Source organism: Sphingobacterium mizutaii (assembly GCF_900187125.1).
GTDB lineage: Bacteria > Bacteroidota > Bacteroidia > Sphingobacteriales > Sphingobacteriaceae > Sphingobacterium > Sphingobacterium mizutaii.
Genome location: NZ_LT906468.1, coordinates 2,883,573 through 3,806,318, shown reverse-complemented (window position 1 = coordinate 3,806,318; position 922,746 = coordinate 2,883,573). Strand labels below are relative to the sequence as shown.

Sequence of the window (922,746 nt, the reverse complement as noted above, 5' to 3'; positions counted from 1 at the left end):
TCTGGAAATTCTTCTTTAGGAAAAAGATCTTATAGCCATCCCCTCCAATTCCTCCTGGTAGAAAGAAATTATAGAGCAGGCCCAATTGATAGAGTCTAAAATTATAGCGTTCGGTCAATTTGAGTCCTATCGCCTTAAAGAATGAGTTTAACCGTGAGGATGCTACTAAAATGGAGCATATATAAGCCAACAAGGCAAAGAATAGATACAGCGGATTACTGTCTTTTAACACCTCAGTAAGGTCCTTGAATGATATTTTTGTGGAAACCCAATACAGCGCAGCAGCGGTAATCAGTACCTTAAGAATATTTTTTGCGATTTCCCAAATCTTTGATTTTTCCATTTAATTTTTGCTGTAAATTATAGCATCGGGTAAATGCGGGAATAGAATAAAATCAGATAAATCAGCAAAAATCCTCCGCATAAGCTGAATAACCAATTCAAATCAATCCGTTTGTATTTTTCCTTTAACATCATGAACATCATAATGATAAAGATGATGAATAAGGAAATGGGGGCAAATATAGCCCATTTGTTTGGGAAATTTAAAGAAATATTATCCAGTATTTTAGCATCTTTGCTAAAAGCGAATACAATTCCTACAATTAAAACAATCATCAACAAACGAAGGATAGCCTTGGCTACGATTTTGCTTATGGTATGATTTTTGGAAGTGTTGTTCATCAATGAAAATTGAGTTTTTTGTTTACTAATATACATTTATTATACTATTTTAAAATTTGTAATATGCATAAACGTATTATTTCGTTTTTATCTTTACTGACAGCTTTGTTGGTTTTAGGTAGTTGTGGAGCACCTAGAAAAGGCGCTACAGGTGGTACTGAATCAGGAACAGTTTCTGCGACAGGTCCATCGGCATCACAATGGCGTTCTGGTGTGAAAGGTACATGGACCTTGAATTCTGTGACCCGTGAAAACATCCCAAGCAGCTATACCGTTAAAAATATGTTTGATGAAGCACCAGTGGATTGTTTCATTGGTTCACAATGGAATCTTCCTGGTGGAAACCAAAGGGGTAGCATCACTTTCAATGCGGAAGGAAATCTATGTGCTAGTGGAACCGTACGTACCATTGTTTGGTCTATCTTCAATCCAGGTAAGACTGGTGGTCAACCTGCATTCCAATTCAAGAAAATCTATGCTGGCGACAAAGCTTCTAACGTAACGAGTGGTTACCGTTTGGATTTGTCCTATGCTGACGAAAATTCGTTGGAAATGCGTTTACCAGTAGCCTTGAATGACGGTAATACTGGAAACTTGGTTCTTAAATTTAGTAGAGCCGGAGAATAATTCCACAAAAAGAATTTTTTGAATGTTAGCCGTAGAGAAATCTACGGCTATTTTTTTGTCAACTCATTTTATCAGGTTTCGGTAAGGTTTTTCTCAATCGTTTGTTTGAAATCTCTATATTTGTCAAGTTATAACAATCAGAATGAGTCAAGAAAGGAATAAAGTTGCTCTCATTACCGGCATTACCGGCCAAGACGGAGCATATTTAGCAGAGTTTTTATTAAAAAAAGGCTATGTCGTGCATGGATTGAAAAGAAGAAGTTCTTTGTTTAATACCGACCGTATCGACCATTTGTACCAAGACCCACACCAATTAGGGCGTAATTTCGTCCTGCATTATGGTGACCTGACGGATTCGACCAACTTGATCCGCATTATCCAAGAAACTAAACCCACCGAAATATATAATCTTGCCGCGCAGTCACATGTCAAGGTAAGTTTTGACACCCCTGAATATACCGCCAATGCTGATGGTCTTGGAACCTTAAGGATCCTAGAGGCTGTCCGCTTACTTGGATTGACCGAGCAAACCCGTATCTATCAAGCCTCGACCTCTGAGCTTTATGGACTTGTCCAAGCGGTTCCTCAAAGTGAAACAACACCATTCTACCCTAGGAGCCCTTATGCCGTGGCTAAACTATATGGTTATTGGATTACAGTGAACTACCGTGAAGCCTATAATATGTATGCTTGTAATGGTATCCTATTTAACCATGAAAGTCCTGTTAGGGGAGAAACTTTTGTGACAAGGAAGATTACCCGTGCCGCTGCGAAAATCGCCTTAGGCCTGCAAGATAAGCTTTACTTAGGCAATCTTTCTGCACAACGTGACTGGGGACATGCTAAGGATTACGTGGAAGCGATGTGGTTGATTCTGCAACAAGATAAAGCCGAAGACTTTGTTATTGCTACTGGAGTTACCACGACGGTTCGTGAATTTGTAAGAATGGCTTTTGCTGAATTGGGCATTGAAATCGAATTCTCTGGTAAAGCTGAAGCTGAGAAAGGTGTAATCATTGATCGTGATAACGATAAATTGAAAGAGTTGGGCCTTGACCCTGAGAAAATTAAGCTTGGTCAAACGATTGTAAAAGTAGACCCTGCATATTACCGACCTACGGAAGTGGATCTGTTGATCGGTGATCCGAGTAAAGCCAACAATAAATTAGGTTGGAAACCCAAATATGACCTTGAAATGTTGGTGAATGAAATGGTCCTCTCTGACCTAAAACTTATGCAAAGAGAGGAATATCTTAAAAAAGGTGGCTTTGATATCCTAAATTATTTTGAATAACAGCAAGTTGGAACAATATTTGCTTCCGAAAGTTAAATAAATATTAAATATTCATTTTGTAATTGTTTAGTGTCTGCCCACTTTACAATTCAATGGAGATAATGGAAAATGAAAACAGACGTAAACAAGATAGATACTAAAGAAGCGCAAGTCGCCCCTGTCGTAAAAAGGGACAATTCTAAGATCTACTTTTTCGTGATTGCAATTGCAGCCCTTTTGGCTACCAATATTTATTTCTATGTAAAATATAAGTCTTCTGGTGAAAAACTATATACAGTGACCCTACAGAAGGAGAATTTACAGATTGAAATTGATCGTATTGAAGCCGAACTTGATAATATCAAATCTGAAGGTATCACCAGCACTGCTGCATTGGTGGCCGCAGAACAGTCCGCAAGGCAGAAGATTGAAGATTTACGAAAAGGACTCGAAAACAATGAAATCACCGGCCCTCAGATTGAGGCTGCCAAAGCTGATGTTTCTTTGTTGAAAGATCAGGTTTCAAAAATGAAGGATGATGTTACGGCATTGAAGATCAAAAATCAATTGCTGGCAGAAACCAATTCAGAACTCAATAAACAGGTCAAAGATTCCGAGCAGAAGACCGCAGCGCTTGTAACGGAGAAGAATGAGCTCACCGACAAGATTGCCAAGGCTTCCTCAATCAAAGTATCCAATGTGCATATCATTGGTATCGAAGAGAAGAGAAACGGTTCTTTGGAAAATGAAAACAAAGCTAAGCGAATCGATAAACTTCAGATAAACTTCACTGTAGCGGACAATCCTTTGGCTGCAATGGGTAAAAAAGAAGTTTATGTGCGGATTATAAATCCTAAAGGTAATCTGATTGCAGATTCTGAAGATTTGTTCTTGGTTCATGGCGAGAAATTGCAATATACCTTCAAAGAAAATATAGAATTCAATAATAACGGTCAAGAGTACCAATTTATGTGGTCCGATCCTAATCACAAATTCCAAAAAGGAGCATACACCGTATTGCTTTATGCGGATGATGCCATTATGGGTCGTTCCTCAGTTGTATTGAAATAAAAAAAGGTTATTATATAAAAACAAGCAAGGAGCTGAATTTTCAGCTCCTTGCTTGTTTTTTGTGGATGAGTGCCAATGGAGCGGCTTGGTGAATCGTAAGGTTTAATGATTGTATTGGTTTCTTTTCCGCTGTCACACTGAGGGTTCCCCGAAGGGGCAATGTCATTAAATTAGGAAAAGAAATTTAGATTCTTCGTTACTTTTGAAGCCCAAAAGTAACCAAACCGACGTAGGAGCTCACGGATACCAAAAACAACTCGAATCCGTAACCCTTCGGCCCATTTAAGGATTGCCGATCTCATTGTTACTTTTGGAGCCCAAAAGTAACCAAAACCGACGAAGGAGCTCACGGATACCAAAAACAACTCGAATCCGTAAACCTTCGGCCCATTTAAGGTGGCTTTTCGCACAATCCAGCGCACGTGGATAGAATGCCTTGTTGTCGGGAATATCTTTCAGAAGATCATCCCTTTTGATGGGATGATCTTTTGAAAGCATTCCAAGGCCAATCCCATCGCACAAGTCGACGGCATTCTATCCATTTTTCCGCCAAGGAAATGAGCCGGTGGCTAAAGTGCTTCCTTCGGAAGGATGTATGTTTGTATAAATTGGGAACCCCTGGAAGGGGTGGAATCTTTGTAGAGATTCTGATCGTTAATCGGATAACCCACAGTGTGGGTGAAATATTTTTTCCATTTTTAATCCCTTTTCGGGGTCATTCTGAGGAACGAAGAATCTCGGGACCATGCAAAATCCATTTGAAAACACATTACATTGGCGCACGGTTCTTCAATCTACAATAATTTACATTGACGAAGAGGTCCTCAATCTTCGATTGAGAATGGACAAGGTCATGAGGTGGAGAATCGTACAGATTCTTCACTATTCGTTCAGAATTGGATATTCCTGAGAGGGATTCAGAGCGCAGTGAAGAATCTATTTTTTTGTTTTTTTAGGGGATGTGGTCATTCCGAAATCGGAAGATGAGGAAACTATTTCTTATTAAATTTTACAGGAATTAACGGTGTTTATTCAGTCTTTGGGCTGATATTATTCATGGAAAATATGTGGCGGGCGTATGCGATACGCCCCTACCAAAATCGTTGCATTTCTCCGTCATTAATTCGTAAGATGAGGAAACCATTTCAAATGGTTGTGGATTATCTGAGACCCTACGGTGCTGCCCTCAGCGTGACACAAAATGTGTAAACTTCTTGGAGCCAATCTCAGAACACACAATACCACCAGTTTAATGAGTTTTAAGCGCTTATTTAGCTTCCTCCGCATACAGCGGCAAGATAATGGTGAAAGTCGTTCCTATGCCCTCAAAAGTAACGAAAGAGATATCCCCATGCATAGACTCTACTGTTTTCTTGACAAAGGCCAATCCAAGACCAGTTCCAGAACTCTTTGTGGTGAAGTTGGGTTGGAAGATCTTTGGTATTACATCAGCCGGTATACCCATACCATTGTCTTTGACGATGATCTTCACTTTTTTATGGTCAAAATGTTCAATCAAAATACTGATCAAATGTTTCTTTCTTCCAATAGAAGCTTCGATGGAGTTTTTGATCAGGTTATTGAATGTCCGCATCAATTGGTCCCTGTCACCCAAAACATATACATTTTCGTCATCGGTATTATTGATGATCTTAATGTAGGTGTTATGATTGTTGTGATAGACGTTGGCTGATTTATTGATCTTTTCGATCAAGTTTATCTTTGCTAGGTTGGTGTCCGGCAATCTGGCAAAGTTTGAAAACTCCGTCGCAATCTTGCTTAGGCTGTTGATCTGTTCAATAAAGGAATTGGAGATCTTAAAGAATCGCTCTTCAAACCTAGGGTCATCCTCGGTATAACTACGGGTCAATTGCTGTATGCCCAATTTCATTGGTGTCAACGGATTTTTGATCTCATGTGCAATCTGTTTAGCCATCTCGCGCCATGCGTATTCCCGTTCGGCATTCATGAGCTGTTTGGCGTTTTCTTCTAATTTGACGATCATGAAATTATATTCCTTGACCAGAGCACCGATTTCATCATCACGCTCCCAATACAAAGGTTCATTCGGTTTATTGCTGAATATCGTCTGCGAAAGTTTTTTCCCGATCAGACTCAAAGGTTTGGTGATGGAGTTGGCAACCATGACCGTTAAGAACCCTAAACCAAGGATAATAATGGTATAGATATTCAATAAGGTATTCAATAATAGGTTTTGGCTCTCATTTTCCTCCTCCACAGAGGTGAAGTATGGAATATTTAAAAATAGGATATTATTGTATTCGTTGTTTTTGATCGTGGCATAACTTGAATTATATTCAAAGGTTACAACGTTTTCCTTGATAAAGGAATCTGTTTTCTTAAGTACGTTCAGGTTGTTGAATGCAATCGGATTGATAAATCTCGAAACCAGCCCCATATCATAGATCTTTGGTTGCGAGGTGAAGATCAGCTTTCCGTTTTTATTGTACAAGTTGATGTCAGTAACCGATGTTTCAGAGAAATTCTTTACAAATTCTTGGATTTCGGACTCTGAAAGGTTATCTGAAGATTGGATCTTGTTTTCGATCTTTTTCACCACATCCATAATGTATCCTAAGCGTTGTTGGACCTTGGATTTTTCCAACTGCCCCGAGATACTGATAAATGAAATAAAACCAGAGATCACAATCGCGAAAATCACGACCCCGATAATCATGGTCTGGATCCGTGTACTATATTGGATTCGGTTTATGAGAATTTTGAAGTGGTATTTGATACTCCTGAAATTGAATGATTTCTGCGTAATGGTACTAAAGAAATATTTGATACCATCGAATATCAAGAAGTAGATATATAGGCACAAGAATAGGAATGAGAATACGGCGACAGACTGCCACAAGCTCAGCTGCGGTGTGCTTACAACGAGGGTAGTGTTTGGATCCGGTTTATAGACCAAATTGAAATAGCCGTTATAATCGTCCCGGGTAATATATTGTTGCACCTTGCCACCAAAAGCATCGTCCTTGTTCGGATAAGTAAACGAGCCATTTTGGGTCACTAAGGAACCATCGCGGTATAGGGCGAAGGAGGTCGCATTACTTTGGTAGTTTCGGATAAATTCAACTTTGCTGTCAGAGAGGATTTCTGGATAAGGCATGCTAGTGCCATAAGCCCGGTTCTTTAGGTTGATGAAAACTTGGACAACGCGATCTTCGGTGGTATCGACCGGAATGTCAAATTGCAAGAAATACTCGTGGGTACCCAAATCACTGCGGACCCGATAGAAATGCTCAGTCTGTTGTACTTTGGTGGATTTGTTGATTACCTTCTCCCTGTATTCATCAATTTTGTTATTCTCGTAGTTGCCAAGAGCAAGGTCGTTGTAGTAATAATAGCCATTGAACTCAAACTTGGAAAGGTATCCACTGAAATAGGTATTCTTGATATAATCATTGATAATATCAATTTGCGTATTCGGAAGGCTGATTGCAAAGGATTGCCTCAAACCCTCATCTGCTGTTATTTTCTTTTCTAGATCAACAAATAGGGCAGTGGCATTGAGGTCATCTTCAGCCTCCAACTGATTTACCGTCACCTTCATCTCCCGTTCTACCTTCGACTCCAAGCTTCTGGTATAGACTGAAGTCGTCATAAATGCCAGGAAAACCAGGGTAAGGATAAAGGTGGACATAGCCAGGTTTACTTTCAATTTACTATAAGCCCTAAGCATGATGATTCCAGCCAAGAAAATATTAAAGAAAGTATTGTCGCCTACCAAAATGGCATTCAGGATAATCGCCGAAACCAAGGCGATCAACTGAATGTTCAAAAAGGATGTTGTATTCGGCAGGATGGACTTGAGGATATTGACAACCGTATCGATGAAATAGAGTAGGATGACCATGTTGATACACATGATCAAGATGTTCAACCAGCTATAGGAGTTAAAGGAAAGTAAGTTGGTCAGATCCAAAGTTACCGCTGTACTGTTTGTGATCAGGGTAGACAAGTGGAAAAACAGCAAATTACTGATAAGGTAGATTGCCAAAATGGAAAGCAAGGTTGCAATCGTTGCGATATTCCCTGTAAGCTTTTTCAATGGAATCCTTAGGTAGGGTTGAATGGCCCTGAAATAGAACACCAGCCATCCGACCAATAAGGTGGTCATAAAGAAACCCCAGAGGTTTGGAAGGAGCGGACTGTAGGCATAATATTTCGGGTCAAAGAGCCCAATACTGGAGGAGGATGCCAACCAGTTTGTATTCAGATCCACATAACGGGTCAGGATCAAGGTGAATGTAAAGAAAGCAAGCGAGAACCAAGGTCGCCCATTCTTCGCAATCATCAAACAGATATTGTTGACCAGGATCAAGAAACAGATCGAAGCGAATACCCAACACATAAATTGGATATCCATAAATATATTGTCATGTTTCCCTTGGTTCAGCTTGACGGAGAATAAGTAAGCTCCGGTCTTGCTATAGATATTTTTAATATTCTCGGTATCCGTATAATCGGCAATGGTCAGGTTGTTGGTCGCAATCAGCTCATTGAAGAAATGGTTGACAAGATATTCATTGTTGATCGAGAAATTGGTCTTTACAGGTATTAAGGCTAGTACGGAGGTATTGGCGGTAAGGGTTTTCCGTTTGAGGATAAAGGATCGGTTGTCCTCCTGTATAAACACCACATCCGATTGAATTCCACCGTCAGTTAGCGGGACATAAATATTATTGCTCCAAAAGATGGGTTTATGATCCTTATAGATATAAAAGAAAATCTTGTATTTGTCGCCATATTTCTTGGTGACATCTAGGACTTGGGTAGGGTAGACCTCAACGTTGACAAAGGCCTTCATGAGGTTAGAATCTGCCCACAATTCGTCTACAATATCCTCGTATTTATGGATGCTATTTGAAAGAGTTCTGGTGTCCAATTCCAACATATCTTCCTTGGTTACCATTTTGTTGATCATGATGGCGGTAGCGAGGAAGGATACAGTCAGGATTAGTAAGAGGATTCTTATTTTGTTACCCATTTATCTATTGTTACAATGGGTAAATATAAATAAAAAACTCCTCGCAAATAATTTTGCGAGGAGTTTTATAGAGAAATTCAACCTTAGTGTTGGTGAACGTCTTCTTGACGGAAGAATTTCGCCGTAAAATATTCACGGTTCATTCTTGCGATGTTTGTTAATTTAATGCCTTTTGGACATTCCGCTTCACAAGCACCTGTATTTGTACAGTTACCGAAGCCTTCAGCATCCATTTGGTCAACCATTGCCTGCGCACGTTCATAACGTTCAGTTTGTCCTTGCGGCAATAATGCGAATTGTGAAATCTTGGCCGATACGAATAGCATAGCGGAAGCATTTTTACATGCTGCAACACAAGCTCCACATCCGATACAAGTTGCCGATTCAAAAGCCTCATCAGCGATACGCTTAGGGATTAAGATATTGTTGGCATCTTGGGGACCACCAGTGTTGATGTTGATATATCCACCTGCTTGTTGGATCCTGTCAAATGATGTTCTATCAACAGCTAAATCTTTCAATACAGGGAATGCAGCTGCTCTCCATGGTTCGATTACGATCGTTTGTCCATCGTGGAAAGAACGCATGTGCAATTGACAAGTCGTAATACCGTATTTTGGTCCATGTGGACGTCCGTTGATAACTAGGGAGCACATTCCACAGATACCTTCACGACAGTCATGGTCGAAATAAATAGGATCTTCTCCTTGACGAGTTAGGTCTTCGTTTACTACATCCAGCATTTCTAGGAAAGACATGTCATCAGCGATGTCTTTGGCTTGGATAGTCACGAATTGTCCTTTGTCATTTGAGTTTTTTTGACGCCAAACTTTTAGCGTTAAATTCATATGTGCACTCATGATAATATTTTTGAGTAGCAAAAGGCTTCACAGGAAGCCCTTTGGCTTATTTATAACTTCTTTGTGTTAACTTAACGTTTTCGAATACCAATTCCTCCTTGTGCAAGATCTCTGGTTGGTTATCACCATTGTATTGCCAAGCTGCAACATATGCGTATTCGTCATCATTACGTTTTGCTTCTCCTTCTTCAGTTTGTGATTCCACTCTAAAGTGACCACCACAAGACTCATTTCTGTTCAAAGCATCGTCAACCATTAATTCTCCTAATTCCAAAAAGTCTGCAACACGACCAGCTTTTTCTAGGGACATGTTCAACTCTTCGTTTTCTCCTAATACCTTAGCATCAGACCAGAATTCTTTACGTAGATCTTGGATCAAGCCTTTTGCTTTTTGCAATCCTTCTGCAGTACGGGCCATTCCACAATATTCCCACATGATGTGGCCTAATTTTTTGTGGATATCATCAACTGTTTTGCTACCCTTAAGGGCTAATAATTTGTTGATTCTTTCTTCAACCTCTTTACGAGTTTGCTCGAATGCTGGATTGTTTTTGTCAACTGGTTTGAAGTTTCCGATTTTCGCTAGGTAATCACCTACAGTGTAAGGGATCACGAAGTAACCATCAGAAAGACCTTGCATCAATGCCGAAGCACCAAGACGGTTAGCACCGTGGTCAGAGAAGTTAGCCTCTCCTAAACAGTATAAACCTGGTACTGTAGTCATCAAGTTGTAGTCAACCCATACACCACCCATGGTATAGTGAACCGCAGGGTAGATACGCATTGGTTGCTCGTATGGATTTTCGTCAGTAATTTGGTAATACATGTCGAATAAGTTACCATACTTAGCTTCTACTACATCTTTTCCTAGACGTTGGATGGCTTCTGCGAAGTCCAAGAATACCGCTACTCCGGTTTTACCAACACCACGTCCTTCGTCAACCATTTCCTTCGCGTTACGTGAAGCCACGTCACGAGGTACCAAGTTACCGAATGAAGGGTATTTTCTTTCCAAGAAGTAATCGCGATCGTCTTCTTTGATATCTTTAGGCTTCAATTCTCCTTTGCGAAGTTTCTCTGCCAATTCAACTGTCTTAGGAACCCATACACGACCATCATTACGCAATGACTCTGACATCAAAGTCAATTTGGATTGGTGGTCACCTGTTACTGGGATACAAGTAGGGTGGATCTGAGTATAACAAGGGTTGGCAAAGAAAGCACCACGTTTGTGCGCTCTCCATGCTGCCGTTACGTTACAGCCCATTGCATTTGTAGAAAGGAAAAACACGTTTCCGTATCCACCAGTACATAATAATACCGCATGACCTTCGTGAGCTTCGATCTCACCTGTAATCAGGTCACGAGTAATGATACCTCTAGCTTCGCCGTCGATTTTCACTAAATCTAGCATCTCATGACGAGTATAGGATTTTACTTTACCAGCTTCGATCTGGCGGTTAAGCGCTGAATAAGCACCTAACAATAATTGTTGTCCAGTTTGGCCACGAGCGTAGAACGTACGTGATACCTGTGCACCACCAAATGAACGGTTGTCTAATAGACCACCATATTCACGTGCGAAAGGAACACCTTGAGCAACACATTGGTCAATGATATTTACCGATACTTCCGCCAAACGGTAAACGTTTGCCTCACGAGCACGGTAGTCACCACCTTTTACTGTATCGTAGAATAGACGGTAAACTGAGTCACCGTCATTTTGATAGTTTTTTGCAGCGTTAATACCACCTTGTGCAGCAATTGAGTGTGCACGTCTAGGTGAATCCTGATAACAGAATGTTTTAACGTTGTAGCCTAACTCTGCTAATGCAGCGGCAGCAGATGCTCCTGCCAAACCTGTACCAACAACGATAATGGTAAACTTACGCTTGTTGGCTGGGTTGACCAGCTTCATCTCAAATTTATGTTTTGACCATTTTTCGGCCAAAGGGCCTGAAGGTACTCTTGAATCTAACATATCCTTTATTTATTTATAAGATCTTGCTATTGCTTAATCTGTAAATAACCTATTTAACAAAATAAAAATACAATGGCATCGACGCGAATAGGATCGGAATGATAATTCCAAATACCCAAATTCCGATGGTTCTGATAATGCCTTTGTAACGTCTGTGGTTGAAACCAATCGTTTGGAATGCAGATTGGAAACCATGGATCAAGTGGAAAGCTAATGCTGCCATTGCGATTACGTACAATCCAACCAATAATGGGTTTTGGAAAGTTACCGCCACTTGTCTGTATAAGTCCTTAGATTTTACTACTTCAAATCCAGCATCCTGATATTGTACATATCCGTTGTAATCTGAAGGAATATCGTCTAGCTGTAAAACCTCTTGGTTGCCCGTGGACAATTCAGTACGGTACTCTACATAAGGCGTAGTGCCAAATTTGTACTGAAACCAGAAGTTTTGCATGTGTGTAACAATGAAAATTAATAAAACAGTACCTAAGATTCCCATGTTACGAGAATTCCAAGCGCTGTTTGCGTTTCCATCATACTGGTTGTAACCAATAGGACGTGCTGCTTTGTTCTTAATAGTTAGGATAAGAGCATAAACCGCGTGAACAATGATAGAAAGATAAAGTAGGTAAGAAACTACTTTAATCGGGGTAAAATGGGTCATGAAATAAGCGTAATTGTTAAACGCATACCCCGCATCATCTTTAAATAGCTGTAAGTTACCAATCAAGTGAACTATCAAGAAAGTACATAAGAACAATCCCGTCAAGCTCATGATTAGTTTCTTCCCTAGTGAAGATGTTAATACTGGCTTTGATTTACTCATTATTACTATGAATTTAATTTAAGTACGCAAATCTATCTATTTGATGACATATAAATGAGATTTATGTATAAAAAAGGCCTAATTTAGAATGGTTCTAATTTTACCAAAAAAATAAGGCCTGATTTTTATCAAATCAGGCCAAAAACTTTTTATCCTTAAGCTCTTACAAGAACGAGTAGCCAACTCCAATTGACCACATGCTGATCTTTTGCTTGTGTGCATTATCCTTACTGATATTACTTAATCCATGCTCATATCTCAAGTCAACCGTGAATTTGCTGATGTCAGCTCCAACACCGCCGATGATGCCGGTAGATGATTTTTTGTATGCATCTGTATTGGCTACCGATTTGATATCTCCATCATGTGCGAATGAAAATACAGGACCTGCTTGGATACGTACGCCAATTGGGCCTAAGCCAATTCTAGTCCCTAAAAGGACTGGTAAATCAACACTCTTAAAGGTTGCTTCACTGTTCGTTCCATCTTCAGTTTCATATCCTGCTTTTTTCTGTGCATAGTACAATTCTGGCTGAACGTGGAAACCCGCAACACCTACACGTCCCCAAATACCTGCTTGGAATCCAGCTTTTGTATCTGAATTCAACCATGAACCATCCGATTTTAAGCTCGAAAAGTTTACTGCGCCCTTAATACCCAACTTTAAGCTCGGTAATAATTGTGCTTGCGTTGCCTGAACGCAAAAGAATAAGGCAGCTAATCCAAGTAAGATTTTTTTCATATCAAAAATTTATATATTTACTAATTCCAAACACTAAATTAGTAGTTTTTATTCAATAAGCGCATATTAATATGTATAATTTCAAGATCAGTGCCGATGAATGGCCTATTTTAAAACTCAAACTGAAAAGAAAATATAACACTCTTTCTGAGGAAGACTTGCAGTTCAGCCCAGGTCAAGAGGAAGAACTTTTGAAACGCCTTGCAAAAAGGTTGAACCGTAACGTGGATTATGTCGTATTTACGCTATCCAAAGAATTAACTGATCTAGAGTCCAACCGATTATAAGGATTTGGCTATGGAAAAGTTGATCAGTTGGGAAGAGTTTGAACAAGTCGACCTGCGGGTAGGGACTATTTTGGAAGTCTCCGATTTCCCTAAGGCGAGAAGACCGGCCTATCAATTACTGGTAGATTTTGGTGAGGAGATCGGTACACGTAAATCCTCGGCCCAGATAACGGCCCATTATTCCAAAGAAGAACTGATTGGGAAGCAGGTGGTGGCAGTGCTGAACTTTCCCAAAAAGCAGATCGCCAATTTTATGTCCGAATGCTTGGTGACAGGTTTCGAGGATGAGAATGGCGATATTATTTTGACCAGCGTGGAACGCAAGGTTCCCAATGGTGCTAAATTGAAGTAATGAAGGTGTATAATTTTGAAGAAAATCCCCAAGCAGGTATTCCCAACCTGGATGAGCAGTATATGCAAGAAGCCTTAAAGCTTGCCAAGAAAGCCTTTGAGGAAGATGAAATACCGATTGGTGCCATCATTGTCTCGAATGGAAAGATCATAGGCAAGGGTTACAACATGACGGAAAGGTTGAATGATGTGACGGCCCACGCCGAAATGCAAGCCTTTACGGCAGCGGCAAATTATCTGGGAGGCAAGTATCTCAAGGATTGCACCTTGTATGTGACGGTGGAGCCCTGCGTGATGTGTGCCGGAGCGAGTTACTGGACCCAGATCAGCAAGATCGTCTATGGGGCCCGAGATGAGAAAAGAGGTTATTCCAGTATCCATGAAAAAATCATCCATCCTAAAACCATCATCCAATCTGGCGTTCTGGAAACTGAATGCGCTGAACTCATGATGTCTTTTTTTCGTAATAAACGTTGAGTTATCCACAAATTAGCGCCTTAATGAAACAAAAACGGGCTTAAATTGTTATATTCGTGTATTGATAATTAATAAATAAAATATAAACATTATGGCATTTGAATTAGAGGCGTTACCTTACCCAGCAGACGCATTAGAACCATCTATCGATAAAGAAACCATGATCATTCACCATGATCGTCACCACCAAGCATATGTAGACAACTTGAATAAAGCTATTGCCGGTACAGATGCAGAGAACCTTTCTTTGGAAGAAATCCTGAAGAACGTGAGCAAGTATCCAGCAGCAGTGAGAAACAATGCAGGCGGTGTATGGAACCATGATCTTTTCTGGAAGGTTTTAGGCCCCAATGCAGGTGGTGAGCCTACAGGAGATTTAGCAAATGATATTAATGCTGCTTTCGGTTCATTCGCAGAATTGAAAAAGAAATTGCAAGAAGCAGGTGCTGGTAGATTTGGTTCAGGATGGTCTTGGTTAATCGTTGGTCAAGACGGTAAACTGGCGGTAACTTCTACCCCTAATCAAGATAACCCATTGATGGATGTAGCTGAAGTAAAAGGTACTCCAATCTTTGGTATCGATGTATGGGAACATGCTTATTACTTAAAATATCAAAATAAACGCCCAGCCTACTTAGAAGAAATCTTCAACGTAGTAAATTGGGATGACGTAGCGAAACGTTACGCTGAAGCTAAAAAAGGTTAATCCATTATAGATTATTCTTAGAAAGCGGATATCTAATAAAGGTATCCGCTTTTTCTTTTATGAGAGTCCGATGAAAGGCCTCGGAAACATCCACTCTATTTTTGAAATAGTTTCCTCATCTTACGAATCAATGACGAGGAAATGTGACGATTTTGGTAGGGGCGTATCGCATACGCCCGCCACATATTCACAAGAAAAATATCTGCCTTCAGACGGAATAAATGCTATTTATTACTTCAAAATTTAATAAAAAATAGTTTCCTCATCTTACGTATCAATGACGAGGAAATGTGACGATTTTGGTAGGGGCGTATCGCATACGCCCGCCACATATTTACAAGAAAAATATCTACCTTCAGGCAGAATAAATGCTATTTATTACTTGAAAATTTAATAAAAAATAGTTTCCTCATCTTACGATTTCGATGACCACATCCCCTAAAAAAAACAAAAAATAGATTCTTTGTTACTTTTGAAGCCCAAAAGTAACCAAAACGCTTCGGCCCATTTAAGGTGGCTCTTCGCACAATCCGACGCACATGGATAGAATGCCTTGTTGTCGGGAATATCTTTCAGAAGAGCATCCCTTTATATGGGATGATCTTCTGAAAGCATTCCAAGGCCAATCCCATCGCACAAGTCGACGGCATTCTATCCATCTCTCCGCCAAGGAAATGAGCCGGGGGCTAAAGTGCTTCCTTCTGAAGGATGGATGTTTGTATAAATTGGGAACCCCTGGAAGGGGTGAAATCTGTGTAGAAAGGTATATCGCTTGACGTATAACCCCTAGCGGGGTGAAATATTTTTCTGAAAATCCCAACTGAATTCATTTCCAATTCTGAACGATTAGTGAAGAATCTGTACGTAAATGTCTACTAGATTTTGTCATCTTAAATCGAAGATTTAGGAACTCTGCGCCAATACAATGCACTGTATTTTTGATATTGTAGTTTTGCACGTTGAGATCCTTCGGATGAAACTCAGTACAAAAAGCCTTAACTTAATGACATTACCCGATGGGGATCTATCTCAAAAAAATATAAAAGCTAATTTTAAACTGCTTCAAAATTTAAACTTTCAGATTACTTCGACCTCATTCGAGATTCATTCCGAAAAATCGCAAAATGTTTAATCCCATGATACTCATCTATTCGAAGCGATCTTAGGCTCTTTCCGAAGGATTCTTGAATATGCCTCGAATAAGTCCCGACTGAACCCAGGTTCAAGACATAAAATGGAAAAGAATTATGAGCCCTATATTTTTACCGATAATAAACATGAATTATCATTGGTATGTTAAATTTTTTAACGCGCTGAACAAAAGAATTAGATAATTGTTAACCGAGCAGCAAAGACCATCAATCCAGTAATGTATGTAAAGGCAGTGGCAATACATGGAAAAATTTGGCTTATGCACATAATATGCTTAAAATGATGCTGTTTACGCATTTTTTAAGCCTATACCGGTTAATTTAGGTAAACATTTATTTTGTATCTTTGATAGGAAATAAATAAAAATGGACAAAATATGTTTATTATCGGTTCAGATATGTTGTTCATTCCGTTAATCATTTCAGTATCTTCGTATGGGTTATTTTGATAAGAATCTTGGAAGGAGAAATAATAGCGTTCTATTGATTTTTATTGGAATACCTGGATGGAACGTCCATCCGTTTTTGAATATTTTTATGAATCAAAAAAATAATTTTTAATTATGTTGAAAGGTTTTTTTACAGTTCCTACGCCAGCAAATGAGCCCGTTTACTCATACGCTCCTGGAACTAAGGAAAGAAGTTTATTAAAAGAAGCTATTGCTGCTGCAAGAGCAACAGAAATAGATATCCCGATGTACATCGGAGGCGAAGAGGTTCGCACGAGTAAGAAAGTTAAAATTACGCCGCCACATGACCATAAACATGTGTTAGGTTATTTCAATCAAGGAACAAAAGAAAATGTTAAAGAAGCAATTGATGCTGCTTTAGCGGCTAAGAACGATTGGGAAAACCTTCCTTGGGAACAGAGAGCTGCGATCTTCTTGAAAGCTGCTGAGTTGATCTCTACCAAATATCGTTATAAATTGAATGCTGCAACCATGCTTGGACAATCTAAGAATCCTTACCAAGCGGAAATTGATTCAGCATGTGAGATTGCAGATTTCTTGCGCTTCAACGTGAAGTACATGAGCGAAATCTACCAACAACAACCTCCGATCAACCCTAAGAATGTATGGAACAGAATTGAGCAACGTCCTCTTGAAGGATTTGTATTCGCATTGACTCCATTCAACTTTACAGCCATTGCAGGGAATTTACCTACAAGTGCTGCCATGATGGGTAATGTTGTCGTATGGAAACCAGCTAATACACAGATCTATTCTGCAAATGTATTGATGGAGATCTTCAGAGAGGCTGGAGTTCCTGCTGGTGTAATCAACTTGGTATATGTATCAGGTCCTGATGCTGGTGATGTAATCTTCAAGCACCCTGATTTTGCTGGTATCCACTTTACTGGATCTACTGGTGTATTCCAAGATATCTGGAAAACTATTGGTGAGAACATCCACCTTTACAAAACATATCCACGCATTGTAGGTGAAACTGGTGGTAAAGACTTTATCTTGGCTCATCCTTCAGCTGACCTAGATGTATTGAATACGGCATTAGTTCGTGGAGCATTTGAGTTCCAAGGACAGAAATGTTCAGCGGCGTCACGTGCTTACGTTCCTAAATCCCTTTGGAAAGAGTTGAAGGAAAAAATGGAACGTGATATCAAATCTTTCAAAATTGGTGGAACGGAAGATTTCAGCAACTTTATCAATGCTGTAATCGATGAGAAAGCTTTTGACAAGATCACTAAATATATCGATAGAGCAAAAGAATCTAAAGATGCTGAGGTAGTGATCGGCGGTGAGTACGATAAATCAAAAGGTTACTTCATTAACCCTACGGTTATTGTTGCTGAGAAAGCAGATTACGAAACCATGTCAGAAGAATTATTCGGTCCAGTATTGACAATTTATGTTTATGATGACAAGAAATGGGCTGAAACATTGAAATTGGTCGATACAACTTCAATTTATGCATTGACAGGTTCTATTATTTCACAAGACCGTTATGCTATTGAAGAAGCTACCCATTACTTGCGTAATGCAGTTGGTAACTTCTATATCAATGATAAATGTACAGGTGCTGTAGTTGGTCAACAGCCGTTTGGCGGTGCTAGAGGTTCAGGTACCAACGATAAAGCCGGATCTATGATCAACTTGTTGCGTTGGGTATCTCCAAGAACAATTAAGGAAACTTTTAACCCTGATGTAGATTACCGTTATCCTTTCTTATCAGAGGAATTATAGAGTATTAATTAAAATAAGTTAGAGGAGCTATCTGTGATGGCTCCTTTTTTTTACTTATTTAACCTTCAGTGAGATGATTTTTTTCTATCAAGCCCTTGTATGGGGTATGGATTAAAAAGTAGTTTTCTCAAACTTACGATGACACCGATCCTTAAAAAAAACAAAAAATAGATTCTTCGTTACTTTTGGAGCGCAAAAGTAACCAAAACGCTTCAGCCCATTTAAGGTGGCTTTTCGCGCGGGCTCCCGCACATGGATAGAATGCTTTGTTGTCGGGAATATCTTTCAGAAGATCACCCCTTTTAATGGGATGAACTTCTGAAAGTATTCCAAGGCCAATCCCATCGCACAGGCATCGGCATTCTTTCCATTTTTCCGCCACTGGAATTGAGCCGGGGGCTAAAGGAGTTCCTGCGGAAGGATTGATGTTCGTAAAATTGGGAACCCTTGAAAGGGGTGAAATATTTTTCTGCAATTCCACTTTAAGAGCGTAAACAATAAAAAATGGTTCTCTCATCTTACGATTCGAGATGACAACGATTCCTTAAAAAAAATAAAAATTAGATTCTTCGCTGCGCTCTGAATCCCTCTCTAAGACATTTCCAATTCTGAACGCTGAGTGAAGAATCTGTACGCAAATGTCCACTACATTTTGTCATCCTAAATCGAATGTTTAGGACCTGTTCGTCAATGCAATCCGCAGTATTTCAATCATTTTTTTGTATAGTTTCAAGATCCTTCCTACATCAGGATGAACGGCATAATTGTGAACGTGGTTCGAGGACCTGTTCGTCAATGCAATCCGCAGTATTTCAATTATTTTTTGTATAGTTTCAAGATCCTTCCTACATCAGGATGAACGGCATAATTGTGAACGTGGTTTGAGTGACCTGTTCGTCAATGAAAACTTATTATATTCAAAATAGGATGCGGGCTTATGGAATAAGCCCCTACGAATTTGGGGTCAAATATAGTCAAGGAAACAAGATTCATATCATAATCTTGGTCCATCCTCTTATCCCATGAATCCTGGTTCATATCATAATCTTCGTCCGTCCTCCCATCCCATCCATCCTGGTTCATGCCCAGATCTTGGTCCGTCCTCCCATCCTCGTTGGGTGAGCGGAGTCGAACCCAATCCTGGTTCATATAATCCCCATCTCCCAAGTCCTACTTCAAATATTTTTCTATCATTCCCTAAATTTTCTTATTTTGATACAGAAAATCACTACAATACTAACGTGGTGTTACCATTATTAAACTGATCATCAATTAGAGCTGCGTATATGTTTAAAAGATTGTTTTTATTGGAATGGAGGTCTTTTTTTAGGTCGGCTGATCTGGGGAAAAGTTTGTCGGTCAGGCTTCTTCTAGCTTTCCTAGGAATTTATTTTCTAGGGTCTGCGGTGACCTTTGGAGTATCGTTACATTTCTTGATCAGTGAATTGTTCCCAAATCAGGTGCCGATCCATTTTGTGGGGAAATTTCTGTTGTATTGGTTCTTTTTGAGCTTCTTGATACGGTTGATGATGCAAAAGCTTCCCATATTGAATGTCAAGCCTTTGTTGGTCTTAAATATACCACGGAGTAACATTGTGAACTATACGCTCTTGAAATCATCTAATTCTTTTTGGAATTGGATGCTGTTGGCCGTTGTTGTGCCCTATTTGATAATTACTGCAAGAGTAACTGATTTCACGAATTTTCAATTATTAGCTTGGTGCATTGCCGTCGTGGGATTTGAATATGTCATTAACTACCTGAATCTTTATGTACAGCAGAATTTCGATAATGGTGTTTTGAAGACCCTTCCAATTCTTGCATTACTTGCAATCATATTTGGCTTGGATTATTTCGAAATATATTCCGTTTCAGGATTATTTGGACAGTATTTCGATCTGGTTTTACAATATTCAGTTTTATGTTTAGCTGCGGTAGTCTTAGCGGTATTGAGTTATTTTCTGCTCTATCATGATGTCAAAAAGAATTTGTTTTTGGATGCTTATCTGCAAAAAGAAAGATCGGTAGTCAAAAATTATGATCTTTCATGGACGAACCGTTTTGGAGAATTGGCTCCCTTTCTTCAGTTGGACATGAAATTGATCTGGAGGTCGAAAAGAGCGAGGACAGTAATTTACTCTTGTTTGATATTTGTCCTCTATGGCCTACTTTTCTATCCACAAAAGGAAGGTAACCCGACTTCTTTAGTTTTTGTTGGGGTTTTTATTACGGGAATATTTGTGATCAATTTTGGTCAATTTGTTCCAGCTTGGGATAGTACCTACTATGCGATGCTCATGACTCAAAATATGCCTATCAAATTATATTTGGAATCCAAAGCGATGCTGATGTATCTCTCAATTGCAATCATGACCGTGTTGAGTACGGGTTATCTTTATTTCGGATGGATAATTGTTTGGGTGAATATTGCTTGTGCGATTTATAATTTAGGAGTCAACGTGCCTGTTATCCTCTATTTCGGATCCATGAATAGGAAGAGGATTGATCTAGATAATGGCAATATCTTTAACTATCAAGGTACGGGTGCAGCTCAATGGTTAGTGGGTATTCCGTTATTGATTGCACCAATTATTATTTGGGCAATTGCCTATTATGCGGGGGGAATCCATGTGGCCAATATTACACTGATTGTCATTGGCTTAATTGGGTTTGCTATGAGGAATGAAATATTAAATAGGATCGCTAAAAAGTATCAAGAGAATAAGTACAAGATATTGATTGGGTTTAAGGAAGTTAATAATTAATTGTAGATATTGAATTGAAAATAAATGATCGAGATAAAAGATATAATAAAAAGCTATAATGGAATTCGGGTACTTAATATCCCGAGTTTACATATTGGCAAAGGCGAGAGTGTAGGGGTAGTTGGAAATAACGGCGCAGGGAAAACAACTATGTTTAGTTTGATTTTGGATCTTATCCAACCGGATTCTGGCGAGATATTATTGAATGGTATTCCAGTTCATGGACAAGACGGATGGAAGAAATTTACCACAGCTTTTATTGATGATAGCTTCCTGATTGGATACCTGACCCCCGAGGAATATTTCTATTTTCTAGGCGAGTTACGAGGGATGAACAAAAGTGATGTAGATGCTCTGTTGGCAGAGCATGCAGAATTTTTTAATGGTGAAGTATTAGATAAGAAAGTCTACGTCCGTGATCTATCCAAAGGAAACCAAAAAAAGGTGGGGATCGTTGGGGCACTCATTGGAAATCCGGATTTGATTATCTTGGATGAGCCTTTTGCAAACCTGGATCCAACCACACAATTTAGGTTGAAAAAACTGATTGCAAAAATAAGGGAAAATAAAGACGTAACGCTGTTGATTTCCAGTCATGATCTTTCCCATACAGTTGAAACTGCAGACCGGATCATTGCCTTGAACATGGGCTTGGTTGTAAAGGATGGTATCAAAACGGAAGAAACATTGGCAGAGTTGAATTCATTCTTTGCTGTTGAATAATAAGCTTAATGGCTAAGCCTATTTTATGGCTTAGCAGAAAATAAATAAGAATCCCAGATTGAAGATGGCCTTAGCTATTCTTTAATCTGGGATTCTTTTATTTAAAAGTTGGCTCTTGAGTTTGCTTAAACATTTTTTGAGAACCTATTGATCGTACTTCCGTCGTCAAGGTTCAAGGATACTTGAAGGGTTTTGCCTTGCGCGGTGATATCTACGTAGGTTCTGTTTCCTGCTTTTGGCCCACCACCAATGATCACATAATAGTTATGGGAATTGTCTGGTGGGTGGAAGCTGTATTTATGGGTGTGTCCAGAAATCACGGCATCCACTTTATTGCTATTCAGTATATCGTGGAAGCACTCATAATTATGTTTTGTACCATGCCAATCATCCGAGTGATGGAATGGAATATGGGTGATGACAAGGGTATGTTTTGCTTCTTTACGTTCTTTTGATTGGAGGACTTTTGACAACCATTCCTTTTGCTCCAATCGGTAGTTGTCATAATCTACTGTCCCTGCATAAACTTCATGGTCATCTGGTTTATCTTCACCGCTGTCTAGGATAATCCAATAGATGGGCCCCATGCGGAAGGCTTGGTAGAATTTGTTTTCTGGATAATCAAAGTATTTTTTATAGTCCCTGGCAAAAGCTCCCCTTGTTTCATGGTTGCCTCGGATCATGAGGAATGGAATAGTGCTGGCAAACTTATTTCCTACAGGCTTCAATAGTTTTTCGGTCAGGTCTGCTTGGTTGGTCACATAGTGGAAAGAATCGCCATTTAAGAATACCAAATCCTTTTTTGCCAATTTGCTCTTATCAAATAGGTAAGTGTAGCTGTCTTTATCTTCATGGATATCGTTCAGGATCAAACAGTGTATGCTATCCTGTTTTGGTTGAGGCAAGGTGATATCGAAAGGCTCCGACTGGATAGTGCCAGCATACTCAATTTTGTAGGGTTCGAATTTGCTGATTTCCTTTGCCACGACCTTATATTTTAACTGTCCGTTTTTATGGTTCACTTGGAATTTGAACAGTTCCGCATTGGCATTTCGCATTCCATCTTCGACCTGATAAACGGATTTCAGGGTATTGTTGTTGGCATCAAGGACTTCAATCCAAGCTAGGCAAGGTTTGTTGAAAATGGCACAGATGGTTACTGTTTCAGCGTTTAGGTTTTGTAGGTAGGGTGGGCAGGCTAATGAAAAGGCTGCATTTTGTTTCGGGACCAGTTTTTCTGCATAAGCGGGGGTGCTAGCTCCTAAACCAATTAAACCAATTCCCTTAAGGAAGTTTCTTCTATTAAAACTCATGCTTGTTTATGGTTAATTTGTGTACTTGTAAATTTATAAAAAACATCTTTGTATTACACAAGTTATTCCTGCTGTAGCAACAGTTTGACAAAAGCGGGTTTGAGCTATAAAAAAAAACAGCACCTCCATTGAGATGCTGTTTCAATATATACTCCTATTAATTTGAAACCTAGAGGAGTTTTGTAAAAAATGATTCTAATTAATCTTCTTCTCTGATAGCAGCTTGATCAAGATCTACACCACTTACTTCAGCTCTGATTTTGTGTTCTAGTTCATCCATTAAATCTGGATTGTCTAAAAGCAAGGTTTTAACGGCATCTCGGCCCTGTCCAAGTTTAGTGTCACCATAGCTGAACCATGAACCCGATTTTTTAACGATTCCGTATTCAACGCCTAAGTCGATGATTTCACCAACTTTAGAGATACCTTCACCAAACATGATGTCAAATTCAGCGATACGGAATGGAGGAGCAACTTTATTTTTAACGATCTTCACTTTTACGCGGTTACCTGATACTTCATCAGAATCTTTGATCTGTGAGGTACGACGGATATCCAAACGTACGGAAGCATAGAATTTCAAGGCATTACCACCAGTGGTTGTTTCAGGGTTACCGAACATAACACCGATTTTCTCACGTAATTGGTTGATGAAGATACAACAACAGTTGGTTTTTGAGATTGTACCGGTCAACTTACGTAAAGCTTGGGACATCAAACGAGCTTGAAGACCCATTTTGGATTCACCCATTTCACCTTCAATCTCACCTTTAGGTACTAAAGCTGCAACCGAGTCAATAACAATAACGTCGATGGCTCCAGAACGGATTAAGTTATCAGCAATTTCTAAAGCTTGCTCACCATTATCTGGTTGGGAAATCAAGAGGTTTTCGATATCTACACCAAGCTTCTGTGCATAATATTTATCAAAAGCGTGCTCCGCATCGATAATCGCTGCGATACCGCCTTTTTTCTGCGCTTCTGCTACAATATGAGTAGCTAAGGTAGTCTTACCAGAAGATTCAGGGCCATAGATTTCGATAATACGTCCTTTTGGAACACCACCAATACCTAAAGCGATATCTAAGCCTAATGAACCTGTAGAGATAGCTTCAATAGGTTCAACAGCTGTATCGCCTAATTTCATGATGGTACCTTTTCCGTAGTTCTTTTCTAATTTATCTAATGTAAGCTGTAAGGCTTTTAATTTGTCTGAGTTGCTCATATTTTTAGTATAACGTTGTCAAAAATAATTTATAATAATGAATTTTACAAATAAAATGCTAAAAAAGTTAGTTATTTTATGTTAATGTTTTCTTGAGGTGCTTTTTTAATTGTTTAAAGCTGGTATTTGGAAGTTTGATTTAATCTTTGTGAACCAATTTTGCCTTTTTATTTCGTTCAAAATATCGACAAAAATAGGAGATTGGGCAAATATCGCATTTTGGCGATCTAGCCAAGCATATATACCGACCATGTAAGATGAGCCAATGGTGAGCCATAGCTATGGTATCTTTGGGTAAATGTTTGACAAGTTGCTTTTCTGCTGCAAGCGGAGTTGTTGCCTTATTGGTCAAACCAATTCTATCGGCGACACGGAACACATGGGTATCTACCGCCATGGCAGGGTTATGGAAAACAACAGAAGAAATTACATTGGCTGTTTTTCTTCCTACTCCAGGAAGTTTGACCAGGTCTTCTACCTTTTCAGGGATTTCTCCATGGAATTCACTCAGGAGCTTTTGCGCCATCCCAACTAAGTGCTTTGCTTTGTTGTTAGGATAACTTACCGACTTAATATAAGTGAATACTTCATCGGAGGAGCTTGCCGCTAGGGATTCAGGGTTAGGATATCGTTCAAATAAAGCAGGAGTGACCTGATTGATGCGTTTGTCCGTGCATTGTGCGGAAAGGATTACTGCAATCAGCAATTCAAAGGGATTGCCATAATTCAGTTCCGTTTGAGCATCGGGATTATGGGTAGAAAAATATTCAACAAAAGCCTTGTAACGTTCTTTTATCAGCATAAACAAAGATAATAATATTTCTAGGGAAGATTTAAGCTTTGTGAAGGGAATAGTGTATAATTGACGAAGCCACTCTTTCTTAGAATGGCTTCGTTATTATAAGTTACGTAAGGTCTTAGAATAATTGAGGATACTTTCTATAGTTCTGTCTTCTGGATCTTTAGACAACTGTTGTATGCAACTTTTGATTTTCTCCTCGAATGATAATTCAAGATTAACGTCTTGAATGATACCTGAAAGTTGACCTTCGTAATTTACTTCTTTTGTTTTAGTAGAGTTTTCGACCATAAGCATCTTGTTTTCTATCTAAACGCAAGATACTTAGCAATATTGTGAAAAATTTAACATTTTTTTACTTTTTTTCTGAAACTAATTTATTAGCCTCTACGATAGCGTTATAGGCATTCACAATACCTCCACTTACACTGATTTCATCCAGATAGACACGTTTCGTGTTACCATCTTTTTTGATTTTTACTTTTTGGTCTACTTTAGTTACGCTCTTCATGATCACATCTTTCACTTGTTCTGCAGTCAATGAAGGGTAATAAGCACGGATCATCGCTGCTAAACCTGCAACAACAGGGGCTGCCATACTTGTACCTTGGTTTTCTTTGTATTTAGATTCAGGGATGGTCGAGTTGATCTTAACACCCGGTGCAAACACATCCACACTACGATAACCATAGTTTGAGAAGCTGGCCAATAGATCAGCATCTTGTTTCAAGCCTGTAGCACCTACCGTGATCCAATTTTTAGCTTCTCCGACAATAGCATCTACACTATCCGTAAAATACTTGGTTGGATAGTTTTTCTCAATATCATTATCTTGGGAATCATTACCAGCGGCATGAACAAGTAAAACATCCTTGGATTCTGCATATTTTATAGCTTCATCCACTGCTTTTTTATTGTAAGCATAACCTTTACCGAAGCTCATGTTTATTACTCTTGCGCCATTGTCCACTGCATAACGGATTCCATTGGCAACATCTTTGTCGCGTTCATCACCATTAGGTACTAGACGAACAGCCATGATCTGAACGTTGTCCGCAACGCCGTTAACTCCTTTGTTGTTGTTGCGCTTGGCCCCGATAATACCGGCAACGTGTGTTCCATGTTCCGCATCTGGACCTTTTACGTCTGGGTTTCCGTAATCCCGTTGAGAGGCATCTTCGTAATTGTCGCCTACAACGTGCCTTGGATCAAACTCCTTGTTCAAATGGTAATCCGCTTGATCTGTAAAGTATGTTACAGCATCATTGATATCGGTGTAGAATTTATCGAATGAACCATTGTCCAGTTCTTTCTTTGCAATTCTTACAGCCATTTTTTGTTGGTCACCTTCCGGTTGGAAAGCGTCTAAATCGGCTTTAGTGATATCTTTTGGTTCTTTGCCAATTTTTTTGATTACTGCATCCACTTCATTTTTAAGTCGACCGTAGTTCAACTTACCGAAAGATGCTTCTTCCATTTTGGAAGTATAATCGGTGATCATTTTTTGGTAGGCTACGAATTCCCTTCTTTCTTTTTCAGAAAGCGGCGTAGTTGGCAATACTGAAATGTATTTAGGTTCGTAAATTCGGATCAAGCGGGTTACCTCTAGGTTGTCTTGATTAACATTCAAACCATCTTTACCTCCAATAAAGTTCCATCCGTGGACATCGTCGATATAGCCGTTGCCATCATCATCTTTGCCATTACCTGGGATTTCCTTTGGATTGGTCCATAATACATCCTTTAAATCTTCATGTTGGATATCCACTCCACCATCAAGAACGGCCACAACTACTGGAGTTGCTTTTTTTCCTTTTAAAAGTTCTTGGGCTTTTTCAGTACTGATCCCCATGACACCGTCTTTTTGAAAATCAAGATTATACCAATTTGCGGGAGGAGTAGCAGTCTTATCTTGGCTAAAACCAAGTGTCGGAAGAATTCCTAAAGCTAAATAGCACAGAAATTTATTTGTTCCTATCATATTTTTATAGATTATAATTCGACAAATTTAATATTTTCAACTAGATGCTTTTGTTAATTAATCTAAAATCACAAAAATTTTATCTTATTTTTAAGCATTCAATAACCATTATTAACTAAATAGTATGAAAGATAAATATGTAATTGGTTTAATATTGTCAATCATGATATCATCCTGTTCATCAGATAACAAAGTACAGAAAGAGCCATTGAACTGGCCCGATTCAAGCGCACCTATTGCCGAAAAGAAAGCCCATGAAAGAATAATCCACGGTGATACCGTCTCTGATCCTTATTATTGGATGATTGATTATTTCAAGAAGGGAGCTGATTCTGCACAGGTAGTAGCCTATCTGGAGGCAGAGAATAAATATACCGAAGCCATGATGAAGGATACTGAATCTTTTCAGGATATCCTATTCAAGGAAATGAAAGGTAGGATCAAGGAAACTGATGAGAGCGTTCCATATTTGAAAAACGGGTATTATTATTATCAAAGGACCGAAGAAGGCAAACAATATTTCAAGCTTTGCCGTAAGAAGGGTAGTTTGGATGCTAAGGAAGAAGTGCTATTGGATGTAGATAAGATGGCGGAAGGATTTGCCTATTATGCCATCGGTGGTGCTACGGTAAGCCCGGATAACAAATTGCTTGCGTTTTCAGTTGATACCGTTTCAAGAAGAGAATATGTTATCCAATTCAAGAACCTGGAAACGGGGGAGCTATTAGCGGATAAAATTGTAAGGACTTCTGGTGGTTCAGTATGGGCATCTGATAATAAAACGATCTTCTATACCTCCAAGAATCCAGTGACCTTATTAAGTGAAAAGATCAAGCGCCATACCTTGGGTACAGATGCTGGATCGGATGCCGTAGTTTATGAAGAAAAGGATAACACCAATTATATAGGTGTAAGTAAATCCAAGAACGATCAATATATCTTTATTTATTCAGGAGGTACGCTAAGTTCGGAGACTAGGTATATAAAGGCAGATGAGCCGAATGCAGAGTTCAAGGTTTTCCAACCTAGAATGAAGGATGTGCTGTATGATGTGACGCCATTGGCAGATAAGTTTTTGATTGTTACTAATGACAATGCCCAGAACTTTAAGGTAATGGAAACGCCATTGGATAAGACTACAAAAGAGAATTGGAAGGAATACATTCCGCATAGACAGGGTGTTTTGGTTCAGGGGATTGATGAGTTTGCTAATTATGTAGCCATTTCGGAAAGGAAAAATGGATTGACACAATTGGCAATCAGAAACCTAAAGGACAACTCGCAGCACTACCTGGATTTCGGTGAAGCGGCATATACGGTCTATCCAAGTACGAATGCAGAATATAATACCGACGTAATAAGGTATGGATATACATCGATGGTTACTCCCTCGTCAACTTTTGACTATAATATGAAAACCAAAGATAAGACCTTGATGAAGCAACAAGAGGTTCTTGGTGGTTATGATATGAAGAATTATGTGACTGAGCGCGTCATGGCGAAGGTAGCAGATGGTACGGAGGTTCCTATTTCTATTGTCTATAAGAAGGGAACCAAAAAGGATGGTACTGCTCCATTGTTATTGTATGCCTACGGTTCTTATGGCAATTCCATGGATCCAAGCTTCAGTTCTTCGAGATTGTCCTTGTTGGATAGAGGGTTTATCTATGCCTTAGCTCATATCCGTGGTGGTGAGGAAATGGGTAGACAGTGGTATGAAGATGGAAAAATGATGAAAAAGAAGAATACTTTCACGGATTTTATAGACTGCGGGAAGTTTTTGATCGATCAGAAGTTTACCGCTAAGGAACATCTCTATGCCCAAGGTGGAAGTGCAGGAGGATTATTGATGGGTGCTGTGATCAATATGTCACCTGAGATCTGGAATGGAGTGATTGCTCAGGTACCATTTGTTGATGTAGTCAATACCATGCTGGATGAAAGCATTCCATTGACGACGAATGAGTATGATGAATGGGGTAATCCAAACAACAAAGAAGCTTATGATTATATGAAATCATATTCTCCGTATGAAAATATTGAGGCTAAAGAATATCCAAACCTATTGGTGACAACAGGGCTTCATGATAGCCAGGTGCAGTATTTTGAGCCAGCAAAATGGGTCGCGAAATTACGTGCAACCAAAAAGGGCAATAATGTAATCCTATTGAAAACGGATATGGATTATGGACATGGTGGAGCTTCTGGAAGGTTTGACTATCTGAAAGATGTTGCATTGAGTTATGCATTCCTATTTAAGTTGGAAGGAATTACCAAATAAAATAGGAATAGAGATATACAAGAAAGGGCAATAGATGATTCTATTGCCCTTTTTTCTATGATTAGAGAATTTCTTATTTGTGATTTAAGCTATCAGCTCTGTTTTCTGCTTCAATTTCGCGGGCATCGATTTGATGCTGTTTGTAGTTTTCCATTGCGATCTTGCTGGCACGTTGGGAAACGACCAAACCAAAAATGGCAACTACCGTTACGACTATTACTCCCCACATATATTTCTTTTTGTCTTGCTTAACCAACCAGTACATAAAAAGGATGTAAGGGATAACGAATAGGGCGTAAAAAAAGATACTTGGACCAACCATGATTTTTTAATTTGATGCAAAATTAAGGATTTATTTATATATCGATGCAAATGCTTCATTTTGAATTGAAATCTTACAAAACAATGAAAGATTTTAAACCTTTCAATAATTGGAAAGTCTGATTGAAAGGTTTTCAATGAATTTAGGGCGAATTTATTTTATAAATAAAAAAACTACTTTCAGATTGCATAAAAGAAAAAAATAATTGTTTACTTTTGCGCTGTCTGATCACTAAGTATATAAGACAAAAATATATGTATTGTAACAAGTTAAATATGAATTCTTTCGCTCAAGCTTGCATCAAGCTTAGTATAAGGGCATATTATGCAATGCGTAGATTTAACTGTCCAGTTCTTCGATTCCGACGACCTATTCTGCCTCGAGCTTGATACCGAGGCAGGCAAACTTCCCATATTGTCATTCGCCCGGCTCGGCGATTGATATTCAAATTAGATTAGTTAGTTCAAATACTTTGGTATTTATTTTTTAGGTCGACATTATTCAATGACAATCTCAGATTTTTTAATTATTCCCGCGACGGCAAACCATGTAAAGTATGCCGACGAAGTCTGTAATGAAATGTTCGAGTCTGCAAAGGCTCGTGGGACAGGTATTGCACGCAGAAAACCAGAATACGTAGCGCGTAAGATGGAGGAAGGTAAGGCAGTTATTGCTTTACATAAGGATGGGACTTGGGCTGGTTTCTGTTATATTGAGACCTGGAGCCATGGTGATTATGTGGCGAATTCAGGCCTTATTGTCAATCCGCAATTCCGTAAGGTAGGTTTGGCAAAAGCCATCAAGAAACGTGTCTTTGACCTGTCCAGAGAGAAGTATCCGAATGCGAAGATTTTCGGATTGACCACAGGATTGGCAGTCATGAAAATCAATTCTGATTTAGGATATGAGCCGGTTACTTATTCTGAGTTGACGCAAGATGAGGAATTCTGGAAAGGATGCCAGTCTTGTGTGAACTTTGACATCTTGGTTTCTAAAGATCGTAAGAACTGTATGTGTACGGCGATGTTATGGGATCCAGTGGAAAAGGAAAAAGAGCTTAAAGAAAAGATCCTTCGTAAAGCAGAAGCTAAAGAGCGTCTGGATCGTATTTCCAAAAAGCAATCGCTATTGAAAAGAATAGAAGCCAAGCTTTGGAGATCGACTAAAAAAATGGTCGCTGCGGTAATTCCCGTAGGGATTAGACCTGTTAAAGGTTTTTAATTTGTTATTTTTGTTATCATCAGCATATTAATCGTTATCAAATGAAAAAAGTAGTTTTAGCATTTAGTGGTGGGTTGGATACTTCCTTCTGTTGTATCTACCTGTCTCGTGACTTAGGATTAGAAGTTCACTCCGTTGTAGTAAATACCGGAGGTTTTTCAGCGGAAGAATTAAAGAATATCGAAAAAAAGGCCTATGACCTAGGTGTAAAGTCGCATACTACTATTGATGAAACTGAAGACTATTACCAAGACACCATCAAGTATTTGATTTTTGGTAATGTTTTGAAAAATGCTACTTATCCGCTTTCAGTATCAGCTGAGCGTGTTTGCCAAGCCACAGCGATAGCAAACTATGCGAAGAAAATTGGAGCAGAATGTGTTGCCCATGGTTCAACAGGTGCAGGTAATGATCAGGTTCGTTTTGATATGATCTTCCAAACCTTGATTCCGGGTGTAGAGATCATCACACCAATCCGTGATCTACAATTGTCTCGTGAGGCAGAAATTGATTATTTGAATTCACATGGTGTTGAATATTCTGCTGAAAAAGCAAAATATTCCATCAATAAAGGATTATGGGGAACTTCAGTAGGAGGGGCAGAGACGCTAACTTCGAATGAATACCTTCCAGAGTCTGCATGGCCAACTCCTGTAACTTCCACAGAACCTCGTAAGATCACTGTTGACTTTGAAAACGGTCAACCAGTTGCTTTAGATGGTGAGAAAATGAATCCAGTGAAGGTTATCCAAGAGCTTCAAGCGATTGCTCAACCTTATGGAATCGGTCGTGATATCCACGTTGGAGATACCATCATCGGTATCAAAGGACGTGTTGGATTTGAGGCTGCTGGGCCAATTATTTTGATCAAAGCACACCATGCTTTGGAAAAACATACCTTGACGAAATGGCAACTTTCTTGGAAAGATCAATTAGCAGGTTTCTATGGTAACTATATGCACGAAGGTCAGATGCATGATCCTGTAATGCGTGATATGGAGGCTTTCCTTCAAAGTTCACAGGATACTGTTTCAGGCCGCGTATTTATCGAACTTCACCCGTACCGATTTGTGATCTTGGGAATTGAGTCTGAGCATGATTTGATGTCCAACAAGTTTGGTTCATACGGTGAAATGAACAAAGGCTACACTGGTGATGATGTGAAAGGTTTCTCGAAAATCTTCGGTAACCAAACCATCATCTGGCACAAAGTAAATAACAAAGGCTAACCGCCTTTCTTCAAATATTGAAAATCTTTTTGCAAACCAAGGTAGCTGTCTAGGCTCCTTGGTTTTTGTTTTATATAGACTGATTATTTATCATAATGGAAAAAATTAAAGTAGGTATTGTAGGGTCGGCAGGCTACACTGGAGGTGAATTGTTTCGGGTGTTGATCTATCACCCGAACGTGGATATAATATTTGCCAATAGTGCTTCAAATGCAGGCAATAAACTTTCGGATGTACATAATGATTTGTTTGGAGATACGGACCTGACCTTCTCCTCTGATTTTCATTCTGACATCGATGTGTTGTTCTTATGTGTTGGACATGGTGATGCACGCAAGTTTTTGGATGCTCATCCCATTGATCCTTCGGTAAAGATCATTGATCTTTCACAAGATTATAGGCTTAAGGCAAACACAGAATACCAAGGAAAGAATTTTATCTACGGCTTGCCTGAATTGAATAAAGCTGATATCGTATCGGCACAGTATATCGCTAATCCTGGTTGCTTTGCTACGAATATACAATTGGCATTATTGCCTCTGGCAAGTAAAGGTTTATTGGGAGACCAGATCCATGTGAATGCGACTACCGGATCTACTGGTGCAGGTCAAAAACCATCTACAACAACGCATTTTTCCTGGAGAAGCCATAACCTATCGGCTTATAAATCTTTTGAGCATCAGCACCTGCAAGAGATCTCGGAATCGTTAAACCAATTGCAAGAGGGATTCCTTCCTGCGGGAGAGGGTTCTTTGCTGGAAAGAGCTGCACAGAAAATTAATTTTATTCCTCAACGTGGCGCATTCCCAAGAGGTATCTTTTCTGCCATCTATGTGGATTCGGAGCTTAGCGAAGCGGAAGCTTATGAGCTGTATGAATCCTATTATGCTGCCCATCCTTTTACGCATGTTTCAAAGGCTAATATCGATATCAAACAAGTTGTTAATACCAACAAGAGCATTATCCATTTGGAAAAACATGGCGATAAGCTATTGATCCTAAATATTACCGATAACCTATTGAAAGGGGCTTCTGGACAGGCTGTACAGAATATGAACCTGATGTTTGGTTTGGATGAAAAAGCAGGGCTGAACTTGAAGTCGGTTGGCTTTTAGGGGAGGGAGATATGAGATATGAGACATGTCCAGCTCTCAATAGTGTAGGCCGTATTTATTCTTATCTCATTTTCATCCAATATAGTAATAGGTGGTTGAGGAGATAGGTTGATATCTCAATACTCAAATCTCAAGACTCACATCTACCACATAAAAAAGGGGATAAAAATTAAATTATCCCCTTTTTTATGTGGTATTTACAACCTATTTCTCTAATAAGTTGATTTTTCTTTCCACTGAAACATTGTCTCCAGTTACTGCATTACCGTCTTTATCAACTAAAGTTAATTTAACAGTAGCTTCTCCTAGAGGCAGGTTAAGGATTTCATAAGGAACCCATTGATCCAAAGTGAACTCTTGACCGTTGATGTTTGCTTTTACTTTGAAGCTATCAGCGCCTAAAGTTGCATTCGATACGAAGAAGTCTAACAATAAAGTTTTGGTTTCTTCGCCTTTGTAATCACCTTTTGGTCTGCTGTAGAATAAAGATGGTTCAGTAGGAGTAGGAAGCTCAGCGATTTTACCATCAGCTTCTACTTTGAACTTCACTAGTTTTGAAGCATCTGCAGTCTTTAAAGATTCGTGGAATGAACGAGACAAGAAAGACATTAAATAGTGCTCAGAATTAACAGGGACTGTAAATGTATGTTCTGGTTTGTACAAAGCTACATACGGTGTGTTATCCAAGATAAAGTGGATATGCTGACCATCATGTGAGTTAGCCATGTGGTGCTCATGTTCAGTTTGTTCAGTTAGTTTAAAGTTCTGAACGTCATATTTAACGGTGATCTTTGCAGAGTCAGTTCCTACTTTTTCAGAAGTTAATGAAGCGATCTTCAAAGTTGCTCCAGGAAAGTCTTTAGCATGTTGAAGAGGATTTACTGCAATTGCGCCAACTGAGTCAGCTAATGCTGTAGAATCTTTAACTTCACCATCTTGATTTTTTGTCGGGGTATTGCAAGAAGCGAGTACCGCTGTTGCAGCTAATACTGCTAATGCTGATTTGAATGTTCTCATCACTTAATTTAAAATTTAGTCGAAATTTGTTATGTTACTAGAACAAATATAACGGTAAATTGTTTATTATTTATTGAAATACAATCTGTAAAGCTTCTTTTATAGCAAGAAGTGTTTTCTTAAGGTCATCTTCTGTATGAGCTGCGGAAATAAATCCTACCTCATAACCCGACGGGCCAAAATAAATCCCTCTGTTCAATAGCTCCCTATGCATGACTTTATATTTTTCCATGGATGCTGGATCGATTTCGTCAGCACGTTGGATTTTTTCCTTATCTGTAAAGGCAAACCAGAAAATTGAACCTATCGTCGTAATAGAAACTTCATATCCGTTTTCTTGAATGAAAGAGCGAAGTTCTGCAACGAATTCTTGCGTTGTTTTTTCTAATTTTTCATAGAATCCTGGTTGAGCCAGGATCTGCAAAGCTGCGATTCCAGCTGCCATGGCAACAGGGTTACCCGATAAGGTTCCAGCTTGGTACACGGAACCATCTGGCGAAATGCAGCCCATTAATTCTTTGGATGCTCCATAAGCGCCAACAGGCATACCACCACCGATAATCTTTCCGTAAGTCAAGATGTCGGGTTGTATGTCATAATATTTAGATGCTCCTTCAAATCCTAAACGGAATCCAGTGATCACTTCGTCCATGATTAATAAGGCGCCATTCTCCTTGGTAATATCTCTAAGGAAATGGATATAGTCTTTATCTTGGATCAATAGACCGTTATTCGCAGGGACTCCTTCGATAATAACCGCTGCAATTTGGTCTTTGAAGTCAGCAAATACCTTTTTAAGGGCTTCTTTATCATTCAATGCAATTACAATAGTTTCATCTGCGAAAGCTTTAGGTACACCCGCTGAAGAGGTTTCACCGAAGGTTACCAGACCAGAACCAGCCTTAACCAATAGAGAGTCAGAATGGCCATGGTAACAGCCTTCGAATTTTACGATTTTGTCTCTTTTGGTATATCCGCGAGCTAGGCGGATAGCAGACATCACGGCTTCAGTACCTGAGCTTACAAAACGGATTTTTTCAATCTTTTTGTTGTTGCTAAGGATCAATTCCGCTAGATCATTTTCAAGAGCTGTGGGAGCTCCAAAACTCAAACCTTTACCTAATTGCTCTTGCACGGCTTCACGGATTTCTGGCGTATTGTGACCAAGGATCAATGGACCCCATGAACAGCAATAGTCAATAAATTCATTGCCATCAGCATCCCAAAGATGAGCTTTGTCCCCACGCTCAATGAACAATGGAGTTCCATATACTGATTTGAATGCACGAACAGGAGAGTTTACACCACCAGGAAAGTATTCCTTGGCTTTTTCAAATAACTTCGCCGACTTTTCGCGAGAAATATCTGAAGTAGATGTTGTCATAGTTTTTTGTTTTATTGTATAGTACAAAAGTAGTATTTAGTAGTTAGTATTTAGTATTTAGATTAGGATAGGGCTCTAAATAGGGGGATTATGACGGAAATGTTATAATAATATTTGTACTAGCAATTAGTATATTGTTATTAGTAGTTTTTCATTATTGTAAATCACATAACCACCAATCTGAAAACAAGCAATAGGTCTAACTACTAAATACTTTATACTAAATACCTCATAAAAAAAGCGGGCTTTCTTGAGAAAAGCCCGCTTTTTTTATGGGAGGAAAATTATTTTCCTTCTTCTAATACTTTAGTTACAAGTTCAGCTGCTTCTTTCAATAGGATTGCTGAGTAAACTTTTAAGCCAGAATTGTCGATCAATTCTTTTGCTTCTTTCGCGTTTGTACCTTGTAGACGAACGATAATTGGAACTGGAATGTTTCCGATTTCGTTATATGCATCGATAACACCTTGAGCAACACGGTCACAACGAACGATACCACCGAAGATATTAATCAAAATAGCTTTTACGTTAGGGTCTTTTAAGATGATGTTGAAACCAGCTTTAACAGTTTCAGCATTAGCAGTACCACCCACATCTAAGAAGTTTGCAGGTTCACCACCGGCAATTTTAATGATGTCCATAGTTGCCATCGCTAAACCAGCACCGTTTACCATACATCCTACGTTTCCATCAAGTTTAACGTAGTTAAGGTTGAATTCTCCAGCTTCAACTTCAGTTGGATCTTCTTCCGTGATGTCACGTAAAGCAGCGATTTCTGGATGACGGTATAATGCGTTTTCATCCAAGTTTACTTTTGCATCAACAGCTAAGATTTTATCATCAGATGTTTTCAAAACAGGGTTGATTTCGAACATAGATGCATCAATTGAATCGTAAGCTTTGTATAATGCAGCAACAAACTTAACCATGTCTTTGTGCGCAGCACCAGTAAGACCTAAGTTGAAAGCGATTTTACGAGCTTGGAAACCTTGAAGACCTACTTTAGGGTCGATCTCTTCTTTGAAAATAAGGTGTGGAGTTTTTTCAGCAACTTCTTCGATGTCCATACCACCTTCTGTAGAGTACATAATGATGTTACGACCTGTAGCACGGTCTAATAATACAGACATGTAGAATTCTTTGGTTTCGCTATCACCAGGGTAGTAAACATCCTGCGCGATTAAAACCTTGTTAACTTTTTTACCTTCTGGACCAGTCTGTGGAGTTACTAGCTGCATGCCAATGATGTCCGTAGAGCGTTGCAATACTTCATCTTGGTTCTTCGCTAATTTCACACCACCACCTTTACCACGGCCACCCGCATGGATCTGTGCTTTTACCACAACCCAATCCGAGTTGAATTCTTCTTTCATTCTCTTAGCAGCTTCAACAGCTTGCTCTGGGGTTTCAGCAACAATACCTTCTTGTACTCTTACTCCGAAACTCTTAAGTATTTCTTTTCCTTGATATTCGTGAATGTTCATTGATAAAAAAATTTGCTGTAAAAATAGCGTATTTATTCGTAAGGGTCAAGTTATTATTACGATTAAATTGTCCTAATGTTACGCCTTGCGATTTAATATATTGTAGGAACGGCAAGTTGTTTTTGATTTTTGTTATTTTCGCAGTATGATCTTAAAGGCAAATAACATTTTTAAGTCTTATGGCGACCTTGAAATTCTCAAGGGTGTCAGTATTTCTGTCCGTAAAGGAGAGATTGTTTCCATCGTCGGTGCATCTGGAGCCGGGAAAAGTACACTGCTTCATATCATCGGAACATTGGATAAGCCCGATCAGGGAACTGTGCTGATCGAAGGGGAAGATGTTTTTGCCTTGAATGAAAAAAAACTGAGTGATTTTAGAAATAAACACATTGGCTTTGTTTTTCAATTTCATCATCTACTTCCTGAGTTCACGGCTCTAGAAAATGTTTCCATTCCTGGATTCATTGCTGGACAGGATAAAAAAGCAGTTGAGAAGCGTGCATTGGAACTCCTCGATATTTTAGGTGTTGCCCATAGAGCCCATCATAAACCTTCGGCAATGTCTGGGGGGGAGCAACAACGTGTTTCGGTTGCTAGGGCACTGATCAACAATCCTACCCTTATCCTTGCCGATGAACCTTCCGGTAACTTGGACTCAGAAAATGCTACGGCACTGCATCAATTATTCTTCGACTTGAGGGATAAGATGCAGCAGACTTTCGTCATTGTAACCCACAACGAAGAATTAGCGAGAATTTCGGATCGCACGATCCATATGAGAGACGGATTAATCTATTAATATGCAAAAGCTCCTAATAACTTTTGGAACAAGACCTTTAGCGCAAAGGCTATCCAAAATGTTGAATCAGCAACTTGAAGTACTATTTGCAACTTCGGAAGAAGTGCCTAGCTTTTTGGAAGCTAATTTCAAGAAAATTCCTACGGCTGCGAATCCAACTTTCGCCCATGAACTCCTGAAGCTTTGCTTAGACAAGGAAGTAAATTATCTTCTTCCTTTAGGTCTTAACGAGATTAATATCTTGGCGGAGTCTAAAGTTCTTTTCGAAGAATATGGCATACAATTGCTGGCTCCTGATAAGGATACTTTAGCAGAGTTGTTTGTTTTGGAAAACCCACCCTCCGCAGTAGAATTAGTGTTAGTCCATGAAGGGAAAAGCCTGAATTCCGACCGTCAGTTGGATATGGACGTTTCAGGTTTGTTTACCATTTCGGATGAAGGTGACGATATTGCGCTTTGTACCATTTAATATGATTGATTTTTCGAATATTCCTTTAGATAAAAAACTATATCTTTTTGAAGTAGATGATGTCCTTTTCCCTAAAAAGGACTATTTGTTGCAGATCTATTATCTTTTTTCACAGTTTGTAGAATTCACTGAGGGGAGGCCGATTTCCGCAGAACTTGTGAATTATATGAAAGATTACTATCTGGAAAAAGGAGAGGATAATCTTTACAATCAAGCGGCCAAGAAATTTAATTTCAGTAATGATTACCAAGAGAATTTTGAACGTCTTATGGTCAATGGACACCTTCCATTGAAACTCTTCTTGTTTAATGAAATCAAGCTATTATTTGCTTCCATCCTAGAAAATGGGGGACAGATAGCAATCTTGACCAAGGGCAACCCGGCATTGCAATTAAATAAGTTGAAACATCTTGATTGGCAGGGCTTTGACCGAAATGTAAAAATTTATTTTATCGACGAGTTAAATTTCAGAAATATTGAACCATTTAACTATATTGCTTCTGAAAATCAAATAACACAGAGTGATTTGATTTTCATTGAAGACAATATAGCTAGGTTATGATGAAAAGATTTGTTCTTCCTTTCTTGCTGATTTCATTGCTTTTTGGAGCTAGCTGCAAGAAAGATCCGGTGCAACCAGCCGATGATGGTCGAGATCCTGACAAAGAAATCCTCTTAAGAGACTCCACTTACTATTACTCCTTAGTGTTTTCCCTCTGGGAAGATCAACTCCCACAGCCCAAAGTTGATTCTAAAGGGCAACCTGACCTTAAAGCCTTTACGAATGCCTATCAGGATGCCGAAGGTGTTCTGGCCGCACTGAGAAGAAATGCACCCGATGATCGCTTTAGCTTTGTTGATCGTGAAGGTACCGTGAGTGAGGAAATTCAGCAAGGTGTGCACAAAGAAACTGGTATAATCCCAATTTTCATTACTGTAAGCAACCAGAACAATGGAGAAGCCAATATGTATGTCAAGTATGTGCAAAAGAATTCTCCCGGAGAGAAGGCTGGATTAAAACGAGGAATGCGCATCGTGAGCATTAATGGAGATGGCAATCTGGACTATAATAAGAGTGAACAAAAGGCTATTGAAAACTACTATAAAGTAGTAGAAGGCAAGGAAGCATTGAATTTGGTGGTTCAAGCTCCTGGTGAAACAACTACAAAAACCGTTACAGTTTCTGGAGGGGCTTATAATATAGACCCAATCTTGGTCAAAAAGATATTCACCATCAATGGTAAGAAAATAGGGTACATCTTCTACACCTCTTTTGTCAATGTATTTGGTAAATCTGGGCCAAATAGCTACCATACAGCTTTAACAAATGCCTTCAAGGAATTTGAAACAGCTAATGTGAATGAGTTGATCGTGGATTTAAGATATAATGGAGGCGGCTCGACTGCAACGGCTGAAATGATGTCAAACCTTTTGGTGCCAACGACTGGTGCTAAAGGTAAAATGTATGATTATAAGATCAATAAGAATCTGAAAGAATGGGGCTGGGCTGATGAAACTGATCCTGAAGCTCCATTCCGCTCTGTTAACTTCAATAAAACCAACGCACTGAACCTACAAAGAGTCTACTTCTTAGGAACTACCGGAACCGCTTCTGCCAGCGAATTAGTGATGAATGTGCTGAAACCTTATATGGATGTGCAGATCATTACCACCAATGGAAAAGGCACTTACGGCAAGCCGGTTGGCTTTTTCGGTTATCCTGTGGTACATGGTTATGCAGATCTTTATATTACATCTTTTCAAATGCTCAATAAAGATGGCTTTGGTGATTATTTCGATGGTTTAAAAGGAAAGATTACGACTGCCAGTGATGGTTTCTTTACAGAACTGGGGGATGAAAGAGAAGCCTTATTATCCACGGCTATCGCGGATATTACAGGAACAGGAGCAGGAGCGAGGGCAGCCAACAGAACAACAAAAACCGGTCTTGAAAGCGCAAGAGAGATGAAAATCCCTGAAATGAAAGATTACCGAAATAATATGTACAAATTTCCGGATGTAAAAATCCCGAGTTTGATGAAGATGGATTAATCTTTTTCCGATAAAGGAAGTCCATTATTGGAATCATCTTTGCATGGTTCGATATTACTTAATGTTATAAATGAAAAACACTATACTAGCTAAGCTACTGGTTGTATTGACCATAGTTTCAATATTCGGTTGTAAAAAGGATCTTAAAGATATATCTCCACCTCCAAGGCCCGGTGGTAGCAGGACCATTGATCAACAGGTATTAGATAGTGTTTATTCCAAATATAAATATCTATCGTATTGGGAGTCCTCCGTTAAGGCAGTTGATCCTATATCCAGTTTGACAGATAAATACACAGATTCTGATGACCTTCTGAGTTATTTGATGGGACAGACCCCTCAAAAGAACAACTATATCTATCACCCCAATTATAATGGCCCCTTAGATCGCTTTTCTTGGCTTGAAGATATCAGCAGTGATTCCAAAGCCTCGTTGAAGGCCGATTTAGCTGATGGCTACGGCTTGTACATGGCCTTTGATGGAGATCGTGGCGATAGTTTATTTGTTTATTTTGTTGAAGGGGGTTCGCCTGGGCAGATCGCTGGAATTAAAAGAGGGGATAAAGTTCTTGAAATGCAAGGGGATAAAAAAATGGTTTATTCCAATAAAGCCAAGGTTGATCAGTACATCGAAGAAAATACTCTCAGCATTAAAACTGAAAATCCACAAAGAGTACAAAAATCATATAATCTAACTTATACCTCTTATGATATCCAGCCTTTCCAATTAGGTAAGGTGTTTGCTGAGAATGGGAAAAAAGCCGGTTATATTGGTTTGTCATCCTTTGAAGAACTGCAATCCGGTGGTTCAGATTCTAAAATGAAAAGAGGAATCGACTCCACTTTCACGGCTTTTGCAAGCCAGAATGTGACCAAGCTAATTGTAGATCTAAGATATAATGGCGGAGGATACGTCAGTTCTTCGATTTATCTATTGAATAAAATCATCAATACGGCAGGTAATAATAAGGTAATGTTCAAATATGACCTGAACAAAAACCTGAAGAAGGAACGTGATCAAGGTAGCCAGGAATTTGTGGATGAAATCTTTAAAAAGGATAATGGAACGCTAGAGATCCAACAAGTTGTATTCTTGGTTAGTGATAATACCGCTTCTGCGAGTGAGATCGTAATCTCAGCTTTGAAACCTTATATGGATGTTAAGCTTGTTGGCTATAATGCCTCAACTTATGGCAAGCCAGTAGGATTTTTTAGAGAGGATATCCTAAACAAAGTAGGACTATGGGCCGCTTCCTTTAAGATCGTTAATGCTGCTAATTATACCGATTACTGGGATGGTATCCCTGCTGATTATCCGAATGTTTTTGATAATTTCTATAAACAGCTTGGCGATCCTAGCGAAGACATGACACGTAAAGCACTCAATATCCTGATTGGACCTGGTTCTAAGGCCAGCAGCAGAACTGCTGTTGTCCGAAGCTCAGTGAACAGAACTACACGTGAATTGAACAAAATACCAGTTCGTAATATGGTAAAGGACTAATTTATCATTATTAAATTATTAACTTTGATGCATGGCAGGAAATAAACCAACCACGATCAAAGAAATCGCAAGGAAACTCAAGATTTCTCCTTCTACAGTGTCTAGGGCATTAAATGATCACCCCAGCATTGGGCTGGTCACGACTATGCGCGTTAAGAAAATGGCTGAAGAAATGGCTTATGAGCCTAATCAAACTGCTATCTTCTTTAAACAACGCAAGACTTTTACGATAGGGGTCATTCTGCCAAAATTATCTGAACCCTTTTTCTCTGAAGCAATCAGCGTGATTGAAAATGTCGCTGAGGACAAGAAATATACCGTACTGCTTGGGCAATCCTTGGATGATGAAAACAGAGAACTGAACATTATCCAGACTTTCAAAAAGCATCGGGTGGATGGGATCTTGATTTCCATGAGTAAAAACACCGGCGATACTGACTTTCTGGAAATCCTTGCCAAAACAGAAATCCCAATCGTATTTTTTGACTGTGTTCCCGACTTAGCAAATGTCCATAAAGTATATAGCGACCTAGCCTCAGGAATGATTGAAGCCATCGAAGCTTTTGTGGACCGTGGACATAGAAAAATTGCCCTGATCAATGGGCCCGAATCTCTATTGGCTTCTAAAGAAAGGGCAGAAGCTTTTCAGAATGCTTTAGAAAAGAATGGAATCGGTGCTGATTCAAGTTATGTAGTCAATACTGATCTTACCGAACAAGGAAATGAAGAAGCAATGGATAAAATCTGCTCCCTGGCAGATCGACCGTCAGCGGTGGTTTCCTTCAATGACTTCGTGACTTTGGATCTTATCCGCTATGCCAAACAAAGAGGGATAGTCCTCAACCAAGATATGTTTTTCATTAGCTATGCAAATTATCCTTTATGGAAATATATGGATAACCCGCCTATGGGAAGTATCGAACAATACCCTGAAAAACAAGCTCAAAAAGCTGCCGAGATATTGTTCGATTGTATAGATAAGAAAGAATATACCACGAATCCACAGGATGTGGTATTCCCTTCTAAACTGGTGCTCAAATAATCAAGATTAGTTGATCTGTATACTGTAGGTGATTTCAATGCCACCATTTACAAGCATATCATGTACTGAACAGTATTTCTTTACGGCTAGTTCAGCTGCCTTTTGGGCTTTTGCCTCATCGATCTCACCCTTCAATTTAAAGGAAATGTGAATCTTGGTGAAGATATTTGGGATTTCATCTCTACGCTCACCTTCCACATCCACTTGGATGTCCTGGATATCTTGACGTTGCTTCTGTAAGATGGTCGTTAAATCAAACGCACTGCACGATCCTAAAGCCATCAATACCAATTCCATCGGTCTTACGCCCTTGCCTTCACCTCCAATTGATTCTGGCCCGTCTACATGAACTGTTACTGGTGAAAGTTCGCTGGATGCTTCGAAGTGTACCGCTTGATTCTGTCTTTTAATATGTACTTTCATGTTTTTTGATTTATAGCTTTAAAGTTAGTTAAAATACAATCAAGACAAAAAAGTAACAGGCAAAGACTACATAGTATAGACATTCGGGAGAATGAATAGCCATAAAAACAAGAAAGCCCCAATCTTTTGGGGCTTTCCTGTTTTAGTTCGGGTATTTTACACCTCGATATAGACTGATATCAACCTTCGGTACTTTTGAATTGTACTTCGCATTGATAGCGTCGATAAATAAGTTTGCTACAATTGCATTCCCCATAGGAGTTAAATGTACCCCATCCAAAGAGAAAGCATTTCCAGTGATAAATGCTGCTGAAATATGAATACCATTGTAGTTGTATCCAGTTTTCACTTTATTTAAGAACGCATGGACATCCGCAACAGCAAGTTGCTTTGAATCAGCGATCGCTTTGATCTTGTCATTGAAAGCTTTTACGCGGCCAGAAACCTCAACCACTTCCGCTTTATCCAATACGTATTGATCTTCAATTGGGTTCAATGGATGCAAACCATAAGGGATCTGTTGCTCATTCCGTGTACCCAATAAAGCAGTAGGGAAAGTCAGGACAAATAGATCGGCATCAGTTGCGATCCGAGGACCAGTTTTAGTGGCAATAAATACATTCTTAGCTTCACCTTTAGACACAGCTTCTACTGCAGCATTCAATCTAGCAGTAGTAACGGTGTTCAAGAAAGGGATTGTTGTAACATCCGGAATGGTAGCTACAACACCTTTAGCATTATTTTGCGTCAATGCAGTCACAAAAGTATTGTATGCTAATTCAAAAGTTGGCAAATCCAATAATTTCTTCGTAGGATCCTCAGTTGCTGCCGCACCATTTGTGGCATAGCCTAACACATCATTATTTCCTAACCAGAATGAGAAGAAAGTATGTTCATGAGAAGCTGCATATTCCACATATTTCAAGGTTTGCGGAGTGCCATCTGGCAATAACCTCTCGAAGTAAGGGTTTCCCATTACGGTACCAATTCCAGGAGCCATCGACATATCCAAACGCATACCCGGTACACCTAAATTCTGAATAGGCTCCGTGTATTTTGTATATAAAGGACCGCCATTAGGGCTTTTACCTCTAATTGCCAAATTAGTTGTTACAGGCTCCATTACAGGATTACCATCAACCAAAGACTTCAATTGAATATAACCTGAACCGTTCGCTTGGTCCTGACTGAAGAAAGGAGAGGTGAATTCACCACCACCAACAGTCTTAAACTGCTCAGCCATCAAATTAGGGAATGCCACTTTCTGACCTTCTAGATAAAGACCATTGTCAGCATATCCTGAAGTCAAGGAATTACCCACTGCGATGAATTTGGAGAAATCAGCTGTTCCTTTGCTGGCTTCCAATTCATCAAGAGAAGGGGCACAAGAACTTGCAAATCCTAAAATTGCAAGTCCGATATAGAGTTTAAAATTCTTTTTCATTGTTTTCATAATTTAAGGCCTACCAGTAATAAGAAACAGAAATACCTGGAGCATGAATATTGGTTTCATACGTTCCTCTCAATTGCGTTTCAGCATTTGTGGTTGTTCTCTTCAAGATTTTTTGGAAAACATAGGCTGCCGACATCTGCCAGTTTGGTGAAAACTTATAGGTTACACCTCCTGCCGCCATCACGCGGTTGTTATCTGGAGTTTCTGGATAAACGTATTTCGCTTGAACCGGAGTATAAACATAACCGGCACCAAGACGAAGGTCTAATTTATCATTCACCTCGTAGTTCAGACCAACTTTTCCGGAAAAGGCATTTTCATAATTCTTCTCCGAACGGGTATCCTGCAATACAGGGGTATTGTTTTCGTAATCAAATACCAATTCTTTGTAAATGTCATAATTGATAATGGACCCATCAATCGCTGCATCCACTTTCTCTGATAATGGGAAAGTAATACCAACATTGAATGAACCTGGTAAAGGTAATTCAGCATCAAATTTTCCATTCGGGAAATTAGCCGCTAAAGAATTTGGCACTTCAAATGTTGCATCTCCACCTTCCAGTTTTGTAACAACTTTTGAACGATAATTTAGTGATAATGCGAAGGTTTCATCAAGTGAATAATGAACCCCAACATTATAACCCATACCTGTTCCGGTACCTTTCAAGGTTGCTTGCCCTGTGCTTCCATCTGGATAGAACACTGGCAATGCTCTTCCTAGATCCACCAAGCCGATGTTGTAAACAAATCCACCACCGATCGAGAACTGATCTGTTAATTTAAAACTAACCGTTGGTTGGATATAGATTGCTCGCATAGAAAGGTGAGTCAATGAGAATTTACCTGGCCAATCGGTGCCCCAATCTACCCCGCCTCCAAAAGGAGTATAGACTCCAATTCCGGCTTTCCACCATGATCCTTTAGGACCAAATGTAGCATAAGCACCAAATGGAGGGGACACTTGGAATTTTGTATGGTGTACATCAGGACTGCCATATTCTTGGAATGCAGATCTGTACATGATGGCGCTACCACCTATTTGTACCCCATTGTTCTCCATTTTCACTAATGCTCCAGGGTTGTATACGATGGATGTTTCATCAATAAAAAGTGCAGATCCAGCACCTGCCATACCCACCGCTTTTTGGCTTTGGGTATTAACTTGGGAACCCTGTGCAAACAACAGCGTAGGGGAAGCTAATAACAAACTGAGTAATAATTGTTTCATAGTAATTATTGATTAGCGTTTTTCAAATTTAATTTGATATGCTAACATAGTAAAATTCTGTTAATAATTATAAATTAATTGATAAATAATTATAAAATAATTGTCAAGATTCGATAAAAGAGTCCCTATCGTTTTTAATCAAAACATAATTAAGGTATATTGGTTTTCAATATAAACAGATAAAAAAATTATTTATGGCTCAAGTAACATTTAAAGGTACTGCAGTGCATACCGGTGGAGACCTACCTAAAGTAGGTGAGGTAGCTCCTGACTTTACACTTACAGCTGGTGATTTGTCACAAAAATCATTGAAAGACTTTGCAGGAAAGAAAGTAATCCTTAATATATTCCCAAGTATTGACACTGGTACCTGTGCCATGTCAGTACGTCAATTCAACGAAAAAGCTTCCGGTCTAGACAACACCGTGGTCCTTTGTATCTCAAAAGATCTTCCTTTCGCCCAGAGTCGTTTCTGTGCAGCTGAAGGCTTAGAAAATGTAGTGACCTTATCCGATTTTAAAGACGATAATTTCAACAACGCATACCACGTGAAATTCACAGATGGACCTCTTCAAGGCCTATTAAGCCGTTCGGTTGTAGTCGTAGACGAAGATGGAAAAGTGAAATACACCGAGCAGGTCGCTGAAACCACCGAAGAACCAAACTACGATGCAGCTTTAGCGGCAGTGTAAGGGGTAATTAAGATGTTAGATATGAGATGTGAGATATGAGATATGTCCATCCCTAATAAGGGTTGACCGTTTTAATAATAATCTCATGGTAATATCCAGATTTAATTTATACGGTTTCTATCTCAATACTCAAATCTCACATCTCAATACTATAAACAAAAAAATGGGCCTCAAAAGCCCATTTTTTTGTTTATTTCGAAGCCTCTAAAGCTGGCAGGATATCATCGATGATGTCTTGTTTGTCTTCGATTCCTATGGAAAGTCTGACAGTTCCTGGTCGGATGCCTAATTTTTCTCTTTCTTCTTCCGATAATTTGGAGTGCGTAGTAGAGGCAGGGTGAGTGGCAATACTTCTTGAATCTCCTAGGTTAGAAGTATAAAGGATCATGTTTAGTGCATCCAAGAATTTAAAGGCTCGCTCTTTTCCACCTTTCACTTCAATAGTCACAATTCCTCCACCTGCTTTCATTTGTTTCTTGGCAAGTTCGTATTGTGGATGGGAAGGTAAGAAAGGGTATTTTACATCCAAGACCTCCTCATTTTTCTCCAATTCTTCTGCTAGAGCCAAAGCGTTAGAACAATGTCTGTCCATGCGCAATCCTAAGGTCTCAATGCTTTTTGAAAGGATCCAGGCATTAAATGCAGACATGGCAGGACCTGTATGGCGGATCAAGAACATCATCTTGTCCATCAGCTCCTGTTTACCCACCACGATTCCACCTAGCACTCTTCCTTGTCCATCCATATACTTGGTAGCAGAATGGATCGAAAGGTCGAAACCATAAGGAAGGGGTTTCTGTAAATATGGAGTCGCAAAACAATTGTCGATAGCAAAGATGATCTGCGGATATTTTTTCTTTAAACCACCTAACCATTCCAGATCCACTAATTCCAGGCCTGGGTTTGAAGGCGATTCCAAAAAGATAAATTTAGTATTGGGTTGAATGGCTTTTTCCCATTCTTCAGGGTTAATGGCATCCACATAGGTCGTCGTGACTCCCCAACGTGGGAACAGCTGGGTAAATAGCTGATGGGTTGAACCAAAGATAGCTCGAGAAGATACGATATGGTCTCCTTGTGCGATGAAAGCTGCAAAGGTTGCAAAGATTGCACCCATTCCAGATGCAAAAGCTAAACCGGCTTCAGCTTCTTCCATTAAACAGACTTTGTTGATAAACTCCGTGGTGTTAGGATTAGCATATCGAGAATAGACCATGGCCTCTTCTTCGTCGGCAAAGACCGCACGGCCTTGCTCAGCACTGTCAAAAATAAAACTTGAGGTTAAGTATAATGGTACCGAATGCTCCCTCAATGAAGAACGTTTGGCTTGCTCGCGGATGATTTTAGATTGTTCGTTATTCATGATTAACAAATTTATTCACTTTTCAATAAAAAGCACTAAGTCAATAAGATAATTTTAAGCTTTATCTGAAAATATTTTTATGCAAACCTTTTCCCAAGCCAGTTTTTGCTCCCAGTCAATTTTATTTTCTACCTCTCAAATCGATTTTGATGATTTATTTATGATAATTAACATATGCTGTTGGTTTATCAACGAAATCGATTGTTTAATAAAAAATCGCTATTGTTTTAAATAAATTACATCAAAAAGCGAATTTTACTGACGATTATAGGCAGTTTTCTGTATCTTGAGGGTTTATTTAAGCGCGTTTTATGAAAAGATCTAACCTTCTTTCTTTGGTATTTTTATGTCCCTTGCTATCCTTTGCACAGACTGAGCCTAAACCCTATGGTGTGCTGCCCAGTGAAAGACAGTTGAAGTGGCATGAAATGGAATTGTATACCCTGATTCACTTTACACCTACCACCTTTCAGAATAAAGAATGGGGATTCGGTGATGCCGACCCTGAAATTTTCAATCCAACTAAGTTCGATGCCAACCAAATTGCCAAAGCAGCGGCAGCAGGTGGCTTCAAAGGACTGATTTCGGTTGCAAAACACCATGATGGTTTTTGTTTATGGCCAACAAAAACTACACAATACAGTGTGGCTAGCTCACCTTGGCGGGATGGAAAAGGCGATATGGTCAAAGAATTCATGCAAGCTTCCCACGATAATGGACTTGAATTCGGGGTCTACCTTTCTGCCTGGGATAGAAATGATACCCGATATGGTACCAAAGCCTATGCAGATGCTTACCGAGAGCAACTTACTGAATTGATGACCAACTACGGTACTTTGTTTACTTCGTGGCATGATGGTGCAAATGGAGGGGATGGCTACTACGGTGGTAAAAATGAAAAAAGAACCATCGATCGTACCACCTATTATGAATGGCACGAAAAGACCTGGCCTATCGTCAGGAAACTGCAGCCTATGGCCATGATTTTTTCCGATGTTGGTCCTGATATGCGATGGGTAGGGAATGAGAAAGGCTTTGCTGCAGAAACCAGTTGGGCTACCTTGACTCCAAAAAGTAAAACTCCAGGTAAACCAGCCGTTCCGGGCGAAGTGGATGATTCCAATTTACCTTCAGGTGACCGCAATGGTGAATTCTGGATCCCAGCAGAATGTGATGTTCCACAGAGACCAGGATGGTTTTACCATGAAGACCAGAACGAGAAGGTAAAAACCCCAAATCAATTGTTTGAAATCTACTTGAAGTCTGTCGGACGTGGCGGAAATATGAACCTTGGACTAGCTCCAATGCCGAATGGACTCCTACATGATAACGATGTGAAATCACTGGCTGCTTTTGGTGAGAAATTGAAAGCCACATTCTCTGATAATCTCGCTGCTGGAGCTACAGCTAAAGCAAGCAATCTAAGGGAAAACAGTGCGAAATTTGCCGAAAAGAATCTATTTGACAACGATAGGTACTCCTATTATGCTTCTGATGACAATGTGCTGAACCCAACGATTGAAATCAACCTGGCACATGATCAAGAGTTTGATCTGATCAGACTGCGTGAAAACATCAAATTAGGACAGCGATTGGATAGCGTTCAGGTTGAGGTATGGTCAGAGGATCAGTGGAAACCCTTAGCTTCGGCCACCAGTATCGGTGCTACGCGATTGATTAAATTGGAGAAGCCTATCCGCGCCAGCAAATTGAAGTTGAAATTATATGCCCCAGTTGCACCAACGTTGAGTGATTTTGCACTTTTCAAGGAGGCAGTATCCGATTTCAAATTTGATCATGCTGACCGTAAAAAAATAGCCAAAGATCAGATCATGATCATTTCAGGGGATAAAAATGTAAAACTTGCTTCAGATAACGATGATAAGACCGTATGGGAAACCATCCTGAGCAATCAAAAATTCGTCGAGATCAGACTACCAAAAACTGAGCAAGTCGTAGGATTGAGCTATATGCCGAGACAGGATCGCAAGATCAATGGTATCCCATCAAAATATGAAGTACAGACCAGTATTGATGGAAAAGAATGGAAGACAGTAGCTATGGGCGAGTTCTCCAATATCAGAGCAAATGCAACAGAGCAGAATATCAATTTTGATACTGCCCATGAAGCACATTATATACGATTTATCCCGAAAGAAATTTTAAGTGAAGGGAAGGAATTTTCAGTAGCCGAATTTGATGTTTATTTAAAATAAGAGATGAAGAAAGTAGTGTTGATGAGTTTGTGCCTATGGACAGGATTTCTAAGTGCGCAGGATTCTAAATTATGGTATAAGGAACCCGCAAAAGTATGGGAGGAAACCTTGCCATTGGGGAATGGTCTGATTGGGATGATGCCAGATGGCAAGGTCAATGATGAGTCCATTGTGTTGAATGAAATCTCGATGTGGTCCGGATCTCCACAGGATGCCAATAATTATCAGGCGATGAATTCTGTAGGTGAGATCCAGAAATTGCTTTTTGAAGGAAAGAATGATTTAGCAGAAGCATTGGTCAACAAGAATTTTGTTTGTGTAGGCGCAGGTTCTGGGCAAGGTAATGGTGCCGAGGCGCCTTATGGTGCTTTCCAGAATTTAGGCTTTATGAATTTTCTGTTCTTCCATCAGGGCGAGACCACAGACTATAAGCGCTGGTTGGATATCGCGGACGCAAAAGCTGTAACCAGTTTTAATACGGATGGAGTCCATTATCAGCGTGAATACTTTACCTCTTTCGACAAGAATGTCGGCGTAGTGCGTTTGTCTGCTGATAAAAAGAAATCCATTGAATTCGCGATGCACTTTTATAGGGATCAAAATATTGAAGACTATAAGATCAATGGCAATGAAATTACCGTAACAGGAAGCCTTCCAGATGGCAAAGGCGGTCGGGGTATACAGTATGCTGCCAAATTTAAAGTTCTATCAAAAGGAGGGACCCTTCAGAACCACGATAACCAGCTTATAGTGAAAGGGGCAGATGAGGCCGTAGTGTTGTTTGCAGCCTCTACCAGCTATTATGGACATGACCCTAAGGACTATGTATCCAAAGAGATCCAGAAGGTAGAAAAGAACAGCTATGCAAAACTTTGGAAGGCACATTCTTCCAAATATAAGCCATTGTTCAACCGGGTAGATTTGCAGATTGCCGATCTTACTTCTAAAGCAGACATCCCAACAAAGGATCGCTTGCAGGCATTTTTTAAAGATCCTAGCCAAGATAATGGATTAGCATCCCTGTACTTTCAATTCGGAAGATACCTGACGATATCAAGCACTTCACCTAGCACGCCCAAGGCATTGCCTCCCAATCTGCAAGGATTATGGGCGCATCAGATCCAGACTCCTTGGAATGGAGATTACCATTTGAACATCAATGCCCAAATGAACCATTGGGGAGTTGAAGTGAGCAACCTTTCGGAATATCATAAGCCTTTTATCGAGATGATCAAAAATCTGGCGAAAGAAGGCACCAAAACAGCCAAAGCTTATTATAATGCACCGGGATGGGTAGTCTACATGATGACCAATCCATGGGGATATACGGCACCGGGAGAACATGCTTCTTGGGGAGCGAGTACCGCTTCAGGATGGTTATGTAATCACCTTTGGGAACACTATCAATTTACAAAAGACGAAGCGTATCTCAAGGAGGTTTATCCAGTCCTTAAGGAAGCTGCGGTTTTCTATAAAGCCACAATGGTCAAAGATCCAAAGACAGGCTGGTTAGTTACCTCTCCTTCGGTTTCTCCTGAAAATGGATTCAAATTGCCAAATGGAAAGCGTGCGGCAGTAGTAATGGGACCTACCATTGATAACCAGATCGTTCGTGAATTATACGAATCTGTTATCAAAAGTAATGAGATCCTAGGCCTGAATGATGATTTCGCCAAACAATTGCAAGGCGATATAAAACAACTACCTCCGGCAGTCGTAGTTAGCAAATCAGGCCGAGTGATGGAATGGTTGGAAGACTACGAAGAAGTAGAGCCTAAGCATCGCCATGTTTCGCATTTATATGGATTATATCCAGCTAATTTTATTTCTCCAGTTAGCAGTCCTGAATGGGCAGAAGCAGCTAAGAAAACCTTGGCAGTCCGTGGAGATGAAGGAACAGGTTGGTCTAGAGCTTGGAAAATCTTGTTCTGGGCAAGGTTGCATGATGGGGATCATTCGCTAGAGATCCTGAGACAGTTGTTGCAGCCTGCCTACGGTAGTGGTACGACCTATCAAGGCGCTGGCGCAGGGACCTATCCTAATCTGTTTTGTGCCCATCCTCCCTTCCAGATTGATGGAAACTTTGGAGGATCGGCTGGTATTGCAGAAATGCTGATCCAAAGCCACGATGGTTACATCCATTTATTGCCAGCTTTGCCAACTGCTTGGAAAGATGGTAAGGTTTCTGGATTAAAAGCAAGAGGAAATTATACGGTTGATTTTGAATGGAAAGACGGAAAAGTTACAAATCTTCAAATTAAAGGCAAAAAAGGTGAACAAGTGCCTGTCATTAAAAATGGAGAAAAAATAAACTATACCGTTTCTTAAAGCATTTAATAAAGTAATTTAAACATAAAGTCTAGATATCATTCTATCTAGCTGAACCCTAAAGAGATAATTAATATTTTGATTATCTCTTTTTTCTTTTACATTAACTTTAGTTAATTAATTTAAGTATATAATATTTTATTTTACTCTAAAATTAATTACTATGAGTTTATTTAGCCGTTCCCCTTATTTACCTTTAACTCTTCTATTTCTACTCCTTCTGAACATTTCTTGTAGGAAAAAAGAGCATGAGACCCTCGAACCAAACCATAACCTTCATCAAGTCTCCTTTAATTTTTCCAATTTCCAGTCAGAAATCCAACCCTTCAATTCCAATCCCTTAACAAAATCAGGCTCAAGTGAAAGCGATGAAAATAATCATCCCGAACGATCGGAACTTCTTGCCTATATCAATTTCAATAATAAGTCTTTTGAACCGAGCTATAATTATTATGGGTTTTTTAAAATAATTCATCTCCTTTCCAATAAAAAAGCCCTCCAATTTGTTCCTAATCCCAATAATACGGCAAATAAAAATAACTATGCCTTCAAAGCGGATAGCTTGATTACTTTATGGTTTGAATTTGATCAAACTAAAATTCACGAAATACACCGGCTTGAATTTGATTTTTTATCGATGGATGAACAGCAGAAAAGTATTTACATGGCATTTTTGGCTGATCGAACCGAGTATAGATCTCTTGATACCCTAATGGATCTCGTGTCAGGCTCAAACCCAATAAGACAACTGAAAACTTATTCAATTAACTTTCCTAAACGATTGAATCAAAACAAAAAGCAAACATCCATTGCCTTGCAAATGAAACATCCAGATACAAAGGACAATTTTGTTAAAAATCTCGAAAAATGGCATCACCTGATAGATAACATTAGGGTCTATGGTAAGCGAAAGAAGCCTTCGAACCCCAATTATAATGATTTGCCCTATTATATTTTCAAAAAGAAAACCGGTGAACTCGTGAAAAAAGGAAGCTTCGACCTCTCAACCGATAACAAAGAATTGCTCATGGAACTTCCCAATGGTAACTATTACAATGTCATTCTATTACATGATTCTCCTAAGAAGTTAATCCTGCCAAGTGATATAAAGAATAAAGATCAATTTTATGTCAGCCAACTGGTTGATGATAAATATGGTCGTTCCTTTGCAGCCTTGGATTCTTTTGAACTAAAAGAAAATGTAGAAAAGAAAGTCACCCTTAAGCGTCTTTACAGTATGGTCACTTTGGATTTTACGGACATGCAGGATTTAGATAATATTAAAAAAGTCAAGGTCAAACCCATTACAGCGGCCTATTTTTGGAAACCATTCAATACAAAGTTAGAAACAATGGTGCCTGACAATAGCCCTAACCAATTGGAATTTGAACAAGATTTTAATGTGAATAAGGAAGTTTCTTTTAATCATTTTATAGGTTTTACGGATGTTAATCTACCTGTTCAATATGAAATTGAAGTTTGGGATAATAAAAAGGTCATTCGAAAACTTAACCTAAAATCACAGATCAAAAACAATGTAAAGTTGATTTTCAAAGGTCCTTTATACCCCACAGGTCTTTCTACTGGCTTTTTCGAAATAATAATCGATGAATCGTGGGGAGATCAAAAAGTAGTGGAATTCAGTTAAAAAAGGGAATCATCGTGCAAATTAAAAAATTAAACTTAACGAGGCCTTTTTAATTTCTTAATAATAGTGTGTTATTATTGTTATATGGCTTATTTGCTAGCGCTAACTATTATTCAGGTACTAATCATTATCCTCTATCTTAAGGTTAAATCTATTAGGGATGAAAGAGGGGAGATTATCCGAATTCTCATGTTCACCTCTCTTGTTGTTCTATTAGTTAAATATCTAGTGTCCATGATCGATCCCCATATTGATCTCCTCTTTACTGCTACGAGCAGTCTCTGTTTAGTATCCCTTTCCTCCTTATACATCCGGAATATTGTCTTGGAAATTAGGACATCAGGGTATCTCGTGCTTTTGGCGTTTTTTCCATTCTTACTTTTTTACGTCTTCTTTTTCCTCTATAATATCTTCTCAGATCAAATAAAAGAAGGAATGATCTATGATTACTTGGATTTCTTCAATCAACGCTCCAGGACGATCCTGTTTGCTGTTACGCTGATCTATGATGTCTATATCCTTTGGCCATTTCGTAAAAACTTGGCCAAGCTGTCCTGTTCCATAGATGGTCAATTGGGCTGTGCGCTCTTCTTTTCCAAACTGTTTGTTCTGGGAATCATCCTTTTCAACGGAATGTTTTTAGAAAATGGTCTGTTCCTGGAATTTCCAGATGGCCTCTATACTTTTTTGGTCTTATTCTCTATCTTTTACTATCGATATTTCAGGACGGTCCAATTGTTTTTTGCTTATCTATTACGATCATACGGTTTGGTTAAAAATACAAGATTGGAAGGTCCATTTCGAAAGGATGTGGATTTGATCTTTTATGTGACCGCCATAGATCAATTGATGGATCAAGAAAGGCTTTTTAAGAATCCAGAACTGAAGCTATCCGACATTGCTAAATTCTTGCCACTGTCTGATCGGGAGTTAAAAGAAATAACCAAGGTTTACCTCAAGGGTAATTTCGACGTCTATCTCAATTCAAAGCGCATTGCTTATTTTATGGATAAACTAGGGCTTGCGGATCATGATTCAGCACTCATTAATAAGTTATTGTTTGAATCCGGATTCAAGAGTGAGTATGACTTTCATCGGGTATTCCAAAAGGTAAATGGATGTTCGGTATGGAAATACCTCGAACAGCGAAATTATGCCATGGAGCAATCCAGTATCTCCTCCACTAGATATCATTGAACTAACCAGCCCTCTATATAAAAAAAACCTGCTTCATGTCCGAAGCAGGTTTAATTGTTTTATGTCTACTGATCCTTAGATCAACTGTTTCAATAGATTGCTCATGCTGACAAGGTTGCCAATGATGTTTTCTAATTCATCAATGTTCACGCGCTCTTGTTGCATACTGTCACGGTGACGGATAGTAACCATATTGTCTTCCAATGTTTGGTGATCTACTGTGATACAGAATGGAGTACCAATAGCATCCTGACGGCGATAGCGCTTACCAATAGAATCTTTCTCGTCATACTGGATGTTATAATCCAATTTCAACTTAGACATGATCTCTCTGGCTTTTTCTGGCAAACCATCTTTTTTGGTCAAAGGAAGGATAGCCGCTTTAACTGGAGCGATTGCTGGGTGGAATTTCAATACCACACGCGAATCTTGTTTGTCTTCCGTAGAAAGGTCTTCTTGTACCAAGCTGTTTGCCAATACGGTCAGGAATAAACGGTCTAAACCGATTGATGTCTCGATTACGAATGGAATATAACTTTGGTTGATCTCAGGGTCGAAGTATTGCATTTTCTTTCCTGAAAATTCTTGGTGTTGTTTTAAATCGAAATCAGATCTGGAGTGGATACCTTCTACCTCTTTAAATCCAAATGGGAATTGGTATTCAATATCGACTGCCGCTTTAGCATAATGTGCCAATTTCACGTGATCATGGTAACGATATTTCGTTTCATCCGCGCCCAATGCCAAATGCCATTTTAAACGGTTCTCTTTCCACTTTGCATACCATTCTGAATCAGTACCCGGACGTACAAAGAATTGCATTTCCATTTGTTCAAATTCACGCATACGCATGATAAATTGACGTGCAATAACCTCATTACGGAATGCTTTACCAATTTGCGCAATACCAAAAGGAATCTTCATCCTTCCTGTTTTTTGAACATTCAGGAAATTTACAAAGATACCTTGTGCCGTTTCAGGACGTAGATATACCTGTTCTGCGCCATCAGCCATAGCTCCCATTTGCGTAGCAAACATCAAGTTGAACTGACGCACATCGGTCCAGTTTTTTGTTCCTGAGATTGGACAAACAATATTATGTTCTTCGATGATGGTTTTCAAACGAACAAGGTCGTCTGCATTCAAAGCATCATCTAAATCTTTCTGAAGTTGGGCAGCTTTTTCATTTTTGCCGTCCTTTTCATAGCGATCGATTTTATCCTCGATCAATTGATCGGCACGGTAACGCTTTTTCGAATCCTTATTGTCAATCATCGGGTCATTAAACCCATCCACGTGGCCAGATGCTTTCCAGGTTGTTGGATGCATGAAAATTGCAGCATCAATGCCCACAATGTTCTCATTCAATTGAACCATGGATTTCCACCAATATGTCTTCAGGTTGTTCTTTAATTCAGAACCCAATTGACCATAATCATATACGGCACTTAAACCGTCATAGATCTCACTCGAAGGAAAAACAAATCCATATTCCTTCGCATGCGAAATGATATTCTTGAAAAAATCGTCTGTTTGCTTGCTCATAAGGGGCAAATATAATGTATTCGTTTGATTTATTGTGCCAATAAATCTCTTATTTGTTGACTTGCATTTTTATTGTCAACTTTTTTGATAATATGCTGAATAATACCTTTCTCGTCAATGATAAAAGTGGTTCTGGCGGTACCCATGTATTTCTTGCCATACATATTCTTCTCCACCCAAACCCCATAATCTTCCACGATTTTTTTGTCTTCATCAGAAACCAGATTAAAGGGAAGTTCGAACTTCGACATGAACTTCTGATGCGATTGCTCGCTATCGATACTGACACCGATAACCTCAAAGCCATCTTTCAATAAGCTCTGGTAGTTATCCCGAAAATTACAGGCTTCCGTGGTACAACCCGGAGTATTATCCTTGGGATAGAAATATAAGATCACCTTTTTCCCTTGGAAATCCGATAGCTTAATTTCCTCACCATTCTGATTCTTTGATGTAAACTGTGGAGCTTTGTCTCCAACTTTCAACTCTGCCATAATTGTCCTTTCTATCTAGTAAATGTAGCTTCGTAAACTTTCTCGTTATCTTTCCAGTCCTTCACTACGAATTTGAATGTATGTTTTCCCTTGCTTAATGAGGGGTCAAATCGATGCCAAACATGCCTGTTCTTTGAATCATATTCCATCAATACCCATTTGCCATCAATATAAGCATTGAATGATTGTATCCCCGAGTAATTATCGGCAATGGTGAAATCAATTTTTGATTGGGCGCTCACGTTCTTTCCATTACTGAAATTTCGAGGGACAATAGTCGGTGCAATGGTGTCAACCGTCACATAAAATGAGCCGAATATCTTGGTGTTCACTGTAACCCAACCGTTCTCAAATTTTCCACCTACCGAACCGCCGTCTACTGAAGCAAGCAATGCTTTGCTTTCCAAATGTTTTGGGAGACTGGTCGGTTTAATGCTCAACTTATAAGTCGAGAATAGGGGAGTCAAGTTGTTCTGCACGTGATGTACTGCTGAATAACTGTTTGGTCTTGGGGCACTGGTTGAATATGTAAAGTCCAGGTCCGTATACAGGGCACCTTTTGGTATATCTAATTTTACTTGGTCCGCCTCAAACTTGTTTTCTTTGTTATAAGCGAACAATTCGCCTTTTACAGGATTTCTCTTGGCTCCATATGTAGGATTGTTCTTGACTTTAAAATCCAACTCGCTGCAGTTGCCATGAACATCTTTGACCACATATTTTACATCGTGCACAGCATCGTCCTTCAATTCAATCGTGCCATCCTTGTCCAGGAACTTAAAGATCTGGATTGGGTTGCCTGGGTCTTTGAAACTCTTTTGAACCTTGGCCTTAGTTCTTTTAAAATGTGGAAAATCCAGGTAGGAGTGTATTGCACTGGAGGTATTGAAGTCAAGTTCCTCAAATAGCACGGTGGAGACCGCCTTACCATCCAGGAACAATTCGATCGAATATACCCCGTTTTGGAAACCTCCGGCGCGATGTCTGTCAATCGTATTGATTCCCAATCCAAATTTGCCGTTAACCGAAATCGGGGCGCCAGAAGCTAAGCTATAGCGTCCTGAACCCAATGCTTTTAATTGCTGATATCGTCTGCCCGTATTTTCATTGAACAAGGGGTCAATCAAATCGTAGACCATAATCCCATTGATAGTTGGAGCAAACTTATCGTTGAAGTGCAGACCAAATAACTGTGGGTTTAATGGATGCTGGGATTTGGTATCCCTGATTTCAAGATGCAGATGCGGTCCTGCTGAACCACCCGTATTCCCTGCATTTCCAATAAATTGACCTTTGCTCAATTTAACCTGGCCAGGTTTTAATTCCATGTCCACATCAAATCGTTGCTGTTTGTATTGTTCAGCTCTGATGATATTGGTCAGGGCATCGTTAAAGCTGTCCATGTGCAAGTAAACCGTGGTATAGCCATTAGGATGGTCAATATAGACCGAGTTTCCGCCACCACCAATCTGTACCCTGACACGTGAAACATATCCTTCGGCTGCGGCATGCAGGGGGAGGCCGATTCGCTGTTGCGTACGGTAATCGTCGCCCGCATGGAAATGGGTGGAACGGAGTTCCCCAAAAGTACCTGAGGCATCCGGCGCAATGTTCAATGGGTTCCGGAAATATCCCTGCGGATAATTCCGGGATTTGATAATATCTTTATTTTGAGCGGAAAGAGATCCCGCTAGGCTAATGGCTACCAATAAGGATAGCGTAATTTTCTTCATCTTATTTTATTTGGCATGTGAACATGCTTTTTCCCTCCAAAAATCCTTCCAATTTATCCCCAATTTGTACCGGCCCGACTCCTGCTGGAGTACCTGTGTAGATCAAATCTCCCTTCCTTAGGGTGATGTATTGGGATACAAACGTGATCAAGCTATCGAAGTCAAATATCATGTCCTTGCTGTTTCCTTCTTGGACCGTTTCTCCATTTTTCTGAAGGGAGAAATCAAGGCTTTGCAGATCAGTGATTTGGTCCTTTGCGATCAGCTCACCAACTACCGCAGAATGATCAAAAGCTTTTGCCAATTCCCAAGGTAATCCTTTGGCCTTCAGTTCAGATTGAACATCCCTTGCCGTAAAGTCGATCCCTAGACCAATGGCATCATAATATTTATGGGCAAATTTTTTGGAAACATGTTTGCCCTCATTGCAGACCCGAATTACCAATTCAACTTCATAATGTACATCCTTGCTGAATTCTGGATAGTAAAAATCCTTATTGTCCTTTAAAACTGCAGTATCTGGTTTCATAAAGATAACTGGCTTTTCCGGAACAGGATTATTTAATTCTTTGGCGTGGTCTATATAGTTTCTGCCTACTGCAATTATTTTCATAAAGTGTCTTGTTTTATGCTTTCCGCTTACCTTTATAGCGGGCTAAGCAAACTTAATAAAAGCCCGTAGCTATCGCAAATCAAACCTTCATTAACAACAATGAAATTACAGAGCTGACCCATGGAATGAATAAAAAGTTAAAGTATGGTTAGGAGCAAGTTTACTGTGCAGATTTAGATCTTATTCGGGGCATATTCGGAACTTTCGCAATATGTCCCGAATATGGGTAAACCAATGTCCGAATGAAATAGGAGAATTAGAGACCAACATGTTGCCAGAAATCCTGTTAAGCTAAGGTAAAGGCTAATGTTAAGGCTTTGTTATTTAACATAGGCTTAATATTAATATGGTTAAATTTGCAACATGAATAATATAAATGCAGTACTTTTCGATCTAGATGGGACATTGATTGATTCTGAATATTTCTATTTCAGCAATTGGGCTCCAATATTGGAAAATGATTATGGTTTGAAGATTGACTTTGATGAGTGGATTTCCAATTTTGCTGGTCATACCTTGAGCCATAATGTCAAGATGTTGAATGAGGAGTATAAGCTGCATGTTGATGAAGAGGATATGTGGTTTGCAACCCGTTCCCGCTATGCGAAGGCCAATATGAAGAACATCCGTTTGATGCCGCATGCCAAAGAGTTATTGGATGCAGTGAAGGATGCCGGAAAGACCATTGGCTTAGTGACTTCCAGTTACCAAACCACGGTGGACACCGTCCTAGGCGAACATAATTTGCTGAAATATTTCGAATTCTTTGTGACAAGGGAACAGGTAGAGAATCCCAAACCCAATCCAGAGCCGTATTTATTGGCAGTCAATAAATTATCAGTGCCAAAGGAGGAGATTGTGGTGGTTGAAGATACCAGTACAGGCTGTACAGCGGCTAAAAACGCCGGTCTTTACTGTATAGCGGTGACCAAACAGGAGGTCGAAAAATCACGTTTGTCACATGCTGACGAATTATTAAACGATTTAGCAGAAGTAAAAAAATCGTTGCTTTCCTTAAATTAAAGAACTAACTATCTGCGAAATTCGTATTTTAGGATTCTAGATTATGAATCTTATGGATAGACGGACCGCATTAAAACAAATGTTTATCGTGGCAGGTGGTATCATGATTGCTACTTCCTGCGACTTTAGTTCTAAAGCTCCAACCATTCAGTTAAACCAAGTGAAGCTCAATCTCGATGATGAGCACTTGTTGGCTGAGTTGGTTGAAGCCATTATTCCCCAAACGGACAGCCCTGGCGCCAAAGAGCTAAACCTACATCTTTTCGTGATGAAGATGCTGGACGATTGCACAAGTCCAGAAGATCAAGATAAATTTATGGAAGGCTTGAAGAAAGCTTCAAAACTCAAAGCTAAGCCTATGGAAGAGCAACAAGCTTATTTCAAGGCGCTGCCTGAAGAAGATGTATTCTTCAAGATCCTAAAAAGAAGGACGATTCAAGGGTATAAGAACTCGGAATACGTGATGAAAAATAAATTAGTTTACGAATTAGTTCCGGGAAGATACAACGGAGCTGCAAAAATGGATGCATAGACAATGGCAAACTTAAATATAGATTCAGAAAAAGATCGTAGTTACGATGCCATCGTCATCGGATCAGGAATTTCTGGCGGATGGTCTGCCAAGGAACTTTGTGAAAAGGGGCTTAAGACCTTGGTCTTGGAACGTGGCCGGGATGTACAGCATGTGAAAGATTATCCTACCACCAACCTATATCCATGGGAATTTGAGCATCGAGGTGAAATGCCTTATGCGGTAAAACAGGAAAACCCGATCGTCAATCGTTGTTATGCTTTCCATGAGGATGCTGCACACTTTTTTGTCAAGGACAAAGAGCATCCTTATGTTCAGGAAAAGCCATTTGATTGGATCCGTGGCTATCAGGTAGGGGGTAAATCCCTATTATGGGCCAGACAGACCCAGCGTTGGTCTGATTTTGATTTTGAAGGTCCGGCAAGGGATGGTTTTGCCGTTGATTGGCCGATCCGATATAAAGATATTAAACCTTGGTATGACCACGTGGAACGTTTTGCAGGCATTGCTGGCGATAAGGACGGTCTACCGGAATTGCCTGATGGTGAATTTCTACCTGGGTACCCCTTGAATGTGGTTGAAAAATATTTCAAGCAACAGGTGGAGAGCAAATACCCGGGAAGAAAAGTGATTTCAGCACGCTGTGCCCATTTATCCAAACCTAATCAGATCCACTTGGATCAAGGAAGGGTTCAATGTCAGAACCGTACCTTGTGTCAACGTGGCTGTCCTTTTGGAGGATACTTCAGTTCGAATGCTTCCACGTTACCTTGGGCAGCGAAGACTGGAAACCTAACCATGAGACCTAACTCGGTGGTGCATTCCATTTTATACGATGAAAGTAAAGGTAAAGCAGTAGGGGTAAAGGTAATCGACAAGGAAACGAAGGAAGAGATAGATTTCTATGCGAAAGTGATCTTTGTGAACGCAGCGGCATTGAATTCCACCTTGATCCTGTTGAATTCTAAATCCAATAGATTTCAAAATGGTCTCGGCAATGATTCAGGTACATTAGGCAAGTATGTGGCTTTCCATAATTACAGTGCCAGGATAGGTGCGGAATACGAAGGGATGTTGGAATTTAAGACCGATGGCAGAAACCCTGCTGGCGGAGGTTATATTCCACGTTTCAGGAATTTACATAAACAAGAAACCGATTTCTTGAGAGGCTATGCGGCAGGCTTTGGAGCTTATCGTTCTTCCTGGTCGGATGAGTCTGGCTTGGGTGCAGACCTGAAAGGTTCTATCTTGACGCCGAAATATGGAAATTGGGGTGTTGGATCGCACATGATGGGTGAAACCATTCCGAAGGAAAGCAATTATGTAGCCTTGGATGATCAACAGAAAGATGAATGGGGAATGCCATTACTCAAGATTTCGGTGGATTATGATGATAATGATGCGAAGATGAAGAAGGATTACCTGGATACCATGGAAGAAATGTTTACTGCCGCTGGTTTCAAAAACATCCAAAGAAATGAAAGTTCGCAAGCTCCGGGGCTGGATATCCATGAAATGGGAGGAGCCCGTATGGGTAAGGACCCTAAAACATCGGTTTTGAACAGTTGGCATCAGGTACATGCCTGTCCAAATGTATATGTAACGGATGGTGCCAGCATGACATCCACCTCTACGCAAAACCCTTCATTGACCTATATGGCCTTTTCTGCACGGGCAGTGGACCATGCCGTCAATGAATTGAAAAAAGGCAATATTTAAGAAAATACTATCATTCGTTGGGGATTCACGCCTGTTGATCCCCAACGAATGTCAATCACGCTGATGCCATCGGGCATCAATCAACCTATGGAAACCAAGTTTTCCAACATAAACTTTAAGAAGAAAAGAAAGCGACCATGAAAAAATCATTCATCCTAACTGTAATTTGTTTATTGAATCTTGTAATGCTGTTTGGACAGTCAAAGTCCACAATGCCGACCTTTGCTGAGCAAGCTGCCATCAGCTTGGACTCTATCTATAAACATTATGGGATTAAGGGGGAATATTTACTGCGCGAAAATTATCCTTATGACGATAGCTACAAGGCGAGTTATTTGGCTGGACCTGATGAGGGTAAAAAAGGGAATGCCTATTCTTACCTTTGGCCTTTTTCGGGTTCACTTTCTGCCCAGGTTGCACGCTATGAGCTAAATAAGGATCCCAAGATCTTAAAGGAGATCAAGACCAAGGTATTACCGGGTCTGGAACAGTATTATGATAAAAGAGAGCCTTATGGCTATGCTTCCTATGTGAAGAATGCTCCATTATCGGATCGGTTCTATGATGATAACGTTTGGTTGGGAATAGACTTTGCCGATCTGTACCTAAATTCTAAGGACAAGAAATTCTTGGATAAATCGGAAGAGATCTGGCGTTTTGTGGAAAGTGGGATGGATGATAAGTTAGGCGGTGGGATCTATTGGTGCGAACAGAAAAAGGAGTCCAAGAATACCTGTTCGAATGCACCTGCGGTGGTCTATCTGTTAAAGTTATATGAAGCCACGAAGAAGAAAGACTATTTAGATAAGGCGGTGAAATTGTACCAATGGACGAAGGAAAATCTGGAGGATACTACGGACCATCTTTATTTTGACAACATTTCCCTGTCGGGTAAAGTAAACAAAACGAAATTCCCATATAATTCCGGGCAAATGTTACAATCGGCAGCCTTAATTTACAAAATTACAAAAGACCAAAAATACCTTCAGGATGCACAGGAAATTGCCGCCTCTGCGCATGAATATTTCTTTCGAGATAAAGAGTTGAATTCTGGCAAAAAAATTAAGGTTTTTAAGAACTCCGATTCTTGGTTTATCGCCGTCATGTTAAGGGGATTTGTCGAGTTATACCATATCGATAAAAATCCGCTGTATATCAACAGTTTCAAGGATAATCTACAATATGCTTGGACGGATTTACGGGAGGGGAATGGCTTGTTCAACAAGGACTGGTCGGGTGAAAAAAAGAGCAGTAAAAAATGGCTTTTGGACCAACTTGCCATGGTGGAAATGTATGCTCGGATTGCCTCCATTTAGGCAATAAAATTTCTGAATTATTTAGCAGAATATAACGCAAGTGTTACCAAACTTTGTGCTGCTATTTTTATGTTTTTAACATAAATTTTCTAATATTCGTGAATATCAATAAAACTTAGGATAATATTTAACTAATTATCTCGTTACTTTTATTGGGTCATTTAGTAGCGTATCTGTGTCCCAATTAAACTAAATCGTTTTAGGATTAAGTATCAGTTTTATAGACCTTTAAAAATTATTTATTCATTAACGTTAATTAACATGCCAAACATTTACAGTTCAAAAATGTATCGGAAAGGCTTTGTCAGAGGGAGCATATTGTGCTTTGCGCTGATGGCTTGCAGTTATGGTTATGCTGCATCGGTACCGTATTCTGAAGCGACAAAAATGGAGAGGGTTGAATTTCAACAGACAGTGACGGGGACGGTGAAGAATGCAAACACAGGGGAAGCACTTTCAGGAGTGACCGTCCGCGTGAAAGGCAAAGAAGCAGCCTCCCAAACCGATGATGCTGGTAATTTTAGCATCGCAGCTGAAAATGGAGATGTTCTCCAGGTAAGTTCCATTGGATTTAAAACCCAAGAATTCCCTGTAACCTCCACAACAGCCAATGTAAACCTTGCACCCGATGAGGAATCACTTGATGAAGTAGTCGTAGTGGGTTACGGTACTCAAAGACGTAAGGAGATTACCTCTGCTGTGGCATCGGTAAAAGAAAAGGATTTTAACCGCGGGGGAATGAGGAACCCGATGGAATTGGTCCAAGGAAAAGTTGCTGGTCTGAACGTGACCAGGACCCAAGGAAGTAATCCGAACTCCGGTACCAATATCCAGTTACGTGGTATGGCGTCCCTAAAAGGATCCAATAGCCCATTGGTAGTTATCGACGGTATTCCAGGAGGTAACCTAGACCTGATCAAACAAGGTGACATCGAGTCCATCGACGTATTGAAAGATGGTTCGGCAGCGGCAATCTACGGTACTCGTGGTAATGGTGGTGTAATCTTGGTGACGACCAAAAAAGGTAAAGCAGGAACTCCACAATTTGAATACCTAACCTACGGACAGACTGAAATCGTAAACCGTAGACCAACCATGTTGGATGCGGCTCAATTCAGGGATAAAGTAGTCAATGGATTGAATAGACCTAATTCTGATTTAGGGGCTACAACCGACCTATATGATGAATTGATCAATAAAGATAACTTTTCGCATTTCCATAACTTCATTGCCAGTGGTGGTGGGGAAAACTCAACTTATCGTGCTTCCTTCAACTATGAGCAAGCAAAAGGGGTGGCTAAGGAAAATGGAAAAGAACAATTTGGTGGACGTATCAATTTCAGCCAAACCGGTTTGAAAGATCGTTTGACTTTGTCTGCTAATATTGCTGCCAACTTTAATAAAGCTAATTTATTGGGTGGACAGACTGGGGATTTTGAACAAGCTATTCAGCGTAACCCGACAGCTCCATTGGTGAAAGCAGACGGAACTTTCTACCAGACCCAAGAATACAATAACTATAACCCAATGAGCCGTTTGGCTTATAGGTTGAATCAGCGTAACCAACAGACCTTCTCGGGTGATGCTCGCTTGAAGTTCAAGATCTTGGACGAATTGAGCGTTTCGGCATTCGGGTCGTATGTGCGCGATAACTGGAATGGACGTGAGTTCCGTTCAAAATTAGATTGGGACCAAAGGGAAGATTCCAACTACCAGGGAATGGGCTATGCGTATAAACGCAATGAACTGAACTGGACTAAGACTTTTGAAAGTACCATAGACTATAACAAGACCTTCAACGAGAAACATACCGTTACAGGATTGTTAGGTTACAGTTACCAATACTCTACTTTGGAGTGGTTTGACATGAGCAATAATGGTTTTACCACGGATGGATTCCTGGATTGGGATTTTAATTCCGGTACAGCCATCACCAATGATAAATTGCCTAGACCAGGATTAAATTCCTTTAAGGAAGATAATACGTTGATTGCCTTCTTTGGTCGTGTAAACTATAATTATGCCGACAAGTACTTCGTTACAGCGATCTTGCGTCGTGAAGGATCTTCAAGATTTGGTGCCAACAACAAATGGGGTAACTTCCCAGCGGTTTCCGCAGGTTGGAATATTTCAAACGAAGACTTCTTTACCAACAAAGAAGTGGTTAATGACTTGAAATTACGTGCTGGTTATGGTGTAACAGGTAACCAGGGTATCCCTAACTACCTTTCGCTAGTAACTTTAGGAACCGGTGGTGTTTATCCGCAGAACGGAATTTATTACCAGACTTACGGTATCTCTACAAACCCAAATCCAGATTTGAAATGGGAGCAAAAAGCAGAGACCAATATCGGGGTTGACTTTGGTATGTTCAATAACCGTTTGACGGGTGCTATCGATGTGTACCACAGAAAGACAACCGATTTATTGTATGAGTACAATGCGCAGTTGCCAGCTTATGTTCAGCCATCGATTTGGTACAACGTAGGGGAGGTGGTAAATAAAGGTATCGAGATCCAATTGACCGGTACACCGATCGCCAACGATAACTTTACATGGCAAGTTGACTTTGCCGGTAACTACCAAAAGAATAAGTTGACCAAACTATCCAGTGATATCTTCAAGAGTAACTGGTTAGAATTCGGAGGACTTCCTTCGCCAGGTAACTTAGGTAACGCGATCCGTTTGGAAGAAGGTGGTGAAGTAGGTTCATTCTACGGAAAGAAATTTGCTGGATTTGACGATGAAGGAAAATGGTTGTTCTACAAAGCTGATGGATCAACAGCACATGCTGGCGAGATCAACAACGATGACCTGTCCTATATCGGAAATGGTATTCCAAAATTCCAGGCTTCCTTAGGTAACCGTTTCAGCTACAAAGGATTTGACTTGACCGTATTCTTAAGAGGTAAATTCAAGTATGATATCTTGAATACAGCCGATATGTATTTTGGAAACCAAAAATGGTTGCCGAACAACGTATTGGAATCTGCATTCGGAAAACATGCTGAATTGAAGGATGACCCACAGTACTCAGACTACTATTTGGAGAACGGTTCATTTGTTAAGATCGACAATATTACCCTTGGATATACTTTCAACCTTAAGAATGACTATTTGAGGAATTTATATGTGTATATGACCGCAAGGAATCTTGCAACCATTACTTCTTATTCTGGTATTGATCCGGAATTGCAAGATACTGGATTTGATGGAGGTATCGATTCTAGAGGATTCTACCCTAGAACACAATCATGGTCATTGGGATTAAATATTGGTTTTTAAAGAAGTAAATTATGAGATTATTAAATAAACGTACGATACGATTTGCAGCGGTTGCGGTAATGGCGACAGCTGGACTTTCCGCTTGTACCAATTTAGATGAGAATCTATATAGCAAATTAGAACAGGAAAGTTTCTATAAAAATAAGTTGGAGGTAGAGCAGGCCGTATTAAGGCCATTCACGCACATGCAGGCATGGTTGGCTCCTACCGGGGGATCTGGATTTTACTACCATTCCGAATTGGCAGCAGATCAAGTGGCTTGGCCGCAAAAAGGTCGCCATGGTTATGATGGGGGAGACCACTTCCGTATGCACTACCATACTTGGACAGTGAATGAGAATAGATTGAAGAACGCTTGGGATTTGATGTGGACCGGTGTTGGTTTTATCAATAATGCCATCGGTGATATTGAGAAACTGGATTTCGCAAGCATCAATATGACCCAAGAAGAGATCAATGTCGCTGTTGCGCAATTGAAGGTATTAAGAGCATATCACTACATGCGTATTGTGGATATGTGGGGTAATGTTCCGATCGCAGTTGAGGTGGCTGATAAGCCATTGAACCCAGAGACCAAGACCAGAAAAGAGGTGTTTGATTTTATCAAGGCCGAATTGGAGGCTGAGGTTCCGAAGTTGCCAGATTTGAATGCAGAATCAGTGGGTAAGGTGAATAGAGCGGCAGGTTATGCCATGCTTTCGGAGCTTTATCTGAATGCACAGAAATGGTCGGGCACCGCTATGTGGGATCAAGCGATTGCTGCATCGGACAAGGTCATTTCAGGTGCTGGTGGTGGAATCGGTGGAACGCCGAAACTTTCTACCGACATCAATGCTGCTTTCAGCAATACCAACTCTGCAAATCCAGAGGCCCTTTTCCAATTCCAGTTCAGCCGTAAAGGTGGATGGGCTTTTGATTGGGGTGGATTCTACTTCGGATATGACTACATGAAAGAAGCTTTGAACGTAGGTTATGGTGGTTGGAATGCATTTGTGGTTATTCCTACTGCGTTTGACGCCTACAACGCCAAAGACTTGAGAAAGAAAGATTGGTTCTTGTTTGGTCCTCAATATAAATACGGCACCAAGACTCCAGTTCAAGGTACAGAAGAGTATTCAGGGCAAGATTTAGTATTTGTTAATTCCATCCGTCGTGAAAGTGAAGGCGATAAAACCTCACAAGGATCGATGGCAGAAGGAGAAGAGAACTCAGGAGCAAGGTTTAACAAGTATAAATCGGGTCGTTTATCGGATGATAACTACCAAGAAAACGATTACTTGATCTATCGTTTGACTGAGGTATACTTTAACAAGGCAGAAGCTATCATGCGCAAGAATGGTGGAACCGCAAACCAAGAAGCTGTAAACTTAATCAATGAGTCTAAGAAACGCTCATTTGCAGCAGCAGATTGGAGTGCTAACCAGTATTCAACTGCGACCTTGACCCTAGATGAACTATTGGCTGAGCGTGGTCGTGAGTTTATCTTCGAAGGAAAACGCAGAACTGACCTTATCCGTTTCGGTAAATACACAACCGGAACATGGTGGGATCACAAAGCAACCAACGATGTCAACAAGGAATTGTTTCCAATTCCTCAACAACATATGGCCATCAACCCTAACCTGAAACAAAATCCGGGTTACTAGGAGAGATATGAGATATGAGATGTGAGATATGAGAGAGTGGAAATCTCAAATCTCATATCTCAATACTCAAATCTATAAAAAACATATACCGTTTGATATCTCAAATCTCATATCTCAATACTCATATCTATAAAAAAAACTCCCCTCAGTTTACCTGAGGGGAGTTTTTTTTATAACAAAGAATATTAAATCTCTACTGTAGCATCTAATAAGAAATCTTCATTTTTTAGGTGGACGATTTCTGTTGCTTTTTCGTAGTTAGTAGATTTTTTAGAGAAGAAATCGTGTTGTGTGGTTTCTGTGTTTAGACCGTTCAATACGATTGGGTTTACTTGCTTTACTTCGAAGATTGGGTCGAAGCCTAAGTTCATTAGGGCTTTGTTTCCGTTGTAGCGTACGTATTCTTTCACCTCAGCGGTTAATCCTACTACGGTATACAATTCTTCTGTGTATTTGATTTCGTTCTCGTACAGCTCGTTTAACAAGTCCAGGAAGCGTTGTTTAACTTCTGCTTTGTTCTGTAGTCTAGCGAACACCTCTTGGCCGATAAGGCCTACGAATACACCGTGGATAGATTCATCAGCGATGATCTTTTTGATGATATCGGCAGAAGCTACCATCTGTCCTTGGCCACATAACCATAAAGGCAAGAAGAAACCGGAGTAGAAAAGGAAAGATTCCAATAAAACCGAAGCTCCTAGAGCCATGAACAATTCTTCGTCAGATACATTTTCCTTATCGATAGCACGGTAGTACTTGTCGATTGTGGATGCTTTGTACTGTAAGAATTTGTTTTGGGAAACCCATCCAAAAACATCATTGATTTCGTTTGTTGTAGAAACCGTTGTAAAGATGGTTGAGTATGATTTGGCGTGGATAGCTTCCATCATACACATATAAGAAAGAACGGCTTTGTTCTGCAATGAGTCAATATGGTCAATGATCTTTGGCATACCGGTGTGGCTTTGCAGGGTATCCAGTAAAGTAAGACCGCCTAATGCTTTCTTATAACATTCTTTCATATCCCAGCTTAGACCTTTCCAGCTGTCAATATCCTTAGAAGGGATGTATTCTGTATCGATCCAGAATTGTCTGATATTCTGCTCCCAGAACATCAAAGCGTAATCGTTGTCTGGTGTATTCCAGTTTACCGCTGTAAATTGTTTACTCATTGCTATTCTTATATCTTTTAGTTGAAGAAGCTGAACTGGATTTTTTGATTTTCCAGTTCAGCTTCTCATTGATTTATGTCTTGGATGCTAAAGAGGTTGTATTATGCTGAACAAGAAATACATTCCTCGATTGTTGATTTACGCGTACGGGTGTAGTACAATGACTTCAGTCCTAGTTTATGTGCGTAAATGTAATATTTCGCTAGATCACGAGTGGAGTCTTTTGAATTGGTGTGAAGGATGGTGGATACCCCTTGGTCAATATGACGTTGGATAACCGAGATCAATTTCAACACTTTCATCTGATCCATATCGTAAGCTGATTTGAAATAGAAGTAATTGTCATTGGTCAAGTAAGGCATAGGGTAATAAGTTGTACTATCACCGTACTCTCTTACTTCGATGATGTCCACGATCGGCATTACAGATGCAGTTGCGTTCATGATGTATGAAGTAGACTGGTTTGGAGCGATCGCTAAGCGGTAAGCATGGTACACACCATGTTCAGCCACTTGAGCTTTAAGGTTCGCCCAATCTTCTAATGTAGGGATGTGGATGCCTTCGAACAATTCTTTAACTTTCTCCGTTTTCGGGGTGTATTCATGCGAAAGGTATTTATCGAAATAAGTACCATCAGCGTAAGCTGATTTTTCGAATCCTACGAAAGTCTGCTGGCGTTCTTTTGCAATCTCCATGGAAGCCTCGATCGAGTAGTAGTTCATCGCCATGAAGAAGATGTTCGCGAAATCCAATGCTTCGGTAGATTCATACATGATAAAGCTTTTCGCTAGGTAACCATGCAAGTTCATTGCTCCCAAACCTACAGAGTGAAGCTCACGGTTTGCTTTGGCAATGGAAGGAACCATTTCGATATTGGTTACATCAGATACCACAGTTAAGGCGCGCATAGCGGTCTTAACGGTTTCCTTGATGCGTTTGTTGTCCATTACCGTTGCAATGTTCAAGGAACCTAGGTTACAAGAAATTCCGTAACGGATGGTATCTTCTTTACCGTAGATGTTGATATCAGATACCTCTGATACTTGCATGATTTCGGTACATAGGTTAGAGAATTTCACTTTACCGATACCATTCAATGCATGTGCACGGTTGGTGTTCTCTTTGAAGAAGATGTATGGGTATCCCGACTCTTTTTGTGTCTGAGCGATTTTCACCAATAGGTGACGGGCATTGATTTTTTTCTTTTTAACGTTTGGATTGGTGATCAACTCATCGTACATCGCATCCATGTCGATTTCGTCAAGGTATTGACCGTACTCTTGCATCACGGTATGCGGGTAGATCAAGTAACAAGGCTCATCTTTCTCGGCTAATTCCATGAATTTATCCGGAACGATAATACCGATAGAAAGGGATTTGATACGAACTTTCTCATCTACGTTGATTTTCTTACAATCCAAGAACTCTTCGATATCTGAGTGGAAGATGTTCAAGTATACAGCACCTGCACCTGGGCGTTGGCCTAGTTGGTTAGCATAGGAGAAAGTATCTTCCATGATTTTCATGATAGGCAATACCCCACCTGCACGACCCTCTACGCCTTTGATGGCTTCGCCACGGGCGCGGATCTTGGAGATGTTGAAAGAAACCCCACCACCGATAGAAGATAGCTTCATGGCTGAATCAACTGCATAACCAATACCATTCAGGTTATCGCCGATTTCGTCCAAGAAACATGACACCAGTTCACCGGAACGTTTTTTACCAGCGTTCAAGAAAGTCGGGGTAGCGGGCTGATATTCTTGATTGATCATGATTTCGGCATACTCGATAGCTTTCTGTACACCTTCTTCTCTAGCCAAGAATAGGGATACAGCAACGACGCGGTCTTCATAGCGTTCCAAGAACTTCTCGCCAGAGTCATCGCGCAAAGCGTAACTTTGGAAGAACTTGAATGCAGCCATAAAGGATTGGAAACGGAATTTTTTGGCGAATACATAGTTGTATACCTCTTCCATTTGCTCGAACGTAAACCATTGGTAGAAATCGATGTAATAATCGTTTTCGATCAAATAGTCGATTTTTTCCTTCAATGTATAGAAGAACACGGTGTTCTTGTTCACATATTCCAGGAAATAGGCGCGCACAGCCTCCTTGTCTTTATGCAAGCTGAACTCGTCATCATGTTTGATCATGATTTCGTTGTTAAGCAATATCCAGTTTTTCGCTACCTCGTTTGCTATCATAGTACTGATTTTTTATGATGTCAATAAATTGATTAATATCTTCCATTGTTCCTGAAAGTTCGAATTTCATCGCTGTAGGGATGTCGAATATTTCAGAGATTTTGTCTGCAGCCACGGCAAAGTTTCTTCCCCAGTTGCGGTTACCACTTGAAGTAACAGAACTGATCAGATGACTTTTTTCTTTCATGAATGCATCGGTTTTATCTGGCACTTTACCAAAATTAGTGGTATAGGTGATCAGATGGCCAGCTTCCTTGACTTCCAAGTCATCTTGGATGCGGATGGCTGTCCAGCCGGTAATCTGAACCACTTTATTGATGAAGCGTTCCACATTACCTGTTCGAGAATCATAGTATAAATAAATCATAATTCCTCCGGTTTATGATTATTACAATGCGATTTGATCTAATTCAGATGGATTGAATCCAATGATTCGGTTTTTGATTTCATCGTTCTCCAGTACGATCACAGTCGGTACGGTACGAACTTTAAACTTAACGGCTAATTCAGGTTCGTCGAAAGGGTTAATGGTTTCGTAGGCAATACCCTTACTGTCTAGGTATGCCGATACTTGTGCGCATGGTGCACAGTCATTTTTTTCGAATTTAATGATTCTTGCCATGATATATTAAGTTTAAAAGAATTTTAGCTGATTAAGCTTTGGTCCTTTGATAAATAAAAAAAACGTTGTGACTTAAGAAGGTCATTTTCTTAAGTAGAACAAATATCTCTTATTTTTCCTCGGGGCGGTAACGATACTTTTCCACATTGATTTCCAAAATCAGGTTAAAACATGCTTGGTAACATTTACTATTTGTTAAAGGCTTGTTTTACAGCTTTATAACTATGTTGATAACTTATAGAAGATAATTTTTGGCCTGAAATCGTTCCTCTTTTTATTGTCAAATTACCTTGGGTTTTTTGGGAATATTAACCAAAATCGTTATATATTTTTAAAAGTAAATAATAAAACAATATATTGTTAGATTTGTGTAAATCTAATGTGCTACTTTATTAACAATTGTTAAGAAGTGAGACCCAAACCAAGGGTAACTATTCAAGAATTTATTAAATGTTTATGAAGCCATAATTATGAAATGTAAATTTTTAGTGCCATTTCTCTTGCTGTTTTCGAGTGTGTCTGCTCAAGAGAATGTAACCTTCCAAAAACCATCCACGGAAATCCTTCAGTTGGCAGATTTCAAGCGCCCGCCATCCATCCAGATGAGCAGCGACAAGAACTGGGTGCTATCCATGTACCGCCCGACTTACAAAACGCTATCCGAACTAGGCGTGGAAGAAACTAAATTGGCAGGTTTGCGAATCAATGCAAAAGCTCATATTTCGAGTACTGAGACTTACTTTGATGCCTTGAGCTTAAGTCCGGCTGGATCGAAGGAAGTAATTGAAATTGCATTGCCAGAGATGGCAAAGGTATCGAATGTGTCCTTTTCACCAGATTCCAAGAAGTTGGCCTTTACCAACACACAGGAAAATGGGGTCGCTCTTTTTGTCTATGACATCGAAAAGAGGGAACTGAAAAAGCTAACCGAGTATAACTTAAATGCCGTAATGCACCAGCCTTATATTTGGTATAAATCCTCAGATCGGTTATTGTTAAGTCTGATCGATGGTTCTGTAAAGGATAAGGTTAGGAATCCAGATGAGTTGCCAACCGGACCGGTGGTGTCGAGTTCTACAGGACAGGTTTCGCAATTGCGTACTTACCAGGATCTGTTGAAAAACCCTCAGGATGAGCAGCAATTTGAGAACTTGGTGAAGTCTAAATTGGTTTGGTTAGGTTTGGACGGCAAGGAAGAGCCTTTTAAAAATGCTGACCTGCACATGGGTTCATCAGTTTCTCCTGATGGACAATATGTATTGGTGACTAGCTTGAAAAAACCTTTCTCCTATGTTGTTTCTTATGGCAGCTTCCCAATGGAAACCAACGTTTATGATCTGAAAGGAAATTTGGTGAAGAAGGTGAATGAGACGCCATTGATGGAAATTATGCCGAAAGGATTCTCTTCTACGCGCCCTGGAAAGCGTTCTTTATCTTGGAGAACGGATAAGCCAGCGACTCTTGCCTTTGTACAGGCATTAGATGGGGGAGATGCCAACAAGGAAGCCGAATTTAGGGATGAACTATTTGTTTGGGATGCGCCATTCAACGCGGAACCAAAATCATTGATCAAGATCAAAGACCGTTATGCTGGTACGATCTGGGGAAATGATGATTATGCCATAGTTTATAGCCAATGGTATGATACCAGAAATGGAAAGACCTATTTACTGAATCCAAGTACTGGAAAAAATCAGGTGATCTATGACCTTAACGTGCAGGATATCTATTCGGATCCAGGAACTCCCTATCGGGATAAGAATGACTATGGTGCCTACAGCATGTATATCAAGAACGGTAAGTCTTATTGGATAGGAGATGGATATACCAAAGAAGGTGAATATCCATTTATCGATGAATATGATTTCAAAACCCAAAAGAAGAAACGTATCTATACGGCCAAAGAGTCGAAGATGCAAGAACGTATCTATTCGGTAATCGATATGGATAAGGGAGAAATCTTGGTTTCTTTACAATCTCCTACAGATTTCCCTAATTACTATTCCAAGAATATCAAATCTGGTAAGGAGAAAGCAGTTACCGAGATTGCTAATCCATTCCAGTCCCTGGCGAATGTGCATAAGGAGGTGTTGAACTACAAGCGTAAGGATGGGGTTGACCTATCAGGTACCTTGTACTTACCAGCGGGTTATGACAAGAAAGAGAAATTGCCTTTGTTGATCTGGGCCTATCCTCGTGAATATAAGGATAAGAGCACTGCAGGGCAGAGCACTAATAATCCTAAGGAATTTACTTTCCCGAGCTATGGCTCCTTTATTTATTGGGTAGCTAAAGGGTATGCAGTATTGGATAATGCAGCTTTCCCGATCGTTGGTGAAGGAACCCAAGAACCTAATGATAATTTTATCGAACAATTGGTTGGCAATGCCGAGGCTGCCATTGACGCCGTAGATAAACTGGGCTATGTGGACAGAAATAAAGTGGCTGTTGGAGGTCACTCTTATGGAGCCTTTATGACTGCACACTTGTTGAGCAATTCTAAGCTGTTTGCAGCAGGTATTGCGCGTTCCGGTGCTTATAACCGTACCTTGACTCCATTTGGTTTCCAGAGCGAGCAAAGGAACCTTTGGGATGATCCAAACCTATATATCACCATGTCGCCTTTCTTTAGCGCAGACAAGATGAAGACGCCGATGTTGTTGGTGCATGGAGCTGCAGATAATAACCCTGGTACATTTACCCTACAAACTGAGCGTTATTTCCAAGCCCTGAAAAACTTGGGCGCCCCAGTTAGAATGGTATTGTTGCCAAGAGAGTCTCATGGCTATGCGGCAAAAGAAAATATCTTCCACTTATTATGGGAGCAAGATCAGTTCTTGGAGAAATATGTGAAGAATAGGAAGTAGACATAAGACATAAGACATGGGTAGGGCTGTTAGCATTTTTTAGCTTTCTTTTTTGTCCACTGTCTTATGTTTAAATAAAATAAAACGGTCCTTTTTACAAAAAAGGACCGTTTTATTTTATTTATCCGCTTTAACCGAAATTGGCAGGCCGTAATCGCCCCATTTCACTTTGATTGTTCCATCTTTGTCAGCGGTGATTTTGAGGCGTTCCAGATTTTCTCCGTTTTCCTCATTGTCGACTTGCACGCGAAGGGCATCGTCCTTCTCGTTGTAATCGGTTCCCCATTGTTTCCATGTTTTATTAAAGATCACGGTTGTTTGGGATTCACCAGGAATGGAATACAAGCTGTATTTTCCAGCAGGAAGTTTTTGGCCGTTTACCAATACGTTTTTGTCGAATTCTACGGTAGTAGCTTCATTGGCTCCAGTTCTCCATACCTCTCCAACTTTTGCAAGGTCTACACCGAGCTTACGCCCTTTTAGAGAAGGGCTGCTGTACTTGATTGAAATTGTTACTCCGTCGTCTGTAGTGACCATAGTGCTGTCTGCAGGACTAGCCTTAGGTTTTTTTTCTTGAGCTTGAGCCAGGGAAAAACCGCATAGCAGGGTCAAGATTAATAAGATTGTTGATGCTCTCATCGTAAGTATGATTTTGGTTAATGACTATATAATAAACTGAAATTAGCGATAATTGTTGTATAATTTCACTGAAAGTCAATCGGTTAATGAAAATTTAAGAGAACATTAGGATTTATTTACACTTCTTAACAGTAAATATCCCTAATATTGATTCATAATCTATCCTAGAATTTAGGTTTGTTAGTTAGATAAAGTTATGATAGGTTAAAATTTTCTAGAACATCTATTTGTATTGGTAATCGGGTAAAATAAAGCTAATGCAGGTAGGTGTTCTTCTTTTGGGATGTTCTTTTGTTGATGGTCAATAAATTAGAGAATCCGCATCCTATCCCACCTAAACTTTTTTAGTTGTTTTGTAACAAAAGAGTCAAAAATTTGATAATATCTGTAAAATAAAAAAGCAACGACCATAAGAAATAATGGCCGTTGCATCTACTTTATTTTGGAGGGTTAGTTGCGTTTTTATACCAGATACTCAAATAATGTCTGGTCTTTGTTTAGTTCGATAAAGTCAAATTTATAAGACTTTAAGCGTTCTATAAATGTAATATAATCATTTGGATCATTTAATTCAATACCAATTAAGGCAGGACCTCTTTCTCGTTCTGTTTTTTTGATGTATTCAAAACGGGTGATATCGTCTTTAGGACCAAGTACTTCGGTAACCAATAATTTCAATGCACCAGGTCTTTGGGGGAAGCGAACGATGAAGTAATGTTTAAATCCTTCATATAATAAAGATAGTTCCTTGATCTCGCTCATTCGATCGATATCGTTGTTTCCTCCAGAAATAATACAGACAACTTTCTTGCCTTTGATTTCATCTTTGTGAAAATCCAATGCAGCAATGGAAAGTGCCCCTGCAGGTTCTACTACAATGGCATCCTTATTATATAATTCAAGGATGGTAGTACAGATCTTGCCCTCAGGAATCGATTTTACGCCGTCCAACAGTTGGGAACTGATATCGAAGGTCAGAGCACCCACTTTCTTAACGGCAGCACCATCAACAAATTTATTGATTTGCTCCAGTTCAATTGGGCTGCCATTCTGGATTGCCGCCTGCATAGATGGAGCCCCTTCTGGTTCAACACCGTAGCATTTTACTCCGGGAGCAAATTTGCTGATATGGTAGCTTACTCCGGATGACAAGCCTCCGCCACCAATTGGGATGAAAATAGCATCTACATCAGGTAGGTCCTCTAGGATTTCAACAGCTACTGTACCTTGCCCTTCAATGACTTTGAGGTCATCAAAAGGAGGGATAAAGGTCATGTTATGTTCCTTTGTGAATTCCAAAGCGGCTTTTTGGCAGTCGTCGAATGTGTCGCCAATCAGTACGATTTCGATATTGCCATTTCCCCACATTTCAGTTTGGGTAATTTTTTGTCTAGGGGTAGGGCCGGGCATAAAGATTACGCCTTTGATATCTAATTTTTTGCAGGATAATGCAACGCCTTGGGCATGGTTTCCTGCGCTGGCACAAACAACTCCTCGCTCTCTTTCTTCTTGGGAAAGACTGCAGATTTTGTTGAAAGCGCCACGTAATTTATAAGATCTTACTACTTGAAGATCCTCCCTTTTAAGATAGACCTCTGCTCCGTATTTTTCAGAAAGATGATGGTTGTACTGCAATGGAGTACGGGTAACCACATCCTTGATCTGTACTTTTGCAGCAACAGAGTCTATGGTCAATGTTGATAGGTCCAAACTCATTCTAATCCGTTCGTTTGTTTAGGTGATTTAAAAGGCTGGTCACCCAGCCTTTGTATTAATTTTCTTTTACCAAGATCAGTAAATCCTCATCGCAGATCTCTTTTTTAGCATCTGCCAAGATCAAGAATCTTTGGTAGCAATCTGCTAATTTATCTTTATCTAGGTTATAACCTAGGCGTTCAAGGTGGTGTTTCAAGGCATGGCGGCCAGAGCGAGCAGTTAAGATAATGTCCGCTTCTTCCAAGCCTACGTCCTCAGGACGGATGATCTCGTAATTCTCGCGGTGTTTTAAGAATCCATCTTGGTGGATTCCGGAACTATGTGCGAAAGCATTACGGCCAACAATAGCTTTGTTAGGTTGAACTGGCATATTCATCATTTCGCTTACTTTTCTAGAAAGATAAGTGAACATTCTGCTATCGATATTGGAAGATAATCCTCCAAAAGCCTGGTTGTGTACTTTCAAGATCATGGCAACTTCTTCAAGAGAAGTGTTTCCTGCACGTTCACCGATTCCGTTGATGGTACATTCCACTTGGCGGGCACCATTTTGGATAGCAGCGATGGAGTTAGCAGTAGCCAATCCTAAGTCGTTGTGGCAATGCGCAGAGATAATAGCCTGATCAATGTTTTTTACATTTTCTTTCAGGTATTTTATTTTGGAGCCATATTGATCTGGTAAGCAATAGCCATTGGTATCGGGGATATTGACTACCGTAGCACCAGCGGCAATAACGGATTCGATCATTTTTGCCAGGAACTCTAAATCGGCACGGCCAGCATCTTCAGCATAGAACTCCACATCTTCTACATAAGATTTGGCATGTTTTACTGCTGCTACAGCACGTTCTAGGATTTCTTCGCGGGTACTATTGAATTTATATTTGATGTGCATGTCTGAAGAGCCGATTCCAGTATGGATACGGGGTCTTTTTGCATATTTCAATGCATCAGCAGCCACATCGATATCGTTCATGTTAGCACGGGTCAGTGCACAGATGATCACATCATTAACAGCCTTAGATAGTTCGACTACCGATTGGAAATCTCCGGGACTTGAAACAGGGAATCCTGCTTCGATAATATCTACCCCTAAGCGTTCCAAATCTTTGGCAATTTCGATTTTTTCAGGAGTTGTCAATTGGCAACCCGGCACTTGCTCACCGTCACGTAATGTCGTATCGAAAATGTATAAGTGATTAGGATCGTGTAACATATTGTCTCAATTTATGTTTATACCTTGATTAATTCTATTTCAAAAACTCTAAAACTTTAGCGCCCATTTCTTGGGTGCCTAAAATCTTGTCAGCTGGAGTATCCGCATTGGCGATGTCTCCTGTTCTCCAACCTGCCTTCAATGTCTCAGCAACTGCATTGGTCACTTCTTTTGCTTCATCTTGTAATCCAAATGCGATGTCCAACATCAATGCCGCCGAAAGGATAGAAGCTAAAGGATTAGCTTTGTTCTGTCCTGCAATGTCATGTGCAGATCCGTGGATAGGCTCAAAGAAACCAGTTCCATCGCCCACAGAAGCAGAAGCCAACATCCCCATTGATCCAGCAATCTGTGATGCTTCATCAGTTAAGATGTCACCAAAAAGGTTTGCCGTCAATACCACATCAAATTTCTTAGGATTCTTAACCAATTGCATCGCGGCATTGTCGATGAACATGTGTTCAGTTTCAACATCTGGGTATTCCTTGGCGATTTCTTGGACAACCTCTCTCCACAATCTTGATGTTTCCAACACATTGGCTTTATCCACTGAACAAAGCTTTTTGCTTCTGGTTCTAGCCGCATCGAATGCCTTGCGAGCAATACGATCAACCTCATAACGGTTGTAGTTCATCAGATCGGAAGCGAAGGTGTTATCCTCATTACGTTTCTTCTCACCGAAGTAAACATCACCAGTCAGTTCACGGAAGAAAAGGATATCAGTTCCACGAAGGACTTCAGGTTTCAAGCTTGAAGCATCCAACAACTCATCAAACAATAGGATAGGGCGTAGGTTGGCATATAAGCCTAATTCCTTACGGATCTTCAATAAGCCTTGCTCAGGACGTACCTTGGCAGAAGGGTCATTGTCATATTTAGCATGGCCGATCGCACCGAAAAGGATAGCGTCTGATGCTTTTGCTTTTTCTAAGGTCTCATCTGGTAATGGATTTCCTGTAGCTTCAATAGCAGTGTGGCCCATGATTGCCTCGTCGAAAATAAATTCGTGATTATATTTTTCGGCAATTTTATTTAGAACTTCTTTTCCCCAGGTAGTAACCTCTTGTCCAATTCCATCTCCGGGAATAATAAGAATGTTTTTCTTCATGTGTTATAAAACGTTTTCAACTTTATTTTCTAAGGCTATGACTTCACCTTTTTCTAATACAATTCTTTTTTCAATACAGCTCGGAAGCTGACTTTCATAATGTCCGACATAGATCAATGTTTTGCCGTGCTGGCAAAGTTCATCCACTACATCATTAAAATATTTTGCTTGCTGCGAATCCAGACCTTGGCAAGGTTCATCCAATACCAATAAGGGTGGGTTTTTGATGATGCTCCTGGCTAACATAGCCATGCGCTGTTTGCCTAACGGAAGGGTATGCAGCAGCTTATCCTTATGCTCGGTTAAATCAAAGAAAGCCATCAGTTCTTCTATCTGCTTCTTTTCTTGGAATTTTACATCAATAAACCAACCAATACTGTCGTAAAATCCTGAAGCCAGCGTATGCCAAACTGTAGCATTCTGATCAAAATACCAATGCATCTCTGGAGATATCATCCCAATCTTCTGTTTGATATCCCAAATACTCTCGCCGGATCCGCGTTTATTCCCGAACAATTCGATCTCCAGTCCATAAGACTGCGGATGATCACCATTGATCAAACTCAATAAAGTGGATTTCCCAGAACCATTCGGTCCCTGCAATAGCCATTTCTCGCCAACATCTACCTTCCAAGACACCTTGTTCAGTACAACCTTCTCACCATATCTGATGATGATATCCTTCAGATCGGCTACAGTATTGTAGTTTGTTTCAGGTATTTTGTGCAAAAAGGAAGGTAATTCCTTTTTAACTCGCTTCTCATCTTGGATGATCTCATCAAATGATTGAACCGTTTCGATCTGACCATCCACTATATGTGCATATCGGTTGATTGAGTTCGGTAACTGTCTATCATTTGAGATGATAACCAACTGAACGCCTTCTGCAACAAGTTCATCTAACCAGCTGTTCAATTCCACTCTGGATTGCTTATCCAAACCGGTATAAGGTTCATCAATGATCAAAAGCTGCGGTTTCAACCAAAGAGATTTGATCAATTGCAATTTCTTGTGCTCACCGCTCGAAAGCTCGATCAATTGAGAATCCATGGTATGTTCAAAACCCATGGCTACAATTTTCTCATGAATATCCTCCAATTGAAGGTTTTCTTTCTTAGCAAAATGAAGCAATTCAGCTTTGACTGTCAGGGTATCATTCCCTTGATGGCGATTGTAGCGTTGTTGGTAATAGAAGTTTCTATCGCCTTCTAAATTGGTGAACTGGTACCAATTGGAAACATAGATCGCCTTCTGAAGGAGTGGACAACTAGAATCAAATTCAACTTTCACCTCGCCAGCTGCAGTTATCAAACCTGCAATAGCTTTAGCCAATGTTGTTTTGCCTGATCCACTCTTTCCGGCCAATACATAGTTTTCATCTGGGGCAATGGTCCAAGACAAATTGTTCAAAACGGTGGTAAGACCGTATGAAACCGATAAATTTGATATTTGGACGAAAGCTGCCATTATCTGTTTTGTTCGAAAGCTTCGATTTCAGCTTTTTGGCTCAGGATATAGTCAATATCATCATAGCCATTGATCAAACATGATTTTTTGTAAGGATTGATTTCAAAAGTGAATTTGTCATCCGTACCAGCTATGCTGATGGTTTGAGCTTCTAGGTCAACTACCAGTTCCGTATCTGGATTTGCAAAAACCTTCTCAAAGATTTTTTCTAAGAAATCCTCAGGGACTGTGATAGGTAATACCCCATTGTTCAAAGCATTTCCTTTGAAGATGTCTGCAAAGAAAGAGCTAACCACAACATCAAAGCCATAATCTTGAATAGCCCAGGCAGCATGCTCACGAGATGAGCCACAGCCAAAGTTCTTACCGGCAACCAAAACTTTGCCTTTATAAGTCGGGTCATTCATAACGAAGTCCGCTTTTGGCTGATCTTCACTATCAAAGCGCCAATCGCGGAATAAGTTATTTCCAAATCCTTCACGTGTCGTCGCCTTCAGGAAACGAGCTGGAATGATCTGGTCTGTATCTATATTTTCTATCGGTAGTGGAACTACACGAGAGGATAATTTTTCAAATTTTTTCATGATTCTAATTCTTTACACTAATTCTCTAACGTCTACAATTTTACCAGTCACTGCTGCAGCTGCTGCGGTAAGTGGACTTACCAGCATAGTGCGCGCATTTGGTCCTTGTCTACCTTCAAAATTTCGGTTAGAAGTAGAAACACAGTATTTACCCGCAGGAATCTTGTCTTCGTTCATCCCTAGACATGCAGAACAGCCAGGTTCACGAAGGATAAAGCCTGCTTCTTCAAATATCTTGTCAATTCCTTCAAGTTTAGCCTGAGCTTCCACTTGTTTTGATCCCGGAACGATCCATACTTCCACATTATCTGCCTTATGCTTGCCTTGAACGAAGGCAGCTACCTGACGCAAATCTTCAATACGAGAGTTGGTACAACTTCCGATAAAAACATAATCAACCGGCTTTCCGATAACCTGTTCACCATCATGGAATCCCATGTAATTTAAAGCCTTTTGGTAAGATGGACGTTCATTCTCTGGTTGAGAAGTCGTTGTAGGAATGTTTTCCGTGATCCCGATTCCCATTCCTGGGTTGGTACCATAAGTAATCATAGGTTGGATATCAGCAGCATCAAAAGTCAATACCTTATCAAACTCTGCATCATCATCGGAATACAAGGTTTTCCAATAAGCCAATGCTTTTTCCCATTCTTCTCCTTTTGGAGCGAATTCGCGACCATTGATATAATCAAAAGTCGTTTGGTCTGGGGCGATCAATCCACCACGAGCACCCATTTCAATACTCATGTTACAGATGGTCATACGGCCTTCCATACTCAATGAGCGAATAGCAGAACCTGCATATTCAACAAAATAACCTGTTCCACCAGCTGCAGAAATCTTGGAAATGATGTATAGGATAATATCTTTAGCACCCACACCTTTTCCTAGTTCACCATTGACCTCGATTTTCATGGTTTTTGGTTTTTGCAGCAATAAACATTGTGTAGCAAATACTTGCTCAACTTGGGAAGTCCCGATTCCAAATGCAATGGTACCAAATGCACCATGTGTAGAAGTGTGGCTATCTCCACATACCATTGTCTTTCCAGGTAAGGTGATGCCTAATTCAGGCCCAATAACATGCACAATTCCTTGGAAAGGGTGACCCAATCCATATAATTCAACACCAAATTCCTTGCAGTTTTTGGTCAGCATGTCTACTTGGTAGCGAGAAAGTTCTTCTTTGATTGGCAAATGCTGGTTTAATGTTGGGACATTATGGTCAGCCGTTGCTACAGTTTGATCCGGACGGAGTACAGGCAGTCCTCTTTTGCGCAAACCATCAAATGCCTGTGGGGAGGTCACTTCATGGATGAGGTGGGTATCGATATATATGATATCAGGAAACCCTTCTTGACGCTTGACGACATGTGCATCCCAAATTTTTTCTACTAATGTTTTTCCCATTTTTCTCTTTATCTCTTGTTGGTTTGAAATTTTAAAAGGGGTAAAATCAAAATATGGTAATTTTACCCCAGTTTTAGCTATCTAATTTACGAAAAATTAAACAGTTTGAATAGCTTTCATAGCAGTCATCGCTTTACGCAACTTTCTACCTACGATTTCTACTTCATGATTTCTTAAAATATCGTTAACCTGTACTAATTTGATGTTGTCAACTGAACCATCTTTTCCTTCATTGAAGTTTTTACCAACCACATCCGTGTCGATTTTCTTCATGAAATCTGCCAATAATGGCTTACAAGCTTGGTCAAATAAATAACAACCATATTCTGCTGTGTCGGAAATAACACGGTTCATCTCGAATAATTTCTTACGAGCAATGGTATTTGCGATCAATGGAGTCTCGTGCAATGATTCGTAGTATGCCGATTCTGGTTTGATACCAGCCTCAACCATCGTTTCGAAAGCCAATTCAACACCAGCTCTCACGAAAGCAACCATCAATAGATAATTGTCAAAGTACTCTTGTTCTGAAATCTTAACATCTCCAGCTGGAGTTTTTTCGAAAGCAGTCTCACCTGTTTCAGCTCTCCATTTCAACAAGTTTGCATCGCCGTTAGCCCAGTCTTCCATCATGGTCTTGCTGAATTCGCCAGACATGATATCATCTTGGTGTTTCTGGAACAATGGACGCATAATGTCCTTCAATTCTTCTGACAATTCAAAAGCCTTGATTTTCGCAGGGTTGCTCAAGCGGTCCATCATACCACTTACACCACCATGCTTTAAAGCTTCTGTAATAACTTCAACACCGTATTGAACAAGCTTTGATGCATAACCAGCGTCGATTCCTTTTTCTACCATTTTATCAAATGAAAGAATAGAACCAGTTTGCAACAAACCACATAGGATAGTTTGCTCACCCATCAAGTCAGATTTTACTTCTGCAACGAAAGATGATTTCAATACCCCAGCGCGGTCACCACCAGTTCCAGCACAGTATGCCTTCGCTTCAGCCCATCCTTTTCCTTGTGGGTCATTTTCTGGGTGAACAGCGATCAAGGTAGGAACACCAAATCCTCTTAAGTATTCAGCGCGAACCTCTGATCCTGGACATTTTGGAGCCACCATGATTACCGTGATATCTGGACGGATCTGCATACCTTCTTCCACGATGTTGAAGCCGTGTGAGTAGGATAGGGTAGCACCTTCTTTCATCAATGGCATTACAGCATTGATTACGGATGTATGTTGTTTATCTGGAGTCAAGTTGATAACAAGGTCAGCCGAAGGAATCAACTCTTCATAGGTTCCAACTTTGAAATTGTTGTCAGTTGCATTTTTCCAAGAATCTCTTTTTTGTTCAATAGCTTCTTTACGCAATGCATAAGATACGTCCAATCCGCTATCTCTCAAGTTTAGACCTTGGTTCAAGCCTTGAGCTCCACAACCTACGATTACGATTTTTTTACCTTTTAAAGCTTCTACTCCTTCATTGAACTCGGATGAATTCATGAATTCTGCAACGCCTAATTGATCTAATTGCTCTCTAAGAGGTAATGTGTTGAAATAATTTGCCATTGTAATACTGAATTAAATATTTTTTTCGATTAAGGTTTCTTATTATTTGTTGTTGATTATTCTTTTTTGTGCGGTTGCATAGCCATAGTGCAAGTTGTCATGACCTACCGAAGTGATCAATACATCCTCTATGCTGTTTAGCGTAGCCCCATAGGTTGCCGTCTCATAAGGAGTGGTAGTCTTGAAAACCCCAGCATTGTAATCAGCTTCGATCTCACGGATCGAGCTCAATGCGATTTCCTTAAGATCATTTACTTCCTCTTGGCTTACGAAGTAGGTAGGTTTAGTGCCCTTTGCATAGGCATCCACATACTTTACCCAGTTAACCCCTTCACGGATTCCAGTGCGGGTATAACTTAATGTTTGTGTGCTCACTACGATATGTCCAAAATTCCAGATGATGTTGTTATTGAATCCTGTTGGAATTTCGTTCAATTGCTCCAAGGACAATTCATCGATCAATCTGATGAATGCCTTGCGGCCATCGATAATGAATTGGAATACTTTTTCCATTTGTTTTATACTTATTTAATCGGTTCGTTGAAAGATATCTTATTGCCAAATGGATCAATGACCTGAACGCAATGGCAGTTATAGAAGGTTCCTCTTAACCGGGTTTGTTGTACTTGTAGTTTTTCTGGATCAATTGCTCATGATACGCCTTTAATCCAGAGCAGTTCACAAAAACCTGTGAACCCGGTGTGGCATCACCATGATGCTCGCTTAGGTGCATCGCCATTCCATCTCTGGAAATCTGCATGTAAATCGGAGAATTGTCGTCAAATCGATGTTCCCAGTCAATATGAAAACCAAGCCAGTCGATGTAAAACTCGACTGCCTTGGAATAATCAAATATTCTGAATATCGGAATGACCTGTTCTACCTGCATGCAAGGTTTTATTACATGGTAAAGACATCATCACGCTGATCCAAATACTCGTTTTCAACGATGTCTGGAGCAGGTTCATTGATCTCAAATTGTTTAAGCTTGGTATGGAAACCAGCACTGTCCTTGATGATCGCGATACGGGCACCGCGCACAAATTCAATTAAGCTGTATTTGCTCAGTTCCTCGGTTAGCCTATCGATCTCCTCACGGTGACCTGCGGTTTCGAATACAATATAGTCATTACGAATCACAACTACATTAGCTCCATACTGACGTAGTAAGCGTTCTACCAATACTTTCTCTGCAATAGCCTCTGCAGGTACTTTATATAAGGCTTGTTCTTGCCAAATCAATTCATCATTAGTATTGAAGTATGCTTTCAATACCTCGACTTGTTTTTCTACCTGACGGCATAATTTGCGAACCACTTCTTCTGATTCTGTAATCAAGATCGTAAAGCGGTGTATCCCTTCCACCTCTGACGGGGAAGTGTTTAAGCTCTCGATATTGATTTTACGTCTTGAAAATATCCCAGATATACGGCCTATCATCCCGATAGAATTTTCTGTATATATGGTTATGGTATATTCTTGTTTTTCCATGATTACTTCAATCTAATTTCTGACACACTTGTTCCTTGTGCTACCATTGGGAATACATTGTTCTCTTTCCCTACCATTACTTCTAATAAGTAAGAGCCATCATGATCCATCATCGTTTGTAGGGCATCTTTCAAATCCTTACGCTCCGAAACTCTATTTCCATCGATATAATATCCTTTAGCAACTGCTACGAAATCAGGGCTTGTGATATTAACGAATGAATACCTCTTGTCGTGGAATAATTGTTGCCATTGGCGAACCATTCCCAAGAACTCATTGTTCAAGATCAAGATCTTCACCTTGGCGCCGAATTGCATAATGGTACCTAATTCCTGGATGGTCATTTGGATACCACCATCGCCGATGATAGCCACCACATCACGATGTGGAGCACCATACCAAGCGCCGATTGCAGCTGGTAGACCAAATCCCATGGTTCCTAAACCTCCAGAAGTAACGCTGGATTTCGAATTGTTGAATTTAGCATAACGGCAGGTTACCATTTGGTGCTGACCCACGTCAGTTACGATGACAGCATCTCCACCGGTGATCTCGTTCAGTACTTTCAGAACCTCACCCATGGTCAAGATGTCAGATGTAGGGTTTAGTTCATTATGGATTACTTCCTTGATTTCTTCTTTTTCCAAATCCCTGAACTGGTTCAGCCAAGCCGAGTGGTCAGCTTTCTCAATCAATTCGGTCAACATCGGAAGGGTTTCCTTACAATCTCCCCAAACAGGATAATGTGCTTTCACATTCTTGTCGATTTCAGCTGGATCAATGTCCAAGTGAACAACCTTCGCTTGCTTTGCGTATTTGTCCAATCGGCCGGTTACACGGTCGTCGAAACGCATACCGATAGCAATCAATACATCACATTCATTGGTCATCACATTGGGAGCATAATTTCCGTGCATCCCCAACATGCCCACGTGCAATGGGTGGTCTGTTTCCAGAGCGCTCAGCCCCATTACTGTTGCAGCAGATGGAATACCGGCTTTTTCGATAAAGGTCTTGAACTCTTGTTCTGCCTTACCCAAGATAATGCCTTGTCCAAACAGAATGAATGGTTTTTTTGCTGCATTGATAGCCTTTGCTGCCTCTTCCACATATTCCTTACGAACGATTGGAGCAGGTCTGTAACTGCGTACATGCTTGCATGACTCGTATCCATGGTAATCAAACAATTGGATCTGAGCATTTTTTGTGATATCAATTAATACTGGACCAGGTCTCCCTGTTCTAGCAATATAGAATGCTTTAGCTAATACACTTGGGATTTCATTTGCATCAGTCACCTGATAGTTCCATTTGGTTACAGGAGTGGTGATGTTGATGACGTCCGTTTCTTGAAATGCATCCGTTCCTAGGAGTGAAGCAAAGACTTGACCTGTAATACAGACGATAGGGTTACTATCGATCATCGCGTCTGCCAAACCAGTGACCAGGTTGGTCGCCCCAGGACCGCTTGTTGCAAAAGCCACACCCACACGTCCTGATGTACGTGCGTATCCTTGTGCAGCATGAATTCCACCTTGTTCGTGACGTACCAAAATATGCTTCAATTGATCAGAGTAATCATACAATGCATCATAGATCGGCATAATAGCACCTCCTGGATACCCGAATACGGTATCCACTTCCTCGTGGATTAAGGCTTCCATCACAGCCTGGGCACCGCTTACCTGCGTTCCAGCTGCCTTTCTAGTGGTCTCCTTTGTTTCCGTTTTTTCAAGTGTACTCATTTTGTAGTAATTAGTATTAAGTATTTAGTAGTTAGACTTATAGTCTAATACTTTTCTTTAATTTTTTCTGGTTATTTATTTGAGAGTATTAAGCGTTTATTTTATTTGAGACGTAATATTTTTTGCAGAATAATAGGTCTAAATACTAAATACTTAATACTTTCTACTCTTTTACAAATCCGTCACACATCCTTGGGATGCGTTCGCTACGCTTTTAGCGTATTTGTAAAGGACTCCTTTGCTTACTTTCAGGGCTGGTTGTTGCCAAGCTGCTCTGCGGGCTGCAATCTCTTCATCCGAGACCTGCAGGTTGATGCTGTTATTGACTGCGTCGATTTCGATGATGTCATCGTCCTGTACCAATCCGATCAATCCGCCTTCATAAGCCTCTGGTGTAATATGGCCCACAACGAAACCATGTGTACCACCCGAGAAACGTCCGTCTGTGATCAATGCCACCGAGCTTCCTAAGCCTGCTCCAATGATCAATGAGGTTGGTTTCAACATCTCAGGCATACCTGGTGCTCCTTTCGGACCTTCATTTTTGATCACCACGACATCACCTTTCTTGATTCTTCCCGTCTCCAGACCTTTCACCAAATCATGCTCGCCATCAAATACGCGCGCAGGACCTGTGAATTTCTCACCTTCTTTTCCTGAAATCTTCGCAACTGAACCTTCTTCAGCTAAGTTTCCGTAAAGAATCTGTAAGTGTCCTGTTGCTTTGATCGGGTCATTTAATTTGTGTATGATCGGTTGATTATATTCGATGATCGATTTTACATTAGCCAAGTTCTCTGCAACAGTTTTACCAGTTACCGTCAAACAGTCGCCATGCAATAATCCTTCATCTAAAAGATATTTCATTACTGCTGGGATACCACCGTATTGGTGTAGATCTTGCATCAAGAATTTTCCTGATGGTTTGAAGTCTGCTAATACAGGAGTTTCATCCGACATGCGTTGGAAATCATCCGGAGTAACATCTACATCCACGGATTTACCCATTGCAATAAAGTGAAGGACTGCATTCGTCGAACCACCTAAGATCACGATGATACGCATGGCATTCTCGAATGCTTTGCGGGTCATGATATCCGAAGGCTTAATGTCGTTCTCCAATAGGATGCGCATGTATTTACCGACCTCTAGACATTCCTGTTGCTTCTCTTTAGAAACTGCAGGATTAGAAGAGGAGTAAGGTAAGCTCATTCCCATAGCCTCAATAGCCGAAGCCATCGTATTTGCTGTATACATTCCACCACAAGCACCAGCACCTGGACAAGTATGACGGATAACCCCATCATAATCCTCATCTGAAATGGTACCTGCGATTTTCTTTCCTAAGGCCTCAAAAGCGGAAACAATATTTAATTCTTCACCTTTATAATGACCAGGAGCGATCGTTCCACCGTATACCATAATAGCAGGACGGTTTAATCTTCCCATCGCCATGATTGCCCCCGGCATGTTTTTATCACAGCCTGGGATAGCCACAACGCCATCATAGTACTGTCCGCCACAGATCGTTTCGATACTGTCTGCAATCACATCGCGTGAAACCAAAGAGTAGCGCATTCCATCCGTTCCATTACTCATTCCATCACTGACCCCAATGGTTCCAAACGTCAAGCCGACCAGATCGCTGTTCCAAATACCCTTTTTGACGACCTGAGCTAGGTCATTAAGGTGCATGTTACAGGTGTTACCGTCGTAGCCCATGCTCGCAATTCCAACTTGCGCCTTCTCCATATCTGCGTCGGTCAGACCGATACCATATAACATGGCTTTCGCAGCTGGTTGAGTTTCATCTTGTGTAAAGATGCGGCTGTACTTGTTGATTCCCTTTTGGTTGTCAGATGATGACTTCATAATTATTCTGCTCTAATACTAAGTTTTTATATTTTCTTTGGATAGATGCGCCGATGCTGTCTTCCCATTCTTCAGGGAATACCACATCGTCTACTTGTTTTATGCCTATTATTCCCGCTGCGGTACCACTTAAAAAGGCACTATCAGCTTCGTATATATCTTTTATCGTAATTCTCTTCTCGATGATATCAAAATTCAAACGCTTACAGATATCGATCACGGTTTCCCTTGTAATGCCGGGGAAGATGTTTCCCAATGGCGGGGTGTAAATCTTGAAGTCTTTTTCAATGAACAGGTTTTCACTCGATGCCTGTGCAACAAAACCATCCTGATCCAACAATAAGGCTTCATCAAATCCCTTTTGGATAGCATCACTGGTCGCTAATATCGAATTGATATATTGACCGGACACCTTGGCGTTGATAGGGAAGGACTTTGGATTCGGGCGTTCAATCCTCGAGATGTTTACCTTTAATAGGTTCTGTCCTAAATAGGGTCCCCATTCCCAAGCGGCAATCATGATATTGGCCGTATCCGATGCGGTCAAGTGCATATTGGATCCCGAATAGATCAAGGGGCGGATATAAGCTGCCCTAAGATTGTTGGCTTCCAATAGTTCATAGGACTTCGCTATCAGCTCTCTGTTGTCCCATTGATAAGGAAGGCCAATAGCCTTACAAGATTGCTGTAATCGGTCGAAATGTTCTTCTGCCTTAAAGATCCTCGTTCCATTATGAGTGCTGTAAGCACGCAGACCTTCGAAGGCTCCATAGCCATAATGTAATGACTGTCCAAACATATCAACTCCAGCATTGCTCGCCTTCACAAACTCCCCATTTAAATAGATCAGTGTATCTTGATTGTAATACTGCATAATAACCTGCCGAATTTGATGTAATACTTGATTGAAAAATTATCGTTTAGGATTCCCTTCGTTCTGTTTTGTTAAGTTAGCTCGAATTAAAATTCTTTACAATAGCCTAGAAATTTTTTTTGATAAAGTTTTTTATTTTGAAAATGTAATATTTTAAAAATTATATTTTACAACTATCCCTTGTTTTGTGTTTTAAATTTTGTTACCTGTAGACTAAAATTAAAATTGGTATATTTTTATTTTTTTCAAATTTTTAGTGAACCGGTCGAAATTCTTCCTAAAACTGCTCTCAGCCCGAAAAAACTTGCAAAAAAATAGCCCTTAGAACTTGAAGTTTTAAGGGCTACTTTATCGTAATATTTTGTTTATCTATTCTTCCGCAATTCCTTCTGCTAAAACGATGATATTGTTGTCCTTTACTTCCACTACACCACCTTTAATAATAATGACTTCTTCATCATTATTCTTTTTAATAATGACTTTACCATCTTCTAGCGTAGACACAATAGCCGCGTGATCCTTCAGAATCTGAAAAGAACCCGCCGATCCCGGAACTGTAACCGCTGTTACATCACCTTCGTAAGCTAATTTGTCTGGAGTTATGATTGTTAATTTCATTCTTTTTTTAAGTATTTAGTAGTTAGTATAGAGTATTTAGAACTTTCTAAGTACTATTTTGCTACTACCTAAATCAGGATTATGAACCTAATACTTTTGTAATTAGTAGTTAGGTCTAAATACTAACTACTAATTACTAAATACTAATATTTTAAACTGCTTCTGCTAATAGTTTTTTACCTTTCTCGATAGCGTCTTCGATTGAACCTACCAAGTTGAAAGATGCTTCTGGGTATTCATCTACTTCACCATCGATGATCATGTTGAATCCTTTGATAGTGTCTTTGATGTCTACTAGACAACCTTTCAAACCTGTAAACTGCTCTGCTACGTGGAATGGTTGTGACAAGAAACGTTGTACACGACGTGCGCGGTGTACTGTTAACTTATCTTCTTCAGATAATTCGTCCATACCTAAGATGGCGATGATATCTTGAAGTTCTTTATAACGTTGAAGAATTTCTTTTACGCGTTGTGCTGTATTGTAGTGCTCATCACCTAAAACTGCTGGAGAAAGGATACGTGAAGTAGAATCCAATGGATCCACCGCTGGGTAAATACCTAACTCAGAAATCTTACGAGATAATACGGTAGTTGCATCTAAGTGGGCAAATGTTGTTGCCGGAGCAGGGTCAGTCAAGTCATCCGCAGGTACGTATACCGCTTGTACAGATGTGATTGATCCGTTCTTAGTTGATGTAATACGCTCTTGCATTAAACCCATCTCTGTTGCTAGGGTAGGTTGGTAACCTACTGCTGATGGCATACGACCTAATAAGGCCGATACCTCAGAACCTGCTTGGGTAAAACGGAAGATGTTATCAATAAAGAATAAGATATCACGACCTTGTCCTTCGCCATCACCATCACGGAAGTATTCCGCAATAGTCAATCCTGATAACGCAACACGAGCACGAGCACCTGGAGGCTCATTCATCTGTCCGAATACGAAAGTACATTTAGACTCTTTCATCAATTCTAAATCCACAGTGTCCAAAGGCCATTGTCCTTTTTCCATTTCTTCCATGAATTTATCACCGTATTTGATAATGCCTGACTCCAACATCTCACGAAGTAAATCGTTTCCTTCACGAGTACGCTCGCCTACACCAGCAAATACCGAAAGACCACCGTGTCCTTTTGCGATATTGTTGATTAATTCCTGAATCAATACTGTTTTACCAACACCAGCACCACCGAACAAACCGATTTTACCACCTTTTGCATAAGGCTCTAATAAATCGATTACTTTAATTCCTGTAAACAATACTTCAGTTTCAGTCGATAGATCTTCAAACTTAGGAGGTACGTTGTGAATAGGACGACCGTTTTCCTTGTTTAATGCTTGAATACCGTCAATTGGATCTCCAACAACGTTGAATACACGACCTTTGATTTCTTCGCCAATCGGCATTTTGATCGGAGCGCCTGTATCAACTACCTTCATGCCACGAATTAAACCTTCGGTAGCATCCATTGCAATCGTACGAACACGTTCCTCACCTAAGTGCTGTTGAACCTCTAATATAATGCGCTGTCCATTGTCTTTCTCAATGTACAATGCATCATAAATCTTAGGAAGATTTTCATTGTCGGCAAAGTTGACGTCAACTACTGGGCCGATAATCTGCGCTATTTTACCAATATTGGGCATATTATAGGGACTAAAATTTATTAATCAATTTAAATACAGATTGTTTGAATGCCTGTATTTTGGAATGCAAAAATAAGTTTTATCTTATTAAAAGCAAAAGGGATATGCATATTTAATTTTTATTTTTTTCAAATCATCCTGCATACCCCTTTTTTGTTATTTATTTCTGCCGTTAATTGTCGGTTTTTACAAAACCTACTATCCGACTATAATCTTGTAAAGGCCAGATACTGAACCACCAGCAGTAACATTGAACAAGGCTTTCGCAGAAGTGCCAGTCAATTCATAATAACCGTTCTGGCTTCCATCCTTGGTATTTACCCTTAATAAAACTTTTCCGTCCAGTTCAATCGCGCCAAAGGCAGCACCTGGATTTGTAACAGCAGGAATTCCAGTGATCTTGGTCCTTTGTTTACTCGCTATATCGATCTGATAAAATTCCCAAACGTTTTCAAAATTGATGTTCCCAGTTGGACCAGCAGTCAATTTCGTATTTGGAATGACAGTAATGATCTTAGCATCTTTCGCAAAAACTGAAACAAACTTGCCTCCTTCTTGGATCTCATCCATATTAAGGCTCCAAGTTTTGTCGATGTCTGTTTCTGTCGACTTGATTCGCACTATTTTGGATTTGCCTCCAACGGCGCTGCGTCCTTGCGTAACGATATAGAGATCTCCATTGCTGTCGAAGTCATACATATTATTATCATTGATGTAGGCAATGGAACCAGTATCCTCAATTTTTATGGTTTTCTCGTACTTTCCCGAAGCTATATCAATGACCGCTATATAGACATCTGGAAAATAATCGTCGAAAAAGCCTTTTTGTGGACCATTAGTTTTGGCATAACTGATATTTGCAAAGAGTTTTCCGCCTTTTGCTGCTAGAAATTTCTGCCCAATGGACCTATAAAGGATTTCAGGAACATTCTGGCCTCTTTCATTGACAACAGTCGCAAAATCCAATTCACCGGTCCTGGTCATATTACTTGGATTAAAGGTCTGAATCTTCAATGGTGATGCGCCATCCCAATAGTACCCCTTATTATCATCCACGATGACAAAGTTTCCTGAACCATTACTATTATTATCAGCGGCAATAAATTTACCAGCACTGATCTTTCCATTAGCATCAACCAATAATTGATCGATTCCAAGTTCATTGGTCTTGCTATTGAACATTTTCAAGAGCTGGTTGCCATGTGGTCTCCATCCTCCAAATCCCAAACCCTGATAACTATTACTTCCATTATTGACAACATTGCCCGAAGGTATAGCATCAAATGCTGTTGCAAAGCCTGGTTTCTGCAAGTTGTTTTCACTCATGGTAATTAATACATATTTATCTTTGCCTTCCGGTTCAACAGGCGTCGGACCAGTTGAGTCTTCGCTGCAACTAGCAAAAATCCCCATGCTGAACATAAATAAAACGGATGCTTTGAATCTATTGATTTTCATAACCTTTAATTTTTGTGTTTTTATATTTGATAACTAAGTTTTAAATGGAAGCTTCGGCCAGGGCGTTGTACCCGGTAATAATCATATATATCCTTGCCGAGTATATTTCTAGCCTCTGCTCCAATAGCAAAATGATTTTTATGGAATTTATAGGTAAAACCTGCATTTAATAGGTGTTGATCGGGGATTATTAAATTGGAACTCAGGTTCGCACTGCCTGATAGGCCCAAAAAGCCTCCGGGTTCAGCTTCCTTTGGGATGGTCTCTAGGTAGAACTCGCGCATAAAATTGTAGTTCAAATAGAGCTGCAGGCTATTCTCTTTTTGAAAGAGATCCTTATAGTTAGCAGTTGCACCAAGGTTAGCAAAGAAATAGGGGGTATTCCTTAATCGTGCATCATTTTTCCATGAATCCTGCGCATTTTTAATTCCGAATAGTCTCAAATCCTGCCAAGTGGCATTTCCCGACAATTGATATTGCTCAGTGACCTGGTATTTAATATCCAGATCTACTCCATATCCACGTACATTCTCTTGATTTTGATATTGGGCATTCGGGGCTTGAATAGGAACCAGTAGAATCAAACCTTTCGTGTTCCTATAGAAACTGTTCAATTCAACTGTCAAGGCTTTCAGGGGCTGAGTGCTCAAGCCTAGGTTAAAATTTAAACTGCGTTCTGGGTCCAATTCGAAATTAGGGACAATGAAGATATTGTTTCCAAACAATTCTTCCCTTTCTGGCAGTCTATAGGTATACTCTGCTGAGGCCCTTAAAAAATTGTTTTCAGAGAACTGATATTTTATGGCTTCGGTAATGCCCCAATAATCAGCAGAAGTGTTCCGTATGTCTTTTTCCGTAATGTCCACGGAGAACCAAGTGTTTTGATATCCTTTTGCTTTGTAGATATAGTATTTCCCCATTAACTGATTGGTCAATTTTTCATTTAGAAGCGATTGCTCATAGGATAGACCAAATACATGTTTCTGATAGGTTGATGCCAAAGTGAGGATATCGATGTTTGAACCTTCCAGCCTCACCCCAAAAGGATCCTCCCCAGATCGGTTTGCCGAACTGAATACATAGTTTAATTCTACCTTGCTTTTTGGGGTTATTAAATAACTCAAGTTGGTTCTATTGACCCATTGCTTCTCGTCGATCTTAGATTGGGAGGGTAGGCGACTTTCTCCAAAATTGGTACCAGGCTTAAAATTCCCGAACCAATCATAAGTGCCTTTTAAAGTGTCGATTCTTTCGGTCTGCAGCACATTATAGGAATTGAATTGGTCGATCCGGAGTTTATTGTCCCAGAAATTTGCCTTATATCGCAGCGATGGGGCCAAGGTTCTTTGCTTGGAATGCAAAGCGCCATACGCGTCGGTCATTAAAGCTGGATGCTGTTGTTCCTTATAGAGATTAAACCCTGTAAGGCTAAACTTAAGTTCATCTGCCCAACTGCGGTTCCGCATACTGGCAAAGACTTCACCCAAATAATGTCGGTAAGCATTATGGAAGAGAGGGAGGCGTTGAGGTTCCTTGTTTTTGGTTTCAGGATTTACGACATCCACCAATGCCTTATAATTATTAGCCGAATAATTATAAAAGAGTTCTCCGCCGTAAGCCCATTTTTCATCCTTTGAAAGGTTAGACCCCATCAAGCCTAATCTATGGGTTTGGAAGGACCCCAGTTCATAATATACCTTGGCATGCTTTCCTTGACCTTTTCTGCTAACTAGGTTGACTGCTCCGCCTAAGGCATCCGAACCAAGGGAAACAGGCAAAACCCCTTTGTAGATTTCTACGTGGTCCAGCATTTCGATTGGTAAGGAAGATAGATTATAACCATCACCTAAATAGTCCAATGGAATCCCATCTTTAAAATACTTGATTGCTTTTCCCTGAAAGCCATTCACAGATAGTTCAGGTCGACTACCTAAGCCTCCATTCTGTCGTACCCTAATTCCTGTGCTTCGGTTCATCAGGTCACTCAAGGAAATGGCTTGACTAGAGACCGCTCTGGTATCTATAAATATGTTGCGGATTGCTGCTTGCTTGATTTTTTTGTTCTCCGAATTTCCTAGGACAGTTACACCTTCAATCCGCGATACCTCCTCTTGTAGAGAAAGGACCAAATGCAAGTCTTCAAAACTGTTTTTTGTGATTGTTCCTTTATAGGGTTTATAGCCGACAGCCTTTACCTCAATTTCGTATTGACCGGCTTTTACTCCCTCTGCATGATAAGATCCATCTTGGTTTGTGCTTCCCGCATGATTAGCAAAATGAAGGCTTGCCCCAGCAATCTTTTCCTTGCTTTGATCAGCGATTACATCGATTTGAATGGTACTTCCTTGTTGTGCAAAACCTAAATTGGAACTGAAAATGCTAATTAATATGAATAGTGTGTTCTTGAAAAAACTCATTCTAACTCCTAAATAACGTTGATTTGCTGGTAAATATAGCTTTATTTATAATTAGTTTAAATAAAATTTGTCATTTATTTAGAATCTATCTAAATTAGCTACGAGTCAAATTGCTATATACAAACATTTATTTATGTCCAAAAAATTCATTGAGATAGCAGTAAACATTTTGAACAATTGTGAACATTACGTAGGTGAGCCTTTGTTCCTTGCTGGTACTTTCAATAATTGGGATCCCCAACATCTGTTGGTCGGAACTATCCCTCCAATTGGGCAATCTGTAAGATGCCTGATTCCCCATGTACAAACCGGAGACCTTGAACTAAAGATTACCCGAGGGAATTGGCTGACGTTAGAGGCTACTCGTGATGGAAAACTAAAATCACCTCAAGTTTTCAAAGTACAACGAGATGCTGAAATCAATTTGGAAATCGATTCTTGGAGAGATCTATTCCCTAGATCCACAGCAAGCAAACAGGTACTTACTTTAGACGATCATTTCTATTTTCCGGAAATGAATGTGTATCGAAAGGTCATGATCTATTTACCCAAGGATTATCAGCAGTCAGGCCAACGATACCCAACCATTTATATGCATGATGGCCAGCATCTTTTCGATGAGGCGCGATCAATTGGAAGGTCGGGGCCTGTAGAATGGATGGTCGATGAATTCCTTGATGGATATGATTCTTCTGCCATAGTGGTCGCTATCGATCATGCAAAGGATTATGAATTAAGACAGCAAGAATACCTGGTGCATCCAGTCCAAGGAACCAAGAATGCCTTGGGTTGGCATTATCTCGAAGATATCGTACAAACTTTAAAACCTTTTGTAGACAGTAACTATAGGACCCTTCCAGGTCCCATGCATACTTCTATGTTAGGTAGTTCTATTGCTGGTTTGCTTACTCTTTATGCTGGACTGAAATACCCAGCGGTCTTTGGCACCGTAGCCATATTTTCTCCATCGATCTGGATGGATGAAGATAATTTATATGCCTATTCGGAAAATATGCTCAGCAAGGGTATAAATAGGGCTGAACAGGAATTCTACTTTTATATGGGAGATCGGGAAAGACGATTTCGATTGATGGATGCCCATAACAATATGAAAATTGACCTCGATCGCTATTTCGAATGGATAAAAAATCATTTTTCAGGCAAATTAACACGCTATGTCAATCCCGAAGGAAAACATGGCGCATATTATTGGCAAAAGGCATTCGAAGATTTCTATCTACACTGGAATTCAAAAATTAACTCTATATATATAAATAAGTAACTATGAACACAATTCATTTCAATCACAAGTGCTCAATCCTTTCAAAAGCTCTATTCCTCAGTACAGGGTTATTCTTTTGCAGTACCTTGGCTTTTGGCCAAAAGGTAGTAAAATCTTCTCCTGCCGGAACTGGTGTTTATGAAGCCGTAATCAATTCAAATGACGGACATATTTATGTGACTTCAGCTGGTTCTCGTACGAAACCAGGTGGTGCCATCTTTAAAATCAATCCAAAGGATTTGGCCATTGTGGATAGCATCAGCTTAAAGGAAAATCCGCCATTCGGTATAGGAATAAACAACAAAACTCAGACTGCCTACACCACGAATACAAGAACAAACTCGGTCAGTGCCGTTGATCTTAAATCCGGAAAGTTATTGGCAACCATTAAAAACGGTGCCGAGGAATCCCATACCCGTGAGGTATTGGTGGATGAAGACAATAACCTGATCTATGTATCCGATGTGGGTGATCCTAGTAATATTTGGGTTATTGATGGGAAAACCAATACCTATTCCCATTCTTTGGATAACCTTGGAAAGACTGCAACTGGCATGACTTTCTTAAAAGGTACAGATAAAATCTATGTGACTGTTATTGGTGAAAATGCCATATATGTCGTTGATGTGAAAAGTAAAAAAGTGGATATGCAGTTTCCATCAGGCGGAGAGTCTCCTGTAAATATTACTTCGGATGGAGAACGCCTGTTCGTGGCCAATCAGAAGTCAGGTACAGTTACTGTATTAGGTCCTGAAGGAAATCTATTAAAGAGTATCCCAACTGGCGATGGGGCCATAGGAATTGCTTATGATAAAGTGAAAAACAGGATTTATTCTGCAAATCGCCAAACAGGAACGACCAGCATTATCGATGCTAAGACGCTAGAAGTGCTAGCTGATCTGCCAACCGGTTCTCATCCTAATCATGTAAAAATAGATCCGAAAACTGGAGAAGCTTTTATCATCAACAAAACTAAAGGAGGTAGACCAGTGGAAGGGCAACCTGTTGTAGTGGACAAAAATGGCGATACCATCACTAAAATCAATTAATAAAATCTTGATGATTGCTATGTCCTAATCCGTATGGAATAGGGCATAGTTTCATTTTATTATCAAATCATCTTAACGGTTTAAAGAGAGCTGTTAAAATGTTTAAGGAATTGGAGAATTTGAGTTTATTGAAGAATAAATACCTGCTATGGATACTTGCCATGGGGGTTATTTTAGTTTTAATCTGGATTTCACTTTTCACTGGAGTCAAGGATATCCATTATTCTGAATTATTTTCAGATAGTGAAAAGATGCTGTTCTTTGTGATTAGCCGAATCCCTAGGACCTTGGCATTGATCTTAGTGGGTGCTGGATTGAGCATATCCGGTTTTATTTTGCAACAATTATCGCAAAACAGGTTTGTTTCACCCACAACCTCAGGATCCTTGGAAGCCGCTAAGATGGGTATATTAACAGCTCTGATCCTTTTCCCACAATCCTCACTTTCGGTCAGGATGATCTTTGCACTGCTTTTCACGTTTTTCACCTCTTTACTGTTCATATTTTTTATTAGCAAGATCAAATTGCGGAGCACTGTTTTTATACCATTGGTGGGTTTGATGTTTGGAAGTATCCTGAGTGCTATTTCAACATTTTTTGCATATGAAAAGGGTATCGTGCAAAGTACGCAGGAATGGTTGCTCGGGGATTTTTCTTCCGTTATGCAAGGGCAGTATGAAGCCATCTATATTATTCTTCCAGCGGTGCTGCTGGTCTATTTATTTGCTGAACGTTTCACGATCGCAGGAATGGGGGAGAGCTTTGCCAAAAACTTAGGTCTTTCCTATAATAGCATTGTCTATATCGGCCTATTTACAGTTTCCATTGTGGTCAGTTCATCGGTACTCACTGTCGGTGCCATACCCTTTCTAGGGCTGATCATCCCCAACTTGGTGAGCATGGTATTCGGTGACAACTTGAGGAAGATCCTGCCAATCATTGCCTACGTAGGTGCAGTTTTCCTGATTATTTGCGACTTGATCAGTAGGCTGATTGTCTTTCCTTATGAAGTACCAATTGGCATGACCGTAGGGATCATCGGCGGAATTGTGTTCCTAATCTTAATCCTTAAAAAGAAATAAGAAATGAAACCAATCCTCAAATTTTCATTATTGCTATGTCTCCTGCTGATTGTGATTGCCTTGTTTCTATTTTATAAGGTTGATCTGTCCAATGACTATGCCATCAGTAAAAGGTCCATTCGACTTTTTAGCATGTTGATAGTGGGATGTTCTGTCGCCTACTCTTCGATTTTATTCCAGACGATTACCAACAATAGGATTTTGACTCCATCTATTATGGGCTATGAAGCCATCTTCATCCTATTCCAGACGGTGATTGTGTTTATCTATGGAGATCGGGCCTTCCAAGTGATCAACCAGCAGGAGAATTTTGTATATGCTGTGGTTTTGATGTTGGGATTCTCCCTATTGATCTACTTTTTGATGTTTGGCAAGGATAAGAAAAGCATGTATTATCTCTTGCTTACAGGAATGGTGTTTGGAACCTTATTTATGACCATGAGCCAATTCCTACATGTCCTGATCGACCCCAATGAATTTTCGATGGTACAGAATTTCATGTTCGTCTCTTTCGCCAAGATGAATACCAAATTGCTCAGCATCGCTGCAATCACCATGTTGGCAGCCATCACTTATATCAGTTTCAATTTACGCTATCTCGATGTGATCGCTTTGGGAAAAGACCACGCCATAAACCTAGGGGTTGATTATAACAAAATGATCAAAAGATTTCTGATCTGCATCACCCTGTTGGTTTCCGTGTCCACTGCTTTGGTAGGGCCCATTACTTTCCTCGGAATCTTGGTCTGTAACCTGACCTATGAGCTTTTCAGGACCAGAAAGCATCAATTTATGCTGCCTATCAGTGCAGTTATAGCTGCGCTCTGCTTAGTGTTAGGGCAATTCCTTGTGGAACAGGTTATCGGATTTACCACAACGGTCAGTATCATTATCAATTTTATCGGCGGAATTTATTTTATGTATTTATTATGGTTGACCAGGAAAAGAATAAGTTAAACTTTGACGCCATTGTAAAGCGTTATGGAAAAAAAGAAGTGTTGAAAAATCTGACAGGTGGTTTTCCACATGCAAAGATCACTTCATTAATCGGACCAAACGGTGCCGGAAAAAGTACTTTATTGGCAATAATTAGCCGATTGATCAAGCAAGATGCCGGTCAGGTGGCTTTCTTCGAAAAGGAATTATCCTCCTATAAAAGTTCTGAATTGGCAAAAAAACTATCCATTCTAAAACAGTCCAATCATCTTGAATTGAAATTGACCGTTAGGGATCTGGTTTCCTTTGGAAGGTTTCCTTATTGCCAGGGTAAGCTGAGCGAATTGGACTGGAAGAAAGTGGATGATGCCATCGCGTTTTCTGACCTCACTGCCTTAAAGGATTCCTATATCGATGAATTAAGTGGGGGACAACGACAAAGGGCATTTATCTCCATGATTATCGCCCAGGACACTGATTTTATTTTACTCGATGAACCTCTGAACAACCTTGATATGAAACATGCCGTCCATGTTATGAAAACCTTGCGACGCCTGGTCGATGAATTGGGTAAAACCGTGATCATGGTCATCCATGAAATCAATTTCGCTGCCCAATATTCCGACCAAATTATCGCCTTGAAGGATGGTGAAATTCTCTATAACGATCAGACCAATAAGGTGATCGATGCAAAGATCCTTCACGAAATATTTGATCTGGAATTCAATATTATCGAGATCAACAATAAAAGAATCTGTAATTATTTCAATCTATAAAATGAATACTATGCTAAGAAATATAATTTGGAAAGCCTTCGCATTTTTGTGTTTGTCTTTTCTATTGCTATCCTGCCAATCCAATTCATCTAAAATTGAAAATACATTGGACAGCGATACGCTACATATTGAGCACAAAATGGGTAAGCTGATCATCCCAAAAAATCCCAAACGCAGCGTGGTACTGGATATCGGTGCATTGGAAACCATGAACGAATTAGGTATTGTGCCTGTAGGTGTACCCAAGAAATTCCTTCCTTCCTACCTGAAATCAATCCAAGATAATCCCGATGTGGCGGATGTAGGATCAGTTATTGAACCCGACTTCGAGGCCATTGCTGCGACAAAACCGGATATTATTTTTATTTCCACCCGATTGGAAAGATTCTATCAAGAAATCAATGAGATCGCCCCAACGGTATTTATCGGAACCGATAATAAAAATTACATCCCATCTTTTGAGAACAATGTCAAACTGATCGGTAGGATTTATAGCCAAGAAGCAAAAGCTAATGAAAAATTTGCCTCCTTGGAAGAGAAAATTGCTGCCGCCCAAAGTAAATACAAGCAAGATCCACATAAAGCTTTGTTCCTGATCTACAACAATGGGAAATTCAGTGCTTTTGGCAAAGGATCAAGATTTGGGTTTATCCATGATGTATTAGGCATTAAGCCTGTTCTGGAACTGAATGATGAATCCGTTCATGGACAAAGGGTTTCCAATGAATTGATCGCCGAGGCCAATCCTGATTACTTGTTTATCGTCGACCGAAATGCTGCTGTTTTAGGTAAGAAATCCAGCAAAGAAGAGGTGGAAAATCAATTGATCAAACAGACCAAGGCCTCTAAGTCCAATAAATTATTCTACCTAGATCCCAATGTTTGGTTTATCTCTGGAGGAGGTATTACATCAGTGAATTTAATGGTAGATGATATTGTTAAACTTATTCAATAATTAAGGATGGAAAAGCCAATCATTTCAAAATATGTTTTCAAAGTAACGGGTAAGCAGAACATTACACCACATTATATCCGGGTTGTCCTCAAGTCGGATCAGGCGATAGATTTTGATAAATGTACCCCTGGTGCAAACAATAAGATCTTTATCCCGCCGCATGGAAAGAAAGATGTTCAATTTGCCAGTTTTGATGCTGAAAAAGGGGAGTGGGTGATGCCCGAGGAGGATGTAAAACCAATCGTGCGTACTTATACCCATCGACAATACAATCCCAAGACCCAAGAAATAACGATTGATTTTGTCAATCATGGTGAGAATGGACCAGCCTCTGCATGGGCCAGAAAAGCTACATTAGGCGATCAATTAGGGGTAGCTATGAAGATTAGGGAAACAGTACATTATCCCAATGTAGATTGGTACCTTTTGGTCGGAGATGCAACAGCTATTCCGGTTATCAGCTGTATTTTGGAGAGCCTGCCTGCTTCTGCTAGGGGCTATTGTTTGATCGAAATTCCTTCTGAACATGATTTCCATCCAGAATTAAAGCATGATGGATTTGAATTTCAGTGGCTCATCAATCCAGAACCCGAAAAAGGAAGTTCACTTCCTCATTTGACTATGGATGTACAACTGCCCACAAATCTATCGAAGTTTGCTTACGTAGCCTGTGAATATAGTTCTGTAAAGGAACTCCGTTCTTATTTTAAGGATAAACTAGGTTGGTCCAATAAAGATTTTTATGCTTTCTCCTATTGGAAAGCAGGTGTCGCTGAAGATAAGTCTGCCCAAGATCGAAGGGAAGAGAAGTCAGAATGATTAAATCACCCCAGCTTATTTAACCTATTTCCTTAGAGAATAATTGCGTCCAATCGCAATTATAACAACATTGTTATCTCTATGTTTTCACTGTAAAACATCGCCTATTTGGGCTATTGTTAGACTTAGTTTTGAAGATAATCCAATTTTTAAATAATAATTATTTAAAAATTGGATTATCTGTTTAATGGCTTTCAATTATTAACCTAATTCAGTAGTTTAGCGACAGACTAAATACCTAAATATATGAAATACTGGATCATTTTGCTGCTCTCCTGCGGCATGCCGTTTTTTGTAAATGCACAATGGAATTATCCCAATTTCGATGCATTGACAAAGCAAATTCAAGATGTATCTTCAAACAAACTCGTGGAAAGAACTTCCATTGGAAAGTCGGTTGGTTCTGAAGACATCCCATTAATTAAAATCCAAAATGGAAAAACTCCAAAACCTACACTATTGATCGTTGCGGGAGTTGATGGAAAACACCCTGCAGGCGTAATCAATTCCTTAAATGTTGCAAAGCAAATATTAGCCCTTCCTACTGATCAACTTAATGAACTATTAGCTAATAAGTCCATTTGGATTATTCCCGTTCTCAATGTTGATGCTTATAAAAGAAATTCCAATTCTGCAGCATGGTCCTCTGGAAATGGCAGGACCATAGACAATGATCGTGACGGCCGTATCGATGAAGATCCGGAGGTTGATCTTAACAAAGATGGATTGATTTCACAAATGCGGATCAAAACTCCAGCGGGGCCATACCGTTCTCATGCTAACAATGCTGATTACCTGGTGTTAGCCGAGCGCAACAAAGGCGAAACCGGCAACTACGAGCTTTATACCGAAGGTCGCGATGCGGACCAAGATGGCGCTATTTCTGAAGATGGTAAGACTGGTGTCAACCTAGATAAGAACTTTACGTTTGACTATCCATTCTTCGAACCTGAAACTGGCGATTATGCAGCTTCAGAACCTGAAACCAGAGCGATCATTGATCTGATCTTCGAAAATCCACAAATTGCTGCGGTGCTACACTTTGGCTTACAGAACAATCTTTCTGTTGCAGAGCAATTTGATCAAAGAAAAGCTTCAGAAAGAATTACTAAATCTTGGACAAACAACGATGCGCAAGTTTCTGCATTTGTGAGCAAGATCTATAATGATGCCGTGAAACCAATGGGTGAAGCGCCAAAAATGCCTGCTGGTAAAGGAAACCTGAGCCCAACGATTTACTACCATGCCGGAAAATTCAGTTTCGTAACGCCTTCATGGTGGATTCCAACCATTTCTGACACAACCAAAAATGCTGCTCCAAAAGTGCCAGCAACCAATAATTCTGACCGTTTCGTAAACTGGGTAAAGAACCAAGGGATTCAAGGTGCTATCCTTCCATGGACCAAGGTAAGCCATCCGGATTTTCCTAACCAAGAGGTGGAAGTCGGTGGGGTAGTGGAACGTTTTGTAAACAACCCTCCCGTAGCATTATTGGAAGCTTCAGCAAAGATGCACAGTAATTTTGTAGTTGAATTGACCCGTTCTCTTGCCAGCCTAGAATTCTCAAGCCCGAAAGTGACCAATCTTGGCGATGATATCTACCGGATCGAAGTGAAAGTCTTCAATACAGGAGCAATGCCTGTGTATCCAGAAATTGCAGATAAGATCAAACATGTTTCCAAAATGAAGTCCATTATGGAATTGCAAAAGGGACAATCTTTCCTTAGTGGCAAACGCCTTCAGCTTTATCCAACCCTACAAGCAGGTGCTTCAAATACCTTCTCTTGGTTGGTCAAAGGAAAAGGGAAAGTTCAAGTGACTGTTGGATGCCCAACTGCTGGAGAGAAAACCCTAGATATTAACCTATAAAATCTGCTAAGAAATGAGACTATCATATAAAATATTATCACTTGCCTTAGCACTGAGTGTTTCGGCAGCATTTGCCCAAAAGAAAAACGACGATGTCAGCAAAGAGATCGCTGGCCTCCGGGCAGTAGGGTCGCCCTCCAATCCTAAAGTTCAGATGAATTGGAGCCGGTACCATGACCTTAAACAAATGGAACAGTTCTACAAGGATCTGCAGAAAGCTTATCCCGACCTTATTAAATATGAATCTATCGGAAAAAGTTATGAAGGCAGAGACATCTTTGTCCTGACCGTAACGGATTTCAAGCAAGGGCAACCCGAAAGGAAGCCTGCAATGTGGATCGATGGTAACATCCATGCCAATGAGTTGCAAGGTTCTGAGATTTCCATGTATACCGCTTGGTACCTATTGGAGAACTATAATACAGTTCCCTTTATCAAGGAATTGTTAAAGGATAAGGTGTTCTATATTGCACCTACGATCAACCCCGATTCTCGCGAATACTTTATTTATCAACCGAACACCATGCACTCTTCGAGGACTGGCCGTCGACCGTTTGATAACGATGGTGACGGACTGGTAGCAGAAGATCTGTATGATGATTTGGATGGCGATGGCGAAATTGTAATGATGCGCCGCAAGTCCAAGACCGGTAGATTCAAAGCAGATCCGGAAAATCCTAACCGCATGCTGATGGTAAAACCAGGTGAGGTGGGTGAATATGAGATGTTGGGATTTGAAGGGATCGACAATGATGGTGATGGTTTGGTCAACGAAGATATCACTGGTACCTATGACCCGAACCGTGACTGGGGATGGAACTGGCAGCCAAATTATGTACAGGGAGGTGCCTTATACTATCCAGGAACTTTGCCTGAAACCCAAGCCGTCAAGAAATTTATCTATTCCCATCCTAATATTGCCGGTGCACAGTCTTACCACAACTTTGGCGGTATGATCCTTCGGGGACCTGGTGCTGCGGATGATGAAAGATTCTATTCTAGGAAAGACGTTCAGGTATATGATGCCTTAGGTCAGACTGGAGAGAAGATGTTGCCGGGCTATGATTATATCGTCATCCATAAAGATCTTTATACCGTGTTTGGTGGCGAGATCGATTTCTTGGCCTTAACACGAGGTATCTTTACCTTCTCCAACGAATTGATGACTACCTATAAGCTATTCAATGAAAAATCAGAAGGTGGGTTAAGGAATAGTGATGAGTATTATGAGTTTGATAAGCTATTGATGTTCGGTGATGCTTATGTGCCATGGAAGGAATTTGACCATCCACAATATGGCAAAATCGAGATTGGTGGAGCCAAGAAAAACTATACCCGTAACCACCCAGGCTTCTTGTTGATGGAAGATGCACACCGAAATGCGGCATTTACCATTTACCATGCCTACCACATGCCTAAATTGGAGGTAATGGAATCCAGTATCAAACCTCTGGGCGGTAACTTATATGAAGTGAATGCGACCATTTGGAATACGAGGATTGTGCCTACACACTCAGACCATGATGTGAGACATAAGATAGAACGCCCTAACCATATCCGATTAGAAGGTGCCCAGGTGGTAACAGGGATGCAGGTGTTGAACGCGGACTTCAATGAAACGCTAGAGCAAAAATATCAGCCACAGCAAATCGAAGTACCTACTATTGATGGTATGAGTTCCGTGAAAGTCAGATGGATCGTAAAAGGGAATCCAAGTTCAGCGAAGCTGATCGTGGACAGCCCTAAAGGTGGATACCTTGAATATAATCTGAAGGACGCAGCGAATAAGTCCTAATCAAAACAGCAACAATTTACAAATCGGTTTATACCTTGAAGCAGCAATCCAATGATTGCTGCTTTTTTTGTGGGAGGATTGGGTCATTGTGAATCGTAAGATGAACAAACCATTTTTAATGATTGTGGATAGTTTCGAGACCCTTCGGTGCCCTACCAATGGACAGGTTTGTTAAATCTGTGTTTCTAGGTGTTTAGACCTATATTTCCTTTCCAGAAGAATATTTTTTCCGCCATTCATCCCCTGCGGGGATGTATTATTTTAGCATGGATGGCAAACAATAAAGGGGTAATGCAAAAACGATGTTCGATTAATCGAACATCGTTTTTGCGCGACTTCCAGGCTAACGTGCCAGATCTGCTAAAATAATGGAACCCCAAATGGGGTTCTATATTTAAAAAACAAAAGAGCTAATAGATTTTCATTGCCAACATGCTGTCATCACCTTCCAATAAATTTAGCCCAAATTTTTACTTCTCAGGGTGACACAAAAAGGGTATAGAAAAATATTCCAGCCCTGCTGGGGGTTGTCCGTTTTACGATTTGATTTTCTATAAAGATTCCACCCCCGCTAGGGGTTTGGATAATTAACAAACAACCATCCTTCCGCAGGAAGTCCTTTAGCCTCCGGCTCATTTCCAGTGGCGGAAAAATGGAAAGAATGCCGATGCCTGTGCGATGGGATTGGCCTTGGAATGCTTTCAATAGATCATCCCTTTTACTGGGATGGTCTATTGAAAGATATTCCCGACAACAAGGCATTCTATCCATGTGCGGGAGGCCGTGCGAAAAGCCACCTTAAATGGGCCGAAGCCTTTTGGTTACTTTTGGGCTTCAAAAGTAACGAAGAATCTATTTTTGTTTTTTTAGGAGGATTGTGTCATTGCGAATCGTAAGATGAGCAAACTATTTCTATTAAATTTTGCAGGAATTAATGGGATTTATTCAGCCTGAAGGCTGACATTCTTTTTGGGAACTATGCGGCGGGCGTATGCGATACGCCCCTACCAAAATCGTCAAATTTCCTCGTCATAGAAATCGTAAGATGAGGAAACCATACAAACCATGTGAATATATTGGCGAACGGTTCCTGCACCTTCGGTGCAGAATGACACGATCAAGGTGGGAGAACCGTACAGATTCTTCACTGATCGTTCAGAATTAGAATTAAACAAATGCAGCCTTATTGATATATTTAGGAATTAAGTTTTTGCTTATTTCATAATATTGCTTTATCGGAACAATTTTACAACTATTCTTAAGGTTGATATCCTGACTATATTCGAGAATCATTCGAGGCATGTTCGGGAAAGCCTTTAATAATATTCTATCCATTTTCGGAATTTTCCGAATATGTCTCGAATGAGGTCAAAAGAAAATGGCGTGTTTTTGTTTTAGCTAGGCTTTCGAAACCTTAGAGAGAAAAATTGTTGAAGTGATTCTGTAGAATTTTATTTTTCATGGCTTCTTCCAAGTCTCCAAAATTGGATGGAGCATAAGGCTCGGAGAACTGCCCATTTTCAATCTGATAAATCACATCACAACTATTTTTGAGAGTTGAAAAAATATGTGAGGATATAAGGATGGTTTTTCCTTTGTCCTTGAGCATCTTGATGATTTCCTCCAGTATGATTGAACTCTCCAGATCGATACCATTAAAAGGTTCATCCAAGATGATGAAATCATTCTGCTGAAAGAGGACTGCCATGATCGCCAATTTCTTTTTCATCCCAGTGGAGTATTGGCTGATATATTCCTTTAAAGGTAGCTTAAAAATATTCTTTTCCTGAAGGTTTTCCAGCTTAATTTTCCGAGCATCTGCCATGAGATAGATATGCTCTTCTCCGGTAATCTTTGGTAAGAAATAAGGTTCAGCCGTTAAAAATCCAAGGTGGTTCTTGATTTCCTTATAGCTTGTCTTGATTTTTCCTTCGTAATCCTCCATTTCCGCCAAGCATCTGAAGAATGTAGTTTTCCCAGAGCCATTTTCTCCGACAAGACCATATACCTTTCCAGGCTCAAAGATTACATTGATAAGCTTGAGTACAGCTTTGGCGCCATAGGATTTTCCTAGGTTTATTACTTCTATCATTGTACAGTTTTTAAGTTTTGGATTGCTTTGAAATAATAGTAAGGGATGATGAACAATACCAATGGATAAAACATCAGGCATAAGCCTAGGATGACACCCTCAGCAACATTGACCTTTCTGGGGAAGACTGCATATTTGAGACTGATCACAAAGGGTATCAAAAATAGGCCTAGTCCCCACACAATAAGTGCTTTGCTGATGTCATGAGGGAAGAGCGCAACAAGTGGAATCAGGATTGGCAATAATAATAGGCTTAATTGAAATATGCCCCGTTTGAATTTGTGATTTAAGAAGGCAACAGGTTTTCGGTTTTGGTTCCAAAGGATAAGGTTTGGTTCAATAACCTGATAATATAAGCTGGTGCAGATGCAAATACAGAACATACAGAAAAGCGCAAGGTTTTGATTGCCATAAGCCAAGCCAATATAGGCTAGTACATAAAGTATCAAAAGGAGAAGCCAGGTCTTGCGGAATCCGATAATAAATTCAAATGGATATTTCTTGAATGGGGTAGGAATGGTTCTAGACCAAAGGCTGTTTGTCGATACGAAGACGAAAAGGATACCGATGGCTAAAAGCAAAAGTGCCAAATCAAATTTAGCATGTAGGATAAACAGGATGACCGTACCCAAGCTGATGATGAGGTTTTCTAGCATCCTAATCAGGTAATAATCTAAGTTATTGAAGGTCAACTTCAGAAAATCATTTCGGTTGTATTCAGCAAGGCTAAATAAGGCCTGAAAGTTCAATAGGAAAATTAAATAGGCGGCCCAGTATGGATATAATTGAAGTAAGTAGAAAAGAGCAGTATAGACCAATAATATTGAAGGGAAAATCAATAGCCAAGGCAGTCCGAAATCTTTCATGGATCTACAGATAATCTTGAACTGCAAATTGAAGTAACTCTTCATGCTCCTTAGGCTTTAGGTTTAACCTGAGTAATTAGTCAGAAATTAGCTTGTTATGTTACAGGATTCTGAATAAAATATGATTTTAAACCAAAAAAGCAGTGTTAACGTCTGTTAACACTGCTTTTTTATTATTTCAAGACCTCAAACAACCAAGAACATCGTCTTAAGTCTGTTGTCTTATGTCTATCGTCTAATTAAGAGTTCCTTTTCAGCTGTTCGTCCAATAATTGACGTTTTAGGAGTTGTTCTCTTTCCATAGATTTTTTTCTAAGAGTTTGAAGTTCTTCCTGAAGTTCATCTACGGTATTTTTACTTTCTTCGGTGTCAACTTTAGCTTTTCTGAATGCCGCTAAAATTCCAAATAAAGCAATCGCTAGCACAATGATGATTACCCATACCATGGTATGGTAAGAGCTCTTGGAGAACTGGATCCCCAAGAAGGAAATGCTATCGGTTTTTTGTTGTTCAGTTTGTAAAGCAGCAGATAGATTCGTTACAGAATCTTGCAGGGTTTGCAGGCTTCCTTCGGTAGAAGATGCGTCGCCTTTCAAACCAGAAATTTGCTTTTTATAAATGCTCAAGGAGTCTTTCACATTTTGACGGATGATGTCAAGATTAGTCTTACGGATAATCTTAAAGTCCTTGTCTTGGTTTCTAGATTGCAAATTCAAATAGACGAATTGGCTGTCTAGAGGAGCCGTTTTCAGTTTTTGTTGTAGGGTCTGTCCAAATAGGGTTGAACTAGATACCCAAAACAGTAAAAAGAGTGATAATAATCGCATAGTATATGGTATATTTCTTGCTTTAAGAGTCAAGTTTAGCAATTTAATTAGAATTACAAAAGAAATTCTAGAAATTGATTCAATAATACACTAATCTATTTATTTGATTAACCTGGGGTTAATAATTATTTATCTTTCCGATTAAATTGGGCGGGGATTTTGTAATCTCTAATCCAATTCCTAAAACTGTTCCATCATTTGTAAAATACCTTCCTGTTTACTGCTAAGTATTGAATAATACCCAATTCTAGTTTATAGAATTGTAAAAGTTCTTAATAATTAGAGGTTTAAGATAATTTCGTTAAATTTATCATGATTATAAACTTCAGGACATAAATAAATTTTATTCCAAAAAATATTTTATCAACTGATTGATTTTTAGATAATTATTTGGTTGTCCTAAGCTCTAAAAGATTTATTTATTCCCGATTGGGGAAATAACGCAATGTACAGATATGATTAATAAGACAGTATCTAATGCGCAGCAAGCTATTGAGGGTATTCAGGATGGCATGACCATCTCCCTAGGTGGTTTTGGGCTGTGTGGGATTCCTGAAAACCTTATTTCGGCTTTGCTGGATAAGAGGGTCACAAACCTCACTTGCATCAGTAACAATGCAGGGGTGGATGATTTCGGTTTGGGCCTGTTGCTGCAGAATAAGCAGATCAAAAAAATGATTGCATCCTATGTAGGTGAGAATGCAGAATTTGAAAGACAGATGTTGAGTGGAGAGTTGGAAGTAGACTTGGTTCCACAAGGAACTTTGGCCACGCGCTTGATGGCTGGTGGATATGGACTACCTGTAATTTTTACGCCAGCCGGAGTAGGGACCGAAGTGGCAGAGGGTAAAGAAGTAAGAAGGTTTACTTTCCATGGGGTAGAGAAAGATTACTTAATGGAATATGCCTTTGAACCGGATTATGCCTTGGTAAAAGCATGGAAAGGCGATACAGCAGGTAACTTGGTTTACCGCGGAACGGCACAGAACTTTAACCATGCTGTCGCTATGTGTGGTAAGATTACCATCGCCGAGGTGGAAGAATTAGTTGAGGTGGGCGAATTGGATCCTAACCATATTCATACTCCAGGAATTTTTGTAAACAAGATTTTCCAAGGAGCGAAGTATGAAAAGAGAATTGAACAAAGAACGGTTAGAAAAAGAGAAGATAATGAGTAAAAAAGTATATATCGTTGCTGCTAAGAGAACAGCAATGGGAAGTTTTGGATCATCCTTGGCTACTGTTTCCTCAACAGAATTGGGAGCTACCGTGATCAAAGCTGTAATGGACGAAATTAAATTGGAGAAGCACCATGTGGACGAAGTCTATATGGGCTCGGTGCTTCAGGCTAATCTGGGGCAAGCGCCTGCTAGACAAGCTTCTAAGTTTGCTGAGCTCCCTGATCATGTACCGGCAACTACCATCAATAAGGTCTGTGCTAGCGGTATGAAAGCCATTTCAATAGGCGTACAACAGATTCTATTGGGAGATGCGCAGGTTGTGATCGCTGGTGGGATGGAGAACATGAGCCAAGTGCCTTTCTATGATACTGCAGCGAGATGGGGTGCCAAATACGGTGACCAGAAGTTAACCGATGGTATCCAAAAAGATGGTTTGACGGATGTGTACTCGGAACAAGCGATGGGAAATTGTGGTGAGCTCTGTGCAGAGAAATACGAGATCAGTAGGGCCGATCAGGATGAATATGCGATTCAATCCTATACCCGCAGTAAGATCGCCTGGGAGACTGGAAAATTCAAGAATGAGGTGGTTCCTGTTGAAGTGAAATCCAGGAAGGGTACCGTGTTGGTGGATGAGGATGAGGAATTCAAGAATATCAATTTTGAAAAGGTGAGCCAATTGAGGGCTTCCTTCAAAACCGATGGAACGATCACTGCTGCCAATGCCTCTACTTTAAGCGATGGTGCGGCGGCGGTTATCCTGATGAGTGAAGAGAAAGTAATGGAACTTGGTATCAAACCTTTAGCTGAGGCCGTTGCCTATGCTGATGCAGAACAATCTCCCGAATGGTTTACCACTACACCTACTGCGGCTACACAAAAAGTGTTGCAGAAGGTGGGACTGACGGTAGACGATATCGATTATTTTGAATTCAATGAGGCCTTTTCGGTAGTTGCCTTGGCAAATGCTAAGCTATTGGACATCTCCGAAGACCAGATGAACGTATATGGTGGTGCGGTTTCCTTGGGGCATCCATTGGGTTGTTCCGGCGCTCGGATCATCGTTACTTTAACTAGTGTATTACATCAGGAGAATGGTCAATTAGGACTTGCTGCCATCTGTAATGGTGGTGGTGGAGCAAGTGCCATGATCCTCAAAAAGATTTAACCTATGTTGGATAAATTTGGAATAGCAAAGCGAATTGCTAAGGAAATAAAAGATGGATATTATGTGAACCTCGGCATTGGGATTCCAACCTTGGTGGCAAATTATATCCCAGACAATATCAATGTGGTTTTGCAAAGTGAAAATGGCTTGTTGGGTATGGGGCCTTTTCCTTTTGAAGGAGAAGAAGATGCTGACTATATCAATGCCGGCAAGCAAACCATTACTACTTTACCAGGATCGGCATTCTTTGATTCAGCAATGAGTTTCGGCATGATCCGTTCCCGTAAGATCGACTTAACCATCCTTGGTGCCATGGAGGTTTCCGAAAATGGCGATATCGCCAACTGGAAGATTCCCGGTAAGATGGTGAAAGGAATGGGTGGTGCCATGGATTTAGTGGCAAGCGCCGAGAATATTATCGTTGCCATGCAACATGTCAATAAAGCTGGAGAATCTAAGTTGTTGCCAAGCTGTACATTGCCCCTGACTGGTGTGAAATGTGTGAAGAAAATAGTAACGGAATTGGGCGTATTTGAGGTTATGCCAACTGGTGGTTTTAAGGTATTGGAACTCCATGATGGAGTATCCCTTGATATGGTAAAACAGAGTACTGCAGGAAAGCTTTTTTATTAGAAGAATGTCATAGACTTTCTTCTAAGACATAAGACAATAGATACAAGACCTTAGACCGTTCAGGGGGCTAAGGTCTTGTGTCTATTTTTTTTTGGATGCTTTAGAAAAAGAGGGGTAAATGTTCAAATGCATGTGCTGGGCGTATGCAATACGCTCGCTGCATATTTTCAAAAAGAATGTCAGCTTTCAGGCTGAATAAATCCCATTAATTCCTGCAAAATTTAATAGAAATAGTTTGCTCATCTTGCGATTCGCAATGATATATTCCGCAAAAAAAAGGAAATAGATTCTTCGCGTTGCTCTGAATCCCTCTCAGGGAATTTCTAATTCTGTGCCGGGTCTCGACTTCGCTCGACCATCGGGACAATGATCTTGGTCCATCTGGTGGGTGAGCGGAGTCGAACCCCGAATCCCTTGAATCCTGGTTCAATTATCTAATGCCTTATGTCTAAATTACCAACAGCATGACAGTGCATAACAGTTGAATGAAAGAATTAAAATATCTTCGAAATAACTTAAAAAACCTAAATCACTTTTTGATCACGTATGAATGCAATTGCAGGAGTAATATTTCATTTTATTGGTGGCTTTGCGTCTGGAAGTTTTTACGTTCCGTTTAAGAAAGTAAAAGGCTGGTCTTGGGAGGCTATGTGGATTTTAGGTGGTTTGTTTTCCTGGATCATTGTTCCGCCGATTGCAGCATGGTTGACCATCCCTAATTTTTGGAATATTATCAACGATACAGGAAGCAGCATTTTGGGATATACATTTCTGTTTGGGATATTGTGGGGAATAGGAGGCTTGACATACGGTTTGGGAGTGAGATATTTAGGGGTTTCCCTGGGGAGTAGTGTGATACTGGGGCTTAGTATGGTTTTTGGATCATTGATGCCTGCGATCTATTATTTTTTCAATAAGACTGATGGGAAACATGGTATTGATTACTTCTTTACGGAGAATGCAGGGATATGTGTGATGGTAGGCTTATTGGTCTGTGTGGTTGGGATTTATTTATGTGGGAAGGCCGGTGTATTGAAGGAGAGGAGTTTGGGTGCCTTGGCATCGGAGGCTAAAGCGGATTATAATTTTGGGCTGGGGATTGTAGTCGCTATAGTATCTGGGGTGTTGAGTGCCTGTTTTAATTTTGGGATAGAATCGGGCAAACCTATGGCAGAGGTCGCCAATAATTTATGGAAGTCTGCCAATCCGGGGCAAGGTGAGTTTTTGTATCAAAACAATGTGACCTATATCGTTATCCTTTGGGGCGGATTTACTACGAATTTTTTATGGTGCCTGTACCTATTGATCAAGAACCATTCGTTTGTAGATTATACGAAAAAGAATGTTCCATTAGGAAAGAACTTTTTGCTCTGCGCCATAGCAGGCACAACATGGTACCTACAGTTCTTTTTCTATGGCATGGGTGAGAGTAGGTTGGGCAATGGGGCGAGTTCCTGGATATTGCACATGGCATTTATTATCTTGATTTCGAATGCCTGGGGAATTGCCTTGAAGGAATGGAAAGGTGTCAGTAAACCAACATATACAGCGATAATCGCTGGAATAGCCACTATCATTTTATCGATATGCATAGTGGGATTTGCGAAAACATTAGAATAATAAACTAAATACATATAACTGTGAGAACATACAAACACGTTAATTATTTATGGGACGATGAGTACGCTCAACAGCTTGCGGGTGATGAGGTAGCTCTGTTATTATACCGTTCTAACATTTTAGGATCGGATTTAAGGATTACCAATTACGGCGGAGGGAATACCTCTTGCAAAGTAATGGACAAGGACCCCTTGACAGGTGAGGAGGTAGAGGTAATGTGGATCAAAGGTTCGGGAGGGGATATAGGGACATTGAAGAAGTCAGGCCTAGCTGCTTTATATGTAGATAGGCTTCGGGATCTTGAAAAAGTTTATCGAGGGATAGAACATGAGGACGAGATGGTTGAACTGTTCAACCACTGTATCTTTGATCTGGCTTCGAAAGCGCCTTCGATCGATACCCCTTTACATGGATTTTTACCATTCAAACATATTGACCACCTTCACCCCGATGCAGCGATTGCTATAGCAGCGGCAAAGGATGGCAAGAAGATTACGCAAGAGCTTTTCAACGGGACCATTGGTTGGGTTGATTGGCAAAAACCAGGCTTCGACCTTGGTCTGCAATTGCGTGAATGTCTTGAGGAAAATCCTGGTATCCGTGGTATCATGTTGGGTTCCCATGGTCTATTTACTTGGGGCGATAATGCCAAGGATTGCTATATCAATTCTTTGGATGTGATTGAGGCATGTGCGAATTACCTTGAAGAAAACTATGGTAAGAACAGGGCGATTTTCGGCGGTCAGAAAGTGGAAAGTCTGGATCCTAAAGGAAGACAAGTACAGGCAGCTAAAATAGCACCTATTTTAAGAGGGTTTTGTTCCAGTGAACGCCACATGATTGGTCATTTTACAGATGACCACCGTGTACTGGAATATATTAACTCCAATGATCTGGAGAAATTGGCGCCATTAGGTACCAGCTGTCCGGATCATTTCTTGAGAACTAAAATACAGCCCTTGATCCTGAACTTGGACAAAGAGGAAGACTTGAGTGATGTAAATGCACTGAAGGAGAAACTTGCGCCTTTGTTTGAGGATTATAGAGCGATGTATACAGAATATTATGAGTCCTGTAAACATCCGAATAGCCCTGCGATCAGGGATAGAAATCCGGTGATCATTATTTATCCTGGAATTGGGATGTTTGCCTTTGCTAAGGACAAACAGACGGCAAGGGTAGCAGCTGAGTTCTATACCAATGCGATCAATGTCATGAAAGGTTCGGAGGCTGTAAGTGAATATACTTCCTTGCCTAGGCAAGAGGCCTTCAATATTGAATACTGGTTGTTGGAAGAAGCGAAATTACAGCGTATGCCAAAACCAAAGGCCTTATCGGGAAGAATTGCCTTGGTAACAGGTAGTGCAGGCGGAATAGGTAAGGCTATCGCCAAGAAATTTGCAGAAGAAGGAGCGGTTATCGTGTTGAATGACCTGAATGCGGAACGATTGGCTGGTGCTAAAAAAGAATTTGAGGCTGCCTTTGGAAATGACAATGTAGTATCTGTACCTTTAGATGTAACCAATGAAGAGCAGATCAAAGTCGCATTTGAAAAAGCATGTTTGAATTATGCGGGTATTGATATCGTGGTAAACAATGCAGGTCTTTCTATTTCAAAAACTATTGAAGATCATACCGAAAAAGATCTTGACCTTTTATACGATGTTTTGGTGAAAGGACAGTTTTATGTCACCCAACAAGCAGTACGCGTTATGAAGTCGCAAGGAGTAGGTGGTGATATTCTCAATATAGTTAGTAAGAATGCATTGGTGAGCGGCCCTAATAATGCCGGATACGGCAGTGCGAAAGCCAGTCAGTTACACCTTAGCCGATTAAATGCTGCGGAGTTAGGTCCGGATAAGATCAGGGTGAACGTGGTTAATCCAGATGCGGTTATTTCAGATAGTAATATCTGGGCTGGAGGATGGGCTGAGGGAAGAGCAAAAGCCTATGGCATCTCTGTGGAAGAATTGCCGGCATTCTATGCCAAACGTACCTTGTTGAATGAGGTTATCCTTCCTGAAGATATTGCCAATGCATGTTTTGCCTTTGTTGGAGGATTGTTGAACAAGTCAACCGGGAATGTATTGAATGTGGATGGTGGCGTTGCGATGGCTTTTGTGAGGTAAGAGCCCTATCCAAAATATAAAGCAGATACGATGAGAATTGCGAAAGAACAGATTGAAATACACAATAAGAGATTGGAAAGTAGGCATCAGCGTGCTTTCCAATTTCTGAAAGAAGATATTCAAGGGATTGAAGCTATTGTATCGAAGTTGGAAAAGTTTCAGATCGCCATACCGAGTTGGGCATTGGGAACGGGGGGTACTCGTTTCGGTCGATTTACAGGTAAGGGTGAGCCTGGAACTTTAGAAGAAAAGATTGAAGATGTAGGTTTATTGCATGCCTTAAACAGGTCGAGTGGTGCCATTTCATTGCATATCCCTTGGGATATCCCTAAAGATTCCCAAAAGATCAAGGATTTGGCGGCTTCTTTTGATTTGAAATTTGATGCGGTAAACTCCAATACTTTTCAGGACCAGAAGGATCAGGAATTAAGCTATAAGCATGGTTCTTTGCATCATGTGGATCCGAAGGTCAGGAGACAGGCGGTGGAGCATAATAAAGAAGTCATCGATCATGGTATAGCCTTGGGATCAAAAGCGTTGACCGTTTGGTTGGCGGATGGTTCTTCCTTTCCAGGTCAATTGAATTTTCGGGAAGCTTTTCAGCATACTTTAGAAAGCCTGAAGGAAATCTATGCCCATCTACCAGAAGATTGGAAGCTATTTGTAGAGTATAAAGCTTTTGAACCCTTCTTTTATTCTATGACCATTGGAGATTGGGGGCAATCCTTGTTATTGGCCAGTAAATTGGGGCCTAAGGCATTTACACTGGTTGATCTGGGACATCATCTCCCTAATGCGAATATAGAGCAGATTGTTTCTTTATTGCTGATGGAAGGAAAGTTAGGTGGTTTCCATTTCAATGACAGTAAATATGCTGACGATGACCTTACGGCCGGAGCAATTAAGCCTTACCAACTGTTTTTGATCTTCAATGAATTGGTGGAGGGAATGGATGCCCGAGGTATGGACCATGCCAGTGATTTGGGTTGGATGATCGATGCTTCGCATAACCTGAAAGATCCATTGGTTGATTTATTGCAATCCGTTGAGGCAATTATGATTGCCTATGCGCAGGCACTATTGGTGGATCGTAAGGCATTGAAAGAAGCTCAACAAAACAATGATATCGTAAAAGCACAGAATATATTGCAAGATGCATTTCGCACGGATGTTCGTCCGATCGTAGCGGAGGCAAGATTAAGGGCTGGAGCAGCTTTGGATCCTTTGCAACTGTTTGATGAATTAAACGTTAGGACGCAATTGGTAAAAGAAAGAGGTGAAAACTCGGTAGCAACTGGATTATAGCATATAGAATGGGACAAAAAGAACGTATACCTGTTGTTGCCATTTTTGATGTTGGCAAAACGAACAAAAAGTTGTTCTTGTTTGATGAACATTATCAGATCGTTTTTGAGAAGTCAGCGCGCTTTTTGGAAACGGTAGATGAGGATGGGGATCCTTGTGAAAATATTGAGAGTTTAAGGTTGTCCGTATTTGACTCCTTGCATGAGATTTTCCGTAAAACGGAATTTGAAGTCAAAGCAATCAATTTTACGGCTTATGGAGCCAGTTTTGTGCTGATCCGAGAGGATGGACAGCCTTTGACTCCTCTGTACAATTACCTGAAGGAATATCCGCAGGAACTGAAAGATGAACTCCATAATCATTATGGAGGATTGGAAAAATTCAGTTTGGATACTGCATCTCCGGATTTAGGAAGCCTGAATTCAGGTCTGCAATTGTTTCGAGTGAAAAAAGAAAGGCCGAAGGTATTCGATGAAATCCATTGTGCGCTTCATCTCCCGCAATACCTTAGTTTTTTGCTGTCTGGAAAGCTTTATTCGGATAAAACCAGCATAGGTTGCCATACAGCATTATGGGACTACAATAAGCAGGATTATCACCAATGGGTGAAAGATAATGGCGTTGATAAAAAGTTGGCGCCGGTTGTGCAAGCGGATGAGGTGTTTTCGGCGAATTTTCCGGGGAGTACCTTCCTGATCGGTTCTGGTCTTCATGATAGTTCATCGGCTTTGATACCGTATTTATTGAATTTCCACGAGCCATTTGTGCTGATTTCTACCGGAACTTGGTGCATCTCGTTGAATCCATTCAACCATAGTCCACTGACTAAATCTGAGCTGGAACAGGACTGTTTGTTTTACCTGTCCTATGCGGGTGATCCTGTCAAAGCTTCGCGTTTATTTGCAGGTCATGAACATGATGTGCAATCGAAGCGGATAGCTGATCATTTCGGTGTAACCACTGCCAAGTTCAGGAATATGGAGATTGATTGGGACTTGATCAAGGCTTTACAAACCGAGGAGCTATCTGATGAGTTGGATGCTTTCTCAAAACTGGATTTAAGCCAGTTTAAGGACTTTAAAGAAGCTTATCACTCCTTTATGTTGCATTTGGTCAAGGCGCAGGTGCGATCGACCAATTTGATCATGAATGAAGGAAAGATCAGTAGGGTGTTTGTGGATGGTGGATTCAGTAAGAATTCGATCTATATGAACCTATTGGCGAAGGAGTATCCGGAGGTGGAGGTTTATGCCGCATCCATGGCACAAGCTACAGCTGTAGGGGCAGCCTTGGCGATACATGAGCATTGGAATTCATTGCCAGTGCCAAACGACCTGATTGAGCTTCGCTTTTTCAGGGCATAGATTAGAATTTTCATTATATTTTTTTAGAATAAGTATAAAAGGGCCTCGACTAAGAGGCTTTTTTATTTAGGGACTTAAAAACCATCGGTATCAAAAAGGCGAGCAACTTTGGGTTGACTCGCCTTTTTATTATATGAAATGTTTGGTTTCTTAACGTAAATCTACCACTTCAAAGCCTGGGTAATTTCCTTTGTTGAATTGGAAAGTTGAGCTAGCAATAGGGCTGTTGACATAAAGTCCATTGATGGTATATGTATATTTTGCACCAGATTTGTCAAAGATGGTTACATCATGGATGTGTTTGTTCTTGTTGATGCGAACCTGGATCTTTGAATAGTTGCTTTTTGCATCTTCAGGAGTCAAGTCGATTGCAGTCAGTTTTCCTGCCGCAGCATCCGACTGATTGGAGGAACTTCCGAATTTATATCCTGATTTGTAGAAGGTGAAAATATTGTTGGGTCCAATGGCTTGTCCTGAGTTATCAGCTTCAGAGACCTGAACTTCTTTATCTTCTTTAAGAACAGACCAAGTGGATTTGCCATCGGATATCAGATCCTGTGCTGCTAATGAAATCTTATACTGATTGGAAGGTTTGTTCAAGAACAGCTTTCCTTTATCGGTATAATTCTCACCATTAGCTTGAGTGGCTTTAAAAGTAAATTCAGACTGGATGGTTTTGTAACCATCGTATTTTTGGGACACTTCATCCAAGATTTTCTTGGCTGAACCATTTTGTCCGAACGCTAATGTTGCACTGAAAAGGGCAACAAATACATACATAAATCTCATCATCATTAATTAATCTTTTCTTAATGTTTCCAAATATTGTTCCAATGAGTATTCATCTGGATAGAGCACCTCGCGTGCTTTACTACCTTCAAAAGGACCTACAATACCTGCAGCTTCCAATTGATCGATGATTCTACCAGCGCGGTTGTAACCTAATTTTAACTTGCGCTGAATCAATGATGTTGAGCCTTGTTGATGCATAACGATCAGCCTTGCAGCTTCTTCAAACAACTGATCTCTGTCGGACAAGTCGAAATCCGATAAACCTGAACCTTCACCATTTTCATCAATGTACTCTGGCAATAGGTGGGCAGATGGATAACCACGTTGGGATCCGATGAAATCAGAAATCTGATCGACCTCAGGGGTATCGACAAAGGCACACTGGATACGGATTAGGTCACTACCTGTTGCAAGCAACATGTCACCACGACCAATCAATTGGTCTGCACCGCCACTATCCAAGATGGTCCTTGAGTCGGTTTTCGAAAGTACCCTAAATGCAAGTCGAGCTGGGAAGTTAGCTTTGATCGTACCTGTAATGATATTCACGGAAGGTCTTTGGGTTGCAATGACCAAGTGGATACCTACGGCACGGGCTAACTGAGCAAGACGAGCGATAGGTGTTTCTACCTCCTTACCGGCTGTCATGATCAAATCGGCAAACTCATCAATTATAAGAACTATAAATGGTAAGAATCGATGACCCTCCTCAGGGTTTAATCGACGATTGATAAATTTTGCATTATATTCCTTCAAATTCCTTACCTGAGCATTTTTTAATAGATCATAACGTTGATCCATCTCAATACAAAGTGAATTTAAGGTGTTGATTACTTTTTTCGTATCGGTAATGATAGGTTCATCCTCATTAGGCAGTTTTGCCAAGAAATGTCTTTCGATTTTCTTGAATAAGGATAACTCTACCTTCTTAGGGTCGACAAGGACAAACTTTAACTCTGCTGGGTGTTTTTTGTAAAGCAGGGAAGTTAAGATGGCGTTGATACCAACCGATTTACCCTGACCTGTAGCACCCGCTACCAATAAGTGTGGCATTTTAGCCAAATCGGCAATATATACCTCATTGGAGATAGTTTTTCCTAAAGCAATAGGTAAGTCCATATCCGACTTCTGGAATTTCTCGGTTGTCAGGATAGAGCGCATTGAAACCATTTCAGGAGTTGAGCTTGGTACCTCGATACCAATGGTTCCTTTACCCGGCATTGGCGCAATGATACGGATACCTAAAGCCGCTAAGCTAAGGGCAATATCATCTTCCAAATTCTTGATCTTAGAAATACGGACCCCTGGTTTCGGGATAATCTCGTACAGAGTCACCGTTGGACCGATGGTAGCCTTGATATGTTCGATTTCAATGCTGTAGTTCCTCAGGGTCTCTACAATTCTATTTTTATTGGCTTCGAGTTCTTGTTGGTTGATGGTGATTTTGCCAGAACCATAATCTTTCAATAGATCTAATCCAGGATATTGATAGCCTGAAAGGTCTAGTTTAGGGTCATATTCTCCAAATTTCTCCACTAAGTCATTGGCAGAGATCGGTTTTTCTTCAATGACTCTTTCCACCGTTAATGCGGGTTCAGCAGCTTCTTCAGTTTTCTTTGCTGGGGCAGGAGGAGGTTCGATACTGAGTTCGATTTCCTTCTGTTGGTTCTCCACGAAGTTAGTGTTTGGCTTGATTGCATTTACGTTCAAAGGAAGCGAAACTGGAGTTTCTTCTTCTTTATTGCTCGTGAATTCTACACTGCCGATTTCATCCTCTTCTTCATCGGGAACAGCATAAGTATCTGTTGCGATATTTTGCTGGGTATTTGTCTTGATCTTGTTGTTGACCGTACTGTAGTTTTGGTCATCCTCTTCAAATTCTTCATCCTCGTCTTCCAATTGTTTTTTAGAAGATTGGAAAGAGAACCTTAAATCGTAATTGTACAACAACACTAATGCGGTCAAGAAAATAAAGACCAGCAATCCACCTGTTCCTACGGTTCCAATTTGGTTTTTCAGGATCTGATTGGTCCAAAAACCGAATTTACCTTCTAGGATATGTGGGGTATTGGATATAAAATCTTGGGCAAAGCCAAGTGTAATCGACAAAAGGATAATGGCAACCAGCGAATAGATCACTGTTTTCCATACTGGAAGGATGGATCTTTTGTACAGGAATTTGTATCCGATAACAAATAAGACCAAAATAAAGAGGAAGGAAGCAACTCCGAACCACTCATACATGAATTGGTTGGCTAGAAGGGCACCGAACTTTCCGAGTTTGTTTTGAACGATCGGTGTTTCTATGGTTTCATCGTGGATTTCGTCTGTTGTTTGCATTAAAGTGCTCCATCCGCCATTGCTTTGGGCGATGTAGCTTTGGTCAGACTGCCAAGTGAACAAATAGGAAACAAAAGCAACAGTGAATAGGCCAGCGAGCAATAGCAGGAATAGGCCTAATATTTTGAGAGCCTTTCTTTGACCTTCAGAAAAGTTGAATTGATCAAAAGACTTGGTTTTTGCTCTTTTTTGATATGAAATAGTAGTGTTCTTCGTCTTCTTAGTCCCAGTGCTACCACTACCGTTTTTAAATGTATTTAATTTAGCCATTAATATGACGTGATTTACGTTAGTACAAACTTAAAAAAAAACTTTTAGGATTCAATTTTGTAGGTCATTAACGAGCTAGGTAGAATGTCCTGTGTAAAACAATTGGAATCGGTCAAGCTATTGCATAAATAGTTCATTGATTTGAATTCATTGAGCTGTAGCAATAAGCTCTCCAAATTCGTTGTATCTTTGAATATAAAGATTTTTGAAGTATGTTTCCAAGAAATAAAAATTTGCTGGCTATTGTCTTGTTGTGTTTTTCAATTTTCATACAGAGTTGTGCAAAGGATGATGGAATAAGTCCTGAAAATTTAGAAGGCCGTGATGGTTTTTCGGGAATTGCAGCCTTCAATGCTATTGGAAAAAACAGTCTTATACTTTTTATAGATGATAAACAAATCAATAAGGAAGGTGACTATTTGAATACAGGGGGATACTTAGGCCACCGTACTATATTTCCAGGGAAAAGGTCCTTAGAACTGAAAACTGAGGGAGGTGAAGTGTTGTATGCTACAGAGAAGGTGTTCCTAAGTCCAAAAATGTATACTTTCTTTTTCTTTGGTGAAAACAAGTACGAATCACTTGTTACAGAGGATGATGTAATCAAGGCTGATCCTGGGAAGATGAAAATAAGGTTGGTAAACCTAGTTTTGGATTCCAAACTGAAGTTAGATTTTAAATACCTGACTTCAACGGTAAGTCATAATCTGGAGGATAGGGTTTTTGGATTAAATGAATATGCTTCGAAGGAAGATTTTAAGTTCAAAATCACTTCAACTGACCAGAAATATGAGGATATTGAAATCCCTTTGGATGGAAAGGATCGCTCGGTAATTTCAGTCGTTTTGTACTCTGACCTTCAGGTGGAAGGAGATAAGAAAGTGATAAAATATAAGATATTGGAACTCTAAGAAGGGATAGAAATAAAAAAAGAAAGCCCGTAATCAGCAGATTACGGGCTTTCTTTTTTTATTCTGATGCTTATGCTACAGTGATTAAGTAGTAGTTCTTTTTACCACGTTGAGCTATAAGGTATTTATCATTGATCAAATTGCTGGTGTTTACAACCAATTCAATGTCGGTCAATTTCTCGCGGTTCAATGAAACGCCTCCACCTTGCAACATTTTTCTGGCCTCACCTTTGGAAGGGAACACTTGTGTCTCAACCAATAGGTCTAAAATATTGATGCCTTCAGCTAATTTTGCTCTATCCAAATTGGATTGAGGAACACCGTCGAACACTTCAAGTACGGCTTCATGATCTAAGTTAGCCAAGAAAGAAAGGTCTCCGTTTCCGAAAAGGAATTCGGAAGTTTTAACCGCTGTTTCGTAGTCTAATTCAGAGTGCGTACGGGTTGTGATGTCCTTAGCCAAAGCTTTTTGAACAATTCTCAAGTGAGGCGCAGCATCATGCTCAGCGATGATGGCATCAATTTCTTCCTTGGTTTTCAAAGTAAAGATCTTGATCCAGTTTTTAGCGTCATCATCTGTTGCATTCAACCAGAATTGATAATATTTATAAGGAGAGGTTTTCTTAGCGTCCAACCATACCGCACCTGATTCGGTCTTGCCGAACTTCTGTCCGTCAGACTTTTTGATCAATTGCGTAGTTAATCCGAAAACAGTCCCTTGTTCTAATCTGCGAACGATTTCACTTCCAGTAACGATGTTACCCCATTGGTCAGAACCACCCATTTGGATTTTACAGTTCTGGTTTTTCCAAAGATAATAGAAGTCATAACCTTGAATTAATTGATAGGAGAACTCAGTGAAGGAAAGGCCGTTTTCGCCTTCCAAACGTTTCTTTACAGAATCTTTGGCCATCATATAATTCACGGTAATCAGCTTACCAACATCGCGGATGAAATCAAGGAAACTGAATTCCTTGAACCAATCGAAGTTGTTCACCATTTTTGCATCGGTATCACCTTCGCCAAATGTTAAGAATTTGGTCAATTGATGTTTCAAGGATGCAACATTGTGAGCTAACGTAGCTTCATCTAGAAGATTACGTTCAGCTGATTTGAATGAAGGGTCTCCGATCATTCCTGTCGCACCACCAACTAAGGCAATAGGCTTGTGGCCAGCATGTTGAAAGTGGATCAGGGTCATGATTTGAGTTAAATGACCAACATGTAGAGAATCGCCTGTCGGGTCGAAGCCGATATATCCCGCTACTTGTTCTTTGTTTAACAATTCTTCTGTTCCTGGCATGATGTCTTGAAGCATGCCTCTCCAGCGTAGTTCTTCTACAAAGTTCATAATATACCCTTAAGATTTTTATTTAAGTTGCAAAGATACGAGATTAAACTGTATCTTTCAGATATTAATTGTTTGATATAGCGGATGAATTTTCTCTCACATTTCTATTTTGAAAGGTTTGCAACTATCCCGGAGCGCGTCCTTGGCTCTTTGTTGCCAGACTTGTTGAAGAATGTAGATAAGTCCTATATCTTTCATCCCCAAAAATTCGAGGAACAACTCTTTGCCCACCCCTTGACCATGGAAATATCAGAAGGCTGGTACCGACATGTGGAGGTGGACAAGATCTTCCATAGTAGTGAATTCTTTTTGAACCATTGTCACCACCTGAGACGTAAGCTCGACCCTGTTTTGGAAGGTACTCCGATTCGTGGCACCTTCATGGCACACATCGCAGTGGAATTGATGTTGGATCATCTGTTGATCAAGCATCAGCTGGTCAATGTTTCGAGATTATATGAACACCTAGAAAATGTTCACCGACCAATTATGAAAAATTATTTGAAAACCATCGGTGTGGAAGATATTGATGGGTTTGTTGCCTTTTATGATAAATTCTTAGCATGGAAGTATATTTTTGATTATAAGGATCTTGATCAGATTTCAAAGCCACTGATCAATATTTCAAAACGTATCTGGACCTTTGAGACCCCAAAGGGAATACATGAAGGATTGACTGCAGTCCTGGTCGATTATTGCAATGAAGATATGAAGGATTTCAAAGATATCTACACATATATTCAGGATAACTTGACGTATTTGTCATAATTTTTTTCACTTTTGTTACTTGTCCAATAAATTAACTTAATATGGCTAATAGACTTTTCCGAAAGAAAAGCGTAGATCAAATTCTTTCAGACGCTGAACATGGTGGTTCTGGATTAGCAAAAATTTTAGGAGTTCGAGATTTAGTTTCCCTTGGTATTGCAGCCATCGTAGGGGCTGGTATTTTCAGTACCATCGGTTTGGCCAGCTACAATGGTGGTCCGGCCGTATCGCTGCTCTTCGTGTTTGTGGCTTTTGCCTGTGTGTTTACTGCTCTTTCCTATGCTCAGTTTGCGAGTACCGTGCCGGTTTCCGGTAGTGCATATACCTATGCTTATGTGGCATTTGGTGAATTGTTTGCATGGATTATAGGCTGGGCCCTGGTGCTCGAATATGCCGTTTCCAATATGGTGGTTGCCATTTCATGGTCGCAATACTTTGTTTCCATGCTGGAAGGCTTCGGTATCCATCTCCCCAAATGGATGACCATGGCGCCGGGTTATGCCCTGGATGCCCATCAGAAATTCCTGGAGGTCGGGATAGAAAACATGGAGAAGATCGATAAGGTTGCCCTGCAAGCTTATGATACGGCTCCAAGGATCTTGGATATTCCGATAATCTTTGATATGCCCGCCGGATTGATCACCTTCTTGGTGACTTGGCTAGTTTATATCGGGATCAAGGAATCCAGAAAAGCTAGTAATATCATGGTGTTGATCAAGATCGGGATTATCCTGGCGGTGATCATTGGTGGTATTTTCTTTGTAAAACCAGAGAACTGGACGCCGTTTGCACCGAATGGTATCGGCGGAGTAATGAGTGGGGTAGCAGCGGTATTCTTTGCTTTTATCGGTTTCGACTCCATTTCAACGACTGCGGAGGAGTGTAAGAATCCTCAAAGGGACCTTCCAAAGGCGATGATCTATTGTTTGTTGATCTGTGCAGTGCTCTATGTGGCGATCACCTTGGTGTTGACAGGGATGGTGAACTATAAAGAATTGAATGTTAAGGATCCTTTGGCTTATGTATTCGAATATGTAGGTTTTGACCACATGGCTGGGATTATATCAGTGACTTCCGTAATTGCGATTACCAGTGCTCTACTGGTGTTTCAGTTGGCTCAACCAAGGATTTGGATGACGATGAGTAGAGATGGATTGTTATGGAAGAAATTTGCAACCATTCACCCGAAGTATAAAACGCCTTCTTTTGCAACGATCGTTACTGGTATTGTGGTGGCCATTCCAGCCTTGTTCTTTAAGATGGATTTCTTTGTTGATTTGACGTCTGTAGGTACATTCTTCGCTTTTATCTTGGTGTGCTGTGGGGTATTGTATATGGATCATTCTGGATTGTCCAAACGTTCTAAGTTCAGAGTGCCTTATGTCAATGGAAAATACATCGTAGGGATTAGCTTGATTGTCGGATTGATCTTGGCGGTTAGGTTCAGTGGAGAGTCAATCTCGGATTGGATGAGCATGGGTTCCTCGGCGATCCTATTGCATAAATCTTTGGTGATCGTGTTTTGGTTGGCTTGGTTGGTGTTAAGCGTATTGAGCTTTAAATATAACTTTTCACTATTGCCGGTGATCGGAATCTTGGTAAACCTGTATTTGATGTCTGAATTAGGGGCGAGCAACTGGATTATCTTTATCCTATGGTTGTTGGGTGGTTTAGCCATATACTTTGGTTATGGCTATAGAAATTCGAAATTGAGAAATATCGATACGAAATAGAAAAAGATAGAAAGAAATAGGAAAGGCTGCCATTTGGCAGCCTTTTTTTATAATCTAGTAAGTTTTACTTCCTCCGTATTAGGGATGGTGAGTGGAACTCGCTCAAGCGTAACAAAGCTGCTGTCGAGACCAAATCCCTTCTCTTCTGAAAGACTGAATTTCTTCAGGATCTTATAGATCTCAAGGATGATTTTCTCATTCCATTTCAGGAAGTGGGTTTTCGAAATCACTTTCTCTAGGACCACGAAGTTGAAATCTCCAGGGATATTGTGTTTCTTCAAAGTCTCGTAATTACTAGTGATATCAATTTCACCTTTTTTTACCATATCTTCAACAACCTTACGGAACAATAAACTGATCTTCTGTTCCTCACGGAAACCTAGGTGGAAGTCAATACGGATAAGCTTTCCGGGGATTAATTGAGTGACTTTATATTCCCTTGTGTGTGGGTTGTCCATTACATCCACGTGAACCAACCAATACACATCTGCACGCTTTGGTTTCTTGTTGATGATGGAATAAGTGATCTTAGCTTCTACTTCAGTCAGGTTATTTGCACTGGTCAAATAAACCAAATGAGAAGAGAACTGAGGAACGGTTTTATCCTCGCTCAGCTCAGATAGAATAGGGTAGTAGTCTTGGATATTGACAAATTTGACAAACCTGTTCTTGATCTTTCTTGCACCAAACCAGCTGTACATCACCACAAACAAGGTCAATGCAAGCAATAAGGTCAACCAACCACCATGAGCAATTTTACTGATATTACCTACCAAGAATGCTAATTCGATGACGGTGTATACAGATGCAAACAGACCAATCAAGATTGGGTTGATCCGTTTTCTGATCATGAAGACCGTCATGAGGATGGTGGTCATGATAAAGGTCAGGTTAATCGCTAGACCATAAGCGGCCTCCATATTACTTGACTCTTTGAAGATCAGGATAATCAACATACAGCCTAGATAAAGGATGAGGTTGACTGAAGGGACATAGATTTGACCTTTGTGGTCACTTGGATAACGAATAGCAACCTTTGGCCATATATTCAATCGTACAGCCTCTGCAATCAAGGTAAATGAACCCGAAATCATAGCCTGGCTGGCAATTACCGCAGCAATAGTCGCGATAGTAACCCCCCAGATAATAAACCAATCTGGCATGATTGCATAGAAAGGATTAACCTCCCCGATTTTAGTTCCAACATGACCTAACAACCAAGCGCCCTGTCCGAAGTAGTTGAAAATCAACATCAATTTTACATAGATCCAGCTGATACGGATATTTGATTTTCCGCAATGGCCCATGTCAGAATAAAGAGCCTCAGCTCCCGTGGTACAAAGGAAGATTGCTCCGATGATGAACCAAGCGTTTGGATAGTTTGCAAGTAATTGGTAAGCGTAGTACGGGTTAATGGCTTTCCAGATCTCAGGATTATGCCCTAAATAAGAAAATCCCAATATCCCTATCGTCGTAAACCAAATGAACATTAAAGGTCCGAATACACGGCCTACGATATTGGTTCCAAAACGTTGGATGATAAAAAGCATGGAAATGATCAGGACAACCACAGGAATGGTCGGGAAACCTGGAGTTTTGATTGCTAAACCTTCAACTGCGGAAGAGATGGTGATCGCTGGCGTGATCATCCCGTCTGCTAAGAGGGTGCTACCCCCGATGATGGCCGGAATAATCAACCATTTTGCTCTTTTTCGAACCAAGGAATAGAGGGATAAAATCCCGCCTTCACCTTTGTTGTCCGCGTTCAGGGTTATGATGACATATTTAACTGTGGTCTGCAACGTAAGCGTCCAGAAAATACAAGAAAGACCACCATAAATCATGATTTCTTGAATTTCACCTTTGTTAAAAATTGCTTTGAAAACGTAGAGGGGAGAAGTACCGATATCACCGAAAATGATACCTAGACTGATTAATAAACCTGTCCAGCTTAGGCGCTGTAGGTTTTGTTTATGATCTCCTGACATATATTTAATTATGTTTGATATCTTATCTGAATTAGAGGCGAAATTACAACTTTTAATGCGACAACGTATTTTCTTGTTAAAAATTGTTAAAGGCCCTAAAAAACTCCTGAAAAAAAGCTAAAATTAATTACTTTTGTATTAGGAATTCTCGAATTATTGTTTACATTTGATTAAACCATAACCTTAATCGAGTATCCATTGAAACATGAAATTAGAATTTAGAAATATATCACACCTTGCTATCTGTTCACTATGCCTATTAATCGGCTTAGGAGGTACAGCACAGGCTTCTAATTCTGAAGTTTCAACCCCACATTATTCCAGCTATTCAACACTTGAAGCTTCTTCATTTGATCTGAACAAGGCGAAAGAAGAAGACAATGACAAGCTTATCAATAATGTTAAAGTCTTCTACAATCCCATCTCAGAACAGATCTCTGTGACTTTCAAGCTCGCAAAGGTAAATAATATTACGATAAAAGTAATGGATGCCCTTGGGAATGAAGTCCTAAGTCTTCACAATGGTAGCTTAGATGCAGGAATGCAGAACTTGAGTTTTGATACCCAACAAAAACTTTCTGAAGGTTTTTACTTCGTGAGAGTGTCTGGAGGCTCAGAAACCATCGTTAAGCGTATTTCAATCAGACAATAATCGTTAGATTTATCATAAAATATTAAAGGCTCCTCATTGGGAGCCTTTTTTGATTGCTGTAGAAAATTATTGACATTCAATATAAAAGCCCAACCACTTTCTCAATGGTTGGGCTTTTAAATATGAATTGATAATTCTTATTTTCTATCTGAGATTTCTACATAAGGACGAAGGTTTTCGCCGATGTAAACTTGTCTTGGACGGCCGATAGGCTCTTTGTTATCACGCATCTCTTTCCATTGCGCAATCCATCCCGGAAGACGACCTAATGCGAACAATACAGTAAACATATCAGAATTGAATCCTAATGCACGGTAGATAATACCTGAATAGAAGTCTACGTTTGGATATAATTTACGATCGATGAAGTATTGGTCATTTAAAGCAGCTTCTTCAAGACGCTTAGCGATATCCAATACTGGATCTTGAACACCTAATTTCTCTAGAACGTCGTCACACGCTTTTTTGATGATCTTAGCACGCGGATCGAAGTTTTTGTAAACACGGTGACCGAATCCCATCAAACGGAAAGGATCGTTTTTGTCTTTTGCTTTCGCAAGGTATTTATCAGCATCACCACCATCTTCTTTGATTGCCTCAAGCATTTCGATTACTGCTTGGTTAGCACCGCCGTGCAATGGACCCCAAAGGGCATTGATACCAGCGGAGATAGAAGCATACATGTTGGCATTGGATGAGCCTACCATTCTTACTGTTGAGGTAGAACAGTTCTGTTCGTGGTCAGCATGTAAGATCAATAATTTATGCATAGCATCAATCACTAATGGATCGAATGTTTTGTCTTGGTTTACTTCACCAAAGATCATATTCAAGAAGTTCTCGATATAACCGAAGTTATTCTTAGGATAAACTACCGGATGACCTAATGATTTCTTTTGGATCCAAGAAACGATCGTAGGCATTTTAGCCAATAAGTTGATGATCGTTTTATTTTCTTCTTCTTCTGTTTGGTTAGGGTTTAGAGACTCTGGATAGAATGATGACAATGCACCTACTAAACAGGATAATTGACCCATTGGATGAGACTTCGATGGAAAACCTGCGAAGAAGTTTTTCATGTCCTCGTGGATCATCATCTGTGCCCTGATATCAGAACGGAATTTCTCTAATACGTCTTTTGTTGGTAGCTCACCGTAAATCAATAAATAAGCTACTTCCAAGAAAGTTGATTTTTCTGCTAAATCTTCAATCGCGTATCCTCTATATCTTAAGATACCTTTTTCTCCATCTAAAAAAGTGATGGCGCTCTTTGTAGAACCTGTGTTTTTGAATCCTGGATCTAAGGTAATGTATCCAGAAGAATCTCTTAATTTTGAAATATCTAGGGCTTTCTCATTTTCAGTTCCTGTGATAACAGGCATTTCATATGTAGACCCATTTAAGTTAATAGATGCAGTTTCAGACATAATCAAATTTCTTGTATTATTTGTGTTTTATACTTTTATCGTATTCTTACAAATGTATAAAATTGATTTCTATTTTCTGATGTATAATACGAATAATTATGACACAAAACAGTCATTTTAAGACAATTTATGTGTATTAATTAGATTACTTGTCCATTCAAGCCAAATCTTTGCTCAGATAGCCCTAATTCTCCTTTTTCAACCAATTACCTGCCTTAATCCGTTCATTCCCAGCTAGCCAAGCTGATAAAATATGTTAAAATATTTTGTAGTCTACGAAAAGTTCGTAATTTAGTGATAAATACGTAGAGCAATGGAAAAACTGACCGCACAAGAAGAAGAAGCAATGTTGTCAATCTGGCAATTAAACGGTGGATTTGTCCGCGAAATATTGGATAATTTGAAAGACAAAGAAATGCCTTATACCACCTTGGCCTCCACCATCCGAAACCTCGAAAAGAAAGGTTTCGTAAAGGCCGTTAAATACGCCAATGCAAAACGCTATGAACCTATATTGAATGCCGAGGAGTACAAGGCCAAATTCATGAATTCCTTTGTAGGCGATTATTTCAAAAACTCCTATAAAGAGATGGTTTCATTCTTCGTAAAAGAAGAGAAGCTGAGCCAAAAAGAATTGGAAGAAATCATGGAAATGATTAAGCATAATAAATCCTAAGCTCATGGAAGCTCTACTGACCTATATCATCCAAGTAAACCTGCTACTGGCGTTAATCTTTCTAGGATATCAGTTCCTTTTGAAGAACCTTACTTTTTACCGCCTGAACAGGATTTATTTCCTCTTTGGCAGCCTCTATGCCTTTGTCTATCCATTCTTGGATATCAAGTCATGGTTTGCCAAGAGCATTACAATCCCGCAAGGGATAATTATGGAATATTTCCCAATACTAGAGGAAAGCAAGGTGGAAGCTTTTTATCTCGGTGATCTGATGGTCTATTTGGTAGCCATCGGAGGATTGGTCCTCCTGACCAAGTTGTTGATACAGCTCGGTAGCTTATTACGTATCCATTGGCATTCAAAGCCATCGCAGTGGCGCGATTTTATTTTCCGGAATGTCCTATTCCCGATTACCCCATTTTCTTTTTTCAACAAGATCTATCTGCACAAAGAACAGCACCAAGATCTGGAGCTATACGATATTTTCAAGCACGAACAGGTACATGTGAGAGGCCATCACAGCATCGATGTTCTGTGGTTTGAAATAGTGTTGTTGTGCTGTTGGTTTAATCCCTTCGTATGGTACATGCGCAAAGCCGTACGTCAAAATCTGGAATTCTTGACTGATCAACAAGTTCTGGATAAGGGTGTGGACCGACAGACCTATCAATACTCCTTGCTGAATGTCACCAAGCAGGGTGCTTCGGTCGGCATCAGCAATCAGTTTAATTTTAAAACCTTAAAAAAGCGCATTATGATGATGAACAAAAAAAGATCATCCAAACTGCAACTTGGAAAATATGTCTTCCTGTTGCCCATCTTGATCATTGCTGGAATCACCTTCACGGTAAACCAAGCTGAAGCTAAAATTGAAAAGGTGGTAGTCAAATTGAATGAAACAGACCTCAATCAACAAATCAAAGAAGTCATTATTCAGCAACCTAAAAAAGATACGACAGACCTTGATTCCATCAGGAACATTGATACCAAGGACTACGCAGACTATGTTCAAGCTGAGTCTGGTTCTAACCAAACTGGTAATCGTATTAAATCGGTCAATATTACCCGTTTGATTCATGCAGATCCGAATAAGCGTCCTTTAGTGATACTTGATGGCGAAAGAATGCCTAAGAACTTCAATATTGCGGTTGTTAATCCTAACTCTATTAAGAGTTTAGATATTCTAAAAGGTGCTGAAGGGAATAGCTATGGAGAGGAAGGAAAGCATGGCGTATTTATTATTGAGACGAAAAAAGATGCTGCTGGGCAAGGAGCATCGAGCTCAAATGAGCTTAGAGGAGAATTTATAGGAATGAGGGCGAATGCAACAATAAGTAAAGACTCCCTGCCAGTAAAAGTCCTTACCAAAGTCGAATTCAAAGAAATCCCAAAAGACACAAAAATTATCATTGATGAAAAAGAGTCCACTATTGAGGAGTATAAAAAATTGTCCCCAAATGAACTGGCGAATATTCACGTGATGAAGGGTTCCAATGGAGAGAAACCAACCATCAAGTTCACAACCTTAGAATTTGCAAGGAAAAATAATATTGGATCTACGTCTGTCCCCGGCAAACCTGCCTCCGAACCTAGAATCACCGTAAAGGGAGAACCAGGTTCAGAGCCTGCAAGAATAACGGTTAAAGGCCGAGCGATTACCGAAGCCGGAAACAATACATTTGAAGCTCAGTCAGACTCTGAGATAACGCATGTTTACATTGGCAAACCCGTTCATGGTCAAAATGGCACACCCGGAGCAGTGAGAGTTAGAGGATCATTATCTAAAGATGCACTAAAAGACAAGCTTATAGTCATCGATGGAAAAATCGCGAATAAGAAAGCTATCGACAAACTGGACTATAACGAAATTGAATACTATAACCAGCTGGATCCAAAAGGAGGCAAAGCCTTATATGGAAAAAAAGGTGAAAAGGGAGTGGTGATCATTGGGACAAAATCCAACAAATCGAAATAAAGATCTTTATTAAATATTTATTATTTACTAAATCAAATCAGGCAAGAAAGGCAACCCTAGGGCTAGTCATGGTCGGAAGAAATTCCGACCATTTTTTATGTTTTAAAAACTTTACCTGGGTCGCCTCCTGCAAATATGATTAGAATAGCAGTTATCATATCCCGGAGCTCCATGGCTATTCGTCTTTTAGCGGTTTTGTAGCCCACATTATTGGCTTTTTTGTAGATCAACAAAAGCATCGCTGCAATCATTGTCATATAGACCATCACTTCAATCCCGTTCTTGTTCATTGAAACCAGGTGACTTAGGTTGAGTTCCTGTTTCAGGAACCTGAAAAACACTTCAATGTCCCACCGCTTTCTGTAATAATCAGAAATTTCCTTGGCAGAGAGTTTAAATTCGTTGGTCAGAAACCAGAATTCTTTGTTCGTTTTTTGGTTCCTGATGACCACCAAACGGAATAAGGTTTCTACTTTCTCTTGCCGGTAATGCAGTTTGCCCCGTTTGTTCTGGACGGGGCTTCCAGTGTAAAGCTTTACCTTGCTGTCTTTCAGCACTTCCCAATCATCCCATTTGGGAGATTCTTTCTCGTCAAGAAATGATTCAATCTCTTCAAATTTTCTGTTATCTTTCGAACGAATGATGAATTTCACAGACCCTTCCTCAAATTCTTTCATTGACCGTGTTGATTGCAGGCCCCTGTCCATGACATAAACATTGCCGTGATGCTCTTCTTTTCTTACTTGTTTTAAAACAGCTTCCGGGAGTGCGGACTCTTCGGAAGAGTATTTCTGGCCTGTAAATACCTCTACTCCCGAAGGTAAGATGCCATCAAATGAAAAACTGAATTTCACTAATTTCTTGCCGCTTTTCTGGTCAATCCCCTCTTTTAACTTAGAGCAGGCATCGGCAACAATAGTGCTGTCAACTCGTATCAGGTTGTACTTGGCTATCTCCGTTTTATTATAAGATTTCGCAAGCCGCAAATACATCTGCTCATAGATTTCTTTGAAATAACTGGGGTCGATCTTGGAAAGTCTCTCGGAGATAGAACTCCTGCGAACTTTTTCTTCTTCCCCCAATCCAAACAGGGCCTTAAAGCCGCTGCTGTTAAAAGTGTCCTCAAGTGTCCTCTGGCTCAATCTATCGTTGTCAAAGACGCAGAATAAAAGCAGATAGAACATTTTCCTCCCATGGAGCACTTTACTATAGTGGTCAACATTGGTGGTCGCTGAAAGATGGCTTAAAAGCGCCTCGGGAATGAAATCCAGAACCTGACTAAGGGAAACTTTGTGGTCATTGAATACTGACATAAATGTTTGATTATCAGTATAAACATACAAAATTTAAACGACAAAAACAAGTTAATTATTTGATTATCAGGTAATTGTAAAATTATTTTTTGCACATATAAAAAACAAAAAAGTCGGAAGAAAATCTTCCGACCATGACTACCCTAGGGCTGCCTTTTTATTATTTCAATTCTTTAAAGATCACAGGGCTATTGCCATAGAGCGGGGTCGAGCCATCCCATTTTTCGATAAACTGCTGTTGTATGATCAATGGAGAAAGGGTTTGCTGTCTCAATTGGTTGGCCTTGGATTCCGCTTCCGCCTGAACAATCATTTTTCTGGCATCCGCTTCCACTACCTTCAGCTCATTTTCAGCTTGCTGAGCCTTCTGAATGGCCGCATTTTTAGCATTAATGGCTTGGGTGATCGATTCGGGATACTGTATTCCAGAAGTCAATTGCTCCAAGATAAAGCCTTCTCCTTGCAAAAACTTAATCATTTTATCTTGTACGCCATTTTCAAATTTCTCACGATTACTGATAATGGAATCCGTAGAATATTTGTTGAATTCAATTCTATATACATCCTTGATGTGGTTTACCAAGGTCATGTTCAATATCTCGTCCACTGGCCTTCTATATTTTGTAAAGATCTTAGGCGAACTACCGGTCAATACCCGCAGGGATAGGGTGGGATCAACGGTAAAGACCGATCCATCCTTGGCATTCACTGTAAAGTTTTGATAATTGACGGTCTGAACATAGGTCGGAAACTCGTAGATGGACTCGGTAATAGGATTATACCAAACCCTTCCGGTTACTAAACTCACGTCCTGAACGCCTTTCTCGGAACCATAGAGTTTAACCTTGATCCCTTCATAACCGGCGTCGATTCTTTCCGTGCAAATGATCCAAACAAGCAAAGCGATAATTAGGGTTGCCCCCACAGCAATAAGATTTCTTTTCATAAATAAAATTGGTTGGTCTATTTTTTCAAGATATACATAATGAACTTATATAGTATGGCAATCAGTAAAAGAGCCAAACAAACGCCCACAAATACATCCCAATCAGATGCCGCACTCAATAAATGAAATGCCTGCGTCGATCCCCAAATAAAGAAAACCAAGATGATCGGAATGGTAATAAATGGTCGTATTCTATCCATATATTATGTCTTGTAAATATGCTAATAATATACGAAAAAAATGCCTAAATCTTTAACCTATTCTGAGGCTTAACAGATTTATTTCGTGTTCAAGTTAGTCATGGTCAGCTCTATTCCGATATTAATGAAGCTGTTCACCATTTTTACGGAATGTTCAATCAGGGCAGGTAATTCTCGTTGTTCTTCATTGTCAAATGGCCCTAAGACATAATCTACCTGTCTTCCTTTGGGGTAATTGTCGCCGATGCCAAATCTTAAACGGGCATAATGTTGTCCGCCCACCGAGCCTTCAATGGATTTCAAACCATTGTGGCCAGCTGCAGATCCCTTAGGTTTGATCCGCAAAGACCCAAATGGAATTGCCAAGTCATCAACGATAACCAAGACATTCTGGATTGGAACTTTCAGTTCTTGCATCCAATAGTTAACGGCTTTGCCGCTTAGGTTCATAAAGGTGGTAGGTTTGATCACAAAAACGTTGTGACCTCTTTGCTTGTATTCGGTGTAATAGGCATGTTTCAGAGTCGACCATGTCGTACCGGCCTGGTTTGCCAGTTCGTCTGCAACCATAAAACCTATATTATGACGGGTATCAGCATACTCCCTTCCAATATTTCCTAATCCAACTATCAGATAATTCATGCCTGCAAAAATAGGATTTAATTATAACAGAATGAAAAAGAATAGTGGCTGGCCTAAAGGGGAGGTGTAGGATTAAAAATTCCTTAATTGAAATATAATATCCCAATATTAATTAATTATCCTAATTATTATATTTGTATATATCTAACTATTATTAACATGAAAAACAGAATACTTTTCTTCATTGTGGTATTCACCATAATGTTGGGCTGCTCTAAAGATGGAGAGCAAGGGCCAAAAGGCGATAAAGGTGATAAAGGAGAACAAGGTGATGTGGGTGTGAAAGGAGCTGATGGAACCAAGGTCCTTAGCGGAACTACAGCACCAGCAGCCAATCTTGGAAATATTGGTGATTATTATATTGACCTAGCACTTACTAATATTTATGGACCAAAAACAGCAAATTCATGGGGCAATCCTACCTCACTAAAAGGAGCGCAAGGGGAGAATGGGGAAAATGGAAAAGACGGATTGAGTTTGTTAAGTGGAAATGTAGCTCCAACCATGGACATTGGTAAAGTTGGGGACCTATATTTTAATTTATCAACCCTAACAATCCACGGACCTAAGAATCTTGATAATTGGGGTACATCATATCCCTTAGCCAGTACTCAAAATTCAGGCGTACATGTCTTCCTAATAAAAAATGTTAAGTTTTCATTACCTGCAAAAGAAGGGGAGGATTATAATCAGACCAAGCCCAATTTCTCTTATGTCAATAATGAAATTAACTTGGGAAATGTCAACATCAATAAAGGAATTAGCTTTATTTATTGGAGATACAATGATCCTATTCTTGACAATGGGGTATTCTACTCAAATTATTTCCGTTATCAATGGAATGACCTCGTAAAAAATGGGGACTATGTAAATTATGGTAGTCCCAGCATTAATTTAAAATACAGAATAGCCCCTTTTAAGGTAGGTTATAATACCGTCACTAAGAACAATTTTTTACAAGTGTTATTGGAAGGAAACGAAATCCTCTCCTCGGGACAACCAAATCCGGTTGAATTCAATGCCTTCCTTGCGAATGCCAATTTTGATATCCTTATCAAATATATTCCTGAGAGCTCTGCGGTTCAAATGCAAGCTTCTGGAAGAAATGTTCAAGAGCTCTTAAGGATAAATTCGAGATAATACTTTGTAGTTCAGTCAATAGAAAATACATCTTATTTAATTTAAACCTTCAGATTAATTCCTGAAGGTTTTTTAATTGTCCAAATCCTATCAAGGGAGGTTTCAAATGGCCTTTAATCCAGCCCCAAATGTTGATTTAAAGTAAAATATTACTAGCATCACTGAAAAATGTGACCGATGGAATTTTTTTCACGGTACAAAAAAGACAATTTTGTCTTAAATACAAAACACATTATATGAAAACTACCTTAAACATTGGGACTCTTGCATTATGCTCATGCTTATTTTTAGCTTCTTGTGGTAATTCAGAACAATCTAAATCCGAATCTACCGATCACAGTTCACATGCTACCGAAGCTCCAGCGACCGAAACTCCAACTCCTACAGCTGAGCCTGAAACCACTGCTGCCGCAACTTCAAATACCATTGTGGTAGAAAGCAACGATCAAATGCAGTTCAATGTAAATGAATTACATGTCAAAGCCGGTGAGCCAATCAGCCTTACATTAAAGCACGTTGGTACAATGAAAAAAGAAGTGATGGGACATAACTTGGTTGTTTTGAAACCAGGTACTGACCTAATCAAATTCGGAGAAGAGGCAATAAAGGCACAAGCTACAGACTATGTTCCTGCATCAACAGAGGTACTAGCCCATACCAAATTAATTGGGGGTGGCGAAGAAACCAAAATCGACTTTACCCTAGAAAGCCCAGGAACCTATGATTTTATCTGTTCATTCCCTGGACACCTTGCGGTAATGAAAGGAAAGATCATAGCCGAATAGTTTGAAACAAATTTTTGGTGGTCCCCTAAATAGGGGCCCATCTTATCATGCTAAAGCCTTTAAAGAATGAAAAGAGAGAAAAAATTATGGTGGGCCTTTATCCTAGTGGTAGTATTGTCATTTTCAGTACTGCTATACTACGGTTATGAGATCTACCAAGTTTCCCCGCCAATTCCAGAAAAAATCGTCGATGAATCTGGAGAACTTATTTTTACCGAACAAGATATTAAAAATGGACAGAATATTTGGCAAAGTATAGGAGGTCAAGAAGTAGGATCTATTTGGGGGCATGGTGCTTATGTCGCTCCAGATTGGACTGCAGATTGGCTGCACCGCGAAGCCTTACATATCCTGGATATCTATTCAAAAAACGAATTTTCTAAACCATATAATGAAATAGGCGAAGATCAACAGGCTATGTTGGCAACCCGCTTGAAATCAAAAATCAGAAAAAACACCTTCGACGCTGCTAGCAATACCATTACCATTGATGCTGATCGGGTTTCAGCTATCAAAGCGCTGTCGGAGTATTACAAGGGCTTATTTACCAATGATCCCAAATTCGACCAATTGAGAAAGGATTATGCTATTCCTGTGAATTCGATTAAAGATGAAGCAAGGATGCATAAGATGAATGCCTTTTTCTTCTGGGCTACCTGGGCTACCGTGACCGAAAGACCCGACTCCAAGGTTTCGTATACCCATAACTGGCCCAATGAGAAATTGGTCGGCAATGAAATGACCATGGACCTACTGGCTTGGTCCGGGGTAAGTATCATCTTATTGATCTTTTGTGTGGGTGCGTTGGTGTTATGGCAGGTTAGGGCAGGTGCTGAAGACGAACTGCTTTATCCTGCTGAAGATCCCTTGTTGAGACAAGGAGTGACCCCATCCATGAAATTAGTAAAGAAATACTTCTGGGTGGTCAGTCTCTTGATGCTGGTGCAGGTCGGCTTAGGAATAGTCACGGCGCACTACGGAGTGGAAGGGGATGGGCTTTATGGAATTCCTATCGATCAATTCCTTCCTTATTCTGTAACCCGTACTTGGCACACCCAATTAGCTATCTTCTGGATCGCTACAGCCTGGTTGGCTACCGGTCTCTATATAGCTCCGGCGGTTTCCGGAAAAGACCCTAAATTCCAGGTCTTTGGAGTGAACTTCCTCTTTATCGCGCTATTGATCATCGTGGTGGGTTCTATGGTGGGCCAATGGTATGGCGTGATGCAAAAACTAGATTTAGTCCAAAACTTCTGGTTTGGCCATCAAGGTTATGAATACGTGGATCTAGGAAGATTCTGGCAGATTTTCCTTTTCATTGGGCTCTTTGTTTGGTTGGCATTAATGGTGAGACCATTGATCCCCATCCTGAAAAACGGAGGCGAAGAAAAGAACCTGATCGTGATGTTCCTTATTTCCTGTTCAGCCATTGCGCTTTTCTATGGTGCAGGATTGATGTGGGGCAGACAGACCAATTTGGCTATCGCGGAATACTGGCGATGGTGGGTAGTGCATTTATGGGTAGAAGGATTCTTCGAAGTATTTGCCACCGTGGTTATGGCCTTCCTGTTCGTGCGATTAGGCTTATTGAAACCAAAGAGTGCAACATCCAGCGTGTTGTTCTCCACCATCATATTCTTGTCGGGCGGTATCCTAGGTACATTCCACCACTTATATTTCTCAGGGACTCCAACTGCAGTTATGGCCTTGGGTGCTACATTCAGTGCCTTGGAAGTTGTTCCATTGACCATTATCGGATTTGAAGCTTATCACAACTATAAGATTTCGAAAGCCACCAAATGGTTAGAGGATTACAAATGGCCGATCTATTTTCTGATTTCCGTAGCATTCTGGAACTTCCTTGGGGCAGGAGTATTTGGGTTTATCATCAATCCTCCAATTGCACTTTATTTTGTGCAAGGCCTGAATACAACACCATTGCATGGTCACACTGCGTTGTTCGGAGTATACGGGATGCTAGGAATCGGATTGATGCTCTTTGTTCTGCGCAGCTTGTACCGCGATGTCAAATGGAACGATAAACTGATCAAGGTCGGTTTCTGGAGCTTAAATATTGGATTGCTCGGAATGGCTATGTTGAGCTTATTACCTGTCGGGATCTGGCAGGCTATCGAAAGCATAGGCCAGGGGATGTGGTATGCCCGTTCTGCCGAATTGATGCAAGAACCAGGAATGGTGTTCCTAAAATGGATGCGTACGCCTGGAGATATTGTATTCGCCATCGGGGTATTTGCATGTGCCTGGTTTGTATTTGATTTAACACTTAAAAATAAAAAACAATAAAATCATGGAAAACTTAATAAATGAAAAAATCGGTAATGTAGTAGCTAAGAATTTCAAGACTGCTGCTGTATTTACCAAATATGGAATGGATTTCTGCTGTGGTGGACAAGTTGCCATTGGAACTGTTGCTGATAAAAAAGGCATCAATAAGGAAAGCCTATTGGATGACCTAAACAATGTATTGAATGAATCTGCAGGCGAGCAAATCGATTTCAATTCATGGCCTTCTGATTTATTGGTGTCCTATATAGTAAAAACCCATCATAGATATGTGCGCGAAAAAACGCCGGTATTAATGGCTTATATCAATAAGGTAGCTCGAGTACATGGCGAAAGACATCCAGAACTTTATGAAATCAATAAATTGTTTGAAGAAAGCGCATTGGATCTTGGTCATCACATGGAAAAAGAAGAAAAGATTTTGTTCCCATACATTGAGAAATTAGAGGAAACCAAATCAAATCCAGCAGCCTATGTTCAACCGGGTTTTGGTTCTGTTCAGAATCCAATCAGTATGATGATCCATGAACATGAAACCGAAGGCGGACGCTTTGCGAAAATTGCCGAATTATCCGACAATTATACCGCACCTGAAGACGCATGCAATACTTACCGCGTGGCATTTGATATGCTTCGCGATTTTGAACAAGATTTGCATAAACATATACACTTAGAAAACAATATCCTATTTCCCAAATCTATCCGATTAGAGGAAAATACGAAATAAGAATTCTCCATAAATTTTGACTCAATTTTTGCGCCAGCAAAAATCCTTAAACACCGTTGAATAAATTTTTTATTGAAAAAAGAGGCTCTCCCAAAGTAGTCATGGTCGGAAGATTTTCTTCCGACTTTTTTGTTTTTTATATGTGCAAAAAATAATTTTACAATTACCTGATAATCAAATAATTAACTTGTTTTTGTCGTTTAAATTTTGTATGTTTATACTGATAATCAAACATTTATGTCAGTATTCAATGACCACAAAGTTTCCCTTAGTCAGGTTCTGGATTTCATTCCCGAGGCGCTTTTAAGCCATCTTTCAGCGACCACCAATGTTGACCACTATAGTAAAGTGCTCCATGGGAGGAAAATGTTCTATCTGCTTTTATTCTGCGTCTTTGACAACGATAGATTGAGCCAGAGGACACTTGAGGACACTTTTAACAGCAGCGGCTTTAAGGCCCTGTTTGGATTGGGGGAAGAAGAAAAAGTTCGCAGGAGTTCTATCTCCGAGAGACTTTCCAAGATCGACCCCAGTTATTTCAAAGAAATCTATGAGCAGATGTATTTGCGGCTTGCGAAATCTTATAATAAAACGGAGATAGCCAAGTACAACCTGATACGAGTTGACAGCACTATTGTTGCCGATGCCTGCTCTAAGTTAAAAGAGGGGATTGACCAGAAAAGCGGCAAGAAATTAGTGAAATTCAGTTTTTCATTTGATGGCATCTTACCTTCGGGAGTAGAGGTATTTACAGGCCAGAAATACTCTTCCGAAGAGTCCGCACTCCCGGAAGCTGTTTTAAAACAAGTAAGAAAAGAAGAGCATCACGGCAATGTTTATGTCATGGACAGGGGCCTGCAATCAACACGGTCAATGAAAGAATTTGAGGAAGGGTCTGTGAAATTCATCATTCGTTCGAAAGATAACAGAAAATTTGAAGAGATTGAATCATTTCTTGACGAGAAAGAATCTCCCAAATGGGATGATTGGGAAGTGCTGAAAGACAGCAAGGTAAAGCTTTACACTGGAAGCCCCGTCCAGAACAAACGGGGCAAACTGCATTACCGGCAAGAGAAAGTAGAAACCTTATTCCGTTTGGTGGTCATCAGGAACCAAAAAAAGAACAAAGAATTCTGGTTTCTGACCAACGAATTTAAACTCTCTGCCAAGGAAATTTCTGATTATTACAGAAAGCGGTGGGACATTGAAGTGTTTTTCAGGTTCCTGAAACAGGAACTCAACCTAAGTCACCTGGTTTCAATGAACAAGAACGGGATTGAAGTGATGGTCTATATGACAATGATTGCAGCGATGCTTTTGTTGATCTACAAAAAAGCCAATAATCTGGGCTACAAAACCGCTAAAAGACGAATAGCCATGGAGCTCCGGGATATGATAACTGCTATTCTAATCATATTTGCAGGAGGCGACCCAGGTAAAGTTTTTAAAACATAAAAAATGGTCGGAATTTCTTCCGACCATGACTACTCCCAAAGCCTCTTTTTTTCATTATTAGCCCACATTTTCCAAGGCATGATAATCATCATCTAGTTTGTCATAAAAATGTAATGAAGGCCACTTTTTTGTATGGTTGGTGTCATTTAAAAACACTCGGATTTCCAGTATTTTTAATTAGTAAGAAAGAGGAGAATTATTAAAAAATAATGCTGAAACATGAAAAACAAAATTACTTTATTTAGTATGCTGTTGGGGGTTGCAGTGGCATTTACCGCTTGCAAGCATTCCGCAGAAAATAAACAGATTGATACGAGCAAGATTCCAGTGAAAGGAGAAATCGTAGCTGAGCTGACTTCACCACCTTTAGTGCCAAAACCTATCGGTAAAAGAGATGCAGCAAAACTAAAAGTTAGCCTAGAAATTTTAGAGTTGGAAGGTGAAATGGTCGATGGTGTTAAATATACCTACTGGACATTTGGAGGTTCTGTCCCTGGCCAATTTATTAGGGCCAGAGTAGGGGATGAAGTTGACTTTTTACTCAAGAACCACCCTGATAATAAATTGCCGCATAATATTGACTTACATGCCGTAACAGGTCCTGGGGGTGGTGCTGAATCATCATTGGTTGCGCCTGGACACGAGGTTTCATTCTCTTTTAAATGTTTGAATCCAGGTCTTTATGTCTATCACTGTGCTACCGCTCCGGTGGGGATGCACATTGCCAATGGGATGTACGGCTTGATCTTGGTAGAACCTGAAGGCGGATTAGCGCCTGTGGATAAGGAATACTATGTGATGCAAGGTGACTTCTATACCGAAGGTTCCTATGGTGAACAAGGCTTACAAGCATTTGATATGAACAAAGCGATCAAAGAAGAAGCAGATTATGTAGTATTCAATGGTAATGTAAATGCATTGGTCAATGATAATGCACTTCAAGCCAAAGTGGGTGAAACTATCCGTCTCTTTGTGGGGAATGGTGGACCGAACTTGGTGTCTTCTTTCCATGTCATCGGCGAGATCTTTGATAAGGTGCATGTAGAAGGCGGTGACCTGATCAACAATAATATACAGACTACCCTTATACCTGCGGGCGGAGCAGCCATCGTAGAGTTTAAAGTAGATGTTCCAGGTACCTTGGTGATGGTGGACCACTCCATTTTCAGAGCCTTTAACAAAGGTGCATTGGGTATGTTGAAAGTGGAAGGGGAAGAAAACCACCAAATCTATTCAGGTAAAATTATGGAAGGGATCTATCTGCCTGAAGGAGGTACCATCCAACACATGCCTAAAATGGCTAAGAAAAAACCTATTATCGCAAAAACGCCAGATCAATCCATCGCTGATGGTAAATCAGTCTTTGCAAGGACCTGTTTGGCTTGTCACCAGAGTGAAGGACAAGGGATTAAAGGGGTATTCCCTCCATTGGCAAAATCTGATTTCTTGAATAACAACAAAGAGAAAGCCATTGATGCAGTCTTGTTTGGCTTGAAAGGCGAGATTACCGTAAATGGGGAAAAATATAACTCAGTGATGCCTGGACAGTCTCTGACTGACCAAGAAGTTGCAGATGTATTGAACTATGTGTATAACAATTGGGGAAATAATAAAACTTTCGTGACTCCTATCAATGTTAGGGATCGTCGCGCAAAATAATACAGCTTGGGGGGTGCATAGCTGTGCTCCCCAAACTTATGGAGATTAGATGATGTGGAAAATATTTAGCTACTTATTGTATTGTTTACTCAGCTGTCAAGCCTTATATGCTCAAGACATGGTCCTGATCAAAAAGGGCAACTATGTCCCCTTATATGGTACGGCGGATAAACGACCGGTTTCAGTGAATTCATTCTATCTGGATGTGTTCCCTGTCACCAATCAAGAATACCTAGAATTTTTAAAGACGAACAAGTCCTATAGCAAATCGCAAATCAAAAAATTGTTTGCCGACAAAAGCTATTTGGCTTATTGGAAGTCTGATCTTGATTATGCTCCGGCCAAGGCTAAAGCCCCAGTGACTAATGTTTCTTGGTATGCCGCTAAAAAATACTGTGAAAGTAAAGGAAAGAGATTGCCGACCATGGATGAATGGGAATATGTAGCGATGTCGGATGCGAAAACAATGGATGCCAGGACCAAGAAATCCTATAATCAATATATCCTAAGTTGGTATGAGACAGCTAAGACTTATAACAATGAAGTTGGGAGTACCTTTAAGAACTATTGGGGGGTATATGATATGCATGGATTGGTCTGGGAATGGACCTCAGATTTTAACAGTATTTTCTTGACTGGCGAATCCAGAAAAGATAAAGGTGAAGATGGAAACCTGTTCTGTGGAGGGGCTTCCGTGAATGCCTCAGACCTGATGAATTATGCTGCTTTCATGCGTTATGCTTTTCGTGGCAGTATGAAAGCTTCTTATAGCAGTAGGAACCTAGGGTTCCGCTGTGCTAGAGATATTAAATAAAGAATGTTATGATGAAGAATTTATTATTGACCTTGTTTGCGTTAGGACTTTTGGCTCAAGCTTGCCAAAATCCTGAAACGAGCACCCAGGTAGAGCTCAAGCAGCCTATCTTGACTGATTCTCTTTCTGATCTCTCGGTTTATAATCTTCCCTCGCATTGGACCAACCAGAATGGGGAAGAAATGGAACTGAAAGATCTAAAAGGCAATGTGGTGGTCGCGGTCATGATCTATACTTCTTGCAAGGCCGCTTGTCCAAGATTGGTCGCCGATATGCGCCATATCGAAAAAACCGTGAAATCCAAAAACAAGGACAAGATCAAATTCTTATTGGTCAGCATTGATCCCAAGGTCGATACCCCTGAAAGGCTGAAGCAATTTGCTATCGAAAATGAAATGGATAGCGAGCAATGGATATTCCTTAGATCGAATGAAGAAGATACTCGAGAGTTTGCTGCGACCTTAGCTGTGAATTATAAGCAGATATCACCGATCGATTTCTCGCATTCCAATATCATCAGCTTATTCAATGCCCAGGGCGAATTGGTTTACCAACAGGAGGGGTTAGGAGTCGATTATGGTCCAACCATTGAAGCCATAGAAAAGGAAGCTTCCCAGATGTAGAAACATTTAACTCTTATATATTTAGTTTGAACAAAGAAGGCATCGAAATTTCGATGCCTTCAATTTTTTTATACTGTGCTAGTAAATTATTTTTTACCACCTTTAGCAGCTTTAGCAGCTTCTTGCTCCGCTTGACGAAGAGCACGTGACATAGTAACGGAAACGATAGTATCGTCAGCGTTGTTTAATACTTTAGCATCAGTTAAAGTTACTTGACCTACGCGGAAAGATTTACCCACTTCAAGACCTTCCATAGGAACCTCGATATCTTGAGGTAAGCTGTTAGGAAGAGCTTTAACGCGAAGTTTACGTAATTTTTGAACTAATTTACCACCCATTTTAACACCTGGAGAAGTACCTACCAATTTGATTGGAATGTTCACAGAAACTTCTTTGTCATCAAATAATTGTAAGAAGTCTACGTGAGTAACTTCGTCAGTTAATGGATGGAATTGAGCTTCTTGAACGATAGCTTTTGATTTTTTGCCACCGATTTCCAATTCTACGAAGATAACTTCTGGAGTGTAAAGAACTGGTTTCAAATCAGCTGCGGATACCGAGAAATGTGTTTGTTCTTTACCACCGTAAAGAACTGCAGGGATTTTTCCCTCGTAACGCAATTCCTTAGCATCTCTTTTCCCTACGTTCTGTCTTGCAGAACCGCTAATAGCAATTGATTTCATGTTTTAATATATTAAAATTTGAGGTGCAAAGATAATCATTAAAATGAATTGCTGAAAGAATTTTTGACCCTATTGCAAAAATAAATTGCTGTTACTCTGCCAACTAAATCCCAATAATGCAGAAAGGATACTCTTTTGAAGTACCCTTTCGCTTGTTTTATTTGAATAATGGTTTATTTTACGTCGAATAAATCCGAAATAGAACCATGTTCATTGACATTCTTAATTGCGTTTGCAAATAGATCTGCAGTAGAAAGAACCTTGATTTTAGTGCATTGAGCAGCTTTCTCTGGGTTCAATTGAATGGTGTCCGTCACAATCATTTCTGATAATACAGAGTTTTCAATGGTTTCATAAGCTTTACCTGATAATACAGCATGTGTACATACCGCACGAACGGATCTTGCACCATTCTCCATAATCAAGGCAGCCGCTTTGGAAAGCGTACCTGCTGTGTCACAGATATCATCGATCAATACCACATCCTGTCCTGTAACATCACCGATAATCGACATCGACTCGATTTCATTTGCACGTTTTCTGCGTTTATCACAGATAACAACCTCAGCATTGAAGAATTTCGCAAATGTACGTGCTCTGTATGAACCACCCATATCTGGAGAAGCGATCATCAAGTTTTCCAATTTCAAGGATTTGATATATGGAACGAAGATAATGGCACCATCCAAGTGATCAACCGGGATGTCAAAGAATCCTTGGATCTGAGCAGCATGCAAATCCATCGTCATGATGCGGTGTGCACCCGCAGCAGTGATTAGGTTAGCGATCATTTTTGCTCCAATTGCAACACGAGGTTTGTCCTTACGATCTTGACGTGCATACCCAAAATAAGGGACAACTACCGTGATGTAATGCGCTGAAGCACGCTTAGCCGCATCGATCATCAACAATAACTCTAATAGATTGTCAGTGGGTTGATTGGTAGATTGAATTAAGAACACATCACTTCCACGAACGGACTCGTTGTAGAAAGGTTGAATTTCGCCGTCAGAAAACTTCGACAAAGTCATGTCTCCTAGGGGTTTTCCGTAAGATTTTGAAATCTTGTCTGCTAGTTCTAAAGTTCCTGATCCAGCAAATAATTTTACGGTGTTAAATTGCAAAGGCATGGTGAAATGATTTATTGGGGTTTTTTATATTGATATTTCGATTTCTGCAGCATTTTAAAGCTTCTTTTGAGCCTGTTAACTTTATGTAGCCGCAAAGTTAGATAAATGTTTCAGATTATAAAATATGAATGCCGATGTGTCCACATTATTGCTGCCAATTAGGCTCTCTTTTTTTATTGATGATGCATTTGTAATCAATAAATTATATCATCTTGTTTTCAATGAGTAACACCAATAGCTCACTGCTGTTTTTGACATTGAATTTCTGGAGGAGATTCTTACGGTAGGTGTCCACCGTAAATTTGCTCAAGGATAGTTCAGTTGCAATTTTACTGGTGGTTTTTCCCTTGGCCAGCAACTGGATCAATTGCTTTTCCCTTTTGGTAAGCGAGGGTAAGCTCTGCGTCTGCTTGGATTGGCTAGCCAAAATGTTTTTGACCTCAGCACTCAAGGCCGTTTCTCCCTTGACGACTTGATCCAAACCCTCCATGATTTCGTGTGAAGGAACCTCTTTGAGTAGAAATCCAGATGCCCCATTTTCAAGCATCATGGAGATCACGTTATATTCCGCTTGATTGCTTAGGCCAACGACCTTGGTCCTCGGGCTTTCTGTCTTTATTTTTTTGCAGACCTCCAGTCCATTGATATCTGGCAATGAGATATCCAACAAGACAATATCTATATGATTATCATGCAAGTAGTTTAAAATAGAAAGGCCATTAGAAAAGCAGATTAAATCATACTGCCCATTCCACTTGGACAAGACAGATTTGAGTCCCTCAATTACGATAGGGTGATCATCGACTAGTGCTAGTGTTTTCCTTCCTTCAGACATTGAGTTCAATATTAACTGTTGTCCCTTCAGAAATCGTGGAATCCATTTCAAAGATTCCCTGCATCAAGTCGATCCTTCGCCTGATATTATTAATTCCCATCCCCATGTTGTTCTTCAATATCTCTTTGTCAAATCCTTTGCCATTATCTTCAAGTACGATAAAAAATTTATTTTCTGCCTGGCTGCACTGAACCAATATCTTACTCGCCTGACCATGCCGGATACTATTGGTCAGCAATTCTTGGATGATCCGATAGATATTGAGCTGTTTGTCTTTGGAGATGCTGGGTTGTATACTAAAGGAATGGTATTCCACTTGCAGATAATCGGTAGCCAAAGATGCACACAGATCTTTTAGTGCTATATCCAGTCCAGACTGGACTAGGGTGCCAGGCATTAGGTTTCTCGAAATTCCTCGGAGATCTGAAATCGAGTTTTCCAATTGCTTATTGATCTCCTTCATCAAATCCGGGCTACTGTTTGCCGAATCCATGGATAGTTTATACTTTATTGCCGAAAGTGTTCCGCCCAACCCATCATGTAATTCCTGGGCAATTCGATGTCTTTCGTTTTCCTCGGCATGCATAACTGCCTGCGCTACCTCAATTTTATTCTGCTGTTCCAGCATATTGAGCTTTATTTTTCCCGTTCGGCGGTTGTTCTGAAATACATAGATCAAGAAAAGAACAAGTAATAAGAGGATAAAGCTGCCTACCGCTATCAAGCTGTGTATTAGCTGTTGGTTTTTGTGGATTAAGCTGATCTGCTCATTATCAGACTTGAGCTGGTTGATCTGCCTTTCTTTCTGGGAAAGTTGCAATCTTTTTTCCATGGCATTGATTTCCCTCCGGGAATCCTCGTTATAGACCGAGTCCCGGATCTGGAAAGCGAGCTGGGCATAGCGATATGCAGAAGGATAATCATGAAGTTTTTCATAGACCTCCGCCAGTTTGGAATATCGTATTACTGTATTAATCGCAGATTTGTAGGGTTCGTATTGCATCCCTTGGTAGAGGGCCTCTTTTGCGAGATTAAATTTATTGCTGCCGAAATAAGCTTTGTACAGTTGGAAGTAAAGAGCATTGATTTTATAGGTATGCGAATCAGCAACATTCTCCCTTTTTGCATCTTCAATTGCAGGTAACAATAATTCCTTTGCCGCTAGAAACTCCTTGGATTCATTGAGTTGATTGGATTTGACGGCAATGAAATCATAGAAAAGACTGTTTTCCCTGATTTCCATGGCGATAGGTTCTGCTCTGTCAATAAACATTTTTGCAGAGTCCAGTTTTTGTAAGAAAAGAAAATTCCGGGCGGTATTCACGAGTATTTCTAAATGGTCTGCCTGATCTACGGGTGGATGCGCCTCCATGGTCTTTAATCCTTTATGGAAATAAAAAGATGCAGTCTGGTAATCCTGGTTATTCATCAGCAGCATCCCGATTTCCCCAAGATAGAGCGCTGTCTGTCCATAATCCTGTGCTTTTCGGGACAACGGTATGCTATGTTCACTCAGGATTTCCATAAACTTCTTTGGTTCCCCCAAAAATTGATATTGAACCCCGATGTTATGCCAAGATTTCGCTTGAAAAGAAAGGCTTTCCCTGCCCTCTACTTTTTCAAAGCACTCAATGGCGTATTGATATTCCCGAATAGCGAGTTCAGAATCTAGGTAGAAATAGATTCCTGCGAAATAATGATGGTATAAACCTTTGAGGAATTTATTGTTTCTTATTAGTTTTCTCCCGGATTCGGATCAGTTTCAAAACCTGTGGACTAAGCAAATAATTTAGTCAATCTAAAGAGAAAAAAGTTGATATCTCCGACACCCCTGAACTGACTTCTGAAAGCTTTTATCTTGGCATTGAACGATTCTGCCGAAGCATTGGTGCTCTTGTTGTCAAAGTAGTTCAATATCTTTTTATAGTGGAGGTTTATGGTTCGAGAAACAGTGTTGAATGACTTGAAGCCAGCCTTTTCTACTTTTTCAGCCCATTTAGCCAACCTGGTAAAGGCATAGACCTTGTCAATGGTCGTATTGAATATCCAGGACAGCTCTTGTGACAACCTGTAAGCCTTTTCAATATCGGGGTACCGGACGAAAAGCAATGCAGCCCTTTCCCTTTGATCTACAGTCCATTTATGCTCACTTTTGTAGAGCAGATAGCGACTCCTGGCCAACATCTGTTTTATGGTGTCCCCATTGGACAATACCTCCGGTAGATAGGATTCTTTAGCTCTCCTGGCAGCATCGATGGCTTGGTTTTCTTCATCTATCGCCTGCCAGCGGTGCTTGATCCTTATTTCTTGAAGCGCCTCGGTGGCCAGTTGCTGGACATGGAAGCGGTCAATTACCTGGACAGCATTGGGAAAACATTTCTTTGCAATTAGCCCCATATTACCCGCCAGGTCAAGAGTTATTTCTTGAACTCTATTGCATAGTCTTTTCGGGATCTTTTGTAGGATGGGAATGATGTTCTCTGATTTTGTGCCGCTCAGTATAGCTACAATGGTCCCTTTTTTGCCACGGGCTCTTTTGTTGGTGACAACGGTATAGAGTTCTCCATGAGAGAGGCAGGTCTCGTCAATAGAAAGATGGCTGCTGACATTCTGTGGGAAGATCAAACCTTCTCTTGCATTCTCTCGATGTTCCCAATCCTGAAAACCACTGAGCTTATTTCTATAATATCTCCTTAGTTTACTGGCCGAAATGCCGTAGAACGAACTGATGGTCTGGATGCTATGAGCCTGGTTGTCCGCTGATACCTTTTAAAAAAGCCGCGAAATCCTGTGTAATACGCGTCCCTTTTGCTACTAATTCCCAATTCCTGTAAACTACTTTATCGGTACCCTGATTGAGCCATCTGCGGCGTTTCACATGTAGGTAAACTTGCTGACCGCGAATAGGAAAATCCTGCAGGGTAATAGGCTCAAAGAAACCTTTGGAGATCAGCTTATTCTTTTGAAACTCTTCAGGAATGACATTCATCTCTTCTAGGAAGATATCCAACCGACTCTCACCTTGGGAATAGTGGGTCATCTCAAAATAATCGGAAACTCCTTCAGGAATGATAAGGGGCATTAGGGCTTTAAATGAATCGTGCATCTATCTATAAGTTCAAAGCACAAATATCTAATTATTTTTTGTCCCCTCCACAACTTTTGTACATGATCCCCGGATTCTAGGTAGGACTTGGAGAGAGTCGTGTCTTGGTAGAAATAATCTGAGAGCAGAAAGCTAGCTCGAGCCTTTATACTATCATTTTTTCCGTTTTTTTGGAGATTGATTAAGCTATCTACAATAGGATTTTGACTCAGCGATTGCTGCCCAAATAAGCCAATGCTGAAATGAAGAAAAAGGAATAGGTAGAAGCTTTTTTTCATGTAAGTAGCAAAAGTCAAATATGCTTATTTAACTTGCATTAAAAAATACCTAATAATAGGAGGGTATAGATCGCTATTGCATTAAAATAACCATTTATTAAGTCTTTGACCTGTCTTCATTTCAATAAATTTTGCAAAATAGCAGGTTTGAATTTAACCATATTCGAGATTCATTCGGAATTTTCGCAATATGTTCAAAAGAATATCCAATTCCTCCTCGAAGCTGTCCTAATTTAACTTCAATAGAAAGCAAGAAAGGGTTAAGGAAATTGTTATATCGATCCAGTAGATTTCTGTTATTGGTTTCGATATCTCTCCTAGCATTTTCTAGGCTTTTCCCGAATATGTCTCGAATGAGACTCGAATGAAAGTAAGTTGATTGTTGCTTCTTTTCGGGATCTGTTCTGAATTTAAATCCAAGGAGTATGAAACGAATGATTTGCTGGAAAAGCCGAAGACCAAAGTTTTTGGAATCGCTGGATTTAGGCAAGTTCCAATATTTTTTGGGCTGACCATTAGTAGGATTCCAATATAACCAAAAAAGGCTCGAAACATTGTTTCAAGCCTTTTTTTGAGTTGCCCAACCTGGATTCGAACCAAGACAAACGGCACCAAAAACCGTCGTACTACCATTATACTATTGGGCAAACTTTTGTGGTTTTGTCATCGGGTTGTTCCCTTTTGACGATGCAAATATACGTCGAGTTTTCTATTCTGCAAATAAAAAAGTGCGTTAATTATTAAATATACTGATTTTCAAGCCGATATTTTTTCACTTTATCTTTCATTAGACCGTCGGTAGCTAAGATTATGGGATTTTGCTACTAGAAAATAGAAACTATTTGTCTAATTATAATTTGTATTCCTTATTTTCGAAGCATAATTTTTAGAAAACCCTTCTATATTTTAGTATGAACTATAAAAAAATCAATAACCTGTTAGGATGGGTAGTGGGTATTATTGCCACACTGACTTACATTTTGACGCTTGAAAAGACAACAAGCTGGTGGGATACAGGTGAATTTATTGCTTCGGCGTACAAGTTGCAAATTGTGCACCAGCCGGGGGCGCCCTTATTTTTAATGATCCAAAACTTGTTCTCCAACCTTGCGATGGGAGATAACTCTCGCATTGCTTATTGGATGAATGTGGGTTCTGCCGTTTGTAGTGGTTTGACCATTACCTTTTTGTTCTGGACCATTACCGCACTTGCAAAGAAAGCTTATGTGAGCCTTTCTTCGAAAGAGGAAATCTCCGAAGGTAATTTGATCAAGATCATGGGGGCAGGGGTTGTCGGTGCATTGGCTTATACCTTTTCGGATACCTTCTGGTTTTCGGCAGTTGAGTCTGAAGTATACGCAATGTCTTCATTATGTACTGCGGTTGTATTTTGGGCCATACTAAAATGGGAAGCAAAGGCTGATGAACCTGGGGCAGACCGTTGGTTAATCTTGATTGCCTATGTGATGGGTTTATCCATTGGCGTCCACTTATTGAACTTATTGGTGATTCCAGCGATTGCCTTGGTAATCTATTTCAGAAGAACATCGAAAGTAACAGGAGGTGGGATAGCAAAAGCTCTGATCATCGGTGTCATCGTATTAGCGGTGGTATTATGGGGTGTTATCCAGTATTTGATCAAATTTGCAGCCTTCTCTGACCTGTTTTTCGTGAACAGTTTAGGTATGGGATTTGGCACAGGTGCCACTTTCTTCTCCCTGTTGGTTGCGGGTCTATTGCTTTTTGGAATCTGGTATTCATGGAAAAACGTGAAGCCAATCTTGAATATATCGCTATTGAGTTTAGCATTCGTGATCTTTGGATATAGTTCATTTACCATGATCTTGGTAAGGGCAAAAGCAAACCCAACCTTGAACAACTCTGATCCTGACAACGTATTTACTTTCTTAAGTTACCTAAACCGTGAGCAATATGGTGATGAGCCTTTATTAAAAGGAAGATACTTTGATGCAAAACCAACTGATGTTTTTGAAACAGGAAACATCTACCGTAAGGATGGTAACAAATATGTCGTAGCTAAGAAAAAATTCGATTATACCTGGAGCCACAGTACGCTGTTTCCACGTATCTATTCCGATAAACACGAGTCCTATTATAGAGAATTCTTGAATTTAGGTCCCGATGAAGTGCCTACCATGGTCGATAACTTGAAGTTCTTCTTCGGTTACCAGATAGGGCAGATGTACAGTCGCTACTTTATGTGGAACTTTGTAGGTCGCCAAAATGACCAACAAGGGCAAGGTTCCTTTACTGAAGGAAACTGGATCTCGGGTATTAAGCCGATCGATAATGTAAGATTGGGAGGTCAATATGCACTTCCAACCTCAGAATTAGAAAATGCAGGTAGAAATACCTATTTCTTCCTTCCATTGATATTAGGGATCTTAGGAGCCATGTGGCAGTTCAAGAAACAGCAACGTGATGCTTCTGTAGTAACTTTATTGTTCTTCTTTACAGGTCTTGCCATTGTGCTGTACCTGAACCAAACCCCATTGCAGCCGCGTGAACGGGATTATGCTTATGCTGGTTCCTTCTACGCATTCTGTATTTGGGTTGGGATGGGTGTAATATGGATTGCAGATTTACTATCGAAGAAAGTCAATGCGAAAAATGCTGCCATCGGAGCAACAGCTGTTTCCTTACTTGCAGGACCAGTTCTTTTGGCAAGCCAAAACTGGGATGACCATGACCGTTCCGAGAAATTCTTGGCTCGTGATATGGCAAAGAATTATTTGGAATCATGTGCGCCAAATGCCATTCTATTCAGTTATGGTGATAACGATACCTATCCTTTATGGTACGTGCAAGAAGTTGAAGGTTTCCGTACCGACGTACGTGTGGTAAACTTAAGTTTACTGAGTGCAGATTGGTACATGAAGCAAATGATGCACAAGGTGAACGATGCTGATGCATTGCCATTGAACATCGATCCAGAGAAAATCAAGGATGGTGTGCGCGATGTGATTTACTTCAGTGACATGAATATCCCTGGATATGTAGATGTAGAAGACCTATTGCAGATCATGCTTTCGGATGATCAGCAATATAAGGTTCAATTGCAAAGCGGAGATTGGGCGAATATCCTTCCAACCAAGAAAATGCAGTTGAAGGTTGATAAACAAGCTGTAATAGCAAACAAAGTGGTTCCTAAAGAGTGGGAAGATGCCATCGTTGATACGATGCAATGGAATTACAGTGGAGGAATTGTAAGTAGAGCGGATCTTTCGATCATGGCGCTATTGGCCAACAACGGTTGGAAACGTCCTATTTATTTTACTTCTACTACTCCAGAAGAGAATATGATTGGTTTAGAGAAGTTCTTGGTTTCAGAAGGATTTGCGATGCGCTTGATGCCTGTGGCATTAGCTGCCGAAGGTGAGGTTACAGGACCGATTACCGATGTGGAAGGAACCTACAATAATATCATCAATAAGTTCACTTGGGGTAATATTGCCAATTCTAATTACTTAGATCCAGATTCTTACCGTTATATCAGTATGTATGCTGGTAATATCTTTGGTGAGACAGCTCAAAACCTATTATCAATGGGCAAGAATACCGAGGCTAAGAAATTGGTTAACAATGCTTACGAAAACTTACCTAAGCGTGCGTACTTGATGTCAGAGGTGTTCTCTTATACAACCTTGATCGATGCCATGTACAAAACTGGAGAGGTGGAAAAAGCGAATGAAATCGTGAAGAGAAACTTGAAATTCCTTCGCGAAAACATGGCTTATTACATGAACATCGCAGAAACTAAGCCTAATCTTGAATTTAGAAATATGCGTTTCGGTTTGGCTGCCATCCAGAATTACCAAAGGGTATTGACGGATGCCAAACAACAAGATCTTTTGAAAGAAGTTAATCAGATCTTTGAAACCTATAGACCATTATACGAAGCAGCAAGTCAATAAGATTTTTTGTTTTGAATTGAAAAAGGGTTGTCAGGAATGGCAACCCTTTTTTTTGTGTGTGGGGGATTGAATTCGGGTTCAAATATAGTTCAGCGGGCGAATTCAATTCGCCCCTACACTGCCTATTACCAATCTAGGGTTTTTATTTATCCCACGATAATAATCTTGGCCCATCCTCTCATCCCATCCATCCTGGTTCAAATTCTCCAGACGAATTCAATATTCTATACAGCAACCTCTTTCCCAAAAACAACCACTTATAACAACGCTTAATTTATTGAATTACGGTAAACCGTAAACTTTCTGTTTTCTGCTTTTCTACATTTGTGCCCAATCAAACTTAATTATTATCCTATGAAATTTTATTTTCCATTTACCAAGTACAGCTTGGTAGTTTTGACATTTGTCATTTTTTTTATTTCCTGTAGCAAAGACAAAGAGGAGGCAATTCCTGAAAAAATAACCAAAATTGAATTTATTGAAAAAGAAATTCAATTGTTTATTGGGAAGTCCGATACTTTGAATGTAGTACACAACCCTCAGAAATTACCTAAACCAAAATACAAATGGTCTAGTTCAAACTCAGAAGTGGTTAGTGTGAATGAACTTGGAGTAATCAAAGCCTTAAAAGAAGGTAAATCAGAAATTACTGCAACGATATCCGGAGAAAATATGAATGCAAGGGTTCTAGTAAATGTTCTTCCGATTATACCAGAGAAATTAAAGTTAGAACTAGTTAATTCTACCCTTTTTGTGGGAGATTCTGTTAACGTTAAATATTCAATAGATCCGCCTAATACAACAAATGCTGGTCAGTATGGCATTGATTGGAGTTCTAGTGATAATTCTGTTTTTACTGTAATGGAAGGGAAGGTTAAAGGATTGAAAGCAGGGAAGGCAAAACTAACTGCTACAATAAAAGGAACTAATGTTTTTTCTGAAATAGAAATTATTGTGAAACCAATATTACCTTCAGCGATTGAATTGAATATTACTTCGGGGCAAGTAGAATTGGGTCAAACCATCAAACTGATAGCCAAAATCAAGCCGGATAATACGACAGATAAGGATTTGGTATGGGAGTCTTCTGATAGCAACATCGCTTCCGTTGTTGACGGAGAAGTAATAGGTAAGAAGGAAGGAGAAGTGGTTATTACCGTTAAAACTAAAGAAGGGTCAATTTCTGGGACAGCCAAAATAAAAGTTTTTACTGTTAAGGCAACGAAGATAACCTTAAATCAGACCCAAGTTGAAATAATGCCTGGTCAATCATTTGTTCTAACAGCTGAAGTTAGTCCGCACAATGCTCATAATAAAGACTTAGTTTGGAGTTCTAGTAATTCATTAATAGCGACGGTTGATCAATATGGAAATGTAATAGGTAAGAAGGAAGGAGAGGTTGTTATTACCGTTAAAACTAAAGAAGGGTCAATTTCTGCCACAGCCAAAATAAAAGTTTTTACTGTTAAGGCAACGAAGATAACCTTAAATGAGACCCACGTTGAATTAATGGCTGGTCAGTCATTTGGTCTAACTGCTGAAGTTAGTCCGCAAAATACTCATAATAAAGGCATAGTTTGGAGTTCAAGTAATTCATCAATAGCGACAGTTGATCAATATGGTAATGTAATAGCAAAAACTGAAGGGACCGTACAGATAACTGCAAAATCTTCAGAAAACCCTAATATTTCCGCTTCATGTTCAATCAAAGTTATTCCTGCTAGGGCTGTTTCAATTAGTCTTAGCGAGCATTTAAGAAGTTTAGATATTGGAGGCACTTTTACAATTTTTGCAACGGTATTTCCAAATAATGTCAAAAATAAAGGGATAATTTGGAGTTCTAGCAATCCGAAAATTGCATCCGTTGATCAAAATGGAGTGGTAAAGGCTATATCTTCGGGTACTGTTGAAATTATCGCTACTTCACAAGATAATCCAAGCGTCATAAATTCTTGTACGGTTATGGTAAAAGAACTTGATTCGGGTGTAAAAGTTGGTAAAACCTCATCTTCTATTACTAATATAAATGGCTATTACACAGCGTCAATTACACACTTTATTGCTAATTACGGCAGTAAGAAAATAACTGTTTTAAAAATGGAAGTCGTAGATGGAGATGGAATAGTTAGATCTGTAAATAATGAACAAATTGAACTTTATTCGAACCAGCAAGTAACCTATACATCTAGATTTAGTAGTATTTATAGACCACAATTTCATTACTATTTTGAAATCGATGGTAAACAGTTTAAACGGGTTTTAACTTTAGACTAAAAGGATGTTCTTGAAGAAAATTGGTGGAAATTCATAATAGATTAGCAACGAGGCAGCTTATTAATAAGCTGCCTTATTTTTTCCAATCCAATATGGCTTAAATTACGATTTTTGGAAAAAATGCCTTAAGTTTGCCTAAATAAATCCATAGATGAAACAATCGATATTATTAGATGGACCGAAGTTTCAGATTACGCTCAAGCGATTGTCTCAACAATTAATTGAAAACCATGGAGATTTCTCCAACGCTGTAATCATTGGAATTCAACCTCGAGGTACCTATTTAGCTGAAAGATTAGTACAGGAAATCAAAGAAATGACAGGTGTTCAAGTGCCATTGGGTATTTTGGATATCACTTTTTATCGTGATGATTTCAGGATGAAAGGTGCCAGCCCATTAGCTGCGAACAGTACGGTCATTGATTTTATTATTGAAGGCAAAAATGTGATCTTGGTTGATGACGTGCTTTGGACTGGAAGGACGATCCGTTCTGCCATGGATGCTATCCAGGCGTTTGGTCGGGCCAACCGAATTGAATTGATGGTCTTAGTAGATCGTCGTTTTTCAAGACAGATTCCTATCCAACCGGACTATATTGGGATCCAAGTCGACTCCATCGATTCGCAAAAAGTAATCGTAAGCTGGAAAGAGGTGGATGATAACGATAGTATTGTGTTGATCACCGAAAAGAAATAGAAAGATTTTATTGTTTAACAAATGTCAACATCTGAACAACTTAGTACCCGCCATTTATTAGGTATCAAGGATTTAAATAGCAACGATATCCAATTGATCTTGGATACGGCAGCAAATTTCAAGGAAGTACTGAATCGTCCGATTAAAAAGGTACCTTCTTTGCGTGATATTACCATTGCCAATGTGTTCTTCGAGAACTCTACCCGTACCCGTCTTTCTTTTGAACTTGCTGAAAAGCGTTTGTCGGCTGATATCGTCAATTTTGCGGCTTCCTCTTCTTCGGTAAGTAAGGGTGAAACCTTGATCGATACGGTGAACAATATCTTGGCGATGAAAGTGGACATGATCGTGATGCGCCACCCTTATGCAGGTGCTGGTGTTTTCTTGAGCAAGCATGTGGATGCCCAGATCGTGAATGCCGGTGACGGAGCCCATGAACATCCTACCCAAGCTTTACTGGATTCCTTTTCTATCCGTGAAAGGTTAGGTGAAGTGGCTGGTAAGAAAGTCGCCATTATTGGCGATATCTTACATTCAAGGGTTGCTTTGTCCAATATTTTATGTTTACAAAAACAAGGAGCGGAGGTTATGGTCTGTGGACCGACGACCTTGATCCCAAAATATATTACCTCATTAGGCGTGAAGGTAGAGCATGATTTGATGAAAGCTTTGAACTGGTGTGATGTAGCGAATATGTTGAGGATCCAACTGGAGCGTCAGGATATCGCCTACTTCCCTTCATTGCGGGAGTATTCCATGCTTTATGGTTTGAACAAACAGATCTTAGACTCCTTAGATAAAGAAATTGTCATTATGCACCCAGGGCCAATCAACCGCGGTGTGGAGATTACCTCGGATGTTGCTGACAGCAACCACTCCATCATCCTGGACCAAGTAGAAAACGGAGTAGCCGTAAGAATGGCAGTTCTGTATCTGTTGGCAGGGAAGAGGGGTTAGGAGATATGAGTACTTAGTTATGAGATATGAGATGTGAGATTTGAGATAGAAATCTAACTAAAAAAGATAAAAAACAGAAAACAAGCCTGAAATCACATGATTTCAGGCTTGTTTTTTTGTAAAAATATTGTTTAAAACTTTATCGGTTTATTATTCGATGTTGGAACAAAATTTGAACCTGAAAGGTCAAGGATCAATATGGAAAATTCGTTTATATTTTACGGAAAAGCTTTAGAAACATATAGCTTAAATAGTAGAATATATACAATAGTTTCAATAAATATTAAGTAATAAAATGTCTCATATCTCACATCTCAAATCTCAGTTCCCAACCTAATGTTAAATAAAGTTAAATAGCTCAGGTTATCCACAGTTGTTAACAACTTTTGAGGAAAACATTGAAGTTATCCATTAATTTCGTAGGTTGAAGGCTTGTACCATTTGATCAAGGTGTTACAGGTCGAATTTCAATAAAAATACTGACGCATTCATTTTAAGGAGTATTCAATCATATGTATAAAAAAATTTACCAGTTAGGTGTGGCGATGAGCTTATTGAGTACACCGGTATTGGCGCAACATTCTGCATGGCAAGAAGTGAATAAAGCCTACAAGGATGGACTGGAGTTGTATGAAAGAGGGAAATTTAGTTCTGCTGCAAAACAATTTGATAAGTTTGAGGAAATCAGGACCAAATCATCACTTCAGTTAGACGAAACAAAGGAATTAAGCTTACTCAAAGAGAATGTTCGATATTATCAAGCTGTTTGTGCTTTAGAGTTAGGGGAGACAGATGCTGAGAGCCGTTTCTTAAAATACATAAAAGATTATCCAGCAAGTGCCAATTCCAAAGCGGCATATTTCCAAATCGGGAAGTCATATTATGCTCAAAAAGACTATCCAAAAGCTATTGAGTGGTTCGAGAAAATTGACAGTAAGAATTTAGCGGGAGCAGAGAACACAGAATATCGTTTCAAATTGGCTTATGCTAAGTTCATGACAGGCGATTATGAGGCTGCTAGACCTGTATTTAATGAACTGAAAGATTTAAGGGGACAATATCAAGAGGCATCGATCTATTACTCGGCTTATTTGAGCTATTTGAACCAAGAATATAAAACAGCTTTGAATGAGTTTGAACGTCTGGAAGGATCTAAAACTTATGAGAACAGTTATCCATATTACATCACGGCCTTATACTTCTTGGATAAGCGTTATGATGATGTATTGAGTTATGGATTGCCTAAGTTGGAGACGACCAAGCAAGAGAGTGAAACGGAAATGTTGCGCATTATTGCAGCGACTTATTTCATCAAAGGGGACCTGGAGAAATCGAAGGAATTTTATGATAGGTTCCAAGCTCAAGACCAAGGCAAAACTCAAAACAACCAAGATAGCTACCAGATCGGTTATATCAACTATAAATTAGGGGAGTACGAGAAAGCGATTTCGGAATTAGAGAAATTGGAAGAACCGGATGCATATTTCCAAAGTGCCATGATCACTTTAGGGGATGCATTCTTGAAAACAGGAAATAAACAAAGTGCAAGAAACGCATTCTTCAGGGCGTCAAAACTAGATTTTGATCCTCAATTGAAAGAAGAAGGTTTGTTCAACTATGCAAAATTGTCTTATGATCTAGAGTTTCACCAAGTTGCATTGGATGCTATCAATGAGTACATGCAGACCTACCCAAGATCAAAACGCCAAGAAGAGGCGAAGACATTATTGGCTGAGGTTTTATTGAGCACCAAAAATTACCGTGCTGCAGTGGATGTTTTGGAAGACCTTCCAAACAGAGGAAAAGACGCAAATGCAGCTTACCAAAAAGTAACTTATTACCGCGGATTAGAATACTATAATGAGCGTGCATTTGAAAATGCTATTTCTATGTTCATGCGTTCAGAGGCTAACCGTTATGATGAGGAAATCTATGCATTGGCAACTTACTGGAAAGCGGAAGCCATGTATGAGGTTCGCAAGTATAAAGAGGCTGTATCGGCTTTCAATAAATTCCTGCAATTGCCTGCGGCTAGAAAAACAGACGTTTATAATTATGCAAATTATGCTTTGGCTTATGCGGCCTTCAGAGCTGATAATTATAGTACAGCAGCCAATTACTTCGAACGTTTCTTAGCGGGTGGAGGAAAAGACGGGATTGACTTAAATACCAGGAACGATGCGATGGCGCGTGCAGCTGACTCGTACTTGGCCATCAAAAACTATAGCAAAGCAGCTAATTACTACGATCGTTTGATCGCTTCAGGAGCGCAGAGCCAAGATTATGCCTTGTTCCAAAAGGGTATCTTACTAGGGCTTCAGGGGGATAATAATGGTAAGATTTCGACCTTGAATTCGGTGATTGCGAAATATCCTAAATCGAACTACGCGGATGACGTGGCGTTTGAAATCCCTTATACTTATTTCTTAATTGGAGATCACGATCGTGCGATCGATGGTTTGCAAAAAATGGTAGAGCAATACCCAAGAAGTTCGTATGTTCCTAGAGCCTTGACAACGATCGGTCTAGTACAATATAACAAAGATGATAATGATGCGGCATTAGCTACTTTCCAACGTGTGGTAAACCAATACCCGACTACGGATGAAGCTAAACAAGCTTTAGCATCTATCGAGAACATCTATCTGGATAGAGGTGATGCTTCTGGATATATCCGTTATGCTACAAGCACCAACATTGGTGATTTAAGTACAGCAGAGCAGGATTCACATACCTTCTCTATCGCGCGTACCTTATTTGATCGTGGCAACTGGCAAGCGGCAGTGGAAGCGGTGAATGCTTACTTCGATAAATTCCCTAAACCGATTCAAGAGAAACATGCTCGTTTTATCCGTGCAGAAAGTAATGCGAATTTAGGTAAGGATACAGAGGCGATGCATGATTTCAACATTATCATGAATGACTGGACCTCAGCCTATACAGAGCGTACCTTGATCTCTGTTTCTAAATTGCACTTGAGGAATAAAGCTTATAACGAAGCGGTTCAGGTGTTGAAGAAATTGGAGTTGACCTCGGAATACAAAGAGAATTACGGATGGGCTGTAAACAACCTATTGGTAAGTTACTTCAACATGGGGGATTATGCTGAGACCTTGACTTATGCGAATATCATCAAGAAGTACGAGAAGTCTTCAGAAGAGGATATTGCTAAGGCGCACCTATATGCAGCAAAAGCATACTTATCAACCTCGAAAGGATCTGAGGGAATGAAAGAATTGAACTTGGCGGCCTTGAAATCAAAAACGGAGACAGGTGCTGAAGCGAGATTCTTGGTTGCGGAACAACAATTGAAAAATAAAAATTACGATGGTGCAATTAAATCTGCACTAGATATATCTGATTCCTTCTCTTCATACGATTATTGGGTAGCGAAAGGATTTATTGTGATGGCTCAGGCATACGAAGGCAAAGGCGATAAATTCCAAGCTAAATCAACATTGGAAAGTGTGATCGACAATTACGAAAACACGGAAGATGGTATTTTGAATGAAGCGAAACAATTATTGGAAAAAATTAAATAAGAATAGGAAAAGATGAAGTTGAATACTGTTTTTAAACAATCTGCTATATTAACCTTAATGTTGGGGATGGGAGTAGGGGCTTATGCTCAAAAAAGAGATACGACCGACCGTCCTGTAACATTGGATTCATTTGATATCGTTCGTGATTATAGACCTATTCTTGCTGATGCAGTAAAAATCCGTCGTAGTCCTGATATGTCAAACAAAAGAGAATATATGCCTAAGTTAAACTATGGCAATGTTCCTGATAAAAAATTGGACATCAATACCGGTCTTAGTGAATTACAGATTATGGAAACTCCGTTTTCTAGAATCATGGACCATAAGAGTAATTATGTGAAATTTGGTGCAGGTAACTTCAATACCATCTTGGGTGAAGCTTACTTTGCGGTGGAAGATTACGAAGACATCCGTTTTGGTGGATTCGCAAAACACTTAAGCCAAAAAGGAAATTTGGAAGACCAGAAATTCTCGAAACAGGAAATAGGGATTTTTGGACGTCGTATATTGCCTATGTTCACCTTGGATGGGCTAATTGGATATAATGGTTATGGAACTCGTTTTTACGGTATCCCTGCGAACCAAGACGGCACCATAATCAATCCAACCCGTGAGGCACAACGATTCAATGATATTTACTTCTCTGGAGAGTTGACCAGCAATTATGATCCTGCAAATGAGGATGCATTAAGCTACTCGGTGAAAGCGGATGCCTATACTTACAATGATAAGTTTGAGGCAGGAGAGAATTCCGTTGCCTTAGCTGGTTACTTGAACAAACGCTACCGTGCATTCAATGCAGGCGCTAATGTGTCATTAGACTATAATGGTGTTAAGGGTGTAAATACATCCACTGGAAAATTGAACAACTCGATTGCATCAATCAATCCTTATATCCGTTTTAAAGGAGATAATTATAACATTACTTTGGGGGCAAATATCGTTTCAGAATTTGGAGACAACTCTAGGTTCAACGTATTCCCTGAAGCAGAGGTTGATTTTGCATTGGCTCCGGAATACTTCTACATCTTTGGAGGAGTAACAGGTAATGTGGAAAAAGGTTCGTTCCGTGATTTCACACGTATCAACCCTTATCTAGGTCCAAATGCCAATATCCAAAATACCGTTGAGCGTATGAACATCTACGGTGGTATCAAGGGTAATGCCGGTGCGACCTTTGGTTATAAAGTAAAGGGTTTCTACAGAAAAGTAGAAAGCATGGCTATGTTCGTGAACAATATGGAAACTCCATTCAACTTTGATCTGGTTTATGATGGCAATGGAGACGATGCGGTTAAGCATGTGGGAATCGAAGGAGAGATCAATGTAAGGTTATCATCATTGGTGAACTTGGGTGGTCGCTTGAACATCGACCAATATACCATGGTTGAGCAAGAAGAAGCTTGGCACATGCCGAAGATGCGTTTAGCAGCAAATGCTAGATTTAATATTTCTGAGAAATTGTTCATTGATGCAGAGGCATTGTTCCATGGGAATGCTTATGCGCAAGAGTTCACTTACTTAAATGGTGTGCCTAATGGCAACCCTTATCAAAAGAAAACCATTCCATCGTTCTTTGATTTGAGCGCTGGAGCAGAATATAAAGCAACGAAATACTTAGGTGTTTTTGTAAAGGCAAATAATATGTTGAATACAGAATACCAACGTTATTTATACTATCCAAAATTAGGATTCAATATTTTAGGTGGTTTAAATTTTTCGTTTTAATCTAACAAACTTTAAATTTGCAGCAGCAAAGAAATAAATGGATTTAGGAAGATACATTCATCAGCTATTAAAGCATAGAAACGAAGTGTATGTGAAGGGTTTGGGAGTTTTCAAACGCATTCACACCCCTTCTGTATATGATGATCGCCGCGGAGTGTATTTGCCTCCAGTGACCTATTTGGAATTTGATGGGAAATCTACTGATGGTGTTGATTTTATAGATTACATCCAACAGTCGAAACAGATTTCTCGACAATCAGCAGAGGCTGAAGTGCATGATGTTGTACTCAATCTGCTGGAAACCATCAAGGAGAACGGATCGGTGACATTGAACCATTTGGGACAATTGATCAAGCACGGATCCTCCTTGGTGTTTAAGGCAGAGGACCTGAGCGGATTTCAGCTGCAACCTATTGAAGGCGCGGCAAGCCCTGTTTCTGAGCCAGAGATTAAACCTGAGCCAGAGATTGAAGTCGAAGAAGAGCAGCCGCAGGCGGAAGAGCCAGAGGAAAGGGTTGAGGAACCTGTAGTAGCGGTAGCTGAACAAGAAATCGTACCGGAAATTTATGAGGAGCCACAAGCTGCGGGTAAATCAAAGTGGTATATCTGGGCTGCGGTCGTTGCAATTGTGGTTATTGCTGGTTTGTTTTATCTGAACCATACGAACAGTTCCCGAAGAGCACAGGAGCGAGCTGACAGCATCTTGAATGCCGGTATCGCAGAACCTGATACAACGGTTGCAAAAGCGGTAGACACAAGCAGCACGGTTACGACTCCAATAGTAGATAGTACAGCAAATACAAATACAGAGACAGGTAAGAAGGTCTATAATCCTTTGATCCCTGCAAATCACACCTATCAGATTGTCATAGGAACGCATGCTACATTGGCTCAGGCGTATGAACAGGCCGAGTCGTTTAACAAAGCGGGAATTGAATCTGTACGCGTAATACCGAGTAACCTGGCACATAACAAGAAGAAGGTCATTTGGGATTCGTATGAAACGAAAGAACAAGCGGATTCTGCATTGAAATATGTTAGGAAGCACTATGTTGCAGATGCTTGGCATCAAAAAATAAACAAGTAAATCAATCAAACAGCACAAAATACGTTAATTAACTATGTCATTAGTACAAAACCCTGCAATCGTTGATACCTTGAATCAAGTTCAACAACAACCGGTAGCTCTAGCTACGACAGACGATCTTAACCTACTTGAACTTCTGATGAAGGGTGGGTGGATTATGATTCCGATCCTTTTATTATTTTTCTTGGGATTGGTCATCTTTTTTGAACGTTACATTACTATTCGCAAAGCCAGTAAATCCGAGAGCGGATTATTAGCCTCTGTGAAAAGCAGTGTATTGTCCGGAAAAATCGATGCTGCTATGGCTGCTTGTCGTTCAAACAATTCGGCATTGTCCAGAATGTTGCAGAAAGGTTTGACCCGTGTAGGTCGTCCGATCAAGGATATTGAAGGCGCGATCGAGAACCAAGGAAAATTGGAAGTTTCCCGTTTGGAGAAGAACATCAATATCTTGGGTATCATTGCCGGTATTGCACCCATGTTAGGTTTCGTAGGAACGATCTTTGGGGTAATCCAGATCTTCCGTGAGGTGGAAATGGCTGGTGGTATCGATATTGGTTCGGTTTCAGGTGGTCTTTATGTAAAGATGATCACTTCAGCTTCAGGTCTTACCATCGGTATCTTGGCCTATATCGGTTACCATATCTTGAACATGATGGTGGAGCGCTTGATTTTGCGCATTGAGACTGATGCAATTGAATTTATCGATTTATTGGATGAGCCTAGCATGTAAGCTGGTGTGACCCCGAATTGAAAGGCTAAAAATGAATTTACGTAATAGAAGAAATAGACCCGCTGCAGAAGTACATACAGCTGCCCTGAATGACATCATGTTCTTCTTGATGTTGTTCTTCCTGTTGGCTTCCGCGGTATCCAATCCACAGGTGGTAAAATTGCTTTTGCCAAAATCCAGTGCTGGAGAACAGTCAGTCGCTAAGAAGACCATGACGATTTCCATCACCAGTGATTTAGTATACCATGTGGACAAACAACCTGTTCCATTGGAGAACCTGGAATCTTATATCCAATCCAATATTGCAACTGGAGAAGAACTGACTGTGATGTTATATGCTGACAGTACAGTGCCTATCCAAAATGTGATTTCGGTAATGGATATTGCCAACAGATTGAAGGTCAAAATGGTATTGGCAACAGAGCCTAAGAAAGACTAATATTTAATATTAAACGTTTTAGGCTTTAGAAGGTCGAATTAGAAGAGATCAAGGAAAATGTACTACAATCAATATCGAGAAGAAAATAATCTTCCAAAGGCTTTAGGTATTTCATCACTGGTAATGGCTGGATTAGCTGTTATTGGTTTCTTTATTGTATTTGGTCAGAATCTTCCAGAATACGGTATGGGTGGTATCATTGTAAACTATGGTACTTCTCCAGAAGGTATGGGTGAGGATTACATGAGCGTGGACGAACCATCGATGGATGAGAATGCCAACAATGTGAAACCAGATAAAATTGATCCAAATTCAACGCCTATTCCTACGCCTTCTCAGCAGATTGCTGATAAAGCGGTAGCAACCCAGGATGTTGAGGAAGCACCTGTTGTTCCTAAAGCGGAGAAGCCAGTGAAAGCGAATGCAGAGCAGGCTACTACCGAGAAAAAGAATGCAACGCCAGCAGTGAATCCTAATGCTCTGTATAAAGGCAAGAAAAATAATGCACAAGGTACAGGTGATGGAACTGGATCTACTCCAGGTAACCAAGGTTCTAAACTTGGGGATCCATTAGCTAGTAACTATGGTGAAGGTGGTTCTGGATTTGGTGATGCGATGTTATCACTGGAGAACAGACGTTTTACGGTGCCACCAAAAATAGAAGACAATGGGCAACAAACCGGTATTGTCAAGATTGAATTTACTGTAGACAAGAGCGGAAATATCGTGCGTGCTAGACAGGCTAAAGGTACGACCATTGCTGACTACAGATTAATTGAAAAGTGTATCCGTGCTGTTGAACAAGCGCGATTGAATGCACTGCCTAATGCGCCTCAGACCCAAACGGGGCTAATTACCTTCAGATTTAGAGTTAGATAATTCAATAATATGAAAACATTTGCAGAGGTAATCGAGTATTTATTTGCTCGATTACCTATGTTTACTCGTGATGGCGCTAGTGCCATCAATCCCGATGTAGACAAAACTCTTTTGCTTTGCCAGGCTCTTGGCAATCCCCATCAAAAGTTTAAATCAATACATATTGCTGGAACCAATGGAAAAGGTTCTTCTTCGCATATGCTTGCCTCAGTCTTGGCAGCATCTAAATTGAAAACCGGACTGTACACCTCACCCCATTTGGTAGATTTTAGGGAAAGGATCAGGATTGATGGGAAGATGATCCCTGAGCAACTGGTTGTTGATTTTGTGAATGATCACCGCGAGTTGATTGAAGACCTGAAGCCTTCTTTCTTTGAAGTGACCGTGGCGATGGCCTTCGATTATTTTGCAAAGGAGAAGGTCGATATAGCCGTGATCGAAGTGGGATTAGGTGGAAGATTGGATAGCACCAACATTATCCTGCCTGAACTTTGCCTGATCACGAATATAGGTATGGATCATATGAATATCCTTGGTGATACCTTGGAGCAGATAGCAGGTGAGAAGGCCGGTATCATTAAGCCACATGTTCCGGTGGTTATTTCGGAGAAGCAAACTGAGATCGAACATGTTTTCATCAATAAGGCAAAAGAAGGGGATAGCCCAATCTTTTTTGCTGAGGACTATTACGAGGTCCACCAGGTAGAAAAGAAGCAGACAGGCTTGGATATCACTGTTGAGAGCAAAACAACAAAGGAATGCCTGACTTGGCAATTGGATCTTTCTGGTTCTTACCAAAAGAAGAATATCCTTGGGGTATTGACAGCTATTGATCAATTGAAGGAGTTAGGGTATGAGTTAGCTGAAGAAGATATCAGGGAAGGTCTTAGCAATGTGCAAGAATCTACAGGCTTGAGGGGAAGATGGCAGACCCTTTCGACTGATCCTTGGATAATCTGTGATACTGGCCACAATGAAGATGGAATAAAGGCGGTGGTTCGAAATCTGAGTACCTTAAACTTCAATAACCTTCACTTTATCATCGGGGCTATGAAGGATAAAGATCTTTCACACATTTTGCCTTTATTACCAAAACAAGCGACTTATTATTTTGCGGCACCTCAGATGCCAAGGGCAATGAAAGCAGCCGACTTGGCTGAGTTAGCACATTCATTCGGCCTGAAAGGCCAAGAATATGCATCCATTGATGAAGCATACGAGGCGACGCTAAAGAATTACCAAGAAGGTGATCTTATATTTATCGGTGGAAGTACTTTTGTTGTTGCAGAAGTATTGACTAATCATTTTTAGTCAATTCACCACGCAGACTCTGCTGTACCCAATGTGCGACATCTTCTTGACTGTCTAATTCACCTTGAAGGTACATAAGCTTGGTTACAGCAGTTTCAAAGGTCATATCATAACCATTGAGAACTCCGATACATTTTAAGCCCTGAGAAGTCTCGTATCGCCCTAATTCTACAGAACCTACCTTACATTGTGAAATATCTAGGATATTCTTTCCAGATTTGATGGCTTCCTGGAGCAGTTCGAGGAACCAGCTATCGGTCATGGTATTTCCGCTACCAAATGTTTCCATCACAATACTTCTGACGTCTGAATTCAAAACAGCCTTGATGGTTTCTGGACTGATCCCCGGGAACAGTTTAAGGACACCTACGCGGTTGTCGATATGGTAATGGCAAATAAAGTCTTGGCCGGCATTATTGGCCAACACCTCATCATTGTATCGGATATGGATTCCAGCTTCGGCTAAAACAGGGAAGTTCGGTGAGCGGAATGCTTCGAATTTATCGGAATTGTACTTAAATGATCGATTCCCTCGGAAAAGTTTGTTGTCAAAAAGGATACAGACTTCTTGGATGATGGATATACCATCTCTTTTTGCTGAAGCAATCTCTAATGCAGTCATTAGATTTTCACGGGCATCGGTACGGATCTCGCCAATTGGCAATTGGGAGCCGGAAAATATGACGGGTTTCTGAAGGCCTTCCAACAAAAAGCTAAGCATGGATGCCGAGTAAGCCATGGTATCGGAGCCATGAAGGATTACAAATCCGTCATAAAGCTCGTAATTGTCTTTGATGATCTTGGCCATCTCTAACCAGATGCTTGGACGCATATTGGATGAGTCGATGATGGGCTCAAAAGAGTGCACAGTCAGTTTATAGTTCAGGCGACTTAAATCAGGCAGGTTCTTTTCAATCAGTTCAAAATCGAAAGGAATAAAAGTTCCGGTTTCTGGATCTTTTACCATACCAATGGTGCCACCGGTATAAATGATAAAAATATTGTACATCAATTAAATCTTAAATACTTGTTTAGAATTGTTGGTCGTTATTTCCGCGATCTTCTCTATTCCCATCTCATGTATGTCCGCAACCTTTTGGGCTACATAAAGCAGATAACTGCTTTCGTTTTCTTTTCCTCTGAATGGTACAGGAGCCAGATATGGTGCATCTGTTTCCAGTACGATATGTTGTAGGTCGATTTCTTTGACAACGGCATCCAAGCCCGCTTTCTTAAAAGTTACCACTCCACCGATGCCTAATTTGAATCCAAGGTCAATCGCTCGGTGAGCCTGTTCAAGGCTGCCGGTAAAGCAATGGAAGATACCGAATAATTTCTCATCGGCCATTTCATCCAGAACATCAAAGACCTCATCAAACGCTTCCCTACAGTGGATAGATATTGGAAGACCAAGTTCTTTGGCCCATTGGATCTGTTTCCTGAAAGCATCCTTCTGGATTTCCAACGTCGATTGGTCCCAATAGAGATCAATCCCTATTTCTCCAATGGCATATATTTTTGATTCTTGGATCTTGGCATAGATCTGATCCAATTGCTGTTGATAGTCGTCTTTTACATCGCATGGATGTAGACCAAGCATAGGGAAACAGTTTTCAGGATAAGCTTCAACGGTTTGGAAAACCTTATCGATCGATTCGACATCTACATTTGGAAGAAACAGCCTACTGATACCATTCTTGAAACATCGCTCAAGCTGTTCTTTCAGTTTAGGAGTTCCAGCTTGATAATAGATATGAGTATGCGTGTCGGTTAAAGTCTGATTTTTCAGATCAATTTGCTCTTCCATGCTGCCAAAGTTAATATATTGTTAGTTAATCTAGTTCTATGGAATAAAAAAACGCAGTTCTCATAATGAAAACTGCGTTTTTTTATAAATTTTGTAAAAGAACTCCTGATTAGTTAATTGGAGTTTCTACTGGAGCTCCTGTTGGAGCAATAACTTGTGGAGTATCTCCTTTCGGACCAGGGATAATATCCAATACTTCTACATCAAATACCAATGGAGCATAAGGAGGGATCAAGTTACTTTGCTGACGCTCGCCATATCCTAATGAAGATGGGATAATCAACGTAGCTTTGCCACCTTTTTTCAATAACTGAAGACCTTCGGTCCATCCTGGGATAACTGGAGTATGACCAACACGTACGCGTAATGGCTCGTATTGTTTCATTGGGTGGAAGATTCCTTTTTCTTTAGCTACTTCTGGGTTGCTGGTATCGAAGATTTTGTCGTTTGTCAAACCACCAGTATAGTTGATCACAACAGTATCACCTACTACAGGGTTTGCACCAGTACCTTCGGTTTTGATTACATATTGAAGACCAGTTGCAGTTTTCTTAGGTTGCAATTTGTTTTTCTCTACGTATTTAGCAATTTTTCCTTCTTCAGATTTTTTTAAACCTTCCATTTCAGCCAAGTAATATTTATTTACTTGTTCGAATAAAGCTGAATCTGTTAAGCTTCCTTTTTTGAAAAGTTTCTTAACCTTGATGGTGAATTGAATGTATTTATCTGCGAAATCAGGTTTTGGTTGACCTGTTTTAGCAGCCATAGTATCTAAGTCCAATTTGAAAGTAGCACTATCACCTTCACCTAACATTTTCAAGATCGTGTTGTTGTCACCAGCGTAACCACCTTGAACCAATGAATCAGGGATTACCGGAGCGATTTGAGGCAATCCTACATCATAAGTGCTTGCCAATAAAGAGTCACGGTCTGTCTTAACAACAATATCCATGGCTAGAACGTCTCCACCTACAGCTTTTTCACCACCTTTGTCTTCGAAGAATTTATATTCTAGACCACCTTCACCTTTTTTGAAACTTTGGCATGATGAAGCTAGAAAAAGACCAGCTAATGCTGTTAATACTAAAATCGATTTTTTCATTTTTTTATTTATAACGCTTATTATATTCTATGTTAAATAACTTTTGTACTCTGGAAGGATAGATTTGAATTTTGCTACCACCTCTTCCAGACTATCTGTTGAATTACCTCCAGAGGCATTCAAATGCCCACCACCATTGAAATATTTCCTGCAGATCTCGTTGCAAGGGATATCGCCAATGGAACGCAAAGATAATTTAATTAATTCAGTTCTATCAATAAATAAACCAGCTAACCTAATCCCTTTTATCGATAACGCATAGTTCACTAAACCTTCCGTATCTCCGGTGCTCACATTGAATTTCAAGAGGTCTTCTTTAGTCAATGAAAATAATGCCGTATGGTATTCCGGAATTACTTCTAAACAGTTCAAAAGACTATAGCCTAAGAACTTTAAACGGTTTTCTGTTGAACTATTGTATATATTCTCATGTATTTCCCAATTCTTTGCTCCTGCATCAATCAGGTTGGCAATGATATGGTGAACTGCTGAAGTTGTTGACCTGAAACGGAATGAACCTGTGTCAGTCATGATACCCGCGTATAAACATGAGGCTATTTCTGCTGTAATGGATTCCTTATCGTGGTAAACATCCGCGATAAAGGTATACACCAACTGTGCTGTAGCCGCTGCGCTAGAGTCCCAGTATTCTACCGTTGCGAAATCTTCGGGATCTAAATGATGGTCAATCATCCATTTTTGCCCTTTGGCCTCACGGATAATTGGCTCCAGAATATTTGTCCTCGAAAGCGCACTATAATCTAAACAGAAGATAATTTCTGCTTCATCAAATAGCTTTTGGGATTCCTCAGGTTGATCAGGATAGTATATTAAGTCTTCAAAACCCGGCATCCAGCTTAAAAAATCTGGAAAATCTGATGATAACACAACATTCACATCATGGCCTTTTCCTTTTAGCCAATGATATAATCCTAATGATGAGCCTAAAGCATCTCCATCGGGTTTATGATGAGTGGTGATTATTATCTTTTTAGGTCTGGAAAGTGCTTCTAAATATTCTTCTCCTTGTAGCATACGTTTTTTGTGAATGCAAACCTACTGAAAAAAAGTTTGCAATTAAAAATTTTTACGGCTTTAAATCTATCTTTATTTAAATTATCACCTATCTAAATCAATTGAAAATTAGTCGGTTAATGTCTGAAGGCGTAGATTTTGTAATCACGCTTGGTCGTCAACAAATAATTGCCTGAATTGTAATTGATCTTGCCATAATAGAACAATGGTAATCCTTCCACTGGAAATCCATCCGCCAAGGAACCATTTTCAGCAAATAGATAGACAAGATTCTCCTGATCGGCAATGCCTAGCTGATACATGCTGCTCGAAACTGGGAAAAAATTAGGCTTCGCATCTATATCTTGGGTGAACGTGTAATCATACAGCTGTCTTGGGCTATCACCCAATTCAAATACTTGTAGGTAGGAGCCATCGATGACAATCAATTCAGGGGCTGTAGTACCATTGATGTTTTCAAAATAAGCATCATAGCCTTTTTTCCATTCTCCATTCAGGACGATCTTGCTCGTTCCATCTGCCTTTATTTGATGAAGATTGCCTTCATTGTCCGTACAATAAAACTCATAGTTGTTTTCCTTGTTTACCACTCCCATAGATCCTACGAACGTAACATCTCCTTCAATATCGATTTCCTTGGTTTTACTGCCACTTTGGTCAAAGAAGTATACTCTTCCAAAACTGCTTGCGAACACCGCTTGTTGATCGATAAAGTAAATAGGACCCAATATTTCTCCTTCTATTCTCGCATTGTCCCAACCGTTAACTGGACCGCCTTCCATATCGTATGCCATAATCCTATCCTTTGCGGGGATCAATATGATCTGCTGCCCACTGAACTCAGCGATAGTTGGACTGCCGGTAGGTTCGGATGAAACACTTGTAGAGAAGCCTTGCAAGGTCTTTCCGCTGGTATCAAAGCGGTATAACCTTCTGCGGTCGGTAACCAATAAAAGGCTACGATCGGCTAATTGTTTTGCCTTGCCAACAATTCTTCCAGAGAATACGGATGACCATAGTTTCTTTCCTGAAGGATGGATGGCATGAACGGTATGGTCCTGTTCTTGGACAAGGATAAATTGGGACGTATCGGAATGTTCGAAAACATAGGGGCCATTGATCAGCCTGCTACCCATATCGTAAGCCCATTCTGGAGTTACACCCAATCGGTTTTTACTTTTATAGATGGCGTAGAACCTGCTGATGAAATTTCCAGCATTACCCGATAACTGTAATGACCAGGAATAAAAGTCCTGATATCCATATTCATCATCGTCCCTGAACTTCCTGCTATATTCAGACCTCAAGGTGTTATTGATGAAATTACCTCCGTTTTTCGTATTGATAAAGAAGGTGACATTGGCTTCATTACCTTGGATCTGTTCGTAATTCTTGAATCCTAAACTGGCAACCAAGAAGTCTTTGTTTTTCCATTTACGCACATATTCCTGTACCGTCGAAAGTTGATTAGCCATCACCAACATATCATTGATACGAACAAAATACGGTCTTGAAAAGGCCTTCAATCCATCACCAAAATAACGATAGGGGATATTCGCAAACCTAAACCTATAGGTGCTATCACTTACATTTTCAGCGATATTGCTGATGATCTCGTTCAGCTTGCTGCTGTCCTGAATGGTAATGAATCCTAAATAATCAGAATTGCTCTGTTCAGCAACCGCAAAATTACCAGCCAAAGTAGATTGGAAGTCTCCCAATAAACCTTCACGGTTGTTATTGATTTCCTTGGCTTGACCTTGTAGCTGTTGGAAGTTGTCTTGTTTGGATTGCCAGAAGGCTAAGTCTTCAAACCATGACTTGGAATCGCTGAAGGAGTACTCCACGTACATCATGGTATTGGAAGGAAAGTAGTTATACAGTCTCTGATTGGTTTTTCTCTGATTTGCAAAAAGCCCAATATACTCGCTATCCTTATCGACCAACTGGCTTTCGCCGGTCAACATCAGGGCATCTTGTTTGAAATTGATATTCCAAACCGTTTCTCCTTTGAGGTTGACAAATTGTCTCAAGAAATCTCCAGGGCGGTTTTCCTTAAATACAGAGATAAAAGAGGCAATATTTTGTTGTGGTACATAAATGGTAAATGGAGCATTCCTGTTATTATGTTCGTTGAAGAAGGTAACTTGATCTTTTTTTAGCTTTTCCACCTTTTTGTCATTGACTTTGACCAAAAGCCCTTTGTTGAAACTGGAGAAAAAGGTGTTTTCCTGATAGGTCACATAAAATACTGAATCCAGCTTTTTATCATCCTTGAAGGTGGTATCTCTTTCGATGTTCTTGAATTCATAAATACGTATTCCAGCGGTATCAGCTGTGCTTACCTTATACTTTTTGCTTAATGTTAGGAATGTTTGGTCTAAGACAGATTGGTCAACTTGGTCCATGCTATGGATGCTGAACAAGGTGCTTATTCCCTTTTTCTCTGGATGGAAGGACATCAAGATTTCCGCTCCACCAACCAAAGGAGACAGTTCTTTGTTACGAAGTAAGTTTTGTTTTAGTTGTTTGAGTTCATGCATGGCATGTTTGCCCAGCATGGCTTCAAAAATCTCAAAATCCTTGAAGATATTGTCTGTTGTAGCATCGTTTAGGAATGATGCAATTAGATAGGTGTCCTCCGGTAAATGCTGTACTGGTCCTACGTATTCTTGTTGTTCCTTGTTTAGATCCCCAAAGTAAAAAACCGACGCAACCACCACCGCAATAAATAGAAGGATCGAAACAATTATTGTATTTCTCATGGACGAATAGTCTTCCTTTTGTTTGTTTTAGTGTTCAATATAGACAAAATTGCAAAAATAGGAGTGCTTTTTAAGAAGTTATTTTATACATTTATAAACGAAAAATCATAAGCGATTATTTTAGCTTTATTTATGAACAAACAAATTATCCTAACTGCTTCTTTTTTCGGTTTGTTAGCTGTAATACTTGGTGCATTCGGTGCACATGGTCTTGAAGGAAAGATTTCTGAGAAACAACTAGAAACATGGGGAACAGCCAACCAGTATCATTTCTATCATACGCTGGCGCTATTGTTCCTTTCCACTTTTTCTAGAGCAAAAAGCCAATCCATTAAAGTTTCTTTCATTATGTTCACGATAGGGATTGTTCTTTTTTCTGGATCTCTATACCTTCTGAGCACCAGGAATCTGCTTGGTATTGAAAACATCTCTGTTATTGGTCCCGTGACTCCATTAGGAGGACTATGTTTTATGGTCGGATGGATTGCATTGTTTATTGCAGCAATGAAAAACAGAGCTTAAAATTGAATTGACGATTCTCAAAATAGAATTAACAAAAAGGCACCGATCGGTGCCTTTTTGTTTGATGGGGAGAAAATGCTGGTGAAAATAAATGTTCAGGCCATGAATACTGAATACTAATAATAAATACTATTATTACCTTTGTTTATGTCTCAACTGGATTTAACGGCTCCTAGCCGTGTCACTTATTTTGTAGAGGTTGTTTTGCCATTGGCGATTGCTAAATCCTATACCTATCGTGTTCCATTTGAATTGAATGATAAGGTAGCTGTAGGTGTTCGGGTGATCGTTCAGTTCGGCAAGAACAAAATTTATTCAGCTGTTGTCAAGAATATCACAACTGATCCCCCTCAACAATATGAAGCCAAATATATCTTAGATGTTGTAGACAATGAGCCCATCGTAAATGATACCCAATTACAGATGTGGGATTGGATCGCAGAATACTACATGTGTTATGTAGGAGATGTGATGCAAGCTGCCTTGCCAGCAGCTCTTAAAATGGCATCAGAAACCAAAATCGTTGCATCGGATGATCCAAACCTGGATCGCTCTTCGCTCTCAGATAAAGGCTATATGATTCTGGAAGCTTTAGATCTTGCAGGCGAGCTGACCGTGAATGATGTCATTAAAATCTTAGGCCAAAAGACTGTTTTCCCCTTATTACGAAGTCTATTTGAACATGGATATATCCTGATTTCAGAAGAAATCAAGCAAAAATATAAGGCAAAAACAAAAGCCTTTCTGAGGTTGGCTTCCGAATTCAATGATCCGGATGGTCGACGTGAGTTATTGGATAGCTTAAATCGAGCTCCAAAGCAACAGGATGCAATCATTGCTTTCCTCCAACTTATCAAAACAAAGAATGATGTCAGCAGGCAGGATATCATGGAAGTATCCGGATCCGGTGCTGGCGCCATTACGGCCTTGATTGACAAAGGTGTCTTTAGGGTTGAAGAAAAGGTAGTCAGTAGGTTTGAAGGCACGGATGTTTTGTTATCTCCAGATTTCAGCTTTAGCCCTGCACAAGAACAGGCATTTGATGAAATCAATAATTCCTTTGCTGAGAAGGAGGTCGCTTTGCTTCATGGGGTCACCGCTTCAGGGAAAACCCAAATTTATATCCGTCTGATTGAAGCCGTTTTGCGCGAAGGCAAATCTGCTTTGTACCTATTGCCAGAGATTGCATTGACAGCACAGATTACGGAACGGTTGAAATTGCACTTTGGTGATCAATTAGGTGTGTACCACTCAAAATTCAATGACAATGAACGCGCAGAGGTTTGGCATAAAGTCAATAAAGGTGAGTTTAAGGTAGTCATTGGAGCTAGATCCTCTGTTTTTCTTCCTTTCCATAAGCTCGGGTTAATTATTGTGGATGAGGAGCATGAAAACTCCTACAAACAATATGATCCTGCACCTCGATACCATGCCCGCGATACCGCCATTTACTTGGCTCATCAGCATCAAGCGAAAGTATTGTTGGGCTCAGCTACCCCATCGGTAGAGAGCTATTATAATGCGAAGGCTGGCAAATACGGTTTGATTGAATTGACCGAAAGGTTTGGAGAGGCTAAATTGCCAACTATCGAAATTGTAGATATCGCCGAAGCAGGCCGAAAGGAAGAGATGTACTCCTACTTTAGTTTGAAGCTCCTAAAGGCAATCGAAGAAACCATTCAGAAAAAAGAGCAGGTCATCCTGTTCCAGAATAGAAGAGGACACACCCCATTTTTACAATGTGGAACCTGTGGATATGTGGCGAAATGTGTGAATTGTGATGTCAGCTTGACCTACCATAAGACTAGTAATCTGATGCATTGCCATTATTGTGGATTCTCAGAAGAACTGGTGCAAACCTGTCCAGCCTGTGGATTGCCTAATATGCAGAGCAAAGGATTCGGAACAGAAAGGGTAGAAGAGGAGTTGGAAATCCAACTTCCTGATCTTCGTATCGGACGCCTTGATCTGGATTCTACGAAAGGAAAATATGGCTTTGATAAAGTGATTTCTGCCTTTGATAACCAAGAGTTCGATGTTTTGATCGGAACGCAGATGATTACGAAAGGGCTAGATTTTGGAAATGTGAGCTTGATTGGAATCATCAATGCCGATGGCATGATCAACTTTCCTGATTTTAGAGCTTATGAACGTGCTTTCTCTTTATTCTCCCAGGTCTCTGGTCGCGCAGGCAGAAGGCAGTCTGAAGGAAGAGTGATTATTCAGACCAATACTCCAAACCATAGGATCCTCGATCAGGTTACCAACCATGATTACATGGCCATGTTTATGGCAGAAATAACTGAGCGAAAGAATTATCAATATCCACCTTTTTACAGACTGATCAAGCTGGATGTCAAACATACTGATCAAGATCTCGTCCATGACGCTGCAAAAAGATTAGCTTCTTTACTTCGACAGCAATTAGCGGAACGTGTCTTAGGTCCTGAACCTCCATTGGTGGCACGTGTAAGAAATAATTTTATTCAAACGATTACCTTAAAGATCGAACGGAAGAATATATCGATTTCCAAAGTAAAAGAACTGATCAAACAGGCCTTATTGCATTTTGAATTGGATAAGAAAAACAAAGGTGTCCGTGTGCAGATCGATGTGGATCCGTATTAATTGGTTTTCAATAAATCACGCTTTTTAATCTGCTTTTCTACTTTCCTTTTTTGTCCTTTTACCTTGTTACGCCAAACTATAAATCCTGTTATTGGCAAACTAGCGCATATAAAAGAAATGATGAAGGCTAGGATTTTCGTGGGTAACCCCGAGACATTGCCGGTATGCAAGTCGTAATTTAATGTTCCTAATCGGTCCCCAACTTTTAAATTATCTGAAGAATTTACCTTTTCAATGCTATTATCTTTTTTGTTAAAGTAATACCATCTAAATTCCCCAGTTCTCATTTCGGTCAACCTGATTTGCACATCAAAAGTTTCATCTTCTGGTTTGCTACTTCTGATGGACATCATTCCTGCGTTGGAATACTTTAGCAATAAGAAGTGAAGGGCATTATCAAGCTGTTCACCACCGGGGTAATAATTGGGGATCTTGAAAGGCTCTCCTTCAAGCTTTTTGATTTCAGATCCATCAAATGAATTGAAAAAGGAAATGTATGCTTTCTTAAAGGAAGGATAAGTAAAAACCAATCCAGTGATAGCTATTACCAATGCGATTAAGAAAGAGTAAAAGCCTAGTACATTATGCAGGTCATAGTTTAACCGTTTCCATTTAGATTTCCAATCTATCCAAAGGCTTTTCCGCAACGTCTTCCTTTTCCATCTTTTTGGCCACCATAACACTATTCCAGACAGTAGGATGATGACAAATACTATTGTTGATATTCCAACGACCCAGGTTCCATATTTTTTACCTAGGAGCAAGTTCATGTGCATCTGCAGGATGATCTGAAAAAATTCGGTTTTAGAATTTTCAACAAATAAGACCTCTCCAGAATAGGGATTCAAAAAGATCCTTTTGTAGGTCTTGAAATAATTCCAATATCCAAAGGCGTCAGGGTCAATTTCCTGTACCCGAAAGATCCAGCTTCTGCTTTTATCAGGATATAAGTCTACCCTTGAGATAGATTCGCCAGCATTTAGTTGCTTAATCGCAATTTCTTTGAGTGAACTTAATGGAAGAGCTTCTTTTGATTCATAATGCTCATTCAAAATATAACGATCAGGATAACAAACTAATTTGAGCTCATCAAAAAATGTATAGACACAACCAGTTAAGCCTAAAATTACCACCACTATTCCTGTGGTAAGGCCTAACCATTTATGCAACCAAAGGATGAAGCTTTTTACCATTTAAAATCTATAATTAATATTTAATGATGCGGTTGTACCGGTTCCTTTGACATATTCGGCATCAACTGCCCTATATTGACTAATCACCGGGTAATAATCCTTGTTCAAGAGATTTTCCACGCCAAGTCCAAGTGCCCATTGTTTGTTGATCCTGTAGCTCGCTGTTAAGTTAAAGAGGTCAATAGCTTTGATTGGCCCCTCACTATTTTTGTAAAGACCTTTTTCATTCTTTTCAAATCGATCCCGTGAACCGGTATGGATATAATGCAACTGTAAGTTCAGAGCGTCGGTAGGGGTATATATGATATAGGCAGTAGCTTTATTTGGGGCAATTCTGGTTCCATTAAGATAATGGGACACCTGTTCAGAATCTTCTGCCTTACCTTCAACATGAGCAAAAGTTCCACCTATTGTCCATTGATTGGAAAGTTCAGCATTTAAGGTAAATTCTAATCCTTGTACTTTTTCAGGTAGTCGCTGTGCCACCAAATATCCTCCTACATCTACCAATTCTACCCCCATCTTTGAAGTGCTGTAATAATAGGAAGCGGAGAAATTGAATATATTGAAGTGACTAGAAAACCCTACTTCGTAGTTATTGGTGATTACTGGGTCAGTTTTGATGCTATCCAGATCATTGTCGGTTGCCCGTCTAACGATTCTTCCCAACTCATTGATGGCAAAGCCTTGGGAAAAACTAATAAAAGGGTTAAATACTTCATATTTATTATAGCGAAGGCCCGCATTGAAGGTAGCTCCTTTGTAAGGGATTTTTCCTCCAGTCACGGCAATACTTCCCTCATTATTTGGTCCTGTCGCGATGGTGTTGAAATCTTTGATTTTAACCGTCGCATTTTCATATCTAACACCCCCTTTTAAAATCAAGTTTTCTAAAACATCAATACGCAATTGAGCATATGGAGCTATGTTCACCATGTTCATGTCCGGGATATAGATTCGACCATCTGTTAGATTCTGGTCGGTTATATCATTCAATAGGTCTAAACCATAAGTGATATCGGAATTAGCATTGAATATTTGAAAGGGAGTATTCAAATTTACCCTTAAGCCCTTTTTCTCTGAATTGATTTGCGTTTGTCCCGGTCCATACCAAGCGGTTCCTTTCTCAATATATCTATTCATCGAACGGAATGTATTGTAATATAAGGAGGCTTGAAGGGAAGTTGATCCGATTAGGTTATTGTTGAAATAACTTAACATGGCATTATGGTTATATGGAGTACCAGTAGGTTTTCCTGGATCTTCACCCTTTACACCAATGGTTGGAGTTTGCCCATATTTGCCCGTTTGGCTGACGTATTTGGCATGTTGTGAACTGTTAAAGAAATTGTACAGAACGGAAAGACCTGAATGTTCATTGATATCATAACCAACTTTCAAAAAGGCATTGTATTGATGGGAATTTGATAGACCATCGACTTGACCAAGGGCGATCCCATCGGCATCCCGTTGAAGTCCATTGTATTCTGCTGTTCCGCTAACTGTGTAACTCCATTTATCTACTTTCCCAAATAAGGTCTGATCAAATCGATAACCTATTGTCTCAGAAGCATGGAGAGGATTAATTATACTCCTTAAATTGCTGCTTCCAGAAATCTCTTTGTTTACATCATGATTGCTTTTAGTAATGTAATTAATGATTCCCCCTGCAGAACCATTTCCATAAATGGATGTTGCCCCTTTTATGACCTCCACCCTTTCAATCACTGATGGATCAATGGACCTGATATCTCTGGCTCCATTCATTAAGGGAGTAGATTGGGGAATACCATCTATCAGTACAAGGACAGACCTTCCTCTCAAAGTTTGTCCGGTATTTGTAGCCTTATTGCTGCTTACCCCCAAGCCCGGTATGCTGTTCCCTAAAATATTGGAGATGTTGGTGTTTATTTGGCTTTGAGCCTCAATCTCCTTGCTTGTTAATATAGAAATAGATGAAGGAACTGTGGATATATGTTCAGGTTTTCGACTCGCAGTAACTACAATTTCATCTAAGTCATTTTTTTCTTGAAGGATAAAGTTCAATGGCTGTTTTAATGTGTCCGGTGAAACGGAGTGGAAAATGGTTAAATATCCTGAATGACTGATCTGTAGGTTAAGAGGCTGTTTGAATTGTTCATAATTGATAACCATCGCGCCATTTTGGTTGGTTTTTCCGATAGTTTTTCCATTTACTTTGATGTTTACATCCGCTTGCCTCCCTGAATTTGGATTATTTACATGTAGGTCTAATTGTTGAGCGGTTAATGAAATTGGAAAAACCAGGAATAGTAAAACCTGAGTTTTTGATAACAATTTGTATAGATAGCGCATCTTATTTTTATTTAGAACAATTTTAAATTGCGCCAAATTTATATAATCCGCCCTTATTTACAAAAGCTAAAATTAAATAATATTAAAATTTTTTGTTATTAAGCTATTCCTGCTATAAACTATACACGAAATCATATTTTGCCCAAATACATACTATCCGTGCAATTATAGCTGCCATCATTAGAAAGGAAGGCGACATACAAATGATAAATAGCCTCCTTATTCTTTTTCCTAAAGAATAATTCTTGTTGCTTGTCCAGCAATAGGTTTCCATTCACCATCCCGTAGATCTTATTTTCCCCATTGCTCTCAGGTTGTAGAAGAATCATAATCCTATAGTTGTCCATGTTGTAGGCATTGAACAAAATCTTATCATAATCCCAATAGATCCGAAAAGAATCAGTTTCATCGCATAATTCGATCTTGATGTCCTGTATTGGGTTTTCAAAACCTTTGCTGATACTGAACTTCTCCCAATTCAGTTCAAACCTAGATTCCCTTTCAATGATGGCATTCTTGAAATTATACGACATGGCAGCATGGTAACTGGTCCATTCCTCATGGTAGTTTTTGAAGCCCAATCGAATATAGGGCAGGATCTCTGCTATGTATTCTTTGAGGTAATTGAATTTAGAATCTGATTTGTTTTGTGGAAAGACTCTGTCCTTAGTCAATCGTAATTGAGATGGATTTGTTGCAACAGGACTTTTCGTACTGCTATAAACAAAAAATCCCACTTTTCCATTTAGTGGGATCTGATTTCCATTTTTTAAAGTTGCCATATCACACCTGTTTGTTTTATACTAAACATACAAAACACGTGGGCGACTAGCAAGAGTATTTGAAATTAAATTTACTTTAAATAAAAGTTATTAACCTACTTTTTCACCTTAGAAACCTTGAATGGTTTTTTCACAGCCTTCTTAGCAGCCTCCTTTACGATCTTTGCCTGCAAATCCGTAACCTTTTCTGGTTTATAATCTGTTTTTGTAGGATCAAGATTGAATAATTTAGCATACCAAGTCAATGCCGCAGCAAATCTTCCATAGTCCAGATTCAAATGATAACCGTCGCGAGTGAAATTATCTCCAATAGAACTTGTTCTCCCATTCTGGATGGTGGTACCATCTGGAACGATAAAAGCATAATCACCCGTTTTATCCAATCTCGAGGTTACACTCATGATGCTATCATACATGTTTTTTTGGCTATTGTCATAGTTCGTGAATCCTTCATGTTTCGAATCTTGTTGATAGGCCCATGTTTGGTGATAAACAAGTTTGGTGTCGGGGTGAACATGTGCAAATACATAAGTCCAAAGATCAGTCAGCGTTTGCATAACGACATTGTATTTTCCAGAAAGGGGAGAGGCTTGTTGCAAACTCACATAATCCCAGTTTTCATCCGCAAGTGCATCTTCTATACTGGTCTGCTCCGTTGTTTTCTTGGATCCATCCAAGCTTATTTTTCGATAGCTGTATGCTTTCAGGTTATTATGAGCATTTTTTAAGTGTAAATCTAAGGGTGCTCCTCCGATATATAAATTGCCGATTACAATCTTTTTGCCTGCAGCAGTTGATAGCTCATGAAGGTAATTCTCTAAAGCATCTTCCGAAAAGCTATTCCCTATGGCAAGGACCTTCATGACATCATCGTCATTGGGTGAAGTCTCTTGGGCAAGCACTACTTGGAACTGCAGTAATATGATAAACAGATAAATAGTCAGTTTTTTCATTTTATCAATTTTTTGGGGTTTAATAGGAATATTGTTTTATTAATTTCCTTCACCTATAAAAGTACAAAAAATATAGCTTAAGGATATTTTCTTTATCATTTTTCAGAACCGTTCTGACCTTGAATGTTTTGCATTTTAACCTTAATAATATGGTAAAATAAGGGTAATTTTGAGACATATGGCTTATAAGTTTATAGACAATTACCGGGAACAGGGCGCAAGGAAGCAGTTGGTGAAGCATCTCGAAAAACGTGGGATAGAGGATAAGAAGGTGTTGCAAGCGATTGCAAAAGTCCCTCGTCATTTCTTTTTTGATGAAACCTTCTGGAACCAAGCTTACCGGGATATTGCATTTCCAATCGGTGATGGCCAGACCATTTCCCAACCTTACACCGTAGCTTATCAAAGCCAATTACTGCACATCAAAAAAGGCGATAAAGTCCTCGAGATCGGTACTGGTTCTGGTTATCAGACCTGCATCCTTATGGAATTGGGGGCTGACGTGTATACTATCGAGCGTCAGGAAAACCTTTACCATCGAACCATTCAAGTATTGCCTTATATGGGCTATAAACCAAACTTCTTCTTAGGCGATGGCTCCAAAGGTATTCCCGAAAAAGCACCATACGACAAAATCATAGTAACTGCCGGAGCTCCGTTCGTGCCTGAAAAAATGCTGAAACAACTTCGTCTAGGTGGTCTTTTAGTTATCCCAGTCGGTGACGAGAAATTCCAGAAAATGGTAACCATTCTCCGTGTCGGTGAAAACGACTTCGAAAGGATCGAACTCGATACTTTTAGGTTTGTCCCATTGGTAGGAGATCAGGCTTGGTAGCTCGGAAGAAATGAGATATGAGATATGAGATAAAAGACGCCGGTAATGGCGTCTTTTTTGTATTGAAAGCTGCTATTTATCTCAATACTCACATCTCAATTCTCATATCTAATACCTACCTTAGCTCCTATGAGTGCAGATTTCTACCAAAGCAATGTCAATAGGACCAAAGAAGAAATAAAATCATTAGAGAAGCAAATCAACAAGAATGCCTTTCTCCGGTTAGGGCTGATGGTTCTTGGAGCTATAGGGATATGGCAATTATTCTCCTTGAACAATATCTTTCTGGTGTTGGGAGCATTTCTTTTGGTGATTTTCCTGTTTGCATTCTTGGTGTACAGGCAGGCAAAGGTAGATAGGCAACTCCAGGAAGCTAAAGTGTTTTTAAGTGTCAATGAAAATGAGCTCCATATTCAAGACCGCAAAAAGAACATGTACGATGATGGTGAAACTTACGAAGATCCAAAACATCCCTATAGTTCAGACCTTGATATTTTCGGACCAAACTCCTTGTTTGAAATGGTTAACCGTTGTGCTACTAAAGATGGGGTAGCGGTTTTGCACTCTTGGATGGATGCCCCGTCCAGCAAAGAGGAGATTTCCGCTAGACAAGAAGCCGTAGAGGAATTAAAAAATGATCCTGAACATCTGCAGGCTTTCCAAACTAAAATGTTGTTCAATCTAGGATCCAAGATCAATTTAAGATCCTATATCTATAGTTACTTCCACGATAAATCCTTCCAATTTGGCAATGCATTCTATAAAATCTATGTCCCTATCGTACCTTGGATCTTTTTGGCGGGAATACTATTCTCCATCTTTGTTCACAATATAGGGGGCTATCTTTTAGGCTTAGGCATTATCCATCTCCTATGGACCATGGCGCAAGCTGGTAAAGTCAGCCATTTCTCCAATAAAATCGATAAGATAGGAGTCTCTTTGATCGGCTTTGCAGATGCCATCAAATTAATGGAAGATAAAAAGTATAGCGCTAGACTTAATCAGGAACTGCAAAAGAAGATTGAAGTCGAATCCCAACAAAAGAAACTATCCAGCATTATCAATGAGCTGGGTAAGTTGATCGATAAACTGGATGTGAGAAACAATATGCTGATTGGTGCTATCTTAAACATGCTTGCCTTATGGGATTTTAAACAAGTAATGGCAATCAGCAAATGGAAAGATCAATACGAAGATTCCATTCTCTCAGGCTTTGATGCGGTAGCAAAATATGAAAGCTTGGTGTCCCTATCCATTCTTGCTTATAATCATGCGGACTGGACCCAACCCAACATCTTGAATGATTTTGAAAAGGATCAACTTATTGCCGAGGATATCAATCATCCATTGATCCCTTCCAATAAGTCGATTGCGAATGATTATCATGCCCAAGACCATAAAATCGCCTTGATTACAGGGTCCAATATGGCAGGTAAGAGTACTTTTCTGAGAACGATAGGGATCAATGCAGTATTGGCTTATACAGGCGCTGTGGTCTGTGCCAAGAACTTTGCACTTCCGATCTATCAGCTAGTAACCTATATGCGAATCAAGGACTCCCTAAACGAAAGTACCTCCACCTTCAAAGCAGAGCTGGACCGCATGAAGTTTATCCTGGAACGCGTGAAAGATATCAAATCCAGCTATTTCTTGATTGATGAAATGCTGAGAGGAACGAACTCTGTCGATAAATATTTGGGATCAAAAGCTATTATCAAGAAATTAATCGAGCTACATGGTCGCGGCATGTTGGCAACCCATGACCTGCAGCTTTCTGAACTGGTAAATGATTATCCGGGTTACCTAAAAAACTATCATTTTGATATCCAAGTGCATGGTTCTGAAATGCTGTTTGACTATAAATTAAAGGATGGTGCATGTACCATTTTTAATGCGTCCATGCTGTTGAAAGGTATCGGAATAGTCGTAGAAAGCGAAAAAGTTGATTAACTTTGCGGCTCAATTTAAAAAATGACTGTTCAAGAACGTATCGATCAAAGCGAAACACGAATTACCATGACTGTGTTTCCTTCCCTTACCAATCATCATGACACCCTATTCGGTGGTAAAGCAATGGCGATCATGGATGAGGTTTCCTTTATGTGTGCTACACGTTTTTGTAGAAAATCCCTAGTAACTGTATCGACCGACAAAATTGACTTCCATAAAGCGATCCCTTCTGCAAGTATTGTTGAAGCGGTAGCTAGAGTAGAGACTGTCGGCAGAACTAGTTTAAAGGTCTATGTAGAGATCTTTAGAGAAAGCATGTACGAGGATGGCCGTGAATTAGCCATCCAAGGCCGGTTCACTTTCGTAGCCTTAGGTGACGACAAAAAACCTATTCCAGTCTTGGAAGGTTTGGATGTAGAATAAAATCCTATTCCATTTTTGCCCTTGCATATTGAGGTGCCCAGTTCAAGTCTACCCCCAATTCTTGGGCCCAACCGTAGACCAGGTGTGGATGTCTCAAAAACTCCCTGCCCAAAAGAATTAGATCTGCCGCACCTCGATCTAGGATATCCTGTGCCTGTTTGGCGCTGGTTATTAGACCAACAGCCCCAGTCGTAATTCCAGTTTCTTGCTTCACTTGATCCGCAAATGGAACCTGATATCCAGGGCCAACCGGAATTTTCTGGAAGGAAACAGCACCACCCGAAGAAATATCAGCAACTTCAACGGCTTTCTCTTTCAAGATGTGGATCAATTGAATGGTCTCCTCAATATCCCAACCGCCCTCAGCCCAATCCGTAGCCGATAACCTCACCCATAGGGAATGTTCAGAGTTCAGAACCGATTGAATGGAGTCTACGATCTCCAACAACAACCTGATCCTATTTTCAAAACTCCCTCCATATTCATCATCCCTTAAATTTACCAATGGCGATAAAAACTGATGGATCAAATAACCATGGGCAGCATGGATTTCGATTATTTGGTAACCAGCCTCCACAGCTCTTGCCGCAGCTGCTTTAAATTGCTGGATGATGTCTTGAATTTCGCTTTTGTTTAATCCAATGGGTGGATGTTCTTTTTCATGGTATGCAATTGGAGAAGGAGCTACAGTTTGCCAACCATGCTCTTCATTTGGGAGAAATTGCTTCCTGCTGATCCAAGGCAGATCGGTGCTCGCCTTTCTTCCAGCATGTGCCAATTGTATACCCACTTGACTTCCCTGTCCTTTAATAAAACTGGTTATCTGTTTGTATTTAGTTATATGCTCATCCTTCCAAATCCCTAGGTCGCCATAAGAAATCCTGCCTTCTGGACTTACAGCGGTAGCCTCTTGGATCACTGCACCCGCTCGACCAATGGCAAATTGACCGAGATGGACCAAATGCCAATCATTGGCAAAGCCATCAACAGCACTGTATTGACACATCGGTGATACAACGACTCTGTTTTTTAATTCTAATTGAGAAAGTTTTAATGGTGAAAATAGGGAAGGACTTGTCATCTGTTTTTCTGGGTTTAATAAATTCGACCTGTCTTTAAATGTACAGATCATTTATCAAAAAAACAGCATAAGAAGGCTTTATTGACTTTCAGAAAGCAATTGAACCTGTAAAAATAAAAATCAGATTATTCGTTCCGAATGACCTCAGGCAATTCCTTCAGTTCTTCTTCTGTAAATAATCGATAATGGATCTTGAAGGTTTTACCCATAGGGGTTTCCAATGAAAATCCTCCTGGTCCAAACCCATCCAGTACATCTAGCGTAAAATGTGAAAACTTCCAGTATTCAAAAAGATCACGGTCCACCCAAAACTCAAAACCCTCGACCAATCCGATCATGGCATCGTTCATCCGAGGGTAAAATCCGCCTTTTTCAAAACATTGAGGTTGGGTTCCTTCACAGCATCCGCCCGCTTGATAAAACATCAACGGTCCGTGTTTCTCAGTCAATTCCTTGATTACTGCTTTCGCATCCTCAGTTACATCTATCCTTGAAATCATATCTTGCTTTTGTTAAGAAAGGGGTTATAGAGCATAACCCCTTTTCACACATTTAACTATTAAACTCTATTAAAAGAATCCAAGCTTTTCTTTGCTGTATGAGATGAGCATGTTTTTAGCTTGACGGTAATAGGCTAACATCATTTTGTGGTTCTCACGTCCAATTCCGGACTGTTTATAACCACCAAATGGAGCTCCCGCAGGATAGCTGTGGTATTGGTTTACCCAAACCCGACCAGCCTGTATAGCTCTAGGAACCATGTACAATTCATGCGCATCTCGTGTCCATACACCCGCTCCTAATCCATATATGGTATCATTCGCAATGGCAATGGCCTCGTCAACATCCTTGAATGTCGTAACGGCCAATACTGGACCGAAGATCTCCTCTTGGAAAATGCGCATCTTATTGTTCCCTTTGAATAGGGTAGGCTTGATGTAATATCCATCATCGATGTCACCGCCTAAATGGTTTTCATCACCTCCGGTTAAAACTTCCGCACCTTCCTCTTTTCCTAATTTGATGTAGGACATGATTTTGTCCTTCTGTATTTTGGAAGCTTGCGCTCCCATCATCACCGTTGGATCCAATGGATTTCCAACTTTGATCTGGTTTACTCTTTCAATGACGCGTTCTATAAATTTATCATAGATGGACTCTTGAATCAATAACCTGGATGGACAAGTACAGATCTCGCCTTGGTTCAACGCAAATAATACTGCACCTTCAATTGCCTTGTCCAAAAAGGAGTCATCTTCATCCATTACTGACTCAAAGAACACGTTCGGAGACTTTCCGCCTAATTCCAATGTCACTGGGATAATGTTTTCTGTGGCATATTGCATCACCATTCTTCCCGTTGCAGTAGAGCCTGTGAAGGCAGCCTTGGCAACTTTCGGATGGGTTACCAGATGACGGCCTAACTCCGATCCGAAACCGTTCACAACGTTGATCACGCCTGGAGGAAGTAAATCTCCAATGATTTCCATCAATACCATAATGGAGGTAGGGGTACTCTCTGCCGGTTTCAAGACTACGGTACATCCTGCAGCCAGTGCCGGTGCCAATTTCCAAACCGCCATCAGGATCGGGAAATTCCAAGGGATGATCTGGGCCACTACACCGATTGGTTCATTTACGATCAAGGAAACCGTAGTGCTGTCCAACTCAGATAATGAACCTTCTTCTGCGCGGATCACACCGCCAAAATAACGGAAATGGTCAATCGCCAATGGAATATCAGCATTCAATGTTTCACGTACCGCCTTACCGTTGTCGATCGTCTCCACGATTGCTACTTGCTCTAAGTGCTGTTCGATACGGTCAGCAATCTTAAATAAGATATTACTGCGTTCGGTCGCTGAAGTCTTGCTCCAAGTCTCAAATGCTTTACTTGCTGCTTCTACAGCTTTATCAATATCCTCCTTGGTCGAATGGGCAACCTGTGTAAAGGGCTTTCCGTCAATGGGTGAGATATTATCAAAATATTTTCCTTGGGTTGGTGGAACGAAGGTTCCATTAATGTAATTATCGTAACGCTCTTTGAACGTAGGTCTTTTTAATTCGCTCATAGTTCTGTCTTTTTAATAGTTTATATTGGACTCTTTCTCAAATTTACCAACAGCTAATTTTTTTGTTTAGCATTATCGTCGCTAATCATAGCACAATATTTTCAAATAGCTTGTTTTTTGATTTTGTTTACTTTTTTTTATTTTTGGTTAACAGCCAGTTATAAAATAGAGTCGTATGGGAAAGAATAATTTAGTCCGAGAGCTTCCTTATTCGTCGGAGAGGGAATTGAACACTTTGGTTGAAAATAGACGTGCGTATACATTGAACAATTTCGAATTGAATGTCTATGAAACCTATCAAGCCAGCCAGTTGGTGCCCCTAAAGTTTAATGATATGGTCATCATCAATATGCTGAAGGGAAAGAAAATCATGCACCTTGAGGATGTGCCTGCATTTGATTATCTCCCTGGTGAGACCTTGGTGCTTCCTGCCCATAGACCCATGAAAATCGATTTCCCGGATGCTAAAATCATGGAGCCTACCCAATGTACTGCTTTATTGATCTCGGCTGATAAAATCGAAGAGACCATCGATTACCTCAATAATGCCTATCCCAAAATAAATAATAGCCTGTCCTGGGACTTCTCTTGGAATAAGTTCCATTTGCTGAATACCGACGAACTCGCAAGCTTGACCAATAAATTGTTCAGCAATATGATCAGTAATGACCCTTTTAAAGATGTCTTGGCTGATCTGCTCTTCAAGGAACTGTTGATCAGGATTATTCAACAGCAACAGTTGGGTGAATTGGTCGAACCCTCAATTTCAGGTAATGATGAAATGTCCAACCTCAAAAAATACATTCGGGAACACCTAACGGAAAGGATTACCATAGAAGATTTGAGCCGAAAGGCTAATATGAGCAAGGCAACGCTCTTTAGGATTTTTAAGGATGAATATGGAATTACCCCGATGGAACTCGTAATTCGGGAACGCTTGAGAAAGGCCAAGGAAATGCTGAGTGCAAATATGTCGATCAAAGAAGTCTGTTACGCTTGTGGCTTTACGGATGTAAATTATTTCAGCCGTTTATTCAAGGCCAGAGAGAATATGACTCCAGGTAATTACCAGCGAAAAATAGACATTAGCGTTTCATAGCTCGGTCCAATTCCCTTTTGCTCTCACGCTCTTTAATGGTTTCTCGCTTATCAAAGTCCTTCTTACCCTGTGCTAGGGCAATCTCTACTTTGGCAAAACCTCTTTCATTGATAAAGATGCGCAACGGAACAATGGTAAAACCCTTTTCCTCACCCTTTTCACGCAATTTCTTCAGCTCTTTTTTGGAAAGAAGCAATTTACGATCTCGTTTGGATTCGTGGTTATAGAATGATCCAAATGAATATTCGGCAATGTGCATGTTACGGATATAGAGCCCATCCTCAAAAAATGCACAGAAACTATCGTTGATATTAGCTTTCCCTTGACGGATGGATTTGATCTCGGTACCCAATAAAGCTAAGCCCGCAACATAGGTGTCAAGTAAGTGATACTCAAAGGATGCGCGTTTGTTTTTAATGTTAACCGTTGATGAAATTGCCATTTTTATTAATTATATTGAAGCACAAATGTAAGAATTTATGAAATTTTGCAAAATTTCGATGTAATATACACTAAACATTCTCTTAATATTAATTTAATTTTATGATATTTATATGTCAAATCAAACATAATTTGAGGTTTAAGTTTTGTATGTTTGCGTCGATTTTTTGTAAAGAAAGGTAATAAAAAGTAATATAAACATGATTTAATTTATGTGAATAGAACTTGTTTTGTACCTTTGTGGGATTTTTGACGATTTTTGTTAAAAGTTCAAAAAGTAAATATTATTGAGAAAATAGATACCTGACGAATGAGCAAGGGAAAATTAAACGAAAGAACTGCGCGGTTTTTAAATGGCGAGTTAGGAGATATCAAGTCAAAAAACTTATATGCTTATTTTAGACCGATCCAATCTAAACAGGATACTGAAGTCAAAATTGACGGACGCAGAGTATTAATGTTTGGTTCGAATTCTTACCTAGGACTGACGACGGATCCTCGAATTATTAAGGCTTCTCAGGATGCTCTTGAAAAATATGGTACTGGATGTGCCGGTTCTCGTTTCTTGAACGGAACTCTTGATATCCACGTGGAATTGGAAGAGAAACTTGCTGATTACGTAGGTAAGGAATCTGCTATCTTATTCAGTACGGGTTTCCAATCCAACCTAGGACCCCTTTCTTGCTTAACAGGACGTCATGACTATATCCTTTTGGATGAACGTGACCACGCTTCAATTATTGATGGTTCTCGCTTGTCATTCTCGAAAGTTATTAAATACGCTCACAACAATATCGAAGACCTAAGAGATAAAATCTCTCGCCTTCCTGAAGAAAGCTTTAAGTTAATTGCTACTGATGGTATCTTCAGTATGGAAGGGGATATCGTAAACCTACCTGACCTTGTTCAAGTAGCTAACGAATTTGACGCTGCTATATTGTGTGATGATGCCCATAGTTTAGGGGTTATCGGCCATAATGGTGCGGGTACTGCTAGCCACTTCGGTCTTACTGATCAGGTAGACTTGATCATGGGTACTTTCAGTAAATCCTTGGCCTCTCTTGGTGGCTTCGTTGCTGCAGATAGAGATACTATCGAGTTTTTGAAACACCGTGCTAGATCTTTGATGTTCAGCGCAAGTATGACACCTGCTTCTGTGGCTTCTACATTGAAAGCATTGGAAATCATCCAAACAGAACCTGAGCATATCGAAAGATTGTGGGCAAACACCAACTACGCTAAAAAATTGTTGTTAGACAACGGGTTTGACTTAGGTGCTACCGAAAGCCCTATCTTACCTGTTTTCGTAAGAAACAACGAAAAAACATATATCGTTACTAAAATGCTTCAGGATGACGGAGTTTTTGTTAATCCTGTTGTTGCGCCTGCAGTTCCTGCCGAAGAATCTTTGATCCGTTTCTCATTAATGGCTACCCATACTTTCGATCAGATCGATGAAGCCGTTGAGAAAATGACCAAAGTTTTCAAAGCACTGGAGGTTGAAAGTTTTATTAGTGAATAAAATCAGATAAAAGTGATTACTATAGTTCCTGTTGAAAGCAAAAAACAAAGAGCAAAATTTATCGATTTTCCTCATGACCTTTATGAAGGAGATCCAAATTATGTTCCAGAGCTTTTTGTTGCACAGGATGATATGTTGAATCCCGCTAAACACCCGTTCTACAAGCATTCATCCGTGCAATTGTTCTTGGCTTACCAAGATGATAAGATTGTCGGGCGTATCGCAGCAATTTACAATACAAACCATAATCAGTTTAACAATGTAAATGAAGGTCAATTCGGTTTCTTTGATTGTGTGAATGATCAGGATGTTGCCGATAAATTGTTCCAAGCTGCTGAAGAGTGGGTAAAAGGTAAAGGGGCAAACAATATAGTTGGACCAATTAACCTGTCTACCAATGACAGCGTGGGTCTTTTGGTTGAAGGTTTCGATAGGCCTCCAATGGCCATGATGCCTTACAACCCGCCTTATTACCAAGATTTGATCCTGAATGCCGGCTTTGGTAAAAAAGTTGACCTAAGGGCTTACTTGGTAAATAAGGAGAACTCCAATAAACGCTCTGTTTTGCTCTTGGATAAATTGGAAACTAGACTGAAACGTTCTGGGATCATTTTGAGAGAAATCAATATGAAAGATTTCGCTAGAGAAGCAGACAAGATTAAAAAAGTCTATAATAAAGCCTGGGACAAAAACCTAGGGTTTGTTCCAATGACAGATGAGGAGTTTATGCATACCGCAAAAGATCTGAAAATGATCGTTGATCCTAAATACTGCATTGTCGCTGAAAAGGGTGACGATATCATTGGATTTGCGCTAGGTATTCCAAATGTCAATGAAATCCAGATCAAGATCAAGCGTGGTAGATTGTTGCCGACCGGTATCTTTAAGCTTTTGTTTGGCTTGAAAAAAGTAAAATCCGTAAGGGTTTTGATGTTGGGTGTATTGGACAATTACCGCAAATTAGGAATTGAAGCTTGCCTTTACGGTCGCATTATCAAAAATGCAATCCCTTCAGGTATCGTTGAAGCTGAATGTTCCTGGATGTTGGATCATAACTACCTCATGAATCACGCTATTGAACAGATCAACGCTGAGTTTTACAAGCGCTATCGCCTCTTCGAAAAAGCGATATGAAAAAAAAGATTTTCATAACTGGTGCGAGTGGTTTTGTAGGCTCTCACCTTGTTGAGGCTGCCCAAAGCTTAGGCCTGGAGGTCCATGCTGCGGTCCGCAAATCCAGTAAGATCCAGGATATCCAGCCTTATGTCGATCAGTTTGTCTATCCGAACCTCGGAAACGAAGACGAGTTAAAAGCACTTTTCGAAAAAGAACAATACAATTATATCATCCATGCCGCTGCAATGACAAAGGCAAAGGATGAAAATATAATGCGGGAGGTCAATGTTGGCTATACAGATGCTATTCTTTCTGCTGCCACGGCTGATATCATGCCTTTGGAAAGAATCAGTTACGTAAGTAGCTTGGCTGCCATAGGTCCTATTCCATACAGCAGTGATGCATTGATTACCGAAAAAACACCATATCGCCCATTGACTGTTTATGGCAGGAGCAAGGAAGCTTCTGAACTGATGATTCAGGAGAAATATGCCGATGCCCCCATTTCCATATTCCGACCAACGGCAGTTTATGGTCCCCGTGAAAAGGATATTTTTATTCTTTTCGATACAATGAACAAGGGATTGGACCCCTATATTGGGAAAAATCCGCAAAAATTGAGTTTTATCTATGTCAAGGACCTAGTCGATGTACTATTGAAAGGTTGCCTGGTAAAACAAGACGGACTCCAAATGTATAATATCAGCGATGGCGAGGTGTATTCCCGTTATGCGATGGCTGAAATTTTCAAGGAAGTCCTGAATAAAAGACTTTTCAGAATGCATGTTCCATTAGGTCTGGTGAAAAGCGTTGCCGAACTCTCACAAAGACTATATCGCAATTCCGCTAAAACTCCCGTCATCTACCCTGAAAGACTAAGAGAGCTAACCGCAGAAAACTGGGGTTGTGATATTACACATGCAGTGCAAAACTTGAACTTTGATCCCCAGTATAAATTGGACGAAGGATTGAAGGCAAGTTTATTATGGTATAAAGAAAATAAGTGGCTCTAAATTTTCAGTTGAAATGAGTGGACAAAAAATTAATAAAAAGCTTTTTCAAGATAGAAAGCGAACTAATATTTTAAGTAATCCGGAACAGAAACTAATTTCCTACCTGGTTCCGAAGATCCCAGAGTGGATCTCCTCTGATGGCCTGACCGCCATCGGCCTCTTCGGATCTTTTATGATCCTAGGGAGTTTCTTGCTTGCAGAATATGTAAACATTTATTTCCTCCTCTTGGGGATCGTCGGCTTCTTCGTGCAATGGTTTGGTGACTCATTGGATGGAAGGATCGCCTTCTATAGAAATAAATCCCGTAAATGGTATGGCTTTGCCCTAGACATCGTGATGGACTGGATTTCCACCGTGATGATCGGTCTAGGCTATGTGCTATATGCTACAGGAGATTTTAAATATCTAGGTTTTACTTTGGTAGCCTTATATGGCTGGGCGATGATCATTTCCCAATTGCGGTATAGGATTACCGATAAGTACACCATTGATGCAGGATTGTTAGGTCCGACCGAAATCCGTGTGATTATCAGTTTAGTTATGGTCTTGGAAGTAATAGTTCCAGGGTCGATTAACTATTCAGTCCTTTTGATCTGTATTATCTTATTCTTCATTAATATCGGTGATACCAAGAAATTACTGGACCTTGGTGACGCAAAGGATCTTGAAGAAAAGGCAAACAAGCTTAAGGAAACAGAAATTAACGAATAAGGCATGTCCGATAAATTAAGGGTATTTCTCAGAGCACAGTTGTCCGCATTTATTGGCGGACTTTCTGATTTTGGGATTTACACCTTTTGCTATACGGTCCTGAATTTTACCGCGCCTTTTTCCAACGTGGTCTCTGGTAGCTTAGGTGCTATCGTTAACTTTACCATCAATCGATATTGGTCTTTCGGCAATACCGAGAAGTCCATTGGCAGCCAACTGTGGAAGTTCATTATCGTTGTTGTCGGTAGCATTACCCTGAAATCCTTGGGTATCCATGTTTTGGTAGACATTTGGCACCTGCACTTCTTGCTATCCAAGCTTATTGTAGAGATTATAGTCTCATTAGGGTTTAATTATACACTCCAAAGGTTTTGGGTATTTAAGCAGTAGCTGCTGAGTATATAAGAATTAAAGGGTCATCTTGATGTTTTTCAAGATGGCCCTTTCTTTTTTGTGGACAAAATGGGAGGAAAGGGTTCTAAAATGGTTTTGTTTAGGGGAATAAAATGAGGTGTTTTTGTATGGGTCTGGTTCGGGACTCATTCGGGGCATGTTCGGGAAAGCTTCGGTGGAGGGAGCTGGAATGCCCGCAGCGTACCCGAGGGTGGGACGTTGATTCTGCGGGAACGGAAGGGGGATGGCTTGGTTTGCGTTGCGAGATTTCCGAATGTGGGTCGAATGAGGTCAGCTGGAAAGGGAGGGGGGATTTTTGGACTAGGGTTCCGATCCACGGTAGGGGCGGATCGAATTCGCCCGCCCCACGCATTTGAACCAGGATGGAGGGGATCCGAGGATGGGCCAAGATCTGGGCAGGGACCAGGATGGGGAGGATAGGAGGATGGGCCAAGACCATGGAAAGGCCCGGGAAGCCTTCCTTTCGCCCCCTTTTGCCCCTTTTTCGCTGTCCCCAGTAAAATTTATCTGGCAATGCTACAGCGAGTTATGCCCCCTGGCGAAAAATACTTTGGCGGTACCCTTGGAAGTGAAGGTATTTTGTCCCTATCTTTGCACCACTCCGCAAGGGAGGGACGGCCGCAGGGCCACTGACATAAGGGATAGGAAAACGGCCAGGGGAAGCGGGAAATCGCGGAACAAACGCCACCGAAAAAAGACCACCAAAAAATATTTGAAAAAAGATTTTGCGGTTTCAGAAAAGGTTCCTACCTTTGCAGTCCCAACCAAGGGAAACAGCGACGGACGCGATGTCCGGAGCGGAAAAAAATGACAGATTGCGACCTTCCTTTACGGAGGGGACACAACATAAAAAAGCCGAAGCGAGATGCCCAGGCGCGATAAGTTCTTTAAATGATCATGTAGCGCAGCGACCCGTACGAGAGTACGGTAGCTGAACAAGATTTACAAAATCAATTCAGGTATCCCGGAGCGGGAGGAAAACATTTTTATAAGACAACGATTCTATTTATTATAAATAGTCTTGGTCTTACACTTCATTTTACAATGGAGAGTTTGATCCTGGCTCAGGATGAACGCTAGCGGCAGGCCTAATACATGCAAGTCGGACGGGATCCATCGGTAGCTTGCTACCGATGGTGAGAGTGGCGCACGGGTGCGTAACGCGTGAGCAACCTGCCCATATCAGGGGGATAGCCCGGAGAAATCCGGATTAACACCGCATGACACTGCTTTCCGGCATCGGGAGGTAGTCAAATATTCATAGGATATGGATGGGCTCGCGTGACATTAGCTAGTTGGTGGGGTAACGGCCCACCAAGGCGACGATGTCTAGGGGCTCTGAGAGGAGAATCCCCCACACTGGTACTGAGACACGGACCAGACTCCTACGGGAGGCAGCAGTAAGGAATATTGGTCAATGGGGGCAACCCTGAACCAGCCATGCCGCGTGCAGGACGACTGCCCTATGGGTTGTAAACTGCTTTTGTTAGGGAATAAACCCCGCTACGTGTAGCGGGCTGAATGTACCTAAAGAATAAGGATCGGCTAACTCCGTGCCAGCAGCCGCGGTAATACGGAGGATCCGAGCGTTATCCGGATTTATTGGGTTTAAAGGGTGCGTAGGCGGCACTTTAAGTCAGGGGTGAAAGACGGCAGCTCAACTGTCGCAGTGCCCTTGATACTGAAGTGCTTGAATGCGGTTGAAGACGGCGGAATGAGACAAGTAGCGGTGAAATGCATAGATATGTCTCAGAACACCGATTGCGAAGGCAGCTGTCTAAGCCGTTATTGACGCTGATGCACGAAAGCGTGGGGATCGAACAGGATTAGATACCCTGGTAGTCCACGCCCTAAACGATGATGACTCGATGTTTGCGATATACCGTAAGCGTCCAAGCGAAAGCGTTAAGTCATCCACCTGGGGAGTACGCCCGCAAGGGTGAAACTCAAAGGAATTGACGGGGGCCCGCACAAGCGGAGGAGCATGTGGTTTAATTCGATGATACGCGAGGAACCTTACCCGGGCTTGAAAGTTACTGAAGGGCGCAGAGACGCGCCCGTCCTTCGGGACAGGAAACTAGGTGCTGCATGGCTGTCGTCAGCTCGTGCCGTGAGGTGTTGGGTTAAGTCCCGCAACGAGCGCAACCCCTATGTTTAGTTGCCAGCACGTCAAGGTGGGGACTCTAAACAGACTGCCTGCGCAAGCAGAGAGGAAGGCGGGGACGACGTCAAGTCATCATGGCCCTTACGTCCGGGGCTACACACGTGCTACAATGGATGGTACAGCGGGCAGCTACACAGCAATGTGGTGCCAATCTCGAAAAGCCATTCACAGTTCGGATCGGGGTCTGCAACTCGACCCCGTGAAGTTGGATTCGCTAGTAATCGCGTATCAGCAATGACGCGGTGAATACGTTCCCGGGCCTTGTACACACCGCCCGTCAAGCCATGAAAGCTGGGGGTACCTAAAGCATGTAACCGCAAGGAGCGTGTTAGGGTAAAACCGGTAATTGGGGCTAAGTCGTAACAAGGTAGCCGTACCGGAAGGTGCGGCTGGAATACCTCCTTTCTAGAGCCCGCTCCGGGGGAGCTGCGCCACATACATGATCTATACAGAAAAAAAGACATTCAGAAGAAAGTGCCCACCCTGTGGGACAGTACCGAGTATCTAGTATTTAGTATCTAGACACCGTACTGCCCGACAACCGGTGACACCGAGAGATGAGAGAGATAAGCTAGTCCCGTAGCTCAGTTGGTTAGAGCACTACACTGATAATGTAGGGGTCAGCAGTTCAAATCTGCTCGGGACTACCACACACGGGGGATTAGCTCAGCTGGCTAGAGCACCTGCCTTGCACGCAGGGGGTCAACGGTTCGAATCCGTTATTCTCCACAGGTTAGATATGAGAAGTGAGATCTGAGATATGGGACGGTGCAATGCCGGTCCATGCCAGGGGGTCACACGGAGCTATGTAGGTTAAGGGATTTTATATCTCATATCCCACATCTCGATACTCACATCTGAACAGAGAGTTCTTTGACATATTGGAAGAAAAGAGATTAACAAGAGAAGACAACAGAGGCTCCATGCAGCAATGCATGGGACCAAAAAGCAACCTACCACTTTGCAAAAGGGGTGGTAGCGTGAAGAAAGTAAACAAGGGCACACGGGGGATGCCTAGGCTCTCAGAGGCGATGAAGGACGTGATAAGCTGCGATAAGCCACGGGGATCGGCAAATGCGACTCGATCCGTGGATTTCCGAATGGGGCAACCCGGCATGTTGAAGACATGCCATCAAATTGAAGCGAACGCGCTGAACTGAAACATCTAAGTAGGCGTAGGAGGAGAAAATAACAATGATTTCCCAAGTAGTGGCGAGCGAACGGGAAAGAGCCCAAACCGTCCATGTCAAGGCATGGGCGGGGTTGTAGGACCACGGCATTGTACTGTGCTATGAACTGGAAGCAGGTGGGAAACTGCGCGATAAGGGTGAGAGCCCCGTACAGGCAAAGAATACAGGCATAGTGGTATCCTGAGTACCGCGGGACCGGAGAAATCCTGTGGGAATCCGCCAGCACCATCTGGCAAGGCTAAATACTCCTGAGAGACCGATAGTGGACCAGTACCGTGAGGGAAAGGTGAAAAGAACCCCGAACAGGGGAGTGAAAAGAACCTGAAACCGTGTGCTTACAAGCGGTCGGAGCGGAGCGATTCCGTGACGGCGTGCCTTTTGCATAATGAGCCTACGAGTTACTCTTGTCCGGCAAGGTTAATGGCTTAAGGCCAGGAGCCGAAGCGAAAGCGAGTCTGAACAGGGCGCACAGTCGGACGAGGTAGACGCGAAACCTTGTGATCTACCCTTGGGCAGGTTGAAGGTGCGGTAACACGTACTGGAGGACCGAACCGATAAACGTTGAAAAGTTTCCGGATGACCTGAGGGTAGGGGTGAAAGGCCAATCAAACTGGGAAATAGCTCGTACTCCCCGAAATGTTTTTAGGAACAGCGTCGGCATGGAGTCTAGCAGAGGTAGAGCTACCGATTGGGTGCGGGGGAGTCAAATCCTACCAAATCCAGACGAACTCCGAATGCTGCTAGATATGGCCGGCAGTGAGGCTTTGGGTGCTAAGGTCCAAGGCCGAGAGGGAAAGAACCCAGACCATCAGCTAAGGTCCCCAAATCCGTTCTAAGTTGAACTAACGAGGTCCGGTTGCCCAGACAGCTAGGATGTTGGCTTGGAAGCAGCCATTCATTTAAAGAGTGCGTAACAGCTCACTAGTCGAGCGGCCGGGCGTGGATAATAAACGGGCATCAAGAACGGTACCGAAGCTATGGATTGCAATTTATTGCACTGGTAGGGGAGCATTCCATCGGGGGCGAATCCGCGGGGCGACCCGTGGTGGACCTGATGGAAAAGCAAATGTAGGCATAAGTAACGATAAGGCGGGTGAGAAACCCGCCCACCGAAAGACCAAGGTTTCCTGATCAACGCTAATCGGATCAGGGTCAGTCGGGACCTAAGGCGCATCCGAAGGGAGGCAGCCGATGGCCAACGGGTTAATATTCCCGTACTGTTGATGGCTGCGATGTGGTGACGGAGTAGTGACACTGCCGCGAACTGACGGAATAGTTCGTTGAAGGGCAAAGGTATTGGACCGGTAGGCAAATCCGCCGGTACAGCCGAAGCCCGATAGTACAGCAAACCCTCGGGGGCGCTGATAGCGCAGGTAAGCAGACTTCCAAGAAAACCCGCTAAGCTCCAGGCCATCAAGACCCGTACCGCAAACCGACACAGGTGGTCGAGGAGAGGATCCTAAGGTGCTCGAGTGAATCATGGCTAAGGAACTCGGCAAAATGGCCCTGTAACTTCGGGAGAAGGGGCGCTTCCTCCAGCGATGGAGAAGCCGCAGTGAAAAGGCCCAGGCGACTGTTTAGCAAAAACATATGGCTTTGCGAAATCGAAAGATGAGGTATAAGGCCTGACACCTGCCCGGTGCTGGAAGGTTAAGAGGGGATGTCATCCGCAAGGAGAAGCATTGAATCGAAGCCCCAGTAAACGGCGGCCGTAACTATAACGGTCCTAAGGTAGCGAAATTCCTTGTCGGGTAAGTTCCGACCTGCACGAATGGTGTAACGATCTGGGCGCTGTCTCAGCCATGAGCTCGGTGAAATTGTGGTATCGGTGAAGACGCCGGTTACCCGCAACGGGACGGAAAGACCCCATGAACCTTCACTATAGCTTAACATTGGAATTGGGTACAGGATGTGTAGGATAGGCGGGAGTAATTGAAGCGGTTTCGCCAGGAATCGCGGATACGACCTTGAAATACCGCCCTTTCTGTATCCGGTTTCTAATCCCGTTATACGGGAGACATTGTTTGGTGGGTAGTTTGACTGGGGTGGTCGCCTCCAAAAAGGTAACGGAGGCTTTCAAAGGTAAGCTCAGTACGCTTGGTAACCGTACGTGGAGTGCAATGGCATAAGCTTGCTTGACTGTGAGACCTACAAGTCGACCAGGGTCGAAAGACGGACATAGTGATCCGGTGGTTCTGTATGGAAGGGCCATCGCTCAAAGGATAAAAGGTACTCTGGGGATAACAGGCTGATCTCCCCCAAGAGCTCATATCGACGGGGAGGTTTGGCACCTCGATGTCGGCTCGTCACATCCTGGGGCTGGAGAAGGTCCCAAGGGTTGGGCTGTTCGCCCATTAAAGTGGCACGCGAGCTGGGTTCAGAACGTCGCGAGACAGTTCGGTCCCTATCTGTTGTGGGCGCTGGAAGTTTGAGTGGATCTGACCTTAGTACGAGAGGACCGGGTTGGACGGACCGCTGGTGAACCTGTTATGCCGCCAGGTGTACGGCAGGGTAGCTACGTCCGGGATAGATAAGCGCTGAAAGCATCTAAGTGCGAAACTAGCCACGAGATGAGACTTCCTCACAAGGGTCGTCGGAGATTACGACGTCGATAGGCCACAGGTGTAAAGGTTGAGAGACCAAAGCCGAGTGGTACTAATAGCCCGAAGCTTTCCAATGCGGATAGACCTGTTGTCCTCTCTCTTTTTCTGATCTTTTCTTCCAATAACATGTCAATGTACGCTGCCCCAAGGGCATGTACAAAAAGGTATTCAGGTGCCTATATCGGCGGTGTCCACCTCTTCCCATTCCGAACAGAGAAGTTAAGCCCGCCAGAGCCGATGGTATTGCCGTAACAGGTGGGAGAGTAGGTCGGTGCCTAATTTTATACGGGAGCCCGCTGTCAACAGACAGCGGGCTTTCTGTTTTTATGGACTTTGGGGAAGCGGTAAGGGAGCGGGCAGGTCAGGTGCACGGCAGCGGGCGGATGCGATCCGCCCCTACGGAATGGGGGACTTTCAGGCGGAAGTATGTTTTCCATGACGGTCTAGGTCCATCCTCCCATCCCATCCATCCTGTTTCAACCAATCCTCCCATCCCTTTCATCAATCCTCCCATCCCTCATCTTAATTACCTCTCCTAAACATCCTTTCCCATTCAGCTCTTTTCCCTCCTTGTTATCAACACTTTTTGATTCTTCTATTAGGAAAATAAATCTTAAAAATCTTTACTATAGTCTTTATGGAAATTTAAAAACCTGAGAGTTAAAATTAGATGTATAATATTAATTTTTAGGTTCTGTCTAACAATTATTATGTTTCAATAAATGTATGGTTTAGGCAGTTTATTTATATGGTTTATACTATTAATCCTAATAAATCTACGTTTTTGATAGATTATAGCAAGTTTGTGACCTAATATAATTTTGGAAATAAACATATATTGTCCATTCGTTTACTTATCTATTCAACTTCTTAAATATCTTATTCTCGGCTATTTTATGGTTTATTTTTTTTTATATCTTGGTTTTTATAATCAGCCGATAAGCCAAAATTTCACTTTGCCGACATAGAATTTTAATTAACCAGATAGGTGTGATGACCTATTATATATTATAAATTTTTTTGAATTAACCTATTTTATGATGTTTATGGAAAATAAATCATTGCACCTTAGTTAGTTTTAGTTGCATAATAATTAAAATAATAATTTATTAATAACAATTTATTTAAAAAACTAAAATTATGAGCTGGAATAAACCTAATGACGTTCCAAACATAAATTACCTAAAGCCTATGAATCTCTTAAAACTTGTCCTTTGTTCAAGTTCTATTTTGTTCATGGCAAATGCTGAGGCCGCGCCTCACTATCTTTGGAAAACAGATAAAATAGAATCGAATCTGGATTATTCTTTTGGTCTCCCTCAACAAACAACTGTAAAAGGTGTTTTAGTGGATGAACAAGGAGCGCCAGTTCCTAACGCTTCTATTTTGGTAAAAGGCACCAATGAAGGATCCAAATCGGATGATCAGGGTAGATTCTCTTTTCAGACGACAAAACCAAAAGGTGTTTTGGTCATCAGCCACATGAGCTATGCGACGACCGAAATGCCAATCAACACCGCTACACAGATGAGAATTGTCTTAAAAGAGAATTCCTCAACAGATATTGAAGAGGTAGTTGTCACTTCATTTGGTATTAAACGTGACCGTAAGACTTTGGGATATGGGGTAGCTGAAGTCAAAGCGGACGAATTATCGAAATCACCAACTCCGGATGTTACCAATGCTTTGGCGGGTAGGTTATCAGGTGTTCAAGTAAGTGGTTCGGGTGGTGGATTTGCGGGGTCAAATATTACCATCAGGGGATTTTCGACGTTCACTGGAAGTAACCAACCCTTATATGTGGTAGATGGTATTCCTTTGGACAATTCAGGTGGGGGTAACTCAGTAAACTCTGGGGTTGTAAATTCAAGCCGTATTTCGGATATCAACCCGCAGGATATTGAATCCATGAGTGTTCTTAAGGGTGCTGCCGCTACTGTACTGTATGGTTCTAGAGCAGCGTCTGGGGTAATCTTGATTACGACGAAGAAAGCAAAAAAAGGGATTAAAAATCAGATATCAGTAGGAACAAATACTGGTGTTGGTATGGTTTCCCGAATGCCAGCTTTCCAAAATGAATATGCGCAAGGTAGTAACGGAAACTATAATAATTCCGTAACAGGATCTTGGGGACCAAAGATAGCTGGACAAGAGGTGACCAACTGGTTTGGCGATAAAGAGAATTTGCAAGCCTATCCAGATAATATCAATGATATCCTTCAAAACTCTGTAAGTTCTGTAAACGATTTAAGTTTTACAGGTTCTGGAGAAAAATATGACTATCGTGTATCTTATGGATATACTGTAGAAACAGGTCTCCTTCCAAGCAATAAGCTTACTAGAAATAATATTTCCGTAAATGCTTCTACTGACCTAACCGATAAATTTAAAGTTGGTACTTCATTTTCTTATGTGAATAACGTTTCAAATCGTACACAAGCTGGTAACCAAGGTGCCAATCCACTTTGGAGGGGTATTTATACACCAAGAAGTTATGATTTGACCAATATGCCATTTAAAGATGCGGAAGGTAACCAATTATGGTTTGCGCCGGAGGATCATCCATACTGGTCGATTGAAAATATTAGAAATAACAATGAGGTTAACCGCTTCTACGGTAACATTAACTTGAAATATGATTTCTTAGATTGGTTAACAGCCGATTTAAAAGTAGGTGCCGATGTTTTCAGTATGGTATCTAAAGGATTTGATAATAAAGGAATCCGCAGTAATGGTAATACAAGTTCAGCTGGAGCAGGTGGGGTACAGGATCGCAATGTTTCAATGAAAAATATCAACTCTTATTTCACAGTGACTGCAAATAAGAAGGTGTTTGAAAATTGGAACTTGATTGCTACAGTAGGTAATGAAATTATTGCAAATAATAGAAATACGCTACAATCTACTGGTTTAGGTATTGTATTGCCAAATTTTGATAACCAAAGTAACTTCTTGACTTTTAATACTTCAGGAAACATCAATCAAAACAGACAAGTTGGGGTATTTGCCGACGTGGTAATGGATTATAAATCTTATTTATCCTTGAACGTAAAGGCTAGGAATGACTTTTCTTCAACATTATCCAAAGGAAATCAATCCATCTTTTATCCGGCAGCAGCTGTGAGTTTAGTGCTGACTGATGCATTTCCAAGTCTAAAATCAAATGTATTGACCATGGCAAAAGTTCGTGCCAATGTGGGTGAAGTAGGTAAAGGAACAGAACCTTATGCTACCAATACCTATTTCGGTAGAGCAAGTGCTTCAGATGGTTTCGTTTCCACTTTGGTAAGTTTTCCATATAATGGACTAGCAGGCTATACCTTGAATAATAGCGCTGGAAATAATGACTTAAGACCAGAGTTTACAAGAGAGTATGAATTGGGATTAGATTTGTCTTTGTACAATGGTAGGATCAGCTTTGAGGGATCGGTGTATGAAAGAGATACCCGTAACTTAATCTTTGCAGTACCTGCACCTTCTTCATCAGGTTTTACTTCAATGGTGACCAACGCGGGTAGTTTATCGACCAAAGGTATCGAGTTGATGTTGAATTTAGTGCCAGTTCAGAAAGAAAACTTCACTTGGAGATCAGGATTTAACTTTACCAAATTCAAATCTATAGTGGAGGAATTGGCACCAGGAGTAAGTAATATCTCCATTGGTGGATTTACCTCTCCGAATATTAGATTGGTGGCAGGACAAGAATATGGACAGATTTGGTCAAATGCGTATCAAAGAGATGATCAAGGCCGAATGATTATTAATGCCAATGGATTACCAAAACCAACAACCAGTGTTCAAAAAGTAGGAAATCCTAACCCTAAATTTAATTTAGGATGGACCAATGACTTTAACTATAAGGACTTTACCTTATCCTTCTTAGTAGATTTCAAATATAAAGGTGATGTGATGTCAAGGACCATTGGGGATTTAAGAATCCAAGGGGTAGCTGAAGAAACAGCGGAATTTGAACGTATTGATGGTTCAGGAAATGTGACTAAGCCATATATTTTCGAAGGTGTATTAGAAAATGGTTCACCAAATACTACCTACGTTTCTGCTCAACAATACTATAGCTTACAAGGTAAATATGTAGCCTGGGAAGGATATGTATTGGATGGAACTTTTGTAAAACTGAGAGAGGCTAACATTTCCTATAAGTTGCCAACAAAATGGTTGGAAGGACAGAATTTTATTAAAGGAGTAAATATTTCGGTATATGGTCGGAACTTGTTGACCTATGCTCCAAACTTCCCACACCTTGATCCAGAACAAAACTTGTTAGGTATCAGTAATGCAAGGGGATTGGAGTTTGGATTCAGTCCAACACCGAGAACCATTGGAGGTAGTGTAAGATTTAGCTTATAAAATTGAAAGAAGATGAAAAAGATATTTAGTTTATTAACAGTCGCTACCTTGTTAGGTGCTGCATCTTGCAGTTCGTTTTTGGATGTAAATGATGATCCAAACAACGTTACTAAGGTTGGTATTAATCAATTACTGCCTGCTGTGACTGTAAATGTGGGATATTTTGGGGCGAGTGATTTATTACGTGTAAGTGGCGCTTTTGTTCAACAATTTAGTGGACAAGGACCTGTTCAAGGACACGTCGCTTTTAAAGAATATGAACGTTACAACGTGAATGATTCTGATATTAATAATCAATGGGTAACCTTGTTTGGTACCGCATTAAGTGATATATCAGTTCTCATTAAACAAGCAACAGAAGAGGGCAGTCCTCATTATGCGGGTGTAGCGAAACTTTTGAAAGCTTATATTTATCAAGTAACAGTGGATGCCTGGGGAGATGTTCCTTATTTTAATGCTTCCATGTTTGGAGAAAATTTAAAGCCAGAGGTTGACGATGATGAATTGATCTATAAAGATTTGATCCGTTTAATCGATGAAGGAATTGCAGATATCAATGCCGGGACATCTGTTCTTTCTCCAAATTCGTTCTCTGCCATTTATGCTTCAAGCAATTGGGCAACATCTAAGGAAAAATGGGAGAAATTTGGAAACACCTTGAAATTGAGAATTTACCTGCATTATTCTGCAAAAGATCCTAACTTCTCCAAAACCAAGATCAATGAGCTGATTAATTCAGGTGCAAAATTCTTTGCTAGCAATGAGGATGGATTCACAATGAACTTCTTAAGTTCTCCCCAACGTCAGAATCCGATTTACAGTATTGAATTGGGCCAATACAGAAATCAATTCTTGCCTAATCGCTATATCGTTGATTTGATGAACAATAATGAAGATCCACGTAGAGAGAGGTATTTTACACCATTCCCATATTTTTCAAATCCAAAAACCTATAAAGGTTCAAGTGTAATGGATGCGAATGTTTCCAGTGAGTATTCCAGATTACATGAATATTTATATGGAAATGTGACTTCCTTCAATCCTAGCATGGTGGATGCTAAAGGAGCATTACAAACTGGGGCTATTTCCTATAGTGGAGAATCACCTGCTCGTTTGTTGACTTTTGCAGAGTACAATTTTATCCGTGCAGAGGCAGCATTGATGAACGGAGCAGCAGCAGAAGCGCAAACCTTCTATGCTGCGGGCATTAAGGCTTCATTTGATGAAAGTAAATTACCTGCAAGCAGCTTAGCCACTTATATGGCAAGTAAGGGTACTTTAGCAGGAACAAACCAGCAAAAATTAGAACAGATTATTACTGAAAAGTACATTGCTAATTTTGGGGTTGTTGCTGAACCATGGACAGATTACAGAAGAACAGGTTATCCTGCATTGACACCTTTGAAAAAACCAATAGCTATTTACGATGAGGTTCCAAGATCATTGTTATATTCTCAATCAGAAGCAAACAATAATCCAAATATCAAACAGAAATCTAGCATGTTGGAAAGAGTATTTTGGGATACCAGACAATAATTAATAAATTTCAATTGTAATCAATTATCAACAATATAAACACAATGAAAAGATACATTTTAATTTTATCAGCACTAATTATGACGATTGCTGTGCAGGCTCAACGAATGCCCTTAGCAGATAGCACAATTGTTACAAAACATAGTGTTACTGCAAATGGTCAGAAATTTGGCTATACAGCAATGACCGGAACACAACCAGTTTGGGATCAAAAAGGCAATGTTTTAGCTACTGTTCATTTCACGTATTATACACGCGATGATATCAGTAATAGAGCAAAAAGACCTCTAGTGATTTCCTTCAATGGTGGCCCAGGTTCAGGTTCAGTTTGGATGCACTTAGCATACACTGGTCCTAGAATTCTAAACATCGATGATGAAGGTTATCCATTACAACCTTATGGTGTAAAGGAAAATCCATATTCTATCTTAGATGTGGCCGATATCGTGTACATTGATCCAATCAATACCGGTTATTCACGCATATTAGACGAAAAAGCTGATCGTTCTCTTTTCTTTGGTACCAATGCCGATATTAAATATTTAGCGGAATGGATCAATACATTTGTAACTAGAAACAATCGCTGGGCATCACCTAAATATTTAATCGGTGAAAGTTATGGTACCACCCGTGTTTCTGGTTTAGCCTTAGAATTGCAAAATGCTCAATGGATGTACTTGAATGGAGTAATCTTAGTATCTCCAACTGATCTTGGTATTAAGAGAGAAGGTGCAGTGGAAAAAGCTAACTTTTGGCCATACTATGCTGCTACAGCATGGTACCATAAGCAGTTAGCTCCAGAATTGCAAAACAGAGATTTAGAAGAATTCCTTCCTGAAGTGGAAAAATTCACTATCGAAGAACTACTTCCAGCTATCGCAAAAGGTTCTAGTATCAGTGCTGCAGAAAAATCAGCAGTGATCAAGAAAATGGCTAGATATTCTGGATTGTCTGAAACTGTAATTGAGCAAAACAATATGGATATTCCAACTGCATTATATTGGAAAGAATTATTGCGTGATCAAGGTAAAACTGTGGGTCGTTTGGATTCAAGATATATCGGTATGGACTTCCGCGATGGTGGTGAACGTCCAGATTATAATTCAGAATTAACTTCTTGGTTGCATTCCTTTACCCCAGCAATTAATTACTATTATACCAATGAGCTGAATTATAAGGCGGATGTGAAATATAATATGTTCGGACCAGTTCATCCTTGGGATAGAAGCAATGACAACACAGGTTATAATTTAAGACAAGCGATGGCAGCTAACCCTTACTTGCATTTAATGGTTCAGTCAGGGTACTACGATGCTGCTTGTGATTATTTCAATGCTAAGTATAATATGTGGCAAATGGATCCTTCTGGTAAATTGAAATCAAGAATGAGTTGGATCGGATACAGAAGTGGTCACATGATGTATTTACGTAAAGAAGACTTAATCAAAGCAAACGAAGATATTCGTCAATTCATTAAAAAATCTTTACCAGCAGCTGATCAACCAGCTAAATACTAGTGTTTTTTTTAATTAAGCCAGTCCTTCCCTTCGGACTGGCTTTTATCTCTTATGTATTATGCGAATAAAACATCTTATTCTTTTCGTCTTTGCTGGATTAGGTACGGTTCAAGCTCAAGACTATATCAATGACACCAAAGCGGTCAAAACTTATCTTGATCAAGAGAAAACCAAATTTATTCAAGATCTTAAGTTGGATTCTAAATCTAAATATGAGACCTTAAATCATCTTATGGATCTGGGTGAATGGAACTTAGTAAACAATGAATTAAACCTAGGAAAGAAACTTAATGCTCAAGAAGCAGCTGTATTAAAATTTAAATACCATTGGCTAAACAATGATTTCAAAGCTGCGGAACAAGATCTATTAAAACTAAGTAAAAAAGATCAAGCTGACCTGAAAGTACAGCGTGCTTTTGCGATTCTAAAAATTGAGGCTTGGGAATTGGAAACAGCCGAGCAAATGAGTAAAGCTCTTTTGCTGAAAAATCCAAATGACATCGAAACAAACCTTGTTTTGGGAAGGGCCTTGATGCTACAGAAAAAGTACCCTGAGGCTTTAGCCTTAGCGAATAGTCTTATTGAGAAAATGCCTAATAATGCTGCTGGGTATTTTTTGAAAGCAGATGTTTTCTTTTGGGACCAAAAACCTAAAGACGCTGAGGAAGTATTGGTCAAAGGATTGAAATTAAATCCTTTGAATGCGGATGCCAGGTTTTATTATGGCTATGCAATCTGGAGAAGGATTGATGCGACTCAATTAGGTGATATGGTTGCCCAATGGGAAATTGCATTGGCGCTAAATCCATTGCATTTTCAATCTCATTGGCATTTAGGAAATGGCCATACCAATTTGACCTACGCCGATTATGTGGATGAAAATGAAAAAACCATCAGACATGAGTTGGAGGAGGCCGATGAATTGTTCACCGGGAACAAAATTGAGGCAGCACTTCAAAAAGTAGATCAAATAGAAAAAGCACATCCAAAATCCGTATTACCTGAAATGCACAAAGCATCCCTGTTGTACGGTGATTTTGATGCCTCCGATCGGAAACAAAGATTGGATAATGCGGAAAAGATTTTCTTAAATATTTTAAATGAAAAGCATCATTATGGGCCTGCCCACAATGGATTGGCAGCAGTTATCAAATCCAAAAGAATTCCTTATCTGAAAACTTATCCTAGTATAAGTGCAGCAATAAAAAATCCTAATATTACCAATATGCATGATTTCTTGGAGGTCTTTCCTGATCTTGCTTATTATCCTGGAAATGTTGCTAAAGGCATGGCTTGGAATCAATTGTATACTGCTACAGTATATTTTCCATTTTTGGTAAAACAACATCGCGTGTTTGTCGTTCCGCCATTGCATATCGATTTGGCTTTAGCCATGAAAGCTCCTTACTTCAGGTTTAACTCTACCTTTGACAATCGTCAATGGATGGATATCCGTGGAGTAGGATCGGGTGCTGCAGCCATCGAATATGTGGAGCGTGGCGCATTTCAAGAAAGAAATGTGATCTTGCACGAATATGTGCATCTGTTCCATGGTCAGGTATTGACAGATAAGCAAAATAGAAAGATCCGTGAGCTATATTATAATGCCATGGAAAATGGACTGACCCTAGACTATTATTCACAGAACAATGAGTCTGAGTATTTAGCGCAGACCTATCCGGCCTATTTTGAAATGGTTAAAGTGCATCCATTGGATTTTAAATCGATGAATACCTTGAACGACCTGAAGACCAAGGATCCTAAGATGTATGCCTTTTTGGATGATATGATCACTAAAGAGAAAGCTTATTTGGCCGGTGATAAACAGGCTATGGCTTCTAATTGGTCTGAGGTATATGTGAATTTAGCTAGAAACTCTGCTAAGAATGACCTTAAAGAGGCGTATTCTTATCTGGATACTGCCCTTCAATATGATCAGCAATATTTGCCAGCTTTCGTTGATTATGCTGAATATTTGTTGTCAGAGGGTAAATATGATGAGGCTTCAAACCGATTGAAATCTGCGAAAGCAATCGATGCTAATTATGCTCCTATTTATTCGGTAGAAGGGAATATCCTTATGGCAACCCAACCTAATAATTTAGCAGCGCAGGCGGCATTGCTCAAAAAAGCTTATGATATTGAGGTCGATTACATGGAAAAAGCTAAGAACTCTGGAATCTTAAGAAATTTCTATTTCCAAAGAGGTATGCTGAAACAAGCCATGGATGTGGCGGATGAATATGTGAAAAATGGATCGGAGATCTCTACCTATCTACGGGATAGAAAAGATGATTCCAAGACTTTCAAGGCATGGCAGAAATCATTGCTAGGTTATGCTGATGAGATTGCTGTTTTATCACATTTAGCTGCTCAGAAACCGCAAAATTATATTATCCGTACGCAACATATTGAAGCTTTGACTGCAAATGGAAAATATGATGAAGCATTGAAAAATCTACAACAGATCTATCGTACTCTGCAAGCTTCTCAAGTGAACCGACCAGAGTTTGAATTGCTATTTGCTGAGGTCTATGCCAAACAAGGAAAAACCAAAGAATTGAATGAGTTCTTGAATAAATTGATGGTAAGAGGTGGTGATCCAATTCGATTGGAACCTTTGTATAACCAAAGATTGGTGAGGCTGTTGGCTGCCAATAACAGATTGGATGATGCAAAGGCATTTCGCCAAAAATTGAAAAGCAATAACAGCCTGTTTTATAGAGCATCGGATTTAGTCAGTCAGGCATTGATCAATTTAAAAGAAAGCAATACGGATAAGGCATTAAGTCTTCTTGACGAAGCATTAGCACTATATCCTTATGAAGTAGATGGGATTAAGTTGTTGAAAGAAATAGGGAAATCTAACAATAAAGCAGATAATATTTTAACTAATCGTTTAAAAGGAGTGGAAATTCCAGCAATTTTATAGCATCTTTACAAATTAAAATTATTACATGAATACATACGAATTAATTTCCATTGGCCTTTATATGCTATTGATGGTTCTGATAGGTTTTTATTCCTGGAAGAAATCAACGAGTAACTCAGAGGAGTTTTTAATTGGAGGGCGTAAAATGGGCGCCGCAGTAACCGCATTGTCCGCCGGCGCTGCTGATATGAGTGGTTGGTTATTGATGGGTTTGCCAGGTGCGATGTACGCCGCAGGATTGTCCAGTTCTTGGATAGCCATAGGCTTGACTATTGGGGCTTTCCTAAATTATGTTTTAGTCGCCCCAAGGTTGCGCGTTTATACTGAGGTTGCCAAGAACTCCATTACATTACCAGTCTTTTTTGAAAACAGGTTCCATGATAAGACCCAATTGTTGAAAATTGCGTCGTCGGTGTTTATCCTGGTTTTCTTTACCTTATATACCTCTGCAGGTATGGTTTCGGGAGGACGTTTGTTTGAATCAGCCTTTAATATAGATTATTACACTGGTTTGTATGTAACGACTTTTGTCGTGGTTCTGTATACTTTTTTAGGTGGTTTCTTGGCGGTAAGTTTAACAGACTTCGTACAAGGTACCATTATGGTAACGGCCCTTGTAATCTTGCCTATTGTGATGGTTACACAGATTGGTGGCTTAGGGGAAACCATTAGCATTATTGACAATAAAAATTCAGATTACCTGGACTTATTTAAAGGAACGACCACCATCTCCATTGTTTCCCTTCTTGCTTGGGGATTAGGATATTTTGGTCAACCCCATATATTGGTTCGTTTCATGGCTATTGATAGTGTTAAAGACATTCCGAAGGCTAGAAATATCGGTATTACCTGGATGATTTTCACAGTAGGTGGTGCCATGTTGGTAGGTCTTTTCGGAATTGCCTATTTAGCTAAATTTGATACGGCTACCATGTCCAAGTTTGATGGATCGAAGGAAATGGCTGAAACCATCTTTATCTACACTTCAAGGGTATTATTCCATCCTTTGATCGGTGGATTCCTATTGTCGGCGATCCTAGCTGCAGTAATGAGTACGATTTCTTCTCAATTATTGGTGACTTCGAGTTCCATGACGGAAGATATCTACCGAACCTTCTTCAACAAGCAAGCTTCAGCAAAGACTATGTTGCAAGTGAGCAGACTTTCCGTTTTGATTGTAGCCGTAATTGCTTTGTTATTATCCCTGAATCCTAAGGATAGTATCTTGAATTTGGTTGGAAATGCTTGGGCTGGATTTGGTGCCGCATTTGGACCAATTGTGTTATTATCCCTTCTGTGGAAAAGAACTACTGCTATGGCCGGTTTGTTAGGAATGTTAGTTGGAGGTGCCGTCGTGTTATTGTGGGTATATGTACCTCATGATCATAAGGACGTTTATGAAATGATTCCGGGCTTTATATTGAGCTTTTTAACCATTGTCATTGTTTCCTTGTTATCAAAACCTGTAAATCAGGAAATTCAGGATGAGTTCGATGAAGTAAAACGCATCGTCAAATCATAGATAAACAACAGATTGATTATTAAGCGCTGGTCGGATTCGATCAGCGCTTTACTTTTTTATAGGGTCAGATTAAAGAACAGGCGTAACTTTATATCCTTTGTCCTTCAATAATTGGATAACACCATTTTTACCTAATAAATGTCCTGCACCAACGGCAAAGAATGTTGGGTTGGCTTTCATCATTTCAGGCATTTTAGTCAACCATTCTTGATTTCTTTTGGTCAACATCATTTCTTCTTTTTCTGGACTAAAGGAAGAGGTCTTAAACAATAACTCTTCAACCTCAGAAACTTTATTGTTAAAATATTTGGATACCAAATCCTTGGTTGTTGCCTTCATTTTATCCAGATCCCTTAGGTAAGTATAAAGGTCTTCAGCCTTGAAGAATTCGTTCATTAAGTTGATCTGGAATTCCGCTGTTTCCAGTTCATCAACTGGTTTGCCAGCAGCTCCTTCTAATTTCAGCAATTCTAATTCCATCGATTTCATGTCCTTAGGATCTTGACATTCAAAAGCCTGCATGGACAAAATAGACAACAGCACTGCTGGACCTACTTGATCTAACATTGCAGGTGATAGGTTCTTGGCAGTCAGGACAGAGTCGATCAATTGTTTCTTTTCAGGTGCTAGACCATCAAAGAAACCCGGAACTGGTCCGATATGGGCCTGTAATGATTTGACAGTTTCTGGATTGCTAGCATTAAGTTCTAGAGCAATACGGTCGGTTGTTTTGACGGCTTCTTTAATTTTATCTTCCATTTTGAAATCAGGACCACATGCCATGTGGATGGTGCCAAGGACATAGGAATCCTTTGTTAATCCGTTTCCTGATACTTTCCATAGGAATGTTTCTTTGTTCTGGGCAAATAAGGCAATGGTCATCATAATTGCCATTGCAGTAAGGATTAGTTTTTTCATATTGTTTTAGTGTAAATTCAAATAGTAAGTATATGATCGTAATCAATCGTTACAATAAATGTGCAAATAATTGGAAATTTAAAAAAACGAAATAAAAAGGGACGAATTTTATTCGTCCCTTTCTGTTATTCTCCAGTTTTCAATTTGAAATCTCCAAGGGTTTCAAATTTGATTTTACTAGGATGGTTTTTATCAAAGTATAACCTATGTGTATTCTTGATGTAATCCTCTGCCTTGGCTTTATAGATATCCATAAATTGATTAGGGTTTCTATCTGCTAATGGGAACCAAGTGTGTTGGATCTGCACCATGATTTTATGTCCTGCTTTGAAAGTATGTGCTACATCTGGCAACACCACACTCACAGGAGTAATTTCATTAGGTTTGAATGCTTCTGGATTACTAAAGCTATTGCGGAATTTACCACGAAGGATTTCTCCTCTAACTAGCATCTGGTAGTTGGGCATCACCACTTTTTCATTAACTGCGGATGTTGCAGAAGAGGTGTCTGGATAAACATCGATGATCTTAACGATAAAGTCAGCATCGGTGCCTGTCATGGAAACATTTAAGTCAGCAACAACAGGGCCTGCCATGGTAATGTCTGAGGTTAATACCCCAGTTTCAAAAACCATGACATCTGGACGATTGGCCACGAAGCGTTGGTCTGCGATCATGTATTCTCTGGTTCTGTTTTCAATCAGACCTTCTTGGAAAGGTACTGGTTTGTTCGGGTCACTCACGTACTCTACGAAGGATTCTGCTTTATCGTCTGCTTGGGTTGTGATCTTGCCATTTCCGTTCAAGAAAAGCTCACTAGTGTACACATCTTTTGGCGGCCATTGGTCAAAATTCTTCCATTCATTGGCGCCAGTGAAAAAGATGTTGGCTTCAGAAGGGTTGAAGGATCCTTCACCTTTTAGGTAGTATTCGAAGAAAGGTGCTTCAAATTTCTTTTGGTAATCCAAGCTTGTTTTTTGTCCAAAGCGGATATCGCCAAAATAATCACCTTCTCCACGAACCCATCCTCCATGGAACCAAGGTCCCATTACCAAGATGGAGTTATTCTTTTTGTTGCGTTTTTCGATTTGTTTGTAGGTTTGGAAAGCACCATACGTATCCTCTGCATCGTAAAGACCGCCAACCACCATTACAGCTGGTTTAACGTCGTTTAGATGATTGGTGATAGTTCTAGCCACCCAGAAGCTGTCTAGGGTGCTGTGCTTCGCCAAATTGTCCCAGAACTTAACGGTATGGCTCAGGTATTCATTTTTTAAGCCTGATAAAGTTGGGTTGTCCAAAAAGAACTTGTAAAGGTCTTTTGATGGCAACTGAAATCCTTTTGGTCCATTTTCATTGGTAATCGGTTTTGGTCTTGGCGCATCGAAGGAATACATGAAACGGAAAGCGTCTGCCAAGAATAAGGCTCCTCCATGGTGAAAATCATCACCAATGAACCAGTCGGTAACTGGCGCTTGCGGAGAAACTGCTTTCAATGCTGGATGGCTACCCACTAGGCTTACAGTAGAATAGAAACCTGGGTAGGAGATACCATACATACCCACTTTGCCATTATTTCCTTTTAGATTCTTTACCAACCAATCGATGGTGTCGTAAGTATCCGTACTTTCATCAATGGTATGCTTGTTTTCTTTGGTTTTGGTTGGGCGAATGTCTTCAAAAGTACCTTCACTCATCCATTTACCACGTACATCTTGGTAAACGAAGATATAACCCTTTTTCATCATCTCTGGGAAATTTCCCAAACTGGCCTTGAATTTCCCTTCGCCATAGGGGGCAACGGTATAAGGAGTTCGGTTCAGCATGATAGGGTATTTCTTCGACTTGTCTTTTGGGGAATAGATTGAGGTGAACAGTCGTGTACCATCTCTCATGGTGATGTACTGTTCGGTTTTGTCATAATGCGTTTTTACATAATCGGCATTGGCATCCTGACCTTTGCTTTGTATACCTAATAGGAGGAAAAGGATACAAAGAGTTAATAATTTCTTCATTTGGATAGGTTTTTTATTTTAGTTTAATAAAGTTAAAGTTATACTTTTTTTGATAACTTAGGTTAACATTAATACATTATTTATATGAGCATTAAAGAAGGATTTTTAGTAGAATTGGAGCGCGAAACCAATAACACAAGAAGGATCTTAGATCGATTGAAAGATGAGGACTTGTCTTTTAAACCTCATGAAAAATCCATGTCATTAGGCAATTTAGCGGGGCATATTGTAGAGCTGCATAATTGGGTTTCAGATGCTTTGACGAAAAACGATTTTAACTTAGCGACAGACTATAAACCATTTCACCCAAACAGTGTGGAGGAACTGAAGAAAGCACTAGATGAAGGGTATAAAAGAAATGAAAAAACTATCGACGAATTTCCAGAAGAGGATTGGTTCAGCAAATGGACAATGAGAGTCGATACCTACGTTGTGGGTGAGATGCCAAAACTTGGAGCACTTCGTTTTGTGATCAATAATCATTTGATTCATCATAGAGGTCAGTTGACTGTTTACCTAAGATTGTTGGATATTCCTGTACCGGGTTTGTATGGACCTTCCGCAGATGAAAAGAAATAGGTAGATTTCAAAAAGATTAAATGCCAGAAGATAATCTTCTGGCATTTTTTTGTTAAATATGGAAGGGATTAATGATATTTTTAATACTGAATATGAGTAGTTTATAAATATTTTTCAGTTTTTTTATTTTTCCATGTAATAGATGGGCAGTGCAATCTGTCTTGTTATTAAATAAGCACTAATAATGATGAACCAAGAGACCTTTAAAAATACGGTATTTGTCCTGAAGGATAAGTTGTACCGGTTTGCAAATAGGTTTCTGGAACATCAGGAAGATGCTTACGATCTGGTACAGGAGGTGATGATGAAACTGTGGGAGCAGAGGGGTCAATTGACACAGTTGAAGAGTGTAGAAGCTTTTGCCATGCAAATGGTCAGAAATATGGCCTACAACAAAATTGATAAACTGGGAAGGCATGCGAAATATCTAAATCAATTGCCCGCAGATATTCAACATGAGAAGTATCCATCGATGACCAAAGAGCTAATCATGAAAATGATCGATGGGTTGCCGGAAAAGCAACGGCTGGTGATGTACCTAAGGGATATTGAAGAATATGAAATTGTAGACATCGCCGAGATGGCAGGGCTGGAAGAGAATGCAGTGAGGGTCAATCTCTCGAGAGCTAGGAACAGCGTAAGAGTAAACTTAACTAAGGTTTTTGAATATGAAAAGAGAAGAATTGGATAAGCTGAAAGCTAAATACTGGGAAGGTAAGACATCCCTGGAAGAGGAGCGTCAGCTGAAAGAACTGGAGAATGAAGAATTCTTTTCCATGCTCAAGCAACCTGAGGAAAAGATGGACTGGGATTTTGAGAGTTTTATGGATGAAGCCGAAGCTGAAATACCGGCTGAAAAGAAAATCATTCCATTGTCTCGAAGAATCATTACACTGACTAGTATTGCGGCCTCTTTGCTTTTGGGATTTTTCCTGATCCGCCAATTCAATGGCAATACAGACATTCAAAATCCTAATAAAGTTGCTGTAGCGAATGAAAGTCCGAAAGCATTGGATGTGGAGCTGCCTAAGGACGAACCTACAGCTGTCGCTGAGGATGATTGGCGCAATGGTCAGCATGAGGAGGAAAGTTCCTTTAAAAGCACGCAATTAGCCTCTACAAGGAAACCTTCAGCACAGGCTCAACAAGCAGTGCAAGCTGAACCTGATCAGAATGAAGAGTTGTTTGTTGAAGTCAATGGCGTCAGGATCTATGATGAAGAGAAAGCTCTTGAGGTTACGGAGACTGCCTTGCATTTTGCTGCTTCTAATTTGAAGAAAGGGATGGAAGGCGTCGAAAACATTAAGTATTTAAAAATTGAAATCTAAAAAAATGAAAACTATGAAAACGTTCATGTTAATAATCAGCCTATTTGTGGCAAGCATGGCACAGGCTCAGATCTCTAAATTGGACCAAATATTTGAGCAATATAAAGAGCAAAAAGGGGTTACTTCGATCAAGATTGGTAAACCAATGTTCAAGATGTTGAACAAGATGAAGATCAATGATGCTGACGTGGAAACCATCAAACCATTATTGAGCAAGATCAATTCCATCAAGATGTTGGTTTTTGAAAATGCAGGTTCCTCCATCCAGAAGGAAGTAAGTTCAGCAATTGGAAACCTTAAATACGAAGAATTGTTGGTGATCAATTCCGATGGTGACAAAATCCGATTCTTAGCTGAAAATGTTGAAGGCGATTTCTTGAATAACCTGTTGCTGAGTATCAACTCCGATGAAGAAACTGTATTCATGATCCTTGATGGAGCCGTGAAATACGACGACATCAATGCCCTAGTAAACAATAACGAAAACTAACCTTAATAAAACTAACATTATGAAACGCTACATTGGAATTATTTGTGCCGCTATTATTTTCTTCAGCATGCAAAGTTGCATGATAAAACGGGGCGCAAACATGGATTTCGCAAAAGGCACTAAACTGTCAGGTGGTGCTGAAATTGTATCTATCAATGTCCCAGGAATCCTGATGAAAACATTTATCCGTGGAAAGATCAGGGAACTGAGAGAAGATGATCCTGCATTAGCCCTGGCCTTGAAGAAGATCAAGAAAATTAAATTGATGGCAGTTTCAGGCGGTGGAAGGGATTCCAACCTATACGACAAATTCAACAGTTATCTGGTGAAGAATGATTTTGAGGAGCTAATGAGTATTTATAGTGATGGCTCAAAGATTTCCATCAACACAAAAACAAAAGGGGATAGGATAAAGAATGTCATGTTGGGTATCACGGATGAGGAGGATCAGGTGTTTGTGGATCTGAAATCGGATATCAATTTAAATGAACTCAATCAACTGATTGAACATTATGAAAGCAGCCAGCAAAATAAAAAGGATAAGAAAATGGAAAATTCAGAAGAATCTTAAGTTTCGTTGTTTAGTTAATAAAAAAGCCTGGCTCATTCGAGTCAGGCTTTCTTTATGATTTTCGCTTAAGGGAATTATTTAGCTAATTCTTCAGCGATTGCTTTTCCAATTTCAGCAGGTGATTCAACAACACGGATACCACATTCTTCCATGATTTTCATCTTAGCAGCAGCAGTATCATCAGCACCACCAACGATTGCACCAGCGTGACCCATACGGCGTCCCGGAGGCGCTGTTTGTCCAGCGATGAAACCAACAACTGGTTTAGTTCCGTTTTCTTTGATCCAACGAGCAGCTTCAGCTTCCATTCCACCACCGATCTCACCAATCATGATGATACCTTTGGTTTCTGGGTCGTTCATCAACAACTCAACAGCTTCTTTCGTTGTAGTTCCAATGATTGGGTCACCACCAATACCGATAGCTGTAGTGATTCCTAATCCTGCTTTCACAGTTTGGTCTACTGCTTCGTAAGTCAAAGTACCTGATTTAGATACCACACCTACAGAACCTTTTTTGAAGATGAAACCTGGCATGATACCAATCTTAGCTTCTTCAGCAGTGATGATACCAGGACAGTTAGGACCGATTAAACGTGAGTTTTTGTCGCTCAAGTAAGATTTTACTTGAATCATGTCTTTTGTTGGAATACCTTCGGTAATACAAACAATTAAAGCAATACCAGCAGCAGCAGCTTCCATGATAGCGTCAGCAGCAAATGCAGGTGGAACAAAAATAATAGAAACATTTGCACCTGTAGCATCAACAGCATCTTGAACAGTGTTGAATACTGGGCGGTCTAAGTGTGTTTGGCCACCTTTACCAGGAGTAACACCACCTACTACGTTTGTACCGTACTCAATCATTTGAGACGCATGATAAGTACCTTCGTTTCCGGTAAAACCTTGAACGATTACTTTGGAATCTTTATTTACTAATACACTCATTTTGTCTTATTTTTTGCAACGCAAATCTACTATTTTGATATGACTTCTAAAAATCAGATAGGTAGGTATTTTGTTATTTTTTAATAAACTTGGTTTTATTGATTAAATCCCACAGTACTATACCTATGGTAACAGAAACATTGAAGGAATGTTTTGTCCCAAATTGTGGGATTTCCAAGGTACCATCCGCGATCGCAATGATATCCTCTTCCACACCATGGACCTCATTGCCAAAAACTACCGCATACTTCTTGTTTGTTACAGGTTCAAAGGTCTCCAAGGAGATGCTGTTATTGGTTTGTTCGATTGCATAGACCTCAAATCCTTCCTCCTTTAATTTTTTGATGGCATCCACGCTGTCTTTCTCGTATTCCCAAGTGACAGATTGGGTAGCTCCTAACGCCGTCTTTTCTATTTCACGATGCGGTGGAGTAGCCGTAATACCACATAAAACGATCTTATCAATGGCAAAAGCATCTGCCGTACGAAAGGCCGAACCTACATTGTGCATGCTCCTCACATTGTCCAATACAATGACTAAGGGAGTTTTCTCTTGAGATTTAAAGGTTTCAACATCAACCCGATTGAGCTGATCCATGGATAATTTTTGCATCTTGCAAAGATAATCATTTCGAAAAATTAAAAATGATTTTGAATATTAGATTTTCTGTGTTATTTTTGCAGTCCGAAATAAAGTATAAAAGATTTAAAATATTATATAGCTAAGAGAAATGGCAAATCATAAATCGTCGATCAAAAGAATTAGAGCTAACGCTGCGAAGCGTTTAAGAAACCGTTACCAAGCGAAAACTACACGTAACGCAATCAAGAAATTACGTAACACTACTTCTGCAGAAGAAGCTAAAGAATTATTGCCACGCGTGGTATCTATGCTTGATCGTCTTGCAAAGAAGAATGTTATCCACAAGAAAAAAGCTTCTAACAACAAGTCTAAGTTGACTAAATTCGTTAATAAATTAGCGTAATCTAAGCTTTTATTATAAAATATTGTAGGGGTGTTTTTACAACATCCCTTTTCTTGTTTGTATTCTTTTCTGATTCCATGCCCAAGGGATAGCAATACTTAGGGTACCATAAAAAAGCGTCGCTGACCATTTGGTCAGCGACGCTTTTTTATGGATGGATTCTTATTTACTCAGGATAGACTTCACTACCTGGTCTAATTTCTGTTTGTCGCCTTTATAGGAGTCTAGGTCATAAAGTTCAACCTTGCGGAAATCAATAGGATGGCTTTCACTTTGCAGATAGATATAGCCTTTATCTAATAATTTTCCGTCTTGTTTCACTTTTGGGTCCACTGGTGATGCACTTCCACCACCGATTTGCGGTTTGTTGTATTCCAATACAACCTGTCCATCTAGTACGTGTTGGATCAATGAATCACCAAGCACTACAAACTCAGCTGTTACCCATTGGTCACCGTGGTAAGTCTTGGATTTCGAACTTAAGCAGTGTGGGGTAAATAATTTGTCGTTGATCACTACGTTGGTTCCGGGAGTACAAAGGTTAGAGGTTGTGCGTTCGTCCTTGCCGTTTCCGCCCAAGAGTTGTCCTTCGATAGAGATCGGGAAATCTTGGTCTTTCAACATGGTTTTAGGGTCTTGGCCGTGTAACATGGCGCCGCTATTGGCCCATGCCCAGCCTTCACCACCTTTGCTCTGCTCGCCTACAAATCTATATTCCAGTCTTAGCACATAATAACCATAAGGTTTGTTGAATGCTAAGTGGCCATATTGTTGGTTAAAATCATCATATCCATCATAACGCACTTTCAAAAGCCCATCTTCAACTCTGAATGTATTAGCATAGTTGTCGCCTACTTCATGCAATCTAATCTTAGGAGTCCAATCTTTGATATCCTTGCCATTAAATAACTGAATAGGTTTAGGGGTTTTTACGGTTGTTTTTTGGTTGACTTGGGAGGTTGCTGAGCAGGAAAACATAGTTCCCAGCAGCAAACCGGCGATAATGGTCTTGAAATTCATTTATTAAGGATTATAAAAGTAAATTACGGTTTTTTACATATTCACTTGGGCGCACGCCAATAACCTTGTTAAAGGTATTGCTAAATGTAGGCAAACTGTTGTATCCTACCCGCAACGCCACTTCATTCACGCTAAGTTTGTCGTCCAAAAGAAGTTTCAATGAGGTCAACATCCTTAAGATCGTGAAGTACTGAATATACGACATTGCCAGTTCTTTTTGAAATAATCTAGCCAATGTCCGCTCAGAAATATCGAAATGCTCGGCTAAACTCTTAAAACTGATGTTCTCGGCAATGTTCTGTTCCAGGTAAGTAATGATCTGTTTGAGTTTGTCATTCTTGGGATAAGGCAAAGCCAATGGAAGCTCCGTTTGGGAAAGCTCGGGAAGGATGAGCTTAAATGCTTTCGCGATAGAATAGCGAGGTTCCTCCTCTGGGAAGATATTGCCATTCCAGCGGTTGGTAAACATGATCAATTCGATCAAAAGATCGTTGACCGGATAGATATTCACCTTATCAAAAAAGTCTGTGTCGGTCTCGTACTTAGGAAAGTACAGGTTTCTCATCACCACCTCGGCGCTACTAGGGTGTATGCTATGCTTTACATGAGGAGGGATCCAGATATAATGTCTGGCAGGAAGAAAATAAGACTTCTCGGCAGTCTTCAAAAAGACAACCCCGCCTTCGGTGTATAGGAACTGACCTTTTTTGTGTGAGTGCTCAGTAACCGAGTCTCCCATTACGGCATGATGACAATAGATACTGTTGTCATAAGTATCTACTTCTGTCATATAATATTTATCAATATATTCCTTTTGCATCCAGATGAGGCGTTAATGTGGGATAAATTTCCTGTTTTTATTTGAGAAAAGCAAAACAAGGGCGTTTTCAGGACCACACGCCACAAGTGTTTGCCTTACATTTTTGAAATATTTTAAAAAAAAGATACCGACATCTTTTGATTATTATCGCTTTTGCTCTAAATTAACAGCATCTAACATCAATCTATGGCTATTTCTTATCAGTTCCTCGAGAATTCTATAGTAATCATGTATGGTAAGTAATCGGTTACTTTATATTTTATCAAAAAAAGTAACTGGCTACAATGGATAATTTATTAAATAAAATATTGACTAATATTGCCTCACTCTTTTAGAGGGAACACAAATGTATTGATATGTTGGACAGAATACGTCTCGAAAGACTCAAAGAAAAAGTTACTACTGCCGAAGAAGCTGTCAAATTAATCGAAGACGGTATGGTTGTAGGCTCCAGTGGATTTACCAAAGCTGGAGATAGTAAGGTCATCTTACCCGCACTAGCTGAACGCGCCAAAAAAGAAAATATTAAGATCACTTTAATGACAGGAGCATCCCTTGGTCATGGTACCGATGGGAAACTTGCCGAGGCTGGTGCCTTGAAAAAGCGGATGCCATTCCAGGTAGACCCTGTCCTGAGGAGTAAGATCAACAATGGAGAGGTCCTTTTCATTGATCAACACTTAAGTGAAAGTGCCGAACTCCTACATAATAAAAACCTTCCAGATGTGGATATCGCTGTCTTGGAGGTTGCCTATATCGACAGAGATGGAAGTGTGGTTCCAACCACTTCTGTAGGAAACTCTGTTACATTTGCGGCCTTGGCAAAAAAGGTAATCCTGGAAATCAATACTTCTGTTCATGAGAATGTGTATGGTATCCACGATATCTACCAAGCCGAAGACTACCCCCACAGAAACGTGATCCCAATTGTCGCTCCATGGAATAAGATCGGAAGAAAAACCATTCCTTTAAATCCAGATAAGGTAGCTGCCATTGTGTTTACCAGTCAACATGATAGTCCTGCCGATATCGCTCCACCTGATGAGAAAACAACTAAGATTGCCGAGCACATCTTGGAGTTTTTTGAAGAAGAGGTAAATCTAGGTCACTTATCGGATCGATTGCTTCCTATCCAGGCTGGAATCGGAAAAGTAGCCAATGCCGTATTGACGGGTTTCTTGCATAGTAATTTCTATGACCTGACCATGTTCTCAGAGGTATTGCAGGATTCAGCATTTGACTTAATGGACGCTGGTAAATTGAGCTTTGCATCGGCATCCTCGGTTACTGTATCCAAAGAATGCTATGACAGGGTTTTTGATAACCTGCAGAAATACCGCGACAAGTTCGTGCTTCGTCCTCAGAATATTTCCAATACCCCAGGTTTGATCCGTCGTTTGGGCATCATCGCCATCAATACCGCTATTGAATTTGATATCTATGGCAATGTGAACTCTACCCATATCGGTGGAACCAAGATCATGAATGGGATTGGGGGCTCAGGAGATTTCGCAAGGAATGCTTATCTGAGCATTTTCGTGACCCAAGCCGCATCTAAGGACAACAAGATTTCGCATATCCTGCCGATGGTGTCCCATACAGACCACACAGAGCACGATGTCGACATCTTGGTAACTGATATCGGTCTGGCGGATTTACGCGGACTGGCGCCACGGGAGAGGGCACAGAAGATCATTGACAACTGTGTGCATCCAGACTATAGAGAAGAATTACAATCTTATTTCGACCGTGCTTGTGAGCGCGGCGGACATACCCCACATTTGTTGGAAGAAGCCTTCAGTTGGCATATTCGTTTCAATGAAACAGGAAGTATGAAAAAATAATAATAGACTATTGTTTTATTTATTGCAAAAAAGCTTAGAGAAATTTCTCTAAGCTTTTTTTTGGAATTTAATTTTTGATTGAAATCTTATCTGGTCAAACCAGAAAAGGTCTTAATTCTACTATCTGTTTCTGCCTGGCAAATAAATCTGGAAACCAACGGACAATCCAAGTCCATTCTGAGTTCCAGAAGCATTAATATTGGCTTTTGAATAATTGTAGCCTGCCATAACTTCCAATGCCACTGTTTGTGTGATGAAATGGGCATAACCTACATTTGCTCCAAGGTTTAACGAGACATCATCACCTGCAGAGCTACCACCGATACCGACATCACCCTGTCCAAAGAAACGACCTGTTGCGCTAGCACCTCCAGGAAAATAATAACGGACAAATGGCGAAATACCATAACCCCAATTATTAGGGTTGTCATCTTTTCCCGAAGTAAAACCCAGATTTGCCTGAGCACCAATTGCAATACCATCTGAAATAAAGTAACCTGCACGTGGATTCAACTGGATATTGAAGGATTCTCCCTCAAAGCTATATCCTAAGCTACCTACAGATCCACCAATCATCCAATTTCCTTGTCTGATCGGAGCCATACCAACATCCGCTGAAGATTGAGGTACGGTTTTTACTTCTACCTGTGCTGTGCTATAGGATAAGCAGCCTACTGATAAGGCTAATGTTAGTAGTAAATTTTTCATAATAATCTTGTTTTCTTTTAACTTATCAACAAGATGCAATTAATAATGTTTTCGTATTGATAAAATTTTATCTTTTGTAGGATATAGGTTACAACATATAAAAAACCTTGTTAATCCATATTAACAAGGCTTAGGCTATATTTTCTCTGAAAATTATATTAATTAATAAAAGGCGATTCTAAGTTTCTTTTTTTGATATAGAAATCCAATGCTTTATAGGCTTCAAATGGTCGGTCAGTCGATAGCACATCCGCACCTCTTACTATAAAATCGGCATATAACTGGTATCCGGCTCTTTCCGCAGAGCGGTCCAAGTTGCCTATGGTTCCCAAGATGGATTTTATCCCATGCTGTCTCAATAAAGTATATAGGGCAGTGTCTGGCTCTCTCGTACCTACAAAAGCAATCAATCGGGTGTCAGGGATGCTCATCTCGCTCAAGCGGTTCAGGTCATCGGTATTCTTGATCGTAGCGGAGATCATAAGGTCTGGAGCCAATCTGTTTACGACCTCGGCTTGATTAGCCGAGTAGGTAATGATGATGCTGTTTGCTTCCGCTTTAGTCTTACGGATCAATTCAATCACTTTTTCATAAGGCACCGATTTCTTGACATCCAAGGTATAGATGACCCTGCCAATACCCCATTGCAGCGCATCTTCAAGGGTCGGGATTCTATAATTGGTTACCACCCCATTGTTATCCTTCAGCTTTAATTCTTTCAGCTCCTCAAAAGTTTTCCTAGAGAGTTTCCCTTTACCGGTTGTGGTACGGTCCAAGGTCTCATCGTGCATCAATACCAAAACAGAATCCTTGGTCATGGCAATATCGCATTCAATGATTGCCGGCATCTTACTCGCCACCTCCGCAAATGTCGGAATGGCATTTTCAGGAAAACCATCACTCGGACCTCCACGATGGGCACTTACCAAAGGGTAGGAGTTCTCATTGTAAGTCAGGAAATGGTACAGGTCATCCACCGTCTTCAGGTTGAATACCTGATCCACCTGTGGCATATTGTTTATGCTGCCAGAGCTGTTGGTCCTAAAACAAGAGGAGGACAGCACTGCGAGCATAAAAGCGATAAAAATAGATGAATAAACTCTATTGCTCATGTAATTCAATGTTTGCTTTTACTAAGGAAACTAACTCTTCCAAAGGGGTATTGATCTGATCGACCAAGATATGGGCACGATCATAGAATGGGTTTCTTTCTTCCAGTTTGCTTTCAATAAAGGCCAAGAGCTCCTCTCCAGTGAATCCTTTCAAGGCTGGTCTCTTGTTTATATCCGATTGGCTTAACCTGTTCCATAATGATTTTGGGCTATGTTTCAGATATAGGACTGTCCCATTTTCCAATAACCAATCCATGTTCTCAAAATAACATGGCGTACCTCCTCCAGTTGATATAATGCCTGATTTATCCTTTTGGGCATGAAGAATCTCTCTTTCAATTTCCCTGAATTTCTCTTCTCCATGCAGTGCAAAATACTCAGAAATACTCATTCCGATATGCTCAACGATTTCATGGTCAAGGTCCACAAAAGGAACCTGTAAGGCATTCGCCAATTTCTTTCCCCAAGTGGTCTTCCCACTTCCCATAAAGCCAATCAAGAAAACTGGTCGCTGAATCATTCTACTTTGTCTAAATATTTAGTTATTAACTCATGTTTGCTAGGAAAATTGTACTGCGACCATTTTTTGACCACGGTACCATTCAGCATCAGCATAACTCCAGGGTTAGCCCTTACCATACTTTTCAAAGGAACGGCATCCACATAGAAAGTTTCTAATACCAGGTCCATTTGATCATTCAGGTAGTTTACCTCATCAGAAGACGAAGCTGTTGCCAAGATTGCCCTGATATTATAATCCTCAGAAAGGTCCCTGATTGTCGAGTTGATACGGTCTAATGCAGCCAGATCAAATGGAGACATTTTCTTCAGGTCAGTGCTGACAATGATAAAGTTATAATAGGGATTTTGAATCACTTCTTCGGTACGGTCAGTTCCATCCATATCCGTGATAATCAAATCCGGAATCTTAACCTCATATCCCTTTTTGATCAATCTCGTCTGTGGATCTCCCACCACTTCCCAATTCTCATCCTCCCAAAGCTTATCGCCCATATACTCCTTGTCCGTCACTTTCTTCGTCTCATTGGTCGTTTTATTCTTCAGTTCATAGATATGTTCGAATACATCCGGTTCAGCACCTTCTGGTGCTTTCATCAATTCTGGAATGTTATTTCCCTCCTTGTATGGAAGAAAATCCTTGAATGGAAGGAAGTAATAGGTGTAGATACCAATTCCAAAAGAGCCCAGGATAATTAAAGCAGCTAGCAGATTCCTGGTAAACAGGCTTCTGATAAATGGCTTGATCTGATCCCTTTTCAAAAAGATGTATACAATTAGCAATAATAAGATCAGGTCCTTAAAGAATGACTGCCAAGGGGTCAATGGGATGGCATCACCAAAACATCCACAAGATTTGACTACTTCAAAAAATGCGGAGTAAAAGGTCAAAAACGTAAAAAATATGATCAGAAGCAATAAGCCCCAAGCCACTTTCTTACCTGCAATCCCCAAAATCAATAGACCACCTAAGATGATCTCAAGCGCACAAAGGAAAATTGCAATCCATGTGGCAAAGTCATTTAGGAACCCTAGATTGAGCACATGGAAATATTCTTGCAGCTTATAGCCAAATCCCATCGGATCATTGGCCTTTATCAGTCCGGAGAAGATAAATAATAATCCAACCAGAATTCTAGCAATCCATAATAAAACATTAGGTTTGGGTTGTTTCGTTTGGGAATAGCTCTGTGTATAAGTCATGTTGTTTGTTATTTTGCCAAGCCTAGTTTGATCAGTGCAAAGACTGCATAGTTCAGCATATCTTGATAGTTCGCTTGTAATCCTTCTGATACCAATGTTTGGCCATTATTGTCCTCAATCTGTTTTACCCGATGCAATTTCATCAAGATCAGATCGGTCATCGATGAAACACGCATATCTCGCCAAGCTTCTCCATAATCATGGTTTTTGGCAAACATCAGGTCCCTAGTTTCATTCACCTTCTCGCTGTATTTTTCTTCCACGATTTTTGGATCTAGGTTTTCGTTCTCCGTATTGCCAAATTCCAATTGAATCAAAGCAATCACACAATAATTGATGATACCAATGAATTCATCGACTACACCTTCGCCAACTTTTGACTCCTTCTTTTCTTCCAATGAACGGATACGGGCAGCCTTGATGTAAATCTGATCAGTCAAAGAACTTAATCGTAAAATTCGCCAAGCTGTACCATAGTCTTTGGTCTTTTTAATAAATAGCTCTTGGCAGATGTTGATAATACGATTGTATTCTGTATTTGTATCCATAAATTGATTTTTCATTATAGTATGAGTCTCACAAATATAGCTAGAATATCCTTAACCTTTAAGTCACTTTGCTGTACAATTTCCTCGAATATCAATATTTATGAGCACTTTCGATTAACTTTGAAGGATGGAATCTGCCAGGTTTAATGATCTTTCTTACCTCGAAAAAGGAACTCCGCTGCAACGGAAATCTTATGCATTGATCCATAATCACCAGATTATGCAAGCTTTGCATGAATTCAATCCCATCCTTATCGGTACCATTCCCATTGATATTGCTGTATGGAATAGCGATTTGGATATTGCCTGTGAGGTGTATGATCTCGATAAATTTGAAAGAAAATGTCATGAAAATTTCGAAAAACACAATGGATACAGCTTTAAAGTAGAAACTGTGCGTGGAATAGAAGTTGGAATTGCTAACTTTAAAATTGATGATATGTTGCTGGAAGTCTATGGAGAGGGGAGACCAGTGCCTGAACAGTATGGATATAGACATCTGCTGATCGAGGCCAGGATTTTAGAAACCTTTGGCAAGGAATTCAAAAAGCAGATCATCAAGTTGAAGGAGCAAGGGATGAAAACAGAACCTGCTTTTGCCAAATTATTGAAGATCAAAGGAGATCCTTATGAGGGTCTCCTAAACTATAACATAGAATAGATGCTGGAAATAAAGAGTCCTGAAATAAGAGAGGTGAATATCATCCGATATATCCAACCTTTTCGCGAAGGTGGGTCACTGCCTGGCTTGGTTGATGCGGATGATGGATTTAGCTATGTGATCAAGTTCCGTGGCGCAGGGCAAGGTAAAAAAGCCTTGGTTGCCGAATTTATCGGTGGCGAACTCGCTAGGTTCTTAGGGCTGCGCGTTCCTGAAATGGTATATGCCAATCTGGATGAAGGATTTGGCAGAACTGAACCGGATGAAGAGATCCAAGACCTGCTCAAGTTTTCTGTAGGAAAGAATCTCGGCGTTAGTTATCTGAATGGGGCGATCACCTTTGATGCCAATGTAGATGAAATTTCTTCTGAAGAAGCCTCCAAGATCGTTTGGTTGGATGCCCTGCTGATGAATGTGGACCGTACAGTGAAAAACACCAATATGCTGATCTGGCATAAAGAATTATGGCTGATTGACCATGGTGCAGCATTGTATTTCCACCATAACTGGGACAATTGGAAAGAAACCGTCGATAAGCCATTTGTACAGATCAAGGACCATGTCCTCTTATCCAAAGCTAAGGATGTAGCCCAGATTGATGCAACCTATAAAGAGCTGTTCAACAAAGAAAATATCAGGAAAATCCTGGATGTAATACCCGATGAATGGTTGATTGATGAGGTTCGCCATCTAAGCGCTGATGAGGTCCGTGAAGTTTATGTGGAGTTTATTTCTAGAAGAGCTAGCCATTCTGAAATTTTTGTAAATCAAATTCAACATGCAGGATAGGACATTATACGAATATGCTGTAGTTAGACTGGTCCCTCGTGTCGAAAGGGAGGAGTTTGTCAATGTTGGAGTGCTCTTGTATTGCAGAAAACAACGCTATGCCAATATCCTATTCCATGTGGATGAAGGCCGCTGCGAATTGTTATGTAAGGATATTGACTTTGATCAGATACGGGCTCATTTGGAATCCATGAAGCAAGTCTGTTTAGGTAGCAAAGCGGGTGGAGCCCTTGCCCAATTGGACCAAACGGAACGTTTTCGTTGGTTAACCGCAAAACGGAGCACCCTGATCCAATGCTCTGCCGTTCATCCAGGCTTATGCTTAGATGCTGAAAAAACACATCAGGAACTATTTGAAAAACTAGTACTTTAAATTTTAAAATAATTCAACCTACCCATGATAATGGAGGATTTTTATCAACATATATACGAGAAACAACAGGCAGTCCAAGATATGCCCAGTAATAAGGCGATTGCCCATTGGGCAATAGAATTGCTGCACCTGTTGTTCCCTGAACGAAATTCAAGAACTTTCAATACGGTTCAGGAAATTGAAGCTGCCTTTAAGCAAGCTGAAGCGGATCTTTATCTTTTGCTCTTCAAAACGAAAGCATGCTCCAGCTGCAATATCAAAAAAGTGTCCGAAAAGTTCTTTGCCAACCTTCCTTCCATCTATCAGCGCATGCTGACCGATGCCGAAGCCATTATGGAAGGCGACCCGGCAGCACAGAGCTTGAATGAGGTAATCCGTACTTATCCCGGCTTTTTGGCGATCAGTATCTACCGATTGGCCAATGAACTATGGATCCAAGGAATCCCATTGATTCCACGGATCTTAACGGAACATGCACATTCCAAAACGGGTATCGATATCCATCCGGGAGCATTTATCGATGAATACCTACATATCGACCATGGTACCGGTATCGTGATTGGTGAAACCTGTAGGATCGGAAAACATGTCAAGTTGTACCAAGGAGTAACTTTAGGTGCCTTGAGTGTGGAAAAGAACATGGCCAATACCCAGCGTCATCCCATTATTGAGGACCATGTCATCATCTACGCCGGAGCGACCATCTTGGGTGGTGAAACCGTTGTAGGCCATCACTCGGTGATAGGGGGGAATGTATGGTTGACTAGTAGCGTTGACCCTTATACCACCGTATATCATCAACCTAATTCTAAATTTATTGATTCTAAACCTTTAGCATAATGGCGAATATTATAGACTTAATTGGAAATACACCGATGGTGGAAATCAAAGGATTTCATGACAACCCAAAGGTGAAAATATATGCAAAATTAGAAGGGAATAATCCCGGCGGCTCGGTAAAAGACCGTGCTGCATTAAATATGATCCGTTCTGCGATGGAACGTGGCGAAATCAATAAAGACAGCAAATTGATTGAAGCGACCAGTGGCAATACAGGTATTGCCTTGGCCATGATCGCCAGTATGTATGGATTAGAGATTGAGCTCGTAATGCCCTCTACTTCGACAAGGGAAAGGACCTTGACCATGGAAGCTTTTGGTGGAAAAGTTACTTTGTTGGACAATATGGAAGTAAGCCGTGATTATGCTGAAGAAAAAGCTGCAACGGGTGAATATTTCATTCTCAATCAATTTTCCAACCCCGACAATTACGAAGCACATGTCAAGACCACCGGGCCTGAGATCTGGCGAGATACCGATGGCAAGATTACACACTTTGTGAGTGCAATGGGAACTACCGGTACCATCATGGGCTGTTCGATCTATTTGAAAGGTCAGAATCCTGAGGTTCAGATCGTCGGCTGTCAACCGACTGAGGAATCATCTATTCCCGGCATCAGAAGATGGCCAGAGGAATATCTTCCCAAGATTTTTGATCCAAGTAGAGTGGATCGTATTATAGACATCGACCAAAAAGATGCAACCCAGAGAGCAAGGGAATTGGCTAGAAAAGAAGGGGTATTTGCAGGTATGAGCTCAGGAGGAGCTTTCCAAGCAGCCTTGACCGTAGCCAATGAAATCGATGAAGGCATTATCGTATTTATCGTGTGTGATAGAGGCGATCGATACCTCAGTTCAGACCTCTTTGGTTAAGAGATATTGATAAAAAAGAATCGGGGCTTTCATTTGAAAGCCCCGATTCTTTTTATGTTAAAGTCTCTATTTATTGTCCCTAGACCAGATCTCAAAGATCGGGTCACCTTTTGAGCTCAAGCCACTGTGGTTCCAAGCGCCATCTTTGATTTCGCCATCAAAGGACAAGGAAGCGCCGACCCGGCTATTGTCTCGGGAGAAGAATAAGATGTTCTCGGTATATTTCTTATCCTTAAAACTATATTTTCCTCCACCGGTACCATAAAATCCCTTTTCCGCAGGATTGATGGCAATCCATTGGAAATAGCCATCTACCAATATTTTGATGGTTTTTCTATCGCCGCGAGGTATGGTTGACATTTTATCTTTTTCTTTCCTGCCGGTTATTCGCCACAAACCATCCAAATCCTGTTTATTGGCGGTTTGTTTTGTGAAGTTCAGGTTCCCCATTTTGATGCCTTTGCCATCCAATTGGGCATTCGTGGCCTTTTCGGTACCGATCTCAGCGGGATTGGCATCATTATATTCCACTTTTACCTGGATTCCATTGTTTGCTGTGCTAAATGGACCTCCCCAGGTGGAAATATACTTATTGTCCTCATATTGGATATAGGAACTATAGCCATCGACAAATAGCCATAGGTGATTGACATTTCCATCTTTTGCGAGGTAAGCTCCATGTAGGGGCTGCTTGGATTGAGCTATGACTGCAAAGCCCATCAGCAGAATGGCCAAACTTAAAAATAATCTTTTCATGTTGTGATTCTGTTGGTTAACCTTTAAATATAATTAAAACCATTTAAAGGGCAAACTGTTTTGAGCTTGACAAAAAGCTTTGTCACGAATGGGTAGGAATCGAAATTTGAGTTTATGGTTTCAGGCTAATACATTAATTTTACGCCAAATTTAACTTCTATTACATTGCAACTAAATCACAGGACACTATTTCTTCTCACGTGGGTCTTAATTTTATCCACTTTAAAATCTTTAGCTCAGGTAGAGACCAAGTCAGTTACTGATACGATCCAATTTAGAAAAGACAGCCTAACTGTCCTTCCCGATGAACCTGCGTTTATCAAGGATACCTTAGAATGGGACCTGAATCCCAAGAGGGAAAAGAAATTCTGGCGAGCAGGAACCCAATGGTTTTTGGCCCAAGCTTTACCGGCTTCCTTCAATCGCTTTATTACGAAAGATCCTTATTCATATATCAGTTTCCAGAACTTTTTGGACCATCAGCGATTCAGTGCCTGGGACTGGGATGATAATCAATTTACCACTAATCAGATTGACCACCCTTTCCATGGACAGATTTATTTCAATGCGTTCCGAAGTAATGGTTACAACTTTTACCAATCCTCACTAGCCACTGTAGCTGGTAGTTATATCTGGGAGACCGCAGGGGAAACCCAGCACCCTTCCATCAATGATTTAGTCAATACGACTTTTGGAGGGATTTTGATGGGCGAAATGATGCATCGGGTATCCCGAAATATCCTAGCAAGAAATCGTACCGACCATAATAGGATCGGAAACGAGATCGTAGCGACATTGGTGAATCCTATCAACGGTTTGAATCGCTTATTGGATGGCAAGTGGGGTAAACCGATCGATGATTATTATGGAGCGGATTCTTCGGTCATCAAAGCGGAACTGGATTTAGGCGTGCGACGTTTCGATGCCAAGGAAGGTGATTTCCTGAATGAAGGAAAGAATGCTTTTTACGGTCGTTTGCGATTTATTTATAGTAATGGTGACCATAACTATAAAAGACCTTTCGATCAGTTCTCTGTAAACCTAGAATTGGGGAATGGAGATAGTTCATTTATCAATGGAGTCCATGTACATGCCTTGCTTTATGGTGCAAAATTCTTCAAGTCTAAAAAAGGGGATCATTATGGTACCTTGAATGCCCATTACGATTTCTATAACAACGATGCCTTCTTTTACGGCGGACAAAGTTTGAACTATAATTGGCTGTCTGAATTCAGATATAAAAAAGGCAATCGCTTGAACCTGTCTGTTGGAGCTGGTGCGGTGATATTGGCGGCAGTTCCTGATCCATATTTGCTGTATGGAGCCAGTAGGAACTACAATTATGGCCCCGGAGCATCATATAGGTTCCGTGGAGATTTGATGCTCTTAGATCGCTTTATTCTAAGTGCCGACTATAACGGTGGGGTGTTTTTCACTATATCGGGTACGGACTCATACTACGTCCTCCATGGACTGAATGTAGAAGCCAGCTTGAGATTATATAAACGTTGGTCCATCAACCTGAGCTCTGGTTATTTCAACCTCCAGGGGCATTTCTATGAACAGCAATATCCAGACTTTAATCGTGAGTATCCTTATGGTAGGTTGTCGGTTGGGTATAATATATTTTTCTAGAAATTAAGTAAGATGAGGTAACCATTTTTTTGTTGTTGAATGATGGAATAGAAGTGACTTAGAAGAGTCTTAATGATCTCCAACATATGTGCCTGCATGTGGCGGGCGTATGCGATAAACCTCAAAATCATTGATTTCCGTGCATTCTGAGGTACGAAGAATCTCGGAATTATCCCAACAATGATGGTATTGGTGTACAGTTCCTTAACCTTCGGTTAAGGATGACAGGATCTAAGGGAGGAGAAACGTACAGATTCTTCACTGATCGTTCAGAATTGGATATTCCAGAGAGGGATTCAGAGTAAAACGAAGAATCTATTTTTTGTTTTTTTTGAAAGATTGGGTCATCCGAAATCGAAAGATGAGGAAACCATTTTTTTGTAGGTTATTGATATATTAGAAACGATTTATTGGAGTCTTATAACCTCCAACATATGTGCCTGCATGTGGCGGGCGAATTCAATTCGCCCCTACCGTATTGGGGATTTTCCAGCGAAATGTTGATCCAAATCATGGTCTATCCTCGAATCTGTTAAATCCTTGTTCTTTCCCTAATCTTGGCCCATCCTCCCATCCCGTATCCTGAGCGGCGTCGAAGGGCATCCTGGTTCAAAATAGTTTACAGTTATTTAACCGAAGGTGCGGGCGTATTGGGGATTTTCCAGCGAAATGTTGATCCAAATCATGGTCTATCCTCGAATCTGTTAAATCCTGGTTCTTTCCCTAATCTTGGCCCATCCTCCCATCCCGTACCCTGAGCGGCGTCGAAGGGCATCCTGGTTCAAAATAGTTTACAGTTATTTAACCGAAGGTGCGGGCGTATTGGGGATTTTCCAGCGAAATGTTGATCCAAATCATGGTCTATCCTCGAATCTGTTAAATCCTGGTTCTTTCCCTAAATCTTGGCCCATCCTCTCATCCCATTAATCCTGGTTCAAATAGCCTACCTTCCCATTCCCTTCGTTTAAAGCCCCCCGAGTCTAAATACTAAATACTTACTACTAAATACTACAAAAAAAGGTTAACGAAATTGCTCCGTTAACCTTTTTTTATTTTATAACTAATTCTTGTAATGCTTATTTGTCAAGCTTTTCGAATTTGTCGAAATCGATCTTTTTAGATTTGATTTTCACTGTATCTTTCAATTGATCGAACACTTTTAAAGCTTTTACTTCTTCGAACAAACGGTTAGCTTGCTCTCTGTCGCCTAATAATTGCATTGCGAATTGTTGCAATTGCTCATCAGTTGGCTCTTCGTTGATGTTGTACATTTTGATTTGCGCGTAGATGCGTTCTTTCGCCAAATCAACAACCTCATCATATTTTACTTCTAAGTTGTTTGCTGTAACGATGCGGTTTTCGATGATCGTCCATTTCAAGTTGTTCAAGAAATCTTCGAAACCTTCTTCGATTTCAGTAGCATCCAAGTTAGGGTTAGTTGCTTTTAACCATTTTTTCAAGAAGTCCTCAGGGAATTTAGCGTCAACTTTATCCATACCGAAAGTATACATATCGTTGCGTAATTTTTGAGCTGAGTTTTGTTTGAATAGGTTTTCAACTTCTTCTTTTACTTTTTCGTTGAATTGCTCTTCTGTGGTTACTTCACCAGCAGGGAACAATTTGTCGAAGAACTCTTGGTTCAAGTCAGACTCTTCTAATCTATTGATGTTTTTAACCGTCAATTCGAATTTAGTAACGTCTAAGTTTTCAGCCTCATCTTCAGTGATACCTAAGATACGAGCAAGATCAGCAACTTTGAATGCTTTCTTCACGTCAACTTTTGCAGTATCATCTTTTTTCAAGCCAACCAATGATTTTTTGATTTTGGCATCTTCAATGATATCCGTACGGATTGAAGTTGTTTTTTCGATACCGTCTTCTTTATCTTGTTTCAAAGTAGCGTAAAGAACGTCACCTTCTTCAGAAACTTCAGGGTTGGTCATTTTACCATAGCTACGACGTAAGTTTTTGATACGCTCAGTAAGCGTCGCTTCATCAGCTTTGATGTCGTATTCAGTGAATTCCGTCTCTGCTGAGAAAGGAATGTCAAACTGAGGAGCTAAACCGATCTCGTAATCGAATTTAAAAGTATCTTTGAAATCCCAGTTGTATTGACCGTCTTTGTCTTCTTCTTTAGGAAGAGGTTGGCCTAATACTTCCAGTTTTTGCTCACCGATGTATTCAGCAATTTTATCATTGATAATTTTATTGATCTCATCAAATAAGATCGCTTTACCGTACATACGTTTGATATGTCCAGTAGGAACCATTCCTGGGCGGAATCCTGGTAATTTAGCTTGTTTTGCTTGGTCTTTAATTGCTTTATCAACCTGTGGATTATAGTCCTCAGGCGCTATTTCCACTTGGATACTAGCGTTGATGTCATCAATGTTCTGGTGTGAAATATTCATACTCTTGTTTTAGCTTTTCGCAATTAATAAAAAAAAGTCCTCCTGATATTTTGTTTTCAGGAGGACATCAAGTGCGGAAGAAGGGACTCGAACCCCCACGCCTCGCGGCGCCAGATCCTAAGTCTGGTGCGGCTACCAATTACGCCACTTCCGCAGTTAGGATTTTATTGAGCCACAAAGATAGAAACCAAACCTATATATGTCAAGCTTTTTCTTCTCTTTTTTCTGTGTTTTTTTGTAACTCTTTGTCTCTTAAAGCCTAATTTTTTAAAAAACATTGAAAATGGACCAGACTAAGCTCAAAATACGGGAAGATCATCCTGCTTTTGCAGTGATCCCGACCGGTAAACCTCCGCTTTTGCTCTTCCTAAATATGGAAAATTAAAAGAATAGCCTCCCAGAAATATGGATAGGGGGAAGGGTATTGCTCCCTTTATATAATAAATCAATAAACCATATTCTATAGTAATAAGGATTCCTTCTAAAATTCTGACTAGGATATTGGAGCTTATTTTGACCTTATTCGAGGCATATTCCGAATTTTCCGAATATGCCTCGAACAAGGGTAAAGCGAGGTCCGAAGGCTTAAGACCAAAAATTGGATAAAAAACAGGCTTTTAAGATCTTGGATTTATTGATGGAATAGGGGAGGCTTTTAAAAAATTTTGAAAAAATATTTGCGCAAGTACTTTTTTCTCCTTTACTTTGAAACACAAAGTACTTTTATGGACCAGAAAGATATCTTAAAAGAAATAGGCCAGATCCGCTCCATGATGGAGAAATCATCGAAATTTATGTCCATCAGTGGACTTTCTGGCGTATTGATCGGTTGTTTAGCTTTATTGGGATCAGCAGCTGCATATTTTGTGGTATATGGAACCAAGAGTTTGTTTGGATACCGTGACTATTATGTGCTCGATGAGCAGGTACTCTGGAAATTGATCATCATCGCCATTTTGGTCTTGTTAATTTCCGTGACGGTAGGGGTGAGCATGGCTAGGGCAAAAGCAAAGAAAGCTGGGCAGAGCATTTGGAACCCGACCAGTAAGACCCTCTTGAAAGCGATGGCGATTCCATTGGTGACAGGTGGTTTGTTTTCCATTATCCTGATCAGTAAAGATGTTTTTGGTTTAGTAGCCTCCACTTTGTTGATTTTTTATGGACTGTCGCTAGCGGCGGCCAGTGTGTTCACTTTTCGAGAAGTTAGGGTACTTGGGATTTTGGAAATTGTATTAGGCTTGTTAGCTTTGGCCTTCCCTGGATATGGCGTCGTATTTTGGGCCTTAGGTTTTGGCGTTCTACATATCGTTTACGGGTTAATTGTCCATAAAAAGTACGAAAGAAAGTGAGCTTGGATTTAACATTATATGACAAGGTTTTTGAAAATAGGGTTAGGCTACAAATCATGAGTATCCTGATGGCCAATGACTCCTATGATTTCAATTCGCTCAAGGAACTGTTGGAGGTGACCGATGGTAACCTCGCTTCAAACCTTAAGAATCTGGAAAAGGAGGGCTATATTTTAGTGACCAAAACCTTCATAGATCGTAAGCCAAATACAAGTTACAGTAAGACGGATAAGGGTGCTAAAGCATTTGAAAATCATATCATTGCTTTAGAGAGTTTAATCAAACAACAATATAAATAGATTTTTTTTTGTTTATCTACTTTGAAACACAAAGTACTTTATAAATGTTAAATATGAGAGGACTAAGATTGAAATTTATGCTATTCCTGTACAATTGGTCATCCAGATTGTATGCAGAGCTGTTTAAAGGATATAAGGCAGCTTGGGGGATCAAGAAAGAAGAGTTTTTGGAATATCAAGAGGGAAGTTTAGGCTATGCCTTAGGAATGTTCTACAAGGAAAAGGGTTTTGATGTCATGCCTAAACTGGAAAACCATGATGTCTTTCACTTGATCACGGAGACTGGTACGGAAATTTCGGATGAAATTGCCATGCAATACCTTTTGTTCGGAAATGGAAAGCTGAGCTTGTACCTGCTGGCGATGATCTTTATCGGAACCTTTGTGTTTCCGGAACATAGCGCACATTATTGGTCATCGTATAGAAAGGGCAAGGCCATGCATAAATTCCATCATATTGAGTTTAAGACATTCCTTAATGAATCACTGAGCACATTACAACTATCACTAGATAAAAAACAACTAAAACTACAAGTAAATCCTATTCAACATGGAAAATAATTCAACTAACGAGGGATTGGAGAACAGTTCTCAAAAATCCCTGATCGAAAAAATCACGTCTTCATTGGTCGTTAAGATCTTCATCATTTTCTTTCTTATGTTAATCCTGCTCATTCCATTGGGCTTGATCGGAGATTTGATTTCAGAACGCAACAATAGAGAAACGAATGTATCTACAGAGATAGCAAGGAAATGGGGGATGGACCAAGTGATCACAAGTCCAATCATAGCTGTTCCTTATGAGGTGGTTAGAGAAAGGATGAAAAGTGATGGAGAAGGTACTGGAACCAGTACGTTGGTCACTACGGTAGTGACCGAATATGCCTTTATGATGGCAGACCAGACACAGATTACAGCTACTGTAGAACCAGAACCCTTAAAACGTGGCATCTATCAAGCCATCGTCTATACCTCGAAGATCAATGTCAAGGGGAATTTCGAATCCTTTGATTTCAGTAAGCTAAAGGTACTGCCAACGGATCTAAAGTGGCAAGATGCAAAATTGGTATTTGGGATCCAGGATGTAAAAGGGCTGTCTGAAAATCCAGCATTTAAATGGGATGGCAAATCTATGGAGATGGGTAAATATGACCTGGACATTGATCTGTTCAAACAGAACTTGACCGTTGACCTTCCGTTAGAAAACAATGAAGCCTTGAACAAGTCTTTCGAGATCACTTTTGACCTGAAAGGTTCCATATCATTGAACTTCCTGCCTTTGGCAAAAAACACGAAGATCAATGTGAATGGTAATTGGGCAAACCCGAGCTTCAATGGTAACTTTTTACCAGATGAGCGTGAAGTTGCGGAAAGCTTTAAAGCCAACTGGACCATTCCAGATTTCAGCAGGAAACAAGCTCAACAATGGACAGGAGAACCTTATAAGATCTATAACTTCCAGAATATCGATCTTTCTGACGAAGATGCACACCCTAATGAATACGCTGCACGTACGTTTCCAGAACCACAGAGCGCTAGCACGGACAATCAGTTGACCGCTAATGATTATGACATGGTTCAAGTTAACTTCTTGCCTCAAGTAGACAATTATCAGAAAGCCACCCGAGTGACCAAATATGGTGCTTTGGTGATCGCCTTGACTTTTGTTTCCTTAGTCTTTATGGAAATCATCAAAAAACAGCGTGTGCATATCATACAGTATGTATTGATCGGTTTTGCCATGGTGCTGTTTTACGCCCTATTACTGGCAATTTCAGAACATATTGGATTTAATTTTGCATATTTAATTGCAGCAATTGCAACAATTATCCTGATTTCTTCGTTTATCAAAGCAATAACCAAGGATATGAAATCGGCCTTGAACTTTGCCGCCATATTAGCGCTATTCTATAGTTTTATCTTTGTACTGCTTCAATTACGCGACTACTCTTTAATCGTTGGAACCATTGGTCTATTCATCATCTTGGCGGTATTAATGCGCATTTCAACAAAAATTAACTGGTATCAATTTGAAAAGCAATGATAAGGTTAAGTAAAACATCCATAAGAATGTACCTCACCAGTATCTGGCTGTTATTTTGGAAAGCCAGCCGTGTAAATTAGGTAAGGATTTCGGTTTGCCTGTCAACTTTAGTAAATTGGCAGGCAAATCGTTTTTTATATGCATAAGATATCATGGATTGGAGCACTCTTATTGATCAATAATATGGTTATTGCACAAGAAGGAAAAGAAGTTCCCCAAAAGGTGGAGCGACCAAAAGTAGAAGATCGTGTCAGACATTCAGGCAAGGTGGAACCCCTGAGTCCCCAAAAACTATGGGAACTGGGTCGGGTATCCGGAGAAGGACTGTCAGCTGATGGTACACAGTTAATTTACGGCGTTTCGAATTATCAATTTGATGAGAATAAATCGGAGAAGAATTTATTCATTATTCCGGTTAAAGGCGGGGTTGCTAAGCAATTTACTTCAGAGGCCGGCGGAGAGTCTGTACTAAAGGTAGAGGGCGAGGATGTCCTTTATATGTTCAAAGGACAGATCTGGAAAAAAAGCCTGAAAGATGGAAATGCTGTTCAAGTGACCAATCATGAAGGAGGCTTGGAAAATGTGAAGATTTCTCCTGATGGGAAGCATATATTGTTCAGTAAACAAGTTCTGTTGAAAGATTACCATAGCACCGATAAATATAAGGACTTGCCAAAATCCAATGTTTATATCTATGATAATCTGGATTACAGACATTGGGATACTTGGAATGATGGTAAATTCAACCATCCATTTATCGCCAGCTATGATAACGGAAAAATTGGGGAGCCTAAGGATATCTTAGGCGATGAGCCTTTCTATTCACCAACCATGCCATTTGGAGGCGCAGAGGATTTTGCATGGACTCCAGATAGTAAATCCGTTCTCTATGTATGTAAGAAGAAATTTGGAACGGAATACGCCCAGAGTACCAATACAGATATCTACAAATATGACCTGGCTTCAGGACAGACCAGTAATCTGACCGAGGGAATGAATGGGTATGACAATACGCCAAACTTCAGCCCTGATGGAAAATTGATGAGCTGGATGAGCATGAAAACCGATGGTTATGAATCGGATAAAAATGATATCTACATTTGCGATGCAGCGACTGGAATCAAATTAAATATGACTGCTCATTGGGATGGGACCATCAATTCCTATACCTGGAGCAAGGACAATAAAAAAATCTATTTCTTGGCACCAACCGAAGGGACTGTTCAGATCTTTGAACTATTGATTCCGGGCAACCTGAAGAATAGGGCATTGCCTATCATCAATAAGATTTCGGATGGAGAATTTGACATCAATGCTATTGTAGGCGAAACCAAGGATGGTCTGGTGGTTACCCTGTCAAAAATGACCCGTGCGAACGAGGTGTTTCATTATTCATTCAAATCCAAAAAATTAAATCCAATAACGACTGTCAATGATCAATTGTACAGTAAGGTGGCGGATACCAAGGTGGAAGCAAGGGTGACTAAGGCATCGGATGGTTTAGACCTATTTTCATGGGTGATCTATCCACCGAACTTTGATCCTAGCAAAAAATACCCAACCCTATTATTCTGTCAAGGAGGTCCACAAGGAGCGGTTACCCAATCGTATTCCTTCCGTTGGAACTTCCAGTTATTGGCCAGTCAGGGATATATTGTCATCGCGCCTAACCGTCGTGGAATGCCAGGATGGGGGGTGAAATGGAATGAGCAGATTTCGAAAGATTGGGGTGGTCAAGCGATAGCAGATTACCTATCTGCAATCGATGACCTGTCCAAGGAATCATACGTAGACAAAGATAGGATTGGAGCAGTAGGTGCTAGTTATGGTGGTTATTCCGTATTTCAATTGGCAGGTGTGCATGAAGGTCGATTCAAATCCTTTATTTCACATTGTGGATTGTTTGATATGAAGTCATGGTATGGTACAACAGAGGAATTGTTTTTTGCAAACTATGAATTAGGTGGACCTTATTGGGAACAAGGGAATGAGAAAACCTATACCGAATTCAACCCAAGCACACTGGTATCGAAATGGAATACGCCGATCTTGATTTTCCAAGGCGGTAAAGATTACAGGGTTCCAATCGGACAAGGTTTGGAAGCTTTCCAAGCAGCTCAACTTAGAGGAGTGAAAAGTAGATTAGTCTATTTGCCAGATGAAAACCACTGGGTGCTTTCAGGTCATAATGCACAAGTATGGCAAAGGGAGTTTTTCGGATGGTTGGATGAAACCTTGAAAAAATAATAAATAAATAAAGAAGCCGATTCAATTTGAATCGGCTTTTTGAATGCACAGAAACAAGAGACAGTATAGGATCTATAACTTGCTTTTTCATTCATTACTTAATAAACAACATTTAAAGAATATTTTCACCTTTCTTCATTAGGTCTAAATTTTCATTCAAATCATAGAGCTGGTTTTCTTCCGCCTTTGTGATTGCCTTTTCCATCAAAGAGATTCCTTTTTCTTTTTCTCCCACTTTATAGCTTAACAAAGCGTAGTTGGAAAGATTTTCGACATCTTCAGACTTTTCAAAGGCATCTCTCGACCAGGTCAACAGTTCTTTGATGAGTTCAGTCTCCTTGGATTTTTTCGCAAAAACACCCACATATTCCATTTTCATTCTATCACTGATGGTCTGGTCATATTTTTGGATATAGGCTTTCAGGGCTGGGACATAATCATGCATCAGAAGGCCATTTTTATAGAAGTTTAATTTTATAAAATCCAGCAGTTCCGTGCTATGATTTGGGTATTTTGCAACTAATGTATCTTGGAAAACAGACCAATCCGGATTGCTGGTCAAGATATAATAGCCCATAGGAGATTTACGGCCGAGCTTGTTGGCGGCATCTTCAAAATTTATTATTCCTCGGTATAGATCCTCGGCCGCTGTTTCTCCTAACAAAGAGTCAATTTTTTTAGCTTGATTCAAAAGTATTGGGAAGCCAATGTCTTGGGAAGAACGGGTTAAATCCATGATGACCTGTGCTTCAGCTTTCGTTTCAATAGCTGGTTTCTGGGAAAGATAAGCCTTGATCAGATCTTGTTTATCCTCAGGCTCAGCTTCCATGGAAGCATTTAAAAGTTTTTTTAATATGGTTTTGTCCTGCTTATTTTCCTCATACTTCTTTCTTAAGGTGTAATATTGGAAATCTGGATTCGGGACCTTTTGCAATAGGTTTAGGAAATTGCTGATCTCTCTCTTGCCATAGGCTTTATGTACTATTTCGCCATTGGGATTAAAGAAGAGATAGCAAGGGTAGCCATCCACCTGATAATTCTTGTCAAATTCCTTGCTTAATTTCATCCATTCTTTTTTGACTTCATTCGCCTCAGGGTCATCATCAAATTGCACTTGGACAGACACATAGTTTTGGTTGCTGAACTCGCCAATTTTACTGTCTGTGAAAACCTGTTGTTCCATGATTTTACATGGTACACACCAGGAGGTGTAGCAATCCATCATGATGTATTTGTTCTCCGCTTTGGCTTTTTCTTTGACCTCTGCCCAATTCAGGTTATTGCTGAATTTTATTCCTTTTTCCTGAGCAAAGAGAACGGTTGGTAGCAAGAATAGTATAAGGATGAATCTTTTCATGATTTATTGGATTAATAGCTTTAGAGCACGTACGGAAATAGCATTTTTCATGACCATCTGTTGTTTGTTGCCTTCAGGCGCAGCTGAAGGAATGGTCTGGGTAGAAGAAACCACTCCAGCCAGATTGCCAGCTTCCGATAGGATAGGAGCACCGCTTGATCCGACCGCATAGTCTGCACTGATGGTCATTCTATATTGTCGGATTCCCGGTGTCCTCGGGTTCAACATCAAACTGTTTTTGTTGACGATGCCTTCCTCAGATAATAATAGATATGGTCTGGATGGGAGATAATATATACGGGTTCGCCGGGTAATAATACTGGACCTAATGAAATAAAAGGTAATTTCTTTCCATTCGTTTTAACCTTGAAAACGGCTAGATCATTGCTGGAAGAAAAGGCCAGTAACTCATCCATCACATATACCTCACCATCTATGCCTTCAATAAAATAAGTGCTGAGGTCTTTGCTTTGTTGCAAAGTATCTGTTGGCTTATCCGTATGGATCAATTCAGCGAGCACATGGTAATTCGTGACGCAGATGCCATCAGAACTGATAGCAAAAGCGGAGGCATATAGATCGGCATAGGGATAATCATTTTTATCTTTTTGGTTCATTCGGCCCATCAAAAAGACAGCTGTTTTTTTTGCCTGAAAAAGGTCCCTAGGCCTCAATGCCTCTGTGGATGGATTACCCACTAATTTCCATGAAAATGATTGTTCATTTTTTAATGCCTTGGCTTCGATTTGAATTTGAGGTACTGTTTTTCCTTGCTGTGATTTAAATGCAGCCTGTACTTTTTCCTCCAAGCCTTTGTGGAATAAGGCATCGTTCATGAAAATGCTGTCTGTTTGGTCCTGTGCTTTGGCCTCCTGCTGTAGACAGGATAAAGCCAGAGCCAAGGTAAATACCCAAAAAGGATGTGTTTGAAACAATTTCATGGTTAAAACAGTTCTTCGAGTTTTTTGATTAATTCTTCACCTCTTAAGTTTTTGGCGATGATCTGTCCATTTGCATCCACTAAGAAGTTGGTTGGAATCTGTACGACATGGTACATTTTGGCTACATCACTATCCACGCCAGTTAGGTCGGAGGTTTGTTTCCAAGTCAGTTTATCGGCAACGATGGCTTGTCGCCACATTTTTTCAGCCTCTTTTTTATCCAAGGAAACGCCTAGGATCTCGAATCCCTTTTTGTTGAACTGATTGTAAGCAGCCACTAAATTTGGGTTCTCAGCACGGCATGGTGCACACCAGCTTGCCCAGAAATCGATCAATACATATTTTCCTCTGTAATCCGATAGGTTGACCGTTTTGCCTTCGGTATCTGGAATGGCAAAATCAGGTGCCGGCATGCCGATATCGACAATAGCCGATTGCATGATCAATGAATTGATCATTTCACCTCCTGGAGATTGCTTTAAATCGTCTGACAGCCCTTGGAAAAGCTCTTTCATTTGGCTGTTTTCTAAACTTCCGACCAGGTTGTATAACTCCGTAATGGATACGGCACTGTTGCCATGGTTCTTAATAAAGGAAACAGCAAATTCATTACGACTGGCATATAATTCATCCATTTGCTTGTCATACTCCTCTTGAGAAATCTTAGGCTGAGGATTATTGTACTGATCATCTAATTTTTTGATCTCTGCTGCCAATTTGGTTTCAAAATCTTTGATCTCTAAGTAATCTGTATAGGTCTTTGAACCTGTAATTTGGACTTCATTTATTTTGTTGAAGTCGCCATTGACCTGAATATTTCCGGGTTCCACGAATAAAAAGAATGCGGTGCTGTTATTACCCGATTTATTGACCAAAAATGAATTGGTAGGACCTGGAATCGTTCCTTTGAATTCAAATTTTCCATCAACCACTTCGGTGGAATCTTGGCCTGGATAGTCACCGCGCTGTTCAAGATGGATATATTTGCTCGGCCAATTCTTGATATCACCTTTAATGCTAAAGGATTCTTGAGCAAAAAGGGCTGAATTGACTGCTGCGGTTAAAAATAAAGCAGTTATCGTCTGGATGTATATTTTCATGATTGTGTTTTTATAATATTTCAGTTGTTATCATTGTCCTTCTATTTCTTCCTCTTGTTTGTCCTTGCCCATCATTGGCAGGCTTTCGGATAACAGTACACCTTCTGGGCTTTCCTTGATGTAAAGACTAAGGGAATTGAACAGGGCAACCAATTCCGCATTAAGGAGGCTATTGGTCAAGGTTTGGATTTCTGATAAGCTAACGATGCTGTTTGGATGTTTTTTAATAAAGTCTTTGGAGTATTCAATATCCAATAGGCTTAGGCTATCTAAGCTTTTATAGTATTGTTTTAATACCGTGCTATCTTCAGTGGTAAATTGTAATTGCACATATTTACTCATTTCCTGATCGTATTTTTCATGACCTTCCCTGAGTTCTATAAAGTCATTGTACGTAGGAGAACCTTTGATTTCTACGTTTTTAAAATCGTCGAAACTACCATTGATACTGATGTTTCCAGGTTCTACGTATAATAATTTTGCGACACCACTTTTTTTCTGGGTGATCAAATATGCTGCGGTGGCTCCAGGGATACTGCCACTGAATTGGAAGCTGCCATCTGTGGTGGCTACTGAGTCAACTCCAGGATAATTACCTTGACGAACCAAATAAACCGTCTCTGTTGGCCATCCTTCAATTTTACCTTTTACAGTAAAATTATCTTGGGAAAAACCGAGTTGGGTGATTATAAATAATTGAATGAATAGCGCAGATAGAATTGTTTGAATTTTCATGTAATTAAGCTTATAGTGAATGGTTATTTAAATATTTCTTTCAGTTTTTCCTGTAATTTTTCTCCCACAAGGTTCTTGGCGATAATCTTTCCGTCTGGGCCAATCAAAAAGTTGGATGGAATAACTTGGACGGCATAGGTTACAGCGGCTTCGTTTTTATTGCCTTGTAGGTCGGAGATCTGAGGCCAGATGACGCCATCGTTTTCAATAGCGCGTTTCCAGCGCCATTCCTCTGCTTTGGAGTCAATGGAAACTCCTAGGATTTCGAACCCTTTATCCTTATAGGATTTATAGGCCGCAAGGAGATTTGGGTTTTCCCTACGACATGGAATGCACCAGCTCGCCCAAAAGTCCACGAGCACATACTTTCCGCGGAAATCTTGGAGTTTGATGGTGTTTCCAGCTGTATCCTTCTGTGCAATATCAGGTGCAATTTTTCCTATTTCAATGTTCGCCAAGTTTTTCATGTAGGCATTGATATCTTCAGCCTGTACACTTGCGATTAATTTAGGGTCTAATACATCATATAGTTTCTTGAGTTCGGTATAGCTCAGGTCTTGGCTTAAGCCAGCAAGTTCATAGACGGTTGCTGGGCTTGATGGATGCTCCTTGATGAAGGTTTTCGAAATCTCAATGTTTTTTTCCGTCAAGCTTTTAATTTCATTGCTAATGCTTTTCGTTTTAGTTTCGTCCTTTTCATTACCTAAGACCTGGTAAAGGCTGTCGATTTGGTCGCCAAGGGTTTTATGGATGTTCTTGATTTCATAATACTCATCAGTGGATTTGGAACCAGTTACTTTGGCTTCTTCCAGATTAGCGTATTGGCCGTGGATCTCGATATTTCCGGGTTCTAAAAAAAGGAATTTATATTTAGGTTCCTCGCCATCTAGGGAAACCAAGAAGGCGTTGGTAGGACCTTCGATCTTGCCACGGAATTCAAAGGAACCGTCCTTGTTTTCTACAGAGTCCTTACCCGGGAAATTACCTTTTCGTTCAAAGCGGATATACTTGGAAGGCCAGCCTTCGATTTTTCCTTTAACCACATACTCACTTTGGCTAAATGCTTCTTGGCTAAACAATGAACCAACTAATAGAAGCAAGGGGGTGATTTTTCTAATATTTAATAAAACTGTCATATACGTAATATTTAATTGATACCTTCTATTTCTGAAATATATGGGAGGCCAAATGAGCTTTCAATAATGTTGAACTTGGAGAATTTTGCTGTTACTGGATTGATGAATTTTAGGTTCTTCCTATCGGGTCTATCCGCTGTACTTCGATTGTCAATATCGCCTGCTATAAAAATTCCTTCTTTTTTCCAGGTCTTGCCATCATTGCTGGAATAGGCTTCTACTTTGGAGAAGTTGTAATAGATATCATAAGAACCTAGGTAAGAAGGGCTGAAGATGAAACCTTTGAGGGTTTCGGTTTTTCCCATATCGATAGTGATATCCTTAGGTGTGCTACCTGCAGCTTTCCAAATCGTAGCTATTTTACCGTCAAAAAGATTGGTGACCGGGAAATCTTTATTGTTGTCATTTACCTCGGCGGTTGCCTTCCATAAACTACGGTCCATTTTATTGCCTTGCAAAGCTGGCAATGGGTAAGCGATATTTTCGGTGTTGTATTCCTGGATATTGATTTCTATCAAGGCATAATTGGCACCCAGTTCTGTCATTGGTTCTACGAAATTATTATTGCTCGTATTTTCCAATTCAATTATGCCGATATAGTTTTTATCGGATTGTTTGAGTTGCTGGTAGTCGATTGAGAAAGCAAAGCTATCTACGGATACCGAATCGCCCTTAGGAAAATTGACTGTTGGTTTTATGATCTTTATTGCGCTTTCCGGGATTCTATTATACGTGTTCTTTTTAATCCCTTCCACCCAAGTTTTTACACTGTCCGTATTGTTTAACCTGATACCGCCTTGAACGGCAATATCCAATGGATGGTTTATCCTGGCGGAGAATTTGAAAACCTTGATTCCATTCTCTTGGTTATTGATCTTGGTTACGGAATGATAGCCATTGATCACATAATAACCTCGGATAAAATTGGTGTTTAAACCGCTTTCAGGTTTATACACATCCATTTGGATCAAGGAAGGAGTGATGGATACCTTCATCTTGACAAACATGTACTTACTCTTCAGCTGTGCTTGTCCAGAAACGACCTTAAGTTTGATAGGGACTAGGTAAATAGTGTTATGCTCTAAGAGACTGGCGTTTTTTAAGTGCAGTTTTAAGGAGTCTGTTGAAGTTGATAATCCAGACTCAATATGAATGACACCTTTATTGCTCAATTCAAAAGCACCTTCTTTAAATACCGGTGATTTGGTATGGTTGAGGCTATCATATACCGCAACTAGAGAAGGATCTATTGTTCCTTGTACCACTACTTCTTGTGTGGCTTCTTTTTGCAATAGCACTGGTAAACCCGGTGCGGAAAGGGTTCTGTTGTTTACGGCAGAATCACCAAGCTTCATGGCTGTCCCCGATCCGATCGTTGTGCTCAGGTAGTTGCTGAATTCATTGGCTACCTCTTGATATAAGTCGAGCTTGTCTTTCTTGCATCCAAGAAAGCTGCTGAATACGATAAGTACGAGCAGAGCTGAGAGGCCATATCGAAAAAGTATATTTATTAATCTATTCATGATATTAATGCGTTGTATTCCTTGACCTGATTCACTCATTATCTAGGATTTGGTTTGATGTCTGGATTGTTGTTGGTAATCAGCGGAGCAATCTCCATCAAATAGCGCGGTGAATTGGGCTTGATAATGGCGACTGTCGTATCTTGATAGTTATAATTGTCATAAAAGCTTCGGACGATGTTTTTACTGAACCTTTCTTCACGGTTCAGTCTTTTTAAGTCGAACAACCTCAAACCACCATGGCAGAAAAGCTCTCTTCTTCTTTCCTCCAAAACCGTTTTTAAGATCTCGTCATCGGCTATTACTAAATCAGTTGAATTTTCAATTCGGTTTTTTCTCAGCAAATTTAGGATGGGTAATGCCTCTTTAGGTTTGCCCGTTCTAGCTAAGCATTCGGCTTTGATAAGCATAACCTCTGGTACAGCAATGCTATAGTTGAAATTGTATTTTCCATCTTGATTGGCAAAAACATCATAGTAGTCGAAGTTGATTCTCCTTCGAAAATCTGAGGACGTTAATAAAGAGTCTAAGCTTTTGCTGATCTGTATCCTAAAAGAGTAAGTCAGGTTTAGATCATGGTCTACACCTGTTTTACCTAATAAAACCTCTGGATTTCGGCTTTGATCCAGCAGGTTTAATGGAGCTGCAGTAAGGGTCTGGTAATTCAATAAAGAAGATTTCAGGGCCAGGCATTCATCAGCGGATTTCAAAGCTTCGGCGTAATTTCCCATCAGTAAATGGGTTCTGCTCAATAGGGCCAAGGCCGATGCTTTGCCCGGATGGATGATCGTATTGCCCATAACAGGGAAGTCAGCGGTAGCGATGGCTTCATTTAACTCTTTAATGATTAAAGTATATACCTCTTGGACTGTTCCTCTTTTAGGTTTAACGCTAGCATCTGGGATCAGTGAAATTGGAATTGCCAATTCTGTTGCGGCTTTACCATTGGTATAGTCTTGGCCATATATATTTGCCAACTGTAAAAAATACCAAGCACGGTTCACCTTTGCTTGTGCGATTGCAATGGCCAGGCCTTTTTGCTCATCTTCATTTTTCGGTTTTACTTCAGCGGCCTTGAGGATCAGGATATTCATTTGCAGGATGCGCTCATAGGCACTTTTGTACATAAAGTCCATCTCACCTGGTCCCCAAATATGTTGGGCATACATATAAGCATTGCCGTAATATTCATTTCGGGCGAGGGCAGGAAAGCTGAGGTCATCGGCCATGAGGTCTGCAAGAATAAAATTGCAACGTGCTATGGAGTCGCTATTCAGCATTTCCTGAAAGTCCTTGAGGGTAGAGGGGTTCACATTTCCGGTGCTTGGCATAATATCCAAGAATTTCTGACAAGAGGATATGGTATATATAATCACAAGACTCAGAACGATAAAATAATGTTTTGTCTTCATGGTTGTACGATTAAAAAATAACGTTTAGTGTAGCCCCATATTGAATAGGAGTAGGTAAACCAAGTCTACCACCTGTATCCACATTATTAGGGTCGTATTTATATCTGTTTTTCGCCCAAACGGCTACATTTTGCATGTGCGCAGAGATGCGAAGGCTTTTTACATATTTTTCATTGAGAAAACTCTTTGGGATTTCCCATCCGACCATCACTTCTTGGAGTCGGATGAAATTGGCTGACATAAAGCTATTGCTGGAGTTCTGAGCCAAGAAACTACGTATGGATAAACCTGTGTCATTGGTGAGCGCAGGAATATCGGTGAAAGCTTCATCACCTGGTTTTTTCCAACGTTGGCTGATCAAATTGGAATTTTCGTATTGAGCCCCCGAATTGGAAGGGATAAAGCGGCGCATAATACCACCGAAGCTTCCCATAAAGGAAACACGAGCGAAGAATTTGCCATAGGTTATATCATGCATGAAACCACCTGTCCATGGTGCTCTAGTGGCACCCATATAGACGATGTCATTCGCCAGCACAGTTGAATCCGGGGTGGCAGTGATGTTGCCTTTCGCATCATAGATCTGGGGTTCACCTTGTGAATTTAAGCCTGCCCAACGGTATCCCCAAACATTGGTCGTGCTATAGCCTTCTCGGAAAGCCGATAGAAATTGTCTGCTGGCAGAATAAGGAGTTTTAGGAATTGATTTAGCCATATTGACATTGTAAGCCCCATTGATGGCGAAACTATAACTGAATTTTGGCTTTCTGACGATGTCAGACTTATAGAAGAATTCGACTCCTTTATTCACAATATTGCTAAAGGTGATCTGATTGTCCAATCCTGTTGAAGGGTCCGTAGGAATAGGGATATTATTGGTGATCCCTTGGTCTGAACGGTTGTAGTACCTTAGGTCAATGCGATGGCGGTCATTGTTCAATCCAAATTGGAGATAGATTTCAATGTTTTTGTTCCTTGGTGGCAAAACGGAAAACGTACTATTGGTAGCCAATCCAAAACCTCCGCCGGCACTGCTGTTTGTTCCCATCATCAGTCCCAAACCTTGGATAGAAGAAAGGTCTTGATAGGTTCCACCAATCATAAATGTACTGATCCCTTCAGAGGTGAAATAGGATTCTTTCTTGATATCATAGGAAATATTACCATTGAATTGTTTTTGGCCTTCTGGGGAACGGTCAAAGGTTCCATTGAACATTAAGGTTCCATCTCTTAAAGTTCCTTCCAAGCCTGCACTAAAATACCTCAGGGTCCTGCGTTGGTTAAAAGATGCTGAATCTGTCAGGCTTCCGCTAGGGGATATGCCATCCAATTTCATGGTGTTATATCGACCATAAACCGATAGATCACCACTAAAAAGGTTCAATCTTAATTCTTCAAAAATATTGAAGGAGGATTGGCCAGCCTGTGGTACGGGAATAAAATTATTGACCCAGATGGCGTAGTTGTTCCATTCTGCCTGTCTGTATCGGTTACTTCCAATCGTAGTAGGCAGGTCAGGCATTTTATTTCCCATCAAACCAGCAGAAACCATAACGCCTGATAGCCAATCGGGAAGGTTTTTATGTTTGAATTGGTAACCCACAATGGAATTAAAGGTCCTCGTTGTAGCAAACTTCTCCTTTCCATAATTAGGACTGAAGGCCTCGCTATAGTTGGCATTGAAATTTATGGTCTTCTCTTTATAATCGTAATTGATTCCTGCATTCCAGTTTAAGTTCCTAAAGATCGAAGTGTCACCTGATGAAGGCGTCAATAAAGCAAATGGATAGATCAATGCTGCAGTACTACTGTATAGTCTTCTGAAGTTTTCAACACCTTGATTTCTATCTCCCGCAGGAAGAAAGATTGCGGAACCTTTTCCTGTATTTTGATTGTATCCATAACGGGTTATATTTCCTGGTCTTTCCCTCGTTTCGTTCGCCCCACCAGCACCAATATTGGCTGTAACGGTATGCTCATCGATCTTTAAGGAATAGCTAAGACCGGAACGGATATTCCATTGTAAATACTTGTCCTGGCTATTGTTTAAGATGTCTCCCGGTGGTACATAAAAGTCTACCGAACCAGCGTTTGGTGACCCATAATTATTAAAGAGTTGTCTTCCTTCACTGCTTTGTCGGTCTGTAATTCGGTCATTGTTGTTGCGTGTCATGCGATAGAATACCGAGTTGTCCCAACGCAAGCCTTTGAATAGATCCCATTTCATTTCCAGACGACTTTGTACCAAGGTGTTTTTGGATAGACTGTTCATCAAGCGGCTGTCTTCCAACATATTGATGCCATGGTTGAAATATCCGTTTTTCATGATAAGGTTATTGTAGACCTCTCCAAGCACCTTTTGGTCATAGATATAGTTTCCTTGTCGATCCAGGAACATCTGATAGGCAGGGGGAAGGTTGTAAATGGATAGTTCATTGGCACCACCTTGCGAATTGGTCCTGTTGGCATTGATCTGCCAGTTTGCTATTAACTTACCTTTTAACAGGTTGAAGTTATTTTTCAAGTCTACACCATAGGTGTTGGAATTATTGTTGAGTCCATGGGATTTGAAATTATTATAGGTCCCAGTCAGGGTAAACATATATTGAGGAGTACCTCCAGAAAAGGACAATAAATGGTTTTGGGACATCACGTTCTGTTGGAGATGAGCCACCTGCGCTTCATTGGAGAGAGCCGAAAGGGAGTCAATCCTACGATTGAATTCTGCTTCGGTAATTTTGTTGCCCCTACGCCAAGCGAAAAGTCTTTCGGCTAAATTTAGGTTTTCAAAATCACCATCTCCAGGGATAAGGTCCAAAGCTGCAGCACTTTTTAGATAGTCTATAATATCTGCTGAGCTAGCTAATCCTAATTTGGCCATGTCGTATTTTGGAGCAGGCTTAAAGTACATATTGGCGTTATATGTAATGTTGACCTGATTCTTTCTTCCGGTCTTGGTCTTGATCAGGATAATACCTGCTGTGGCACGAGGTCCCCATTTGATCAGTTCCTTAGGGTCTTTGATCACTTCAACCGATTCCACATTGGCCATTGGATAGTCCGCTGGGAATTCCTCTACTGGGAATCCATCGATAATAACCATCATCCCTTCGGTATTTCCAAAACTGGCAGAACCTCTGAGTTCTGGAACCAGGGTAACACTGGCTTGATTGGAATACTCGATAAAGAATCGACCTGCATCACCACCTCCAGGAAGGCTAGTTTTATTTTCAATAGCATCGATCATCCTTTGCCCATTTGGGTAGAATTTCTGAAGGAATTGATCCAATGTATAATAGGTTTTTCTAAGTCCGCCGCCTTGACCTGATTGGATAGTTCCAATTTCGGTGATCCCGACAATCTTTCTTTTGTTGGACGGCAGGATCTGTAAGGTCAAGCCCGGAACAGTACCTTGCAGTAATTGCCCAAGGTTCATGTATGACCTGTTGGTCATATCGATCTGGGTATTTAAGTTTAGGTTTTTCTTGACGCGTGCCTCTACAGTTACTTCGTTTACCGCTAGTACTTGGTTGTACAGCGTCACGAGCATATTTCTTTCCCCACGAAATAAAATCGTACTCTCTTTATAACCTTGGCAGGTAAATGTAACCAAGTCACCCCTTGAGGTTTCTATATTAAATCGCCCATTGATGTCGGATATGCTCCTGACGTTTTTGGGGTCCTTGTTATTCACGATCGTTACTCCCCGAATGGGTTTACCGGCTTGGTCTCTGATCTCTCCTTCTACCATTCGAGGTAAATTCGGACGAACGAGTTGATCCATGTTGACCTCAATGACCGTTTCTACGATCCTTGGTCTTTTTGGGACTAGGACAATAGTGTTGTTTGCAATGGAATAAGAGATCGTCTGTTGATGGAATATCTCATCCAATACAGATCTAAGGTCCTTGTCAGTGACTTTTATCCGTACTCTTTTGGATTTCTTGAGTATCTCAGTGGAATAAAAGAGATCATAATTTGTTTGTTCGACAATCTTTTCCAAAACATCCTTTAATCTGCTGTTTTTTTCATTCAGGGTGACCTTTTGAGCAAACAAGGGTAAGGAAAGCATCATCAAACAAGTGACAATAGCTAATTTGATTTTATTCATTTTAAGGTTATGGTAATTAGGGTTATTGGTAATTTTCTTTATATCATGGGAATACGGTGAGTTTGTTGTTTTGGAGCTGGGTTTTGATTCCACTTAATTCTAAAACTTTCAGTACTTCGGAAAGATTTTGGTTCATGCTAGTCCTTCCGGAGAAAGTTTGACTTTGGTTTACACCCGGTTGGAATTCCACTTCAATGTTGTACCAGCGTTCAATCTGTTTCATAATGCCTGCTAGGTCTGAATCTTGAAAGTTGAAATATCCTTTCACCCAACTAATGGATTGTTTGGCATTCACCTCCGATTTGGCATAACGCTCATTGTTGCGGTCATAAGTAATTTGTTGGTTAGGGCTTAAGAAAAGCTCTTCACCTTTGCATGATATTTTGACCTTGCCCTCCAAAAGGGTCGTCTTGCTTGAATTCTCGTTTGTATAACTGTTTACATTGAATTGAGTGCCCAGTACCTGAATGATTTGATCTTCGGTTTGAACGATGAACGGTGCCTCGGGATTTTTTGAAACCTCAAAATAGGCTTCTCCAGTTACATGGACCTTACGTTCGTTTTCTGCAAATTCTATAGGATACTTAATGGTTGATTCTGCATTCAACCAAACATTGGAACCATCCGGAAGTTGGATTTCGAACTTTCTTCCCTTGGGTGTATGTGCTGTGTTGAAAGAGGTTTTTCCGGCTTCACCTTTGTAATAAATGGAGCCGTCTTTTTTATAGATTTCAACACCATCTTGGCTAGCAATTAGACCATCTGCCAATGAGTCGATTTCAACGGTTTCTCCGTTTTCTAAGGAAAGGATTAAGCCCTCGGTTCCGGCTGTTTTATCTTGTACTGCAATTGTTTCTGGGGGATTGGAATCTGAAATGAACCAGTAAGAGGCGATGCCAAGGACCATCAGTATGCTCGCTGCAATACTTATGTAGGTTTTATTTCTATACCATAATGGTTTTGGTTCAAGTTTTTGGACATTCTTGCCTTCTAGCTTCGCTAATAGACCTTCAAGGATTCTGGTTTTATGTTCTTCTTTGCTGCTCGCAATATGCTCAGGGATAATCACAGGGTCATTCTGGGCACTGTTGTACCAAGTAGCATATTCCTTTGCCTCATCGTCAGAAATCGAGCCATTAAGCCATTTCAGCTCCAGTTCGGCCAAGCGATTTTTATCCATCATCGTAATTTAATTATAGGTCTATATAACTATAATCAAAGTCGAGGCCCTTATCCCTATATAGAAAATGAAAAAAATAATATTTTTTTAATGTTGACTTAATAAAATAGGCAGATGATATAATTAAGACCTGATTTTATTTTTTTGAGCGCACGAGTTAAATGGGCTTCTACGGTCTTTTCAGCAATCAACAATCGTTTGGCAATTTCTTTTTGGGATAAGCCTTCTTCACGGCTCAGCTTATAGACTAATTGGCATTTTTCTGGTAGTTGGGTCACCAGTTTTTCCAATTTGGTCTTGAGTTCTTCAAACTGGAGGTAGTTTTCCATAGAATAGAAATTCTGTTCCTCAGCCTTTTTGCTGTAGTCTACGAATTTCTGTGCTACTGCGAGTCTATGTCTATGATTAATGATTTTATACTTTAGGGCAGCGGCAAGATATCTTTCAATTTGATCACTTAGTTTGATGCTCTGCCTACGTTTCCAGATATCCAAGAAGATATCTTGGACGATTTCTTCTGCCACTAGGATATCGGAAAGCTTATTGCTGGCTACAACCAAAAGTTTATCCCAATACCTTTTATAAATTTCTGTAAATGCTTTAGGGTCACTTTCTTTCAATAGGACCAATAACTTTTCATCAGAATATTTTTCAAACTGGGACATTTTAAAGCTTAAATATCAATCATTAGCGTTAAAATTAAGTCAAATCGATAGCTGTAAGTAGTTAATTTTGCTATTGCATCAAGTTGAATTAATTAAACTTTGATAATTTTAAGTATAAAATTATTAAAATAATCTTTTATTGCTTTACTATATTATTGGTTACAATTAGCGATTTATTAGGTAAGTAATTAATTGATAGTTGTTTAAGCAAATTAAGCTGTATAAAATAATGCAATAAAAAAGCTCTAATCAGTTAAAATTAGAGCTCTTTGTAAAAATGATTGTTGAATCTATTTAGTGTCTTTCTTTCCGAAGATAGAAATCTTAAGATATTTGCCTGGGTTCTCTTTAAGGTCTTTCACCAATTGGTCTAGACTCTCAGAAGCATTCGTCAAATTGTTATAAAGCTTTTCATCATGGATTAGCTGACTTAATGAACCTTCTCCTGAATTGATTTTCTTCGTGATTTCCACTACATCTTTCATAGCTTGGTTGGCATTGTCAACAGTTGCTTTGATCTCTGTTTTAGATAGGTCATCAGAAAGATTATCCAAATTCGCAAGGATGGAATTGATCTTTTCGTTGTTGTTTTTGAAGTTCATGGTAATGGACTCCATGTTGGCTAGGATTTTACTCAAGCGATTTTTCTCCGCACCCATTAATCCATCCACATCACCGGTAATCTTTTCAAGGTTCTTCAAGGATACAGAAATACTATGGATGCTGCTCTTGAAATCTCTCTGGAAGTTTTCATCCAATACTGAGTTGACTCCAGAAAGAACGGAATCCAATTTAACCACTAAGTTTTCGATTTTCTTCTGTAGGGGTTCTACCTTTTCCATCAAGTTGGCTTGCACATCCGATAACAAAGGATCACCGTTTCTAGCCATCGTGGTACTGTTTCCTAATTCAAAGACGATCGCTTTACTTCCCAATAAATCTGCGCTTACGATCCTTGCTACGGTATTAGATGGAATATCGTAATCATCATTGATCTTAAATTCAGTCCTGATTTTTCCGTTCGGTTGAAGGGTAAGTTTAGAAACGCGACCTATTTGGAATCCGCTGACCAAAACCGGTTTAGAAACCGCTAGCCCGTCCACGTTGTCATATTCTGTGTAAAAAGTATTTTCGCTGCTAAAAACATTGTTCCCTTTGAGGAAGCTATATCCTATAAATAAGATTGCTATAGCAACACTAGTTAATGCCCCGACTTTAGTTTCGTTAGATATTTTCAAAATTACCCTATTTAAGTATTACCACTCTGTTCTAACCGCCAATTTAAGAAAAAGTTTATTTTTCTATGCTTTTTCTGTAGGTATTTATGGCATTGAACAAATCGGTGACAATTGATTCTTGTCCAGCGGATGACATCATGAAGCGTTCTTCGTCTGGATTGGAAATAAATCCGATTTCGGTCAAGACGGCTGGCATACCAGCGGTTGCCAAAACTGCTAAAGATTGTTCTTTTACACCTCTATCGGTACGGCTAGATCCAGCAAATTGATCTTGCATGTAAGATGCAAGACGGATACTTTGCTCTCTAAACTTTCTTTTCATCAAAGAGAATACGATATAGGTTGAGGGGTCTTTAGGGTCAAAACCACCATAGTTTTCTTTGTAGTTTTCTTCCATTAGGATGGACGCGTTCTCACGGATCGCCACATCTTGGTCACCGGTACGGCTAAAACCTAGCACTAAAGTTTCAGTACCCTTTGCCGAGGTGTTCAGCACACGTTGGGTTACATAACGGCCACGGCTGTTCTTTACCCTGCGGCTACTTGCACCTCCAGAATTACAATGGATAGAAATAAAAAGGTCCGCATGGTGCTTGTTTGCCAATGCCGGACGTTCATATAATTTCGGATAAACATCCGTCGTACGCGTATAGACCACTTTGATCCCTGGGAATTCCTTTTGGATTTTCTTTCCCAATTTAAGAGCTACCTGTAGGGCGATATCTTTTTCTTTAGATTGTCTGCCTACAGCACCCGAATCATGCCCACCATGTCCAGGATCTAATACTATTGTCTTAAGTTTTCTAGGACTTCCACCTTGGTCGTTTTGTAAATCTACTGGTTTAAAACTCGCTAATACAACCACTGATATACAAGTCAGAACCAACCCAATTTTCCGAATCACGTTTTTCTTTTTTGTTGTCAATTTCTCCAATTTCTCCAATTTCTCCTAATCGTTTCTGTTTTCTATCAAATTCTATTCCTAATGCGCTACTGAATTCGATTTATATTGTTTGATGGCATCAACCAGATTACCCACGATTTCATTCTGGCCTGCTTCCGAAACCATGAACTTTTCTTCATCTGGGTTAGAAATAAAGCCGATTTCCGTCAATACCGCTGGCATTGCAGCCGAAGCTAAAACCGCCAAAGATAATTCTTGTACTCCACGGTTTGGACGGCCCTTTTTAACATATTCATTTTGGATATGAGTGGCAAATCTAATGCTCTTATCGCGATATGTTCTCTTCATTAAGGAGAAAATAATATAAGTAGACGGGTCATTCGGGTCAAATCCGCCATAATTTTCTTGATAGTTTTCTTCAAAAAGAATATCGGCATTTTCCCTTACCGCCACTTCCGATTCACCTCTTTGCAACCTGTTGAAACCACATACAAAAGTTTCCGTTCCACTAACACCAGGGTTTCTGATGGTACGGGTCGTGTAGCGACCATTCTTTCCTTTCACGCGACGGTCCGAATCAGCAGAGTTGCAGTGAATGGAGATAAAAAGGTCTGCATGGTTTTTATTAGCCAGGGCTGTTCTTTCGTGAAAAGGGACATCCACATCGGTCTCCCTAGTCAACATCGCCTTCACGCCAGGCATCTCTTTTTCAATCGCTTCTTTCAACCGTTTGCCCACCTGAAGGGTGATATCTTTTTCCACCGATATACGACCTTTAGCACCGGGTAGATTACCACCGTGCCCTGGATCAATAACGACTAATTTGAATGTTTTATTGGATTGAGAAGTTTGAGGAGGATTATTCTCTTGATTTTTCTTTTCAGAAGAACGAACAATACCACTTAATAAAACTAAGGGAAGAAGTACCGCTGCGAACGAAATTGATATTTTTATTGATTTATTGAAATTCATAGTTAACGTTATTATTTTAGTCCTATCAATAACATTGTAAATGTAAACTGTTAAATATGATTAACTTTTGAAAAACCTAATCGTTGTTATTGATTTTTGACTATTTTTGCCAACAAGAGTTTAAAATTAGCACAAAAATAACATTCATATTTCATTTTGAAGGCCTTAAGTTGTTTTTTCCTTTCCATTCTGTTTTTTTTTATTGGGATGTCTGTGCTACAGGCTCAGGTGGAGACCAATTCTCGCACTCAAAATGTTACAATAGACACCCTTCAAAGAGATACAATTCCGACCGATACCAGTAGAAATAACTTTAAAGAAGTAAATGGTCAGGATACCGTCCACATGAAAGATCAAGGTGGTTTGGAGACCGTTGTGACGATTTCTGCCAATGATTCTTCTTGGAACCAGGTCAGTAAAAACGTCCTACACTTATACAAAGGCGCCAAAGTAAAATACCAAGGCTTTGAATTAGCAGCAGATTATATCCGTTTGGATAGAAATACCAACGTCCTGTTTGCATCCGGAGTAATGGACCATAACGGCAAATACGTCGGTCGTCCGGTTGTGATCATGCCTGGTGAATCTCCAATTGCTGTAGACTCCCTTTTATACAATTATAAGACGCAAGTACCCAAAACCTTCGGTGTCATGACCGAAGTAGATGGAGGATATATTCAGGCCAAAGAGGTCAGGAAAAACATCTACGATGAAATGTCCCTCTATAAAGGGCTGTATTCTACCTGTAACTTGCCTTATCCACATACCCACTTTGGTATTCAGATCACCAAAGGGGTCATTACCCAGAAACAGATTATTGCCGGTCCATCTTATTTGGTGGTAGCGAATATTCCCATAAAATTCTTGGCCATCCCTTTTGGTTTTTTTCCTAAGCAGGACAAGAAGAGCTCGGGATTCTTATTTCCGTCCTTTGGGGAAGATGCCGCCAGAGGTTTTGCAATGCGTGACCTAGGTTGGTACCTTACATTCAATGATTACTGGGATTCAGAAATCAGGGGTACCTTGTACTCCAAAGGTACTTGGGAAGCTAATGTGCGGACCCAATACATGGTGAATTACAAATTCAACGGTAACTTCTCCCTGCAATATGGATCCTATGTTCAAGGGGTAGAGGGAACAGATAATTATGGTCGTGATAAAAACTTCCGTTTTACCTGGAACCACTCGCAGCGTCAAGAAGCAAATCCAGGAACATCATTCTCGGCATCGGTAAACTTCGGTTCCCGTAATGCCTACCGTAATGCCGCTACCACAGGAGGATATAATCCGCAACAGGCTATCAACAACAGCATGCGTTCCTCTGTGGCCTACGGAAAAGTATTTGCAGATGGCAAGGTGAATTTCACGGCAAATATGTCCCACGAACAAGACCTTTCGACAGGAGCCTTGACTTTGGATTTACCAACGATCAGTTTAAACGTGGCAACTTTTAACCCATTCGATTCCAAAGATCGTATCGGCGAACAAAAATGGTATCAGCGAATCACTGTAGGTTATAGCCTTCAAGGTCAAAACAGGATCGTAACGACTGACTCCCTATTGTTCAGAAAAGAATCACTGAAAAAATTTACCAATGGTATGCAACATAATATCCCGGTAAGTTTAAGCTTGAATGTGATGAAGTATTTCCAGTTCAATACTTCATTCAACTATACCGAACGTTGGTACCTACAATCTGTAAGGAACAGATTGGTAAACCAGCCGTATGGATTCGAAAGCGTAAAGGATACCCTTCAAGGCTTTAAACGTGCTTACGACTATTCGGTATCTTCAGGCCTATCGACCAAGATCTATGGCCAGATGAACAAGAAGATCGGTAAGATCGAAGCGATGCGCCATACCGTTACTCCGTCAATCAATGTGAACTACCGTCCGGATTTCTCGGATGAGCGTTATAGTTTCTATAGGGACTTTACTGACGAAAATGGGACTTATCGTAGATATTCTATTTTCGAAAATGCTATTTATGGAACCCCATCAGCTGGTAAATCCTTCGGAATCGGCTTCTCCGTGGATAATACCCTCGAGGCCAAGATCCGGAATGATAAAGACACCACGGGAACAGGGGTCAAAAAGGTTCCTATTATCCAAGGTCTGACCTTCAGTGGTAACTACAACGTCGCAGCAGACTCCCTGAAACTATCCCAGATTAGTTTCTCCGGCCGTACCGCTTTATTTGACAAAAAAGTAAATGTCAACTTCAACGGTAATTTCGATCCTTATACTTACGATAAATATACCGGTAACCGTATTGACCGTTTTGCGATCAAAGACGGAACACTAGCGCGATTGACCAACTTTGGTTTGTCCTTTGACTATAGTTTGAACCCAAAAGCAAACCAAAACAGAAGCGATAATATCGACTCCTTGAGAAGTTCAATGCCTAACCTGACTCCTGAACAGGCACAAGCCTTGGCAAGGATCAGTACCGACCCCAATGCATTCGTGGATTTCAATATTCCATGGAACTTGGCCGGGTCATTCAGCATGAACTATGCCCGTGTTTTCAGCCGCGAAAAGCAAAGAATGGAGACCAGACTGACCAGTACGGTAAACGTGCATGGTGATTTTAATGTGACTCCAAAATGGAAAGTCCAATTCAATACCGGCTATGACTTTGTGCAGAAAGAGGCGTCCATGACCCAGATCAGCATCTACAGAGACCTACACTGCTGGGATATGTCGGTCGGATGGGTCCCTTTCGGAACATATAAGAGTTACAATATTACCATACGTGCGAAAGCATCCATATTACAGGATTTAAAATTGACCAAAAGACAGAGTCACTATACATACTAAATAGCTGCTCTGCATAAAACTATATCTATGAAAGCTGAAATTATTACCATTGGTGATGAAATCTTGCTCGGACAGATAGTAGATACCAATTCTGCTTGGATAGCCCAAGAGCTATTCGCCCAGCAAATCCAAATACAACAAATCACGTCCATTACCGATCAGGAAAGCCATATCCTAGAAGCATTGCATGATGCAGCCAGCAGGGCTGATATTATCATCTGTACAGGCGGGTTAGGGCCAACCAAAGATGATGTGACCAAATATACGGCCGCAAAATACTTTAATACCACTTTGGTCCACAATCCCGAGGTGATGGAACATGTCCAACAGATCTTCCATCGATTCGGACGTACCATGCCCGAGATCAATAAGGGGCAGGCAGAGGTCTTGGCCATTGCCGATGTCCTCTTCAATGATTGGGGAACTGCCCCTGGTATGTGGGTAGAAAAGGACGGCAAGGTCTATGTGTTCCTTCCGGGGGTTCCCTTTGAAATGAAGAACCTAATGACCTATCGAGTCCTTCCTAAATTAAGGGATTATAAAACCGAAGAAAAGGTAGTCAATAAATATATCCTGACGGTTGGAGTAGGGGAATCCCATTTAGCCGAACATATTGCAGAAATTGAAGACCAATTTCCGCCTCATATCCATTTGGCATATTTACCCAAGATTGGTCTCGTGCGATTGAGGCTGACTGCAACAGGAACCAATCTCGATAAGCTCGAAGAGGAAGCCGAAGGTTGGAAGGATAAATTAGTCGATCGAATAGGAAATGCAGTGGTGGCTACCGAAGACGTCAGCTTTGAGGAAGTCATTGTCCAGGCATTCGCTGAAAGGGGGAAGACCCTTGCGACTGCGGAAAGCTGTACTGGCGGTAATATCGCCAGGCTGATCACTGAAATACCGGGTTCTAGCAAAATGTTCCAAGGTGCTGTCGTAGCTTATGCCAATGAAGTCAAGATGCATGTGCTAGGGGTACAGGAAGAAACTTTGATAGCACATGGCGCCGTGAGCGAAGAGACCGTTATCCAAATGGCAAAGGGTGTTCAGCAAAAGTTAAATGTAGATTATGCGATTGCAACCAGTGGCATCGCAGGACCCGATGGGGGCAGTGCAGAGAAACCAGTTGGCACGGTTTGGGTAGCTATAGCGGGTCCGAATGAAGTAAAAACCAAGTTGTTTCACTTCCACCATGATCGCTTGATTAACATAGAACGCACTACTGCTCAGGCATTACTGTTGCTATGGAACTTATTTCAACAAGAATCGGAATTTTAACAGAACGATATTTTGTTAAATATATATGATAAAATATTTAATTTTGTTCACTTGTCAAGTAAGTATTAATAATTAACTTAGTAATCTAACAATCCAAATAATAATAGATGGCAATATATAAACTTTTGTTACCTAAGATGGGGGAGAGCGTATCTGAAGCGACTCTGACCAAATGGGTAAAGCAGGTTGGGGAGCATATTGATGAGGATGATGCAGTCGTAGAACTTGCTACCGATAAGGTCGATTCTGAAGTTCCATCGCCAGTATCTGGTATTCTTAAAGAAAGATTGTTCGAAGAAAATCAGGTGGTTCAAGTCGGTGATGTCATTGCATTGATTGAAATTGAAGGACCTGAAATTGAAAACCAAGAGCCACAATCTACCTCCCAAGAAGAGGATCATAAAAGCTCAGATACTCCTATTGATTCTCCAAGCGAATCCGATGTTTACCAAAAGGTAGTCACGAATGTCGAATTACCGCCAATAGAAATCCCAGAAGAGGATATCCCAGGTATTGATCAGGTTCAGGATAAAAATATTCAGATTGAACCTAACCATCAGGAGATCCATTCCGGAATCCGCTTTTATTCCCCATTGGTAAGAAATATAGCCCAACAAGAGGGTATCTCCCAAAAAGAGCTGGACAGTATTCCAGGCACTGGGGGCGAAGGCCGTGTGACCAAACAAGATATCTTGAATTACCTGGAAAAGAACAAAGGTGTTCAAATACCAAAACCTGCTCAACCAGCTTCTGAAGAAAGGCCTCAGCCTAAAGTTGAAGAACCTCAAACTCCAGCCGCTCAAGTAGTGAAAAGCAGTACTGGAGATTCTGAAATCATTGAAATGGATCGCATGCGTAGGCTGATTTCCGATCACATGGTAAACAGTGTCAAGACCTCTCCACATGTTTTCTCGGTTGTTGAGGCTGATGTTACCAATCTGGTGAATTGGAGAAATAAAGTAAAAGGCGCCTATAAGAAAACTGAAGGTGAGAACATCACCTTTACGCCATTGTTCATCGAAGCTATCGCCAAGGCAATCAAAGATTTCCCAATGGTGAATGTTTCTGTAGATGGTTATAATATTATCCGTAAAAAGAACATCAATATCGGAATGGCCACTGCATTGCCTTCTGGAAATCTGATCGTTCCGGTAATCAAGAACGTAGATCAACTGAGCTTAACCGGAATCTCTAGGTCCGTGAATGACTTGGCTAACCGTTCTCGTGCTAATAAGCTTAAACCAGACGATACCCAAGGTGGTACTTTTACCTTCACCAATATCGGTGCATTTGGAAATATCTTCGGCATGCCGATCATCAACCAACCTCAAGCAGCTATCCTAGCCGTAGGGACGATCAAAAAGAAACCTGCAGTTCTGGAGACCGAATTCGGTGATGTCATTGCAGTACGCCATATGATGTACATTTCCATGTCTTATGACCATCGTGTTATTGATGGTGCATTGGGTGGGCAGTTCATCCGACGTGTGGCGGATTATTTAGAAAATTGGGACTCTGAAAGAGTTATCTAATCCATAATAAAACAAAAACGCTCATCATCCGATGAGCGTTTTTGTTTTATCCATTTATCATAGCCTGATGCATCGGCAATTTCATCATCACCATATAGCGGTATCTGAAATATAGTAATATCGAGGAGGTCAATAGGCCCAAGGTTAAACCATACCATATCCCTTTAACTCCAATGTTCAATTCAATTCCTAAGAAATAGGCTGTCGGTAAACCGATCACCCAGTATGCAAAGAAGGTAATGAAAGTAGGGGAATTCACATCGCCCATACCCCGTAATGTTCCAAGACCTACCACTTGGGTACCATCAAATATTTGGAACATACCTGCAATGATCAATAACTGTGAAGCCATAACCACCACTTCATGATCCTTGCTGATAATGTATGGTAGGTACTGATTGAACACAGCAAAAATAATCGCACAGATAACCATGAAAATCAATACCAAATGGTAAGACACGGTTGCGAACTTCTGTAATCGGAAGAAGTTTTTGTTTCCATAGGCATTGCCCACTTTGATGGTAGCCGCAGATGCAATTCCACTTGCCATCATATAGGTCATTGCCGCCAATGTTATCGCCGTCTGGTGAGCTGCCTGCTCTATTGCACCGATTTTACCTGCGATCAGCGCCGCACCTGCAAATGCTCCGATTTCAAATACATATTGCATTGCCACAGGACCACCTATCTTGAAAATCTGTTTTATTCTAATAAAGTCAATAAACTTAACCGAGAAATGGTCAATATAGCGCTTGAAGTTTTTCGATTTCAATACATACCAAGCCATCACGATCATCATCAAGATGCGGTCCACCAAGGTCGCAATACCCACACCACGTACGCCCATCGGTTCGATTCCGAACATCCCTTTCACTAGGATTACAGCAATGATTACGTTCAGCACGTTCCCCCAGATGGTTATGTTCATCGCCTGTTTGGTGAATCCCAAACCTTCAGCAAACTGTTTAAAGGTATTGAAGATCATTAAGGGCATGATAGAAAGACTCAAGATCAACAGATATGGCTTTGCAGTCTCTACCACCTCAGGGTCCTGATCGGCATGCTCCATGGCAAACATAGATCCATAAAAAACAAATAGGAACAGGAGGATGGCTGATACAATGTTCAACCAAAAACTATTGGATAGTAATTTTGCACATTCCTTATAATTCTGCCTGCCGTTTTCTTGGGCAATCAGCGGAGTCAAGCCGTAAGCTATCCCCAATCCAATCACCAGCACTACCATAAATACAGAGTGCACCAAGGAAACCGCTGCTAATGGGATGGTCCCTGCGAAGTGACCTACAATAATGGTATCTGCTGTTTGCACCAAGGTATGACCCAATTGTGATATCACAACCGGACCCGCTAAAGCCATCGTACTTAAGTAATAAATTTTGTTGGATTTGATATTCTGCAGCATATACGAAAAAAGTAAAGAGCACAAAGGTACGAGTTAAAACTTGCTTAGCGAATCATGTTTGGGTTAACTTTTTGTTTCTAAATATTTACATCAAAAAATTGCTGAAAAAAAATAATAGACTTACCTTAGCTTATTAACAATTAATAAAGTAGAGATGAATTTAGCGTTTTTGAACATTGGTACCCAGGAGATGATGCTTATTATTTTAGTTGCATTATTACTTTTTGGTGGCAAGAAATTACCAGAATTGGCTAGAGGACTGGGGCGCGGTATCCGGGAATTTAAAGATGCTTCTGAGGGGATTAAGAGAGAGATTTCAGATCAGATCAATAACTTCGAAAAAGAAATTGACGATATAAAAACAGATATTGATAAAGAGCCTGAAACAAAAAAACCAGCTGCAACACCTATTCAAGACTTTGAACAGGCCAATGCAGCTACAGAAACTGAGGAAGTGCCCGAAGAAGCTGTAGTAGAGAAAAAAGTTCCTCAATTTACAGCTCCTGCAGGAACGTATGAGCATAAGCCATACAGCACGCCAACCCAAGACGATTACTATAGCTACGGTTATAATGACCATTTTGGAAGCAATGACAGCCCAGCTGCTGATGACAACCAAGCAGTAGCGAACTCAACTGAAACTCCTGAACCTGAAGTTGAGCAAAATCCATTAGAAGAGAATAATTCTAAGAAAGCCTAAAACAATTAAGAATTCTATATCGATAAGCTGTTGGAATCCATTCAACAGCTTTGTTTTTTCATTTTAAAATATTTTATGAGTACATCCCACGAGATTATCGTATCGAAAGAATTGTCGATTAGCGAGAAACAAGTGCATACCACCATCAGCCTATTGGATGAAGGTGCAACAGTTCCTTTTATTTCCAGATACCGCAAGGAACTGACCGGAAGCTTGGATGAAGTGCAGATTACCGCCATCCGTGATCGCATGCAGCAATTGAGAGACTTGGACAAACGTAAGGAAGCCGTCCTGAAGTCGATCGCTGAACAAGGTAAACTTACTCCGGAACTTGAAATCCAAGTGAAATCTGCCGAAACCATGGCGGCATTGGAAGATATCTACCTGCCTTACAAACCTAAGCGTAAAACTAGAGCTTCTGCTGCCCGTGAAAAAGGATTGCAGCCTCTTGCCGATCTTTTGCTAAGCCAAGATAAGTTGGATGTGGAGTCTAACGCAGCTTCTTATATTGATGCAGAAAAAGGCGTGGCTTCCATGGAAGAAGCCCTTGCTGGCGCTCGTGATATTATCGCAGAACAAATCGCTGAAGATGCAGAGGTGCGTGCTCATGCCCGTAAGACTTTGCTAAACAAGGGACAGTTCGTCTCTCGTGTTGTTCCGGGCAAAGAAGAAGCAGCATTGAAATATAAAGATTATTTTGAATGGTCGGAATCTTTGAAAGATGCGCCTTCGCACCGGGTATTGGCAATGCGAAGAGGGGAAAAGGAAGAGTTATTGTACTTGGATATCGATGTCGCTGAAACGGATATGGTTCCAGGGATTGAGAAGCTTTATATCAAAGGAAATAATGATGCCAGCAAGCAAGTGTCCTTGGCGCTATCCGATAGCTACAAACGCCTGCTAAAGCCTTCTATGGAAACAGAGATCCGCGTCTTGACCAGACAGAAAGCGGATGAAGAAGCCATTAAGGTTTTTGCCGATAATGTTCGTCAATTACTATTGGCGGCACCGCTTGGGCAAAAGAGATTGTTGGCGATTGACCCCGGCTTTAGAACGGGCTGTAAGACGGTCGTGTTGGATGCACAGGGAAACCTGTTGGAAAATACAGCTATCTTCCCACACAATGGCGCTGGCGGACAGGCTGAAGCTGAGCGTATCATCAAAAGATTGATCTCTTCCCATGATATCGAAGCCATTGCTATTGGGAATGGTACAGCGGGTCGCGAAACGGAAGATTTTATCCGTAAAATGAACATGCCTGGTGCTACTATCGTGATGGTGAATGAAAGTGGAGCATCTATCTATTCTGCTTCAGAAGTGGCAAGGGAGGAATTCCCTGACCATGATGTAACAGTAAGGGGTGCAGTTTCCATTGGTAGGAGATTAATGGACCCATTGGCTGAATTGGTAAAGATCGATCCTAAGTCAATCGGTGTTGGCCAATACCAGCATGATGTAGATCAAAATAAATTGCAGTCAGCACTTGATGATACCGTGATGTCCTGTGTGAACTCGGTAGGTGTGGAGCTGAATACAGCGTCCAAGCAGATCCTTTCCTATATCTCTGGATTAGGTCCTGCACTGGCGCAACAGATTGTCAATTATAGAAAGGAAAATGGACCTTTCAGTTCTCGTAGAGAATTGAAAAAAGTGCCTAGGTTAGGGGATAAGGCTTTCGAGCAGGCGGCTGGATTCTTGCGTATCCGCAATGCTGACCATCCTTTGGATGCTTCGGCTGTTCACCCTGAGCGTTATGCCTTGGTCGAGCAAATGGCGAAAGATATCAATGTATCTATCCAAGACTTGATGAAAGATGATCAGGTAAGAAAGCGTGTCGATCTGAAGAAATATATTTCTGATGAGGTAGGATTGCCTACGCTAAACGATATCATGGCTGAATTAGCTAAACCAGGATTAGACCCACGTGAGAAATTTGAAGCTTTCTCTTTTACCGAAGGTGTCAATAAAGTTTCAGATCTGAAGATCGGTATGAAACTGCCGGGTATCGTAACGAATATCACCAATTTTGGAGCATTCGTCGATATTGGCGTTCACCAAGATGGTTTGGTACATCTGAGCCAATTGGCTAACCACTTTGTTTCCGACCCACATGAGGTCGTAAAAGTTCAACAGCAAGTGACCGTAACGGTGACTGAAGTGGATGAGAAAAGAAACCGAATCAGTCTGACGATGAAAACTGAGGAAAAAACGCCTAGGAAACAGTCGGAAAAACGATTTGATAAAAGATCGGATAAACGTCAGGACCGAGCTCCTGAAACCGACATGGCAGCCAAATTGGCTGCACTGGCAAGCAAGTTTAAATAATAAAAACAAAAGGGCGTTTATCGCCCTTTTGTTTTTATCGACAACATCATCTTCTCGATTTCATATATCTTGAAAAAATGAATATCTTAATTCCATGACTATACAAGAATTTAATTCCACCTTGAAAGACCCGCAACCTAATCCTAACTGGGAGGTACAGATCCAAGCGCTATGGTATGACGCGAAAGGAGATTGGAAAAAAGCCCATGATTTGATCGATCATCTGAATGATAAGGTATCGGCTCATGTGCATGCTTATCTCCACCGCGTGGAGGGTGATCTATGGAATGCAAGGTATTGGTACAACCGTGCAAAGCAACCTGAGTTTACTGGAAGCCTGGAGGAGGAACATAACCAGCTTTTGGAACTTTACCTTGGCTAGTATTATTGCTGCTATCTGAGGAGTTCCTGATGCTGTCCTGCGGAATGTTAGGGATCGATGGGATACTGTCACGCTTTGGCTTCCAGGTCCACATCTTTCTCCAAAACTCGCCAAGGGTATTAAACTCTTGACGGTATACCAATCCAACCGCATTGATGTAGTCATCGGTAGGTGTAAATAGAATATTTCTCGTGTTCAATCGATTATAGGCCCTAAACATCAAACTTCCATCCCTTCTGATCTTATAGGTCAATTCCGCATCGGTTGCCACTTGGTTCGAGAAAAAGGTCAGGTCGGTGGTCTGTATGTTCCTGCGGTCCACGATTCCCCCTGTCAGTACCAATCGGTCATCGAAGAAGCGGAATGAGGCCGAGGCATCGTTTAGCGATCGGATATTGAAATCCAAGAAATTGATCCTTAGGGATTGCGCCAAAATATTGTTCAACTGGTTAAAGGCTATTTCCGTTCCGGCAGATAATAGGGTATTGTTCACCTCTCTACCGATTTCACCGGAGTTTCCAGTTGTAAAACTTCTGCGGATAATCAAACTCAATGCCTGTTGGTTAACGTTATTGGCATCACTGAAGTAAGCCTGAAGCTCATCCTTGACGTATGGTGTTTGTGGGAAGTTCAAGTCAAAAGAAACATCGGGTTGGCTTAAGGTCCCCTTGATGATCATGTCTGCTTGCGCCAATACTCTTTCGTCAGTCCCTGCACGCCCGGCCGCATTGTATAGGTCGCCAATGGAGGTTCGTTGTTGGTAAACTGCCGTAATATTGACGGTTGCTCCAGAAGGAGAACCCGTCCAGCGAATCGTTCCGCCTTGCTTGATGTCGAAATATTTATTGATGAAATCCTGCGCCGTAAAGTGGAATTTCCCTGAATTGATCGCATAATCCCCAAACATCTCAAAGTCACCTAAACTGGAAACCTTCAAACTGATCTCTCCAGTTCCCGTACCTTTCAGCGAGCCAATGTCGGTTTGCAAATTAACCTCTGCGCTTGGCGTCAATTCCAGGTCCATGTTCATCGTCATGCCCTTAAGGAAATATCGGTTTGCGTTTTCCTTGTTTACCGTTGAATCTTTACTCACGAAGTAGATAAAGTCACTTTCTGAAACGGTCATTGCGGTATTGAAAGGGATGCTGATTACCGTATTGTCTTCGGATCTTGCTTTGATATTAATGTCTATCGCTGAGGTATAGCCTTTAAACTGGTATGTTCCTGTAGCGTATGCAGTACCATAATACAAATTATTGTCCTTGTAGGTCGTGTTCAGGATCATGACGTTATTCGTCGCGACATTGACATCGATATAAGGATTGCTCAGTTGAGATAGGTTAACCACACCACCTGCCACTGCCTGATGTCCCTTGGAATCCGTAAAGGTCAAATTATTCATCATGACCGCATTTTTATCAATCATCACGGACTGATTGTTCAGGTTATAGGTGGTTTTAAGATAATTGACCTTAAAGGATGCACTTTCTATTTTTGCTGTACCATTGATCTGCGGATTTTGAAGTGTCCCTGTGATTTGTAGGTCGGCATCCATCTTTCCTTCCAGATCCGAAGCCAATGTGCGGATAAAAGGCTGGAACAAGATCAGTTCCGTTTGGTTCAGGTTTCCTTTTAGATTAATGGCTTGCTCACCCGATACGACCTGATAGGTGCCGTTCAAAGTCAAGCCTCTTTTTCGATCATCTAATAATTGGAAATCCAGATTCGCTACTTTGGATTCCGGATCAAAATCGGCCAAAAGGACCAATTGTCCAATCGGAATTTGATTCCATACCAATGGTGTAGTCGTAACGTTTGCTGAGAGATAGGGTTTTTTGAAAATGGAATGTAATTCAATATTTCCATTCAATTCACCATCCAAATGTACCCCCATTGGCTTGGTAACCGTTTCCAAGGAATGCAGGTTGAACCTTTCGAAGCGGATGTCCAGCTTATCGTCCTCATTGGATAGTATTCCATTGAATTCCACGCGCTGGTTTACTTGGGAAGCAATTAAGTTATTTAAATAGAATTTCCCTTTGGAAACCCGCATTTCAGCGTCTTTGTTGAAAGCCCAAGGTTCATAATTCACCACGATCGTGGACTCCTCAAATCGGATATAAGCGGGTTTATTGTGAGCGAAGTGAATGTTACCATTCAAGCGCATATAATTCTTTTCGGTTTCCTCCGCACCTTTGATGTTGAATAAAAGGCTGTCCTTGGAAAGCACATTGTTGATCTCTACATTATTGACAAAAACAGAGTCTGTCAAAAAGACCTTATCTGCTTTTAGGTTTAAGGAGAAGGCATGCTCATCGGCAATTTCATCAATGCTTAAATTCTGAAGATTAACTCCTTGATATTTTACAAACGGGCTAAAGGCATTGAATTGTGCCGTAAAATCTTCAGAATTAAAATGCGCTTCCAATGTGGCTCCATCTTCAAGGGTTAAGGTTGGATCCAAGAAAGCCGATACTGGTTCAAAAGACTTGATATTGAGTTCCAGATCAAAAATCTGTGGATTGTAGCTTTCGGTTTCCAAGCCAATGGCAGGCGCATATTTCATGGCTAGAGCCTTGAAATAGGGTACAAGGGTGTTCAAATCGATTACGCCTTTCATCTCCCCATCCATCACATTGGATTTTAGGGTCAAGAGCCTGTCTGTTTCATTCCCTTCAGCCGCAAAGAACACATCATCGATGCTGAATTTCCCCTTACTGGTCTGCATGGAGATCTGATTGGCTCTTAGATCACCATTCAAATTGTTCAAGTTATTTCCTGTAAGGTGCGTGCTGATATTGGAATCATAGATAATGATGCTATCCTTATTGACCAAGCCTAATTTTTTCAGGTTGATTTGATCGACCTGGGCGTCTACATTGTAAATATTGAATTCTCCGCTCAGGTTGATCTTTGAATCATAGGCTAAGGCAATATTCGGATCGCTGATATGGCCATTCATCTCAATCTGCTCTTCAAATAGAAAGGCATCAACCGATACACTATCGTATTGGTAGTTGTTGAGCTGGAATCTTCGCAAATCGCCAATGATATTCAATTGAATTTCTTTGAAATCTAGGTTTTGGCCATCAAACTCCAAGTTAAAAGCTGAATTCTTGATGGTATTGCTGTTGATCAGGTTCCCGATCTGAAACTCCTCGGATTTCATGTTCCCAGCATACTGGATATTCTTTTGGATATCAATTTTACTGTTGGTTTCGATCTTTCCTAATTCCGTGTTGAAGGTTCCTTCCACATCAAATAAATTGTATAATCCTTTGAAGGAACCTGCAAAATTGATCAGTCCCAATCGATGGAGTTGCTCAGGCAAAGCGAAGGAACTCTGGTTCGACAGTTCAGGGACCAACTTTTCCACATCCGAAGCACTGGTCCGCAGTTGGTCGGCTTGGAAATCAAAAATGGTCTTATTGATATCGGGGAGACCCTTGATACTGAAATCTCCAACTAACCTCGTTTCTTCACCGGTTTGGATATCGGCATCTTTCACAGACATATTGGCGACCGTACCCTTTACTTCTCCTTGGTTTACCTTGGCCTTGAACTTGACAAATTTCATGTCTGGAGCAAAGTATTCAATATCTTTGGAATCAACGAATACATTGTGCATGCTGGACTCGATCTGGACCTTCTTGACGAAATCGCCAAAGTCCCCAAAATCTTTATAGCTGAATTTTAAGTGTCTTCCCAAAGTGGAATTGTTGGTGATTAGGCGCAACTGCTCAAATTCCATGGATTTATCCCTGACAAAAGCATCTGCACTTAGTTCCCGAACGATAAAACCTGATTTCTCCTGGAAGGTCAACTTCTTGATCTTGGCCTTTATCGAGCTGCTATCCTGTTCTATATTCCTGAAATTACCGGATAGATGGGTCAGTTCTATATCTGAAAAATCTACCCCTCGGCTATGGTGCTTTTGGGTATGGTTAATAATCTTGACATGGTTGTCAACCAGATTCAGGGCATATAATTTCAGCTCCATTTTTTTCTTTGGACCTGTTTTCTTTTTCTTTTTGGGACTGAAATAGTCTATCAGGAATTTGATGTTCGAACTGTCTTTGTAGACCTGGAAATCCACATAAGCACTTTCAATATTCAGTTTTTCAATGACGATCTTATCCTGGAAAAAATCAGTTAGGATAAGATCTGCATTTAATTTTTTTGCAGAAAGAATGGGATTCCCATCTTGGTCCGAAAGGTTGAAATCATATAGATTCAGTTCGGAGAAAGGCTTAAAGTAAATGCTGCCAATTTCTACTTTGGCATTGAGTTCTTTAGAAAGGTATTTAGCCACTTTTTTAGTGACAAATGTTTGAACAGATGAAAATTGTAAAGAGAATAAAATCACCGACAGCAGAGCAAGGATGCTGAGCAGGCTAATAAGCGTTATTTTAAGTATTTTTTTGATACTTTTGTAAATTAAATTTTATACTTCTCTCAAAATGGCCATCATTCTAGGAATAGAATCTTCATGTGATGAAACTTCGGCCTCTATATGTATAGACGGCGAAATTAAGTCAAATATTATTGCAAGTCAAGCAATTCATGCTAAATATGGGGGTGTGGTTCCTGAGTTAGCTTCACGCGCACATCAACAAAACATCATTCCAACAGTAGACCAAGCTATCGCTGCTGCTAAAATACGGAAAAATGACATAGATGCAGTAGCTTTTACGCGAGGGCCTGGACTTTTAGGTGCATTATTGGTTGGAACTTCCTTCGCTAAATCATTTGCCTTGGCAATGGATATCCCTTTGATCGATGTCAATCATATGCAAGCTCATATCTTGGCACATTTTATCGATAATCCGAAGCCCCAATTCCCATTTCTATGTCTTACCGTTTCAGGTGGACATACCCAGATCGTTTTGGTCAAGGATTATTTTGAGATGGAATTGCTAGGTGAAACCTTAGACGATGCTGCCGGAGAGGCCTTTGATAAGACAGCAAAGATTTTGGACTTACCTTATCCAGGTGGTCCTTTGATCGATAAACATGCCCAAAACGGTAATCCCGATGCCTTTAAGTTGCCCGAACCGCAGATCGCTGATCTGAATTTCAGTTTCTCTGGTTTGAAAACCGCAATCTTATATTTGGTGCAGGCTGAAGTAAAACAGAACCCTAATTTCTTGAACGAAAAAATGGATGATCTTTGTGCTTCAGTTCAGAGCCGTATCGTTTCCATCCTATTGAATAAATTAAAGAAAGCAGCCAAACAGACTGGAGTGAAGGATATCGCTATCGCAGGAGGGGTATCTGCGAATTCTGGTTTAAGAAATGGACTGATCGAAATGGGGAAAAAATATAATTGGAATGTATTTATCCCTAAATTCGAGTATTGCACTGACAATGCGGCCATGATTGCCATTGCCGGTTACCAAAAGTTCTTGAAAGAAGATTTTATCGGACAAGAAGTAGGGCCTGTAGCTAGAATGGGAGTGTAAACCAGCTCAATTGGAGCTTCCTCAGGATTCTCCAGGCATGCAATCGCCAGAAAATTTTTAGTATTTATATTTCAGCATACCACTTGACCTTATTCGAGACTTATTCGGAAATCTCGCAATATGTCTCGAATAAGTCTCGGACCATTCCCGAAGGATAATTGCAGCATTGGTAAGGATAAATTTCTCATTTATCCTTTAATGTTTTAATCTGACTAAAAATTAAATCGGATTTATCTTATCTGAAATTGATCTTGACTTCAATCTTTTTGCCATCATTTCCTTTTTTCCAATCAGGTCCATTCTGGATAATCTGAATGGCTTTTTGGCTTAGGTCTGGATTGCTGGATTTCTTGATGCTGATATCGATCGGTCTTCCGAAAGTAGAGATATCGAAGACCAAGGTAACAGAGCCCTTGCCTAAGAGGGTCTGGTAAGAATTATCATTGATGTATTTCTTGTAGGCAACCCAACCCACCAATGGTTCTGATTTTACTTTTTGGGTCTTATTTCCATAACCAACCACCACGACTTCATCTAAATCTCCGAAGCTAGGTTTTAGCTGGACGATTTTATTGTTGCTAGCAGTAATCAATTCCTTTTCATAACCGAGGGAAAGGATTTCCAGCTTTTGGTTATCGGAAGTCAATGGCATGATATATTGTCCGGAAGAATCAGTCATGACCACATCGTTGGTTTTGACATCACGTACCGAAGCACTGACAATCGGTCTTCCCGATTGTTGGTCTAGCACACGGCCGGTGGCTAATTTTTTAACATCTTGAAGCGAGCTGATGCGATCGGCAGCGACGCCGGCAACCTGTCCAGCGAGTTTTGACTTGGCTGGCGCTTTGCCATTCATCACGATTACATTGGATTGGTCAGCCCTTTTGAAGGATCTAGCATCGTTGGATGCTATCATATTGTCGTATTTATCATGGAATGCGCTGGTATCAGCACGAGGTACTTCCCGTAAGAATACATCCTGGTTATCCGCTAGGACCTCTTCCACTGTAGGTCTGCTTACCTTACTGGATTGCTTTCTTTCTTCTGGCTTTGCAGTTTCTGCTTGTGCTGGTTCGGTAGGAGTAGCAAGTGCAATCAGGTTATCCTCATCCGAGATAGCATCTAAACTATCCAGATGGATACTGTTCAAGGTGGTATCAGTAGGAACCTCAACCTTATTGTCCATGGCAACGGTTTCCATCGTCTCAGCAACCTTGTTCTGATCTCTATTTAAATACCAAATGCTGCCAATACCTAATGCCAGTAACACCGAAGCTGCGATGGATAGGTTTCTATAGAAGCTGATTGACCTTACTTTCTCTGGATGCGTTCTTTCGAAAATAGCGGTATGAAGGTCTGCAACCTCTAACGGGCTGTTTAGTTTTTTCTCCTCTTCCAGTCCCATCAATACATCCATTAAAAGTTCATCTTCATGAGATGCCTTTTCAATAGCATACATTTCGGAGTCGCTCAGTTCTCCGTTCACGTATTTACGTAGGTATGCTATGTCAAAGTTCTTATTCATGAGAATTCCTTTCCATACAGTTCTTCAAATTCCTTTTGCCATTTTGGATATAGCTTTTTACATCGTTCATGCTGAAACCGGTTATTTCGACCACTTCTTTGTAGCATTTCTGTTCGATGAAAAAGAGCTGAATACTTTTCTTTTGTTTTTCTATTAAGGTATCCAAGCAGCTTTCCAGTCTCAATAACTGTTCCTCCCTTTCTTGATAGTTTTCCTCCTGATGCAGGTTCATAGAAAATTCCACAAAATTATCTGTAACAATTTCTTGTTTGTTTTTTGCAGAACGCAAGGCCATCAGGCAATGGTTCTTACTGACCACATAGAGCCAGCGTGGGAAGTCTTGGATGTCTTGTTTCTTGACTTTGTCGATAAGTTCTTCAAAGATCTGCATGACGGCATCCTGGCTGCGCTCAGTCTCTTTAAAGTAGCGTAAACACACATAATAGACCATTTCACTATGCTTTTGATAGAGGTCACCCAGATGGTTGAGGTCGCCATCCAGCAGATAGAGTTTTAGCAGATCTTCATCCGATAGATTTTTCTGTTTTGACAAGGTCCTAGTGCTCATTTACTGCTGAAAATTAATTTTTTTTTCTCGTTTATGGAAATTTGATTTTTTCTGCATCCCTTGGCAAAACTTACTAGTCATGAATAAAATATTTGCATTATTAGTCTTTTTGCTTACTCTAGGTAGTAGCGGACTAGCCCAAGAAGGAATCATTAAAGGTATTGTAACTGAGGCGGGAACACAGGCCGCACTTGCTGGTGTGGAGGTTCGTGTGGAAGGAAAGCAGCAATCAACGCTGACCGATCAGCAAGGTGCATTTTCCATAAAAGCTGCTGAAAAAGATATTTTGGTTTTTAAATTTTTAGGGTACGAAACTAAAAAAGTAAAGGTAGGCAAGAAGAAAACCATTAAGGTAATACTGCAAGCCGAAAATACTTTATTAGAAGAGGTTGTTGTCATTGGCCATGGCAATACGGCAAAAAGTAAAATGATAGGAAGTATACAAGGACGTGCATACGGTCTTTATGTTCAACCTAGACCTCAAAATACGGAAACTTACGATCGTTTTGATGAGAATGGTTTTATTTCTCCTACAAAAGAAGCTTTGTCAACTTTTGCAGTGGATGTGGATGCCGCTTCTTATTCTAATGTAAGAAGGATGATCAATGCTGGTCAATTGCCTCCGAAAGATGCAGTAAGGGTTGAAGAGATGATCAATTATTTCCAATATGATTTACAGGGGCCGAACAATGGCGACCCAGTGAAGATCTATACCGAATTGACCACTTCGCCATGGAACAAGGAGCATCAATTGATGCGAATTGCCTTGAAGGCAAAAGATATCCCTAAGGAAAATTTAAAGGCCTCCAATTTTGTGTTCTTGATCGATGTTTCAGGATCCATGATGGGTGATAATAGATTGCCATTGGTGCAGTCTTCCTTGAAAATGTTGGTCGATCAATTGAGACCAGAAGATAAGGTTGCTATTGTGACCTATGCAGGTTCAGCGGGCGTTAAATTAGAAAGCACCCGCGGTGATCAAAAAATGAAAATCAAGACTGCGATCGATGAACTGACCGCTGGTGGATCTACTGCCGGTGGAGAAGGGATCAAGAAAGCCTATCAGATTGCCCGCGCGAATTTTATTAAGGATGGCAATAACAGAATTATCCTGGCATCGGATGGTGATTTCAATGTAGGTGAGTCCAGTGATGAAGCGATGGAGGACCTGATTGCCAAAGAACGTGAAAGTGGAGTGAACCTGACTGTACTTGGATATGGAATGGGCAACCTGAAAGATAGCAAGATGGAGACTTTGGCTGACAAGGGAAGAGGTAACTATGCGTATATAGACAATATTTCAGAAGCGAGAAAGGCGATGGTGACTGAATTTGGAGCGACCTTGTTTACCGTTGCTAAGGATGTGAAGATCCAAGTGGAGTTTAATCCTGCCTATGTACAGGCCTATAGATTGGTGGGCTATGAAAACCGTTTATTGGAAGCAGAAGACTTCAATAATGATGCTAAGATCGGCGGTGATATGGGCGTTGGACATACCGTAACTGCGATTTATGAAATCATTCCAGTAGGAGTAAAGAGTTCGATTATTGGAACGGTGGACCCTTTGAAATACCAGAATAATGATAAACCAAACTTGGGTTCCAAGAACGGAGAGTTGGCGACTGTGAAATTCAGGTACAAAGATCCAAAATCCGACAAGAGTGAATTGCAACAGACTGTCGTGAAAGATGCCCCCAAAGCATTTGATTCCATAAGCGAGGATTTCCGTTTTGCAACCGCAGTTGCTGAATTTGGAATGTTGCTGCGCAATTCAGATTACAAGCAAAATTCAAGCTTTTCAAGCTTGATCGCCCGTGCAAAAGCTGCAAAAGGAAAAGATGATGAAGGCTATCGCGCAGAATTTATTCGTATGGCAGAAAATAGTAAGTCAATTGTCGACACAGAAAAGTAAAAAGGTAGAGATAAATAGTTTTTAAAGGTTATTATTTTTAAAGGTTCGCGAAAGCGAACCTTTTTTCTTTTACGAATAAGCCATAAACCATGATATATAAAAAGGTTGATACCCTATCAGACGTCTTTACCTTGGTCCATCCGATGGGTGAGCCTGTCGAACACCGTATCCTCGGTTGGCGAGCGGCATCTCAGCTTCGCTCGACAACCGTACGATGACAAGTTTGTTAAATCTATGTTTCTAGGTATTTAAACCAATATTTATTTTCTATAAAAATCTCTTTCTTGCGACATACTGCCCTGGAAGGGCAGAATTATTTTAGCAATGGTTTCAAACAATATAGGGTTAATGCAAAAACGAAGTTCGATTAATCGAACTTCGTTTTTGCGCGACTTTCAGGCTAACGTGCCATGTCTGCTAAAATAATGGAACCCCAAAAGGGGTTATAACTCTAAAATTAAAAAAAATATTTTTTGCCATCCACTTTGCTGTCATCACCTTCCGATAAATTTAGTCCAAATTTTTACTTCTCAAGATGACCATCAATAGGAACCTAAAGGATTATCAAGTACGAAGTCGAGTTGACAACAATTTTCTTTGTTGCTTTTTCGCGTTAATTTAAGGCAAAAAGAGTATCGAAACCATACAATCAATAAGTTTATTGGCGTACAGTTCCTGCACCTTTCGGTGCACGATGACAGGACCTGATGGAGGAAAACCGAACAGATTCTTCACTGATCGTTCAGAATTGGAAATGCGCTGGAGAGGGATTCATAGAAAGCTAAAGGAGGAGCATCTCGGCTTCGCTCGATAACCGTGTAGCCAAATCCTGGTTCTTTCCCAGATCTTGGTCTATCCTCTTATCCCGAACATCCTGGTTCAAAAACCCTCTTATCCCGAACATCCATACAGTATGGATAAACTACTTATCCTTCTGCTTTTCTTTCCACTGTTGCGAAAATGATTTATCAGCGATTTTCGGAAGTTCACGTTGGTTGCCCCAAGCTTTTTTGAAGAACTTGCGGATAAAGAAATTTTTGGTCTTTCCACCAAAGAAATCAATGATCTTTCTTTTTTGGATTGCCCAGGTAAACATGCTCCAGCCTTTTTTCTCTACGGATGAAACGAGGTCTTGTTGGACGGCATCCCTTCTATTGACCAAAAGCATCTTTTGGATATCGATGCCTACAGGGCAAACTTCCGTGCACTTTCCGCATAGTGAAGAAGCATAACTTAAGTGCTTAAACTCTTTCATGCCGTTGAGGTGCGGGGAGATCAGGGATCCAATAGGTCCTTGATAGGTGGTTTCATAAGTATGTCCACCAATATTTTGATAGATTGGACAGACATTCAGGCAGGCGCCGCAACGGATGCAATACAATCCTTGGCGTTGTTCCTTCTGTTCAAGGACATTGGTACGGCCATTATCCAATAAGATAACATACATCTCATCGGGACCGTCATATTCTGTGTTTTTACGTGGGCCATTTAGGACCGTATTGTAAACGGTAAGATTTTGACCTGTTCCATGGGTTGCCAATAAAGGCCAGAAAAGATCAAGGTCATTTAAGCTGGGAAGCACCTTTTCGATGCCTACAACTGCAATATGTACCTTAGGGAAAGTGGTGGTCAATCGGGCATTACCTTCATTCTCCGTAATGGCGATCGCACCAGTATCCGCTATCAGGAAGTTTGCACCAGTGATCCCAATATCCGCTTGGGTATATTTCTCTCTCAAGATTTCCCTAGCTTTCATGGTCAGCTCCTCTGCAGTAGCTTCTAATGGAGTCTCGAATTTCTCATGGAAAAGTTTGGCAATTTCTTCCAAACTCAGGTGCATGGCAGGAGTAACGAAATGATAAGGCTTTTGTCCTAAGAGCTGGATGATGAATTCACCGAGGTCACTTTCAATGGTCTCGATGTTTTTCTTTTCCAGGAAATGGTTGAGCTCAATTTCTTCGGTTGCCATGGACTTAGATTTTACCACCGATTTAGCTTGGTGCTGTTCCATGATCTTCCCGATTTCCTCGCGCGCTTCTTCTGCATCATTAGCCCAGATTACCTTGCCGCCACGAGCTGTGAAATTTGACTCAAAATCCAAGAGATAGCGATCGAGGTTTTCAATCACCTTCCATTTGATCAGGTTTGCCTTGATCTTGGAATTCTCCAGGTCAAGGAACTTACTTTTCCCTTTTTCAAAAGCATGTTCATACTTATCAATATTATTATTGATAATCTGCCTATGCTGTAAATCAAAGGATTTTGAAGCACTATCTTTCAGGAATTTCTCAGCTACTGTCTGTGCCATAGGGATGTTCTGTTGCTAATGCAAAAATAAAGGTTGAGCGTGAAAATCAACCAATTTTAAAGATAAAAAAATATCTGCTAATGGCAGTATAATGTTTATAACTAAAGTTCTGTTCAAAATTTGGAAAGAGAACAAAAAAATAGCGGTCAATTTTGGTTGACCGCTATTATTGCTTTTATGTTTTTTATTTTTTCGGTTCGATTAAGCTGATGCTTAGTTCGTCCAATTGTTCTTTGGCAATTTCGGCAGGAGCATCGATCATGACATCGCGTCCGGAGTTGTTTTTCGGGAATGCGATAAAGTCACGGATGGTTTCCTGACCTCCCAAAATAGCAGTCAGACGGTCAAGACCGAAAGCTAAACCACCATGTGGAGGGGCTCCATATTGGAATGCATTCATTAAGAAACCAAACTGAGCTTGTGCCTGTTCAGGAGTAAAGCCTAGGTGCTTGAACATCAGGGCTTGCATGTCCTTATCATGGATACGGATGGAACCACCACCGATTTCATTTCCGTTCAATACCAAGTCATAAGCATTTGCGCGAACCTTTCCTGGATCAGTGTCCAATAAAGGCATATCCTCTAGCTTTGGAGAAGTGAATGGATGGTGCATGGCGTGGAATCTTTCAGTTTCCTCGTCCCATTCCAATAATGGGAAGTCGACAACCCAAAGTGGAGCAAATTCATTTGGCTTACGTAAGCCCATGCGATTGCCTAATTCCATACGCAAGGCGCTTAACTGTGCTCTAGTTTTGTTGGCAGGGCCAGAAAGGATTAGGATCAGGTCGCCAGCTTGTGCGCCAGTTGCCTCCGCCCATTGAGCAAGATCCGCTTGGTCGTAGAATTTATCTACTGATGATTTATAAGTTCCATCAGCTTCACATTTCACATAGACCATTCCGGAAGCTCCTACTTGAGGACGCTTAACCCAGTCAACCAATTCATCGATTTGTTTCCTGGTATAAGAAGCAGCCCCTGGAACGGCGATACCTACTACTAATTCAGCGTTGTTGAAGATAGCGAAGTCCTTATGTTGTGCTACTGCGTTTAGTTCGCCAAACTTCATTCCGAAACGGATATCTGGTTTGTCATTACCATAGGTGCGCATCGCTTCGTCGAAAGTCATTCTAGGGAATTGATCTAATTCAATGCCATGGATAGTCTTTAATAGGTGACGGGTCATGCCTTCGAATACGTTCAAGATATCTTCTTGTTCTACGAAAGACATTTCGCAGTCAATCTGGGTAAACTCAGGTTGTCTATCGGCACGTAAATCCTCATCACGGAAACATTTCACGATTTGGAAATATTTATCCATTCCGCCCACCATTAACAATTGTTTAAAGGTTTGAGGTGATTGAGGAAGTGCGTAAAACTGTCCCGGGTTCATGCGTGATGGCACGATAAAGTCACGAGCACCTTCTGGAGTGGACTTTATTAAATAAGGAGTTTCGATTTCACAGAAATCTAATGCAGACAAGTAGTTTCTGACTTCTTGCGTCACCTTATGGCGGAACAATAAGCTGTTCTTTACTGGATTTCTACGGATATCCAAATAACGGTATTTCATACGGATGTCTTCACCACCGTCTGTTTCATCTTCTATAGTAAAAGGAGGTAATTTGGATTCGTTCAGCACTTGTAGGTTGCTGACTTTGATTTCAATATCTCCAGTAGGGATTTTAGGGTTTTTGCTGGAACGTTCTATTACGGTACCAGTCACCTTGATAACATACTCTCTACCCAATTCGCGGGCTTGGCTACGAAGGGATTCATTGTCTTCGCTATTGAAAGTGAGCTGAGTAATACCATATCTATCACGAACATCAATAAATGTCATTCCACCTAAATCGCGTGATTTTTGGACCCATCCGCTCAGGGTTACGGTTTTTCCTAGGTCTTCAATTCTTAATTCGCCACAAGTATGTGTTCTGTGCATGATTATCTCATTTTTATTGAGCCACAAAATTATTGCATTTATGCGAGAATAAAGAATATTTAAGCAATAAGCAGCAAGAGGGAAGGGCTTGCCTCCATGTTCGATGAATTCCAGGTCAAAAATCCCCTGATTCTACCACTTTCCCCCACTTGACCTATCATTTGTTTTCAGTTGCTCCACTTTCCCCCACTTGACCTATCATTTGTTTTCAGTTGCTCCACTTTGCCCCACTTTTGCTGTTTTTGGGGCTTACAATTCCTTAAAAACAAGAGAATTGAGGCTAAATATTACTGTTATGGCGATGATTTTTACAATTCTTAATTTATTGTGTTTCAATATTATTATGCTTTTAAAGTGCGTTGAAGGGCTTTTTTGTAGTCGATAGGCTATGTGGAAAACTTTTTTGTGGGGCATTGTGGGAGATTGTGGGAGAAAGTGTATACTTTTACATTAAAATTAGAGTAGAAATAGGTCAAATGATTCAATTAATCGGAGAATTCGAATGCAAGCTGGACACCAAAGGAAGAATGGTGATCCCTGCTGCGCTCAAAAGGCAACTGCCTGATGTAGAGCGCGAGGGGCTTGTTATGAATCGCGGTTTCGAGAAGAATTTAGTGATCTATACCAAAGAAGAATGGAGCAAAAAAATGCTTCAACTTTCGAAATTGAACCAGTACAACGAGAAGAACAGGATATTCATCCGTCAGTTTATGCGTGGTGCTACGGAGCTTTCTTTGGATTCTGCGGGTAGGGTGCTTTTGCCAAAATCATTGTTGGAATATGCGCATGTAACAGGCGAAGTTTTCTTGCAATGCCAGTTTGATAAAATTGAGGTTTGGGCGAAAGACGAATACGAAAAAATGATGGACAGTAGTACTGACGAAGATTTTTCTGCATTGGCTGAGGAAGTAATGGGTGGATTTAACTTTGCAGGAGATGGGAATGAATAATGAAATCGGATATCACGTTCCTGTCATGTTGCAGGAATGTATAGACGCACTAGCAATAAAACCAAACGGAATCTATGTGGATGTAACGTTTGGGGGTGGCGGACACTCGAAGGAGATCCTGAAGCATTTGGGGCCTCAAGGCAGATTGATCGCTTTTGATCAAGATCCAGATGCCATCAAAAACACACTTCCTGATGATCGATTTACATTGATTCATCAAAATTTTAAGTTCTTAAAAAATTATTTGCGACTGGAAGGGGTGAAACAAGTGGACGGGATTTTGGCTGACTTGGGGGTTTCATCACATCAATTTGACGCTGCTGATCGTGGTTTTTCCATCCGTTTTGATGCGGACCTGGATATGCGAATGGATCAGGTGGCTGATTTGGACGCCCGTAAAGTGCTGAACACTTATCCTGAAGAAGAATTGCACAGGATCTTTGGGATGTACGGTGAGATTCAGAATGCTAAATCATTGGCCAAAACGATTGTAACCGGCCGATTGAGCAATCCGATACAGACGGTTGCCGAATTGAAGCAGGTCATCCAGAAACTGGTCCCTAAGGGGAAAGAGCATAAGTACCATGCCCAGGTTTTTCAGGCCTTGCGCATTGAGGTAAACAAGGAGCTGGAAGCATTACAGGAGTTCTTGGAGCAGACCTCCTTGGTCTTGAAGCCAGAAGGTCGTTTGGTAGTGATGTCTTACCATTCATTGGAAGACAGGTTGGTGAAGAATTTCATGGCCAAAGGAAAGTTCAAGGGAGAAGTGGAGAAGGATTTCTTTGGGAATGAGATTAAGCCATTTAAAGTGATCAGTAGAAAAGCGATCGTTGCTTCGGAAGATGAAGTAAAACAGAACAACAGAGCACGCAGTGCCAAGTTGAGGATTGCAGAAAAAATATAGTAGAGTAGGTATATGGCAAAGAGAAATACTATAAAGCAAAATGAGCTGAGTGAAGAAGTGCAAGAGGAGATGTCTGATGCACTGGAAGAAAAGGTTGAGGAAACCCAGGACTTCCTGAAAACCTTCTTTTCTCAGAAAAAGCTTTCTACATACCTAGTTGCCAAGAATTTACCTTTCGTGGCATTTCTTGCCTTATTAGGTTTGCTGTATATCTCAAACCGACACTTGGCAGAGAACACGGTAAGAAGGATCGATAAGTTGGGCAGGGAAGTGAAGGAGTTGAGTTGGGACTATAAATCATTGAATGCGGAGTTGATGAAATTGACGACGCAGACTGAGATTGCAAAGCGTGCGGATACCTTGGGATTGAAAGAAAGAACAGAACCGCCAATCAAGTTGGAGATAGTAAGGGAAGTAAAATAAAGATTAAGACCAAAACATGAATATTAGGAAGTCCATATTGATTAGGGTGTACCTGGCGTTTGGCCTGATGGTTTTTGGTGCTTTAATGGTATTTGGGAAGTTGTTGCATTTGCAATATGTGGACGGGGATAAGTGGCGTGAGATTGCAGACAGCTTGACGATCCGCGAACGTGTGATCGAAGCGGCAAGAGGAAATATTTATTCCAATGACGGAAGTTTACTGGCTACTTCTGTTCCGGAATATGAGATACGGTTTGATGCGATGGCCATTCCATCCGAGCACAACCAAGTGTTCAATGCTCGGGTGGATTCTTTGGCCAGTAAGCTAGCGACCTTTTTTAAGGATAAATCGGCCAGACAGTACTTGACTTATTTAAAAGAGGCAAGAGCTAAAAAACAACGTTACGTATTAATCAAGCGTAATGTATCACACCAACAGTTGAAGGTCTTGAAGACCTTTCCTTTGTTGAGAAACTTTAAGGAAGAGAAGGAAAGATTCTCGAGTTCTTTGATAGCAGTTAGAGAAAACAAGCGTATTCTGCCATTTACCAATTTGGCGGCTCGTACTATTGGTTATAAAAACAGTAAGGGCGATACGGTTCGAGTTGGACTGGAAGGTGCTTACGGCGATTATATCGAAGGCAAGAGCGGCGTGCAGTTGATGCAGCGTATAGCAGGTGGGGTTTGGATTCCGGTGAACCGTGAGGTGGAGGTTGCTCCAACGGATGGTTCGGATATCATTGCCACCATAGATGTGAATATGCAAGACATGGCACAACGTGCTTTGGAAAAACAGTTGATCGTAAGTAATGCAGATAATGGTTGCGTGATTTTAATGGAGGTGGCAACCGGAGAGGTGCGTGCGATAGCCAACTTTACCAGAGATGGCGAAGGGGTGTACAGAGAGAAATTCAATTATGCCATTGCGCAAGGTGCTGACCCTGGGTCTACATTCAAGGTTGCGTCGTACTTGGTGGCATTGGATGATAATAAAGTTGATACCAATACAGTGATCGATATCGGTAATGGTACTTGGAAAGTTCCTGGACATACCATTAAGGATTCGCATCCACCGAAGAAATCTAAGGTGACCATTAAGGAGGCTTTTGAAGAGTCTTCAAACGTTGGGGTTGCCAAAACAATCGGTAATGCTTATGGCAAGAACCCAGAGAAATTCACTGGCAAGTTACACGAATGGGGCATGGCTAAGCCTTTGGGCTTGCAGATCCCTGGAGAGGCTAACCCTTGGGTGAAGATGCCGGATAGCAGGTCTTGGAGTAAATTGTCATTGGTGCAGATGGCCTATGGCTATGAGTTGAAATTGACACCATTGCAAACATTGACTTTGTACAATGCAGTTGCTAATGATGGAAAGATGTTAGCTCCTTTATTCGTAAAAGAAATTCAACACCTAGGAACTACCGTTAAGAAGTTTGAAGCCAGGGTGATCAATAAGCAAATTGCTTCAAAAGAAGCGATCGGCAAAATGCAGAAGATGATGGAAGGCGTGATGGTTGAAGGGACTGGTAAGAAGTTGAGAAGCCCACTTTATTCTTCGGCTGGAAAAACGGGCACAGCTCAGATGGCTGATGGGTCAAGGGGATATGGTGCTAGAAGGTATCAATCTTCCTTTGCGGGATACTTCCCGGCTGAGAACCCTAAGTATTCCATGATTGTGGTGATCCGTAATCCTAGAAATGGATACTATGGTGGTTCAGTTGCTGGTCCGGTATTCAGGGAGTTGGCAGATATGGTTTTTGCAAATGATTTGTCATTGCACAAAACATTTAACAATAGAAAAGTGAATGTGGCTGGAAATAAAGTTCCATACACATTGAAAGGTTCTAAAGATGCAACTGCGAAGGTTTATGAGATGTTGGGTGTGCAATCGGTGAACTGGAATTCAATTGTGGCTGCGGATAAAGATTCGGCGAACCATTCGGCAGAAGCCTTTACGGTTGCCGAGTACAAGGAGGGCGTTGTTCCGAATGTGAAGGGGATGGGATTGGTCGATGCGATCTACGCGATGGAGAACGCTGGTTTTAAAACTACAGTAAAAGGTAAGGGAAGAGTAATAAATCAATCATTGGTGGCCGGTCAGAAATTGAAACCTGGCACCCGTGTTCTAATAGAATTGAATTAATATGTTGTTGAAAGAGTTGCTACATGCCATTCCGGTAATCGATTACCGTGGGTCTCTGGACACAGAGGTTAGCGCGCTATGCTTGGATTCAAGGAAAGCGGTTAAGGGCAGTGCGTTTGTGGCAGTTCGTGGGCATCAGACCGATGGACATCTATTCGTTAATAAAGCAATTGAATTAGGTGCTTCCGTGGTGCTGGTAGAAGAATTACCAGAGGAGATCAAAGAAGATGTAGTATATGTGGTAGTCGGCGATTCGGCTTATGCATTAGGTGTAATGGCCTCTACATTTTACGGAAATCCTTCCTCGAAATTGAAATTAGTAGGGGTAACAGGTACCAATGGGAAAACGACCGTGGCGACCTTGCTTTTTAACCTGTTCAGCCGATTAGGGTTTCATGTGGGCTTATTGTCCACGGTGCAGAACCAAATAGGTGAGCGTGTGGTGGAAGCAACCCATACCACTCCTGATCCGATATCATTGAATTCCCTGTTGAAGGAAATGGTGGAAGATGGATGTGACTACTGTTTTATGGAAGTGAGTTCGCATGCGGTTGTTCAGCAACGCATTGCCGGGTTGAAATTTGCGGGTGGCATCTTTACCAATATCACCCATGATCACTTGGACTTCCATGGAACTTTCGCCAACTATATCAAGGCGAAGAAAAAGTTCTTTGATGATTTAGACAGATATGCATTTGCATTGACCAATATCGATGATAAAAATGGTCAGGTGATGCTTCAGAATACATTTGCGCATAAGAAAACCTATGGTTTGCACCAAATGGCAGACTTTAAGGCTAAAATCTTGGAAAGCCATTTTGATGGGATGCTATTGCAGGTTGATGGACAAGAAGTGTGGGTGAAGTTGGTTGGTGATTTCAATGCGTATAACCTATTGGCTGTGTATGGTGCTTCTATTTTATTGGAGCAAGAGACAGTGAAGGTTTTGATGGCATTGAGCGAGATCACTGGAGCAGAAGGACGTTTTGAAACCATGAAATCCTCGACAGGTGTGGTTGCCATTGTGGATTATGCCCATACGCCAGATGCGGTTGAAAATGTATTGGAAACCATTGGCGGATTGAGGAAACCTGGACAGCAGATCTTGACGGTTTTAGGTTGTGGTGGAGATCGTGATAAGACCAAGCGCCCTGAGATGGCGGAAGTGGCATCGAGGTTAAGCGATAAAGTGGTCTTGACTTCTGACAATCCGAGGACGGAAGATCCTGCAACCATCATCAAAGAGATGGAAGTTGGTATTTCCGCGGATAAGCGCAAGAATGTTTTCTCGATTACGGATAGAAGAGAGGCCATCCGTGCTGCTTTCCACCTAGCGCAACCAGGTGATGTAATCTTGGTGGCTGGAAAAGGACATGAGAAATATCAAGATATCAATGGGGTGAAAAATCACTTTGACGATAAAGAAGAATTAATAAAGATTTTTAACGAACATAATTAAACTGCATGCTTTACTATTTATTCACTTGGCTTAACGAGCACGTCCATATTCCTGGTGCTGGATTATTCCAATATATCTCGTTTCGTACAGCCATGGCAGTTATCCTTTCGTTAATCATCACCACGGTATTCGGTAGCCGATTGATTCGCTTACTGCACCAAAAACAAGTTGGAGAGACCATCCGCGATTTAGGATTGGAAGGTGAGAAAAAAAAGCAAGGAACCCCGACCATGGGTGGACTGATCATTATCGCCGGTATCTTGATTCCAACATTGCTCTTTGCAAAACTGGATAATATCTACATCATCCTGATGATCATTACGACGATCTGGATGGGTGCAATCGGATTCTTGGATGACTACATCAAAGTATTCCGTAAGAATAAAGAAGGATTGGCTGGGAAGTTTAAGGTGATTGGTCAGGTAGGATTAGGTGTGCTGATCGCGATTACTATGTATTTCCATCCTGAGATTGTTGCAAGACAACAGGTAGCAAATCCAACTTCTTCAAAACCAGTGGAAGTGATTATCAATCCATCAACTGGCGAGAAGACTTATGCTGAGAATGTGAAGTCTACAAAGACAAACATTCCATTTTACAAAAACAATGAGTTCGATTACGCCAAAGTATTGGACGTATTCGGTGTCAATAGCCCTTTGGCTACGTTCTTTGTTTTCTTGGTCGTTGTCGTGTTTATTATCACGGCGGTCTCCAATGGAGCGAATATTACAGATGGTATAGACGGGCTCGCCACGGGAACCTCCGCTATTATGGGGATTACCTTGGCTATCCTAGCCTATGTGTCGGGTAACATCATTTTTGCGGATTACCTGAACATTATGTTTATCCCGAATTCGGGTGAGCTGGTGATTTTTGCGGGTGCATTTGTTGGAGCCTGTACAGGTTTCCTTTGGTACAATGCCTACCCTGCACAAGTGTTTATGGGTGATACAGGAAGTTTGGCGATCGGTGGTATCATTGCTGCTTTCGCGATCCTGATCCGTAAAGAATTATTGATTCCGGTGTTGTGTGGTATTTTCTTGATTGAGAATCTATCGGTTATCCTTCAGGTTTCTTACTTCAAGTATACCAAGAAGAAATACGGTGAGGGCAGAAGGATCTTCCTGATGTCACCATTGCACCACCATTATCAGAAGAAAGGTTACCATGAGTCCAAGATCGTGACACGATTTGTGATTGTGTCGATCATGCTGGCCATTTTGACCATTGTCACATTAAAAGTAAGATAGTAGAAGATGCCGAACATAGCACATACATATTACCCCCAAACTGGCCGTCTAGTAATTTTAGGTGCAGGTGAGAGTGGAGTTGGTGCAGCAATCCTGGGAAAGGATAAGGGTTTTGATGTGTTTGTGTCAGATATGGGCGCTATAGCTGATACGTATAAAGCCACTTTGGAAAAAGAGGGTATCTCATTTGAAGAGGGACAGCACACAAAGGAATCGGTGATCAATGCCGACCTAGTGGTGAAGAGTCCTGGGATACCAGAGAAGGCTCCATTGATAAAGGAATTAAGAGGATTAGGCCTTCCGATCATTTCGGAAATCGAGTTTGCCGCTCAATATACCGATGCCAAATTATTGTGCATCACCGGGTCAAACGGGAAGACAACTTCCACTTTGTTGACTTACCATATATTGAAGAATGCAGGTTTGAATGTAGGCCTAGCCGGAAATATAGGAAATAGCTTTGCCTTGCAGGTAGCTAGAGAGCAACATGATGCTTACGTTTTGGAGATCTCCAGTTTTATGCTGGATGATATGTACCACTTCCGTGCTGATGTTGCCGTGATCTTGAATATCACACCCGATCATTTAGATCGATATGATTATAAGATGGAGAATTATGTGGCATCGAAGTTCCGCATGGTTCAAAATCAAAGACCGACGGACTACTTTATCTATTGTAAGGATGATCCGGAGACGATGGCAGCCCTGGAGAAACATCCTACAGCAGCAATGCATCTGCCATTTACACAAGAGGGAATAGTGGATACCGGAGCGTATCTGGACGACGAGAAGAATTTGAACATTTTAATACCAAATAGAGAAGCTTTTATCATGAATATCGAAGAATTATCACTGCAAGGCAAGCACAATGTTTACAACAACATGGCTTCAGGACTGGTTGCTAAGGCTCAGGAATTGAGAAACCAAACGATGAAGGAGAGCATGGGTTCTTTTGTAAACGTGGAACACAGATTGGAGCACGTAGCTTGTATCGGTGGGGTTAATTATATCAATGATTCTAAAGCGACCAATGTCAATTCGGTTTGGTATGCCTTGGAAAGTTTCTCTACAGATATCGTGTTGATTATGGGTGGTGTGGATAAAGGAAACGACTACGAGATGTTGAAGGACTTAGTGAAGTCAAAAGTGAAAGCGATCATCTGTATCGGAAAGGATACTGGCCGTATCCATGAAGCTTTTGAAGATGATACAGATGTGATCGTGAATAGTGCATCGATGAGTGATGCCGTTCAGATTGCTTCGCATCTGGCTAAGAAGGGTGATACGGTATTGTTATCGCCAGCATGTGCCAGCTTTGACTGGTTCAAGAACTACGAAGATCGTGGTGACAAATTTAAGGAAGCAGTAATGACTTTATAATTAGGAGGACAATGGAATACATTTTTTCTAAACTAAAAGGCGATAAATGGATCTGGATCATTGTGATCTTGTTGTCCATCTGGTCACTATTGGCTGTTTACAGCTCGGTAGGAACCTTGGCTTACAAGGAAGGAAAGGGTACTGAACTTTATTTATTCAAACACCTTTTCATAGTTGTGGCGGGTTTAGTGATGATGTATCTATCACACAAATTGGATTACCGCTATTATGCTGGGATTTCCAAATTGCTGATGGTAGTCACGATTCCATTGTTGTTATACACCCTAGTATTCGGAAGCAAGGTAAATGATGCCAGTCGTTGGTTGACCATCCCGGTGATCAATCAGACTTTCCAGACTTCGGATTTGGCGAAATTGGCTTTGATTACCTTCTTGGCAAGGATGTTATCCCGTAAGCAAGAGGAGATCAAGGACGTGAAGAAATCCTTTATTCCGATCATGGGAGCGGTTTGTTTTGTGTTCGTTTTAATCGCATGGGCAAACTTATCTACAGCTTTGATGCTGTTTGGTGTTAGTGTTTTGTTGCTGTTGATCGGTCGTATCAGTTTCAAACAGATTGCGGTGGTTTGTATGGGCGGTGGGGTTCTATTGATGCTGGTGATCTTTATGGGACCTAGACGGGCTACTTACCTGAGCCGTATTCAAGGTTTCTTCAATACAGAAGAAGTGCATGAAGGAAAAGGTTCCTTCCAGGATGATAAAAACTACCAGGCTAATAATGCCAAGATAGCGATTGCTACGGGCGAGATGTTTGGTAAAGGTGTTGGTAACAGTGTTCAGCGTAACGTATTACCTCACCCATATTCAGATTTTATTTTTGCCATTATCATTGAAGAGTATGGCACGATTGGAGGGGCGGTATTGCTCTTCCTGTATATCGCATTGATGTATCGATGTATCCGGATTGTCACCTTAAGTCCGCGGGCCTTCGGGGCGTTCCTGGCAGCCGGGTTGGGCTTCAGTCTGACGATTCAGGCTTTGGCAAACATGGCGGTTGCCGTTGGTCTTGGACCAGTGACCGGGGTTCCACTTCCGTTAGTGAGTATGGGGGGAACATCGATCTTATTTACGAGTGTAGCCTTGGGGATTATCCTAAGTGTGAGCCGTAATGTGGAAGAATTGAAAGTTAAAGAAGAAAAAGAAGTTGCAAAGGCTCCTCGCAAAGTGGTGGTTGGAACAATTTAATTGAAATATTGAATGGCGCATCGAGTAATCATAAGTGGTGGTGGAACGGGAGGACATATCTTTCCTGCGATAGCGATAGCCAATGCGTTGAAAAACCTGTCTCCAGATATTGAGATCCTGTTTGTAGGAGCCAATGGTAAGATGGAGATGGAAAGAGTACCGGCAGCGGGATATGAAATAGTAGGGTTGGATATCGTTGGGATCAACCGCCAGTCCTTACTTAAAAATATTAGTCTTCCCTTCAAGATGGTAAAAAGCTTGTGGAAGGCGAGGAAAGTTCTTAAAGATTTTAAAGCGGAAGCAGCAATTGGTGTTGGAGGTTATGCATCGGGTCCATTATTGATGATGGCGAATATGATGGGATTACCTACCGTAATCCAAGAGCAGAATTCTTTTGCCGGGGTTACTAACAAGAAGTTGGGAGCAAAGGCAAAGAAGATCTGTGTAGCCTATGAAGGTATGGAAAGGTTCTTTCCAGCGGACCGCGTCTTGTTGACCGGTAATCCTATCCGTAAATCTTCAGTTGCTATCGAAGGTAAACGAGAGGAAGCAATCCATGCTTTTGGATTGGACCTGGACAAGAAAACTTTGTTGGTCACTGGAGGAAGCTTGGGCGCATTGACCTTGAACGATAGCATCAAAGGAGGGCTGGAGAAGTTGGTAGCGGCAGGGATTCAAGTGATCTGGCAATGTGGTAGCTACTATTACGAGAAATTGAATGCTGAATTAGCAGATCAATTACCAGACTCGATCAAGTTGATGCCATTCTTAGAGCGCATGGATTATGCTTATGCCGCAGCTGATGTCATCGTGGCTAGAGCAGGTGCAGGAACCATATCGGAACTATGTGTGGTAGGAAAGCCAGTGGTATTGGTGCCTTCGCCGAATGTCGCAGATGACCATCAGACAAAGAATGCAAATGCCCTGGTTGAGAAAGATGCCGCATTGATGGTGAAAGATCAAGTAGCGAGGGAAGAGTTGGTGAATACGGTCCTAGGGTTATTCCGAGATGAGGCCAAACAAAGGCAACTAGGTGAACACATCCTGAAATTGGCCTTGGCTGACGCGGATGAGGTTATCGCACAAGAAGTATTGAGTATAATAGAAAAATAGAAAATGAATATCGACAAAATAAAAAGAGTTTATCTCCTGGGTATCGGCGGAATCGGCATGAGCGGATTGGCTCGTTATTTTAGTCGTTTGGGCTGTGAGGTGGCTGGTTATGACCGTACCTCCACAGAGCTTACCAGAACTTTAGAAGCGGAAGGAATGCCAATCAGTTATTCTGATGATGTGGATTCAGTTCCTGCTGCTTTTAAATCGGCAAGCGATGAGACCCTGATTATTTTCACTCCTGCAATTCCGAAGGACCTTAAATTGAAAGCGTTTTTTCTTGATAATGGTCATGAACTGTTCAAACGCTCTCAGGTATTAGGTTTTATCTCGGCGAGCCGATTTACTATCGCCGTTTCAGGTACGCATGGAAAGACAACAACTTCTACCATGGTAGCACATGTTTTGAAACATTCTGGTTTTGATTGCTCGGCATTCTTGGGCGGAATCAGTACAAACTATCAGAACAACGTGCTTTTTGGAGAAAATGATGTAGTGGTGGTGGAAGCCGATGAATATGATCGCTCTTTCTTGACCCTGCATCCTAATATTGCCATCGTGACTTCTGCGGATGCAGATCATTTGGATATCTATGGCGACCCTCAAGAGTTGATTACTTCTTTTGAGATGTTCCTGGATAGAGTCGTAGATGGCGGAAAGAAAATCGTGAAAGTAGGATTGCCATTTACAGGTGATATTAGCTATGCAAGAGAGCAGGTTTGCGATGCCTATGCTGAAAATGTAAGGGTAGAAAATGGTGAGTTCTATTTTGATTACCATTCTGCTGATTTAGTGATCAAGGATATCCATTTGGGGATTCCGGGATTGCATAATGTTGAAAATGCAGTAGCGGCCATTACGGTTGCCCATCTATTGGATATTTCAGCGGATAAAATCGTGGCGGCATTGTCGGATTTCCAAGGTGTGAAAAGACGCTTTGAATATATCGTGAAGTCTGATAAGAATGTGTACATCGATGATTATGCACATCATCCAGAAGAATTGAGGGCATTTTTGACCTCGATGAGAAAGCTATATCCGAATAAGAAATTAACGGTGGTTTTCCAACCGCACTTATTCAGTAGGACTAGGGATTTCGTGGATGGCTTTGCAGAGGTATTAGCATTGGCAGATGAACTTCTTTTGATGGAAATCTATCCTGCTAGAGAATTGCCCATTGAAGGTGTTGATTCAACTTGGTTGTTGAATAAAATCGAATTGGACAACAAACGCTTAGTAAGCCCAGAAGAAGTTCTGGAAATCGTGAGAACAGAAGATCCAGAGTTATTGGTAACTGTTGGAGCTGGAGATATTGATAAACTGGTAAAACCACTTAAAGAAGAATTGAACCATGCTAAATAGAATAAGAAATATACAATGGCGTCAAGTCGGCTATTTTTTCTTAGGATTAGTGGCGATCGTTGGAGTGGGGATGTTGATGAGTTTGGTCAACAAGAAAGACCAGGTGCAGGAATGTATCGCACTGAAAGTGATGGTAGAAGGGAAAGAGACTTTCATTGATCAAAATGATATTTCATCGATGATCAAAGAGAAGTTTGGAGCAGTGGTTGGCAAGCAATTGAACCAATTGCCATTGCAACAGATCGAAACAGAACTAAAGAAATCCCCTTATGTATCCAATGCGGATGTTCATATGGATATGGATGGAACGATGCGAGTTGCAGTTCAACAGCGCGAGGTTGTTGTAAGGATTATCAATCAAGGCGGACAAGAGTTTTATGTAGACTCGAAAGGCAATAAGATCCCGGTGACTTTGAAGTATGTGCCACATGTGATGGTTGCCAATGGAAATATCAAAGAGGGCTACAAAAAATCATTGGAGCCTGTAAACAGCCAATTGGTGAAGGACTTGGTGAAAATCGTTGAAGAGACCAAAACCGATGAGCTTTGGAGCAACCAGATCGTCCAGCTTTATGTCAACGATGAAAAGGATATCGAGATTGTTCCTAGAGTGGGTAGCCAGCAGCTAATCATCGGCAATGCGGACTCTTTAAGTTACAAATTGGACCGATTGAAGAAGTTTTATACACATATCCTTCCGAAGGTGGGATCCGATGCATATAGCAAAGTGAATGTGAAATACAGCGGACAGATTGTCTGCGAACGCAAAGGCGATTGGTTTATCGATAGCCTACAAATGAAAATTAACAAGAAGATTTAAGAAACAAAATTACATACAGCATCAAACACAGCATATGAAACCTAGAATTGTAGAAAATGAAAAAGAAAATCCAATTATCGTTGGATTGGACATCGGTACGACAAAGATCTGCGTCACTGTAGGTCGTCGTAGTGGATCGAACAAGGTTGAGTTATTAGGTGTAGGGAAAGCGGAGTCTGCCGGCGTTAATCGTGGAGTTGTTGCCAACATCCAGAAGACGGTGACCAGTATCCGTGAGGCTGTTGCTGTGGCTGAAGGTCAATCCAACGTTGACATCAAAGTTGTCAATGTAGGTATTGCCGGACAGCACATCAAGAGTATCCAACACCGTGGTATTTTAACAAAGAATGACGATGATGAAATCGGACGCCTAGATATCGAGCGTTTGATCTCGGACATGTACAAATTGGTTCTTCCTCCGGGAGAAGAGATCATCCATGTTTTACCACAAGAATTTACCATTGACAACGAGCCGGGTATCAAAGAACCTATCGGTATGGCAGGTAGAAGAGTGGAAGCAAACTTCCATATCATCTCAGGTCGTGTTACCGATATCAAGAACATCAAGAGATGTGTGGACAACTCTGATCTTGAAGTTTCTGAATTGATCCTTGAACCTCTTGCATCATCCGAGGCTGTGTTGGATGAAGAGGAAAAGACTGCAGGTGTTGTGTTGGTGGATATCGGTGGTGGTACCACAGACGTTGCAATCTTCCATGAAGGTATTATCCGCCATACGGCAGTAATTCCTTTGGGAGGAAATATCGTGACGGAAGATATCCGTCAAGGTTGTGCCGTGTTACGCAATCAAGCAGAGCAATTGAAAGTAAGATACGGATCAGCTTTAGCAGATGAGAACAAAGAAAACGAGGTTATCTGTGTACCTGGTATTAGAGGAAGGGAAGCTAAAGAGATTTCTGTAAAGAACTTAGCATATATCATTCAAGCGAGAATGGAAGAGATCATTGAGCACGTGTTCTATGAAATCAAATCTTCAGGTTATGAAGACAAATTGATTGCCGGGATCGTGATCACTGGAGGTGGTGCGCAATTGAAGCATTTGGTTCAGTTGGTAGAGTATATCACAGGAATCGATTGCCGCATTGGCTACCCGAATGAATACCTTGCAAAAACCGATATGTTGAACAAGCAGGCTTTCGAAGAATTGAAAAGCCCATTGTACGCAACAGGTATCGGATTGTTGATCAAAGGGATTCAGTCGATCGAAGAGGAAGAGAAAAGAAATGAGGAAAAATTCATCAAAAAGACGGCTACTACACACGTAAAAGTGAAAGAAGGCGTTAAAGAAATAGCGGAAGGTCAAAACAAAAAAGAAGGGTGGTTGACTCGTTTTTTAGGCGATTGGATCAAAGATGGAGCGGATATAGACGACGACACTTTCATCGGTAAGAAATAATTATCAACATCAGCTTGTTTTTTCCACATTTTAACAAATGTGGAAAACTCTTGTTAAGAATTTGGTAATATTACATTAGAATTGTTGACTTGCGTTGTGTTAACGTAAAGGCTTGATGAAGAATTAAATAGGATAAAATATATGTCGATACAATTTGAAATGTTAAAGGAGAACTCATCAATTATCAAGGTAATTGGTGTAGGTGGGGGCGGCGGAAACGCAGTCAATCACATGTATAAGCAGGGAATTAGTGGTGTGGATTTCATAGTTTGCAATACGGATGCGCAAGCTTTGGAACTAAGCCCTATTCCAAATAAGGTGCAATTGGGAGCGAGTCTTACAGAAGGTATGGGTGCTGGCGCTGATCCTGATGTTGGTGAAAACTCAGCCATCGAAAGTATTGAGGATATCAAACGTATGTTGGGTACCAATACAAAGATGCTTTTCATTACTGCAGGAATGGGTGGTGGTACTGGTACTGGAGCTAGTCCGGTGCTTGCTAAGGCAGCGAAGGAATTAGGAATCTTGACCGTTGCGATCGTTACAACTCCATTCACATTCGAAGGTAAACGTCGTCGTATGCAAGCAGAAGACGGTTTGGGAGAACTTCGCAAATACGTTGACTCTTATTTAGTTATTTCAAACGACCGTTTGCGCGAAATCTTCGGGAACTTGACGATGACTGCTGCATTTGCTAAGGCAGATGATATCTTGACCACTGCGGCCAAAGGTATAGCAGAAATCATCACCATCCCTGGATATGTAAACGTCGATTTCAAGGACGTTCGTACCGTAATGAACGATTCTGGTGTTGCGATCATGGGTAATGCCGTGGCAACAGGTGAACAACGTGCATTAGATGCTGTAACTGGTGCGTTGGCATCACCATTATTAAAAGACAATGAAATTGAAGGTGCTCGTTACATCTTATTGAACATTACTTCCGGTACTCGTGAGGTAACAATGGATGAGGTTGCGATCATTACGGATTACATCCAAGAAAAAGCTGGTCTTTCGGCTGACTTAATCTGGGGTAACTGTATCGATGCAAACTACGAAGAGGAACTTTCAGTAACTATAATAGCAACTGGTTTTCAAACTTCTGAAGAGCGCGTGAAGGAAAAAGAAATGGAAAAGATTGCCATTCCTTTGACTCCTGAGGTGTCGACTTCAGCTTTCGTAAAACCGGTAACTACCAATCAATTCGTGGATAGAACCAATACTGAAGCCAGTGCTTTCGTAAAGCCTAGTACTCCAGTGGATACCCCTACGAATCAAGCTCCACAGAGCGATTTGTTTTCAAACAAGGCAGCAGTAGCTGCTCAAGCAAATGCCGTGGAGAAAAACGATTCCCAAATCGTTCGCCATACATTGGAATTAGATGATAACTCTGATGTGGAAGAAATTGAAGAAGATGCAAATCCACACGGATTTGAATTGAAAACTTCTCCTTCTTTGTTCGAGTTCAAGTTGCCTACTGTATTTGATACATACAAGCCTGCTGAAGAGAAGGAAGAGCCAACTCCAGAACCGGTGAACGAAGTAGCTCAGCCAAAAGCTGAAATCGAGTTGGAAGAAGCTAAGAAAGAAGAAAGCAATTTCGAAGATCAATTGTTGAAAACCAAGGAACGTATCCTTCGTTTGAAAGAGTTGAGCATGAAATTGAAGTCTTCAAATGGTCTTCAAGAGCTTGAGAATGAGCCTGCTTACAAAAGAAAGCAAAAAACATTAGACGATGTGCCTCATTCATCCGAGTCTCAGGTTTCCCGTTTCACCCTATCTTTTGATGATGGTGAGACTGAAATCAGACCAAACAACTCTTTCCTACACGATAATGTAGATTAATCTTATCCTATTTAATAAATAAAGGGTGGCTTGAAAAGGTCACCTTTTTTGTTTTTTAGATTTTGTTTATAGAAAAAAGATGCTAATTTTAAGTGAGTTACTATAAAAAATTATAAACAAAACTAAAAGTTATGGCAAGTATTGATAAATTCAAAGAGTTGAAGTCTCTAATTGACGGATTAGAACATGACGCAGACAAGTTTTTTGCAAAAGGAAATAGTGCCGCTGGTACACGCGTAAGAAAAGGTCTGCAGGATATTAAGACTTTAGCCCAGGATCTACGCCTAGGAATCCAAGATCTCAAAAACAAAAAATAAAGATCTTTAAACCCTATTAAGAACTAAGCCCATTTTTGGGCTTTTTTTATGTGTATATTCGAATAAACTAGATATAAGATGAAACAGATCCAGAATCCCATTTGGTTGATGAGCTCCGCTTACGATCAATTGGGACAAGCAGAACTTTTAGATACCGCTTCCCGTTTAGGCGCGCAGGGCATTGATCTCTGTGTATTCCGTAAGGATGGCGCACGAGCCGACCATACCGCCACCCATTTAGATTATGATGGCTTTGGACCAGAGGAAGCCAAGAGAACCTTGGAGGCCTTCAATAATAAAGGGCTTAGGCTTTCTTTGGGCGCCTTTGAGAACATGATCGGCGGTGATGAAGGGGAAAGGCTGAAAAACCAAAACCATCTCTTAAAACTGATTAGAATAGCCAATTTGCTTGGTGGTGATGAGAACAATGTAATGGTTGGGACCTTTGTAGGTTATAACCATGAGCTTGGAAATCAGATCGACGGCTTCCAAAAGAACCTGGATGAGTATAAAAGGGTCTTTGAACCCATTATTCGCTATGCAGAAGACTTAGGGGTTACCGTGGTCTATGAGAACTGCCCGATGGAAGGATGGCGATCTTTCCGTTACACTAGCACCTTCAATAATCTCCCTGGGGTTTTGGCTGCGCGCAAGTTGATGTATGCCATGATTCCGAGCAAGGCACATGGCGAGATTTATGACCCTTCCCATGATATCTGGCAAAATACCGACCCGGTTGAAGTCATTGAAGAAATGGATATTGATCGCTTAAAACGTGTGCATGTCAAGACCACGCGGATGTTGAGCAGCAAAGGTAGGATTGAGTGGGGTGGGATGTACCCTATGCAACATGTCAATGCTGATCTGGCTCAATTAGCAGGTGTAAGTGTTCCCCAAAGTGATTGGGACCGCCATCATTATACGGCTATGCTTCCAGGCTTCGGCGGTACGGATGATATGGACTGGAACAGTTTTGTGGAAACCCTTCATGACCGCGGTTTTTCTGGACCTTTTGAAATCGAAAACGAAGCAAAGAATTCCAAGGACACCCATAACCTGGCAGCCATTAACCAAGGCGCCAAAGCCTGTATCAGCTTCCTTTCACCCTTGTTATGGAAGCTAGACTCCCAAGGCTATGAGTTTACTGAACAGAAAGCGCTGAAATTAGTCTCACGAGAAGACATTCCCGTGAAAAGCATGGGTGATTTGACCTAGCTAGATCAAAAACCTAAAAAAGAACCTATAAAAAAATAAGGAATAACCATTTGGTTATTCCTTATCTGCGTTCATTTTGAACAGCGATATCAAATCTGGAATGTTGTGCACACCCAGTTTCTCGAAAATCCTACTTTTATAGGTACTCACGGTGGAAGAACTCAAGTTCAACCTGTTTGAAACCTCAATAATGCCCAATCCTTCGATTAGATGTCTTGCCACGTCCATTTCGCGGTTAGATAGTTTGTACAATGGGTTCAAGCTATCCACCTTGGATTTGCTGGTGGTCAGTTTCTGAACATAAAGGTCCTTAATGGCTTCAGACATATAGCGTCCCCGTTCAAAAATGCTGTTGATGGCATTGGTGAATTCGGTCATGCTCGTAGTTTTGTTGACATATCCCGCAGCACCTGCCTCGATATAGCGAAGAGCATACAGGGTCTCGTCATACGAAGAGAAGACTAAGATTTTTAAGTCAGGTTGCATGTCCAACAACTCTTTGATCACCTTGATGTTATTGCCCCCAGGCATATTGATATCTAGGAGAAGTAAATCAAAATTTGTTGTCTTTAATTGTGCAAATACCTCATCATATGTCTGCGCATGGACAATCTCAACAGTCTTTAAAGTCTCTTTAATGGCAGTTGAAACCCCCAGACGGACAATAATATGGTCGTCGGCTATTAATATTTTTTTCATAAAGTTATTACACAAATTACCCTAGATCCACATGATTTTAATAATTTCCCAACAGTTGGAATAGGGTTGAAAAATTATATTTAGTAGTTAATTTGTTTCCTCAAATATAATAATTTTATATGTATTCGCTCTGTATAAAAATTAAATTAAAGTTTTGCGTACAGTCTCCATGGTAGAAGTACTTAGTGTACATTAAAAATACTCATTTATTTTGAAATTAATTTCAATTTATGATTGTAAACAGCTTTTTTTGTAAGATATTCAATACATTGCACAACTATTTAAGTAAAAACAATTTAAACATATTATATTCACTTTTAGACTATTTAACTTATGGGATTTTTAAAAGAATTTAAAGAATTCGCTATGCGCGGCAGCGTGATTGACCTAGCTGTCGGTGTTGTTATCGGTGGTGCATTTGGAAAGATCGTGACCTCTTTGGTGGACGATATCATTATGCCCCCAATCGGATATCTCACTGGTGGTGTAGATTTCTCTGCCATGAAGTATGTGATCAAAGAAGGAAACGAAGCTGCAGGTGTGGCTGAAGTGGCCGTTACTTACGGTAACTTCATCAACGTGTTGATCCAGTTCCTGATCATCGCTTTCTGTATTTTCTTGGTGATCAAAGGGATCAATTCCTTGAAAAAAGAAGAACCAAAAGAACCAGAAGCAGCTCCAGCACCAACCAAAGAAGAAACTTTGCTTACTGAGATCCGCGATATTTTAAAAAATAAATAAGCATTAAATATATGCTCTAAAGCAAATTATGCAGGTTATTCGCCTAAATAATTTGCTTTTTTTTATTTATTAGATTTAGAGTGTTGCGTATGTGTGAAATAAACTTTATTTTTGCATTCCTCTTTTGAGGGATAATTTGATTAAAAGTATTAAAACAAGCATAAAAGCGTCATGAAGAGAACATTTCAACCTTCGCAAAGAAAAAGAAGAAATAAACACGGATTCAGAGAGCGTATGAGCTCTGCAAATGGTAGAAGAGTACTTGCTGCTCGTAGAGCAAAAGGAAGAAAACGCCTTTCAGTTTCTGACGAAAGCCGTCACAAAGGTTAATCTTGCGCTCGCCGGTGATATAGGGACCGCGCTGTTTTAGCCGGCTTTATGGTCATCGTGATGAAAAAATATACATTTAAAAAAGAAGAACGATTATGTAGCAAAAGGTCTATTGACGATCTTTTCCATAATGGTTCTTCTTTTGTTGTATATCCGTTCCGAGTGGTCTTCCTCAGCAAACCCGCCGATCCCGAACAGAAATTCCCCGCCCAGGTCATTACCTCCGTTCCCAAGAAACGCTTCAAAAGAGCGGTGGACCGGAACCATATCAAAAGACTTACCCGGGAAGGTTACAGACTCGAGAAAGGCAAACTCTATTCCTTTTTACAAGATCATTCCTTAAATTTGTTGTTGGCCATTCAATACGTCAGTAATGAAAAGCTACCTATGGATACGCTTCAGGGCAAGCTTGGTCAATTGATCGGTAAACTAGAACATGAAATATCTAAATCTAATTTGGGAAAAAGGGATTAAGCTGCCTCTAAAGTGGCTTTTTTTACTCATTATCAAGATTTACCAGCTATTTCTGTCCCCACTGTTAGGCGCTAGTTGCCGTTATTCCCCAACCTGTTCCCAATACGGCAAAGAAGCAATTCTTAAGCACGGACCCTTTAAGGGCGGTTGGCTAACTATTAAACGTATTGCCCGTTGCAATCCTTGGGGTGGTCATGGGCATGATCCAGTTCCTTAATTCAATATGTCAAATTCCTACATCCTTTCCATCGAAACTGCTACCAATCTTTGCTCAGTTTCCCTTTCCAATCATGGTCAAAATCTATTCAGTGTGGTCGGCAATGAACCTAATCTTCACGCGACCAAATTGACCGTTTTTATCCAGGAATTAATGGAGAAGGCTGGAATGTCCCTTGATCAGCTGTCCGCAGTAGCGGTTAGTATGGGTCCTGGGTCTTATACCGGATTGCGAATCGGCGTCTCTACTGCCAAAGGACTTTGTTACGCCTTAGATATCCCGCTTATCGCTAATAATACCTTAGAAGCCCTAAAAGATGGCTTTATCGCTAAAAATCCCCAGTCCAAGGATAAAGTCCTGTTGTTGCCCATGATTGATGCAAGGAGGAGAGAGGTGTACACGGCTATTTTCCATGCTGATGGAAGCCTGTATAAGGAAACCGAAGCCTTGATCATCGATGAGCACACTTTTGATGCCTACCTCAATGAGGGTTACCGGTTGATCCTCTTTGGCTCAGGTGCCGATAAATTTATCCCGACTTTTGAGCATAACGATAAGATCCAAGTAGTGGCTCAATTCGATTCCATTGCCAACTACCAAGATGAAGTTTCCTACAAGAAATTTGTGGGGCAAAAATTCGAAGATGTGGCTTATTTCGAGCCATTCTATCTGAAAGATTTTGTGGCTACCACGCCGAAGAAATCCCCTTTGCTATAACCATCTTTTCCGCTTGAACCAGATATAGATCATCAGGGAAACCAATACCACGACGATCCAGACTGCAGGGTAGCCAAATAGCCATTCCAGTTCGGGCATGTATTTAAAGTTCATGCCATATACCCCAACGATAAACGTCAATGGCATAAAGAACACGGAGATAATGGTCAGGATTCGCATAATCTCATTGGTATGGTTGGATTCTATGTTAAAGTAAACGGAAAGCAACTGAGCCGTATTTTCGCCAATATTCCGATAAAGGGTGTTTGTCCTTGAATAGATATCCCTTAAATCCTGCGTATAGATGTTTTGGTATTCCGGCATATGGAAATAGTCCACAATATCCTTGTATAGCGTCAAGATGATCTTGATAAGGTCCACCTGTCTCTTCAGGTAATATAGCTTCATCAAGAAAGGCTTCCGCTTGCGGTGCAAAAACACGATCTCCTCATAATCATCCAGCTTCTCCGCCAGATCATTGATGACCAGGTTCTCAAATGTTTTCAGCGATTGGGAGACCAAGCTATTGACCAAACTCTTGCTGGACTTCAGTTTTTTGTTGGTCTTGTCCAATTCAATCAATTCATTCAGTAGGGGAATTTCATTTCTATGGACCGTAATAATGAAATCCTCATCATAAAAAACCGAAATACGAAGGGTAATATCCGCGAGGGTGTCCGAATTTTCCGGAAAGGCATCCGCAATGGAACGCAGGATCAGGAAATGGTAATTTTCGAATTCCTCAATCTTTGGAAGGTGGCCGATTTCAAGACAGTCTTTGATGGAAGCATCGTTCAGGTTGTACTTTGCCTTGAGTTCGGTAAAGTCCTCTAGCGTAGGGTCAAGGATCTCGTACCAATCGTAACCATTTTCTTCTTTTCGGATTATATGTCGTACCATGTATCGGGTTTAAAGATGAAATTTAGTGAGATTATAGCAAATTACAAATTCGAATTGTAAGGCGTAGCATTCTTCTCCTTGTTTTGCCGCGATTTAGAAAGCATAAAAAAAGCCCCGATCGATCGGGGCTTTTACATGATATCCTTTACTGCTTATTTTTTATCAGCAGCACTTTTGTCTTTGTATTCCTTGTTTAGGGCATCCAAAACTTCGTTGGTGATGTCCATTTTAGGGTCAGCATACAATACCGCAGGGTTGGTTTTTGAGTAGGTCAAAACCAATTTGTATCCTTTACCTTCCGAGTGTTTCTTCAGGTGGTCGGTAATGGTGGTGTATACTTTAGTGAATTCAGTCTGTTCTTCTTGTGCAATGGAAGTAGAAGCATTTTGGTCCATACGGCCCAAGTCATTTTGGTGTCTTACCAAACGTTCTTCCGTAGCTTGACGCTCCGAAGCACTCATGGTAGCTGCCTTTTGTTGGTATTCAGCCAGTTCACGTTGGTAAGCTTGTCCTTTCGCTTGTAGGTCGCTCTGTGCTTTTTTCACTTTAGCTTCCAATTTGGTGCGAACGTCTTTGAAATATTGGTATTTCTCAGATAAAGTATCCGAGTTTACATATGCGATTTTGTCAGTAGGGTCAGGTGTAGTAGCGGTAGTTGTCGCTGCTGAAGGTGATTTTTCAGCTTGGGTACTAGCCTGTTGATTACAAGATACGATTGCTGCAGTGGCAACAAGACCTAAGGTAATTTTTAATAGTTTATTCATTCTGTGTTTTATATTTCGATTTTCTTAATGACAAACCTAATATAAAAAATTCAATTATTCTAAAAACGCTGCTATTTCCTATGGAATTTAAATAGTGAAATTATGTTAATTTTGCTCGTTCACGTTGCCTTTTTTATTTGATTATTAGGGGAAAATTTCGTATTTTTGAAAGTTAATCAACAGTAATTTTAAAGGATTTTCATGAGCGAAGAAATTAAAAATGCATCTACGTATTCAGCGGATAATATCCAGGTATTAGAAGGATTAGAAGCTGTACGTAAGCGCCCTTCCATGTACATCGGTGATACAGGCGTAAAAGGCCTACATCACTTGGTTTATGAAGTAGTCGATAACTCTATCGATGAAGCTGTTGCCGGTTATTGTAACGACATTGTCGTAACCATTCTAAAATCTAACGGTATATCGGTTCGCGATAATGGTCGCGGTATTCCGACAGGAATCAATAAGAAAGAAAAGAAATCTGCTTTAGAGCTTGTAATGACTGTATTGCACGCCGGTGGTAAATTCGACAAAGATACCTACAAGGTGTCCGGAGGTTTGCACGGTGTGGGGGTATCCTGTGTGAATGCCCTTTCCATTCATTTACGCGCTGAAGTACATAGAGAAGGTAAAATCTTTGTCCAAGAATATGTACAAGGAAAGCCTCAGGATGATGTAAAAGAAATCGGTACCAGTGATGTCACCGGAACCATTGTTACATTTATCCCTGATTCGGAAATCTTTACTACTACCACCGTTTATAACTACGATACTTTAGCAAACCGTCTTAGAGAGCTTTCCTTCTTGAACAAAGGCATTAAGTTGACCTTGATCGATGAAAGGGAAATCTTGGATAACGGCGAGTTCAAGAAAAATGTATACTTATCTGAAGGTGGTCTTCAAGAATTCGTGAAATTCTTGGATGGAAACAGAACCGCTTTGATCCCTGAGCCAATCTATGTGGAAGGTATCAAACAAGGGGTTCCTGTTGAGCTTGCACTTCAATACAACGATACTTACTCAGAGAATGTACATTCTTACGTAAATAACATCAATACCATCGAAGGTGGTTCTCACGTTGCTGGTTTCCGTAGAGGATTAACCCGTACCTTGAAGAAATACGCTGACGATTCGGGTCTATTGAAAAACCTAAAAGTCGAGATCACCGGTGATGACTTCCGTGAAGGACTTACTGCGGTAATCTCGGTAAAAGTTGCAGAACCTCAATTCGAGGGACAGACCAAAACCAAATTGGGCAACTCGGAAGTAATGGGTGCCGTAGATGTTGCCGTAGGCGAGATCTTGAGCTCTTATTTGGAAGAGAACCCGAAAGAGGCTAAGCAAATCGTTCAGAAGGTAGTGATAGCTGCCCAAGCTCGTGCTGCTGCGCGTAAGGCAAGAGAATTGGTGCAACGTAAAACCGTAATGGGCGGTTCTGGTCTTCCTGGAAAACTGGCTGACTGTTCGGATAGAGACCCTGAAAGATGTGAGATCTTCTTCGTCGAGGGGGATTCAGCGGGTGGAACAGCTAAACAAGGCCGTGACCGTGCTACGCAGGCCATCATGCCTTTGCGTGGTAAGATCCTGAACGTGGAAAAAGCCATGGAACATAAGATCTACGAAAATGAAGAGATCAAGAATATGTTTACCGCTTTAGGGGTGTCGATCGGTACTGCCGAAGATTCCAAAGCGCTGAACATCGATAAACTTCGTTATCACAAGATCATCATCATGACGGATGCCGACGTCGATGGTTCGCACATTGCAACCTTGTTGTTGACCTTCTATTTCCGTTACATGAAAGAATTGATTGAACGTGGTTATGTCTATATCGCAACGCCACCATTATATTTGGTGAAGAAAGGTAAAGACTTTGAATATGCTTGGACCGAAGATCAACGTTTGGCAGCAATCCAACGTCTGAAAGGTGCAGGAAAAGAAGATAGCGTACATGTTCAACGTTATAAAGGTCTTGGAGAGATGAACGCTGAGCAATTATGGGAAACCACCATGGATCCTGAAAGACGCACGCTTCGCCAAGTAACCATTGAAAACGCTGCAGAATGTGACCGTATCTTCTCTATGTTGATGGGTGATGAAGTTGCTCCTCGTAGAGAGTTTATCGAAGCGAATGCACGTTACGCAAAAATTGATATCTAAGAATAGATCAAAATATAAGTTTCACAGATTAAAGGTGGTCGAGATTATTTTCGACCACCTTTATTTTTTCTTAACATGAAAACTGATGTGATTTATTTCCCGATTATGGTCTTAGTTTTATTCGGGCCATATTCGGAATTTTCGCAATATGTCCCGAGCATGCCTCGAATAAGACTAAGCTAAAACCCTGCATCATTTTTCGAATTTTTGATCTTTCATCCCAACTAATCCCATTGAATTTTCGCAATATGTCCCGAGCATGCCTCGAATAAGACTAAGCTAAAACCCTGCATCATTTTTCGAATTTTTGATCTTTCATCCCAACTAATCCCATTGAATTTATCGCTATAGGCTCGTCCTCCCTTTAAAAATTCTTTACCAAAATTTATTATACAGCATCGTACCCTTAGTCATATTATAAAACTCAAATGATGCCCAGTTAACAATGTGCTCCGATATTTAGCTTGAAAGCCCAAGTATGGATTTTTATTGCTTTTTTGAATGTACAGTGTTTTTCCAAGTTTGTTTTTTCTTTTCGTCCTATGCCTTATTCCTTTATCTGTATACTCCCAAAATGAAACTGAAGCCGAGGAAATAATGGTCAACCATATTCAGGATGAAAGTGAAGTGCCTACAGAATTATCCGATTATGCAGAAACCTTATCCTACTACCTAAAGCGACGCTTAGATTTGAATAGGGCTACCGCAGAAGACCTGCATCAATTATTTTTCCTTACCCCAGTTCAGGTGCAGCAGATCTTAAGGCATCGGGAGAAAGCTGGACCCTTTATCTCCACATTAGAACTTCAGGTTATTCCCAGTATCAATCTGGAAGTACTGGAACAATTGCTTCCATTTGTCAAGGTCAATGAAAATCTACTGGATGGAGAGGGTGATTTAAGGGGATTGGTCAAGAAAGCTAATGGATCTTGGATGATGACCTATAGCCGAGGATTACAGGTGCCTAGGGGTTATGAGATCGCGGATCCCAAAAGGTCAAGGTATTTGGGCACTCCCGATAAGATTATCAACCGTATCCGTTGGAATGCCCGTCAGAAACTCAAGATTAGCCTCAATATGAAAAAGGATGCCGGCGAACCTTTTCTTGTTGACCAAAAAAGGATGGGTTTCGATTATTATTCAGGTTCCGTTCTCATCAATAAGATCGGTCCCTTTGAAAAGCTTATTGTTGGCGACTACCTTTTGCAGTTTGGCCAAGGCCTGTCCTTATGGAATGGAGCAGTGTTGGGCAGATCTGCTTCCGTGGCAAATATCATGAAGCAGGGCTTAGGCATTAGAGCCCATACTGGATTGATGGAAAGTAAATTTATGCGAGGCATAGCCGTACAGGTCAAAAGAAAGGCATTTGAGTTTACGCCATTTTTTTCATTCAATAAACTTTCAGCCAGCCTAAATACTGATGGCTCTTATCCTTTTGTCAGTAGCATCAATTATTCTGGTTTACATCGAACGCCAAGCGAATTGAACAACCGAAAAAGGCTGCATCAAATGGTTTATGGGCTCCAATTAGGTTATATGGATTCCCGCCTAAAAATTGGTGCTAACCTATTGCATACCCAATTTGACTTACCCCTCAAGCTCAATACCCGACCATACAGTCAGCACAGATTTGAAGGTCAATACTTACAGAATGTTTCGGCCTATTATCAATATTACCTGTACAATATCTTGATGTTTGGGGAGTCAGCGCATTCCTTCGGGACGGGTTGGGCGCATAATCATGGATTGATCGCAGCACTTGGGAGGAAGTTCTCCATATCCATTTCTTATAGAAATTATGCAAAGGATTATCATGCCTTTTTTGCCCAGTCTTTTCAGGTACAATCCAATTTAGCAAATGAAGAGGGCCTCAATCTAGGATTTACATTCCACCCAACTCGAAAAATAGAATGGATGAATGGATTGGATTATGTGAATTTTCCGGGGATGAAATACCGCACTAAATTACCCTCATATTCCTTTCTGGGAAGAACCCAATTGAGTTATATCTGGTATAGAAAAGGGCACTTGAGATTACGTTATCAATATAAATTCTATCAGGAAAACTTCAATGCCGATCAGAAAGAATTCAAAGGTATCGCGGATGTGTCTAGGCAACAATTGAGGTTGATTTTCCTCTATAAGCTCAATAATTCCTTGCAGATTGGAAATCAAGTGGAAGTCAAGGAATTCCATAAAACGAATTTTGGTAAGCAGCATGCTATCATGGTTTATCAGGATTTAATCTGGAATCGACCCAAATGGAAAATAGGCGGGAATCTTCGCTTGGCCTATTTTAGTTCGGATTCCTATGATGCCAGATTGTTTGCTTATGAAAGGGATGTATTATATGGTTTTTCCTTTCCATCTTATTTCCGGAAAGGTTTTCGGACTTATTTGAACCAGAAGTTGAGACCTATTAAAGGAATTGATATTTGGCTAAGATATGCCTTGACACATTATTTTGCTGATGACAAGTTAGGCTCTGGACTGGATGAGATTGCAGACAATAATAAATCAGACGTCAAGGTACAGATCCGTTATTCTTGGTAAGCATGGAGTTTCGGGATTTGAAATTAGAGCAGGTTCCATTCTTTCGGGTATTTCTTTTCTTTACCCTTGGCATTTTAGTATCCTTCTTTATTCCTTGGGACTATGCCTATTTCCAAGGTCTGGCCCTATTGATCCTAATCCTTTTCTTTCTTCTGCTCCTTTATGGCTGGATTAAAAAGCCTAAGAAACTCCATTTGCTGATCTATGTCCTGTTGTTTCTGATAGGGATGTTCAGCCTTGCGCTAAAAATGCCCAAAGAAAAAATGGATTTAAGCCATGAGCTAATCTATTCTGGAAAATTACTGGATGAACCCATTAGAAAAGGCCAGGTTTTACGATGTCGGATTGAACTGGAATTCCAACATCAAGCTGCTGGTTCAATTGCGTATAGTACCCGCCTTATGGCAACTATTTGGGATCAAGATTCTATCCTTACTGATTTACACAAAGGGGATATCATTGGGTTTAAAGCCAAGGTCAAGGAGCTGGCCCCTGCCTTTAACCCAGGTCAATTTGATTATTCATCCTATTTGAAAGGAAAAGGGATATTCTATCAGGTATTCATTCCAAGGGAACAAGTATTGCTGCTTAGAAAAGGAAAGCTGAATAGATTTGAAAGCTGGGTTTTGCAATTCCGGGAAAGGCTACAGATTAATTTCAGGAAATTCATAAGGGATCCTTCAGCTTTTCAGATTGCCAGTGCCATCACCTTCGGGTATCGTACAGATATGTCTGATGAATTGTTGGAAGTCTTCTCTAACACCGGAACCATTCATGTGCTGAGTGTATCAGGGATGCATGTGGGCTTGATGTTCTTTCTTTTGAATCTGATCCTAAAACCAATAGATCGATTTCAGCAGGGCAGGAAGGCCAGATATATTTTTACCCTTTGTATGATATGGTTTTATGCTCTTATCTGTGGTTTTGTGCCAGCCGTATTGCGGGCCACCTTTATGTTTAGCTTGTTTTTGATAGGGCATTGGCGCAATCGGGTAATTTTTTCCTTAAATACGGTCTTTTCCTCCGCATTTCTTCTGTTGCTGTTTGACCCTTTTATGCTTTTTGATATAGGTTTTCAGTTATCCTATCTTGCGGTTATTGGCATCCTACTGTTTATTCCTATCCTTCAATATTTGTATTATTCATCCAATAATGGGGTCAATAAGCTTTTGGATCTACTTTACATTTCTATTGCTGCACAATTGACGACTACAGCTTTAGCAATTTTCTATTTCAACCAGTTCCCGACTTTCTTTTTGCTATCCAATTTATTGATTAGCTTGCCTTCCACTATCATCCTATATGCTGGCTTAGGATTAGTCGTATTTCCGATGGATGGAATAGGTGAGTTTTTTGGAGAGCTATTGAATCAATGCATTTTATTTTCCTATCAGATGCTTAAGTATATGGACTCCATTCCGTTTTCTAGCATACATGGAATCATAATAGATGCTTCCATTACCATACTTTCCTACATTAGCCTAATCTTTCTCTTTATAGCTTTTCAGAAGCAGGCAAAAATTTTTATCTATCCGGCTGTATTTTCCTTTATCCTGTTATTTTCCATGGTCCTTAGGACCAGGCTGGAGCATCGATCATTTGAAGGCCTAAAAATATATAATACCCGTAAACAACTGTGTCTTGCCTATATCAGGCAAGGGAATGTGCATTTAATCAGTACCTGTGATTCGCTCCAGCATAAAAGCCTTAAGTTTTCTGTGTTTCCAGATTTAAAGAAATATGTCGATAGCAAAGATGTACAGTTCGATAGATTGCATCCTAAAAATGAAAATCAATTGCTACATATCACTGATGATCTGGATCTATATATTCAGAATTCCAGTGTTCAGGATCATCGCCCTTCTAAAGTTTTACTGCTCAGGAACAATGCTCGGTTACCCAAGGAATTGCAAGCCTCCATAACCATTTTGGATGGGTCCAATTCAGATCAGCATATTGAAAAGTCGGTTGCAGAATTAAAAAGGGTAAACAGGGCTTATTACATATTGAAGGATAATTTTGCGTATGTTTGGGAGAGTAATCACGATGGAAAAAACTAGCTTATCCATATTAAAAGAGTATTGGGGATATGATAAATTTCGCCCTTTGCAGGAAGAAATTATCCATGAGATCCTCTTGGGAAATGACACCTTGGCCTTGATGCCTACCGGTGGGGGGAAATCCATTTGCTTCCAGGTTCCTGCCATGCTCCAAGAAGGGATTTGCATCGTGATCAGTCCATTGATTGCCTTGATGAAAGACCAAGTCGAAAACCTCAGGAAGAGGAGTATTTCGGCAATTGCCATTTATTCAGGCATGTCGCACCGAGAAGTGGACATTGCTTTGGACAATTGTATTTTCGGCAATATCAAATTCCTCTATTTGGCTCCCGAACGGCTATACAATGATATGGTTCAGGAAAGGATCCGCCACATGAAGGTGAATCTTTTTGCCATTGATGAAGCGCATTGTATTTCACAATGGGGCTATGATTTTCGACCTTCCTATTTGGAGCTGATCAAACTACGGGAATTACAGCCCAAAGTTCCAATTCTTGCATTGACTGCTACTGCTACCCCTAAAGTGGTAGAAGATATCCAAGAGAAGTTGGGCTTTGTGAAGCCAAATGTACTATCCAAGAGTTTCCGAAGGGAAAACCTTGGCTATATGGTTTTCAAGGAAGACTATAAGATGGGACGGATGTTGAAGATTATTTCGAAGATCGGAGGAACGGGGATTGTCTATGTAAGAAACCGTCGGGAAACCCAAGAGGTGGCTCGCTATCTGTTGAACCATGGCATACCGGCCGATTTCTATCATGCAGGTTTGGATATGCAAAGCCGTTCCAAAAAACAGGATGCATGGACAAGTAACCAGGTTCGCGTTATTGTGGCCACCAATGCTTTTGGGATGGGAATAGATAAACCTGATGTACGTTTCGTCATTCACTTGGACATTCCTGATTCGCTAGAGGCCTATTATCAAGAAGCTGGAAGGGCAGGTAGAGATGGAAAAAAAGCCTATCCAGTCTTATTGTATCAGCAGGCCGATCGCAATGAACTCTGGGAAAATATAGACCTGAGCTTTCCAGATTTTCAATATATCCAACAGGTCTACCATCATCTCTGTAATTACTTTCAGATCGCTTATGGTGCTGGAAAAGGCTTGACCTATGATTTCGACGTGGTCGATTTTGCCAAGAAATATAAATTGGAGGTGGTCAAGACCCTGAGTTCCCTGAAGTTCTTGGAAAGGGATAAATGGTTGTCATTGAGTGAAGCGGTCTATATTCCGGCAAGGATTAAATTCGAGGTGGATTTTCAGGAACTTTATAAATTCCAGGTACAGAGTGCTGCCTATGACCCATTGATCAAAGCCATTTTGCGGATTTATGGTGGTGTTTTTGACTATTATGTCCCGATCAATGAATTTGAACTTGCCAAGAAACTGAGCAAGCCCTATGAAGAGATAGTGCGGATGATGCGGTACCTGCAACAGCAAGAGCTGATGACCTATGTGGCCAAGACGGATTACCCACAGCTCCAATTTTTGCAACCCCGGGTAGATTATAAGAACCTCTACATCGATACCAAATTTATTGCTGAAAGAAAGCTGATCAAGGAAGATCAGGTAAAGGCTATCTATCATTACTTGGATGCCAAGGATTGCCGTAGTTTGAGTTTGCAGCATTATTTTGGGGAAGAAGCCAAGGAACCTTGTGGGGTATGCGATCTTTGTGTGGTTCGTGAGCATAAATCTGGTTTGGCAGAATCCATTGAAAAGAAGATTCAATTCCTTTTGCTGGCAAAGCCCATGTTGCTACATGATCTGATCGAGGCAATAGAAATAGGCAAAGATGAGGACCGCCTCAAAGTCCTCCGAAAGCTGCTTGATTCTGATGAGGTGAAATTGGAAAACGAGCTGTATAGTTGGAATGCCCTCTGATCCGTCGCCTTAAAAAAAGCCGATCCTAAGTAATTGTTCTTCCAAGGTTTATCGATTGAGTACGAAATCAAACAAGTTTTTGTACGCTTGTATATTGATAAAAAAATGTGTTATCTTTAATACTAACCAAATAAACTTTGTATGGAACAATTTATCATCTATTTACCAGCAGCACTCGCTGTATTGGGTCTGTTATTTATGTTTGTCAAAGCAGGATGGGTTGGTAAGCAAGATGCTGGCGACGGCAAGATGCAAACCATTTCCAAGAGTATCCAAGAGGGGGCGATGGCTTTCCTGAAGGCGGAATACCGAATCCTGTTAATTTTTGTTGTGATCGCATCGATTGCACTTTTCATCGTATCTACTTTGGTAGAGACTTCCCATTGGATTATCGTTGTTGCTTTTATCTGTGGTGCCTTTTTCTCGGCTTTGGCGGGGAACATCGGGATGCGGATAGCGACGCGGGCCAATGTCAGAACAACCCAAGCAGCCAGAACCAGTCTACCACAAGCCCTTAAGGTTTCCTTTTCTGGAGGTACCGTTATGGGATTAGGCGTAGCCGGATTGGCGGTATTGGGATTGAGCATTTTCTTTCTATTGTTCCTTAAGATGTTTTTGACCGAAGGCGGAAATTTCTATATGGAGATGACCGTTGTTTTGGAGGCCCTGGCAGGTTTTTCCTTAGGTGCGGAATCCATTGCCCTATTTGCTAGGGTAGGTGGTGGTATCTATACCAAAGCAGCTGACGTTGGAGCGGATTTAGTAGGTAAGGTAGAAGCTGGGATTCCAGAGGATGATCCTCGTAATCCAGCGACCATTGCCGATAACGTTGGGGATAATGTGGGTGATGTTGCTGGGATGGGGGCCGATCTATTTGGATCTTACGTGGCAACCGTATTGGCTTCGATGGTGCTGGGTAACTATATCATCAAGGACATGTCGGAAGTAAATGGATCACAGTTCACGGATGCTTTTAATGGCATGGGACCGATCTTGCTGCCTATCGTGATTGCTGGTGTTGGTATTTTAGCCTCTATCATCGGTACTTTCTTGGTTAAGGTTTCATCAAATGATGCCCGTGAAAACCAAGTGCAGAAGGCCTTGAATATGGGAAACTGGACATCGATCCTATTGACGGTGGTTGCTTGTTTCTTTTTGATCCAGTATATGTTGCCAGAGGTTATCCAGATGAAGTTTTTTGGTGAAGGCTATCAGGATGTCCCTAGAATGAATATTTTCTATTCAACCATTGTTGGTTTAGCGGTTGGAGGTTTGATTTCATCTTTTACAGAATACTATACCGGTTTGGGTAAGAAACCAGTTTTGAATATTGTACAGAATTCTTCTACCGGTGCGGCGACCAATATTATTGCCGGTTTAGCGACCGGTATGAAATCTACAGCCTCTTCGGTCATCCTATTTGCTTTGGCAATCTGGGGTTCATATGAACTGGCAGGTTTCTATGGAGTGGCGATTGCGGCTTCAGCCATGATGGCGACCACGGCTATGCAATTAGCAATCGATGCCTTTGGGCCAATTGCCGATAATGCGGGCGGTATTGCTGAGATGAGCGAATTGCCAAAAGAGGTGCGCCAGCGTACGGATGTTTTGGATTCGGTAGGTAATACTACAGCTGCGGTAGGAAAGGGTTTTGCCATTGCCTCAGCAGCATTGACCGCACTCGCTTTATTTGCAGCTTATGTGACCTTTACCGGAATTGATGGTATCAATATTTTCAAAGCCGATGTATTGGCAGCCTTGTTTATTGGTGGTATGATCCCAGTTGTATTTTCCGCTTTGGCAATGCAGTCGGTAGGTAAAGCGGCGATGGATATGGTGAACGAAGTAAGAAGACAATTCCGTGAAATTCCAGGCATCTTAGAAGGAACTGGAAAACCTGATTATGGAAGATGTGTGGATATTTCCACCAAAGCCGCATTGCGCGAAATGATGTTGCCGGGTGCCATTACCATTATCACCCCAATCATTGTTGGGTTTGTGATGGGTGCAGAGGCATTAGGAGCGTATATGGCGGGAGTTGCAGTTTCAGGAGTTATGTGGGCGATCTTCCAAAATAATGCCGGTGGAGCTTGGGATAATGCCAAGAAATCCTTTGAAGCTGGTGTTATGATCAATGGTGAGATGACCTTCAAAGGTTCTGATGCGCATAAAGCAGCAGTAACCGGAGATACCGTTGGTGATCCATTCAAAGATACTTCTGGTCCTTCCATGAATATCTTGATTAAATTGACTTGTCTAGTAGGGTTGGTCATTGCTCCAATCTTGGGCGGTCATCACCTCGCAGAAAATGCAAAGAAGGATAAGGTAGAAAATAAAGAAAAAGTGGTTATGGTTGATCATAAACCGATAATCACAAAAAATAAATAAGCATTAAACCTTTCTAAAATAAAAGCCCTCTGTCAAGCAAATTGCGACAGAGGGCTTTCTTTTTTTGAATAACGTGATTCGTTAAGCTGCTAGGAATAATTGGTTTTCTTGCTGTTCATACTATTTTAAAGAAGAAAGTATATCCAATTAATGCCCTCAAGATATTCAACAGGAAATTGATTACTGATCTATGTCTGGTATTATGTAAAAATGTCTCAAAACAAGATTTATTAAAGGACATAATGTCGTCTAAAAATTCTAAAAAAGGAGATCAAGCGATATTAAATGAATCCAGTAGCCTTGTTAACAAGGCTATATCTGACCCGAAAATAAAAGCTATAGCAATTAATTTTAGGAGGTAAGATTTTAGTTCTTACTAGTTTAATCTTCATAATCAATTCAAGACAAACTTCAATCACCTTTCATTCGCATTATTTTTATGGTTTCAGGTAGTAAGGCTTTTGTCCTTGGCGGAAAATTCGATAACAAAATAATTTTCAAAAAAATAATATTGACAAGTGATCGTTAAATTTGGGTTATTCGTTTGTAAATAAAGTAATGAAACATCATTAAATTTATAATCAATAAAACTTGTTTTATCAAAAGTTATTGAATTTTCTTTTTGAATAACATTTCCATTCGATATTATTTGTAAATCTGTTGAATGTACTTTTAGTTTATCAATATTTTTGTATTTGTAGTTTAACTGGGTTCCTGGAAAAACATTTAGCACTTTGTTAAGTCCAGTTAAAGTGCTAGGATTCCCCTTATTGGATTTAATTTCATTAACTTTTAGAGGAAATTTAAAAATTAAATGTTGTTCATTTTTTAAACTATATGTTACAATTTTTTCTGAATTTTTTAATTCTTCAAAATTGAAATCTTCAATTATTCCGGTATCCTTTGGCAACAAATTGTATAAGAGAGTATCATTTTCTAAAGTATTAATATTATTTGTAATGTATTTAGAATAATTTTTAGAATCATTTATTAAAATAAATGAATTTATGACAAAATATAAGCCATAGATAAAAATAATACCTGTAATAATTTTTAAAACAATTGAATATGATTTGTTTCTTTTCTTTTCTTTCACAATTTGATAATTTAATAGTTGTTTTTTAGAAATAATTATCTCAGTTTAACATTTATCACTAGTTTGTTGATGGAAGCTCCTGTTCTTTAGGAGCTTCCAATAGTAATTATATTTTTACTTAACGATCCTGATGACCTTGTTATCTGACCTTGCATTCACGGTCGGGTCGTACATACTTTCGATGCTGGTTATCCCGGAATTGAATTCCCCTAGGTTATTGGCCTTGACCTCGTACTCGAAAGTCCTTTTCCCTTTTTGCAGGGAATTGAAGAAGTAGTTGGTCGATGCATCTTTCAGGGTGAAATAGTAGTTGTTTCTCCAGCTGTAGCCCGAAGGTACGAATACAGGTTCCACGCCTGCAGGTCGGCTGTCCTTCAGGTGTACATATTCCAAGTCCTGGTCGTTGATGACGGTGATGACCACCTTGATCTTTTCGCCCAACTTGGCCTCATTGCTCTCCACCCATTTACCGTTCCGCTCTACCATGTACTGTTTGCTGACCTTGATGTCGTTGGTCGATGCCTTGACTTCGGATACTGGCAGGAAGTACTGATGGAATACCCCACCGAAGACCGTGCGGTCGTTGTGGTTCTCGATCTGTACGGACCTGTTTCGGTCAAGATCCTGCTTATTGAAGGTCTTGGATACCTGTCCCAGGACCACTGAGTCCATCTGTGCCTTCTGACCGTCGACCAGTACGGTTACGGCATTGTCCAGGTTGAAGTCCTTTGGATTGTTGGCCAGCAATAGGCTGTAGATGGCATCCACGGTCATCCAAGTGTTTCGCCAATAGTTGGCTTCCTTGCGGAAGAAGATCCATTGGCTGATCGGATTGAGCTTGCTCGGATCATGGAGCTTGTATGCCTCCAGCATATAACTATGCAGGCTGATGTCGTTGTACTGCTTTCCGTTGCTCTCCCAATACATGCCCCTGTCGGGATCCAGGATGACCTCCTGTTGGATCCTATTGCGGATCTCGTTGGATTCCTTGGAATCACCGAACAATTGGTTGACGATCCATGCCTTGGCTGCATAGCCGGCAGGTCCCTTGGCGGTGATGATTGGTGCCTTGGCGATCTTGGTCCGAAGGACCTTGCTGTTCTTCTCAGGGACCTTGACTTCCGAGTTCCAGAAGTGGCGAGCGTATAGGTAGTCTAGGGCGATATTGGCGGATGCCTTTTCCCTGGTTATGCTGCTGTCCTGGTCCAGATAGGTGGCCAAGCGTCTCATGCTACCGTTCATCTGCGGGTTCACTAGGCTGTGGTCTAGGTAGAATACCTTGCCCACGACCTCCAGTATCCTCATGGAGATATAGGTATCGGACTTTCCGCCTTCGAACCAAGGGAAGGATCCGTTATCAAGCTGTCCGCGGAGCAGCTTCTGCTCAATACCCTTGAGTTCGGATTCGATATTGGAATTGAAGAGTTCCGCCAAAGCCTCCAAGCGCTTGCTGTCATGCTGTATGTCGCGTAGCCAAGGCATTTCCTGCAGCTTCAGCTCGTTGAGCTGAGTATTCTCCTCCAGTCTGCTCTTGGTATCCTTTACCTTGATGGTCCTGAAATAATCGGAAATGGCAGGGTAGTGCTTGCCTATGTATTGAACCATCTTGAGACCGAACCATTTACTGCTGGACTGTTCGGTACATTCGTAAGGGTAGTTCTTGAGGTAGTCGAGGGCAGAGATGATCTCCAGGATCGGGTTGCTCTGTACCTGTACCTTGGCCTGTAGATTGTCCTTGCCGGCAGAAGCGATGCTGAAGTCCTGTTTTTGGCCGGCCTTCAGGGCAATCTTCTCGGTCTGGGAAATCAGCACCTTGTTGGACAGTACCGGCAGCTCCACGATCTCGCCATCGGAATGTTCCCCGCTTGCCGCAACGATCTTGACCTGCACGCTTGGGTATCCTTCAGGTACCTTGAGCTTCCAGGATACCGTTTGGTTGTTGTCCTTTGCTACGCTGAAGTCGGTCGTGATGTCGCCCAACACGAACTGTTCGCTGATATCGGCATTGTCGACCGGATTGATGATCTCGATCTTGGCATTACCCTGCTGTGGCTTGCCGCTGAGGTTCTGTACCTGAGCGATGATCTCGATCTGGTCAGATTCGCGGAAGTACCTAGGCAGGTTAGGACGTACCATCAGCTGCTTCTGGGTCTGGGTATAGAACTGTTCGGAACCCACCTCGAGGTTCTTGCCATGGGCAAAGAGCAAGAGCTTCCACTTGGTAAGGGCCTCGGGACTGTCAAACTCGAAACTGATGTTGCCATCTTTGTCGGTGTACAGGTTCGGGTAGAAGAAGGCCGTTTCCTGAAGGTTCTTGCGTGCTTGGACCTGAGAGAGGTCTACTCCTTGTTTCTTATTCTTTAATTCTTCAACTTGTGCCCTAAGATTAGGGTCTTTTAGTTCATCATATAATTGTACAGTTTCTTCCGTTACTTCATGTACATCGGCTGCTGCTTCAAGATTGACAGCAGATGTTGTGTTTTTAGCCATTCTTTGCATACCTTTCACTTCAACGGCGGAACCAGCTCTATTTAGAAGGGGACCATCATAATAGTTATGCAGGTTATTGACACCGCGATTTAACCAATAATTATCCCAAAGACCATAATTGTTGACTAAAGGTAATTCATTGCCTACTGCATTGATAATTTGTTCATTGAAGCCATAGGGACTTGAGGCTGATGAAGCGTAGAATAAATTGGTAAAATTATATCGCCTGTAATAGGATGGGCTATATCTGTCAAAAAAGGTAGGGAAATAATTAGCTCCAAAAACGTCTAATGACATGTCATACATGGTAGCCAAGACCTCGGAAGGAATGACCTTGTCCTTTTGCAAGATGCTAAAGCTCCATTTCTCTTTTGTTCCTGGCGTAATTTTATCTCTAAAACTGCTGATTTTAATTTTTAAATCTTGATCATCAGTTCGCTTAGGAGCGCTGATGAATTTATTTTCAATCTGGTTGTCTACAATTAATATAGCGTCCAATTGATAACCTCGTGAAAACTTTTCCTTATCAAATTTGAATTCATGGGTTGCTCGACCATTCTTTACAGGAATGGTAAAAGTCTCTTGTTTACCAAAGGAGTTACTTGGGAAAAGAATTATTTCCTTTGCATTAGGGACATCTGTGTAGAAATTTAATTTGACCTGTTCATCCAGACCATAATTTGGTTTATCAAAACTGTAGGTGAGGAAGTCATGATCGCTGCTCTTTTTGGTAACAGGGTCGAAAATGCTCACATCAGCTTGCCTTCTTATGGTATCCTTTCCTTGGATTGAAATGACTTCAACGTAATACTTTCCTTTTGGAAACAAGTTGGAGTCTATTTTCACAAGACTTGTATCCCTTGTGTCAAAGGAATAGGTTTTTACCAATTCTGAAGGTTTCTTGATGATTAAAGACTCATCAAATGAGGTTGGGAATAGTTTTTTGTACTCTGCATTACTGAAAATATGGTAATCCACATTTTTAAATATATTGTCATATTGATCCGGTAAAGCAATATTAGGTTCAGGATACTTGTAGATTTTTATCTTACCGGTCAAGGGCAAGGGCTGGTTGTTTTTATTCACGGTACTAATGAATAATTTATTCCATTTACCAGCTTCTTCTATTCTTGGACCTAGAATATTGATTAACCAAGGCTTGTCCGAATAGGTGTAAAAAACAGATGCTTGCTGCATTTCACCGGTCTGGTTTACGACCTCAGCGGTTACACTGATGTTGAAATCTTCCAATTTATTTAATGCGGTATCTTCTAATGGAATCCTGATGGTAAATTTTCCTTGCTCATCAGCGATAATTGAGCTATCCGCTAAGGTGAAACTAGTATAATTACGACCATAGGAGTTTATTTGTACTTTGTAATTCACTGATGAACCTACTAGGGGCACACCGGAATAGGACTCCACTTTTCCAACAAATTCGGCTATATCTGAGCGTTTATAGGTTTCCTTATTGGTTTCAAATTTAACGCTAAAGGTAGGACGCTTATACTCTTCCACACTTAGGTAGTGATAGCCAATTTGGGTTCCTTTATCCATAATCAGAATATTGAATCCGCCCGCCAAGGTATTGGCAGGGATTTGAAGTTCTCCGTTTACAGAACCAAATGCATTACTGGTCAAAGACAAGGAGTCTACCTTCTGACCGTTGGCATCCTGAAGGATAACATCTAGTTTTTTACCTTCTATTACTTTTCCACTTAATGAGCTGTTGTTATAAACAATTCCTTTGAAGTAAAGCTTTTGACCGGGTCTATAAATCCTTCTATCGGTTAGGATCTTGGTATTGAACCTAACCCTATCCTCTTCTTTCTCGATCTGCGAAAAGCTATAATTTAAAGGAGCAGCCATGTCGATGATCTGCTTTTCCTCGGCAAGGTAAAGCATCGCCCCAGATTGATAGCGATAATATGAATCCTTATTGATATCTACTGAAAACTCTCCATTCTGATTAGTTTTCATTTTATGAACCAGCTTTGGTGCTTTTCCTGAATTTACATCATAGATCTCCAACGATTTATCAGCATAAGGCAAACCCGTCTTTCGATTGATCAGCAAACCTTTGAAAAGATATTCTGTATTCTTCCCTTTCTCCAGTTCTGTGTAGTTAAATAAATCCGAAACAATAAAACTTGATGAGGACACGGTATTGAATAGACCATCAGCCTTGAATTCAGGATTGTTTGAAATAAGGGCTACATAATTGCCAAAAGGAAGAGCATTTATCTTGTAAATGGTTGAATGTCTTTTATAATCATCAAAAGATTTTATTGGGATTTCCTCTGCATACACCTCTTCAGCATTTACCCCTACTTTTTTCGTTATGCTATCTAATTTTACTTCAAATTTCTTATAGTTTGTTGGGGTATTGGTCACATTGAAAACTTTCAAGTAGAGCTTTTCCGCATTTTTAAAGGATAGCCGGACAGGACTGTTGACATTGGAAGGATTTATCTGAGGATTATAAAACTGTATTTCAACACTTTTTAATTGTTGATCCATGAGCTCAACATCATTGATCCAAGGGGATGTTGGGTACTCTTGTTTTGCTTTGGTTAGGAATTCGACTGCCTTTTTTGTTTCATTGTTGCTGTTCAAGGTTTCTGCAATGATGGCATAGATGAATGCGTTATAATCACTCTTGTTTTGGGCAATTACGTTTTTCAAAGCATCAACATAGCCATCTTTTTTTTGATAGCTAGGGGAAATATTGTTCACCAATAAATAGGAGGTCGCATCAGCGTATCCTGCTTTTTTATTGATACTGAGCAAATCTTCTGATATATTTTTGATTTTTGCTGCATTCTTTTCCCTATCCCTTCGCAAAAAAGCGAGGTATGGATTAATATTGAAATGGTATAGCGTAGGACTGAGGCTTAGATTTTTGCTGGTAGCAAAGAGTGATTTCCAGTTTTCAATAGGTTGCTTCAAGAGAAGGTCTTTGTTCTCCAAGGATTTATTGAACAGGGAGTCCAAGATTTTATACTTGGCTTCTTCATCTGCCTCTAAAAATTTATTCTTGCTTTCGCTATAGTAATCGATATTGCTTCCTAAAAACTGGGCATAAAAACTATAGAGTAGACTTCTTTGAACTCCCTCTGTTTGGTTGATGTTGGTTTGGAAGTGTTTGTCAACCTTATCAAAAAAGTCTTCTTGTGTGGTATTGACTTGAAGCAATTGGCTCTCTGCTAAGATAGCTCGAAGCTCCATTGGGCCATTTTTAGATTTTTTGGCGTAAGTTTTTATTTCATTCAGAAATGGGGCAGTCTGTTCATAATTCCCAATGGAAATTAGTCTGTCCACTTCTTTCCATTTTTCTTCTATCATGTTTGTCGTTTTAGATTCTTGACTGAATAGCAGGATGGGTGTAAGTGCGAATAATAGGATGAATAATTGTTTCATATAACATAAACCTTAAAGTTCATAACCTTGTTTTTGCGATGGATGCAGAAAAGGAAGTGATTCCATAAAGCTAAAAAAAAAATAATGGAGAAAAGCTGATATTTTATAATTGAAAGAAATCTCTATTGAGGAATTTATATTTAGAATTATTGCTTTTTTATTAAACCTTCAACGATTTCCAATAGGAAGGGAATGCCAGGGTTTCTGTTCTTTTTACTCCAGATAAGGGAAAGTGTGGTGCGCTGTGGCAGGTGGTTTAATTCTAAGAAATCAACATGGGTATGGTAGCCTTTTTTCAAGGAAGTAGGTACAATGGCCACGCCCAAGCCTTGGCTGACTAGATTAAAAATACTTAATGCATTGACTGTGCGAAGCGCTACGTGCGGATCAAAATCGTGGTCCTCGAAAATACTCATCACCAGTTCATAATAGGAGTTGCTATACTCCTTTGAAAAGAGGATAAAGGATTCTTCTTTAAAATCATGGAGATTTACTTTTCCCTTTGGCCTAGGCATTGAGTTTTTAGGAACCACCAAGGAGAAATGTTCCGTTAAGATGGGAATGGATTTTAAGCCAATCGGCGTGTCCTTGACCCGTACAAATCCGAAATCCAATTCTTGTTTATTGATCATGTCAATCTGAATCTCATTGGCGAGTTCATTGAGCGTGATATCGATCAGTGGTTGCTTCTGTTTCAGCTCCACCAGCAATTGGGGCAACATGGCTTGGACGGCAGAACCGATAAAACCGAGCTTCAATGAGGTAATCTTGCCTTCAGAAATCTTTTGGATATGGTCTTTGACATTATCTAGTTGGTTGAAAATCAAATCCACCTCTTTTTTAAGGTAAATCCCTGTTTCGGTCAATTCCACATTGCGCTTGTCGCGAATAAAGAGCCTTGTGCCATAATACTCCTCCAGTTGCTTGATCTGTCTGGAAAGTCCCGGCTGAGCGATGAAAAGCCTCTCAGCTGCCCTTCTGAAGTGTAATTCCTCGGCTACGACCTTGAAATATAAGAGATGTCTAAGTTCTATTTGATAATTCATGGTTATCAGTTGTTGCTAAAATTGATATTGCCAATTATCAAATATAGCAGGTAAATTTGGGTTACATAGGGAAATATTATGAAAACTTTTAAATACGGAGAAGATTATTTGAATAGTTCAATAGCCATGGCTATTGCGAATTCAGCATGCTCAGGGTTATTGACTGATGAAACCATCAGTAAAATAAACCAAAGTGCCCAGTATGTGCAAGAGATTGTGGATGCTGGTAAGGTGGTGTATGGAATCAATACGGGTTTCGGACCATTGTGTACTACTTTGATCAGTCCTCAGGATACTAAAAAATTACAGGAAAATATACTGAAAAGCCATGCCGTCGGGGTAGGCGAGCATATTGATAAGGAATTGAGCAAGCTCATGCTCATCCTAAAAGTGCATGCCTTATCAAAAGGTTTTTCGGGAGTCCAATTGACTACAGTAGAACGTATTATTTGGCATATTCAGAATGATGTGATTCCAGTTGTTCCCAAGCAAGGTTCTGTGGGTGCATCTGGAGATTTGGCCCCTTTATCACACTTGTTTTTGCCTTTGATTGGTTTAGGGAAAGTTTGGAAAGATGGTAAATCGGTCGATGCAGCATCCGTTCTTCAGGAATTTGGAATGGAACCTATCCAATTGGGCGCCAAAGAAGGTTTGGCCCTGATCAATGGTACGCAATTTATGGCAGCCCATGGCGTAAAAGCAGTGGTGGAAATGAATAGATTGATGAATAATGCCGACCTGATTGCGACCTTAATGATCGAAGGATTGAATGGCTCTATCAAGCCTTTCTTTGCTGAATTGCATCAACTGAGACCTTATAAAGGGAATACTTTTGTCGCCTCTACTATATTCAATTTGTTGAAAGAATCCGAGATTCTGGAATCCCATAAAAATTGTTCCCGTGTTCAGGATCCTTATTCCTTGCGTTGTATCCCACAAGTGCACGGGGCTTCTAGGAATGCTTGGTTGCACTTTAAGGAAATCATTGAGACTGAAATCAATTCGGTAACTGATAACCCAATCATCATCAATAGCGAACTGACCATCAGTGGTGGTTCATTCCATGGTCAGCCGATTGCTTTGCCTTTAGACTATGCTACGCTTGCAGTATCTGAATTGGGAAATATTTCTGACCGTAGGGTTTACTTATCTCTTGAAGGTGAAACTAATGGCGTCCCTAAATTGTTGATGAAGGCAACAGGTTTAAACTCTGGATTTATGATCCTTCAATACAGTACCGCTGCCATCGCCAGTGAAAACAAAGGGCTTTGCTTCCCGGCTAGTGCGGATAGCATCCCAACTTCATTAGGACAGGAAGACCATGTGAGTATGGGTTCTATCTCAGGTAGGAAACTCCTGCAGGTGTTGGATAACGTGGATAAGATATTAAGTATTGAAATGCTGTGTGCTGCTCAAGCGAAGGATTTCCACAATCCGAAACAGTCGACTGCAGTGATCGAGGCTATCCATCAACATATCAGGACTAGGATTCCACATATTGAGGAGGATCAACCTATGCAGGATATCTTGGACAATGCTTTGGCCATCATTAAATCTGGGGAGTTGATCGAGGTAGCAAAAAAGGCTGCCAAGGAAAATAATATCCCATATTTTGGGGATGCTGCTGAATATTTTGAAAACTATTGATCATGAAAGAGAACGGAAAGTTAATAGGATCATTCAAACAAGTGCTGACTATGCAGCATTTGCCGCTGAAGGGTGCTTTAAAAGACGAACAATTGGAAATCATAGAACAAGCAGGTATTTATGTCGTTGATGGTAAAATAAGCATTGTAGGCGATTTTAATGGCCTGAAAGAGGCTTTGCCAAAGGATATTGAAATCGTTGAACTGAAAGGCGATTTTGTTGCTCTTCCTGGATATATAGATTGCCATACCCATATCGCCTTCGGTGGAAACCGAGCTAATGACTTTGCCATGCGTAATGCCGGAAGCTCATACCTAGAAATAGCAGAAGCTGGTGGCGGTATCTGGAGCACCGTAAAACATACTCGTGCTTGTAGCCAAGAAGAATTAAAAGCTTTGACCCTGAAACGTGCTGATGCCCTGTTGAGACAAGGTATAACGACTGTGGAGGTTAAGAGCGGCTATGGTCTTCAAGTGGAAGAGGAATTGAAAACCCTTCGTGCCATCAAAGAGGCAAACCAATCCTCTTATGTAGATCTGGTTTCGACCTGCCTTGCTGCTCACATGCATCCTAAGGATCATGAAGGGAATGCCGAAGATTATCTTTTTGAAATGGGGGAGAAACTCTTCCCTATCCTTAAGTCTGAGAATTTAACCAATCGGATCGATGCCTTTGTTGAGAAGAGTGCCTTCTCGGCGGAACAAATCTTACCATATTACCAGAAAGCCAAAGAAATGGGCTTTGATCTTACGGTCCATGCCGATCAATTCAGCACCTCTGGTTCTAAACTGGCAGTTGAATTAGCAGCAGTTTCTGCCGATCATTTAGAAGCCTCTACTGAAAATGAAATCAGCTTATTGGCAGGTTCAGAAGTGATTCCGGTGGCATTGCCCGCGGCTTCATTAGGTATAGGCTGTGCCTTTACCCCAGCGCGGAAGCTATTGGATGCTGGCGCTAGCTTGGCCATTGCAACGGATTGGAACCCTGGTTCTGCCCCAATGGGTAAATTGATCGAAAGCGCAAGTATCTTGGCAACGATGGAAAAGCTTAGCAATGCTGAGGTATTGGCAGGGATAACCTACAGGGCTGCTAAGGCCTTGAATTTGGACGATAGGGGACGATTGATGGAAGGAAAACTGGCTGATTTCGTTGTATACGATACGGATAATTATCAAAACATCACCTACCTGCAAGGCGGATTACAGCCAAAGGCCGTGTGGAAAAATGGAATCGAAGTATTTGTTAGAAATGATTAATAACATGATAGAAAAAGATTTTAAGGAAGCAATCTTGCAGGGTATTCCTTCAGAATTACCTGCAAAAGCTATTCTAGATAATAAAGTAAGCCATGCCCCAAAACGCAAGGCGATATTAAGTCCGGAAGAAGAAAAGTTAGCCATTCGAAATGCATTGCGCTATTTTCCAAAAGAATGGCATTCTGAACTGGCTTCTGAGTTTTTGGAAGAACTGAGAACTTACGGACGTATCTACATGTATCGGTTTAGACCTCAATACGAAATGTATGCAAGGCCTATTTCCGCATATCCAGCACAGAGCCAGCAAGCTGCAGCTATCATGTTGATGATCCAAAACAATTTGGATCCTGCAGTTGCGCAACATCCGCACGAACTGATCACTTATGGTGGCAATGGCGCTGTTTTCCAAAACTGGGCACAATACCTATTGACCATGAAATACTTGTCGCAGATGACCGAGCAGCAAACCCTGCACATGTATTCTGGGCATCCTATGGGACTTTTCCCATCATCTGAAAATGCACCAAGGGTAGTCGTGACAAATGGAATGATGATCCCGAATTATTCTAAACCTGATGATTGGGAAAAATTCAATGCCTTGGGGGTGACCCAATATGGACAGATGACCGCCGGCTCCTATATGTACATTGGTCCACAGGGAATAGTTCATGGGACCACCATCACTGTGATGAATGCATTCAGAAAACATCTTCCTGAAGGAGAATCAATACAAGGCAAAGTTTTCGTGACATCTGGCTTGGGTGGAATGAGTGGTGCACAACCTAAGGCAGGTAATATTGCTGGTTGTATCACCGTATGTGCGGAAGTTAATCCCGCCGCAGCAAGGAAAAGACATGCGCAAGGTTGGGTAGACCTTTTGCTGGAAGATATGGAAGGTCTAATCTTGGCGGTAAAAGCAGCTATGGCTAAGAAAGAAGTGATTTCAATAGCTTATATCGGTAATATCGTTGATGTTTGGGAACAATTTGATAAACAGAATATACCAATTACAGTGGGTTCCGATCAGACCTCATTACATAATCCTTGGTCTGGAGGATATTATCCTGTGGATCTAAGTTTTGAAGAGTCAAACGACCTCATCGCCAATAATCCAGAGCAATTTAAGAAAGAGGTCCAAAGGACCTTGGTTCGCCATGCAGATGCTATCAATAGACATGTGGCAAAAGGAACCTATTTCTTTGATTATGGGAATGCATTCCTTTTGGAAGCCAGTCGTGCTGGTGCGGATGTAATGGCTAGCAATGGAATCGATTTTAAATATCCTTCCTATGTGCAGGACATCCTTGGGCCTATGTGCTTTGATTATGGATTTGGTCCTTTTCGATGGGTTTGTACATCAGGAAAGGCAGAGGACCTTCGATTGACCGATCAATTGGCCTTGGAAGTGATGAAGGAACTTCAAAAAAATGCCTCCTCCGAGATTGTCCAACAGATGGAAGATAATATCAAATGGATCTCCGAAGCGGAGAACAATAAATTGGTGGTGGGTTCGCAAGCTCGTATCCTCTATGCAGATGCATTGGGTAGGATGCGAATTGCGGAAGCTTTCAATCAAGCAGTCGATGATGGTCGATTATCCGCACCAGTCGTTTTAGGCCGTGACCATCACGATGTGAGTGGTACCGACTCACCTTATCGTGAGACTAGCAATATTTACGATGGCAGTAAATTTACAGCCGATATGGCTATCCATAACGTTATCGGAGATAGCTTCCGTGGTGCTACTTGGGTGTCGATCCACAATGGTGGTGGAGTAGGCTGGGGAGAAGTAATCAATGGTGGTTTCGGAATGGTCTTAGATGGTTCGGAAGCTAGCGATCGTAAATTAAAGCAAATGCTTTTCTTTGATGTCAATAATGGTATTGCCAGAAGAGCATGGGCTAGAAATAAGGAAGCCATCAGCGCCATTGAGACTGAATTGGAAAGGACATCTACGCTTAAAGTTACCAAAGCAGAATTAGTAGATGACCAATTAATAGATAACCTATTTGAATAAACCTGCTATGGAAGCACTAGGTAATGTTTTTTACAAGCCTTCTGAAAAACAGATATGGACTGGCCGAATCGATGGCGAAACTCCTGAATTTCTTCGTTGGCATCAATTGATGACCTGCATTGACTTAGACACTGATCTTCCTTCTCTTGAAAAGCAGATTGTGTTCTTGGGATTCTGTTGTGATGAAGGAGTTAAGCGAAATCAAGGACGAATAGGAGCGAAGGATGCACCGGCGGCTTTACGCAAGGTACTCGCAGGACTCCCAAACCATTTGCAAGCTGAAGTTAAATTAGCCGATGCTGGCGATGTAATCTGCATTGCTGAAGATATGGAAGCTGCACAAAATGAACTCGGCAAAAGAGTAGCCCAGATCCTTGATCATGGCGGTTTCCCCATTGTCTTAGGAGGTGGTCATGAAGTGACATATGGTCATTTTAATGGACTGAAAGCCCATAGTAAATCTAAAAAGCTCGGCGTGATCAATCTGGATGCACACTTTGATATACGGAATTTAGCGAATAATCAAGGGAATTCAGGAACTGGATTCTATCAGATTTTTCAAGATGCTGCAAAAGAAGGCTTCGAACCTAGTTACCTAGCCATAGGTATCCAAGATATCAGCAATACCCAAGCCTTGTTCAACTATGCAAAAGAAAAAGGCGTACAGGTTATCAAACGAGAAGAAATCTTTCCAGGAAATATCGATAAGGTCATTGCACAGATACAATCCTTTGCCGAACAGACGGACGCAATCTACCTTACAGTGGATATGGATGTTTTTGCTGCATCCTATGCGCCTGGAGTGAGTGCGCTAGCGTTCAATGGAATTGTTCCTGACCATGGCTTTCAGCAAATATTCAAAAGCATAATGAATCTCCCAAATCTCAAATGCATAGACTTCGCAGAAATTAATCCCCTTTATGATATTGACAATAGGACGACAAAGTTGGCCGCTGATCTCATTTTTCGCCTAGTGAATAATAAGCGATAATATGTAACTTTAAAGAAACATAAAAACAGGAGACACATGTCAAATATTGATTTCATCAGAGAAGAAACAGCAGCCAACATCGGAAACTTTATGGTAGGCAGGTTATTGCCTTTCCGTCAGAAACGTTCCATTGGCCCTTTTGTGTTTATAGATCATATGGGCCCTGCTTGTTTAGCAGACCATGAGAATTTGGATGTTGGACCCCATCCTCATATAGGTTTGTCTACCTTGACCTATCTGTTTGATGGTTCGATCTTTCATCGTGATAGTCTAGGTACTGCCATGGAAATCAAACCCGGTGCAGTCAACTGGATGACGGCAGGGAAGGGTGTAGTCCATTCCGAAAGAACACCCGAATACCTTCGCCAAAAGGATAAATATCTCCATGGCTTGCAGATCTGGGTAGCACTACCAAAAGACCTAGAGTTTATGGAACCTGAATTCCACCATACTGAAGCCAATGAAATACCCACTTGGAAAGATGGCGATGTTGCCTACAAACTGATCGCTGGTGAAGCCTTCGGTAAGAAATCGCCAGTCCCTGTTTACAGCAAACTTTACATGATTGAAGTTAAAGCCGAGAAAGATGCCTTAATAGATATTAGAGGAGAGTTGTACGGCGAAAGCGGTCTGTATATCCTAGAAGGAGAGGTTGATAGCAATGGCTTTAACTACGGTCCAAAGCAGATCTTGATAACCTTAGACGCACATCTATGTACCTTTGAAATGAAAGCCGGAACAACCGTCTATATATTCGGAGGAGAACCCTTCCCAGAAGAACGTTTTATCTCTTGGAACTTTGTAGCCAGCGATAAAAGTACAATCGATGAAGCCAAAGAAAAATGGATCAACCATGAATTCCCCAAAGTACCAGGCGATGACGGCTATGTGCCGCTTCCAGTAAGATAGTATTAAGTATTTAGTAGTTAGTATTTAGTAGTTAGACAGCGATTGAAAGAATAGCAAAGGCTATATTATCTTTAATAAAAAGGAAGTTGAATATTTAAAATTCCTTATACAGCTTGCAGAAAAGTCTAAATACTAAATACTAGATACTAATATCTAATTATTATTTACTCACTAAAGTATTCTCATCTGCTCCCCATTCACTCCAGGAGCCATCAAAAATAGTTACATAGTCATTTCCAAGTTCATAGGCAGCCAATGCTATGATTGCTGCAGAAACCCCCGAACCGCAGGTAAATATATTTTGCTTTGCGCTATCGATCTTACCCTCAAACAAACGTTCCAGTTCTTCCTTGTCCTGATATTGAATGCCATCCAGTACCTGATCAAAGGGTAGGTTCTTTGATCCTGGGATATGTCCTGATCGCAGACCCGGTCTAGGTTCAGGAGCAGTGCCATGGAACCGTCCAGAAGATCTAGCATCGGTAATGCTGATATCGTCATCACCAAGGCGCTCTACCAGTTCCTCCTTCGTGATAAACCATTCATAATTGGGCTTTGCCTTGAAGTTGCCTAAGCTGGCAGCTTCGGCGAACTGCTTATCGATGGGCAAACCTGCAGCTTTCCAAGCCGGCAGACCACCATTAAGCACATAAACCTTGTCCAATCCCATATACCTGAACATCCACCATGCCCTTGGGCTGGAATAGACACCCCAACGATCATAGATAATCAAGGTAGAATCTTGGTTGATGCCCAATTTTTGTGCTTCCTTGCTGAATTGCTGAGCCGAAAGCATCGTATGCGGATAGGGGCTATGGTGATCCGAAAAAGAACCTTCTATATCCAAAAACAAACTGTTTGGCAACAGTTCCAAATTCGTGTTGTCTATCTTCTGGTTGACCTTATCGATAGTGGCATCCAAAACTAAGGCATGCTCCTCATTGATCAATTTGAGGGCCTCGTCGGTACTGATTAGCGCTGCTGTTCTCATGGGTTTTTTAGATATGAGATTTTAGATATGAGTATTGAGATATTAAACTTCTCAAGTTAAAGATATGCAAAATGTAATAAGACTTTGAACATCTATATCTAATCTTTTACAATCACTCATCTCACTACCTAAATCCCTTATTCTACATTCAAAAAATAATATTCTCACATCTCATATCTCCCATCTCATGTCTAAAAAAAATAAAGCCCCGATTTTGCAATCGGGGCTTCGAAGTATTTAGAGAAATCTAAAATTATTTAGATTTTTTCTCGTTGTCTTCCATTTGCTCTTTCAATTGAGCTAATACGTCAAGATCACCTAGAGTTGATTTCTCAACTGAATCTTTAACTTTTTTCACTGCTGCGTTAGCAGTTTTAGCTTCTTTTTTACGAGCGTTGAACTCTTCGATACGAGCTTCAGCTTTAGCATCTTCCCAAATACGAGAGTGAGAAATCACTAGACGTTTGTTTTCTTTGTTGAATTCGATGATTTTGAACTCAGCAACTTCGTCTACTTTCAATGCTGATCCGTCTTCTTTTACAGAGTGTTTGTTAGGGCAGAATCCTTCAACACCGTATTGTAAAGCAACGATATCACCTTTGTCACCAACTTTGATTACAGTACCTTCGTGAACTGAACCTTCAGTGAAGATTGTTTCGAAAGTATCCCAAGGGTTTTCCTCTAATTGTTTGTGACCTAATGAAAGCTTGCGGTTTTCTTCGTCTAATTCTAATACCACAACGTCTAATCTTTCACCAACTTTAGTGAATTCGTTAGGGTGGTTAACTTTCTTAGACCATGAAAGGTCAGAAATGTGAATTAAACCGTCGATTCCGTCTTCTAACTCAACGAATACACCGAAGTTAGTCATGTTCTTAACAACTGCTGATTGTTTTGAACCAACTGGGTAACGTTCAGTGATGTTTTGCCAAGGATCTGGAGTCAATTGTTTGATACCTAAGCTCATTTTGCGCTCTTCACGGTCTAAAGTCAAGATTTCAGCTTCGATTTCGTCACCTACTTTCAAGAACTCTTGTGGAGAACGTAAGTTTTGAGACCAAGACATTTCAGAAACGTGGATTAATCCTTCTACTCCTGGGATGATTTCTAAGAATGCACCGTAGTCAGCTACAGTAACGATCTTACCTTTAACTTTAGAACCGATTTCTAAGTTCTTGTCTAAAGATTCCCAAGGGTGCTCTGAAAGTTGTTTCAAACCTAATGCGATACGTTTTTTCTCGTCATCAAAGTCAAGAACTACAACGTTGATCGTTTGGTCTAATGCCAATACCTCTTTTGGATGCTCGATACGGCCCCAAGAGATGTCAGTAATGTGAAGTAATCCGTCAACACCACCCAAGTCGATGAACACACCGAAGTCAGTGATATTTTTAACAGTACCTTCCAATACTTGTCCTTTTTCCAATTTCGCAACGATCTCTGATTTTTGGTTTTCCAAATCGTCTTCGATCAATACTTTGTGGGAAACAACAACGTTTTTGAATTCATGGTTGATCTTAACAACTTTGAATTCCATAGTTTTACCTACGTAAACATCATAGTCACGGATAGGTTTGATATCAATTTGAGATCCTGGTAAGAAAGCCTCAACACCTTTGATGTCTACAATTAAACCACCTTTAGTACGTGATTTAACAAAACCATCGATAACTTTGTCGTTCTCCAAAGCCTCGTTGATCTCTTCCCAAGATTTTTGTGTTTTAGCACGTTTGCGTGATAATACTAATTGACCATTTGCATCCTCTTGCGATTCAACAAATACATCAACCGTATCACCGATTTTTAAGTCAGGTAAGTCACGGAACTCAGATAATGCTACTAGACCGTCTGATTTGAAACCGATGTTTAAAACAACATCTTTGTTATTGATCGATACCACGATACCTTCAATAATCTCACCTTGATTGATTTGGTTGAATGTGCCAGCGTACTGCTCTTCTAGTTTAGTACGTTCTGCATCACTGTAGTTACCAAAAGCTTTTTCATCAAGATCCCAGTCGAAGTCTCCTGATGGAGTACTCCAAGTGTTTGATTTAATCTCATCGATTAAATTTGAATCTGCCTCAGACTCAATCTTTTCAGTGTCCTTCACAACTTTTGTGTCAGCACCTTGTAGCTCTGCGTTTTTCGCCGCTAACTCTTTTTCTGCTTCTTGTTTTTTTGCCATTAATTAATAATCTCCTTTTCCCTACAATGTAGGGATTGCAAAGATACGAAAAACTTTTATTTACAAGAGTTTAGATGTAAAAAAGTTTAAAAAGTTTAAAATGTTTAGGATTCTTGACGTAACTCGTCGCTGTCCTCAAAGATAGGATAGATCGTTTTTACGATCACTTCTGTCAGTTTCCGCTCATTAAATGGCTTGATCAAAATCCCGTCAAATAAAACCTGACGCTCTTTTTCCAGCTTCTTAACTTGTTCATTATCAGAAGATGTGGCTATTATTTTAACCGAGTTGTAAGCAGGGTTGTCCCTCACGGTCGCCAATAATTCGTCGCCCGTCATGATCGGCATGTTGATGTCGGTAACAACAACGTCAATCGGAAACCTGCTCAATATCTCCAAAGCCTCTTTTCCGTTCGTCGCTGTCTTGACATGGGTATGTAACGAGAAAAACTGCTTCAAATACAGCAAATTCAGGGCGTTATCATCCACGATCAACCAACTTAAATCCTTTGAAAAATCACTGATCTTCTGGATATTCATCGAGGTCTTCCGACGGAATTTAGGCTTAGGAATTGGGATTTCTACCTTAAAGGTCGTGCCTTGGCCAGCATTGGTTTTAAAGTTGATCTTACCCTTCAAGGTACTGACGATATTCTTGGTTATATATAGACCCAATCCAACACCGCCTTCAACCTTATTCGATTTATTGACCGTATAATATTTCTTGAATATGTTCTTCTTCAATGCATCTGGAATTCCTTGCCCCTGATCCGATACCTTAAAGATAAGGTTGCTTTGATCGTCAACGATGGCACTTGCCACCACCTTTCCGGCATTCGAATATTTGATCGCATTGCTCACTAAGTTGCTCATGATCTGACGCACCTTAAATTCATCTGAGAAAATCACCGTCGGTTGATCCTTGTCAACCTCATAGGCCAATTCTATCCCTTTCATCTCAGCATGGTTGCGGTGCGTTTCCACAACATCAATCAATAGGTCAACAAAGTCAAAGTGGATTGCTTCAATATTGTTCTGTTGATCTATTTTGCTCAAGTTCAGGATATCATTGATGGTTTTTGAAGTCGCTGTAATATTAGTATAAGCTGATTCCAATAGATGGATATCATTGGCTTGGTAAAGGTCCTTGCGGCTCTTCAATAAGTCCACGATCCCAATCAAGGAATTAATTGGCGTTCGGATCTCATGGGTAATCTCTGCTAGGATATCCGTTTTTTGCTCGGCTAATTTCGAAGCATATACACGCTCATCCAATAATTTGCGCTCATAATAGTTCGTAAAGAATTGGTAGTATACCAAGATACAGATCACGATGAAAACAAAGGTCAGGGAAATTATGATCTGCCATTTAAAGGTATCTGTTCTTGCGATCAAGATGCTCAGTTCATGGTCTGTTTTATCTCTTTGGATCTGGATACGCTCTTCATGAATGATGCGGATCAGTTGGTTGGCACTGTGGAGCAGGGTAAAGTTATCTGCCAGTAATGATCTTTCATTTTTACGGATATCGGTCAGGGTCTGCTTCAGTTCTTTTAACCTGTTCTCCGCTTGAGTATTTCCTTGCCTGATGATGTTTTTCAGGTTTGCATTTTGCTCAGTTACTTGTTGGGTATGGGTAGGAACACCGGTTTCAACCGTAATGGTATCATCCCCCTTTTGGAAGATCCGCTTGAGCAAGGATTTCTTCTTGACTACGACCTTCTTTGGTTCATTCGGAACGATGGCTGCGGGTTCCTTTGCTTTCGGAAGCGTGATGTTCGTTTCATTGTTTGCTTGGATGTTAAAGGTCTTCAAGGTTTCAGAGGCCACCAAAATAGAGTCCAATTTAGAATTCAATTGGCTGTATTTAGGCAAGAGGTCCTCCAATTTGCGCCCTTTATAATTCTTGTCGCTGAAGGTTTGGGATTCTGCATTCCGCACTTTGATCAAGGAATCGACCGCTGATTTTAAAGTGATCAGTTTGGAGCGATATGAATTGTAATCTTGGATATTATAGGTAATGGAGAACACCCTAAAATGATCCTCTGCCTCACTGAATATGGTCAATAATTCTGAGAAATTATTCTGGTCACTGTTTACCGAAGTATAAATGTTCTGGATTTTGTTCTGAATACTCTTATACTGGATATAGGAAAAAATAAAAAAAATAACAAAAGTGATGAACAATAAAATTATTGAACTCAACAGGATATTCCTTACGTTCTGGTTCCGCTTGTTCCGCTTTTGTAAATCCTTGTCTTCCATCGGTAAATATCTCGGTATAATTGGTAATTCGCGCTAACAAATTCCACAATACGATTACAATAATAATAAATTTATAATAAATTAAATTTAGTTTGGTTTAAACGAGTTGTACACCCTCGGTTTAACAATTTTAATACTCTGTTTTGAGAGCGCGATGCTCGCATTTAATTCGAAGCCAATTATCAGGATAAGGGCGTTGATGTACATCCAGATCATCACCACGATCAATGTGCCGATGGAACCGTATAATTTGTTATAGGCGCCAAAATTATTGATATAAAAGGTGAAAAATGAAAAGGACAACATGGCCAATAAAGTTGCCAAAGTAGCACCAGGTGTAAATAGCTTCCATTTTTTTGTGGAGCTTGGCCCAAACTTATAGATAAGGCTCACTGTAAAAAAATAGATACCAAACAAAATGATCCATTGGGCTAGCTTGATCGCAAATGCCCAGAACCATTTCAGATCGTAATCAATATGTGTCTTCAAGTAATTTATCAAGTAGTTTGACCCCGCATAAAGTGCGATTCCCACGGCCAATGCCAAAACGATGGCAAGGGAAAGGGCTAGAGCCACCACTCTTCTTTGAAACCAAGTTCTCGACTCTTTGGATAAAGATGCTTTATTGAAGCTCATCATCAAGGTGGTCATACCATTGGTCGCAAAGAATGTACAGAGCACAAAACCGGCCGAAAGCAATCCTCCGTTCTGTCGCTTGATGATATCCTCCAAGGTCGTCTCCAAGATTTCAAAAGCGCTGTTGGGCAGGGCCAACTGGATCAATTCCATCAATTGTTCCTGGAAATTGTCAACAGGTATATAGGGGATCAGCGTAAATAGGAAAATGATTCCAGGAAATACAGCCAACATAAAATTGTAGGCTAGGGAAGAGGCTTTGTTGATAATGGACTCACGGGCGATCTCCTGAAAGAAAAATACCATGACCGTATAGAGTGGTAATTTGCCAAACCCCGGTAAGGTCGCAGATTTGGTCCACTCGATAAATCTGTCATAAGGTTTGACGTACAGAAGATGCTGGTGAATTTTTTTCATTATTCTCCAAAAAATGGAGCCATCTTATCTATGAAAATCTGAGGAGGTTTGCAGGGTCTGTTTCTTTCCATGTCCACAAATACCAGTTGGGTAGAGCCTGTATTCAACAACTCTCCAGATTCATTAAACAGCTCATATTCAAATTTAATCCTTATTCCTGGTTTTTCTCTAATATAAATATTTATGGTTACTAAATCATCATATTTCGCCGCCTTATTAAATTTGCAGCTCAATTCGATCACAGGCAACATCACACCCATTTCCTCTAGTTGCTTATAGGAAATCCCCGTGCTCCTTAACATTTCAGTACGGGCAACTTCGTAATAAGTCGCATAGTTCCCATAATAGACATAACCCATATTGTCTGTCTCCGCGTAACGAACCCTGATCTGATGCTGGTAATGAAACATATTATTTCTTGATATTTCTTGCGTCAAGTGCTTTTTGGAATTTACGCGCATTGATCAAGTGCTCAGCAACCGTTTCTGCATACAAATGGTACCCTGAAAAATCATCTTTAGCACACATATAGATGTATGGATGCTGATCATAATTCAATACCGCATCAATAGAAGCAATGCTTGGCATCATGATCGGTCCCGGAGGCAATCCCTTAAATCGGTAAGTATTATATGGATTGTCAATGGTCAAATGTCTGTTCAGCACCCTACGGATCGTGAAGTCGTTATTGGCAAAGATCACCGTTGGATCTGCTTGCAAAAGCATTCCTTTCTTCAATCTGTTGATATATAGACCGGCAATTTTTGGCATTTCATCCACGTGCAAGGCTTCTCCCTTCACGATGGAGGCCAAGGTGCTCACCTCTTGGATCGTCATTCCTAATGAATCTGCCTTGGCTCTGCGTTCTGCATTCCAAAATTTCTCATATTCCTTTGAAAAACGATCAATGATTTCTTCAGGCTTGGTATTCCAATAGATTTCATACGTATTTGGAACGAACATGCTGAAGAAATTCTCTTTGTTGAAGCCATATTTCTCAGCCAATTTCTCATCATTCAAAAGGTTAATGAAAGTCAGTGAATCTGCTTCAAAGTCTCTGCCCAATAAACCTGCAAAATCCTGTCTCAAGCGTACATTCTGGAACCTGAATTTCACAGCGTCCTGATAACCACCACGTAAGTTCCCGATCAATCGGCGATTGCTCATGTCCTGAGAAAGTTTATAGCGTCCCGCTTTAATGCCGCTGCTCTCCAAATCCATGGCCTTTGCTACATAATTGAAATAGGTTGGGTTTTTGACAATACCTTCCGACTCAATCCTCGAGATAACACTCGCATAGGGCTCATCGGTTTTTACATAGAAGTATTCCTCATCCGTGGCAATACTTGGTGCCATAAAGGCTTGGTATCCTATCCATGCACCTACCAGAACTATCAATAAGATAATGATAAGTACAATCCCTAATCCTTTTCTTTTTTTTCTGTTCTCAGCCATGTTATGGGTTTAGTGGAGTAGTCGTTGTTGGAGCTGGTTCTGCCGGTTTTCCTAAAGTAACATGGATAGCATTACCAATTGAAATAATCTTAGCACTGGTGTCTGGGTTTTGTTTGACTACCACAGAACCTAGGGTATCATTGGAGTTGCCATCGAAGGAAACCGAACCTAAGGTCAATCCTTTTCCAGCCAAAGCAAATTTTGCTTCTGTCAAGTTCAATCCAATCAAAACTGGGATTTCAACCTCATCATCTCCACGGCCATTTCCTAAAATCAAGCTGATTTTAGAACCTTTCGGAACCATACGTCCCGGACGGATCGGTTGACCGGCAAATTTTACGTCCAATACCACATCTCTGGCGATATCATTTCTATAAACGGTATCAGCAATCTTTAAAGAATGGTTCTTCAAAATGGCAGATGCCTCGATAAAAGTCTTATCAATTACTTCTGGGAATGCAATTTCAGGTGCGGATTGGGTAATGATGGTCAAATAAATCGTACGACCACCTTTCACATGGCTCTTAGGGTCAGGATCTTGGTCGATTACCAAGCCTGGTTTTGCATCCATTTGGTAGATCGAATCGATCTCAACCTCTAACCCGGCCTTGTCCAATACGTTCAAAGCTTCACTGATGTTCAAGCCTTTCAATAGAGGAACTTCTTGAGAATCACCGTGCTTAGTGTAGATCTTTAATCCGAAATAAACTAAAATAAAAAGAATGACAATGAAAATGAGCCCTGCAATTAAGTTTTTCCTGAAAGCACTCGTTCTCAAGTATAAAAAGAACTTCGACATCTATTAATGAGTTTTTTTTGATTATCCTATTAACAATATTAATTCCAATTTTACAATTTCACGCAAATACTGCTAATATAAAGGCAAAAATATTCGTTTTTCCTCGTATCTCAAATTATATTTGCTTCTCGATTATTACATATGAAAACTAAAGTAGCATTAATTACGGGTGGTTACACTGGAGAGGCTGAAATTTCTTATAAAAGTTCGGCATTTGTTTACTCCAAAATTGATAAGGAAAAATACGATGTGTATCTAATTGATATTACATTGGAAAGTTGGGCTTATACAGATGAAAACGGCCAAAAACACGAAATTGACCGTCAAGATTTCTCCTTGAACATCAATAATGAAAAGCTGCGTTTTGATGTTGCCTTTATTATTTTACATGGTACGCCAGGTGAAGATGGCAGGTTGCAAGGCTATTTGGATATGATCGGATTGTCTTATACTTCTTGTGGCGCTTTGACGTCATCCTTGACCATGAACAAGGGCTATACCAAGGCTATTATCCAGGACATCCCGGAATTGAACGTCGCAAAATCAGTTCTTTTATTTGATATCGACAGACCCAAAGCATTTGATCTGGTCAAAGAAAAATTAACGCTACCCTTATTTGTAAAACCAAATGCAGGTGGTAGCAGCATCGGTATGAACAAGGTTAATACCTGGGAAGAACTTCCTAAAGCCTTAGATGAAGCTTACGATGCAGAAGGGACCGGTATGCAAGTATTGGTAGAAGAGTTTGTGAAAGGGCGGGAATTCTCCCAAGGGATCTTTAGGGATTCCAAAGGCGAGCTTCAAGTACTTCCTGCAACAGAAGTAATCACAACGAGGGAATTCTTTGACTTTGAAGCAAAATATACACCTGGACTGACTCAGGAGATTACTCCAGCCGACCTGAACCAAGAACAGAAAGACAGGGCGGATGCCATTATCCGTGAGGTTTATGTCCGCTTAAATTGCAAAGGTATGGTCCGTGTGGATTTCTTTATCCAAAATGACACGGATAAATTCTACTTCATTGAGATCAACACCATTCCCGGACAAACGGCTCAAAGTTTTATACCCCAACAGGTCCGTGCAGCTGGCCGTACTGAAACTGCATTCTATACAGAATTGATCGAAGCCGCTAAAAACGACATTTAAAATATTCTTAATAGAAGTACGGCAAAGAGGTAATTTTCTTTGCCGTTCTTTATTGATTCCCCTCCTCAGCTAATTTTTATCCCTGATTTCTTTTCGCTTTTCTTTACGGTTTGCATTTGCAACAATTAGTTTGCTTTTGGTTTCATTCGAGCCATGTTCGAGAATGCTTCGAAGATAGTAGCAGGTTTGAATGGATCATTTTGCGAAAATTCGGAATGTGTCCCGAATCAGGTCTATGGGTTAACAGCATATCTATTTAGGTTCACTCCATGAGGTTTTGTTACAAAGAAAAAGAAAAGGCCATATCCGTAGAGATATGGCCTTAAAATTTATGTTGATTTTAATTACTGCAATTGGTTGAACAATAACTTGAAAGTTCCATGAGTCTGCGCACGGAAATTAATATCATTCCCAAATGATACCAATTTGCCTTTGCCTACTGGCGCTTCAAATGCAATAACACCATCTTTCAAATACTTCTGTCCCCATGACCAACCACTCTTTAACACTTTTTCGGAATCAAACCACATCAATGGTTTGATGTTGTTATTCGTGATTCTGTACAGGTTGTCATTGCTGTAATAAAGATCAATTTGATCATTATATCCCCAAGTACTGGCAATTCCTTTTGCAACTTTTGCGGTCAAAACTGAACCTGGCGTATAGAAGTCTGTTCTCTTCAGGGCTTTGTGTTGGGCGTCTACCAAATGGTTTTCTACCCCTAATTCTAAATGTTCTGCTAAATCAGAGCTGCTTCCTATGGTCACGATTTTACCGCCATTTTCCAAGAATGCTTTCAATACTGGAATGGACTTCTGCTCAGTTAAGCGGCCCCATCTCTCTTTGTAAGGAGAAGGGATGTTTTCTGGGGCTTCTGCAGGCATGCGACCATAATAGGATGATGCATTGGCATTGCTGTTGAACCTTGGAATGGAGTTTCCAGGAAAGATAATGATATCATATTTTGCATTCAGATTACCCTTGTCGATATCTGGTGCATAGATGACATCAAAGTTATAATGGTATTTCTCCATTAAGAACCTTAACCATCCTGATGGCATACTTCCGCCATAGGTATCCCAAAGTGCAATACGCAAAGTTTTGATTTTTTTGCTTTGTTTTGGCAAGCTATTACTAGCTTCTGCAGCAAAGATCAATTTAACATTCGCATTGTTTTCTACATAGATATCGCCATTGGATTCATCACGCCATACATTCTTGCCTTGTTTTAACAAATCATTGCTTACGCGGAATGATTCGTTGATGGTCGCTGGAAGCCTTAAATACTTGCCTTTTGGTTTAGCCACTTCAGCCAACTGGATCACTTTTCCATTCGTCAAGTCTTGGAAAGGACCGTTGAAGTCATCTAAGATACGGTCAAACTTCACGTCCATCAGGTAAGCCAATGTCCATCCGGCAGCATCGTATGGTGGGATAGGAGGGCCTCCTGGGTATTGGAAATCATCTGGGTGATCCTGGGGCTCAAACATGTCCAAGATATGAGGACGGAATGCTTGATCGGTCTTGATGATATAAGAACCCTTAACGTATTTCTTGCCATTTACGGTAAAGTCTGCATTGGCCTGTTGGATGTCGATTCCATTTTGGATCAATGCATTCACGAAATCGGTAGCTTTTACAAAATCAGCTTGGTCGGCAGGGATAATAAATCCCCTTGGGTCACGAAGTGATTTGTTGTCGAAAAGACTGCCCAATAGCTTCCTTTCAGCTTCTCGGTTGTTCTCGATTTTTGGGTCTTTTCTCTTGGCTTGCTGGAAAGCTGTATCAATGACAGCAACCTTGCTTGGAGATAAAGGCCAAAAATCTTTGGATCCACGCTCGATGGAATTCTTGCCCATTCTGAACATGTTGTACAAGACCTCATCCTTATAGCGACTCGCATAGTTCAATACGGCATAGTTCAAGGAAACAGAATAATCAATAGACTGTTGGAAATGCCATACCTGTGGAATCACTGGGTTTTGAGTATCATTGTTTGGGATCAGTCGGTTAGGAACTAGCGGGATTTCAAATGGAGTAGGATTACCGATCATTTCAGTCAATAGGCCCATCATATTGTGGAAATAAGTGGTCGTTCTCAATCCACCGTTATACCAAGTAGAGAATACCGAACCATCCTTAGCCGTATAGCCAGGTTTGCCTTCTGCATTCAACCTTGAAGACATAGCTGCTCCTAAAGCATCGATGCCAGACATCAAGATTGGGTCGAAAACATAGTTGAACGGATCGCGATATGGCGCACCAGCCACTACAGCACCGGCAGGGGCTGTTTGATGGTGGTTGTACATGATCTGTGGAATCCATTCAACAAATAGCTGTCTTGCCATATTTTGGGATTCCTTCAGGTTCAGCATGAAAAAATCGCGGTTGTTATCATGGCCTGCGTATTTCTGATAAAGGACAGGAACATAGTTTCCTGATCTTTTATTTGGCGTTTTTTCACGCATGTACCAATTGGAGATCAACTCTTGCCCGTCAGGGTTGGCATGTACCATTAAGACAATGCTATTTTCCAAGATTTTCTTGGTTTCAAGATCATTGGATGATGCCAATAGATAAGCCGTTTGGATCAATTGGTGCGTTCCGACTACTTCGTTGGAGTGTAGGCCGCCATCAATCCAGACAATGCTCTTACCCTTTTGAGCCAAGTCACGCGCTTCCGCTTCGGATAGGTCAGCATGAGCCAATTTAGTCGAAATGTTCTTGAATTCTTCCAGGTTTTTTAAGTTTTCAGGAGAACTGATGATCAACATACATTGATCTCTACCTTCTTCGGTCTTCCCAATGACGGTATAGAGCAAGCGATCGGATTGCTGGTCTAATTTCTTGAAATACTGTTCAGTTTCGGTGAATGTTGCCAATTGGTAATCATCGCCAATATTGAATCCAAAATGCTCCTTCGGGCTAGTGATTTGTTGGGCAAACACTGTTTGAATAAAAGCAAATGAAAACAACAGTAACCGAATAAGGTTAATTGAGTTCTTCATAATTCTATTAGGTAATAATTTATTGGTTAAAGATAAGAATCGCTTGCAGATTCATAGGAGAAAGATACAGCTAAAGCTGGACCTTCACAAGAATATTACAGACAGGTGCTTCGGCAATAAATGAAGACTAGGAATATGGGAAGGGGGAGGGTTTTGAAACCGAATTTTCGTTTTTGTTTAAATCGACAAAACGATTTTTATTCTCTTGGAATTTGTATATTTGAGATGATGACATTTAGTAGCATATGATTTTAGTTGCAGATAGCGGATCCTCACGATCAGATTGGATGCTTCATCTTCCAGATAGCAAACCATTACGATTCAGTACCAAAGGCTTAAATCCTTTTTTCGTTAGCGAGAAGGAAATTGCAGCCATTTTGACGGAGGTTCCCGAAATTATCCCATATATAAAAGAGGTTCATGAGGTCTATTTTTTCGGAGCGGGATGTTCCACTCCTGACCGCCGTGAATTAGTATCCAATGCCTTGACCCAAATTTTTCCATCTTCCTTTATTTCTGTTGAAAGCGATCTGTTAGGATCTGCTTATGCCACCTTTGGTGCCGGAAAAGGGTTGATCTCCAACTTAGGAACTGGTTCTGATATCAGTTTTTATGATGGTGAAAAATTGTCAGCAAGTCTGCATGGCAATGGCTATGTGCTTGGGGACGAGGGTTCAGGTGCCTGGTTTGGCAAACAATTGATAACTGCCTATCTCTATGAGACCATGCCTAGGGATTTGGCAAGGACCTTCAAGGAGTCACATCCTATTACCAAGGATATCATTATCAAAAACGTCTACCAAAGGGACAGGCCGAATGCCTACCTCGCATCGTTTGCGGAATTTATGGGACAGAACAGACAACATCCCTATATAGATAATCTTTTGAGAAATGGTTTTGACGAGTTTGTTCGGACCAATATCATGACCTATCCGAACTTTTGGGAATATGAATGTCATTTTGTGGGAAGAATAGCCTATTATTTTGATATTCACTTAAGAGAGGTATGTTCTTTGCATGGTGTACGTGTGGGCAAGATATTGAGTAGCCCAATTGAAGAGCTGTTCCATTATGTGGTGGACAGAGAGCTGAATGTTCAACTTTAAAAATATATAGATTATGATAATGGCCATGATAATGTTTTATACCATGCTGTTCCAACAGCCTACCGTATATGACTATTCTTTCACATCCATTGATGGAAAGAAAGTGGATCTAGCTGATTTCAAAGGAAAACAACTTTTGATCGTCAACACAGCGTCCAAATGTGGGTTCACCAAGCAATATAAAGAGCTACAGGAACTACATGAGCAATATGGAGACAAATTGGTAGTGATCGGTTTCCCTTCAGACAATTTTGGAAATCAGGAATACGGAGACAATAAAAAGATCGCTGAGTTCTGTGAAAAGAATTTCGGTGTGAACTTTATCCTTTCGGAAAAGGTAGATGTCAAAGGCGATAAACAAACTGCCCTTTTCAAATACCTAACAGAAACCGATAATCCAGATTTCAAAGGTGATATCAATTGGAACTTCGAGAAATTCCTGATCGATAAAGATGGCAAGTTAGCACATCGATATCGTTCAAAAGTTACACCGCTTGATAAGGTGATAACATCGCAAATCTTATAAAAACAAAAAGACGCCAGAGAGCGTCTTTTTGTTTTTAGTCTAGGAGACCATTTTGTAGGCGTATTGAATACGCCTGCCAGATGCATTTGCAGGATGAGGGTTCGGCTCCGCTCCCCCACCGAGCAATCCCATCGCGCAAGTCAACGGCATTCTTTCCATTTTTCCGCCAAGGAAATGAGCCGGAGGCTAAAGGACTTCCTTCGGAAGAATGGTTGTTTGTATAAATTGGGAACCCCTGGAAGGGGTGAAATCTTTGTAGAAAATCAAATCGCTTGACGGATAACCCACAGCGTGGGTGAAATATTTTTCTGAAAATCCCTTCTTAATTCATTTCCAATTCTGAACGAATAGTGAAGAATCTGTACGATTCTCCTCCTAAAGGCTATGTCATCTTCAATCGAAGATTGAAGAACTGTTCGCCATTTCAATAAAGGGCGTCGTTGAGTTTGAAGGTTCGCACTTCGAGATGCTTCGGATGAACCTCAGCACAAAAAACCTTAACTTAATGACATTGCCCACCGAGGATTGGAGGATGGACCAAGATTACTTGCGGTATTTCATTCAGCTAAATTTATCCAGGATGGTAGGCGTATTGAATACGCTCCTACGGACTATTTACTGTCTATCCAAGCCAAAATAGCAAGCTCTACATCTAGGTTCGTAGCTTTCTTTTTCGCCAAGAAGGACTCGGGATTCATTTTGCTGTAAACGGTAGGAATAGTTGGCTGGAGCACCGCATTTTACACAGACTGCATGGACTTTAGTGACGTCTTCTGCGATGGCCATTAGGCTAGGTATCGGTCCGAAGGGTTTTCCTAAGTAATCCATATCTAGGCCAGCAACGATGACGCGGATGCCGCGATTGGCTAGTTCAACGCAGACATTAGGAAGTTCCTCGTCGAAAAATTGGGCTTCATCAATTCCTACTACTTTGGTGTCAGCACTCAATAGCAATATGGCGGATGAATGTGAAACTGGGGTAGAAGGGATGGAATTACTGTCATGGGAAACAACCTCATTCAGGCCATAGCGCACATCGATTTCAGGTTTGAAAATCTCTACAGGAAGTTTGGCAAATTGTGCCCTTTTCATCCTACGGATCAGTTCTTCGGTTTTTCCAGAAAACATAGACCCGCAGATCACTTCGATACTTCCAATAGGACCTCTTCTGTGGGGGAAATTATGCTCAGAAAACAACATCATTTTGATAAAACTTTATACTAAAAACCTGATTTCAGAAGTTTCATATAATATGAAATTCTTAGCTAATATAGCTTACGAATATCGAAATTTAATCTTATTTTTGGTTTAAGGAGATAGGATAAAAGCGTAAACGAGGTGTCAATCAGTTTGTTTATTTTTTTATTGATCATTTAATATTAGAATTAATTTCAATCTATACACATAAAACATGGCTTATTCAGATCAGGATATTTTAGGGAAAATTGGGGATCTTTTGGTAGAAATCAATGAGCATTATGCAGGACTGGACAAGAACAATCTAGCGAGCAAAAAAGCTGATATTTTATTGTTGGCTGCTCAGGCCAAATATTTGGCTGCACATATCGAAGCTTTAGCATCACTTCAGACTCAACCTACGCATTTATTGACTTCGGCAGCAGCAGTAGCGGTACAAGCTGAAGAGAGTAGCTTTACACCTGCAGTTGAACATGAAGCGCATGAAGCTGATGAGCAACCTGTAGAGGAAGAGATCCAAGAAGTGGAAGCCGTAGAGCCAGTGACCGAAAAGAAACCTTTTGTCGAAGAATACGATGAAGAAGCACCAGAATCGACCAACTATGGCGAGGTTTCCAACGAAGAAAACCAGGCGATAGTGGAAGAGGAGAAAGAGGAATTGGTAGAAGAGCCACAAGAGGAAGAGACTAGGGAAGAGGAGAAGCAGGATGCCGAACCTGTTGAAGAAGTTTCGGATTTCAAAGATTTTAATATCTCATCTAACCCTGTTCATACAGCATCTTCGGGTTATACCTCAGTTGCTTCTGCTGATGAAGCTGAAGAAGACAAGAAGAATGTGGAGCAGAAAACGGAAGTTGAGCCGACGGTGAACGAAGTGGTTATTGAAGAAAAGCAGGTCGAGATTAAAGAGGAAAAACCAGAAGAGGTTGTTTCACTGAACGATCTGGCTAAACAAGCAGAGGTTAAACCTAGTCGACCATTGACCTTGAATGAGTTGATCCAACAGCAAAAAAGAGCAGGTTTGACCAATGCCAACCAATTCAACACTTCACAGGATAGATCTACAGAAAAAATCGGTGACCTGAAAGTTGCGGTTAGCTTAAATGATAAGCTATTGTTCATTAAAGATCTGTTCAATGGATATAGCTTGGCTTATTCGGAAGCTATTGAATTGCTCAATAGATTTGACAATTTCGCGGAAGCGGATGCCTTCTTGCAATCGAACTATTCCTTGAAAAATAATTGGGCGTCGAAACCACAGACCGTAGATAAGCTTTACGCTATCTTAAGAAAGAAATACATTTAATTTCTATACGAATAAAAAAAGGTCGCTTCCGATAAAGAAGCGACCTTTTTTTGGTTCAAGGCGAAGGTTAAAGATCAAATTTGATCCAATGCTTGCCTTCATGTCCATATACAAAATATTTTGATTGGATGATTTCCGCGAATATTTCGGTGTCCAATAAAAAGTCTTCTTTGTGTTTTGCGAATTCAGGTTTTTGAACGATAAAAATATTGTTGTTTTTAACGGCTTTATAGTCGTTGTATTGATCGTTCAGTAAATCTGGGAGTGTTCCTAGGAATGCAGGGTTATCGTTGATAAAGATCAGGATTTCGGTGTTTTCAGGCTCTTTTACCAGAGGGTTGTTCTGCGCTCCGGCAATTTCACTGATTTCTTCGATGTAGGTTGGGTCAGCTGTAGGGTTGGAAAGGTCCACGATTTCAACCATAGGTCGGTTTTCAATATGGATAAATTTTAATTTATGGATAATGATGTTGATTTCTTCCTCCAGTAATTCGAATTTTTCGGGTTCAGACTCTTGTAATTCGTTTGCTATAGCTGTATAGTGTTTTAGTTGAATCATTATGATAGACAATTATCCTACAAAGGTAAACAAGCTGTTCAAAAGACCCAAGCAATTGTCGAGATTCATAAATAATTTGTAATTTGGGGTTTAAAAATTAAGGAGTATTTATGTTTGACAAGTTATTTGAAGCACAGCAGAAAGCACAGGAGATCAAAGCTAGATTGGATCATATTTCGGTATCAGGAGAGGCTGAAGGGGGAAAGGTTCGCGTAATTTCAACGGCGAATAAGGAAATCAAGGAAATTCAAATTGACCCAGATTTCTTTAAGGATGCGGATAAAGAGGAGATAGAAGAGCTATTGGTTGTTGCCTTAAACAAGGCATTGGTTCAGGCTGAAAGTATCAGTCAAACTGAAATGCAAGCAGCTTCCCAGGATCTATTAGGTGGATTGGGAGGATTAGGCAACTTATTTGGTAAATAATAGAAGAAAATGAAAGCAACATATTACGGACAATCATGTGTAGAGTTTGATTTTGATGGGACCAAGGTATTGATGGATCCTTTCATCAGTTATAATCCATTGGCCAAAGATGTCGATATCAGCAAGATCAAGCCTGATTATATTTTTTTAAGCCATGGCCATCAGGATCATGTGGCCGACATGTTCAGTATCCAACAACAGAGTGGTGCCACGGTGGCAACCATTGTGGAAACGGCAGATTGGGTCAGGAAACAAGGAGTACCTGATGATAAGGTCATCGAATTTAACTTGGGTGGAACTTTGGACTTGCCATTTGCTAAGGTAAAGATGGTGTATGCGGCGCACAGCAATAGTACCCCAAACGGTGCTTATGCAGGATTTCCTGTGGGTTATGTGTTCTTTTTGAAAGATAAGACGATATATTTTGCTGGGGATACTGCTTTGACGATGGAAATGAAATTGTTGGAACGTTATAAGATAGATTGGGCATTATTGCCTATCGGAGGTCATTACACAATGGATGTGGATGATGCTGTCATTGCAGCTGAGTTTGTGAATTGCAATAATGTAATCGGAATACATTATGATTCCTTTCCTCCGATCAAGATCAACCATGAAGAAGCAAAGAAGAAGTTCAATGAATCAGAGGTTTACTTGGCATTGCCAAAAATCGGCGATTCGGTAGAGCTGTAAAAGATTGATAAAAAGAAAAGCCCAATTGTTTGATAGCAATTGGGCTTTTTTTATGTTCAGGCTGCTAATGATTAAGCAACGCTTTTTGATCTGTTGATGTGGAATTGTACCAAATCGTCAATAGGGGAACGTAAGATTTTTCCAACTTTCATTCCATATTGAGCAGCTTTATCTTCCAATACGTTTCTGAAGTTGTAACCCACAGAACCGATACAGTTGAAAGTGTAAGATTGGTAGTCAGGGTATTTGCTCACTAGGTTGTTGAAGAAAGCTTCGAAAGCATCATCAACGATTTTGCGAGTATACTCGATGTTTACGTTATTGTCGTAAACAAATTTGCTGAAGCTAGCACAGAAACGGTTTGCTAAAGGTTTAGTGTACACGTTGTCCATGATTTCATCAGGTGTAAGTTTGTAAGTGTTAAAGAACACTTCAGCAACATCTTTAGGCATTAAACCTCTGATAAAATCTACCAAAAGTTTTTTACCGATGAAGCTACCAGATCCTTCATCACCAAGGATGTAAGCAGCAGAATCAATATTATGAGTAATGTCTTTTCCGTCGTATATACAAGTATTGGTACCTGTTCCAAGGATTGCAGCAAAACCAGCCTCCGTACCTAATAATGCACGTGCAGCAGCTAATAGGTCATGTCCAACTTCAACTTTAGAATTTGGGAATACCGCTTGAATAGCATCTTCGACAATTTTTGCCTTCTCCTCGTTGTGTACACCAGCACCATAATAATTTACCTCGCTGATCTTATCAAATGGAATATCTTGAGGTAGTCCTTTTTTAAGGGATGCAATAATGTATTCGCTATCTACAAAATATGGGTTATAACCCTCGGTGTTGAAGTAAATCTTCTTGTTGTTATCATCTAGCAAACACCAGTTTGTTTTTGTAGACCCTCCATCTGCAATTATTATCATTATTTATAAATTTAGTTTTAAAGTAACTTGTTTTTTCGTTTTACAATGGTATTGTTCTAAGTTTAAATCCCAAAATACGGTATTTATTAATAAAAATAAGAATTTTTATTTGATATATTGAAATAATTTAGGAAGGCTAGGGCCTTGATTAAAAATAAAAACCTTATAACTTATTGGTTATAAGGTTTTTATAATTATTTTAGCGTAAAAAATACTTAGTGTATTTTTTACAATTAGTTTCGCTTTAGTGCGCCCCTTCAGCTTCAATTTCGTCAATTGCAATTCCTTGTTTAGACAAGAATTTACGAACTAATACCGCAAAGACGATGATGTAGATAAAGCCAATTGCTGGCACGAGGTAAGAGTTGTGAATACCAATGATATCCGAAAGTTTTCCTTGGATAGGAGGGATAATTCCACCACCAAGAATCATCATTACTAAGAATGCAGAACCTTGTTCGGTATATTTTCCTAATCCCACAATGGAAAGACTAAAGATGGAACCCCACATAATAGAACATGCTAATCCACCCGCTAGGAAGGAATAGATGGCAACGGTTCCTGAAGTCATTAAACCAACGATCATGGCCAACAGACCAAATGTTCCAAAAATGATCAAGGTACGAACAGGTTTTTCTTTACTCAAGAAGAATGCAGCAATTTGTAATGCTACACAGATGATGAAGTAATATAATACCGACATATCAAAACCAGCTAATGAATTCACACCGATAATAATGGTGAAAGCGATAACAGGAACAATGATGGTCAATAATTTTTTCTTAGATTGTGTCAGGTTAAAGGCTGTAATGGCGCCTGCCCATCTACCGATCATCATACCGCCCCAATACATGGAAACGTATGGTGTAATCTGGGAGGATTGAAGGTTGCCGAACTCTTCCAGGGTCAATAATTCTCCTAAATTACTTCCGATGGCTACTTCAATACCTACATAGATAAATAATGCCAACATACCCAAAACCAGTTGAGGGTATTTCATCGCACCCCATCCTTCAGGGTTTTTCTTGGCGCTATTATAAGAGAACAATAATCCGAAAACAATAACGGCTAAAGCTCCAAGTAACCATAGCATACGCTTGATTTCCAAACCATGGGAAAGGTCCTTGATTTGAGCTAATAGTTCTTGATTGTTGTTGTTTGCGGCTTGTTCTTTTAAGTCAAGGATATGAAGAGCCGTATCAGATTTATAACTGGTGAATACAGGAATAAATGCACATAACAACAAGATGGTCATAATGATCAATGTTGTTCTGGCCTTATTTGCGGGCTCCATTTGTTCCAGGTTGAATCCTGGAGGTACTTTTTTAGAGAAATGGAACAAACCAGCTGCTAAAACGAAAAGAAGACCTACACCTATATATAGGTATACGACTTTGTTTAGGGGAAGGTTTGCGATTTCAGCATCGGAAATGGTTTCGAAAGTCCCAAAAAGGGCAAATCCAACGATCAATGGTCCGATGGTCGTCCCGAAGGAGTTGATACCTCCACCAAGGTTCACACGGGAAGCACCTGTTTTAGGGTCACCCAATAGAACGGCGAAGGGGTTAGCTGCGGTTTGTTGTAAGGAGAAACCTAGCGCTACGATAAATAGACCTATTAACATCCCGGTGTACACATTGACTTCTACGGCGACGATCATTGCGGCAGCTCCTAATGCCGAGAATAACAAGCCATAGACAATACTTCTTTTGTAACCCCATTTTCCAACGAGGTCCTTTCCAGAAATGGTTCCGAAAATAAAGAGAAGAAGTGCGCCAATGTAATAGGCCGAGTAGAAAGCAAAATCAATAAGTTGAGATTGAAATTGGTCTAAGTGAAAGTAATTTTTACAGAACGGAATAAATACACTGTTTCCAGCTGCGATAAATCCCCAGAAAAAAAACACCACAATTAAGGTGTAAAGAGCTGGGTAATTGGTGTTTGTTTGTTGGTTATTCATAAAAAAAATGTCTAACTTTATGATTTAATCGTACAAATAAAGAACTTTTTTTTGATTTCTAAAGTTTTTCGACGGCTGCTAAAACATTTTACTGCTACTTAACGTTATATAATAAACTATAAATAAAAAAAAGTGCTGATTTTCTTTTGAAATTACAATAGTTCTTTTTTTCTTTGTGGCGGTTCTTAAATTTATCTTTCGGGACGCTAGTATAAAATCTCTATAAAAGATTTAGTTACCCAATAAGACATATGAATTTTATGTATTAGCTGAAAGATATATTTCAAAAAAAGTAAAAATCCTTAAAAATCATATTTTAATATTAATGGATATTAATGAATTGAATACGAAGCTCGTGTCTGAATTGCGCGAGATTGCGAAAGTTCTAGGCATTGTTGATGCTGAAAAGCTTAGAAAACAAGAGTTGATTGATCGTATTTCTGAAATAGCCAAAGAGTCTCAACAAGAGCAGCCTCTAGAAGTTGCTGATGTTGATTCGGATAAAGCCAATGCAGAGCGAACAAGAAAAAGAGTACGTACAGTAAAAGCTGCAGAACCTGTAGCAGTAGGTAGAAACAGAGTGGCGGCTGATGATGAGCAAACGAAAATGGAATTTGCCAGCAAACCAGCAGCAGATTCCACTCCCGCAGAACCCATCACTACTCCTTCTCCTGAACCTGCACTTAAAGCTTCCACTCCAACAGATTTTGACAACGTAATTATTAACGAAGGTGTATTGGAAATTATGGCCGATGGTTATGGTTTCTTAAGGTCTTCAGACTATAATTATTTGACATCTCCGGATGATATCTATGTTTCTCAATCCCAGATCAAGTTATTTGGTTTGAAAACTGGAGATAATGTTAGAGGTTGCATCCGCCCTCCAAAAGAAGGTGAGAAGTATTTTCCTTTAGTAAGAGTTGAGGCCATCAATGGTCAAGACCCTGCTGAAGTAAGAGACCGTGTTCCTTTTGATTACTTGACACCATTGTTTCCAGATGAGAAATTGAATTTGGATTTAGGTCCTAGCAATTACTCCACCAGGATCATGGACTTGTTCACCCCAATTGGTAAAGGACAACGTGGTTTGATTGTTGCACAACCAAAAACGGGTAAGACCAATTTATTGAAAGAGGTTGCCAATGCAATCGCGAAAAACCACCCTGAGGTTTATTTGATCATTTTATTGATCGATGAACGTCCAGAGGAGGTTACAGATATGGCAAGAAGCGTACGTGCAGAAGTTGTTTCATCTACATTTGATGAGCCTGCGGACCGTCACGTGAAAATTGCCAACATCGTATTGGAAAAAGCAAAACGTATGGTAGAGTGTGGACATGATGTTGTAATCCTATTGGATTCGATTACCAGGTTAGCACGTGCTTATAATACCGTTGCTCCAGCATCAGGAAAAATCCTTTCCGGTGGTGTGGATGCAAATGCTTTGCATAAACCAAAACGTTTCTTTGGTGCTGCCAGAAATATCGAAAACGGTGGTTCATTGACTATCTTAGCTACAGCATTGACAGAAACAGGTTCAAAAATGGATGAAGTTATCTTTGAAGAATTCAAGGGTACCGGTAATATGGAGCTACAATTAGACCGTAAATTGTCTAACAAACGTATCTTCCCTGCGATCGACCTTACAGCGTCAAGCACAAGACGTGATGACCTATTGGTTGACCGTGATGAATTACAACGTCTATGGGTATTGAGAAACCACCTTGCGGACATGAACTCGCAAGAAGCAATGGAATTTTTGTTGACCCAAATGCGTGGAACTAAATCCAACGGAGAATTTTTAATTAGCATGAATGGCTAAAAAGCCATCATAAATTGATATTTTTAAGCCATCTTTGCGAAAAGGTGGCTTTTTTTTATGAAGAAATACATTCCAAATACGATTACTTCCCTAAACCTCTTTTCAGGTTGCATCGGTACTGTCATGGTCTTGAACCAAGAATATATGTTGGCTTTTTATTGTGTGTTGGCATCGGGTATATTTGACTTTTTTGACGGTATGTCGGCTAGGGCATTGCATGTCAAGTCTTTGATCGGGAAGGAATTGGATTCCCTTGCAGATGTGATCAGTTTTGGATTCTTACCGGGAGCAATAATCTTTACCTTGTTAAAAGACACGAGTTCTAGTGCCTATCTTCCCTACCTAGGTTTTATTATTACTGTATTTTCAGCATTGAGATTGGCGAAATTCAACATCGATACCCGACAGAGCACGGATTTCATTGGGGTCAATACACCGATGAATACCTTCTTTATCGTTTCCCTACCTTTTATCTTGGAAGATTATCCGGCCTTAAAGAATACTTGGCTTTTATTGGGCATAGCGATCCTGACCAGTTTGTTATTGGTTTCGGAAATTAAATTGTTTTCGATGAAGCTGAGCAGTTTGAGCTGGGGAGTTAACAAGTACAAATACCTTTTCTTGATCATCAGCGTAATATTATTGGTAATTCTTAAGTTTTTAGCCTTACCAATTGTTTTGCTGTTGTATATTGTATTCTCAAAAATCCACTTTGCTTCGGAGAAAGAAGTTAGCCAAGTTTAGTCTGATAATCTTCAAGTTCAGACATGGCCAATTGGAAGTCATTTCTGATGATTTCAAATAGGTTCAGGATGTCCGCCATCGGTCCCTGTCCGCCAGCCTTGTCCTCCAGGTCCTGGAATTTCATCCTTAAAGCCGTGGCGCCTAGATATTGCATGGTGGGTTTGATGTGATGAGCTTTTGACTTGATATCTGCATGATCTTGAGATTCTATTGCGACTTCTAAAGCCTTAAAATCTTCTACCCCTTGACCAAGATACAAAGGGATCATCTGCTTGATAACCTCCGTGTTGTTCATCATGTTCTCTTGGATGGAGTCCGGATTAATAATTAGGTAAGGATTCATGTTAGATTGTTTTTACTTTCAGTTGATCAGTTGATTCTTCAAGCAATTCCTTATTTGATTTCTTAAAAATAGGGTGTAAATAATCTTCAGCAATTTCTACGAGCGGTATCAGCGTAAAGTTTCTTTCTTGGATATATGGATGCGGAACTTGAAGGTCTTGGGTATGAATAATGTCTTCGTTATAGTAGAGGATATCGATATCGATGATCCTGGATCCCCAGCGTTGGCCACGGATCCTGCCCAAAAGGATTTCAATCTTCAGGATTTCGTTCAAGACCTTATTGGCGGAAAGTTCAGTCTCCAGCAGGATCACCTGGTTCAAAAATACCGGTTGGTTTTCTACGCCCCAAGCTTCGGATTCATAAATTTTTGATTGCAGTGTGATTTCCCCAATTCTGTCTTCAATTTCAACCTTTGCGTCTTCTAGTTGTTTATTAGGATTACCAATATTTGCCCCTAAAAGTAGGTAAACTTTATTCATGAGTTTAATATAGGAATTGTTTTATGATAATCGGAATAATAGCTTAAATTTACGGACACTACTTAAATTAATTATATGAGATCATTTTTTAAATATGTACTTGCGACCATTACAGGAATTATTATCAGTAGTATATTAATGTTTTTTATCCTGATGGGAATCATTGGGATGATGATCAGTTCGGTCGGCAGTAAGACCGAAACTGTAACAGCCAGTAACTCGGTTTTGTTGATCGACCTAGCGCATGCCATCACTGAAAAAACAGAAGCAAATCCATTTGAAGGTTTGGATATCCCGGGTTATGCTGGTTCTAAATCCATTGGCTTGAACGATATCGTTTCCAGGATAAAAGCTGCAAAAACAGACAATAATATAAAAGGTATCTATCTGAATGTATCCAGTGTAGGTACTGGTTTTGCCACAATGAAAGCAATTCGTGAGGCATTATTGGATTTTAAGACTTCGGATAAATTTATTGTAGCATACAGTGATGTAATGAGTCAAAAAGGCTATTACTTGAATTCTGTTGCCAATGAAGTTTACTTACATCCACAAGGTAATTTGGACTTCAGGGGCTTGGCTACTTCAGTAATGTTCTATAAAGAGGCTTTGGATAAGTTGGGGATTGATATGCAGGTCCTTAAAGTGGGAACCTATAAAAGTGCAGTGGAACCCTTTATCCTGAACAGCATGAGTGAGGCCAATAAGGAACAGGTGAATTCGTATTTGAGCAGTATTTATGGTACATTCTTGACTGATATATCGGCTGTAAAGAAGATTTCCACTGATAGCTTAAAGAGTATTGCGAATGGCTATTTGATTCGTGAACCGGAAGATGCGAAGAAATATGGTTTTGTGACTGATTTATTGTACAAGGATCAGGTAATATCAAAGATCAAGGATAAGTTAGGGATTGATGCGAAAAAAGATATTCCTGTTGTTTCCTTATTAGACTATAATAATAAAGCTAGTGCTGGTGAGGCTGGTGGCGATCGAATCGCTGTATTGTATGCCTATGGGGAGATTATTGATGGAGAAGGTATTGAAGGGCAGATTGGTGGCGATAAATTGTCAAGGGAGCTGAGAGAGTTGAGGTTGGATGATAAGGTAAAGGCGATCGTGATGCGCGTGAATTCCCCGGGAGGTTCAGCATTGGCTTCAGAATCTATCTGGAGAGAGGTTGACCTGACCAAGAAAGTAAAACCTGTCGTGGTTTCAATGGGCGATTATGCGGCATCTGGTGGATATTATATTTCAGCTGCAGCGGATTCTATCTTTGCCGATCCGACTACGCTTACGGGTTCCATCGGAGTATTCGGTTTGATCCCGAGTTTCCAGAAATTGTTCAATGAGAAGTTAGGGATCCATTTCGATGCCGTGAAGACTGCTAAGTTTGCAGACATGGACGTAGATATGGATAGGCCTTTGTCTGAAGAGGAAAAAGGGATTATTCAAGGTGGTGTGAACAAGATCTATCAAGTATTCCTGAAGCGTGTGGCTGATGGTAGAAAGATGCAGGTGGCAGATGTGGACAGTATTGGTCAAGGTCGTGTGTGGACTGGTGAGCAAGCCGTTAAATTGAAATTGGTAGACCGTATAGCTACTTTGGACCAAGCTATTGAAGCTGCTGCGAAGAAAGCAAAAATCGAGAATTATAGAATTTCGGAGTACCCAAGAGCGAAAGATCCTTTTGCCTCTTTATGGTCTACTTCGAGAGACAAGATAAAAATGTGGATGTTGGAAGATGAGATGGGGGATTATGTAAAGTATTTGTCGGAGCTGAAGAGGATAAGTCAGCAATCTGGCGTACAAGCTAGGATTCCATATTTGGTAGAAATCTATTAACAAAGAGCGCTGATTGAGAAATCAGCGCTTTTTTTTGTGTCCGAGTTTGTGGGACGATAGGCTCAGCCAGAAGAGGTTCTTACCATATAGAATTAGAATTATGCTAGAGATTTACAGATTGAAAAGAAAAATGAAAGTTTTTTATATCTTTAAACTCTAAAATCAACCGGAAATAAAAATAAAATGAAAACTATCGACGATTTAAATTTCAACGGAAAGAAAGCTTTAATAAGAGTTGATTTCAATGTTCCTTTAGATGAGAACTTCAACATTACTGATGACAACCGTATTCAAGGTGCGCTGCCTACCATTAAAAAGATCTTAAAAGACGGAGGTTCCGTTATCCTAATGTCCCACTTGGGAAGACCAAAGGAAGGACCTACAGATAAATATTCCCTTAAACATATTGTAAAGCATCTATCAGATGTATTAGGTGTGGATGTACAATTTGCTAATGACTGTATTGGTGCTGAAGCTGTTGAAAAAGCAAAAAACCTTCAACCGGGTCAGGTATTGTTGTTAGAGAACTTAAGATTCTACAAAGAAGAAGAAAAAGGAGACCGTGAATTTGCTAAGAAATTGGCTGATTTAGGTGATGTATATGTTAATGATGCGTTCGGTACTGCACATAGGGCCCATGCTTCTACAGCGATTATTGCTGAATTTTTCCCTAACAACAAGTACTTTGGTTACTTGATGGCGAAGGAAATTGAAAACGCCGAAAAAGTATTGAATAAACCTGAGCGTCCATTTACCGCTATTATGGGTGGTGCTAAGGTGTCTGATAAGTTGGAATTGATCGAGGCCTTGTTGGATAAGGTTGATAATTTGATCATTGGCGGGGGTATGGCTTATACCTTTGTAAAAGCGCGTGGTGGTGAAATTGGCCAGTCTTTGGTTGAGCTTGATAAATTGGATTTGGCGAATGAATTAGTGAAAAAAGCGGATGAAAAAGGGGTGAACTTGGTTCTACCTACTGATGCGCAAATTGCTGATCGCTTCGCGAATGATGCTAATGTATATGACGGTCCAAATGATGAAATCCCTGCTGATAAACAAGGTTTAGATATCGGTCCGGATTCTTCAGAGCACTTTAATGATGTTATCATGGCATCCAATACACTTTTATGGAATGGTCCAATGGGTGTATTTGAGATGGATACTTTTGCTAAAGGTACTCGTGCGGTTGCTAATGCCGTAGTTGCAGCAACAGAGCGTGGTGCATTTTCATTGATCGGTGGTGGTGATTCAGCTGCTGCGGTATCTAAATTTGGAATGACTGAGCACGTAAGCTATGTAAGTACCGGTGGTGGTGCTTTGTTGGAATATATGGAAGGAAAAACCCTTCCAGGTGTAAAAGCAATTTTAGACTAATATTATCTATAAAATAAAGAAAGGGGAGCCGTTTGGTTCCCCTTTCTTGTTTTAATAGCTGTAGCTCAAACTGAAGCTTGGAACCAGGCGCTGCTTAGCGCTAGCCTGGTTGATATAGCTGAGTTTGGCGCCCACACCGAAGTCGGGAAGCACATATTTGAACATATTGAAGTCTGCTGAAAGCCCTATTCCAAAAGAGGTAGGTTCGGCCTTGCTGTCCTGGATGTTCTGGTAGTCTGCAAAGAAATAACCATGGAATCGCTTGATATACGCCAATTGTCCAATAGCCCAATCTGGATAGGCAATTGGGAATCTGTAGTTCATCAATAAGGTGTTTTCAACCTTAGGAGAGTCGAAATGAGCATAGCCCGATACCATCGGGATACCATAGGTATCATTGTATCTGCCATCAGTTTTTTGGTAGGAAAGCCTAGCCTGGAAGCCATGGTTTCTAAAGAAGCCCGGGAAATAGAAGTTGGTCCTGATGGCAAATAGTGAACCTTCGAGCGTGTTCTCGAATGGTACATGTCGGTAAAGGACATTGATATTCTGCCCCCATTTAGGGATCAGATCCATCTGGCTTCTTCGGCGGTTTCGGTTGAAATAGACCTGGTAATTGAGTGGAAAAGCAATCTCATCATGAAATCCCCTGAGTGTATTTAAGCTCAAATCATACCTTTTTTGGTAGGATGTACCAAGGTTTAGACCATAACTATAAGTTGTTTTTCCCCTATAGATGCTCATTGGAATCTGCATATCTAGACTATAAACATGTTCCCTGAAGTCGAATTTGGTATACTCATTTTCCGTATTTTGCTTTTTAGCATAGCCGATTTGACCTCTGTTTCTATAGGAAAAGTTGAATTTTGGGTAGTATTTCTGATAAGAAATTTCTGCTGAATAGATACTTTTTTCCATGTCCAGATCATATTCATACCCTAATTTTAGCTGTGAAGTATTGAGCAGATCATTCGCTATCCAGAAGATTCCGGGCCTATAATTATCGAAACTTTCGAAATTATTACTGCTTATGCTCAGGCTATGGAAGTTGAATAGATGGCTTAAACTGTTGTATTTTTCTACCTGATAGGATTGTGATTGATCGGGTGCCGGGTTGCTAAAAAGGCTTGTGATCCTTTGGTCAGTCAGTGCTGAGACCTCAAATTTCGCGGTGATTTCTTGTCCTCTGAGCTGTGTTGAATCGAGGTAAGCGGCCTTATATCCGTTGAATTGGTACTCATTATATAGTAGCGAATGGTCGTTTCCAGGGCTAGGAAGAAAGGCACCAAAGGGAGAATTTGTGATCAAATAGAGCTTATCTTCAGCGCTAGAGTATCTATAAATATTGTCTATTTTTTGAAATTGAGCTTTAAAAACTAAGTCATTTCCTATGAAAATAGGGCGTTGGAATTCTTGGTTTGACCAAGGGAACAGCTCCTTGAACTGCTTGGATTGGAGGTCTATCTCGATGATATTTGTTCCTTTTGGGCTGATCGAAATGGCGGCAATCTTGGTTTCCTCTGCGTTCAAACTAGGCTGTTGGATAAGATATCCTTGCGGAAAATCCATGATTTTTGTGGATTTCTTTGAAACTCGGTCGATATAGAAGAGGCTGGACAGGTTGTTTTGGTCCACTTGGACTGTATATACCTTTTGGGAATTATCGCTCAATATAGGGCTGTAAAAACGGGAATTTTTAGAAATATCCTCAGTTTTACCGGTTTTGAGGTCAAAAATCCGAATAATATTATAGGTCTGTTTGCCAAATCGAGCGTCCTTTCTGAGTTCATCCCAGACCAAATATTGATCGTTTAAATGAAAATATGGCGTGAGTTGGAAGCCGATTTGTGTTAAAGTTTCTTCCTTTTCGTCCTTCCTTTTTCGAATTTCTGGGATGATATCTGCTGCCTGAACCAAGGTGAAAATTGCCTTTGAAGAGTTGGTTTGTGGAAGGAAATAGTGGGTAGGGTAGCGGTTGTTTTCCTCAAAAATCAAGTAGAAATTTTGGTTGACTTTTGAAGATTCCCATTCCTCTTTGAGTTCAGAAATCGTGGCGTCATAGAGTTTTTTACTGTTCAATTTTGTATACTTTTTCAGGGCTAAATTGAAGTTGAATGGTCGCCATAAATTAGCCCTCATGTTATCCAAGATTTCTTCCTTAATGCCATATCCAAAATGGTTGGTCAAGTAGCTGTTCATGGTATAGCCAGTGAGGTAGTAAGTAGGGGTCAGGTCACGGAATGAACCTAAGATATTTTTACTGAAAGAGTAGTCTTTTCCGGATAGCAAATTGGTCCGAAGTGGCATGAACCAAGAGCTACTTCGGCCTCGACCACCGTCTGAAAATTGAGTTTCTATGGAGACGGCATCCCCCTCAAAGTACCAAGCTGGGAGGTGAAGACCATATAAAGCGAAGGCCAATTGTTGGAAAAACGGGCCTTGAATTCTACCTGTCAACTTGTCAAATTGGGCTACATGTCTGAGCTCATGTTGGATCAGATTTGGGAGCCATTGGGTATTGTCACTTGCAGGTCCAGGTGTAGAAAAAGCCTCTACTTTTCGGGGAGCAAGCTGGGCATATCCGTTCTGTTCGATGTGGTTTTCGTGAAGAATTATTGAAATCTTCTTAGGTTCTCTCTTTAAATCTTGACTAGAGAAATTAATCATGCTGTCGATTTGCTGGGAGAGGAGCAGGGCAGATTTCTCAAACTCCATAGGGAATATGAGTTGGAATTTTTTGCTATTTATCTGTCTCCATTTAACCTTAGAAGAGGCTTGTTCGTTGTCGATTATTTGAGAATTTGCATGATGTGTACTTAAACTTACTATGAGTATGGTTAATATACTGATAAATAGCTTTTTATTAACATTAAAATATAGGGAAAATAGCATATGCTAAATATATTAGTAAAGAATTGCTGTTTTAGTTAAACTAATGGTTTTAAATAAAATTGTAAGTAATTGATAAAAAGTATTTAATGTGTTTTTTAATTCTTTCATAATTTACACTATTTTATGTGTATTTGTGTGTGTAAATCACTTGTTTGTGATTAATAATCCAGTTAACTTTTTGCATTGTAAATGTAGGTTAATTTGTTAATAAATTCAAATGTTTGACGTTTACAAAGGAGTTTTGAAAATGTTTAAGGACTTGATCAATGAATGGATTTTTGAACTCGAAAAATTTTGGTAGAATTTGCTACCTAATAAATGGAGGTTTCGACCGGATTTATTTTTAGGAATTTTTGGATTGGTATTTTTCAGGATTTACTAGCGCATAGATTTGAAGGTGTTTTTCTTTCTTTAAATTCATGCTATACGGCTATAATTTAATAGTGACATAATGACATGTTTTTGTTTGGATAATAGGTAAAGATCCTGTTGTATTTGGGGGTCAGATTTATTGATTAAAAATTAATTATATTATTATGCCAAAAAAAACGACTTTTGCACAAACGATTTTTGGACCAATGTAGGATTGTAAAATAAAGGAGGCGTATGGAAGAATTAGCAATGCTTGTAGCACATGTTGAGCAATTGATTGAACGTGGAGATCATACTGAGCTTGCGGATTATTTGAACGAACTAAATATTTCGGATGTTGAAGAATTGATCGATGAACTTCCCGAATACGGTCCCTTATTTTTAGAAACTTTAAGTCTTAAAAGAGCGGTGAATGTATTCCGTATTTTAGACTTCCCCACCCAAGAAAGAATTCTCAAAAAATTACCGGCTTCCAAGATCCGTGAGCTCCTTAACGAGATGCCTCCGGATGACCGTACTTCCTTCTTCTCGGAACTGAAAGGTGATGTCGTAAAAAGGCTCATTATTCTGTTGACACCGGAGGAGCGAAAGGAAGCATTGTCCTTGCTTGGATATCCTGAAGATTCAGTAGGTCGTCTGATGACTCCTGACTATATCACGGTCAAGGAACATTGGACCATGCCACGCGTGTTGGATCACATCCGTCGATACGGTTCAGCTTCTGAAACGATCGATGTCTTGTATGTGATCGACTCTGATGGAAAGTTGATCGATGACGTTCGGATCAAGGACATCCTTGTGGCGGAACCAGATAAGGTGATCGGTGACTTGATCGACAATCGACTGATCTCTTTGCATGCCGATGACCCACAAGAGGAAGCAGTAACCATTTTCCGGATGAACAATCGCGTAGCTCTTCCCGTAGTTGATGAACAGGATATCATGTTGGGTATTGTGACAATCGATGACATCTTATGGGTGGCCAACGAAGAGTACACCGAGGACATGCAACGTATCGGGGGTACCGAGGCTTTGGATGAGCCCTATTTGGATGTTTCGATCTTTCACTTGGTGAAGAAAAGGGCAGGATGGCTTATCGTGTTGTTTTTAGGCCAGCTGTTGACTTTTAATGTGCTTCAGCACTATGAGGCTAAGTTCACCACTGTTCTTGTCTTGTTGATGCCTGTAATCATGTCTAGCGGGGGGAACTCCGGTTCTCAAGCATCCACCCTGATCATTCAGGCGATGGCTATGGGTGAAGTCACCCTTCGGGACTGGTGGATGGTCATGAAGCGCGAGATACTTTCGGGATTGCTCCTAGGGGTTATTTTAGGGGTGTTAGGTTTCTTAAGAATTGGGGTCGAGGAAGTATTCAAGGATACTTATGGTGATGCATGGTACCTGTATGGTGCTGCTATCGGAAGTTCCTTGGTCGGCGTGGTCCTTTGGGGATCTTTGGTGGGAGCGATGTTGCCATTTATCCTGCGTAGGTTTGGAGCGGATCCAGCGAGTTCATCAGCTCCCTTTGTATCGACAATTGTCGATGTGACGGGTTTGGTGATCTACTTTAGCTTCGCGACCTATATCCTGCGAGATGTTCTGTTTAATTAATTCTAATTGGTTTTGAATAACTTGCGATAAATCGCCAAAAAATATTTGCACTTGTCGGAGAAACTTCCGATAATTGCATCACCGAAAACGAAAGGGACGGTTTAAACTCCTGAATAGCTCAGTTGGTTAGAGCATCTGACTGTTAATCAGAGGGTCGCTGGTTCGAGCCCAGCTTCAGGAGCCGGAAACAAAAAAAGATCTGCAAAAATTTTGCAGATCTTTTTTTGTTTAGTATTGAGATGTGAGATATGAGATTTGAGAAATTGGAAAGAATTTCATGTACACGTTTAGTGTTTAAAATATTAAGATGCGAGATTTGAGAGGTATTTCTACTATCTCAATACTCACATCTCAATTCTCAAATCTCCTTAAACCTTGTAATACTCCTCCCATCCTTTTGCTGGTGGTGGTCCGTAAAGCATTTCATTCGCGAAGCGGTCATTAGTGATCTGTTTGGTTTTAGGGTCGAACTCAATTCTGTTATTCATTTTTTGGGTGATGACCCCAAGACAGAATACTTGGCTGAGTGGTCCGGCGATTTCAAAGGATGATCTGGTCTTCTCCGTTCCTTTGCAGGCATTCAGGAAATTTGCAAAATGGTTAGACGGGCTTGATGGAACTTCTGGGAGTTTGGAAGCCATGTCCTTCGCTTTGGTTTCCGGAATGATCGATAAGGTGCTGGCGTGGGAACCTCCTTTGAAAATTAAATCTTTGGAATAGATGATTTTTCCAGGGTTTAGTTTTGCGGGTTCAATTTTTCCAGTGCTTGGCGGTGGGATGTTGGGGTCCAAACCAGAGACGCCATATCCTTCAGGGATCTGTGGGAGGTTCGTAAGTCCATCATACCAGTTGATATCCACAGCAGGCATATTCTTTCTTTTTGGAAAATGGAAGTTCATTGTGGAAGACATCGGGAAGAAATACGAGTTGTGCCCTTCCAAAGATTTTGCCTCGACAACTGTTGGCAAGCCTAGTTCTAGGAATTCATGGGCAGTATCTAGGATATGAGCTCCCCAATCGCCTAAAGCTCCCATTCCAAAGTCAAACCAACAGCGCCATTGTCCATTGACAAAGTCTTTGTTGTAATGATGGCCTAAGGTCTGCATTTGCCAGATTTCCCAATCTAGGGTCTCCGGTATCCTCTCAGGATAGGGAAAGCCTGTAGGGTTGGGATCCCAGCCGTGCCATCTCCTAGGGCTGTTCATGTGCGCATCGATTCGTGTGACATCTTTGATGATGCCAGCATCTTTCCATGCCTTGAACTGGAAGTAATTCGCCTCAGAGTGACCTTGGTTACCCATTTGGGTTGCTAGCTTAGGGTTTTTCTTGGCTTTTTGCATCATGAGCTCTACCTCGTTGAAAGTCCTTGCCATGGGTTTTTCCACATAGACATGCTTTCCTTGGTCGAGTGCTTGCATGGTAATGGCAAAATGGGCAAAGTCAGGCGTACCGATGGCTACAGCATCGAATTGGTTGCCCATCTCATCAAACATTTTCCGGAAATCTTGGTATCGTGGAGCATTGGGGAACATCTTGATGATTTCCTGGGTTTGTTTAGCACCCATGTCCACATCACAAAGCGCGACAATATTGCATTGTCCGGTCTTGTAAAGCTCCTTAATGATCTCGTTGGCTCTATTTCCTATTCCTACGCAGGCCAGATTAACCCTTTCATTGGGACTAGCGAGCTTTACTTTGCCCAGAACGCTGTTGGAAAGCAAGACAGCACCGCCTGCCATAATGGATTTGCTAATAAAGCTCCTGCGTGATAAATAATGGTTCATATTTATTGACAGCTTATGGTTATTTAGTTTTGTTGATTTTAATCGATCGGAATGAAACTTCATCGCCATGGTCCTGAAGAAGGATGTGTCCTTCAGAAGCTTCCCCGAACTTATCCCAGTCCTTGTATTTGCTGATAGCCACCAAATCCTTGAACTCCTTTGATCCCCGTACATAGGATAATACTTTGACCCCGTTTAGGTAGTAGGTGACTTGGTTGTCCTTGTCTACCACTACGCGTCCGCGGTTCCATTCGCCTATAGGTCTTGTGGCACCACGGCCTTTATCGGATGTAATAAGATCATAAAGAGAGGCGATGGTACGATTTCCATCTCTTCCTAATTTTGCATCAGGATGCTTGGCATCATCGAGAATCTGGTATTCCAGTCCGATTGCAGATCCTGAAGTTTTCTCGGCAAGGGTGACAAAGTATTTTACACCGCTATTTGCACCGGGTGTTAGTTTAAATTCAAAAGAAAGGTCAAATACACTGTATTTATCTTTTGTGATGATATCGCCACCATTGGTTGATTCCCCACCATCGGACTTTTGGACTTTTATGATTCCGTCCTTGATGGCCCAACCTTTTTCTGGGAAACTTTCTCCTTTCACACTTCTCCATCCATCGGAGTTCTTGCCGTTGAATAGAAGTGTGGTTCCATTCTTTTGCTCCGTAGGACTTAATGAATTGGGAGTCAGATTCACGATATATTGGCCTTTTGGATAGGGGCTAGGTTTCAGATATTCAGTTTTGATTTTAATGTTTTTAAAATAAACCTTTTTTCCGTCTAATTCAGCAGGGATGCTGTGGACTTGCAAACCAATAAATCCAGAAGCATCAACGGTATCCACAACATAAGCTGCAGGAACCCCATTTACCCAAGAACGTAGTTCATTGCCGATGGCTTCAATCCGGATATGGTTAAATTCATCTTTTTTGTAAGCTGACTTTGAAGGCTCGTTTAAATCTAATGGATAGATCCAGCCCCTTCTGCCTTCATCATAGACGCCGCCTGCCCAAGCACGTGCGGAAGGGTCGATTTCGATCTGACGGCCATATACTCTTCCTTTTCCGTTGTTGGCATTGGGGTCGATATGGCTTCGGGTTTGAATCCCTGAATTGGTCTTGTCACCTTCGAGTTTGATGTCGAGTTCAAGGATAAAGTCGCCAAACTCTTTTTCCGTGATCAGGAAGGAGTTGGGGGTCCCTTTCGTCATTCTTCCGACAATGGCTCCGTCTTCAACGGTATATGGGGCAGCTCCACCTGCGGATTTCCAACCGGCTAGGGTTTTGCCGTCAAACAAAGGTTTGAATCCTTTGCTGTCCGCGGATTGCGCATATCCTTGGGCGGATAATAATAGGGCAAGCCCTAGTGAGGAGATGGATTTGATTATTGTTCTTCTTTTCATTGATTGATTTTTAATGGTATTCAACATATAGATTTTTCTTATTCTGCTTTTGGACCTAATACTGTTCCTTCATCAGGTACGATGAGCGGTTTTTCATTTCTTTCGGCACCCGGATACCCAATGTTTTGGTTGATGATCCCTTTTAAGTTTGTATTGATTGCACTAGCAGGGACTGGCCAAAGGATATGGTGGACTGAAATTTTGTATTCTGCCCATTTATGTTTCACTCCTTTGTTGTAGAAATTGCTTTTTGAAACCACTCGGTCATACCAGAAGTTGACTCCAGTTTGCTTGATATTGGAATTTGTGCCACCAGGGCCACTGATGTTTTCTAAGTTGTAAACTCGCCCTCCAAAAATTTCACAAGGTTTTCTGGTCTTTGCGTAGGTGTATGATATCCTCACCAGTTCAAGATGTCTGTTTTCTTCATAATACAGCTCTCTTGCACGTTCGTCCAAGATTTCACCGATATTCACCTCGCCAGCTTGGAGTGGAGTAGCCCCAGCTCTTGTTCTTACTTCATTCAGTGCAGTTGCAGCCATTCCAGGTTGGTTTTTCCAGTAATATGATTCAGCTAAAAGTAAATAAACTTCTGCAGAGCGATATACATACCATGGGGTTTCACCGCCAGTCCATGTAGAGCTCAATGGATCTGGTACAAAAACCTTGTAATGTGGCCAAGAGAACCAAAGACGAATAGTGTCTTCAGGACTCATGCTAGGACTTTTGACGAAGTTCTTTCCATACCATTGGCTGCCTTTAGCTTTGAGGTCAGGACTGTTGTATTTCAGATCTTCCATACGCTTCCAGCTGTTCATGTTATGGATTCCGCGAAGGTCATTCTTTTCTTTATCCGCCCTCCAAATTGAATTACTGAAATACCAAGTAGGTCTCAACCTGCCAATTCCTCTACCATAAGATTTATTAAGATCCATGGAAGGGTCTGTTTCACCGGGTGCAAGGTTGATATTGGTTCCCGTTTGTCCATCTGGAGTTTTGATGTTCCCGTTGTTCCAAAAAGGTACGGCATTACGCATGGTTTCAATTTTTGCCGATCCTTCAGCTTCTGGATAGGCGACCACATACATTAAACCTTCTGTATTGCTCATGTCTAGTTTTGCTTCTACGCTGTGCAAGTCAAACATCAAATTTGTATTTGGTCGGTTTTGGTTTACTGTAAACCTGTTTCTCATTAAGGGGTGTTTGGCGACTACTTCATTTCCTACCTTGATAGCAAGGTCAAAATCTTCCAAAGCCATGGCTACTTTCATCAAAAGAATACCACAAGCAGCTTTTGAGGTCCTTCCACGGTCAACTATTTCAGGGACCCATTGATATGCGAATTCCAAGTCTTTTTTCAATCTCTTCAAAATACTCCATCTGTCATAAGAGTAGAAATCGTATTTCGGTTCATTGATTTCCCAATCTAGAAAAGGGACATCTCCAAATTGATGGACTAATTTATAATAGCGGTAAGCACGTTGGAAATAGGCAGCTCCGAGGATAGCGTTCTTTTCTGCATCATCCTTGAAAGTTGCATTGTCGATTCTGGAAATTACCGTATTTGCATATTTAATTCCCTTATAGGATTCATACCAATACCAGCCAACACGCGTATTGTTTTCATGGTTGAGCTGTGCATCTGGAAGGAGCGCAATGTCCATGTTCATCTGCGGGCCTGCTTTATCTGTTGTTCCCTCCACAGCAACATCAGATTGGATGATTTCTGTAAGGATTGGGGCACCATCACCGAAGAATTCATGGCGCATATTCCGCTCACAAGCCGTTAATGCAGAGTATAGGCCTTCAGGAGTGGAAAGGGCAACTTCAGGTGCATAGAAGGAAAGCGGTTGAGGTTTTAGCCAATCTTTGCTACAACTTTCCATCAAGGTGATAGAAGCAGTACCGAATAAGCCGATATATAAAAGTTTTTTATAAGTTTTCATGGTCAATAGGTTATAGTGAGAAATTAAGGCTTAGGTTGTAAGTTCTAGGGACAGGGAATCCTTCGGGATCTCCAAATTCCCAATGTGGAGCCCACATGGCTGCATTCCTTACAGAGGCTGAAATCCTTAGGTTACGGATGCTTGCTTTCTCCAAGATGTTGGATGGCACCAAATAAGAAAGGGAAATGTTCTCTAACCTTACAAAGGATTTGTTGATGTAATTTGTTCCGATGTTCTTTGAACCAATTCTCGCATAGTCATCGATCGGGTTTTCTGCTGTCCAACGCGGCATAACATAATCGGTAGTACGGTCAGCGAAGTTGCTGTTATTTGCTGCACGATTAAATCCGTCAGTTTGACCCCAGTTGGAGTAAATGAATACAGATAGGTTGAAGTTTTTATAATTGAAGTCATTCCTCCAAGACCAACGGAAGCGTGGTGTTTTGTATCTTTGGAAGATACGGTCGGCATCAGTCATCACGCCATCTCCATTTTGGTCTAAGTATTTGAAGTCGCCGGGTTGCAATCCGAATTTGTCGGCTTCATCCACTTCATTTTGTTGCCAGACTCCTAGTCTTTCATAATCCCAAATTCTGTCTGGATCTTGGCCAATGAACCATCTGTTTTTAATGTCATCTGCTTCCTTTTGTCCAATAACATTTCCTGCATCGTCCTTAATGTCTACCATATCCCCATATAGGGTTACTATTTTTCTGCGGTTGAGCATGAAAATGAAATTAGAGGACCAGTTGAAGGTTTCTTTTTGAATGATATTTCCAGTTAAGCTAACATCGATACCATGGCTTTTCAGTTCACCTAAATTGGCTGCTACGCTACTGAATCCGATGATTTCAGGTAATTCGCGATCTACTAAAAGATCATGGGTTGTTGCGGTGTATAAGTCAATAGCTCCGGATAAACGGTTTTTGAACATCGCGAAGTCTAAACCTAGGTTATAAGAGGCTTTATTTTCCCATTTTAAGCCAAGGTTAGCCATTCGGTTTACATATAGTTGGGAGCCTAGGTAAATATTTCCTTTTGAATCGATGTAAGGATGTAAGCCTGAGGTCATATCCGAAAGCGCATCATATTGCGGGATATCACGATTACCATTTCTACCCCAGGTTAATCTTAGTTTTCCGTAATCTAACCATGATTTTGTTCCCTCCATGAATTTCTCATTGGTGAAGTTCCATGCAAATGCCAATGCTGGAAAAGTTGCCCTTGGGTTTTGGGATCCAAATGCGGAATAACCATCACGACGTACGGAAGCCGTGAAAAGATAGGTATCCTTGAAAGAGTAGAATAAACGGCCCATGAGAGCATCTCCGGTGCGGTAGGTATCATCACTTTCATTGAGAGGCACTGTTCCTGCTTGGATTCTGTGCCAACCTAAGATATCGCTAGGGACAAAGTTGGATGCTGTAGCTTTAGTTCTCCAGTACTGTCCTTTTTCAGCATTTTGCAATAGAGTAACTTCGAAATTGTGGTCTCCAAATGCTTTTTTCCAACGAAGGACATTATCTATTTGCCAATTATAAGTTCTAAAAAAGGAACGTTCGGCTGTTCCACCCTTGGCTGCCCATTCTGGATTTAAAGAAGAATCATGGTTATAGTATTCTCTCCAGATAAATGATGGAGTGAAGTTGGATTGGATTTCAAATCCATAAGGCAAGGTAATCACGCCATATAAAGTTGCATTTAAGGTGTTGTAGCGATCCACCCGGTCTCTGAACATATTGTCAAAGAATGGATTGACTGGTGTAACATCGCCAGTCGGTAATCTTTGGTAGAGGCTATTAGGATCACCAATATTATCAGAACCATAAGGCGGGATAATTGCTGATTGTCCCCAATCCGCTTGAAGGAAACCTTCGTTTCTAGCGGCGAAATTCGCATTGGTTCCTACTTTCAGGAAATTAGTGATCTTGGACTCGAGGTTAATTCTTGTTCTAAAGTTCTTGAATCTATTTCCTACGATAAACCCTTTTCGATCTACATGGTTTAGGGAGAAATAGTAGTTTAGGTTGTCTGTTTTATTGGAAATACTGGCCGTATAATCTTGTTGGATTCCTTTGTGAAAAACAAGGTCTTGCCAGTTTGTTTCCTTTCCGATCAGATAGTTTTCAATCTCCGGGGATCTCATTTCTAGCCTAGCCAACCAGGAACGGATTAATTGTTCTTCAGTTACGGTCGTTGCAGGATCTTTTTGATCGTAGTTGTACCAAGCCAATTGGTCTACATTCGATAATTTTCGTGGATCTACAAACATCTCAGGGTATTTGTCGTGGTAATCTTGAGCTCTCTTGCCCATTTCGTAGTCATAGCGATAAGCCAGGAATTCCTGTCCGTTCATGACTTTAGGCATATAGGAGTTTTCCACGAAGCCAAAATTGCCATTTAGGGTAATAGTTGGCTTTCCTGAAGCTCCACGTTTTGTTGTGATCAAAACAACCCCATTTGCCGCCCTGGCTCCATAGACAGCAGTAGCGCTGGCATCTTTAAGGATATCAATGGAAGCAATATCATTAGGGTTGATGTCGGCAAAGGTTCCATCAAAGATGACCCCATCCACAACGTTTAATGGGCTGGCACCAGCTTTTAGAGTTCCTCTTCCTCTGACCAAAAGATCAGCATCGCCCTTGGCTGTATTTCCTTGACTGATTACAATACCTGCGGCATTCCCTCTTAAAAGGTCTTGAACCGATCTTGGCGCTTCTTTTTCAAGCTTCTCGGCTTGTACAGAAGCTACAGCCCCTGTTAGGTCTTTTCTTTTTTGAGTGCCATAACCTACCACCACGACTTCATCAAGATCTTCGGCTTTAGGTTGCAGGGTAATTTGAAGGTCTTGGCTGTTGATGTTGACGGTTTGGCTGTTGAAACCTGTGTGGGTAATGGTCAAGGTTCCTCTGTTGCCGTCTGTTAATTCAAGTTCGAATTTTCCGTCTCCATCTGAAAGGGTTCCATTTTTAGTCCCTGACTGCATGATGCTGGCCCCTTCAACAGGCATTCCATCGGTTGATTTTACAGTCCCTCGTATGAGGTTTTGGTTTTGTTGAGAAAAACAGGGAGCTGCCGAGAGCAGAATCATCCCAAAAGAGAATAGGATGAGTAAAACGTACTGTTTTGTCATAATTTAAAGAGTTTAAGGTTTACATTGCATTTTCACCTTCAAAAGCTGTTTAGATAGGCCTTCGAAGCGGTAAATGTTGTTAGATAATGATTGATGTATTCTGGTTTATAACACAATTATAACCAATAAATTACCTGAGATTGCTAAACCGATATATCTTTATTTACGAAAACGTTATAGTTGAAAAGTGCTACTGTTTTGGTGGGTTTGTTGTTGGTTATCAGTGTTTTGACGGGTTGTTTGCCTGCTTTGTTGACCATCTCAAAAAATCAGGGGATTTCAGGAATTCACAATTGGGTGCCTCTCTTATTCTAAAAATAATTATATTGTGGAATCAACTTACCCATTATAAACAATTTATGCTATTACTAGGGATTGACTTAGGGACTTCATTTATTAAAGTTTCTGTGTTGGATGCACAGACTGGGAAACGAATAGTTTCTGCCCAATATCCGGAAACCGAATCTGAAATCATATCACAACAAAAGGGTTGGGCTGAACAAGATCCCGATCTTTGGTGGCAGAATACCAAGAAAGCCATATTGAAAGCCAATGCAAGCGGACAGTATGACCCTAAGGATATTGCTGCAATTGGGATTGCCTATCAGATGCATGGTCTGGTTGTGGTCGATAAGGAACAAAATGTTCTCCGCAATTCCATTATTTGGTGTGATAGTCGGGCAGTGGAAATTGGAAATGAAGCTTTTCAATCGTTAGAACCCCAAGGATTTCTAAAATCTCATCTTAATTCTCCTGGTAATTTTACAGCGTCTAAGCTCTCTTGGGTTAAGAACAATGAACCTGCTCTGTACGAAAAGGTGCATAAGTTCATGCTTCCGGGCGACTTTCTTTGTATGTGCTTGACCAAGCAGATCAATTCTAATCCGAGTTCTATTTCTGAAGGGATATTATGGGATTTTGAAAAAGATGCCTTATCGGATACCTTGTTGGATTATTATGGAATTGACCAAGCTTTAGTTCCTGATGTGCAGCCTATTTTTTCGAATTACGGTTCTATCGATAAAGGGGTTGCCGCAGAATTAGGGCTCTCTGAAAAGGCTATTGTGAGCTATAAAGCGGGCGATCAGCCCAACAATGCACTCTCCTTAGGGGTGATTGATGCAGGCGAAGTAGCAGCTACGGCTGGGACCTCGGGTGTGATCTATGCGGTAGCCGACCATTTGATATTTGATAAACAATCGAGGGTAAATAGCTTTGCCCACGTCAACCATAGTAAAGACCAAAGTAATATTGGCGTTCTGTTGTGCATTAATGGGACCGGAATACAGAATAGCTGGATTAAAAAATTGACTGCCCAAGGTCTAGATTACGATCAGATTAACCAAAAGGCAGCTGATATAGCTATTGGTTCTGAAGGCATCGTTGTTTTACCATTTGGTAATGGCGCTGAGCGGATGCTGAACAATAAAACCGTTAATGGACATATTGAAAACCTTGATTTTGTGAGGCATGATGCGGCGCATATCTGGCGAGCAGTCCAAGAAGGCATTGCCCATTCTTTTCGATATGGACTGGATATCATTAAGGAAAATGAAATCCATCCAACGGTCATCAAAGCCGGTTATGCCAATATGTTCTTGAGTCCCGTGTTTCAGCAGTCCTTTGCAGGAGTGACCAATGTACCTGTCGAGCTGTATGAGAATGATGGAAGTGTGGGAGCGGCTTTGGGAGCAGGGATTGGTGCTCAGGTTTATAAAGATAAAAAAGAGGCATTCTCAGGTTTGAAAAAGATAAAGACCATCGAGCCTCAGGACAAAGAAACCTATAATGAGCTCTATGCGAATTGGAAGGAAAGTTTACTACAGAAATTATAATCAACTATAAATATGAAAGTTTTAATTGGAGAAAAAGAGTATTTTAAGAACATCGGGCAAATCAAATACGAAGGTTTAGATTCCGATAATCCATTGGCATTTCGTTGGTATGACGCAAAAAAGGTCATTGGCGGAAAGACGATGGAAGAGCATTTTAAATTTGCATGTGCCTACTGGCACTCATTCAATGGAAATGGAGCGGATCCTTTTGGTGGGCAGACCCACTTCTTTCCTTGGGATGAGAAATCAAAGGCGCTTGACCGTGCAAAAGATAAGATGGATGCAGCTTTTGAGTTCATGACGAAATTGCAATTGCCGTATTATTGTTTCCATGATGTCGATCTAGTAGATTATGGAAATGACGTCAATGAGAATGACTCGAATCTGGCAGCTATTGCAGAATACGCCAAAGAGAAGCAAAAAGAAAGCGGAATTAAGTTGCTGTGGGGTACTGCTAACCTTTTCAGCCATCATCGTTATATGAATGGTGCTTCAACCAACCCTGATTTCCATGTATTGGCACATGCAGGAGCACAAGTAAAAGCAGCTTTGGATGCTACGATTGCGTTGAAAGGTGAGAACTATGTGTTCTGGGGTGGTAGAGAAGGATATATGTCTTTATTGAATACCAACATGAAACGCGAACAGGAGCATTTGGCAAAATTCTTACACATGTCAAAAGATTACGCGCGCAAGAACGGTTTCACAGGAACATTCTTTATTGAACCAAAACCATGTGAGCCAACAAAGCACCAATATGATTATGACTCGGCAACTGTGATCAGTTTCTTAAGGCAATATGATCTATTGGAAGATTTTAAATTGAATATTGAAGTAAACCATGCCACATTAGCTGGCCATACCTTCCAACATGAACTACAAGTAGCTGCAGATGCAGGTATGTTAGGTTCAATCGATGCTAACCGTGGAGATTATCAAAATGGATGGGATACCGACCAATTCCCAAATGACCTTAATGAATTGACAGAAGCTATGTTGATTATTTTGGAAGCAGGAGGCTTGCAAGGAGGAGGTGTGAACTTTGATGCTAAGATCAGAAGGAATTCAACTGACCCAGAAGATTTGTTCTATGCTCATATCGGCGGTATGGATGCCTTTGCGAGAGCATTGGTTACTGCAGATAACATCCTTCAGAAATCTGATTTCAAGAAAATCCGAAAAGATCGTTATGTAAGTTTTGACAACGGAAAAGGAGCGGAGTACGAGCAAGGGAAACTGACTTTGGAAGATTTGAGAACCTATGCAGTTGAGAACGGAGAACCTGAAATGAGAAGTGGAAAACAGGAATTCTTGGAGAATTTAGTCAATCGTTATATTTAGTCGATCGAATTGATAAGATAATTTTCATTGGATATGAGTGGATTACGTGTTTAAAGGCTTTTTTTGATAAATATTTCAAATTTTTGTTTGTGTATTAATTATTAAAAACCTATTTTTGTACCACTTTGAAGATGAGGGCAACCTTATCAATTCGAATTCCTGAATAGCTCAGTTGGTTAGAGCATCTGACTGTTAATCAGAGGGTCGCTGGTTCGAGCCCAGCTTCAGGAGCAAAAATAAAACAGCCGGCCAATCGCCGGCATTTTTTTTATAACATAATTTATATCCATGAGTTTAGTAATCGTTGGAACAGTTGCTTTCGATGCCATTGAAACCCCATTTGGCAAAACCGATAAAATCGTTGGTGGAGCAGCTACATTTGCTGGATTAGCAGCATCTTATCTATTCCCAGATGTTAAATTAATTTCTGTTATTGGAGAAGACTTTGGAGATGATAACTTAAACATCATCAAATCAAGAGGAATCAATGTGGAAGGCGTGGAAGTGATCCCTGGAGGGAAATCTTTCTTTTGGTCTGGAAAATACCATAATGATATGAACAGCCGCGATACCTTGATCACCGAGTTGAACGTACTGGCAGACTTTGACCCGAAGATCCCTGCATCCTACCAAGATTGTGAGTATTTATTGTTGGGTAACTTGACTCCAGCAGTACAGATGGCTACCTTGAACCGTTTGGAAAATAAACCTAAGCTGGTTGTTTTGGATACCATGAACTTCTGGATGGACGTAGCATTGGATGAATTGAAAGAGGTGTTGAAGAAAGTTGATGTCTTGACGATCAACGATGCTGAAGCAAGACAATTGTCTGGTGAATACTCTTTGGTTAAAGCTGCTGAGAAAATTCTTCAAATGGGACCTCAATACCTCATCATCAAAAAAGGAGAGCACGGAGCATTGTTGTTTGGAGAAGGTCAGGTCTTTTCAGCACCAGCATTGCCATTAGCCGATGTATTTGATCCAACAGGGGCTGGAGATTCATTTGCAGGTGGTTTTATTGGATATTTAGCAAAGCTACAGTCCATTAATTTTGCAAACATGAAGAATGCGATTATTTTCGGATCTGCTTTAGCTTCTTTTTGTGTAGAGAAATTTGGAACGGAAAGATTACAGAATCTAAGCAATGAAGAAATATCGAACCGTATACAAGAGTTTGTGAAACTTTCAAAATTCGAGATAAGCGAATAAGCTTATCTCGAATTTCTTTAAGCTCCCTTTGCGACATTTAAAATTGTACAAAGGGTCTACGGCTTAATTTGAATAAACCTTTAATAATATTTTTTCGGATGTTTTAAAGAGATTAATTCTCTTTGAATTTATATGCAGTAAGTGTCTTTTTCATTGACTTCCTTGCTACATGTATCCTTGTTTTTACTGTTCCTATTGGAATCTGCAGATGGTCAGATATTTCATGGTATTTATAACCTTCAAAATACATGGTGAACGGGATGTAATATTCATCGGATAATTTGGATAGCGCATAGTTGATATCCTCCATGATGAACTTGTTTTCACCATTGTTTTTTGCTGCAGAAACAACAAGGTTAATTTGTGAGATTTCTTCCTCCTTCGTGATAAAGGAATTGGTTTTTACGACGCGACGGTAATTATTGATAAAGGTGTTCTTCATAATGGTATAAAGCCAACCTTTCAAATTGGTTCCATCCCTGAAGTTCTTAAAGTACGTGACTGCCTTGAGTAAGGTGTCTTGTACTAAGTCGTTAGCATCTTCGTGATCACGGGTGAAGTTTCTGGCGTAACTTCGAAGTGATTCTGAATGCTTAACAACTAGTGAGTTAAATTCGATCTTGTTCATACAATTAGCGATTATAGTATAGTTAAATGATGCGATGTTTCCAGGCAAGTGCCTGATTTAAGCTGAACAACCGAAAAAATTATTAAGCCATAATATTTCTACGGTACACTATACAATTCTTGTGCAGTAAATTAATAAAATTGTGGATATCGATATTTTAGCAGAAGGAATTTTCGCGACACGAAAGTGGAATAAAATCGTGTAACTGCTTTTATTGTATTATAATCGATGATTATTGTTTTATAATAAAAAAAATATCGGAGTCAAGAAAATGTGGAAAACTTTTATAGTATGTTGACTTCCCTTTCCAAAACAACAGCAAACTGTGTATTCACATCGTCCACAATAGTAGACGATACTTCAAATATTTCATTACCAGTTGCTTTTCCAATGTTTGTGAGAACCAAAGCTTGATTTTTCCACACAGCCACCTGGCCAACCGTTTTTCCTTTCCATCCACACTGTTCAATCAGCCAGCCAGCCGCCAGCTTTTCATGGTCTTGGTCCATGGTATAATGTACGATTTGGGGAAATTGTTTTTGAAGTTCTAAAAACTGTGATTTTGGGATAATTGGGTTCTTGAAAAAGCTGCCAGCATTGCCAATAGTTGATGGGTCTGGAAGCTTTTCTACGCGTATATAAGATACCACCTCAGCTACATCTTTGATGCTTGGGTTGCTGATGCCTCTCTTTTCCAATTCGCTTTCAATGGCGCCATAACTCGTATTGATCTTGCCAAATAGTTCAAGCTTGTAAGTAACACTGCAGATAATGAATCTGCCTTTATATTCCCTCTTGAAAATACTGTCCCGATATGAGAATTGACAATCTTGGTTGTTGAAAGTGATGAATTCACCAGTTTTGCAATTAAATGCTCGGCAAGAATAAAAGATATGCATCAGTTCCTGACCATAAGCACCTATGTTTTGGATAGGGGATGCACCAACCGTTCCAGGGATCAGGGCCATGTTCTCCAGACCAGGGAAATCATGCTCGATACAATACCATACGAGATCATTCCACACTTCTCCACCGGCTGCAGTGACGAATACATTATTGCCTTCAATAAAGTGCTGTATCCCTTTATTAGCTACATGGACGATCAATCCCGGATAATCTTTGGTGAATAGAACATTACTTCCACCACCTAAGATGAAAAATTCATTTTCGAATGCTCCTGCAGAAAATAAGTCTTTTAAAACCTGCTCATCCTCTACCTGAATATATTGATTTGCTATGGCCTCAATACCGAAAGTATTCAGGTTTTTTAGGGATTTATTCTCTTGAGTAGCGTTTTTCATTTTTTTGACCGAATCCTTTAAAAGTTCGAAAAATTAATCTATCTTAGTTTACAAGGCTGTAAAGATAGGTAAACGGCAAATTATAAACTAATTTTATTGTGTATGGCAAAAAATGCAGATGCGAAAAGGGTGAAGATATTGGAGGCGGCAAAGCGTAGGTTTGCACATTATGGATTAGCCAAAACTACGATGGCGGAGATAGCCCAGGACCTGTCATTTTCTAAAGCATTACTTTACTATTACTTTCCTGATAAAAATAGATTATACGCCGCTGTATTTGAAATGGCTGTGGATGAGATTGTCAATGAAACGACTGAAAAGATCGCGCAATCTAAAAGTGTCAACGAAGCAATGGAAGCATTCTTGTGTACCAGGTTGCGTATTATCAAGGATAATTTCAATCTGTTTGAGTTCAGTTATTCGTTGCGAAATGAAATGCCACCTGATATTGAAGCCATTCTACCATCTTTGTTCGAAAAAGAAATCAAACAAGTTTGCTTAGTTCTGAGAAAAGGAGTGGAGACCAAAGAAATCGATGTAGAAGAAATTGAAATAACAGCTAAAATCCTCTTGATTTCTCTATTGGGAATGCGGATCGGTATCTTACAAGAATTCAAGAATCTTTTCCTGCCACCATCCAAAGAAGAGTTTGATTATATCTTAAATCTCCAGAAAAAGTTGGCGAAGATTTTCATCAACGGTCTAAGAGTTTAGATTCTTTCCCAAAATACTTTTTACGATCAAATGTGCATGGATCCTAGAGTTTTCTATAAACCATAGATGCGTATTCAATCCTCCGCAAACCACGCCCGCCAAATATAAGTTTTCAACGTTGGTTTCCATGGTTTCTGGATTATGTGCAGGGATGCAGGGAGCTATTGAAGGAACTTCAACCCCTATTTTTTCAAGGAATTCAAAGTTAGGGCGATAACCTGTCAAAGCCAAAACAAAATCATTCTCGATATTGATCAATCCTTTTGGAGTAGAAACCTGAACTTCTCTTTCCCCAATGCTGACGATGTTTGACCTGTAATGTACTTTTACTTCGCCATTGGTGATACGGTTCTCGATATCTGGACGAACCCAATATTTCACCCTAGGACTAACTTCCTTGCCTCTTATGATCAAAGTTACATCGGCGCCCTTCCTGTAGGTTTCCAGGGCTGCATCAATTGAGGAATTGCTTGCTCCCACGACAATGACTTTTTGATTCGCATAATAATGTGGGTCATCATAATAGTGACGGACCTTTTCCAAACCTTCTCCAGGGACCCCCAAATACATCGGGATATCATAAAATCCAGTGGCTACTATTACGTTTTTCGCTCTATATATTGATTTATTGGTAGTGACCTGAAAAGTGCCATCAAGTTTATTGATGGTCAATACCTCTTCAAATAGATGGGTTTTTAAATTGAACTTCTTTTCTACCCGACGATAATATTCTAGGGCTTCAGCACGCCTAGGTTTAGGGTTTGTAGTGACAAATGGGGTATCGCCGATTTCCAATCGCTCCGAAGTGGAGAAGAAAGTCATATTGATCGGATAATTGTATAAAGAGTTTGTTAAACAGCCCTTTTCAATGATTACATGGCTTAAGTTGTTTTTCTTTGCTTCAATTCCACAAGCGATCCCAATTGGGCCGCCGCCTACTATCAATACATCAATTAAGTTGTCCATTTGCCATTTCGATTTGTTCAGGATGTATAGAACTTTCCTTTTCCATCACATCCAGGGTAGATTTGTATAAATCTGAGGAAATTTTATTTAAGAATTGCAATTGTTCTGTAATTAATTTGGATTCCTCTGGATCCAATGTTTCAGGAGTGATCTCAGGAAAATCACTTACTGGAATAAATTCATCCGCACCTTTTATAGGAACAGCCTCAATGGACTTGCTGACATTCTGAAGGACCTTTTTCAGAAGGGTCAAGTGTTCCTTGGTGTAGTTAGTTTCCGTGGCTTCCGTCAATTGTGTCAACAAAGTAGCTCCATAAGAGGAAAGGATGTGGTTTAAGATCACCAATCGGTTGACCTCTTTAGTGCTCTTCTGTCTCCATTTCGGTTCCGATAGCATCCTTTGGAAGGTAGAACCCATATTGGCAGAAGCAATGTAGAGTTCCTTTCTGGAAAGCTTATAGCTTGTGACAGTGATTTCTTCACCTGAAAGGATCCGAACCGCTTGAGCGAGGTATTTGTAGTTGGCAATCAGCAATTGCCTGATATTGTTCTTGACCTGGAAACTCTCCCAGTTAGGGAAAATTATATAGCTCGACAAAAAGGCGATCATACCACCTAAAAAGGTGTCGAAAATCCTCTCTTTGGCCACTTCAAAGGTATTGAGACCTGAAAAACTCAACATGATCAAGACATAAGGGGTCATGAACATGACCGCCATAATATAATTTACTCGGAAGAGACTATAGGCAATCAGGAAGAAAAAGATCAAGATGACAAACCGTGCCACCTCTGAATGTACCGTCATCAAGATTATGGCACCTATGATACCACCAATGATCGTCCCAAGGAGACGCTGGAAATTCCTTTCCTTGGTCAATCCGAATCCTGGTTTCAAGATCACCATAATGGTCAGCAATATCCAATAACTGCCCATTGTACCTATGTTGAAAAAGTCAAGGTTGAACACGATATAGGTAATGGCCATCACAATAGCCATCCGTAGTGCATGTCGGAAAATACTTGAGTTGAAGGATAAGTTGTCCTTCAATTTTCTCGGGTCGATATGCTCGGTTTGGATAAACTTCGAAGCCTCTTCAATTTCCTGTTTCTTGATGCTATTCGGTCTTACAACCGCATAATTATAGATGTTATGGATAAAAATGCTGATGTTCCTGACACTGATCAAAATCTTTTTCAGCGGGATGCTATTGATCTTATCTTTCTTTTCAAGCGCTTCAATAGATCGCATGATATTCTCGATGTCTTCCTTGAAATTGTATAATGGCTTGGGAACACGGTTTGCATTCAGTTGATAGGCCAGGTGGTCCAATTCATTCGCTATTTTCAACAATAGATGCTTAAAGTCCTTTAAGATTCCCGTATGTCCATATTCCTTTTGGATCAGTTCATAATCATAATGCGTCGTCATGGACTGCTCGAAGAGGTCTACCACATCGTTAAAAGTCAAAGTCAAGTAACGACCGATCTTGGTGGTATCTTTAATGGATCTCTTGCTTTGGAATAGCAGGTCCCTTACATTTTCTTGATGCTCATGGACCTCAATCTGCTTATCAATGAGCTTGCTGTAGTTCTCGTCGATAGATTTATGGATATCATAGAAATTCGCCCGTAATCTGATGAAATCACCAACGTGCCTGATGGTTTCTGAGAGTTCCTGTTGGGCCAGTCGATAAGGCCTGGCTTGGGTAATCGAGAAACTGATGAGCATATACCAAACTGCTCCAAGGGTGAAATAGAAGAGGAGCATCATTTCCTCTTGAAAGGAATTGATATCATCGACATAGATCAACATGATCAGAATCCCCATTGAACCTACCGTAGCAGCACGGGCATTGAAGACTGCAAACATGGAATAGGTAAAACAAAGAAGACCCAGTACAATGGCCATGACCCAAATATTTCCATTCGCAAGAAAAGTGATGAACTGGGTCAAGATGCAGACGATTAAACAAGCAATCATTCCTGTTCTACGATGCGAAGGAGCACCCGGAGTATCCGATAGCCCTACTAATAATGCACCTAAAGAAATATAAGTTCCCAAAAGGAATTTGCCCAATGATGCACAAATCAAAATAGGAACAATACAACCAATGGTAATGCGTAGACCGTCAGCAAAATACTGACTGTAGAAGAAATTGCTTAATTCTTTGGTTTTTTTCATGTTTTGTTGAAACAAAGATACATAAGCAGTGGTTAAATTATGGAGTAAAATGCATGAAATTCAATAAAATCTTTAATTATCTCAAGGTTTAAACCGCGGATATGCAAAACTCTGATAACCATTCCTTAAATTGAAGGAAATGGGGAATGCTTAAAAAATTATCATTTTAAAAACTTTGCCTGCATTATCAAAATAGCAAATTTTTTGTTTGGTTAGTGTGAATAATACAATTAGTTACCGAAAAAGATATTAAAATGATATATTTGTGTTTGTTCACAAATCAACTATCAAAAATCAAGATACGTTACTTACTATGAGATTAAGCCAAAAGACATTAACTTTTCAGAATGAAGTCCTCACGAGGTTCGATTTATATAAAAGTTTGTTCTTGACTTTACCCTTCCAACGGGTAAAGCACACAGGAACTATTCTGCCATTTTTTACGACCCATTGTGAAAAGGGAGTGGAAGAGCATTTATCACCGGAGGTAATCATTGATAGTTTTTTCGGTCAGTATGAACAGTATGTTCAGGAAGATGACCGTTTGGACTTGTTGTTTCGCATTGTTCAATATATAGAACGTCAAGTTGTATTATTTGATGCGGTTGAAGATTCAGCGTTCAAGGCCGTTGGTAAAAGTGATGAAACCGGCGGATTAGAATCCATTTTTAATCTAGCGCAGACTAATCCACAATTGAAGAAACAGGTCGTTTCCAGGTTGAAGGATATGTCCGTAAGGTTAGTGTTGACTGCTCACCCGACGCAGTTCTATCCAGGACCTGTGTTGTCCATCATCAATGACTTGATTGATGAGCTCAAGAAAAACGATATTCCAACCATACACCTTTTGCTTCAGCAATTAGGAAAGACTCCATTTATTAATAAACAAAGTCCGACCCCGGTGGATGAAGCGATCAGTTTGGCTTGGTTTCTTGAGAATGTATTTTACAGTGTGGCATCAGGCATAGAAGCTAAAATTGAAGATGAACTAGAAATCAACCCTAAGGATGTAAATCATCTGATAGAGCTGGGCTTTTGGCCAGGAGGAGACCGTGACGGTAATCCAAACGTAACTTGGGAAAGCACGAAAAAGGTTGCCAATTTGTTGAGAACCATCCTCTTTAGGTGCTATTATCGTGACTTCAGGATCGTAAAAAGAAGAATTACTTTCAGGGGCGTCGAGCAGTACATGGAAGAGCTTCAAGAGTTGTTCTATGAAAACAGCTTCAACCCTAGTGATACTCCAGTCGATGAAACTGAGCGGATCTTACATAACTTAACAGAGATCATCCGTGTCCTGAAGGAAAACCACGATGGCTTATTCGTAGAGATTGTGGAAGACCTGAGAAGAAAAGTCCAAACTTTCGGCTGCTATTTCACGACACTTGATATTCGTCAGGACAGTAGTGCCTTGCGAAGTACCTTTGATTGGTTAGTTCAAACCTATCCAAAGGAGACAGGAATTAAAATAAAAGAAATTGAAGGCTCTGAAGAAGAGAAAGAAAAACATATCAAATTCACGGAAGCAACTTTAGAGTTGCAAGATGGTATTGACCCTCTTGTTGAAGATACCATCAAGGTTATCCGTCTGATCAAAGAAATTCAATCCACTGGAAGTGAAAGAGCGGTTCAACGCTTTATTATTTCCAACTGCCAGAAAGCTTCTGACATCTTAGGCTTGATGCAGCTATTCTTATGGGAAGGCTGGACCAAGAAAGACCTGACCATGGATTTTGTACCTCTTTTTGAAACCGTAGATGATTTGAAGCATGCTGCGGATGTGATGCGCAGTTTGTATTCAAATCCCGTGTATTCAGCTCACTTAAAGAAAAGAGGAAACAAACAGACCATTATGCTTGGATTCTCCGATAGTACCAAGGATGGTGGTTATCTGATGGCGAACTGGTCTATCTACAAAGCGAAGATTGAGTTGACGGCCATTTCTAGGGAGTATGATGTGGATCTGATCTTCTTTGATGGTCGCGGTGGCCCTCCAGCTCGTGGTGGTGGTAAAACCCAACGTTTCTACGCTTCAATGGGTAAAGAAATCGAAAACAACCATATTCAATTGACTATCCAAGGACAGACTATCAGTAGTCAGTATGGCTCATTGGATTCCGCAAAATACAATATCGAACAATTATTGCATGCTGGTCTGATATCTGACCTGCAACAAAGGGTAGGAGATACCTTGACCGCAAAACAAAAAGATGTGATCGACCGCATGGCGGCAGAGAGCCATCAGAAATTCTTGGAATTAAGGCATCATCCTTTGTTCCTGAAATATCTAGAAACCTTAAGTCCATTGAAATCGCTTTCCAACATGAATATTTCAAGTAGACCAATGAAGAGAAATTCAGGAAGGGAGCTGCGGTTGGAAGACCTCCGTGCCATCAGTTTTGTGACTTCATGGAGTCAGTTGAAACAGAATATCCCCGGATTCTTCGGTGTTGGCTCAGCCTTGCAATGGGCAGAGGACAATAACCTTTGGTCTTATGTGAAGAACCTATATGAAACTTCAGGTATGTTCAATACGGTAATCGACAACTGTATGATGTCTATGACCAAGTCCAATTTTGACATCACATCTTACATGAAAGATGATGCAAGATTTGGAGAATTCTGGACAATGTTGAAAGATGAATTCGATTTGACTAAGAAATATCTGTTGAAACTGACCGGTATGAAAGAATTAATGGAAAATTATCCAGTGGAAAGAGCATCAATTTTAGAAAGAGAAAAAATTATCCTGCCATTGTTGATTATCCAGCATTATGCCATCCGTTTGCTTGAAAAGCAGAAAATGGAGGAATCCAAAGCAGAAACATACCGCAAATTAATTGGCCGAACCATATATGGAGTGGTGAATGCAGGAAGAAATTTAGCTTAGATTGAATTTGAATTAGATAGAAATAGGCATTAATAGGGATATTTTTTTATTTTTGTGTGTTTTTAAAATAATAAAGCGATGAAATTAAATACATTATTAGTTGCAGCAGTTCTTGCAAGTACTTCTTTATCTTCTTGTGTTTTCAAAACGGCTGAAGAAAACCAATTGAAATACACACATACGACATTGGTTGATGGTGATGCGTATGCTTTCTTCAGACAAGTAGGGTCCATCGCACCTTATGAGGTTTCCTACGCAGAACATGTAGCTACTGTGGGTAATGCACAAGCAAAAGATGCTGCCGCTAAAGCTGCTAAGTTTTTCTCAGATATCCTTCCTAAAATGGATTCTTTGGCTACCAAGTACAAAGTTGATTTCCCAATCTTAGGAACAGAGAAATTCACAGGTGAAGGTCAAGAAAATATCGCAGTTGAACCTAATGAAGCTCCAGTGGTTGTTCAAGATTCTACTATTGCAGACTCTGTAGCTCCTTTGGCTTTGCAACATTCAAAAGTTTATTCTGACCAAGAGTACTTAACCCATATCCAACACCAAGTTGCTTTGGTTAAAGAACAATTCAGAAGACTTTCTCGTAATACCAATGAAGACTTGAGAGATTTTGCGCAATCTCAAACAGAAACTGTTGCTCAGTTGTTTACTGCCGTAGGTGGTAAAGCAGATGCCCATGCGCATCACTAAGCAAAGATAAATGACAGAAAACAAAATAGTTACAGGTATATTGTCGTATGGAATGTCCGGAAGGGTATTCCATGCGCCATTTATAGAGGTTAACCCCAACTTCGAATTAAGAGGAATTGTAGAGCGATCCAAGAAATTGGCGCAGGAAAGTTACCCAAACATCATCAGCTATGATTCAGTGGACGACTTGATCAACGATCCTGAGATTGAACTGGTCATCGTCAATACGCCAAATGATACCCATGTTGAATTCGCATTAAGAGCTCTAAAGGCCGGCAAACATGTGCTGATCGAAAAGCCTTTTGCGCCAACAGCTCCCGAAGCCAATGTGCTTTTTAAAGTAGCCGAAGACATGGGAAAACACATCTTACCTTTCCATAACCGCCGTTTTGATGCAGATTTCCTTGCGTTAAAGAAAGTGATAGTAAACAATGAGGTTGGACGTCCAATCGAATTGCATATTCGCTTTGATCGTTTTAAACCCGATTTAGGACCCAAGTTGTTTAAAGAAACTAAAGTGCCCGCTTCAGGGGTTATTTATGACCTTGGATCCCATCTTTTGGACCAAGCCATTTCTTTGTTCGGCAAGCCTAAAGCCATGACCAAGGTCAGGGGCGTGTATAGACCTGGATCGATTGTAGACGATTATGGTTGCATTATCCTAAATTACACTTCTGGATTAAATGTTTATATCACGGCCAGTCTGTTGGTGGCAAACCCACAAGCTAGTTTTGTGCTCCATGGTACCAAAGGTAGTTTTGTCAAGAACAGGACCGATGTACAAGAAGCGCAGTTGATCGATGGCATGTTACCGAATAATCCTGCCTATGGAATCGAACCGGAAGGGATGGAAGGTGTTCTGACGAGTCCTGATGAAGAAGGTAATTTAGTGTCTAAGTTTGTTCCTGCAGAATTAGGCAATTATATGGAATTGTTCAATGAAGTCTACCGTACGATTCGTGAAGATGAGCCTTATTTTGTCAGTAAAGACCAAATCCTTTGGCAGTTGGAGATCTTAGAACCGAATAAATAAAACTTCTATTTAATATAAAGTTTACATTTAGTTAATTTAGGATTTTTAACATTGTTAAACTTTTCAAATCTAATATAACGTGAGATATGCCGCTATTGATATCGGTTCCAATGCAGTCCGTCTGTTGATTGCCGATATTATTGTAAGAGAGAACGAAATCACATTTAACAAAAACACTTTACTTCGAGTTCCACTTCGATTGGGAGACGATGCCTTTATACATCAACATATTTCTGAGGGTAAATTTGAGAGCATGATCAAGACCATGAGTGCTTTCAGGAACCTGATGGATGTCTATAAAGTTTCCGATTATATGGCTTGCGCGACTTCAGCGATGCGCGATGCGGATAATGGAAAGGACGTTGTCAAGGCCTGTAGCGAAGCAGGTGTGGATATTGATATCATAGATGGAGCTATTGAGGCTCAGATCATTTATAATGTACATAGCCATACGAGCATGGATAGAAATAAGGTTTATCTGTATATCGATGTAGGTGGTGGTAGTACTGAGATTTCCTTGTTTGCAAACGGAGAATTAGTGGCTTCTAGATCTTTCAATCTAGGAACGATCCGTATCCTGGATAACCAAGATAACCCGGAGACTTGGGATGATATGAAGCTTTGGGTGAAGAATATTACCAAGGGTTACAAGAATATTTATGGAATCGGTAGTGGTGGCAACATCAACAAGTTGTCTCGATTGGCAAATGAAAAAGCTGATAAGCCCATTTCCTATGCGAAACTGAAAGCTTTATATGTTTACCTGAATTCGTATTCTCTGAAAGATAGGATCAATGTCCTTGAATTAAAACAAGATAGGGCAGACGTAATTATTCCAGCTTCCGAGATCTTCCTGACGATTATGAAAGTCGGTCACCTGAAGAATATCATGGCTCCGCGTATCGGTCTGGCAGATGGAATTATCCAAACGTTAATCAATAAAAATCTTAAGAAGGAAAAGGTCTAAATCCGTTGCAAAAATCAAAATAAAGAGTATTTTTGCGATGTCTAAGCCCAGGTGGCGAAATTGGTAGACGCACCATCTTGAGGGGGTGGCGCCCGATTGGGTGTGGCAGTTCGAATCTGCTCCTGGGCACCCTAAAAAATAATAAAGGAGTTATCTGATTTAGATAGCTCCTTTTTAATTTCCATCAATTAAGTCCAACAAAAATCCCCTTTGTCCTGAAAACAAAGGGGATTTTTTGTGGCTTATTAACAAGCCTGATATCTGCTATAGATTATTGGCCTTAGCTGTAATTTCAGCAATATCCAATACCTTGATTTCCTGTTCTTTTTCTTTCACCTTCACCCCATCGCTCAACATGGTCATACAAAATGGGCAAGCGGAAGCAACGATGTTCGCCTTCGATTCAATGACATCCTCGATGCGTTCCACATTGATGTCCTTATCTCCTTTCTCAGGTTCTTTAAACATCTGGGCGCCACCAGCACCACAACAAAGTCCATTTGACTTACAGCGCTTTAATTCGACCAAGTCTGCATCCAATACTTCCAAAGCTTTACGCGGAGCCTCATATACTCCATTTCCGCGTCCTAAATAACAAGGATCATGGAAGGTTATCTTCTTCCCTTTAAATTCATGTCCATCGGCAGGTCTCAACTTACCCTCATCGATCAAGGATTGGATCAATTGGGAATGGTGGATCACTTCATAATGGCCACCAAGACTTGGATATTCATTCTTGATGGTATTGAAACAGTGCGGACAAGCCGTAACGATTTTCTTGATTTCATAACCATCCAATACCTGGATGTTCATCATCGCCTGCATCTGAAACAAGAATTCATTTCCTGCACGTTTTGCCGGATCACCTGTACAACTTTCTTCTGTACCTAAAATAGCATATTTGATGCCTACATGTTGGAGGATTTTGCAGATGTCCCTAGTGATACGTTGCGCACGTTCATCAAAACTTCCAGCACAGCCCACCCAGAACAAAAGATCTGGACTTTCGCCCTTTGCTACCAATTCTGCAACTGTAGGTATATGTAATTGATTTTCCATGATTTTTAATTTTATTGATTTGCCCAATTCGCACGGTCTGCCTGTGAATATTTCCAAGGCGCACCGTTGTTCTCCAAATTCGAGAACATGTTATTGATGCTGGATGGAGCTTGTGATTCTTCCATCACGGCATACTGCCTTAAGCCTATGATAATTTCCAATGGATTGATGTTGACCGGACATTGCTCCACGCAGGCATTACAGCTTGTACAAGCCCATATTTCCTCTCGGCTGATATAGGTGTCCAATAATGCTTTTCCATCCTCTACAAAGCTTCCATTCTTGTCGATATTCTTTCCAACCTCTGCCACACGGTCCCTGGTGTCCATCATGATCTTTCGAGGGGAGAGTAATTTCCCCGTAATATTGGCTGGACAGGCCGAGGTACAACGACCACATTCGGTACAGGTATAAGCATCCAAAAGATTCTTCCAAGTCAAATCCTGGACATCCTTTACCCCAAATCTACTAGGTTCGCCGGTAGGTGGGGGAAGGCTTGGATCCAACATCACTTTTACCTCCTCTGTTACGGAAGGCATATTGTCAAATTCGCCTTTTGGTTCCAATCTGCTGAAATACGTATTTGGGAATGCCAATAAGATATGTAAATGTTTGGATATCGGTAGATAGTTCAAAAATGCCAAAACCCCAACGATATGGAACCACCAACAGAATCTTTCAATCCCGATCAATACCGAAGGTGAATCTGGAAGGATTCCCAGTAGATAGGAACTGATTGGAAAGGAACCCACTGCATGGTATCCTTCTACCCCTAGGACCTGTAATTTTAGGTCAGCGGCATTCATGGTCAAAAATGCAGCCATCAATAAGATTTCAGCCGTAAGGATCAGGTTCGCATCAGTTTTTGGCCAATTGTTCAGCTCGCTCTGGTTCAAGCGCTTTACCTTCAAAACATTTCTGCGAATCATAAAGACCACACAGCCCATCAGTACCAAGAAGGCCAAGATCTCAAACGAGAAGATCAAGAAATCATAGAGTCCGCCCAAGGCTTCTGAAAATACCCGGTGAGTACCAAACAAACCATCGATCACGATCTCCAACATCTCTATATTGATGATCACGAATCCTACATAAACAAACAAATGGAGCAAAGCTGGAATCGGTCGCTTGAACATCTTCTTCTGTCCAAAGGCTACCAACAACATAATTTTTATCCGTTCTCCGGGTTGATCAAAGCGATCAACGGATTTACCCAGCTTAATATTTCTATAGATTTTACTCGCGTTCCTATAGAATAATACCAAGGCCGCCAGTAAGATAATACCAAAAATCAGTTGACTTATCATAGTTTAATACTTAGGTTAACAAATATAATTAATCAGATTATACTATGCATGCATAATAAATTATTTAGAAAGATTAAAAATAATTGTCAGGATTCAATAACGATTAAGAGCCTGGAAATCAAGTTAAGTATAATAATTGATACAACAAATAGCCCTTAAAATTAAGCCCCATTTTGTATATTGCAAGCTATTATCAACCTTAAAAAACAAGTCTCCTGTGATAAATAATGTGAATTTCTGGTAATTACCGCGATTTCCCACAGAGGCTAAATTTTACAAAAAAGCAAGAGATGGCAAATAGTAACAACAGCTTTGATGTAATCGTCATTGGATCTGGGATCTCCGGGGGATGGGCAGCAAAAGAATTTTGTGAGAAAGGATTCAAGACCTTGGTCTTGGAGCGTGGTTTTGATGTGCAGCATGTTAAAGATTATCCTACCGCCTATATGGATCCTTGGCAATTTGACCATCATCTGCAAGTCCCACTAAAAATCAAACAGGATAATCCAATTGCGGCCCGATGCTATGCTTTCAATGAAGATGCCATGCATTTTTTCACCAAGGACAAGGATCAGGAATACGTACAGGAGAAACCTTTCGATTGGATCCGTGGCTACCATGTAGGGGGCAAATCTTTGTTATGGGCACGGCAGGTGCAACGCTGGAGCGACCATGATTTTACAGGACCAGCCCGGGATGGCTTTGCCGTAGATTGGCCAATTCGATATGCCGATATAGCCCCTTGGTATAGCCATGTAGAAAAGTTCATTGGTGTTTCAGGTAATCGGGATGGTAATGCCGCCATGCCAGATGGTGAATTCCTTCCCGCATTCGAATTAAATGCCGTGGAACAGATGATCCAAAAGAAATTGCCAAGCAAGTACAAGGACCGTCAGGTAATTGCCGGTCGTTGTGCACATATTACAGACCCACAACCTATCCATATTGAACAGGGTAGGACCAAGTGCCAGAACAGGACCATGTGTCAACGGGGATGTCCATTTGGAGGTTATTTCAGTTCCAATGCCTCTACTTTGCCATGGGCAGCCAAAACGGGTAATTTAACTATTAGGCCTAATTCCATCGTGGAATCTATTATCTATAGTGAGGACCAACAAAAAGCCACAGGGGTGAGGATAATTGATGCCGACACCCAGAAGACTTCCGAATATTTCGCGAAGGTGATTTTTGTGAATGCCTCTACCATCGCCAGTAACCAGATTTTATTGAATTCCAAATCCAAGAGTTTTCCAAATGGATTAGGCAATGACTCCGGTCTACTTGGTAAATACATCGCTTTCCATAATTATCTAGGTTCCATTTCAGCAAGCATCGAAGGTTTTGAAGATATGTACTATTACGGTCGTAGACCGACCCAACCCATCATCCCTAATTTTAGAAATGTAAAGAGGCAGGAAATGGATTTCCTTCGCGGTTATGCTTCATTCTTTGGAGCCTATCGAGGAAGGGGAGGAAGCAGTGAAATGCAGGTAGGCGGAGATTTTAAGGATAGCCTATCGGAAGTAGGAGGATGGGGAATCGGCATGATGATGCAAGGGGAAACCATTCCCAAAGAGGAAAACCATGTCCGCCTAAGTCCTGATCTCAAAGATAAATTTGGGATGGCGCAGCTGATCTTCCACGTGGGTTATGACGACAATGACCAAAAAAGCATGCAAGATTTCCTAGATCAAGGGGCAGAGATGTTGGATTATATCGGGGCTAAGAATATCAGTCAGCACAATAGCAAACAAAACCCGGGCTTGGATATCCACGAGATGGGGGGAGCAAGGATGGGGTCCGATCCTAAAACCTCTATTTTAAATAAATGGAATCAGGTACACGAATGCAAGAATGTCTTTGTCACGGATGGAGCAAGCATGACCTCAACAGGAACCCAGAATCCATCATTGACCTTTATGGCATTGACAGCCCGAGCTGCTAATTTTGCCATGGATGAAATGAAAAAGGGAAACCTATAGATTTAAGATATTTAGCACAGGGCTGGAAATAAAAAAAGGATCAACAATGGTTGATCCTTTTTTTTATCCTTTAGCTTTTGGAATTATTTCTTTGGAGCAGCAGCTGGTGCAGCAGTAGCAGAAACACCTAATTTAGTTTTGATGTCTGCAGTCAAATCGTCACCACCTTGGAAGTAAGGAACACTACCAGAAGAGATATCTAAAACATATGCATAGCCTTTTTCTTTAGCTACTGCATTGATAGCAGTCATTACTTTTTGCTCGATTGGAGCGTATAATTCTTGTTGTTTTTGACCAATTTCTTCTTGTGCAGCTTGTTGAACACTTTGGATACGAGTTTCCATTTCACGCATGGTGTTAGCGATAGTTTGAACCTCTGCGTCTACAGTTTCTTTGTTCGCTTCACTACGGTTTCTCAATTTCTCGTTCGCGTTGTTTTGTTGTTTTTGGTATTCACTGATCATACCTTGAATTTCCTTTTGCTTAGTCTCTTGCAAGGTTTTCATTTGACCTTCAGCAGCTTTGAATTCATTGGTAGACTGAACAATTTCTGCTGTGTTGATATGTCCAATTTTTTGTTGTGCATTTACTGCGTTACCCGCCAATAAAATTCCTGTTGCTAATACTACACTTTTCAATAAATTTTTCATGCTTTTTTTGTTAGTCTTATATTTTCGGATATAAGGATATTCTTGTTTTGTTTTATGTTAAATAATAAAATTAGTTCGCAATTATAATAAAAAATATTAATTCGCTAAAGAAGGATTAGGTTTCAACCCTAATTTAGTGATAACATCGTTACTTTTATCCAAATTTGGATTGGCATAAAGGAATGCATTTTCACTTCTTTTATCCATGATGAAATCAAACTGACCAGCAGCGGCTACATCTTGGATAGCCTTAGTGACACGAGCTTGGATAGGCTTCATCAAGTTTTCACGTTGTTTGAAAAGCTCTCCTTCGAAACCAAATTTGCTGCGTTGGAATTCTTTTACAGCCTTTTCCTTGTTCACGATTTCATCCTCACGGCGTCTGCGCATATCAGGATTTAAGTTCGCTTGATCCTTTTGGTACGACTGGTACATGGTTTCAATTTCTGCGTACTGTTTATCAACCTCAGCTTGCCATACTTTAGATTGATCATCTAATTGTTTTTGAGCTGAATTATATTCAGGGATATGCTTCATGACATATTCCGAATCTACATATGCTAATTTCTGGGCAAACGAAACCGAAGCCAACATAGTTAACATCACGATTAATATTCCTATTCTTTTCATCGACATATTATTTTTTAAATTCTATGTTTAAGACAATTTAATTATTAAAAAGTTTAATTAGAATCCACCCATATTTTGGATAATACTGAATGTGAAGTTTTGTTTCCAGCGATCAGTAGTCAATCCAGGGATAGGATCCAGTGCATGACCGTAGTCGATACCCAACATACCAAAGATCGGTAAGAAGATACGTGCACCAACACCCACAGAACGACGAACCTTGAATGGGTTCACTTCATCAAATTTGTTCCAGGTATTACCTGCCTCAGCAAATGCTAAAGCGAATACGGTTGCTTGATCATTCAACATGATCGGGTGACGTAATTCTATTTGGTATTTCGCATAAATTGGACTACCCGATTGGATGGCAATACCTTGTTGGTTACTTCCTGTAGAGGCTGGAATCAATGCACCATTTGCGTAACCACGCATCGCAATGATCTCCGATCCTTGTAAGAAGTCAAAGCCTTGCATACCATCACCACCTAATTTAAAACGCTCAAATGGTGAAATTGGTGCCTGTGAGCTGTAATTTCCTAAGTATCCAAACTGTGCCTGAGCTTTAAATACTAACTTGCCGGCAATCTTAGTATACCATTGTGAGTCAAATTTCCACTTGTGGTATTCTGTGAATTTGTACTTTTCATTATCCGGAGCAGTTTCATAATTCATGTTGTTCCATAATGAATATGGAGGCGTCAATTGAACCGAAAACTTGATGTTTGAACCCGAAGTAGGGTAGATCGGCGCATCGATGGAGTTACGGCTGATTTCTTGGGTAAAGTTGATGTTGTATGCAGTACCATCCGAGAACACGAAGATACCACCATAGTTATCCAAGAAATAACGTTGGTAAGACAATGAACTGTTGATCTGGAAATAGTTATCTGGCCATTGCAGACGTTTACCTAAGGTAGCAGTCACACCGTGCATTTGGATTTTAGGGATACCCTCATAATCCTCATAACGGTTTTCCAAATAGTTATAACGTTGTAATTGTGAATTCGAGATATAAGCACTCAAACCAAAGTAAATAGGCTTCTTACCACCTAACCAAGGCTCCGAGAATGAGAAGCTATACGATTGATAGCGTTTTCCTGAAGTCTGTCCACGGATGCTCAATTTCTGTCCGTCTCCTCGAGGAAGTGGTTTCCAAGATTCTTTCTTGAAGAAATTGCTAGTAGAGAAGTTGTTAAAGGTTAAACCTAAAGTACCGATTACCTGACCAGCACCATAACCTCCTGATAACTCAACCTGATCGGATGGTTTTTCCGCAACGGAAAACTCAATGTCAGTCGTTCCCTCTTCATAGTTCAAGTTCGTAGGCATAGGCTGAACCTTTTGCTCATCAAACATTCCTAATTGGGAGATCTCACGAACACTTCTTACCAATAACTCACGTGAATATTTCTGTCCAGGTTTTGTATAGATGGAACGTAACACTACACGGTCATTGGTTACATCATTACCTTTTAAGATCACATTGTTGATGGTATATTGCTTACCTTCAAACATCTGGATTTCTAAATCAATAGTATCTTGATAGATACGTTTGATCACTGGTTGAACACTGAATGTTAGGTATCCATCGTTTTGGTAGATCGCAGCGATATCATCAGAGTTCCTGGTTGGACCGCTCAATTTAGAGTTCAATTTTTCTTCACTATAGACATCACCATGTTGGATACCCAATAGGATATTTAAGGTAGAGTCTTTGAATTTTGAGTTTCCAGACCATGAGATATTACCTACATAGTACTTAGGACCCTCGTATACATCGATGTCAATGGCAACCTCATTGTTGTCATGACGTCTTACAGTATCTTTTAAGATTTGCGCATCACGGAAACCTTTGTCCTGCATTTTAGCGACCAGGTTTGTTTTTGCTTCTTCATATTTATCTTCCTTGAACTTACCAGGTCCAAATACCCTGAACCATGCTCTAGGGCGTACACCTTTCATAAACTTAGTCAATTGTTTATTACTGAATTCCTCATTTCCAGTAAAATTGATGCTGTTTACTTTTATCTTTTTATTCCTTTCCACATCCACCACTACAATCTCGTTGTTGGCTTGGCCAGAGTCTGGTTTGGTCGTGATCTTGATATCTGGGAAAAGGAAGGATTTTTCTCTTAGGAATTTTTCAATGGTTGCTTTGGTGGTCAACAATAGGTTATCGTTGACAATTTTACCGGCATTGGTGTTCAATCGCTTGCGGACTTCCTCAGTTTGGGACTTGCTCAGTCCATTGATGTCAATCCTTGTCAATCGCGGTCTTTCCACCACCCTGATTTCTAGGAAGATGGTTTCTTCTTGGATTTTGGTAGCATATAATTGAACGTCTTCGAACAGGTTTTGCGCCATCAAATCCTTGATTACATTTGATGTTTGTTCGCTTGGAACCTCGATATATTGCCCAACTGATAATTTGGAAATCGTGATGAGGACATCGGCGTCAAGGTACTGTGCACCAGTAACGGTTACTCCACCGATAACATAGTTCTTAGGGTCCAAATAACTGATGTCGTCTGGATTGTTCAAATTCAAAGGCCTATTTCCTGTTATCTGAGCCTGCGCGAAATTGCAAATTAAGAAGGTGAGTAAAATAGAAAGTTTAATTATACGCTTCATCTACTTTTTATTATGTCTGCTAAAGTACAGCAAAGTCTTGTTAATTTTTGTTAAAAGAAATATTACGAATTTCTGACAGTAAGCCTGTCGAAATTAAAATGTTGCAAAAGTAATGATTTCTTATAATTGTTCACTAGTTTTCCCAAATCTTCTTTCTCTATTTTGATATAAGTAAATACATTCAAATAGAGTTTCCCTAGAAAACTCGGGCCACATGATAGGTAAGAAAAACAGCTCAGAGTACGCAATTTGCCACAACATATAGTTGCTAATGCGCTCTTCACCACTTGTTCTGATCAAAAGGTCGGGGTCAGGGATGCCATGTGTATAAAGATTGTTGCTAAACATTTCTTCATTGATGTCATCGACAGAAATTTCACCTTTTTTAACTTTTTCAGCGATGGATTTTGTCGCATCCAGGATCTCTTGGCGGGATCCATAGCTCAATGCTAGGGTCAATGTGCAACCCGTATTGTTCTTGGTTTGTTCAATGGTAGACTGAAGCGTCACCTGACAATGGGCAGGTAGATCGGACATACGGCCAATACTGTTGACACGGATATTGTTTTCTTGGAAAGTGGGTAGTTCTTGGTTCAATGAGTTTACTAAGAGTTCCATCAATGCATCCACCTCAAATTGCGGTCTGTTCCAATTTTCAGTAGAAAAGGCATATAAGGTCAAATAGTTAAGGCCAATCTCAACAGCGGCCTCCAATGCTTCACGGACTGCAGTCACACCGTTTTTATGGCCAAAGACACGAAGCTCGCCCTTTTCCTTTGCCCAACGGCCATTGCCGTCCATGATGATGGCAATATGCTGAGGTATTCTGTTTTTATCTATCTTATCTTTAAAACTCATTAGATAATTTCATTAATTCTTTGAATAGTTTTGTGTCAACCCTAATCTAGTCCATACTTGATGCCATCCTGAAAAGTCAGCAGGGTTAAATATAGCTTGTAAATTATGAGTTTGTTGATAATGTAGGTTAATTAATCCGCTCTGGAGGCCAAGTTGTTTTTGTCCTAAATTTTTGTTGATAGGAATGATTGCAAATGAATTATCAAATAAAATTGATTCGCTTTTCATCTCGAATGTTGGTCCCAATAGTTTCAGATTTTATCGTAAAGATACAGGTTTTAAGATTATCCCTATATAAATTTTATTGAATTAAGGAGAATAGGGACTATTCTTAGTAATTTCTCACGTCTATTCCCCAAAGCAGTTTTTCGCGCAAGATGCCAAAATATTGATCATTCTGCAAGCGGATCAGGTTAATGCTGAAGGGGGCTTTAGTGATCAATAAGCTGGTTTTTGTACTCAAGGTATGGCTTTTTGAATCACAGCTCAATATATATTTCTCGGTGCGGCTTTCAATCTCCAAACGCAATTGCATGTTCTCGTTCACCACGATAGGACGCACATTTAAGTTATGTGGAGAAATAGGGGTGATCACAAAATTGCCACTGCCAGGCATAATAATAGGTCCGCCGCAGCTTAAGGAATAAGCTGTAGAACCAGTTGGCGTGGCGATGATCAATCCATCTGCCCAATAAGAGTTAAGAAGTTCATTGTCCAATACGGCATGTACGGTGATCATGGCGGAAGAGTCTGACCTAAATACAGTGATATCATTCAAGGCAAAATCCTCGCCCTTAATAAAGGTACCATCCGAACTCTCTACCTGTAATAGAGCACGTTTTTGGATTTGGTAGTTATTAGAAAGGATTTGGTCCAATGCTTCCTCCATGTGATTCTTGGAGATATTGGCCAAAAAGCCCAAACGGCCGAAATTGATCCCTGCTAATGGAATCCCTGAATCTTTGATCAAGGTCGCGGCAGAAAGCATGGTGCCATCACCACCCAAGCTGAGCATAAAGGCAATATCCGAAGGAAGATCTTTATGGGATTTGAATTTCTTAAAGGTAAAGTCTAGCTTGCATAAGCGCTTAAGGAAACTGTGGAAATCCTGATGGATGTATACTTGCACATTCTTTTCACGCAGGTAGGTAAATAATTCAATGACATATCCTATCACGGATTGGTTAAACTCTCGACCGTATACTGCTATGGACAGCTCTTTCATGCTTTTGATAATATTTTGCGCAAAGATGAAAAATTCTAAGAATTAAATATTCAAATAGTTCATTAAAAGATTATATCTTTCTTGAATATCATTTTGATCCGAGCCATCATTGAAGGTAGCTTTTACCACATAATCATGTCTCCATAGGGAAGCCAAGACCGAGGAAATATTGTTTTTATTTACCTTGATGGTCAGTTCAACCTTGCTGGAATTCTCGATAGGCCTGATCCCTGTATTCAATATCTTGGTGTTTTCAGATTCTATGATATGGGCAACATGGGTTAAGCTATTGTCCCTATCTTCCATCTCCAGAACGATGATCGCTCCTTTATCTTGGTTAGAGATGGTTTGATTGACGGATCTTAATAAATCTTTCTGTGTGATGACCCCTACGTATTCTTTTTGTTTGTTGACAATAGGTAACAGGTCAAACTGGTAAGTTTCCAAGTATTGGAGGGCATCATAGATGTGCTGATAGTCGTATAAATAAATAAAAGGAAAGGTAAGTTTCAGTTCTTTGATCAGGGTTTCCTCATCTTGGGCCGATAGCAGATCCTCCTCGGTGATGAGTCCGAGGTATTCTTTGCCCTTTACTACAGGAAGTTGATGGAAATGCAGCTCATTGACTTTATCTAACGAAAAAGCAACCGTATCGTTCGGGTGAACTTCGGTATAGAGCGTTGATATGTTTTCACCGATATACATGAAACCTTTTATTTATTAAACTACAATAAACGCAAAACGTTTAATTTTAGTTTAAAATTGCGATTATCGCTAAGGTAGTGAAAATATTATTTTGATATAAAATAAAAAGATGTTTTAGTCATCTTAAAACTAATTATGTAATTTTACAAAACTTTTATAAAAGAGTATTATAGTATATGAGCTTACAAAAGCAAGAGAAGTTTATTGAAATCAGGGAAGTAATACGAAAGAAAAGTCCAGGTTTAGCCAAATGGATACCCAAGCCATTATTGAGTTACCTCACAAAGACAATCCACGAAGATGAAATAAACTACATCATGACTACCTATCATGATGATATGGGATTAGATTTTGTCGACTCATTATTAAAAGAGCTTAAGGTTAACGTACATTTGGAAGGCGCTGAGCATATTCCTTTAGATGAAAGTGTCATCTTTGCTTCCAATCATCCCTTGGGTGGTTTAGATGGGGTAGCTTTTATGCAAGCCATCGGGAAGTACAGAAAAGATGTGAAATTTTTGGTCAATGACATTTTGATGAATGTCCGCAACCTTGAACCTTTATTCGTTCCTGTAAATAAAGTCGGTAGTCAAAGTAAAACGGCAATAGCTGCAATCGAAAATGCCTATGCCTCGGACCATGCTTTGCTTGTTTTTCCGGCTGGACTTGTTTCTAGGAAGATTAAAGGGGAAATCGTAGACCTTGAATGGAAAAAAAGCTTTATTACGAAAGCCAAAAAATATAAAAAAGACATTGTCCCTGTCTACATCGAAGGACGCAACTCGAATTTCTTTTACAACCTATCGAGAATAAGACACAAAATAGGATTAAAAGCAAATATTGAAATGTTATATTTACCTGATGAGATGTTTTCCCAAAGGGGGAAGGACATTACCATCAGGATTGGGAAGAGAATTCCCTATACCCATTTTGACACCAGTAAAAATGAACGTCAATGGGCAGCTGAAGTAAAAGAAATGGTTTATGCCATGGCTCATGGTAAATAATAATTTATGCAAGAAATAATTCAACCGGTAGATAGAGATCTAATCAAGCAAGAACTTACTAAAGAAGCCTTCGTTCGTTATACCAATAACGGCAGCAATGAGGTCTATTTAGTGAACTATCATACCGCACCTAATATAATGCGCGAGATAGGTAGATTGAGAGAGCTGACCTTTAGGGGAGCTGGTGGCGGAACTGGTCTTCCTCTTGATATAGACGAAAACGATACATCTACACATAATTACGATCAATTGATCGCTTGGAACCCCGAAGATGAAGAAATCATTGCAGGGTACCGTGTTATCAAATGTGACCAAGCAACTGCTGAGGATGGTGAAATCCACCTTTCTACAGCTCATTATTTTGACTTCTCCGATAAATTCAAGAAAGATTTCCTGCCCTATACCATTGAATTGGGACGTTCTTGGGTTCAACCTAAGTATCAACCTGCAATAGACAACAGAAAGGGAATCTTCTCCTTAGACAATCTATGGGACGGTCTTGGGGCATTGGTCCTGATCAATCCGGATGTGAAATACCTATTCGGTAAAGTAACGATGTATCCGCATTACAACCCTGAAGCCAGGGATCTGCTGATCTACTTCATGAACCATTACTTCCCAGATAAAGATAATTTGGTAGAACCTACTAAAGAACTTTATTTAGGATATAAAACCGATATCTCTAAGCATGAAGGCATCTTTGATGGCTTGGAGTATAAAGAAGGTTATAAAGTACTGAATGCAAAGGTCAGGGAACTGGATGAGAATATCCCTCCTTTGATCAATACCTATATGAACCTTTCTCCAACCATGCGTGTTTTCGGTACCGCTAGAAACAATGAATTTGGGGAAGTGGAAGAAACCGGCATCATGATTACCTTGGATGATATCTACCCTGCGAAAAAGGAGAGACACATGTCGACCTTTGAAAGGGACAGGCACTTTGGCCAACGTCCTGTAAAGACTAGATAAACTGTTGGATAAAAAAGTACCTTTTTTTTGGACTTTTTTAGGGACCTTCTTTTAGTTTTATTCGAGCCATATTTTCAAATTTCCGAATATGCCTCGAACAAGGGTAAAACAAAAGCAAGAGAATATAGCTTCAATGATTAGATAAAATTATATCATAAAAATAGAAAGCCCTCGATGTTTTTCATCGAGGGCTTTTTGTGTATGCTGTGCATTTTAATCCTAGGGGTATAAAGCCATCTCTAAATGGGGGATATTATCTTCTAAATAGACATCGCTCTCAATCTGGAATCCAAGTCCGGTATAGAAACGTTTCAGGTATTCCTGAGCGCTGATCCGGATCGGAACCTCTGGATACTCCATTTTTGTTTGCTCAATGGCTTTGTCCATCAGGATCTGACCATATTGATGCTTGCGATAATCCGCATGAACGACCACTCTGCCGATCGAACTGCAATCCGGGTAGGACACATTTGGTGGCAATAATCTTGCATAAGCAATGCAGGTATCTCCATCCATGGCAAAGAGATGTTTCCCTTTGAGGTCCTTATCGTCACATTCTGGATAAAGACAGTCCTGTTCCAACATAAAGACATTGATTCGGAGCTGCAAAATCTTATAGAGTTCCAAGGAACTTAGCTCTGCAAAGGACTTTATTCTCCAATCCATCTTGGGATTAGCTTAATAATGATTTTACGACTTCAGAAATGGTCCTTCCGTCCGCTTGACCTGCAAGTTTTTGGTTTGCTGCACCCATAACCTTACCCATGTCTTTGATCGATGAGGCTCCGGTCTCTGCAATTATGCCTTTCACTACATTTTCGATGGCATCGCGATCCAGTTGTTTAGGAAGGAATTCTTCAATAACCTCCAATTCTTCAATTTCAATGGTATATAGATCCTTACGGTCTTGTTGCTGATAGATTTCAGCCGATTCTTTGCGTTGTTTAGCTAATTTCTGTAAAACCTTGATCTCTGTGTCTTCAGTCAATGCTTCCGTATGGCCTTTTTCGGTATTTGCCAATAAGATTGCCGCTTTGATCGCACGCAATCCACGTAATCTTACATTGTCCTTAGCGATCATTGCCGCTTTGATATCTTGGTTTATTTTTGCTTCTAATGACATATATATATAGTATTTATTTTCTAATAACAAGTGTACCGTTTGCTTGGGCGGTTGGCATTACCAATAGGTCGTTGATATTGACATGCTTTGGTCTGGAAAGGACGAAAGATACGATCTCGGCGATGTCTTGGCCTGATAAGGGTGTCAATCCCTTGTAAACTGTTTTTGCACGATCTTTATCGCCATGGAACCTCACTTCGGAGAATTCGGTCTCTACCATGCCGGGGTCTATACTGGTGACCTTGATGCCTTTGGCCAGCAGGTCAATGCGCATGGCTTTGGTCAATGCATCCACAGCATGTTTGGTAGCGCAGTAGACATTCCCGTTTGGATAGACTTCTTTTCCTGCGATAGATCCCATATTGATGATATGAGCTTGTTCACTACCTTCCATCATGGGGATAACAAATTTGCTGACATACAATAAGCCTTTGACATTGGTGTCGATCATACGGTCCCAGTCGCCAATCTGTCCATCTTGGATGGAGTCTAAACCTTGGCTAAGTCCAGCGTTATTGATTAGGATATCGACCTTTTTCCATTCCTGTGGAAGGTTGGATAAAGTGGTTTCTACCTCTTCCGCATTGCGGACATCCAATTTAAAGCTATGGGTTTCGGTATTAGGGTTGATGGTTTTGATTTTTTGAATCAATTCTTCCAGTTTTTCAACTCTTCTGGCACATAAAAGAAACCTGTATTTATTTTCTTTTGCCAATTCCAGGGCGCAAGCTTCTCCGATTCCAGAGCTAGCTCCCGTGATTAAAACTGTCCTCATTTTATTGAAATTTATTTTACTTGGCTTCATACTTTTTTCCCGAATGGAGATCCGGAATTTCAGTAGATGCTTGATTATGATACATAACAAATATACAACAAAAGACTAAAAATTTCTGTTCCTGCAAATGCTTTCATAAACTTAAAGAGTACCTGAAAGCGCTTAACTCGTTGACTATGAATTGAAGAGGGCAAAAGGCCTGAAAATAACTGTTTGCATGACCCTTTCGGGTAGGTTATTCACATCGGCCAATCTTATCCACATTCGGGTAAAGGCTTGATTTTTAATGCGTATATTTAGTTATTAACAGGTTCTTCACAATTGATGTTGATTATTAGTCCCTGTTTTACAACTGCTATTGCATGATTGTTGGAGCACCTATTTTTTACTGTTCAAAACTTGATAGTAGGGCGACTTTTATTTTTCTTACATTTGTTACCCTATCCTTGAAAACAGGGTGAATCAAGCCGAGAAATATTTTTTAGTATGTCTTTAGAAAACGAATTTAACAACAGTACGTCAGGACAACCTAGTCGTGCAAATTTCAACAAGAAAAGAACGAGCTTAAATAACTTAGTCTCCGGACTAGGCAAGCTCCCTCCGCAAGCATTGGACCTTGAGGAGGCAGTGTTAGGTGCCCTGATGTTGGAGAAAAATGCACTAAGTGAAGTCATTGATATCTTGAAACCAGAGTCGTTTTATAAAGAGTCGCATCAGAAGATATTCCAGGCAATCTATAACCTATTCCAGAAGACTTCCCCAATCGATATTTTGACCGTAGTTGCTGAACTGCGCCAGATGGGAGCCTTGGAAATGGTAGGTGGTGCCTATTATATTACACAGTTGACTGACCGTGTGGTATCGGCTGCCAATATAGAATACCATGCCCGTATTATTTCGCAGAAATATATTCAACGTGAATTGATCAAGGTTTCCACGGAAATCATCAATTCGTCCTATGATGAAACCTCGGATATCTTCGATCTATTGGATCATGCAGAGAAATCCCTTTTTGATATTGCCCAAAACAACTTGAGGAGAGATTCCAGAAAGATGGACGATATCATGCGGGAAGCGATTTCCTCTTTGGAATCCTTGCGTGATAAAACCGATGGATTGACCGGTATACCTTCAGGTCTGACTGCATTGGACAGAATGACCTCAGGTTGGCAACCTTCTGACTTGGTGATTATCGCGGCTCGTCCTGCGATGGGTAAGACGGCATTCGTATTATCCGTGGCGCGTAATGCTGCAGTAGACCATAATAAGGCAGTAGCTGTATTCTCCCTGGAGATGTCATCCGTGCAGTTGGTGAATCGTTTAATCGCTGGTGAAACAGAGATTGAACAAGAGAAACTGAAAAAAGGAAATCTAGCCGACCATGAATGGCAGCAATTGCACTCAAGGATTGGTCGTTTGACTGAGGCGCCATTGATTATTGATGATACGCCGGCACTGAACGTGTTTGAATTCCGTGCTAAGTGTAGACGTCTGAAGGCTCAGTATGATATACAGATGGTAATCGTCGATTACTTGCAGTTAATGCATGGTAAAGCTGATGGTAAAGGTGGTGGTAACCGTGAACAGGAGATCGGTAGTATATCACGTGCCTTAAAATCAGTAGCGAAAGAATTGAACATTCCAGTTTTGGCCTTATCGCAGTTAAGTCGTGCGGTTGAGTCTAGACCAGGAAACAGTAAGCGTCCTATGTTATCCGACTTACGTGAGTCTGGATCTATTGAGCAGGATGCCGATATGGTATTGTTCCTGTACCGTCCAGAGTACTACGGATTGTTAGAAGATGAGGAAGGAAGATCTACCGTAGGGGTGGGAGAGGTTATTATCTCCAAACACCGTAACGGTGAGACCGGTATTGTTCCATTGCGTTTCGTCGGTAAATATGTGAAGTTCGTCGATCTTGAGGATGATTTCTCGGGTATGGGTCCAGATGGCGGAAGTTTCAATGATTTCGGCGGTGGGATGGGAAATGCAATCCAACCATCAGGTAATTTCGGCGACTTCGGCGGAGGGATCACCATGCCGTCAAGGATGAATGATATGCCGGATGATGCACCGTTTTAGAACTGCAAAAACACTGTAGGGGCTTATGGCATAAGCCCGCATCATGTAAACAAAATATAAATGCACCCGAAAGGGTGCATTTTTTTGTGGAAAGTTGAAAAAGATCATATCCCAAGATGGATGTTTATTGATTGTTTGTATAAGGCGGGCGTATGCGATACGCCCCTACAGAATTGTGGCCAAATATAGTCTAGGAGGCCACTTTCATGCCATGATCTTGGTCTATCCTCGCATCCCATTCATCCTGGTTCAAATGTATGCGGCGGGCGTATGCGATACGCCTACGGAATTGGTTTTTTTTTGGATAATGTAAAAACCCACAGCGTGGGTGGAATCTTTATAGAAAATAGATGTACGAAAAAGCCAACCCACAGCGTGGGTGAAATATTTTTCAATAAAACTTTCAGCAGAGAAAAAATAGTTTGCTCATCTTACGATTTCGCGATGACAACGACCCATAAAAAAAACAAAAAATAGATTCTTCGTTTCACTCTAAATCCCTCCTTGGAATATCCAATTCTGAACGATTAGTGAAGAATCTGTACGGTTCTCTATTATTAATGCCTGTCATTCTTTACCGAAGGTTAAGAACCTGTACGCCAATGTAATCTGCAATATATATTCAAATTTATGCGGCGGGCGTATGCGATACGCCCCTACAGAATTGTGGCCAAATATAGTCTAGGAGGCTACTTTCAAACCCAGATCTTGGCCCATCCGGTGGGTGAGCGGAGTCGAACTCCGCATCCCATCCATCCTGGTTCAAACCAATCATCCCCAAATCTACTTCACCTTAAAATCAAAATACTGGTCCTTGAAGGGTTCATTCTTTAGGGTATAATGCCACCATTCTTCTTCGATAGCTTTGAAGCCATGTTTTTCCATGATGTCCTTGAGTAGTTTTCGGTTGGCTTTTTGTTCTGCTGAAAGGTTGTTATAATCGTGGTGTGAGGGTTCGCCGAAATAGTCGAAACCGGTTCCCATGTCCAATTCTTGTTTGTCCTGCAGTTTGATGATGGTGAGGTCGATGGTACTACCGCGGCTATGTCCAGATTTTTCGGCAATATAACCCAGTTTAAACAGGTTTCGTTTATCCACATCAGGATAGAATTCTTTTTTAGCTGCGGTATCGGCAATGTCCAAAGCCCAATCCTTAAAGTAGTTTACAGCCTGCTGCGGTCTGTAGGCATCGAATACCTTGATTCCTAAACCTTGTTGGTTCAGTTCTTTTTGGATTTGGACCAATGCGTTTGCTGCTTCCTTGCTGATAAAGACTTTATTGGCCTCATAGCCTTTGACGCGTCTTCCCAAGAAATTATGGTTTCCATAATATCTCAGATCGATTTCAAGGTTGGGGATCTGATCCTTTAGATTAACGAAGGAATTAGGGATCTCGCGCTGGCTGGCGCAAGAAAATAATAGGCTCAAGGCAAGCAAGTGTATAAGGAATAAATACCGAGTTTTCATGATCTATGGTTTTGATGATTATAGGACAAATGTAAAAAACCTTTGGAAGTTTGAAACCTTCTATGGAGGTTTTGGTTTTTGTTAAGTAAATATCCACAATCGTTTTTCGGAAAAAAGCGGAATGATTAGTTTTGTCGAAATATGAGAAAGAAATTTGATGTAGCAAATTGGGCGAGAAGAGAACATTTCGAGTTCTTTTCCCAATTTCCAGAGCCGTTCCATGGGATTACTGCTGAGTTGGATTTAAGTATTGCTTACCATGAAGCCAAGAAAAGATCGCAATCTTTCTTTATGTACTATCTGTACCGAGCGCTGAAGGCCATGAATGAGGTCGAGAATTTCAGGCTTCGGATCGATAGTGGAGAATTGTACCTGTATGATCAGGTGCATATCTCGACCACGGTGCTGAGAGCAGATAATACATTTGGTTTCTCTTACATCGATTTCCATGAAGATGAATCTTCTTTTTTGGAAGGGGCAAATCTAGCGATTGAAAAAGTGAAGGCCTCTACGGGATTGGATCTAAGTGGTGCGAGGATCAATGAGGTACATTGTTCCGCATTGCCATGGGTGAATTTCACTTCGCTTTCCCATGCCAGGAACTTCAACTATCCGGATTCCTGTCCGAAGATTTCCTTTGCCAAATTAATGGACCGCAATGGAAAAAAGACCATGGCGATTTCGTTACATGCGCACCATGCCTTGGTCGACGGTTACCATGTGGGTCTGTTTATGGAGCGATTTCAGCAATTGCTAGATCAAATCGATTAGGTTTTTGCTATCTTCTTGTGTCTGTGGATAATTTTCTAAAATAGTATGCCTATTTTTATTAAATTTGAGTCCCCATTTTTGAGGCATTACATAAGATAAATTTAGGAGAGTATTTTGGATTTTTTAGCAGGACTGAACCCCTCACAACGAGCCGCAGTTGAACAAACAGAAGGTCCAGTGATGATTGTTGCTGGAGCGGGATCTGGAAAAACGCGTGTAATTACCTATAGAGTAGCCCATTTGATACAAAAAGGAGTTGATCCTTTCAACGTTCTGGTGCTGACCTTTACCAACAAGGCAGCCAAGGAAATGCGTGAACGTATCATGAAGGTGGTAGGCTCTGAAGCCAAGAATATATGGATGGGTACATTCCACTCGGTGTTTGCGCGAATCTTGAGGGTCGAAGCAGAACTTTTGGGATATCCCAAGAACTTTACCATCTATGATACGGATGATACCAAGAGCCTATTGCGGACCATTTTGAAAGAGATGAACCTGGATGACAAGCTCTATAACGTGAATCATGTTTATGGGAGGATTTCATCAGCGAAAAATAATTTAATTTCCCCACAGGAATATAATAAGAACGAAGCGATCCTTGCCGAGGATCAATCAAATGGAAGAGGACAGTTGGGTCAGATCTATATGGCTTATGCACAGCGTTGTTACCGTGCTGGAGCGATGGATTTTGATGATTTGCTGTTCAAGACCAATGTGTTGCTCAATAAATATCCGGAGGTATTGCATAAATATCAGCATCAGTTTAAATACCTGATGGTGGATGAGTACCAGGACACCAACTTTTCGCAGTACTTGATCGTGAAGAGACTGGCCGCGGTGAATGAGAACATTTGTGTGGTAGGTGATGATGCGCAGAGTATCTATGCCTTCCGTGGCGCTAACATCCAGAACATCTTGAATTTCCAAAAGGATTATCCAGATGTGAAGGTGTTCAAATTAGAACAAAACTACCGTTCGACCAAGATGATCGTGAATGCTGCCAACAGCATTATTGCCAACAACAAGAATCAATTGGAAAAGAACGTGTTCTCTGATAATGAGGATGGTGAGAAAATCAAGGTAAGTCGAGCCTTTTCGGACAATGAGGAAGGAAAGATCGTGGCTGAAGCCATCTCGCAGGAAAAATCTCTGAAAGGATTGAGGTATAAGGATTTCGCTATTCTCTATCGTACAAATGCCCAATCCAGGTCATTGGAGGAGGCTTTGCGGAAATTGAATATCCCTTACAAATTGTACGGAGGAACTTCCTTCTATCAACGTAAGGAAATTAAGGATTTAATTGCTTATTTTAGGCTGACATTCAACCCGAACGATGAGGAGGCCCTGAAACGTGTGATCAACTATCCGCGCAGAGGGATCGGTGATACGACTGTTGAAAAGATCATGGTGGCTGCCGATCAACAGCAATTGCGCTTGTGGGATGTGGTAGCTAATTCCCAAATGTTCTTGGATGGAAGGAGTGCGGCATCGGTTTCTAATTTTGGATTGATGATCCAGAGTTTCCAGGCGACCGCAAAAACCAACACGGCATTTGATACGGCCATGCACATTGCACAGCATTCTGGGATCCTGAAGGATCTATATGAAGATAAATCTGTTGAAGGTCTGGCCAGGTATGAGAATATCCAGGAATTATTGAATGGTATCAAGGAGTTTTCGGAAAGGGAAGACCTGGAAGAGAAAGGTCTGGATGTCTTTATGCAGGACATTGCTTTGCTGACTAATGATGACAATGATAAGGATCCGAATGCGGATACGGTTTCATTGATGACCATCCATGCTTCAAAGGGATTGGAGTTTCCAGTAGTCCATATCGTAGGGCTGGAGGAAAACCTTTTCCCATCGCAGCTTTCGTTGAATTCTAGATCGGAACTGGAGGAGGAGCGGAGGTTGTTTTATGTTGCTGTTACACGGGCAGAGAAGAAATTGCATATTTCGTATGCAACATCTCGCTACCGTTGGGGAACCTTGAACAATTGCGAGCCGAGCAGATTTTTGGATGAATTGAATCCAAGCTGTCTGGATCTAGACTTCAAACCTCGTGGAGGGGCGATGATGGATGATGATTTTGGCTCGGAAAGGGTACAATGGCAACGTAAGGAGAACATTACAAGCGGTGATGTATTCTCGAAACCAAAGCCGAAAGTGGTGAAAACGACCTCGATTTTGCCTAAGGCGCACAAGCCGAGTGCGGACTTTGCACCATCGGATACTTCGGGTCTACAGGTTGGTATGGAAGTTGAACATGAACGCTTTGGATTTGGCAAGGTAATTAACCTGGAAGGAAACAAACCGGACGTAAAAGCAACTATTTTCTTCAAAGAGTTGGGACAGAAGCAATTGTTGCTTAAATTTGCCAAGCTTAGAATAGTAAATTAATACCCAAATTAGCATTACATATTTAACACCTATATAGGGTTAAAGCAAAATAAACATATGATTTTTGATTATAACAGCACTAGACCAAAATTGATTTTGGCGGAATATGGCAGAAATGTACAGAATATGGTCGACTATATTTGTACGCTGTCAGATAGGGAAGAAAGAAACCGCTTAGCCCAGGTTGTCATTGATATGATGGGGGTATTGAACCCGCATCTACGTGATGTATCTGATTTCAAGCATAAACTTTGGGATCACCTATATATCATTTCGGACTTCAAGATCGATGTGGATTCTCCATATCCAATTCCTACCAAGGAAAATATCCACCATAAACCTGAGACGCTAAAATACCCGAACCATAATATTAGGTTCAAGCATTATGGACATACGGTGGAGGAGATGATCAATAAAACATTGAACATCAGTAATCCCGAAGCAAGATTGAAAATGACATTGAGCATTGCCAATTTCATGAAGATGGCCTACCTGACCTGGAACAAAGATTCGGTATCGGATGATCAAATCCTTCAGGACCTGAAAACCTTGTCGCGTGGAGAATTGGTTCTTCCGGGAGACACAGTGCTGACCAAGCTTGACTTCAAAACTCCGCCTCCGGGGAATCGTGTTAAATCCTCAAGTAGTGGAAGTGGCCAACAACAACAAAACAAGCCACAAAACAACTATAACAACAAGAGGAGCAACAATAACAACAACAATAACAACAAGAGGCCCTCGAACAATAACAACAACAATAACAGACAGAAAAAAAGCTATAAATAAGACCGGATGAAGAAAGCAATTGAATCGAAACGGACAATTGCTTTTTTCATGTGGGATTAATATGAATTGAACAGACCTTTGGGCTAGTACCATTCCGAAGGTAGGGTTGATATGAAAAAACTATGAATGCATTTGAAATTTACGGTGGCAAACCATTAAAAGGAGAAATCGTTCCGCAAGGGGCAAAAAACGAAGCATTACAAATCATCTCTGCAGTTTTATTGACTGGGGAGAAAATGACCATTAGCAATATTCCGGACATTAAGGACGTCAATAAATTGATCGATCTTTTGGCTGCGATGGGTGTCGAGGTAAATAGAATCAGTGATGATACTTATGAGTTTGAGGCAAAAAACATCAATATAGATTATTTTCAATCGGAAGAATTCAAGAAAAAAGGCGGTAGCTTACGTGGGTCGATCATGATCGTTGGGCCATTGTTGGCTAGATTTGGAAAGGCTGCAATCCCTAAACCGGGGGGTGACAAGATCGGAAGACGCCGTTTGGATACCCACTTTTTAGGTTTTGAAAAGTTAGGGGCAAAATTTGTCTATGATGCGGAGAACCATTTCTTCAATGTAGATGCAACGCAATTGAAGGGAACTTACATCCTTTTGGATGAGGCTTCGGTTACGGGTACGGCAAATATCGTCATGGCAGCAGTCCTTGCAAAGGGAGTGACTACCATCTATAATGCAGCCTGTGAGCCATATCTTCAACAGCTTTGTAAGATGTTGAATAGGATGGGAGCTAAGATCTCTGGAATCGGTTCGAACTTATTGACGATTGAAGGCGTTGAGAAATTGGGTGGAACAAGCCATAAAATGCTTCCAGATATGATCGAGATTGGTTCTTTCATTGGTTTGGCAGCTATGACTGGGTCGGAAATCACGATCAAGGACGTATGTTTCCAAGAATTGGGGATTATACCATCTGTATTTTCTCGATTGGGGATCAAATTTGAATTGAGAGGTGATGATATCTTTATCCCTGCTCAAGAGAATTATGAAATTGATACCTTTATTGATGGGTCTATCTTGACCATTTCTGATGCACCTTGGCCTGGTTTTACGCCGGATCTTTTGAGTATTGTCTTGGTTACGGCCATCCAAGCCAAAGGGAATGTCTTGATCCACCAAAAGATGTTTGAAAGTAGATTGTTCTTCGTCGATAAATTGATCGATATGGGTGCTCAGATTATTCTATGTGATCCACATCGTGCGACAGTAATCGGCTTGAACAAGCAAAATAAACTTCGCGGAATTGAAATGACTTCTCCGGATATCCGCGCTGGGGTATCCTTATTGATTGCGGCATTGTCGGCACAAGGAAAGTCTGTAATCTATAATATCGAACAGATTGAAAGAGGTTATCAGCACATCGAAGAACGCTTGAAAGCATTAGGTGCAGACATCAGAAGGGTTGAGGCTCAGCCAGCTGGCCACTAAACCTGAATTGTCTTACTAATGTTAAAAAAGGATTCAGAGTTGGATAATCTACTAAGTCTATATATTTTTGTGCTCAAATTAATTGTTCAAACAAACAAATGAAAAAAATAACATTATTATCAGCAGTTGCGGCATTAGTATTGGCTTCATGCGCTGGAAACCCAGAAGGTAAAAAAGCTGAAACCAAGGATTCAGTTGCGATCACTCAATCTGAAGTTGTAGGAAATGCTTATACAGTTGATACAACTGCGTCTAAAGTAGTATGGACAGGCACAAAAGTAACCGGTAAACATACTGGTACAGTTGCGATTAAATCGGGAACAGTTAACGTTGATAACGGTAAATTGACTGGTGCAAACGTTGTATTGGATATGACTACTATCGGATCTACTGACTTAGAAGGCGAGTTCAAAGGTAAATTGGACGGACACTTGAAATCAGAAGACTTTTTCGCTGTAGAAAAATTCCCTGAAGCTACTTTCACGGTTACTGAGGTTAAACCTGGTGCGACTGATGCAGATTTGAATATCTCTGGTAACTTGGTTATCAAAGGTGTTAGCAAGAACATTACATTCGAAGCTAAAGTTGTTGAAGCTACTGAAGCTGCAGTTAAAGCTACTGCAAACTTTAACATCACAAGAGCTGATTGGGGTGTAACTTATGAAGGAAAATCTGATGATTTGATCTCTAAAGAAATCAATTTTGACATTACCCTTGTTGCAAATAAATAATTTTATTTAATTCTATAATAAGAGCCTTTGGTCATTGATCAAAGGCTTTTTTTATGCCTCAACCCCTTGGGAACGGACTTATTATCTTATTTTTGTAATTCAATTAAATGCATTGCCAATGAAAATTACGCTGATCTGTATCGGTAAGACAGATGACCAACATATCGTGAAGGGGATTGAGATCTATACCAAGAGGTTGAAGCATTATGTGAATTTCCAGATTGTTGCGATTCCCGATATCAAGAATTCCAAGAACCTGAGCGAGAGTCAGCAGAAAGAAAAAGAGGCGCAGTTACTGCTCAAAAATTGCAGTAACCAGGATTTTATCATCTTGCTGGATGAACGAGGTAAGGAATATAGCTCGATGGAGTTTTCAGCGTTCCTGGAGAAACAGATGATATCCAGTGTGACGCATTTGGTTTTTATGATCGGTGGACCTTATGGCTTTGATGATACGGTCTATCAACGGGCAAATGCGAAGATATCGCTTTCGAGGATGACTTTTTCGCATCAGATGGTCCGCTTGTTTTTTGTGGAGCAGATCTATCGCGCCTATACGATTATGAGGGGTGAGCCTTACCATCACGAATAATTTTATGTAAATTGAATATTTATAGCATCATATATTAAATGTAAAGGATAATCATGGACGATAATAAATTTAAAAGGGATTATAAGTTTAAGAGTCAGGAAGGAGCTCACGGTGGTAATATCAATAAGTGGATCATTATTATCGGTGGGGCAATTGTAATTTTATTGGCTTATCTGTTGAGATAGGGGGGCTTAATGGATTCATTTTGCAAGAATTCGAAGAATTTATTGCGCTAAATAATTTTGAAATATCCTTTAGCTGGAATTTCTATGGAGTTATGGATGGGACCAGTTCATATTCTGATAATCCGATAAACTACAGTTTGGATATTGCCAATCAAAGGAAAACAGAGATTATTGAATGGATAAATAAGCATAAATTAAAACCGGAAGAGGTCTTGATTATTGATGATGTTAAATCCTTGAATGATTTACCATTGAACTTTAAAGAGCGCTTGGTTTTGACTAATCCGTATATAGGATTGAGTAACCAAAATGAATTAAAAAGTGTTCTAAAAAGGAAAGTGAAAAAGACAATGCTGGGTTAAAAAATTTGAAAGTATTTCAAAAGGCTTTATCGTTATAAGGATAAGGTCTTTTTTTTGTTTTTGTAGTCTTGTTTAAGCTGTTGTAACAAGGTTTAAAGGATTGAAAGGAGTAGACATGGCGGTAAGGGGTTCGTTGGGCTTAGCTGGCAAATAAATAAGGCGATACGGGGAGTATCGCCTTAAAATCACACTAACTATTAATAAAACCCTATAGAACTAGGTGTTTTCAAAACATAGATCTTAGACCAGACTACAGTCTATCTCCAAGACCCACTGTAAAAGTAAAAACCTTTTATTATAAAATCAAATAAAAGTTGCAACATTTATATTATAATTGAATTTTATCTATATTTTTTAAGAATTCAACCCATGCAACTTGGTCTGTTTTAAATGTTAGGTCATTTTCTTGCAGTTCTTTTAAAGGAATTAACCTAAAAGCTTGTAGTTTTCCTTCTAGGGATTTTTCAGTAAAGTCGAAAGATTTTGTCCTAATGTTTAATTCTACGTTGTTTTTTTGCTCTACTTGATAATAAATGGAAATAATTTGACTATCATTAAAACTGGATTTTTCAAAGAAGTCGGTGGTGTAAATATGCTTGATGACCTCGACTTCCATTCCAGTTTCTTCCAGATATTCTCTTTTTAATGCATCGATCAATCCTTCTCCATATTCTAAGCCGCCACCAGGAAATTTTGTGAAGGATACATTCTCCGTTCGTTCATCGCTAATCAAAACTTCATTACGATCATTGATCAATATGCCATAAACCCTAACATTAAATAAAAACATAGTTAAAAATATTTGATCCTGCCTTGGAAAGGGCAAAATCCTGATGTAGTAATTTGTAATTTCTGAGTCTGGTGAATGGCCAAGGCAGGAAGACCTACCTTGACCATCAATATTATAAAGGTTGGAAACCTGAATCTACTGATTCGGTCTCTAAGCCAACCAGGGAGTAGTGTTTAGGTAAAAACCAAGAAATGGTATTCATTGCTTGTTTGTACTCTTTTTCGTTCGAAAAGTTTTTTGGAGTAATGTTGAATACTAAATCTTGTGTGACCGTTTCTTCATCGGTGTAATTCCTGGCGATCAACATGACCATCGGATTTTTCACTCCTGAATATTGTAGGAATTCACGGATCTGACGACGCGCATAGTCTGGTAGGATCTCTTGGGATGGTTGCCCAACCAAGATCTCTTCATCGCTTCCGATCACGAAATCTTCATTGTTCAAAGAAAAATGGTGCTCGTCTGTATAGAATTCATTGCGCAATGCATAGTTCAATAGATCTCCATAGCTGAACATCCAGTCCGGATTTTCCTTTCGGGTATTCAATGCGACTCCAAAACCATTCTGCAGTAAGTTTCCTAATTTATTCTTAATGACATAGGCTTGGAAGTTTTCTCCAGGTTCTACGGAACGCAGGTTGAAATAAGGGAACCCCTCCGTACTCATGATGATTTCTGGTTCGGATACCGCTAGGTTTGCCTCAGCAATATTATCGATAAACTCTGCTACCCAATCATTGTTCCTTTTTTCTAAGGGGATTGTTAGCAGGTTGTTAATGACTAGTGTTTTTTCAAGATCTCCTAAATTCCCGGATCCCGCATTAGCATCAAAAAAATGTATGTTACTCATAAGTCCTTTGAAAATACGGCTAAAAGTAAGGATTATTGTCTTAATGTAAAGTGTTTTATTCAAAAATGATGGGATTTAAAGGACAATTAGGGTAAGATAAACTGGTTTATTTTCTTATTTTTGTTAAAAAAGGAACCACTTTAATGTCAGATTTAAATACGACACGATCAGTGCACTATAATACGTCAAAAATAAGCTACGAGGAATTCCGCCAGGTACTCATAGAAGATTATAAACTAGCCACGCAAAGCCGATTTGTCAGTCTATTGGGAAGAAAGGAAGTGCTTACAGGCAAAGCTAAATTTGGAATTTTCGGAGATGGTAAGGAATTGGCTCAGATTGCCCTGTCCAAGGTTTTTAAACCCGGAGATTGGCGATCAGGCTATTATAGGGACCAAACTTTAGCTTTCGCCCTAGGGATCAGCAGTATCTATAATTTCTTTTCGCAATTGTATGCTAATCCTGATATAGAGGCGGAACCTTCTTCTGCTGGAAGACAAATGGTGGCCCATTTTGCTACGCCCTTATTAAACGAGGATGGCGATTGGATCGACCAAACAAAGCAGGTAAACTGTTTTTCAGATATTTCCACCACCGGTGGACAGATGTCAAGGATCCTTGGTTTAGGATTGGCATCGAAACTGTATAAAAATAATCCTAATCTATCCCATAAAGAGAAGTTCAGCAATGATGGTGAAGAGGTGGTTTTCTGTACCATTGGAAATGCCGCGACCTCTGAAGGTGTGTTCTGGGAGACAGTAAATGCTGCCGGTGTGAAGCAATTGCCTGTGGTGATTTCAATCTGGGATGATGGATATGGAATTTCGGTTCCTAATGATATACAAACCACCAAAGGTGATATCTCTTCCTTGTTAAGAGGCTTTCAGGAGGATGAAGCTGGATCAGGTTTTGAAATTTTCCGGGTAAAAGGATGGGATTATGCCGGCCTTTGCGAAGTATATGAGAAAGCTGCTGATTTCGCAAGAAATAACAGTAAACCTTGCCTGGTGCATGTGGTCGAAATGACCCAACCTCAAGGGCACTCTACCTCTGGTTCGCATGAACGCTATAAAACCCATGAGCGATTGGAATGGGAAACCGAATTTGATTGCAATAGGAAGATGCGGGATTGGTTGATTGATTCTGGAATGGCTACCGAGGAGGAATTGGCTGCCATTGACTCGGAAGCAAAGGATTTCGTCAGGAAAGAACAGAAAAGGGCCTGGGCTGACTACAGAAAAACGCTTCAGGTTGATCTGCAGGAAGCGATTGCGAAATTGGAAGGGATCAACCATCATGCTGCTGAAATACCTTTAAAAACCTTGTTGTCAACGACTGAGCCTTCTCTAAAAGAGGTTTATGTAAATGTTAGGCGGGTGATCAGGGAGCTTCGTGGAATTGAGGTTTTAGGGAAGGATGAACTGATTTCTTGGTTCCGTGAGAAACAGAAAGTTAATCATGATCGATTCAACGACAAACTTTTCGTTGATACAAAATATTCTCCATTATTGGTGGAAACTGTTCCTGCTGAATATGATCAGGATTCTCCAATTGTGGATGGTCGCGAAGTACTGAACGCTTGCTTCAAAGCAAACTTTGATAAAGATGCCAGATTATTGGCTTTCGGAGAAGATGTGGGTAAGATCGGAGATGTGAATCAAGGATTCGCTGGCCTGCAAGAAGAGTTTGGTAGCCAAAGGATTTTCGATACTGGTATTCGCGAATCCGCGATTATTGGGAAGGGGATAGGCCTGGCTGTTCGCGGTTTCAGACCGATTGCTGAGATCCAATATTTGGATTATCTGATTTACGCTATGCCAGTCCTGAGTGACGACTTAGCTAGTTTGAGTTATAGAACAAAAGGAAGGCAAAGAGCTCCATTGATCGTAAGGACCAGAGGTCATCGTTTGGAAGGGATTTGGCATTCAGGGTCGCCTATGTCAGTACTTTTGGGAGGTTTGAGAGGAATGCATATCTGTGTGCCAAGAAACATGACCCAAGCCGCTGGAATGTATAATACCCTTTTAAGATCGGATGAACCTGCAGTCGTGGTTGAATGTCTGAATGGCTATCGATTGAAAGAGAAAATGCCACTCAATATCAGTGAATTTACAGTGCCAATTGGTAAAGCAGAAAAGATAAGGGAAGGTTCTGATATCACAGTGGTTTCTTATGGTTCAACGCTTAGAATTGTTCAAGAGGCTGCTCTTGAATTAGATAAATTGGGAGTTTCCATTGAAATTATTGATGCCCAATGTTTACAACCATTCGATAGAGATCAGATTTCTGTTGAATCCTTGAAGAAGACAAATAGATTGTTGGTTGTAGATGAGGATTTCCCAGGAGGGGCTTCTTCTTATATCACACATGAAATATTGGAAAAACAAGGCGGTTATTACCATTTAGATGGTCAGCCAAAAACCTTGACCGCAAAAGCTCATCGTCCGCCTTATGGCTCCGATGGTGACTACTTTACTAAACCGGCTGTTGATGATGTAGTAGAAACGGCTTATCAAATGATGTCTGATAGTAATCCAACAACATTTCCTCCTATCTACTAGGAGGAAATGTTCCTGAATATTAAATGCCGTTTGAGAATAATGATGCCGCTCCAATAATTGCAGCGTGCTCTTGATATTGACCAATCTGTACGTCAAATCCTTCCAGAACTGACTTGTCTGGAAATATTCTGTCCCAAGCTTTGACGATGTTCCCGCCGATTACAAATGATTTACATTCATACTTCTGGCTAAAGAACTCCATAAAGCGTAATAAGTTCTCTTGGTATTCTGATAGGAGCTGAGTTACCTCTTTTGAATCACCATGTTTTTCAAGAATTTCTCTCAATCCGCTTTCCTTAAATCCCGACAGCTCTTCAAATCGTTTAACAAACCATCTGGTCACGAGATATTCTTCAAAGATGGATTCCTTATAGACCGTGTCCCAGAGATCTGCATCAAAAGCTTTCTCTCCTTGACTCCAGACCGCACTTCCTAAACCGGTCCCCAAAGTAATCCCTAATATCCTATCTTTATGGTCTAAACCGCATCCGAACACCTCTCCTTGTAAGAAGGCAGCAGCATCATTGATGTACAGGATTTTGAAATCATCTTTTCCTAGACCTTCTAAGATAGGTTCCGTAACTTTGATGTTGTAAATACTATCGTATTTTGACTGACCTTTCATTAAAGCGACTCCCTTTTCATAATCGAAGGGTCCAGGAGCTGCAATTCCAATGTTAACTACTTTTAAATCAGTCTTTTCTAGGCAAGATTTCATGTTGGAAGTCCAGTCAAGAAAAATCGATTTAGCATTTTCCAAAGAATTTACGTGCGAACGGGTGATGGTTTCGTCAAGAATTCTCCAAGAATCCTTCTCAACGATTGCTGAAGTGATATGTGTCCCGCCAATATCACATGAAAGAATATAATTGCTATTCTGCATTCTTTAAATAGGCCTTATATTTTAATAAATGGTCCGCTATTACGAGGGCAGCCATGGCTTCCACGATAATAACTGCGCGAGGTACCACACAAGGGTCATGGCGTCCCTTTCCTGATATGGTCGTTTCGTTTCCTTCTTCATTTATTGTGTTTTGATCACGCATGATTGTAGCAACAGGTTTAAATGCAGTACGGAAAGTAATGTCCATTCCATTGGAAATGCCTCCTTGGATACCTCCTGAAAAATTGGTAATTGTTTTAACTTGATTATCTTCTTTTACAAAGATGTCGTTGTGTTCTGAACCTAACATTTTCGAACCTTCAAATCCAGAACCATACTCAAAACCATGAACAGCATTGATGCTCATCATTGCCTTGGCTAGGTCTGCATGAAGTTTATCGAAAACAGGCTCTCCGAGTCCAACAGGAACACTTCTGATGACAGTTGAAATAACTCCTCCAACAGTATCTCCGTTTTTACGGACTTGGTTGATGAATTCTTCCATTTCGGAAGCACTTGCAGGATCCGCACATCTTACGATGTTGCTTTCTCTGGTTTCTAATAACCCATTTAGATCATTAAGATCTAAATTAGGTGCTTGGATATTCCCAACGGCTGAGACATGGGCAAATATTTCAATTCCGTATTGTTTCAAGAATAATTTTGCAATTGCTCCTGCTGCCACACGAGCTGCAGTTTCTCTTGCTGAAGACCTACCACCACCACGGTAATCGCGGATGCCATATTTCATTTGATAAGTGAAATCTGCGTGGGAAGGTCTGAATTTATCTTGAATGTGAGAATAGTCCTTTGAGCGTTGGTCTTCATTTGGAATTACGATGGCAATGGGCGTGCCTGTAGATTTTCCTTCAAAAGTACCGGATAGAATTTGTGCAGTATCGCTTTCTTTTCTTTGGGTTGTAATCTTAGATTGGCCAGGGCGGCGTTTGTCCAATTCTGATTGAATGAATTCTTCGTCAATTTCAACCAGCGCTGGGCATCCATCCACTATCACCCCAATTGCCTTTCCATGTGATTCCCCGAAAGTGCTTATCTTAAATAAATCTCCAAAAGTATTTCCTGCCATAATTCGATAATGCCCGTAAATATATAAAAATAGATATGAAAATTGCTTAGCTTATAATAATATTATTTTTCAGCGATTTGGAAGCCATGCTCTTCTAGATGCTGCCAAAACATAGGATATGATTTTTCTACCACATTAGGTTCTTCAATTATAACTTGTTTGAAAACTATCGCCAATGGAGCAAATGCCATAGCCATTCTGTGGTCTTCATAAGTTGCAATCGTTAGATTCCCTGGATCCTGAACTTCAGCTGTCTTCAGGTGATAAGTTTCACCATCAGCGATCAACTTCGCTCCGAACTTGCCAATTTCTGTTTGCAAGGCCAAAATACGGTCCGTTTCCTTGATTTTTAAGGTTTCCAATCCTGTAAATGACACGTCTTTTTTCAAAGCAGAAGCAATAACGACAACAGTTTGTGCTAAATCAGGACATTCTTTAAAGTCGAATAAGGTTTTATCAGACTTGGTATTTACTTTTTTCAGATGCAAACCATCTGCTTTAAAGCTTGATTCCACTCCAAAATGTGTCATGATCTCTACGATTTCAATATCACCTTGAAGGCTATGTTCCTTTAATCCTGGCAATACAATTTCACCGTTTTTGGAAAGCGCGACAATTGAATACCAATACGATGCAGCACTCCAATCGGGTTCAACATAAAGAACAGACTCAGAAAAATCCTGCTTAGCAATTTGGATTTTATTTTCTTCGAAATTATATTCAATTCCACATTCCTTGAGCATTTCCAAGGTCATAGTGACATAAGGACGAGAGGTTAATTCTCCTTTGATATCAATAGTCAATCCTTTCTTTAAAGAAGAAGCAATCAACAATAATGAAGAAATGTACTGACTACTGATGTTCCCTTGAATTGAGATTTGTTCTTTTCCTTGGATCATTCCGCCTTCAATTTTTAAAGGAGGGTAACCAGACTTATTTTCATAATGGATATCAGCACCAAGGTCCTTCAAGGCATCAACCAAAATCCCAATAGGCCTTTGTTGCATACGCTCTGTACCAGTCAGGATAAAGTTTCCTTTGATCAGGTTCAAGTAGGAAGTCAAGAACCTCATTGCTGTACCAGCAGGACCAATGTCGATTGTGTTGATTCCCGGATTAGGATTTGAAGCTTGGTTTAGAGCAGCATTTAAAGTTACGGTATCAGTTGCCTCGGATAGATTTTCAACTCGTACTGCACCTTTGCTCAATGCTCTGATGATAAGAGCACGGTTGCTCTCTGATTTTGAACCAGTAAGTTGAACCGTGCCTTTAATTTCTTGCGAAGGGTGGGTTAAAATTAAGCTTTTCGCCGACATTCTTAAGCCTCCGCAACTGGTTTAGTGTTCATAACCTCGTTTTGCTTACGAATCGATTCGTTATGCAACAACTCTAAATATTTTGAAGTAAACTCTTCGCTTAGGCTAAGTGCCTTTGCCAATTGGATACGTTTCTGAACGATTTCATCCCAACGGTTGATCTGTAGGATCGTTACATTATTATCTCTTTTGAATTCACCGATTTTCTCAGCAATCTTCATACGGTCAGCGATCTGTTTGATGATCTGATCATCCAACTTGTCGATTTGACCACGCAATTCAGCTAATTTATCCTCGAATGCAGGATTGTCAGATTCAGGCTTACGAACAGCTACATTATCCAATAGTTCAGACAGAGCTGCTGGAGTTACTTGTTGTTTGGCATCAGTCCAAGCTACCGAAGGATCGATATGTGACTCGATGATCAAACCTTGCATATCCATGTCCATAGCTTTCTGAGTAACGTAAGGGATTAATTCACGGTTACCACAGATGTGGCTAGGGTCATTGATGATAGGTAATTCAGGCGCAATAGCTTTCAATTGGATAGCAATATCCCACATTGGTTCATTACGGAAAGCAGTTTTCTCGAATGAAGAGAATCCACGGTGGATAGCAGCTAATTTTTTGATCCCAGCTCTATTAACACGTTCCAAAGCACCAATCCATAGAGAAAGGTCAGGATTCACTGGGTTTTTAATCAATACAGGAACATCCACACCTTGCAATGCATCTGCAATTTCTTGAACTGTAAAAGGATTCGCCGTAGAACGAGCACCAATCCACAAAATATCAATTCCAGCGGCCAATGCTTCCTCAACATGTTTTGCAGTAGCAACCTCTGTTGCGGTCAACAAGCCAGTTTCTTCTTTAGCTCTCTTCATCCATTCCAAACCGATGCTGCCAATTCCTTCGAATTCCCCTGGTCTAGTACGTGGTTTCCAGATACCTGCACGTAAAACATTCACTTTTCCAGTGTTGGCTAATAAATGTGCTGTTGATACCACTTGCTCTTCAGTTTCAGCACTACATGGTCCGGCAATGATTAAAGGTTTATCCCCTGTATCCAACCAGGATTTCAAAGGAAGAATGTCTAATGAATGTTTCATTGTATTTTAGTTTGATTATTTACTTGATAAATTATTTTTTGATTTAGATCTTTTCGTTTTTCAGGTATTCACCCATAATGCTGAAGTTTACGGTGTGTTTCAGTACTTTACGGATGGCAGCATCATAGTCTGCTTGTTTTTTCCATTCCACATCAACATAGAAATCATATTCATTTCTTCTGCCAACAACAGGCATGGATTGTATTTTACTCAAATTGACATTTTGCTCAGCAAAACATTGCAATACCATCGCTAAAGCACCGATAGCATGTGAGGTCTGGAAGGACAGAGAAGCCTTATTTGCATTTTTCTGCTCTTGCAATTCATTCGAAAGAATCAGGAAACGGGTAGAATTCTTTTTGTGGGTCTCAATTCTCTTTTCCAAGATTTCCAAACCATACAGTTTCGCTGCGGCCTCACTGGCGATAGCTGCAGTATGGGTCAATTTCTCATCCAAGATCTTCTTTGCACAGGCTGCCGTATCCATACCTTCTTTGATCGTCCATTCTGGATGGTCACTTAAGAACTCGTCACACTGTCTGATAGCGATAGGGTGGGACTCTACAAATTGAATATCCGAAAGCTTAACCCCTGGCAAAGCCAATAGATGTTGTTGAATGTTTAAATGAACCTCACCAATGATATGGAAGCGGTAATCCCTTAAAAGATTGTAATTAGGAAGGATACTTCCTGCAATTGAATTCTCAATCGCCATCACCACATAGTCTGCTTTACCTTGCTTCAGCAGGTCACAAGTTTTCTTGAATGAAGTGCATTCAAGGGTCTCAATGTCCTTGCCGAAATATTTATAGGCAGCTTCCTCATGAAATGAAGCTTTAACTCCTTGGATGGCAATCTTTATTTTCTCACTCATTATCTTTTGTTATGCTTTGCTTTATGTCAAAAAAAAGGTCCCAAACTTTTCAGCTGGGACCCCTTAATATTTTCTCAATACCATATACTAGTCCCAGCTCTTATCTTTAAAATAAAAGAACCAAAAGTTGGTATATGTATATTGTTTGTTCATTTCCCGTTTATTTGTTGTCAAATATAGAAGTTCTTTATTTAAGTGCAAAATATTTTTTAAAAAATATTGTTTTAACGCTTTAAAAATCATTTAAAAACACACAAAAAAAACATAAAATAATCATCAAAAAAACGTGTAAAAAATGATTAAAAATGATAGGTAAAATAAAGTGATAATTTTGTAAATATGCCTTAAGATTTATTTAAGGCTATTATTTCAATTAAATATCAAAAAATTTTATCAAAAAAACAATAAAAAAATAGCTTAAAAAAATTAAAAAATTAGGTGCTTTTTTTATTCAAATTTTTAATAAAAAATATATCATTTATCTCCTGATTTTTAACAATAAGCTGTCGAATTTTCTATTATTTATTGTTGCTTAGTCTTTTTCACGCTCTGTTTGCAATGGAGAAAAGGATATATTTGTACGATTTCGAAGAATAATATCAAATGCATTTTATACTCATTTCAGTTCTCTGTTCTGTAACTGTTGCCATCATTATCAAATTGGCTAGGCAACGTGGAGTGAACTACTTGCAACTTCTGGTCTGGAATTACCCTATTGCACTTTTCCTTACCTACCTAGTCCTGAAACCCCAAATTGTTCCTTGGACTTCCAACCTCCCTTGGAGCATCTATCTCCCATTAGGATTCTTGCTTCCATTTATTTTTATATGTCTTGCACTTTCTATCCGGTATGGAGGAATTGTAAAAACAGAGGTCGCACAGCGCTTATCTCTATTTATTCCCTTGATTGCTGCATACTTTTGGATGAATGAACAATTTGCAGCCAATAAATTTATTGGGATTGCCGTAGGATTGCTTGCTATCGTATTTTCAATCGGATGGAACAAGAATGATCAAGTTCAGGCCAAGCAAATTTGGATCTATCCCTTATTGGTATTCTTCGGAATGGGAATCATCGATATACTTTTCAAACAGATAGCCCTAAATAGCCAGATTACTTACATGTCATCCCTTTGGATCGTATTTACGCTGGCACTTGGTTTTGCCTTGCTTTTCCTATGTTACCTACTGTTGGTCAAAAAACAAAGATTTGACACCAAAGCACTCCTTTACGGAGCTGTTTTAGGCGTTTTCAATTTTGGAAATATTGTTTTTTACATGAAAGCCCATAAAGCATTGCCCGACAGTCCATCCCTCGTTTTTACGGGTATGAATATTGGGGTCATCGCAGTTGGGGCAATGGCAGGAGTACTACTATTTAAGGAGAAACTTAGTGTTTACAATAAAATTGGGCTATTTTTGGCCATTATTTCAGTTTTATTAATTGCATTGCTGTGAGTTTATTTGAAGATACATACCAAACCATCGAACAACCATCCGAGGGAATTTTTAGGGACAAAGGAAGCAAGTTCATTGCTTACGCCTATCCATTCAAAGATGAATCTAAGCTAAAAGATATTATTGCTGAACTGAAATCCATGCATCCTAAAGCAAGGCATCATTGTTACGCTTATAGGCTCAGCCCAGATCGCGCTGTATTCAGGGTAAATGATGACGGCGAGCCTTCAGGAACAGCTGGAAGACCTATATTGAACGTGCTACTTTCTATGGATGTCACCAATGTATTGGTGGTAGTAGTCCGCTATTTTGGCGGAACCCTCTTAGGAGTGCCCGGCTTGATCAATGCCTATAAAACTGCTACCCAAGAAGCCCTCGCTGAGGCTGATATAGTGGAGAAGACCGTAAATGATGTCTATGAATTAAAATTCGATTATTTGCAGATGAATGATGTGATGCGGATAGTGAAGGAAACAGATCTGATCGTGTTGAGTCAAGATTTTGATACGAATTGTAAAATTACCTTCGAAATCCGTAAATTACAGGTAAATGAAGTGATCGGGAGAATGGAGAAGATTGAGGGGGTGGAGATCAATTACTTGCGAACCATATGATTAACGATTCTGAACTAATTATTAATTCCGATGGAAGTATTTACCATTTGAATTTATTGCCATCTGATATTGCTGATACCGTAATTTTCGTCGGAGATCCTGACCGTGTACCTGAGGTGTCCAAATACTTCGATGATATAGAAATTAAAAAAGGAAGACGAGAATTTATTACCCATACTGGTTCTGTTAAAGGGAAAAGAATAACCGTTATTTCTACAGGGATCGGAACGGATAACATTGATATCGTATTGAATGAATTAGATGCCTTGGTGAATGTAGATTTCCAGACCAAAACCCTCAAACCAGAAATCAAATCCCTTGATATTATCCGAATTGGTACCTCTGGGTCCATCCAGGGAAATATCTCCATGGGTACAGTCTTAGCGTCCGAATTTGCTATAGGATTCGATACCCTGATGCAATACTATAGAAAACCTTATACCGAGCCCGAAGTCCAACTTCAGGATGCTGTAGTGAAACATTTCGACAGCCTTACTTTCAAACCCTATGTAGGCAGGGCGTCCCAAAAGTTATTGGATAAGTTTGCATTCGACCTGCCAAAAGGAATTACCATGACCGCTCCAGGATTTTATGGCCCACAAGGAAGGAATGTGAGGTCGAATAATATCTATCCAGACCTCATCAAGAATGCCAATAGCTTTGAAATTTCCGGAAGGAACATAACTAACCTTGAAATGGAAACAGCAGGAATTTATGCCCTCAGTAATATGTTTGGGCACCACGCCATCTCCATTAATGCTATCCTAGCTAGCCGTGTAAGTGAATCCTTTAGTAAAAATCCACAGGAGATCGTTGATAAAGCTATAAGATTGGTGATAGAAAGACTATAATTACCCAGTCCCCTTCCTCGTCGAGTCAAATTTCAATAGGATAAACAACAAAATAGTAAACGACCATAATGAAGAACCCCCATAACTAATAAATGGCAATGGGATACCAATTACCGGAACGATTCCGATGGTCATACCAATGTTGATAAAGAAGTGGAAGAATAGGATAGAAGCTACCCCATATGCATAGATTCTAGCAAATGCCGTCCTTTGTCTTTCGGCAATATTTACCAGCCGCACCAACAGGGCAACATAGATTGAAATTAATATCACTGAACCCACAAACCCCCATTCTTCACCAACCGTACAAAAGATAAAGTCGGTACTTTGTTCTGGAACGAAGTTGTATTTTGTTTGGGTACCTTGCAGGTATCCTTTTCCAAAAAGCTGACCTGAACCGATGGCAATCATTGATTGGTTCAGGTTATAACCCTGACCTTTGGGGTCATCCATTTTGCCTAAGATAATATCGATCCGATTTCTTTGGTGCGGTTGTAGGATTTGCTCGTATGCAAAGTCCACGCAAAGAACATACACGCTGGAGACCACAAACAGGATCGCCATATTGATCAGGTTCTTCCGCTTCTTGCGCATCATAAAGGCAAAGAATCCACAGACCAAGGCCAATATTCCGATCAAGAGCCATTGGTTGACCAATAAAGCCAAGACGAATAAGAATATCGCCAAGCCTCCAATTATCAATAATCCAGTGCTCACGTATCCTTCTCTATAGAAAACAAAAATTAAAGCAAAGAAGGCTAGGGCAGAACCCGTATCAGGTTGCAACATAACCAAAGCGACAGGAAACAGAACAATACAAGCCCCTATGAATAAAGTCTTCATATTGGGGTTTTTATTCGTCTGGTTGCTTAGGTAATAGGCCAACAATAAACAGGTAGCTAGCTTCCCAAACTCCGAAGGCTGTAACCTAAAACTTCCTAGAGGAATCCAGGCTTGGTTACCACCGACATTCCTTCCTACCACCAATACTGCCACCAATAATAGGATGACCACTATATAGATTATGGGAGCGGAGGATATAAAAAACCGGGAATCAATGATCAAGATACAGATACCTATGATGAGTGCAGTAAAGATATAAATGGATTGCTTCCCGTAGTTGGTTGCCAAATTGAACAAACCGGGGTTCTCTGCGTCATACACAGCGGCATGGATATTAAACCAACCAATCAAGCACAGCGCCAACCACAAACCAATGGTCAACCAATCAATTCTACCGAAAAAGCTTTTCTTATGTAGGTTATTCATGGTTTCTCCTCACTTGGCTATGGTGAACTAATATTGCAGACTCCGTTTTTTTCTTCGGATCCACTGCTGCCGTACGTACCGTTTGTGGCTTATTACTGTTCTTTGTACTATCCTTTTTGATGTTTTCCTCTTTCTTCACTTTTGGCTTAGGCAATAGATTTCCATTATAGATCCTGTCCTGAATGTATTTAGGTAAGGAAATCGTGTCTTTCAAATATTTTTCAACCATCATACTTGCAATTGGAGCAGCCCATGTACCACCATAACCTGCATTCTCGACGAATACAGCAATGGCAATTTTAGGATTATCTCTTGGTGCAAAAGCAAAGAAAACGGCGTGGTTCTCTCCGTGCGGATTCTGAACAGTACCTGTTTTTCCACACATCTCGATGCCGGCAATTTTTGAAGCAGCACCTGTACCGCCTTGGTTCACCGCTTGGCTCATCCCTTCGATCACAGGTTCATAATGTCTGGCATCAACACCAGCAAAGATCTTCTCTGTAAACTCTTCTTTAACAATCTGCTTTTCTCCAATCCCTTTGATTAAGTGTGGACGGTAATAAAAGCCTCTATTTGCCACAATGGCCATGATGTTTGCCATCTGCAAAGGAGTGATCCCTAATTCACCTTGACCAATGGAAAGTGATATATTGAAACTTGATCGCCAATTTCCGCTTCCGTACCTTTTGGTATAAAAGTCTGAAGTAGGTACTAAACCCGGTTTCTCACCAGGTAGATCGATGCCTAATTTATGTCCCAGCCCAAATTTCCCCAAAGCCTCTTTCCATAAATCATAGGCTTTAGGTCCACTCATTCCTCTTGAATCGATCATTTTGGCATATACATAACCGTAGTAAGTGTTACAGGACATCTTGATGGACTTTATCAATCCTGTAGCTCCATCCACGTGGGTACAACGCATTATGGCGCGTCCACCACCATAACGATAACCACCTGGGCAATAAAATACGGTCTGATCGTTGATTACTCCAGCTTGCTGAGCCGTTAAAGCAGAAACCACTTTAAAAACGGATCCTGGTGGATATGAAGCTTGGATAGGTCGAATAAACATGGGTTTGGTTTCATCATTCAACAATTTCATGTAATTGTTCCCTAATTCCCGCCCAACCATCATATTTGGGTTATAAGATGGACTACTTACAAAACTCAATATCTCGCCCGTAGAAGGTTCAATCGCTACTACAGAACCTAACTTGTTTTTCATCAGCTTTTCAGCCAATACTTGCAAGTCCTTGTCCAGCGAAGATACCAAGCCATCACCAGTTACAGCAAGAGTGTCATATTTCCCATCCATAAAACTCCCTTGAGGCCGGTTCAAGGCATCAACCATTTGGTTTTCAACCCCGCGTTTACCCCTCAAAAGTTCCTCATAGGCACGTTCAACACCAGATGCACCAATATAGTCCCCAGGCCTATAAAACCCGTTTGATTTTTCGATATCTCTTTCGTTAACCTCCTGGATATAGCCCAAAAACTGGGCAGCGATACTATCGGGATAACTACGGACCGTACGGTTCAAGGGATAGAAGCCCCTGAATTTATATAAATGCTCTTGGAATTTGGCATAAACTGTCGATGATACCTGTTTCATAAATTGCGAGGCACGATATGGCGAATGTGCTTTCGCCTTTCTCATCCGCACATTGAAATCTATCGTATCAATTCCTAATAGGTCACATAACAAGAGGGTGTCAAGGTCTTTGACTTCCCTTGGGGTAACCATAATATCATAAACAGGTTCATTCTGCACCAAGACCTTACCGTTTCTATCCAAAATGACACCGCGGGCTGGATAGATGATCTTTTTCCGCATAACGTTGTTGTTGGCTGATAGAAGGTATTTGTCGTCAATGACTTGTATATAGAAGAGTCTTGCTACAATAACCAGTGCAATAGCAATAAAGATTCCTTGAATAACGAACTTACGGTTGAAATAACTATTGTTCATGAGAATAAGACCGTAATTATTAATTACTTAATAAGCGAGATTTTCTTTTGTAAATAAGTATACTAATCAATATGATTAACAAGATAGTAAAAATACTGCTTAGTAAGATGCTCAGTAGTGTGCTCAAATAGTTTGAGAAACTAAAATATTCTACGTGCAGAAGAACGAAATGGTGGATTAATGTTCCGATTGAAATATAGGAAAGGAACCATTTTGCACCCATGTTACCTAAAGAAGGTGTTTCGAAAGAATCTTGGACATCTACGTCCAAGGTGATTCTATGGAAGAATATCCTGTACCAGGTCAATGCTACACAGGCTGCAGCATGAACACCGATTGAATCATAAAAGGCATCAACGGTCAGTCCAGTTAGGAATGCCAATACATACAGGACAAAGTTTGGTGTACCGATCGGCAATAAAAAGATAATCAAGATATAAGGAAATGGAGTTGCCAAATTATAATATCCAATATTCTTGAATAGTACAACTTGCATTGCAATCAATACAACAAATCGAATAATATTGAAAATTATAACCTTACCCATCATTATCCTCCGTTACTGCTTCCAATTCATTTTTTTCATTCTCCAGCAGGTCCTTCACCACATAGACATGGTTGAGGTTACTGAAATTCGTCCTCAATTTAATCTTGATGTCCAGGAAAGATCCTCCTGAACTTATTCCTGTTTCCTCCACTGAGCCAATTTCAATTCCTTTCGGGAATAATGAAAACCCGGAGGTATATACTTTCTGTCCTTTTTGTACTTTAAGATGGTTTGGAATATCTTTTACGATAGCAAACTGCGGGTCGGTCGTATTCCCCCAGACCAATGAACCAAAAACATTGGTCGTATCCAGGGTCACAGAAACTCGAGTATCCGGATGCAATAATGATTGTATGGTGCTGAAATGAGGGGAGACGTTCAATACAATTCCTACAACCCCGTTGGAGGTGATTACACCTAATCCTTTCTGGATGCCGGCCAATGAACCTTTATTGATGGTAATAAAATTGCTTTTCTGATGAACACTGTTGTTTACGACCTCGGCCATTGTAAACTGATACCTGTTCATATCGATGGAATCATTGATCTGAACAGAGTCCAAGGTATCCGTCAAAAGATAATGTTGAAGTTGTTTCCTAAGCTCCGAGTTTTCCAGTGCCAGGTTTTTGTTGGTTTCTTCCAGAGCCAAATAACTTTTCCAAGAATTCAACTTGTCATAAAACGAGCCCACGACTACGTTGGAAGAATTGATAAAGGCAGAACGTTGATATCTGTTGTTTTGGACAACCAATAGTAGAGAAGCAACAAAAAAGAGAATAAACCAAAAAAAGGCATTATATCTAACCAAGAAAAGCCAAAGGTTCTTCATTATTGTTCTCTTTTAATAGTTACGCGATATAACATTATAGGAACGTTATATCGCGTAATCATAAATTTTTTTAATTATTTGTTATTGCATTAAGAACTTAAAACGTCCGATGTTTTTAAGTGCAATCCCAGTTCCTCTAACTACTGCACGAAGTGGGTCTTCCGCAACGTGAACAGGAAGTTTAGTTTTCGCTTGAATACGTTTGTCCAATCCGCGAAGTAAGGCACCCCCACCTGTCAAATAGATACCAGTTTGATAGATATCAGCAGACAATTCTGGCGGAGTAATCTCCAATGCTTTCAAAATCGCCTCTTCAATTTTGGAAATTGATTTATCTAAACAATGTGCAATCTCTGTATAAGATACAGTGATTTGTTTAGGGATACCAGTCATTAGGTCGCGTCCTTGAACGGCGAAATCCTCTGGTGGATCTGTTAATTCTGGTAATGCAGCGCCAACTTCAATCTTGATTTTTTCCGCGGTACGGTCTCCAATCATGATGTTGTGCTGACGACGAATATATTGAACAATATCTGAATCAAAGTTATCTCCCGCAACACGGATAGATTGGTCACAAACAATTCCTGATAGGGCAATAACCGCAATCTCAGTGGTACCACCACCGATATCAATGATCATGTTTCCTACAGGCTCTTCCACATCGATACCGATACCCACAGCCGCAGCCATAGGTTCATGGATCAAATAAACCTCCTTCGCCCCAGCGATTTCTGCTGAATCGCGAACGGCACGTTTCTCAACCTCAGTTATGCCCGATGGAATACATACAACCATGCGTAAGGACGGGAAAAACCAACTCTTACCTTTGTTAATCAGCTTAACCATACCGCGGATCAAGTGCTCAGCAGCTGTAAAGTCTGCGATCACACCATCTCGCAATGGTCTTACCGTTTTTATGTTGTCGTGAGTTTTACCCTCCATTTGCATTGCCTGACGACCGATTGCGATCACCTTATTTGTTGTGCGGTCAAATGCTACGATTGAGGGTTCATCTACTACTACTTTATCATTGTGAATGATTAGGGTGTTAGCTGTTCCCAAGTCTATTGCAACTTCTTGCGTAAACCAATTAAAAAGCCCCATTTAGATGTGTAAGTATTATTTGTAATTTAATTGCAAACCTAATGAAAAAAAATGGTTTTTTATGAAAGCATTATTTATAAAAAAACATCTTTTGTCGACGAAAATATTCAAATTTTTAAATATGATATTGTGAACGAAAATAGGCTTGTTTTATTGTATTGAAGTCCCAATATAATAATTATAAGTATCCACTTTGAAGTTGTCCTTTGTTAATCCATCCAGCTTCATCACCTTAAATTTGTCTGTAGGGTCTATCCGAAGCCTTTTTCCGTCCTTGTCGAATATATGGACCGGCATTTGAAAGTCTTTAACTTCTGATATCCAGCGAATCATAAACACGCCAGGACTATTCTCGATGACCTCCAAAGTCGGGATACTTTTTGTCTGTACAAACTGTTCAAAGGTCTTGTCGAGCTTAATGCCAGACTCCTTGCTCATATAACTTACGATATCTCCATAATCAACGGTCTGATGGTAAAACTCCTTATTTAATCCGCGTAGGATATTCCGCCACTTATCGTCGTCATCGATCATGGTCCGGATCATGTTATGCAATACGCCGCCCTTGTTGTACATGTCTCCTGAACCTTCTTTATTTACGTTGTATGGTCCTTGGATAGGACTGTCGTGTTGGATGCCGCGACGGTTACCTTTAACATAGGCTTGGCTTGCTTCCTTTCCATAAAAGAAATCGATAAATAAGGCTTCCGAATAATTGGTGAAGCTTTCGTGGATCCACATGTCCGCAAGGTCATTGGAGGTGATGTTGTTGCCAAACCACTCATGCCCTGATTCATGGACCACAATAAAATCCCATTTCAGACCCCAACCTGTTCTCGATCCATCTCTGCCTAAATATCCATTTTGGTATTTATTGCCATAGGCAACTGCACTCTGATGCTCCATTCCTAAATGGGCCGTTTCCACAAGCTTATACCCGTCCTCATAAAATGGGTAAGGTCCAAACCAATGCTCAAATGCCTTTAGAGTCTCATTCGCATTCTTTTTTAGGTGATCGATCTTGCCTGCGTTTTCTTTTAAAACATAGTAATCAACCGATAATGGGCCTTTTTCTCCAGCATAGGTTTCTTTGAAATGCGTGTAATCTCCAATGTTAAGGGCCACATTATAATTGTTGATCGGGTTTTCTACCTTCCAATGATATTTGGTATATCCATTTTTCAGTTTCTCTGTTTTGACCAATCTTCCATTGGAAACATTCATGACCCCATTTGGAACAGCCACCGAAATCAACATACTCTTTACCTCATCCGATTGATGGTCTTTGTTGGGCCACCAAACGCTAGCTCCCAAGCCTTGGCATGCCGTAGCAACCCAAGGTTTTCCATTGCTGTCCTTTTTCCAGTCAAAACCTCCATCCCAAGGTGCCCTGGTTGCCTGGATTGGATTTCCAGAATAATGAACTGTAAAGGAATCAACCTTTCCTTTTTCTATATACTCTGGGAAATCAACAAATACGGCATTGTATTCCCTTGTAAAGGGAAGGCTTTTGCCTTTATATTCTACCTTATCTACCGATAGGTTGTCGAATAGGTCAAACTGTAGTTTATTAAAGCGGTCTACAGCCTCGAACTTAAACAGGTTGCTCCCTGAAATAAACTTGTTGTTTATGTCCACTTTGACATCCAAATGGTAGTATTGGATATCATAACAGGTGCGCAATGCAGTCAATTCTCCACGTAATGAATCTGCTTTGCTATACATTTCCTTGGCCTTCATTAATTGTGCTTCTGCTGAATAGCTAGCAGCACACAATAACATGCCGAGGAAAATTGATTTTGTTCTTATCATAACGGTTTAATAAAGGTTGTTTAAATTTTCTTTCTGTTGTTAAAGTAGGTTTCGATCTTCTGAAGGTCAAATGCATTTAAGCACATCTCTTTGGTCAAACCACCCTTTCGGCCAACATAAACTCCATACTCCATGTCCAAAAAGCCTTCTTTTCTGTGGGCATCTGGATTGATGGATAAAAGTACCCCTTTTTCTAATGCATATTGATGCCATCTCCAGTCAAGGTCTAATCGTAATGGGTTTGCATTTATTTCAATAACGACCTTATTAGCAGCACAGGCATCGATAACCTTTTTGAAATCCAGGGGATAGCCAGCCCTTGATAACAAAAGTCTTCCTGTTGGATGTCCTAAAATTGTAGTATACGGATTTTCAATTGCCTTGATAATACGATCTGTTGCTTTGTCCTGGTCCATTTTCAGATTGCTATGGATTGAAGCCACCACAAAATCAAACTTTGCTAAGATTTCATCAGGATAGTCCAATGATCCATCTGAAAGAATATCTGACTCAATGCCCTTAAAGATTTTAAAAGGGGCCAATTTTTTGTTCAGTTCATCAATTTCTATCCATTGCTGTTCCAGCCTTTCCAGACTCAGTCCATTAGCATAAACTGCTGTTTTGGAGTGGTCGCAAATCCCCAAATATTCCAATCCTAAATCTTCCTTGCAATACAAGGCCATATCTTTCAAAGAATGGACACCATCGCTGTAGGTGGAGTGGTTGTGCAGTGAACCTTTAAGGTCAGCATAAGTGATCAGTTCAGGAAGTTTGTTTTCTTTTGCCAGTTCGATCACATTTCCACTTTCCCTCAATTCAGGTTCGATATAGGCTAAACCTAATGAACGATAAATTTCATTTTCAGAGTCTAGGTTCTGGATTTCGGCGATTTCTTCCAATTGTTTGATATGTTCCTCCGAGCCGGTACTGATCAAAAGGTTCTTGGCGTATTCATCTACTCCGCAGGTCAATACCTCAAATGGAATTCCATTTTGATCCTTGAAGCTGATTCTTTTGTTCTCCTTATTGATGTCAAATTCGTATTCCAGAGTTTTGATAGCTTGATGAACTTGGCTAGGTTCTGCGGCGATAAGAATTTGCACATGCTGCAATACTTCCGATTTCCTACGGTAGTCTCCAGTGAAACTGATTGGAGCCAGGGGTAGAGTTTTCTCCAAGTGCTGAATGACCTCAAGCGCTGATGGCATAACCTTGGCATATAAGAACCATCCTTGGTTTGCGATTGAAAATTCGATCGCTTTTTTAATATCCTCTTGGGTTTTCAGACCGAAACCTTTGGCTTCAATCAATCTATTTTCATTGCAAGCATAGTATAATTCACCGACCGATTCAATTTCTAGGTCATTCCAGATAATCTGTATTTTCTTGGGTCCCAATCCTTTGATTTTAAGCATCTCCAAAATACCCTCTGGAGTTTTAGCAAGGAGTTTTTCCAAGTCCGGAAAAGTTCCCGTAGTAATAACTTGAATGATTTTCTCAGCGGTGCTCTTCCCGATATTAGGTTGTTCACTTAGTGTTTCCAAATCAGATTGGCTCGCAGCAAATGGTAGTTTGTCGATCCGAAAAGATGCTGAGGCCATTGCTTTTGTCCTAAATGGATTCTCGTTGTACAACTCCATCAATTGCGAACACAATTTAAAAACCTTAGCTATCTCTTTATTTGTCATGATTTCCTTCTTTCTTTTATGGGGATATCAAAAATAGGAAATTGAATTGAACATCGGGCCATATTCAAGGGACTTAAAAACCATTTCAATAAAAAATCCTGAGCTGGGGAAGCTCAGGATTTTTACCAAACCAATTATTAACCTAAATTATGAAATTATATACTCTTATTACTCTTTTGCTTTTCTTTAATACTATAACGCCACTGGATTTTATTTCGTACAAAGGGAGGGGATAGTTAACATTTTTTAACGGTAGAGGTGAACCTGTCGAACCCCATCCTGGTTCAAACAATAACTTTCACAAAAAAAGGTTGACTTTTGGTCAACCTCTTCTAAAATATTATAGTTTGTTTTAATGCTGTGTTACTTCTTCCTGAACGGTGGGTTCAGATTGTGGTCGGATATACTTATGGATAATCAGACGGATTCCTGAGTTCTTGGTCAGGAACTTGATTGACCAGTTTACGAATGTGACCAAACGGTTCCTAAATCCAAAGATCGATACCAAGTGGACAAACATCCAGGTCATCCATGCGATAAATCCTTTTAAGTGCAAGCTTCCCATATCCACAACCGCACGATTTCTACCTACGGTAGCCATGGAACCTTTATCAAAGTATTTAAAGTTCTCTGTTTCTTGGTTGTTCAGTTTGTTTAGGATATGCTTTGCGACATATTTCCCTTGCTGCTGAGCCACTGGAGCAACACCCGGTAAACCTCTAGGGTTTTCTTCAGAGATCATTGCAGAAACGTCGCCAATGGCATAAACCACTTCTTCGCCATCCACGATACATTGTTCGTTGGTTTTGATGCGGTTACCACGTTGGATAATTTCGGGATTGATACCTTCCGGCATTTGCCCCATCACACCTGCTCCCCAAATGACCGTTTTGGTAGGGATCTTTTCTCCTGAAGAAAGGGTTACGGTATTTCCATCGTAATCTGTAACGACCGTGTTCAAAATGGTTTTTACACCTAGTTCATGTAGGTATCTTTCGGCATCGCGAGATGATTTTTCAGAAAGTGCTCCCAAGATCTTTCCAGTTCCTTCAACCAAGAAGACTTTCATCTCATAGGTCGATAATTCTGGATAGTCCTTTTTCAACATGTGCTGTTGATATTCTGCAATCGCGCCAGAAAGTTCAACTCCTGTCGGACCACCACCCACAACAACGAAATTTAAATAACGCTCCCTATCAGATGCATTCTTTCTAAGGACCGCTTCCTCAAGGTTTTGAAGGAGATAACTACGGATATTCAATGCCTCAATGATGTTCTTCATCGGCAAAGCATATTTCTCAACCTGTTTGTTTCCAAAGAAGTTGGAAGTCGCCCCAGTTGCTATTACGAGGTAATCATAATCATAATCGGCAACCGATGTATGGACCATTTTATTTTTGCTGTCAATGCTCAATACCTCCGCCAATCTGAAACGAAAGTTCTTTTGGTTCTTGAACATCTTACGCAATGGAAATGAAATAGAATCAGACGCTAAGGTACCGGTCGCTACTTGGTACATCAGGGGTTGAAAGGTGTGGTAGTTGTTACGGTCTATCAACAGAACTTCCACCTCTTTGTTTTTCAGCTGTCGAGCTAATTCCACACCTCCGAATCCAGCTCCAATGATGATAACTCGGGGAAAGTTTCTTTCAGAACGATTTAGTAACATAATACTTCCTTGTTATAAGAATTTTAAAATAAGGCACAAATATCTGACATTTTCCTGCATATTTTATCAATAATTTGCATTTTATTTAGATAAAACATGAAATTGATGTTTAAACTCGTGCTATTCTCTTTGTTTTCAATAAGTTAAATATAGCGAACTAAGTGTAGTAAGTACACTATATTGGGGCTTATTGTAAACTGCCTTTAATTTTTATGGTCAAACCATTATTCATATCGGTCAACCTAAGCTGACAAGCCAACCTGCTATTGTCGTCTGCATCGGGTAAGGTATCCAACATATCTAGCTCTTGATCCTCCGCTTGCGTTAAGTTTTCTGCACCGGATATTACCTCTACATGGCAGGTTGCACAAAGTGCCATACCGCCACAGGTCGCCAATATATCGTATTCCGAAGCTTTCAGGATTTCCATCAAGCTCAAGTTAACATCCGTAGGGACCTGCACTTCCTGCCTAGTCCCATCTCGATCTTCAACATTAATTGTGATGATATTCTCCATAATTAGAACGCATTGATACCGTTTACTGTCGTATATTTAAAACTTAATTTTTGCTCCGGATAAACATACTTAAAGGCACTTTGGACCATTAATGCTGCTTCATGGTAACCACATAAGATCAGTTTTAATTTTCCCGGATAGGTGTTGATATCACCGATGGCATAAATCCGCTCCACATTGGTCGAATAATCAAATGTATCCACCTCAATGGCATTCTTATCAATGTTTAATCCCCAATCTGCAATCGGTCCTAATTTGGGACTCAATCCATAAAGTGGGATGAAATGATCTGTTTGAACAACAATCTCCTCTTTGCTTTTGTTTGTCATAAGTACAGATTCTAAATGGCCATTGCCGTTGAGGCTCTGCAAGTTATGGGAAAGTAATAAATTGATCTTACCACTTTTCGCTAAGTTGAAAACCTTCTCTGCTGAATCAGGAGCACCTCTGAAATTGTCACTTCGATGCACCAATGTCACCTCTTTTGCGACATCGCTCAAAAAGATGGTCCAGTCCAGAGCCGAATCACCACCGCCCGCAATGACGATGCGCTGATCCCGGAATTTTTCCGGATTTCTGACCATGTAATGCACATTTTTGCCCTCAAAATTGCTCAGGTTTTCCATCTCCGGCTTTCTAGGTTCGAAACAGCCTAAGCCACCGGCGACTACCACCACTTGGCAATGGATCTGTGTTCCTTCGGAACCGACAACCACATAGGATCCATCATCCTGTTTTTGTAAACCGTCCACGCGTTCCCCCAAAGTAAAGGTTGGCTTGAAAGGTTCAATCTGTTGCATTTGGTTGTTGATCAGTTCCTGGGCAGTAATATTCGGATAGCCCGGGATGTCATAGATTGGTTTGTGTGGATAGATTTCCGATAGCTGACCACCAACTTGTGGCAATACGTCAATCAAATGACAACGCATTTTTAAAAGACCAGCTTCAAATACAGCGAATAGACCTACTGGTCCTGCTCCAATTATGCAAATATCTGTCGTAATCATACCTTTTTATTTAGTTTCTAGATTATTATAAATTGTGTTTAATATTCTCGTGAAATTTTCGAAATCCTCTTCTGTCAAATTCTCCCATGCCTTCATCCTAAAATCCTTTACGAGGGGAGCTAAACTCTTCGCTTGCTTCTGTCCCGCCTCAGTCAATTGGATATGCAGACTTCTGCGGTCATTAGGATGAACAATCCGTTGTACATAGCCTTTCTTCAATAACAAATCGACGATCCTGGTCATCGTTGGCTGATCTTTCCCGCATTTCTCGGAAAGATCCTTGTGGGTGAGGTCCTGATGCTCATAGAGCGTCTTTATCACCGACCATTGATCTACGGTCAGATCTATTCCATGAACAGAAAAGGAGGCCTGTGCAAACTGTTTTACCCTTCTAGCCGTGCGGTCTAGAATAAAGGAATACTGATTGAATTTTTCTTTTAGCATAACAACTATTAGTACAACAAGTAAATTTACTCAATATTTGACAGATCAAAGAATTTAGGGTTAAATTTTACATGATTATTATGATTGATGAAACTCCAAAATTCGGTTTTGTTTTGGCGGTCCTGATGAAAATGCTTCGGACCTCAGTTTGACCATGTTCGAGACATATTCGGAAAATTCCGAATATGTCTCGAATAAGGTCAAATGTGGAATCGAAAAAAATGAAAATTTTGGTTGAAATCTTTTGAGTCAGAGTTTGTTCAAGATTTTATGGAACTATTTATTTTTTGATTTTTATAAATTCTTTTATGGGTAATATCTATTTAAATAAAGATAATATCGATCAATAATCCTTCCCCAAACATATCTAATTTTATGGAATCAAATCCTAAATCAATGCAAATAATTGTATGTAATAAACCTGGAAAACTGGAGTATAAAGAGGAGGTCAGTAAAAGGGTTCATCCCGGTTTTTCTTTGTTAAAGGTTAAGGCGATAGGGATCTGCGGGACCGACCTTCACGCCTTTGAAGGAACGCAGCCCTATTTTAGCTATCCCAGGGTTTTAGGTCATGAAATTGCTGCTGAAGTCGTAGAGACTAGTAATCCTGAATTCCAAAAGGGTCAGTCGGTTACGGTAATACCTTATTTCAATTGTGGAAAATGCGCTGCATGCCAAATGGGGAAAGAAAATTGTTGCGTTTCCCTGCAAGTTTTTGGGGTCCATATTGATGGTGGGATGAAGAAATTGATCCAAGTCCCTAACAGTTCATTAGTGAGTGGAGAGGGCTTACGAACTGAAGAATTAGCTTTGGTAGAACCATTTTCTATTGCATTGCACGCTGTAAAACGAGCACAATTGGAATCATCGGAAATCACGGTCATAGTAGGAGCGGGACCAATAGGGATTGCAACCGCTATATTTGCAATAGAAAGAGGCGCAAAGGTTTTGTTGCTGGACAATAACGATGATAGACTGAAAGTTGCTGAGGCAATGTTAGAAAACATTGAAACCTATAATGTCAAATCGGGTTCGGTTTTTGAAAAGTTGAAGGACTTCAGTAAAGGGGAGATGGCAAATGTGGTATTCGATGCCAGTGGTAATTTAGAGGCCATAAATTCTAGTTTTCAGTACCTTGCTCATGCCGGGAAGTTTATTTTGATTGGCTTGCAAGGAGGAGATATTCGGTTTAACCATCCCGAGTTTCATAAACGTGAAGCAACACTAATGAGTAGCAGAAACGCAAATCGAAAAGATTTTGAAGAGGTCATATCCTTCTTGAAAGGTAGGAAGGTCAATTTGGAACATTTTATAACCCATAAGATCGCGTTTGAAGATCTAAGGGATAGATTACAAAATCTTTTAGATCCTAAAGAAAGGGTTATCAAAGCTATTGTAGAGTTCTAATCTCAAATTATAAGGATTCCCTTCGACCTGATACTTTCTCTTTATACTGCCTGGGGGTGGTTCCTTTTATGGATTTAAAGATTTTATTGAAGTTGGAAAGGCTGGAAAAACCGCAATCATAAGCTACATTACTGATGAGATTGTCAGTTTTCATGATTTCTTGGCAAGCAATGCTGATTCGGGTTTCGTTCACGAATTGGATAAAGCTTTTTTGGGTTCTTGCCTTGAAAAAGCGGCAAAAGGCTTGTTTGGTCATATTGGCCATCTCCGCTGCCTCATCCAGTTTGATTTCTTTGTTGTAATTCTCGATGACAAAACGGATAATGTGATCCACCTGATTACCTTTGAATTCTTGTGATGAATAGCGATTTCTATAGGAAGAGCTCGAAATATATTGGAAATCTTCGGCCTTGATCAGGCGGTCCAAAAGCTGTAAGAAATAGATCGTCCTTTGCAGGTCTTCGGCCTCATTGATGGCAAAGAGTAATTTGGTCAATTCCTTTTTCGTTTTCCCGAGAAACATGACCCCTCGATCCATTTGGTTGAAGAAATTCCGGATGGAATGGGTTTCTTGCAAAGGCTCCAAAAGGGACAAACACTTGTCAACATCAATGAAAAGGGTAATGGAAATGGCTTTTTTACCCTCCAAATGATTGGCAGGATTGGAATACCATACATGTGGGAGATTAGAGCCCAAAAGCGTTAGTTCATCCTTTTCAAAGTTCGAGATATTGTCTCCGATAACCCGTTGCCCTGAACCTTCTTGGATATAATTGACCTGGATTTCCTTGTGAAAATGGAAGTTTGTGGAAAATAATTGATCGCTAAAGTGTCGAAATTTGTACACTTCATTATCAAGTTGACTTAATATGCGGTCAAATTTGGGCTTCATTTTTTAGTGTTATGTGATTTCAGGTAATGTGCCATGAAATTAAGCAATTGGAAAAGGGAATTCAAATAATCTCTGTAATAAATAAGATAGGGACTGTGTTACTTTTGGAGCCCAAATTAACCAAAAGCTGATGAAGGAGCTCCGGAATAGCAAAAAAAAATCGAGTCCGTAACGCTTCGGCCCATTTAAGGGGTACCTATCTCATTGTTACTTTTGAAGCGCAAAAGTAACCAAACCGACGAAGGAGCTCACGGATACCAAAAACAACTCGAATCCGTAAACCTTCGGCTCATTTAAGGTGGCTTTTCGCACAATCATCCGCACATGGATAGAATGCCTTGTTGTCGGGAATATCTTTCAGAGGATCATCCCTTTTGATGGGATGATCCTCTGAAAGCATTCCAAGGCCAATCCCATCGCACAGGTCGACGGCATTCTATCCATTTTTCCGCCACTGGAAATGAGCCGGAGGCTAAAGGGCTTCCTTCGGAAGGATGGTGTTTGTATGAGCTGGGAACCCCTGGAAGGGGTGGAATCTTTGTAAAAGGGTGATGCGTCAAACGGATAACCCACAACGTGGGTGAAATATTTTTTTTTAACCTTGCGTGTCACCCTGATGGCACCGCCGAAGGGTCTCGGAACTATCCTTTTTTTTAAAATGGTTTCCTCATCTTACGATTTCGGATGTCACAGGGGAAGAACGTTTTTTTGCGTTAAACTGCCCCAGAAGGGCAGAATTATTTTAGCAATCCCATCGCACAGGTCGACGGCATTCTATCCATTTTTCCGCCACTGGAAATGAGCCGGAGGCTAAAGGACTTCCTCCGGAAGGATGGTGTTTGTATGAGCTGGGAACCCACAGCGTGGGTGGGATATTTTTTTTAACCTTGCGTGTCACCCTGATGGCACCGCCGAAGGGTCTCGGAACTATCCTTTCATTTAAATAGTTTCTTCATCTTACGATTTCGGAATTACCCCAACCTCCTAAAAAAACAAAAATAGATTCTTCGCTGCGCTCTGAATCCCTATTTAGCGCATTTTGATTCTGAACGAAGAGTGAAGAATCTGTACGGCAATGTTAAAAAACGTGCTGTCATTCTGCACCGAAGGTGCAGGACCTGTACGCTAATACAATCCTTATTGATTTCAAAATTGGATTTTGGTATAGTTCCGAGATTTTTCCTGTGTCAGAATGAACTGTAAGGGGAAGCGAAGGTGCAGGAAAGTACGCCATTTCAATCGTTGTTTGCATGGTTCCGAGATTTTTCCTTCGTCAGAATGACGCTGTGGGGAAACCGAAGATGCAAGAAAGTACGCCAATGCTAACCTATTAATTATTCAAATATGAAGCGGGCTTATGCAATAAGCCCCTACAGTACTGGGGAATTTCCAGCGTCATATTGCCAAAATGATCTTGGTCCATCCTCTTATCCCTTCCATCCTGGTTCAAATCTCTAAAACCAAAAGAGACCGCAATTTGCAGTCTCTTTTGGTTTTAGATTCAAGGGTTTAATAGATCCACTTGAAATTATATTGTTTTTCTGGGACTTTCATGCGGTCTGCCAGGCGCAATAAGCGATCTGGAAGGCGCATTAGATAGTCGCGAGCTTTTTCACCTTGTTCATTTAATCCGGAAACTTGATCAATTTTCCAATCATTGATCAATTCTTTTAGAATATCAACATAGTCAACTGCTGTATAGACACCTAATCTTTGAGCGGCATCTGAGAAATGGGCGAAAGCTCCACCTTGGGGTTCTCCAGATTCTCTTAAGAAGTGTGCCGGCATCACGATCTTTTTCTTCATCATGTCTTCAAAAGCAATCATTACTTCGCTTGGGTCAACGACCATGGCATGAGAAATAAAGGACATATAGGCTTTGGCATGTCTTGCCTCATCCGAAGCAATTACACCACACATTTTTGCAAGTAATTTATCACCACTTTTTTTAGAAAGGGCAGCTACACGTCTGTGTGAAACATTCGTTGCTAATTCCTGAAAAGAGGTATATATAAAGTTTCTGTATGGATCGGCACCAGTACCGATGTCGAAACCATCCTTGATCAGATATTGAACGGAGATCTCGAATTGTTTCATGTCAATTCTACCAGACAGGTAAAGGTATTTGTTTAGCAGATCACCGTGACGGTTTTCTTCTGCGGTCCATGCGCGAACCCATCTCATCCAGCCACCTTGTTCGTTTTTGTTGACATCTTCTACCATCGTCAACCAAGACTCATAGGTTGGTAATGCTTCTTCGGTAACTGTATCACCAATTAGCACGGCTACTAAGTCGTAAGGTAATTCCTTAGCGCTTTCCTGTAAATCACGGACTTCCTCAAAAAAAGTGTCTCTTGCGGAATCAGGCAGAAAATCTGCTGGTTGCCACATATCTTCAACAGGTTTTAGATACTCGGACATTTCATTGAGCATGAAGGGTTCCAAGTAGGTCATAACCTCTTTTCTTGAGCCTTCTGGTATGTTTAAAGGTAGTTCTTGCATAATTATAACAAAGGTAGTCAATCTGCTCTTAATAATAATTTAATATTTCAATATTTCAAACCTCCAAATGGATTATTACTTATAAATAACTTTATTGATGCCCGATATGTTTTATTATATCTTAACTTTGTGTGTTAATTAAAATTAGTTAGAATTGAATACATTAGACATCAAAGCGATAAGAGAAGATTTCCCGATTTTGAAACGTGAGGTAAACGGGAAGCCTTTGGTCTATTTAGATAATGGTGCAACAACGCAGAAGCCCAAAGCTGTCATTGACGCCATCCTAAACTATTATACCGATATGAACAGCAATGTTCATCGTGGAGTTCACTACCTAAGTCAGATTTCCACGGATGCCTTTGAGGTGACTCGTAGGAAGGTTCAGGAATTCATACATGCTAAGCATGATTATGAAATCATTATTACCAAAGGAACAACAGACAGCATTAACCTAGTGGCAACCTGTTTTGGGCAAGAATTTATTTCTGCTGGGGATGAGGTCATTATTTCGGCTATGGAGCACCATTCTAATATTGTGCCTTGGCAGATGATCTGTGAAGTGAAGGGTGCTTCCTTGAAAGTGATTCCGATGACAGAAGCTGGTGAATTGGATATGGATGCCTATAAATCCTTGTTGGGTCCTAAAACCAAAATCGTTTCTGTGAATTATGTTTCAAATGCATTAGGAACCATTAACCCTGTCAAAGAAATCATCGAATTGGCGCATGCCCAAAATATCCCGGTTTTGATTGATGCGGCACAGGCTGTTCAGCATATTAAAATCGATGTTCAGGAACTGGATGTAGATTTCTTGGTTTTTTCTGGACATAAGATGTACGGCCCAACTGGTGTTGGGGTATTGTACGGGAAGGAAGAATGGTTGAATAAGATGCCTCCATACCAAGGTGGTGGAGATATGATCAAGGATGTGACCTTTGAGAAAACCACTTACAATGAACTTCCATTTAAGTTTGAAGCAGGTACCCCTAACATTGAAGCTGGAATTGCCTTAAATGCAGCGATTGATTATATCAACCATTTGGGATTGGATAATATCAAGAAGTATGAGGATGAATTGTTGGCCTATGCCACGGAAAGGCTTAAAGAAGTGGAGGGCATCAAGTTTATCGGAACAGCAAAAGAGAAATCATCTGTGATTTCCTTTGTTGTAGAAGGTACCCATCCATACGATATCGGTGTGCTATTGGATAAACTAGGCATCGCGGTTCGTACAGGGCATCACTGTGCTCAACCTGTCATGGAGCAGTTCCATATTCCAGGAACAGTAAGGGCAAGTTTAGCGGTTTATAACACGAAAGAAGAAATCGACGCATTGGTAGCAGGAGTGAAGAGAGCTGTTGCCATGTTAGTATAAAAGATTATGACGATTAATGAAATACAGGATGAATTGATTGAGGATTTTTCCTTTTATCAAGATTGGATGGAGAAATATGAGCTCATCATCCAATTAGGGAAAGAACTGCCATTGATTGATGAATCCAACAGACAAGATCAATATATCATCAAAGGATGCCAGTCCAAAGTTTGGTTGGTCCCTGAATTGAAAGATGATGGAAAATTATATTTTACCGCTGATTCTGATGCGGTCATCACTAAAGGTTTGGTAAGTCTCATGGTAAAAGTACTATCAGGGCATAGTCCAAAAGAAATTGCGGATGCTGACCTATATTTTATCGATCAGATTGGATTAAAAGAGCACCTTTCTCCGACTAGGGCAAATGGATTGCTTTCCATGGTTAAACAGATGAAATTATATGGCTTAGCCTTACAGGCCAAAGTATCATAAGAAACAAAAGCTGCCCTTGGGCAGCTTTTTTATTTTTGGGTTATTGATTTATATTCTTCAAATCGGTTTTTGATATAGGCACGGAGTTCGTAATCTGACATTTTAGAAAAATCTTCATAGTTTGGTCTGTAGGTGTTTTGGAAGATTATAGCCTGATCGCCTTTCAGTCCGGTCATTTCTTCGATTAATTCCTTTGTGAATGTCATGTCGATATATTGTATGCTGTACTCATCAGCCTTCAATTGTTCTTCTAAAGGAACTTTTACTTTGCTCTTAAAAAGCATTCTCTTGACCGCTAGCAAATCTATGGTAAACAACCTTGCCGTACTTCCATTTGCCAAGAAACCTCTTGGATTGCCCGACATATCCGCTCTACCTAAGAACACTTGCCGATATTTAGGGGTTTTTGGGATGCCCAGGTCGATTTTGATTTGAGTGGAATCTTTTTGCTTGGTTTTTCCTTCAACCTTTACTTCTTCAATGGCAATATAACTCGGTTTTAAAGAAATTATGGATAAATCTTTTTGCGGCTGGTCCATGTAAAGGTTAATCTTCAATACTTGATAGCCTTGATGATAGAAAAAAAGACTGTCCCGCTGCATAACCCTGATTGAGAATTTTCCTTGCTGATCGGTAAAAGCTTCCGCAATACTGCTTTTTACCTTTGCCCTGACCACGATCCTTCCTGTCTCTGAATCTCTAAGGATACCATTGACGGTTTGGGCTTGGGCAAGTGTTCCCCATAGGACCAGAAGAAAAAGCAGGAGGATTCTCATTTAGGCATAGTTTATACCTAAAAATAAAGAGTAAAAGGTTAGCTTTTAGATTATTAACTTAATTTAACGCAAGATGGGTTTTAAACCTTGATAAACTTGGAGCTGATTTTTTTACCAAAGAAAATTTCTGCCTTCTGGTTGAAATCATCTGGGTCATCTGTAGTAAAGAATTGAAGTGATCTTGATTTTGAGCATTTCTCTTCGACTTCAGGATGTCTCTTTAAGTAATCTACCAAGCTTTCAGCCACCAATTTTCCTTGAGAAATAATATTGATCCCCTTTGGAGTATATTTCTCGATCAATGGTAGTAGCAAAGGATAGTGGGTACATGCTAATAAGATGGTGTCTATTTCCGGTGAATTGGCAATCAATTGTTGAATGTCCTGTTGTACGAAGAAATTTGCACCTTCGCTTTCCAGTTCGTTGTTTTCAACTAAAGGAACCCAGAATGGACAAGCATGTTGGAATACTTCGATCTGTGGATGAAATTTATTGATTTCAAGGACGTAAGAATTGGAGTTTACGGTTCCTTGGGTAGCCAAGATGCCTACTTTATTGCTTTTTGTAAATTCATTAACGACCTCAGAGGTTGGACGGATAACACCAAGTACTTTTTTGCCTTCGGGGAGGTCATGCTGCTGGATGGTTCTTAAGGCTTTGGCGGATGCAGTATTGCAGGCCAGTATTACCAGATTGCAACCCAATTCGAATAATTTGAAAACACATTCTTTAGTATATTCATAAACTGTCTCAAACGATCGTGTACCGTATGGAACCCTTGCATTGTCTCCTAAATAGATGTAATCGTAATCTGGAAGATGCTTATGGATCTCTTTGAAAACTGTGAGACCGCCATAACCAGAATCAAAAATGCCAATAGGACCGGGATTGTTTTGTGCAGACATGAATATTTTGCTTTCCTAAAAATTGATACAAAGGTTGCAGATTATGCTTTCAAATGCAAATGATTGCAGAAATTGTTGCAGATAATTTGTGTTCGCTTCGTTGACATCTTGACGAAAAATACTCTGCAAAGTCTGATTTTTTCCGTTAACACAAATCGCGTTCTGTTGGCAATGTTAACTCAATATTAAATTTACAGATTTATTTAAACCAATCGAAATAAAATTGGTCATTTTGTTAGTGAGATACATTGATATTTAGATCGGTATTTGACTGTAGAAGTAATTATTAACTATTCCATTTATTCGTTATGAGAAAATTCACACTAACCCTTATTGCCCTTGTAGCAATGTTGGCATCATGTTCAAAGAATGAGATTAAACCAGATCCTAAACCTGAACCAGAGCCAGAGCCCAAACCATCTGTAGAATATCCGAAAATTACCATCAATGCAAATAAGTCGAATCTGAGTCTATTCGAAAATGTGGATGCTTTTCTGGGTTTAGAAGGCGAGAAAGCTGATCCTTTTGAAGTTGGAATTTCATATATGGGAATATTTGATTCTGTTCATTGGGAAATTCCAAAGATGTATTTCGAATCCAAAACTAAAGCCTCAGTAACTGTAAAGGTCGGTTTTGCATTTTCCATACCAGGGACCTACACTCTATATTTATCAGCTTTTAAGGATAACGCCGTTGTAAGAAGAGATTCGGTAGAATTTCTTGTTAAAAACTCAAAAGACTTCTTAGGAATAAATTGGAAGGATGGAAAGGATACAGAGTTTTACAGTTCAAATAATACTTTTAGTAAAGAACATTTTAATCTAAAAAGTAATATTACTGGAGAAAAACCATTTGCTAGACTAGAATTTGGTTTGGGCAGAGGTACCTTGGGAGACGAATATTCCGAGTTGTCCTACAATGCATTAACAAAATGCATCAATACAAATTTTGGAGAAAGTCAATTTGATTATACAGGTGATGTTAAAAAATCTAATCTCATTGGAAAATATAAAGAGCTTTTTAAAAATCCCTTGGAGGCTAATTACTATCCAGTGAAGATCTGGCAAACGGCAAAAAATAATATCGTTTTATTGGCTTCGCCAAGTCAGGATCCTAAGATTTCTACTGATATATATCACGTTGTAATAGCAGAGCCAAGAAGTTAGATTACCTGATACTTGAAAATAAAAAAGCCCTCAAAACTTTAATTTTGAGGGCTTTTATCTTGTTATGATTTTAAAAGCTCTGGTTTTTCTTTATAGAGTTTCCACATCAATTCGCCAAATAAAGTATTGGTCCATGCGAACCAGTGACGGGTGAATTTTTTAGGATCATCTTTATGGAAAGATTCATGCATAAAGCCTGTTCCCCCATGCGTTTTCTTTAAAGTTTGCACACACTGACGAATTTCTTCATCATTGTTTGATGTATTTGCGCGCATGATGATGGACATTGGCCAAATCATATCGCGGCCGATATGTGGCCCACCGATTCCTTCAGCAAATTTTCCCTTAAAGAAGAATGGGTTTTTGTCGGATAGGATAAAGTTCCTTGTTCTTTGGTACACTTCATCATTTACATCAACTGCACCTAAATAGGGAAGAGCCAATAAACTTGGTACATTGGCATCATCCATCATCAAGTAACTACCAAATCCATCCACTTCAAATGCATAAACACGGCCATGGGTAGGATGGTCTATAATGCCATATTGCTTGACAGCTGCTTCAACTTCGTTGGCAAGGGCTTCCATTTCCGAAGCTAAGGTAGTATTGTTTTTAACCTTGCGAAGGATTTCGGCAGACTGACGAAGGCTGACAATGGCAAAGAGATTAGAAGGGATCAAGAACCCGAAGATACTACAGTCATCGGAAGGACGGAAGCTGGAAACGATCAAGCCAACTGGGTTTACAGGGTACCCATATCCATCGACCTGTAGGGTATCGGAACCTCTAGATGTGGTTCTTTCAAACTTATAGGGTCCTAATCCGTTTTTACGTTGTTGTTCTTTAAAAGTTCTTAAAGTTGCTTCTTGTGCTTTAACCCAGGTGTCATCAAATGGGGTTTTGTCATTTGTTTCCTTCCAATAGCGATAAGCAAGACGGATAGGGTAGCAAAGTGAGTCGATCTCCCATTTTCGTTCATGCATTCCTGGTTTCATGTCGGTGTGATCAGTAAACCATTCCCCTTTTTTTGTCGGGTCATTATAAAATGCATTGGCATAAGGGTCGATATTGATACATTCGGATTGTTTGTTGATCAAACCCAGGATCATGTTTTTTAGATCTTTGTCCTTATTGACAAACTGAATGTAGGGCCATACCTGTGCACTACTGTCGCGAAGCCACATCGCATCGATGTCGCCCGTGATGACATAAGTCAATTTTCTATCGCCTTTAGATTCATCATATACGGTTGTGTCCAAGGTATTGGGAAGGCAGTTGTTGAACATCCAACCTAATTCCTTATCGGCTACATTTTTCTGGAATTCCTTGATCATGCCTTCCACCAACTTACTGCTGAAATGGCGTTTGTCTACCGGAGTACGGACCACAGGAAAGTCATTGATTCCCTCAGCAAAAGAGAACTTGCTAGCTAGCATTCCTGCGCCCAATAAGGCAGAATTTTGAAGAAAAGTTCTACGCTTCATATTTTTAATAGAATAGTTTTACAATTAATTAGGTAGCAATATACAAATTGTACTTGATTTTACCTTGTCTAGACTAAACGTTTTAGCGTTTAATATGAGCAAAATTAAGTTTAGCTCAATTAATAAAAGTACCTTTGGGAGTTTTTAGGAATAAAATTTGATAGTATAGCCCAAACATCTCGACTAATAATTTATGAAACATACTTTATCATTTGCCATAGCCGGACTGCTCAGCATTAGTGCCATTGGCCAATTGCATGCGCAAGTCAAAAATCAGCCTTACTCTTTTCAGCATTATCAAAAGTACGATGAGGAGTTGTACTCCCCAAATACACGTTATCATACTTCTTCAAAACCCTATTTGTTCAAAGGGCGATTGTTAGAGAAGATGGATTCGATTCAATCATTGAATGCTGTGGATTCTGATAATTGGTTTATGCGCAAGATTTTCAATGAGCATCTTGTGCAAGTTGAAAAAGACGACCATACCTTTTATTTAGATGTTTTACCTGATTTTGTTATCGGTACGGAAATGATTGATCCTGATAAAAGGACCACTTGGTTAAATACACGTGGTGTTCAAGCTGGTGTTACCATCAAAGATAAATTCACTTTCTATGGTAACTTCTTCGAGAACCAAGGTGTTTTCCCGAGACATATCGATGAGTATATCATGCAGTCGAAGGTCGTTCCGGGACAGGCGATGGCAAAGAGACCTTTTAATAGGACAAAAGATTGGATGTATGCAACGGCGAATTTAACCTATGATTTCAGTGATTATCTGCAAGCAACCTTGGCTTATGATAAGAACTTTATCGGTGATGGTTATCGTTCGGTACTATTATCTGATTTTTCAGCAAATATGGCGCATTTGAAACTGACAGGTAAGGTGGGGAATGTACAATATACGTCCATTTGGGCCTATATGACCGATCCGAATAATCCGAGAATTGACTCCCTGAATTCAGGAGATCGTTTTGGAGATGGAATCAAATGGGGAGCATTCCAATATTTGGATTGGAATGTAACTAATCGTTTATCATTAGGATTCTTCCAATCCGTTATTTGGGCAAATCGCAATCAAGCGGGACATAGAGGTTTTGATTTTAACTACATTAACCCTGTATTGTTCCTTAGACCGGTGGAAAACAATAATATTTCATCCCCAGACAAGATGTTCTTGGGTTTGAATGCAAAGTATAAGATCTTGGATAACTTAACCGCCTATGGGCAGTTCCTTTTGGGTGAATTTACTGCGAAAGAATTCTTCTCGAATAATGGGTATAAACACAATAAATGGGGTGTGCAATTAGGTGCAAAAGCATTTAACATCTTCGGTGTAAGGAACTTAAATGTTTTGGGAGAATATAATGCAGTTCGTCCATATACCTATCAGCACTTTGTATCCATTTCAAATTACAGCAATAGAGGAGAACCTTTGGCACATCCTAGAGGTGCAAACTTCAGGGAGTTGATTGGTATTGCCAATTATTCTTGGAATCGTTTTGATTTTTCTCTTCAAGGTATGTACAGTCGTTATGGTACTGATCCAATGGGGCCAATGGGTCAGTTTATCAATTATGGTGGTGATATTTTCCAATCATATAGATCAGCTCCTAATACCTATGGTAACAAAATTGGCCAAGGTGTACAGAACGATCTATACTATGCCGATCTTAAAGCAGCCTATGTATTGAATCCGAAGTATAATTTAAGATTTGAGGTGGGCTATACACAACGCTACAACAAGATTGAAAAAGCTGCAACCCAGAAATCTGGGGTGATTACGGTAGGATTACGTTCAAGTTTCCGTAATCTTTATGGAGATTTTTAGGATTATAGTATCTTTATCGAATAAACGCAAATAATGAAAAAGATATTAATCCTAAACGGGCCAAATTTGAATTTACTAGGTGTTCGAGAGAAAGGAATCTACGGAGATCAATCCTTCGAAACTTATTTTGAACAATTGAAAGATAAATATGCGGTTTTGGACCTGCATTATTTTCAAAGTAATTCAGAAGGGGCAATTATCGACAAACTCCATGAAATTGGCTTTTCATTCGACGGTGTTATATTGAATGCAGGTGCCTATACGCATACTTCAGTAGCTATAGCTGATGCCATTGCGGCCATCAATACGCCAGTTGTGGAGGTCCATATCTCTAATGTCCACCAAAGGGAGGAATTTAGACATCATTCGTATTTGTCAAAAAATTGCAAAGGTGTAATCTTAGGTTTTGGATTGGATAGTTATCGATTAGGATTAGAAAGCTTTTTGAACGGATAAGTTCATTGATCATAAAAACAAAGAGCGGGGAATCAAAAATTCCCCGCTCTTTGTTTTATATTAAGATTCTGCAGTTTGAACCTTATTCTTGACAATGAGATGTAAGATCAGTGATAGAATCCCTCCGGTGCACATAACTACTAGCATAGGCCATGCGGTGCCGTTATGGAAGAAGCTGACCAAGGCGGAAGCAAAGGCACCAATTGCCATTTGAATGCATCCCAAAAGGGCAGACGCACTTCCTGCTAGGCTTTTGAATGGCGTCAATGCAACAGCAGAGGTGTTCGGGAAAATAAAACCATGCCCGAACAGAAAACAAAATATCAGGACCAATAAAACCGGAAAACTGAGGGTATTGCTGACCAATGCTATGATCATCAGGATCCCAATAAATGCCTGCCAGGTATTTGCCATTCGACTAATGTATTCACTGCTATGTTTTTTCAGGAAATAACGGTTCAATTGGGTTGCAATTACCATTGCCGAGGCTATAAATGCAAAGGCGATACCATATTCCGCTTTTGATAATCCGAAGAATTGTTGCATCACAAAGGAGGATCCAGCCAGATAGGCATAAGTTCCTGCCGAGGCAATGGAACCGATTAGGCAATAGGATATAAAGACTTTATTGGAAAGCACTTGCCAGAAGTTCCCTAGGATAGATTTTGGTGCTAAGGATAGACTTCGATTTCCGGCAAAACTCTCAGGTAGCAAGAAGGCTGTAGCAATCAGAATAAATAAGGATAGCAGAGCCAAGAACAAAAAGATATAGTGCCAGTCAAAATGAGCTAGCATAAAAGCTCCGATACTTGGTGCGAGGATAGGAGAGACACCGATAACCAACATCAGTAAACTGAAGACCTTTGCAGCCTCGCGGTTGCTATAATAGTCTGTTACCATAGCTCGAGCCCCAACCATTCCTCCACAGCTTCCTAAGGCCTGTAAAAAGCGAAGGATAATCAGGTGATTGATGTTCTTGGTCAAGATACATAGGAGAGAGGCGATGAAATATATGGCTAAGCCCACTAATAGAGGTTTTTTACGGCCATATTTGTCCAATAATGGCCCATAGATCATCTGACCGAATGCAATACCGATAAAATAACTCGTAAGCGTGAGTTGAACCTTATCAACAGAGGTATTGAAATCTTCAGCTATGACATCAAAAGCAGGTAAATAAAGATCAATGGAGAAAGGGCCGATTGCAGATAATAAACCTAAAATCAGCAGAGTGACTTTTCTGTTGTTTCTTAAAGCAGCTGACATTCAATAAAAATAAAAGCCCCGCTCTAGTGCAGGGCTATATGTTGTTAAGCTTTTTTAGTTTCTTTTGGCTTTCTGACCAGCAGAAAGATTCCTAATAGGATGAATGGAATACTTAGGATTTGGCCCATGTTCAATAACATTCCAGCTTCGAAAGCTACTTGATCAATCTTTACATATTCGATAATAAATCGAGCTCCAAATAGGAGAATCAGGAAAATTCCAAATAGTTTTCCCGGTTTAGGGTCTTTGTTTTTCTGGTACATTGCCCAAAGGATAATGAAGATTATGACGTAAGCAATGGCTTCATACATTTGTGCAGGGTGACGAGGGATTTGATCTTCATGCGTGAAAATCACAGCCCAAGGAAGATTGCTAGGATTTCCTATCATTTCAGAATTGAAGAAATTCCCTAAACGGATAAATGCTCCCGCAATAGGAACGACCAAGATCAATCGATCCGTAATCCACATGAAATTAGTCTTGGTGTTTCTTGAGAACAACCAGAGTGCTATTAATATACCGATTGCACCACCATGGCTAGCCAGTCCGGTAAAACCAGTTAATTCCCAACTTCCATTGATTTTCTGAAAGGGGATGAATATTTCCAGGAAATGTTCTTTGTAATATGCCCAGTCATAGAAGAAACAGTGACCAAGGCGAGCACCTACTAAGGTTCCAATAAAGATATAGATTGTTAATTTGTCTAATAGTTCTTGGGATTTGCCCTCTCTCTTAAAGATTTTGAGCATCAGGAAGTAAGAAACTACAAAAGCCAATAACCAACATAGTGAATACCAGCGTACGCCAAATGATCCGATTTTAAAGATTTCTGGTTCAGGTCCCCAGGTAATAAAACTTAAAATATCTAACATATTGCAATAAAGTGTCCGGTAAAGATAAGCTTTCGGATTTTATTTTTGCGAAAATTAAGGAAATACTTATTTTGCGAGAATTAATACTTCACTATGGCAAAAAAAACAGCAAAAGTAGAAGAAAGAACATCTGTAGTGACCGATGCTTCCTTGTCTTTTTTTGAAAAATATATCAATAATCCTTCACCAACCGGTTTCGAATGGGGAGGTCAGCGTATGTGGTTGGATTATATCAAACCCTATGTCGATGAGACTTATATTGATAATTACGGTACTGCCGTTGGGATCATAAATCCTAAAGCAGAATATAAAGTGGTTATTGAGGCGCATGCGGATGAGATTTCATGGTTTGTGAACTATATCTCCAAAGATGGTTTGATCTATGTGATCCGTAATGGTGGTTCTGACCATCAGATTGCCCCATCTAAACGCGTAAATATCCATACGGATAAGGGAATTGTGAAAGCCGTTTTTGGTTGGCCAGCAATCCATACACGTTCTGGTGAAAAGGAAGAAAGTCCCAATCTCAAGAATATTTTCTTAGACTGTGGATGTACATCCAAAGAGGAGGTTGAAGAACTGGGCATCCATGTTGGATGTGTGATAACCTATGAAGATGAGTTCATGATCTTGAACGATCGCTACTATGTAGGAAGGGCACTGGATAACAGAGCAGGTGGATTTATGATTGCCGAGGTTGCAAGGTTATTGAAGGAAAACAAGAAAAAGCTGCCATTTGGTCTTTATGTGGTGAATTCTGTTCAGGAAGAAATTGGTCTACGAGGGGCCGAAATGATTGCCAATTACATTAAACCTAATGTAGCCATCGTCACTGATGTTACCCATGATACAAATACCCCGATGATCAATAAAATTACCCAAGGTGATCTAGCTTGTGGTAAGGGTCCAGTGGTTTCTTATGCTCCAGCCGTTCAGATTAATTTGAACAGGCAGTTGATCGAGGTGGCTCAGAAAAACAATATTCCAATCCAGAGGCAGGCATCCTCCCGTTTTACGGGCACCGATACCGATGCATTTGCATATTCAAATGGAGGTGTTCCATCTGCGTTGATTTCCTTACCTTTGCGTTATATGCACACTACTGTTGAGATGGTTCACCGAGAAGATGTGGATAATGTAATCCGATTGATTTATGAAATGGTCCTCACCATCCAAAAAGATCAGGATTTCAGAACATTTAGTAAATAAAATAAATTAGAGAAGAGAACAGACATGGAAAACCCTAATCCAAATCCGGAAGGACAAGAATTAAGCATAGAACTAACCGAAGAGATTGCAGAAGGAGTATATTCAAACCTTGCGATTATCACCCACTCTAATACAGAGTTTGTGGTGGATTTTGTTAGGATTATGCCTGGTGTACCCAAGGCTAAAGTTAAGTCTAGGGTTATTTTGACACCTGAACATGCCAAACAATTAATGAAGGCTTTGCAAGAGAACATCAGTCGTTTTGAAGGGCAAAATGGAACTATCCAACCTAAGGATATTCCTTACCCGTTGAACTTCGGTACTCCAAAAGGCGAAGCTTAAATTTATTTCATAAAGCTTTAAAATAGCTGCCAATGGCAGCTATTTTTGTTTGATATCTCCTTGTTGGGAATAAAATCATGAAATGATTCTGTCTTGTTAAAATCAGTTTCTTCAAAATATTGCTGAATGTTCTGTTTTTTAATGTATTTTACTGAAATAAAAACCTGTTTCTTATCCTACACGGTATCACGGAATTGTTGATTTATCTTGATTTGCTAACTCGTTCAGTACGAATGGATAGTGTTGTTTGGTGAAAATTTGGAATGGGTTTTGTTTTATGGATAACTTTGCCGATTCTGGCAATTCAATCATATTAAAATGGATATTAAAGTTAGAAACCTTAGTAAAAAAGATTATAAGGATTTAAAGAATTCTATGGAAGAAGCTTACCATGGTTTGGTAGGTGATCCATGGACCAAAGAGAATATTGTGGACCTTATCGATATTTTTCCTGAAGGACAGATCGCTGTGGAGGTGGATGGAAAAGTTGTTGCATGTGCTTTATCCATTATCCTGAATTCACGTAAGACCAATATTTACGATAAATATTACACCATTATTGATGATGGTAAATTTGATAAGCATGATACAGATGGGGATACCTTATATGGGATCGAAGTGTTTGTGCACCCTGATTTCCGCTCATTAAGATTGGGAAGAAGGCTATATGACCAACGTAAGGAATTATGTGAACAGATGAACCTGCAAAGGATCATTGCCGGTGGGCGTATCCCGAATTACCACAACTATTCGGATAGTATGACCCCAAGGACTTATATCGAGAAAGTGAAAAGGAAAGAAATCTATGATCCAACCTTGACCTTCCAGCTTTCCAATGATTTCCACGTAAAGAAAATCTTGAAAAATTATCTTCCTGAGGATGCTGAATCGATGGAAGTCGCAACTCTTTTGGAGTGGAATAATATTTACTATGAACCAGATGCTCCTTCGAATTCAGCGACAAAGCAAACCATTCGTTTGGGTTTGGTGCAATGGCAGATGCGCCAGTTTAAGGATATTGAAGAATTTTATGATCAGATCGAATTCTTCGTGGATACCGTAAGTGATTATGGTACCGATTTCATTATGTTCCCTGAGTTTTTTAATACGCCATTGATGAGCCCTTATAATGAACTTCCAGAGCGTATGGCAATGGAGAAATTAGCAGAACATACCAAGGACATCGTCGAACGTATCCAACAATTTGCAGTTTCTTATAACGTGAATATTATTTCCGGATCGATGCCAATCATGGAAAGAGGAAAGTTGTATAATATCAGCTACCTATGCCATCGAAACGGTAGTTTGGACCATTATAAGAAAATCCACATTACTCCGAATGAAATGAAGTATTATGGTTTAGTGGGTGGTTCGGAAGTCAAGGTGTTCGATACGGATTGCGGAAAAGTAGGACTGTTGATTTGTTATGATGTGGAGTTCCCGGAACTGAGCAGAATCTTGGCGGATCAAGGCATGCAGATCTTGTTTGTCCCTTTTATGACGGATACCCAGAATGGTTATATCCGTGTCCGTTCTTGTGCGCAAGCTAGGGCAATTGAAAACGAATGTTATGTTGCAATCGCTGGATCGGTAGGTAACTTACCGAGGGTAAACAACATGGATATACAATATTCGCAATCCGCAGTATTCACTCCTTCGGATTTTGCCTTTCCAAATAATGCCATCAAGGCTGAAGCTACTCCTAATACAGAGATGGTATTGATCGCTGACGTTGATCTTTATGCTTTGCGTGATCTACATGAGTATGGAACGGTCAAGATCTTAAAGGATAGAAGAAAAGATCTTTACGAAGTGAAACTTCTGAAGTAAGCAGATAAAAAAAGGGGCAATGATAAATTGCCCCTTTCATTTTTTATTAGTTTATGTCTTATAATTCCCTGATCCAGATATTCCTGAAGGAAACTAAATCACCATGATCTTGTAATGCAATCGGACCGGCACCATGAGCTTGCATTTTAGGTAATCCGATGTATTCGGTGGTTCCTTGGATTTCCGTGTTATTCTGAACTACAACGCCGTTGTGCAAAACCGTAACCATTCCACGTTTGATCAAATGGCCATCTTTGTTGAATTTAGGAGCTGAATAGATGACATCATAAGTATGCCAGCCACTTTCAGGTTTTCTAACTTCAGCAAGCGGCGGACTTTGTTTGTAGATACTTCCAGCTTGCCCATTGGTGTAGGTTTTGTTATTGTCATTATCCAATACCTGCAATTCATATTTTCCTTGCAAGAATATACCTGAGTTTCCACGTCCTTGGCCTTCACCTTTAATGGTTTCAGGGCTTTTCCACTCAATGTGCAATTGAAAATCCTCAAAATTCTTTTTGGTATGGATGCCACCTGTGCCTGGTTTTACCGTTAGCACGCCATCTTTTATCGTCCATTGCGGCGCACTCTCATCCTTGTCACTAACCCATTCTGAAAGGTTTTTGCCATCAAACAGAACGATCGCATCGGAAGGAGCGGCATTAGCTTTTGTATTCACTACTCGAGGAACAGGTTCATAAAATTCGGTGTCTTCGGGTTTAAATTTTGTTTGTGCGCTTGCGTAGGATACTCCGGCAAGCAATGCTATTAATAAAGAATGTTTTAACATCGGTTTAAGTATTTTGTTATGGTTAATATAAGAAAAAACATTATTTTTAATATGCAAAATCAAAAACTTTATTCATAATGGCCCAGATTACTCAAAAAATTGCTCTAGAAGATGTTCGTTTTTATTCGCCGATTGGTTTCTATGAAGAAGAGCAGGTTTTAGGGAATGAGTTCATGGTAAGTGTTTCTGTAAGTTTTCCCTTCAAAAACCCAGACTCTGAAGAAATCGGAAACACGGTGAACTATGAGGAGCTATATGCTATCTTGGTTGAGGTTATGAGTCCTCGAAGGAAATTACTTGAATCCGCTGCGGAAGATATTTTGAATAGGATTGTTGAAGAATATGCCCATATTCAACAAATCGAAGTATCCATTCGTAAGATTAATCCACCCTTCGGAGGGGATGTAGCTAATTCCGTTGTATCGCTTTATTATACAAAGGATTAACTGTATAAAAATCACGTTTCATTTTTCTTAATCAGTCATTTTGACTGTTGTTTTTGCTTGATGCAAGACAAATTGTCTTGTAAATAAGTTTACATGCCCTTGGTACGTTAGTTGATTATAGGATGTTATAAAACAGAAAATAAAAAACTAAAAAATAAGGAGGAATTAAACATGGCATTAATAAAATTACCAGGAAAATCTTACAATACAGATGCAGTGAATCCATTTGTAAACAATGTATTTGACAATTTATTCAATGATTCATTTTTAACGGACCGTTTAGTAACACGTGTACCTGCAGTAAATATCACTGAATCAGCAGAAGCTTTTACTATTGAAGTGGCTGCTCCTGGTTTACAGAAATCAGATTTCAAGATCAATGTTGATAAAAACGTTATCAATATTTCGGTTGAGAAACAAGAAGAAAAAGTTGAAGAGGGTAAAGTTTATAGCAAAAAAGAATTTAGCTACACTTCGTTCTCCAGATCTTTCACACTTCCTGAAGTAGTGGATTATTCCAATATCGATGCTGCCTATGAAAATGGCGTGTTGAATATTAAGATCGGTAAAAAAGAAGAAGCAATTGTAGCAAAGAGACTAATTGAAGTGAAGTAAGTTTAATTGTGGTTAGTTGAATGAGGAGCTGTCAGTTGGGCAGCTCCTTTTTTGTTGTATTGTCATTTAATTGTCTTTTTAGAAAAATAAATAACAACTACTTAACACTGTTAAGTAGTTTTGTTTTTGTAAAGAATACAAAGTGGAAAAGAAAATCAAGCAAAAGGAAGACCTACGGACAGTGATTTTAGAAGCAGCTAAAAAGCTGTTTGTGCAGGAAGGGTATGAGGCAACCTCCATTAGAAAGATTGCAAAGGAAATAGGCTTTAGCCCTACTACAATCTATCTATACTATAAGGATAAAAGCGATATCGTTTATGCTTTACATCAGGTAGGCTTTGGGATGTTGAAAGATCAATTTCTCCCATTGATGGCTGTGGAAGATCCTTTTGAAAGATTGAAAGCTGTAGGTAGGAACTATATTCAATTTGCCTTTATGCATCCTGAATATTATCAAGTTATGTTTATGATGAAGGAGCCTTTGTCCTTCCTGAATTCACAGATAGAAGATAGTTCTTGGGTAGAGGGTGAATTGGTTATCGAGTTGTTAAAGAAAACCATAATCGATTGCCAAGAGGTCGGTTACTTCAAAGGAATGGATCCTGTATTTGTGACCATTCAAGCCTGGAGTTCTGTGCATGGTTTGGTTTCCTTGCATATTACGCAGCATTTAGATTGTTTACATGAGTTGTTTGGTAAAACTGGAAATTTGGAAGAACATGTTTTTTCTTCATTCCAAATCCTTGTTGGATTGATCCAGGCAACCAAATAGTTTTTTTTGAATATATAGTTAACACTGTTAATAATGAGCTTATACAAATCACTAACTAGACTGGTTGCCATTTTCGCTGGAATATGTGGAATCAGTTACGCGCAAGACCATCAATTAGAACAGTATGTACAACAGGGCTTGGATAGCAATCTGGTATTGATCCAAAAAGATCTATCCATGAAAAAGGCGATGAATGGACTGGAGGTAGCTCGAAGCATGTTCCTTCCAAATATCACCTTCGACTTGACCTATTCCCATGCAGAAGGAGGCCGTTCAATCGACCTACCCATTGGAGATATGTTGAACCCGGTCTATACCACCCTGAATCAATTGACCCAAAGCAACAACTTTCCACAGATTGATAACGAACAGATCACCTTCCTTCCAAAGAACTACTACGATGCCAAGGTCCGGACTTCGGTGCCAATCGTCAATACCGATATCAAGCACAATAAGGTTGTTCGTGAAAAAATGGTTGAGCTGAGCAAAACCGAAACAGAAACCTACAAAAGAGAATTAGTAAAGGATATCAAGATTGCCTATTTCAATTATTTGAGTGCGGTACAGGCGAAAGAAATTTATCTCAATGCCTTGAACTTAGCTAAGGAAGGTAGACGTGTAAATCAGAAGCTATTGGAGGCTGGAAAAGGTTTACCGGCTTATGTGATCAGATCAGATGCTGAAATTGCTCAACAGGAATCTAAAATTGCAGAAGCTGAACAACAAATCAAGAATGCTAAATATTACTTCAATTCTCTACTGAATAGAAGTGCAGATGCTGAAATCCATTATGCTCAAGCTATCAATAATGGCAAAGAACTCAAGACTCCTGAACTATCCGTAAACATTGATGGTCGGGAAGAATTAAGGTCTTTAGAAGGGAATATAGCCATTCAGGAATCCTTGGTAGAGATGAGTAAGCAGGCCTTTGTGCCAAAGGTCAGTGCTTTCTTGGATTTAGGTTCCCAAGCAGAAGGTTTGCGGGTCAGCCGTCAATCCCAATATTTCATGGTGGGTGCACAATTGAGCTTCCCTATTTTCCAAGGGAATAGAAACCGTTTAAAGATTCAGGAAAACCAGATAGCTGTGGCTGAGGCGCAGAACAAATTAGATCAAGCCAAACAACAATTGGAACTTTCTGCTGAGGTAGCTAAGAATGAATTGATTGCTATGCAAAAGAACTATGAATCTTCGAAAATCCAAATGGAAGCAGCCTCAACCTACCAACGCCTGATATTACGTGGATTCAATGAAGGTGTAAATACCTATATCGAAACTATTGACGCAAGGTCCCAATACACCAATTCGCAGATGGCCAATAATATTGCAGCCTTCAAATTATTGTCTGCAATCGCAAAATTAGAACGAGAAAACGCATCATACCAACTAAAATAAGAACCATGAAACTAGCATATATAACCATTTTGTTCGCCGGAATAGCAATCTCTATTTCAAGCTGTAAACAAGCAGAGCGTAAAACCGAAATATCGGTTCAAGATACCATTCCTGTTAAATTGATGCCGATCAATGTAGGTTCAGGGGATTCTGGGATCGAAGCAACAGGTGTATTTACAACGGATGATGAAACAGTTTTAAGCTTTAAAAACGGCGGAGTCATTTCTAAGATTACAGTCAAAGAGGGCGATGCGGTTCGCAAAGGGCAACTTTTGGCTTCCGTTCTGAGCTCTGAAGTGGATGCGAAAGCAGGCCAAGCAAAACTTGCCGTAGAAAAGGCAAGACGCGATTTCGAACGGGCCAGTAAACTGTACCGAGATAGCGTAGCGACTCTAGAGCAAATGCAGAATGCAAAAACAGCACTTGATGTTGCTCAGCAAGACCTGAAGTCCGTTAGTTTCAACCAACAATATTCCAATATCTATTCTCCCGTTTCGGGTTATGTGCTTGCAAAAATGGCCAATGAAGGCCAAGTTGTAGGCCCTGGAACCCCCATCCTGCAAGTCAATGGCGCCAGCAATGCCAATTGGAAACTTAAAGTCGGTGTAGGGGATCAGCAATGGACCCAAATCAAGGTCGGTGATCCAGCGAAGATCAGCACCGATGCCATGCCTTCCGACACCTTAGATGCTGTGGTTTCCAAGAAATCAGAAGGCTTAGACCCGCAGACCGGTACCTTCACCATCTTTTTGGAATTAAAGGAAAAACCAAGCTATAAACTGGCTTCAGGGATTTTTGGTAAATCCATCATCATGAGCGCAGGAACGAAAGTAGGGAACCAATGGCGAATCCCATTCTCAGCCCTGTTGGACGGCAATGGGCGTGAAGGCTATGTTTTCATTACGCAAGATGGTAAAACGGCCAAGAAACAAAAGATCAAGGTTGCCAAAATAGAAAATGATGATGTGCTGGTAGAAGCTGGTCTCGAACAAGCGCAATCCATCATTATTTCCGGAAGCCCTTATTTGCTGGATGGATCAGCAATCGTCGTTAAAAAATAACATCAAACACCTGAAATCATGAGCTTAATTAAATATCCAATTAAGAACTACCAATTTACCATGATCATGGTATTGATGATTTTGGTGGTTGCTATTACATCCATGCTGACCATGCCTAGGGCAGAAGACCCTGATATGAAAGGGGTTTCTTTCCCGGTATTGGTTGTACATCCCGGAACCAGTCCCAAGGATATGGAACAATTGGTCGTGAAACCCTTGGAAGCAAGATTTTATGCCCTGGACCATATCAAGACCATCAAAACGACCATCAATAACAGCGTTGCTTTCTTCTTCGTTGAATTTGAATATGGCCAAGATTACGATGATAAATATCAGGAGCTGGTCCGCGAACTGAATGCTGCGAGATCCGAACTTCCCGATAATATTTATAGCATGGAGGTCCTGAAAATCGATCCTACCAACGTAAGTGTTATCCAAGCTGCTTTGATTTCCGAGAATGCCTCAGAGAGCAGCATGAAGAAATATAGCGATAAACTGAAGCAAGAGCTTGAAAAGGTAAAAGCCTTAAAGGCTGTAGAGATCTCTGGCCTTCCTGACCAGCAGGTGCGCATTGACCTGAACCAGGCCAAGCTTGCTGAGTTGAATATCCCAATGAACCGAATCATACAAGCGGTTCAAAGTGAAAATCAAAACATCCCTGCTGGAAGTATCAATGCCGGCAGCCAATCTTTCAGTGTCAAGAGTTCTGGAAATTACCAGAGCATTGCCGATATCCAAAATACCATTATTTCAAGTGCCCAGGGACGCAATATACTATTGAAGGATGTAGCTGATGTCTATCCTGCCTTTGGCGTAAGCAGTCACATGACCCGTCTGAATGGTTATAAATGTATCCTTATCAATGCTGCGCAGAAAGAGGGGATGAATATTTCAGATACCCAAAAGGAATACAAGAAGGTCCTCGAAGAATTTAAAGCGGGACTACCAGACAATATTGACCTTGTGCTCAATTTCGACCAGGCTAATAATGTTAACAAACGTTTAGGTGGTCTGGCGGTTGATTTCGGGATAGCCATATTCTTGGTTCTTTTCACTTTATTGCCATTAGGCACACGAGCATCTCTGGTTGTGATGATTGCAATTCCATTATCCTTAGGGATTGGCCTTATCGCGATGAATTCCTTTGGCTATTCCTTGAACCAATTGAGTATTGTCGGTTTCGTGGTCGCCTTAGGATTGGTGGTGGATGATAGTATAGTTGTCGTGGAGAATATCGAGCGTTGGATGCGTGAGGGATATAGCAAAATTGAAGCTGCGATCAAAGGAACAGAACAGATAGCCTTGGCGGTTTTGGGCTGTACGGTCACTTTGGTGATCGCCTTTATGCCATTGGTGTTTATGCCGGAGATGGCAGGAGAGTTTATCCGGAGTATGCCTATTGCGGTTATTTCTTCGGTGATTGGCTCTATGTTTATTGCCTTATTGGTGGTGCCGTTCCTTTCCAGTAAAATTCTGAAACCTCATGAGGAAGAAGGTGGGAATGCCATCCTTAGAGGCATGCAAAAGGTTATTCATAAATCATATGGTGTGTTCTTGGACAAAGCCTTGAAACATCCCGGACGTACCGCAATCATTGCCTTGGCTATTTTCTTAGGTTCACTGGCTTTGATCCCGATCGTCGGATTCAGTTTATTCCCGGCATCAGAGAAACCGCAATTTATGATCCATGTCAAATCGGCCTTGCAATCCAATATTCAACATACGGATAGCATAACCAGAGCCATAGAAAATGAATTGAAGCAGATCCCGGATGTCAAATACTTTACCTCCAATGTTGGGAAAGGAAACCCAAGGGTTTACTACAATATGCAACAGGCTAGGGAAGACGTCTCTTATGCAGATATCTTCGTGCAATTGCACGATGATGTCAAGTCCAAGGACAAGGTGGCCCTGATCGAAAAACTCAGAGCCAAATGGACCCCATATCTTGGCGCAAAAGTGGAAGTTCGTGATTTTGAACAAGGGGTACCCATCATCTCTCCGGTTGAAGTCCGTGTCTTTGGCGAAAACCTCGATACCCTTCAAGCCCTGTCGTATCAAGTAGAGGAGCTGTTGAAAAAAACAGAAGGCTCTGAATACGTCAATAACCCGATAAAAAACAATAAAACGGATATCAAGGTCAATATCAATAGGGAGAAAGCCATGGCGCTGGGCGTACCGACTTCGTCTATCGATCAGACTATCCGGATTGCCTTATCTGGATATAGCGTAGGTACCTATTCCGATCCCAATTCCGATGATAACGACTATGATATCTTGGTGAGTGTCCCACGAGACGGAGAAGCAACCATAGAGACCCTAGAAGGGATCTTTATTGATAATATGGCCGGTACATCCATTCCATTGACACAATTAGCAACACTGGAATTTGAGGAGTCTCCATCCAATATCTATCACCAGAATAAAATAAGGACCGTTGCAGTCAATTCATTTGTTAAAAAAGGATATGGAAATGATGAAGTTATCAACTCCGTTATCGAGCAGATGGATAAGTTCCCTTTCCCTGCTGGTTACTTCTATGAGATGGGAGGCGAGGTCGAAAGCCGTGAGATGGCCTTCGGCGGTTTCGGAACCATTATCTTGATTACCATTTTTATGTTTATCGCGGTATTGATCTTGGAATTCAAAACCTTCAAGAGCACCTTGATCGTCCTTTCTGTAATTCCATTGGGTGTAGTAGGTGCTGTTTTAGCTTTATTGGCCACGGGAAATACACTGTCCTTTGTGGCAACCATTGGGATTGTTGCCCTTGCAGGAATTGAGGTCAAGAATACCATCCTGTTAGTAGACTTTACCAATCAATTGAGAAGGGAAGGCATGGAGCTCAACGAAGCAATTGAAAAAGCAGGAGAGATCAGATTTTTGCCTATTATCCTGACTACATTGACAGCAATTGGTGGCTTATTGCCTATCGCTTGGTCATCCAATCCTTTGATTTCTCCTTTAGCAACCGTAATGATCGGAGGCTTGATCAGTTCGACCCTGCTTTCAAGAATCGTAACGCCGGTGATCTACAAATTGATTCCACCGAAGATTGAAATAGAAGAAGCAAAAGAACAACATTCATAAAAAACCGAAAGGCTGGCCAATATCTAATACCGACCAGCCTTTACTTTTGCTAATTGTAATTTAGTTATTCGATTTATATCGATGGTATTCTTCTCTCAATTCTTCATATCTTCTTTTCCAATCCTCTGGAGTGCGTTCAGATATATTCTTCAGTTTCTTCAATTGGAAAGCTAGGATACAGGAAGCAAATCCCGCGGAAATAATGGCCATCCCTGTCCAAATCACGATGGTCAAGCCCGCAAATACAGGATTCCATAATAGGATAAAGCTAAATATCATCCCCAATATGGAGAATAATAAGATCCAGCCCCAATTCTTGACTCCATATTGTTTCAGGTCCAGAGCAACCGAAAGGTACTGCACTGATTTAAACATCACGAAGAACCCGATCACAAAGGGTAGGGTGGCTAATGATATGGCAGGATTGCTCAATAATAGCAGACCAAACAAAGTGTTCAAAATTCCACCCGCCAAATACCATCCCCATCCTTCAATTTCATTCTTGTTGTTTAGGGAGAATATAATCTCCATTACACCAGAAAATAAAAAAGAAATGCTGAACACGAATGATAAAGCTAAATAAGAAGTAACAGGGGTAGCAAGCACATAAAAACCTAAAATAACAAGTAAGATCCCTACGATCAATGGGAGATACCATTGTTTTACGGCAGTTCTAATGGTTTTAAAAAAGTTTTCCATGATTTATAAGTTACGTAGCATGATAATCCGGATTTATTAATATATCCTAATACAACTCAAATTTCATTAAGTTTTCTCTATTTATAAACATTTATGACGAGTGTCATTTATTAGCTATCCGCAATCTAAAAAGAGGTTAACGAATTTTCTTTTCAAACAAATAATGGTTGTGGCTGTTTATGTTTAAAAGGAGTAAACATGAAAAAACTATTGATATTAGGTTCGGCCCTGTTAATGTTGGCCTGCAATAATCAGAACAAACAAAATGCAAACAGTGGGGACAGTGCTGTGGCAGATGGTTCCACCCAAGGTCCAATTCCAGCAAATAACCCTGCAGATGTTTTACCTCATGCTGCCAAGCAGTTTATCGAGGATCATTTCCCTAATGCCAGCATTCAGCATGTTGAAAATAAACAAAGTCCAGTAACTGATGGGACCGTTTTTGATGTGGATCTTTCAGATAACACAGAAATTGATTTTGATAAAGACGGGGAATGGAGAGAAATCAGTACTAAAGGGGATGTAGTGGTACCTATGGCGGTATTACCTTCATCTGTACAGGAATATATCAATGCCAATTATGCTGGGCAGACCATTAAATCAATCGATAAGGAAATCGATGTAATGGCAGTAGAGTTGAAAAATGATACCGATTTAGTATTTGATCTCGATGGAAAATTCTTGAGAGTCGATAAATAGAAGTTTTAGTCTAATAATAAAGCCCCCGTACAAATTGTGCGAGGGCTTCTTTATTTTAATATCTGAGGCTCTTAGCCTAAGCTTTTCAAGCTTTCTTCCAATATCTGGATTTTAGCTTCTGCATCTGCCTTTTTGTTTTTCTCGTTCTCCACGATTTCAGGCTTTGCATTCTGCACAAATCGCTCATTCGATAATTTCTTGTCAACGGAAATCAAGAATCCTTTCAAGTATTCGATCTCTTTACTGATCCTTTCTTTTTCTGCATCAACATCGATGTTGTTTTCCAAGGCAACATAACACTCGTCTTTTCCTGCAAGGAAGCTCACCGCTCCACTTACTTTTTCTTTCACAAAACTCAACTCTTCAATGTTCGCTAGTTTCATGATGCTGTCTTGGTATTGACTGTAATCAATATTTGTCGCATTGATCGCTAATGGAAGAGCAATCTTAGGCGATAAACCTTTAGAATTCCTGATATTACGTACCTCAGAGATGATCTGCTGAACGATTGCAAATTCTTTGATGATGTTCTCATCGAATGCCTGAACCTTAGGGAAATCAGCTACGATGATGCAGTCCATATCCGTACGGCTTCCAAAGATCTCGTCATGCCATAACTCTTCTGTGATGAAAGGCATAAATGGATGAGCTAATTTCAGGACCTTTTGGAATAGACCTTTAACAGTTTCGTAAGTTTCTTTTTCAATTGGAGCCTGATAAGCTGGTTTTACCAGTTCAAGGTACCATGAACAGAAATCATCCCAGATCAATTTATAAGTTGCCATCAAGGCATCTGAAAGTCTGTAATTCGCAAAATGTTCCTCTATTTCTACCAATGCTTGGTTAAAGCGAGATTCAAACCATTTCGCAGACATCTTTTGCGATGCTGTTGCTTCCTGATCTACCACTTCCCAACCTTTTACCAATCGGAAGGCATTCCAGATCTTATTAGCAAAATTTCTTCCCTGTTCACAATATGAAACATCAAACATTAGGTCATTTCCAGCAGGAGAGGATAGGAGCATACCTACACGAACCCCATCGGTACCATATTGTTCCATCAATTCTATTGGATCAGGAGAGTTTCCTAATGATTTCGACATCTTGCGCCCCAATTTATCCCTCACGATACCTGTAAGATATACATTACGGAATGGAGGTTTCTGCGTATAATCATGACCCATAATGATCATGCGGGCAACCCAGAAAAACAAGATTTCCGGAGCTGTCACTAGATCATTCGTTGGGTAATAATATTTAAAGTCAGGGTTTTCTGGGTTTCTCACACCATCAAAAACCGACATCGGCCATAGACCGGATGAAAACCAAGTGTCCAATACGTCATCTTCCTGACGGATACCTGCAGTAGATTTACCTGTATTTTCAAATTCAGCGATGGCTTCTGCCTCCGTTTTTGCAATTACCCATTCATTCTTCTCATTGAACCATGCTGGAATGCGCTGCCCCCACCATAATTGACGGGAGATACACCAATCTTTCACATTTTCCATCCAATGCTTGTATGAAGCAAAGAATTTCTCAGGAATTAATTTAATGGTGCCATCCTCAACATATTCCAAGGCTGGTTTAGCAAGTTTGTCCATCTTCAAGAACCATTGCATCGATAGCTTTGGTTCAATGGCTGCATTTGTACGTTCCGAGAAACCTACTTGCGATTTATAATCCTCGATCTTTTCGATCTGGCCTGCTTCTTCTAATAAGGTTGCTACCTTTTTACGGGCGATAAAACGATCCTCACCAACCAAGATTTGAGCTTTCTCATTTAATGTACCGTTATCATTCAAGATATCGATCACCTCCAGATTATGTTTCTGGCCCAATTCATAGTCATTCAAATCATGGGCAGGAGTAACCTTCAAACATCCTGTACCAAATTCCATCTCCACATATTCATCTTGGATGATCGGAATTTCACGGTTGATCAATGGAACCAATACCGTTTTTCCTTGAAGATGTTTATAGCGCTCGTCCAATGGATTGATACAGATTGCTGTATCCGCCATAATGGTCTCCGGACGCGTTGTGGCAATAATCACAGACTCCTCGGAATCCTTGATTTTATAACGAACGTAATACAACTTTTGGTTGACCTCTTTACGGATTACTTCTTCATCAGAAAGGGCTGTTTTTCCTTCTGGATCCCAGTTTACCATACGGATTCCACGGTAGATATAGCCTTCTTTGTAAAATTTGATGAAGGTATCGATCACCGCTTCAGAAAGATCAGGGTCCATTGTGAATTTGGTCCTTTCCCAATCACATGAAGCTCCCAGTTTTTCCAATTGCTTCAAGATGATACCACCGTATTTTTCTTTCCATTCCCAAGCATATTTCAAGAATTCATCACGGCTGATGGATGTTTTCTCAATGCCTTTTTCTTTCAACATAGCAACGACTTTCGCCTCAGTAGCAATGGATGCATGGTCCGTTCCCGGAACCCAACATGCATTTTTGCCTTGCATACGTGCACGACGGATCAACACATCCTGAATGGTGTTGTTCAACATATGGCCCATGTGAAGGACCCCAGTGACGTTTGGAGGGGGCATGACAATGGTGTATGGCTCACGCTCATCTGGTACCGAACGGAAAAATCCATTTGACATCCAGTAGGAATACCACTTCTCTTCAGCTTCTTTTGGATTGTACGTTTTTGCTATGCTCATTATATTCTTAATGTTCTAAAAGGTTACAAAAATACGCATTTAATGCCTTATTTCCCACTTGCTAACCGTAAATAAATACGCTGTGTTTACTAATTGAAAAATTAATGTTAATTAACTGTTACTATCTCTAATTAAATGTAAATTTGGCGATTGAATTTTTTTTATGACATGAAGAATGTTATTAAAGATTTAAGGGGTTTCTTCTTCTATTTTGGCTATTGGCTGTTGATGAGCTTCTTGGATCGCCTTATTTTCCTAGTTTCGTTCAACGATAAAGTCAATTTTTCCAATTTTAAGGATGTATTGAGAATTTTCTACCATGGATTGCCACTTGATTTTTCCGTGGTCTCTTATATCTGTGTCCTTCCTTTTTTAGGGTATCTCGTTTTAAACCACTATTCCAATGAAATCTTAAAGAGAAAACTGCTCAATGCCTATACCTTTGTCGTTTTGATCTTTTATCAGATCATCACCTTTGCCAATGTCAATATCTATAGGGAATGGGGGGATAAGATTTCAAAAAGGGCTATTGATGCCATTGCCGAAGATGCTGCAGGAGCAGCGGCCTCCGCGGAATCAACACCCATCTTAATCCCTGTTTTGGGTATCGTCCTATTGACTGCCGGAGGGTATTGGCTTTACCTCAGGCTATTCAAGTCCGTACATTTTCCCAAGAAATTAGTGTGGTGGAAATTGGGAATCCAGTTTTTCATCGGAGGCCTGTTCCTATTCGGATTTATCCGTGGTGGATTTGGAAGAGCTCCATTGAACCCTAGTAAAGCTTATTTTTCTTCAAACACTTTCTATAACCATGCTGCGGTCAATACACATTACGCCTTATTGCGTGAGTATTTTACGAGGAACCAACGTATGCGTTCGCCTTATAAATATTTCCCAAGCGATGCGGAAGCCAAAGCTCTGATAGCTCCAGCTTTTACTGAAGTGGCAGATTCTAGTTTCAATATCCTGAAAACTAAAAAGCCTAATGTGGTCGTCCTTGTTTTGGAAAGTTTTGTCGCTGATCTGATCCATTCTATGGGTGGTGAAAAAGGTATTACACCCCATTTTGAAGAATTGATTTCCCAAGGTCTATTTTTTGATCAGATCTATTCGGCATCTGATCGATCTGATAAGGGCATCGTGGGTATTTTCAGTGGGTTTCCAGCCCAAGGCCCTGAAAGCATTATTAAATACATCGATAAGCATGAAAATATGCCCGCCATTGGCCAAGAGTTTCATAATGCAGGTTATAAGACGTCTTTTTACCATGGTGGACAGAGTGAGTTCTACAATTTTAAGTCCTATATGTTAGCCCATGGTATTGATAAGGTAGTTGATATCATGAACTTCAACCCTTTATTGCCTAGAACTTCTTGGGGAGTTTATGACCATGTTGTATTTGAAAGAATGATAGAAGATCTGGATGATGTAGATCAGCCTTTCTTTTCCAGTATTTTTACTTTGGTCAATCATGAACCTTTTGAATTATATGATGAATACAAATTCGGGAAGGACAATAATGTAAACAAATTCAAGAGTACCGCATATTATACCGATCAGGCCATCCATGAATTTTTGGAAACGGCCAAAACCAAAGATTGGTACAATAACACCTTGTTTGTCCTGGTTGCCGACCATGGCCACCGATTGCCAACTGAAAAATGGGACATCAATAGGCCCCAACGTTTTCATATCCCGCTCTTGTTTTTCGGTGAACCTATTAAAGCGGAATACCGAGGAAAAAAAATAAACAAGATTGGAAATCAAACCGATCTTGCCAAATCCCTGTTAAATCAATTAAATCTGCCTACTGATCGTTATCGTTGGAGCCGCGATCTATTCAACAGTAGTTTTCCGGAGATTGCATTTTATAATTCAAAAGATGCTTTTGGCGTGATCAACAAAGATGAGGTTATCTCCTACGACCGTGTAGGAAATAGAATAAACTTTAATTCCAACGAACAATATCCGAAGGGAAAAGCTGATAGCCTATTGAATATGGCAAAGGCATACTACCAAGAGGTATATGAAGACTTTATGAAATACTAATATGATCAAGTTAAAAGGATGGTTTGGACCTTATTTGGCATTGGCAATACGGCTTGCTTTGATGCTCTTGCTCTATGGAATCCTTAGGCTCGGGTTCTATGGGTTCAATATGGCCCAATTTCCTCAAGTATCATTTTCTGAATTGATGTATATGATGGCTGGAGGGGTGAAATTTGATATTGTCGCCCTGCTATACATCAATATCCTTTATATACTGTTAGTTTCTTTTCCGGTTCCTTTTAAATACAATCCTCTATTTTCTAAAATTAGCAAATGGGTCTTTGTCGTTTCAAATAGCATTGGAATTGCTCTTAATTTGGTGGATTTCGCCTATTATCCCTTTACCTTAAAACGGACTACAGGTACTGTTTTCGGTCAATTCGCCAATGAGGAAAATCTTGGAAAGTTGTTCTTGGACTTTGGTCTGGAATACTGGTACCTGGTGTTTTTCTTTGTTCTGATTGTTTGGGGACTGATCAAACTTTATGACCTAGTCCAAGTTGAAAAACCCACGGTCTTCAATTGGAAGTTCTATTCGGTACAGCTGCTGCTGCTATTGACGGTAGCCTTCCTGTTTGTAGGTGGTGTCCGTGGTGGCTGGGCACATAGCACTCGACCGATCACTTTGAGCAATGCTGGAGATTATGTGAAGTCTCCTGAGGAAATGAATATTGTGCTCAATACTCCTTTTTCGATTCTTAAGACCTTAAAGGCTGTAAGTCTCAAGGAAGAACATTTCTTTTCTGACCAAGAGCTTAATGCCATGTATCCGGTGGTCCATCAACCAAAGGATTCAGCGCAGTTTAAAAAACTGAACGTAGTGTTGCTGATATTGGAGAGCTTTGGAAAAGAACATATAGGCTTCTTCAATAAAGACCTGGAAAATGGAACTTACAAAGGCTATACGCCTTTCTTAGACTCTTTGATTGAACAATCCTATACTTTTACCAGGTCTTATGCCAACGGTCGTAAATCCATCGATGCGCTGCCTTCTGTGATCACAGGAATTCCTTCTATTGGTGAGCCTTTTGTCCTTTCGATATATTCTGGGAACAAGACTACCAGTTTGGCCAAGCTGCTTTCGGATGAAGGTTATGAAACTTCCTTTTTCCATGGTGCACCGAATGGAAGTATGGGCTTTTCCGCTTATATGCAATTAGCCGGAATCAAGCATTATTATGGTAAAAATGAATACAATAATGATGCAGATTTTGATGGTATTTGGGGTATCTGGGATGAACCCTTTATGCAATATATGGCCAAACAGATGGACCAGATGAAAGAGCCTTTTTTCAGTAGCTTTTTTTCCTTGTCCTCCCACCATCCATTTAAGGTCCCTGAGAAATACGCTGGTAAATTCCCGAAAGGAACCCTGCCATTGCATGAGCCATTGGGCTATGCCGACCATGCCTTAAAGAAATTTTTCCAGACCGCTTCTAAGAGCCCTTGGTACAATAATACGCTGTTCGTGATCTGTGCTGATCATGCCAGTATGAGCCATTTTAAGGAATACAATACCATGCCTAATTCATTTGCCATCCCGATTGTATTCTACTATCCAGGAGGGGAATTAAAAGGGGTTTCTGATAAACTTGTACAACAGATTGATATTATGCCCACCGTGCTAAACTATCTGCAATATGATAAGCCCTATTTCTCTTTTGGATTTGATGCTTTTGCTCCAGATCGGAATAATTTCGTGGTCAGCAATATTGGCAATATCTATAACTTTTTTATGGGTGATTATTTTATGACCTATGGAGATAAGGAAGTGAAATCGGTCTATAATCTTAAAGCCGATAAGTTTTTAGAACATGATCTTAAGGGAAAGGACCTCCAAGTTCAGGACTCCCTGATGAAACATCTCGAATCCTTTATGCAGCAGTATAACAATCGAATGATCCACAATAAATTGGTAGCAGAGAATTAATCCACGATTGTTTTTCCAAACTTATAACGTAGGGTAAAGACTTGCTGATTATCCACTTTTCCGGGGGAAAAATGGAAAGAAGCTGTAAATTTCCCTTCTATTTTGTCTGATTTAAATGGCATCCAGCCTAAATCTAATCGATCATAAGTTTTACGATGGTAAAAGGAATCGCCATTCGGTAAGTTCATGGGTTCCCCAAGATATAAAGTGTTGGCAAGAAAGAATCGCTTATAGCCTACATGGATATTGGAGATAAAGCCATTGGCTTTTTGCATGTCATAGACCGATCTGACACGGTCAAAACCCATTGCTGCGCCAGCATCAATGGTCAAGGAGTCAAAAACGGTCTTGTGGCTCAGGTCTACACCTAACCTAAGCATGATCACCGCATTGTCCTGTATATGTTCCTCAATGCTATCATTGCTCGTGAGGGCATTATGGTACATCATCCCATCATTGCGGATATAGAAGCTTCCGATAGCATATTTACCTGAGATCCCAGCTACAAATTGTTCCCTATTCTGATAACCTTGTTTGCTCATCCAATCAATGAAGACTGATTGCTGGAAATTGCGGTTCTTATAGTTGAAATACATCCCTTCGATATTGGGGCGGTCATACATCAAGGTATCCGCTAAAACCATTCGGGGGATATCTTTCAATCGTTCATGCCTAGGCATAAATCCCAAAGCAAAATCAAATTTTTCCGTCTTATAGTTATAATATGCGATAGGGTTCCATCGACTTTTATTTTCCGAATTGATGCCAAACTCCTGGTTAAAATGGGCACCTCCGTATAACCTATGGTTTTTCTCAATCTCAAAAAAAAGGTTAGGGGAGATAGTCGCCCCAAAAAAGGTTTTTGGGATCGTGTATTGTGCTCCATATTCCCGATTGTCTGCATATCCGAAGAAATCAATACCTAGGCCAATCTTTTGAGCAAATGTGGAGAAGCTAATGAGGAAAAGCAAAGCTGTAAGGAGTAATCTTGACATGGATACGCGGAAATGGTGCATAGAATAATTTGGAGGTCAACTTATAAAGAATCTGTCAAAAATACAAAAGGTCGCTTAATTATTTTAAGCGACCTTTTGAGAATTATCTGTTTTTGGAATTATACTTCCAATAATAATCTAGCTGGATCTTCTAGCAATTGCTTAACGCGTACCAAGAAGCTTACAGATTCACGACCATCAATAATACGGTGGTCATAAGAAAGAGCGATATACATCATCGGACGGATAACCACTTGACCGTTTTCAGCGATTGGTCTTTGGATAATGTTGTGCATGCCTAAGATTGCCGATTGAGGCGCATTGATAATAGGAGTAGACATCATTGAACCAAATACACCACCATTTGTAATGGTAAATGTACCACCAGTCATTTCATCGATTGTCAATTTGTTGTCGCGAGCTTTAGTAGCTAACTCAGCAATTGCTTTCTCGATTTGGTATAGTGCCATAGATTCTGCATTTCTGATCACAGGAACCACTAATCCTTTTGGAGCAGAAACTGCGATTGAAATATCAGCAAAGTCAGAATATACTAATTCGTTTTCTTCGATACGAGCATTTACCGCAGGCCATTCTTTCAATGCAGTGGTCACTGCTTTAGTGAAGAATGACATAAAGCCTAGGCCGATACCATGTTTCTCTTTGAAGGTATCTTTGTATTTAGCACGTAGGTCCATGATAGGTTGCATGTTAACTTCATTGAAAGTAGTTAACATAGCGGTATCATTTTTAACGGCTACCAAACGCTTAGCGATTGTTTTACGCAATGAGCTCATTTTCTCACGACGTTCCACACGGTCGCCAGCACTTACTGGAGCAGTAGCTGTTACTGCAGCAGCAGCTGGTTTAGATTCCGCTTTCGCTGGAGTTGCTTGAGCTTTTTCAGCGTCCTCTTTGGTGATTCTTCCGTCTTTACCTGTTCCTTTGATCGTAGATGGGTCAATTCCTTTTTCTCTTAAGATTTTAGCAGCAGCAGGTGATGCCGTGCCAGCAGCATAAGTTTCAGGACTTTCATCCGCTTCAGCTTGAGCAGGTTTTGATTCCGCTTGTGCAGCTGGAGCTTCCTCTTTTTTCGCTGGAGCATCGCCAGATCCTGCAGGAGCGTCTCCGTCTTCAATAGTACATACTACTGCGCCGATTTCCAGGGTATCACCCTCTTGCGCAATAATACGTAGGATACCCGCTTTTTCTGCCGGTAATTCAAACGTTGCTTTATCAGATTCTAATTCGGCAATGTTCTCGTCCATTTCGACGTAATCACCATCTTGTTTTAGCCATTGGGCCAAGGTTACTTCGGTAATTGATTCACCAACCGAAGGGACTTTGATTTCTAAGCTCATATTTACTTCTTTTAAACCTCCATTAAATATACTATAATATTACAACGGACGGTTAAACATTTTGTTTATTCGAATGATTTATTAATTATTGCTTCTTGTTGTGCCACATGTTTTTTCATGTAACCCGTTGCAGGACTTCCGCTCTCGGTACGTGCAATATAATCCGTGAAATCAAGATCTGTCTTGCGGAAAATACGGCAGTAATAAGGCCATGCACCCATGTTCTCATTTTCTTCCTGAACCCAGATGAATTCCGTCGCTTTTTTGTATTTCGCACGGATCGCCTTGAATTGCTCAGCAGGAGCAGGGTACAATTGCTCAACCCTTACGATTGCTACATCGGTACGTTTGTCTGCTTGTTGTTTCTCCAATAAATCGTAGTAGATCTTTCCTGAACAGAATAATACACGTTTTACTGTTGTTGCTTTTGCGTAGTTGTCATCGATTACCTCTTGGAAGTTCTCTTTGGTAAAGTTATCCAGTTTAGAAACCACTTTTGGATGGCGTAATAAACTTTTTGGAGTAAAGACAACCAATGGTTTACGGAAGTCTCTTACCAATTGACGACGCAATAAGTGGAAATAGTTCGCTGGAGTAGTACAGTTTGCAATGATCAGGTTATCGTTAGCACATAATTCCAAGAAACGCTCGATACGTCCTGAAGAGTGCTCTGGTCCTTGACCTTCCATACCATGAGGTAACATCATGACCAATCCGTTCGATCTTTTCCATTTAGTTTCTGCACTTGACAAATATTGGTCAACGATGATCTGTGCACCATTGTAGAAGTCACCAAACTGTGCTTCCCACACGGTCAGTGCTTGTGGGTTTGCCAACGCATAGCCATATTCAAAACCTAAAACTGCATACTCAGAAAGTAAAGAGTTGTAGATGTTGAAACGCTCGCCACCATTTACATTTGCCAATGGAATGTATTTCTCTTCAGAATCTTCCAAAGTTAGGACCGCATGTCTATGGGAGAATGTACCACGTTGAACATCCTGTCCTGAGATACGAACGCGATTGCCTTCATCCAATAAGGTCGCATAAGCCATCAACTCACCCATTGCCCAATCGTAGTTGTCATTTTTAACCATGGCAGCACGGTCTTCGAACAATTTAGAAATCTTACGGAAGAATTTCTTGTCTTTCGGCAAAGTAGTGATCTCATTGGCTAATTTCAAGAATTCCTTAGCTGGAACTTTGGTGTCAACCTCTTCATAGTTATCTGCTTTTTTAGCAGCATGTAATCCTTTCCACGCTCCACCGAACATTGGAACTTCTTCGTCCAGTTTGTCCGTTTTCTTAGCGATGTCCAATTGCTCTTGAAGGTAATCCTTAAACTCCTTCTCGGTGCTTTTCACATAGCTCTGGTCAATTGATTTCTCATCCACTAATTTATTAGCATATACATCTTTTGGATTAGGGTGTTTTTCAATTGCCTTGTACAGCAATGGTTGGGTAAACTTAGGCTCATCAGCCTCGTTATGTCCGTAACGACGGTAACATAATAGGTCGATGTAAACGTCAGTTTTATATTTTTGACGGTATTCTACCGCTAAATTAATCGCGTATACTACTGCTTCTGCATCATCACCGTTTACATGGAATACAGGTGAAGAAGAGATTTTTGCGACGTCAGTACAGTAAGTTCCTGAACGTGCATCTTTGTAGTTAGTTGTAAAACCAACTTGGTTGTTGATCACGATATGAATGGTACCACCAGTGCGGTATCCTTCAAGTTTTGACATCTGAGTTACCTCGTATACCACACCTTGACCAGCAATAGCAGCATCCCCATGAATCAAGATCGGCGCAATTTTCGAAGAATCGCCATTGTATTTCATGTCGATTTTCGAACGCGTGATACCTTCAACGATTGGGTCAACGGTTTCTAAGTGCGAAGGGTTAGGTGCTAGGGAAAGGTGGATGGATTTGCCATCTTCTGTAGTCACATCGGATGAATAACCCAAGTGATATTTTACGTCACCACCAAATTGCAATTCTGGATCTTCTTCCGCATACATTTTGCCTTCGAATTCCGAGAAAATGGTTTTGTAAGGTTTTCCCATGATGTTTGCCAATACGTTCAAACGACCACGGTGTGCCATACCAATCATAAATTCTTGGATACCTAAACTTGCACCTTTTTCAATGATGGAATCCAATGCAGGGATTAAGCTTTCTGCACCTTCAAGGGAGAAACGTTTTTGTCCCAAGAATTTTGTTCCCAAGAAACTTTCGAAAATAACCGCACGGTTCAATTTTCTGAAAATGCGTTTCTTTTGGTCAACATCGTAATGAGGTTGGTTTCTATCCGCTTCCATATGGTCTTGCAACCATTTGATTTTTTCAGGGTTACGGATATATTTGAATTCAGCACCAATCGAACGACAGTAAGTGTCCTCGATAAGCTGGCGGATATCTCTTAATTTGGCAGGGCCTAAACCAACTTCCACACCAGCATTGAAAACCGTGTCCATATCAGATTCTGATAGGCCAAAGGTCTCTAATTCTTTGCCAGGGTAGTATTTGCGGCGCTCGCGAACAGGGTTGGTTTGGGTAAATAGGTGACCACGGTCTCTATAACCATGGATCATGTTTAATACGTTGATTTCTTTTAATGCGTGATCAGAAACACCTTCAACTGATTCAACCGAACCACCTTCTGATGTTTGACCAAAGTCAAATCCTTCAAAAAACTTTTGCCAACCAAAATCTACTGAATTTGGGTCAGCTTTGTATGCTTGATATAAACCGTCGATGTAACTCGAATCAGCATTACTCAAAAATGTCAATTTGTCCATGTGGATTGGGGTGATAAAATTTTGCCAAATTTATAAATAATAAACATACTTTTCCGCATTTAATCGATATAAAATACAATGTTTTAGCATGTTTTTTCGTGTATTCTGTTTAAGAAATAAATAATAGTCGATTTTTGATAAACTTTGAGTTTATTATTGTTTTTTCCATAATAATTTAACGTTGAGAAAATGATTTTGTTTATTTCGAAACATACAATCTCTTGGCAAGATCTTGCCAGTCAGCACAAGTATTTTCCTTAGGACTGGTCCCTACAGAAGCCATGTGCGACCAGAAACCATAGGTGGTAGCAGGCGCAAAATCTAAAAGGTGTTCTTCAAAGAAGCTAGCACCTGCAAGCCAGTTGGAGTCTAGCTCTTGCGTAAAATATTTTGAAATCAATCTTCGCTCCGCATAAGTGATATTTCCTGTGCTCAATAATGTTTGGATGGTTTCATCGACTGCTTCTTGGCCAGTACTGGCCGTTTTCCAGTTTAATACCAATTCCTCATTGATCTGTTCCGTATTTTTTTCCTCAGCTTCGATGCCGTTGAGCTTAAAAAATACATTGGGATACTTTTTGAGCATAAAGCGAAAATAGTCTCTCCATAAAAGCATGGTCATCAAGCGCTCATATCTTTTTTTATTTTGGCTTAAAGATGAATTTTGCATCTGATGATACACGTAAATAGGGGACAGGGCACCAATAGCAATATAAGGAGAGACCAATGAAAAATTGTTCAGTCCTTCATAATTGGGATCCAATAAATTTTTTAGTTTTTCTATACCTATATCTTCACCTCCTTCAAAGCCTTGATCACCTAGAGATGCTATTTCCTCATCCGAATAGCCCAACTCTTTCAAGCTTGGGATAGCGGTGTTTTCCAAGTGTTGCGGACTTAGGATGTTGCTTGGGGCATCAAGGGGGTTGCGGACTGTACTTTCCCGTTCAATCTTCTTTCTGAAAATATTGAATTTATCAGGGATGTCCTTGATGGGAAAGGGAAGGTCTTCTTTGTGAAAAAGGGTATGGCCGATAAAATGCCGCAGGTTAATTTTGTTTTCCCATAATTCCGCTTCCACGGCCTCCGAGATCTGGGTCTCCCGAGATGCAACTTCCCGATGGTGGAACACTTCTCCAACCTCATATTTTGCACATAGTACAGGAAGAATATCCTCGGGCTTGCCGACAAAAGTCATCAGATCGCTGTCCATTCCTTGAAGTTTCGACTTTAATTGCGCCACAGACTCCAATAGGAATTGTGCCCTTTTGATGCCGGTATTGTTCTGTTGGAATTTGTTTTTGTGGAAATAACGAGGGTCGAAACAGTAAACTGGGATGATTAAGTCTGATTTGTTTATAGCTTCAATTAAAACCTCATTGTCATGCAGTCTTAAATCATTCCTAAACCAAACAAGAACTACTCTTTTACTCATATTATACCCCGAAATGCGTTACTTAACAAATATAGTCTATTATAAGTGACTGGGGGCATCCCTGACCCGAATTTTTACATGTCAAAGACAATGTGATTTATTGTTAAAATTTATTTGATTTGTAAAATTTTTAGAAACTTTAAACTTTCACAGTTCAATTCTGTTAGCATTAAATAAATCTTATACAAATAAGTGGAGGGAAAATGGAAGTGTTATTATCAGGTTTGAATTCTTATTTGGGAAAACGAGCCATGAGTAACCTGAGTAGGGAAGATTATAATGTACATGGGATCGTCAGAGACTTGGATTTGTTCAAATCCAAGGTTTTTGAGACGGTGACGGCAACTCTTGATAAGGTCGATTTACTGCGGAGAGGCAAAGAATTTGAAGCCTACAAAATCGAATCAGGAGTCGGCCTTGCCATATATATTACGCATGTTCCTACCTTGGGTGAACTTGTTAACCTTAATTTAGAACTTATTACATTGAAAAACTTCATTGAACTGACCAAGTTAAATGGAGGGAAACGAATCGTCTATATAGCCAGGCTAATGGACAAACCCTTTATTAGGGATATTGAAGCCCTCTTGAAGGCATCCAATATCGCCTATACCATCGTGCTCAAGAACCTGGCGATAGGAAAGGGCAGTGTTCTGGACAAATACATGCATATCTTGATCAACGGGAAGTATCTTCCTTATGACAATACCTTTGCGCACGTTAAATTCAACCCTATTTCATCTTTGGACCTCTTGCGTTGGGTCTATAATGTGGATTGGGACAAATGTTTCATCAATGAAACCATCGAGATAGGTGGGCCAAGTACCATTACGGTCCAGGAAATCTATCGCTTGTATAAAAAAACCTTGTATCCAAATGCAGAGGTTAAGAGTATTTTAGTGCCTCATTTCATTATGAGTTTGGTCTTTAAAAAAGCCTACCATATCCATAAGGAAGACCTTATCGAATTCAAGCGTTTAATGGAGCGCGAATATCCGATTGACAATACTTCCTGGAAAAACGAAATGCTATTCTCCTTTACCCCCATCGATCAAGTAATTAAGCTCGACCAATAAATTCTTAAACCTTCTTATATTGCCGCTATTAGCTTACATTTGTAGCTAAGCGAGCTATTAAATATGGGATACAAAAGTTTACAAGAATGTGTTGCCGACCTAGAAAACCATGGTCATTTAATCCGTATCAAAGAAGAAGTCGATCCATACCTGGAAATGGCCTCTATCCAGATGCGCGTTTATGATGCCCAAGGTCCGGCCTTATATTTTGAGAATGTCAAAGGATCTAAATTTCCTGCAGTATCAAACCTCTTTGGAACCCTAGAACGATCGCGATTCATGTTCAGGGATACCTTGGACCATGTCAAGAAATTGGTGGACGTTAAGATGAACCCAATGTCGGTTTTGAAGAATCCTTTTTCTTATGCAGGTTCTTCCATGGTCGCCTTGGGTGCATTGCCTTGGAAAAAGAAATCTTCAGCGCCTATTTTATACGGACAGACCAAAATATCCGAACTACCACAGATCGTGAACTGGCCTATGGATGGTGGTCCTTTTGTGACCATGCCCCAGGTTTATACAGAAGATATCAGCAAACCTGGCATCATGAATGCCAACTTAGGGATGTACAGGATACAACTGGGAGGCAACGACTATATTCAAGACCAAGAAATTGGGCTTCATTATCAGTTGCATCGTGGGATTGGAATCCATCAGACCAAAGCTAATGCCTTAGGGAAACCGCTGAAAGTAAGTATTTTCGTTGGGGGTCCGCCCTCACATCCGCTTTCTGCGGTGATGCCTCTTCCAGAAGGCCTTTCTGAAATGATCTTTGCCGGTGCTCTTGGAAACCGTCGCTTCCGCTATTTCTATGATGAGGAAGGATTCTGTATCTCTGCTGATGCAGATTTTGTTATTACAGGTACGGTATATCCAAATGATAATAAACCTGAAGGTCCATTTGGTGATCATATCGGTTATTATTCCTTGCTCCACCCATTCCCATTGATGAAAGTCCATAAAGTGTATCACCGGAAGAATCCTATCTGGTCATTTACCGTGGTGGGAAGGCCTCCGCAAGAGGATACCAGCTTTGGCGCTTTGATCCATGAAATCACAGGCAATGCCATTCCACAACAGATTGGTGGCCTTCATGCAGTGCATGCAGTGGACCCAGCAGGTGTGCACCCGCTGTTGTTCGCTATAGGAAGTGAACGATATACGCCTTATCAAAAAGTGGATCGTCCACAGGAAGTGTTGACCATTGCCAACCAGATTCTAGGAACCAATCAGCTTAGTCTGGCAAAATATCTATTTATATCCGCCTTTGAGGATAACCCTCAGCTGGATATCCATAGCATCAAAGATTTCTTTATGCATATCTTTGAAAGAATTGATCTAAGCAGGGATTTGCACTTTCAGACCAATACAACCATCGATACCCTGGATTATACCGGTGATGGTTTAAATGCAGGATCAAAGGTAACCTTCGCAGCTGTTGGGGAGGTAAAACGAAAGTTGATAACGGAATATCCAAGTGCATTGGAACTGCCAAGACCTTTCAACCAAGGAAAATTAGCTTTGCCGGGGATTCTTGTTGTAGACGGGAAGGCTTTTACCAGCTATGAAGAAGAAGCCAAAGTGCTGGAAGAATGGTGTGCAGCGGCGAAAGATAAAAACTGGGAAGGAATCCAGCTCATTGTCTTGGCAGATGATGCTGCATTTACTGCAGAGAATGAAAATAATTTTGTTTGGGTTACATTCACTAAATCCAATCCTTCCTACGATATTTATGGTATTGATAGTTTTATCAGCCATAAACACTGGGGCTGTCATGGCCCTGTGATCATTGATGCGAGAAGAAAACCTCATCATGCCCCTGATCTGATCAAAGACCCGGCGGTAGAGAAAAGGGTAGACCAACTGGCCGCGAAAGGTGGATCACTGCACGGTATATACTAAAAGAAATTCCAAAAAATACATCAAAGATAAAAAATAGGTGAAACGGTTGTAAATAAAGATTTTACAGCCGTTTTATGATTTTTTGGTATTGAGGTAAATATCAGTAAAAATCGACGTTTAAGTATTATTCTACCTCAAAAAGAATGCAGCAAAGAAAAACGGAAAAGTTACGGTTATGTCCAGGATTACCGTAAAAGGCAAACCGTCAGCATTCAGTACCAAATTGAATATTTCTATATCGAATTGTCGATTTCCATCCTAAGGCACAACCCTGTAGTAATAACTGGTCCTTGATTTCGCTAATGGGTCAGCTAAACGTAAAACCGATGGCAGCCTACCTGGTTACAAAAAACAATGATCATAAATCAAAGTTACTCGACCTTGTTTCATATGGTGCTGGCTGTATGTGATACTTTGATGGAAATTAACAGTGATTATCTGCCATTTTCGAAATAGGAAATTCGGGGATAGGCAACTACCACGGTGAATATGGTTTTCATTGTTTCACCCACCAAAAATCGGTTATTGAAAAGACAACTTGGGGAGAATCTACTTGAAATATCCAACAAAAATATGAAGTGGTTGAAAAGGGTGATTTAACAGAGATTAAGTTACAAATCTCATTAATTCAGATACTCTTCATTTACGTATGTTGCTGAACTTTGTACCACAATTAAAAAACAAAAAGGTATGCAAGTAATATTAGGAGCCAATGGACAAATTGGCGAAGAACTCGCAAGAGAATTGAAAAGAAATTTCACTTCAGATATTAGAATTGTAAGTAAAAATGCCCAAAAGATAAACGATACTGATGAAATTTTTTCGGCTGACCTGACCATAAAGGAAAAAGCTATTGAAGCAGTAAAAGGAGCAGAAATTGCTTACTTCACTTTAGGTTTACCGATTAGTTCAGATTTATGGGAAGATCTTTTCCCGAAAATCCTGCAAAACGTAATCGATGCCTGTAAAATTCACGGTACAAAACTGGTGTTCTTTGACAATACCTATATGTATCCGCAAGACGACAGACCGCATACAGAAAACACAGCTTTTGAACCTTTGGGAAGAAAAGCGCGGGTAAGAAGACAAATGGCGGAAATGGTTTCGAAAGAAATGCAATCCGGTGGGTTGACAGCGGTGATTTGCCGAGCACCCGAATTTTATGGTCCGGGAAAAACGCAAAGCATTACCAATACGCTTATTTTCAATAATATCAAAGATGGAGAAAAATTGAAAGTTCCTATCAGTGCCAACAAAAAACGAAGCCTGATTTGGACACCCGATGCAAGCAGGGCTACCGCTTTGATTGGCAACACTTCGGATACTTATGGACAAACCTGGCATTTGCCTGTGGATAAGAGCCATCCTACCTATAAAGAATTTATTGGTTTAGCCTCTAAAGTATATGGAAGAGATTTAAAATTTTCAGTCGTTCCAAAATTGGTATTCCAAATTGGAGCTTGGTTCAATCCAAAATTAAAAGAGCTTTTAGAATTATTGCCAAGATATGCGTCCGATAATCTGTTTGATGACACAAAATTCAGGAAACGTTTTCCCGATTTTCAGGTAACCAGCTACAAACAGGGGTTTGAACAAATTAAGTATGAGCAGAGTAGTAAAAAAATAAATTAATAACTTAGGAATGTATAAATGTGAAAATCAGCAAATGAAAGCTCCGTCAAAAGTTTCATCTATTAGTGCATTACATCAGTTTCTGGGACTAGGCAAACCGTCCAACCCATTGATTAGTGTATTTAATTTTGATGAAGTGCAACTGGATCCGGAAACCATTTTAAGTACAGTAACTACAGATTTCTATGTGGTTGCCTTAAAGAAAGACTGTGCAGGTGGCAAATGCAAATACGGGCAGCAATATTATGATTTTGACGATGGAATATTGTACTTCATCGCCCCACATCAGGTACTGCAATTTGAAGATGTACTGCTCAATGGCGTAAAAGGGTTTGTTTTGGTAGTTCATCCCGATTTTCTGCAAAGCTATCCATTGGCTGCTGCTATTAAAGATTACGGCTATTTTTCTTATTCTACCGATGAAGCATTATTTCTTTCAGAAAAAGAAGAAAAGTCGGTGATGGACATTATAGAAAATGTATCCCGTGAGATAGATGCCAACATGGATGCATTTACTCAGGATTTACTGGTGTCAAATATTGATTTATTGTTGAAGTATTGCGACCGTTTTTACAATCGCCAGTTTCTGACAAGAAAGAAAGCAAATAACGATTTGCTCGCTAGATTGGAAACACTGCTTGACGAGTATTTTAAAGGTGAGCAATTATTGACAAAGGGCATCCCTACTGTTCAGTATGTTGCTGGAGAATTACATCTAAGCCCCAATTATTTGAGCGATATGCTCCGCATCCAGACAGGGCAGACCACACAACAGCATATACAAAACAGGTTAATAGAAAAAGCCAAAGAACTACTTTCCACAACTAATAAATCGGTTTCTGAAATTGCTTACGAATTAGGTTTTGAACATCCGCAGTCCTTTCACCGCTTATTCAAAAACAGAACTGCTGTGTCACCCTTAGATTTCAGGGCTTCGTTTAATTAATCAGCAAAAATTATACAGATGAATTTAGCAGATACTCTTGGTTTCCGCTGCTCTGTGCGAGTATTTGACCGGGAGAAACCCATCGCTTTAGAGTACCTTTTGAGGAAGTGTATATCAGAAACTAATTCTCATTTCAGAGATAAGGTTACAAACTTTTGTAATTGAGTTACTAGCGTCTTATTTTTAATAAAGAAATTTGTAATTAAAAACATCAAATTCTTGAAATGAAAAAGCTCTTATTAATAGTAACAAATGTTGGTCATTATGCAAGCGGATTAGAAACAGGCTTGTGGTTGAGTGAAGTAACCCACATATACCATACGGCAAAAGAAAAAAACTGGAATGTTACTATTGCAAGTCCAAAAGGCGGAGAAGTTCCCATTGACCCGGAAAGTCTAAAGCCTTTGGTATTGGACAAAGTTTCAAAAGATTATTACGAAAGTCAGGACTTTATGGATGAGCTTAATCACTCCAAAAGCCTTGCTGAAGTACAGAATGAAAGTTTCGATTGTGTGTATTTGGCAGGCGGACATGCAACGATGTATGATTTCCCTGATAATGCCACTTTACAATCCATCGTCAGCCATCAATACGAAAGCGGTAAATTAGTATCAGCAATATGCCACGGAGTGGGTGGATTACTAAATGTGAAATTGTCTGACGGGACTTATTTAATAAACGGAAAAAAGCTAACGGGTTTTGATTGGTTTGAAGAAAGCATTGCCCGCAGAAAAAAAGAAGTCCCTTTTAATTTGGAAGCATCATTAAATGAAAGAGGTGTGATTTATGATAAGGCGTTTATCCCGATGACTTCAAAAGTTGTGGTAGATGGCAATTTAATTACCGGACAAAATCCATTCAGTTCAAAGGAAATGGCAAAGATTTTATCTAAAGAATTACAGAAATAAACTGAGTAACCAGTCCTGAAATAGCGATACAGGTTTTTTATAAAAATTTTAAAATAAATTCCAAAATATACTAAACGAGGTTACCTTTTTTGGCAACCTCGTTTTGCATGCCATGCTAAGTCATTTTCCTGTCCATCCCTAAAAATTTTCAATCTTTTTTATTCCTCCATTTAAACTTGACCTTATTCGAGCCACGTTCCGAATTTTCCGAATATGTCTCGAATATGGTCAAACTGAGTCTCGAAGCCTTTTCAGCTGGACAGCCGAATGAAAATCCAAATTTATTTTAGCCTGTCAACCAGAATTGTTGAAAATATATTTTTGATGTGTTTTTCAATAAATACTCCAATTGAGTATAAATAACTCAACAAAAGTTTAAAATATTTAATAAAAATTCAATAAAAATTAAAAAAGATTATGAAAATTGTTTTTTAATACTTTACTTTGTGTCATTAATTCATAAAAACAATTAAATCATTAACAAAACAACAATCGTATGTGCGGAATTGTCGGAGCATTTGAATTGAAACAACCCCTAGAGTCCTTGAGGCCACAGGTCTTGGAAATGTCGAAAAGAATTCGTCATAGAGGGCCAGATTGGTCGGGGATTTATAGCTCAGCGAAAGCATTGTTAGCTCATGAGCGTTTGGCTATTGTTGACCCTAAATCTGGGAGTCAACCCTTATTCAGTCCGGATGGACAAGTAGTCCTGGCTGTCAATGGTGAGATCTACAATCATAAGGAGTTGCGAAATTCATTGCCAAATTATCAATTCTCGACCCAGTCCGATTCAGAGGTTGTTTTGGCTCTGTATTTGGAAAAAGGACCGGCATTTGTTGAGGAACTCAATGGGATCTTTGGATTTGCCTTGTATGATTCTCGTGATGATTCATTCTTTATTGCTAGGGACCATATGGGGATTATTCCATTGTATTATGGTAAAGATGAGTATGGACAGGTGTTTGTGGCATCGGAATTAAAATCCTTGGAGGGTTTCTGTACGGAGATCGAGCAGTTTCCTCCGGGACATTATCTATATAGCAAAGAAGGATTGGAGCCTAAACGTTGGTATTCCCGCGATTGGGAATCCTATGATACGGTTCAGGACAGTGAAACGGATATTGCCAAATTGAGAAAAGGTTTGGAGGATGCGGTCTACCATCAATTGATGTCGGATGTACCTTATGGAGTTCTTTTATCTGGTGGATTAGACTCTTCTGTGATCGCTGCCATAACCAAAAAGTTTGCTTCCAGAAGGATTGAGAGCAATGATGAGGAAGAGGCTTGGTACCCACAATTGCATTCATTTGCAGTAGGTTTACAAGGCTCTCCGGATCTGATCGCTGCGCAAAAAGCAGCAGACCATATTGGAACCATCCACCATGAGGTCAATTTCACGATACAGGAAGGTTTAGATGCAATCAGGGATGTGATCTATCATTTGGAAACTTATGATGTGACGACCATTCGTGCCTCGACTCCAATGTATCTGTTGGCTAGGGTAATCAAGTCCATGGGGATAAAAATGGTCTTGTCGGGTGAAGGTTCAGATGAATTATTTGGAGGATACCTTTATTTCCATAAAGCGCCTAACGCGAAGGAATTTCATGAGGAAACGGTAAGAAAACTGAAAAAACTTTATTTATATGATTGCTTAAGGGCCAATAAATCATTGGCTGCTTGGGGAGTTGAAGGGCGGGTCCCATTTTTGGACAAGGAGTTTATGGATATCGCCATGAGCATCAACCCAGAGGATAAGATGATCAAGGATGGCAGAATGGAAAAGTGGGTGGTGAGAAAGGCTTTTGAGGATTATTTGCCCGAGTCGATTGCTTGGAGACAAAAGGAACAATTTTCAGATGGCGTAGGCTATTCTTGGATCGATACCTTAAAGGCACAAGCTGAGGAGAAAGTCTCGGATACGGAATTTGAAGCTGCTGCGCAACGTTTCCCGATCAATACTCCAAAAAATAAAGAGGAATATCTGTACAGGAGCATCTTTGAAACACATTTCCCATCGGATGCAGCAGCGAAGACTGTTCCCTCTGTTAAATCGGTCGCTTGTAGCACCCCTGAGGCTTTGGCTTGGGATGCTTCCTTCCAGAACTTAAACGATCCTTCGGGTAGGGCAGTTGCCAATGTCCATCTTGAAAGTTATGGAAAAAAAACACAAGAAGAATTATTGACATAGTTTAAATCATATCATATCAACTTGTATTAATGCCGGGCTGTAATTATTTACGGCCTGGTTTTTTTGTCTAATATGATACCTAGAGTAATAAAATATTGGGCAAGGATATAGCTGGACATGATGTAAAGTCCAGAGTTGGCTAGATAGGCCACAAACTTATTCAAGGCCAATATGGAGTCTGAGAAAATGAATAATAGGGCGCCGATCAAGCAAATGATAAAACTTAGGGTATTGGTTTGGTACCTCCTGGTATAAGCAAAGAAGGCCATAGCGGCGATGACAATGATATATAGGATGACCGGGATCTTTAATGGTCCTAAGCTGGGTTTCAGAATGCTATACAGGTAATAGGAAAAGCTGGCCAGTATACCCGCGATGAGGATATAGCTTTTATGTTTGCTCAAGGCCTTGGCGCTTGTTTGTTTGCTAAAGGCAATGACATAGAGGATATGGCCGATCAAAAAGGATGCTAAACCGGCAACGAACATATTTTCGTTCAGCATCAGGAAAATATCGCCGAGGCAGCCAAAAAATAGGCCTACAGCGACTAATTTTTCAATGTTCTTTTTTAATCCAGTTTCCTTATACAGGATAAAGATAAGCGAGATACAGATCAAAGGTTTGCTAAAGAACCTGAGATTGGGCAAATTGGCGTAAACAGCATATAAATGAAGCAGTGCAAGGAACAAGAATGCGATATGTAATTTGTACTGCTTCATTTTATGGGATCTAATTATCCGTATTTTTTAGTTGTTTTTCTTTGTTCCGTTTCACCAAGATATAACTGATCCAAAGTAGCAGTACCCAGATTGGGATCAATTCCACTGAGATTTTTAGGCCAGTAAACCACATCATCAACAATACGCCTAACAAAAACAAGAGGCTGAAATAATTGCTGATCGGATAGAGAATGGTTGGGAATTTGGTCTTGATTCCTTGTTTATCCTTTTGTTTCCTGAAAAACATGTGCGTCAAAGTAATCATGATCCAATTGATGATCAATGCAGATACTACTAGGGACATCAAGATTCCTAAGGCTTCTTTCGGGATCACTTTATTGATCAAAACTGTTATTGCCACAATCCCTGCAGAAACCAAGATGGCATTGACAGGGGAGTGGTTTGAGTTTAGTTTCTTAAGGAACTTTGGTGCATTCCCTTGTTCAGCCAAACCGTATAGCATTCTTGAATTACTGTACACACAGCTATTGTAAACCGATAGGGCTGCGGTCAGTACGATGACGTTCAAGGCATTGGCGATGATGCTCGTAAAGTAGAAAGTTTTTCCGAATAGCTCAAATTGGAAACCTTTTAGGGTTGCAAATACTTCCACGAATGGACTGGTATCTGCGGTAATGGTTCTCCAAGGCATTAATGAGAAAAGGATAAAAAGCGCTCCTACATAGAACACCAAGATTCTCCATAAAACCTGGTTGGTTGCTTTTGGGATGTTTTTTTCAGGGTTTTCAGCTTCTGCTGCCGTAATACCTACCAGTTCCAAACCTCCAAAGGAGAACATGATTATGACGAGTGCGGCCAGTAATCCTGTATATCCAATATCGCCATTTCCGTTGAGCCAGCCATGGGGGAAGAAACCGCCATCATTATAGAGATTGGCAACGGTTGCTCTCTCACCTCCATTTCCTGAAACCAATAGGTAGACCCCAAAGATGATCATGGCGATAATAGCCACGACCTTGATGATGGAAAACCAGAATTCGGTTTCACCATATACCTTTACCGAAGCAAGATTGATCACATTGATGACGAGGAAGAAGAATAGGGAAGAAGCCCAGAGCGGTATCTCTGGCCACCAGAACTGCACATATTTGCCGATTGCGGTCAATTCGGCCATGCTGACCAAGATATACAGCAACCAATAGTTCCAGCCGGAGGCATAGCCTGCAAATGGTCCCCAATATTTATTGGCGAAGGAGCTGAAGCTACCTGAGATCGGTTCTTCAACAACCATTTCGCCGAGCTGGCGCATGATGAAGAAGGCGACAAGCCCTGCAATGGCATATCCCAATATAACGGACGGACCAGCTAAAATGGCGGCCTGCCCAACCCCTAAAAATAAACCTGTACCAATAGCTCCACCTAAGGCAATTAACTGAATATGTCTGTTACTAAGGCCTCTTTTTAGTTCTTTTTCGTTGTTTTCTTGCACTCTGAAGAAGGTTAAATCCTGATTATGTTCCTAGTTATTATTCTCCATCGGCCTGAGGACCGATAAAAGCCACAAGATAAATTTTTCATTTTAATTTTTGTGCATCAAATAAAATAAAGAGTGTTTTATTAGCGGCATACATGTAAAATAATTTTTTTTATGTTAAGTAGGAAATGGAAAGATGTGTGTTTTTGAGGGTAGGAGGATGATGTTTTTTTTCAAGAAAGGTATTTCGGTTATGATCTTGGTCCATCCTCTCATCCTCGTTGGGTGAGCGGAGTCGAACCCAATCCTGGTTCAAATACACGGGCGAAAGCAACTCTCCCCATCCCCCGGCATACCTATCTCGCCAAAGAAAAAAGGCACCTATCTCAGGTGCCTTTTCATTTTATTTAAGATTTTTTTATTAGCTCTTTGGCTTTACTTCTACCGTACAACAACCTTTGCTACATCCTGAGTTTCCTTTTTTCTTAGAGAAAAAGGGTTTAAAGATCACGTACAAAGCGTAGATGAAAAGGATAAAGATGATGATGTATTGAATAATTAAGCTCATTACTTTAAGATTTGATAAGCAATCAGCGCCGCAACGTAGGCTAAGCCTGTCATGAATAGCGTTTGGATCATGGTCCATTTCCATGAACCGGTTTCTTTACGAACTACACCAATGGTTGCCATACATTGCATTGCAAATGCGTAAAATAATAATAACGAAATTCCTGATGCAAAATTGTATGCAGGTTTTCCAGTGTTGCTATTGACCTCAGCGCGCATTCTGCTCAACAGCGACCCTTTTTGGGCTTCGTCTTCGATGTCAACATCGGGGCCCATGCTGTATACAACTGCCATAGTTCCGACAAAGACTTCACGAGCGGCGAAGGATGAAATCAAACCGATTCCCATTTTCCAGTCATAGCCTAATGGCCTTACTATAGGTTCGATTCCCATTCCGATATAACCTAAGAAAGAGTGTTCCAGTTTATAGGATCCAACTTCTTGTTCCAAATCATCCCCAGTTAGGTTAGGGTTGTTCTGTTGCACGATTTCTTCAGCATTGTAGAATTTTTGGTTCGGCCCGAAATTTCCGAAAACCCATAATACGATGGAGATCATCAAGATGATCTTACCGGCGTCGATCAAGAAACCAGAAGCCTTATCCCAAACATTGGTTATTACATTCTTCCAGTCAGGAAATTTGTAGGTTGGCAATTCAAAGATCAAGAAAGAAGAACGTACGCTCTTGATGACTTTGTTGAGGATCCATGCAGAACCCAAAGCTCCTACTATTCCTAAGATATACATGAAGAATAAGGTGATACCTTGCAGGTTAAAGCCCATATAGGTGGTTTCTGGGATGATCAAACCGATGATTACGATATAGATCGGTAGACGTGCCGAACAGGTCATGAATGGGGTAACCAAGATGGTCAGTAATCTTTCTTTTGGGTTTTCGATATTACGGGCAGACATAACGGCCGGAATAGCACAGGCTGCTCCAGACATCAATGGGATGACCGATTTACCGTTCAATCCGAAAGGTCTTAACCAACGGTCCATAATGAATACCACACGGCTCATATAGCCTGATTCCTCCATTAAGGAAAGAAACAGGAATAGGATAACGATCTGCGGTACGAAAATGACAATACCACCAATACCGGCTACAATCCCTTCAATGAATAAAGAAGAGAGTGGTCCTTCGGGAAGGACGGTAGATAGGTATGCTGTTAAATCGCCGAAGCTACCATCGATCCAATCCATTAATGGACCAGACCAACTGAATATGGCTTGGAAAATCAACAACAATAGTCCGAAAAAGATTATATACCCTAAGACTGGATGCAATAGGATCTTATCGATTTTGGATGTGGTGTCTAGGGTTTGGTTTTTAGATTTGACCAATATTTTGTCAAGCTCCAGACTGATTTGGTCTTGTCTCAAGAGTGATTCAGTCTTTTGCATTTCGTGCGGATCCAATTGGTATTTTGCACGGATGCTAGCTAATTCTTGTTGTTTTTCCAACGGAAGGTAACTTACGTTTTCTTGCGCCAGATACTGCCAAGTCAGGTATTCCGTTTCTAAAGGGAACAGTTTTTTAGCTTCCGATAGGGCTTGAGTGTATTTTTCTGGAATTTGGAAGGTGCCAAGGTAGAAAGATGGTTTTTCATCCAAGGAATTGATCAGTTTCTCCAATCCCTTTCCGGTCCTTGCATTCGTTTGGTAGACTTTGGTCTTCAGATAAGCTTCCAGCTTATGGAAGTCGATCTGTACTCCTTTGCTTTCCACTTCATCGATCATATTGATCACAAAAATGGCGGGTAGTCCCAGTTCACGTGCCTGTTGGTACAGGATGATCCCTCTTTTGAGGGTTGATGGTTCTGCGACCACGACGGTAAGGTCGGGGCTAAGTTTATTTTCTCGCTGGCTTAATATTTTGAAAACAATTTCCTCATCTAAAGAGTTAGGAAATAGGGTATAAGTCCCAGGGAGGTCAATGATATGATAGGTTTTGTTATTTGCTTTTAATTTTCCTTCTCTTTTTTCTACGGTAATTCCAGGGTAGTTACCAACCTTTTGGTTAAGTTTAGTAAGTCTATTGAATAAAGAGGTTTTACCAACATTGGGGTTCCCGAGAAGGACAATATTAGGATCTTTCATTAGATTAATTCTGCAGTGATAAGTTTAGCTTCTGATTTACGGATTGCGATTAAGGCATTGTTTTCAATGACGTTCACACAGATAGGTCCACTTAACGGGGCTTTATGTTTTATTTCAACAACTGAACCTGGGTAAAAGCCTAGTTCATAGAATTTTGCAGGTATTTCTGTGGATTGGATTGCATTAATTTTAGCGAGATCTCCTATTTTCAATTTATCAAGGCTAATATGTTGCGGCATTCGACGACAATTTTTTATGTTTTTTGAATAAAAATCAACAATAGCAAAGATAAATAATTAAAATCTTTTAAATTGCGGATTAAGTCACACTAATGTATTATTAAATATGCCGAAGATCGAAGAATTGGTTAAAGTAAAGCAATTCGCAAGTCCTTGGCATCGCGCAACGATCAATATTATTTACACTAACAACTGGTTGAACGTGATGCTGGAAAAGAGAGCGAATGCCAAACAAATCACCTTGCAACAGTTTAATGTGTTGCGCGTCTTACGCGGTCAGTACCCCAATCCTGTTACCAATAATTTGTTGAAGGAGAGGCTGCTAACCAAAACGCCTGATATCAGTAGGTTAGTTGATCGCATTGTAAGTAAAGGCCTAGTTTCTAGGGAAAAGAACAGCGTAGACAAGCGCGCCGTCGATCTATTGATCACCGACAAAGGCTTGGATCTGCTTGAAGAAATCGAAACGGACATGATGCTGGATGATGTACTTCCAGAAAACATTTCCAGTGACGATTGCTTGAAGCTAAGTGAATTATTAGATAAGTTCAGAGGCCTTAATGGGGTGGAGTACTAACTAATGTTCATGATCAGAATGGTCATGGTCATGATGATCATGGTCGTGGGTTTCTTCAGTTTGATCTGTAGTTCCATGGTTATGATGTGAATGATCATGACCTTCAAATAAGAAGTTGGCCATCGAAACCAAAACGCCTAACAAAACCGCCAGCATTTTTTTCTTGTTGAAGGTATGATGATCTGCCGATCCTGACTCGAAGAGGATCGTAGTCGAGATGTGCAAGAAAATACCAATTACAACCGCCATAATCTTATCGAAATACTGTGAGATGTTACCGATCTCTCCTGCGCTGATCCCTTTGCTGGTCACGAATCCTAGTGGTGTCATGGCTGCGAAAATAGCGATAAACACGATAATGGTAGGTTTCTTCAATCGGGTTCCGATCAATAAGCTTCCCAAAGCAAAAGCAGCAGGGATATGGTGGATGGCAATACCAAAGACCAATTCATTGCGGTGTCCAGAGGCCAATGGGAACCCCTCTAAGAAGGCATGTAAACAAAGACTGATCAGGATAGCGATAGGAAATGCCTGATGACTATGGCCATCGTGGCTGCTGTGTATATGACCGTGTTCTATACCTTGGGAAAAATGTTCCAGCACTAACTGAAATAGGAAACCACCTAAAATATAGAGTCCGATGATTTCTCCTGGGGTTTGGTTACTGTGGTACACTTCTGGAATCAGGTGCAAAACGGTGATGGCAAATAGGTAAGCCCCACTGAAGGAAAGCACCAATTTCAGTAATTGGGTATTATCTCTTTTGACAAAAAATACAGCAATACCACTTAGTAATGCGGAGAAAAATAGGATGGATACGATCAAGAAACTACTCATGCAGCTGTTGTTGTTGGAATGGGTTTGGGTTCAAAAAACTGAGGATAAAACCTTTTGAATAAATAACCAGTCCCTAAACCTATGAGTGTCCCCAAGATGGCCCCACAGAGGATATCCAAGGGGTAGTGAACTCCGACATAGATCTGAGAAAAGGATATGGAAGCCGCCCAAAGGATACACAGCCAAAGGGTGTGTTTCCATTTGCGACGAAATAATACAATCCAGAAGAACGCCATCGCGAAGTGGTTGGTTGCATGGGATGAAGTGAAACTAAATCCAGAACCACAGCGAGCACGTAAATTAACCTGGTTCTTGAAAACTACATCATTACAAGGTCTAACGCGTTTCACCGATTTCTTTATCAAATGGGAGGAAGCCGCATCCGACAGCCCGAAGGTTGCAAAGGTACAGGCAACGATTAAAATGCCGGTCTTTCCGTAGTGCTTGATGAAAAAGATGATCAAAAATAAATAAAGCGGGGACCAAGTGTAAGGATTACGTAAGATAGGTAGTAACCAGTCAAAAACAATATTGCTTAAGCCCTGGTTGATTAATAGAAATAAATCTTGATCGAAATGGATTATTTTCTCTAACATATTTTTGTTGTAGAATGGTCAATTTTCAATAATTAAACCAAATCTAAAAAAATAAGATGTAATACCTTACTTATTATAGTAAACGAAACTAAGTTGCAACAAAGATATACATAAGAAGGAAAAAAAGAATAAAAAACATTAATAATTATTTTATTCCGTTATTTTTACGAGCATTAATAACATGTATACTTATGGCTTTAATTAAATCTATTTCAGGAATTAGGGGAACTATAGGCGGTAGACCTGGTGATAACTTAACACCTGTGGATATTGTGAAATTTACTGCTGCTTATGGAAAAATCATTACAGAAAATGCAGAAAACAAGACTATCGTAGTAGGCCGGGATGCTCGTATCTCTGGCGAGATGGTTTCTAATTTAGTGATCGGGACCTTGCAGAGCATAGGGGTAAATGTAATTGACCTAGGTTTGTCCACTACGCCTACTGTTGAGATTGCAGTACCGAAGTTAAAGGCTGCCGGTGGGATTATCCTGACTGCTTCCCATAATCCAGGACAATGGAATGCACTGAAACTTTTGAACGAAAAGGGCGAATTTATTGATGATGCCAAAGGGAAAGAGGTTTTAGAGCTTGGTGAGAGCTTGAACTTTGATTTTGCAGAGGTCGATCAATTGGGCTCTGTTACAAAAGATGATTCATTTTTACAAAAACATATTGATGATGTATTGGCATTGGAATTCGTGGATGTGGAAGCGATCAAGAAAGCCAATTTTAAAGTTGCTGTTGATGCAGTGAACAGTACTGGGGGTACATTTATCCCTGAGTTGTTGAAAGCTTTAGGTGTGGAGACGGTTTATAAGATCCATTGTGAACCAAATGGGCATTTCCCACATAACCCAGAACCTCTAAAGGAACACTTAACAGATCTTTCCCAAGCAGTGCTTGACAATAAGGCTGATCTAGGTATTGCTGTGGATCCGGATGTTGATCGTTTGGTGTTCATGATGGAAAATGGTGAGCTGTTCGGCGAAGAATATACATTGGTAGCGGTTTCAGATTTTATTTTGGGACAGAAAAAAGGAAATACGGTTTCTAACCTTTCCTCTACGCGTGCTCTAAGAGATGTGACTGAAAAACATGGTGGGCAATATTTTGCTGCTGCGGTAGGTGAGGTGAATGTGGTGACTAAGATGAAAGAGGTGGATGCAGTAATCGGTGGTGAAGGAAATGGTGGAGTGATCTATCCAGCTTCTCACTATGGACGTGACTCCTTGGTTGGGGTTGCTCTGTTCTTGACGCATCTAGCGAAGTTAGGCAAGAAGGTAACAGAATACCGTGCTGAACTTCCGCAATACTTTATGTCCAAAAATAAGATTACACTAACTCCTGAACTGGATATCGATAATCTATTGGCGAAAATGCAAGCGAAATATGCTCATGAGCAACATTCTACCATTGATGGTTTGAAGATTGATTTCCCGAACGAATGGGTGCATCTTCGTAAATCGAATACGGAGCCTATCATCCGTATCTATTCGGAAGGACCTACAGCGGAAGCTGCAGAGGCAATCGCACAAAAAATAATGAATGAAATCCAAGAGATCGTTGGATAAAGATCTTTAGGAACGATATAAAATCCCCCAAAACAGTTATTTATTGTATTGGGGGATTTCTGTTTATTTGCAATATGAAAAACATCAAGCCGATTCTCCTATTCCTATTCATTTTTGGTTTTCTGGGGCTACAGGCGCAGGAGTTTGTCAATATCAAAATCAAGCAGGATTATCAGACTTTGACGGCTAAGGATGGGGTCTTCCATATCCAGAAAAAGCCGTTCAAGTTAGTATTCCATGTGAGGAATATCGATAGCTTTTGTATTGGTTTTACCCAAAATGAAGACATTTATCGTTCTGCGATCGGTGAAGCTGATATGGAAGTGATGTGGTTTGAGAATACTGGAATGGCAGAAGGTCGTTTCAATGAGGATAAAACGACGATGATTTCGGATGAAGCGCCGAGCTATTGGTACTTTACAGCCATTGATGATCACCGCTTTGACAAAAATCCGTATGGGACACAGAAGGAATGGTTAGCGGAACGGACCGTCAATTCTTTTTATCTGACTGAGTTCGGTGAGTCCTTCAAGATGGAAGATATGGTAAGACCAGTGTATGTTGTTGTCTATGAGCCAGTTTATGATGAGGACTACAATTTGATTGAAAAAAAGGTACTTTACCATGCCAAAATCAATATGTAGTATTTATTTTCAGTAATTTTTTTTGTTTTTATAGCTAAATGTCTACAACATATTATACTATTTAATAAATTTGGCGATAGATTAAAAACATTATCGCCAGTGAAGACTCAATATCGTTTGTTAAGTGCAGTATTTTTGTTGTCTGTTTTGTGTCTTTCATCTTGCGAGAAAGCACCAGATTTTCAAAAGCCTCTTATTAAAGAGGAAAAGGCTAATATCCAGGTTAATACCGGATTTGTAGACAAAGAAGTTCCGATGACCTCCGACACCTGGGAGGTTGTTCATGTTAGAAATATTAATCCTACCAAGTATCTCTTGGATTCCCGTTTGCAAATCATGCGATTGGGTGGGGTAGGCCGTGTCGAAAATTCTACAGGAATTATCGCTTTGGAGAAGAAAGGGAATGACCCTAGGAAGTTATTTATTTCCATGACTGAGAACTTCAGCGCAGAACCTAGAAGATTACTGATCGGGATAAAGGATCAAGAGTCTACCAAAGAAATTGAGATTATCCAAGAAAGAGGTGGTAACTATGAGCTGGTGGATAAAATCATCACTGAAAATCCTACTGCTCGTAAAGTGACTGTCCTTAGGCTGAACAGTACTACAGTTGATAATCAGGCAAGCAATGCGATGACCATTAAAACCCCGATTAAGGAATATTACAAGACCGCTAGCTTTGTTTCAGAGTTCAGCGCAAACCTTTTCAGTGTTTTTGATTGGACTCCAGCTCCTGATAGTTTGATCAGCATGATCCCATTAGAGCATGAAGGCGTTAAATATTGGGATGCAAAAGTAAAATATGTAAGAGGAGTCCAATCTTCTCCTTACATGGCTAATGCTACCCAGCCTGTTGATATCATTGTTCCTGCGAATAGCAAGAAAACGGTGTATGCTGAAGTAACGATGGTAAGCCGTGAATGTGAATTTACCTTCAAGATCAAGAATAAAGACACTGGATATTTGAGCACCTTGAAAGGCCGTTGGAAACAACAGGTACCTATCAAAGGTGAAATCAAAGTATTATAACCTACCGATTCCCCTCTTTTTTATTTTTTCTTTAATCTATTACCATAATCTATACTAACTTATAGAATTGCAAAACTATTGGCTTTGAAAATTAATGAAAAGGAATTGTTGGAGACAGCCTTTGTCTTTCTTTTCTTGGAATTCTTTTCCTATCCTAAAATATGATTGCTCTTGTTCGTTAGTGCTACATTCTTTTTCCCTTGGATGATCCAAAGGATGAATGGTCGCTATTTGGATCAAATAAAAAGCAGACCTTGGATTTATTGAAGCAGGAGGAATAGTATGCTTGAGGTAGGTTAACAAAACTGCATTAAAATAGATGAAATAGTTTTGTTGAAATGAAAAATATATTCTATCTTTGCGACTCATTAAATATTAACAATTTTAATAAATAACAATGTACGCAATAGTAAATATAGCAGGACAGCAATTTAAGGTTGCAAAAGACCAGTACCTTTTTGTACACCGTTTACAAGGGGACGAGGGCGCTAGTATTGAATTTGACAATGTATTGTTAGCAGAAGACGGTGGTAAGTTTACTGTAGGTACTCCAAGTATCTCAGGTGCTAAAGTTTCAGCTACTATTTTGTCACATTTGAAAGGTGAAAAAGTTATCGTTTTCAAGAAAAAACGTCGTAAAGGCTACAAAAAGAAAAACGGTCACCGTCAACAATTCACTAAAATCCAGATCACTGGTATCAGTTTATAATCGAATTTTTAATCTGACGCAAGTCATAAATTAGAATAAAGAAATGGCACACAAAAAAGGTGCGGGTAGTTCCAAGAACGGCCGTGAGTCACACAGTAAGAGATTAGGTATCAAAATTTTCGGTGGTCAACAAGCTATCGCTGGTAACATCATCGTACGTCAACGTGGTACTCAGCACAATGCTGATGCTAATGTTGGTATCGGTAAAGATCATACCTTATACGCTCTAATCGACGGTACAGTAGTATTCCGTAAAAAAGCTAACAACAAATCTTACGTTTCAGTTCTTCCAGTAGAAGAAAACAACTAAGGTTAGTTAATAAAACACAAGAAGGTCTGTTTGGTATTCCAAACAGACCTTCTTTGTTTTAGATATGAGATATGAGACTTGAGACCAAGAAAGCTCTATTGTCTATTCCAACGTAATCTATACAAAGGATTGGCTATGCTGGCCGTGTATGGATGAAAGTCACTAACCAGACCTATATAGTCAAGTGATAGATATGTAGCTAATTGATGTGATGTTCTAAGATAGCGAATGGAAAGGTCTAATGTCTTGTGTCTATGGTCTGATGTCTAACGAAAAAGGCAGGATCATCATTGATCCTGCCTTTTTCGTTAAAATGTGGAGAATACCGGATTCGAACCGGTGGCCTCTTGCCTGCCAGGCAAGCGCTCTAGCCAGCTGAGCTAATCCCCCTTAGCGCAGCAAATATACTGGAATTTCCGATATTTCCTATTTCAATGCTAAATTATATTTTGTGCCATCGGTGATGGATACATCCAACATGAACTTGCTGAAATCAGCATAGCTGGATACAGGGTATTCACCTTCACGGAGTTGCAGCTTTCTGTAGCAGATCATCTTTCCGTCCTTGATCTCTACACGGAACTCGTAGGTGCCCATAGGGACCTCTAGCTTCTTGTTAATTGGGATGATATTGTTTGAAAGATTCTCGGGTAATTCGATTTCAGTCTCGTCAATGTCGGTATAACCTCTAGAGATCCGGACAACATTTATTCTGTTTCGGATATCGGGGATTGAAGCGCTTCGGTTCAGGAAATTAGGGAAGACCGTGACATTGTCATTGTTCTTGATTGCGAAGTTCTCGGCTTCGATATTCAGGTCCTCGGTAAGCGAAAGCTTGTCATTGCTGTTAATGGTATACTTGATGTCCTTGAATTGGATACGGTTGATGTCATATAGCCTAGCAAGGGATTTGATCTGCTCATCCTTGATCTTCCTGACATTCGGGAAGTGATTTTCAAACTGGAAGCCTGAAAACTCAGTCGTGATCACTCCGCTGATTTTACCATCGGTATTGAGCTTAAATGAACCCTTTCTATGTTGTATGCTTTGGTCATAGGGATAGCTGACCGTCCTTAAGATCTTACCACCATTTTCAGTCATCGCCAATACCAACCTATCATCAGTAAAGTCACCAAGGTAGCCATAAGGGAAGTCCTGACTTGTGCATTCCAGCCAAGTGGTGTCATTTTGGAATGGTAAGCAAAGAATAACATGGTTGCCATCGATCAAGTTGGCAAATTGAGGCTCAATATTCATCTTACGATTGCCCGCTTCCACGATACAATAGTAGGAGGGGATATTGACCACGTCCAATAGGGATTGCATATAGTTGACCAAAGCTTTACAGTCACCATAACCCAACCGGTCTACATCTGATGCTGGAAAAGGCTCCTGTCCACCGATACCAACCTGTACGGAAATATATCTGGTCTTTTTCTGTAAGTACTCGTAGAGAGCCTTGGCTTTTTCTTGATCGGTTTTCAGGTCCTTGCAGATTTCCTTAACCTTTGCGGCGGTTGCTGCTGGCAAGTCTCTTTTATCCTTCAGCAATGCGCTGTTCATCCAGTCGCCATAGGATTTCCAATCGTTGGCCGTTCCCGCATGTTTGTAATATTCAAAAGATTCAGGGACTACAAAAACGCGCATTCCAGTCTCATGCCTATTCGGGCTATAGGGTTCTGAGCGAACAGCATTGATATTCTCTATATCCCAATAATAGGATTTCTGCTTTCCTTTCATTTCTTCCTTACCCTCTTTTTTGAGGTTCTTTTTCAGGATTCTCAGTTTGTAATTGGGATCAGCCAATATCTCATAGCTGCTCTTTTGCACAGAGATATCCAAAGAGAAGTCAGGTCGCCATGAACTGATGGCCAGTGTTTGGTTATGTCTTACCTCATACTCAGTGACCACTGTATAGGGGAAAGAAGGCAGTGAAGGCGCTAAGTGCTTGAGCCTGGTGTTAGTGAACATGGTTCCCTCATCAGAGGCGCTGTAGTCCTTAAAATCCTTCATGGAATATTTCTTGACAGCCTTTCCATCGGGATCTAAGATTTCCACTTTGATATTCTTGATCTGTTTGGACTTGTCATACGACATCGTGATACTGTTGTATTCCTCACCAGCACTGTTGTGGATGGTAATTACCCGACGGCCAGTTTCGATCATCTCACTTGGGCTTTTGATGTCGTAAGTGGTATGTTCCTCCCGAATTGTTGCCGAAGCCCGACTCAGCAATTCCTTAGGGATATTGGAAACCTCATACTGGGCAAAAGAATCAAGTTGGCCCAATAGGAGGAATGCAAGAATAAAACCTATTTTTCTCATCATATCTTCTTGAATTGAAAGTCAGTCATTTGTTGTTGGATGATCCTGGAGAAGAATTCTTTCAAGTGAAAATATTCCTCAGGAGTGAAAATAGCTTTGTTCAGGAAAGTCGTTTGTTGCAGCATCAAAATGTTGTTATCATATATGGACCTGAAGGTATATTTTGCAGTGCTTTCTGGCAAGGTCATCGCTGAATCCTTTGGTTTGTTTGAAATGGTATAACCTGAAGGAATGCTGATATTGATGTTATAGGTCTCACCCCTTGGGGCACCAAGGTCCACATGATAATTCCTTTCCTCTAGTTTGAATGGATTTTTAGTCGTCCTTTCATAGATAATAGGATTCAGGAGAATACCATCAGGCCTGAAATTTTCTCTCAGTTCCATTTCAAATTCCAATTGCTCCACGAGAGGTTTTTCCATATCGTCAATGTTTTCCACCTTCGAGCTCAATAGCCTCATGGATGTCACGTGTTCCATCTGTTTTTCCTCATACTCTTCGAAGCTATTGAAGCCGTCAATCTCGTTTCTTTTAGAGATCGCATCCAGCCCTGTATATTGCACCCGGATGGTACCTGTGATCTTGCCGGTACTATCCAATTTTCCAAGGATATTATACAATCTTTTGGAGGACACCTCATTCTTTAAAGGCACCCAATCCGATCGGTCTCTAGAAAAGATCACCCTACCGCGATCATTAATCGAGGATATAGAAAGTTCTCCAAAAGGAAGGAATTTCTCTGAGGCATCCAATAGATAGTCTTTTCCATCGATTTTAGCCATGCATATAACCGCATTGAAATCCGTCATCGCTGGAAACAGAAAGTTTGGAATACCATTGTTACGGGTGGAAATGATGACAGGATAAGCCTCAATATCCGCAGCATTCAATCCAGCTACCAAGCCAAGATTAATATCCGCAATGTTTCCTTTTTTGGTTTCCAAGGCTTTCTTTATTCCTATTTCAGCATATTTTCCCAAGACATTATTATGGCTGATGTTTTTCTGGATATAATAGTACATGGCCTTGGCCTTGTCCAATTTACTTTCTTTCCCAGCCAAGATGGTAGGCAGCAAATCCTTGAATGCCCCTTTGTTTTTTACCTGTCCACCAAATTCTTTTGCCGCCATCAGGTCTTGATCAATATCAGACCAGTTTTTCGCGTAATTGGTATGCGGTCCATGTGGGTCAAGATAGGTCCTGAGTTCATAATTGATCGAAGAAATATAATTGATGGGAGCTAGCATGAAATCCTCTACCTTAAATGCCGGAACGTCCTCGATGATATAAGTCATTTTCGAACAGTCCTGTCTATCACCGCCCAAAAGGAAATGTTTGTTTAAAACCGTAGATTTCTGATCCGTTAATCCTAGGTAGCCCTTCAAGTTGGTGTTATAGACAAAAGTAGCTGGAATTACCGCTACATATTCACTGTGCAACTTAGGTAGATCCGATTGGAAGTACCAGGTTCTAAAGTTTCTGACTCCCGGCGATAATAACCTGTAAGAGTATTCGATGATGGAATTGTCTTTAATATTAGGGAGGGTGAATTTTAATTCATGTCTATATTGGGAAGTCTTATCGGTAAAGATCGCTTCTTTTTTCAGGTCATCCGTAACGAGTTTACCATTTTCAAAATTATGCGTCCTGCCTTTTATGTCGCGCACATATTCCATGTCCGAACCATACTTGTAAAGCGGGATGCTGATATTGGCTGAGCTAGCACCGTCTTTGTCCAGGATCTTGATCCGAGCATGTACATTATGAACGACCATTAAGGCGCGGTCACTTTCGCTGAATTCCAGTTCAGTTCTTCCATGTTCAAATAATACAATTGCATGTGCAGAAGTGTCGTTCTGCTTGTGGTCAGTAGAGAATAATGCCAAGTCCAATTTTGGTAAAGGATTGTCTTGCGCATTCCCCAATAGGCATACAAATAGCATGCAGAGGCCTAAAAACATAGATTTCATAATGATTTGGTAATAATTATAGTCAAATGTAAATAATTTACATCTGATTTAATGCTGGGGACGAAGAATTATTTGAAAATATTTTTTAAGGACAATTTTTAAGCCTCCAACAATTGTTTTTCGTAGAGGGAGGCGTATTCTCAGTCCATATTTAGGAGCTCTAAGTGGGTTCCTTCTTCGATGATTTTTCCATCTTCCAGGACAATGATATGGTCAGCATTTTTAATGGTCGAAATACGGTGGGCAATGATGATAGAAGTCCTTCCATCCATGATTTTACCTAGGTTATGCAGGATTTCTTCCTCGGTCTTGGTGTCCACTGCCGAAAGACAATCATCAAACATCAGGATTTTAGGATCCTTTACCAAAGCTCTCGCGATGGAGACCCTTTGCTTTTGACCACCGGACAGGGTAATTCCACGTTCTCCGATATGGGTTTCAAAACCTTCATCAAAACCTATGATATTATCATAAACCACAGCATCCTTCGCGGCTTGCTCCACTTTAGGAGTATCGACTTGGTCCAGACCAAAAGCAATGTTGCGGGCGATGGTATCCGAGAAAAGGAAGACCTGTTGCGGCACAAAACCAATCTGCTCCCGAACTGATTTCAGCTCAAAGTCCTTGATATTGCGGCGGTCATACAGGATTTCACCTTGGTCAGCATCAAACATGCGCATCAGCAGGTTCGCAAGGGTGGATTTACCAGATCCTGTCCGACCTATGATAGCCATGGTTTTCCCTGCAGGGATATGGAAACTGACATTGTCAATCGCTTTGATACCTGTCTCCGGATAGGTGAAGGAAACATTCTTCAATTGGATGTCGCCATTCAATTCCTGGGTCAGTTGACCTCCAACAATTTCAGATTTGGTATCCAAGAATTCATTGATCCGTTTTTGGGATGCCGCTGCTCGTTGGACTAAGGAAGTTACCCAAGCCAATGACATCGCAGGGAAGGTCAATTGGTTGACATAGATAATAAATTCGGCAATATTACCCGCCGTGATATTACCTGCATTCACTTCCAATCCACCGATATAAACCGTAATTATGGTACTGAAACCAATCAAGAAAATAATCAAAGGGAAAAAGATAGCCTGCACCTTTACCAAGTTCAGGTTGATATCCTTATAGCGATCACTTTCCACCTTGAAATTATCCATCTTGTCCTGTTCACGGGTATAGGTCTTGATGACCCGGATACCTGAAAATGTTTCTTGGACAAAAGAAGATAACTGCGACAATTGCCGCTGGATCCGCTCACTGCGTCTATTGATAACCTTGTTTACAAATAAGATAATCACCGAAATAATTGGAATAGGAAGGAGGGAATAGGTAGCCAATGTCGCATTGACATTGTACATGGCATAGATGATCATGATGGACAATACCACGGTATTGATCGCATACATGATGGCTGGACCTAAATAGTTACGCACCTGATTGACATCTTCTGTCGCACGGTTCATCAGGTCACCTGTATTATTCCTGCGGTAGAAGGCGAAATCTAATTGCTGATAATGCTGATAGATTTCATTTTTGATATCATATTCAATATGTCTTGAGGTCAAGATCAAGGTCTGGCGCATCATAAAAAGGAATATCCCGCGCAATAGTGCCAGAACCAATACCACGATACCAAAGAAAAGAAGGGATTTACTGAATACCTCATAAATAATGGATTGCCTATCAAAGCCGTCGTACAATCGGTACAGGTCGATGTTTTCCTTGACCAAGTCAAAGGCTTCACGGATGACCTGTGCAGGCAGAATTCCGAAGTAATTGGATATAATTACGAATATCACACCTGGGATGACGCGCCAACGATATTTATAGAAAAATTTATTGAGGTATGATAGTTCCTTCATTTGAACAAAAATAATGGATAATTTTCAATAAACTATGCAGTAAAGTTGTGATAATGTCAATAGTTTGCCCTAAATCGAATATTTTAAGGCTTTTGGCTAAAGAACTAAATAATTTGCTAATTTTGTACCTGTTAATTTTGTTTGTTTATGCAAAAAGATTCTACCTCGTTATTTGATTTGATGCGTGTTTCAGACCATCAAAATATTTTCATTTGTAATGATAAGGAAGTTGGTTTGAAAGCTATTGTAGCTATCCATGACACCACGCTAGGACCTGCCATCGGTGGGGTCCGTATGTTGCCGTATGCTACAGAAGCCGAAGCTATCGAAGATGCTTTGCGTCTATCGAAAGCCATCACCTATAAAGCTTCCCTTGCTGGTCTTAACCTAGGTGGAGGTAGTGCCATTATCATTGGTAACAACAGAACCGAAAAATCAGAAGTCTTAATGCGTCGTTTTGGACGATTTATCAACGGATTGAATGGAAACTTTATCGCTTCCATCGATGTGGGTACCACCCAAAAAGACTTAGAATACATTCATGCAGAAACTAACTATGTTGCTGGCTTGCCAACTTCATTGAATGGTTCTGGTGATACTACCGTATTTGCTGCCAAAGGCGTTTATTACGGTATCAAAGCGGCTATCAAAGAGCTTTATGGCGATGATAACCTTGCCGGAAGAAAGATCGCTGTACAGGGTGTAGGTAGCGTAGGAGAGCATTTAGTATCTCTTTTACGTGCTGAAAATGCTAGGGTTTATGTTTCTGACATGACTGAAGAGCGTAAGATGAAAATTGCAGCGAAATATAAAGCTGAACCTATTACTTACTCAACTAGCTTTGAATTGGATGCTGATGTTTATGCTCCATGTGCATTAGGCGGTACAGTGAATCCAGATACAGTTCCACGTATGCGTTGCAAGATTATCGCTGGTTCTGCGAACAACCAACTCTTGGAAGAGGAAAAAACCGTTCAATTATTGAAGGATAACAACATCCTTTATACTCCAGATTTCTTAATCAATGCTGGTGCATTGATCAGCTGTTTCTCGGAATTAGAAGGTTATGGTGCTGATCGCACTGATCACTTGATCCGTTACATTTACACCGCAACCAGACACGTAATCCAAAAATCAAAAGAAGAAAATATCTCTACTTATCAGGCCGCTAAAGAATTAGCTGAAAAGCGTATTCAAGACATGAGAAAGTTAAAATAATATAGTATAATATCGTTCTTTATTAAATATTCGTTCTTTCAATAAATTATGCTAAATAGAAGACACCTTAGGGTAAAGGTCATGCAGACATTGTATGCCTACAGCTTGTCGGAAGACAAGAACATCGTCAATTTTGAGAAAAGTCTGCTCAAAAGTGTGGAGGAAGTCGATGAAATGTACATCTGGACACTGAATCTCCTAGATGAAGTGGCTGAGTATGTCCTAGTCGATGTGGAGGGAATCGCCAATAAGTGGATTCCATCAGATAAGGATAAGACCTTTACTTCTACCAAATTAAACAGCAATACCTTCATCGATTCCTTGAGACAAAACAGGGAATACCTAGAGAAGGTAAAGCGCTATAAAGTTGATTGGAATTACGATCCGGAAATTGTTCGTTCTATCTTTTCCCAACTAAAAGATTCAGAAGCCTACCTGGAATACCTAAATCTTGAAGACCGCTCTATTTCAGCCGAAAAAGATATCATTAAGTATATCTTCAAAAAGATCATCTTGAAATCACCAGATATCGAGCAGGCATTAGACGAGCGTTTCATCAATTGGCAAGTGGACAAGGAAGTGCTTCAGGCTATGATTGCCAAGACCTTCAAGAATTTCAGTTCTGAAGTTCCTGCCAAAAACAAATTAGCTGATTTGACTCCGAGCTGGTTAGAGGACAAGGATTTCATTATCGATCTATTGAAGATGACCATCAAATATGCTGATGAGTACCAAGATATGATCGCTGCGAAGACCAAGAACTGGGAATCTGACCGTATCGCTTTGCTAGACAACCTATTGATGCGTATGGCAATCACAGAGTTGATCAATTTCCCAACTATTCCTGTCAAAGTAACCATCAACGAATATATCGAACTATCGAAATCATTCAGTACCTTGAAAAGTAGTACCTTTATCAATGGTATCTTAGATAAAATCCTTGCCGACCTGAATGCGCAAAGACGTATCAAAAAAGAAGGTAGGGGATTGATCGCTTAAATCATATTAACATGAAAAAACTTATTTTATCATTTGTTGCTGCAACAGTTCTGTTTGCTTCTTGTAACCAAGAAGGCAAGAAAACAGATGCTGATGCACAAAATACAACCGAATCAGCAACTACTGAAGGGAACGATGGAATCGGAAAAATGGAATTCGAGGAAACCGTTTATAATTTCGGAAAGATCAAAGAAGGCGAAGTCGTTAAGCATGTTTTCAAGTTTGAGAATACAGGCACTAGCCCTGTAATCCTTTCCCAAGTTTCAGCAAGCTGTGGCTGTACCACGCCAACATTTACCACCACTCCGGTATTACCAGGGAAAGTGGGTGAAATCGCTGTGGAGTTCAACAGCAGTGGCCAAGTCGGACAACAACAAAAAATAATCACCATTGCTTCCAATGCTGAGGCAAACATCAGCACCGTTCAATTGAAAGGTGAAGTAGAGGCAATCTAATAAGTAACTATAAACTATAATATACAAATGATTTCAACAATTTTATTACAAGTAGGAGGAAGTGGCTTTACACAGTTAATTCCTATGGTATTAATCATTGTGGTTTTCTATTTCTTTATGATTAGACCACAAATGAAAAAGCAAAAAGAACACAAAAAATATATCGAAGAAATTGGTGTAAACTCTAGAGTAGTGACTACTGCTGGAATCCACGGCCGTATCGTTGAAGTAAGTGATAAAACTTTCTTAGTAGACGTAGGTAATGGTGTTAAAATCCGCTTTGACAAAACGGCTATCTCTCTAGAAGCTTCTAAAGCTTTGAATACTGAATCTAAATAGTATTTAGTATAAAGTATTTAGTATTTAGACTTTGTGTTGGCGTACAATGGATCCCACTAGGTTCTTTTGAAGACTATATAGGTGTCTAAATACTAAATACTAACTACTAAATACTTCAAAAAAAATCTCGCTGCATTTCAAAAGATGCAGCGAGATTTTTTTTGAAATGCAGCGAGATTTTTTTTGGTTTCATTCGAGGCATATTCGAGACATGTTCGGGAAACCTTCGGAAAAGTGTCGGGAATTCCTTTGGAATTTATTGGGTCATTTTGCGAGTTTTAGCAATGTGTCTCGAATAAGGTCAAACTTAAAATATTACTCTTAAAAGGGAAGGGTAAAAAAAATCCTGATTGCCTTTTCTGTAAACAGAATCAGCAACCAGGATTTTACTAACGTATTAAATTCTTATGTGGAATTTCTATTGAGGGAATTCAAGGATTCGGACTTCCGAAATCTGGAAGTTACTTCCACCATTCAATTCAGTAATGGAGAATTTATAATAGTTATAGGCGGTTTTATTGGTGAAATTAAAGGTTCTAGACTGTCTTCTTTCTGTGAAGTATTCAGGACCTCTTTCATCAACCACTACCCATGTTTTACCATCAATGGAGCCTTCCACTTTCCATCTCCTTGGGTCACGGTCTGGCGCATCATTACCAGAAGTCAAGCTATAGCCATTCACCACTTGTGGCGAGTCAAATAGGAACTGCCAGCTCATATTTGGTCCCACACCACCCACAAATATCTTGGTTGTGATATTACCGTCGATCATCTTCTTGGATCCTTCTCCACCATCTGGACCACCCCCGTTCTCATGGGATACCGAGAACATGTTCTCAAAGGTAGTCACATCTTTGATCAGTCCCAATTCAGATACAAAAAGGTTCATCATCGCTACCGATCCTTTTGCGGTCGTCAGCTTTAACTGGATCTCTTTAAAGGTTCCCGGGTCAAAGGTCAGATCAATGGTTTTGTCGGTACTGAGGATCGCTCCAGAAGTTTTATAGCCATCACGCCATTCTGTTTTGCTCACGGCCATATTGGTTGTGAAAGACAAGTTCAGTTTACCTGCTCCAACGGTTTTGGTATTTACCTTGATCAAGTTGGCTGCAGAGATGCGGATAGTTTCCTCCCGCTGTGCCCAATAGCCTTCTCCATTTAATGCTACCATTTTTACGACATAGGTGCCAGTATTCAAGAAGGTATGGGATGGTCCTGCAATAGACGATGTACTATCATCACCGAAGGACCAGCGCGTTTCCTTGAAATTAGTTCCCTTATTGTCGAATTTATAAGTAAAGGGGTCGTTCGCATTTGCCAATGCATAGGTAAAAGCTGCCGTTGGCTTCGGCTCTTTTTCTATGATTTCAGGAACCCCCTGTTCATCCTTTGTACATGCGCTGCTGATCGAAGCCAAGATCAAGCAGTAAAATGCATATTTCATTATTTTCATCATTCTGATCATTGTAATTGTTAAGGAATTCTAACCATTCTCCATTCCGCCATCTGGAATAAACTACTGCTTCTCGTTCTTTCAATATGTAGCTTGAACTGTTTGTACGCTTTAGGGAATTGAATGTTAAAGCGTTTAGTTTCTGTACGGTTATTGAAAACTTCTGTTCTGCGTGTATCCAAGGCTTCCCAAGTGGTTCCATCATTGGATCCATAAAGCACCCATTCTGCTGGATCTCTTTCTTGGGCATCATTTCCTGAAGTGAAGGTATAAGCACCGATCTTCTGTGGCTCATCATATACCAGTTTCAGCTCTAGGTCTACGAAATCGAACAATAGGAACTTACTGTTGTAGTTGTTGTCAATCAATTTGACAGCATTTTCATTTTGGTTTCCATTATCCCTACTGTAGAAATATTCGCCTTGATTCGTTACATCCACCTCAACCACGTTTTCAGAATCGATCAATATGATGCTATAGTTTTTCTGTGGATTGAGCACATGTAGGGTAGAAGAGCTTAGTTTTACCAATACAGCCAGTTTTTTGTCCAGATTAGCATTGACTACCGACCAAGGAACGTTGATTTCAAGACCTGCTGATTTCGCATTGCTTGGAACCAATACCTTACTAGGAATAGTATATTGCTCCGGTGTTAGCCCGATGGTATTTGCTGGTAGTGTTCCAGCTTTAATCAATTGGGCGATGGTATCCGTCGAAGTAACCACCTCCACCGTGAAAGCAGAACCAGGGAAACTTGCTAAGCTAATGCCCAATGGTATGGTCATCCCAGAGGATGAGCTGACATAATTTACTTGGTTTTTAGCTTCTAAGACCGCACCTGCACCATTGGTTAAGGAAATGAAATGTATGTCTGACTCTGTGATCAGGTCATTAACTTTCAGGATTAGTACCCCCGTAGCATTGTTTTTATCAATGTTGTTTCCTTTTCCAGCATTGGTAATGCTATAGCCAATGACAATGTTCTTTCCGAAATATTTTTCCACCTCGGTACGGGTTATCGTAACATTGAACACTGCTGAATCTGCTCCGAAATTAACCTTGGTACTGTTTGGTAAAAAGATAGATTCTGGCTTGATAGCAATGTAATTACTGCCTAGGTTCTTGTTTTTGATATGGTCCGCTGCAGCTTTCTGATTCACCGCTAGGTTTACATCAAAAGCTTTAGAAGCGGGCGTGCTCAGTTTGATACTTACCGGAACGGTGATCTGTTCATTGGTTTTCGTAATGCCACCAGCGATGTCCCCCGAACCCACCGTCGTAGCAGAGCCCGGTTTGAGGGAGAAATCCTCCAAGGCTGTATCCTTACATCCGAACAAGACGGAAATACAAAGGATCGGCAGGTATATATTTTTGAATAATTTCAATATGGTTTTCATAATCTATAGGTTTATTTATCAATCCAAACACGACCATCAAGACCCCAGCTCAATTGTCTTGGTACTTTCAACCAACTGATAATTTGCGTGGAGATATCGATATTTCTAGGTACCATTGAACTCAATGTTGACGAAGTAGGCGCACAAATGAAATCGTTCAATGTGGTAATCGGATAAGTTCCGTTTGTTTTCAGGTTTGCACCTAATGGACCTTCATCCACGATGGTTGTTGCATCCTTTGAATTCATTGGCCAATAGGCAGCCAAGAAATTAATGTTCGGATGGTTTGATACAATACCTACATCACAACTGTATTGTTTGATGGTTTCTGGAGAAAGAGCCTCTTTCCAGAATTTCACATCGGCTATGTAGGCATCGGAACGCCAGCCTTCACGAGTCTCTAGGAAACCGATGCGGAATTTGGCATCCGATGTAATGGAACCCCAGCCTGTAATATCAGCTTCTTTGGTTTGTTCGCCATTGGTAAACAACCTAACGGTTCTCTTGCCATCTACCATCTGTCCAGTGACAGCGATCGAGTTCCAAGTACCACGGTTCATGTTGCGGCCAGCTTTCACTTCACCGGTACCTTTATCCCCGCGGGCATTGAAAATCCAGGACTCCCCATCTAAGTGGATTACCCAACCGATGCCGCTTGGATCTTCGCCCCAACCGCCTTGCCAATGTTGTCTCTTGCCGATAATGGAAGGATACCAGAAGGCATAGTTATTGTCGCGACCTTTGTTCTTTTTGATTTTCAGTTCGATCGTGAAGTCAGTGTTATCAAGATTGAAAATACTGTTGTCACCAACATCCAATTGAGCATAGTTCTCTGCGTTGAAGCGCATAAAATCACCGATGAACTTATTTCCAATAAATGGCTTACCGATAAATTTGGTCGCATATTTTGGCGAATAAATAATAGTGAAGGTATTCAGTGCCGCATTACTAAAGATGGTATTGTCATTTTGTGCAGGTGGGATTTCATATTCGCCACCTTGACTCGAAGTGATGATCACCATCCAATTTTCCTTAGCGTAATTCGGTCTTGCTTCCAAGGCTTTGATGATCTGACCAACCTGTCCATCAAACTTTTCGATAGCAGCCTTATATGCTGGTTTAGAGACATCGTAGCCTGCGGTTTTTCCGGCAGCATCGATCGCTGTAAAATGACCTGTAATGAAAGAGAGCTTTTCGTCTTTCAAGTCATTGATTACTTTAGTGGTTACATCCTCATCGTTTTGGGCAGCCTGCGCTTTGGTATTGGCACCAAAATATTTAAGGAAGGTAGCATTCGGACTGATAGTGCTCATCTTGATGGAATCACCAGATGATTCTTTGATCCTGGCAGCCAATAGAGGATAAGCATCAAATTTATTGGCCTCTAGGTCATTTTCCCGCACGCCATGTTTGGTATAGTTTACACCGGTGAACAAATTGGCCCAGTTGGAAGAAATACCTGCAGCATTTTCTTCACTTAGTGAAACCCATGAATAGATAGAGTGGGGAAGAAGGGCATTGATCGTCGTCACATTGGAGGTGCGTACGGACTCGCCGCGGGCACCATCGGCTATCAATAACAATACTTTTGGAGTACCGTAGATCACATCTACGGTATCCGTGTCGTTTTCTGGAATAACCTTAGAGAATTCCTCCTGACAGGAAGTGATATTAAGGCCCAGAATTATCAGCATAATGGCTGAAATGGAGTTTAAAATACGTTTCTTCATAATTAGGAGTTTATTCAATGGTTATTCTAGTAATACCTCTAGCATCTATGTTGTCGAATTTGAAGAAATCACCCAACAATAGGATGGCTCTTTTACCATCATCAGACTTGGTTTCATACATTTTCGAAATCAATCCGCCTACTAAACCGGTATTGTTCATGCCTTTCACTAGGTCACCTTTCGCGTCGATGATCATAAAGTTAGTCCTTGCTATTCCATTGTAAGAAAGGAAATAACCAGATACCGCAATGAGACCATCTTCCAACTGTAGTGCATACCTAGTATTGGAACCTTCATTGAATGCTTTAACCTTAAAGGTATTGTCAATAGTTCCGTTGGAATTCAGCATCACCAATTTTGGTGTATTTACGCCGTTAAAGGTTTTGAAATCTCCGGTCAACATATATTTTCCAGTCTTCTCGTTATAAGTCACACTTTCCACTTTATAGCTGGCACCTTTTCCGACGTTGAAGGTCTTGTCTACCGTTCCGTCAGCATTTAGGCGGACGATATATCCATGTGCTTCCGAGTCAAAACTGGTGAAGGAACCATAGATAACGGTTTTACCCTTTAAACTTCCGGTTTTGTGGTAGAAGCCTTTGGTAGGGCCATTAGCACCTGCAAATGCTTTGCCTCCTGAAAAACGGAAAGTCTTGTCTAGGCTACCATCGAGGTTCAATAAGGCTACTGAGCGGATCTCGGTACTGTCTAGGATCACCGAATCTCTGGTCTCTAGGTAGTTTGGTTTACCGTAAGTTCTATGGATATGATATCTAAAATCTCCAACGGCTAATATTTTTCCATTGTGTTCATTGATAGTATGGATCATACTATTGAATCCACCATTGAATTTAGGGTAGTATTTGATGGTATCCGGTAAGTGTGGCGGGCGATATGGTTTTACGGCCATGGTATCGATCTGTCCCACTAAGTTGATACGGGTCAAATTGGAGATATTGTCAGTTCGCTGATCATAACCAGAGAAATTTCCCGCGATGTAGTACGCGTTTTGGATTTGGACAATATTACTCAAGAAACCTTGTACACCATTTCCAGGACGGAAACTAGCATCAAACTGTCCATTTTTAAAGGTCCTGACAATTCTATTGGTCGGTTTGATATTACCTTTATTTTCATAATTGGTAAAAGATCCGATTAGGATGTTTTTCTCCTCTACGGTTTGTAAGATATCATAGATACCACCACCTGAGGCACCATAGGTCGCTTGCCAAGAAGGGTCTATTTTCACCTTTCCTTGAACAAAGAAATTTGGACCGTAAAAAATGATATCATCAATCAGGATACTGGTAATACCGGTACTGGCGAATTCTGGCACTTTAACGGTGATCTCAGAATCGGTAATGGATACTATTTCTGCCTTTTGGCCATTGAAGTTGAAAATGGCTTTGTCTTTATGGGCCGCCAGACCAGACACCTTGAATTTCACTTGGGTACCTGGACCACCTGTTTCAGGTGCGGGTTTTTGCGTACGTTCCAGTACAATGCCCAAAGCTTCTTTACCTTCCTGATAAGGTTCAGCATGGTAATCCATTTCTTTGGAACAAGAGAACAATCCGAAGACCGCAAAAATGAATATATAATATTTAGCTAACTTGTTCATAATTTTATCGTTTACTTTGAGCAACATCTAGGATAAATTCTTCCGAACCTGGGTACAGTCCAAATACACTTTTGGTGTAGTCCAATACATGGATTATACCGTTGTTGGGTTGTATGTCTGACGTACCTATTGGGTAACTGACATACCAATCTGGATTGGAAGCATCAGGGAAAAAGGACAGGTGCAATTGTCTGTAGCCTTTGTATTTCAATCTTGACACTTCTGTTGCACCACTCATCTGAACAATATCATTGAAAACTACACCAATATTGGATACATACCCCGATTGAGAAATGTAGTTTTGTCCTGGATAGGTACCCATCAAAGAGAAGTCGATCTGTGGATAATCTGCCAGTTTATTCTTTCCATTAAACATATAGCGCAACAAGTTTTTTCTCCAGATTGCCGAGTCAATATCACTCAGTTTTTGGATGGTATCCAATCCTCGGTTGTAGAGATAGGTGTTGAGTGAATTGCCAGTCCTAATGGTTCCGATCAATTGCTTGATATCCGGATCCGATGGTGCAAAAAAGGTAAACTCTTTGGTCTTGAATTCATTTTCTAGGCCAGCAAGTTTGATGACTTGGACTAAGGAATCAAATAATACCGGTTTCGATTCCAGGTATTCCAAAATAGTACCGTTAAATTCAGCATTTGCCAATCCACCATCCTCATAATAATCATCTTTATTACAGCTGCTTATAAACAGGATTCCGAAAAGGAAAAGAGCGATGTGCAGGGGTTTAAATATCTTTTTCATCTTATCGTCCAATTGTAGTCCAGTATTCATTTAATTTCATGTGCGGGTTGTTGTTCAAGGCCGACGGGTCGATAGGCCAAGTCCAACCGCCACGGTTGTATTGATCCAGTGTAAGCGGGGACATGGTCCATTCTGAGCTCAGGATCCTACGGGTACGGATCAGGTCAAAATAACGATGGCCTTCACCGATCAATTCCCTTTCTCTTTCTAGGAATATAAAGTTCTTCAAATCAGCACCACCGCCACCGCTATAACGGGAGGCTTGAGCACGATCACGAACCAAGTTCACTGCGGCTGTTGCTTCTGCATCTTTACCTAATTCGGCACAGGCCTCAGCGTAAAGTAGGATAGCATCAGCATAGCGGAAAATACTGAAGGTATTGTCAGGGTTTTTATCTTCGTTTCCAGAAGCATACACGTTGGTACCGAACTTTCTCAACACAAACCGTCCATTGTCTGAAGTAATATCTTCAAACCACATCTCTCTTCTCTTGTCTGCATCACCTTCCGGGAAGATCTGGTTCATGTAGGAAGAGATAAAATAACAGTGGCTCAACTGGTTGTTGAAACGAGGGAATTTATATGGCCAACGCAAGAAGTGATCCCAGAATGGCGCTAAAGCGGCTACATTGTCTCCGTAGTTGATACTCTTGTAGAACTCAAAAAGGGATTCTTCACTTCTACCTTTTGTGACAACTGCCCAGTTTTGGTCAGTGAACGGAGCAACCAGTTTATGTTGCTTGCTGTCGATCAATTGCTTGCCAAGGGCCGCTGCTTCTGTCAAGTACTTTTGTTTGTTGCCCGGATCGAAACTTGAATTCCACATGTTCATGTGCATCAACAAGGCGATAATGGCACCTTTTGCAGGTCTTGCCCCTCTAAGTCCTGGATCATTCAATGACCAAGGCATTAGATCTTTTTGTGGAGTCAGGTCAGCAATACATTTATTCAACACTGAAACCATGTTTTCACGAGGAAGTGGGTCAGTATGGTATGGGTCGGTATAATACGGTACATCACCATATAACCTGACCATCCAGAAGTAGGTAAATGAGCGGATGAATTTTGCTTCGGCTATGTACCTGCTCTGATCAGAACCAGTAACCCCAGGGATACCTTCTTCTAATTTTTCAATTAGAATATTGGCACTTTGGATGACTTGATAGTACTTTTTCCAATCGCTGATCACATATAATCTATACCAGTCGAACTGCGAAGAATACATGGCGACAGGTAATTGGTTTTTGCCTAAGACCTCGATTACCTTTCTTTGGCTGTAGCTATTAGCGCCATCAGAAACAAATATTTCCCCGGATCTAGCTTCTCCAATTGCGCCCATTACCCAGGTTTCATTGATCTTTTCAAAGAACCTAGCGTACATAAAGGCCATATTGGATTCAACATCCTGTTGGGATAGGTAATAGTTATTACCTGTCAATCGGTCAATAGGCTCTACGGTTAGATATTTATTACAGCTGGTTGCACTGAACCCTAAGGCAATCCCAAGTCCAATTACAGCTAATTTATTTTTTATCAAATTTTTCATAGTCATTAGAATGAAAGGTTGAAGCCTAGGGTGTAAGTTCTTGGTACTGGATATCCGTTTGATGCATCACGGCCTAAGCTCGTTACGTTTTCAGGGTTTGGCCCTGAATACGAAGAGAAGGAGTATACATTGTCCATTGAAGCATAGATACGGAAGCGATCTAGTTTAAATCTCCTCAACATATCACGATCGAAAACATAAGCGAAGATGATGTTGTTGATTTTGAAATAACTACCGTTTTCTTCCCATAAGGTCTGATCATAACGGAATGGTTGAACACTGCCATTTCTAGAGAAATCGTATGGATAAGGATACTTGGCAATATCACCGTCCTTCAACCAGATATCTAAGTTTTCAATAGGGACAATGGCAGTGGCTCCATCACTTTTGCCTCCGACTAAACCACCTCCAAAAGGATCTCTATACAGGTTTAGACGTTGTGCTAAGGCATAGTTCAAGATGGTTCTCTTGGCTGTGTAAGAGGCATAGATCGATAACTGGAAGTTTTTGTAGTTCAAAGTGTTTTGAACCCCACCAGTCCATAGTGGTTGCGTATTACCAGCACGTGCATAGTCACGGTTGTCTAAAATATAATCTCCATTTCTATCTACGTAGATTGGGTCCCCAGCTTGGAAGAAAGTTCCATCCGAAGTACGGTAGCGAAGGCCGGTAGCCGGATCCACTGGTACATCGGCATCCGTCGCGTATACTCCGATATTTTCTAACAAGTAATTTGATAAAGCTGAGGTACCTACGCGGTTTACCATGTGCAATCTATCTGCTTGACCATCCCATTTGATGAATTGTCCTCTAAAGTTGTCAGGCAATTGCAATAGGACGTCTTGGTTGTAAGCACCATTGATAGACAGGGTCCAGTTGAATGGACTGTTGACCGAAAGAGGGCGGAAGTTCAACGCAATCTCATGCCCATAGTTTGCTAGTCCAGCATCATTGGAGTGAAGTTTGTCAAATCCGGAAGTATTGTTCAAGAAAGACTCAAACAATAGGTTTTCTACCCTCTTATAATAAGTATCGTAAATGATCTCAATTTTGTTGTTCAGGAAGGTAAGGTCTACCCCTAAGTTATACTGCATGGAGGTAACTGGCAACAAGTTTGGATTTGGAATAAATTCGTAGTTGATACCGATACCATTGATCTGATTGTAAAGACCAGAAATATCATACTTACCATAGATACGTTCCAAGGTACTGGTTGGCATTACGTTTACACCCCATGTAAAGCGTAGGGATGCAAGGTTGATCCAAGGAAGGGTTTTGATCCATTCTTCATGGTGTGCATTCCAACGAAATCCGACAGCTGGATTCTTGGTATAAAGGTTTTTGAAACCATTGGCAGAGGAACCATCCAAACGATAGGATAGATCTAGGATATATTTGCTTTTGTAACTATAGGTAGTCGCAAGGGCAAATGATAGCGCTTTCTCATTTCTGAAGTTGGACAATACACCACCACCTCTAGAGAAATAACCATCGAAACCTAATGGACCTTCGAATTGGTCATTTGGTGTTCTCGCTTGTTTGGTGATGGTATTCTGACGTTGGTTATGTCTTACCTCATTGAACAAGTTGATAAAGATGTTGTGGTCTTCATTGATATCCTTGGTATAGTTCAGGATATTTCTGTTGTATAGGTTTGATTCGCGACCAGCAAATGAATAGACTTCAGAGAACTGACCTGCAGCTGCAGCCGGTGTAAATTTGTCTTCATTGTTTGAAGCAAATTCATAACTCATAGCCGACTGTAATCTCAGACCTGGGATGATCTCAAATTTACCTTCCACATACGGACGGATCAATTTGGAACTGTTATCATTTTTGGTTCTAATGGCAGAGATATAATCGTTGTCTGCCGAGAAGAATCCCGGAGGAGGCAATAGGGTAGAGTTCATACCGCCTGTTGATACCCCAGTTTGAAGGATACCTGTACCATCACCTTTATTCTGTTTACCTAACTGAGCAAATACCTGTCCTGTAAATTCAAAGCGTTTTGTAGGACGGTAATCCATTCTCAAGTTGGCTGAATAACGGTTGAAGCCTGTATTCTTGATTACCCCGGTTTCCCCATAATAACCCAAATTGGATTTATAGGAAAGGATTTCATTACCACCATCCAAACTTAAGTTATGGTTTTGGTTGAATGTGTTTTGGTAATAAAGCGATTGCCAGTTTGTTGAGTTATTGAAGAATGCATTCAAACTATCTGCAAGCATCGGAGTTTGCATGATTCTGTCAATTTCGGCCTGTGTTCTCGCGTTATTGATAATCTGCCAGATTTTGATTTGGCGTTCTAGGTTACCTCCTAAAGTCTCTCTCAATTTTGGTGGAGTCTTCAAGAAGGTACTGTGTGTATAGTTGATTCTAGGCACAGGAGAATTACCACGTTTTGTGGTGATAATGATTACCCCGTAGGCACCTTGAGAACCGTAAAGTGATGTCGCTTGGGCATCTTTCAAGATCTCGATGCTCTGCACATCCTCAGGTGGGATCAAGGAAAGCGGCGAGATACCCGGTCCTTGTTGTTGTAGACCGAATTCTGAAGCTCTATCTGCATCCATCGGAACCCCATCGATTACATATAGGGGAGATGTAGGCATCAAGATGGACTCGCTACCTGAACCTGTGGTGGAAAGGGTAGAAAGACCACGGATTTGAGTTGAGCCCCTAAAACCTGGTGCACCGGTATTTACCTGTACGTTCAATCCCGGTACCTTACCTTGCATCAATTGCTCTAGGTTGGCAGTAGGGACGTCACGGATATCCTTTTCTCCAAGTGTGAAAGAAGAACCTGTGGTATTTTCCTTTTTACGGGCCACATATCCACGGACTACGACCTCTTCTACCTGATCTTGAGTGGAGCTCATTTGAACCGTTAAGGTCGTTTGGTTGGCTCTCACCGTTACTCTTCTTTGATTAAAACCTACAGCTTTAAAAATTAATGCTGTATTTGGGGCTATACTCACGCCAAAGTTACCATTGTCGTCAGTTGCCGTAATAGCCCTATTGGTCGCCGCATTTATCACTGTTACGCCGGCAATACCATTATTAGACTCATCAACCACTCGACCACGCAGGTTTTGGTTCTGAGCATAAGCAAATTGTAGGCTAAAAATGCTTAAGATTAATATGATTAGTTTCTGTAATTTCATAAGGCTAAGGTTTATTCATCCTCGAATTTTGGGTTCTGATTACGGAAATGGAAAACGATTTCCCAATCTCCCTTTTTATAGATCGCGAAGTTCAGTCCAAATTGACCCACTGTACGGTCTCCTCCAAATCCAATCCTGGAATAGGCAAAAGACACACTGGCCGTTCCACCAGAAGAAAAGTCTGTGCGGAATGAGGTTAATGGAATCGGATAGGCCACATCGTATTGTACATATTCTGTAGTCGTCACTTTACTGAATCCATGGACTAGGAAGTCCCATCGGGTTTCATTGAATTTCACGGGATTGATAAACTTACCGTCAGCACCCATGAACTTGAAACGTAAGCTGTTGCCTTTGCCTCCAGAAAATGGTCGGATGTAAACCACGACATCTTTCTGGATGTTATTGTTAACCAAAGGCAATTGCGTCCTTTCGCCAATTACATTGCTTAAGAAACTTGGGATGATATAATCCTGTCTGGTGGTATCCTTAGGACGTTGCGGATCTGGAGCTTTCCCCCCGGTATAAGGGTTGATGTCCGTCGCTGGGTAATAAGGGATCTCACGCCAAGGAATAAATTGGAAGTCCTTGATGATCTGGGTGCCTCCCGAGTTCTGAACCTTCAGGTCAAAGAAACGGATATCTTGCGTTTTCAAGACTGTATCGACAGGTCTTGGTTTGATGACCGCGTTTGTTGCTCCAGCCCATAAGATCAATCGGCCATTGCTATCAACTTCGAATGCTGGTTTTTCCACCAATTTTCTCTTCGCTTCGATCTCTGCCAATGATTTTTCCTTTCCATCGTATTCCTGGATCCATTCATAGGTTTTAACATTGGTAAATAAGTCTGTTACAGGACGACCGTCACCATACCTAGCATTGACAATTTCAAACTTCATCGGTAGGGTAGAGTTATCCTCCGATAGGGAAGTAAAGACATTGGTCCTGCCTAGGGTAGGTTCGATGACCTTGATAATATAATTGATGTTTTCGCTTATAAAATCCCTGTCTTCAGGAAGGTCGTACATTTTTGAACAGGCGGTAAATAATCCATAACTCCCTATAAAGAGACAGAGCAATCGGATACTATTTTTGATTTTCATTTTTCTTCAATTAAGGTTAATAGATTATTTAGTTCCTTTATTTACGCTCCAATCAGCCAATTGGAATAGATCTCCAGAGCGAACACGTTGTACATTTAACCTGTAATACTTGTATGCTTTGGTGTTACTGATCCAGAAGACACGTTGTTGGAACCTAGATGTAAATTCTTCTCCAGATTTAGAATCCAGGGTTACCCAGTTTGATCCATCATCAGATGCCGTCAAGGTCCAGTCAATTGGATCCCTTTCAACCGCGTCGTTCGCTGAGGTTAGGGTATAGGCATTTGCTGCAGTTGGTTCGTTTAGTTCCACTTGCATCCAGTTTCCACCGAAACTACCTAACAGATACTTGGTTTCTGGATTGCCATCAAACACATATTTCGAAGCTTCTACAGCATTGATACCACCATCGTTTTCGCGTGATACCGAGAATTTACCGCCAACAGTTACGAATAAGTTTGGTGGAGGTGGGATGTAGGTCAATCGGGTCACAAAGTCGTTGAAACCGAAAACATGGTTCGGAGAAACAACGTGGATCATCCCATTCTTCGCTTCGATATTGATGGAAGCAGTCGTTGCGGTAATCCAGTTTCTGGTGAATTGGCTGTTTTTGGTGTCCGAGTATTCAATGACCTTAGGACCGCCGCTTTCAAATCCAGATGAGGTCGCTGTCGTTAATTTAGCGTTCATCGTTCTTTTGTACTTGAAGTCGTGCAGCTGGATTCCATCTTTCATCATCATGGAATCACTAGGGTAGAAGCCTTTGATCAGGTATTGCGCCATCATGGTGTCCAATTGCAAGAGGTCCACATTGGCTAGATATTCCAAAGGTTTATCCGATTCTCTGCGGGTATTGTTCAAGTTTTCGATTGCTAATTGAAAGCTCTGATTGGTTGGCGCAAAGAAGGTGTATTTATCGTTTGAAGCGAGAACGGCTTGCATTTTTGTGCGATCCAATACTTTCAGTAGAGAATCAAAAACACCGGGCTTGCTTTGAAGGTACTCCAAAATAGTACCATCATAAGTCACCTTATTTACCGACTCGTTGTAATATCCATTGTCTTTGGTGCATCCGCTAACCAAAATCAAGGAGAGTAAACTATAAAATAGATTGTTGACTTTCATGGTTATACGGTTTATTTCCAATATTCATTTTGGGTTAATAATTTGTTCTGGGTCAAGACTTGAGGCGAGATAGGCCAATAATGTCCTTTGGAACGGATCAGTTTGCTCAGATCTGAATTATCATTCTTGATCTTGTACTGTCTGACCATATCGTACCAACGATGCCCTTCACCCATCAACTCTCGATTTCTCTCTTGGAAGATGGCGTCGATCAATTCACCGTTTTTAGCAGCTGAATAGTTGGTAAGCCCTCTTCTTTCACGAATGGAATTCAATAGGTCGATGGCACCAGCTTGTTCCCCGATAACGGCTAAAGCTTCTGCACGCAATAGATACATATCTTCAAGACGAGTGAATACGGTAGCACTGGAATAGAACCTGAATGTAGGGTCAGTTACTCCACCCATGATACATTTCACTTTGCTGAAGATAGGATACTGTCCATTGAAGTTTTTGAAATATACTTCGGTTACTGGGTTTCCTAAGGTATCGGCAGAGAAACGTTCATCGGTTGATTCATTGAAGATGGAAAGGATCTTGTCTTTGGACATGTACATATCCGGGATGCTTTTGTTTACCACTGGCGATGCCAAGGTCAACTCTTCAATATGCCCTGTAAAGGAACCTTCTACGTGGTTGTAAATATGTCCGAAACCTAATAACTGGTTCGGGTTTTTGTCGTAGAAAAATCCATTGGGATCCGTTAGGTTATTGGTAGGGATTAAACCCAAGCTACCTTTCTGTTGGTTGTCAATGACGAATTTGGCGTAAGCCGCAGCATCAGGATAATTACTTTGCCAAGCTGCAACATGAGCTAAAATAGCATAAGCCGTAGTTTTACGGGCTAATGCGCCATTCCATCTGCTGTTGTATTCGTTATAGTAGTTACCTTGTTGTTGAGGGTCATTGGAACTATAAAGGAATGGAAGGTCATTGGCTGCCTTTTGCAACTCTTGCTCCACAAAGGCCATCACCTTGCTTTGATCTTCACGAGGTTGGTCATCAAAAGTACCTTCCTTAGAAGCCACGATCAATGGAACATCTCCCCAAATGCGTACCATGTAGAAATAGGCAAAGGCACGTAGGAAACGGGCTTGAGCGATATCCACCACCATATTGTTGTTGGTATAGCGTTGGTCATTGTCCTTAACTTCCTGGATACGTTCAAGGAAGATATTGGCAGCATTCACTACTGCATACCAGCGTCTCCAGCTCTTTAGGTCATTCATTACGCCGAAAGAAGCATTGAGGTCGTGTTTGGCGATAGCTTTCAAGTCTTGGCGGATAGGCACGGAGAATTCTCCTGAACGTACATCGCCATAGATCCAATGTGCATTGTTATCATTGAGGGCGGATTTGGTCAATCCGTAAATCCCCATTAGGGCCGCTCTGGAATCCTCCATGCTCAGCCACATATTTTCTTCTGAAACCAATCGAGTGGAATTAATGTCCAGCATTTTCTTGCAGGACACGAAAACTTGGCTCAATACGATTAAAATGATTAATATTCTTTTCATGATCGGTTACAGTTTAAGTTTGAATCCTAAGGCAAATGTTCTTGGAATCGGAAGGGAATAACCTTGGTCGTAACCCATGTAATTCACCAGTTCTGGATCCCTTCCAGAATATTTGCTGACAGTAAATAAGTTGTTGGCAGATAAGTAGACGTAGAAATCTCCTTTTTTACCTAGACGGTCTCCGATGATGTCCTTGAAGTTGTAGCCTAAGGTCACTGTTCTTAGTTTTAAGAAGGAACCATCCTCAAGGAACAAGGATTGATTGGTTTGGAAAGGAGCCACGGAAGACCAAGGGTTGTACAATGGATATTTATCGTAATCTCCTCTTTTCTCCCAAAAAGTAATCTCTTTGATTGAATTTATACTGCTGGCATTCTCGTTTTCAATAAAGTTGAAACGGTTTGACATCTCTTGGTTGACGATCTTTCTTCCCAAGTTGAAGTAGAAGTTCAGGTTCAGATCAAAGTTTTTGTAAGCAACCATATTATTCCATGAGCCGCTAAGCTTAGGGATGATATTGCCTTGAAGGACTTTGTCTTCTTTGGTGATTTGGTTATCGCCATTGGTATCAGACCAGATTGGATCTCCAGCTTTCAAGATGATTCCATTGTAGGTCATGCGTTGACCGCCTGATTGTGGAACCTCTTGGTCAGTTTGGTACATTCCATTGTTTTCATACAACCAGAATGCATCGATTCTTTCACCGACTTTCAATAATCTGTCGTTCACTTCGATTTCATCCAAGTTATTTGGCAAGGCCAATAGCTTGTTGGTATTCACACCTAGGACTAATCCAGTGTTCCAAGTGATCTTGTCATTTTGCACTACATTTCCCGAAGCGGAAAGATCGATACCCATATTGCGTACATCCATTCCGGCTTCATATTGGTAATCATAACCGAAGTCTTTCTTGCCTGGCAACATGATCAACTGATCTTTGCTGTCGCGAATGTAAGCATCAAAGGATACTTGGATGTCGCGGTTCTTGAAGCCTAGATCAAAGCCTAAGTTCAGGTTGTCTGAATAGCTCCAAGGAAGGTCATAACCAACCCATCCTACGTTGTAAGGGCGAACTAATGCCGCAAAACCATTGTATCCCGGAACGATTGCATTACCGGTATAGCCAATTTCTGCTGTATAGCTAGGCCCTTGTCCGTAATTATCGTATAGGTTGTAATGACCGATCCTGCCGACGCTTGCTCTAATATTAAATAGGCTAACCGATTCGTTATCCTTCATGAAATCGTTCTTTGCATTCCATCCTAGGGCTAGGATAGGAGACAAGAACCATCTCGTGGTCGGCTGCGCATTCGATGATGCATCATAACGAAGGGTCAAGGCTGCTGTATAGGCCTCGTTGTAGGTATAGGAAGCTTTACCATAGAAATTGACCATGTTGTGCTTGGTTCTGTCCAAGAACTTATAGACCAATTGTCTAGGGAAGGCAGTAGGATTTAGGTAGTTGCCACTATTTGGATCAGAATCTAAGAGGTTAATCTTGATAAAGTCATTGACACCTTTGTATGCATAAGCGTAGTTGTATTTATAGGTATCCCACATCAAGGTGTTACCAGCTTCGAAATAGAAATAGTTTGCATCGTTTTCTATATCGTAGGAAACTTGGTTATCCACCAATAAGCGTTGGTTGTAACCATAGTAGTTGGAAGCGAAATTGCTTTTCTCCAAGATGGTGCTTGGGTAGAACAGATCGCGGTAACCTTCGTTGTAATCAACGGCAAACTTACTGCGGATCTTTAAGGCTCCAACATTCACTTGTAGACGGAAGAATCCTTCTAGAATATTGCTGAAGTTATTGTCAAAGCTCTTGTCGAATTCCTTCAGGTATAAATCATAGACTTCTTTGTTAGGGGCAAGAGGCGCACCTAAGTCCGGAAGGTATCCCATCATGGCAAATCTGTTGCGCAAGTTTCTGTTGCGGTCTCTGTTCAACCTAGATGCGTTGAAGAGAGTTTCAAAGTTTAGCCATTTGAAAGGTCTCAGGTTCAGGAAGAAACGAGCATTGTATTTGTCGAATTTGGTATCATCGGCTACACCTGTGGTCTTAACATTTCCGAGCGAGAACTGGAAAGTAGCACGAGGCTGTCCACCCGAGATATTGGCATTGATACCATGGTTCAAACCATTGGAATAATAGCTGTCAGACCAGTTTGATGGGCCATAGTAATCATTATTTAAGGAGTCACTTAAATAGATTGGGTAGACATCATCCTGGTTGTATTTACCATTGGTGGTGTATAGATCATAAAACTGCTTTCTAAAAGCATTTTCATAAGCCCCGTTAATGGTGGTCACCGAAGGGCGTTGTGACATTCCAATATAGCTGTTTACTGCTATTCTTTTGTCGCCATCGCCTTCAGGCTTCCTGGATGTGATCTCGATCACTCCATTGGCAGCTAAAGGGCCATAGGTTGCGATTGCGGAGAGGTCTTTTAATACCCTGATGCTTTGGATATTGTCGAAATCAATATTGCCAAGCAGGTTGTTCTCAGTTCCGATACGTTCGATGTCAAAGTTCTGTACATCAAATGCAAAGGGATGTTCACCGATTAAGGGAACACCATCTAGAACGACCAAGGGTTGGGTATTGTAAATATCCCGATTGTTCAGGATTGGTTTACTGATACCGCGCACGAACATCTGGATATTGCTTCCAGGCTCACCGCTTGATTCAGAGACATAGACGCCCGGTAATTCACCTTTGATATACTGCTGCAAACTATTGGCAGTAATCAGGGAATTGGTTTTCATGTTCCGAAGGGTGTTGAACTTAGGTAGGTCTAGTTCATAAAGTGGCTTTAACTCCGCCAAGGTATCGATCGCAGGAATGGAATCCGTTCCGGTGGTGTCCTGCAGGGATAGGTTGGCAAAATCAACGTTATGACTATGCGCATGCCCCACGGACATAGACATAAAAATCAATAACGATTTAAACTTCCATAATACACTCATATTTGTAGTGCTGTTTATAGGTTAGTAAAATAGTAGATACTAGTAGGTTTCGGACAGCAATTCCAGAAGGGAGCCATCCGTTCAATAAAGGGAAATAAAAGACTATGCTCTAAATCCGTTAATTGTTCTTAAAGTTGAAATGCAATTTGTTCTGGTTCATAATTCAAGTTTTTGGGTAATAGGATATCGGTACAACAATGGTCAATTGTGTTTAGTTTGGGTAAAGATTAAATAAGATTTCCTTTAATTAGCCGGAAAATAAATTGCAGATTTTTGTAGGTAAAATTAAGTTCATAAAGTGACTGTTAGTATTAGTTTTGTTAATGGTTAAGACTAATTTATAAATAAAAAACGTTTTAGCAAATTTTTTTTAAAAAAATAGCGAATCCTGTCCAAATCTGCTTTAACGTTAAAGTCGACCTAGAAATTTGTAACAGTTAAAAGAAGTAATACTAAACTTTCCTCTTATTTATTCAACCGCCAAGAAAGAATTCTGTTGATCTTGTTGCCTTGATTCATTTGCGTCATTTTTACATCCTCGGTTTTGTGGTATTCCAAGATTGCTTTTAATGGCTTTAAGTTATCCTTATCGGAAACCAGGACAGAACATAGGCCAATTTGATCTCTTAAGTCAAAGCTTTCGTAGATCATATTGCTGATGAATTTTTTTTCTCCACCTGGGAACCAAAGCTCATTCGAAAGACCCTGAAAGTTGGTTTTCGTGCTTTCTGTTTCCTGATGTAGTTTTTGGTTTTTCTTCAGAACCGTTTGCCTGTAGTCATCACGCGATTTGTAAAATGGGGGATTACAAAGTATGGCGTCGAAATATTCGTTGGGTTGAATGATTCCTTTGAGGATATGGTCACTGTTTTCTTGCTGTCTTATCTTGATTCCTTTTTTTAGATAAGGATTGTCGTTCAGGATCTTGTGAGCATGCTGTATGGAAGGGATATGGGTATCCGATGCCACAAAGTTCCAATGGTATTCTAAGAAGCCGAGAATGGGATAGATTAAACTAGAGCCAGTACCGATATCCAGCACATTGACTTTCTTCGGGTTTTTAGGTTGGATGAGATCAGCTAAATAATGGATATAATTCAATCTTCCCGGAATGGAAGGACAAAGGCTGCCATTCAATAGGTCCCAGTTGTTGACTTTGTATTCTGATTCCAACAATGCTTTGTTTAAAAGGAAAACAGATTCCGGATCTCTGAAGTTTAAAGATTGACGGCCATCAGGAAGAACTACGATATGTTTCTTCAATTGGTGAACATGTTTGATCAGTTTCTTGAAGTCATATTCCTGATTGAACTTATTGCGGGGGTGTAGATTTTTTGAGTTTTTTTCCATTATTTTTACTGTGCACAAAGATATCTATTAATTAAGTAAATATGATCGAATCTAATATATTATTGGTCATGATTCTCTTTTTTTTCATGTCCATGTTATTTGTCGTTTCTCAACGCTTTAAGATTTCTTATCCTATCTTATTGGTAATCGGAGGATTAGCGATTTCCTTGATTCCAGGATTACCTGAGTTCAGTATAAACCCCGATGTGGTGTTTTTGGTTTTTCTGCCACCGTTATTATTTGAAGCAGCTTGGTATACCTCATGGAATAGCTTCTGGAGCAATCGCCGATCTATCCTGACCATGGGATTCGGACTTGTCTTCGTTACATCTATTGCTGTAGCTTATTTATCTGTCAATTTAATTCCAGGATTTACGCTCGCATTAGGATTCCTTTTGGGGGGCATTATATCGCCTCCAGATGCAGTGGCTGCTACTTCGGTCCTAAAAGGAGTAACAATGCCAAAACGAGGGATTACCTTGTTAGAAGGCGAAAGCTTGGTCAATGATGCTGCCTCCCTTACGGTATTCCGGATGGCCTTGGCGGTCATTATGACCGGTGCTTTTACCATGCAGGAAGCGGTCGTTGGATTTTTTTTACTCGCCGTTATGGGCGTATGCGTGGGACTTGTAATAGCAAATATCCTTTTCTATTTCTTGAAATACATTGCCAAAGCATCCAGTATCACCACGCCAATCACTCTGATCGCTCCCTATATCATGTATATCGTTGCAGAGCATTTTGAATGGTCAGGTGTCCTCGCGGTAGTGTCCGGAGGACTGTTCCTATCATATCGCTCCAAGGATTATATGGACTATAATACCCGGATCCAGACGCGTGAAGTTTGGGAAACCGTTGGCTTCCTATTGAATGGATTTGTATTTATCCTGATCGGTTTAGAACTGCCGATTATTATCGACGGAATTGAAAGCGTGTCAACATCCTGGGCGATTGAAATTGCCCTGATCATCACTCTGGTTATCATCGTCATCCGGATTGCGTTTATTTACATTGTGAATTATGTCCCAAGGATCTTTCCGAAAGTCCGTAAAAAGGAAGCTTCACCAGGCTGGAAGATGCCGCTCATCCTTGGATGGGCAGGAATGCGGGGAGTGGTTTCCTTGGCGTCAGCCTTGGCGATTCCTATCTATGTTTCCAGCGGGCAACATTTTCCACATCGTAACCTTATTCTCTTCATCACCTTTGTGGTCATTCTGGTCACCTTGGTCATACAAGGATTGAGTTTGCCTTGGTTGATCAAATTAGTGAACCTAGATGGCAAGTCATCAGAGATTCCAGAAGAAGCGCAGATTGAGGCCATCAGGTACCGGTTGGTGAAGGAAGAAATGGAATTGCTGAAAACCAAATATGCCAAGGAACTTGAAGAGAGCAATACCGTAAAAGCTATTAACCTATCCCTCAAACGTAGTCTGGAATCCACAGCTACGAACTTGAACAGTGAGTCCAAGATCAAGATTGCCAATGAAAGAGGGCTCTATAAGCAGGTGATGCAGGACCTGATCAATGTGAGGAGGGATGTGATCTATACCTTGGTCAGTGAAAAGAATTACGACGATTCCATCTTGAGGTCCTTGGAGCATAACCTGGATTTGGAAGAATCGAGACTGAACAGGAGGTAAAAGAAAGAGGGACTTTCATTCCAACAGGATATTCCAACTTTATCTTTCATCTGCTTTATGCAATCTAGTTTGCTTTTTCATCATATCAGTACAAAAGCTAAGGATTATGAAAAGGCTAGGAATTTACACATTGGTTATCATCATGATGATGGCATGTAGGCAGAAAAAGGAAACCAATTATATCTCAGGAAAAGAATTCTTGGACAGGGTCTTCCCGACTTATTCCCCAATTGGAGCTGAATTCTCCAAGATTGTGGATGCAGTGGTAGAATTTGATACCGCAAGGTATGTTCTTGATAGAGATTTAGACCATAAATTCTATGATCCTAAGTTTGGGAGAGGATACTACAATTCCAGCTTAGACAGCGAATTTGATATGGAGTCTCAGCTATCTGTTCTAGAGTTGGCATCCGAAAAACTGTCCAACGATATAAAAGATTTCAATGCTTATCAAACCCAATTATTGGACACTGAAGATTACCCCAATTATTCCAAACTGTCGAAAATAATGAAACCCGCAAAACTTACTGTCCGTAGAAAATTTGAAGGCCCCATAGAATTCTATTCGTTCGATAAGCCACTGTTCACCGCTGATAAGAAAAAAGCATTGATCAACAGCTATTACTATTGTGGAGTAATGTGTGGGCAGGGTGTTGTTTACTTTCTCGAATTGGTGGATGGAAAATGGAAAGTTATAGGCTATGACTACTCTTATGATACATAAGGGTAGTTATTAGGACTGTTTTGTTGGATTATGGATGTTGAAAAACTCCTTGGTAGCCTTAGCTTTATCCTGATCATAGAAGTATCCTTGGACCTTTGAAACAGCTTGAGCCATTCTGTCAAAGATATCGATCATATTGCCACAGGCCACCCAGTTTTCATCCATATCTGCTCCTGCAAAGGTTGATTCCAATTCCTCCCATTCTGCAGTACTCAAGTATTTCTTGAACAGTCGACCGTACTTATTCGTTGTCACATCCCATTGGTTTCTACTGCCGATATACCATTCGATCATAGGGATAAAATATTCCACCCGAATGATTTTTTCAACCATAAACTTGAGGTAGAACAGATCACCACGGACTAAGCACTTCGGAAGGTAAGTCACATCCCAAAAGAAATCCGCAACGATCTTTTCGAAAACTTCTTCATCAGGTTGTTTAATAATACTGGCCTCATAAGATGCTAAATAAAGATGGATGGTAATCCCTTCCTTATCGATCAAGATTTCATAACCAATATCCCAATCCTCAGGAAGATCATCCGCCAACACCTCAGCTTTAAACTGCTCCAAGCTATAGATCTTGAAATCGACTTTCACGCCATCCCAATATTGCACCATCTTCATGGCATGCTTCCCATCGAATGCCTCAATTCCTTCCTCGTAAATATTCAGGGGGTCTCCAAAAAGATTAATCCAATCCTTAGATTCCAGGTAGGGTGCAGGATCAAGGAAAACAAGCTCGATATCCAAATCAGAGAAATCATCCACAGGAGCCAAAGGGTTGACCAAAGAGCTCGTCAACAATGCTACACGGATGTCATCATTCCTCCTGGTCCATGCCTTGATGGCTGCAAATTTTTCGTCTCTTGCTTTCATAGATAATTCCTCAGATTTTAAGATAACAAAAAAATCCCAATGCTGATTGCATCGGGATTTTTCTTAACTATTACGTTATTCCAACTTATTTGCTTTGGTTGTCAATCCACTTACGGGCATTAACGAAAGCCTCTAACCAAGGAGAAACCTCGTCTTTGCGTCCATCAGGATAGTTTGCCCAGTTCCATTGGAAAACTGAACGCTCGATGTGTGGCATAGTTACCAAGTGGCGACCAGTTTTGTCACTCATCATTGCCGTATTGAAATCCGATCCGTTTGGATTGTGCGGATATTGATCGTAAGCATATTTCGCTACGATATTATATTGATCCTCTTTGTTTGGCAAATTGAATTTTCCTTCACCATGCGAGATCCAAACACCTAATGTAGAACCTGCAAGGGTAGACAACATTACCGAATTGTTTTCTTGGATCTTCACCGATACGAAGTTTGATTCGTGTTTTTGGGAAGTGTTGTGCAACATCTTTCCATGAACCTCATGCTCTGGGTTGATCATTTCCAGCTCCATGAATAACTGACATCCATTACAGATACCTACAGAAAGAGTATCAGGACGAGCAAAGAACTTTTCAAGAGCTGTCTTAGCCTTTTCATTATAAAGGAAAGCACCGGCCCAACCTTTTGCCGAACCCAATACGTCAGAGTTAGAGAAACCACCCACAGCTCCGATGAACTGGATGTCTTCCAATGTTTCGCGACCAGAGATCAAGTCCGTCATGTGCACATCCTTCACGTCAAATCCTGCAAGGTACATGGCATTCGCCATTTCTCTTTCCGAGTTCGAACCTTTTTCCCGGATGATCGCTGCCTTAGGACGAGCCTTGCTTCCGTCAATCACTGGTTTCTTACCATCAAATTGAGCAGGGAAATCAAATCTCAAAGGCTGATTTTTATAGTTTTTGAAACGCTCGTCAGCAGTTCCGTTTTTCGATTGCTTTTGATCTAATAAATACGAAGTCTTGAACCAAGTATCTCTCGTCTCAGCCACATCAAAACTGAATGTATCTGCATTGTTCTTGATGCTTATAGCAGTACCATTGATCGCTTTACCGATTTTGAAAGCTTCCACACCGGCATCAGCTAATGCTTTTTCAAATGCAGCATCTTCTTTAGCCTGAAGTACCAATCCGATATTTTCATTGAACAATGCTTTTACGCTATCTGCTTCATTCAAGCTTGATAGATCGTACTCAGCAGCCAAATCAACATCCGCAAAACATAGTTCCAATAAAGTAGTAACCAAACCTCCAGAACCGATATCATGACCTGCAGCAACCTGACCATTGTTGATCAATTCCTGAACTGTATTAAAAGCTTTCTTGAAGTATTGCGCATCTTGGATGGTCGGTACCTCAGTACCAATTTTGTTCAATACCTGCGCGAAGGTAGAACCACCAAGTTTGAAGCTATCCTGTGAAAGGTTTATATAATAGATAGAACCTGCATTTTTCTTCAAAACCGGCTCCACTACTTTATTGATGTCGGTACAGTTACCACCAGCAGAAATAATTACCGTTCCTGGCGCGATTACATTCTCGCCATTCGGGTATTTCTGTTTCATGGAAAGTGAATCCTTTCCAGTAGGGATATTGATTCCTAATTCGATTGCAAAGTCAGAACATCCTTGTACCGCTTGGTACAATCTTGCGTCTTCACCTTCGTTGTTACAAGCCCACATCCAGTTTGCCGAAAGGGAAACTCCTTTCAAACCATTATAGATAGGCGCGAACACCAAGTTCGAAAGTGCTTCAGCAATTGCATTCCTCGATCCAGCAACTGGATCTACCAATGCTACCAAAGGCGCATGTCCAACGGTCGTTGCGATACCCTCTTTAGATTTATAATCCAAAGCCATCACACCAACGTTGTTCAATGGCAATTGCAAAGGACCAGCACATTGCTGTTTTGCAACACGGCCACCCACACAACGGTCCACTTTATTGGTCAACCAATCCTTGGCAGCTACCGCTTCCAATTGTAGGACTTGGTTCAGGTAATTAGGAACCTCCTGTACATTATATGCTAGCTCAGCATAGTTGCGCTGAACCTTTTTATCGTTCATGATTGTTTTCGGCGAAGAACCAAAGAAATCCTCAAGGGCATAATCCATTGGCTTCTCACCAGATTTCTTCGATTCGAAAGTGAAACGGTGATCAGCAGTCACATCCCCAACGGTATACATTGGCGAGCGCTCGCGATCAGCAACGGTTTTCAATTTCTCGATATCCTCTTCGGCAATCACCAAGCCCATACGTTCTTGGGATTCATTACCGATGATTTCTTTTGCAGAAAGGGTAGGGTCTCCAACTGGCAGTTTATCCAAGTCGATCAAACCACCTGAATTTTCTACCAACTCAGAAAGACAGTTCAAGTGGCCACCAGCACCATGGTCATGGATGGAAACGATAGGGTTTACATCACTTTCCACAAAGGCACGTATAGCATTGGCTGCACGCTTTTGCATTTCAGGGTTAGAACGTTGTATAGCGTTCAATTCGATACCCGAACCGAAAGCACCTGTATCTGCAGATGATACCGCTGCACCACCCATACCGATACGGTAGTTCTCACCACCTAGGATCACGATTTTATCTCCAGCTTGCGGTTCATGTTTCTTGGCCTGATTCAACTTGCCATAACCGATACCACCTGCTTGCATAATTACTTTATCATAACCCAATTTACGGCCATCTTCTTCATGTTCGAAGGTAAGGACAGAACCAGTGATTAATGGCTGGCCGAATTTGTTTCCAAAATCAGAAGCACCGTTTGAGGCCTTGATCAAGATATCCATTGGCGTTTGGTACAACCATTGTCTCTCGTCCATTGCTTTTTCCCAAGGACGGTCATCCAACAAACGTGAATAGGCAGTCATATAGATTGCCGTTCCAGCAAGTGGAAGAGCGCCTTGACCACCAGCTAGACGGTCACGGATCTCGCCTCCCGAACCTGTTGCCGCTCCAGCGAATGGCTCAACCGTGGTTGGGAAGTTATGGGTTTCAGCTTTCAATGAAATAACAGAATCGAATTCCTTCTCTTCATAGAAATCTGGTTTGTCTGCTGTCTTAGGGGCAAACTGCGTTACTTTAGGACCTTTGATAAAGGCCACATTATCTTTATAGGCAGAAACAATCTCGTTCGGATTGGTCGCTGATGTTTTCTTGATTAATTTAAATAGGGAAGTAGGCTGTTCCTCACCATCGATGACGAAAGTACCGTTGAAGATCTTGTGACGGCAGTGCTCAGAGTTCGCTTGCGAGAAAGCAAAAACCTCAGAGTCCGTCAGCTTACGGCCAATCTTTTCAGCTAGCTTGTTTAGATATTCTACCTCCTCAGGGCTCAATGCCAATCCTTCAGACTGGTTGTAGGCCTCGATATCGTCGATATCCAAGATTGGTTCAGGGCTGATGTTGATCGTAAACATGTCCTGGGTCAATGCACTGAACTTTTGGGAGATCATCGGATCGAAATCCTTGAAATCTTCCGTCACCTTTTGAAACTCTTCGATGCGAATAATTCCGCTGATCCCCATGTTTTGGGTAATCTCTACGGCGTTGGTGCTCCATGGCGTAACCATGGCAGCTCGTGGACCTACGTAGTAGTCGTTAAGCGTTTGTTCGTCGAGTTTTTTAGAGTTGCCGAAAAGCCAGTTTAGTTTGGAAATATCTTCAGTAGATAAATCATTTTGGGTTTGAACAGCATAAACTGTGTTCAATGGGTTCACGAAGAAATGAATCATTATTAAAGTGAATTTGAACGTCCTTCAATTATTCTGCAAAGTTACGGATTATTTTAAGAATAAATCGGCTGAAAATGGCATCTTTTTGCTAAAATTCCGCTTTTTGAGCCGGATAGCTCATGCTACTGTCAAAATGTGATTTTTGCTCACAAAATATTACATTTGTAGAATGGCTTTAAGGCGGATTAACAAAGTTCAACGTCGAAAATTATCCATTTTCCTGCGTTGTATCATCATTTCTTTTTTAGCTTGGACCTTGTTTGCAATTTCCAGTGATTATACCTTCACCAAAAAGGCAAGCATGTCCTATGTTAATTTGCCCGAAAACAAGGCTTTCCACCCCCTGCAATCGGATACCGTTTCGGTCAGGATCAGGATGTCCGGCTGGAAGGTTTTCATGGAAAGATTGCACCCCGATACCGCCAAGATCCAGGTAGACCTTTCCGGACTTAAATCCCGAAACTTTATCGTATTTGGAAACCAGATCGGTTTTATCAACAGGCAGTTCCCAACCGACAAACAGGTTATAGCCGTTTCTCCGGACACCCTATACTTCGATTTCTCGAAACAGACCCAACGTAAGGTTCCTGTAAAGGCGGTTGAAAGCCTGACCTTCCAAAGGCAATATGGCGTGATCGGCGAGACCCGTACCAACCCTGAATATGTCACCATTACCGGCCCATTGGAAGATGTGGCCAGTATAGAATACTTGGAGACCGATACCATCAAAGGCAAGGATGTCAATACCGACGTCCGCACCGTCGCCTATTTGAATAAACAGCAACGGACAAACATTACCATTTACCCAACCTTTGCAGAAGTGATCGTTCCGGTAGGGGAGATTACTGAAAAGGTGATCGAATTGCCGATCAAAGTAGAGAACAGTAAAGGCTATACCTCCGTTCGCGTATTGCCGAGTAAGGTTCGTGCAACCATCTTGTTGGCGGTAAAGGACTATAATAAATATACTTCTAGGGATTTTGAAGCCGTGGTGGACTTGGATGCTTGGAAAGACCATAAGGTTTCCAGCCTGCCGGTCATTATTACCAAAATGCCAGACTATGTCAAGGTATTGAGCATAGAACCTCAGAATGTTGATTTTTTTGTAAGGAGATAGTATGAGTTTGAAAATCGGGATTACAGGAGGCATAGGAGTCGGCAAGAGCGTGGTGACCAAAATATTCAAGGTATTAGGTATCCCTACCTATGATGCCGATAAGGAAGCCAAGGATATCATGGTCAAAAACGATGCTGTCCGTCAATCCCTCGTGGATACCTTTGGTCAGGAGGTCTATTTTGAAGATGGTAGCCTTAACCGAGAATGGCTTGGTAAACGGGTGTTTGCCGATGCCGAAGAACTGAAGAAACTGAATGCCATCGTTCATCCTGCAGTGATCAAAGATGGCGAAGATTGGGCAGCCGCCCAAACTTCCATATATAGTGTCAAAGAAGCCGCACTCTTGTTTGAAAGCGGATCCTATAAAGCATTAGATTTCACGATCCTGGTGGTTTCTCCATTGGAGCTCCGGATCGAGCGGGTCATGCAACGCGATAAAGTGGATAGGGAAGAGGTCCTGAGAAGGATAAATAAACAGATGCCTGAAGAGGAAAAGGAAAAGCTAAGCGATTGCATCGTTTACAACGATGACGAGCATAGCCTGATTGAGCAGGTGATGGAACTGCATCAGAAATTTATTCAAGGAAAAACAAGCTAATGCAAATTATTGAAGACTTTCTAGTTAAAAGAGATAAAGGATATTACTGTTCCTATGGGGATTTCTATATAGATCCTCTCTATCCGGTCAAACATGCCGTGGTATCCCATGCCCATGGGGACCATGCTTCTCCTGGTCATAGAAATATCTATTGTACTTCGGGAACAGCAGCCATTATGCAATACCGCTATCCCAAACAGCCCTTGGAATCTTACCACATCAAAGGCTTTTCTGAATTTTTCCAGATCAATGGGGTCGATATCTATCTCTATCCCGCAGGCCATATCTTGGGCAGCGCACAGATCATGATGATCTACAAAGGGGTGAGATATCTTTATACAGGCGACTATAAACTACAGGAGGACCGTACCTGCGAGCCTATACAGATTGTAGAGGCGGAGGTCTTGATTACCGAAACGACTTTTGCCAATCCAGATACCAAACATCCAGATCCTGTTTCCGAAATCATGAAACTGGATGTCAAGAGCAATATCCTCTTGGGATGCTATGCCTTAGGCAAAGCCCAGCGAATTACCGCCATACTCAATGAGCATCTTCCCCATAAAGAGATTCTACTGCATTACCAGATCATGCCCATCCATCGCATCTACGATCAATTTATCGATGTGCCCTTGAAATACGAGCAGTACAACAGGAAGTCGATGAAGGAAGCCGGAGACAATAAGATCTATCTGGTGCCGCCATTGACCTTCAACAGCTACCGTAGGGCAAAGAATGTACTGAAGGCATTTGCCTCAGGATGGGAACGCTTGCAGGCGCAGAACGATATCAGCCTTTTCCTGTCCGACCATGTAGACTGGAATGATATCCTGTACTTTGTAGGCAAGGTAAAACCAAAAGCGATCTGGACCCTGCACGGCGACGGCAGAGCCCTGCATGCGCACTTTTCCAAAGATATTGCAATTCGAGATATACATAGCCAAACATTTATTCCAGATTATTGTTGATAGGATTGGTAAACAATTTAGATCAACTTATGAACAAATTCTTTAGAGCACTAATTGCAGGCTGGGGCGCCAAGAAAATGGGCCTCGGATGTTTTGGAACCATAGTGGTTTTTATCATAATCTATTACTTGCTCGGTTATTTGTAGGAGCGGGATAGAATCTTGAAAATCAATTAAAAAAATATGGCTAGATGCGGAATATCTAGCCATTTTTCTGTTTAACAATAATAGCCAGGACGGCTTATATAAGAAATTGTGTAGGGAACACATGATTTCCACTTTTAAAATAATTCTTGAAATTCTCTGTTTCTCTGCTGCAATTAATAGTTATCGGTCTTAAGGTTTATATTGAAATCCAGATTATCAGAATTCCAATTCTCTGTATTCCGAATATATTGTATAAAACCCAATAAATGAATACCTAATGCTAGGTATTTTACGTAATCGCGTTTTTAAAATGTTAACTTATTGAGTATTAATATTATAAAATTAATAAAAGCTGTTGGGGATTATTGAAATTATGGAAATAAACGTGCTTTGTAACGGGATGTAAGGAGAAATACGGGTAGGGATAGGTTTAAAAATTCCGAGTTTTTGGCTTTTTATGATCTATTGATTTGTGGTAAATTCATGAAAATGAGAAAGTTAAATTCATGGACGCTCGCTGTCAGGGAAGGGACAAATCAAGTCTCTTAGAAATAAAAAAATCCTCAATTTTCATTGAGGATTTTTTCTGTGGTGCCAGCTGGATTCGAACCAGCGACACAAGGATTTTCAGTCCTTTGCTCTACCAACTGAGCTATGGCACCTTCAAGTTTTTGTTTTTACAATCTGTTACTTGCCAGATTTTTGGTGGTGCCAGCTGGATTCGAACCAGCGACACAAGGATTTTCAGTCCTTTGCTCTACCAACTGAGCTATGGCACCTTTTTTTTGACATGTCCGTTACCGAACTTGCGATGCAAATATACCGTCCTTTTTCGAATTCTAAAACTTTTGCCTTAAATATTTTCGTTGAAATATTCAAAGTCTTGATTTTGATTGAGATAAAATTACATGAAATAAACATTGGGAATGGGCAAATAACGGTATCTTTGCACTTCAATAAAATATTATGAGTAAAAAAGGAAGAGTTTTGGTGGCAATGAGCGGTGGGGTGGATAGCTCCGTGGCTGCAGTCATGCTACACGAACAAGGATATGAGGTCATCGGGATCACGATGAAAACATGGGATTATGCTAGTTCCGGCGGCTCTTCAAAGGAAACAGGATGTTGTAGTCTGGACAGTATCAATGACGCAAGGACATTGGCTGTAAACTATGGCTTCCCGCATTACATCCTTGATATTCGTTCAGAATTTGGAGATTATGTGATTGACAATTTTGTTGATGAATATATTGCCGGAAGAACTCCGAATCCATGTGTGCTGTGCAATACCCATATCAAATGGGAGGCCTTGATGAAGCGTGCCGATAAATTGGATTGTGAATTTATTGCAACCGGTCATTATGCGAATATCCGCATGCATGACAATGGAAGATATGTGATCTCCAAGGGTAAGGACGAAAACAAAGACCAGTCTTATGTGCTTTGGGGCGTTTCCCAGGAAAACTTGGCAAGGACTCAATTCCCTTTGGGAAGTTTTACCAAAAAGGAAATCCGCCAGATGGCACTAGATATGGACCAAAAGGAGTTGGCGAATAAATCGGAGAGTTACGAGATCTGTTTTGTTCCTGACAACGATTATCGCTCCTTCCTAAGACATAAACGCCCTACATTGGACCAAGAGATCGGACCGGGTAATTTTATCCTTTCTGACGGTACCGTAGTGGGTCAGCATATTGGTTATCCATATTTCACGATCGGACAGCGTAGAGGCTTGGGAATTGCCCTAGGTAAGCCAATGTTCGTAATCCAGATCTTACCGGAATCCAATTCGGTGGTATTGGGTGAGGAACATGAGCTGGAAAGAAGCCAAGCATTTGTCAAGAACATCAATCTGGTGAAGTATGCATCCCTTGACGAACCGATGGAAGCGATCACCAAGATCCGTTACAAAGATTCAGGTGCTATCTCGACCTTGACCCAACAAGGGGATATCATGAAGGTGGATTTTGTGCATAATGTAAAAGGGATTGCTCCAGGTCAGTCGGCTGTTTTCTATGAAGGCGATGATTTGATCGGTGGTGGTTTCTTGATGAAAGAAGAAAGATAATTCAAGAGCACTTTTGTAAAAAAGTGAATCAATAGAAAAGCTAAAAGGCGATGTGTACAGCACATCGCCTTTTGTTGTTTTAGGAACTATTTTGTGTGGATGAGGTTGTTAGGTTTTTGTGGGAAACGGGATTGGTTTTATTCGAGACATATTCGGAATTTTCGCAATATGTCTCGAATGAGAGTAAAAGGAAAGTGGGAGGATGTGGTTGAAATTTGATCGATGGGTTGGGGGATGTTTTGGAGAAGGAGAGGGGAAGGGATGTGGAAGGGTTTTGTTTTGGTTTTTGGGATGTGGGGAGGAAGAGGAGGGTGGGGATTAGTGAAAATTTGAGGGAAGTTGAACCAGGATTCGTGGGATGGGGGGGTCGGCTCCGCTCACCCACCGGATGGACCAAGAACTATTCCGACGGTCGAGCGGAGTCGAGACCCGGCACAGGATTATTTGCTGATTAAATATTTTGAAAACCCCTAGGGGGCTGACATCTTTGTAGCACCCTGCTGCTGATCAAAGGACAACCCACAGCGTGGGTGAAATCTTTTTCAATCTTTGTTTTATGAATTGCTTAGGAAATTGCGTGTCTTTTTTTCTCACCTGAACTGCCTATTTCAAATTTTCCAATCCAAAAGTAGCCAATTTATCTACGATGGGTAAAGTTTTTAAACCCAATTCGGTTAAACTGTATTCAACTCTCGGGGGAATTTCAGGATATGATTTTTTGGAAACTAATTTGTTTGCAACCAAGGAGTTCAGTTCTTGAATCAGCATTTTTTCACTGATTTTGGGAATGCAGCGTTTGAGTTCACCATAGCGGATTACTCTTTCGTTTATCTGAAATAATATCAGTAATGTCCATTTACCGCCCAATAACCCCAAAGATTTCCGTACAGGACAGTTTTCGTCTGACTGCTTAATTATTTTTTTAGTTTTTTCCATTTGATAATCAGTAATTCTAACAAATAGGTAAGTACTGTACCATTAGGTTAGTACTTGTACAAAGGTAAGTAATGTCTTAATTTTGCACAATAAACAAATAAAATTATTTATTATGACAGCAATAGAAGTAGTAATAGCTTATGGGGAAGCACTTGGCAAAGGCGATATCCCAACTGCATTTTCGTATTTTTCAGATAACGTTAAATGGCATCAGCCAGGCGACAATCAATTTTCGGGTTTGAAAAATGGTGCTAATGAAATCGGCAAAATGATTGCTGGAATGATGGAAGTTTCCAAGGGAACTTTTGCATTAACGCCTAATGGCAATTTAATGGTCAATGGCGAATTGGTTGCTATGCCTTTGCGTTTCAGTGGTACAATAGAAGACCGCAAAATGGATATGAATGGCATTGATTTGTTCAAAGTAGAAAACGGAAAGATTACCGAAGTGTGGTTGTTTTCAGGTGATCAAGAGGCTGAAAATACTTTTTGGGGGAAATAGTGAAATATTATTCAATGGACAAAAATGATAAAGGAGCATTTTAAATAAATGCTCTTTTTTTTGTACCGAGAAAAGCAACACAAAGAACGGTTGAAAAATATTTCACCCACGCTGTGGGTTGACCGCTTGTCGATCTGGTTATTCTATAAAGATTTCACCCCCTCTGGGGGTTTTAAAAAAATATGGGCAATATTTCCGAGACCCTTCGGCTGCGCCGTCAGGGTGACACGAAAGGGTATAGAAAAGATTTCAAGCACGCGGTGGGTTGACCGTTGATCGATTTTCATTTTTTAAAAAGATGTTACCTATGAGGTTTTGGGTTGTGGATTTGTACAGGCGAGATTTTGAAAATCGAGGAATTTCTTTAATCAAAATTGATGTTAATTTAGGTTTGTATAGGGCGGGCGTATGCGATACGCCCCTACAGTATTGGGGACTTTCCAGCGAATAATTAATTAAAATCTTGGCCCATCCTCCCATCCCGTACCCTGAGCGGCGTCGAAGGGCATCCTGGTTCAAACCTAATCTCCTTCGGCGGCGGCCTCAGGGTGGCACAAAAAAGGTGTAGAAAAATATTTCACCCACGCTGAGGGTTTTCCACAAACATCATCCTTCCGAAGGAAGTCCTTTAGCCCCCGGCTCATTTCCAGTGGCGGAAAAATGGATAGAATGCCGATGCCTTGTGCGATGGGATTGGCCTTGGAATGCTTTCATAAGATCATCCCATCAAAAGGGATGATCTTATGAAAGATATTCCCGACAACAAGGCATTCTATCCATGTGCGGAGGATCGTGCGAAAAGCCACCTTAAATGGGCCGAAGCGTTTTGGTTACTTTTGCGCTTCAAAAGTAACAGAGGAAATGGATGATAAATATTTCGCCCACGCTGTGAGGTATCCGTTGACCGTTGATCGATTTTCATTTTTTAAAAAGATGTTACCTATGAGGTTTTGGGTTGTGGATTTGTACAGGCGAGATTTTGAAAATCGAGGAATTTCTTTAATCAAAATTGATGTTAATTTAGGTTTGTATAGGGCGGGCGTATGCGATACGCCCCTACAATATTGGGGACTTTCCAGCGAATAATTAGTTAAAATCTTGGCCCATCCTCCCATCCTCGTTGGGTGAGCCGTACCCTGAGCGGCGTCGAAGGGGAGTCGAACCCAATCCTGGTTCAAACATATGCTCAACGGCGGTTTTGGTTACTTTTCCGTGAAAAGTAACACAAAAAAAACAGTAGCAGCTATTCGCCACTACTGTTTCTATCTTAAAAATTACTCCTGTTTCCAGGAACTAATCCTATTATCCTTATAATTTACCTACTTCTTGAGCTAGGTCGATAATTTTGTTTGAGTAACCCCACTCATTATCGTACCATGAAACCACTTTCACGAAGTTGTCGTTCAAAGAGATACCAGCTTTAGCGTCGAAGATCGAAGTACGAGCATCACCTAAGAAGTCAGTAGAAACTACATCATCTTCAGTGTATCCAAGGATACCTTTCAATTCGCCTTCAGAAGCATCTTTCATTGCTTTTTTGATGTCTTCGTAAGAAGCACCTTTTTCTAGGCGTACTGTTAAGTCAACAACAGAAACGTCAGCAGTAGGAACACGTAAAGACATACCAGTCAATTTACCTTTCAATTCAGGTAATACAAGACCAACTGCTTTAGCAGCACCAGTAGAAGAAGGGATGATGTTTTGGTAAGCACCACGTCCACCTCTCCAGTCTTTTACTGAAGGACCGTCAACTGTTTTTTGAGTAGCAGTCACCGCGTGAACTGTAGTCATCAGACCTTCTACGATACCGAATTTATCGTTCAATACCTTAGCGATAGGTGCTAAACAGTTTGTAGTACAAGAAGCGTTAGAAACGATGTTGTATTCTGGTTTAAGATCTTTATGGTTTACACCCATTACGAAAGTAGGTGTGTCGTCTTTTGCAGGAGCAGACATAATTACTTTCTTAGCACCAGCTTCGATATGTTTTTGAGCTAATTCTTGAGTCAAGAAGAAACCTGTAGATTCGATTACCACTTCAGCACCTACTTCATTCCATTTCAAGTTAGCAGGATCTTTCTCAGCAGTAACGCGGATAGTTTTTCCGTTAACGATTAAGTTTCCGTCTTTTACTTCAACAGTACCGTCAAATTGACCGTGTGTTGAATCGTATTTCAACATGTAAGCTAAGTAATCAGGTTCCACTAAGTCGTTAATACCTACTACTTCGATATCACTGCGTTTTACAGCAGCTCTGAATGCTAAACGGCCAATACGGCCAAATCCGTTAATTCCAATTTTCATTTTTACTAATTTTTATTTATAAAATATTTAACAAGGTTTTGTACAGGTTCTCTAATAATGGTGCCCACGGCCAAATGGTTTTCTTTGGCGATTTCGCGCAACCAATCGGCGTAATTATTAGCAACTGAACCTGTGAAATTCAAGGTTGAATCAGGGTAAGTCTCAGAAAGAGGGATCAAATATGTCTTCACATAGGTTTCAAGACCTTTTTTGATGATTCCTTCCATGTAGGGGTCATCCTTGTTTTCTAGGATGAAATCGGCGAAAGAGGTCAGGAAGATATTTGGGTTCGGGCTGTTATACGTTTTGTCCAGGATTACCTTGCGGTCGATATTGTGTTTGTTCAATAGTTTTTCGCGGAATCCCTGGGGCATGGCTTCGGTCAGGAAATCCTTGAGGATCTGACGGGCCTGCCAGTTTGTAGAAGCTTCATCCGCTAGGATGTAGCCCAGGCCAAAATTGTTCTCTACGACTTTACGTCCGTTATAATAAGCAGCATTTGATCCACTACCGATGATGCCGATGATTCCCTTTTCGTTTCCGAAGGTGGAGATCGCCGAGGCCAACATATCGTGGCTGGCTTTGACTTTGGCATTCTTGAAGAAATTGGAAAATACCTTTTCGATCTTTTCCTGTCTTTCTTTGGAAGATGCACCGGCGCCGAAGAAATAGATCTTGCGGATCCGTTCGGCATTGTTGATCAGTTGGGTGTTTTTATTGAGCAGTTGAAAGATAAATCTTTCGTCTTGGATATACGGGTTGATACCGGTAGTGCGGAATCCATGCAGGATTCTGCCTTTTTCGGCAAGGCGCCAATCGGCATATCTTGATCCACTAAAAACGACTGCAATCATAAGTTTATATGTTCATTACTTCTGCAATAGTGATAAGTTCTTCGTCCAGTTTGAATTCCTTGCCCCGCAAAGCCTCCTCTAGCGTGGTGCTTACCATTTTGCTACCGCGTATTCCTACTGTAGCGCTTCTATTGCCATTTATTAGTTCATTGACGGCGAAGTATCCCATTCGGGTTGCAAGTACTCTGTCGAAACTACTTGGGGATCCTCCACGCTGTAAATGTCCTAATATACTAACTTTTGTGTCATAAAAATCAAATTTTTCTTCCACGCGTTTAGCGACATTATAGGCGCCGCCATTTTTATCACCTTCGGCGATAATAACGATCATGGAGGTTTTATTTCTATCTTTTGCTACTTCCAGCATCTCGATCAGTTCGTCGATGGCGGTATCTTTTTCAGGGAGCATAATGGCTTCAGCGCCACCAGCCACACCGGCATTCAAAGCGATACATCCCGAGTCCCTACCCATTACTTCAACGAAAAACAGACGGTTATGTGATGCGGCAGTGTCCTTAATTTTGTCAATGGCATCAATAACAGTATTGTTTGCGGTGTCAAAGCCCAGGGTATAGTCAGTACCGTACAGATCGTTGTCGATCGTTCCGGGGATACACATCACTGGGATGTCATATTCTTGTGAGAACACTTCGGCACCCGTAAAGGTTCCGTCTCCACCGATTGCCACTAAGGCATCGATGCCCACACGTTTGATATTTTCGTAAGCTTTTTTACGTCCTTCGGGAGTTCTAAATTCAGGGCAGCGAGCAGATTTCAGAACCGTTCCACCTTTTTGAAGGATAGAACTGACCGAGCGACTTACCATTTCGGTGAAATCTCCCTCGATCATACCTTCGTATCCCCTAAATATACCTGTTACTTTGAGGTCGTTGAAAAGTGCTGTTCGAACTACTGCGCGAATGGCTGCATTCATGCCTGGAGCGTCTCCTCCTGATGTATAAACGCCAATCCTTCGTATCTTGTTCATTAGGTCTTTCTTATTTTTTAGAAATACGAATATAATGTGTATTTCTTACACTATTAAATTTTTTTAGTAATTTGTTTGTGTAATTCTTATTATTGTTGAGGTTTTAGGGGAAACAATTGATCAATTAAAATAAATTTAGATTTTGCAAACACATTTTACCATAGATTGTGTCATTCTGACATTTGATGAGGGCCAACTAAAAGTATTGTTAGCGGAAAGAAATGAATATCCTTATAAGGATTGGTGGGCTCTACCGGGCTATTTTGTGAATAAATACGAGGAAATGGCCGATGCGGTGGCTCGTATCCTATTCGAGATGACCGGCTTAAAGGATATTTACATGGATCAATTGGCGGCCTTCGCCGGGGTCAAACGACATCCCGAAGGTCGGATCTTGACGGTCGCTTATATGGCCTTGGTCCAAATGGAAGAGGTCAAGAATAAAATTTCTTCAGGAAGCACTTATATGCGCCAGTTGAAATGGTTTCCTGTAACAGAATTGCCAGACCTGGCCTTTGACCACAAGGATATTATTGAGCTAAGCTTGGACCGACTGAAGAAAACAGTTACTTTTTCTACTACTCCCTATGAATTATTACCAGCCAAATTTACCCTGACCCAATTACAGCAGGTCTATGAGGCACTACTCCATAAACAACTTGATAAAAGAAACTTTAGGAAAAAAATCAATAATCTGGGTTATCTCAAAGAATTGAACGAATTCCAAAAAGGAGTATCCTATCGTGCTGCCAAACTATATTCATTCGATAAAAAGAAATTCCACAAAATCTTTAGCCAGGATTAAAAAACAACTTCCTTAAATTTTTGTCTAAACGTAGTCCTTGTGTTAAAAAAGTGTTAATCGTCACTTTTTTGACAAAGGGATGATATTATTTGCTGTCAATTTTATACTTTTGAACAATTTTTAGAAAAAGTCAAAAATAAAAAAGGTATAAAATGGAGAACCGTAAGGATCAAATCATTGATGCAGCGTTAAAACGCTTCTCTCATTTTGGTTTTCATAAAACCACTATGAATGAAATTGCTGATGATCTGCGAATTACAAAAGCCAATCTTTACTACTATTACCCAGATAAGTCAACTCTTATTTTAGATGTATTGATAAAGATTGGAAATGATGTGTATGCAGGAGAGAAGGAAATTGTAGAATCGTATTCAGGAGATATCATGAAGACGATGATGGATGTGTTGGAATATAGGGCTGCCTACACACGCAAATATTATGTTTTGCATATCTGTGAGAACCTAGACTGGATCAAAGGTCTAGATCTAAATGAAGTGATGCAGGATTTCTACAAACGCGAGGTAGCCTTGATCAAGATGCTATTCCAGCGATCAGTAGATGCGGGTGAATTGATCATGGACGATATCGAAGGATGTGCACAGACTCTGGTCGAAGTACAGAAAGGACTTGGGATCATCCATACCATTTCGGATGTAATCACGGGTATTCCCAATGAGTCGAATGTAGACAAGATCGTCGAGAGTCAAAAAAGAGCGCTAAAATTAATTTTCGAAGCACGAATAGCTAGCAATAAATAGAATGAATAAAACTAAACTCATGGCCCTTATGGTAGCTGGAATGCTATCTGGATCATTGTTACATGCACAAGAGACCTTGACCTTGCAGGAAGCGGTAAAATTTGCATTGGAAAATAAAGCTGAAGCCAAAAAGGCAATGCTCGACCTAGAAAACTCGGAGTACCAAATCGATGAGGTTAGGGCAGGGGCTTTACCACAGATCAACGGCTCGGCAAGTGTAAAATATAATGCGATCATTCCAAGTATGCCATTGGAGGTGGGGGGACAGACCCAATACCTTAAAATGGGTCAGCCCTGGAACTCCACTGCTGGACTTTCGGTGAACCAACAGATCTTCAACCAATCCTTGTTCACTGGTTTGAAAGCAGCAAGAACTACTCGCGAATTTTATACGATCAACAGACAATTGACCGATGAAACTTTGATCGAGAAAGTTGCCAATGCCTATTATGATGTTTTCCAAACGCAATTGCAATTGGAAACCATCGACAATAACTTGGAAAATACAAACAAGACCAAAACGGTTATCGAAGGTTTGGTAACTGCAGGTATTGCTAGACAGATCGATTTAGATCGTATCATCGTAAATATCAACAATTTGGTAGCACAGAGACAGATTGTTGTCAATGCACTGGAGCTGAAGGAGAATGCCTTGAAGTTTGCGATCGGTATGCCAATTGAAACTGATATCGAATTACCAGAGGAAACATTTGATGTGAACCTGGAGCTGGCAACAACAACCATGGATTTAGCGGGAAGAACTGAAATCAAATTGATGGAAAAACAAGCTGAATTACTGGAATTGAATAGAAAGAGCATGAAAGCTGCTTATTATCCATCCCTATCATTTGGTGGTGATATCGGTTACCAAGGTTTTGGTCAAGGGATTCCGGGAAGCAATGACTTCAAATGGTTCCCAACATCAGGACTGGGCTTGAACCTTTCTATTCCAATCTTCAATGGTGGATCTACCAAAGCGAAGATCAATCAAGCGACCATACAGATCAAGCAATTGGAGGTTGATATGGAAGACACCCGATTAGGGCTGAACTTGGCGAATGAAAATGCGAAAGCGCAGATCAAGAACAGTTTGTTGACCGTTGATGCTAACAGAAGAAACGTACAGTTGTCGAAAGAGGTTTTGGAAGACACCCAAAACAACTACCGTAACGGTTTGGCAACCTTGACTGAGCTTTTAGATGCTGAGAATGCATTGGCTACGGCAGAGAACAACTTGAATACCTCTTTATTGAATTATAAGATTGCCGAGGTCCAATTGATCAAAGCAAACGGACAGTTAAAATCATTAGTAAACGAATAATATAACCACATAAATGAAACGTACATTAATTACCCTAATTGTTATCATTGCTGCTGGAGCAGGTATTTACTTTATCCTCCAAAAGAATAAAGCAAAAAATGATGCAGATACAGCTGCAGTAGCTGAGAAGAACGCTGCAGTGGCAGTTCGTATCGATACTGCTGAGAATAGCGATATGAGCTTAGAATACCTAGCGAATGGTACTTTTATGCCAAAACAAGAAGTAACGGTAGCAGCAGAAACTGGTGGTCGTGTGGTTCGTGTTATGGTTGATGAAGGATCAAGAGTTTCAGCAGGCCAGACTTTGGCAATCGTTGAAGGCGATAAGTTGAATGTAAATGTGGCCAACGCACAGGCATCTTATGATAATGCGCTAGCTAACTTACAACGTTATGAAAATGCCCTTACTACAGGTGGTGTAACGCAACAACAGGTAGATCAAATGCGCCTGCAATTTGAAAGTTCAAAAAACAACTTGAAAAGCGCAAAATTGACTGCTGGTGATGTTACGATCAAAACCTCAGTTGCAGGTATCGTGAATTCACGTAAGATTGAGCCCGGAGCTTATGTAAGCCCAGGTACTCCCGCATTTGATATCGTCAATGTGAGCACCTTGAAACTGCGTGTGAATGTGGATGAAAAGAATGTTGCAACCCTTCGTGTTGGACAGGTTGTAAAGGTTAGAGTGAGTGTTTATGCAGATAGGGAATTTACAGGAAAGATTACTTTTATCGCACCTAAATCAGATGGTAGCTTGAACTTCCCTGTAGAGATCGAGATAGCGAACAATCCGAACAATGAATTGCGTGCAGGTATGTACGGTACAGCCGTATTCGGAGCAAGCGGTACATCAAGCGTATTGGTGGTTCCTAGAACAGCATTCGTAGGTAGTATTTCGGATAACAAAGTATTCGTTTTGAAAAACGGAAAAGCAGTAGAATCAGAGGTTGTAGCAGGAAGAAGCTTTGGTGATAATATTGAGGTTCTTAGCGGTTTACAAGCTGGTGACCAAGTTATTGTTTCAGGTCAAATCAACTTGTTTAACAACTCACCTGTTGAAATCATTAAATAATTTGTGCTAAGAACGAAGTCATAAAATGAAGATTACTGAAATATCGATAAAACGTCCGAGTCTGATCATAGTATTATTCATACTATTGACATTAGGCGGGATATTCTCATATACCCAATTGGGTTATGAGTTGATACCCAAGTTTGAGGTAAACGTAATTACCATCCAAACGGTGTATCCAGGTGCTTCACCTTCCGAGGTTGAGAGTACTGTAACCAAGAAAGTCGAGGATGCTGTATCCTCCTTGGAAAATATCAAGAAATTGGAATCAACCTCCTTGGAGAACGTTTCGATTGTTATGATCACCCTGAATGATGGAGCGGATGTCAACTTCCTGCTCACGGATGCCCAGCGGAAGATCAATGCGGTCTTAAATGACCTCCCGGAAGACGTTGAGGCTCCATCCTTGAATAAATTCTCCTTGGATGATATCGCCATCATGAGCTTGGCGGTGACCTCCAACCAATCGGAGAAAGAATTGTACGACCTGTTGGACAACAAGATACAGCCGATCTTTGCGCGTATCTCTGGGGTTGCTAAAGTAGACATGGTCGGTGGTGAGGAACGTGAAATCCAGGTTTCCGTGGATCCACAAAAAGCGGAGGGTTATGGTGTTTCCATTTCCCAAATCCAAAACGTAATTGCTCAGTCCAACTTGGATTTCCCTACGGGTAACGTGAGTACACGTGAGTCGAGAACGACGATCCGTTTGGCAGGTAAGGTGGTGGATGTGGAAGAGTTGAGAAACTTGCCGATTACCACTCCTTCAGGTGTAACGATTTTCTTGAAAGATGTTGCCGATGTTCAGGATGGGATCAAGGAAATCGAGAAAATCGCTCGTTTAGATCGTAAGAACACTATTTTATTGCAGGTGTTCAAACAGTCGGATGCGAATGCGGTAGAGGTTTCCAAATTGGTGAAAGAAACCATTGAAACGGTTCAGGTTGATTACAAAACAGATAATATACAGATCAGGGTTGCGAACGATTCAACGGATTATACCTTGAATGCAGCAGACAACGTAATCCACGATTTAATGATTGCGATTGCCTTGGTAGGTTTTATCATGTTGTTCTTCTTGCACAGTTTGAGAAACGCGGCCATTACGATGATTGCGATTCCATTGTCCTTGATTGCAACCTTTATCGGTTTGTTATTGATGGGCTATACTTTGAACTTGATGTCCTTGTTAGGTCTATCCCTAGTGGTAGGTATCTTGGTCGATGATGCGATCGTTGTAATCGAGAATATCCACCGCCATATGGAGATGGGTAAGAATAAGGTTCGCGCGGCTTATGATGGGGCAAAAGAGATTGGATTTACCGTATCGGCAATTACCTTGGTTATCGTGGTGGTATTCTTACCGATCGCGATGTCAACAGGTTTGGTAGCCAACATTCTTGCACAGTTCTGTGTGACGGTAATTATTTCCACTTTATTATCCCTATTGGTTTCCTTTACGGTGGTGCCTTGGTTGTATTCACGTTTCGGAAAACTAGAGCATATCAATCCTAATTCCTTTATCGGAAAGATTGTACATGGTTTTGAGGCAGGATTGACAGCATTCACGCATTGGATCACAGGTATCCTAGAATGGTGTTTGAAAAACTGGAAGACCAAATTGGCAACTTTGTTTATCGCCTTGGTTCTATTCTTTGGTTCATTCGCATTGGTAGGACTTGGATATATTGGTACCGATTTCTTCCCAGCATCAGATAAAGGCGAATTCATGATCCAGTTGGAATTGGAAAAAGATGCGTCTTTGGAGAAAACCAACTTCCTGACACAAAAAGCGGAGTCTATCATCGAGTCTAAGCCAGAAGTAGAAAGTATCATTACCACGGTAGGTCAATCCTCGGATGGGGTGATGTCAACTGCAGGTTCACGCTATAAGTCGGAGATCCACGTAATCTTAAAAGATACCTATACAGAAAGTTCCAAGGTATATTCAGCTCGATTGAAACGTGAGTTGGAGAATAAATTGATCGGTTCCAAAGTTACAGCCGTAAATATGGGCTTGATGGGAGCGGAGCAAGCGCCTTTGAAATTGACCGTTATGGGTTCAGATTTGGAAGATGCACGTGAGTTTGCGATCAAAGCAGAAGAGATTTTACGTAATATTCCTGGAGCTACAGGGGTGAAATTGACTTCGGAAGATGGTAACCCTGAGATCCGCGTTCAAGTGGACCGTGATAAGATGACTTCACTTGGATTAAATGTGGCAACTGTGGGGATGACCATGCAGACTGCATTCTCAGGTAACACAGACAATAAATTCCGCGCTGGTGATAACGAATATGATATCAATATCCGTTTTGCTGAAAGTGGAAGAGCGAATATCAATGATGTTAGAAACTTGAAGTTTATCAATAACCAAGGAGCTACCATTTCATTGGATCAGTTTGCGACTGTAGGTTACGGTTCAGGACCAACTTTATTGGAACGTCGCGATAAATCACCTGCTGTATCTGTACAAGGTTCGGTAGTTGGTCGCCCAATGGGTACGGTGGCTGCAGAATGGGAAACAGGATTCTCTCAATTAGAGCGTAAGCCAGGTGTAGTATATGTATGGGGAGGTAACATGGAGAGCCAAACTGAAGGTTTCGGTACCTTAGGAGTAGCCTTGGTTGCATCTATCTTATTGGTATACTTAGTAATGGTTGCTCTTTATGACAGTTTCTCTACTCCATTTGTGGTATTGTTCTCGATTCCATTGTCATTTATCGGAGCGTTATTGTTGCTAGCTTTAACGAACCAGACTCTGAATATCTTTACCATCTTAGGTATTATCATGTTGATTGGTTTGGTGGCGAAGAATGCGATCTTATTGGTTGACTTTGCCAACCACCGGAAAGAACATGGTGACAGTACACATGATGCCTTGGTTGCTGCCAACCATGCCCGTCTACGTCCGATCTTGATGACAACTATTGCGATGGTGTTCGGTATGATCCCGATTGCATTGGCGACAGGTGATGGTGCAGATACCAACAGAGGTTTAGCGATTGTAATTATCGGGGGACTTTTATCGTCTCTATTATTAACCTTGGTTGTAGTACCAGTAGTTTACTCAATCTTCGATGGTTTCGGTCGTCGTTGGGGTAAGAAGGAAAAAACAGATTATGCAGAAATGATGGAAGCGGATTATGTTCCTAACGAACATTATGTCGATGAAATGGAAGTTAAGCATAACTAAACTCGAACAATTAATTTTCTAAATACCAAAGGCCTGGAATTCGTTTCAGGCCTTTTTTATGGATAATAGGGAAAAATTAGCCACTGATTTGGCTGTAAATGGCTTAGAAAACGATGGAAATTTATGGAAAAGTCAATGGTTAAACATATAATTTAAATGCTGTAAAATCTATGTTTATTTTATGATTAAGGCTGTTTTGTGTTTTTTTGAGACCATGGAAAGCATTTACTTTTTTTAGAATTATATCCTTCTATCGTGAATTTTACCGTACTTGGTAGCAAGCAAATTCCTCCAACGAATCGTATTAAATTTGAAAGCGGTTTTTGGATCGAGATATTGAAAAATCACACACACTAACTATTATGCTAACGGCCTGAATCCGCAAGGATCTAGGCCGTTTAATTTTTCCATTTTTTTAATCTCCATCGTGGTCATCGACCTTATTCGGGTTAGGAGGTAGGGGATTGGTGTCACCTTCGGGACGTTTCCCAGTATCGGATTGCACCTTTTCATTTTCCTCCCGAGGTTGTTCGGTTTTGTCTTTTTCTAAATCTTCTGGTCTTGTTTCTTTCTGTTTACTCATGATGATCGTTTTTAAAATTTACTATGGATAGAACAAGGCAGGCTAGTTTATGTTCTTACAATTGTTGGTTGCATCAGCAAACATTTTAATTTCATGGCTGTTTGTAACAGGTAGAGAGCAACTATAATTTATGGAAAAACAAAAGAGCAAAGGTTTTTTTAAGGATACTTTTCAAATATTAAAGAATACTGTCATGGGATTTATGAATGAGGACAGTATGAAGTACAGTGCATCACTAGCTTATTATACGATATTTTCCCTTGGTCCCATATTGGTTTTGATGATTTCCCTTGCAGGGATCTTCTATGGAGAGGATGCCATCAAAGGCAAGTTGTTTTCTGAATTGAATGAGCTGGTCGGCTTGACCGCTGCCCGTCAGATCCAAGATGTAATCAAGAACCTGAGCCTTTCCGGTAAATCCAATCTGGCGATGATCGTCAGTATTGTGACCTTGATCATCGGTGCCACGACGGTTTTTGGAGATATGCAAAACTCGATAAACAAGATCTGGCATGTGAAGGCAAAGCCTAAAAAGGGCTGGTTAAAGCTTATTATGGACCGTTTGCTGTCTTCTTCCTTGATCATTGGATTAGGATTCTTATTGGTCGTGACTTTGGTTGTCAATGGTATTATCCTGGCCTTTACGGATAGATTATTGCGGTTTTTCCCCGATATGACCGTCTATGTGATGGACGCGATCAATTTTGCCCTGACCTTCGGGATTACCTTTATTCTCTTTGCTGTGATCTTTAAGGTGTTGCCAGATGTGAACATTGGCTGGCGACCTGTAAAAGCTGGAGCCTTTTTTACGGCTATCCTTTTTGCTATCGGTCGGTTTGGGATCGGTTTTTACTTGCAATCTTCCGATACGGAATCCACTTATGGCACCGCAGCATCCATTGTCCTGATCTTGTTATGGGTGTATTATACAGCTGCCATCCTTTATTTTGGAGCCATATTTACAAGAGAATTTGCCACATTCCATGGCATCAGCATAGAACCTTCGGAGTATGCTGTACATGTTGAACTGAAGGAAATAGAAAGGAATGTCAGTGAAATCCCCCCCGCGCCACTAACTGAGGAGGAAAAGGTTATTGAAAAATAATCAATTTAAGATGCTGTCTATAGGTATCCAAATAAACCTGGGACGGTAGACGGAAGCTTTTTTCCACCAAAGTCGCTCACTGTAGGTATTGACATTATAGCTGATCAGAACCTTGTTATTCTTTCTGATCTGCGGATGGAACATGGCATTGTAGGTAAATAGGCTATCTGTTCTTAATTCGGGTTCATTGATTTGATAGAGCAGTTTCTCCTGGCTGAAAGGTCCATGGAAATCATTAGCTGTGTAGGAATATATCTTTCCGGGTATTTGATACCGATCTTGGTTCACTAAGACGATCTTCCCATTGAGCTCTCGAACACTGAACTGTTCGGATACCATACTCGTTATTCCCTGGATGGCTTGGCTCTGATCAGCATCCTTTACCCATTGGCTTCCATTCCAGTATTCCAATCTTTCCAGTTTATTCCCTTTGATCCTTGCACGCATGACATGCAGTTCGGATTTGAACTTGCTATTGTCTGCTTTTGAGCCGTAGATATAGAGTTCGTTATTTTTCCGGATTATGGCATGTCCGTAATGTATGGGGTTATTGGCATCAATAAATGGAGCACGGTGAAGAATTTGGTAATTTTTGGAGTCTAGGAGTAGAAAGTCACAGCCTTCGTATTGGAAAGCAAAAGGACCTTTTTCATTTGCCTTTTTGCTGTATTTGGCCATGAATACGAGCAGATGCTTCTTATTAAGCAGGGCATCACCAGGCCAATACCAATATTTGCCTCGCTCTTCATCTTTCACATCAATAAAAGAACTGGGCTGCTCAAAATTTCCAGAATATAGACTTTGAATGGAGTCTTTGCTGTATAAAGTTGCTGTATTTCCTAAGATAAACTTAGATGGGGATTGGCGGATATTATCCTTAATGGGACCAAGGAAGGAGTCTCCCCAGAGGAAGAGCGATTTTCCTTGGCCCAGATCAATTGAAATGCTTCCATCTGCTCCTGATATCCCAATTGGGTTTGCAGGCAACAGCAGGTCTGTAAATGCAGAATCTACCGCAATGGTATCTTTTACGTCTACCTGAAAAGCCTCCACTTCGTTAATGGTCGCGAAAATCAGGAGGAAAAGGCTCCATGGAACAAGCTTTCTCATTAATTATTTATTGTAAAAATCCTTTACTTTTTTCTCTAAATCCATGATAATGGCATTTGCAAAGTCTTTGTTCAGAATCTTCGATGCATGGTATAAAGCCCCTGGACTGAATACATTCACCTCCATGATCTTATCGCCTACGATATCCAAGCCTACCAGGTACATGTTGTCATCCTTTAATTGCTGTGATACCTGACCTACTAGGTTTAAGATGTTTTCATCAATGATCGCTTCCTCAGGTTTTGCACCTTGGTGGATATTGCTACGGATTTCATCTTCTTTTTGCACCCTCCTGACGGCGGCATATTTGCCATCGACGATCAAAGGTTCACCATCCATCATAAAGAATCTAATATCGCCTTTTTTTGCTTCAGGTAGATATTCCTGCGCGATGACATAACCATCCCTTGCGATGGCCTCTACAGTTTGTTTGAGATTCTGCCGTTCTTTGTAATCGATCATAAAGACATTCTTACCACCTGAACCTTTCAATGGCTTCAGGATGATCTTATCCTTTTGTTCCTCCAAGAACCGGAGCACATCATCATGGTTTCTGGTGACCAAGGTTTTCGGACGTACCGATTTGGGGAAATTCTCGAGATAGAGTTTGTTGTTGGCTTGGACCAGATAATCTGGGTCATTGATGACATAACGGCCATTCTTTTTGACAATCTGTGCGAATTGTATACCTGCAGCTGCCGCCCAAGGTCTGTTGAGCATATCCAAGGTAGGGTCGAACCTTAACCAAAGGACATCAATCTCGCCAAGGTCTACCAATGTCTTTTCTGCATCTTTCAGGTATTTTACAAAATCTGCTCCATTGGTTAGGCCATGTTCGGGCTTTATGACCCTGCAATGCGCCAAGACGGTCTGTTCGTCCTCATAAACAAAATCGGCCAAGCCAATGTAAAGAACGGAATGTCCTCTTTCAAGGGCTTTGAGGGCCAGCATGGTCGTCGTAAATTTTTCCTCTTCTTTGTGAGACTGGTTGATTAAGATCGCTATTTTCATATATGTTGTTGAAAAAATTACTTATTGGATTAATTTAAAGATGCTTCCTTTCCTTTTGACGTCCTTCCATTGGGGACTGAACTCTGGGAAAAGATAGCGCGGTGTGATGGCAGGAGGGATCAAGATCTCCTTTTGCAGGAGATCCTTGATAATGGGCAGGTAATCCTTGCGGATTTTTCCCATCATCAGCAGATGTACATTATTCCCATCCTTTAGGTAATTCAAAAGTTCCATGATCCCTTTTAGGTAGAGTGCATCCTTGGTCAGGCCGCCACCACGATAAACGCGCATAACGATCTGGAAGGCTGTTTCTGGCTGGAAGCTATATTGCTCGACCAGCATGTTGAAGGTATCGATAAATGAATTTCCCAAAAGCATGTTCTGCACTGCAATTACCCTTGCGGCGATAATGCGGAGACGGTCGTTGTTCAATCCGCCTACGATATATTCTGCGAGTACGGCAAGTCCTTCTTGGAGTTCTTCATATCCAGGTACCCCAAGGCTGAAGATGCTCAAGGGTTGTTGCCGACCATTGAAATAGGTGACCACATGTGTGCCAATCTCATGTTGGATCAAGGCTTCGGCACGCTTGCGGGTCAAGCGGTATTCCTTGCTGATGTTTAGGACGCCACGGTTGACCATCACTCCGGAGATATCTTCCCGAACACGGACAGGACTGTTGAATTCCACGTTCTGCCTCTGAAGGAACTTGATTTCGTCCCTAGCCAGTTTTGCGAACTCATTAGCTGAGATATAATCATCACTTTTTTTGATGGGTTCCTCAGGTTCGGTCACCATCAGAATGGCCATTGCTGATTTGTATAGCTTCTCTGAGACGTTGCCAAAGACCTGAAGACTGCCATGTAGGAAGTCCTCTTTGCCACGGTCGGCAATCATGCTGACCATGGAGTCCAATTCTGTCCGCTTATCCCTAAAGATGTAGGCCATGGTCGGGTCGTAGATATCTTCAATACGTAGATTGTACAGCCTGCGCTTGACCAAATCAGGGTCGATGTGCATAGGTCGGTATAGGAACTTGGGCGTTTTCCAGAACTTATCTTTTTTGAACTGCAGCCAGGCTTCATGGGCATTCAATGGAGTGACCATCAATAGGAAATCGAATTTGGTGCTTTCCTGTGCCAAGGATTTATCGATATCGATCATCAAAGGAGTCAGTTCCTGATGGAAGTTGAGCCTTTGTGCGGTGGCATTTAAATGGGTATAGACGCGCAGGAACTCAAAGAAAAGTCTGGAAAGGGACTTAGCTAAGGTTTCGCGATATAAGCGCATCAGGATAGGTAGGACCTGATCTTCATCCTCGATATAATTCTGCTTAATGGAAAGCCCCATGTAGAGGATCTGTCGGTTCTGCAATTCCTTCTTGCTGAACAGGGCAGGTACATCCAAAGGCTGCGGTATATTGAGGTCCTTTGCCAAGGAGATATTGATTTCGCGGGCTTCCTTTTTGATGTTCTTCTGGAAATATTCCGCTAAGGGCAGCATATCCTTCTGACCAACGTGGACCATGATGTCTTCCTTCTGTCCTGGTTCTGCCGTCCATGCCTCGACCAAAAGACAGGCACCGAACTCTTCTGCAAGACGATGCGAAATAGGCTTTATCCATTCCTCCAGATCAAACTCCTTGGATCGACATACGATGCTGGCATTTTCAGTTTTGGCTAGGTCCACCAACATCTTATCCCTTTTTTCTGCGTTGGGCACTCTATAAATAAAGATATAAGGGACAATTTTATTGAAGATGAACTTGCCTACGTTTGGAATCTGGTAATGGATTGCATTCCGCTTATTTATTGCGTTTAAGATTCTTAATAGGGGTTTGTTCTTATCTGGAGTCATTTTTAAAATACTGATTTAAGACCTGGATTGAGTTCATTAGAAGCTGTTTGCAGGAGACTACCCGAGGAAGGTCTGGAGCACCGGTCCATTCATCCATGAAATCCTTTCGGAACTCGAATGAAACCACACAACCGTATTCTCCAAACTTTTTGTTGATCAGTTGGGATAAGTATCCTCCCTTAAATTTAATGTTTTCTCGAATATCAATAGGTCCCTCATACAGGTTTTCCTTGCTGATGAATGCAGTCAATTGATCGATCAGAGGGCGCCATTTCGGCTCGATATAGGCTGTGCCAAGGTTGATTTGCGGATTGCTTTCGGAGTCGACTTCTTCCTGAGGTCCGTTTCTTTTGGCATTATAGCTATGGATATCATACACTACAAAATAGCCATATTGGTCAATGGTCTCTTGGATCTGTTCCTCGATTTCTTGATAGATATTTTTATGATCTAGGTAGAGTTCTGTAACAATATTTTCAGGTAGACTATCTTTCCAGACCTCTAAGCCCCAAGCTTGATCAGGACGTAGGTATACCGAATCTTCAAGTTTTCGGTTGAGATCAAGTTGGAACCGAGAGGAGCCGACGATAAACTGATTCATCGGTAATTCAGCCATTACAGCAGTAAATGGATCCTCCTCACGCAGTCTTTCGTCCTCCTTGAGATTGATATATGGATCAATAAAAGGATCGATCTGCTGTCCGTCATGAATTGCAAAGGCCCAAAATGGGCTATCTATTCTTTTAATGAAATACTTAGTGAATTTTGCCATAAATATCTTTTCTACCTTAATGAACAACAAACCCATTAATTAGTTTTCTGTGGGACTAGGATAGATTTATTGATTTTAAGGAAGAGGATGGATTGTATTTATTTTACAAAAATTAATAAATCACATAATATCAGGGTCTTAATCTGCGTTTTATTTATATAACCAGTTAAAAAGGAGGTTGTTATGAACCTAATTCAACGCATTGAACATTGGGGAGATGCCCATCATCCGAGATGGATCGATTTTATGAGGATTGTTCTCGGAATTCTGATCTTTGCAAAAGGAATAAGCTTTATTATGGATCGTGATTCAGTTGCTACTTTGATTGAGAAGACACATTTTCAATTGTCCATTTGGAGTGCTGTCCACTATGTTGTGTTTGCCCACCTAGTTGGGGGGATATTCATCGCATTGGGATTGTGTACCCGATTGGCGGTAGCTTTACAGATTCCAATCCTAATAGGGGCGGTATTCTTTGTGAACATTACGAATGGATTCAGCTTTTTGAATTCCGAATTTTGGTTGTCCCTAGTGGTACTTTTACTCCTTATCTATTTCTTGATCGTAGGTTCAGGACCGATGTCGCTGGACAAAGCAATGGATAAGCCAGGTTATAAAAGACAAATTTAATAGGTGGAAAGCACCTATAAAGATTTCTTAGTATTAATTGGAAAGGCCTTGCTCGCAAGGCCTTAATTTTTTGGCTATTACTTCTTACCATAGGTCAACGCTTTCAGATTAAGGAAGGGTTAACTTTGTATTACCAAAAAGGAGAATACCATGAAAGAAAAACAAATTGAAAGGATTATCAAACCTGGAATGCCACATTTTGTAGGGGACGGATTTAGAGTACATAGTTTTATTCCTTCTGCGATTCCAATGCAGAGAATGGATCCCTTTATCGTATTTGATTATAACTCAAAATATAACTTTCCAGCCAGTGAGATTCCGAAAGGGGTGGGAGTTCACCCACACCGCGGATTTGAAACTGTAACCTTAGCCTATAAGGGCCGGGTAGAGCATGCTGACAGCAGTGGCGGTGGTGGAATCATCGGCGAGGGTGATGTGCAGTGGATGACCGCAGCCTCCGGAGTATTGCACAAGGAATTCCATGAATCGGAATGGAGCAAGAATGGTGGCGAATTCCAAATGGTGCAGTTATGGGTAAACCTGCCTGCTGAACACAAGATGTCTGATCCCAAATATCAGGCTTTGGAAAATAATGCGATTCCAAAAGTGGATGTGGACGGTGGATTAGGATATGTTGAAGTGGTAGCAGGAGAATTCAAAGGAACGAAGGGTGCTGCGAGTACATTTACTCCTGTGAATTTGTTCAATGCTAAGTTGAAAGCAACTGCCAAAGTGGAATTTGACATTCCTGCTGACTATAATACAGGCTTGTTGATTCTGGAAGGATCGGTGAAAGTCAATGGACAGGATGTTGCTACGGATCATTTTGTACTGTTTGAAAACAATGGTGAGAAGATAGCTGTGGAAGCAACAGAAGATGCATTGGTACTGGTATTGAGCGGTCTGCCCATCAATGAACCTATTGCAGCTTATGGTCCATTTGTGATGAATACCGAAGATGAAATCAAACAAGCATTCCGTGATTTCCAAACTGGGAAATTCGGTTATTTAGAAGATTAATAATTCCTTCGATAAATTAACAAGGGTAGAACATTTGTTCTACCCTTGTTGCTTTTAATAGTTGACCGACAGTCCGACTCCGAAGCCCATATCCGAATCGTAATGTGTTCGGATTCCGAGATTCTTGGTCAGGATATAACGCAGGTCGCCCATATATTCTAGATCGGAATTGACCATAACTCCGGCTCTTAATCTTTTGGTTACTGGAATGTCTTCACGCATCAATTGCAATCGTACATTTCCATCATGATACACTTCTGCCTGGAATCGCACCAGCATAGGAAGCATATAAGTAAAACCGGCAGATAGTAATGCCCTTTCGTTTTTGCTGTTCCGTTGTCCGAAAATGTTCTTTTCTGGACCATGCTTGTCCATACGCCTATAGCGATAATCAAAACCGATGAACGGCATAAACCATTGCATTTTACCGATATACCGGCCCAAATGGGTCTCGACTTCATAGCCATGCATGTCGGAATAACCCAGTCGCCATTCTGTGGTCAGGCTATACCGGGTGTTATGTAGCATCAATTCCCCATCATTTCCATTGGTCGCAAAATCATTTTGGATCATGAAATGTTTCATATTGCTTTCTTTTTGCAATTCGCGATATGCCCATTCTTTATTGGGGAGATAAGGATTTGGCTGTTGGTCTTCGGTGCTAAACACGCGGTTCATCCCCGCCATCATATGGTAAAGGATATGGCAATGGAAGAACCAATCGCCTTCCACATTGGAAAGGAATTCGATGGTATCGGTTTCCATAGGCATGATATCCAAGACATTCTTTAAAGGAGCGTACTCTCCTTGGCCGTTGATCACCCTAAAGTCATGACCGTGCAGGTGCATGGGGTGCCGCATCATGGAGTTGTTATATAAGATGATTCTCAGGACTTCACCCTCTTTTATCAAGATTTTGTCGCTTTCAGCAAGGACTTTATTGTCCATGCTCCAAACATACCGGTTCATGTTCCCTGTCAACTCAAACTTCATTTCCCTTACTTTGGCGTCTTTCGGGAGTGTGGTCTTGGTAGGAGAGCGCAGCATGCCATAATTTAAAGTCACGATATCGGAACTTGCATGTTGGCTATGGTCCATAGCTTTCATTTCGGAATGATCCTGTTCGGCAGCATGCTCATTTTTGTTTTCCATATCGTGCATAGAATGGTCCTCCTTCATTGCTGAACTATCATGAGCTCCATGGTTTTGATGGTCCTGATGTCCTTTCTGATCTTGGATCTCGGGGTACATAACGGTATTCATGTCCATTTTCTGGAGGCTCATCTTCATACCCATATCATCCAGGTCACCATTCATTTTCATCATATCGTTCATCATCTTCATTCCTTCGAAGTATTTCAACTTCGGTAAAGGACTGACCAATTGCTTGACTCCTGAACCTAAATACATGGAAACATGATTGGTTCTATCCTCTGGAGTCGCCATGAATTCATAGGCGAATCCATCCTCGGGAATCGTCACCACGATATCATAGGTTTCTGATACACCGACGATCAATCGGTCCACCTCCACAGGTTCTACATCATTACCGTCATTGGCCACTACAGTGATCTTTCCGCCTGCATAAGTCAGCCAGAAATAGGAGGAAGCACCAGCATTGATGACCCTCAACCTTACCTTATCCCCAGCTTTGAACTGGGAATAGGTCTGTTCTGAATCACCATTCAAAAGGAATCGATCATAATAAACATCACTGACATCCATGGCAAGCATACGCTTCCATTCATTGGTCAGCTTAGTTTTGAAATGACCTTCCTTGATTGCTTCTGCATAGCTCTGGGTTGCATTTTTCTTGATGGCAAACCAATCATTGGCATTGTGGAGCATCCGATGAACATTGTCTGGGTCCATATTGGTCCATTCACTTAAAACTACCGGGATCTCAGGAAGGTCATCGATTCCTTTCCGGAAATTGGGGTCGTCAGGTCTTTTCTTCAGGATCATCGCCCCGTACATACCGATCTGCTCCTGCATCCCCGAATGGCTGTGATACCAGTGGGTTCCATCTTGGATGATAGGAAAGCGATAGGTAAAGGTGCTATTGGGCTCGATGGGCATCTGCGTTAAGAAGGGAACCCCATCTTCCTTATTCGGTAGATAGACCCCATGCCAATGGAGGGAAGTCCCTTCCTTGAGCTTATTGTGTACATGTATTTCTGCAGTATCACCTTCGGTGAAGGTCAGCGTAGGCATGGGGATCATACCGTTCACTGCCACCGCCCTCCGGTTCTTACCTGCATAGTTTACCATACTGTCTGTAACGTTCAGGTCGTAGCGCACAACTTTTTGGGAAAACCCAACAGTTGAGCATAGCAAAAACGCACAGATTAATAGGTATTTGATTTGTTCTCTCATGATTACCTCTTACGTTTTAAAATAATAGTTCTGCAGCAATGGTTTTAGATTTTTTCTTTTACCTCGCCGCAGCTCATCATTTTTGATCCGTAATAAGGGTTTTTGATGGCCTCTTCCTTGCTTAGCCAATGGGCGCCTTTATTGTTGTTTGCCATTGGGCAATATTGCCAATAAAGACCTTGGCTAGATTTGGATGTCTTTGCCAGTTCGTACATATGGTTGGAAAGGCCCATAAAGGTATTCCTTTGGCCATCCAGTTTGCTGTCCTTTGCAATAGATTCAGAAGCTTTCTCCAAGCTTCCTTTTAGCTTCATCCATTGCGTATGCTCAGCATCTGCAAGGGATTTCATATCCACTTTTTGGATGCTCTGGCCTAATTTCTCGGCTGCAAGGGCTGCTTTTTTCTGGTCGCTACCTACCAAAGCATCTTTTAAGCCAAGATAGGACTGGAATACAGGAGCTAAGCCTTTTGCCTGCTCTGCATCGTCGTGCTGGGCTGCTGCCTTTGGCATGTCATTATGATTCATTTGGGCATGTGGGCCACCTTTGATTTCATGGCTTCTATCATATCTGCAACACTCATGTAGGTTTGCATACACATCATCTGGAGCCCTGAATTGTGCATTGTCATAACCAGCCTGTGCGATCTTCTTCAGAACAGCCTCTTCGCTGGTCTTGGTGGTGTCAAAGGTTATTTCAGCTTGTTTCTGTTTGGAATCCCATGATACTTTCGAGATTTTGCCTTCCGATCCATTGCTCTCAATGGTCTTTTTGCACATTCCGCAGTTACCATTTACGGCTACCGATACTGTTTTTGCATTGTTGATTTGTGCTATACTAGCATTTATACCTAGACCAAGGATTAGGCCTAAGATTAAGGATATCTTTTTCATCTTTAAAAATTTTAATACATATAAATAACCCGGCAAACGGAGGCCTGCCATTACTTTCTAAAACCAAAAAGGTTTTCTATTGATGTATTAAGCTATTTTGGGAGGGATGAAAATTGACGAATATCCAGTGGTTTCTAGGAAAACCAATAAAGTAGATATTTTCTCCTTGTAGGCTGGGGTATGGAAATGAAATTCGAATGCTGGATTGGAATAGAGGCAACAGCTATGGTTTGCCATCATAGGGCAGCAACAATTGCTATCGCCACAGGTACTGTTCTCTTTTTTGTTGTCAGCATGATCAGTAGTTTCCGTATCGCAGCAGTCATGTTCATTTGTCGCATGATGTTGATCAGTATCGCAACTTGTTTCCATAGGTGCCTTTTCCTGATGTTCAGAACAAGCAACAGTATGCTTAGGACTCATCAGGGCAATTAGGGTGAAACAAATTATGTAAACTATCTTCGTCATCATGTGATACTTACAAAGCTATGTAAAATTTTTAGAAAGCAAAAGAATATAAAAGTGAAGGCCCAAGTTGGGAACCTGGGCCTATAATCACTAACTATTATTAATTATACCTTGCTATTTTAATATGAGAATGTTTTATCTTCTTTCTCTCGGTGGCACCTGGCAGGATCCATTTACCGAACAACCTCCAATATTCATTAAAGGTAAAATCGTAAATAATACTCCTAATCCGGCAATTAGCCACATTTCTGCTTTAACCCCTTGGATAATAATGAGGATACCCATTACCAAACGCAACACACGCATCACATTCCATTGGGACAAATAAATTTTTACTTTATCCATTTTTTCTCTCCAATTTTATAAATAATTCCGATCCATTCCTTGGTGCAATGCTATTGTAGCATGGCTCCATTCTATCTAGTCTGAAATAAGGTTCAAATAGTTCTTTATACTCTTCAGCTGAACCACCAAATGGAGGTCCTTGCTTTTCGAATTCGATTCCAAACAATACTCCTGCAATCTGTCCTTTATCCCCTAATAGGGAATGAGCTTTTTTTACATAGTCAGGGCGGAGTTTCGGCTCTAACGCACAGAAAAATGTTTGTTCCAGCATCAGGTCATACCTGCCTTCATGTTCAAAGAAATCACCTACTATGATTTCGATGTTGGGCTCATCCTTAAACCGCTTCCGTACCTGCTCGATTGCCTTTGGAGCAATATCGATCAATGTCAGGTCTGTAAAGCCTTGTTCCAAGAGGTAAGCCGCTTCATAGGCATTGCCACATCCGGGAATCAAAATTCTCGCATCCTTGTTTGGATAACTTTCCATAAAGGTCACAATAGGAGTAGATGCATAGCCAATATCCCAACCAGTCTGTTGGTTTTCCCAACGCTCATTCCAGAAGTTCTGATCTAAAGATGTTTCCATTGAGTGATTTTTTTAAGAACGCTACTCCTTATTTCTTACAAAGAATAGCACAAAAGTGTAGATTAATATTATATTGCTCTGTATCTTTTGTTACATAGCTATTTCGTGTTGGATTGACGAGAATGGATTAAATTTTCTCAAGAAGTATTCAAAGGAATACCGAAGCTAAAAAAATGTCGGTTTTGATCTTAGCTAGGCTTTGAATTCCATCACTACCAGGTCAAAACCCTTAGCCCAATAATCAGGAAGCCTTTCCTTGACTTCAAAGCCCATCTTTTGGTAAAAGCCTTCTGCCATTTGGGAAGTCCTCACGATCAATCTTTGGATATGGGGCAGTTGTTGCACATGTAAGATTCGATGTTGTGTCAATATGGTTCCGGCACCGTTTTGTTGCATATTCCTGTCCAAGAAATCCCAGCTAAGGCGAGCAGTGATTCCATCAGCATCATAGTTGATACCACCGGCACCCACAATTTGGGCATCTTTGATAATGACGAAGTAATCTTCAATCTCTTGTTCCAGATAATGAAAAAGGTCCTGGGTCTCCGAAGGATCAAAGAAATCTGGGACATTGGTATTGAATACTCCAATGACCTCCTGAAAATCAACAGGCTGATAACGACGGATAGAGAATTTGTCCATGGTTCTGCTATTAGGGTAAGTCCATTCTATAACGCTCAAAGGATTGCCAGTATTTGTCCTTAAAGAAATCAAAGGATAGGTTCAGCTGGCTCTGGTATTTCTGCAGCAATCTCTCCATCACTTCCGTAGCCTTTCTGAACTCCCTACAGGCAATAAACGTTTCCCTCAAACCATCCACTGTTTCAGATCCCAAGAAGATATAGCCATCTATACTAGGCAGCTCAGCTTCTAGGTCTTCCTCAAATTTAGAGATGTCCTCATAAGTTTCCGGATTTGGGAAACCAGCCTCCGTTTCTGCATCATAAGCATTCATGATCACCAAGATCCAAGGATGGGAAGCCTTATAGTCCCAATCCAAGACCGAAGTGTTAATAGTCGATAGGATGGGTTTGCCACCTTCGACCGTTCCTTCAAAGCCTGAAAAACGGTCATCGCTGGAATCATGTCTGACATCCTGGTACTTCTCCACAAATTCCTTCTCTCTCCATTTGATGTAATCCACTAATTTGTTCAAAGGGATCAATTCTTCCTGTAGGTTTAGCGGACCGCGGACATCAATCTTATCTATACATTGGATCATGGTTTCCTCACCTAGATAATTGTCCAAAAAGATAAAGATGCCATTAAGGATTTCTTCCCTGGATTCTTCATGATAGGAATCATAAACAAACATCAGGTCTATTTTATCCGGATAATTGTCGTGCAGGATAGGGTAGAACTTAATGTTTTCTTTGTCAAATTGCAGATCGTGCATACGGATGGCAAAGTCTTCATTGTTGGACTCAGGCTTGAGAGCTCTAAATTTCCAGTTGTCTATAGCAGGGGCAGCGGCGACAATCTTTTCTGCCCAAAGCACATTCTTGATGATACCATCAGGGGTAAAGACCAGTTCCGCCTTTTTATCCTTATCCATACCGACCAAGAAAAATACCCTAGGTTCCACACTGTCCAACTCTGGAGCAAAAATGTTGATGAACTTTTCTTCAACATCCTTGCCCGATCTGATGACATCATAGAATTCCTGTGCTCGGGATTCGAACCAATGCCAGAATTCATGATAGCTGTTGATCAAATGGGTAGATGAAGTGGGTTTTTCGCTGCTCATATTTATGGAATTAACTTGAATGTAATCGATAATATCACCAATTCTTAAATATAAGGATATAAAAAAACCTATCCTAAAAAATATCTAGGATAGGTTTTTTTATATGTTGGTCAATTTACGCTAGAGGCTCTGGAGCTTCTTCTTCAAACAAAGGAAGTTCTTTGATGATATTGTACCATGTAATAATCTTTTTGATATCTGAAGAGTAAACTCTTGCTTCATCATGATTAGGAGCTACTTCTCTGAAATACTCACGCAAAGTATTTCCGTCAGCTTTTACATCTGGAGTATTGCCCCCGTTTGTTTTGATGGTTTCAAACACGTCCAATAAACGGATTTCCTCATCCTCACCGTAGATAGTGATATCCTCTAGGGTAGCCATTTTAGTAGTCGATAGGTTCACTACCGATTTAACTTTGCTGGCATCTAGGGATTCAAGAACGAATCCACCTTTGTTTTGACCGATCAATTTAAATAATCCTGGTTTGCCAGTAACTGACACTAATCCTCTTAAATTCATTTTTTTGCTTCTTATATAAGAATTAATCTTCAATAATCTCTACTCCTAAAATACGATCACCTTGACGGATATCATCAACAACATCAACGTTCTCGATTACTTTTCCGAAACAAGTGTGGTTGCGGTCTAGGTGAGCAGTATTGTTACGGCTGTGGCAGATGAAGAATTGTGATCCACCTGTGTTTCTTCCAGCGTGCGCCATGGAAAGGACACCGCGGTCATGGTATTGGTTTTCACCATCCAATTCGCAATCGATCTTGTATCCTGGGCCACCAGTACCTGGCATGCCTGTTGCGCCTTCGCGTGTATTAGGACATCCGCCTTGAATTACGAAATCTGGAATAACTCTATGGAATGATAAACCATCATAATATCCTGATTTAGCTAACTTAATGAAGTTGGCTACTGTATTTGGAGCATCTTCTGTGTAAAACTGCACAGTCATGTCGCCTTTTTCTGTTTTGATAATCGCTTTGCTCATTATTTCTGTCCTTAATGTTGTAATAGCCTACAAAGATAAGGTTTCTGCGTAAATTCTAAAGATTGTACAATAAGATGTTGAATCCCAGTTTTTAAGCTCTCGTTTACAATCACTATATTTACTTTAAAGAAATATTATTGCAATAAAGTATATGCAGAAATTAGTCATTCGGGATTGGGCAGAATCGGATAGACCGCGCGAAAAACTCCTCGAACAAGGCCGAAGGGCCGTAACAGATGCCGAACTCCTGGCCATATTGATCGGATCCGGATCCAGGCATGAAACTGCTGTTGAACTCTGCAAAAGGCTCCTCAGCTCGGTTAGCAACGACCTTTTCCGGCTCAGCAAAATGGATGTCAAGGAGCTTTGTCAATTTAAGGGAATCGGAGAGGCCAAGGCCATCAGCATCATTGCCGCACTGGAACTCGGCCGAAGAAGGCAGGAGTCAGAAATCCAGGAAAAACCCATCCTCAATAGCAGCAAAAAAGCCTATGAATTTTTGAAACATCTTTTAGAAGACCTGAGCCATGAAGAGTTCTGGGTGATTTTCCTCAATACCAGTTGTAAGGTGCTGGACAAGCAATTGATCGGAAGGGGAGGCAATGATTTTACACCTGTTGATGTGCGGATAATCCTCCGCTTTGCCCTGATGAACAAGGCCAATTCCATTATTCTCGCCCATAACCATCCTTCAGGAACCCTCAGGCCTAGCGATGCCGATCGGACCTTGACCAAAAAAATAGCACAGGCCGCCAAGCTGATGGATATCCATGTCCACGATCACCTCATCATTACAGATGAGAGTTATTATAGTTTCCGAGATGAAGGAATTTTGATCACTTGATTTCTTAACCTATGTCAATGCACAATAAAACTTAATGCTTGAACTTTGTGTTAATTATTAAAGGAGGAGAATATTATGGCAAAATTTTTTTATCACCCAGCTGACTCTCGTGGACATGCAGATCATGGATGGTTAAAATCTAATCATACGTTCAGTTTTGCAGGCTACATGAATGCCGAAAGAATGAACTTCGGTGCACTACGTGTTTTAAACGATGATAATGTTGAGGCCGGCATGGGTTTCGGAAGGCATCCACATAGCAATATGGAGATTATCTCCATTCCTTTGGAAGGCGAGTTGGCACATAACGACAGTATGGGGACTGGTTCGGTCATTAAAAAAGGAGATATCCAAGTGATGAGCGCGGGAACAGGAATGGAACATAGCGAATTTAACAACAGCAAAACTGATCCAGTCAAATTCCTCCAAATATGGATTGTTCCAAATAAACAGAACGTTGAACCACGTTACGATCAGCAGAGCATCGATTTCAAAGCAGCCAAGAATAATTTCTTACAGATCCTTTCCCCTGATCCCGATGATGCAGGCGTTTGGATCCACCAAGATGCCTGGTTTCATTTTGCTGATTTTGATGCGGGTTATGCCCGTCAATATATGATGAAAAAACCTGATCAGGGCTTGTATATTTTCGTGCTGAATGGCGAGCTAGATGTGGAAGGTCAAAAATTGCACAGCAGGGATGGCCTAGGAATTGCAGGTGCTCATGATGTTAAGATCAAAGCAGATACCAATGCTGAATTTCTGTTGATGGAAGTTCCGGTATAAATATATTTTTATTAAGTATAAGGCACTTGTATCTAATACAGGTGCTTTTTTATGGATCCAAGACTAAACCAAGGCATTGATCTCGCGTTTCTTTTCCTTGCTCTTGACTATCAGGATATAATCATTCCCTAGATCTAAGTAACCATATTCATAACAGAAGATATATTCTTGCCCCTTTAAAGTGATTATCCGATGGGTATGGTATTTTAGGGAGAACCCTTCTGCCAGGAGCTTACTTTTATTCGTTTTCAGCATTTTCTCTTCTGCAAGCAATGTTCTCAATATCTTCCTGTTTTTTCGAAGCTGATTATTGATCTTCTTGAGCATATCACTATCCTTGCTATTTTCCCTGTTATTGTAAGCGTTTCTGCATCCATCATTGCAAAACCTTTTGTCAGTCCTTCCGCGCAATACCTCTTCACATTCTTTACATGTTCTAATACCCATGGCAATAAATGATTTTAATCGTTTAAAACCGACTACAGTCGTTTTTAACTGTTTGAAATACGAATAAACTAGGCACCCTTCCTCAATTTTGTATCAGTTACTTAGCTAAGATAATTGATTAATAAGAAAATAAATATCAAAAATTGAAATATCCATGAGCACGATAAAAAATTCAGTACAACTATTGGGAAGGTTAGGTCAGGAAGCAGAGATCAAGATCAGCAGCACTGGTATACCATTCTGTTTTATTTCTTTGGTCACTAATGAATACGGGGTCAAGAAGAATGGTGAACAGTATGAGAAAAGTCAATGGCATCGGATAGCGGTATGGGGCAATATGCTGTGCAATCAAATGAAGAAACGCGGTAAAAAAGGTAGTCTTTGGTTGATCCAAGGAACTATTTTCTACAAACAATTCGAAAAGGAAAGCGGCAATACACAACAGTATTGTGAAATCAGGGCAAATAAGTTGATGTTTCTGATGGAAGGGATGGGGCTGAACCAGAAGATGCAACCTGAAATCAGCGCGTAGAAATAGGCCCCCACAGCAATGAAAAGGGAGCTGTATGTACATCAGCTCCCGATAAATAACTTGATTAAGTTCTTTGACTTATTATGGATGTTGCCAACCAGCAACTTTAGAAACCGTTCTAGGAATATCCACATTGTCCATTTTTTGATGGAATTGTTCAGCACCTACTCCAATAGCATAAACTGGGATATAGGCTGCCGAGTGGCTTCCAGAAGCCCAGCTAATCGATGAAGCTTTGTTCAAAGCTTTGATCGCTAAAGAAGCGATTTTATCGTTGGTAGCATATAGGCTTTTGCTAGTTTCATTTTTATGTTCAATAAAGCTTTTTTTATAGGCTTCATGTAGGTCTTCGTTATCATCTTCGCTTACTTTGATTGCTTTCCACAAACCAAGGTGCTGTCCTAAAAACTCTTTCAATTGATCCCATGAAGCATTCTCATTCTTGCTTCTGAATTCATTGATTGCAGCTGAAAGCGCTTCTTGGGAAATCTTCTGGTTTTCTAGGTTTTTCAAACGCAAAGTAGAGCTACCGTTGCCAACGCCGATACCACCCGTTTCGTGATCCGCCGTAACAATGATCAATGTTTCTTCAGGATGTTTTTGATAGAATTCAAACGCTTTTTGAACTGCATTATTGAAATCCCAAACTTCATGTACCGCTGTAGCACCATCATTGGAATGGCATGCCCAGTCGATTTTACCGCCTTCAACCATCAAGAAGAAACCTTTATCGCCTTGGCTTAGGGATTCGATGGCAGCCGAAGTGATTTCAGCAAGGTTCAGGTCTCCAGGTTTTTGATCGATCGCATATTTTAAGGATACATTGTCAGTACCTTTTTTATTCATCAAGATCAATTTATCGGCTTTATTCGCTTTTTTGTAATCATCCAAACCATAAAGCAATTTATAACCTGCTTTTTCCAATTGTGGGAAAATGGATGCTACTTCTTCCTTTTTAGCATTCGTAGTTGGTTTTAGGAAACCTGATCCTGCAAAGAAGTCAAATTTAGATTTGATGATATCCAAACCAATTTCATAATACATATCGCGATCAGGTTGGTTTGCAAAGAAAGATGCCGGAGTAGCATGGTCAATACTTACCGAAGTAGTAATCCCAACTTTCATCCCTTTTTCTTTAGCTAAATAGGCAATGCTTTTATAAGATTTCACGCCAGCACTGTCCATGGCAATTACACCGTTCTTAGTTTTGTAACCTACTGCCAAGGCCGTACCACCAGCACCAGAGTCCGTTACCCCATGGGATAGAGAATGAGATGTTGCAAAGGTCGCATAAGGGAATTGACTGAAAACAGTTGGGTAAACTGAATTTTTGCCTTCTAGGGAGCTTTTGTATACTTCTGCCGCCTGGACTTGGTTCAAACCCATACCATCTCCAATCATAAAGAAAATGTATTTCGGTTGTTTCTGTGCAAAACTGGAGCCTATAAATAAAAATAAGGCGAGGAATAAATTGAAAAATTTAATGTTCATACCAAATGGATTAATTTATACAAAACTAAGGTTCTCATATTAAGATAATGTTAATTGGCAAAAACAGCTTGTTGCAAACAAAATGTTACACGGATTGTTTCTGTAATTGTACTTATAAACTCAGTTATGGAAAACAATTTATTAGAGCTTGCTCATCAATACTTCAATGAGCACACCTATAGTACTCTTGCCTCCGAGGAAAACATTTCCCCAGATCAGGCAAAAAAAGGAATCGAAACTGTAATTCCTTCTTTATTCTTAGGTTTCCAACGTAAAGCCGGCCACGGTCTAGGAAATCTTTTAGAAACATTGAAATCAAATTTTTCTGGATTTAATTTTTCAGATGTATTGAGGTTCAGCCCTCCAGTGCAGGATGTACCTCAAGATGGGGATACCACAAGGACGGTGTTAAGCTCCCTTTTCGGGAATTCATTTGACCAGGTAATACCCAATACGGCAAACTTTTTAGGCCTGAATACGAACTCCTTGATTCGTATGTTCTCTGCAGCAATTCCCGCTGTGGTAGGCGCATTGACCAGCAATGGGCAAAGGTGGGACACCACCTCCATTGAAGCCGATCTTAACAACAACCGTTCTAACTTCCTGAAGGCATTGCCTGCCGGACTTCCCTTGAATATCCTTGGCGAAGAGCCAAAAGGACCAACCATTGTCAAGGAAGAAGTGGTTGAGGTTGATCCCATTGTCGATCCAGCAAGAGACGTTCTTGTCGAAGATCCAATAGTTCCTACCTCCAGGGTTCGACGTGAAGAGCCGCCAGCGGCACTTCCCCCTGCAGATGAAGACCGTAAGAAAGGTGCAGGCCTTTGGTGGATCCTGCTTCCGATTATCCTGCTTCTTTTATGGTTCTTTTTCGGAAAAGGCTGTAATAGAGAAGAAGCACCTGTGTCAGATGCCCATGTGGACTCCTTGATCACTGACTCTGTCGTAAACCAAGATACTACAACCAGCCCAATGGAAGTGGTTAGGGAAAGTATTATGGTAACTCTGCCAAATAATACCGAACTCAACGCCTATAAAGGTGGTATTGAAGATCAATTGGTACAGTTCCTGAATTCTGATTACAAGAGCTTATCAGATGAAGAATTGAAAGACCGCTGGTTTGATTTCGACAATTTAAATTTCGAAACCGGAACAGCTAACATTCTTCCTGAAAGTCAGGTTCAGCTGGACAATTTGGTCGCTATCTTAAATGCTTACCCAGATGCTAAAGTGAAACTTGGTGGCTATACCGATAAAACCGGTGATGAAGCCATCAATAAAAAGCTTTCTAATGATCGGGCAATTGCAGTTAAGAATGCTTTTGATACCAAAGGAGTAGGAGATAGGGTGATGGCAACCGAAGGATATGGTTCCCAATTCGCTAAATATCCCGCTGATGCACCCGAATCTGATCGTGTGAAAGATAGAAGAGTCGCGATAAGCGTAAGAAAATAACTATTGAAAACCAAAGTGAGGCAGTCCAATTTACATTGGACTGCTTTTTTTATTGTCAATCCGATTGTTATTTTTGCTGTATGCTTACAGAGACACAACAAGACATGATCAATGGGGATTTTGAAAAGTTCTTTAAGGATTTGAAATCCAAAGGAAAGACCTTGGATTTCGAACTCTTTGGAGACTATGCCGCATCAATCCTTAACTTCTATGTTGGAAGTTCTTTACTGACCAACCAAGAAAAGGCAGAATCTGCCCTTTTATTGGTGCGTCTTTTTAATGCAGGATTAGGAAATGTTATCAGTGCTGCCGATCAACAAGAAATCGCAACGGTAATTCAACAAGATCCTACCTTGAATTATTCCATCATCCAACCTGTATTTGATCTTTAACCTTCCTGTATGGTCCACTTTAATTTTGATGTGTCGTAACCACAAGCTTCTGCATATTTCAGGTAAGCTGCTTCTCTTTCTGGCCTAATGGTTTTTGTTCTGGAAAGGATCCACATATAATCTAGGTTATCCCCGAAGACCAAGGCATCCTCATAGTTTTCGTCTAATTGTACAATATGGTAACCGGAATAGAAAGGACCGAAAAAAGAAACTTTTAAGGAACCTTCATTGACATCACCTGCATATTTAGCCTTTCCAATACTTGTTTTAGTTTTGCCATTCACAGTGCTTACACCTTCATTTTTCACCCGAACGGATCCATCATCATTCAAACTGTATTCAGCACTCACGTTTTTCAGGTCCTTTTCCCAGAAAAAGTCTAATCGGGCAATCTCATACCATTTTCCAAGATATCTTTGCAGGTCAAAATCTTGAACAGCATCTGCATTTGATTTAATGGGTTTCAAATAGTTGTAGACTACAGAACCGAGGGCTACTGCGGTAAGGGCTATTAGGGTTTTCTTCTTGTCCATCGTAAATATTTTATAGGAAAACAGGTTAAACCTCATAAATGTTTAAAGAGATTCCTAGTTTTGCATAAAATTAAAGAATTGTATTCAAGAGAAGAAGCAAAGAAAATAAAGGAGTCCTTTTGGACCACTTTTGGGCAATACATGGCGCCAATCCCAAGCGAGGATGGTGAAAAGGTAACATGGGTGAATTATAAAACCGGTATTCGCTTCTTGTTCTTTAGAATGGAAGCAACCAATAAGATAGCACAGATTGGGATCGAGATAGCCAATCCTGATGACGGAATCCGTGCCCTGCTCTTTGAACAATTTAAGGAATATGCCAAGGTACTGGAAGCAGAACTTGGGGAGGAATGGATCTGGGACGACTCCTTTTACGATGATTACGGCAAACAAACAGCTCGTATATACACCGAAATTCGAGGATTGAGTGTCTTTAAAAAGGAAGATTGGCCAGAACTCATTTCTTTCTTTAAACCTCGCATCATCGCGCTGGATAGCTTTTGGTCAACAGCACGATATGGATTTGAACTTTTTAAATAATGAGGAATATGAAACTAGTAGGTAGAATTCTAGTATTTTTTATGCTATTAACGCAATCTCATCATGTAATGGCATGGGGGATGACTGGACATCGCGTGATTTCTGAAATCGCAGAACAACATTTGACAAGAAAAGCTAAACGCAACATCGAAAAACTGATTGGCCATCAAAAAATTGCCTATTGGTCCAATTGGGCAGACTTTATCAAGTCTTCACCAGATTCGGTACTCCTGAAAACAGGATCGTGGCATTTCTTAAATACCCCAGGTAACCTGACACATGAGCAGTTTTTGCTGGAACTCCAAAATTCACCTGAACAGAATCTATACAAAGCTTATCAACGAGTGAAAAAAGATGTGGCAAACAAAGACTTGACCATCGAACAAAGAAGACAGGCTTTTTATTTTATGGTCCATTTATTAGGTGATGCCCATCAACCCATGCATGTGAGTAGGGCAGAGGACCTTGGTGGAAATAAAATTGCAGTTACTTTCTTTGGAAGGGGATCTAATATCCACCGTGTTTGGGATAGCGACTTAGTCGATAACGAAAAATGGTCTTATACTGAATACGCACGTGTGCTGGATTTTGAAAAGTCCTTCTATAAGCAATACACAAATTCAACACTAGAGGACTGGTTGTATGAATCACATCAAATGGCAAATATCATTTATGATGATGTAGCTAAGAACAACAAGTTATCCTACGATTATATCTTCAGGTTCAAAGATCCTATGGAAAACGCCCTGTTGAAAGCTGGGTTAAGACTTGCAAAAGAATTGAACGAAGTATTTGGCTAAGAATTCCCTTGTTCAATCGAACAAAAAGAACATTATTACTAAAAAGAATAGGTATCTAATTTCAGATGCCTATTCTTTTTTAATCAATTTACGTTAATTGGGGTATAAACTTTTAATTACTAGGAAATTAAAAGTTGAAATTTGTATATTTGATTCAAAACCAATTATTAACAAAATCTAACCCTTCAAGCGTATGATGGAGATTAACTTCTTTAACTTTTTCTATCTGATAGCTGGAATAAGTGTCCTATTCAAATTGATTTTAATCAGTAGCAATATAGTACAGAAAGACTGGGCTGCATTGAAAGCAAATTTGCTAATCCTTTCGATCATGTTGATCCTGATCGCCATTATCATTTATTATTTCAAAGTCTATAAATTCGCTTAATTGTTCAAGGTCCAATCGAAATAATTACCGCTTGCTACCAAGAAATTATTTTCAATATTGAAGTTGAAATCAAGGTAATCATTGCTGCAGCTACCCATATCGGAACAGCAAAACTTTCGGTCAATGTCAAATTGCATTCGAAAAGTCCCCTTGTTCTTTTCGGCATCATATTTAAAACTTGAAACCTGGATATTCCCAACTTCCGGGCTGCCATCCTTATCCCCTAAGACATCAAAAATAAACCAGCTTAACTTATCCAGTTCTTCTTTTGATATGATGTCCAATAATGCAGAAGGATCGGTTGATATGCTTTCCAGTTGTTGCTGGTTGATTTCAGTTTCAAATCTATATTCTTTCGTTTCCATAGGATAATATTTTTTCAATTTGCCTCGCATCTGGAAAATGTCTTTCCAAAATAGTAGGCTGTAGTTTGTTTTTACCAGCTATCTCTATCAAAGCCTTTGCCAATAAATATTCATTGCACCTCAAGTCCAGATAAATATTGGATTTATTGTAGACTAATGTTTTCCCTGAAAAGACAAAATAACTCTTTGGTATTTTCTTGAATTTGATGTCTTCCAAAAGGTAATCCAAAAGTTCTTCCCATTTGCCAACCAAGCTCATGATAATCTGTTCAAACATATATTGTCCCAACTGTTTTTCCAGCTTTTCCTGACTTTTAGTGGTCAATGTGGATTTGGAGTAGTAGATAATATTATTTTTTAAATAGGGTTTAGATTGTCCAGTGGGCAAAGGCCGCACAGGATATTCTTTGGAAAAAATTTTTAATGAAAAGAATTCCAATTCTTCCGTTGGAATAGCCTTGTTGGCATTTTTCTTGGCAAAACGCTTGACATATGCAGTCAATTCTTGGATAGATAGATCAGCAGGAGCATATATGACAGGTAAATCCTGTCCATTGAAATCAATGCTTATCCCTTTTTTATTGCTGCTGACCAATAAATAATCGATGTTTTCAACCTGAATTATCATTTCGGCCAATTTAGCAAATCCATTGTGTTAATTTAAAATCAATTAAATATATAAAAATAGTTACTTTTTGTTTTTTCCTAGATTCGCTATGTTTGCATAGGAACTATCTCTTAGTTCTTAAACAAAATAGGTTAATTATGAAACAATACGTATTAATGGCAGCATTATTTGCTAGTTCAGCCTGTGTTTTTGGGCAAGAACATCAAGCAATCAATGTTTCCTACATGGACAAATCCGTTCGTCCCCAAGATGATTTCTACAATTATGTCAATGGTAATTGGATGAAAACTGTAGAAATTCCTTCTGATAAGGCTCGTTGGGGTTCTTTTGATCAACTAAGAGAGAACACAGATGAAGCAGCCTTGAAAATCCTTAAAGAATCCTTGAATACCAAATTCGAAAAAGGAACTGATGGTCAAAAGATTGCTGATCTTTATAAATCTTATGTAGATTTTGATACCCGTAACAAGTTGGGAATAGCTCCTATTCAACAACAATTGAAGGATATCGATCAAGTGAAGAACCTGAAAGGTCTTTACGATTACTTCGTGAAATACGGAGCAATCGGTGGCAACCCTTTCTTCGGAGCTTATGTTTATGCCCACATGAAAAACAGTAATATGAATGCTGTTTATTTAGGTGGTGGTGGTCTAGGTCTTGGACGTACTTATTACCAAAAAGAAGATGCCAAAAACACTGAAACCTTGGGTAACTATAACCAATATATCAATGCGTTATATGGAAAGGTTGATCCGAAGACCAGAGATCTAAAAGGGCCTAAAGTAATTGAATTTGAGAAATTGATCGCTTCCAACCTAAAAACAGTAGAGGAGATGCGTGATGCTCAAAAACGTTACAATCCGGTTGCGGTAAAGGATTTGAATAAAATGGTGAAGAATATGGATGTGGCTAAATACATCCAAGCCTTGGGATTCAAAGCGGATACCGTGATCATCGGTGAATTGAAATATTACCAGAATCTAGACAAGATCGTTAATGAGGAGAATTTACCAGTTATCAAGGAATACTTGAAATTCCATGTAATGGATGACGCTACTGGTTATTTGACTGAAGAACTAGATCAATTGTCTTTCGATTTCTACGGAAAGAAATTAAGAGGTCAAAAAGAACAACGTGCGTTGGATAAGAGAGGTTTGGAATTTGTCAATGGCAACGCTGGTGAATTGTTAGGAAAGCTTTATGTGAAAGAAAACTTCCCTGCTGAGGCAAAGGCTGCATGTGAGGAGTTGGTTCAATACTTGATCAAATCTTTCAATGTGCATATCAAGGATTTAGCTTGGATGTCACCAACCACTAAAGAAAAAGCTTTAGAGAAACTTTCTAAATTCACCGTGAAAATCGGATACCCAGACAAATGGAAAGACTATTCTAACTTAGAAGTAGGTACTTCCTTGATCGAAAATGTAAATAACGTGCGTCGTTGGTCATTTGAAGAAAACCTTGCTAAACAAGGCAAACCAGTTGACAAGTCAGAATGGGGCATGACGCCACAGACGGTAAATGCTTACTACAGCCCATTGTTCAACGAGATCGTTTTCCCAGCCGCTATCCTACAACCTCCATTCTATGATTATAAAGCTGATCCAGGAGTGAACTTTGGTGGTATCGGAGCGGTTATCGGTCATGAGTTATCACATGGATTTGATGACTCTGGTTCTCAATACGACGGAAATGGTAACCTGAATAACTGGTGGACTGACGAAGACAGAACTAAATTTGAAGCTGCTGCTGATGCATTAGTTGCGCAATTCGAAGCTTACGAACCTGTACCGGGCGTATTTGTGAACGGTAGATTCACCCTAGGTGAAAACATTGGTGACCTTGGTGGTTCTTCAGTTGCATTCGATGCATTACAGATGTACCTTAAAGACAAAGGAAACCCTGGTTTGATCGATGGATACACCCAAGACCAACGTTTCTTCCTTTCATGGGCAACCATCTGGCGTACCAAAACTACCGATGAGTTTGTGGTAAACCAAGTGAAAACTGACCCACATTCACCGGCTCAATACCGTGCTACAGGACCGATCATCAATTTAGATGCGTTCCACAAAGCATTCGAAACCAAAGAAGGTGATAAATTGTATATCCCTAAAGATAAACGTATCGTAATCTGGTAAGCAGATTTTGATATCAAGAGAAACAGGAGCAACCGGAAGGTTGCTCCTGTTTTTTTTAGGGTGAGGGGGTGTATGGCGAAAAAAAAATGTCCTTTCCAGTGTCATCCTGACGCAGGAAGGATCTCGGAACTATTCACTGCAAATAATTGATTATCAGTCATGATACAACCGTTTTGAACCAGGATGTTAGGGATCGGAGGATGGACCAAGATCGTTGGCGGAATGCCGCTCACATTTATTTATTTTCCATTTCCCGCTGTCATCGTGACGCAGGAAACATCTCGGAACTATTCAATACAAATAATTGATTATCAGTCATGATACTACCGTTTTGAACCAGGATGTTCGGGATTGGAGGATGGACCAAGATCATTGGCGGAATGCCGATCACATATATTTTTTTTCCATTTCCCGCTGTCATCCTGACGCAGGAAGGATCTCGGAACCGTACAAAGCATAAGTGCATTGGCGAACAGGTCCTCCATCTTCGATGGAGAATGACAAAATGGAATGGACATTTACGTACAGATTCTTCACTCATCGTTCAGAATTGGAAGTGTCCCAGAGAGGGATTCAGAGCGCAGCGAAGAATCTATTTTTTATTTTTTTAAGGATCGTTGTCATCCCGAAATCGTAAGATGAGGGAACTATTTTTTATCCCGGTAAAGAGGATTTATGGAAAAATATTTCACCCCTACTAGGGGTTCTCCGTCAAGCGATTCAATTTTCTATAAAGATGTCACCCCCTCTGGGGGTTGCCTACCTAAACAAACAACTATCCTTCCGCAGGAAGTCCTTTAGCCCCCGACTCATTTCCTTGGCGGAAAAATGGAAAGAATGCCGATGCCCTGTGCGATGGGATTGGCCTTGGAATGCTTTCAATAGATCATCCCATCAAAAGGGATGAGCTTTTGAAAGATATTCCCGACAACAAGGCATTCTATCCATGTGTGGATGATTGTGCGAAAAGCCACCTTAAATGGGCCGAAGCGTTACGGATTCGAGTTGTTTTTGGTATCCGTGAGCTCCTTCGTCGGTTTGGTTACTTTTGGGCTCTAAAAGTAACGAACAAGTTTTATAGGGAAATATTCCACTCCGCTGGAGGCTTTCCAAATATGGAGTCTACCTATTTAGCTCCAATACCCTTCTGGAAACCACCACGCTTACCCAAAAAACTCTACGCATTGCACAAAAAAAAGCCACAATCTTTGTGGCTCTCCAAAATAATATTTTCGAATATTAAACTGTTGTATCGTCAATACTTGCGTCAGGAGCGTTTTCTTGAATTGATTTGATGCCATTGCTACGGCCAGCTTCACTTTCGTACATTTCGCTTGTTCCGATGATCTGACCATTACCAGCTTTTAGGTTGAAGTAAAACTTACCGTTCTTGGCTGTTAACTTATCAAATTTTGAACTGTCTTGTGAATTTTTCTTAACGGACTGCACGCCATTTTCACAAGCTGCTTTTGTGGTATAACCTTCACTGCTCAGAATGACCTGTCCATTTGCAGCTTTTAGGTTGAACTGGAACTCCCCATTCTTCCTAGTTGAAATTACAAACTTTCCCATAGTTTAAATATTTAGTTATTTACTAATTTACTAATTTTCAATAAAATCCAAACCCTCCATATTCAGAATATTGCTCAGGCAATTATCTTGCCATCTAAATAATACCAAGTTCCTTGGAGTTTTTGGAACCTGGATTTCTCATGATGGACCTGTTTTTCAGCAAATGGATCTGTGAAAAATGCCTTGAATTCTACGGTGTTTTCGGTGGCTTTTATGATTTCCAAACCTTCCCATTTGTTCTCTTTGCTCCATTGTTCGATCTCGGTTTTTTTCTGGAAGCGCCTGCTGTTGGGATGGAATGATTGGTAAAGGAAATCAACCAAGGATAGACAGAAAGCCGTATATCTTGCACGCATCAGCTGCTCGGCGGATCCAGCAGATTTTAGGTCATGATGTACTTTTTCGCAACAATCTTCGTAATTCTTTCCAGAATCGCAATAACAATTCTTGTTCATAGTCAAGGGATTAAGCATTTCTTGTTTTTTGGGTGCCAATGTTGGTCTAAAACTTGTTTACCGAATATACAGATGTTTCATTTGTCACGGAAATATCTATATAAAGAATGTTACAAACTATAAATGAAGAATCGCCGTTATAATGGCAAACAATAACCCCTAAATGACAACATTGAAGAATGAATTAGTAGGCACATGGCAACTACTATCTTATATAGAAGTACCGATTAAAGGTGCAGATTCAATATTCCCGATGGGCCAATCTCCAAAGGGATTATTAATGTATGGAGCTGATGGATTTATGTCAGTTCAGATTTCAAGTTCAGAACGCAGTCAATATGCATCTGAGGATCGCTATTTGGCAAATGAAAAAGAAATCCAGGAGCAGGTCAAAGGCTTTATAGCTTTTGCTGGTTCCTATAAGATCGACAATAATAATGCAATCGTACAGTATTCCATTACGACCTCATCGTTCCCGAATTGGGAAGGTCAGTATCAGGAGCGCAAGATTGATTTTGAAGGCGATATCTTGTACCTGAAGTCCGTAGAACCGATCCTTTCGGACGGCATCATGGTCAATAGCTATATGACTTGGCAGCGGATAGAAAAAGCAGAGTTTGTTTCTAGACGTGAAAAGTTTATCGAATACACAACAGCAAAAGTCGTTAACCCTTAATGGCAGAGCCACAGTGCTGAAGATCTTGTATGGTTGGGCATATCTAATACTCCCAACCATACAAAATTCTTTTTCCATTAGATTATTGAATAGAAGTACCTCCACTTTATTTTGGCATTGATATCCCATGTTCAGGTCTTGAGTCTTATGTCTATTGTCTTAAGTCTCTTGTCTAATGTGTTTCTTTTAGCTAAATATTTTTTACATTAAGATGTATCTGATATTTTTTCAAAATTCCGTACCTTTGTGCCATCAATTCAAGATATGAGTGACGCTATAAAACACGAGTGCGGTATCGCACTAATCCGACTACTAAAACCCCTATCTTATTATCAAGAAAAATACGGTACGCCCTATTACGGCATCAACAAATTGTACCTGCTTATGGAAAAGCAGCACAATAGAGGCCAAGATGGAGCGGGGATTGCGACGATTAAATTCGATGTCAAGCCTGGTAACCGTTATATCTCCCGATACAGAGCAATGGGGTCTTCGGCAGTTGCCGAAATCTTCGAATACGTTCAGAAGAAGTTCGCTGCGGTTAACAAGGCTTACCCAGAGGAATCCAAGGATACCCAATGGTTGAAAGACAATGTTAGCTTCACGGGCGAAGTGTTATTAGGCCATTTGCGTTACGGCACACATGGTAAAAACAGTATTGAAAGCTGTCATCCATTCCTTAGACAGAACAACTGGATGTCCAGAAACCTCGTAGTAGCAGGGAACTTCAACATGACCAATGTTGATGAGCTTTTGCAACAATTGTACGACCTAGGACAGCACCCTAAGGAACAAGCGGATACGGTTACGGTACTGGAAAAAATCGGTCACTTCCTAGATGAAGAAAACCAAAAACTTTTCGACAAATTCAAACAGGATGGTTATTCCAATATTGAGATCTCTGCGCAGATCGGGAAAAACCTGGATGTTGCCAAAATATTGACCCGCTCCGCGAAGACTTGGGATGGTGGTTATACCATCGCCGGAATTTTTGGTCATGGGGATGCATTCGTAATGCGTGACCCAGCAGGTATCCGTCCGGCATTCTACTACCAAGATGACGAAGTATTGGTGGTAGCATCGGAAAGACCGGTAATCCAAACGGCTTTCAATATCCCATTGACTGCAGTAAAAGAGATCAAACCAGGCCATGCCTTGATCGCTAAGAAGGACGGTACGGTTTCCGAAGAAATGTTCAGACAGCCGGTAGAACAAATGTCCTGTTCTTTCGAAAGAATCTATTTCTCTAGAGGTTCAGACGCAGATATCTACCAAGAACGTAAATCACTAGGTAAATTGTTGATCCCTCAGGTATTGAAGAGCATCGACAACGACATCAAGAATACCGTATTCTCTTTCATCCCGAATACTGCCGAAGTATCTTACTATGGTATGATGGAAGGAATCAACCAGCACGTGAGAAATTGCCAAAAAGAGGCGCTTTTGAACCGTACTGATAAAATCTCTGATGAGGAGTTGAATGAAGTATTGGATCTGAAACCACGTTTCGAGAAATTGAACGTGAAAGATGCTAAGCTTCGTACCTTCATCACCCAAGATGCAGATCGCCAAGATATGGTACAACATGTCTACGATACAACTTACGGTATCGTAAATGACCATGAAGATACCATCGTTGCCATCGATGACTCCATCGTGAGGGGAACGACTTTAAAACAAAGTATCCTGACTATCCTCGATCGTCTACACCCTAAGAAAATCGTAATCGTATCCTCAGCCCCTCAGATCCGTTATCCGGACTGTTATGGTATCGATATGTCTAGGATGTCCGAGTTCGTGGCATTTGAGGCCGCTATCGCTTTATTGCGCAAGAATGGATTGGCCCACATCATCGATGAGGTCTACCAGAAATGTTTGGCTTCCACAACGATGCCGAAGGATCAGGTTGAAAACTACGTAAAAGCAATCTATGAGCCGTTTACCGATGAACAGATCTCCCAAGAGATTTCCAGGATCGTAAAACCTCATAACCTGAACGCGGAGTTGGAAGTTGTATTCCAAACTCTGGATAACTTACATATCGCTTGTCCAAACCACAAAGGCGACTGGTACTTCTCGGGTAACTACCCAACACCTGGAGGTAACAAGGTTGTAAACCGTGCCTTTATGAACTGGATGGAAGGTAAGAATGTTAGAGCATACTTCAGTAGCTAGTCTGGATTATAGAAAAATTAAGATTTAAAGGTCATGATTTTATCATGGCCTTTTTCGTAGATATTAGTCGGGTCTCACTTTGACCATATTCGAGACACATTCGGAAATTTGAAAATGTGTCTGGGATCAATTCCCTATTCAATCCAGTAAATTCCCGAATGATTCTCGAATATGTCTCGAATAAGGTAGGCTTTTTAGCTATAATTCTATCCAGAAAAAATGACCTTCTGATTTCTTTATTTGAATTCAAATAATAATTGAAATTCCTTGTTGCTGGAAGAATTTTTTCTTTGCAAAAAAAGAAGATGTAGTTTCAAGTCGAAGCTAGGAAATTTTCGCTGTACTTCTACAAGACACCATACCTAGGCAAAAAAAGATCATGGATCCCAGTTGCAATAACCAGATCCATGATCTTTATCTTTTATCGGAACCTCCGTCTAAATACTAAATACTTTATACTAAATACTTAGTTCAAAACAGTTTTAGACTTTCCAGTTTCTTCATCATGTTGCGTAGCAATCAATGTAGAAGTTGGTTCCAAAGGATGTTTCTTTACAAATTTAGTAGACGCTAGATAATCTTTGTTTCCAGCGTATATGTACATCAGACTTCCACCTTTGATCGTATTGATGATTGGTTTGGTCAATTCGCGAGGTAGGGCAGGGCAGCCGTAGCTTCTTCCTAATCTTCCTGTTGATTTAATGATATCTGTACTGCAATAATCTGCACCATGAACCACGATGGCTCTAGGTCTTGCTTGATCATTGATTCCTTTTTCAAGTCCGTCCAAGCGTAGGGAGAATCCATTTCCACCGTAATAGGTTTCTTCAGCATAGTAAAACCCTAGTGAACTTTGGAAAGATCCATGTTTGTTAGAAAAAGATGTAGCAAATTTTTCACCGCTGTTTCTGCCATGGGATACGATATTGTGGTATAAAAGCTTTTTGGCTTTCATGTCCAGAACATACATTCTTTTATCGGTTGAAGGCAAGGTGAAATCAATGATGGTCATGATGTTCCTGTTCTTGGGGTTCAATTGCTGGTAGCCTTGCATAGCTTGTTCGAAGGCGTCCCATTTAATGATCCCTTGCAGTTTCATTTCATCATATAATTCTTTAACTGGATCTTTTACTACTTCTACTTTTGTCTGTGTGATTTCTTTAGGAGCATTTACTTGCGGAGTGATGTTTAGGTCTCCTGTTATTGTGGAGGTCGCAATAGCCCATAATGAAATAAGCAATAGTTTATTCATAAGCACATTTTCCTAGTCTCTTTTTACAAAGCTAGGAAAAATATGACAATCAAAGTGTTAAATAAGGTTTTAGTCAATCACAACCACCAGTGATTTAAAGGGTTTTGACGTGTCGTAAACAAACTTAGCATGAGATGACGCATTTCTGACACACATATGTGACCTTGGTGTCGTACCCAATGACCATGAATACTCCACGATCTTACCTTTTGGATTATTCACCGGAACACCGTGAATATAGCCTCCATTGGTGAATCGGGACGCATATGGCGCAAATCCTTCAATGGTCGTCGTTCCATCCCCATAATAGAACATTTTTGGTTTTTGTTCCTGCACCATAAAGATTCCAACCGGTGTTTCCATCTGGTGTGGAGGATTGTGCTGACCCGATGTTGCGGGGTTCATACTGCGGATTTTCCATTCATTTTCACCCGTTCTTTCCACCGTCATAATATTTTGGTTTGTAACATCGACGATGTTGACATGGGTGATTTTTAACGAATCGCCGATAGATTTAACATATCTTTTAGGCACAAACCAGGTTCCTTCGAAGGAGATCCCATTGACTTTGACCATCTTTAGGGTGTCTGGGCTTTCTAAGCTTACCAAAGATCCATCGCGACCATAAATGGACGGCTTTTTACTGTCTTCAGCTTGGTATAACGGAGCAGATTGATATTTTTCAGTACCTAAGGTATCCGATACACGTTTATAGGCATTGCGGACGAAGTTTTCCACCACAGCAGCTTCGCCATTGCGGTTCTTATAGTTTTGAAGGACACCATATTGATGGGGAGCCCTTTGGAAATTTTCGATGAAGGCCAATTTCTCCTTGATCTTTTCGATCTGGAATTGGCGGGTAGTATCCTTGTATGGATAGGTTTCCTCTAAAGAGTGTTTGTCGTATTGTAGATCTTTTTCCAGTTTGATGTCAGCTGCAGTTCGAGGTCTTTCCCTTTCTGCTCTTTCGGCTTCTTCTTGAGCTTTTTTAACTCTTTCTATGGAATCTTGCTTTCTTTTCTCAGCAGCACTAGTGGTTTTTGACGAGTTCTTACAGGATGCGACGATTAATAAAGCAAAAAGTAAGGACCAGAAAAAGTAATTTTTCATTCGCTAGTTTGGTGTTTTTTAGTGGATTGTAATCTAGTTTTGATGCAAAAATAGAATTAACTTCAATATCAACCTATTGAATACTAAAAATCATTCCATTATTTCGGAAATTTGGAAATTAATTCTCAAATTCATCAAATGAAGCCAAATAACTACATCACCATCGCCGTTGGAGTCGTCATTAATAAACAGGACGAGTTATTGACCGTTCAAAAGAATGGCTCCAGCTATTATCAGCTTCCGGGTGGTAAGATTGAAGGAGAAGAGCGACCTGTGGATAGTTTGATCCGAGAACTGAACGAAGAATTGCATATCCTCCTGAAGGAACAGCATTGTAAGCTCCTAGGTGTGCATGAAGCCCAAGCCGTCAATGAAGCGGGAAAAACGGTCCGGGGCTATGTTTTTCAATGTGAATTTGTGGATCAATTTGAACAGATCGAACCACATGCCGAACTGCGGGAAATCCGTTGGGTGAAGAAAACCGAAATTGAAGAAGTAAAATTGGCCAATCTATTGAAACAATTTGCCTTGCCCATCTGGATGGAAAACTAGCACATTTGGAGAAAAGCAGGTAAAAAATAAAGGGATTGCCCATTTAGGCAATCCCTTTATTTATGATAATTATTATCGATTAAAAGTGAAAAGTAACACCAACAGTTGGAGCTAATGAATTTACGTTCAATCCGTAAGAATTAACTGTAGTTTTTGCATCAGTAGCTTCATTAGTAGTAGAACCGTTGTTGTAGAACAAACCTCTTACTTTAAACTCAATACCTAAGTTTGAAGTAGGGAAGTAAGCCACACCTGGAGCTAATTCAACACCGTAGTTTGCTGTTGTAGCAGTTTTATCACCATTTACTTCTTGAGTACCCCATGCCATAGGAACAGTTAACTGACCGAAGAATTTAACAGGACCTTCATTGTTACTGTACATTCTACCGAAAGGAGCAAGAACAAAAGAAGAGTTGGTGTTTTTAGTATTGGCAGCATCTTTGTTTTCAGCCCAAGAGTAACCAATACCAGTACCTACTGCAATATTATCTGCTACAAAGTAACCCACATTAGGGATAATGCTGAACTCATTTGATTTTGCATCTGAATCTTTAATAGATTGACCTTGGTAGCTAACTTGGCCACCTAACATAAATTTACCTTTTTCAGTTTGTGCATTTGCTGCTAATCCTAATACTGCTACAGCAGATAATGTAAGTAATAATTTTTTCATGATTTCAATATTAATTGTTTGACTTTATTGTCATATATGGTCAAATAGTCAATCTCTGTACCAACTTGTTAAATGGCATAGGTGTTTAAGCAACTATTTTTTCCAAGAATCCAATAATGCATTGAAATACAGTGAGTTTAAATTATTACACTCTTTTTTTAATGACAATTAACAAACAATCATCAAAACATAGCTTATTTCTTTAGCTGAAAAAAAGTTAAAATAATAGCCAATTTGTCATGGATTTCGGGAAATCCATGCTGTCAAAATATCATTTTGCTTGTCAGGTAGGAAGGATTAGGTGTAAGCGAAGATCCTTTTATGGATTCTGCTGAGCGCTTGAGGCGTTACAGCAATATAAGAAGATTCACAAATTATAAGTTTTAAATCCAAACCAAGTATAGAATCTTTAGATTTACGATATTAATAAAATCTATGGAAATAAGCGGACATCCCAAGCTTTCAAAATCGATGTTATGGCTCATGACGGTTGTATCAGGGGTAGTGGTGGCGAATAATTATTATAATCAACCCTTATTGGCAGAGATGGCTTCGGAATTTGAAGTTTCTGAATCAGCCATTAGTAAGATTACAGTGCTTACCCAGTTGGGATATGCTTTTGGTTTGTTGATGATCATCCCATTGGGTGATAAACTTTTTAGGAAAAAGCTGATACTGTTTGATTTGATATTGGTGTTCCTCGCATTGCTGTGGATGGCATTATCCAGAGAGTTATGGATGATCTCCATGGCTAGTTTCCTGATCGGATGTACCTCGGTAATTCCACAGCTCTTTGTGCCCATGGTTGCCGATCTATCCGATTCAGAAAATAGGTCCCAGAATATCGGTATGGTCATGTCAGGATTGTTGATGGGGATCTTGTTGTCCCGGTTTATAGGAGGGATAGTCGGAGATATTTGGGGCTGGCGAAGTATTTATTTTGGGGCAGCAAGTCTCATGTTGGTTTCCTGGATATTTATCTATCGCATGTTGCCGGAAATGAAACCTAACTTCAAAGGGAATTACGCTTCCTTAATGAAGTCCGTTTGGGTTCTTGCCAAATCAGAACCCATATTGCAACTGGCCTCCTTCAGGGGTGCAGTAAGTTTTGCTTCTCTATGTGCCGTATTTACAACCTTAGCCTTTCATTTAAACGAGCCCCCATTTGAGGTTGGGCCATCCGTTGCAGGTACCTTTGGTTTGATTGGTGCAGCAGGAGCTTTAGGTGCCGCATTTGTTGGAAAATTAAATAAAGTATGGTCTCGCCATAAAATAATTACCGTTTCATTGGTTATTCTTTTTTTGAGTTGGTTCTTTATCTATTTTATGGGAAATACCTATCTAGGACTGGTAATCGGGATTATCTTGATTGATCTGGGTTTGCAATCCTCCCATATTATGAACCAATCCGATTATTTTGCCATCAAGACGCCTGCTACAAGCAGATTGAATACGGTTTATATGGTGACCTATTTTATTGGAGGGTCTTTTGGTTCCTGGCTGGCAGCCCAGGCATGGGGAATTGCAGGCTGGACAGGGGTATGTGTGGTTGGAGTTAGTTTTGCAATGATGGGATTGGGATCGCACCTGTTGCTGGCGAAGAAAGTGAATGAAATGAGGGGAAGGGATTGAACCAGGATTAATGGGATAGGAGGATGGACCAAGAACTGGTTTTGAACCAGGATTTATGGGATGGGAGGATGGACCAAGATCTTTTACTTCTTGAGCTATTTACAAACCGCCAGATGGGGTGGCATTAAGTTAAGTTTTTTTGTGTCATTCTGACGAAGGAAGAATCTCGGGAAAATGCAAAACTACAAAATCAAAAATACCGGGCATTGTATTGGTTTACAGTTCCTTAACCTTCAGTTAAGGATGACAGTATCTAAGGGAGAAGATCCGTACAGATTCTTCACGAATTGTTCAGAATCAGAAGTGTACAAATAGGTATTCTTGTTCCTTTGTAAAGTTACGCTTTGTTTTTCTCTTAACTTAATGACATTGGCCAGAGGGGGTGGCATATTTTCTGCACCCTTTTTGTGTCACTCTCACGGTTTCCGGAAGGGTCTCGGAACTATACACCCTTCATTTAAAATGGTTCTCTCATCTTACGATTTCGATGACAACGATTCTTAAAAAAAAACAAAAAATAGATTCAGAGCGCAGCGAAGAATCCCTTTCTGGGACATTTCCAACTCTGAACGAATAGTGAAGAATCTGTACGTAAATGCCCCAAAACATGCTTGTCATTATCCATCTAAGATGGATGACCTGTTCGCCAATGCACTTATATTTTGTATGTTTCCTAGATCCTTCCTACGTCTGGATGCCAGCGGAAAATGGAAAATAAATATATGTGATCGGCATTCCGCCAACGATCTTGGTCCATCCTCTAATCCTGAACATCCTGGTTCAAAACGGTTGTATCATGACTGATAATCAATTATTTGTATTGAATAGTTCAGAGATCCTTCCTGCGTCTGGATGAACAGCGGAAAATGGAAAATAAATATATGTGATCGGCATTCCGCCAACGATCTTGGTCCATCCTCCAATCCCGAACATCCTGGTTCAAAACGGTTGTATCATGACTGATAATCAATTATTTTTCTTGTATAGTTTCGAGATCCTTCCTGCGTCAGGATAACAGCGGAAAATGGAAAATAAATATATGATCGGCATTCCGCTAATGATCTTGGTCCATCCTCCAATCCCGAACATCCTGGTTCAAAACGGTTGTATCATGACTGATAATCAATTATTTTTCTTGTATAGTTTCGAGATCCTTCCTGCGTCAGGATGACCCCGAAAAAGAAAGTCATTTTTAACGACATACTGCCCTGTAAGGGCAGAATTATTTTAGCACTGGTATTGAACAAAATAGGGCTAATGCAAAAACGCTGTTCGATTAATCGAACAACGTTTTTGCGCGACTTCCAGGTTAACGTGCCATGTCAGCTAAAATAATGGAACCCCGAAAGGGGTTATTCGGTTTACAATCTGACAAACAAATCCTCGATCTCCTTAATCCAATTTTACTGCATTTAATCGTAATGAATTGACAATTACGGATACTGAACTTAAACTCATGGCTGCCGCGGCGATCATTGGGGACATTAAAATCCCAAAAGATGGATATAAAATACCTGCTGCTATCGGAATGCCGATGACATTGTATAAAAAGGCAAACAATAGGTTTTGCTTGATGTTCCTCAGCATAGATTTACTTAGCTTAAAGGCTTTGTGCACTCCAATAAGGTCACCTTTGATTAAGGTGATCTCTGAACTTTGGATGGCAACATCGGTTCCGGTGCCCATTGCAATACCAACATCGGCTTGTGTTAATGCCGGGGCATCATTGATACCGTCGCCAACCATAATAACTTTTTTGCCTGCCTGTTGTAATTCTTTGATGCCGTTTAATTTGTCCTCTGGTAATAAACTACCTTTGGCATGTTCGATACCTGCTTCCTTAGCAACGATATCGGCTGTGTTCTGGTTGTCACCGGTGAACATATAGACCTCAACACCTTCTTCCTTGAATCTTTTGATTACATCAATACTGCTCTTTTTCAAGGCATCAAATGCGGCAACCAAACCCGCGACTTTTCCGTCAATGGCAAGTACTGAAACAGAATTTCCTTTTTTCTGTAATTCCTCAATCTTTTGGAGTTGGTCTTTGCTGACTTCGATTTTCTGTTCTTCCATTAATCTTGGCGTGCCAAGAAGGGCAGTCATGTGGAAAATATGTCCTTTGACTCCTTTACCGGAGATGTTTTCAAATTGGGCAACATCTAAAAGCTGCAAACCATTTTCTTTGGCTTTATCTGTCATCGCCTGCGCCAAAGGATGGGTGCTGTTTTTGTTGACCGATGCAGCAATCTGCAGTATGTCATTCTCTGAGAACTTATCGTTTTCAGAAGTCACCGCTGAAACGGAAGGTTTTCCTTCTGTAATGGTACCGGTTTTGTCCACGACCAATACATTTGCTTTTTCAAGCTTCTCTAGTGCTTCTGAATTCTTGATTAGGATTCCATTTTTTGCTCCTTTTCCAATACCGACCATAACAGACATGGGCGTTGCAAGACCTAACGCACATGGACAGGCAACGATCAATACTGCCAGCATGTTTGAGAATGCCATGGCAGTACTGTTTGGAACTGCTGAAACATTCCAAAGAATAAAGGTCAGGATCGCGATGGCAATAACAGCTGGTACAAATATCTTAGAAACCTTATCGGTCAGTTTTTGAATAGGTGGTTGGCTACGGCTGGCATTATTCACCAATTGGATGATTTGAGCCAGCAAGGTCTCTGAACCTACCTTCTCAGCTTTGATCAAGATTTCATGGTTTCCGTTTATTGTTCCTCCGATAACCTGATCATCCTTTGATTTTTCAACAGGTATTGGTTCTCCAGTGATCATCGCCTCATCAATGGAGGTATTCCCTTCCGTGACAATACCATCTACCGGCACTTTATCTCCTGCTCTTACTCTTAGGATATTGCCAACTTTAACATCATGGATAGAAATTTTTCTTTCTTTGCCATTTTCAACGAGAATGGCCTCAGCGGGACTAAGTTTGATTAGTTCCTTGATAGCGGTATTCGTTTTAGAATGGGCTTTCGCTTCCATCACCTGTCCTAGAAGAACCAATGTGAGGATAACCACAACAGATTCAAAATAAAGATGAACCTCGCCATGGTGGCCCTTTAATTCTTCTGGGAAGATTTGCGGGAAAAAGAAAGCCAATAAACTAAAAATAAATGCCGCTGCTGCTCCTAAACCAATCAAGCTGAACATATTCAGGTTCCAAGTCTTGAAAGAGGTCCAAGCACGTTGGAAGAACATCCAACAGGTATAGAAAACGACAGGTAATGTCAAGATCAATTGCAGCCAAGCATTGACCTTATAGGGAATAACTTGACTGATGGGTTGTCCGGGTAGCATATCACCCATAGATAGAATAAAAACGGGCAATGTACAAGCTACAGAAATCCAGAATTTCTTCAATAGATCACGATAATGTTGGTCGTCTTCTTCTGTGACCTGATTCGGGACAAGCTCCATTCCACAGATGGGGCAATCGCCAGGATGATCTTGGACGATTTCAGGGTGCATAGGACAAGTATATTCCACTTTCAATGTGGTATCAGGAATTTTTTCCAAGTTCATTCCACAAACTGGACAAGAACCAAACTTATCATAGACTTTGTCTCCTTCGCACATCATAGGGCAATAGTATTTCCCTGCATTACTGGCATTGACCGTGGGTTGCGCCTGATGGTGGTGAGAAGGAGCATTGAAATCGACTTTTTCTATTGGACGAAGGTGCATATTACAAACCGGACATCTTCCTGGTTCATGATAAATCTTGTCCTTTCCTTCGCAGAACATCGGACAGATATATTGGCCGCTTTCTGATAGCTCGGGTTCATGTGCATGATGATGTTTATGCTCATGAGCACCCTTCTCATGGATCTGATAATGTCCGCCTAACTCATCCAATTTATTCTGTAATTCTTCTGTAGGAATAGGGCTGTCTGATAATATCTGTGCTTCGCCTTTTTCTAAATTAACAGAAGCTTTTACAGTAGGTATCTCATTCAGTTTCTTTTCCACATTCGTTCTGCAACCATTACAGGTCATCCCCGTTACGGTAAAAGTTTTATCAGTAGGACCTACATTTTCAGATTCATTATTATGGATCTGGTAATGACCGCCCAATTCATTGAGTTTTTCCTGAAGGTTGGAAATATGGACCGGTTCATCTGTTTGCAAATGAGCCTCTGCTTTTTCCAGACTTACCTGAGCATTGACACCGGGAATCTCATTTAATTTCTTCTCGACATTTGTCCTACATCCATTGCAGGTCATTCCAGTTACTTTATAGGTGTGATTCTTCATAGTGCTATTAACCATTATTATTTAATACAAATTTCCGGAGAATTGGGTTTAGAATTGTTACATAATTTCCATTAATAGTTATAAAATTATGTACAATTTGCAATAAGATCCGTACATTAATAGAAACCTAAAACGAATGAGCATTTCAAGAAGAGATTTTATATATAAGTCAGCTATGTTATTTCCTGCCTTGCACTTAACATCATTGTATGGTAGGACAAATAAACAATCTACCCTACGCGTTGGAGCTATCGGCATCAAGGGGATGGGTTGGTCAGATTTGAGTTCCATCCTCAAAGTTTCCAATGTAAGTTGTACTGCGATATGTGATGTTGATGATGCGGTGATTCAAGAAAGGCAAAAACAGCTGCAAGGCTTGGGTCAAAAACCTAAAGTCTATAAAGACTATAAGGAATTGTTGAAGGATCCTGAAGTGGATGCTGTTATTATCGGCACTCCAGATCATTGGCACTGCCTGATGTTAGTGGATGCTTGTAAAGCTGGTAAGGCAGTCTATGTTGAAAAACCAATTGGAAATTCCATTGTGGAATGTAATGCGATGTTAGCAGCAAAAGATAAGTATAATAGCATCGTTCAAGTGGGCCAATGGCAAAGATCGCAGAAGCATTTTAAAGATGCCATTGACTTTGTGCATTCAGGGAAATTAGGAAAGGTGCGTTTAGTAAAAGCTTGGGCTTATTTGGGTTGGAAAAAACGCGTTCCGGTAGAGCCTGATGGACCGGTACCAGCAGGTGTAGACTATAAAGCTTGGTTGGGTCCAGCGAAAACAAGACCCTTCAACCCCAATCGTTTTCACTATAATTTTAGATGGTATTGGGATTATGCAGGTGGTTTGATGACAGACTGGGGAGTGCATCTATTGGATTATGCTTTATTGGGGATGAAAGTTTCAGATCCGAATTCAATAATGGCTGCCGGCGGGAAGTTTGCATATCCGGATGATGCAGGAGACACCCCCGATACCTTGACTACGGTTTATGAATTTGATGGTTTCAATATACAGTGGGAGCATGCAACCAGTATTTCTGGAGGGCCATACAGCCGTGAACATGGAATTGCCTTTATCGGCAACAATGGTACCCTGGTATTGGATAGAAATGGATGGGAAGTGATTCCTGAGATGGATAGGATGGAGGCTGTGCCTTATCAGAAGAAAGTTGATAATGGACTGGATCTGCATATGCAGAATTTTGTCGAGGCAATTCGGACTAAAAATGGCAATATCCTAAATGCGCCATTGGAGGTGGGTAGCCATATCGCAAAATTCTCCCAAATGGGTAACATTGCTTATAGAACAGGTAAAAAAATCTATTGGGAAAAAGATATACAACGATTTAAAGAAGCAGAAGCTAACAAATTACTGGCAGCAGGCTACCATAATGGCTATAAGTTGCCCCAAGCTTAAATAATGGGGTAAAGGGAAGATTTAGGGCTGATGGCATAATTTTCTTTCATGGTTTTGAAGAAACGTGTATTCATCTGATTGTCTTCCAATATAAAGGGTACAAAAACTTGGTTATTATGAACGCTGAGTTCATAATAACCAAATAATATCTGATTGTTCTTTTGAACAGATTTAACCGCGCGCACTTGTTGTACATCTCGCAACAAGTTAAAAGAAACCTTATTTCCACTCAGCCACTCGATCAAGACATCATTGGTATTTGGATTGAACCAAATGCGCTGATCCTTGGCATATTTCAATTGGTTATTCAAGAGAAATAATTGGCTCATAAGATAAAGACTGATCGGCAGCATGAAGAGGATAATCTTCACCTTCATGGCCAATACGATCGTAATAATGAATAATACGACCCCAATCCCTACACTGAACAAGGTATTCTTGATTGTCCGTTGGATAATGGGAGCTCCACTTTCCACTAGAAAATAACCTTGCTTATTGCTTTTTTGAACTGCAGTAGATTTGCCCTTCATCATCACTCTCCGTGATAAGAAGTAAATCAATATGCCGACAAGGATAACAATAAGTAGGATTTTGTTCATGATTAGTATTGTTCAGATTCGTTAGGGTATGCCGAGGATTTTACGTCAGCAACATATTGCTTAACTGCATTATTGATTTCTTCATTCAAGTTCAAGTATTGTCTCAAGAATTTAGGTTTAAACTCCTGGGTAATACCTAACATATCATTCACGACCAATACCTGACCGTCGCAAAGGTTTCCGGCTCCAATTCCAATGGTCGGGATATCTAACATCTTAGAAACTTCACCTGCTAATGCTGCTGGAATTTTTTCCAAAACTACGGCAAAACATCCTGCTTCTTGAAGTGCTAAGGCATCTTCTTTTAATTTTGCTGCTTCAGCATCTTCTTTTGCACGGACACCAAAATCACCAAACTTATAGATGGATTGCGGGGTCAGGCCTAAGTGTCCACATACTGGGATTCCAGATTGGACAATCTTCTTGATGTTGTCAATGATTTCCGTTCCACCTTCCAATTTGATGGCATGTACTCCAGATTCTTTCATCATCCTCACTGCTGCTTTATAAGCATCCTCGGTAGAACCTTGGTATTCACCAAAAGGAAGATCGGCGATGACCATGGAACGCTTAGCTGCTCGAGCTACAGCGGAGGCATGGTAGATCATATTGTCAAGCGTAATAGGCAAGGTGGTTTCAAAGCCCGCGAAAACATTGGCTGCTGAATCGCCAACCAAAAGGATATCAACACCGGCATCATCTAGGATTCTTGCGGTTGAATAATCATAAGAAGTAAGCATACTGATTTTCTCACCTCTGTTTTTCATATCGCGAATAATAGATGTTGTAATTCGCTTGATAACTTTATTTACTGACATGTTAGATTGCTTTTATTGCAAAAGTAGGCATTTTTGTAGGAGTATCAACCTGAATGTTAACCTATTGCTTAAACTACGCTGAATTATAGAAAATTAGCAATAATTCTTATTTTTGCGGTTATGGCTCAACAAGAGAAAAATCTATTTAAATACCCGAAATTCAACGAACTGATCATACACGAGGATGACAACCTTATTGTTATCAATAAACCGCCCTTTGTTGCATCATTAGATGCTCGTGGTGGGGACGAGGTCAATATCCTTCGCTTAGCGAAAAACTATTTTCCCGATGCACAGGTCTGTCACCGTTTGGATAAAGATACATCCGGCGTTCTTTTGATCGCAAAAAATCCGGAAACCTATAGGCTGATGTCGATAGAATTCGAAAAACGTAGGGTGGATAAAACTTATCATGCCGTGATTGGAGGGACACATGTTTTCGAGAATTTGGTGGTAGACTTACCGATTTTGAACCAAGGCAACAAGAATGTGACCATCGATCGTTATAATGGAAAACCGGCAGAGACTATTTTCAATAGTATCAAGTATTTTAAGCATTATACCTTGGTGGAATGTAAACCTATTACCGGTAGAATGCACCAGATCCGTATCCATCTAGCTACCCAGCATGCTGCCATTGTAGGTGATGCGATGTACCGTGGAAAACCAGTTTTTCTTTCTCAAATCAAGAAAAGAGGATTTACACTTTCTAAGGATCAGGAGGAATTGCCGATCATGAAGCGTTTTGCTCTTCATTCTAAAGCAGTAAAGTTCACATTGGATGGTAAAGAGTATGCTTTTGAGGCAGAATATCCGAAAGATTTCGCTACTTTGGTGAAACAACTTGAAAAATTTGATTCATAATCATGGCCGAAAAGAAAAACAACACAAAAAATATTTTATCCTGGGTTCTTATTATTGTTTTGGCAATTTTGGTATTGACACCAACGACCAGAACAGCCATACAAAGGGGGCTAATGAAAATAGGCCTCTTCAATCCTTCAGTTCCAAAACAAACCGCTGGAGAGCCTTCTGCTACTCCTATGGTGATGACGGAAACAGCTACCCTTTCCGATGAATCTGGAAAGAGGATCCAAACCCATGAATTACAAGGGAAAGTCGTATTTATCAATTTCTGGGCGACTTGGTGTGGTCCATGTCGTGCAGAAATGCCGTCTATTCAAAAATTATATGATAAATATAAGGATAATGATAAGGTGGTATTTATGTTGGTAGAGATTGAGCACAATGCGGAAGGGGCAAAGGCTTTTATGGAAAAGGAAAAGCTCAATATGCCTATTTATTATCCGGAGAGTGAGATTCCAAGTACTTGGTTAAGCGGTTCTATTCCATCTACAGTAGTTTTGAATAAGCAAGGAGCGCTTGCTTTTGACCATAAAGGTATGGCCGACTATTCCACAAAAGAATTTGAGGACTTCATCGTCTCATTAATAAATCAATAATAATGACCAAGCAAGAGCTAATTGATAATATTAAAAGAAAGAAAAGCTTTCTATGTGTTGGATTGGATACGGATATCACAAAAATTCCTGAGCATCTTTTGGATGATGAAGATCCTATTTTTTCCTTCAATAAAGCGATTGTTGAAGCTACTGCAGATCTTTGTGTGGCCTATAAACCGAATATTGCTTTCTATGAGAGTTATGGTGTGAAAGGTTGGGAATCTTTGCGTAAGACTTGTGAAATCCTTCCAAAAGATTGCTTCAGTATTGCCGATGCAAAAAGAGGCGATATTGGTAATACTTCAAAGATGTATGCCCAAGCTTTTTTTAATCCGAAGTCCTCCGGATTGAATTTTGATTCCATTACAATTGCACCATATATGGGGGAAGATTCTGTAACCCCTTTCCTTGATTTCGAGGGTAAATGGGCGATTGTATTGGCTTTGACTTCCAACCAAGGGAGTTTGGACTTTCAGAATTTCCAGAATGCGGAAGGAAAGCAATTATTTGAAGAAGTAATCGATAAGGTAAATACTTGGGGGAGCTCTGAGAATTTGATGTATGTAGTAGGTGCTACCCGAGGTGAAGCTTTCACTAAGATTAGGGAGCATGCGCCAGATCATTTCTTGTTGGTTCCTGGGGTTGGTGCCCAAGGTGGTTCATTGGCGGACGTATGCCAATACGGAATGAACAAAGACTGTGGTCTTTTGGTCAATAGTACCCGTGGGATCATCTATGCTTCAAAGGGAAGGGACTTTGCAGAGAAAGCACGTGAAGAAGCTATTATATTGCAAAAAGAAATGCAAGAGCAGCTTGAAATCCATGGGGTTATCTAAGCTTATCTGAATAATAAAATAATATTTAACAATTTCAGCTTTCCTTGGGAAGGCGATAAAAACTTTCATGTTCGTTGTTATTTCGACGAAAACATGAAAGTTTTTTTAAATTCTGAATCTTTGGCATAATAATTTGTGGAGATGCAGGGATAATGAGTTTTATGAATAAAGTAAAATCATCCCTTTTATTGGGTTTGCTTGCAGGGGTCACCTGTTTGAGCAGTTGTAGTTCAGTTTATTTGCCGAATGTTCCAGCGACACCTATGTTCAACAACAAAGGTGAGGGCTATGTTGCTGCCCATGTAAATGCAAAAGGAAACCTAAGTGGGAACCTTGGTGTTGCATTTACAGATCATCTTGCCGTTATTGGAAATGGTTCCTATATCAATTATCATTCAGACAACAACGATTTCAAGCAATACCTGTATGAAGGAGGCTTGGGCTATTACACCGTGGTTGGAAAAGCTAAGCGCAGTGTATTGGAGTTCTATGGAGGATATGGCGTCGGAGCGACCACCGACATCGATAAAAGAGCCAGCACAACGGGTACCAATCCGGTAGAAACTCGGGACCTGGACTTCAATAAAATCTTTGTTCAGGCGAATTTTTCATCGACAAGAAAAAACAAGATTAATCTTTTTGGTAAGAAGAGGACTCTAAACTATGGAACAGCGATTCGATTGAGCCGAATTAAGATGGATCGATTTGAATTGAATGGCCTTGATACACAGCTGGAAGAGAATGTGTATATAGAACCTGTTTTCTTCACGAGGTTGGAATTGAATAAAGGTTTTCAAATCCAATATACCAATGGTTGGAATATTGGATTGATGGATAATCAGTACCTCAAACCTGGAAATGCTGTTTTCACCTTAGGGTTGATTTATAATTTTGGAAGAAAGTAAAAGAATATGAGAAAATTAATTGGAATAGTATCCGTTTTGGCAATCTTGATGTTGTCGGGTTGTCAAGTGAATAAAAAAGCACAGATCAAGGCTTTGGCAGACTGTGAATATGATGTTGAGTCGGTGGATCAAGTGAAGTTCAATGGTAAAAATTTGGAATCCTTTAAGGGTGCTGATGGAAACTACAATATGTCCTCGATTGCGGGACTTGCAGTTGCATTGTTCAGCAAAGAACTTCCACTAGAAGGAAAAGTGAATTTGAAAGTAACGAATCCGGAAGCGCAGAAAGCTGCCTTTAATTCGTTCAAATATGTTATCGAGATTCAAAATTCGCCTCTATTTGAAGGGACAGTAGATCAGAATGTGAATTTGACCCAAGGCCAGAGCACCATCGTTCCGATGACCTTCAAAGCCAATATCTTTAATAAAGCGAAAGAAAATGGTTTTGAAAAATTCTTCGATGAACTTTTGAACAAGAAATCTGAAGGCTTTATGGTCTTAAAAATCAAACCTTCTATTCGAATCGCAGGACAGAATATTTATTATCCTTCCTATATCACTGTCGATAAGAATTTTGGGAGTAAGATATTTAAGTTGTTTAAGTAAGCAAAGAGGGGCAAATGAAATTTGCCCCTCTTTGCTTACTTGGATATGAGATTTGAGATTTGAGTATTGAGATGTAAAGTTCGCCAGCAGGGATGGGAAATCTTTGTAGAAAGGTCGAAACGTCCAAGGGATAACCCCTGGAGGGGGTGAAATATTTGTAGAAAAATGGATTGTTTAAAGGATAACCCCTAGCGGGGGTGAAATATTTTTCAAAAAATCTTCTTTACCGGTATTAGACAATAAAAAATAGTTTCCTCATCTTACGATAGTGGAATGACCATCTCTAAATAAAAAAATAGATTCTTCGCTTCGCTCTGAATCCCTCTCTGAGACATTTTCAATTCTGAACGATTAGTGAAGAATCTGTACGGTATTCCTCCAAATGTCCTGTCATCCTTGACCGAAGGTCAAGGAACTGTACGCCAATGCATTCCTTTTACTTTATTAAAACATAATGTGTGTAATGTTCCGAGATGTTTCTTGCCTACCAACGACAAGTTTGTTAAATCTGTGTTTCTAGGTACTTAGACCTATATTTCCTTTCTAGAAGAATATTTTTTATCCGCCATACATCCCCAGCGGGGATGAATTATTTTAGCATGGATGGTAAACAATATAGGGCTAATGCAAAAACGATGTTCGATTAATCGAACATCGTTTTTGCGCGACTTCCTGGATAACGTGCCATGTCTGCTAAAATAATGGAACCCCAAATGGGGTTCTATATTTAAAAAATAAAAGAGCTAATAGATTTTCATTGCCAACATGCTGTCATCACCTTCTGGTAAATTTAGCTCTAATTTTTACTTCTCAACATGACAGCAAAACTTAACTTTCAATTGTATGGATAGCTTAACTATGCCAAAGAATTCTTTAAATTCTCTTTGTACATATCGTAGGTGTATACATTGTATGGTAGGAGCTTGTAAGCCAAATATTTAGACACCAAACAACAAACGATCAATGGGATGATTAAGCTGTATCCGTTAGGGACGATGTTGCAAATCAGGAAAATGGATGTAAAGGGTGCATAAATGGCGGCCGATAGGGCTGAGCCGGCACCAATCAATGCGAAATTGATTGGGCTAACTTCCATGTGAAGGAAGGTTTGGCAAAAAATAGCCACTAAAAGACCTAGGAATGCTCCCATGATAATGCTTGGGGCAAAAACACCGCCATCTCCTCCAGCACCTAAGGTAAGGGAGGAAGCTAATGGTTTCAATAATACAAGCAGAAACAGGTAACCCATGGAATTTGTCTCAGCATGAAGGACTTCATTTAAACCATGGTAGCTATCTCCAAATAGGACCGGAAAGAAAAAGATTATCAGTCCGACCGTAATTGCGCCTAAATTAACCCGAATAAAGTTGTTATTGATATTTCCAAAGAAGGTCTTGATCCTGATCATCAATAAGGTGAATCCAACGGCGATCAAGGCTCCAAGAAGGCTTAAGAGTAAAAAGAATGGAGTTGCCTGCCATTTCCATTCCACGATCTGTGTAGGAATGATTCTTTCATTTCCTAAACCATAGATAAATAATGCTGCAACCAGGGTTGAGGCCAGACAGCTGATCAAAATGGTTGGTTTGTATTTTCTGCTGATAGCTTCTATACCAAATAGCAAACCCGCTATGGGGCTAGAAAACAAAATCGCCACACCTGCCGCAGAAGCCGCACAGATGAGTTCTCTTTTATAGAGTTTTGCAGAGAAATTTTTCTTGTATACTTCATTCCCAATGGTAGCTGTGGATACCACGGTTGAAACTTCGATTCCAGTAGAACCACCAAAAATAACCGTCAGGAATCCGTTGATAAAGTGGGAAGGGATTTTGAACAGCGGTAAATGATCTTTCCTAAGGTCTAAAGTTTTATAGATTTCAGTCATTCCTTTATTCTTTCTTCCTTGGAAAACATATTTTCTCAGAAAATAGATAATAGTAATACCAATGGAAGGAAGGATGATAAATAGGTAGGGATTGGTTTCAGAGACAAAATTGAATACATGATGCTCGGTCTTTTCCGTAATGAAGCGCAGTGATATCGCTAGTATCGAACTCAATAAACCAACGATCAAAGAAATGGCAAAGAGCTTGAAATAGTTTTGATGAATGACTTTTTTTCTATTCATTTTAGATAGTGAATTTAAACTTGACTCCGGGAATATGCTATAAAGTACCTAGATCGAGGGGGCAAGTGGAGGAAAGCGACAAATTTAAGTTATTTGAAGAAAAAATGAGTTTATGTAACAAGTATTGTTACAGTAATTAAATTATTTTTCCAGTGTTAAGGCTTTTCCTTTATGGGCAGCGATATGGTCGGTCTTACTGCTCTTGATTTCATATTGCGGATCTTGAGGGCTTGCTCGATGGGTATAGCCTTTATAGTCGAAATCGCTAGTGTGGATTTTGATGATGGTTCCAGAAACCCGACCTGCTTCAGAATTCCAACTGACGAGGTCACCAATTTTGAACTTTGTATCCATGATAACTTGATTTTATTTATTCTGAATAATTTAATTTGCCACCTAAGATTCGGGCAGCGGAGGTATACGGATGTTCTTGGGCTTTTGCAATGGACATAATATGCCACACCTGCCATCCCTGCACCTTGAGGTAATCTGACACTAAGGAGCGATGGCATCTCCACCAAACAGCCTCTGAACACATAAAAACAGTTTTTTGTTCGGTTGCCAAAGCTTCTAATTCATTGATACCCTGTTTAAAGTCCTCCGTTTCCATATAATCGGCATAGCCTCGAAAGGAAAGGTTTCTCCAGGCATTATTATGGCTGTCCTTATGAGCAGGCCTACGACCTGCCAACGAGGTCAGATGGAGATATTTAATTCCATTATTTTCTAGGGATTCTTTTAGAGAATCCTGGTTGAATTGCGGGAAATTCCGAGAACCTGGTAGTCTTCTGATGTCAACCAGGAGTTCAATATCAAAGGAGTTCAGCATATCCAAGAATTCTTGGATGGGATGGGTCGAATGCCCGATGCTGTATATAATCTTAGAACGTTCCATGATTTTGATTGAATGCAACTAAGTATTTATCTATATAGAGTTGTTTTTCTTTGGATTTGTATTGCTGGATAAAGCGAGGGTGTTCGAGGACAGTCAATTTTTTGAATAGATTGGCTTCCTGATTGAGTTTCTGGATGAACTGGGCATTCTTTTTACCTAGGATGAAGACCTCATCTTGGTCAAGGCCTAATTCGATATGGTTTTTTAGGGATTCGATCATGAAATCTTTGACCGCTAGGAAGAGTTTCGGGTCATCATAGTAATTGGCGTTCAGGAATTGACCTGGTTTGACCTCTCTGATGATCGCCAATGGAAAAGGGGAGTTGATATAGAATTCTCTGTAAAACTCGGCTGCTCCGCCAAATTCTTCAATCATATCGTACATAAAGACCGAAGATATTTCATGAGTGCGCGCAGAAGTCATTTTGATCCCACATGCAGATTCTAGCCTTTTGGTGTCGGTAAAAGGAACTCCGGTTACACCAGCACCATGTCTGCTGGGATTGATTCCGATCAGGAATTTTCGAGGATTGTTGTCTGCGTAGTATTGGTTGTAGAATTTCCGCATGACCGCCAGGGTTTCTGGATTGTCCATAAAAGGGTTCATCACAAAAAATCCTTCGGGTAATTTGCCTGTATATTGAAGCCTTTGGTTGAAGTCAATTACTTTGTCTGCAAAATTCATTTGACAAATGGATTTGGTTCCTATTGCTTCAATAAAGGTACGAAAAAGCTAGCTTTAATTTCCTTTATCTCTGTTGAAGGTATAGCCTACGGTCCATTCAATGAAGTCGGCTTTACCCATGTGGGCTTTGATGGAAACACCTGCGTTGATGTTTTTATACACATAATAACGTGCTCCCGCTCTCAAGAATACGCGCCTAATTTCTCCATTGAAGCGTTGGTTATGCAAATAATATCCCACATTGCCATTGAGGACCAACCTCTCGTTGAGGATATGCGCGATATAGAATGATGGGCCACCGGATAATTTAGAGCTTAACTTTCCAGATTTGTCGCCTGCAATTTCAGCATCATTACCTGATGAGGAATAGAATAGGTCAAATCCTCCCCCTAATCTCCATTTATAGGAAACATGCCTACTGGCATAGGCACTCAATGTGGACTTAAAGAAGCGTTCATCCGATTCATCCTTTAATTGTTTAAAACCTACGCCATAATTAATATGGTAAAGGATTTTTTTGGAAAAGGGTTTAAGGACAGAATCCCTATTGATCTTGATATCGGGATTAATCTGGTAGTTCACTGAGACCGTCAAAGGAACCAGGTTCACTCCTTTGTTGGGTAATCGAAGCGCTCCATTGGAGAAATGATGGAATGCCAAACCAACTCCAGCTTTCCAATGCGGGTTGATCCTATATTGGGTTCTGATCCCTAAATCAATAAAGACATTGTTCTTGGAGCCAATGACTAAATTCAATGGATTTTCATTTTCATTATAAGGTTTGAAGTTTCCGGAAAGACCAAGGCCAATGCGGTAATCATAGCTCCATCGGCTATCTTCCTTGGGAGCAATTGGGGTTTGGACAAATCCATAAATAGCGAAAGGGCTACCTAAGATATCAGTGTTAAAGGTGCTGGAATAGAGACCGATACCATATATAGGGTAATTGTAGATTTGATAATATTGATCCTTTTTTGCCCGTTGTTTCCAACCGATCTTAAAGTTTAATCCATTGTAATAAGCGCCTTCATAGGTAGATGATTTCAAGCCTTTTTGGGCTAGGATACCACCGTTTTCGGTTTCAAGTTCAAGGATCAAAGGACTCTTTTTAATTTCCTCTTTGATTTGAGAGATTTGGCTGATCGCCAAAAAGGGTAAAAGCGTAAGTAAGAATAAGGTAGCGGATCTAATCACAGAATAATAATTATGGATTATACATAAGTCGACAAAAATAGTAATAACTTTGTGCCTTAAAACGAGTTCAGTGTCATTTTTGTTTCAAATGATATGCTGAAAAAAATTAGCTAACGTGTCAAACTTTATCCTCATTATTTTTTGCCTAGCCGCTGGGATAATAAGTAGAAGATTTAATTGGGTTGCGAAAGACGGGTATAAAGCCTTGAATGCATGGGTTTTGTATTTTGGTCTCCCTGCCATTTCGTTTAATTATCTTCCAAAGTTGAGCTGGGACAATGATTTGTTGTTCACGATGTTAGGACCGGTCTTGGTTTTAACTGGTTCCTTGATTTTCTTTTATATCTTGGAAAAAGTAACCAATATTTCCAAACGGACTTCCCATACCTTGATGTTAATTGCAGGATTGAGTAACACCTCATTTGTCGGATTTCCTTTGATAACTGCATATTTCGGAACGAAAGCCTTGCCAATTGGGATTGTAAGTGATCAGATGACCTTCTTTCTCTTGTCAACGGTAGGGGTGGTGGTGGCCATGAAAGGGAGTTTAAAGAAGAAAAACAATGTCGATATTAGATTTATCCTAAAGAGGGTATTTACTTTTCCACCGCTAATTGGCGCTTTATTGGCATTGACAGTAGGGAGATTAGTCGATTTAAGCGGCTTGGATGATTTCTTTAAGATCTTGGGTTCAACGGTTTCACCAATTGCTTTATTTTCTATTGGGTTACAGTTGCATTTTGGGATAGTGAAGAGTGAAATTCCAAATATTACTTATGCTTTAGTGTATAAACTAATTTTGGCACCTGCCATTGTCGTTCTTGTCGCCCTGATGATGGGCTTGAAGGGGGAAATTGTACAGGTTTCTATTTTTGAGATGGCAATGCCTAGTTTAGTGGCTACCAGCATAATATTAAGTCAATTTAAACTGAATTCGAAGGTCGGGAATAGTGTGATCGGGATGAGTATTCCCTTAGGTCTTTTGAGCACATATTTGTGGTACCAAGTCCTTATTACATTCCTAATGTAACCTAAATGTTATTGAAATATTTCTAGAATTGCTTATCTTTATTGAAATAAATTCAAAAAAATTCTAATTGATTTTAGGTTTTAACATACAGTAACTATTTATGAAGAGAGTTTTATTCTTTGCTTTATTAGCAGGGATACAAATGTCTAATGCGCAGGAAAAACACGAGCGTTATACACAAAAGATACAAGGGACAAGTTTAGAATTCACAATGGAAGCCATTCCAGGAGGTGAGTTTAACATGGGAAGTGCGAAATCGTCCAATTCGGATGAAAAACCAGTTCATAAAGTTAAATTAGATCCATTTTGGATGGGAACTTATGAAGTTACCTGGAATATTTTCGAACCATTTTTATATAAGGATTACGAGATCACCAAATCTACAGATGGCAAAGTGCCAACTGAAGTTGATGCAGTGACCAGGCCTACGAAGCCGTACTTGGACATGACCTTTGGCTTTGGCAAGGATGGTCAGCCTGCTTTAGCCATGACCCATTACAATGCTATTCAGTTTTGTAAATGGTTGTATGTAAGGACCGGTGTATTTTATAGATTACCAACAGAAGCGGAATGGGAATATGCTGCAAGAGCAGGTTCTGAGACTGAATACTTCTTTGCTGATGATGCAGCACAGATAGCTGAATATGCTGTTTTCAAAGATAACGCAGGCGGTAAAACTGCTAAAGTTGGAACAAAAAAAGCGAACCCTTGGGGTTTATATGATATTTTAGGGAATGTTTCTGAGTGGACTTATGATCAGTATGATGCTGATTTTTATAAGACCTTGGAAGGTAAGGTATCAGAGAATCCAGTTAATGTTCCGACCAAATTATATCCTCATGTAGTTCGAGGCGGTTCATTTGAGAGTGAAGTTGCAGATTTGCGTTCTGCTGCTAGGGGTGCGTCAGACCCGATTTGGAAACAATTAGACCCACAGATTCCAAAATCAAACTGGTGGTTTCCGGAAGCTCCTTTCGTAGGGATGCGTTTAGTACGTCCGGTTAAACAACCTAGTCATGAGGAGATTATGGCGTATTATGATAAAGCGCCGCTTAAGGATTTTTAATTAACTTAAACCGTATAATACTCAATTTAAATCTAATTTCATGGAAAGTTTAAAACGTAGGGATTTTATAAAATCTTCTTCTGCCCTAGTGGGTGCTGCTGCCTTAACTGGTAGTTCAGTAAGCAGCGTATTCGCTGCAGGTTCTGACGTTATAAAAATTGCATTAATTGGATGTGGTGGTCGTGGAACTGGAGCAACCTTTGATGCTTTTGCTTCGGGACAAAATATCAAATTAGTGGCAATGGCCGACGCATTTAAAGATAACCTAGATTCTACTTATGATACCCTTAAGGAGAAATTTGGGGATAAAATAGATGTGCCAGATAGCCGTAAATATGTAGGTTTTGATGCTTACAAAGCTGCAATTAAAGATGCTGATGTGATTTTGTTGACCACTCCTCCGGGATTCAGACCGATTCATTTTGAAGAAGCTGTGAAGCAAGGGAAACACGTTTTCATGGAGAAAGCAGTGGCTGCTGATATTCCAGGAGTGCGTAAGGTCTTGGAAGTGGCAGAAATTGCAAAGCAAAAGAAATTAAACGTTGTGGTAGGTTTGCAAAGACGCTACCAAACTAACTATAGAGAAGCAATCAAGCGTATCCACGATGGTGCTATCGGTGATGTGGTTTCAGGTCAAGTGTATTGGAACAGTGGTGGTGTTTGGGTGAGACCTCGTAAACCAAATCAAACTGAGATGGAATACCAAATGCGTAACTGGTACTATTTTAACTGGTTATGTGGTGACCATATCGTAGAGCAGCACGTGCATAACATTGATATTGCAAACTGGGTAAAGCAAAAATATCCGGTTTCTATCCAAGGTACAGGAAGTAGAGCCCATAGAACTGGAAAGGAATATGGAGAGATCTATGATAACTTCGCCCTTGAGTTGACTTATGATGATGGATCAGTGGTTTATAGCCAGTGCCGTCACTTTGAGGGAATCTCCAATAGGGTAGACGAAACCTTCCAAGCTACTAAAGGTAGAGTTTATTTATCTGCTGGAAACCAAGCAGTTTTATACGGACCTGATGGTAAAGAAATCTATCGTCATGATCCAAAAGGTAATCCAAATCCGTACCAACAAGAGCACAAAGAATTGTTTGAGGCGATTGCCAAAGGAGAATACAAATTCAATGATGCAGAATATGGTGCATACAGTTCATTGACTGGTATTATCGGAAGGATTGCATGTTACACTGGAAAGGTAATCAAGTGGGATGAGGCAATAAAGTCTAACATCAGCTTGATGCCTGATCAATACACTTGGGATGCAAAACCAAAGGTATTGCCTAATGCAGATGGATTCTATCCAGTTGCTGTTCCAGGACACGATGTAGAGAAATACATTTAATAGTGATAAAATTCTGTAATTTTATCATTATGATATTAATTGGTTGCTGTGCTTACGGACAGCAACCAATTTCTGCTTTACAGAAACACGAACTTTTTGGGCGTGCGCAAGGCACCACCTATACCATTAGCTATTACGCTTCTACTGCTTCAATTTCACAGACTTCCATCGACAGTATATTTGCGGTCATCGATCAGTCCATGTCGCTCTATAAAAAGGATTCCCATATTTCAAGATTCAATGAGCCCAAAACGGGCAGGATGAAATTGGATCCCCATATGTTGAAAGTGATGAAGGAATCTTTCAGGGTATATAAAGACTCAAAGGGTTTATTTGATGTCACTGTGATGCCTTTGGTTTCTCTCTGGGGATTTGGACCGCGGGAAGTGGTCAATATTCCAGATTCGGCAACGATCAGGGAAACAATGGAACATGTTGGGATGGATAAGCTCCGTTTATCAGGAAAGACATTGAAAAAGAAGGTGGCTGAAGTTGAGATTGATCTGAACGGTATAGCGCAAGGCTACACTGTCGATGTATTACATGACTTTTTGTTAAAAAAGAAAATAGAAAGTTTTATTGTAGAAGTTGGTGGGGAAATCAGAGCCCATGGCTTAAAGCCAGATCAGAGCAGTTTCAAGGTATTGGTTCAAAGGCCAGAGCAAGCAAGGGGAGGATCTGACCATATTTTAGAAATAAAAGACAAAGCTGTCACCACTTCAGGAAGTTACGAGAAGTTTCGTAAAGTAAAAGATTACAAGTTTTCACATCATATGGACCCAAAAACTGGGTTTCCAATTCAATCACAAATTATATCAGTAACAGTGGTTGCGAATACAGCAATGGAGGCGGATGCCTATGATAATGTGTTCATTGCGATGAAACCAGAGGACGCAATTTCATTTGCGAATTCCAAAAATATAATTGATATTTATTTAATGTATTTGGAGGAAGGGAAAGTGAAAGAGGCCCAATCTGCTGGATTCAAAAAGTATTTGCTAACCGATTAAATACTTAAAATTTAAACTTATACCTAAATGAAACGTTCGGATTTTTTAAAAAACAGTTCCCTTTTGGTTGGAGCTTCATTATTTTCTAATGGACTTTCTGCCAATGATCAATCTCAAAAACCTATGGAATCGAAATCAGCCAATCAACCATTCAAATTAAACTATGGTCCACATCAAGGGATGTTCAGTGCAACAGCAGGAAAGAACTTTCTTGATGAAATTCAGTACATGTATGACTTAGGCTTCAGAGGAATTGAAGACAATGGCATGCCAGGTCGCTCCGTTGATGAACAGAAGAAAATCGGCGATCTGCTGGCAAAACTGGGCATGACGATGGGAGTATTTGTAGTTCCAAAAGGTGGGAATGGTGCTAATTCATTAGCTGCTGGAAAACAGGAGTTTGTGGATGTGTTCTTAAAGGGTTGTAGAGAGTCTGTTGAAATCGCGAAACGTTGTCATGCCAAGCATGTGACTGTTGTTCCTGGGGATTATGTTAGAAATCTTCCTATTGGAGTACAAACAGCCAATGTGGTTGAAGGTCTAAGAAAAGGAGCGGAAATATTCGAACCACATGGTATTACCATGGTATTGGAACCTTTGAGTGATACACCTGATCTATTCTTACGATTCACAGATCAAACTTATGAAATCTGTAAGGCTGTAAATAGCCCGTCTTGTAAGATCCTTTATGATGTATATCACCAGCAAAAAAATGAAGGAAACTTAATTCCAATGATGGATTTATGTTGGAGTGAAATCGGATATATCCAGGTGGGAGACAACCCCGGAAGAAGGGAGCCAACAACTGGAGAAATCAATTATAAGAACCTATTTAAATGGTTGTATGAGAAGGGGTATAAAGGCGTGGTTGGAATGGAGCACGGGATGTCCAAGTCGGGTAAAGAAGGTGAAGAAACCTTGGTTAAAGCCTATAGAGAGGTGGATTCCTTCTAATGCTAAAGGGATTTAGTATTGAAACAAATTCGTGATTAAATTTTGTAATTAGCATATTATCTCTATCTTTAAATTCAAGATTTTAGTAAACCTTTTAGAATGTCTTCATCAATTAAATTTAAACTCTCTTTCATGATGTTCCTCGAATTTTTTATTTGGGGAGCATGGTTCGTTACGCTCGGTACATTTTTAGGAAACAATTTAAAAGCGTCAGGCTTGGAGATCGCAAATGTGTTCTCTACGCAGTCATGGGGAGCTATTATTGCTCCATTTATCATCGGTATGATTGCAGACCGATATTTCAATGCAGAAAGAATCCTTGGTATTCTTCATTTGGTTGGGGCATTCTTGATGTACCAACTTTACCAGAGTGATTCTATTGGGTCTTTCTTTCCTTATGTCCTAGGCTATATGATCCTGTATATGCCAACACTTTCATTAGTGAATTCCGTATCATTTAGACAGATGAAGAATCCTGAAAAGGAATTCTCATTTATTCGTATTTGGGGTACCATTGGATGGATTATCGCTGGATTGTCTATCAGTTACTTGTTTAAATGGGATAGCCCAGAAGGCTTGCAAGAAGGCTTGTTGAAAAACACCTTTATGATGTCAGCAATCGCTTCTTTAGTATTGGGTGTGTTTTCCTTTACCTTACCTAAAACTCCTCCTGTAAAGGCTGGAAACACAGGTGAGAAAGAAAGCATTTCTAAGATCTTAGGATTGGATGCCATTAAGTTATTGAAAGACCGTAACTTCTTGGTTTTCTTTATCTGTTCGATCTTGATCTGTATTCCATTAGCATTTTATTATCAGTATGCCAATCCTTTCTTAACAGAGATTGGATTAGCCAATGCAACTGGTAAAATGACGATAGGACAGATTTCGGAAGCGCTATGTCTGTTGTTATTACCTGTATTCTTTACAAGATTTGGTTTTAAGAACACCATTTTATTAGGGATGTTGGCATGGGTGATCCGTTATGTATTATTTGCTTACGGAAATGCAGGCGAGATGACCTTTATGCTGTTGATCGGTATTGCATTGCACGGTATCTGTTATGACTTTTTCTTTGTTTCAGGACAGATCTATACAGATTCAAAAGCTGGTAAAGACAATAAGAGTGCCGCTCAAGGATTGATTACATTGGCAACCTATGGAGTAGGTCAATTAATCGGATTCTGGGTAGCAGGATATGTGAGTGACATGTATGTTAATATCAAAGCTTCGGATTTAGCTTTGTTCTGGAATAAATTATGGATAGTTCCTGCAGGAATTGCATTTGTAGTAATGATCATTTTCATGCTTTTCTTCAAGAAAGAAACTATTCAAACACAAGTAGAAAACTAATTAAAATTTAAAAGATAATGGTGGAAAATAATGTATATGATGCTATTGTTATCGGATCTGGAATCAGTGGGGGCTGGGCAGCCAAAGAACTTACTGAGAAAGGCCTGAAAACAATCATGCTAGAGCGTGGCCGCAATGTGGAGCACGTGAAAGATTATCATGCCAACAAAGACACATGGGAATACCCTCACCGTGGTGGTAGAACAGTGCAGATGGAGAAGGATTACCCGGTTTTAAAACGTGATTACCCATTGAACGAGAAAAACTTGGATTTCTGGGTTAATGAGAAAGAAAGTCCTTACACGGAAGTAAAACGCTTTGACTGGTTTAGGGGATATCATGTTGGAGGTCGTTCGTTGATGTGGGGCCGTCAAAGTTACCGTTTAGGTGATTTGGACTTTGAAGCAAACTTGAAAGATGGCCATGGAGTAGATTGGCCGATCCGTTATAAAGATATCGCTCCTTGGTATAGCTATGCTGAGAAATGGGCAGGTATTTCCGGTAACCGTGATGGTCTGGATGTACTTCCTGATGGTGATTTCATGCCAGCGATGGATTTTAACATCGTTGAAAAAGATCTTGCTGAGCGATTGAAAAAAGAATATGGTGGAAATCGTCACTTCATTATGGGACGTACTGCCAATATCACTCAACCGCACACTGGCCGTATCAACTGTCAGTACCAAAACCAATGTTGGTTGGGTTGTAACTTTGGAGGTTACTTCAGTACGCAGTCTTCCACATTGCCTCCGGCAATGAAGACGGGTAATTTGACGTTGAGACCATTCTCTATCGTTACGAAGATCATCTATGATAAAGACACTAAAAAAGCAAAAGGTGTTGAAATCGTTGATGCTGAAACAAATAAAACGTACGAATTCTTTGCAAAAGTAATCTTTGTATGTGCTTCTGCATTCAACTCGACTTGGGTCTTGATGAACTCAGCTACTGATGTTTGGGAAGGTGGATTAGGAAGTAGCAGTGGTGAATTAGGTCACAATGCTATGGATCACCATTTCCGTTTAGGTGCTGGTGGTAGAGTAGAAGGTTATGAGGATAAGTACTTCTTCGGAAGACGTCCAACCGGGCTTTATGTTCCTCGATTTGTAAATATTCCTAGTGATACCAAGAAACGTGATTATGTGCGTGGATTTGGTTATCAAGGTTCTGGAAGCCGTGGTCGTTGGTCTGGTGAGATTGCAGAGATGCAGGTAGGAGGTGCATGGAAAGATGCATTATGCGAGCCAGGAAACTGGAGTGTTGGTTTTACAGCCTTCGGTGAGATCCTTCCTTACCACGAAAATAAAATCTCATTGGATAAGAGTGTCAAAGATAAATGGGGCTTACCTGTATTGTCGATGGACATGGAAATCAAAGACAATGAGCAAAAAATGCGTAAAGACATGACCGAAGAGATGAAGGAAATGTTGGAGAAGATCGGAGTTAAAGATGTAAACACTTATGATGGTGGTTATAATTTCGGTATGGGTATCCACGAAATGGGAACAGCTAGAATGGGTAGAGATCCTAAAACTTCGGTATTGAATGGAAACAACCAAGTTTGGGATGCATTGAACGTATTCGTTACTGACGGTGCTGCAATGACTTCTGCTGGTTGTGTGAATCCTTCATTGACGTATATGGCCTTGACTGCAAGAGCTGTAGATTTTGCTGTGAGTGAGCTGAAAAAAGGTAATTTATAACAATCTAAACCCAATAACATGAGTAAGAATAATTCAAGAAGAGATTTTATTAAGAATTCTGCGATAGCAGCAGCTGGTATCAGCATCGTGCCTAGACACGTATTAGGTGGTACTGGATTTACTGCTCCAAGTGATAAGTTGGTGGTTGCGGGTATCGGTGTTGGTGGTAAAGGTGAGAGCGATATCAAATCATTCCATGATTCAGGAAAAGCTGACATTGCTTTCCTTTGTGATGTGGATGAACGCAGAGCTGCTAACTCAAGAAAGCGTTTTCCAAAAGCTAAATATTATAAAGATTATCGTGAGATGTTGGACAAAGAGCACAAGAACATTGATGCTGTTTCTGTTTCAACTCCTGACCATAACCACGCTATCCAAGCATTGGCAGCAATGCAGTTAGGTAAACACGTGTATGTACAGAAACCTTTGGCTCACGATGTTTGGGAAGCTAGGGTGCTGACTGAAGCTGCTAAAAAATATAAAGTCGTAACACAAATGGGTAACCAAGGTGCATCAAATGATGGTCCTAGACAAGCCCGTGAGTGGTATGAAGCAGGTTTGATCGGAAATGTTCATACAGTTTACTGTTGGACTGACCGTCCTGTTTGGCCTCAAGGTATTTCATGGCCAACGCAAAAGGCGAATGTACCTGCAGAATTGAACTGGGATCTTTGGTTAGGAACTGCTCCTCAAAAGGATTTCGTAGATAAATTGGTTCCATTCAACTGGAGAGGTTGGTGGGATTATGGTACTGGTGCACTAGGAGATATGGGATGTCACTTATTAGAAGTTCCATTTAGCGTGCTAGGACTAACTTATGTACAAGATGTTCAAGCATCAGTAGGTTCAGTATATGTTGATGAATTCAAACGTGGATACTTCCCAGAAAGCTGTCCTCCGTCTTCACATGCGACCATGACTTTCCCTAAAGCAGCAAGAACAACTGGACCAGTTACCTTGCACTGGATGGATGGTGGTATTCAACCTGCACGTCCGGAAGAATTAGGACCTAACGAAATCTTTGGTGATGGCGGTAATGGTATCCTATTGATCGGTGACAAAGGAAAAATCCTTGCTGATACCTATGGTGAGAACGCGCGTTTACTTCCTACTTCAAGAAAAGAGAATGTAGCATTGAAATATGAGCGTGTACCGGGTGCTGCTGGTGGTCACTATGCACAATGGGTAGAAGCTTGTATCGCAGGATATGGAAAGAAAGAAGTGAGTGCTCCATTCGAAATCTCAGGACCATTGACAGAAGCATTACTAATGGCTAACTTAGCTATCCGCGGTGCTGATTTACGTGTTGATGGCAGATATCCAGGACGTAGCTTGAAGCTATTATGGGATAACGAAAATATGAAAGTAACTAACTTTGACGTAGTGAACCAGTTTGTAAAACGTAACTATCGCCAAGGTTGGGATGTTAAATACACACTTTAATTAAAGAACAATGAATAGAAGAGAGGCATTAAAAAACGTTGCATTCATCGTTGGGGGTTCTGTAATCGGTGCAAACTTGTTCTTACAAGGTTGTACTAGACCTGCTTCGAAAGAAGTTGCATCCTTATTCGAAGGTGATACACCTGATTTTTTGGGTGAATTAGCCGAAGCTATTCTTCCTAAAACCTCAACTCCTGGCGCTAAAGAAGCTGGTGTTGGTCAGTTTATCCCAGTGATGATCCGTGATTGCTACGAAGAGAAAGACCAAAAAGCCTTTATGGATGGTTTGAACGGTGTAGATGAGCGTGCTCAAAAAGAATTCAAAAAAGGATTCGCAGAGCTGTCAGCTGAAGAGAAACTACAATTTGTAAATAATTACGATAAAGAAGCAAAAGACTATCAAAGCAATAAGAAAGAAGGCGATGCAAATCACTTCTTCACCATGTTGAAACAATTGACTTTGACTGGTTTCTTTACTTCCGAAGTTGGAATGAAGCAAGCATTGCGCTATGTGAAGATTCCTGGAAAATTTGATGGTAATTATCCATACAAAAAAGGAGAAAAAGCATGGGCTATATAGTCTCAGCTTAAGCATAAAAAAATCCCCAGAAGTACATTCTGGGGATTTTTTTATGCTCTATATTTATTTGGTCAATCGCATCAAGAAATGTATCCTGCCATCCTTCTGAATACTGAATACCTTATCCTCATGTTCCTTGATTTCAATGTCATCAGCATAGTTCAATTCTTTCAGGAAATTCATCTCCAAGCGGCTAAAGGAGCCTTTTAAGATGGTCTTTGGATCCATGGCATCAAAGCACCATTCCATGTATTTCACGTTATTGGCGTGGTTAACAATGTCCAAATCCGATAATTTAACCTTATAGTCACTCAATAGTTGGAAGTCCACATTGCCATCAATTTTTTCGACAGCATTTTTTGTAGGGATTTTATCCCTGAAAAACTCCATATGGTCAGTGCTGAGCGCAAAATTATCAGCTCTGCGGGTTCTGATGTTAAAGACTACCCATAAGCTACTGGCACTAATCAATACCTCATCTCCAAGCCATAGTTCAAAATTACGGATAGAACGGCTCCCGGTGAAATCCTGGATCCATGTCCGGATCTTGACTGTCTGTGTGTACTTTGGTAATCTATCTATTTCGATCAGCATCCTACTCAAGACCCATGACTGCCTGACATCGAACATCGCTTTATACCCAAAGCCTAAGTTCTCAGCATGTTCACTCGCCGTAATCTGTAAAATGTTGTTTAATTCACTATATTTCAACTGCCCGTTAGGATAACATTGAGTGAAATTCAATGTCCATTCCTTTTCAAATATGCCCATTTATATGTGTTCTGAAATCTAATGCAAATGTAACTAATTTAATATTCTGCCCTAAAATCTTGCTGAAATATATATTAATTTATAAATTAACGTTAACCTTTTAAACCTCTTAATTAGATTGACGAATGACTGGAACATTAATTGAAAAAGAAGACGTAGATAAATTTAGAATTATCCCCGCCGAAACTGACAAAACAACCCAATTTTCTAACAAACTACAAGGTGCCGTGCGTTTGGGTAATGAATTCAAATCCAAGACTACAATCGTTTTCAATACCGAAGACGGTCCGAAACGCATCGAAACAACCGTGTGGTCCTTAACAGATAGGTATATCCAGATAAAACATGGAATTCTTATTCCATTGAAAGCATTAATAGAAATAGAATATTAGCAAAATAACCCGATTTAGAATCTCGGTTATTTAATTATTTAGAATTGAAACAACAAAAAAGAGCTGTCGATAAGACAGCTCTTTTTGCATTTAGATTGAAAGAGATGCGTTGTTAGGAAAAATCAACGCACTCTGTTCAACTCTTGATGTTACTTAATAAATTATTTTAAATATTTTGATGCTATGGATTGAAAATGAGGATCACAAAGACTGCAAACAAGACCAAATGCATAATTCCTACAATGGGAGCAGTCCTTCTGCCTGAAAAGGAAAGCATGCTCAGGATCAATGTAATCACAAACAGAATCGTTTCTGTCGTAGTCATCCCAAATAAGACTGTTTTGCTTGCGATCAGTCCAATAATCAAGACCGATGGTACTGTAAGGCCTACTGTGGAAACAAATGCTCCATGACATAGATTGATAGCCCTTTGGAATTCATTGTTCATGGCTGCTTTTACAGCCGTCATGGATTCCGGAGTGAAAACTATGATTGCAATCAAGACCCCACCTAACAAAGGAGGCAAGTTCATTTCCTTGATGCCATAATCTACCAAAGTCGCAAGGTTATGGGATAGGAGAACAATCGGAAGGATCATTCCCAACAATATAATTGTGCGTAATAGAACTTCCTTTTTGCTCACTTTTTCCTGTCCATGTTCCTCCGATTGTTGGATTTCGTTCCTTTGTGCAAATAGGATTTCCATCTGACCAGGCTTAGGCTGGATATATAAGTGCCTATATCCTTTCATCTGATAGGCTAGAAAGAACCCATATAATAAAATGATCAATCCAGATATACTGGCTGCCTGTATGCTTGTGAATTCCCCATTCCCTTTCCCTTCAATAAAATTGGGGATCATCATAGAGATACCTCCCAGCATAATGATCATGGATAAATAGGTAATCGTCCCTTGCGCATTATATTCTTGCTCTCCATGTCTCAAGCCTCCCAAAAGGATACATAGCCCTAATACCAAGTTCATGATGATCATCATTACAGAAAAGATTGAGTCCTTTCCGATGGTCGGATTATCTTCAGGACCAAACATCATGGCTACAATCAAAATGACTTCTATGGATACAATGGATAAGGTAAGGATCAAGGTGCCGTAGGGTTCACCTAGTTTATGCGCCAATTCATCAGCTTCTTTTACCACTCCAAAAGCGGCTCCGATAATGGTAGCCAATACCAGCAAGAAAATACCTATTGCCAGTCCGTTATTGCTGTATAGGCCTTCAATACTTTTACCAAAAAACATAAATATGAATACCATTAACCAGATTAAGATCAGTCTGATGATTGTGTTTTTTGTTAAAATATTGTTCATTTTTTCATCTCCTTTTTAGTTCAATAAGATTTGATTTTTTTTACATCTGCAAATCTCTACAATAATAATCCTATTATTTTTTACAAAAGTTAAAAAAATATTAAGTTTCTGTTGACAAACCACTGTCATTGAATGTTATACTTTTGAGGAAATCAATGTTTATATCATGGAAAATTCAAGTATTATTAAAATTCTATTATCCCAATACCGAGCAGCCCTAGGCATGCTACGTGATGTCACGGAAAAGGTGCCAGAGTCGGAATGGGATTCTAAAGAGTATAACAATCCTAATTGGCAATTGATTTATCACACGATATGGAGTGCCAAATTGTACCTTTCTGCGAGTTATGAAACTTTTGAACCATTTGAAGGGGCCATCGAAGGCGCTGAAAGTTTAGGTGGTGATAAGGATTGGGAAAATGCAGAAGTCGAAATAATAGGCCTGAATTCAAAGCAGGAGCTATTGGAATTTATCCAAGAAGTGGAACAGAACTTAGAATCTTCCTTAAAGCAATTGCCATTGGAGGCTGATTCTGGTTTTGAATGGTATCCTTATAGCCGATTAGAACTGCATTTAAATACCATCAGGCATATTCAGCATCATACTGCCCAGGTGATTGAGCGGTTGAAATCGAAGGGAATAAAGGGCTTTCCTTGGTGGATCGATCAGAACAAACCCGGAGAATGGGTCTAATGGACAGATAAAATCTAAAAATATGTTTGCAGTAAAAGTAGAATATGAAGTATTCCCGGATTATGAAGGGGAAAATAAAAACAGGATTCAGGATTTTTTGAAAGCATTTGAGGAATTAGATAAAACTAGGTTCAGATATATTGTATATCAAGATCAAGAAAGCAAAAGATTTATCCATGTTTCCGAATATCAGGATGAGGAGATCCAAAAGGAGTTATTGTCCAATCCGATTTTCTTAAAGTTTCAGGAAGAGCGGGACAAGAATTTGAAGGCTTCTCCTTCAATAACATGGTTAGATTGTTTGCAATAGGAAACCTGGAGTTAGCAAATTCTGGTACATTCTATAACAATCAATTGATTGCTACTATCCGTTGTAAAGAAAAGATAGGTTTTACCACCATCTTTGATTTTATGTTTTTTGCGGATCACCTCGACTTTCTCTGGGAAATTTCTCGTAGCAATATTAGCCTGAAGAAAAGGATTGTTCTTTTTTAGGCTTGAGTAGGGTAGAACCTGTTTTATTTCAAAGACTCTTCCGGGAAATTCAGGCTGAAAAACCTCAGAAGTATATAAATGGGAATGCTGATGGAGTTTTCCAAGACCAAAATACTTCCCTACACTCTTGAAGGCTCCTGCTTTACTGATAGCGACATCGGAATCGTAAAGGAAATGCTGGGGCTCTGTATAGCGATTCATGGTTGCCCGTTCAATATCGTAGGTGAATTCAAAGGTCTGTAGCTGATCGGCAAATAAACGGATGGCTCGAATCTTGGTCTCACCCTCAAAACCTCGCTCTTGAATAAATAACAACTCCTTACAATCATTATCCAAACTGATGACATATACATATTTCACATGCTTCAGGCTTGTCAATGCTGTACTGATATCGAGCAGGGGAGAAAGTTTACTGATGACGTATTTCCCCTTGCTAAAGAAAAGATCCTGGTTAGCGACAATATTCGGTTCACAATCTTCCAACAGGAATACCTTTCCTTGGTTTACTCTTCTAGAAGGGTCTACATAGATATAATCAAAGGAATGGTCTTCACTCTGTCTGAGTAATTCGATCCCATCAGTGGCCTTGCAAATCAAGTTATTGACCCGGAGAACCTTGGCATTATAGGCAACGATCTCAGATAGCTTCTCATTTAGCTCGCAATGAATGACTTCCTCGGCCTCTTGGGCCAAATAACAGCTATCCACAGAGAATCCCCCTGTCAAATCAATGACACGGCTTCCTTTGGCAATCAAAGTTTGCTTGATCAGAGCGGTGTGTTCGGATGAACATTGCTCTAGGTTAATCTTATCAGGATAATAAATGCCTTCGCTGAATGCCCAGGTAGGTAATTTCTTGACACTACGTTGCCAACCATCGATTTGGGAAGCCAATTCTGCTGAGCTCACATAAGGAAAAGGACTTTTCTTCAAGGCTATTTCTGTGGGTGATTTTTCCCTGTTAGCCTTAATGAATTGTTGTACATCCTTCTCTAAAATGTGTTTATTCATCTTTGTTTTTCACAAGCATTTGGCAAGTGTAACTATCCTTAAGTTCGCGAAAAATTTCCTTATTTACCAAAACTCGATCTATTGTTTGTTGATTGTAGTATCTAATTGTGATTAATTCTAAACCAGTTGCCACCGACACCTTATATCTCTTTTTCAACTGCTCCAAAAGATTCAACACATTCTCACCGGTATCATCCACGCTAACCGAGAAACTGATTGCAGAGTTATGCATCATATTGATCTTGATCCTATTCTGATGGAAGGTGTCAAAGATATGGCTCAAGTTATCCTCTACAATAAATGAGAAATCTCGAGGTTGGATGTTGATAAAGACCTGGTTGACCTTAAAGATAAAAGAAGGGACAGGTAGGGTCTGGTTCGTTGTTTTTATCTGAGTACCAGGTTCTTCTGGGTTTACAAAGGAACGTACATTTAAGGTGATCTTTTTATTTTGAAGCGGTTTGATGGTTTTTGGGTGAATAACCGTTGCTCCATAATAAGTTAACTCAATCGCATCAGTATAAGAAAGTTCCGGGATCAATTCTGTTTGGTCGAACCATTTCGGATCAGCATTCAAAACTCCAGGAACATCTTTCCATATCGTTATGTTTTCCGCATTTAAGCTTGCAGCAAAGATGGCTGCTGAATAATCTGAACCCTCGCGACCCAATGTTGTCGTAAAGTTTTCAGAAGTGGATCCAATAAAACCTTGCGTAACAACAATATATTCATCTAATATGCTAGGAAGATCTTTGCGGATCTTTTCTTCCGTCTTTTCCCAATCTACTTTCCCTTCACGGTAAGTATTATCGGTCATGATAAAATCCCTTGCATCCACCCATTGTGTTGCTAGACCTTGATAAGAAGAATAAGCAGCCACTATTTTGGTAGAAAGCAATTCACCTACCGAAACGATCTGGTCATAAAGGTAGTCGTAATCATCCTGCGGATCTTCCTCTAGGATCCACTCAATTTCTACAAATGTATTAGCGATATCATCATAAACCGGATGGTTATGATCAGGAAATAATTCATGCAGGATGTCAAAATGCTCTTTTTTCAAACTTTCAAGGTGTTCAAAACAAGCACCATCACGTTTGATGTAACTCTCCGTAACTTTTACCAATTTGTCTGTCGTTTTACCAATTGCCGAAACTACGATCAACAGAGAAGAATCCCTATAACGTTCAACAATGGAAACAACATTTTTTATATTCTCTGCACTTTTAACGGAGGCTCCGCCAAATTTAAATACCTGCATTTACGCTACTGAATTGAATTGTAATACTCTTTGATGTTTTTTATGTAATTCTTTCCGGTCTGGGTCATACAATCCTGAATTTCTTCATAAGGAATGGTGAGAAAAGTAGTGCCTCCGGAATATGGCTTGATTTCGTAAGAATTATAAAAAAATATTATACCTTCTTTTGAAACACCATAATTTGCAGCTAAGCTAAAAGTGTCATTTTCGAAGAAATAATCCTCTTTATAGCTGCTGGTATCCGATAGCCCTTCCTCTTTTCGAAAGAATCTTTCTGCAATTTTAGTAAATTCTTTCATCTTATTCTCAGAAATAAACGTATTCAGCTTTAATTTTTCTTTCGTCTGCACATCATAAACATTCCATAAGGTATAACTATTCCCATGTGCACCTCCTGAAAATTCATAAGTATTATTGTCCATCATGATCAGGTAAGGGTTATTCATCATCACGCCAATAAAAGTTTCCTTTTGCCATGCTAGTGGATGTCTTACCTCATTCTCCTCAACAAAATTGGCATAGCCTTCCAAGAAATTGTTTACATATTGATCCAATGTTTGTTCCTTGCCCAAAAGGATGTTTTCCTTCACATATCGGTTCATGGTGCTATCCTTAAAGATTGGATAGGTCAAACCAATATAGGTCGTATCTATTTTGTCGCCATCGGCAGCAAAATAAGGACTGATCTCCTTAATGGTCGAATCATGGTACACTAGAGTGTCTTTAGAACCGGTGACTACATGTTTATGTGCTTTTGATCCATCGGCTTTATTGCTCTGGCAAGAACTCGCTGATGCCAATAACATGACAGACGCTAGAATAGGGTATAGGCTTGGTTTAAAAATTGATGTTAACATTGATCCACTCTTCATCGAATTTCGTGTTATACTTTTTATAAAAATCTATTGCTGGGGTATTCCAATCCAATACCTGCCACATCATTCCAGAATATCCCTGTTCTTTGGCATATGCAATGGTATGATCCAAAAGATCCTTACCAAATCCTTTTCCACGCATGCTTTCCGTAATGATGATGTCCTCCAGGTACAATCTTCTGCCTTTCCAGGTCGAATATCTTATATAATATAAGGACATGCCTATGATTTCACCTTCATATTCACCCACAAATGCCCACCAGACCGGATTTTCGCCAAATCCTGAATCTTCAAATTCCTGCATGCTGACAGTCACTTCATCAGGTGCATTTTCAAACAAGGCCAATTCCTTGATCAGTTCCAATAATCGGGGGCAATCTGCTTTTACCGCATTGCGAATGGTTAAACTCATTATTGTGCTTTATAGTGTTTGATAATTCTCTTTCCAAATATGGTACTTCCTAACCTCACCATATTGCTACCTTGCTCGATAGCAACCTTATAGTCAGAACTCATACCCATGGACAAGATATCAAAACTTTCTTCCTTGCGGAAATAAGTGGTCTTGATTCCATCAAAAAGCATTTTAAGCTCATAGAATTCTTCTTTGACGATTTTTTCGTTTTCAGTGTTGCTGGCGATCCCCATCAATCCACGGATACGGATGTTTTTGAAGCCTCCAAATTCCTCAGAACGCAATAATTCAATGGCCTCTGCATGGTCCAAGCCAAACTTGGTGTCCTCATCAGCAATATAGATCTGCAGTAAGCAATCAATGATGCGGTCATTCTTGAGAGCATGTTTATTGATCTCAGCTAAAACCTTCAAAGAATCAACAGAATGGATCAAACTTACAAAAGGAGCAATGTATTTTACTTTATTGGTCTGTAGATGGCCAACCAAGTGCCATTCAATATCCTTAGGCAAACTTTCATACTTGGCAACCAAGTCTTGGACTTGGTTCTCACCAAAAATCCGCTGACCAGCCTCATAGGCCTCCATAATATCTTCATTAGGTTTCGTTTTCGAAATCGCAACTAATGTAACACCGATAGGGGACAATTCTTTTTGTAATTCTGTAATATTCTTTGCTATACTCATGATGAAAAAGGGTTCGCATTGATGAAATTTGGAAAGCTTATTGCAAGCTTTTCCGTATTTTTGTACAAATTTACAAAATGCATCGCTTAATACTGAGTTTACTTCCTTTGTTTTTTATCGTTATTGCCTGCAAAAAGCAGGTTCCTGAAGGTATTTTGCCTCAAGAGGACATGGTTGAGCTCATGACCGAGGTACATATCCTGGACGGATATATTTCAAATATCCCTGTGGATAGTGCCAAAAAGGTCATTGACCCACTTTATGAGCAGCTTTTTGCCAAATTTGGAATAGATTCTACAGCTTTCAACAAGAACGTGAATTATTATTTCGGGAATCCGGCATTAACCATGAAGACCTATGATCAGGTCGTTAAAACCTTGGAGAAAAGAGAACGCAGTTATTACAGCCAAGATTCCCTGAAGAATCTTATTATGCAAGATAGCATGAGCAGAGTGACCCGCATGCAGGTCAAATTACAGACGCTCAATAATATGATCCTCAATGCCAAAGCTGATTCTGCAGAACTTAGTATCGCCGATAGAACCAGAAGGTTTTACGAACCTGTAGGATTGATGCGCTTTTGGGAAAGAAACATTTTTGAAAAGAAAGCTCCTTTGGGGACTGAAGTACCAGATATATCTACATTGCCAGTGCCGGAAAATACAACGCCTGAAACTACACCTGAAGAGCAAAAACCAACGGAATTGAAGCCCCAGGAAAATGTAGATACAATTCCTTTTAGACCTCGAAACGAAAGACTCAAGCCGGTCACTAGGCCGCGAGAAAGACCTATTGTACAATAGAAAATGATATATCCACAGAACGCAGTAGAAAAGTTAGGATTTACGGAAATAAAGGAACTCATTAAGGCAAAATGCCTTAGTGAAGCAGGGAAAGAATTGGTAGATAAGATCCAACCTCAAGTGAAACTGGATTTAATCGATCGTTTCTTGCGACAAGCAAACGAGTTCAAAGAGCTTCTTGTCCATGATGCACCCCTACCTGTAGACCACTTTTACCCGATAAAAGCTATTATAGAAAAAGCAAAAGTAGAAGGCTCTTTCCTATTGGAAGATGAGTTCCACCGTGTGTTGCTTTCTCTCCGGACGGTTTATGCCGTAATACGTTATTTCAATGATCGCGCTCAGCAATACCCAAACCTAGAATTGCTTTTCGAGCATCTCCCGATCGAAAAAAATATCCTTCGTCAGATCGAACAGATCATTGATGATAGGGGAAAAATTAAGGATAATGCCTCCAAATTATTACTGGAAATCACCTCCCAGATCAGCAAAGCTGAACAGGAAGCCAGAAAGCGTCTGGATACGGTCTATAAACAGGCCCAGCAGAATGGTTGGACCGCCGATGGTAATCTGACCATTCGAGATGGTAGACTTTGTATCCCTATACTCGCAGAAAATAAACGAAAACTGAAAGGTCTGATCCATGATGAATCAGCTACTGGACAAACTGCTTACATAGAACCTGAAGAGGTTTTCCACCTCAATAATAAGGTTAGAGATCTTGAATTTGAAAGAAGAAGGGAAATCGTTAGGATCTTGACCAGCTTAACCACTGAACTGAGACCACATGTTCCGCTGTTGTTCGCCTACCATGGCTTGTTGACCAAATTGGATTTTGTAAGGGCAAAAGCTCTGTTTGCATTGGATATTGATGCGCAAATGCCTGAACTATCAAAGGAGGCAGAAGTGTTTTTGGTGAATGCCAAACACCCACTCCTTTATTTGGCATCAAAGCAAGAAGGTCACCATTCTGTTGTGCCCTTGAACCTTAGGATCGATGAAACTGATCGAGTTTTATTGGTCTCAGGACCTAATGCTGGTGGTAAATCAGTCTGTATGAAGACCGTTGGTCTCTTGCAATTGATGTTCCAATCCGGATTACTGATTCCTTGTGACACCAATTCCAAGCTGGGGGTGTTCAAGCAGTTCTTCGCAGATATCGGAGACGATCAATCCATAGACAGTGATTTAAGTACATATTCCGCACATCTTTCAAAGATGAAGCACTTTACCCAATTCTCCAATGCGAGGACAATGGTCCTGATCGATGAATTTGGGACAGGTACAGATCCTCTATTTGGAGGTCCTATCGCAGAAGCCGTTCTGGAAGTGTTGAACAAAAAGCAGATCCGCGGTGTCATCACGACCCACTATTCGAATCTGAAGGTCTTTGCAAGCAATTCTGAAGGTATAGAAAATGCTTCCATGCTTTTTGATAATGAGGCAATGAAACCTCTATATATATTGCAAACTGGTAAGCCAGGGAGTTCTTACGCTTTTGAAATCGCACAGAATATCGGCTTGCCTAAAGAAGTCCTTCATCTAGCTAAACAGAAAATTGGTGTTCAGCAAAAGAAGGTTGATACTCTCTTGGTCGACCTAGAGCGCGAGAAGAAGGAAGTCTATGATACCAAGGTTGCGATCAATCTCCGTGAAAAAGAAATCGTTGGTCAGCAAGCAGAATTGAATGAACTAAAAAGCTATTTGGAGGAAAACAAGCGACAACTGCTTAAAGATGCCAAAGAGGAAGCTAGGCAGATCATCAAGAATGCCAATAAACTGGTTGAAAATACCATTGCAGAGATCAAAACCAAACAAGCTGATAAGGAAGAAACCAAAAAGCTGAGGGCTGGCTTGCAACATGCTTCTGATAACCTGAAAGAAAAACAGGTCAAGGAAAGCAAAAAGCCAGAGCTTGTCAATGAATCTGCGGAAGCGGTTGAAGTAGGGGATTGGGTGAGGATCATTGATACAGGTAATGAGGCGCAAGTGATTGAGATAGCGAAGAATAACCTGATCTTGGCGCTTGGAGATTTGCGCACGGTAGTAAAAAAGAATAAAGTGGAGAGACTGAGAGGCAAGGAAAAAGCTAAAGCCGCCAAGCGGTTTAGATCCGTTGCTTCAGAAAGCGTGGCAGACTTTAGCCCTGAGGTTGATGTCCGTGGAATGCGAACCGAAGATGCTTTAGGCAAGATTGAACAGGTCTTGGACCGCGCAGTCATGATCGGCTATCCTTCCTTGAAGATAGTGCATGGCAAAGGAGATGGTATCTTGCGCAGGTTTATCCGTGATTATCTAAGGAAATACAACCAAGTCAGCCGTTTTGAAGATGAACATGCTGATCGAGGCGGAGATGGAATTACCTACGCCTATTTGGACTAAGAAAATTATAGCATTTGAAAGGGAACTAAGATTTTGGTTCCCTTTTTTTTGTTCCAAAAGATTAACAAAACCTTTTGAAGGTCTATATGAATATCGAATCACAGAAAATTAGACCCTTTATTTTCCTTCTTATCCGCAATGTTAACCTCCTGATTTTTGTCCGTTTATAAAAATAGTTGTTGCTATAACTGCTAAATCATTAGAAATAGGAAAAAACTTTTCAACAATTTCAAGAATGTTAAAATTTGTTAAAATATCAAATTCCAATCGGTTTCATTGCCAAAATTTCAACCAAAATGAACAGTTGTTTAAAAAACTAATTAAGTTTTAAATTTTTGCTTACTCGAATAAGTCAAATAAATGCAAAAACGTGGTTGTGAGTATATTAAGTTTATGTTAATCCAGTCTGAAAATCAATATGTCTTTATACTTTTGCACTACTTATTTTAATAAAATAGAAGTATGAAAAAAATCTCTACTCAATTAGTAACATTATTTTCAATGTTGTTGCTTTGCAACGTCGCTTGGGCACAGACAGTCCTGAGAGGTGTTGTAACTGATGGCACCAATCCGGTTGCGGGGGCATCTGTATTAGTACAGGGCACATCGGCTGGTACATCGACTGATGCAAATGGAGCTTTTACATTAAACTCTCCAAAATCATCAGGTGTTTTAATTTTCCGCGTTCTAGGATTCAACACAAGCGAAATCAATTTCGCAGAAGGACAATCTGACTTAGGAACAATTGTTTTACAAGCTCAAGAAGATGGTGAAGCAATTGGTGAAGTAGTGGTAATTGGTAAAGGTATTATTGATATCGCCGATAGAAAGACTCCTATCGCTGTATCAACTATCTCACCTTTAGAAATTCAAGAGAAAAGTGGTGCTAACGTTGAATTCCCTGAATTAATGAAGAACACACCTTCAATCTACGTTGCTGACCAAGCAAGTGGTTTCGGTGATTCTAAAATGTTCGTTCGTGGTTTCGACCAATCCAACACTGCATTCTTATTAAATGGTCAGCCTATCAATGGTATGGAAGACGGTAACATGTACTGGTCTAACTGGTCAGCAATGTCTGATGTTGCAAACTTAATCCAGATTCAAAGAGGTCTTGGTTCTTCTAAATTGGCTATCTCTTCTGTAGGTGGTACAGTGAACATTGTAACCAAAGCTACTGACATGGTGAGAAGAGGTTCCGTAGGTATGTCAACTGGTAATGATGGATTAGCTAAAGCTATGATTTCTTACAGTACTGGTATGCAAGGAAAATGGGGTGTGTCATTTATGTTGAATGGATGGAGAGCCGATAAAAAATATGCATTAGGAACTGCAGGTGCTGGACAAAACTATTTTGTTTCTGTGGGTTACAAACCAAATGATAACAACACCTTCAACTTTTTGATCTTTGGTGCTCCTCAATGGCACGATCAAAACTTCTCGAAACCTTTAGAAACTAGCTACAGAGAAATAGGTCCTACTGGAAACAAAACTAAAGTTATTGGAACTCCAGGATATGATATTACAGGTGAAAGAGGTAACTCTAACTACGGTTGGTATAATGGTGAAGGTCTTTCTCAAAGAACAAACTTCTACCACAAACCAGTTACCAACTTAAACTGGGACTTGAAAATTGATGATAGATCATCTCTTTCTACCGTTCTTTACGCATCAATGGGTAAAGGTGGTGGTACTGGTATCTTAGGTAATGGTCCAGGTTATACCGTTAATGGTTTTAACTCTAATGGTACTACAAACTGGGATGCTTTAGCTGCTATTAATGCTGCTCAGCCTAACAAAATCTCTAACGGAAACAATGGTTCTGCTTTAAGAGCTTCTGTAAACAACCACTTCTGGTACGGTTTGGTTTCTAACTATAACTTCGAAGCTAACGAAAACTTCTCTTTCAACTTAGGTGCTGATTTACGTTTCTACAAAGGTGATCACTTCCAACAACTGATTAACCTTTTAGGTTCTGAAGGTCGTATCGCAGAAAATAAAACTCGTGAAAAAGGATATGTAGTTTCTGAAACTTTCTCTACTAACCCATGGTCTTCATTATTCAATAGTGCTGATGTAGATCAAAGAGTAGGTTATGACAACTCGGAGAAAATCAATTACCAAGGTGTTTTTGGTCAAGTAGAATATAGTTTAGATGGATTCACTGCTTTCGTTCAGGGTTCCCTTTCTAACCAATCTTACCAAAAAATCGACCGTTGGAACTATGCTGAAGGCGAAAAGAAATCTAAATTCGACAAGAAATTCGGTTACAATATTAAAGGAGGTGCATCATATACTTTCGAAGATGCACACACAATCTTCGCTAATATTGGACAATACTCTCGTCAACCTTTCTTAGATAACGTATTTGTTTCTAATACAGTAAATTTTGTAGATCCTTCAGTGGATAATGAAAAAATCTTCGGTGTTGAAGCTGGATATAAATATTCAAACCCGATCGTTGCTGTTAGCTTCAACGCTTACTACACCAAATGGGATAACAGATTCACTGATTATACAGCTAGAGATTATACAGTAGGTGGAACAACTTACCCTGATGTAACTTATTTGTTCACTGGTGTTGGTCAGCTTCACAAAGGTTTAGAATTAGAATTTGACGTAAACGTTCTTTCTAACCTTAAATTAAGAGGTTACGGATCAATCGGTGACTGGAAATATGATGGTACTTCTCCTTACCGTGTAAGAGATAACAACTCTTTCGATATCGTTTTCGAAGATAAAGAAGGTCAGGATTTAACAGGTGTTAAAGTAGGTAATGCTGCACAAACCACTTTCGGTTTAGGTGTGAAATACTATATCCTTCCTCAATTCTCAATCGATGCTGATTACAACCACTATGCAAGATTGTATGGAAACGTGAATGTAGATGACGTAATCAAATCATCATTGAACAACGAAGTTTACCAACCTGAAGAATTAAAAGCTTACAACGTAGTTGATGCTGGTTTAAGCTATACTTTCAACTTGAAAAACGGTAAGAACGTTAAATTCAGAGGTAATGTGAAAAACCTTTTCAACGAGAACTACTTCTCTAGAAAAGATGCTTTCGGTTATTTCTACGGTTTAGGTACAACTTGGAACACAGGTTTGACTTACAACTTCTAAACAAAATATTAATTCCAATAATAAAAGAAGTCCCTCGGTTATACCGAGGGACTTTCTTTTTGTTATATCTTTTTTAGATGTCGGCTGAGCGGATTTAGATGTCGGCTGAGCGGAGTCGAAGCCACACCCTGGTTCATTTCCTTATCTTGGTCCATCCTCTTATCCCATTCATCCTGGTTCAAATTCAGCGGGCTTATGCAATAAGCCCCTACCGTCGAACATATCATGATTTGATGCCAGCTGAGCGGATTTAGATGTCGGCTAGCGGAGTCGAAGCCACATCCTGGTTCATTCCCCGATCTTGGTCCATCCTCTTATCACATTCATCCTGGTTCAAATTCAGCGGGCTTATGCAATAAGCCCCTACCGTCGAACATATCATGATTTGATGCCGGCTGAGCGGAGTCGAAGCCAAATCCATAGCCACATCCTAATTCAACCCCTAAAAATTCGGTTTCAACAAATACTTATCATAGAACCTAAAGATATGTTCTGTAGCTTCTTCAGCAGTATCCACCATTCTATACAGATTCAGATCCTCCTCACTAATATATTTATTGCCTAGCATGGTATTCTTGATCCAGTCAAACAAACCATTCCAATATTCCGTTCCAACCAGTACGATTGGGAATCTTGCAATCTTACCTGTTTGAATCAATGTAACAGCTTCAAACAATTCATCCATGGTTCCAAATCCTCCAGGCAATACAATATAACCTTGGGAGTATTTCATGAACATGACCTTGCGGACGAAGAAGTAATTAAACTCCAATAATTTATCGCGGTCAATATATTTATTGTGGAATTGCTCATGGGGTAATTCAATGTTCAGTCCCACAGACTTTCCTCCGGCCGTATAGGCACCTTTATTGGCGGCTTCCATGATACCTGGACCGCCACCTGAAATAACACCGTACCCGCGGTCAGCCAACAGCCTCGCGATCTCTACGGTCATTTGATAGTATTTATGCTCATCCGGTGTTCTTGCCGATCCGAAGATCGAAACACATGGTCCAATCTTCGCTAATTTTTCAAACCCATCCACAAACTCCGACATGATCTTAAAGATTTGCCATGAGTCTTTTACTTTTATTTCTTGCCAAGTTTTGTTGGCAAACGAATTCCTGATTTTGTCGTCTTTAACCATTTGGTCTTTTAGTTTTTGTGCACGAAGGGCGTTTTTTTGCCCTTTTCGATGTAATATAAGATTTTATATCATATTTTTCTAAAGCTTGGTAATTGTTATTATTATCATAAAAAATCACAAAAAAATCAATTAAATTTTGAATTAATAAACTGATTTAATACATTTATCAAACGTAAACCTATTCACGACTGAAAAAATCTTAAACCTATAATGAATAGACGGGACTTTATTAGTAAAACTGCTTTGGGCGCAGCTGCATTTACCATATTACCTAGACATGTCTTGGGTGGTAATGGCTTCTTGGCACCTAGCGATCGTCTCAATCTAGGATTTATCGGGGTAGGCAAGCAGATGTACGGTCTTTTGAACCAGTTCATGAAATTGCCGGAAACCATGGTCATCGCCGCTGCTGATGTAGACAGTAGTAAACTCAATAATTTTATTGGTGAAGCGAATAAGTTGAATGCCAGTAAGGCAGCTCATCAGGTACAAGGTTTTGGACAGTACAGAGATTTGCTGGCCATTAAAGATATAGATGCTGTAATTATTGCGTCTCCAGACCATTGGCATGCCATGCATGTGGTAGATGCTGCTAAAGCAGGAAAAGATATCTATTGCGAAAAGCCTTTGGCACTGACCATCGATGAAGGTCGTGCAATGGTGAATGCAGTCAGAAAATATAAGAGAGTATTGCAGACGGGAAGTATGCAGCGTTCGCAATATAATTTTAGACAAGCAGCGGATTTGATCCGCAATGGCTATATCGGAGATATCAAAGAGGTCAATGTATCGGTAGGCGAGCCTGTTAAGGAATGTGATTTACCTTCATTGCCAGCTCCAGCACATCTTGACTGGGACTCTTGGATTGGACCGTCACTTTATCGAGGATTTAATCCAATCTTAAGCCCCGCTCTAGGTGCACCTGAATGGTCGCTTTGGCGTTTATATCATGGATTCGGTGGTGGATATGTGACCGATTGGGGTGCCCATATGTTTGATATTGTGCAGTGGGCTTTAGGAATGGACCATACTGGCCCAGTATCTTTTACGCCTCCAGATATTCCAATGGCTAAGGAAGGACTTTATTTCACCTATAAAAACGGTATTAATGTCCATCATAAATCTTGGGGCAGCTTCAATGCCATTCAATTTTTGGGTACCGAAGGTAAGATTGAGGTCTCCAGGGAATTCCTGAGGTCCGATAAAGCTGACCTCCCAAAATTACAGATCGCTGAAAAAGATCGTAAGGTTTACTATTCTGAGAATCATTATCAGGATTTCGTCGACGCGATCAAAAAGCGTTCAAAACCGATCTGTGATGTAGAAATTGGACATCGAACAGCCACCGTATGTAATGCGGTAAACATTGCTTATCAAATACAAAAACCGATCAAATGGAATCCGAATAAAGAGGTATTCGATAGTCCATTTGCCAACAATCTAAAGGGTAGAGCTTACAGAGGGAAGTGGGATTATTTAGATTTTTAAATTAGAGCACACATAGATTTGTTTCATAAACCGACGCGCCAGATATTCGAAAGAATTCTGGCGTGTTTTTTTGCTCTTTATTTTCGTAATTTTGAAAAATGAACTTTTCGTCAAAACTATTGGAGCAGGCTGTGGAAGAATTTGGAAAACTTCCTGGCGTCGGTAAAAAAACAGCCTTACGATTGGTGTTGCATCTCCTGAAGCAATCGGATGCCGAGGTGAGCCGTTTTACCGAATCCTTGGACCGACTGAAACAAGATATTAAATATTGCCGTACCTGCTTTAACATCTCCGATTCTGAACAATGTGAGATCTGTGCTTCACTAAAACGTGATAAGGGCCTGATCTGTGTTGTTGAAGATACCCGGGATGTGATGGCTATTGAAAACACCAACCAATACAGTGGCGTTTACCATGTACTTGGCGGCTTGATCTCACCCATGGAGGGGATAGGGCCTGCTGACCTGAAGATTGAAGGATTAATTGAGCGTGTACGTTCCGGTCATGTCCAAGAAGTTATCCTTGCTTTGAGTGCAACCATGGAAGGCGACACCACCATATTCTATCTTTACCGTAAGTTAAAGGAATTCAATGTGCAGATCAGTACCATTGCCAGAGGTATTGCCTTTGGTGGTGAACTGGAATATGTGGATGAAATTACTTTAGGAAGGTCCATCGCGACCAGGGTCCCTTATGAACGGAATGTTGGTTAATGTTCGGTTTTCATCTTGCTGATGATCCAATAAAATCCAATCCCACAGAATATCAATATCAATCCTGCCGAAGTCCACAACGTAGAATAGCCAAAATGTTCTGCCGTATAGGTCCCCAAGAAAGGGGAGAAGATATTGGCGGCAGCAAAGGCCAGCGAGTTAAATCCCATATAAGCACCTTGATTGCTCCGACTGGCTCTGTTGATGGCTACGGTTGCCGTAAATGGTAATGTTAACATCTCACCAGTAGACAAGAAAAACATCGCCAGATATAACCAGGAAATCCCGAAATCAGCTGTCAACATCAAATAGGACATCCCAGAAATGGCCGTTCCCCAGAGCATAATTTGCCGGACCGAAAAACGATGTTCGACGATATGTACCAGCACCATCTCAAATAACACGATGACAAATCCACTAAAGCCTAATAATAATCCGATTTCATCGGAATGCAGATTATGAGCTTCTTTATAGAAAAGGGGTAGGGTACTTAATAATTGGAAGAAAGCCATCGAAAACAGACAGCATAGGATATTGAACACAATAAATAAGCTGTCCTTATAAGCGTTCCGAACAGGTTTATCTTCCTCTGTTTCTTTTTGACCAATACTTTGCCCAACCTCAGTCCTTGCCTTTCTGTTCCTGAAGAAATATATAAACACGATGGCAGCACAAGCAGCGGCAATGGCATTTCCATAAAAAATCCAGTTGTAAGAAAACTTAGCTAAGAAACCACCCAATGCAGGGCCAATGGAAAACCCTAGGTTCACCGCCATCCGGTTTAAGGAATAGGCGCGGGTAATGTTTTCGGGTTTAGCATACCTAGCTACCGAAACCGAGTTAGCAGGTCGGAAAATATCAGCAACCAAGGTCAGGATAAAGATCATGATGGCCAGACCTTCAAAGGTTCTGAACATCGGTAACAAAAGGAATAGCGGTATTACGGAGATCAAACTCCAGGTCTGTACCTTAAAGTTCCCGAATTTATCAGTTAGCCATCCTCCTAACCAAGAACCACAGACCGAGCCCAATCCAAAACAACCCAATACCAAACCAATCTGCGTTTTGCTGAATCCCAACTCCGAAGACATATAGATCCCCAAGAATGGAATTACCATGGATCCCGCACGGTTGATTAACATAACCAGAGCCAATAGCCATGCAGCAGGCGATAGGCCTTTATAAGAATTGATATAAAGTCGAATTAATGCTCTCAATATGAATGTTTTCTAAGCAATCCTGCTTGCTAGGTTGTCTAATCTTTTGTCTATGCTATAGGTGGTCGCTATACTTCTTTTAGTTCCCTTCTTTTTGTCCAGGATAAAATCTATCCTTCCTAGGTTAACCCCAGAAAAGCCAGTTTGGTTTACCAAAGTAATTTGATTGTCCAAGTTTTTTACCTCCGTAGGTTTATCCAAGAAGGTATGGGTATGGCCGCCGATAATCAGGTCTATATGCCTTGAATTCTTGGCCAATAATAAATCCGAAACTTTATCCGTATCATAATTGTAGCCAATATGGGATAGACAGATGATCAGATCGCATTTCAGCTCATTCTTTAACTTATGGGTATACTTCGCAGCGACTTCAATAGGGTCAGAAATCTTTACACCGGCATAACTGCGTGGATCAACCATGCCTTTCAGGTCAACACCCACTCCAAAAACACCGATTTTTACAGAGTCTCTTTCAAAAACAAGGTAATCCTTGGTTTTGCCTTCCATAATGGTTCCTGTAAAATCATAATTGGAAGTGACGAAAGGGAAGTTTGCTTTGTCAAAATGCTTAAGTAATCCCGGTAATCCATTGTCAAACTCATGGTTTCCAAAAGTTCCGGCATCATAACCGAGCTTTGACATCAGTTCAAGTTCCACCTTGCCATCAAAAACATTGAAATAGGGTGTGCCTTGGAACATATCCCCAGCATCGAACAAAAGGACGTTCTTTTCTTCAGAACGGATCTTTTGGATCAAGGTGCTTCTACGAGCCACACCACCTAGACCTTGCAGTCTTGAACCATCCATAGGGTAGGGTTCAATTCGGCTATGTACATCGTTGGTATGCAAAAAGGTGATCTTAACTTCTTTGGATTTGCTATATCCTGCAAATGGAATGGAACTCAAGGATGCAGTTGCTCCTAAAGCCATCACGCTTTTAATAAAGCTCCTTCTATTCAGTGATTTTAACTCTTCCATCTAACTTTGCTTCTACTTTTTTACCTTCTTTTGTTAACTCCTGCACAAAGCTGATCAAGCCTTCACGAACTCTTTCGCTTGTGACATTCTTACTGATCGGATTGCTTAGACCTCGGACTAGATCACCACCATTGGCAATAAAGTCATAGGTAACCAACTTATATGTTTTATTCGGGTTGATTTCATCACCTGCGATCTTGAAACTTTGGATTTTCTTATCTTTAATAATCAATTCCACATTCCCTAAAGGCTGTCCGTTAGTTTCTGCAATAAAATCTGCCAAAACCTGCACATCAGTTCCTTTGAGCTCTAAAATGGTAATGTAATTTTCAAATGGCATGACCTCAAAGATAGATCCTACCGTAACATTGCCCTGTTTGATTCCTGAACGGATACCATCTTTGGTGGCCATCGAAAATACCACCTCAGGATCAACTTTCTTGCCGATGGACAATAGCGCATCGGAGAAGAAATTGCTCAATTCTGATTCTGGAAGGTTGCGGTTTTTTATCAGTGCCTTAGGAGCATATCCCAATACCTCGTTCATCTTATCCTCAAGTTGGCTCTTATAGGGTAAAATGTAATTTGTAATCGCTGTATCTTCTGCAATCTGATTGTTGATTGCCAACATTTGTTTGTTTGATACAGCTGCTTGGTAAAATGTGGTCTTACAGGAGCTGAAGACCAGAAGTACAGAAACCCAGAATAGGATGCTGTACTTGGATAGCTGTGTACTCATATTTTGAAATTATACGCAAAGGTATTAAGATTGCCCTGAATCCAAAAGGTTTTGGATATAAAAGAATGGGCAGATGCTAAAGATTAATCTTCAGCTAACTTTTCCTTAATTCTTGTTAATGCGCTCCTCAAAATAGCAATTCACAAAATGTCTCGCCAAGGCATAAGACAGGCCATTGTCGCCCAGGGTTGAAACCTGTAGACTGCATCCTGTTGCAATCTTGCTCATGGAATAGGTTTGTATCTGTTGTTGTATGGGTGTGATCATCAGCATGGAGGTCCTTGCAAAACTGCCAGAAAGCACAATGGTTTCCGGGTTGAATACCTGCATGAACAAGGAGATTGCCCTTCCTAATTTGCTGCCTAATTCCGAGATCAATTGAATGGCATATTGATCGCCATCCATTGCAGCTTGGATGATATGTTCGGGAGTTAAGGGCATGTTCTCGTATTTGGATACGATTAGAGTAGGGATGCCCTCTTCTATATCTCGAGTCGCCTTATTTACCAAGGCGGTTCCAGAGACTAATGTCTCCAAACAGCCTCGTTTGCCACAGTAGCATAGCTCGCCTTCATTAGCAAAGCTGATATGGCCCATCTCGCCTGAAAAACCATCTTTGCCTAAATAGATTTCACCATTGGAGACTATTCCCAATGATATTCCCCAATCCAATCGAATTACCAAGGCGTCTTTTTTTCGCTTCAGCTTGCCATAGAACTTCTCTGCCAGCGTAGCGACTTTCGCGTCATTGATGACCTTTGTCCTTTTATTGAACTCATGTTCCAAATGGTTCTCAAGATTAAAACCAGGTTCATAGAAATAGGTGAAGTTCTCACCAGTATATCGATCAATTAAACCGGGCATGGAGATGGAAATCCCAGATACCTGCTCCATATCTAGTTTCTGGTCCTTTATATATTTTTTAACAATGATCAAAAAGGCAGGGAGTTCCCTGAGGTCCGTTGAGATCTCAAATTGAAATAGCTGCGCTGTATTGAGGATATTGCAGTTGTTGTCTACTAAAGCAATACGAACTGACCTACGGTTGATTTCAATGGTTAATACACGAAACAGGCTATCGCTTAATTGGTATAAATTAGGTTTTCTTCCCCCTAGGGATTCACCACGTTCGTGCTGATTCAGGTATTTTTTCTCCACTAACTCAACCATCAAGGTGTTCAAGGTCGGAAAACTTAAGGTCAAACTCTTCATCAAATCATTTACCGAAGCATTGTCAAGTTCATAAACGGCTTTCAATAACCTAAGTTTTTTCTTTGCAGATTTGGCGGTTTTTTTAGATAAGCCCGAAGGACTCACTAATAGCTTTTCAATAAATTTCATGTTTGTTTGAGTTAATAAAATCTCATCGTTAATTTTTGAGGCTTAAATCAAAGTTCAATCAAAAGAATTAACTCAATTAAATTAAACTAATGAATAAATATTTAAATTTTAATCTAAAATAAATAAAAAAATTAATATTCAAATTAAAAAATGCTTACCAAAGACCTAATATGTTAATTTTATTCATAAGATTTATGTTTTAATGTAAAAATTTACAAAACAATTGTTAATAATTTTAACCTAACATTCGTTTAACTAAAATCAGAAGAAGAGATAAGAAGGCGTATGCTGGAGGAAAAAACGCATGGACATCGTTTTTGCATTAGCCCTATTTTGTTCAAAACCATTTCTAAAATAATATTGCCACTATGGGCAATGTCATTAAGTTAGGGTTTTTAGTGGCACTTTGAGAAGGAAAAATTTGGGCTAAATTTATCGGAAGGTGATGACAGTTGGCAATGAAAATCTATTAGCTCTTTTGTTTTTTAAATATATAATCCCTTTTGGGGTTCCATTATTTTAGCAGACATGGCACGTTAGCCTGGAAGTCGCGCAAAAACGATGTTCGATTAATCGAACATCGTTTTTGCATTACCCCTTTATAGTTTACCATCCATGCTAAAATAATTCATCCCCGCTGGGGATGTATGGCGGATAAAAAATATTCTTCTGGAGAGGAAATATAGGTCCAAATACCTAAAAACACAGAGTTAACAAAAGTTCATTGGTAGGAACGAAGAGTCTCGGAACCATTCAAACCTCCCCCTTATTTAAAAGGATTAATGATTCCATTGGCAAACAGGTCCTACACCGAAGGTGTAGGATGACAAAATGTAGTGGACATTATCGTACAGATTCTTCACGGATCGTTCAGAATTGGAAGTGTACTAAGGAGGGGTTTTTCAGAAAATATTTCACCCACACTGTGGGTTATCCGATTAACGATCCGATTTTCTACAAAGATGTCACCCCCTTTCAGGAGTTCCCAATTTCTACATACATTTATCCTTCCGAAGGAAGCACTTTAGCCTCCGGCTCATTTCCAGTGGCGGAAAAATGGAAAGAATGCCGATGACTTGTGCGATGGGATTGGCCTTGGAATGCTTTCAATGGATCATCCCAACAAAAGGGATGATCCATTGAAAGATATTCCCGACAATAAGGCATTCTTTTCATGTGAGAGGGGCTGTGCGAAAAGTCACCTTAAATGGGCCGAAGCCTTTTGGTTACTTTTGGGCTCCAAAAGTAACGATGAGATCGGTAATCCTTAAATAGGAAGGTTTTACGGATTCGAGTTGTTTTTGGTATCCGTGAGCTCCTTCGTCGGTTTGGTTACTTTTGGGCTCCAAAGGTAACGAAGAATCTATATTTTGCTTTTTTATTAACTAAATTACATTGCCCAGAGAAAGCAGAATATGACATCAACGGGCGAATGCAATTCGCCCCTACGTAGCAAGAAAAATTCTTCGGTTCACCTCCAGATCTTGGTCTATCCGCTCATCCTCGTCGGGTGAGCCGTACCCTGAGCGGAGCCGAAGGGGAGTCGAACCCAATCTTGGTTCAAAAAAATGGGCGCCCTAAAGCGCCCATTTTCATTATCCTTAAAAATACCTTTATCAAGGCATTCTCAAATTATCTTACTTTTTGTCGACCTTATATAATTTACCGCCATCAGTAACACTGTACAATGCTCCATTTTTACCTTGGATAACATCCCTAAAGCGTTCACCTTTATCCGATAATAATCTTTCCTCGCCAACAACTTTGTTGTCTTTGATGACCAAACGTGCGATATGCGTACTACTCAATCCACCTATGAATAGGTTGTTTTGCCACTCTGGTACATTTGTGCCTGTGTAGAAGGTCATACCACTTGGTGACAATACCGGATCCCAATAGTAAACAGGTTGCTCCAGGCCATCTTTTTGTTGGATAGGTGGGTTACCGATTTTATCTCCCTTGTATTCGATACCATAGGTAATTGTAGGCCAACCATAGTTGTTTCCTGCTTTGACTAAGTTGATCTCATCACCACCTCGAGGACCGAATTCAGAGTCCCAAAGATCTCCGGTTACAGGATTGAAAGCCAAACCTTGAACATTTCTATGTCCGTAGCTATAGATCTCTGGTTTAGCATCCCCTTTACCAGCAAATGGATTGCCTGCTGCCGGTTTACCATCGGTCGTGATTCTTAAGATCTTACCTAATGCTGAATTTAACTGCTGTGCTTGCGGACGAGTTTCAAGATCTGAACGCTCTCCAGTAGACACAAATAAGTTACCTTCTTTATCAAATAAGATACGGCCACCATAGTGCAGCTTACCATTATAGGTAGGTAACGCTTGGTAGATTACTTTTGCACCTTCAATGCTTTTTTCGTCCTGTGATAGTTTACCTTTTGCCACTGCTGTATGGTTACCACCAGATACCGGTTCAGCAAATGTCCAATAAACCATTCTATTGTTTGCAAAGTCTGGATCTAGGGTGATGCCCAGTAATCCACCTTGACCTTGTGCATCCACTTTAGGGATACCGGAAATTGCTTCGCCAATGGTTTTTGCATTTGGGTCTACGATACGCATGGTACCTTCTTTTTCGGTGATCAAAAGGCGGCCATCAGGAAGTTCTGCAATTCCCCATGGACTTTTTAATCCCTCAACAACCACTGCAGCTTCAAAAGGTGAAGTGGTTTTTACGCCTGCGATCCGGGTTTGTCCCTCAAATGCCGGCTTGTAATCTGTATTTCCTGGTTTTGTTTCAACAGGTGGGTATTTCGTTGTGTCTTGTACGACTGCGGTTGAATCCTGTGGTTCTGTACCATTTGAATTTGCTCCCGAACAAGCCACGAACGCTGTAGTTGCTGCCAAAAACAATGCGTTTGAGAAGTGTTTCTTCATGTTGGTTGATTTATGTTTATTTGTTGTTTATCAATTGAATTCTGGTCTTTTTGGGAAATTTGCCACATGTGCATATTTCGGACCCATGCTGATCAAAGCTTCTTTCCACAGGTTTTCCCCGTCGGTAATAAAAGCTAAATCAATATTAAATGAATTGTGTACAGCCCAAGAGTTCTGTTTGATCTCTCCATCCAGTTGACCTGGGCTCCATCCTGAGTATCCTAAGAAAATCTTGACTTCTTCACTGCTGATCAAATTTTCGTTGATCAGGTATTTCAAACGGTCAAAATCCCCACCCCAATAGAGATCATCTACGATATGGGTGCCTCCCTCGATTTTCTCATTGGCTTTGTGGACAAAGAAAAGCGCATTTCCTTCCACTGGTCCGCCAAAATATAAAGGGATTTCAGAATTATCAACGTCTTCCAGGACATCCGATAGCATAAGCATGGAGCGATGGTTAAGGATCAATCCGACGGTGCCATCGTTTTCATCATGCTCGCACAACAAGATCACTGAGCGTTCAAAATTCTGATCCAGCATGAAGGGCTCAGATAAAATTAGACTGCCGCGTTTTGGGATATATTCGTTGAACATAACAGAATAGATGTGTTTATACCAAATTTATAGAATATCATTATTAATCCACTGTAAAATAGCAATAATTTTTCATTTCATTTTCTATAAAAAATGGATATTATGTTAAGTTTGTAGGAAATATCCTTTGCCATGTCCATTGAACATAAAGAAATTGCCGCCATTCGGGAAGACTATGTGAAAAGCAGTTTGAGCGAATCGGACGTGCAGAAAAATCCAATCGAACAGTTTCAAAAATGGTTTGATGAAGCCATGTCCTCGCAGGTTACTGAACCTACGGCCATGGTCCTTTCTACCGTTGCTGAAAATGGTTGCCCTTCTTCCAGGGTCGTCCTTTTGAAGGATATTAAAGCCGAAGGACTCAGCTTCTTTACCAATTACAACAGTAGGAAAGGGCAGGAGATCATCCAGAACCCGCGTGTTTCAGCGCTATTTTTCTGGCCTGAACTGCAAAGACAGGTCCGTTTTGAAGCTGAAGTGGAAAAATTACCTAAAGCAGATTCTGACGAGTATTTTTCCATTCGCCCTAGAGGCAGCCAAATCGGCGCCATTGCCTCGCCACAAAGTGCCATTATCCCTGACCGGGAAACCCTAGAAAAAAGGGTGGCTGAAGTGGAAAAGGAAATGGAAAATGTTACTGAAGTCCCAAGACCTGAATTCTGGGGCGGATTCCTTTTAAAGCCTGTTCGTGTTGAGTTTTGGCAGGGTAGAGGCAGCAGGCTCCATGATCGGATTGTTTATATTAAAGATCATGCTGACTGGACCATCAACCGTTTAGCCCCTTAACAATGATTCAAGAAATAAAGAAACATCTAGAAGAATACGTACATATAGATGCGGTTCAGTATCTGCAAGAGCATGGTCTTCAACCCGCTCTATATATTGCTCCAGAACATCTGAAGGCAGTCTGTTTTTTTCTACGTGATAATGAAAACTATTATTTTGACTTCCTGGCCAATATTACAGCAGTAGATTATTTCCCCCAAGAATATTTTGAGATAGTCTATAATCTCACATCCATTCCATTCCAAAAGCAGCTCACCTTGAAGGTAAAACTTAATGCTGTGCGGGATTTGAATGAATTACCTGAAGTTCCCTCTGTTTCTGAGGTATGGAGAACGGCGGATTGGCATGAGCGCGAAGCTTATGACCTGATGGGCATTTTCTTTGCGGACCATCCCGATTTGCGTCGCATCCTGATGCCTGAAGATTGGGTGGGTTATCCGCTTCGAAAAGATTATCAAGATCCTGAAACTTATCATAATATCCCGATCAAATAGTTATGAACGAAAGATACCTACAAGCTAATAAAAACTATCAGGATAAGATTAATACAGTTTCCTCTCAAGAAATGGTTATCAACCTCGGTCCTCAGCATCCATCTACGCATGGTGTTTTGAGATTGGAACTGATCACCGATGGCGAGATCGTCAAGGAAATCATCCCTCACATGGGCTACCTGCACCGTTGCTTTGATAAACATGCAGAGTCCATGAATTACGGAAAGACCATTCCCTTTACGGATCGTTTGGATTACCTCGCTTCAATGAACAATGCCCATGCCTTTGTAATGGGCGTAGAGCGCATGTTAGGTATTCAAGATAAAATCCCAAAACGGATTGAATACATCCGTGTACTAGTGACTGAACTGAACCGTATTGCTTCCCATTTGATTGCCATAGGGACCTATGGTATCGATATTGGGGCATTTACTCCATTTATGTGGTGTTTCCGAGATCGGGAGCATATCATGAATATGTTGGAATGGGCTTCAGGTTCTAGGATGCTCTATAATTATATCTGGGTAGGCGGATTGTTCTATGATATTCCCGTCAACTTTGAAGAACGTTGCCTGGAGTTTATCAATTACTTTAAACCAAAATTGGTTGAATTGGATGATCTGTTGTCCAATAACCAGATTTTTATCAAGCGTACTGCCAATATCGGTGTTTTACCAGCTGATGTAGCTATTAATTATGGCTGTTCTGGCCCTATGTTAAGAGGTTCGGGTATCAAATGGGACCTTAGGCGGGTAGATGGTTACTCGGTTTATCCTGAATTAGATTTTGAGATCCCTGTAGGAAAAGGTGAGATGGGCGCTGTAGGAGACTGTTGGGATCGTTATAAGGTCAGGGTAGATGAGGTCAAAGAATCTGTCAAGATTATTGAACAATGTTTGCCAAGATTGATGAGTGATTTCAAGAGAACACCTGACTTTGACCCTCGAGGAATGGTTCCAAAGAAAGTCAATCTAAAAGCTCAAGAATATTATGTGCGAGCTGAGAATCCAAAAGGAGAATTAGGCTTCTATTTCGTCACTCAGGAAAAAACGGATATCCCGAAGCGAGTGAAAGCGAGAGGGCCAAGTTTCAATAATCTTTCGGTATTGCCCGAACTTGGAAAGGGAGTCCTTATCGCCGATTTGATCGCCATTTTGGGTTCAATCGATATTGTGCTTGGTGAAGTCGACCGTTAAAATAAAACCGCATAAAAACGCAAATTGTATTAGGAATAATCTTTTTAATAACTATATTTGCTATCTCATAATTTAAGTTTATAATTGGTTAATAGTTAGGGGAGCAATTGCCAGATTGCTTCCCTTTCTTTTTGGTCTAACGCTAATTAAACAATGTTCTCTTACTTATTTTTTGATATATAATTTGGAACAAAAAAAGGCCTTGGCAAATTTTGTCCCGGATTGGGGATTCTTTTGGTCTTATTCGAGACATATTCGGGAAGCTTTGCGAGATTTCAAAATATGCCTCGAATGAGGTAGCATTAAAACTGTTAAAAGCTCATGGATCTAGAAAAACGCAAACATGCATAAAATGGAAAAGGGGGAGGTGAAACCCCAGCGGGGGTGAAATGTTTTTCAATACACTTTTTCTGTCATCCAGCAGGGGCACCCGAAGGGTCTCGGAAATATCCACTCTTTAATTAAAATAGTTCCCTCTTCTTACGATTTCGAGATGACCTATTTTCCTAAAAAAACAAAAATAGATTCTTCACTTTGTTCTGAATCCCTCTCAGGAATCTCCAATTCTGAACGAATAGTGAAGAATCTGTACGTAAATGTCCCAGACGTTCCTGTCATCATCCATCGAAGATGGATGACCTGTTCGTTTACTCAAATAATTGGTAGTCAGTCATTTGTTTTGTATTGTTCCGAGATCCTTTCTGCGTCAGGATGACACGTTTGTTAAATCTGTGTTTGTAGGTATTTTGACCTATATTTTCTCTTCAGAAGAATATTTTTTATCCACCATACATCCCCAGCGGGGATGAATTATTTTAGCATGGATGGTAAACAATAAAGGGGTAATGCAAAAACGATGTTCGATTAATCGAACATCGTTTTTGCGCGACTTCCAGGCTAACGTGCCATGTCTGCTAAAATAATGGAACCCCAAATGGGGTTCTATATTAAAAAAAACAAAAGAGCTAATAGATTTTCATTGGCAATATGCTGTCATCACCTTCCGATAAATTTAGCCCAAATTTTTACTTCTCAGAATGACGCTGGAAAATGAAAAATAAATATATGTGATCGGCATTTCGCCAATGATCTTGGTCCATCCTCCAATCCCGAACATCCTGGTTCAAAACGGTTGTATCATGACTGATAATCAGTCATTTGTCTTGTAATTTTCCGAGATCCTTCCTGCGTCAGGATGACGCTGGAAAATGGAAAAACATATGAGATAGGCATTCTGCCAATGATCTTGGTCCATCCTCCAATCCCGAACATCCTGGTTCAAACATTACAAAATAAAAATATTTTACAATTCATTGAATTTTGGGAACCTTGGGGAAACCAATTCCTTCCATTCTGGGTTTTTCTTGATATAGGCGAAAACATAGGGACAATATGGAGATACGGTCTTTCCTGATTCCTTGATGTAGTGTAATGTTTTTTCTACTATGGCAGCTGCGGCACCGCTCCCTGCCAATTCAGAAGGTGCTTCGGTATGGATCAAGGCAACAGTACTGCTTGTTTCTTTGTAGTCAATGAAAGCTATATGGCCATCGACATCTAATTCAAATCTGCTTTTTTCTTCGTTTTTCTTTAGGGGGAGGTTGATAAATTTATCTTTCATACCGAATCAACAAAAATTTAAATGTATAGTTTTTATTCTTTGGCAAAATTAAACCTATACATTTAAATCTTGATTGATATATGTTAAGAAATAGTAATCATTTCATTAATCAGCCAGGTGGTACAGCTCTTCGAATTCTTTTTTGTATTTCTCAAGGATTACCTTTCGCTTCATTTTAAGGGTAGGGGTCAGCTCACCGTTTTCAATCGTGAACTCATCAGAAAGAATGATCGGTTTTTTGATCTGTTCCCAGTTTCCAAAATGTTGGTTTGCCAACTGAACTTCCTTGTTGATTTTGCGTAAGACTTTCGATTCGGTCAGGAACTGGTCCTTTGGCATTCCTTTTAGTTCTGGAGCTTCATTTTTAGACCAATCTTGTAGATGGGCATAGTTCGGGACAATAAAGGCTGAGGCAAACTTCTGCCCATCGCCAATTACCATGGCTTGCTCTATATAATTAGATTCCAATAATTTCTTTTCGATAGGTTGTGGCACTACATACTTACCGCCGGAAATCTTGAACATTTCTTTTTTACGGTCTATGATCTTCAAGAATTCTTCATCCTCCCAAACGCCGATATCGCCAGTATGTAACCAACCATCAATAATGGTTTTGTCAGTCTCTTCCTTGTTCTTGTAATAGCCTTGCATAACATTGGGGCCTTTGACCAAGATCTCGCCATCATCAGCCAATTTAATCTCCACATATTTCACTGCTAATCCCACAGTTCCGATACGGATCCCTTTCAGGTAATGGTTTACCGAAATCAAAGGTGAGGCTTCAGTCATTCCATATCCTTCGTAAAGAGGAATGCCTGCTGCTAGAAATACTCGGGCAAGTTTGGCCTGTAAGGAGGCACTCCCTGAGGCTACAGTTTGAAGATGTCCACCTAAAGCTTGGTACCACTTGTCTAGGACCAGCTTCTTGGCCAATTTCAGCTTGAAGTTATAGCCAAAACTTCTTTTTTCCGGATTAGGATCGAATTGTTCTGCTACTTCAACAGCCCAGTCGAAAATCTTACGTTTCATACCGGTCAATTCCATGCCGGTTTTCATGATTTTCTCGTAGACCTTCTCCAAGATCCTAGGTACGGCCGTCATGATATGAGGTTTTACCTCATTGATATTCTGTCCAATTTTGTCCAAGGATTCTGCGATATGGATGGTAATACCAATGTACATATAGGTATAGATTACCATTCGTTCGTAGGCATGGCAAGGCGGTAAGAATGTCAATGCACGATCGTAGGCTTTACAGGGCGTGATCTCTCGTGCAGCTTCCACATTGGAAATAATATTATGATGGGTCAACATCACACCCTTTGGTTTTCCGGTCGTTCCAGAAGTATAGATGAGGGTGGCTAAATCGGTATGTTGGATATTGGCTCTCAGTTCTTCGATTTTTGAATCTGGAATATGGGCTCCAACGGTTCTCAATTCATCCCAGTTGCGCACATTTTCGTTTTTCTCGATACAGAAAATATACTTCAGAGTATAGATTGAATCATTTAATTGGGTCAATCTATGGTATAAGCTTTTGTTACTAACGATGCAGAGCTTTATTTCGGCATCATTAAAAATAAATTGGTAATCTGTATCACTGATATTAGGATAGATGGCGACCACTACAGCGCCAATCTGCTGTATAGCGAAATCGACGATATGCCATTCAATGCTACTATCTGCAATTAATCCAACTTTGTCGTTTGGTTTAACACCAAGTTCAATCAATCCTTTGGAGATAGCGTTTACTTGTTCCAAGAATTCTACAGAAGTCAAGGTTTTCCATTCCCCTTCTTTTTTATGCGCAAACATATTGAGGTCTGGAAACAGGTTTACTTGCCTCAAGGCAAGATCAAAAAGTCTAAGATTTTCAATCATAACATACAAAAGCCTGTCTTTCAAGTTTATCGACAGGTGGCTTAACCAAGATAACAGTAATCTGGGATAAGAAGTTTTGCAAAAGTATGAAATTGTTGCGTTTAGCCTTAATAAATTTGTTTTTCGGTAGTGACCATGACTTATTTATCCCCCTGCATTGCGAAATAATTTCTAGGAATTATTGTAAATTGCCTATCCAAAGGAACCAATGTAAACAGTAAAATAAACGTCAGATTTGAAGGCTTTTCAAGGAATTGACCTTAAAGTCTTTTGTTTGTATAGTTAAATTTTTTAATTTCGTTTAAACTTAATTATGATGAATAGCTACGATAATCCCGTCTTAGAGCAATTGCCCAAACATCTTCAAAGATACGTCGTCGAGCAAAATTATGAGCGTTATTCTGCCTTAGATCAGGCCATTTGGCGTTATGTGATGCGCCAGAATTATGCTTATCTGAAGGACATTGCCTATTATCCCTATATTCCTGGATTGACCAAGGCCGGACTAACCATTGAGCGGATCCCGAATTTACAATCTATGAACGATAGTCTCAAAAAGATAGGTTGGGGTGCCGTGACAGTGGATGGCTTTATTCCTCCTGCAGCCTTTATGGAATTCCAGGCACATTGTGTGTTGGTAATTGCAGCAGATATTCGACAGATTGAACATATTACCTATACACCGGCTCCGGATATCATCCATGAATCTTCCGGCCATGCACCCATCATTGGGGAACCTGAATACGCCGCCTATTTGCAGCATTTTGGGGAAGTAGGTTCTAAAGCGATGAGTTCAGGTAAGGATTTTGAGTTGTATGAGGCTATTCGGGCTTTATCCATTGTTAAAGAAAGGGAAGATGCCACTGTAGAAGAAATCCAAGCAGCAACAGATCACTTTAATGCTATATCAAGTAATATGGGTGAACCATCAGAAATGGCCTTATTGAGCAGGTTGCATTGGTGGACGGTGGAATATGGATTGATCGGAAGCGTTGAAGACCATAAGATTTATGGTGCGGGATTATTATCATCTATCGGTGAAAGTGCCACTTGTATGCAACCTGAGGTCAAAAAATTACCTTACAATATGGATACTCTTCAGTTTTCATACGATATCACTAAGCCGCAACCGCAATTGTTCGTCACGCCTGATTTTAAACATGCCTACAATGTGTTGGAGGAGTTTTCAAAAACGATGGCTTTTCGGGTTGGGGGTAAGGAAGCGATGGAGAAAGCCATTGATAGCAATAATATTTGTACCGTTGAATTAAGTTCTGGTTTGCAGGTGTCCGGTGTATTTACCTCTATGTTTTTGGGAGAAGATTTAATTGCAATCAAAACTAAAGGTCCTACTGCCTTGGCTTATCAGAATAAGGAATTGAAAGGGCATGATAAACATTATCATAAGGATGGATTTAGCTCTCCAATCGGATTGCTATTGGGTAAGCGATTGCCTTTGGAAGAATGTAAGGAATCTGATCTGGAAGGTTTGGGTTTAATTGTAGGGATGCCAGGTTCACTATATTTCAAATCGGGAATACTTGTTTCAGGTCAGGTAAAGTCCTTTGTTTTCAATGCGGATGGTTTATTGCTGATGGTCAGCTTTGAGGATTGTACTGTTGTGCATGAACCAACAGGTCAAGTGCTGTTCCAACCTGAATGGGGTACCTACGATATGGCGGTTGGGACAGAAATAAAATCCGTCTATGCGGGGGCTGCTGATAAATTTGCCTTTGATCCTGAGATCAATATTTCAGAAATTAAAACGGTTAAACAGCATTGGACTGAAGAGCAAAAAGAGCTTCATGGGATCTATGGTGAAATTAGGATTTTAAGGGAAGGAAATGGAGGCATTCATAAGCTATCTACGTTCATTGATGAATTATTGGAGCAATTTCCCAATGATTGGTTAGCGATTGTGGAACTTTATGAATTAGCTATCCATGAGGGTGAAAACGAATTGGAGGAAAGATTGGAAGTCATATTAAAAGAAAAGGCCAAGAAAAATCCTGACCTTGAAAAATTAATATCAGATGGAATAAGACTTGCACAAACTCAACCAATCAATTTGGAATTAATGTACCAATAAGACTTGCCAAGCTTTTTCTATTTGTTCTTCATCCAATAATTTGGCAGCATAGCGCTGTAGCTCATTATTCAATTGGATTTGATCATTTTCCCACATACTTTTTAAGTTATGGATCTGTTCATCCTCCATTATGCTTTCTTCAAATGTAGGGATGGCTTCAATATTTGCCAAGAGGCCTAATTGGTTTCCAGTCAATATGGATGAATTGCGGATATGTTCAGGTAATTGATCCACTCCAATACCCAGTTTTCGAAGGGGTTTTGGAACTTCAAAAAGATTGTCTTTTGTAACTCGGCAATACCAATCGCCACCCAATCTTGCGACCAGATCAAGGGCTGCTTGATCCATGTTATCATTTTCGTCCAGTAAGTAACTTTTGATATGCATGTTGACCACTTCGGCGATGACCAAATTTCCGGTTCCTCCACCTTCTTGGATCGTGATAATTTCCCTTACCTTACATTCCAACTGAACTGGAGATTCAGCTACCCTAGGGGGGCTGATCAGCTCCGAGGGAATAGGCGTAAATCCGGATTTGTCAAATTCGTTAATCTCCTTCGCATATTCGGTACTGGCTAAGGACTGTTGCTGTACCATATCGTAATTTACAATATTGATGACTACTTCGGGTACTTCACGGATATTATCCAAAGTATGTTTATCCTTTCCATCGCGAACCCGAGTAAGTGGTGAAAAGACACAGATCGGAGGGTTCTGGGACATGAAATTGAAATAGCTGAAAGGGCTAAGATTCACATTTCCTGCTTTATCTATGGTTGAGGCAAAGCAAATCGGCCTTGGAGCCACTGCGTACTTTATTAAAGTGTCGAATACTGAACCGTGTGTCTCTTGGTTGAATGTCTTTGTTTCGTTGAACTGCATATAAATCTTTTTATTGATTGATTATTCAGATAGATCTTCTTGGTAGATGGTGTTTTCAAGTTTCCCAAGAGCCGTTACCTCCATGCTGATCCTATCATTGGGTTGGATCCAGATTTCTTGATAAGCGGGGTCCTTGCGTTTTCCGGTTCCATTAATTTCTAATAGACATCCAGTTCCAACTGTTCCAGAGCCGATAATATCTCCTGGGTAGAGGGTAACGCCATAAGACGCCCTTTCAATAATCTCGGCAAAGGTCCAGTTCATGCTGGCCAGGCTTCCTTCAGAAACCAGATTATCATTGATCCAACATTTCATTTTCAGGTCATAAGCATTTCCGGTATGTCCAGGCAATGGTTCTGTTCTATAATTCTCCAATTCGTCTAGGGTGACTAGAAAGGGTCCAAAGCTGCTTGCGAAATCTTTTCCTTTGGCCGGGCCTAGATTAAGCTTCATTTCTTGCATTTGCAGATTTCTGGCACTTAAATCATTAAGGATCATAAAGCCGGCAATATATTGATCGGCTTCAGCAGCTTTGATATTTCTTCCTTTTTTATGGATGACGATCGCCACTTCCAATTCGAAGTCCATTTTTTCAAAGTGCTTGGGCATGCAATACACTGGCCCGGGACCTTGTATGGCCTGATGGTTGGAGAAGTAGAAAACGGGGAATTGGTCAAATTCAGGAATCATTTCCAATCCGCGATTCAAGCGTGAGGTTTCTACATGTTGTCTAAATGCGTAAGCGTCACGGAATGAAGTAGGATTGGGTACTGGAGCAAGCAGGGTAATTTCAGAAAAGCTATTGCCTTGATTTTGAAAATCTTCGATTTTTTTAAATTCTTGTAGCTCTTTTTTCGCCATATCAAGTCCTTCTTGGCCAAGCTGAAGTAATGCTAAGCTGGAATTGGGGAGCTGATTGGATATTATATGGCTGGGAAAGACCAAGTTATCAATGACAAAACCTAGTTGTTCGTTGCCATTTTCCAAGTATGTTACGATTTTCATAATGAAATTTTGAATTCTCCGCTTATTTAATTGTCAAGGTTATAATTTTTCTATGCCGGGAAATTAAATTTCATAATACCATATTTATTTTCCCAATATTTATGTAAATATAAAATTATAAAGGGTATATTTGAAATAATACATACCATTATGAACATTACCAACATAAAGCCAAAGAACCTTCCAAAAGGTTTAATGCCTTATATCAAGGCATTGATAGCTGATGTTGTTTTCGCTCAATACTAATACCAAAATTAATTCTTTTTCAAAGTGATATCTAGCCATAGGCTATGTAATTCAATCATATTATAATCATTTTTTAAACTTAGTATTATGCCACTTTATCATCAGTTGGGTAAAATTCCCCCAAAAAGACATACAGTTTTCAGAAAGGACAATGGAGAATTGTTTTCTGAGGAATTGGTATCGACCCATGGGTTTTCGAGTGTTTATTCCTTGGTGTATCATTGCTATCCACCAACCATCGTAAAGGAAATCCGAGAACCTTATGATGTGAACCCTAAAATTGCTAGGGAAAAACATTTGAAGCATACCAGTTTACGAGGTTTCCAGGTGAAACCTAAAGCAGATTTTTTAGAGAGTAGGACCCCAGTCTTGGTCAACTCCGATCTACATATATCCTTAGCGGCACCACAAAAATCCATGGACAGCTATTTCTATAAGAATAGCCAAGCGGATGAGGTGATATTTGTCCATGAGGGTTCCGGAACCTTAAGGACAGGCTATGGAGAACTCCCATTTGCTTATGGCGATTATCTGGTGATTCCTAGAGGAGTTATCTATCAGATTGATTTTGACACGGATAAAAACCGATTGTTCATTGTGGAGTCCTTTGAACCGATCCGAACTCCTAAAAGATATAGAAATGAATTCGGGCAATTGATGGAACATTCTCCGTTTTGTGAGCGAGATATCCGTAGGCCTCAGAATTTGAAAACCTTTGATGAAAAAGGAGATTTTGAAATCAAGATCAAGAAACAGGGATTAATTTATCCTTATGTCTATGGAACCCATCCATTTGATTTTGTTGGTTGGGATGGATACCATTACCCTTGGGCATTCTCCATCCATGATTTCATGCCGATAACCGGTAAGTTGCACCAGCCACCTCCAGTACATCAAACCTTTGAAACAAACTCCTTTGTTTTATGCAGTTTCTGTCCTAGGATGTATGATTATCATCCTGATTCCATTCCTGCTCCTTACAACCATAGCAATGTAGACTCCGATGAGGTTCTCTATTATGTGGATGGGGATTTTATGAGCAGAAAGTCTGTGGAAAGAGGACAGATTACCTTACATCCAGGCGGTATTCCACATGGACCACATCCAGGCACCGTGGAGAAAAGCATAGGACAGACCAAAACGGAAGAACTGGCAGTCATGATCGATCCGTTTAGGCCATTGATGCTTACCGAAGAGGCATTGCAGATTGAAGATCAGGACTATTATAAATCATGGTTAAACTAACCTATCAATAAAAATATTATGACACAAACATTCGCAGAGAAGATAGCAAAGGCTCAAGATTTTTTGCCTATCAATGGAACGGATTATATTGAATTTTATGTGGGGAATGCTAAGCAGGCCGCCCATTTCTATAAAACAGCCTTCGGTTTTCAATCGGAAGCTTATGCAGGACCTGAAACCGGAATCAGGGATAGAGCATCTTATGTCCTTAAACAGAACAAAATCCGGATTATTCTGACTACCGCCTTGAAATCGGATAGCCCTATTTCTGAGCATGTCAAGAAACATGGAGATGGTGTTAAGATATTGGCATTATGGGTTGACGATGCTGAAAAATCCCTACAAGAAACGGTAAAACGTGGGGCAAAGGTTTATCAGGAATTGGAGGTAAAGGAAGATGAATTCGGGGAAGTACGCACCGCTGGAATTTATACCTATGGGGAAACCGTGCACATGTTTGTGGAACGTAAGAATTATACCGGACCATTTATGCCTGGTTATGTTAAATGGGAGAGTGACTATAATCCTGAGGAAACCGGATTGTTATATGTAGACCATTGCGTTGGCAATGTGGGTTGGGATCGCATGAACGAAACGGTGGAATGGTACCAAGATGTTATGGGATTTGTCAATATCCTTTCCTTTGATGACAAACAGATCAATACAGAATATTCTGCTTTGATGAGTAAGGTGATGAGCAATGGGAATGGCTACGTGAAATTCCCTATCAATGAACCTGCTGAAGGCAAAAAGAAATCGCAGATCGAAGAATACTTAGAGTTTTATGAGGGTGAGGGAGTTCAACATGCTGCCTTGGCAACCCATGATATCTTAAAGACAGTAAAGGCATTGAAAGAAAGAGGGGTGGAGTTTTTAGGAGCTCCTCCGGAGGCCTATTATGATATGCTTTCCGAAAGGGTTGGCGAAATTGATGAAGAGATCAAGGCCATCCAAGATTTAGGAATCTTGGTAGATCGTGACGAAGAGGGTTATTTATTGCAGATTTTCACCAAGCCAATTGAGGACCGTCCGACTTTATTCTTTGAAATCATCCAGCGTAAAGGTGCTCAAAGCTTCGGAGCTGGAAACTTTAAGGCCTTGTTTGAAGCTATAGAAAGAGAACAAGAGAAAAGAGGGAACCTATAAGATATCATATAAATGAACCTATTGATTATGAAAGAATTATTGCAGGAGTTTGAGCAGAAACAACCGGAGATTGTTTTCGAATGGAAGGATACCGAGACTGAGGCCGAAGGCTGGGTTGTGATCAATTCCTTGCGTGGTGGAGCTGCTGGAGGCGGCACGAGAATGCGTTCGGGATTGGACAGGAATGAAGTCGAATCCTTGGCAAAGACCATGGAAGTGAAGTTTACGGTGTCAGGTCCTGCAATTGGAGGTGCGAAATCAGGGATTAACTTTGATCCAGCTGACCCCAGAAAACACGGCGTATTGGAACGCTGGTTTAAAGTGGTAACTCCTTTATTAAAGAATTATTATGGAACGGGAGGTGATTTGAACGTGGATGAAATCCATGATGTCATTCCATTAACGGAGCAATTTGGCTTGTGGCATCCTCAAGAGGGTGTTTTGAATGGTCATTTTGATATCCGCGAAAATGGGCGTATCCACCAGATTGGACAGTTGAGATATGGTGTTTCCAAAGTTTTGGAAGATTCACATTATAGTCCAGATCTGAAAAGGAAATTCAAGGTTGCTGATATGATCACCGGATTTGGAGTAGCAGAATCCGTTGGCCATTATTATGATCTATTTGATGGCCAAGTATCCGGTAAAAGAGCTATTATCCAAGGCTGGGGGAATGTAGCTGCTTCGGCAGCATTTTATCTGAGCAAAAAAGGAGCGAAGGTCGTTGGGATCATCGATCGGGTAGGAGGATTGATAAAAGAGGATGGTTTTTCTGAAGAGGAAATCCAATCCTTGTTGCTAACCCGAAATGGAAATTCGCTCTATTCCAAAGATATGGTTCCATTTGAGGAAATCAATAGCAAGATTTGGAGTATTCCTGCAGAAATCTTTATTCCTGCAGCTGCTTCGAGGTTAGTTTCCAAAGAACAGATCCAACAGATGATCGATAATGGGTTAGAAGTGATTGCTTCTGGAGCAAATGTTCCATTTGCAGACCGTGAGATTTTTTATGGTCCTGTAATGGAATATGCAGATCAGCATGTTGCGGTGATTCCAGATTTTGTAGCCAATTGTGGCATGGCGAGGGTTTTTGCCTATTTGATGCAGCCTAACATTGAAATCTCTGATGATTCTTTGTTTCAGGATGTATCGGATGTTATCCGCAAAGCTTTGGAACAGATCCATAGCTATAACCCCGAAACTAAAACAAATATCTCTTCAAGAGCTTATGAATTAGCATTGAGACAATTATTATAGTTGATGATTAATAGTTGCGGCCAGCAAAATATTTTTGCTGGCTTTTTTTTGTTTTTTGATTGGTATTCGTCCTCCGCATATTTTCTAAAAATAATATCAGCACTCAATAGATTTATTTCTATTAAACTTGCAAAAATTAATAAAAAATAGTTAGCTCATCTTACGATTCGCAATGAACAAAATCCTCTAAAAAAATCAAAAAATAGATTCTTTGCTGCGATCTGAATCCCTCTATGGGAATTTCAAATTCTGAACGATTAGTGAAGAATCTGTACGCAAATGTCTACTACATTTTGTCATCCTGTACCGAAGGTACAGGAACTGTTCGCCAGTGCAGTCTTATTTGTAAAGATCCGAGACCCTTCCTGCGTACGATGAACAAGTTTGTTAGAACTGTGTTTCTAGGCATTTAGAGCTATATTTATTTTCCTGAATAATTTCTCTTTTGTCGAACTACTGCCCTGGAAGGGCAGAATTATTTTAGAATTGGTATTGAACTATATAGGGTTAATGCAAAAACGATGTTCGATTAATCGAACATCGTTTTTGCGCTACCTCCAGGCTAACGTGCCATGCCAGCTAAAATAATTGAACCCCAAAAGGGGTTATTCGGTTTACAATCTGATTTTCTACAAAGATGTCACCCCCAATTGGGGTTCGGATAATTAACAAACATTCATCCTTCCGAAGGAAGTCCTTTAGCCTACGGCTCATTTCCAGTGGCGGAAAAATGGATAGAATGCCGATGCCTGTGCGATGGGATTGGCCTTGGAATGCTTTCAATAGATCATCCCTTTTGATGGGATGATCTATTGAAAGATATTCCCGACAACAAGGCATTCTATCCATGTGCGGGAGCCCGTGCGAAAAGCCACCTTAAATGGGCCGAAGCGTTTTGGTTACTTTTGCGCTTCAAAAGTAACGAAGAATCTAAATTTTGTTTTTTTTGCCTTCCACTTTGCTGTCATCACCTTCCAATAAATTTAGGCCAAATTTTTCCTGCTCAGGGTGACACTGTGGGATTAACCAAAGGTGCAGGAATTGTACGCTAATGCAGACCATCTTACTGGTCAAAAATGATATAGCGGGCGAATTCAATTCGCCCCTACAAAATGGGGTATTAACTAGTTGGATTTTTTGTCTTTGGAATTTACACCTCTTCCCGGCGGGTTCTGATATATTCTTCAATAATGGGAAGGTCGGCATTTGCCCAATCAAAACGGAACAATTCGGTTCTATCTACCCAGATAACTTGCTCATGTTCATTGGCTTTCAACTTGCCACTTTTAATGGAACAAATAAATGGATATAAGGTCAATGAGAAATCAGGGTAATGGTATTCAACTTTACTGAGGGGTTCATTGATTTGAATGTTGAGATTAATTTCTTCCAAAACTTCTCTCATTAAACATTCTTCCAGGGTTTCACCGTCTTCCAATTTTCCTCCTGGAAACTCCCATTTTAAAGGCAATTTCATTTTAGCGGATCGCTGACAGATCAATATTTGTTGATCTTTTTCTATTAAGGCACAAGCAACATGTATCATCAGAGTAAATATACTAAATTGAGACGGAAAGGTTACAAATTTTAGGGAAAGTCCATTAAGGAATTTTAAAGAAAAGATTTGTTTATAATTAGATTATAAAATATTAACTAATTGTAAATACCAGCTAATTAGCTTTATGGAAATTATTGTTTTATTTTTTATAATATGCCAAAAAGAATAGCTGTACATCTTAAGAAAATAAGTCCTTTGCGCTACTGGAAGGAACTTTTAGGTATACTAATTATTTTATTGGCTTTTGTTTTCTTCCGCGATCAGAAGAAGGAAATAGAACAGATCATGCCGCTTTTACAAAGCGCTAATGTTTATTGGCTCATTGCTGGAGTACTTTTGACTTTGTTTTTTATCCTCATGGAAGCCTATATGTATGTAGCCAGTTTTAGAGCGATGAGTCTGAGGATCAGTTTAAAAGTAGCCTTGGAGCTATTCCTGAAACGGAACTTTTTAAGTGTTTTTTTGCCAGCCGGAGGGATCTCTTCTTTGGCTTATAATACGACGCAGTTGAGGCGAATGAACCTCAATAAAACGCAGATCCATCAAACCAGCATTCTTTATGGTTACCTAGCGCTGTTTTCAGTATTTCTGCTGGCGATTCCAATTATGCTCTACAGCTTGTGGAAGAGTGGGCAGGTTGGTAACCTATTGATCCCCTTCCTTATCTTGGCTGTGATCTTAGCGGTTTCATTCTATATTGTTTATTGTTTCAGGTATAAAACCAAGATTTATCAACTATTAGAAAAAAAGTTCCCTTTAACCGTTATCCAAATATCAAATCTGTTTACAAGTGAGGTGGATAAAGGATATCTGTTGTTATCCTTGTTTTTTTCGGTACTGGTAGAGTTTTGTGGCATCTTCCATATTTTGATCGCCATGAAAGCCTTAGGATTGCCTCTATCGCTTGAGGCTGCGATTTTGGGTTATATAATTTCTACCTTATTGATGATCGTGTCTCCATTTCTGCGTGGCTTGGGTGCTGTAGAGCTTTCCATGTTTCTGATTTTCAAGAAATTTGGTTATAGCCATGAGGCGGGCATTGGAATAACCTTATTGTACAGGGTTTTTGAATTTTGGTTGCCTTTGGTATTTGGATTTATTTCTTTTTCCATGAAAGGGGCACAATTGATTACTCGAATAGGACCTTCGGTGATGATTTTCCTATTAGGCATTATCAATATTATTTCGGTTATTCTACCTCCCATTGCAGATAGGCTGCATCTTGAGAAGTTTTATTTCCCAGCCGAGACCTTATCGATTTCTAAGCTCCTGGTCCTGATTATTGGCATTGGTTTATTGGTCAGTTCAACTTATTTATTGAGAGGCTATAGGACTGCCTATTGGTTTGCTACCATATTTTGTGTTTTGTCGCTTTTTGGCCATTTGATGAAAGGGATAGACTATGAGGAATCTATAGTCGCTGCCATGACTCTGCTGTTTTTGATCTATAATAGGAAAGAATACAGGATACAGGCGAATTTCTATTGGGTGCGGATAGGGATATTATCTTTTTTGGTTTCTTTTTTCGCCATTTTGGTTTTTGAGACCATCAGCTTCTACATTATTGACAAGAGGCATTTCGGAATAGATTTCACTTGGAAAGAATCTTTTCTATATGCTTTGCGTGGATTTTTATTGTTTTCGGATGCGGGATTGGAACCTAAAACAAATTTTGGGAGGGAGTTTCTCCATATTACCCATGTCTTGGGTTTTGCTTGTTGGATCTTGTTTTTTTATACGATCCTTCAATCGAAGAAATATATTGCAAAAGACCATGGGCATGATGAGCAAGCCATGGCGAAAATGCTCTTAGATAAATTTGGGAATTCATCCTTGGATTATTTTAAGATCTCCAAAGAGAAGGAACTGTATTTTTCAGATTCTGCCTTAGGATTTGTTTCCTATCGGGTAGCCAATAAATATGCAGTGGTTTTGGATGAACCAGTCTGCCATTGGACAGATAAAGAAGATATCATCCAGGAGTTTGACCAATTTTGTCACAAGCAAGGCTTAAAGAGCATTTACTTTCGTGTTTCGGAAGATAATTTATTCAATTTCCAGAATCTACGAAAGAAGAAATTGCTAATCGGGATTGAAGGGATTATGGAGATATCTCAATTTTCCTTGAACGGAAAGGCTAGAAAATCCCTTCGGAATGGGATGAATTTTTTGGAGAAGAACGGCTACCATGCCTTGATTCACAATGCACCACATGGAGAGAAGTTCTTAAAGGAGTTAAAAGCCGTTTCTGATGAATGGTTAATCGGCAATAATCGGTCTGAAGTAATATTTTCTCAAGGGTTATTTGATACGGAAAGTCTCCGTGCCTTGGATATCATTTGCATCCATGATAAAGATGGAAATGTGGTTTCCTTTTTAAATATTGTTCCTGATTATGCGATGGACGAATGCACTTATGATCTTTTCAGGAAAAAAATGGAGGCTCCTAGTGCCTGTATGGACGGACTAATCGTCAAGCTGGTCGAATATGCTAAGTCGCATGACTATCGGTACATTAATTTAGGAATGGTTCCTCTGGTTGGGATTGAACAGCCTGATAATGCTGCAGAACAAATCATGAATTTTGTTTCCAATAACTTTCCGAAGTACAAGAAGTATAAGAACCAAAAAGATTTTAAGGACAAGTATTCCAATAAATGGGAAAAAAGATACTTGCTCTTTGATCATGACTTTGATTTATTGCAATTGCCAGCCGTGATGAAGAAGGTGATGAGCATAAAACAATGTTCCTGATCTTTTGAAAATGGAATTTTAATTAAATGTCCAAACATCTAATTAAAATTTTAAAAATACCATCTATTTGTATAGAAGACACAGCATAATTGGTAAAAAAAATTATATTTACGTAAATGCCCGAATAGTTACCATTGTTCTTCGTAAATAAATTAATTCAAGGCATCTATATCTATGATTATTTAACTGAGGTTCAGTGCATGAGAAAGAAATTTTCAATATTTTATTGGATAGTTTTGGTAAACTTAATGTTTCAGGGTTTTGTTACAAATGCCCAAGACAAAACAGATAGTTTAAGTAAGTTTTCTCATGATGAATTACTGGATAAGGCCTATATAACCCGCTCGACTGTTTATCTAGAATATTTAGAGAAAAAGAAATTAAGCCCTGAACAACAAAAGGAGGTCTTTACTTGGTTCTATTATTTATTGGCCGGAAAAGGTGATTTGGATGGGACCCTAAAATATTTGAATAAGCTTGATTCCATTTCTATTGAGACTAAAGATCCCATCAACCAATTTGTTGCCAAAATGGGGGCTGCAGAAGTTTATTATAAAAAATCTGATTACGCCAAGAGCAAAGAGGCCTTTCTTGGGGCCCAGAAGTTTATCGAGGACTATCCTCCTGGGATCGATCGCGTCCTAGCCAATGCTGAATACAATTATTTTTACTACTTAAGCGGAAACTTTGATGTTTACAACCATGAATTGGAGAAGCTGATTGGGGAATTGCAAGGCCTAAAAAACGATCGTCTACCAGTTGAGGAAAGGAGTTTTCATCTAAATGCGATCGCAACACTTGCCGTGAATCTTGCTTGTGGATATATCCTCCAAGAGGACTTCCACAATGCTGAAAAGAACCTGAAGATGGTAGAGGATATCTATACCGAAAACTTTAAGGGAGATACCACAACCACTTTTGTGCATGAGATTTTGGTGAAAGGTAAGTACCATTTCTTTAAAAAGGAATTTGATCAGGCAATTCCTTTTTTTAAAGAGGTTATTGATATCAATGCAAGAAAGGACTTTAAGGAATATGCCTATATGTCGAAGGTCTTTTTAGGCATGATCTATTATCAATTGGAAGATTATCAATTATCCCTTGATTATTTAGAAGATGCCATCCAAAACCAAATGCTGGTTGCAGACTACATCAAGTATGAAATGGAATCTTATCGGTATGCCTATTTGGCAAGTAAGCAACTTGGAGATACCGAGAAGTCGATGAGGTATTCAGGCCTGTTCATGGAGGAGGACCTAGCATTGAATGATAATAAAAGGTCTAATTTCATCAATACCTTTATCAATAATCTGGAGGTTGGTAAGTTGCAGAAGGATATATCTGCAAAGGATAACACTAATTTCATGTTGAGGTATATCCTATTTGGTTTTGCTATTCTAATCGCTGGGTTAGCCATTGTCTTGGTCTATCAAATGAAGGAAAACAAAAAGAATAAGCAAAAGATTTCCGATTACCTGGAGCAACTGAATAAGGATAAAAAGAGTAAAGTTGTTGCTGCAGACCATAAAAAGGAAGCAGTAGAAGAGGAGTCTAGTGCCATTCCGCAAACCAAGGAGATTGATGAGAAGGCCAGCAGAATCTTGGATAAATTAGAGGATTTTGAAGATGGTGATCTGTTTGTTGATAGTAAAATGAGCTTAGCATTTTTAGCGAGTTATTTGGAAACCAATACCATTACACTTTCTAAAATCATCAATACCTATAAGGAGATGAATTTCAATGATTATATCAACGGTCTTCGGGTTCGATATATCATTGAAAGGATAAAGAACGAGCCTAAGTTTGAACAGTATAAAATATCTTATCTCGCGGAGGTGAGTGGCTTTTCATCGCATAGCATATTTAGTAAAGCCTTCAAAAAGAGTACTGGAGTTACCCCATCTCAATTTTTGGATTATTTGAAGGAAGAAAACAGTAAATAGCCTTTTCAAGCGATTTCTATCTGTTTCATTTATATAAATTCGACAACCCTTCGTTCGGACAAGTAAAAGATGGAGCTTACATTTGGGTAATACAACCAAGAATGTTTTATCTAATTGGAAAGCATGTTCAAATCACTATTCAAGAAAAAGATCAGAATACCTCGTCATGATGAAAACTGGCAGGTTTATTTTTCTAGGATCAATAACCAGGTTACCTCGGTTATTGTTGATATCAATATTGCTGAGATTGCGCCGATAAAATCTTTGTCCGAGGTCTTTTATTTGATCATCCCTTTTGATTATGCCAATGAGGAAGGTTTACCAAGCATCGAAAGTTATAAGCTCATCAATGAAGTTGAGGATAAGATTTCGGAGTTGATCGTACGATTTGGGGAGAACCTGTTGCATGTCTCCACCTTGACCATGAATTCAGAACGATTGCAGATGTATTATTGTCATAAGGTAGAGAACACAAAAGTTTTCCTTGCCCAAATTGAAAAGGTTTTTGGACAGAAATTAACTTATCAAATCGATCATAGGCATGACCCCAATTGGAGTGATTATTTCAATCTGGCCTATCCATTGCCCTTTCAGATGGAGATGATCAAGAATCGCATTTTGCTACGGCAATTGACGGATGCAGGGGATGATCTGAAAGAATCCCGTAATGTGCATCATTTTCTTGACTTCAAGGAAGAAAAGGATGTAGAACAGTTTCTGCAATTTGCCGAAAGCGAACGCTTTGTCCTGTTCTTGAAAGAAAGGCGTGATGAATTATGGAAGTTGGGCATATCTAGACAGGATTATGTAAACTATGAGCAGATTGATGATTTATGTCTTCCGATATGGGAAAAAGCGAAGGTTTTCAACGGGATTTATAGTGGTTGGGAATCAGAAGTAATCAGAACAAAGAATCGATAAAATTTTGAGTCAAGATATATGTTTATTTATATAAAGAAAATTGAAGAGGCAAGTTTTGCTGCGGATCATTTGCAAAACCCTGTTAATCCGGGAAATCAAATGATTTTGGTGTTTTATAGGTCTTATTTTTCTACGGCAATCTATACCGGATATTCTAAGAATGCTGCTCCTAGTTATTATGATCGTGTAACAGATAAGTTTATACCAAAGCGGAAATGGTCCGAAGAAATGAAGCGTTATGTGCAGGAATGTGAGAACCAAGTGCCTAAAGCTCCTTTTCGATTGAAACCTACTATTTTTGGTTATATCTTCATCTTGGCATTTATTGGATTTTTTGCATATTTAGTATATGATACGGTCAAACCGAATCCATACCAGCAAGAACGTGTGTCAAAACTTTCGGAAACCATGAATGGAGGCGATTTGTACTTTGGTCGATTTACGGAAAAAGACCCGAGCACAGGGACTCCTAAAGGTTCTGGATTTCGCTGGTTTAAGATCATGGATGCTGGTCAAGAAAGCTTATTGATTTCTAAAGCTAGAGAACATAGTACAACCGCCAAAACTTCCATGGAAATGAACAGTTCAGATTTTGAACAAGAAACCATTCCGATGAAAATAAAAGATCAGGAGAGCTATCAAATTGATTTGGTTTCAGAGGATGGCAGTTTGGAAGTTACATTGACTGAGAAAAAATAATCTATGGGAATAAAAGAGGGAATAACAGCAAAGAAGGTGATCAAGATTTTTATTATTTGCCTAATAGTTGGCTTTATTCTGTTTGTATTTGCAATCATTCAGACCGTTAAGACGAAGTCTACCAATATCAGTAAGAAGGCGCCGTATAAGGAGGTTTTGGGAAAAGAGCTGGTAACCAAAAGACCAATCCGTCTTTTTATGGAACAAACTCCTACGAAAAAGGAATACCCGTATGCCATGTCGGATACGAATCAGACCTTTTGGAAATCATATACAGCCATGTTGCAGGCGGATGAACCTGTGATAAAATTGAGTGATTCGGTGGAAGCCAATGCGAAAGTGGTTTTTGATAAAGCCGTCATGTACACCAATGGGGTTTCTGGATCTTCTAATCCTAGATTATTCGGGACCTTGACCAGTGGCGATGGCAAAACCTATAAGGTTGAATTTCTATGGGGAACATACGATTATAACTATCCTTGGAAAGTCAGTCAAAGGGGGTATTTGTTTGAATTGGCACCTTGGCAAACTGTAAAGGATACAACGCATTATTATTTGCCTAATGCCGAATGGTGGTAGAAAGAGACAATAGACAACAGAACTTTCTGATGGCTATATGTTGAGAAAACTTGGGAAATAGATTTAAAGTTTGACAATAAAAAGAACGGTTCTACAATCTCTGATTGTAGAACCGTTCTTTTTATTGAGGATATAGATTTTTTATATCTCATTCTGATTTGGATTGAGCATAGTAGGAGTTATGCAGTGTCTTATGTCTACTGTCTTACTAACATCTGTTTTATCCTAGGAAATATCAATTTAAACCAAAAGGTATAATCTTGAGGGTTTTCTTTAAGGTCATTTTCAACTTTTTCTACACTGATGTATTTTAGGTCTTGAACTTCGTCTGGGTTTGGGTCTGGGATGTTTTCGCTGAACTTTCCAATGAAAATATGGTCGAATTCATTTTCCCAAAGTCCATTTTCTAGATGTTCTTCATAGCTCAATTGGAATACCTCTTGGATTTCGATATGGATTCCTAATTCCTCGAAGGTCCTTCTTTTGGCGGCTTCAATGGTTGATTCATTGGGCCTTGGGTGTCCACAGCAGGCATTGGTCCAAAGACCAGGGCTATGATATTTTGAATCGGCACGTTGTTGTAAAATCAGGTTTCCTTGTTCGTCTAATAGAAATACGGAGAAAGCACGGTGTTTTTTGTTTTGAAGATGAGCCTCTTGTTTTTCCATCTGGCCAATTTCATTATCCTGTTGATCTACCAATATCACAAATTCATCTACAGTCATAGTCTAGATTTAGGGGTGTTTTCCTAAAATAAGGAATTCAGTCTATTTAACCTAAAATGCTTTCGGAAGATCTGCGATAAACTGATCAATTGTTGTCTCTGGGGTAGCCCAAGATGTCACAAGGCGTACCACTGCCTTATCATGATCTAACTTCTGCCATACATAGAATTCATATTTTTTATGGAGTTCTTTGATAATAGGGTAAGGGAGAATCGGGAAGATCTGGTTGCTGACCGGGTTACTAGAGAATTCATAGCCTTTGGATTGGAAAGCATCTGCCAATTTTGCCGCCATTTGATTGGCATGTTTTCCTAGGTCAAAAAATAGATTGTCCTCGAACAAGGCATAGAATTGAGCCCCTAAGATTCGACCTTTTGCCATTAATGCCCCTTTTTGTTTGATATAATAGTCGAAACCCTGAGCAAGTTCCTTGTTTTTGAAAACAATGGCTTCACCTAATAAGCCGGCATTTTTTGTGGCACCGATGTAGAATACATCGGCAAGATTAGCCAATTCTTCGATGTTCAGGTCGGCATGGGATGAGGTCAACGCTGTAGCCAGCCTAGCGCCGTCTACAAACAATAACAAGTTATTGGATTTGCAGAATTGGGAGATTTCCTCTAATTCAGCTTTACTATAGATACTTCCAATTTCAGTGCATTGGGAGATATAAACCATAGCCGGTTTGACCATGTGGTTGTCGGTATGGTAATCTAGCGCAGCTTGGATTCCTTTAACAGCTATTTTACCATCCTGATTGGGAATACAATTGATTTTATGTCCTGTGTTTTCAATAGCTCCAGTTTCATGCACCTCGATATGTCCAGTATCAGCAGCAATAACTGATTCATAAGGTTTAAGGAGATGGCTGATGACCAGCATATTCGCCTGGGTTCCTCCAGAAACAAAATAGATTTCAGCATCGGGATTATTGATGCTTCTTTTGATGAAAGATTTTGCTTTTATGCTTAGGTTATCCTCTCCATAGCCTGTTTCTTGATCGAGGTTGGTTAGGATAAGGAGATTTAAGATATTGGGGTGAGCACCCTCACTATAATCGTTTTTGAAACTTATTTTAGATTGCATGTGTAAATATAATCGTTTTCAACATCGGAAGGAATAAAATAGAAAAAGGATTGATCAACCTGACCAATCCCTTTATGGTTGTATTTTATTCGATTATTTTCCAAACATACCAGCAAGGCTATCTAAGATATTGCCTTTAGCATTGTTGTCGTTCTTTTGATCAAAGAACTGTCCTACTAAATCGCCTAATCCACCAGCTATATTAGGTTGAGAAGAGCTAGCAGGGCTTGAGCCGCCTCCACCTAATACGCTTCCGATCAAGTCACCGATTCCACCTCCAGAAGCATTAGAAGAGCCTCCTCCTAAGATACTTCCTAATAGGTCGCCAATTCCTCCGCCGCCTGTTCCAGCGTCAGCTTGTTTCTTTTTGCCTAAATAACCCATTACCAATGGTGCCAATAGGGCTAAAATACCCCCAATTTTACCCATACTAATACCAGATTTTTCAGAAAGGGACTGTTTTACCGTTTCGGTATTTCTACCAAAGATGTGGTTTACAATTTTGTCTTCATCCTCTGAAGGTCCTTGATTAAATAAGCCGGCTAAGTTATCGAAGATTCCACCAGAGTGTTTATCCAATGCATTTTGAATGCCTTGAGCCTGTTCTGGGCTTTTTTGGGCATTATAATTCAAGGCAGACATCATCAATGGGATAGCTGCTGAAACCACCCATTGGGTTTGGTTTTTATCAAGTCCTAATTTTTCTGATATTCCTTCAGTAGCCTGTGAACCAATGCTTCCTGAAATTAAGTCACTAATGTTCATATTGTAGATTGTTATTGTTTATAAATGTTATTTTTATAACTCAAATATATTGCCAATTTTACTAGTATGAAAATAATATGTTCAAACATCTTTTTGCTTGTAGTTCTTTTGTTCCAAGCATGTAATAATGTACCCAAAAAGCAAGATGAAGTGCCATTGGAAGATGTGAAATTGTCTTTCGAATTAGCGCAGCAAATTTATGCTATGCCAACCCATTGTATTGAAGTGGAATATCCTAATAAATTAGGGCAAGTATTGGGGTCTGACTCTGATCTTAAGTCGCCAAAAGCCCTTAGACCAGTTTTTTATGGCTGTTTTGATTGGCATTCTTCTGTACATGGGTATTGGTCCGTAATTAAATTGCTGAAGACTTTTCCTGAACTGGATAAAGATGGAAAAATGAGGCAAGTCCTAAATGCCCATATCACGCCTGAAAATGTGCAATCAGAAATAGCCTTTTTCAATGATAAGAACAATTTAAGTTTCGAAAGGACTTACGGTTGGGCTTGGCTGTTTAAGTTGCAGGAGGAATTGGCAGGATGGAATGATGAAGATGGCAAAAAATGGAAAGTAGCTTTACAGCCTTTGGTGGATCTATTGGTACAACGCTATATAGAATATCTTCCAAAATTGGTTTATCCCATTCGTGCTGGACAACATGATAATTCTGCTTTTAGTTTATCACTTTCTTTGGATTACGCTAATGCAGTAGGGGATGAAGCTTTTAAAAAGTCAATCCAAGAAAACGCGATGCGTTTGTTCAAGAATGATAAGAACTGTGATCCTGCGTATGAGCCAAGTGGTTATGATTTTCTTTCTCCTTGCTTAGAGGAGGCCTATTTGATGAGTAAATTGATGCCTAAGGATGAATATGTAACGTGGTTGAAAGGATTTATGCCAGCTTTGTTTGAACAATCCTTTGAACTAAAGCCTGCTATTGTAAAAGATAGGAGCGATGGCAAATTGGTTCATTTGGATGGCCTCAATTATAGCCGAGCCGCATGCTTAGTAGGGATCAGCAAAATAGATCCAAGTCTAAGCCACTTAAAAAGCAATAGCATAGCGCATTTCGATTTTTCTATCCCTAATCTAAGCGCTGAAGATGATTACATGGGAAGCCATTGGCTAGGAACCTTTGCATTATATGCAATTAGCAGGTATTAGGGAGAATTGAGATTTGAGATATGAATTAGTATTGAGATGTGAGATATGAGTATTGAGATATTAACTTTGCTATATCATTTATTAGTATTGAGATGTGAGATATGAGTGCTAGGTTAATAACCTTACTATCTCACATCTCATATCTCAAATCTATTTTCAGCAAATCGGAATTAATTTATTTTCAGATAATTTTACTGGGACGCTTTGGATTTGGGTGAAGCCGTCTTCTGTACTGATGATGGCTGAAAGGTCGATACCACGATTGGATAATGCGGATATCAAAGCCGTCCTGAAAGCAGTTTTGTTGGCTCCCCAATTGGATTTTACCAAATCATTGTTTAATACGACTAATTCGTTGGTGGAATAGTGGTGGAATTTCTCCACTAAATGCTGATGTAAGGGTTTTGTTGTGTTCGACATACAATTAATGTTTAAAGGGTTTAACCATAATTGCATTCAGAGGAGTCTTAAAAGACCTTGCAATTTTCGTTTATTTTGGCTTGTCGCCCGTATCGATTTACCACCGCGGTGTCTGTCACTCGGTTGGTATTGCATCTGCAATTCTGAATACTCTACAAACTTAGTAGATTATATTTTAAAATGCAAGTATCTAATAAAAAAAATTATAATTCTTTTCTCAATCGAGCAACAGGGATGTTCATCGCCTCACGATATTTAGCTACTGTTCTACGCGCGATGGAATAACCTTTTTCTTTGAGGATCTCGGTTAGTTTTTCATCGGCTAGCGGTTTTCTCTTATCCTCGTTAGCAATACATTCTTCCAAAATTTTCTTGACCTCTTTGTTAGAGACTTCTTCGCCTGATTCTGTTTGGATAGCTTCAGAGAAGAAAGATTTTAGTAAAAATGTACCGAATTCGGTCTGAACATATTTGGAGTTGGCAACACGGGAGACTGTTGAAATGTCCATTTCGATCTTATCGGCAATATCCTTTAAGATCATCGGTTTCAACATCCTGTCATCACCAGTTAGGAAATAGTCGTATTGATATTCCATGATGGCATTCATGGTTTTCAATAGGGTTTGCTGTCTTTGTTTGATGGCATCGATAAACCATTTGGCGGAATCCAGCTTCTGTTTAACAAATTGAACCGCTTCACGCATCTTCTTGTCGTTCTTTTCGGCCTTTTCATAGTGTTCAAACATTTCTTGATAGGAGCGGGATACACGAAGCTCAGGAGCGTTTCTGCCGTTTAAGGTCAGGTGCAGCACGCCATCGTTGTTTGAAATATGGAAATCTGGGATAATCTGCAGTTGTTTACCTGCGACAGCACCTGAATCACCTGGTTTTGGATTCAGCTTTAATATTTCATTTACAATTTCCCTAAGCTCTTCGGAATTAACTCCTAATTGCTTTTCGATTTTATCGTAATGTTTCTTGGTGAACTCGTCCAGATAATTTTCAACGACTAACAAAGCCTGTTGGATAATAGGATTGCTCTGGTCTTTTTTACGAAGTTGGATGGTCAAGCATTCCTGAAGATTTCTAGCGCCAATCCCCGGAGGGTCAAAGCTTTGGACAATCTTTAGCATCTCTTCAACCTCATCTTCTTCTACAATGACATTTTGCGAAAAGGCTAAATCATCAATCAAGGAGAGGATAGGTCTTCTTAAATAGCCATCATCATCTAAAGAGCCGATGATTTGTTGGCCTAGAACATAGTCTTTGTCAGAAAGTGCTAATAAATCCAGTTGATTTTGGAGGTTTTCGAAGAAGGAGTCTTGAACAGCGATGGGGATTTCTTTTTTACCATCTTCATCGTCATGGTCATAACCACCACCATAATCCTTATAATCGTCTTCTTGGATGTACTCGTCTACGCTGAATTCATCATCGTAGCTATTGTCTTCCATGTTGAAGTCGTCATCAGGGTCTTTGTCTGGGTATTCTTCGACAGGGTCGTTCATGTTGGTCAAACTACCATCTTCCAGTGCAGGATTCTCTTCAAGTTCTTCTTTGATACGGGCATCCAATGATACAGTAGGTACCTGAAGCAATTTTATGAATTGAATTTGTTGCGGTGAAAGTTTCTGTAATAATTTTTGTTGTAGTGTTTGCTTTAACATGTCCCCGAATAATAAATCACGTAAAAATAGGGAATTATATTTAATAAGGTAAAGATGTTGTAAACAAAAGATAGTTTAGGTACAGTTTTTGCTATTATAAGTATCGGAAAAACAGCCTAGTTAAAAACCAAAAAACTCATTTGTTAAAATTCGTTAATTTTCATTTCAAGCTTCATTTTTGGGCAAATTGATATGATTTTTTCCAAAGTTTTGTTCATATTTACCGTATGTTTAAACGAGTCCGGAACAAATTTTTGCGTATCGCACTGATTGTTATTTACTTTATTATCTTATTTACTTGCGCGGTACAAATTAACTTCCTAGGCTTGTTCGGATCATCGCCTACCAAAAAAGAAATATTGTTGCCTGAATTAAATGTTTCTTCAGAGTTATTTACAGCGGACTCTGTTTTAATTGGTCGTTATTATAAGCAAGACCGTGATCCAGTTCCTTATGATAGTATTTCTCCTAATATCGTTAATGCCTTAATCGCTACTGAAGATGTTCGTTTTAGAAAACATCATGGGGTGGATTTTATTGGTTTGTTTGGAGGTGTTTTTTCAACCTTAAGTGGTTCTGATCGTGGTGCAAGTACAATTACCCAACAGCTTGCCAAGAATTTATATAGAACTCGTTATAAAGATGCTCAAGGTTTGCTTGGTAAAATCCCAGGAATTGGTTTGTTGGTAACAAAGTACAAGGAATGGATGACCGCCTTCAAATTGGAGAGCAAATACAGTAAGGAAGAAATCTTGACGATGTATCTGAATACCGTTTCATTTAGCAATAATGCCTACGGAATTAAATCAGCATCGGTTCGCTATTTTGATAAGCTGCCAAGTGAAGTCTCTGTAAATGAAGCTGCCGTTTTGGTGGGAATGTTGAAGGGGACTACCTATTATAATCCAATCCGAAATCCTAAAAATGCTTTGCAACGCCGAAATGTTGTTCTGAACCAAATGGAAAAAGAAGGCTATTTGAAGAAGGATGAGGTGGCTAATTTAAGTAAAGATTCATTAGGCTTGAACCTGAACAATCAAGAAGTACGTAATTCAAACGATTCATACCTAAGAACAGCCGTTGAAAAATGGTTAGAGGATTGGGGCGAAGAGAATGAGATCGATATCTATACCAGTGGTCTGAAGATTTATACCACCATTGATTCCAGGATGCAGAAGATAGCTGAAACAGTTGTGGCAACGAAGATGAAAGAATTGCAACAGCGTTTGGATAATGTGTGGGGGAATGAGTTGCCATGGAGAGATAAGGAAGGGAATGTTATTCCTAATTTCTTGGAAGATCATGCGAAAAAGCTTCCTATCTATGCTTCATTGATGAAAAAGTACAATGATGAGGCCAAGGTCTTTGAGGAATTGAACAAGAAAAAATCAATGGAGGTCTTTACCTGGGATGGGATGGAGAAGGTGGATTATTCGACCATGGACTCCTTAAAGCATTACTTGACCATGTTGAATACCGGTATGATGGTCATGGATCCTTATAACGGAAATATTAAAGTCTGGGTCGGTGGTATAAATCATAACTACTACAAATTTGACCATGTAAACCAAGCGAAAAGACAGGCAGGTTCGACCTTCAAACCATTTGCTTATGCAGCAGCTTTGGAATCAGGCCTAGCGCCTTGCGATAAATTCACGGATAAGCCCGTGAAAATCGAATTCATAAATAATAAGGGAGAGCATGAAATATGGGAGCCAAAAAATGCTGATTGGTCATTTTCTCATAGTGACTTGTCGCTAAGACACGCAATGGCTCGTTCTTTAAATACAGTTACGGCTCAGATTACGGAAAAGGTTGGATGGGACAAAGTCGTTGAGATGGCCCACAAATGTGGTATTGATAGTAAATTAGAGTCTGTACCATCGGTTGGTTTAGGTTCAAATGATGTTTCTGTTTTTGAAATGGTAAGGGGCTATAGCACTTTCATGAATGAAGGAAAGCGCACCGAGCCAGTACTTGTTTCAAGAATTGAAGATAAAGACGGAAAGGTATTGGCTGAATTCAAAACCAGTACTAAAGAAGCGATTACTGCTGAAAATGCTTGGTTGATGGGTTATATGCTTAGAGGGACCATCGAGGAATCGGGAGGTACTTCGCAGGCATTGTGGGAATGGGATCTTTTTCAGGATGAGAACCAAATCGGTGGGAAGACTGGAACCTCTTCGGATTATGTTGATGGTTGGTATATGGGAGTGACAAAAGATTTGGTAGCTGGCGTTTGGGTAGGTTGTGATGAACAAAGTATCCACTTTAAGAGTTCCGCGACTGGGGAAGGATCTAAAACAGCTTTGCCGATCTATGCATTATTTATGGAAGAGCTTTACAAGCATCCCGAATTGGGGGTGACCTTCGGGAAATTTCCGGAACCAACTGTTGAAATTACCAAGAAATATAACTGTCCGGGACCACGAGTGCGTGTCCGTCAAGATAGTAGCAGTACAGAGGGTCTGAACCCTGATGCTGAAATTCCTAACATTGTTCTTCCTGATTTATTGAATCAAAATAATAATGAAGAGCAACAAGAGGAGACGAATTAATCTATTGAAGTGAATTGATTTTATTATTTTTATTGACTAATAATCAGTTATGAAAATTAACCACATGCTATTTGCGAGAATATTATGCATTAATCTTGTTTTGGCTGTATTTATGGCATTGATGCCAGGGGAAGCCAATGCTCAATATTTTGGGCAGAATAAGATGAGGTATAAGAAGCTTGATTTCAAGGTTTATGATACCCCACATTTCAATATTTATTATTATTTGCAAAATGATTCCATGATGAATTGGCTTGCGAAGGAATCTGAAGTGTGGTATGAATTGCATCAACAGGTATTCCAAGATACCTTTTCGAGAAAAAACCCAATTATCCTTTATAACAACCATCCTGAATTCCAGCAGACCACTGCTATTTCCGGTGAGATCAGTGTCGGAACAGGCGGTGTTACAGAAGCTTTTAAACAGCGTGTCGTGATGCCGATCATGCAGATCAATCAGCAAACTAGACATGTTTTGGGTCACGAGCTGGTCCATGCCTTTCAATATAGGGTGCTGATAGAAGGAGGGGATTCTACCAGGTTGGAAAACATTGCAAACCTTCCGTTATGGATGGTTGAGGGTATGGCGGAATATTTTTCCATCGGAAAAAAAGATGCCTTTACCTCCATGTGGATGCGGGATTCTTATGCTAGGAATGACCTTCCGAGTTTGAGGCAGATGACCGAGCAGTCGAGCAAGTATTTCCCGTATCGCTATGGACAGGCATTTTGGTCGTATTTAGGTTCAACTTATGGGGATACCGTAATCATGCCTTTGTTTATAGAAACCGCGAAGTATGGATATGAGAATGCGATAAAACGTGTCTTTGGATATGATGCACAGACCATGTCAACCTTGTGGAAGAACAGTATGGAGAACTCCTATAGAAATATAGGTAAGGATACGACCTCGAATCCAATTGGTAAATTATTGCTTTCTACTAAAAATGCAGGTCGGATGAATGTGTCGCCGGCTATTTCTCCTGATGGTAAATATGTGGTTTTCTTGTCCGAGATGGATATGTTCAGTATTGACCTGTTTCTGGCGGATGCCGAAACCGGAAATATTGTTAGAAAACTCGGGAGTCGACTCACCAATAAAGATATTGATGAATTTAGTTTCATAGAGTCTGCCGGTACTTTTTCTCCTGACAGCAAGAAGTTCGCTTTTTCAGTTTTCAGTGAAGGGAAAAATAAGCTGATGATCGTAGATATCGGAACAGGTAAGACCTTGACGGTCCAAGCAATGGGTGATATCACGGAGTTTACTAATATCACCTGGGCGCCAAACGGAAGCTTGGTGGCATTCTCCGGTCTAAAGAACGGAAGAAGTGATATTTATACCTATGACTTGGAGTCAAAGGACTTACAGCAGTTAACTGATGATAAATATTCTGATTTCCAACCAAGTTTTTCAAGGGATGGTAAGTATATCGTGTTCAGTACAGATAGGATGTCTTTGGAGTCAGCCAGCAGATCAGTTGATATCCCTATGGGATTAGCGGTTGTTGATGTCAATACCAAAGAAATAAAAAATATTCCTGTGTTCCCAGGAGCGAATAACCTGAATCCTCACTTCTCTTCATCAGGTAAAGAAATCTATTTCCTGTCCAATAGTGATGGATTTAGAAATATGTACCGTATAGTCATCGATGGTGGCCATGTAGAGAGAATGACTGATTTCTTTACTGGGATCAGTGGTATTACGGAATATTCTCCGGCGATGAGCGTCTCAGCTAATGATGATATTATCTATTCTTATTTCAAGAATAATTCCTTTTCGATCTATAAGGCTAAGAGTTCTGAGTTTGAAACAAAATCAGTGGATCCAGGAGTCGTGAACTTAGAGGCAGCTATGTTGCCGCCAGTTCAAAGCCGTGGGGTAGATGTGGTGAATACCAACCTCTATAACTTCAATGCCTACGGAAGGATTTCTGATTCGCAGATCCAAAATATTCCCTATAAACCAAAATTCAAATTGGATTATTTGGCAAACAGTGGAGTAGGGATGTCGGTGGGTTCGAGGTATGGAGCCGGTATAAACTCTGGTATACAAGGGATGTTTTCCGACATTCTGGGTTATAACCAAATCTTTGCTGCCTTGAATATCAATGGTGAAATCTATGATTTCGGTGGTCAGGTGGCTTATATCAACCAAAGAAGCCGTTGGAACTGGGGTGGGTCATTATCGCATATTCCATACCGTTTTGGGTTCTATAATTTTGATCAAAGGGATTTAGGTAATGGTGTTGAGCCGGTAATCGACCAGTATTTGGTGAGGTCTTTCCAAAGCCAGGCTGATGCATTTGTGGCTTATCCGTTCAATAGACACCATCGCTTTGAGACAGGTGGTGCCGTTTCTTATAACTCCTACCGTGTTGACCGCTTTACCCAAAGTTATTATAACTATTATGGAAACCGGGAGCGGGTTCCTAACGATGAGGCCGCCAAAGCATTAGGCGTGTCCAATTTGGATCCTTTTAACTTGATGCAAGTGAATGCAGGTTTTGTAGGTGATAATGCTGTCTTTGGTATTGCAGCTCCTCTACAAGGTTTCAGATATAGGTTAGGAGCAGAGCAATATTTCGGTACCTATAGCTTCACTGCTTTGAACGTGGATTTGAGAAAGTATCAAAGAATCAAACCAGTTACTATCGCAGCCAGGGTTTACTCATACATGCGTATGGGAACTGATGCTGATAGGCTTTACAATATTTATATAGGATACCCGTATATGGTGCGTGGATTTGAGTCCAATTCATTTGGTCCTAATAGTATGATTGGTTACAATGATTTGTCAGGATCTAAAATGGTTGTTGGAAACTTTGAAGTAAGGCTGCCATTTACAGGACCGGAGAAACTGGCGGTTATTCCTTCGGGATTATTGTTTTCGGATCTGAACTTCTTTATTGATGGAGGTTTGGCTTGGAGTAACAACAGTATCGTGAAGTGGAAGAAAACCGATAGTGATATCGTAAATGAATCGGTCAATGGACAGAACTATAGCAGTTATGATCCAAGGGTGACCATGCCTGTGTTCAGTGCAGGTGTTTCGCTACGTGTCAATTTGTTTGGGGCGATGATATTAGAGCCTTATTATGCTATACAACTCAATAATCCAACTAGGGAGAAATTTGGAACCTTTGGATTAAACTTTGCTCCGGGATGGTAGTCTAACTATCTAGAAAAGTGCGAGAGATATTGAGATTAGTGTAGGGAAAGGTTGTTAAGGCCGTTGTTTATAGCTTATGCATAAACAACGGCTTTTTTGTTTGTCCTGAATTTTGATAGGTTAGGACATAGGCTAAGCCAATTTGGATTGGTCTTGCGGATCAATCTTTCCTTTACGATTCTACCCATTGCGTTCAATTCCTTTAACCTTCTGTCGGCTTCATACAAGCTATTGTGTGTTTCAACTAAGACGATTCGGTTTAACATGGCAAATGAAAATAGCGTAGGCTCTTGGCTGCTCTGCATATCTTGGTATACTGAATTTAAATCTTGGCAAAATCCTGCCTGTAAGAACTTGCGATTAGAATCTGTAGCGATATAAGTATAGTATTTATTCATTTTATTCTTGCTTTAGCTAAATTATTTGGTAATTTGCAATCGTTTTGCTAATTTTATTGGTACAATAATACTAATAAATTTAGTATTTCAAAAAAAATAAATAAAAAATCTATGGCTAATATTTCATCAAATCTTAAATATCTTCGCAAGAAAAAAGGATTAACACAGCAGCAGTTTGCTGATTTAATGGAAATTAAGCGTGCTTCAGTGGGCGCTTATGAAGAAGATAGGGCGGAGCCTAAGTATGAATTGCTAAATAAGATAGCAGAGTTCTATGAGTTGAGTATGGATGAATTGGCCAATGATGTAATTGATGATAAATGGAAGCCAACTCCAAAAAGCAATGCCTCTAATCTAAGGGTACTGAGTGTAACTGTTGACTCCAATGATAGGGAGAATATCGAATTGGTCCCAGTAAAGGCAAGTGCGGGTTATTTGAATGGCTATGCGGATCCTGAATATGTAAGTGAGTTGCCAAAATTTTCCTTACCTATGTTCAACCAAGGGACCTACAGAGCCTTTGAAATCAAGGGGGACTCGATGTTGCCTTTAGCGTCTGGATCTTTGATTATAGCGGAGTATGTAGAGAATTGGCATGATATCAAACCTGGACAGACCTATGTGGTCGTGTCTTCAGATGAAGGGATTGTCTATAAAAGGATCGGTCAAAAATTTAAAGAAGATAAAGGGCTGAAGTTGGTGTCAGACAATAAAACCTATGAACCGTATTGGGTTTCAGCTAACGAAATCTTAGAAGTCTGGAAGGCAAAGGCTTTTGTGAGTACGGAGCTGCCTGAACCAAATCCAGAACCAACACTGGAAGCATTGTCCTCTATGATGGCGCAAATGCAGAAAACCATCAATTCTGTAGTCGATAAAAATTAACATCAAATTCATGGTTTGTAAATAAGAAAATCATTTTGTACCTTTGTACTATCTGAAAGGAAGGGGGCATGGTATGCCCCCTTTTTTAATTCATTTTTTAAAATATGCAGGTTGAAAATCGAGTAATCGAGTTAGTAGAAGAAAAAATTGCCGACAGACCGGATCTATTTATTGTCAGTGTTCGGTTTTTAAAGAATGGCGTTTTAGAGATTCTTTTAGATGGTGATAATGGGATTGCAATTGAAGATTGTGTTCAAGTGAGTCGCCATGTTGGTTTCCATTTAGAAGAAGAGAACGTGATTGATAAGGCCTATCGTTTGGAGGTTTCCTCTCCAGGTATTGATTCCCCTTTGTTATTGAATAGACAGTACGAGAAGAATATCGGTAGAGATGTTCAGGTGAAGATGCAGGATGGAACAAAACGAGAAGGACAGCTACTGGCAATCAACGATGGGTCGATCAGCATAGAAGAGAAAGTAAAAGAAAAAGGAAAGAAAGCCGTGTTACAACAAGCTGAAATTCCCTTAGAAAAAATAAAGGAAACAAAGGTGTTAATTTCATTTAAATAAGAATGAGTACTAATATAAACTTGATTGACTCGTTTCAAGAGTTTAAAGACTTTAAGAACATCGACCGTCCAACCGTAATTACCGTTTTGGAGGAGGTGTTCCGCAGTATGATCCGTAAGCGTTTTGGAACTGACGAGAATGTAGACGTTATTGTCAACCCAGATAACGGTGACTTGGAGATCTGGCGTACGCGTGTAGTTATGGAAGATGGTTTCTCTGAAGATGATGATTTGGAGATCGAATTGGAAGAAGCGCACAAATATGATCCAGATTTAGAAGTTGGGGATGATTACATTGAGCAAATTACTTTAGAAAGCTTTGGTAGACGTGCAATTTTAGCGGCTCGCCAAACATTGGTTTCTAAAATCCTTGAGCTTGAGAAAGATGAAGTCTTCAAGAAATACAAAGACCGTGAAGGCGAGTTGGTTATTGGCGAGGTTTATCAGATCTGGAAGAAAGAGATCTTGGTATTAGATGAAGATGGAAATGAATTGATCCTACCTAAAAGTGAGCAAATCCCAGCGGATTACTTCAAAAAAGGTGATAGCATCCGTGCGGTTGTTGACAAAGTGGACATGATGAACAATAATCCTAAGATTATTATCTCTCGTACCGCTTCAGAGTTCTTGCAAAGATTATTCGAACTTGAAGTTCCTGAGATCTTTGATGGTTTGATCACAATTAAAAAGATCGTTCGTGAACCAGGAGAACGTGCTAAGGTAGCTGTTGAGTCTTATGATGACCGTATCGATCCAGTTGGTGCTTGTGTGGGTATGAAAGGATCACGTATCCATGGTATCGTTCGTGAGTTGCGCAATGAGAACATCGACGTAATCAACTTTACAACCAACCACTCCCTGTATATTACGCGTGCATTAAGTCCTGCACGTATTACTTCAATCAAGATTGATGAAGAAAACAAAACTGCGGCGGTTTACTTGAAACCAGATCAGGTTTCATTGGCAATTGGCCGTGGAGGACACAATATTAAATTAGCTGGTAAATTAACTGGTTATGAAATCGATGTATACCGTGAGAGCGGAGAAGAAGAGGAGGATGTGGACATCGAAGAATTTGCAGATGAAATTGACGGATGGATTATCGACGAGTTTAAACGCGTTGGTTTAGATACAGCTAGATCTGTATTGGCACTGTCCGAAGAAGAACTTGTAAGACGTACAGATTTAGAAGAAGATACCATTCGCGAGATCGTACGTATTTTACAAGCGGAATTCGAATAATAAAAAGTTCGAATCTGAGGGTTTAACAATTTATAATAAATTGTTAAATCCTTGTAAAAAAACATATTTTTGTAGTACGAAATTATATTTAGGAAATAGTAGATGACAGAAGGTAAAAGTATAAACTTGCTTAAGGCGGCAAAAGAACTCAACATTGGGATAGGCACAGCTGTTGAATATTTGGTTAAGAAAGGGTTTGATGTAGACTCTAAACCAAGTTCGAAGTTGAGCCCTGAAATGTATGGGGTTCTTTTGAAAGAATTTCAGGGTGATAAGATTGTTAAAGACGAGGCTAAACAAATAGTTATCGGCAAGATTCGCCGTGAAGAAGGTCCAGCCACAGGCACTGCTAGCTCCAGCCCTGAATCTACTGAAGAAAAGGAAAGCCCTGCTGATGTGAAGGAAATCCTGATTAAAAATGCTTCTACAGAGAATGCTCAGCCTGCTGAGGATCCAAAGAAAGAAGATTCAGGTTCCGCTCTTAAGGTTGTAGGTAAGATAGACTTAGATAGTTTGAAGCGTGGTAAGCCCGCTGCGAAACCTGAGCCTAAAGAAGAAAAACCTGCAGAACCTGAGAAGAAAGTAGAGGTGAAGAAAGAAGAAGCTCCAGTTGCGAAACAGGAAGTAGAGCCTAAGAAAGAAGAGGTTGCTAAAGTTGAGGAAAAGAAACCAGTGGTTGAAGAACCCGTAAAACCAGCTCAACCTGTGAAGACAGAGGTACCAGTTCAAACAGAAAAGCCAGCACAGCCTGAGAAGGTTGCACCGCCACAGAAATCTGAGAAGATAGAAAAACAACCTGAAGAGGTGAAAAAAAATAAAGAAGTAGAAAAACCTGCTGCTAAAGCTGAACCTGCCGATGATGTAATCCGCGCTCGTTCAGAAACTTTAAGCGGTCCTAAAGTAGTTGGCAAGATCCAGTTGCCTGTATCTAAACCACACAAACCTGTTGCTTCATCGTCAAACAATGCTGGTGGAAACCAACATGACAACAAGCGTAAGCGCAAGCGTACGAACAAACCTAACACTGGACACGGTGCTCCTGGACATGGTCAAGGACATCAAGGCCAAGGTCAGCATGGACAAAACCAAGGTCAAGCTGGTCAAGGACAGGGTCAGGGACATGGACAACAGCATGGTAACAGACAAGATGGCGGAAATCGGCCTCCATTCCAAGGTGGTAACAGACCGAACCGCGGAAATCATCCTAACAACGACCGTCATGGTAACAACAGAGGTCGTAATGATAGAAACAGAAAACCTGATACACCGAAGGAAGAACCTACTGAAAAGGAAATCCAAGATCAAATCAAAGCAACACTGGCTCGTTTGAGCGGTGCTGGTAAATCCGGTAAATTTGCACAACGCGCGAAATTACGTCGTCAAAAACGTGATGATATAGCTCTTTCCGCTGAAGAAGCAGCAATGGAAGAAGCAGCAATGTCAAAAGTATTGCGCGTAACGGAATTCGTTACAGCAAATGAGTTGGCAAACCTAATGGATGTTCCAGTTACTCAAGTTATTGGTACTTGTATGAGCTTAGGTATGTTCGTGTCGATCAACCAAAGGTTGGACGCTGAAACATTGGCTATCGTAGCTGATGAGTTCGGATTCCAAATTGAATTTATCAAACCTGAGGATGAAGAAACAACAGAACTTGAAGAAGCAAACGATGAAACTCGTTTGGTTCCAAGAGCACCTATTGTAACTGTCATGGGACACGTTGACCACGGTAAGACATCCTTACTTGACTACATCCGTAAAGCGAATGTAACCAAAGGTGAAGCCGGTGGTATTACCCAGCACATTGGTGCTTATGCTGTACAATTGGAAGGTGGCAAGAAAATCACATTCTTAGATACACCAGGTCACGAAGCCTTTACGGCGATGCGTGCTCGTGGTGCGCAAGTAACGGATATCGTTATTATCGTGATTGCAGCGGATGACGCGGTGATGCCTCAAACTAAAGAAGCAATCAACCACGCGATGGCTGCAAACGTTCCAATCGTATTCGCCTTCACTAAGGTGGATAAACCTGGAGCAAATGCCGATAAGATCCGTGAGCAATTATCGATCATGAACATTTTAGTTGAAGATTGGGGCGGTAAATACCAAGCCCAAGAGATTTCAGCTAAGACAGGTGAGAATGTTGAATTGTTATTAGAGAAAGTATTATTAGAAGCAGAATTACTTGAACTGACTGCAGACCCTAAAAAACGTGCTGTAGGTTCAGTTATCGAAGCTGCTTTAGATAAAGGTAGAGGTATTGTAACGACTGTACTTGTACAGGGAGGAACATTGAAAATCGGTGATCCAATCTTAGCGGGATCTTATTCTGGTAAAGTTAAGGCCTTGACCAACGAGCGCGGAGAACGCGTGAAGGAAGCAGGACCATCTATGCCAGTACAGATTCTAGGTATGTCGGGAGCTCCTACAGCGGGTGATAAACTTTACGTAATGGAAAGTGAATCTGAAGCTCGTCAGGTAGCTAACAAACGTCTTCAATTACAACGTGAGCAAGGTATGCGTGCTACTAAGCACATTACCCTTGACGAAATCGGTAGACGTCTTGCAATCGGTAACTTTAAAGAACTCAACATCATTGTTAAAGGTGATGTGGATGGTTCAATCGAAGCATTATCCGATTCATTATTGAAACTGTCTACGGATGAGATCCAAGTTAATATCATCCACAAATCAGTTGGTGCTATCTCTGAATCAGACGTATTATTAGCTTCTGCATCAGATGCGATCATCATCGGTTTCCAAGTTCGTCCTACTCAAAATGCGCGTAAGCTTGCTGAGAACGAACAGATTGATATCCGCCTTTACTCGATCATCTATGACGCAATCGAAGAGATCAAATCAGCGATGGAAGGTATGTTGGCACCGAAACTTGAAGAGAAAATCGTTGCTGAGGTTGAAATCCGTGAAGTGTTCAAAATCTCCAAAGTGGGTTCAATCGCAGGATGTATGGTTCTTGATGGTAAGATCAACAGAAATAACGATGTGCGCATAATCAGGGATGGTGTAGTTATCCATACTGGTAAATTAGCTTCATTGAAACGTTTCAAAGACGACGTGAAAGAAGTTGCACAAGGTTATGAATGTGGTTTGAGCATCGAAAGATTCAACGATATCCAAGAAAAAGATATTGTAGAAGCATTCGAACAAGTAGAAGTAAAACGTAAGCTTTAATCTAAAGCTTCAACCAAAATAATTCAAGAGGTTTAACCATTTGGTTAAACCTCTTTTTTTATGCCATCAAATCCTGAATGAACCTAGCAATCTTAAACAACAGTTCCTCCTTTCAAAATTTTATCCAGAATTGCCTACTTATGTTTTATTGATGTCCTATTGAGTATTTCTATTTGAAAATTCTAATGTAAGCTATTATCTTTAGCATCATGTTTACATTCAGGATTTCAGAGATCATTCAACAACCCAATCACAATATATCCATACGATTTGAAGATATTTCCGGGGATTATCCCCCATACAAGGCGGGACAATTTTTAACCTTGGCTTTTGCTTTTGGCGATCGGGAAGTCAGACGCTCGTATTCTTTTTCCAGCAGTCCAGCGGTTGATGAACCTTATGAGATTACCGTTAAGCGCGTGGATAATGGCGAGATTTCGAGATTACTTCATCATAAGACGCAGGTAGGGGATGAAATCCAGGTGATGGACCCTCAAGGCCTATTCACATATATCCCTTCAGAGACTAACAACAATACCATCTTTCTATTTGGTGCCGGCGTAGGCGTTACACCTTTGTTTTCTATTTTGAAGACAGCATTGGTTGCTGAAACCGATACAAAGGTAGTCTTGGTCTATAGCAATAGCTCCAAGGAGCAAACGATCTTTTATGATGAGCTTTTGGAATGGCAAGCAGCCTATCCAGAAAGATTGCATATAGAATTTATTTGGTCCAACAGCAAGAACCTATTGACCGCAAGATTGAATAGGGATTATATCTTGAATCTTGTCCGTGAGCATTTAAATGATGAGCAGGATGCTGTTTTCTATACCTGTGGTCCTTTGTTCTATATGGACTTGGTTCGATTTACCCTCTTAGGAATGGGAGTCCCGGAGGCCGACATCAAACGAGAAACTTTCCATTTCCCTGAAGAAGAGGAAGACGAAGACGAGAAGGAAGAAGAACCGGTGGATATGACCAGTTATGATATTGTCCTGAAATTCCAGGGCAAAGATTATCCCATGACCATCCCTTACGATAAAACGATCCTGGATATCGGATTAGAGCATAAAATCAAATTGCCATATTCCTGCAAATCGGGTATGTGCAGCACCTGTATTTCCCAAGTAACCAAGGGCGCAGTCAGGATGGATTACAATGAGGTTTTGACCGATAGGGAGGTAGATAATGGTAGATGCCTGATCTGTACCTCACACCCTATGGAAAACGGAACAACCATTGAGGTTTTTTAAATAAAAGAAATGAAAAGAGGATTCGTACTAACTATGCTTATGATCATGGCCCATTTGGTCTTTGGTCAAGAAACCTATAAAATTACCTACCATTATTTCCGTGATGGAGCGATGATGAAGCAAGATCCCGTAGTGGTATTTGCTACTAAAGGCAAATCATTCGTTACAAAGGAAAGTCTCGTCTCGGGATCTGCCCGATACCCTGCCGAAGTTTCCAGGTTTGATTACAGCAATAAGAAGGTATATCGAATCGCTTATTTATCTGCTACAAAGAAGATCAGTACGGTAGATAGCACAACCCTGAGCAAGTATACTTATGAAGAACAAGGCGCAGGAACTGAAATCTTAAAACATAAAACAAAAAAGGCAGTCACCTCTGTCAATTCCAATAAAATTGAGCTATTATATAGCAATGATCTTTCCATCAATGCAGCTCCAAATGATTTGGGGCAAGGGATGGGATTGGTCTTGGAATACAGAAGAAATGGCAATTCAGGTCTTGTGGCAGCAGCTATTGAAAAGCTGAAATCATGGCCGAAAGAGCTGCCAGTCATAGAAAATTCTGATTTGCTTGATGAATTGACCTATAGGGACGAGCTTTGGAAAAGCCGCTTTGTCCACATTCCGATCTTCCAAGATGAACAGATTTGTTTTCAACCCGGAATCAAATCCGATTCTATTATGAGGTTTGCTGAAGGAACGGTAATCCTTAAAAAAGTGCGGGTTCCTCAGGTTGATGAGCATAGCCAAGCTTTTATCCAATTGATTGAAAAGTCGAATGGTGATGCTTATGACAGAACGGGTTCTGTTTTCTTGATTGCTGAGGATCAAAAAACCAGCTTTCTGGATGGCATGAAAAACGGAATGGAAACCCTTCCAAAGATCATTGATTCGGCTGGAGTTAGTTATCCCGGAATGGTCAGGACCTCCGAGTTCTCACCAGTATTTGAACTAATGCGATTTTTTACCCCTTTTGGAGTTTCACATTTTAATGATCGTCTGACTTTAAAAGGCAAAACTTGGCAAGACAGCGTGATATATCGCCAAGATGTATCCGAATTTCTTTCTGTCCTTGCTGGCAAAGAGGTATATATCGGAACCTATATCGGAAATTATGATAAAGGCGGCCACAAGGTAAGTTTAGAACTCACCATCCATCCGGGAGGCTCAAATTACGCCAATGGCATGAAGATTATGCCTTTATTCAATACGACCAACATCATGGAGATGGGGGGACAGATCTATCCAACTATGTTCGCCGATGAAAAGGGATTAGAATTGACATTTGAATTAGCAGAAGATATCAAAGACGCCAAACTCAGATATATTACTACCGGACATGGTGGTTGGGGGAATGGCGATGAATTCGTTCCTAAACCGAATAAGATTTTTATGGATGGGCATTTACAGGCGCAATTTACGCCATGGAGGTTGGATTGTGGAAGCTACCGACTCTACAATCCCGTTAGTGGGAATTTCGAAGATGGACTTTCTTCTTCCGACTTGAGCCGATCAAATTGGTGTCCCGGGACAGTTACAAACCCTGTGTTCATAGATTTAGGAGATTTGAAAGCAGGAAAACATACCGTTCGCGTTCAGATTCCACAAGGACCTCGTGAAGGTGATAGCTTTAGCTTTTGGAATGTATCCGGGGCTTTAGTCTATCAACAATAGAAAAAACAAAAAGACGCTTTTAGAGCGTCTTTTTTGCTACTGGTATCTTGCAGTTTAATTTTTTGTTCAGTTCTTCTGCGAAGTCGGTCGATAGGAAAGAGGTTTCCGGATCTATTTTCTGATGGATAAAGAAGTAGGCCTGTTTTAGACCGGCATCTTTCCATTCCTTTAGCTTCAATACCCAATTGGAAAGCCTTTCCTTGTCTAGGATTTCATTGGAGGAAACAAAACGGATAAAGGCCACTGGCGTAGTCAACCTAAAGTTCAGCATATCCCTTCGGCCCGGTGTATCCACGATAATGTTGCTGGTCTTGGTCTCAGTCAACAATTTCAGGTATTTCTCTAAAACCTCTTTGTCATTGAACCATTCTTCATGTCGAACTTCAAAGGCTAGGGGATAACCTTTTGGGAATCGCTTCAGAAAACCCTCTAATCTATCGAATGCCTTTGGCCTGAAGTTCTCCGGCATTTGCAAAAATGCCGTACCCAACTTTTCTTCAAACAGCACCGTGGAATCTACAAAAGCGGCAACTTTTTCATCCGTATTGTTCAATCGGGAATAATGGCTGATGCTATTGGTGAATTTTGGGCAGAATTTGAAATCTTCAGCAGTTCTGTTTTTCCAGATCAATACCTGCTCTTTGCTTGGCGATCTATAGAATGTTCCATTAAACTCTAAGGCATTGAAATTTTGGGAATATATTTTCAATTCATCCTTCGTTCCGCGCGGATAAAAACCTTTCAGGTCCGCCTTTGACCATTTCGGGTAGCCAACATACATTTCAAAATCATCATTATTTTGATACCGGTTCAACAATTCGATGGTCTCAATGGGAGTCACTGGGAAAGAAAAATCAATTTGAGTAGGATCGTCTACTTTTCCGAATTTCATGTTAAATGCTTTGAGGCTACTAAGATAGGGTTAATAAAAGAAAAGCCATTCCTTTGAGTGGGAATGGCTTTTCTTTTTGCTGGAATATCTTATTTCAAGACATGTTTTACGCCTTCAAAAGTCATCTGTACAGGTAGGATCTTACCATCATTATCAAATTTCATCTCATCGATACAGGTTTCACGCTCATTTGCGCCCTTTTTATCCAATGGACGACGGTGGTATACCATGTAATATTTGTCCTCGTTAGGGATTTTGATCACCGAATGGTGACCAGCACCGTAAGCAATCTTAGGATCAGGCTGGAGTACCGTTCCAATTCTTTCAAAAGGACCAAACGGAGTATCCGATATAGCATAAGCTACTTTATAATCAGGACCTGTCCATCCACCTTCAGACCACATGAAATAATATTTGTTGTCCTTAATAAACATAAAAGGACCTTCAGTGTAGTTTTCTGGAGTCACCTCCTTATAGATGGTTCCATCCTCAAAGGGAACTAAGCTCTTGAAATCATCGCTCAATTTCACGACATTACAATGTCCCCAACCACCATAAAACATATAGTGTTGCCCATCTTTATCCCTAAATACAAATTGATCTATGGGTTGTGCACCATGGACAATATCATTGATCAATGGTTTACCAATCAAATCCTTGTATGGACCTTCGGGCTTGTCTGCTACTGCCACACCGATCCCGCCGATCTCACCTTCATGTACATCATTGGCACCAAAGAAAAAGTAGTACTTGCCATCTTTTTGAATGACAGAAGGTGCCCACATTGCTTTATTGGCCCATTTTACCTCGGTATTATCCAATATATTAGGATGCTTTTTCCAATTCACAAAGTCTTTTGAAGAGAAGGCATCAAACTTGATCTGTTCTTCATATGGGGCAGAATAAGTCGGGAATATCCAATATTCGTTATTGTAGATTATCCCTTCGGGGTCAGCATACCAACCTTTGAAAACAGGGTTTTGCTGTGCCTGGCTCGTGCTGCAAAATAATAGGCTTACTGCAGCCAGAGAAAGTATAGTGTTTTTCATTTCAAAATAGGGTTTAAGTATCTGAAAATACGGAAATATTGTTTGATTACAAATTTATGGTATAGATAGAGCTATGCATAATCCATCAATCTCCTGAAAATAAACAAAAAAAAGGTATAACGTTCAGTTACACCTTTTGGGAAAGAATCTACTTATAAACGAAGAGGGACTTATTTTACTGGGTATGTTACGGTTACATTGCTTATTTTCCATCCGTCTTTGCTGTTGCATAGGGTTACATAATCATATCTTGTGAAATGCTCAAAGCTTGTAGCGACTCTTACAATGCTGCAATCATCGTTTTTCTCAACGAATGTGTAAGATGATTCCGCTGCCAATTTTACTCCTTTTTGCTTTTTCAAGTGATTGACCAAAGTGCTTCTTCCAACAAGTTCACTCTTGCCGTTATTTGGAGTTGCATATTTGAAGTTTTCAGTGAACAAATGGTCTACCAAAGCAACTTCGCCATTATTGGTTGCATCGATGTAGTGATCGATAATAGATTCTACCTTTAAGAACTTTACGGGTTCTGGTTTACTGTTAGCAAATACAAATGAACTGACAAGTGTAAATACTGTTGCTGCGATTAGTGAGATTAGCGTTTTCATGATTTTGAATTTTTAATTTATTAGTTTTTGTGTTTGTAATTGTTTGATTCAAAGGTATATGGAATACCAAGACACTAACAGGGTGAATAGGCAAGCTCTTAAGAAAACTCGGTAAAACGTGAATATTATTCGGTGAAAAAAACTCATAAAAAAACAATTTCGGTGAATGGCTGGGATAGGGAATAAAAAAAGAAGCTATCGAATTTTCGATAGCTTCTTAACAATTAACCTTCTAATTATCAGGCGTTAACCTATTTTAAAGGATGTCATGGTCAATGCGCCAGCCACTGCGGCATCATTGAATATCTGTAAGTCTTCATTCTTTTCCTGTAAGGCCAGCGCATAAATCATCGGCAGATAATGCTCAGGCGTAGGGATCGCCATCTGAAAGGCTGGACCTTGTTTGTCAAAGTCTATCAGCGGTTGGTGATTGCCGTCCAATATGTACTCCTTCATCTTTTCATTGGCTTCCTGTGCCCAGTCAAAAGCATATCCTACCGTGTTTAAGTGCTTCCAAGAAACCATCCTCAGATTATGCACATTGTTTCCTGAACCAATGATCAGTACACCTTTCTTGCGCAAGGCCGCCAATTCCTTAGCTAATGCATAGTGATGGGAGGCAGGCATGCTGTAATCAATGCTCATTTGTATAATAGGAACATCCGCATTGGGGTACAGATGTTTTACCACCGACCAAGATCCATGATCTAAGCCCCATTTATCATCCAAATGCACGTCCTTGCTCACAACGATTTCTTTTACCGCTTCCGCCAGTTCCGGCGAACCGGGGGCTGGATACTGTACGTCGAACAGCGCTTGTGGAAACCCACCAAAATCATGGATGGTACTTGGCATCTCCATCGCAGTTACATAAGTGCCCCGTGTTTCCCAATGCGCCGATATCACTAGGATAGCGGTTGGTTTTTCTATTTCCTTACCTATATTTTTGAATCCTTGAACAAACTCATTGTCTTCAATGGCGTTCATTGGACTGCCATGGCCTAGAAACAACACCGGCATATTGCTGCTGCTGTTTAGCCCATCTATAAATTTATTGAGACTTTTCAATTTGACTGCGGCGCCAGCCAGTGGCAAGGTTGCAGCTGCAGCTAGAAATTGTTTTCTTGTCATATCTTCCATTATAAATTCCTTTCCAATGTATTTACAAATATCGCAAGGATATGGTATCGAGAGGTATGAGAATTTGGAAGAAAAGTATAAGAATTAGGAAATCAAGCGGTTCATTTCCTCCCTAAACTCTGAAGGGGTCTGACCCGATTTCTTCTTAAAAACGCTGGTGAAATAGGCCTTGTCAGAATAACCCAATTCAAAACCTATTTCCGAAATGGTCTTATTGCTGCTGATCAATAGGTTTTTGGCTTCAATCAGTTTCCGGGTTTCGATGATTTCAGAAACACTTTGCTGCAGGATATTCTGAGTGATGCTATTTAAGTTCCGCGGACTCATGAACAATTTTTCAGCATAATAATTTACACCTTCAGGCCTACGAAAATTCTCCTCTAGGATATTTAAGAAATTCTTAAAGGTGATATCTTGGTTTTTATAGAGATTCAAGTGGTCGGGTTGCTGTTTTTTTCTTTCGGCTTCGATCATCGTAAAGAGGCTGTTCAGCAATTCCCTCACTATTGCCAGTTCAGGTTTTTCTTGTTGCATCTCATCATATATCATTTTACAGATCTGCTCCAAGCGATCAAAGCATCGTCCTGATTGAAATGCCAAGTTTGCATTGTCATGATAATAACTATATAGATTAAAGGTAGTTTCTGGAATGAATTCACTTTTAAAACGCAAAACCCAAAATTCACATTCCCCATTCTCCAGCATAGGTACCACCCGATGGATTTTACCGCGACTTACAAAACAAACAAAAGGGGCGGTATAGGTTTCACTTCGGAAATCAATGAAATGCTCGATTTTACCCCGAATCCCAATGATGAGTTCCTCAAATTGATGATTATGGGGCTCATTGCTCTGTCCTTGTATGTATAGTGCCTCTTTATTATCTACTTTATATATTTTGAACAGATCATCCATGTCGCAGCATTTATTTCTATTAAATATCTCAAATTTTGTTGAATTGTTTGTTCCAAAATCAAAATAATGAGTTTTGACCCCGATAAAAACAAAAAGTATTCGGTTTTTATCATAAACCAATGATATGACTGCTCTTTTATCAATAAATCTTGCTAATTAATATATGGTTTAATGAAAATGATCTTAAAGAATGGTTTTTTGATATGAAAAATCTATTTTTTATTGAATATCGTATATTTTTATTTGTTTTGTTTATGCTTTATTAAATAAATCAATAAAATAATTGATTTTTTTCTATAAAAAATCAAAAAATGTTTTGATAAATTCAATAAAAATGTATTTTTGTTGAATAAAATTTAAACATTATGGTTTTATCTGGTAAAAAGTCTTATGTACCTCTCGTTTTTATGGGGATTTTAGTATTAATTTCGCTTGTTTTTTCAAAATCACCTCAAACCCATTCCAATTCCGGGTATAATTATGCCGATATCGCATGGATGTTGACTTCTACGGCCTTGGTTTTGATCATGACACCAGGTTTGGCCTACTTTTATGGTGGGATGGTCAAGAAAGAGAACGTTATTTCCACCATGTTGCAAAGTTTTATTTGCATGGCGGTGGTTGCCGTGATTTGGGTAATCTTTGGATTCAGTTTGGTTTTCGGGGAGTCCATAGGAGGGGTCATTGGCAATCCTTTCACATTTTTTATGTTCAATAATGTATTGGAACGAGGACCTTGGGAGGCAGCACCGACCATTCCCTTTGCACTCTTTGCAATCTATCAGCTTAAGTTTGCGATTATTACCCCCGCATTGATTACAGGTGCTTTTGCAGAACGAATTCGATTTACTTCTTATGTACTCTTTATTTGTTTATTCTTTGTGTTTATATATGCACCATTGGCACATGCCACTTGGCATCCCGAGGGCTTGCTATTCAAGCTAGGTGTTTTGGACTTTGCTGGGGGTACGGTGGTCCACATGTCGGCTGGATTAACCGCTTTGGCTTCTGCAATATATTTGAGAAAAGGAAAAGATATGCATAGTCACAGCCCTGCACGTATTACTTATGTGCTACTGGGTACTGGTTTACTATGGTTTGGTTGGATAGGTTTCAATGCTGGTTCGGCATTTTCAGCATCAGAATTAGCAGCGACAGCATTGATTACCACTTCAACGGCTTCCGGTGCGGCAGCATTGACCTATATATTTTTTGATGCCGCTAAAGGTATCAAACCTTCAGCCATGGGGGTCTGTATTGGTGCAGTAGTTGGTTTGGTGGCCATTACTCCGGCAGCAGGGTTTGTCACCTTCGGGCATTCCTTGGTCATCGGCGCTGTAGCCGCAGTGATCAGTAGGGTAGTAATTGCTTGGAGAACAAGATCAAGAATCGATGATACTTTGGATGTATTCCCGAGCCATGGGGTAGGTGGTATGGTGGGTATGATCCTGACCGGTGTATTCGCTACTAATGCCATTAATCCAGCTATTCCTGACAATGGACTATTCTATGGTGAATGGAAACTTTTTTCAGCGCATATCATAGGACTGATCCTTTCCGCGATATTTATCATCATTATGGCCTTTATCTTATTAAAACTTACCGACCTGATTACTCCACTCCGTGTTTCGGATGCTGATGAGGAAGTTGGTCTTGACATCTCCCAGCATGGAGAAAAACTTTGATCCTTATTAACTAAAAATAACCTGAATGATACCTGGCTTTCTACCTGAAGGTCAGGTTTTTTTTATCGTCATTAAAACATTTCTTCTTTTCGATGGTTTTATTAACAAATCAACATGACAAGCATATGAATAAGTTAAAATTAGTAATTGGAATATTTGCCATGGGATTCTTTACTATTAGCAGCTGTAATAATAGCGAAAATACAGAAACAGAAACTGAAGCACTTCCAAATCCTGAACAAGGTGGAGATGCAGAACGCTATAATATCAACGCTCCGGATGCCGAAGTGATTAACTTGGATTCAACCCAAGTCGATACTACAGTTCAAGATACTGCCCAATAATCACATTCTTTTATATTTTTGTTAGTCAAAAGCCTGTTTTTTCCAATTCAGGCTTTTTTTCTGACCAAACTGTCGGGTTAAACAGCATACTTATGGATGTTTTTTTCGGGACTTAGCCTAGTCTTATTCGAGGCATATTCGAGAGATATTGCTGTGGTTAGCAATGTGTCCAAAACAAGACCCATTTGGAATCGAGTCCATCTCGGATAAGTCGTAATGCTACTGGAAAATTTAGGTCAGGCCAGTACAGGTTAAATGCAGTTTAAAGGAAAAGAATAAAAATTATCAGCTTTCGGGAAAAAGACTTGGAATTGGATTATTTTAATTAATTTCCTTTACTTTTATGGATGGGAAGTATAAACACATTTAAACCAAATATTAAATGATATGATAATCCTTGGCTGCGTATTAGCAATTTTGGTTGGAATAACCTTGGGATTAATTGGCAGTGGAGGGACCATTTTGACCGTTCCAATTTTGGTTTATATTATGGCTGTTGAGCCAACTCTTTCCACGACCTATTCGCTTTTCGCCATTGGGATCACCTCATTGATCGGTGCCGTGCGGGGGATCATAAAAAAGGAAGCTGACTTACCGAAAGTCCTAACCTTTGGTGTACCTTCTTTGATCGTGGTCTTTATTACTCGGTCCTTTATCCTTCCTTTAGTTCCAGAAGTCATCCATATCGCAGGATATAGTTTTCATCAGAACGTGCTATTGATGATCTTGTTCTCTTTTGTAATGGTAGCTTCTTCCTTAAGTATGATCCGTTCGGCAAAGAATGGTCCGGAAGTGCCTGGAGGATACGTCAAGACGCCTATAGAGGTCATTGTTTTTCAAGGTGCATTGGTAGGTTTGGTAACAGGACTGGTAGGTGCTGGTGGTGGGTTCCTGATTATTCCGGCATTGGTCAACTTTTATCATCTGCCAATGCGGAAGGCTGTGGCGACCTCCTTGATCATTATCAGTATTAATTCCTTCTTTGGGGTAATGGGCGATTTAGAGAAGTTCGAACTCTTTGACTGGGAATTACTACTTGGCTATACCGGTGGTACTGTGTTCGGAATATTTATTGGATTCTATCTTTCCGAGAAAATCAGTAACAAAAACCTCAAAAAAGGATTCGGATATATGATTCTTTTGGTAGGGGTATATATCCTGATTAAAGAAACCTTATTGAGGTAATTGATTTTAGACTGCCACTGTTTTCAGTTTGCTGATTTTTCTAAAGATGCTAATCCCTACGACTCCAATACAGATCCAAAGAAAGTCAATACTGAACAGATCTATATTGCCTTCCATTAAATTATTCCATATCCATTTTTTGCTGATCACCCCATTGACAATAGGGATGATAAATGCGATGATGCTACCCAATAGTAAGGTTTCTCTATTGGTCTTATTGATATTCCTGCGAATAATATAATAGGTGCTAAATAGGAGCCAAGTCCAAAAATAAACTTGGTATAGAAAATCCTGGTTTACTTGAGCGCTCAATTTGACAGCAATAAAAGCTATTCCGGTAGTAGGGAACATGGTCAGACAGATGGCTAGGTATACATTTGCCAACCAGAAGTTGAACTTTCTTTTATGCTTAGGGACATTGTTCTTATCCCTAGCGACCAACCAGATCATGATTCCAGAGGAGATGACCAAGCAGCCCATGATACCCAAGATAAAGGATAAATATTTGAGCGGATATCCCGCGTAATCTCCAAAATGTAATCTGTACAAGAGGCTCTTTACATGGTCTACAAAGGTTGAATTAGACATCGGTGTCTTTTCTTCCAATATCTTTCCATCAATTGCACGGATGTTATAGATTCCATAACCTGCAAGGTGTTTCGAATAGGTGGGGCTGATCTCCGCAATGATCTGCATATTTTTGTCACCGTAATTTTTGATGCTGAGTCGAAAGATCCGGCTATCTGGCCATTTTTTATTGACCGTATCTAAGAATGGATTGATCGATGGCGTTTGGGATAATGCTGAATAACTGTAGGGCAGATTAACTTTATGGTTAAAGGCAAGGTCGGTGTACATGGTTTCTGAATCGCCTTTGTAGATTATCTTTTCAAAAGGAATGGCTAAAACCGAATTTAAGATTAAAAATATCCCTGTTACGGCATAGATAAATTGAAAAGGAAAGCCTACGACTCCTAATGCGGTATGCATATCCGTCCACACGGTCTTCCATTTGGAAAAGGGGCGAAAGATAAAGAAATTGGAGACGATTTTGTCCCAATGGAGCAAAATGCCGGTAATCAAGGCAAATAGAAATATGAAGGAGGTTAAACCAGCAACCACATAACCAAAGGGGCCAATGCCTATATTGATGGGTACTTCGTTCAATTGGGCTAGGAAGTGGAGCCTATATAAAAATTCTGCAAGGTCATAGTTTTCAGTATAGCTGCCAGATTTCTTGTTGATAAAATTATAGCCGAAATATTTTGAATCAGTATTGGTCCAGTCTGCTTTGTTGGCTACCTTTTCATTGATTTTTGCTAAGTTTTCCGCATGTTGCAAGCTGTCTTTGGAATCTGTATAGCTCATATAAGATCGAGCATTCTTGTGGTAAAAGGAAAATGTAATATCTCTTCCATTCAGTTCCATAGTCTGTTCGAGGGAATCTAATAAATAGTCACAATCCACATCCGCTTTTGTCATTTTGGAGAAGGAATCGCCCTGTTGCCAAGCGGCAATTTCATTCCTGAAAAATGAGAATGAACCTGCAAAGAAAATGACATAGAGAATGGCACAGATGATAATCCCACTGATAGTATGCGTATTAAAATAGATGTTATAATTTCTGGTATTCATTATGAATTTAAATGATAAAAGGGATGGATAAAAGTAAAGTGAGGCTTAGGTATATGCCCCAGATATACCATCCATTTTTTGATAAAAAGGCTAAGAGAAGCAGAATTGCCCATATGATATACCCAGAAAAACCAGATAACATGACGATGTTTTTGCGATCGCAAAATAAGGTCAAGAAATTATGGAAAGCGAGCATAAGCATATATCCCGCTATAAAACCTGCGGTTATTTTTAAAAACCTTTGGAAAGGAGAACTAAGGTATTTTTTATTTGCTGGCATGGCTAATGGGAGATAAACATTATTATTAATTCAAGGATCAGCGAGATGGAAAAAAGAAAGAGAATATGTTTCCATTTCAAGGTTTTATAAGGGAACAGCAGATTCACAAGACTTAAAAAAGTCATTAAATAGACTATAAAAGCAAAGCTTCCGGCTTCTAGACCTTGTTTGACAATGGTTAAGCAGGCAGCAATCGCTAATAAGATGAACCCAGATACTTTCAATTGTATGGGTGTAAATGATTTAAAAATGCTGTATTCTATTTGATGGGTACTTTTCATTTTCTTGCTGCTGCAATAAAAGAAATAAGTGCCTGTGAAAACGAATAGAATGATTAGGCTGAACATGATATTAAGAATAAAGATTAAGCTAGTAAAGTGCATAAAGCACTTTACTAGCTTAATATGGTTAGTTTACAGTTACGGAATAGGTGCTGCCTTTCCAGATTTTTTCAATCTTTTGACCATGCCAGTCTTCCGATTTTTCATCTATACGAGAGGCTTCAATAATATATTTCCCAGCGATCAAGGGTTTAAAGGGAACTTTTCCTTCTTGATCGGTATGGACGGTTTTGGTCCATCCCTCGGGGCCCATGATGACTACTTCCCTTTCTTTTTCAGCTTGCCCATTATCCAATACCTGGATCTCTATGGATTTGCCCAGTTTTGGGCTCAGGACTGTGGATTCAAGATGGAAAGGAAGTGAATTCGTAGTTTTGGAAGACTTTCCAACTTGGACGAAAGCGATGGAGGAAAATTCGAATTTCATGGTTTCATAGGCTTCTTTTGCAGGCTTTACTACAGAAAGGATATAGTTTCCGTTAGCTGTTGGTTGAAAAGAAGCTTCGAAATGGTCTGTAGCCGCTGTTTTTTCTAGGACTTTTTTACTTCCATTCGGAGCGATCAAGATCAAGTCGAAATCTTTGACATCTGAGTACCATTTATCGATTGGGTCTACCAAACCTTCGGCATATTCGCCGTAATAAACTTTGACCGTATGTTTTTGGTTCAATTTTCCATTTGATTGGGTTTCAATCCATAATGCATGTGCACTCGCAAATTGAAGGCTTACAAGGCTTATTAAAATTGTCAATAATGTTTTTGTGTTCATGGTTTTAGAATTTATATGCAAATGTTAATCTATAGTTTCTTGGTGCACCGGCTTGCCAAGAGTAAACAGGGGTACTGAAATAGGTAGTGTAATAACTACCGCCCTCAATCAAGTATTTATCCAAAAGGTTCTGTATATTTAGATTGACACTGAATTTGTCGATGCGGTAGCCCATCCCGGCATCAAAGCGGAAATAATCTTCAATATTTTTTTCGGGTTCATCCTTGGAGTAGAATTCCAAGCCACGTTGGATATTTGACATCCCTCCAAATTGGAAGGCCAAACCTTTTGCCTTTCCTCGCGTCAATTCATAGTCCAGCCATAGGTTGGCGATATGAACATCGGCACCATCAAGTCTTTGTCCAACAAAAAAGGCTTCAACACCTTCGTTGGTTTTGGTCACTTGTCCGTCGGTGTATGCATAGTTCGCAATCAGGTTCAAACCCCTTAATATCTCACCACGGATATCGACTTCAAGCCCGCGGATTCTTTTTTGCCCAACTTCGACTGACATCTCAGGTCTTGGTCCATAGGATGTTATTTCATGGTTTTTGGTGATTTGATAGATCGCGATTGTACTATTCCATTTTCCTTTGAACCAATCTCTTTTGATACCAAGTTCATAATTGTTACCTGTGATTGGTTTTATTTTAGATCCGTCAAATAAAATTCCTTGCTGTGGAAGAAAAGATTGGTCAAGTAATGCATAGACTGCTGTATTTTTATCAATGGAGTAGGATAGACCTATTCTCGGCGTGACTTTTTCGCTTTTAACTGGCGCACCGCCCCAGGTACTGATAGACATGGAGGTATAGCGAGCAGCCAAAGTCAAACGTAAAGCATTATCAAAAAAGCTCATTTGATCTTGCACATAGGCTGAATTATAATCTGAGGACATAATGCCACCGCCTATAGCTGCGCGTTGAACCAAGGAATGGCTGCGGTCAAAACTCTGAAGCCCAAAGTCAAATCCATAGACAGGATTCTTAGGATCAAACTCACCTCCATTTAAACTATCCAGAATAATGCTTTGGTTCCAGTCTGCTAAATAGGATTTACTTCCTAGGTCAATACCCGCCAGTATTTGGTGCTTCACTTCTCCAGTATTAAATGAGCCATTTAAGAAAGCTTGGCCAAGGAGCATTTTGCTTTGGGCATCCCAGGTATCCGATTTCCGGATAATTTTGCCATCAGGAAGAATATCTTTAGGCCAACTGCTAGCGCCGATTTGATTGTAATTAAAATAAGCACCCTGTGCGGTTAATTTCCAATTAGCATTTAATTTATGCTCGATATTGATAAATGCAGAGTGTTCATCGATGTCCAGAGGTTCGGTTCCTTTTTGAGAAAATGTGGTTTCACGAGAAAGGGTTTTATAACCAAAAGGAGACATCAAATAACCTGATCCAACATCAGTCATGACAGCTTTCTGATAAGTGTATTCCAATGTGGCAGTTGTCTTATCATTAATTTTGTAAGATAGAACAGGAGCGATTACAAGTCTTTTATTGTCTTCATTCGGACGGAAAGAAGCTTTTGAAGACCCAGCGATATTCAATCGATAAAGTAGTTTGCCGTCTTTAGAAAGTTTACCGTCTAAGTCCAAGGTGCTTCTGTAGTTTTCAAAACTTCCTAAGCTAAAGGTTACTTCAGCACTTTGCTGTCCTGTAGGTTTTTTGGTAACCACATTGTAGATCCCTGCTGGGGCGCCACTGGACATCATAAATCCCGCAGGTCCTTTTACGAATTCAATTTTTTCTACAGTTGCCATGTCTTCTGATAAAGGACTCCAGTAGGAACTGACAATATTCATCCCATTGCGGAAAGCCTGGATTTGGGAACCGCGCATGTTGATATTGACATACATATCATTCCAATGGGTTTGTCGGCTAACACCAGAGATATTTCTGAATGGACCATCTGCTAAGTTAAATGCTTGTTGTTTTGCTAGCACTTCAGCATTTATGGTCTGAACATTTTGGGATAGTTCCAAAATTGGGGTTTGAACTCGAAGAGAGCTTGATAGCTCATGTTCAACGATGGGTTTCTTGGCACTTACGATAACTTCTTGGAGCGTATTGGTTCCTTCTTCAAGGACAAAGTCTAGGATGCGCGTTTCATTTTCCTTTAGCACAATGCTGCTCACTTGGGAGGTGAAACCTATATGTTTGGCTCTGACTTCGTAAGATTTGGGTGTAAGATTGCTGAATTGGTATTTTCCAAGGGAATCGACTTCCATTTCTTGGTTGCCGTTCAATTTGACCACTACATTTTTTGCAGGGTTACCTCTTTGGGTCAGGATAGTTCCTTTGATTGTGCCGTTTTGGGCGTAAGAAGTTGTAATAAAGAATAATAAGAACAGTGTTGTTATGAGATTAGTTTTCATAGTGGGACTGAGTCGATTTTAATATAGAGGGAAAAAGAATAAATAAAAGGGTCTGAAAAAGCACATTACAAGTCCCTGAAAAGAATAGATTAGATACTAAGTGTGTGTAACTCGTAGGTGAGTGATTGGATAATAGATGGTACTTCATAAAATGTTAATGTATAATGTTAAAAATTCCATTAACTGTTTATGAAAGAACCGTGGGATAAATTAATAGGGAGAGCGCCCAATTTTGTTTATCTTGCAGGTCCTTTCATACATACAGTGTGTAAAAGGTGATTGATTCCTAGAATCGATCAACTAATACCAGTTACAGCTGATATTAGATTTTTGGCGTCATGCAGAGATTGCCGTCTTTAGCATGGCGCTATTTTGTTTCCAAGAACCTGAAAAAAACTTTCCTCCTCAACAAAAAGAATGATAGGGTTTAATTAAACGAAACTAACAAAGGGAGGTTAGTTTATTTAGACTCATTAAAAACAAGTACAAATATAGAATGAAAATATTTGATTGCAACATATTTTATACAAATAATAAAATAGTTGAAATTCAGTTAATTGGATGCTATATGTTTGAATAACTAATCGGTTGCAGTCTTGTATAATATTTTACTTACATTAACTTTTGGCCTGTCGCTTTTAAATTAATTCCTGTATCTTGTATATTGTATTCTTGTGGCAAAAATTGCTGCAGCATAATCAACTAAACTATCATCAATGAAAATCAATACTCCTAAATGGGTGGTTTTACTGAGTTTAGGCCTTACTTTCTTGACTGTTGAAGAAGCAAGTGCCCAAGGTAAAGCTGCACTTTCAGAAACCTTTGTCGAATTAGCTGATCCTACTGCCGATGTCAATGCTGACTGGTCTAAGGTAGGACCAGGCCTACATAGTTCTTTTGTAACAATCGATAAGCGATTTGCCAAGTCCTTGGCGCCTGAAATAGCCAAACAAAATAGAGTGAAAATTGAGGGCTGGAAAGGGGAGAAGTTATCTGCTCAGATCCTTCTTTGGACCAATGCTGATATTGCTGATGTTCATGTGGATGTTTCTGATCTAGTTTCAAAAAATAAAGCAGTGATTTCCAAGGCTGCTTCCGATGCGCGATTTGTGCGTTATGTCATGACCGATGAGTTTGCAGGCGGATGTGGATACCGCAAACCTGAGGATTTCGCCTCATCGCTAGCTCCCGATATGCTGGATAATCTTAAGTCGTTTGATATTCAAAAAAAGACAGCTCGACCAGTGTGGATCAGTGTAAAGATACCGGAAAATGCCCAAGCGGGTCTTTACCAAGGGATTGTAACCATTTCTGCGAAGGGACAACCTAGCCAAAAATTGGCTTTAGAGCTGGATGTAATCAATCAAACCTTGCCTAAAGCAACAGAATGGAGCTATCATCTAGACCAATGGCAACACCCATCTGCAGTAGCAAGAGTTGAAGGCCTGGAAATGTGGAGTGATGCCCATTTTGAAGCCATGAAACCTGTGATGCAAATGCTTGCAGACGCCGGACAGAAGGTAATTACGACCACCTTGAACAAAGATCCTTGGAATGTTCAGACCTATGATCCTTATGCCGACATGATTACCTGGACCAAGAATAACGATGGAACCTGGACCTATGATTATGCCGTATTTGACCGTTGGGTTCAATTTATGATGGACCTAGGAGTTGATGACATGATAAACTGTTATTCTATCATTCCATGGAACAATGAGATCCATTATCAAGATACCGCAAAAGGGGAGTTGGTCAATGTAGTTACCAAACCAGGTACCGCTATTTTTGAAGAACTTTGGACTCCATTTTTGAAGGATTTCGTAAAACATCTGGATGCAAAAGGATGGTTGAAGAAAACCAATATTGCCATGGATGAAAGGGAAAGAGAACAGATGGACGCGGCTTTTGCCTTATTGGAAAAGGTAGCACCAGAAATTGGTATTTCTTATGCCGATAACCAAAAAACCTATCAGCGTTTTCCAAATTCAGAGGATATCAGTATCTCGGTAGGTCATCCTTTTTCAAAGGCTGATATTATGGATCGGCATAAAAGAGGCTTGAACAGTACCTTCTATATCTGTTGCTCGGATGGTTTCCCAAATCAGTTTACATTCTCCGAACCGGCCGAGTCGACTTATTTGGGTTGGTATGCTTTGGCAACCGGTTTTGATGGTATGCTGAGATGGGCCTATAACTCATGGGTAGAAAATCCATTGACGGATTCTAGGTTCAGGACCTGGCCAGCAGGAGATACTTATATTGTTTATCCGAAAGGTCGATCATCAATCCGATATGAAAGAATGTTGGAAGGAATCCAAGATTATGAAAAAGCAAGGATTGTAATGGAAGCATTGAAAGCTAAAAATGATCAAAAATCTATAGACAGCTTTCAAACAGCCATCAACAAGATGGAAGCCAATCAGCGTTTTGACGGTTGGAATGAGGAATTGAACAATGCCAAGACGCTATTGAACGAATTGTCAAGAAGTCTTTAGTCCAAAAATATTCACTTTGCAGCAGGCAGTTTGATTCCTATCAACTGCCTTTTTTATCAATTATGAAAATCAGCACTAAACTAATCCTAATTGCCTTACTATCGGTTTCATCGGTTCAGTTTTCAAGTGGACAGGTGCAAAAAAATGCCAACAAAGATTGGCTGATCCAATCGACGGGCTATAACTCAAAAATCATTAACAATAAAGAAGATATTATCCTTGAAAATGGACTGTTAAGAAGAGCTTTTAAGAAAGCGGCTAACTTAGCCTGTTATGATTTCAGCAACCTCAGTAATGGGCAACAATTGATCCGAGCGATTGAGCCCGAGGCTGTAGTGAATATCAATGGTAAAGAATATGAGATTGGTGGGTTAAAAGGGCAGAAGGAGAAAGCCTATTTCCTGACATCATGGTTTCCGACGTTAAAAGCTAATCCTGATGCATTTGTATTTAAAACAGCTCGGGAAGTGCCATTAGAGCAAGCTTTAAATAGCAAAAGTCCATTTTGGTCTCCCCATTCGGAACAAGCCATGGGCATTGGCTTAGTCTTGGAATTTCAACATCCTGAATTACCGGGGATTAGCGTCGATGTACATTATGAAATCTATGATGGACTGCCGGTCCTTCGAAAATGGGTAGAAGTCAGGAATGAAAGCCAAAAGAAGATTGAAGTAAATCGCTTGGTCAATGAGATACTTTCCTTGGTAGAAGAGGAATCAGCTGTCGTAGGCAGTACCGAGGATATGAAAAAGCAATCGGGAATCTATTTTGAGACCAATTATGCTTTTAATAACGCAATGAAATACCGTCTATCCGATCAAACCTTGCATTGGGAAAAAGATACAACTTATACTTCGCAGGTCAATTATGATTTGACTACGCCGGCAAAGGCCTTGGTCTATCCGAAAGATGTATCTAAGATCGAAGTGCTGCCCAAACAGAAATTTACTTCCGTTAAAACTTTTGAATTACTACATGATAGCCATGACCAGGAACGCAGAGGCTTAGCTATCAGGAGGATGTACCGGTATTTAACGCCATGGACCAATGCTAATCCTATATTTATGCATTTGGTAAGTAAAAATAGGGAGGAAGTGATTACAGCTATTGATCAATGTGCTGCAACGGGCTATGAGGCGGTAATCCTGAGTTTTGGTAGCCATTTGAAGATGGAGCTAAACACGGCCGAGAACCATAAAGAATGGAAGGAATTGGCGGATTATGCAAAGTCCAAGGGAATTAAATTAGGGGGCTATACTTTGTTTAGTTCAAGAAGTATTAACCCAGAAACTGATGTCATCAATCCGAAAACCGGAAAACCCGGAGGTGCATTTTTTGGGAATGCGCCATGTTTTGGTAGCCAATGGGGTTTGGATTACGCACAAGCAATTAAGGATTTTTTCAAGAATACCGGTTTTAGTATTTTGGAAATGGATGGTCCATATCCGGGAGATGTCTGTGCGTCGCACGACCATCCGGGGCATCATGGCGTGGAAGATTCCCAATTTGCACAGATGGAAATCCAGAAGTCTATTTTCCATGAATTGAATCAGATGGGCGTATATATCAATGCGCCAGATTGGTATTTTCTAGATGGCACGAATAAAATTGCCTTGGGGTATCGGGAAGTTAATTTCTCCTTGTCGAGAGATCAGCAAAAGATATTGAACCGCCAAAATATCTATGATGGTACCTGGGAGAAGACGCCGTCAATGGGTTGGGGATTTGTTCCTTTGACAGCCTACCATGGAGGCGGTGCAGATGCAGTTTTGGAACCATTAAATGATCATTTGGAAGATTATAAACAATTGATGATGCAATATTATGGCGCCGGCGTTCAAGCTTGTTATAGAGGTCCTCGATTGTATGATACAGATAAGACTAAAGCCACCGTCATTGAGGTGATTGATTGGTACAAGAAATATAGAGATATCTTGAATGCAGACATCATCCACCTGCGTCGAGCAGACGGGAGGAATTGGGATGGTATATTACATGTTGATCCAAATGGAAAAGAAAAGGGATTGGGTATGTTATATAATCCAACTGATAAAGAGATGCTTATTCATGTTGATCTGCCGCTTTACTACACTGGATTAGATCAGGAGGTGCAGATTGCCTTCGAGGGTAAGAATCCCCAAAAGCATCAATTGGCAAGAGATTATAAACTGAGTTTACCGGTTAAGATTCCTGCGAAAGGTTATACCTGGTTTACCGTTAATTAAAAAAGGGAAAGGGTGATTCGGAGACGGATCACCTTTTTTGATTATAGCAATATTATAGAAAATAATACAAGAATAATTAGCATGTTTCCAGAAAACCTAATCCAAGGGCGAACATGCAGGTGTTGACTCATGCCTTGTTCTTTTTAATAAAGTTAGGGGAACTTTAGGCCCCAAAAATGAACCTAGGTTAATAAATACTGTTGTAACAATCCTAGTTTTTTATAGTATTACTAATCTTTTTAAATATATTTGAGTACTAGATTATCGTTTTAGTTGGCTCAAAACAGCTATTATCGGCGAGAGTTCACTAAAAATTTAATAAATCAATTAGCCCAATGAGAAAAAACACATTAACATTCGCATTAAGCATATTTTTGGGTATTTCTATTTCTTCAAGCCATGCGCAAAGCTGGGAACATACCGAGGATGACCGAAAGGTTGCCGTCGAGCTGGATACTTTGAAGAAGAAGGGGTATACCTTAATATGGATCAATAAGGACAAAGATTTTAGTGCGGTCACTAAACAAGAACTTATTGACACTTATTTCACCAACTACCCTAAGTTGGCCAAAAAGTATAATAAGAAAACAAGGAAGGAAGTGACCTTTGTCATCGATCCGGAGTATGATGGTGTCGCTGCAACAGCGGGAGGGATCGTTCGATACAGTCCTAATTGGTTGAAGAAAAACCCACATGATATTGATGTCGTGACGCATGAAGTCATGCATATCGTTCAGGCATATCCCAACGGATCTGGGCCATGGTGGATTACTGAAGGCATTGCGGATTATATTCGTTTTAAATATGGGGTAGCCAATGAAGCAGGTAATTGGAGACTTCCGGAATTTAATGAAAAACAGAAATATACCGATTCTTATAGGATTACTGCGCGATTCTTCCATTGGATAGAACAACATAAGAAAAAGAACTTTGTCAAGAAGTTAGATCAGGCGATGCGTGATCAAGTCTATACTGATGAGTTTTGGGCAAGAGAAACCGGAAAAACGATTGATGAACTTTGGTCGGAATATGCCTCAAATCCTGTAATTTAATATGATGAAAAAGAACTATATGAATTTTGCCAAAGTATTGGCTTTTGTGGTCATTCCGCTAATGTCGAATGCCCAACAGCCAAACTTGAGCCAATACGTCAAACCATTGATCGGAACTGCAAAAATGGGGCATACCTTTCCTGGGGCAACTGTTCCTTTTGGATCGGTACAGTTGAGCCCCGAAACCGATACCATCCCTTATGCGGTCAACGGACAATATACGGGTGATGTATATAAATACTGTGCAGGTTATCAATACGATGATCCAACCATTGTTGGTTTTAGTCATACGCATTTCTCTGGAACAGGACATTCCGACCTTGGGGATATTTTGGTTATGCCAACCCAAGGAAAGGTGCAATTGAATCCAGGGACCTCAGATCGGCCACAGGATGGATATAGATCACTATACAGTCACGATAATGAAGTTGCTGAGGCCAATTACTATAAGGTGAAGTTGGATAAGCATAATATCCAAGCAGAATTGACTACAAGCACCCGTGTGGGTGTGCATCGTTATACTTTTCCAGCTTCTGATCAATCCCATTTGATATTGGATTTGACTTCTGGCATTTATAATTATGATGGTAAAAATGTGTGGACAGTCGTTCGTGTGCTGAATGATTCCACTATTACTGGATATAGGCAGACCAATGGTTGGGCAAGGACCAGAACTGTATATTTTGCTATCGAGACTTCTAAAGCCTTTAAGAATTATGGTGCCAAATATTTGGATAAGAATGTGCAATACAAGGGTTTCTGGAGGAAATTCAACCAAGAGGATAATTTCCCGGACCTAGCGGCGCATAATATCAAAATGCATTTGGATTTTGATACCAAAGAAGGGGAGCAGGTCATGATGAAAGTAGCTTTGAGTCCAGTAAGCATGAAGAATGCCTTGGAAAATATGCAGGCAGAAACGCCAAACTGGAATTTTGAGGAGATCGTCAATAAAGGCAAATCAGATTGGAATAAAGAGTTGGAGAAATTTAAGGTTGATATGCTGAACAAAGAGGATCTAGTGAACTTCTATACCTCTGTTTATCATGCTAACCTAATGCCAACTGTATATATGGACCTTAATGGTGAGTACAAAGGCTTGGACCAAGAGGTACATAAGGCAGATGGTTTTACAAATTACACCTCTTTTTCTCTATGGGATACCTTTAGGGCTTTTCATCCTTGGTTGAATTTGGTCGATCCGAAGAGAAATGCTGATATGGTTTCATCCATGATGGCCCATCATGAGCAATCGGTATTGAATATGTTGCCGATCTGGTCGCATTATGCCAATGAAAATTGGTGTATGAGTGGCTATCATTCCGTATCGGTGGTTGTGGATGCGATCATGAAAGGCGTGTACAAGGGAGATGCGGAGGCGGCCTTGAATGCCTGTGTGCAGACTGCCAATGCAAGAAGATATGAGGGCATAGGCGATTATATCGATTTGGGCTATGTTCCGGATGATAAAAATGGCACTTCGGTCTCGAATACCTTGGAATATGCTTATGATGATTGGTGTATCGCACAATTAGCCAATAAATTGGGTAAGAAGGAGATCGCAGCAGAATTCAATAAGCGCGCTGAGAATTGGAAGAACCTATATGATGAACGCATTGGTTTTATGCGCCCAAAAGATAGCAAAGGTGTATTTAGAGAAAAATTTGATGTATTAGATACGCATGGACAGGGATTTATTGAGGGGAATACTTGGAATTATTCCTTGTATGTTCCACATCAACCGGTTCAATTGATGGAAACTATGGGTGGACAGAAGCGATTTGAAACTTATTTAGATTCCTTGTTTACCATGCACCTTCCTGATAAGTATTTTGAGAATACTGAAGATATCACGCGTGAGGGTATCATAGGGAATTATGTTCATGGAAATGAACCTTCACACTATGTTGCCTATCTATACAACATCACAAAAAGCCCTTGGAAGGCCCAAGAAAGAATCAGGCAGATTATCCGTAACCAATACCACAATGGACCTGCAGGTTTAGGTGGGAATGATGATTGTGGACAAATGTCGGCTTGGTACCTGTTCAGTTCATTGGGTTTTTATCCGGTTGCACCTGGAGACACCCATTATTGGTTAGGAAGCCCTTTAGTAAAGTCGGCTGAGGTACAATTGGAAAATGGCAAAACCTTGAAGGTATTGGCTAAAAACCAATCGGAGAAGAATGTATATGTGAGCAAGGTGTTGTGGAATGGGCTAGAAGTGAAAGACTTTAAGATTTCACATACTGATATTTCAAATGGGGGAGAGCTGCAATTTGTGATGGCTTCAAAACCTAGGAAATAATTAAGCACTTATAAAAATAACAAGGGGCAATGAATTTCATTGCCCCTTGTTTAGTTATGTAGTGTAATGTTTATTCAGGTAAATTCCCTAATGCTAAGTTATCCATGATCTTACCTACCTCGTCGATGCTGTATCCTTCTCCTTCGACTTTCATTAGGTACCTTTTTTTATGCAGCCATTCAATGGTTGAGGTTTGCCTATCATTGAATTTAGATTCTGTCAGTTTTGCTCTTTGACCTTTGTATTCCATTGTTTTTTCGGTCATATCATCAGTGATTCTTTCCGAATCCTGGTTGAATCCATAGAATGCAAGGCCAGTAATGGAGCTTGCTGCTTCACCCGCCCCATCTAAGATGGAGATTTCAATCGTTTTTGAAGCATCTTCGTTTTGGTAGGTCGCATTTGCACTGGAAACACCAATGGAAGCAGATTCACCAAGATTGATGGAGGTTCTTTTCAGACCTTCCAAGGTTTCAGGTAGCACCTTTTTTAATTCATCATTACTTACAGGAGTCTTTTCTTTTAAGGCGTTCATCTGCGCTTCAATGTCCTTCATTGCTTTCTCCAGGCCATTAAGACCTTTGATAGCTTCTCCGGCATTGCTTATGTTTTCGATGATTCCTGTATCTTCCGAATCCCCTTCTTCCTCTGATTTGCTAGATCCGCCGCAAGCGACAAATAGACTGCATCCCAGAACAAGTGATGCAAATAAAAACTGTTTTTTCATATTAGGATAGTTTTTGTGTCCTGCAAATCTAAAACAATTAGGTAGTTAGGGCTAGTAATTAATGGAAATTACCTGAATTCAGGTATCGATAAAGAGTAATTACCTTATAGATTTAAATATTTGCTAATTGCCTTGGACATTTCTTCCGGTGAACCATCGACCTCAGCTATGGAAATTCGGATGACCCCTTTCATCGCTTTTAGATAGGTATCTCGGACAAAGAAGCTCTTCATCCTGTCAGCATATTTCTGAGGATCTTTGACATAGATGTCCAAAAAGTTTCCGTTGAAATTGATGTCCACTAAATCGTCCCATTCAATCAACTCTGCTGCCTTGGCAACAGGGGTGGTGTTGGAGGTAATTCCATTGGTACCAATGCTGAGTGCGATTTCATCGGACTTTTTTCCAAACAGTTTCATGTAGGTGAATGCTCCAAAGCCCAACAGAGCGATAAAGATGCTGCCGTATTTCCCCATGGAAACCGCATAACTATTGGTATCTACGAACCATTTGTAATAGGCAAAGCCTAAGCCAGCGATTCCTAAAAGGAGGAAAATCATGGCCATATTGTTTAATTTTTTCTGACTGTATTTAAAATTTGTCAATTCCATTGTTCTGTATTTTTTATGTTAAACTTTGTCCACTGAATATTTTCCAGCACCCGTAAAGAATAGGCAAGCTGAAATGAAAAGCATGGCTAGGGCTGCTGTCATCAATTCTATAGAATCCCCATTAGGTAGATGAACCATGAAAATGGCGATCAAGAAATTGATGAAGATTAACACAGCAGAGAGTTTGGTTTGCCAACCGATCAATAACAAGAAACCGGCGATCATCTGAATACCAACCGATACTATTGCAGAAACTGTTGGGAAAGGGAATTTATTTTTTCCCAAAAAGCCAGCAAATTCCTGCATATGGTCCCAACTGATGAGGTTGTCAAATACCCCGTACATAAGCCTTAAGCCAATAAAGATCCGGATTAAGAGTAGTCCAATTGATATGTTGGTCATATTGTTCAATTTCCCTAAGCAACATTAATTCTGACAAAATGTTTTGCCTAATGTTAACCAGCCAATATTTTTTTCTTTTCTACATCAAATTCTTCCTGAGTTAAGATTCCTGCATCCAACAGGTCCTTTAGGTCCATCAACGCCTTTTTCTTATCGACAGGGGCGCTGCTGTTTCCAGCAGCTAGGCTTGGAGCTGCGGTATTTGGAGCTTCTTTTCCTTGGGTAGATCCAAATTGGATGAGCAGGGCAGTAATTTCATTGAATCCCTTGATGTTCGAGTAATCTATAGCTTTTTGTTCCTTTACATTGACCAATTGTGGATCTGCATGGTTTTCTAAAAGATATTTTAGCACATCTTTTTTGCCATTTGCTGCTGCGTAATGAAGTGCTGTATTCCCTGATTCATCTTGCATGTCAATGTTTGCGCCGCGTTCAATCAATAATTTGACCATGCTCAGGTGTCCATTTTTAACGGCATGTTGAAGTAAGCTCTCGCCGCCTTGGGATTCATTCACATGAAAATTGAACTGGGCATCAATGGAAAGATTATTGTTGGTCTCTACATAATCCAGATAACCATACATTGCCTGGCTGTTTCCAGATACAGGTCTGCTGTGGTTTACATCTAGGCCATTATCAAGAAGCAGGGATACGATTTCTTTTTGGTTGTGGGAACATGCATACCAAATAGGGGAAACGCCTTCAGCACTGCTGATTGAGACGTCTGCGCCATTGTCCAAAAGGTTTTTTACCATGGCTTTGTTGCCTTCATAACAAGCGACCAAGATTGCTGATTCACCAAATTGATTGATCTGGTTGACATCAGCACCATTTTCCAATAGTAAATCAACCATTGGTAGGTGTCTGTTTTTTACCGCCATCAATAGCGGGGTGTTCCCAGATTTGTTGCTGATGTCAGGGTTTGCTCCATTTTCAAGTAGAATTTTTGCAGCTTCCAGGCTTCTGTTTAATACCGCTAACATTAATGGGCTTTCGGTATTGTTGTTCAGGGTATTGACATCAAGACCTTTTTCGATCAGTGTTTTTAGAACGTCTGCTTGACCGGTAGATGAGGTTAAATGGACTAAACTATTTCCTTTCAGGTCATTAATGTCCACTCTTGCACCTTCATCAATGAGATAAAGAGCCGTTTGTTTCTGTTTCTGTAGGCATGAAAAAAACAGGGGTGTTTCGCCTTGTTGATCTTCATAATCAAGCTCGGCACCCTTTTCTGTCAAAAGCTTTACCAAGTCAAGGTAGCCTCGATGTGCGGCGTAATGCATTGCAGTACGGCCTTTTTCATCGGTATATTTGACATCTACTTCATTGTTTTCCAATAGTAATTCGGCTATTTTTCTTTTTCCGCCTTCGCAGGCGATGATAAATGACATGGACATAATTTCTTAGTTTTCTTTTTGTTGAGCGATTAATAGCAATTCGACTGTTTTTCCTTTTAAATTGTCTTCAGAGGCAATCGCCATGGCAGATTGTTCCTTGTTGTTCAAGATGCTGGCAGTAGCACCATTATCCAGTAAGAATTTTACTTTTTTGTAAGTTTCTTTAGCGTCATTCTGGTCATAATTGCTGTCTTTCATGACAACCTTGTGTAATAGGGTGTTACCTAAGTCATCCTGTTCGTTGATCTCCGGCTGGGCCTGTTTGAATACTTGTTCGAAGAAAGGAGATTTTTTCTGTGCAATCCAGTCCCAAGCAGAAACTGGTTTTCCATAGTGTGGGGCTGTGTTATTTAGATCTGCTCCATCTTCAATCATCTGCAAGATCAATTCGGTGTTTTCAGCGCCGTCAATCATCCTGAGATGGTTGTGCAGAGCTTTTTCTCCATTTTTGTTAGTTTGCTCAAAATCCATGCTTTCATATTCTGAAAGTTTCTTGTACTGCTCCGCATCATGTTTATGGGCAACCGCAATAAAGAAAGCCGAATTGCCTTCATTGTCCTGCTGATTAGGGCTGGCTCCATTCTGCAATAGGTTTTCAAGGACATGGTATTTATTGTTTTCCATGGCAATATGTAAGGGGGTTTTGCCCACCTTATTTGTTTCGTTAATATCTAAGCCTTCGCTTAAGAATATTTCGATATAACGGTTTATATGTTCAGGAGTTATGCCATGTTTCCTGATGCTAATATTTAATAGATTGTCCTCTGCTTGGTTCTTGAAATCCACCCTACATCCGGCATCGATCAAGGCTTGGATAATTGCTGGGTCCGCTGCGCTTTCTACTGCGAAACTGATCAGCGTTTGGCCGGAAACCTCATCATTGATATTTTCCGCTTGTCCCATTAGGTCGGTGAAAAATGAAATAAATCCTTCATCAGGGTTTTTCACCTTGACCAGTTTTGAAAAGATGCTGTCGTCAATTTTGTCGAGCATATAGATGTCTTTCTCGATTTCATTGTTCTGTAGCATTAAGCTAATAAGTTCATAGCCTTTTTTTCGGATAAGGGTATCGTATAGTTGGGAATAATCGTAAGCATGCTGGCTATGAGGGATTCTTTCGCCTTGATTGTACAATTCAACAGCTTTGCTGATATCTCCGCTGTCGATGGCTTGAATGAGGGGTGTCTTTTCAAACATAGAGTGTAGTTTTATATGTTAATGTATTTCGTTTTTAACTGATTTAGTCATGTCATATAGCTCTGAAGCCGGCCAAGGACTCCAAATTATTAAAACGTTGTTTTGGAGATTTGCTGTATCTCTGACGATATTAATTATTCTCTGTTTTAACAGGAGGGCAAGGGGTTCATCTGGATTTGTTAGGAAATGCCTGGAAATAAGTTCCTGATCCGGCGCAGAAAGTGTGATCCTGATTTCTTGGTCAATGGCCTCGATAGAGAGGAATTGAGCGGGTTTGATCAATGCCTCCTGCTTGATTTGTATGTTCTGCGGCATGAAACTATCAAATGCTTTGACGATGTAGAGGCCATTTGGACGATTTACTGTGAAGAATTCAAAAGGTCGGGTCTGATTAGGTGTACCGTTAATTTGGACCCCGGAAAGTAATCTATTGGCTTCTAGGTAGATTTCATCATAAAAGTCTTCGATTAATTTCTCAAATGATTTAAATTTTAACTTATCGTATTCATAGATAGAATCGGCATCCATGTCCTTGAATTTCTGGAGTTCTGCTTCCTGATAGATTTTCTTTAGCAGTTCTATTAGTCGCTCTTCAATAGCTGTATCTGCATATTTCAATTGATAGCCTGCGAAGGTTTCTGTATTTCTTGTGTATTCAGGTAAGTTTTCCAGTCTATAGGCATCAATTGCCTCAAAGAATTGCTCTGAAACGCCCATAGTCTCTAAAAACTTTGTTGCATCGCCATTTTCTGATTTTTGGATATCGCTCATGTAAAATCAATTAGAATCATTTCTGTTTAGCTGAATTATCTTAAAGCTAAATGAAGAACGGCTTAAATGGTAGAAAAAATGTGCCAATGTATGGTTGATTTATATAATTGCACCAGTTTTTAAAAGATTGGGGATTGTTTTGCTTAACTAACAGTGATTTGTTTTTTGCTTTTGACGTGTAGATAATAAGTGACTTAAGAAAAAATACCTTGTTATAGGTATTTCTATTGTTGTGGTTTAATAATAAATTAGCTCTAATAATACTATGTTTAGTAATAGGAAAAAGTATTATTAAAATAATCAATTATTATTTCATGACCTAATTTATTTCATGGATGGAGCTACTTCTGAAGTACGGAGCAATCTTATTACGCTTAATGCTACTGTTTGTTTTGCATTTCAATGGGCAATGCTGTTTCTGTCAACAAGACAGTGCCTTTGTCCAAAACATGCCGGTAAAAAAAAGAGGTTTGCCAGATGTAATATTTAATGAGGAATTGTTGGCTCCGATTGGTTTTATTAGCTACGGTATTGCTTCAGTTAAGAGTCCTTATTTGCAGAAGCAGAATCACTTAATCCGAGATAATCTACAAGCCGATAATCCAATTAGGATAAGAATTGATGATTTTACCCAATATGCTGCTACGGGATCTTATTTTGCATTTGATCTCATGGGAGTCAAGGCAAAGCATAACTTAAAGTCCAGGTTGTTTGTTGCCTCAGTTGCCCATATCATCATGGGAAGTACGGTGAACCTGATGAAAAAGAGTGTGCCTATCCTAAGACCTGATTTTTCTGCATCCAATTCATTTCCTTCTGGCCATACCGCTACGGCATTTGTTGGTGCTGAATTGATCTGGCAGGAATATAGGCATCAGTCTATTTGGTATGGGGTTGGGGCCTATACCGTCGCTGTGGGTACTGGCTTTTTTAGGATGTACAATAATCGCCATTGGTTATCTGATGTGGTCATGGGGGCAGGGATAGGGGTGTTAAGTACCAAGATGGCTTATTGGATGCTGCCGCGACTGGAAGATCGGCTCCAAAAACGTAAAAATCCATTTCTATTGATGCCTTCCTATAATGGAAAACAGTTTATGCTGTCCTTTGCTGCTAATCTGTAGGTCTAAAGATTGATGCTGTCGTAAGCCCAATGCAAGAGTGCCTGTCTTTGTTTGGGGCGGCATTGGAAATCTCCGAAGGTACAATTTCCCTTGACTTGGGCAATATGTCTTTTAAATGCTTTCCAACGTTTGATCTGTCTTTCATCATCTTCAGATCTTCTACCCATAAAGTATCGGCAATACCATTGGAACCATCCGCGGGGGTCCTGAGGGTTTATCCAGCCTTTTCTTTTCCATTCAGCTAGGGGTTGGGAAGCCTTTATTTTAAAGAAGTTTAGATTCGGGTCGCCGGCTTTGCTATCTCCATGATATAGCTTTGCTTTTTCAAACCATTCCTTTGGGAATTCAGATTGGCAATCATTCAGGTACTTTCCGTTGAATACGCCAAGTTCAAGCATTTCCTGTGGACTTAGTTGAGGTTGGAATTCAGGGTGGAAGTTTTTGCCCATAGGTTCTGTAAGCTCATAAGAATAGTCTTTTTGCATACTGTCATGGACCTGGATTAGCATAATGTTATTTTGAAGTAGATGTTTAATAGAAGTTATTCAAATATCTGATTATGAGCCTTTGCTATGTTTGAACATGAAGTCGTAAATCTTTTCACCATGAAATAAACGTTCTACACTACCATGTGTTCCTCCCGGAATGATAGTGAGGGTGGCATCGGCGTTTTTATTGCATTTTTTGATGGCGTTGTAGATCTTCTTGGATTCAGAAGCCGGTACAGCCCGGTCTGCGCTTCCATGTTGGATCCATAAAGGCACTTGGGTCAGGTTGCAAGCATAACTCACGGTTCCACCACCACAGATAGCAACTGCTGCAGCAAAGCGATCTGGGTATTTTCCTGCGACATCCATGGTTCCATAACCGCCCATGCTCATGCCACAAACATAAACTCGATGTTCATCGGCAGGGTAATCCTTCAGTACAGCATCCAATACATCGATAACTTTGTCTGGATCCCATCCATTGGAGGTCTGTGGTGCCACAATAATGGCTTCTAAGTCTTTTCCTCTTTCAATTGCCCTAAGTACGCCATATCGTTTGACACGGTTCAGATCGTGGCCAGAAAGACTGCGGCCATGGAGAAAGACAATGACTGGAAGTTTTTCGTTCTTATCTATGTTATCAGGTGTTCTAACCCAGTATGAATAACCAGTTTTGGATTTAATCGCTTTTAGTTGAGCGGAAGACGAAAAAGTCATCCCTAGAATTAAGCAGGTTAAGAGCAAAAAATGTTTGTACATAGCTATCGTTTCATGTTTTTGGCAAGAAGAGAGGCTTCGAGCCGGCTTGAATCAGTTAAAAATCAAGGCTCGCAAGATAGAAACAAAGAAGTTTTAAACCAAATGCTGTGGCGTAAGTATTTGTGTAGTAATATTGTATATTTTTTCATGACATTTATATTACAATTCTATGTATTTTTTATTAAATTGCTGAACCATTAAAAATCAAAGAGATATGAAGAGAAAAGCTATCACACTGTTAAGTTTATTTGCCCTGGTCATTGGCCTGAGTGCATTTCATATAGGGGGACAAGAGGAAAGACCTCAGAATTTAAAGGTTCTTCCAAAGAACATCAGCCTTGAAGAGTTGGATAGCACCATGAAATCCTTCAATATGGCCTTAGGCGTGAAATGTAATCATTGTCATGCTCCTAAACCGAATGGAGAGAAGGGTTTAGACTTTGCTTCTGATGCTAATCCGAAGAAAAATATTGCAAGACATATGATCAAAATGACGAAACAGATCAATAAAAAGCATTTCAACCGTGCTTATGATGGAGTGGTTTACAATATATCCTGTAATACCTGTCATAATGGAAAAACGGAAGCATTTACTGTTGTTAAACAATAATTTAGGTTAATTTATTGAAAGCAATAGTTCGCATAACTTATTGTCCCAAATGTGGTTGGATGCTACGAGCTGCTTACATGGCTCAAGAGCTTCTGACCACTTTTGTTGAGGACCTGCACTCGGTGAATCTGGAACCTAGTGAGATCAATGGTCGTTACACGGTTTTCGTGAATGATGAAATAATTTTTGATAGGAAAAAGGAAGGTCGTTTCCCGGAAATCAAAGAACTTAAGCAATTGGTTCGCAATAGGGTTAATCCCGAAAAAGACCTCGGTCACTCCGACCGTTAAGGTATTCAAGAGGGGATAAGACCCCAAAATCTTTCACATTTCTTAACCCTTTACAAAAAGAAAAATCTGTATTTTTAACTTTCACCATCACAGATTTATCGTAAATGCGCATATTACATACAGCAGATTGGCATCTGGGTAAAAAGCTTGATTTCTTTTCTCGGATTGAGGAGCAAAAGGAAGTTTTGGACGAAATATGTCAGATTGCCGATCGCGAAGAAGTTGACCTCGTTGTCGTTTCTGGAGATCTTTATGATACTTTTAATCCCCCAGTAGAAGCAACCGAATTACTTTACCGTACCTTAAAGCGACTTTCCAAGAATGGGAAAAGACCGGTTATCGCCATTGCAGGCAACCATGATTCGCCGGATCGTATTGATTCGCCCGATTCATTGGCCAGGGAATTGGGGATATTCTTTTTTGGACAACCGAACCTGAAGATAAATCCCATTACCGTAGAAGACAGTTTTGATGTAATAAGGGTGGATGAGGGCTTCTTGGAGATCAAACTTCCTAAGTATTATTATCCCATCCGGATATTGAGCACCGCCTTTGCGAATGAAATCCGCCTGAAACAATACCTTGGCGATACGGATAAGGCTACCCAACTGCAGGAGCTTTTGAAAAAGAATTGGCAGGAAACGGCTAATCAATATTGTGATAATTACGGGGTGAACCTATTGACCACTCATCTTTATATGCTGAAGAGAGGGGCTGAAATGCTGGAAGAACCTGAAGGGGAAAAGCCGCTCCGATTAGGTTTCGCGGATCTCGTGTATTCTGATAGTATTCCCGCGCAAGTACAATATACAGCCTTAGGGCATTTACATAAGTTCCATGAAATCGGTCAGGGAACAGCTCCTGTGATCTATCCTGGAAGTCCATTGGCTTATTCCTTTTCGGAAAGCGGGCAAAAGAAACAGGTGATCATTGTGGATTTAGAGCCTAATAAGATTGCTCAATATAGGACTGTGCATCTGGAAAAAGGGAGGCCATTGGTTCGGATGCGTTTCAATGATATCGACGAAGCGGTGAAATGGTTGCATGATAATCCCAATGCTTTGGTCGAGCTTACTTTGGAGTCTGATAATTTTTTAAGTTCCAGCGATTTAAAACGCGTTCATGAAGCACATAATGGGATTATCCATGTTATTCCAGTGGTAAGTAAGAAGCAGGAACTGCAAAGTGGGCGATCGAGTGTAAACCTAGATCAAGACATGAAAGACCTGTTCAAGGATTATTTCAAATCGAAATACGGACAGGAACCTAATGAAGAATTAATGACCCTATTTAACGAGGTCGCAGCAAATACCTTAGAAAAAGAAGATTAAGTATGTTGCCATTATTTTTAAGTATTGAGGGGTTATATTCCTATCAAGAAAAACAATCTATAGATTTTTCAGAACTTACGGAAGCGGGATTATTTGGAATCTTCGGTAAGGTGGGGTCTGGGAAATCATCCATATTAGAGGCTATCAGTTTTGCGCTGTACGGTGATACCGAGCGCTTGAACAAGACTGATAAACGAGCCTATAATATGATGAACTTAAAGTCTAATCAAGCGATGATAGTCTTTGAGTTCCTGAACTTTGAAAAACGAAAATTCCGCTTTGTGGCCCAATGGAGGCGAAGGAAGAATTTTGATGATACTACTCCGATCGAGCGTACGGCCTATGAATGGATTGATGGACAATGGGTGCCGATGGAGTCTGCTGATGGGGCATTAGTAACGAATTTATCCTATCCTAACTTCAGAAGGACCATTATCATTCCGCAAGGTCAGTTTAAGGAGTTTTTAGAATTGAAGGGTAAGGATCGTTCCGAAATGATGAAGGAGATCTTTTACCTGAATAAATTTGATTTGGGTCCTAAAGTGGGCTTTCTTCAAGCAGGTAACAACCGTAAGCTTGAAAACCTAAAAGGTGCCCTGTCTGGTTTTGAAAGCATTTCGACAGAAGTCCTCAATCAAAAGAAAATTGAGGTGGAAGAGGCTAAAAAGACCTTGGAGGTTACTCGAGCCGATTTTCAAGAGTTGCAGCAAAAAGTCCAGTCTCTTCAAGAATACAAGGACAAAGGGATCGAGCTGCAGCAAAAGGAAGCTCAGTTCAATGACCTGAATAGCAAAAAGGAGCGAGTTCAACAGCAAGAAGCTGAAGTCAACCGCTATGAAAGGACTTCTCAGGCTTTTAAAGAGCCATTGAATTACCTGCAATCGCTAAATATAGAACGTGAATCCTTGATCCATAAGATTGAGAATTTTCAGGTGGTGAAAGAGCGTCAATTGCAGGAAATTGATGTGATTGAAAAGGAGATTGCTTCTGTTCAACATGATTATCTGAACCTAAATGTGTTCAGGGCTAAAACAGAAGATTATAAAAGGCTTATCCAGATCAAAGAGAACGATAAGAAGGAAAAGGAACTGGAGACTCGATTGACCAAAGGTACTCCCTTTGTGGAGAGGACCAAAGAGGCTGAGGTCAATCTTTCTAAGAAGTTGGAGGAGACTGAGAACAGGCTGGAAGCATTGAAGTCAGAGAAAATTGATACTTCCCAGCTGATTGAAATGGAGAAATGGTATCATAAGAAGGATACCATCGAGCAACAACAAAAGAACTCCAACAAACTCTTGGAGCAATTGGCGCAAGAGGTTGATGTGGAGCAGGCTCTTTTCAATAAGTTAGGTTATACCGAGGATAACTGGGAGCAGATGATCGGGAATGAGCTGAAATTGATTGAAAACGATTTGAATAAGCTGCGGGAGCAAGAAACCCATCTGCAGGTTCAAGCGAAGTTGAGTCGATTTGCTACCGAACTACAATCTGGAATGCCTTGTCCGCTTTGTGGAGCATTGGATCATCCTGAACCCATGGTTGCAACGCATGTGCAGGAAGAGTTGAATAAGATTACCCAAGAGAAATATAATTTGGATGGAAAGCGGACCGAATTCCAAAAGCTGAAAGAACAGCTTACGAGGACCAGTATTTCCTTGCATACCAAAAGGACCAGTCTAGACCAATTGCAGAAAGATAATGATGGCCATTCTAGTAATCTGAATGAGCATCTGTCGGCATTTTCATGGTCTGGTTATTCATCAGAGGATACGGATGCATTTGAGGCGCAGAAAGAGCGTGTGAAGCAAAGCGAACAAATCACCTCTGGATTAGAGGCTGAGATCAAACAGATGCGTCAGGATCTGCAGAAGAGTAGGGAGAACATCCAAAAATTTGAAAAAGAACTTGATGCCATCAAGGCTGAAATAGCTGTTGTGAAAGGCGTAAGCCTGCATAGCAAGAATTCCCTGCAGCAAGTGAACTTTGAGGAATTCTCAGAAATCGATCTTGATGAGGTGAAAAGATTGAAGTTGCACCTTGATCAACGCGTTGTGCAGATTGAGAGTGATTACCTGACTTTGAACCAGAAATTGAATACCTATAAAACTAAATTGGCGGAGATTGCTGGTCAATATAGTGCTGCGAAAGAACAATTGAGCAATTTCAATCAGCAGATCAAGGTGAGGCAAGAACAACTTGCCAAATTATTGCGTGAGTATAAGTTTGCAGATATTACGCAAGTGCAGCATATTATCCAAAGACCAATGCCAGTTGATCAATTGCGTAAGGAATTTCAGCAATTCTATGTGAGATTAGAGGTCTTAGAGACGCAGATCAATTCCTTAAAAGACTTTTTGAAGGATAAGGACTTTTCAGAAGAGGAGTTAGAGACCAGCAGTAAGTTGTTTGAATTTAAGAAAGAAGAGCTCGAATTGCAATTGTCATTAACAGGTGGATTGGAGAAAGAATTGGCGCATCTGACTTTAGAAATTGGTAAGAAAGAGAAGCTGATGGAGGAGTTTGATCAACTGAATGCTCGAGGTGCTAATTTAAAGGTGCTAGAAAACCTATTTAAAGGAAATGGTTTTGTGAATTATGTATCGAGCATCCATTTAAGGCAGATGTGTGAAATGGCGAACGATCGCTTCCACCGATTGACCAGAAACCAGCTGAGCCTTACTATCAATGAAAATAATGAATTTGAGGTAATTGATTATCTCAATAATGGTTATAGGCGTTCGGTGAAGACCTTGTCAGGTGGTCAAAGCTTCCAAGCATCGCTATGCTTGGCATTAGCCTTAGCTGAAAACATTCAATCACTGAATAAGTCTGATAGAAACTTCTTCTTTATTGATGAAGGCTTCGGTACCCAAGATTCAGAAAGTATCAATACGGTGTTTGATACCCTACAATATTTACATCATGAAAATAGGGTGGTGGGTATTATTTCGCATGTTGATGAGCTGAAGGAAAGGATTCCAAGGTCTGTCTCTGTGGAGAAGGACCAGGAAATGGGTTCTAAACTAAAAGCTTCGTGGAATTAGCCAATTCCATTGAAAAGCCATAAAAATATGAAGGCCCCGTAATAAGCACGGGACCTTCATCAATTAAACATATAACCACTAACTAATAAAAAACCTTAATCTCTATTTAGCCATTTGAACTTTCTACACTTGTAGTTTCTTGCGCTGGTTTTTCCACTGGCTTACGGTCCATGTCCCTACGTTTCATCTGACGATGCTGTGGTCTGTCGCCACGGTCCATTCTGCCCTTGCGGTTTTCAGCCATTTTATTCTTTAATATTTCTTGCTGCTCAGGAGTCAACAGTTTCATGAATTCATCACGTTCAGCCTTCATTTCATTTTTGCGAGCCTCACGATCAGCTTTTCTAGTTTCTTGTTTTTCCTTCCATTTCTTAGCTTGATCTAAGTTGTAGGTATAAACATCTTGTTTTTGTTTATCCGTAAACTTCAATTCTTTGTCCAAGCGATCAGTTTTCATCTTTGCGATTTCCTCTGGGGTTTTGTTCATCATCTTACCCATTCTGTCTCCGCCACGGACATGTTTTCTATGTTTCATCTCTTGGCGAACCTCTGATCTTTCTTTCTTTACGCTATCTTGTGTCTGTGCAGAAGCTGCAAAGCTTAAACCAGCAAATAAAGCAGCAAATGTTAATATCTTTTTCATAGTCTATCTATTTTTATTGTCCTTTTATTCTTTGAGCAATTCTGAGTGAAAACGTTTAAATCGAGTTTAGTTAAAGTATGTTAACGGATTCAAGATTTTGTCAGTTTCCTTTTTCGTTTTGCTTATTAGTAAGATGAAAAAGAGGGGGGATGGTTTATTTTGCACGATGTTAAATATTGTTAATGCAACCAATTGATGGTTTTTGGAGGGCTTTTGAAAAATAAATTGGCTAAAAATCAGTTAGTTTAGCGATGGGAGTAATTTTATTTTTGGAAAATAAAGGAGAGTACCTATATTTGCATCGTTCCAAAGGGAATAAGCCCAGGTGGCGGAATTGGTAGACGCGTTGGTCTCAAACACCAATGAAGCAATTCGTGCCGGTTCGATCCCGGCCCTGGGTACCAAAGAAAAGCTCATCATTCGATGAGCTTTTTGTTTTTTTAAGACCTTTTTATTGAACCGATTCAAATGGTGGCGGTTTCGGTTTCGAATCTGGTAATTTCGTATTGATATCCACAATGGCTACCCCGGTTGGCGAGGAATGGTCGATTACATATTGACCCGAAAGGACGATATAGAAATCCTCACTGCCGCCTGATCCACCGGCGCCACCACCAGACCTTGTAATAAACCCATTTACACTAGGCATATATCCTTTGGAAAGACTGTCTATGTATTTTTTTGCATCATACTTGTAAATCAAACCCCCAGGGACAGTCCCTAAAACCACAACGAATTTATTCCCATCCGCATGATAATCCATAAAGCTAGATCGACCGGTAACTGGACCGGTTACAGGGCTCCAAGGAGAGTAATCCGGATAATCAAACTTGTTTGTAGGGTGAGTGAACATGGTGCTATAATCTAGGCCACCTGCATAACCTGTGGTGTAAGTTTTCGTTGTGCTGTTGAAATAAATTTTAGCCGATTTTAGAGTACCTGATACATCACCCGGCAGTTTAGCCTTGGTGTTCTTAGCGTTTTCTTTGGCCTGGTCGCCTTCAGGGGTGGGGATTTGTTCTTTTTGACAAGAACTAGCTGCAATGAGACCGAATAGGAACATTGCTTTCGTGATAATTGAAATGTATGTCTTCATAATCTATTGTTTATCATAAGTCTATGTATATAAAACATAGAATTTTAATCAATGTTTTTAAAGATGTTCTTGAGAAGATTCTTTTGATAATACGAGTTATATTTTAGCTATTCTGGTCAATAGGTTGTTGTGCTCAATAGCCAAGTATGAGACACAAAAAAAGAGGTTCAGCAATTGCTAAACCTCCTTCTTCATATTTCTAAGTATAGTTTATTAAAAATTACAATCCCCCGCCTCCAGACATTTCCGATAGAACGCCTGTGGCCAGTAGGCCAAAGAAGCTCAATAAATAGAGTCCTAGCATAATAATGGCCAAGATACCTATGAATTTATAGTGCTTTTTGAGAAAATTAAATGCTGTCGTCAGTTGATCTGAATTGCGCATATTGATCGCATCTTGGAGGTTCTTCGCAAACTTATATAACCATAAAATCGGAGCGAAGTATAAACCAATCATAATGATCATCATGAGAAGGAAAGGGATCATGGCGAAGGCATTAACTTGTTCACGACTTGTAGAACTATTTCCGATAAAATACAACATCATGAAAAAGGCCACCACTAAATAAAAGGCCATTCCAATCATGCCGAGTATTGACAGGAATTTTGCCCATTTTGAAGTTTCTCGCAGATACTCAATGGCGACAGGTCCAATTTTCAAATCATAGTTGGAATAGGGATTGTTCTGCGGATTGATATTGTCTGCTTGCTCAAAGCTGTTTTCGTTGTTTTCCATAAGTTAGTTTTAAGGTTATTAATTTTTACACTACAATTTACTAATAATTTTTGGCGCAGGGTTAAATTTTTATTCTCAGTAGGGAAAAAATCAGTTTTCCGTTCATTAAAATTTAGCTGAAAGTGTTAAAATTTATTCTACTTGGCCTGTTTTTTGTAAATTAATGGAAGATAAACCATTTTTAATTATGATGAGAATAATGATTTTAGCCATTGTTCTGTTGATTTCCAATGAGATACGTTCTCAAGACTTGGATTTGAACAGCGTTCGAAATGATTTTAACAAAGGGGTCAAGGATGAGGATTTGTGTAAAAGGCACTTAGAGGCCTTGGAAGAAAATGCGGACTCACCGGTTGAACGCGGATATGCCGCTGCGTTTCATATGTTCATGGCCAAACATACTTCTAATCCATTCAAAAAGATGAGTTATTTCAAGGATGGGAAAAACAAGTTGGAAAAAGAACTCAAGACCAATCCCAATAATGTCGAGCTTCGGTTTATCCGTCTTAGTATCCAATACCATATTCCCAAATACTTAGGCTACCATAATGAAATAGAATCTGACAAGGATTTTGTGATGAACAATCTTTATAAGATGTCGGACAAATTCACTAAAGAAAAAATTTACAAATATTTAAAGGGTGCAAATATGTATACTCAGGACGAATTAGCGTTATTAGGTAGGTAAATATCTATATTAGCGTTATGAAGATGAAATACATTTTATTATTTGCAGTATCCATGTTAATTCATTCGGTGCAGGCTCAAATCAAGCAGAGCATCAATGAATTTTCTGTTCTAGAAGTGACCGATAGGTTATGGGTGAGCGTAGTTCCAAGTGATAAGCATGAAATCGTGATCAATGGCGAGTTGGCAGACAAGGTGGAAGCCGTATATTCAAAAGGAGAGCTTCGCTTAAAGATGAAAGGCAGTCATATCATGCAGGGAAATCAAGCCAATGTGGTGGTGTATACCCCTTCCGTTTCTAGTATCATTGCCAAAAAAGGTTCCGAAGTCAATATTGAGGAGAGCGCGATTGAAGAAGAGGCGATGATCTTCACAGCTACAGAGGGCTCTAAAATCAGAGCATACATTAAGTCAGTAGGGGTTGATGTTTCTTCCAATACAGGTTCGTCCATTGACCTATTGGGCTCAGCAACCAAGTTGAATGTCACGACCACTGCAGGCGGTAACTTCTATGGGAAGGACCTGAAAACAGAGATAGTACATGTTCGGGTCAATGCCGGTGGAAAAACCGAGGTCAATGCTTCAGAATCCGCTGATGTTGAGACTAGAATGGGTGGTACGATTGATGTCTATGGCAATCCTAAGAACAAAAGAGACAAGAAAATCGCCGGTGGAAAGATCGTTTTCCATCAGTAAAAATTAAGAATTTTTATGAAAGCAAGCATTGATTCAATGCTTGCTTTCTTTTTTACGTCAATAAGTTAACATTTCCTCTGATAAATTGTGTATTGATTTGTAACTTTGCGCCATGTCAGAAAAAATTATCATTCTCGATTTTGGATCGCAATATACCCAGTTAATTGCGCGTCGCGTTAGGGAACTAAATGTATACTGTGAAATTCACCCATTCAACAACCTTCCAGAATTTGATGGATCTGTAAAAGGCGTGATCTTTTCAGGTAGCCCTTATTCAGTGCGTCAAGAAGACGCCCCTCAGATAGACTTCAAGGCCATTCAGGAAAAATTCCCATTATTAGGAGTTTGTTATGGTGCGCAATACATCGCTCAGCATTCCAATGGTGAGGTTCTTCCTTCTGAAATCCGTGAGTATGGTCGTGCTAATTTGCAGTTTGTTGATCAAGAGAATGATTTATTGAAAGGCATACCAACCCAATCTCAAGTATGGATGTCACATGGTGATACCATTAAAGAGGTTCCAGCAAACTTCAAGATTGTCGCAAGTACCGATAAAGTACGCGTGGCGGCTTATCAAATCGAAGGAAGCAAAACCTACGGTATCCAATTCCACCCCGAAGTAACGCACAGTACAGATGGCCAAGTGTTATTGAAAAACTTTGTTATCGATATATGTGGATGTACCCAAGACTGGACTGCTGACGCATTTGTTGAAACTACAGTATCAGAACTTAAACAGCAACTAGGTAATGACCATGTTATTATGGCTTTATCGGGTGGTGTTGACTCTACCGTTGCTGCGGTATTATTGCACCATGCTATTGGCGATAAATTGCACTGTTTCTTTGTAGACCATGGATTATTACGTAAGGATGAGTACGATCAAGTATTGGCTTCTTACAAAAACATGGGCTTGAACATCAAGGGTGTTAATGCCAAAGACCTATTCTATTCTAGATTGGCGGGTGTATCAGAACCAGAACAAAAACGTAAGATCATCGGCGCATCTTTTATCGATGTTTTTGATGAGGCTGCGAAAGAAATACAAAAAGAATTGCCGGATGGCACTGAAGCAAAATGGTTGGGTCAAGGAACTATCTACCCAGATATTATTGAGTCCATTTCAGTGAAAGGCCCTTCAGCAACCATTAAATCACACCATAACGTAGGTGGCTTGCCAGACTACATGAAATTGAAGGTGATCGAGCCTTTGAAGACTTTATTTAAAGATGAGGTCCGTCGTGTTGGAAAGTCATTAGAAGTTGATCCAGCGATCCTTGGAAGACATCCTTTCCCAGGTCCAGGATTAGCAATTCGAATTTTAGGTGATATTACGGAAGAAAAGGTACGGATTTTGCAAGAAGCTGATGACATTTACATTCGTAACCTGAAAGAATCAGGTTGGTATGATAAGGTTTGGCAAGCGGGAACTATCTTCTTGCCGGTTCAGTCAGTTGGAGTGATGGGGGATGAACGTACCTATGAACACGTAGTAGCGCTTAGAGCTGTTGGTTCCCTTGATGGAATGACAGCTGATTGGATTCATTTGCCTTATGATTTATTAGCTAAAATTTCAAACGAGATTATTAATCATGTCAAAGGAATCAACAGAGTCGTATATGATATCAGCTCAAAACCACCAGCAACAATTGAGTGGGAATAATAATTTGAAAAACTTTTATAGAGGTACCCTTGCCGCGTTGTGCTTAGGTGCTGTCCTTGCAGTCAGTTCTTGTTCGCCGAAAACTACAGGCGGAGTCTTGAAAAACCCAAATGTATATGGCAATAAAGACAGGGATGCAGGAAAGAACACATCTGAAAACGATAAGAAAGAGGATTCCAAAAAAGATGATAATGTAAAAGCATCCGAGCAAGCCAATAGCATTGCTCTGCTTTTACCTTTTCAACTGAATATGATTGCCAACGAAAACGTGGTGGAAGCCGATGTGAAGCGTTCTGCATTAGCATTGGATTTTTACCAAGGTTTCCAGTTGGGGGTAAATGAGGTTGCCAAAAAACCTGGTGATTTCAACATCAAGGTGATGGACACGCAGGATAATGAGATGAAAAACATCAGTATCGCTGCTTCTAAAGAGGTGGAAAACGCAAGCTTAATTGTAGGCCCAGTTTACCCTAAGGAAATCCGTTCTTTTGCCAAAGGCAATAAGAACAATAAAGTCCTTCAGGTCAATCCTTTGGCAGCTACCATGCCTACCGAATTCAATATCTCCAATCTGGTTTCATTAACTCCTCCAATCCGCATCCATATGCGTGCAATTGCCGAAGAGATGACGAAAAAATATATGGACAATGATGTAATCATCGTGTTTGATGCAAGAGATACCGATCACCGTAACTTCATTGCCGGATTTGATGAGGAAATCAAGAAATTGAAGCCTATGGCGAAAATCGTCCATGTTACTTCAGTCGCCCAATTGAAACAGACCATTCCTGACCTAGGGACAGCATTTGTGATCAGCGGAACAACTGAGAAAACCCAATTGCGTTCCCTTGTGACTGCATTGGATGATAAGGTTGGCGAAGGTTATGCCATTCGTTTATTCGGGCACCCACTTTGGTCACGTGTTGATTTTAGACCATACGATAACTTCTACCGTATGGATCCTACCATCAGCTCTGAAAGCCACTTAAAAGTGTGGAGTTCTGACGTTCAGAATTTCAAGAAAAACTATAAAAACTCCTTTAAAGTTGACCCATCTGACTTTGCCTATAAAGGTTATGATGCAGGTAAATATTTTGCGACCTTGTTGAGCAAATACGGAACTGGATATGCTGAGAAGGTAGTTGATGAGAAATACTCCGGAATCTTCAGTGATTACCAGTTCAATTACAATCCAACTTGGGGATATGTAAACCAAGCAGTAAAAATAAGGACCTACCGAAACGGTTCTTTTCAATAAGAAGCATTGGAAATCAATAGCAAAAGAGTACAGCAGCAAGTTCGCAACTTCGAACGTACTATCAACGAATATCAATTTAAGGAACCTTTCTCTAGGTTCTTATCTCAATTTTATAAGAATAACAGACAAATGGGTTCATCCGATAGAAGGATGAACTCACGGTTCTGCTATAACTTCTTCCGTCTAGGGAAAGCCTTTTCCGATCTGGATCTTTCCGAGAAACTTAGCATCGCTGAATTTCTTTGTGAAGAAAACTCTGCCGTAGTGCAGGTTTTCCAACCCGAATGGTCCGAAAAGATCAATTTGGATATTGAAGAGAAAGTGAACTTTATACAATCCAAGTATGGTGACTTTCTAGAAGAGGTGTTCCCATTTACAGCTTATCTATCTCCCAGCATTGCTAAAAAAGAGTTTATCCTTTCCCACTTTATTCAGCCCAATCTGTATATCCGTATCCAAAAGGGTATGGAAAGCAAGGTGAAAAAGACCTTGGAAAAGAATGAAGTCCCTTTTGAAGAGCTTGCCGCACAAACACTTTCTTTACCTAATGGAACCAATCTTCAACAGATCAAATCCATAGATGGTGATTATGAGGTGCAGGATCTATCTTCGCAACATAGTCTCAATGAGCTAGAGGTAGTTCCTTGGAGCTCTTGGTGGGACTGCTGTGCAGCTTCTGGAGGTAAGTCACTTTTATTGCTGGATAAGGAACCAAATGTTAAATTATTGGTTTCTGATATCCGGTTGAGCATTCTTAGGAATCTGGATGAGCGCTTTGAGAAAGCCAATATCAGAACCTATTTTCGCAAGAAAATATTAGACCTGAGCAAACCCGTTGACCATATCATGGGGGAGGAGTCATTTGATGGAATAATATTGGATGCACCTTGTTCCGGATCAGGAACATGGGGAAGGACCCCTGAAATGCTTCAGAAGTTTACGAGCTATGAATTACAAAGGTACTCAGACTTGCAAAAACAGATCGTGAAGCATGTCGTTCCATTCCTTAAGCCTGGAAAAACATTGTTATACATCACTTGTTCTGTTTTTGAAGCCGAGAACGAAGAAGTCAGCAAATACATCTCCGATACCTTAGGATTGCAGTTAGTGGTACAGCATCCCCTTATCGGCTATGATAAAAAAGCAGACTCTATGTTTGTAGCGAAATTTGTAAAAGCTTAATCGCAGTTTAACGGGATTACCAGTACAGGGCAACTTGCTTTTCTGATCAAGGCTTCCGAAACGGATCCTGAAAGGAAATGGTCAAAGCCTGTCCGGCCATTATTGCCCATGATTATTAAATCCGCTGTCCATTCTTTTGCAACCTGCAAGATTTCGTCGCGAACATCACCCACACGATTAAAGGTAAATGTTTCAGAGGCGCCCTGAAATTCCGTAGCTAACCTATTTAGGAATTCCTGAGATGCTTGTTGCTGTATTTCGGATACTTCAGGAACAATAATCGGTTGCTGACCTAATAGCGGGTCCACACCATAAGATGTTGGCGAAGTGGGAGGTACGACAGTTACTAAAGCAAGGGCAGGATGTATTTCTTCAACAATCTCTCTTGCATAGTCGATGGCACGACGGGAACAAGGGGTTTCATCGATAGCTAATAATATTCGATTGAACTTTTTTGTAGTCATGATATTTAGATTATAATGTATATCTAATATATAAAAAACGATTAAATTAGCTTAATTGTTTTATAAAACAGCATATTTTATGGCATTAGGAATTTGTGTTTTAAGTTCGATCTCGGTACTCGAGTCTCCAAAGTTTTCATCCAATCGTGTTTATGAACTTTTATTTGCTGAAGCTTTCAGCATCATAGAGCGACAAAAGTCTTGGGCATTGATCCAGCTTCCAGATTCAGAGATCCAAGGTTGGATTATGGAAGGCCAATTCGAATTGGTTGAAGAGATTATCCCAGCAGATTATATCATTGATGAGGTGGGAGGCTATGCCGTTGCCGGCGAGAACAAAACCATGCAGATCCATCATGGAAGCCCCATTCCTGAGAATAAAAGCATCATAACGGCTGTAGACAATTACAAGATCCTTTCCGATCTCCGTGATACCGAAGAAGGTTATGAAGAAGAAAGAGATCGCGAACAATTGGAAAACTTCGTAGCAAGCTACCTGAACACCCCATTTTCCTATAAGGGAAGAACAGTACATGGCATCGACAATATTGGCCTATGCGGCTTATTTTATCGTCATTTCGGCCTTGAGATCCCGAAAGACATCCCAGGCATCCTCCAATTAGGCACATCCATCGATTTTATCTCAGAAATAAGAGGTGGCGATCTAGCTTTTTTCATCAACGAACAAGGCGAAGTAGACCATCTTGGAATCATAATTTCCGATGAAGAGATCCTACACGTCGTAGAAAAAGTACGTATCGATTCCATCGACAACGAAGGGATCTATAACCACGACCTCCAACAAACAACCCATAAGTTGAGGATAGTTAAGAGGGTTTTGTAGACAAAAGACAATAAACATAAGACAATAGACCTTTCTGGGGGGCAAATCAGGTGTTATTGTTCTATTGAATATCGGCCGGTTTTGTAGGGGCTTATTGCATAAGCCCGTTATCTTTAAAAATTGCGGACCTGTAGGTTGTTGGAAATAATAACGAAATCAAAAATAATTCATGGAGCTGGCGGGCGAATTCAATTCGCCCCTACAGTATAGGTGCATGCTAGACAAGATCTTGGCCAACTTGCAATCCCAATTGAGCATGAACCCCGAGCGGAGTCGAGGGGGAGTTGAATCCCATCCCAGATCTACGTTCTGGGGGACAAATCAGGTATTATTGTTTAATTGAATATCGGCCGGTTTTGTAGGGGCTTATTGCATAAGCCCGTGATCTTTAAAAATTGCGGACCTGTAGGTTGGCGGAAATAATAACGAATTCAAAAATAATTCATGGAGCTGGCGGGCGAATTCAATTCGCCCTACAGTATAGGTGCATGCTAGACAATATCTTGGCTAACATGCTATCCTTTTTAGGCATGAACCCCGAGCGGAGTCGAGGGGGAGTTGAACCCCATCCCAGATCTCATATCTCATATCTAAAAAAAAGCGACCCTAAAGCTAGTCATGGTCGGAAGATTTTCTTCCGACTTTTTTGTTTTTTATATGTGCAAAAAATAATTTTACAATTACCTGATAATCAAATAATTAACTTGTTTTTGTCGTTTAAATTTTGTATGTTTATACTGATAATCAAACATTTATGTCAGTATTCAATGACCACAAAGTTTCCCTTAGTCAGGTTCTGGATTTCATTCCCGAGGCGCTTTTAAGCCATCTTTCAGCGACCACCAATGTTGACCACTATAGTAAAGTGCTCCATGGGAGGAAAATGTTCTATCTGCTTTTATTCTGCGTCTTTGACAACGATAGATTGAGCCAGAGGACACTTGAGGACACTTTTAACAGCAGCGGCTTTAAGGCCCTGTTTGGATTGGGGGAAGAAGAAAAAGTTCGCAGGAGTTCTATCTCCGAGAGACTTTCCAAGATCGACCCCAGTTATTTCAAAGAAATCTATGAGCAGATGTATTTGCGGCTTGCGAAATCTTATAATAAAACGGAGATAGCCAAGTACAACCTGATACGAGTTGACAGCACTATTGTTGCCGATGCCTGCTCTAAGTTAAAAGAGGGGATTGACCAGAAAAGCGGCAAGAAATTAGTGAAATTCAGTTTTTCATTTGATGGCATCTTACCTTCGGGAGTAGAGGTATTTACAGGCCAGAAATACTCTTCCGAAGAGTCCGCACTCCCGGAAGCTGTTTTAAAACAAGTAAGAAAAGAAGAGCATCACGGCAATGTTTATGTCATGGACAGGGGCCTGCAATCAACACGGTCAATGAAAGAATTTGAGGAAGGGTCTGTGAAATTCATCATTCGTTCGAAAGATAACAGAAAATTTGAAGAGATTGAATCATTTCTTGACGAGAAAGAATCTCCCAAATGGGATGATTGGGAAGTGCTGAAAGACAGCAAGGTAAAGCTTTACACTGGAAGCCCCGTCCAGAACAAACGGGGCAAACTGCATTACCGGCAAGAGAAAGTAGAAACCTTATTCCGTTTGGTGGTCATCAGGAACCAAAAAACGAACAAAGAATTCTGGTTTCTGACCAACGAATTTAAACTCTCTGCCAAGGAAATTTCTGATTATTACAGAAAGCGGTGGGACATTGAAGTGTTTTTCAGGTTCCTGAAACAGGAACTCAACCTAAGTCACCTGGTTTCAATGAACAAGAACGGGATTGAAGTGATGGTCTATATGACAATGATTGCAGCGATGCTTTTGTTGATCTACAAAAAAGCCAATAATGTGGGCTACAAAACCGCTAAAAGACGAATAGCCATGGAGCTCCGGGATATGATAACTGCTATTCTAATCATATTTGCAGGAGGCGACCCAGGTAAAGTTTTTAAAACATAAAAAATGGTCGGAATTTCTTCCGACCATGACTACCCTAAAGCCGCTTTTTTTTATTTACCTAAACATTGAATCGGAAGTGCATAATGTCCCCGTCTTCAACGATATATGTTTTTCCTTCTACGGATAACTTCCCAGCTTCTTTAACTGCTGCTTCTGACCCGAATTGTACAAAGTCATTGTATTTAATAACTTCGGCACGTATAAATCCTTTTTCAAAATCGGTGTGGATTACGCCGGCAGCCTGTGGTGCTGTAAATCCTTTTTCGATCGTCCAAGCACGTACTTCTTGAACCCCTGCCGTAAAGTAAGTTGCTAAGTCTAATAGGGAGTAAGCCGCACGGATTAATTTGTGAACCCCTGATTCATCCAATCCTAGATCTTCCAAGAACATTTTGCGTTCTTCATAATCTTCCAATTGAGCGATTTCAGATTCGATCTGTGCCGAGATAATCAATACTTCCGCATTTTCATCCTTTACAGCTTCTTTTACTTTATCAACATAGGCATTTCCTGTATTGACAGAAGCCTCATCAACGTTACATACATATAGAACAGGTTTAACCGTCAAAAGGGTCAAATCATCGATAAATTCGAAATCCTCTTCTGAAATAGGAGCAGTACGAGCAGATTTACCGGATTCCAAATGAGTCTTTACTACGGAAAGGACGTCAAAAGTTTTCTTAGCATCCTTGTCGCCACCCGTCTTAGCCATTTTTTCAACTTTCTGGATGCGCTTTACTACCGTATCCAAATCCTTAAGTTGCAATTCGGTATCGATGATTTCCTTGTCACGGATTGGGTCTACTGAACCATCCACGTGGATGACATTCCCATCATCAAAACATCTCAACACATGGATAATAGCATTTGTGGTACGGATATTACCCAAAAACTGATTACCTAAACCTTCACCTTTGGAAGCCCCTTTTACCAAACCGGCGATATCGACGATTTCGATGGTATTAGGAACGATACGTTGCGGATTTACGAGTTCAGCTAATTTGTTCAAGCGAGCGTCCGGAACTGTAATGACCCCAACATTGGGTTCAATGGTACAGAACGGGAAGTTTGCAGCTTGCGCTTTAGCGTTTGATAAACAGTTAAATAAGGTTGATTTACCTACGTTTGGTAGGCCTACGATCCCACATTGTAATGCCATATTGCTATTTTGTTAAAATTGCGACAAAGATAACAAAAATGCTGATAGAATCGGGTAGGGCAATCCGAGTATTTTTTGAGCGGTTAAGGCCATGTTAAATTTTAAAATATGACAAAAAGATGAATTTTAAAAGCTTGATTCTGAATGTTGTAGCTGCGAATTTACATTTTTTAACATTTCCAGATTAATCCTTCCCTTCAAAATGCCTGTCAGAACATTAAAAATAACCGGACGTTTGGTCCTAAAGATATAAGGAGGTTTTTATGAAAAAGTTATTCTACGCAGCATTATTTTTTGGAGGTTTGTTCTTCGTCAAGCCCGCAGAAGGCCAAGTAAACGTAAGCTTAAATATTGGTGTACAACCTTCCTGGGGCCCCGTTGGCTATGACTACGCCAGGTACTATTACATGCCCGAGTTTGATATGTACTACGATGTTTCTAATCGTTACTATACTTACTACGATGGCCGTACATGGGTGTCACACAGGACAATACCTAGAAGATATAGAGGTCGCGACTTTCATAGAACCTATAAGGTAGTGATCAATGAATCTAGACCTTGGAGAAACCACAGACATTATCATGATCGCTATCATGGTTACTCCAGGAACTATTCGCAAGTTACTATCCGTGATGGCGGAAGACACCATCACCGTGCCGATAAACGCTATCGCAAAATGGAAAAGGAACATTACAAGTACCATAAAAAAATGGATAAGCGTTGGAAAAAAGGTAGACATTACGATGATTAGCAATTAATATAGGGATAAATGGGATGGGACTTCAGCTTGAAGTCCCTTTCTTATATCGACAAATATTTTTAGCTTTGTACAAATTTTAAGAGACCCTCAAAGGCTATGTTGAAGAAGACTATTGTCGCTGCTATTGCCGCTATTTCCACACTAATATCCGTTTACTCCTGTAATTCTATTGTAGGTTCACCTTCCAGCTCTAATCCTTTGGATTCGACCGAAAATTCCTTGGTTGATGGCCAAAGCCCTTTAAAGCAGGATACCGTAAAATTGATGGACCTACTTGATTCCTTGAATAAGGGCAAGATTCATTTTCCAGCCGTTGATTCCTTAAATAAAATCGAACCTAAGCAAGCTAAAAAAATGCTTAGGGATTCTATTTACCGTGAACTGAATAAAAAGGATAAGCATATCTATCTTACCTTCGATGATGGTCCATTGATCGGTAGTTCGGCAATCGACTCGATTATCACCGCAAAAAACACCAAAATTTCCGCCTTCTTAGTTGGTAAACATGCTGGCATGAGCAAAAGATTGAAACGTGATTTCGACCGTTACATGAACAATCCTTTGGTGGAATGTTACAATCATAGCTATTCTCATGCTGCCAATAAATTCCATGTATTTTATAGCAACCCCGACCTTGCCGTAGCAGATTTCGAAAAATGTGAAACAGATCTGGGCTTGAAACATAAGATCGTCAGAATGCCAGGTAGAAACATCTGGTTATTCGATGATGTTCGCCGTGTAGATTTAACTTCTGGTAGCCAAACGGCTGATTTACTGGGTGTCAATGGCTATAAGATCTATGGATGGGACGTAGAATGGAAGATCAATGGTTTGAGCGGTAAGCCTGTTCAGTCTGTAGAAGAGATCTATGGCCGTATCCGTAACATGTTAGGGAATAAGTCCACCTTGAAACCTAATAATATCGTTTTGTTGATGCATGACGATATGTTCCAAAATAAAAAAGGACAACAATTATTGAGTAATTTAATTGATAGCCTGAAGCAACACAAAGATTATAAGTTTGATTTCATCGAAAATTATCCTATAAAATATTAGTTACAGAGAGCTTGGGCTTAAACTTTTTGAGTACTTTAAAGTTTAAATTTTATGACCATAACCCAACTCTTTAAAAAAGTATTACCCTTTACCAAGCCGTATAAGAATCTCATTTTTTATACCCTTATCCTGACGGTTGTAGGGTCATTCGCTGCACAGGTCAATGCTTTTATCCTAAAGTACACCGTTGATACCATCAGCGATCTGTTAGTCAACAAGACACCTCTTCGAACCGGTCTCTATCTTTTGGGCGTTATTTCAGCTATATTGCTGGGCAAGGAAATAATCTATTCCATTGTCCAATTCGGACAAAAGTACTACGGCGAGAAACTGAGGATCATGATCGCTCGGGACTTTTCTCAAGCTATTGTCGACCGGATCCTGACCTATAAGATGGCTTTCTATACGTCCAGCGTCAATGAGTCTGGAAAACTCCAAACCCGTATCGACGCCGGAATCAGCTCCCTGACCAGATTAGTCCAAAACTTCTTTATCGATATCCTGCCGCTCTTTGCAAACGCCATCGTCGCCTTGGTCTGTATGTTCCTCGCGAATTTCTATGTAGGCTTGGTAGGGCTGTTTATCATTCCGATCTATTTTTATGTATCCCAATTGCAGGCCAAGAAACTTTCGGGTTTCCGTAGGAATATGCGCCAGTATCGGGAAAATAAAAGTAACCAATTGATCAATCTAATTGATTCCATCACGGTGATCAAATCCTTCGTTCGGGAAGAAACCGAAGCCGAAAAGCATAAGATGATCCAATATGAGATGACCGAAAACCAGATGGCTACTCGAAAGACCTCTTTTATCTTTGAAAGCATCAAGGGTTTTATCGAGCAGATCGGCGTCGTGATCGTCATTATTCTAACCGCTTATTTCGTATTGAACGAACAGATGTCCATCGGTGCCATTATGTTCCATATTATGTTATTCAATAACGTATCTGCACCGATCAGGCAATTGCACCGGATCTATGATGAGGTCAATGATGCCTTGATCTATTCAGAGAGCTTCTTTGGGATCCTCGAAGATGAAGGGCAAAAAGAACCTTCTGGAACCTATAGACCTGATAGCATTCAGGGATTGATCGAAATCAGGAATGTGGATTTCAGCTATCCAAATGGCCATCAGGCCTTGCACAATGTCAGCATGCAGATCTGTCCCAATGTAAACACGGCATTGGTCGGCTTATCAGGTGCTGGAAAGAGTACCATCATTAACCTGTTGGATAAATTCTATGAACCTAGCTCGGGTGCTATTTATTTAGATGGGGTAGACCTCAGGGAATATGATACCGAGTTTTTAAGGGAGAATATAGGATTGGTTTTACAAAGGAACCATATCTTCAAAGGAAGTATTGCCGATAATATCCGTTATGGCAAGACAGAAGCCAGTATGGAGGAGGTCATTGAGGCTGCTAAAAAAGCCTCAATACATGAGCAGGTACTTGACTTGCCGAATGGATATGAAGCCGAAGCCCATCTTCTTTCAGGCGGACAGCAGCAGCGTATCGCCATAGCCAGGATGTTCCTGAAGAACCCGCCAATTATCTTCTTGGATGAACCGACGGCCAATTTAGACGCCATCGCAACAGAACAGATCAAAAACAGTTTAGATGCCATCAAAGTGGGTAGGACAGTGATTATCGTTTCGCACAGTATTTCCCAGATAATTGATGCCGAACATATCATTGTAATGGAAAAAGGTAGGGTGGTCGAGGATGGTAGCCATGAAGAGCTATTTGACCTGCATGGCGCTTATTATAAGATTTTTAGCGCAATGGCGAATAGCCTCAATATCCATAAGATTACCGAATCCATGAAAGAAGATTAGTATTTGTTAAAATTAGGCGTGTTTTTTGTTATAGGAAAATTTGGATTCTAATTATTGAGAATATTAATCTATGCTTTATCCAATCCTAAGATCATTTGTCAAACTGGGCATGAACTGGTATGTGGCAGATTGGCAATTAAAAAACTTGGAACTTGCAGCTAAGAATGAACCAGCTGTTATTGTTTCAAACCATCCCAATTCATTTTTCGATGCTTTGGTTCTATCAGTGCATCAACCTACGGAAATATGCTTTCTGGCTAGGGGAGATATATTTGCCAAACCTTTGGCGAATTGGGCTTTGCGTAGTCTTTTTATGTTGCCGATCTATAAGAAACATGATGATCAGGATGCCGATATTAGCAATGGGTTTACCTATGATGAATGCGTGCGCCAATTGAAAATGGGCCGCAAGCTCCTGATCTTTCCAGAAGGAGTATCAAGGAACCAAATCGATATGAAACCCTTTATGACTACCGGCTTGACGTCAATTATCAAGCGTGCGGTGCAAATGGATGTGCCCATCCAAGTACAACCTTATATCCTCAGCTATAATTCCTTCGATGATGTTCCTAAAGCAGTTTATTTGGAAGCCTTGAATTCCATCGACTCCACAGATTACCTGAACAATTCTGAAGTGATGACCAGTGAATTGATCAAGAACCTCAGGGAGGAAATGGATGCCAAAATGTTAAATCGTTATGTAGGGGCAAGGGATGGCATTCAACAGGAACGTGTATGGATGAAGTACCCAGCATTATTGGGCCATTATTCCCATTATTGGTTTTATCAATTGGTCAAAAAGAAGATAAAGCAGAAAACGGAGAACAGTATATTCTATGACTCCCTATTGTTTGGCGTGTTGTTGTTTTCTTATCCTGTTATCGTTCTATTGCTAAGTATAATAATTGGGAATATATTCAGTTTTTGGTGGGGCTTTCTCGTATTTGTTCTCCTTCCATTCCTCTCTTATTGTTGGGTCCAGTATCAACCTATCAAGGTTGCGGAGGAAAACTTGGAGGGAAGGGTTAATAGGTTGAATCCTTAAATTTATTCACCTTAGGTTTCCTTCTGATTTTGTCCAATAGTTTTTTGCCATATTTTATGGCAAGATAAAGGATTACTATTACCAATATTCCGGCTAGGATAGGTAAAAAGATTGCCAGTATGCTCATAATGGTTGAGCCAATGGTTTCTACCGTAGAGATGACGGGATTGGCGAGGCCAGCAGTCGTTCCAGAGGATGCTGCTCGAGTGCCTGCAAATACCGAACTGATGGTCGCTGCAGTACCTCCACCGGCAATCAATGCCAAGGACCATTGAATCCAACTGCTCACTTCGGTAAATTGTGTTGCAAACAGCAAGGATCCGGCAACGGTAGCTAATGGCACGGTAATGCTATCCAAGATATTATCGACAAAAGGGATGTAATAGGCCAATATCTCAAATAAAGTAGCCAAACCCGTTGCAATGACAGCCGGTAAACCACCCACCCAAGCATAACTCTCGTCCAATGGAATCCATCCCAAATAAGAACCCAAACTCAAAAAGAAGATAGGCAGGAACACCCTAAATCCTGTGGCAGCAGCAAGTCCAATTCCCACAAATAACGAAATGATAAAAGGTAGAATGTCGGTCATGATCTGGTTTTAATAAATCCTGCACAAATTTCCAGCCAATTGTGAAATTCAAGTGGGACCAATGCTCTTCGTTGATTAGGAGTTGGTTTGAACCAGGATGTTCGGGATGGGAGGATGGACCAAGATCTGGGTCAATTTGTCGCTGGAAAGACCCCAATACTGTAGGGGCGTATCGCATACGCCCGCAGCATACAAACCTAAATTATTATCATCTTCTGATTAAAGAAATTCATAGATTTTCAAATTCTTGGTCTAACAATTTATACAAACCAATCCCATCGCACGGGGCAACGGCATTCTTTCCAATTTCCGCCAAGGAAATGAGCCAGAGGCTAAAGGGCTTCCTTCGGAAGGGTTGATGTTTGTAGAAAACCCACAGCGTGGGTGAAATCTTTGTAGAAAACCGAATCGCCCAACGTATAACCCCCAGAAGGGGTGAAATATTTTTCTGCAAATTTCCTTTAAGTTGCATAAACCAATAAAAAATAGTTTGCTCATCTTACGATTTCGCAATGATAACGATTTCTTAAAAAAATATAAAAAATAGATTCTTCGCTGTGCTCTGAATCCCTCTCTGAGACACTTCCAATTCTGAACGAATAGTGAAGAATCTGTACGTAAATGTCCCACAACTTGCTGTCATCGTCCATCGAAGATGGATGACCTGTTCGCCAATTCAATTATTGTTTGAATACTTCCGAGACCATTCGTTCCTCATGGTGACACTGAAAAACGAAACCTCTTATTGAGATATTGCCCCATAGACACAAAAAACTAAACTTACTGACTTTGTTATTACGGATGAAGGTTCGGATGGGGATCTAGGCGATTTCATGGGTCTGCCTATAACCTCATTCGAGACACATTCCGAAAATTCCCAAACTGGATAGAATATTTCTCGAACATGTCTCGAATGAGTCTCGAATTAGACTCGAATTAGGATAAGATAATGACCTTAATCTTCTAGGTTCATGATCTCTTCAGCCAAGGCTTCCCAATCTTGTTGTAGGCCTTCTAATTTGGCTTTTTCAGAGTTGTAATTGCGGGTATGTTCCTGCAATTTTACAGCATCGGAATAGATTTCCTCTTTAGCGAGTTCGGTTTCCAATTGCTTCACCAAAGATTCTTGGCTTTCAATTTTTTCCTCTAAAGTTGATAATTCCTTATTTTTCTTCTGGATGATCCTCTTGGTATCCTCAGAAGGAGCAGCTTTTTCCTTTTTCGGTTCTTCCTTTGGTTTCTTTTCCTGTTTTGCTTCAGGCTTGATCACGCGTTTGGAGTTCCACTCTTCATATTCCTGATAGGTACCCGGATATTCCTTGATTTCTTTGTCTTCGATAAACCAAATCTTGTTGGCCACATGCTCTAGGAAGTAACGGTCGTGGGAAACCACGATCAATGTACCCTCATATTGTTGCATAGCTTGGATCAAGATGTTCACTGAAGCCATATCCAAGTGGTTGGTTGGCTCATCGAGTACTAGGAAGTTCGCGTCTGCAGTCAATGCCTTAGCTAAAGCCACCCTTGATTTTTCACCTCCTGAAAGGACTTTGATTTTTTTGAACACATCATCCCCAGTAAAAAGGAAACTTCCCAAAATGGAACGCAATTCCGTTTCCGTATGTTTAGGCGCAAAGGCTACCAATTCCTGTAAAATGGAGTTTTCTAAGTGCAAGGCCTCTAATTGATGCTGGGCAAAGAAGGTCTGGGAAACATTATGTCCCTTAGTGCTCTTGCCCTCAAATTCAGAATCAGCATCTGCGACGATCCGCAATAGGGTAGATTTACCCTTACCATTGGCACCGATCAACGCAATTTTATCACCTTTTTCAATCAGGCCATTCGTATTTTCCAAGATTTCGACGTTGGGGTAAGATTTGGAAATGTTTTCCATCGTTACCACATGTCGACCTGATGGTTTGGAGAATTTAAAGCTGAAGTTCACCTCAGGGTTGTCATCATCCACCTCATCCACCTTTTCCATTCGGTCAAGGGCTTTGATACGAGATTGTACCATTTTAGCCTTACTTGCTTTCGAACGGAACCTCTCGATCAACCTTTCCTCTTGTTTGATCTTGGCCTGTTGGTTTTTATATTGATTGCCTTGGATTTCTTCACGCAATGATTTTTCTTCCAGATAGAAGCTGTAGTTTCCAGCATAAAGGGTCAATTTTCCCTTTCTGGATTCAACCGTTTTATTGATGATCCTATCCAAGAAATAGCGGTCATGGGAAACAATCACGATAGCGCCTTCAAAACTTTGCAGGTAGGTTTCCAACCATTTGATGGAGGGTAAGTCCAAGTGGTTGGTAGGCTCATCCAGCAATAAGATGTCAGGAGCTTGCAGGAGGATCCTTGCCAGCATCACACGCATCCGCCAACCTCCAGAGAAGGTCGCCAAAGGTCTTTTTTGTTCCTCTTCCGAGAAACCTAAACCTGCTAGGATTTCATGAGCACGAAATTCGATACTGTAACCATCCAATGCTTCAAATTCAGTTTGTTTATCGCTCAGTTTATTCAGGATTTCATCCGAATAGTCTGTTTCTAACTTCTTGAGTAGATTTTCAATTTCGGTATGCAGCTGATTTTGTCTCTCAAAAGCTTCCATGGCAACATGGAGGATGCTTTTTTCCGAGTGATAGGACAGGAGGTCCTGGTTTAAATAACCTAATTTTAGGTCTTTGGCCATGGATATGGTCCCGCTGGTAGGTGCGTATTCCCCTACGATAAGTTTCAATAAAGTGGACTTTCCGGTACCGTTAGCACCGATTAGACCAGCTTTATCCCCTGGTTTAATATGCCAGTTTGCCTCATCGTACAATGCCCTAGAGCCAATTTCAAATGTTAAGTTATTTATAGATATCATTTCGGGTGCAAAAGTAATGAATATTTCTGCATCTTTGGCTACCTTTGCACTCATGTATAAGCTAGTTAAACCATTTTTCTTCTCGATGAACCCTGAACAAGCGCATCATAATGTGACTTCAGGCTTGAAATTTTTTAATAAAGTATGGGGTTCAAAAGCATTGTTGAAATCCTTGTATTGTGTAGAAGATCCGAGGTTAGAAACCAAGGTCTTTGGCTTAACTTTTAAGAACCCTGTTGGATTGGCTGCAGGTTTCGACAAGAATGCAGAATACATCGAGGATATGGCTAGGCTAGGATTTGGCTTTATTGAAATCGGTACCGTTACACCTAAGCCGCAACCTGGAAATGATAAACCTAGGATGTTCAGGTTAGTGGATGATCATGCCTTGATCAACCGGATGGGATTCAATAATAAAGGCGCTGATGTAGCTGCTGGAAAATTGAAATTCCTAAAGGAAAGAAATGGTGTTTTGATCGGCGGAAATATTGGTAAAAATAAGGTTACACCAAACGAAGAAGCTGTAAACGATTATATCTATTGTTTCAAATCTTTGTTTGACTATGTTGATTATTTTGTAGTGAACGTAAGTTCACCGAACACACCGGGCTTACGTGATCTTCAGGAAAAAGGGCCGCTTATGCATATCCTGAATACATTGCAGCAATTGAACTTGGAAAAGGCCAACCCAAAGCCTATCCTTTTAAAGATTGCACCAGATTTGACCTTCACCCAATTGGATGATATCGTAGAGATCGTAATGGAAACCAAGATCGCTGGAGTGATTGCAACCAATACTACCATCGCGAGAGAAGGGTTACAGAGTCACCGTATGTTGGTTCAAGAACCAGGTGGCGTCAGTGGAAAACCATTGACCCGTCGTTCGACCGAGGTGATCAAATATCTAGCTGATAAATCCAATAAAGCCTTCCCGATTATTGGGGTAGGAGGAATCCATTCTGCAGAGGATGCTATTGAGAAATTGAATGCCGGAGCGAGTTTGGTTCAGGTATATACCGGTTTTATCTATGAAGGACCTTCCTTGGTGGCGGATATCTGTAAAGGGATCTTGAAAGAGAGAAGTAAGAATTCTTAATGGAGATAGGCTTCCCCTCGACTCCCCTTCGGCTCCCCTCGACTCCGCTCGGGGTTCAAGCCGAAGGGATTCTGAGATTATGCTTTGTGGGCTTAACCAGGATGTTCGGGATGGGAGGATGGACCAAGATCGGGGAATGAACCAGGATTGGGTTCGGCTCCCCTTCGACGCCGCTCAGGGTACGGCTCACCCAGCGAGGATGGGAGGATGGACCAAGATTATAGTCAATTTGTCGCTGGAAAGGGCCCAATACTGTAGGGGCGAATCGCATTCGCCCGCTTTCTATAGGATGATTTTGAACCAGGATGTTCGGGATGGGAGGATGGACCAAGATCGGGGAATTAACCAGGATTGGGTTCGGCTCCCCTTCGACGCCGCTCAGGGTACGGCTCACCCACCAAGGATGGGAGGATGAGCCAAGATTATAATCAGTTTGTCGCTGGAAAGGCCCCAATACTGTAGGGGCGAATCGCATTCGCCCGCTTTATGCAGGATTCATTTTTTTTATATTCCTAAAATTTCAAATTACTAAAAGTTCTACAATCGAAGATTGTGGATGACAATGCTCAAAATAATAAACTGTACAGATTCTTCATTTCATTCAGAATTCAAAACTTGCTATAGGGGGCTCTGAGTACAACGAAGAAATCCTCGTTATCCCAATTAAATTCTGAACGAAAAGTGAAGAATCTGTACGGGTCACTTTTAAAATACCCTGTCATCCTAAATCGAAGATTTAGGAACTGTACGCCAATTCAATTATGGTTTTTAAGGCTCCGAGAACCTTCGGGAAACCCTCAGGTTGACACTGGAAAAGGATTTTTTTTGCGACACATTGCCTAGAAGGGCAGAAATAAAGAAAGCCGGTTTTTTCAAACCGGCTCTATACAATATTTACAACCTCAATATTATTGAGTTACTTTTTTCAAGATATAATGGTCTTTCAATGGTCCATCGATAGGTTTACCATCTTGATCTAGGGAGAACAATTGGTTTTCGCCAACTTTTAGTTTCATGTTCACTTCTTTACCTACCAAATGAACGGAACTGCCGTTATCATGCCACATAAATTTACCGGTATCTTCGATTTTAGTGTCCCTTTCTTGGTATTCACCTTCGTAAGTAAAGGTTTCATCCGAATTTAAGGTAACTGTTGTTTTGATTCCAGGACAATCAGCACATGGGAATACACCGGAATAGGTTCCTGCCCAGTCAAGTGAATTTTGGGAGGTATGGGTGGTGTCAACAGGGTTGGTGTCTGCGATAACCGTTTCACTTGAATCTTTAGATTCCAATTGTTTGTTTGCATTGGAGGTACAAGCACCGAAGGTCAATATTGCTGCGGTTCCAGCAAGTATGCATAGTTGTTTCATATAGTATAAATTTTATATTCAAAAATACCCAAAAACTGCGCCAAAAGCTATCCTTTTGCGGATTTTTGTAATAAAAAATTTCTTTATAAAAAACTTCAGCTATAAACTCTTAGAGTCTATAGCTGAAAATTAATTATTAACAAAATACTAATATTGATCGATAAAATATTTTAATAAATCAGTGGTAGTTACTATCCCAACTAGATCTTCACCGTCCACAACCGGAATAGAGTGGAAAGATACTTGAGAAAGGGTTTCAGTCACTTCCTTTATGGTGGCTTCTGGATCTACCGTCAAAGGTGATTTAGCCATTAACTGAGGAATGCTGTACATATCATACACGATGGTTTCGATATCGTCTTCCTCGTTTACATCGGCATAGCTTATTTTCAATAAATCAGAATAACTGACTACACCTACTAATTTCTTGCCTTCCACAATAGGTAAGTGTCGGATATTATGTTTCTTGAATAATTTCTCAGCCTCATATAAGCTATCCTTTGGAGTTAAGGTAATCAACTCGGTTGTCATAATCTGCGATACTGGAACTCTTTGTTTCATGATATTTGATTTTAATGGTTTTCCTTAATGTTATACCCAAATATCAGCTTCATATCGCAATAAAAGCAGGAGATTAATTACCTTAATAAATGATCCTGAGCGCGCTAATTCTGTGCTTTTTTTCGTATCTTAATAGTTGGCTCTTTTTTCAGGGAAATGACTACCATGTAATGTTTCGGTAGGCAGCATCCCAGAATTTAAATTCCAATCTACTGGCCGCAATAAATGCCTCCAACATCGCTTTCCGACCCTTTTCGGTGCTGTTCTCAGCCATATCATTACTATATTGAAGGGCTTTTTTTACTCCTTCGGCAAACTCTTCGCCACTATAGGTTTCTATCCAATTCTTATATGGATTATTTTCCGTGTTTTGATTTTGATAGATATGGTCACCGACTTCTTTGTAAATCCAAAAACAAGGCAGGATTGCGGCTGTGGCTACTTCAATCGGATCATAGGCCACGGTGCTCTTTAAGAAATGTATATAATGGTGGCATACCGGTTCAATCGTGATTTCTTGATTAGGTTCAAGGTTGAATTGCTTGAAATAGGCTTCATGTAAAGCTCTTTCCACAATTAAGGCATTCTTGCCAAATTCAAAGAAGTCCAATGCCATTTCATTATCTGCAGCTTTGGAGCCGAGTGCGGCTAAGGCCCGACCATAATGCTCGAGGTATTTGGCATCTTGAAGCATGTAGAATTGGAACTTTTCTAAAGGAAGGGTTCCGTTTTTCAATTCTTCAATAAAAGGCATTTTCAATATTTCTTGATAGATGGGTAGGATAGCTTCCCAAGCTTGATCAGTCCAGTTCATATTTAATAAGTCTTTGCGGGTTAAAAAAGTGATTCAATGGTCCATTCCCTTTTCCAATCACTAAGTCTTTGCTGCCTTTAATGGCACTGTTGATGTACATCAGTGCATTTTCCGTGGATTGTTCCAAATGATAGCCACGGGCGAGGAAAGAGGCGATTGCAGAAGAAAGGGAGCAACCAGAACCATGTGTGTTTTTGGTTTGGACGCGTTTTGATTCGAAGTATTGCACTGCCTGATTTTTTTGGATCAATATACTGGTGAGGATATCGCTTTGAAGATGGCCACCTTTTAATAAGGCCGCATTACAGCCAAGACTTTGGATCTCATCGGCGACTTCCTCCATAGCATGAACAGTGCTGATTTCTCGACCGACCAATACGGATACTTCATCTAAATTGGGGGTGATAATTTGGGCTATGGGAAACAAAAGTTCCTTAATGGCCGCTATGGTTTCTTCTTGGATCAGGCGATGCCCGCTGGTGGAAACCATGACAGGATCAAAGACGATGCTGCCTTTGTAATCCTTCAGGAAATCGGCAATCGTTTGAACTAATTTGCTGTTATGTACCATTCCAATTTTGATGCTATCCGGATAGATATCTTCAAAGAGGCAATCCAATTGCTCTTTTACAGCCTCCACAGGGATGTCGAAGATATTTTTGACGCCTTGGGTGTTTTGCACCGGCAAAGCCGTCAAGACATTCATGGCATAGCAACCTAGGGATGATATGGTTTTGGTGTCGGCTTGGATGCCTGCTCCGCCACTTCCATCAAACCCAGCAATACTGAGAACGGTGGGTACTTTATATTTCTTGTTTTCTTTCATTTTAATAATCCTTTCAAATCTTCTGCTGCTTTTCTAGGGTCTGTACTGCTACAAATGGCAGATACGACGGCAACAGAATCTGCACCGGCTTCAAATGCCTGTCGGGCATTGCTTGGGTTCATTCCACCAATGGCGATCAGTGGTTTGTCGGTCAAGCCTTTTATTTCCTTGATTCCTTCAAAACCCCAAGTAGTCACCGTATTGGTCTTCGTAGCTGTTTTGAAAATAGGGCTCAGGCCTAAATGATGGGTTACATTCATTTGGAGTCTTTCCAGTTGGTTCTTGTATTCCAATGACCAACCGATTTTCAGTTGATTCCCATATTTTTCGACAATGGCTAAAGGTTGTGTGTCAGAGAGCCCGACATGGACTCCCCAAGCTTGGATTTCAACTGCAATGTCTGGTGCATCATTGATGATCAATGGAACTTGATAGTGATCTGTAATCCTTTTCAATGCCTTGGCCTTATCCAGATATTCTGAATGGCTGATGTCCTTTTCACGTAATTGAATGATATCCACTCCGCCTATAATGGCTTCTTCAGCTACTTGTAGCCAATCCATGTTAACACAATCTTTTTCTGAAATCACCAAATAGAGGGGGTAGGGGAAATCAGGATGGATTGGCATATCTTTTTATTTTTAGATTACCCAAGATCTGTTCTTTAGCGAGATTGAATAGGATATCATAAAAATTAAGTTGTAGACTTCCTGGCCCTTTCGAGATTTTGGCGGCCAATTCGCCGGCAAGACTTGTGATAGCCACCCCGGCTACAGCTTCTTGGTAGGGGTGCTTCGCTAAGCCAATAAATGCCCCAGTGATGGCCGTAGCTGTACAGCCCATTCCAGTCACTTTGGTCATTACGGAAGTCCCGTTTTTGATCTCGGTAATTTCATTATCAGAAATGACATAATCTGTAGCACCAGAGATGCAAATGATGGAGCCAGTTTCCTTTTGCAGTAATTTCCCTGCTTCTAGGGCATAGCTGCTTGAATGGGTGCTGTCCACACCTTTTACACTTTTGCGGTTGAAGTTTTGGAGTGCGATGATTTCAGAGGCATTGCCGCGAATGACGGTTGGCTTTAATAACATTAAGGCCTGTAAGGTTTCATTTCGTAGTGAAGAGATACCTGCACCTACTGGATCCAGTACCCAAGGTTTGCCTAGCTTATTGGCGATTTGTGCTGCCAGGATCATGTTGTCTGCCCAAGGCTTGCTGAGCGTACCGATGTTGATGACCACGGAATTGCAGAAACTGAGGACTTCCTCCAGTTCTTCTTCAGCATGGACCATGATAGGGGATGCACCAAGTGCCAAGAGGGCGTTTGCGGTATTGTTCATGACCACAAAATTTGTAATGTTTTGAACTAGTGGAGATTTTTCTCGGACTTGAGTCAATAAATGATAAATGTCGTTTTCCATTATTTGAAAAATTAAAAACAATAACGGCTAAAGGGAAGGGAAGAGGCAATTAGGTTTGCCAAGCAATTATGCTTTTCCCTACGACGGTTTTAACCGTATCAGGTTCAAAGGGTCTATCTCAATTCTTATCAGAATACCCCTAAAGCCAATCAAATATAGCCCAAACAATCTGCAAAGACAAATTCTTGGGCTATAGCTTTTTTATTCGTTCAAAAGAATCTTTATTCTTAAGATGGTATCGCGATCTTTCTGTTTTTCACTCTCACTGAGTACTTCCCAAGGGATAAGAGAAGGATGGAGTTTCTGCGCATCATTTCGGACTTCCCCATAATCCCAACCATTGATATAGCGGTGTGCCATCCAGCGGTTATGCTCGATAATGGCCAAGGTTTCCACTTCATCATCACTAAAATTTAGTTGATCTGGATTGCTTGCTGGCCAATCCTTATGGGTCAATAAAAACTTATAGGGGATATGGTCAGCTTGTGCGCGACTGGCATCTTTTGCATCTTCACTCAAAGTAAGCCAATCAGAGGTATATTTAGCACTTTCGGAACTAGCCCCTGAAAGCAGTTTTCGGTAATCATCATGGATGGCTTGTGCCAGTTTATCCTGTTTATTTCCGGTGATGAATTCTAGGTTACAGATGTCTTCCATCTGTCCAAAGAATTTAATCCTATCGCTTTCTTCCGAATAGCGGATTAATTTCCGCAGTCCTTTACCTTCGGCATTGAGCACGTAGATTGGGAATTTGCTGTTCTGGGTTTTGTCCAATAGCTCAAGCGCCGTATTGAGGTTGGTCTGGTCTTGATCAAAAGCGATGATGAACAAGGTTTCATCGCCTTTTTCCAAGAGTTCTTCCCTTGCTACCAATTCATTGTAGGTGCCTTGGAAATTATGGAATTCAATTGGAAAAATCTTATCGGCTTTTGGATATTGCTCCTTGAAATAATTACGGTCTTTATCAGCCTGCTCGGAGTAAACGGCTATTTTAAGGTCATTTTCAACAGAAATATGGAAAATCCGCATGGCTTGGACCAACATTGCTTTGGCGAAATCTCCATAGCCTAAAAAGACTATTTTATTGATGTCGGAAAGTTTCTTTCCGCTTCGCTGCAGATCTATTGGAAATTGCGAAAAAAACTGTCTCGCCAACATCTTGTGGATATTGAAGAATCGGAGTTGGATTTGATTGTTATCCAAGTGGATCCCTGTGTTTTTGACTAGATCAATTAAACGGGGGCTACTGATATGCAGAAAACAGAGTAGATTGTTCTGACATTTGGATTTGTCGTAGATATCTTGGACGGACTCAATGATTTCAATAACGGTCTGTTCGTTTTCCAAGAATACGATCAAGCTAGAGGCGCGTTTGATACCTGCTTCCAATAAGGTGCTTTCTTCTTCAGCATTCCCGATAATGACCAAGTGGCCTTGTTTTTTTACAGAATTGATATCGGCATGTTCCGTCTCCTTTTCTATGGCAATTCCTTTTTGCTGATAATCTTCCTTTAAGCTCTTAAAGAGCTGTCTGCCCTTCTTAGAGATGCCGACAGATATAACATGGTTCTGTTTGAAGGATGCTTTCAAAAGATTGAACTGTTCGGAAAACACCTTTTGAATGATTTTATAAGCTCCGAAAAGTAGGATTCCTATGGCGCATATCTTTGCTAGAATGAGTTCCCATGGCACATTTTCTGCTTCCAAGCCAGAGCCAGAAGGATCGCCGCCAAAGACGATTTTGATGATGCGGTAAATGCGATCTGGAAGGTACCGTAAGGAGTTGCTTTCCGGAAAGAACTTGGATAAGCCTATCCATGATAAGATAATTAAAAAGCATACAAATGCTATTCCCAATAGACCCTTTTGTCTTCTTGTTAAATTCATTCTTTATTTGCTTAAGTTTTGTTTTGCTTCTTTTAGGAGCGTTTCAACTTCTGATTTCAGTTCTTTGTTTTTGATTTTGATCAATTGTTTTTCAGTGATATCAACCATGCGCTGACCGATCAATCGGGTTTCAGGCTTGCTGCTGAAATAATTGGCGACCATAGCCCTCGCCAATGGATGGTAATCATAGGTGACCGCCAAAAGTTGAAGGTTTGCTTCATTCTTGATGGGATAGTTTTTCTTCAAAATATCGGTAATCTTGACGTTGGAGCTAGGGGAGACGGTCCTGACAAAGGGATCTTCGAAATACCAGGTGTCATAGGTGCCAGTCGTGTCTACATAGCTCATGATCGCTCCAGTTTCATTATCATATTTTTTGCCGTAAAATTTCTCCAAATCTCTAGCTAATTGGTCTTTTGACATGCTGACCTGACCTGGTACTTCCCAGATATTGATCGCTACCCCATTCATAAGGGATTCAATGGTCATCAATCTTTTATCACCGGGGATCACATTGATCTGATCAAATCGCTCATTGATAAATGGCATGGTCAGGATATTGCCGGTTTTTGCATCAACCACCTTAGCAGCATAGCGCATGCCTTCACCATCGTCCTGTACAAAGATCTGTTTGTCATCATCGGAGAAATGGAAATATTGGGTGTTTTTGCTGATGCGGATGGTTTGACCAAATGATTTTTTGTCTTCCAAATCCCATAAACGCATGTGGGTAGCATCTTCAGAAAGTGCCAATGTGTTTCCTTGGTTGTTGAAGACCATAAACGGAGTTGCAATGGTTTTCATTTCCAATATGGGTTTATAGGTTTTGGTTTCCAAAACCTGGGCATCTCCCGTAGAGCTAACCTTGATAAAGTAAGCTGAATTGGGACTGAATGCACCACTGCTTAAAGATTCCTTGCCTTCTATATGGACTTTTTTGGAAGCAATATCTACCAGCTTCCAGCCATCAGGATTTACAAGGATCACGGATTTGTAGTCTGGACTAACTGTAAATCCAGCGATATCCTGGTCTTGGGTATAATTGATGTTTTGTTTTCCGGTTTCAATATCCCATGAGGCAAAGCTGTTCTTGCCTGTCCTTGCAAGGACTTGGGTTTCATCTTTGTTGAAAATATACAGTTTTGCTTGGGAATCAAAAGGCTGACCAACTGATTTTCCAGTTGTTGCATCAAAGAAGTAGGTTTTACCACTTTTGCCTTTAACAAGGATCCTCTTGGTTTTATGGAGAACTAGATGGACCGTAACTTCCTCCGGAATCTGGATAAAGTTCTTAGTTTTCTCGCCAGTTTTAAGATCCATTCTTTCGACTGTCTTTCCTGCTCTATACCTTAAAAAGGCAGAATCATCGGTAATACCTGGCTCTATATGGGCAAGGTCCTTGGTTTCGTAGAACTGAGCTACCCTTAGAGGATCTCCTTTTTTGTTTTCGATGAAAGTTTGGGAATTACCGCTTACCAAAGACTGGGTCCAATCTGGAGAGTTAGTTTCAGCGTTTGAAGCATCTTGTTCCATGATCTTCATCATATTGCTGAAAAAGAAGATGTTTTCTGGTAATTTGCTGCTATTGACAATGGATCCGTTCGACGTATTGATCTGATTGATCTGCGAATCATTTCCTTGGTATAGATTGCCATTATCTGTAAAGCCTGTAAACCTCACTAACATGGCTGAAGGGGCGGACCATTGGACGCCATTGGATTTGTTGAAGTAATTCGTTCCATCAGCATTATGAAAGGCGATTTGGTTACCATCTTTACTGAAGGTTGGGGTTTTAATTCCAGATTTGAAATGTTTTTTAAAGACGGGTTTCGGATCAATAGCTGCTAGATCATAGATGCTTACCTCTGAATCCTCAGGGAAAAGACGCTCTACGAACAAAGTTTTGGAGCTAGGGTCAATATAGGCCGAAGAGGGTGCAATTTGCTCGGTTGCGGAGATGACCTGTTCTTGTTTTGTTTCAGTATTGAAGAGAACGACCTCTCTTGATCTTTTATTGAATACGATATATCTAGCGTCTGGAGAAACTGCAATGATGGCAATAAAGGAGCTATCCGGGTTTAAACGAAGGTCCTCTTTTTGGTCATTTTCAATATCATACCTGACGATATTGCTGTTCGTCGTGGTGACATAAGCCCTGTTCTTTCCATCGAACAAAGGGTATCGGGTCTGTATTGCGGTGATATCATCCCTTTGTTTAATGAGTTTTCTATCCACTGCATCCCAAACTTGAAGCACATTCATGTTGTTTCCGGCACTGGCGAATCCGACCAACCATTTACCATCGGGGGAGAAGCGCGTTACGCCATAATTGACATTGGGCATCCTGGTAAGATCATCCTGGACCGACAACATGGAATGGGCAAATAGTTCCGCGCTCTCATCACCTCTGCGGGTTGCTTCGGCAATATAAGCGGCACCATCACCATATTCGCTTTCTGTCAATTTATTGATTCCAGAAGCATATAGGGATTTTGCAAGATTGCGTAGGGCAGAGTTTCTTTGGTTCCAAGCAAAAATACCGGCAATGATAGCTATGACGCCTAATGCCCCAATCGCTGTAGCAATGCGCTTGATGTTTTTGTTCTTCTGTTTGATTTTTTCCAATTGATAGGCTTGATCCCTTTTGGTCAATTCGCCCAGCGGAACACCTAAGATTCCTGATATTATTTTCAGTAATGCGAGGTCCAACCTTTTCTTGTATTCCTCGACTTGATTTTTGATAAGATGGTTCGCGACTCCCTGTTCATGCAAATACCGACGATAGCCTTCTGCTGTAGTGAAGCCTTCATCTTGTGTATGTGGGATACGGACATCAGCAGCCAGCACTTCCTCTGGTTGATCTTTGATTACCTGTCCGTTTTGATCGATATTATAGCGTAGTTCATCTGGGAAACATTGGGCATCGGTATGGGTATCGCCGTATTCTGGTTCTCCCTTAAGAATCAATGCCATGATCTGCTTGGATTTGCCTGTCTGTTTGAAATATTTGATTTCATCGCGCACATAGGTTGATCTAGCGGACCTAGGGGAACTTAAATAGATCAGGAATTCAGAACGGTCGAGCGCTGATGTAAGCGAACTGCTTAAGCTAGAACTGGCTGAAAGTTCCTTTTCATCTTGAAAGACGGGGTAAATCTGTCTGGGTATTTCCTGACCTGCAGCATTCTTTTTGCCAATCAGGTCTTCAGGGATTTCATAGGTTTCTAAAGCATGGTGTAGCCAATCTGCCCATTTCCTACCTTCACCTTGATTATCACTATGACTATAACTTATAAAAGCTTTATATTTCTTGCTTAGGTCCTTCTCTTGATTTTCCATTTAATAGCTATTTGGTAGTATCTTGATTTTCAGATGACAAAAACCAATCCCTTTTCAAGAGTTTTTAAAAATTTTGAATAAAAACTGCCTAAGGACTTAATTTAATTATTGAACTATCTAAATTTTTTACCCTTTTGCTAATTATTAAGCCTTAGTTGTAGATTTTAATGAACAGCGGAAAGGTTGATGATTTCTGTAAAATATTTGTGGAATAATCATCGAGTACTGTTAAACTTTTATACCTTTAAAAACCTTTTTTAAAACATACGATTATAAACAGATAGCAGTATTTTTATTTGATCGTATAGCATGTATAGAAACAAACAAAAGCTCTTTTGGGCTTTGGGATTATCGCTATTATTTAGCACAGCCTCTCCTGCGAGCACTTTTGTTGCCGCAGAAACTTTAAAACAACAAACTCAAGAAGATTCTGTTCGGGTAGAATCGGTACAGAAGATTAACCCTACGACTGTTCAAGTCAAATTCAGCAATAATCAATTGTTATTGGTTGACTTTTATGCTGACAATATCTTTAGGTTATTCCAAGACAATAAATCAGCGGTTGTTAGAGATCCGCAGGCAGAACCTGCTGCACAGATCTTGGTCAATAATCCTCGTAAAAAGTTGCATAATTTTGAGGTTTCAGAAAAAGATGGCTCTTGGTTTATTTCAACCAAGGATGCTGCAATGGAAATCAACAAAGAAAATGGCCTTTTCAAAATATACAACATCAAGAATAAGCAATTGGTTACCCAATCGATTGCCCCAATATCATTCAACAAGAAAAAAGTAAGCCTTCAGTTAACGGAAGATCCAACGGAATATTTTTATGGAGGAGGCGTTCAAAATGGTCGTTTTTCGCATAAAGGGAAGTCCATCGCCATTGAGAACACCAATAATTGGACGGATGGCGGTGTAGCTTCACCAACTCCTTTTTATTGGTCCACCAAAGGTTATGGGATGATGTGGTACACCTTTAAGAAAGGGAAGTATGATTTTGGGAATACCGAAAAGGGTAAGGTAAAGCTGAGCCATGATTCGGATTATCTGGATCTGTTTTTTATGGTCAGTGATAATCCAGTTGGTGTATTGAATGATTTCTATCAATTGACTGGAAATCCGGTGTTGATGCCGAAGTTTGGTTTTTATGAGGGCCATCTGAATGCTTACAACCGTGACTTTTGGAAGGAAGATGAGAAAGGAATCTTGTTTGAGGACGGAAAGCGATACAAGGAAAGCCAGAAAAATGAGGGTGGAACTAAAGAGTCTCTAAACGGAGAAAAGAACAATTATCAATTTTCAGCTCGTGCAGTAATCGACCGCTATCAGCAACACGATATGCCATTGGGTTGGATATTGCCCAATGATGGCTATGGCGCTGGATATGGACAGGAAAAAACTTTGGATGGGAATATTCAGAACCTAAAGTCATTAGGTGATTATGCTCGTTCGAAAGGGGTGGAGATCGGTCTTTGGACGCAATCAGACCTTCATCCTAAGGATAGTATCGATGCCTTGTTGCAAAGAGATATCGTGAAGGAGGTTCGGGATGCTGGTGTTCGGGTCTTGAAAACAGATGTTGCTTGGGTCGGAGCGGGTTATTCCTTCGGGTTGAATGGGGTAGCCGATGTAGGTCATATCATGCCTTATTACGGCAATAATGCCAGACCATTTATTATTTCTTTGGATGGCTGGGCTGGCACACAACGCTATGCTGGTATCTGGTCGGGAGATCAGACCGGTGGACAATGGGAATATATACGATTCCATATTCCGACCTATATTGGTTCGGGTCTGTCTGGACAGCCTAATATCACTTCGGATATGGATGGTATTTTCGGAGGAAAGAATACGAAGGTCAATACTCGGGATTTCCAATGGAAGACCTTTACACCGATGGAATTGAATATGGATGGATGGGGTTCGAATGAGAAGTATCCGCAGGCGCTTGGCGAACCATTTACCTCGATCAATAGAAATTATCTGAAGTTGAAATCTGAGCTCTTGCCTTATGCATACAGTATAGCAAAGGAGGCGGTTGATGGAAAACCAATGATCCGCGCCATGATGTTGGATTATCCTAATCCTTATACCTTGGGTTCTGCTACGCAATATCAGTTCTTATATGGTCCTTTTGTATTGGTCGCTCCAATCTATCAAGAGACTAAAGTGGATACGGTTGGTAATGATATCCGTAATGGCATTTATCTTCCGGAGGGGAATTGGATCGATTATTTCTCGGGGGATCTTTATGCTGGAAATACCATCGTCAATAATTTTGATGCTCCAATCTGGAAAACACCGGTCTTTATTAAGGCAGGAGCGATTATCCCGAGGGTAAATCCGAATAACAATGTGCAGGAAATCAATAAAAAACATAGGATCTATGAAATCTATCCGGAAGGGAAAACGCATTTCTATGAGTATGATGATGATGGCAAAACACAAGCTTATTTAAATAAAGAGGGTGTATATACCTGCATTGAATCAGATGCGGAAAAGAAGGGTGAGGTGAATATCGTGGTTCATAATGCAGAAGGTGATTTTCCAGGGTTCGAGAAGCAGAAAAGTACAGAGTTTTGGGTCAATATGACCAAAAGACCTAAGAAGATTTCAGTAAAAGTAGGCAAGAAAAATATAAAACTTCGAGAGGTACAGAGCAAGGCTGAATTTGAGAGTTCTAACAATGTATATTATTATGAGGAGAAGCCTAACTTAAATGCTTTTTCTACGAAAGGTTCAGCATTTGAGCAGACCCAGATCATTAAAAATCCGCAGTTATTGGTTAAAGTAGAAGAAACTGATGTGAGCCTAAATCCAATCAGTTTAACTATCAAAGGCTTTGAATATACTCCAGCGGATCGTTTCAAGAAATCTTCAGGAGCGCTGAATGCGCCAAGTTCTGTTAGTATTCCTGAAGAAAAAACTAAGGCCTATACTTTGGAGCCAACTTGGGATGAGGTAGACCATGCTGATTATTATGAGATCGAATTTGATGGTCAAAAATATAGTTATATACAAGACAACCATTTGTTGTTTGAAGGCTTGAAACCGGAGACCCAATATACTTTCAAGATCCGTTCGGTAAATAAGGATGGTGCTTCGGATTGGAAGGACTTTTCGCAAACCACCAAGTCTAATCCACTGCAATTTGCAATTACTGGTTTGACTGCCGAGACTTCGGTGCCTAATCAAGGATCAGAGGGAGTTGACAATTTAGTTGACTTTGATGAGGGCAATATGTGGCATACCAAATGGGGGCAAAAGGCTGTTCCATTTGAGTTGATCGTGGACTTGAACAGCTTTAACCAATTGGATAAGTTCCAATATTTACCAAGATCGGGTAGAGGAAATGGTATTTTGTTGGAAGGTAAAGTGGAGTTCAGCAACGATAAAGAGCAGTGGACAGAAGCCGGTGACTTCAAATGGGAAAACAATGATAGTATGAAGGAATTCAGCTTCAAAGAGCAACCTAAAGCGAGGTTTGTGAAGTTGAAGGTTTCAAAAGCGGTAGGTGATTTTGGTTCAGGAAGGGAATTGTATGTGTTCAAGGTTCCTGGAACGGATAGTTATCGACCTGGAGATATCAATAATGACCGTTTGATCGACATCAATGATTTGACTTCTTATACAAACTATACAGGCTTGAGAATGGGAGACGCTGACTTTGAAGGTTATGTGAGCAATGGGGACATCAATAAAAATGGCTTGATTGACGCGTATGATATTTCAGCGGTTGCTACCAAGTTAGAAGGTGGAGTAGAAGTGGATCCGAAGGAAGACCTTTCAGGATCATTGAAGATTTCAGCTTCTAAAGCTAATTATAGCAAGGATGATATCGTGGAGGTTTATGTGAAAGCCGACAACCTGAAGGATGTCAATGCGTTCTCTTTTGCTTTACCATATAGCCCTCAAGATTTTGAATTTGTGGGAATTGATAATCATTTAGCTAAACAAATGTACAATATGACCAATGATAGATTGCATAGCAATGGTCAGAAAGCCTTATATCCTACATTTGTGAACTTAGGTGATAAGGATGTCATCAACTCGAAAGATGGGCTGGTCATAACCATAAAATTTAAGGCAAAACGTGCAGGTAAGTTTAATTTGACTGCTAAGGATATGATGTTGGTGAGCAAGGGAATGAAAAGCCTTCAAATTAAATAGAGACGTAAGACAACAGACATTAGATTTTTCAGCCGTGCTAGAACAAACAATGTTAACAATCATTACAAGCACCTAGAAAGGCTCTAATGTCTTATGTCTAAAAACAAGGAAGGCCAGATCACTCTGGCCTTCCTTGTTTTTTTATTATTCCCTTATGCTAATACGAATTGTAAATCAGCTTGGAATTTAACGTCTTCACTTACCATTACACCACCAGTTTCAAGGGCAGCATTCCAAGTTAATCCGAAGTCATTACGGTTGATTTTTCCAGTTACGGTATAACCAGCTTTTTGGTTACCCCAAGGGTCTTTACCAATACCACCGAATTCCACTTCGAATGTTACAGGTTTGGTAACATCTTTAATTGTTAAGTCACCAGTTAATTTGAATTCATCGTCATCTACTTTTTCGATTCCAGTTGATACGAATTTGATATCAGGGAATTGAGATACAGCGAAGAAATCTTCACTTTTTAAGTGTTGATCACGTTGGCTGTTTTTAGTGTTGATGGAATCAGCTTTGATTTCTACCGATACATGTTTTGCAGCATCTAGTACATCTTCGCTGTTTTCAACATTTACATTGAAGTTTTCAAAATGACCTTTTACTGTGGAGATCATCATGTGTTTTACTTTAAATTCGATTTCGCTGTGTGCGGTATCTAAGTTCCAATTTGCCATAATATTATTCTCTTTATTATTCTCTATTTGTTTTTGTTCAACAAAGATGAGGGGAAATTTATTCTTGCACATTGATGTATGTTAAGAAATGGAATGTTAATTAAAATATTTAGAATAGTGGGCAAGAATTTATTCGCTATTTCCTCTGCTATTCAAATTTCCTCTTTCCATGGGTTTTGAACAAGGTCTTTACTCTAGGTTAAATTTACGACAAAAGGCATAATTATTATATATGGAAATATTAATAATAAAAATTAAATAATTGATAATGAATTACTGACGGAATTATGACGGTTAAAATCTGTTAAAGCTATTTGAATTATTATTCCACATAGTATATTTGCCTTCAAATGAAAACGATTGTCACATTTGTACTTTTTTTCTTCTTCCTGTTAATAAGGAGTGGAAATAGTCATGAGGTAATCAATTATTCTGATAGGCCATCTATCAGTTTCATGGAGCACTTTACGGGCAGTGCTGACCAAGCACAGCAACATGAGTTTCAAAAATTAAAATACACCCAAACAAATTCAAATGGATTAGGGGGACATGCCGAGCATATCCTTTTAGAGCAAGAGTCTGAAGACTTCCAGCTATGGAAAGATTATCATCTTCAGATGGCTTTCTATTCTTGTTTGATTGCATTTTGCTTCTTTGTGTTTTTTCCTAAAAACACACATCAGAATACTAGGGATCTTATCCTCGATAATAATCCCAATCCTATTTTCATTTCTCTACGCTCATTGAGAATTTAATACCCTTGATACTTCAATGGTCATTGGCATTTTATGCTGTTGATTTGATGGTATCTTAATTATTATTTTCTTAAGCACTAACAATCTTCTTTGACTATTGAATGTCCTTATCCCTCATTTGGGTTCAAGCCCATTTTACATTCAAAAACTTTAAAAAAATCTTTAAAACGAAATGAAGAGAGTTGTCATGCTCATGAGTTCACTGGCTGCATTATGCCTAGTGTCCTGCAATGCAAAAAAAGAAGAAAAGGAAGAGGCTTTCAAATACACTGCAACCTCTCCAGCTGAAATTGACACCAGCTTTAACAAAGAATATGTGTCACAGATTAAATCCGTAAGAAATATTGAATTGCGAGCCTTAGAGAAAGGCTATCTAGAGCAAATTTATGTCGATGAAGGCCAAACGGTCAGGAAAGGGCAATTGTTGTTCCGTATCAAGCCTACGATGTACCAAGCTGAACTGAACAAGCAGATGGCAGAAGTAGAGGTCGCCCAGATTGAAGTCCAAAATACCCAAAACCTTTCTGACAAGAACATCGTGTCGCCTAATGAATTGGCGATGGCTAAAGCGAAGCTGGAGCGAGCAAAGGCTGAAGCGGCAATCGCAAAAATACATCTAAACTTTACAGAAGTTAGAGCTCCATTTGATGGTACTATTGATAGGATACCATTGAAACTGGGAAGTTTGGTAGATGAAGGGGAGCTTTTGACCAGCTTATCGGATAACTCCCAGATGTTTGCTTATTTCAATGTATCTGAACCCGAATATTTAGATTATCAACGTAACGTAGCCAACCGTGCTGATAATCACGTGTCCCTATTATTGGCAAATAATGAAGAATTAGAACATAAAGGAATGGTTGAAACCATTGAAGGGGAGTTTGATATGGAGACTGGTAATATCGCTTTCCGGGCTAGATTCCCTAATCCTAATAAGTTACTTAGGAATGGTGAAACTGGCAAGGTTTTAATGAAAGTTCCGATGAAACGTGCCTTATTGATTCCGCAAAAGGCAACTTATGAAGTTCAAGACAAGAAGTATGTATTTATGATCGGTAAGGATGGTAAAGTGGTATCACAGCCGATCAAGATCAGTGCTTCGCTTCCAGATCTATATGTCGTAGCAGGAGGTATTGCTCCAAACGATAAGATCCTTTTGGAAGGATTGCAAAAGGTAAAGGATGGCGAGAAGATCAAGTATGAGTATGTGGAGCCTAAGGATGCCATCTCGAATTTGAAGATCAGAACAGAATAAGTTGTAAGGAAAAAATAGAATAACATGTTTAACAGATTTATAAATAGGCCAGTACTTTCTATTGTAATATCCCTTATTATCGTATTCTTAGGGGTATTGGCCATGACACAATTGCCAGTAACACAATTTCCGTCAATATCTCCGCCGAAGGTGAATGTGAAAGCAGAGTACCCCGGTGCCAATGGAGAATTGATGATCAAGGCCGTAATCATCCCATTAGAAAGGGCAATCAATGGGGTGCCCGGCATGAAATACATGGCTTCTGATGCCGGAAATGATGGGGAAGCCAGTATCCAGATTGTATTCGATTTGGGAACCGATCCTAACCAAGCTTCGGTGAATGTGCAGAACCGTGTGGCTTCGGTAGTCAATAAGCTTCCGCCGATTGTGGTTCGTGAAGGGGTGAAAATAACCCGTGAAGAGTCCAATATGCTGATGTACATCAATATGTACAGCGACGAAAAGGATTTGGACGGCAACTTTATGTTCAACTTTGCGGATATCAATGTGGTGTCAGAATTGAGGCGTGTGCCAGGAGTGGGTGTTGCAGATATCTTAGGTAACAGGGAATACGCTATGCGTATTTGGTTGAAACCAGATCGTATGACCGCCTATAAGGTTTCTTCGGAAGAAGTGATGAAGGCACTGGAAGAACAGAGCTTGGAAGCCTCACCAGGTCGTGCCGGTGAATCATCGGGTATTAAATCCCAATCATTTGAGTATATCTTAAAATATTCCGGTCGTTTTACAACGGAGGAAGAGTATGGCAATATCATCCTGAAGGTAAATCCGAATGGGGAGATCTTGAGATTGAAAGATGTGGCTGATATCCATTTTGGATCAGCTATGTACGATATCTATTCAACCTTGAACGGAAGACCGTCGGCGGCGATAGTGCTGAAACAGTCCTATGGTAGTAATGCTTCGCAAGTTATCACGGATGTAAAAGCGAAAATGGAAGAGCTGCAGCAATCTTTCCCTAAGGGGCTGCACTATGAGATAAGTTACGACGTATCCAAGTTCTTGGATGCTTCGATGGAGAAGGTAGTACATACTTTGGTTGAAGCCTTTATTTTGGTGGCTTTGGTCGTATTCCTCTTTTTAGGGGATTTACGGTCGACCTTGATCCCGACGATTGCCGTTCCTGTGTCATTGATCGGAGCATTCTTGTTTATGCAATTTTTCGGGATCAGCATCAACTTGATCACCCTTTTTGCCTTGGTGCTGGCTATTGGGGTGGTCGTTGATGATGCGATCGTCGTCATCGAGGCCGTCCATAAGAAGATGGAGGAACATCATGTTTCCGCTTATAAAGCGACCAAAAAGGCCATGCATGAGATTGCAGGCGCAATTATCGCGATTACCTTTTTGATGGCTGCGGTATTTATCCCAGTAGCATTTATGTCGGGTCCAGTGGGGATCTTCTATAGACAATTTTCCATTACCATGGCGACTTCCATTATCCTTTCGGGTATCGTGGCGCTGACCTTGACTCCGGCTTTATGTGCCATTCTCTTAAAGAACAGCCATGGAAAACCACGTAAGAAATCCATCGTAGATAAGTTCTTGGATTCCTTTAACAGGGGGTTCGACAAGATGCAAAATCGCTATGTTAAGGTCTTGAGCAAGATAGTCAATAAGCGTGCATTGACCTTCTTGGTCCTGATCGCTTTCTGTATTGGGGCTTATTTCCTAAACAATAGCGTGCCTTCTGGATTTATCCCAAATGAGGATCAAGGGATGATTTATGCCATTATCCAGACCCCTCCGGGTTCTACCTTGGAAAGGACCAATAAGGCCGCTTTGGACCTACAGAAAGAAGCAGAGGATATCGATGGAGTGGCCTCAGTTTCTTCGCTTGCTGGTTATGAAATCCTGAATGAGGGTACAGCAGCGAATACTGGTACCCTTTTGATCAATTTGAAAGGTTGGGAAGAAAGGAAAGAATCTGCTTTAGAGATCATCGAGCAATTGGAGAAAAGTGCCGAAAACATCCCTGGAGCCTCCATTGAATTCTTCCAACCGCCAGCAGTACCGGGTTATGGAGCTGCCGGAGGTTTTGAATTGAGGCTATTGGATAAAACCGGAAACAACGACTTCCAAAAGATGGAACAGGTGAGCAAGGACTTTGTAAAAGAATTGAACAATAGACCTGAATTGGCTTCTGTATTTACATTCTTTAGTGCGAGTTTTCCGCAATATTTGTTGAAAATCGACAATGAGGTAGCTCAACAAAAGGGGATTTCCATAGATAATGCCATGACGACCTTGTCAACCTTGGTAGGTTCAAACTATGAAACCAACTTCATCAAATTTGATCGACAATATAAGGTGATGGTTCAGGCCTTGCCACAATATAGAGCCTTGCCTGAGGATATCTTGAAGCTATATGCTAAAAATGATAAAGGTGAAATGGTTCCTTTTTCAGAGTTTATGCATATGGAAAAGGTGTATGGTCTATCAGAGATAACTCGTCACAATATGTATTTGGCATCAGAGATTTCAGGCTCAGCCAAACAAGGCTATAGTTCAGGTGAAGCGATCAATGTTGTCAATGAAGTGGCATTGAAAACCTTGCCAAGAGGCTATGCGATTGACTGGGCGGGTATCTCTAAGGACGAGGTTGCCCGCGGTAACCAAGCCATTTATATTTTTATGATCTGCTTAGGCTTTGTCTATTTGATTTTGGCTGCGCAATATGAGAGTTTTATCCTTCCATTTGCAGTTATTCTTTCCCTTCCAGTCGGAATCTTTGGAGCCTTTTTCCTATTGAAGTTGCTGCAGCTTGAAAATAACATTTATGCACAGGTTGCATTGGTCATGCTGATTGGTTTGCTGGGTAAAAATGCGGTGTTGATCGTCGAATTTGCCGTCCAGAAACACCAGGATGGGTTGACCATTTTTGAAGCCGCGATGGAAGGTGCCAAAGTGCGTTTCAGGCCGATCTTGATGACCTCATTTGCATTTATTGCAGGATTAATTCCTTTAGTCCTGGCTACGGGTCCAGGTGCTATCGGGAACCGAACGATTGGTACCGCGGCGGCAGGAGGGATGCTGTTCGGTACCATCTTCGGGGTCCTCGTGATCCCAGGCTTGTACTTTATATTCGGTACGATCGCTTCCAAACGGAAGTTGATAAAACAAGAAGACGAAAACCCTTTATCTGAAGAAATCGATGGAAAATAAAAAATATAACTACTTCAATTGGGTTGCCGTCGGAATCTTGGCCCTTTCAGTATCAAGCTGTAAAGTGCCACAGGCAACGCAGAAGAAAGAAAATAAGGTGATGCCGACTGCCTTTGTGGATTCATTGGCCAGTCAGGATACCACAAACTCTGGAAACGTGAAATGGAGGGAATTCTTTACAGATTCGAATCTGATATCATTGATCGATACCGCTCTCAAGAATAATCAGGAACTGAATATCACCCTTCAAGAACTGGAGATTGCCAAGAACGATATCATGCTCCGAAAAGGAGCATTGAAACCCATCGTGGGCATTGGAGCTGGCGGTGGCGTGGAGAAAGTTGGCCGTTATACTTCGCAAGGTGCCGGTGATGCTTCCACTGAAATTACTCCCGGTCATGAAATGCCAGATCCCCTAGGCGATATTAATGTTTCTGTATTTGCGCATTGGGAAGTAGATATCTGGAAGAAATTAAAGGATTCTGAACAGGCAGCGGTTAACCGATATTTGGCGACCGTAGAAGGCAAGAATTTTGTGTTGAGCAGTTTGATTGCGGAGGTTGCGAATTCGTATTACGAGCTATTGGCTTTGGATAATCAATTGGCAATCATTCGTCAGAATATCCAATTGCAGGAGAAAGCTTTAGAGGTCGTGAAGATCCAGAAGGAAGCAACTCGGGTAACAGAATTGGCAGTTAAGAAGTTTGAAGCAGAGGTTGCTAAAACTAAGGGAATGGAATTTTCAACCTTGCAACAGATCAAGGAAACTGAAAATAGAATCAATTTTCTCTTAGGTAGGTATCCGCAGGAAATTGCAAGGAACCAATCTAATTTTATTGATCTAGTCCCTGCATCAGTGAGAACTGGGATTCCTAGTCAATTGTTGAACAACCGTCCTGATATTCTCCAAGCTGAACATGAGTTGGCTGCAGCCAAACTAGATGTGCAGGTGGCTAGGAAAGAATTTTATCCTTCCCTAGATATCTCTGCAGCTTTCGGACTCCAAGCATTCAAACCTTCTTATCTTTTCAGGTTGCCGGAATCATTGTTGTATAACTTAGCTGGTGACCTTACTGCACCGCTATTGAATAAAAATGCCATCAAGGCAGAATTCAATTCGGCAAATGCTAGGCAGATCCAAGCAATCTACAATTATGAACGTACGCTGCTGAATGCTTTCACCGAAGTTTCGACGCAGCTGTCCAATATTGACAATTTGGAAAAAGGATATGTTTATAAGAATCAAGAAGTGGATGCATTGAATAAATCGATTGATGTGTCCAATGAACTCTTTAAATCCGCAAGGGCAGATTATTTGGAGGTGTTGATGACCCAAAGGGATGTCTTGGATGCCAAACTCGAATTAATCGAAACAAAAAAACAACAACTCAATGCAGTTGTTAATGTATATAAAGCATTAGGAGGGGGTTGGAAATAAACTTCTTTCTAATTTTATTAGGGTTAGTTTTCAAGGGAGCGGTTGTACTGCTCCCTTTTTATTTTTAAGCTAATAAATTAGATTTTATCCATGGGATGTTTTTATATATTTGGCGATTATTTATTAATCCACTAACAAATCATTATGCTTAAAATTACAAAACTTCTTTTTTTAATCTTTTTACTTCAAGTAATCCATTTCAATTTAAATGCCCAGGCTAATCAATTCTCTATCGGAGCTCATTTAGAATGGAATATGGAGTCGCCATCTTATGCCAAGCTCTATTCAATAAATGGAAAATATGATTTCTCAGAAAGGCAGGCTATTCAAGCACAGGTGGGATTAGGAGACTATAAGGTTTATTATTTTGGAGCTGATTATTTATATTCCGTGTTGCTCTTGAAAAAGATGCCAAGTGTTTTTGTAGGAGCAGGATTAGGTTTTGAAGGTATTCGAGGTACTGATGCAAATGATATAATCTTGAATGCCCAGGCTGGATTTCAGTTCGATATCAAGAAGTTTTCTCCTTTCGTTGGATACAAACCCAAGTTTTATTTTGAAGCAGAAGGAATCGATCCATCCACAATTTTTATAGGCTTACGCTATAGATTATAACTTGAAATTTTGAACACCTGTAAACGATTGCAGGTGTTTTTGTTTTTATAGGACAGACGATCTCCTAGGAATCAATTTCGTCTTTAATTCAATGGTTTCATAATCCTCGATAGGATACTTGGCATTGATGAGTTCCACCAATTTATGAAAAGCGACCAATCCGATTTCTTCTGTAGGTTGTACAACAGTGGATAGGGAAGGGTTCAATGATTTTGGAATCCTAATATTGGAGAATCCAATTACTGAAACTTCTTCGGGAACCTTGATGTCCATTTCAGCTAAGATACCCAGGGTCAGGGTGGTGATATCGTCGGTAGCACCAAAGATTGCATTGACCATATTACCTGTAGCTTTCAGATAATTCAGCTTTTTGATGATGGAATCTTCGATTTCATCATGTTTGCTATAATCACATTCCAGGTAGAAATTATTGTCGAATTCTATTTTATGGTCCTTCAGGCATTTCTTGAATCCTTCCAACCTAGCTTCTGAAACCCCAATGTTCTTACCGGTAATATGTAATATCTTTTTTCTTCCTGAATTGATAAGATGTTCGGTTGCATCATAAGCACTGATCTGGTTGTCGATTCCAACCTTATGGGTCTGCAAGTCATGGTCAACTCGGTCAAACAAGACCACCGGGATTCCTGAATCTTGTAAGCTTTTGAGCTGTTCGTAATTGGAATTATAGGTAACAGGAGAGATGAGCAATCCATCTATCCCACGCATTCTCAACACCTCTATGGCATGTCTTTCCAGGTTGACATCATCCCGGCTCTGCATGATGATGATATCATATTTTTCAATTTGGGAGCCCTTATGGATCCCATCAAGAACTTGGGAGATGAATGTATTGCTGATATTAAAAACAATGACGCCAATGGTGTTGGTCTTGCCGGTCTTCAATGTCCTTGCAACCTTATTCGGAACATAGTTATGTTTTTCAGCATAGTCCTTAACCATTTTCTTAGTGGATTCACTGATTTCATAACTATCTGATAGGGACTTGGAAACGGTGGAAATAGATAGTTTTAAGTCTCTGGCAATGTCCTTTAAAGTCTTACGTTCTGTCATAATTAGTTCATCCTGAAAATGGTTCCGATAGGAAGATATCTTAAGTTTTAAATAAACACATTTTTAATGATTTTGGCAATTTATTCTGCCCTTTTAATAAAAAGACATCCAATTTATGTTTAATTGGATGTCTTTCATCATTCATTTGATGAACCTTATATATCTTTTACCTCAAAAGGTAAAACAGCATTTTCTACTATTATTTTTTCCTTATCATAGATATCCAAGACCATGTATCCCTCGAAATATTTACCAAAAATATCTGGAGGATTTGAATGCTTTTTTAAGGATTGGATTTTGCCCTTGACCTTAAATTTCTTCCATTCTGATGGAATGATATTGACGTTTAAACCTACAACGAAAGGACCAGTATATTCCATGTATTCTACCCAGTTTTTCTGATTTTCCTCATCCAGCTCGATTTCTTGATCCAAATAGTTAGCTATACCTTTTTCTAACCTTAGTCTTAAATGTTGCCCTGAATTGGACAGACTTTTATAATAATAATCATAGAATCCATCCTTATCAACAAAGTGGGTTTTGGAGGTGGAACTTGTTATTGAAAAGAAATTAAATTTTGGATCGGTGGTTCTAATTTCAAAAATGATTGCATCACACTTCAAACTTTCAATATCCTTTGCATGGACTGATCCCTCAATTTGCATTTCCGCTTTTGCATTAGTATGTCCAAAAACCTTTCCCTTAAATTTAAAAGAGGCTGTTTGACTCTGGCGGTCATATTTAAAGTCTTCAATGGAAAAGGATTTTTTTGGCTCTATTGCCTGGGTGTAGAATAGGTTTTGTTCTGCTGGGAGGTCAGCATTATATTTTACGGATTCCAGTTCTCCATTGGACAATAAGGTAAAGAAAACGTTAGCATACTGTCCATCTACTCCGTCAATTCTGGCTGAAACATAGATTTTCCCGCAATTTTCATTCGCGGTAACTGAAACAACTTTTCCTTTAATCTCCTTGTGGTTTTCAATCAGCTGAAAGGATTGTACGTTGGAATCATTGATGTCTTCAGTCTTTTCACAACTGCTAATAAACAGAGTCAGGAATAAGAATAAGCAAGTAAAGTTTTTCATAATCTATAATCAGTTAGTGAATTAGCATTAAATACGCTTTATTTTAATTTCTTCAGGCGCTAATAGTTAAAAGGTAGACAATGGAAATGACTAAAAGTTTATTCTAGGTTAATAAAAAACTTGTTTTTTCCTTCACTACCAAGCGAAGCCCAATCCCACGCCAAACCACAAAGGTTTAAAGCCATCAACTGTATTAAAAAGAGGATTATAAGTCACTTGGAATGCGAAGCCTTTTTCAATTGGGCGAAATCGATAGCCTAATTCCAATGAGGGAACAAAAGACTTCAGTTCTCCATTGTAATGGTCCGAGGTGGCTGAAATCAATGCATTGACGCCTAATAACAATCCGCTTCTATTCTTTCCCAGCAAATAATTGACACCAATTGGAATGGTCAATAATTGTTCATCCATATACAAGCCCGAATATCCAATTCCGGCCTTGAAACCCAATCCTTCTCTTGATTCGGATTTAAATCTCATGTCAAAATTGGCATTGACCAAAGCACCTGAACCCATTCCTTCCAAGAAAGCAAACTTTTGACCTTGTGCATGGGATTTGGACATTAATAAAAAACAGAAAACGAAGATAAATAGAGAGCGAAGGTAAATTTGTAGCATATAGAGAATTTTAATTTAATATTAATGGATTGGGTTTTGTTTATGAAAATATTTCTCAAACAAACGCGAAAGTAAAAAATATTTCTAAAATATAAAATCATGATTACTATTTTGAAAAAATAGCGAGAAAGTTATTATTATCAATCGATCATTTAATGTGCAGGGTCTGTTTATTTCCAAATTTTGGAATAGTTTGTGTACCGATTTGTTTATTAGGATTTTGGATTATTGAGATTACGTATGCAAAAACTCAAAGTGATTATTACGGGAGCTACTGGTATGGTTGGGGAAGGCGTACTTCAGGAATGTTTGGTCAATCCTGAGGTGGAACAGGTTTTGATTATCAATAGAAAGGAATACCCCCTCCAGCATCCTAAATTGTCGCAAGTAGTTCTACCTGATATCCTTGATATCGATAGCCTTGGCCAAGATCTTTCTGCATACAATGCTTGTTATTTCTGCGCTGGTGTTTCATCCATTGGAATGGATGAACAACAATACAGCAAGTTAACTTATGACCTCACCTTAAACTTTGCGAAAAAGTTAGTTTCCATTAATCCAGACATGACTTTTTGTTATGTTTCGGGTTCAGGAACCGATAGTTCTGAAAAAGGTAAAACCATGTGGGCTCGGGTCAAAGGAAAAACAGAAAATGACTTAATGAAACTGCCTTTTAAAGCGGTATATAATTTTCGACCTGCCTTTATGCGACCTACACCTGGCGCAAAAAATGTAAAAGGTATCTTCAAACTGATAACCTCTCTTTATCCAATCTTGAGACCTTTTAGTAAAACCTATTTCCTCACCCTAGAAGAGGTTGCTAAAGCCATGATCGTTGTATCCATCCATGGTTACAATAAACATATTCTGGAGGTACAAGATATTTCCTTTTTAGGTTCCAAATCTTAAGCATAGAGAAAATCTACAGGCTGCTATTATCATTATATTTATTGACAATAGATAAATAGTTGCACGTTTATTTTTGGGCAATTCTCCCAAAGATTTCCTAAAATATAGATATTTATCTACAGTTTATTTTAAGTTTTCCATTATTTTCCAGTAAATTTATTATAATAAATTAACCTTCGTGATTAAACAGTTCCTTTTAAGGAATGTATTTTAATAATTAACTATAATTTTTTGTATCCATTAATCAATACTGCAAAACACAAAGCCGTTTATAAATTTTTTAAAAAGTATAGCTGAAATCAAATTTATTGCGTTAATTCGTGATGAACTTTAACTATTGAAAAGAAAGCCTAAAGCAATTATTTATTAGGAAACCTGTATTAGAGATTTTTAGAGCCAAAATTATAAATCGTTTTAGCATTATTTATTACTAACTATATTTTTATGTGGAATTCTGACAATTTTACTCGTAGAGGAAAGAGGCTATGGATTATTCCCTTAGTGCTCCTCGCAACAAGTTACAGTCCGGCCAATGCCAATGTTGGCTTCGGACCGAACGTAGTCCTAACCACTAATTTGCAGCAACAGACCGTTTCAGGTGTTGTCCGTGATGCAGGTACCAACCAGCCTATGGGCGGGGTGACCATTTCGGTCAAAGGTACCAGTACCGCTACTCAGACCGACGACAACGGTAATTTCTCGATTGCAGCGAATACCGGTCAGGTCATCGTTGCCAATTTCTTAGGGTTCAAGTCCCAAGAGAAAACGGTAAGTTCTACGACCATGAACTTCTCTCTGGAGAGTTCGGATCAACAGATCGAAGAATTGGTGGTCGTAGGTTATGGTACCATGAGAAAGTCCGACGTGACGGGATCCATCTCCAACGTAAAAGGAGAGGACATGATCAAGGCGCAGAGCTTCAGTCCCCTGGAAAACTTAAGGGGTAAGGCTCCAGGTGTCAACATCTATTCCAACTCGAGCCAGCCGGGTGCCTATGCCAATAGGGTGATCATCCGCGGTACGAACACCATCAATTCCTCCTCCAACCCACTTTACGTTGTGGACGGAGTGGTGATGCAGGATTTCCATCTATTGAACCCGAACGACATCCAGAGCATCGAGGTATTGAAGGACGCATCTTCAGCAGCGATCTATGGTGCCCGTGGTGCCAATGGTGTAATCTTGGTTACCACCAAAAGGGGTAACAAGGATGGCAGAAGGACGATCAGTTACCAAGGTTCGGTGAGCAGCAACTCCGTACAGCGCTATATGGACGTGCTGAGCGGACAGGAATGGGTGGATGCCTTCATGATCGGTCTAGAGAACGAGAACAAATGGCAGGGTAAGAACTGGAACCTGAGCAAGACTTCCTGGTTCAATGACCCGAACTATTTCGATGCAAGCGGAAACCCATTGTACAATACGGACTGGCAGAAAGAGGCGACCAGGAATTCCCTGTCCCACAACCACCAGATCGATATCCAACAAGGTGACGAGAATTCATCGGTAGGTGCATTCCTGAACTACTCCGAAAACCAAGGTGTGGTGAACAATACCTACAGCAAACGTATCAACGGTAAATTGGCCTATGATTCCAAGGTAAAGGAATGGTTATCGACCAGTGTCAACCTTTTGGCAAACCATACTTGGGGTCGCCATACACCGGAAGATGGTGGAGGCCAGGACGCACGTCGTACCATGATCGAAATGCTTCCTTGGTTACCTATCTACCAACCAGATGGTAAATACACAAACTCTTCTTCTTCAACGGTCTCTAACGTGTTAGCGTTTGAAGGTATGGCAAACCCTGTCTCTATCTTGGACTTGCAGAAGAGAATGCGTTACAATACCCAGATCTTCGGTAATGCGGCATTGACCTTCCATTTAGCTGATGGTCTAGACCTTAAGACCCAATTTGGTATTGACAACCACAGAAAAGAATACAGAGGTTACTCTTCTATTTTATTGAATAACATCTCAAGACCTAACGGTTGGGCGGAAGTAAGCAGCTGGAATGACCTATACTGGCAAGAAGAAACGTACCTGACCTATAACAAGACCTTCGATAAACATAGGGTCAATGCTATGGCGGGTCTTTCTTGGCAGGAACGTGCTTACTTTGGGTTCAATACCCGTACCGAAGGATTCACTACCGATGCCTATGAATACAATAACCTAGGCGTAGGTTCTATCCCAGGTTCTCCAGGATCAGGAACGAACAAATGGGCGATGAACTCGTATTTCGTCCGTGGTAACTATAGCTACGATGACCGTTACTCGGTAACATTGACGGCCCGTGCCGATGGTTCTTCCAAATTTGGACAGGATAAGAAATATGGTTTCTTCCCGTCTGCAGGTTTAGCATGGAATGTATCAAACGAACAGTTCATGAAAGACCAAACTACAGTAAGCAACCTGAAACTCCACACTTCTTATGGTATTACCGGTAACTCAGAAATCGACCCTTACTCATCATTGTTCATGATCGGTGCCGGAACGACCTTGATCAACGGAAACCGTGAACCATCTTATGTTGTAGGAAACCTAGGTAACCCAGGATTGCAATGGGAAAAGACAAAGACATACGATGCTGGTTTTGAATTAGGATTGTTCGAGAACAAATTGAACTTTGATATCTCCTATTACAACAGGACTACAACCGACCTGTTATTGAGAGCACCGGTTCCATATTCTACAGGATTCAATGATGTCTGGAAAAACATCGGTTCAGTAAGGAACAGCGGGGTAGAGGTATTGGTTACTGCCAATCCGATCCGCAGGGATGACCTATCCTGGAACATCAGCCTGAACGGTAGCTACAACAAGAACAAGGTATTGAAACTAGGTGAAAACAACGAAGACATCCTATTGAACGGATGGGTTGGTGGACCTAACAGTATCATCCGCGTAGGCGAGAACCTGAACAGTTTCTACGGGTACGAACGTGAAAAGATCTATACCGTACAGGATTTCGAAAACGGAGAGATCGATGAGAACAAGATCGGTAGGCCAAAACGTTCCACTACCCAAAGGATTTTGGGACAGGGTGTGCCTGATTGGATGGGAAGTTTTATCAACACCGTGAACTACAAGAACTTCGACCTTACGGTTGACCTTCAGTTCGTTTACGGCGTAGAAACCATGCAACAGTTCTTCCACTCGACCTATGACCGTTTCGGTATCACCAATGGTCTGAAAACTATCTTGACCGATGCATACAATGGAACCAATCCAGGTACGATGCAACAGGCCATTTATTTGACAAACAATGGTCACGCAGGACAGGATACCAATGTGGATTCACAATGGGTGGTTGATGGTTCATACCTACGTGTTAACGTGCTGCAATTGGGTTATACCTTCAAGTCTGACCTTGCTAGCAGAATGGGATTCTCGGCATTGCGCATCTATGCAAGTGCGAACAACCCATGGTTGTTTACCAACAAGGATTTCCAAGGATACGATCCTGAAAGTACCTCATTGGGTGAAGGGAACAAGTTCGGTCAGAACATGACTTTCTTCTCCTACCCAAGAGCGAAGACTTTCACTTTCGGAGTTAACCTGACCTTATAATCTTTAGAATTATTATTATGAAAACTAGAAATTTTGCAATCGCTATACTATTGACAGGTGTGCTAGGTTTGAGTTCCTGCGAGAAGTTTTTAGAAGAACAGCCGAAGTCCAATGAGACCTTGAATTTCTTCTATAAGACCGAGGCCCAAGCCATAGGTAATGTCAATGCATTATATCGTAGGGGAGCAACCGTAAGATACGGAAATGCCGGAAGTGCATACCTAGGCCCAACAGCTTCTATACCTACATTTTTAACGGGATACTTTACAAACTCTTATGAAAACCAAGAGTTAATCTGTCAGTATTCAAGATTATTGAACAGGCAGGAAAACACCCGTATCGTATCGAACACCATGAACACGATCTGGAATGACAGTTATAATTCCATCAATATCGCCAATGGTGCTGTGAAACACATCCCGGAGATTCCGTTTACGGATGCCAACCAACAGAAGACCTTGATCGCTACGGCGAAGTTCTTCAGAGCTTTTAACTACTTCTATTTGGTGAAAACATTCGGAGATGTGCCTTTGCATTTGGAACCTACTGAAAACCTTGACAATCTTTACCTAGAGCGTTCTCCAGTAGCTACGGTTTACCAAGCTATTGAGCAAGACTTAAAAGATGCTGTCGATGGATTGCCAGCTGTAACATTTACAGAGAACAAGAACCGTATCACTAAATACGTTGCTGCAATGACTCTTGCCAATGTATACTTGCAACAGGGCAAATTCGCAGAAGCTGCTACCTATTCCAAAATGGTGGTCAACTCTCCGCATAACCTGACTGCAAATGAGGATTTGAAAATGAAGAGTGCTTACAACAAGTTACGTTCGACTGATAACCTAGCGGAGTCAATCTATGCCTATGAGTTTGATGGAACGATTTCTTCAAGCGGTTGGTGGCCAACTTATGGCTTCAACTCTTCAGCAACAGCGGTATTTGATAAATATGCCATCTTCGAACGCGTTTATGGACCGACAAAAAGGTTCTTGAACGTTTACAAAGCTGATGACCTAAGGATCCAGCCTAACCAATTTTTCCACTGGGAATATAAAAACCCGAATACAGGAAAGATATGGAAATCGGAAGACGCTGGTGTTTGGTATTATGTAGATGAAGCTGCGGTATTGACTTCTGGTCGTGGTACCAAAGATTTCAATATCTACCGTTATGCGGAGGCATTATTGATCGCTGCAGAAAGTACAGCTAAGGCTGCCAATGCCGTAACAGCAGAAGCTGCAGGCTACCTAGCAAGGATCAAGGCTCGTGCAAGTACGACCAATAAAACTGTTGCACAGTTCACAACAGAACTTCAGGCGCTTTCTCCAACAGCTTTTGTGGAAGAGGTATGGACTGAACGCCTTCGTGAATTGCCACTTGAGTTCAAGATGTGGGACGACTGTTTGCGTACCGGTAAATTCCCAGTTATTTCAGAGACTGAAAAAGGAAGAGTTACCTACATAAACTTAGTAGGCGGTAAAAATGCCTCTGGAGCTACATTCAAAGATTCTGACCTTTTATGGCCAATCTCCTTGGATGAACTTCAGCGTAACCCTAAATTGACCCAAAATAAAGATTACCAATCTAAAAATTAAGGCAATAATTTAAAATGGAGAGGCTACCTAAAATTTTAGGTAGCCTTTTTTATATGTTTTTTTCGATGAATTGCACCCGTTCCGCTAAGGTTAATCTAGGAACTTCAATGACCTCATATCCATATTTTTCGTAAACATTTTTCATGGATTCAAAGGTTTCCAAGGCTTCCTGCCAAGTTTGTTTCCGTTCAGCATCAGTTACATAAATTTCTTCCCAAGGCGGAAGGATAAATATTTTTTTATACAGGGCCGTACTTAGGAAATCCTGTATTTCTTGACTGATCTTAATATTCTCCATTTCCATATAACCAATGCTATCAAGCAGGCCTCGGTCAAAGAAGACCATTTCGGATTCATAACTCTGTTTGGTCAATTCATAGGAGCGAAGGGATTCAGTCCACATCAACTGGGCATACGCATCCTTATCGGCCCAAGGGAGGGCAGACCCTCGTTTAATAATTTGATCTTTTATGATTTCCCGTGCCACTTCTGGAATACAGGGGATTCCTTTTTCTTCAAGAAGTTTTAACAAACTTGTCTTGCCGGTTCCAGGTCCACCAGTCAGCACATAGAAGTTCCTCGTACTATTCTTCATTAATAATTTTAAAATGTCAATTCTAATATTTCTCCTGGGAGCCCATCAAAATCTCGGAATTCTCTAGATTGAAATCCATTTTTGGTTAAGATCTTTCGCGAGGCATAATTTTTTGGATCAATTATGGCAAATAGGCCCTTCAGGTTTTTTATGGATTTAGCGTATTGGATTAAATATTCTGCCACCTGGCCTGCGATTCCCTTTCCCCAGAATTCCGGAATGATGATGTAGCCTAACTCTGCAATGTCTGCATTGGATTCGGTGATTTCAAGTTTTGCTAAACCAATAAAAGAACCTTTTTTCTTTTCAATGATTTTAAAGGTGCCAAAGTTTGGGGAGATGGAGTTTAATTTCAATAGTTTCTTGAAATCATCTCGTGCCTCAGCATATTCAATAGGTCTTTCCGTTATCATTTCCATCACCTTGCTGTCGTTTACCAACCTGAAATAGTTGTCGAAGTCCATGGAGGTGTTTACAAACTTTAATAGTTTATAATGATCTAAATCCATCATAAAACAATAAATTTTAATAAAAGTAAAAATTATTAATGTAAAACACTTTTACTTTTGACGGATTTATAAAAACTTAAGACAATAGTAACCGCAAATTTATAGTTCAGGGTTTTTTAGGAGTCTTTTTAGCTTCAGGATCTTATCACTGAACAATACAATCAAGACCACATAGGCCATTTGGGAAAATAGTCCCAAATAATTCCTGAGCTGATGATCTGCTATTTTGGGAAAAATCAATTCTGTTACTAGATAATTTAAGCAGATTCCAAAAAGCGTACCAGCAGCAAAAAATATCAATGCATATTTCCTAGACTTGCTGATAGATTCTTGCTCTGCTTCAATCTTCTCAATTTTCGCCATTACCTTGTCGTCAAAATCATCAAAAGGCATCTCCAATTTTGCCATTTTCATGAAATCCTTGAAATTGTCCTTATTCTCCTCCATATTGCATTGTACTTAAATCTTTGTTTAGTTCTATTGCCATTCTTTTCCGAGCTCGGTGTAGGATGACTTTACAGTTTGCCATGGTCCAACCCGTAATTTCACATAGTTCCACGGCTGATAATTCCTCGAGATAAAACAACCTCAAGGCGAGAGCTTCATTGCTGGGTAACCTTCTCAAAACTTCGTTTATCATTTGTTTTTGTTCCTCGATCATCAAGTTTTTCAAGGCATGATCATCAAACTGAAGATCGTGCTGACCGAGGTCTAATTCCACAAATTGAATGGATTTCTTCTGGATCATCTTGTAAGAGCAATGCACCACGATCTTATAAAACCAAGTGCTGAATTTTGAATTGCCCTTAAAGTTCCTCAATGAAAGATAGGTCTGGACGAAGGACTCTTGGGCGACTTCCTCGGCAAGAAGTTCGTTTTTTACAATAGAGATAGCAATGGAAAAGGCCATGTCTTTATAGGTACTGATAAAGTAGCTAAAGGCATGGCGATCTCCAGAAAGAATTTTGTCTATGTAAAGACTATCCATCAATGCTGTTCTCTTCTTTTTTGTCTTGTTTATCTGCAATAATTAATGAAATCCCTACCGTTAAGGAAATAAGCCCAATAATGATAAAACCATCCCAATCTGAATCTTTCAATATGCCCGTGGCAAACAATATACCTGATAATAGTGCGCCGGTGGCAAAGCCGATCACCACAATCCCAATTTTCTTCCAAGAATTTGGTTTGCCCGGTGTTCTCGGAATCGGTCCGCCTAATTTGGTAATCGTTTCAGATCTATATTTGCTGATAAAATATGTACAGAGTACAATACAAGCAAAAAATGAAATTGGAATTAATACTTCTAATGCTTCCATATTATTTGATTTTATACATTAGTGGAAGGCAAAGCAGAAAAGGTTACAAAAAACTGGATTTATTTTTTTTGGAAATAATTTAGTGCAAATCTCCTTGCTCTTTTAGTTGTTTAAAGATGATTTTGTCGACGGCAGAAACACGCTCCAGATCAGCATAGTTTAGCCATTCAACCCATTCTATTTCAGAACTCGCTTTCAGCTCTCCAGTATATTCAGCTGTATAGCAGGTCATCTTGACAAGGGTTCCTTCAGGATGGCTATCGGCCTGTGCCTCGAAGGTTCCCATATAATAGATGCTGCTTGGAATTAATTGGACTTGTAATTCTTCCGAAATTTCACGTGTCAGAGCTTCAATATCCGATTCACCAGCCTCCCTTTTGCCTCCAGGAATGTAATACTTTTCCTTTCCGAATGATTTGGTAGACAGAATTTTTCCGTCCTTAATTTCAATCCAAGCAAGCTTATCGATGATCTTCATAAATTTTCAGGTTATACTCCTAAATTAATGAAATATCAGTCAACTAGTTTTGGATGGCCGGTAAAATTTTCTTTTTGAAATTTTCTTCGATTTCTTTTCCTAATAATATTGCACCACGGCGGTTGATATGCCTATCATCATAATAGATTAAGGTGTCTTTATAATAAGGAGCATCTTTATAAATGGATGCTTTTGAAATATCCCAAATTAGTACGTTTTTGTTTACAAGTGCGATTGAATCTATGGTATGTAAGCTATGGTTATTCGGAGTAACTTTAAATTTATAGTCGCTATTTTTCACGAAGCCATGGTTGATCCTTACTGGATTTCGATCTAGAATAGGATAGGAGTTGATTAAAACTAACTTTTGGTTAGGTTTCAAGGTCTTAGCAAGGGAATCCACAGCTTTAGTAACACTAGGATATTCATTAAATGAATCTGCAGAAATAATGATGACCTCGCTGGATTCAATGTGTTGCTTTGTTTGTGGAACAAGGTCCCTAGAAATATTATAAAACAACATTTCTCGTTCTGGAATTTCCCTTTTTTCGATCCCTTCCAATGCCGGGAAGCTATCGGAGGTTAAGGTCTTAATAGAAAATTGAAACTTTTCGCCAAGGACATTGAATAAAGGTTTGATAGAATTAGCATGGCTGTTGCCTAATAAAAACACATTTGGATTCTTGTCTTTTCGATCACCTAGAGTATCTACATGGCTCACATTATGAGATCCAGTTGCGAAGGAAGGCTGTGTAAATTCATAAGGTATTTCGAATTTTTTGGAAAGCCAATGCAAACTATAGGTGGCAATTCCAAAAGGAACCACAATACAGGCAATTTTAATCAGGAATTTTTTGGTGCTTCCTTTTCGGATTGAATTTTCAATAAAGGTATAGGAAAGCCAGCTCAATGCAAAGGTTAAAATGCTGATGATAAAAATCTCTTTCCAATCAAATTGATGTCCTTCAAAAACCCCTTCTCTATAACGTTGGAATGCCATCAAAGGCCAATGCCAAAGATATAGTGAGTAAGATAGAGTACCGATGTAGACAAGGGGTTTTGATGCTAAAAGTCGGGTGATAAAATTGTCATTTGAAATTAGGATCAAGCCAATTCCTAAGCATGGGAGGAATGAATTGATTCCTGGAAATGCAGAATTTGCATCTAAACTCATTAAGCCATAGATCAATAATAAAACACCAGATAGGGCAAAAGGAAGGCTGTATTTTTTGTTCTTAATTTGACCATTTGTTAAGGTAACACTCATGAAAGCACCAATCAAAAATTCTGGAATCCTAGCCAAAAGGCTATAATAAGTGCCGCTTTCTTGACCGAAGACCATAAATCGATATTGGTAGTATCCTAAAATGATGCTAATGATTCCGGCAAGGATGTAAGGCAGATATTTCTTCTTAAATAAAATTAGAATAAAAGGAAGAAGAAAATAAAATTGCATTTCTATTCCAAGGGACCAAGTATGCAACAGTGGATTCTCTGCCTGTTTTGCTCCAAAATAGGAGTCCCCAGTAGCAAAAAAGAAATTGGAAACAAATAGACCTGCAGTGATCAAAGAACGCCTTAAAAGTCCAAGGTCCATGGGTAGATAAATAAAGAACCCGACAATGGAGATGATCATGAGGAGGAAATAATAAGCTGGGGCGATCCTCTTTAATCGACCTTCATAAAATTCCAGGATGTTGAATTTGTTATTCCCTTTCTTATGAAGGATAATGGAAGTGATCAAATAACCACTAATTACAAAGAATATATCAACCCCGAGGAATCCCGCTGGAAGCCAACTTGAGTTTAAATGAAATATAAATACCAATAGAAAAGCAATCGCCCTCAACCCTTGAATATCTTTCCTGTAGTCCATAAAATAAAATTTTATGAAGGTAGAAATTTGGTGATTAACTCCCTGTAATTGAAATTCTACAATTCAGATATTTTAGTATATATATTAGTTAATTCCTTTATGGCTTAATTCTTGAAGCCAATTGCCTATGGAAAATCAAGATAAAAAGATCAAGGCTGACGTTCATACCAATGTGGAACCACCTACAAAGGAAAATCTGCAGCAATTGCAAGAGCAAGCCATAGCAGCAACAAAAGAGGAGGATGCTACATTTGGCGAACAGCTGATCAGAGAGGGGCTACAAACTTGGCCAGAGTTAATCGATGAGGAGTTGAGGAAGTTCAAGGAGAAAGTTTCTAATAGATAAGTCTTCCTTGAATAGGATTATATCTTATTTCTTCCGATAAAACTTCCTTGTCCTAACAAGAAGGCGATAGCTCTGTCCGTATTCCGGACAATGCTGTTTTCAGTTTTTAGGTTAGCAATATAGCGTACTATTTCTTTCCTTAAGGTAGGGCTTATGGAATCAAAGACTGCCTTAGCTTCTCTATTTTCATCTAACGCCGATTGAAGCTTAGGGTGCATATTGACCTTGCGTTCTGAAAAATCTAGCTTTATCTTGATCATCAATTCTTCTCCTAATCTTTTGGGCGAGTCTTTCAGCATACTGGTATTGATGTATAGTCTCCAATCTCCCTTATAGCGCAATAAAGTTTGTGGATGATATTTTGATCGGTTGACAGAGACCTTTAAGGCAATATTTCCTTTTTCTCTATTGAGGATTCTGAAAAGGTCATGAAGGATTGTTTCTGGGACAAATACAAATGGGTTGATACCGATGATATCAAGAGGAGCTTTAAAGGAATACGAACTTGTCTTACTCATTTTTGCTGTTTGCTTTATTGCTTGAATCAATTTAAAGTATAAAAATGGCATTTTTAATTGTATTTATTTTGTTTCTTTCATTTTTAGCCAAACCCAAATTCCAGAAAGCAGGGTGACGAATCCTGCGATATGGACTGCCCACATCAAACCAAAAAAATTACCTACTATACCGGCCATCAGAGCCCCTATGGCATAGCCCATATCTCGCCAAAAGCGGTACACGCCTAGCGAAGAGGCTCGCCAAGTAGGATGGGCAGCATCACTGACAGCGGCAAGGAGTGCAGGGTAGACCATGGCGGTACCGAGTCCTAAAAATATAGATCCTATGATTCCTGAAGTCAAGGGTTCAAAGGCTTCCATACCGATGACGACATGGCCAAGCACTTGGACAAACATTCCCCAAACAATTAATGGTTTGCGACCCCATTTATCGGCTAAGGGACCGGTGATGACCTGCCCAAGCCCCCATACCACGGGGTAAATAGCTTTGATCCAACCTACACCATCCAATCCAACCCCCATGGATATGAAAAGTAAAGGGAACACTCCCCAGGACATCCCATCATTCAGATTATTGATCAAACCCGCTTGTGAAACTGAAAACAGATTTTTGTTCCGAAAAGATGTTTCCTTGAATACCCATGCAAGTGTTGGTTTGGGAGCCTTTTCGCTGGAGAAACGAAGGGGTATAGCTTGGGCTTCCAATTGGGCAAACTTCCTTGTGTCGCGAATAACGAATAGGGAAAGCAATAGTCCGATAACGGTATAAGCAATTCCGATATAGAAAGGCTGGGGCCTAAGGCCATATTCTGAAGCCAGATATCCAGTCAACAGGGCTGTCAATCCCACAGCTCCATATCCCGCTGCTTCATTTAAGCCCATTGCCAATCCCCGACTTTTCTTGCCCACAAGGTCGATTTTCATATTGACGGTCATAGACCATGCTAATCCCTGGCTCATCCCCAGTAAAATATTGGCAAACAAGATCCAGTTCCAAGATGGTCCAAAGGCGAGCAAGAATGGAACTGGTAAGCCGATCAACCAACCCATGATCAGGACCTTCTTACGCGTGTATTTATCTGCTAATACTCCAGAAATTAAATTGGTAAATGCTTTGACAACTCCAAAAGCTATGATAAAAGAAAATACAACAACATCTGATTGAATCTTAAAAACCTCCGTACCAACCAATGGAACAACAGTTCGTTCTAAACCAACCATTCCTCCAACCATCATGTTCACCAGGATCAATAAGCTGAATTGTTGCCAATTTTCCTTTAAGCCTAACTTAATATTTCCCATTTACCTTAATTGTTGTACAATCAAAAATGCTGAAAAAAAAAGTAAAAGTTAGTTACTCTAGTTACAGATAATAAAAGAAGCCAATTTGACTGCACTTGGTCGATTATTAGGTTTTGTAAAAGACTTATTTAAAATGCTCAATTATTTTAAGTTAATGCTGGTCTTAATTTGGTCACATTCGGAACCATCCATAAGCAAGTAAAATTTATAGGAAAGCATGTTCGAAAAGAGCTCGTAGGTTTTCCGAATATGGCTCGAATGATTCTCGAATATGCCTCGAATAAAACCCCCTTTTTTGGGATGTAAAAAAGAGGGTTTTCATTAGCTAATTTTTTTCTGGATGTTTAACCTTGGGCTTCAACCATCCCGCTCGCCCTTGATTCTCTTAATATTGATAAAAGGACTCTTCATCAGATATAGGAAACTTTGTTTCTCTTCGCTATCAAATTCAATAAGCCCATATTTCATTTTATGGACCGGAAGGGTTTTGAAAGTGCCGAATATGCGGTCCCAGAGAATAAATATATCAGCAAAATTGCTGTCGGTACAGAATTGGTTTTGGTCATGGTGTACGCGATGATGGTCAGGCATCACAAAGACTAATCCGAATGATCTATTGAGCCAGTTCGGGAAGTGAAGATTGGAATGTTCCAGGAACAGGAAGATGTAAAGGATAAAATAATAAAGACCTAGGGAAAGAACGTCAGTGCCGAAAACAGCCGCCGATAAGATGTTTCCTGTTTCGTAAACCAGGATCATTTCGAGTGGATGAAAGCGGAAGCTACTGGAGGAGTCCATACTGGTATCGCTATGATGAACCCGATGAAGTCGCCAGAGTAAGGGTACTTTGTGTGCCGCTCGATGAATCCAGTAAGTAGAGAAATCATAAAGCATGACAGAGATAATCAGTTTTGTCCAGAAAGGTAGCTCTACAAGATATAGGAGACCTACTTTATGGTTATTCAGCCATTCTATACAGTAGACCTGGATGACCACGAAAAAGATGTTCATCAGGGTCAATAAGATCTGGAATAGGATGTTCTGGATGAGATGTTCGCCTCTTTTTTTGAAAGCAAATGGATTAGAGCTGATCTGTTCCAAGGTAAAAAATAGGACGAGTAATCCGATGATCAAATAATTCGGATCAAGACTTAGAATTTTTTCTAATAATTCCATGACTATATAATTTAGGTAATTAGATTAAGTGATTTTTCTTCTCTAAAGATTCAAATTGTAACACGAGGAAATAGTTGAATTGGCATTTACGGTTCCTGTCTGATCTTGAAAATCTGCGGGAGGTTTCGTTAAAAAGGGGTGAAACGCAAAGTTAGTGTTGAAATGCAAGTAAAGATTGACAATATTTCTTATCAATTTTAAGTAATACCTATAAAGAATAGATTAAGTTACAAAGAAATGTTATTGGAATTCAGTTTTTATGAAAAAATAATGGATTGTCTACAAATATTAATTTATTCTTTCTAAAACCTTGATTTTTAATCCATGGAGAAAGAATATCAGATAAGTCTTCTTACTTTAGTTCAAACTAACACGTAAAACTGTCAATTATTAATTTTTTCTCGATGAATACTCCAGATACGCACGGTACTTACGGCGCCTCTTTGTTTGATATCAGGTGGAAACAGAAGCGGAAAGCTATTCTGGCCAGGGACAATAATAAGTGTGTCATCTGTCAGGATGTTCATCAATTGCAAGTACATCATCGGCAATACCATTTTATCAATCGGCTCAACCAGTTCAAGGAACCTTGGGACTATCCCAGCAATTTGTTGATCACGCTCTGTGCGCTCTGCCATAAACGTGGGCATCGCAAGTATAAAATACCAACCAAATACATTTAATCTAATGGGTCTATTTAATTTTTTTAAGAAAAAACAATCCGAAACTTCTCCTGAGGATGCTTTGTTAAACGGACATCTGCCGCCTATACCGGAAGATATTTTCGTAGAAAAAGACATCAATCAGGATTGGACATCGCCTGTAAGTTCATTCACAGGAATCAATACTATCTATGCTTATCTCCAGTCAGACTTTGAATCCAAAGGTTTCAATGATGCCTTGACCAGTCCCGACGAAAAGTATAAGGAGGATAATTTAAGGCTAATAAAGTTTGATCTTGAGATCATAATTTCCAAGGTTAAGACTTACCATGATTCGTTTCTGAAAGAATTGGAATTCCATATCAATTCCCGTAAGCGATCAGGATTGGTTGACCTAGTGGAGGAACTTCTTTCCAAAAAGGAAGACTTAGAAAATCACATGAGAAAGGTGAGCGATATTGAAGAGTCATTGAAAACAGATTCTGGACTTTTTGAAAGAGCCATATTGGCCTATAAAAGAGGTTTTACCAAAGGATTGGCTTCCATTACCCAAAGGACACTATTAGCTAAAGAGTTTTAATATGAAAAAGAATCCCTGGCTAAAGTTTGGATGTTTCCTAACTGGTTATAACTATTACCTGGTCCAACATTCCAGTGAACAGAGCTCAAAAGCCGTCAAGAAGTTTACCTCTGCGGTATTATTGATTGTGCTGGTGTGGATGTTCATTGCCTATTCCTTTGCGGTTCGTTATCTGCATGTTGGCGTTTTTGGGGCAGTAATGGCTTCTTTAATCGCTGCATTTGTGGTTATCCAGATAGAACGCATCATTATCCTTTCGACTAAGGTCAATAAATGGTCTGTCAGTTTTAGGATCGCTCTCGCCATTGTCATGGCTATTCTAGGTTCGTTTATCTTGGATCAAATCATCTTTAAAGATGATATCGAACTGAAGAAAACCCAAATCATGGAAGATAGGGTGAAAATTGCGGTGAAAAACTCTGAAAATGAAATCGATGAGCAGGTGAAGAGTATAGATGCCAGTATACAGCAGTTGGAGGCAAGGCAAAAAGTCGTTTCAGAAGATTTGCAGAAAAATCCTGTGATCGTGACCTCCTATACCAACACTTCAGTGACCAGGGACAACCAAGGAAACCGGATAAACAGTACAAATTCGACCAATAAAATGGTGAATGAAAACCCTAAAAAGAGAGAGTTGGAACAGATCAACGAACAGATCAATATCTTGAACGGCCAGAAATTCAAGACCCTTGGTTCTTTGGCCTCTATCAAAGCTAAAAAAGAGGAGGATCTGCGGAAGTCTTCAGGGTTTATTGATGAACTGAATATCCTGCATGATGTGATCACAAGCTCCAAGATTGGTTTTACAGTATATCTATTATTCTTTTTGTTTTTCCTTTCGATCGAGCTTTTTGTGGTTACCATTAAATTGTTTGATAAGGCATCAGATTATGATAAATTGATCCACCATCAGACCGAGGTAAGGTTGAAGATGCTGGAAAGATTGAATGGATAAATAAGCGCATCCCAAGCTGCTTTTTCAGAGTTAAGTGATCCTAAACCGAAGGTAAAATTTCGATTTAGGTTCACTTAACTTGTTAATTTATATAATTACGCAAAACAGGTTTTGCTAATTTTAATTAATACTCAGCATATTTGTGTTCATTAGAATAATTAATGGAGGGATTTTTAATTCAGGTTAATTCTTTCCGATAATTGATGCTCACACTATGAAAAGACAAAGTTTCACATTTTATTCCCTATTAATCTTGTTCAGTACCTTTCTGTTAACTTTTAGTTCTTGCAAAAAGGACAAAAAGGATGACGGAAGTGAATCTCCGGAAACTTATGATCCTGCATACGACGGCTTAAAGATTTATATGTTTGGCAGTACCAATAAAGAAGGGGATGCATTGGGTTCAAGGCCGGTGTATTGGTATAACGGAAAAGTAAACAATTTAGAAGGTGCTGAGAATGGTGGGAAAGTGTTGAATGCCTTTTTAAAAGGAAAAGATTATTATGCTGTTGGATTTGAGGGTAAAGTTGGAGAAAACGTAACCTCACGTACCCCTGTTTATTGGTTAAACGGGAAAAAGCATGTCATAGAAAATCTTTTTGCGACCGGTAACCTGATTTATGTTACGAATAGCAAGGATATATATGTAAAACGTACTGATTATAGCAACGGAATGGTAACTTCTATCGATATCCTGAAAAATGGGAAACTATTTGATCTGGAAAAGAAAGATGGGAAAAAACCAATAATCGATAAGCTAACTGGAATAAATGATGATGTTTATGTCATTCAAAGGAGCAGCAATTCCATTGTTTGGAAAAACGGTAAAATATTTACAGAACGAAAATCTCCTGAACTCATATCAGATATAGCTTTTAATCAGCAGGATATCTATTTGTTTACCACCATAAACTCTAACAAAGGGACAGATTTACCAGCCTTTTTAATTTATAAAAACAATAAACTCTTCCAGTCCATCAAGTTAAAATCAGATAGAGAGATAGGAACCATCAGCGGTGTCAAGTTCTTTGTCGAAGGAGACAATACCTATATTGCTGCAAGTTTCAGTTTGGATGATCAAGGAGAGATCACTGTTTGGAAAAATGGGAAGGTCCATCAAGAAATCAAAAAGAATAAAATTCTCGATGATTTATTTGTGAAGAATGGCCATGTGTTTTTAGGAGCCTATTCTCCAGAATCTGGCAATCATTATGATACGTATTGGATGGATGGAAAAGAGCTACCAATTGATGCTGGTTGGAATAATGAAATTAGCGTTGAAAAGATCATTGTTGAGGAGGCGCCATAGTTAAAGGGTGGGGGTAACAATTGTTGTGATCTATACTGGAATATCAACCGTTGAAAGGATAACCCATAGTAGGGGTGAAATGTTTTCCTAAACCTTTTTGTGTCATTCTTAAAACAGTCATGTATTTTTTGCATTAATTTCTTGCTAACATGCCATTTTAGCAAGAAAAATATAACCCCGAAAAGGTAATATATCTATAATTTCTAAAGCCAATTATATTTCATTAGCGACATTACATACTGTCATCAGCTTCCAGTGAATTTTACCAAATTTTTTCTCCTCTTGTTAACTTCATGGGAAAAGAAGGAAAACTGCTTGTAACTTTTGGATTCATTCAATGGTATATCTCATTAATAGGGTTTTATTGAAAGCAAATATTACCTTTGTATAAACTAATTGTAACCTTGAGATATCTAATCAGTATATTTTTTCTGCTGTCTACTTACTGTCTGTCTGCGCAGACCGTTTACAAGACTCCGTCTGGTACAAGATATCATACTGCAACCTGTCATCATGTCAAAAATGTTTCCAAAGGATTGTCTATTTCTGAAGCGAGGAAAATGGGCCTTAGCGCCTGTTCTCAATGTAATCCTGGGCAAACGAAGGCAAGAGGTTTTGTAGGGTCGGCCCAAAGTGGTTTGGGAATAAAACCAGGAGAAGCACAAGGAGCAGTTCCTAGGTCTGTCCAATGCAGTGGGACCACTAAAAAAGGTACACGTTGTAAGCATATGACAAGAAATGTCAATGGATATTGTTATCAACATGAACCTAAATAGCTTCTGTGGGTAATCTTAGTTCCGGATTGGGATGTAATAATGGATTACAGCACCGGACTTGAAGGTTTTTGTGTGACTGAGGGTTAAATCGATTCTTTTCTCTATTTTATCAAATAACATTAGTCCTGGGCCCGCGATAATGGGGTGAATGCATAGCTGAAACTCGTCGATAAGGTTTTCATTCAGTAATTGGATAATTAAGCTCCTGCTGCAGATTAAGATATCTTTCCCTTCTCCGTTTTTTAATTCTTTGATCATTTCGGGTAATGATTTATCGGACAATTGTGCGGAATCCCAGCCAGTTGATTTCATTGTTCTTGAGAAAACTATTTTAGGAGTTTTGTCGATTGCGATAGCAAAATCATTGTGGGATTTATTATCAGAAGGATGGGTCAGTAAGGTTTGCCAATACTTCATCAGTTCGAAGGTAATCCTTCCATAGAGAAGGGCTTCTGCATTTTCAATGAGATGGCTATAATGATCGTGGATATCTGCATCGGGATTAGGGATGGTATGGTCGCAATTACCATCGATGGTCATGTTGAAGGCGGCGATTATTTTTCTCATGGTTGTGGGGGATATGATAAATCAAAGATAAGTAAGGGAGGAGGGAATTGGCTTGTCATAGGGCAAGAAATGGGGGGGAAGAGTAGGTTGACATTCTTTCAGTGGAAATTAAGGTTTTCTTTAGCAAACACAGCAATTCTTGCAGCGAACATCGAGCTTTATTTTAGCATTCAAGGGATTTCCATCTGTTTACATCAATTTATTCGAGAGAGTGCGGGATTGCCTTCGGCGATCCCTTAGGGGGAGGCTAAAAGATAGTATCAAAACCTTCGCTCGTTTCACTCGCTGGTTTTATTTTTTACATCAAATTGCTTCAAACAAGTTTGGCAATTTGATGTAAAAAATAAAACCCTTCAATTTACATTGAAGGGTTTTGAGATATCTTTGCGGAGAGGGCGGGATTCGAATTTGACGTTTCTTTGCCATTGTCGGTTTATATCGTTTAAACGTAGGTTAGTAGTAGAAAACAGCGGGTTTTAATTAGTGTTTTTGGTGCTGTTTTTTGTGCTAATTGCTAAAATGATTCCATAATTTCATGGTTTCAAATATATCTGTCCAATTTGTTTTTCCTATAATTACTAGTCCCAACAAAACTAAAAATATTACAAAAATTAATGCAGCTGTAATTCCTATCCAATTTTTTATTGGTGCATCTTTTCTATCATTAGCAGTTATCGAAAGCATAATACCCATAGCATTAAACCAAGAAATTAAAAATACTACGCATGAGATTAACTTTTTCCAAAAAGTTGGTGCAACAAACCAAGGATATATAATTGCAAAAAATACAGAAAGAATGGTTAAAGCGGTAAATGTGCCCAAAAGAATTATTTTAATAATTCTTTTGTTTGGGTTTATTGCAATGTTATATCGTACATTAATATTTAATATATTATTGTATGGAATTATAAAACAATCCCCTGGAATTGGTTTTAAGTAACCGCTAGGAGTGCTTTTTGAAAATCGCTTTGCTTGAGTTATATAAATTGTTTGTAGATCTCCATTCCTTGCTAATGAATATTGAGTTAAAGTTCCACTAAACATGTTTGATCGACCATCATCATTTTTAACGACAATATCAACTTCTGTGGAAATTACTTTAATATTTTGAAATTGTAGGGCATTTTTAAATTCTCTAAAATCTAAAGACTCGCCACTGAAATAATAATGCCAATTGTTAGAAAATCTGAAAACTGAAGTTTTTATGTCAATTTTCAAAAATCTTACTAATAAATGTAATCCCAACCCCAAAGCTAATGCTGTCAAAGTGGTAGCAAACAAATAGAGTAACATGTGTCGGATATAGCTAAACTTGAATTCAGGAATTTTTTCATTTGAAAAATTATTATAAAAGGTGTTTATTTCTTCATAAATATCCTTAGCTTTTATCTCGAAAAACCAACAATAACTTACAATTGTTATTAATTGTATTGTTAATCCCCATAGAATATATGTTAACAATCTATCGGTGAATAAACCTTCGTAAAATTGCTTTGAAAATTTGCCTTGATAATAAAATCTTTTAAACAATAATCCTGGAAGGATCAGTGTAATGACACACATAACCCCAAATAGAGTAAGTCCAAAATCCATCGAAAAATTAAATTAGGAAGCTGTCGTTATTGTTACGCTTTCACCATTAGAAAGGATAATTGTTTCTTTAGGCTGAATTTTTCCATCCTCTCTAGCCTTCTTCAAGTTTTCTAATGCCTTAATATATTTTTCTCTATCCTCAGGGTTAGTGAGTAATAGTCTTTCGTCTTCATTAAGAGGTTCTTCCCCAGGATTCATTATTCTATAGAAAGTATTCGCATAAGAATCCTTAATCTCCTTTAAAAGATTATAAATTGTTATGTAAAAACTTTTTCCCATATCGTTTGGTGGTGATTGATTCTTAATATTTAACATAAATTTAGGTAATTGGTTTAAAATTCGATTATAATTTAACTATTTTTTATATTTCCTATATTCTTTTTTTAACTGCATTCCTCTATAATGTGTAATAGGAATGGGCTCACCTGGAGGTACAATATGTGCAGCGAGAATTACTTGTTCAAACCACTCTTCGGGGTAGTCCCCATCCTCTAAATGAATTTGATTTTTATCAAAGTATTCCATATTACATTCTCCAATCTCCATTTCTCCGGGATTTAACGCAACTAAAGTGTAGTAGTATTGTTTATTATTGATTGTTTTAAGTCTAATTTTCTCAGCCATATTACAAACTTTTAAGTTTCTTTATAGTTCCTTCCAGTTCTTTAATCAACTCATTTTTTACTTTGTCCTCTTTTTTACCCGCTAAACGTTCCTTTTGAATGGATGGATGAATAATAGGAGGGGCAGAGGTATCTATGCCGAATAAGAAAATAGGATTGGCACCCACTTTAGTTATATATCCTTTTAAAATATCATAAGTAGGGTTGGCCATAAACGATTTTTCAATATTAGAAATCGTTCCTTGAGTAGCTTCTACTAATTCAGCAATTTGAACCTGAGATAAGCCAGATTCTTCTCTTACTTTTTTAAAAATTTCGTTTGTTCTCATTCTGTATCTAATTCCGTTGTTTGGATCCCAATGAGTCCAAACAAATTCTTTAAAATCATTTATATGGTCCAGAAGTTCTTCTTCTTTCTCTTTTCTAGTCTCAAATAAATCCCCGATCTCCTTTTCTCCCATGTAGGGCTCAATCAGGTAAAGTCCTCCAGTAGTTTCAGCTGTTGTTTTTGCAAAATATATATAAAGGCTAATGTGATCATATATAATACTTGACCGATGCGTTCTAGCTAACCTTTTTATTTCATCAATAGTTTCATCGATATTAAAATCAAATTTTGCGCGATGCTCCAACATTGCAGCAAGCTTTTCATTTGTATACCCTATAAAACTGTATTCAAAATCTTTGAAATAACGAATGTTCAGATCAATTAGCGTTAGATAATTGTCGATTAATCTTTCTGCAATTTCTTGCCAAGGAGTAAATTCAAATTCGTTATTTTCCATTGATAATTAGAAATCTGAATGTTTATCTTCTTTTGTTAGAAAGTCTTCAAAAGACTTTAAAATTAAATTGAATTCTACAGCAGCTTGTTTTTTCATTAATGGCCATTGCTTTGCAGATTGAGATTTGCCCATTTTTCCCCAGGTAGAAGGAAAATCATCTGTAAATCTTGAGCCGTCTGACATTTGCACCATTCCACCTTTTAAATGGGTTATATTATCAAACAATATTTTAACTTTTCCATCTTTAGCAAATATTGTTAGGTAGTATTTGAATTTTCCCCCATCTACTTTCGCTAATGTGTTTTTATAAATTACACTTTGAGTAATTCCTTGTGCGTTAATTTTGCTTGTTTCTGCATCTGCAATATCTATTACGGCATCACCACTTTTATAAGTTCTGTAAATCCATTCTTTACTTTTTTTAAAAAGCTCATCCTTAGATTTATTTGGAATCTCTATAACAGAATAAAATTCCCCATTATCATATGAAAGTGTGTCCGTATTTATTAACTCAATATTAACAATGTTTGGACCTGAATTTTGAATTTCTGAAAATCCAAAACCATAAATATTTAATGCTAAAAATAAATAAGATAAAGTATTCATTATATTAATAGTTTGGTTTTTTAAGTATTTCAGTTACTAATCTTAGTTTACGGATCTTTTCTTTTTTTATTGATAATGCAGCATATTTTGGACGATCTCCGATTTTGTCCAACTGATTATCGGACCATAAAATAACTTCATCTAAATTATCTGACGCTAATAGTCTTTTATACATTTTATAGTCAGACCATTCAATATAATATACTTCTCCCCAAACTATTTCAGTTGGATCAGAAATTGGCCTGCTAACCGCCCAATCTCCGTTGGCAATAGTTGGATACATACTATGGCCATAAGCAGGTATTGCAATTGATTCTTTGTGAGCTCCTGGAATGTTTAGGTAACCAATAATCTTTACATCCTCTGGATTACTATATACTTCAACTTCTCCAGCAGCTGCTGGTAAATTATACATTGGTATTTGGTTAGTTTGGTTTGTAATTTTTAATTCTCTTTCATAATCATTTAATATATAATTTTCCAAATCTGGAAAAGCTTTAAGTAATTTAGATAAATTTTTGTCTGTTGGATTAGATTCTCCTTTTCTATACCTATTTATTGTTGGTTCAGAAAGTCCCGATTCTTTTGATACTTTATATGAGCTAATGCCATGTTCAGTGAAAAAAGCATCAATTTTTCTATTTAATTTTCCAATAACCATTGTTTACTTTCAAAAAATGTTAGTATTTTTATGATTCAAATTTTATTTTATGTCTATTTTTTTACGGATGAAAAGTAATAGTGAAGACTCATTGTTTATTGTCTTGCAAAAAGATCTCACACGTGTACATCTTGTTTTTGTGCTTATATGTTGTTGTCTTTTTTCATTTACAATTTGGATTCTAATTCACATCTCAATAATTAATAAAAAACTAGAAAGAATTGAAAACGTTGAATCTAAAATAGATTCTTTATCCAATTCCAAATTCGATCAAAATTTCCAAGAATTAACCCCGAAAAGAGTCCTAAAAGGAATGTTAAAATAGCTATTTTGTACTGTGCTCTTCTATTTTTTTTACCTTCTAATATAGTAATTTGCCGGTCTATCTCTTTCTCGGTCTTTTCGTATTCCTCTTTTGATTTAATACTTTCTTTTTTATTTATTTCATCCTGTATTTTTCTTTGAATTTCTCCTTCATATCCACCACTTTCAATAAATGCCTTTCCCGTCATTGTAAGTTTTATTGAAGTCCCTTTTCCTGGATTCGTTATATAACCATTCTTTATTAGGAATTGGACCGTTTCATAGCAATGTGAATTATTCTCTTTAAACAATTCTTTACAAGCATGAATTTTGGTTGTGATAAATTTATTATCCCTTTTCTCCAATAAAAATTTCAATAACTCATCTCGTTTATCCATTCAATTAAAAATTTCTGTTTGAAAATCAAATACTTACAAAATATGTAAGTAAATTGTTTTTACTTACAAAAAACGTTAGTATATTTGTACAACAGTGCTAAACGAATGTACTTAAAATATGGAATATATCGATATCAAATACAAACATATTAATACTGTTGAGATGGAAAAATCCCTAAATACTTGGAAATAATAACCTAATGAAAAAGAGAATATACGCAGGCATGGTCGACAATGGAGTCGAGTTTTTTAAAGATGATAGGGGGAGATTGTTTTGCTCCCATAATTGGAAGCAATATCAATGGCCGGATTTTCCAAAGTATGTTATTGATATTATCCAAGAAGAGATGTTGGCAGATCCTTTAGCACTTAAAGAACTCGCTGCGATGGATGGTTTGACACCGGAAATGTATGAGTTCAAATTTGCCTGCTGTCGATTCGGAGGTTTGGATGATGTAGCAGATGTTGATCCTGAGGGAAATGTTCATCAATCCGAGTATGTTCCTTGTCCATTAAGAGGGGAGTGCAAAGCAGAAGGAAAGCTTTGTTTAGCACTTCAGGTGAAAAACGGCTATTTGACTAAAAGAGAAATTGAAGTTTTGAGACTAGTTCAAAAATCTGATAAAGTAATAGCTGATATCCTAAATGTTTCAATCGATACTGTAGTATCACATTTAATAAATATAAGAACAAAAACGGAATTGGAAAACAAAGCTCAATTAGCTGTTTTTGCCACTAAGAAAGGTATAATTTAAAAAGTAACACAAATGAATGCAACGCAAGAAGTTAATGTAATTAAGACGGCAGAATATAAGCCGTGGAGCCAAAAGTTGGCTGAAATGGAAGTTGAATCGACCATGCTCGTCGATATGAGAAGTGCTTCCACTGTTCGAGGTATTATCAGTGCTAGAATGCCAATTTACTTTCCCGAAATGATTTTTGAAACCAAAAAAATTAAGGTGAAGGTTGATGGTAAAGAAACTCCTGTAATCGAAGTTTTCAGAAAAGCATAGTATGGAACAGGCCTTAATAGAAATGGCCAAACAAATTGCTAAGCTTCAGGAAGAGAATGATAAGCTAAAAAAACTGGTGTCAAAACCAAAACGCAAAAAAAAGATAGAAAAAGTTGATCCTGAATATGAAAGAATTGAAAGGGTTAACCGCTGGATGGAAGTCCAATATCAGAAAGGTTTTGATGAAGTTTTAAAAGACAAAGATATACAGGAAAGGCTAACGCAAATAAAGAAGTTTAAGCCAACATTTATTCCGATAAATAACTGCAGAGACTTCAGGCCAGATAGTAACACAAATGAGTAACCATGCAAATTATAAACATCATGACACACGCAAATCAAAATTACCCTTTAGTAACACAGGAAATTAGCGCAAAAAAGAGGGGAGCCATCACGCAAATAATAGCTCCCCATAGTAACAAAAATGAGGTTCACGCAAATAAACGCTCACAAGTTGTTTCAAATGTAAACACAAATTACGGATTTGACAAATGTGGATCATTTGAAGAAATTGCTCATTTAGCACTCCATAGGATTTTTAATATTAATGGTGACGGCATTGCAAAAGCTAACTTTTCACTAAATAACCGCAAAGAACTATCTGTGTATTTCTACCAAGGGGTTGAATTTAAGGCTGTGCATTTTCTTTATGGAAGTAACTTGGGCAATTCCCTCGAGGAGTTAAATGCAGCATTTTTATTCTATGAAAATCTTTCCAAGAAAGGAGTTTCAAATGCGTAAAGTAGCTCCAGGAGTCATTAGGTCAGTTTATCCTTTTGACTATAATAAAAACAATCCAATGGAAGGTTTTAATGAGTGGTCTGAATATATCCGGATTCAAAATCTTCAAAACAGTATTAATTCTCCTAGATGCTTTTTAATAACTATAGATACAGAACAGTTAGCTAGAGTGTTGGAAGTTAAACAGATGGATAATCTAATTATTCAGGCTAATCAATTAATAAACAAATAAATAGTAAAACAATGAAAATTTTTATAGAAACACTAACAATTGTCAATTTCAAAGGAATTAGGAATTTGACCATCAATTTTGATCAGATTATGACCAATATTTTTGGTGATAATGCAACAGGTAAGACCTCAGTTTTCGATGCTTTTACGTGGTTGTTTTTTGGAAAGGATTCAACTGATCGTAAAGATTTTAATATCAAGAATACCGTAGATAAAACATTAAACCGCCAGGAGCATGAGGTTTCTGCAATAATAATTGCAAATGGCTCTAAAGTATCTATAAAAAGAATCTTTAGAGAAAAATGGGTTAAAAAGCGTGGGTCCGAAGTTTCAGAATTCTCTGGAAATGAAACTGTGTATTATTGGGACGAAGTTCCGGTGAACCAAAATGAATTTAACAAAAAGGTCTCAGACCTCATTGATGAAAAAATCTTCAAATTAATTTCCAATCCATCATATTTCAATGAATTAAAATGGCAAGACCGACGTCAAATTTTGTTTGATATTGCTGGCGAGGTTACTAACGAAGAAATCGCCGGAACCAATAAAAAGTTCATGGAAATACTTTCAAATCTTACCAATGGTAAAAGCCTTGAAGAATATAAAAAGCAAGTTGCTTCACAACGGAAGAAAATAAAGGATGAACTTGAACAAATTCCAACTCGTATTGATGAGGTAAACAAAAATATACCTGTTATGGAAGATGTTTCATTGATAAGGTCTCAAATTGACACTAGAAAATCTAAAGTGTCACTTATTGACGATCAGATTAACGATAGAGCTAAAGCTATGGACAAAGCTTATCAAGTGGTCCGTGATCATAAATCTTTAATCTTCAATAAACGATCAGAAATAGATAATCTAATCAATGAGACAAAAACTACCATCAACTCAAAAAATCAAGAACAAAGTTCAGCACGTATTAAAATTACTCGTGAAATCTCCGCAAAGCAGCAAGAGAAACTGCAGATTTCAAACCAAAGCAGTCGCCGAAATGAAGAAATCAATGCAATTCAAAATCAGTTGGAATCAAAACGCAATCATTGGAAATCAATCAATGGGGAAAAAGGAAAATTATCTGCTGAGCAACTGGTTTTTGATGATCACGTTTTTACGTGTCCTACTTGCTCTCGCTTATTTGACGCTGATGATATAGAAACTAAGAAGCAGGAGATGACTATGAAATTTGAACAAACAAAGTCATCAAAAATTGCCGATTTAGCTAGACAGATGGAAACGCTTGTTTCTCAATCTAATTCGTTGAAAGTGGAATTGGAGAGACTGGAATCTCTAGATAATTCAAAAGAAATAGATCAATTGACCTTTGATATCAATTTATTAGAAGATCAATTAAAGGAATTTGATTCTCAAGTCAATAGTCCTGTTATGTCTCTGGAAGAATTATTGGAATCGAATCAAACTTATCAAGGATTAAAGCAAGAGCTCGAACAATTAAACAAAGAGACTCCAGCGGAACCATCAGTCGATCTTTCGGACCTTCAGAATGAAAAGTTAATTCTTGAACAAGAAATAAGACAATTGGAACGTGAGCTTGCAAAAGAGGCTATCATTAATCAATCAAAAGAAAGGATAAAATCTCTAGAAGATGACGAGAAGAGATTAGCAAGTGAAGTTGCTCAACTTGAGGGTATGGAGTTCACTATTGAAGCATTTACTCGGAAGAAAGTTGAAGAGGTTGAAAATCGGATCAATGGACTTTTTGAGCATGTTAAATTCAAAATGTTTGATGTCCAGATTAATGGGGGTGAGGTGGAAACATGTGAAACAATGTTACTCGGGGTTCCATATTCGGATTTGAATAATGCAGCTAGAATAAATGCTGGATTGGATATCATTAATGCTCTATGTAGATACTATTCTGTAAATGCTCCGATTTTTATTGACAACGCAGAATCAGTTACAAAATTGATAGATGTAGAGTCCCAAATAGTGAGACTCGTTGTTTCTGAAGCAGACAAAAAACTAAAAGTAGCCTAATCAAATAAATAGTAACATAAATGGGAAACAATCAATTGGCAAATGAGCAGCAACAGCAGCTGCAGCCACAAACGCAAAACAATGCTGTAAAGAAATTCACGGAACAAACTGTGGAAGGGGTGTTAACAAGAATAGCTGCAATACAAGCTACAGGCGAATTGGTTCTGCCTGAAAATTATATCCCTGAAAATGCTGTAAGGGCTGCTTGGTTGGTTCTTCAGGAGGTCTCAGACAAAAATGGAAGACCAGCTTTAGATGTATGTACAAAAGAAAGTATTGCTAATGCATTTTTAGACATGGTAACATCTGGTTTATCTGTAGCCAAGAAACAGGGTTATTTCGTGGTATATGGGAATAAACTACAATTTGATCAATCTTACATTGGAGATATCGCAGTTGCAAAACGTGTCGCAAATGTCAAAGAGGTAAATGCTGTAACTGTTTATAAGGATGATGAATTTGAATATGCTGTTGATGCAGAAACAGGCCGTAAGAAAGTTATTTCTCACAAGCAAAAACTAGTGAATATCGATCCAGCTAAGATTGTTGGAGCTTATGCGATCGTTACTTTCAATGATGGAAGTAACGATACTGAAATCATGACGTTAGGGCAAATTCAGACTTCCTGGTCAATGGGAGGTTCAAAGGGGTCATCACCGGCACATAAAAATTTCCCTGATCAAATGGCCGAGAAAACTGTAATTGCTAGGGCATTAAAAATAGAAACAGGATCTTCTGATGATAGTTCGATTGTTGGAGCAAAGCATACTGATAAAGTATCTGCTGACGTAAAACAAGAGATCAAAGAAAAAGCTAATACCAAAGTTATCCAATTTGAAGATGCTGAGGTTGTGGAAGAATCAGCTTCTGTAAATGAGCAAAATGGTCAAACTGAAGAATGCCCTATTTAGTATGAAACTCAAGATTGTTGGAAGTGGTTCAAAAGGAAATGCCTATATCGTTTATAATGACAAGGAGGCATTATTGATTGAGGCTGGGGTAAATTTCAAGGCTGTAAAAACAGCCTTGGATTTCGATATCTCAAAGGTTTCAGGTTGTTTGATTACTCATTGTCATAACGATCATGCTCAATATGCTTGGGACATTTTGAAATCAGGAATCAATGTTTATTGCCTAAAAGAAACAGCCGAAATCAAAAATCTTAAAGGGCATCGGGTTGAATATTTATTGAATGGTATAACCTACCATATTGGAAACTTTAAGGTAATTGCAATGCCTGTAAGACACGATGTCCCTTGTGTTTGTTTCTTAATTGAACATCCTGAAACTGGAAGATTTTGTTTTGTTACTGATACTTTCTTCTGTGAATATGTTTTTCCTGGAATGAACAATGTAATAGTAGAAGCAAACTATGGAGAGGGAATAATCGATAGTAAAAATGATCCGGCCTTTTTAAGAGACAGGATCCTTCAATCCCATATGTCAATAGAAACCTGTGAGGAATTTCTTCAAGCGAATGATTTGTCAGAGGTAAATAATATTGTATTGATCCATCTTTCTGACAGAAATTCTCATGCGCTAGATTTCAAAAATAAAATTTCTAAACAAACCGGATGCAATGTTCATATAGCTGATAATGGCATGGAAATACCGTTCGGAAAAACACCTTTTTAATATGAATACGGTAGCAACGATGACAAGTCTCATTGAGATGAGTGAATTTATAGGGAAATCAATTGAACAGGAAATAGATCGTGATAATCCAGATGAACTTACTGGGAAACTTATGGAATTATGTTCTCTTCAATCAAACGCTTCTCATGCTTACGCATTAGCCGAACAGCTTTATAATGTAAAATTAGCTGAGTTGGTGCAAAAGCCCGAACATTCAAAGTTAAGTGCTACTGATAAAAAGATGCTTTTTGCAGGTTTAGCTAGGGAAGAAATCTATTACATGACATTAAACGAGAGGTATATCAGAAATCTTTCACATTCAATTGAGGCAATTAGATCTGCTCTATCCTGGAAGAAAACAGAACTTGAGCAATCAAAGTATCAAACGACATAAATATGGTAACACAAATTAATCACGCAAAAGGAGGAACAAATGCTAAGAAGGTTATTCGCTGGTAGCGACTTCGACAAATTCGTCGATTATCGCAGATTAAAGACTCAAATCGATAGGGTTTTTGCCTTAATGAAAGATACTAAATGGAGAACGCTCCAGGAGATCCAGAGAGAATTAGGTGATAGATATCCAAATAAACATTTTCCGGAATCATCTATTTCAGCTCAATTAAGGAACCTAAGAAAAGAGTATGGTGGTTTTCACACCATCAATAAAAGGAGAAGAGGAAAAGTTTCAAACGGAACATTTGAATATCAATTAGAAGTAAGGAAGAATCTATTAAACTGATAATATGGCGAGCTTAGGATTTACTTTTTATCCAAAGGATTGGTGGACGAGCGATACGTTCTATGCATTGCAGCCATTTGAAAGATACGTCTATCTTGAATGCATATTTATGATGTATGTCAATGATGGGTGGTTATCCGACAATAAACTGAATGTCGAGCGTCGATTAGGGACCACAATCAAGGATGAAGTATGGTGTAAGATTACCGATTTATTTGTCAAAGATGGTGACATGCTTACGCACAAAAGTGTTAATGCCAGATTAAGGAAAACAATTGCTAATCAAAACAATGGGTTGTTAGGTGGAAGACCTGCAGGGGAAACAAAATTGTTAACCATGACAGGAAAGATCGTTCCATCAGCAATTAATTCGGGACATTTCATCTATCTAATAAAGGATAATTCAACAGATCAATATAAGATAGGTGAGACTCAAAATCTCAAAAAAAGAAGGCAAACCATAAAGCGCCCAACAAAGAATTTATCTATAGTAGATTTTGCAATTTATGAAGCCAATATATGCCAGGAAATCGAAAGGGAAGTGCTATCTATTTTCAGCAATAAAGTTATCAGTGGAGATTGGCTATATCTTAATAATGATGATTTGAGTGAAGTATTGAGCCTAATTAATAATGGTATAAATAACCCAAAAAAGCGAAAAAATAACCCGCCTTTAGAAATAGAAAGAGAAATAGAAAGTAAAATAGAATATAATACTCCTACGTCGTATATCGAAAACGACAACGAAATAAAAAAAGTTGTTTCTATTGATCTTGCAAAGCTAGGTAAACAGCCTATTGAAAATTTAAAGGAAAATCTTTCTAAGTCTAGGGTGTGGTTTGATCAGGTTGGAATGAAAAATCAGATTCATCCAGAGGAAGTGATTTTATGGTTTGAAAAATTTTGTACCCACTGTTTAGCTCAAGGTAAGGAGGAGATGAACGAAAAGGACTTCAAATCTTATTTTGCTAATTGGGTAACAAAACAAAGAGCCATGGGTATTCCATTAGTTGAAACTTTCAAAGATTCCAAATCTAAAAAAGTGGATTTAAGGCAAGCTTTTCAGCAATCAATTGTAAATGAACATGGAAAATAAGATAGGATTGATTCAAGCAAATGCAAATTCGGAGATTGAGATTGCATTAGCTTCTCCACAAGTAAGGTCCACAACGAAATTAGCTATTGATGCTGTAATTCAACCAGCCGTCTATAAAGCATTCATGGACCGGGGACAATTTGAAATTGAACAAGAAAAGATTGATCATTTGGTAAGTTCTTTATCAGATTCAATAAAGCAAAGCTGTCCAAATATTCGATTAAATGAAATTCCTATCGCAATTAAAAAAGGTGTTTTAGGGGAATATGGGGATTATATGGGGATAAATGTAGTTTCCTTAGTCAATTTTGTAAAAGCGCATTATGCAAGCTCAGAGCGATTAAATATCGTAAAAGGTATTCAGAGCCCATCTATAGAAAAGAAAACCCCTAGTGAGGAGGAAATCATCCAAAAGGACAAAGAATTGTTGATTACTTCCTTTGAAAGATTTAAATCAACAGGTTTTTATGAAGATCATGGAAATTACATTTACAAAATTGCTGTTAAGAAACTTAACCTATTTGATCTATCTGAGGAAAGGAAAAAGCAGTATTTGGAATTGGGTAAAAACAGAGCTATAGAAAAAATTCAATCTGAAATTTTTCAACATCCGAATAGCAGAAATAAACTACTTCTGGAAATAAAAGAGGCTCAAGACCTTGTTCCTTATACAGATGGAATCAGAAGGGTATATAAAGAATCCCTTCAGATGGCATTAACAGATTGGTTCAAAAGTTTAGAGGAAATGGAAATTGATATCAAAACCCTACTCTAAAATTTTATCACTAAAATCGTTGATAATTGAATTTATCATCAAAATCAATAATAATTAGTAACACAAAACGCAAAATGAGTAATTTTTTCACGCAATTAAAATCTGTGATTGGCCAGGCCGAGCTGCAGATAAACATCAAATCAAAAGGAGAAGAGTTAACTGTTATGATTAACCCAAAATCAACAGCCTCTGATCCCGCTCTTCAAAACATACAACCATTGATTCTATCAGGAACTCCGGAAGAGTTAGACGAAGGATTCATTAAAGGTGTATCTGAACCATTAGGAAGAGTCACTGGCCTAATGACCAACATTGAGGAATTTGAAAAATCAGCTTCCAAAGCTGATGAAGAAAGTAAAGTTAAAAAGGCTGCTGAGGAAAAGTTGAAAAAACAGCAAGAAGCAGAATCCAAAAAAATCAATGACTTAATCAAAAAGGCTGAAGATCTAATTTCTGGTAAAAAGGAATCTCAAGCACTTGATATTTTCCGTCAAGCTTTAGCTATTAAAAATGATGAAAAGCTCAAAAAGCGAATCGCAGATTTAGAAGCTAAATTGAGTCAAGGATCACTTCTTTTTATGGAACCAATTTCTGAGGGAGAAAGGTCCCAATATCAGGAGGAGAGTTCGGATCATGGAGAAGAAGAGTAGTGAATTCATTCCAATCTATAAAATGGATGTAGATCCATTTTTAAAGAAGTTTCTTCCTGTCAACTATTCTGAACAAGATGTAAAATATCTTAAAGCTAGATATAACTGGGAAAAAGCGACAGATAATGAAAATCGAATGAAATGGGGAGCAATAGCTAGTCTCGAATATTTTGGAACAACTTTCCAAAAAAGGAATTATCCTAAAATGATTTCACCTCCGAGACAAATTAGTTTATTCTAAAATTTATTAAAAATGGCATTACAAATTACAGGCGTAAAACGCGAATTCAAATTAAAAAGAAATGGTAAGGATATAACTATCGTGGATCCAAACCAAAACTTTTCTCTCGAGGAAGTAATGAGCTTCCTTAGCAACCAATACCCGGAACTCACAACATCTACTATGATTGGACCTAATCTTAAAGATGATGGTACTGCTGTATATGAATTCAAAACCACTATAGGGACGAAGGGATAGAAATAATTAGTAACACAAATAAACACGCAAAATGAAATTAAAATCTGACAAGTTGAGTCTCTTGCAGGCAATAAGCTTAGTAACCAATGTTACTTCTACAAATGCATCAATTCCAATTTTGACTGGAGTTCTCCTTGAACTAAATAGTGAAAATCTTTGTATTACTTCGAGTGATTTAAGAAATACAATTCAGATAAAAATTCAAGTTTCAAACCATGAATCTGGAAAAACGGTAGTTGACGCATCTTTATTCAATAATATTCTCAAAAGTCTACCAGATGGACCAATTGAGATTATTGCATCAGCTTCTAATTTTCTAATAAAATCGGAAGTCGGTGAATATAATATGGCCGTTATGGATCCCTCAGATTTTGTAAAAATTCCAGAAGTAAAAAATCATGATTCGTTCAATATTCAAGCAGACTTGATAAGGGAGGCTATTTTGAAAACTATGGGTACTGTAAGCACAGATGAATTGAGACCAGCCATGAATGGTATATTAATGGAATTCGATAGGTCTCATATAACATTTGTTTCAACGGATGCTCACAGATTATCGCAATTTAAATTCGATTGTCCTACTTCTAGTAATGATTCATATCTACTAGATAAAAAGTCTTTCGTTGTCCTGAAATCAATTTTAAAGAAAGGGGAAGTAAAAATGTTTGTGGATAAAACACATATCCTTTTTGAAATTGATAATGTTAAACTGTATTCTAGACGAATTGACGAAAGATACCCTGAATATAAAATGGTTATTCCGGTACCTTCTGACAACAAGTTGATCATCAACAGGGGACAACTTTCAAGTGTAGTGAAAAGGCTCAATCTATTTTCTGATAAACATACGTCAATATTACAATTTGACTTGAAAACTAATTCAATTGAGATTAAATCTGAAGATCACGAAAATGGGAAACACGCCAATGAAGTTGTTGTTGGTATGTATTCAGGTTATGAAATGAAAATTGGATTTAATGGGAAATATCTTTTAGAAATCCTATCAGGCATAAGTACGGAAGAAATAAATCTTGAATTTACCTCTCCAAATCGTGCAGCTTTAATTAGGCCTGAAGGAGTGGATAATTATATGGTGTTAATTATGCCAGCAATGTTAAAACAGTAATTAAAATTATCTATGGCGAATTATAAAGATAAATCAGGACAAGTGATTAATATCGGAGATACATTGATTATAGAAATCAAAGGATTGGGAAAAGGAGAGGTTGAAGTTATCAATTACCAAGGAGAAATATCTATTTATGATGATCATAATGGAGCTTATCCTCTCCAAAAAGCAATTGAAAGGGATGATATTATTCTAACTAAAAAAGTAATCCATGCCAAAGAGGAAATTAACCCTTAAGGCTTATCTAACAGTAAAGAGACAAGATTTATTTGCACATAAAAGTGCAAATATATCTGTTAGAGAAACCTGGAAAATATTGAGGAATTATTTTATCAACAAATAACACAATGAGTAAATCACGCAAAAACATAATCTCATGCAAAAAACTGAGTCAAAAAGAAATACACTCCAAATTGGGTCGAGCATTGTCACTCGAGGTAAAGGATCCAAACCTTTACGCAAACAGGGAAAGAAAAGTCAAGGTTTTTCTCCCATCGTTGCAAATGGACTTTATTCCTTAAGGTTATCTCCAAAATTAGTTTGTAATCAAAATAAAGAGCTGGAACAATTAGTTCCAGCATATATTCGATTTGTTGAATTGTTTTTAATTAAACCAAAGGATTTGAATGTATTGAACCCAATAAAAGTAATGCTAGAGCACATTAATTCAATATATGCCGGAACAAAAATGGTAGATGTAATTGAGGATTCAGTATTGAATAAAATGGAATATTTCTTCTTATATCGAACTGTTTATTACGAATCTGAACAGTACAATATCCTTCTTTATAAAGAAATCATAGATTCATTAGATGGCCATGATGAAAGATATATTCAATTTCTTAATTGTGCAATCAAAATGCTTTTAAGTAAAGGATGTGGTATTTGGCAAAATTATTATGAATACTGCATAGAGTGGATGGAAGATGAGGCTGAACAACTTATGGAATACCATGGTGATGCTGAAGGAGTTCAGGAGGAATATAATGAACGTGTTCAAGATTTAGATGTATTGAGGTCGTTTTATGAAAATGGTGAGGCTCAATCAGCTTTATTAGCTATTAAAGATGAAGTGCCTGATAGCCATTCTGATCTTAGAACATTAAAGGAGTCCCTAGATCCTAAACACCCGGTTTCTAAATTTTATTTGGATGTGCTTGAGATATATAATCTTAAAGAATCATTATATGATTTTGTTGATCAATTTGAAGATGATTTTAACCCAATATTTTCATTTGCCGAGCAGTTCTGCATAGTTTATGACTTAGATGATTTGTTTGATTATTGGGAGGACTATATTAATAATGTAGCTAATGAAGGGGTTGGTTGTCCTACTTCTTCAACTCGTATTACTATTGAAATGGATAGCATTCCTGTCCACAATTCAAAATTCCCTATACTAATGAACCAGTTATTCAATAAATATTCAAACTTTTCAAAACAAATTCAAGATTATGGACAAAATAACAGAAAAGCTAGTTGAGGAAATGAGTCCATTTATTATTCTAGCTGGATATAGATCTAACTATGAATATTATTTTGAATCTCATGATATTAATGATAACGGGCAGGTACTGTCTGGAAAACCATTAGCTGCAGAAACAATTGAAAATATTCTTAATTCTTTTAAGTCTCAAAAAATAAGTGCTCAACCTAAAGGATTGGTTCCGAGTAATATGGTTTATATGGATTTAGATAATGAAATTTTCATCTGGAAATGCCCTGGTAAAAAGCGTATGCTTTACTTCAGAGATGAATTCGTTGGAAATGGAGAAGCCTTTGTTCCGGATATGATTTTCAAAGTAAAAGGGAAAGCTTTATCGGTTTTTGCTGTTAAAGATTTAAAAAGTGAAAATCCTATTTTATGTGTTCCACCATTTCCAAATTGTTCTAACGAAGGTGGAGTATGCCAAGGATCAGCAAAAACTAAAATGAAAGGAAATACCTTCCAGGATATCATCAATTATTGGGAAACTATCTTTTGGGCATCAGAATTCACTCATCTAAATGCCAATACAGTAACGAAGGATAATGTTACCCTTACTTGGAAAGATTTAATTAAGACTGGAGGGAAATTCCCAATCGATCAGTTAATCGAAAAAAAGAAAAAATTGAATGATTTATGGAAATAGTTATTCAGGACTAAATTGGGAAAAGTTATTAATTGAACTGCATTTGAATGTTTGATTAGGTAAATCGAAAACAAATTCAAATTCTAAATAGCTTCTATCATGGGAATTTAAATCTGAACAGGTAAAAATTCGATTTACAGTATAATTTAATATGAATTCACCAGTTAAACTTTCTTCATCAAATGAAAAACCTTCGATTTCTAGGTCATCAACATCTGGGCTTCCACCTTCAGAAGACAGTGTTAAAGCAATTTCACCACAAATTCTATCTAAAGGACCATCGAACTCCATTGAGGAGGATAAAAGTTCATCTTTAAAAAGTTCAAATAAAACATCTTCATTTAAATCCTCAGTCTCAATCTCCGTATAGATCTGAATTTCAATGTAGATAGGAGAATTATCATTCATAAATATTAAAAGTTAGCATTTAAAGATAATGAAAAAACATATAACACATCCATATATAATTAACCCAACCCATTTGTTAACAATTTCAGTTATTGGGATAGGAGGTACCGGCACACAAGTATTATCTTGTTTGGCTCGAATAAATACAGGTTTGATTGCATTAGGTCATCCAGGAATTCATGTTATTGCATATGATTCAGATATCGTTTCTGAAGCAAATATTGGAAGACAAATGTTTTCACCAACTGATTTAGGAGTTAACAAAGCAATTTCTTCAATCACACGTATCAACCGTTTCTTCGGCTTTGATTGGGAGGCAGTTCCGGAAAACTATAATGAAAAGACATCAAACTTTGTAATTACTTGTACTGATAATATCAGTTCCAGAATTCAAGTATCCAATCTTTTCAAAAAAGACACTTCATTCCTAAACAAATCATTTGATAATAATAGTTTATTGTATTGGTTAGACTTTGGAAATAGCAGAAATATTGGACAGGTAATATTAGGGTCTGCTTTTCATATTGGAAAGCTAGCATTAAAAAATGTCGACCAATTATTCGATTTGAAATCTAATAAAGAAGAAGATCAAGGACCAAGCTGCTCTTTAGCTGAAGCCCTGACTAAGCAGGATATGTTTATCAATTCTACACTTGCTCAATTAGGTTGTAATTTACTCTGGAAACTAATATCTAAAGGCCAAATTGATCATCAGGGTTTGTTTTTGAATTTAGATACAATGAACGTTAAAGGGATTCCCATATAGAAAACGGAGATTAATCTCCGTTTTCTAATGGGTAAGGTTTTGAATCTGGACCGATTGGTTGTTCACCTTTTTCAATCCTGTCTGCAGGAAATACTGGCTCAATCGGCTCCGCCGGAATATAAACCGGGTCATTTTGTTCTTGATTTGGATCACTCATAATTAATAATATATTGATTTAATAAAAAATAAGATTCCTGTTAAAAATAATGATATAATGATTGTTGTTTTCGCATAGTATAAAAACCTGCTTCTCTTATCATTTAGGATGATATTGTAATCAGTAATTTTATTCATCCTTTCTATTAATTTATTCTCATAATCAATCTTTTTATCATCAGTAACAGCATTATTGAATTTATCAATTTCTTTTTCATATTGCCTAAGTTTTTCAGTGTATGCAAAGTTTCTGTACCCATAACCAACAAATAAATTATTGAATGATGCTGTCAAAAAATATATACTAATTATAATAGAAATACTTGTGAGGGTGAGCATAAACGTGAAAAAATCCAATTTACAAAAATGTAATTCATGGTTTTTTGTTATAAAACCTATAACAGTAACTAGAGCGGTTATTAAAGTAAGAGGTAAATTAATTAGTGAATCTAAATCATGTCTCCTTTTTAGCTCTCGTTCATATAAGCTTTTATAAAAATCAAAACTTTTCATTTAATAATAATTGGTGATTTAAATATACGAATAAACTTTCTGATGTAATTATTAACTTATATTATTGCAATAGTAACACAACTTCATTCACGCAAAAAATGAAAAAACATAAACCAATCGAGCAGCTTCGACCTGAGGAAGCTCAGAAGCAATTTGCTTCATATTTTGAAAAAATAGCATATCGCAGGACTGTTTCAGAAGTATTTACAGATTTTATAGATTATGCGGTTTTAATGCTCAATATCAATAAAAAGGCTGAGGATTTTAAAGAACTGGAGAAGCGATACACAACTAAGGAAGAACATATTATGTTTTTTCAAATGTTTGAATTGATGGCTACAGCAAGTTTTGATTTTACCGATGCGTTGGGTGATCTATTTATGGATCTAGTAAGCCACGGTCATAATGGACAATTTTTCACTCCTCAACCAATTTGTGATATGATGTCAATTATGACTATTGCTCCGGACCAATTGGAGGATGGTAAATCAGTATTGGATTGCGCATGTGGTTCTGGCCGAATGTTATTAGCAGCTGCGAAAAGAAATCGAAATCTAAAATTTTATGGAAGTGATCTCGATCTGACCTGTGTAAAGATGACTTTAATTAATATGGTTTTGAATACCATGGTAGGAGAAGTAGCGCACATGGATACATTAACTCTACAACATTTTAAAACATATAATGTCCGCAAGGTATATGATCCAGGAACTAATCATTACCTACCTTATTATTATGAATCAAATGCAAATCCCTTTATAATTCAAAAAATTAAGGAATCAAGTGTTGAGGGCTCTGAAGAACTTAGTTCTGATCCGGTTGAAGAACTACTTGTTAATAAAAAGGGGCAGATTTTATTATTTTAAAATATTAATATAATTGTAATTTATATTAAAATAATATTATATTTGAGTATGAAAAAGGGGGTGGTAATTGGCATAGATCCAGATGTTGATAAGAATGGAATAGCTATTTATCAAAGAGAAAGCAAAACGTTGGAACTTTATGCCCTTTCTTTCTTCCAGTTATTTGACTTATTGGTCTCAAAGAAAGAACTCATCAAAGAAGTAATTGTTGAAGCATCCTGGTTGATTAAGAAAGCTAATTTTCATAACGAATCGAAAGGTGTTAGAGTTTCATCAAATATTGGTTCTAGGACAGGTGCAAATCATGAAGTTGGAAGAAAAATAATTGAGATGTGTGAGTATCTCAAAATTCCTTGTCAGGGTATAAGACCATTAAAGAAAAGATGGAAAGGCCGAGAAGGCAAAATTACTCATGAAGAGTTCTTTAAATTGACCGGATATAGTTTCTCAACCAATCAAGAAAAACGTGATGCAGGTCTTTTGGTTTGGGGTTATTAAGGTCAAAAGGAGGTCTTTTTAAATCGTTCATAATTTAGGTTTATAATTGGTTAGTGTGCCGGTGGTCGTGAGATAGCCGGCAATTTTTTAATCAAAAAAACTTAAAAATATTAAGACAGCTGGATAGACAGCAAATAGTTCATTTATTTATTAATTACCATTTACTAATGAAAAGATTTGTTGCAATTGCATTGATCGGAATTTTTCATTTATGATGGTTGGCACAGCGTACGCATCTTTTGATGAAAAGGTATCTATTGAGCTCAAAAAAGACTTGGAGAAGGTTCCGCATTTTGACCTTATCTGTAACGGAGTAAGTCCAGATGTTTCTCCAAAGTTTAGCAAAACGGTTACTTTACTGACAGAAGATGATTTGATTACCGGATATACTTCCGATATCACACCATCGGCCAACGATCCACCTACTATCAGAATGTTATAGGTGTAAATGATAAAGATATTAAAAGTGGTCAAATTCGACCACTTTTAATAATAGTTCTTAGTCAAAATATTCTTCAAGAAATTTTAAACCTGCATTATCTCTAATAATCCACCTTTTGAAAGAAGTAAATGACGATTTCTTGCTTAAATGCGATTTAATTTTTTCGAGCATAATTAATTTCAATTCTTTAGTATTTGAATCTTTTGTGTACTCAAAAAGATATTGTTGAAACTCTACAATATCTTTAAGTATCTCATCTCGTAGATTAGCAGATTCAATTTCTTTTAATGGAGTTGATCCATTATAAATTAAATCTAAAAGCTTCTTTGTTGAAATCGTTGTTGATTCACTGTCAAGAGCTTCGATTATTGGTATTTCTTTAGGAAAAGGTTTTATAATCAATTTTAATCTATTTTCTATATTCTGGTTAATATCAGTACAATCAATTATGTCAACGAAACCATCTCCTTTAGTAGAATTACAATGAACGCACGCCCAAAATAGATTTTTCCATCCAAATTTTAAATCTATATTCGATTTATGAGGTCGGAAATGTTCTACATTTAAAGAAATTGGATTTTTTGTACCGCATAAATAACATTTATTTGCAAAATCATTCCTAAGTCTTTCTAGGACATCACCACATTTATAATCGCCCGATGCTTTTGTTTTTTCATAGTTAAGGCATTCGGGATCGGGAGTAGATTTTTTAAAAAAAAGCATTAATTCAAATTTTCAGGTTTAGTATTTTGATAAATTCCTAATTCTAATAGTTTTGATCGTAATTCTAGCGCAAAATAAGTTGGAACATTTTCAAAATATTTTTTTAAATTAATAAGTTCGTAATGCTCATCATTAGTAAGATTGTCACGTTTTAATAAATCTTCATACCTATTTACTTTCTCTTTAATTAATTTTGAATATTTATCACTTCCAAAATAGCTTTCAATTATTGTATCATATGAATATGCGGATAAATCAGAGGTGACAATTTTTTTCTCTAAATCACAGATAGTAGCATTTTCAATAGAAGTAAGAACAAATGGAGAATGAGTAGATACTATAAATTGGATGTTTGGAAAAAAATCAATTAAAAAAGGTAAAATATTTTTCTGAAGATCTACATGTAAATGTGTTTCAATTTCATCTATTAGTACAATTCCATGGACTTCAAAAAGTAGATTTTCATTGTTACTCATTTTCATTAACAAATCCGATACAATACTTATTATACTTGCATACCCATCTGATAAAGAACTAAATTCAATAGGATTACCATCGATTATTAAATTAAAACTGAAATTAGATCTGTTAAAGTTTAGACTTAAACTATCAGATTCAAAAATAATTTTTAATCTATTTTCAAATGTATTAAACCAATTATCAATTTTTTCAACTGCTTCTAAATCTCCATCATCTCTCGCAAATGATCTTTGGACTTTTAAATTAACCAAATGTTGTAGAAATTTTTTATTTACCTGGTTGTCGAATTCAAAATTGCTTGGTTTAATAATTGATGTAACTTGAGTGAACTCAATATTTCTTCTAGCATCAAAAAATATTAAAAAAGGATTATTTGTGGTATAATCATCTTGAGAAAATTTAAAGGAAATATCATCATTATGATTTTTAAGTGACTCCTTTACTTCTTGTAAAGTGTGATTAGTATTAAAATCATTATTATATTTTTTCAACGATTCTTCCAAATTCTCTTTATAAGTCAATAGTTTTAAAAACTCTATATTCCCTCCACCACAGTAGTATTTCAAATATTCATATAATTTTTTCAAAAGATTAGTTTTTCCACTACCATTTTTACCTGTAAGAATTAGGTGCTGTCTTTTGTTTCTTGATAATGATATTAATAAGTTTTTAACATTAATAGATTCTTTGATGTTTATTTCTGTGATGAACGCTTGCATAATTTGGTTATTAATAAATAATATGAAATTGAATGTAAAAATATTGGTTTTTTACAAATTTTAAACCTCCTATTCTTCAATTTAATTTTTTGAATGACATATTCAATCATTATTATTAAAAAATTAAAAAACATATAAAATCTAATTATTAATACTTCAATAAATATTACTATTATATTTGTATTTATTGAAATATGTTAGACACTTTTATGAGCAAATCCGTAACCAACAGAGTAATAAAAACAGAAGAAATCAATTGGCGTGAGCTTAAATTCCTTCAGTCTGAATCCTTCAAGGAATTCACAAAAGAGGAGATGCAAAAGCTTAAGAATTCCATTCTAAGCAATAGTATTACCCAGCCCTTTTATGTTTGGGAATTTGAGGGAACATTGTTTTGTTTGGATGGTTTCCATCGAACTATTGCCAATGATTTATTACTAAGTGAAGGCCATTCAATTCCGGAATTGCTCCCAGCAACTTTTGTCCATTGTGAAAATAAACAAGAAGCTGCCAAGTTGGTGTTGCAATATTCATCGGTGTATGCGAAAGTTTCTCAATCAGGATTTGAAGAATTTCTCAATCAGTATGAATTGGACGCAAAAGAAATGCTACAAAAAATTGACTTGCCGGAATTTGATGATATTGATTTCTTATCAGCTCTAAATAAAGAAATTGGAGAAGCTACCGGAATTGAATCTCAATCCCTTCAGGATAAATTCTTAATTCCTCCATTTTCTATTTTAGATTCTAGGCAAGGATATTGGCAAGATCGTAAGCGATCGTGGAACTCATTAGGTTTTAATTCACAAGAGACCAGGGAGGACATTGAATTGATTGCTGAAAGTGGCCAATCCACTGCGATATACGATTTAAGAAATAAAATGCGTGAAGCATTAGGCCGTGATCCTGAATGGTCGGAAATTATTGCAGAAGCCAAAAAGAGGAAAATGCATATTTACGAGGGTGCAAGTATTTTTGACCCAGTTCTTGCAGAGGTTTGTTATAGATGGTTCTGCCCAGATGGAGGTTCTATTTTAGATCCATTTGCAGGAGGAAGTGTCAGAGGTCTTGTGGCAGCATATCTTGGTTATTTCTATGATGGAATTGATTTAAGAAGTGATCAAGTAGTTGCAAACGAGAAACAGGCATTAAGTTTAAATTTGAATAAGAATGCAAATTGGATTGTTGGTGATAGTAATGAAATACTTAATCAAAAATTAGAAAGAAGGGACTTCATTTTCTCATGCCCACCTTATCATGACCTTGAAAAATATAGTGAAGATCCTGCGGACCTCAGTAATATGGAATATGACCAATTTATTGATATTTATCGCAGTATTATTTCAAAAGCGGTTTCTCACTTGAAAGATAATCGTTTCGCATCTTTTGTTGTTGGTGATATTCGAGATAAGGATGGGAATTATAGGAACTTTGTATCTGATACCATATCGGCATTCCAAGATGCTGGAATGAAACTATATAATGAAATAATATTGGTGAATGTTGCCGGTTCTTTACCTATGCGAATGGGGAAGCAATTCCCAAAATATCGTAAGGTTGGGAAAATGCATCAAAATGTACTTGTTTTCTACAAAGGGAATATTAAATCAATTCCGGAAGAAATAGGTGTACTTACAAATGTTGAAGATAGTTTGAAAGCAATTGAGATATAGAAACTAAAAATATTAGTATTTTCGGGAAAAACAACCCCAAATACAATGAATGAACATTTAAGTCTAGCAGATTTGACCATGAAAGAAAAAGTACTTGATTATCTAAATGGACAATTAGATATTAAACTTGAGGCTATTAAATACCATGAAAGTGCCGATCTGATGTCTCCGGAAGATTCATCCCAAGGTTCTGTTTCAGTTAGGCAATTTACTAGACTACAATTAGAAAATGAAATAACCGAGTTAAGGCGACATATTGCAATTATTAAGCTTCTATAATGCCAAAGGAGACAAAAGCAGATAAAAACGAGGTTCTTAGAAGAATATCCATAGTTCAACAGATGATCATAAAAGGTTTCTCAAACAGGGAGATCGAATTTTATGCTAAGGAGAATTGGAATATAAATAGGACAATGACTCTTAACTATGTTAAAAGAGCCAGGACTGCTTTTGTCGATACTTTGAGTGAGGATAGTGAGCTAGATCTGTTTACTGGTATTGAGCAACGACTTTCCCTTTTTAGAAAAATGGAAAAACAAGGCGATAATCCTAAATGTGCGGATGTTGCCTTGAAAATTTTACAGGATATTTCAAGGCTAAAAGGTCAATATGTCGAAAGAGTCAAAGTCGAAAAACCAGACGATGAAATAGATCCATTAGCTCCAGTTAATTTGACTGTCAATGTAATTGAAAGGAGTAGCTTAGAAAATGCCGACATTCAGCGAGCCTCAGAAGAAAGTCCTGTTTAGCCGACAGCCGGTAACCCTTAATATGGCAGGCCAGCGTGTTGGCAAATCCCACATGATCGGTTTCAAGTCCGGGTATTATGTAAAGAACTTCCCAAAAATGAGGGGAATGATTGCTGCAAATACTTATAAGCAGCTTTCTCAATCAACCTTAGTAGCTGTACGGAAAGTTTGGAAGCAAGAATTTGGAATAACAGAGTACGATCGCACTAGAAATCCTTCTGGTGTTTATGTGGTTAATAAAAAACCACCTGCTCATTTTACTATTAACGAAGCTTATGATAGGTATGATGGTATTGTTTCATTTCGTAATGGAGCAATTATCTATATAGCATCTTTAGATAATTATGAAGCGCATGATGGAAAGGAATTAGGATGGGCAGAATTAGACGAAACTAAGGATACTAAAGAAGAAGCGTTAACTTCAGTTATCCTTGGTCGGATGTCACAGCCTGGATTATTTGTAAATGAATTAGGTGAACTGGTCTACCTCGAAGAAGGGACTGATGAATTTGAACCTTTCAATCCGGTTTGTATCAACACATCACCAGCGGTTGCTACCCCTGAATGGCTGATTGATATGTTCAATCTCCATAAATATGATGCAGAAATTCTAGAGAAGATAACTGCCTTTCCGGATTTCTTCTACAAAGAGATTGACGGCAAAGCCATTGTTATTTATTCTACACATCACAATGCTCATAATTTACCAAGAAACTATATACAAAATCGGTTAAAAACATTAACAAAAGGTGATGCATTAAAATTTGTATATGGTTATCCATTCAGTCAAACTGGAGGGGAGTTTTACGACGAGTTTGATCGCTTGCGACATGTTCTATCGGTTCCTTTCGTTGAAAATAAACCAGTTCATTTGTCATTTGACTTTAATGTTCTTCCATATATGACCATGCTATGTGCTCAGGTTGAAACTTTAACTAAATGGGTGGATAGCGAACATAGATACTTTGATAATTTTTCTGAAGGCCATAGACTTGTTCAGGTTATGGAGATTAGGTTCTTTAAAGAATATTGTCTTAAATCTCCGCAAAATGATGTAAAGGGAGTTGTGACCCAGTTTAAAGCAGACTATTCCGGCAAAGTGAATACCGTTTTTTACTATGGTGATGGATCAGGACATAATCGAGTGCCTGGAAAAGGGGAATATCGTATTTATGATGACGTTGAATTTGAATTGCATGGTTTGATATTTAACGCCTCAGACAGGACTATGAGACGTAACCCTTCGGTCCTGAAGAGAAGAAAATTTATTCAGGAGATTCTAAAAGGTGGAATTCATCATGTAATTATTCGTGTGGATTCAGTTGGTTGCCCTGAGTTAATAAAAGATTTTCAATACTTAAAATTAGGATCGGATGGTAAATTAAAGGAGGTCGTAAAGGATCCGGTTACTAAGCAAACATATCAAAAATATGGACATACAACTGATGCAATGGAATATCTTATATGCGAGCTTTGTGATAAACTTTTTGACGCTTAAAATATAAAAATAATTGTATTTTATATTAATATATTTGTGTAAATAAAAACATTATGCTTTCAATAGATCAGGCCAAGGAAATTATAATCGACGCAATTGAAAAGAAAACTACCCATACTAATTACCTACGTGTATGCAATTTAGCGAAACTTTATGCACAATTAATTACTGGGGAATCGATTACTGATTTACTTAACCGGTATGAGCGTCGTGAAGATAAGGAGGCTTTTAAACAAAGGGTTGAGTTAACAATTACAACAGTCGAAGCTCTATCAAAATCAGTGATTAATCCTTTTGAAAAGGTGCTGCGTACTGATCCATTAGTAAAACGCATTGAGTCAAAAGATGAGAGAAACATCGATATACTTTCAGACAAGCTCATGATCTTCTATAGTTCCGAGAATCAAAACAGCGGTTTAGACTATTGGTTGCAAACTCGCTTCAAATCTCTTTCGTTTCTAGATCCCAATGCTTTTGTTGTACTTGAATGGGACTCATTTGATAATAACTATGAAAGAGCTTCTCCTTATCCTTATGAAATTCCAGCAAGTCAGGCAATCAATTTTGAATATAAAAATAATAGCCTTCAATGGATCCTTGATAAAAAGCCTATTAAATATATTGATGAAGAAAAGAAAAAAAAGGATGGCTTCAAATTCACATTTTACGGAATTGGTTTTGTTATCGCTTACGAGCGTGTAAATAATAAATATACACCCCAATCCAATGAGGTTATTTGGGAATCTCAAAGTGGAGATAAATATGCGGTAAGAGAGCATAATACTTTATTAGATGTAGTCCCTGTTTTTAGCATTGGTTATTTAGGTGATGAGCGAACTAAAGAAGTAACATATGTTAATCCTTTTCATTCTGCCGTGCCATATTTCAAAAAATCAATCAATTTAGATTCAGAGGCAGATCTTTCAAAAACACTTCATGCTTTTCCTCAAAAATTTCAGTATGTTCAGGCGTGCCCTGGAACTGCTGCATCTCCTTGTCGTGATGGCATGGATACAGATGGACAGGCTTGTCCTTCTTGTAAAGGCTCTGGGATCGCTGTTCATACGAGTGCTCAGGACGCTGTGTATATGCCTATTCCAAAGAGATCAGATGATATGGTAGATTTAGATAAATTAATGGTATACAAAGCTCCTCCAATAGATTTATTAAAATTCCAGGAGGAGATTCTAGATAAATACGAACAAAAAATTCATGCCACCGTATTTAATACTCTTTCATTGATTAAGAAAACGACAGTTGCCACAGCTACTGAAAGAGATCAGGATATGGATAATGTCTATGATACTTTGCATCCTTTTTCTGAAAAGATTACGGCAATTTGGTCCTCTATTGTTCAAATGATAGCCAAAATCACCGAAACTTACACGGATGATTTGGTAATCGATATGAGGTATCCTAATGATTTTAAGCTTAAAACTACTAGCCAATTGATTGCTAATCTTAAAGAGGCCAATGATTCCGGAGCGCCTTCATTCGTCCGTGCTAAAATAAATGATGATATCGCTGAACAGACATTTGTGGACCAGCCTGAAGAATTTGCAAAATATCAAGTTAAACAATTGTTTTATCCTTTTCCTGGAAAAACTGAGGGCGAGGTCGATTCATTATTATCATTGAACTTAGTTCCTTTTAGGGATAAATTATTGTTCGCAAATTTTGAACGTTTATTTAGAAGAGCAGAAAAAGAGAATATGGGTTTTTGGCAATTGAAATTTGAAAAGCAAGAAGCAATCATTGAGAAGTTTATTGATGAATTGGAAATTGAATTAAAGCCAAAACCAGAATTGATAAGCCTTAATACTTTGAGCGATGACGGTATTTGAAGCTAAGGCTAAATTGGAAAGGATTTCCGAAAAACCTGATTGGATCGAGCAATCTGTAAAAGAGTTGAATAGTTTGGTTGTCAATAATCAAAATAAATTTGCTTATGATTTTCTCATTGCTCTTGTTGAAAAGATTGAGCTGGAAGAGCATAAAATCATGTATTCTTCAAAAAATAAAAAGCTATTGCTAAAGTTGGATAAAATGATGGAGGATATTAAATCAAAAACTTTCAAAAAGGTTTTGATTAAGATGATTTCAAATGTGAAACATATCCTAAATGAAAACATAGTTTATTATGGATCCATAACTGCAGACAAGAAATTTTTTAAAGCGACAGCTGACCAGATAAATGAAATTGTTTTTAATAGGCTTGGCTTTGATAAAAATGGAAAAATTGTTCGTGAAGGATATATGCAGGGTCTGTTTGATTCTCCGGAAGTGGGTGAAAAGCTAAAAGATTTTGTGCGTCAGGGAATGGCTTCAAAATCTGAATTTGAATCATTCCGCAAAGGATTGAGAACTCTTATTGAAGGTGAACCGGACAGGATGGGCATTTTTGAAAGATTTTACAGGAATTATGCGTATGATACCTATTCTCAAGTCGATGCATTACAAAGCAAATTATTATCTGAAGAACTTGAATTAAAATATTTTATTTACAATGGAGGTATTATTAAAACTTCAAGATCGTTTTGTATTAGAAAAAATGGCCAGGTTTTTTCGACAGATGAAGCGAAAAAATGGGAGAGCGAAGAAGACAATAACGCAAAGCCACCTAACTACGATCCTTTGATTCATAGGGGCGGTTATGGTTGTCGGCACTCGATTGATTATATTTCAGAAGAAATGGCATTTGCCTTACGGCCGGACCTTGTTATATAAACCTTAAATTTAATAATGCAAAAAAAATATCGTTAAATTTTAGTTTTTAATCATCGAAATCCATAGATCCAAAATCTTCTCTCCAACTTTGGACTTCATTTCTTCCTTCATTTAAATTATCTTCTATATCTTGATTAGATTGGTTAATTCTAGCTTGAATATTATATTCATCCATTTCATATTTTAACCTATCTAAATGTTCTTGATACTTATTTTGAACTGCTTCTAAATATTCTTCCTTGAAAATTTGATTATAGCTGAGGTTGTACTTTTCTTCTAATTCATTTAATACGTTTTTTATTGATACAGGCGTCCAATTTCCTTGATATTGATCTATAGATTTTAAATCTAATCTTAAATCCGATTGAGCAATGAATCTGGGGTTACAGATACTTTGATTTTTTATCCCAAAATGAATATATCTCATCATTTGATCTAAGTTTTTATTCCAATGATAAATTATCAAATAATTATTGCTGTTTTGAATATTAACTTTTTTCCGATCTGGGGACATTGGACCTTTATATTCTTTGGCATTATCGAAGATTTTAGAAAGAAAATAATTCTTTTTTTGAGTTATGATTTTTGCTTTTTCAGTTGTTTCTAAAGCATGAAAGTCATTTGGAATATATTTATGAGCGCTGTACTTTCTAGGCACTTTATTGAAAACTTCATTATGAGCGGTTAATGCACTCGAATAATCATAATTTGGATCATTGTAAATGAGAAAATCAATTACAGTATTAATATTTAAAATTTCAACTAAAGCTTTCCAAGTTGCAGGCTTTAAAATTTGGGGATTTTGGACATAAAATATATTAATCATATTTGGTTTTTATAGTTAGCAAATACTAATATAAATTATTAAAAATTGAAATCAAATATTGTTTTCCATTAATAATAGCAATCATTTTAACTATAATAATTTGTAAATAAAAAATATTAATATATTTGTATTAAATATTTATAATCTAATATTATCCATATGGAAGATTTAACAAAAAACAAGAAGGATTCCAAGAATGCTGATACAGCTAAACAATTGGATATTGAAAAGCAACCATCTACAAACTTAAATCAAGAGACCGACCTAGAAAAGGAACTGAAAAAAGAATTGGACTCTTACAAAAAAGAAAATGCTGATTTGCACAGGATGTTGGAAGGGAAGGAAGTAGAGGTTGAGGATTTAAGGGATTCGTTAGATAGCAAAGAATTATTAGTTAAGGATTTAGAAGAAGCTCTTAAGGTTGCAAATGAGGCTATCGAGAATTCAAAAGTAATTATCGAAGAATTTGAAAATGCTTTTCTCAATAAATCAGGTTTAAATTCTTCTAAGCCAATCGAAAGTACCGATATAATTGCTGTAAAAGGAGATCAGGAACGAACATTTCCGAAACCTGCCTGGGATTCATTGCCAGCAGATAAAAACGGATGGCAGATTAAAGTTGAAACTCCAGAAGAAGCGAAGTAATGGCTGGTGAAAAATTTAGAATTAAAAATGTCCGCTCCAAGGTTGAGTTGGATGTTACTCCTAAAGAATGGGAAACCATTCAAGCGAATGATCAAATCGCAAAAAACTATGTTGTGGTATCTGCTCCAACAATCAAAGTAAATAAACCAACAACCGAAGAAACAAAATAATTCATTCCTATGAAAGGATTACAAATATTACTGGCGGGATTGCTGACGACCGTTTATAAGATGTCAGATGAACAAGTTGCTGCTCTTGTTGCAAAGGCAGATGGAGAGGATTTCGATGCTCAAGCTGAATTGTCCACGATTTTAGAATCAGATAAAGGACGAATTTCCACTTTAAAGACTGATGCTTTTAATGATGGCCACAAGAAAGGGAAGTCTGAAAGTCTTAAGGATTTGGAAAAACAGATTAGAGCGGATTTCAATTTGAATGATGAAAACCTTAAAGGAATTGATTTGATTAAAGCTGTTCACGCTTTAGATCGACAAGCTGGTAAAAATGGACTTACCGATGATGATATTAAAAAGTCGTCGCTATATATCCAGTTACAAAAGAAGCTTGATGATACATCTAAAGAAACAGAAACTAAAGTTTCCGAAGCTGTTAAAGAAGCGGAAACTAAATTCAATCGTGAAAGAACACTTTCTTCTGTCAAATCCAAAGCCCTTGAAGTATTTGAAGGATTAAATCCAGTTTTATCTGAAGATAAAGCGAAAGCAGCTAAACAACGTGAGGTATTGCTTCGTGAATTGGAAGGATACGACTATGACACTACTGAGGACGGTTCATTTATTGTTAAAAAAGATGGCAAAGCATTAGGTGATGATCATGGAAATCTGATTGATTTCAATCAATTGGTGAAAAATACTGCTTCAACCTATTTTGACTTTAAACAATCTTCTGCTCGTGGTAGTGAGGGTAATAAATCCGGAGGTTCTTCAAATGGAACTGCTTTCGTCCCTAAGAATGAAGCTGAATACTTGAAATACATTTCAGATACCAATAATTCAGTTGAAGATAGGGGCGCAGTTAGAGATGCTTGGCAAAAGCAGCAGGCGTAACTGTTCACTTAAAAAAATAGATTAAAATGGCAGCAGGAGAATTCAATAAAACCGCGCTAACAGAATTACAACTCCGAATGGAGGAAAAATGGTACGATAAAGTTAAAAATCGTGATTATAACCCTGATTTGGCAACGGCCAAGGTTATAAAGGAGCAACAAACAGCTACAGTGAAAGAAATTGAAGATGAATCTTTGGATCGTCAGGTTTCTGTCAACTGGGTTGATTTCTGTCAAGACAATTCGGATGATACCGTTACCGATGATGATTCTTGTGATATCGTTGCTACTGAACCTGAAAGCAAATCGAAACTTGAAGCAATTGACACTTTTGTTGAAGATTCTTTCAAGGTTAACGAAGAAAAGTTCCGTGGTAACTTTATTAAAATGGAGGAAGCTATCGCTGTATCATTGATGGGTGTTGAAAGGAACCTGATCAATAAGCTAAACAAAAAACTTGCAGCTAAGCTGTTGACGTTCGGAGGAGTTAATCAATATGCTGGAGCCGGTACGATAGGTACAAATGTTGGAGGCTACACTGAAATTCCTGCTGCAAATTTCACAGCAGAAGGTTTTTTCCCTTACCTACAACAAGCTGGTGTAATGAACAAGTTTAGTTCATTATTGGTCCTAGATGGAGGCAATCTTTTTCAAGATAACTATCGTTCTAAGAAGTTCTTGGGTAACGATGATGGTAAAGCTGCTGCTTCCATGTATGGAGATTTGACATATCGCAATGATTTGTTTGGTTTCAATGCTAATGCAATGCAAGATGTAACCATCGTTCTTGATCCTGGATCAATTGCATTCGGCTCAAAGTCTCGTTTCCCAGAAACACCAAGAGAAATTAAGAATCCATCTGTTACTCGCTATTCTGTCCCTTCAAACTACATCCCTGGTTTGAGGTACGATGTAACCTACAAAATGGAGTGTATTAATGGTAAGATCTGGCATTCTTGGAATTATAAAATCCGCACAGGATTGTGGTTAAATCCTATCAGATGTAATGAAAACATCACTGGTGTTTTACTTTTCAAGAAGAAAGCAGCAGTATAAAGAATATCGTTAGTATTAGGGGTAGTACTATGGTTGATTGGGGGAGGGCAGAGCCCTTCCCTTTTTTAATACTTAAAAAATGGAATGTTTAGATAAAATTATAGGAATATCAAATACTGAATGTGAATGTGCTTCTCAAGATGTAACACCAGATGATAAAATAAGCAAATCAGGAATTTATCTCGATGAAGTCGAAGGTGGTCTGAAACTATCTGCTATTGGAAAAATTGATTGCCAGGATTTCCTAACAAAATCTAGGTCAGCACGTAAGCGTGCAACCGATCAGTTTATAGAATCTATTTTAGCTCAATACGCAACCAATGGAGGGTATGCTAATAAATTCCAAAAATTTGATGGCCGTATCGGAAAAACTAATCATTTAAGAACTTTAAATGGCCTTTCAAGATTTGTTGGATTAAGACTTAGAACTAGGTTATTAAGGAGTTCCTCTATTAAAATTTCCTCAATTGGATTGATTTGGGGAAGTGAAGTTAATGTCAGCATAAATGTGTATAAAGGGTATTCCCAAAATGAGGAACTATCCATTGTAAAAACGTTTGAAATTCAAACTATTACTAATATTCAATCAACACATAAATTGGATGAAATATTGGAACTTCCTCTTTACGATGAAAAAAACATATCAATAGATTACTACTTTGTTATTGATACTTCCTTATCAGGATTTCCGAGAGACAACCAAGCAACATGTTCTTGCGGAGGTATGGAGAGAATTTTAAAATCTTATTTATCTATTGGAGGTGTTCAAGGGTCTTCTTTAGATAATTTGAGAAGCAGTTCCGATCAAATATATTCTTATGGTATATATGTGGATGCTAAGATTGATTGCACCTCAAAGGAATCTATTTGTAACCTTTTGGAATTAGATGAAAGCAATACTATTGCTCATGCTATTGCCTATAAAGCTCAAGAATTTCTTATTGAGGAAGTTATGTCTTCTGGAAAGGTTAACAGGTTCACTATGCTTACAAATGAGCATATGTGGGGAAAACGAAATCATTTTAGGAAAGAATTTGATAATCGAATTTTGTGGTTAGCTCAAACGTACCCATTTGAAAAAATTAATGATTGTGTTGGATGCGATGATTCTAACATAATGTATAAAGGTCTAATTAGATGAAAGAATTAGGTGAATTCATTGCAAAGCTTGAAAGTGTAATAAAAGAACTTCCAATTGAAGCAGAAAATATTGCAGTTGAAATGGCATTGAATCAAAAAGGTTATGTGGTTCGTAGAATCCAGTCAGAAGGTATACCGGGAGAAAGCTATTCTGAAAAAGGAGTGCCGGCTTATTTATACTCAAATGATAAATGGTCAAATTCTTACGCTCGAAAAAATAGTGGTTTTGATAGAATGATTAAGAATAAGAAAAAGTCAGGTGAATTGGTTTCTTGGAAGGATGTTCGTGAAGCAAATGGTCATCAAACTAATTTTGTTGATTTTACATTTACAGGTAGGACCTTTCAAAATCTAAAAGTAGTTTCAATTGAAAGAAGTGGATTTGTAGCAAAAGCTTATTTGGGATCAGATAATCCTGAAGTTTCACAAAGATTATTTTACGGTTTTAAACTATACGGTGATTTCCTTTATCCGAATGAGGATGAAAAGAGGTTTCTTAATGGAATAGCAAATAAAATGTTAGACAAAGTTTTTGAAAAAATAAAATTATGAATGTTCTAATTGGCAAAATAATAAAGGATCTTCTTACTCCACTTCCTTATTTTGATAAGGGTGCTGGGTTAGTTCAAACTATTACTAAGGAAGATAATAGCGGATCAGGAAAGGTAAAGCAGGTTAGATTTCCTATAGAGGTCGATGTTGCTGAAGAGAAAAACGCAATTGCCTTTGTGCCTGATGATTCTATAAAAGGCATGTTTTATGTCGAAGATGGCGGCTCAAAACACGAAGGAAATAACGATTGGACATCTGACATAACTTTAGTTTGTTGGCTATGTCCTAAAAAAATTGCTGGAAATGTTGAAGCTGTATCCGCTAATGCAATGGCTGACATTATGAATATTTTTAAATCATTCCAGAATGTAGCTCCTGTTACCAAGTTGAAATTTAACGTAGTCTCAAGTTCAATTCGTAGCGCTTCAATATTTTCATCATACAGCTATCAAGAAACTTATTCTCAATATTTAATGCCTCCTTTCGATTTCTTTTCGTTGAAAATAAAAGCATCATTTCGATTAAGTAGTAGCTGTCTTTCACCTTTAATACCAGCTGACCCATGTTAGAATTATTGTTATCCCTTGTTTTTTGGTCGATGGTGGCTTTTTGTTGCTCAATCGTTGGCTATGTGTTCACTTCAATTCTAATGTATGAAGATGTGTTGAATTGGTATGGCCGTTTAATTGGAAAGCTTCCAGAATGGTTAGGCAAGCCATTAGGGCTTTGTTCTATTTGTTTTACAGGGCAATTAACATTGTGGGTTCAAATATATTATTGTCATAAAATGGAAGATTTTGCCAATCTTATATTTTTTCCTTACACGATTTGTTTAGCTATTTTCTTGGCTTATAAATATAAATAAATCAATATATAATAATATTATACTAATTTTAATCTATGAAATTAAAACACCTAAATATCCAGGACAAAACCTTCAAAGCAAATGGAAAGAATTACCAAATTGAAACTGGTGATATATCTATTGAAAGATGGTCCAAGTATGAGGAGTTTACTTTGGAACTTCAATATGGGGTATCTCAGACTGAAATGTTCCAGAATTGGATGAAAGTAACGCAGTTGGCCAATGAATTAAAATTCACTGACATTGCAGTTTTGGCTAATAACATGCAAAATGGATTAATGAACGTTTTTGATAGGCAAATCGTAGCATTGAAAATTTGTGCTCTCTTTATAAATGAAGAAAAAGAGAATAGAGGTATTATTTCTGATGATATAATCAATAATAAAATTAATGATTGGTCAGAGGAGGGATTTTCAATAGGTCCTTTTTTTCAATTAGCTCTCGGTTTTTCAAGGCTTATCAATCAGATCTCAAGCACGCTTACCCCAGAATCTTTAGCAGTGATAGAAAAGCTAAATCAAACGGGAATAACGAAATCCGATATCTAAAAGGCTCAATAATCGAGGGCAAAAAGAAATGGATTGACCTATGGTCAATGATGGCAGATAACGGTGTCAAGGACTTTGATTCTCTAAAGGCTACCCCAGGAATGGAATTTTGGCGTTTGTACGAAATACTTCAAAAAAAGTTGGAAAATAAAAATAATAAAACAAATAAAGCAAAATAGAAATGGCATCAGGAGAAGAATATAAGGTACCGTTTTCAGTTGATGTAACGCCAGTTGTATCTGAATTTAACAGAATAACAGATTCTGCTAAGGAAGTTCAAAAGGAGTCTGCTAAGACAAAAGATGCAATTTCGGAAATGAATAAGGAAATTGTTTCCGGAGCAGAAAAAACGAACAAAGCTTTATCAGAACAGGCTCAAAATACAGTTGCCTTAAAGAAAGTGGCGGAGGAGCGTGCTAAAGCGGAACGTGTTATGGTTCAGGTTTTTGATGAAGTTTCCAAAAAGCAGAGTGAAGGAATTAAACTGAATGATCAAGCCGCAAAGGCAGTAAAAGCCTATAGCGAAAACTTATCCTATTTTAAGGATGCTCTAAAAACAGCCACAGATCCAACACAAATTCAAATTCTTTCCAAAAGTATGGAAAGACTTAGAGATAATATCATTTCTGCCTATGATCGTTCGGCTAAGGCAATTACCCCTATGAATAAAAAACTTGAAGAGGCCGGAAACTTAACAGATAAGTTGTCCGATTCAATTATGGGTTCATTTTCCACAGAAGAACTTGATAAACTATCCAATGACTTGAATAACGCCTCTGGAGAGATGGAGCAGTTAGGTGCACTGATTGATTTTATTGCTTCAAAAATGGAAACTATGGATAAAGATTCTGATCTATTCAAATCTCTGACCACCGATATTGAAGAAGCAAATAAAATGTTAGGAAGAACATCTGAGGAGTTTGATATCGCTAGTTTATCTTCGGACCAACTTATCGACAGATTGAAGTACTTAAAAGATGCCCTTCAGGTAGAAACGAACCCCCAAGAAATAGTTTCTCTAAATAAGGAAATTGAAAATACAGAGGGTCAATTAAAGAGAATAAAAAATGCCGGAAAAGACGGTTTTGACGAACTTGGAAATAAATTGATCCCAGCAGCAGAAGAAAAAGTGAAGACTTTAGGTTCTGAGTTGGAAGGAGTAATACAACAGTTGGCAAGAATGAAATCTGAAGGGCTTGGCGATACCCAAGATTATGATGATTTGATGAATAAAGCAACTCAGTTAAAACAATCTATCAAAGGGGTAAACGATGAACTAAAACGAACAGCAAGTGAAACTCCGACACTGGATAGCTTGATTGAATCCGGAACTTTGATCGCTTCTGCCTTTAATATTGCTCAAGGTGCAGCAGCTTTGTTTGGTAGTGAAAATGAAAATCTAGAAAAAACGATTGCTAGACTTACTGCCGGCATTTCCATCCTGCAGGGGTTACAACAAATTCAAATCGAACTTAAGAACAAAGAATCTGTTGCAAATAAAGTTTTGACAGCTAGCCAGGCATTATACACTACAGTTGTTGGAACTTCAACAGGGGCATTAAAAGTGTTTAGAATTGCACTGGCATCTACTGGAGTTGGATTAATCATTTTGGCCATTGGGGCATTGATAGCCAATTGGGACAAATTAACGGAATCCGTAAAAATGTCTGGTCCTGAAGCTGAGAAATGGGGTCAAAAAATTGATAAACTTAAAGCTATTCTATTTGGAGTTGGAAATGCTGTATTGCAGTATTTAATTGGTCCAATCAAAATGCTTTACACATTATTTACTGATGGAGCTGAAGCAGCTGTAAATAGTTACATCGATTCGATGAACGTTATCAAAAATTACAATGCAGGATTTATTTCTGAAATACAAAATCAAAATGATGCTGCCCATAAAAAGAAATTAGAGGCTCAAAAAATATCTTTAGAACAAGAAATTGAATTAAAGAAAGCTGCAGGTAAAAAAACTGTAGAGCTGGAAAGGGCATTACATTCAACCAATTTAGCTCTTACAAAGGCTGGAAGTGACGAGCAGAAGGAAGTAATGCATGAATTTCAGGTTTGGCAAGCTAAGGCAAATAAAGATGCTGCCGATGAAAGGAAAAAAGCTGCGGAAAAAACTGCAAAGGATTCAGAAGAAGCTGCAAGAAAAAAAGAAGAGGAATACAATCGGATCCGTGATTTCAACAATAAATTGAAAGATCTAGAATTTGAAAGAAGTGAATCTTCCATACGTCAGATGAAAGATGGAGCAGAAAAAGAAGCAGAGCAAGAGGAATTAAGATATAAAAAAGAATTAGAAAATTTAAAGCGTGACCTTGAGGGATTTAAAGGCTCTGAGGAGGAAAAGGCAAAATTAATTTTATCACAAAATGCTTTAAAAGAAGAGCTGAAAGAAGAGCATATTTCAAAGTTATGGGCAATTGATGTTGAATATTTTGACAAGATGGTCGAAGCCCAAAAAGAGGCTGATAAGACGATTTTAAAATTAAATGGTGAAAATCAGAAGTTAGAGCTTGAAGAGCTTGATGAGAAGTACTCTAATTTATCTAAAAAATATAAGGAGGCATACGGTTCTGAAAGAGATTTTACAGAAGAGAAAATGAAGGAAATTGCCGAGATTAAGTTAAAGTATGGTCTCCAGGAATTAAAAGACCGAGAAGATATTGAAACTGCGAGAATTTCACTTGTAAAGATAAATGGGAAAACTGAGGAGGAGGAAGAGAAAATACGTGAGGCAATGAAATATCAAGTTATGCTTGATGCTGCTGAGGAAAGGTTGGATCTATTAAAAAGTGTAGGTGGAAAGGAAAATAAAGTAGCGATTGCTCAAACAGAGGCTCTAATTGCAGAATTAAATCTTAAAATTGGCAAATCAACCACCAAGAAAAAAACAAATGTATTTCAACTCTTGGGTTTGGATATAGAAGATGTTGAAGCTAGACAAATCGTTGAAACATTTAAAAATGTATTTGATCAGATAACAGAAGCTTGGATAGATTCAATTAATCAACGCATCGACGCAAAACAAAAGGAAATTGATTCTTTAAACAATCAAATATCAGATGTTGAGTCTGCTCTTAATAAAGAATTAGAGCTTCAAGAAAACGGGTATGCGAACAATGTGGAAGCAAAAAGACAAGAACTTGAACAATTGAAAATTCAACGTGAAAATGAAATCCTTGAAAAAGAAGCTCTTCTAAAAAGGCAGGCTGAAATACAAAAAGTTCAACTCATTGCGGATTCTGTTGCTCAGACATCTTCAATGATTACCGCTTCAGCAAATATTTTCAAAGCATTTTCAAGCATACCTTTTGTGGGTGTACCACTCGCAATTGCAGCAATTGGTGCAATGTGGGGTGGTTTTATTGCTTCTAAAGCAATGGCAATGAAATCAATTTCGGACGCTCCAAAATTTAGACATGGTGGAAAATTTGTGCTTGATGGTCCAAGTCATGAGCAGGGTGGTTTGGGTGTATATAATGAAAAAACTGGAAAAAGAGTTGCTGAAGTTGAGGGTAATGAGGGATTTTTCGCAATAAATAGAGAATCTACAAAAAAATATATGCCCTTTCTTGAAGCTATAAATAATGACGATTTAAGTAAAGTAGGAAACTTAATGGATGATTTAATCCAAGATACTGGTGTGGTGCTTCCTGATCACGATAAAACCGCGAAAGTGATAGTATTATCTAAGATAAATAAAGATCGTGAGGAAACGTATAAAGACGCATTATTAACTTTCTTAGAGTCTGAAGACTTAAAAGATATCGCTAGAACAAATCGGAGTTTATTTGAAATTGAACGGAAACGAAAAATAATAACCGAAACAAATGATTTCATAATAATCCAACAAGGAAATACTACTCATAAAATAAGGAAAAATAAAAATGCAGTATAAATATTTTATCACAGGCAGATCTGGCACTAGACAGGTTTTTCCAAGTAATGATGGTACTTTGGAAAAGACATATGAAAAGAAATCAAATCGATCTGATTTTTCACAAAAATTAAAGGGAACGATTGTTCTCCTTGGTGAAGATTTTAAATGGATTTATAATCAAGAATTATTGATTTATAGATTTGATCCATTGGTTATAAAAATTCATAAATATTGTGATGGTGGTTGGAATGAAAACTGGTTTGAAGGAATAATCTCATTAAATTCTGGAGAATGGGATATTGACCATTGTAGGGTTGAGTTGTCAATTGATAATTATGATAAATATGAATGCTTTGATCTAGGTGGACAAACGGAGTTGATTTTGCTAAATAGTATTTACCCTAAGGTCAACATAAAACCAGTAGACGGAAATATTGAAAGTGAATATTTTCAGAAATTCATAGGACCAAATGATGACCAAGATTTTTATTATTTTCCTGGAGAGGTAAATCCGGGACTGAAAGGTTGGACAATTGTTGAACGAAGTTATAAATCCTATAGTTTTAATGAAGGACATGGTTATTCGGGAGATTTTTCAATCAAATGGTCAAGAGAAGTTATTTCAGGTGATGACTCATTACTTGATTTAGGATGGATTAGCATTGGGTCTGGAAGGTACGCTCGCTCACCTATTTTATACGACTACCAGCGTGACCCATATGATAGGTATGACCCTAATTCATGGGGTGAAAGTAATAAAATCTTGACGTCGGTTATAGATAATGGTATGGCTCTAAAACAGATATTTGAACAGTTCCTTCAAATAATTTGCCCAGATCTGCAATTAAAGTCCGATTTCTTTCAATGGAATCCTCAGACAATTTCTACTATTAATTATGTAACTGGTAAATTAAATAAACTTACAAACCTGGTTTTATTCCAAAAGTCTGATATTAAAAGACCTTTCAACACAGGAAATGCTGGATCACCTACTGGAACATCCAGTCTTATTAAGTTTTCTGATTTACTTCAAGATATATGCAATATTTTTCAGCTTGAATGGGAGATAACAGATGACAAAAAATTCAAGATTGAACATGTGTCGTTTAGAAGTAGAGACCAAGGTTTAGATACTACGATAAGTGAAAATTCCATTATAAATAAAGCTAATCGGAAATACAACTATGATAATGAAGGAATACCGAAAAGAGAGATTTTTAGGTTTAAAGATTCTTCTTTCGGTGGAGATTTTGAAGGAAGTCCAATTTTATATAATAATCCAATTGCAGGAAAGGATAAGGAAGAAGAAACCTATGATATCAAAAATATTACTACTGATGTAATGCTCTGCCTTACAAATTCATCATGGGACAGCAAAATTGTTTCTGATGATGGATTTGTGCTTATTTCATGTACTCCTTTATTCGGAATCTATAGAGAACAATCTATAAAAGGGGGAAATAATATCAATAATCCCTTAGCGTGGGCTCAATTGCATCGGGATTTTTGGCGCCATAATAGGTTCATGCTCAATTTCAAAATGAATGAGGCAAACACATTGGCTCTTTCTGTAAAACCAACAAAAGTTCAAGAAAATGTAAAATATCGGATGTGTTGTGGTTCAGATTTCGACACAGAAGGATTAATTAAAACGCAATTAGGCAATAATGGTATTCTTGAATCAGCTTCATTCAATTTATTCAAAGAAATAATCGAAATGAAAATCTCTTTTCCGGCTGAAGGAAAACTCGAAGATAACTTACCTCCGGAAGCTGTAAATGATAATGCAGAAACCTATAAAAATCAACCTGTGATTATAGACGTGCTGGCTAATGATATTGATCATGATGGGGTTATTATTCCATCAACATTAAATATCAATTCTGTTTATCCAGGCACTGCGACTATTACAGATGATTTCAGAATTCGATATAAACCTGAAAATGAATATTTGGGTGAAGCAAGAATTTGGTATACAGTAAAAGATAACTTTGGGGAAACTTCAAACCAGGCCATAGTTACCATATTAGTAAAGGATGGAACTTCTGTTCCTGTTGCAAACGGCAATAGTTTTAAGATTGCAAAAAATCTTGAATTGAAGGCTCCTGCCGGATCTGCCCAAAAAAATGATACTGCAGCAACTCAAATAATTGTTGTAGCCGAAAATAAAGCAACCGATCAGGGAGGAACGGTTGTATTAAATAGTAATGGATCGTTCTCTTTTGTTCCTGCACATGATTTTGTTGGTATTGATACTTTCTCATATAAAATACGCGATACATTTAATAACGAAGCAACTGGTACCATAACAATTGAAGTTTTTGAACCTTCCCCAATATATGTTTCTCTAATTATTGATGATGATCGAAGGATGATTTCAGAACACTGCGGATCCGGAGGTTCTTCAAATGTTGGTGATGAAACTGTTTCGGAGATAACAATTTTACTTTGGTCCGATAATCTTGGAACTATTCCTTTAGATGCAACTGGATATAATTTGGTCGTAAAACTTAAACAGAAATTCATTGATTACAAGTATAACACAAGTAATGAATATGTGATGTCTGTATCAATCGCTAGTGGAGTATCCTATAAATATGCCCAAGAATTTACAACACAAAGGGAATATTATGGCTGTGATTTTAATGGTATTCAAGAAAATTATGAATATCAATTCAATATTGAACCTGATTCAAAATATACAATTATTTAATTATGCTGCTATTTGATGAAATACCACAGCCAATCACTTGGTACGATGAATTTGAGAATCAATCTAGGTTCTTGAATGGATATGAAAAACACATGTTTGAATTATTGGTGCAAAAAGATAGATTATTACCGTTTCAGGTAAGATTTCCATTGGACGAGTTTGTGACTTTATTTGAAATTTATGATAATTCTGATGCCTTAATTTCAAGGTTAGACATTACACAGCTCAAGTATGTAAACCTTGTAGAACAGGAATTCAATTATTATTTATGGCCTTCTGACTATGCTATTAAAACGATTTCTGGACAAGATTTAAATTTGCCTTGCGGAAAATCATATTATTTAAAGTTGAATACTAATTATTCAGAATATTATTCTGAACTATTTGTACCAATAGATAGTATTGAAAAATATTTAATGATTGAATGGTCTGAAGAACATAACGTTGATCCCGCATATTATTTAGGGGAATTAGGCTTCAGATTTAGATTTTTTGTTGATACCTTTATAACAAAAGGTATTCCATCAATAATTGTTGAGTCAGACGAAGATGGCCATGGAGAAATAATTGATATTTCCAGAAAGGTCAGCATAACTTATGATATTGATTTTGGAATCATACCAAATTTCATTTATGAAGCCATAGCCTTTATGGCGATTCATAGAGATATTATAGTTACTACCCCCAAGAACTTACGAGAAGGAAGTATAATCAATGTTTCACTAGAGGAAACTCAGATTGATGATCTATCTTACTGGCATTTAGTAATGAATTTTCAACAAGGAAGATATTACTATAATACTGCTTGTGGCCATGATATACAACCTCCTAAAACGGAAGAGTATCTAATAGATCAAGGAGCAACTCAAGATTCATATGATTCTTTCATTGAACAAGAAGATTTATCGTAAGAAAATATGAGAAGAATTAAAGCTCGTGTTATTCGGAATATTGGGACCGAGGCACAATGGTTGCAAAAAAATCAAATTTTAGGTGATGGTGAAATTGCTTTGGTACGTTTTGGAGGGCGTGTAAGAATTAAAGTAGGAAATGGTACTCTAAATTTCTCAGGGTTGGGGTACCAAGACAATGATCTAAAAATTTCAGAGGCAACACCTTCTTTTCCTTTTATTTCAGGAGAAGGTCCTGCCCCTGAGGGAATTTATTTAGCAAATGGATCGGGTGTCTATAATGGAAATATACAGGTAGATACTACTAATAGGGTGGTTGTTTTGATTTGGGACGGTGTATCAGAATTAAAAAAGGTTGAAACGTTTATTCCTCCACCATCTGGTAAAGACACTTTTAACCCCTTAGGAACCGAGCTTGCTAATGAAAGAGCAACCGCTGGATATGTTCAACCAGCCTTATCTATTTTAAAGAACTCAAACAACCTAGCTGATAATTCAAAAATGATAAGGGGAGCTTATATATTCGATGATGGAAGATTGGTTGGATCTGATAATAGTATATGTTTGCCTGCTTTTAATATTGATACATCAAAAACGCATATTAGTATTAGTGGAGCTGGAAGCCTACCATCTTCTTTTGCTAGTGGTGTTTTTTTTAATTCAGTTGGAGAACCATTTGTTAGGACGAAAGATCGTTTAAATATTCCGATTCCTGAAGGGGCGGTGAAATTTGCTCCCACAATTGCAAACACATCAGGCATCGGGGTAAATCCAACAAATAGTGTTTATAAAAATACTCTTATGATCAATTACGGTCCATCTGCATTGCCCTATGAGCAATATGGTTCTGTTGTTGACCCTGCAAAAATACCAAAGGGTTATTTTGAAGAAGCTAAAACTGCGATAAAATATAATTATATAATTGCAACAAGAAATTCGGAAAACTACAACAGTATTCGGAATATTATCAAAGGAATATCTGACGCTTCAGAGAGGAATAGATACTTGATTATTGTACCTGCTGGTAGGTGGTTTGAATATGATCTTCAGGGTAAAAAGTTTGTCGATGTTGCGGGGTTTGGTATGGGTAAATATGGCACCACGTTGTTCTGTAATGGTAATGATTCAAGTAAGATTGCCCCTTCTGACTCATATTATGCCGATGCCCGAGGTAAGGCTCTTTCTGCTGTTAATATCAGCCAAATCCATGTTGTATTCGCTAAAGAGGAAACCAACTATTCAAACTTGACACTTGAGGTTACTAGAGGTAAATATGCAGCACATATCGACAATCCTACATGGAAAAATCTATTGTTCAAAAATGTATGGTTCAAAGAGGATGGTAATTCTTCATATCCAATAGGGATTGGACTGCATGGTGGCCAAACATTGGAGTTTGATGATTGTGTCTCTGAAAGATTTCCTTATTATGGACCATATGACAATAATGGACAACCAGCAAATTATAATGATAACATAAATGGAAGGCATGCAATATTTTTTCATAATACTACTAATCAATCAGAGCCATGTCACTTGATTGTTAGGAGAATGAAGATGATCAACTGTGGCTATATTAACGTGGATGAATGTGGTAGCAATCAAAATGATACTGTTGATCTTATTGATTGCCACACTAATGATATTGGTCAAATTGCGTTTATGGTTGATATTAACGGCAATAAAGATACTCTTTGGGTAAATCCTGATACTGGACTTAATGAGCCAGATCCAAAAAAGGTACCTTACAATATACTGGTAAATGCCACGGGGACTAGAGTTGATCACGTTGTAGATAGATCCGCAGCAAATTTTAATGCTCCATATAATACTGGAGGTCAGAGGCCAGGATGGAAGGATGTTTTGATTTCAGACTACTTTGGTGTTGCTGTGGTAAATACAACTGAAACTATACTAAAAGGTGAAGTCCTTTCTTTCGCAAGTGTGGAAAATAATAGTATCGCAATTCCTTATGCAAATAAATTTCAGAATTTCAATGAAGGACAAATTTTAGGAACAGCTCTTGAGAATGCCTCAAATGGACAGGTTAAATATGTACCAGTTGGGAAATATGCAGAGACATTGGTTAACGGTGCCATTGGAGCTGGAGATATCAATAAGAAGATTGTTTGGGATGAAGTTAATAAGTATATGAAAGCAGATCCTTCGGCAGACATAAGGAATATTCAGGGAAGTGCTCTAACGAGCAAATCATCGGGAAGTAGTTACGGTATTGTAAAGTTAATAAAAACATGAATTATATAATTAAAACAATAAAAAATAACAATATATTTGTATAACAAAATATTTTAAAACATGGCAAACATTAATTGTCCTTCTGGATGTGAGGAAGCAGCTCTTCCAGCATTCGTTTTTGATGACTGTGCCCCTGAAGTCAATCCTAGTCAAATCGCCAAGGTCCATTTTGCACCAGGTAATGCAGCTCCATTTACGGATGTATCAAGTCCAACAGAATGGGCAACTCGTTTGGGAAATACTGTAGCAGCTGGAAAAGATATTCGTACCCTTACAGGCATAGGCTCTAAACCAAAGCCTACACCTTCGGTAGTTAATATTTCTGGCCGTCGTAAAAAAACTACTAATCGTGCTCATGCATTAACCTTTAAGGTTGACGAAACTAATCAAGCTAACCATGATGCTATGAGAACCATTCAATGTGGTGGAACTTATACCATTTGGTTTGAAACATTTGGTGGTCTTTTGTTTGGTGGAAACGAAGGTATTAAAAAAGCATCCATTGATGTAGGAGATGTAATGGATGAAGGGGATGAGGCAATCATCATTCATGAGTATTTAATTGAATGGAGTAATCTTCATTCTCCTGAGCGTGTTATTTCACCTTTATAAAATCATTTCGTACTCATTTTTTACTGTTTATTTACCCCTTCAGAATAGCTTCTGTAGGGGTTTTTAAATTTTCACCAACTAATTAACAATGAAATACATATCATATTCAAGCGCTGGACATCATTTAAAAGATAGTGGGGCAATTGGAGTAAATGGACGTAAAGAAAATCTGGAAACAATCAGTTTCCGGGAAATGGTCAACCAGGGCCTAAAAAATCAAGGGAAAACTGTAGTTCAGGATAATGACAATGAAACGCTTAGTCAATACTTAGGTCGGATAAATCCTACAGATAAAGACGTTGTTGTTGAACCTCATTTTAATGCTTTCAACGGAAAAGCTACCGGAGTCGAAGTTCTTATAGCAGATGATGCGAATGATCGATCTAAAGCGATGGCTAAGGAATTAGTCGATGGTTATTCTAAGATTATGGGAATTGCAAATCGAGGAGTGAAAAGAGAGAGCCAATCAGCCAGAGGCAGATTAGGCCTTATGAGGAAAAAAGGTGCCGTTGCATTGATTGAGATCTGTTTTATTGATAATTCTAATGATATGGCTGCTTATGATAGAAACAAAGTAAACTTAGCTTGTTTTACCGCTCAAATTATTTCAAAATACGATTTGAATTAATATATAAATGGAAGAATTTTTAAGAGAACACGTATTGCCGAATCTGTGGGGAGCAGGCATCGGAGCAATTACCGCGCTATGGATGTGGATTAGATCAAGACCAAAGGAAAAGATCGAGAACGATGGGGGTATTGTTGAGAATGCCAAGAAAGTCCTCGAAATGTCAGAGGATATTGCCGAGCGCTTAGAAAAGCAACTTGCAGCATCAGACGGTATTATCGAATCTTTAAAGGAGAAATTAAGGATTGCAATCGATGAGGGAAATGAATGCAAGAAAAGTTTGAATAAAATTAAGGCTGAACTTGACGAATTCAGAGCCTTGTGCGAAAGTCAAAAGCTGGAACTTGAAGCGTTACGAGAAGAGTGTCGCCTATTGAGATTAACAATTGAAGCAAATGAAAAGACTGATAATATTAGTGATAGTCTGCACCTTAATTAGTGGGTGCGGACTGTTTAAAAATAACAGTAAAAATCTATTAATAGCCAAGTCAGCTGTTGAACTCGAACAAAGAAAGAGTACTGAATTAGATTTTCGTGGCAAAAGCAATGTCTTAGATATCAATACAAGTGTAAAATCAATTGACAAGTTGAAGCGTACTAATATCAAAGCTGATAAAGTGAATTTCAATTCTGATGGATCCTTTAATGCGGAAGGTGATGTACAATTGGATATAGAAGAAAGTGAAAAACTACGACAATTGGATAGTGCATTTAAAAAACTTCAATCTGACATATCCTATTATTTAACCTCATCTGAAGAGTTAAAAACAGAAAAGACAGATTATAAAAAAGATCTTGCCAAAATTTCAGAACCAAGTGGAAAAGGGGTGTTTTCTGGAATGATTGCGTTTCTTGGAATAATATTATTCTTTATGATATATTTCGGAATTTACCCTAATAATAAAAATTGAATTGTTATTTCTTTTTAAAGAATCACATAAATTTATCTTATGTGAAACAAACTTAATCATCTGAATCTCCATATATCGATTTATGAATATATTCGTTATATAAATAGTAGTTCAAAAATTGATCTCTGTGAATTTTTAAATTGGGAATGTCATTGAAATAAAAAGAATTTAAGCGTAATCCATTCTGAAAAAAAACACAGGTTAAGAAATTTAGCCCAGAATCAAAGCTTTTTATTATCGGAATGGAAATAATTCCAATTTCATTCAACCTATTAAGCATCAATTCATCTTTATTTAGATGAAATTTAACTGTATAAGCAAAATTTCCATCTTCATTATCTAATTTATCAATTATTACTTCGTCGATCTTTATTTTTGGAATGTTATTGTATCCATTAATATGCCATAAAAACCAATTTGATTTGAAAATTCCAACTAGATACTCCATTGGATGAATTTGTTTGTAGTTTTTTCTTAATTCTTCTGAATGAATTACTAAAATTTGTCGATTATTTACTCCTCTTAGAAATACTGCAGGAAAAATTTCATCAGAGTTTTGTAAGGGTTTTAAAATTCCTGTATCTAAATATTGGAATAGGTCAGTATTATTCTTGTAAAACATAATTTTAAATTAAAAATCTATAGTCTTTCCTTTCATTACTGTATTATCAATGATCAGATCTCTTTTGTAAGCTTCAAATCCCGATCTGTCCCTATGGCCAGTTAAAGTCATAACTTGATTATCATCAAATCCTGCAGTAATTAACGATACAACTCTTGTATGCTTCCAGGAATAAAGCGTATAATTATAGTCTAATTTAAGATTATCTTTAATTGTTTGATATCTTCTAGCAAAATAATCGTGATAAACTGGATCATTATTTGGTTTTTTACCTTTCCCAAAAACGTAATAATCTAATGGCTGAGCTATGAGGTTCATTTCAGAAATTAGATTCATTAATTCATCACATATTGGAACAAACCTATAGCCGGTCTTTCCGTTAACTTTAATTTGTCTTGAAACCATGTCTATATCCTGGATTTTTAACAATCGAATTTCTTTAGGCCTCATGCAACTGTAAAATATCCATTTAGAATACCTATACATCTCAGGATTTTTTGAAATTTCCTTTTTTACTTTTGCAGCAACTTGTGGTGTATAGTATTTATTTTTTTCGGCTTTATCTTTTTTAAGAATTAAATCAGACAGGTCGATGGTATATTTAATATTTGGATTGTATTTCTTCTCAAGTTTTGCAACTCTCGAGAATAGTTGACTCATGAATTTTGAATGGTTGTTATATGTCCTTGGAGTCCATTCTTCTTCAAAAAAGTTGTAATCTAAAAATGATTGAATATCAACGTCTGTTAATTCACTGAACGGTATTAAAGGATCAGGTAAATTTTGGACCCATTTCCTCAAATTATTAATAAAAGAAACATAGGTCCTAATTGTATTTGGTTCAAGTCCGGATTTGGTACAATAATCCAAGAATTTGTTCATTGCTATTTCTGTAGACCAAGGTTTTTTGGATTTTAGTTTGGTCTCAACATCAATTTCTTTTTCTGCAGTATTTAATTGATCTTCAATATAAATCTTTGGCATAAAAGGATTAAATCCATTAGCTAATGCATAATCGATATCTTCTTTCAATTGGTTGACGGCAATTTCCTTTTCATGAACATCATGAATATAATTTACACCATCCCTTACATAGAACTTTTTAAACTTACCTGGATATTCTGGATATTCAAATTCATACACAACCCTCCAATCTCCACTAGATGCTCTTATAATTCTTGCATTCTTATATTTTTTAGCATTCATAAACCTTTTCCTCTTAGAATTATGACTTGGTGCTGTTTTTGGTGCTGGTTTTGCACTTAAAACAGAAAAACCGCTCTCAATTGCTTGAAAGCGGCTTTTGTCTTGCGGAGAGGGCGGGATTCGAACCCGCGGTACCGTTTCCAGTACGACAGTTTAGCAAACTGTTCCTTTCGGCCACTCAGGCACCTCTCCGGGTTTCGACAGTGCAAACATAACGCAAAATTTTCACTCTTCAAAGTCGATTTAGTGAAAAATACGCATTTTATGAAGCGCCTACAGCAACCTTTTGAATATCAATTTGTTTTTTTAATTATCTTTCTTCTTACTTAGATCGTAATCAATGCGTACATGGTAAATGCTCTTCAGCATAGCCTTGAAAATCTTCGCTGATTCTGTGATCTCACGCATCGTAATATCCGCGTTCTGGAATTGTCTCTGCAATAGTTTATGGTCAATGATCTTATCCACTAAATTATTGATAGATTCTTCGGTAGGTTCCTTTAAAGCTCTGGAAGCGGCTTCAACGGAGTCTGCCATCATCAAGACTGCAGTTTCTTTTGAGAATGGTACTGGACCAGGGTATTTGAAGATGGACTCATCAATTACTTTATCTGGATTGGCTTTTACTGCCATATTGTAAAAATAGTCAACCTTGGTAGTACCGTGATGCGTACGGATAAAGTCAATTACGACTTCCGGCATCTGGTTTTTCCTGGCCATTTCAATTCCTTTCAGAACGTGCGAAATGATGATCTGTGCACTTTGTTCTGGTGTCAGTTCCTCATGTGGATTGTCATTGGTTTTCTGGTTCTCGATAAAGTACAGCGGATTGATCATTTTACCAATATCGTGGTACAAGGCACCTGCACGAACCAATAGTGGATTGCCACCAATCTTATAGATGGCTGCTTCTGCTAGGTTGGCAACCTGTAGGGAGTGCTGGAATGTACCTGGAGCTTTTAAGGAAAGCTCTCGCAATAGCCTGGAGTTACTATTGGTTAGCTCCATTAAGGTCAAGTCAGAAACGATTCCGAATAATTTCTCGAAGGCATAGATCAATGGATAGGCGAGGAGGGTCAATCCCACACTCACTGTAAATGGAAGGATGTCTTGCCAATAAATGGAAGAAAAAGATCCGTTACGGGTCAATACCAATCCCATATACGCCAAGATGTATGTTCCAAGGATCAGGACGCTGGATACTAAAAATTGCTCTCTTTTTACGAGGGTACGGATGCTGTAGATAGCTACCATTCCGGCAGTGAATTGCAAGAACACAAAATCAAAGCTGTTAGGGACGAAAAGTCCAGCTATCAGTACCATCAGGATATGGATGTTCAATGCTATCCGCGTATCGAATAATAACCTGAAGATAATCGGCACACTACAGTATGGGATATAATAAAGGCTTGGGATCTTGATCTTGATGGCCCAACTCAATACCCCTAACATCACCAAGATGACGACGAAGATAATGAACAATAAGCGGTTGTTGTTGAAGATATCCCTCCTGAAGAAATATAGGAATACCATCAAAAGCGCCATAGCTAGCGAAATCAGGATAAAGTGCCCAAATGTGACTAAATTCTGCTCGCCGCTGATCCTGGATTCGTCCTCGAATACCTTTCGCAGGGATTCTAATTTTTGGTAAGTATCGTTGTTGATGATCTTCCCTTGTTCCGCAATCAGTTCGTCCTTTTGGACCATCCCTCGGGTAGTAGAGATGTTTGCCAAGGCCGTTTGTTCAACTTTGTTGGTCTGGGATTCATTGAAGACATAGTTGATGGTAATGTAGTTTTTCAGGACTTCAGACAACCATTTCTTATGTTCAATCAGTTTATTCTTCTCTAGGGCACCAACGATATACTGGTTTGCAGATTCTATGGTATAGCAATCAACAGTGTTCTTCTGCTGGGCGATATTATCGTGGATAAGGACAAAATTGTATTCCAGTGAGGTTGGATCATTTCTGGAAGAGTCATTGCCCTTGTTTTGGTATCGATTATTTAGGGATAGTACTCCTCGCTCATAGATGTAATTCAGGAGGGCAGTACCTACTTCTCTATAGTCATTGAGATTACCGGTCTCTGTGGAGTCAAGCTGGCTGGATTGCCACTTTTCGTTAAGATCCGTGTTGAACTGATCGATCTGTTCCTTACTGGCAACATCGTTAAGGTTATAGATCGGTTGGACGGTATTTAGGATATATTGCTTGTCGCGCTCCATTTCTTCGGCAGTTTTGAGGACTGCGAAGTTGTAAGGGGAAGTCAGGTTCTCATGGTTCCATGGTTTTCCTTTTTGGTATTCGTACCTAAACCTGGGTTGTTTGGGTAGGAATATACAGATCAGGACAATGGTCAAAACGACCATCCCATATTTCCACAAACTGGAGTTTTGCTGTAATTTATCCTTAGGGTAATTTATCTTTAATTTCGCCACAATCTAATTTTAGTAATCCTAACTAACAAATGTAATTATTTTACGGCAAACAGTTTGTTTTTAGGCCAAGACAATCTGAAAACATTAGCAATCAGCAGTAGGATGGAACAGGAATTGGAAAGAGATTGTAAGTTGAATGTAGCATTTCACTGGAAAACCTGTCTATTTTTCAATTAGAGGATAATACTTGTTATCTTTGCAGAAAATTTAAGACATGTCCACACAACAACACTTAATAGCACCATCAGTATTGGCAGCAGATTTTGCAAACCTACAGCGTGATGTAGAGATGATCAATGCGAGCGAAGCTGATTGGTTTCATATTGACATAATGGATGGGGTATTTGTTCCCAACATCTCCTTTGGATTTCCGGTTATGAGTGCCATTGCAAAGCATGCTAAGAAGCCTTTGGATGTGCATTTGATGATTGTAGATCCAGATCGTTACTTGAAAGTTTGCAAGGACAATGGGGCAGAGGTTATCACGGTTCATTATGAAGCTTGTACCCATTTACATCGCACATTAGCAGCGATTAAGGAATTGGGATGTAAAGCAGGCGTTGCGTTAAATCCGCACACTCCAGTTTCATTGTTGAAGGACGTAATTCAGGATATCGATCTAGTTTGTTTAATGTCTGTAAACCCAGGTTTCGGTGGACAGAAATTCATTGAACGAACGTATAGTAAAATTAAAGAATTACGCGCTTTGGCAGCAGAGCAAAATACGGATGTGTTGATCGAAATTGATGGGGGAGTAGGGACTTCAAATGCAGGCAAATTATTGGCCGCTGGAGCAGACGTTTTAGTAGCTGGAAGCTTTGTGTTTAGTTCTGAAAATCCAGTTCAAACGATACAGGAATTGAAGGCTGTAGACCCTTCAGTTCAATTGGTTTAACAGCATTGTTTAGAATACTTCCAAATTAGCTTGAAGTGGCAGAAATGCGAATAAAACGCAGTTTTTTTTGTATTTTTGCGTAAACAGCTCTTAGTATGGGCTTAACAGTTAAAATTTAATAAATCATATTAAACTACAAATAATGGCTTTTGATATAGACATGATCAAAAAGGTTTATTCTCAATATGATGAGCGTGTAAAAGCGGCCCGTCAAGTTGTAAATAAACCATTGACTCTAGCTGAGAAAATTTTATATACGCATCTTTGGGATGGTAATGCCTCAGAAGCATACGAGCGTGGCAAATCCTACGTTGATTTTGCACCGGACCGTGTAGCTATGCAGGACGCAACTGCACAGATGGCTTTATTGCAATTCATGCAAGCGGGTCGTCCGAAAGCAGCAGTTCCTTCAACTGTTCACTGTGACCACTTGATTCAAGCGCGTGATGGAGCAGCAGAGGATTTAAATCGTGCTAAAAATGAAAGCTCAGAAGTGTTCAACTTCTTGAGTTCTGTATCGAATAAATACGGTATTGGTTTCTGGAAACCAGGTGCTGGTATTATCCACCAAGTAGTATTGGAAAACTATGCTTTCCCAGGTGGTATGATGATCGGTACTGACTCCCACACTGTAAATGCAGGTGGTTTAGGTATGGTAGCTATCGGTGTTGGTGGTGCAGATGCTTGTGACGTGATGGCAGGATTACCTTGGGAGCTAAAATTCCCTAAATTGATCGGTGTAAAATTAACAGGTAAACTTTCTGGTTGGGCAGCTCCAAAAGATGTGATCTTGAAAGTTGCTGGTATCTTAACTGTAAAAGGTGGTACTGGTGCTATCGTAGAATACTTCGGTGAAGGTGCTGAATCTTTATCATGTACTGGTAAAGGAACAATCTGTAACATGGGTGCTGAAATTGGTGCTACAACATCAACGTTCGGATATGATGCTTCTATGGAGCGTTACTTGCGTGCTACAGACCGTGCAGAAGTTGCTGATGCTGCAAATGCAATCAAGGAACACTTGACAGCTGACCCTGAGGTTTATGCAAACCCTGAGCAATACTTCGATCAATTGATCGAAATCAACTTATCTGAGTTAGAACCATCATTGAATGGTCCATTTACTCCAGATTTATATACTCCAATTTCACGTATGCGTGAGGAAGCTGGTAAAAACGGCTGGCCTACAAAAGTAGAGTGGGGATTGATTGGTTCATGTACGAACTCTTCATACGAAGATTTATCGCGTGCTGCATCTATCGCTCGCCAAGCTGTTGAAAAAGGACTTGTAACTAAAGCTGAATTCGGTATCAACCCAGGTTCAGAGCAAGTTCGTTTCACTGCTGACCGTGATGGATTATTGAAAACTTTCGAAGATCTTAACGCTACTATCTTTACCAATGCATGTGGACCATGTATCGGTATGTGGGATCGCGCTGGATCAGAGAAACAAGAGAAAAACACTATCGTTCACTCCTTCAACCGTAACTTTGCAAAACGTGCTGATGGTAACCCGAATACCTTTGCTTTCGTAACTTCTCCAGAAATGGTTGCTGCGATCGCTATCTCAGGTGATTTAGGATTCAACCCTCTTACAGATACGTTGACCAACAAAAACGGCGAACAAGTAAAACTTGATCCTCCTACTGGGGATGAATTACCAGAAAAAGGATTCGCAGTGGATGATCCTGGATACCAAGCTCCTGCAGCTGATGGATCTAGCGTAACTGTTGATGTAAGTCCTGATTCAGACCGTCTACAGTTGTTAGAGCCGTTTGCAGCGTGGGAAGGTACTGACCTTAAAGGTTTGAAGTTACTGATCAAAGCTAAAGGTAAATGTACTACTGACCATATCTCTATGGCTGGTCCTTGGTTGAAATACCGTGGTCACTTAGACAACATTTCTAACAATATGTTGATCGGTGCAGTTAACTACTTCAACGACAAGACCGATAATGTGAAGAACCAATTGACTGGTGAATACGGTCCTGTTCCTGCAACCCAACGTGCTTACAAAGCTCAAGGTATTGGTTCAATCGTTGTTGGTGATGAAAACTATGGTGAAGGTTCATCTCGTGAGCACGCTGCTATGGAACCTCGTCACTTAGGTGTTCGTGCGGTATTGGTAAAATCATTTGCTCGTATCCACGAAACTAACTTGAAAAAACAAGGTATGCTTGGTCTTACCTTCGCGAATAAAGATGATTACGATAAAATCAACGAAGACGATACTATCGATATCATTGGATTAACTGAATTTGCTCCAAACAAACCGCTTACATTGGTATTACACCATGCTGACGGTACATCTGAAGAGATTCTTGCAAACCACACTTACAACGAACAACAAATCGGTTGGTTCAAAGCTGGTGGTGCATTGAATATCATCCGTGCAAATCAGAAATAGTATTTAGTAGTTAGTACTTAGTATTTAGTATTTAGACTAGTGCTGCTAACTCGGAAGGTGCTGTTCCATTGGGACAGCACCTTTTTTATGTAGGGGACCCTTTCCTCAATCGTTCAAACAAAAATTATCTCTATCTTTATTCACCTAATAAGCCAAACTAAACATGAATACAAGTTTATTTAAAAGCATTGCATTAGGTGCAATGTTGTTATCTACTGGAATGATGGAAATAAAAGCGCAGAAAATACCCTATGAACTGGATGCCAAAAAGAATACTACTGTAACTTATCAAGAATTGCAACAATACTATTCTTCCCTTTTGAAGGGAAGAAAGGATGTGAAAATGATTGATTATGGATTGACGGATGTGGGTAAGCCTTTGCAACTGATTGTTCTCTCCAATGATGGTGATTTTGATCCTAAGAGTATAAAAGCAAAGGGAAAGGCCGTTATGTTGATCAACAATGGGATCCATCCAGGGGAGCCAGAAGGAATAGATGCTTCCATGATGTTTATCAGGAATCTCCTTCAGGGAAATAAATTACCTGACAATTTGGTGCTTTGCGTAATTCCGGTCTATAATATTGCCGGGATGCTTAACCGAGGTGAGTCAAGGGTAAATCAAAATGGTCCCAATGAATATGGTTTTAGAGGGACGAGACAGCATTATGATCTGAATCGAGATTTTATTAAAGGGGATACACGAAATTCCAGATTATTCCAAAAGATTTTCAGTACTTGGGATCCCGATGTATTTTTCGATACCCATACCAGTAACGGAGCGGATTACCAATATGTGATGACCCTGATTGAAACACATAAGGATAAATTGCATCAGGATCTCGCTCCTTATATGAAATCTAAATTCACGGATGAACTTTATAGGAGAATGGATAAAGAGGGCTTTCCGATGGTTCCTTATGTGAACTCAAAAGGGGAGACCCCTGAGTCTGGGTTGGTATCATTTCTAGAAAGTCCGCGATATTCTACAGGATATGCTGCGCTGCATAATACCATTGGCTATATGCCTGAAACCCACATGTGGAAACCTTATCAGCAAAGAGTCGAGTCTACCTATGCCTTGATGAAGAATTTATTTGAGGTTTCCGTCAAAGAGTCCAAAGACCTGGTTGCTTTACGAAAGAAGATAAAAGAAAAAGTTGCTTCACAAACAGATTTCCCTGTTAGTTGGACCTTGGACACGGAGAATGTAGGAAAAATTGAATTCAGGGGATTTGAATCAGGAAAAAAAGCTAGTGAGGTATCCGGACAGGAAAGATTGTATTATGATAGGGATAAACCATTCAGCAAGCAAGTTCCTTATTTCGCTAATTATAAGCCATCCATCATCATCAAGAAGCCAAAGGCTTATATCGTACCTCAGGCTTATGATAGGTTGATAGAACTGATGCAAACGAACGGTGTAAAGATGAAGCAGTTGGCACAGGATGAAATCAAGGAAGTGGAAATGTACTATATCACATCTTATAAGACCCAAGGTTCTGTTTATGAAGGACATTATCCGCATCATTCTGTAGAGGTCAGTTCAAAAATGATGCAAGTGCCATTTTATAAAGGCGATTGGATCATTGAAACCAATCAGGATATTAATCGTTATATCGTAGAAACTCTGGAACCACAGGCGATGGACTCCTTTTTTAACTGGAATTTCTTTGACGCGATTCTTTCGCAGAAAGAATATTTTTCGGCCTATATTTTTGAAGATACAGCAGCCGAACTGTTGAAGAATGATGCCGAATTAAAAAAGAGTTTTGAGGAAGCTAAAAAGCAAGATCCAAAATTAGCAGAAAGTGGAAGGGCGCAATTGGAATGGATCTATAAACGTACGCATCATTTTGAGCATGATTACATGCTGTATCCGGTAGGTCGGATACTTTGATGAATATGATAAATAAAGAGCTTCCAAGATTAATTTTTGGAAGCTTTTTTATTTATGGCGATTTGATTTCTGTTGACAAAAGGTTGTCATCCATCGGTCTTAAATTTGATTATTCAATCATTTAAAAAGAAAATATTATGAGCACTACAGGAATTATTACGAAAGAAAACTTTTTGGACCATTGGCAAGGACATAGAGGCTTAACGAGAAAAACAATTGAGAAGTTTCCAGAAAAGGAATTATTTGAATATAGCATAGGAGGGATGCGTCCTTTCAGTGATTTGGTAAAGGAAATATTGACTATTGGATTACCAGGTCTAGAGGGGATTAACAATAATACCACTGAGGGCTTTAACCATGATGTTCCATTTAATACCAAAGAAGCCTTATTGGCGGAGTGGGACAGACAGACGCCATTGATTACTGAATATTACAATAAAATTCCAGTGGAAAGGTTTGCAGAAGATTACAACCTATTTGGACAATTTAATGCGCCGATCTATGATAACCTGTTATATTTTGTGGATAATGAGGTCCATCACCGTGCCCAAGGCTATGTTTACCTCAGGAGTTTAGGAATCGAACCTCCAATGTTCTATGACAGATAGAAATAGGAAAGGCTGCTCTTTTTACAGAGCAGCCTTTTTTATATATGTCGCATCCAATTATTTTTCTTCAAAAACTGAATTTACTTCAGTGATTTTCCAGCCTTCACTGTCTTGTACCATGGTAAGGTAGTCAACACGTTTGAAGTTGGAGAAATTAAGGGTTACTTTAGCAAGGCTGTATTTTCCAGCTTTCTCAACGATTTGATAGTCGCTATCACAGTTGAAAGTAAATCCTTTCTGGCTTTTGATCTGTTTGATATAGTTGGTCCTTGAAAGCGGTGCTTGATTGTATTCAGTATTGTATTTCAAGGTGAAATCTTTGCCTAATAGGTTGTCCAAATGTTCAACATCACCTTTTACTGAAGTATTGATGTATGCATCAATTACGTTCTCTACTACGGCACTGTTTAATTTGTCTTTGTCTTTATCGATTGCAAATGCTGTGAATGATGAAGCGAATAATAGACCTGCGATTGCGAATGTTTTTACTAAATTTTTCATGACTTATTTTTTTAATGATTAATACCTGTTTTATTTTTTCTTGTTATTTCTTATTTGATACTTCAAAGGTATAGCAGAAATACAGGCCATAACAGGCAAAATAGGTCAATTCTGAAGCTTTCTCGGTGAATGTTGCTGATATTTCGGTGAATGTTCCTGAGGATTTTGATGGAGGATTCACCGAAGGATTTACCCTGTTTATTGAAGGTTTGGTCCCATCTCTTCGACGAAAATCTCCTCAGCAGCTATTCGAATCGTTCTACCACTCATAAACATAAAGATGTCTCGTTACTTTTGGAGCGCAAAAGTAACCAAACCGACGAAGGAGCTCACGGATACCAAAAACAACTCGAATCCGTAAACGCTTCGGCCCATTTAAGGTGGCTTTTCGCACATCCTCATACACATGGATAGAATGCCTTGTTGTCGGGAATATCTTTCAGAAGATCATCCCTTTTGAAGGGATGATCTTCTGAAAGCATTCCAAGGCCAATCCCATCGCACAAGTCGACGGCATTCTATCCATCTCTCCGCCACTGGAAATGAGCCGGTGGCTAAAGTGCTTCCTTCTGAAGGATAAATGTTTGCAGAAAACCCCCAGCGGGGGTGAAATCTTTGTAGAAAAATGTACCGTTTACCGGATAACCCCTGGAAGGGGTGAAATATTTTTCTATAAATCTACCCTAGGAAAGGAAATAGTTCGTTCGCTGTGCTCTCGATGACAACAATTCTATTAAAATAAAAAAATAGATTCTTCGCTGCGCTCTGAATCCCTCTCTGGGACATTTCCAATTCTAAACGATTAGTGAAGAATCTGTACGATAATGCCGCACAATTTCCTGTCATTCTCAATCGGAGATTGAGGACCTGTACGCCAATGCAGCATTGGATGTTTTTCTTTTTGAAGGTTCGCATCTTTCCGAGACACTTCGTTCCTCAGTGTGAACCGGAAAAGAAAGGCATTTTTATCGATGTACTGCCCCAGAGGGGTTCAATTATTTTAGCAATCCCATCGCACAAGTCGACGGCATTCTATCCATCTCTCCGCCAAGGAAATGAGCCGGGGGCTAAAGTGCTTCCTTCGGAAGGATTGATGTTTGTTGAGCCAACCCCTTCAAGATTGTGACCTCCTTATAAAATGAATTGATTATGGAGAATCCATAAAAAAAACAACCTAAGGATCCCTTAGGTTGTTAGTGTTATAATTTAATTGAGATTAGAAGCTTATTACATGGCTGGCATACTCAGCATCCTTGTTCATTAAGGAAACCTCTAGATTTTCACCAGCTTTTGTGTTTTCAGGTTTTTTGATTTCAAATATTTCACCCACTTTCACTTCTCCTTGCGTTTTTTCATTTACATATATAGTTAGGGGTTCATTTACTTGGTCACCGATCACCTTGTATTCAAATTTATCCTTATCATCTGCGATAAGTTCGATTTTGCCTTTTGCTGCTGGCTCTACAAATTCCGTTTGATTCATATTTAATTCTGAGGGAATTTCTTTGGTTTCAGGGTTTCCGAAAAGTAAACTTCCTATAAACAATGCTGAAAAAAATAGTTCATTCATATGATTGATCTTTTGTTATATGTTTAATTAATCTATTGTAATAACGATGTTACAAATAGGATTATTGCATTTACCATGCCAAAGGAGGGGATTTAAGGTTTTTTAACAGGTCAAGAATGGAGATAAAAGAAAAAATCCTGAGCTGGGGAAGCTCAGGATTTTACCAAACCAATTATTAACCTAAATTATGAAATTACTCTTTATTACTCTTTTGCTTTTCTTTGATATTATAACGAGATGATTTAAACTTTCGTGTCTTTTTAGTTTTAGATTAACATCTTTTAACAAAGAATTAGCGTAATTCAATAATTTTCGGTCAGTTTGTTTATATTTTAATCTTTTGAGATAATGTTCTTTGCAAAATAAGCCATTGGGAAATAGGCGAACACCAAATCCACAAAGGTATACCATAATGGAGAGGGCAACATGAAAATTGATGCCAAGCCCCCCAAGAAGAAGAATACCGCAATAACCATCGCAAATGTCAATTTGCTGCTCGGTGCAATCCATGCAGCTACCAGAGCGCCAACAAATGTCCCTAATGCATGGGCTAGAAATGGAAAAATGAAATGTTTTGGCTCAAATAGATGCATTCCAGCCTTCAGGCCTTCAGCAGTCGTAACATCCACTCCATCTGGCGGAGGTATTACTGTGCCACTAATAGAAACTAAGGCCATGTTGACCACGGAGCCAACTACAATGCCTAAAACGACAGCAAGGATCTTACGAAGTATCGGATTCATTTGGATTAATAATTTGAACAAATGTAATTCAAAAAGCAATAGAAAGGAGAAAATTGAAAAATAAAATGACGGCTAAATTATTCCGAAAGTTTAGTTTTAGCTAGTTCAACGGATTCCACAAAGTTAACAAGCCTGCCTTTGTTGCTCTCGGAAATAAAATCGCGTAAACTCTGGCTATTGTATTTCGAAAAGTCACCCACGATCATCAATCTTACCCGATAGGTAGAGAATTTCTGTAGGATCTCGCCGGCCATTTTCGTCTTTAAGTCAAAGAAATCTGGATGTATATTCTTTTCATGGATGATCAGCCTGTCAAATCCTTGGTAATAAACATCTCCCATCACATCCGTTCCGTCTTCTACGGTTTTCCAGATATAATCGTCGGCTTGAATTTCTGCAATTTGATGATTGTTGAGGGTGTGATTTGTTAATATCATTGGATTTCGAGGAATAATTTATAAAAATAATAAATTTCTTAGATAAAACTTAACCTTTTCTTAATGAAATACTTTTAAGGGTAATAGGGAAAAAGCAACCCCACTTAAGGGATTTAAGTGGGGTTAAGGTATAAAGATAATAGTTATTGTGATTTTCTTTTTTAGTGGTTTGTTGCTTTCCTTTTGCAGGTAGAGATTCCCAAGATGCTATATAATGGACAGAATCCAATTAAACTGGTCAGGACAAATACTCCTGCAACAACCAATAGAACAATCGCTAATGTTCCGGAAATAACTTTTGTGAAAAACAAAACTGCAATAATCACTGCAATGATAATTCTGATCGTTTTGTCTTGTGGGCCCATGTTAGTTTTCATAAGTAAATGATTTAGGGTGAACACTAAAACAAAAATGCACTTTATCTTATCACTTGTCAGTGACTTTTATCACATTGGAGAGAAAATTTCTACTTTATTTCTAAAAAGTTTCAAAATCCCTTTTTGCTCCAATTGTTTTAATGATCGGGAGATTACTTCTCTCGATGTAGAAAGTTCATTGGCAATCTCTTGATGCGTGATGTTGAGGATGTTGCTTTGTACAGCTTCGGTCTTGGCCTTTAAATAATCCATTAGGCGCTCATCAATTTTTTTGAAGGCAACACTGTCTAAAGTATTGATGATTTCATCATATCGATTGTCCATTGTCCTCAATACAAACATTCTCCAGCTCGCATAGCTATCATACCATTTTACGGAAGTGGAGGATGGGATTGCAATGAGTTCCACCTTTTCCTCTGCAATGGCTTTGATATTGCTCAGCTTGTTCATTAATGATGTGGATAAGGAGACTGCACAACTCTGACCAGCTTTTATATAGTACAGAATCAATTCATTGCCCTCATTAGTTTCTCGAATTACCTTAATGGTACCTTTCAGTAGGATGGGGATGACTTTTATGTATTTGTTCGGTTCTATAATAATATCCCCGGTATTAAAATCAAGCTTGATACCTACTTGGTCAAACTCTGCCCTTAAACCCTGCTCCAAGAGAAAATCAAACTTTTTATTACTCATCTGAACTTTAGTTGTGTGATACAATTATTTAAACAATATTAATGTTTAAACAATAAATATAGATAATGGGGAAATCATAAAAGGCTAATTTTTCCAAAAAATAAAAATTATTAGTATTTCGACTACAAGATTTGGCGGAATATTAGGGAATAATAATTTTTATATTCAAGTAGGTCATTTCTTTATCCTGATAATAAAATAACTTTTGGGTCCTTGGTAATGTTTAATCAACATAGCCGATTTTCAATTAAGTATTAACTATGCTGGTTAAAGTAGAGTATGGTAGTTATTTTCTTTATTTTATACATTCACACCAAAAATATATCCGACCAATGCCGATAGCAGCATCGCAATCGTTCCCCAAATAACAATCCTAATGATTGGTTTCAGCAGTTTAGCTCCACCTGTTTTGGCAGATACTGCCCCAAGGATAATTAATGAAATAATGGTGAACCCATACAGGGAATACTCCAAATACTCCATTGGGGCAAACAAGACCACCAATAGGGGTAGTAGACCGCCTGCGGTAAAGGCAGCGCCAGAAGCCAATGCTGCTTGGATCGGATTAGCTTGGTTTATATCGGTTATTCCCAGTTCATCCCTGATATGTGCAGAAAGAGCATCATGTTCGGTCATTTCTTTGGCCACTAGCAAGGCAGTTTCCTTTTTCAAGCCACGCTCTTCATAGATCTTGGCCAACATTTGCAGTTCCAGCTCAGGCATTTCTTCCAATTCTTTTGCCTCCCTTTTTATATCCGCCTTCTCAATATCGGTCTGCGAACTGACCGATACATATTCACCTGCTGCCATGGACAATGCTCCAGCTACCATGCTGGCAACGGTGGCAAGCAAAATTGGATCTCTACTGCTGCTTGCAGTTGCAACCCCTATCGCTAAACTGGCAACAGAAATTATTCCATCATTGGCACCCAAAACAGCAGCCCTTAACCAATTGCTCCGGTGTATATAATGGGTCTCTAGGTATTTGTCGATTGTTGTCATGAGATAAGGTTATTAGTACTTTAATTTATATTAAATAATCCTTAATAATTATGCTCCAATAAGCATGCTGATCAATGCTTGAAATTAAATAAAGGAGTATACAGTTTATCTGATAATTGAACCACTTCGTTAAACAAATCGTTCAGTTGTACCAAATTGTTGGTTAATGAAGGTTTAGCACTTAGAATGGATTTGACCTTCTTTGCTAAATCCTTGGGTTTATGATCCGCTTTTTCCAAAATTTCAATGGCTTTTTTATCCGATATGGGATAAATTTCATTGATAGCAAAAAGTGCTTGAACTATGGACTTCAATCCTCGGGTCAAACAGCCAAAAGTATTATAGTAGTCATTGTTCTTGGCAAATCCTTCGGCATTAATGATGGTGAATTCAGCTGCCCACAGAGAGTCTTGTACAATTTTATTCTTTAGATTTTCCGGATAGATCTTGACCAATGATTTTAAGTACTGAAGAACATTTTGGGGGTCGAATATAGGTTTGCAGACTTCCACCTCGGCCAGGTAAAACATCGACGAAAATCCGTATGGAGGCTGTTGATCAAAATGATTTTCCCAAATGCCCTCCATAGCGTCCTGAATCGTTCTCCTTACCTGGTTGATATTGCGGTAAAGGAAATCAATCTTTCCAGCTTCCGTCTGGATCCAAGCGCCACCATTGACCCAAGGTCCCCATTGATAAAATTGGGTTACGGTCGGAGCATTGTCCAGGGCATATTTCTTCGCAATTTTCTGTATTTCTTGGATATCAAAGGGGTTGTTTTCATGGTAATAGATCCCAATATCTATATCAGAATCTGCATTTGCCCTTCCTGAAGCATAGGAACCACCCAAGACTACAGCTGATACATGTTCTACTTTTTCCAGATCACTGCAAATCGCATCAAATATTTTCTGTTTTTCAGGAGGTAGATTCATACCCTTAATTTAATCATTTTATTGCATTTCCAATTTGACCTTAATGGCATCAAGCAATCTTGTTTCAAAATCTTTGATTACCATTTTGGCCCAAAAATTAGCATAGAAATTCATTTTTGAGGTAATCCTATAATCACAGGATAGGGTAACCTTGGTTTGATTTGATGAAATAGGCGATAGGCTGTAATAAATATTTTCAAACTCAAAATTATTCCCTTTTAGTACATGATTATCGGTTGGTCTATCGCGCAATTGAGATTTATTAAGGTTTATTTTATAATTGACATACTGATTTTCAACCTGTTTTTCTATGGTTTCATAGAGTGCCAAGCCATCCGTAAACTGCCCTATTCTATATTGGGTTCCGTTTTTCTGAAATAATTTAGATTCTATAGGTCGAGGGATTCCGATAAATTGAAAAAAACCTTCCTTATACTCTTTGTCCGTCAAATGGGGAACCTCTACTAAATTGGGGAAAATATATTCAGGACTCTTATTGATAATGAGACTATAGGAAACTTTGTAATCTTGAGTTCTGTCAGGAAATGACTTTTCGATTGGGAGAAAGATCAGAGGAAGAAACACTAAAGAGAGTAGCTTCTTCTTTTGCTCCCTTTTTTTCAACAAGCTCCCCGCAATAAATCCAACCGTACCAGCGATCAAAAAAAAGGGTAGGCCGATAATGAGAATGCAAAATAGGTCCTCCAGTTTAGTAACGACTGCTATTACGATAAATAGGAATACTGAAATAATCGGATAAAAAAAGGACTTTAAACCATTTTCATAGACTTGGTTCTTGAGGAATAAAATTGGGATAACACCTATAATAACTGGTGTAATGAAAATGAAGGAAATATTATAGACATTATTCGAAAAAATAATAGAATCCTGCTCAACAAAAAATCTAATGATTAAGCCATACAGCGCAGCTATTAGTATTCCAAGATATTGGGAAGGATTTTTTATTGGAATCTGCATAGGTTCAAATTTTATATTCAAGGTAAATAAGATAATTTGACCAAGCAAATAAATGTACCATGAATTTGTTTACTGTTAACCTACAGTTTTCGATTCCTTATTGGGAATGGTTTAAAGAAATACAGGCTTTCTACAAATTCTCTACTTATTATTTGGGGAATTCTTCTGAAACCTCTGCCACAGAGGAGAATAGGAATTGCCAAATGAAATAGATAATGATCAATGAAATAATCAAGACAATGATCCAAATCCATGTATTTCTAAAGTTCTTATCTTCTAACATGCTAATTAAACAGTTAATACAGTGTTTTGGTTGAAAGAAATTACCGAGCATAAAAAATCCTAAGCCGGGGAAGCTTAGGATTTTTATTACTAACCAATTATTAACCTAAATTATGAAATTATTTACTCATTACTCTTTTACTCTGTTTGTACTATTAAAACGCAAAGCCTATGCCTATCTTATATACGGCAGTAAGGATTAACAAATTTTAACGAATATTTAGTCTTAAAGCTATTCAAGTGGGTTAATGTGCAAATCTAGTCTTCAATAAATAAGCGGGACTGCTGTATTTGATCTGGTCAGTTTTCCTGCCAATATTTCCCCAAAAACTATTCAGTGAATTGTTGAACATAGCTTACTTTAATTCGAGTCTTATTCGAGCCATATTCGAGAATTCCTTTTAAATTCGTTGTGGATTTCCCGAGGATACTTTGAATATTATTTTAGCCATTTTGCAAAAATTCCGAATATGCCTCGAATGAGGTTCAGAACATCTGTAAAATAAAAAACCTAAGCCGGGGAAGCTTAGGTTTTTATTACTAACCAATTATTAACCTAAATTATGAAATTATTTACTCATTACTCTTTTACTCTGTTTGTACTATAAAAACGCAAAGCCTGTGCCTATCTTATATTTGGTAGTATGGATTAACATTTTTTAACGGAGAGGGGGGGCAATTTGAGGTAAGAAGGTTCCAGGGGTTGTTACGAAGGTTCTCGGAACCATACAAACCAATATTGTATTGGCGTACAATCCTTCAAACCAAGTTAACAACTATGGGGTCATCCTGACTCAGGAAGGATCTCAAAACCATACAAACCATTTTGCATTGGCGTACAGTCCTTCAAACCAAGTTAACAACTATGGGGTCATCCTGACGCAGGAAGGATCTCTAAACCATACAAACCATTTTGCATTGACGTACAGGTCCTTTAAACCAAGTTAACAACTATGGGGTCATCCTGACGCAGGAAGGATCTCAAAACCATACAAACCATTTTGCATTGGCGTACAATCCTTTAAACCAAGTTAACAACTATGGGGTCATCCTGACGCAGGAAGGATCTCAAAACCATACAAACCATTTTGCATTGGCGAACAATCCTTCAAACCAAGTTAACAACTATGGGGTCATCCTGACGCAGGAAGGATCTCTAAACCATGCAAACCATTTTGCATTGGCGAACAATCCTTCAAACCAAGTTAACAACTATGGGGTTATCCTGACGCAGGAAGGATCTCTAAACCATACAAACCATTTTGCATTGGCGTACAGGTTCTTAACCTTCGGTTAAGAATGACAAGATATACAAGGAGAGAACCGTACAGATTCTTCACTGATCGTTCAGAATTGAAAATGGGCAATGTTCTTTTTTACTGTCAACCTGAGAATGAAAAATTTGGAAAAAATTTATCGGAAGTTGATGACAGCATGTTGGCAATGAAAATCTATTAGCTCTTTTGTTTTTTTAATATAGAACCCCATTTGGGGTTCCATTATTTTAGCAGACATGGCACGTTAGCCTGGAAGTCGCGCAAAAACGCTGTTCGATTAATCGAACAGCGTTTTTGCATTAGCCCTTTATTGTTTACCATCCATGCTAAAATAATTCATCCCCGCTGGGGATGTATGGTGGATAAAAAATATTCTTCTAGTGAGGAAATATAGGTCTAAATACCTAAAAGAACAGATTTAACAAACGTGTCATTTGTAGGCACGAAGGTTCTCTAAACCATACAAACCATTTTGCATTAGCGTACAGGTCCTTTACCTTCGGTAAAGGATGACAGAACCCGTGGGGGAAGAACCGTACAGATTCTTCACTGATCGTTCAGAATTGGAAATGGATAATGTTCCTGCTCAAAAAGAAATATCATAATTTCCTTATTTGTTTCTTAATGAATTTCACTTATAAGTGATTAATAATCAATAAGATTTATTTACATTAGCTCTGTGTTTTACAATCGGTTCCAAAGATTGTTGTCTAGATTCCAATACGATTAAATTGATAGGTTATGTTGTATCCAATTTCTAAAGACAGGAGCTTGTTTACTAGATTCCAAGGGCCTAGCAAGTGGTTAGTATATCTATCCATTGGCATTATCTTTATCCTATTTTTGACGGTGTTCCAGGATTTTTTGGAATCCAGGAGGAGTGGGTATGTGTTCATATTTTCTGAATCCCTATTGTTCAATGTTTTTTGGGTTCTGTGCATTCCAGTCCTGTTCGTCCTTCAAAGAAAGCTGAGAAAATATCCAGTTCAGGATTTAAAGCTGTCAGCATTGTTTATTGCGGCAGCTATGGCGGTACATTTGACCTTGTTGCCCCTAATTGCTTCCATTATTTCAATCTTATTTTACCATGGTCAGTATAGCTTTTATAAGTTTCTGACTTATTCCATTAGCCATGATCTCTATAAATTATTTATTATCTACACAGGTTTTGTGCTTGGACATAGATTTGTTGCTAAATCCTCTGAAAAGTTGATTGAAGAGATTCCGATTGATAAAAAGACTGTGGCTTCCATTCTTGTCCAAAATGGGAAAGAGAAAATCTTGGTAAAGACCGAGGATATTTATGCGATTAGTTCTGCCAGTCCTTATGTATGCCTTCAGGTGGAACACAAAGATTATCTCCATAATGCTACCTTAAAAAGCATGAGCGAAACCTTGGATGAAAATCAATTTGTGCGGATCCATAAAAGTACGCTGGTCAACATTTCGAAACTGAATTCTTTTAAGTCTAGGCTGAATGGCGATTATGATCTATTTATGTCCAATGGAAAATGCCTTCGTTTGAGCAGGACTTATGCAGCAAATTTTAAGTTCCGCTTGCAATATCTTAATCAGGTTGTGCAATAAAGTCCACGGCTTAGCCTATTCCATTTTTATACCTTTCCATTAGGTTCTAACTTGGCGTAATAATCACAAAAAATACGCTGTTATGAACTTAAAGAACAATCTTTCAATTTTATTGATGTCGCTGATGTGTACTGTTATGGCATCATGCAAAGGCCAAAATTTACGTATAGTGGGAGGTCCTTGCGAAGGCTGTGAGGCGATCTATGAGTATGGGGACAAGCGGTTGGCTTCCGTGGATACCCTTCCAGAATTTGAGAACAATGAGCCTATGATGAAGGTAACCGGCATTGTTTACAAGAAAGGAACAAGGATCCCAGCGGAGAATGTCATTGTCTATATCTACCATACCAATCGACAAGGGGTCTATCAGACCAAAGGCGATGAAAAGGGCTGGGCGAAACGGCATGGTTATATCCGTGGCTGGGTCAAGACTGGGAAAGATGGAAAATATACCTTCTATTCTTTCCGACCTGGTTCCTATCCCGACCGAAGCGAACCTGAGCATATCCATATTACCATCAAGGAGCCGACTACTAATGAATATTATCTCGATGAGTACTTCTTTGCAGATGATCCACTGTTGAAGCAATCGTTTATAGAAAAATTGCCTAAGCGCGGTGGTTCAGGGATTGTTACACCGGTGATGGAAGGAGGGATGCTGGTAATAAAAAGAGATTTATTGTTGGGTGAAAATATTCCGGATTATTAGAATACAGAATAGCTCCATAGGGGAGGAATAAGCTGCGGTGAACAATTTCAATCCTGCTTGCTGTACGTTTTAAAGTGTGAATGTGATGAGCTAATACACCTAATAAAAACCGCGAGAAACTGATAGAATCTCGCGGTTTTAATTTTAGGTAAGTAAATACCAGACTGTTAGAAAACAGAAAAGCTCTCTAAGAAGAGAGCTTTTAAGTACGCCAATTAGGGTTCGAACCTAAGACCTACGGTTTAGAAAACCGTTGCTCTATCCAGCTGAGCTATTGGCGCCTGATTTTGTGAAGCAAAAGTAGGTATTTGCTTGATAAAAGCAAAATAAAATCTCTTTTTTTACTGGAATAATCATTAACTAATTGCCTTCCAAGTACATATTTTTAATATTTTGCTGGTCTTTCCTCGATACTATTAAAGTTGTTAATAAATTCCGGCATTGGATAAAATAATTTCCTGCTCTAATGGGTTAAAAATCAGCTTAATTAGGCTATAAAGGGGATTTTAAACCATATTATTTTCATTTTTTATTTGGAGATCAAGTCAGAATTTGTACTTTTGTCGCGGAGAGTTGGCAGAGTGGTCGAATGCGGCGGTCTTGAAAACCGTTAACTGTCACAGGTTCGGGGGTTCGAATCCCTCACTCTCCGCACAAAAAGCCTTCATCGAAAAGATGAAGGCTTTTTTGCGTAGGTGAGGGATCGAACCTTGTGCCGGGCGGGGTTCGACCCGAAGGGGGTTCAGGGTTTGCGTTGGGGGCTTGTGGGGCTGAACCAATCCCTCACGGGTGCTGGTCATAAATGTTCCTGAAAAATGAATTCAAAAAGCCTTCATCGCAAGATGAAGGCTTTTTTGCGTAGGTGAGGGATCGAACCTTGTGCCGGGCGGGGTTCGACCCGCAGGGGGTTCAGGGTTTGCGCTGGGGGCTTAAGGGGCTGAACCAATCCCTCACTCTCCGCTGAGAGGGTCTTTATTAAAAAGATCCTCTTTTTTTTCGTATATCAGCAAACTTTTTTCTTTCATTTTCAGATAGTTATGGGATAGCAAACCGAGCATCGTAGGTGTTCGATAAATCCCATTTTCATAGTACAGGTTGCTGTCGAGCACCATATTTACAAATTCCCTTTTTTGAAGTGTATCGGATACATCATATACATGGCGCATATCCGTTAACAGATTAAGGTTATCTTCCAATATGCAAAATGCCTCACTTTTATCGTTGCTCAACCGTTCGATCGCTCCTTTAAGCGTCAGGATCTCATTACTGTATATCGAATACCAACGGTCATAGGTATCTTTGTTGATTTCATTCTTTATCCACTTTTCTTCTACAACAAGCAGTTTTTCTTCCACCTTATGCAGTTGGCTTTTCTTTTCGATAACCTTTTTACGATTGCTTTCCAATTCTACTTCAAGCGAATTTTTGGTTTCTGTACTGATCTTTTTTACCTTCGCTGTTGGCAGGCTCATGAGTTCACAGGCTTCCAAAAATTGGTCATGGGCTTTTATCGCGCTGATGTTGTTGTGCTTAGAATATTTGCATTTGTAATAATAGAAATATTTGCCCGATTTGCCTCTTGACGGTGCGCCGGACAATGGATTTCCACAATGACACTTCAATACTCCGCGTAACGGGATTTCATGGTCTAATACCGTCATTGTTTTTTCGGGGCGTTTCATTTTTTCCTGTACCATCATCCAAGTGGTCTTGTCAATGATAGGCTCATGGATAGCCTCGAATAGCCCGCCTTCATACTCTTTATAGGCATCTACTTTCAATAGTCCTGCATAGGTAGGATTTTTCAGCACACGTTCGATAGCCATATTGCCTTTGGTCGCAAAACCCAATTGTCCTGCTTGTTCCTTTATCAGATAGAGTGGTGTATCTCTTAAATAGGCATCATAAATGAAACGAACGATCAACAGACTTGCTTGACAACTGCTCTTGTATAAATGTTTTACCCTCATTTCCAACTTTCCTTTCCCTCTTTGCTTCTTTGTGCTCAATAGTTTTGGCAATCTCAACAATCGCCTTCGTATCTTTATCGAGGACTATAAAGCCAGAGGACTTTGTTGTTTGATTTGCTACTCTTTCTCCTTAAGGAATATGCGAAGAAAAGGTCTGGACGAAATAATTGGATTGACCTATCTAAACCTATCTACTTAAGTACTCCGCAAAAGGATGAGGAATCATCTGGAGTTAAATCGATTTTACTATCACAAAAAGAGATTGAATTTGTCAATGATTGAAACAATTTAGTTTGACGATTACATAGACGGATTAGGTTTTCCAGAAATCTTTTTAATAACCTTTGACAGCTTTATTTTAAATATATTTTTTTTGGAAATTAACCCTATAGGCCATTTCGGAATGACCTCCATTCCCTGTAACTATTATTTGAAAAAGCGGAATGCTTTAAAGTTTATAGAAATTGGCAAAAAATTTTATTAAGGAAAATTTACTAACCAAGATTAGGCTAGCATTGCAAAATGATTCTGAACTAAATTGATTGCAAGCAACTTTTTATCCATGAGAGTGTTCGAAAGTTCAAAAAATTAGACATTCCTACTTCATTACGTTCTTTCATTGAGCTATAACTTGCGGAAGCGCTTTTAAATGAACCTTCAAAAAGAATTTTGAAAAACATAGAGGTTAAAAAATTACAATGGTGTTTTTTCTCAGAATGGAAGTAAATACTTTGGCGAACGGATATTCCATAGACTGATTCCTGCCAATATAACAGGTTCGTAAGCGGATAACCATAAATTATTTAAAAAAAAATTTACAATAAAAATAAATTATTATATCTTTATGATAATATATACACTTATACATCTGTTAAATTAACTTAAATAATAAAAAAAACTAAAATGATTGCTCATATTTCCTTTAAATACAAAAAATCGTGCTGCTATTATGTACGTTGACCATATTTTAAAATCACTGCAATTAACCGTTATAATGATCATTATTATTAATCAAACTTTCGCTCAGACCTTTATCTTATAATCGGATAGAAGCAGATATTATTCTTTCAAAAAGCACTTTAATAGAAATGAAGGATATTTTTACCCGTATGCAGGAAGTACATAATGACAGGTATGGAGGTATAAATCTATCCTATATTGAAGCAGATGCTTCTACATCTGCATATAAGATATTGAGAAGTCTACGAAAGGGACGTTCTATTATAATTTATATTGATGGAAATATCGGGGTTGGCCGTAACAATAAATCAAATGATCATTTTTGCAATATTAGTTTTTTGAACGGGAGACTTCTAGTTCGTCAAGGAGCTGCTTGGATAGCGAATAAAGTGAATGTTCCTATACTTGGAATTGTCACGTATAGAGACGACCTACAAAATATCCATATGAATTTCAGCAATGCTATTTTTCCTAATTTAGGAAGTGATATGGCTGCTCCCCGTATTGTCATGCAGAAACTTTTTAGTCATTTGGAATTTTTTGTACGGAAGTACTATGATCAATGGGAATGTTGGATCTACCTTCATAACTCCATTGATTTATCTTCTTTTTCTAATGTGGAACATAGAAAGCTGGAACCGGAAACGAAGCAGGATTTAAATTATAGATTTAACCATCGTGACTATGGACTTTTCAGCATTGACACAGACTATTTTTTATTGAGTAAGGACACGTATCAAGCATACAAATTGCCAGAAAGTTCTTATATGTTGCTTCGGTCGGTGACTCGTCAGCCATTCAGCGGAAAAAAATTTGAAAGATCATTTCTTGAGGCTCTTTATAATAAGGGAGTTTTTATAAAGGAAAACTAATATTTATGCCATGAAAACTTATATTTTATCTCTCATTCTGTTATTTGCCGGACAAACACTTTTTGCGGCATCGATACCCCCAGCTTCGATAATTCCTTATGACAATGTTGGAGGAAAAATAATCATCTCTGCCGTGGTGAACGGTGAGAGTGGCCGTTTTATTTTTGACACAGGCGCAGGGCCAAATGTTCTTTCGCAACTATTTGCGAAAAAGATCGGCGGACAACCTATCGGCAAGTCACAAGTAATGGATTCCAATAAAAAATCTGCTTCAATTGATCATATGGTCGTTGACTCAATAGTTCTCTCGGATCAAAAATTTTTTAATAGCAAGACAATAATTGCGGATAATTTGATCTTCGATTGTTTTGAAGTAGACGGAATTCTCGGAATAGACATGTTTAGAGATATGGCCATCCAATTAGACGGATCGTCCAATTCGCTTTCTATTGCTCCTGAAATCAAAGAATTCAATACAAAAAATGCCCAAGTGTTCCCTATTTCTTTTATGAGTACAGGGGAATACTTGCCCTATATAAAAATAGAGGTTATGATTGGAGCTAAGGCTTTTCCTGTCGAAGCGTTATTTGACCTAGGGTTTGACGGAATGGTCGAATTCTCTCAACGTGATTTCGAAATGATCAAAAAGAAGAGCCGGAAAATGAGCGTACAGGCAAGTCTATCATCAAGTTCGGTAGGGTTTAATGGAAAAGCTGAGGCTCAACGGCAATACCGTTTTGTGTCAGATGGTCTAAAGCTTGGCGAACAAAAAACGAATGGTTTTGTGGCTGTAACGACGTCCAATGATTTTACGATGATAGGTTCTGAACTTCTTACTCTGCGTAAAGTTATTATAGACCTGAAACAGAAGAAATTTTATTTAATAGATAACGGTGGTAAAGACTTCTTAGATTCAAAATCTTGGCCGATATCGCCATCAGTTTCGGATGGTAAGCTGGTGGTCGGTTCTATCTGGGACACTAATTTAGGAGACTTTGAAATTGGAGATCAGATCATGAAAATAAATGATAAAGACTATGAAGACGGTATTGATATATGTAGCATAATAACAAGAAGGGATACATTGTTAAGGAACGGTAAGCGGGCCGTAGTTATCATTAAAAACAAAGCGGGCAAAATTGTCTCGTTTGAAATGGTTAAAAAGTAAAACACAAATTATTTTATTATGGAGAAGAAAATTATAAAATCATTGTCTCTGGCATTGGGTATCTTTTTTCTATTTATGTCTACTGATGTACTGGGCCAGGAATCGTCAATTCAGTTCAACAGCAAAACCTACGATTATGGAACCATAAAATTTGGTAAAAAAGCAGAAGGAAGTTTTCCTTTTGAAAATGTCGGAGGAAAACCTGTTATCATACATAAAGTGTTGACTTCTTGTGGTTGTGTGTCCTCAAATTTTGACAAAAAACCTATTAAACCGGGCGGAAAGAATGAGATTAATATTACCTTCCATGCTGTGGAGAGGGTGTCGTTTAATAAGACCGTTATGGTTTTTGTATCAGATCAAAAGAAACCTATTGTATTAAATGTAAAGGGTAAGGTGTTATAATTTTTTTGTGTCCGTTAGTTTTGTAGTATCTTGAAATTAGTATTCAATTTATTGTATTAGATAATATGGATAATATTAGCCTTCGGCAGCAACCTCTTATTTAATCACCTTCTGTAACTTCTCGTCGGGCTTTTATCTGTTTATATTGACTCGATTCCTTTCTTGCTTTTCAACTCTGTTATCTGCTTTAATTTCGTTTTTACCTATTCGAGGTAATTATCAAGCAACTGTTTGCACTCTTGAATAGGCCCTTTGAACAAAGAAATAACAGTTAAAAATAATTCTAATTCACAGTTATTAATAAAAATGGAAACGGCGCACTGTTCCCAAAAATTTTATCTACGAATTGTAGACTACATGACCGCCATCGCGCCTAAAATCACCACAAAACAGGTCGTGAGCATAAGCCTTATAATCGAAGTACATTTTTGCAAATTCGGAATATCCATTTGCTCTACCTGTTCATAGGCAAAATCTTCTTCACTTTCATATTCGCCTATATAGTCATTATCAAAATCGCTTAATAGGTCTTTTACATCCTCCTCGGATAGTTTACGGTGTCCATTGTCACACCATATTAGAAATGCTTCTTGTCGGCTTTCATCCAGCTCTTCCAACGCCTTCAAAACCACAAATATCTTATCGCTCATCCAACATTCTGCGATTAATCCCTTTGGAATATTTTCGTAATCCTGAAACATAAATTCGGGATCTTCCTCATCATGGTGCAATACCTTGCAGGCATCATAAAATTCCGATGTGCTGTTATAGTTAGCAAGTTTTAGCCATTCCCCATAGATAGGACCATAATTATATTTTGCGTATGTGCCGACGTATACGCTTGCTTCTGATGTATTTATTTGATGTGTCATTTCTTTACAGTTTTAATGTTTTTGATTTATTCGGCAATGCGAGGAGGTGTTGTTGTTTTGTTTCAATACTATTTCCAATGTTTTTAATCCTCATGCCTGACATTTTTTTTATTCGTATAAAGAGTCGGAGTATGCTGTGTTTCGTTTCAGGAGCAAAAAGGTTGGTGTTCAGCAGGCACAAGGTTTTGAGAAAAATACTACCCAACGGGCTGGAGATTTTTTGACAAAATTGCCTTGACCTTTTGCTTGCGATAAGAACACTGAAATACCTTAACTCCATGAATTGTGAACAACAGGTATATTCGTTTTTTAAGGCATAAAACAAAGTGGAAATAATGAGGATTGCATTGGGGATGGTTCAGAAATATACTACTGATCCATAAGGAAATGGGTGATTGAAGATTGAAGAGAAACGAGATATTCAATTTCCCGTTCCCAATCGTAGCCATAAGCTCTTTTACGGTCTGAAACGTAGTGAATGTCGTAAATGTACTTAGGGTTTACATTTTAGAGTATCAAGAAATGTTAATATGGGTATTAAGTGTTCGACTGTAGTCCCTGTCAGCCCGCACAAAAAGCCTTCATCGAAAAGATGAAGGCTTTTTTGCGTAGGTGAGGGATCGAACCATGCGCTGTATTTATTCTATAAACAAATATGTTTATATTTAATTTATGGATAAAGAATATGAAAAATATAAGGGTATCCATCCGGGGATTGTACTTGATAGGGAATTAAAGAAGCGTTCCATCAAACAACGTCCCTTTGCTTTATCATTAGAAGAACATCCCCAAACATTTAATGCGATTACCAAAGGAAAAAGAGGTATTAGTACGGCATTGGCGCTGAAGATTGAGAAAAAGCTTGGATTGGAAGAAGGTACCCTAGTTTTATTGCAGGCCTATTACGATATCCAAAGAATTAAAGAAAAAGAAATTCAAAATACCCCAGATCTGGACATTCTGAGTAAAGCCTTGTTTTGGGATACGGATATTCAAAAAATTAATTGGGAAAAGCAGTATATGGCCATTATTCAAAGGGTTTTTGAAAGGGGCACTGAAGAAGAAAAGGCCGAAATAATACATTTTTATGGTGTTGAAAAGATAGAAAAAGCCCTGGAAGGATCCAAAATCAGAGAATCATATAGAGTTTACCGAAAATAATATCCTAAAATTAATCAGTCTACATCTTTAACCTCTATTCCTCTTTCCTTGCTTTCTGTAAATCCCATGCCATTTGTAAGTTTAACCAATATTCGGCACTGATATTAAGCACCATTTCTAGCCTTACGGCCAGTCTAGGAGATATATTCCTTTTTCCTTTTAAAATCTCACTTAAGTTTGTTGGTAAGATTTCAAGTTGTTGGGCAATTGTTTTCTTAAGCAATTCTCTTTCCTCGATTTCTTCTTGAAGAAAAATCCCTGGGTGAAACGCTTTAACCTTTAAAATATTCCCTTTGCTATCGTTAATAGTATAATTCATCTTCTCTTTTTTCTCCAATTAAATCATGAATAATAACTAATATCTAAAGTGTATTAATAAATAAACAGGAGTTACCACTAAATATAACCATATTCTACTTAGTATTTTCAATAGAAGTCTCACAACAAACTACACATCCCCTTCATTTCCTTTCCTCTCTCCAAATCTTTAACTTTATACATGGCTATTAAAAAATCCGGAACTCATTCCATTTCCTTTGAAGGCACAAACCTCGACGTCTTCTACAACTTATATCTTCCAAGCTCTGACCAAGTATACGGCAGTATCATTGTCCTTCACGGTATGCAGGAACACAGCGGTCGTTACGATGATTTTGCTACTTTTCTTTCGAAAAATGGATTTGCGGTACTGAGCTATGACCATCCTGGTCATGGACAAACTGCCAAGGATAAAGAGGACTTAGGATTCTTCCACGAAAGTAAACCTGGAGAGTTTCTGATCCAAGTAGCTATTGGCATGTCGCAGTTCTTGGATTCGCAGTACAAAGATCAGCCTCATTTCATCATTGGGCATTCCTTAGGGTCCTTTATCTCCAGGAATGTCATTCAAGAGATTGGGGATGAATTTAGGGGAGCGGTTTTGATCGGTACAGGACATGCGATGAAAGGAAGTTCACTGGGAACGAAATTTTTGGGTGTTCTAAATAAAGTTGCTCCAAATTCTAGGTCCAGTTTTATGAACGATAAGTTTGCCCAGATCAATAATAGGAAGTTTAAGGATGAACCCAACCATGAGGATCTAAATTGGCTGAGCTTAAACCTGGAAAACAGGGACAATTACCTATCGGATGAATACTGTGGAATAGATTTTACGGATAATGCTTTCTATGGTGCAGCGCAGGTGACTTTGTGGGGCAGTGGCAATGGATGGGTGAAAAGGATTCCAAAGGAATTATCTGTTCTATTTTTAAGTGGAGAGGATGATCCAATTGGTGATTTTGGGAATGGGGTTAAAAAATCTGCGGAGGAGTTGATCGAACATGGGAGCAAGGATGTGAAGTATTACCTTTATCCAAAATTGAGGCATGAGTTGTTGAATGAGGATATTAAGAAGCAAGTTTATCAGAAGATATTGGATTGGTTGTTAATCAAGATTTGATGTTGACAGGCTGTTGTCAATACAATGGTTTCCTTTGCACTAACAAATAATAAAAAAGATGAGTAGAGAACATATTGAAAGATTTTACGTGATTGGTATTGCTGTCAAGACCTGCAATACCGATGGTTCGGCGGCAAAGGATATCCCTGCATTATGGGCTAAGTTTGCGGGTGAACGGTTGGATTCAACCATTCCGAATCGTATCGATGATGCAGTTTATGGCATTTATACCGATTATGAAAGCGATTTTCAACATCCTTATTTAGCCTTGATAGGTTGCAAGGTAAGTTCTTTGGATGAAATTCCTGAGGGAATGGTTGGAAGGGAGATTCCAGCTTCGGACTATGAAAAGACCATTGTAGAAGGAGATATTTCGGGTCCAACCATTTATGCGGCTTGGGAAAAAATTTGGGCATCTGATTTAGATCGGGCCTATAAAGCGGATTTTGAGGTTTACTCAGCTGAAAGTTGCCAAGCGGAGGTACCATCCGTTGAAATCTTTGTTTCCTTGCGATAATTGTAGATTAATTAAAGAAATTCTTAATAAGAAAGCCGCCTTGGGTGGCTTTTTTTGATTTCTGGGCTGTTTTATTTGAGGCTTGAGGTTCCTGCACTTTGGCCAAAAGCGGTAAAATCAAGCTTTATTTTACATTAGCAACGGGCTTTTATTGGTATCTTTGTTTTTCATACAAATAAAGGAGGGAACTTTTGGCTAAAATTGGAGTTATAGGTAGTGGAAGTTGGGCTACTGCAATGATCAAAATGTTGACAGATAACCAGCAGACTAAACATATCAATTGGTGGGTTCGCAAGCAGGAAGATATTGATTATATAGAGCAATACCATCATAATCCATCTTATCTTAGTGCGGTTGAGGTTAAATTGGATCATATCAGTTTGTATTCAGAACCTAAGGATGTTTTCCAAAATTCTGATATCATCATTTTGAATACTCCGGCTGCTTATCTTGAGGAAGCATTAAAGGATCTTCAACCTGAAGATTTCAAGGATAAACTTCTGGTATCTGCTATTAAAGGCATAGTGCCGTCGATCAAAATGATTGTAGGAGAGTTCTTGAATAAGAAATTCGAGGTGCCATTGGAGGATACAGTTGTGGTTGGAGGCCCTTGCCACGCAGAGGAGGTTTCGCTTGAAAAGCTTTCGTATCTGACCTTTGCTTCTAAGAACACTGCTAATGCTGCAGTTGTTGCTCAATTTTTCCAAAACCATTATATAAAAACCGTCGTGTCCAATGATATGTTGGGCGTAGAGTACGGCGCAGTCCTTAAAAATATATATGCTCTAGCCTGCGGTATCTGCCATGGTCTGGGTTATGGAGATAACTTTCAGGCGGTATTGATATCCAATGCAATCCGCGAAATGGAATACTTTGTCAATGCCATCGATCCGCAGAAAAGGGAGATCAACCAATCTGCCTATTTAGGGGATCTTTTGGTGACTGCCTATTCGCAATTCAGCCGAAACAGGACCTTTGGAACAATGATCGGCAAAGGCTATAGTGTGAAATCTGCACAGATGGAAATGAATATGGTAGCAGAGGGTTATTTTGCTTCTGATTGCATCCAAGATATTATCCTGGATCATCAGCTGGATATGCCAATCTGCAATACCGTTTATAATATTTTATATAAAAATCAATCAGCTACATTAGCTGTGAAAGCTTTATCGGATAAACTGACGTAATGATTAATAAAGATCAAATCGCTGAAAAATATAAAGAGATCCAAGACGAGATCACCCAAGCACTAGAGGCATTGGATGGTAAGGCTCGTTTTGAGGAAGAACTGTGGGAACGTGAAGGAGGAGGAGGCGGAAGGACCCGTGTCATCCAACATGGGAATATATTGGAAAAAGGTGGAGTAAACTTCTCTGCCGTGCATGGGAAGCTTCCTGAGCAGATCAAGAAAGCATTTGGCGTAGACGAGGAGGAATTCTTTGCAACTGGTGTATCCATTGTGATTCACCCTAACAACCCTTGGGTGCCGATTATCCATATGAATATCCGGTACTTTGAATTGAATGAAAATATACGTTGGTTTGGTGGTGGTATTGATCTGACTCCGCATTATGTGGATGAAACGGATGCTACCTATTTCCATCAGGAGCTGAAGAAGGTATGTGATCAGTATTCTTCGGAATTCTACCCGAAATTCAAGGATTGGGCAGATCAGTACTTCTTTATTAAACATAGAGAAGAAACTAGGGGTATTGGTGGTATATTCTACGATAAATTGACGCCTGAAAAGGCTGGTATCTCTGACCAAGAGATCTTTGACTTTTCATGTGATCTTGGCCACTTATTCCCGAAAGTATATAGTGAATTAGTAAATAGAAGCCGAAATAAACAATTTACTGAAGCTGAAAAGAACTGGCAATTGCTGAGAAGAGGCCGCTATGTGGAGTTTAACTTGGTATATGATGCTGGTACTAAATTTGGCTTAGAGACCAATGGAAGGATTGAATCCATTTTGATGAGCTTGCCAGAACAAGCGAATTGGTTCTATAATTTCCAAACCGAACAAGATTCTAAAGAAGAAAAAACTTTGTCCCTATTGAAAAAGGGGATTAACTGGGTTTAGTATTTATTGAAATTCAGATTCAATGATAAAATTTGAAAGATTCATTCTTGAGAATGGGTTGAAAGTGCTTGTCCATGAGGACCCTCATAGTCCGATGGCATGCATGAACATTTTGTATAATGTAGGGGCGCGGGATGAGAAAGAAGACAAAACAGGCTTCGCCCATCTATTCGAGCACCTTATGTTCAGTGGTTCGGTTAATATCCCGAACTACGATCAACCTTTACAGAGAGTTGGCGGTGAGAATAATGCGTTTACTTCCAACGATATCACCAACTACTACATCACCTTACCCGCAAACAATATTGAAACTGCATTTTGGTTAGAATCAGACCGTATGATGGGCTTAGCTTTTAACGAGCAAGGCTTGGAGGTTCAGCGCAATGTGGTAATCGAGGAATTCAAGCAGCGCTATCTAAACCAACCGTACGGTGATGTTTGGCTGAAACTGAGGGACCTGGCCTATAAGGTGCACCCTTATAAATGGGCGACGATAGGCAAGGAGGTCAAGCATATCGAGGATGCCAAAATGGAGGATGTAAAGGCTTTCTTTAAGAAATTCTATACGCCTAATAATGCGATCGTAGCTATTACCGGTAACGTAAAGTTAAATGATATCAAAGCTTTAGCTGAGAAGTGGTTTGCTGATATTCCAGTTGGTGAAGCCAATGATAGAAACCTTCCTCAAGAGCCTAAGCAAACTGCTGCTAGGGTAGAAGAAGTGACTGCGGATGTGCCGGTGAGCAGCATTTATATTGCCTTCCATTCTGTGGATCGATTAGATCCTAACTATCAAGTTGTCGATCTGATCACGGATGTGCTAGCTAGAGGAAGTTCATCCAGATTATACAGGAGATTGGTAAAAGAACGGAAATTATTCAGCGAGATCAATGCCTATGTGCTTGGAAGCTTGGATAACAACCTGATCGTCGTAGAAGGTAAACCGGTTGAAACGGTAACTCTGGAGGATGCTGAAAAAGCAATCTGGGAAGAGTTGGATAAACTGAAAACGGAATTGGTTTCCATAGAGGAACTGACTAAAGTAAAGAACAAGATAGAATCTACCATGGTCTTTGCTGAACTTTCGATCTTAGATAAGGCGATGAACCTAGCCTATTATGAATTGCTAGGGGATGCCGAACTATATAATCAAGAAGTAGAAAAATATTTGAACATAACTGCCGAAGATATCATGCGAGTATCTCAGGAGACCTTTCAGCGAGATAACTCATCCACATTAATGTACAATGCAAGAAGTAAGGAGGCTGAACATGCTGAATAGAATACATGCACCATCGATTAATGGAATTGGCGATATCAACCTGGAGCGCCCTGAGGAGATCAATTTTTCCAATGGCCTGAAGGTTTTTGTGTTCCATGCTCCAGATCAGGAGCTGGTGAAGGCTGAGTTTGTTTTCAATAACCTCTTTGAAGGTTTTGAAAATCCGGTAAGGAATACTGCATTGAGTTCTATGTTGAAGGAAGGTACAAGTACCTTGAATAGTGCCCAAATTGCGGAGAAGATTGATTTTTATGGTGCCTATTTGGTTCCGGAATTCAGTTTTGATTATAATGCCTTGACGCTTTATTCATTGGGTAAGCATATCGATGCGGTTTTGCCGATCGTCAATGATATCTTGAATAATTCCATCATTCCTGAGCAGGAATTGGAAACCTATGTGAGGAACAACAGCCAAAGTCTGCAGATTTCATTGGAAAAAACAGATTTTATCGCTCGCCGTCGTTTTTACGATAGCTTGTTCGGGTCGACTCGTTATGGACAGTCAGTTACTGATGAATTATTAAAGAGCTTGGATAGGGAAGATATTGCCAGATTGTACAGGCAGCAGATCCAGCCTAAAAACGCTACTTTATTTCTTTCTGGAAATATTACCCCTGAGGTCTTGTTCAGTTTCAGGAATTATTTTGAAGATCAATGGCAAGGGGAGGTTCAGATTAAGCATACTCCATTCATCCAAAAGGCAGGGCATAATCTAGAGCTGCTTAAGGTGGATAAGCCTGGAGCTTTGCAATCCTCAATCCGTCTAGGAAAGATCGGTATCAAGCGTTCGCATGCGGATTATCCGGCATTGCAATTTGTGAACACCTTATTTGGTGGGTTCTTTGGTTCGAGATTGATGAGCAATATCCGTGAAGACAAAGGCTATACTTATAGCATTGGCTCGCTTGTCGCCAACTTAAACCATGCTGGCTTTATTTCGATTGTAACCGATGTAGGCTCGGCTTATACAGAAGATACCTTGAAACAGATCGAATTGGAGTCAAGAAGATTACAGGATGAAAAGGTAAGCGAAGAAGAATTGGAATTGGTGCGGAACTATTTGCTAGGAGCCATGCTAGGCAGTCTGGAATCTATATTTTCGCATGTCGATAAATTCAAGTCCGTCTATTTTTCAGGCCTAGACCTGGATTACTATACCTATTACAGCAATATCGTCCGTAATATCAACGCCGACCAAGTTCAGGATATTGCCCAGAAGTATTTGGGAGTAGATGATATGGTGAAGGTGGTTGTTGGGTAGTATTAAATACTTGATACTAAATACTACTATGCTATGCCATTAAATCCCTGATAGCAACGGAGGCTAAGGTGCCGCCGAATGCTGCTGGGAGGTAGGACATGGTTCCGTAGGCAGACTTTTTGAAATTGCTGCCATCGGTGTACAATAGAGAGTCTTTATCAGGGAGTTCAGTTGAGAAAACAACTTTGACTCCTTTTTTTATGCCGTGTTTTTTAAGTTTTTTGCGGATATGCTGTGCAAGCTTGCAGTTGAAGGTGCTGCCGATATCAGCTACGCGTATTTTAGTAGGATCGACTTTACCACCTGCACCCATGGAACTGACAAATGGAATCTGTGAGTCCAATGCTAAACGGATGAAGAATAATTTTGGGGTGATGCTATCAATAGCTTCTACGCAGTAATCAGGTTTTAGTTCCAATAGACCGGGGATGCTCTGCGGCAAGATAAATTCTTGCACGACATTCAATTCCAGTTCAGGATTGATTGCTAAAAGCCTCTCTTTCATGATTTGGGCCTTTGCTTCGCCATGATTAGTTGCCAAAGCAGGTAATTGCCTATTCCTATTGCTCGGATCAACCGTATCACCATCGATAATGGTCATTTTCCCTACACCAGACCTTGCAATAAATTCAGCGGCAAAGGAACCTACACCGCCTAGACCAAGTACCATGACATGTGAGTTTGCCAATTTCTCCAGAGCCTCTCTACCGACAAGTGCTTCGGTGCGAGAAAGCCATGATATATCCATCATTCTTTTATACTATAATTAAAAACCTTCTTGAAATTCAGCAAGATCTGCTGCTCCAGTTCCTGCATAGACAGTTTTCTGGCGCGGCAAAAATAAGCATAAATTTCAGAGATTTTCGCATTCTTATCGTCACATTCTAAGAAAACACGATCGAGAGGGATATTGCGGATGACCTCCAACATTCCGCCCTGTAGGATATGTGGGCCTAAGGATAGATAATAGCCATTTTTAAGAAGGGTTTCTGCTAATGCCCAGTTTTTTGCATAGCCATGCATCATAACGGGAACTTTGTTATGTTTAGCAGTCAGTGAGCTGAAGACCTCTGAATAGGCTCTAACACAATGTATTATTATGGGTTTGTTGATTTCGTTGGCTAATTCGATCTGCTTTTCAAAAGCCATGGTCTGCTTTTCCCAAGGGGTAGAGGTCATTTTGTCTAAACCACATTCCCCGACGGCTATCACACCTTCCTGCGCTTGGTATCGTTTTAAGGTTTCAAATTGCAGGTCAAAATTCTCATCAATATACCATGGGTGGATACCTGCACTGCAAGGCTTTCTGTAGATAGACTCCTTGGATACAATGACATTGGGTAAGGTCAGTACACCAGGATCAGGTTCTGAATGTTTGTGGGTATGAATATCGATCAGCAACATATAGATTTTGATTCTAAACTAATGATATTTTTTGCAAAAACTACTCCATTATTTCTACGCGTTCAAATTCTAGGATGATGATTCCCGAGGTGGTATCTATTTTAAAACGTTTGCGGTTGTGGTCATTATCGAAGGTCTTTTCGATTTCAGGGACAGTTTCGGATATCTCCAAGATCACGGGATAGCCTTCATGTGCAATTTCAGACCGGGAGTAATGGGTGACTTGGTCAAATTTCATTTTGCGCTCATGACCTTGATGGCCGGCATCGTCATCCAGAAGTAGGGTTACAAAAAGTGTCTGCGACTTGGAGTCTTCCTCAGTTTTTACGATTTCTGCTCCTAATAGCGAATTAATATCTATTACCATAATGCTACATGTCTAGGTATCTAACTGTATAACAGAAATCGCGTTATTTCGTTTTAATAATGGGTTAATTATTACTAAAAACAAAGTTATTGTGCCTAAGGTCCTCCATAATCAATTTCATGATATCCTTTTTCCTTTCTGCTATCAGTTTAGCTTTCAGACTTTTGATAAATGGATGCTTCCCAGATGGCTGGGACTCATTTTTTGAGGAGTTGTTTTTCTTGTTGAACATATTACCTCCTGATGATAAATTGTTTATAATGGTCAAACTTTCTAGTAACTAAATGAGATTCAGCTAGCTAGTGTTGTATTAAAGTTAAGTTAATGAGTTGAAAATAGCAATAGCTGAGAAGATTTTTAAGGAGGGATTTAATTTTGCTCAAGGATTGCATATCTTCGTTTCAAAATCTTGGAATTGCTAAAAATCGCCCATCATACTGCTTATATACAACCTTTGCCGGAAGGACATCGCTTCCCTATGTTGAAATATGAGCTCATTCCTGAACAATTAATTTATGAAGGTTTGGTGGGGAAAGAGTCTTTCTTTGAGCCCGAATTGGTTGATAAAGAAGTGATTTACCTAGCACATGACAAGAAATACACCGACGATCTATTGAACCTGACCTTGGACCCCAAGATGGTCCGTAGGATTGGTTTTCCGATGCCTGAATCGCTGGTTGCTCGAGAAAGGTACTTGATTGATGGAACCATTAAGGCTTCGCTAGAAGCCATGAAATCTGGGGTTTCCTTCAATACCGCTGGTGGAACCCATCATGCCGGTAGAGATTTCGGCGAAGGCTTCTGCCTTCTGAATGATCAAGCTGTTGCAGCAGCTTATCTGTACCATGAAGGTCTAGCAAAGAAGATCTTGATCATAGACTTGGATGTGCATCAAGGAAATGGGACTGCCCATATCTTTGAGGACCACCCTGATATCATAACTTTCTCTATTCATGGAGAGAAAAACTTTCCATTCAAGAAGGAGAAATCTCATTATGATATCCCTTTGCATGATGGTATCGAAGATGAAGAGTATCTTTCCATTTTAGAAGATAGGCTCCCCAAATTATTTGATGAAGTTGAACCTGATTTTGTTTATTTTCAATCTGGGGTTGATGTTTTAGCGACCGATAAGCTTGGGAAGTTTCAGCTGAGTATGGAGGGCTGCCGAAAGAGAGATGCCGTTGTGTTTCAATATTGCAAGAAATTTAAGGTCCCTGTCGAGGTGAGTATGGGTGGAGGATATTCTGTCCATATCAAGGATATCGTCAATGCGCATGTTAACACCTACAGGACCGCCATAGATATTTACGATTTATAAAGAATTATGTTTTTTCACCAAGATGCTAGTTTCCTGAACCTGATTATCCATCATGTAGGAAACAAGAGCCAAGACGAGTATTTTACCCTATCTGAGGAAGAAGTAGATGTTAAATCTGATGAGATATTAGCAGACCTGTTGATGCAATATTTTATGAAGCCTTTTGCAAAGGCCAATGAAGTGTACCGATTTTACCATCCTAATGATACCTTAGACTTGAATGAGGTTTTTTACTTCTCTAGACAGTATTTTTCGGGAGATCTAGGATTTGTGGAGTTCTCGAAATCCATTGCTAAGTTTCTTTATGAGGTGACGGAGCATCCTAAGATCAAATCTGGGGAATTGTATGTCGTTGCTCTAGATAATGTGCAATTGGAAGGAGAGGAGCATAAGGCTATCGGGATCTTTAAGTCTGAAAACAAGGAGGCCTATTTAAAAGTTTATACCGAGGCATCAGGCCTAGGTGTGAATTATGAGGAGAAGGCGATCAATATCAATAAACTGGATAAAGGGGTTGTCATTGTAAATGTTGAAGAGGAGGAGGGCTATAAAGTGCTCTGCGTAGATCAAACCAATGGTTCGGAGGCAGTTTATTGGAAGGACGATTTCTTGAAGCTGAAGACCAGAAATGATAATTACCAACAGACCGGGAATCTGATGAAAGTCTATAAAAACTTTGTCAATGACAAGATTGACGAGGTATTTGATATGGACAAAGCTGATAAAATTGATCTGATGAATCGTTCGATGAATTATTTCAAAACCAAGGAGACCTTTGTGGAGGATGAATTCAACGAAGAGGTAATTGGTAATCCAGATGCTATTTCTTTGTTCAAGGATTATAAGAGCAATTTTGAGGATGAATTTGAAACGCCTTTCCAATCAAACTTTGATATTGCTGCTCCTGCTGTGAAGAAAATGGCAAGTAGCTATAAATCTGTGCTTAAACTGGATAAAAACTTCCATATTTATGTGCATGGTAAGCGGGAGCTCCTAGAAAAGGGCTATGATGAGGATAAGGGAATGAATTATTATAAACTATATTTCGAAAACGAAGATTAGTCATGGCAAGACCTCAGTCAAATAAGCAGTATTACAAATGGATTGGCATCTGTATTTTGCTGATATTGGGCTTACAGATCTTGCAATCTAATTCTAATTGGGTAGAAATCGCTTATAGCCGCGGTTTCTACCCAATTTATGTTTATTTCCCAAGGTTTCTCTTTGGTTGGCTGCCATTAAGTATTGGCGACTTGATCTATGCCTTGATTTTTATCCTTCTTGGATGGAATCTATTGAAGGCTATTATTTTACTCTTCAAGAAGCAGTTTTCTCAATCTGGTCGGCAGTTCCTCAGGTTTATAGGCCTGTTGCTCAGTTTCTATATCTTCTTTTATGCTGCCTGGGCATTGAATTATTATCGAATTCCAATCAGTAAACAGCTCGATATCAATGTGGATACGATCAAACTGGAAGACCATCTTTCAGTATTGGAGACTCATATTAGCAAAGCTAATGCACTTCGCGAGCAAATTAATATCACTGATCAGGATAGGGAGAAAGCGGACCAACAGATTCAGGAATTGATGAAGCAGGACCATACTTTTCCTATTCTTACAAAATCACAGGTTAAAATAAAAACACCATTGATTGGACCTATGGCTTCATATTTTGGAGTGTCAGGGTATTTCAATCCATTCAGCAATGAAGCTCATGTTAATGCTGAAATGCCGAAGACCAGTTATCCTTTTACTGTGGCACATGAGCTTTCCCATCAGATGGGTATAGGATTTGAGGACGAATGTAATTTTATAGCCTTTGTTAAATTGAAGGACCATTCTGATCCTTGGTATCAATATGCTGCCTATTATGAAAGTGTGACCTACCTGCTAAGGACCTTGTATTTGGTGGATCGATCGAAGTTTGAGGTCTTTAAAGAGATGCTTTCTCCTAAGTTGAAGGCTGATATTAAGCAAGACCAAGATTACTGGATGCGCTATACAGGTTGGATTTCTGATGTTTCAGGTTTGTTTTACAACCAATACCTGAAGCATAATAATCAGATTGAGGGAATGGCAAGGTACGGCATGGTCAGCAGATTGATCATTGCATGGGAAATAAAAAAGGCTAACTGATCCAGCTAGCCTTTTTATCGATTTTATTTTTTCTTATACAGAGAAACTCTCTCCGCAAGCACAAGTTCTTGAGGCATTAGGATTATGGAATTCAAAACCTTTTCCAGTTAATCCATCGGTGTAATCCAATTCTGTTCCTGCTAAATAAAGGTATGATTTGATGTCCAAACAGATCTTTACTCCGTTGTCCTCGAAAAACTGATCTCCTTTTTTCTCTTCATTATCGAAGTTCAGTTTGTAAGACAGGCCAGAGCAACCACCGCTTTCAACAGCAACACGTACGAAATAAGTGTTATCGTAGTTCTCCTCCTTAATAATTGCGCTTATACGTTCTTTTGCTTTATCAGTTACGGTAACCATGTTTTTTCTCCTTTGAATAATTCTACAAAAATACATAAAACAAATATGAAATATGATTTCAATCATCTTTCTTCTGTCAAATTAATCCCTCCTTGTACATCTCCCATATAGGTGAATCCTTTCTAATGCTTTCACAGGCTGCTTTTATGAGTGGAATCGCATAGTCAATTTCTTCCATGCTATTGTATTTACTAAAGCTGAACCGAAGGCTGCAATAAGCCTCATCGTCGGTATAGCCCATAGCCTTTAACACATGGGATGGATCGCGATCTCCAGAGACACAGGCAGAACCTGAGGAAAGAGCTAGTGTTGGGAGTTTGGTCATTAATTCAGTTGCTTTTACATGTTTGATATGCACATTGCTAGTGTTAGGTAATCGATTGCTGCCTAGTGTTTTGATTTCACTTTCCTCAATCTCTTCTAAAAGTCTCTTTTCAAAATAATCTCTTATTTCTCCAACGTCTTTATGTTCAAAATTGATTTGGTTAGCTGCCTCACCTAAGCCTACAATTTGATGGACTGGATAAGTTCCGCCTCGAAATCCTGATTCCTGCTTGCCTCCAACGATCAATGCGGGAATCTGTATGGGTTTAGACTTTCTGCGGATGTACAGAGCGCCAATTCCCTTGGGACCATGAATTTTATGGGCACTCATACAAAGTATATCAATAGGGATATTTGAGAGATCCAAAGGAAGCTTTCCTATCCATTGGGTGGCATCGCAGAAAAAAAGAACGTCCTTATTGGAACAGATCTCTGCAATTTCCTCGATAGGTTGCAGTACACCTGTTTCATTATTGGCAGCCATTATACAAACCAAGACTGTTTGATCCGTAATCGTGTTTTTTAGTTCTTCCAGGTCGATTACCCCAAACTTGTTAACTGAAAGATAGCTAACCTTCATGCCTTCTTTTTCAACCGCTTGGCAGCTGCTTAATACAGCTTTATGCTCCGCGCTGGAAGTGATGATATGGTTGCCTTTAGATTGGTATGCCTTGCTGATTCCCTTGATTACGGTGTTTATGGATTCTGTTGCTCCCGAACTGAAATAAATTTCTTTAGGGTTTACGTTCAGTAAGTCAGCAACCTGTATGCGAGCCTTCTCGATAGCGTGGTTAGCCTGTCGTCCTAATTTATGTTGTATACTGGAAGCATTTCCATAAGAATCCTTTAAATAGGGTAGCATGGCTTTAAAGACCTGATCATCTATCTTACTGGTGGCGTTATTGTCAAAATAGCAGTAGTCCATATGTTAAAGTTATTTAAAATATTAAGCCATCTACTGAATAAAAGACTATTTTTTTATTTTTGGGCTAAATTATCACAGCAAGAAAATGAACTTTGCAAACTTAGAATCCAGCCTAGAGAAGTTGTTCGACGTAATCCTTCTTAAAATCCCGAGTATAGCCGTTGGTTTTTTTATCCTATTTATTGGCCGTTACGTCATTAAATTCGTTCTGAGATTTATCGACAAGCGATTTGTGAAAAAGGATGTTGACATTTCGATCCGATCCTTTATCAAGAGCTTGATGAAGTTTGCAATGTATGCGCTTTTGATCCTCACGGTAGCAAATACCATGGGTATTGAAACCACATCGTTTATTGCGGCCTTGTCTGCTTTCGGATTGGCAGTAGGTATGGCCTTGCAAGGTAGTCTGTCCAACTTTGCTGGAGGGGTGTTGATTCTTGTTTTCAGACCATTTGATGTCGGCGATTATATTTCGAGTGCCAATGGTTCTTCGGGATCCGTCGAAAGGATCGACCTCCTGTATACCACCATTATCGATGATGATGGAATCCGTGTATTTAGCCCGAATGGCACCTTGGCCAATTCGGTTATCAAGAACTATACAAAAATCACAGCCCGTAGGATGCAGTTCACTTTTGTTCTTTCCTATGATACCAACATCAAAGTAGCTCGCGAGGCTATCCTTTCGGTATTGAATTCAGATGAAAGAATTCTAGATGCGCCTAAGAAAGAGGTAATCGTAGGGGACCTGAAAGAGACCGGTATCAGTTTAGTGGTGAGGGCATGGGCTAATCGTGAAGTATTCTGGGCAACCAAGAATCAGATAGGCGAGGATATCAAAAATGTGCTGGATGGAAAGAATATGGTATTCCCTTCAAATGTGGTTAAGATCATTGATGAAACTCCTGGGCATGACGAAAAGGACAAAGCCGTTTCCTAATCCATCGAGTTTATCAATACATAATATCGGTAAGCTACAACAGCCTGTTGTAGCTTACTTAGTTTAGAAGGATCCTCCTTGCTATACTTTGGAAGTGCTTTCTGGTTGATTTTGTTCAAAATCCTAAAGAATCCTTTTTTCATATCTTTTTAGTGAATCAATAAATTCAGACCTACAGCTAATAATGCCCCAATAATTGGACCAAGAACCGGTACCCAAGCATAACCTGCATCAAATCCAGCTTTGTTCCTTATCGGGAGTATCGCATGGATGATCCTTGGACCTAAGTCCCTTGCCGGATTGATGGCATAACCAGTAGTTCCCCCTAAGGAAAGCCCAATAACCCAAACTAAGAAGGCAACAGGGATGGCTCCAATGGAACCTAAGCCTACAACCGTATCATCAGATAGCTTGGCATCTGTAAAATGAAGGATAGTGAAGATCAGAACAAAAGTTCCAACCACCTCTGAAATCAAATTGATAGGCAGGTTTCGGATAGCGGGTTCTGTACAGAATACCGCTTGTTTTGCTCCAGGGTCTTCTGTGGCATCAAAATGACTTTTGTAGACCAACCATACCACCGTTGCTCCAATCATTGCTCCCAAGAATTGAGCGCCAATATAGGATAGGGAAGTAGCGAGGTCCATTTTACCCAATGCTAAATTCGCAATGGTCACTGCACAGTTTAAGTGGGCACCTGAATAAGGAGCAGCTATGTTTACTCCTACAAATACGGCCAAAGCCCATGCAGTAGTGATTACGATCCATCCTGAATCATTTCCTTTCGTTTTGTTCAATACAACATTGGCAACAACTCCGCCCCCCAAGAGTATCATTACGGCGGTGCCAACAAGTTCAGCTATAAATGGTGTCATTTCTAGGTTTAGTTATAGTAATTTGTTATCAAATAGGTATTAAGCGTTATTCGACCAGTAAATGACTGCATTTACCGCGCGATTCCATTCTTCAAGGTTCTTGTCAAGCTTTGCAGACTTATTGTTTTCAATGCGTTTGTCTTCTTGCCACAATTCTTGCAGTTCAGCTAAATCTTTCCAGAACCCAACGGCAAGACCTGCTAGAAATGCTGCCCCCATTGCGGTTGTTTCCGTTATTTTAGGTCTTACCACCGTAGATTTTAATATATCCGCCTGGAATTGCAACAGAAATTGATTTTGTGTCGCTCCACCATCCACGCGCAATTCCTTGATCTTGGTTTTCGAATCAGCTTCCATGGCTTTCAGGATATCATGGGTCTGGTAGGCAATACTTTCAATCGCCGCTCTAGCGATATGGGCATCAGTAGTTCCTCTTGAGATCCCAAAGATGGTGCCTCTCGCATTCGGGTTCCAATGTGGAGCGCCCAATCCAGCAAAGGCTGGAACGAGATAGACGCCATCCGTGGTGTCAACACTGCTGGCCAAAGCTTCCACATCACTTGATTTTTTGATAATCTTTAATTCATCTCTCAGCCATTGAACAACCGCTCCTCCGATAAAAATACTGCCTTCAAGCGCATAGACCACTTCTTTCCCGATTTTCCAACCAATGGTCGTTACCAGTTTGTTTTCAGACTTCACAGGCTTGTTACCGATGTTCATTAACAAGAAACAGCCGGTTCCATAGGTGTTTTTTGCCATTCCCTTTTTGATACACATCTGGCCAAATAAAGCTGCCTGTTGATCCCCTGCGATACCGGCAATCGGAATAGGACGGCTGCCCAATTCCGTAGAAGTTTCACCATAAACCTCTGATGAACTCTTAACCTCTGGCAATAAGGACTCAGGAATATCAAATAATTCCAATAATTCCTTGTCCCACTTTAACTCATTGATATTGTATAGCATGGTCCTCGATGCGTTTGTCACATCTGTAACATGCTTTTCGCCATTGGTCAAGTTCCAGATCAACCAGGAATCAATGGTTCCAAAAGCAAGCTCCTTGCGTTCTGCAAGCTTTCTTGCCCCTTTCACATTGTCCAGGATCCATTTAATCTTGGTAGCAGAGAAGTAAGAATCGATCAGCAAACCAGTTTTCTCCTGAACCATGTCCAAGTGTCCATCCTGGATCAGCTTTGCACAATAGTCAGCAGTCCGTCGATCTTGCCATACGATTGCATTATAGATCGGTTCTCCAGTCCTACGGTTCCAAACCACGGTGGTTTCCCGTTGGTTGGTGATCCCGATTCCTTTGATGGATTCCAACTTGGTCTTGGATTTCGCCAAAGCTTCAGTGAAAACCGCCATCTGGCTAGACCAAATCTCTTGCGGATCATGTTCTACCCATCCAGATTTAGGGTAGATCTGTTGAAATTCCTTTTGGGCAATATTCACGATATCACCCTTCTTGTTAAATAAAATTGCCCTTGAGCTTGTCGTTCCTTGATCTAATGCAACAATATATTCTTTCATTCTCTAAGGTTTATATAGTCTTGAATTATAGTGTGTAGCGTTTAGCTAGTTCAATGTATTGGTTAACTTCTTCTTGTGCCCATCCTTCAGGTTTCCCTAATTCTTTGGCCATTATTTCAGCCACTTTAGGAGCGGCTTTCATTGATGCTTCAGCGTCTAGAAGCAATAGACGACATCGTCTGCCAAGGAAATCTTCAACCTTCCTGACCATTTCATAGCGGCAGGCCCAAACGACTTCAGCAGCGTTGTACTCATAGCCATCCACGAGCAATTCGCGCAATGACTCATCCTCTTGGATCAGTTGCTGTATAGCTTGATAGTCCTTACCATAAAGATTCCAATGTGCATGGTATACATCGGGTGTAGAACCATGGATCGGCAAGCTTTTCGTCCTGCAGGGTACTTCCTTCAGTTTTCCGATCTGAATGGCCATATTGACGGTGTCTTCAGCCATTTTACGGTAAGTTGTCCATTTACCCCCCGTGATTGTGATCAAATCCGATTCAGAGTGGATAAGCTTATGGTCCCTGGATATCTCCTTTGTGCTTTCATCATCGTCTTTCGGAGCTGCCAAAGGCCTTAACCCAGCATAAATAGCCAATATATCCTCCCGCTTTGGTGCAGGGTTTAAATAGCTGTCTGCGGTCTCCAAGATAAAGTTGATTTCATCTTCCATCGGGCGGGGCTCGATCATGTGCTCCTTGATGGGGATATCTGTGGTTCCCAACAGCACTTTTCCATGCCATGGCACCCCAAAGAGAACCCGACCATCACTGGTCTCTGGAATCATCAAGGCGTCGATACCATCCAAAAACTTCTGGTCAATGACAATATGTGAACCTTGACTAGGTCGAACCAAGTTTTTATGCGTAGGAGAGTCCATCTTCAAAATATCATCCACGAACACACCGGTTGCATTGATAACCGTCTTAGCTTTAATGTGATAGGTTTCGCTAGTTTCAGTATCCCTTATGATAATACCATTGACTTTTCCTTGCTCATTCTTATGGATTTCAATGGCTTCCATATAGTTCAATATGGTTGCACCATGTTCAAAAGCGGTCTGGCCCAAGTTTACGGCCAACCTAGCATCGTCGAATTGGCCATCATAATACAAGATGCCACCTTTAAGGTTTTTGGTCTTGATGTGCGGCAATTTTTGGATGACTTCCTCTTTAGAGAGGCCTTCCGAATTCCCGATTCGGAGACTGCCTGCAAGCCAATCATAGAGCTTCAGGCCAATTAAATATTTCAGTTTGCTAAATGTCGAGTAGACAGGGATAACAAAGGATTGTACGGAAGAAACGTGTGGGGCATTTTTAAAGATCAGGCCTCGTTCTCTCAAGGCACCCATAACTAATTTGATATCACCATTGGCTAAGTAGCGGACTCCACCATGGACCAATTTGGTGCTTTTGCTAGAGGTTCCTTTGGCAAAGTCATATTTTTCTATTAATAGGACCTTGAAACCTCTACTGGCGGCATCCACTGCCGTTCCTAAGCCGGTAGCACCACCTCCGATGACTACCATATCCCAAATTGTTGATTCCTTTAATTTATTGAGTTGATCTGATCTGTTGATTCCAGCGAGCATGTAAATGTGTTTTATGCTAAATGTAAGAATTTTTAAGAAGAAATTAAATCCATCCAGAGGAGTTTACAAAAAATTAACGTCTTGTATATTGTGCGAAAAAAGGCGTAAACCGTTCTTTTTTAAAGGAATTTTATTCTTATTTTTGATGTTAAGCCAATATAAATAAAACTTGAATTATGTAAAAACCCAGCTTTATTTATATTTAATTATCTTTAATATTGTTTTGAAGTAAAGGCAATATCTACCATTATGACACTAAGTAATAATTCATTTACGCAAACGTTTGACTAAATCCCATTGTACAGAAATTAAGATATATGACTTAAATTAATAAAGTAATGACCGAATGTGATAAACGAAAACTGAAAAGTTTTCCTACACTTGTGAAACTAAATCTATTTATACAATTTTTATGATACAATAATCTAATTTTTTGCTGAATCAATTTCCCAGAGAGGAAGCTGTTCGTGGCAAGGAAAGAGTTTGTTATATCCAGTTGAATCATAAATTTTATGAAAGAAAACAATAATACTTCTAGGCGCGATTTTATCAAGAAATCGTTGATTGGGGCAGCAGCATTTACTATTGTGCCTCGTTTTGTACTTGGAAAAGGCTATCTAGCTCCCAGCGATCACTTGACAAAAGGGGTAATCGGTGTCGGCTCTATGGGACGTGGACACTTTGAGTACGCCGGTACCAAGACAGTAGCTATCTGTGACGTGGATACCCGCCACTTAGCAATAGCACAAAAAGCATTGGGTGGAGGGGTTAAAGAACACCATGACTTCCGTGATTTGATCTCTAATCCTGAAGTGGATATTGTTCACATCGCTACGCCACCTCACTGGCACGGATTGATGGCTGTCGAGGCTGCTCGCTCCGGAAAAGATATCTGGTGTGAGAAACCAATGACCAGAACTATCGGAGAAGGCAAAAGAGTGAAAGAGGCTGTAAAACAGCATGGTAATATTTTCCGTTTGAATACATGGTTCCGTTTTGATGCCAATTTCTATGGCATGAATGTACCTGTTAAGAAAATCAAGAAATTAGTGGATACAGGTATGCTGGGTTGGCCATTGAAAGTGACCATCAGCAAGCATACAGGATTCGACTGGAAATTCTACTGGGTAGGAAAAACAAACCTGCCGGTGGAACAGGTTCCAAAAGAATTGGATTATGATATGTGGTTAGGTCCAGCTCCTTACAAACCATACAATGCACACCGTACGCACTTGACCTTCCGTGGTTATTGGGATTACGATGGCGGTGGTTTGGGCGATATGGGTCAGCACTATATGGACCCTGTTCAATATTTCTTAGGAAAAGACAATGAATCACCTGTTAAGATTGAGGTGGATGCTCCACAACAGCATTCCGATGCTGTAGGTACTTGGAGAAAGATCACCTATACCTATGCAGATGGATGCCAGATTATCCTGGACGGTGAAGGAACGGAAGAAGGAAAAGCATACATTGAAGGTCCTAACGGAAAACTATATAGAGGATTCGTATCGGATATTCCAGACTTGGAACGCAAGTTGGCCCAATATCCAGATCCAGCTCCTCAGGTTACCGACTTCGTAGAGGCAGTTCGTACGCGCCAGAAATTCGCACTGAACGAAGAAAATGGTTATTACTCCTGTACCTTGATCAACTTAGGGCTTGCAGCACTTAGGTTGAACAGAACTTTGCATTATGATTCCGCTAAACAGGAGTTTGTCAATGATGAAGCAGCTAACAGATTAATTCACCAGCCGATGAGAGGACCTTGGTCTTTCTAAACCTACGAAACATGAAAAAAGTATTTAACACCATAGCCGCATTATTATTTTTACAAGTTGCCGCTTATGCACAGCAACCTTCAGGACGCACCACCGCGACCAAGATTGCCGATGTATTAGCCCAACAGCCTGCTGAAGAACAAGCAAAGTTCTTATCGGCGATGAAGGAATTGGAAGGTTTTACTTCCGAGGATGTTTCAGCGCTGTTGCTAGGATTGAAACCTCAAGGAGGAAATAATGCGCCAATCGAATATGCAACGAATTCGTATGCCTTTTTTGTGATGCAGCCGAACATGGAAAGCCAGCGTGCAACCTATGTGAAAGGCTTATTGGAGGCATTGGATAAATTGACCGACAAAAACAACAAAGGATACGTCTTTGAATTGCTTAAGTTCTGTGCTAAAAACGATGCTATTGATAAGGTAGCACCCTATTTGGCAGACGAGGACCTAGCTGAAAAGGCTGCCCGCGTTCTGAATGCAATCCATACTCCAGAAGCTGCAAGTGCTTTGAATGCTGCTTTAAATAGCTCAGCGACTGAAAAAACAGCTAGCGCGATCGTTACGGCACTTGGTGAGTTGGAATCTACAGAAGCAGAGGCGAAAATCATTGAGCTGATTGCGAAGTATACATCAGATAATTTCCAATTGGCGGGTCTTACTGCATTGAGTAAAATTGCAGGCCCTAATTCAGCCGAACTTTTCTTAACGAAAGCAGAAGAGAAGAGCTACCAATACGATAGAACCAATGCTGCAAGTTTAGCAGTTGACTATGCAGAAGGATTAGCTAAGAAAGATAAAGATGCGGAAGCAACCAGATTTGCTACCACCTTATACAAAAATGCTACAGCATTCAAAGCTCCAACAATCCAAGCCGGAGCTATTTCTGTATTGACGGCCATCAACCCTGCAAAGCAGAAGAAACAATTGATCAAATTGGCTTCGAATGAAGACAAGCTTCTTCGCAATGTAGCCCTAGGCTTATTGGCTGATGAGGCAAAGGCTAGTGACCTAGTGAAATTAGCGGGCTCCTTGAGAAAATTCGATGGAGATGCGCAAGAAAGCTTACTGAACTTCTTGGCAACTGAAGACGCAACGGGCTCAGTAAAGGCTATTGAGAAGAGCTTTCCTGCATTGAAAGATGAGGAAGCTAAAATCGCTGCTTTAAATGCGCTTTCTGTTTTGACCAAAGGTGCAAATTCAGACTTCTTGATCAAGCAGATTCCAAATGCTTCTGAAAAGGAATTGGCTGTGATCAAAACCTTGCTTTTATCTTCAAAGGATAAAGGAACAATGGATGTGGTAAACGGAGCTTTAGCCAACGCGGATGCTAAAACACAAGTTGCTTTATTGGATGTCCTTTCCCACAGAACAAATCCATCCTCTTCAGCTGCGGTATTGCCCTTAACGGCTTCATCGGATGCTGCAGTGAAATTGGCGGCTTTCAAAGCCTTATCCAATACCGTAAACCCAGATAACCTAGAGGCTGTCATCCAATTAATGGATAATGCTTCAGGTGAAGAATTAAAATACGCACAACAAGCAGCAATTGATGCTATTAATGCCAGCCCAGATAAGGATGCAAAAATCCAACGTTTAGCTGCAAATATTTCACGTTCTGCTGCTCCTTCAGCTGCTAAATATTTCCCAATCTTCGCAGGAGTGGGGGGTACAGAGGCACTAAAAGCAGTTGAAAACTATGTAGGTAGTAATGGTCCATTGAAAGCTGAATCTATCCAAGCTTTGGCGAACTGGTCAAATTCGGAATCTCTTCCAGTCTTGATCCGTCTCTCCAAAACAGAAAAAGATCCAGCACTTTTCAATACCATTTTCAATGGCCTGATCAAACAATTGAATGCGAGCAAAGTAAATCCTGATCAGAAAACCTTATTGTTAAAAGATGCTTTTGAGCTTGCTCAAGATGTCAAACAAAAGAGAGCGGCTTTATCCAATCTTCAATCTACTGGTACTTACCAAGCATTGATGTTTGCTGCGCAGTACATGAATGACAAAGATTTAGGTGGGTCAGCAACAAACGTAGCCATGAATATTGCTATGGACCACAAGGACTATATTGGAGCTGATGTTCGCAAGATCTTAAATGATGCTGCAACTAGACTATCAGGAAGCGAAAGCTCTTACCTGAAAGAAGCTATTGTACGTCATTTAGCTGAAATGCCAAGTGGTGAAGGCTACATTTCCATGTTCAATGGTAAAGATTTGACAGGATGGCAAGGCTTGGTTGAAAATCCGATCAAACGTGCTAATATGTCAAAAGCTGAATTGGCAAAGAAACAAGTTGAAGCTGACAAAAAGATGCGCGAAAGCTGGACTGCAGAAAATGGAGACTTAGTTTTCAGCGGTCATGGCGACAATATCGCAACCATTAAGAAATACGGCGATTTTGAAATGTTGGTGGATTGGAAATTAGATCCTAATGGTAAAGAACCAGATGCTGGTATTTACCTAAGAGGAACTCCACAAGTTCAGATCTGGGATATCTCCCGTACCGAGGTAGGTGCCCAAGTAGGTTCTGGTGGTCTATACAACAATGCTAAAAATGCCAAAGACCCTATTAAGGTTGCAGATAATGCTTTAGGAGAGTGGAATACCTTTAAGATCAAAATGGTAGGTGAAGATGTTTCCGTTTGGTTAAATGGTGAATTGGTCGTTGATAATGTTCCATTGGAAAACTATTGGGACCGCAATCAATCTATCTTCCCAACAGAACAGATCGAGCTACAAGCCCATGGTTCAAGAGTATGGTACCGTGATATCTTTATCAAGGAAATTCCACGTAAAGAAGTTTACTCCTTGAGCAATCAAGAGAAACAAGAAGGTTTTGAAATGCTTTTTGACGGTACGAACTTAGATAAATGGACCAGTACTCCAGCTTATGAGGTCACTCCGGAAGGTTATATCCGTTCGAATCCTGATGCTAAATTTGGAAAGAACTTATATACGAAAGATCAATATGGCGATTTCGTTTATAGATTTGAGTTCAAATTAACTCCAGGAGCGAACAATGGTGTGGGAATCCGTACCCCATTAGAAGGTGATGCAGCATACCAAGGAATGGAAATCCAGATCTTGGATGATGGGGCAGATGTTTACAAAGATCTTAAACCTTATCAATATCACGGTTCTGTTTACGGAATCATCGCTGCGAAACGTGGTGCCTTAAATCCAGTTGGAGAATGGAATACTGAAGAAATCCGTATCCAAGGGGATAAGATCAAAATCACTGTCAATGGAAAAGTTATTGTTGATGGCGACTTGAAACAAGCAACCAAGAATGGTCCTGCTGATGGGAAAAGTCACCCTGGATTAAGCAATAGCTCAGGCCATATCGGTTTCCTTGGCCATGGTACAGAGGTTTTCCTTCGTAACATCCGAGTGAAAAAAATGTAAATAGATTTTTTAAATATTACCAAACAGGGGCTGTCCAAATATTTTGGACAGCCCCTGTTTTTTCCGCTGGATTTTTAGATTTTCCTGTTTTGTTCCCAATAATGCTTTAATAGGAGCTTTTTATCGTAAAATAAAGCTGACAGTTTCCCATATTCCTGACTAATCTCGTATACTTGCTTTAGTAATAACAACAATCAATTATTCATGCATAAGATTAACCTAATCATTTCTTGTTTGGTCCTTGGTTCTGTTGGTAGCAGTTTTGCCCAACTATCACCCTTAACCGTAGAAAAGATCATGCGAGATCCGAAATGGATGGGCACTTCACCCTCCAATTATCGATGGTCTGACAACAGTAGATATCTGTATTTCAATTGGAACCCAGAAGGAAAGGATAAATCCCAAGTCTATCGCTTAGATGTTGCCTCCAAGAAATATGAACTGAGCTCCGATAGCCTAGCTAAGCTGGATGAAGCTCCACAATATATTTTCAATCAGGACAAAACTTTGGCTGTTTTCGAAAGGGAAGGAGACATCTATGTCAAGAACAAGGAGAAGGTCAAACGCCTTACCGAAACTATCGAAAGGGAAAACCCATTATCCTTTTTGTTGAACGATGAACTCGTTTTCCAAAGGAATGAAAATGTATATACCCTAGACCTGAACAATAACACGGTTCGTCAATTAACCAACTTTCAAAGAGGTGTTGCTCCAAAAGCTGGACAAAAGCTTTCCGATCAGGATGAATGGTTGAAAAAGGACCAAGAACAGCTGTTTGAAGTATTTAAGGAAGAAGATCGCTTGAAGGATAAGACCAAAAAGAAAGAGAATAAGAAGACCTTATATCTAGGCGACGCTTATTTAGGCGGATTGTCCGTGAGTCCTGACGGCCAATTTATCACCTACCGATTGATCTATCCTGCCAAAGGAAATAGAAATACCATTGTTCCCGATTTCATCACCCGTTCAGGATATGTAGAGGACCTCAATATGCGTACAAAGGTGGGTAATGAACTTACACAGTTTAAGAGCTTTGTCTATAAAGTGAAACAAGATACTGCTCTAGAGGTTAAAGCATCCAATATCCCGGGGATCAAAGATTTACCTGCTTATTTAAGTGACTATCCAGAACGCTTAGCCGAACTTCAAAAGGCAAATAAAGACCGTCAGGTAAGTTGGGGAGTAAGTTCTTGGTCTCCAAATGCAAAATATGCTGTAATCACGGCTAAGGCACAGGACAATAAGGATTTTTGGATCCTGAAAGTTAATCCAGAAGATGCAAGTTTGGTCCAGTTGGATAGGCAGCATGATGATGCTTGGATATCTGGTCCTGGAATTGGGAGGGATGTAAAATGGTTGAATGAGCATACTTTTTATTTCAATAGTGAAGCCTCCGGTTATTCGCATTTGTATAGCTATGACCTTAACAGCAATAATAAAAAGCAATTGACCGAAGGAAATTGGGAGGTACAATCAGTACAGTTGTCAAAGGATGGAAAGAATTTCTATATATCTGCCAACAAAGAACATCCCGGCATTACGCATTTTTATAGTTTACCTGTTCAAGGCGGGAATTTAGTCCAGATCACTTCAATGAAGGGTGGTAATGAAGTCACGCTTTCACCGGATGAAAAATATTTGGCGATCAGCCATTCGACCATGAACAAACCTTGGGAACTGTATTTGCAGAATAACAAGCCTCAAGCTGATGCCAGTAAGATTACCAAGTCGACCACAGCAGAATTTGATAGCTATGCTTGGCGTGAACCGGATATGGTTAAATTCCAAAACCGTTATGGGGATGATGTCTATGCTCGCGTTTATCCAGCCAAGAATCCTCATCCAAATAAACCGGCGGTGGTTTTTGTACATGGAGCAGGGTATTTGCAAAATGTGCACTATTGGTGGAGCCAGTATTTCAGGGAATATATGTTCAATAATATGTTAGCCGACAATGGCTATACCGTAATTGACATCGATTATACAGCCAGCTCCGGTTATGGACGTAATCACCGTACAGGCATTTACAGACATATGGGCGGGAAAGACCTTACCGACCAAGTGGATGGGGTTAAGTATTTGGTAGACCATTATGGAGTTAATCCTGCCAATGTAGGCCTATATGGAGGCTCCTACGGGGGTTTCATTACCTTGATGGGGTTATTTACCGAACCCGATGTGTTTAAGTCTGGAGCGGCGCTAAGGTCAGTTACCGATTGGGCGCATTATAACCATGGTTATACCGCCAATATCTTGAATACCCCGGTTGAAGATCCGATCGCATTCAAAAGAAGTTCGCCAATCTATTTTGCCGATAAATTGAAGGGTAACCTTTTGATGTTGCATGGTATGGTGGATGTGAATGTGCAGTTCCAGGATATAGTGCGTTTAAACCAGCGATTGATTGAGTTAGGTAAAGAAAATTGGGATTTAGCCGTTTATCCAGTCGAAGACCATGGATTTGTACAACCAAGCAGTTGGACTGATGAGTACAAAAGGATATTTAAGTTGTTTGAAAATACCTTGAAGAAATAAAAAGCAGAGTCTTCTTCCAGAATATTTTGCCAGATTATTGTAGTTTGAACTAGGATGGGCTTCGACAGTTCATCGAGCGAAGTCGAGATGCAGCTCAGGGTAGGGGATTTGGGGTTCGACAGGCTCACCCATCGGATGGGCCAAGATCATGGTATAATCGTGCATTATTCAACGATATTTACCCCCATTATTGTAGGGGCGTATTGAATACGCCCGCCTCAATATTTTGTTTGCATTGGCGTTCGGTTTCTGCATCGAAGATGCAGAATGAATGATCCTATGGGAGAAGGACTGTACAGATTCTTCACTAATCGTTCAGACGAAATCGCAAGATGAGAAAACTATTACAAATGAAGAGTGTAAAGTTCCGAGACCCTTCCTAGGTCAGGATGGACAGCATAATTGGGAACGTAGTTTGAGGAACAGACCGCAAAACAAACCTATTATATGTTCAAAAAATGATGCGGGCTTATGCAATAAGCCCCTACGGAATTGGGGGTCAAATATAGTCTAGAATGCAACCCCAGTTCTTGGTCCATCCTCCCATCCTCTGTGGGTTAGCCTGTCTAACCCTATCCTGGTTCATTCCCAGTTCTTGGTCTATCCTCCCATCCTCGGTTGGCGAGCGGAGTCGAGCCACATCCTGGTTCAAATATCCAGTAGGTGAGCGGCATCTCGGCTCCGCTGATCTTCGAGAGAGATTCAGAGCGTAGCGAAGAATCTATTGTTTTTTTTGAGGTGTTTGTCCTTTCGAAATCGTAAGATGAGAAAACTATTTTTTTTATTGCTATTTGCCCATAGGAAAGGATTTGCAGAAAAATATTCCACATCCACTGGGGTCGGGCATTGCATATATCTAATTTCTACAAAGATTCAAAACCCGCTTAGGTTTATTCATCTGTTTACCATTTTTTCAGTTTTTCTTCTTATCTTCAAGGTTTACTAACCAATTAACCAATTTGTTATGAATTATAATCGACTTCTGTTGCTGATTATATCATTAACGGCAGCGGCGACCATGTTCTTCTTCTTATTTGGACCGAACAAGGACAATAAATCACTGGGTTACTTCGCTCTTTTAATCCTGATCGGAACTAATACCATCTACTTCTTGTTTTCCAAGGATTGGATCAATCGGAAACCCAGGTAATTCCTATCTTATTCGAGACATATTCGGAATTTTGGCCAAATGTTCAAAATCTTAAGAAAGCTATGCCCGAAGTATTCCCGAATATGCCTCGAATATGGGTAAAAGGAAAGTCGAAGAAGCCTGTTGCCTTGCTATAACTTTATAGAAAAAATTAAGGATATAAAAATCCCCCTAAGTTTCTGTTCTTAGGGGGATTCCATATTAATTTTGCTGTCAATTATTTAAGCGACGTCCCTTAAATCTACCGCTACAACTCTTGATACTCCTTGTTCTACCATGGTTACACCGTAGATAATATCGGTGCTGGCAATCGTACGTTTATTATGGGATACCACAATAAATTGAGATTGGTTGGAGAATTCGCGGATGATGTTATTGAACTTATCAATATTGGTGTCATCCAAAGGAGCATCCACCTCATCGAAAATACAGAACGGGGCTGGTTTCAATAAGTATAAAGAGAACAATAGGGCAGTGGACGTCAATGTTTTTTCACCACCGGAAAGCTGGTTGATCGATAAAGGACGTTTTCCTTTCGGACGAGCGACAATATCTATATCGGATTCCAAAGGATTGTTTGGATCACTTAATACGATATCACAAGAGTCTTCCTCATTGAACAGAGAACGGAATACTTTGATGAAGTTTTCACGAACAGTGGTAAAGGCGTACATGAATTTGTCATTTGCAGACTGGTCAATCTCTTGAATTGTGCTCAACAAAGAAGCTTTGGCTTCCATAAGGTCTGTTTTTTCCTTTTGGATAAAGCCATGGCGTTCATCCATTTCATCGTAAGCCTCTTTTGCCATGGGATTGATGCTGCCATAATCATCCAATTGTTTCTTAAGCTTTCTGCAAGAAGTTTCTAGATCAGCCATTGCCAATCTTTCCTCCGGGATTTCTGCTTCCAACAAATCTTGAAGTTCAATATTGAATTCCACGGATAACCTTTCCTTTAAGGCATTTAAATCGATCTGTAAAGCTGTTTTCTTGTCCTTTAACTCAGAAATCAAGGAGTCTGAGATATCTTTGGATTTACGGAGCTGATTGATTTCATCTTCCAGGTCATTGATTACTTTTCTCGATTTAAAGAAGTCTTCTTCAACTTCTTGCAATCCTTTCTCAAGCAATTCCTTCTGTTCGTACATGGAACCTAGGTCTGTATCGTTATTGTCTACAAAACTCAAGGCATCTTTTAGGTCGTTTTTGACCGTATCGAACTCTATCGTGAACTTTTCAATTCTTTCTTCCAGATTCTCACGTTGTGTTTCCCTGTATTCTACATCCCTTTGCAGGGTATTTACCTTGTTCTGTTGTTGGTGGAACTTGATGTTCTCCTGGTTGTAAACGGATGATTTCTCGTTCAGGATCTCTGTCAATTCATGATAGGAGTCTTCAAGTCTGCTTAATACCGTTTGGTTTTCTAGCGCAGTTTCTTTGAAAGAGTGCAATTCAGGCTCAGATTTCTCTAACTGAGCAATAATATTGGCAACTTTGGTCTCTATATCCTGTTTTCTATTCTGGCTGCTGTTGATGAAAGTTTGATATTGCTCTTGCTTGGTCTTTACCGTAGTCAGTTCATTGTTCAGACGGTTCAATTGCAGTCTTTGTTCATCGATGAAATCTTTTTGAGAACTACCCTTTAACCCAATCAATCGACCATTTAATTCTTCCTGGGTCTCTTGGATGATATCAATCTGTTCATTCAAATCCTTGATTTCCTTTTCCAGGATTTCCAAGTTCTTTGCTCTACCGATACGTTTACCTTCAAATAAGCCTACGGAACCACCGGAGATTCCCAGTTTATTTTTAGAATATTTTCCTTCTTTTTGAAGTAGGACCATATTGTCATCTGGTAGATTGGCATCGATGTCAATCTCAGACTCGGCATCGATCAAGTACACATCTTTTAATAGGATTTGACAAAGGTTGCGGTACTTTTCATCCACCTTAATGATCTCCATTGCTGGTATGAGGGACTTATTGCTTTCCTTCGAAGATGGATTGGTTTTTAATTCGTTAATTGCTTCTAAAACAAAGAAATTGGCTCTACCTCTTGAAGAATCACTTAACAACTTGATTGCCTGTACAGCATCTTCTTTGGTCTCCACCACATAATGGTTCATGATGGGTTCCAGGAAGTTCTCCACCGCCACGCGATAGTCTTCTTCACAGAAAAGGATGTCGGAAAACAATGGCGGATTTTTCTTCCAGCCCGCATGTTTTCTCAGGAATTTGATGGACTCCGGAAAACCTTCTAAGTTATCCACCAAGGATTTGGTCAAATTATATTCGTTCTGTTTGGAATCTACGGAGCGCGCTTTTCTGCTTAGGTCATCTGCAGATTCTTTGAGTTTAGTTTCGCATTGGGCAATCTGTCTTTGGATTTCCTCTTCGGTACGCATTGCCTCATCAAATTGATCTTGTTGAATCGCTACACGCTCTTCTAATTCAGCAACCGCATGGTTAAACTGTTGAAGTTCCAATTCTTTCGATTCAGCATCATTGCTGGTTCTCAAAGATTCTTGTTCCAACGCTTCCTTCTGAATTGCCAAAACCGCCAATTCTTTTTCCAAAGCATAGATCTGACTCTGTAAAGCTTGGCTATTCTTGGAAAATTCATCCAATTTTGACTTTGCCGAAGATTGCTGTGCTCTCAGTTCTTCAACTTCTGTTTTATTGCTCTCAAGGTCTTGTTTTACAGCGTCTAAGGTGTTCTGCTCTTCATAAAGCTCTTCGTTCAATCTCTTTATTTGATATTGGACATGGTTCAATTGCTGCTTATCGTTCTGAAGGTCATTGTTAAGGCGCGTTTCCTTCTCTTGAAGGTGTTGCAACTGCGCATTCTTGATCTTCTTTTCCGATTCATACGAGCGGATCTTATTGATGTACTCCTGGGTAGCTTTCTGTTGGGCAGACAAGTTCTGTTCTTTGGCAAGAATATCCGTTTTAGATTCTTGCAAGGTTTTTTCCTTACTCTCCATGTTGGAAAGTACGTTTTTCAGCCTGTCTTGTTGTTCTGCTTCCTGATCGGTAATTCTTTCTAAATCTCCTTGGAAGCCCTCAAGTTTGTAATAGGCTAAGCCTATGCTGGCATCCTTATATTCTTCCTTAAGCTTGAAGTATTTCTCAGCTTTCTTCGCTTGATTTTCAAGAGATTTTAGGTTCTTGTTGATTTCAAACAAAAGATCATCCACTCTAGAAAGATCAGATTCAGTATCTTTTAGTTTCGATAGGGTCTGTTTTTTACGGACTTTATATTTAGAGATTCCTGAAGCTTCCTCAAAGAGGTTTCTCCTGGAATTATCCTTATTGGCGATGATCTCATCGATCATCTTTAATTCAATGATGGAGTAAGTGTCTGAACCAATCCCAGTATCGAGGAATAGGTCAGTGATATCTTTCAACCTACATTTCACATCGTTTAGTCTATATTCACTTTCACCGGTCCTGAATAATTTTCTGGTGATTGTAACAGTAGCAAACTCGGTTGGTAATATGTTTTTAGTATTATCAAAGGTCAATGAAACTTCGGCCAGATTAGCAGCTTTACGGTTTTTTGTGCCGTTAAAGATGATATTCTCCATTTTGTCCGAACGCAGGTTCTTGGTGCTTTGTTCACCTAGTACCCAGCGCATTGCATCAACAACGTTAGACTTGCCACAACCATTCGGTCCAACAATGGCGGTTACCCCTTCGTTGAAGTTGATGGTTACTTTGTCACCAAAACTTTTAAACCCTCTAATCTCTAATTTTGTTAATTGCATTAGCTCTTATAAGTAAAAAATGTGTGCGAAATTAAGGAATTTCAGCAATGAATGAAATACCCTAATTATGGAGTAAGTGCTCGATTGTATTTTAGGATATTAAGCCAGTACTTCCTTAAAGTATACAAATTGGGCTTCGTTCTCTTTTTGAATCCTGAAGATTCCTTTAGAAATGCGGAGGTAGCCGGAAACAGCGGTCAATGCCCAAGCAATAGGGTTGTCGATTTCCAGTTTTGCAGTAGTAAGGTATCCAAAATCGTAGAAATCACCATAATTTTTTATGATATCCAATTCCTCTCTCTCAGAATCACTGATTTGTGGATTATCCCATCTCCAGGTCCAAATAGATTTTTCAGGATCAAGACTACCCACAATCTGAAACGCTAGATTTAAGTTTGAATTGTCCTCATTTGAAAAGCTGATGATATTATTTTCCCAATCCACGGTATAACTGGAATATTGGCCAAAAGCATGTTCTTCCTCCAGAATTTCTTGTTGATCAGTAATGTATTCATGTGCTTTGGCGTGCAGGACACGGAATGAATCGTCTATTTTGGGTTTCTCAAGGCTCATAGGCCATAAATATAGCAAAACCTTAAAAATAAGAAAAGCCCAAATAATTGGGCCTTTCCGTTTTTATGGATGTATTATAAAGCTGCCAAATTGTAAGTGGTTAATCTGTAATGTTATAGAAGCTATAAACAAGTTCTAAAGGATATTGGCTATTGTCTTTAGTTCCGATCAACATAAAGTTATAATGCTTATTGTTCTCCAAATTGATTTCATCAATTTTGGCAATTACTTTTCCTTGTTCATCTGTCACGGTAACTGCTGTTTTTCCCGTAGTAGATTCCCTGAAAATCTGTGTCTGTGCCACTGTGCTAGGGTTTTCTTTAACACGATTGGTCGATCCTGGGATTTCCTGGCTTCCTACTTTGAAATTTACTTTTCCAACTTGATTGGCCAAATGGAAAAATCTTACGCCTGTCTTGGTACCTGCATTTTTCAATTCCACATCTGGAACCCTGATAAATTCTGGATTTTGTTCTGTTCCATAAACCATACAGCTGTATACTACTGAATCTGTAAAGGTTAGTGTCGTATCAATGATCGGTTGATTATTGGAACGATCAACTACTTGAAGTTTCTTGTTTCCAGGTATGGCGAAGAACATAGAGATACCTTTGTATCTTGGATCTATCTGATTCAATAAATTACCATTGACTGCGTATAAGATTCCTGATTCTTTAGGGTAGAAGTTAAATAGGGAAACAGCGGGGTAGTGTAAATCTGGATAATCATCATTATCCTTTAGACAACTACTTAATGTTAATATGCTTAGTGCAATGACTAATAGTAGAATATGTTTTTTCATTTGTTCAGTAAATTCTTAATGGATTTCAATTTTTGAACGTTCAATAAAAAAACGGTAATGTTTACAGATATGCTACACCCCTTTGAAAAAATCTTTTTTTTAGCCCTTTTCCAGGCTAAAAATTGGGATTGTCATTGGATTTTTCTACAGGGGCTTTCGTTTGGGGTCTGTTTTGGATTTTCCAAGTTGTTTAATAAATTCATCCAAGCCAAGTTTTTGGATATTATAAACTTCCTGTTCATAAATCGGAAGTAATTCCAGCAATTGCACGGATGATTTGCGGCCATCCTGAACTTTTTTGGGAATATTTTGATCAACTGGAATGACAACAAAGGCATTTAGATCGGATTCTTGACTAATCTTTTGTCCAAGTCGGATGATTTCACCACTATTGAAGGGACAGTCGCCTCGGAGCTGGTTGGTCAAATAGCCAACTACATGCGCCCAGGCCATATCTTCAGCATCCATCTGTAAACATAATTCAACCTTATTGTGTTGGTCGGGATGGTTGGCAAAGGATAAGCCGTAGGAAAAGCTGGTCAAGGGTCTATCCTCATTTTTTTGAAAAACCAAAGTATAGACGAATGGCAGTTTTTTCTTGACACTCTTCTCGCGGAAAACGGATGCCTGAGCCTGAAACATTTCTTCCAATTGGCTGCGATAATGTTCCAATGGAGACTTAAGGAAATCGGGTTTTTTAAATATCATCTGAAGATTTAACCTGTTTTTTAAGTCAAAAATAGCCAATTGTGTAAAAATTTCAGAATAAGCTGTCAATTTGACTTAAAAATAACATTGGAATATAAGTTGATTACGGAAATGTATAAATCTTAAAAAATAAAATAACAATCATATGCAAGAAGAGAAAGGCACTATTTCAATTCATACCGAGAATATCTTCCCGGTGATTAAGAAGTTCTTATACTCAGATAACGAAATTTTTTTACGCGAGCTTGTTTCCAACGCCGTGGATGCTTCCCAAAAAATCAAAAGATTAGCTTCTTTAGGTCAATATAATGGCGAAGTAGGTGACCTAACGGTACAAGTAAAAGTTGATGAAGAAGCAAAAACCATTACCATCTCGGATAGCGGTATTGGTATGACAGCTGAAGAAATCAAAAAATACATCAATCAGATTGCCTTTTCTGGAGCAACTGAATTCATGGAGAAATTTAAAGAAGCCAACGACGCCAATGAGATCATTGGTCGATTTGGTCTTGGTTTTTATTCTGCATTTATGGTGGCTGATCAGGTTGAGATTGATTCCCTTTCTTATCAAGAAGGAGCAGAGGCAGCACATTGGGTTTGTGATGGATCGACTTCCTATGAGATTTCTGCAGGTAGTAGAACCACACGAGGAACCGATGTAATCTTACATATCAATGATGAGTCTTTGGAATTCCTTCAAAAACAAAGAATCCAACAGATATTAAATAAATACTGTAAGTTCTTACCAGTTCCAATCCAGTTTGGAATGAAATCAGAGTCTGAACCTGATGGTGAAGATGAAGAAGGTAAGCCAAAATACAAGACCGTAGAGGTTCCCAATATTATCAACAATACGCATCCTGCATGGACAAAATCGCCATCAGAATTGACTGATGAAGATTATTTGAAGTTCTACCATGAACTGTATCCACATTCCATGGACGAACCTTTGTTCTGGATCCACCTGAATGTAGATTATCCATTCAATTTGACTGGTATTTTGTACTTCCCAAAAATCAAGAACGAATTGGAAATCCAACGCAATAAGATCCAATTGTATTCAAGACAGGTGTTCATTACCGATGAGGTAAAAGACATCGTTCCTGAATTCTTGATGTTATTGCAAGGGGTGATTGATTCTCCAGATATTCCATTGAACGTTTCAAGATCTTTCTTGCAAGCAGACAGCAATGTCAAGAAAATCAATAACTATATCACTAAGAAGGTGGCTGATAAATTGAACGAGATCTTTAAATCAGACCGTAAAGGCTTTGAAGAAAAATGGTCAGATATCAGTTTGTTCATTAAGTACGGTATGCTAAGCGATGAGAAATTTGCTGAAAAAGCCAATGATTTCTGCTTGCTTCAGAATGTGAACAATGAATACTACACCTTCAAGGAGTACTACGAAAAGGTTAAGGATATCCAGGTCGACAAAGATGGCAACATTATCTACCTGTACACCCAAGATAAAGCACAACAGGATGGATATATTTCAGCAGCTTTGGCTAAAGGTTATGATGTATTGAATTTCAATGGTCCTTTGGATACGCATTTTGCAGGCTATGTTGAGCAACATGGCGGTGAGAAAGTTCAGTTGAAACGAGTTGACTCGGACGTAATCGATAAATTGATTGCTAAAGACGAGAAAATCGAACAAACCTTGAGCGAAGATGAGAGCAAGAAGGCAACTGGAATTTTTGAGAAAGCGATTTCCCGTCCAGATATGAAAGTAGAAGTGGATGCCTTGAATGCCAATGACCTGCCTGTTGCAGTAACCATCGACGAGTTTATGCGTCGTATGAAAGATATGGCTAAAACTGGTGGAGGTATGGGATTCTATGGAACCTTGCCTGATAATTATAAGGTGACGGTTAATGGAAACCACCCATTAGTGAAACGCATTGTCGAATCTTCCGAAGAAGAAGGCGAAAAGCTAGCAAAACAAGCTTTTGACCTTGCTCTATTGTCAAGAGGTCTATTGACAGGCGCCGAATTGACAGCCTTTGTGAAGAGAAGCGTGGATTTGATTTAGGATAGATATGAGATTTGAGATATGAGATTTGAGACTTTGCTGATGTTTTAAGAGGAAGGTTTCATGTTTCAGGAGATATTTCTATTCAATAGATAATAAAGCAACCCCCAAAAGGGGTTGTTTTTTTTGAACCAGGATGGATGGGATGAGAGGATGGGCCAAGATCATCATCCACGGTAGGGGCGTTTTGAATACGCCCGCTGCATAATATTCTATCTTCATTTCACCTTTTAGGTTGATTATCTCATTATTTTTTTACATGATTTAATGAACCCCCAGGAGGGGGTGGAATCTTTGTAGAAAATCGAATCTTCAAACGGATAACCCACAAAGTGGGTGAAATATTTTCCTGAAAAACCTCAAAAAAAATAGATTCAGAGCGCAGCGAAGAATCCCTCTCTAGCGCATTTTGATTCTGAACGATCAGTGAAGAATCTGTACGTAAATGCCTCAACATGTTTTTGTCATTCTTCATCGAAGATCAAGGACCTGTTCGCCAATGGAATTATGTTTTTGTGTGGTTCCGAGACCTTTCGTTCCTCAAGGTGACACTGGAATAGGAAATCTTTTTTGCGACAAGCCGTCCTATCATGTAGAATTATTTTAGATAAGGTTTTAAACAAAACAGGGGTTTGCATAGTTACGAGATCCTTCCTACGTACCAATGACAAGCTTGGTAGAACTGTGTTTTTAGCCATACATCCCCAGCGGGGATGAATTATTTTAGCAATGGTATCGAATAATAAAGGGCTAATGCAAAAACGATGTTCGATTAATCGAACATCGTTTTTGCGCGACTTCGAGGCTAACGTGCCATGTTAGCTAAAATAATTGAACCCTTCCAGGGTTCTTTTTTGCAAGAATTCTGTATTCCCAGTGAGTTTACAAACATCATCCTTCCAGAGGAAGTCCTTTAGCACCCGGCCCATTTCCTTGGCGGAAAAATGGATAGAATGCCGATGCCCTGTGCGATGGGATTGGCCTTGGAATGCTTTCAATAGATTATCCTATTAAAGGAGATGATCTATGGAAAGATATTCCCGACAACAAGGCATTCTATCCATGTGCGGATGATGGTGCGAAAAGCCACCTTAAATGGGCCGAAGCGTTACGGATTCGAGTTGTTTTTAGTATCCGTGAGCTCCTTCGTCGGTTTTGGTTACTTTTGGGCTCCAAAAGTAACAATGAATCTTTTTTTCATTAATCCAATGACATTGCCTTAAAAGTGCAGAATTATTTTAAATATGGTATCCCTGGAAAAGAATTTAGGATTTGGTTGTGGTTTAGAAAAACAAGAACAAAAAAAATGGGACTTAATTAAGTCCCAAGTTTTTATCATCCATGTATTTTAACATCTTTTTGAGTTCTGGATCGTTGAAATAGGCTAAGCTTTCGCTGGCGATCTTTCTGGCGATCCTGAATTCTTTCTTTTCAAGCTGGTCTGCTGCTAAGCTAACCGCTAATGAAATAAGATCTTTATTGTCTTTTAATCCTAGGTCCTGATTTTTTGAAAGTTCTTCGATTACTAAATCATGGTAAGCTAGGGATTTTTCAATGTTCTTTTCTTGGAAGCTAAGGAATGCTAGTTGGTTAGCATTTATGGTGTATATCTTGCGTACTTGTTTGTCTTCTTGCAAGAAAGGGAACTTGGCAGTCCATGAATCAATACTGTCCAATGAACCTTGTAAGTTATTCTTGTCTGATGCGATGCTGATCAATGAAGCAGAGATCATGGTTTGAACCTCTTTGTCTTCCATGTTCTTTTGGTAACATGAAGTTAAAAGGGGCAATGCTGCATTGATGTTTTTATTAACAGCAAATTTAATTGCCTTTTCTTTGTTTTCTTTATATACTACTGAATCTGATTCTTGAGCTAATGCATTTCCTGAAATGCTTAATCCTAATATAACAGCTGATAATTTTAAATACATATGTTTAATCATGGAAGCAAATCTATAAGAATTGCAAGCTATTTTTAAAGTCTTAACTTTTCTTAACAAGTAAATCTGTATTGAGATTCGATAAAGGGCGATTTTTAATTTTTGATTGTAACAATCTTTAGGTTTTTCGTTACAATAGAAGGTTAATCATGGTCTGGGAAGCCTAGGGACAATATGTCGAGAGTAAAAAAAAGAAGGTCAATAGGAACTTGACCTTCTTTCAATTAAAAAACAATACTAAATTATTAAAACGTATCGGCTCGAAATCAAAAGTTTATTGCTTCGGCATATCACATTTATACCATAGTTTTTCTAATTTCAAATTCTTCTTTTATTTCGTTGATGGCTTTCACATTCAAAATCAGGATGGGAAAGGATATGATGCTGAAGAGCCAGACATACATATGTTCGACGACTATACCTAATGCTAGTGAGGAAACCCAATAAAGACCTAGTGCAATAACATGAATTGAGGTTAAGGTCTTCAATCTGCTCAGCCGTCTCAGCAATTCGGCTTCGCTTAATTCTTGAATCTTATGTGTCATGATATTAATCTATCTATCTGATTACTAGTATAAATTTACCAATTGATCTGATTCAATTTACTAAGGTTCAGAAAGTTAATGTAAACTTAATAATTGGGCAATATGAAGGTTGTGGTCAGTTAATATGCCTCACCGAATGATATTAGGTACGATAATCAAAAAAGCTGGAAAATCGCTGGCTTTATGTCTTTCAAAAGATTATTGTTTGTCGAATAAGCGGTTTTCAATTTTGATCAGTTGTTCAAACATTTTTTTTAAATTAATATGAAGAGAAATAAGCTTTTGATTTGTAACGGTATTCAATCAAGATCAAAGGTATGGGATGTTTAGAAATCCTCTAGGATTTCAGACCTATTCCCTAAAAACCGTACATTTTTAGTATATTAAACTTATTGCTTAAAAAACCTATTCAACATGAAGATCTTCATAAACAAACTAATACCTGAAGTGGGCATGGAAATGCTGGCTAGACCCGATATAGATTTATTGATGCCTGAGAATCCGGAAATATCCTATGAGGAATGGATATCCTATTGCCAGCAATGTGATGCTATCCTGAATATTGGCGCTTATAAGATCGATGCCAAGTTCTTTGATCTCTGCCCATCGGTGAAAGCAGTTTCCTTGTTTTCTGTGGGTTATGATCAGGTCGATTTGGAGGAAGCTACCCGACGTGGCATCCCAGTTTCCAATACGCCTGATGTTTTGAGCAAGGCTACTTCGGATATTTCCTTTATGTTGATGTTGATGGTATCGCGGATGGCATCATTCCATACCAACCAAGTACGTGTTGGGGTTCGATTCAAATATTTTAATCCGATAGCAAACCTTGGTCAGGAACTTTATGGAAAAACCTTGGGCGTATTTGGATTGGGCAGGATTGGCTATGAGATGGCGATAAAATGTCAAGCGGCCTATCAAATGCCGGTCATTTACCATAATAGGAATAGAAATGAAGAATTAGAAGAAAAGTTGGGGGCGAAGTATGTCAGTTTTGAAGAGTTACTGGCCCAATCCGATGTTTTGTCGATTCATGCCAATTATGCTCCTGAGTATAGGGGGTTGTTCAATAAGGAGGTTTTTGAACAGATGAAGAGCAATGCAATAATTGTAAATACGGCGAGGGGAGGATTTATCAATGAACAGGATTTGGATGAAGCGCTGAGTTCGGGGAAAGTTTGGGGAGCAGGATTGGACGTGACAGATCCTGAGCCGATGTTGCCAGATAATCCATTGTTGAAACAAGAGCGTGTCTGTGTATTGCCCCATATAGGTTCAGCGACTATGGAGGCAAGAGGCGGAATGGCAAGGATTGCAGCAGAAAATATTGTTGCCTTTGTGGAAGGAGAGAAATTGAAAACCTGTTTGAATCCTGAAGTCTATTCTTAATGTTCCACATCTTAATAGCACCTAATAGTTTTAAAAATAGCCTAAAGGCAGATAAAGTTGCCAATGCGATCGAGAAAGGACTGAAGGGAAGTGGGATCCAAGCCCAAATTTCTAAATTTCCAATTGCCGATGGCGGTGACTATAGTTCTTTTCTCATATGCAAACAATTGAATGGAGAAATGAAGAGCATGGAAGTAGCTGGCGCCTATCTAAGGAAAACGAAAGCAAGTTTTGGTTTGATTGATTCTGGGAAATGTGCGGTCATAGAAGTAGCTGAGACCTCTGGGTTTAAATCTATCAAGGGCAAACTGAAGAGTCCATTGCAATCAAGCAGCAAGGGCTTAGGTCAATTAATTTCAGCACAGATTGAATCAGGAGTCGAAGATTTTATTATTTGTTTAGGTGGATCAGTGACTGTGGACTGCGGAATTGGAATGCTGCAAGCATTGGGCTTGGTCTTTCGGGATAAAAAAGGCAATGAGATTCAGCCATTGCCCCATAATTTCGACAAAGTGGAAAGCATAGATACTTCGGAATTCAAGGAGCGTATTGCAGGTTGTCGCTTTACGGTCCTTTGTGATGTGGAGAATAAATTGCTGGGTGCAAAGGGTGCCGCAAGGGTATTTGGGCCTCAAAAAGGAGCCAGTGAAGAAGATATCGAAAAATTGGAAGAGTTTTTGAAAAGCTTTGACAGGTTGACGAGAAAGACAGTTCAAAAATCATTGAACAGTATGAAAGCTGGAGGGGCTGCTGGAGGATTAGGGGCTGCATTTTCGGTGTTTTTTGATGCCGAGCTGAAAGAAGGAGCTTCTTATTTCTGTGAGCTCACTGGTTTTGACGCTGCTTTAGATCAAGCTCAACTCCTGATGACGGGAGAAGGGAGCATTGACAGTCAATCGCTGGAAGGAAAAGCGCCAATTGTGGTAGCAGCCAAAGCAAAAGCTAAGCAGATTCCTTGTATCGCATTGGCGGGTAAAGTTCCTTTGAAGATTTCGAAAGAGCTACAAGAGTATTTTCTGATGTTGTTGCCAATTGGAAATCAACCGGAGGAATTGGAGGAGTCTTTGGAACATACCGAAAAGAACCTTGTTCGAACTGCTCTGCAATTAGGAAGGATGCTCGCTCAGTTTAAGTAAACACAAATTAATATTTTAGTTAAATCCTTAACAACAATCCATGTCATTTAAATCCTTTGCTGCCCTGTGTTTTGTAAGCTTGGCCATTACTGTCCAAGCGCAAACTACGGTTGGCGTTTCAAGATATGTGAATCCTTTTATAGGTGCGAGTACCAATACGGCAAGTTCCTATCATGGCCTTGGGAAAACCTTCCCAGGGGCAGCCACTCCATTCGGTATGACACAGGTGAGCCCCAATACCATCACAGGTGGTGATAATGGGTCTGGCTATAGCTATGAACATAAAACGATAGAAGGATTTGCCTTTACGCAGATGAGTGGGGTGGGATGGTATGGTGATTTGGGGAATTTTTTAGTAATGCCCAGTACCGGACCATTGCATGTAGTGGCTGGGAAAGAAGATTCGGATGAGATCAAAGGCTATCGATCTACTTATGATAAGGCTTCTGAGAAAGCTGAAGCAGGTTATTATTCGGTTTTCTTGGATCGCTATCAGATCCAGGCTGAAGCTACAGCTTCTCCCTATGGAGGCATGCTCCGCTTTACATTTCCGGAAAATGATACCTCAAGGATTCAAATAGATTTAGCAAGGAGGGTTGGAGGTACATCGACTCGTCAGTCGGTCGAGGTTGTAGATGGAAATACGATCAAAGGATGGATAAAGTGTGATTCAACGGGCGGAGGCTGGGGAGATGGAGATGGACATCCAGACTATACTGTCTATTTTTATGCGGAATTTAGTAAACCTCTATTGAACTATGGATTTTGGGCTCAGGATGTGCCTGATGGGCAGGATAGGAAAAATAAGGATGTAGCGAGTTTGGAATATCAGCGAATGCTGGAAAAGGCAAAGATTATTCCTGGAGCTTCTGCCGTTGAAGCTGATCATGTTGGGTTTTACCTTGAATTTCCAACGCGGGACCAAGAACAGGTACTGCTAAAAGTGGGGATTTCCTTTACTGATATGCAGGGTGCGGAAAATAATTTCTTTGCGGATGTGAAAGGCAAGAATTTTAGGACCATGCAGGAATTGGCCCAAAAAGCTTGGGATGATGCGCTGGGGAAAATTGATGTAAAAGGTGGTACGGAAGACGAAAAATCGATATTCTATACGGCCCTATACCATACGATGATAGACCCTCGGAACATCACGGATGTCGATGGGCGCTATCCAAGACCTAACGGGAAAGTCCATGAATCGGAGGGGTTTACCAAAAGGACGATCTTTAGCGGTTGGGATGTTTTTAGAAGTCAGTTTCCGTTGCAGACGATTATCAACCCAAAGCTAGTCAATGAAGAAATCAATTCATTGATCAGCTTGGCCCAACAAAGCAATAAGAATTATTTAGAGCGTTGGGAGTTTTTCAATGCTTATAGCGGTTGTATGATCGGGAACCCGGCTCTGTCTGTGATTGCAGATGCTTATGCCAAAGGGATCCGTGGCTTTGACCAGGAACAGGCCTTAGACCTGATGATCAAAACTTCGGAAAAGTTCGGGAACTCTGATCTAGGCTATGTGCCGGTGGAAGCAGGGTTTAGTATTTCTGAAACCTTGGAATATGCCTATACAGATTGGTGCATTGCTCAGATGGCCAAAAATATGGGTAAGAAGGATATTTATGAGAAATATATGGAGAGAGGTCAGTTCTACAAGAATATTTTTGATTCCAGGAAGGATTGGTTTCGTCCGAAACATAAAGATGGATCTTGGGAGAAATGGCCTGAAGAAGGACGCTTAAAGGAATGGTACGGGAGTATCGAAGCCAATTCGTACCAGCAAGGATGGTTTGTGCCGCATGATGTAGAGGGAATGGTTGAACTGATGGGTGGTCGAGAAAAGGTATTGGCGGACCTGACGGCATTCTTTGAAAATACACCGAAGGACTTCCTATGGAATAAGTATTATAACCATGCTAATGAGCCTGTACACCATGTTCCCTTCTTGTTCAATAGATTGGGCGCGCCCGAATTGACACAGAAATGGACTCGGTACATCTGTGAGCATGCCTATAAAAATGAGGTGGAGGGTTTGACTGGTAATGAAGATGTGGGGCAAATGTCGGCTTGGTATGTCCTTGCAGCATCGGGAATACACCCAATTGCACCTGGAGATCCGGTTTATGAAATCACGAGTCCGGTATTTGAGGAAATAACATTCAAGTTAGATAATGGCAAGCAGTTCAATATTATTGCTGCCAATAATGCTAAAGAAAACATCTATATACAAGCGGCAAGTTTGAATGGGAAGCCATTGGAGAAGATGCAGCTTTCCCATGCAGATATTTTGAAAGGCGGTACGCTTAGGCTTGAGATGGGGGCAATGCCGAAGGTACAGCACTAATGTTTTTTGCTTTCCTCTTCATAGCCATGATAGAGGTATAAGGCTCCATAAGTCCAATTTGGTCCTTTTAAACCAGGGTAATTGAAGCGATCCATCATCAGGGCGATATATTTTGAGGGGTATCCGTCAGGAAGCTGTATGACATTCGGCCAAACCCTACTGTTGCTATTTTCGTCCCATGGAGGAAGATCCATTTTTAATTGACCCAATTCTTTAAGGTCAGGATAGGAATAGATGAAGACTTCTTTTTCGGAGCTGCCTGAAAAACAATAGAGTTTTCCGTTGATTCTTTGAATAGAAGTTCCGGTTGAGTTATGTTTTACTGGTCCAGCTATCTTCTTGTAATCTTTATCCCAATGATCAGATTCCAATATAATCGCTTTGTAACCATCGCTATTTTCACAGGTCAATATGCGCCATTTATTTGCGTTCTTGTCAAATATAATATGCGGGTCTTCAATGTCGCCAACTTGACCCATTGGTTTGGCTTTCATCACGGAGAAACCAAATCGAGGATCCCGTTTCGACTCAATCGCTAGTAATTGTTTTTTCTCGGTTTTATTGGCATAAGCGCTAAATCCAGTCGTGATACCTCTCCAAATGGAATCCCGACGATCAAAGAAGATATGGGAGGCCACCTCGTTTCGCCATAATCCATCTCCACGGTCAAAGACCACAATGCCCTCGAATTTGATGTCAAATACTGAAGGATTCATGCTGAAGATGCCTTGTAGGTGATGGGGCAAGGCCCGTCCTCGAACGCTCATGCTGAACCATAAACGACCTTGATCCATAATGGGTTCACCGGTTTCATAAGTCAGTGCTCGAATATCTGCTAGTCCCATCCCTGCGTTCAATTGGATGTCTATCGATTGGATTGCTATGGTTCCTTTTTGCTGCTGTACATATAATGAAGTTTGGAATTTGTGGATCTTTTCAATTTCACGAAGGTCTATATGTTCTGCAAAATCCATTTGGGCTAAGACGATGGGTAATTCTTCGTTTTGAAGGTATAACGTCAATCCACTGCCCAGCATTTGTAAGATCAACTTGCCTTTTAATGGAATGTCTTTATGATCGGGGATATAAATCGATTGATTGAAATCAATATGCTCTGTTGGTTTTTGACGGTTAAATTCAATGTCAGCTATAAGTCCTGTCCTGTATGCTATTGAGACCATAACCTTTTCTTTGTTTTTGGGGTCCGCAAATTGAAATCCCAGTTTCCCTGCGCCGGTTATTTCGCCAACTTCCATGATGTATGTGGCAAAAGGATTAAACCCAGCTAACCACATAGTCGTTTCGGACTCAGAAGGGGTGGAAAATTGAAGAATTCCATTTTCAATGCTAATCCTTGCGCTGTCCTTGCCTAAATGATGGACCGGGTGCATCACATCTAATCCAATAATCTTTTCAGGCTTCAGGCTGGCCAGGGAAATAGATTGATCCTGATCAAAGATAATCCTCTTGACTGCCTGACGGACAAATTGTATGTCGGTAGCTGCAGTCTGAGATTGGGTAGGACTGATGATAATAAGGAAAAGGGCGATTATAGCGAGTAGTTTTTTCATGTTAGGTCGAGCGATGATACAATTTACAAAAATCTTGGAAGTTAAATAGCATGCGATTAAGGCACTTTTTAATATTTATTGGTATCGAATTATGGTAATCCGTAATAATAGTCGAAATGTTCGTTTTACCTTTGGTTTAGTTAGTGGTTAAGGTGTCCCAATCAATCCGATTTAGGGCATTATTGATCAAAAATTGATAGATTTTACGGTTCTATCGCAAGTAAATCACACTGATTTTAGCCTGTAAATTGTAGAACTATTAATTAAATCTATCTAGATAAAATTCCGAATGGAATAAAATTCTATATCTAAAAGAAAACACCACATCCTGTGGGCTTCTTGCGGGTAGAGGTATGCACACACACCAAACTATTATTAAATAAAATGCTTAGAAAAAAAATTGGAATTATTCAGCCTTATTTCTTTCCGTATTTAGGTTATATCAGTTTATTGAAACATACGGATCGATTTATTTTATTGGATACCGTGCAATTTATTCAACGAGGTTGGATAGAGCGGAACCGGATTTTGAAACAGGATGATGGTTGGTTATATATCCAAGTCCCAGTGAAAAAACCAAATGGCAGAGCTTCGTTGATCAAGGATTGTGTTTTGGACAATGGACAGCCATGGAAGGAGAAAATAATGGCACAAGTGGCCATCTATAAGAAGATTGCTCCTTATTATAAGCCTACTGTGGAATTTTTGAAAGAGACCCTATCAAAGGATTTTGATGATATTACTTCCTTGAACCGGCATGTACTGACCGAGATCTGTAATTACTTGGATATGCCAAGAGTAATAGAGTCTCTTTCGGAGATGGAACTGGTGATTGAGCAACCAATGGATTCGGATGAATGGGCTTTGAATATCTGTAAGACGATGGGCCCTAATATTTCTTATATCAATCCGATTGGGGGGATGAGTTTTTATAATCGAGAGAAATATTTGCAATCGGATATTGAGATTTACTTCCATGAGATTAACCTTCGGAATTACCATCAAGGGGGCAGGGCTTTTGAGCCTGGTCTATCCATCCTGGATACTTTGATGTTCAATAGCAGAGAAGAAGTGCATGAAATGCTAGATAATTATAAATTGAATTAGAATTGGTGAAAAAAAGCGGGTTGATGAAAGTCAATCCGTTTTTATTTTGTATGCAGGTTCGCAAGTTGTTGAGATTTTTTAATATTTATGAGCTCTTCTTTTTATGGCATTTGTGGGGCAGTTTTGTAACTTTTCAATTCACCGGTTAAGATGATTTAGAAATTTTGTGTCACTAAAATTGAGTCACTACGATTGCGTCACTACGATTGCGTTTAAAGACGAATTAGGCCGTATGAGCTGGAATCGTATTTCAAATGGAGTCACTAAAAACTGGGGTTTCGAGGAAAAGTCTGGAAGATGCGAGTTGAAGTGTCAGTGCAGAAAGCCGCGGTAACAAGCTGGAAACTTGTGTTTTGCTCCATAAAAAAAGGAGGTCTTTTGGACCTCCTTTAACCGGGTAAGTAATGGGGCTCGAACCCACGACCCCTAGAACCACAATCTAGTGCTCTAACCAACTGAGCTATACCTACCGTGATTTTGTGATACAAAAGTATCATTAATCTCTATATACTCCAAATGTTTTTACGCTATTCAATGCTTTAAACAGCGAAAAAGCTCATTTCTAATGAGATATTTTTATTTGTTGGCTAAAAAACCTCTTTTACAGCATTCATAATGCTGCAAAAAATCAATTTATTCTTTTTAAATCTAAGTCATGGAAGTCAAAAGAGAAGTCAGTTAATGGTGAAACGGCTTTCATTTTGATGCTTTCTGCTTTGGCATTTTCATCCAGATTGAACATGACATAAGAGTCGGCATTCATGCTGCGGTCATTCCATGCAGCAACGAAAGTATTGCCTTGGTAATAGTGCATTTTTCCTTGTAATTGCGGTGATCTAGAAGAAGTGAAATAAAGCTGCCCATTTCGGTTGCTGATTTCAATTTCCCCGAACCAAGCATCCTTATATTTTCCAAGGTATGGAGAGAAGTCTATTTTTTGGTCTTGGGATTTGATCTTTGCCCAAACTTCATTGGTCACTTTATCGCCTTCGCTTTCGTTTTTGGCTTCTCTCGCTTTTAGTTCGGTCAGTCTATCGGTTCCCTTGATCCCAAAATAGGAGTCTTTGATTTGATTTGTTATCGTGGTGAAGGCATAGCCAGATTGTTGGTTGGTCAGCACGATGATTCCTAGTTTAAGTTCAGGAATCAAAGTTACTTGAGTGACCATGCCACCTAATCCGCCAGTGTGCTCTGCAACAAAGTAGCCATTTTGGTCGCTAAGGAAAAACCCTAATCCGTAACCTGTAAAATGAGCATTATAAGGTCCTGATCCTCCGATGACCGTTTGCAAGGTCATAATTTGCGCTAGGCGTCGCTCGCTGATGAGTTGCTTTTCTAGGTTATTTCCATACTTTCCTTTGTTCAACAACATAGTGACCCACTTGCTCATGTCCTCAATACTACTGTTGATTCCGCCGGCAGCGTTTGTAGTTTCACTTAAGTATCTTGCTATCGTAATTAATTTACCATCTATGGGCACATGCGCATCGATGACATTGTTTTTCGATTTCATGCGGCTAAGGGAGGCTGCACTGTTGTTCATGCCCAGAGGAGCCATGATCCTTTTTTCGATAAAATCCTCCCAGCTCATTCCTGAAGCTCTTTTTAATACTTCGCCAGCCACGATGTACAATAGGTTGTCGTAGTCAAATTTTGTCCTGAGACTGGAGACAGGCTTTAGGTACCTCAGGTTATGGATAACCTCCTCAGTATTGAAATTTGCAGAGTCTGGCCAAAACATTAAATCGCCAGCTCCTAAGCCTAATCCGGAACGATGAGTTAATAAGTCCCTTACAGTAAATTCAGAGGTGACAAAGGGGTCGTGCATCTTGAATTCTGGGATAAACTCAGTGACCTTGCTGTCCCAAGTTAATTTACCTTCATCCATCAGCATTCCTAGGGCAAATGCGGTAAAGGCTTTGCTATTTGATGCAATGGCAAAGGCAGTTTGATTATCAACTGGCTTTTTGCTATTGATGGATCTTTCACCGTATCCTTTTAGATGTATCGTTTTGCCGTCTTTTATAATTCCAAGTGCAATGCCCGGAACATTGAAGCTTTTCATGGTTTTTTCCACCAGATTATCTAAATCTTTCTCTGGAAGTCCCTGCGAATGGGCCATCGCAGAAAGAGACAATAGGAAAAGTATGGTCAATAAAAGATTAAAGTAAGATTTGTAAATGTTCATAATTTTTAATTAAGGTTTCTATTGCTTTCAGCCCAAAACATGGAGTTGAATTGCAATTTCAAGATAAATGTAGCTTGTATTTTTAGGATTAGAAAATTCAGTTCAGTTTATTTTAAAACATTGAAGTAGAGGATTTTCTACAAAAATAAAAATTATTGATTTCGCGATTATGGTTAAAATTAATCGGAAATATAAATCATATTCAAAGTGTTATGAGAATTTTCAAGGCACTAGGTCTCCAAGGAAAAATATTGTCTGTGACTGTAATTAATTTAATACAAATCAAAAATTAACTTATAAAAATGAATTTAATTTGAACGAATGTAGTTCTAAAGTGTTAACTTGATGGGTATCAATGCTAAAGCTATTGGACTCGGTCTTATTGTTGTAAATAAAAAGGAGAACAAATGGAACAAGATCAATTGATAAAGAATTGTATAGAGGCGTGTCAGCAATGTGTGGTAGCTTGTCTTAAATGTGCGCAAGCATGTTTGCAAGAAGAGAAATTGGAGATGATGCGCAAGTGCATTCAAACAGATTTGGAATGTGCAGAGATTTGTGAGTCTACCTATAAACTGTTGATTATGGACAGTGGGTCTAAGTTAGAGTTAGTTAGAATTTGTTTGGACATCTGCGAATCCTGTGCTGAAGAATGTGAGAAACATGCAGCCCATGGAATGGAACACTGTCGTGAATGTGCGGACGCATGTAGATCTTGTGCAGAGGCTTGTAGAAAATTGGTAGCTTGATTTGTAAGCTCCAAGTATTGATAAGTGGCTTAAAGGTTTATATTTCAATTAATTAATAATAAGATAATCTAAATCTTTACAGCCGTTACTAACCAAAAGAGTAAATTAAACCAATTAAAGGTCATTATAGATTTTTCTGTTGAATCTCTAATAATCTTTTATTTATTAACATCATTAATTATGAAGCTATGGTTACCAAAAACATACTAGTAGATTCTGCATTGATTGGCACTATGCACTTTTATGCTTACGTATTCAACACTGATAATGGTGTTATAGGGTTTGGCTTATTCCCAAATAATTCTGCTAGACCGATTTTTTACCTCTTGAATTCACATGGCACTAAAATTACCTTGCATTTTGATGAAGAGCTAATCTTAAATGTTTGTCAACAGAGTAGTTTCTCTACCCATGAACGCCGGCTGCTTTTTCGCGAGTTTCTTGATTTTGCAACTAAAATGGAGAAAAAGGCTGCTCAATTAGTCTTCAGGGATACCAAGATGAATTATCTTGCGGATTCTCGGGAGATGGTGAAATATAAGCGCATGTATGTGCATTATAAAGATTCGCAACCAAGAGAAAGCAGACCGATTTTGGCTAACTAAGCATTAAATTTCCAAGAGGCTCTTTTTTAGGATCTGGATAGATCTTTCCATTTCTTCTAAGTTCAGGTTTCCAAACCCAATGCGCATTGCCTGCAGGTTCTTTTGCTGGTACAGTAATGTTTTTGGGATGAAGAGATTGTTTTTGGCAGCTTGCAGGCTTAGCTTGAGTAGATTGATTGGTTTTTTCCATTTTAACCAAAATGCCAAGCCACCATTTGGAATTTGAAATTCCAACATATCACCTAATTCTTTTTCCAGTAAATGGGCCATGTAATCTCTTCTTTCTTTATATACTTTCAACGATTTTTTGAGGTGCCTATGGATCGCACCTTCTTCAATCATTTCGCCTAAAGCTTGCTCCATAAGGATGTCGCCTTGCCTGTCAATGATCCCTAAATGCTTTCGCATTTCTACCATTAGGTTTTCAGGGGCAATGATAAAACTTGTTCGGAATCCCGGCGCAAGTGATTTCCCAAAGGAACCTACATAAATCAACATTCCATTCTGATCTGAAGTGGCAAGGGGCAATAGAGGCTGCTTGTCGAACTGGAAATCGTAATCATGGTCATCCTCTACGATAATGAAGCCGTATTGATTGGCAAGTTGAAGGATTTTCATTCTTTTATGCGCGCTCAGGCTAACTGTAGTAGGGTAATGCTGTTGTGCCGTGAGGTATAGCATACGGACAGTTTGCTTTTTGCAAAGTCTTTCCAGGGCTTCCACATCTATGCCGTCATCTTCTAAAGGAATGGATTTGATTTTGCTGCCTGATTTCTGAAAAATCATGTTTGCCGCAAAATAACTCAGTTCAGCTACAACAACAGTGTCATCTGCTGAAAGCAAGATCTCAGAAATAATAAAAAGACTCATTTCTATACTTCTACTGATGAGAAGATTGTTTTTATTGATCTTCAAGGCTCGACTGCTCTGCAGGTAATCAAGCATCTGTTCCTTGAAATACTCACTGCCTTCTTGATTGTAATAGCCCATTTTAGAACGATTGCTTTTGCGCTTCATGTTGGAGCTATAAAATCTTGATAAATCGTCGAATTGGGTCAATCGGATGTCAGGACTGCCATCATTTAATATATAGTCGCAGTTGGTGTGTTCAAAAGGACTGTCCAGTAATATTGATTTTTTGAAAGTATAACCGGTTTCTTTTGGATACTGAAAGCTGCTGGAAGTTTGAAGATCTTGAAGCGGGAGTTGGGAGGCTACATAGGTTCCTTTATTCGGATGGATTTCAACCCAACCTTGTCCAAAGAGTTCTTCATAGACTGCAGTAATCGTGTTTCTGTGGACTTCTAAGAGGTCTCCTAATGCTCTTGTCCCTAATAATTTAGTTCCTGGTTTAAGCTTCCCTTGTGCGATAGCTTGGATAAATTGATTTGCCACCTGTAAGTAAATGGGTGTCGCAGAATTTCTTTGTATTTGGATAAAACTTTTAAAGGGAATGCTAACCGGACTAATCATATTCTTGAAACTGGCACCTTTGAACCATCCGGCAAGGTAGTACTTTTGGTCCAATTAGAAAAATATGAAAGCAATCCTGGAACAAATAGTGGCAGATGCCATACTTCATGCTAAATGGCTCAATACCCTTTCTTTTATGGAAAATGCCGGAGCGAGAAAGATTTCAGCATGCGAAGATCCATTGAATACAGATCTGATTCAACTGAAGCATGCTGCTGAGGAGCATAGACACGCCTATTACCTTAAGAAGCAAATAGGAAAATTAGGAATAGAAGGCTTTGAATTTTATAATGAAAGTTCATTGATAGGAGGAAAGGCCTCCGTCCAATATTTACATCGTCTGGATGTAAAAACCAGTCGATATCTAAAAGAACAGTTTAATCTTACTGGTCAAGAATTACGTTATGCTGCATACTTATTTGTGACCTATGCTATCGAGGTAAGGGCAGATGAATTGTACCCAATCTACCAAGAAGTACTGACTTCGGTCGGATCAAAAGTGATGGTAAAATCCATTATTCTAGAAGAGGAAGGCCATCTTGAGGAAATGATCAGCCAATTGAAGGGATTTGATCCTAAATGGGAGGCACATGCTGAGCATGTTTTGCAGATTGAAGCAGCATTATTTCATCATTGGATAGCTGAGGTTTCAAAGGAAGTTGCGCTTTGTGATGTCAATAATTGATGAATTTAGGGTAGAGCTGCAGAATAGAAAGCACTCAGGACGATATAGGCAGTTAAAGAAGGAAAGACAAGGAATTGATTTCTTTTCAAATGATTACCTAGGTTTTGCGCAAAATGAAGAATTTAAGGACAGGTTGCATGCTTTGGTGCTTCAATACCCGGAATCTATATTGGGGGCTACTGGTTCTAGGCTAATCTCAGGAAATTCAGACTTACAGATGGAGATAGAGCAGTTTATCGCGAATCAACATGGTTTTGAATCAGCTTTATTATTTCCATCTGGATACAACGCGAACCTTGCCTTATTCTCAACATTGCCGAAGAAATCCGATACGATCCTATTAGATGAGAAGGTTCATCGATCTGTTTATGATGGCTGTAGACTATCACCGGCGAATCGTTGGAAATTTCGACATAATAACCTGGACCATCTCGAAGAATTACTAAAGAAAGCTACAGGTCATATCTGGGTAGGGATAGAAAGTCTTTATTCCATGGATGGGGATTTTGCTCCGATCCAAGATATTGCAGCTCTATGCCAACAGTATTCAGCAGCCTTGATTGTTGATGAAGCCCATGCTATCGGGACTTGTGGTTTGGGCTTGGTGGATCATTTTGGATTACAGAACCAGGTTTTCGCAACAGTGATCACTTATGGTAAGTCAATGGGTTTATCTGGGGCATCAATCTTAGGTTCTTCAAGCCTTATTGCGTATCTGATCAACTATTCTTCAACCTTTATCTATACTACGGGAATGCCTGATTTTCATGCTTTAGCAATTAAAGCATCCTATGATTTTTTAAAGGATAATGAATTGCTAATTTATGGTCTACAAGCTAATGTTAAACAATTTCTTCCTATCGAAGAAGTTGATGCCAGTCCTTTTAGAAGTCCCATAATACCGATCAGGTTTCCAGATTCAAGGGATTTGGAGAAGGCAGTTGAATTATTGGAAAAACAAAGGATTTTAAGCTATGCCATCAAGCATCCCACCGTGGCTAAAGAAGAAGAAATGTTGCGTATTTCCATTCATTCCTTCAACACAAAAGAAGAAATTGGGTTATTAAAGAACAGCCTAAAAGAAATAAAAAATGAGTAAGAAATATTTTGTTACTGGAATCGGCACATCTGTAGGGAAAACCATTGTTTCGGCAGTCCTGGTAAAGCTTTGGAACGCCAAATACTGGAAACCTATACAATCAGGAGATCTAGAAAGCAGCGATAGCCTGATGCTTCGAGCATTAGTAGGCAATGAGCTCATCGTTCATCCTGAACGATTCAAATTAAATACTCCCGCTTCCCCGCATTATTCTGCGGAAGTCGATGGAGTCGAGATATCGATCCAAGACTTTCAACTCCCTGAAACAAGCGGTAACCTGATTGTAGAAGGTGCAGGAGGCATGTTTGTTCCCATAAACGATCAGGAATTTATCATAGACCTGGCAGAGCATTTAGACCTTCCGGTAATACTGGTATGTTCAGATTATTTGGGAAGCATCAACCATAGTTTGCTCTCCTTTCACAGCTTGAATGAACGCGGGA

Annotated in this window: 774 protein-coding genes, 15 tRNA genes, 3 rRNA genes, 3 pseudogenes and 2 riboswitches (2 of these 797 running past the window's edge); of the genes and pseudogenes, 422 read left to right on the top strand and 373 right to left on the bottom strand. The window is 39.8% G+C overall.

The window, feature by feature from the left end:
• Positions 1–343: the beginning of a lysylphosphatidylglycerol synthase transmembrane domain-containing protein gene (locus CKW03_RS16425; protein ID WP_093100353.1), read on the bottom strand. It extends 575 nt beyond the left edge of the window; 343 of the gene's 918 nt are visible here — the first part of the coding sequence; the start codon lies at positions 341–343; its stop codon lies off the left edge, out of view.
• 404 nt (positions 344–747) lie between these two features.
• Between CKW03_RS16425 and CKW03_RS16415 the strand changes: the two genes are divergently transcribed.
• The 3 genes from CKW03_RS16415 (at position 748) to CKW03_RS16405 (ending at position 3,655) form a co-directional block, all read left to right on the top strand.
• Positions 748–1,311, top strand: coding sequence for a lipocalin family protein (locus CKW03_RS16415; protein ID WP_093100352.1), 564 nt, complete (start codon positions 748–750; stop codon positions 1,309–1,311).
• 142 nt (positions 1,312–1,453) lie between these two features.
• Positions 1,454–2,605, top strand: coding sequence for a GDP-mannose 4,6-dehydratase (gene gmd / locus CKW03_RS16410; RefSeq protein WP_093100351.1), 1,152 nt, complete (start codon positions 1,454–1,456; stop codon positions 2,603–2,605).
• Positions 2,606–2,713: 108 nt separating this feature from the next.
• A complete protein-coding gene (locus tag CKW03_RS16405) occupies positions 2,714–3,655 on the top strand; it encodes a DUF8428 domain-containing protein (protein ID WP_093100350.1) in 942 nt (313 codons plus the stop codon).
• A 282-nt stretch (positions 3,656–3,937) separates the two neighbouring features.
• Here CKW03_RS16405 and CKW03_RS16400 read toward each other — a convergent pair whose 3' ends face one another.
• From CKW03_RS16400 to CKW03_RS16375, 6 genes are all read right to left on the bottom strand, one after another.
• Positions 3,938–4,153 carry a hypothetical protein gene (locus CKW03_RS16400; protein WP_095067901.1) on the bottom strand — a complete coding sequence of 72 codons (216 nt, stop codon included), beginning with the start codon at positions 4,151–4,153 and terminating at the stop codon, positions 3,938–3,940.
• A gap of 769 nt (positions 4,154–4,922) precedes the next feature.
• Positions 4,923–8,675, bottom strand: coding sequence for an ATP-binding protein (locus CKW03_RS16395; RefSeq protein ID WP_093100348.1), 3,753 nt, complete (start codon positions 8,673–8,675; stop codon positions 4,923–4,925).
• Positions 8,676–8,758: 83 nt separating this feature from the next.
• Complete coding sequence (locus CKW03_RS16390; protein WP_175486344.1) at positions 8,759–9,535, bottom strand: succinate dehydrogenase/fumarate reductase iron-sulfur subunit; 777 nt, start codon at positions 9,533–9,535, stop codon at positions 8,759–8,761.
• A gap of 46 nt (positions 9,536–9,581) precedes the next feature.
• Positions 9,582–11,516 (bottom strand): fumarate reductase/succinate dehydrogenase flavoprotein subunit, encoded by a 1,935-nt coding sequence (locus CKW03_RS16385; RefSeq protein WP_093100347.1) that lies wholly within the window; start codon positions 11,514–11,516, stop codon positions 9,582–9,584.
• Between the two features lie 49 nt (positions 11,517–11,565).
• Entirely contained in the window at positions 11,566–12,345 is a 780-nt protein-coding gene (locus tag CKW03_RS16380) for a succinate dehydrogenase cytochrome b subunit (protein WP_093100346.1), read from the bottom strand.
• A 163-nt stretch (positions 12,346–12,508) separates the two neighbouring features.
• Positions 12,509–13,087 (bottom strand): porin family protein, encoded by a 579-nt coding sequence (locus tag CKW03_RS16375; protein ID WP_093100345.1) that lies wholly within the window; start codon positions 13,085–13,087, stop codon positions 12,509–12,511.
• 71 nt (positions 13,088–13,158) lie between these two features.
• Here CKW03_RS16375 and CKW03_RS16370 point away from each other — a divergent pair, with 71 nt between their 5' ends.
• The 5 genes from CKW03_RS16370 (at position 13,159) to pruA (ending at position 18,260) form a co-directional block, all read left to right on the top strand.
• Positions 13,159–13,374: a hypothetical protein gene (locus tag CKW03_RS16370; RefSeq protein ID WP_093100344.1), complete on the top strand. Its 216-nt coding sequence runs from the start codon at positions 13,159–13,161 to the stop codon at positions 13,372–13,374.
• Positions 13,375–13,384: 10 nt separating this feature from the next.
• On the top strand, positions 13,385–13,726 hold the full coding sequence (locus tag CKW03_RS16365; RefSeq protein WP_093100343.1) for a tRNA-binding protein: 342 nt from the start codon (positions 13,385–13,387) through the stop codon (positions 13,724–13,726).
• Positions 13,726–14,202 carry a nucleoside deaminase gene (locus tag CKW03_RS16360; protein WP_093100342.1) on the top strand — a complete coding sequence of 159 codons (477 nt, stop codon included), beginning with the start codon at positions 13,726–13,728 and terminating at the stop codon, positions 14,200–14,202. The genes CKW03_RS16365 and CKW03_RS16360 overlap by 1 nt, the downstream gene beginning before the upstream one ends.
• A 91-nt stretch (positions 14,203–14,293) precedes the next feature.
• Positions 14,294–14,908, top strand: coding sequence for a superoxide dismutase (locus CKW03_RS16355; RefSeq protein WP_093100341.1), 615 nt, complete (start codon positions 14,294–14,296; stop codon positions 14,906–14,908).
• 1,714 nt (positions 14,909–16,622) lie between these two features.
• Entirely contained in the window at positions 16,623–18,260 is a 1,638-nt protein-coding gene (pruA, locus tag CKW03_RS16350) for an L-glutamate gamma-semialdehyde dehydrogenase (RefSeq protein ID WP_093100339.1), read from the top strand.
• A gap of 151 nt (positions 18,261–18,411) precedes the next feature.
• On the opposite strand, the gene CKW03_RS16345 is transcribed toward pruA, so the two are convergent.
• Entirely contained in the window at positions 18,412–18,777 is a 366-nt protein-coding gene (locus tag CKW03_RS16345; RefSeq protein WP_093100338.1) for a hypothetical protein, read from the bottom strand.
• Between the two features lie 380 nt (positions 18,778–19,157).
• Positions 19,158–19,409: a hypothetical protein gene (locus CKW03_RS16340; protein WP_093100337.1), complete on the bottom strand. Its 252-nt coding sequence runs from the start codon at positions 19,407–19,409 to the stop codon at positions 19,158–19,160.
• Between the two features lie 137 nt (positions 19,410–19,546).
• On the opposite strand from CKW03_RS16340, the gene CKW03_RS16335 reads away from it, so the two are divergent.
• The gene (locus tag CKW03_RS16335; RefSeq protein WP_093100336.1) at positions 19,547–21,025 is read left to right on the top strand and encodes a DUF5687 family protein; all 1,479 of its coding nucleotides are present in this window, start codon (positions 19,547–19,549) and stop codon (positions 21,023–21,025) included.
• Positions 21,026–21,049: 24 nt separating this feature from the next.
• The gene (locus CKW03_RS16330; RefSeq protein WP_093100335.1) at positions 21,050–21,748 is read left to right on the top strand and encodes an ABC transporter ATP-binding protein; all 699 of its coding nucleotides are present in this window, start codon (positions 21,050–21,052) and stop codon (positions 21,746–21,748) included.
• Between the two features lie 125 nt (positions 21,749–21,873).
• Here CKW03_RS16330 and CKW03_RS16325 read toward each other — a convergent pair whose 3' ends face one another.
• The 4 genes from CKW03_RS16325 to CKW03_RS16305 form a co-directional block, all read right to left on the bottom strand.
• On the bottom strand, positions 21,874–23,061 hold the full coding sequence (locus CKW03_RS16325; protein WP_093100334.1) for a metallophosphoesterase family protein: 1,188 nt from the start codon (positions 23,059–23,061) through the stop codon (positions 21,874–21,876).
• Between the two features lie 199 nt (positions 23,062–23,260).
• Positions 23,261–24,286 (bottom strand): recombinase RecA, encoded by a 1,026-nt coding sequence (gene recA / locus CKW03_RS16320; protein ID WP_093100333.1) that lies wholly within the window; start codon positions 24,284–24,286, stop codon positions 23,261–23,263.
• Between the two features lie 139 nt (positions 24,287–24,425).
• The gene (gene nth, locus CKW03_RS16315) at positions 24,426–25,088 is read right to left on the bottom strand and encodes an endonuclease III (protein ID WP_093100332.1); all 663 of its coding nucleotides are present in this window, start codon (positions 25,086–25,088) and stop codon (positions 24,426–24,428) included.
• A gap of 352 nt (positions 25,089–25,440) precedes the next feature.
• A complete protein-coding gene (locus tag CKW03_RS16305) occupies positions 25,441–27,066 on the bottom strand; it encodes a S8 family peptidase (protein ID WP_093100330.1) in 1,626 nt (541 codons plus the stop codon).
• Between the two features lie 124 nt (positions 27,067–27,190).
• Here CKW03_RS16305 and CKW03_RS16300 point away from each other — a divergent pair, with 124 nt between their 5' ends.
• Positions 27,191–29,347, top strand: coding sequence for a S9 family peptidase (locus CKW03_RS16300; protein ID WP_093100329.1), 2,157 nt, complete (start codon positions 27,191–27,193; stop codon positions 29,345–29,347).
• A gap of 73 nt (positions 29,348–29,420) precedes the next feature.
• Here the strand turns inward: CKW03_RS16300 and CKW03_RS16295 are convergent, their stop codons facing one another.
• Positions 29,421–29,669 (bottom strand): hypothetical protein, encoded by a 249-nt coding sequence (locus CKW03_RS16295; protein ID WP_093100328.1) that lies wholly within the window; start codon positions 29,667–29,669, stop codon positions 29,421–29,423.
• Between the two features lie 504 nt (positions 29,670–30,173).
• On the opposite strand from CKW03_RS16295, the gene CKW03_RS16290 reads away from it, so the two are divergent.
• The 3 genes from CKW03_RS16290 to argC all read left to right on the top strand — a co-directional run bounded on the left by CKW03_RS16290 (position 30,174) and on the right by argC (position 33,234).
• The gene (locus CKW03_RS16290) at positions 30,174–30,890 is read left to right on the top strand and encodes an N-acetyltransferase (protein WP_093100327.1); all 717 of its coding nucleotides are present in this window, start codon (positions 30,174–30,176) and stop codon (positions 30,888–30,890) included.
• A gap of 41 nt (positions 30,891–30,931) precedes the next feature.
• A complete protein-coding gene (argG, locus tag CKW03_RS16285; RefSeq protein WP_093100326.1) occupies positions 30,932–32,119 on the top strand; it encodes an argininosuccinate synthase in 1,188 nt (395 codons plus the stop codon).
• Positions 32,120–32,214: 95 nt separating this feature from the next.
• On the top strand, positions 32,215–33,234 hold the full coding sequence (argC, locus tag CKW03_RS16280; protein WP_093100325.1) for an N-acetyl-gamma-glutamyl-phosphate reductase: 1,020 nt from the start codon (positions 32,215–32,217) through the stop codon (positions 33,232–33,234).
• 204 nt (positions 33,235–33,438) lie between these two features.
• On the opposite strand, the gene CKW03_RS16275 is transcribed toward argC, so the two are convergent.
• The 3 genes from CKW03_RS16275 to sucC form a co-directional block, all read right to left on the bottom strand.
• Positions 33,439–34,251, bottom strand: a complete 813-nt coding sequence (locus CKW03_RS16275; RefSeq protein ID WP_093100324.1) for a hypothetical protein — start codon at positions 34,249–34,251, stop codon at positions 33,439–33,441.
• Between the two features lie 70 nt (positions 34,252–34,321).
• Positions 34,322–35,635 (bottom strand): glutamate-1-semialdehyde 2,1-aminomutase, encoded by a 1,314-nt coding sequence (hemL, locus tag CKW03_RS16270; protein ID WP_093100323.1) that lies wholly within the window; start codon positions 35,633–35,635, stop codon positions 34,322–34,324.
• Between the two features lie 284 nt (positions 35,636–35,919).
• Complete coding sequence (sucC, locus tag CKW03_RS16265) at positions 35,920–37,119, bottom strand: ADP-forming succinate--CoA ligase subunit beta (RefSeq protein WP_093100322.1); 1,200 nt, start codon at positions 37,117–37,119, stop codon at positions 35,920–35,922.
• A gap of 145 nt (positions 37,120–37,264) precedes the next feature.
• Here sucC and CKW03_RS16260 point away from each other — a divergent pair, with 145 nt between their 5' ends.
• The 6 genes from CKW03_RS16260 to CKW03_RS16235 all read left to right on the top strand — a co-directional run bounded on the left by CKW03_RS16260 (position 37,265) and on the right by CKW03_RS16235 (position 42,985).
• Positions 37,265–37,918 carry an ABC transporter ATP-binding protein gene (locus CKW03_RS16260; RefSeq protein WP_093100321.1) on the top strand — a complete coding sequence of 218 codons (654 nt, stop codon included), beginning with the start codon at positions 37,265–37,267 and terminating at the stop codon, positions 37,916–37,918.
• A gap of 1 nt (position 37,919) precedes the next feature.
• A complete protein-coding gene (locus tag CKW03_RS16255; RefSeq protein WP_139185518.1) occupies positions 37,920–38,387 on the top strand; it encodes a hypothetical protein in 468 nt (155 codons plus the stop codon).
• A 1-nt stretch (position 38,388) separates the two neighbouring features.
• Positions 38,389–38,949 carry an HAD hydrolase-like protein gene (locus tag CKW03_RS16250; RefSeq protein WP_093100319.1) on the top strand — a complete coding sequence of 187 codons (561 nt, stop codon included), beginning with the start codon at positions 38,389–38,391 and terminating at the stop codon, positions 38,947–38,949.
• The gene (locus CKW03_RS16245) at positions 38,946–40,439 is read left to right on the top strand and encodes a S41 family peptidase (protein ID WP_093100318.1); all 1,494 of its coding nucleotides are present in this window, start codon (positions 38,946–38,948) and stop codon (positions 40,437–40,439) included. Before CKW03_RS16250 ends, CKW03_RS16245 begins: the two co-directional genes overlap by 4 nt.
• A gap of 70 nt (positions 40,440–40,509) precedes the next feature.
• The gene (locus CKW03_RS16240; protein WP_093100317.1) at positions 40,510–41,943 is read left to right on the top strand and encodes a S41 family peptidase; all 1,434 of its coding nucleotides are present in this window, start codon (positions 40,510–40,512) and stop codon (positions 41,941–41,943) included.
• A gap of 31 nt (positions 41,944–41,974) precedes the next feature.
• Complete coding sequence (locus tag CKW03_RS16235; protein ID WP_093100316.1) at positions 41,975–42,985, top strand: LacI family DNA-binding transcriptional regulator; 1,011 nt, start codon at positions 41,975–41,977, stop codon at positions 42,983–42,985.
• Positions 42,986–42,991: 6 nt separating this feature from the next.
• On the opposite strand, the gene CKW03_RS16230 is transcribed toward CKW03_RS16235, so the two are convergent.
• From CKW03_RS16230 to CKW03_RS16220, 3 genes are all read right to left on the bottom strand, one after another.
• The gene (locus CKW03_RS16230) at positions 42,992–43,408 is read right to left on the bottom strand and encodes an OsmC family protein (RefSeq protein ID WP_093100315.1); all 417 of its coding nucleotides are present in this window, start codon (positions 43,406–43,408) and stop codon (positions 42,992–42,994) included.
• Between the two features lie 142 nt (positions 43,409–43,550).
• Positions 43,551–44,852, bottom strand: a complete 1,302-nt coding sequence (locus CKW03_RS16225) for an SGNH/GDSL hydrolase family protein (protein ID WP_093100482.1) — start codon at positions 44,850–44,852, stop codon at positions 43,551–43,553.
• 19 nt (positions 44,853–44,871) lie between these two features.
• The gene (locus tag CKW03_RS16220; protein ID WP_093100314.1) at positions 44,872–46,092 is read right to left on the bottom strand and encodes an OmpP1/FadL family transporter; all 1,221 of its coding nucleotides are present in this window, start codon (positions 46,090–46,092) and stop codon (positions 44,872–44,874) included.
• A gap of 194 nt (positions 46,093–46,286) precedes the next feature.
• On the opposite strand from CKW03_RS16220, the gene tpx reads away from it, so the two are divergent.
• Positions 46,287–46,784 (top strand): thiol peroxidase, encoded by a 498-nt coding sequence (tpx, locus tag CKW03_RS16215; RefSeq protein WP_093100313.1) that lies wholly within the window; start codon positions 46,287–46,289, stop codon positions 46,782–46,784.
• A gap of 190 nt (positions 46,785–46,974) precedes the next feature.
• On the opposite strand, the gene CKW03_RS16210 is transcribed toward tpx, so the two are convergent.
• Positions 46,975–48,147, bottom strand: a complete 1,173-nt coding sequence (locus CKW03_RS16210) for a trans-sulfuration enzyme family protein (RefSeq protein WP_093100312.1) — start codon at positions 48,145–48,147, stop codon at positions 46,975–46,977.
• Positions 48,148–48,458: 311 nt separating this feature from the next.
• Between CKW03_RS16210 and CKW03_RS16205 the strand changes: the two genes are divergently transcribed.
• The 4 genes from CKW03_RS16205 (at position 48,459) to CKW03_RS16190 (ending at position 55,536) form a co-directional block, all read left to right on the top strand.
• Positions 48,459–50,363, top strand: a complete 1,905-nt coding sequence (locus CKW03_RS16205; RefSeq protein WP_093100311.1) for an alpha-L-fucosidase — start codon at positions 48,459–48,461, stop codon at positions 50,361–50,363.
• A 3-nt stretch (positions 50,364–50,366) separates the two neighbouring features.
• Complete coding sequence (locus CKW03_RS16200; protein WP_093100310.1) at positions 50,367–52,691, top strand: glycoside hydrolase family 95 protein; 2,325 nt, start codon at positions 50,367–50,369, stop codon at positions 52,689–52,691.
• Positions 52,692–52,854: 163 nt separating this feature from the next.
• Positions 52,855–54,339: a hypothetical protein gene (locus CKW03_RS16195; protein WP_093100309.1), complete on the top strand. Its 1,485-nt coding sequence runs from the start codon at positions 52,855–52,857 to the stop codon at positions 54,337–54,339.
• A 234-nt stretch (positions 54,340–54,573) separates the two neighbouring features.
• Positions 54,574–55,536 carry a helix-turn-helix domain-containing protein gene (locus tag CKW03_RS16190; protein WP_139185517.1) on the top strand — a complete coding sequence of 321 codons (963 nt, stop codon included), beginning with the start codon at positions 54,574–54,576 and terminating at the stop codon, positions 55,534–55,536.
• 75 nt (positions 55,537–55,611) lie between these two features.
• Here CKW03_RS16190 and CKW03_RS16185 read toward each other — a convergent pair whose 3' ends face one another.
• The 4 genes from CKW03_RS16185 to CKW03_RS16170 are packed head-to-tail and all read right to left on the bottom strand — an operon-like array spanning position 55,612 to position 59,921.
• Positions 55,612–57,081: a glycine--tRNA ligase gene (locus CKW03_RS16185; protein WP_093100307.1), complete on the bottom strand. Its 1,470-nt coding sequence runs from the start codon at positions 57,079–57,081 to the stop codon at positions 55,612–55,614.
• Between the two features lie 29 nt (positions 57,082–57,110).
• On the bottom strand, positions 57,111–57,575 hold the full coding sequence (bcp, locus tag CKW03_RS16180; RefSeq protein WP_093100305.1) for a thioredoxin-dependent thiol peroxidase: 465 nt from the start codon (positions 57,573–57,575) through the stop codon (positions 57,111–57,113).
• A gap of 11 nt (positions 57,576–57,586) precedes the next feature.
• Positions 57,587–59,308 carry a M23 family metallopeptidase gene (locus tag CKW03_RS16175; RefSeq protein WP_093100304.1) on the bottom strand — a complete coding sequence of 574 codons (1,722 nt, stop codon included), beginning with the start codon at positions 59,306–59,308 and terminating at the stop codon, positions 57,587–57,589.
• Between the two features lies 1 nt (position 59,309).
• Positions 59,310–59,921, bottom strand: coding sequence for a fumarylacetoacetate hydrolase family protein (locus CKW03_RS16170; protein ID WP_093100303.1), 612 nt, complete (start codon positions 59,919–59,921; stop codon positions 59,310–59,312).
• 363 nt (positions 59,922–60,284) lie between these two features.
• On the opposite strand from CKW03_RS16170, the gene CKW03_RS16165 reads away from it, so the two are divergent.
• The 6 genes from CKW03_RS16165 (at position 60,285) to CKW03_RS16140 (ending at position 69,442) form a co-directional block, all read left to right on the top strand.
• Positions 60,285–60,944: an HAD family hydrolase gene (locus CKW03_RS16165; protein WP_093100302.1), complete on the top strand. Its 660-nt coding sequence runs from the start codon at positions 60,285–60,287 to the stop codon at positions 60,942–60,944.
• Between the two features lie 52 nt (positions 60,945–60,996).
• Positions 60,997–61,476 (top strand): gluconate 2-dehydrogenase subunit 3 family protein, encoded by a 480-nt coding sequence (locus tag CKW03_RS16160; RefSeq protein WP_093100300.1) that lies wholly within the window; start codon positions 60,997–60,999, stop codon positions 61,474–61,476.
• Between the two features lie 3 nt (positions 61,477–61,479).
• A complete protein-coding gene (locus CKW03_RS16155) occupies positions 61,480–63,195 on the top strand; it encodes a GMC oxidoreductase (RefSeq protein WP_093100298.1) in 1,716 nt (571 codons plus the stop codon).
• Between the two features lie 137 nt (positions 63,196–63,332).
• Positions 63,333–64,511: a glycoside hydrolase family 76 protein gene (locus tag CKW03_RS16150; RefSeq protein ID WP_093100296.1), complete on the top strand. Its 1,179-nt coding sequence runs from the start codon at positions 63,333–63,335 to the stop codon at positions 64,509–64,511.
• Between the two features lie 261 nt (positions 64,512–64,772).
• Complete coding sequence (locus CKW03_RS16145; RefSeq protein ID WP_093100294.1) at positions 64,773–67,796, top strand: SusC/RagA family TonB-linked outer membrane protein; 3,024 nt, start codon at positions 64,773–64,775, stop codon at positions 67,794–67,796.
• Between the two features lie 11 nt (positions 67,797–67,807).
• A complete protein-coding gene (locus tag CKW03_RS16140; RefSeq protein WP_093100292.1) occupies positions 67,808–69,442 on the top strand; it encodes a RagB/SusD family nutrient uptake outer membrane protein in 1,635 nt (544 codons plus the stop codon).
• A gap of 185 nt (positions 69,443–69,627) precedes the next feature.
• On the opposite strand, the gene nrdF is transcribed toward CKW03_RS16140, so the two are convergent.
• The 4 genes from nrdF to CKW03_RS16120 form a co-directional block, all read right to left on the bottom strand.
• A complete protein-coding gene (gene nrdF, locus CKW03_RS16135) occupies positions 69,628–70,614 on the bottom strand; it encodes a class 1b ribonucleoside-diphosphate reductase subunit beta (protein ID WP_093100290.1) in 987 nt (328 codons plus the stop codon).
• A gap of 101 nt (positions 70,615–70,715) precedes the next feature.
• Positions 70,716–72,821: a class 1b ribonucleoside-diphosphate reductase subunit alpha gene (gene nrdE / locus CKW03_RS16130; protein WP_093100288.1), complete on the bottom strand. Its 2,106-nt coding sequence runs from the start codon at positions 72,819–72,821 to the stop codon at positions 70,716–70,718.
• Positions 72,781–73,188, bottom strand: a complete 408-nt coding sequence (gene nrdI / locus CKW03_RS16125; protein ID WP_093100286.1) for a class Ib ribonucleoside-diphosphate reductase assembly flavoprotein NrdI — start codon at positions 73,186–73,188, stop codon at positions 72,781–72,783. The genes nrdE and nrdI overlap by 41 nt, the downstream gene beginning before the upstream one ends.
• Before the next feature lie 21 nt (positions 73,189–73,209).
• Entirely contained in the window at positions 73,210–73,443 is a 234-nt protein-coding gene (locus CKW03_RS16120; RefSeq protein WP_093100284.1) for a glutaredoxin family protein, read from the bottom strand.
• A gap of 470 nt (positions 73,444–73,913) precedes the next feature.
• Between CKW03_RS16120 and CKW03_RS16115 the strand changes: the two genes are divergently transcribed.
• Complete coding sequence (locus CKW03_RS16115; RefSeq protein ID WP_093100282.1) at positions 73,914–76,310, top strand: alpha/beta hydrolase family protein; 2,397 nt, start codon at positions 73,914–73,916, stop codon at positions 76,308–76,310.
• A 117-nt stretch (positions 76,311–76,427) separates the two neighbouring features.
• On the opposite strand, the gene CKW03_RS16110 is transcribed toward CKW03_RS16115, so the two are convergent.
• From CKW03_RS16110 to CKW03_RS16025, 18 genes and pseudogenes are all read right to left on the bottom strand, one after another.
• Complete coding sequence (locus CKW03_RS16110; protein ID WP_093100280.1) at positions 76,428–76,949, bottom strand: DUF2911 domain-containing protein; 522 nt, start codon at positions 76,947–76,949, stop codon at positions 76,428–76,430.
• A 462-nt stretch (positions 76,950–77,411) separates the two neighbouring features.
• A complete protein-coding gene (ilvA, locus tag CKW03_RS16105) occupies positions 77,412–78,665 on the bottom strand; it encodes a threonine ammonia-lyase IlvA (RefSeq protein WP_093100278.1) in 1,254 nt (417 codons plus the stop codon).
• A 55-nt stretch (positions 78,666–78,720) separates the two neighbouring features.
• Positions 78,721–79,881 carry a 2-isopropylmalate synthase gene (locus tag CKW03_RS16100; RefSeq protein ID WP_093100276.1) on the bottom strand — a complete coding sequence of 387 codons (1,161 nt, stop codon included), beginning with the start codon at positions 79,879–79,881 and terminating at the stop codon, positions 78,721–78,723.
• 34 nt (positions 79,882–79,915) lie between these two features.
• Positions 79,916–80,989, bottom strand: coding sequence for a 3-isopropylmalate dehydrogenase (gene leuB / locus CKW03_RS16095; RefSeq protein ID WP_093100274.1), 1,074 nt, complete (start codon positions 80,987–80,989; stop codon positions 79,916–79,918).
• A gap of 3 nt (positions 80,990–80,992) precedes the next feature.
• Positions 80,993–82,456, bottom strand: coding sequence for an ATP-binding cassette domain-containing protein (locus CKW03_RS16090; RefSeq protein WP_093100272.1), 1,464 nt, complete (start codon positions 82,454–82,456; stop codon positions 80,993–80,995).
• Complete coding sequence (gene leuD / locus CKW03_RS16085) at positions 82,456–83,040, bottom strand: 3-isopropylmalate dehydratase small subunit (RefSeq protein ID WP_093100270.1); 585 nt, start codon at positions 83,038–83,040, stop codon at positions 82,456–82,458. The genes CKW03_RS16090 and leuD overlap by 1 nt, the downstream gene beginning before the upstream one ends.
• Before the next feature lie 12 nt (positions 83,041–83,052).
• Positions 83,053–84,450 carry a 3-isopropylmalate dehydratase large subunit gene (gene leuC, locus CKW03_RS16080; RefSeq protein WP_093100269.1) on the bottom strand — a complete coding sequence of 466 codons (1,398 nt, stop codon included), beginning with the start codon at positions 84,448–84,450 and terminating at the stop codon, positions 83,053–83,055.
• 96 nt (positions 84,451–84,546) lie between these two features.
• A complete protein-coding gene (gene ilvC, locus CKW03_RS16075; RefSeq protein WP_093100267.1) occupies positions 84,547–86,028 on the bottom strand; it encodes a ketol-acid reductoisomerase in 1,482 nt (493 codons plus the stop codon).
• A 42-nt stretch (positions 86,029–86,070) separates the two neighbouring features.
• A complete protein-coding gene (locus CKW03_RS16070; protein WP_093100266.1) occupies positions 86,071–86,541 on the bottom strand; it encodes a DinB family protein in 471 nt (156 codons plus the stop codon).
• A gap of 11 nt (positions 86,542–86,552) precedes the next feature.
• Positions 86,553–86,917, bottom strand: a pseudogene (locus tag CKW03_RS16065) (glyoxalase superfamily protein).
• 11 nt (positions 86,918–86,928) lie between these two features.
• Positions 86,929–87,519, bottom strand: coding sequence for an acetolactate synthase small subunit (gene ilvN / locus CKW03_RS16060; RefSeq protein WP_093100264.1), 591 nt, complete (start codon positions 87,517–87,519; stop codon positions 86,929–86,931).
• Positions 87,520–87,521: 2 nt separating this feature from the next.
• Positions 87,522–89,264 carry a biosynthetic-type acetolactate synthase large subunit gene (ilvB, locus tag CKW03_RS16055; RefSeq protein WP_093100262.1) on the bottom strand — a complete coding sequence of 581 codons (1,743 nt, stop codon included), beginning with the start codon at positions 89,262–89,264 and terminating at the stop codon, positions 87,522–87,524.
• 171 nt (positions 89,265–89,435) lie between these two features.
• Positions 89,436–91,136, bottom strand: coding sequence for a dihydroxy-acid dehydratase (ilvD, locus tag CKW03_RS16050; RefSeq protein ID WP_093100261.1), 1,701 nt, complete (start codon positions 91,134–91,136; stop codon positions 89,436–89,438).
• Positions 91,120–92,010, bottom strand: coding sequence for a branched-chain amino acid transaminase (locus CKW03_RS16045; RefSeq protein ID WP_093100259.1), 891 nt, complete (start codon positions 92,008–92,010; stop codon positions 91,120–91,122). The genes ilvD and CKW03_RS16045 overlap by 17 nt, the downstream gene beginning before the upstream one ends.
• A gap of 369 nt (positions 92,011–92,379) precedes the next feature.
• The gene (gene atpC, locus CKW03_RS16040) at positions 92,380–92,628 is read right to left on the bottom strand and encodes an ATP synthase F1 subunit epsilon (protein ID WP_093100258.1); all 249 of its coding nucleotides are present in this window, start codon (positions 92,626–92,628) and stop codon (positions 92,380–92,382) included.
• A 151-nt stretch (positions 92,629–92,779) separates the two neighbouring features.
• On the bottom strand, positions 92,780–94,282 hold the full coding sequence (gene atpD, locus CKW03_RS16035) for a F0F1 ATP synthase subunit beta (protein WP_093100256.1): 1,503 nt from the start codon (positions 94,280–94,282) through the stop codon (positions 92,780–92,782).
• Between the two features lie 198 nt (positions 94,283–94,480).
• The gene (locus tag CKW03_RS16030) at positions 94,481–95,740 is read right to left on the bottom strand and encodes a DUF4374 domain-containing protein (protein ID WP_093100255.1); all 1,260 of its coding nucleotides are present in this window, start codon (positions 95,738–95,740) and stop codon (positions 94,481–94,483) included.
• A 20-nt stretch (positions 95,741–95,760) separates the two neighbouring features.
• Complete coding sequence (locus tag CKW03_RS16025) at positions 95,761–98,157, bottom strand: TonB-dependent receptor (protein WP_093100253.1); 2,397 nt, start codon at positions 98,155–98,157, stop codon at positions 95,761–95,763.
• 133 nt (positions 98,158–98,290) lie between these two features.
• On the opposite strand from CKW03_RS16025, the gene CKW03_RS16020 reads away from it, so the two are divergent.
• From CKW03_RS16020 to CKW03_RS15980, 9 genes are all read left to right on the top strand, one after another.
• Complete coding sequence (locus tag CKW03_RS16020; RefSeq protein ID WP_093100251.1) at positions 98,291–99,439, top strand: alpha/beta hydrolase; 1,149 nt, start codon at positions 98,291–98,293, stop codon at positions 99,437–99,439.
• A 2-nt stretch (positions 99,440–99,441) separates the two neighbouring features.
• Complete coding sequence (locus CKW03_RS16015) at positions 99,442–100,488, top strand: YncE family protein (RefSeq protein ID WP_093100250.1); 1,047 nt, start codon at positions 99,442–99,444, stop codon at positions 100,486–100,488.
• 98 nt (positions 100,489–100,586) lie between these two features.
• Positions 100,587–101,570 carry an ABC transporter permease gene (locus CKW03_RS16010; RefSeq protein WP_093100248.1) on the top strand — a complete coding sequence of 328 codons (984 nt, stop codon included), beginning with the start codon at positions 100,587–100,589 and terminating at the stop codon, positions 101,568–101,570.
• 3 nt (positions 101,571–101,573) lie between these two features.
• A complete protein-coding gene (locus CKW03_RS16005; protein WP_093100247.1) occupies positions 101,574–102,527 on the top strand; it encodes an iron chelate uptake ABC transporter family permease subunit in 954 nt (317 codons plus the stop codon).
• Positions 102,500–103,282, top strand: a complete 783-nt coding sequence (locus CKW03_RS16000; protein ID WP_093100245.1) for an iron ABC transporter ATP-binding protein — start codon at positions 102,500–102,502, stop codon at positions 103,280–103,282. Before CKW03_RS16005 ends, CKW03_RS16000 begins: the two co-directional genes overlap by 28 nt.
• A 10-nt stretch (positions 103,283–103,292) precedes the next feature.
• The gene (locus CKW03_RS15995) at positions 103,293–104,237 is read left to right on the top strand and encodes a siderophore ABC transporter substrate-binding protein (RefSeq protein ID WP_236736546.1); all 945 of its coding nucleotides are present in this window, start codon (positions 103,293–103,295) and stop codon (positions 104,235–104,237) included.
• Positions 104,238–104,243: 6 nt separating this feature from the next.
• On the top strand, positions 104,244–105,056 hold the full coding sequence (locus CKW03_RS15990) for a siderophore-interacting protein (protein ID WP_093100242.1): 813 nt from the start codon (positions 104,244–104,246) through the stop codon (positions 105,054–105,056).
• A gap of 246 nt (positions 105,057–105,302) precedes the next feature.
• Positions 105,303–106,925: a DUF8731 domain-containing protein gene (locus tag CKW03_RS15985; protein ID WP_093100240.1), complete on the top strand. Its 1,623-nt coding sequence runs from the start codon at positions 105,303–105,305 to the stop codon at positions 106,923–106,925.
• 13 nt (positions 106,926–106,938) lie between these two features.
• Positions 106,939–108,720 carry a M14 family metallopeptidase gene (locus CKW03_RS15980; RefSeq protein WP_093100239.1) on the top strand — a complete coding sequence of 594 codons (1,782 nt, stop codon included), beginning with the start codon at positions 106,939–106,941 and terminating at the stop codon, positions 108,718–108,720.
• 1,414 nt (positions 108,721–110,134) lie between these two features.
• Here CKW03_RS15980 and CKW03_RS15970 read toward each other — a convergent pair.
• The 3 genes from CKW03_RS15970 to CKW03_RS15960 form a co-directional block, all read right to left on the bottom strand.
• On the bottom strand, positions 110,135–110,812 hold the full coding sequence (locus CKW03_RS15970; protein ID WP_093100236.1) for an ATP-binding cassette domain-containing protein: 678 nt from the start codon (positions 110,810–110,812) through the stop codon (positions 110,135–110,137).
• Positions 110,809–111,723: a hypothetical protein gene (locus CKW03_RS15965; RefSeq protein WP_139185516.1), complete on the bottom strand. Its 915-nt coding sequence runs from the start codon at positions 111,721–111,723 to the stop codon at positions 110,809–110,811. Before CKW03_RS15965 ends, CKW03_RS15970 begins: the two co-directional genes overlap by 4 nt.
• A 194-nt stretch (positions 111,724–111,917) precedes the next feature.
• A complete protein-coding gene (locus tag CKW03_RS15960) occupies positions 111,918–112,505 on the bottom strand; it encodes a hypothetical protein (RefSeq protein ID WP_093100232.1) in 588 nt (195 codons plus the stop codon).
• A 455-nt stretch (positions 112,506–112,960) separates the two neighbouring features.
• Here CKW03_RS15960 and CKW03_RS15955 point away from each other — a divergent pair, with 455 nt between their 5' ends.
• From CKW03_RS15955 to CKW03_RS15925, 7 genes are all read left to right on the top strand, one after another.
• Positions 112,961–113,683: a CoA transferase subunit A gene (locus CKW03_RS15955; RefSeq protein WP_093100231.1), complete on the top strand. Its 723-nt coding sequence runs from the start codon at positions 112,961–112,963 to the stop codon at positions 113,681–113,683.
• Complete coding sequence (locus CKW03_RS15950; RefSeq protein ID WP_093100480.1) at positions 113,676–114,854, top strand: thiolase family protein; 1,179 nt, start codon at positions 113,676–113,678, stop codon at positions 114,852–114,854. The genes CKW03_RS15955 and CKW03_RS15950 overlap by 8 nt, the downstream gene beginning before the upstream one ends.
• 3 nt (positions 114,855–114,857) lie before the next feature.
• Positions 114,858–115,487, top strand: coding sequence for a 3-oxoacid CoA-transferase subunit B (locus tag CKW03_RS15945; protein ID WP_093100229.1), 630 nt, complete (start codon positions 114,858–114,860; stop codon positions 115,485–115,487).
• A 546-nt stretch (positions 115,488–116,033) separates the two neighbouring features.
• Positions 116,034–117,107, top strand: a complete 1,074-nt coding sequence (rhaT, locus tag CKW03_RS15940) for an L-rhamnose/proton symporter RhaT (protein WP_093100228.1) — start codon at positions 116,034–116,036, stop codon at positions 117,105–117,107.
• A gap of 20 nt (positions 117,108–117,127) precedes the next feature.
• Entirely contained in the window at positions 117,128–119,236 is a 2,109-nt protein-coding gene (locus CKW03_RS15935) for a bifunctional aldolase/short-chain dehydrogenase (protein ID WP_093100226.1), read from the top strand.
• A gap of 30 nt (positions 119,237–119,266) precedes the next feature.
• Positions 119,267–120,541: a sugar isomerase gene (locus CKW03_RS15930; protein WP_093100224.1), complete on the top strand. Its 1,275-nt coding sequence runs from the start codon at positions 119,267–119,269 to the stop codon at positions 120,539–120,541.
• 8 nt (positions 120,542–120,549) lie between these two features.
• Positions 120,550–121,905, top strand: coding sequence for an FGGY-family carbohydrate kinase (locus CKW03_RS15925; protein WP_093100222.1), 1,356 nt, complete (start codon positions 120,550–120,552; stop codon positions 121,903–121,905).
• A 150-nt stretch (positions 121,906–122,055) separates the two neighbouring features.
• Here the strand turns inward: CKW03_RS15925 and lolA1 are convergent, their stop codons facing one another.
• Together lolA1 and CKW03_RS15915 are read right to left on the bottom strand one after the other, a co-directional pair.
• Positions 122,056–122,700, bottom strand: a complete 645-nt coding sequence (lolA1, locus tag CKW03_RS15920) for an outer membrane lipoprotein periplasmic chaperone LolA1 (protein ID WP_093100220.1) — start codon at positions 122,698–122,700, stop codon at positions 122,056–122,058.
• A gap of 3 nt (positions 122,701–122,703) precedes the next feature.
• The gene (locus CKW03_RS15915; protein ID WP_093100218.1) at positions 122,704–125,307 is read right to left on the bottom strand and encodes an FtsK/SpoIIIE family DNA translocase; all 2,604 of its coding nucleotides are present in this window, start codon (positions 125,305–125,307) and stop codon (positions 122,704–122,706) included.
• Positions 125,308–125,519: 212 nt separating this feature from the next.
• Here CKW03_RS15915 and CKW03_RS15910 point away from each other — a divergent pair, with 212 nt between their 5' ends.
• Positions 125,520–126,218: a DUF4397 domain-containing protein gene (locus CKW03_RS15910; RefSeq protein WP_093100217.1), complete on the top strand. Its 699-nt coding sequence runs from the start codon at positions 125,520–125,522 to the stop codon at positions 126,216–126,218.
• Between the two features lie 70 nt (positions 126,219–126,288).
• On the opposite strand, the gene tyrS is transcribed toward CKW03_RS15910, so the two are convergent.
• Positions 126,289–127,569, bottom strand: a complete 1,281-nt coding sequence (tyrS, locus tag CKW03_RS15905) for a tyrosine--tRNA ligase (protein WP_093100215.1) — start codon at positions 127,567–127,569, stop codon at positions 126,289–126,291.
• 84 nt (positions 127,570–127,653) lie between these two features.
• Here tyrS and CKW03_RS15900 point away from each other — a divergent pair, with 84 nt between their 5' ends.
• Together CKW03_RS15900 and CKW03_RS15895 are read left to right on the top strand one after the other, a co-directional pair.
• Complete coding sequence (locus tag CKW03_RS15900; RefSeq protein WP_093100214.1) at positions 127,654–128,337, top strand: ACP phosphodiesterase; 684 nt, start codon at positions 127,654–127,656, stop codon at positions 128,335–128,337.
• Positions 128,338–128,378: 41 nt separating this feature from the next.
• On the top strand, positions 128,379–130,070 hold the full coding sequence (locus CKW03_RS15895) for an amino acid permease (RefSeq protein WP_093100212.1): 1,692 nt from the start codon (positions 128,379–128,381) through the stop codon (positions 130,068–130,070).
• Between the two features lie 47 nt (positions 130,071–130,117).
• On the opposite strand, the gene CKW03_RS15890 is transcribed toward CKW03_RS15895, so the two are convergent.
• Positions 130,118–132,058 carry a KUP/HAK/KT family potassium transporter gene (locus CKW03_RS15890; RefSeq protein WP_093100211.1) on the bottom strand — a complete coding sequence of 647 codons (1,941 nt, stop codon included), beginning with the start codon at positions 132,056–132,058 and terminating at the stop codon, positions 130,118–130,120.
• A 205-nt stretch (positions 132,059–132,263) separates the two neighbouring features.
• Here CKW03_RS15890 and CKW03_RS15885 point away from each other — a divergent pair, with 205 nt between their 5' ends.
• Positions 132,264–132,710: a T9SS type A sorting domain-containing protein gene (locus CKW03_RS15885; RefSeq protein ID WP_093100209.1), complete on the top strand. Its 447-nt coding sequence runs from the start codon at positions 132,264–132,266 to the stop codon at positions 132,708–132,710.
• 137 nt (positions 132,711–132,847) lie between these two features.
• Here CKW03_RS15885 and CKW03_RS15880 read toward each other — a convergent pair whose 3' ends face one another.
• A complete protein-coding gene (locus CKW03_RS15880) occupies positions 132,848–134,137 on the bottom strand; it encodes a citrate synthase (protein WP_093100208.1) in 1,290 nt (429 codons plus the stop codon).
• Positions 134,138–134,450: 313 nt separating this feature from the next.
• Here CKW03_RS15880 and CKW03_RS15875 point away from each other — a divergent pair, with 313 nt between their 5' ends.
• The gene (locus tag CKW03_RS15875) at positions 134,451–134,813 is read left to right on the top strand and encodes a BlaI/MecI/CopY family transcriptional regulator (protein WP_093100206.1); all 363 of its coding nucleotides are present in this window, start codon (positions 134,451–134,453) and stop codon (positions 134,811–134,813) included.
• Positions 134,814–134,817: 4 nt separating this feature from the next.
• Positions 134,818–136,788 carry a M56 family metallopeptidase gene (locus CKW03_RS15870; RefSeq protein ID WP_093100204.1) on the top strand — a complete coding sequence of 657 codons (1,971 nt, stop codon included), beginning with the start codon at positions 134,818–134,820 and terminating at the stop codon, positions 136,786–136,788.
• 95 nt (positions 136,789–136,883) lie between these two features.
• On the opposite strand, the gene CKW03_RS15865 is transcribed toward CKW03_RS15870, so the two are convergent.
• The 4 genes from CKW03_RS15865 to pth all read right to left on the bottom strand — a co-directional run bounded on the left by CKW03_RS15865 (position 136,884) and on the right by pth (position 139,889).
• Entirely contained in the window at positions 136,884–138,101 is a 1,218-nt protein-coding gene (locus CKW03_RS15865; RefSeq protein WP_095067887.1) for an IS4 family transposase, read from the bottom strand.
• 160 nt (positions 138,102–138,261) lie between these two features.
• On the bottom strand, positions 138,262–139,047 hold the full coding sequence (locus CKW03_RS15860) for an SPFH domain-containing protein (protein WP_093101668.1): 786 nt from the start codon (positions 139,045–139,047) through the stop codon (positions 138,262–138,264).
• A gap of 17 nt (positions 139,048–139,064) precedes the next feature.
• On the bottom strand, positions 139,065–139,247 hold the full coding sequence (locus tag CKW03_RS15855) for a hypothetical protein (protein WP_093101669.1): 183 nt from the start codon (positions 139,245–139,247) through the stop codon (positions 139,065–139,067).
• Between the two features lie 78 nt (positions 139,248–139,325).
• Positions 139,326–139,889, bottom strand: coding sequence for an aminoacyl-tRNA hydrolase (gene pth, locus CKW03_RS15850; protein WP_093101671.1), 564 nt, complete (start codon positions 139,887–139,889; stop codon positions 139,326–139,328).
• A gap of 159 nt (positions 139,890–140,048) precedes the next feature.
• Between pth and CKW03_RS15845 the strand changes: the two genes are divergently transcribed.
• The 8 genes from CKW03_RS15845 to CKW03_RS15810 all read left to right on the top strand — a co-directional run bounded on the left by CKW03_RS15845 (position 140,049) and on the right by CKW03_RS15810 (position 149,396).
• Complete coding sequence (locus CKW03_RS15845; RefSeq protein WP_093101672.1) at positions 140,049–141,029, top strand: collagen-like protein; 981 nt, start codon at positions 140,049–140,051, stop codon at positions 141,027–141,029.
• Between the two features lie 236 nt (positions 141,030–141,265).
• Positions 141,266–141,814 (top strand): azurin, encoded by a 549-nt coding sequence (gene azu, locus CKW03_RS15840; protein ID WP_093101674.1) that lies wholly within the window; start codon positions 141,266–141,268, stop codon positions 141,812–141,814.
• A 66-nt stretch (positions 141,815–141,880) separates the two neighbouring features.
• On the top strand, positions 141,881–144,118 hold the full coding sequence (locus CKW03_RS15835) for a nitric-oxide reductase large subunit (protein WP_093101675.1): 2,238 nt from the start codon (positions 141,881–141,883) through the stop codon (positions 144,116–144,118).
• Positions 144,119–144,122: 4 nt separating this feature from the next.
• Positions 144,123–144,845, top strand: a complete 723-nt coding sequence (ric, locus tag CKW03_RS15830; RefSeq protein ID WP_093101677.1) for an iron-sulfur cluster repair di-iron protein — start codon at positions 144,123–144,125, stop codon at positions 144,843–144,845.
• A 237-nt stretch (positions 144,846–145,082) separates the two neighbouring features.
• Positions 145,083–146,300 (top strand): IS4 family transposase, encoded by a 1,218-nt coding sequence (locus CKW03_RS15825; protein WP_095067897.1) that lies wholly within the window; start codon positions 145,083–145,085, stop codon positions 146,298–146,300.
• 219 nt (positions 146,301–146,519) lie between these two features.
• Entirely contained in the window at positions 146,520–147,959 is a 1,440-nt protein-coding gene (nirK, locus tag CKW03_RS15820; RefSeq protein WP_093101365.1) for a copper-containing nitrite reductase, read from the top strand.
• Positions 147,960–148,008: 49 nt separating this feature from the next.
• The gene (locus CKW03_RS15815; RefSeq protein ID WP_169919016.1) at positions 148,009–148,773 is read left to right on the top strand and encodes a formylglycine-generating enzyme family protein; all 765 of its coding nucleotides are present in this window, start codon (positions 148,009–148,011) and stop codon (positions 148,771–148,773) included.
• Between the two features lie 8 nt (positions 148,774–148,781).
• Positions 148,782–149,396, top strand: a complete 615-nt coding sequence (locus CKW03_RS15810; protein WP_197700943.1) for an SCO family protein — start codon at positions 148,782–148,784, stop codon at positions 149,394–149,396.
• A gap of 86 nt (positions 149,397–149,482) precedes the next feature.
• Here the strand turns inward: CKW03_RS15810 and CKW03_RS15805 are convergent, their stop codons facing one another.
• The 7 genes from CKW03_RS15805 to CKW03_RS15765 all read right to left on the bottom strand — a co-directional run bounded on the left by CKW03_RS15805 (position 149,483) and on the right by CKW03_RS15765 (position 156,075).
• Positions 149,483–150,079 (bottom strand): 50S ribosomal protein L25/general stress protein Ctc, encoded by a 597-nt coding sequence (locus CKW03_RS15805; RefSeq protein ID WP_093101371.1) that lies wholly within the window; start codon positions 150,077–150,079, stop codon positions 149,483–149,485.
• Positions 150,080–150,252: 173 nt separating this feature from the next.
• The gene (locus CKW03_RS15800; protein WP_093101373.1) at positions 150,253–151,209 is read right to left on the bottom strand and encodes a ribose-phosphate pyrophosphokinase; all 957 of its coding nucleotides are present in this window, start codon (positions 151,207–151,209) and stop codon (positions 150,253–150,255) included.
• 202 nt (positions 151,210–151,411) lie between these two features.
• On the bottom strand, positions 151,412–152,044 hold the full coding sequence (locus CKW03_RS15795) for a response regulator (protein WP_093101375.1): 633 nt from the start codon (positions 152,042–152,044) through the stop codon (positions 151,412–151,414).
• On the bottom strand, positions 152,037–153,569 hold the full coding sequence (locus tag CKW03_RS15790) for a sensor histidine kinase (protein ID WP_093101377.1): 1,533 nt from the start codon (positions 153,567–153,569) through the stop codon (positions 152,037–152,039). Before CKW03_RS15790 ends, CKW03_RS15795 begins: the two co-directional genes overlap by 8 nt.
• Before the next feature lie 251 nt (positions 153,570–153,820).
• Positions 153,821–154,756 carry an ISAon1 family transposase gene (locus tag CKW03_RS15785; RefSeq protein WP_197701031.1) on the bottom strand — a complete coding sequence of 312 codons (936 nt, stop codon included), beginning with the start codon at positions 154,754–154,756 and terminating at the stop codon, positions 153,821–153,823.
• A gap of 28 nt (positions 154,757–154,784) precedes the next feature.
• Positions 154,785–155,150 (bottom strand): ISAon1 family transposase N-terminal region protein, encoded by a 366-nt coding sequence (locus CKW03_RS15780; RefSeq protein ID WP_093101381.1) that lies wholly within the window; start codon positions 155,148–155,150, stop codon positions 154,785–154,787.
• Positions 155,151–156,004: 854 nt separating this feature from the next.
• A tRNA-Gln gene (locus CKW03_RS15765) sits at positions 156,005–156,075 on the bottom strand.
• A gap of 264 nt (positions 156,076–156,339) precedes the next feature.
• Between CKW03_RS15765 and CKW03_RS15760 the strand changes: the two genes are divergently transcribed.
• The 11 genes from CKW03_RS15760 (at position 156,340) to CKW03_RS15710 (ending at position 173,010) form a co-directional block, all read left to right on the top strand.
• Positions 156,340–159,363, top strand: a complete 3,024-nt coding sequence (locus tag CKW03_RS15760; RefSeq protein WP_093101387.1) for a glycosyltransferase family 117 protein — start codon at positions 156,340–156,342, stop codon at positions 159,361–159,363.
• A gap of 354 nt (positions 159,364–159,717) precedes the next feature.
• Positions 159,718–161,637 carry an Ig-like domain-containing protein gene (locus tag CKW03_RS15755; RefSeq protein ID WP_093101388.1) on the top strand — a complete coding sequence of 640 codons (1,920 nt, stop codon included), beginning with the start codon at positions 159,718–159,720 and terminating at the stop codon, positions 161,635–161,637.
• Positions 161,638–161,788: 151 nt separating this feature from the next.
• Positions 161,789–162,334, top strand: coding sequence for a bifunctional pyr operon transcriptional regulator/uracil phosphoribosyltransferase PyrR (pyrR, locus tag CKW03_RS15750; RefSeq protein ID WP_093101390.1), 546 nt, complete (start codon positions 161,789–161,791; stop codon positions 162,332–162,334).
• A 21-nt stretch (positions 162,335–162,355) separates the two neighbouring features.
• Positions 162,356–163,291: an aspartate carbamoyltransferase catalytic subunit gene (locus CKW03_RS15745; RefSeq protein ID WP_093101392.1), complete on the top strand. Its 936-nt coding sequence runs from the start codon at positions 162,356–162,358 to the stop codon at positions 163,289–163,291.
• Between the two features lie 512 nt (positions 163,292–163,803).
• Positions 163,804–166,833 carry a tetratricopeptide repeat protein gene (locus CKW03_RS15740; protein ID WP_093101394.1) on the top strand — a complete coding sequence of 1,010 codons (3,030 nt, stop codon included), beginning with the start codon at positions 163,804–163,806 and terminating at the stop codon, positions 166,831–166,833.
• A gap of 12 nt (positions 166,834–166,845) precedes the next feature.
• Positions 166,846–168,561, top strand: a complete 1,716-nt coding sequence (locus tag CKW03_RS15735; protein ID WP_093101396.1) for a TonB-dependent receptor — start codon at positions 166,846–166,848, stop codon at positions 168,559–168,561.
• A 37-nt stretch (positions 168,562–168,598) separates the two neighbouring features.
• Entirely contained in the window at positions 168,599–169,648 is a 1,050-nt protein-coding gene (locus CKW03_RS15730) for a hypothetical protein (protein WP_093101398.1), read from the top strand.
• 34 nt (positions 169,649–169,682) lie between these two features.
• On the top strand, positions 169,683–170,381 hold the full coding sequence (locus tag CKW03_RS15725) for a MotA/TolQ/ExbB proton channel family protein (protein WP_093101400.1): 699 nt from the start codon (positions 169,683–169,685) through the stop codon (positions 170,379–170,381).
• A gap of 31 nt (positions 170,382–170,412) precedes the next feature.
• The gene (locus CKW03_RS15720; RefSeq protein WP_093101402.1) at positions 170,413–170,820 is read left to right on the top strand and encodes an ExbD/TolR family protein; all 408 of its coding nucleotides are present in this window, start codon (positions 170,413–170,415) and stop codon (positions 170,818–170,820) included.
• 57 nt (positions 170,821–170,877) lie between these two features.
• Entirely contained in the window at positions 170,878–171,699 is an 822-nt protein-coding gene (locus tag CKW03_RS15715) for an energy transducer TonB (protein ID WP_093101404.1), read from the top strand.
• 9 nt (positions 171,700–171,708) lie between these two features.
• Entirely contained in the window at positions 171,709–173,010 is a 1,302-nt protein-coding gene (locus CKW03_RS15710; protein ID WP_093101406.1) for a bifunctional folylpolyglutamate synthase/dihydrofolate synthase, read from the top strand.
• On the opposite strand, the gene CKW03_RS15705 is transcribed toward CKW03_RS15710, so the two are convergent.
• The 5 genes from CKW03_RS15705 to CKW03_RS15685 all read right to left on the bottom strand — a co-directional run bounded on the left by CKW03_RS15705 (position 172,997) and on the right by CKW03_RS15685 (position 179,719).
• Positions 172,997–174,019, bottom strand: a complete 1,023-nt coding sequence (locus CKW03_RS15705) for an asparaginase (protein WP_093101408.1) — start codon at positions 174,017–174,019, stop codon at positions 172,997–172,999. The two genes, CKW03_RS15710 and CKW03_RS15705, sit on opposite strands and share 14 nt — an antisense overlap.
• A gap of 3 nt (positions 174,020–174,022) precedes the next feature.
• Positions 174,023–174,817, bottom strand: coding sequence for a TatD family hydrolase (locus CKW03_RS15700; protein ID WP_093101410.1), 795 nt, complete (start codon positions 174,815–174,817; stop codon positions 174,023–174,025).
• 109 nt (positions 174,818–174,926) lie between these two features.
• Complete coding sequence (locus CKW03_RS15695) at positions 174,927–175,919, bottom strand: FKBP-type peptidyl-prolyl cis-trans isomerase (protein WP_093101412.1); 993 nt, start codon at positions 175,917–175,919, stop codon at positions 174,927–174,929.
• 27 nt (positions 175,920–175,946) lie between these two features.
• Entirely contained in the window at positions 175,947–176,954 is a 1,008-nt protein-coding gene (locus CKW03_RS15690; RefSeq protein WP_093101414.1) for a DHH family phosphoesterase, read from the bottom strand.
• A 116-nt stretch (positions 176,955–177,070) separates the two neighbouring features.
• Complete coding sequence (locus tag CKW03_RS15685; protein WP_093101416.1) at positions 177,071–179,719, bottom strand: PQQ-binding-like beta-propeller repeat protein; 2,649 nt, start codon at positions 179,717–179,719, stop codon at positions 177,071–177,073.
• Between the two features lie 132 nt (positions 179,720–179,851).
• On the opposite strand from CKW03_RS15685, the gene CKW03_RS15680 reads away from it, so the two are divergent.
• Positions 179,852–180,241 (top strand): DUF423 domain-containing protein, encoded by a 390-nt coding sequence (locus tag CKW03_RS15680; protein ID WP_093101418.1) that lies wholly within the window; start codon positions 179,852–179,854, stop codon positions 180,239–180,241.
• A gap of 147 nt (positions 180,242–180,388) precedes the next feature.
• Positions 180,389–182,869, top strand: a complete 2,481-nt coding sequence (gene priA, locus CKW03_RS15675) for a replication restart helicase PriA (RefSeq protein WP_093101420.1) — start codon at positions 180,389–180,391, stop codon at positions 182,867–182,869.
• Here priA and CKW03_RS15670 read toward each other — a convergent pair.
• From CKW03_RS15670 to CKW03_RS15655, 4 genes are all read right to left on the bottom strand, one after another.
• Entirely contained in the window at positions 182,866–184,062 is a 1,197-nt protein-coding gene (locus CKW03_RS15670) for a PepSY-associated TM helix domain-containing protein (protein WP_093101422.1), read from the bottom strand. The genes priA and CKW03_RS15670 overlap by 4 nt on opposite strands.
• A complete protein-coding gene (locus CKW03_RS15665) occupies positions 184,063–186,396 on the bottom strand; it encodes a TonB-dependent receptor (protein ID WP_093101424.1) in 2,334 nt (777 codons plus the stop codon).
• A gap of 131 nt (positions 186,397–186,527) precedes the next feature.
• Positions 186,528–187,178: a DUF6266 family protein gene (locus CKW03_RS15660; RefSeq protein WP_093101426.1), complete on the bottom strand. Its 651-nt coding sequence runs from the start codon at positions 187,176–187,178 to the stop codon at positions 186,528–186,530.
• Between the two features lie 95 nt (positions 187,179–187,273).
• Positions 187,274–188,131: a DUF4886 domain-containing protein gene (locus tag CKW03_RS15655; RefSeq protein WP_093101428.1), complete on the bottom strand. Its 858-nt coding sequence runs from the start codon at positions 188,129–188,131 to the stop codon at positions 187,274–187,276.
• Between the two features lie 178 nt (positions 188,132–188,309).
• Between CKW03_RS15655 and CKW03_RS15650 the strand changes: the two genes are divergently transcribed.
• The 3 genes from CKW03_RS15650 to CKW03_RS15640 all read left to right on the top strand — a co-directional run bounded on the left by CKW03_RS15650 (position 188,310) and on the right by CKW03_RS15640 (position 191,339).
• Entirely contained in the window at positions 188,310–188,966 is a 657-nt protein-coding gene (locus CKW03_RS15650) for a protein-L-isoaspartate(D-aspartate) O-methyltransferase (RefSeq protein ID WP_093101430.1), read from the top strand.
• A 129-nt stretch (positions 188,967–189,095) separates the two neighbouring features.
• Positions 189,096–190,916 carry a MutS-related protein gene (locus CKW03_RS15645; RefSeq protein ID WP_093101432.1) on the top strand — a complete coding sequence of 607 codons (1,821 nt, stop codon included), beginning with the start codon at positions 189,096–189,098 and terminating at the stop codon, positions 190,914–190,916.
• A 21-nt stretch (positions 190,917–190,937) separates the two neighbouring features.
• Entirely contained in the window at positions 190,938–191,339 is a 402-nt protein-coding gene (locus CKW03_RS15640) for an acyl-CoA thioesterase (RefSeq protein WP_093101434.1), read from the top strand.
• Between the two features lie 4 nt (positions 191,340–191,343).
• On the opposite strand, the gene CKW03_RS15635 is transcribed toward CKW03_RS15640, so the two are convergent.
• The 3 genes from CKW03_RS15635 to CKW03_RS15625 form a co-directional block, all read right to left on the bottom strand.
• On the bottom strand, positions 191,344–192,420 hold the full coding sequence (locus CKW03_RS15635) for an NADH:flavin oxidoreductase/NADH oxidase (protein ID WP_093101458.1): 1,077 nt from the start codon (positions 192,418–192,420) through the stop codon (positions 191,344–191,346).
• Between the two features lie 125 nt (positions 192,421–192,545).
• Entirely contained in the window at positions 192,546–192,920 is a 375-nt protein-coding gene (locus tag CKW03_RS15630) for a DUF779 domain-containing protein (protein ID WP_093101436.1), read from the bottom strand.
• Positions 192,921–192,989: 69 nt separating this feature from the next.
• Positions 192,990–194,492: an aldehyde dehydrogenase family protein gene (locus tag CKW03_RS15625; RefSeq protein ID WP_093101438.1), complete on the bottom strand. Its 1,503-nt coding sequence runs from the start codon at positions 194,490–194,492 to the stop codon at positions 192,990–192,992.
• A 175-nt stretch (positions 194,493–194,667) separates the two neighbouring features.
• On the opposite strand from CKW03_RS15625, the gene CKW03_RS15620 reads away from it, so the two are divergent.
• Entirely contained in the window at positions 194,668–195,591 is a 924-nt protein-coding gene (locus CKW03_RS15620; protein WP_093101440.1) for an AraC family transcriptional regulator, read from the top strand.
• Here the strand turns inward: CKW03_RS15620 and smpB are convergent.
• A complete protein-coding gene (gene smpB, locus CKW03_RS15615; protein WP_093101442.1) occupies positions 195,578–196,033 on the bottom strand; it encodes an SsrA-binding protein SmpB in 456 nt (151 codons plus the stop codon). The genes CKW03_RS15620 and smpB overlap by 14 nt on opposite strands.
• A 309-nt stretch (positions 196,034–196,342) precedes the next feature.
• Here smpB and spt point away from each other — a divergent pair, with 309 nt between their 5' ends.
• The 15 genes from spt (at position 196,343) to putP (ending at position 218,641) form a co-directional block, all read left to right on the top strand.
• On the top strand, positions 196,343–197,554 hold the full coding sequence (spt, locus tag CKW03_RS15610) for a serine palmitoyltransferase (RefSeq protein WP_093101444.1): 1,212 nt from the start codon (positions 196,343–196,345) through the stop codon (positions 197,552–197,554).
• Between the two features lie 12 nt (positions 197,555–197,566).
• Entirely contained in the window at positions 197,567–198,688 is a 1,122-nt protein-coding gene (locus CKW03_RS15605) for a hypothetical protein (protein ID WP_093101446.1), read from the top strand.
• Positions 198,685–199,683 (top strand): NAD-dependent epimerase/dehydratase family protein, encoded by a 999-nt coding sequence (locus CKW03_RS15600; RefSeq protein ID WP_093101448.1) that lies wholly within the window; start codon positions 198,685–198,687, stop codon positions 199,681–199,683. Before CKW03_RS15605 ends, CKW03_RS15600 begins: the two co-directional genes overlap by 4 nt.
• A gap of 13 nt (positions 199,684–199,696) precedes the next feature.
• A complete protein-coding gene (locus tag CKW03_RS15595) occupies positions 199,697–200,395 on the top strand; it encodes a CDP-alcohol phosphatidyltransferase family protein (protein WP_093101450.1) in 699 nt (232 codons plus the stop codon).
• A 3-nt stretch (positions 200,396–200,398) separates the two neighbouring features.
• Entirely contained in the window at positions 200,399–200,785 is a 387-nt protein-coding gene (locus tag CKW03_RS15590) for a GtrA family protein (RefSeq protein WP_093101452.1), read from the top strand.
• Positions 200,786–201,850: 1,065 nt separating this feature from the next.
• A 16S ribosomal RNA gene (locus CKW03_RS15575) occupies positions 201,851–203,378 on the top strand.
• Positions 203,379–203,546: 168 nt separating this feature from the next.
• Positions 203,547–203,623, top strand: a tRNA-Ile gene (locus tag CKW03_RS15570).
• A gap of 5 nt (positions 203,624–203,628) precedes the next feature.
• Positions 203,629–203,702: transfer RNA gene (locus CKW03_RS15565), tRNA-Ala, on the top strand.
• 254 nt (positions 203,703–203,956) lie between these two features.
• Positions 203,957–206,841 (top strand): 23S ribosomal RNA (locus CKW03_RS15560).
• Positions 206,842–206,934: 93 nt separating this feature from the next.
• Positions 206,935–207,046 (top strand): 5S ribosomal RNA (gene rrf, locus CKW03_RS15555).
• The 16S, 23S and 5S rRNA genes sit together here with 2 tRNA genes alongside, the layout of an rRNA operon.
• Positions 207,047–207,906: 860 nt before the next feature.
• Positions 207,907–211,134 (top strand): SusC/RagA family TonB-linked outer membrane protein, encoded by a 3,228-nt coding sequence (locus CKW03_RS15550; RefSeq protein ID WP_093098480.1) that lies wholly within the window; start codon positions 207,907–207,909, stop codon positions 211,132–211,134.
• 12 nt (positions 211,135–211,146) lie between these two features.
• On the top strand, positions 211,147–212,670 hold the full coding sequence (locus CKW03_RS15545) for a SusD/RagB family nutrient-binding outer membrane lipoprotein (RefSeq protein WP_093098478.1): 1,524 nt from the start codon (positions 211,147–211,149) through the stop codon (positions 212,668–212,670).
• A 44-nt stretch (positions 212,671–212,714) separates the two neighbouring features.
• Positions 212,715–214,187: a S10 family peptidase gene (locus tag CKW03_RS15540; RefSeq protein ID WP_093098477.1), complete on the top strand. Its 1,473-nt coding sequence runs from the start codon at positions 212,715–212,717 to the stop codon at positions 214,185–214,187.
• 58 nt (positions 214,188–214,245) lie between these two features.
• Complete coding sequence (locus CKW03_RS15535; RefSeq protein WP_093098475.1) at positions 214,246–217,119, top strand: tetratricopeptide repeat protein; 2,874 nt, start codon at positions 214,246–214,248, stop codon at positions 217,117–217,119.
• Between the two features lie 25 nt (positions 217,120–217,144).
• Positions 217,145–218,641 (top strand): sodium/proline symporter PutP, encoded by a 1,497-nt coding sequence (putP, locus tag CKW03_RS15530; RefSeq protein WP_093098474.1) that lies wholly within the window; start codon positions 217,145–217,147, stop codon positions 218,639–218,641.
• Between the two features lie 69 nt (positions 218,642–218,710).
• Here the strand turns inward: putP and CKW03_RS15525 are convergent, their stop codons facing one another.
• Both CKW03_RS15525 and CKW03_RS15520 read right to left on the bottom strand, forming a co-directional pair.
• On the bottom strand, positions 218,711–219,559 hold the full coding sequence (locus CKW03_RS15525) for a TraB/GumN family protein (protein ID WP_093098472.1): 849 nt from the start codon (positions 219,557–219,559) through the stop codon (positions 218,711–218,713).
• Between the two features lie 125 nt (positions 219,560–219,684).
• A complete protein-coding gene (locus CKW03_RS15520; RefSeq protein WP_093098470.1) occupies positions 219,685–221,574 on the bottom strand; it encodes a CocE/NonD family hydrolase in 1,890 nt (629 codons plus the stop codon).
• 84 nt (positions 221,575–221,658) lie between these two features.
• On the opposite strand from CKW03_RS15520, the gene CKW03_RS15515 reads away from it, so the two are divergent.
• The 5 genes from CKW03_RS15515 to CKW03_RS15495 all read left to right on the top strand — a co-directional run bounded on the left by CKW03_RS15515 (position 221,659) and on the right by CKW03_RS15495 (position 224,542).
• Entirely contained in the window at positions 221,659–222,153 is a 495-nt protein-coding gene (locus CKW03_RS15515; RefSeq protein ID WP_093098469.1) for a DinB family protein, read from the top strand.
• A 184-nt stretch (positions 222,154–222,337) separates the two neighbouring features.
• Positions 222,338–222,844, top strand: coding sequence for a GFO_1088 family ECF-type sigma factor (locus CKW03_RS15510; protein ID WP_197700942.1), 507 nt, complete (start codon positions 222,338–222,340; stop codon positions 222,842–222,844).
• A complete protein-coding gene (locus tag CKW03_RS15505; protein WP_093098467.1) occupies positions 222,822–223,481 on the top strand; it encodes a hypothetical protein in 660 nt (219 codons plus the stop codon). The genes CKW03_RS15510 and CKW03_RS15505 overlap by 23 nt, the downstream gene beginning before the upstream one ends.
• Before the next feature lie 13 nt (positions 223,482–223,494).
• Entirely contained in the window at positions 223,495–223,971 is a 477-nt protein-coding gene (locus CKW03_RS15500) for a DUF4252 domain-containing protein (protein ID WP_093098525.1), read from the top strand.
• A gap of 19 nt (positions 223,972–223,990) precedes the next feature.
• Positions 223,991–224,542, top strand: a complete 552-nt coding sequence (locus CKW03_RS15495; RefSeq protein ID WP_093098466.1) for a DUF4252 domain-containing protein — start codon at positions 223,991–223,993, stop codon at positions 224,540–224,542.
• 74 nt (positions 224,543–224,616) lie between these two features.
• On the opposite strand, the gene sucD is transcribed toward CKW03_RS15495, so the two are convergent.
• Positions 224,617–225,489 (bottom strand): succinate--CoA ligase subunit alpha, encoded by an 873-nt coding sequence (gene sucD, locus CKW03_RS15490; protein ID WP_093098465.1) that lies wholly within the window; start codon positions 225,487–225,489, stop codon positions 224,617–224,619.
• Positions 225,490–225,562: 73 nt separating this feature from the next.
• Positions 225,563–226,102: an RNA methyltransferase gene (locus CKW03_RS15485; protein WP_093098463.1), complete on the bottom strand. Its 540-nt coding sequence runs from the start codon at positions 226,100–226,102 to the stop codon at positions 225,563–225,565.
• Positions 226,103–226,220: 118 nt separating this feature from the next.
• On the opposite strand from CKW03_RS15485, the gene rpsT reads away from it, so the two are divergent.
• Positions 226,221–226,475, top strand: a complete 255-nt coding sequence (gene rpsT, locus CKW03_RS15480; RefSeq protein WP_093098462.1) for a 30S ribosomal protein S20 — start codon at positions 226,221–226,223, stop codon at positions 226,473–226,475.
• A gap of 162 nt (positions 226,476–226,637) precedes the next feature.
• On the opposite strand, the gene CKW03_RS15475 is transcribed toward rpsT, so the two are convergent.
• Complete coding sequence (locus CKW03_RS15475) at positions 226,638–227,495, bottom strand: 3-keto-disaccharide hydrolase (RefSeq protein WP_236736505.1); 858 nt, start codon at positions 227,493–227,495, stop codon at positions 226,638–226,640.
• A 10-nt stretch (positions 227,496–227,505) separates the two neighbouring features.
• Positions 227,506–228,285 carry an AraC family transcriptional regulator gene (locus tag CKW03_RS15470; protein ID WP_236736504.1) on the bottom strand — a complete coding sequence of 260 codons (780 nt, stop codon included), beginning with the start codon at positions 228,283–228,285 and terminating at the stop codon, positions 227,506–227,508.
• 386 nt (positions 228,286–228,671) lie between these two features.
• Between CKW03_RS15470 and CKW03_RS15465 the strand changes: the two genes are divergently transcribed.
• Positions 228,672–230,159, top strand: coding sequence for a succinyl-CoA:acetate CoA-transferase ScpC (locus CKW03_RS15465; protein WP_093098459.1), 1,488 nt, complete (start codon positions 228,672–228,674; stop codon positions 230,157–230,159).
• Between the two features lie 120 nt (positions 230,160–230,279).
• Here the strand turns inward: CKW03_RS15465 and CKW03_RS15460 are convergent, their stop codons facing one another.
• The 5 genes from CKW03_RS15460 to CKW03_RS15440 form a co-directional block, all read right to left on the bottom strand.
• On the bottom strand, positions 230,280–230,867 hold the full coding sequence (locus CKW03_RS15460) for a putative outer membrane beta-barrel protein (protein ID WP_093098522.1): 588 nt from the start codon (positions 230,865–230,867) through the stop codon (positions 230,280–230,282).
• A 158-nt stretch (positions 230,868–231,025) separates the two neighbouring features.
• Positions 231,026–231,979 carry a glycerophosphodiester phosphodiesterase family protein gene (locus CKW03_RS15455; protein WP_236736503.1) on the bottom strand — a complete coding sequence of 318 codons (954 nt, stop codon included), beginning with the start codon at positions 231,977–231,979 and terminating at the stop codon, positions 231,026–231,028.
• The gene (locus CKW03_RS15450) at positions 231,969–232,499 is read right to left on the bottom strand and encodes a shikimate kinase (RefSeq protein WP_236736502.1); all 531 of its coding nucleotides are present in this window, start codon (positions 232,497–232,499) and stop codon (positions 231,969–231,971) included. Before CKW03_RS15450 ends, CKW03_RS15455 begins: the two co-directional genes overlap by 11 nt.
• Positions 232,496–233,701: a BT_3928 family protein gene (locus CKW03_RS15445; RefSeq protein WP_093098457.1), complete on the bottom strand. Its 1,206-nt coding sequence runs from the start codon at positions 233,699–233,701 to the stop codon at positions 232,496–232,498. Before CKW03_RS15445 ends, CKW03_RS15450 begins: the two co-directional genes overlap by 4 nt.
• 8 nt (positions 233,702–233,709) lie before the next feature.
• The gene (locus tag CKW03_RS15440) at positions 233,710–234,249 is read right to left on the bottom strand and encodes a DUF1599 domain-containing protein (protein ID WP_093098517.1); all 540 of its coding nucleotides are present in this window, start codon (positions 234,247–234,249) and stop codon (positions 233,710–233,712) included.
• A gap of 127 nt (positions 234,250–234,376) precedes the next feature.
• Here CKW03_RS15440 and CKW03_RS15435 point away from each other — a divergent pair, with 127 nt between their 5' ends.
• Genes CKW03_RS15435 through cysM form a run of 5 tightly spaced genes read left to right on the top strand, consistent with a single transcriptional unit; the run spans position 234,377 to position 237,784 of the window.
• On the top strand, positions 234,377–234,910 hold the full coding sequence (locus CKW03_RS15435) for a DUF4269 domain-containing protein (RefSeq protein ID WP_093098456.1): 534 nt from the start codon (positions 234,377–234,379) through the stop codon (positions 234,908–234,910).
• A complete protein-coding gene (locus tag CKW03_RS15430; protein WP_373865689.1) occupies positions 234,911–235,699 on the top strand; it encodes a HipA family kinase in 789 nt (262 codons plus the stop codon). It abuts the gene before it with no gap.
• Complete coding sequence (locus CKW03_RS15425; protein ID WP_093098454.1) at positions 235,689–236,072, top strand: DUF3037 domain-containing protein; 384 nt, start codon at positions 235,689–235,691, stop codon at positions 236,070–236,072. Before CKW03_RS15430 ends, CKW03_RS15425 begins: the two co-directional genes overlap by 11 nt.
• Positions 236,073–236,102: 30 nt before the next feature.
• Positions 236,103–236,912, top strand: a complete 810-nt coding sequence (locus CKW03_RS15420) for a serine O-acetyltransferase (protein WP_373865688.1) — start codon at positions 236,103–236,105, stop codon at positions 236,910–236,912.
• A complete protein-coding gene (gene cysM, locus CKW03_RS15415) occupies positions 236,912–237,784 on the top strand; it encodes a cysteine synthase CysM (protein WP_093098451.1) in 873 nt (290 codons plus the stop codon). The genes CKW03_RS15420 and cysM overlap by 1 nt, the downstream gene beginning before the upstream one ends.
• A gap of 66 nt (positions 237,785–237,850) precedes the next feature.
• On the opposite strand, the gene CKW03_RS15410 is transcribed toward cysM, so the two are convergent.
• Positions 237,851–238,540, bottom strand: a complete 690-nt coding sequence (locus CKW03_RS15410) for a hypothetical protein (protein ID WP_093098450.1) — start codon at positions 238,538–238,540, stop codon at positions 237,851–237,853.
• A gap of 165 nt (positions 238,541–238,705) precedes the next feature.
• On the opposite strand from CKW03_RS15410, the gene CKW03_RS15405 reads away from it, so the two are divergent.
• Positions 238,706–240,175, top strand: a complete 1,470-nt coding sequence (locus tag CKW03_RS15405; RefSeq protein WP_157739546.1) for a DUF3943 domain-containing protein — start codon at positions 238,706–238,708, stop codon at positions 240,173–240,175.
• 1,076 nt (positions 240,176–241,251) lie between these two features.
• Here the strand turns inward: CKW03_RS15405 and CKW03_RS15400 are convergent.
• Positions 241,252–242,586, bottom strand: a complete 1,335-nt coding sequence (locus CKW03_RS15400) for a trigger factor (protein WP_093098447.1) — start codon at positions 242,584–242,586, stop codon at positions 241,252–241,254.
• 72 nt (positions 242,587–242,658) lie between these two features.
• Positions 242,659–242,740, bottom strand: a tRNA-Leu gene (locus CKW03_RS15395).
• A gap of 571 nt (positions 242,741–243,311) precedes the next feature.
• Here CKW03_RS15395 and CKW03_RS15385 point away from each other — a divergent pair.
• From CKW03_RS15385 to CKW03_RS15365, 5 genes are all read left to right on the top strand, one after another.
• Positions 243,312–243,935, top strand: coding sequence for a hypothetical protein (locus CKW03_RS15385; protein ID WP_093098444.1), 624 nt, complete (start codon positions 243,312–243,314; stop codon positions 243,933–243,935).
• 2 nt (positions 243,936–243,937) lie between these two features.
• Positions 243,938–244,234, top strand: coding sequence for a winged helix-turn-helix domain-containing protein (locus CKW03_RS15380; protein ID WP_373865687.1), 297 nt, complete (start codon positions 243,938–243,940; stop codon positions 244,232–244,234).
• Positions 244,235–244,287: 53 nt separating this feature from the next.
• On the top strand, positions 244,288–244,794 hold the full coding sequence (locus CKW03_RS15375) for a Coq4 family protein (protein ID WP_157739544.1): 507 nt from the start codon (positions 244,288–244,290) through the stop codon (positions 244,792–244,794).
• Entirely contained in the window at positions 244,784–246,277 is a 1,494-nt protein-coding gene (creD, locus tag CKW03_RS15370; RefSeq protein ID WP_093098440.1) for a cell envelope integrity protein CreD, read from the top strand. Before CKW03_RS15375 ends, creD begins: the two co-directional genes overlap by 11 nt.
• Before the next feature lie 138 nt (positions 246,278–246,415).
• A complete protein-coding gene (locus tag CKW03_RS15365; protein ID WP_093098438.1) occupies positions 246,416–248,524 on the top strand; it encodes a S9 family peptidase in 2,109 nt (702 codons plus the stop codon).
• Positions 248,525–248,636: 112 nt separating this feature from the next.
• Here CKW03_RS15365 and CKW03_RS15360 read toward each other — a convergent pair whose 3' ends face one another.
• The 14 genes from CKW03_RS15360 to CKW03_RS15295 all read right to left on the bottom strand — a co-directional run bounded on the left by CKW03_RS15360 (position 248,637) and on the right by CKW03_RS15295 (position 265,798).
• A complete protein-coding gene (locus CKW03_RS15360; RefSeq protein WP_093098437.1) occupies positions 248,637–249,881 on the bottom strand; it encodes a thioredoxin family protein in 1,245 nt (414 codons plus the stop codon).
• A gap of 3 nt (positions 249,882–249,884) precedes the next feature.
• On the bottom strand, positions 249,885–250,109 hold the full coding sequence (locus tag CKW03_RS15355) for a hypothetical protein (RefSeq protein WP_093098435.1): 225 nt from the start codon (positions 250,107–250,109) through the stop codon (positions 249,885–249,887).
• On the bottom strand, positions 250,109–250,822 hold the full coding sequence (locus CKW03_RS15350) for a S1 family peptidase (RefSeq protein ID WP_093098434.1): 714 nt from the start codon (positions 250,820–250,822) through the stop codon (positions 250,109–250,111). Before CKW03_RS15350 ends, CKW03_RS15355 begins: the two co-directional genes overlap by 1 nt.
• A gap of 2 nt (positions 250,823–250,824) precedes the next feature.
• Entirely contained in the window at positions 250,825–251,922 is a 1,098-nt protein-coding gene (locus tag CKW03_RS15345; RefSeq protein WP_093098432.1) for a TlpA disulfide reductase family protein, read from the bottom strand.
• A 30-nt stretch (positions 251,923–251,952) separates the two neighbouring features.
• Complete coding sequence (locus CKW03_RS15340; RefSeq protein ID WP_093098431.1) at positions 251,953–252,657, bottom strand: DUF4369 domain-containing protein; 705 nt, start codon at positions 252,655–252,657, stop codon at positions 251,953–251,955.
• A gap of 23 nt (positions 252,658–252,680) precedes the next feature.
• Positions 252,681–253,793 (bottom strand): TlpA disulfide reductase family protein, encoded by a 1,113-nt coding sequence (locus CKW03_RS15335; protein WP_093098430.1) that lies wholly within the window; start codon positions 253,791–253,793, stop codon positions 252,681–252,683.
• 11 nt (positions 253,794–253,804) lie between these two features.
• Positions 253,805–255,355: a BT_3987 domain-containing protein gene (locus CKW03_RS15330; protein ID WP_093098428.1), complete on the bottom strand. Its 1,551-nt coding sequence runs from the start codon at positions 255,353–255,355 to the stop codon at positions 253,805–253,807.
• Complete coding sequence (locus CKW03_RS15325; RefSeq protein ID WP_093098427.1) at positions 255,355–256,728, bottom strand: RagB/SusD family nutrient uptake outer membrane protein; 1,374 nt, start codon at positions 256,726–256,728, stop codon at positions 255,355–255,357. The genes CKW03_RS15330 and CKW03_RS15325 overlap by 1 nt, the downstream gene beginning before the upstream one ends.
• Before the next feature lie 10 nt (positions 256,729–256,738).
• Positions 256,739–260,839, bottom strand: a complete 4,101-nt coding sequence (locus CKW03_RS15320) for a SusC/RagA family TonB-linked outer membrane protein (protein ID WP_093098425.1) — start codon at positions 260,837–260,839, stop codon at positions 256,739–256,741.
• A gap of 43 nt (positions 260,840–260,882) precedes the next feature.
• The gene (locus tag CKW03_RS15315; protein ID WP_093098424.1) at positions 260,883–262,022 is read right to left on the bottom strand and encodes a FecR family protein; all 1,140 of its coding nucleotides are present in this window, start codon (positions 262,020–262,022) and stop codon (positions 260,883–260,885) included.
• Between the two features lie 95 nt (positions 262,023–262,117).
• The gene (locus CKW03_RS15310) at positions 262,118–262,684 is read right to left on the bottom strand and encodes an RNA polymerase sigma-70 factor (protein WP_093098422.1); all 567 of its coding nucleotides are present in this window, start codon (positions 262,682–262,684) and stop codon (positions 262,118–262,120) included.
• 290 nt (positions 262,685–262,974) lie between these two features.
• Positions 262,975–263,922: an MlaD family protein gene (locus CKW03_RS15305; RefSeq protein ID WP_093098420.1), complete on the bottom strand. Its 948-nt coding sequence runs from the start codon at positions 263,920–263,922 to the stop codon at positions 262,975–262,977.
• A 55-nt stretch (positions 263,923–263,977) separates the two neighbouring features.
• On the bottom strand, positions 263,978–264,826 hold the full coding sequence (locus CKW03_RS15300; protein ID WP_236736501.1) for an N-acetylmuramoyl-L-alanine amidase family protein: 849 nt from the start codon (positions 264,824–264,826) through the stop codon (positions 263,978–263,980).
• A gap of 78 nt (positions 264,827–264,904) precedes the next feature.
• On the bottom strand, positions 264,905–265,798 hold the full coding sequence (locus tag CKW03_RS15295) for an N-acetylmuramoyl-L-alanine amidase family protein (RefSeq protein ID WP_093098418.1): 894 nt from the start codon (positions 265,796–265,798) through the stop codon (positions 264,905–264,907).
• Positions 265,799–266,005: 207 nt separating this feature from the next.
• Between CKW03_RS15295 and CKW03_RS15290 the strand changes: the two genes are divergently transcribed.
• From CKW03_RS15290 to CKW03_RS15280, 3 genes are all read left to right on the top strand, one after another.
• Positions 266,006–268,618, top strand: a complete 2,613-nt coding sequence (locus CKW03_RS15290; RefSeq protein WP_236736500.1) for a putative LPS assembly protein LptD — start codon at positions 266,006–266,008, stop codon at positions 268,616–268,618.
• 27 nt (positions 268,619–268,645) lie between these two features.
• Entirely contained in the window at positions 268,646–269,896 is a 1,251-nt protein-coding gene (locus tag CKW03_RS15285) for a competence/damage-inducible protein A (RefSeq protein WP_093098416.1), read from the top strand.
• Between the two features lie 107 nt (positions 269,897–270,003).
• Positions 270,004–271,428, top strand: a complete 1,425-nt coding sequence (locus CKW03_RS15280; RefSeq protein ID WP_093098415.1) for a dihydrolipoamide acetyltransferase family protein — start codon at positions 270,004–270,006, stop codon at positions 271,426–271,428.
• Positions 271,429–271,474: 46 nt separating this feature from the next.
• Here the strand turns inward: CKW03_RS15280 and CKW03_RS15275 are convergent, their stop codons facing one another.
• The gene (locus CKW03_RS15275; RefSeq protein WP_093098413.1) at positions 271,475–272,851 is read right to left on the bottom strand and encodes an MATE family efflux transporter; all 1,377 of its coding nucleotides are present in this window, start codon (positions 272,849–272,851) and stop codon (positions 271,475–271,477) included.
• 154 nt (positions 272,852–273,005) lie between these two features.
• Here CKW03_RS15275 and CKW03_RS15270 point away from each other — a divergent pair, with 154 nt between their 5' ends.
• The 3 genes from CKW03_RS15270 to CKW03_RS15260 all read left to right on the top strand — a co-directional run bounded on the left by CKW03_RS15270 (position 273,006) and on the right by CKW03_RS15260 (position 276,258).
• Complete coding sequence (locus CKW03_RS15270; protein ID WP_093098412.1) at positions 273,006–273,551, top strand: Sec-independent protein translocase subunit TatA/TatB; 546 nt, start codon at positions 273,006–273,008, stop codon at positions 273,549–273,551.
• 75 nt (positions 273,552–273,626) lie between these two features.
• Complete coding sequence (locus tag CKW03_RS15265; protein WP_093098411.1) at positions 273,627–275,876, top strand: Tex family protein; 2,250 nt, start codon at positions 273,627–273,629, stop codon at positions 275,874–275,876.
• A gap of 94 nt (positions 275,877–275,970) precedes the next feature.
• Positions 275,971–276,258: a hypothetical protein gene (locus CKW03_RS15260; protein ID WP_093098409.1), complete on the top strand. Its 288-nt coding sequence runs from the start codon at positions 275,971–275,973 to the stop codon at positions 276,256–276,258.
• Here the strand turns inward: CKW03_RS15260 and CKW03_RS15255 are convergent.
• Entirely contained in the window at positions 276,203–280,675 is a 4,473-nt protein-coding gene (locus CKW03_RS15255) for a translocation/assembly module TamB domain-containing protein (RefSeq protein WP_445009324.1), read from the bottom strand. The two genes, CKW03_RS15260 and CKW03_RS15255, sit on opposite strands and share 56 nt — an antisense overlap.
• 43 nt (positions 280,676–280,718) lie before the next feature.
• Between CKW03_RS15255 and tsaD the strand changes: the two genes are divergently transcribed.
• Positions 280,719–281,720: a tRNA (adenosine(37)-N6)-threonylcarbamoyltransferase complex transferase subunit TsaD gene (tsaD, locus tag CKW03_RS15250; RefSeq protein ID WP_093098405.1), complete on the top strand. Its 1,002-nt coding sequence runs from the start codon at positions 280,719–280,721 to the stop codon at positions 281,718–281,720.
• 235 nt (positions 281,721–281,955) lie between these two features.
• Here tsaD and CKW03_RS15245 read toward each other — a convergent pair whose 3' ends face one another.
• Both CKW03_RS15245 and CKW03_RS15240 read right to left on the bottom strand, forming a co-directional pair.
• Complete coding sequence (locus tag CKW03_RS15245) at positions 281,956–283,248, bottom strand: carboxypeptidase-like regulatory domain-containing protein (protein WP_093098403.1); 1,293 nt, start codon at positions 283,246–283,248, stop codon at positions 281,956–281,958.
• Positions 283,241–283,816, bottom strand: coding sequence for an RNA polymerase sigma factor (locus tag CKW03_RS15240; RefSeq protein ID WP_093098401.1), 576 nt, complete (start codon positions 283,814–283,816; stop codon positions 283,241–283,243). Before CKW03_RS15240 ends, CKW03_RS15245 begins: the two co-directional genes overlap by 8 nt.
• Positions 283,817–283,895: 79 nt before the next feature.
• Between CKW03_RS15240 and CKW03_RS15235 the strand changes: the two genes are divergently transcribed.
• The gene (locus tag CKW03_RS15235; RefSeq protein WP_093098399.1) at positions 283,896–285,728 is read left to right on the top strand and encodes a YfbK domain-containing protein; all 1,833 of its coding nucleotides are present in this window, start codon (positions 283,896–283,898) and stop codon (positions 285,726–285,728) included.
• Positions 285,729–286,650: 922 nt separating this feature from the next.
• Here the strand turns inward: CKW03_RS15235 and CKW03_RS15230 are convergent.
• Both CKW03_RS15230 and aspS read right to left on the bottom strand, forming a co-directional pair.
• Complete coding sequence (locus tag CKW03_RS15230; protein ID WP_093098397.1) at positions 286,651–288,036, bottom strand: LutB/LldF family L-lactate oxidation iron-sulfur protein; 1,386 nt, start codon at positions 288,034–288,036, stop codon at positions 286,651–286,653.
• A 184-nt stretch (positions 288,037–288,220) separates the two neighbouring features.
• Positions 288,221–289,975 carry an aspartate--tRNA ligase gene (aspS, locus tag CKW03_RS15225; RefSeq protein WP_093098395.1) on the bottom strand — a complete coding sequence of 585 codons (1,755 nt, stop codon included), beginning with the start codon at positions 289,973–289,975 and terminating at the stop codon, positions 288,221–288,223.
• A 476-nt stretch (positions 289,976–290,451) separates the two neighbouring features.
• Here aspS and mraZ point away from each other — a divergent pair, with 476 nt between their 5' ends.
• The 15 genes from mraZ (at position 290,452) to CKW03_RS15150 (ending at position 307,778) form a co-directional block, all read left to right on the top strand.
• A complete protein-coding gene (mraZ, locus tag CKW03_RS15220) occupies positions 290,452–290,925 on the top strand; it encodes a division/cell wall cluster transcriptional repressor MraZ (RefSeq protein ID WP_093098394.1) in 474 nt (157 codons plus the stop codon).
• Positions 290,912–291,829: a 16S rRNA (cytosine(1402)-N(4))-methyltransferase RsmH gene (gene rsmH, locus CKW03_RS15215; protein WP_373865675.1), complete on the top strand. Its 918-nt coding sequence runs from the start codon at positions 290,912–290,914 to the stop codon at positions 291,827–291,829. The genes mraZ and rsmH overlap by 14 nt, the downstream gene beginning before the upstream one ends.
• 12 nt (positions 291,830–291,841) lie before the next feature.
• The gene (locus CKW03_RS15210; protein WP_093098392.1) at positions 291,842–292,252 is read left to right on the top strand and encodes an FtsL-like putative cell division protein; all 411 of its coding nucleotides are present in this window, start codon (positions 291,842–291,844) and stop codon (positions 292,250–292,252) included.
• A 16-nt stretch (positions 292,253–292,268) separates the two neighbouring features.
• The gene (locus CKW03_RS15205; protein ID WP_093098391.1) at positions 292,269–294,395 is read left to right on the top strand and encodes a PASTA domain-containing penicillin-binding protein; all 2,127 of its coding nucleotides are present in this window, start codon (positions 292,269–292,271) and stop codon (positions 294,393–294,395) included.
• A 1-nt stretch (position 294,396) separates the two neighbouring features.
• Entirely contained in the window at positions 294,397–295,854 is a 1,458-nt protein-coding gene (locus CKW03_RS15200; RefSeq protein ID WP_093098389.1) for a UDP-N-acetylmuramoyl-L-alanyl-D-glutamate--2,6-diaminopimelate ligase, read from the top strand.
• A 5-nt stretch (positions 295,855–295,859) separates the two neighbouring features.
• Positions 295,860–297,104: a phospho-N-acetylmuramoyl-pentapeptide-transferase gene (gene mraY / locus CKW03_RS15195; RefSeq protein WP_093098388.1), complete on the top strand. Its 1,245-nt coding sequence runs from the start codon at positions 295,860–295,862 to the stop codon at positions 297,102–297,104.
• A gap of 6 nt (positions 297,105–297,110) precedes the next feature.
• Positions 297,111–298,484 (top strand): UDP-N-acetylmuramoyl-L-alanine--D-glutamate ligase, encoded by a 1,374-nt coding sequence (gene murD / locus CKW03_RS15190; RefSeq protein ID WP_093098386.1) that lies wholly within the window; start codon positions 297,111–297,113, stop codon positions 298,482–298,484.
• An 11-nt stretch (positions 298,485–298,495) separates the two neighbouring features.
• On the top strand, positions 298,496–299,689 hold the full coding sequence (locus tag CKW03_RS15185; protein WP_093098385.1) for an FtsW/RodA/SpoVE family cell cycle protein: 1,194 nt from the start codon (positions 298,496–298,498) through the stop codon (positions 299,687–299,689).
• A 12-nt stretch (positions 299,690–299,701) separates the two neighbouring features.
• Positions 299,702–300,802, top strand: a complete 1,101-nt coding sequence (murG, locus tag CKW03_RS15180) for an undecaprenyldiphospho-muramoylpentapeptide beta-N-acetylglucosaminyltransferase (RefSeq protein ID WP_093098383.1) — start codon at positions 299,702–299,704, stop codon at positions 300,800–300,802.
• Positions 300,803–300,805: 3 nt separating this feature from the next.
• Positions 300,806–302,164, top strand: coding sequence for a UDP-N-acetylmuramate--L-alanine ligase (murC, locus tag CKW03_RS15175; RefSeq protein WP_093098382.1), 1,359 nt, complete (start codon positions 300,806–300,808; stop codon positions 302,162–302,164).
• The gene (locus tag CKW03_RS15170; protein ID WP_093098380.1) at positions 302,154–302,984 is read left to right on the top strand and encodes a POTRA-like domain-containing protein; all 831 of its coding nucleotides are present in this window, start codon (positions 302,154–302,156) and stop codon (positions 302,982–302,984) included. Before murC ends, CKW03_RS15170 begins: the two co-directional genes overlap by 11 nt.
• 34 nt (positions 302,985–303,018) lie before the next feature.
• The gene (gene ftsA, locus CKW03_RS15165) at positions 303,019–304,401 is read left to right on the top strand and encodes a cell division protein FtsA (protein ID WP_093098379.1); all 1,383 of its coding nucleotides are present in this window, start codon (positions 303,019–303,021) and stop codon (positions 304,399–304,401) included.
• 141 nt (positions 304,402–304,542) lie between these two features.
• Positions 304,543–306,246 carry a cell division protein FtsZ gene (gene ftsZ, locus CKW03_RS15160; protein WP_093098377.1) on the top strand — a complete coding sequence of 568 codons (1,704 nt, stop codon included), beginning with the start codon at positions 304,543–304,545 and terminating at the stop codon, positions 306,244–306,246.
• A 131-nt stretch (positions 306,247–306,377) separates the two neighbouring features.
• Positions 306,378–306,563 carry a BF3379 family histone-like protein gene (locus CKW03_RS15155; RefSeq protein ID WP_093098376.1) on the top strand — a complete coding sequence of 62 codons (186 nt, stop codon included), beginning with the start codon at positions 306,378–306,380 and terminating at the stop codon, positions 306,561–306,563.
• 78 nt (positions 306,564–306,641) lie between these two features.
• The gene (locus tag CKW03_RS15150) at positions 306,642–307,778 is read left to right on the top strand and encodes a sugar phosphate isomerase/epimerase family protein (protein ID WP_093098374.1); all 1,137 of its coding nucleotides are present in this window, start codon (positions 306,642–306,644) and stop codon (positions 307,776–307,778) included.
• Positions 307,779–307,832: 54 nt separating this feature from the next.
• Here the strand turns inward: CKW03_RS15150 and CKW03_RS15145 are convergent, their stop codons facing one another.
• Positions 307,833–308,477, bottom strand: coding sequence for a response regulator transcription factor (locus CKW03_RS15145; RefSeq protein ID WP_093098373.1), 645 nt, complete (start codon positions 308,475–308,477; stop codon positions 307,833–307,835).
• Positions 308,478–308,810: 333 nt separating this feature from the next.
• Here CKW03_RS15145 and mscL point away from each other — a divergent pair, with 333 nt between their 5' ends.
• The 5 genes from mscL (at position 308,811) to tsaB (ending at position 310,956) form a co-directional block, all read left to right on the top strand.
• Positions 308,811–309,218, top strand: coding sequence for a large-conductance mechanosensitive channel protein MscL (gene mscL, locus CKW03_RS15140; RefSeq protein WP_093098372.1), 408 nt, complete (start codon positions 308,811–308,813; stop codon positions 309,216–309,218).
• Positions 309,219–309,389: 171 nt separating this feature from the next.
• Positions 309,390–309,548: a 50S ribosomal protein L34 gene (gene rpmH / locus CKW03_RS15135; protein ID WP_093098370.1), complete on the top strand. Its 159-nt coding sequence runs from the start codon at positions 309,390–309,392 to the stop codon at positions 309,546–309,548.
• A 60-nt stretch (positions 309,549–309,608) separates the two neighbouring features.
• Positions 309,609–310,022, top strand: a complete 414-nt coding sequence (locus tag CKW03_RS15130; protein ID WP_093098510.1) for a ribonuclease P protein component — start codon at positions 309,609–309,611, stop codon at positions 310,020–310,022.
• Positions 309,985–310,239, top strand: a complete 255-nt coding sequence (gene yidD, locus CKW03_RS15125) for a membrane protein insertion efficiency factor YidD (RefSeq protein WP_093098368.1) — start codon at positions 309,985–309,987, stop codon at positions 310,237–310,239. Before CKW03_RS15130 ends, yidD begins: the two co-directional genes overlap by 38 nt.
• 6 nt (positions 310,240–310,245) lie before the next feature.
• Positions 310,246–310,956, top strand: a complete 711-nt coding sequence (gene tsaB, locus CKW03_RS15120; protein ID WP_093098366.1) for a tRNA (adenosine(37)-N6)-threonylcarbamoyltransferase complex dimerization subunit type 1 TsaB — start codon at positions 310,246–310,248, stop codon at positions 310,954–310,956.
• On the opposite strand, the gene CKW03_RS15115 is transcribed toward tsaB, so the two are convergent.
• Positions 310,951–311,856, bottom strand: coding sequence for a CorA family divalent cation transporter (locus CKW03_RS15115; protein WP_093098365.1), 906 nt, complete (start codon positions 311,854–311,856; stop codon positions 310,951–310,953). The genes tsaB and CKW03_RS15115 overlap by 6 nt on opposite strands.
• A gap of 152 nt (positions 311,857–312,008) precedes the next feature.
• Positions 312,009–312,620: an OmpH/Skp family outer membrane protein gene (locus CKW03_RS15110; RefSeq protein WP_093098363.1), complete on the bottom strand. Its 612-nt coding sequence runs from the start codon at positions 312,618–312,620 to the stop codon at positions 312,009–312,011.
• 201 nt (positions 312,621–312,821) lie between these two features.
• Between CKW03_RS15110 and gyrB the strand changes: the two genes are divergently transcribed.
• From gyrB to CKW03_RS15085, 5 genes are all read left to right on the top strand, one after another.
• Entirely contained in the window at positions 312,822–314,780 is a 1,959-nt protein-coding gene (gyrB, locus tag CKW03_RS15105) for a DNA topoisomerase (ATP-hydrolyzing) subunit B (protein ID WP_093098362.1), read from the top strand.
• 597 nt (positions 314,781–315,377) lie between these two features.
• A complete protein-coding gene (locus CKW03_RS15100) occupies positions 315,378–317,333 on the top strand; it encodes a ComEA family DNA-binding protein (protein WP_157739542.1) in 1,956 nt (651 codons plus the stop codon).
• 2 nt (positions 317,334–317,335) lie between these two features.
• Positions 317,336–319,393, top strand: coding sequence for a ComEC/Rec2 family competence protein (locus CKW03_RS15095; protein WP_093098359.1), 2,058 nt, complete (start codon positions 317,336–317,338; stop codon positions 319,391–319,393).
• Positions 319,359–321,278: a RecQ family ATP-dependent DNA helicase gene (locus tag CKW03_RS15090; RefSeq protein WP_093098357.1), complete on the top strand. Its 1,920-nt coding sequence runs from the start codon at positions 319,359–319,361 to the stop codon at positions 321,276–321,278. The genes CKW03_RS15095 and CKW03_RS15090 overlap by 35 nt, the downstream gene beginning before the upstream one ends.
• A 141-nt stretch (positions 321,279–321,419) precedes the next feature.
• Complete coding sequence (locus CKW03_RS15085; protein WP_093098356.1) at positions 321,420–323,666, top strand: sodium-translocating pyrophosphatase; 2,247 nt, start codon at positions 321,420–321,422, stop codon at positions 323,664–323,666.
• An 81-nt stretch (positions 323,667–323,747) separates the two neighbouring features.
• Here the strand turns inward: CKW03_RS15085 and CKW03_RS20920 are convergent.
• The 4 genes and pseudogenes from CKW03_RS20920 to CKW03_RS15070 form a co-directional block, all read right to left on the bottom strand.
• A pseudogene (locus CKW03_RS20920) lies at positions 323,748–323,874 on the bottom strand (IS982 family transposase); the annotation flags it as partial.
• A 237-nt stretch (positions 323,875–324,111) separates the two neighbouring features.
• Positions 324,112–324,762, bottom strand: a complete 651-nt coding sequence (locus CKW03_RS15080; protein ID WP_093098354.1) for a hypothetical protein — start codon at positions 324,760–324,762, stop codon at positions 324,112–324,114.
• 114 nt (positions 324,763–324,876) lie between these two features.
• Entirely contained in the window at positions 324,877–330,672 is a 5,796-nt protein-coding gene (locus CKW03_RS15075) for an alpha-2-macroglobulin family protein (RefSeq protein ID WP_093098353.1), read from the bottom strand.
• Positions 330,673–330,818: 146 nt separating this feature from the next.
• The gene (locus tag CKW03_RS15070; protein ID WP_093098351.1) at positions 330,819–331,718 is read right to left on the bottom strand and encodes a LysR family transcriptional regulator; all 900 of its coding nucleotides are present in this window, start codon (positions 331,716–331,718) and stop codon (positions 330,819–330,821) included.
• A gap of 78 nt (positions 331,719–331,796) precedes the next feature.
• Here CKW03_RS15070 and hutH point away from each other — a divergent pair, with 78 nt between their 5' ends.
• The 5 genes from hutH to CKW03_RS15045 are packed head-to-tail and all read left to right on the top strand — an operon-like array spanning position 331,797 to position 338,538.
• Positions 331,797–333,365, top strand: a complete 1,569-nt coding sequence (gene hutH, locus CKW03_RS15065; RefSeq protein ID WP_093098350.1) for a histidine ammonia-lyase — start codon at positions 331,797–331,799, stop codon at positions 333,363–333,365.
• A 2-nt stretch (positions 333,366–333,367) separates the two neighbouring features.
• Positions 333,368–334,621, top strand: coding sequence for an imidazolonepropionase (gene hutI, locus CKW03_RS15060; RefSeq protein WP_093098348.1), 1,254 nt, complete (start codon positions 333,368–333,370; stop codon positions 334,619–334,621).
• Between the two features lie 4 nt (positions 334,622–334,625).
• On the top strand, positions 334,626–336,638 hold the full coding sequence (locus CKW03_RS15055; protein WP_093098508.1) for a urocanate hydratase: 2,013 nt from the start codon (positions 334,626–334,628) through the stop codon (positions 336,636–336,638).
• Positions 336,639–336,645: 7 nt separating this feature from the next.
• Positions 336,646–337,629 (top strand): formimidoylglutamase, encoded by a 984-nt coding sequence (hutG, locus tag CKW03_RS15050; protein ID WP_093098347.1) that lies wholly within the window; start codon positions 336,646–336,648, stop codon positions 337,627–337,629.
• 36 nt (positions 337,630–337,665) lie between these two features.
• Positions 337,666–338,538: a pirin family protein gene (locus CKW03_RS15045; protein ID WP_093098345.1), complete on the top strand. Its 873-nt coding sequence runs from the start codon at positions 337,666–337,668 to the stop codon at positions 338,536–338,538.
• Positions 338,539–338,698: 160 nt separating this feature from the next.
• On the opposite strand, the gene CKW03_RS15040 is transcribed toward CKW03_RS15045, so the two are convergent.
• From CKW03_RS15040 to CKW03_RS15010, 7 genes are all read right to left on the bottom strand, one after another.
• Positions 338,699–339,529 carry a sulfurtransferase gene (locus CKW03_RS15040; RefSeq protein WP_093098344.1) on the bottom strand — a complete coding sequence of 277 codons (831 nt, stop codon included), beginning with the start codon at positions 339,527–339,529 and terminating at the stop codon, positions 338,699–338,701.
• A gap of 253 nt (positions 339,530–339,782) precedes the next feature.
• Positions 339,783–341,717, bottom strand: coding sequence for a 30S ribosomal protein S1 (gene rpsA / locus CKW03_RS15035; RefSeq protein ID WP_093098342.1), 1,935 nt, complete (start codon positions 341,715–341,717; stop codon positions 339,783–339,785).
• Between the two features lie 104 nt (positions 341,718–341,821).
• On the bottom strand, positions 341,822–343,981 hold the full coding sequence (locus tag CKW03_RS15030; protein ID WP_093098340.1) for an ATP-binding response regulator: 2,160 nt from the start codon (positions 343,979–343,981) through the stop codon (positions 341,822–341,824).
• Positions 343,982–344,068: 87 nt separating this feature from the next.
• Entirely contained in the window at positions 344,069–345,034 is a 966-nt protein-coding gene (locus CKW03_RS15025) for a YihY/virulence factor BrkB family protein (protein WP_093098339.1), read from the bottom strand.
• A complete protein-coding gene (locus CKW03_RS15020; RefSeq protein ID WP_093098506.1) occupies positions 345,034–345,444 on the bottom strand; it encodes an acyl-CoA thioesterase in 411 nt (136 codons plus the stop codon). The genes CKW03_RS15025 and CKW03_RS15020 overlap by 1 nt, the downstream gene beginning before the upstream one ends.
• A 1-nt stretch (position 345,445) precedes the next feature.
• Entirely contained in the window at positions 345,446–346,489 is a 1,044-nt protein-coding gene (gene mltG / locus CKW03_RS15015; protein ID WP_093098337.1) for an endolytic transglycosylase MltG, read from the bottom strand.
• A gap of 1 nt (position 346,490) precedes the next feature.
• Positions 346,491–347,288 carry a PASTA domain-containing protein gene (locus tag CKW03_RS15010; RefSeq protein WP_093098336.1) on the bottom strand — a complete coding sequence of 266 codons (798 nt, stop codon included), beginning with the start codon at positions 347,286–347,288 and terminating at the stop codon, positions 346,491–346,493.
• 141 nt (positions 347,289–347,429) lie between these two features.
• On the opposite strand from CKW03_RS15010, the gene CKW03_RS15005 reads away from it, so the two are divergent.
• Positions 347,430–348,437 (top strand): D-alanine--D-alanine ligase, encoded by a 1,008-nt coding sequence (locus tag CKW03_RS15005; protein ID WP_093098334.1) that lies wholly within the window; start codon positions 347,430–347,432, stop codon positions 348,435–348,437.
• Between the two features lie 344 nt (positions 348,438–348,781).
• Here the strand turns inward: CKW03_RS15005 and CKW03_RS15000 are convergent, their stop codons facing one another.
• Positions 348,782–351,445 carry a M14 family metallopeptidase gene (locus tag CKW03_RS15000; RefSeq protein WP_093098333.1) on the bottom strand — a complete coding sequence of 888 codons (2,664 nt, stop codon included), beginning with the start codon at positions 351,443–351,445 and terminating at the stop codon, positions 348,782–348,784.
• Positions 351,446–351,690: 245 nt separating this feature from the next.
• On the opposite strand from CKW03_RS15000, the gene CKW03_RS14995 reads away from it, so the two are divergent.
• Together CKW03_RS14995 and CKW03_RS14990 are read left to right on the top strand one after the other, a co-directional pair.
• A complete protein-coding gene (locus CKW03_RS14995; RefSeq protein ID WP_093098331.1) occupies positions 351,691–352,551 on the top strand; it encodes an N-acetylglucosamine kinase in 861 nt (286 codons plus the stop codon).
• Between the two features lie 25 nt (positions 352,552–352,576).
• Positions 352,577–353,077 (top strand): glutathione peroxidase, encoded by a 501-nt coding sequence (locus CKW03_RS14990; RefSeq protein WP_236736497.1) that lies wholly within the window; start codon positions 352,577–352,579, stop codon positions 353,075–353,077.
• Positions 353,078–353,692: 615 nt separating this feature from the next.
• Here CKW03_RS14990 and CKW03_RS14985 read toward each other — a convergent pair.
• On the bottom strand, positions 353,693–354,277 hold the full coding sequence (locus tag CKW03_RS14985) for a thymidine kinase (RefSeq protein WP_093098328.1): 585 nt from the start codon (positions 354,275–354,277) through the stop codon (positions 353,693–353,695).
• A gap of 211 nt (positions 354,278–354,488) precedes the next feature.
• Between CKW03_RS14985 and CKW03_RS14980 the strand changes: the two genes are divergently transcribed.
• Entirely contained in the window at positions 354,489–355,580 is a 1,092-nt protein-coding gene (locus tag CKW03_RS14980) for a DUF8457 domain-containing protein (RefSeq protein ID WP_093098327.1), read from the top strand.
• A 67-nt stretch (positions 355,581–355,647) separates the two neighbouring features.
• Here CKW03_RS14980 and CKW03_RS14975 read toward each other — a convergent pair whose 3' ends face one another.
• Positions 355,648–356,139, bottom strand: a complete 492-nt coding sequence (locus CKW03_RS14975) for a hypothetical protein (RefSeq protein WP_093098325.1) — start codon at positions 356,137–356,139, stop codon at positions 355,648–355,650.
• A gap of 110 nt (positions 356,140–356,249) precedes the next feature.
• Here CKW03_RS14975 and CKW03_RS14970 point away from each other — a divergent pair, with 110 nt between their 5' ends.
• Entirely contained in the window at positions 356,250–356,564 is a 315-nt protein-coding gene (locus CKW03_RS14970; RefSeq protein WP_093098324.1) for a YbaB/EbfC family nucleoid-associated protein, read from the top strand.
• 9 nt (positions 356,565–356,573) lie between these two features.
• Positions 356,574–357,257, top strand: a complete 684-nt coding sequence (locus CKW03_RS14965; protein WP_093098322.1) for a metal-dependent hydrolase — start codon at positions 356,574–356,576, stop codon at positions 357,255–357,257.
• Positions 357,258–357,328: 71 nt separating this feature from the next.
• Here CKW03_RS14965 and CKW03_RS14960 read toward each other — a convergent pair whose 3' ends face one another.
• Both CKW03_RS14960 and CKW03_RS14955 read right to left on the bottom strand, forming a co-directional pair.
• Positions 357,329–358,189 carry an N-acetylglucosamine kinase gene (locus CKW03_RS14960; RefSeq protein WP_093098321.1) on the bottom strand — a complete coding sequence of 287 codons (861 nt, stop codon included), beginning with the start codon at positions 358,187–358,189 and terminating at the stop codon, positions 357,329–357,331.
• A 244-nt stretch (positions 358,190–358,433) separates the two neighbouring features.
• Positions 358,434–360,149 (bottom strand): MFS transporter, encoded by a 1,716-nt coding sequence (locus CKW03_RS14955; protein WP_093098319.1) that lies wholly within the window; start codon positions 360,147–360,149, stop codon positions 358,434–358,436.
• A gap of 325 nt (positions 360,150–360,474) precedes the next feature.
• Here CKW03_RS14955 and rho point away from each other — a divergent pair, with 325 nt between their 5' ends.
• Positions 360,475–361,971: a transcription termination factor Rho gene (gene rho / locus CKW03_RS14950; RefSeq protein ID WP_093098318.1), complete on the top strand. Its 1,497-nt coding sequence runs from the start codon at positions 360,475–360,477 to the stop codon at positions 361,969–361,971.
• A 57-nt stretch (positions 361,972–362,028) separates the two neighbouring features.
• Positions 362,029–362,715 (top strand): CDP-alcohol phosphatidyltransferase family protein, encoded by a 687-nt coding sequence (locus CKW03_RS14945; protein WP_093098316.1) that lies wholly within the window; start codon positions 362,029–362,031, stop codon positions 362,713–362,715.
• On the opposite strand, the gene CKW03_RS14940 is transcribed toward CKW03_RS14945, so the two are convergent.
• Both CKW03_RS14940 and folK read right to left on the bottom strand, forming a co-directional pair.
• Positions 362,702–363,058 (bottom strand): Hpt domain-containing protein, encoded by a 357-nt coding sequence (locus CKW03_RS14940; protein WP_093098315.1) that lies wholly within the window; start codon positions 363,056–363,058, stop codon positions 362,702–362,704. The genes CKW03_RS14945 and CKW03_RS14940 overlap by 14 nt on opposite strands.
• Before the next feature lies 1 nt (position 363,059).
• A complete protein-coding gene (folK, locus tag CKW03_RS14935; RefSeq protein WP_093098313.1) occupies positions 363,060–363,539 on the bottom strand; it encodes a 2-amino-4-hydroxy-6-hydroxymethyldihydropteridine diphosphokinase in 480 nt (159 codons plus the stop codon).
• A 75-nt stretch (positions 363,540–363,614) separates the two neighbouring features.
• On the opposite strand from folK, the gene sppA reads away from it, so the two are divergent.
• Together sppA and CKW03_RS14925 are read left to right on the top strand one after the other, a co-directional pair.
• Positions 363,615–365,384, top strand: a complete 1,770-nt coding sequence (sppA, locus tag CKW03_RS14930) for a signal peptide peptidase SppA (RefSeq protein ID WP_093098312.1) — start codon at positions 363,615–363,617, stop codon at positions 365,382–365,384.
• A gap of 183 nt (positions 365,385–365,567) precedes the next feature.
• On the top strand, positions 365,568–366,758 hold the full coding sequence (locus CKW03_RS14925) for a phosphoglycerate kinase (RefSeq protein ID WP_093098310.1): 1,191 nt from the start codon (positions 365,568–365,570) through the stop codon (positions 366,756–366,758).
• A 51-nt stretch (positions 366,759–366,809) separates the two neighbouring features.
• On the opposite strand, the gene CKW03_RS14920 is transcribed toward CKW03_RS14925, so the two are convergent.
• Positions 366,810–369,473, bottom strand: a complete 2,664-nt coding sequence (locus tag CKW03_RS14920) for a hypothetical protein (protein WP_139185473.1) — start codon at positions 369,471–369,473, stop codon at positions 366,810–366,812.
• A 783-nt stretch (positions 369,474–370,256) separates the two neighbouring features.
• On the opposite strand from CKW03_RS14920, the gene mgtE reads away from it, so the two are divergent.
• Together mgtE and CKW03_RS14910 are read left to right on the top strand one after the other, a co-directional pair.
• Complete coding sequence (mgtE, locus tag CKW03_RS14915) at positions 370,257–371,633, top strand: magnesium transporter (RefSeq protein WP_093098307.1); 1,377 nt, start codon at positions 370,257–370,259, stop codon at positions 371,631–371,633.
• 107 nt (positions 371,634–371,740) lie between these two features.
• Positions 371,741–371,814, top strand: a tRNA-Asn gene (locus CKW03_RS14910).
• 187 nt (positions 371,815–372,001) lie between these two features.
• Here the strand turns inward: CKW03_RS14910 and CKW03_RS14905 are convergent.
• From CKW03_RS14905 to CKW03_RS14890, 4 genes are read right to left on the bottom strand one after another with little or no spacing between them, the layout of a single operon-like run.
• Positions 372,002–373,417 (bottom strand): Gfo/Idh/MocA family oxidoreductase, encoded by a 1,416-nt coding sequence (locus CKW03_RS14905; RefSeq protein WP_093098306.1) that lies wholly within the window; start codon positions 373,415–373,417, stop codon positions 372,002–372,004.
• Positions 373,418–373,436: 19 nt separating this feature from the next.
• Positions 373,437–374,825: a 3-keto-disaccharide hydrolase gene (locus CKW03_RS14900; protein ID WP_093098505.1), complete on the bottom strand. Its 1,389-nt coding sequence runs from the start codon at positions 374,823–374,825 to the stop codon at positions 373,437–373,439.
• A 38-nt stretch (positions 374,826–374,863) separates the two neighbouring features.
• On the bottom strand, positions 374,864–376,771 hold the full coding sequence (locus CKW03_RS14895; RefSeq protein ID WP_093098304.1) for a RagB/SusD family nutrient uptake outer membrane protein: 1,908 nt from the start codon (positions 376,769–376,771) through the stop codon (positions 374,864–374,866).
• Positions 376,772–376,781: 10 nt separating this feature from the next.
• Positions 376,782–379,904: a SusC/RagA family TonB-linked outer membrane protein gene (locus CKW03_RS14890; protein ID WP_197700941.1), complete on the bottom strand. Its 3,123-nt coding sequence runs from the start codon at positions 379,902–379,904 to the stop codon at positions 376,782–376,784.
• Positions 379,905–380,263: 359 nt separating this feature from the next.
• Here CKW03_RS14890 and CKW03_RS14885 point away from each other — a divergent pair, with 359 nt between their 5' ends.
• The 4 genes from CKW03_RS14885 (at position 380,264) to CKW03_RS14870 (ending at position 384,289) form a co-directional block, all read left to right on the top strand.
• Complete coding sequence (locus CKW03_RS14885; RefSeq protein ID WP_093098301.1) at positions 380,264–381,739, top strand: xylulokinase; 1,476 nt, start codon at positions 380,264–380,266, stop codon at positions 381,737–381,739.
• A 12-nt stretch (positions 381,740–381,751) separates the two neighbouring features.
• Positions 381,752–383,080, top strand: a complete 1,329-nt coding sequence (gene xylA, locus CKW03_RS14880; RefSeq protein ID WP_093098300.1) for a xylose isomerase — start codon at positions 381,752–381,754, stop codon at positions 383,078–383,080.
• Between the two features lie 157 nt (positions 383,081–383,237).
• Positions 383,238–383,311 (top strand) — tRNA-Asn (locus tag CKW03_RS14875).
• Between the two features lie 57 nt (positions 383,312–383,368).
• A complete protein-coding gene (locus tag CKW03_RS14870; RefSeq protein WP_093098298.1) occupies positions 383,369–384,289 on the top strand; it encodes a PfkB family carbohydrate kinase in 921 nt (306 codons plus the stop codon).
• A 112-nt stretch (positions 384,290–384,401) separates the two neighbouring features.
• Here CKW03_RS14870 and CKW03_RS14865 read toward each other — a convergent pair whose 3' ends face one another.
• Both CKW03_RS14865 and murB read right to left on the bottom strand, forming a co-directional pair.
• Positions 384,402–384,917: an RNA polymerase sigma factor gene (locus tag CKW03_RS14865; RefSeq protein ID WP_093098297.1), complete on the bottom strand. Its 516-nt coding sequence runs from the start codon at positions 384,915–384,917 to the stop codon at positions 384,402–384,404.
• A 284-nt stretch (positions 384,918–385,201) separates the two neighbouring features.
• Positions 385,202–386,218: a UDP-N-acetylmuramate dehydrogenase gene (gene murB / locus CKW03_RS14860; protein ID WP_093098295.1), complete on the bottom strand. Its 1,017-nt coding sequence runs from the start codon at positions 386,216–386,218 to the stop codon at positions 385,202–385,204.
• A gap of 102 nt (positions 386,219–386,320) precedes the next feature.
• Here murB and CKW03_RS14855 point away from each other — a divergent pair, with 102 nt between their 5' ends.
• Entirely contained in the window at positions 386,321–386,932 is a 612-nt protein-coding gene (locus CKW03_RS14855; protein WP_093098294.1) for a TetR/AcrR family transcriptional regulator, read from the top strand.
• On the opposite strand, the gene CKW03_RS14850 is transcribed toward CKW03_RS14855, so the two are convergent.
• Complete coding sequence (locus tag CKW03_RS14850) at positions 386,921–387,898, bottom strand: YpdA family putative bacillithiol disulfide reductase (protein WP_093098292.1); 978 nt, start codon at positions 387,896–387,898, stop codon at positions 386,921–386,923. The two genes, CKW03_RS14855 and CKW03_RS14850, sit on opposite strands and share 12 nt — an antisense overlap.
• A complete protein-coding gene (locus tag CKW03_RS14845; RefSeq protein ID WP_093098291.1) occupies positions 387,882–390,080 on the bottom strand; it encodes an FUSC family protein in 2,199 nt (732 codons plus the stop codon). Before CKW03_RS14845 ends, CKW03_RS14850 begins: the two co-directional genes overlap by 17 nt.
• A gap of 313 nt (positions 390,081–390,393) precedes the next feature.
• On the opposite strand from CKW03_RS14845, the gene CKW03_RS14840 reads away from it, so the two are divergent.
• From CKW03_RS14840 to CKW03_RS14820, 5 genes are all read left to right on the top strand, one after another.
• Positions 390,394–392,970 (top strand): phosphoenolpyruvate carboxylase, encoded by a 2,577-nt coding sequence (locus CKW03_RS14840; RefSeq protein ID WP_093098289.1) that lies wholly within the window; start codon positions 390,394–390,396, stop codon positions 392,968–392,970.
• A gap of 78 nt (positions 392,971–393,048) precedes the next feature.
• The gene (locus CKW03_RS14835; RefSeq protein WP_093098288.1) at positions 393,049–393,669 is read left to right on the top strand and encodes a hypothetical protein; all 621 of its coding nucleotides are present in this window, start codon (positions 393,049–393,051) and stop codon (positions 393,667–393,669) included.
• 10 nt (positions 393,670–393,679) lie between these two features.
• Complete coding sequence (locus CKW03_RS14830; protein WP_093098286.1) at positions 393,680–394,702, top strand: Gfo/Idh/MocA family oxidoreductase; 1,023 nt, start codon at positions 393,680–393,682, stop codon at positions 394,700–394,702.
• A gap of 79 nt (positions 394,703–394,781) precedes the next feature.
• Positions 394,782–395,669: a Ppx/GppA phosphatase family protein gene (locus tag CKW03_RS14825; RefSeq protein ID WP_093098285.1), complete on the top strand. Its 888-nt coding sequence runs from the start codon at positions 394,782–394,784 to the stop codon at positions 395,667–395,669.
• Between the two features lie 45 nt (positions 395,670–395,714).
• A tRNA-Leu gene (locus CKW03_RS14820) sits at positions 395,715–395,798 on the top strand.
• A 135-nt stretch (positions 395,799–395,933) separates the two neighbouring features.
• On the opposite strand, the gene CKW03_RS14815 is transcribed toward CKW03_RS14820, so the two are convergent.
• Positions 395,934–396,728, bottom strand: a complete 795-nt coding sequence (locus CKW03_RS14815; protein ID WP_093098283.1) for a (Fe-S)-binding protein — start codon at positions 396,726–396,728, stop codon at positions 395,934–395,936.
• A gap of 11 nt (positions 396,729–396,739) precedes the next feature.
• Positions 396,740–398,035: a 4Fe-4S dicluster domain-containing protein gene (locus tag CKW03_RS14810; protein ID WP_093098282.1), complete on the bottom strand. Its 1,296-nt coding sequence runs from the start codon at positions 398,033–398,035 to the stop codon at positions 396,740–396,742.
• Between the two features lie 290 nt (positions 398,036–398,325).
• On the opposite strand from CKW03_RS14810, the gene CKW03_RS14805 reads away from it, so the two are divergent.
• Positions 398,326–400,017, top strand: coding sequence for a GMC oxidoreductase (locus CKW03_RS14805; protein ID WP_093098280.1), 1,692 nt, complete (start codon positions 398,326–398,328; stop codon positions 400,015–400,017).
• Positions 400,018–400,100: 83 nt separating this feature from the next.
• On the opposite strand, the gene CKW03_RS14800 is transcribed toward CKW03_RS14805, so the two are convergent.
• The 7 genes from CKW03_RS14800 to CKW03_RS14770 all read right to left on the bottom strand — a co-directional run bounded on the left by CKW03_RS14800 (position 400,101) and on the right by CKW03_RS14770 (position 406,716).
• Positions 400,101–400,667, bottom strand: a complete 567-nt coding sequence (locus CKW03_RS14800) for an OmpH/Skp family outer membrane protein (RefSeq protein ID WP_093098279.1) — start codon at positions 400,665–400,667, stop codon at positions 400,101–400,103.
• Positions 400,668–400,763: 96 nt separating this feature from the next.
• Positions 400,764–401,297 (bottom strand): OmpH/Skp family outer membrane protein, encoded by a 534-nt coding sequence (locus CKW03_RS14795; protein ID WP_093098503.1) that lies wholly within the window; start codon positions 401,295–401,297, stop codon positions 400,764–400,766.
• Positions 401,298–401,354: 57 nt separating this feature from the next.
• Positions 401,355–403,928, bottom strand: a complete 2,574-nt coding sequence (bamA, locus tag CKW03_RS14790; RefSeq protein ID WP_093098277.1) for an outer membrane protein assembly factor BamA — start codon at positions 403,926–403,928, stop codon at positions 401,355–401,357.
• Between the two features lie 120 nt (positions 403,929–404,048).
• Entirely contained in the window at positions 404,049–404,786 is a 738-nt protein-coding gene (locus CKW03_RS14785) for an undecaprenyl pyrophosphate synthase (RefSeq protein WP_093098276.1), read from the bottom strand.
• Between the two features lie 12 nt (positions 404,787–404,798).
• The gene (locus tag CKW03_RS14780) at positions 404,799–405,014 is read right to left on the bottom strand and encodes a hypothetical protein (RefSeq protein WP_093098274.1); all 216 of its coding nucleotides are present in this window, start codon (positions 405,012–405,014) and stop codon (positions 404,799–404,801) included.
• A gap of 103 nt (positions 405,015–405,117) precedes the next feature.
• The gene (locus CKW03_RS14775; protein ID WP_307724195.1) at positions 405,118–406,011 is read right to left on the bottom strand and encodes an NAD kinase; all 894 of its coding nucleotides are present in this window, start codon (positions 406,009–406,011) and stop codon (positions 405,118–405,120) included.
• Between the two features lie 42 nt (positions 406,012–406,053).
• The gene (locus CKW03_RS14770; protein WP_093098273.1) at positions 406,054–406,716 is read right to left on the bottom strand and encodes a CBS domain-containing protein; all 663 of its coding nucleotides are present in this window, start codon (positions 406,714–406,716) and stop codon (positions 406,054–406,056) included.
• A 176-nt stretch (positions 406,717–406,892) separates the two neighbouring features.
• Between CKW03_RS14770 and glsA the strand changes: the two genes are divergently transcribed.
• Together glsA and glsB are read left to right on the top strand one after the other, a co-directional pair.
• Positions 406,893–407,723, top strand: coding sequence for a lyso-glycine lipid O-acyltransferase GlsA (gene glsA, locus CKW03_RS14765; protein WP_093098271.1), 831 nt, complete (start codon positions 406,893–406,895; stop codon positions 407,721–407,723).
• 6 nt (positions 407,724–407,729) lie between these two features.
• Positions 407,730–408,695 (top strand): glycine N(alpha)-acyltransferase GlsB, encoded by a 966-nt coding sequence (glsB, locus tag CKW03_RS14760; RefSeq protein WP_093098270.1) that lies wholly within the window; start codon positions 407,730–407,732, stop codon positions 408,693–408,695.
• 219 nt (positions 408,696–408,914) lie between these two features.
• Here glsB and CKW03_RS14755 read toward each other — a convergent pair whose 3' ends face one another.
• From CKW03_RS14755 to CKW03_RS14745, 3 genes are read right to left on the bottom strand one after another with little or no spacing between them, the layout of a single operon-like run.
• Complete coding sequence (locus CKW03_RS14755) at positions 408,915–409,361, bottom strand: GNAT family N-acetyltransferase (RefSeq protein ID WP_093098268.1); 447 nt, start codon at positions 409,359–409,361, stop codon at positions 408,915–408,917.
• A 7-nt stretch (positions 409,362–409,368) separates the two neighbouring features.
• The gene (locus tag CKW03_RS14750; protein ID WP_093098267.1) at positions 409,369–409,818 is read right to left on the bottom strand and encodes a GatB/YqeY domain-containing protein; all 450 of its coding nucleotides are present in this window, start codon (positions 409,816–409,818) and stop codon (positions 409,369–409,371) included.
• A 13-nt stretch (positions 409,819–409,831) separates the two neighbouring features.
• Positions 409,832–410,593, bottom strand: a complete 762-nt coding sequence (locus tag CKW03_RS14745) for an SDR family NAD(P)-dependent oxidoreductase (protein WP_093098265.1) — start codon at positions 410,591–410,593, stop codon at positions 409,832–409,834.
• Between the two features lie 486 nt (positions 410,594–411,079).
• Here CKW03_RS14745 and dnaB point away from each other — a divergent pair, with 486 nt between their 5' ends.
• A complete protein-coding gene (gene dnaB / locus CKW03_RS14740; protein WP_093098264.1) occupies positions 411,080–412,675 on the top strand; it encodes a replicative DNA helicase in 1,596 nt (531 codons plus the stop codon).
• Positions 412,676–413,458: 783 nt separating this feature from the next.
• On the opposite strand, the gene CKW03_RS14735 is transcribed toward dnaB, so the two are convergent.
• Positions 413,459–414,142 (bottom strand): M15 family metallopeptidase, encoded by a 684-nt coding sequence (locus tag CKW03_RS14735; protein WP_093098262.1) that lies wholly within the window; start codon positions 414,140–414,142, stop codon positions 413,459–413,461.
• Positions 414,143–414,283: 141 nt separating this feature from the next.
• On the opposite strand from CKW03_RS14735, the gene CKW03_RS14730 reads away from it, so the two are divergent.
• From CKW03_RS14730 to CKW03_RS14700, 8 genes are all read left to right on the top strand, one after another.
• On the top strand, positions 414,284–414,913 hold the full coding sequence (locus tag CKW03_RS14730) for a CatA-like O-acetyltransferase (protein WP_093098261.1): 630 nt from the start codon (positions 414,284–414,286) through the stop codon (positions 414,911–414,913).
• A gap of 114 nt (positions 414,914–415,027) precedes the next feature.
• Positions 415,028–417,313 carry an ATP-dependent helicase gene (locus CKW03_RS14725; protein ID WP_093098259.1) on the top strand — a complete coding sequence of 762 codons (2,286 nt, stop codon included), beginning with the start codon at positions 415,028–415,030 and terminating at the stop codon, positions 417,311–417,313.
• A 57-nt stretch (positions 417,314–417,370) separates the two neighbouring features.
• Complete coding sequence (locus CKW03_RS14720; RefSeq protein WP_093098257.1) at positions 417,371–418,099, top strand: DUF4290 domain-containing protein; 729 nt, start codon at positions 417,371–417,373, stop codon at positions 418,097–418,099.
• A gap of 122 nt (positions 418,100–418,221) precedes the next feature.
• Positions 418,222–419,547 carry a UDP-N-acetylglucosamine 1-carboxyvinyltransferase gene (gene murA, locus CKW03_RS14715; protein WP_093098255.1) on the top strand — a complete coding sequence of 442 codons (1,326 nt, stop codon included), beginning with the start codon at positions 418,222–418,224 and terminating at the stop codon, positions 419,545–419,547.
• Positions 419,548–419,645: 98 nt separating this feature from the next.
• Complete coding sequence (locus CKW03_RS14710) at positions 419,646–420,278, top strand: YceI family protein (protein WP_093098253.1); 633 nt, start codon at positions 419,646–419,648, stop codon at positions 420,276–420,278.
• Positions 420,279–420,396: 118 nt separating this feature from the next.
• Positions 420,397–420,870: a 23S rRNA (pseudouridine(1915)-N(3))-methyltransferase RlmH gene (gene rlmH, locus CKW03_RS14705; RefSeq protein ID WP_093098500.1), complete on the top strand. Its 474-nt coding sequence runs from the start codon at positions 420,397–420,399 to the stop codon at positions 420,868–420,870.
• Positions 420,871–420,923: 53 nt separating this feature from the next.
• Complete coding sequence (locus tag CKW03_RS20790; RefSeq protein ID WP_261771998.1) at positions 420,924–421,055, top strand: hypothetical protein; 132 nt, start codon at positions 420,924–420,926, stop codon at positions 421,053–421,055.
• Positions 421,056–421,075: 20 nt separating this feature from the next.
• Positions 421,076–421,417 (top strand): HAD domain-containing protein, encoded by a 342-nt coding sequence (locus tag CKW03_RS14700; protein ID WP_139185472.1) that lies wholly within the window; start codon positions 421,076–421,078, stop codon positions 421,415–421,417.
• Positions 421,418–421,745: 328 nt separating this feature from the next.
• On the opposite strand, the gene CKW03_RS14695 is transcribed toward CKW03_RS14700, so the two are convergent.
• Both CKW03_RS14695 and CKW03_RS14690 read right to left on the bottom strand, forming a co-directional pair.
• Positions 421,746–422,207 (bottom strand): NUDIX domain-containing protein, encoded by a 462-nt coding sequence (locus CKW03_RS14695; RefSeq protein ID WP_093098249.1) that lies wholly within the window; start codon positions 422,205–422,207, stop codon positions 421,746–421,748.
• A gap of 112 nt (positions 422,208–422,319) precedes the next feature.
• On the bottom strand, positions 422,320–423,057 hold the full coding sequence (locus CKW03_RS14690; RefSeq protein WP_093098247.1) for a hypothetical protein: 738 nt from the start codon (positions 423,055–423,057) through the stop codon (positions 422,320–422,322).
• Positions 423,058–423,200: 143 nt separating this feature from the next.
• Here CKW03_RS14690 and CKW03_RS14685 point away from each other — a divergent pair, with 143 nt between their 5' ends.
• Entirely contained in the window at positions 423,201–425,618 is a 2,418-nt protein-coding gene (locus tag CKW03_RS14685; RefSeq protein WP_093098245.1) for an alpha-ketoacid dehydrogenase subunit alpha/beta, read from the top strand.
• A gap of 19 nt (positions 425,619–425,637) precedes the next feature.
• Here CKW03_RS14685 and CKW03_RS14680 read toward each other — a convergent pair whose 3' ends face one another.
• The 5 genes from CKW03_RS14680 to CKW03_RS14660 all read right to left on the bottom strand — a co-directional run bounded on the left by CKW03_RS14680 (position 425,638) and on the right by CKW03_RS14660 (position 430,887).
• Positions 425,638–426,501, bottom strand: coding sequence for an ROK family protein (locus CKW03_RS14680; RefSeq protein WP_093098243.1), 864 nt, complete (start codon positions 426,499–426,501; stop codon positions 425,638–425,640).
• Entirely contained in the window at positions 426,491–427,588 is a 1,098-nt protein-coding gene (aroC, locus tag CKW03_RS14675) for a chorismate synthase (protein ID WP_093098241.1), read from the bottom strand. Before aroC ends, CKW03_RS14680 begins: the two co-directional genes overlap by 11 nt.
• 62 nt (positions 427,589–427,650) lie before the next feature.
• Positions 427,651–428,904, bottom strand: coding sequence for a 3-phosphoshikimate 1-carboxyvinyltransferase (gene aroA / locus CKW03_RS14670; protein ID WP_093098239.1), 1,254 nt, complete (start codon positions 428,902–428,904; stop codon positions 427,651–427,653).
• 2 nt (positions 428,905–428,906) lie between these two features.
• Positions 428,907–430,013, bottom strand: a complete 1,107-nt coding sequence (locus CKW03_RS14665; RefSeq protein WP_093098237.1) for a chorismate mutase — start codon at positions 430,011–430,013, stop codon at positions 428,907–428,909.
• A 43-nt stretch (positions 430,014–430,056) separates the two neighbouring features.
• Entirely contained in the window at positions 430,057–430,887 is an 831-nt protein-coding gene (locus CKW03_RS14660; protein WP_093098235.1) for a prephenate dehydratase, read from the bottom strand.
• 603 nt (positions 430,888–431,490) lie between these two features.
• On the opposite strand from CKW03_RS14660, the gene CKW03_RS14655 reads away from it, so the two are divergent.
• From CKW03_RS14655 to CKW03_RS14645, 3 genes are read left to right on the top strand one after another with little or no spacing between them, the layout of a single operon-like run.
• Positions 431,491–432,345, top strand: a complete 855-nt coding sequence (locus CKW03_RS14655; RefSeq protein WP_093098233.1) for an EamA family transporter — start codon at positions 431,491–431,493, stop codon at positions 432,343–432,345.
• A complete protein-coding gene (locus CKW03_RS14650) occupies positions 432,342–432,959 on the top strand; it encodes an IMPACT family protein (RefSeq protein WP_093098231.1) in 618 nt (205 codons plus the stop codon). The genes CKW03_RS14655 and CKW03_RS14650 overlap by 4 nt, the downstream gene beginning before the upstream one ends.
• Positions 432,956–433,810, top strand: a complete 855-nt coding sequence (locus CKW03_RS14645) for a nucleoside phosphorylase (protein ID WP_093098229.1) — start codon at positions 432,956–432,958, stop codon at positions 433,808–433,810. The genes CKW03_RS14650 and CKW03_RS14645 overlap by 4 nt, the downstream gene beginning before the upstream one ends.
• Here the strand turns inward: CKW03_RS14645 and rodA are convergent, their stop codons facing one another.
• The 11 genes from rodA to CKW03_RS14590 all read right to left on the bottom strand — a co-directional run bounded on the left by rodA (position 433,811) and on the right by CKW03_RS14590 (position 446,665).
• Positions 433,811–435,079, bottom strand: coding sequence for a rod shape-determining protein RodA (rodA, locus tag CKW03_RS14640; RefSeq protein WP_093098227.1), 1,269 nt, complete (start codon positions 435,077–435,079; stop codon positions 433,811–433,813). It lies immediately after the preceding gene.
• Positions 435,072–437,048 (bottom strand): penicillin-binding protein 2, encoded by a 1,977-nt coding sequence (gene mrdA / locus CKW03_RS14635; protein WP_093098225.1) that lies wholly within the window; start codon positions 437,046–437,048, stop codon positions 435,072–435,074. Before mrdA ends, rodA begins: the two co-directional genes overlap by 8 nt.
• A 19-nt stretch (positions 437,049–437,067) precedes the next feature.
• The gene (gene mreD, locus CKW03_RS14630; protein ID WP_093098223.1) at positions 437,068–437,595 is read right to left on the bottom strand and encodes a rod shape-determining protein MreD; all 528 of its coding nucleotides are present in this window, start codon (positions 437,593–437,595) and stop codon (positions 437,068–437,070) included.
• On the bottom strand, positions 437,588–438,424 hold the full coding sequence (gene mreC / locus CKW03_RS14625; RefSeq protein ID WP_093098222.1) for a rod shape-determining protein MreC: 837 nt from the start codon (positions 438,422–438,424) through the stop codon (positions 437,588–437,590). Before mreC ends, mreD begins: the two co-directional genes overlap by 8 nt.
• An 81-nt stretch (positions 438,425–438,505) precedes the next feature.
• Positions 438,506–439,528, bottom strand: coding sequence for a rod shape-determining protein (locus tag CKW03_RS14620; protein WP_093098220.1), 1,023 nt, complete (start codon positions 439,526–439,528; stop codon positions 438,506–438,508).
• Between the two features lie 150 nt (positions 439,529–439,678).
• Positions 439,679–441,340: a M1 family metallopeptidase gene (locus CKW03_RS14615; protein ID WP_175486306.1), complete on the bottom strand. Its 1,662-nt coding sequence runs from the start codon at positions 441,338–441,340 to the stop codon at positions 439,679–439,681.
• Between the two features lie 20 nt (positions 441,341–441,360).
• Positions 441,361–443,028 carry a DNA polymerase/3'-5' exonuclease PolX gene (locus tag CKW03_RS14610; protein ID WP_093098217.1) on the bottom strand — a complete coding sequence of 556 codons (1,668 nt, stop codon included), beginning with the start codon at positions 443,026–443,028 and terminating at the stop codon, positions 441,361–441,363.
• A 352-nt stretch (positions 443,029–443,380) separates the two neighbouring features.
• Entirely contained in the window at positions 443,381–444,697 is a 1,317-nt protein-coding gene (locus CKW03_RS14605) for an NAD(P)/FAD-dependent oxidoreductase (protein WP_093098215.1), read from the bottom strand.
• A gap of 187 nt (positions 444,698–444,884) precedes the next feature.
• Positions 444,885–445,214, bottom strand: coding sequence for a 2Fe-2S iron-sulfur cluster-binding protein (locus CKW03_RS14600; RefSeq protein WP_093098213.1), 330 nt, complete (start codon positions 445,212–445,214; stop codon positions 444,885–444,887).
• A gap of 2 nt (positions 445,215–445,216) precedes the next feature.
• A complete protein-coding gene (locus CKW03_RS14595; protein WP_093098211.1) occupies positions 445,217–446,221 on the bottom strand; it encodes an NAD(P)/FAD-dependent oxidoreductase in 1,005 nt (334 codons plus the stop codon).
• A gap of 6 nt (positions 446,222–446,227) precedes the next feature.
• The gene (locus CKW03_RS14590; RefSeq protein WP_093098209.1) at positions 446,228–446,665 is read right to left on the bottom strand and encodes a MarR family winged helix-turn-helix transcriptional regulator; all 438 of its coding nucleotides are present in this window, start codon (positions 446,663–446,665) and stop codon (positions 446,228–446,230) included.
• A 396-nt stretch (positions 446,666–447,061) separates the two neighbouring features.
• Here CKW03_RS14590 and CKW03_RS14585 point away from each other — a divergent pair, with 396 nt between their 5' ends.
• Positions 447,062–448,072, top strand: coding sequence for a zinc-binding alcohol dehydrogenase family protein (locus tag CKW03_RS14585; protein ID WP_093098207.1), 1,011 nt, complete (start codon positions 447,062–447,064; stop codon positions 448,070–448,072).
• A gap of 7 nt (positions 448,073–448,079) precedes the next feature.
• On the opposite strand, the gene CKW03_RS14580 is transcribed toward CKW03_RS14585, so the two are convergent.
• Together CKW03_RS14580 and CKW03_RS14575 are read right to left on the bottom strand one after the other, a co-directional pair.
• Complete coding sequence (locus CKW03_RS14580; protein ID WP_093098205.1) at positions 448,080–448,964, bottom strand: AraC family transcriptional regulator; 885 nt, start codon at positions 448,962–448,964, stop codon at positions 448,080–448,082.
• 1,509 nt (positions 448,965–450,473) lie between these two features.
• Positions 450,474–451,466 (bottom strand): acyl-ACP desaturase, encoded by a 993-nt coding sequence (locus CKW03_RS14575; protein WP_093098203.1) that lies wholly within the window; start codon positions 451,464–451,466, stop codon positions 450,474–450,476.
• Positions 451,467–451,620: 154 nt separating this feature from the next.
• Between CKW03_RS14575 and CKW03_RS14570 the strand changes: the two genes are divergently transcribed.
• A complete protein-coding gene (locus CKW03_RS14570) occupies positions 451,621–452,844 on the top strand; it encodes an aminotransferase class V-fold PLP-dependent enzyme (protein ID WP_093098201.1) in 1,224 nt (407 codons plus the stop codon).
• A 6-nt stretch (positions 452,845–452,850) separates the two neighbouring features.
• On the top strand, positions 452,851–453,276 hold the full coding sequence (locus tag CKW03_RS14565) for a SufE family protein (RefSeq protein WP_093098199.1): 426 nt from the start codon (positions 452,851–452,853) through the stop codon (positions 453,274–453,276).
• Positions 453,277–453,305: 29 nt separating this feature from the next.
• On the opposite strand, the gene CKW03_RS14560 is transcribed toward CKW03_RS14565, so the two are convergent.
• Entirely contained in the window at positions 453,306–454,052 is a 747-nt protein-coding gene (locus CKW03_RS14560; protein ID WP_093098198.1) for a hypothetical protein, read from the bottom strand.
• A gap of 80 nt (positions 454,053–454,132) precedes the next feature.
• Entirely contained in the window at positions 454,133–454,957 is an 825-nt protein-coding gene (murI, locus tag CKW03_RS14555) for a glutamate racemase (RefSeq protein WP_093098196.1), read from the bottom strand.
• 308 nt (positions 454,958–455,265) lie between these two features.
• Between murI and CKW03_RS14550 the strand changes: the two genes are divergently transcribed.
• Complete coding sequence (locus tag CKW03_RS14550; protein ID WP_093098194.1) at positions 455,266–456,123, top strand: hypothetical protein; 858 nt, start codon at positions 455,266–455,268, stop codon at positions 456,121–456,123.
• Positions 456,124–456,185: 62 nt separating this feature from the next.
• Here CKW03_RS14550 and CKW03_RS14545 read toward each other — a convergent pair whose 3' ends face one another.
• Positions 456,186–457,607: a glycoside hydrolase family 125 protein gene (locus tag CKW03_RS14545; RefSeq protein ID WP_093098192.1), complete on the bottom strand. Its 1,422-nt coding sequence runs from the start codon at positions 457,605–457,607 to the stop codon at positions 456,186–456,188.
• Between the two features lie 193 nt (positions 457,608–457,800).
• Between CKW03_RS14545 and CKW03_RS14540 the strand changes: the two genes are divergently transcribed.
• A complete protein-coding gene (locus tag CKW03_RS14540) occupies positions 457,801–459,441 on the top strand; it encodes a gliding motility protein RemB (RefSeq protein WP_236736495.1) in 1,641 nt (546 codons plus the stop codon).
• A gap of 33 nt (positions 459,442–459,474) precedes the next feature.
• Positions 459,475–459,897: a type II 3-dehydroquinate dehydratase gene (gene aroQ / locus CKW03_RS14535; RefSeq protein ID WP_093098190.1), complete on the top strand. Its 423-nt coding sequence runs from the start codon at positions 459,475–459,477 to the stop codon at positions 459,895–459,897.
• A 60-nt stretch (positions 459,898–459,957) separates the two neighbouring features.
• On the opposite strand, the gene CKW03_RS14530 is transcribed toward aroQ, so the two are convergent.
• Together CKW03_RS14530 and lgt are read right to left on the bottom strand one after the other, a co-directional pair.
• Positions 459,958–461,163 (bottom strand): multidrug effflux MFS transporter, encoded by a 1,206-nt coding sequence (locus CKW03_RS14530; protein WP_093098188.1) that lies wholly within the window; start codon positions 461,161–461,163, stop codon positions 459,958–459,960.
• Positions 461,164–461,207: 44 nt separating this feature from the next.
• Complete coding sequence (lgt, locus tag CKW03_RS14525) at positions 461,208–462,035, bottom strand: prolipoprotein diacylglyceryl transferase (RefSeq protein ID WP_093098186.1); 828 nt, start codon at positions 462,033–462,035, stop codon at positions 461,208–461,210.
• A gap of 93 nt (positions 462,036–462,128) precedes the next feature.
• Between lgt and CKW03_RS14520 the strand changes: the two genes are divergently transcribed.
• The 3 genes from CKW03_RS14520 to CKW03_RS14510 all read left to right on the top strand — a co-directional run bounded on the left by CKW03_RS14520 (position 462,129) and on the right by CKW03_RS14510 (position 465,416).
• Positions 462,129–463,244 (top strand): M42 family metallopeptidase, encoded by a 1,116-nt coding sequence (locus CKW03_RS14520; RefSeq protein ID WP_093098184.1) that lies wholly within the window; start codon positions 462,129–462,131, stop codon positions 463,242–463,244.
• 24 nt (positions 463,245–463,268) lie between these two features.
• Positions 463,269–463,586, top strand: a complete 318-nt coding sequence (locus CKW03_RS14515) for a DUF3467 domain-containing protein (protein ID WP_093098182.1) — start codon at positions 463,269–463,271, stop codon at positions 463,584–463,586.
• 318 nt (positions 463,587–463,904) lie between these two features.
• Positions 463,905–465,416 (top strand): carbon-nitrogen hydrolase family protein, encoded by a 1,512-nt coding sequence (locus CKW03_RS14510; RefSeq protein WP_093098180.1) that lies wholly within the window; start codon positions 463,905–463,907, stop codon positions 465,414–465,416.
• Between the two features lie 58 nt (positions 465,417–465,474).
• Here the strand turns inward: CKW03_RS14510 and CKW03_RS14505 are convergent, their stop codons facing one another.
• Positions 465,475–466,206 (bottom strand): 3-keto-disaccharide hydrolase, encoded by a 732-nt coding sequence (locus tag CKW03_RS14505; RefSeq protein ID WP_093098178.1) that lies wholly within the window; start codon positions 466,204–466,206, stop codon positions 465,475–465,477.
• 77 nt (positions 466,207–466,283) lie between these two features.
• Here CKW03_RS14505 and folB point away from each other — a divergent pair, with 77 nt between their 5' ends.
• The 6 genes from folB to CKW03_RS14475 all read left to right on the top strand — a co-directional run bounded on the left by folB (position 466,284) and on the right by CKW03_RS14475 (position 473,585).
• Positions 466,284–466,652 (top strand): dihydroneopterin aldolase, encoded by a 369-nt coding sequence (gene folB / locus CKW03_RS14500; RefSeq protein WP_093098176.1) that lies wholly within the window; start codon positions 466,284–466,286, stop codon positions 466,650–466,652.
• Between the two features lie 171 nt (positions 466,653–466,823).
• A complete protein-coding gene (locus tag CKW03_RS14495; RefSeq protein WP_093098174.1) occupies positions 466,824–467,267 on the top strand; it encodes an Hsp20/alpha crystallin family protein in 444 nt (147 codons plus the stop codon).
• A gap of 142 nt (positions 467,268–467,409) precedes the next feature.
• A complete protein-coding gene (locus CKW03_RS14490; RefSeq protein ID WP_093098172.1) occupies positions 467,410–468,039 on the top strand; it encodes a TetR/AcrR family transcriptional regulator in 630 nt (209 codons plus the stop codon).
• Positions 468,040–468,072: 33 nt separating this feature from the next.
• Positions 468,073–469,434, top strand: coding sequence for a TolC family protein (locus tag CKW03_RS14485; protein WP_093098170.1), 1,362 nt, complete (start codon positions 468,073–468,075; stop codon positions 469,432–469,434).
• Positions 469,435–469,439: 5 nt separating this feature from the next.
• Positions 469,440–470,495 (top strand): efflux RND transporter periplasmic adaptor subunit, encoded by a 1,056-nt coding sequence (locus CKW03_RS14480; RefSeq protein ID WP_093098168.1) that lies wholly within the window; start codon positions 469,440–469,442, stop codon positions 470,493–470,495.
• An 18-nt stretch (positions 470,496–470,513) separates the two neighbouring features.
• On the top strand, positions 470,514–473,585 hold the full coding sequence (locus CKW03_RS14475; RefSeq protein ID WP_093098166.1) for an efflux RND transporter permease subunit: 3,072 nt from the start codon (positions 470,514–470,516) through the stop codon (positions 473,583–473,585).
• 60 nt (positions 473,586–473,645) lie between these two features.
• Here CKW03_RS14475 and CKW03_RS14470 read toward each other — a convergent pair whose 3' ends face one another.
• The gene (locus CKW03_RS14470) at positions 473,646–474,284 is read right to left on the bottom strand and encodes an HdeD family acid-resistance protein (protein ID WP_093098165.1); all 639 of its coding nucleotides are present in this window, start codon (positions 474,282–474,284) and stop codon (positions 473,646–473,648) included.
• Positions 474,285–474,482: 198 nt separating this feature from the next.
• Here CKW03_RS14470 and CKW03_RS14465 point away from each other — a divergent pair, with 198 nt between their 5' ends.
• Positions 474,483–474,983 carry a PepSY-like domain-containing protein gene (locus CKW03_RS14465; RefSeq protein ID WP_093098163.1) on the top strand — a complete coding sequence of 167 codons (501 nt, stop codon included), beginning with the start codon at positions 474,483–474,485 and terminating at the stop codon, positions 474,981–474,983.
• Between the two features lie 71 nt (positions 474,984–475,054).
• On the opposite strand, the gene CKW03_RS14460 is transcribed toward CKW03_RS14465, so the two are convergent.
• Positions 475,055–477,670, bottom strand: a complete 2,616-nt coding sequence (locus tag CKW03_RS14460) for a valine--tRNA ligase (RefSeq protein ID WP_093098161.1) — start codon at positions 477,668–477,670, stop codon at positions 475,055–475,057.
• 168 nt (positions 477,671–477,838) lie between these two features.
• On the opposite strand from CKW03_RS14460, the gene CKW03_RS14455 reads away from it, so the two are divergent.
• Positions 477,839–479,719, top strand: coding sequence for an LTA synthase family protein (locus tag CKW03_RS14455; RefSeq protein ID WP_093098159.1), 1,881 nt, complete (start codon positions 477,839–477,841; stop codon positions 479,717–479,719).
• Position 479,720: 1 nt separating this feature from the next.
• The gene (locus CKW03_RS14450) at positions 479,721–481,649 is read left to right on the top strand and encodes an LTA synthase family protein (protein WP_093098157.1); all 1,929 of its coding nucleotides are present in this window, start codon (positions 479,721–479,723) and stop codon (positions 481,647–481,649) included.
• Here CKW03_RS14450 and CKW03_RS14445 read toward each other — a convergent pair.
• From CKW03_RS14445 to CKW03_RS14430, 4 genes are all read right to left on the bottom strand, one after another.
• The gene (locus tag CKW03_RS14445) at positions 481,646–482,644 is read right to left on the bottom strand and encodes a lipid A deacylase (protein WP_093098156.1); all 999 of its coding nucleotides are present in this window, start codon (positions 482,642–482,644) and stop codon (positions 481,646–481,648) included. The genes CKW03_RS14450 and CKW03_RS14445 overlap by 4 nt on opposite strands.
• A gap of 119 nt (positions 482,645–482,763) precedes the next feature.
• On the bottom strand, positions 482,764–484,005 hold the full coding sequence (gene odhB, locus CKW03_RS14440; RefSeq protein WP_093098154.1) for a 2-oxoglutarate dehydrogenase complex dihydrolipoyllysine-residue succinyltransferase: 1,242 nt from the start codon (positions 484,003–484,005) through the stop codon (positions 482,764–482,766).
• A gap of 65 nt (positions 484,006–484,070) precedes the next feature.
• Entirely contained in the window at positions 484,071–486,812 is a 2,742-nt protein-coding gene (locus CKW03_RS14435; protein WP_093098153.1) for a 2-oxoglutarate dehydrogenase E1 component, read from the bottom strand.
• A gap of 199 nt (positions 486,813–487,011) precedes the next feature.
• Positions 487,012–488,247 (bottom strand): deoxyribodipyrimidine photo-lyase, encoded by a 1,236-nt coding sequence (locus CKW03_RS14430; protein WP_093098151.1) that lies wholly within the window; start codon positions 488,245–488,247, stop codon positions 487,012–487,014.
• 203 nt (positions 488,248–488,450) lie between these two features.
• Here CKW03_RS14430 and CKW03_RS14425 point away from each other — a divergent pair, with 203 nt between their 5' ends.
• From CKW03_RS14425 to asnB, 7 genes and pseudogenes are all read left to right on the top strand, one after another.
• Positions 488,451–489,323, top strand: coding sequence for an SDR family oxidoreductase (locus CKW03_RS14425; protein ID WP_093098150.1), 873 nt, complete (start codon positions 488,451–488,453; stop codon positions 489,321–489,323).
• Positions 489,324–489,386: 63 nt separating this feature from the next.
• Positions 489,387–491,225 (top strand): UbiD family decarboxylase, encoded by a 1,839-nt coding sequence (locus CKW03_RS14420; RefSeq protein ID WP_093098148.1) that lies wholly within the window; start codon positions 489,387–489,389, stop codon positions 491,223–491,225.
• Positions 491,226–491,364: 139 nt separating this feature from the next.
• Positions 491,365–491,487: pseudogene (locus CKW03_RS20785) on the top strand (hypothetical protein); the annotation flags it as partial.
• Between the two features lie 428 nt (positions 491,488–491,915).
• Complete coding sequence (locus CKW03_RS14405) at positions 491,916–492,857, top strand: NAD-dependent epimerase/dehydratase family protein (protein ID WP_093098147.1); 942 nt, start codon at positions 491,916–491,918, stop codon at positions 492,855–492,857.
• Positions 492,858–492,867: 10 nt separating this feature from the next.
• Positions 492,868–493,803 (top strand): helix-turn-helix domain-containing protein, encoded by a 936-nt coding sequence (locus CKW03_RS14400; RefSeq protein ID WP_093098145.1) that lies wholly within the window; start codon positions 492,868–492,870, stop codon positions 493,801–493,803.
• Positions 493,804–494,027: 224 nt separating this feature from the next.
• A complete protein-coding gene (locus tag CKW03_RS14395) occupies positions 494,028–494,711 on the top strand; it encodes a type 1 glutamine amidotransferase domain-containing protein (RefSeq protein ID WP_093098144.1) in 684 nt (227 codons plus the stop codon).
• Between the two features lie 496 nt (positions 494,712–495,207).
• On the top strand, positions 495,208–496,902 hold the full coding sequence (gene asnB, locus CKW03_RS14390; protein ID WP_093098142.1) for an asparagine synthase B: 1,695 nt from the start codon (positions 495,208–495,210) through the stop codon (positions 496,900–496,902).
• Between the two features lie 47 nt (positions 496,903–496,949).
• On the opposite strand, the gene CKW03_RS14385 is transcribed toward asnB, so the two are convergent.
• The 5 genes from CKW03_RS14385 to CKW03_RS14370 all read right to left on the bottom strand — a co-directional run bounded on the left by CKW03_RS14385 (position 496,950) and on the right by CKW03_RS14370 (position 501,965).
• A complete protein-coding gene (locus CKW03_RS14385; protein ID WP_093098141.1) occupies positions 496,950–497,621 on the bottom strand; it encodes a lysoplasmalogenase in 672 nt (223 codons plus the stop codon).
• Positions 497,622–497,631: 10 nt separating this feature from the next.
• Complete coding sequence (locus CKW03_RS14380; protein WP_093098139.1) at positions 497,632–499,071, bottom strand: amino acid permease; 1,440 nt, start codon at positions 499,069–499,071, stop codon at positions 497,632–497,634.
• Positions 499,072–499,477: 406 nt separating this feature from the next.
• Positions 499,478–499,624 (bottom strand): FeoB-associated Cys-rich membrane protein, encoded by a 147-nt coding sequence (locus CKW03_RS20500; protein ID WP_157739540.1) that lies wholly within the window; start codon positions 499,622–499,624, stop codon positions 499,478–499,480.
• Positions 499,624–501,726: a ferrous iron transport protein B gene (feoB, locus tag CKW03_RS14375; protein WP_093098138.1), complete on the bottom strand. Its 2,103-nt coding sequence runs from the start codon at positions 501,724–501,726 to the stop codon at positions 499,624–499,626. The genes CKW03_RS20500 and feoB overlap by 1 nt, the downstream gene beginning before the upstream one ends.
• Entirely contained in the window at positions 501,726–501,965 is a 240-nt protein-coding gene (locus tag CKW03_RS14370; protein WP_093098136.1) for a FeoA family protein, read from the bottom strand. Before CKW03_RS14370 ends, feoB begins: the two co-directional genes overlap by 1 nt.
• 106 nt (positions 501,966–502,071) lie before the next feature.
• Here CKW03_RS14370 and CKW03_RS14365 point away from each other — a divergent pair, with 106 nt between their 5' ends.
• The gene (locus tag CKW03_RS14365) at positions 502,072–502,542 is read left to right on the top strand and encodes a MarR family winged helix-turn-helix transcriptional regulator (protein ID WP_093098135.1); all 471 of its coding nucleotides are present in this window, start codon (positions 502,072–502,074) and stop codon (positions 502,540–502,542) included.
• Here CKW03_RS14365 and CKW03_RS14360 read toward each other — a convergent pair whose 3' ends face one another.
• Both CKW03_RS14360 and CKW03_RS14355 read right to left on the bottom strand, forming a co-directional pair.
• Positions 502,543–503,379 (bottom strand): ZIP family metal transporter, encoded by an 837-nt coding sequence (locus CKW03_RS14360; protein WP_093098133.1) that lies wholly within the window; start codon positions 503,377–503,379, stop codon positions 502,543–502,545.
• Positions 503,376–503,975 carry a phosphatase PAP2 family protein gene (locus CKW03_RS14355; RefSeq protein ID WP_093098131.1) on the bottom strand — a complete coding sequence of 200 codons (600 nt, stop codon included), beginning with the start codon at positions 503,973–503,975 and terminating at the stop codon, positions 503,376–503,378. The genes CKW03_RS14360 and CKW03_RS14355 overlap by 4 nt, the downstream gene beginning before the upstream one ends.
• A gap of 191 nt (positions 503,976–504,166) precedes the next feature.
• Between CKW03_RS14355 and glmM the strand changes: the two genes are divergently transcribed.
• The 5 genes from glmM (at position 504,167) to rpmA (ending at position 508,241) form a co-directional block, all read left to right on the top strand.
• Positions 504,167–505,549, top strand: a complete 1,383-nt coding sequence (gene glmM, locus CKW03_RS14350; protein WP_093098130.1) for a phosphoglucosamine mutase — start codon at positions 504,167–504,169, stop codon at positions 505,547–505,549.
• A gap of 74 nt (positions 505,550–505,623) precedes the next feature.
• Positions 505,624–506,193 carry a hypothetical protein gene (locus CKW03_RS14345; protein ID WP_093098128.1) on the top strand — a complete coding sequence of 190 codons (570 nt, stop codon included), beginning with the start codon at positions 505,624–505,626 and terminating at the stop codon, positions 506,191–506,193.
• A gap of 99 nt (positions 506,194–506,292) precedes the next feature.
• Entirely contained in the window at positions 506,293–507,222 is a 930-nt protein-coding gene (locus CKW03_RS14340; RefSeq protein WP_093098127.1) for a hypothetical protein, read from the top strand.
• Positions 507,223–507,619: 397 nt separating this feature from the next.
• Entirely contained in the window at positions 507,620–507,931 is a 312-nt protein-coding gene (gene rplU, locus CKW03_RS14330) for a 50S ribosomal protein L21 (RefSeq protein WP_093098124.1), read from the top strand.
• A gap of 43 nt (positions 507,932–507,974) precedes the next feature.
• Entirely contained in the window at positions 507,975–508,241 is a 267-nt protein-coding gene (rpmA, locus tag CKW03_RS14325; RefSeq protein ID WP_093098122.1) for a 50S ribosomal protein L27, read from the top strand.
• Positions 508,242–508,557: 316 nt separating this feature from the next.
• Here the strand turns inward: rpmA and CKW03_RS14320 are convergent.
• The 4 genes from CKW03_RS14320 to CKW03_RS14305 all read right to left on the bottom strand — a co-directional run bounded on the left by CKW03_RS14320 (position 508,558) and on the right by CKW03_RS14305 (position 514,407).
• A tRNA-Ala gene (locus CKW03_RS14320) sits at positions 508,558–508,631 on the bottom strand.
• Between the two features lie 36 nt (positions 508,632–508,667).
• On the bottom strand, positions 508,668–510,569 hold the full coding sequence (locus CKW03_RS14315) for a DUF3857 domain-containing protein (RefSeq protein WP_093098121.1): 1,902 nt from the start codon (positions 510,567–510,569) through the stop codon (positions 508,668–508,670).
• Positions 510,566–512,536: a DUF3858 domain-containing protein gene (locus CKW03_RS14310; protein ID WP_093098119.1), complete on the bottom strand. Its 1,971-nt coding sequence runs from the start codon at positions 512,534–512,536 to the stop codon at positions 510,566–510,568. Before CKW03_RS14310 ends, CKW03_RS14315 begins: the two co-directional genes overlap by 4 nt.
• A 140-nt stretch (positions 512,537–512,676) precedes the next feature.
• Positions 512,677–514,407 (bottom strand): ABC transporter ATP-binding protein, encoded by a 1,731-nt coding sequence (locus tag CKW03_RS14305; protein WP_093098118.1) that lies wholly within the window; start codon positions 514,405–514,407, stop codon positions 512,677–512,679.
• A gap of 147 nt (positions 514,408–514,554) precedes the next feature.
• On the opposite strand from CKW03_RS14305, the gene CKW03_RS14300 reads away from it, so the two are divergent.
• The 4 genes from CKW03_RS14300 to yajC are packed head-to-tail and all read left to right on the top strand — an operon-like array spanning position 514,555 to position 517,418.
• Complete coding sequence (locus CKW03_RS14300) at positions 514,555–515,625, top strand: Glu/Leu/Phe/Val family dehydrogenase (protein ID WP_093098116.1); 1,071 nt, start codon at positions 514,555–514,557, stop codon at positions 515,623–515,625.
• Positions 515,626–515,673: 48 nt separating this feature from the next.
• Positions 515,674–516,624: a transcription antitermination factor NusB gene (gene nusB, locus CKW03_RS14295; protein WP_169919014.1), complete on the top strand. Its 951-nt coding sequence runs from the start codon at positions 515,674–515,676 to the stop codon at positions 516,622–516,624.
• Positions 516,625–516,635: 11 nt separating this feature from the next.
• Positions 516,636–517,079, top strand: a complete 444-nt coding sequence (locus CKW03_RS14290) for a DUF1573 domain-containing protein (RefSeq protein WP_093098113.1) — start codon at positions 516,636–516,638, stop codon at positions 517,077–517,079.
• Between the two features lie 27 nt (positions 517,080–517,106).
• Positions 517,107–517,418, top strand: a complete 312-nt coding sequence (gene yajC / locus CKW03_RS14285; RefSeq protein ID WP_093098112.1) for a preprotein translocase subunit YajC — start codon at positions 517,107–517,109, stop codon at positions 517,416–517,418.
• 418 nt (positions 517,419–517,836) lie between these two features.
• Here the strand turns inward: yajC and CKW03_RS14280 are convergent, their stop codons facing one another.
• The 12 genes from CKW03_RS14280 to rlmF form a co-directional block, all read right to left on the bottom strand.
• Positions 517,837–518,874: a PKD domain-containing protein gene (locus tag CKW03_RS14280; RefSeq protein ID WP_175486305.1), complete on the bottom strand. Its 1,038-nt coding sequence runs from the start codon at positions 518,872–518,874 to the stop codon at positions 517,837–517,839.
• A gap of 17 nt (positions 518,875–518,891) precedes the next feature.
• Positions 518,892–520,268, bottom strand: a complete 1,377-nt coding sequence (locus CKW03_RS14275; RefSeq protein ID WP_093098109.1) for a BT_3987 domain-containing protein — start codon at positions 520,266–520,268, stop codon at positions 518,892–518,894.
• An 11-nt stretch (positions 520,269–520,279) separates the two neighbouring features.
• Entirely contained in the window at positions 520,280–521,998 is a 1,719-nt protein-coding gene (locus CKW03_RS14270) for a LamG-like jellyroll fold domain-containing protein (RefSeq protein WP_093098107.1), read from the bottom strand.
• A 10-nt stretch (positions 521,999–522,008) separates the two neighbouring features.
• Positions 522,009–523,619 (bottom strand): DUF5008 domain-containing protein, encoded by a 1,611-nt coding sequence (locus CKW03_RS14265; RefSeq protein WP_169919012.1) that lies wholly within the window; start codon positions 523,617–523,619, stop codon positions 522,009–522,011.
• Positions 523,620–523,623: 4 nt separating this feature from the next.
• Positions 523,624–524,379: a fasciclin domain-containing protein gene (locus tag CKW03_RS20495; protein WP_157739538.1), complete on the bottom strand. Its 756-nt coding sequence runs from the start codon at positions 524,377–524,379 to the stop codon at positions 523,624–523,626.
• Between the two features lies 1 nt (position 524,380).
• Positions 524,381–525,925 carry a RagB/SusD family nutrient uptake outer membrane protein gene (locus tag CKW03_RS14255; RefSeq protein WP_236736494.1) on the bottom strand — a complete coding sequence of 515 codons (1,545 nt, stop codon included), beginning with the start codon at positions 525,923–525,925 and terminating at the stop codon, positions 524,381–524,383.
• Positions 525,926–525,930: 5 nt separating this feature from the next.
• Positions 525,931–529,092, bottom strand: coding sequence for a SusC/RagA family TonB-linked outer membrane protein (locus CKW03_RS14250; protein WP_093098101.1), 3,162 nt, complete (start codon positions 529,090–529,092; stop codon positions 525,931–525,933).
• 11 nt (positions 529,093–529,103) lie between these two features.
• Entirely contained in the window at positions 529,104–530,195 is a 1,092-nt protein-coding gene (locus tag CKW03_RS14245; RefSeq protein ID WP_093098100.1) for a DUF5007 domain-containing protein, read from the bottom strand.
• A gap of 24 nt (positions 530,196–530,219) precedes the next feature.
• Positions 530,220–531,320, bottom strand: coding sequence for a fasciclin domain-containing protein (locus CKW03_RS14240; protein ID WP_093098098.1), 1,101 nt, complete (start codon positions 531,318–531,320; stop codon positions 530,220–530,222).
• Between the two features lie 11 nt (positions 531,321–531,331).
• Positions 531,332–532,837: a RagB/SusD family nutrient uptake outer membrane protein gene (locus CKW03_RS14235; RefSeq protein ID WP_169919011.1), complete on the bottom strand. Its 1,506-nt coding sequence runs from the start codon at positions 532,835–532,837 to the stop codon at positions 531,332–531,334.
• 6 nt (positions 532,838–532,843) lie between these two features.
• Positions 532,844–535,807, bottom strand: a complete 2,964-nt coding sequence (locus CKW03_RS14230) for a SusC/RagA family TonB-linked outer membrane protein (RefSeq protein WP_093098097.1) — start codon at positions 535,805–535,807, stop codon at positions 532,844–532,846.
• A 465-nt stretch (positions 535,808–536,272) separates the two neighbouring features.
• Positions 536,273–537,157 (bottom strand): 23S rRNA (adenine(1618)-N(6))-methyltransferase RlmF, encoded by an 885-nt coding sequence (gene rlmF, locus CKW03_RS14225; RefSeq protein ID WP_093098095.1) that lies wholly within the window; start codon positions 537,155–537,157, stop codon positions 536,273–536,275.
• Between the two features lie 41 nt (positions 537,158–537,198).
• Here rlmF and CKW03_RS14220 point away from each other — a divergent pair, with 41 nt between their 5' ends.
• Entirely contained in the window at positions 537,199–538,797 is a 1,599-nt protein-coding gene (locus CKW03_RS14220) for a Na+/H+ antiporter (protein WP_093098094.1), read from the top strand.
• A gap of 106 nt (positions 538,798–538,903) precedes the next feature.
• Positions 538,904–539,521 carry a hypothetical protein gene (locus CKW03_RS14215; RefSeq protein ID WP_093098092.1) on the top strand — a complete coding sequence of 206 codons (618 nt, stop codon included), beginning with the start codon at positions 538,904–538,906 and terminating at the stop codon, positions 539,519–539,521.
• A gap of 9 nt (positions 539,522–539,530) precedes the next feature.
• Here the strand turns inward: CKW03_RS14215 and CKW03_RS14210 are convergent, their stop codons facing one another.
• Positions 539,531–540,400: an aminoglycoside 6-adenylyltransferase gene (locus CKW03_RS14210; RefSeq protein ID WP_093098091.1), complete on the bottom strand. Its 870-nt coding sequence runs from the start codon at positions 540,398–540,400 to the stop codon at positions 539,531–539,533.
• 85 nt (positions 540,401–540,485) lie between these two features.
• Positions 540,486–544,160, bottom strand: a complete 3,675-nt coding sequence (gene purL, locus CKW03_RS14205; protein ID WP_093098089.1) for a phosphoribosylformylglycinamidine synthase — start codon at positions 544,158–544,160, stop codon at positions 540,486–540,488.
• 301 nt (positions 544,161–544,461) lie between these two features.
• Between purL and CKW03_RS14200 the strand changes: the two genes are divergently transcribed.
• Genes CKW03_RS14200 through CKW03_RS14190 form a run of 3 tightly spaced genes read left to right on the top strand, consistent with a single transcriptional unit; the run spans position 544,462 to position 546,843 of the window.
• Complete coding sequence (locus CKW03_RS14200; RefSeq protein ID WP_236736493.1) at positions 544,462–545,277, top strand: YbbR-like domain-containing protein; 816 nt, start codon at positions 544,462–544,464, stop codon at positions 545,275–545,277.
• Between the two features lies 1 nt (position 545,278).
• On the top strand, positions 545,279–545,875 hold the full coding sequence (gene coaE, locus CKW03_RS14195; RefSeq protein WP_093098086.1) for a dephospho-CoA kinase: 597 nt from the start codon (positions 545,279–545,281) through the stop codon (positions 545,873–545,875).
• A complete protein-coding gene (locus tag CKW03_RS14190) occupies positions 545,875–546,843 on the top strand; it encodes an MBL fold metallo-hydrolase (RefSeq protein ID WP_093098085.1) in 969 nt (322 codons plus the stop codon). Before coaE ends, CKW03_RS14190 begins: the two co-directional genes overlap by 1 nt.
• A 735-nt stretch (positions 546,844–547,578) precedes the next feature.
• Here the strand turns inward: CKW03_RS14190 and CKW03_RS14185 are convergent.
• Positions 547,579–547,651, bottom strand: a tRNA-Phe gene (locus tag CKW03_RS14185).
• Positions 547,652–547,692: 41 nt separating this feature from the next.
• Positions 547,693–547,768: transfer RNA gene (locus CKW03_RS14180), tRNA-Phe, on the bottom strand.
• A 187-nt stretch (positions 547,769–547,955) separates the two neighbouring features.
• Here CKW03_RS14180 and mnmA point away from each other — a divergent pair.
• The gene (gene mnmA, locus CKW03_RS14170; protein ID WP_093098082.1) at positions 547,956–549,056 is read left to right on the top strand and encodes a tRNA 2-thiouridine(34) synthase MnmA; all 1,101 of its coding nucleotides are present in this window, start codon (positions 547,956–547,958) and stop codon (positions 549,054–549,056) included.
• 603 nt (positions 549,057–549,659) lie between these two features.
• Here the strand turns inward: mnmA and CKW03_RS14165 are convergent.
• The gene (locus tag CKW03_RS14165) at positions 549,660–549,992 is read right to left on the bottom strand and encodes a winged helix-turn-helix transcriptional regulator (protein WP_093098080.1); all 333 of its coding nucleotides are present in this window, start codon (positions 549,990–549,992) and stop codon (positions 549,660–549,662) included.
• Positions 549,993–550,104: 112 nt separating this feature from the next.
• Here CKW03_RS14165 and CKW03_RS14160 point away from each other — a divergent pair, with 112 nt between their 5' ends.
• Positions 550,105–550,494: a nuclear transport factor 2 family protein gene (locus CKW03_RS14160; protein ID WP_093098079.1), complete on the top strand. Its 390-nt coding sequence runs from the start codon at positions 550,105–550,107 to the stop codon at positions 550,492–550,494.
• Between the two features lie 1,308 nt (positions 550,495–551,802).
• Here the strand turns inward: CKW03_RS14160 and gap are convergent.
• Genes gap through pfkA form a run of 3 tightly spaced genes read right to left on the bottom strand, consistent with a single transcriptional unit; the run spans position 551,803 to position 554,640 of the window.
• Positions 551,803–552,798 (bottom strand): type I glyceraldehyde-3-phosphate dehydrogenase, encoded by a 996-nt coding sequence (gene gap / locus CKW03_RS14150; protein WP_093098076.1) that lies wholly within the window; start codon positions 552,796–552,798, stop codon positions 551,803–551,805.
• A 5-nt stretch (positions 552,799–552,803) separates the two neighbouring features.
• Entirely contained in the window at positions 552,804–553,652 is an 849-nt protein-coding gene (locus CKW03_RS14145; protein ID WP_093098074.1) for a hypothetical protein, read from the bottom strand.
• Positions 553,653–553,656: 4 nt separating this feature from the next.
• Positions 553,657–554,640: a 6-phosphofructokinase gene (gene pfkA, locus CKW03_RS14140; protein WP_093098073.1), complete on the bottom strand. Its 984-nt coding sequence runs from the start codon at positions 554,638–554,640 to the stop codon at positions 553,657–553,659.
• A gap of 142 nt (positions 554,641–554,782) precedes the next feature.
• Here pfkA and CKW03_RS14135 point away from each other — a divergent pair, with 142 nt between their 5' ends.
• The 5 genes from CKW03_RS14135 to CKW03_RS14115 all read left to right on the top strand — a co-directional run bounded on the left by CKW03_RS14135 (position 554,783) and on the right by CKW03_RS14115 (position 561,792).
• Positions 554,783–555,445, top strand: coding sequence for an NUDIX hydrolase (locus CKW03_RS14135; protein ID WP_093098071.1), 663 nt, complete (start codon positions 554,783–554,785; stop codon positions 555,443–555,445).
• 152 nt (positions 555,446–555,597) lie between these two features.
• Positions 555,598–556,203 carry a TetR/AcrR family transcriptional regulator gene (locus tag CKW03_RS14130; RefSeq protein ID WP_093098070.1) on the top strand — a complete coding sequence of 202 codons (606 nt, stop codon included), beginning with the start codon at positions 555,598–555,600 and terminating at the stop codon, positions 556,201–556,203.
• A 1-nt stretch (position 556,204) separates the two neighbouring features.
• The gene (locus tag CKW03_RS14125; RefSeq protein ID WP_093098068.1) at positions 556,205–557,524 is read left to right on the top strand and encodes a TolC family protein; all 1,320 of its coding nucleotides are present in this window, start codon (positions 556,205–556,207) and stop codon (positions 557,522–557,524) included.
• A gap of 13 nt (positions 557,525–557,537) precedes the next feature.
• Positions 557,538–558,596: an efflux RND transporter periplasmic adaptor subunit gene (locus CKW03_RS14120; protein ID WP_093098067.1), complete on the top strand. Its 1,059-nt coding sequence runs from the start codon at positions 557,538–557,540 to the stop codon at positions 558,594–558,596.
• Positions 558,597–558,621: 25 nt separating this feature from the next.
• On the top strand, positions 558,622–561,792 hold the full coding sequence (locus tag CKW03_RS14115) for an efflux RND transporter permease subunit (protein ID WP_093098065.1): 3,171 nt from the start codon (positions 558,622–558,624) through the stop codon (positions 561,790–561,792).
• Between the two features lie 415 nt (positions 561,793–562,207).
• On the opposite strand, the gene CKW03_RS20490 is transcribed toward CKW03_RS14115, so the two are convergent.
• Positions 562,208–562,375 (bottom strand): hypothetical protein, encoded by a 168-nt coding sequence (locus tag CKW03_RS20490; RefSeq protein WP_157739536.1) that lies wholly within the window; start codon positions 562,373–562,375, stop codon positions 562,208–562,210.
• A gap of 130 nt (positions 562,376–562,505) precedes the next feature.
• On the opposite strand from CKW03_RS20490, the gene CKW03_RS14110 reads away from it, so the two are divergent.
• Entirely contained in the window at positions 562,506–563,480 is a 975-nt protein-coding gene (locus CKW03_RS14110) for a YihY/virulence factor BrkB family protein (protein ID WP_093098064.1), read from the top strand.
• Here the strand turns inward: CKW03_RS14110 and CKW03_RS14105 are convergent, their stop codons facing one another.
• Genes CKW03_RS14105 through CKW03_RS14090 form a run of 4 tightly spaced genes read right to left on the bottom strand, consistent with a single transcriptional unit; the run spans position 563,481 to position 568,230 of the window.
• Positions 563,481–564,590: a DUF5005 domain-containing protein gene (locus tag CKW03_RS14105; RefSeq protein WP_093098062.1), complete on the bottom strand. Its 1,110-nt coding sequence runs from the start codon at positions 564,588–564,590 to the stop codon at positions 563,481–563,483. It lies immediately after the preceding gene.
• 3 nt (positions 564,591–564,593) lie between these two features.
• A complete protein-coding gene (locus tag CKW03_RS14100) occupies positions 564,594–565,601 on the bottom strand; it encodes an ATP-grasp domain-containing protein (RefSeq protein WP_093098061.1) in 1,008 nt (335 codons plus the stop codon).
• Positions 565,602–565,622: 21 nt separating this feature from the next.
• Entirely contained in the window at positions 565,623–567,458 is a 1,836-nt protein-coding gene (locus CKW03_RS14095) for a peptidase MATCAP family protein (RefSeq protein ID WP_093098059.1), read from the bottom strand.
• Positions 567,445–568,230, bottom strand: coding sequence for an N-formylglutamate amidohydrolase (locus tag CKW03_RS14090; protein ID WP_157739534.1), 786 nt, complete (start codon positions 568,228–568,230; stop codon positions 567,445–567,447). Before CKW03_RS14090 ends, CKW03_RS14095 begins: the two co-directional genes overlap by 14 nt.
• A gap of 183 nt (positions 568,231–568,413) precedes the next feature.
• Between CKW03_RS14090 and CKW03_RS14085 the strand changes: the two genes are divergently transcribed.
• Both CKW03_RS14085 and CKW03_RS14080 read left to right on the top strand, forming a co-directional pair.
• On the top strand, positions 568,414–568,860 hold the full coding sequence (locus CKW03_RS14085; protein WP_093098056.1) for a DoxX family protein: 447 nt from the start codon (positions 568,414–568,416) through the stop codon (positions 568,858–568,860).
• A gap of 150 nt (positions 568,861–569,010) precedes the next feature.
• Positions 569,011–569,880, top strand: coding sequence for a pirin family protein (locus tag CKW03_RS14080; protein ID WP_093098055.1), 870 nt, complete (start codon positions 569,011–569,013; stop codon positions 569,878–569,880).
• 54 nt (positions 569,881–569,934) lie between these two features.
• Here CKW03_RS14080 and CKW03_RS14075 read toward each other — a convergent pair whose 3' ends face one another.
• From CKW03_RS14075 to CKW03_RS14035, 9 genes are all read right to left on the bottom strand, one after another.
• A complete protein-coding gene (locus tag CKW03_RS14075) occupies positions 569,935–572,256 on the bottom strand; it encodes a multicopper oxidase domain-containing protein (protein WP_093098053.1) in 2,322 nt (773 codons plus the stop codon).
• 44 nt (positions 572,257–572,300) lie between these two features.
• Positions 572,301–573,149 (bottom strand): DUF3347 domain-containing protein, encoded by an 849-nt coding sequence (locus CKW03_RS14070; protein WP_157739532.1) that lies wholly within the window; start codon positions 573,147–573,149, stop codon positions 572,301–572,303.
• Positions 573,150–573,236: 87 nt separating this feature from the next.
• Complete coding sequence (locus CKW03_RS14065) at positions 573,237–573,572, bottom strand: hypothetical protein (protein WP_093098050.1); 336 nt, start codon at positions 573,570–573,572, stop codon at positions 573,237–573,239.
• A gap of 180 nt (positions 573,573–573,752) precedes the next feature.
• Positions 573,753–573,962 (bottom strand): hypothetical protein, encoded by a 210-nt coding sequence (locus CKW03_RS14060; protein ID WP_093098049.1) that lies wholly within the window; start codon positions 573,960–573,962, stop codon positions 573,753–573,755.
• Positions 573,955–574,548, bottom strand: a complete 594-nt coding sequence (locus CKW03_RS14055; RefSeq protein WP_093098048.1) for a methyltransferase domain-containing protein — start codon at positions 574,546–574,548, stop codon at positions 573,955–573,957. Before CKW03_RS14055 ends, CKW03_RS14060 begins: the two co-directional genes overlap by 8 nt.
• A gap of 192 nt (positions 574,549–574,740) precedes the next feature.
• Entirely contained in the window at positions 574,741–575,190 is a 450-nt protein-coding gene (locus CKW03_RS14050) for a GNAT family N-acetyltransferase (RefSeq protein WP_093098496.1), read from the bottom strand.
• A gap of 10 nt (positions 575,191–575,200) precedes the next feature.
• The gene (locus tag CKW03_RS14045; RefSeq protein WP_093098047.1) at positions 575,201–576,295 is read right to left on the bottom strand and encodes a DUF695 domain-containing protein; all 1,095 of its coding nucleotides are present in this window, start codon (positions 576,293–576,295) and stop codon (positions 575,201–575,203) included.
• A 115-nt stretch (positions 576,296–576,410) separates the two neighbouring features.
• Positions 576,411–576,815, bottom strand: coding sequence for a DUF5606 family protein (locus CKW03_RS14040; protein ID WP_093098045.1), 405 nt, complete (start codon positions 576,813–576,815; stop codon positions 576,411–576,413).
• A gap of 22 nt (positions 576,816–576,837) precedes the next feature.
• On the bottom strand, positions 576,838–577,296 hold the full coding sequence (locus tag CKW03_RS14035; protein ID WP_093098044.1) for a peptidylprolyl isomerase: 459 nt from the start codon (positions 577,294–577,296) through the stop codon (positions 576,838–576,840).
• A 151-nt stretch (positions 577,297–577,447) separates the two neighbouring features.
• Here CKW03_RS14035 and radC point away from each other — a divergent pair, with 151 nt between their 5' ends.
• Positions 577,448–578,140 (top strand): RadC family protein, encoded by a 693-nt coding sequence (gene radC, locus CKW03_RS14030; RefSeq protein WP_093098042.1) that lies wholly within the window; start codon positions 577,448–577,450, stop codon positions 578,138–578,140.
• A 75-nt stretch (positions 578,141–578,215) separates the two neighbouring features.
• Positions 578,216–578,926, top strand: coding sequence for a pirin family protein (locus CKW03_RS14025; protein WP_093098041.1), 711 nt, complete (start codon positions 578,216–578,218; stop codon positions 578,924–578,926).
• Positions 578,927–578,989: 63 nt separating this feature from the next.
• Here CKW03_RS14025 and CKW03_RS14020 read toward each other — a convergent pair whose 3' ends face one another.
• The gene (locus CKW03_RS14020) at positions 578,990–579,373 is read right to left on the bottom strand and encodes a hypothetical protein (RefSeq protein ID WP_093098039.1); all 384 of its coding nucleotides are present in this window, start codon (positions 579,371–579,373) and stop codon (positions 578,990–578,992) included.
• A gap of 154 nt (positions 579,374–579,527) precedes the next feature.
• Between CKW03_RS14020 and CKW03_RS14015 the strand changes: the two genes are divergently transcribed.
• Positions 579,528–579,905, top strand: coding sequence for a single-stranded DNA-binding protein (locus CKW03_RS14015; protein ID WP_093098038.1), 378 nt, complete (start codon positions 579,528–579,530; stop codon positions 579,903–579,905).
• Between the two features lie 81 nt (positions 579,906–579,986).
• On the opposite strand, the gene CKW03_RS14010 is transcribed toward CKW03_RS14015, so the two are convergent.
• A complete protein-coding gene (locus CKW03_RS14010) occupies positions 579,987–581,396 on the bottom strand; it encodes an alkaline phosphatase (protein ID WP_093098036.1) in 1,410 nt (469 codons plus the stop codon).
• Between the two features lie 126 nt (positions 581,397–581,522).
• On the opposite strand from CKW03_RS14010, the gene CKW03_RS14005 reads away from it, so the two are divergent.
• Positions 581,523–582,851, top strand: coding sequence for an OmpA family protein (locus CKW03_RS14005; protein WP_093098035.1), 1,329 nt, complete (start codon positions 581,523–581,525; stop codon positions 582,849–582,851).
• Between the two features lie 80 nt (positions 582,852–582,931).
• Positions 582,932–583,243, top strand: a complete 312-nt coding sequence (locus CKW03_RS14000) for a hypothetical protein (RefSeq protein ID WP_093098033.1) — start codon at positions 582,932–582,934, stop codon at positions 583,241–583,243.
• Here the strand turns inward: CKW03_RS14000 and CKW03_RS13995 are convergent.
• Positions 583,240–583,776, bottom strand: a complete 537-nt coding sequence (locus CKW03_RS13995; protein WP_093098495.1) for a lipocalin family protein — start codon at positions 583,774–583,776, stop codon at positions 583,240–583,242. The genes CKW03_RS14000 and CKW03_RS13995 overlap by 4 nt on opposite strands.
• A gap of 78 nt (positions 583,777–583,854) precedes the next feature.
• Here CKW03_RS13995 and CKW03_RS13990 point away from each other — a divergent pair, with 78 nt between their 5' ends.
• The 3 genes from CKW03_RS13990 (at position 583,855) to CKW03_RS13980 (ending at position 585,504) form a co-directional block, all read left to right on the top strand.
• On the top strand, positions 583,855–584,316 hold the full coding sequence (locus tag CKW03_RS13990; RefSeq protein WP_093098032.1) for a DUF4268 domain-containing protein: 462 nt from the start codon (positions 583,855–583,857) through the stop codon (positions 584,314–584,316).
• Positions 584,317–584,324: 8 nt separating this feature from the next.
• Entirely contained in the window at positions 584,325–585,116 is a 792-nt protein-coding gene (locus CKW03_RS13985; protein WP_093098493.1) for a S1/P1 nuclease, read from the top strand.
• Positions 585,117–585,309: 193 nt separating this feature from the next.
• On the top strand, positions 585,310–585,504 hold the full coding sequence (locus tag CKW03_RS13980; RefSeq protein ID WP_093098030.1) for a hypothetical protein: 195 nt from the start codon (positions 585,310–585,312) through the stop codon (positions 585,502–585,504).
• On the opposite strand, the gene CKW03_RS13975 is transcribed toward CKW03_RS13980, so the two are convergent.
• The gene (locus CKW03_RS13975; RefSeq protein WP_093098028.1) at positions 585,501–585,869 is read right to left on the bottom strand and encodes a hypothetical protein; all 369 of its coding nucleotides are present in this window, start codon (positions 585,867–585,869) and stop codon (positions 585,501–585,503) included. The genes CKW03_RS13980 and CKW03_RS13975 overlap by 4 nt on opposite strands.
• Positions 585,850–586,497, bottom strand: coding sequence for a hypothetical protein (locus tag CKW03_RS13970; protein ID WP_093098027.1), 648 nt, complete (start codon positions 586,495–586,497; stop codon positions 585,850–585,852). Before CKW03_RS13970 ends, CKW03_RS13975 begins: the two co-directional genes overlap by 20 nt.
• 137 nt (positions 586,498–586,634) lie before the next feature.
• On the opposite strand from CKW03_RS13970, the gene CKW03_RS13965 reads away from it, so the two are divergent.
• Positions 586,635–588,638 carry a M13 family metallopeptidase gene (locus CKW03_RS13965; RefSeq protein WP_093098025.1) on the top strand — a complete coding sequence of 668 codons (2,004 nt, stop codon included), beginning with the start codon at positions 586,635–586,637 and terminating at the stop codon, positions 588,636–588,638.
• Positions 588,639–589,877: 1,239 nt separating this feature from the next.
• Here the strand turns inward: CKW03_RS13965 and CKW03_RS13960 are convergent.
• On the bottom strand, positions 589,878–590,210 hold the full coding sequence (locus CKW03_RS13960) for a YegP family protein (RefSeq protein ID WP_093098024.1): 333 nt from the start codon (positions 590,208–590,210) through the stop codon (positions 589,878–589,880).
• 74 nt (positions 590,211–590,284) lie between these two features.
• Positions 590,285–590,665: a YchJ family protein gene (locus tag CKW03_RS13955; protein ID WP_093098492.1), complete on the bottom strand. Its 381-nt coding sequence runs from the start codon at positions 590,663–590,665 to the stop codon at positions 590,285–590,287.
• Positions 590,666–590,828: 163 nt separating this feature from the next.
• Between CKW03_RS13955 and CKW03_RS13950 the strand changes: the two genes are divergently transcribed.
• Both CKW03_RS13950 and CKW03_RS13945 read left to right on the top strand, forming a co-directional pair.
• Entirely contained in the window at positions 590,829–591,341 is a 513-nt protein-coding gene (locus tag CKW03_RS13950; protein WP_093098022.1) for a lipocalin-like domain-containing protein, read from the top strand.
• A gap of 264 nt (positions 591,342–591,605) precedes the next feature.
• On the top strand, positions 591,606–593,516 hold the full coding sequence (locus CKW03_RS13945) for an amidophosphoribosyltransferase (RefSeq protein ID WP_093098021.1): 1,911 nt from the start codon (positions 591,606–591,608) through the stop codon (positions 593,514–593,516).
• 466 nt (positions 593,517–593,982) lie between these two features.
• On the opposite strand, the gene CKW03_RS13940 is transcribed toward CKW03_RS13945, so the two are convergent.
• Both CKW03_RS13940 and CKW03_RS13935 read right to left on the bottom strand, forming a co-directional pair.
• A complete protein-coding gene (locus tag CKW03_RS13940) occupies positions 593,983–594,768 on the bottom strand; it encodes a murein L,D-transpeptidase catalytic domain family protein (protein ID WP_236736492.1) in 786 nt (261 codons plus the stop codon).
• 69 nt (positions 594,769–594,837) lie between these two features.
• Entirely contained in the window at positions 594,838–595,878 is a 1,041-nt protein-coding gene (locus CKW03_RS13935) for a L,D-transpeptidase (RefSeq protein ID WP_093098019.1), read from the bottom strand.
• 138 nt (positions 595,879–596,016) lie between these two features.
• Here CKW03_RS13935 and CKW03_RS13930 point away from each other — a divergent pair, with 138 nt between their 5' ends.
• Positions 596,017–596,430: an NUDIX hydrolase gene (locus tag CKW03_RS13930; protein ID WP_093098018.1), complete on the top strand. Its 414-nt coding sequence runs from the start codon at positions 596,017–596,019 to the stop codon at positions 596,428–596,430.
• A gap of 79 nt (positions 596,431–596,509) precedes the next feature.
• On the opposite strand, the gene CKW03_RS13925 is transcribed toward CKW03_RS13930, so the two are convergent.
• On the bottom strand, positions 596,510–597,103 hold the full coding sequence (locus tag CKW03_RS13925; protein ID WP_093098016.1) for an outer membrane beta-barrel protein: 594 nt from the start codon (positions 597,101–597,103) through the stop codon (positions 596,510–596,512).
• Positions 597,104–597,586: 483 nt separating this feature from the next.
• On the opposite strand from CKW03_RS13925, the gene CKW03_RS13920 reads away from it, so the two are divergent.
• Together CKW03_RS13920 and CKW03_RS20480 are read left to right on the top strand one after the other, a co-directional pair.
• Complete coding sequence (locus CKW03_RS13920; protein ID WP_236736491.1) at positions 597,587–598,735, top strand: MFS transporter; 1,149 nt, start codon at positions 597,587–597,589, stop codon at positions 598,733–598,735.
• Between the two features lie 1,024 nt (positions 598,736–599,759).
• The gene (locus tag CKW03_RS20480; protein ID WP_157739526.1) at positions 599,760–599,906 is read left to right on the top strand and encodes a hypothetical protein; all 147 of its coding nucleotides are present in this window, start codon (positions 599,760–599,762) and stop codon (positions 599,904–599,906) included.
• 221 nt (positions 599,907–600,127) lie between these two features.
• Here the strand turns inward: CKW03_RS20480 and CKW03_RS13915 are convergent, their stop codons facing one another.
• Positions 600,128–603,010: a heavy metal translocating P-type ATPase gene (locus CKW03_RS13915; protein ID WP_093098013.1), complete on the bottom strand. Its 2,883-nt coding sequence runs from the start codon at positions 603,008–603,010 to the stop codon at positions 600,128–600,130.
• Positions 603,011–603,146: 136 nt separating this feature from the next.
• Here CKW03_RS13915 and CKW03_RS13910 point away from each other — a divergent pair, with 136 nt between their 5' ends.
• Positions 603,147–604,436, top strand: a complete 1,290-nt coding sequence (locus CKW03_RS13910) for a Gfo/Idh/MocA family protein (protein WP_093098012.1) — start codon at positions 603,147–603,149, stop codon at positions 604,434–604,436.
• Here the strand turns inward: CKW03_RS13910 and CKW03_RS13905 are convergent.
• Both CKW03_RS13905 and panB read right to left on the bottom strand, forming a co-directional pair.
• The gene (locus CKW03_RS13905; protein WP_139185469.1) at positions 604,433–605,035 is read right to left on the bottom strand and encodes a hypothetical protein; all 603 of its coding nucleotides are present in this window, start codon (positions 605,033–605,035) and stop codon (positions 604,433–604,435) included. The genes CKW03_RS13910 and CKW03_RS13905 overlap by 4 nt on opposite strands.
• 2 nt (positions 605,036–605,037) lie before the next feature.
• Positions 605,038–605,853 (bottom strand): 3-methyl-2-oxobutanoate hydroxymethyltransferase, encoded by an 816-nt coding sequence (gene panB, locus CKW03_RS13900; RefSeq protein WP_093098009.1) that lies wholly within the window; start codon positions 605,851–605,853, stop codon positions 605,038–605,040.
• A 120-nt stretch (positions 605,854–605,973) separates the two neighbouring features.
• Between panB and CKW03_RS13895 the strand changes: the two genes are divergently transcribed.
• The 5 genes from CKW03_RS13895 (at position 605,974) to CKW03_RS13875 (ending at position 609,663) form a co-directional block, all read left to right on the top strand.
• On the top strand, positions 605,974–606,717 hold the full coding sequence (locus CKW03_RS13895) for an RluA family pseudouridine synthase (protein WP_093098007.1): 744 nt from the start codon (positions 605,974–605,976) through the stop codon (positions 606,715–606,717).
• 113 nt (positions 606,718–606,830) lie between these two features.
• A complete protein-coding gene (locus CKW03_RS13890) occupies positions 606,831–607,316 on the top strand; it encodes a TlpA family protein disulfide reductase (protein WP_236736490.1) in 486 nt (161 codons plus the stop codon).
• A gap of 2 nt (positions 607,317–607,318) precedes the next feature.
• Positions 607,319–608,152, top strand: a complete 834-nt coding sequence (gene pyrF / locus CKW03_RS13885) for an orotidine-5'-phosphate decarboxylase (RefSeq protein ID WP_093098004.1) — start codon at positions 607,319–607,321, stop codon at positions 608,150–608,152.
• A gap of 161 nt (positions 608,153–608,313) precedes the next feature.
• Positions 608,314–609,057, top strand: coding sequence for a hypothetical protein (locus CKW03_RS13880; protein WP_093098002.1), 744 nt, complete (start codon positions 608,314–608,316; stop codon positions 609,055–609,057).
• Between the two features lie 6 nt (positions 609,058–609,063).
• The gene (locus tag CKW03_RS13875; RefSeq protein ID WP_093098001.1) at positions 609,064–609,663 is read left to right on the top strand and encodes a hypothetical protein; all 600 of its coding nucleotides are present in this window, start codon (positions 609,064–609,066) and stop codon (positions 609,661–609,663) included.
• Positions 609,664–610,519: 856 nt separating this feature from the next.
• Here CKW03_RS13875 and CKW03_RS13870 read toward each other — a convergent pair.
• From CKW03_RS13870 to CKW03_RS13850, 5 genes are all read right to left on the bottom strand, one after another.
• Positions 610,520–611,791 carry a chloride channel protein gene (locus CKW03_RS13870; RefSeq protein WP_093097999.1) on the bottom strand — a complete coding sequence of 424 codons (1,272 nt, stop codon included), beginning with the start codon at positions 611,789–611,791 and terminating at the stop codon, positions 610,520–610,522.
• 141 nt (positions 611,792–611,932) lie between these two features.
• Positions 611,933–612,145, bottom strand: a complete 213-nt coding sequence (locus tag CKW03_RS13865; RefSeq protein ID WP_093097998.1) for a hypervirulence associated TUDOR domain-containing protein — start codon at positions 612,143–612,145, stop codon at positions 611,933–611,935.
• Between the two features lie 16 nt (positions 612,146–612,161).
• Positions 612,162–612,686, bottom strand: coding sequence for a DUF488 domain-containing protein (locus tag CKW03_RS13860; protein ID WP_093097996.1), 525 nt, complete (start codon positions 612,684–612,686; stop codon positions 612,162–612,164).
• Positions 612,673–613,371, bottom strand: coding sequence for an SMUG2 DNA glycosylase family protein (locus CKW03_RS13855; protein ID WP_093097995.1), 699 nt, complete (start codon positions 613,369–613,371; stop codon positions 612,673–612,675). Before CKW03_RS13855 ends, CKW03_RS13860 begins: the two co-directional genes overlap by 14 nt.
• A 54-nt stretch (positions 613,372–613,425) precedes the next feature.
• On the bottom strand, positions 613,426–614,565 hold the full coding sequence (locus tag CKW03_RS13850; protein ID WP_236736489.1) for an acyloxyacyl hydrolase: 1,140 nt from the start codon (positions 614,563–614,565) through the stop codon (positions 613,426–613,428).
• A gap of 115 nt (positions 614,566–614,680) precedes the next feature.
• Here CKW03_RS13850 and CKW03_RS13845 point away from each other — a divergent pair, with 115 nt between their 5' ends.
• The 9 genes from CKW03_RS13845 (at position 614,681) to CKW03_RS13805 (ending at position 625,055) form a co-directional block, all read left to right on the top strand.
• A complete protein-coding gene (locus tag CKW03_RS13845; protein WP_093097992.1) occupies positions 614,681–615,595 on the top strand; it encodes an AEC family transporter in 915 nt (304 codons plus the stop codon).
• Between the two features lie 100 nt (positions 615,596–615,695).
• Complete coding sequence (locus CKW03_RS13840; protein WP_093097990.1) at positions 615,696–616,661, top strand: formylglycine-generating enzyme family protein; 966 nt, start codon at positions 615,696–615,698, stop codon at positions 616,659–616,661.
• 40 nt (positions 616,662–616,701) lie between these two features.
• A complete protein-coding gene (locus tag CKW03_RS13835) occupies positions 616,702–618,015 on the top strand; it encodes a Gfo/Idh/MocA family protein (protein ID WP_093097989.1) in 1,314 nt (437 codons plus the stop codon).
• A gap of 29 nt (positions 618,016–618,044) precedes the next feature.
• A complete protein-coding gene (locus tag CKW03_RS13830) occupies positions 618,045–619,025 on the top strand; it encodes an FAD:protein FMN transferase (protein WP_093097987.1) in 981 nt (326 codons plus the stop codon).
• Positions 619,026–619,052: 27 nt separating this feature from the next.
• A complete protein-coding gene (locus tag CKW03_RS13825; protein ID WP_093097986.1) occupies positions 619,053–619,979 on the top strand; it encodes a hydroxypyruvate isomerase family protein in 927 nt (308 codons plus the stop codon).
• Positions 619,980–620,078: 99 nt separating this feature from the next.
• Positions 620,079–621,329: a nucleoside permease gene (locus CKW03_RS13820; RefSeq protein WP_093097984.1), complete on the top strand. Its 1,251-nt coding sequence runs from the start codon at positions 620,079–620,081 to the stop codon at positions 621,327–621,329.
• 20 nt (positions 621,330–621,349) lie between these two features.
• Positions 621,350–623,032 carry a GMC oxidoreductase gene (locus CKW03_RS13815; protein WP_093098489.1) on the top strand — a complete coding sequence of 561 codons (1,683 nt, stop codon included), beginning with the start codon at positions 621,350–621,352 and terminating at the stop codon, positions 623,030–623,032.
• An 18-nt stretch (positions 623,033–623,050) separates the two neighbouring features.
• Positions 623,051–624,475 carry a Gfo/Idh/MocA family protein gene (locus CKW03_RS13810; protein WP_093097983.1) on the top strand — a complete coding sequence of 475 codons (1,425 nt, stop codon included), beginning with the start codon at positions 623,051–623,053 and terminating at the stop codon, positions 624,473–624,475.
• Positions 624,476–624,485: 10 nt separating this feature from the next.
• Positions 624,486–625,055, top strand: coding sequence for a gluconate 2-dehydrogenase subunit 3 family protein (locus CKW03_RS13805; protein ID WP_093097981.1), 570 nt, complete (start codon positions 624,486–624,488; stop codon positions 625,053–625,055).
• A gap of 63 nt (positions 625,056–625,118) precedes the next feature.
• On the opposite strand, the gene CKW03_RS13800 is transcribed toward CKW03_RS13805, so the two are convergent.
• On the bottom strand, positions 625,119–625,826 hold the full coding sequence (locus CKW03_RS13800; protein WP_093097979.1) for an acyl-[acyl-carrier-protein] thioesterase: 708 nt from the start codon (positions 625,824–625,826) through the stop codon (positions 625,119–625,121).
• Positions 625,827–625,951: 125 nt separating this feature from the next.
• Here CKW03_RS13800 and CKW03_RS13795 point away from each other — a divergent pair, with 125 nt between their 5' ends.
• Positions 625,952–626,218, top strand: a complete 267-nt coding sequence (locus CKW03_RS13795) for a hypothetical protein (protein WP_093097978.1) — start codon at positions 625,952–625,954, stop codon at positions 626,216–626,218.
• A 181-nt stretch (positions 626,219–626,399) separates the two neighbouring features.
• Here the strand turns inward: CKW03_RS13795 and CKW03_RS13790 are convergent, their stop codons facing one another.
• The gene (locus tag CKW03_RS13790; protein WP_093097976.1) at positions 626,400–627,548 is read right to left on the bottom strand and encodes a calcium:cation antiporter; all 1,149 of its coding nucleotides are present in this window, start codon (positions 627,546–627,548) and stop codon (positions 626,400–626,402) included.
• A gap of 166 nt (positions 627,549–627,714) precedes the next feature.
• Between CKW03_RS13790 and CKW03_RS13785 the strand changes: the two genes are divergently transcribed.
• Both CKW03_RS13785 and CKW03_RS13780 read left to right on the top strand, forming a co-directional pair.
• Positions 627,715–628,242, top strand: a complete 528-nt coding sequence (locus CKW03_RS13785) for a DinB family protein (RefSeq protein WP_093097975.1) — start codon at positions 627,715–627,717, stop codon at positions 628,240–628,242.
• 22 nt (positions 628,243–628,264) lie between these two features.
• Positions 628,265–628,552 (top strand): hypothetical protein, encoded by a 288-nt coding sequence (locus CKW03_RS13780; protein ID WP_093097973.1) that lies wholly within the window; start codon positions 628,265–628,267, stop codon positions 628,550–628,552.
• Positions 628,553–628,563: 11 nt separating this feature from the next.
• Here the strand turns inward: CKW03_RS13780 and CKW03_RS13775 are convergent, their stop codons facing one another.
• The 5 genes from CKW03_RS13775 to CKW03_RS13755 are packed head-to-tail and all read right to left on the bottom strand — an operon-like array spanning position 628,564 to position 632,985.
• The gene (locus CKW03_RS13775) at positions 628,564–629,748 is read right to left on the bottom strand and encodes a class I SAM-dependent methyltransferase (protein ID WP_093097972.1); all 1,185 of its coding nucleotides are present in this window, start codon (positions 629,746–629,748) and stop codon (positions 628,564–628,566) included.
• Positions 629,741–631,009, bottom strand: a complete 1,269-nt coding sequence (locus CKW03_RS13770; RefSeq protein ID WP_093097970.1) for an aspartate kinase — start codon at positions 631,007–631,009, stop codon at positions 629,741–629,743. The genes CKW03_RS13775 and CKW03_RS13770 overlap by 8 nt, the downstream gene beginning before the upstream one ends.
• Positions 631,010–631,014: 5 nt before the next feature.
• Positions 631,015–631,866 (bottom strand): DUF3298 and DUF4163 domain-containing protein, encoded by an 852-nt coding sequence (locus tag CKW03_RS13765; protein ID WP_169919010.1) that lies wholly within the window; start codon positions 631,864–631,866, stop codon positions 631,015–631,017.
• Positions 631,847–632,296, bottom strand: a complete 450-nt coding sequence (locus CKW03_RS13760) for a GNAT family N-acetyltransferase (RefSeq protein ID WP_175486301.1) — start codon at positions 632,294–632,296, stop codon at positions 631,847–631,849. The genes CKW03_RS13765 and CKW03_RS13760 overlap by 20 nt, the downstream gene beginning before the upstream one ends.
• Positions 632,296–632,985, bottom strand: a complete 690-nt coding sequence (locus tag CKW03_RS13755; protein ID WP_093097966.1) for a YggS family pyridoxal phosphate-dependent enzyme — start codon at positions 632,983–632,985, stop codon at positions 632,296–632,298. Before CKW03_RS13755 ends, CKW03_RS13760 begins: the two co-directional genes overlap by 1 nt.
• Before the next feature lie 77 nt (positions 632,986–633,062).
• Here CKW03_RS13755 and CKW03_RS13750 point away from each other — a divergent pair, with 77 nt between their 5' ends.
• From CKW03_RS13750 to CKW03_RS13740, 3 genes are all read left to right on the top strand, one after another.
• Complete coding sequence (locus CKW03_RS13750; protein WP_093097964.1) at positions 633,063–633,788, top strand: DUF4296 domain-containing protein; 726 nt, start codon at positions 633,063–633,065, stop codon at positions 633,786–633,788.
• Positions 633,789–633,791: 3 nt separating this feature from the next.
• Positions 633,792–636,170, top strand: a complete 2,379-nt coding sequence (locus CKW03_RS13745; RefSeq protein ID WP_093097962.1) for an endonuclease MutS2 — start codon at positions 633,792–633,794, stop codon at positions 636,168–636,170.
• Between the two features lie 462 nt (positions 636,171–636,632).
• Positions 636,633–639,296 (top strand): TonB-dependent receptor, encoded by a 2,664-nt coding sequence (locus CKW03_RS13740; RefSeq protein ID WP_093097960.1) that lies wholly within the window; start codon positions 636,633–636,635, stop codon positions 639,294–639,296.
• A gap of 442 nt (positions 639,297–639,738) precedes the next feature.
• On the opposite strand, the gene CKW03_RS13735 is transcribed toward CKW03_RS13740, so the two are convergent.
• Entirely contained in the window at positions 639,739–640,443 is a 705-nt protein-coding gene (locus tag CKW03_RS13735; RefSeq protein WP_093097958.1) for an LOG family protein, read from the bottom strand.
• Positions 640,444–640,653: 210 nt separating this feature from the next.
• On the opposite strand from CKW03_RS13735, the gene CKW03_RS13730 reads away from it, so the two are divergent.
• A complete protein-coding gene (locus CKW03_RS13730; protein WP_093097956.1) occupies positions 640,654–641,931 on the top strand; it encodes a Gfo/Idh/MocA family protein in 1,278 nt (425 codons plus the stop codon).
• Between the two features lie 98 nt (positions 641,932–642,029).
• Complete coding sequence (gene recR, locus CKW03_RS13725; RefSeq protein ID WP_093097954.1) at positions 642,030–642,644, top strand: recombination mediator RecR; 615 nt, start codon at positions 642,030–642,032, stop codon at positions 642,642–642,644.
• Here recR and CKW03_RS13720 read toward each other — a convergent pair.
• From CKW03_RS13720 to CKW03_RS13705, 4 genes are all read right to left on the bottom strand, one after another.
• A complete protein-coding gene (locus CKW03_RS13720) occupies positions 642,641–643,861 on the bottom strand; it encodes an MDR family MFS transporter (protein WP_093097952.1) in 1,221 nt (406 codons plus the stop codon). The genes recR and CKW03_RS13720 overlap by 4 nt on opposite strands.
• Before the next feature lie 12 nt (positions 643,862–643,873).
• Positions 643,874–644,839: a bifunctional metallophosphatase/5'-nucleotidase gene (locus CKW03_RS13715; RefSeq protein ID WP_093097950.1), complete on the bottom strand. Its 966-nt coding sequence runs from the start codon at positions 644,837–644,839 to the stop codon at positions 643,874–643,876.
• Positions 644,814–645,578: a 5'-nucleotidase C-terminal domain-containing protein gene (locus tag CKW03_RS13710; RefSeq protein WP_236736488.1), complete on the bottom strand. Its 765-nt coding sequence runs from the start codon at positions 645,576–645,578 to the stop codon at positions 644,814–644,816. Before CKW03_RS13710 ends, CKW03_RS13715 begins: the two co-directional genes overlap by 26 nt.
• A gap of 105 nt (positions 645,579–645,683) precedes the next feature.
• The gene (locus tag CKW03_RS13705) at positions 645,684–646,919 is read right to left on the bottom strand and encodes an ROK family protein (RefSeq protein ID WP_093097948.1); all 1,236 of its coding nucleotides are present in this window, start codon (positions 646,917–646,919) and stop codon (positions 645,684–645,686) included.
• Positions 646,920–648,028: 1,109 nt separating this feature from the next.
• On the opposite strand from CKW03_RS13705, the gene CKW03_RS20475 reads away from it, so the two are divergent.
• Positions 648,029–648,190 carry a hypothetical protein gene (locus CKW03_RS20475; RefSeq protein ID WP_169919009.1) on the top strand — a complete coding sequence of 54 codons (162 nt, stop codon included), beginning with the start codon at positions 648,029–648,031 and terminating at the stop codon, positions 648,188–648,190.
• 366 nt (positions 648,191–648,556) lie between these two features.
• On the opposite strand, the gene CKW03_RS13700 is transcribed toward CKW03_RS20475, so the two are convergent.
• Both CKW03_RS13700 and CKW03_RS13695 read right to left on the bottom strand, forming a co-directional pair.
• A complete protein-coding gene (locus CKW03_RS13700; RefSeq protein ID WP_093097946.1) occupies positions 648,557–649,816 on the bottom strand; it encodes a PQQ-dependent sugar dehydrogenase in 1,260 nt (419 codons plus the stop codon).
• A gap of 30 nt (positions 649,817–649,846) precedes the next feature.
• Entirely contained in the window at positions 649,847–650,359 is a 513-nt protein-coding gene (locus CKW03_RS13695; protein ID WP_236736487.1) for a YqgE/AlgH family protein, read from the bottom strand.
• 186 nt (positions 650,360–650,545) lie between these two features.
• Between CKW03_RS13695 and pdxH the strand changes: the two genes are divergently transcribed.
• The 3 genes from pdxH to CKW03_RS13680 are packed head-to-tail and all read left to right on the top strand — an operon-like array spanning position 650,546 to position 652,889.
• Positions 650,546–651,199 (top strand): pyridoxamine 5'-phosphate oxidase, encoded by a 654-nt coding sequence (gene pdxH, locus CKW03_RS13690; protein WP_093097942.1) that lies wholly within the window; start codon positions 650,546–650,548, stop codon positions 651,197–651,199.
• 2 nt (positions 651,200–651,201) lie between these two features.
• Positions 651,202–651,693, top strand: coding sequence for an NADH-quinone oxidoreductase subunit C (locus CKW03_RS13685; protein WP_093097941.1), 492 nt, complete (start codon positions 651,202–651,204; stop codon positions 651,691–651,693).
• Between the two features lie 2 nt (positions 651,694–651,695).
• Positions 651,696–652,889, top strand: coding sequence for an NADH-quinone oxidoreductase subunit D (locus CKW03_RS13680; RefSeq protein WP_093097939.1), 1,194 nt, complete (start codon positions 651,696–651,698; stop codon positions 652,887–652,889).
• A 1,303-nt stretch (positions 652,890–654,192) separates the two neighbouring features.
• On the opposite strand, the gene CKW03_RS13675 is transcribed toward CKW03_RS13680, so the two are convergent.
• Positions 654,193–654,510, bottom strand: coding sequence for a GNAT family N-acetyltransferase (locus CKW03_RS13675; RefSeq protein ID WP_093097938.1), 318 nt, complete (start codon positions 654,508–654,510; stop codon positions 654,193–654,195).
• Between the two features lie 105 nt (positions 654,511–654,615).
• Complete coding sequence (locus tag CKW03_RS13670) at positions 654,616–656,391, bottom strand: AMP-dependent synthetase/ligase (RefSeq protein ID WP_093097936.1); 1,776 nt, start codon at positions 656,389–656,391, stop codon at positions 654,616–654,618.
• 313 nt (positions 656,392–656,704) lie between these two features.
• Here CKW03_RS13670 and CKW03_RS13665 point away from each other — a divergent pair, with 313 nt between their 5' ends.
• Complete coding sequence (locus CKW03_RS13665; RefSeq protein ID WP_307724210.1) at positions 656,705–658,480, top strand: aromatic amino acid hydroxylase; 1,776 nt, start codon at positions 656,705–656,707, stop codon at positions 658,478–658,480.
• Here the strand turns inward: CKW03_RS13665 and CKW03_RS13660 are convergent.
• Together CKW03_RS13660 and CKW03_RS13655 are read right to left on the bottom strand one after the other, a co-directional pair.
• Complete coding sequence (locus CKW03_RS13660) at positions 658,466–659,362, bottom strand: flavin reductase family protein (protein ID WP_093097935.1); 897 nt, start codon at positions 659,360–659,362, stop codon at positions 658,466–658,468. The two genes, CKW03_RS13665 and CKW03_RS13660, sit on opposite strands and share 15 nt — an antisense overlap.
• Before the next feature lie 21 nt (positions 659,363–659,383).
• A complete protein-coding gene (locus CKW03_RS13655) occupies positions 659,384–660,367 on the bottom strand; it encodes a fumarylacetoacetate hydrolase family protein (RefSeq protein ID WP_093097933.1) in 984 nt (327 codons plus the stop codon).
• 333 nt (positions 660,368–660,700) lie between these two features.
• Between CKW03_RS13655 and CKW03_RS13650 the strand changes: the two genes are divergently transcribed.
• Genes CKW03_RS13650 through CKW03_RS13640 form a run of 3 tightly spaced genes read left to right on the top strand, consistent with a single transcriptional unit; the run spans position 660,701 to position 664,261 of the window.
• Complete coding sequence (locus CKW03_RS13650; RefSeq protein WP_093097931.1) at positions 660,701–661,858, top strand: homogentisate 1,2-dioxygenase; 1,158 nt, start codon at positions 660,701–660,703, stop codon at positions 661,856–661,858.
• A gap of 18 nt (positions 661,859–661,876) precedes the next feature.
• Positions 661,877–663,004 (top strand): 4-hydroxyphenylpyruvate dioxygenase, encoded by a 1,128-nt coding sequence (gene hppD, locus CKW03_RS13645; RefSeq protein WP_197700940.1) that lies wholly within the window; start codon positions 661,877–661,879, stop codon positions 663,002–663,004.
• Between the two features lie 27 nt (positions 663,005–663,031).
• Positions 663,032–664,261, top strand: coding sequence for a Glu/Leu/Phe/Val dehydrogenase dimerization domain-containing protein (locus CKW03_RS13640; RefSeq protein ID WP_093097927.1), 1,230 nt, complete (start codon positions 663,032–663,034; stop codon positions 664,259–664,261).
• 1,150 nt (positions 664,262–665,411) lie between these two features.
• Here CKW03_RS13640 and CKW03_RS13630 read toward each other — a convergent pair.
• Entirely contained in the window at positions 665,412–665,807 is a 396-nt protein-coding gene (locus CKW03_RS13630) for a (deoxy)nucleoside triphosphate pyrophosphohydrolase (RefSeq protein WP_093097924.1), read from the bottom strand.
• A 165-nt stretch (positions 665,808–665,972) separates the two neighbouring features.
• On the opposite strand from CKW03_RS13630, the gene CKW03_RS13625 reads away from it, so the two are divergent.
• From CKW03_RS13625 to CKW03_RS13605, 5 genes are all read left to right on the top strand, one after another.
• Positions 665,973–668,573 (top strand): phosphatidylglycerol lysyltransferase domain-containing protein, encoded by a 2,601-nt coding sequence (locus tag CKW03_RS13625; protein WP_093097922.1) that lies wholly within the window; start codon positions 665,973–665,975, stop codon positions 668,571–668,573.
• A 200-nt stretch (positions 668,574–668,773) separates the two neighbouring features.
• Positions 668,774–670,516, top strand: a complete 1,743-nt coding sequence (locus CKW03_RS13620; RefSeq protein ID WP_093097921.1) for an AraC family transcriptional regulator — start codon at positions 668,774–668,776, stop codon at positions 670,514–670,516.
• Between the two features lie 123 nt (positions 670,517–670,639).
• Complete coding sequence (locus tag CKW03_RS13615; RefSeq protein WP_093097919.1) at positions 670,640–671,437, top strand: DUF695 domain-containing protein; 798 nt, start codon at positions 670,640–670,642, stop codon at positions 671,435–671,437.
• An 18-nt stretch (positions 671,438–671,455) separates the two neighbouring features.
• Complete coding sequence (locus tag CKW03_RS13610; protein WP_093097918.1) at positions 671,456–672,136, top strand: hypothetical protein; 681 nt, start codon at positions 671,456–671,458, stop codon at positions 672,134–672,136.
• A gap of 3 nt (positions 672,137–672,139) precedes the next feature.
• Positions 672,140–672,715 carry a hypothetical protein gene (locus tag CKW03_RS13605; RefSeq protein ID WP_093097916.1) on the top strand — a complete coding sequence of 192 codons (576 nt, stop codon included), beginning with the start codon at positions 672,140–672,142 and terminating at the stop codon, positions 672,713–672,715.
• Between the two features lie 197 nt (positions 672,716–672,912).
• Here the strand turns inward: CKW03_RS13605 and idi are convergent, their stop codons facing one another.
• The 3 genes from idi to CKW03_RS13590 all read right to left on the bottom strand — a co-directional run bounded on the left by idi (position 672,913) and on the right by CKW03_RS13590 (position 675,291).
• Positions 672,913–673,440 (bottom strand): isopentenyl-diphosphate Delta-isomerase, encoded by a 528-nt coding sequence (gene idi / locus CKW03_RS13600; protein WP_093097915.1) that lies wholly within the window; start codon positions 673,438–673,440, stop codon positions 672,913–672,915.
• 51 nt (positions 673,441–673,491) lie between these two features.
• Positions 673,492–674,526 carry a threonine aldolase family protein gene (locus CKW03_RS13595; protein ID WP_093097914.1) on the bottom strand — a complete coding sequence of 345 codons (1,035 nt, stop codon included), beginning with the start codon at positions 674,524–674,526 and terminating at the stop codon, positions 673,492–673,494.
• Positions 674,527–674,619: 93 nt separating this feature from the next.
• Complete coding sequence (locus tag CKW03_RS13590; RefSeq protein ID WP_093097912.1) at positions 674,620–675,291, bottom strand: DUF937 domain-containing protein; 672 nt, start codon at positions 675,289–675,291, stop codon at positions 674,620–674,622.
• Positions 675,292–675,357: 66 nt separating this feature from the next.
• On the opposite strand from CKW03_RS13590, the gene CKW03_RS13585 reads away from it, so the two are divergent.
• The gene (locus CKW03_RS13585; protein WP_093097911.1) at positions 675,358–676,455 is read left to right on the top strand and encodes a DUF2891 domain-containing protein; all 1,098 of its coding nucleotides are present in this window, start codon (positions 675,358–675,360) and stop codon (positions 676,453–676,455) included.
• 156 nt (positions 676,456–676,611) lie between these two features.
• Here CKW03_RS13585 and CKW03_RS13580 read toward each other — a convergent pair whose 3' ends face one another.
• On the bottom strand, positions 676,612–676,875 hold the full coding sequence (locus CKW03_RS13580; RefSeq protein ID WP_093097909.1) for a hypothetical protein: 264 nt from the start codon (positions 676,873–676,875) through the stop codon (positions 676,612–676,614).
• A 61-nt stretch (positions 676,876–676,936) separates the two neighbouring features.
• Positions 676,937–677,031, bottom strand: a riboswitch (SAM-I-IV-variant riboswitch).
• 47 nt (positions 677,032–677,078) lie between these two features.
• Positions 677,079–678,542, bottom strand: coding sequence for an RNA polymerase factor sigma-54 (rpoN, locus tag CKW03_RS13575; RefSeq protein ID WP_093097908.1), 1,464 nt, complete (start codon positions 678,540–678,542; stop codon positions 677,079–677,081).
• Positions 678,543–678,769: 227 nt separating this feature from the next.
• Between rpoN and CKW03_RS13570 the strand changes: the two genes are divergently transcribed.
• Positions 678,770–681,100, top strand: a complete 2,331-nt coding sequence (locus tag CKW03_RS13570; RefSeq protein WP_093097906.1) for a transglycosylase domain-containing protein — start codon at positions 678,770–678,772, stop codon at positions 681,098–681,100.
• Between the two features lie 49 nt (positions 681,101–681,149).
• Complete coding sequence (locus CKW03_RS13565; RefSeq protein ID WP_236736486.1) at positions 681,150–684,272, top strand: DPP IV N-terminal domain-containing protein; 3,123 nt, start codon at positions 681,150–681,152, stop codon at positions 684,270–684,272.
• 74 nt (positions 684,273–684,346) lie between these two features.
• Here the strand turns inward: CKW03_RS13565 and CKW03_RS13560 are convergent, their stop codons facing one another.
• A complete protein-coding gene (locus tag CKW03_RS13560) occupies positions 684,347–684,670 on the bottom strand; it encodes a GIY-YIG nuclease family protein (RefSeq protein WP_093097903.1) in 324 nt (107 codons plus the stop codon).
• A gap of 111 nt (positions 684,671–684,781) precedes the next feature.
• On the opposite strand from CKW03_RS13560, the gene CKW03_RS13555 reads away from it, so the two are divergent.
• The 6 genes from CKW03_RS13555 (at position 684,782) to CKW03_RS13530 (ending at position 693,487) form a co-directional block, all read left to right on the top strand.
• Complete coding sequence (locus CKW03_RS13555; protein WP_093097901.1) at positions 684,782–685,555, top strand: XRE family transcriptional regulator; 774 nt, start codon at positions 684,782–684,784, stop codon at positions 685,553–685,555.
• A gap of 104 nt (positions 685,556–685,659) precedes the next feature.
• Positions 685,660–686,124 (top strand): ribosome assembly cofactor RimP, encoded by a 465-nt coding sequence (rimP, locus tag CKW03_RS13550; protein WP_093097900.1) that lies wholly within the window; start codon positions 685,660–685,662, stop codon positions 686,122–686,124.
• Between the two features lie 2 nt (positions 686,125–686,126).
• Complete coding sequence (gene nusA, locus CKW03_RS13545) at positions 686,127–687,365, top strand: transcription termination factor NusA (protein WP_093097898.1); 1,239 nt, start codon at positions 686,127–686,129, stop codon at positions 687,363–687,365.
• Between the two features lie 102 nt (positions 687,366–687,467).
• Positions 687,468–690,560 (top strand): translation initiation factor IF-2, encoded by a 3,093-nt coding sequence (infB, locus tag CKW03_RS13540; RefSeq protein WP_093097897.1) that lies wholly within the window; start codon positions 687,468–687,470, stop codon positions 690,558–690,560.
• 209 nt (positions 690,561–690,769) lie between these two features.
• Positions 690,770–691,813: a ferredoxin--NADP reductase gene (locus CKW03_RS13535; protein ID WP_093097895.1), complete on the top strand. Its 1,044-nt coding sequence runs from the start codon at positions 690,770–690,772 to the stop codon at positions 691,811–691,813.
• Between the two features lie 9 nt (positions 691,814–691,822).
• Positions 691,823–693,487: a PNGase F N-terminal domain-containing protein gene (locus tag CKW03_RS13530; protein ID WP_093097894.1), complete on the top strand. Its 1,665-nt coding sequence runs from the start codon at positions 691,823–691,825 to the stop codon at positions 693,485–693,487.
• 19 nt (positions 693,488–693,506) lie between these two features.
• Here the strand turns inward: CKW03_RS13530 and CKW03_RS13525 are convergent, their stop codons facing one another.
• The 5 genes from CKW03_RS13525 to CKW03_RS13505 form a co-directional block, all read right to left on the bottom strand.
• The gene (locus CKW03_RS13525) at positions 693,507–694,379 is read right to left on the bottom strand and encodes a DUF72 domain-containing protein (protein WP_093097892.1); all 873 of its coding nucleotides are present in this window, start codon (positions 694,377–694,379) and stop codon (positions 693,507–693,509) included.
• A gap of 89 nt (positions 694,380–694,468) precedes the next feature.
• Positions 694,469–695,428, bottom strand: coding sequence for a glycoside hydrolase family 43 protein (locus CKW03_RS13520; RefSeq protein ID WP_093097891.1), 960 nt, complete (start codon positions 695,426–695,428; stop codon positions 694,469–694,471).
• A 170-nt stretch (positions 695,429–695,598) separates the two neighbouring features.
• Positions 695,599–696,036, bottom strand: coding sequence for a nuclear transport factor 2 family protein (locus tag CKW03_RS13515; protein ID WP_093097889.1), 438 nt, complete (start codon positions 696,034–696,036; stop codon positions 695,599–695,601).
• A gap of 246 nt (positions 696,037–696,282) precedes the next feature.
• Complete coding sequence (ygiD, locus tag CKW03_RS13510) at positions 696,283–697,167, bottom strand: 4,5-DOPA-extradiol-dioxygenase (RefSeq protein ID WP_093098484.1); 885 nt, start codon at positions 697,165–697,167, stop codon at positions 696,283–696,285.
• A gap of 93 nt (positions 697,168–697,260) precedes the next feature.
• Positions 697,261–698,091: an AraC family transcriptional regulator gene (locus CKW03_RS13505; protein ID WP_093097888.1), complete on the bottom strand. Its 831-nt coding sequence runs from the start codon at positions 698,089–698,091 to the stop codon at positions 697,261–697,263.
• A gap of 365 nt (positions 698,092–698,456) precedes the next feature.
• Between CKW03_RS13505 and CKW03_RS13500 the strand changes: the two genes are divergently transcribed.
• From CKW03_RS13500 to CKW03_RS13490, 3 genes are all read left to right on the top strand, one after another.
• Positions 698,457–699,776, top strand: coding sequence for an ammonium transporter (locus CKW03_RS13500; protein WP_093097886.1), 1,320 nt, complete (start codon positions 698,457–698,459; stop codon positions 699,774–699,776).
• A gap of 125 nt (positions 699,777–699,901) precedes the next feature.
• On the top strand, positions 699,902–700,120 hold the full coding sequence (locus CKW03_RS13495; protein WP_139185468.1) for a hypothetical protein: 219 nt from the start codon (positions 699,902–699,904) through the stop codon (positions 700,118–700,120).
• Between the two features lie 387 nt (positions 700,121–700,507).
• Positions 700,508–701,305 carry a sulfite exporter TauE/SafE family protein gene (locus tag CKW03_RS13490; RefSeq protein WP_093097883.1) on the top strand — a complete coding sequence of 266 codons (798 nt, stop codon included), beginning with the start codon at positions 700,508–700,510 and terminating at the stop codon, positions 701,303–701,305.
• 6 nt (positions 701,306–701,311) lie between these two features.
• On the opposite strand, the gene CKW03_RS13485 is transcribed toward CKW03_RS13490, so the two are convergent.
• Positions 701,312–702,940 (bottom strand): PepSY-associated TM helix domain-containing protein, encoded by a 1,629-nt coding sequence (locus tag CKW03_RS13485; RefSeq protein ID WP_093097882.1) that lies wholly within the window; start codon positions 702,938–702,940, stop codon positions 701,312–701,314.
• A gap of 23 nt (positions 702,941–702,963) precedes the next feature.
• On the opposite strand from CKW03_RS13485, the gene CKW03_RS20470 reads away from it, so the two are divergent.
• Complete coding sequence (locus CKW03_RS20470; RefSeq protein WP_157739522.1) at positions 702,964–703,236, top strand: hypothetical protein; 273 nt, start codon at positions 702,964–702,966, stop codon at positions 703,234–703,236.
• 392 nt (positions 703,237–703,628) lie between these two features.
• Here the strand turns inward: CKW03_RS20470 and CKW03_RS13470 are convergent, their stop codons facing one another.
• Together CKW03_RS13470 and CKW03_RS13465 are read right to left on the bottom strand one after the other, a co-directional pair.
• A complete protein-coding gene (locus tag CKW03_RS13470) occupies positions 703,629–704,330 on the bottom strand; it encodes a hypothetical protein (RefSeq protein WP_093097877.1) in 702 nt (233 codons plus the stop codon).
• Between the two features lie 4 nt (positions 704,331–704,334).
• Positions 704,335–706,716, bottom strand: coding sequence for a TonB-dependent siderophore receptor (locus CKW03_RS13465; protein ID WP_093097876.1), 2,382 nt, complete (start codon positions 706,714–706,716; stop codon positions 704,335–704,337).
• A gap of 716 nt (positions 706,717–707,432) precedes the next feature.
• On the opposite strand from CKW03_RS13465, the gene CKW03_RS13460 reads away from it, so the two are divergent.
• The 4 genes from CKW03_RS13460 (at position 707,433) to CKW03_RS13445 (ending at position 714,799) form a co-directional block, all read left to right on the top strand.
• Positions 707,433–709,214 carry a DUF4091 domain-containing protein gene (locus CKW03_RS13460; RefSeq protein WP_093097874.1) on the top strand — a complete coding sequence of 594 codons (1,782 nt, stop codon included), beginning with the start codon at positions 707,433–707,435 and terminating at the stop codon, positions 709,212–709,214.
• Between the two features lie 62 nt (positions 709,215–709,276).
• Positions 709,277–711,439: an apurinic/apyrimidinic endonuclease family protein gene (locus tag CKW03_RS13455; RefSeq protein WP_093097873.1), complete on the top strand. Its 2,163-nt coding sequence runs from the start codon at positions 709,277–709,279 to the stop codon at positions 711,437–711,439.
• Between the two features lie 335 nt (positions 711,440–711,774).
• Positions 711,775–712,491 (top strand): basic secretory protein-like protein, encoded by a 717-nt coding sequence (locus tag CKW03_RS13450; protein ID WP_093097871.1) that lies wholly within the window; start codon positions 711,775–711,777, stop codon positions 712,489–712,491.
• A 19-nt stretch (positions 712,492–712,510) separates the two neighbouring features.
• On the top strand, positions 712,511–714,799 hold the full coding sequence (locus CKW03_RS13445; protein WP_093098483.1) for a GH92 family glycosyl hydrolase: 2,289 nt from the start codon (positions 712,511–712,513) through the stop codon (positions 714,797–714,799).
• A 70-nt stretch (positions 714,800–714,869) separates the two neighbouring features.
• Here the strand turns inward: CKW03_RS13445 and CKW03_RS13440 are convergent, their stop codons facing one another.
• The 6 genes from CKW03_RS13440 to CKW03_RS13415 form a co-directional block, all read right to left on the bottom strand.
• Positions 714,870–715,526, bottom strand: coding sequence for a hypothetical protein (locus CKW03_RS13440; RefSeq protein ID WP_093097870.1), 657 nt, complete (start codon positions 715,524–715,526; stop codon positions 714,870–714,872).
• Positions 715,527–715,630: 104 nt separating this feature from the next.
• Positions 715,631–716,137: an STM3941 family protein gene (locus CKW03_RS13435; protein WP_093097868.1), complete on the bottom strand. Its 507-nt coding sequence runs from the start codon at positions 716,135–716,137 to the stop codon at positions 715,631–715,633.
• 18 nt (positions 716,138–716,155) lie between these two features.
• A complete protein-coding gene (locus CKW03_RS13430; RefSeq protein WP_093097867.1) occupies positions 716,156–716,539 on the bottom strand; it encodes a DoxX family protein in 384 nt (127 codons plus the stop codon).
• A 53-nt stretch (positions 716,540–716,592) separates the two neighbouring features.
• On the bottom strand, positions 716,593–717,930 hold the full coding sequence (locus CKW03_RS13425; protein WP_236736485.1) for an ankyrin repeat domain-containing protein: 1,338 nt from the start codon (positions 717,928–717,930) through the stop codon (positions 716,593–716,595).
• 12 nt (positions 717,931–717,942) lie between these two features.
• Positions 717,943–719,133 (bottom strand): ankyrin repeat domain-containing protein, encoded by a 1,191-nt coding sequence (locus CKW03_RS13420; protein ID WP_093097864.1) that lies wholly within the window; start codon positions 719,131–719,133, stop codon positions 717,943–717,945.
• A gap of 18 nt (positions 719,134–719,151) precedes the next feature.
• Positions 719,152–719,904: a hypothetical protein gene (locus tag CKW03_RS13415; protein WP_093097863.1), complete on the bottom strand. Its 753-nt coding sequence runs from the start codon at positions 719,902–719,904 to the stop codon at positions 719,152–719,154.
• A gap of 335 nt (positions 719,905–720,239) precedes the next feature.
• Here CKW03_RS13415 and CKW03_RS13410 point away from each other — a divergent pair, with 335 nt between their 5' ends.
• A complete protein-coding gene (locus CKW03_RS13410; protein ID WP_093097861.1) occupies positions 720,240–721,028 on the top strand; it encodes a phosphatase PAP2 family protein in 789 nt (262 codons plus the stop codon).
• A gap of 2 nt (positions 721,029–721,030) precedes the next feature.
• Here CKW03_RS13410 and CKW03_RS13405 read toward each other — a convergent pair whose 3' ends face one another.
• Positions 721,031–721,537, bottom strand: a complete 507-nt coding sequence (locus CKW03_RS13405) for a hypothetical protein (protein WP_093097860.1) — start codon at positions 721,535–721,537, stop codon at positions 721,031–721,033.
• Between the two features lie 48 nt (positions 721,538–721,585).
• Positions 721,586–722,275: a carboxylesterase family protein gene (locus tag CKW03_RS13400; RefSeq protein ID WP_093097858.1), complete on the bottom strand. Its 690-nt coding sequence runs from the start codon at positions 722,273–722,275 to the stop codon at positions 721,586–721,588.
• Between the two features lie 214 nt (positions 722,276–722,489).
• Here CKW03_RS13400 and CKW03_RS13395 point away from each other — a divergent pair, with 214 nt between their 5' ends.
• From CKW03_RS13395 to CKW03_RS13380, 4 genes are all read left to right on the top strand, one after another.
• Positions 722,490–722,885, top strand: a complete 396-nt coding sequence (locus CKW03_RS13395; RefSeq protein WP_093097857.1) for a c-type cytochrome — start codon at positions 722,490–722,492, stop codon at positions 722,883–722,885.
• A gap of 14 nt (positions 722,886–722,899) precedes the next feature.
• A complete protein-coding gene (locus CKW03_RS13390) occupies positions 722,900–723,175 on the top strand; it encodes an Rdx family protein (protein WP_169919008.1) in 276 nt (91 codons plus the stop codon).
• A 104-nt stretch (positions 723,176–723,279) separates the two neighbouring features.
• Positions 723,280–724,506 carry a metallophosphoesterase family protein gene (locus CKW03_RS13385; protein WP_093097855.1) on the top strand — a complete coding sequence of 409 codons (1,227 nt, stop codon included), beginning with the start codon at positions 723,280–723,282 and terminating at the stop codon, positions 724,504–724,506.
• Between the two features lie 2 nt (positions 724,507–724,508).
• Positions 724,509–727,550: an SbcC/MukB-like Walker B domain-containing protein gene (locus CKW03_RS13380; protein ID WP_093097854.1), complete on the top strand. Its 3,042-nt coding sequence runs from the start codon at positions 724,509–724,511 to the stop codon at positions 727,548–727,550.
• A gap of 106 nt (positions 727,551–727,656) precedes the next feature.
• Here CKW03_RS13380 and CKW03_RS13375 read toward each other — a convergent pair whose 3' ends face one another.
• A complete protein-coding gene (locus CKW03_RS13375; RefSeq protein WP_093097852.1) occupies positions 727,657–728,193 on the bottom strand; it encodes a DUF4890 domain-containing protein in 537 nt (178 codons plus the stop codon).
• A 319-nt stretch (positions 728,194–728,512) separates the two neighbouring features.
• Here CKW03_RS13375 and CKW03_RS13370 point away from each other — a divergent pair.
• Positions 728,513–728,597 (top strand) — tRNA-Leu (locus tag CKW03_RS13370).
• Positions 728,598–728,644: 47 nt separating this feature from the next.
• Here CKW03_RS13370 and CKW03_RS13365 read toward each other — a convergent pair.
• A complete protein-coding gene (locus tag CKW03_RS13365; protein WP_093097851.1) occupies positions 728,645–729,289 on the bottom strand; it encodes a hypothetical protein in 645 nt (214 codons plus the stop codon).
• A 220-nt stretch (positions 729,290–729,509) separates the two neighbouring features.
• Positions 729,510–730,025: a DUF5362 family protein gene (locus tag CKW03_RS13360; protein ID WP_093097849.1), complete on the bottom strand. Its 516-nt coding sequence runs from the start codon at positions 730,023–730,025 to the stop codon at positions 729,510–729,512.
• 187 nt (positions 730,026–730,212) lie between these two features.
• Between CKW03_RS13360 and CKW03_RS13355 the strand changes: the two genes are divergently transcribed.
• The 5 genes from CKW03_RS13355 to CKW03_RS13335 all read left to right on the top strand — a co-directional run bounded on the left by CKW03_RS13355 (position 730,213) and on the right by CKW03_RS13335 (position 735,511).
• Positions 730,213–730,713 (top strand): hypothetical protein, encoded by a 501-nt coding sequence (locus tag CKW03_RS13355; RefSeq protein ID WP_236736483.1) that lies wholly within the window; start codon positions 730,213–730,215, stop codon positions 730,711–730,713.
• A gap of 23 nt (positions 730,714–730,736) precedes the next feature.
• Positions 730,737–731,408: a GIN domain-containing protein gene (locus tag CKW03_RS13350; RefSeq protein WP_169919007.1), complete on the top strand. Its 672-nt coding sequence runs from the start codon at positions 730,737–730,739 to the stop codon at positions 731,406–731,408.
• Between the two features lie 112 nt (positions 731,409–731,520).
• Positions 731,521–733,071, top strand: a complete 1,551-nt coding sequence (gene guaA, locus CKW03_RS13345) for a glutamine-hydrolyzing GMP synthase (protein WP_093097846.1) — start codon at positions 731,521–731,523, stop codon at positions 733,069–733,071.
• Entirely contained in the window at positions 733,028–734,329 is a 1,302-nt protein-coding gene (locus CKW03_RS13340) for an ABC transporter substrate-binding protein (protein ID WP_093097845.1), read from the top strand. Before guaA ends, CKW03_RS13340 begins: the two co-directional genes overlap by 44 nt.
• 6 nt (positions 734,330–734,335) lie before the next feature.
• A complete protein-coding gene (locus CKW03_RS13335) occupies positions 734,336–735,511 on the top strand; it encodes an RsmB/NOP family class I SAM-dependent RNA methyltransferase (RefSeq protein WP_093097843.1) in 1,176 nt (391 codons plus the stop codon).
• Here the strand turns inward: CKW03_RS13335 and CKW03_RS13330 are convergent.
• A complete protein-coding gene (locus tag CKW03_RS13330) occupies positions 735,508–735,975 on the bottom strand; it encodes a universal stress protein (RefSeq protein WP_093097842.1) in 468 nt (155 codons plus the stop codon). The genes CKW03_RS13335 and CKW03_RS13330 overlap by 4 nt on opposite strands.
• Positions 735,976–736,054: 79 nt before the next feature.
• Between CKW03_RS13330 and CKW03_RS13325 the strand changes: the two genes are divergently transcribed.
• Both CKW03_RS13325 and CKW03_RS13320 read left to right on the top strand, forming a co-directional pair.
• Entirely contained in the window at positions 736,055–736,819 is a 765-nt protein-coding gene (locus CKW03_RS13325) for a C40 family peptidase (protein ID WP_093097840.1), read from the top strand.
• Positions 736,820–737,573: 754 nt separating this feature from the next.
• Entirely contained in the window at positions 737,574–738,791 is a 1,218-nt protein-coding gene (locus CKW03_RS13320; protein ID WP_095067887.1) for an IS4 family transposase, read from the top strand.
• 58 nt (positions 738,792–738,849) lie between these two features.
• Here CKW03_RS13320 and ychF read toward each other — a convergent pair whose 3' ends face one another.
• The gene (gene ychF / locus CKW03_RS13315; RefSeq protein ID WP_093097665.1) at positions 738,850–739,950 is read right to left on the bottom strand and encodes a redox-regulated ATPase YchF; all 1,101 of its coding nucleotides are present in this window, start codon (positions 739,948–739,950) and stop codon (positions 738,850–738,852) included.
• A gap of 263 nt (positions 739,951–740,213) precedes the next feature.
• On the opposite strand from ychF, the gene CKW03_RS13310 reads away from it, so the two are divergent.
• From CKW03_RS13310 to CKW03_RS13295, 4 genes are all read left to right on the top strand, one after another.
• Positions 740,214–740,702, top strand: coding sequence for a hypothetical protein (locus CKW03_RS13310; protein WP_093097663.1), 489 nt, complete (start codon positions 740,214–740,216; stop codon positions 740,700–740,702).
• Between the two features lie 105 nt (positions 740,703–740,807).
• Positions 740,808–741,767, top strand: coding sequence for a polysaccharide deacetylase family protein (locus CKW03_RS13305; protein WP_236736478.1), 960 nt, complete (start codon positions 740,808–740,810; stop codon positions 741,765–741,767).
• 51 nt (positions 741,768–741,818) lie between these two features.
• Positions 741,819–743,603 (top strand): ABC transporter ATP-binding protein, encoded by a 1,785-nt coding sequence (locus CKW03_RS13300; protein WP_093097661.1) that lies wholly within the window; start codon positions 741,819–741,821, stop codon positions 743,601–743,603.
• Positions 743,604–743,673: 70 nt separating this feature from the next.
• Positions 743,674–744,648 carry a 1-acyl-sn-glycerol-3-phosphate acyltransferase gene (locus CKW03_RS13295; protein ID WP_093097659.1) on the top strand — a complete coding sequence of 325 codons (975 nt, stop codon included), beginning with the start codon at positions 743,674–743,676 and terminating at the stop codon, positions 744,646–744,648.
• Here CKW03_RS13295 and CKW03_RS13290 read toward each other — a convergent pair.
• Positions 744,629–745,240 carry a DUF4126 domain-containing protein gene (locus tag CKW03_RS13290; protein ID WP_093097657.1) on the bottom strand — a complete coding sequence of 204 codons (612 nt, stop codon included), beginning with the start codon at positions 745,238–745,240 and terminating at the stop codon, positions 744,629–744,631. The two genes, CKW03_RS13295 and CKW03_RS13290, sit on opposite strands and share 20 nt — an antisense overlap.
• A gap of 955 nt (positions 745,241–746,195) precedes the next feature.
• The gene (locus tag CKW03_RS13280) at positions 746,196–748,106 is read right to left on the bottom strand and encodes an ABC-F family ATP-binding cassette domain-containing protein (protein WP_093097831.1); all 1,911 of its coding nucleotides are present in this window, start codon (positions 748,104–748,106) and stop codon (positions 746,196–746,198) included.
• Between the two features lie 52 nt (positions 748,107–748,158).
• Here CKW03_RS13280 and CKW03_RS13275 point away from each other — a divergent pair, with 52 nt between their 5' ends.
• Positions 748,159–749,202, top strand: coding sequence for a quinone-dependent dihydroorotate dehydrogenase (locus CKW03_RS13275; RefSeq protein WP_093097653.1), 1,044 nt, complete (start codon positions 748,159–748,161; stop codon positions 749,200–749,202).
• 908 nt (positions 749,203–750,110) lie between these two features.
• Here the strand turns inward: CKW03_RS13275 and CKW03_RS13265 are convergent.
• The 8 genes from CKW03_RS13265 to CKW03_RS13230 form a co-directional block, all read right to left on the bottom strand.
• Positions 750,111–750,575: a copper resistance protein NlpE gene (locus CKW03_RS13265; RefSeq protein WP_093097650.1), complete on the bottom strand. Its 465-nt coding sequence runs from the start codon at positions 750,573–750,575 to the stop codon at positions 750,111–750,113.
• Positions 750,576–750,722: 147 nt separating this feature from the next.
• A complete protein-coding gene (locus CKW03_RS13260) occupies positions 750,723–751,136 on the bottom strand; it encodes a CBS domain-containing protein (protein WP_093097648.1) in 414 nt (137 codons plus the stop codon).
• Positions 751,137–751,296: 160 nt separating this feature from the next.
• Positions 751,297–751,950 (bottom strand): thiaminase II, encoded by a 654-nt coding sequence (tenA, locus tag CKW03_RS13255; protein ID WP_093097646.1) that lies wholly within the window; start codon positions 751,948–751,950, stop codon positions 751,297–751,299.
• Positions 751,937–752,776 (bottom strand): bifunctional hydroxymethylpyrimidine kinase/phosphomethylpyrimidine kinase, encoded by an 840-nt coding sequence (gene thiD, locus CKW03_RS13250; RefSeq protein WP_093097645.1) that lies wholly within the window; start codon positions 752,774–752,776, stop codon positions 751,937–751,939. Before thiD ends, tenA begins: the two co-directional genes overlap by 14 nt.
• Positions 752,773–753,405: a thiamine phosphate synthase gene (thiE, locus tag CKW03_RS13245; RefSeq protein WP_093097643.1), complete on the bottom strand. Its 633-nt coding sequence runs from the start codon at positions 753,403–753,405 to the stop codon at positions 752,773–752,775. The genes thiD and thiE overlap by 4 nt, the downstream gene beginning before the upstream one ends.
• Positions 753,389–754,198: a hydroxyethylthiazole kinase gene (gene thiM / locus CKW03_RS13240; protein WP_093097641.1), complete on the bottom strand. Its 810-nt coding sequence runs from the start codon at positions 754,196–754,198 to the stop codon at positions 753,389–753,391. Before thiM ends, thiE begins: the two co-directional genes overlap by 17 nt.
• Before the next feature lie 58 nt (positions 754,199–754,256).
• Positions 754,257–754,349: riboswitch (TPP riboswitch) on the bottom strand.
• 50 nt (positions 754,350–754,399) lie between these two features.
• Positions 754,400–756,085: an NAD-binding protein gene (locus tag CKW03_RS13235; RefSeq protein ID WP_093097640.1), complete on the bottom strand. Its 1,686-nt coding sequence runs from the start codon at positions 756,083–756,085 to the stop codon at positions 754,400–754,402.
• A 3-nt stretch (positions 756,086–756,088) separates the two neighbouring features.
• The gene (locus tag CKW03_RS13230; protein WP_093097638.1) at positions 756,089–759,424 is read right to left on the bottom strand and encodes a TIR domain-containing protein; all 3,336 of its coding nucleotides are present in this window, start codon (positions 759,422–759,424) and stop codon (positions 756,089–756,091) included.
• 309 nt (positions 759,425–759,733) lie between these two features.
• On the opposite strand from CKW03_RS13230, the gene CKW03_RS13225 reads away from it, so the two are divergent.
• The gene (locus CKW03_RS13225) at positions 759,734–763,594 is read left to right on the top strand and encodes a TIM-barrel domain-containing protein (RefSeq protein WP_093097636.1); all 3,861 of its coding nucleotides are present in this window, start codon (positions 759,734–759,736) and stop codon (positions 763,592–763,594) included.
• Positions 763,595–763,746: 152 nt separating this feature from the next.
• Here CKW03_RS13225 and CKW03_RS13220 read toward each other — a convergent pair whose 3' ends face one another.
• On the bottom strand, positions 763,747–764,274 hold the full coding sequence (locus CKW03_RS13220) for a YceI family protein (RefSeq protein WP_093097829.1): 528 nt from the start codon (positions 764,272–764,274) through the stop codon (positions 763,747–763,749).
• A 350-nt stretch (positions 764,275–764,624) separates the two neighbouring features.
• On the opposite strand from CKW03_RS13220, the gene CKW03_RS13215 reads away from it, so the two are divergent.
• The 5 genes from CKW03_RS13215 to CKW03_RS13195 all read left to right on the top strand — a co-directional run bounded on the left by CKW03_RS13215 (position 764,625) and on the right by CKW03_RS13195 (position 771,523).
• Entirely contained in the window at positions 764,625–765,029 is a 405-nt protein-coding gene (locus CKW03_RS13215) for a hypothetical protein (protein WP_093097634.1), read from the top strand.
• 172 nt (positions 765,030–765,201) lie between these two features.
• On the top strand, positions 765,202–766,284 hold the full coding sequence (locus CKW03_RS13210; RefSeq protein ID WP_093097632.1) for an efflux RND transporter periplasmic adaptor subunit: 1,083 nt from the start codon (positions 765,202–765,204) through the stop codon (positions 766,282–766,284).
• 24 nt (positions 766,285–766,308) lie between these two features.
• Complete coding sequence (locus tag CKW03_RS13205; protein ID WP_093097631.1) at positions 766,309–769,470, top strand: efflux RND transporter permease subunit; 3,162 nt, start codon at positions 766,309–766,311, stop codon at positions 769,468–769,470.
• Positions 769,460–770,908: a TolC family protein gene (locus CKW03_RS13200; RefSeq protein ID WP_093097629.1), complete on the top strand. Its 1,449-nt coding sequence runs from the start codon at positions 769,460–769,462 to the stop codon at positions 770,906–770,908. The genes CKW03_RS13205 and CKW03_RS13200 overlap by 11 nt, the downstream gene beginning before the upstream one ends.
• Before the next feature lie 144 nt (positions 770,909–771,052).
• Complete coding sequence (locus tag CKW03_RS13195) at positions 771,053–771,523, top strand: hypothetical protein (protein ID WP_093097627.1); 471 nt, start codon at positions 771,053–771,055, stop codon at positions 771,521–771,523.
• Positions 771,524–771,568: 45 nt separating this feature from the next.
• Here the strand turns inward: CKW03_RS13195 and CKW03_RS13190 are convergent, their stop codons facing one another.
• From CKW03_RS13190 to CKW03_RS13180, 3 genes are all read right to left on the bottom strand, one after another.
• A complete protein-coding gene (locus CKW03_RS13190) occupies positions 771,569–772,597 on the bottom strand; it encodes a LacI family DNA-binding transcriptional regulator (protein WP_093097626.1) in 1,029 nt (342 codons plus the stop codon).
• A gap of 155 nt (positions 772,598–772,752) precedes the next feature.
• Positions 772,753–773,685 carry a hypothetical protein gene (locus CKW03_RS13185; RefSeq protein WP_093097624.1) on the bottom strand — a complete coding sequence of 311 codons (933 nt, stop codon included), beginning with the start codon at positions 773,683–773,685 and terminating at the stop codon, positions 772,753–772,755.
• Between the two features lie 135 nt (positions 773,686–773,820).
• Positions 773,821–774,249, bottom strand: coding sequence for a hypothetical protein (locus tag CKW03_RS13180; RefSeq protein WP_093097623.1), 429 nt, complete (start codon positions 774,247–774,249; stop codon positions 773,821–773,823).
• Positions 774,250–774,543: 294 nt separating this feature from the next.
• Between CKW03_RS13180 and CKW03_RS13175 the strand changes: the two genes are divergently transcribed.
• The 3 genes from CKW03_RS13175 (at position 774,544) to CKW03_RS13165 (ending at position 780,383) form a co-directional block, all read left to right on the top strand.
• Positions 774,544–775,212 (top strand): NAD-dependent epimerase/dehydratase family protein, encoded by a 669-nt coding sequence (locus CKW03_RS13175; protein WP_093097621.1) that lies wholly within the window; start codon positions 774,544–774,546, stop codon positions 775,210–775,212.
• A 444-nt stretch (positions 775,213–775,656) separates the two neighbouring features.
• Complete coding sequence (locus tag CKW03_RS13170) at positions 775,657–778,785, top strand: SusC/RagA family TonB-linked outer membrane protein (RefSeq protein ID WP_093097620.1); 3,129 nt, start codon at positions 775,657–775,659, stop codon at positions 778,783–778,785.
• Between the two features lie 17 nt (positions 778,786–778,802).
• Positions 778,803–780,383, top strand: coding sequence for a RagB/SusD family nutrient uptake outer membrane protein (locus tag CKW03_RS13165; protein WP_093097618.1), 1,581 nt, complete (start codon positions 778,803–778,805; stop codon positions 780,381–780,383).
• Between the two features lie 49 nt (positions 780,384–780,432).
• On the opposite strand, the gene CKW03_RS13160 is transcribed toward CKW03_RS13165, so the two are convergent.
• From CKW03_RS13160 to CKW03_RS13130, 7 genes are all read right to left on the bottom strand, one after another.
• Positions 780,433–780,978 (bottom strand): AAA family ATPase, encoded by a 546-nt coding sequence (locus CKW03_RS13160; protein WP_093097616.1) that lies wholly within the window; start codon positions 780,976–780,978, stop codon positions 780,433–780,435.
• An 8-nt stretch (positions 780,979–780,986) separates the two neighbouring features.
• Positions 780,987–781,490: a GNAT family N-acetyltransferase gene (locus CKW03_RS13155; RefSeq protein ID WP_197700939.1), complete on the bottom strand. Its 504-nt coding sequence runs from the start codon at positions 781,488–781,490 to the stop codon at positions 780,987–780,989.
• Between the two features lie 96 nt (positions 781,491–781,586).
• Complete coding sequence (locus CKW03_RS13150) at positions 781,587–781,934, bottom strand: hypothetical protein (protein ID WP_093097615.1); 348 nt, start codon at positions 781,932–781,934, stop codon at positions 781,587–781,589.
• Positions 781,921–782,475: an RNA polymerase sigma factor gene (locus CKW03_RS13145; RefSeq protein ID WP_093097826.1), complete on the bottom strand. Its 555-nt coding sequence runs from the start codon at positions 782,473–782,475 to the stop codon at positions 781,921–781,923. Before CKW03_RS13145 ends, CKW03_RS13150 begins: the two co-directional genes overlap by 14 nt.
• Entirely contained in the window at positions 782,468–782,806 is a 339-nt protein-coding gene (locus tag CKW03_RS13140) for a hypothetical protein (protein ID WP_093097613.1), read from the bottom strand. The genes CKW03_RS13145 and CKW03_RS13140 overlap by 8 nt, the downstream gene beginning before the upstream one ends.
• Before the next feature lie 79 nt (positions 782,807–782,885).
• Entirely contained in the window at positions 782,886–783,284 is a 399-nt protein-coding gene (locus CKW03_RS13135; protein WP_093097611.1) for an NUDIX hydrolase, read from the bottom strand.
• Positions 783,285–783,327: 43 nt separating this feature from the next.
• Positions 783,328–785,160 (bottom strand): acyltransferase family protein, encoded by a 1,833-nt coding sequence (locus CKW03_RS13130; protein ID WP_093097609.1) that lies wholly within the window; start codon positions 785,158–785,160, stop codon positions 783,328–783,330.
• A gap of 127 nt (positions 785,161–785,287) precedes the next feature.
• On the opposite strand from CKW03_RS13130, the gene CKW03_RS13125 reads away from it, so the two are divergent.
• Positions 785,288–785,506, top strand: a complete 219-nt coding sequence (locus tag CKW03_RS13125) for a hypothetical protein (protein WP_093097607.1) — start codon at positions 785,288–785,290, stop codon at positions 785,504–785,506.
• Between the two features lie 17 nt (positions 785,507–785,523).
• Here the strand turns inward: CKW03_RS13125 and CKW03_RS13120 are convergent, their stop codons facing one another.
• From CKW03_RS13120 to CKW03_RS20465, 4 genes are all read right to left on the bottom strand, one after another.
• Positions 785,524–786,024, bottom strand: coding sequence for a YdeI/OmpD-associated family protein (locus CKW03_RS13120; RefSeq protein ID WP_093097825.1), 501 nt, complete (start codon positions 786,022–786,024; stop codon positions 785,524–785,526).
• A gap of 63 nt (positions 786,025–786,087) precedes the next feature.
• Positions 786,088–787,326 (bottom strand): MFS transporter, encoded by a 1,239-nt coding sequence (locus CKW03_RS13115; RefSeq protein WP_093097605.1) that lies wholly within the window; start codon positions 787,324–787,326, stop codon positions 786,088–786,090.
• Positions 787,327–787,683: 357 nt separating this feature from the next.
• The gene (locus CKW03_RS13110) at positions 787,684–788,502 is read right to left on the bottom strand and encodes a sterol desaturase family protein (protein WP_093097603.1); all 819 of its coding nucleotides are present in this window, start codon (positions 788,500–788,502) and stop codon (positions 787,684–787,686) included.
• A gap of 383 nt (positions 788,503–788,885) precedes the next feature.
• On the bottom strand, positions 788,886–789,140 hold the full coding sequence (locus CKW03_RS20465) for a hypothetical protein (protein ID WP_157739518.1): 255 nt from the start codon (positions 789,138–789,140) through the stop codon (positions 788,886–788,888).
• 49 nt (positions 789,141–789,189) lie between these two features.
• Between CKW03_RS20465 and CKW03_RS13100 the strand changes: the two genes are divergently transcribed.
• The 4 genes from CKW03_RS13100 (at position 789,190) to CKW03_RS20780 (ending at position 792,784) form a co-directional block, all read left to right on the top strand.
• The gene (locus CKW03_RS13100; RefSeq protein WP_093097599.1) at positions 789,190–789,744 is read left to right on the top strand and encodes a hypothetical protein; all 555 of its coding nucleotides are present in this window, start codon (positions 789,190–789,192) and stop codon (positions 789,742–789,744) included.
• A gap of 1 nt (position 789,745) precedes the next feature.
• On the top strand, positions 789,746–790,699 hold the full coding sequence (locus tag CKW03_RS13095) for a DUF4407 domain-containing protein (RefSeq protein ID WP_093097597.1): 954 nt from the start codon (positions 789,746–789,748) through the stop codon (positions 790,697–790,699).
• A gap of 214 nt (positions 790,700–790,913) precedes the next feature.
• Positions 790,914–792,008, top strand: a complete 1,095-nt coding sequence (locus CKW03_RS13090; RefSeq protein ID WP_093097595.1) for a hypothetical protein — start codon at positions 790,914–790,916, stop codon at positions 792,006–792,008.
• Between the two features lie 560 nt (positions 792,009–792,568).
• Positions 792,569–792,784, top strand: a complete 216-nt coding sequence (locus CKW03_RS20780) for a DUF5763 domain-containing protein (RefSeq protein ID WP_093097594.1) — start codon at positions 792,569–792,571, stop codon at positions 792,782–792,784.
• Positions 792,785–792,799: 15 nt separating this feature from the next.
• Here CKW03_RS20780 and CKW03_RS13080 read toward each other — a convergent pair whose 3' ends face one another.
• From CKW03_RS13080 to CKW03_RS13045, 8 genes are all read right to left on the bottom strand, one after another.
• A complete protein-coding gene (locus tag CKW03_RS13080; protein WP_093097592.1) occupies positions 792,800–793,351 on the bottom strand; it encodes a dihydrofolate reductase family protein in 552 nt (183 codons plus the stop codon).
• Between the two features lie 507 nt (positions 793,352–793,858).
• Positions 793,859–794,944, bottom strand: a complete 1,086-nt coding sequence (locus CKW03_RS13075; protein WP_093097590.1) for a hypothetical protein — start codon at positions 794,942–794,944, stop codon at positions 793,859–793,861.
• Positions 794,945–794,956: 12 nt separating this feature from the next.
• Positions 794,957–795,259, bottom strand: a complete 303-nt coding sequence (locus CKW03_RS13070; protein ID WP_093097588.1) for a hypothetical protein — start codon at positions 795,257–795,259, stop codon at positions 794,957–794,959.
• Positions 795,260–795,298: 39 nt separating this feature from the next.
• Entirely contained in the window at positions 795,299–795,568 is a 270-nt protein-coding gene (locus CKW03_RS13065; protein WP_093097586.1) for a hypothetical protein, read from the bottom strand.
• 1 nt (position 795,569) lies between these two features.
• A complete protein-coding gene (locus tag CKW03_RS13060) occupies positions 795,570–796,352 on the bottom strand; it encodes a helix-turn-helix domain-containing protein (RefSeq protein WP_093097585.1) in 783 nt (260 codons plus the stop codon).
• Between the two features lie 6 nt (positions 796,353–796,358).
• On the bottom strand, positions 796,359–796,958 hold the full coding sequence (locus CKW03_RS13055) for a DUF4468 domain-containing protein (RefSeq protein ID WP_093097583.1): 600 nt from the start codon (positions 796,956–796,958) through the stop codon (positions 796,359–796,361).
• A gap of 4 nt (positions 796,959–796,962) precedes the next feature.
• Complete coding sequence (locus CKW03_RS13050) at positions 796,963–797,619, bottom strand: LexA family transcriptional regulator (RefSeq protein ID WP_093097581.1); 657 nt, start codon at positions 797,617–797,619, stop codon at positions 796,963–796,965.
• 236 nt (positions 797,620–797,855) lie between these two features.
• Positions 797,856–798,320, bottom strand: coding sequence for a hypothetical protein (locus tag CKW03_RS13045; protein ID WP_093097579.1), 465 nt, complete (start codon positions 798,318–798,320; stop codon positions 797,856–797,858).
• Between the two features lie 200 nt (positions 798,321–798,520).
• Between CKW03_RS13045 and CKW03_RS13040 the strand changes: the two genes are divergently transcribed.
• From CKW03_RS13040 to CKW03_RS12950, 19 genes are all read left to right on the top strand, one after another.
• A complete protein-coding gene (locus CKW03_RS13040; RefSeq protein ID WP_093097577.1) occupies positions 798,521–799,075 on the top strand; it encodes a response regulator transcription factor in 555 nt (184 codons plus the stop codon).
• 12 nt (positions 799,076–799,087) lie between these two features.
• On the top strand, positions 799,088–799,333 hold the full coding sequence (locus tag CKW03_RS13035) for a hypothetical protein (protein WP_093097576.1): 246 nt from the start codon (positions 799,088–799,090) through the stop codon (positions 799,331–799,333).
• 1 nt (position 799,334) lies between these two features.
• Positions 799,335–799,637 (top strand): hypothetical protein, encoded by a 303-nt coding sequence (locus CKW03_RS13030; RefSeq protein ID WP_093097574.1) that lies wholly within the window; start codon positions 799,335–799,337, stop codon positions 799,635–799,637.
• A 2-nt stretch (positions 799,638–799,639) separates the two neighbouring features.
• Positions 799,640–800,074: a hypothetical protein gene (locus CKW03_RS13025; RefSeq protein ID WP_139185463.1), complete on the top strand. Its 435-nt coding sequence runs from the start codon at positions 799,640–799,642 to the stop codon at positions 800,072–800,074.
• Positions 800,067–800,306 carry a hypothetical protein gene (locus CKW03_RS13020; protein WP_093097571.1) on the top strand — a complete coding sequence of 80 codons (240 nt, stop codon included), beginning with the start codon at positions 800,067–800,069 and terminating at the stop codon, positions 800,304–800,306. The genes CKW03_RS13025 and CKW03_RS13020 overlap by 8 nt, the downstream gene beginning before the upstream one ends.
• 11 nt (positions 800,307–800,317) lie before the next feature.
• Entirely contained in the window at positions 800,318–802,303 is a 1,986-nt protein-coding gene (locus tag CKW03_RS13015) for an AAA family ATPase (RefSeq protein WP_093097570.1), read from the top strand.
• 20 nt (positions 802,304–802,323) lie between these two features.
• Positions 802,324–803,214: a recombinase RecT gene (locus tag CKW03_RS13010; RefSeq protein ID WP_093097568.1), complete on the top strand. Its 891-nt coding sequence runs from the start codon at positions 802,324–802,326 to the stop codon at positions 803,212–803,214.
• The gene (locus CKW03_RS13005; protein WP_222593889.1) at positions 803,186–803,938 is read left to right on the top strand and encodes an MBL fold metallo-hydrolase; all 753 of its coding nucleotides are present in this window, start codon (positions 803,186–803,188) and stop codon (positions 803,936–803,938) included. The genes CKW03_RS13010 and CKW03_RS13005 overlap by 29 nt, the downstream gene beginning before the upstream one ends.
• 1 nt (position 803,939) lies before the next feature.
• Positions 803,940–804,332: a hypothetical protein gene (locus tag CKW03_RS13000; RefSeq protein ID WP_093097565.1), complete on the top strand. Its 393-nt coding sequence runs from the start codon at positions 803,940–803,942 to the stop codon at positions 804,330–804,332.
• Between the two features lie 39 nt (positions 804,333–804,371).
• The gene (locus CKW03_RS12995; protein WP_093097564.1) at positions 804,372–804,680 is read left to right on the top strand and encodes a hypothetical protein; all 309 of its coding nucleotides are present in this window, start codon (positions 804,372–804,374) and stop codon (positions 804,678–804,680) included.
• 4 nt (positions 804,681–804,684) lie between these two features.
• Positions 804,685–805,776: a GIY-YIG nuclease family protein gene (locus tag CKW03_RS12990; protein WP_093097562.1), complete on the top strand. Its 1,092-nt coding sequence runs from the start codon at positions 804,685–804,687 to the stop codon at positions 805,774–805,776.
• Positions 805,766–806,551 (top strand): hypothetical protein, encoded by a 786-nt coding sequence (locus CKW03_RS12985; RefSeq protein ID WP_139185462.1) that lies wholly within the window; start codon positions 805,766–805,768, stop codon positions 806,549–806,551. The genes CKW03_RS12990 and CKW03_RS12985 overlap by 11 nt, the downstream gene beginning before the upstream one ends.
• 26 nt (positions 806,552–806,577) lie before the next feature.
• Complete coding sequence (locus tag CKW03_RS12980) at positions 806,578–807,201, top strand: PRTRC system protein E (protein WP_186811870.1); 624 nt, start codon at positions 806,578–806,580, stop codon at positions 807,199–807,201.
• 22 nt (positions 807,202–807,223) lie between these two features.
• Entirely contained in the window at positions 807,224–807,442 is a 219-nt protein-coding gene (locus tag CKW03_RS12975; protein WP_147120811.1) for a hypothetical protein, read from the top strand.
• 12 nt (positions 807,443–807,454) lie between these two features.
• Entirely contained in the window at positions 807,455–807,679 is a 225-nt protein-coding gene (locus CKW03_RS12970; protein ID WP_093097555.1) for a PRTRC system protein C, read from the top strand.
• Positions 807,680–807,710: 31 nt separating this feature from the next.
• Complete coding sequence (dnaN, locus tag CKW03_RS12965) at positions 807,711–808,805, top strand: DNA polymerase III subunit beta (protein WP_093097553.1); 1,095 nt, start codon at positions 807,711–807,713, stop codon at positions 808,803–808,805.
• Positions 808,806–808,817: 12 nt separating this feature from the next.
• On the top strand, positions 808,818–809,045 hold the full coding sequence (locus CKW03_RS12960) for a hypothetical protein (protein WP_093097552.1): 228 nt from the start codon (positions 808,818–808,820) through the stop codon (positions 809,043–809,045).
• Between the two features lie 139 nt (positions 809,046–809,184).
• Positions 809,185–810,291 (top strand): hypothetical protein, encoded by a 1,107-nt coding sequence (locus CKW03_RS12955; RefSeq protein ID WP_093097550.1) that lies wholly within the window; start codon positions 809,185–809,187, stop codon positions 810,289–810,291.
• The gene (locus tag CKW03_RS12950) at positions 810,263–810,940 is read left to right on the top strand and encodes a hypothetical protein (RefSeq protein ID WP_093097548.1); all 678 of its coding nucleotides are present in this window, start codon (positions 810,263–810,265) and stop codon (positions 810,938–810,940) included. Before CKW03_RS12955 ends, CKW03_RS12950 begins: the two co-directional genes overlap by 29 nt.
• On the opposite strand, the gene CKW03_RS12945 is transcribed toward CKW03_RS12950, so the two are convergent.
• Entirely contained in the window at positions 810,941–811,348 is a 408-nt protein-coding gene (locus tag CKW03_RS12945; RefSeq protein ID WP_093097546.1) for a hypothetical protein, read from the bottom strand.
• A gap of 28 nt (positions 811,349–811,376) precedes the next feature.
• Here CKW03_RS12945 and CKW03_RS12940 point away from each other — a divergent pair, with 28 nt between their 5' ends.
• A complete protein-coding gene (locus CKW03_RS12940; RefSeq protein WP_093097545.1) occupies positions 811,377–812,114 on the top strand; it encodes a PRTRC system ThiF family protein in 738 nt (245 codons plus the stop codon).
• A 10-nt stretch (positions 812,115–812,124) separates the two neighbouring features.
• Here CKW03_RS12940 and CKW03_RS20460 read toward each other — a convergent pair whose 3' ends face one another.
• Together CKW03_RS20460 and CKW03_RS12935 are read right to left on the bottom strand one after the other, a co-directional pair.
• Positions 812,125–812,271 carry a hypothetical protein gene (locus CKW03_RS20460; protein WP_157739516.1) on the bottom strand — a complete coding sequence of 49 codons (147 nt, stop codon included), beginning with the start codon at positions 812,269–812,271 and terminating at the stop codon, positions 812,125–812,127.
• A gap of 2 nt (positions 812,272–812,273) precedes the next feature.
• Entirely contained in the window at positions 812,274–812,783 is a 510-nt protein-coding gene (locus CKW03_RS12935; RefSeq protein WP_093097543.1) for a hypothetical protein, read from the bottom strand.
• Between the two features lie 98 nt (positions 812,784–812,881).
• Here CKW03_RS12935 and CKW03_RS12930 point away from each other — a divergent pair, with 98 nt between their 5' ends.
• The 3 genes from CKW03_RS12930 to CKW03_RS12920 all read left to right on the top strand — a co-directional run bounded on the left by CKW03_RS12930 (position 812,882) and on the right by CKW03_RS12920 (position 814,589).
• Complete coding sequence (locus CKW03_RS12930; RefSeq protein WP_093097541.1) at positions 812,882–813,649, top strand: N-6 DNA methylase; 768 nt, start codon at positions 812,882–812,884, stop codon at positions 813,647–813,649.
• A 42-nt stretch (positions 813,650–813,691) separates the two neighbouring features.
• Positions 813,692–814,147 (top strand): hypothetical protein, encoded by a 456-nt coding sequence (locus CKW03_RS12925; RefSeq protein ID WP_169919006.1) that lies wholly within the window; start codon positions 813,692–813,694, stop codon positions 814,145–814,147.
• 211 nt (positions 814,148–814,358) lie between these two features.
• Positions 814,359–814,589: a hypothetical protein gene (locus CKW03_RS12920; protein ID WP_093097537.1), complete on the top strand. Its 231-nt coding sequence runs from the start codon at positions 814,359–814,361 to the stop codon at positions 814,587–814,589.
• Positions 814,590–814,646: 57 nt separating this feature from the next.
• On the opposite strand, the gene CKW03_RS12915 is transcribed toward CKW03_RS12920, so the two are convergent.
• On the bottom strand, positions 814,647–815,312 hold the full coding sequence (locus CKW03_RS12915) for an HNH endonuclease (RefSeq protein ID WP_093097535.1): 666 nt from the start codon (positions 815,310–815,312) through the stop codon (positions 814,647–814,649).
• Positions 815,312–816,511, bottom strand: coding sequence for an AAA family ATPase (locus CKW03_RS12910; protein ID WP_093097533.1), 1,200 nt, complete (start codon positions 816,509–816,511; stop codon positions 815,312–815,314). The genes CKW03_RS12915 and CKW03_RS12910 overlap by 1 nt, the downstream gene beginning before the upstream one ends.
• Before the next feature lie 209 nt (positions 816,512–816,720).
• Between CKW03_RS12910 and CKW03_RS12905 the strand changes: the two genes are divergently transcribed.
• The 6 genes from CKW03_RS12905 (at position 816,721) to CKW03_RS12880 (ending at position 823,158) form a co-directional block, all read left to right on the top strand.
• On the top strand, positions 816,721–818,184 hold the full coding sequence (locus CKW03_RS12905) for a hypothetical protein (protein WP_093097531.1): 1,464 nt from the start codon (positions 816,721–816,723) through the stop codon (positions 818,182–818,184).
• Positions 818,185–818,229: 45 nt separating this feature from the next.
• On the top strand, positions 818,230–818,463 hold the full coding sequence (locus CKW03_RS12900; protein WP_093097530.1) for a hypothetical protein: 234 nt from the start codon (positions 818,230–818,232) through the stop codon (positions 818,461–818,463).
• Positions 818,463–818,933, top strand: a complete 471-nt coding sequence (locus tag CKW03_RS12895; RefSeq protein ID WP_093097528.1) for a hypothetical protein — start codon at positions 818,463–818,465, stop codon at positions 818,931–818,933. Before CKW03_RS12900 ends, CKW03_RS12895 begins: the two co-directional genes overlap by 1 nt.
• A gap of 106 nt (positions 818,934–819,039) precedes the next feature.
• A complete protein-coding gene (locus tag CKW03_RS12890) occupies positions 819,040–820,431 on the top strand; it encodes a hypothetical protein (protein ID WP_139185460.1) in 1,392 nt (463 codons plus the stop codon).
• Positions 820,432–820,484: 53 nt separating this feature from the next.
• The gene (locus CKW03_RS12885; protein ID WP_093097525.1) at positions 820,485–822,275 is read left to right on the top strand and encodes a hypothetical protein; all 1,791 of its coding nucleotides are present in this window, start codon (positions 820,485–820,487) and stop codon (positions 822,273–822,275) included.
• Entirely contained in the window at positions 822,262–823,158 is an 897-nt protein-coding gene (locus tag CKW03_RS12880) for a hypothetical protein (protein ID WP_093097523.1), read from the top strand. The genes CKW03_RS12885 and CKW03_RS12880 overlap by 14 nt, the downstream gene beginning before the upstream one ends.
• A 46-nt stretch (positions 823,159–823,204) precedes the next feature.
• Here the strand turns inward: CKW03_RS12880 and CKW03_RS12875 are convergent, their stop codons facing one another.
• Complete coding sequence (locus tag CKW03_RS12875) at positions 823,205–823,984, bottom strand: hypothetical protein (protein ID WP_093097521.1); 780 nt, start codon at positions 823,982–823,984, stop codon at positions 823,205–823,207.
• A 159-nt stretch (positions 823,985–824,143) separates the two neighbouring features.
• On the opposite strand from CKW03_RS12875, the gene CKW03_RS12870 reads away from it, so the two are divergent.
• From CKW03_RS12870 to CKW03_RS12800, 18 genes are all read left to right on the top strand, one after another.
• Positions 824,144–824,629 carry a hypothetical protein gene (locus CKW03_RS12870; RefSeq protein ID WP_093097519.1) on the top strand — a complete coding sequence of 162 codons (486 nt, stop codon included), beginning with the start codon at positions 824,144–824,146 and terminating at the stop codon, positions 824,627–824,629.
• Positions 824,629–824,799, top strand: coding sequence for a hypothetical protein (locus CKW03_RS20455; RefSeq protein WP_157739514.1), 171 nt, complete (start codon positions 824,629–824,631; stop codon positions 824,797–824,799). The genes CKW03_RS12870 and CKW03_RS20455 overlap by 1 nt, the downstream gene beginning before the upstream one ends.
• Before the next feature lie 9 nt (positions 824,800–824,808).
• Positions 824,809–825,696 carry a hypothetical protein gene (locus CKW03_RS12865; protein WP_139185459.1) on the top strand — a complete coding sequence of 296 codons (888 nt, stop codon included), beginning with the start codon at positions 824,809–824,811 and terminating at the stop codon, positions 825,694–825,696.
• Positions 825,697–825,722: 26 nt separating this feature from the next.
• On the top strand, positions 825,723–826,751 hold the full coding sequence (locus CKW03_RS12860; protein ID WP_093097515.1) for a hypothetical protein: 1,029 nt from the start codon (positions 825,723–825,725) through the stop codon (positions 826,749–826,751).
• Between the two features lie 79 nt (positions 826,752–826,830).
• On the top strand, positions 826,831–827,892 hold the full coding sequence (locus CKW03_RS12855) for a hypothetical protein (protein ID WP_093097514.1): 1,062 nt from the start codon (positions 826,831–826,833) through the stop codon (positions 827,890–827,892).
• Positions 827,889–828,443, top strand: coding sequence for a hypothetical protein (locus CKW03_RS12850; RefSeq protein WP_093097512.1), 555 nt, complete (start codon positions 827,889–827,891; stop codon positions 828,441–828,443). Before CKW03_RS12855 ends, CKW03_RS12850 begins: the two co-directional genes overlap by 4 nt.
• Positions 828,440–829,012 (top strand): hypothetical protein, encoded by a 573-nt coding sequence (locus CKW03_RS12845; RefSeq protein WP_093097511.1) that lies wholly within the window; start codon positions 828,440–828,442, stop codon positions 829,010–829,012. Before CKW03_RS12850 ends, CKW03_RS12845 begins: the two co-directional genes overlap by 4 nt.
• Positions 829,006–829,308 carry a hypothetical protein gene (locus tag CKW03_RS20450; protein ID WP_093097510.1) on the top strand — a complete coding sequence of 101 codons (303 nt, stop codon included), beginning with the start codon at positions 829,006–829,008 and terminating at the stop codon, positions 829,306–829,308. Before CKW03_RS12845 ends, CKW03_RS20450 begins: the two co-directional genes overlap by 7 nt.
• A gap of 35 nt (positions 829,309–829,343) precedes the next feature.
• Complete coding sequence (locus CKW03_RS12840) at positions 829,344–829,856, top strand: hypothetical protein (RefSeq protein ID WP_093097508.1); 513 nt, start codon at positions 829,344–829,346, stop codon at positions 829,854–829,856.
• Between the two features lie 47 nt (positions 829,857–829,903).
• On the top strand, positions 829,904–830,035 hold the full coding sequence (locus CKW03_RS20775) for a hypothetical protein (RefSeq protein ID WP_261772006.1): 132 nt from the start codon (positions 829,904–829,906) through the stop codon (positions 830,033–830,035).
• Positions 830,036–830,037: 2 nt separating this feature from the next.
• Positions 830,038–833,763 carry a hypothetical protein gene (locus CKW03_RS12835; protein ID WP_093097507.1) on the top strand — a complete coding sequence of 1,242 codons (3,726 nt, stop codon included), beginning with the start codon at positions 830,038–830,040 and terminating at the stop codon, positions 833,761–833,763.
• Positions 833,753–836,458: an Ig-like domain-containing protein gene (locus CKW03_RS12830; protein ID WP_093097505.1), complete on the top strand. Its 2,706-nt coding sequence runs from the start codon at positions 833,753–833,755 to the stop codon at positions 836,456–836,458. Before CKW03_RS12835 ends, CKW03_RS12830 begins: the two co-directional genes overlap by 11 nt.
• 2 nt (positions 836,459–836,460) lie before the next feature.
• Entirely contained in the window at positions 836,461–837,369 is a 909-nt protein-coding gene (locus tag CKW03_RS12825) for a hypothetical protein (RefSeq protein ID WP_093097503.1), read from the top strand.
• 6 nt (positions 837,370–837,375) lie between these two features.
• Positions 837,376–839,625, top strand: a complete 2,250-nt coding sequence (locus CKW03_RS12820) for a hypothetical protein (protein WP_093097502.1) — start codon at positions 837,376–837,378, stop codon at positions 839,623–839,625.
• Positions 839,626–839,685: 60 nt separating this feature from the next.
• Positions 839,686–840,237: a hypothetical protein gene (locus CKW03_RS12815; protein ID WP_093097500.1), complete on the top strand. Its 552-nt coding sequence runs from the start codon at positions 839,686–839,688 to the stop codon at positions 840,235–840,237.
• Positions 840,238–840,325: 88 nt separating this feature from the next.
• Positions 840,326–840,865 carry an N-acetylmuramoyl-L-alanine amidase gene (locus tag CKW03_RS12810; protein WP_093097498.1) on the top strand — a complete coding sequence of 180 codons (540 nt, stop codon included), beginning with the start codon at positions 840,326–840,328 and terminating at the stop codon, positions 840,863–840,865.
• A gap of 7 nt (positions 840,866–840,872) precedes the next feature.
• Positions 840,873–841,304 carry a hypothetical protein gene (locus CKW03_RS12805; protein ID WP_093097497.1) on the top strand — a complete coding sequence of 144 codons (432 nt, stop codon included), beginning with the start codon at positions 840,873–840,875 and terminating at the stop codon, positions 841,302–841,304.
• Positions 841,261–841,776 (top strand): hypothetical protein, encoded by a 516-nt coding sequence (locus CKW03_RS12800; protein WP_093097495.1) that lies wholly within the window; start codon positions 841,261–841,263, stop codon positions 841,774–841,776. Before CKW03_RS12805 ends, CKW03_RS12800 begins: the two co-directional genes overlap by 44 nt.
• A gap of 52 nt (positions 841,777–841,828) precedes the next feature.
• Here the strand turns inward: CKW03_RS12800 and CKW03_RS12795 are convergent, their stop codons facing one another.
• From CKW03_RS12795 to CKW03_RS12780, 4 genes are all read right to left on the bottom strand, one after another.
• On the bottom strand, positions 841,829–842,398 hold the full coding sequence (locus CKW03_RS12795) for a hypothetical protein (protein WP_093097493.1): 570 nt from the start codon (positions 842,396–842,398) through the stop codon (positions 841,829–841,831).
• A 9-nt stretch (positions 842,399–842,407) separates the two neighbouring features.
• Positions 842,408–843,604, bottom strand: coding sequence for a tyrosine-type recombinase/integrase (locus CKW03_RS12790; protein WP_093097492.1), 1,197 nt, complete (start codon positions 843,602–843,604; stop codon positions 842,408–842,410).
• Between the two features lie 105 nt (positions 843,605–843,709).
• Positions 843,710–843,796 (bottom strand) — tRNA-Ser (locus CKW03_RS12785).
• Between the two features lie 114 nt (positions 843,797–843,910).
• Positions 843,911–846,043: an HD family phosphohydrolase gene (locus CKW03_RS12780; RefSeq protein ID WP_093097490.1), complete on the bottom strand. Its 2,133-nt coding sequence runs from the start codon at positions 846,041–846,043 to the stop codon at positions 843,911–843,913.
• Between the two features lie 214 nt (positions 846,044–846,257).
• On the opposite strand from CKW03_RS12780, the gene rpe reads away from it, so the two are divergent.
• The 4 genes from rpe (at position 846,258) to CKW03_RS12760 (ending at position 851,853) form a co-directional block, all read left to right on the top strand.
• Positions 846,258–846,938, top strand: coding sequence for a ribulose-phosphate 3-epimerase (gene rpe / locus CKW03_RS12775; RefSeq protein WP_093097489.1), 681 nt, complete (start codon positions 846,258–846,260; stop codon positions 846,936–846,938).
• Between the two features lie 142 nt (positions 846,939–847,080).
• Positions 847,081–849,345 (top strand): aconitate hydratase, encoded by a 2,265-nt coding sequence (locus tag CKW03_RS12770; RefSeq protein ID WP_093097487.1) that lies wholly within the window; start codon positions 847,081–847,083, stop codon positions 849,343–849,345.
• 163 nt (positions 849,346–849,508) lie between these two features.
• Positions 849,509–851,245, top strand: coding sequence for a M14 family zinc carboxypeptidase (locus CKW03_RS12765; RefSeq protein ID WP_236736475.1), 1,737 nt, complete (start codon positions 849,509–849,511; stop codon positions 851,243–851,245).
• 137 nt (positions 851,246–851,382) lie between these two features.
• A complete protein-coding gene (locus tag CKW03_RS12760) occupies positions 851,383–851,853 on the top strand; it encodes a DinB family protein (protein WP_093097485.1) in 471 nt (156 codons plus the stop codon).
• A gap of 57 nt (positions 851,854–851,910) precedes the next feature.
• Here CKW03_RS12760 and CKW03_RS12755 read toward each other — a convergent pair whose 3' ends face one another.
• The 10 genes from CKW03_RS12755 to CKW03_RS20770 all read right to left on the bottom strand — a co-directional run bounded on the left by CKW03_RS12755 (position 851,911) and on the right by CKW03_RS20770 (position 859,375).
• Complete coding sequence (locus tag CKW03_RS12755) at positions 851,911–852,354, bottom strand: nuclear transport factor 2 family protein (protein ID WP_093097484.1); 444 nt, start codon at positions 852,352–852,354, stop codon at positions 851,911–851,913.
• A gap of 1,216 nt (positions 852,355–853,570) precedes the next feature.
• Positions 853,571–853,924, bottom strand: a complete 354-nt coding sequence (locus tag CKW03_RS12745; protein WP_093097481.1) for a hypothetical protein — start codon at positions 853,922–853,924, stop codon at positions 853,571–853,573.
• A gap of 332 nt (positions 853,925–854,256) precedes the next feature.
• On the bottom strand, positions 854,257–854,667 hold the full coding sequence (locus CKW03_RS12740) for a hypothetical protein (protein ID WP_093097479.1): 411 nt from the start codon (positions 854,665–854,667) through the stop codon (positions 854,257–854,259).
• A gap of 77 nt (positions 854,668–854,744) precedes the next feature.
• Complete coding sequence (locus tag CKW03_RS12735; RefSeq protein WP_093097477.1) at positions 854,745–855,104, bottom strand: DUF4180 domain-containing protein; 360 nt, start codon at positions 855,102–855,104, stop codon at positions 854,745–854,747.
• A 161-nt stretch (positions 855,105–855,265) separates the two neighbouring features.
• Positions 855,266–855,481, bottom strand: a complete 216-nt coding sequence (locus CKW03_RS12730; RefSeq protein WP_093097476.1) for a YgaP family membrane protein — start codon at positions 855,479–855,481, stop codon at positions 855,266–855,268.
• 69 nt (positions 855,482–855,550) lie between these two features.
• The gene (locus tag CKW03_RS12725; RefSeq protein WP_093097474.1) at positions 855,551–856,177 is read right to left on the bottom strand and encodes a Crp/Fnr family transcriptional regulator; all 627 of its coding nucleotides are present in this window, start codon (positions 856,175–856,177) and stop codon (positions 855,551–855,553) included.
• 300 nt (positions 856,178–856,477) lie between these two features.
• Positions 856,478–857,179 carry a VIT1/CCC1 transporter family protein gene (locus tag CKW03_RS12720; RefSeq protein WP_093097472.1) on the bottom strand — a complete coding sequence of 234 codons (702 nt, stop codon included), beginning with the start codon at positions 857,177–857,179 and terminating at the stop codon, positions 856,478–856,480.
• A 71-nt stretch (positions 857,180–857,250) separates the two neighbouring features.
• Entirely contained in the window at positions 857,251–858,114 is an 864-nt protein-coding gene (locus CKW03_RS12715) for a nucleotidyltransferase domain-containing protein (protein ID WP_093097471.1), read from the bottom strand.
• A gap of 18 nt (positions 858,115–858,132) precedes the next feature.
• Positions 858,133–859,092, bottom strand: a complete 960-nt coding sequence (locus CKW03_RS12710) for a hypothetical protein (protein ID WP_197700938.1) — start codon at positions 859,090–859,092, stop codon at positions 858,133–858,135.
• Positions 859,093–859,240: 148 nt separating this feature from the next.
• Positions 859,241–859,375 (bottom strand): hypothetical protein, encoded by a 135-nt coding sequence (locus tag CKW03_RS20770; protein ID WP_261772042.1) that lies wholly within the window; start codon positions 859,373–859,375, stop codon positions 859,241–859,243.
• A gap of 743 nt (positions 859,376–860,118) precedes the next feature.
• On the opposite strand from CKW03_RS20770, the gene CKW03_RS20445 reads away from it, so the two are divergent.
• The 4 genes from CKW03_RS20445 (at position 860,119) to CKW03_RS12695 (ending at position 862,947) form a co-directional block, all read left to right on the top strand.
• On the top strand, positions 860,119–860,322 hold the full coding sequence (locus CKW03_RS20445; RefSeq protein ID WP_139185458.1) for a hypothetical protein: 204 nt from the start codon (positions 860,119–860,121) through the stop codon (positions 860,320–860,322).
• A gap of 58 nt (positions 860,323–860,380) precedes the next feature.
• Positions 860,381–860,671, top strand: coding sequence for a hypothetical protein (locus CKW03_RS12705; protein ID WP_093097469.1), 291 nt, complete (start codon positions 860,381–860,383; stop codon positions 860,669–860,671).
• A gap of 721 nt (positions 860,672–861,392) precedes the next feature.
• Complete coding sequence (locus CKW03_RS12700; protein ID WP_093097468.1) at positions 861,393–862,238, top strand: LytR/AlgR family response regulator transcription factor; 846 nt, start codon at positions 861,393–861,395, stop codon at positions 862,236–862,238.
• Between the two features lie 82 nt (positions 862,239–862,320).
• Positions 862,321–862,947 (top strand): dioxygenase family protein, encoded by a 627-nt coding sequence (locus tag CKW03_RS12695; protein ID WP_093097466.1) that lies wholly within the window; start codon positions 862,321–862,323, stop codon positions 862,945–862,947.
• 207 nt (positions 862,948–863,154) lie between these two features.
• Here CKW03_RS12695 and CKW03_RS12690 read toward each other — a convergent pair.
• Positions 863,155–863,228: transfer RNA gene (locus tag CKW03_RS12690), tRNA-Arg, on the bottom strand.
• A gap of 286 nt (positions 863,229–863,514) precedes the next feature.
• Between CKW03_RS12690 and CKW03_RS12685 the strand changes: the two genes are divergently transcribed.
• Positions 863,515–863,599, top strand: a tRNA-Ser gene (locus CKW03_RS12685).
• 298 nt (positions 863,600–863,897) lie between these two features.
• Here the strand turns inward: CKW03_RS12685 and CKW03_RS12675 are convergent.
• On the bottom strand, positions 863,898–864,956 hold the full coding sequence (locus CKW03_RS12675) for a recombinase family protein (RefSeq protein WP_139185457.1): 1,059 nt from the start codon (positions 864,954–864,956) through the stop codon (positions 863,898–863,900).
• A 1,049-nt stretch (positions 864,957–866,005) separates the two neighbouring features.
• On the opposite strand from CKW03_RS12675, the gene CKW03_RS12670 reads away from it, so the two are divergent.
• From CKW03_RS12670 to CKW03_RS12660, 3 genes are read left to right on the top strand one after another with little or no spacing between them, the layout of a single operon-like run.
• Positions 866,006–866,749, top strand: a complete 744-nt coding sequence (locus tag CKW03_RS12670) for a lysophospholipid acyltransferase family protein (RefSeq protein ID WP_093097463.1) — start codon at positions 866,006–866,008, stop codon at positions 866,747–866,749.
• Positions 866,750–866,759: 10 nt separating this feature from the next.
• On the top strand, positions 866,760–867,917 hold the full coding sequence (locus CKW03_RS12665) for a retropepsin-like aspartic protease (protein ID WP_093097461.1): 1,158 nt from the start codon (positions 866,760–866,762) through the stop codon (positions 867,915–867,917).
• 18 nt (positions 867,918–867,935) lie between these two features.
• On the top strand, positions 867,936–868,322 hold the full coding sequence (locus CKW03_RS12660) for a DUF1573 domain-containing protein (RefSeq protein ID WP_093097459.1): 387 nt from the start codon (positions 867,936–867,938) through the stop codon (positions 868,320–868,322).
• 353 nt (positions 868,323–868,675) lie between these two features.
• On the opposite strand, the gene CKW03_RS12655 is transcribed toward CKW03_RS12660, so the two are convergent.
• The gene (locus CKW03_RS12655; protein ID WP_236736474.1) at positions 868,676–869,194 is read right to left on the bottom strand and encodes an antirestriction protein ArdA; all 519 of its coding nucleotides are present in this window, start codon (positions 869,192–869,194) and stop codon (positions 868,676–868,678) included.
• A gap of 672 nt (positions 869,195–869,866) precedes the next feature.
• Between CKW03_RS12655 and CKW03_RS12650 the strand changes: the two genes are divergently transcribed.
• Positions 869,867–870,355: a helix-turn-helix transcriptional regulator gene (locus tag CKW03_RS12650; RefSeq protein ID WP_093097458.1), complete on the top strand. Its 489-nt coding sequence runs from the start codon at positions 869,867–869,869 to the stop codon at positions 870,353–870,355.
• Positions 870,356–870,389: 34 nt separating this feature from the next.
• On the opposite strand, the gene CKW03_RS12645 is transcribed toward CKW03_RS12650, so the two are convergent.
• Positions 870,390–870,692 (bottom strand): HigA family addiction module antitoxin, encoded by a 303-nt coding sequence (locus CKW03_RS12645; protein ID WP_093097456.1) that lies wholly within the window; start codon positions 870,690–870,692, stop codon positions 870,390–870,392.
• Between the two features lie 162 nt (positions 870,693–870,854).
• Here CKW03_RS12645 and CKW03_RS12640 point away from each other — a divergent pair, with 162 nt between their 5' ends.
• The 6 genes from CKW03_RS12640 to CKW03_RS12615 all read left to right on the top strand — a co-directional run bounded on the left by CKW03_RS12640 (position 870,855) and on the right by CKW03_RS12615 (position 876,936).
• Positions 870,855–871,793, top strand: a complete 939-nt coding sequence (locus CKW03_RS12640) for an alpha/beta fold hydrolase (protein WP_093097455.1) — start codon at positions 870,855–870,857, stop codon at positions 871,791–871,793.
• Between the two features lie 58 nt (positions 871,794–871,851).
• Positions 871,852–872,310: a GyrI-like domain-containing protein gene (locus CKW03_RS12635; protein WP_093097453.1), complete on the top strand. Its 459-nt coding sequence runs from the start codon at positions 871,852–871,854 to the stop codon at positions 872,308–872,310.
• 191 nt (positions 872,311–872,501) lie between these two features.
• On the top strand, positions 872,502–873,497 hold the full coding sequence (locus CKW03_RS12630) for an NAD(P)H-dependent glycerol-3-phosphate dehydrogenase (protein WP_261772026.1): 996 nt from the start codon (positions 872,502–872,504) through the stop codon (positions 873,495–873,497).
• Positions 873,497–874,393 (top strand): oxygen-dependent coproporphyrinogen oxidase, encoded by an 897-nt coding sequence (gene hemF / locus CKW03_RS12625; RefSeq protein WP_093097450.1) that lies wholly within the window; start codon positions 873,497–873,499, stop codon positions 874,391–874,393. The genes CKW03_RS12630 and hemF overlap by 1 nt, the downstream gene beginning before the upstream one ends.
• A gap of 22 nt (positions 874,394–874,415) precedes the next feature.
• Positions 874,416–875,675: a M16 family metallopeptidase gene (locus CKW03_RS12620; protein ID WP_093097449.1), complete on the top strand. Its 1,260-nt coding sequence runs from the start codon at positions 874,416–874,418 to the stop codon at positions 875,673–875,675.
• Positions 875,665–876,936, top strand: a complete 1,272-nt coding sequence (locus tag CKW03_RS12615) for a M16 family metallopeptidase (protein WP_093097447.1) — start codon at positions 875,665–875,667, stop codon at positions 876,934–876,936. Before CKW03_RS12620 ends, CKW03_RS12615 begins: the two co-directional genes overlap by 11 nt.
• A 31-nt stretch (positions 876,937–876,967) precedes the next feature.
• On the opposite strand, the gene CKW03_RS12610 is transcribed toward CKW03_RS12615, so the two are convergent.
• Genes CKW03_RS12610 through CKW03_RS12600 form a run of 3 tightly spaced genes read right to left on the bottom strand, consistent with a single transcriptional unit; the run spans position 876,968 to position 878,707 of the window.
• On the bottom strand, positions 876,968–877,687 hold the full coding sequence (locus CKW03_RS12610; protein WP_093097445.1) for a tRNA threonylcarbamoyladenosine dehydratase: 720 nt from the start codon (positions 877,685–877,687) through the stop codon (positions 876,968–876,970).
• On the bottom strand, positions 877,684–878,340 hold the full coding sequence (locus tag CKW03_RS12605) for a TatD family hydrolase (RefSeq protein ID WP_093097443.1): 657 nt from the start codon (positions 878,338–878,340) through the stop codon (positions 877,684–877,686). The genes CKW03_RS12610 and CKW03_RS12605 overlap by 4 nt, the downstream gene beginning before the upstream one ends.
• Before the next feature lie 40 nt (positions 878,341–878,380).
• A complete protein-coding gene (locus CKW03_RS12600; RefSeq protein ID WP_093097441.1) occupies positions 878,381–878,707 on the bottom strand; it encodes a hypothetical protein in 327 nt (108 codons plus the stop codon).
• A gap of 409 nt (positions 878,708–879,116) precedes the next feature.
• On the opposite strand from CKW03_RS12600, the gene CKW03_RS12595 reads away from it, so the two are divergent.
• The 3 genes from CKW03_RS12595 to CKW03_RS12585 are packed head-to-tail and all read left to right on the top strand — an operon-like array spanning position 879,117 to position 882,163.
• Positions 879,117–880,028 carry a histone deacetylase family protein gene (locus CKW03_RS12595; RefSeq protein WP_307724208.1) on the top strand — a complete coding sequence of 304 codons (912 nt, stop codon included), beginning with the start codon at positions 879,117–879,119 and terminating at the stop codon, positions 880,026–880,028.
• A gap of 6 nt (positions 880,029–880,034) precedes the next feature.
• On the top strand, positions 880,035–881,090 hold the full coding sequence (locus CKW03_RS12590; protein ID WP_093097440.1) for a nucleoid-associated protein: 1,056 nt from the start codon (positions 880,035–880,037) through the stop codon (positions 881,088–881,090).
• A 2-nt stretch (positions 881,091–881,092) separates the two neighbouring features.
• On the top strand, positions 881,093–882,163 hold the full coding sequence (locus tag CKW03_RS12585; RefSeq protein ID WP_093097438.1) for a DUF3810 domain-containing protein: 1,071 nt from the start codon (positions 881,093–881,095) through the stop codon (positions 882,161–882,163).
• A gap of 33 nt (positions 882,164–882,196) precedes the next feature.
• Here the strand turns inward: CKW03_RS12585 and CKW03_RS12580 are convergent, their stop codons facing one another.
• Positions 882,197–882,523, bottom strand: coding sequence for a HesB/IscA family protein (locus tag CKW03_RS12580; RefSeq protein WP_093097436.1), 327 nt, complete (start codon positions 882,521–882,523; stop codon positions 882,197–882,199).
• Positions 882,524–882,599: 76 nt separating this feature from the next.
• Positions 882,600–883,772: a cysteine desulfurase family protein gene (locus CKW03_RS12575; protein WP_093097435.1), complete on the bottom strand. Its 1,173-nt coding sequence runs from the start codon at positions 883,770–883,772 to the stop codon at positions 882,600–882,602.
• Between the two features lie 85 nt (positions 883,773–883,857).
• Between CKW03_RS12575 and CKW03_RS12570 the strand changes: the two genes are divergently transcribed.
• The gene (locus tag CKW03_RS12570) at positions 883,858–884,712 is read left to right on the top strand and encodes a mechanosensitive ion channel family protein (protein ID WP_093097433.1); all 855 of its coding nucleotides are present in this window, start codon (positions 883,858–883,860) and stop codon (positions 884,710–884,712) included.
• Here the strand turns inward: CKW03_RS12570 and CKW03_RS20595 are convergent.
• The 4 genes from CKW03_RS20595 to CKW03_RS12555 are packed head-to-tail and all read right to left on the bottom strand — an operon-like array spanning position 884,709 to position 888,714.
• Positions 884,709–884,855 carry a hypothetical protein gene (locus tag CKW03_RS20595; RefSeq protein ID WP_169919005.1) on the bottom strand — a complete coding sequence of 49 codons (147 nt, stop codon included), beginning with the start codon at positions 884,853–884,855 and terminating at the stop codon, positions 884,709–884,711. The genes CKW03_RS12570 and CKW03_RS20595 overlap by 4 nt on opposite strands.
• A 6-nt stretch (positions 884,856–884,861) precedes the next feature.
• Positions 884,862–885,587: an MIP/aquaporin family protein gene (locus CKW03_RS12565; RefSeq protein WP_093097432.1), complete on the bottom strand. Its 726-nt coding sequence runs from the start codon at positions 885,585–885,587 to the stop codon at positions 884,862–884,864.
• Positions 885,588–885,626: 39 nt separating this feature from the next.
• Entirely contained in the window at positions 885,627–887,120 is a 1,494-nt protein-coding gene (glpK, locus tag CKW03_RS12560; RefSeq protein ID WP_093097430.1) for a glycerol kinase GlpK, read from the bottom strand.
• Positions 887,121–887,145: 25 nt separating this feature from the next.
• Positions 887,146–888,714: a glycerol-3-phosphate dehydrogenase/oxidase gene (locus tag CKW03_RS12555; protein ID WP_093097429.1), complete on the bottom strand. Its 1,569-nt coding sequence runs from the start codon at positions 888,712–888,714 to the stop codon at positions 887,146–887,148.
• A 512-nt stretch (positions 888,715–889,226) separates the two neighbouring features.
• Here CKW03_RS12555 and CKW03_RS12550 point away from each other — a divergent pair.
• The 4 genes from CKW03_RS12550 (at position 889,227) to CKW03_RS12525 (ending at position 897,590) form a co-directional block, all read left to right on the top strand.
• Entirely contained in the window at positions 889,227–890,495 is a 1,269-nt protein-coding gene (locus CKW03_RS12550; protein ID WP_093097427.1) for a Gfo/Idh/MocA family oxidoreductase, read from the top strand.
• 11 nt (positions 890,496–890,506) lie between these two features.
• Complete coding sequence (locus tag CKW03_RS12545) at positions 890,507–893,905, top strand: DUF1080 domain-containing protein (protein ID WP_093097426.1); 3,399 nt, start codon at positions 890,507–890,509, stop codon at positions 893,903–893,905.
• Positions 893,906–894,109: 204 nt separating this feature from the next.
• Entirely contained in the window at positions 894,110–896,440 is a 2,331-nt protein-coding gene (locus CKW03_RS12540) for a S9 family peptidase (RefSeq protein ID WP_093097424.1), read from the top strand.
• Positions 896,441–897,404: 964 nt separating this feature from the next.
• Positions 897,405–897,590, top strand: coding sequence for a hypothetical protein (locus tag CKW03_RS12525; protein WP_093097419.1), 186 nt, complete (start codon positions 897,405–897,407; stop codon positions 897,588–897,590).
• 221 nt (positions 897,591–897,811) lie between these two features.
• On the opposite strand, the gene smc is transcribed toward CKW03_RS12525, so the two are convergent.
• The 4 genes from smc to CKW03_RS12505 form a co-directional block, all read right to left on the bottom strand.
• Positions 897,812–901,357, bottom strand: coding sequence for a chromosome segregation protein SMC (gene smc / locus CKW03_RS12520; protein ID WP_093097418.1), 3,546 nt, complete (start codon positions 901,355–901,357; stop codon positions 897,812–897,814).
• A gap of 99 nt (positions 901,358–901,456) precedes the next feature.
• Positions 901,457–901,930 (bottom strand): DUF6882 domain-containing protein, encoded by a 474-nt coding sequence (locus tag CKW03_RS12515; protein ID WP_093097416.1) that lies wholly within the window; start codon positions 901,928–901,930, stop codon positions 901,457–901,459.
• A gap of 100 nt (positions 901,931–902,030) precedes the next feature.
• Complete coding sequence (locus tag CKW03_RS12510) at positions 902,031–902,732, bottom strand: DUF4397 domain-containing protein (RefSeq protein WP_093097414.1); 702 nt, start codon at positions 902,730–902,732, stop codon at positions 902,031–902,033.
• 144 nt (positions 902,733–902,876) lie between these two features.
• On the bottom strand, positions 902,877–903,440 hold the full coding sequence (locus tag CKW03_RS12505) for a suppressor of fused domain protein (protein ID WP_093097412.1): 564 nt from the start codon (positions 903,438–903,440) through the stop codon (positions 902,877–902,879).
• 145 nt (positions 903,441–903,585) lie between these two features.
• On the opposite strand from CKW03_RS12505, the gene htpG reads away from it, so the two are divergent.
• A complete protein-coding gene (gene htpG, locus CKW03_RS12500) occupies positions 903,586–905,475 on the top strand; it encodes a molecular chaperone HtpG (protein ID WP_093097411.1) in 1,890 nt (629 codons plus the stop codon).
• Positions 905,476–906,463: 988 nt separating this feature from the next.
• Complete coding sequence (locus CKW03_RS12485; RefSeq protein WP_093097405.1) at positions 906,464–906,679, top strand: hypothetical protein; 216 nt, start codon at positions 906,464–906,466, stop codon at positions 906,677–906,679.
• 109 nt (positions 906,680–906,788) lie between these two features.
• Here CKW03_RS12485 and CKW03_RS12480 read toward each other — a convergent pair whose 3' ends face one another.
• Both CKW03_RS12480 and CKW03_RS12475 read right to left on the bottom strand, forming a co-directional pair.
• Entirely contained in the window at positions 906,789–907,406 is a 618-nt protein-coding gene (locus tag CKW03_RS12480) for a hypothetical protein (protein WP_093097403.1), read from the bottom strand.
• Positions 907,407–907,711: 305 nt separating this feature from the next.
• Positions 907,712–907,960, bottom strand: a complete 249-nt coding sequence (locus CKW03_RS12475) for a hypothetical protein (RefSeq protein ID WP_093097402.1) — start codon at positions 907,958–907,960, stop codon at positions 907,712–907,714.
• Positions 907,961–908,374: 414 nt separating this feature from the next.
• On the opposite strand from CKW03_RS12475, the gene CKW03_RS12470 reads away from it, so the two are divergent.
• From CKW03_RS12470 to CKW03_RS12460, 3 genes are read left to right on the top strand one after another with little or no spacing between them, the layout of a single operon-like run.
• Positions 908,375–909,349 carry a 2-hydroxyacid dehydrogenase gene (locus CKW03_RS12470; protein ID WP_093097400.1) on the top strand — a complete coding sequence of 325 codons (975 nt, stop codon included), beginning with the start codon at positions 908,375–908,377 and terminating at the stop codon, positions 909,347–909,349.
• Positions 909,349–910,485 carry a glycerate kinase family protein gene (locus CKW03_RS12465; RefSeq protein WP_093097399.1) on the top strand — a complete coding sequence of 379 codons (1,137 nt, stop codon included), beginning with the start codon at positions 909,349–909,351 and terminating at the stop codon, positions 910,483–910,485. The genes CKW03_RS12470 and CKW03_RS12465 overlap by 1 nt, the downstream gene beginning before the upstream one ends.
• A gap of 40 nt (positions 910,486–910,525) precedes the next feature.
• On the top strand, positions 910,526–912,826 hold the full coding sequence (locus CKW03_RS12460; protein ID WP_093097397.1) for a GH92 family glycosyl hydrolase: 2,301 nt from the start codon (positions 910,526–910,528) through the stop codon (positions 912,824–912,826).
• Here the strand turns inward: CKW03_RS12460 and CKW03_RS12455 are convergent.
• Complete coding sequence (locus CKW03_RS12455; protein WP_093097396.1) at positions 912,823–914,397, bottom strand: glycoside hydrolase family protein; 1,575 nt, start codon at positions 914,395–914,397, stop codon at positions 912,823–912,825. The two genes, CKW03_RS12460 and CKW03_RS12455, sit on opposite strands and share 4 nt — an antisense overlap.
• Positions 914,398–914,781: 384 nt before the next feature.
• On the opposite strand from CKW03_RS12455, the gene CKW03_RS12450 reads away from it, so the two are divergent.
• Positions 914,782–915,504 (top strand): WbqC family protein, encoded by a 723-nt coding sequence (locus CKW03_RS12450; RefSeq protein ID WP_093097394.1) that lies wholly within the window; start codon positions 914,782–914,784, stop codon positions 915,502–915,504.
• Between the two features lie 396 nt (positions 915,505–915,900).
• Here the strand turns inward: CKW03_RS12450 and CKW03_RS12445 are convergent.
• Both CKW03_RS12445 and CKW03_RS12440 read right to left on the bottom strand, forming a co-directional pair.
• Positions 915,901–915,974 (bottom strand) — tRNA-His (locus tag CKW03_RS12445).
• A gap of 158 nt (positions 915,975–916,132) precedes the next feature.
• Positions 916,133–917,692 carry a serine hydrolase gene (locus tag CKW03_RS12440; RefSeq protein ID WP_093097392.1) on the bottom strand — a complete coding sequence of 520 codons (1,560 nt, stop codon included), beginning with the start codon at positions 917,690–917,692 and terminating at the stop codon, positions 916,133–916,135.
• A gap of 407 nt (positions 917,693–918,099) precedes the next feature.
• Here CKW03_RS12440 and CKW03_RS12435 point away from each other — a divergent pair, with 407 nt between their 5' ends.
• The gene (locus CKW03_RS12435) at positions 918,100–918,441 is read left to right on the top strand and encodes a four-helix bundle copper-binding protein (RefSeq protein ID WP_093097391.1); all 342 of its coding nucleotides are present in this window, start codon (positions 918,100–918,102) and stop codon (positions 918,439–918,441) included.
• 188 nt (positions 918,442–918,629) lie between these two features.
• Positions 918,630–919,046 (top strand): hypothetical protein, encoded by a 417-nt coding sequence (locus CKW03_RS12430; RefSeq protein ID WP_093097389.1) that lies wholly within the window; start codon positions 918,630–918,632, stop codon positions 919,044–919,046.
• Positions 919,047–919,049: 3 nt separating this feature from the next.
• Here CKW03_RS12430 and CKW03_RS12425 read toward each other — a convergent pair whose 3' ends face one another.
• A complete protein-coding gene (locus CKW03_RS12425) occupies positions 919,050–920,573 on the bottom strand; it encodes an aminotransferase-like domain-containing protein (RefSeq protein WP_261772032.1) in 1,524 nt (507 codons plus the stop codon).
• 10 nt (positions 920,574–920,583) lie between these two features.
• Between CKW03_RS12425 and CKW03_RS12420 the strand changes: the two genes are divergently transcribed.
• The 3 genes in view from CKW03_RS12420 to bioD are tightly spaced (each overlapping or abutting the next) and all read left to right on the top strand, a layout consistent with a single transcriptional unit that may run on beyond the window.
• Entirely contained in the window at positions 920,584–921,204 is a 621-nt protein-coding gene (locus CKW03_RS12420) for a hypothetical protein (protein WP_093097387.1), read from the top strand.
• A complete protein-coding gene (locus CKW03_RS12415) occupies positions 921,191–922,303 on the top strand; it encodes an aminotransferase class I/II-fold pyridoxal phosphate-dependent enzyme (protein ID WP_093097386.1) in 1,113 nt (370 codons plus the stop codon). Before CKW03_RS12420 ends, CKW03_RS12415 begins: the two co-directional genes overlap by 14 nt.
• On the top strand, positions 922,296–922,746 hold the 5' portion of the coding sequence (gene bioD, locus CKW03_RS12410; RefSeq protein WP_093097384.1) for a dethiobiotin synthase. The gene runs 167 nt beyond the window's last position; only the first 451 of its 618 coding nucleotides appear in the window; the start codon lies at positions 922,296–922,298; its stop codon lies off the right edge, out of view. The genes CKW03_RS12415 and bioD overlap by 8 nt, the downstream gene beginning before the upstream one ends.

Excerpts from the sequence above, each read along its gene's own strand:
- CKW03_RS15895 (WP_093100212.1), top strand. The coding sequence starts at position 128,379 with ATGGCTAATAGACTTTTCCGAAAGAAAAGCGTAGATCAAATTCTTTCA.
- CKW03_RS14960 (WP_093098321.1), bottom strand. The coding sequence starts at position 358,189 with ATGATAATAATTGCAGATGGAGGGTCTACAAAAACAAACTGGTGTTTG.
- CKW03_RS13160 (WP_093097616.1), bottom strand. The coding sequence starts at position 780,978 with ATGAAGAATAGTACGAGGAACTTCTATGTGCTGACTGGTGGACCTGGA.
- CKW03_RS12650 (WP_093097458.1), top strand. The coding sequence starts at position 869,867 with ATGGATAAAGAATATGAAAAATATAAGGGTATCCATCCGGGGATTGTA.
- CKW03_RS14210 (WP_093098091.1), bottom strand. The coding sequence starts at position 540,400 with ATGAAAGCAAGAGACGAAAAATTTGCAGCCATCAAGGCATGGACCAGG.
- CKW03_RS13050 (WP_093097581.1), bottom strand. The coding sequence starts at position 797,619 with ATGGTTATTGGAAAATTAAATAGAAAAATTGATGCTTTTTTCACTGAA.
- argC (WP_093100325.1), top strand. The coding sequence starts at position 32,215 with ATGGAAAAAATTAAAGTAGGTATTGTAGGGTCGGCAGGCTACACTGGA.
- CKW03_RS15685 (WP_093101416.1), bottom strand. The coding sequence starts at position 179,719 with ATGAGAAATACAATAATTGTTTCGATCCTTCTATTTATTGCGGTGGTG.
- CKW03_RS12540 (WP_093097424.1), top strand. The coding sequence starts at position 894,110 with ATGCATAAGATTAACCTAATCATTTCTTGTTTGGTCCTTGGTTCTGTT.
- nrdI (WP_093100286.1), bottom strand. The coding sequence starts at position 73,188 with ATGATTTATTTATACTATGATTCTCGAACAGGTAATGTGGAACGCTTC.
- CKW03_RS12640 (WP_093097455.1), top strand. The coding sequence starts at position 870,855 with ATGGCTATTAAAAAATCCGGAACTCATTCCATTTCCTTTGAAGGCACA.
- CKW03_RS13805 (WP_093097981.1), top strand. The coding sequence starts at position 624,486 with ATGAATAGAAGAGAGGCATTAAAAAACGTTGCATTCATCGTTGGGGGT.
- CKW03_RS13000 (WP_093097565.1), top strand. The coding sequence starts at position 803,940 with ATGAATACGGTAGCAACGATGACAAGTCTCATTGAGATGAGTGAATTT.
- CKW03_RS12605 (WP_093097443.1), bottom strand. The coding sequence starts at position 878,340 with ATGTTGCTGATCGATATTCATACCCACAAACATTCAGAACCTGATCCT.
- CKW03_RS15650 (WP_093101430.1), top strand. The coding sequence starts at position 188,310 with ATGGCTTATAAGTTTATAGACAATTACCGGGAACAGGGCGCAAGGAAG.
- CKW03_RS13865 (WP_093097998.1), bottom strand. The coding sequence starts at position 612,145 with ATGGATACAAAGTTCAAAATTGGTGACCTCGTCAGTTGGAATTCTGAA.
- CKW03_RS13435 (WP_093097868.1), bottom strand. The coding sequence starts at position 716,137 with ATGGAATTGACAAATTTTAAATACAGTCAGAAAAAATTAAACAATATG.
- CKW03_RS12435 (WP_093097391.1), top strand. The coding sequence starts at position 918,100 with ATGGAACAAGATCAATTGATAAAGAATTGTATAGAGGCGTGTCAGCAA.
- CKW03_RS14465 (WP_093098163.1), top strand. The coding sequence starts at position 474,483 with ATGAAAAAACTATTGATATTAGGTTCGGCCCTGTTAATGTTGGCCTGC.
- CKW03_RS13955 (WP_093098492.1), bottom strand. The coding sequence starts at position 590,665 with ATGAACAAGAATTGTTATTGCGATTCTGGAAAGAATTACGAAGATTGT.
- CKW03_RS14005 (WP_093098035.1), top strand. The coding sequence starts at position 581,523 with ATGGAAAACAATTTATTAGAGCTTGCTCATCAATACTTCAATGAGCAC.
- CKW03_RS13915 (WP_093098013.1), bottom strand. The coding sequence starts at position 603,010 with ATGAAGAATCACACCTATAAAGTAACTGGAATGACCTGCAATGGATGT.
- CKW03_RS15055 (WP_093098508.1), top strand. The coding sequence starts at position 334,626 with ATGATAGAAAAAGATTTTAAGGAAGCAATCTTGCAGGGTATTCCTTCA.
- CKW03_RS13235 (WP_093097640.1), bottom strand. The coding sequence starts at position 756,085 with ATGAATTTAACAAGAAGACAAAAGGGTCTATTGGGAATAGCATTTGTA.
- CKW03_RS16100 (WP_093100276.1), bottom strand. The coding sequence starts at position 79,881 with ATGTTACACGATCCTAATCACTTATACATTTTCGATACGACATTACGT.
- CKW03_RS15200 (WP_093098389.1), top strand. The coding sequence starts at position 294,397 with ATGTTGTTGAAAGAGTTGCTACATGCCATTCCGGTAATCGATTACCGT.
- CKW03_RS15240 (WP_093098401.1), bottom strand. The coding sequence starts at position 283,816 with ATGAGCACTAGGACCTTGTCAAAACAGAAAAATCTATCGGATGAAGAT.
- CKW03_RS13730 (WP_093097956.1), top strand. The coding sequence starts at position 640,654 with ATGAATAGACGGGACTTTATTAGTAAAACTGCTTTGGGCGCAGCTGCA.
- CKW03_RS13325 (WP_093097840.1), top strand. The coding sequence starts at position 736,055 with ATGGCATTAGGAATTTGTGTTTTAAGTTCGATCTCGGTACTCGAGTCT.
- CKW03_RS16335 (WP_093100336.1), top strand. The coding sequence starts at position 19,547 with ATGTTTAAAAGATTGTTTTTATTGGAATGGAGGTCTTTTTTTAGGTCG.
- CKW03_RS15545 (WP_093098478.1), top strand. The coding sequence starts at position 211,147 with ATGAAAAAGATATTTAGTTTATTAACAGTCGCTACCTTGTTAGGTGCT.
- CKW03_RS13430 (WP_093097867.1), bottom strand. The coding sequence starts at position 716,539 with ATGACCAACATATCAATTGGACTACTCTTAATCCGGATCTTTATTGGC.
- CKW03_RS13080 (WP_093097592.1), bottom strand. The coding sequence starts at position 793,351 with ATGAGAAAAATAATCGCCGCCTTCAACATGACCATCGATGGTAATTGC.
- CKW03_RS14785 (WP_093098276.1), bottom strand. The coding sequence starts at position 404,786 with ATGAGTTTTAAAGATAAGATAGATAAAAACAGAATACCTCAGCATATT.
- CKW03_RS15755 (WP_093101388.1), top strand. The coding sequence starts at position 159,718 with ATGAAATTTTATTTTCCATTTACCAAGTACAGCTTGGTAGTTTTGACA.
- CKW03_RS13795 (WP_093097978.1), top strand. The coding sequence starts at position 625,952 with ATGACTGGAACATTAATTGAAAAAGAAGACGTAGATAAATTTAGAATT.
- CKW03_RS14895 (WP_093098304.1), bottom strand. The coding sequence starts at position 376,771 with ATGAAAACTTATAAAAAACTTTTATATATCGGCTTATTCGGTACTGCT.
- CKW03_RS15045 (WP_093098345.1), top strand. The coding sequence starts at position 337,666 with ATGTCAAATATTGATTTCATCAGAGAAGAAACAGCAGCCAACATCGGA.
- CKW03_RS13620 (WP_093097921.1), top strand. The coding sequence starts at position 668,774 with ATGAGAAAGAAATTTTCAATATTTTATTGGATAGTTTTGGTAAACTTA.
- murA (WP_093098255.1), top strand. The coding sequence starts at position 418,222 with ATGAATGCATTTGAAATTTACGGTGGCAAACCATTAAAAGGAGAAATC.
- CKW03_RS14010 (WP_093098036.1), bottom strand. The coding sequence starts at position 581,396 with ATGAACATTAAATTTTTCAATTTATTCCTCGCCTTATTTTTATTTATA.
- CKW03_RS13485 (WP_093097882.1), bottom strand. The coding sequence starts at position 702,940 with ATGAATACCAGAAATTATAACATCTATTTTAATACGCATACTATCAGT.
- CKW03_RS15980 (WP_093100239.1), top strand. The coding sequence starts at position 106,939 with ATGAGACTATCATATAAAATATTATCACTTGCCTTAGCACTGAGTGTT.
- CKW03_RS13935 (WP_093098019.1), bottom strand. The coding sequence starts at position 595,878 with ATGAAAAATTACTTTTTCTGGTCCTTACTTTTTGCTTTATTAATCGTC.
- CKW03_RS12660 (WP_093097459.1), top strand. The coding sequence starts at position 867,936 with ATGGAGAAGAAAATTATAAAATCATTGTCTCTGGCATTGGGTATCTTT.
- CKW03_RS14900 (WP_093098505.1), bottom strand. The coding sequence starts at position 374,825 with ATGAAAAGAAGAACAATAATCAAATCCATCTCCTCACTAGGGCTTGCC.
- CKW03_RS12510 (WP_093097414.1), bottom strand. The coding sequence starts at position 902,732 with ATGAAAAAACATATTCTACTATTAGTCATTGCACTAAGCATATTAACA.
- CKW03_RS16110 (WP_093100280.1), bottom strand. The coding sequence starts at position 76,949 with ATGAGAGCATCAACAATCTTATTAATCTTGACCCTGCTATGCGGTTTT.
- CKW03_RS15075 (WP_093098353.1), bottom strand. The coding sequence starts at position 330,672 with ATGAAACAATTATTCATCCTATTATTCGCACTTACACCCATCCTGCTA.
- CKW03_RS14615 (WP_175486306.1), bottom strand. The coding sequence starts at position 441,340 with ATGATAAGAACAAAATCAATTTTCCTCGGCATGTTATTGTGTGCTGCT.
- CKW03_RS12770 (WP_093097487.1), top strand. The coding sequence starts at position 847,081 with ATGGCTTTTGATATAGACATGATCAAAAAGGTTTATTCTCAATATGAT.
- CKW03_RS13930 (WP_093098018.1), top strand. The coding sequence starts at position 596,017 with ATGAAGCCAAATAACTACATCACCATCGCCGTTGGAGTCGTCATTAAT.
- rpe (WP_093097489.1), top strand. The coding sequence starts at position 846,258 with ATGTCCACACAACAACACTTAATAGCACCATCAGTATTGGCAGCAGAT.
- CKW03_RS14710 (WP_093098253.1), top strand. The coding sequence starts at position 419,646 with ATGAAAAAAATAACATTATTATCAGCAGTTGCGGCATTAGTATTGGCT.
- CKW03_RS16145 (WP_093100294.1), top strand. The coding sequence starts at position 64,773 with ATGCCAAACATTTACAGTTCAAAAATGTATCGGAAAGGCTTTGTCAGA.
- CKW03_RS15030 (WP_093098340.1), bottom strand. The coding sequence starts at position 343,981 with ATGGAAGACAAGGATTTACAAAAGCGGAACAAGCGGAACCAGAACGTA.
- CKW03_RS12590 (WP_093097440.1), top strand. The coding sequence starts at position 880,035 with ATGTTTTTTCACCAAGATGCTAGTTTCCTGAACCTGATTATCCATCAT.
- CKW03_RS16390 (WP_175486344.1), bottom strand. The coding sequence starts at position 9,535 with ATGAGTGCACATATGAATTTAACGCTAAAAGTTTGGCGTCAAAAAAAC.
- CKW03_RS12880 (WP_093097523.1), top strand. The coding sequence starts at position 822,262 with ATGACGGTATTTGAAGCTAAGGCTAAATTGGAAAGGATTTCCGAAAAA.
- CKW03_RS14395 (WP_093098144.1), top strand. The coding sequence starts at position 494,028 with ATGAAAAAGCTCTTATTAATAGTAACAAATGTTGGTCATTATGCAAGC.
- CKW03_RS15095 (WP_093098359.1), top strand. The coding sequence starts at position 317,336 with ATGGAGTTTCGGGATTTGAAATTAGAGCAGGTTCCATTCTTTCGGGTA.
- odhB (WP_093098154.1), bottom strand. The coding sequence starts at position 484,005 with ATGAGCTTAGAAATCAAAGTCCCTTCGGTTGGTGAATCAATTACCGAA.
- CKW03_RS12795 (WP_093097493.1), bottom strand. The coding sequence starts at position 842,398 with ATGTTTTACAAGAATAATACTGACCTATTCCAATATTTAGATACAGGA.
- CKW03_RS15950 (WP_093100480.1), top strand. The coding sequence starts at position 113,676 with ATGAGTAAAAAAGTATATATCGTTGCTGCTAAGAGAACAGCAATGGGA.
- CKW03_RS15590 (WP_093101452.1), top strand. The coding sequence starts at position 200,399 with ATGTCCGATAAATTAAGGGTATTTCTCAGAGCACAGTTGTCCGCATTT.
- folB (WP_093098176.1), top strand. The coding sequence starts at position 466,284 with ATGGCCCAGATTACTCAAAAAATTGCTCTAGAAGATGTTCGTTTTTAT.
- CKW03_RS14470 (WP_093098165.1), bottom strand. The coding sequence starts at position 474,284 with ATGGAAAACTTTTTTAAAACCATTAGAACTGCCGTAAAACAATGGTAT.
- CKW03_RS15550 (WP_093098480.1), top strand. The coding sequence starts at position 207,907 with ATGAGCTGGAATAAACCTAATGACGTTCCAAACATAAATTACCTAAAG.
- CKW03_RS16185 (WP_093100307.1), bottom strand. The coding sequence starts at position 57,081 with ATGAGCAAGCAAACAGACGATTTTTTCAAGAATATCATTTCGCATGCG.
- CKW03_RS12945 (WP_093097546.1), bottom strand. The coding sequence starts at position 811,348 with ATGAATGATAATTCTCCTATCTACATTGAAATTCAGATCTATACGGAG.
- CKW03_RS14355 (WP_093098131.1), bottom strand. The coding sequence starts at position 503,975 with ATGTTAGAGAAAATAATCCATTTCGATCAAGATTTATTTCTATTAATC.
- aspS (WP_093098395.1), bottom strand. The coding sequence starts at position 289,975 with ATGCACAGAACACATACTTGTGGCGAATTAAGAATTGAAGACCTAGGA.
- CKW03_RS14065 (WP_093098050.1), bottom strand. The coding sequence starts at position 573,572 with ATGAGTCCTAAGCATACTGTTGCTTGTTCTGAACATCAGGAAAAGGCA.
- CKW03_RS13280 (WP_093097831.1), bottom strand. The coding sequence starts at position 748,106 with ATGATATCTATAAATAACTTAACATTTGAAATTGGCTCTAGGGCATTG.
- priA (WP_093101420.1), top strand. The coding sequence starts at position 180,389 with ATGTCTCAACTGGATTTAACGGCTCCTAGCCGTGTCACTTATTTTGTA.
- CKW03_RS20450 (WP_093097510.1), top strand. The coding sequence starts at position 829,006 with ATGTTAGAATTATTGTTATCCCTTGTTTTTTGGTCGATGGTGGCTTTT.
- CKW03_RS14130 (WP_093098070.1), top strand. The coding sequence starts at position 555,598 with ATGGAGAACCGTAAGGATCAAATCATTGATGCAGCGTTAAAACGCTTC.
- CKW03_RS15350 (WP_093098434.1), bottom strand. The coding sequence starts at position 250,822 with ATGAAATTGTTTCAAACACATCCTTTTTGGGTATTTACCTTGGCTCTG.
- CKW03_RS15465 (WP_093098459.1), top strand. The coding sequence starts at position 228,672 with ATGTTGGACAGAATACGTCTCGAAAGACTCAAAGAAAAAGTTACTACT.
- CKW03_RS13100 (WP_093097599.1), top strand. The coding sequence starts at position 789,190 with ATGGGTCTATTTAATTTTTTTAAGAAAAAACAATCCGAAACTTCTCCT.
- CKW03_RS14460 (WP_093098161.1), bottom strand. The coding sequence starts at position 477,670 with ATGAGCATAGCAAAAACGTACAATCCAAAAGAAGCTGAAGAGAAGTGG.
- CKW03_RS12825 (WP_093097503.1), top strand. The coding sequence starts at position 836,461 with ATGCTGCTATTTGATGAAATACCACAGCCAATCACTTGGTACGATGAA.
- CKW03_RS12670 (WP_093097463.1), top strand. The coding sequence starts at position 866,006 with ATGAAGGATATTTTTACCCGTATGCAGGAAGTACATAATGACAGGTAT.
- CKW03_RS15665 (WP_093101424.1), bottom strand. The coding sequence starts at position 186,396 with ATGCGCTATCTATACAAATTGTTATCAAAAACTCAGGTTTTACTATTC.
- CKW03_RS14385 (WP_093098141.1), bottom strand. The coding sequence starts at position 497,621 with ATGAAGCAGTACAAATTACATATCGCATTCTTGTTCCTTGCACTGCTT.
- sucD (WP_093098465.1), bottom strand. The coding sequence starts at position 225,489 with ATGAGTGTATTAGTAAATAAAGATTCCAAAGTAATCGTTCAAGGTTTT.
- CKW03_RS15965 (WP_139185516.1), bottom strand. The coding sequence starts at position 111,723 with ATGAAGAGTTACTTCAATTTGCAGTTCAAGATTATCTGTAGATCCATG.
- murC (WP_093098382.1), top strand. The coding sequence starts at position 300,806 with ATGAATATCGACAAAATAAAAAGAGTTTATCTCCTGGGTATCGGCGGA.
- CKW03_RS16305 (WP_093100330.1), bottom strand. The coding sequence starts at position 27,066 with ATGATAGGAACAAATAAATTTCTGTGCTATTTAGCTTTAGGAATTCTT.
- CKW03_RS13585 (WP_093097911.1), top strand. The coding sequence starts at position 675,358 with ATGAAAATAATATGTTCAAACATCTTTTTGCTTGTAGTTCTTTTGTTC.
- CKW03_RS12935 (WP_093097543.1), bottom strand. The coding sequence starts at position 812,783 with ATGAAAAGTTTTGATTTTTATAAAAGCTTATATGAACGAGAGCTAAAA.
- CKW03_RS14085 (WP_093098056.1), top strand. The coding sequence starts at position 568,414 with ATGAACCTAATTCAACGCATTGAACATTGGGGAGATGCCCATCATCCG.
- CKW03_RS16300 (WP_093100329.1), top strand. The coding sequence starts at position 27,191 with ATGAAAGATAAATATGTAATTGGTTTAATATTGTCAATCATGATATCA.
- CKW03_RS12505 (WP_093097412.1), bottom strand. The coding sequence starts at position 903,440 with ATGATATTTAAAAAACCCGATTTCCTTAAGTCTCCATTGGAACATTAT.
- CKW03_RS12620 (WP_093097449.1), top strand. The coding sequence starts at position 874,416 with ATGATAAAATTTGAAAGATTCATTCTTGAGAATGGGTTGAAAGTGCTT.
- CKW03_RS14610 (WP_093098217.1), bottom strand. The coding sequence starts at position 443,028 with ATGACAAATAAAGAGATAGCTAAGGTTTTTAAATTGTGTTCGCAATTG.
- CKW03_RS13205 (WP_093097631.1), top strand. The coding sequence starts at position 766,309 with ATGTTTAACAGATTTATAAATAGGCCAGTACTTTCTATTGTAATATCC.
- CKW03_RS13450 (WP_093097871.1), top strand. The coding sequence starts at position 711,775 with ATGAGAAAAAACACATTAACATTCGCATTAAGCATATTTTTGGGTATT.
- CKW03_RS15825 (WP_095067897.1), top strand. The coding sequence starts at position 145,083 with ATGTCAGTATTCAATGACCACAAAGTTTCCCTTAGTCAGGTTCTGGAT.
- CKW03_RS13860 (WP_093097996.1), bottom strand. The coding sequence starts at position 612,686 with ATGGAACGTTCTAAGATTATATACAGCATCGGGCATTCGACCCATCCC.
- CKW03_RS15510 (WP_197700942.1), top strand. The coding sequence starts at position 222,338 with ATGATGAACCAAGAGACCTTTAAAAATACGGTATTTGTCCTGAAGGAT.
- tpx (WP_093100313.1), top strand. The coding sequence starts at position 46,287 with ATGGCTCAAGTAACATTTAAAGGTACTGCAGTGCATACCGGTGGAGAC.
- CKW03_RS14815 (WP_093098283.1), bottom strand. The coding sequence starts at position 396,728 with ATGGAAAATCAATTACATATACCTACAGTTGCAGAATTGGTAGCAAAG.
- CKW03_RS15745 (WP_093101392.1), top strand. The coding sequence starts at position 162,356 with ATGTCAACATCTGAACAACTTAGTACCCGCCATTTATTAGGTATCAAG.
- CKW03_RS12720 (WP_093097472.1), bottom strand. The coding sequence starts at position 857,179 with ATGACAACAATCGACAAATACCTAGAGACCCATTATATACACCGGAGC.
- CKW03_RS20475 (WP_169919009.1), top strand. The coding sequence starts at position 648,029 with ATGGATCATCCCAACAAAAGGGATGATCCATTGAAAGATATTCCCGAC.
- CKW03_RS13840 (WP_093097990.1), top strand. The coding sequence starts at position 615,696 with ATGAAGAGAGTTTTATTCTTTGCTTTATTAGCAGGGATACAAATGTCT.
- rpoN (WP_093097908.1), bottom strand. The coding sequence starts at position 678,542 with ATGTTAAAGCAAACACTACAACAAAAATTATTACAGAAACTTTCACCG.
- CKW03_RS14735 (WP_093098262.1), bottom strand. The coding sequence starts at position 414,142 with ATGAAAACTCGGTATTTATTCCTTATACACTTGCTTGCCTTGAGCCTA.
- CKW03_RS16190 (WP_139185517.1), top strand. The coding sequence starts at position 54,574 with ATGATCGATCCCCATATTGATCTCCTCTTTACTGCTACGAGCAGTCTC.
- CKW03_RS14550 (WP_093098194.1), top strand. The coding sequence starts at position 455,266 with ATGAGAAAATTCACACTAACCCTTATTGCCCTTGTAGCAATGTTGGCA.
- CKW03_RS14015 (WP_093098038.1), top strand. The coding sequence starts at position 579,528 with ATGAGCACGATAAAAAATTCAGTACAACTATTGGGAAGGTTAGGTCAG.
- CKW03_RS16160 (WP_093100300.1), top strand. The coding sequence starts at position 60,997 with ATGGATAGACGGACCGCATTAAAACAAATGTTTATCGTGGCAGGTGGT.
- CKW03_RS12840 (WP_093097508.1), top strand. The coding sequence starts at position 829,344 with ATGAAATTAAAACACCTAAATATCCAGGACAAAACCTTCAAAGCAAAT.
- CKW03_RS13185 (WP_093097624.1), bottom strand. The coding sequence starts at position 773,685 with ATGAAAAACTTTACTTGCTTATTCTTATTCCTGACTCTGTTTATTAGC.
- CKW03_RS13305 (WP_236736478.1), top strand. The coding sequence starts at position 740,808 with ATGTTGAAGAAGACTATTGTCGCTGCTATTGCCGCTATTTCCACACTA.
- CKW03_RS14810 (WP_093098282.1), bottom strand. The coding sequence starts at position 398,035 with ATGATAAGTCAACTGATTTTTGGTATTATCTTACTGGCGGCCTTGGTA.
- CKW03_RS14360 (WP_093098133.1), bottom strand. The coding sequence starts at position 503,379 with ATGAGTAGTTTCTTGATCGTATCCATCCTATTTTTCTCCGCATTACTA.
- CKW03_RS13120 (WP_093097825.1), bottom strand. The coding sequence starts at position 786,024 with ATGAGTAAGACAAGTTCGTATTCCTTTAAAGCTCCTCTTGATATCATC.
- CKW03_RS15630 (WP_093101436.1), bottom strand. The coding sequence starts at position 192,920 with ATGATTTCAAGGATAGATGTAACTGAGGATGCGAAAGCAGTAATCAAG.
- CKW03_RS20460 (WP_157739516.1), bottom strand. The coding sequence starts at position 812,271 with ATGAGTGATCCAAATCAAGAACAAAATGACCCGGTTTATATTCCGGCG.
- asnB (WP_093098142.1), top strand. The coding sequence starts at position 495,208 with ATGTGCGGAATTGTCGGAGCATTTGAATTGAAACAACCCCTAGAGTCC.
- hemF (WP_093097450.1), top strand. The coding sequence starts at position 873,497 with ATGATTAATAAAGATCAAATCGCTGAAAAATATAAAGAGATCCAAGAC.
- CKW03_RS13855 (WP_093097995.1), bottom strand. The coding sequence starts at position 613,371 with ATGAATTTTGCAGACAAAGTAATTGACTTCAACCAAAGGCTTCAATAT.
- glsB (WP_093098270.1), top strand. The coding sequence starts at position 407,730 with ATGCAAGAAATAATTCAACCGGTAGATAGAGATCTAATCAAGCAAGAA.
- CKW03_RS13060 (WP_093097585.1), bottom strand. The coding sequence starts at position 796,352 with ATGGAAAATAACGAATTTGAATTTACTCCTTGGCAAGAAATTGCAGAA.
- CKW03_RS20770 (WP_261772042.1), bottom strand. The coding sequence starts at position 859,375 with ATGTTAGAAGATAAGAACTTTAGAAATACATGGATTTGGATCATTGTC.
- CKW03_RS16045 (WP_093100259.1), bottom strand. The coding sequence starts at position 92,010 with ATGCAGTATTACAATCAAGATACACTGATCTATTTAAATGGGGAGTTT.
- CKW03_RS14835 (WP_093098288.1), top strand. The coding sequence starts at position 393,049 with ATGAAATTAAATACATTATTAGTTGCAGCAGTTCTTGCAAGTACTTCT.
- CKW03_RS13155 (WP_197700939.1), bottom strand. The coding sequence starts at position 781,490 with ATGATGGATTTAGATCATTATAAACTATTAAAGTTTGTAAACACCTCC.
- CKW03_RS13215 (WP_093097634.1), top strand. The coding sequence starts at position 764,625 with ATGAAAACGATTGTCACATTTGTACTTTTTTTCTTCTTCCTGTTAATA.
- purL (WP_093098089.1), bottom strand. The coding sequence starts at position 544,160 with ATGATTCATTTCTTCGTGAACCCATTGAACACAGTTTATGCTGTTCAA.
- CKW03_RS16165 (WP_093100302.1), top strand. The coding sequence starts at position 60,285 with ATGAATAATATAAATGCAGTACTTTTCGATCTAGATGGGACATTGATT.
- CKW03_RS16275 (WP_093100324.1), bottom strand. The coding sequence starts at position 34,251 with ATGAGAACATTCAAATCAGCATTAGCAGTATTAGCTGCAACAGCGGTA.
- CKW03_RS14270 (WP_093098107.1), bottom strand. The coding sequence starts at position 521,998 with ATGAAGAAACGTATTTTAAACTCCATTTCAGCCATTATGCTGATAATT.
- CKW03_RS13700 (WP_093097946.1), bottom strand. The coding sequence starts at position 649,816 with ATGAAGAAACACTTCTCAAACGCATTGTTTTTGGCAGCAACTACAGCG.
- CKW03_RS16295 (WP_093100328.1), bottom strand. The coding sequence starts at position 29,669 with ATGGTTGGTCCAAGTATCTTTTTTTACGCCCTATTCGTTATCCCTTAC.
- CKW03_RS13470 (WP_093097877.1), bottom strand. The coding sequence starts at position 704,330 with ATGAACACAAAAACATTATTGACAATTTTAATAAGCCTTGTAAGCCTT.
- CKW03_RS14090 (WP_157739534.1), bottom strand. The coding sequence starts at position 568,230 with ATGGCAAAATTCACTAAGTATTTCATTAAAAGAATAGATAGCCCATTT.
- CKW03_RS14890 (WP_197700941.1), bottom strand. The coding sequence starts at position 379,904 with ATGACAAAACAGTACGTTTTACTCATCCTATTCTCTTTTGGGATGATT.
- CKW03_RS15890 (WP_093100211.1), bottom strand. The coding sequence starts at position 132,058 with ATGTCAGGAGATCATAAACAAAACCTACAGCGCCTAAGCTGGACAGGT.
- CKW03_RS14755 (WP_093098268.1), bottom strand. The coding sequence starts at position 409,361 with ATGGATTGGAGAATAAAGTCCTTTGCAGAGCTAAGTTCCTTGGAACTC.
- CKW03_RS15155 (WP_093098376.1), top strand. The coding sequence starts at position 306,378 with ATGGCAAGTATTGATAAATTCAAAGAGTTGAAGTCTCTAATTGACGGA.
- panB (WP_093098009.1), bottom strand. The coding sequence starts at position 605,853 with ATGTCAGTAAATAAAGTTATCAAGCGAATTACAACATCTATTATTCGC.
- CKW03_RS13610 (WP_093097918.1), top strand. The coding sequence starts at position 671,456 with ATGTTTATTTATATAAAGAAAATTGAAGAGGCAAGTTTTGCTGCGGAT.
- CKW03_RS16355 (WP_093100341.1), top strand. The coding sequence starts at position 14,294 with ATGGCATTTGAATTAGAGGCGTTACCTTACCCAGCAGACGCATTAGAA.
- CKW03_RS12800 (WP_093097495.1), top strand. The coding sequence starts at position 841,261 with ATGAAAAGACTGATAATATTAGTGATAGTCTGCACCTTAATTAGTGGG.
- CKW03_RS14955 (WP_093098319.1), bottom strand. The coding sequence starts at position 360,149 with ATGAATAACCAACAAACAAACACCAATTACCCAGCTCTTTACACCTTA.
- CKW03_RS13695 (WP_236736487.1), bottom strand. The coding sequence starts at position 650,359 with ATGCTGGATCAGAATTTTGAACGCTCAGTGATCTTGTTGTGCGAGCAT.
- thiM (WP_093097641.1), bottom strand. The coding sequence starts at position 754,198 with ATGGAAAACGACATTTATCATTTATTGACTCAAGTCCGAGAAAAATCT.
- CKW03_RS14220 (WP_093098094.1), top strand. The coding sequence starts at position 537,199 with ATGATCGAATCTAATATATTATTGGTCATGATTCTCTTTTTTTTCATG.
- CKW03_RS12465 (WP_093097399.1), top strand. The coding sequence starts at position 909,349 with ATGTTCCACATCTTAATAGCACCTAATAGTTTTAAAAATAGCCTAAAG.
- mgtE (WP_093098307.1), top strand. The coding sequence starts at position 370,257 with ATGGAAGAATTAGCAATGCTTGTAGCACATGTTGAGCAATTGATTGAA.
- CKW03_RS13650 (WP_093097931.1), top strand. The coding sequence starts at position 660,701 with ATGCCACTTTATCATCAGTTGGGTAAAATTCCCCCAAAAAGACATACA.
- CKW03_RS15500 (WP_093098525.1), top strand. The coding sequence starts at position 223,495 with ATGAAAACGTTCATGTTAATAATCAGCCTATTTGTGGCAAGCATGGCA.
- CKW03_RS13075 (WP_093097590.1), bottom strand. The coding sequence starts at position 794,944 with ATGGATTTTGGACTTACTCTATTTGGGGTTATGTGTGTCATTACACTG.
- CKW03_RS14190 (WP_093098085.1), top strand. The coding sequence starts at position 545,875 with ATGCAAATTATTGAAGACTTTCTAGTTAAAAGAGATAAAGGATATTAC.
- mreD (WP_093098223.1), bottom strand. The coding sequence starts at position 437,595 with ATGGGTAAGGTTATAATTTTCAATATTATTCGATTTGTTGTATTGATT.
- CKW03_RS14315 (WP_093098121.1), bottom strand. The coding sequence starts at position 510,569 with ATGATGAGAAAAATAGGTTTTATTCTTGCATTCCTCCTATTGGGCCAA.
- CKW03_RS16140 (WP_093100292.1), top strand. The coding sequence starts at position 67,808 with ATGAGATTATTAAATAAACGTACGATACGATTTGCAGCGGTTGCGGTA.
- hppD (WP_197700940.1), top strand. The coding sequence starts at position 661,877 with ATGACACAAACATTCGCAGAGAAGATAGCAAAGGCTCAAGATTTTTTG.
- CKW03_RS14750 (WP_093098267.1), bottom strand. The coding sequence starts at position 409,818 with ATGTCATTAGAAGCAAAAATAAACCAAGATATCAAAGCGGCAATGATC.
- CKW03_RS14855 (WP_093098294.1), top strand. The coding sequence starts at position 386,321 with ATGGCAAAAAATGCAGATGCGAAAAGGGTGAAGATATTGGAGGCGGCA.
- CKW03_RS15900 (WP_093100214.1), top strand. The coding sequence starts at position 127,654 with ATGAATTTTCTCTCACATTTCTATTTTGAAAGGTTTGCAACTATCCCG.
- CKW03_RS14645 (WP_093098229.1), top strand. The coding sequence starts at position 432,956 with ATGATTAACGATTCTGAACTAATTATTAATTCCGATGGAAGTATTTAC.
- CKW03_RS14840 (WP_093098289.1), top strand. The coding sequence starts at position 390,394 with ATGAGATTAAGCCAAAAGACATTAACTTTTCAGAATGAAGTCCTCACG.
- CKW03_RS12710 (WP_197700938.1), bottom strand. The coding sequence starts at position 859,092 with ATGCAGATTCCAATAAAAAATCCTTCCCAATATCTTGGAATACTAATA.
- coaE (WP_093098086.1), top strand. The coding sequence starts at position 545,279 with ATGAGTTTGAAAATCGGGATTACAGGAGGCATAGGAGTCGGCAAGAGC.
- CKW03_RS14605 (WP_093098215.1), bottom strand. The coding sequence starts at position 444,697 with ATGTTACTAAATCGTTCTGAAAGAAACTTTCCCCGAGTTATCATCATT.
- CKW03_RS15815 (WP_169919016.1), top strand. The coding sequence starts at position 148,009 with ATGATGTGGAAAATATTTAGCTACTTATTGTATTGTTTACTCAGCTGT.
- nusA (WP_093097898.1), top strand. The coding sequence starts at position 686,127 with ATGAGTACTAATATAAACTTGATTGACTCGTTTCAAGAGTTTAAAGAC.
- CKW03_RS13760 (WP_175486301.1), bottom strand. The coding sequence starts at position 632,296 with ATGAGTTTAACCATTCGCAATGCGGTAAAAGCAGATTGCCCCCGATTA.
- CKW03_RS14800 (WP_093098279.1), bottom strand. The coding sequence starts at position 400,667 with ATGAAAAATTTATTGAAAAGTGTAGTATTAGCAACAGGAATTTTATTG.
- CKW03_RS12450 (WP_093097394.1), top strand. The coding sequence starts at position 914,782 with ATGCTTAGAAAAAAAATTGGAATTATTCAGCCTTATTTCTTTCCGTAT.
- CKW03_RS13045 (WP_093097579.1), bottom strand. The coding sequence starts at position 798,320 with ATGGATAAACGAGATGAGTTATTGAAATTTTTATTGGAGAAAAGGGAT.
- CKW03_RS14200 (WP_236736493.1), top strand. The coding sequence starts at position 544,462 with ATGTCCTATGTTAATTTGCCCGAAAACAAGGCTTTCCACCCCCTGCAA.
- CKW03_RS14520 (WP_093098184.1), top strand. The coding sequence starts at position 462,129 with ATGGCAAAAAAAACAGCAAAAGTAGAAGAAAGAACATCTGTAGTGACC.
- CKW03_RS12485 (WP_093097405.1), top strand. The coding sequence starts at position 906,464 with ATGCTTTCAATAGATTATCCTATTAAAGGAGATGATCTATGGAAAGAT.
- CKW03_RS14430 (WP_093098151.1), bottom strand. The coding sequence starts at position 488,247 with ATGAGTAAAAGAGTAGTTCTTGTTTGGTTTAGGAATGATTTAAGACTG.
- CKW03_RS14560 (WP_093098198.1), bottom strand. The coding sequence starts at position 454,052 with ATGAGAATCCTCCTGCTTTTTCTTCTGGTCCTATGGGGAACACTTGCC.
- aroC (WP_093098241.1), bottom strand. The coding sequence starts at position 427,588 with ATGGCAGGAAATACTTTTGGAGATTTATTTAAGATAAGCACTTTCGGG.
- CKW03_RS13905 (WP_139185469.1), bottom strand. The coding sequence starts at position 605,035 with ATGAACAAAATCCTACTTATTGTTATCCTTGTCGGCATATTGATTTAC.
- ilvB (WP_093100262.1), bottom strand. The coding sequence starts at position 89,264 with ATGAGTACACTTGAAAAAACGGAAACAAAGGAGACCACTAGAAAGGCA.
- CKW03_RS15595 (WP_093101450.1), top strand. The coding sequence starts at position 199,697 with ATGAGTGGACAAAAAATTAATAAAAAGCTTTTTCAAGATAGAAAGCGA.
- CKW03_RS15450 (WP_236736502.1), bottom strand. The coding sequence starts at position 232,499 with ATGATTCAGCGACCAGTTTTCTTGATTGGCTTTATGGGAAGTGGGAAG.
- rimP (WP_093097900.1), top strand. The coding sequence starts at position 685,660 with ATGCAGGTTGAAAATCGAGTAATCGAGTTAGTAGAAGAAAAAATTGCC.
- CKW03_RS14420 (WP_093098148.1), top strand. The coding sequence starts at position 489,387 with ATGGGATACAAAAGTTTACAAGAATGTGTTGCCGACCTAGAAAACCAT.
- xylA (WP_093098300.1), top strand. The coding sequence starts at position 381,752 with ATGAAAGTTTTAATTGGAGAAAAAGAGTATTTTAAGAACATCGGGCAA.
- CKW03_RS12815 (WP_093097500.1), top strand. The coding sequence starts at position 839,686 with ATGGCAAACATTAATTGTCCTTCTGGATGTGAGGAAGCAGCTCTTCCA.
- CKW03_RS12655 (WP_236736474.1), bottom strand. The coding sequence starts at position 869,194 with ATGACACATCAAATAAATACATCAGAAGCAAGCGTATACGTCGGCACA.
- CKW03_RS13710 (WP_236736488.1), bottom strand. The coding sequence starts at position 645,578 with ATGAGTACACAGCTATCCAAGTACAGCATCCTATTCTGGGTTTCTGTA.
- CKW03_RS15715 (WP_093101404.1), top strand. The coding sequence starts at position 170,878 with ATGTACTACAATCAATATCGAGAAGAAAATAATCTTCCAAAGGCTTTA.
- CKW03_RS14690 (WP_093098247.1), bottom strand. The coding sequence starts at position 423,057 with ATGAGTAACATACATTTTTTTGATGCTAATGCGGGATCCGGGAATTTA.
- CKW03_RS14230 (WP_093098097.1), bottom strand. The coding sequence starts at position 535,807 with ATGAGTGTATTATGGAAGTTTAAATCGTTATTGATTTTTATGTCTATG.
- CKW03_RS16365 (WP_093100343.1), top strand. The coding sequence starts at position 13,385 with ATGGAAAAGTTGATCAGTTGGGAAGAGTTTGAACAAGTCGACCTGCGG.
- CKW03_RS14345 (WP_093098128.1), top strand. The coding sequence starts at position 505,624 with ATGAAAAACATCAAGCCGATTCTCCTATTCCTATTCATTTTTGGTTTT.
- CKW03_RS15130 (WP_093098510.1), top strand. The coding sequence starts at position 309,609 with ATGAAAAAATATACATTTAAAAAAGAAGAACGATTATGTAGCAAAAGG.
- murB (WP_093098295.1), bottom strand. The coding sequence starts at position 386,218 with ATGAAAAACGCTACTCAAGAGAATAAATCCCTAAAAAACCTGAATACT.
- CKW03_RS16205 (WP_093100311.1), top strand. The coding sequence starts at position 48,459 with ATGAAAAGATCTAACCTTCTTTCTTTGGTATTTTTATGTCCCTTGCTA.
- CKW03_RS15425 (WP_093098454.1), top strand. The coding sequence starts at position 235,689 with ATGCAGGATAGGACATTATACGAATATGCTGTAGTTAGACTGGTCCCT.
- CKW03_RS13675 (WP_093097938.1), bottom strand. The coding sequence starts at position 654,510 with ATGAAAGATAAATTTATCAACCTCCCCCTAAAGAAAAACGAAGAAAAA.
- aroA (WP_093098239.1), bottom strand. The coding sequence starts at position 428,904 with ATGTCGGCGAAAAGCTTAATTTTAACCCACCCTTCGCAAGAAATTAAA.
- CKW03_RS15145 (WP_093098373.1), bottom strand. The coding sequence starts at position 308,477 with ATGAAAAAAATATTAATAGCCGACGACCATATTATTGTCCGTCTGGGG.
- CKW03_RS13520 (WP_093097891.1), bottom strand. The coding sequence starts at position 695,428 with ATGAAAAACACTATACTTTCTCTGGCTGCAGTAAGCCTATTATTTTGC.
- CKW03_RS14830 (WP_093098286.1), top strand. The coding sequence starts at position 393,680 with ATGACAGAAAACAAAATAGTTACAGGTATATTGTCGTATGGAATGTCC.
- CKW03_RS16070 (WP_093100266.1), bottom strand. The coding sequence starts at position 86,541 with ATGGAAAAAGTATTCCAATTCATTATCGATGGCCGCAAGGCATTCATC.
- mscL (WP_093098372.1), top strand. The coding sequence starts at position 308,811 with ATGGGATTTTTAAAAGAATTTAAAGAATTCGCTATGCGCGGCAGCGTG.
- CKW03_RS12995 (WP_093097564.1), top strand. The coding sequence starts at position 804,372 with ATGCTAAGAAGGTTATTCGCTGGTAGCGACTTCGACAAATTCGTCGAT.
- CKW03_RS13570 (WP_093097906.1), top strand. The coding sequence starts at position 678,770 with ATGTTTAAACGAGTCCGGAACAAATTTTTGCGTATCGCACTGATTGTT.
- CKW03_RS12575 (WP_093097435.1), bottom strand. The coding sequence starts at position 883,772 with ATGGACTACTGCTATTTTGACAATAACGCCACCAGTAAGATAGATGAT.
- CKW03_RS15355 (WP_093098435.1), bottom strand. The coding sequence starts at position 250,109 with ATGTTGAACCCGAGGACACCGGGAATCCGACAATATAGAATGACCATC.
- CKW03_RS20455 (WP_157739514.1), top strand. The coding sequence starts at position 824,629 with ATGGCTGGTGAAAAATTTAGAATTAAAAATGTCCGCTCCAAGGTTGAG.
- CKW03_RS12805 (WP_093097497.1), top strand. The coding sequence starts at position 840,873 with ATGGAAGAATTTTTAAGAGAACACGTATTGCCGAATCTGTGGGGAGCA.
- CKW03_RS12545 (WP_093097426.1), top strand. The coding sequence starts at position 890,507 with ATGAAAAAAGTATTTAACACCATAGCCGCATTATTATTTTTACAAGTT.
- CKW03_RS13260 (WP_093097648.1), bottom strand. The coding sequence starts at position 751,136 with ATGAAACAAAGAGTTCCAGTATCGCAGATTATGACAACCGAGTTGATT.
- tsaD (WP_093098405.1), top strand. The coding sequence starts at position 280,719 with ATGGCCATCATTCTAGGAATAGAATCTTCATGTGATGAAACTTCGGCC.
- CKW03_RS15540 (WP_093098477.1), top strand. The coding sequence starts at position 212,715 with ATGAAAAGATACATTTTAATTTTATCAGCACTAATTATGACGATTGCT.
- CKW03_RS12975 (WP_147120811.1), top strand. The coding sequence starts at position 807,224 with ATGGATGTAGATCCATTTTTAAAGAAGTTTCTTCCTGTCAACTATTCT.
- CKW03_RS15000 (WP_093098333.1), bottom strand. The coding sequence starts at position 351,445 with ATGAAGAACTCAATTAACCTTATTCGGTTACTGTTGTTTTCATTTGCT.
- CKW03_RS12745 (WP_093097481.1), bottom strand. The coding sequence starts at position 853,924 with ATGAATGAACTATTTTTTTCAGCATTGTTTATAGGAAGTTTACTTTTC.
- CKW03_RS13130 (WP_093097609.1), bottom strand. The coding sequence starts at position 785,160 with ATGGACTACAGGAAAGATATTCAAGGGTTGAGGGCGATTGCTTTTCTA.
- CKW03_RS13870 (WP_093097999.1), bottom strand. The coding sequence starts at position 611,791 with ATGAATAGAAAAAAAGTCATTCATCAAAACTATTTCAAGCTCTTTGCC.
- CKW03_RS12985 (WP_139185462.1), top strand. The coding sequence starts at position 805,766 with ATGGAAAATAAGATAGGATTGATTCAAGCAAATGCAAATTCGGAGATT.
- CKW03_RS15410 (WP_093098450.1), bottom strand. The coding sequence starts at position 238,540 with ATGAAAAGATTATTTTTAAGTTTGGCCATTCTGCTGATGGGCTTTGCA.
- CKW03_RS13615 (WP_093097919.1), top strand. The coding sequence starts at position 670,640 with ATGTTCAAATCACTATTCAAGAAAAAGATCAGAATACCTCGTCATGAT.
- CKW03_RS14435 (WP_093098153.1), bottom strand. The coding sequence starts at position 486,812 with ATGGACAAATTGACATTTTTGAGTAATGCTGATTCGAGTTACATCGAC.
- CKW03_RS14095 (WP_093098059.1), bottom strand. The coding sequence starts at position 567,458 with ATGACTCCAGATAAGAACAAACCCCTATTAAGAATCTTAAACGCAATA.
- CKW03_RS14665 (WP_093098237.1), bottom strand. The coding sequence starts at position 430,013 with ATGAAACATTCATTAGACATTCTTCCTTTGAAATCCTGGTTGGATACA.
- CKW03_RS14235 (WP_169919011.1), bottom strand. The coding sequence starts at position 532,837 with ATGAAAAGAATATTAATCATTTTAATCGTATTGAGCCAAGTTTTCGTG.
- CKW03_RS14730 (WP_093098261.1), top strand. The coding sequence starts at position 414,284 with ATGAGAAAGAAATTTGATGTAGCAAATTGGGCGAGAAGAGAACATTTC.
- htpG (WP_093097411.1), top strand. The coding sequence starts at position 903,586 with ATGCAAGAAGAGAAAGGCACTATTTCAATTCATACCGAGAATATCTTC.
- CKW03_RS14105 (WP_093098062.1), bottom strand. The coding sequence starts at position 564,590 with ATGAGAAAGCTTGTTCCATGGAGCCTTTTCCTCCTGATTTTCGCGACC.
- CKW03_RS15525 (WP_093098472.1), bottom strand. The coding sequence starts at position 219,559 with ATGAAAAAACTAATCCTTACTGCAATGGCAATTATGATGACCATTGCC.
- CKW03_RS15360 (WP_093098437.1), bottom strand. The coding sequence starts at position 249,881 with ATGAAAAGATTCATCCTTATACTATTCTTGCTACCAACCGTTCTCTTT.
- CKW03_RS14310 (WP_093098119.1), bottom strand. The coding sequence starts at position 512,536 with ATGAAATCTATGTTTTTAGGCCTCTGCATGCTATTTGTATGCCTATTG.
- CKW03_RS13765 (WP_169919010.1), bottom strand. The coding sequence starts at position 631,866 with ATGTTAACATCAATTTTTAAACCAAGCCTATACCCTATTCTAGCGTCT.
- CKW03_RS14995 (WP_093098331.1), top strand. The coding sequence starts at position 351,691 with ATGATTTTAGTTGCAGATAGCGGATCCTCACGATCAGATTGGATGCTT.
- CKW03_RS12635 (WP_093097453.1), top strand. The coding sequence starts at position 871,852 with ATGAGTAGAGAACATATTGAAAGATTTTACGTGATTGGTATTGCTGTC.
- CKW03_RS15835 (WP_093101675.1), top strand. The coding sequence starts at position 141,881 with ATGAAAAGAGAGAAAAAATTATGGTGGGCCTTTATCCTAGTGGTAGTA.
- pruA (WP_093100339.1), top strand. The coding sequence starts at position 16,623 with ATGTTGAAAGGTTTTTTTACAGTTCCTACGCCAGCAAATGAGCCCGTT.
- CKW03_RS15365 (WP_093098438.1), top strand. The coding sequence starts at position 246,416 with ATGCATAAGATATCATGGATTGGAGCACTCTTATTGATCAATAATATG.
- CKW03_RS15340 (WP_093098431.1), bottom strand. The coding sequence starts at position 252,657 with ATGAAAATTCAAACAATTCTATCTGCGCTATTCATTCAATTATTTATA.
- CKW03_RS14300 (WP_093098116.1), top strand. The coding sequence starts at position 514,555 with ATGCAAAAAGATTCTACCTCGTTATTTGATTTGATGCGTGTTTCAGAC.
- CKW03_RS12970 (WP_093097555.1), top strand. The coding sequence starts at position 807,455 with ATGGCATTACAAATTACAGGCGTAAAACGCGAATTCAAATTAAAAAGA.
- CKW03_RS15385 (WP_093098444.1), top strand. The coding sequence starts at position 243,312 with ATGGACCAGAAAGATATCTTAAAAGAAATAGGCCAGATCCGCTCCATG.
- rplU (WP_093098124.1), top strand. The coding sequence starts at position 507,620 with ATGTACGCAATAGTAAATATAGCAGGACAGCAATTTAAGGTTGCAAAA.
- CKW03_RS13940 (WP_236736492.1), bottom strand. The coding sequence starts at position 594,768 with ATGAATAAACTATTGCTTATTTCATTATGGGCTATTGCGACCTCCACA.
- CKW03_RS13560 (WP_093097903.1), bottom strand. The coding sequence starts at position 684,670 with ATGAATAAATACTATACTTATATCGCTACAGATTCTAATCGCAAGTTC.
- CKW03_RS12555 (WP_093097429.1), bottom strand. The coding sequence starts at position 888,714 with ATGCTCGCTGGAATCAACAGATCAGATCAACTCAATAAATTAAAGGAA.
- CKW03_RS13040 (WP_093097577.1), top strand. The coding sequence starts at position 798,521 with ATGAAAAAGAGAATATACGCAGGCATGGTCGACAATGGAGTCGAGTTT.
- CKW03_RS13375 (WP_093097852.1), bottom strand. The coding sequence starts at position 728,193 with ATGAAAAAGATATTAACATTTGCTGCTTTATTTGCTGGTTTAAGCTTT.
- pfkA (WP_093098073.1), bottom strand. The coding sequence starts at position 554,640 with ATGAACAAGATACGAAGGATTGGCGTTTATACATCAGGAGGAGACGCT.
- CKW03_RS13410 (WP_093097861.1), top strand. The coding sequence starts at position 720,240 with ATGGAGCTACTTCTGAAGTACGGAGCAATCTTATTACGCTTAATGCTA.
- CKW03_RS14795 (WP_093098503.1), bottom strand. The coding sequence starts at position 401,297 with ATGAAAAGAATAGGAATATTAATCGTGATGTTAACTATGTTGGCTTCG.
- CKW03_RS13565 (WP_236736486.1), top strand. The coding sequence starts at position 681,150 with ATGAAAATTAACCACATGCTATTTGCGAGAATATTATGCATTAATCTT.
- dnaN (WP_093097553.1), top strand. The coding sequence starts at position 807,711 with ATGAAATTAAAATCTGACAAGTTGAGTCTCTTGCAGGCAATAAGCTTA.
- CKW03_RS15855 (WP_093101669.1), bottom strand. The coding sequence starts at position 139,247 with ATGGATAGAATACGACCATTTATTACCATTCCGATCATCTTGGTTTTC.
- CKW03_RS14870 (WP_093098298.1), top strand. The coding sequence starts at position 383,369 with ATGAGTTTAGTAATCGTTGGAACAGTTGCTTTCGATGCCATTGAAACC.
- CKW03_RS14975 (WP_093098325.1), bottom strand. The coding sequence starts at position 356,139 with ATGATTCAACTAAAACACTATACAGCTATAGCAAACGAATTACAAGAG.
- CKW03_RS15280 (WP_093098415.1), top strand. The coding sequence starts at position 270,004 with ATGGCAATATATAAACTTTTGTTACCTAAGATGGGGGAGAGCGTATCT.
- cysM (WP_093098451.1), top strand. The coding sequence starts at position 236,912 with ATGGCGAATATTATAGACTTAATTGGAAATACACCGATGGTGGAAATC.
- CKW03_RS15420 (WP_373865688.1), top strand. The coding sequence starts at position 236,103 with ATGGAGGATTTTTATCAACATATATACGAGAAACAACAGGCAGTCCAA.
- CKW03_RS14000 (WP_093098033.1), top strand. The coding sequence starts at position 582,932 with ATGCTTACAGAGACACAACAAGACATGATCAATGGGGATTTTGAAAAG.
- rpsT (WP_093098462.1), top strand. The coding sequence starts at position 226,221 with ATGGCAAATCATAAATCGTCGATCAAAAGAATTAGAGCTAACGCTGCG.
- CKW03_RS12740 (WP_093097479.1), bottom strand. The coding sequence starts at position 854,667 with ATGAATCCGATACTTCGTAAGATCCTTGCTGTCGTTTTAGGCATTGTA.
- CKW03_RS15230 (WP_093098397.1), bottom strand. The coding sequence starts at position 288,036 with ATGGCACAGACAGTAGCTGAGAAATTCCTGAAAGATAGTGCTTCAAAA.
- CKW03_RS14515 (WP_093098182.1), top strand. The coding sequence starts at position 463,269 with ATGGAAAACCCTAATCCAAATCCGGAAGGACAAGAATTAAGCATAGAA.
- CKW03_RS12960 (WP_093097552.1), top strand. The coding sequence starts at position 808,818 with ATGGCGAATTATAAAGATAAATCAGGACAAGTGATTAATATCGGAGAT.
- CKW03_RS12570 (WP_093097433.1), top strand. The coding sequence starts at position 883,858 with ATGAACTTTGCAAACTTAGAATCCAGCCTAGAGAAGTTGTTCGACGTA.
- CKW03_RS14540 (WP_236736495.1), top strand. The coding sequence starts at position 457,801 with ATGAAACATACTTTATCATTTGCCATAGCCGGACTGCTCAGCATTAGT.
- CKW03_RS14990 (WP_236736497.1), top strand. The coding sequence starts at position 352,577 with ATGATAATGTTTTATACCATGCTGTTCCAACAGCCTACCGTATATGAC.
- CKW03_RS15400 (WP_093098447.1), bottom strand. The coding sequence starts at position 242,586 with ATGAATATTTCACACCAGAACATTGATGACATCAACGCTAGTATCCAA.
- CKW03_RS13970 (WP_093098027.1), bottom strand. The coding sequence starts at position 586,497 with ATGATAATTCAGGTTGAAAACATCGATTATTTATTGGTCAGCAGCAAT.
- CKW03_RS13055 (WP_093097583.1), bottom strand. The coding sequence starts at position 796,958 with ATGAATACTTTATCTTATTTATTTTTAGCATTAAATATTTATGGTTTT.
- CKW03_RS16090 (WP_093100272.1), bottom strand. The coding sequence starts at position 82,456 with ATGGCAGCTTTCGTCCAAATATCAAATTTATCGGTTTCATACGGTCTT.
- tyrS (WP_093100215.1), bottom strand. The coding sequence starts at position 127,569 with ATGAACTTTGTAGAAGAACTACGCTGGAGAGGCATGCTTCAAGACATC.
- nth (WP_093100332.1), bottom strand. The coding sequence starts at position 25,088 with ATGCTGATAAAAGAACGTTACAAGGCTTTTGTTGAATATTTTTCTACC.
- CKW03_RS14250 (WP_093098101.1), bottom strand. The coding sequence starts at position 529,092 with ATGAAATTACAGAAACTAATCATATTAATCTTAAGCATTTTTAGCCTA.
- hutH (WP_093098350.1), top strand. The coding sequence starts at position 331,797 with ATGAAAACTTTTAAATACGGAGAAGATTATTTGAATAGTTCAATAGCC.
- CKW03_RS16375 (WP_093100345.1), bottom strand. The coding sequence starts at position 13,087 with ATGAAAAAAATCTTACTTGGATTAGCTGCCTTATTCTTTTGCGTTCAG.
- CKW03_RS13365 (WP_093097851.1), bottom strand. The coding sequence starts at position 729,289 with ATGAAGACATACATTTCAATTATCACGAAAGCAATGTTCCTATTCGGT.
- infB (WP_093097897.1), top strand. The coding sequence starts at position 687,468 with ATGACAGAAGGTAAAAGTATAAACTTGCTTAAGGCGGCAAAAGAACTC.
- CKW03_RS13830 (WP_093097987.1), top strand. The coding sequence starts at position 618,045 with ATGATATTAATTGGTTGCTGTGCTTACGGACAGCAACCAATTTCTGCT.
- CKW03_RS16230 (WP_093100315.1), bottom strand. The coding sequence starts at position 43,408 with ATGAAAGTACATATTAAAAGACAGAATCAAGCGGTACACTTCGAAGCA.
- ric (WP_093101677.1), top strand. The coding sequence starts at position 144,123 with ATGGAAAACTTAATAAATGAAAAAATCGGTAATGTAGTAGCTAAGAAT.
- rpsA (WP_093098342.1), bottom strand. The coding sequence starts at position 341,717 with ATGGCAAAAAAACAAGAAGCAGAAAAAGAGTTAGCGGCGAAAAACGCA.
- CKW03_RS13180 (WP_093097623.1), bottom strand. The coding sequence starts at position 774,249 with ATGTCCAAATCCCATGCACAAGGTCAAAAGTTTGCTTTCTTGGAAGGA.
- putP (WP_093098474.1), top strand. The coding sequence starts at position 217,145 with ATGAATACATACGAATTAATTTCCATTGGCCTTTATATGCTATTGATG.
- rpmA (WP_093098122.1), top strand. The coding sequence starts at position 507,975 with ATGGCACACAAAAAAGGTGCGGGTAGTTCCAAGAACGGCCGTGAGTCA.
- CKW03_RS14945 (WP_093098316.1), top strand. The coding sequence starts at position 362,029 with ATGAAGAAATACATTCCAAATACGATTACTTCCCTAAACCTCTTTTCA.
- CKW03_RS13605 (WP_093097916.1), top strand. The coding sequence starts at position 672,140 with ATGGGAATAAAAGAGGGAATAACAGCAAAGAAGGTGATCAAGATTTTT.
- CKW03_RS13500 (WP_093097886.1), top strand. The coding sequence starts at position 698,457 with ATGGTTTTATCTGGTAAAAAGTCTTATGTACCTCTCGTTTTTATGGGG.
- CKW03_RS13150 (WP_093097615.1), bottom strand. The coding sequence starts at position 781,934 with ATGGAGGAGAATAAGGACAATTTCAAGGATTTCATGAAAATGGCAAAA.
- CKW03_RS12910 (WP_093097533.1), bottom strand. The coding sequence starts at position 816,511 with ATGCAAGCGTTCATCACAGAAATAAACATCAAAGAATCTATTAATGTT.
- CKW03_RS13350 (WP_169919007.1), top strand. The coding sequence starts at position 730,737 with ATGAAATACATTTTATTATTTGCAGTATCCATGTTAATTCATTCGGTG.
- CKW03_RS14495 (WP_093098174.1), top strand. The coding sequence starts at position 466,824 with ATGGCATTAATAAAATTACCAGGAAAATCTTACAATACAGATGCAGTG.
- CKW03_RS14565 (WP_093098199.1), top strand. The coding sequence starts at position 452,851 with ATGACGATTAATGAAATACAGGATGAATTGATTGAGGATTTTTCCTTT.
- CKW03_RS13745 (WP_093097962.1), top strand. The coding sequence starts at position 633,792 with ATGATATATCCACAGAACGCAGTAGAAAAGTTAGGATTTACGGAAATA.
- CKW03_RS15435 (WP_093098456.1), top strand. The coding sequence starts at position 234,377 with ATGGAATCTGCCAGGTTTAATGATCTTTCTTACCTCGAAAAAGGAACT.
- CKW03_RS20500 (WP_157739540.1), bottom strand. The coding sequence starts at position 499,624 with ATGAGCTTAATTATTCAATACATCATCATCTTTATCCTTTTCATCTAC.
- CKW03_RS15040 (WP_093098344.1), bottom strand. The coding sequence starts at position 339,529 with ATGAGAACAGCAGCGCTAATCAGTACCGACGAGGCCCTCAAATTGATC.
- CKW03_RS12865 (WP_139185459.1), top strand. The coding sequence starts at position 824,809 with ATGAAAGGATTACAAATATTACTGGCGGGATTGCTGACGACCGTTTAT.
- CKW03_RS12460 (WP_093097397.1), top strand. The coding sequence starts at position 910,526 with ATGTCATTTAAATCCTTTGCTGCCCTGTGTTTTGTAAGCTTGGCCATT.
- CKW03_RS13310 (WP_093097663.1), top strand. The coding sequence starts at position 740,214 with ATGAAAAAGTTATTCTACGCAGCATTATTTTTTGGAGGTTTGTTCTTC.
- CKW03_RS13965 (WP_093098025.1), top strand. The coding sequence starts at position 586,635 with ATGAAACAATACGTATTAATGGCAGCATTATTTGCTAGTTCAGCCTGT.
- CKW03_RS15495 (WP_093098466.1), top strand. The coding sequence starts at position 223,991 with ATGAAACGCTACATTGGAATTATTTGTGCCGCTATTATTTTCTTCAGC.
- CKW03_RS14940 (WP_093098315.1), bottom strand. The coding sequence starts at position 363,058 with ATGAATCCTTACCTAATTATTAATCCGGACTCCATCCAAGAGAACATG.
- CKW03_RS13685 (WP_093097941.1), top strand. The coding sequence starts at position 651,202 with ATGATTCAAGAAATAAAGAAACATCTAGAAGAATACGTACATATAGAT.
- CKW03_RS13890 (WP_236736490.1), top strand. The coding sequence starts at position 606,831 with ATGAAAATAGGCCTCTTCAATCCTTCAGTTCCAAAACAAACCGCTGGA.
- CKW03_RS14720 (WP_093098257.1), top strand. The coding sequence starts at position 417,371 with ATGATTTTTGATTATAACAGCACTAGACCAAAATTGATTTTGGCGGAA.
- CKW03_RS15680 (WP_093101418.1), top strand. The coding sequence starts at position 179,852 with ATGAACAAACAAATTATCCTAACTGCTTCTTTTTTCGGTTTGTTAGCT.
- rsmH (WP_373865675.1), top strand. The coding sequence starts at position 290,912 with ATGGGAATGAATAATGAAATCGGATATCACGTTCCTGTCATGTTGCAG.
- CKW03_RS15010 (WP_093098336.1), bottom strand. The coding sequence starts at position 347,288 with ATGTCGAAGTTCTTTTTATACTTGAGAACGAGTGCTTTCAGGAAAAAC.
- CKW03_RS13175 (WP_093097621.1), top strand. The coding sequence starts at position 774,544 with ATGCAAAAACTCAAAGTGATTATTACGGGAGCTACTGGTATGGTTGGG.
- glpK (WP_093097430.1), bottom strand. The coding sequence starts at position 887,120 with ATGAAAGAATATATTGTTGCATTAGATCAAGGAACGACAAGCTCAAGG.
- CKW03_RS15185 (WP_093098385.1), top strand. The coding sequence starts at position 298,496 with ATGGAATACATTTTTTCTAAACTAAAAGGCGATAAATGGATCTGGATC.
- glsA (WP_093098271.1), top strand. The coding sequence starts at position 406,893 with ATGAGCTTACAAAAGCAAGAGAAGTTTATTGAAATCAGGGAAGTAATA.
- CKW03_RS15725 (WP_093101400.1), top strand. The coding sequence starts at position 169,683 with ATGTCATTAGTACAAAACCCTGCAATCGTTGATACCTTGAATCAAGTT.
- CKW03_RS15535 (WP_093098475.1), top strand. The coding sequence starts at position 214,246 with ATGCGAATAAAACATCTTATTCTTTTCGTCTTTGCTGGATTAGGTACG.
- sucC (WP_093100322.1), bottom strand. The coding sequence starts at position 37,119 with ATGAACATTCACGAATATCAAGGAAAAGAAATACTTAAGAGTTTCGGA.
- CKW03_RS16170 (WP_093100303.1), bottom strand. The coding sequence starts at position 59,921 with ATGAAAATAATTGCAGTAGGCAGAAACTATATAGACCACGCCAAAGAA.
- CKW03_RS15315 (WP_093098424.1), bottom strand. The coding sequence starts at position 262,022 with ATGATGGATAAAAATCGCTTGGCCGAACTGGAGCTGAAATGGCTTAAT.
- CKW03_RS16345 (WP_093100338.1), bottom strand. The coding sequence starts at position 18,777 with ATGAGAGAACCATTTTTTATTGTTTACGCTCTTAAAGTGGAATTGCAG.
- CKW03_RS12870 (WP_093097519.1), top strand. The coding sequence starts at position 824,144 with ATGGAAGATTTAACAAAAAACAAGAAGGATTCCAAGAATGCTGATACA.
- CKW03_RS20465 (WP_157739518.1), bottom strand. The coding sequence starts at position 789,140 with ATGGCAGAGCGCACAGAGCGTGATCAACAAATTGCTGGGATAGTCCCA.
- sppA (WP_093098312.1), top strand. The coding sequence starts at position 363,615 with ATGAGATCATTTTTTAAATATGTACTTGCGACCATTACAGGAATTATT.
- CKW03_RS13755 (WP_093097966.1), bottom strand. The coding sequence starts at position 632,985 with ATGAGTATAGCAAAGAATATTACAGAATTACAAAAAGAATTGTCCCCT.
- CKW03_RS14545 (WP_093098192.1), bottom strand. The coding sequence starts at position 457,607 with ATGAAGCGTAGAACTTTTCTTCAAAATTCTGCCTTATTGGGCGCAGGA.
- CKW03_RS15210 (WP_093098392.1), top strand. The coding sequence starts at position 291,842 with ATGGCAAAGAGAAATACTATAAAGCAAAATGAGCTGAGTGAAGAAGTG.
- CKW03_RS15690 (WP_093101414.1), bottom strand. The coding sequence starts at position 176,954 with ATGCTACAAGGAGAAGAATATTTAGAAGCACTTTCCAGACCTAAAAAG.
- hutI (WP_093098348.1), top strand. The coding sequence starts at position 333,368 with ATGAAAGAGAACGGAAAGTTAATAGGATCATTCAAACAAGTGCTGACT.
- CKW03_RS15740 (WP_093101394.1), top strand. The coding sequence starts at position 163,804 with ATGTATAAAAAAATTTACCAGTTAGGTGTGGCGATGAGCTTATTGAGT.
- CKW03_RS20470 (WP_157739522.1), top strand. The coding sequence starts at position 702,964 with ATGGATAAAAGTAAAGTGAGGCTTAGGTATATGCCCCAGATATACCAT.
- dnaB (WP_093098264.1), top strand. The coding sequence starts at position 411,080 with ATGTCTTTAGAAAACGAATTTAACAACAGTACGTCAGGACAACCTAGT.
- CKW03_RS15320 (WP_093098425.1), bottom strand. The coding sequence starts at position 260,839 with ATGAATAAAATCAAATTAGCTATTGTCACTTGTTTGATGATGCTTTCC.
- rlmF (WP_093098095.1), bottom strand. The coding sequence starts at position 537,157 with ATGGAAAAAAACTCAAAAAATCTACACCCCCGCAATAAGTTCAATCAG.
- CKW03_RS12515 (WP_093097416.1), bottom strand. The coding sequence starts at position 901,930 with ATGAGCCTTGAGAAACCCAAAATAGACGATTCATTCCGTGTCCTGCAC.
- CKW03_RS13115 (WP_093097605.1), bottom strand. The coding sequence starts at position 787,326 with ATGGGAAATATTAAGTTAGGCTTAAAGGAAAATTGGCAACAATTCAGC.
- CKW03_RS15860 (WP_093101668.1), bottom strand. The coding sequence starts at position 139,047 with ATGAAAAGAAATCTTATTGCTGTGGGGGCAACCCTAATTATCGCTTTG.
- rhaT (WP_093100228.1), top strand. The coding sequence starts at position 116,034 with ATGAATGCAATTGCAGGAGTAATATTTCATTTTATTGGTGGCTTTGCG.
- CKW03_RS16325 (WP_093100334.1), bottom strand. The coding sequence starts at position 23,061 with ATGAGTTTTAATAGAAGAAACTTCCTTAAGGGAATTGGTTTAATTGGT.
- CKW03_RS12890 (WP_139185460.1), top strand. The coding sequence starts at position 819,040 with ATGATTGCTGCAAATACTTATAAGCAGCTTTCTCAATCAACCTTAGTA.
- CKW03_RS12930 (WP_093097541.1), top strand. The coding sequence starts at position 812,882 with ATGAAAAAACATAAACCAATCGAGCAGCTTCGACCTGAGGAAGCTCAG.
- CKW03_RS13445 (WP_093098483.1), top strand. The coding sequence starts at position 712,511 with ATGAATTTTGCCAAAGTATTGGCTTTTGTGGTCATTCCGCTAATGTCG.
- CKW03_RS13670 (WP_093097936.1), bottom strand. The coding sequence starts at position 656,391 with ATGATTGAAAATCTTAGACTTTTTGATCTTGCCTTGAGGCAAGTAAAC.
- CKW03_RS16395 (WP_093100348.1), bottom strand. The coding sequence starts at position 8,675 with ATGGGTAACAAAATAAGAATCCTCTTACTAATCCTGACTGTATCCTTC.
- CKW03_RS13770 (WP_093097970.1), bottom strand. The coding sequence starts at position 631,009 with ATGCAGGTATTTAAATTTGGCGGAGCCTCCGTTAAAAGTGCAGAGAAT.
- CKW03_RS13385 (WP_093097855.1), top strand. The coding sequence starts at position 723,280 with ATGCGCATATTACATACAGCAGATTGGCATCTGGGTAAAAAGCTTGAT.
- CKW03_RS16360 (WP_093100342.1), top strand. The coding sequence starts at position 13,726 with ATGAAGGTGTATAATTTTGAAGAAAATCCCCAAGCAGGTATTCCCAAC.
- CKW03_RS14925 (WP_093098310.1), top strand. The coding sequence starts at position 365,568 with ATGAAAACTATCGACGATTTAAATTTCAACGGAAAGAAAGCTTTAATA.
- recR (WP_093097954.1), top strand. The coding sequence starts at position 642,030 with ATGAACTTTTCGTCAAAACTATTGGAGCAGGCTGTGGAAGAATTTGGA.
- nirK (WP_093101365.1), top strand. The coding sequence starts at position 146,520 with ATGAAAAACAAAATTACTTTATTTAGTATGCTGTTGGGGGTTGCAGTG.
- CKW03_RS15960 (WP_093100232.1), bottom strand. The coding sequence starts at position 112,505 with ATGCGATTATTATCACTCTTTTTACTGTTTTGGGTATCTAGTTCAACC.
- mnmA (WP_093098082.1), top strand. The coding sequence starts at position 547,956 with ATGAGTAAAAAAGGAAGAGTTTTGGTGGCAATGAGCGGTGGGGTGGAT.
- CKW03_RS13395 (WP_093097857.1), top strand. The coding sequence starts at position 722,490 with ATGAAGAGAAAAGCTATCACACTGTTAAGTTTATTTGCCCTGGTCATT.
- CKW03_RS12550 (WP_093097427.1), top strand. The coding sequence starts at position 889,227 with ATGAAAGAAAACAATAATACTTCTAGGCGCGATTTTATCAAGAAATCG.
- CKW03_RS15070 (WP_093098351.1), bottom strand. The coding sequence starts at position 331,718 with ATGAATTATCAAATAGAACTTAGACATCTCTTATATTTCAAGGTCGTA.
- CKW03_RS15760 (WP_093101387.1), top strand. The coding sequence starts at position 156,340 with ATGAACTATAAAAAAATCAATAACCTGTTAGGATGGGTAGTGGGTATT.
- CKW03_RS16340 (WP_093100337.1), bottom strand. The coding sequence starts at position 19,409 with ATGAACCAGGATTGGGTTCGACTCCGCTCACCCAACGAGGATGGGAGG.
- leuC (WP_093100269.1), bottom strand. The coding sequence starts at position 84,450 with ATGGGAAAAACATTAGTAGAAAAAATTTGGGATGCACATGTCGTCAAG.
- CKW03_RS16250 (WP_093100319.1), top strand. The coding sequence starts at position 38,389 with ATGATTGATTTTTCGAATATTCCTTTAGATAAAAAACTATATCTTTTT.
- leuB (WP_093100274.1), bottom strand. The coding sequence starts at position 80,989 with ATGAAGAAAAACATTCTTATTATTCCCGGAGATGGAATTGGACAAGAG.
- CKW03_RS15335 (WP_093098430.1), bottom strand. The coding sequence starts at position 253,793 with ATGACAGTTTTATTAAATATTAGAAAAATCACCCCCTTGCTTCTATTA.
- CKW03_RS13400 (WP_093097858.1), bottom strand. The coding sequence starts at position 722,275 with ATGTACAAACATTTTTTGCTCTTAACCTGCTTAATTCTAGGGATGACT.
- CKW03_RS12790 (WP_093097492.1), bottom strand. The coding sequence starts at position 843,604 with ATGAATGCTAAAAAATATAAGAATGCAAGAATTATAAGAGCATCTAGT.
- aroQ (WP_093098190.1), top strand. The coding sequence starts at position 459,475 with ATGAAAAAGATATTAATCCTAAACGGGCCAAATTTGAATTTACTAGGT.
- CKW03_RS12415 (WP_093097386.1), top strand. The coding sequence starts at position 921,191 with ATGTCAATAATTGATGAATTTAGGGTAGAGCTGCAGAATAGAAAGCAC.
- CKW03_RS15110 (WP_093098363.1), bottom strand. The coding sequence starts at position 312,620 with ATGAATAAACTATTAAAAATTACCTTAGGTCTTGTTGCCACTGCAGCA.
- CKW03_RS12760 (WP_093097485.1), top strand. The coding sequence starts at position 851,383 with ATGAGCACTACAGGAATTATTACGAAAGAAAACTTTTTGGACCATTGG.
- CKW03_RS13090 (WP_093097595.1), top strand. The coding sequence starts at position 790,914 with ATGAAAAGACAAAGTTTCACATTTTATTCCCTATTAATCTTGTTCAGT.
- CKW03_RS16020 (WP_093100251.1), top strand. The coding sequence starts at position 98,291 with ATGTCCAAAAAATTCATTGAGATAGCAGTAAACATTTTGAACAATTGT.
- CKW03_RS12900 (WP_093097530.1), top strand. The coding sequence starts at position 818,230 with ATGAATGAACATTTAAGTCTAGCAGATTTGACCATGAAAGAAAAAGTA.
- CKW03_RS13875 (WP_093098001.1), top strand. The coding sequence starts at position 609,064 with ATGAGAAAATTAATTGGAATAGTATCCGTTTTGGCAATCTTGATGTTG.
- CKW03_RS14845 (WP_093098291.1), bottom strand. The coding sequence starts at position 390,080 with ATGAAAAAAACCAAAGAATTAAGCAATTTCTTCTACAGTCAGTATTTT.
- CKW03_RS14655 (WP_093098233.1), top strand. The coding sequence starts at position 431,491 with ATGCATTTTATACTCATTTCAGTTCTCTGTTCTGTAACTGTTGCCATC.
- CKW03_RS13920 (WP_236736491.1), top strand. The coding sequence starts at position 597,587 with ATGACGGTTGTATCAGGGGTAGTGGTGGCGAATAATTATTATAATCAA.
- CKW03_RS13880 (WP_093098002.1), top strand. The coding sequence starts at position 608,314 with ATGAATAAAGTAAAATCATCCCTTTTATTGGGTTTGCTTGCAGGGGTC.
- CKW03_RS15735 (WP_093101396.1), top strand. The coding sequence starts at position 166,846 with ATGAAGTTGAATACTGTTTTTAAACAATCTGCTATATTAACCTTAATG.
- CKW03_RS14145 (WP_093098074.1), bottom strand. The coding sequence starts at position 553,652 with ATGATTGCAGTCGTTTTTAGTGGATCAAGATATGCCGATTGGCGCCTT.
- CKW03_RS14120 (WP_093098067.1), top strand. The coding sequence starts at position 557,538 with ATGAAACGTACATTAATTACCCTAATTGTTATCATTGCTGCTGGAGCA.
- CKW03_RS14775 (WP_307724195.1), bottom strand. The coding sequence starts at position 406,011 with ATGAAAGAGCTGTCCATAGCAGTATACGGTCGAGAGTTTAACCAATCC.
- CKW03_RS15485 (WP_093098463.1), bottom strand. The coding sequence starts at position 226,102 with ATGCAAAAATTATCCATGGATCAGCTCAATCGGGTTGATGTTGAAACC.
- CKW03_RS15295 (WP_093098418.1), bottom strand. The coding sequence starts at position 265,798 with ATGAATTTCAATAAATCAATAAAAATATCAATTTCGTTCGCAGCGGTA.
- CKW03_RS15795 (WP_093101375.1), bottom strand. The coding sequence starts at position 152,044 with ATGTCTGAAGGAAGGAAAACACTAGCACTAGTCGATGATCACCCTATC.
- CKW03_RS13790 (WP_093097976.1), bottom strand. The coding sequence starts at position 627,548 with ATGAACAATATTTTAACAAAAAACACAATCATCAGACTGATCTTAATC.
- CKW03_RS14985 (WP_093098328.1), bottom strand. The coding sequence starts at position 354,277 with ATGTTGTTTTCTGAGCATAATTTCCCCCACAGAAGAGGTCCTATTGGA.
- rlmH (WP_093098500.1), top strand. The coding sequence starts at position 420,397 with ATGAAAATTACGCTGATCTGTATCGGTAAGACAGATGACCAACATATC.
- CKW03_RS14590 (WP_093098209.1), bottom strand. The coding sequence starts at position 446,665 with ATGCTAAAAGAAAAATTCAATCAGTATTCCTTTATTCTAGACCGCACG.
- CKW03_RS15285 (WP_093098416.1), top strand. The coding sequence starts at position 268,646 with ATGAAAGCTGAAATTATTACCATTGGTGATGAAATCTTGCTCGGACAG.
- CKW03_RS15985 (WP_093100240.1), top strand. The coding sequence starts at position 105,303 with ATGAAATACTGGATCATTTTGCTGCTCTCCTGCGGCATGCCGTTTTTT.
- feoB (WP_093098138.1), bottom strand. The coding sequence starts at position 501,726 with ATGAAAGATCCTAATATTGTCCTTCTCGGGAACCCCAATGTTGGTAAA.
- CKW03_RS16405 (WP_093100350.1), top strand. The coding sequence starts at position 2,714 with ATGAAAACAGACGTAAACAAGATAGATACTAAAGAAGCGCAAGTCGCC.
- CKW03_RS15625 (WP_093101438.1), bottom strand. The coding sequence starts at position 194,492 with ATGAGCGAATTAAAAAGACCTACGTTCAAAGAGCGTTACGATAATTAC.
- CKW03_RS13975 (WP_093098028.1), bottom strand. The coding sequence starts at position 585,869 with ATGGAAACGAAAGAATATAGATTTGAAACTGAAATCAACCAGCAACAA.
- nrdE (WP_093100288.1), bottom strand. The coding sequence starts at position 72,821 with ATGATAGCAAACGAGGTAGCGAAAAACTGGATATTGCTTAACAACGAA.
- CKW03_RS16240 (WP_093100317.1), top strand. The coding sequence starts at position 40,510 with ATGAAAAACACTATACTAGCTAAGCTACTGGTTGTATTGACCATAGTT.
- CKW03_RS13145 (WP_093097826.1), bottom strand. The coding sequence starts at position 782,475 with ATGGATAGTCTTTACATAGACAAAATTCTTTCTGGAGATCGCCATGCC.
- CKW03_RS14280 (WP_175486305.1), bottom strand. The coding sequence starts at position 518,874 with ATGATGAAAATAATGAAATATGCATTTTACTGCTTGATCTTGGCTTCG.
- CKW03_RS14885 (WP_093098301.1), top strand. The coding sequence starts at position 380,264 with ATGCTATTACTAGGGATTGACTTAGGGACTTCATTTATTAAAGTTTCT.
- CKW03_RS15170 (WP_093098380.1), top strand. The coding sequence starts at position 302,154 with ATGCTAAATAGAATAAGAAATATACAATGGCGTCAAGTCGGCTATTTT.
- thiE (WP_093097643.1), bottom strand. The coding sequence starts at position 753,405 with ATGCCAATCCATCCTGATTTCCCCTACCCCCTCTATTTGGTGATTTCA.
- CKW03_RS13515 (WP_093097889.1), bottom strand. The coding sequence starts at position 696,036 with ATGAAAACGCTAATCTCACTAATCGCAGCAACAGTATTTACACTTGTC.
- CKW03_RS16210 (WP_093100312.1), bottom strand. The coding sequence starts at position 48,147 with ATGAATAACGAACAATCTAAAATCATCCGCGAGCAAGCCAAACGTTCT.
- CKW03_RS15885 (WP_093100209.1), top strand. The coding sequence starts at position 132,264 with ATGAAATTAGAATTTAGAAATATATCACACCTTGCTATCTGTTCACTA.
- CKW03_RS16225 (WP_093100482.1), bottom strand. The coding sequence starts at position 44,852 with ATGAAAAAGAATTTTAAACTCTATATCGGACTTGCAATTTTAGGATTT.
- CKW03_RS20495 (WP_157739538.1), bottom strand. The coding sequence starts at position 524,379 with ATGAAAAAGATATTTAAACCCCTGCACATCGCTCTTTTCCTTTTCGGA.
- CKW03_RS16220 (WP_093100314.1), bottom strand. The coding sequence starts at position 46,092 with ATGAAACAATTATTACTCAGTTTGTTATTAGCTTCCCCTACGCTGTTG.
- CKW03_RS14600 (WP_093098213.1), bottom strand. The coding sequence starts at position 445,214 with ATGGAGAATATCATCACAATTAATGTTGAAGATCGAGATGGGACTAGG.
- CKW03_RS15670 (WP_093101422.1), bottom strand. The coding sequence starts at position 184,062 with ATGGTAAAAAGCTTCATCCTTTGGTTGCATAAATGGTTAGGCCTTACC.
- CKW03_RS15710 (WP_093101406.1), top strand. The coding sequence starts at position 171,709 with ATGAAAACATTTGCAGAGGTAATCGAGTATTTATTTGCTCGATTACCT.
- CKW03_RS16115 (WP_093100282.1), top strand. The coding sequence starts at position 73,914 with ATGAAATGTAAATTTTTAGTGCCATTTCTCTTGCTGTTTTCGAGTGTG.
- CKW03_RS14850 (WP_093098292.1), bottom strand. The coding sequence starts at position 387,898 with ATGGACAACTTAATTGATGTATTGATAGTAGGCGGCGGCCCAATTGGG.
- CKW03_RS13820 (WP_093097984.1), top strand. The coding sequence starts at position 620,079 with ATGTCTTCATCAATTAAATTTAAACTCTCTTTCATGATGTTCCTCGAA.
- CKW03_RS15100 (WP_157739542.1), top strand. The coding sequence starts at position 315,378 with ATGGTCAACCATATTCAGGATGAAAGTGAAGTGCCTACAGAATTATCC.
- CKW03_RS12440 (WP_093097392.1), bottom strand. The coding sequence starts at position 917,692 with ATGAACATTTACAAATCTTACTTTAATCTTTTATTGACCATACTTTTC.
- lgt (WP_093098186.1), bottom strand. The coding sequence starts at position 462,035 with ATGTTAGATATTTTAAGTTTTATTACCTGGGGACCTGAACCAGAAATC.
- CKW03_RS15800 (WP_093101373.1), bottom strand. The coding sequence starts at position 151,209 with ATGCCTTTGCAATTTAACACCGTAAAATTATTTGCTGGATCAGGAACT.
- smc (WP_093097418.1), bottom strand. The coding sequence starts at position 901,357 with ATGCAATTAACAAAATTAGAGATTAGAGGGTTTAAAAGTTTTGGTGAC.
- mreC (WP_093098222.1), bottom strand. The coding sequence starts at position 438,424 with ATGAAGAACCTTTGGCTTTTCTTGGTTAGATATAATGCCTTTTTTTGG.
- CKW03_RS15925 (WP_093100222.1), top strand. The coding sequence starts at position 120,550 with ATGGGACAAAAAGAACGTATACCTGTTGTTGCCATTTTTGATGTTGGC.
- CKW03_RS15805 (WP_093101371.1), bottom strand. The coding sequence starts at position 150,079 with ATGAAATCAATTGCTATTAGCGGTTCTGCAAGACAGAACGTAGGGAAA.
- CKW03_RS20595 (WP_169919005.1), bottom strand. The coding sequence starts at position 884,855 with ATGAAAAAAGGATTCTTTAGGATTTTGAACAAAATCAACCAGAAAGCA.
- CKW03_RS14100 (WP_093098061.1), bottom strand. The coding sequence starts at position 565,601 with ATGAAAATAGCGATCTTAATCAACCAGTCTCACAAAGAAGAGGAAAAA.
- CKW03_RS14780 (WP_093098274.1), bottom strand. The coding sequence starts at position 405,014 with ATGAAAAGCGAATCAATTTTATTTGATAATTCATTTGCAATCATTCCT.
- CKW03_RS12695 (WP_093097466.1), top strand. The coding sequence starts at position 862,321 with ATGAACTTAAAGAACAATCTTTCAATTTTATTGATGTCGCTGATGTGT.
- CKW03_RS15655 (WP_093101428.1), bottom strand. The coding sequence starts at position 188,131 with ATGAAAAAACTGACTATTTATCTGTTTATCATATTACTGCAGTTCCAA.
- rpmH (WP_093098370.1), top strand. The coding sequence starts at position 309,390 with ATGAAGAGAACATTTCAACCTTCGCAAAGAAAAAGAAGAAATAAACAC.
- creD (WP_093098440.1), top strand. The coding sequence starts at position 244,784 with ATGGAAAATAATTCAACTAACGAGGGATTGGAGAACAGTTCTCAAAAA.
- yidD (WP_093098368.1), top strand. The coding sequence starts at position 309,985 with ATGAAATATCTAAATCTAATTTGGGAAAAAGGGATTAAGCTGCCTCTA.
- gyrB (WP_093098362.1), top strand. The coding sequence starts at position 312,822 with ATGAGCGAAGAAATTAAAAATGCATCTACGTATTCAGCGGATAATATC.
- CKW03_RS14455 (WP_093098159.1), top strand. The coding sequence starts at position 477,839 with ATGAAGAATGTTATTAAAGATTTAAGGGGTTTCTTCTTCTATTTTGGC.
- CKW03_RS15635 (WP_093101458.1), bottom strand. The coding sequence starts at position 192,420 with ATGACAAGTCCTTCCCTATTTTCACCATTAAAACTTTCTCAATTAGAA.
- CKW03_RS14045 (WP_093098047.1), bottom strand. The coding sequence starts at position 576,295 with ATGAGCAGCGAAAAACCCACTTCATCTACCCATTTGATCAACAGCTAT.
- CKW03_RS13405 (WP_093097860.1), bottom strand. The coding sequence starts at position 721,537 with ATGCTAATCCAGGTCCATGACAGTATGCAAAAAGACTATTCTTATGAG.
- CKW03_RS13535 (WP_093097895.1), top strand. The coding sequence starts at position 690,770 with ATGTTTACATTCAGGATTTCAGAGATCATTCAACAACCCAATCACAAT.
- CKW03_RS12950 (WP_093097548.1), top strand. The coding sequence starts at position 810,263 with ATGGACAAAATAACAGAAAAGCTAGTTGAGGAAATGAGTCCATTTATT.
- CKW03_RS15720 (WP_093101402.1), top strand. The coding sequence starts at position 170,413 with ATGAATTTACGTAATAGAAGAAATAGACCCGCTGCAGAAGTACATACA.
- CKW03_RS12845 (WP_093097511.1), top strand. The coding sequence starts at position 828,440 with ATGAATGTTCTAATTGGCAAAATAATAAAGGATCTTCTTACTCCACTT.
- CKW03_RS13495 (WP_139185468.1), top strand. The coding sequence starts at position 699,902 with ATGAATAAGTTAAAATTAGTAATTGGAATATTTGCCATGGGATTCTTT.
- CKW03_RS14255 (WP_236736494.1), bottom strand. The coding sequence starts at position 525,925 with ATGAAAAATTTGATAAAAAATAAATTAGCTGTAATTGGACTTGGGATT.
- CKW03_RS15325 (WP_093098427.1), bottom strand. The coding sequence starts at position 256,728 with ATGAAGACAAAACATTATTTTATCGTTCTGAGTCTTGTGATTATATAT.
- CKW03_RS12855 (WP_093097514.1), top strand. The coding sequence starts at position 826,831 with ATGGAATGTTTAGATAAAATTATAGGAATATCAAATACTGAATGTGAA.
- pyrF (WP_093098004.1), top strand. The coding sequence starts at position 607,319 with ATGACCAAGCAAGAGCTAATTGATAATATTAAAAGAAAGAAAAGCTTT.
- CKW03_RS13355 (WP_236736483.1), top strand. The coding sequence starts at position 730,213 with ATGATGAGAATAATGATTTTAGCCATTGTTCTGTTGATTTCCAATGAG.
- CKW03_RS16330 (WP_093100335.1), top strand. The coding sequence starts at position 21,050 with ATGATCGAGATAAAAGATATAATAAAAAGCTATAATGGAATTCGGGTA.
- CKW03_RS13320 (WP_095067887.1), top strand. The coding sequence starts at position 737,574 with ATGTCAGTATTCAATGACCACAAAGTTTCCCTTAGTCAGGTTCTGGAT.
- bamA (WP_093098277.1), bottom strand. The coding sequence starts at position 403,928 with ATGAAGCGTATAATTAAACTTTCTATTTTACTCACCTTCTTAATTTGC.
- CKW03_RS12885 (WP_093097525.1), top strand. The coding sequence starts at position 820,485 with ATGCTTTCAATAGATCAGGCCAAGGAAATTATAATCGACGCAATTGAA.
- CKW03_RS14450 (WP_093098157.1), top strand. The coding sequence starts at position 479,721 with ATGATCAAGTTAAAAGGATGGTTTGGACCTTATTTGGCATTGGCAATA.
- CKW03_RS13525 (WP_093097892.1), bottom strand. The coding sequence starts at position 694,379 with ATGAAATTCGGAAAAGTAGACGATCCTACTCAAATTGATTTTTCTTTC.
- CKW03_RS15705 (WP_093101408.1), bottom strand. The coding sequence starts at position 174,019 with ATGTACAATATTTTTATCATTTATACCGGTGGCACCATTGGTATGGTA.
- CKW03_RS14805 (WP_093098280.1), top strand. The coding sequence starts at position 398,326 with ATGGCAAATAGTAACAACAGCTTTGATGTAATCGTCATTGGATCTGGG.
- CKW03_RS16005 (WP_093100247.1), top strand. The coding sequence starts at position 101,574 with ATGAAACCAATCCTCAAATTTTCATTATTGCTATGTCTCCTGCTGATT.
- CKW03_RS13785 (WP_093097975.1), top strand. The coding sequence starts at position 627,715 with ATGGAAAATTCAAGTATTATTAAAATTCTATTATCCCAATACCGAGCA.
- CKW03_RS13715 (WP_093097950.1), bottom strand. The coding sequence starts at position 644,839 with ATGGAAGAGTTAAAATCACTGAATAGAAGGAGCTTTATTAAAAGCGTG.
- CKW03_RS14055 (WP_093098048.1), bottom strand. The coding sequence starts at position 574,548 with ATGGAAACATCTTTAGATCAGAACTTCTGGAATGAGCGTTGGGAAAAC.
- CKW03_RS14025 (WP_093098041.1), top strand. The coding sequence starts at position 578,216 with ATGGCAAAATTTTTTTATCACCCAGCTGACTCTCGTGGACATGCAGAT.
- argG (WP_093100326.1), top strand. The coding sequence starts at position 30,932 with ATGAAAAAAGTAGTTTTAGCATTTAGTGGTGGGTTGGATACTTCCTTC.
- CKW03_RS14595 (WP_093098211.1), bottom strand. The coding sequence starts at position 446,221 with ATGATTACGACAGATATTTGCATAATTGGAGCAGGACCAGTAGGTCTA.
- CKW03_RS16415 (WP_093100352.1), top strand. The coding sequence starts at position 748 with ATGCATAAACGTATTATTTCGTTTTTATCTTTACTGACAGCTTTGTTG.
- CKW03_RS12665 (WP_093097461.1), top strand. The coding sequence starts at position 866,760 with ATGAAAACTTATATTTTATCTCTCATTCTGTTATTTGCCGGACAAACA.
- CKW03_RS13910 (WP_093098012.1), top strand. The coding sequence starts at position 603,147 with ATGAGCATTTCAAGAAGAGATTTTATATATAAGTCAGCTATGTTATTT.
- CKW03_RS15205 (WP_093098391.1), top strand. The coding sequence starts at position 292,269 with ATGAATATTAGGAAGTCCATATTGATTAGGGTGTACCTGGCGTTTGGC.
- CKW03_RS13640 (WP_093097927.1), top strand. The coding sequence starts at position 663,032 with ATGAAAGAATTATTGCAGGAGTTTGAGCAGAAACAACCGGAGATTGTT.
- CKW03_RS13660 (WP_093097935.1), bottom strand. The coding sequence starts at position 659,362 with ATGCAGTTCAACGAAACAAAGACATTCAACCAAGAGACACACGGTTCA.
- atpC (WP_093100258.1), bottom strand. The coding sequence starts at position 92,628 with ATGAAATTAACAATCATAACTCCAGACAAATTAGCTTACGAAGGTGAT.
- CKW03_RS14240 (WP_093098098.1), bottom strand. The coding sequence starts at position 531,320 with ATGAAAGTCAACAATCTATTTTATAGTTTACTCTCCTTGATTTTGGTT.
- CKW03_RS13590 (WP_093097912.1), bottom strand. The coding sequence starts at position 675,291 with ATGAACATTAGTGACTTAATTTCAGGAAGCATTGGTTCACAGGCTACT.
- CKW03_RS15880 (WP_093100208.1), bottom strand. The coding sequence starts at position 134,137 with ATGTCTGAAACTGCATCTATTAACTTAAATGGGTCTACATATGAAATG.
- CKW03_RS13025 (WP_139185463.1), top strand. The coding sequence starts at position 799,640 with ATGCAAATTATAAACATCATGACACACGCAAATCAAAATTACCCTTTA.
- atpD (WP_093100256.1), bottom strand. The coding sequence starts at position 94,282 with ATGCCCAATATTGGTAAAATAGCGCAGATTATCGGCCCAGTAGTTGAC.
- CKW03_RS16010 (WP_093100248.1), top strand. The coding sequence starts at position 100,587 with ATGTTTAAGGAATTGGAGAATTTGAGTTTATTGAAGAATAAATACCTG.
- CKW03_RS13295 (WP_093097659.1), top strand. The coding sequence starts at position 743,674 with ATGCTTTATCCAATCCTAAGATCATTTGTCAAACTGGGCATGAACTGG.
- CKW03_RS15730 (WP_093101398.1), top strand. The coding sequence starts at position 168,599 with ATGGATTTAGGAAGATACATTCATCAGCTATTAAAGCATAGAAACGAA.
- CKW03_RS12755 (WP_093097484.1), bottom strand. The coding sequence starts at position 852,354 with ATGAAAAATTTAGTAAAAACATTCGCAATCGCAGGTCTATTATTCGCT.
- CKW03_RS12565 (WP_093097432.1), bottom strand. The coding sequence starts at position 885,587 with ATGACACCATTTATAGCTGAACTTGTTGGCACCGCCGTAATGATACTC.
- CKW03_RS14070 (WP_157739532.1), bottom strand. The coding sequence starts at position 573,149 with ATGAAAAAGATATCCTTAATCTTAGGCCTAATCCTTGGTCTAGGTATA.
- CKW03_RS16155 (WP_093100298.1), top strand. The coding sequence starts at position 61,480 with ATGGCAAACTTAAATATAGATTCAGAAAAAGATCGTAGTTACGATGCC.
- CKW03_RS12830 (WP_093097505.1), top strand. The coding sequence starts at position 833,753 with ATGCAGTATAAATATTTTATCACAGGCAGATCTGGCACTAGACAGGTT.
- CKW03_RS15915 (WP_093100218.1), bottom strand. The coding sequence starts at position 125,307 with ATGGCTAAATTAAATACATTTAAAAACGGTAGTGGTAGCACTGGGACT.
- leuD (WP_093100270.1), bottom strand. The coding sequence starts at position 83,040 with ATGAAAAAATTTGAAAAATTATCCTCTCGTGTAGTTCCACTACCGATA.
- CKW03_RS13030 (WP_093097574.1), top strand. The coding sequence starts at position 799,335 with ATGGAACAGGCCTTAATAGAAATGGCCAAACAAATTGCTAAGCTTCAG.
- CKW03_RS13945 (WP_093098021.1), top strand. The coding sequence starts at position 591,606 with ATGAGTGACGCTATAAAACACGAGTGCGGTATCGCACTAATCCGACTA.
- CKW03_RS14060 (WP_093098049.1), bottom strand. The coding sequence starts at position 573,962 with ATGGATAAAGTAAAAATTTATTTGTCCCAATGGAATGTGATGCGTGTG.
- CKW03_RS15930 (WP_093100224.1), top strand. The coding sequence starts at position 119,267 with ATGAGAATTGCGAAAGAACAGATTGAAATACACAATAAGAGATTGGAA.
- rodA (WP_093098227.1), bottom strand. The coding sequence starts at position 435,079 with ATGAATAACCTACATAAGAAAAGCTTTTTCGGTAGAATTGATTGGTTG.
- CKW03_RS16000 (WP_093100245.1), top strand. The coding sequence starts at position 102,500 with ATGGTTGACCAGGAAAAGAATAAGTTAAACTTTGACGCCATTGTAAAG.
- CKW03_RS14475 (WP_093098166.1), top strand. The coding sequence starts at position 470,514 with ATGAGCTTAATTAAATATCCAATTAAGAACTACCAATTTACCATGATC.
- CKW03_RS13825 (WP_093097986.1), top strand. The coding sequence starts at position 619,053 with ATGAAACGTTCGGATTTTTTAAAAAACAGTTCCCTTTTGGTTGGAGCT.
- CKW03_RS15810 (WP_197700943.1), top strand. The coding sequence starts at position 148,782 with ATGATGAAGAATTTATTATTGACCTTGTTTGCGTTAGGACTTTTGGCT.
- CKW03_RS12615 (WP_093097447.1), top strand. The coding sequence starts at position 875,665 with ATGCTGAATAGAATACATGCACCATCGATTAATGGAATTGGCGATATC.
- CKW03_RS14980 (WP_093098327.1), top strand. The coding sequence starts at position 354,489 with ATGGCTTATTCAGATCAGGATATTTTAGGGAAAATTGGGGATCTTTTG.
- CKW03_RS13265 (WP_093097650.1), bottom strand. The coding sequence starts at position 750,575 with ATGAAACAACTATGCATACTTGCTGGAACCGCAGCAATATTGACCTTC.
- CKW03_RS15520 (WP_093098470.1), bottom strand. The coding sequence starts at position 221,574 with ATGAAGAAATTATTAACTCTTTGTATCCTTTTCCTCCTATTAGGTATA.
- CKW03_RS13985 (WP_093098493.1), top strand. The coding sequence starts at position 584,325 with ATGAAACTAGTAGGTAGAATTCTAGTATTTTTTATGCTATTAACGCAA.
- CKW03_RS14965 (WP_093098322.1), top strand. The coding sequence starts at position 356,574 with ATGAAAGCAACATATTACGGACAATCATGTGTAGAGTTTGATTTTGAT.
- CKW03_RS12580 (WP_093097436.1), bottom strand. The coding sequence starts at position 882,523 with ATGGTTACCGTAACTGATAAAGCAAAAGAACGTATAAGCGCAATTATT.
- CKW03_RS15505 (WP_093098467.1), top strand. The coding sequence starts at position 222,822 with ATGAAAAGAGAAGAATTGGATAAGCTGAAAGCTAAATACTGGGAAGGT.
- CKW03_RS14970 (WP_093098324.1), top strand. The coding sequence starts at position 356,250 with ATGTTTGACAAGTTATTTGAAGCACAGCAGAAAGCACAGGAGATCAAA.
- CKW03_RS14160 (WP_093098079.1), top strand. The coding sequence starts at position 550,105 with ATGACAGCAATAGAAGTAGTAATAGCTTATGGGGAAGCACTTGGCAAA.
- CKW03_RS12820 (WP_093097502.1), top strand. The coding sequence starts at position 837,376 with ATGAGAAGAATTAAAGCTCGTGTTATTCGGAATATTGGGACCGAGGCA.
- CKW03_RS13340 (WP_093097845.1), top strand. The coding sequence starts at position 733,028 with ATGATATCAGCTCAAAACCACCAGCAACAATTGAGTGGGAATAATAAT.
- mraY (WP_093098388.1), top strand. The coding sequence starts at position 295,860 with ATGCTTTACTATTTATTCACTTGGCTTAACGAGCACGTCCATATTCCT.
- CKW03_RS13425 (WP_236736485.1), bottom strand. The coding sequence starts at position 717,930 with ATGTCATTTATCATCGCCTGCGAAGGCGGAAAAAGAAAAATAGCCGAA.
- CKW03_RS13835 (WP_093097989.1), top strand. The coding sequence starts at position 616,702 with ATGGAAAGTTTAAAACGTAGGGATTTTATAAAATCTTCTTCTGCCCTA.
- CKW03_RS13020 (WP_093097571.1), top strand. The coding sequence starts at position 800,067 with ATGCGTAAAGTAGCTCCAGGAGTCATTAGGTCAGTTTATCCTTTTGAC.
- thiD (WP_093097645.1), bottom strand. The coding sequence starts at position 752,776 with ATGAAAGAAAACAAGAAATATAAAGTACCCACCGTTCTCAGTATTGCT.
- CKW03_RS13625 (WP_093097922.1), top strand. The coding sequence starts at position 665,973 with ATGCCAAAAAGAATAGCTGTACATCTTAAGAAAATAAGTCCTTTGCGC.
- CKW03_RS12610 (WP_093097445.1), bottom strand. The coding sequence starts at position 877,687 with ATGATGGATATATCATGGCTTTCTCGCACCGAAGCACTTGTCGGTAGA.
- CKW03_RS15270 (WP_093098412.1), top strand. The coding sequence starts at position 273,006 with ATGAATTTAGCGTTTTTGAACATTGGTACCCAGGAGATGATGCTTATT.
- CKW03_RS13170 (WP_093097620.1), top strand. The coding sequence starts at position 775,657 with ATGTGGAATTCTGACAATTTTACTCGTAGAGGAAAGAGGCTATGGATT.
- CKW03_RS13580 (WP_093097909.1), bottom strand. The coding sequence starts at position 676,875 with ATGTCGAACACAACAAAACCCTTACATCAGCATTTAGTGGAGAAATTC.
- CKW03_RS13740 (WP_093097960.1), top strand. The coding sequence starts at position 636,633 with ATGAAAAAAATCTCTACTCAATTAGTAACATTATTTTCAATGTTGTTG.
- CKW03_RS13810 (WP_093097983.1), top strand. The coding sequence starts at position 623,051 with ATGAGTAAGAATAATTCAAGAAGAGATTTTATTAAGAATTCTGCGATA.
- CKW03_RS16235 (WP_093100316.1), top strand. The coding sequence starts at position 41,975 with ATGGCAGGAAATAAACCAACCACGATCAAAGAAATCGCAAGGAAACTC.
- CKW03_RS15790 (WP_093101377.1), bottom strand. The coding sequence starts at position 153,569 with ATGGAAATCCTGAGTGAACATAGCATACCGTTGTCCCGAAAAGCACAG.
- ychF (WP_093097665.1), bottom strand. The coding sequence starts at position 739,950 with ATGGCATTACAATGTGGGATCGTAGGCCTACCAAACGTAGGTAAATCA.
- gmd (WP_093100351.1), top strand. The coding sequence starts at position 1,454 with ATGAGTCAAGAAAGGAATAAAGTTGCTCTCATTACCGGCATTACCGGC.
- CKW03_RS16025 (WP_093100253.1), bottom strand. The coding sequence starts at position 98,157 with ATGAGTTTTTTCAAGAACACACTATTCATATTAATTAGCATTTTCAGT.
- CKW03_RS13925 (WP_093098016.1), bottom strand. The coding sequence starts at position 597,103 with ATGAAAAAATTATTACTTACATTATCTGCTGTAGCAGTATTAGGATTA.
- CKW03_RS20490 (WP_157739536.1), bottom strand. The coding sequence starts at position 562,375 with ATGAGTAAACAGAAAGAAACAAGACCAGAAGATTTAGAAAAAGACAAA.
- CKW03_RS12915 (WP_093097535.1), bottom strand. The coding sequence starts at position 815,312 with ATGCTTTTTTTTAAAAAATCTACTCCCGATCCCGAATGCCTTAACTAT.
- CKW03_RS13380 (WP_093097854.1), top strand. The coding sequence starts at position 724,509 with ATGTTGCCATTATTTTTAAGTATTGAGGGGTTATATTCCTATCAAGAA.
- CKW03_RS12715 (WP_093097471.1), bottom strand. The coding sequence starts at position 858,114 with ATGAATCTACCTCCTGAAAAACAGAAAATATTTGATGCGATTTGCAGT.
- CKW03_RS14075 (WP_093098053.1), bottom strand. The coding sequence starts at position 572,256 with ATGAGAGAACAAATCAAATACCTATTAATCTGTGCGTTTTTGCTATGC.
- pyrR (WP_093101390.1), top strand. The coding sequence starts at position 161,789 with ATGAAACAATCGATATTATTAGATGGACCGAAGTTTCAGATTACGCTC.
- CKW03_RS14505 (WP_093098178.1), bottom strand. The coding sequence starts at position 466,206 with ATGTTAAAACATTCTTTATTAATAGCATTGCTTGCCGGAGTATCCTAC.
- mrdA (WP_093098225.1), bottom strand. The coding sequence starts at position 437,048 with ATGAACAATAGTTATTTCAACCGTAAGTTCGTTATTCAAGGAATCTTT.
- folK (WP_093098313.1), bottom strand. The coding sequence starts at position 363,539 with ATGAATAAAGTTTACCTACTTTTAGGGGCAAATATTGGTAATCCTAAT.
- nrdF (WP_093100290.1), bottom strand. The coding sequence starts at position 70,614 with ATGAGTAAACAATTTACAGCGGTAAACTGGAATACACCAGACAACGAT.
- CKW03_RS13530 (WP_093097894.1), top strand. The coding sequence starts at position 691,823 with ATGAAAAGAGGATTCGTACTAACTATGCTTATGATCATGGCCCATTTG.
- CKW03_RS15780 (WP_093101381.1), bottom strand. The coding sequence starts at position 155,150 with ATGCACGATTCATTTAAAGCCCTAATGCCCCTTATCATTCCTGAAGGA.
- CKW03_RS15265 (WP_093098411.1), top strand. The coding sequence starts at position 273,627 with ATGAGTACATCCCACGAGATTATCGTATCGAAAGAATTGTCGATTAGC.
- CKW03_RS13125 (WP_093097607.1), top strand. The coding sequence starts at position 785,288 with ATGGAAAATCAAGATAAAAAGATCAAGGCTGACGTTCATACCAATGTG.
- CKW03_RS16370 (WP_093100344.1), top strand. The coding sequence starts at position 13,159 with ATGTATAATTTCAAGATCAGTGCCGATGAATGGCCTATTTTAAAACTC.
- CKW03_RS15945 (WP_093100229.1), top strand. The coding sequence starts at position 114,858 with ATGTTGGATAAATTTGGAATAGCAAAGCGAATTGCTAAGGAAATAAAA.
- CKW03_RS12835 (WP_093097507.1), top strand. The coding sequence starts at position 830,038 with ATGGCATCAGGAGAAGAATATAAGGTACCGTTTTCAGTTGATGTAACG.
- lolA1 (WP_093100220.1), bottom strand. The coding sequence starts at position 122,700 with ATGATGATGAGATTTATGTATGTATTTGTTGCCCTTTTCAGTGCAACA.
- murD (WP_093098386.1), top strand. The coding sequence starts at position 297,111 with ATGCCGAACATAGCACATACATATTACCCCCAAACTGGCCGTCTAGTA.
- ygiD (WP_093098484.1), bottom strand. The coding sequence starts at position 697,167 with ATGACAAGAAAACAATTTCTAGCTGCAGCTGCAACCTTGCCACTGGCT.
- CKW03_RS15460 (WP_093098522.1), bottom strand. The coding sequence starts at position 230,867 with ATGAAAAATTTACTACTAACATTAGCCTTATCAGTAGGCTGCTTATCC.
- CKW03_RS12470 (WP_093097400.1), top strand. The coding sequence starts at position 908,375 with ATGAAGATCTTCATAAACAAACTAATACCTGAAGTGGGCATGGAAATG.
- CKW03_RS16200 (WP_093100310.1), top strand. The coding sequence starts at position 50,367 with ATGAAGAAAGTAGTGTTGATGAGTTTGTGCCTATGGACAGGATTTCTA.
- CKW03_RS14575 (WP_093098203.1), bottom strand. The coding sequence starts at position 451,466 with ATGCAAGAACTACCTTTAAACATACCAGAAGGCTCAAGAAAAGAGGTT.
- CKW03_RS14400 (WP_093098145.1), top strand. The coding sequence starts at position 492,868 with ATGTATAAATGTGAAAATCAGCAAATGAAAGCTCCGTCAAAAGTTTCA.
- CKW03_RS20780 (WP_093097594.1), top strand. The coding sequence starts at position 792,569 with ATGGGCCTTAGCGCCTGTTCTCAATGTAATCCTGGGCAAACGAAGGCA.
- tenA (WP_093097646.1), bottom strand. The coding sequence starts at position 751,950 with ATGAACTGGACTGATCAAGCTTGGGAAGCTATCCTACCCATCTATCAA.
- ilvD (WP_093100261.1), bottom strand. The coding sequence starts at position 91,136 with ATGAAGTCATCATCTGACAACCAAAAGGGAATCAACAAGTACAGCCGC.
- nusB (WP_169919014.1), top strand. The coding sequence starts at position 515,674 with ATGCTAAATAGAAGACACCTTAGGGTAAAGGTCATGCAGACATTGTAT.
- CKW03_RS14215 (WP_093098092.1), top strand. The coding sequence starts at position 538,904 with ATGAAAAGGCTAGGAATTTACACATTGGTTATCATCATGATGATGGCA.
- CKW03_RS16195 (WP_093100309.1), top strand. The coding sequence starts at position 52,855 with ATGAGTTTATTTAGCCGTTCCCCTTATTTACCTTTAACTCTTCTATTT.
- CKW03_RS15475 (WP_236736505.1), bottom strand. The coding sequence starts at position 227,495 with ATGAATTTCAAGACCATTATCGCCGGTTTGCTGCTGGGAACTATGTTT.
- CKW03_RS12895 (WP_093097528.1), top strand. The coding sequence starts at position 818,463 with ATGCCAAAGGAGACAAAAGCAGATAAAAACGAGGTTCTTAGAAGAATA.
- CKW03_RS12875 (WP_093097521.1), bottom strand. The coding sequence starts at position 823,984 with ATGATTAATATATTTTATGTCCAAAATCCCCAAATTTTAAAGCCTGCA.
- CKW03_RS15645 (WP_093101432.1), top strand. The coding sequence starts at position 189,096 with ATGAGTGCAGATTTCTACCAAAGCAATGTCAATAGGACCAAAGAAGAA.
- CKW03_RS13135 (WP_093097611.1), bottom strand. The coding sequence starts at position 783,284 with ATGAAGATCATCGATAAGCTTGCTTGGATTGAAATTAAGGACGGAAAA.
- CKW03_RS14050 (WP_093098496.1), bottom strand. The coding sequence starts at position 575,190 with ATGGACAAATTCTCTATCCGTCGTTATCAGCCTGTTGATTTTCAGGAG.
- CKW03_RS12850 (WP_093097512.1), top strand. The coding sequence starts at position 827,889 with ATGAAAGAATTAGGTGAATTCATTGCAAAGCTTGAAAGTGTAATAAAA.
- CKW03_RS13735 (WP_093097958.1), bottom strand. The coding sequence starts at position 640,443 with ATGGTTAAAGACGACAAAATCAGGAATTCGTTTGCCAACAAAACTTGG.
- CKW03_RS15970 (WP_093100236.1), bottom strand. The coding sequence starts at position 110,812 with ATGATAGAAGTAATAAACCTAGGAAAATCCTATGGCGCCAAAGCTGTA.
- CKW03_RS13275 (WP_093097653.1), top strand. The coding sequence starts at position 748,159 with ATGTATAAGCTAGTTAAACCATTTTTCTTCTCGATGAACCCTGAACAA.
- CKW03_RS13630 (WP_093097924.1), bottom strand. The coding sequence starts at position 665,807 with ATGATACATGTTGCTTGTGCCTTAATAGAAAAAGATCAACAAATATTG.
- CKW03_RS14110 (WP_093098064.1), top strand. The coding sequence starts at position 562,506 with ATGGAAAAACAAAAGAGCAAAGGTTTTTTTAAGGATACTTTTCAAATA.
- CKW03_RS13665 (WP_307724210.1), top strand. The coding sequence starts at position 656,705 with ATGATGAATAGCTACGATAATCCCGTCTTAGAGCAATTGCCCAAACAT.
- CKW03_RS13465 (WP_093097876.1), bottom strand. The coding sequence starts at position 706,716 with ATGAAAACTAATCTCATAACAACACTGTTCTTATTATTCTTTATTACA.
- CKW03_RS15020 (WP_093098506.1), bottom strand. The coding sequence starts at position 345,444 with ATGTTTCATTACCAGCATCAGATCAGGGTTCGTTACGCGGAGACAGAC.
- CKW03_RS15090 (WP_093098357.1), top strand. The coding sequence starts at position 319,359 with ATGTTTGGGAGAGTAATCACGATGGAAAAAACTAGCTTATCCATATTA.
- CKW03_RS13415 (WP_093097863.1), bottom strand. The coding sequence starts at position 719,904 with ATGAGCGATATCCAAAAATCAGAAAATGGCGATGCAACAAAGTTTTTA.
- CKW03_RS14530 (WP_093098188.1), bottom strand. The coding sequence starts at position 461,163 with ATGTCAGCTGCTTTAAGAAACAACAGAAAAGTCACTCTGCTGATTTTA.
- CKW03_RS13210 (WP_093097632.1), top strand. The coding sequence starts at position 765,202 with ATGAAGAGAGTTGTCATGCTCATGAGTTCACTGGCTGCATTATGCCTA.
- CKW03_RS16175 (WP_093100304.1), bottom strand. The coding sequence starts at position 59,308 with ATGAAGAAAATTACGCTATCCTTATTGGTAGCCATTAGCCTAGCGGGA.
- pth (WP_093101671.1), bottom strand. The coding sequence starts at position 139,889 with ATGAATTATCTGATAGTTGGATTAGGAAATATTGGAAGGGAGTATGCT.
- CKW03_RS15640 (WP_093101434.1), top strand. The coding sequence starts at position 190,938 with ATGACTGTTCAAGAACGTATCGATCAAAGCGAAACACGAATTACCATG.
- CKW03_RS13490 (WP_093097883.1), top strand. The coding sequence starts at position 700,508 with ATGATAATCCTTGGCTGCGTATTAGCAATTTTGGTTGGAATAACCTTG.
- CKW03_RS14290 (WP_093098113.1), top strand. The coding sequence starts at position 516,636 with ATGAAAAAACTTATTTTATCATTTGTTGCTGCAACAGTTCTGTTTGCT.
- CKW03_RS14685 (WP_093098245.1), top strand. The coding sequence starts at position 423,201 with ATGTCAGATTTAAATACGACACGATCAGTGCACTATAATACGTCAAAA.
- idi (WP_093097915.1), bottom strand. The coding sequence starts at position 673,440 with ATGACTGTAGATGAATTTGTGATATTGGTAGATCAACAGGATAATGAA.
- CKW03_RS14510 (WP_093098180.1), top strand. The coding sequence starts at position 463,905 with ATGGATATTAAAGTTAGAAACCTTAGTAAAAAAGATTATAAGGATTTA.
- CKW03_RS13440 (WP_093097870.1), bottom strand. The coding sequence starts at position 715,526 with ATGAAAAAACAGTTTTTATTTGCATCACTTGTTCTGGGATGCAGTCTA.
- CKW03_RS14035 (WP_093098044.1), bottom strand. The coding sequence starts at position 577,296 with ATGAGCAAAGCGATTATCAAAACAGAAAAAGGCGACATGACTGTGCAG.
- CKW03_RS13950 (WP_093098022.1), top strand. The coding sequence starts at position 590,829 with ATGACAACATTGAAGAATGAATTAGTAGGCACATGGCAACTACTATCT.
- CKW03_RS12860 (WP_093097515.1), top strand. The coding sequence starts at position 825,723 with ATGGCAGCAGGAGAATTCAATAAAACCGCGCTAACAGAATTACAACTC.
- CKW03_RS20480 (WP_157739526.1), top strand. The coding sequence starts at position 599,760 with ATGGAAAATAAATATATGATCGGCATTCCGCTAATGATCTTGGTCCAT.
- CKW03_RS14745 (WP_093098265.1), bottom strand. The coding sequence starts at position 410,593 with ATGAGGACAGTTTTAATCACGGGAGCTAGCTCTGGAATCGGAGAAGCT.
- CKW03_RS14305 (WP_093098118.1), bottom strand. The coding sequence starts at position 514,407 with ATGAAGGAACTATCATACCTCAATAAATTTTTCTATAAATATCGTTGG.
- ilvN (WP_093100264.1), bottom strand. The coding sequence starts at position 87,519 with ATGGAAAAACAAGAATATACCATAACCATATATACAGAAAATTCTATC.
- CKW03_RS15515 (WP_093098469.1), top strand. The coding sequence starts at position 221,659 with ATGAGCATTAAAGAAGGATTTTTAGTAGAATTGGAGCGCGAAACCAAT.
- ftsA (WP_093098379.1), top strand. The coding sequence starts at position 303,019 with ATGAAACCTAGAATTGTAGAAAATGAAAAAGAAAATCCAATTATCGTT.
- CKW03_RS14865 (WP_093098297.1), bottom strand. The coding sequence starts at position 384,917 with ATGAACAAGATCGAATTTAACTCACTAGTTGTTAAGCATTCAGAATCA.
- CKW03_RS12475 (WP_093097402.1), bottom strand. The coding sequence starts at position 907,960 with ATGACACATAAGATTCAAGAATTAAGCGAAGCCGAATTGCTGAGACGG.
- CKW03_RS15695 (WP_093101412.1), bottom strand. The coding sequence starts at position 175,919 with ATGAAAAAATCGATTTTAGTATTAACAGCATTAGCTGGTCTTTTTCTA.
- CKW03_RS13775 (WP_093097972.1), bottom strand. The coding sequence starts at position 629,748 with ATGAATAAACACATTTTAGAGAAGGATGTACAACAATTCATTAAGGCT.
- CKW03_RS12735 (WP_093097477.1), bottom strand. The coding sequence starts at position 855,104 with ATGATATTAACAAATCACACCCTCAACAATCATCAAATTGCAGAAATT.
- CKW03_RS12725 (WP_093097474.1), bottom strand. The coding sequence starts at position 856,177 with ATGAGTAATAAAAAGTTTGATTTTCTCTTGGAGCAGGGTTTAAGGGCA.
- CKW03_RS15910 (WP_093100217.1), top strand. The coding sequence starts at position 125,520 with ATGTTTCCAAGAAATAAAAATTTGCTGGCTATTGTCTTGTTGTGTTTT.
- CKW03_RS13070 (WP_093097588.1), bottom strand. The coding sequence starts at position 795,259 with ATGTTAAATATTAAGAATCAATCACCACCAAACGATATGGGAAAAAGT.
- CKW03_RS13230 (WP_093097638.1), bottom strand. The coding sequence starts at position 759,424 with ATGGAAAATCAAGAGAAGGACCTAAGCAAGAAATATAAAGCTTTTATA.
- tsaB (WP_093098366.1), top strand. The coding sequence starts at position 310,246 with ATGTCAAATTCCTACATCCTTTCCATCGAAACTGCTACCAATCTTTGC.
- CKW03_RS15955 (WP_093100231.1), top strand. The coding sequence starts at position 112,961 with ATGATTAATAAGACAGTATCTAATGCGCAGCAAGCTATTGAGGGTATT.
- CKW03_RS15445 (WP_093098457.1), bottom strand. The coding sequence starts at position 233,701 with ATGACTTATACACAGAGCTATTCCCAAACGAAACAACCCAAACCTAAT.
- CKW03_RS15990 (WP_093100242.1), top strand. The coding sequence starts at position 104,244 with ATGGAAAAGCCAATCATTTCAAAATATGTTTTCAAAGTAACGGGTAAG.
- CKW03_RS15700 (WP_093101410.1), bottom strand. The coding sequence starts at position 174,817 with ATGGAAGAGCAAATTGATCTGAAAAATCAGACTTTAACCGACACGCAT.
- CKW03_RS13960 (WP_093098024.1), bottom strand. The coding sequence starts at position 590,210 with ATGGGAAAGTTTGTAATTTCAACTAGGAAGAATGGGGAGTTCCAGTTC.
- CKW03_RS15865 (WP_095067887.1), bottom strand. The coding sequence starts at position 138,101 with ATGTCAGTATTCAATGACCACAAAGTTTCCCTTAGTCAGGTTCTGGAT.
- CKW03_RS14365 (WP_093098135.1), top strand. The coding sequence starts at position 502,072 with ATGCCGAAGATCGAAGAATTGGTTAAAGTAAAGCAATTCGCAAGTCCT.
- murI (WP_093098196.1), bottom strand. The coding sequence starts at position 454,957 with ATGTCTGCACAAAACAATCCCGGTCCTATTGGCATTTTTGATTCTGGT.
- CKW03_RS15245 (WP_093098403.1), bottom strand. The coding sequence starts at position 283,248 with ATGAATAAGAACTTTGACATAGCATACCTACGTAAATACGTGAACGGA.
- ftsZ (WP_093098377.1), top strand. The coding sequence starts at position 304,543 with ATGTCGATACAATTTGAAATGTTAAAGGAGAACTCATCAATTATCAAG.
- CKW03_RS14485 (WP_093098170.1), top strand. The coding sequence starts at position 468,073 with ATGAGCTTATACAAATCACTAACTAGACTGGTTGCCATTTTCGCTGGA.
- CKW03_RS13995 (WP_093098495.1), bottom strand. The coding sequence starts at position 583,776 with ATGGACAAGAAGAAAACCCTAATAGCCCTTACCGCAGTAGCCCTCGGT.
- CKW03_RS12905 (WP_093097531.1), top strand. The coding sequence starts at position 816,721 with ATGAGCAAATCCGTAACCAACAGAGTAATAAAAACAGAAGAAATCAAT.
- CKW03_RS13110 (WP_093097603.1), bottom strand. The coding sequence starts at position 788,502 with ATGGAATTATTAGAAAAAATTCTAAGTCTTGATCCGAATTATTTGATC.
- CKW03_RS13455 (WP_093097873.1), top strand. The coding sequence starts at position 709,277 with ATGAAAATCAGCACTAAACTAATCCTAATTGCCTTACTATCGGTTTCA.
- mraZ (WP_093098394.1), top strand. The coding sequence starts at position 290,452 with ATGATTCAATTAATCGGAGAATTCGAATGCAAGCTGGACACCAAAGGA.
- CKW03_RS15260 (WP_093098409.1), top strand. The coding sequence starts at position 275,971 with ATGACTATACAAGAATTTAATTCCACCTTGAAAGACCCGCAACCTAAT.
- murG (WP_093098383.1), top strand. The coding sequence starts at position 299,702 with ATGGCGCATCGAGTAATCATAAGTGGTGGTGGAACGGGAGGACATATC.
- CKW03_RS15845 (WP_093101672.1), top strand. The coding sequence starts at position 140,049 with ATGAAAAACAGAATACTTTTCTTCATTGTGGTATTCACCATAATGTTG.
- CKW03_RS12455 (WP_093097396.1), bottom strand. The coding sequence starts at position 914,397 with ATGAAAAAACTACTCGCTATAATCGCCCTTTTCCTTATTATCATCAGT.
- CKW03_RS16400 (WP_095067901.1), bottom strand. The coding sequence starts at position 4,153 with ATGCTTTCAAAAGATCATCCCATCAAAAGGGATGATCTTCTGAAAGAT.
- CKW03_RS16255 (WP_139185518.1), top strand. The coding sequence starts at position 37,920 with ATGCAAAAGCTCCTAATAACTTTTGGAACAAGACCTTTAGCGCAAAGG.
- CKW03_RS12525 (WP_093097419.1), top strand. The coding sequence starts at position 897,405 with ATGAATTATAATCGACTTCTGTTGCTGATTATATCATTAACGGCAGCG.
- radC (WP_093098042.1), top strand. The coding sequence starts at position 577,448 with ATGCAGAAATTAGTCATTCGGGATTGGGCAGAATCGGATAGACCGCGC.
- CKW03_RS12700 (WP_093097468.1), top strand. The coding sequence starts at position 861,393 with ATGTTGTATCCAATTTCTAAAGACAGGAGCTTGTTTACTAGATTCCAA.
- CKW03_RS13095 (WP_093097597.1), top strand. The coding sequence starts at position 789,746 with ATGAAAAAGAATCCCTGGCTAAAGTTTGGATGTTTCCTAACTGGTTAT.
- CKW03_RS15660 (WP_093101426.1), bottom strand. The coding sequence starts at position 187,178 with ATGGCAACTTTAAAAAATGGAAATCAGATCCCACTAAATGGAAAAGTG.
- CKW03_RS14265 (WP_169919012.1), bottom strand. The coding sequence starts at position 523,619 with ATGAACAAGTTAGCTAAATATTATATATTCATTTTTGCGGTCTTCGGA.
- CKW03_RS12730 (WP_093097476.1), bottom strand. The coding sequence starts at position 855,481 with ATGAAAACTAACATGGGCCCACAAGACAAAACGATCAGAATTATCATT.
- CKW03_RS15330 (WP_093098428.1), bottom strand. The coding sequence starts at position 255,355 with ATGAGTGAATCAGGTCAAGGAATACAACGCATTAATATCATGAATAGA.
- spt (WP_093101444.1), top strand. The coding sequence starts at position 196,343 with ATGAGCAAGGGAAAATTAAACGAAAGAACTGCGCGGTTTTTAAATGGC.
- CKW03_RS14695 (WP_093098249.1), bottom strand. The coding sequence starts at position 422,207 with ATGTTTTTATTTAATGTTAGGGTTTATGGCATATTGATCAATGATCGT.
- CKW03_RS12430 (WP_093097389.1), top strand. The coding sequence starts at position 918,630 with ATGGTTACCAAAAACATACTAGTAGATTCTGCATTGATTGGCACTATG.
- CKW03_RS12940 (WP_093097545.1), top strand. The coding sequence starts at position 811,377 with ATGAAAAAACATATAACACATCCATATATAATTAACCCAACCCATTTG.
- CKW03_RS14425 (WP_093098150.1), top strand. The coding sequence starts at position 488,451 with ATGGAAGTGTTATTATCAGGTTTGAATTCTTATTTGGGAAAACGAGCC.
- CKW03_RS15870 (WP_093100204.1), top strand. The coding sequence starts at position 134,818 with ATGGAAGCTCTACTGACCTATATCATCCAAGTAAACCTGCTACTGGCG.
- CKW03_RS12480 (WP_093097403.1), bottom strand. The coding sequence starts at position 907,406 with ATGTATTTAAAATTATCAGCTGTTATATTAGGATTAAGCATTTCAGGA.
- CKW03_RS14080 (WP_093098055.1), top strand. The coding sequence starts at position 569,011 with ATGAAAGAAAAACAAATTGAAAGGATTATCAAACCTGGAATGCCACAT.
- bcp (WP_093100305.1), bottom strand. The coding sequence starts at position 57,575 with ATGGCAGAGTTGAAAGTTGGAGACAAAGCTCCACAGTTTACATCAAAG.
- CKW03_RS14245 (WP_093098100.1), bottom strand. The coding sequence starts at position 530,195 with ATGAAAATCAAAAATAGTATCCGATTGCTCTGTCTCTTTATAGGGAGT.
- CKW03_RS13005 (WP_222593889.1), top strand. The coding sequence starts at position 803,186 with ATGGTCAAACTGAAGAATGCCCTATTTAGTATGAAACTCAAGATTGTT.
- CKW03_RS14370 (WP_093098136.1), bottom strand. The coding sequence starts at position 501,965 with ATGCCGCAACATATTAGCCTTGATAAATTGAAAATAGGAGATCTCGCT.
- CKW03_RS12920 (WP_093097537.1), top strand. The coding sequence starts at position 814,359 with ATGATGGTTGGCACAGCGTACGCATCTTTTGATGAAAAGGTATCTATT.
- CKW03_RS20790 (WP_261771998.1), top strand. The coding sequence starts at position 420,924 with ATGGACGATAATAAATTTAAAAGGGATTATAAGTTTAAGAGTCAGGAA.
- CKW03_RS15085 (WP_093098356.1), top strand. The coding sequence starts at position 321,420 with ATGGAACAATTTATCATCTATTTACCAGCAGCACTCGCTGTATTGGGT.
- CKW03_RS13705 (WP_093097948.1), bottom strand. The coding sequence starts at position 646,919 with ATGAAATTTATTGAAAAGCTATTAGTGAGTCCTTCGGGCTTATCTAAA.
- CKW03_RS14125 (WP_093098068.1), top strand. The coding sequence starts at position 556,205 with ATGAATAAAACTAAACTCATGGCCCTTATGGTAGCTGGAATGCTATCT.
- CKW03_RS15005 (WP_093098334.1), top strand. The coding sequence starts at position 347,430 with ATGAAAACTAAAGTAGCATTAATTACGGGTGGTTACACTGGAGAGGCT.
- CKW03_RS14585 (WP_093098207.1), top strand. The coding sequence starts at position 447,062 with ATGCAAATAATTGTATGTAATAAACCTGGAAAACTGGAGTATAAAGAG.
- CKW03_RS15025 (WP_093098339.1), bottom strand. The coding sequence starts at position 345,034 with ATGAAAAAAATTCACCAGCATCTTCTGTACGTCAAACCTTATGACAGA.
- CKW03_RS14040 (WP_093098045.1), bottom strand. The coding sequence starts at position 576,815 with ATGAATTTAAGAGGATTAGTGTCAGTTACTGGCAAACCAGGATTATTT.
- CKW03_RS12585 (WP_093097438.1), top strand. The coding sequence starts at position 881,093 with ATGGCAAGACCTCAGTCAAATAAGCAGTATTACAAATGGATTGGCATC.
- CKW03_RS13015 (WP_093097570.1), top strand. The coding sequence starts at position 800,318 with ATGAAAATTTTTATAGAAACACTAACAATTGTCAATTTCAAAGGAATT.
- CKW03_RS13655 (WP_093097933.1), bottom strand. The coding sequence starts at position 660,367 with ATGAAAATCGTAACATACTTGGAAAATGGCAACGAACAACTAGGTTTT.
- CKW03_RS15995 (WP_236736546.1), top strand. The coding sequence starts at position 103,293 with ATGCTAAGAAATATAATTTGGAAAGCCTTCGCATTTTTGTGTTTGTCT.
- CKW03_RS16150 (WP_093100296.1), top strand. The coding sequence starts at position 63,333 with ATGAAAAAATCATTCATCCTAACTGTAATTTGTTTATTGAATCTTGTA.
- CKW03_RS12990 (WP_093097562.1), top strand. The coding sequence starts at position 804,685 with ATGGCGAGCTTAGGATTTACTTTTTATCCAAAGGATTGGTGGACGAGC.
- hutG (WP_093098347.1), top strand. The coding sequence starts at position 336,646 with ATGGAAGCACTAGGTAATGTTTTTTACAAGCCTTCTGAAAAACAGATA.
- CKW03_RS14920 (WP_139185473.1), bottom strand. The coding sequence starts at position 369,473 with ATGGAGTTTGAGAAATCTGCCCTGCTCCTCTCCCAGCAAATCGACAGC.
- CKW03_RS15290 (WP_236736500.1), top strand. The coding sequence starts at position 266,006 with ATGTCTGTGCTACAGGCTCAGGTGGAGACCAATTCTCGCACTCAAAAT.
- CKW03_RS12955 (WP_093097550.1), top strand. The coding sequence starts at position 809,185 with ATGCAAAAAACTGAGTCAAAAAGAAATACACTCCAAATTGGGTCGAGC.
- CKW03_RS15150 (WP_093098374.1), top strand. The coding sequence starts at position 306,642 with ATGAAACAGATCCAGAATCCCATTTGGTTGATGAGCTCCGCTTACGAT.
- CKW03_RS14115 (WP_093098065.1), top strand. The coding sequence starts at position 558,622 with ATGAAGATTACTGAAATATCGATAAAACGTCCGAGTCTGATCATAGTA.
- CKW03_RS13220 (WP_093097829.1), bottom strand. The coding sequence starts at position 764,274 with ATGGCAAATTGGAACTTAGATACCGCACACAGCGAAATCGAATTTAAA.
- CKW03_RS13680 (WP_093097939.1), top strand. The coding sequence starts at position 651,696 with ATGAACGAAAGATACCTACAAGCTAATAAAAACTATCAGGATAAGATT.
- CKW03_RS14620 (WP_093098220.1), bottom strand. The coding sequence starts at position 439,528 with ATGGGGCTTTTTAATTGGTTTACGCAAGAAGTTGCAATAGACTTGGGA.
- CKW03_RS14905 (WP_093098306.1), bottom strand. The coding sequence starts at position 373,417 with ATGAACCATTATTTATCACGCAGGAGCTTTATTAGCAAATCCATTATG.
- azu (WP_093101674.1), top strand. The coding sequence starts at position 141,266 with ATGAAAACTACCTTAAACATTGGGACTCTTGCATTATGCTCATGCTTA.
- CKW03_RS14275 (WP_093098109.1), bottom strand. The coding sequence starts at position 520,268 with ATGAAAACCATATTGAAATTATTCAAAAATATATACCTGCCGATCCTT.
- guaA (WP_093097846.1), top strand. The coding sequence starts at position 731,521 with ATGTCAGAAAAAATTATCATTCTCGATTTTGGATCGCAATATACCCAG.
- CKW03_RS16380 (WP_093100346.1), bottom strand. The coding sequence starts at position 12,345 with ATGAGTAAATCAAAGCCAGTATTAACATCTTCACTAGGGAAGAAACTA.
- CKW03_RS15115 (WP_093098365.1), bottom strand. The coding sequence starts at position 311,856 with ATGGTACGACATATAATCCGAAAAGAAGAAAATGGTTACGATTGGTAC.
- CKW03_RS15455 (WP_236736503.1), bottom strand. The coding sequence starts at position 231,979 with ATGAGCAATAGAGTTTATTCATCTATTTTTATCGCTTTTATGCTCGCA.
- CKW03_RS12600 (WP_093097441.1), bottom strand. The coding sequence starts at position 878,707 with ATGGTAATAGATATTAATTCGCTATTAGGAGCAGAAATCGTAAAAACT.
- CKW03_RS14445 (WP_093098156.1), bottom strand. The coding sequence starts at position 482,644 with ATGTCAAGATTACTCCTTACAGCTTTGCTTTTCCTCATTAGCTTCTCC.
- glmM (WP_093098130.1), top strand. The coding sequence starts at position 504,167 with ATGGCTTTAATTAAATCTATTTCAGGAATTAGGGGAACTATAGGCGGT.
- CKW03_RS15235 (WP_093098399.1), top strand. The coding sequence starts at position 283,896 with ATGAATAAAATATTTGCATTATTAGTCTTTTTGCTTACTCTAGGTAGT.
- CKW03_RS14770 (WP_093098273.1), bottom strand. The coding sequence starts at position 406,716 with ATGTATATCGGTGAAAACATATCAACGCTCTATACCGAAGTTCACCCG.
- CKW03_RS13895 (WP_093098007.1), top strand. The coding sequence starts at position 605,974 with ATGGCTCAACAAGAGAAAAATCTATTTAAATACCCGAAATTCAACGAA.
- CKW03_RS13980 (WP_093098030.1), top strand. The coding sequence starts at position 585,310 with ATGATGGAGATTAACTTCTTTAACTTTTTCTATCTGATAGCTGGAATA.
- CKW03_RS14680 (WP_093098243.1), bottom strand. The coding sequence starts at position 426,501 with ATGCAGAATAGCAATTATATTCTTTCATGTGATATTGGCGGGACACAT.
- CKW03_RS13195 (WP_093097627.1), top strand. The coding sequence starts at position 771,053 with ATGCTTAAAATTACAAAACTTCTTTTTTTAATCTTTTTACTTCAAGTA.
- CKW03_RS13750 (WP_093097964.1), top strand. The coding sequence starts at position 633,063 with ATGCATCGCTTAATACTGAGTTTACTTCCTTTGTTTTTTATCGTTATT.
- CKW03_RS13330 (WP_093097842.1), bottom strand. The coding sequence starts at position 735,975 with ATGACTACAAAAAAGTTCAATCGAATATTATTAGCTATCGATGAAACC.
- CKW03_RS13420 (WP_093097864.1), bottom strand. The coding sequence starts at position 719,133 with ATGTTTGAAAAGACACCCCTCATTCAAGCCATCGACAGCGGAGATATC.
- yajC (WP_093098112.1), top strand. The coding sequence starts at position 517,107 with ATGATTTCAACAATTTTATTACAAGTAGGAGGAAGTGGCTTTACACAG.
- gap (WP_093098076.1), bottom strand. The coding sequence starts at position 552,798 with ATGAAAATTGGAATTAACGGATTTGGCCGTATTGGCCGTTTAGCATTC.
- CKW03_RS13190 (WP_093097626.1), bottom strand. The coding sequence starts at position 772,597 with ATGACAGAACGTAAGACTTTAAAGGACATTGCCAGAGACTTAAAACTA.
- CKW03_RS15430 (WP_373865689.1), top strand. The coding sequence starts at position 234,911 with ATGCTGGAAATAAAGAGTCCTGAAATAAGAGAGGTGAATATCATCCGA.
- CKW03_RS15440 (WP_093098517.1), bottom strand. The coding sequence starts at position 234,249 with ATGGATACAAATACAGAATACAATCGTATTATCAACATCTGCCAAGAG.
- CKW03_RS13460 (WP_093097874.1), top strand. The coding sequence starts at position 707,433 with ATGAAAATCAATACTCCTAAATGGGTGGTTTTACTGAGTTTAGGCCTT.
- ilvC (WP_093100267.1), bottom strand. The coding sequence starts at position 86,028 with ATGGCAAATTATTTCAACACATTACCTCTTAGAGAGCAATTAGATCAA.
- pdxH (WP_093097942.1), top strand. The coding sequence starts at position 650,546 with ATGTCCATTGAACATAAAGAAATTGCCGCCATTCGGGAAGACTATGTG.
- CKW03_RS13360 (WP_093097849.1), bottom strand. The coding sequence starts at position 730,025 with ATGGAAAACAACGAAAACAGCTTTGAGCAAGCAGACAATATCAATCCG.
- CKW03_RS13140 (WP_093097613.1), bottom strand. The coding sequence starts at position 782,806 with ATGGAAGCATTAGAAGTATTAATTCCAATTTCATTTTTTGCTTGTATT.
- CKW03_RS15620 (WP_093101440.1), top strand. The coding sequence starts at position 194,668 with ATGGGAAAGAATAATTTAGTCCGAGAGCTTCCTTATTCGTCGGAGAGG.
- CKW03_RS13555 (WP_093097901.1), top strand. The coding sequence starts at position 684,782 with ATGGCTAATATTTCATCAAATCTTAAATATCTTCGCAAGAAAAAAGGA.
- ilvA (WP_093100278.1), bottom strand. The coding sequence starts at position 78,665 with ATGAGTTTGGACCTATCAACATTGACCATAGACTCTGTTGCTGCAAAA.
- CKW03_RS13165 (WP_093097618.1), top strand. The coding sequence starts at position 778,803 with ATGAAAACTAGAAATTTTGCAATCGCTATACTATTGACAGGTGTGCTA.
- CKW03_RS20775 (WP_261772006.1), top strand. The coding sequence starts at position 829,904 with ATGATGGCAGATAACGGTGTCAAGGACTTTGATTCTCTAAAGGCTACC.
- CKW03_RS16245 (WP_093100318.1), top strand. The coding sequence starts at position 38,946 with ATGATGAAAAGATTTGTTCTTCCTTTCTTGCTGATTTCATTGCTTTTT.
- CKW03_RS16120 (WP_093100284.1), bottom strand. The coding sequence starts at position 73,443 with ATGGCAAGAATCATTAAATTCGAAAAAAATGACTGTGCACCATGCGCA.
- CKW03_RS12420 (WP_093097387.1), top strand. The coding sequence starts at position 920,584 with ATGAAAGCAATCCTGGAACAAATAGTGGCAGATGCCATACTTCATGCT.
- CKW03_RS13290 (WP_093097657.1), bottom strand. The coding sequence starts at position 745,240 with ATGACCGACATTCTACCTTTTATCATTTCGTTATTTGTGGGAATTGGA.
- CKW03_RS13800 (WP_093097979.1), bottom strand. The coding sequence starts at position 625,826 with ATGGGCATATTTGAAAAGGAATGGACATTGAATTTCACTCAATGTTAT.
- CKW03_RS15470 (WP_236736504.1), bottom strand. The coding sequence starts at position 228,285 with ATGACAGAAGTAGATACTTATGACAACAGTATCTATTGTCATCATGCC.
- CKW03_RS14480 (WP_093098168.1), top strand. The coding sequence starts at position 469,440 with ATGAAACTAGCATATATAACCATTTTGTTCGCCGGAATAGCAATCTCT.
- CKW03_RS13300 (WP_093097661.1), top strand. The coding sequence starts at position 741,819 with ATGACCATAACCCAACTCTTTAAAAAAGTATTACCCTTTACCAAGCCG.
- CKW03_RS13595 (WP_093097914.1), bottom strand. The coding sequence starts at position 674,526 with ATGCAATCTAAAATAAGTTTCAAAAACGATTATAGTGAGGGTGCTCAC.
- CKW03_RS13780 (WP_093097973.1), top strand. The coding sequence starts at position 628,265 with ATGTTTGCAGTAAAAGTAGAATATGAAGTATTCCCGGATTATGAAGGG.
- CKW03_RS14020 (WP_093098039.1), bottom strand. The coding sequence starts at position 579,373 with ATGGGTATTAGAACATGTAAAGAATGTGAAGAGGTATTGCGCGGAAGG.
- CKW03_RS12810 (WP_093097498.1), top strand. The coding sequence starts at position 840,326 with ATGAAATACATATCATATTCAAGCGCTGGACATCATTTAAAAGATAGT.
- hemL (WP_093100323.1), bottom strand. The coding sequence starts at position 35,635 with ATGACAACATCTACTTCAGATATTTCTCGCGAAAAGTCGGCGAAGTTA.
- CKW03_RS14660 (WP_093098235.1), bottom strand. The coding sequence starts at position 430,887 with ATGAGTGAGAAAATAAAGATTGCCATCCAAGGAGTTAAAGCTTCATTT.
- CKW03_RS16030 (WP_093100255.1), bottom strand. The coding sequence starts at position 95,740 with ATGAAAATCAATAGATTCAAAGCATCCGTTTTATTTATGTTCAGCATG.
- mltG (WP_093098337.1), bottom strand. The coding sequence starts at position 346,489 with ATGGCTGAGAACAGAAAAAAAAGAAAAGGATTAGGGATTGTACTTATC.
- CKW03_RS13505 (WP_093097888.1), bottom strand. The coding sequence starts at position 698,091 with ATGGATGATCTGTTCAAAATATATAAAGTAGATAATAAAGAGGCACTA.
- CKW03_RS13065 (WP_093097586.1), bottom strand. The coding sequence starts at position 795,568 with ATGGCTGAGAAAATTAGACTTAAAACAATCAATAATAAACAATACTAC.
- CKW03_RS15375 (WP_157739544.1), top strand. The coding sequence starts at position 244,288 with ATGAGAGGACTAAGATTGAAATTTATGCTATTCCTGTACAATTGGTCA.
- CKW03_RS14580 (WP_093098205.1), bottom strand. The coding sequence starts at position 448,964 with ATGAAGCCCAAATTTGACCGCATATTAAGTCAACTTGATAATGAAGTG.
- rho (WP_093098318.1), top strand. The coding sequence starts at position 360,475 with ATGGATATTAATGAATTGAATACGAAGCTCGTGTCTGAATTGCGCGAG.
- CKW03_RS15600 (WP_093101448.1), top strand. The coding sequence starts at position 198,685 with ATGAAAAAAAAGATTTTCATAACTGGTGCGAGTGGTTTTGTAGGCTCT.
- CKW03_RS14405 (WP_093098147.1), top strand. The coding sequence starts at position 491,916 with ATGCAAGTAATATTAGGAGCCAATGGACAAATTGGCGAAGAACTCGCA.
- CKW03_RS16290 (WP_093100327.1), top strand. The coding sequence starts at position 30,174 with ATGACAATCTCAGATTTTTTAATTATTCCCGCGACGGCAAACCATGTA.
- CKW03_RS15275 (WP_093098413.1), bottom strand. The coding sequence starts at position 272,851 with ATGCTGCAGAATATCAAATCCAACAAAATTTATTACTTAAGTACGATG.
- CKW03_RS13035 (WP_093097576.1), top strand. The coding sequence starts at position 799,088 with ATGAATGCAACGCAAGAAGTTAATGTAATTAAGACGGCAGAATATAAG.
- smpB (WP_093101442.1), bottom strand. The coding sequence starts at position 196,033 with ATGGCAATTTCATCAACGGTTAACATTAAAAACAAACGCGCATCCTTT.
- CKW03_RS15345 (WP_093098432.1), bottom strand. The coding sequence starts at position 251,922 with ATGAAAATATACATCCAGACGATAACTGCTTTATTTTTAACCGCAGCA.
- CKW03_RS15875 (WP_093100206.1), top strand. The coding sequence starts at position 134,451 with ATGGAAAAACTGACCGCACAAGAAGAAGAAGCAATGTTGTCAATCTGG.
- CKW03_RS15310 (WP_093098422.1), bottom strand. The coding sequence starts at position 262,684 with ATGTCCCAGTTTGAAAAATATTCTGATGAAAAGTTATTGGTCCTATTG.
- CKW03_RS13225 (WP_093097636.1), top strand. The coding sequence starts at position 759,734 with ATGTATAGAAACAAACAAAAGCTCTTTTGGGCTTTGGGATTATCGCTA.
- CKW03_RS16260 (WP_093100321.1), top strand. The coding sequence starts at position 37,265 with ATGATCTTAAAGGCAAATAACATTTTTAAGTCTTATGGCGACCTTGAA.
- CKW03_RS13010 (WP_093097568.1), top strand. The coding sequence starts at position 802,324 with ATGGGAAACAATCAATTGGCAAATGAGCAGCAACAGCAGCTGCAGCCA.
- CKW03_RS16385 (WP_093100347.1), bottom strand. The coding sequence starts at position 11,516 with ATGTTAGATTCAAGAGTACCTTCAGGCCCTTTGGCCGAAAAATGGTCA.
- CKW03_RS16015 (WP_093100250.1), top strand. The coding sequence starts at position 99,442 with ATGAACACAATTCATTTCAATCACAAGTGCTCAATCCTTTCAAAAGCT.
- CKW03_RS12765 (WP_236736475.1), top strand. The coding sequence starts at position 849,509 with ATGAATACAAGTTTATTTAAAAGCATTGCATTAGGTGCAATGTTGTTA.
- CKW03_RS13200 (WP_093097629.1), top strand. The coding sequence starts at position 769,460 with ATGGAAAATAAAAAATATAACTACTTCAATTGGGTTGCCGTCGGAATC.
- recA (WP_093100333.1), bottom strand. The coding sequence starts at position 24,286 with ATGAGCAACTCAGACAAATTAAAAGCCTTACAGCTTACATTAGATAAA.
- CKW03_RS14165 (WP_093098080.1), bottom strand. The coding sequence starts at position 549,992 with ATGGAAAAAACTAAAAAAATAATTAAGCAGTCAGACGAAAACTGTCCT.